Raw genomic sequence first — 922746 nt, forward strand, 5'->3', positions numbered from 1 at the left:
GGCTGCATAAGAATGGCATCACACGTGACGCGCGGCGCACTGGGCGCAGCAATTACTGCATTGACGATGATCGGGTCCGGCGCGGCCCTCGCACAGGCGGCAAGCACCAATCAGGTCGCCGCTAAAACCGCATGGAGCGTGTTTACTGAGAAAACACCTCGCGAGTGCTGGACAGTGTCGGCACCGACCGAAACGATCAATAGCAAGGGTGGCAAAGTCGTGGCTGTGCGCCGGGGCGAGATCCTGTTTATGACCTTCTTTCGACCTGATGCTGGCGTTCGCGGGCAGGTGGCGTTTACCGGTGGCTATCCGTTTGCGGATGGATCGACTGTCGGGCTGCAAATTGGCACCGATACGTTCGAGCTGTATACCGAAAAAGAGTGGGCATGGCCGGCCAGCGCCGACGACGATGCCAAGATTATCGCAGCGCTCAAGCGCGGCTCTGACGCGGTGCTGACAGCGCGGTCGTCACGCGGAACGCAGACCAAGGATTCGTTTTCGCTGATCGGCTACACTGCCGCGATGGAAGAGGCGGCAAAGCGCTGCCAGTAGCTTTCAGTTGTTTGGCATGAAGTAAGAGCGGTCCCCAGCGGATCGCTCTTTTTCGTTGTTGAGAGGCGCATTTGCATAGCTTGCACGATGTTGCCCCCTTTGGCATTGCGCAACATATCCTATATAGGGCCGTATCCGACCCTTGAGAGGCCCGCCCAGATGACCCGCACCGCCCCGATCACCCAAGACGTCATGACCATTCCGCGCAAGGCAGAAGGCGGCAAGCCGAATCTGATCGGCCTGACGCGTGACGCGCTACGCCAGACGCTGATCGAGAATGGCACGCCTGAGAAACAGGCGAAGATGCGGGCCGGGCAAATCTGGCAGTGGATTTATCAGTGGGGCATCCGCGATTTTGCGGACATGACGAACCTCTCCAAGGCGTACCGGATTGAGCTGGAAGAGATATTTACGCTACACACACCCGAGGTCGTCAGCCGCCAGGTCAGCAGTGATGGCACCCGCAAGTATCTGGTGCGCATCGCTGGCGGCCATGAGGTCGAGGTCGTCTACATCCCCGAAGAGGGGCGCGGCACGCTGTGCATATCCTCTCAGGTCGGCTGCACGCTGACATGCTCGTTCTGCCATACGGGCACCCAGAAGCTGGTGCGCAACCTGACAGCGGGCGAGATCGTCGGCCAGATCATGGTCGCACGCGATGATCTGAAAGAATGGCCCGAGCAGGGCGCGCCAAAGGATGAGACGCGCCTTCTGAGCAATATCGTGCTGATGGGCATGGGAGAGCCGCTTTATAATTTTGAGAACGTGCGCGACGCGATGAAGATCGCGATGGACCCCGAAGGCATCCAGCTTAGCCGACGCCGTATCACCCTGTCGACGTCAGGCGTCGTGCCCGAAATCCACCGCACAGCGGCGGAGATAGGATGCATGCTGGCAGTCAGCTTTCACGCGACGACGGACGAGGTGCGCGATGGCCTCGTCCCGATCAACAAGAAATGGAACATTGAGGCGCTGCTGGATGCGTTGCGCGCCTATCCCAAGGTCAGCAATTCTGAGCGGATCACGTTCGAATATGTCATGCTGGACGGCATCAACGACACGGACGAGGACGCGCGCCGTCTGGTGAAACTGATCGAAGGCATCCCGGCCAAGATCAACCTGATCCCGTTCAACGAATGGCCCGGCGCACCCTACAAGCGGTCGTCGAACAACCGCATCCGCGCCTTTGCCGACATCATCCACAACGCCGGTTACGCCAGTCCCATCCGCAAGCCTCGCGGCGAGGATATCATGGCCGCCTGTGGCCAGCTAAAATCTGCGACCGAACGCGCGCGCAAATCACGCCGCGAAGTCGAAGCGGACGCAGGTCTGAGCTGAGCCCAGACAGGAGGCGCCGGTAAGGGTGTAGGACGCGCCGGACGGCTGTTACCTTGGCAAATCATTCTCTGATCGTATGCTCTTGGGCCCCGCAGCCACTGCTGGGCGGCTTGCCTCATTCTTGGTCAAACCGACCGCGCCCGGCCCCAATCCGTTCAGATTGTTGCCGTAATGTGGGGTTATCCAGTGATTATTAATTTATTTTCACAAGGTATAAAACAATGAGCAACGACATTAAGGACATCCTGACCCTCATCACCCGCGAGCGCGGCTTGGCCGTGTCTGACCGCGAGTGGCAGCACCGCCTGCGTGGGTACGGTTATGCGATCCGCGACACCGATGAGGGCCGCGTGATCACGTCGCTGCTGCGCAACGCGCCGCTTTGCGCCATTCCGGCAGAATTGGCAGCGTAATCAGCAAGGCACCTGCGCGGCGTCCCATTCGGCGATGATCCGCACCGCGTCTGCAGCCGTTTCGACAAATTGGAACAGGTCCAGATCCTCGGCACTAATGGTGCCGGCATCTGCCAGCGCCTCCCAGTTTATAATTTTGCGCCAGAATTCTTCGCCGAACAACAAGAAGGGCATGCGCTTCATCCGGTCGGTCTGGATCAGCGTCAGTGCCTCAAACGTCTCGTCCAGCGTGCCAAAGCCGCCGGGAAAGACGCAGACCGCACGCGCGCGCATCAGGAAATGCATTTTGCGGATCGCAAAGTAGTGAAAGTTAAAGCACATGCCGGGCGTGACGTATTCGTTCGGCGCCTGCTCGTGCGGCAGCACGATATTTAGCCCGATAGAGGCGCCGCCCGCATCGGCCGCACCGCGATTGCCCGCCTCCATCACGCCCGGCCCACCGCCCGTGGCGATGACATAATCGCGCCCGTAAGCGGCCATTGATTTGAGGGTCATCAGACGCGCGAATTCGCGTGCCTCATCATAATACTTCGACAGATCCGCCAGCGTTTTCGTCCGGGCGGTATCCTTATTTATCGGCTCGGGAATGCGCGCGCCGCCGAACAAGACCACCGTGCTGCGAATTCCGCGCTCGTTCAGGATCAACTCAGGTTTGAGCAGCTCCAGCTGCAACCGAACTGGACGCAGATCCTCGCGCAGCATGAAATCGAGATCATTAAAGGCCAGCCGGTAGGCCGGTGCGCGTGTCTGGGGCGTATCCGGCACCTGCTCGGCGGTGCTGCGATCCGTGCCCGCATCGCGGAACTGGCTGGCGCGGTCATCGGTCATGTATATCATCCTTGGGGCTGGCATGTGCTTTTTGCCATCAGTATCGCCTCACGCAGGGCTTGACCAGCGGTGCGGGGGCGGCGTGCGCATTGCGCAGACGCGTCTGCCTGCCTATACGATGCTTCGAGAATTATGCATGACCAAGGAGCGCCCTCATGTCCAACGCCCAGCTAGAGACCGCCATCGACGCCGCTTGGGAGGCGCGCGACACCATTAGCCCGGCCACGGGCGGCGAGACGCGCGAGGCGATTGAGGCGACGCTGGACGCACTGGACAGCGGCACCCTGCGCGTGGCCGAGCCGCGCGAGGACGGCGCGTGGCACGTCAACCAGTGGGCCAAAAAGGCCGTGCTGCTAGGTTTTCGCATCAAGGAGATGGAAGCGCAGCCGGGCGGCCCACAGGACGCCGGCTGGTGGGACAAGGTCGACAGCAAGTTCAAGGGCTGGGGCGAGAATACGTGGAAGGCCGCAGGCTTTCGCGCTGTGCCCAGCTGCGTGGTACGCAAGAGCGCATATATCGCGCCCGGTGTCGTCCTGATGCCGTCCTTCGTCAACGTGGGCGCCTATGTCGACAGCGGCACGATGGTCGATGCGTGGGCCACCGTGGGTAGCTGCGCGCAGATCGGCAAAAACGTTCATCTATCGGGCGGCGTTGGCATTGGCGGCGTGCTGGAGCCGATGCAGGCAGGCCCGACCATTATTGAGGACAACTGCTTTATCGGGGCGCGGTCCGAGGTGGTCGAGGGCTGCATCATCCGTGAGGGCAGCGTTCTGGGCATGGGCGTGTTCATTGGTCAATCGACCAAGATCGTCGACCGCGAAACGGGCAATGTGACCTATGGCGAGGTGCCCAGCGGCTCTGTCGTGGTGGCGGGCTCATTGCCATCCAAGAACGGTGTGAACCTTTATTGCGCGGTGATCGTCAAGCGGGTGGATGCGCAGACCCGCTCCAAAACGTCGATCAACGAACTGCTGCGCGACTGATGACCGACAGCGACAAGCCCAAGAAAGCGCCCAAGCGGCAGGAGGTCTATACCCTTCTGGTCGAAATCGGGCGCAAGGCTGGCGACGGCCTGCCCAAAGGCGCGACCGGTGCGGCCCTCGTCATCTATGCCAGCGGCGTGGATGAGGGTGAGGCCGTGCGCGAAACAGTGGCTATTTTGAAACAGGCCGACACCGCGCCGCTGGATGTATCGGGCTACGGTACCCTGGCCGAGCGCGAGGCCGAGGGCCACGAGATCGGCGAAGAGGACCGCGCGCTGATGCAGCGCGCGCTGGACGAAAACTCTGTGATTGTCGCGCAGATGGAGCCGTTCTTTGGCGAAGAAGATCGCGGTACGCGCCTTGATGCGCGTGTGGACCCGAACGCCGAGGACTGAGCCAGCTTCAGGCTGCGCGCTGCATTGCCAGCGTGCGCGCCTCAAACGGCTTGAGCACTGGCCAGATTGGCCGCGCGTGTTCGGGCAGGCGCGCGCCTTCCAAGCCGCCCAGCACCGATGCGGCCAGCGCGGCGGGATCGCGGCGCAAACGCCCGATATATAGGCTCTCGACCGGGCACCCGGCGGCCAGTATGGCCTGATGATCCGGCAGCAGCAGGTGGTGATACGTCACCAGATCTGGGCCGTTCCCATGATACGCCGATGCACCGTTGACCAAATGCCGCGCCGGAACCAGCGCCGCCTCGGTGCCGAACATGTACTCAACTTCGCTGCCGCCGATGACCAGCCGCTGATGCGGCGCAATTACGATGTCGCGCGTTAGTCCAAAGAACGGCGCACGCAGCCGAACGGGCCGCAGCGACCCATGCGCTGGCACCGTTTGGCGCACTGCGCGCAGCACCGGTACCGCCTCGCCGCCCGAGGTCAGCACCAGATCGCCGCGCTTCAGCTGGGAAATCGGGACCTCGCCGTGCGGGGTGGCGATGGGCACGCCGCCGGTCAGGCCGGGCATCGGGCCAATAGGCTCCACTTCGTCCGATACAGCGATAAAGCCGACATCGGCGTCCATTACCCGGTGCGCCGGAAACCGGGTGAGCATCCTCAGATCCTCAAGCGAAATGGGGCGCACGGCAGATACGGGCGCGCGCCGGATAAGCCCGCTGGACAGATGTTTGAGCGACAGAACACCGTTGCCGGCATCCGCGTCCCACGCATACCGCACACGCACCTGATCTGACCGCCCATCCAGATCATGGGTTAGCGCCGCGTGGCGCACATCGCCGCCCATCTCGTCGATCAGGATTATGCCGCCCGAGGGCAATACCTGAACCGACAGCGCGCCGCCGCCAGACCCTATTCGCGCGAACTTTAGGAGTGTCTGGGGGCGCCCTTCGGGCGATAGATATGTATCGATCATCAGCGTGCCGCGCCGGGCGACACCACTGATTGGCTCTGTCTGTAGTGCGCCTTGGTGAAGCAGGCCGGCCGCATCGAACCGCCCCCCGCTGTGATCTGCGTACCCTATCCAGCCCATGTCAGGCTGCCCGCGCGCCGGACATCAATACCTGCGCCTCGTAGCGTTTCAACGTGCGCCGCGCAGAGGGGCTATAGCCGCGCCCCGTCTGGCGGCAGAGCTCCGGAAAGATCGCACAAATTTCGTCGACGATCTCGGCATCGAAGCTGGAGACAGTTTGCGGTCCGGGCAGGAAGCTCTCGGTTTGCAGGCCTTCTGAATAGACCACCTGATGCCGGTCAAACAGGATGTGGACATACTCGACCTCGCCGCCCTCGACGCGCCGCACGCTGCGATCATTGACCAGATCGCGCGCGGCCACCAGCACCTCGCCTTCGCCAAAGAGCAGCTCGGCCAGAGAATCGCGGATCAGCACCCGGTGCAGCGGCGACAGGGCCAGTCGCTGATGAGTGCCGAAAGTGTCGGCCTCAATGACGATGGGGGCAAAGTCGCCCGCCGCTGCAATCCGCCGCCGCCCGATCCAACGCAGCGGTTGCGCGCCCTCGTCGCGGGTCATCACCATGTCGCCGGGCTCCAGCGTCTCGACGGCGCGGTTGCCGTCCGGCGTAAGGATCATTGTGCCCGCTACGAAACAAGGCACGCTGTCGACCAGCACAAAGGCAGTGTCGCTGACGCCGCTAGAATTCTCGGCAGTGTAGGTAAAGTTAAACTGTTCTGTGTCGCCATCACCGGTCAATCCCAGCGTGCCGTCGGCGTTCAGTTGCACCGTTTGGCCGCTGTTCAACGTGACAGTATCGCCCACCGCGACCGCCTGGCCATTGATATGTGTGATCGTCAAGCTACCGGCGCCGTTGTTGATGTCGTTGGCCAGAACATCCAGCGACTTGGACCCTAATGGGTCCAGATTGGTCACATCGTCGATGGCTAGAAATGTCGATTGAACACTACCGCCCGCGATGATCAGCGTGCTGTCGTAATTCGCATCGGTCACGTCCGCGATGCCAATGCGGATCGAGTTGGTCTGGTTTGCGATAACAGGGATCTTGAGCGTCAGATTAACGGTAAAGCCGTCCATCTCGGTGTTGTACTGGTCGTTCGTGTTGTCGATGAAGAGGTTGCCGTTGGCCCCGGCGTTCAGGTTGTTGGGGTCGATATCACCGTCTCCAACGCTCAGCTGCACTTGCTGGCCGTTGATCCAGACGCCGACGAAGTCCTGAAACGCTCCGGCCGCATATTCGGGATATTCGTCCGACGCAAAGACGAACTGCATCGTTAGCATGTCGCCCGTAGGCGTGAAGTCGACGTCGATATAGGACGCATCGAATGTGGATGCGCCTGCCGCCGTGTTGAAATCAGCGACGTTGTTGGGGCCGCTCGAATCGGTCGTTTGCGATGTGCTGGTGTTCGATCCGCCCTGCCACCACTGGCTGCTTCCGGTAAAGCCGCGCAGATCGCCGGTCGAGAACATGACGCCCGTGTCGCCCGGCATAACACCGGGCGAGATTGCGTCGCCGTCACTATAGATGCCCGAGCTGTCGCGATCTCCGGTGTAGGACGCGCTCTCGATGGTCACGCCAGAGCCGAACATCTCTTGCGCCATCTCAATAGCTGACGCATTTCTATCGATAGGTATTTCTACGCCTGCAACCATGTTTTGCCTCAATTCATTAGATCAAGGTCAGAACACACGCAGCCTAGCGGCGGGCGTAATTCGCCCGTCTCCACTGATGAATCGCAAAAATGGCGATCCGCTCGAATTAGGGCCTATTGCGGCCCCGCTGCTGTTGCCCTGCCTCGGGTCTCTTCTTTTTATAACCCCACTTTTACCAATTTTTCGCCGCGCTGTTAACAGTTATCGCGGCGCGCAGGCATTATTTGCAAAGGTGCGGCATCCGCGCTAGCCATCGGAGGTCAAAACTCATCTGCGAGGGACCATGCCGCACTCACCGATAGACCCCGCCGACCTGACCGCTGCGCTGATCCGCTGCCCGTCCGTGACCCCTAACGAGGGCGGCGCGCTGGCGCTGCTGGAGGACCTGCTATCAGACGCCGGCTTTGCCTGCTGGCGCGTTGACCGTGCTGGAATCGCCAATTTATACGCGCGTTGGGGCACCAAGGGCGCAGGGCGCAGCTTTGGCTTTAACGGGCATACTGATGTGGTGCCGCTGGGGGATGAGGCCGCATGGACGGTGCCACCCTTCGGTGCCGAAATCCGCGACGGCATGATGTGGGGCCGAGGCGCGACCGATATGAAATCGGGGGTTGCCGCCTTTGCCGCCGCAGCCGTTGATTTTGTGCAACAGACGCCCCCCAATGGCGCCGTAATCCTTGCCATAACCGGCGATGAGGAGGGAAATGCGCTGGACGGCACCACTGCCATCCTGGACTGGATGAAGGCGAATGGCGAAGCGATGAGTGTCTGTCTCGTGGGCGAGCCGACCTGCCCGGACGAGATGGGCGACATGATCAAGATCGGGCGCCGCGGCTCACTAAGCGGATTTTTCTCCATAACCGGCGTGCAAGGCCACTCCGCCTATCCGCACCGCGCGGTTAATCCGCTGCCAGTTATGGCGCGGCTGGTGGACCGGCTCAGCAGTCATACGCTGGACGAGGGCACTGATCATTTCGATCCATCAACGCTGGCGTTCGTGACTATCGACACTTGCAACCTGGCGACCAACGTGATCCCCGCCACCGTCCGCGCGACCGTCAATATCCGCTATAACGACGCTCATTCCGGCGATAGCCTGACCGCGTGGCTGCAAGAGCAACTAGACGCCATCTGCGACGAAGCAGGCGTAACTGGCACGCTCAAGGTCACTAACACCGGCGAGAGTTTCCTCACACCTCCGGGCGAGTTCTCGGACCTTATCGTGCGCGCGGTCGAGGCCGAGACGGGGCGCACCCCTGTGCTTAGCACGTCCGGCGGCACGTCCGACGCGCGCTTTGTCAAGGATCACTGCCCCGTGGTCGAATGCGGGCTGGTGGGCCGCACCATGCATCAGGTGGATGAGCGGGTGAGTGTCGCGCAGATCCACCAGCTCAAGGCGATCTACACCCGGATCCTAAGCGACTACTTCGCCGGGTAGATGCGTCCGGCGCTGGTCATTATGCTGAAAGAGCCGCGACCGGGCCGGGTCAAAACCCGGCTTGGGCGCGATATCGGCATGGTGGCGGCCGCGTGGTGGTTTCGTCACCAGACGGCGCGGCTGATCCGGCAGGTGCAGGATCCGCGCTGGCACGTCATCCTTGCGATAGCGCCTGATCGGGCCGGGCTGGCCTCGCGCGTCTGGCCCGCGCATCTGCCGCGCATTGCCCAAGGCGGCGGCGATCTGGGCGACCGTATGGCACGCCTTATGCGCGTTTCGCCAGCGGGTCCGGTCTGCATCATCGGCGGGGATATTCCCGGCGTGCGCAAACATCACATCGCGCGGGCATTCAAGGCGCTGGGCGCGCATGATGCCGTCTTTGGCCCTGCGCTTGATGGCGGCTATTGGTTGATAGGATTGAGGCGCATGGCGGCTATCCCCACTGGTTTCCTGCAGGGCGTTCGCTGGTCCACCGCAGATGCCCTCTCGGGCAGCATGGCAACCCTGCCGGGCGCGCGAATCGCACTGGTCGATACCCTGCGAGATGTCGATACTGCGGCAGATCTGCACGCCGCGCGATAACGGTTCCCGCCGTGCAGACTGCATGATACGAGACGCGCATGAACCAGATGCCCACCAAAGCCGAGATCCTCCAATGGATCACCGATAACCCAACCCTCGGCGCCAAGCGCGAGATCGCCAAGGCGTTCGGCATCAAGGGTGCCGCAAGGATCGATCTCAAGCGCATCCTCAAAGAGCTGGAGGCCGAGGGCCATCTGGAAAAGCGGAAAAAGACTTACCGCGATCCTGATCGCTTGCCGCCCGTTAGCGTCCTACAAGTCTTGGGCACCACCCCCGATGGCGACCAACTGGCCAGGCCGCTGGAATGGCATGGGGACGGGCAGGAGCCTGTCGTCCTGCTGATCCCCCGCGCGTCCGATCCAGCACTGGGCGAGGGCGAGCGTATATTGGCCAAGCTGCAACTGGTCACAGGCGAGGCGCATCATTACGAGGCGCGGCTGATCCGGCGCATCGGGACGAACCCGTTGAAAGTGCTGGGCATCTTCCGCAAAGGGTCCGACGGGGGGCGCATCCTTCCCATTGACAAGGGGCAGGGTAAAGAATGGCAGGTGGACGCTGCGCAGGCTGGCGGCGCGCAGGATGGCGAGCTGGTCGAGGCGGAGCAATCGGGTCCGAAGGGCCGCATGGGCCTCCCACGTGCACGCATCACCGCGCGCCTTGGCGATCCGTCGGCGCCGCGCGCCGTGTCGCTGATCGCGATCCACCAGCACGGCATCCCCGATGAATTCCCCGACGCCGTAATCGCCAGCGCCGACGCGATGAAGCCTGCCGGTTTGGCAGGCCGCGAGGATTTGCGCGATCTGCCGCTGGTCACGATCGACCCCGCTGACGCGCGCGACCACGACGATGCCTGCTATGCCCACGCCGATGACGATCCCAAGAACGCGGGCGGTCACGTCCTCTGGGTCGCCATCGCAGATGTAGCGCATTACGTGACACCCGGCTCTGCGCTGGACGATGAGGCGCGGCTGCGCGGCAACTCCAGCTACTTTCCCGACCGCGTCGTGCCAATGCTGCCAGACCGGCTGTCGGGTGATCTGTGCTCACTGCACGAGGGCGTGCCGCGCGCGTGCATTGCTGTGCGAATGAGGATCAATGAGTTTGGCGAGAAAATCGGCCAGACGTTCCACCGGGGCATCATGCGCTCGATCGCGTCACTGACCTATCAGGAGGTGCAGGCGGCGATGGATGGCTCGCCAAGCGCGCGCTGTGCTGAGATGATGGACGACGTGATCCGCCCGCTTTATGCCGCCTACGACGCGCTAAAAATTGCGCGCAAGAACCGCCAGCCACTGGATCTGGACCTGCCCGAGCGCAAGGTCGTGCTTAGCGATGAGGGCAAGGTCCTCAGCGTCAATTTCACTGACCGGCTGGATGCGCACAAGCTGATCGAAGAATTTATGGTGCTAGCCAATGTCGCCGCCGCCGAGACGCTGGCCGCCAAGAAAACCGCGCTCCTTTTCCGCGTGCACGAAGAACCACCGGAGGAAAAGCTGGACACGCTGCGCGACGTGGCCGAGGCGGCGGGGCTGGTTCTGGCCAAGGGGCAAGTGCTGAAAACCGCGCATATCAATGCGCTGCTGCACGGCGCCGCTGGCACCGACCATGCCGAGCAGATTAACATGAGCACCTTGCGTGCCATGACGCAGGCCTATTATTCGCCCAGCAATTTCAGCCACTTCGGCCTTGCGCTGCTATCCTATGCGCATTTCACTTCGCCCATCCGGCGCTATGCCGATCTGGTTGTGCACCGCGCACTGATCACCGCACATGGCTGGGGCGATGATGGACTAGCACCCGGCGAAGAGGACCGGCTGGAGGCGACGGCCAAGCATATCTCGGACACCGAGCGGCGCAGTATGATGGCCGAGCGGGACACCAATGACCGCTACTTGGCCGCGTTCCTTAGCGAGCGCGTTGGCGAGGAATTCACCGGGCGCATCAGCGGCATCGCGAAGTTTGGCGCGTTCGTGAGGCTGGACGAGACGGGCGCGGATGGCCTCATTCCGATGCGTAATCTGGGGCACGAGTATTTTCACTTTGACGCGGATAGCGCCACCCTCATGGGCTCCGATTCGGGGCGGATCATTTCACTGGGCCAGCGCGTGACGGTCAAGCTGTCCGAGGCCGCGCCGGTGACGGGTGGCATCGCACTTGAGCTGATCAGCATCGAGGGCAAGGACATGCCGCAGGGGCGCGGTCGTGCGCGTGGCAAGCCGCCCAAGCGCAAGATGGGTGCGGCAAAGAAGAAGGCGGCCAAGACGAAAAAGAAGGTTGAGCGGACGCGCCGCAGCTAGGGCTTAGGCAGGGCCGGTCACGCGGTTGACATGGCCCATCTTTCGGCCCGGCCTCACCTCGGCCTTGCCATAAAGATGCAGCGCGCAGGTGCCATCGCGGGCCAGATCAGGTACGCGGTCCATGTCATCGCCGATCAGATTCTCCATCACCACGTTCGAGTGCCGTTTTCCGTCGCCGAGTGGCCATCCGGCAACGGCGCGGATGTGCTGTTCAAACTGGTCGATGGTGCAGCCATTTTGCGTCCAATGACCGGAGTTGTGCACCCGGGGGGCGATCTCATTCACAATCAGGCCATCCTCGGTGACGAACAGCTCGACGCCCATGACGCCGACGTAGTCCAGTTTGTTCAGGATCTGCGCGGCCAGCAGCACAGCATCGCTTCGCTGAGCTGGCGAAAGGCGCGCAGGGATGGTTGTGGTGCGCAGAATCCCCGCCTCATGCACGTTCTCGCCGGGATCGTAGGCTGACACGTCGCCAGCGGCATTGCGCGCCGCGATCACCGAAACCTCATGGCTGAAATCTACAAAGCCCTCGTAGATCGACGGTGCGCCGTTCATGTCCGCCAGCGCGCCTTCGGCCTCATTGGGGTCCGAAATGCGCGCTTGCCCCTTGCCGTCATAGCCAAAGCGCCGCGTTTTCAAAATTGCAGGCAAACCGATCTCGTTCATTGCCTGCGTGATGTCGACGCCGTCGTCGATCGCCGCAAATGGCGCAGTTTTTAGCCCCAACTCGTTTAGAAACGCCTTTTCGACCAGTCGGTCCTGACTGACCCGCAGCGCTTTGCGGTTTGGATAGACGCGGCGCAGCTTCTCTAGGACATCCAGCGCGGAGGTCGGGATATTCTCAAACTCGTAGGTTATGACATCGCAGGCCTGCGCGAACGTGCGCAGCGCATCCTCATCTTCGTAGGATGCTGCGATATGGCGATCAGCGACGTGAGACGCAGGGCAATCGGCGCCCGGCTCAAAAATGCAGGTTTTGAATCCCAGCCGCGAGGCCGCAACTGACAGCATCCTGCCCAGTTGGCCGCCGCCGAGAATGCCGATTGTAGCGCCGGTTTTAAGCGGATCAGTCATTGCTCGGCTCCTCGGGGATAGAGGCCGACAGGGCCGCGCGCCATTCGTCCAGCCGCTGCGCCAGCGCCGCATCGCCGTTGGCCAGGATCGCAGCGGCCATAAGGCCGGCATTGGCCGCACCAGCCGCGCCGATGGCCATGGTGGCGACAGGGTAGCCGCGCGGCATCTGGACGATGGAATAAAGGCTGTCAACGCCCGACAATGCCTTGGTCTGGACCGGCACGCCGATGACCGGCACGCGCGTCTTGGACGCCATCATGCCTGGTAAATGCGCGGCGCCGCCCGCGCCTGCGATGATCGCCTTTAGCCCGCGACCGGCCGCCTCGCTGCCGTACGACCACAAGCGATCCGGCGTGCGGTGAGCAGACACAATGCGCGTCTCGTAAGGCACGCCGAGCGCATCCAGAATATCTGCGGCTTCCTTCATCGTGGGCCAGTCCGACTGGCTGCCCATGATGATCCCGACTTCTACTTGCGGCATCGCGCGCCCCTCACTGATTCAGGCGCAAACCATAGGCGGGCGGGCGCGGGGCGTCCACCACTCAGGCGGCGTAATTGCAAAGGCTCAGGCGATGATGTCCGGCAACAGGCGATCCTCGATGTATGCAATGCGATCCTTGAGGCGCAGTTTTTGCTGCTTGAGCCGCTTGACGGTCAGCGGGTCGCGCACGACGCGCTCTTCCAAAGCATGGATCGCGGCATCCAGATCGCCATGCTCGCGGCGAAATTGCTCCAACTCGACGCGCAATACGTCATCGGATTTCATCGAAAGTTCGCTATAGGCGTTCATTCAGACACGATTCCCGCTGATATAAGGCTCGTTGATAATACGCGCAAACCAAGCGTCCGCATAGCCCTTGCACCGCTTGTGGTGAACACCCATATTTGCATCATGGCGCCGCCGCCTATACTGGGACGGCGCCCTGACCAGTCGCTTGACACAAGGACGTGGCACATGACGAAACTGACGTTGGGGGCGCACCCCTATATGCTGGGCTTTGACCAGCTGGAACGACTGCTGGAACGCAGCGCCAAATCTGGCAACGAGGGCTATCCGCCCTTTAACATCGAGCAAACCTCCGACAATTCGTACCGGATTACGCTGGCCGTCGCAGGCTTTGGCGAGGATGATCTGTCCGTCACGGTTGAGGATCGCCAGCTGGTGATCCGGGGCCGACAAAGCGCAGATCATAGCGAGCGGATATTTTTGCACCGCGGTATTGCCGCCCGGCAATTCCAGCGCAGCTTTGTTCTGGCCGACGGGGTCGAGGTCGGCGCCGCGATAATGGAGAACGGACTTTTGCATATCGACTTGACTCGCGCGCCGCCCGAAACAGTTGTTCAGACGATCCAGATCAACAAACGTGGCCAATAACAGAAAGGCACGAACAAATGGATACCGAATTTGAATTTCCGCACGAGGCGGGCCACCGCATCGCATACGTCCGTCCTGTCGCGGTCGAGGATCTGCCCAAGGACGTGCAGAGCCAGGTTGGCGATCTGACGACGCTCTATGCCGTGCACGACGAGCAAGGTGAGCGCCTCGCGCTGGTCAGTGATCGCAAAATGGCATTCGTGCTGGCGCGCCAGCATGATCTGGACCCTGTGACCGTACATTGATACGGGCGCAGCACCGAGTATTTTCGCCAAGTTGAACAAAAGGGCGCGCACGGGTTAGTTGCCGGTGCGCGCCCTTCGGCGTAAAGGGGGCCCGTATTTCGGAGAGTGCTATCAGATGTCCAGACCTGCGCCGAAGGTAGCTATTCTACCCCAAGACCTGCGGCTGGGTATGCGCCCCGGCGCGATCCCGCTGGACCAGCTATTGTGGCCGCTGGGGCAGCCAAGCGGCATCAAAGGCCGCACGCTGAGCGATCTAGAGGCGCATGATCATCTGATCGTTTTTCCGCGCAGGTCGATGCATTGGCGGCCCGGTTTTGGCACGCAGGCACGGGTGTCGATCATGGTGATGGAGCCGGGAGCCATCCACAGCGGACATCTGAAGGCGCTGCGCCGCTCATATAAACGGTTCTACAAAGTGCTGGCGCATAACGATGAATTGCTATCGGCGATACCCAACGGGGCCTTCCTTCCGTTTGGCAGCACTTGGGTTACTGATTGGCGTACTCTTGATACGCAAAAGACACGGATGATATCGCTGATCGCATCGAACAAGCGCTCGCAGGTCGGGCATCGGCTACGCCACCGGATTGTGGAGTGGGCCGCAGGCGCTGGTGTGGACATGGACGTCATGGGGCGCGGCTATACGCCATTCACGACGAAGTCCGACGGGCTGGCGCCCTACCGCTATTCGGTGGTCATCGAAAACGTGCGCGAGCCGAATTACTTTTCCGAGAAATTGTTGGACGCGGTGCTTTGCCGAACCGTGCCGATCTACTGGGGCTGCCCCAACATCGACGATTTCCTCGACACGTCAGGCATGATCGTATGCCAGAGCGAGAAAGACATACGGGCCGCTATTCTAACCACCAGCGCCGAGGATTACGAGACGCGCGTTCCCGCACTTGACGCGATTCAGGAAAAGGCGGCGGAGTATGGCGATTTCTATGGCCGTGCGGCGCGGGCGGTGTTGCAGACCTGATGCGCCTGCGTTGACCAGATCCGCTGGCAAGGCGTGCGTTGTTGCATTGCGTGTCTGCCTGAACGTCAGCGATGAGGTCCTGCTGGTCAATTTTTGCGTAACGCGGAATTGGCCTCCGCCCGATCAAACCTACTTTTAATCAAGGTACGCGTCAGACCGCTGCGCCGCTCGTTCATGGTGAATCGGCAAGGTGCGCCCATAGAGCTGCATCGTTCTCTCTGGCGATCCAACCATGTTTGGCTCTCCGACATAGGAAAATATCGCGACATAGCGTGGCCGTTGTCCGATCAGCGGCGCTACCCGGTGTAGTGAGTATCGGCCGCGAAATATCTGAAGGTCACCGGGTTCAAGGTTTAGCACCTTTACCTTGTCCGAAGTCCCATTCAAAACTCGAGAGACCTCAGCGAAATTCTCGTCGCCCTCACGGATGCGCGGCGCGTATTCAAATGCACCGCCCTGATCGGCGTTCTGTATGGCAAGCGTAACGGTGAAATTATTCGTGTCAAAATGCCAGGGGAAGCCGTTACCTTCCTTGGCTTTGTTAATGATGACATCCGCCAATGGGTCTGCGTATCGGTAGAATTCTTCTTCCTGAAGGCAATCTTGGATGAACCGGTCGAAGCCCTTACTGTCTTGAATAGTCCGAAGTGGCCCGGTCTTGGAGAAGTTATCTGCCGGGACGAATGAATTTGAACGGTCAAAAAACTGCCGTCGCGGATCATCGGAAGGAAGACTAGGATCGTCCTTGGTAAAATAAACATTGGTGCGATTGAAACTGCTGTGCCCGTTGCCAGAGACGCTGTCTGCCTCAGAAGTGAGCGCTCCGATGCCGCTCGAAGTCAGAAATTTCTTAATGACCGCGCAGCCGTTGCGCTTCAGATCATTCCGAACCCTCTCTAGCAGGGAATCGCGCTCGGCCCCTTCTTGGCAAATCGGATAGCTTTTGTAGTCAATAAGATCAGCGGCAATATAGGACACAGGTAATCTCCCATGATGTTCCCTACAGTTATCACCTTAAAATCTCGCTATCAGGTTCATTTTCGACATCGAGATGTCGCGTTTTATTGGTCGAATACGCGGTGGTCGCCTAAAGAGCCGCGGCATTGCCCCGCGGCTCTTGCTTTTATCACCCTTTGATCAGGCCCATCTGCTCCAGCTTGAGGATCACCTGGTGGGCGCAGTTGTCGACGTCTACTTTTTCGGTTTCGACGCGCAGTTCCGGTGTCTCGGGGATGTCGTAGGGGTCCGAGATGCCGGTGAACTCCTTGATCTTGCCTGCGCGCGCCAGCTTGTAGAGGCCCTTGCGGTCGCGGCGCTCGCATTCCTCCAGCGAGGTCGCGACGTGGACCTCAACGAAGGCGCCGAACTCTTCGACGTCCTCGCGCACCGCGCGGCGGGTGGTCGCGTAGGGCGCGATCGGCGCGCAGATGGCGATGCCGCCATTCTTGGTGATCTCGCTCGCGACGTATCCGATGCGGCGGATGTTCAGATCGCGGTGCTCTTTGCTGAAGCCCAGCTCTGAGCTGAGGTTTTTGCGCACGATATCGCCGTCCAGCAGGGTCACGGGGCGCCCGCCCATTTCCATCAGCTTGACCATCAGCGCGTTGGCGATGGTGGATTTGCCGCTGCCCGAATAGCCGGTGAAAAACACGGTAAAGCCCTGTTTGGCCCGCGCGGGACGCGTGCGGCGCAACTCGGTCACGACCTCAGGAAAGGAGAACCATTCGGGGATCTCAAGGCCCTCTTGCAGGCGGCGGCGCAGTTCGGTGCCGGAGATGTTGAGGATCGTGACGTCGTCCTTGTCCTCGATCTCGTCCATCGGCTCGTACTGGGCGCGCTCCTGCACATAGACCATATGCTTGAAATCGACCATCTCGACGCCGATCTCGGACTGGTATTTGCGGAACAGGTCCTGCGCATCATACGGCCCGTAGAAATCCTCCCCGGCCGAGTTCTTGCCGGGGCCCGCGTGATCGCGGCCGACGATGAAATGCGTGCAGCCGTGATTGGCGCGGATCAGGCCGTGCCAGACCGCCTCGCGCGGGCCGCCCATGCGCATGGCAAGGTTCAAGAGCGACATCGCGGTGGTCGATCCGGGGTACTGATCAAGGACCGCCTCGTAGCAGCGCACGCGGGTGAAGTGATCGACGTCGCCGGGCTTGGTCATGCCGACGACGGGGTGGATCAGCAGGTTCGCCTGCACCTCCTTGGCGGCGCGGAACGTCAGCTCCTGATGGGCGCGGTGCAGTGGATTGCGGGTCTGAAAGGCGACGACCTTCCGCCAGCCCAGCTTGCGGAAATAGGCGCGCAACTCGTTCGGGGTGTCGCGGCGGGCGCGAAAATCATAATGCACGGGCTGCTGAATGCCGGTGACCGGGCCGCCAAGATAGACCGCGCCGGCCGTGTTGTGCAGGTAATTGACGGCCGGATGGGCACTGTCATCGGCGCCAAAGACGCCCTTGGCCTCGACGGATTTGTCGGGCGTCCAGCGGTCGGTGACGGTCATGGTCGCAAGGATCACGCCCTCAGGGTCGCGCAGCGCGATGTCCTGGCCCAGCTCAAGTTTGCCTGCAAACTCGTCCGCCACATCCAGCGTGATCGGCATCGGCCACAGCGCGCCCGAGGCCAGACGCATGTCGCTGACCACGCCGTCATAATCGGCCTCGCTCATGAACCCCTTCAGCGGATTGAACCCGCCATTCATCAAAAGCTCCAGATCGCACACCTGCCGCGCCGTCAAATCGTGACTGACCAGATCCGCCGCCTCCAGCTTCAGCTTCTGCGAAGACTCGTGGCTCACGTAAAGTTCCGGGATGGGTCCGTGATTGTTGAAGTTCGTCATGGGATCACTTTCAGAGTTTGCCTGCGATATTTCCTAGTGGTCATTTGCGCCGATTGGCGCGAGCGGCCCGCAGAATTTGCCGCGCTGTAGCCCGCAAATGTGGCAGAAGTCTAGCGGTAGGTGCAGTTTTTCTCCGCAAAGGATCAATTTTCCGCCAAGCGCCCCGAGATCAGCCCATGAAGCCCCAGCCGTCGGGTTTAAATCCATGCGGAAGGACCGCGCGCGTCGCTGTTTCCTCGCCCAACCAGATCGCCATGGCGGTCAGCGGCTGGTCCGGCAGGGACGCGGCCAAGTAGTCGGTGCCATCCTCGTCCGGGGTGCGGGCGCAGTCATAGCCCGCCTCGCTTAACGCGGCCTCGGCGGCATCCCAATCGGCGCCCTCTTCGGGCACGAAGGCATAGTCGATATCGGCCGCATCCGGCAGGTCTGCGCCGCCTGAGACGTCGTCCCATGCGGCATAGGTATCACGCCGTTGGGCGGCGAAATCATGCGTCATTCTGCGGCGTTCTCAGTGGCGGGGGCCGCGCTTACCGCGTCCTCATTTTCGGCCATGCCATGCTCGGCCAGCCAGCGCTCGGCCTCGAGCGCGGCCATGCAGCCCATACCGGCGCTGGTGACGGCTTGGCGGTATTTGTGATCAGTCAAATCGCCGGCGGCAAAGACGCCGGGCAGCGACGTCTCGGTGCTGTCGGGCTTGGTCACGACATAGCCGCCCATATGCGTCTCGAGCACGTCCTTGACCAGCTCGTTCGCGGGCGCATGGCCGATGGCGATGAAAACGCCCTTGGCGGAGATGTCGGTAATCTCACCAGTTTTCGTGTGCTTGACCTTCACGCCTTCGACGCCCAGCGGTGCGTCGGTGCCGTAAACCTCCTCCAACTCGTGGAACCACAGGGTGTGGATCTTAGGATTCTTCTCAAGCCGGTCGATCAGGATGCGCTCGGCGCGCAATTCGTCCCTGCGATGAACCAGCGTGACCTTCGACGCGAAATTAGTCAGAAACAACGCCTCCTCGACCGCCGTGTTGCCGCCGCCGACAACGACAATTTCCTGCCCGCGATAGAAAAAGCCGTCGCAGGTGGCGCAGGCTGATACGCCAAAGCCCTTGAATTTTTCCTCGCTGGGCAGCCCCAGCCATTTGGCGCGGGCGCCCGTGCAAAGGATGATCGCATCAGCGACGTATTCGGTGCCGCTGTCGGACTGGCAGACATATGGACGCTTGGAAAAATCGATCGAGCTGATGATGTCACTGATGACTTCGGCGCCCATAGCCTTGGCATGTGCCTCCATCCGGATCATCAGGTCGGGGCCTTGCACCTCAGTATCGCCGGGCCAGTTTTCGACCTCGGTCGTGGTGGTAAGCTGGCCGCCCGGCTCAATCCCCTGCACGAGGACAGGTTCCAGCATAGCGCGGCTGGCATAGACGGCCGCAGTATAACCTGCCGGGCCGGAGCCGATGATCAGAACCTTCGTCTTTTTCGTACCGGCCATATGGGCCTCCGTTTAGTGGTCTGCGTTTCTTGGCCTGATATAGACGCGGTCGGCGGGCGGCGAAACCCCCCGCAAAGCGGGGTTGCAGTCAAGTCGCCAAAGGCGTTATGGCACGCAATGATCTTGCGCGCATGCGAAAGATTGTTGCGCTGTATGCGGTGCTTGATATAACAATCGCGAAATTTTACGAGAGCTGGAAATCATGGCAACCACCCGTCTGGACCCGATCGACCGCAAGATACTGGCCGAGCTTCAGGCCGATGGCCGTATGACCAACGTGGAACTGGCCCGCCGTGTCGGCATATCCGCCCCGCCCTGCCTGCGCCGCGTGCGTACTTTGGAGGAGGCGGGTTATATTCGCGGGTATCACGCCGACGTGGACGCGCGCGAGTTGGGGTTCGAGGTGCAAGTTTTTGCCAATGTTGGGCTGCAAAGCCAAGCCGAGATGGATCTTACTGCGTTCGAGAGGCGCTGCGCTGAGTGGCCGCTGGTGCGCGAGTGCCATATGCTGAACGGTGAGGTCGATTTCATTTTGAAATGCGTTGCGCCGGACCTGAGTACGTTTCAACGCTTCCTGACCGAGGAATTGACCGCCGCGACCAACGTGGCCAGCGTCAAGACCGCGCTGGTCATTCGCGGCGCAAAGGACGAGCCGGGCGTGCCATTCGAGGTGCTTGAGGCGCGGTTGGCGCGCGGCGCCTGAGACGCTGGCAGGCCACCATTAGATGACAGCCCGGCCGCCTGTTCCAAGAGGGGCGCGCGGATGCACAAGACCGCCGAAATCGGCGGGGTGCGTAACATGCGGGAACAAATCGATGAACTGCTCTAGCTGGCGAAATGTCAACTGGTTCTGAAATCCGGGTCCAGGGTGGTACGTTTCGACCGCGAGGCCAGCAGCAGTGATCGTCGCGTGGCGGCGCAGCGCGAGATGATAAAGCTGCACCGCGCCCGGCGGGCTAAGTTCGATGACATGCGTGCCGTCAATCAGATCGCGCACCGGACGCAACACCAGATCGGAATGGACATTGCCGGACTGCGACGGGTTGCGCTGTGCAATGCGCGCGCCCGGGCCAGTCATCAGGTCAGTCATCGGGCGACCCATACCCAGCGCTCCGGTCATGATACGTGTCAGGCGCGGCGCTTCGGGCGCTGTTTCGCTGCGGCGCAGCGACATGGTTCCGATCCATAGGACAGGCGACGGGCCGCGCTCGTTCGTCAGCACTTTCATTCCGGGGGCCAAGTCCTCGATCGCGACGGGGCCGCGCGGGGTGGCGATCAGCGTGCCGCGCGCAAATGCCGAAAAGGCCGCCTCAAAAACAGGAAGTGCGGGAACATTATGGCGGGCCTCGCGGGCGCTTCCGTCTCTAAGCAGATAAGCGATTTCGCACTCCTGCACGGGGGTCTGAAGGGCATCCCTCAGGTTTGTGACCTCTCGGCGCGCCACGCCCCGCGTCCGGCCGATTTCGGCGCGCGGAGCGCCTGTCAGGCCAAGGGCGGAGGGAGTGTAGACCATAATTTGTTGCGCTTTCTAAGGCTGCATTGCAATGAGAGGCTGGCAATGGAGATCTGGCACGCCAAGGCGCGCACACGAATTCCCCGTGCCTTCGTCATGCACGATCAGGCGTTGCGCAGCATCCGGTCGCGGGGCATCGCAGACGCAATGCGCTGGGAGACGCTGCTGCGCTGGCCACGCTGGAAGGGGAGGGCGGGCATTTTGCCGCCTGCCGTTTTCAAGATGGAGGTCATCCAACGTTTCTGCGGCTTGCTCTGCGTGTTCATGTTTATGCTCCAAGTCTGCCCGATTGTCGGGTCTGCTGTATATCTGGCATCAAACTGACAGTGATTTGCGGCCAAGTTTTGGCAGCGGCGGGGCATTTGCCGCAGGTCATGGCAAAAACGCTCGACATGTTGCGTGGTATGGCAAGCGGCTGTTTTTAGATGAGTTATTGTAATTTCCATCAGCTGCGCAGCCTGCTGACTGGCGGCGCGCATCTCAATTTAGGCGATGTTGTGGCGGGGCTGCCCTTGGTCTTAACCATCCATGACTTGATCAGAGGCGGATAGATGCGATCAGGCGGCCATAGTCTGCCTCGCCCCGGTGCGTGGTGCGGCGGTAGGAGTAGAATCGATCTTCGTCCCCGTAGGTGCAATGGCCGGTCCATTCCGCATGGCCCACCCCGGCGCAGCGTAATCGCGCGAGGCCGAAGGCCGTGAGGTCGAACTGCATTCGACTCTCTGCGCCGGGGGCAAAGAATTGGGCATGGCCTGCATCTGCGGTTAGAAACGCGTCGGCGAACTCCGCGCTCACCTCATAAGCCGCTTGGCTGATTGAGGGGCCGATGACAGCGTGGATGTTGCCCCGCGCAGCGCCGAGAGCCACCATTGCGTCGACGGTGGCCTCCAGCACGCCGTCCAATGCTCCGCGCCAGCCGGCATGGGCCGCGCCAATTACACCTGCATCCACATCGGCAAACAATACGGGCTGGCAATCTGCGGTCAGGATCGCCAGCGCAATTCCGGGGGTGGCCGTGACCATCGCATCTGCGCGAGGCCGCTCTTTCAATGGCGCGTTCACCACAGCGACATCGGCTGAATGGATCTGACGCACGCTTTGCAAATGATCCGGCGCGACGTTCATAGCATCTGCCACACGGGCGCGATTAATGTTGACGATTTCGCGCAGATCGCTGGACCCTTCGCCGCAGTTCAGCCCCGTGAAGATGCCCGATGAGGCCCCGCCTCGGCGGGTAAAGAATCCATGGCGCAGGGGCGCAAGACTGTCGGCAGTCAGGATTTCCAGCGTCATGAGACAAGTCCCGGTGGCGGCGCGGCACCCTCGGGGTAAAGGCCCATCACCTTAAAGAGCGTCCCCATTTCCGCCGGATGGGTCAAGCGCCGATGTGCCGCGACATGCGCGCTGCGCGCCTCGCCGCTTAGCGCATCTGCCAGCTTTTGCGCCCGCTGCGCGATGCCCAGACGCTCTAAAAACACCCCTTGGGTGCTAAGACGCGTGTGCCGCGCGGGCGCGGCGGCCAGCGCCAGCGCCTCGAAATCGACATGCGCGGTCAGATCGGCGGTACCCGGCGCCGCAAAGGGATCAGCGGTTGCGTGAGCACGGAGCGCCTGAAACGTATCGCCGAGCGTGCGCCAGTCGCCGTAATCCACGATCAGTGCCGCGCCGCCAAGTCGCGCGATCTGCGCGCCGAGATGCGCGGCGATGCGGGTGCCTGCCGGGCAAAATTCGACGATATCGCCCTCTGCCGTATCCTCCAGCCGGTGGGCGAGCATCGGTAGCAACGTGGGGGCGCTGAGGGCAGGCGACAGGCTGGCGCCATCCCGGCTGACCATCAATTCGCGCCATGCGTCGCCGCTGCGCTGTGCCTGCCGGATCGGCAGCGCGTCGAAAAACTCGTTAGCGATTAGAAATAGGGGCAGGTCAGGCAGCGCCTCGACATTTGCGTGCCATAGGGGGGCGTAGCTGTCCAGCGTCTTGGCCTGCACCGCGCGCAAGGTCTGAGATGTCTCGACCAGATGCACCTGCGCGGCGGCGTGAAAGCCGGGCACACCCCGCGTGGCGCGCAGGATATCGGCCATTAGCGTGCCGCGCCCCGGCCCCAACTCGGCCAGTCCAATGACGCTTGGCGCACCCTGATCCAGCCATGTCTGGGCAAGGGAGAGGCCCAAAAGCTCGCCGAACATCTGGCTAATCTCGGGCGCGGTGGTGAAATCGCCTGCCGCACCAAAGGGGTCGCGCGTGGCGTAGTAGCCATGTTTGGGATGCATCAGGCACAGCGCCATGTAATCGGCCAGCGACATAGGCCCGTCCGCGTCGATCTGCGCCAGGATCAGATCGCCAAGCGGGGTCATGTGCTGTGCGGGCGCGTCGCTAGTAATATGAGGCCAAATGCGATCATCGGCAGTGACAGCAACTGCCCCATCGTCAGGCCATAACCCGCACCCAGTTGCACTGCATGGCCCAGCGGATTGCCTAACGTCATAAACTGCGCATCGGCCTGACGCGCAAATTCAACTACAAAGCGCGAGGCCCCGTAACCGATGAAGAAGCATCCTGTGATCCAGCCGGGTCGCTTGAGCGCGCCGCGACGGTAGGCAAGCCACAGCAGCACAGCGCCCAGAATGACGCCCTCCAGCAATGCCTCATATAGCTGCGAGGGGTGGCGCGCGCAAAGTCCCAGCACCTCAGGGCAGTCCTGCGCGGCGGCGCCGGGAAATACCACGCCCCACGGCAGAGTGGTTGGCCGGCCCCACAGCTCGGCGTTGATGAAATTGGCGATGCGGCCCAGTGCCAGCCCAATGGGCGCGGCCATACACAGCAGATCGCCGACGGACAGGATGCGCAGCTTGTTGCGGAGCGAGAACGCAATGCACGCCACCAGCACGCCCAGCATACCGCCATGAAACGACATGCCGCCCTGCCAGACCTTTAATATTTGCACTGGATGCGACAGGTAATAGCCGGGCTGGTAGAACAGCACAAAGCCTAGCCGCCCGCCCAGAATGACGCCCAAGATGGCCCAAAACAGCAGATCCTCGACCTGTTTTGCGGTCATCGCAGCGTTTCCACCCTGCCACAGATGCGGCCTGCGTACAGCGCCCAGAACGATCCGCCATCCGGCGAGGATGCCCGCGATGTAGGCCAGCGCATACCAACGCAGCGCGAATTCCATGCCAAAGACCGAGATCGAGAACAACTCGGGCGAGATATCGGGGAAGGGGATAACAGCTTGCATACCGCGTTCATGGCCGCGCGGCAGGGGGGAAGTCAACGGGCCTCACGCATCTTGTGATCAGGGGCGCGCGCACCATATAACATGCCAGACGCGGCCCTGCCGCAGGATGTTTGAAATGCGGCCCCGCCGCAGGCGATAGGAGCAAGACATGCAGACCCGCAACAAGGTGATGGACGATATCTCGCAATTGATGACCAACGCGATGGGCGTGGCCCAAGGCGCAAGGAAAGAGGCCGAGACGGCGATGTCGTCGATGATCGACCGCTGGCTGGCCGACCGCGATTTCGTCACGCGTGAGGAATTCGACGCCGTGCGCGCCATGGCCCAAAAGGCCCGCGAAGAGAACGAAGCGTTGAAAGCGCGCCTCGACACGCTTGAGGCAGGCACGCCCGAGCGCCGCTGACACGCGGCGGCGGCGAAATAACGCCGCTGCCCTTTCTTGCTATTATCACACGACGAGATTGCCGCGCGCGCCGCCCCCTGGCCCAAAGGAGGCGGGTATGCCGCGTTTTTGGCAGTCCGCCGATCTGCGCCCGGACTGCTGGTCTGCGCCGCAAAACAACACCTCTCTCATTTTTCGGCCTGACAAAACTCATTGACTAGACCGCTTTAGTCTCACAGTTTAGAGATAATAGTTCTGTGATTTCCGTGAGTTACAATCAAAAAGTGTATTATGTCAGGGGGATTCTCCCATGAGGTGTGTAGAGAAAAATGACGCGACGTTATCGCGTAGGGTCACGACATGAGTGTGGATCCGTCCTGCGATTGCGGGTGGCCGGTCATGTCGCCGGATGCGGCAAACCGCGTGCGGGCAGTCCAGAACCGTCTGGGGCGGCTACGCGAACTGCGCCAGATAACGCGCGACGCGCCTGATCGTCTGCGCCGCGACGCTGCGATTATCGACTACACCCGCGCACTCGACAGCCTGATCGAAGATCTAGGCGCGCTGGATGAAATGGGAGTGTTGGCGGCCTGTATACGGCGCCTTGAACCCTGCAAAGGGCAGTCGCCGCAGGACTGATACGGGCGAAAACGACTCCAAAGCGCCCGATTTGGGGCTTAATACCAGTCTATCCACAACTTATTGCGGTTATCCCCAACAAATTGCTTTACACACGCACGGCCGTACCGCACCATATATGGTAAGGGAATGGGCGCGCACCCCATCCCGTTGAGCAGTTATCCAGCGCTTGGGGGCGTCAGATCCCCGTCGCAGGATTAGATCCAAAGGTGAAACCATGGCCCTGTCCGAGCAGTTTCTGTCCGATGACGTGCACCCCATAGATATTGTCGAAAATTTGGCGACACATAATGATTGGCAATTCGACCGCGTTGGCGATGACCAGATCGCAATGGCCGTCGAGGGCCAGTGGCGCACCTATTCGATTACCCTCGCATGGTCCGCCTATGACGAGACGCTGCGCATGGTTTGCACCTTTGAAATGGACCCACCCAGCGAAAAATTGCCGGCCCTTTTCGAGGCCCTGAACGAGATAAACGACCAGTGCTGGTCCGGTGCCTTTACCTATTGGCGCGAACAAAAGTTGATGGTCTATCGCTATGGATTACTGATGTCCGGCGGGCAGGGTGCCAGCCCTGAGCAGATCGACACGATCATCACTGCCGCCGTCCTGAACGCCGAGCGTTATTATCCCGCATTTCAGTTGGTCGTCTGGGGCGACCGCACTCCGCGCGACGCGATGCAGGTTGCCATTGCAGAGGCTTATGGCCGCGCGTAACCTTACCGCCTGAACCTGAATTCAGGCGAAAGGGACGCTTATGGATATGGATTTCGTGGCCGAAAAGGGCCTTGTGCTGCTTGGCTGTGGCAAGATGGGCGGCGCTATGCTGCAAGGCTGGCTGAAGGGTGGATTGCCCCCCTCATCGGTCTGGGTGATTGACCCCAAGCCATCGGATTGGCTGAAATCCACAGGCGTTACCATTAACGGCGATCTGCCCACCGCGCCGGGCATAGTTCTGATCGCGGTCAAGCCGCAGATGATGGGCGATGCGCTGCCGAGCTTGCGCGAAATGGGCAATGGCACCACCCTCTTTATCTCGGTCGCCGCAGGCACGCCGATCTCAGCGTTCGAGGCTGCATTAGGCAGCGCCAGCCCGATCATTCGCGCCATGCCCAACACGCCCGCCGCGGTGGGCCGCGGCATCACCTCGATCATTGGCAACGTCCACGCCAGCAGTGACCAGATGGACCTGGCCGAGACATTGTTGACCGCCGTTGGTCAGGTCGTGCGGCTGCAGAATGAGGATCAAATGGACGCCGTCACCGGCGTCTCAGGCTCTGGCCCGGCCTACGTCTTCCACATGATTGAATGCATGGCAAAGGCGGGCGAGGCCGAGGGGCTACCGGCCGCGCTGGCCATGCAACTGGCGCTGGCGACGGTCGCTGGCGCAGGCGCGCTGGCAGAGGGATCGGACGAGACGCCATCGCAACTGCGCGTCAATGTCACCAGCCCAAATGGCACCACACAGGCGGGTCTAGACGTGTTGATGGACGCCGAGAACGGCCTGCCAGACCTGATCCGCCGTACAGTGGGCGCCGCCGCCAACCGATCGAGGGAACTGAAGAATGGCTGACATCTCATTTGATGACTTCATGGCTGTCGATATCCGTGTAGGCCGCGTCACCCGGGCCGAGCCGTTTCCCGAGGCGCGCAAGCCCGCGATCAAAATGTGGATCGATTTCGGACCTGCGATTGGCGAGCGCAAGACATCGGCCCAAGTCACCGCGCATTACACGCCCGAGACGCTATCAGGCCGGATGGTAATGGGCGTCGTCAACTTTCCACCACGACAGATTGGTCCCTTTATGTCCGAAGTGCTGGTGCTAGGCGTCGCGGATGCGAACGGCGAAATAGTGTTGCTGTCGCCGGACCAGGATGTGCCCATTGGCGGACGAATGCATTGAGCCGCGTTTTCCTGACCCGGCCCCTACCGGCGCGCGTTATTGCCGCCGCAGAGGCTGCGTTTGACGTAGAGGTGCGCAAAAGCACGCTGCCAATGAAGCCCGGCGAAATGCGCGCAGCGCTCGCGCTATATGACGGCGTAATACCGACATTGGGCGATATCTTTGACGCCGAGGTGTTCGAGGATGGCGCGCATCGCTGCAAGATACTGGCGAATTTCGGCGTCGGTTATAATCATATCGACGTGGTCGCCGCCCGCGCCTGCAATGTAACCGTCACGAACACCCCCGGCGCTGTCACTGATGCGACCGCCGATATTGCCATGACCCTCATGCTGATGAGCGCACGCCGCGCGGGCGAGGGGGAGCGGCTGGTGCGATCAGGCATGTGGGAGGGCTGGCATCCGACCCAGATGCTGGGCCTTCACTTGGGCGGCAAGACTGTGGGCATCATTGGCATGGGCCGCATCGGGCAGGCTATCGCGCGGCGCTGCCATCATGGCTTTGGCATGGACGTGATCTACTACAACCGCTCTGAGAAACAGATGGATTTCCCGGCTCTGCGGATGGACGAGATCGCGGCGCTCGCCGGGCGCGCCGACGTGATTGTTGTTTGCGTGCCCGGCGGGCCCGGTACGCACCATCTGATCGACGCAGGTGTCTTTGCCGCGATGCAGCCGCACGCACACCTTATCAACATCTCGCGCGGGGATGTGGTGGAGGAGGCGGCGCTGATTTCCGCGCTGCAAACGGGCCAGATCGCGGGCGCGGGTTTGGACGTTTATGAGCACGAGCCAAAGGTGCCAGATGCGCTTGTCGCGTTGGAAAGCGCCGTGTTGCTGCCGCATCTGGGCACGGCTGCGCTAGAGGTACGAGAGGCGATGGGGATGCTGGCTGTCGAAAACCTCAAGGCGTTCTTTGCCGGCGACGCACCGCCCAACGCGGTCAACTAAAATGGGGCTGGCCGCCGTCACGGGTACCGGGGTTTTTACACCGTCGTACGTTATCACCAATGACGAACTGGTGACGGCTTTCAACGCCTACGCAGACGCGTTCAACGCGGAGAATGCAGACGCCATAAACGCAGGCGACATGGCGGCCAAGCCTCATTCCAGCAGCGACTTCATTGTCAGCGCGTCAGGTATCCACCAGCGATATGTGGTGGAGAAGTCTGGCATCCTTGATCCGCAAATCATGCACCCAACCCTGCCGCCGCGCGGCGATGATCAGCCCAGCCTGATGGCCGAAATGGCGCTGGATGCATGCACAAAAGCGCTGGCAGAGGCGGGCCGCGGCGGCGCTGATGTCGATCTTATCATCTGCGCTGCGTCCAATCACGAGCGGGCGTATCCCGCGATTGCTGTGGAAATTCAAAATCTTCTTGGCGCGCGTGGGTTTGCTTTTGATATGAACGTCGCCTGCTCATCGGCCACATTTGGAATGCAGGCGGCGGCGGACATGATCCGTGCTGGGTCAGCCCGCTGCGCGATCGTCGTCAGCCCCGAGGTATGTAGCACGCATCTGGAGTGGCGCGACCGCGATTGCCACTTCATTTTTGGCGATGTTTGCACGGCGGCGGTGCTGGAGCCGGAGGAGGTGGCCAAAGGCGCACATTTTCGTATCCTCAGCACCCAATGTGCCACACAGTTTTCAAACAATATTCGCAACAATGACGGCTTTTTGCGCCGCGCCCATGGCCAGATGCAGGACCGCCGCGACATGCAGTTCATGCAGGAAGGGCGCCGCGTTTTTAAGGAGGTTCTGCCGCTGGTCGCGAGCCATATCGCAGACCATCTGGCGGACGCAGGCACACCGCCAGAAGGGCTAAAACGCCTCTGGCTGCATCAGGCCAACAAGGCGATGAACGACTATATTGGTCGCAAGGTGATGGGACGAACACCAACGCCAACAGAGCAGCCGAACGTTCTGCAGGACTACGCCAACACCTCGTCGGCAGGCTCAATCATCGCATTTTCGCAGCATAGCGCCGATCTGGTTCCGGGCGATTTGGGCCTGATATGCTCGTTCGGTGCGGGCTATTCGGTGGGGTCTGTTCTGGTCGAACGCGGCTGATCTTTGTGGCCGTTTTGCCAATGGCGCACACTGCGCGCGACCAGCGTAGCACTGGGATAGGCGATAGAAAACGCCAGGATGATGCAGACCACGATAACCCAAAATGACGTATAGCCGAGGCTTGCGCAGACTGCGATTAACGCGCCTGCCACCGCTGCCGCGCTGAGCAATGTCAGGTATAGGGCGAGGCGATCCATCGGGTGACCTTTCTACTTTGCGGGTACCTTAAAGTAACTCATGCCGCGCTCGCATCGTTCCGCCTAGCGCCCCTGCCGCATACTGGCGCGCAGTTGCGAGGGGGCCGCGCCGTAACGCAAACGCACAGCGCGCGCCATCGCAGCGGGCGAGTCGTAGCCGCACCGCACGGCGATCTCGCCCACCGCCAAAACGGTGCTGTCCAGCAGTTTGCGTGCTTCGGACAGGCGAATATGACGATAGACCGTGCCGGGCGGCGCGCCCAATGCCCGGCGAAAATGGCGGTCGAGCGTCCGAGGCTGGCAATTCAGCCTCCGCGCGATAGCGGCCAAAGGCAGGGGCCGCTCTACATGCGCGCGCATCTGCGCCAGCGCACCCTGCACCAGTGCATCGGTCTGTGGCGGGGTAGCCGACGTGTCGCTGCCATGCATGAACTGATCTTCGACATCCAGCCGCGCGGCCATGCCGGCGTGATACGCAATCAACTCCATCATCAGGTCCAACGCGCTCATTGCGCCGGCGCAGGTAATCGTCGGCCCATCGTAGATAACGCGCGCACGCTCGACCTCAACCTCCAGAAACCGCTCGGCAAAGGCGTCCTGCAGATCCCAGTGCAGCGTGGCGCGGCGCCCGTTCAGCAGTCCAGCCGAGGCCATCAGCCATGGCCCGGTGTCCATCCCGGCCACGAATCTCGCGCGTGACGCCGCAGCGCGCAGCGCCTTGCGAACCAGCGCTGTGTCGTGGCGTACATGGTCGTAACTGGCGAGTACGAATAAGTAATCGCAATCGCCCAGTTGCCCCAGCGCATCATGAGGCAAGACCTGCATCCCGCTGGAGCTGTGGACCGGATTGCCTGCCATCGTCACAATCCGCCAGTGAAATAGGTCCGCCCGGCTGACGGAATTTGCGGCGCGCAGCGGCTCTAGACAATTGGCGAGGCAGAGGTTCGAGAACCTGTCAAAGAGCAGAAATGCAATGGTGATCGGTGCGCCGGGCGGTTTTGTCCATTTTTGCATCATTCCTGTCCGATACCGCACTATCGGGCCCGTTGCCAGCGTTACCATATGCGGCAAGCGACGACTCGAAATCCCCCCCCGAAAGGATGGCCCATGCCCCTGACTATGAACCGCGACGTCTTTATCACTTGTGCCGTGACTGGCGGCGGCGGCACCCAGGATCGCAGCCCGCATGTGCCGCGCAGCCCCCAGCAGATCGCAGACAGCGCCATTGCGGCGGCAAAGGCTGGCGCCGCCATCGTGCATTGCCACGTGCGCGATCCCGAAACAGGCAAGCCAAGCCGCGACCTGAAGCTATACCGCGAGCTAACCGATCGCATCCGCGCGTCAGATACTGACGTGGTGCTGAACCTGACCGCTGGTATGGGCGGCGACATGATCTTTGGCGATCCCGAAACCCCGCTGCCGCTGAACGAGGGTGCATCCGATATGGTCGGGGCAAGTGAACGCACCGCGCACGTGCTGGAATGCCTCCCCGAGATTTGCACGCTGGATTGCGGCACGATGAACTTTGCCGAGGCCGATTATGTCATGACCAATACGCCCGGCATGTTGCAGGCGATGGGCGGCATGATGACCGGCGCAGGCGTCAAGCCAGAGATTGAGGCGTTTGACACCGGCCACCTTTGGTATGCCAAGCAACTGGTCAAGGATGGCGTGCTGGAGGCCGATGCACTGGTTCAGCTGTGCATGGGCGTAAAATGGGGCGCGCCGAACGACATGAACACCTTTATGGCAATGGTCAACAACGTGCCAGACGACTGGAACTGGTCGGCATTCTCATTGGGCCGTGACCAGATGCCTTACGTCGCCGCAGCAGTGCTGGCAGGCGGCAACGTGCGCGTCGGGCTAGAGGATAACCTGATGCTGGACAAAGGCGTTCTGGCCGAAAACCATCATCTGGTCACACGCGCCCGCGAGATCATTGAGCGTATGGGCGCACGCGTCATGTCACCCGCAGACGTACGCGACAAACTGCGCCTGACCAAGCGCGCGCCGAAGTGAGCCAGCGCGTCCTCATAACCGGGGGTGCGTCTGGCATCGGCCTTGGCCTTGCGCGGAGGTTTGCGGCGCAAGGCGATCGTGTCGCACTATGCGATGCCGACGGGGATGCGGTTGCGCGTGTCGCTGCCGCCATGCCAGACGCCATCTGCAGGCAGGCGGATGTCACGGACGCGGCCCAGATGGACGCATTTCTAGGCGAGGTTGAGGGCGCGTTGGGCGGTATTGACGTGGTCTGCGCCAATGCGGGCACCGGCGGCCCCGCTGGCCGGATCGAGGATCTGGACTATGACGCGTGGCAGGCGTGCCTTGCCGTCAACCTGAACGGCGCGTTTCTGACCTGCCGCTGGGCCGCGCGGATCATGCGCGCCCAAGGGTCGGGCTGCATCGTCATCACCTCGTCGACGTCGGGCCAATGGGGTCACCCCTACCGCTCGCCCTATGCGTCGGCGAAATGGGGCCTTATCGGCCTGACCAAAACGCTGGCGATGGAGCTGGGCCCCGTGGGCGTCCGCGTCAACGCCATTTGCCCCGGCGCGGTGACGGGCGACCGGATGGACCGCGTCGTTGCGATGGAGGCCAAGGCGGCCGGGCGCCCTGAGCAGGACGTGCGCGACCAGTATGTGCGCGGCGTGTCGATGCGCACTTGGGTCACTGTTGATGATCTGGCCGACACGGTGCTCTTCCTCGCCTCGCCGGCCGCCTCGAAAATCTCTGGCCAGATCCTGGCGATCGACGGCCACACCGAAACAAACGCGCCCTAAGCCGCGAGAGAATGGACACTAAAATGACCAAACAAATGACAGCGGCCATTATCGGCGGCGGTGTGATCGGCGGCGGATGGGCCGCGCGGTTTCTTCTGAACGGGTGGGATGTACGTATCTTTGACCCCGACCCGGAGGCCAAGCGCAAGATCGGCGAGGTGCTGGACAACGCGCGCCACGCGCTGCCGATGCTCTATGATTATGCCATGCCAGCTGAGGGCGCGCTGAGCTTTCACGACACCGTCACCGAAGCTGTCAAAGGCGCGCACTGGATCCAAGAGAGCGTGCCTGAGCGGCTGGAGATGAAGCACAAGGTCTATGCCGAAATTCAAAGCGCCTGCGCCGAGGATGCCGTTATTGGCTCGTCCACTAGCGGCTACAAACCAACCGAATTGCAGGAGGGTGCCGCGCGCCCCGGTCAGATCATGGTCTGCCACCCGTTCAATCCGGTCTATTTGCTGCCGCTGATTGAGGTTGTCGCGACGCCTGCGTCTGACCCGGCCATCGTCGATCGCGCCGCCGAAATCCTGACCTCAGTTGGCCTATACCCCCTGCGCGTGCGCAAGGAGATCGACGCGCATATCGCCGACCGGTTCCTTGAGGCTGTCTGGCGCGAGGCGCTGTGGCTGGTCAAGGACGGCATCGCCACGACCGAGGAGATCGACAACGCAATCCGCTACGGCTTTGGCATTCGATGGGCGCAGATGGGCCTGTTCGAGACGTATCGCGTCGCAGGCGGCGAGGCCGGGATGAAGCATTTCATCGACCAATTTGGCCCTTGCCTGAAATGGCCGTGGACCAAGCTGATGGACGTGCCTGAGCTGACCGACGAGCTGGCCCAGATGATCGCTGACCAGTCCGACGACCAATCGGGCCACCTCACCATCCGCCAGCTTGAGCGCAAGCGCGACGGTAACCTGATCGCTATGATGCGCGCGCTCAAACAGCAAGGGAATGCCTCTGGCCGCCTGCTGAACTCGCATGAAAAAACGCTGCGGCCTGTACTGCAGGGTGGCAGTCCAATGGTCAGCCTACGCCGCACTATACCGGTCGACTGGACCGACGTGAACGGCCATATGAATGAGGGGCGGTACGGGCAAGTCTTCTCAGACGCCGCCGAAGAGGTGATGGCGTATGTCGGCGCGGATGACGCGTATATCGCGAACGGCCTCAGCTATTTCACCGTTGAGACGACGACCAAGTATCTGGCGGAAACACGCGCTGGCGAGGCCGTCGAGGTGCACACCCGCGTCACCGAAGGGCAGGGCAAGAAGCTGCGCTGCGTCCATGAGCTAAAGCGCGCATCAGACGCCGAAGTGTTGGCCACGTGTGACCAGTTTATGCTGCACGTTAGCCTTGAGACGCGGCGCACCTGCGATCCGTCGCCAGACGTCGCCGAACGCGTCGCCGCGCTCGCCGCCGCCCATGAAGGAGCGAAATCATGAATTTTGGACTAACCGACGAACAGGAAATGATCGTCTCGACGGTGCGCAGCTTTGTCGAGAAGGAGATTTACCCTCACGAGGCCGAGGTCGAGCGCACAGGCGAAGTGCCAGCCGACGTGGCCGAAAAGATTAAGCAAAAGACCCTCGATCTGGGCTTCTATGCCTGCAACTTCCCCGAAGACGTCGGGGGCGCGGGTCTGTCACATCTGGAATTCGCGCTGGTCGAGCGCGAGCTTGGTCGTGGCTCCATGGCGCTGACGCATTTCTTTGGCCGGCCGCAGAACATCCTGATGGCCTGCGAGGGCGAGCAGCGCGAGCGGTATCTGCTGCCCGCCGTGCGCGGCGAGAGAATGGACGCGCTGGCCATGACCGAGCCGGGCGCCGGATCGGACGTGCGCGGAATGAAGTGCAGCGCAAAACGCGACGGCGGTGACTGGGTCGTCAACGGCACCAAGCACTTCATCTCGGGCGCCGACCACGCCGATTTCATCATCGTCTTCATTGCGACAGGCGAAGACGACACGCCCAAGGGGCCGAAAAAGCGCATCACGACATTCCTTGTCGATCGCGGCACGCCGGGGTTCACCATCCGCGACGGATATAAATCGGTTAGCCATCGCGGCTACAAGAACATGATCCTTGAATTTGATAATTGCCGCCTGCCGGACGCGCAGGTTCTGGGCGAGGTCGATGGCGGCTTTGCGGTGATGAACGAATGGCTCTACGCCACGCGCATCACGGTCGCCACGATGGCTGTCGGCCGCGCGCGTCGCTGCTTTGACATGGCGCTGAATTACGCGGCAGAGCGCGAGCAATTCGGTCAGCCTATCGGGAAGTATCAAGGTATCAGTTTCCAGATCGCGGACATGATTACAGAAATCGACGCCGCCGACTGGCTGACCCTCGCCTCCGCATGGCGGCTGGATCAAGGCCTGCCCGCCAATCGAGAGATAGCGTCGGCCAAGCTCTACGCCAGCGAAATGCTGGCGCGCGTCACCGATGCGACGCTCCAGATCTATGGTGGAATGGGCCTGATGGATGATTTCCCGATCGAGCGTTTCTGGCGCGATGCGCGGGTTGAGCGTATCTGGGACGGCACGTCTGAGATACAGCGCCACATCATCAGCCGGGATCTGCTGAGACCGCTGGGGGCCTGAAGCTACCGCTGCGTCAAAAGAACTTTGATGCCTCCGGCGGGGATACTTAAAGCAAAAAGAAAAGGGGGCGCCGAATTTGACGCCCCCGAAAAGGTAAAACCCTTTCTCCTTGCACGGTCATCGGCGTCCCCGCCTGTACCGTGAGTTCATACTGACCAAGAGTGGTTAATCATGCGTTACCAGCCTTTTCGTCTTACTTTAAGTATTCTCGCCGAAGGCATGGAATCTCTTTCGGGGGAACATTTGCAATGACACGCGACCTAACACGCTTAATTCGCCCGAAATCTATCGCCGTCATTGGCGGTGGCGTCTGGTGTGCGTCGGTGATTGAGCAGTGCCGCCGCATGGGTTTCGACGGGCCGATCTGGCCGGTGCACCCAAAGCGCGCTGAGATGGCCGGGCAGGCGACATATCCGTCAATCGCCGCCCTGCCGGGGGCACCTGATGCGACGTTCATCGGCGTCAACCGATCTGCCACAGTCAACGCGGTGCGCGATTTGGCCGCCATAGGTGCGGGCGGCGCGGTCTGCTTTGCCAGCGGTTTTCGCGAGGTGCAAGCAGAGATGGGTGATGGGGATGCCCTGCAAGATCAATTGCTTGAGGCGGCGGGGGATATGCCAATCATCGGGCCCAACTGCTACGGCTTCATAAACTATCTGGATGGTGCGCTGCTGTGGCCCGATCAGCACGGCGGTGAGCGCTGTGACAGTGGCGTCGCGCTTATCACCCAAAGCTCGAACATCGCGATCAATCTGACGATGCAGGCACGCGGCCTGCCGCTGGCTTATGTGGCGACTGCTGGCAACCAGGCGCAAACGGGGTTGGCCCAGATTGGGCTAGCACTGCTAGATGACCCCCGCGTGACCGCGCTGGGCCTGCACATTGAGGGCATTGGCGATCTGGATGCATTTCAGACACTGGCCCAGCAGGCGCAACGCTTCGGCAAGCCTATCGTCGCGCTGAAGGCCGGAAAGTCGGCGCAAGCGCGTGCGGCGGCAGTGTCCCATACCGCCTCGCTGGCCGGCAGCGATGCAGGCGCGCGGGCGCTACTACGGCGGCTGGGCATTGCGCAGGTGGATAGCCTGCCTGAGTTGCTGGAAACGCTCAAGCTGTTGCATCTGGCCGGACCGCTGGCGTCGAACCACATCGTCTCGATGTCCTGCTCTGGCGGCGAGGCAAGTCTAATGGCTGATGCCGCCGTCGGGCGTGGCGTGTCGTTTCCCGAGTTGAGCGTGGCACAACGCACGGCCCTGCGCGCAGCGCTTGGTCCCATGGTGGCGCTTGCCAACCCGCTGGATTACCACACATTTATCTGGGACGATGTGCCGCGCATGACCGAGGCATTTACCGCGGCGCTTACCGGGGATGTTGCTCTAGGCTGCCTCGTCGTCGATTTTCCGCGCACCGACAGGTGCAGCGATGCCGCGTGGGATTGCACCATTACCGCGGGTGCTGCGGCGCAGCAGGCGACCGGCACGCCGTTGGCCTTCGTTGCGACCCTGCCGGAAAACTTGAGCGAGGGTGTCGCGCGCCGTATCACGGATGCGGGCCTGATCCCGCTCTTGGGTATTCAGGAGGCGATGACAGCGATCGAGGCTGCTGCTGCGCTGGGTCGCCACCGCCCCGCTGGGCGCGTTCTGCCACCGGGCGGCGAGTGCCCCGCTACCGTGCTGAGTGAGGCAGAAAGTAAGGCTGCGCTGGCGGCCCATGGCGCTGACGTGCCGCGAGCGCAGCGCGTTCAAGCCGCAGCACTGGAAGTGGCGGCGCGCGAGATGCCCATGCCACTGGTGCTGAAGGGCGAAGGGTTCGCGCACAAGACCGAGGCGGGCGCGGTGGCGCTGAACCTCACCTCACCGGACGCGGTAGTGCAGGCTGCTGCCCGCATGAACGCCCCCGCATATTTGCTGGAGGAAATGATCACGGGCGGTGTGGCTGAGCTGCTGATAGGGGTCGTGCGCGACCCGGCGCACGGCTTTGTCCTGACGCTGGCAGCGGGCGGCGTGATGACCGAGATATTGCGCGACAGCGTGTCGTTGATCCTGCCTGTCACCGCTTGCGATGTCGATGAAGCGCTGGATAGCTTGCGCATCGCGCCCCTGCTCGCGGGGTATCGCGGCCAGCCGGGCGCGGACCGCGGCGCTATTGCACGCGCTGTGATGGCTGTGCAGGACTACGTCATAGAAAACGCCCAAACCCTACAAGAGGTCGAGATCAATCCGCTGATCTGCACCCCCACACGCGCCGTCGCGGCGGACGCACTTATCACGACAGGAGAACAGCCATGACAGACAGCCCAATCAAGACCGAAACACGAGGCCGCGTTCTTGAGGTTACGCTGGACCGGCCCAAGGCTAACGCAATCGACTTAAAAACCAGCCGCCTCATGGGCGAAGTCTTCGCGAGCTTTCGCGACGACGATAACCTACGCGTCGCAATCATCACTGGTGGCGGCGACAAATTCTTTTGCCCCGGCTGGGATCTGAAGGCGGCGGCAGACGGCGATGCAGTCGATGGCGATTACGGCGTTGGCGGCTTTGGCGGTATTCAGGAACTGCGCGGCCTGAACAAGCCTATCGTTGCCGCCGTTAACGGCATCTGCTGTGGTGGCGGGCTGGAACTGGCCTTGGGCGCTGATATCATCATCGCTGCCGATCACGCGCAGTTTGCGCTACCCGAGATCAACTCGGGCACCGTGGCCGATGCGGCAAGTGTGAAGCTGCCCAAACGCATACCCTACCACATCGCCATGGAAATGCTGCTGACTGGCCGCTGGATCGACGCAAGCGAGGCCGCGCGCTGGGGCATGATCAACCGCGTCGTGCCAGCCGCCGAGCTGATGACAGAGGCGCGCGCGTTGGCCGATAAGTTGGCAGATGGCCCTCCTCTCGTTTACGCGGCGCTGAAAGAGATCGTGCGCGACGCCGAAGGAAACGACTTTCAAACTGTGATGAACAAGATAGCGCGGCGGCAGTATCCCACCGTCGATGCGCTCTACTCCTCCGAGGACCAGCTTGAGGGCGCGCGCGCGTTTTCGGAGAAACGTGACCCGGTCTGGAAGGGGCGCTAAGATCAGGCGCGGGGTGCTATACGGAGGCAGTTCGCGCGCGATCAGATTATCGAGATGACACCCCATTGTGGAACCGATACATACAGGGTTTATAGATGAGGTTCTGTTGACGAAATGACGCACCAAGATAGCGGCAGCCGCACATGGCTAGTAACGCCTGACCTCCTTGGCTTTGTCGATAGGGACGGACAATTTTTCGATACCAATCCTGCTTGGATGTCTTTGCTCGGCTACACAGCCGAGGAAATTCGCAGCCAACGATTTTCTCATTTTGTGCATCCTGATGACATAGACGAAGCAAACAAAGCGTTCGAGGGTTTGATGCGCGGCAAACCCGCCTTGAATATTGTTAGCCGATATCGCTCCAAGGGTGGCAACTACCAATGGATTTCATGGAACGCGGTGCCGGAGGGCGATAATTTCTTTTGCAGTGGACGGTGCGTCACCGTTGAAAAGGAAAATGAGGCAGCGTTGCGCACCCGCGAGGAAGAGGCAAAGCTGCGGGAGCAATTCATCGCCGTTCTGGGCCATGACGTGCGCAATCCGCTGGCCGCGATTAACGCCGCATCACGGATGATCGGGCGCACCACCAAGGATGCGCAGATCACCGAGATGGTGGAGTCGATTCAAGGCTCGACAGGGCGGATCGCGCGGCTGATTGACGACGTGATGGATTTTGCCCGCGCACGTCTGGGCGGTGGCCTGAACATTGATCGCTACGACGATCACGACGTCAAACCGATCCTTGAGCATACGGTAGGCGAAATATCGTTGGCCCATCCCGAAACCGAAATTCTTACGGAATACGATTTCTGCGATCCGATCAATTGTGATGCCGGGCGGATTGGTCAGATGATCTCGAACCTTCTTGCCAATGCCGTGCAGCACGGCGCCAAGGGCGAGATTGTCACGCTTGCTGCCTATGACGACGCCGGTATTTTCTATCTCTCGGTCATGAACCGTGGCACGCCTATACCGGACGATATCGCGCCCAAGCTATTCGAGCCGTTCTCGCGCGGAGGCCTAGACGAGTCGCAGCAGGGTCTTGGCCTCGGTCTGTTCATCTCGCGCGAGATCGCGCGCGCGCATGGCGGCGACCTGACCATGGAATCCAGCGAGAGCGGGACGGTCTTTACCTTCCGCATGCCGCGCCGCCGGTGACGGCGACAGTCGCCGCGCCTAGCCCGTGACGATATCGCGCTGGTCCTCCAGCCCCATCGACACCAGCAGCGGCGATTCCTCCTGCCGCTCCTGAAACGTGGCCTTGCCGTCCAGCCCTTGCCAGCCGAATGAAATCAGCGACTGCGCCACCGCCCCGCCCAGCGTCGTGCCGGGGCCGGTAATGATGAACATATCCGGCGCGAATTCTTGGGCCGCGATGCGGATTGCGCGGGCGAAATCATAGGTTTCAGTCACCTGCGCGCCCAGCGTGTACTCATGCAGCAATGCGGTGTCCGTGCCATGCGGCCACCAGATCGCACCGCGCCCGTCGATCATCGGCAGCGATGGCTGCGCAAATAGCGCGGCAGGCAGCGCGGCACGACCTGCCTCGGCCACTGGCGCCTGCAGGGCCGTGTGAAATGCCGCGTGATGGGGCAGGCGCATGGGAAAACGGTCCTCGATGCGCGGCACCGACGCCTCGAATTCGGCCAGTCCTGCGGCATCGCCGGCCAGCACCAGCATCCCGCCAAGGTCGATTGAGAGGCGCAGCACGGCGCCCTCGTCATCGATCTGGCGCACTGTTTCCAGCAGCGCCGCGCGGCGCCCGGGATCGGGGCGCCAGTCAGGCCCGGCGCAGGGATACACCAGCTGGCCGCCGATGGACGCCTCCTGCATCAGCCGCCCCATTGTGTTGACCACCTGAAAGCCGCCTTCAGCGTCCAGCGCGCCTGCGGCTGCCAGCGCTGTATACCAGCCCATCGAATTTCCGGTAACGGCGACAATCTCGATGTCATCGGCCAGCGCCATCCGGTCGAGGTAGGAGCAGGCGTAAATCAGCGGTGACGCGGCATCGCCGGGGGTGTGTGTGGCGGTGGCAAACCGCTCGGCGCTGTCCAACTCGGTGACGGGCGTCTGGCCTTCTGCGCGGCGAAGGGCGTCGAACGTATCCAGTAGCGGGGCGCCAGCGTGGTGGCGGCCCAGATAGCCCAGCTCGGCCTTGTTGTAGGTGCCCCGGCCGGGGCAGATCAGCACGGCGCGGCACGTCATTCGCAGGCCTCCCTTGCGGCGGCAACGATGCTATCACGCGAGGGCATAGTGGCGGCATAGGCCGGGCCGGTCGCGATAAAACTGTCCTCGGCGGTCAGGCGGCTAACCGGCATTTCTGCCCGCTCAACAAAGAGGGCCATTAGCGCCTCGGCTTGTCCGCCTGAGCGGCGGCACTCATCCACGATCAGCACCGATTTGCACCCCCGCGTCGCGGCGATCAGCGCCTCGGCTGGCAGGGGCGCGATCCAGCGCATGTCGATCACACGCGCGTCTATCCCTTCAGCCTCCAGCGCTTCCTGGGCCTGCCGCGACAGGTAATACCCGTTGCCGTAGGTCACGATCGCCAGATCGCGTCCCTGCCCATGCACGCCGACGCTGCCTAGGGGAATTCGCTCGTCCGGGCCGGGATACGTTCCCATCCAGCCACCATCCCCGACCTCATGTAGATCGCGCATCGGGTAGAGCGCGATTGGCTCGACAAAGACCACCACCCGCTGCTCCTCCCGCGCGAGCCGAACACATTCGCGTAGCATCAGCGCGGCGTCGGGGCCGGACGATGGGCAGGCGACAATCAGGCCGGGAATATCGCGCAGCACGGCCAGCGAATTGTCATTGTGAAAATGCCCGCCAAAGCCCTTTTGGTATCCGAGGCCAGCAATGCGCAGCACCATCGGGTTGGTGAACTGCCCTTGGGAAAAGAACGGCAGCGTCGCCGCCTCGCCGCGCAACTGATCCTCGGCGTTGTGCAGATAGGCGAGGAACTGGATCTCAGGCATCGGGATAAACCCGTTATGCGCCATACCAATGGCAAGGCCGAGGATGCTCTGCTCGTCCAATATTGTATCGATCACTCGGTCCGTCCCGAACCGCTGGTGCAGGCGCTGCGTTACGCCGTAAACGCCACCTTTTCGGCCCACATCCTCGCCCATCAAGACGATCTCGCCGTGGGCCAGCATCAGATCGGTTAGCGCCCAGTTGATCAGGCGGCTCATTGGCTGGGGCTGGTCCATCTGCTTCATATCGCTGCCGAAGATCGCTGCGCGCGCCTCCGCGCTTGGCCCGTTTGTCGGTGTGCAGTCGCGCTTGGGCGGGACAATGCTGGCCATCACGTCGCTTGCTGTCTTCAGCTGGGGCCGCTGCACGGCCTCTGCCGCGACACGCTCTACCCGGGCGTTCGTCGTGTCGTATATGGCGAGGGCATCCGCACGGTCCAGCGCGCCTGCGGTATGCAGCAACCGGACACTGTGCAGCAGCGGATCGTTCGCCTCCTCTGCCTCTACCTGCGCTGTGGGCAGGTAGGTGGTGGGTAGGTCCGCACCGGCATGGCCGTAAAGGCGCACCATGTTCAGATGCAGGAACGCTGGCTTGCGCTGCGTGCGAACGTAGCGCGCCGCCTCTGCCGCCGCGCGGGCAGTGTCGTAGATATCTAGGCCGTCGGCGGCGAAATACTTGATGCCGGGGCGGTGCTGCATACTGGCCGCGATCCAGCCCTTGGGTGTCTGGGTCGAGATGCCGATGCCGTTATCCTCGCATACCAGCAAGAGGGGCAACGGCACCGACTGGACGCTGGTCCAGCCTGCCGTATTGATGGCGCCCTGCGCGGTCGAATGGTTGGCAGATGCGTCGCCAAAGGATGCCATGGCGATGCCATCATGTGGCAGCATGCGATGCTCTGGCGGGCGGCGGCGAGCAAGGCCCAGCCCATACGCCGCGCCGACCGCCTTGGGCAGGTGCGAGGCGATTGTCGAGGTCTGCGGCGGGATCATCAGCGCCTTTGACCCCAGCACCTTGTGACGCCCGCCGGAAATCGGATCTTCGGACGAACAGGCAAAGCTGAGCAGCATGTCCCATAGCACCGACTGCCCCGGCACTTGGCCTGCGCGCGCGATCTGGAACGCGGCGTCGCGGTAGTGCAGAAATGCGATATCATCGGGTCTCAGCGCATGGGCAACTGCCGCCATCCCTTCATGCCCGGACGATCCGATGGTGTAGAACCCTTGGCCCGCCTTTTGCATCGCGCGGCTGGTGCGATCTAGCGCGCGGCTGAGGCATTGCGCGCGAAAGAGCGACACCGCATCGGTATCGCTTAGCGCGCCGGTCGGCATGGTGCCTTGCGGTAGATCGCCCGATGCGGCGCGGGCGCGGAAATTCTCATGCACGATCTGCGCGCGATCCATCGGGGCACTCCTGTCGGTGGCGGCTTGGCGCGCACTTTGCCCGCGCCCCGCGTGCACCTCAAGCCTTGTTTTCCGCCGTCCCGCCCGGCTAAGTCAGGCGGGCGAGGACGGGGGCGCATGTAATTTGACAGATCTGCTGGACATCAGGGACGTGTCGCTGACCATCGAGGGGCAGAGCATCCTACACGGTGTCACCTTATGCGGTGACCAACGGCGCATCGGCATCGTCGGGCGTAACGGATCAGGCAAGAGCACGCTCGCGCGCGTCATCGCAGGGCTACAATTGCCCGATAGTGGCACCGTGCGCGTGCGCGGCGTCGATGTAGCAAAGGACAGGCGCGCAGCGATCCGCACAGTCGGCATCCTGTTTCAAAACCCGGATCATCAGATTATTTTCCCTACCGTGGATGAGGAGATCGCCTTTGGCCTACGCCAACTGGGCCAGAGCGCGGCCGAGGCAGAGGAGAGCACGCGCGCGATCCTCGCCCGATTTGGCAAGGGGCACTGGGCCGGCGCGGCGGTTCATCCGCTAAGCCAAGGGCAAAAGCAGCTGCTTTGCCTCATGGCGATCCTTGCCATGCGCCCCAAGCTGATCGTGCTGGACGAGCCTTTGTCGGGCCTCGACATCCCCACGCGGATGCAGCTTATGCGCTATCTGGACGGGGCGGAGGCGCACTTGATCCATATCTCGCATGACCCCGCCGTGCTGGCGCACTATGACCGCTTGCTTTGGATCGCGGATGGGCGCATCGCCGGGGACGGCGCGGCCGGAGACGTGCTTGGGGCATTTTCCGCTGATATGCAGCGGCTGGGAGGGATGGATGATATCTCTGACCTCGCCGGTTGAAACCTGGGCGCACCGCTGGCGCGCGGGTGCCAAGCTGGGGGCGCTGTGCCTTGCAACGATGGCTCTTTTTGCGATGGGTAGCGTGGTGGGGCATGCGGTGGCGTTTGCGCTGATGCTGGCGCTCTATGCGGCGCCGGGGCTGGTGTTTTTCCGCGCGGGGATGGCGCGGCTGCGCATGTTGTGGCCGTTTTTGGCGATCATCGTGATTTGGCATATCGTAACAGCGACGCCGGGGCAGGGCGCGGTGATCGCGCTGCGGCTGGTGACGGCAGTAGGGCTGGCAAACCTTGTAACGATGACGACGCGTCTGTCGGACATGATCGGCGTGGTCCGCTGGCTGGCAGCACCCCTGCGCCGGTTTGGTGTGAGCACACGCGCGCTGGAGCTGGGGATCGCGTTGGTTATCCGGTTTACGCCTATGCTGGCGGGCAAGGGAACCCAACTGGCCCGCGCTTGGCGGGCACGGTCTGCACGAAGGCCCGGCTGGCGGATCGTGCTGCCGTTTACCTTATGTGCGATAGACGACGCCGAGCATGTGGCCGACGCAATCAAAGCAAGAGGCGGGGTCTAAGACCAACGCAAGGGCTGCATGGCGGCGCGCTGTCATCGGCTCTTTGTTAATTACCTGTTGCCACACGGACCCATTCCATTGCACCTAAGCCCCTACGCCCCCGAAAGGAGCCTGCCCAATGGAACGCAACATCGCCCTCGTCGCATTATTCGCCGCGCTGATCGCCGCCTTGGGCATTATTCCTCAGGTTACGCTGCCCTTCGGCGTGCCGATCACGGCGCAAAGCCTTGGGGTGATGCTGTGCGGCACCGTTCTGGGCGCGAAACGCGGCACGATGGCGGTGCTGCTCTTTATGCTTCTGGTCTGCCTTGGCCTTCCGCTTTTGTCCGGCGGGCGCGGCGGTCTTGGCGTGATTGTATCGCCCACAGGTGGATTTTTCATCGCCTTTCCAGTCGCCGCATTTATCGCGGGCCTCATCACGGAAAGTTGGCGCAGCGTGCCGCTTGCCGTCTCGGCAGGGGTCGCGGCGGCGGTGGGCGGGATTGTCCTCTATATCTTTGGCATCATCGGATTGGCCCAGGTGCTGGACAAAACACTGGGCGAGGCCGCGCTATTGGTCACCGCGTTTATTCCGGGCGACGCGGTGAAGGCAGTGCTGGCTGGCCTCATAACCTCAGCGCTCTACCGCGCGCGTCCTCGTGCGGTGCTGTCGCGTGCCTAAGGTGGTTCGGTTCAGGCGATGTGGCAGAGCCGGAACGCATCGTAGATCGCGGCGTGCACGTTGCGACTGGCCTGCGCGTCCCCGACGCGGTGTAGCTGGTAGCCGCCCCTGCCCATAGGTTGCGGGCGCCGCGCGATCAGCGCGTCCACATCCGTGACGCCGTCATTGCCCGACGCGCCGCGCAAGGCTGCGAACATCTCATTATCCGGCACGGTCCCCATGTCGACGATCACCTGATCGACGTTCATCTGCACCTCGGCATGTGTCAGCTCATTCAGCAGGGTCGCTGTCAGCCGATTGTCCGCCCGCGCAACTGATACCAGCCGCAAGTCGGGTATCGCCGCGAGCCCGGCCCGCGAAAACTCGGTGCGCCAGCGGGTCGTCTCAGCATAGGTCAGATCCTGCGCCAACCCTGCGTCGATCGTGGTAAATGCAACCTCGGCGCCAGCATCATGCGCCAGTTTGGCGGCCATGGGCGCGGGGTGGCGGCCTGTGCCGTCCCAGACCAGCACCCTACCTTCGGGCTTGGCCTGACCGCCAATGACATCCCACGCGGATATCACCAGATCGGCGCCTGCACCAAACTCTGTCTGCGGTAGGCCCCCGGTGGCGAGGATCACCAGATCGGGGTTTAGCGCCTCGATGTCGGCGGCCTCCATGTAGGCGTTGTAGTGGACGTTAACGCCTGCGCGCTCCAGCTCGGCCAGTCGCCAGTCTATGATGCCCGACAGATCGCGGCGCCAGCCGGTGGCGGCCAGCACCAACTGCCCGCCCGGCTGCGCTGCGGCCTCGTGCACGCTGACATCATGCCCGCGCAGGGCCAGTACGCGCGCCGCCTCAAGGCCGCCGGGGCCAGCGCCGACGACAACGGCACGGCGCCTACGGCCCGCCAATTTCACGTCATGCGGCAGCAGTGTCTCGCGGCCCGTGACGGCGTTATGCAGGCATTTGGGACGGTATTGCGACTGGCAATGCTGCGCGCCGACGCATGGCCTGATGCGGTCCTCTTGCCCCGCCGCCAACTTAGCCACCAGGTGCGGATCAGCGATTTGTGCGCGCGTCATTCCGGCCATGTCCAAATGGCCCGCCGCCACCGCATGCCGGGCCGACGCAAGGTCGGATATACGCGCCGCATGGAACACCGGCAGGCCGACCTCGCGCTTGAACCGTCCGACATTTTCGACCCACGGCGCGATAGGCGTGCCAATTCCCGGCATATTCTCCATCACCAAGGCGCGCATGGTGTCCATTGAGCCGTAGATGGCGTTAAAGAAATCGATGCCGCCCGCCGCCTGTAGCATTTGCGCGGCGCGTACGCTTTCCTCGGGCCGAAGCATCCCGTCTGGACCTTCGTCCACGACCCAGCGGATGCCGATGATAAACGCGTCGCTTGTGGCCTCGCGCATTGCCTCATGCACCATCAGGGTAAAGCGCATTCGGTTCTCCAGCGAGCCGCCGAATGCGTCAGTGCGCAGGTTCGTGCGGGGCGACAGGAACTGGCCCAGAATATGCCCGCCGGTCAGCGTCTCGATCCCGTCAAGGCCGCCCTCCTCGCAGCGCTTGGCGGCGGCGGCATAGGCCGCGATCACGCGGTCTATGTCGTGGCGGTCCATCTCGCGCGGGATGGCGCGGTGCAGCGTTTCGCGCAGCGCCGAGGGGGCGATGGCGGGCATCCATTCGTCTTGGTATGGGTCAGCGCGGCGACCCAAGTGAGTGATCTGGCACATCAGCGCCGCGCCGTTTTCGTGCATCCGGTCTGAGAATTTTTGCAGATGCGGGATGATCCCGTCATCGCCCACATTCAACTGGCTAAAGATATTGGGGCTGTCCGCCGCGACATTGGACGAGCCGCCGAACATCGACAGGCCGATACCGCCGCGCGCCTTTTCGGCGTGATAGGACTGGTAGGCCTCCTGCGGATAGCCGCCCACCTGTAGTCCGCAGGCGTGGCTGGTCGACATGATCCGGTTGCGGATCGTCAGCCCCCGGATTTGCAGTGGTTGCAGCAGTGGATCGCGGGTGGCGGCGCTGGGTGTATCCTTCATGGGGTGTCCTTTCAGACTTAATCTGGCCGGGTAAAGGGTTGCGCGGTGCGGGTTAGCCCGCCATCGACGCGGATATTTTGCCCGGTGATGTAGGTGGCGTTCTCGCCCGCGAGAAAGGCGACTACGGCGGCGATCTCATCGGGCCTGCCGGGGCGGCCGAGGGGGACGTGGGCGGCGACCTCGCGCAGCCGATCGGGCGTGTATTTGGCGCGCAGGGCGTCCGTCATAATATAGCCGGGCGCGACGGCGTTGACGGTAACGCCGTGATGCGCGACCTCGGCGGCCAACGCTGCGGTCATGCCGTCCAGTCCGAATTTCGACGCGCAATAGGCCGTGTTGCCGGGATTGCCAAGCACGCTCCAGATTGAGGTGATACTGACGATGCGGCCCCAGCCCTGCGACGTCATATGCGGCAGACACGCGCGGGTCAGCGCGTAGGGGCTAGTAAGGTTCGCGGTCATCATCTGCGCCAGCGTTCCGGCATCCGTGTCGACCATAGTACCCTTGATATTGATCCCGGCGTTGTTGATCAGGATATCGGGTCTGAGGGTATCCGCGGCCTCCGTACAGGCGCGCTGCAGCGAGGCCGGATCGTGGTAATCCAACTGCATATAGCCAATGCTGGCGTCCAGGCCTTCGGGCCGCGCATCCGCACGCCCGGTGATGGTGCAGGCATTGCCCGCTGCCGCCAGAACCGCCGCGATGGCCGCGCCGATGCCGGTGCCTGCGCCGGTGATCAGGGCTGTGCGGCTCATGGCGCATCCTCGTAGAGATAGCAGGCCGTGCGATGGGCAGGGCCGGTGCGGCGGGCATCGGGATGCACCTTTGCGCAAACCTCCATGGCGTGAGGACAGCGGCCCAGATAGCGGCAGGCGCGGGTATCGTCGCGCAGCGGGTTGTAAATGTCGCGCGTGCTCGCTCCGGCATGTCGCCCCTTGTCTAGCGTGCCCAGCAACTCTTGCGTGTAAGGGTGCCGGGGGTCCGCATAGACGGCCTTCGTCGGCCCAACCTCCAACAGCTTGCCAAAGTACATGATCGCAATACGGTCGCACAGAAAGCGGGCGACATGCAGGTCGTGGGTGACAAAAACGATGGTCAGATCATGCGTGTCGCGCAGGCGTTTCAGCAAGTTCAGGATCTGCGCGCGCACCGATACGTCCAGCTTGCTGACAGCCTCATCGGCGAACAATACCTTAGGCCGCGTCGCCAGCGCCCGCGCAATGGCGGCGCGTTGCAACTGCCCGCCTGACAGCTCATGGGGAAAGCGACCTCTGAACTGCGCGCCGAGCCCAACATCGACCAAGAGCGCATCAATTGCGCTATCCATATCCTTCTTTCCGGCCAAGCCATGCAGGCGCAGCGGAATTGCCAGCGCCTGCGCGACAGTGTGGCGCGGGTTCAGCGAGCTAAGCGGGTCTTGAAATACCATCTGCATCGCGCCGCTGCTAAGATCCAATGGCGCGCCATCTAGCGTTACGGCGCCGCTGGAAACGGGATGCAGGCCAAGGGCGGCCTTGCAGATCGTCGTCTTGCCACTGCCGCTCTCCCCTACAACGCCCAAAATTTCGCCGCGGCTGACAGCCAGATCGACATGATCGACAGCGTTAAAGACGGTGCTGCGGCCCTGTAATTGCGAGAGCAGCCCTGTCCCGGCGCCAAAGCTGACGACGACATCGTCAAATCGCAGGAACGGATCGGTGGCGGCAGTTAGTGTTGCGGCGTTCATGACTGCACCCCGGCCCGGTCGGCCTTGATGCAGCGCACTTCGCCGTGGCTCGGCACATGGTGCAGCGGGATAGCGTGATCGCACGCCGCCTCGTGCAGGGGGCAGCGCGGGGCAAATCGGCAGCGATTATCAGGCCATTGCCCGGTGCCGACCTCGCCTGCGATTTCGGTCAAGGTGTCCACATCGCCCTCCAGCTCGCGCGCGGTCTGGACGAGCCCTCGGGTGTAGGGGTGGCGGGGTCTTTGCATCAGCGCCTCGGTCGCGCCCTGCTCTACGATCTGGCCTGCGTACATCACGATGATGCTGTCGCTGATCTGCTCTGCAATTGTCATGTCGTGCGTGATAAAGATAAAAGACGCGTCCACCTCGCGGCGCAGCTTGTCAAAGAGGTCAATGATCTGCCGCTCCACCAGATTGTCGAGGTTCGTGGTCGGCTCATCCGCGACGATCAGCGATGGTCGTGCGAACATTACCAGTGCGATCAGGCAGCGTTGCAACATCCCGCCGCTTAGTTGGTGGGGATACTTGCGCAGCGCAGTTTTCGGGTCAGCGATATCGACCTGCCTCAGCGCCTCGGCGGCGCCCTGCATGATGTCGCTATGCCCGGCTGGATGGCGGCGCCCGGCGGCGGCGAAGTGCCAGCCGATGGTTTTTACCGGATTAAAACTGCCGACCGGGTCCTGAAAGATCATAGCCAGCTCGCCGCCGCGCAGCGCGTCGAACTCGGCGGCTGGAAGCGTGGCAATATCGCGCCCCTTATAAAGGATGTGATCGGCCTTCAGCGATCCGGTGGCGGGCAGCAGGCGCAGCAGTGCCTTTGACGTCACAGTCTTGCCCGATCCGCTCTCGCCGATGAGGCCCAGCACTTTGCCATGCTCAAGCGTGAAGCTGACATTCGACGAGACTGGCAAATCGCCCGAACCGAGGCGAAAGCTGACGTTCAGGTTTTTTACATCAAGTAGCGGCGCGCTCATGCGTCCCTCGCTTTCAGTCGCGGGTCTGCCAAATCACGCAGGCCGTCGCCCAAGAGGTTCAGCGCTAATAGCGCGATGGTCACGGTGAGGCCCGTCATGGTCAGCACCCATGGCGCGCGGCGGAAATATTCCTGCCCGTCGGCCATGATGACGCCCAAGGACGGGGTAGGCGGCTGCACACCGAGGCCAATGAATGACAGCCCGCTCTCAATGACGATGCCAAAGGCGACAGCGATGCTGGCCTGCACCAAGATGGGCGCCGAAATGTTTGGCAATATCTCGCGGAACAAGATGCGCGTCGTGCTTTGCCCCATGACTTTCGCGGCCTGAACATAGGCATCGCCGCGCACGATTTCGGTCGTGTTACGCGTGATGCGGGCAAATATGGGCAGGTAGACCAGCATAATCGCCAGCGCCACGTTGGTCACGCCAAAGCCGAGTGCAACCATGAGGAAGAGCGCGAGCACGAACGCCGGAAAGGCGAACAGCAGATCAACGACGCGCATCACGATCGCGTCGAACCAGCCGCCGAGGTAGCCGGCAAACAGCCCCGCCGTGATCCCTATGCACATCGCCGCCAACACGCCCGAGACGGAGATCAGCAGCGATATGCGCGCCCCCTCCATCACGCGGGCCAGCACGTCCCGGCCAAGGCTATCAGTGCCGAACGGGTGCGACCACGAGGGCGGTTTTAGCACGGCGGTGAAATCGAATGCCCCGCTGCCCCAAGGCGAGATGATCGGCCCGATGGCTATGGTGAGCAAAAATAACGCGGTAATCGTCGACCCGGCCAGTGCCGCGCGGTTTTGCATGAGGATTTTAAGTTTCATGGTGCTACCTCGCGCGCCGCGGGTCGAGCGCCGCACAGATCAGATCGACGACGTAGTTGACGCCCAGAACGATGGCCAAAAACATCACCGCGCAGGCCTGCACCACGAAATAATCGCGCGCAAATGCCGCCTCGACCATCAGCGAGCCGACACCATTGACGCCAAAAATCCGCTCGATAATGACGACGCCGCCCAGAAGGTAGCGGATCTGGAGGCCGATCACGACGATGAACGGGATCACCGAATTGCGAAAAACGTGATGAACGAACCGAAAGCGCCCTGAATGGCCTAGCGATTTGGCGACGGTCACATGCTCGCGGTCCAGATTTTCGATCAGCGAGGTGCGCAGCGTGCGCGTGAACACGGCCGCCATCGGCGCGGCGATAGCCAGTGCCGGCAAGAAGCCGGAGTGAAGCGCGCCTACGATCGACTCCGACGCCGGGATGAAACCGTAGGAAGGAAAGAGCCCGAGGCCGATGGATAGGCCAAGGATCAGCATGTAGCCGAACCAAAAGTCTGGCATTGATACGCCAAGGACGGCCAGAGATGTCGCGCCCGTGTCGATGAAATTGCCGCGATTTACAGCGGCCAGCGTGCCAAGGATCAGGGCCAGAACGACCGCGATGCTCATGGCGTATAGTCCGATAAAGATTGTATTTGGCAGGCGAAACGCAAGCAGTTCGCCAATGTCTGCACCCGACGATACCGACAGAGACTGGCCGAAATCGAACCGCAGGATGCCGCCCAGCCAATCGAAATATTGCACCAACAGCGGCGCGTCGAGGCCCCTCTCGGCATTAAATCTGGCGATCGTTTCGGGCGTTGCAAAGTCGCCCAGCACCACCAGCGCCGGATCGCCCGGCGCGGCCTTCATCACAAAGAACACAACGACGGTGCCAACCAGCATCGTGATCAGCGCGCCGCCGAGGCGTGTCAGGAAATACTTGAGGCCGGAGGGCATTCAGGCGTCTCTCACTTGGGTAGGGATGCCCCGCACACATGGGCGCGAGGCGTCTTTGTTATCGCAAAGTCAGCAATCCTTGACCTCGGCCAGTTGCGCGCCAAAGCCTGAATAGGGCCGCTGCACGAAGCCCTGCACCTTTGGGGCGAGCAGATTATGCACGTTGCTCTCAAAGCACGGCAGGACCGGGCAGTCCTTGATCGCCAGCGCCTCGGCCTGGCGATAAAGCTCGCCGCGCGGGCCCAGATCCAGTATGCGACGGGCCTCCTCCAGCAGGGCGTCAACCTGCGGGTTCGAGTATTTCTCGTAGTTGCGCGACCCGTTGGTGTGATAAATCTCGTACGCGTATTCGTCGGGGTCAATGAGGCCTAGCCAACCCCAGATTGACGCTTGGAAATCGCCTGCCTGCTTGCGCTGGTAAACCGTGCCGCTATCGGACACCTCGACCGTGAAGTTCACGCCCAGCACCTGATTGACCTGCAGCACGAACACCTCGGCAAAACGCTTCCACCAGCCTGAGCCCCATGTCAGCACGGTCGCCTCGGTGCCGGCCCCGTACTTGGACAGCGCCAGCTCTTTTAGCGCCTCCTCGGGATTCATCATTGTCTCGGCGGGCGCATCCTGGGTCGCGGCCCATGAGATTGAGTTCGGCACGACGCCGTTCGCGGTGCGGCCCTCGCCAAAGAGGACAACATCCACCATCGCCTGGCGGTCAAACGCCATCGAAACGGCACGGCGGAAATGAACGTCGTCAAAGGGCGCGACGGCATTGTTAACGCTGATAAATCGGGTGTTGGTGCCGGGTGCCTTCAGCACCTGAACACGGTCGTCGTTTTCCAGATCGGGAATGTCTGCGAAGGGTGCGGTGCTGGTCAGATCAATGCTGCCACCCAGAAGGGCGGTGACGCCTGCCGACTCCTCGGCGATCAGGGGGATTTCGACGATATCGACCATAGGCAAGCCGTCCTCGAAATACTCGGTGTGCTTGGCCAGCGTAAGCGACGCGCCGGGCTGATACTCGGTTAGCTTAAAGGGGCCGGTGCCGACAGGATTGGTCGCGAAATCATCGGGCGTGCCGTCTTTGAGCAGGTGCATCGGGACGATTTGGCTGCCGGTGCGCGTGTTCGTCAGATAGCTGAGCATTGGTGCGAACGGCTCGGCGGTCTCAATCTCGACGGTGTAGGCGTCAGGCGTGCGAATTTCGGAAATAGGCGCAAACTTAGATTGGTGCGGCGAAGCGGTCGCGTCATCACGCAGCCGGTCCAGCGTAAACTTGACATCCGCCGAGGTCATTTCGACGCCGTCATGGAATTTCACGCCCTCACGTAGCTTAAACCGCAGGATCGTTGGGCTGACACTCTCATAGCTTTCTGCCAGATCTGGGACGATATTCATGCTCTCATCGAACTTCAGCAGGCAGTTGAAAACGCCCCAAACGACGTAGGATTCCGGGATCAGCGTGGTCTGCGCCGGGTCTAGTGTATTGATAACATTATATCCCGTGATGCCCGCGCGTAGCGTGCCGCACGCGGCCTCGGCGCGCCCGGCCCAGAGCGGCAGCATCGCGAGGGTGGTCGCGGCAGCGCCCGATTTCAGAATCGCCCTGCGGCTAACCTTGTGGCTGATGTTGCTTGGTTTTGTCATTGTCAGTCCTCCCTTTTTTTATTGTTCAGGTTGATTTGATTTTGCGGTGTAGCCCGAACAAACGTTCGGTCTGTTCGGCAAACCGCGCAAGTTCTTCGTCGCGCCGGGTATCGGTCCAGCCCAGCTCTTGGGCCATCACGGCCGCGACGGATGCGGCCTCGTTAGGGGTGAAATCATGGCGCAACCCTGTGCCGCTGCGCCGGTAGAGGACGCCCATGAGGGTGCGGGCATGTTCATTCTGCACGGCGGCGCGCACGTCGGCGATAGTGTAGTTGATGCCGGGCGCAATGCGGGGGGAATTTGTATTCTCCAGCGGCATCCGTGGCGCGTAGTGCAGCACACGGCTTTGCCCGCCGGGCGTCAGTGACGCTTGGAGTTTGCGCGTGACCTCGCGGCCCGCGTCGCGGTGGCTCATCACTGGGGCGGCGGTCATGGCATAAACGCCTTCGAGGCCGTCGTCGCCCAGATCGTGCAGAACGCGGCTGCGGTTGCCCTTGGGATGCGCTGGATCGTAGGTCAGCGGGCGCACCCCGGCCCAAGTGCGCAGAACGCTCGCGCGTGTGACGTTCAGGCCGGGAAAGAGCGCTGCCGCCTCGGATAACAGAAATTCCATATCGGCGGCGTCGACATGGATATCGTCGGGATCGCCGTCATACGCTGTCTCGGTCGGGCCGATATAGTGGTGGTCGTGCCACGGGATGCAATAGAACGGCTCGCCCGCGCTATTGATCGTAGTGATCCCTTGGCCGCGATACTGATCTGGCAGTTTGATGACAATATGCGCGCCTTTTGTGCCAAAGATGCGGCGCTGCGAGTGCTGGCCGCCGCTGCCCAGCACCCGGTCGATCCAGATGCCGGCCATCGTCATCACCCGCCGTGCGCCAACCTGCGCGCGTGCGCCGCCACGGCCTTCTAACATGACTTTGCGCACGCCGCCTTGGGCACCGCCCAGTGTCGCGCGGGTGTAGTTCAGCGCAGTTGCACCTGCATCCTCGGCGTCGAGGATCGCGTCGATGCAGATCCGTTCGGGCCAATTGAATTGATACTCGGTAAAGCGCGCAGCCGCCTTTAGCTGGTGATGCCTGGCAAGTGCGGCGACGATGGGCTGCTCCAGCGCGGCGCCGCGATTTAATCGCTGATAATCCAGCGGCACGTCGTTCGGCGCGAGCTGCTTGAGCAGGCCAAAGGCAAGGTCGGTCTGCCATGCGCTATAGGGCCCGTCCTCGTAAATGGGAAAGAAGAAGTCGATAGGGCGCACCCGCTGCGGCGCGGTCAGCACCATCTCGCGGCGTTCGCGCATTGCGGCGCGCGCCATGCGCAGCGACGTCAGAAATCTGCTGGGATGCCGCGTGAAATAGCGCACTGGTTGCGGCGCCTCGAAGTAGCGCAAACCGCAATGCAGGAGGCGGCTAGAGCGGCTGGTGGAGCCAGAAGCGAAGTCATTTTTTTCCGCCAAAAGGACAGAATATCCTGCCGCTGCCGCCTCGCGTGCTGAGCTGGCGCCTATGATGCCGCCCCCGATGATAACGACGTCAAATACGCGGCCATCCAGGGCTGCCAGATCGCCAGTGCTGATCGCATGTGCATCCATATGCCGCAGCATGAGGCGTGCGCGTCACTCGGTCAAATGCCCAGCGGTTCGGACACTATGACTAAATGTTATACCGCCAGCAATGCGTCGATCCCCGCTACCAGCCGACTGCGATGCGCGCGCAGCACTGTCAGAAATTCGCCGGTCACGCGCGATCGCGGTTGGTGGCGCGGATAAAGGATGCCGACGCGAAACATCAGCTCGGGAGCGAAGCGGCGAAAGACGATGCCGCCGCCTGTGTTGCCCGCCGCTGTGAACAGATCAATCAGTCCGATACCCTGACCGCGACGAACCATCGCGCAGACGCCAGCTGCATATGTCGTCTCGCACAGGATATGGGGCACAGCGCCCGCATCGGCCAGCGCGGCGTCCATCAGCCGCCGCGCGACAGTCTCGGGGCTGAGGCTGACCATCCGCTCGCCATGCAGATCGGCGGGGGTGATAACATCGCGCGCGGTCAGCCTGTGATCCTCGGGCAGAGCCATGACATACGGAAGGTCGCAGAAATTCTCCCGCTCGATACCCGGACGCTCGAACGGGAATTCCGCGATGCCCAGATCGACCTGCTGCGATGATACCCACTCTTCGACGCGCATCGAGAGTTGCAGGTCATAACGGATCTTGATCTCGGGCTGCACCGTTTTGAACGCAGTGATTGCGTCGGGCAGAAACGTCAGGCCGAGGGCTGGCATCGACGCTATGTGCAGGCTTCCGCGCCGCCCCTGCTTGATATCCTCGGCGGCCGAGGTCAGGCGGTTGTAGCTGGCAAATGCGCGCTGCAATTCCTCGTAAAAGAGACGCCCCTCTGCCGTGGGCACCATGCGCCCGCTGCGCCGGTCAAATAATGCCAGACCCAGCGACGCCTCTAACGCGTCAATCAGCCGACTGACGGCTGGCTGGGAAATGCCCATGATGTCGGCTGCCCCGCTGGCGGTGCCCGTTACCATCGTTTCACGAAAGGCCGTAAGTTGCCGCCAGCGCATTGCTATCCTGCCTATCGTCAAGCGTGTGAGTGGACCTAAGATAAGGTCATGGTGACCTGTATTTGTCCATATCTGGGCGCGCTTTGGCGTATGTTGCAATGGACATCTGGCGCGCCTGCTGTTTAATTCGCGCCACGATCGCGGGGGATGGGCGCAGAGGGCGCCAGCAGGCCGCCGCGTGATCCGATTTAACTGGGAGGTTTTTACATGGATCGTCGTTCCTTTATCCGAGCGGGTGCTATTGGCACAGCTGCGACTGCGCTGGCCGCGCCGGCCATCGCGCAGGGCAACATTACGTGGCGCATGGTCACAACCTGGCCCAAGAATTTCCCCGGCCTCGGTGTTGGCGCACAGCGCCTCGCCGACCGTATCACTGCCGCATCGGGCGGCCGCCTGACCGTGCAGGTCTATTCCGCCGGCGAGCTGGTTCCACCACTGCAGAGCCTTGACGCGGTCATCGACGGCACCGCCGAAATGAGCCATGGCGCGGCCTACTACTGGCAGAACAAGTCGCCCGCGCTGTCGTTTTTCACCGGCGTGCCCTACGGCATGACGACTGCCGAGCTGACGGCTTGGGTCCGCTTTCTTGGCGGTCAGGAAATCTGGGACGAAATCTATGATCAGTTCGGCGTCCAAGGCTTCCTGTCGGGCAACACCGGCAATCAGACCGGCGGCTGGTTCCGCGAAGAGCTGACGGGTCTGGATTCGATCAAGGGCCTTCGCTTCCGAACGCCCGGCCTTGGCGGGCGCGTGTGGGAGAAGATGGGCGCGACCGTCACCAACATGGCGGGCGGCGAAATTTTCCAAGCGCTACAGTCCGGCACGCTGGACGCGGCCGAATTCGTTGGCCCCTACAATGACCTCGCCCTCGGCTTTCACCAGGTCGCAAAGCACTATTACCTCTCCAGCTTTGTGGAGCCGGGCCTCGCCACTGAGATCGTCGTTGACAAGGCCAAGTATCAGGCCCTGCCAGAGGACCTTCAGGCCATCGTGCGCGACGTCAGCCAGGCGGAGTACGACATGGTTTCGGCCGATTTCGTTGCCAACGACCCGCGTGCACTAAAGACGCTGATTGAGGATCACGGCGTGCAAGTGCACCAGTTCCCCGACGACATCATGCAGGCCGGCGCTGTCGCTTCCAAAGAAGTGATCGAAGAGCTGAAGGCCAGCGACGATGCGCTGGTCCGCAAGACCACTGAAAGCTATCTGGACGCGCTTGCACTTGTCCGCTCGCGGACCGAGCAGATCGATATGCCGTACCAAGCGGCCCGTGCGAAGTACCTCGACTTCTGAGGGATTTCCCATGCGGAAATGAGAAAGGCCCGGCATCGCTGCCGGGCCTTTTTTTGTTGCGCTGCGAGCGCGTTAACCGGCGATTAGCCTTGGTAGCCACGTGACAATACCGGGAAAGATGAACAGGATCGCAATCGCCGTAATTTGCAGCATAACGAAGGGCAGTATGCCCTTGTAGATGGCCGAGGTCGGCAAATCCGGTGGCGCAACGCCGCGCAGGTAGAAAAGCGCAAATCCAAAGGGCGGCGTCAGGAATGAAGTTTGCAGATTCACGCCGACCAGCACGCCTAGCCAGACCGGATCAACGTCCATCGCCAGCAGGATAGGCGCGGTGATAGGTATCACGATAAAGATGATCTCGAACGTGTCTAGAATGAAGCCTAGAAAGAACATGATCGCCATCACCACGGCGACCGCAGCCAGCGTGCCGCCCGGCAAATTGCCAAGGAACTCGTGCACCAAATTGTCGCCGCCCATCAGACGGAACACGACCGAAAAGACCGACGCACCCAGAAGCACGACGAACACCATTGAGGTGATTGTGGCGGTTGCGATCACCGTCTCGCGCAGGATGGTGAAGGACAGCCGCCAGCGCAGCGCGGCCAGCACCATTGCACCGACGGCGCCCACCGATGCCGCCTCGGTTGGGGTGGCGACACCGCCCAAGATTGAGCCGAGAACCGCAAGGATCAGCAGCATGGGAGGGATCAGCGCCGAGAACACCTCGCGCAGAAGATTTCCGCGCTCGTCCTCGGGCACGGGCGTCGCTGGGCAGGATGCGGGATCTGTGATCGCTTTGAATATAGTGTAGGCAAGGTACAGCCCGACCAATAGGAAGCCCGGCAGCAGCGCACCTGCAAATAGATCGCCCACCGATACGGGCGTCGGCGCAAAATTCCCCTTGGCCATCTGGACCTGAGAATTGATGCCCGACAGCATGTCGCCCATAAAAATCAGGACTGTGGACGGCGGCACGATCTGGCCCAGCGTACCGGACGCGCAAATGACGCCTGTCGACAGCTTGGGATCGTATCCTGCCCGCAGCATCGCAGGCAGCGAGATCAGGCCCATCGTCACCACAGTTGCACCGACAACTCCGGTTGAGGCGGCGAGCATCGCACCGACGAGGATCACCGAAATGCCAAGGCCGCCGCGCAGGTTGCCAAATAGTTTGCCCATGGTCAGCAGAAGCTGCTCGGCAATTCGCGACCGCTCCAGCATGACGCCCATAAAAATAAAGAGCGGCACAGCAACCAGCACCTCATTGGTCATAAAGCCGATATAACGGTTCGGCAGCGCGCCAAAGTTGCTGGGATCGAACACGCCTAGCCAATAGCCGACCCCGCCAAACATCAGCGATACACCCGCCAGCGTAAAGGCGACCGGAAAGCCCATCAGCAAAAAACCAATGATGCCAAAGAACATAAGCCCGGCGAGGATCTCGCCGATCAGGATGGGGTCCATCAGTGCGATCCCTCGATTGCGGCAGCGGCGGCGTCATGCGCATTCGCCGGATATTGGATCATCGGCGGCACCAGATCGCGGCGACCGCCCAGTATCAGGACCGAGCGGCAAATCATCGCCAGCCCTTGCAGTGCCAGCAATGCGGCGAACGCGATGATGAACGACTTGAGGATATAGAGCCCCGGCATCCCGCCGACATTCGCCGAGGCCTCGCTATAGGACCACGCACGCGCCACGAAGGGCATTGAGTAGGCATAAACAATAACGGTGAACGGCAGCAAGAAGATCAGCGCGCCGGCCAGATCGACAAGCGCCCGCCAATGCACGCTGGCAGGGCGATAAAATATATCGACGCGCACATGATCATCGCGCATCAGCGCAAAACCGGCGACGGCTGTGAACATCGCGCCGCTAAGCCAGATATACAGGTCCTGCATCCATACAAAGCTGACGGCAAAGACGTAACGCTGCACAACGACGGTGAAACAGACCAGCACGATCGCTAGCGCCAGCCAAGAAAATACCTGACCTATAAGCCAGTTGATCCAGCAGATGAGGGCTGCGATCCCTGCGACAAGTCGCATCATTGGCTTGGCTCCTCCGAGGTCCGGTGCGCGGCCTTGCAGGCGCGTTCGCGTCTTAAAACGTGAAGGGCAGGTTCAGTCAACAAAAAGAGGCAAAAGGCCGCGTCAGCCCCGGCCGATATAAGGCATTTTTGTCGCCATAACGGTCATAAATTGCACGTTGGTATCTGGTGGCAATTGCGCCATGTGCAGGACCGACCGCGCGGCATGGGCAACGTCCATCACCGGCATGTCGGGCTGGGCCTCTTTTAGCGCAGCAACCATTTCGCTGGTGGCGTTGCCGATGTCGATCTGGCCGCAGGCGATATCAAAGGGCCGCCCGTCCAACGATAAAGTGCGTGTCATCCCGGTGATCGCATGTTTCGTCGTTGTATAGCAGATTGACCCTTCGCGCGGGACATGCGCGGATAGCGAGCCGTTGTTGATGATGCGGCCACCCTGCGGCGTCTGCGCGCGCATCTGGCCAAAGGCGAGGCGCGCGGCGATGAACATACCGCGCAGGTTGACAGCGACGACCTCGTCAAACGTCTCGACCGGCACCTCGTCGATGGGGGCTGAGACACCAAAGATGCCGGCATTATTGAACAGCGCATCGAGGCGGCCCGCCTTAGCGACGAACTGCTTAAACGCGCGCTCCATCGCGCCCGCATCCGTGACATCGCAGGGCAGGGCCACTGCGTGCTCATGTGCGTCCGCGATCTGCTTTAGCGCGTCCTCGCGCCGGGCCAAGAGGCCGACGCGCCAACCAGCATTCAGGAACTCCAGCGCCGTGGCGCGCCCGATCCCCGAGCTTGCACCAGTGATGAGGATGGATTTCATTCTTCCAATGTCTCCAGCGTTAGGGGCACAGGCTTGGTGCGTAGATCGTCAATGCGCAGCGCGTGCTCGGGCTTGGATAAGCGGTTTCGCACGACCCAGTGCAGTCGCTCTTCCGCGCGGGTAATCGCAACATAGGCGAGGCGTTTCCAGAGAGGCTGGCCCGCTTCGGTGCGGCCCATGCGGGCGGCGACAAAAAGGTCGGGTGCAAAGACTTGCACGTCTTTCCACTGGCTGCCTTGGGCCTTGTGGATGGTGACGGCGGCGCCGTGCAGAAACGTCGCGCCCATGTTGGCGGCGAAGGGGATGAACGGCTCTTCCTCGCCCGGCTTTTCTATTTTTACGATGCTAGCTGCGCTGATCTGCGGATCTTCGGCGCCCATGACATGCAGTCGGGAAAAGCCGGGTTTGCGGCCCGGCCCTAGATAAACCACCTGCGCGCCCTTGATCAGCCCGCGCGCCTCCAGATCCAGCCGTTTCTTGCGGTGCTTCAGCGGCAGTTCGATGCCGTCGCAAATCAGCGGCTCGCCCTCCAGCAAGGCGTCGTCGGGCGCATTATGGACAGAGCGAAAGGCGTTGATCAGCTTGATGCGCGTCGCGTTGCGCCAGACAAGGACCGGACTACGCGCCATCAGATCCACCTCGACCCGGCCCGCCCATCGCACGCGGTCGTCGCGCTTTGAAGCCTCTTCGATCATCTGTTCGAAGTCCTGAAATTCCAGTGCTGGATCGGCCAGCGCATGGGCCAGATCGAGGATCGGGTTATCTGCGTCCTGGCGGTGAATGCGGTGCAGCACCAGCTTGGATTTCTCTGGCAGCGCCTCAAACACCATCCCGCCCGTACTGTTGACCGGGGCCAGCTGCGCCGGGTCGCCGAAAACCAGCAGGGTCGAGAAAATCTCCTTCAGGTCGTCCATCTGGCGGGTGTCCAGCATGCTGGCCTCATCGACAAAGCCGATGTCTAATGGCTCATCGCGCCGCTTCCAGCCGGTGATGAAATCACTGCCCTTCAGACCTGCCGCGGCCAGCGCGCCGGGGATTGACTTGTTAGTCTGGTAAAACGCGAACGCCCGGTCGAGCGCCGTTTCTGACAGATCGGGCACCTCAGGCCTCTCGCCATTTCCGGCCAGCCATTCGGCGATCTTTTCATACTCCGGGTCGTAGACGGGGGTGTATAAAATGCGGTGGATGGTGGTCGCGGGCACGCCGTGCATCCGCAGGACAGATGCCGCCTTGTTCGTGGGGGCGAGGATGGCAAGGGTGCGGCCATCTTTGCGTTTCTTGCCCTCGTAATCGCCCGAGACGATATCGACGCCCGCCTCCTCTAATGCGCGGTACAGTGCAGCCAAAAGCAGCGTTTTGCCTGACCCGGCCTTTCCGATGACGGCCATAACGCTGGTCTTGCCCTCCTGCGGAGGCATCGTGGTCCCGCTAACCAGATCGACACCAGCGGCGCGCAACGCTTCTGTGATGCGGTCATGCGCCTCGGCCTGATCGGGGGAGTAGGTAACGGCGGTTTCAGTCATTTCTGTCATGACGCGACCCTATATGTGGCGAATGGGAGGGGCCAGCGAAAGACGGCATGAATTCAACGGAAAGGCGTGCGCGCGCCTGCCCGTTCAGGCGAGGTGGCTCGCGCCATTAGGGCAGAATTCGTTTAAATCGTCTGGTCGTACTCGCCCACCAGTGGTTCCGTCCGGATCACGGCATCAATGTCGGCAAAGATCGCACGCATTTCTGCATCGCTCTCGCTGCTTTCGCAGACAACGACCAGATTGGGCGTGTTCGAAGATGCCCGCACCAGACCCCAACTGCCGTTATCTAAGATCACGCGCGCGCCGTTCACTGTGACGACCTGTGCGATTTTGCGGCCCGCCAGCGGCATCCCAGCCTCGTGATGCGCAACCAGCTTGGCGACCAAACGCTCAAGCACGTCGTATTTCTCCAGATCGGCACAATATGGCGACATGGTGGGAGTGGCATAGGTGACGGGCAGCGCTCGGCGCAGGTCTGCCATTGATTTGTCGGGATTACGCTCCATCAGCTTGCAGATCTCGACGGCGACGCGCAGACCGCAATCGTAGCCACGCCCGATAGGCTCGGCCAGGAAATAGTGCCCCGATTTCTCAAACCCGGCAAGCGCGCCGATTTCCTTAACGCGTCGCTTCATGTGGCTATGGCCGGTTTTCCAGTAATCAGCCTTGGCGCCATGCGCCTGCAACTCGGGGTCGGAGGCAAACAGCCCGGTAGATTTCACGTCCGCAACAAACGTGCTGCCGGGATAGAGCCGCGCAAAATCGCGGGCCATAATGACGCCCATCTTGTCCGCGAAAATCTCTTCGCCCTCATTGTCGACTACGCCGCAGCGGTCGCCGTCGCCGTCAAATCCCAGCGCGAAATCAGCGCCGGAGGCGCGCACGCTGGCGGCCATGTCGTGCAGCATCTCCATCGCCTCAGGGTTCGGATTGTAGTGCGGAAAGGTATAATCCAACTCGTTATGCGACGGCACCACTTCGACGCCCATGCGCGCAAACAACTCGGGGGCAAAGGCAGACGCGGTGCCGTTGCCCGTGGCGCAGACCACCTTTAGGGGTCGCGTCATGCGGAAATCACCGACGAGGTCGTCCAAATACGCCTCGCGCACACCATCCACATACTCATAGCTGCCACCGGGGCGCCGCTGGCCGCGACCCTCCAGCACAATGGCTTTGAGCTCGCTCATCTCATCGGGGCCGTGGGTCAGGGGCCGTTCGAACCCCATTTTGACGCCGGTCCAGCCGTTGGGATTGTGCGAGGCCGTGACCATCGCGACAGCAGGCGCGTCCAGATGGAACTGCGCAAAATAGGCCATCGGGCTGACGGCGGGGCCAATATCCAGCACCTTGATCCCGGCCTGCATCAGGCCCAGCATCAGCGCGTTCTTGATCGACAGCGAGTAGTCGCGATAGTCGTTGCCGACCGCGATCACCGGATCTATGCCGCGCGCGATCATCTGCGTTCCAAGGCCAAGGCCGAGGGCGGTAACGCCCGGCAGATTGATCTCTTCTGGGTATTTCCAGCGCGCATCGTATTCGCGAAACCCAGTGGGCATGATCATGGCGTCGCGCAGGAATTCCCACGTGTTGGGCGTGACTGTCTGGGCGGGTGTGTTCATGGACGAATGCTCGCTCTTTCTTGGTGGTGTGCCGGCGCGTGCGGTGGTTGTGCGCCGCGCGGGTGAATTGCAGTTATGTGGCTTGATTTCAACTCAGGAAGATACCTGTTCGCGCAGGATGGATGCGGTGAGCGAGATCATCAGATATATCCCGGCAAAGACGAGAAACGCCAGAATAGTATTCTCGAACGAGCGGGGATACGCCGCGTCCTGTGATGCGACGGGCCGCACGCTGACTGTCAGATAGCGCACCTGCTTGCTTGCTTCGCTCGAACTCATACGCTGCGATTCCAGCGCGGCCTGGAGCACCATGTCCGCTGTTAGCAAATCGGCCTGCGCCATCTGGATATCGGCGGTTTGCGAAGCGAGCGAACTGTTACCCTCGCCCGCGTCGGTCAGCCGCGCGCGCTGCTTGATCTGCTCGCGCTTCAGCACTTCGATCTCGCTGGTCAGGGCCTCGACCCTGGCGCTATTGGGCCGGGCGTTGTTCAACTGCGTATTCAGGGCCAGCTGCTTTTCCTGTAGCTGCAATTCGACATTGCCGATCAGCGAGCGGATATTAGTGATCTCGCCCTGCGGGTCCAGCACGGTGCCTTCTTGCATGACGACTAGTTGGCGCTGCGCCTCGCGGCGGTCCGTCTTGGCCTGGGCAAGGCTTTCGGTTGAGGACTCCAATGCGTCTTCGCGTTTGCGCTTGGACAGATCATCCACCCGCTCCTCTGCGTAGTCGATCAGCTTGCGCGAGAATTCGGCACTGACCTCAGGATTTGCGGTGGATACCTCCATCCGCAGAACACCTTCGGTCGGATCGTACCCGATCTTCATATATTTCTTATATAGCTTGTAGGCTTTTTCGTTGCTGGCATCCGGGTCCAGCCGCTGGAGCGGATCAATCCACGGCTGGCTGAAATGATCGCGAAAGCCTACATCGCGGTCGAGGCGCAGCATCGCATCCTTGGACAATAGGTAGGACTGCGTCGCGATTGCGTCCTGCCCGGTGGCAAACTGGCTGGGCAGAAGGCCGCTAAGGCCGCCGGCACCGCCGCCGCCATCGGCAGACAGGATCAGGAATTCGGATTTGGTCGAGTACATCGGGGTGGCCACGGCGTAGTAATAATACCCCGCCAGCAGCGTCGGCAAAAATACGAACGCGGCAAGCCGTGTCAGCAGCAGCAGCAGCTTGCGGCGGCGACGTTTGCCGATGTCCCGCTGGATGCGCATGATCTCTTCGGTGCGGCGGTCGGCTGGGCTAAGTTGGGCCGACGGCAGCGTTGTTTGCATCGGAACCGTCTGCGGAAGTTGCACTCGCGGATTGTCCAGATTGCGGCCCTTGGCAGGGACCAGCTCACCGGCATCGTCCTGATTTTGGTCGTTCGTCACCAGCTCCAGAATGCTGGCGCGTTGGAAGGGGTCTATGCCGCGCGCACGTAACAGGCGAACCGCATCGAAGTCAGATGTCGGGGCCAGCCCATTCTTTTGCGCGACGCGGCGCGCCATGCGCAGCTGGCGGCCTGTCAGGCCTTCGTTGCGGATCTCGTCAATTGAGGCGCCCGTACTCATCTCGCGCGCGCTGGTAATTTCGCCGGTGCGCGGTGGTTCACTGTCCGGCAAATCGGTCTGCGCTTCCTCGGGTGGAGGCGCAGCAGGACCTTTCGGCGCGACGGATGTGTGCCGCTCGCCAGGCAGTTGCCCAACCAGCGCCTCGTCCTCCGCGCTAGGCGTGCGGCGAATGCGGAATTTTCTAGCCTTGGGTTTCGTAGTCATAAAGCTGTTTGGCCTCTTCCAAGGTGTCGAACATATGAAGCTGGCCGCCCATCAGGACGGCGGCCGTGGTCGCAAATTTCTCCAGCACGGCGGGCTGGTGCGATACGATGATCACGGTTGTCGTCGCGAGCCGTTCGCGCAGGATCTCGCCTGCTTTTTGGTTGAACTCGACATCGGTCGAGCTGGGCATGCCTTCGTCGATCAGATACATATCAAAATCCAGCGCCAACATCAGCGCAAAGGTAAAACGCGACTTCATCCCTGTGCTGTAGGTGCCCAAGGGCTGGTCGAAATATTCGCCCAGATTGCACATCCAGCGGCAGAATGCCTCAACATAATCGGGATCCAGACCATAGAGCCGGGCAATATAGCGGCTATTCTCCATCGCCGAAATCTTGCTGATGACCCCGCCCATAAAGCCAAGCGGGAAGCTGATGCGGCAGCTGCGCCTAATGTCGCCCTCGTCAGGTTTCTCCAGACCGGCCATCATATTGATCACCGTCGTCTTGCCGGTGCCGTTTGGTGCCAGAATCCCCATGGATTTACCCAGCTCGACGCGAAAGCTGACCTTTTCCAAGATCACCTTGCGCTGCGTGCCGGTCCAGAAGGACTTGCTGACATTGTCGAACTCGAGCATGGAACGTTCCGAAAACTGCTTGTGCGCCCTCTTGTGTCGGGGCTTTGGCGGGCCAATATAGGCCCCGGTTGATACCTCACCATGAGGGCTGGCTGGAATTATGAACAGATATCAAGGCAGAATTATGCCCTTAGGGTAAAAATATCCTCTGGATTTTAGCTCTTTTGCCTCGGATTGGAAACAATCCTGCAGCGCTTTGCCCTTGATAGTGTGCAATATGCGGACAGGCGCTATCCGGGACGTACTGGATAATCATGGGCTCGCGTCATATTTATCGCGTATGGATGACCTCGCCGCCCGTATTTCACGCTGTCGCCTCTGTGCGGATCGCTTTGCCGCGACTGCCACCCATCACGCGCCGCGCCCTGTGCCGTGGTTCGGCCCCGGCGCGCGGCTGCTGATCGCAGGGCAGGCGCCGGGCGCGCGCGTGCATGCGTCGGGCATCCCCTTTGACGATCCGTCTGGCGACCGCCTGCGCGACTGGCTGGGGCTGGACCGCGAGGCATTCTACGACCGCGCCCGCGTGGCTATCGTGCCGATGGCGTTCTGCTTTCCCGGATACGATGCGCGCGGATCGGACCTGCCGCCGCCTGCTATCTGCCGCGAGACGTGGCATGATGCGGTGATGGCAGAGTTGGCGCCTGTTCCCTTGCGCGTGCTGGTCGGCGCACATGCCCAGCGCTATCATCTGGGTGTGCGCGGCAGTGTTGCGCAGACGGTGACGGATTGGCGCGTCCATGCGCCCGGCACATTTGCGCTGCCGCATCCGTCGTGGCGTAACACAGGCTGGCTAAAGAAAAATCCGTGGTTCGAGGCTGAGGTGATCCCCGCCCTGCGCGACCGAGTGAAAGAGGTAATGCAAGATGACTGAGACCGCGCTGGACCGCGCCCATGCCGCGATGGAGGCCGCAGATGAGGATGGCGCGGCGCGCCTCGCCTTCTACCACTGCCTCGCCGATACGCAGCTATTCCTGCTGCTGACGGAGGAGCCGTCGGGCGATCATGTTACCCCCCGCACGTTTGAGGTGGAGGATGCAGTATATGCGCTGGCCTTCGACGACGAGGCGCGGCTGGCCGGATTTACCGGCGGTCCTGCGCCTTATGCCGTGTTGCCGGGCCGCACGCTGGCCGGAATGTTGGCGGCAGGCGGGGCAGGGCTGGGCCTTAATCTGGATGCGGCGCCATCGTCGATCTTGCTGCCGACAGAGGCGCTAAGCTGGCTGGCTGAAACGCTGGGGCAGGGCGGCGGCAATGAGGCGGGGGCGCAAATCGAAACTGTGACCGCACCCGAAGGCGTGCCGCAGGCGTTGCTGACCGCGCTGGACGCCAAGCTGGCCCGCGCCGAGGGGCTGGCCAGCCATGCCTGTCTCGCCGGGGCGCGATATACAGGCGGTGCACCCGGGCATGTGCTGATGTTCATCGGTGCCGCGCCGGGGGCCGAGCCTGCGCTGACGCGTGCCGTGTCCGAGGCGCTGACGTTCTCAGGTATTGAGGCGGGCGCGCTGGACGTCGGTTTCGCGGAGGTCGGCGGCCCGCTGGCGCAGCGGATTGAGCGTGTTGGGCTGAGATTTGATCTGCCCCAAGCCACAGCGGCGCCCCAGCGGGCCGCGCCGGGATCTGATCCGTCACGGCCCCCTCGACTAAGGTAGCGAGGTCAAATCGTTTGAAGCGAGCCTGCCGTTAGTACCCCAGCTTGGGATCCACCTTATGCAGCAGCGGCTCGCCTGCCTCGCTGCGGCGGACATTCTCGGCGATTACCTGACTGGCGGTGTCGTCGCGCGTCTCGGACGCGATATGGGGCGTCACCGTCACTGATGGATGCGCCCAATAAGGATGCTCTGACGGCAACGGTTCAACGCGAAACACATCAAGCGTCGCGTGGCCGATATGGCCCGACTCCAGCGCGCTTAGCAGCGCGTCGTCGTCGATCAGCGGACCGCGGCCGGGATTTATCACCACCGCACCTTTGGGCAATTGCGCCAAGCGCTGTGCATCCAGCAGATTTTCGGTCTCCGACGTCTTTGGCAGCAGCAGCACCAATATCTGCGCGGTGCCTAGCGCCGCCGCCAAACCATCCTCGCCATGCAGGCAACGCACGCCGTCCAAGTCCTTGGGTGATCTGCTCCACCCAGTCACGTCAAACCCGAGATAGGCAAGGGTCTCCGCGCAAGCGGCGCCCAGCTCGCCCATGCCGAGGATGGTGACGGCGCGCTCTTGTGCCAGTGGTGGGATCTCCTTGCGCCAGACGCCGTCCTGTCCTTGGATATGCGCGTCTATCCCCAGATGGTGGCGCAGGACGTGGGCGGTGACCCACTCGACCATGCCGCGCGTCAGGCCATGGTCCACCATTCGTGCCAGCGGTTGCGTCAGGGTCGGGTTGTCGATGATCCCCTCGACGCCGGCCCACAGATTCAGCACTGCCTTGCAGCGCGTAAAAGGCGTAAAATCCTGCACCGGGCCATTGGGCGCCATCACGATGTAGTCCACTTCATCGGGCGCGATTTCGCAGGCAAGGTTAAAGTCAGTGATCCCGGCTTGTGTCAGCGCGTGGGTCAACGGGCCCTCGTACTGCGACCAGCGGGGCGGCTTGGCAGAGAACAGAATCTGGATCGTCATGGGCTACCTCGGTTTGTGGACATGTGCGCTCTGGACCATGCCGAAACCCAGCATGAGGATCAACATCGCAGAGCCCCCATAACTGACCAGCGGTAGAGGAACACCCACAACGGGCGCGAGGCCCATGACCATCGACATATTCACCGCAAAGAACAGGAAAAACGTCGCAGCGACCCCCAGCGTCAGCAGGGACGAAAACCTGTCGCGATTGGTCATCGCGGTACTAATGCAGAACACGATAATCAGCGCATAAAGGCCGAGCAGCGAGATCGCCCCGATAAATCCGAATTCTTCGGCCAGCGTGGTAAAGATAAAATCCGTATGCTTTTCGGGCAAAAAGTTTAGCCGCGACTGCGTGCCTTGCATAAAGCCGCGCCCTGTCCAGCCGCCCGATCCTAGGGCAATCTTGGACTGGGTGATGTGATACCCGGCGCCCAAAGGGTCGGTCGATGGGTCCAGAAATGTGTCGATCCGGCGGAACTGGTAGTCTGCCAGCAGCTGCCAATCGGTGCCCCGGCTCTTGAACACGGTGGTGACGAGGCCGATGCCGGCTGCGGTCACTGCGGCGAAGTAAGCCCAGTGAACCCCTGCGAGGAACATCATTCCGCCCCCCGCCGCGATCAACAGGATCGACGTGCCCAAATCGGGCTGCTTCAGCACCAGATAGGTCGGAATGAGGATCACGATTAAGGGCAAGATCACCCAAATCGGGCGCGACGTTTTGTTCAATGGCAGCCAGTCGTAATAGGCTGCGAGAACCATCACCAACGTAATTTTCATCAACTCAGATGGCTGTAGCCGCATGAATCCAAGATCAATCCAGCGCTGTGCACCCATGCCAACGCTGCCAAACAGCTCGACCGCGACCAGAAGTGCCAGTGATATGCAATAGGCCAGCCCGGCCATGTTGCGCCAGAACCAGATCGGCACCATCGCGACAAAGAGCATGGCCGCAAAGCCGACGCCAAAGCGCTTCATCTGTGGGTCCATCCACGGCATCGCCGAGCCGCCGGCGACCGAATAGAGCATCAGAAACCCGACGCAGGCCACCGCCGCCAGCAAAAGCGCAAGGGGCCAGTTGACGTATAGGATCTTGCGCAGGCCCGTCGGCACGCTTTTGACCGAGTATGCAAGATAGCTCATGCGCGGTCGCTCGGCTTTGGGCCGTGATGGGGGCGCGCGTCGCGCAGACGTTCCTGCTGCGTGCGAATGCGCCCCTGGTCGGCGGTGGGGTAGGCCTCCAGCGGCGGATCGCCCTGATAAAGCGCTTGCAGCGTAATGTCGCGTGCGATTGGCGCAGCGGCGGTTGAGCCGCCGCCGCCGTGTTCGATCACCACCGCAACTGCGATGCGCGGATTGTCAAAGGGCGCGTAATCGACAAACAGCGCATGATCGCGCCGCTCCCACGGCAGATCCTCATTGCGGCGCACGCCCTGCGCTCGCTCGGCGGCGGTGATGTTGCGCACTTGGCTGGTGCCGGTTTTGCCCGCCATGCGCATCCCGTCGGCAACGATCCGGCTGCGATAGGCAGTGCCGCGTTTATTGTTCGACACGTCGTACATGGCGCGGCGGACGCTGCGCAGGTTATTCTCGTTGAGACCCAAATCCTCGCCATGGCCGGTCGGCTCCTCGACACCGTCGACGGATTTTATCAGGCGCGGCGTAACGGCGCGGCCGGTGGCAATGCGGGCAGTCATAATCGCGAGTTGCAGCGGCGAGGTCAGTACAAATCCCTGACCGATTGACGAGTTCACGCTGTCACCGATCACCCAGTCGGCCCCGCGCGATGCGCGCTTCCACGCTTTGTCGGGGATCAAACCCTCTGCAACGCTTGTCATCGGAAGGTCGTGCGCAACGCCAAGGCCAAGGCGGCGCGACATATCAGCGATATTCTCAATGCCGGTGCGTAGGGCCATCTCGTAGAAATAGACGTCACAGCTTTCGCGCAAAGCGCGGCCTAGATCGACATTGCCATGGCCCGCCCGCTTCCAGCAGTGAAACCTGCGGCCCGCGACCTCGAGATAACCGGGGCAATAAACGGTATCTTCGGTCGTGGCTGAGCCGTTTTCGAGCGCGGCAAGCGCTGTAACCATCTTGAACGTCGAGCCGGGGGGGTAGATGCCCTGCACAGCCTTGTTCGGCAGGGGGCGATACTTGTTTTCTAGGAGTGCGTTGTAATCGGCGACAGAAATCCCGCGCACAAACAGATTGCTGTCGAAGCCGGGCGTCGAAACGGTTGCCAGGATGTCACCGCTCTCGCAATCAATCACGACGGCGGCGGCGCTTTCGCCTGCTAGGCGCGCGTGAATGTATGATTGCAGATTGCTGTCGGTGGTGATTTGCACGTCTTTGCCGGCCACGCCCTCACGCCTGTCCAGCTCTCGCATGACGCGGCCGGCTGCGTTCTGCTCGATCCGTTTGGTGCCGGCGGTGCCGCGCAGCATATCCTCGCGCATTGCCTCAAGGCCGATTTTGCCAATCTGAAAGCGCGGGATCAATAACAGCTGGTCGGGGGCCTCGATTTTGTCCAGATCATAGTCGCTGACGGGGCCGACATAGCCCAGCACATGGGCGTACTCACTCTCCATCGGATAGCGGCGCGACAGGCCCACTTCGGGGCGCACGCCGGGTAGGGCAGGGGCATTGACAGCGACGCGGCTCAACTCTTCCCACGATATGCGGTCGGCAATGGTGACGGGATGCACGCGCGAGCGCCGCATTTCCTCGCGGGCGCGCTCCAGCTCCTCGGGGTCCAGATGAATCAGGCGGCCCAGCTGCGCGATCGTTTCCTCGACATCGCCGGCCTCTTCGCGCTCCAGCATGATGCGATAGCTGGGCACGTTTTCTGCCACGACCAAGCCGTTGCGGTCGTAAATCTGGCCGCGTGCAGGGGGGATCAGCCGTATCTTGATGCGGTTTTCCTCGGCCAGCAGGCGAAACTGATCGGCCTGATCAACCTGAAGATGCCGCATCCGCCATGCCAACAGACCTACGAAACCAGCCTGACCCGCGCCCAGAATCAGGCCGCGCCGTGTAATACGGCGCTGGCTGACGGCGGTATCGCGTGTCTGGCGTTTCAAATTCGTAACCTCCTGCCGCCGCCCTCGCTGGGGCGGGCCTTGCGCACGCCCAGCAACGTTGCTGATGCAAATACGATCAGTGGATAGCATAGCACCGTCATAGTCATTTGCATCAGGCTAAGCCCAAGCGGTGCTTGCGGTACCAGCAAGATGGCCAATGTCAGCCGATACATCAGCGTGATGGCCAGCGTCACAGTCGCCACGGCCAGCCATTCGGGCGCGAAGCCCAGATCGCGCAGCCCAGGCGCGCGGGTCTTTAGTGCTTCGCTGCCCAGCAGCACCAACGCTGCCCAGAGGCCGGGGGGCCGCTGAAACATCAGATCGGCTAGCAGAACCGCAATCCCGATAAGGAGCGGCGGCGCGTATTCGGGCCGCCGCAGACCCCAAGCAAATGCCAACGCGACGATGATGTCCGGTCCAGCCCAGCCGGGCGGCAGTGTGTCCAGCGGCAGGAGGCGCCATAGGATCACAGCGGCGCATAGCGCAGCAAAGAGCGCGCGCATGGCCCATAGGCGCGTCGGTGCCCGATCAGCCATCGATCGCTACCGCCGGATTAGGAGCGCGGTCCTCGGGCGAGGTCGGCGCAACATCGGGCGCGATCAGATCGCCGCTGTCGTCGATACGCACGCCGGCGTGGTCGCGCAGCACGCGCAGGAACTCCAACCGCTCGTAATCGGCGGCAAGGCGCAGGCGCAGTCGTCCGCCCGGGTCCTGCGCGACGCGCCCCACCAACAGACCAGCGGGGAAAACACCGCCGTCGCCAGAGGTGATCACCCGATCACCTGCGCGCACCTTGCCCGCATCCTCAAGAAAATCGATGGGCGGCGCGGCGGTATTGTCGCCCAGAATCAGCGCGCGTTGGCCCGAAGGCTGCACCGTCACAGGAATGCGGCTGGACGTATCGGTGAGTAGAATCACGCGCGCCGAATTGTCGCCAACGCCCGAAATGCGGCCAACCAGCCCCAGACCGTCCATCGCGGCCCAGCCATCGACGATACCGTCGCGCGCGCCCACATTCAGCAAAACAGACTGACGAAAGGGCGACCCCGAGTCGGCGGCGACGACGCCGGTGACATAGGTCAGACGCGGATCGAGCCGGACGTTATTCAAGTCCAGAAGGCGCGCGTTCTCCTGCTCCAGTTGCAGTGCCGCTTCCTTCCATGCCTGCATCTGCTGCAACTCGCGGCGTAGCTCCTGATTTTGGCGATAGATGCGTTGGTAGCTTTGAAAATCGCGAAACAAATTCACGGTGCCCGTTACCGGCGCCATGGCCCAATCCAGATTGGGCACCACCCGGTCGATCACAGCGGCGCGAAACCGCTCGACCCGCGGACTGTCGATGCGCCACAGGACGAATAAGCCCAGCAGGCACACGATCAACACCCCCATGAGGAGTCGCCTCAGCGGGCCGGCATAGTCATCCGATTGTCTGCGGTCCTTGGCCAAACAGAGGATCCCTAACGTAAGCGGGGCCGCGCCCCAGCCCCAAGGCTATAGCGGCGCGGTCCGTGCGGCAATCGTACAGGCGCGTGCCTTAGCTGTCGTAGTCGATGGCGTGGCGCAGCTGTTTTTCAAACTCCAGCGCCTTGCCAGTGCCAAGCGCCACGCAATTCAGGCACTCGTCCGCGATGCTGACGGCCAGCCCGGTCTGCTCGCGCAGAGCCAGATCAAGCTGCCCCAATAGCGCACCGCCCCCGGTCAACATGACGCCCCGGTCGACAATATCAGCGGCCAAGTCTGGCGGTGTGGCCTCCAGCGCGGTCATTACGGCCTCGCAGATCTGCTGGACCGGCTCGGCCAGCGCCTCGGCGATCTGTGCCTGGCTAATCTCGGTTTCCTTGGGCACGCCGTTTAGCAAATCGCGGCCGCGAATTTTCATCGTCTCGCCGCGCCCGTCATCGGGCATCCGGGCGGTTCCGATAGATGTCTTGATCCGCTCGGCCGTCGCGTCACCGATCAGCAGGTTCTGCTGGCGGCGCAGGTAGTTGATGATCGCCTCGTCCATGCGGTCGCCGCCAACGCGGACCGACCGGGCATAAACGATGTCGCCCAGTGACAGCACGGCTACTTCGGTCGTGCCGCCGCCGATATCTACCACCATGTTACCGGTGGGGTCGGTGATCGGCATGCCCGCGCCAATGGCGGCTGCGATAGGTTCTGCGATCAGACCCGCGCGGCGGGCGCCGGCGCTTAGCACAGACTGGCGGATCGCGCGCTTTTCAACGGGCGTCGCGCCATGCGGAACGCAGACAATAATCTTGGGCTTGGAGAATGTTGTGCGTTTGTGCACCTTGCGAATGAAATGCTTGATCATTGCCTCAGCGGTGTCGAAATCGGCGATCACGCCTTCGCGCATGGGGCGGATTGCCTCAATGCTACCGGGCGTGCGACCCAGCATCAGCTTGGCGTCCTCGCCTACGGCGAGCACTTTTCGTACGCCGTCTTTGACGTGATATGCGACGACCGATGGCTCGGACAGGATAATGCCGCGCCCCTTGACGTAAACCAGCGTATTCGCGGTGCCGAGGTCGATGGCCATGTCCGAGGTAAACATCCCCGGAATTCTGCTCAATATGGACATTTTGGGCGGTGTCCTGTCTTTTGATTAAAAACGCAAGTGGGGCGACTCTTGGCCGCCACCATTCGCCCTTATAGAGACGCGCAGGGCGCGGTTAAAGGGCCTGTTTTGCGACTGTAAGCGCCAAGTTGCCGGTATTTTGCTGTGCCGGGCCGGGCTTGAGCGGGCGGGGCTGGCACGCTAGGGGACGCACCTGACCCTAATCGCGAGGTTTCGCATGATCATTCTTGCCGGGCTGCTGATTGCCTTTGTTTTGTTGCTGATCTTCTCCAATGGCAAGACGCGCCGCTGCCGGTGGCGCGAGGATCGCACACGCGACGAGGGCGGCGCGCGGTATATGCGCTGTCTGGCGTGCGGTGCCGAGACCTTTACAAAGAACGGCAAACCGCCAAAGATTTGTCTGTCAGGCGCGCCAAAGGCGTGAGGCGATGGAAATATTCCTAAGGGGTAGAAAGTGACCGAACCAGACGATGCCGCCGCCCGCCGGGCCGTCGCCCCGGTAATCTGCTATCCGGTCGAGACGTTGCCGCAACCTGACATGGCGCTGTTTTCAGCGGCGCGGGAGGGCGCTGTCAAGGTTTCTGAGATTATGGTGCCACCGCGCGAGGCTGTTTGTTTTCATGCAGAGGCAGGCCAGTTTTTTCGCATATCATCGGTGGATGGCCCGCAGGTTGGCGATCTGAACCTGTGGAACGCCGCCGATCTGAGTGAGCGATTCTATTCCGGCAAGACGCGCGCCCTGCACGGCACGCACATAACGCGCGGCCAGCGGATGTGGTCGTGTCTGCCGCATTTGCGGCCCATGGCGACGATTACCAGCGACACATTGGAATGGTATGGCGTCGACGGGTTTGGCGGGTCCGTCCATGACGTGATCGGCACGCGCTGCGATCCATATACCGGTAATCTGCTGGCGGGCGGGCAGTATCATCATTGCTGCCACTCCAATCTGATCCGCGCATTGGCGGATGAGACGGGTCTGCCGCTGGATGAGGCTGAGCGGCATGTCCATGATGTGCTGAACGTGTTTATGTGCACCGGGTTCACCCGCGATACTGGACAGTATTTTATGAAGGCCAGCCCAGTACGCCCCGGCGATCATCTTGAGTTTTTTGCCGAAATCGACCTGCTTGGTGCTCTGTCGGCGTGCCCCGGTGGCGATTGCTCGGTCCAGCATTCCAGCGATACTGCGACCTGCCATCCGCTGCTGGTCGAGGTATTTGCGCCCGCGCCCGGCGCGCTGAACGGCTGGAGCGTGCCGCCTCTGAATGGCTACGACCGCACGCATGGGCGCGGGACTGCCCCGGGGCGTGCAGGGTGATCGGCTACACGCCCGGATGCGATGTCGGGCCGCCGGAGGAGTGGCCGAAGACCTGACTAAGGTGTTTTTTGGACAGAAGTCTGGTGGGTATTGATGGGGATAGCCCACGTGAGTGGGAAGGCCAGATTGCTAAAGAAGCGTTAGTTGTAACGCTCTGCGCCCCAAGTCAATTGTCTGCTGTGCGGGACTTTGTCGGCATTCAGCCCAAATGCTTGTTGAAACGATGCGTGTCCACAACGCCCATGTTCGCCACTTTTTCTGGTAGCCACAGAGCATCCTGAAAGGTTTCGCTCAGAACCCAGCCGTTGCGTCGATAAAATCTTTCTGCTCGAGTGTTTCCTGCTGTGCTGTAGAGAAGGGCGTCGGTTACACCGCTATCTGCGATGTTTCGTTCGCCAAAAGCTAGAAGAGCGGCAGCAATCCCGGTGCCGCGGGCGCCCGAAGCAACGTATAGCTTTACAAGTTCGGCTTCGTTGGTCGCCACAAATCCGACAATAGATTTACCAGACGTCGCGACAAAAAACTGGTCAGCCGAACCTTCTAGCCAGAGCCAGAAGTGTTCGATTTCGCGGAATTTCAAGAGTGGTTCAGGTACAAGGTGCGCGTGTGCATCATGCCAACCAGCATGCCATATTTTGATGATCGCTGAGTGATCTTCTGCACGCGCAGGTCTGATATTATCCATAAAGCGACATTTAGCTATTTGTCGGCTGCGAACTCAACAACCAAAAAAGATCTAAATCAGCGATTCAGCCACGAAAAAAGGCCCCGGATATGCTCCGGGGCCTTCCATTATTCAGTTTTGCAGTGCGCTTAGTGCGCGTGGCTCTTGTCCCAGTCTTCGCGCTTGGGAAGCTGCTCGAACGTGTGCTCGGGCGGCGGGCTGGGCAAGGTCCATTCCAGCGTGTCGGCGTATTCGTTCCAAGGGTTCGCCTGCGGAGTTTTTGCGCCCCGGAAAAGCGACCAGATGATCACGCCAAAGAAGAACACGAAGCTGGCGAAGCTCAGGAAGGCGCCCATCGACGACCACCAGTTCCACGGCGCGAACGCCTCTGGATAGTCGATGTAACGGCGTGGCATACCTTGGCGGCCCAGAAAGTGCTGCGGGAAGAACGTGAGGTTTGCACCGATGAACATCGCGTAAAAGTGCAGCTTGCCTGCCCATTCGGGATACATGCGGCCCGTCATCTTGGGGAAGTAGAAGTAGATCCCCGCAAAGATGGCAAACACGGCACCAAGGCTCATCACATAGTGGAAGTGTGCAACGACATAGTAAGTGTCGTGATACGCGCGGTCGATGCCCGCTTGCGCCAGCACAACGCCCGTCACGCCCCCAACGGTAAAGAGGAACAGGAACCCGAACGCCCATAGCATCGGCGTCTTGAACTCGATCGAGCCGCCCCACATTGTCGCGATCCAGCTAAACACCTTCACCCCGGTCGGGACGGCGATCACCATCGTGGCCAGCATGAAATAGCTTTGCTGCGTCAGTGACATGCCCACCGTGTACATGTGGTGCGCCCATACGACAAAGCCCAGCGCGCCAATTGCAATCAACGCCCACACCATCGGCAGGTAGCCAAAAATCGGCTTGCGCGAGAACGTGGCAATGACGTGACTGATGATGCCAAAGCCGGGGAGGATGATAATGTACACCTCCGGATGGCCAAAGAACCACAGGATGTGCTGGTAGAGGATCGGATCACCGCCACCTGCCGGGTCAAAGAAGGTCGTCCCGAAGTTACGATCTGTCAGCAGCATTGTGATCGCGCCCGCCAGAACAGGCAGCGCCAGCAGAATCATCCATGCGGTGACAAAGATCGACCATGCGAACAGTGGCACCTTGAACAGTGTCATGCCAGGCGCGCGCATGTTCAGGAATGTCGTGATCATGTTGATCGCGCCCAAGATTGAGCTGGCGCCCGACACGTGAACCGCAAAAATCGCAAGGTCCATCGAGATACCCGGAGCGCTGGTCGATAGCGGCGGATACAGAACCCAGCCAACACCAGCACCCAGTGCACCGTTGTTGCCGCCCGGCGACAACAGCGACGCGATACCCAGCGACGTACCAGCCACATATAGCCAGAACGAAAGGTTGTTCATCCGCGGAAACGCCATGTCTGGCGCGCCGATCTGCAGCGGCATCAAGTAGTTGCCAAAACCGCCAAAGAGGGCGGGAATCACAACAAAGAACATCATCAGGACGCCGTGATAGGTAATCATCACGTTCCAAAGATGCCCGTCAGGTGTGCAGGGCGATGCGGCGTCCGCCAGAAAACGCGCCCCTTCAAGGCACATGTACTGAACACCCGGCTCCATAAGCTCAAGGCGCATGTAAACGGTGAATAGGACCGAGATCAGACCGACAAACGCCGACGTGATCAGATAAAGGATACCAATATCCTTATGGTTCGTGGACATGAACCACCGGGTAAAAAACCCTCGTTCGTCGTGGTGGTCGTGGCCATGAATGGCTGCATCTGCCATTGGGCGCCTCCTGCTGGTATGTGTCCGGGCGCCAATTGCGGTAAATGCTGCGCACGCGGGTATCTGCCTACGAGGTTTTAGTGTGCCGGGCAGGTTCGGGCAACGCCCGAGTGGCGCATGCGGCAAATAAAATTGTCGCACCCCCCCCTCTACTTGGGCTCCCTATCCGGCGCTACCGGGCCGATAGGCCATCGCCAGCGCCTCTGACGGGACTGCACTCCTCCGTTCGCTGATCGCTATGTCGCAAAAATTGTAAAAAAGATGACTGGCGGCGGAACTAAATTGTCAGGATCCGTGTTGTGACCCCAAGCGACGCGATAACCTGCGCTTTTGCAGGAACGTGTTGTTCGACAACTTTTTGGGAGGATACTATGACAAATTTCCGTAAACTGAGCACCGCAGCCGCAGCCCTGACACTGGGCACACTTCTGTCGACCGGCGCATACGCCGACATGACATGCGGTGACTTCAACGCAATGGACGCCGACGGCCAAAAGTCAGCTATGATGGAAATGCAAGGCCCCGATGGCGGGCGCGAGCAGGCGCGTGACGAAGCAACCGGCGAAGACGGAACCGAAGAGGGTGCCAATGTCGCGATGTCCGATTCAGAAAACACCGAAATGAACAGCGATTCCGGCCAAGAAGGTCAGCAGGACATGGCTCGCGGTGACGACGAAGAGTACATGAACGCGATGATTGAGCACTGCAAAGGTGGCGACGACCTGATGATGAAAGACGTTCGTCACCCTTCGGAAGAGAACAAAGTCGAATAATAGAGATACCTTAGGCGCCAGTTTTCTACCCTACATGTGTTAAAGAGTTTTAGGCGTCACCAAGGTTAATGTGCCCGCGTCCCTTATTGGGGCGCGGGCGTTTTTATGTCTGTTCGTCCGAAGTTGGACCGTGCCTTTTTCTTAGGTCATTCTGAGAAGATATTATCAAAACGGCGCCGCAGCGCGACATCGACATCGTTCATCGTCACGGGTAGGCCCAGATCGACCAGGCTGGTTACGCCGTGCTGCGTTATGCCGCAGGGCACGATGCCGCTGAAATGCTCCAGATCCGGCTCGACGTTGATCGAAATTCCGTGAAAGCTGACCCATTTGCGCAGTCGCACGCCGATGGCGGCGATCTTCTCTTCTGGTGGATCACCGGTTGGCGTAAGTGGTTTGTCGTCGCGCGTCACCCACACACCGACCCGCCCATTCCGCAACTTACCCTTAACGTTGAATTCGTCCAGAACGGCGATCACCCAGTCCTCTAGCTGGCGCACAAAGGCACGTACGTCGCGTCCCCGCGCGCCCACATCCAGCATGACATAAACAACGCGTTGGCCCGGGCCGTGATAGGTATATTGTCCGCCGCGCCGCGCCTCATGCACAGGAAAGCGGTGCGGATCGATAAGATCCTCGACCTTGGCCGAGGTGCCAGAAGTATAGAGCGGCGGATGCTCCAGCAGCCAAATCAGTTCAGGCGCGGTGCCTGCAACGATATCTGCCACACGCGCCTCCATCGCGGCGAGGGCCGTGTCGTAATCCGTCAGGCCGGGCGATATGATCCATTCTACCATGGGCTGCGTGATACACTGGTGCTGCGTCCTAGAAAAGAAGGCATCACCCGACTTTTCGCCGCGCCAGAATTTGGACTTCACAAACCTATCTCAAGGCGCTAAACGCGGCGTCATACCATGACAGTGCGGTCGTGGCGGAATGGTAGACGCGCAGCGTTGAGGTCGCTGTGGGGTTAAACCCGTGGAGGTTCGAGTCCTCTCGACCGCACCAATTTTTCGTCAGCAGGCATATGAGTTTGAGACAGAACCGGATCAGGGCGCTGTCGGGTCGTTCTCGACGCCAACTTGCATCATCTGACGAATGAGCGCCGCGCGACTGGTGACCCCGACCTTTGCAAAGATGTGCATCATGTGTGTGCGAACAGTCGCCAACGTGACGCCGACGCGAGAGGCGACTTCTGCGCGTGTGTCTCCGCGCATCAACTCAATCGTGACCGTCGCCTCCGCCGAGGTGAGTCCGAACTCATGCTGCAGAATTGCTCGGATTTCCCGATGCCGTTGCGCAGGATCGGCAAGCAAGAGCATTGCGACCGGAGCCGGATACTTTGCAAATTCCGGCCCAGCGCCCAAGCCGTCCTCCCGAAATGGTATGATCTCAATCAAGAGGCTGCTGCCGCCTTCCTTGCTGACATGCTGTATTCGCCCGCCTCTGACCTTGCTTGCGCCAGTCTCGCGGCAGGTCGAGATCAGATATTTAAGGCGCGCCGTTTCATGCTCGGTACTTAACGCTATGCAGCCGCGGTCGATCCGAATGCTGCTACTTCTTGTGATTACGTCACGGGCCCGGTCGTCTACCAGAACGACTCCGGCCTCCACGTCCACCAGAAGCGCGCCGGAGGACGCTTTCGACCGTGCAAGCTCGCGCTGCAACTCGACCCTCCTGATAGCGCAGCGGATTTGAACGGATCGTACGAGATGCGGCAGGATTAGGCCGAAACTCTTTGCCACGTCGGAATCTATGCAATCGTTGTTCCGAGATGGCTGCAGGCCGAAACTGACCAGCGCGCCCCGTTCGACAATCAGATTCGCGGCAAGGCGTTCGGTAGCCTGTCCTGAACTCCGCCAGAAATCATTGTAGAACTCAGAGGCCGCGAAATGCGCCCGGCCGGTGTTCTTGAGGCTTGTGATCGCCCCGACAGGAGACCGGAGTGACATGTCTAGCGTCACGTCCTTCTTCCACCAGTGTTTCTGGTAGCTCAAGATGACATCGGGGTCAGCGCGCGGAGCCACAACAGAGTTCATCCCGAGCGAGGGCGCGGCAAAGACCAGCCATGCGTTGTCCGCGTGGACGACGTCGGCAATGTCGTTAAGGAGGGCCTCCCAGCCTGCCCCTGTCGCAGCCGCATCGTAGATGTGGTCCACCACCCGCCAGGCGGAACTATTGTCCATGGGAATCGCCTCCCTCCGGAGGCTCAGGATACCACGTTCGGAGCGATTCAGGCATCGGTTATCAGACGAACGTCTGACGCCGCGTGATGAGTGTGAGAGTACAATCAGTCAGTTGCACCGCCCTCGTGTTCCGACGGCAATCACACTACGATCGAGGATAAGGGAAATGAAACGCTACTTCCAAACCGCCCTGCTTATTGTCCTAGCAGCTTCCGCTTCTCAGGCGCAGAACAGGGCCCGTCAAACAAACGAACAGTATCCTGACCGCGGAACCATTCGGCCAAATGAGTACGGGCTGGAGCGCCCTGCACGTTTTGACGGCGTGCCCATGACTGACGACCGGGCCGCCTCGATTGCCAGCGCTGCGGGAGTCGAGTTGATGGAGTGGCGCGGGTGCGCCGGAATTGACGATTGCTTGCTGATGTCCGTCATGGACGACGAGGAAGAGGAGTTCGTCTACGTGATCAGTTCCGAAAATTGTGTGGAGATAGAGATCGACTTGGATGATCCCCGCGCCGGACCGATCACGCGCGACCCCTCTCGGCCGTTCAAGCATAGCGCGCGGAGAGGCAGTAAGGCGGCATCGGCGCGCACAGGATCCGTGGAGGGCAAGCCCGAAAACAGGACCAATCCGGTCGGACACACCAACAACGACTGTTTCGGTGGGGAGACGGCGGTGCTACGCGCGCGCATTTCCCGCAGTCTTTCGATCGACAACCTGAATCTGGCGTTTCATGGCGAAAATATCTGGGAGGTGCCAGATACGACCGGCATTTATGAACTGCTTTTTCCAGACGGGGACGGATGGAAGCCGCTGGCAACCGAGCGGTTCCTAGCTTTCCAGCAATGGACGCCGCCTGTCCCCGATGAGCACCGCGCCGGTGTCGATCAACAGGGCCACGCCTACGAGATCGTCGATCCGCAAGGTGTAGTTTTGGGTTCGGACGAGGAGTCATACATCGTCTACGAGGCGTCTGGCGACACGCAGACGAAAAAGGAAATGTGCCAAGGGGAGCAGGACCGTTTCGACAAAAGAACTGCGCCTCTCAGCGGATCGGCGGTCGATCTTGTCTGCGGCGCCACGCCAATGTTCGACAGAATCACTTTCAGTGCGGGCTTTGTCAGCGGGACCAAGGAAGTGCCATATTGCGATTTTTTTCACGATTTAGCGTCGGAATTGACCGGCTACTATAGCCAATCCGTCTATGACGATTGCATGGAAAATCCCGGCCGCTACGACCCTGATTATCCGCCGGAGCCGGGTCCCTATTCGCTGGCCGGCTATCTCGGCACCGCTCCCGTTGTCGCCCTGCAAATAATTCTTCCTCTGGCGTCTTGTCCAATTTCCCACACAAAGGTCATTGGATACCGAGTGGGTGGATTAGATTGCACGCAGACAACCAAGTATATCTGCGCCGAGCAGAACGATGTCTGCACCTGCGACACGCCTGCAACGGATGAGGTCTGCACGGGTGGGGCAAGACCCGGTGAAAGCGACCCTCTGCCCTGAATAGGGATTAAGCAACGCGCCCGAGAGCTGACGCATCTATTTTGAAACCCGAGATGTAGGGCGCGCAGTCGGAATGACGGCTCTGTTAAGGATCAGGTAGCGGAGGTTCGAGGTGGGCTGGTTCCCTGCCTCTCACTGCTTGAGGTACGCACCTTGATGTCTCGTGAAACCGCGCTTTTCGCAAGCCTCTCCCATGTGCGCGCTCAGTCGAAGTAGCGCACCAGCTGGGTCGCGGGGCGAAAAATCTCGATCAGTAGATCAATCACCTCGTCATCTAGCAATAACGCGTCAGGCACGTCCCTACAGCAACCAAGGCCGACCATTTTCAGGTAGGGCGCCGCAGAATTGCTACTGTCAAAGCCATCTGGCATAGCGCGCAACGTCTTTCGCGTGATCAATCCGTCGGGGAAAGTCTCGTTGAAGTCCGGGTCTGTGAGCAGGTCTTTCAGGCCCTCCGCATCATCGACAAGGCGCTGCCTCAACCGTGCCAGCGCCTCCTTGGACGGATGGAAAAGCGCCGCGCCTGCGTAGCAATTTCCCGGCTCAATATGAAGGTAGTATCCGAAATCCTCGGACGGATGACCGGCATTGGCAAAAACATCCACGTCAGCACGATAAAGATCACGGCCAACGCGATCACGCGGCTCTTGGAAAAACTTTGTGTAGCTTTGCTTTGGTTTGATCCCGGCCTCGGCCACGAATGGATCAAAGCGATCAGCATAGTCGTGCAGCGTCATTGCAATGCCGGTGAAATTACGCATGGCATCGTCGCGCGCGTCACGGTGCTCGTCCATCCACGCCTTGCGATTGTTCTTTGCGAGATCTGCAAGGAACGTGAATGTTTCCGGCTCTACCATGGGCGCAACTCCTGCTTTGCACTTGCCGCAGGGCTGTCTGCGTATCCGTAGCACCCTCTTAGGGTTAATTCAGACCATCATCCATGCAAAAGCTGTATCGACGCGACGGGCCGAAAGGTGAAATCGCCATGCCGCCGATCCGTTTGGGCGGATTTACTCAAGCGATAGCGACCAGATCCTCGTGATGGGAAACGCTGCGGACGTCGCGGCGGCGCAAAATCGGGCGCGCCGTAGGTCCGATTGCCGCCGAGGCCGCGCTTTCATCGCCGCAAGACAGGCCGGGCAAGATACGCTCCAGTTCCGCTGAGGCCAGCGGACTCAGTGCAGTCATCGCCAGTGGGCCGGGATAGAAACTTTCGGTGTGCATCCCCTCAGCGATCAGTACCTCGTGGCGCGCACACAGAACGTGAAAATACTCGACGCGCGACACGCCGTTCGCCACACGCGCGCCCGCACCGGGGATTTCAGCGAGGTGCCGCGCCCTGATGAAATTGTCACCCACAGCGACGCAATGCTGCGGTGACACCATGATGTCGCGGGTCAGGCCGTGATGCCCCCGGCGCAATCGGATGGGCCGCATGTTATGCGCGTCGAGCGCATCGCCTGTAGCCATCTGCGTGCTGCCGATCCATTCGACGGGGCTCGAACCATTGTCGACGGTGGTCAGCAAGTCGCCGGGACAAAGCTGTTCGATGGCCACGTAGCCGCGCGGCGTCAAAAGGCGCGTACCGCGCGTAAAGCAGACAGCAAAATTGCCCGCCTGCCGATCGCCCGTCAGGCCAATAGACTGGAAGGGATTTTGGGTCAGATTGCCCAGACTAATTGACTGAATGGGCTTTGCCTCAAGCGCGGTCTGATCGGCGTTGGCTGAAAACTCTGGCGCGAGGTATACGTTTCCGTTGGTATCCTGAAAAATGACAGCCGAAATCGAGGCTGTTGTGCCGTCTGTGTAGGTTATGGTCGAATTATAGACCACAGACGCATCAAACGTCTGGTCCGCCCCACCATCAATGCGAAAAGTCTCGCCTCCGCCGACGGCATTGTTGTTGGTGTCGTACGCGGTCGAGTTTCCGTTCCCAAATCCGGTAGATCCGGGCGAAAATTGAACGATACGATTGAAAAGCGGACTGCTGGCGCTGCCGGCTGACGCACCTTGGAGCGAGGCCGCGTTTTCAACCGTGTTGTTTCCTTCTGTGGGGTCCAACCGAAAGCTGCCGGTGTTTCCCAAATAGAACACATTGAACGTGGTTGGCATCGCTAGTCCCCGATTCTAATCAATCACAGGTTGTATAATAGCAACGCATTGGTGAAATGGCAAAATGTAGTTAACCTACGAGAAACAATGATATAATTGCGATTCTTTTCCGCAGACAAAACTACTTGCACGGGTTTTCAGTGGGTTGGGGCACCGGCAGAATCAGCCAGAGCCTGTGCATGGAAGTTGGCAGGCCATTAAGCCGTTCTCAGGCTGATTTTGGCCTGCGATTGACGGACGCTGTTGATACGGCAAAAATGTTGCTTCAGATGTGGCGCGTGGGCCGCGCGGCGCCCTTGGATAGATGCACAGAGGCGCTGAAACCAATTGCGATCTGCTGCATTGTCCGCTCAGCAAACCCGCGCGACCAACAAACAGTATTCGCCCCCTCCCGTTCGCTTCTCCAATCCGGTAAACCTCGCCTAGACCACATCAGCGAGTGCAGTCGCATTTGTCGTCATTGCGTCCGGCCTTAGCCTGATGGGGATCGGCGCGGCGTTCTGGGGGTCTGGTCGCAGGCCTCGCGCTGGTTGGCATTGAGGCTGCGCGAAATACCTTGCGACGCGCCTGATACGCGCCGCAGACTCTACTTGCACCCCGCCTGCCACAGCCATAGAAAGCCCATGATTTTGACCGCTGCGGACGCCTCCGCGGCCCGATTGCAATGGATGAGGACGAACAATGCAGGTCACCGAGACCCAGAACGAAGGCCTAAAGCGCGCCTACACAATGCTTCTGACCGCTCAGGAGCTAGACGCCAAGGTCATGGACAAGCTGAAAGAAGCGCAGCCCGACGTTGAGATGAAGGGCTTTCGCAAGGGCAAAGTGCCGCTTGCGCTGATGAAGAAAAACTTTGGCCAGAAGGTCACAGGCGAGGCCATGCAAGAGGCCGTCGACGAGGCAATGAAGGCCCATTTTGTGGAAAAGGGCGTTCGCCCCGCCGCCGAGCCCGCGATGAAGATGACAAACGAGGATTGGAAAGAGGGCGACGACGTCGAGGTCGAAATGTCCTACGAGGCGCTGCCCGAGATCCCCGATCTGGACCTGAGCAAACTGAAGCTTGAGCGTCTGAAGGTTGTCCCCGACGATGCCGCAGTTGATGAGGCACTGAAAAACCTAGCCTCCTCCGCGCAGGACTTTGACGACCGCAAAAAAGGCTCCAAGGCCAAAGATGGCGATCAGATCACGATGAATTTCGTCGGTAAGGTCGACGGCGAGGCGTTCGAGGGTGGCTCGGCTGAGGATTATCCTCTGGTTCTGGGCTCCAACAGCTTTATCCCCGGTTTCGAAGAGCAGCTGGTTGGCGTCAAAGCCGATGAGGAAAAGGACGTTACCGTCAATTTCCCAGATGACTATCAGGCCGAGCATTTGGCTGGTAAAGAGGCCGTGTTCGCCTGCAAAATCACAGCCGTAAAAGCCCCCAAGGACGCCGAGATCAACGACGAGTTGGCCACCAAGTTCGGCGCCGAGGATCTGGACGCACTCAAGGGCCAAATCCGCGAGCGGCTGGAGGCCGAGTACGCCGGCGCCGCCCGCGCGGTGATGAAGCGCGCGATGCTGGACGAGCTGGACAAGATGGTCAGCTTTGAGCTGCCACCCTCGATGGTCGAGCAGGAAGCAAAGCAGATCGCGCATCAGCTGTGGCACGACGACAATCCTGACGTACAAGGCCACGATCATCCCGAGATCGAGACGACGGACGAGCACAACAAGTTGGCCGAGCGCCGCGTGCGTCTGGGCCTTTTGCTGGCCGAGCTGGGCCAGCGCGCCGAAATTCAGGTGACTGACCAGGAAATGACGCAAGCGATCATGGAGCAGGCCCGCCAGTATCCCGGCCAAGAGCGCCAGTTCTTTGAGTTCATCCAGAAAAACCAGCAGATGCAGCAGCAAATGCGCGCGCCTATCTTTGAGGACAAGGTCATCGACTACGTCGCAGAGCAGGCCAAGGTTTCTGAAAAAGAGATCACCAAGGACGAGCTGCAAGAGGCGATCGAAAAGCTGGACGACGAGGCCTGATTTTCAGGCGACCGGCTATTTTAGATTGGAAGGAGCGGGCCGAAAGGCTCGCTCCTTTTTTCTTTGACGTGCAGCGCTGAAATTGTCCGGCTTAGCGCGTACTACTCGCGCACGCCTGAAAACCGCGCCTGCCAGTCTTCGCGCTGCTCATCGGTGATCTTGGCGAATGCCACTTCTGGCACGGTAAACGCATGGCCGGGTTTCAGTACATTCAGGGCGGCGGGCACATCGTCCGGCCAACTGTCGTCGTCGGTCTGCATTGCCGCCAACATATCGGCCGCCGCATCCGGGACAAAAGGCGCGCTCAGCACTGCATAAAGCCGTATTAGATTTAGCGCCAAACGGATCTGCGCCGCTGCCTTATCGGGGTCGGTCTTGAACGTTGTCCAAGGCGCGACCGATTGCAGATACTCATTGCCAGCCACCCAAATTCCGCGCAATTCGGCGGCAGATTTGCGCACTTCCATCGCCTCCATGTGCTGCTCGTACGCTCGCACGCGGGTCGTGATACTCTCGATAAGTGCCTGCTCATCGGGTCCAAACTCGCCCGCCTCAGGCACGGCCTCGCCGAATTTTGAGCGGCAGAACTTGGTCACTCGGCTGACGAAATTGCCCAGCACGTCTGCCAGATCCTTGTTCACAGATGTCTGGAAATTCTCCCACGTGAACTCCGAATCGCTGGATTCGGGCGCGTGCGATAGCAGCCACCAGCGCCAGTAATCGGGCGGCAGGATGTCCAACGCCTGATCCATAAATACGCCGCGTCCCTGCGACGTGCTAAACTGGCCGCCATCGTAATTGAGGTAATTGAACGACTTGATGTAATCGACCAGCTTCCATGGCTCGCCCGATCCAAGGATCGTCGCCGGAAAGCTAAGTGTATGAAAGGGAACGTTATCCTTGCCCATGAACTGAGTGTAACGGACATCATCCGCGCCCTTGTCGGTGCGCCACCACCGCTCCCACGCGGCATCGTCCAAGCCATGTGCCTCGGCCCATTCCCCGGCGCAGGCGATGTATTCGATTGGCGCGTCGAACCAAACGTAGAAAACCTTGCCTTCCATCCCCGGCCATGGCGCATCGCCGCGACGCACAGGAATGCCCCAGTCCAGATCCCGTGTGATGCCGCGATCCTTCAGGCCGTCGCCATCGTTTAACCATTTGCGCGCGATGGAGGTGGTCAGGATGGGCCAATCCGCCTTCTCGTCGATCCAGTCGTTCAGCTGCCCGCGCATTCCCGACTGCATCAGATAGAGGTGCTTGGTCTCGCGCACCTCCAGATCGGTGGAGCCTGAGATGGCGCTGCGCGGCTCAATCAGGTCCGTGGGGTCCAGCTGTTTGGTGCAATTCTCGCATTGATCGCCGCGGGCCTTGTCATAGCCGCAGTTGGGGCAGGTGCCCTCGATATAGCGGTCGGGCAGGAACCTGCCGTCGGCGTTCGAGTAAACTTGGCTCTCGCTAACTTCGCGGATCAGGCCCTGATCGGCCAAACGGCCCGCGAAATGCTGCGTCAGTGCATGGTTTTGCGGGCTGGAGGATCGCCCGAAATGGTCAAAGCTGAGGCGAAAGCCGCGCGCGATTTCGGCCTGCACGCCGTGCATCTCGGCGCAAAACTCAGCTACCGGCTTGCCCGCCTTTTTGGCCGCCAATTCGGCCGGCGTGCCATGCTCATCCGTGGCGCATAGAAACAGCACCTCATGCCCGCGCCCGCGCAGATAGCGCGCATACAGGTCGGCAGGCAGCTGGCTGCCCACCAGATTGCCCAGATGCTTGATCCCGTTGATATAGGGGATCGCAGATGTGATCAGATGCCGTGCCATGCCGCGCCTCGCTTGATTACTTGCGCCCGCTTTAGCGCAAGCGGTGCGGCGGGGCCAGAGGATCGGGGACATAGGATCGGGGCGCTAGCCCTTGTCGCGAAAGCCCCGCGTCAGGCGCCCGACGATAAACGAGGTGCGCGGGCTCCAAACATAGCGGGTCCGATCGGCGCGGGTCGGGCGGACTCGCATCCGGCTGAGGCCAAAGATGACCAACGCGATATGCGCGGCCGCGATCATGATGAACATCGCAGACGGCCCGTATGCCTCGATCAGTTTTGATGCGGCCAAAGGCGCCGCAATCGCCCCCAACGCATAGAAAAACATCAGCGCTGCCGACAGCTCCACCCGTTGGTCATCGCGTGCGAAATCGTTGGCGTGGGCGGCCGAGACCGAGTAAATCGGAAACGACGTCAGACCAAAGAAGAACGCGGTTAGCATCACACCCTGCGCCGACAGCGCGCCCAGCCATGCGGTTACGACGCAGCTGCATACAGCGGCGATAGACAGCCCGATCAGCACATGACGCCGGTCGTATTTATCCGCCAGCCAGCCCACAGGAAACTGCGCCAGCGCACCGCCCAGCACAAAAGCGGCCAAAAACCATGCGATCTGCTCTATGGCTAGCCCCACCTGCTGGCCGTAGAGCGGCCCGACCATGCGGAATGTCGCGCTGCTAAGCGCTGCAACTACTACGCCAGCCGCCGCCAGGGGCGAACATGCGATGGCAAGGCCGGGCCGTAGGCGCGGCGCGTTTGGCGTCTCGGGCTGCTCGGCTGTCGTCAGGGTGATGGGCAGCAATGCGGCGCAGCAAATCAGCGCCAGCAGGTTGTAGGACACATAGGACGCAGGCTCCAAAACCGAGATCAGCATCTGTGCCACCAGCGATGCGCCCATGTCTGCCAGCCGGTAGACGCCCATTGCCCGCCCGCGGGTGGCATTCGTGACCTTGGCCTGCAGCCACGCCTCCAGCACAGTATAGCAGCCGGCCACGCACAACCCCATCGCGATCCGCATCGCGGCCCATGCGTATGCGTCGATAACCACCATATGCGCGATCAACGACATCGCGCCTGCGGCTGTGAAGGCGGCAAAGGCACGGCTATGCCCCACTGTGCCCATGAGGCGCGGTGCCCACCAACATCCGATGAAAAAGCCTAGGAAATGCGCCGATCCCAAAAGGCCAATCTGCGAGGTAGTAAAGCTGAGTGCCAAGCCGCTGAGCGCGTCCAAAGGACCAAGGCCCCCTGACGCCAGTTGCATTAAAATGACCGACAGAAACAGCGCCGCAAAGGAAATCATCATACGCATTTGTGCATTTCCTTGCCCAGCGCCCCAGCCTGCGGCGAGATTGCACAGCAATCAGGTGAAAGCCAAGCCTGCGCAAGCCTTGCGCCACTTAATATCTTCGCGCGGTGCGCCCTTTCACTTTGCGCGTGACGTCGCGCGCCAACGGGTTAGTTTGCGCCGCAAAGGCAAAAGGAAAATTATAGATGAAAATGAACGCGCTTGGCCGTACCGGCCTGATGGTGTCCGAGCTGTGCCTCGGCTCAATGACGTGGGGCACACAAAACACCGAGGCCGAAGGTCACGCGCAGATTGATCGAGCGCTGGAGTGCGGCATCAATTTCATCGACACGGCGGAAATGTATCCGGTAAACCCCAAGACCGCCGAGACGCAAGGTAGATCCGAAGAGATCATCGGCACATGGCTGGCCGCCAGCGGTCGACGCCGCGATGTCATCCTCGCCAGCAAAATCTCGGGCGAGGGGATGAAGTATGTGCGCGGCGGCGCGCCGATCACAGCGGCAAGCATTCCGGAGGCTGTGGCCGGCTCGCTAAAGCGACTGCAGACCGATCACATAGACCTCTACCAGTTTCACTGGCCCAATCGCGGCAGCTATATGTTTCGTCAGAATTGGACGTTCGATCCGTCTGGCCAAAACCCTGCCGAGGTGCTGGATAACATTCACGAGACGCTTGAGGCCCTTGGCCGCGAGGTGGCACGCGGCACTATTGGCCATTTCGGTTTGTCGAATGAAAGCGCGTGGGGCACTGCCCAATTTCTGCGAATAGCCGAGGCAAATGGCTGGCCTCGCGTTGCCAGCGCCCAGAACGAATATTCGCTGCTATGCCGCCTCTATGACACGGATCTGGCCGAGCTTAGCGTGAATGAGGATGTCGGCCTGCTTGCCTTCTCGCCCCTCGCTGCAGGCCTTTTGACGGGCAAATATCAGGGCGGCGCAGTACCCAAAGGCTCGCGCATGTCAATCGTGAGCGATTTGGGCGGGCGCACCACCGACCGCGCCTTTGTCGCCGCGCAGGCCTATCTCGATATCGCGGCCCGTCACGGCCTCGACCCCGCTCAGATGGCGCTGGCCTGGACGCTGACACGGCCCTTTATGGCTTCGTCGATCTTTGGCGCCACCACTATGGCGCAACTGGACGTGGCGCTGGGCGCCGCCGACATCTCTCTTTCCGATGAGATAATGCGCGAGATCGACACAGCCCACCGCGCAAACCCGATGCCTTACTGAGGCATCTCGGCAGCCAGACCGCGCAGATATTCAGGCATCTCGCGGTCGGCCACAGCCGCCTCGCGTAGCAAGTGATCGAAATGCTCGGTGAGTGCCTGAACCCGCTCGGTATCGCGAAAGGCCATGTAGTTTCGCCCGATATAAACGACCGCCAGCAGCGGGCCAAATATCGTGACTGGCGCCGAATAAACGCGACGCGCGTCGAACAGCGATAGGCGCAGGCGCGGATAGAGCTGCTCGGTCACATCAATCAACTGCGCAATTTGCGCGCGCCGCACGTCCAGCGGCAGGCCGCGATAATACCCCTCGCCGCGCGCGAAGCTTTGCATTTCGCACAGCGGTAGGGCGATCTCATAATCCGATTGCGCGCTGCGCATCCAAATCAGCCGATCCTCGGACGCGCCGATCACCTGGTCGGTACTGCGCCCCAGATGCGGCTCATATTCCCACTCTAGCATCTCACGCGTTTTCAGCATGTCGGGTAGGGCGGCGGGAACGTGGCGGATTTTGTAGCCCGCAGCCTCCTTGTGCCACTCAAATATCTGCGCATCGACCAACGCGCGCGGCGCCTCGGTCAGCGATAGCGAATTGGCCAGAATATCCGCCGCCGTTTCGGGCCTGTCAGTCAGCCCCAGCAGCCAATCGGCGGAAATGCCAAGAACCCGCGCACATTCGCCCACGACCTGCGCATTGGGCAGGCGTGCGCCCGCGCCCGATAGCAGTTGCGACACGGTCGAGCGGTCTACGCCAATAGCACGCGCCAGCGCGCTCTGACTTAGGCGCCGCATCCCGATCGCTTCGGTCAATCGAGAGCGAAATAGCGTCGATCGGGCTCGCTTGTCAGTTTTAGCCATCATTGGTGATAACTATCACAGATGTAGCAGAATGTTAACTACATACGGAATGTTCCACATACGCGCGCCACTATACGACTGAGGCATCACATCACCTATGGAGCATCTATGGAACGGCCCCGCCGCACATTGGTCAAGGCGATCATCTGGAACATCAGCGGCCTCGCGATAATGAGCATCGTTGGCTATCTGGTAACAGGCTCTGCCGGAGCAGGCGGTGCCATGGCAGTGATCAACACCGCAATCGGGCTAAGCCTTTATTTTCTTTACGAACGGATTTGGTCGCGAATTACGTGGGGGCGCGTCGATGCGCAAACCTGAATGGCCCACTCTGGCGGTGCTGGCTCTGACCTATGCGATCTGGGCGCTGGCGACGACGTGGGCCGCCGAATTCTGGCTGCCGCTGGGCATGGTTCTGGCAGCGCTCGCCATTGCGCAACATTCATCGCTGAGCCATGAGGCGCTGCACGGCCATCCCTTTGCCAGCGAGCGCGCAAACGTCGCGGCGGTCTGGCCGTCGCTGGGCCTCCTGGTGCCGTATCAGCGCTTTCGCGCCACACATTTGGCGCACCATAATGATGCGCTGCTGACTGATCCCTATGACGACCCCGAAACGAACTATCTGGACCCTGTGGTCTGGGCGCGCCTGCCGCGCGCCATTCAACTGGCGCTGATGTTCAATAACACGCTGCTGGGCCGGTTGATTATTGGGCCCATCGTCGGAATGACCGTTTTTTTGCGTGGCGATTGGCGCGCGATCCGCGCGGGTGACGCAGGTATCAGGCGCGCTTGGCTGGCACATCTTGCGGCCTTAACGCCTGTTCTGATCTGGGTCTGGGCCGCGCCCATGCCAATCTGGGCCTATCTGGTTGCAGCCTATGGGTCGATGTCCCTGCTGAAAATCCGCACCTTTCTGGAACATCGCGCCCACGAGCGCGCCAGCGGTCGCACCGTAGTGGTCGAGGATCGCGGGCCGCTGGCCCTGTTGTTTCTGAACAACAATTACCACGTCGTGCATCATATGCACCCGCAGACTGCATGGTATCGCCTGCCGCACCTTTATGCGCAAAATCGGGCGCACTATCTGGCGCGAAATGATAGCTACGTTTATCGCAGCTACGCCCAGATTTTTCGCCACCATTTCCTACGCACCAAGGACGACGTGCCGCATCCGCTATGGCCTCGGCCCTGAATAGAGGGCATGAGGGCGCCATGCCTGCATGGATCCTTCTCTCGGTTGCTGCCGCCGCGTTTCAGACGCTGCGTTTTTTGCTGCAAAAACGGCTGAGCATGGGGCCGCTGTCTACGGGCGGCGCGACATTCGCGCGCTTTGGCTATTCGATGCCGTTCATTCTGGTACTGGCTGCCGGGTACGTCTGGTATCAGGGTGCCGGATTTCCGGAGTTCACGCCACTCTTCTGGGTCTACGCGCTGTCCGGCGGCGCGGCGCAGATTGTGGCGACCTGGTGCATGGTCGCGCTATTCGCCGCGCGCAATTTTGCTGTGGGGATCGCGTTCAAAAAAACCGAGGTGGTCCAGACCGCGCTGGTCGGGCTGGTGATACTGGGCGATCGGATCGGTGCCGCCGGGCTCGCTGCTATGTTGGTGGGGCTGGTCGGCGTGCTGATCTTGTCGGGCGGGGCGGGGGCCGCGCGCTGGCGAGTAATCAACCGGGCAGCAGGTCTTGGCTTGTTGGCTGGCGCACTATTTGCGGTGTCGGCGGTTACATATCGCGGCGCGACCCTACAGATTGCATCGGACGACGCGCTGATGCGCGCGGTTGTCACGCTGGCCGCCGTGGTTGCAGCGCAAGCAATTGCAATGGTGCTTTGGCTGCGTTGGCGCGAGCCGGGCCAGATCGGCCGGGTGTTTGCAGCCCGCCGCGTTGCAGTGTGGATCGGGCTGGCGGGACTGGGGGGCAGTCTGTGCCTTTTTACCGCGTTCACGCTGCAGAATGCGGCATATGTTTTTGCTGTGGGGCAGGTCGAACTGATATTTTCGATGATCGCATCGCGCGCCGTGTTTGGCGAGCGGATGACACCGCGTGAAGGGGTAGGCATTGCGCTAGTCACCGCGTCGATTATTGCAGTGGGCTTGCTCCGCTGAGGCGCAGGAACAGGCTTTCCTCATCATTGTTGCGAAAGAAAGGGACCGACGCGGGGGGCGCTGGATCACCTGCGCGCGCCGCGATTTCCGCCAGAACCACCTCGGTAATAAAAGGCAGGTCGAACCGGCGCGCCTCGGGCAGAGGGATCCATTGCAAGTGAGACAGCTCTTCGCAGGCGGCGCCGAAATCGTCCAGATCGCCGACAATATGGGTGGCGTCGACCTGAAAAAACCGCGCGTCAAAGCGGCGCGGGCGGCCCGGCGGCGTGATTGCGCGGAACACAAATTGCAGCGCGCCCGCATCAGGCAGGTAGCCGCGCGCGGCAAAGCTGGCCCAATCTGAGGGTACTTCCACGTCCCAGGCGCCTGGGCGGCCGATGATCAGCCCGGCCTCTTCCCAAAGCTCGCGAATCGCAGCGGCGGCGAGCGCATGATGCAGGCCAGGCGCGGCGTCCTCGGCCAGCCGGTCGGAGCATAGGGCAGGCAATGACATCACCAACGGAACATGCGCGTCGCCCGGATCAACTGCGCCACCGGGAAAGACGAACTTGCTTGGCATAAAGGCAGCCGTTGCCCCCCGCTGCCCCATAAGTACGTGCGGGACAGGTCCATCCTTACGCAGTACGATGACTGTGGCAGCATCCCGGATCGGAGGCGAGCTCGCGCTCACGCGCCAGAGCCGAAGCCGTGCATCTGGCGCGCCCATTGGAACCCTACGATGGCGCCCTTGAGCCGAGGCAGAAGATAGAGGGAGAGCCCAACAGAACCGACCGCGAAGATGGTGAACAGCGTCATCGGCTCGGGGCGAAAATTGACGAACACTATATGCAGACCGGGGGCCATGATGTGCCCGACGATCAGAATTGTCAGATAGGCAGGACCATCATCCGCGCGGTGCTGGGATAGATCCTCGCGGCAGACAGAGCAGGTGTCTCGCACTTTGAGGTAAGTTTTAAGCAGTTGGCCCGATCCGCAGTTGGGACATTTGCGGCGAAAGCCACGACGCAGCGCGGGCCAAAGCGCGCGTTCTTCGGTTTGGATTGCTTGATCTATCATCGCAGCCTCGAAACTGTGTCACGCGCAACTTGGGCCACGCGCGCCACAATTGAAAGAGGCAAGGGACCCTGAGGCGCTCGTCGCGCGCATTTGTCGCGCGTCGAAAGCTGAAAAGCGGCTAGATCAATACCCCCGACTGACTGTTAGGCCGCTGGCCGGGCACTGATCGTGACGGTATTACGCCCGCGCGCCTTTGCCCTGTAGAGCGCGCGATCGGCCTGATCAAAGAGGGTATCGACATACCCGCCCAGATCCTCACCGCGCGCGCCGGGCTCGCCCATAGCCACGCCAATGCTGACAGTCACGTGTGCGGGATTGATATGACCGCGCAGCATGATCCCGGCCTCGCCGATGCGACGGCACAGCAAGTCGGCTGTGCGCCGCGCCTCCGCACCGTCCGTGGCGGGCATGACGATCAGGAATTCCTCGCCACCGATGCGGGCAACCATGTCGCCCTCTCGCACCGAGTTGCCCAGAATGTCAGCGACGTGGCACAGCACGCGGTCGCCTGCCGCATGGCCCAGCCGGTCATTGATCTGCTTGAAGTGGTCCAAGTCGGCCACCATCACAGCAAATCCCCGAGCTTGCGGACCGGTCCGCGCCGCGAGATCCTTTAGGAAAGGCATGGCAAAGCGGCGGTTATAAAGGCCCGTCAGCGGATCAATCATCGCCGCGCGCAGCCCGTCATGTAGCCGGGTTCGCAAATGGTCAATCGACTGCTTGAGCTGGATCTGACGGGTCAGGCGTAGCGCCAACTCATCCAGACCGGTGTCGCCGATAATCACGTCGCTCGCGCCCAGATCCAGCAGGCTTGCAGCTAGCGCACGTGCGCCTTCGGGCACAAGGCAGACGATCCGGCTGTGGCGCACTTCTGGCGATGCGCGCAATTCGGCCATCAGGTCAAGGCCAGCACTCTCATATCCCGCAGGCAGCAGTAGGACAAAGACATCTGCCGCCCGGTCGCCAGACGTGCCGGAAATCGAGCCACCTGACTGGGTTGCAGAGATCTGATGACGGCAGACACTGCGCAGCCGTGTCCGCAGGGCCATCGCATCGGCCATTTCGACCCCCAGAACGGTGATCCGCCCGGCACGCAACAGCCCGCCTTGGGCCTCGCCAAAGCCGGCGGCGCAGTCCGGCCCCGCGTTCAGGCGCATGTCCTGCAACGCGTGGTGCTGGCGGAGCAAACCGCGCAAGCGCGCCAGCATGATCCGCTCATCTATCGGCTGTGAGATGACGTCATCGGCCCCGGCAGCCAGCGCTGCCACGCGCGCCTCGCCCGTATCCTCGGGCAATAGCGCGACGATGGGAACGATGGCCAAATCAGGCCTCGCGCGAACTGCGTTGATCAGTTCGGCATAGGTCATATCCGTTAGGGCCGCGCCCAAAATGATAAGATCCGGCTGCAATCCGCGCGCCATAGACATCGCACCGGCACCCGAAGATGCCTGATGCACGTCAAAATGCGCCGCCGAAAGCTTGACCTTCAACACGATCCTGTTGGTCGCCACAGCGTCCACGATCAAAATTTTCCCTGACATGGGCTAACGCCTTTCTGACTTGCCCTATTCTCACGCTCGACTATCCGTGCCAGAAGTTAAGAAAACCTTTCTGGGAATGTGACAGTCATGAAATATACGCGGGAATCCGCCGAGACGATCGCCATACGCTGCCTTGGATGGTTGCTCGCAAATGACGAGTTAACCCCTGTATTCCTTGGTGCAACGGGCGCAGGTGAGGATGATTTGCGCAGCGGCGCGGGCGATCCGGCCTTTTTAGCCGGCGTTTTGGATTTCGTGATGATGAACGATGAATGGGTCATCGACTTCTGCACATCCACACAGTTGCCGACCGATGCCCCAATGCAGGCGCGCGCGATGCTGCCAGGCGGGCAGCAGGAGCATTGGACATGATAAGCACCCCACGCAAAATAGACGGTGTTATCTTTGACAAGGACGGCACGCTGTTCGATTTCCATACTACATGGGCGGATTGGACCCGCGATCTGCTGAACCATCTGGCAACAAGCTATGATGTCGATCCTGGCGCATTGGCCCGTGCGATCCAATTTGATCTGGCTGAATGTCGCTTCTTGCCGACCAGTCCACTGATTGGCGCGACGAGCCGTGAAGGTGCCGAAACGCTGGCCGCCGCCATGCCGGGGTCGGATGCGGACGAGATTGAGGACTATATGAACCTATCGTCTGCTGGCGCGCCTCTGCAGCCTGCAGTGCCACTGATCCCGTTTCTGGAAGGGCTGGCGGCGCGTGGCCTCAAACTCGGGCTGGTCACGAACGACAGCGATCATGGCGCGCGCGCGCATCTGGGTAATGCTGGCGTACTTGAGCATTTCGACTTTGTAGCCGGGTATGACAGCGGCCATGGCTCCAAGCCGGGCGCCGGGCCGCTTCTGGCCTTTGCGCGGCAGACGGGTCTGGATCCGGCACGCTGCATCATGGTGGGCGACAGCACGCACGATCTGATGGCTGGGCGTGCGGCGGGGATGTATACGCTGGGGGTGCTGACCGGCATCGCCGAGACGCCCGAGCTTGCGCCGCTGGCAGACGCCGTCCTGCCCCATATCGGACATATCCCGGATTGGCTGGACCGGTGACGCGGCACCCGGCCTTCGGCCTTATGCTGGCGGCGTTCGGGGCGCTGGTATTGACGCCCGATGCGATGCTCCTGCGGCTGTCTGGAATGAATGGGCCGCAAATGTTGGGCTGGCGCGGAATATTCATGGGTACGTCTCTGATCGTGATCTGGGCGCTGACCAGCCGGGCGCGGCGCGCTGATCTGGCCCTCCTGACCAGCGGTGCAGGGGTCGCCATCGCCTGCTGCCAGTTCTTCAATTCGTCGCTCTTTGCGCTGGGTATCGCCGCGGCCCCCGTTGCCATCGTCTTGTTTGGCATTGCGACGACGCCAATCTGGGCCGCGCTTTTTGCTTGGGCGTTATTGGGCGAGCGGACGGCGAACGCGACCTGGATCACAATCGCCGTCGTCGCGCTGGGCATCGGCATCGCCGTGCTGGGCGGCGGCGAGGCGTCGGCCACGCCGGGCGCGGTTGTATTCGGCGCGGTGGCAGGGCTTGGCGTGGCAATGATGCTGGCGATGAACTTTGTGGTGCTGCGGTCGCGGCCCGCCCTGCCCATACCGCTGCTGATCGGCGTGGGCGCGCTATGTGCCGGGGCGGCGGGCGTGATGGTAACAGGACCCGCGCAGATGACGGACGGCAATGTCTGGGCGATCGCAATCACGGGCTGCATCATCCTGCCGGTGTCGTTTTTGTCGCTATCCTTTGCCTCGCGCTATACGGCGGCGTCGAACGTTAGCCTGCTGCTGTTGCTTGAGACGGTGCTGGGCCCTGCATGGGTGTGGTTGGTACTGGACGAGGCTCTAACGCCGCCCATGGTGCTGGGCGGCGGGATCGTCGTGGGGGCGATCGCACTCTACTTGCTGCACGCGCGGCGAAAAGGGCGCCGCCGATATGCGAAAACGACAAACCTTGCCGCAAAGTGAACAACTCTGAGACCGGCGCCGTGCTTCGTTGGGGCCATCCAATGCGGAGGCTTACCCGATGGCGGACGAACAAAAGCGCAGACAGCGCACTGGCGGCCGGGCCGGCGCCGCAAACCGGCGCGGCAGCGCCGTCATTGAGCAGATGCCGTGGAACCCTCCCATCAATATCGACCGCCCGACCGAGCCGCTGGATGATGCAGGTGTCGCCGCCATTCATAACGGGGCAATGCGTATCCTCGAAGAGATCGGGATCGAGATCCTGAACGCTGAGGCGTTGGAGATATTCCGCGCCTCCACCGGCTGCACAATTTCCGGTACAAACCTGCGCATGGGCCGCGATTTTGTGATGGAGCAGATCGCAACCGCGCCCGAGCAATGGACGATCACGCCGCGCAATCCAGAGCGGCAGATTACCGTCGGCGGGCGGCACCTGAACTTTGGCAATGTGTCGTCGCCGCCCAGTTACTGGGACATGAAGCTGGGCCGCAAAGTGACGGGCACCCGCGAGATGTGCGCGAACCTGCTGAAGCTAAGCCAGTATTTCAACTGCATCCATTTTGTCGGCGGCTACCCGGTCGAGCCGCAAGATATCCACCCCTCGGTCCGCCACCTTGACGTGCTCTATGACAAGCTGACGCTGACTGACAAGGTGGCGCACGCCTATTCGCTGGGCAAAGAACGCGTTGAGGACGTGATGGAAATGGTGCGCATCGCCGGCGGATTGAGCCATGCAGAGTTCGATGCGTCACCGCGAATGTATACCAACATCAATTCGACCTCGCCGCTCAAGCATGACGAGCCGATGCTGGATGGCTGGATGCGACTTGCCCGCCGAGGGCAGGGGCTGATTGTGACACCCTTCACGCTGGCAGGTGCCATGGCACCTGTGACAATGGCAGGCGCGGTGGCGCAATCTGTAGCCGAGGCGCTTGTGGCGGTTGTGCTGGCACAGTTGGTCCGCCCCGGCGCGCCCTGCGCTATCGGCACGTTCACCTCGAATGTCGATATGAAATCAGGCGCGCCCGCCTTTGGCACGCCCGAATACATGCGCGCCACGCAAATGACCGGACAACTGGCGCGGCTCTACAAGTTGCCGATGCGCGCCAGCGGCGTCTGCGCTGCTAACGTGCCCGACGCGCAGGCAACATGGGAGACGTCGAACAGCCTTTGGTCTGCTGTGCAATCTGGCGCGCACATGGTCTATCATGCGGCCGGCTGGCTGGAGGGCGGGCTGATCGCGTCGCCCGAAAAGTTCGTGATGGATTGCGAGATCCTACAGCACATCCAGCGCTACATGGACCCGATGCTGACGGCCACCACGCCCGATGATATCGCTGTCGACGCTATCGCGGAGGTCGGCGACCAGGGCCACTTCTTTGGCATCCAACACACACAGGATCGCTATACGACTGCGTTCTACCAGCCCTTCCTCAGCGATTGGCGCAACTTTGAGGCCTGGGAGGCGGCAGGCGGCATCTGGACGGCAGAGCGCGCCCACCAGATATTCCAAGATATCATCGCCAGCTTTGAGGCGCCGCCTATTGACGACGCGGTCCGCCAGGAGCTGGCTGATTTCGTCGCCCGCCGAAAATCCGAAGGCGGCGCGCCAACAGATTTCTGATGTGGCCAAGGCAGGCATCCTCAGGCATTTTTATCCAAAGTCGCCCGGCAGGCGCGGTCGACAGCAGCGTGCAGCAGAACGGTGCAAACCGCTAGCACGATCAGCGCCGCAAACATCAGGTCTGTCTTGGCCCGGCCATTTGCCAGTAGCATAAGATAGCCCAGCCCTTTGGACGCGCCGACCCATTCGCCGATGATGGCGCCGATAGGTGCGTATACTGCGGCTAGGCGCAGGCCCGAGGCGAATCCGGGCAGGGCGGCTGGTATGCGGATATGGCGCATGATCCGCGCGGGGCTGGCCCCCATGAGGCGGGCCATGTCTATCCACGCCTGAGGCGTCCGCATCAGCGCGTCAAAAAAGGCTGACGTTACCGGAAAGTAGATCACAAGCAGCGTCATCACGACCTTGGAGCCTATGCCATAGCCGAACCACAGCGTCAGGATCGGCGCGAGGGCAAAGACCGGCACGGCTTGGCTAAAGATCAGCATTGGGCGCACTAAGTTTCGCGCAATGGGCGACGCGGCGAGGCCGATAGCCGTTAGGCCGCCAAGGACTGCACCAAGAGCAAGGCCTGCCAGCACCTCAATCCCGGTGATCATGGTGTGATGTGCGATCAATGCGCGGCTGGTCCAGAGGGTTTCGGCCACAAGGGCCGGGCCGGGCAAGATAAAGCGCGGCACGCCGGTCGCGATGATCAGCCCCTGCCACACCGCGAGCGCGACGAGGGTGGCAGCAGCGGCATTGGCGGCGCGCCTCATGGGGCAGCTCTCAGGGCGGCCAGTAGCGCACCTTGAGCTTCTAGCGTCTTGGCGTCGTCAACTGCGCGCGGCGGCACGCCCGGCGGGACCGGCCATGGCGCGAGGCCGCGTTCGTTGAGGATAAGGATGGCCTCGCCCAGACGCGCGGCCTCGGACGGATCGTGCGTGACCATGAGGACGGTGTGATGGTTCAGCAACTGCGCCGTCAGATCCTGCACCTGGGCGCGGGTGCGCGCATCCAGCGCCGAGAATGGCTCGTCCAGCAGGACGATGGGCCGGTCCTCCATCAATGTGCGGGCGAGGGCGGCGCGCTGGCGTTGCCCGCCCGACAGCTGAGCGGGCGGCTTGGCAGCGTGCTCTATCAGGCCCACCTGCTCCAGCAATGCGGCGGCGCGTTCGGACTGGGGATCAGTGCCGCGCAAACGCGCGCCCAACATTACATTATCTAGAACGCTCAGCCACGGTAGCAGAAGATCGCTTTGTGCCATCAGGGCCACGCGCCCTGTCAGCGGGGCGCCGTCGCTGGCAGTAAGCGTGCCGGTCAGCGCCGCCTCGTCGGCGATACCTGCGATCAGGCGCAGCAGCGTGGATTTGCCTACACCCGATGGCCCCAGCAGACAGGTCCAACTGCCCGGCGCAACATTAAGCGTGATCTGCGGAACAAGGGGCGCATCGCCGATGGCAACATGCCCTTGCAGGAAAATGCCCGGCGCGCTCACCCCGCGAGACCCATGTCCCAGAAAGAGACCTCTAGCCGAGTGGCTGTGGCGAAGCGGTGCGATAAAGCCGCCCAGCGGGGGCTGTCTTGTGGCACGTCGCCAAGGCGGCGCAGAATGGCCGCGTCCAGTAGTGCGCCTGCCTCGTAGCAGACCTGCTGGTAATCTGCGCCTGCGTAAGTGCTGATCCAGTCCGCATAGGGCGTGTCACATTTTGCCGCCGCCAGCCGCAGACCGATCTCTCCATATCCCATTACGCAGGGCATCAGCGCCGCCAGCAGATCCAGAAAATCACCCGAATGACCTGCATCCAGCACATAGCGCGTATAAGCGATGTTCTCCATCGCCTCGGGCGCGGCGAAAAGCGTCGCTTCGTCTATGCCCTCGGCTGCGCAGGTGGCGACGTGCAGTGCGATCTCCTCGTTCAGCAAGGCATCAACTATCCGAGCGCCAAAGCGCATTTCCTCGACCGTCTCGGCCTTGGTCACCGCTAGTGCCCATGCACGCGAGAAGTGGATGAGAAACACGTAGTCCTGCACCAGATAATTCAAGTAAGCGGCGCGTGGCAGCGTGCCGTCCTTCAGCCCCTCGACAAACGCGTGGTGCGTATAGGCCTGCCAAGGCTCTGCCGCCTCGGCGCGCCACGCAGAGAAGGTCGCGCCATACACCTGCGTGCCCTTATCAACGCGCACCGGGATCTACGGCCAGTTGCGATAGCGGGCGGATACCGTCGATAAGGCCTGCCTCGCTCATGAACTTCTCAAACCCAGTGTAGCGCGCGACGTCGACCGCCGCCGGACGCAGGGCAAAGCGGGGGATGGTGTCGACCCAAGCGCGCGAATTCAGCTCATCATCCAATTCAGTGGAGGTTGACTTGAAAATCTCCCAGCTGTCCTCGGGGTGGTTGACGATGTACTGCGTTGCCAGTTCGGTCGCCCGTAAAAACCGCGAAATGACTTCAGTATCCATCGTTTCGGGGTTGGCGACATAGATCAGCTCGTCATAGGGCGGCACACCTTCCTCCTCGATAAAGAAGCAATGCCCGGGCACGCCCTCTATATCCATCTGGTTCAGCTCAAAATTGCGGTAGGCGCCGATGACGGCATCGACCTGCCCCGACATGACCGACGGGCCAAGCGACCAGTTGACGTTGATCAATTCGACATCTGCTAGGGCAACATCGTGGGCCGACAGGATGGCGGTCAGCAGCGCCTCTTCGACGCCGGCAACGGAATAGCCTATCTTGGCCCCTTTGAGGTCTGCGATCTCCTTAATCGGGCTACCCTTTAGCGTCAGCAGGCAGTTCAGCGGGCTGGCAACCAGCGTGCCGACGCGGATCAGCGGCAGCCCCTCGGCCACCTGCATATGCAATTGCGGCTGGTAGGATACGGCTAGATCGGCCTGCCCTGCGGCCACCATCTTTGGCGGGGCCGACGCGTCGGCAGGTGCGACCACCTCGACCTTGAGACCGGCATCGGCGAAATATCCGCGCTCCTCCGCGATGATGATCGGGCCGTGATTGGGGTTGACGAACCAGTCAAGCACAACGGTCAGCTCGTCCTCTGCGAGGGCGGGCGTTGCGGCAAAAAGGGCGGCGGCGAGGGCGATGGCTTTCATCGGTGACTTTCCCGTATCTGGCTGCCATGGCCCGTGCGACCTGGGCGCCGCGATAGAGTGCGGTCCCGTCGCACTGCATAGCCGCGGTGCAATGGTTGGTCAGATGGCGGAGCGGGGAGATACAAAGATGCGCGCGGCGCGGGCGCGCCGTGCAATGTCTCCGTTCCCTACGCCGGTACTGACCGGATCAGGTTCGATGGGTCGGCATCTGCGCCTCTCAGCCCCGGCAATGCGGAGCCCCCCAACGGATGTTGCCAAACCTAGCTGCGCGGCGGGGCGAGGGCAAGCGGGTATGCGCCCTATTGCGCGGGTCCACCGATGGCCGCCTTATTCGGCCGTTCATGTTCTGGATTGAACGCGGTAGGATGCGAAGAAACCTCAGGCGCCGCTGAAACGAGCCGCCGCGACTGTAACCGGAGAGCCGCCTATGATCCGTCCATCCCAGTCTGCCACGACGCGGCTGTCATATGCCTTCGTTGGGGCTGTCGCCGGTTTATCGGCGTGGTTTTTGATCGAGATGGTGGCGGATCTGGTCGGCAATGCGCGCCTTGTGCTGCTTTTGGTGTCTGCGGGGCTGGGCTTCTTTTCGATACTTCTCGCGCTTTTGGGGCCGGTCCGCCTGGTACCGGCGGCTGCGGCGGCCACGATAATGGCAGTCCTCTCCGCGGCCCTGCTGCTATGGGCCAGTTTCCGGCACGTAGATGTCCGCGCATTTTTGGACCATGGTTATGGTCTGGCTGCCTACTTTTACCTTTTGGCCATCGGGACACCTTTTGTAATCGCTGCGCTGCAACGGCATGGCGGTTGGCGGCATTATGGGATGCTCTTTGACGCGGCGTGGGAGCTGGTGGTGCGCGGGGCCGCCGCGTGGCTGTTCGTCGGCGTCGTCTGGGGCGTTCTGCTGCTATCAAACGAACTGTTGGGGCTTGTCGGGCTAAACATCATAGAGGACCTGATCGAGATCGACGCTATGCCCTATCTCATTAGCGGGGCCGCGCTGGGTCTGGGAATCGCGATCGTGCACGAATTGCGCGAATACGTCTCGCCATTCTTGGTGATCCAGTTGCTCCGCGTGCTGCTGCCTGCGCTGCTGGTGGTTTTGGCAATCTTCGTTCTGGCGCTGCCGGTACGGGGCCTTGGCAATCTATTTGGCCAGTATTCGGCAGCGGCAACGTTGCTGGGCGTCACGGCTGCAGGCGTCACGCTAATCACGACGGCAATCCACCGCGACAATGACCTGTCGGTGCAGGGGCCAGTGATGCGCGGCGCCGCTTGGGGATTAAGCCTTATGCTACCGGTGCCGGCCCTGCTCGCGCTTTGGGCGGTGTGGCTGCGGGTGAATCAGTATGGGCTGACGCCTGACCGTGTTGCCGCGTTGATTGCTGCCGGAGTGGCGACGATCTATGCGCTGGCCTATGCGGGGGCTGTCATTCGCCGGCGTGGCTGGCGGGCGAGGCAGCGGCACGTGAACCGCTGGATGGCCCTCGTGTCGCTGGCCATCGCCGCCGCATGGCTGACGCCACTGCTGAACGCCGAGCGTCTGTCGACCGCCAGCCAATTGGCCCGCTATGAACGCGGTATCGATAACGATAAATTGGCGCTGTGGGAAATGGCGCATCTCTGGGGCAAGGTCGGCCAGCAAGGACTAGCCCGGCTCAAGGCAGATGCAGAGGCCGGCGGCGATGAGGCGCTGGTGGCGCTGATTTCCAAGGCTAATAGGATCGAGAGTAAGTGGAACTTTGAGGCTGAGCAGGGCGATGCGGATATCTCGAACATGGACGGTATCGTGCCAGTGCGCCCCGAAGGACGCATGTTGCCGCCCGGCGCGCTGAACAGTCTGCCCGGCGACGACAGGCGGATGATCGTCGATGCCTGCAAACGCCGCGTTGCGGGCGGGCATCCCGGCTGCGTCATGGTCATCGCGCAGTACGAGCCTGAGGGCAGCGGAGCGGAGCAGGTCATCGGCTTTTTCACAACGACCGGAGGAAACGCGCGCATTATGTCCTTTTCGCTAAAGGACGGTGCGCTGATCAATGACGGGTATCCTCGCGATCTGGCGCAGGGCAGGTATCCTGCCGTGGAGCCTGATGTTATAGACGATATCTTCGCGGGCCGCTTTGATATCTTGCCCGCGCCGCGCTGGGTGCTGGAGGTCGGCGGGATGCGGCTCTTTCCGCAAAACTGACGTCGTTCGTAAATTATTAAGACTGGGGCGGCATATCTGGAGTGAATGCAGCGGAGAGTGTCATGCACGGACTTATCAACCGGGCCATAGAGCGGTTCGTTCGGGATACCTACGGACGGGATGTCTGGGGCGCCGTGATGCGGGATGCAGGTCTGGAATTCACAGAATTCGAACCAATGCTGAGCTATGAGAGTGATTATACGCGGCTTGTGCTGGACGCACTTGCCGCCAAATTGAACCGGCCTCTGACTGAAACCCTTGAGGATATCGGCACCTATCTGGTGTCCCATCCCAAGGTTGAGGCGTTGCGGCGCCTTTTGCGATTCGGCGGCCCGACCTTTACCGAATTCCTTCATTCGCTTGATGACCTTCCAGCGCGCGCGCAACTGGCCGTACCGGACTTGCACCTGCCGGAGCTGGAGTTGCGCGAGCATGGCGCTGATGTCTACAGCGTTCGCTGCCGGGGAGATTTGCCGGGGTTTGGCCATGTGATCGTTGGCTTGCTAAGGGCGCTCGCTGATGACTATGGCGCGCTGGCGCTGCTAGAACACAAGGGGATGCGTGACGGCTGCGAGATCATAGACGTGCGGCTGCTAGCGGCCGAGCATACCTGCGGGCGAACCTTTGACCTGGCTGCGAGAGCCGTATGAGCAACAGTCGCGCGACACAGACCCGGAACTCAGCACCTAGCGATGGCCTTGCTGCCATGATGGATGTGCTCTGCCCGATGCACGTTGTGCTGGGCGAAACCGGGCACGTAACCCACGCAGGCCCTACTTTGCTAAAGCTCTTCGCAGATGCTCCGGTGATCGGCGCGCGATTTGCTGAGCTGTTCGAGGTCAAGCGCCCTCGCGGCGACGGCTCTATGGCCGCACTGATGGGCGGGGCTGGGGGTAAGATGCACCTGCGTATCCGCAGCAGCGCGCGCACAGACCTAAAGGGGGTGCTGGTTCCTTTGCCGCCGGGCTGGGGTCCAGAAGGCGGCGCGCTGATTAACCTCTCGTTCGGCATCTCGGTCGTCACAGCGGTGCGCGACTTTGGACTGACCGGCACCGACTTTGCGGCGACTGATCTTGCGGTTGAAATGCTCTATCTGGTCGAGGCCAAGACTGCCGCGATGGAGGCGTCACGCAAGTTAAACCTGCGACTGCAAGGCGCCATGATCGCCGCCGAGGAGCAGGCCTATACCGATACGCTGACAGGCCTGCGCAACCGCCGCGCGCTGGACTATGTTCTGGCCAGACTGGCCGAGGCGGAACAGGACTTTGCGCTGATCCATATTGATCTAGATTTCTTCAAGGCGGTCAACGACACCGGTGGCCATGCCGCGGGCGATCATGTCCTGCGCGAAGTGGCGCGGATAATGGTTGAGGAGACGCGCAGCGACGATACTGTGGCGCGTGTCGGCGGCGATGAGTTCGTGCTGGTTCTAGAGCGGGTGACAGATCCCGAACGCGTGCATGACATCGCTGCCCGCATGATCACGCGGCTGTCGCAGCCACTGCAATTTGCAGGGCAGGTTTATCAAATATCCGCCAGCGCAGGATCTGTGCTGTCATGCGATTACGCCCAGCCGGACTTAGGACAGATGATGCAGGAGGCAGATACGGCGCTCTATACAGCGAAGCACCGCGGCCGAGCGCGTCATGTCCCGTTTAGCCGCGATCTCAAGATGCCGGATGCAGTGCGCAACGAAATCAGCGACAAGGCAAGTGGGCGCTAAGCTGTGCACGTCCGGGCAATCATGCTTCGGCCTGCTCCTCCAATTCGCGGTCGGCTGCCGGGACGTCTAGAGTGGACCACGTATCGTCTTTGGGCGGCGGCGGCGGCAAATCGCAATCGCGGCGATGGATATTCACCTTTGCCATGAAATTCGCCGAAATAGGCGCGGTCACAAACAGGAAGGCCATAATCAACAACTCGTGCAGCGCACCTTGCCCAATGGTGTACGAGTGGATCATCGATGCTAATAGTAACGCGCCAATCCCTACTGTGCCTACCTTGGTGGGGGCATGCAGGCGCGTCATCGCATCGTTGAACTTGAGCAACCCGATTGAGCCGACCAATGAAAATACCGCGCCGATGATCAGGCAAACAGCAACGGCGTATGTGGCAACGATTTCCCAGATCATTCGATGATATCCCCCCGCAGAACAAAGCGCGCGTAGGCCACCGTGCTGACAAACCCCAGCATAGCGATGATCAGCGTCACCTCGAAATAGATCGTTGTGCCCTGCGCGATCCCCAGAAGGACGATCAATCCGATCGCGTTGACCACCATCGTATCCAGCGCAAGGATTCGGTCGCCCGTGCCCGGCCCGATCATCAGACGGATCATCGCCATGATCTGGGCGGTGGCGACAGCACCGAACGCGATCCACAGCGCAATGTTCATCATATGGGTGGCGGCCATCATACGAAAATCTCCTTCAAACGGCGCTCGTAGCGGTGCTTGATCTCGTCGCGGATAGCGTCAGGATCTTCCGTGTGCAGGGCATGCACCAACAGGCTGTGCCCCTCATCCGACAGATCCGCCGACACAGTCCCCGGCGTCAGCGTGATCGTGCCCGCAAGGATCGTGATTGCCTCAGGCTGGCGCAGGTCCAGCGGTACGATAACCCATGCTGGGCGCAGTTTTGCGTTGGATTTGGTTAGCACGATCCACGCGACAAGCACATTTGCCACCATGATATCCCACAGCACGATCACGATATAGACAATCATCCTGCCCAGCCGAAAACCGCGCGGTGTGCCGGGCCACCAAACCGCCGTGGCCCATGGGATGATGATCCCAAGGATCAAGCCAAAGACCAGCATACCGGGCGACAACGTGCCTTCCAGCAACGCCCATACGGCTGCCAGAAGCAACGTTAGAAACGGATGTGGAAAGAGCCAATAGAACGCGCGCATCATGTCAGTGGTCCTCGCTTTCCTGTTTATCCGCCTCTGCATGGCCCGCATCATCACCCGCCCCATCGCCGCTTAGCTTGCCGGGGGTATCCAGCACCACCCCGATATAGGGCGCAGGATCAAAGAGCTGCGCCGCGATGGCAGTGCTATGGCGGTAGACCGGTCCGGCAAAAACTGTCAGCGCGACCATGAGCGCGAGCAGGCCCCCGACAGCAACATAGGCCAATGCGCTGGGCGCAGGCGGCATGACGGCCACTTCTGGGTTCTGTACCGCGTCCGCCTTCCAAAACAGGACGCTGCCAGCACGGGAGAACCCGACGAGGCAGATCAGGCTTGTGCCCAGTACTACCGCCCAGATCCAAACTACCAATGGAGATGCCACGGCCGCATCCAGTATCAGTAGCTTGCCGACAAAGCCTGATAGCGGCGGCAGGCCGACCATCGCTATGGCCGCGGCAAAGAACATGCCAGCCGTTAGCGCCGCACCTGACATTGGCGCCGTTGCACGCAGGGCCATACTGCCACGTCCTGTGCGCACTAGATCAGCAATCAAAAACAGCGTCGCGGCGGACAGCGTCGAGTGCAATATGTAATACAGCGCCGCGGCGATCCCTTCTGGGGTAAAGAGTGATATTGCGACCATCACCATCCCCATCGAGCCGATGGTGGCGTAGGCGACCAACCGATCCAGCCGCCGCGCGGCCAGAACGCCGATCATGCCAATAGCGACTGAGATCAGCGCCGCAGGCAATAGCCATAGTCCGTATAATCCTGCCGTGGCCGCCAGATCGGGCGGAAATATCAGGGTATAGACGCGAATGATGGCATACGCCCCCACCTTGGTCATAATGGCGAAGAGTGCGGCGACAGGGCCCGGCGCCTCGGCATAGCTGGACGGCAGCCAGAAATGCAGTGGAACGACTGCCGCCTTAACCGCAAAGACAAGGAGCAGCAGAACCGCCGCGACGCGGATACCCACCGTGCCGCCCATGTCGATCTGGGCGATGCGCACTGCCAGATCGGCCATGTTGAGCGTTCCCGTCTCGGCGTAGAGCGCGCCAAGCGCAAAAAGAAACAAGGTTGATCCAAGTAGATTATAAAGGACGTATTGCACGCCGGCGCGCAGTCGCACCGCACCGCCAGAGTGGATCATAAGGCCGTAGGATGCGATCAGCAGCACCTCGAAAAAGACAAAGAGGTTGAACAGATCCCCAGTCAGGAATGCGCCCATCAGGCCCATCAACTGGAATTGAAACAGCGCATGGAAATGGCGGCCGCGTTCGTCCCATCCTGATCCGATAGCGTAGAGCAATACGAAAAGGCCCAAGGTTGCCGTCAACAGCACCATCAGTGTGGACAGCCGGTCCGCGACCAGCACGATACCGAATGGCGCGGCCCAATCGCCTAGCTGGTAGATCGTGATTGTCCCGTCCGCCGCCTGCCATGCAAGCGCCGCAGCGATTCCGATCAGCGCCGCAACACCGGCGACCGCAAGCGTTCGCTGGATGCCAATATGATGGCGCGCGGCCAACACAATAAAGGGTGCCAGGATCGCAGGCAGGATGACGGGGAGAATAATCCAGTGGCTCATGTCACGTCCTCCGGGTCATTGGCCGGATCGTTGACGCGGTCGTCATCGGCGCCCAGATATGACCCTAGCGCCATCATGACCGCAACTGCAGTCATGCCAAACGAGATGACGATCGCGGTAAGTACCAGCGCCTGTGGCAGCGGATCGGTATAGATGTCCGCGTCGCCAAGGATTGGGGGGGCGCCCACGGTCAGGCGGCCAGATGCAAAAAGGAACACGTTGACCGCATAGGTCAGCAGCGAGATGCCCATAATAACCGGGAAAGTGCGCAGGCGCAGCATCAGATAAAGGCCGGCCGAGGTAAGGATGCCAATGGCGGAGGCGACGAGCAGTTCCATATCAGACCTCCTGTTCTGTGAGGCGAGGACCACTGGTGTCGCCGGACGGATCGCTTTCGCGGGATGGGTCGATATCCATAGCGTGCTCGCTGTCTTCGACATGAGCGCGGCGCGCGAGACGCGAGAAACTCTCCAGCGACAGCATCACCGCGCCGACAACCGCAAGGAACACGCCGAGGTCAAACAGGGCGGCGGTGGCCAATTCGAACTTTTCAAACGGCGGAATGCGGACATAGACGAAATCAGAGGTTAGGAACGGCTTGCCAAAGAACCACGATCCCATCCCGGTCAGGCCGGCGATCAGCACGCCCGCGCCGATGACGCCGTGATACGGATAGCGCAGGCGCGCCGACGCCCAGCTAAACCCGCTGGCCATGTATTGCATAACCACGGCAATTGACACGACCAGACCGGCAATGAATCCGCCGCCCGGCTCATTATGGCCGCGCAAGAAGATGTAGAAGCCGACCATCAGCACGACAGGCATGATGACGCGGGTCAGGACAACCATCATCAGCGGGTGAATGTCGCCCGCGCGCGGTTGATCTGGTTTGCGATTCAGTAGCTTGGCGCGGGCGGGGCCGGATAGCAGCGCCTCGGTCAACGCATAGATCAGCAAGGCCGCTATACCCAGCACGATGATCTCGCCGAACGTGTCAAAGCCGCGGAAATCGACGAGGATCACGTTGACCACGTTCGTGCCGCCGCCACCTTTGTAGGAGTTCGCCAAATGGAATTCTGATATGGATGCAGCCACTGGATCGCGCAGCAGATAATGCCACGACAGACCCATCGTGGCCAAACCGCCGGCGATGGCTATTGCTGCGTCGCGGGTGCGGCGCAGGACAGACGATTCGATGGGCGTGTGGTTGGGCAGGAAATTCAGAGCCAGCAGCATCAGGATGATCGTCACCACCTCTACGGTAAATTGCGTCAGGGCCAGATCAGGCGCGCTGAAATGGACGAACGCAATGGACACCATCAGGCCGACGATACCGATCAGAATTAGCGACAACAGGCGATTGCGATGAAGGAAGACCAGCCCAACAGTTGCCGCGACCAACATCAGCCATCCAGCGATCGCGATCGTGCTAAAAGGCGTCATTTCGTAGGCTGCGGGACCAACTGTGCCGGTGGTCCACGCATGCAGCCCGGCGGCCAGAACAGTGGTCGCCATGATCGCGCCGTAGCGCGAGAACGCTCCGTTATGAAGAGGCTGGATAATGCCGCGCGCCGCAGCGACGGCCAAGCCGATCACGCGGTCAAAGATGACTTTGGCCTCGGGGCGCGGGGCCGCGTCCCATAGGCGCAGCGCGGGGGTGAAGAGCGCCAGCATGATAAGGCCACCGACCACCGCAACCATCGACATGTATAGGGCCGGGGTCAGCCCGTGCCATATCTTGAAATGCACGTCGGGCAGGGCGGCGGCATCGCCGAGGACGGCGCTTGTCACCAGTTTGACGAACGGCTCGGCGATGAAAGGCGCGAGGCCAATCACCACCACTGGTATGATCAGCAGGGCAGGGGGCAACCACATGCCAGCGCCCGGATCGTGCGGCGAGGCAGGATAATCGTCACGCTTGGGGCCAAGAAATACATGCCCGATCAGGCGAAAGCAGTAGGCCGCCGAGAAAATTGAGCCAAATACCGCCAAAGTAGGGACCAGCCACGGCGCGGCGAAGAGCGTGGTGTGATAGGCCTCCTCCAGCATCATTTCCTTGCTGAGAAAGCCGTTAAGCAGCGGAATTCCTGCCATCGATAGCGCAGCCAATGTGGAAATTACAAAGGTGATCGGCATCAGATGTCGCAGCCCGCCAAGGCGGCGAATGTCGCGGGTATGCGTCCCGTGGTCGATGATGCCGGCGGACATAAACAGCGCCGCCTTGAACGACGCATGATTGAGAATGTGAAACACAGCCGCCATCGCGCCAAAGGCTGTGCCGGTGCCCAGCAGCATCGTGATCAGGCCCAGATGACTGACGGTCGAGAAGGCGAGCAGCGCCTTGAGGTCATGCTTGAATAGCGCGATGACCGCGCCCAGAACCATGGTAATCAGGCCCGTGCCGGTGACGATGACGAACCATTCCGGCGTGCCAGATAGCACCGGCCACATGCGCGCCATCAAGAAGATGCCCGCCTTTACCATTGTCGCCGAATGCAGATAGGCCGACACAGGCGTCGGTGCGGCCATCGCGTGCGGCAGCCAGAAGTGGAAGGGGAACTGCGCGGATTTTGTGAAGCAGCCCAACAGGATAAGTATCAGCGCAGGGACGTAGAGCGGCGACTCCTGAACAAGCTCCCGGTTCTGCAGAATGACGCTAAGATCATAGCTGCCGACAATCTGGCCAAGGATCAGCATCCCCGCAATCATTGCCAGCCCGCCCATTCCTGTGACCGTCAGCGCCATGCGCGCGCCCTGACGCCCTTCGGGCAGATGCTTCCAATAGCCGATCAGCAGGAAGGACGATAGCGACGTCAACTCCCAAAAGATCAGCAAGAGCAGGATGTTATCCGACAGGACAATGCCTACCATCGCGCCTTGGAATAGCAGCAGATAGGTGAAAAATTCGCCCATGTTGTCGCCGCGCGCGAGGTAGTAGCGTGCGTAGGCGATGATGAGCAGACCGATACCCAGAATGAGGCACGCGAAGAAGAAGCCGAGCGGGTCCAGCATCAAATTCACGTTCAGCCCGATGGCGGGCAGCCAGTCGATACCGGCTGTCACCACCTCGCCGGCCAATACGGCGGGCGCGTTGGTCAAAAGGCCAATCAGAGTGGCCGCCGTGACGGTAAAAGTCACCCCGGCACAGGCACTGCGGCCTGCGGAGTTCATGAGACCGGGTAGCAATGACCCCAGAAAGGGAAGCAGGGCGATAAGGAAGAGGGACACGCGAACTCCTGATCTTTGGCCTTGGCCGACCGGTCATAAATGAGTGACTTTTGCCCCGGCCTCAAGCAAAACCGACAGAAAATCGGACAAATGACAGCAAGGACGATTGCAGCCGACCGCCAGCAACGTCGTGGTCGGTTAGCGGGACACTGCAGCACCGTTCAGGCATTTGCTTATAGCGGCCAGCAGGTCATCGCGCGAAATCGGTTTCATCAGCCGCGGATCGCCGTCCTGCAGCGCCTCGTCCTGCGCTGTTGAATCGGGGGCATAGCCAGACAGAAAGATGAAGGGCATACTTGGCCTCAGGCGGCGGCAGGCTTGGGCGAACGCAGGGCCCTGTAGGCGGCCCGGCATGACGATATCGGTCACCACCAGATCGAAATCCCGAGCGGTCTTAAATAATTCAAAACCGGCATCGCCGTTCATTGCGGTCAGTACGTCGTAGCCTGCACTCAATAATATGCGCTCCAACACCAGCATGACTTCGGGGCGGTCCTCGACCAGCAGGACCCGTGCTTTGGTCGCCTGAATTTCGGGCGTGGCGGCGGCCTCGACGGGGGTTGCGCTTGTCGCCTCCTGCGCCTCGGCGCGAAAGTAGAGGCAAAAACATGTGCCTTGGCCTTGGACCGAGCGGACGCGGATGGTGCCGCCTGATTGGCGCACGAACCCCTCGACCATGGACAAACCTAGACCGCTGCCCTTGCCGACTGGCTTGGTCGTAAAGAACGGATCATAAATCTGCTCAATCACCTCGGGCGCGATGCCTGCGCCATCGTCGCTGACCGATACCATGACGTAGCATCCGGGCGATACCGTCTCGGCCGGATGATCAAAGTAGCCGTCGTCGATCCTCACATTCTGCGTCTCGATTTTGAGCGTGCCACCGCTAGGCATCGCGTCGCGGGCGTTCAGCACCAGATTAAGCAGCGCATTTTGCAATGCGCTACCATCGAGGCGCACCGGGTCGATCCCCGTTGGCAGGTTTGCCTCGATCACCACATTTGACTCGATTGCCCGCCGCATCCAGCGCTCGGTTTGACGCACTGTCTCGTTAATATCGACGATCTTGGGCGCTAGTTGCGCCTTGCGCGCATAGGACAGCATGCTGCCGGTCAGGTCCGCCCCCTGCCTAACTGCGTCCAGCGCGGTTGCAATCAGGCCGCGCGCCTCAGTGGGGTCCGCCGGGGCACCGCCCGGCTGGCTGACCTCCATATCCAGCAGCTCGAGGTTGCCCATGATGACAGCTAGCAAATTATTGAAATCATGCGCAACTCCACCTGTAAGCTGGCCGACCGCCTCCATTTTTTGCGCCTGCCTCAGTTGCCTTTGACGCGCGCGTTTCTCGGTGATGTCCTCAACAACGGCGATCACGCCGTCGCCGCTGGTAGGGATCGCCGCCTGCGCAAAGGTGCGACCATCGCCAAGGGTTTCCACCCAGTTCTGAGGGCTTTTTCTGGCCTGCGCCAACCGACTGGCAATGTTGCCGCCTGCATCGCCGGGATCGCTGCTGTCGCGGGACGCTTTCAGAATATCGGCAAACTTTGTGCCGGGCACCAAAATGGCAGCGCATCGCGGCTGCATGGTCGCATAGAGGCTGTTCCACATCACCAGCTTGAGTTCCGAATCGAAATAGGCGACCCCGACAGGCAACGCCTCGCTACCCTCGAAAAGGATCTCTTTGAGCCTGCGCAGCGACCGCTCGGTTTTCTTGCGCTCTGTTATGTCCAGGTTTGTGCCCACCATCCGCGTGACTGTGCCGTCGCGCACAACAACGAATGCGCGGGTCAGGACATCTACCCAGTGGCCATCCTTATGACGCAGTCGAAATTCCGTCTCGGCGGCGGGCCCTTCCTGTGCGCCTGCAGTCAGGCGCGCAGGATCGACCAAATGGCGATCCCCGGGGTGGACTAAGTTGAGTATCGCTGTGGCGGATACCTCTACTTCGCCGGGGGCGTATCCCATCATCGTGTACCAGCGAGGCGCCAGATAGACGTCGCCGGACGCGATATCCAAATCCCACAGCCCATCATTAGCTCCCTGCATCGCGAGCGAGAAACGCTCTTCGCTGATTTGCAATTGGCGGCTTCGTTCTGCCACGTGACGCTCCAGATTGGTGTTCAGTGCGTGCAATCGTTCGCGCATTTCGACGACATCGGTGATGTCGTCTTCGTTCAACACCGCAACGGCATCGCCGGTTGCCGGATCGCGTCCCTGATGGGCCCTGACGCGGTGGATGCGGTGGCCAGCCGCGGTCTGCACCGCCAATTCCGCGTCGAAGTCTTTGAATTGCGCAATGTCTGCCAGTAGTGACGCGGCAGCGCCCGGCGCGCTTAATCGCTGTGATAGGTGGCCTATCTGCGAGCCTGTGGCGCTGGGGTCTGGCCCGCCATAACAGGCAAACGCATGAGCGTTCTGCGTGAGCAACGCGCCGTCCATCGCATACATACTGAGCATGGCCGCTGCGTAGCGCACGCTTTCCTGCAGGCGGGCGGATTGAATGTCGGTTTGGGGCCCGGTGATATGGGAGGCTTCGACAAAAAGCGCCGCGCGCCCGTCTTCAATTTCAATCGACCGGCAGGACAGCGTCAAACGTACGGGGGCCCCGGCTGGATAGAGCGTCCAAGTTTCATAAATTTTGCCTGACTTGCCCAATTCCTGCAAAGTCTGGCGCAAGCGCAGATGAACTGTATCGCTATCGGTGGAGAAGTCGCGCGCGCGCAGCGCGTCCATGCTTCCCGCCTTCCAAAATTCCAATGCCGCGTCGTTGCCCCACCAGATGCGGTACCGGTCCAGATCAAATACCCAAATCGGAACGCTTAGATGGGCAAACATTTCCAGTTCCGAAGGGGTGCGCGCGCTCAAATGTGTCATGATCTCGCTCTTCGGTGGAATTGCCGTGCGATCGCCCCGCCGCAAGGGTGTCGGACCATCTCGACATCTTTTGCCGGGATTACAACCTTTAGGCGATTGCCAAAGTCTAATGACACTTGCCTCTGCGTCAACAGTCCAAAACCCGTTATCGCGCGGATTGCACCAATCTGAGGGATAAATAGGCTTGCCCCCGCAAGAAACGGCATTTCTTCAGCGGCGGGTTGAGTAGGCAACGGAAGGCTTGACCGCCCTCTTTGCTCAAACATGAGGCTCCAAGTCAGCGTATCGGCAGCGGATCTCCCATGTCAGACATCACCTGCCTCAGTCCGGCCGCGATCTCTTGCGTACCGGCGCTGGCGGCGGTTTCCAACACTTTTGAGATGCTGGGCGATGCCTCGGCCCCCGTAACGCGCGCAATTGGCTGGTCCAGCCAGTCGAACACGCGGCGCTGCAATGCGTCTGCCAGCCACCCTCCGTATGAGGTGCCTTGTGCGCCCTGCTCAACGATCAACACATTGTTGGTCTTGCGAATTGATGCCTCTATTGTGTCCCAATCCAGCCCCGCGCGGTCCAGGCTACGCAGGTCGATGACCTCAGCATCAACGCCCAGCTCTTCAACCACTAGGCGCGTTTTCTCGACCATCGCCAGATAGGTTAGCACGGTCAGCTTTGAACCGGGGCGCACTACCTTGGCCTTGCCCAGCGGAATGATGTAGTCAAAATCATCAACCGGTGCAGCGCCCTTCGCGCCGTAGAGTTCCACATGCTCCAGCACCAAAACTGGATCGCGGCAGAGAAGCGCGGCGTTCATTAGCCCCACGTAGTCGAACGGTGTGGATGGCGCGACGATGCGCCAGCCGGGCGCGGTGGCAAAGATCCCGGCCGGGTCCATCGAGTGCTGCGAGCCATAGCCGGTGCCAATCGCCACCTTGGTGCGCAGGACCAGCGGCATGTCGGCATCACCGCCGAACATATGGCGGAACTTGCCAATTTGGTTAAACACCTGATCGGCGGCGACCCACATGAAATCGGGATACATGAACTCGATGACGGGACGCACGCGCCCATCGGCGGCCATGCCCGCCGCGATCCCGGTAAAGGCATTTTCGCTGATCGGTGTGCCAAGAATGCGGTCTGGGAACGCATCGGTCAGCCCGCGGGTCGCGCCGTTGGTGCCGCCCTTTAGGCGGTGCACGTCCTCGCCCAGAACAACGATGCGCGCGTCTTGCTCCATCCGGCGGTGCATGACGTCGGCGACCGTATCGACAAATCGCGCCTCGTGCAGAGCGCCGTCAAAGTTGGCCTCTTCGGCGGTGCGTACGCCGTCGAACTCGGACAGATCACCGCGCAGACCAGCATCGCGAAAGTTTTCCTCGGGCCAGAGGGCGGGAATAATCCGGGGCTTGCCATCCACCTCTTCGATCAACTCGCTTGCTACATCAGCCATCAACGCCACCGAGCGGCCGCGCAGCGCGGTAATGTCGTCCTCGCCCAGCACTTGCCGCTCCATCAGATTGCGCGCCATCGCGTCTAGCGGATCGCGGGCGCGCCATTCGGCTTCTTCGGCCTTGTCGCGATAGCCGAATGCGCTGCCGGGCAGGGGGCCGTTTTGGTGGAAATAGCGGTAGAGGTCGGCCTCGATCACCGTGGGGCCGTCCCCGGCGCGCATGATCTCGTTCGCAGCCATGGACGCATGATAAACGGCGATGGGGTCCATCCCGTCAACTTTGAATGCCGGGATGCCAAAGGCCAGCCCGCGCGACGAAAGGCGCGGCTCGGCGGTGGATTCCTCGACCGTTGTGGACACCGCATAGCGATTATTTTCGATAAAAAAGCAAATCGGTAACTTCCACGCGGCGGCAATGTTCATCGTCTCCAGCACAGATCCGATGTTAGTCGCGCCGTCGCCAAAGTAGCTATAGACGACGCGGTCCGTGCCCGCGTTTCGATGCGCCCATGCCGCGCCCGCTGCCATTGGGACGCCGCCGCCTACGATTGCGTTGGTGCCGAGGTTGCCCGCCTCCTCCCACCGCAAATGCATTGAGCCGCCGCGCCCCCGGCAGAAGCCTTGGGCGAGGCCCATGATTTCGGCCATTGTGCGTTTCGACAGATCGCGAATATCGCCAGAGAAGTCGTCCGTCGCGGAAATGCGGCTAGCCAAATGCCTCAGCGATTTTGCCAAAAACTGGTGATGCGCCCGATGTGATCCATTGACCTGATCGCCGTCCTTCAGCGCCATAGCTGAGCCGACAGCGCCGCCCTCCTGCCCGATGGCCGAGTGCGCGGGGCCATGCACCAGTTGCTGCCCGGCAAGGTCCAACACCTTTTCCTCGAACGCTCGGATGAGGTGCAACTGGGCAAGGATCGTGCAGCCCGTCCCGGGATCGATAGCATTGCGATCAGCGTCTGTGACGATGACCTCGCGCCAAAATGCGAGTGGTTTCAGGTCGTGAAATTCGGGCATATCTGGTCCTTTCGTGACCTAGGCCACCATGTAGAGGCCGCCATTGACCTGGATCGTCTCACCGGTGACAAAACTGGCCGCGTCGCTGCATAGGAACGCGGCGACGCTGGCCACCTCTTTCGCTTGGCCGAGGCGGGCGAGGGGCGTCGATTTCAGTGTCTCATCGCCGCGTGTTTTCATCAGATCGCCAATCATGGCAGTGTCGATAATGCCGGGCGCAATAGCGTTGCAACGGATATGCGGCGCCAATTCGCGCGTGAGGCTGCGCATCAGCGCACCGACCGCGCCCTTGGCTGCGGCGTAATGCGCATTGGTCTGTGCGCCGCGATGCGGGGCAAGGGAGGTGAGGAAAGTGATCGCGCCACCCGGTTTCAGATGCGGCACCGCGCGGCGACAGATATAGAACACACCGTCGAGGTTGATCGACATGGTGCGCCGCCACTGATCATCGGTCATGTCCGCAAACGGCTGGGCCGGATAGATGCCCGCGCCGGGGATGAGAAAGTCGATGCCGCCAAAGCGCGAGGCGGCGAGATCGACCAGTGCCAGCGCGTCCTCAGGGTTGGCAGCGTCGCCCGCCAGCGTTGCGATACGCGCGCCGCCCAGCTCGCCTGACAATGCTTGCAGCGCATCTGCGTTCCAATCGCCCAGCACCAGATTGGCCCCCGAGGCATGAAAGAGCTTCGCGATAGTGCGCCCGATGCCGCCCGCCGCGCCGGTCAGGACCAGCGTGCGATCTGTGAAATCGAAGCTCGCATTCATGGTGTTACCTTCCCCCTCAAAACGTTCGCGCCAGAAAGCCGCCATCTGACAAATGCGCGTGACCCGTGATAAAAACGGCGGCGTCAGAGGCTAGATAAACAGCCATCTCGGCCACTTCTTCGGGCGTGCCCATGCGGCCCATAGGCGTGCGCGCCTCGATGGCGGGCAGATCCAGCTTTCCGTTGCCGATCAGCTCATCGGTCAGGGCGGTGCGAATGTAGCCGGGGCAAATCGCGTTGACGCGGATGCCGTGCGGCGCCCATTCACCTGCCAGCGTTTCGGTCAAGGAAATGACGCCTGCCTTGGCCGCGCAGTAGGCCGCGCGGCGCGGCGACGCGGCGAGGCCCCACATCGACGCAGTGTTCAGTATAACGCCGCCGCCTTGTGCGATCATGCGTTTGGCGACTGCCTGCGCGCAGATGAACGTGCCCGTAAGGTTGACGTCGATGGCGCGCCGCCATTCGTCCAGCGTGAGTGCTGTGCTGGGCCGGTTCATTGAAATACCCGCGTTGGTCAGCAATATGTCGATGCTGCCAAAGGCCCCCTCGCAAGCGGCGCAAGCGGCCTCAACATCGGCCTCATCGGTGACGGAACCGGAATGGGTCTCAACCCGCACTTCGGGGAATTGGGCGCGCAATTTCGCGGCGGCCTCGACCAGCGCAGCCCCGTCCATGTCCATTAGCAGTAAGTGCGCGCCGTGCCGGGCAAATGACTGCGCCATGGCATAGCCAATCCCTTTGGCGCCGCCCGTGTTCAGCACGGCGCGCCCCTTGAGGCCGGGATAGGTGGCAGGTGCAAATTCTCGTTTCATATCAGTGCCTCTCTACCGGGCGTCGGACAAAATCAGGTCAGCGCCTTTTTCGGCGATCATAAAGACTGCGGCCTGCGTGTTGCCCGAAACGATGGTCGGCATGATCGACGCATCGACCACACGCAGGCCAGTGACACCTCGGACTTTCAGCGACGGATCTACGACGGACGCGTCATCCGCGCCCATGCGGCATGTGCCGCTGGCGTGATAGATTGTCTGGCCATTATCGCGCGCAAATTGCAGCCAATCGGCGTCCGTCTGGCACGCCTCGCCGGGGCTGAGCTCGGCGCCTCGAAAGGGGTCCATCGGGGATTGCGATACGACTTCGCGCGTCAACTTCATCCCGTCCACCATGGCGCGGCGGTCCTCCGGTGTGCTTAGGAAATTAGGGCAGATAACAGGCGCCAAATCTATCCCCGGCGCCGCGATGTGCACTGTGCCGCGCGATTCCGGGCGCAGTTGCGTGACGCCGATCGTCATGCCCGGTGCCTTGTCGAGCGTACGCTCGGCGGCGTTGGCATAGCTGGCGTGCAAGAAGAACAACTGCACGTCCGGCCCCTCGATATCGGGCCGCGTCCGCATGAAGCCATGCACAAGGCCCGTGCCGTAGGTCAGGATGCCCTTGCGCGTCAGCGCATATTGAAGGACTGACTTTACCAGCGACAGCCCGCGCGTCATCTCGTTCAGCGTGACGGGCTGGGTCACGCGCCAGTTCATCCGCGTGCAGTAGTGGTCGATGTAATTGGCGCCGACGCCGGGGGCGGCGTGTGTGACCTCCACCCCCGCGGTGCGCAGCACCTCCGGATCACCGATGCCCGATAGCTCCAATAGTTGAGGCGAGTGAAAGGCACCGGCGGCAAGGATCACCTCGGCCTTGCTGTGGATCTGCCGGATTGTGCCACCTTGACGCAGCTCAACCCCCACGGCGCGAGCACCGTCCAGCAGGATGCGGCTGGCCTGCGCGCCGGTCAAAACTGCCAGATTGGGCCGCTTGCGGATGGGGTCCAGATAGGCGGCTGCGGCGCTGACACGGCGGCCATTCTTTTGATTAACTTGATAATAGCCAAAGCCGTCCTGTGACGCCCCGTTGTAGTCGTCATTCTCAGGGTGGCCCGCCGCCTTGGCCGCGTTGATAAAGGCACGTCCGATCTCGGGCCGCTCCTGCACTTTGGTCAAAGGAAGGGGGCCGCCGCGCGCGCGAAGGTCGCCGCTGGCCTCGTCGTAATCCTCAACTTTCTTAAAGTACGGAAGGACGTCGTCGAACCCCCACCCGGTGCAGCCGCGCTGCGCCCAGCCGTCAAAGTCCTGCGGCTGGCCGCGCACATAGATCATCCCATTGATCAGGGTCGAGCCGCCCAGCCCCTTACCCTTAGGAATTGCGATCTGGCGATTCATCGTCGCCTCTTCGGGCTCGCTGATCAGTCGCCAGTTGTGGCGCGGGTTGGTCAAAAGTTTGGAAAATCCGGCGGGGACATTGACCCAATGGCTTTGACCGTCGCCTCCGGCCTCGATCAGCGCGACCCTATGCTTGCCCGACGCAGTCAGTCGGTTGGCCAGAACGCAGCCCGCAGTGCCACCGCCGACGATGATGTAGTCATAGATTTCAGTCATGTTGCGGTACTACCTTGCCGGGGTTCAAGATGCCGCGCGGGTCCAGTGCGTCCTTAATCCGGTGGGTCAGATCATGCTCAGTCGGGCTGGCTAGGCGCGCCCATTCGGCCACGCGGTATTGCCCCAGTCCGTGCTCGGCCGAGATGGAGCCGCCGTGCCGCGCCACCACGTCATGCACGGCGGCATTTACGCGGTGCGCATCAGCCTTGGGGACATTCATCACGTTGTAATGCAGGTTGCCGTCGCCCAAATGTCCGAACACGTTTAGCCTCGCGTCGGGCGCAGTACGGCTCAGCATCTCTCCCGCCTCGCGCAGGACGGTGTCAATCTCGGTAATTGGCACAGAAATGTCATGCTTGATCGCGCCGCCAGCCTTGCCCTCGGCCTCGGTCAGGGACTCGCGCAGGGACCAAAGGGCGTCAGCCTGCGCGCCCGATTCGGCCAGTACGCCGTCGGTTGCCCATCCTTCGGTGAAGGCTGTCTCTAGCAGGGTCTCAGCAGCCTCGCGCAGGCCGGGTAGGGACGATCCGGCCTCAATCAGCAGATACCAGTCTGCGCCTTTGATTGGCGCGTTTTGGCCCGTATGCGCGGTTACGAGGTCCAGACCCGCGCCCGAGATCAGCTCAAACGCAGACAGCGCTTCTCCAATCTCGCTTTGCGCGTGAGTATAAAGCTGGATTGCAGCGCCGATATCCGGCACGGCGATCAGCGCGGTCGCGCGGTGACGTGGCAAAGGCACAAGACGCAGGACGGCGGCGGTAACGATGCCAAGGGTGCCTTCGGTCCCGATGAAAAGCTGCTTCAGATCATACCCGGCGTTATCCTTGCGCAGATGGCGCAGTCGGCTGAGGATCTGGCCGTCTGGCAGAACAACCTCCAGCCCCAGCACCAGCGCGCGCGTCATGCCGTAGCGCAGCACATCAACGCCGCCCGCATTGGTCGCAATCAACCCGCCAATGCGGGCCGATCCTTCGGCAGCTAGGCTGATGGGCAGTAGGCGGTTTTCTTCCTCAGCGGCGTCCTTGACCGTTTTCAGGATCGCGCCTGCCTCGACGAGGGCGGTCATGCCAACGGGGTCGATCCGCCGAATGGCGGTCATGCGGTCCAGCGCGATGATGACCTGCGTTCCGCTAAGATCCGGCGTGGCGCCGCCCGCGAGGCCTGTATTGCCACCCTGCGGAACGATCCCCGCGCCAGCGAGGGCACAGGCGGCAACTGATTTTGAAACCTCATCGGTGGTGGCAGGTCGCACGACGCAAAGCGGCGTGCCGTGAAAGAGATCGCGCCAATCGGTGGCGTAGGCGGCCATGTCCGCACCGATCAGCACGGCGCAGTCGCCGACTATATCGCGCAGATCATCCAGCAAGCCGCTCCCGTCCCGCATCAGAGCGCGCCCATAAATTCGGCCATCAATCGTGCCTGAGATTGCAACATTGGCAGGCCCGGATGGGTGCGCGCGCCTACCTTTTCAGCGGCGGCGAGGAGGGGGGTGACGGCGGGTTCCATGATCGCCTCGGCGATGATCTGGCCTTTGCGGAGTTGCTTTGCGTCCAGTGGCAGCGGATCGCCCTCGCGCATCCCCAGCGACGTCGCGTTGACGACCAGATCCGCCGCAGCCACAGCGGTGGCATCGGTGGATAGCGTGACATCTGGATAGGCGGCGGCGACGCGCGCGGCCAGGTCTTTGGCACGTGCCTCGGTCCGGTTGGCAATGGTTAGCGCGGTAATGCCCGCATCCGCCAAGGCAAAGGCGATGGCGCTGGCCGCGCCGCCTGCACCGGCCAGAATGACGGACAGGCCTTTGGGGTCAAACCCGCCATCTCTCAGCCCCTCGACAAAGCCAACACCATCAAGGATCGCGCCCGTCAGTTTCCCATCTGCGTCCCTGCGAATGCAATTCACTGCGCCGACCATGCGCGCCTGATCGGTCAGATCATCGCAGAGGTCCGGGATCACAGTCTTGTGCGGGACGGTCACGATGAGGCCCGCAAGGCTTTGGATGTTGCGCAGCCCGCGCACTGCATCCTCTAGCCCATCCGCACCCACATGCAGCGGCACCAGCACGCCGTCATGGCCGATCTCGGCAAAAAGGCGGTTCATCACCTGCGGCGTTTTCACATGGTGAATAGGATCGGCGAGGATGCCGTAGACGCGGGTATTGCCGGTGATTTCGCTCATTTTTCTGCCTTTTCGGTATCCGAGACGCGCCCGCGCGTCACGTCATGTAGAGGCCGCCAGCCACGTCGATTGTTTGCCCGGTAACGAAGCTAGCCTCACTAGAGGTGAGCCATAACGCGGTATCGGCTACCTCGACCGGTTGGCCCAGCCGTGCCATAGGCGTCAGGCGGATCTGCTCGTCATTGGCGGCCTTGCCCGCGCCCGCAACCATGGGCGTCTCAATCCGGCCGGGTGCCAGCGCGTTGACGCGGATGCCGTGCGGCCCAAGCTCGGCGGCCAGATGGATGGTAAAGCCGATGATGGCCGATTTCGTCGCGGCATAATGACTGGCCACAATCGGCGAATGCGTTTTTCCTGCGACCGACGACATATTGACGATCCATCCGCGCCCGGCCTCGCGCATTGCGGGGGTAAGTGCGCGGATGGTATTGAAGCTACCGGTGAGGTTCACGTCGACGACGCGGCGCCACTCGGCGGGGTCCATTTCCCACACGCCATGCGGCTTGCCCGCGTGCTTGGGCGAGATGCCGGCATTGTTGATTACTGTGTCAAAGGGTGCGCCCATCGTGTCGGCGGCGCGTCCAAGCGTGCCCTCGACCGCGTCCCAATCGGATACATCCAGCATCATCGGCACGGCGCGGCCAAGGCCGCCCTTGGCAATCAGCGCCTCGGTTTCCGCAATGCCGTCCTCGTTCATATCGGCCACGCCGACGATTGCGCCCCGCCGGGCAAAGCCAAGCGCGATGCCGCGCCCAATGCCACTGCCGGCGCCGGTGACCAGCACATGCCTATCTGCGTGACTGGGGCGGGTGTCGATAGCCTCGGGGGTGATTTCACGTCGCTCCATGGCCTATATTCCCAAGTATGCTTTGCGCACATGCGGGTTTTCCAGCAGCGCGTCGGCGTCGTCGGTCAGCACGATCTCGCCATTTTCCAGCACGTAACCCCGGTCAGCCGCCTTGAGCGTGTGAAACACGTTCTGCTCCACGATGAGGACGGTCGCGCCCGTCTTGACGATGCTGTCGATCACTTCAAACACTTGGCTCACGATGATCGGGGCAAGGCCCAGAGACGGCTCGTCGAACATCAAAAGACGCGGCTTGGCCATAAGACCGCGCGCGATGGCAACCATTTGCTGTTCGCCCCCCGACAGGGAGTTGGCCTTCTGCTCCAATCGCTCTTTGACGCGCGGAAAGAGCTCTAGCACCTCCTCCATCAGTTCTGACTGGCTGGCGCGGGCGCCCTTGCGGTAGGCGCCCATCTTGAGGTTTTCGCGCACCGTCATGTCGGGAAAGAGCTGCCGGCCCTCAGGTATCATGGTGATGCCCAGATCAACCACCTCGTGCGAGCTGAGTTGGGTGATGTCCTGCCCGTCAAAATGGATGCTGCCTGCCGTCGGCTTGATCAGGCCGGATATGGTACGCAGCGTCGTCGTCTTGCCCGCGCCATTGGCGCCGACGATGGTGACGACCTCGCCCTCAGTGACCTTGAGCGATACATCGTGGAGGATCGTGGTCGCGCCATAACCGGAATGGATGCCCTTAAGCTCAAGCATGGGTAAACTCCTTGCCCAGATATGCCTCGATCACCTGCGGGTCCTCGACGACGGCCTTTGGTTTGCCCTCGGCGATCACCTCGCCAGAGCTGAGGACGATGACATGATCGGACAGAGACATGACGGCCTGCATCACATGCTCGATCGCGATGATCGACACGCCAGTGTCGCGGATAGACAGCATCAGATCGATCGCACGGCGCACGTCGGCCTGATTGATGCCGGCCATCACCTCGTCCAGCAGCAGGATGCGCGGCTCCATCGCCATGACACGGGCGACCTCCAGTCGTTTCAAGCCACCGATTGTCAGCGAAGATGCCTCTGCCTCCAAGAAGGGCGCGAGGCCCATCTTCTCGGCTGTCTGGCGTGCGGCATCGCGGGCGTCTTGCACGTGCGGATGGCGGTGGAATGCGCCGACCATGATGTTTTCCTCGACGGTCATCGCCGCAAAGGGCTGAACAATCTGAAAGGTGCGCCCGACGCCAAGAGTGGCAAAATCGGCGGGGTTCGAGGGGTTATGCCAGTTGCCGTCCGGTCCTTTTACCTCGACCGTGCCACTATCGGCATCCAGAAAGCCCGAGATCATGTTGAAGAGTGTCGTTTTGCCGGCGCCGTTCGGCCCAATGAGCCCCAGAATCTCGCCCTCACGCAGCGTGAAGGACACATCGTTGGTCACGTGCAGACCGCCAAAATGCTTGTTCAGGTTCTTGACGCGCATGATCTCCTCGCCCGGCTCAGGCGGGGTGAATTTACGCGGCTCGGCGGGGGCGGCCACCTCCGCGGCCTGCGTGCCTGCCCTGTCGGTGCGCGGTACGAAAAAGCGCCCGACGAGGCCCATGATCCCGTTCGGCATAAAGATCACGACCAAAACCAGTACCGCGCCATAGACGAAGCCGTGCAGGCCAATCGCCTCGGCCCCCAAGGCGCCGCGCGCGAATTCGGTGATCGGCACCAGCAGCATCGCACCGAGGAGCGGGCCAAAGACGCTGCCCAATCCGCCGATCAGCGCAAACATCGCGATCTGGATCGAAAAGGCGAGCGAGAAGGCTGATTCCGGCTCGATGAATGTCAGGTACATACCGTGGAATGTGCCCATCATCGCCGTCAGCGCCGCCGATATGGCGACCGCGATCAGGCGTACCTTGACTGTGCCGACGCCAGCGGCGCGCGCTGCCGACTCGCGCTCACGCGTGGCAACCAGTTGGAAGCCAAGGCGGTGCGAGCGGATCCACCACGCGACGGCAAGGATAAAGCACATCATGCCGAAGGCAATAATCAGCGCGGGCAAACGCTCGCGGAATACCATCCACTCCCAGCCGATGTTCAGCGGGATCATCATGCCCGTCGCGCCGCCTGTTAAGTCACGAAAGTGCAGGGCAAGAACGCGGAAAACCTCAAGCAGTGCAATCGTTGACAGGGCAAAGAACGGGCCATGCAGGCGAAAGCAGGGGTAGCTGATTATGACGGCGACAGCAGCCGCGAGGCCCGCGCCAGCAAACATACCCAGCCATGGCGAGATGCCCATATTGGTCAGGATGATGCCAACATAGGCGCCGATCCCGTAGAATATCGCGTGGCCCAGTGACAGTTGCCCGGCGAACCCGCCGACGATGTTCCAGGCGGTCGACAGGCCCGCAAAAATACAGATTGTGATGAATATGTGATAGACAAACTGGTCGTCGATCACGACTGGCGTAACGAAAAGGCCGATCAGCAGAAGGGCCAGCGCGATGGCGGCAAACTTGGTGCGTTTCGCGATTTGGGGCGCGCCTGCGGTCGCTTCGGCGGGGGTGATTGTCTGGTCTGTCATGATACATGCGACAAAGTCTGCCGCCCTCCGAACAGGCCCTGCGGGCGCAGGATCAAGATGAGAAGAAAGACACCGAACACCGCGACTTCGCGCATGTCAGAGCCGATGTAGAAGCCCGCGAGACTGTCGATAAGCCCGATGATCATCGCGCCCAAGAACGCCCCTCCGATGGAGCCGAGGCCGCCAAGGACGACGACCACGAAGGCGGTCAGCACAAAGTAAGTGCCGATGCCCGGCGACGTCGGATAGAGCGGCGCAACGAGGCATGCGGCAAGGCCGACACATGCAGCGCCAAGGCCGAAGGTGACCATGTAGACGCGGCTGACATTGATGCCCATCAGCTGGGCTGCGGCACGGTTTTGAGCGACCGCGCGAATGCCTCGGCCCGCTTGCGTGTGTTGCAGAAACAGATGCAGGCCCAGCACCAGCGCAGCGGCGACACCGAACATCACGATCTGTCCGACGAGCATCCGAACCGGCCCAATCTCAATCGCGGTGCGCAGCCCGTAGGATGGCGTGGTGGCGATATCGGCCCCGAACAGCAACAACGCGAGGTTAATCAGCGCGGTTGAAAGGCCTACGGTGGCGAAGATCTGAATGTCATGATTGCGCGCTGACATCAGCGGCTCGATTAGGAATTTCTGGGTCATCATACCCAGCACAAATAGGAGCGGCGTGACCGCGACGACGGCAGTATAGGGATGCACCCCCAGCCGCGTAGTGATCAGAAACGCGGCATACATACCAATCATCAGGAACTCGCCATGGGCGAAATTCACCACTTTGACGATGCCAAAGATCAGCGTCAGCCCGACGCTGGTGATGGCAAAAAGGCCGCCCAGCAGTAGACCGTTCACTACGACTTGAAGAAATACGTCCATCGACCAATTCCGCCATGTTTGGAAAGGGGGAGTTCGAGAAGGGTGAAACGGCCCGGTCGTGGGCCGTCCCGATCATTTCAAGACCAGACTTAATTTCTGGTGCGCATCTCGGCGGCGGCGGCATCGTCGGGATAGACCGTCACCAGCTTGCCGTCTTGCCATTGCAGGCCCATCATGCGGGCGCGCTCATTCTGGTTGTTCTCGTCGAACTTGACGCCATAGCCTGCGGCAGTCGTGCCTTCGGGGATGTCGATGGCCGATACCGTTTCGACGATGGTGTCTGCTTCAAAACCGCTTGCTTCGTTTAGGGCCGACAGGATCGCCATCGCGCCGACATAGTTGGTCAGCGAGTGGCCCGAGCGCGGCTCGCTGCCGTATTTTTCCTGATAGGCGGCAAGGAAATCGTCGATGCCCGGCGTGAAGTCCTTGTTCACGATGTATTGCGTAAAGTCGGTGTCTAGCACGCCGTCGATGATGTCATGTCCCACCGCGTCTGCCGTCGGCTGTGTGGAATAGCCGCCGCCCCCGCCGATGATCGCCGTTGGTTTATAGCCAGCCTCGTTTGCCTGCTGCAGGAACAGGACCGAGTCGTTCTGGTAGGACGTCTGTAGCACGATATCGACTTCGCGCTGCTTGAGGTCCAGCACGATGGACGACATGTCGACAGTCGAGGCCGGATAGGCTTGCGAGGTGACCACGTTCAGGCCCGCTTCCTCTGCAAAGCGCTCTTCGTGGCCGGACACGGACGTGCCATAGCTGCTGTCCTCGTAGATGATACCGATCTTGAGATCTTTGGCATCGACGCCTGCGGCTGGCGCAACCTTGTCAACGATCATGTTGATGATTGTGTCGGCCATATCCTCGGCTGTCGGATTGACGCGAAAGAGGTATTTCAGGCCGCGCCCAGTAACCTCATCAGCGACGGCACCCAGCTCAAAGTAGGGGATGCCCGACAGCTCGGCCACTTGGCTCGCGGCGATAGAGCGGCTGGACGAGTACGTGCCGAAGATCGCCTTGACGCCTTCGCGCGAAATCAGGCGGCGGGCCTCACCGATGGCTTGGTTGTTGTCGACCGCATCGCCGCGCTCCAGCACGATCTGCTCGCCTTGCACACCGCCCGCGGCATTGATCTCGTCCACGGCAAGCTCAAGTCCGCGCGCGCTTTCTTCGCCCAAGAGGGCCAGTTGCCCGCTGAACGGATAGAGCGCGCCGAAAGACACATCGGCATATGCTGCCTGCGCGCCAAACAGCGCCCCCGCAGCCACGGTTGTCTTTAGAATGTTCGTCAGTTTCATGTTCTTTTCTCCTCCTCAGGTTTCTCAAAAATTTGCGCTGTCAGGCGCCGTCATCCATCATGGTCAGGACAATCTTGCCAACATGCTGCCCGCTATCCATTCGCGCATGTGCCTCCCGCACGTTTGCCAATGGATAGGTGGAATCAATCACAGGGTGCGCGGCGCCCTTGGCCAGCAGCGGCAGGACATTCTCCTCCAGTGCGCGGGCCAGCGCCGCCTTCATTTCGACAGGCCGGGCGCGCAGGGTCGATCCGGTCCATGTCAGCCGCTTGGTCAATAGCTGCAACATGTTCAGCTCTGCCTTTGGTGGCTTTTGAAATGCGATCTGCGCGATACGCCCGTCGATGGCCACCGCCTCGATATTGCGCTGCATGTAGTCGCCGCCAACCATGTCGAGGATCACTTCGGGACCATTGCCATCGGTGGCTTTCTTCGCCTCCGCGACGAAATCTGCGGTCTTGTAGTTGATCGCGACGTCAGCGCCATTCTTGAGCGCAGCGGCACACTTGTCGTCGCTGCCACAGGTTACCAAGACCCGGCACCCCAGCGCCTTGGCCAGCAAGATTGTCGTGGTGCCGATGCCAGAGGTGCCGCCGTGGATCAAGATCGTCTCACCCGCCGTGAGGCCCGCGCGCTGGAACACGTTGGACCAGACCGTGAAATAAGTCTCGGGGATCGCGCCGGCCTCTATCATGCTGACGCCATCGGGCACAGGCAGCGCATTCGTCTCATGCACCACGGCCCATTCGGCGTATGCGCCGCTGGGCACCAGCGCCATGACGCGGTCGCCTTTGGCAAAACGGGATGCGCCAGCGCCAAGCGCCTCGACAGTGCCCGCCAGTTCAAGGCCGAAGATATCGGATGCGCCGGGCGGCGGCGGATAGTTACCCTCGCGCTGCATCACGTCGGGGCGATTGACGCCTGCCGCATGGACGCGGATCAGGATCTGGCCATTACCGGGTGTGGGCCGCTCGGTCTGGATTACGTCCAGCACGTCGGGGCCGCCCGCGCCGCTGGCTATGACGGCTTGCATCATGTCGCTCATGTTGTTCCTCCGCTTCGGTATCCGCGCTGGGCATGTGCGTGCTCGCTCCCTCCCCGGAGCGGACAAGCGCCCTTTGAGCCGACCAGATCTTTGTGCGGTGACCCTCGCAAAGAGGGGCGTTGGCGCATAAGATCTAACATTGGGCACGGGTACGTTATTTGTTATAACAGTGTAAGCCGAGGAGATGGGTATTTGTCAACGCGCAGTTTGAAAAATGATATAAGCGGCGGAGATACCCATGCGTGGGCCATCCCGATTGCCAAGGAAAATCTAGGGGATAGAGCTTATCTTGCCCTGCGTGCCGCGCTGATGGGCGGGCAGCTGAAACCGGGTGAGAAATTACGATTGCGCCCCATGTCCAAGCGATTCGGCATCAGCGCGACCCCCATGCGCGAAGCATTTCTGCGGCTGGTTTCGCTGGATGCGCTGGCGCTGGACGCGCGCGGCACCGCTATGGTGCCCGAACTGACGCTGGCCGAGCTGATGGAGATCCGCAACATCCGCATTGATCTAGAAGGGCGCGCTGCCGCTGCCGCCGCAACCCATGCGACGGCGGCGCAGATCGACATGCTTGACGATATGCACGCCCGCCTGTCACGCGCCTTTGATGCAGGCGATCACGCGCTGGCGATCGATCTGAACACACAGTTTCACCTGCTGCTCTGCCGTGCGGGCGGGATGCCTATCCTGTTAGAGATCGTCGAAAACTTGTGGGTCCGCTGCGGCCCGCTGCTGTCGCATCTTTATGATGGCGGAAATCCGTTTCACGAGGTTCATCCGCATCTGACGGTCATCGAGGGTCTGCGCGCGCGCGACCCGGAGGCAACACGCGCCGCGATCTGCCACGATATAGAGCATGGCGGTCAGGGCCTGCTACACCATGTCAAAAGTGCGGATACCCGCAGGGAGTTGGAAGACTAACACCTGAGAGCGTCATTGATAGCCAGCCCTGTGGGTAGCGCGTGCCTAAATGATGTCCTGTTGGGGCTAAATTGTTGCACAACCACACTTAATTCGGGAACTCTTGCGTTTTGGCTACTGGCCAAGCGGGATTGCTGCTAAGGCGGTCCGGACATGCATGAGAGCACCTGAATGCAATAAAGGTCGGGAGTGTGAGACGTGCCTACGTTCACAATTGTAGACAAGGACAAGGATCCGCTTGGTCCTAATGAAATCAACGCCGGTGGCACGATCCACGTCAACGACGGCGATGTCTTTGTTTTTGACTCGACGGCGGATTCAAAGACGACGTTCCAATCCGCGAGCGGAAGCGTCACCGATTTCTCTGTCCAGATCAACGACAGCAATCCGAACAAGTTCGACATCGACTTTAAGGATAATCTGAGCCCTACGATTACAATCGCCGACAACGCTGACCTGTCGGATATCAAGATTGATGCCGACAAGGCCGAGTCCGTTCAATTGACGGCTGGGGATAACGTCACGCTGGGCGAATACAAAGGGTCCAAGGATGGCGCGGATACGCTCGTCATTGGTGACGACTTCACCACGTTATCCAAGCTAAAGACCGAAGGCGGCGACGATAGTATTTCTATCGGCGATCGCGCGAATATCGAAGAATTAGACACCGGCAAAGGCAACGACTCGATCACCATCGGCGACGATTTCAATGGCAAGAAGATTAAGACCGACGATGGCGACGACATCATCCGGCTTGGCGCGAATGCCACTCTGGACGAAGTCGATGGTGGCAAGGGTAACGATGTCCTGATCACACAGTCACCGGGTGTCACAGGCAAGAACACCGAGTCAATCAACGTTGTCTGCTTTGCGCGTGGGACATTAATCAGAACCGCGACGGGTGAGCGCCCTGTTGAGGACCTCGTTATCGGTGATTTGGTCCTCACCGCAGACAATGGTTTGCGACCAATCGGTTGGATCGGCGCGCGAGCGCTGTCCCAAACGGACCTGGAACAAAAGGCAGAGCTTCGCCCCATCCGTTTTCGCCAAGGTGCCCTTGGTGAGGGATTGCCTGCCATGGATCTGGTGGTTTCGCCCCAGCACCGAATTCTGTTTCGGTCACGGATTGCAGAGCGCATGTTTGGCAACCGAGAGGTTCTGGTGGCGGCCCGGATGATGTTGGGCCTGCCCGGCGTGGAAATCGTGGAAACCAGCGATGGCGTTACCTATTTCCACTTTATGTTCGATGCCCATGAGGTGGTTTTTGCCAACAGTTCCCCGACCGAGAGCATGTTCGCCGGACCGCAGGCGATCCTTGCCCTTGATGCCAAAGCGAGGGCGGAAATTGCAATGCTCTTTCCTGAGCTTCTGAGTGCTGACACGAAACCTGTCCCCGCGCGCCCGTTTCCCGGCAACGGACGCCTCGCCCGAAAGCTTGTCGACCGACATGTGGCCAACAACCGTTCGGTCGTCGCGTAGACCTTTCCCTATTTTTGCCAAACGGAAGTCCAGACCACTGTGATACGAGGCATCGGGCAACAGTCGCCTTGGGCCGCGCGTAGCCGCCTTTTCAGCAATTGCCATGCAATGCGTGCAGCGCTTGTGGGGTTATTAGCCACACGAAATTGGTATCTGCTTGTTGTCAGAGCTTCACACGTCTCAGCCGCAAGGCATTGGTAATTACTGAAACTGAGGACAGGCTCATCGCCGCGGCAGCGATCATCGGCGACAGAAGAAGCCCGAACACCGGGTAAAGAACGCCTGCGGCAATCGGCACGCCCAATGCGTTGTAGGCGAAGGCGAAAAACAGGTTCTGCTTGATGTTGCGGATGGTTGCACGGGCGAGGATGCGCGCTTTGACGATGCCATTCAAATCACCGCCGAGCAGCGTGATCCCAGCACTCTCTACCGCCACGTCAGCCCCGGTCCCCATCGCAAGGCCCACATCGGCAGCGGCCAGTGCGGGGGCGTCATTGACGCCGTCCCCGGCCATCGCGACCTTGTGTCCCTTAGCATGCAGTTCGTCGACCAGTTTCTTCTTGTCCTCGGGCAGCACGCCCGCGCGAACGTCGTCAATACCAAGCTGCGCGGCCACGGCTTTTGCAGTCCGCTCATTGTCGCCCGTCGCCATAATGACCCGCATCCCAGCCTCGTGCAGCGCGCGGATAGCTTCTGCGGTGCTGTCTTTGATCGGATCGGCAACGGCGACGATGCCGACAATCGCGCCATCCACTGCCACAAACATTGCCGTCTTGCCGTCAATGCGCAGCGCATCGGCCTTTGCTTCGGCCTCGTCTGTGCCAAGCGACAACTCCTGCATCATTGCGCTATTGCCAAGAGCCACGTCGCGTCCATTGACGCGTCCCCGCACGCCCTTGCCAGTGACGGCCTCGAACCCTTCGGTATCGCCCGCCGTGACGCCGCGTTCCTTCGCGCCGTCGACGACAGCCTCTGCAAGCGGATGTTCAGAGCCCTTCTCGAGCGCGGCGGCAAGCGTGAGGATTGCGCTTTCGTCCTCATTTGCCAGCACCACGACATCAGTCAACTTGGGCTTGCCCATTGTGAGCGTGCCGGTCTTGTCGACAATCAGCGTATCAACCCCTGCCATCCGTTCCAGCGCTTCGGCATCCTTGATCAGCACGCCCGCTTGCGCCCCGCGTCCGGCCGCAGTCGTGATCGAGATCGGCGTAGCCAGCCCAAGGGCGCAAGGACAGGCGATGATGAGCACCGAGACAGCCGACGCGATGGCAAAGACCAGCGCGGGTTGCGGTCCCCAGATCAGCCATGCCCCAAACGCCAGAACGGCGATCGCCACGACCGTGGGCACAAAGTAGCCGGCCACACGGTCGGCCATCCCTTGGATCGGCGCCCGCGATCTGCGCGCATTCGATACCATCTCGACGATCTGGCTCAACATGGTATCGGCGCCTACCCGGGCCGCCTCGATCACGAGCGATCCGTTCTTGTTGATGGTGCCGCCAGTTACGCGATCGCCCGGCCCCTTTTCCACCGGCAGCGGCTCGCCTGTGATCAGGCTTTCATCGACGGATGATGTGCCATCGACCACCTCAGCATCCACCGGCACCGCATCGCCCGGCCGCACTCGCAGCCGGTCGCCAACGACGATATTCTCTAGTGGTGCGTCGTATTCCGACCCATCTGGCAATATCCGCCGGGCCGTCTTGGGTGATAGGTCGAGTAGCGCGCGAATTGCATCGCCCGTCCGCTCGCGGGCCCGCAGTTCAAGCACTTGCCCAACGAAAACCAGAGCGATGATCACAACAGCAGCCTCAAAATAGGTGCCGACAGCATCACCCATCCGATAAATCTCGGGAAAGACGCCCGGAAGGAAAGTCGCTACCAGCGAATAAGCATAGGCCGCGCCAACCCCGAGCGAAATCAGCGTCCACATATTCGGCGAACGGTTCAGGATCGATGACCACCCCCGTTTGAAAAAGGGGAGGGCGGCCCAGAGCACAATGGGCGTGGCGAGCACAAATTCGATCCAGACAGCGGTGCGATGCCCGACCCAGTCGCGCACCGGAAAACCGACCATTTCGCCCATCGTCAGGATGATCAGCGGCACGGCTGCCGCCGCGCTGATCCACATACGGCGGGTGAAATCGATCAATTCGCCGCTGGGCTCATCCGAGGGCACCATCGGCTCCAGCGCCATGCCACAAATCGGGCAGTCACCGGGCGCATCGCGCACTATTTCGGGATGCATCGGGCAGGTATATTGTGTCCCGGCAGGGGCGCTGTCCCCCCGATCCGCAGCATTTCCCGAGACATAGTAGAACGGATCAGCATTGAATTTGGTCTCGCATTTCTCAGAGCAGAACCAATAGGTTTCGCCGCCCCCCTCGACATGTCTGCTTTCGGGTTTCATCGCGACGGCCATGCCGCAGACTGGGTCCTTTGCGCTCTCGACCCCATCTGGATTGGTGGATTTCGCGTCGTGGTGGTCGTGTTCCATGGCCTGCCAACTTCCTTCTGATTCGCTTTAGGCTGGGGCATCCAGCGACTGGAAGCTCAAGCCTTTTTTCAGCGATGGTCGCGATTGCCACCCCTTATCGCAGCTCGTGAGAAAAGAACGCGCTCGAACAGAAGCGTCGCCGCTGTTCTCGCCTGTCTCTCACCGCAAGGATGACAAGGGGCGCCAGCGTCAGCGCACTTAGCCCGATGGCCACCCAAGCAGACTGCGCGGGCTCTTCACTGGCGGCTTCACTTCCGCAATGGGCGAGGACGAACCTGGGATAATTTCCGCGGGGGTCGCTAACGCAAAACGCCAGAACTACAGAAGGCTGAGTCCAGTGGCGTAACTTACAAAGTCAAAAGAGAGGAGCGACATCAATCGACTGGCGAAAACTGTCAGGGTTAGGCACGGGGCTGTTTGCGACTGAATAGCCTGTGCTGCGGCCGCAATGATCTCTGCCAGAAGCGTGTTCAGTCTGCGCGATGTGTAAATTCGTTGCGTTGAATACCAGCGTCGTTTCTGCGGGCTTTGCCGAACTCCGAAATCACTGATCCCCAAACGTCAGGAAAATTGGAGACAAGTAACCAGGTACAGGAATGTTGGCGCGTGATTTCAGATTGGTTTTAGCGCGTCTATCAGCGTGCTTGCGATCCGGCCTTCCGCAAGGCTTTGAATGTAGTTTTTACGGCGTTCCACGAAGTCAGCACCAAGAACCACTTCGTTCGCTTGCCTTTGAGCGGCTGTAGATACCTTTCCAGACAGCTTATTCTGCCGAGCCAGTTCCAAATGAGCGCCAGTCTCGTCCTCAACGGAAAGAACTTCGAACCCTCCAGTCCTGAAAACATCGATAAGAGTTTCGCGCGTGTGAAGGTGGCTGCCCTCAACGCTCCGCGCCCAAGGTAAGGGGTAATGCGGATCGCCCGCCAACTGGGTTACCTCGGTCCAAAGCAACCTGCCTCCCGGCTTCAAAACGCGGAAGCATTCGCCTACCACTGCCACCTTGTCCGGTAGGTTCATCCCAACATAGAAGCTGTAGGCGTGGTCAAAAGTATCGGCGGCGAACGGAAGATTTGCGGCGTCGGCCTCAACGAATGTGAGCAGATCGCCGAGGTTACACAAAGTGGAAATTTCTTTCGCCGCCAAAATGAAATCCGGCGTCAGATCGATGCCAGTAATGCGACAGCCAAAAGTGGTTGCAAAGTAGCGAGCCGGTCCGCCGATGCCTGCCCCGATATCCAAAAGGTGGGCATCTTTCGCCGGATGAAGTCTTGCAGCGTGCTCTTGCGTCGCCAGCAATTCTCGGCCGTGCAGTTGGTCAAATGAAAAGACTTGATTTGCCGTCAGCGCTGCGCCCTCGTCATGGGACCGGGGGACTGCGGCAAGGATACGCGCCACGATATCGGTCGCGCCATAGTGCTCTCGAACCGAGAGCGTCATGAAGCGAGACCCTGCCGGGCAGTCGGCTTTTCTTCCTTGGCTCCGGCGAACATCCAGAACATCAGTAGCGTACTCAAAACGACGATTATGGATCCTGGAGGAGCCAGTACCCCTCCACCGCCATTGTCGATGTCATACTTTCCAGCCACCAAGACAACTGCGCCGATTTGGTAGAGTGCGAACTGCGGCATGGCCAATCTGTTTTCCAACAGTGATGGCCAGTTGCGATAAATGAGACCGAATAACACGGAAACTACGAACCCGAGTAAGTTGGCGTGTGCGTGTGAGTTGGAAAACTGCAACTGATCAGTGATGCCAAGATAGACCCCGAACACCATCCCAAGGATCAGCCAAACGAAACCTGCACTTATATAGAGACGATCAATCTTCACGACCTTACACTCCCATTTTAGAAGCTGGCCGCTGGTCACGTATTAAGGAACGTGGTCAGACAGTTTCACAATTGATGCGCTTGATTCAGAATTATGGCAATTCAAATCTTAGGCCAGACTTTATTACAAGATCGACAGCCACACCAATCGGAACCCGCGAAACGTCCACACATGATCACAACAAAGTTGGTCGCCGCAACATGCGCCAATGGCAGCTTTCGGCCGGTGGCCAGCCCGACTTGGATGCCAAAAATAGATCTACCCTGCGGCACATAAGAACGTGATCAGGCCCAGGGCCCGGCTCGTCTCCCGTTCCGCGGGTTGGTCGTACGGCTGCCGGACGTGGGCCGGCTGGCAACGCCGGAGGATTGTCCGCGTTGCGCTGCCATTGCTCGAAGAGCGGCCACGCGGTTCTCGGTCGCAGGATGAGTTGCGAAGAGATTGTCGTGCTTATGCGCGTGCAGCGGATTGATGATGAACATATGAGCTGTCGCCGGGTTGCGCTCGGCCGCGTGATTGTCGATGCGAGCCGCACCTATGGCGATTTTATCCAGTGCCGAAGCCAGCCAGAGCGGCTGGCCGCATATCTCTGCTCCGGCCTTATCTGCCGCATATTCCCGCGTCCTGCTGATCGCCATCTGCACCAGTGCCGCCGCCATAGGTGCAAGAAACATCATGAGCAATGTACCAATCAGTCCCAGCCGCTCCCGCGATTCGCCAAAGAAAAGCGCGAAGTTGGCCAGCATCGAAATCGCACCGGCGAAGGTTGCTGTGACGGTCATGATCGCGGTGTCGTGGTTGCGGATGTGTGCCAATTCGTGGGCGATCACACCCGCCAGCTCTTCACGTGTCAGGCTACGCAGCAAGCCGGAGGTTACCGCAACGGCCGCGTTCGCTGGGTTGCGGCCGGTGGCGAATGCATTCGGCTGCGGTGTGTCGATCAAATAAACCTTCGGGGTTGGCATGTTTGCTTTCCGCGCAAGCTCGGCGGTTAGGGCATGAAGACCCATCCGATCGCCCGGTGGCGCCGGTTGAGCGTTGTGCATACGCAGGACCATGCGATCAGAGTTCCACCAAGTAAAAGCGTTCATTGCCGCTGCGAAAACAAGCGCGATCACCGCACCGCCCGAGCCGCCGATCAGGTAGCCCACGCCCATAAAAAGCGCGGTCATCGCGGCCATCAGCATGGCTGTCTTTACATAGCCCATTTTGGTCTCCCGTACGCCTCATTGAGGTAACGATGGAAATATGGGGAGGGTTTCGACCTGTGCAAGCATGTGCGGTCAACGCATCGCGAACCGGAGGTTCGAGGAGACGTAGTTTTATGGCCGGTTGGTGCCGGTTATGTCAGAGGGATTCAGGGCCCTAGGCTACATGCTGCGTTGGCGCAGGGCCGCGCCGCCCCCATTCCAGCCATCCGGTAGGCCGCTCTCCATGTCTTGGTAACGGCTGGAATCAGCTCTTGTGTGCCGAAATCAACAGCATCATCGGCCGCTCCAGTTCTTCGGCCAGATCTGGAAATTCGGCAATCTGCTCAGGCGTCGGCGCAAACTCAATCATCCGGCGCAACTCGAACCCTGATCCGATCAGCGTATTGATTGTGATTGCCAAAGTCCGATGGTGCTTCACCACGCCCTTGGCGAACCAGTCCGTGTGGCGTTCGCCCACAATGGAATAGCCGTTAACCGTCCAAGTCTTCTGACCGTCTTCATCCATCGTCCAATGCGGATGGGAGGCTGCCATAAAGATCGGATGTTCGATCGTGAAGACCAGGTCGCCGCCCGGCACCAATGCCGCATGCATCATGCGGACCAGCCGCTCAAAATTACGTACATAATGGAAGGTCAAAGCGCTGTAGACCAGATCGGAAGCCGCCTCAGGCAATTCAAGGGTTTCCAGATCGGCAATCCGGTAGTCGATACAAGCATCCATGGTTTCGTCTCTCGCGCGCTCGATCATGTTGCGTGACAGATCGAACCCCAGAACCGAGGCCGCGCCCTGTTCGCGGAACCAGCGGGACGCCCAACCGAAACCACAGCCGAGGTCGACCACCCTCTTGCCACTCAGGTCTGGCAGCAGGGCACGGATCGCAGGCCATTCCGGCGCGCCTTCTAGTCCTTTCACCTGCCGGGGAAGTCGGCTGTAGCCCGCGAAGAAATCGGGATTGTCGTAGATATTCTGTGCCATCTTTGTCTCCTGAGAAATGGGAGGGCAAGGCACGTTTTCCGCGCCAAACAACCGAGTTTAGAACGGCGAGACCGAGGCGGCAATCAGCGTGGTCAGATCGCGTGATCGGCATTTCCCTCTCACCCATTCGGGATTTTTCAACAAGGGTGCCGGAGAAGTCAAATTCCTTGAGTTGTCGCAACAGCATCAGACTGACGTTGAAGTGGCCAGAATGCTGCACCATGCACCAACGGCTGCAATGGTGGCGATCTATGTCTGGAGTAGGCCTCTCACGTCGATCAGACGGTTGGGATAATCAGAAGGCTTGCCGCGTCGTCGCATGTCCGCACTGAGCCCATTTTGACCGATGCTGCACGTTGCATGAATGTCTGCTCTACGACGGTGATCCACTTGCCATTCCAACAATCATTGCACCGAGTGCAACAAGATGGACCAGCATCAGGGCTTTGTCGTTCCACATGGCACCGACAGCAAACCACCCCAACACACCGATCAGAAACAGGTATAGGTTCCATGGTGTGCATCCGAACCCTGCCGCGGTGTAGCCCATGATCTGGATGATTGACGCGGACCATTTGACCACAAAAACCATGCTGTCAAATCGTGGGCGCGCGACGATAGCATCAGACGGCACGGGTCAATCCCCCGTCAATACGCAGGTTTTGGCCAGTGATGTAGCCGCCATCTTCGGAGGCGAGCAACGAAATCACCGAGGACACTTCTTGCGCTCGCCCATAGCGCCCCATCGGAATGCGCGCGCGGCGATCTTCGGTTTCGGGGAGACTGTCGATGAAGCCCGGTAATACGTTGTTCATGCGGATATTGTCAGCCGCATATTTATCGGAATAAAGCTTGGTGAAAGCGGCAAGACCCGCCCGGAAGACGCCCGAGGTCGGAAACAGTGGGTCAGGCTCAAACGCCGCAAAAGTTGAGATATTGATGATCGTGCCGCCGCCCTGCGCCTGCATGACAGGCGTGACAAGCCGCGTCGGCCGGATGACGTTCATCAGGTAAACTTCCATGCCCAAATGCCAATCATCATCCGAAATTTCGAGCACCGGCCCCTTGGGCCCGTGGCCTGCGGAGTTGACCAGAGCGTCGACACGGCCCCAGCGGTCGACAGCGCCTTGAACCAATGCAGACAGGTCATCGGGGTTGGTGTTGGATCCCGTGACACCAAAGCCGCCTAACTCAACGCCAAGCGCCTCGCCTTTGCCCGACGAAGAGAGGATACCCACCTTGAACCCATCGGCGGCCAACTGGCGGGCGGCATCTGCGCCCATTCCGCTTCCGCCTGCGGTGATTAGTGCCACTTTTTCTACTGACATTGTTCTCTCCATCTCTATTTTGATCTATCGATACTACAATTCCGTAGATCTCTCTCCTGAGAATTGATGCTTCATGCCTGTAGGAAAACTATCGCCAAATGTCACAACTTCCTCCCCTCAACGGGCTACGCGCATTTGAAATGGCTGGCAGGGTTCTGAATTTCCGTGCTGCTGCGGATGAACTGGGCGTCACTCAAGGTGCCGTCGCACAACAGGTGCGCCAGCTTGAGACGCATTTAGGGGTGCCATTGTTTGAAAGGTTATCCAAAGGGCTGGCGTTCACTTCGGCGGGTCGGAGCTATCACGTGAATGTCGCCGCGGCGTTCGAGGCACTTCGCAGTGCGACCGATCAACTCAAGCCCGAACCCGGAAAAGTGCTTGTCAGTGTCACGCCAACATTCGCTGCAAAATGGTTGATTCCCAACTTGCCTGACTTTTCGGCAAAGCACCCTGATATCGACCTTCGCATTCTGGCAACAGAAAAGGTTTCAAGCTTTCACGGCGACGGGATTGACCTTGCAGTCAGGCAAGGAAAGCCACCATTTGGTGCCTCCCTCGACGCTCACCTTCTGTTTCGTCAAGAGGTTATTGCAGTCTCAGCACCAAGCCTTGTTTCCGAGCACACTTTGCCTGTCAGCCCTCAGGCCATGTCGTCTATGCCCAAACTTCATGACGCGCATGATCTCTGGCCAGAATTTCTGGGATTGTTGAATATCGAGGACAGAGGAGGTCGTGGGCTGCGCCTTAGTCAAACGTCCTTGGCCGTGGATGCAGCACTTTTTGGTCAGGGCGTGGCTCTGGTAAGCCGCTTTCTTGTGGCTGCGGAACTTGAAGCCAAGCGATTAGTCCAAATCACACCACAAAACCTGACCGGCGAACGGGATTTCTACCTGCTGGCCACGCGAAAATCCAAGCAGAACAGCGCGATCGATTCCGTGGTGGCGTGGTTATTAGAGCGAGCTGAAAGGTAGCCCTTCCCTGATTGTGGCCATTGGAGCAGCCGCGGCGAAGAACCGTTTTGTCCGCAGAGCAGACCTCCATGGTCGACGCAGCGACCGGCAGGATCGAGCCCAAATTGACACGGTCGAGGCAATGTCAGAAGCTCTCGAAATGAACGCTCAAACCATTCATTCTTATTGGATAACAGCATCTGGCCGCGAAGGTTGCTCTGGGTCGGTCGATGCCCGTTTTCCCTATTGGAGCTTCACAAAAACCGTAATTTCGATTTGTGCGTTGAAGTTGGTTGAAAGCGGAAAGCTCGATCTGGACGCCAAGCAAGATGGAAAACCTTACACACTTCGTCAGCTTCTGAATCACACCTCGGGTCTCCCGGACTATGGGCAATTTTCCGAATATTATTCAGCCGTTGCAGCCAACGAAACGCCTTGGCCACGCGACAAACTACTTGATGTGGCGCTTGCAAATGGAATGTTGTTTGAGCCGACACAAAGTTGGTCGTATTCAAACATAGGCTACATGTTCGTGGGCGAGTTAATCGAAACGACGACAGCAAAACCGCTTCGCAACGTCATCGCCGACATGGTCTGTAAGCCCTTGGGGCTGAATAGCATTGAGCTTGCAGAAACTTGCGAACAGTTTCGGCATCTCCACAGGAAAGCCGCGACGGACTATAATCCAAAGTGGGTCTACCATGGGTGTCTGATCGGGAACGCACCAGATGCCGCGCGGCTGCTGCACGCACTTATGACGGGTCAACTGTTGCTACCAGCGACCATGCGCGAGATGTTAGATGCAAGATTCCTTGGCGGCGCTATTCCCAACCGTCCATGGACAGAATATGGATATGCGCTTGGCCTAATGTCTGGTGCCGTGAAAGGTGCAGGTAAGGCGGTAGGCCATTCTGGTGCTGGACCGTTCAGTGTAAACGCGGTCTATCATTTTCCAGATCTCAGTGACCCAATCACTGTAGCCTCGTTCACAGACGGGACCGCTGAGGGTGTCGCCGAGTTTGCAGCGGAGAGGTTAGCCGAAAGTCAGTGACTGCGTCGCCCGCGCAACCGTCATTCAACTTCGAAAATGCTGCAGAGAGTATGAATGGCAGCTTCTGGGCGGGGACTCGGGCGGTCTCGAAAGATCAGCAATGGGCCGTGAAGGACGGTTTCATGTTAGCCAAATGAAGAATTGCTGTGGGGCGGCTCTCGCCAATGCTCGGGTCTTAGTCCTATCCCGATGGCGCGCGCTGGAAGGCCTCTTAACACCGAGAATTTATCCAACAGTTTGAGGAAAAATGGCGGACGTGGTGGAGATTTCGTGTTCAGCGCTGGTTCCAGAATAAACCTGTGAGCCATCACCTGGGCTTTCTGAGTCACCTTTGCTGGCCAAGCTCGGCGCTTTTGCACTTGAGAAAGGCCTTTTGGTCCGACCGACCGCGTTAAAAGAGACGGCCCCAAAAGGCGTGCAGTCGCCACGGCGTCTTGTATGGCAAGATTGATGCCGACCCCGCCCACAGGAGACATCGCGTGAGCCGCATCGCCGATACACAGGAATCCGTCACGCCACCATTTTGTGAGACGGTTTACTTGCACAGTCAGCAATTTGACTTGATCCCATGAGGTTAAAGCCAGGGTAGCTTCCGCGAGCTCCGGGGCAATCGCAGAAATTCTCTGGCGAAACGCCTGGAGTCCTTCCGCGCGAATGACATCCGCGGCCCCTTTTGGGAATGGCAAGGCGCACTGCCAATAGTCACCGCGATTAATTTGAACGAGAAACCCGCCCGAGCCAATCTGCCCTAGCGATTCCGGTGCCTTTGTTGGTTTTCTGGGCAAACGCATCCAAAATACGTCAATAGGCGCACCGAGGTCCTTAACCTCCAGTCCAGAGGCGTTGCGAAGTGTGGAATCTCGCCCATCCGCCCCAATTGTAAGGTCGGCATGAATGGCAAACGATCCCTCTTTGTCACTTGCTCTCACGCCGACAATTTGCCCCTCACAATAAATCAGGTCTTCGGCTTTGGTAGATTGGAGAAGCTTAAAGCCTGGATATTTGCGCGCTGCGCCGGCCAGATAATCAAGGAAATCCCATTGCGGCATCATTGCAATATATTTGCACTGCGTGGACAGCCGACCAAAATCAGCAATATTAAAGCCTTGTCCCGCAACCGTCACAGATACTTGGCGGATTTTTTGATAAGAGCGAGTGAGCAATCCGGTTAATAAGCCCAACTCATGGAACAGCTCCAACGTCGATGGGTGAACTGTATCTCCGCGAAAATCACGCAGGAAATCAGCGTGCTTTTCCAAGACGATAACGTCGACCCCTTGCCGCGCCAGAAGGTAGCCCGCCATCATTCCTGCGGGGCCACCACCGGAAATAACACACTGAGTCTCTAATGACCGCATGACTTCCCTTCCTCAACCTAATTTCAGTTCACGCATGTCCTACGTCAAGGCGAAGCAGTCAGGTTTGTTGCGCAAAGCCCCCGATGGAACAGAGATAGAGCACCTGTCTGAACCTTAAAAACAACGGCCATTGCCGCGCGCCTTGAGCTTTCTGAGCAGATGCAGGCAGAGTGGGAAAGGTGGTTTGGGGGATGAGCAGATCAAACCCCTTCGAGTTACTTATGACGAGCTGTCTGCTGCCCCCTACGCGACCCTTCTGCGGGCTCTGCAGGCGCTCGAATTGGAACACGAGCCGAGAGACGAAGTCACGACCCCCGTAGCAAAGCTGGCAGACGCCACAAATCAGTCATGGCTGAACGGTATCGATCAGATATTATTGAGATTGGAATTAGATGCATTGATCGACATCGGCATTAATATTTGTCATGAAAGTCTTCAGCGACGAGCGTGTTGCCAATCCGTGCGACCTCTTGCACTAAAATATTCAAGTCGTCTCGGATGGTGCGGTGGTTGTTGATTGCGGCACGCAGGCAATGGCGGCCTTGTACGGTCGTATCGGATACCGCGGCAACTCCGGTCTCTTGCATGCGGACCATAATTTCAGTGTTTAGTCGCTTGAGGGCCTGTTCCGATAGCCCGCCGGGATCATAACGAAAGCAAACGATGTTGATAGTCGTTGGGAAGCACAGCTTTAATTCGGGCGCTGCATTGATTTTTTCCGTTAGATAGCGGGCATGTTCGAGATCCTGCTCGATTAGGCGACCGAACTTGGCGACCCCATGTTCCTTAAGTGCCATCCAGACCTTGAGCGCCCTGAATCCGCGCGACGTCTGGAGCCCAAAATCATGCAGCCACTCGCCTGATGCTATGCCGCGCGGGGCGTTTTCCAGATACTCGGGCGTCACGGTAAACGCGCCTTTATGCAGTTTGGCATCCCGGACTAGGGCGCATCCTACTTCGAATGGCGCATGCAGCCATTTGTGCGGATCAAGCGCAATTGAATCGGCCCGCGCTATCCCCCGAACCAGCGCCTTTCCCTTTGGTGCAATGGCCAAAAGTGCACCAATGCAGCCGTCGACATGAAGCCACAGCCCCTCCTCGGAGCAAAGGTCGGCAATCGCCTCCAGATCGTCGATCGAGCCGGTATTGACTGTTCCGGCAGTCGCTATCACGCATGCCGGGCTTACTCCGTTTGCCCTGTCTTGGGCGATTGCTGCCCGCAAGGCGACGACATCCATTCGGCAGTTGGCATCGGAGCGCACGCGGCAAAGGGCCCGATTGCCCAGCCCCATGGCCTCTAACGCGATCTGGTGGCAGGAATGGAGCTGATCAGAGCCGTAAAACCGCATGGGAGCCTTTAGCGCACCCACACCGAGTTCGCGCAAATTGATGCCTGACATTTTATTGCGAGCTATGGTCAGGCCAATCAGATTTGCCATCGACCCGCCAGAAACCAGCGTGCCGCTCGCTTCCGCTGGATACCCCATCATCTCTTTCAACCAGCTGACGACCTGTTTATCGATCTCGGCCGCGGCGTGGTCGCCACCGCCGAGGTTCGACCCAAGGATGGCCGCCAGAAAATCACCCAACGCCCCGGTGAAGTTGCTTGATCCCATATACCACATCCAGAAGCGCGGATGGATGTTGCCCATGGGATAAGGCAGCATGTCGGTGACAAGTTGGTTGTAGACCTGTTCTAGCGGCTGGCCCGTTTGCGGGGCTGGGGATCGAAAACGCGCGCGCACGTCGGAAGGGATGTCTTGCCAAACGGGCCTGTCGCGCACGTCTTTTGTATAGTCGACCGCGTCGTCAATAATTCTGCGAGCGAGATCGCGGAGTTGCTCCCAGTCCGCAGGGTCGAGAGTTTCGTCGCCGACGTGCTCTGCATCATTCGTGTTAGCATCCATAGCCCGCTTCTCCAAGTTGTGGAGTTCGTCAGTATCGGTGACCATCAGGGCCCGACCGGATCTGGCCTCACCACCACGGTAGCCGCAATCGGGATAAAATCATCGCCAGGCATACCCACACGGCGTGCATGTTCTTTGATCGCCTCGCCGTCGATGGCTTCATAGATGCAGCATGTGCCCAGTCGTCCGTCCGGCTCGTCGATGACGTATGACCGTATCCAGCGCAGCTTGTCGGCCATCTCATCATTGCCGACCTTGCTTGAGAGCGCTGCGGCCTTTTCCAATTCGCCTTGGTTTGCCCAAGCGCTTTGGCGGCGGATCATGTAAAGTTGCATCACGTTTCTCCTTGCGTTGCGGCACCTATTCGGCGGCCATTTGGAAACTGGGCGTTGACTGTGACAGCGCCACCTCTTCGTCAGTCATGTCTTCGGGGATCATTTCGAAAAGCGGCGTTGACATGTAACGCTCGCCGGTGTCGGGCAGCATGCAAAGGATGACGGTGCCCGGTTCCGACCGTTCGGCGATCTTTATGGCGACCGCGAATGTTGCGCCGCCTGAGATGCCCGTCAGAATGCCTTCCTTCTGCGCGAGCTTCTGCGCCCAAGCGATACCTTCGGGGCCGGCAACAGGGATCAACTCGTCGTAAAGGTGGGCGTCCACCGCTTCTTGCAGCACATGGGGTATGAAGTCGGGGGTCCAGCCCTGAATCGGGTGGGGCTCAAAGGCCGGGTGGCTTCCGGCAGGTGCGCCGTCCGCGTCTCGGGATTGAACCTTGCCACTGCCAAGTAGCTGCGCATTCCCCGGCTCCGTCAGGATGATCTTCACTGCGGGGCGCTCGCGGCGCAGCGCGCGGCCTACACCCGTCACCGTGCCGCCAGTGCCGTAGCCGGTGACCCAGTAATCGAGCCGTTGACCCTTGAAGTCTGCAAGTATTTCGCGCGCAGTCGTATTCTCGTGGATGCGGGCGTTGGCATCCGTTTCGAACTGGCGAGCGAGGAACCAGTCATTTGCCTTGGCCAATTCGACCGCCTTGCGATACATGCCAAACCCTTTTTCAGCACGCGGCGTCAGCACGACTTTTGCGCCCATCATCCGCATCAGTTTTCGACGCTCGATCGAAAAGCTGTCGGCCATCGTCACCACCAAAGGATAGCCTTTTGCCGCGCAAACCATCGCCAATCCGATGCCGGTGTTGCCCGAGGTCGCTTCGACAACCGTTTGGCCAGGGCTCAGGCTTCCGTCCCGCTCAGCCTCTTCTATGATGCTGAGGGCCAGCCTGTCCTTGACTGATCCGGCCGGGTTAAAGAACTCAGCCTTCACGTAGATCTCTACGCCAGATGGCGCGAGGGCGTTGATCCGTATCGCTGGGGTGTCCCCGACGGTTTCGAGAATACTATCGAACAGCCTTCCCCGCCCTTGTGTTGTTCGCATTGCACTATTTCCCATTGTCCTTCTCCGTTGTTGAAATGCCGCACCCGGTTTGACAATGCGGGCAAGCCCGCAGCGCGCCCGCCGTTCGGCACCTTGGTTAAGCTCTTCCTCCTGAAGCTACTCTGTCAGCCACGGACGTGCTTGATGAAGCCCTGAAGAATTCATGCAGAGATGTGCGATTTTGTCGTATATTCTGGCATGACTTGGGTATTTGGAGAATTCCGGCTCGACCCCGAGCAATTCCAACTCAGCCGGTCCGGTGAACCCGTGCAGGCCGAGCCGCAGGTACTGTCGCTGCTGATTCATCTCATCCGACATCGCAACCGCATGGTGACGAAAGAGGACCTTGTCGATGCTGTCTGGGGCGGGCGGGCCGTCTCGGACGCCAGCATTTCCAGTCGCATCCGCTCGGCCCGGCAGGCGGTGGACGACGACGGCGTCCGGCAGGCGGTCATCCGCACGGTGCATGGTTGCGGGTTCCGCTTTGTCGCTGACGTGGGCAGTGTCCCGGCGTCAGTTGTGGGCGCGCCCGACGACAGGACGGCTGTGCATCCGGTCGGGCGTCCATCGATTGCCATTCTGCCGTTTCAGCCGCTTGGGCTGTCGCCCGATCTTGCCGTGTTGGGAGAAGCGATTCCGCACGAGATCATCGAAGCGCTGTCGCGGCTACGGTGGCTGGCGGTTATCGCACGCGGCTCTTCTTTTCGGTTCCACCAACCCACCCCCGATCTAGATGCTGTGGCAACGGCGCTTGCGGCGCGTTACGTCCTGTCCGGTATCATCGAAGCCCAGAATCGCACTGTGGCGGTGACGCTGGAACTCACCGACACAAACTCCCGCGAAGTGTTGTGGGCAGACCGGCTCGTCGCTCGCCTCGGTGAAATCGACGACTTGCGGGCGCGCATCGTCGTGCATCTGGTTTCTGCACTGGAGATGCACATACCCTTTCATGAGGCGCAGATTGCGCAGTTGAATGGCCCCGAGGGGCTGGATGCCTGGGCCAATTATCACCTTGGCTTGCGACATCTGTATCGGTTCACGGCGTCTAATACGGCGCTTGCACAAGCCTGTTTCACTCGCGCCATCACGGCAGACCCTCGGTTTGCGCGCGCCCATGCCGGGCTGTCCTTCACAAGTTTTCTGGACGCCTTCCTGCGCCAAGGCCCTGATCCCGCAGGTGCCGCGCGCGCTTCTCGGCGGCACGCCGAACGCAGTCTTGAACTCGACGCTCTCGATCCGTTCGCAAACTTCACCATGGGTCGGTCATACTGGCTGACGAACCAGCCCGAGGTCGCGGCAGATTGGCTGGCGCGCGCGACCACCCTCAACCCGAATTATGCCCAAGGCTTCTACGCCTCGGCCTTTACCGCCATGATAGCGGGGGATGCACCCGCCACGATGGCCGGTCTGGACACGTCGCTGCACCTCAGCCCGCTCGATCCGTTGCTCTATGGCGTTCACGGTGTTCGTGCGCAAATACTGCTCCAGCAAGAAGACTATCAGGCCGCAGCCGATTGGGCCGACCGCGCCGCCACGGCGCCTAGGGCACATTATCTGATCGCCATGATCGCGCTGGCAGCGAACGGACTGGCCGGGCGCGACAATCAGGCAACCCGTTGGCGGCACGAGGCGCTTAGGCTCAAGCCTGATGCAACTGCGAACGATTTTTTCGCCGCCTTTCCGACACGCGATGCCCTGTCCCGCAAAAAGATAGCTGCGGAACTGAGTCGAAATGGGTTTTAACGCTGATGAGGCATCCGGCGCCAAATTGTTTTTGTTGGGAATCCACGCTTTCTGAATCTCTGCCCCCAACGGCTGTTCCGATGTCTTGTGGGTCTCTAGGAAGCCCGGAGAGTGACTGCCTTGCCGCAGTTTCGGCAGGTTGAGGTTCAGCGTCCCCAGCAGGTAAGAGCGTATTAGCAGCGATACAGCGCGCCGCCAGCCGTGCGGGCATGTCGCCACTCGCGCCGCGCCGCCCACCTGAAATCAGTAGTTCTGCACCGTATCTGCCACGCCAAAGACGGAGCCGACGAGGCCCAGTATCGTGCGCACGGACGTGACCGACGATTCGGTGGCCAGCACGGTATCCTCTGGCTGCACCAGAAATTTCCGCGCGGCAAACAGGCCATCTGCGGTCGTCATGTCGAAGGCAAAAATTACCTGCGCTTTGGACGGCCCCGTGCCATCAACGCGCAGCGCGGTCTGGCCATAATCGCGCAGGACCAGCACCCCTTTGGGGTTTGCGCGGTTGTCAGACAGCCCCCCGATCAGCGACATCGCCTCCAATGCAGTAATTTCTTCTTGCTCAAAGCGGATCAATTCTTCGATTCCGGTGGCGCCGAAGGCCGTGAAATAGCGTTTGTCCTCTAGCACGAGGATATTGTCGCCGCCCCGCAAGGTGATGTTGTGCGATGCATCGGCAAACAGCCGTTCGGCGCGGATATCATAGGTGCTACCGCCGCGCTGGAGCCTGACGATGGGATTGCGCAGACCGGGCGCGATACCACCGCCTTGGGCGATAACGCTGAGGATTTTGTAGTTACGGTCGGGCATGGGAAAGCTGCCCGGACTAACCACGCCCGATATCAAATCGACCGCATTGTTTGGCCCTGGTGTCATCTCTAGCTGGACCTGCGCCGACGGGACGATTGCGCTGATGCGGTTCTGGATCTCGCGGCGGGCCTGTGCAGGCGTTTGGCCGTTGATGACCACCTCGTCCAGATATGGCACGAATATCGTGCCCGAAGGCGACACCGTCAGCCCCGGCAACTGCACGGATTTCACGTCGCGCTGGGTTAGCAGGGAGTTTTCCTGATTATCCCAGATTGACAGGTTCACCTTGTCGCCGCTGCGGATTACGCTGCCTTGTGGCCCGCGTGTGCCTGTCGGCCAGCGGTAACTGCTATTGGTTCCGGTGCCGGGCCAATGGGCGACGGCGGCGGCATTTGCGCGGCCGACGCGCACCACCTGAAAGGCCGACGTGTCGGAGCGTTCTTCGTTGACGATCTCGGATGTCAACGCGGCGCCGCGCGGTAGGGTGCATGCGGATAGCACCGTCACGGTCACCGCAACGGCGGCCCATTTTGACGCACCACCGATAGATTTGATCGTTCGGTTCACGCTGATGCCCCCCGCGTCAGTGAATGCCGTGGCCCCCGTTGGAGCAATGTTGAGTTCCTACATCCCGCGCGGGATGCGAGACAACCCAAAAGAGAGTACACTGCGCTTCCTTCGCGTGGTGGTGCCTGTGAAAATCCGCCTGTCGTAGTTAAAATTCGGTCCCAATGGGCGCGAAAGGCGGATCGCCGCGCATGCGCAACTTTGAGATCGCATTGCCATCACCCCATTGGGTTTTATCATGGTCCACCCCGTTGCGGCGCGATAGCATAAGAGCCACTGGTGAGTAGATACGGGCGGGCAGGTGCAATGGGCGAAAACTGGGTTGTTGTGGGCGGCGGCGCGTGGGGAACGGCGCTGGCTTGTGCCTGCGTGCGGGCCGGACAAAGCACCGCGCTTCTGTGCCGTGACGCTAAGGTTGCGGACGCGCTCAGCACCCAAGGGCGCAATCCACGCTATCTGCCGGATATTAACCTGGCCGAACGGATTGCAGCCACGACCGACCCCGCGGTCTTGCAGAATGCAGGGACGATAATCCTGGCGATTCCGGCGCAGTCGCTGCGCGGCGCGCTGCCTGCCCTTGAACCGCACGTTCCCAAAGACGCCGTTTTGATCAACACGGCCAAGGGGATCGAGGTGGCGACCGGCCATTTGCCCAGCCAGATCCTTGCCGAACTGTGCCCCGGACGCCCGCAAGCTATTCTGTCCGGCCCCAGCTTTGCCGTCGACGTAGCGGCGGGCAAACCGACCGCCGTGACGCTGGCCGCTGGCGATGATGCGATTGCGATGGCGCTTTGCCGGGCGCTTAGCTCAGACGCGTTTCGCGTCTATGCCAGCAGCGATGTGGCGGGGGTCGAAACGGGCGGCGCACTGAAAAACGTCTATGCGATTGCCGCCGGCATTGTCGTCGGCATGGGTTACGGCGAAAGCGCGAAGGCCGCGCTGATCACACGCGCGTTTGTCGAATTGCGCCGTCTGGGAACCGCGATGGGCGGGCAGGAACAGACGTATATGGGCCTATCGGGGTTTGGCGACCTGATGCTGAGCTGTGCGTCGCCGCAATCGCGCAATTTCGGCTATGGCATGGCGCTGGGCCGGGGCGAGGATCTGGCCGGACGCCCGCTGGCAGAGGGCGCAGCAACGGTAAAAATCGCCGGACGGATCGCCAAGGAGCACGGCGTTGATGCGCCTATCCTACAGATGACCCGCCGCCTTCTCGCAGGCGAGGTGACGCCGCATGACGCGATGCAGACCCTACTGGCACGTCCCATCAAAGAAGAGTTCTGAGGCAGGGCACACGGATCTCAGCGTAGACGTTTGAACACCGTCTTGAGCATTATTTCCCAATCGTAGCAGAACGACCGATTACGCTGATAAATCAGGTCTATGTGCGCCTTGCGCGGCACGCATCGCGTAGCATAGACGCGGTCCGTCTGCGCAGCGCCATCGCAGCGCGACAGCAGATATTCCTCATGCTCGTGAAAATAAAGAGTAGCGAGGCCAGTAATGCCGGGCCGCGATTTCAGCACTTCGGCATATATCGCGGGAAACCTCTCGACATATTGGCGCAGGGGCGGGCGCGGCCCGACGAGGCTGATATCGCCTTTCAGCACGTTGATGATCTGTGGCAGCTCGTCCAGCCGCGTTCGCCGCAGCATTTCGCCAGTGCGCGTCAGGCGGTCCGCTTTGTGCGCGCCCGACACGCCGCTGTCGTCTGCGCTGGGACGCATGGTGCGAAATTTGATCAGGCCGAACGCCTCGGTTGGCGTCCTCATCCGCTCTGCCACGTAGAATATGGGCCGACCGTCACGTACCGCGATCAGGATGGCGACCCAGATCATCACCGGCAACAGGACTGTGCCCAGCGCGATCACCGATATGAAATCGAAAAAGCGTTTGAAGGGGGTCATGGTGCATCCCCAAGCTTCGCCCATTGGTCCAACATGTGCCGCGCGGTGGAGGCGTCAGGATCAAAGGCATGCAAAGCGTCCAGCGCGCCGCAGTTCAGCGTGATGCGCTGCACGGCCTCTGGAGGGGCGGGGCGCGCGGTGTAGGGTGCGCCATGCGCCTCTAGGAGTGTTTCCATGGCGACGGGCATCGGCGCGCCGATGTTCAATGCACCCGGCAAGGTATCACCGGCATGCAGCAGTGTTTCCAGCACCTGTGCCAGCGTGCCGGGGCCAATATACGTCCGCAATGGGCCGCGCCCGTCGGCAAACCGGTCCAGATGCACGGGGTTTCCCGCGCTGGCCGTTGCGGCGTTCACCATCAATGCATCCGCGCCCAGCACGTTGCCGATCCTGAGGGCGCAGGTGGGTAGGCCGCCCTCTATGCTGCGTTCCGCGTCCAGCTTGGCCTTGCCATAGGTATTGGTGGGGATGGGGGTGTCGGCCTCTGAATAGGGGCGGTTTTGGGCGGTGCCGTAGACCGCCGAGCTGGACGCCAGCAGCATATGCGCCGCGCCTACCTGCGCCGCTGCCGCGTGGCAGGCGCGCGCGATTAACTCGTTTTGCGCCATGTCCGCGCCCGGGCCCGGAGTAACGCCGGCCAGCACCAGCAGGCGGTCGAACGGGCCGTGCGCGGCCAGCGCATCAGGGCCATCTGCCGCGTCCCACGCGATTTCGCCGCGTTGCCGCGTCTGGTACGTGAGTGCAATTCCGCGCGGCGGCGCTGCCTGCCAATAGCGGCGCAGCATCCGCCCCACGCGGCCTGAGGCGCCGATCACCAAGACTCTCAGATGTTGCGTCACGCGCACCTCGCAAGCGAAATTCGAGCGGCCAGTTTAGCGTGTTCCGCGCCGGGTGCCAGAGCCTGCATCGGCATCGGGGATCAACAGCGCGGCGCCCAGAACCTTGCGCGTGCCGTCGAAAACGGTGGGTTTCTCGCCGCGCCAGCGGGCAAAATGGCGATGACGCCGCTCGCCACTGCTGAGGTCCGCCAGCGTCTCGTCAGTCTCTTTTGCGATGCGGCCCAGCCGGGTGCGCAAGTTATCCTGATACTGCCCGCGATGTTTCGCCTCCATCCGCAAATGAAAGAGCGATGAGCGGATGCGCGGTTTGATCTCCATCGTGGCCACCGCGTCCGGTGCGGCGAGCCAGCCGCGCTGGGCCTTGGCGATCAATGCGCTCGCATCTTTGCCGCGCGCCAAACGAACCATCGCGCGCGCGGCGGGGCCAGTGGCGCGGCGCAGATCGTCTTTGGCAAATCGCCCTCGCGCCAGCGCGTCCGCCGCAAGAAACAGCAGCCCCGCGCGCGCCGTCTGTCCGGCGCAAAACGCCTCGCACCCGGCCTCCATCAGCCGCTCCCACATCAGATCTGCGCGGGTCCAGCCGGACGCCCGCGCCAGTCGCCAATCAGGATCGCTGCGCTTAAATGCCCAGATACGCGGCACGGACCGTCTCGTTATCGTGCAGCTCATGGGCAGGGCCCTCCATCGCGCAATTGCCCGTCTCCAGCACGTAGGCATAGTCGGCCAGCTCTAACGCCAATTCGGCGTTCTGTTCTACCAACACGACCGACAGGCCTTGCGCGTTGATCTCCTCAATAATCACCGCGATTTCCTCGACGATGACGGGGGCAAGGCCCATCGACGGCTCGTCCATCAGCAACAGGCGTGGTTTCGACATCAGCGCGCGTCCGATCGCCAGCATTTGCTGCTCGCCGCCGGACATTGTCTGCGCGCGTTGGCGCCGTCGCTCGCGCAGACGCTCAAACCGCTTAAAGACATCTTCGAGGTCGTTCTCGATCCCGTCCTTGTCGCGGCGCAGGAATGCGCCAGTGCGCAGGTTTTCCTCGACCGTCATGTTCGGGAAGATGCGGCGCCCCTCAGGCACATGCGCGATGCCGTGGGCGACCACCTTGGACGCCGGCAGCCCGTCGATACGCTTGCCCTCGAATGTGATCTCGCCCTTGGTGATCGGCACCATGCCCGACATAGCGCGCAAGGTGGTTGTCTTGCCCGCGCCATTGCCGCCAATGATGGTCACGATCTTGCCCTCGGGAACTTGGATCGAAATGTCGCGGATCGCGTTGATCTTGCCGTAGTTTACGGCAACGCCTGTCATTTCAAGCAACATGGCGCGCACCCCCCAGATAGGCTTCGATCACGGCGGGATGGTTGCGGATCTCTTTGGGGTTGCCCTCGGCCAGAAACTTGCCAAAGCTCATGCAGGTAATGGTATCGCACAGGCCCATGATCGCCTGCATGTCATGCTCGACCAATAGGATCGTCGTGCCGGCCTCGCGCAGGCGGCGCATCAGGTCCATCATCTGGCGCGTCTCCTCGGGGTTCATGCCAGTGAACGGCTCGTCCAGCAGCATGATATCGGGGTGGCTGGCATAGGCGACGGCCATGCCAAGGGCGCGCTGGTGCCCATGGCTCAGATCGCCGGCCCTCTCGGCCGTCAGGTGATCGAGGCCAAAGAATTCCAGCGCCTCATTCGCGCGAGCCGCAGCACCCTGCTTGTCCTCGCGATCCCAGCCGACGATCGCGGCAAAGATGTTGGGCCGGAATGGCATATGCGTGCCGATGAGGGCATTTTCCATCACGGTCAGTTCCGCAAAGAGGGTCGAGTGCTGGAACGTGCGCACGACACCGCGCCGCGCGACCTCGTGCATTTTCAGCCCCGATATATCCTCGCCGCGCAGCATTACGTTGCCGCTCGTCGGCTTGTAAAAGCCTGAGATCATGTTGAATGTAGTCGTCTTGCCCGCACCATTGGGGCCGATCAATCCATGGATTGTGCCATGTTCGACGGTGAAGTTCAGCGCGTCGACCGCCACCAAGCCGCCAAAGCGCATGGTCAGGTTCTCCACCTTCAGAAACTCGCTCATTGCTTGGCCCTCCGCTTGGTGAACTTCTGAACGATGCTTTCCAGCCCGTTGGGCATGAAGAGGATCGAGGCGATCAGGATGCAACCGTAGATCAGTGGTCGGGCCTGCTCAAACCCCATCTCGCGCAGGACGACCTCGTTCAGAATGGTCAGCGCGACGCATCCCAGTATGGGGCCATAGAACGTGCCTGTGCCGCCGACGATGGCCCATGTCAGCACGAATACCATGTAATCCAGATCAAAGCTGCCCGGATTGATCGTGCCGATATAATGCGCCAGCAGTGCGCCGCTGATGCCGGCAAAACCGCTGGCAACCGCAAAGGCCAGCGTGCGATACGCGCGCAGGTTGACGCCCGACGCCTCGGCCAGCTTATCCTGCCAGTGGACGGCGTGGAACGTCAGGCCGACGGGGCTACGCTCGATCCGCCAGAGAATCCACATGCAGACAGCGACGACGAGACCAGCGAAATAGAAATAACTAACCGGCTCAAAGAAATCGAAATTGTAGATCCCGATAGAGAAGTCAGGCATCGGGTCAATGCCTTTGATACCTTTGGCGCCGCCGAATGGATCGCGAAAATGCTTCCATAGCAGGCGAATAATCTCGCCCGCGGCAAAGCTGCCGATGAGGAAGTAGAACCCCTTCATGCGAAAGAGCGGAAAGCTGAGGATGACCGCGATCAACGCCGAGACCAGCCCACCCAGCAGCATTGAGACGGGGACGTATATTCCCAGCTCTTTGGTAAACAGCGCGCTGGCATACGCTCCAACGCCCATGATGACGACATGCGCAAGTGACCATTCGCCGGTCAGCGTCAGCAGCCTGTAGGAGGTCACCAGCAAAATGTTGATCGTCAGAAATACCAGAATTTCCTGCTGCGAAAAGCTAAGGCCGTGAGGCAGGGCCAGCAGCGCGACGGCGGCGAGGGGCCAGATCAGGAATTTAAGCACGATCCGCACTCCCGAACAGGCCGGTCGGCTTGACGATAAGCACCACCAACATCAGCGACAGGCCCGTGATGTCGGCAATGACGCCCCCGTAGAATGTGGTCACGAAGGTATGCACAAACGCATAGACGACCGATGCGATGATCGCCCCCTCAAGTGATCCGACGCCGCCGACGATAATGACGATGAATGCGGTCACGATCACAGAATGCCCCATATGCGGATTGACCGACACCAGTGGAGCGGTCAGCGCGCCCGCGATACCCGCCAGCCCAGCGCCGATGAACATGGCAATGCGCGCGGTGTGCGCGATGGAAATGCCCTGTAGTTCGGCCGCCTGCGGATCTTGGGCCGAGGCGCGCAGTGCCCAGCCAAACCGTGTTCGTTTCAGGAAATACCACAGCGCCGACAGCAGCAGTACGGCGGCAACAATCACATAGACCCGCGCAAGCGGGATGCTGATGCTGTCCGTAAACCAGATCACATGTTGCGTCACCGGGGGAATAAACTCCATCCGGACGCCAAATCCCATTGAGGCCAGCGCCTGAAGGATCATCAGGAAACCGATTGAGGCGACAAGGCCACCTAAGGGGTTGTCGCGCAAGGGCCTGAACAGCGCACGCTCCATCAGCAGGCCAAGGCAGCCGACGAAAAGCAGGCCGATCACCACGGCGAAGAAGAAGGGCATATGCATGTCGGCATAGACGGCGACGACTACGTAGGAGCCGGCCATGAACAACTCGCCATGGGCGAAGTTAATGACGCCCATCACGCCAAAGATCAGCACGAGGCCGACCGCGACGAGCGAGATGTAGCTTGCGGCATAGACGGCATTCAGGCCTGTCTGGGCCAGAAGATCCAGCATGGAATTATACTCTCAAATGGGGGCAGGGCGCGGCGCGAGGTTACAAACCCCGCGACGCCGGTGACGGGCGATCAGCCGCGCTGATCGTACATCTGGTTGTATGCCTGCATGTGCTTGATCAACAGGTCGCCGTGCTGGTCATACCAGTCAGGGATCGACTTAAAGCCCTTGATGACGGCTTTGCCATCTTCGATCACGACGACAGGCCAGTCACCGACCAGCGCGTTGTCGATGCCGAACAGCTCGGTCCCCCACCACTTGGCGTCGCCAAAGGCGTGCTTGCCGGTGCCGCCCTCTTTCATGGCGGTGATGACCGCATCGGGATCGGCGCTCCCTGCCTTTTCGGCGGCGGCCTTCCACAGATCCATGATCGACGCATATTCCCAGCTTACCGCGCCCCATTCGCCGGGGTGACGCTCGGCGTATGCGTCGTAGAAGCCTTTGGCATCCTCGAAGTTGATGTTGTCACCCGCCAGTGCCGGATCGTCGAAGTCTGGGAATTGGAAGATGAAGCCTTCCATAAATTCCTTGGACGTTTTGGCGATCATCTGGTCATAGAAATCGGCGGTCGCGCTGATCAGCTTGCCCTCGTAGCCTTGCTGGAACAGCTGCTCGCTAATGGGGTGGACGTAGTCCGAATAGCAGGTGTCGAGGCAGATAATATCTGGATTGCTCGACATCATGCGCGTGACGATCGGCGCGAAATCGGTGGTGGCAGGGTCGAACAGCAGTGGCTCCTCCAGCACTTCGATGCCGCGCGCCTCGAATGCTGCCAGATAGGTGGCGACCGAGGGCAGGCCCAACGCGTCATCCTGAGCGCAGATCACAGCCGTCTTTGCATCGGGATATGTGTCGGCCAGATAGTCGACGCCGGTGACCAGATAAATCGGGTGCACTTCGGTCGGCGCAATCAGTGTGGTGCTGTCCGGGCTCAGATCCGATGGCAGCAGGGTGGAAAACAGCATGCCGGTCTTGTCGGCAACAGGCTGCACGCCCGGCCATGTATCTCCGCCCAGCATCATGATGAACGACACGCCGTCCTCGCGGATCAGCTTGGTCGCGCCGGTGCGCGCCTTGGCGGGGTCATATTCGTTGTCGTAGCTGACGAACTCGACCGGGTGCTTGCCATCAGACAGCTCGATCCCGCCGGCGGCATTCACCCGCTCGGCCCAGATCTGGCAGCCGTCGAGGCCGGGCTTGCCCCATGCGGCCACGGCGCCGGTCAGCGGCGCGAGAAAGCCGATCTTGATCGGCTCACCTGCGGCCAGTGCGGCGCCGGGCAAAGCTGCGCCAACGGCAGTAATGGCGGTGCTTTTCAGAAAGGTGCGGCGCGACAGTCCCGCGGCCATAATCTTGGAAATCATCTGGTTTCTCCCATGTTGGTGCCGCAAATCTGGTGCGGCGTATATCTTGGAGACCGGGCAAAACGCTGCGGCCCCACATACACCCGTTTGCATCACAAATTATGAGCGAAAAGGGGAGGATCGGTCCGGTCTCAGTCAAATCGTAACAGGGCGTCTGTTTCACAAGCAAGAAACTTTGTTGCATCGCGGTCTGGTTTTTTGAACCAATTATGCGCACAGGTTAGCGCGCCGTCAGTCTTACATGGCCTTTCATTACCTTAAATCAGGGCCTTAGAGTGTCAATCCGCCAGCGCAACTTGGTCTGCGAGCATGGACCAATTACTGAACCGAATTGTAAAATGGTGCGCCATTGGTTGGCGCGTTTGCACCGATTGACCGGCCTCGCCACAGAATCCCCCCACCTCAGACCGGGCGCGCAGCCTCGCCGGAATATGCCCAGCCGCCATTGGCCAGCCGCTGTTGCCATAACTGGCCCAGATCGGACATTTCGCGCCGCAATAGCCCGCCGTGCTGCCCCAACCAAGCAGGGATCGAGCCGAATTCGACGATACGCGCCTTTCCCCGTTGAACGGTGACCACTGGCCAATCGCCGACCAGCGCGTTCGAGATGCCAAACATCTCCTCGCCCCACCACTGTGCGGGGCCGAAAGCGTGCGTGACCTGTCCCAACTGCTTCATCGCAGCCAGAACGGACGCGGGCGCGAGGCTGCCCGCCTTTTCGACCGCCGCCTGCCAAATCTCTAATGTGGCGACATATTCCCAGCTGACCGCGCTCCATGAGCCGGGAAAGCGGCGGTTATATTCCTCAAAAAACATGTCGGGCTGGTTAAAGAAGAACGCCTTTTCGCTCAGCAGTGGATCGTCGAAATCCGGAAACTGAAAGACGGTGCCTTCCATGAATTCGGGCGAGGTACGCGCGACCAGAGCCGGATAGTTATCCAGCGTGCATGACATGATTTGGCCCTCAAACCCCTTGGCGTAGGCATATTCCGTCATCGCGTGCACCATTGGCGCATAGCTGGTCGACCAGCAGAGGATATCAGGCCCGCTTTCCATCATCGCATCGACGATAGATGCGGGATCAGTCTGATCGGGCGGGTACTGTATCTCTTTGGTGATCCCGATCCCCGCCGCCTTGAATGCCGCGCGGTAGGTGGCCAGCGATGGCAGGCCCAGTGCGTCGGTCTGGCTGCAAATGGCCACCGTTTTTAGATCAGGCCGTGCGCGGCCCAGCCAATCAACGCTTGTGACGTTATAAATCGGGTGCAGCTCGCTGGGTGCGATCAGCCACGGAGTGTCAGGCGACAGGTCCGATGGCAGCAGTGTTGACGTTAGAACTTTGGACCGCATCAGAAAATCGCGGACAGGGGTGAACGTGTCGCCGCCCAGCATCATCAGGAGGGCCACGTCGTGGCGCTGCACCATCAGCCGCGCGCCCTCCATTGAATGTTCGGGGTCATACCCGCAGTCGAACGCGTGGATGCGCACCGGATGGCGCGCGCCGTCGATCAGCAGGCCGCCCGCGTCGTTTAGCCAATCCTCCCAGATGCGCGCGCCGTTCAGGCCGGGCAATCCCCAGCTCTCTACCGGGCCGCTGAGTGGGCCGAGAAAGCCGATATTGACGACGGCCCTCGTGCCTGCATTCAGGCGGGGCAGGGCGCTGCGCACGGCGAGGCGATGGGCAAAACTGGATTCTGTCATACGCCTGATATACCTGCGCCTCCGGCGCCCTGTCGCGTGAGAACTTTCATCTTGGCGTAAATACTCAAATGAAAACACCCGCGCCATGGCGCGGGTGCTCTCGCTTTTTCAGTGGAACGCTCAGGTTTTAGTGGGCGTAAGCCTTGATTTCGCCGGACTTGAGGCGACCCGCGTACGAGTTCAACTCACGCCGCACCAGCTTCATCAGGAAGTATAGCGCAAAGATGTTGACCACGGCCATGGCAAAGATCGCCGCATCCGAGAAGTCGATGACTGGCCCAAGACTGGCTGCCGCGCCGATAACGATAAAGACGCAAAAGATGATCTTGAACGTCAGCTCGGATGTCTTGCCCTCGCCAAAGAGGTACGTCCACGCCTTGAGGCCGTAGTAGGACCAAGAGATCATGGTCGAGAAGGCGAAGAGGACGACTGCAACCGCCAGAACGTAGGGGAACCAGCTAATGGCCGACCCGAACGCCGCAGATGTCAGCGCGACGCCCGATGTATCGCCTACGGTGGCAATCGCTGTGCCCGCCTCGTTCAAGACAAAGAGGCCGGTTTCTGGGTTCACGATCAACTGCCCTGAGATGGTAATAACCAGCGCGGTCATCGTGCAGATCACGACCGTATCAATCAGCGGCTCCAGCAGCGATACGAAGCCTTCTGTGATCGGCTCTTTCGTGCGGACCGCCGCGTGCGCGATAGCCGCCGAGCCGACACCAGCCTCGTTCGAGAATGCCGCCCGCTTGAAGCCTTGGATCAGCGCGCCCACAAGGCCGCCCGCCACACCAAGACCGGTAAACGCACCGGCAAAGATCGAGCCGAAGGCCGCGCCGATCTGGTCGTAGTTCATCAAGATGATGACCAGTGACGCACCGACATAAAGGATGCCCATGAACGGCACGACCTTTTCGGTGACCTGCGCGATGGATTTGATCCCGCCGACGATCACGGCGAACACGACGGCCGCAAACACCACGCCGGTAATCCAGCCCGGATAGTCGCCAACAATGCCAGCGATCTGTGCATGTGCCTGGTTGGCTTGGAACATGTTACCGCCGCCAAGCGCACCAAGGATGCAAAAGACCGAGAACACGATCGCAAGGAATCCGCCGCCGGGAAGGCCCAGCTCGGCAAAGCCCTTTTTCATGTAGTACATCGGGCCGCCGGATACGGTGCCGTCTGGGTATTCGTTACGATATTTCACCGCCAGCGTACATTCGGTGAACTTAGACGCCATGCCCAGAAGGCCCGCTAGGATCATCCAGAAGGTCGCGCCAGGTCCGCCGATGCCGACGGCTACCGCAACCCCCGCGATATTACCGAGGCCAACAGTGCCCGAGAGTGCGGTGGTCAGCGCCTGAAAGTGGCTGACCTCGCCCGCGTCATTGGGATCGGAATAGTCACCTTTGACCAGCTTGATCGCGTGGCCAAAGAAGCGGAACTGAACGAAACCGAAATAAAGGGTAAAGATACTCGCGCCGACGACTAGCCACATCACGATCCAAGGGAACGATGTGCCGGGGAAGGGGGCGAAGATCAGGTTGACGAAGGGACCGGTGGCTGTGGCGAAGGCGGCGTTGACCTTCTGGTCCAACGATCCGGCCTCTTGCGCCATGGCTGAGGCCGGGGCCGCTATGGCCGCCGCGGCGATGAGGGCCTTTTGTGCGTAATTCATGGGGATATGCCTTTTCAGCTGACAACGGTGACGGGCACGGTCGAGCTCATCACGAGGTTGGAGGTGGAGCTGCCGAAGAACCGCTTGGCAAAGCCGCCTTCGGATGCGCGTGCGACGATGATCTGCTCGGCGCCTTCCTTGGTCGAGACGGCAATCAGCGCGTCCGACACGTCGCCATGGCGCACCACGCCGCGTGCCTTGAGGCCTTCAGCCTTTAGTTTGGCGACGGCTGGGTTCACCACCCGCTCCAGCGCGGTCGTGGTCTCCTCTTCGCGGCGCTTGTGGCGCTGCTCGTTTTCCTCTGCTGTCTGAAAGGAGAAGGGCGACCATTCCACAATATAGGTCACCACTAGCTCGCAATCTCCGATCAATTCGGCGAGGCGGCTTGCATGTGCCAACGCCCTCTCGCCCGAGGCGTGGCCGTCTAGGCCCACTACCAGTTTCGTTGTCATTGTCCCGTTTCCTCCGGTTTTTGTGTCCGCTCGCTATCATTGTTGCCTGACCGTGCGGCGCGTCCATTGGCGCACCATTCTGAGGCGAAAGCGGCGGATACTAAAAAATGTAACAGAAACTTGTACAAATCCACCATAAATTGTGATGCACTCGAAGCACGCTGTATCCAGCGGCCAATTAGTGCGCCGATGGACAGGCGGGGTGAAACCGCCTATCGCCCTACCCGATACTTAGCAAAAGGCGCGTACATGCCGCATAATCTGCCCTTCATCATCGCAGGACACGAAATCGCACCAGGCACACGGCGCACCGTGGATATCCCGGTCAGCACGCTGTCGGATCACACGCCAGTCAACCTGTCGGTGCATGTCGTGCATGGACGTAAGCCGGGCCCGGTGATGTTCGTATCGGCCGCCATTCACGGCGACGAGGTGATCGGCGTCGAGATCGTGCGCCGTCTCTTGCGTGCCGGCCCGCTGAAGTCGATGGCCGGTACGCTGTTGGCGGTGCCGATCGTCAACACCTTCGGTTTTTTGAACAATGCGCGATATTTGCCTGACCGCCGCGATCTGAACCGCTGCTTTCCGGGCGGGCCAACAGGCTCAATGGCATCTCGGCTTGCCGATATTTTCATGCGCGAGGTTGTCCAGCGGGCCGATATCGGAATCGACCTGCATTCCGCCGCCATCCACCGCAGCAACCTACCGCAAATCCGCCTGACGCCGGGAAACGAGCGGTTGGCGACGCTGGGCCGCGCGTTTGGCGCGCCCGTGATGCTAAACTCGAAGCTGCGCGAGGGATCTCTGCGCATGGCCGCCGAGCAGGCAGGCGTTGACGTGCTGCTATATGAAGGCGGCGAAGGGCTGCGCTTTGACGAATTGGCGGCACGGTCGGGCATGGCTGGCATCCTGCGGGTGATGCAATCGCTAAGCATGGTTGCGCAAAAGGGGGTGCCAAGGGAGCGCACTGCCACGGTAATGTGCAACGCGTCGCGCTGGTTTCGCGCGCCTGCAGGCGGGCTGTTTCGCGCGTATCGTGCAACTGGCGACGCGGTTGAGGCGGGCACTGTGCTAGGCGCCGTCGCCGACCCATTCGGCGAGGCCGAGTCCGAGGTGATCTGCGACGAGGCCGGCATCGTCATTGGACGCACGAACATGCCAGTGGTCTATGAGGGCGAGGCGCTGTTTCACGTCGCCAGTACGCTACGCGGAGAGTTCGCCGCTGATGGCGTCACGGCCCAGATGGATGCGGCACCACTCTTTGACGAGGACGAGATCCTCTAGCGCGTTTTGTCCGGGTTCTGCGGCAGGATAAATATCGACACCATCAGCAGGCTAAAGATCAGCTCATAAACCTCCCACTTGCGGTCCACGACCAGCACGGCGATCAGGATGCTTGCCCCCAGCGCGATGGCGGCATGTTTCAGCCACGGCACCGGCACGGCCATGGTATCGGCCAGCGCCGCGATGCGGCCGCCCCGCGGATAAATCAGCGGCAGACCAACCAGATAGAGCAGGATACAGATCGTCAGCACGGGGCCAAACAGCGATTTGGTCAAATGCACGTCTCCGACCATCAGATTGTGCAAGTTCGTCTCATCCTGCTTGTTGTTTTGCTGAAAGAACTCGCTGGATTCCCAGCCAAATATGCGCTGGCCCCACGATATTTCCTCGCCCGCCGCCATAAAGAACATCAACGCATAAAGCGCTGTCAGCGCCGCCGCGCCGGTGCGACCCTGCCGCGCCAGCGAAACTGCATGGGTGGCCAAAACGATACTGGCGACCAGCAGGAAAAACGCGGTGCCGTTCTCGACCAGCCTGTCCTCGGCCGCGAAGACAAGCGAGAAATACTCGGGCGAGGCCAGTGCGATCACGACCGTCGCGATCAATGTGGCCGCGATCGTAGCCATCAGGGCCGCATCGCATTTGCGTAGAAGTGTCATGTGGCGTGTCTCCTGCGGCGACGTGGGCTTTGAAGTGCGTATCAGCCGCTAACCACGCAAATAAGCGAGCGGCGCCGCTGCATCAAGATCTAACGGCGACACTCACGCTGCCGTTACGTTACCCCCTGCCTAGCGCTCTACCACTACTTGCAATCGTGTCACGAAACCGTGAGGGTGGGCGCAAATGGTCGAGGCGTGCCGGGAATGGGCATGTCTGTGCGCCCCCTACCGCGTACACGCACCGCCACTTTAGGTCGGTCAGGTGCGAAGCGAGGGCGGTGCAGCCCTCAGGAGGAGATATCGAATGGATCTAAGATGCTGAGTGTAATTCGCGTTATAGACGCGTTGAACGAGGTAGTGGGGCGCATCGTCTCAGTTGTCGCGGTAATTTTCGCCGCGATTATTATTTACGACGTTGTCATGCGTTATGCGTTCAACGACCCTACACGCTGGGCCTTCGACGTGTCCAAGCAGCTCTTTGGGTTCTATTTCGTGATGCTTGGCGGCTATGCCCTGCGTCACAAGGCGCATGTGCGGGTCGATATCCTGACCGAGCGCTTCAGCCGCGGCTGGCAGCGCATCGTCGATTTGCTGGGCTATGCCATCTTCTTTTTCCCGTTCACCTACGTTTTTATGACCCGGTCGTGGGATTTCGCGCTGAAGTCCTGGAATCAGGGCGAGACGACTTATGGCGCGATCCAAATGCCGGTCTATCCGCTGAAAATGGCGATGTGCGTCGCTGCAGCGCTGCTGCTGATCCAAGGCATCGCGGAGGTGCTCAAAATCATCCTCGACGTTGAAACGACATCCGACGAGGTGCTGCAATGAACCCCGAACTAATTGCTGTCTTAATGTTCAGCCTGCTGCTGCTGGGCCTTTTCATGGGCCACCCTTTGGCGCTGGTGTTGGGCGGAACCGCCGTGCTGACCGCTGTGATCGCGGGCAAAACAATGGTTTTGGGCATCGTTATTAACCGTATTTTCGGCGACGTTCTGGATAACTACACGCTGATCGCGATTCCGCTATTCGTCTTAATGGCGCGGTTCTTATCGGATTCTGGCGTAACCGACCGCATGTTCGAGGCGCTGCGCCTATTGCTCAGCAATGTACGCGGCGGCCTTGCGCTGGCTGTTGTGTTCATCTCGATCCTGCTGGCAGCGACGACAGGCATCATCGGCGCGTCCATCACGGTGATGGGTGTCATGGCCCTGCGACCCATGCTGCAATACGGATATGCCCCTACGCTGACAACCGGCGTGATCGCCGCATCCGGCTGCCTTGGTATCCTGATCCCGCCGTCGATCATGCTGATCCTGATGGCCAGCTATTCGCCTCTGACGGTCGGCGATCTCTTTGCCGGCTCGATGATTCCGGGTATTCTGCTTGGCCTTAGCTATGCAGCCTATGTCTATATCATTTCTGTTGTGCGTCCCGATTTGGCCCCTTCGGTCGAACCGGATGAGAAGATCTCGCGTCCCGCATTGATCCGCATGCTTGTTGTTGAGGCGCTGCCGCCGCTGGTCCTGATCTTTGGCATCCTTGGCTCGCTGCTGGCTGGTATTGCGACGGCGACCGAGGCATCGGCGATCGGCGCGGGCCTTGCATTGATGATCGTCATATCGCGCGGACGCTTTCACTGGCGTACCTTCTACGGCGCGATGTTAGAGACCGGACGTACGTCGGCCATGATCCTCTTTATCGTCGTAGGCGCGACCGCCTTTACCGGCGTTTTCAACATCACCGGGGGCCTGCGCGCCACGCAGGAAATCATTCGCGCGCTGGATATGGAGCCTTGGGCGCTGATCGCCATGATGCTGGCCATCGTCTTTATCCTTGGTGCGTTCCTAGACTGGACGGGGATCGTGCTGCTGTCCTTCCCCATCTTCCTGCCTATCGTGCAGGAAATGCCGGATGTCAGCCTGCTCTGGTTCGTCGTCCTGATGGCGGTGGTCCTGCAAACATCATTCTTGACGCCGCCATTTGGGTACGCGCTATTCTACTTACGCGCCATCGCACCCAAAGAGGTGCGCACCGGCCATATCATTCGCGGGGTCATGCCATTCATTGGCCTGATCGTGCTGATGTGCATCCTCGTCGCTGCCTTTCCGCCACTGGTGGAATGGCTGCCGAGCGTGCTTTACGCGCAATAATGCTACCAAAAAAGGGAGAGTAAGCATGACTAAACTGACAATTCTGGCCGCTGCTGCCAGTGCCGCAATCGCGGGGCAGGCAATGGCACAGGAAAGCTGGACCATGACCACCACATGGCCATCCTCGCTGGAGCTGATCGAGACGGATAAGCATTTCGTCGATTTGGCGAACAAGCTGACGACAGGCGAGCTGAACATTGAGTTCTTCGAAGGCGGATCGCTGGTGCCTGCGGGCGAAGTTTTCGGCGCGGTCGAGAGCGGCACAGTTCAGGCCGGCGCCGATTGGCCGGGCTATTGGGCGGGCCGTGATGCGGCATTCTCGGCGCTGGCAACCACACCGTCGCTGTTCAACGCGGTCGACTACGTCAACTGGATCCAGCAATGGGGCGGTGCGGACCTCTATAACGAGATCTACGGCAACTACGGGATGGTCTATCTGCCCTATGGCGTGACCAACAACGAATCCGGCTTCCGCTCGAACGAGCCGATCCGCAACCTTGCCGACCTTCAGGGCAAGCGTCTGCGTCTGTCGGGCCTTGAGCAGGGCAAACTGCTGGAGCGTCTGGGCGGTAGCCAAGTCTCCATGGCCGGCGGCGAAATCTATCAGTCGCTGGAACGCGGCGTGATCGACGGCGCCGAATTCTCGACCCCCAACGTGGACTGGTCGGGCGGCTTTCAGCAGGTCACCAAATACTGGGCGACACCCGGCTGGCACCAGTCGGCGTCGGTATTCGGCGTGATGATCAATAAGGCATCGTGGGACGCCCTCAGCGATGATACCCGCGAGAAGCTGCAAATCGCGGCGGACGCCACGATGATGTGGTCACTGGCCTTCACCGAGAAGCGCGCAACCGAAGCCTACGCCAAGTTCGACGAGGCGGTCGAGATCAACCGCTACGACGACGAGACGCTGGCAAAAGTGCAGGAGATGGCGAACGAGGTCATCATCGAGGTCGCCTGCGAGAACCCCAACTCGGCCAAAGTCTATGTGTCGATGCTGGACTACCTGAACGACTACGCCCAGTGGCGTGACGCATCAGCACCGTTCAATCTGGGCCGGACACCAAACGGTCCGGACGTGCAGACGATCAAAGACTGCATGTAAGATCTAGCGATTAGCGCAAGAGATGGATGGCCCCTGCGATGAGCGGGGGCCTTTTACATTTGCTTACCGATCAATTGGGTCGGACCGCTTCAAGAGGAAATATAAGAAAAGATTTCTGAGAAGAGGTCAGCAGACAACGCTCAGGACGGTTGCGCCTTGGATGTCATGTTTGGAAGTACCGGACGCGCGCTCTCATCACGATGATACTTCATCATTTTGAGGCAAGTCAGGCATTAGCAATAGTTTTATTAGTTCTTCGCGATGCAGTTTCTTCTCTTACGCCCTGATCGACATTGTCGCCCCGAACATTAACTTGCATGGCGTGTCACCAACTTCTTAGTCGAAGTCGCAAGATTCCAAGAAGCGTCCCCTATAGCAAAACCAGCCCTACAAGCGTAATGTGAACCCATCAGGAGGACGTCATGCAAAACGCCGAAATCATAGCCAAGATGCTGGACGCCGCCGCCGACCATGTGCCCTTTGACGGGTGGAGTCATACGGCCTTTGTCGCCTCGGCTAAGGATGCAGGGATCGACCCAGCCGTCGCCCGCGCCGCCCTGCCGCGCGGGGCGGTCGATCTGGCGCTGGCCTATCACGATGCGGGCGATGCTGCGATGCTGGCCCGGTTGGAGGAGGCTGACCTGAGCGAGATGCGCTTTACCGACCGCATCAAAGCCGCCGTCCGCTACCGGCTGGAGGCTGGCGACCGCGAGATGGTGCGCCGTGGCACGACACTCTTTGCGCTGCCTCAGCATGCCGCCGACGGGGCGCGCGCAATCTGGGGTACGGCAGGTCATATCTGGACCGCGCTTGGCGACACCTCGGATGATGTAAATTGGTACACCAAGCGGGCGACGCTCTCGGGCGTCTATGGCTCTACCGTGCTGTATTGGCTGGGTGACCACAGTCCGGGCAATACCGCAACGTGGGAATTTCTGGACCGGCGAATTGACGACGTCATGCAAATCGAAAAGCTGAAGGCGAAGGCCAAGGATAACAAGCTGGCCAGCGCGCTCTTGGCCGGGCCGATGAAGATACTCAGCCATATCCGTGCCCCTCAGCGCAGCGCCGATATGCCAGGCCGCTGGACCAGCCCAGACCGTGCCAATCCAGCCAAGACGAAAACAGACTAAAGGGACGCCCCATGACCGACACGATGCAAGCCGTCGAAATCACCAAAGCCGGCGGGCCCGACGTGCTAAAGCTAGCCACGCGCCCGCGCCCGCAGCCCCGCGCGGGCGAGGTTGTGATCCGCGTTGCCTACGCAGGGGTCAACCGTCCCGATGCGCTGCAACGCGCGGGCGCCTACGACCCGCCCCCCGGTGCCAGCGACCTTCCGGGGCTGGAGGCGTCGGGCGAAATCTCCGCTATCGGCGAGGGTTCCTGTGAGTGGCAGGTGGGCGACCGCGTCTGTGCCCTGCTGCCCGGTGGTGGATACGCCGAATATGTGGCTACCCCCGCCGCACATTGCCTGCCGATCCCCGAGGGAATGGGCATGGCCGAGGCGGCCTGCCTGCCCGAGAACTACTTTACCGTCTGGACCAATGTCATGGACCGGGGCGGGCTAAAGGCGGGCGAGGTATTTTTAGTCCACGGTGGGTCGTCCGGTATCGGAACGACGGCGATCCAACTGGCGCATGTCATGGGCGCGCGCGTATTCGCGACCGCCGGAACGGATGAGAAATGCGCCAAGTGCGCCGCGCTAGGCGCAGAGCGTGCAATCAACTACCGCGACGAGGATTTTGTCCAGATCCTGCGGTCTGAGGGCGGCGCCGACCTGATCCTTGACATGGTTGGGGGCGACTACATCCCGCGCAACGTCAAGGCACTGTCGGATGATGGCCGTCTGGTACAAATCGCGTTCCTTGGCGGCCCCAAGGCCGAACTGAACTTTTCCCAGGTAATGGTCCGGCGCCTGACGATCACCGGCAGCACACTGCGCCCGCAGAGTGATCTGGCCAAGGCCCGGATTGCCGCCGCGCTACGCCGTGACGTGTGGCCATTGCTAAGTGGGGGCCGCATTGCCCCGGTGATGGACAGCACCTTTGCGCTGTCAGATGCCGCCAAGGCACATGCCCGGATGGAAAGCAGCGCCCATATCGGCAAGATCGTTTTGAAGGTCGGGTAGATGGCCCTGGGTGCGGTGCAGATTGCGGTCCTGGCGCTGGGTATTCTCAGCCTTGGCCTGAGTGCGCTGGCGATCCGGCGTGATGCGCCGCTGACGTGGGAGTGGGCATTGCCGGCCGTGATGGAGCGGGGCGGCGCGCCTGTCTTTGAGACCGTTCTGGACTACACCGCTAAGACAGGCATAGCCCATTCGCCCGCTGTTATCGTGAACAAGGAGGGTGCCAGCATATTGTGGTTCGCCGGCTCGCAGGAGGCGCAGGCGGATGTCGATGTCGTCGGCGTCGATATCGGAGCAGACGGCGCGGTGTCCAAGATTACGCCGCGCCTCACGCGGAGCGCTTTGGGCGATGCGTTCGAGCCTCGCCAATTGGTCGTCACGCTAGGCAATACAGTGCAAAATGATGGGGCTGCAGATACTCTCTATACCACGGCGGTATCGGTGGGGGGCTGGGCCATGGCATCAATTGCTGAGGTGCAGATGGGGCCAAGCGGGCCGCTGCGCGCGCGCAAACTGAACCTGTCGCCGCTGCTCAACCGCTCATTTCTGGTAAAGTCGCCGATGGCCGGTTACGCCGATGGCAGTTTTGCGCTGCCCGCCTATTTCGAGATGGGCGCCACCTACGGCGCGCTAGTGCGACTTGATGGGCACGGGCGGGTGCGCGACATGCGCCGGATGCCGGGCCGGATGAAGGCGATCCAGCCGATGATCGTGCCGCTGGACGGCGCGCGCGCCGTGGCGTTTCTGCGCAATTTCGACAGCGGCGCGCGGCGGCTGCTGGTTACGCGCACAAGCGACGGTGGCCAGACGTGGGACGAGGTGCGCGAGATGGACGTGCCAAATCCCAGTGCGCCGGTCGCCGCACTGGGCATCGGTGGCGACGACATCCTGATGGCGGTCAACGATGATGCGTCGGATGGCGGCATATTGAACCTTGCGCTGAGCGAAGATAGCGGCGCGACGTGGCGACACTTGAAGACACTAGAATCCGGCAGCGGCGATGCGCGCTATCCAATGATGCGCGCGCTACCGGATGGTCGCATCCTGCTGGCCTACAGCACAGCGGCCAAGCGAGGGATACGCGCGCACATATTTAATCTTGCATGGGCGATGGCCGAATGATCGGTGCGTTGACTGCCCTTTGGCTAGCGTCACTGCTGGGTTGGCTGGCCTTTCTGATTTTGGGCATCGGAGTGCAGGCGCAAATGGCGGTGCCGATTGGGCTGGCTCTGGGCCTTGGCTGTGCGGTGCTTCTGCGCGATACCCTTCCGCTGCGGGGCATCGTTGCGCTATTTGGGCCTGTTGGCGCAGTGCTCCCGCTGATTATCTTGCGGCAGATGGCCGCGCAATTGGGTGTGCCAGTACAGCCCTTTGGCAGCGTGGAGTTGCTGGTGTTTTTGGCGCTCTATCTCGCGTTTCTCGCTAGTGCGGCAGGGGCGATTCCGGTGGATATCTACCGGCTGGGATATGCGCCGATCCCGGTGGCGGGGATTGTGCTGGCGCTGTGCGCATATGGATTTGCCCAAGGAAGTGTGTTCGTTCCGCTTTTGGCGGTGACGGGGCAGGCGATGTGGGTCATGGGCTGGGGGAGCAGCAATTACTTTGATCATGTGCTGCACCCTATTCTCGTGCCGGCGGTCGCAGCTGTATTGGTGTTACGGCTGTTTTAAGGGGTGTTTGGGGGCTTTGCCCCCCACGCCTGAATTCCTTTGAAATTCAGGCGCTCCCCCAGGATATTTTTAGCAAAAAGAAATGAGCCTCAGATATTGCGCAGCTCAGCGTCAAGCGCGTCTCCGCTAGCCGCGCGCGCGCTGGACGCTGATGCGATCAGTGCGTAGGCAGCCGGCGTCAGGAATAGGGTGAAGGCGGCGGCAAGGCCCAGTCCGCCAAAGATGACCCAGCCGATAGCTGCGCGCGCCTCGGCCCCCGGCCCGCTGCCGAGGATCAGAGGCAGTCCTGCCATCACCGTACAGATCAGCGTCATGGAGATGGGACGCAGGCGGGCGCGCGCCGCCTCTAGCGCGGCATCGGGCGCAGACGCGCCGCGGTCACGCAGTTGGTCGGCAAACTCGACCAGAAGAATGCCATTCTTGGCCATGACACCCACCAGCATCAGAACACCGATCTGGCTGTAAATGTTAATCGTGGTGCCGGTCAGCAACAGCGCATAAATCGCGGCGCAGATGCCGAACGGGACGGTCGTCATTACGACCAGAGCGCTGGTCAGGCTTTCGAACTGGGCCAAGAGAACCAGAAAGACGACAATCAGTGCAATGATATAAGTAGCTGTGAGGGCGCTTGACGTCTCATCCAGCGACGCGGCCTCGCCAAGGAAGATAAGTCCAATGTCGCCGGGCAATTCTACATCTCCCAGTGCGCGCATATTGTCGATGACACCGCGTAAGGGCGTTTCGGGGGCTATTGACGCGCTCAGCTCAATCGCGCGGCGTTGGGCGTGGCGATCAAGCTCGGCGGCGACACCGTTTTCCTCAAATTTGACCAGCTGGCTGAGGGGGACAAGGCCGCCGCCCGCCCCGCGCACATAGAGGTTCATTAGGTCAGAGGGGTCGCGAACCGCGCCTGCGCTGGATTGCAGAATGATTGGCACAGCCTCGTCCTGAATCGTCAACTCTGCGATTTCGTCCTCGTCTATCAGCGCGCGCAGGGTCGTCGACAAGGCCGACATTTCGACCCCCAGATCCGAGGCGCGGTCGCGGTCAACGAGGACGTTCAATTGTGGCTGTGTCGCCTGATATTGCACGCGGATATCCGATAGGCCCGGCACGCCCTCCATCGCCTCGGCAAAGCTATATGCCGCCTCCGCGATCTGCGGATATGTCGGCCCTGTCAGCGCGATGCTGAGGCCGCCCGCCGAGCCGCGCAGGCCCAGGCTGTTGCCGCCAAAGATGCGGCCCTGAGCGCCAGCGAGACTGCCAAGTTGCGGGGTGATCTGCGCCTCAATCTCGGCTTGGGAGACGCGGCGCTGGTCCCAGGGCGCGAGGCGCAGACCGATGCTGCCGCGATTGAGGTCATAGCGCCCTGTAATGGAGTAGAGGCTGGCCGCCAGTCCCTGATCGACAAAGGGCTGCATCATCGCCTCGACATGCTCGACCTGCCGGTCGGTGTAGTCGAGGCCTGTTCCGTCGGGCCCCTGTATCCACACCGAAATTTCGCCGCGATCCTCATCGGGCAGCAGCTCTTCGCCCAATTGGCCGTAGACGAGGGAGGCTGTCCCGGCCAAAAGGGATGCCGCGACCAGCGTGACCAAGGGTGCGCGTATCATGGGCGTAATCAGTGCGGCATAGCCATTTGCCAGCTTACCGCCAAGGCGGGCCAATGGCCCTGTGCCGCCGCCCATATCGCCGCTGAGCGAGGCCAGCATCGGGCACATCGTCAGCGCCACAAAGGACGATAAGCCGACCGTGATGGCCAGAACGAAGCCAAATTCGGTGAAAAGACGACCCGCTTCGCTGGGCAGAAACGAGATCGGCACGAATACCGCGATCAGCGTGACGGTGGTGGCGATGACGGCAAAGAACACCTCTCGCGCACCGATGGCCGCGGCGGCGCGCGGCCCCAGACCCTGCTGCCGCTTGCGCTGAATATTTTCGGTGACAACGATGGCATCGTCGACGACGAGGCCAGTTGCCAGCACCAACGAAAGAAGAGTGATCAGGTTTATTGAGAATCCCATCAGCCAGATAGCAGCAAGTGATCCGGTCAGCGCGATGGGGATGGTGATCGCCGGGATCAAGACCGTTCGCAGCTTGCCAAAGAACAGCCAGATGACGCCGATCACGATCAACAGAGCAAAGGCCAGCGACTTGGCCACCTCAGCGATCGAGCCCTTGATGAACACCGCGCTGTCCGAGGTGATCTCGAACCCAAGCTCGCCGTAGCGCAGGCGCAAGCGGTCAATGGCGCGGCGGATATCGTCCGAGATTTGGACCGTGTTTGATTGCGCCTGCCGCACGATGCCGAGGTTCAGCACCATTCGCCCGTCCAGCCGCGCGACGCTGCTCGCTGTGGCAAGGCCGAAATAGACATCGGCAACATCGCCCAGCCTGACGTTCTCCCGCACTTTCAGCTCTTGAATACGGGCGGGATCGGTGACGGTGGCGTCGGCGCGTACCAGCACCTCAAGCTGGCCTGAGCCGAAGCTGCCGACTGGCACGTCAAATTGTGCCGCGCGCAGGGTGCTTGCCACCTCGGCGATGGACAGACCGAACGCGGCGAGCCTCTCGGGCGCGACCTCGACCCGAAGCACGCGCTGGCGATCGCCGAACACGGCCACCTCGGCCACGCCCGGCACGGCGGTGAATTCGGGAATAACCGCATCTTCGACCAACCGGGTCAGCTGGTCGATGGAGCGCGCATCACTCCAGATTGCGATGTCCATGATGGGATTGGCGTCCTGCTCGGACTTGACGACATACAGATCCTCGACGCCTTCCGGCAGGCGATTTTCCACCCGCGCGACAGCCTCACGCACATCGCTGGCGGCTGTGTCCAGATCGCGGGAGGCGCTGAATTCGACGCGCATGCGGAAGTTACCCTCCTCGGACGAGGTTCTGACCGACGTCACCCCGGCGACCCGCGCGACTGCGCCCTCGACGAGGGAGGCAACCTCGGCGTCCAGCGTGGTGGGGGAAGCGCCGGGATAGTTGGCGCGCACTGATACGATGGGGCGGTCGATGTCCGGAAGCTCGCGAATTTCCACACCCCAGAGCGCGCCGACCCCGGCGATGACGATCATCAGGTTCATCACGGCGGCCAGCCAAGGGCGCCTTACGCTAAGCGCGCTTATGCCTCCGCTATCGCTCATGTCGCGCCTGCAGCAGGGGTGTTCAGCACGTTGACCGCGCGGCCGGGTCGCATCCTTTGCAGGCCCTCGACGACAATACGGTCGCCTTCGGACAGCGGGCCGTCCACGATGACCGATCCGGCCCTGCGGCGGATCAGGCGCACCTCAACGGGCTGCGCGTTGCCTGTGTCATCAACGCGCCAAACTTGCAGCGAGCCACCCGAAAATTGAAGCGCTAGTTCCGGCAAGATGGGATAGCGCGCGCCGGGCAAGTCCAGCGTGACGGTGAACGACGCGCCGGGGCGCAGCACATCAGGCTCGTTCGGGATCGTGGCGCGCACGCGGGCTGTGCGACTGGCGGCAGCGACGCGGCTGTCGATGGCTGTAATCTCGCCGCGCAGCACACCGGCGTCGGTGCTGGATGAGGTCGCGCGCACCGGCAAGCCCAACTTGGTGCGCGGGAGCAGCGCCTCGGGCAAATCGAACTCGACCAATATCTGGCTGCGATCGTCATAACTGGCGATGGGGTCGCCGAGCGTGAGGCGGTCGCCCGCCTCGACCGCCGCAATCCCTGCGATCCCGGCAAAAGGCGCGCGCAGCACGCGGTTGTCCAAATCGGTGCGGGCCTGGTCCAGCTCAATCTCGGCTATGCGAAAGGCCGTCATGGCATCCTCAAATCGGGTTGCCGTGGTTGTGCCAGTGTCGCGCAGGCCTTGATAGCGGGTTTGTTCCGAGGTCGCGCGCTCCTGCCTTGCCTCGGCCAGCGCGACGGCCAGCCGCTGATCGGTGTCATCCAGCCGCAATAGCGGATCGCCTGCCTCGAAATGGCGGCCGGGGGCAATTGTCACATCGGTCACCTCACCGCCCGCAGGTGCACGAAGCATGACCGAGCGCAGCGCAAACCCGGTGCCGACGGCAGCAAAGGACAACGTATCCTCGGCCAGCGCCACAGTCGTAACGAGGACGGGAACGCCCGCGTCACCGTCGCCGCGCGCGGCCTCTGTCGTCTGGGCCGGCTGCCATAGCGCGATCAGATCAGCGCGGAAGTGCCACGCGCCCGCCGCGCCCGCGATCAACGCGGCGCTGAGGATGAGCTGCTTCCAGATAGATGTTCTTTGCATAGGCCTATCGCGTTTGTGCGGGAAACCGGACCGCCCCCGGGTTTTACAATAGCCTGCCGAGCGGCTACGTCATGCCCTCATTTATGCGATTGCCCAACGAAAAACGCCGCCGGAGCGTATCCGGCGGCGTTATCTATCTACATTGGCAGTGGCTTAAGCGGCCAGCGCACCCTTGGCCTGGTCAACGATCGCGGCGAATGCTGCGGGCTCGTGCACGGCCAGATCGGCCAGAACCTTGCGGTCCACTTCGACGCCGGCCAGTGCCAGACCGTTGATAAAGCGGCTGTATGTCAGCGCTTCGTCATGGCCGCGCACGGCTGCGTTGATCCGCTGGATCCACAGGGCGCGGAAGTTCCGCTTGCGATTCTTACGGTCGCGTGTGGCGTACTGGTTGGCCTTGTCGACCGCCTGCGTGGCGACCTTAAAGGTATTTTTCCGGCGGCCGTAGTAACCTTTGGCTGCTTTGGTGATTTTCTTGTGACGGGCGTGCGTGACGACGCCACCTTTTACTCTCGACATATCAAATCCTCCTTAGCGCGCGTAGGGCATCATCGGCTTGATGATCTGCTCATCAGCCTTTGACAGGGTGGTGGTACCGCGTGCGTTGCGGAGGAATTTGTTGCTGCGCTTGATCATGCCATGCTGTTTACCAGCTTGGGCTGCGATCACACGGCCTGAGGCCGAGATCTTGAACCGCTTTTTGCAGCTCGATTTTGTCTTCATCTTGGGCATTTCCGGCTCCTCTTTGGTGGTCGGTCGGACGCGCGACTCGGCATGCCACTCTGGGCCGGACGCGCGGGTGAAGGTCGCCTTTTAGGGGTGCAGGCCCACCAACGCAAGGGCAAAGCGGCGTTAGCGGGTGATCATTCCCACTACGCGGACAAAGGCGTTCGGCACATCTGTCAGGCTGTAGCCCGACGGCTTCTTTTGAATGGCCCAGACCACGAGGCAGCCCGCCGCAATCAGCACCAGTGCCGCCACGCGGGGCGGCCGCCTATCGGACAGCGCCGAGATGATGGCCGGCACTGCAAAGATGCCCAGTACTACGCCTATGACCAGTGTGAGGTCGCTGTCCATGTTTCGTCGTCCATCCATTTAAGTGCCCCTACGGCACTCTAGCTTGGTTCGGTGGCGTAGATCAAACTTTCCTGACACGGCGCGACACGAAGGATGTTCGTGGTGCCCGGCACGTTGAACGGCACGCCTGCTGTCACCACGATCTGGTCCTCGGTCGTGGCGTAGCCTTGGGCTCGCGCGGCGCGCGCGGCGTTGATGACCGCTTGTTTAAAGCGGTTCAGCTCTGGCGTCATCACGCAGTTGACGCCCCAGCTCAGCGTCAGGCGCCGCGCGGTGCCGCGCTGCGATGTCATGGCGATGATAGGAACGCGCGGACGCTCGCGCGCGGTCAAGAGGGCGGTGGTGCCGGACTGAGTAAAGCAGCAGATCACCTTGATATCGGTCGTCTCTGCGATTTCGCGCGCAGCGGCCACGATACCATCGGCGACCGTCTTGCGGGCGATGCTGCGCGACGCCTCGATGATCTGTGTATAGGTCGGATCGTTTTCGACCTCGCGTGCGACGTTGTCCATCGTGGTCACGGCCTCTATCGGGTAGCTGCCTGCGGCCGATTCCGCCGATAGCATGATGGCATCCGCGCCCTCATAGATAGCGGTGGCGACATCGCTGACCTCTGCACGTGTCGGCACAGGCGCGGTAATCATCGATTCCAGCATCTGGGTGGCGACGATCACCGGCTTGGCGGCCGAGCGGCAGGCCCGCACGAGGCGTTTCTGGATGGGCGGCACGTTCTGCACTGGCAGTTCGACCCCCAGATCGCCGCGCGCGACCATGATGCCGTCCGAGGCGGCGAGGATCGCGTCAAAGCGCGTCACAGCTGACGGCTTCTCAATCTTGCTGAGGATCGCCGCGCGGCCTCCGGCCAATTTGCGGGCCTCGGTCACATCCTCAGGGCGCTGCACAAAGCTGAGCGCGAGCCAGTCGACACCCAGCTGGCAGACGAATTCCAGATCCTTACGGTCCTTTGCCGACAAAGCGGCCAGAGGCAATTCGACATCGGGCACGTTCACACCCTTACGGTTGCTGATCGTGCCACCGACGATGACCTCACAATCGGCGAAATCCTTGCCGCACTCGTTGACCTTCAGGCGAATCTTGCCATCGTTGACCAAGAGGGATGCGCCCTGCTCCAGCGCCTCAAAGATCTCGGGATGGGGCAGGCAGACGCGGGATGCGTCCCCCTCGGCCTTGTCCAGATCAAGGCGGAAGGCGGCGCCGACCACCAGCTCCTCTTCGCCATTGGCAAAGACACCGACGCGTAGTTTTGGCCCCTGAAGGTCGGCGAGGATGCAGATCGGGCTGTCCAGATCCTTCTCTACCTGGCGAATGATGCGGTGCTTTTCGCGGATTTCGTCATGCTGTCCATGGCTCATATTCAGGCGGAAAACATCTGCGCCAGCCTCGTGTAGGGCGCGGATCATGTCATAGGTTTCCGACGCGGGGCCAAGGGTGGCGACGATCTTGACGTTGCGATGGCGTCTCATATGTGAAATTTCCTGTGTTCAAAGGCATGGTAGCGTGGCTTCTTGCTTCTTGCCATTCTTTGGGTCCGGCGCAAAGAGACGAAAAAGGGTAGTTTGCCAAACATGACATACAATCCTTGCATCATCGACGGGGCAGATCGTGCAGGCCGCTGGGTGGTGCTTTGCGATCACGCATCGAATCATGTGCCGGATTTCGTAAATGATGGCGGTTTGGGCGTGGCGGCGTCCGATATGGCGCGCCACATCGCCTTCGATCCGGGTGCGGAAGGTGTTAGCCGCGCGCTGGCTGCCGCACTGGACGGGCCTGCAATCCTGTCACGGTTTTCCCGCCTCGTGATCGACCCAAATCGGGGAGAGGATGATCCTACGCTGATCATGCAGCTTTATGACGGCACGATTATTCCGGGCAATCGCGGCATCTCTGCTCTGGACGCCGATGAACGGCTAAGGCGCTGCCACCGGCCCTACCACGCCGCCGTCACCCAGACGCTGGCGGCCCGCGCGGCGCCCGTGGTGGTGTCGGTCCATAGCTTTACGCCCCAGTTAAAAGGCCGGCCGCCGCGTTCGTGGCAGATTGGTGTGCTCTACTCCACCGACACGCGGCTGGCCGATCCGCTGCTGGCGCGTCTGCGGGCGGGGCCGACCTTGAGCGTGGGCGACAACCAGCCCTACACCGGCCACCTGCCTGGTGACACGATTGCGCGCCACGCAATTGCACAGGGCAGGCCCAACGTGCTGATCGAGTTGCGCAACGATCTGATCGAGACAGAAGCGCAGCAACGCGCATGGGCGCAGCGTTTGGCGCCGATATTGGTAGAAACTTTGGCCTTCGCGGGTCTGTGAAAAGGGGCAGGCGATGCCGCATGTCATCATCGAACACTCTAGGGGCATCGAAGACTTGCCCGCGCTTTGCGCGGCGGTATTTGACGCGCTGGCCGTGCATCCGGCCATTCCAAAGCCCGAGACGCTCAAGCTGCGCACGTTTGAGGCGGGCGCGCATCTGCTGGGCACGCAGGGCCAGAGCTTTGCCCACGCGACCTTGCGCCTCTTGCCGGGGCGCGATGCAGACACCAAATCAGACTTGGCGCAGGTGATTTTGGGCGTGATGGCCGATCTACTGCCGCATGTGCATAGCCTGTCGGTAGATTTGGCCGATCTGGACCCGGCCTATGCCAAGCGCGTTTTACCTGATTGACGAGGAGACAAGACGATGGACGACCAAACACAAATCGAGCTTGAGGCCGCCGCCTTTCGCACCCTGCGCGCGCACTTGATGGAGAAGCGCACCGACGTTCAAAACATCGACATGATGAACCTGACCGGATTCTGCCGCAACTGCCTGAGCCGCTGGTATCAGGAGGCCGCAAATGAGCGCGGAATCGAGATGTCCAAGGACGAAGCGCGCCAGATTTTCTATGGCATGACAATGGATGAGTGGAAGGCGCAGCATCAGTCGGATGCCAGCCCGGATCAGCAGGACGCGTTCAAGACGGCGTTCGCAGAGAACGTCGAAAGCAAGGGCTGAAAATACATGCGGACCGCCGGGTGCCAGCGGTCCGCTATGGATATTTAGGGCAAGAAGAACCCTGAGTGGCGGCGATCAGATCGCGTGTTTCAAACTTTCTTCAATGTAGATTTCGCGCAAGCGCGTGGCGACTGGGCCGGGCGTGCCGCCGCCTAATTGCGCGCCGTCGATCTCGACGACGGCGGTGACGAAGGCGCTGGCGGACGTATAGAACGCCTCGTCTGCGTCCATGGCCTCGGCAACGGTGAAGCTGCGCTCCTCCACCTCCATTTGCGCCTCGCGGGCAAAACGCAAGACCGCGGCGCGGGTGATGCCATGCAGGATATCGTGCGACAACGCGCGGGTGATGATGCGACCATCCTTGACGATATAGGCGTTGTTCGACGTGCCCTCGGTGATGTGATCTTCTTCGATCATCCATGCATCATCGACGCCAGCGGCCTGCGCCATCATCTTGGCCATTGATGGATAGAGCAGCTGAACCGTCTTGATATCGCGGCGGCCCCAGCGCATGTCGGGCACCGAAATAATCCGCGCGCCGCGCTTGGCCACCGGGCTGTCAATCATGCCGGGCTTGTCTTGGGTAAAAAGGACCAACGTCGGCTCTGTCTCTTCGGGCGGATAGTGAAAATCGCGGTCACCGGAATTGCCGCGGGTAACCTGAAGATAGATCAGACCCTCGTTGATGGCGTTGCGCGTCACCAGTTCGCGGTGGATTTCCAGCAGGTCGTCATAGGCTGCGGGCCGCTTCATCCCCAGTTCGGTCAGCGAGCGGTCGAGGCGGACGTTGTGGCCTTCAAAATCGATTAGTTTGCCGTTCAGAACGTTGGTAACTTCGTAGACCCCGTCGGCCATCAGAAATCCCCTATCAAAGATCGAGACGCGTGCCTCATTCTCGGGCAAATACTCGCCATTCACGTAAACTGTGCGCATTGTCATTATCCCCAAAGTTCCGGCGCGGGGGGGTGTACCCCGGCACTGTCGAATGTCAGCGGTGTATCGCGGTCTTCTGCCAGCAGCAAAGGGCCGTCAAGGTCAGTCACCATAACGCCCTGTGCGACCAACGTCGCGGGCGCCATCGCCAGGCTGCTGCCCACCATGCAACCGACCATCACGCGGTACCCCTCGGCCTCAGCCGCGCGGCGCAATTCCAGCGCCTCGGTCAGGCCGCCGGTTTTGTCCAGCTTGATGTTGACCACATCGTATTTGCCCTTAAGCGCGGCAAGGCTAGCGCGGTCATGGCAGCTTTCGTCGGCGCAGACCGGCACTGGGCGCTTCATGCCTATCAGCGCGTCGTCGTCCCCTGCGGGCAATGGCTGCTCGACAAGCGCGACACCAAGGCGCACCAGATGCGGCGCCAGATCGGCGTAGACCTCGGCGCTCCATCCCTCGTTTGCATCTACAATGATCGTCGATTTAGGCGCGCCCGCGCGGACGGCCTCGAGCCGGGCCATATCGTCTGGGGTGCCCAGCTTAATCTTGAGCAGGGGCCGAAAGCTGTGCTTTGCCGCTTGCGCCTGCATTGCCTCTGGTGTGTCTAGCGATAGCGTATAGGCGGTGATTTCGGGGCCGGGCGCAGGCAAACCGGCCAGCTCCCAAACGCGGCGCCCGGCGCGCTTGGCCTCCAGATCCCACAGTGCGCAGTCCAGCGCATTGCGCGCCGCGCCTGCGGGCAGCGCCGCCAGCGACTCGCGGTCTGTCACGGATGCGCCCTCGATTTGCGCGGTCACGCTGTCCAGCGTCTCGCCGTATCGGGCATAAGGAACGCACTCGCCGCGCCCCTGATGCGTGCCGTCGCTGACGGTAACCGTCAGTACCTGCGCCTCGGTCCGCGAGCCGCGACTGATGGTAAACACCTGCGCCAGCTTGAACACATCGCGCGTCACCGTAACCAGCATGCGCACCCACCTTTCGTCTTGGTCAATAAAATACTCAGAACCGAGCACCAGCCAGTTGGCGCCGGGCCCAGTCTTAGATCGCCTCTAGCGCGTCTACCAGCACGCTTGCGCCAAAGCGGTACGGGTCCGTTGCAGGCAGATCCATGCGCTTCGATACCTCGGCCAGATAGGCACGCGCATCAGCTTCAGCCATATGCTGCGTATTGACTGAAATGCCGACAAAGCGGCAGTTCGGATTGCCGACCTGCGCCAGCGGCAGCGCGGTGTCGCGCAGACGCTCCAGCGTGGGCAGCTGATATCCCGGCAGGCCGCGCATATGAGTGCGCGTCGGCTCGTGGCACAGGATCAGCGCGTCGGGCTGGCCGCCATGAACAAGCGCCAGCGTCACGCCGGAGTATGACACGTGGAACAGGCTGCCTTGCCCCTCAATCAGGTCCCAATGGTCGTCGTCGTTGTCGGGCGTCAAAAACTCGATTGATCCGGCCATGAAATCGGCGATCACTGCGTCCAGCGGCACGCCGTCACCGGTGATCAGGATACCGGTCTGGCCCGTTGCGCGGAAGGTCGCTTTCATCCCCCGCTCGGTCATCTCGCGCTCCATCGCCATGGCGGTGTACATCTTGCCGACCGAGCAATCGGTGCCGACGGGCAGGCAGCGCTTGCCGCGCCGCTTTTCGCCATTGGCGATGGGATACTCCACTGATGGGATGCGCACATCATGCAGAGTGCGGCCATATTCATGCGCGGCGGCGACTAGATCGGCCTCATTACGCAGCAGGTTATGCAGACCGCTGGCCAGATCATAGCCCATGGCGAGGGCCGCGATCAGCACCTCTTTCCACTTGGCCGAGATGACGCCGCCGCGGTTGGCAACGCCGATAACCAGCGTTTTGGCGCCTGCCGCCTTGGCACCTGCCAGCGTCAATTCCCTCAGGCCCAGATCGGCGCCGCAGCCCGGCAGGCATAGCTGGCCAACCGCATTTTCAGGACGCCAATCTCGGATGCCAATGGCAACCTTGGCGGCCAGCATATCGGGCGCGTCGCCCAGAAACAGAAGATACGGCGTCTCGATCATGGCAAATTTCCTTGGCAGGGGCCAACGCGCAGGGGCGCAGAGGGCGGATTCGGGCTTTGACGCCAGAGTTAAGCAGATTTACCGTCACTATCACGCAAAATCATACCGGGTCGCAGCGGGGACTGAGGAGGTACGCAATAAAACGCGCCATACGTCGATATTTCGCGAAGGTTCTTCGTTTGCGCCTTATATTTGTGCAGATGATTGCCCAATGCTGCACCTGCAAAATGGCCTTGCAAGGCCAAAGGTAATTTAATAGCGATCAGACATACCCAAGCGCAATATGATTACCCAAGAGGCCCCGACATGAGTTTTCGCCTACAGCCGCCCGCCCCCGCCCGTCCCAATCGATGCCAGCTTTTTGGCCCTGGTTCGAACGCAAAGCTGTTCGAGAAGATGGCGGCGAGCGCTGCCGATGTGATCAACATCGACCTAGAGGATTCTGTCGGACCTAACGACAAGGATCTGGCGCGCAAGCAAACGATCGAGGCGATCAATTCGGTCGATTGGGGTACCAAATACCTAAGCGTGCGGATCAACGGGCTTGATACCGGGTGGTGGTATCGCGATGTGGTCGATCTGCTTGAGCAGGCGGGCGACCGGTTGGATCAGATCATGATCCCCAAGGTGGGTTGCGCGGCCGACGTCTATGCTGTCGATGCGCTGGTCACGGCCATTGAGCGTGCCAAGGGCCGGACCAAGCCCATCAGTTTCGAGGTTATCATCGAGAGCGCGGCAGGCATCGCGCATGTGGAGGAGATCGCAGCCGCCAGCCCGCGTTTGCAGGCGATGAGCCTTGGCGCGGCAGACTTCGCCGCCTCAATGGGCATGGCAACGACCGGTATCGGCGGCACGCAGGAAAACTACTACATGCTGCATGATGGGGCCAAGCATTGGTCCGATCCGTGGCATTGGGCGCAGGCAGCGATTGTGGCGGCCTGCCGTACGCACGGATTGCTTCCCGTCGATGGCCCGTTTGGTGATTTTAGCGATGACGAAGGATTTCGCGCGCAAGCGTTGCGTTCGGCCACACTGGGAATGGTCGGAAAATGGGCGATCCACCCCAAGCAGATCGCGTTGGCCAATGAGGTATTTACCCCCAGCGAAGCAGCCGTCGCCGAAGCGCGCGAAATTCTCGCGGCCATGGAGGCAGCCAAGGCCAATGGCGAGGGCGCGACCGTCTACAAAGGCAGGCTTGTCGACATCGCCAGCATCAAGCAGGCCGAGGTGATCGTGCGCCAGTCCGAGATGATCGCAAAGGGCTGATCCAGCGCTTTGTCTTATCGGCGGTGCATCTCGCTAGGCTGGTGAATGATCAGGCGGGGTGAACAGGCTATGCACATCTGGTGATTTGACCCGTCCGCAAAAGTGGCTAAGGCTGGCACATCATCGCCGGGAGCCTTCATGGACAAGCCAGCCTCACTCTTCACTCCGGTCCTCATCGCCGGGTGTGCGATCATGCTGATCTCCTTTGCCATCCGCGCGTCATTTGGCGTGTTTCAGATCCCCATCGCGGGCGAGTTTGGCTGGCTGCGCAGCGAGTTCAGCCTCGCCATTGCGATCCAGAATTTGGCGTGGGGCATCGGACAGCCGCTGTTCGGTGCGATGGCCGAAAAGGTGGGCGACCGCCGCGCCATTGTGCTGGGTGCGCTGATCTATGCTGCGGGGCTGGTCGCGTCATCCTTTGCGGTGACGCCCGGCGCGCACCAGTTTTTCGAGATCTTCGTCGGCTTTGGTATCGCAGGGACCGGCTTTGGCGTGATCCTTGCCGTTGTTGGACGGGCTAGCAGTGACGCGCACCGCTCAATGAGCCTGGCCATCGCGACGGCGGCGGGATCGGCAGGGCAGGTTTTTGGCGCGCCGGTGGCCGAGGCGCTCTTGGGCGTGATGAGCTGGCAGTGGGTGTTCATCCTCTTTGCCGGCGTTATCCTTGCCAGCCTCGCGGTGTTACCGATGATGCGCGTGCCGGTGATCGCTACGCGGGCCGAGCTGGAAGAAAGCATGGGGCAGATACTAGGCCGTGCGATGCGCGACCCCAGTTATGCACTGATCTTTCTGGGGTTTTTCAGTTGCGGCTATCAACTGGCCTTCGTCACCGCGCATTTCCCGGCCTTCGTGACCGAAATGTGCGGCCCTATTCTGCCGGGCGGGATGCTGTATGGGCTGGGCATCACCAGCACATCGGCGCTGGGCGCGGCGGCGATATCCCTGATCGGGCTGGCGAATATCGCGGGCACGCTAACGGCGGGATATCTGGGAAAGCGGTATTCGCGCAAATATCTGCTGGCGGGGATATATGCCGGGCGCACCGTCATTGCGGCGGCGTTTATCATGACGCCGATCACGCCCGCGACGGTGCTGCTGTTTTCGGTGTCGATGGGCGCGCTGTGGCTGGCGACAGTGCCGCTGACCAGCGGGCTGATCGCGCATTTATACGGTATACGCTATATGGGCACGCTCTATGGGATCGTGTTTTTCAGCCACCAACTGGGCAGCTTTATGGGGGTCTGGCTGGGCGGGCGGATGTATGACATTTACGGCGATTATACCGCTGTCTGGTGGATCGGCGTGGGCGTCGGCGCGTTCAGTGCAATCGTGCATCTACCGGTCAAGGAGACGCGGCTGATTGCGGCATAGGCTCAGCGCGCCAAGTGCGCAGCGAGGATTTCGGTCACTTCGGTATCATGCGTGTAGGGCAGGGAGTGGTCTGCGCCCGCAACCACCTTTTGCTGCGCGGCGGGGTTCCATGCCGCTAGCGTATCGCGCCCCGCGACCGGAATAACCTTGTCCTGCTCGGCCCAGATGGCCAGCGTGGGGATATCCGCCTGCGCCACCGCGCGGTGCGCCTCCTCCATATCCGCATCGAGTGCGCCGCGCAGAGAAGAGAGCACGGCAGGCAGGAAGCCACGATGGCGCAGCTGCGCGATCTGCATATCGACGATGCCCGGTATGCTAGATTTCTGGCTGCGATCCTTTTCCAGCGCGCGGCGCATGGAGCGGCCATAGACCGATAGCATCGCCCACGACCCCAAAAGACCGGTCTGCGCTAACAGCCGGGACGCGGGGCCAAGGTCGTGGCCCAGCCCGGCAGGGGCCAGCAGCACCAGATGGCGGATCATCGCTGGCCGTTCAGCGGCAAAGGTGGGTGCGATGGTGCCGCCCATCGAATAGCCCAGCAGCGTGATACCCTCGGTGACGCCTTGATCGGCCAAAAGATAGGCAAGTTGCCGGGTGAAAAACGCGCAATCCTGTGCGCCGCGCGGCCTGTCCGAATAGCCGCGCCCGTAGAGGTCATAGACCAACACGCGATAGCCCAGGTCGCCCAAACCCTTGGCGATAGGATCCCAGACAAAGGACGGCGTGGTCAAGCCATGCACACAAACGGCCACCGGTCCATCGCCTGCGCCCAGCCAGCGGTAATGCGTTATGCCTTGCGCCAGTTTGGCGAAGCTGCCGGGTGCCTCGGCTCGTGCGCGCTTGCCCATACGCGGGCGGATCGCTTCGCGCAGAAACGGAAAAAGAGTCAGTAGCGACAAGAGCGTGATCGTAACTATCATACGGCCTCCTCCCTGGTCAGCAGGTTTGCGGCGACAAGGCGTTCCGCCAGACCCGCCGCGCCGGTAAAGTGATGCACCTGCCAGCCGCGTGCGGCAGCGGCCATGATGTTATCCTCGCGGTCGTCAGTGAACAGCAGTGCGCCCGGCGACAGGCCGCAATCGGCCTCGACAGCGGCGTAAATGGCTGGGTCCGGCTTGATCAGGCCCATCTCGCCTGAGATATAGGCGCGGTCGAACTGGCGCAGAAACGGGAATTGCGCAGCGCTGAGCGGAAAGTTTTGCGCGCCGAAATTTGACAGGGCAAAGACGGGGATGCGCCGCGCCCTGAGGGCCGCCATAAGGCGCGCGGAATGGGCGATTGCGGGCTGCGCGATCTCGCACCAGTGATCGCGGAAATGAAGGATCTCGGCGGCGTACTCGGGCTGCGCGGCGGCGGTCCTCGCCACCTCAGCGGCAAAATCGGCGCCTGCGTCAATCCGGTCCATCATCGCGTGAATGTCTACTTGGGCAAACATGGCGCGGCTGCGCGCAGGGCCAATCGCGGCATCGAAATACCGCTCAGGTTGCCATTCGATCAGGACGTTGCCGATGTCAAAGATGACCGCTTGCGGTGTCATTTTGAGGCGCCTACCTGCGGTATCGCGGCGCGGGGCGTGCGCCGCTGGCACGGTGTTCGCGCCACAGCATATAAAGGCCCGATCCAAGGATCAGCGCGATCCCGGCCCATGCGTTTGCGGTCGGCCACGTGTCAAAAAACATCGCGCCCCAGAAGATCGCGATCGGCATGGCCACATATTCAAACGGCGCGGCAAAAGCCGCCTCGCTGAGCCGGTAGGCCTGGGTTATCAGCCAACTGCCGCCGACCCCCGCGACACCCAGCATGACGATAATCCAAATGTCGCCCTGCGCGATGGGCCCCCATGCGCGCAAAAGGAACGAGAGCGACGGGTGCGCCCCTCCGGCATAGCGCCCATGTCCGATCAGCGCACCGATCACTGCGCTCGATATAAGAAATGTGATAATGACGTAAATCGTCATTGTCGCCGCGCTTTCGGTATCGCGAACCTTGCGGGTGACCATGTGCATCGCACCATACAGAAGGGCAGCCATGGCAGGCAGCAGCGACGCCAACTGAAACGCGTCCGTTCCCGGCTGCACGATCAGCAGAACACCGATCAGGCCGACGGCGATAGCGATCCAGCGGCGCGGGCCGACCACCTCCCTGAGGAAGATCACAGACATTACCGCGATGGCCAGCGGCGAAATAAAGAAGATCGCGACTGCGTCGGCGATAGGCAGCGCGGCAAGGCCAAGAAAAAGGCAGGCGTTGGCGCAGACGATGAACATCCCGCGCAGCAAATGCGCGCCGGGCCGCGCGGTGCGCAATACGCGCCAGCCACCGCTGATAGGCATGATAACGGCCAGAAACACGACAAGGCTGACCAGTGAGCGCAGCATGACGATTTGATGCAATGCGTATGCGTCGCTAAGCAGTTTGATCCCCAGATCGACAAAGGAAAAGCAAAAGATCGCGGCCAGCGCGCAGAACGCGCCGGGTGTATTGGTACCTTGTATGGCGGGGGCACACATAGTTTGGGGCCTTTCAGGGCGCGAGAATGCGCGCCTGTCTTACGGCCCGCTCCAGCGCGTCCAGAAAGCGTGAGCGATCCGCCTTTGTAAACCCCTTGCCACCGCCCTGACGGAACGGATCGGCAGCGCGCAGGTCCGTCATCAGATCGCGGGTGGCCAGCACATTGCCGATATTGGCAGAGGTCAGCGGCTCGCCGTTATGCTTTAGCACCAGCGCGCCTGCCTCTACGCATTTCGCAGCCAAGGGGATGTCTCCAGTGACGACCACGTCGCCCTTGCCCGCCCGGTCCGCGATCCACATATCCGCGATGTCCGGCCCGTCGGGCACGATGATCGTCTGTACCAGCGGGTGGGGCGAGGGGCGCAGGCCGCCGTTAGACACGATATAAACGGCCTGCTGATGCCGCGTGCCGACGCGGATCGCCTCGTCCTTGACGGGGCATGCGTCGGCATCAACGTAGATCGGCATTGGTGGCTCCTTCGCCGGGCTAGAGAATATATAGCGCGGCGCGGGGGATCACTTCACCTCGTAGGCTGTTGAATCGGCTAGCACGTCATGGATCAACTCTTCAACCGTCTCGGTCGAGAAGTCCGCATCCTCATAGATCTTATAGAGCTTAAAGTCGGAAACGCGGGTCAGCACGAACCATGCCAATATCGCCGCTTCGGGAGATTCGGGGTCGATACCCATATCCTCCGCGACGTTGCGGATCCACTTGTGGGCGGAACTGCCCGCGACATAGTGGGAGAACGACCAGTCACCGTCAGAGTAGGTCGACAGGAACCATTCGGCGCGCCTTTTGTCCATGTCGAGTTGAGGCGCTTCTGTCTGCGCATATTCTGCAGCTTCGATCATCGCGGCGTTGAAACCCTCGTCCTTGCCGTCCTTGTTGGTAGTCGCAACGTCCCAGTGCGGATCAAAATGGGTCGATGCGGCCCCGAACAGAAGCTCTTGCGGGGCACCGCGCTTGAGGAGTTCTGCATAGACCACCGCGCCATGCTCGCCCATCCAGCCCCAGTGGGCGATACCGTCCTTGCCGCCCCAAGCGTCGGGGAACCATTCGGGCTTTGCCACCTTGCCGATGGATTTGTCCCAATTATACCAAACCTTGCTCCAATCGTGCAGGGCAAGCTGCGCGATAACCAGATCGCGGTCCATTGTTCGCACGCCATGGATGCTGTCGAACATTTCGATCCAACCCAGCGCGATTTCCATCACCTCAACGAGATGGACAGCGAGGCCGCCTGGATAGTGATGATGCCCCGGCCCGCCTGTGGCAGGGGCGGTGCGAAGCGCGTCGGCCGACGCGGTCGCATTGAAAACCGTCGATTCCGGCGTTTCATACATATCCAGCACGAGCGTGCGCAGCTCCGGGTTCTCGATCGAGTTGATGTACCCCATCAGGCGGTCATACGCGGCAGTGGTGAATGCGCCGGTGCGCGCCATCTCGGTCGGGTCCATGGCGAGGATCTCGTCAATCCGCGATTGAGGTATGTCGGTGGCCGCAGTTAAAGGGGCCGCGTTACCGGCAACAACAAACGTGGCGGCAAGCAGGGCATTTCTGAGCATGTCTGGCATCCTTGTTGGCTGCGAACGCAAAAATCGCTCGCTACTAGTGCAAAATCTATTCTGTCAAACAAAAGCGACAGCCTCGTGACAGCCGAAATTTACGCGCAGCATGCCACGATCTATGCCTCGGCGGGGGTCCCGCCGGGGTCGGAAGAGATAACGAGTCGATATGGCTTGGATGCTAGGAGGCTGGAGCGCGTCTGGCTATCGAAATTGTCAACAAGATACGCGGCGGCGCCGATCACCCGTGCGATCTATTTGATACTGCAGTGATTTTAGTCAGCACGGGGGGGATTACTTCGCGGCGCCCGCATTGGCCTTCTTGCGATCTACCTTGTATTCCTCAGGGATCGGCATGCGGTTAAATGCGTCTAGCCCTGCGATTTTGTACGCCTCAGCAAGTGTTGGATAGTTGAACGTGTTCTGCACAAAGTAGTCCACCGTACCCTTTAAATTCAGCACAGCCTGAGCAATGTGAATCAGCTCTGTCGCGCCTTCGCCCACAATTTGCACGCCTAAAACGCGGCGGGTTTTCAGCGAAAACAGCATTTTGAGCATGCCGTGCTCCAGCCCCATGATATGGCCGCGCGACGTCTCGCGGAACCGCGCGACGCCGACCTCATAGGGGATGCCGCGCTCGTTCATTTCTTCTTCCGACATGCCGCATGTGCTGATTTCGGGCACTGAATAGATGCCATAGGGAAACCAAGGGCTTTCAGGCAAGGTCGGCGTTTCCAGCGCGTGACACGCCGCGATCCGCCCCTGTTGCAGCGAGGTAGACGCGAGGCTGGGATGGCCGATCACGTCGCCTGCGGCATAGATATGCGGCACAGACGTCTGGTACGTTTTGTGATCAACCGCAAGCCGCCCGCGATGGTCAGCCTTCAGGCCCGCCTTGTCCAGGCCCAGACGGTCGGTCGCGCCCATACGCCCGGCAGCGAACAGCAGCATGTCAGACCGCACATGGCGCCCGTTCTCTAGCGTCACCTCAACATGGCGCCCGGCATCCTCGATGCTCTCAATCGGAGAGCCTAGGCGCAAGTCGACGCCATTCTCACGGATCTGATGGGTGAAATCGTCAATCAGCGCATGGTCAATGAAATCCAAAAACGTCTCACGCGGCTCTATCAAGGTGACGCGCACGTCCAGCGCGGCGAACATGGTGGCGTATTCCACACCAATAACGCCCGCGCCAATCACCGTCAGGCTGCGCGGGATCGTCTCAAGCTTCAGAAACTCATCGCTATCCACAACCGTCGTGCCGTTGAATGGGCAACTATCGGGCCGATATGTCTTGGTTCCAGTGGCAATCAGGAACTTGTCTGCGGTCAGGCGCGTGGCTTGGCCTGCATCCACCTGCACTTCGAGCTCTTTCGGGCCGATAAATCTGGCGAGGCCGTGCAGGGTTTCCACATGGTTGCGGTTAAATTGATGCTCCAGCACATCGACCTCGTAGTCGACGGTCTTGTGCAGGCGGGCCTGGAGATCCTCGGCGCCGATGTCGTCCTTGACGCGGTAGGAGCGCCCGTAAAAGCTGCGCTCGCGCCAACCCGACAGGTTTAGCACCGTCTCGCGCAGCGTCTTGGACGGAATTGTGCCGGTATGCGCCGACACACCGCCCAGACGATCCTTGCGGTCAATGACCAAAACGCGGCGCTTCAGCTTACCTGCCTGAATCGCGGCAGAGCGGCCTGAGGGGCCAGAGCCTATGACGATCAGGTCGAAATGGTCCAATAGTTCATCCTGCATAAAGCGCCTCGGCGTGGAAGGTCACGTGATCCTCCATGAAGGTGGAAATAAAGAAATAGCTGTGGTCATAGCCGGGCTGCATCCGGATGGTGGCCTGCTGGCGGCGCTTGGCGGCGGAATGGGCCAGTGTCTCGGGTCGAAGCAGGTCGAGGAATTGATCATTTGTGCCAGTATCGACCAGAACGGGACCGTCAAATCCCTTTTCTGCCATCAGCAGGCTGGCATCGTGCGCGGCCCACTTGGCTTCATCATCGCCCAGATACCCTGACAACTGCTTGCGGCCCCAGTCGCTGGCGGTGGTGTTACAGATCGGTGAAAACGCCGAGACAGAGCGGAACCGGCCCGGCAATCCCATCGCCAGCGTCAGCGCGCCGTGTCCGCCCATCGAGTGACCAGTGATGGCTTGGCGCTCCATATCGAGGCTGAATTCGGCGCCCAGCAGCGCGGGCAGATCATCGGCGACATAGTCCCACATCTTGAAATCCTTGGCCCACGGCGCTTGAGTGGCATTCACATAGAACCCCGCGCCTTGGCCCATGTCGAACGCGTCATCATCTGCCACGCCGTCACCGCGCGGCGAGGTATCGGGAAATACCAGCGCGATGCCCTGCTCGGCGGCCCAGCATTGTGCGCCAGCCTTGGTCATGGCGTTCTCATGCGTGCAGGTCAGGCCGGACAAAAACCACAAGACCGGCACGGGGCCATCGCGTGCCTCGGCGGGCAGGAAGAGGCCAAAGGTCATGTCCGTTCCTGTCGCCTTGGAGGCGTGCGAATAGACGCCTTGAACGCCCCCGAAACAGGTATTTTCGGATTTGATTTCCATAGCGTCGCTCCTCTTGGCCGGTGTTGTGTCACGGGTATGCTTAACAGGCGGTTGATGGGTATGAAACGGATAAAAGGCGCGCCCTTTCGCGCGGCCCCGCTACTTAAAACAGCCGCTGCACCCAGCCGATAACCAGCGATACCGTCACGGCAGCCATGATTGTCGAGATTAGTATCGACGTGGATACCCGCTGCGGCGCGACGCCGTAATGCTGCGCCAGCATATAGACATTGCCCGCAACCGGCAGGGACGCCGCCGCGATCATGACCGCCGCCGCGTAGGGCGCGACATCGAAGATGAGCAGCGCCGAAATGGCGACAGCAGCAGGATGCAGCACCAGTTTGCAAAAGCTGAGCCAGCCCGCCACATAAGGCCTCTCTGCAGATTTGCCCGCCAGCGATGCGCCAATGGCAAAGAGCGCGCCGGGCGTCGCGGCGCCGCCAAGGATGATTAGAAATTCGTTCACCGGGCCGGGGATCGGCAGCGCCAGACCCGACCATGTCAGACCGACAACGATAGAGACAATCATCGGGTTTTTCAGCAGGCCCAGCCCGACCGTGCCCAGCACCGCAGGCCGCATCCGCCCGTCGCGGGTCCCGGTGATTACGATCACGATCAGCGCGCCAAAGACGATCAGATCGACTGCTAGCACCATCATAACGGGCGCGATCGCCGCCTCGCCCATCAGCATCGCCAGCATCGGGATACCCAGAAAGCCGACATTGCCAATCACGACGCATTGCGCCTCAACCGCGGCCTCTTCGGCCGGGATGCCGCGCAGGTATGCCGCCACAGTGGCCAGCACATAGATCACCGCCGAGCCGCACAGATAAGCCATCACGAAAGGCAGGTCGAACACCTCTCGCAAGCTAAGGTTGGCAGAGAATCGCAGCAGCATTGCCGATAGGGCAAAGTAGAAGACGAACTTGGTCAGCCACGCGGTCGCCGCTTCGGTGAAAAACCCGCTGCGCCCCGCGCCATACCCCAGCGCGATGATCATGAAAAAGGGCAGGGTTTGGATGAATATCGCGGCCATGGCTCTGGATAGCAGGCCCGCCCGTAAGGTCAATTGCTCCTGCGGCGCCTGCGTACCCCAGGCTGGGCGCGATCCTAGCAGCTGATGTCGCGCGCGGCGCGCTACCGACTGGCGATATCGACATGACCGCGAACCAACTGGCCCAACTGCGTAAAATCTGCAACTGCCCCTTTTTCCAAATCAGATGGGCGCGCCCGGTTTCCCGAACGCGCCCGCATTTCTTCTTGCTTCAAATATCCCCGCGCGGCGCGCTCCCGCCCGTGCCGCGCGCGCGTCAGCCCAGTTCAGCCAGCCGTGCCAATGCAGCGCGCAAAGCCTGTGCCTCTTCTTCGCGCAGCGCCAGGTTTTCGCGGGCTTCCTCGACCACCTCATCAGGGGCTGAGGCGACAAACTTGGGGTTGTTCACGCGTCCTTTCAGGCCGCCGATTTCCTTTTCCAGCTTGCCCAGCGTTTTTTCCAGCCGTGCTTTTTCCTCGCCCACGTCGATAATGTCGGCAAGTGGCAGGCCAAAGATGCCGCCCTCAACAGCGACAGTTGCGCAGCCTTTGGGGAAGGCATCGACGTGCTCAAGGCTCTCGATGCGCGCCAGCCGCTTGATCATCACCTCGTTGCGATCCCATGCCGCGCGGCCCGCATCATCCAGCGATGTGGCCAGTAGCGGTATTTTCAATCCGGCGGGCACGTGCATCTGCGCCCGCGCGCTGCGCACCGCCTCGATCAAGGAAATCACCCAGTTCATCTCGCGGTCCGCGGCGGGATCGACGGCCTCGTTGCCATATTCCGGCCAGTCAGTGTGGATCAACATTTTTTGCCGCGTACCCAGATTGGCCCACAATTCTTCGGTGACGAAGGGCATCATGGGGTGCAAGAGGATCAGGCACTGGTCGATGACCCATGCCATCGTCTCGCGGCTCTCAGCCTTCACGGCGTCCGATCCGTCCATCAGCAGCGGCTTGGAAAACTCCACATACCAGTCGCACACCTTGCCCCAGACAAAGATATAGAGCGCGTTCGCCGCATCGTTGAAGCGGTAGTTGCTGAGTGCCGCGTCGACTTCAGCGCGGACCTTGGCCGTCTCGCCCACGATCCAGCGGTTCACCGTCTCATTCGGGGTGGGGACGGTATCTACCGAATACCTTTCGCCCAATGCCGCTGGTGTCGCGCCGTTCATTTCCGCGAAACGCGCGGCATTCCACAGCTTCGTGCCGAAATTGCGATAGCCTGCGACGCGGCTGCTCGACAGCTTCAGATCGCGCCCCATCGCGGCCATCGCCGTCAAGGTGAAGCGCACGGCATCGGTGCCGTATTCGTCGATCAACTCCAATGGATCCAGTACGTTGCCCAGTGATTTCGACATCTTCTTGCCGCTCTCGTCGCGCACCAGCGCGTGGACATAGACATGGCCGAATGGCTTTTGCCCCGTCACTGCGTATTGCATCATCATCATCCGGGCGACCCAGAAAAAGATGATGTCAAAGCCGGTGATCAGCGTTGATGTTGGGAAATACTTCTGCAATTCAGGCGTTTGCTCGGGCCAGCCTAGCGTGCCAATGGGCCACAGGCCTGACGAAAACCAAGTGTCCAGCACGTCGGGATCGCGCCAGACAGGATAGACCAGCGTCGTGGGGTCCTGAGTTGCCACATATTCCGCGAGGCTCTCGCCCAAGAGGTGCATCGCGGCCTCGCGAGTGTCCACCTCGACGAGGCGCGCGTGGTTCAGCGGTGTCGGCAAAGCTGCCAGCACATCGTCGAACTTATCCGCCAGCCCATCAAAGCTGGGCGCTGCATGATAACGGTCGCTGCCGGGCGCCATTGACTGGTCCCACAGCAACCGCTGCATTTCGACCAGATCCAGCGCGCCGTCGCCCTCGTCATCCCGAAACGCGCCGCGCTCCAGGTCGAGGCCATACCATACCGGGATCTGATGCCCCCACCACAGCTGGCGCGAAATGCACCACGGCTCGATATTTTCCAGCCAGTGGAAATACACTTTGCGATCGGATTCGGGCATTATCGTCACTTCGCCCGAGCGTACGGCATCTATCGCTGGCTGCACGATCTGCGCGGTGTCGACAAACCACTGGTCGGTCAGCATCGGTTCGATCACCACTTTGGAGCGGTCGCCAAAGGGCTGCACGATCTGCTTGGCCTCGACCAGCGGAACCAGCGTATCCTCGCGCGCCTCGCCGCCCTCTTCGGGTGCGAGCGGTGCCATGGCAGCCTTGCCCAGACGCGGATCATGCGCCTGCGTCATAACGGCAAGGCCTTCGGCGGTAATCTCGGCAATCACGCGTTCGCGGGCTTCCATCCGGTCCAGTCCGCGCAGATGATCCGGCACGAGGTTGATCGTATCGACCTCCGCCTCGCCTAGCTCGCGCTCTCCCTTGGCTACGTCCATCGCGATGCTTGCGGCCTCGGCATAGGGCGCGCCGTCGCTACGCATTTGTGCACGCGTGTCCATCAGGCGGTAGCAGGGGATGCCGCCACGCTTGGCGACTGCATAATCGTTGAAATCATGCGCACCTGTGATCTTAACCGCACCCGAGCCGAACGCAGGATCAGGGTATTCATCCGTGATAATGGGGATCAGGCGGCGATGCTCTTTTGGCCCCACGGGGATTTCGCACAGTTTGCCAACGATTGCCGAATACCGCGCGTCCGAAGGGTGCACTGCAACTGCGCCGTCGCCCAGCATCGTCTCGGGCCGCGTCGTCGCGATTGCGATGTAATCGCGCGTCTCGCGAAGCGTGACGTTGCCGTCTTCGTCCTTCTCGACGTATTCGTAAGTCGCGCCGCCCGCGAGGGGGTACTTGAAGTGCCACATATGCCCTGCGATATCGACATTCTCGACCTCCAGATCGGAAATCGCTGTCTCGAAATGCGGGTCCCAGTTGACCAGTCGCTTGCCGCGATAAATCATCCCCTTGTCGTACATATCGACAAAGACCTTGATGACGGCATCGTGGAAGTTGCCTTCCTCACCCTCGGGGGCCGACGGGGCGCCGGACATGGTGAACGCCTCGCGCGACCAGTCGCAGGAGGCGCCGAGGCGCTTGAGCTGGCCGATGATCGTCTCGCGAGACTTGATCTTTTGCTGCCAGACGCGGCGCTCGAATGCCTCGCGGCCCATCTCTACACGCGTCGGCTCTCCATTGGCGGCCATGTCCCGTTCCGTCACCATCTGGGTGGCGATGCCCGCATGATCCGTTCCCGGCTGCCATAGCGTGTCAAACCCGCGCATCCTGTGCCAGCGAACTAATATGTCCTGCAGCGTATTGTTGAACGCATGGCCCATATGCAGGCTGCCGGTGACGTTCGGTGGCGGGATCATGATGCTGAACGGCTCGGCGCCATCGCGGGCATTTGCGCCCGCCTTGAAGGCGCCTGATGCCTCCCACGCCTCATATAGCCGCTGCTCGGCCTCGGCCGCATCGAATGTCTTTTCCATCGCCATGGGAACGCTCCTTATCCTTGGCTTGTGGCTTAGCCAATTCGGCGCCCGAGGGAAAGCGCCGCTTGCAAATCAGGGCTGGCCACGCGCGCGCCGCTATCGTCCTATAGCGCCGCGCCTAGTGGGAGAAGACGATGCACGAAATGACTGCGATTTTGCTGGATGGGCAGGGCGGCGCCCGCCCGATATCGCCCGATGCCGCCAAGGACCAGATATTGCCCGAAGGCGCAGTTCTGTGGGTGCATGTGCACCAATCGCCCGGCGAGGACGGCGCGTGGCTGAATGCATTTGGCGGCGACAGCATTGTCGCAAGCGCCCTCATGGCCGAAGAAACGCGGCCGCGCTGCACGCTCTATCAGGGCGGCGTCCTGATGAACCTGCGAGGGGTTAATCTGGAGCCGGGCGAGGACCCCGAGGATATGGTCAGCCTGCGCATCTGGGCCGGACAAGCCCGCATCATCACGCTGTCGCGCCGCCCGGTGCGGGCCGCGCTTGACCTGCTCGCGCATTGCGAGGGCGGCACAGGCCCCGCCAGCGCGTCTGAGCTGATCGCGCAGCTTGCATTGCGTCTCGCCGACCGGGCAGAGCCTGTGGTGGCTGACCTGAACGAGCGGATTGACGATCTGGAGGATGCGGTCGAGACTAGCAGAGGCGTGCCGCCACGGCGCGAGTTGGCCGAAATCCGGCGCGTGTCGATCCAACTGCGGCGCTACATGTTTCCGCAGCGCGACGCGCTCAGCACACTAGAAATTGAGCCGCTGCCGTGGATCGGCCCTGCGCAGCGCAGTGCCCTGCGCGAGGCGACGGAGCGGGTGACGCGGCTGGCCGAGGAGTTGGACGCGATCCGCGACCGGGCGCAGGTGGTCCACGATCACATCATGGACGCACGCGCCGAGGCGATGAACCGTCAGATGTTGCTTTTGTCGGTTGTCACGGCCGTGTTCCTGCCGCTCGGCCTGATCACTGGCCTGCTAGGAATAAATGTCGGTGGAATGCCGGGGGCGGCGTCGCCCTATGCGTTCTGGATTGTCTGCGCCCTGCTGGTTGTTTTGGGCGCTGTGCTACTTGGGGTTTTCGGCCGCCTTGGCTGGCTGATGCGCCGCTAACTGGGGAACAGTCCGCTCAGCGCAGTGGCCACAATGCGCCGCACCTTGGGCCGCTTGCCTGCCGAGAATGGCAGCGGGCGGCAGACCTCCATCGCGGCGACGCCAACGCGGGCGGTCAACGCGCCGTTCACGACCCCCTCGCCAAAGCGGCGCGAGATTTTGGACAGCAGGCTGCCGCCAGCGACCGAGCTGATGACATCGTCGCCCACCGCTACCGCGCCGGTTGCCACCAGATGCGTCATTACGGCGCGTGTCAGGCGCAAGCTGCCCAGCGTGCCTGAGCGGCCGCCATAAACCTCGGCGATGCGTCTGATCATGCGGATGTTCGCGGTCAGCGCGACCACCACGTCGGCCAGGGCTAGTGGCACCAGCGCGGTGACGGCAGCGACTTGGCGCGCGGCGGCCTCCACCTCGCGCAGGGCGGCGCTGTCGAGGGGGACCAGCAACTCGGCCTCAGCGAGGGCTAGCAGGGTAGCGGCATCGAACTGATCGCCGCGCTGCTCGGCCAGCCGCGTGCGCCCCCAGCTGGTATCTTCGCGGGCGGCATAAAGCTGGACCAGATTATCCGTTAGTGCGCGGGCGGCGGGCAGGTCGTTATCCGCCAGAGCCATATCCGCCCTGCGGTGCAGTGCATCAATGCGGCCCAGCCTCGCAAAAGCGGCGATTTCGCGCAAGGCAATGGCGATCAGCACCAAGATCAGCGCGCCAATCATGCCCATCACGGCATAACCCAGCAGTGGCACGCGAGCGATTAGACCGGTGGCAAAATCCCACGCGGCAAGCGATATGGCAAAGGTCAGGAGGGCGCCTACGAGGCCCCAGAAAATGCGCGCCAGTTTTGACGGACGGCGCGTGGCCAGCACCGCCGCGGTCTGCATCGCGCGGCCCTGCGGGACGGATGCCTCCAGCTCGGGCACGGGCGCTGCCTCGGACGGGGCGGCCTTTGGCACGCTGTCGTCCAAGTCAAAGAGGATGGGACCTTTGCGGGGACTACTCATCAGAGGTTCTCCTGTCGGGGTGCCAGAGCATTTGTATGTCCGGTAGCGCCTCGTCATTGCCTGCACCGATGCCGCGCGCTCCCTCGGCGAAGCCCTGCGCGCTGTAAAAGGCGCGCGCGCTCTCGTTTGCCTCGGCCACCCACAGCTCTAACTGGGGCGCATCGCGTTTGGCATCATTGAGTAGAGTGCGGCCCAGCCCGCGCCTCTGTGCGCGTGGATGTACATAAAGTGCATGAACCCGCGCCCCGTCCCGCGCGATAAACGCGGCAGGCCCGCGCGCGTCGTGCAGCACCCGTACCCAGCCGCGCCGCGTGATCTGGGCCATGACGCGCAGATCGGTGCGATAGGGCCGCACGCGGGGCAGCCACGGACTGCGCCGGGCAAAGCCCCAGAGGATAGCGGTCATCTGCGGCACATGCCACAAACGCGCGCGATTAGGATTGGCGGCCCTCACAGGCGGTCCCCGATCAGGAACTGCGCCGCGCGGTCCAGCCTGATATGCGGTGGGCCCATACCGGGCTTTAGCGCCAGCGGGGCAGGGGCGAACTTCATGATCTGGTAGTCCTGATCCAACCACGCCTCATGCCCCTGACGCGCCGCTGCGATCAGCGATGCGGGGCTATCGGGCAGCGCACCGGGATAGAACGCAGCCTGCTTGCCCGCGCTACCGTCAGCGTTCAGCAGCGTGCCGCGTACGCAGCCCAGCGTTTCGCCGTCATGTTCGCGCGTCTCCTCAACGGTGGCGCGAAGGGAGGCCAGCGCGATGGACGACGTTTCGGCCCCTTGGAAATCGGCACGTGCACGCGCCTCGCCGGTCAGCGCCTCCATAAACGCGGTCAGGCGGGCGTGCTGAGTGTGGTGCAGATGGTCTGCCTTGGTCGCGGCAAAGAGAATCTTCTCCACCCGGCGGCCCAGAAAGATACGGCTTAGAAATGCGTTGCGACCGGGGCGAAAGGCGCTGAGGATCTCGGCCATCGTGTCCTGCAAATCGGCCACTGCGGGCGGCCCTGCATGGATCGCCTCAAGCGCGTCGACCAGCACAATCTGGCGGTCGATACGCGAAAAATGATCGCGGAAAAACGGCGCGACGACCTGAGATTTGTACGCTTCAAAGCGACGCTCCATCTCGCGCCAGAGGCTACGGCGCCCTGTGCCTCCGGGCTTTGCCAGTGGCGCAAAGGTAAGTGCGGGGGAGCCTGCCATTTCGCCCGGCAGCAAAAACCGTCCCGGCGCGATGCCACTTAGCCCCTTTTGGCGCGCAGCATTGAGATATGTGGTAAATGTATCGGCCAGCGCCTTGATCTGCGGCTCTTCCCATGCGCCGCTCGCATCAACCTCGCCCGCCTCGGCCAGATAAGATGCGGCAATATCGCGGCGCTGGAGGGCGTCCAGCGTCTCAGCGCTCCACTCTGCGTAGGATTTATCCATCAGCGGCAGGTCCAAGAGCCATTCGCCGGGGTAGTCCACGATGTCGATATGCACCGTGCGCGGGCCTGTCAGCCCTGCCAGTAACCCGGCGGGGCGCACGCGCAAGGAAAGCCTAAGTTCAGATATAGCGCGGGTGCTATCGGGCCAGTGGGGTGTGGGCGCGGTCAGCGCGGCAAGGTGGGATTCGAAGTCAAAGCGGGGCACGGTATCGTCGGGCTGTGGCTGCAGGAACGCCGCCGCGATGCGCCCCTCATGGGCGGCGACGAGGCCGGGCATACGCCCACGCTCCAGCAGATTTGCGACTAGCGAGGTGATAAACACCGTCTTGCCCGCCCGCGCGAGGCCGGTGACGCCGATGCGGATCACCGGCTCGAAAAATGCGCCGGATACGGTGCTGGAAATCTGCTCGGCCCCGCGAGTGAGGGTGTCTGCCAGTGTCGAAATGCCCAATGTGCGGCCCTTTTGCGTCGTTGCCTGGCCCCATAGATAACGGTGTGGCGGGGTGGTTTCCAGTGGTGGCGCAGCCCGCAGACGGCAGGGCGACGCGTATTTGGACCATGATGAAGGCCCCGAGGCGCTTTTATAGCCGCCATAAATGCACTATGCGCCGGGACATGCCGCGATTTGCACTGAAAGTCGAGTATCACGGGGGGCCGTTTTCGGGCTGGCAACGCCAGCGCGACCGGCCATCCGTGCAAGGCGTCATTGAGGCCGCGCTGGCCAAGCTGGAGCCGGGGGAACACAAGATCGCCGCCGCCGGTCGCACCGATGCAGGCGTGCATGCGATGGGGCAGGTGGCGCATTGCAATCTGGTCAAGCCGTGGGACCCATTCGCCCTAATGGGCGCGCTGAATTATCATATGAAGCCTGCGCCGGTCGCAATCGTCGACTGCGCAGAAGTGCCTTGTGAGTGGCACGCCCGATTTTCGGCTCAGGAGCGGCGGTATTTCTTTCGCCTCGCGATGCGCAGGGCACCTGTAACGCACGATGCCGGACTGGTCTGGCAGGTGCCACACCCGCTAGACATCGACGCGATGCGCGCTGGGGCGGCCTACCTGATCGGCACGCATGATTTCACCACTTTCCGTTCGACCACGTGCCAGTCGGCCAGCCCGGTCAAGACGCTGGACGCGATTGAGATCGCAGCCGCTGAGGGGCGGGGTGGGCCAGAACTGCAATTTCAGGTGCGCGCCCGGTCGTTCCTGCACAATCAGGTGCGCAGCATTGTCGGCTCGCTAGAGCGTGTTGGACGCGGTGGCTGGGCGCCCGAGGCCATTCGTACGGCACTGGATGCCAAGGACCGCGCCGCATGCGGGCCGGTCTGCCCACCACAGGGCCTGTATCTGGCGGGTGTCGGTTATGAAGACGATCCATTCGATGCCGATTAGGCTTTGCGCCCATCGCACCGCAGCGCTAGAGAAGGGCCGCGCGGTCCCTTAGCTCAACAGGATAGAGCAGCTGACTTCTAATCAGCAGGTTCGGGGTTCGAGTCCTCGAGGGATCGCCAGATTTGCCGTTGTTGTCGTCCGATGGGTGCATAAGCTTGCACGAATTGGCATTTCGCGAACCTCTTTCAACGAATGAGTTGAGACGCCAGCTAAATTTTCTGCAGGCCCTCTTGAATATTGGGCAACTGGCAACCCATTTCCACTCTTAGGCCATCGAACCGCATAGCCCATGCGCTCGCCGACCTGACATGACGGGACGGTCAGACAAGTGGTCTATCTCCAGCTTATTCTCGGATTTGCCCTGCTTGTCGCCGGAGCGGAGGCGTTGGTGCGCGGTGCGGTGTCCGTCGCTGTGCGGTTCGGAGTATCTCCTCTTCTGATTGGCCTGACGCTCGTTGGTTTTGGAACCTCTACACCGGAACTCGTCACGAGTTTGCAGGCGGCCTTGGGCGGGTTTCCGGGCATTGCGATTGGCAATGTCGTCGGGTCTAACATTGCAAACATACTCTTGATCCTCGGCGTAGCAGCCATAATTATGCCGCTGGCTATTGATCCTGTCTCGTTTCGCCGCGACGGAACGGCCATCGCGATCACGACTGCGCTCGCCGCCGGACTGATTATCTATGGGTCGTTGGATCGGTGGATGGGGAGCGTTCTGATCTTTGCGCTACTCGTCTATCTCGTCGTTGCCTACAGGAGCGACTGTAGCAGCGTCGCCACAGGCGGACCGCAGGATGATCCCGTAGGCGTTGCAGTGCCCGGCCCGGTCTGGGTAGCACTTGGTTTGGCGCTCGGCGGGATCGCAGTGACAATTCTCGGCGCGCGACTGACCGTGGACGCAGCAGTCGTCCTCGCCCTGCTGTGGGGCATGAGCGAGACGGTCGTGGGGCTTACAGTCGTCGCAGTGGGCACGTCGCTACCTGAATTGGTGACGTCCGTCATGGCAGCGCTGCGGTGCCAATCCGGCATCGCCTTTGGTAACGTCATCGGGTCGAACATTTACAATATCCTCGGCATCTTGGGTTTTACCGCGCTGATCCGTCCAATCCCTATCCCGCCACAGATTGCACAGCTTGATGTCTGGGTCATGTTGGCGGCCACGCTAGCGCTGATCATTGCAGTGCTGGCATGGCGACGGATCGGGCGCGGGACCGGCCTTGTCTTTCTGGGTGCGTATGCTGCCTACACAGCTTGGCTTGTCGGAGGTGTATAAACGGCGCTTCACGTTGGCCCTGCTCGTAGGGTCCCATCATCATACTGCTTCAGGAAAGAACGCCACATGAACACTATGAACCGCCCAATACTCGGGCTGATGATCGCGGGTATGCTGACGCTTGCGGCCACATACGCGCTCGACGCTCAGGGCCTAGATCGGTCTGCCGACGTCAAAATGCTCGGCGACTGCGAGGGTTGTGTATTCGACAAACAGGATTTCTCGGAGCGTAAATTGATGGGCGTCAATTTAGCGTCTGCCCAACTGAGTAATATCGTATTTGACCGTGCCGCCATGAATTTCGTGATTTTCGATGGAGCAAGCCTACGCAATGTGAGCTTCGTTGGCGCAGACCTCAGCGGTGCCAGCTTTGTCGGGTCGCGGCTGATAGACGTAACTTTTGATGGGGCAGACCTGAAGGGTGCCGTGTTCGAAGGGGCAATTCTGGAACGAACAAACCTACAATTGGCGCGGCTATGCAACACCCAGATTCCCGGTGACATTTTGGAGAATTCGGACTGCAGATGAACGCCTTACCCTCCAATATACTCGGTTCCGATGCCAAACCTAACGGAGGGCTTTCAGATGTGCCCGCCACGGAGCAGGCATCCCCCCGGCCATGTACACGAGCGCCAGACCCACCATGAAAGTGCTTTGAGCTGCGATGTCTTGCATTGGCCAGAGAGCGAAAGCCGCCAGAAGCATCCCAAGGACCGTCAGCACAATCGCACGATCTGCATCGAACAGCTTTTTCACAATATCTACCCGAATGCTGGAATAACGGCTGCCGGTAAACGCTGTCGCACCGGGTGCGCTGCCACAAAGACCATTGCTTTGCGAGGATCCGTGGCAGCAACTATGGTAAGGGTTTCCCGGACGCGGGTCCGGCAGTCCCATGACTGGAAACAGGCAATCGGACATTTTGGCAGCTATCCGCGCCGCAATATCCTACCGAACTGCCATTCAACATCGGCAGAAGTGGCATTCTTGAAGAATGGCGGCTTTCCATTTATCAGAGCAGAACTTTTCCATTGGTTCTGAAAAGTGTTTGGCGCCTGAATGCCTTGGACTACCATTTCCGGAGAGAAAACCTATGCTCCAGACACTCGGACTTCTCTTGGGCTGCCAGTTGCTGGGAGAAATCACAGTGCAGGGGCTTGGCTTCGCAATGCCAGGCCCGGTTCTGGGTCTGACCCTGCTCGTGCTGATCCTCGGCGCAATGCCTGCCCTCGCTGAACGGCTCAGGCCGACGACCACGGTCATACTGGCGAACCTGTCGTTCCTATTCGTGCCTGCGGGTGTCGGTGTGATTGGCAACTTCGAGGTTTTGATGGATGACGGATTTGCACTGCTTGTAATCCTGACCCTGTCGACGGTGCTCTCCATGCTGGCTGCTGTCGGAACATTCATTGGCGTTCGGCACGCAACAGAACGTTGGACGACATGACAGACGTTGCAACCCTCTGGAGCTATCTGGCAACCACACCGCTGATCTGGCTCACCACAACGATCATCGCCTATCTGGTTGCAGACGGGGTGGCGCGGCATTTGGGTAACCCACCCTGGGCCAATCCGGTGCTTCTGTCGGTTCTGCTGATTGCACCAGTGCTCTGGCTGACACAGACAGACTACACGACCTATTTCGAGGGTGCCCAATTCATCCATTTCCTGCTGGGTCCCGCGACTGTGGCCTTGGCTTTACCGCTTTGGGAAAATCGGGACACAATCCGGACCTCGGTCGCGCCGATCTTGCTGGCTTTGCTAGCAGGCTCGATCGTCGCGGCGGGCTCGGCCATTTTGCTGGCGCGTGCCTTTGGGCTGCCGATGGAGGTCCTGCTGTCGTTGGCGCCAAAGTCTACTACCGCGCCCGTGGCTCTCGGCATCTCCGAAGCAATTGGAGGGGTTCCGGCGCTGACCGCAGTGTTGGTCATTCTGACGGGGATCATCGGGGCTGTGACGGTAACGCCTTTGATGAATTTGCTGCGGATCACTGACTGGCAGGCGCGAGGTTTTGCTGTCGGTGTTGCGGCACATGGCATTGGGACGGCCCGCGCATTTCAGGTAAATCCTGTGGCAGGGGCCTATGCTGGCATCGCCATGGCACTCAACGCTCTGCTGACAAGCCTGATCGTACCGCTGTTGGTGCGCTGGCTGGTTTGAAGGCCTTACAACTCGGTACTCGAAGGGAGTGCGGCTTGGCGCCAAGGTGCTTGGCAAACGGCTGCCATCTGGCGAGCCATGCTTATCAGGAACGCTCCCGGCCCTCAGCGGACCACTATCACATGGTTAAGCGCCGCGGCGCTGCTTCACCAGACCGGACAGTCGCTGCGCTTGCGAAATCTGGGGGCAAACGAACTCACCCTATGCCGGCAGAATGAGCTTTCGGCATTCGTATTCTTTTTTGTGGGCTGCTATACTTAATTTCATTCGGCGCGCGGGGCGTTGTAATCCTCGTCCGTGACATGCTCCATCCAGTCGGCAGTCTTGCCATCGACAGAAGTCTGCACTGCCAGATGGGTCATAGCGCAGTCTGGTGACGCGCCGTGCCAATGCCGCTCCCCCGGCGCGAACCAGACCGTATCGCCCGAATGCAGCACTTGCACCGGCTGCCCGTCGGACCCGGCCAGCCCAGTGCCCGACGATATGTGCAGCGTTTGACCGGCCGGATGGGTGTGCCACGCCGTCCGCGCGCCAGGCTCAAAAGTCACTGACAGGATTTTGACCGGTGAGGGGTCGTCACCCGACACTACCGGATCAAACCGGACCTTGCCGGTGAAATACTCGCTGCTTGGAAAGTGTGAAGGTCGGTCCCCGGCGCGGTGGATCATCATGTCGAGCTCCTCTTAGCGTTGTACTGTGGGCAATAGCAGGATTACGGCTGCAAACCCATGACGATTTCATGTACGCCGTGCAAAACGTTAAAGATCCTAATACGTTTTCACAAAACTGGGCGATAAGATCTGCACGCACTTGCGTAGTGCCGACCCATACCGGTCTTGGGACGATCCATAAAACGCCGCGGTGCAGCTTTCGCATTGTGGCCATTCGCGCATCTTGCAGCATTTTGTACGTTGAAGCGTCGGAATGCAGGACGAAACTGCCCTTTGTGAAACCTTTTCAGCGGCGACACTCAGCCCCGGAAAGTGGGCGCTTGCGCTCACCGCCAGCGCGTAGACCGTTTGGAACGATGGGCAGACGCGGGCATTCGCCGCAGATGCAAACTGATGTGCCTTCAAGTCAGGAAACAGATGCTTACGCGCTCGTCGATCCCGCGCCATCGCTTGTATAAGCAGTAACTAAACAAGCCATAGTGGTGTGGAGGGGTGCGCTTTACTCCGCATGTCCGGCATCCGCTCAAATTTCAGCGAATGGCATGATCTTCCCAACGACCCTGATGAGCGGGGCGCTTAAGAATTGAGCAGCGTCAGTGGCTGCTACCTTGGAAAGGTGGCGAGCCTCATCGGATCTATTTCGAGCCGAGCGTAGACCAGAAATCCCGCCACCAAAGATTGTGCTGACTAGCCTGCTCGCTCAGCCAGTTGACGAAGGCTTGTGTCTCGTCGCTCCATTGTTCGCCCGAGGGGGTTACCAGAAAATAGGAGTCGGGCGACGGCAACCGATTTGCAAACGGGCAGATGAGGCGGCCGTCGCGCAAGTAGCCTGCCGTCGTGACCTCGTCGCCGACGGTCAGACCGTCCCCCCGCGCTGCCGCCTCGAGGCAGAGTGCGGTTTGGTTGTAAATCCGGCCAGCGTCAGGATCGAAATCTCGCGCTCCGGCTGCAGACCCAAGCGTCGACCACCAGAAAGTGGACCGGTCGTGGATGAGAATGTCGTCGCGCACATCCTGCAAGTTGGGCGCACGGCCGAGATCGTCGAAATACCCCGGCGCGCAGACCACGAATACTGCGTTCGTCATGAGTGGTTGGAACCGACAGTTCCGCCATGCTCCGCGCCCCCAGATCACCGCGAAGTCGAACCCTTCCGTCGGCGGCGTTTCCATGCTGATCCGGGTCTCCACGGATATCCTGATGTCAGGAAAGGATCGCTCAAAATCCGGCAGGCGCGGAAATAGCCAGAGTTGGACGAAATCGGCGTCGGCGACCAGTCGTATCTGAAGGGCCCGTTTGGTGCCGATTCTCTCGAGCCTTTCCCGAAGCGTGGCGATACTGATGTCTGCGGCCTTGAACACCTCCCTGCCGAAAGGTGTCAGAGTGATTTTCTTGTGTCGTCTCTCGAAAAGCAATTTGCCGAAATGCCCCTCCAGGCCCGCGACCTGCTTGCTGACAGCCGATTGTGTTACGTTCAGTTCATCGGCGGCCTTGGTAAAGCTCTCGTGACGGGCAGCGGCTTCAAACACCCGTAGTCCGTTCAGATTGGGTAACGGCTTTTGCATTCCTTATTCTCTTTCATAGTGCGAGAAATTCTAATTTGACACCTCATTGCTCATTCAACAACACTGTAGTTTGGCGAATACGCCACAGAGGAAAACAGACATGAAGGTAACGGTCGCGGCCACGCAGATGGCTTGTTCCAAAATTTATGAAGAGAACATGGACAAGGCCATGCAGCTTGTGCGCAGAGCGGCGGGCGCGGGCGCGCAAATTGTCCTGCTCCAGGAAGTCTTTTCCATGCACGAGTTCCAGTTCATGGAAATGGGGCCAGAGCCCTTTAAGCTGGCCGAGCCGCTGGACGGGCCGACTGTGACCACGATGCGCAAGCTGGCGGCGGATTTGTCGGTCGTCCTGCCGATCAACATTTTCGAGAAGGCGAATAACGCCTATTACAATACTAACGTTATTATCGACGCGGATGGCACGGTGAAGGGGCATTACCGCAAGTCGCATATCCCGCTCGGGCTGCCCGGTTGCTATGAAAAGGTCTATTCTAACCCGGGCGATACCGGGTTCCAGGCTTTCAAAACCGCCTATGGCACAATCGGCGCGGGTGTCTGCTGGGACCAGTGGTTTCCCGAGACGGCACGGATCATGGCCCTTAAGGGCGCCGAGATCCTGTGCTTCCCCTCGGCTATCGGGTCCGACTGCCACGACCATTGGGAGACGGTGATGCGCGGCCATGCGGCGGCCAACATCATGCCTCTGGTCTGCTCGAACCGGGTCGGCACCGAAAAGGGCACTCTCGGCGAGGTCACGTATTTCGGACAGGCTTTCATCGCTGGTCCGCGCGGAGAAGTTCTGCAACGCGCTGACGAGACGTCCGAGACCTTTGTCGCGCAGGACTTCGACCTAGACGAGTTGGCCGAAATGCGTGCGCATTGGGGCCTTTTCCGGGACCGCAGGCCCGATCTCTACAAGCCGCTGCTCACGCTCGACGGCACCACACCGATGGGGGAGTGACTGCGATGGCGCAACTTTACCCTTTCACAGACCCTCGGGCAGCCGAGACGCACGCACCGCGCAGCATTGCCAAGGGCGACAACGTCCGCGTGACGGATACCGAAGGAAATACCTTCGTCGATGCGGTTTCGGGACTCTGGTGCGCGTCGCTGGGGTTCAATCATCCCCGGCTGATCCGGGCCGCCGAGGCGCAGATGCAGAAACTGGCCTTTTATCACGGGTTCATGGGGCGCACCTGCGAGGTGACCGACAGGCTGGCGAAGCGCTTGGTTGCGCGTCTGCCCGGCGACCTGTCGCATGTGTTCTTTGCCACGTCTGGGTCCGAGGCCGTCGAGAGTGCTGTGAAGATGGTGCGCTACTATCAAAACGCGCGCGGCAAGCATGGCAAGAAACGGATCATCGCCCGCGAAGGCGGCTATCACGGCTCGGGGCAGATGGCGGCAGCGCTGACCGGGATGAGCTATTGCCACGACGGCTTTGACGTGCCGCTGGATATGGTCGTACGTGTCGGTCGCCCGCATTACCTGCGCGATGCCGAACCCGGCGAAACCGAACTGGATTTCTCCAGACGCATGGCCCGCGAACTCGATCAGACCATCCGCCGCGAGGGGCCGGACACGATCGGCGCCTTTATCGGAGAGCCGGCAATGGGCTCGGGGGGCGTCATCCTTCCGCCAGAGGGCTATTGGGCGGAGGTGCAAGAGGTGCTGGCCAAGCATGACATCCTGCTGATCGCGGACGAAATCATCACCGGCTTCGGCCGGACCGGGAACTGGTTTGGCTGCGAGACATGGGGAATCAAACCGGACCTGATGACGATGGCCAAGCAAATGACCGCCGCCTACTTCCCGATGTCCGCTGTCGCCATGACCGCGCAGGTTAGGGATGTGATCGCCGACGCCGCGCACGGAATGGGCACGTTCGGGCATGGTGTGACCTATGGCGGACATCCCGTGGGCGCTGCGGTGGCGCTGGAAACCCTCGACATCTACGAAGAGATGGACCTGCCGAACCACGTCAATGCGCTCGGTGATCATCTGGCGCAGGCGCTCGAGATTATCGGCGCACAGCCCGGTGTTTTGGAAGCGCGGCGAGCCGGCCTTTTGGCGGCGGTGGAGATGAATACGAACGAAGATGCCGAGGCCGTTGTCGAGGCCGCCGAAAGAAACGGCGTATTCTTTCGCCTGATCGGTCCGGTTATCGCGATTGCGCCACCTTACACCGCGTCTCGGGACGACCTCGATGAGGTTATGCGCACGCTGTCCAAAAGCATTGAGGAGGTCATGCCTGTTATGACCACCGCCTGACAGTTGGCTGCGAAGGTCGGCTGACCGAAGTGCTGATACCAGACAAAAAGGAGCCGAAGAAAACCGTACGGTGAGTCAAAATCGTCTTTGACTGCGAGTTCGGTATTAGGACGGACTGGCGTTAACTTAATGCAGCTGCGTCTCAACAAGATGCTGAAAAGGCACGATCATAACTTGATGACGCGTTTTCCAACAGAGGAGAGACAAATGTCTAAACACTTCAAATCAGAAATCTTGAATGGCAATGGCCGGTCCCTGTCCGGCCCGTCACGGCGCGGGGTGCTTGCGGGCTTGGCCGGCACCGGATTGGCTGTGAGTGCCACGGGCCTGTTGACTGCCGGACAGGCACAGGCGGCGACGCCAAAAAAGGGCGGCCATTACCGCGTCGGGATCCACGAAGGGAACACCAACGACTCCCTTGATCCGCGTACGACGAACGGCGTCTGCATGATCCAGTTGAACCATACGATCTTCAACTTCCTAGTTGAAATAGACACCGACGATTCGATCATTCCCGAACTCGCCGAAAGCTGGGAAGCCTCGGGGGACGCGAAAAGCTGGCTGTTCAAAATTCGGAGCGGTGTGGAGTTTCACAACGGCAAACCGCTGACGGCGAGCGATGTTGTCGCATCGATTATGTATCACCTACGCGACGATTCTGAATCTGCGGCAAAGCCGCTTTTGGAGGGGGTTACGTCGATCACGGCAGAGGACGAGCATAGCGTACGTTTCGAGCTTTCCGAAGGGAATGCCGACCTGCCCTATGTCCTGACCGATTATCACTTTGTCATCTTGCCGGCGGACGGCGAGGGCAATGTCGATATTTCGGGTGTAGGCACCGGCGGATACATGCTCGACTCGTTCGAGCCGGGCGTGCGGATCGAAATGACCCGCAATCCTAATTACTTCAAGGACGGCCGGGCGCATTTCGATGAGGTTACCTTTCTTATCATCAACGACAGCAACGCGCGCACCAACGCCTTGCTGACCGGCGAGGTCGATTCAGATAGTCAGGTCGCCGCCAACACGCTTCAGTTCATTGAGCGCAACGACAGGGTGACGATTGATAACGTGCCGAGCGCCGCACATGTGACAATTCCAATGCACGTGGACACCGCGCCCTTCGACAACGTCGACGTGCGGCTAGCGCTCAAACACGCAATCGACCGTCAAGAAGCTATCGACAAGGTCATGGGCGGCGCGGCGGTCGTCGGCAATGATCACCCCATCGGCCCCACTATGCCATATTACTCGGAGTTGGAGCAAAACACCTTCGATCTTGATAAGTCCAAATTTCACCTAAAGAAAGCTGGGATGGAGGATCTGTCGGTCACGTTGGCGGCAAGTGATGCTGCCTTTCCAGGGGCGGTAGACATGGCCACACTTTTTCAAGCGTCTGCCAAAAAGGCCGGCATCAACATGAAAGTTGATCGCAAACCTGCCGACAATTACTGGTCTGATGTCTGGCTGAAGAACCCGTTTTGTACCGCTTCTTGGGGCGCGCGGCCGACGCCGCAGATCATGTTCTCACTCGGCTACAAGGGCGGCGCCGCCTGGAACGAAAGCCACTGGGACAACGCACAGTTCAACAGCCTGCTCGAAAAGACGAAAGCCGAGCTGGACGACGCGAAACGAACCGAGATGTATGCCGAGATGATGCGGCTGTGCCGGGATGATGGCGGCACGGTTGTGCCGTTCTTCTACAACCGGCTTTCGGCCCGCGGCAAGAATGTCGCGCATTCCGACAAAATATCAGGGAACTGGCAGTTGGATGGCGCGCGCTCGGCCGAGCGTTGGTGGTTCGAATAAAAGTTGGCCCTCCTTGCGGTGCCTGTGACTTTCGGCACCGCAAGGGACGTCTGGTTCCGTCGACAGCGGATGCTTCGCCCCGCTTGCTTGGCGCACTCTCAAGCTACATCGCAGTGAGACCACCATGAACGAGCATTTCCGTGACAGGCGCAAGATCAACCCCAGCAAGGGTCAGTCGCTTCCCGACGGCAGCCCCAACGACAACGACCGGGTCGAAATCGGGCCGACGCAGCTCGCCTTCGCCGAATGGGAGCAAGCGGGCCTTGTCTTGCCGGACCTGCCCGCGATGCGCCGCTACCGCTGGGAACGTCTGACGCGCCACGTCACGGACCGCGGCTATGGTGGCCTGCTGATGTTCGACCCGCTTAACATTCGCTACGCCACTGACAGCACCAACATGCAACTTTGGAACGCCCATAATCCCTTCCGCGCCGTGCTGCTCTGCGCTGACGGCTACATGGTGATCTGGGACTTCAAGAACATGCCCTTTCTCAGCGCGTTCAATCCGCTGGTGCGCGAGGTGCGCTCTGGTGCGAGTCTCTTTTATTTCGAACGGGGCGACAGCATCGATTTGGCTGCCGAGAAATTCGCGGGCGAGGTGCGCGACCTTCTTGCCGAACACGGGGAGGGTAATCGGCTCGCCGTGGACAAGATTATGCGACACGGTCTGCGCGCGCTAGAGGCGCAAGGGATCGTCGTGATGGACGGCGAGGAAGTCACCGAAAAATCTCGTTCGGTCAAGGGACCGGACGAGATATGCGCTATGCGCTGCGCCATCCACGGCTGCGAAACCGCGATGCGGGAAATGGAGAGCTTCGCGCGCGCGCATGCCGGTGACGGCATCACCACGGAAGACGATATATGGGCCGTGCTCCATGCCGAAAACATTCGCCGCGGCGGCGAATGGATTGAGACGCGGCTCCTGACTTCGGGGCCCCGCACCAACCCTTGGTTTCAGGAATGCGGACCCCGCATCGTGCAGCCGAATGAGATCGTCGCCTTCGACACTGACCTCATAGGAGCCTACGGCATCTGCGCCGACCTCTCGCGGACCTGGTGGATCGGCGACGAGGCACCGCGCCCCGACATGGTCGAGGCTATGCAGATTGCCCACGACCACATTATGACCAACATGGCCATGCTGCGCCCTGGCATCAGTATCCCGGAATTGACCGCGAACTGCCATGTGCTGCCAGACAGGTATCAAAAGCAGAAATACGGCTCATTGATGCACGGTGTCGGGCTATGTGATGAATGGCCGCTGGTCCTCTATCCCGACGGGGCCGTGCCGGGTGCGTTCGACTACGCGATCGAGCCGGGCATGGTTCTTTGTTGCGAAGCGCTGGTGTCACCCGAAGGGGGGGATTTTTCCATTAAGCTCGAAGATCAGGTGCTTATCACCGAGGACGGGTTCGAAAACCTGACGCAGTACGGCTTCGATGCCCGGTTGATGGGATCGACCTCTAGCGTGTGAAATCGTCGATTTACGATAACCTTCCAGGCTGGCAGCTTCGTAGGAGCTCTTAGCATCGTCATGCGCTGACAGAAGCTAAGCCACAAAAGTAAAAATAGAATTTACCCCAAAATCCAGTGATAAATGACCGCTTTGTCAAGAAAGTGCGCGATTAGCTATCTTTTCTGTTGGTTTTTGTGGAAAGACGTGCATTATCGTGGAAATGGAAAGACGGGCAGTGGGTCCATGAGTGACGTGCGTTGCGGGCCTCAAGTCCTGAAATCTCACAGATGGAAGTGGTTATGCTGCTATGAAGACGTCCGTGCCGCCACCTGCAGAATCAGAAGAAAATTACTGGCCACTTGATTCATCAAGCACTCCGCGCTTTGCCGGGCCTGTCAGTTTTTTTCGCTTGCCGACGTTACACAATCCTGAAGATGTCGACATCGCATTGGTTGGCTTGCCATGGGACGGAGGCACGACAAACCGCCCCGGTGCGCGTCACGGGCCTCGTGACATCCGAACTATGTCAACACTCATCCGGCCCTTTCACCATGTCACGCGGACGTCGCCATATGAACTCTGCCGGGTCGCTGACTTCGGCGATGCCCCCATTAATCCTGTCAACATTGATGACACATTGGAGCGAGTGGAGGGTTTCTATGATAAACTCCACCGTACTGGCGTTACACCGTTGAGCGCAGGGGGCGATCATCTTGCCACTCTTCCGATTTTGCGCGCTATTGCCAAAGATGGGCCTGTCGGACTGATCCAGTTCGATGCCCATTCGGATACCAATGATAGCTATTTTGGCGGGCACCGCTATACTCATGGCACGCATGTGCGTCGTGAAATCGAAGAAGGTTTGATCGATCCAAAGCGGACGATCCAAATCGGAATTCGGGGAACCAGATATCAGCCCGATGGTGACGATTTTGGCGTTCAGCAGGGTATTCGCACAATCTATATTGAGGAATTTTTTCAACTCGGGACTGAAGGTGTGTTGAAGGAAATTCGCAGAATTCTAGGATCCGGCCCCACTTACCTTTCTTTTGATGTGGACGGTCTCGATCCTTCCTTTGCGCCGGGAACTGGAACTCCGGAAGTGGGAGGATATTCCACTTTCCAAGCTCAAGAGATGATACGCGGCCTCGCTGGTCTCGATATCGTTGGCGGAGATGTCGTCGAAGTGTCGCCGCCATTCGATCCCAGCGGAAACACGGCGTTGATCGGCGCGACAATGATGTTCGAGATCCTTTGCGTCATGGCAGAAGCCAAGGCGCGTAGGATGGCTAAAGCAGATCCTCGAAGCGGACCATGACATCACTACACCATAGGAACGTATTTGGAGACCGGACGTGCGTAGAGGCCGAGCGAAGCCCGTAATCTTAAATCTGCAATGTAGTAGCTGGGAGGAACCAGCTGGAAATCAAACCAACCGATTTCTCAGTTAAGTTTAATCTACCCACTTTGAAAAGCGGACTTTCCCGAGAACCAACCAAAAACAGAGGAGACCATCATGAAACTTGATAATAAAAACAAAATTGAACTTCGGAGCGGACTAAACCGCCGTCAGTTGTTAAACTCGCTCGGCGCTGCGGCATTGGCCACGCCTTTCCTCAACAAAGCTGCGTTTGCGTCTTCGGGGGAAGTCAACGTGTTTGCTTGGGGCGACTACATGCAGCCCAATATCGTTGAGGCATTTACCAACGCGACTGGCATCAAGGTGAATGTGTCGACGTATGGGTCAAACGAAGAGGCCCAGAGCAAACTTCGCGCCGCCGACGGCAAGGGATTTGACCTCATTTTTCCATCGGTTGATACCCGTCCAAACTATGATGATGGCAATCTGCTTTCGGAAATTGACGAGAGCCGACTGGATGTCGATCAGATTCAAACAGCATTGTGGCGCAATTCACTGAGCTTAGGCGCAGCACTGCGGGGCAAGCGTTACCTGGTGCCCTTTACCTGGGGTACGGAAGGCATCACCTATGACAGTTCCGTTCATAAATTCGCACCGGGCGAAGTGTCCTACGGTGACCTCTGGGCCGACGGTCTGGAAGGCAAGGTCGCTGCACGCCAGAAATCGGTGCTGGTCAGCCTAGCGATTTACCTTGATGCGATTGGTGAGTTGCCGTCAAACCGCGCCATGGACCTTTACGAGTCTGAAGCTGACACACGTCGCATCTTTGACGGTTGCGTTGCCTTTGCAGCAAAGCACAAGTCCAATATCGGGGCATATTGGAACAACGCAACCGAAGCGACCGGTGCTTTCACCGACTCTGGCTGCTCCATCGGGCAGACTTGGGATACCACCGGGATCAAGTTGCATACCGAAGTTGATCCCAAATGGCGGTATGCAGCGCCCAAAGAGGGAGCGTTGGGCTGGATGGACACGGTTGCAGTGCCATCAGGCGCCGTGAACGTCGATCAGGCCTATGAGTTGATCAATTTCCTCTTGTCGCCGGAAATCGGTGGCATGTTCGCGAACAACACGGGCTACAATTCAGCCGCCGTGGGCGCCGACAAACATTTGACGGATGCCAGTCGTGAGGCATTTGATTTTGCGTATCCAGAAGGCGCGATCGACAACCTGTGGTGGTGGCCAGTCTTCACCCCTTGGTTCTCGAGCGTTCGGCAGGAATATGTTGAAAAACTCACGAACGCTTAAGCCTAAACCAAAAATAGCGCGGGCGATTTCTGCCCGCGCTAACACCCAACGGTAAAGGCTCTGATATGCTCGGCAAGGACATAACGCTAAGCAATGCTTCCGTGATGTTCGGTGATTTTACTGCCGTTCATCCGCTTGATCTGGTAATCGAACCCGGCGAGTTCTTCTCAATCTTGGGTCCGTCCGGCTGCGGAAAAACTACACTTCTAAGGATGCTATCAGGCTTTCTGCAACCTACGACCGGCAACTTGGAAATTGGCGGTGAGCCAATGAACGGGATCAGCCCAAGCAAGCGGCCTACCTCACTTATTTTCCAAAATCTTGCTCTGTTTCCGCTCATGACAGTTTGGGAAAATGTTGCCTTCGGGCTTGAAATGAGAGGTTGGAGCAAGGCAAAGCGCAAGGACCGCGCGCTTGAGTTGCTGAGTACTGTGGCGCTATCAGAGCAAGCAAATAAAACTCCGGCGCAATTGTCTGGCGGGCAGCGCCAGCGCGTAGCAATTGCCCGGGCTCTGGCAGTCGAACCCGCGGTTCTTTTGCTGGACGAGCCTCTGTCCGCGCTTGATCTGAAACTGCGCCAACACATGCGAGCCGAACTGAAACAGCTTCAAAAGGCGACAGGCATCACATTCGTCTACATTACTCATGATCAGGGCGAAGCGCTGACCATGTCAGACCGGGTGGCCGTCATGAACCAAGGAAGAGTTGAACAGGTTGGGACTTCGGACCACGTGTACCGCCATCCGGAAAATCCCTTCGTCGCAACATTTGTCGGTGAAAATAACATTATGCGCGGAAGAATCGTCGAGACCGCCGATGCTTTTGCCGTCTTTGAGGGAGAGCACGGACGATTCCGCGCGCAGAACGCCCATGGCTTGAAAGCCAATGACAAGGCGATGTTGTTCATCCGCCCTGAGCGAATGGTAATCTCCAAGGCCGGGACGAAGGCGGAAAATGCGGTTGCTGTCAAATTCCTGAGCCGCGATCTGGAAGGTCCATTTTCCAATTTGCATGTGCAATGCGGCAAAGACGAGTTTTCCATCCACCAGACTAATCTTGACGATAAAACCTACGACATTTCGGAAAATTTGACACTCAGCTTTTCTCCCCATGATGCAATGGTGATGGCCGAAGGTGCCTTGTCAGATGAGTAATCTTATACGCTCTTTCGGTGGGTTTATGACCGCCATGATACTGCTTTTGGTGGGGACTTGGATTTTCGTTCTGATTGCCGGACCTCAACTCATCATGATTGACCAATCTTTGTGGCGGATGGAACAAGGTACAAATGGTGCCGAAGTATCCGCACGAATTGATCGCCTATATAATCAGATTGACGTTCTGTCGTTCGATAGCATGGACGAAGAGGCGAAGCCTGCGTCGGATGAAAAGGATGAAAATCTCTCTGAATACGCGGCGAAAATCGAAGCGTTAAATACCGAGATCAATCAGCTTGAAGCAACAGAAATCGTGCCAAAGAAGGTTTACTCTACCGACAACTATCGACTTATGGGATCAGCGCATCTTGCAATTTTTGTCAAAACCGTCCTGGCGTCATTAGCAGTAACTGCTATCGCCTTTGTGGTTTGCTATCCCATCGCTTACACGGTGGCCAAATTGGCCGCCCCCAAGCGCGCCGCGATGATCATGTTGGCCCTGACAATTCCTTATACGATCAATGAACTGCTACGCATTTTTGCTTGGCAAATGATCCTGAATTACAATGGCCCAGCAAACGCCCTGCTTGGTTTCTTTGGCTTCGAACCCGTGCCATTTCTGGAAAGCGGCGCTGGCGTGTTTGTGGCTATGGTCTATGCCTACATTCTGTTCATGGTCTTTCCAATTTATAACACGATTGAAACTTTGGACACAAACCAGATCGAGGCTGCAAAGGATCTTGGTGCTGGGGTTTGGAGCATCCATAGCCGTGTCGTGTTTCCGCACGCCCGCCCCGGTGTCGCGGTAGGCTGCATCATGACATTCATGCTGTCGGCGGGGTCGTACGCCGTGCCCTATATTATGACGCGCGGCACAGCAGGTCCTTGGTTCACACAGCTGATCTATAATAAATTCTTCGAATCTACGAATTGGAATGTTGGCGCAGCGTATGCGCTGACGCTGCTTGCCGTCTGTGTCGTGTTCATCTTCCTTATTATGAAAATTTTGAAGGTTCGCTTGCAGGATATTGCGAAATGAGCGGGCAAGCAAATCTCGAGACCAGCGGGAAAAGCAAACTGGTGCTTCGTGTCTACATGGGGGTGTTTTTCTTCTACATGTTCTTCCCCCTCATCATTATGGTTGTGGCGGGCTTCAACGACTATTCTCAACCTTCTGTAACTGTGTGGCGCGGCTTCACTTTGAAGTGGTTCTTTGAGCTAGCGCAGGATGGACGTATGTGGTCTGGTCTTGCAAATTCGCTGATCATCGCAGTTTGCGTTATCTTGATCGCAATGCCGCAGGGACTTGCCGGGGCTCTTTTGCTCACGCGCCTCCAGTCTCGCTTTACAGGGGTATTGTATGCGATAATGGTTTCACCGCTTTTGACCCCCGGGATTATTCTTGGAATCTCGACAGTTATTTTCTGGCGCAATCTCGGTGTTGGTGGTGGATTATTCACAGCAATTCTCGCGCAATCCACTTTCGTTTCCTCTTACGCGATGCTGATGTTCATGGCCCGCCTACAGCGCCAGGATATTAGTCTGGAGGAAGCAGCACTGGATCTGGGTGCCACTCATACGCAGGCATTCTGGCGGATCACGGTCCCATTCCTAAAGCCTACAATTGTGACCGCGTCGGTGATTGCATTCCTTCAATCGTTTGAAAACTACAATACCACGATCTTTTCAATCGGCGGGCAACACACCCTTGTCACGGAGATCGGGTCGCGAATGCGTTTTGGTCTTAGTCCTACGATCAATGTGATAGGGATCCTATTCATCGCTTTGACCATCGTCTTCGCGTCGATCTATGGGGTGCTGCGTGAACGGGAACGCCGCAAGGAAGAAGCACAATGATCGCTCCTACTGGGTTTTTAGAATCTGACGCGGGCACGTGGCATGCCCAGATATCAAACCTATCAGTGGAGCGGGCGGCGCAACTGGCAGTGCGGGCGCGCCATGCACCATTGTACGCTCACGCCTTTTCATTCCACCTGAATTTTCGCTTCGGAGGCATGAAACCAATTGATCTATTGGACTTTGCGTCCGAGCAAAATTTGACTGGCGTGAAAATTCATGTCGAAGACGGTGAGCATAACAGCCTTCAGGCCGACCGGCAGACATGGGGCAAGTTTGGCGAACGGGCGCGTTCCCTGGGCCTCGATGTTCATATTGAAACAAGTGTAACCACCGGTGACGGACTGGGCGACGCTATTGCCATCGCAAAAGCGACAGGCGCCACGTCCGTGCGTTGCTATCCGCGTTATGAGGCCAGAGTATCGGAAATCATCACCAGAACGATTTCTGATTTGAAACAACTCGCTGAATTCGACCCCAAAGGGGCCTTGCTTTTCACGCTCGAACAGCACGAAGATCTAACCTCCTCCGAACTCGTGCATATTATTGAAAGTGTTGGCAATCCGAACCTTTCCTTGCTGTTTGACTTTGGCAATATGGTCAATGCCTACGAGCGCCCCCTAGAGGCGTTGGCAGCGCAAAGCGCCTATATCACGCAGGTGCATATTAAGGATTGCTGGGTCAGATCCGACCGGGGCGGCTGGGCGCAACTTGGCTGCAAGAGCGGAACCGGACATCTGCCTTTTGCAGAGTTGTTGCTGGGCCTGCTGTTGCTAGGAGAAGACGCGCCACAAGTGAATGCTTTCGCCTTGGAAGAAGAAGCGGACTATTTTGCGCCCGCCATGCGTTTCCCGACTGAGGAAGAAGATCCCCTGATTAAATTCCGCACATCCAGCCTGACGCCGGTCGCTGAAGCGGGATTGGACGAACGATTGAAGCGGGAACGTGATGAGGCCTTGACGCAGGTCGTATATGTACGCGGCCTTCTCGAGAAGTTTGAAAATGCAGCAAACAAGACGGTCGCCAAAGCGAACTCATAGCGAAAGATTGCCACCTATTTATTAAGCACATTTTCCGTTCTATCTTTGATATGGCAAGTGAAGGGCGACGGTGACTGCGGATTGTGCGAAAATTCAGGATGCGCAGTTCAGTCTAATATCGTTCTGCAGGCGGCGCGAGTGGCATGTCAGCGTCCGGCCTTACCTCTCTGTGTCTGACGTCAGCGCCTATTGGCCCAAATAGCTATATTTGATAAGAGAGTGTTCTTGGCTCATCGTAATCACTGAGGAGCCCCAGAAGTCCCGAAGGATCTAATTCATTTTGCAAGCGTGACCTCGATACCCCATCCGTGCAATTTTGAGGTAATTTTACTGTCTGGCAGAGCGTCAGTCACCAACTCGTCCACTGCACGTGGATCGGGGCCACAATGGGGGGCCGTTTGGTTGAATTTTTGGCTATTTAACGCGAACAGCACACGGTCGGCGCAAGCGGCGACGACGTTGGCCAGACTGGCATCGGACGCGCTGAGAAAAAGAAATCCCTGTCTGGACGACAGAGCATTGGCGCCGAGAATGGCCATATCAAACGCGAAACGCCGTGCCTGATTTTCGGTCACAAAACCAAACGTTCCACGCTCTTCACCCATCATCTCGCCACCTAAAAGATGTACCCGATTACCGTTGTGGCCAGCCAGCGCCTGCGCCACTCCGATTGAGTTCGTAACGACGGTCAACTCAAGATGTTTCCGCAATTCTTCAGCAACAAAGGCAGTCGTCGACCCTACATCCAGAAACAAAGTCATCCGATCTGAAACCCGTCCAGCCACCGCTGACGCAATTGCTCGTTTCTCTTCCTGATATTCCGATATCCTCCGAAAGAAGCTCGGCGCGTTCTGTGAGGTCGCGAGGCAAGCCCCTCCACGTACCCGTTCTAATGCTCCTGCTTTTGATAACGCTTTGATCGTTCGACGCACGGTTTCTTCGGACACGTCCAGAGATTTGGCCAACTCAGCGCTGCGAGCCGATCCCCCCAGACGCCGTACCATATCCAAGAGTTCAATCTCTCGGTGAGAGTGGGTGGGCACGTGGTTCATTCGTGGTTTCCTATCGTCAATAACAATCCACAATAAGCCACAGAATTAGGCATTCAATCAAGTGGGCAGGGCCAGCGTCGTAACCTTCGGTCACATCAACATAATATTTGGTGAAAGCTGTATGTCGCGTGAAATTCTAACGTTCCATTTCGGTAGTACAGAACTATTTCTTACGGCATTGCAAAGGTGAACACTGCCTTCCGCCGGGATAGACGATCGTCATGAGGGCTGGACCAACAAAGCTGCGCCTAAAGCACCGACAAGCTGCACAGTCTACCAAGCCGATCTCGCATCAAGCACCAGATGCCGGTCAAGGCGCCAAAAAGGGGTCTCAACAACCGGATCGAAGGCAGTCACAGGCCGACACCCCTACGAGAGAAAACCATGGGGCGCAACAAATCCTCCAGACAAGCACAGCGGTTTCCGCTGCCCACGCTCGGATCAACGTAGTCTTCCGTCCCCGCCGCTATCGCCTCACCGCCACATCTTGCCGCCATGCCAGGTCCGATTCATTCGGTCTGCGGGCCGACTATGCCGCCCAGATGGCTCCGTGATCTCAGCGACTATGCCACTTCGCAATCAGGTAAAAATAACTTGGCACCGCCGACGTTATGGCCAACCGCGCGAGCGTACCCGCAACATAGGCGCCAACAGATAACTGGCGGGCGATGGCAAAATTGCGTGATCCTTGAATCATTTTTTCAAGGAACCAACAGCGCCCAATTTACCTTGAGTACTCACTTAACACGAATGTGAACACCATCTTGGATCGGGGGAAACATGTACGGAATTTTCTATCTCATCGGATTGATAGTGGTGGTCCTCGCCATTCTCAATCTCGCGTTTTAATCCATAGGAGAGTACCATGACCAATTCGACCTCACCTACTTCCAGCGACATCAAGGCCAAGGCCAAATCCGTAACTGAGGACCTGGGAAATGCCGCGCGCGAGACGGCGCAAGACGCCGCAGGCGCCGTCCGCGAAGAGGCTGTGCGCCGGGCTGACAGTGCTAAAACCGGCGTTGCAGACGAAGTATCAGACGTTGCATCGGCGCTGCGCAAGGCGGCGGACAGTATGCGCGACGGCTCCCCGCAGGAGCGGACATTTGGCCAAATCGCTGGCGGTCTGGCAGACGTATCGGAGTCGATCCGTGGCAAAGATCTGGGCGAAATGGCCAGCGAGCTAACCTCGTTCGCCAAGCGTAATCCCATGCTCTTTCTTGGCGGTATCGCGCTGGCTGGCTTCGCTGCGACGCGCTTTGCCACTTCATCAGCACGCCGCGAAAGCGACGAAGGCAGAGCCGAGCCGCAAAGCTCATCGCAGGTCTATGCAGGTCGCTACTCATCCGGCATGCCGACCGACTCTGCCTCCGTGTCTTCTAACAGGGCAGGAGGTGCGTCATGAACGATCCGACAAGGAAATCTACGACCGACATGCTGGGCGACGCCCTGAACCATGTCAGCAGTTTGGTGCGCAAAGAAGTCGATTTGGCACGCGCCGAGGTTTCCGAGAACCTCAACAAAGCGGCCGTCGCCATCGGGCTGATCATTGGTGCAGTTATCGTCGCCCTAACAGCGCTTAACGTGCTGTCCGCCGCCCTCGTCGCTGCCCTGACCAACGCGGGTATTGATGCCGGTTGGAGCGCACTGATCGTCGGTGCGGTCTTTGCCATCATCGCATTTGTGATGGTTGGCAAGGGGATCAACGACCTCAAACTGTCCAGCCTTGCACCCTCTCGCACCGCTAAAAACGTCAAGCGTGATGCCAACGCAGTAAAGGATGCCTACGATGACAAGTGATAACAAATCCCCCGACGAGATCGAGCGCGAGATTGAACGCGAACGCGCAGGCCTCAAGGACTCTATCGAAGATCTGCAGAACCGCTTTTCGTTTGACGGTTTCGTGCAGCAATTCGGTGATCAGTTTCGCGAGCATGGCGGCGACTTCGGCCGCTCGGTTGCGAAATCTGCGCGCGATAATCCCGTCGCACTTGCCCTGACCGGCGTCGGATTGGCCTGGATGATCTTTGGCAGCGACCGCAAGGTGGATCGCTACGACGATCGCTACTCCGCGCCGCGTGGCAATCACGCTGATCGCTTGGGCCACGACGTGCCGGACTATGCGGCACGGCGCGGTGCGGCCTATTCCGGCCCCAAAGCGGCAGCCGCGCGGAATACCGGACGTCAGCCCAGCTGGGCGCGCAATTGGGACGATGACGAATTGGGTGGCTCGTACCGCGACACCAGTTCGGGCACGTCGCTAGGCGACCGGGTTTCGGGCGCAGGCGCATCAATCAAGGATGCAGCTAGCGGCGCAAAGGATGCGATTTCGTCCGGGTCATCTTCCGCCGCGCAGTCGGTTTCCTCTGGTGCAGCGTCGGCGCGGGATACGGCCTACGATACGGCCAGCAGCGTGCGCGATACGGTAGGTCATGCCGCTGAGAGCGTTCGTGACACTGCAGGCAATGTCTGGAGCAGCGCATCGCAGCGCGCGCAATCGCTTCAAACGCGCCTATCTGAGGGGACAGAGCATCTGTCCGAGGAAGCACGCGAGCGTATTGCCGCGGCCCGTGCGCGCGCCATCGATGCACGTGATGAAGCGGCACGTCGCCTCAGCCGAGGCAGCGATCAGGTCGCCGATTTCTACGAAGAGCATCCGCTTGTCGTAGGCGCGGTTGCTTTTGCCGTAGGCGCGGCTGTCGCGGGTGCTTTGCCCCGTACGCGGGTCGAAGATGAGTATATGGGGGGCTACAGCGACGATCTTTATGACGAAGCCGAGCGCATCTATTCCGACGAGGTCGAGAAGGCTCAAAAGGTCGTCAAGGCAGGCGTGGACGAGGCCAAGAACGTTGCGTCGGAGTTCAAGTCCGATATCGACGGCGCGGCGCCCGGAGACAAAAGCGCAGTCGACGCCGCCGTCGACAAGACAAAATCAGCGGCCACACGCGTTGCCGATGCTGCCAAGGACAAAGCGAACGAGCAGCACCTCGGAGATCCGAAGGCAGAAAGCTAAACCCATGCGGGCGGCCCGTTATCCGGGCCGCCCGCTATATTACAGACCTAGATAAGGAGTGCCCTGATGAGCCGTGGCCGCCATGCAGAAAAACCGACGACTATCCCGGCCAAGGGCTGGAAGGACATCGCTCTGCGGGTCAAGGCTGAGATGGCAGATGATCACGTTGGCCTTATCGCTGCCGGCGTCGCGTTCTACGCGCTTTTGGCAATTTTCCCTGCATTGACGGCGTTGTTGGCGATAGGCGGCCTACTGGTCGATCCGTCGCAGATCGTCGATGAGTTGCAGACGCTGACCGCCATCATGCCCGAGGAGGTGTCCACGATCATCCTGTCGCAGGCCAAAGGTGTTGCCGGGTCGCGCCAAGGCGGGTTGGGCCTGGCTGCGGTGCTTGGTATTGTGCTGGCGCTTTACTCAGCATCGAAAGGCGTCGGTAGTTTGATTGAGGGACTGAACGTCGCTTACGACGAAGATGAGGAACGCGGATTTATATGGCTGAAGGTTGTGACATTTGGCCTGACCATAGGCTTAATCATTGGCGCTCTGCTGGCGATGGGATTAATGATGGCAGTGTCGGCTGTGCTGGCGTTTGTTCAACTTGGGTCGGTGATCGAGGTTGTTGTGACGGGCGCGAGCTGGCTGTTCATGCTTGTTCTTATCGCGATTGCGCTTTCTTGCCTCTACCGGTTTGGCCCTGATCGCGATCGTGCCGAATGGAAATGGGCCTCTCCCGGCTCGGTCGTAGCCACCGTAATCTGGCTAATCGCCTCGGTCGGCTTTGCGCTCTACGTTACGAATTTCGGCTCCTATAATGAGAGCTTCGGCTCGCTCGCTGGGGTGATCGTACTGCTCATGTGGCTATGGATTTCGGCGTATATCGTCGTTTTGGGGGCAGAGCTGAATGCCGAGATGGAAGCGCAGACCAGATACGACACGACTGTAGGTGCCGACGAGCCGATGGGCCAGCGCGGGGCTGAGAAGGCCGACAAGTTGGGCAGGCGAAAGAGCTGATCGCGATTGAGGCTTCTATTTTTCACTTTTAATCCAATGAATTGACTTTCCATTTCTACGGAAAAACTTCTTTGGATTCGTGTGTAGAGCCATGTGAATTCTAGACGCAAACCCTGCTGACCCGCTCTGTTTGAATCAATTCCTTAGATGCGCCGTATTCCGCTTATCAGGCTAATATCCCTCACCGAAGCGGAACTGGAGTGGCTGAAAAAAGTTAGATCTGCATCAGAAACGTTTATCTAAGTGAGGCATATAATGGACCACTCAAAGCACACACCCCTCCGACAAGATGAAATGACGACAGCGACTGTCGAAGGTGCAAATGTTTACGGACCAGACGATGGTCATATCGGCGATGTTTCCCACCTTCATGGCACCGGCGCTACGGCAAAAGCCGTTGTGGATGTCGGCGGGTTTCTTGGTCTTGGCGCCAAGCCTGTTGCGCTACCGGCGTCTAGCTTGGACTTCATGCGCGACGAACATGGCAAAGTTCATGCGAAAACCGCGATGACAAAAGATCAGTTGAAAGACTTGCCGGAGCACAAGCACTAATTCAGTGCAAAGTAATCTCTGCAAAATGCTAAAGAGGGGCCGTCTTTAAAATTCGGCCCCTAGCTTCAAAAGAAAATAAGGGATGGGTATCATGGGTTTTATCTGGACAATAATAATTGGCTTTGTCGCCGGGGTGATTGCAAAGTTCGTCACTCCCGGTGACAACGAGCCATCTGGTTTTATACTTACCACTATTTTGGGCATTATCGGCGCGTTTGTTGCGACATGGATCGGGCAGGCCGTCGGATGGTATAGCGCTGGCGATGGTGCAGGATTTGTTGGTGCGATTGTAGGCGCCGTTATTGTTCTGTTGATTTGGGGCGCTGTTGTTGGTCGTCGCAATTCTTAAAATTAGCTACAAATAATCGGGTACGTGTACCCCCCTTGCGAGAAAGGATACTCATTATGGCACGAGGTGGTTTTCCCTCTATGACCGCGCTGCTCGGAGTGTTGGCAGTTGCAGGTTTTCAAAACCGGGACAAAATCTCGGAATTTTTGTCAAATAAAGGCGGCTCCGGCGGAAACGCCGGTGGTGACGTTGAGGAAATGCGTGGAAGCTCATCTGGCCAAAGTCTGGCGAGCGCTCCAGCTCTTCAGGGGGGCCTTGGCAACCTTCTGAAATCACTTGGTATCGACCAGCTTCTTGGCGGTGGATTATCTGAGCTGACTGATCGCTTTCGCCAAAACGGCCAGTCGCAGAGCGTGGATTCCTGGGTCGGCTCAGGAGCAAACCGCGACGTTTCGACCTCTGAGCTTGAACAAGCATTGGGTGACGAAACCCTTGATGACCTGTCCGAGCATACCGGGCTCACGCGCGAAGAACTGCTCACACGCTTGTCGCGAGAGCTTCCGCAGGCGGTAGACAAATACACGCCAGAGGGACATTTACCACCGCAAAGCGCTTAGGGCGCTTTGGGTCCCTGTATGCAGGTGTTCTGGCGAAATGGTCGATGATGCGCAGCGCGCCGAGAAACTGCGCATCATCGGCCGACATCGGGTGGGATTGCCCCTCTTATTCTATGAAAATCACCGATGGAATGTCGGTCTAATCAACATCTCTTGTCGTCCTGAAATGGACGGCACACTGCATCATCGGGCGGAAACCTTTTCCGATGACCGCATCGTGAACCACGGATCTTTCCGAATACCATCTAACGGTTAATCTGATCCTGGGCAGATGCCATCCAGGAGCTGCACGATACAAAAAAATAGACAGCGTTAAGATGTGCTCTACATTCTAATGTTCGCTATTCTGGATGTGCTTCATGCCGACCAAAGATCATTTCGCGCCATTTCTTCCGCTTGGCCAGTACGCGTGGCCTAGCCTTCCGGCGGACGACCGTGTGCGGCTAATCTTTGAGCGCTTAAAAAGCGAGATTTTGTGGTCCGGCAAGTCTGACAAGCCAGTCGTCGCCGATGATATGTTAAAGGATGCGACCGTAAATAGGCTGGATGCCATCGCCGCGCCTCCGGCCTGCGGCCCGCTTCTGGATGAGCTTGGCGCAACGTTGAGCGCTTGGCTTTCGTCATCGGGACTCGCAGATCGCATTCAGTTGATCGTCCTGCCACCTTGCGACGAAAACAAAATCATCGAGGCATGGGCTGGCCGCCATGATCTGGAATGTCTGATACCACCCGCCCGCAAAGATTTACGGCCCCTGAGTGAGCCGCAGCTACCAGATGTCGACGGCAATGGGGTGCTGGTCATTCCCCGACTTGAAGACTGGTTCATCAGGCATCGGAACGGTCTGGGCACTGTTCGCGCGTTGATGGAGGCGCTGTCAGCCAGCGACCGACGTTTCGTTGTTGGGTGCAATAGCTGGGCGTGGGCCTATCTAACGGTCGCGATCAACGCGCAGATGCAGCTACCGAATGGCTGCACATTTCAGGCCTTTGACAGTCAGCGCTTGTTTGATTGGTTCTCAAAACTTTCAGCCGATCCGGCGTCAGGCATATCGAAGTTCAGGAAGCCGGACAGCGGTATGGACGTGTTTGCACTTGATGAGAACGGCGCGCCGAAGTCGGACTTCTTTCAGAAGCTTGCGGCGCATAGCCTCGGGATACCGTGGGTGGCATGGAATTTATGGCGGCGCAGTCTGCGGACCAACCGTGAGGATGTGGACGATAAGGTTGCTGACGACGATGATGAAACTCTATGGATTGCTGCTCTGGATGATTTCTCGCTACCGGCCGAACATCGTCAGGAGGCGTTGTTAGTCCTTCAGTCTTTACTGGTCCACGGAAGGCTTTCAGCAGAAAGCCTGCGCCTCACAGTGCCCTTCGTTGGACGGAGCAACGTCGTGCAGGCTTTGATTCACGGCGGCTTCGTCAAGCTCGAAGCCGAGCTTCTGACCTGTGTGGCAGCCGCATACCCGGCCATTCGGCGCGAGTTGCTGGATGCGGGTTTCTCGATGGATAGGCTCTGAGCATGGAAAACAACAAAGGCACCGAGCAGGCGGTAAAACTGCTCAATGACTTTCAAAATATCAGCTTTGTAGAAATTGTCGTGGTAGTCGCGCTCACATGGCTTGCCATCGTCACCGTGCGCAAGCTCGCGCCATTTTTTGCTGAACGTGGCCCTCAACAATTGCGTCTCTGGCTGCTCGGCTCAGTGCCGATCGCGCGGCTGCTTTTGATGATCTTTGCTATTATGTGGATCATACCGATCATCTTCAACGTGACGTTTCAAAACTTTCTGGTGATTGCAGGTGCCGCCAGCGTCGCGATCGGTTTTGCATTCAAGGATTACGTCAGCAGTCTGGTCGCGGGCGTGGTTGCTATATTTGAGCGCCCGTATAGGCCCGGCGACTGGGTCGAGATTGAGGGTGACTACGGCGAAGTGCAGCATGTCGGCCTGCGCAGCCTGCGTATCGTCACTGCGGATGACAACCTGATCACGGTTCCTCATTCGCACATCTGGTCGTCAAACATATCCAATGCCAACGATGGCACCCGCACATTGATGTGCGTCTGTCATTTCTACCTCAATCCGGAACACGATGCGACGCGAATGCGGTCAGCGTTGCAGGATGTGGCACTAACCAGCGCATATTTGAACTGGGCAAAGCCGGTAGCGGTGATGATAGCCCAGACCCCCTACAGCACGCATTATCAGGTCAAGGCTTATCCCTTTGATTTGCGTGATCAGTTTTTGTTCATCAGCGATGTAACCGAGCGTGGCAAAAACGCTATCGCCGAGGCAGGCGGCAGAGAAGTCGCTGCAGTGGTCGCCCCTGCAATTTAACACCTTCAATCAACGAAAGTAGCACCTCTTATGGAAGAAATAGACGCCGAACCACAGATGATTTTTGACAAGATTGACGCTTGGGTAGACGGACTGTTTAAGTTGCTGCCTAACATCGCAGTAGCCGTCGTTGTTATCGTGCTTTTCTGGCTGCTCGCGCGAGGCCTCAGCGCATTGGTGCGCAGATCCGCCAGAAACCGTGACCGTACCAGCCTGGCCGAAGTGGGCGGGGCGCTGGTCAAATGGGCGATTGTCATTATTGGCATCATGTTGGCTGTGACGATTGTCGCGCCGACTGTGACGCCCGGTGATCTCATTGCGGGCCTGGGTGTTAGCTCTGTCGCAATCGGTTTTGCGTTCAAGGATATTCTGCAAAATATGCTGGCAGGTATTTTAATTCTTTTGCGCCAGCCATTTGCGGTCGGGGATCAGATCGTGTCGGGTGGGCATGAGGGAACCGTGGAAAAGATCGAAACACGCGCGACATTTGTCAAAACCTACGACGGTTGCCGCGTCGTAATCCCCAATTCTGACATCTACACAGATAGCGTCATTGTGCGAACCGCATTTGAAGAGCGGCGCTCGCAGTACGACATCGGCGTGGGTTGCAATGACGACTGGACTGAGGCACGCCGCCTGATCCAAGAAGCGTGCGCGACCGTTGAGGGAGTGTCTGCCGATCCCGCGCCTGAAACAATCCCGATCGAGCTGGGCGATTTTGCGAACGTAATCCGCCTGCGTTGGTGGACGAAATCGGACCGTGCGAGCCAAATCCACGTCTTTGGCGAAGTTTTGCAGGCGGTCTATAAAAAGCTCGATAGCGCTGGCATCGACATGCCGTATCCGACCCAAGTGCATCTTTTCCACGACCAGACCGAAGAACACGATGGCAACCGGTCAATGCAAAGAGAGGGCTGGCCTGCAGGGACGGGAGAGGTGCCAAAGCAGGCGCGGATCGTGGATGGGTTTAAAAAATCTGAGGCGAATTCCAGCAGCTGAAATCCCGTACGCTGATATAAGCTGCAATTGTTTGCTCGTGACGGCGACCGCCCCGAGCCCTTTGGCGCGGCGGGCGATAATAGTCGCACCGCAGGCTCCCTAGTGGACAACGAGGCGTAGGGTCGCGAACCCCAGATCGGCCGCGAGCCCGATTGTCAAAGCGCGGATTGCCCGGCAGGATAGGGTAGCAGCAGGAGATACGAGCATGGATAAAGTGGCAGTGATATCAGGGGCCAGCCGGGGTATAGGCGCGGCAGTCGCTAACCGGCTAGCGGATGCGGGATGGCGACTATCGCTAGGGATGCGGACGCCGCAGGACGCAAACGCGCGCTGGGCAGAGCACCACGTCTCAGAATTCGACGCCGCTGCACAAGGCGAGGCGCGCTGGATCCGCGAGGCGCTGGAGCACTATGGCCGTATCGACGCCGTCATCTGCTGCGCCGGAGTGATGGAGCCGCAGGACGTGATTGAGATAGACGACGATGTGCTGGACGCGATGATGGAGGTGAACGTGAAATCCCCCCGCCGTCTGGTGCGCGCCGCGTGGGACGCACTGGGCGGATCAGGGCAAGGGCGCGTCATCATGCTCGCATCGCTGTCGGGCAAGCGGGTGGCGTCGGCCGCCAGCGGTTCGTACTCGATGTCGAAATTTGCGGCTGTGGCCCTGACCCACGGCATACGGCAAAAGGGTTGGGACCAGGGTATACGCGCCACGGCGATCTGCCCCAGCTACGTCAATACCGATATGGCCGCCGCAATTACCGAATTCCCGGCCCAGCAAATGACGCAGCCCGTCGATATCGCCCGCATGGTCGAACTGGCGCTTGATCTGCCAAACACTGCATCCGTCGCGGAAATAGCCGTGACCTGCCGCCGTGAGGCGCATTACTGAGTCACGACAGCCCTGCGCAAAAAGCCGCGATGCGGTCCACGGCATCCATCAGTTCGGGCTCAGACGCGGCATAGCTGATGCGGAAGTAGGGGCTCTGACCGAAGGCTGCGCCATGGACGGTCGCAACGCCGCCTTCCTCCAAGAGGGCCATGCAGAAATCCTCATCGGTGTCGATTTTCGTTCCTGCGGGCGTCGCCTTGCCCAGAAACGCCGCGCAGGACGGGAACACGTAAAAGGCGCCGGGCGGGGTGGGGCATTCCATGCCGGGAATGGTATTTAGGCGCTGCACCACTAAATCGCGGCGACGCTCGAATGCGGCGCGCCGCACCTCCAACTCGTCCTGCGGGCCAGTCAGCGCGGCATGGGCTGCCCACTGGCTGGGCCGCGCCGCGCCGCTGGTCAACTGGCCCTGCATCAACGCCATCGCGTCGATCAGGGCCTGCGGTCCTGCCGCATATCCAATGCGCCAGCCGGTCATGGCGTAGGCCTTACTGACGCCGTTCATGGTCAAGGTGCGATCGTTCATCGCCGGGGCGGCAGCGGCCATGGTGGCAAAAGGGACACCGCCATAAATCAGGTGTTCGTACATGTCGTCGGACAGCACCCAGACGTGGGGGTGCCGCTCCAGCACCTCCGCCAGCGCGCGCAGATCATCCGCGCCGTAGACTGCGCCCGACGGGTTTGATGGCGAATTAATAAACAGCCAACGCGTCTTAGCGGTAATTGCAGCTTCCAGCGCGGCGGGTGTCAGCAGAAATCCCTCTTCGGCGCTTGTTTCCACCACGACCGAGATCGCGCCTGTCATGTCGACCATCTGGGCGTAGCTCACCCAATAGGGCGCGGGGATGATCACATCGTCGCCCGCATCGAGCGTGGCCAGCAGCGCGTTGGCGATCACCTGCTTGCCCCCTGTGCAGACGATGGTTTGCGAGGGCGCATAGTCCAACCCATTCTCGCGCGCGAACTTATCCGCGACTGCCTGCCGCAGTTGCGGGATGCCGGGGATGGGGGTGTATTTCGTCTCGCCGCGCGCGACGGCCTCGGCGGCGGCTGCCTTTACGTGATCGGGCGTGTCAAAATCCGGCTCGCCGATCGACAGCGAGATAATGTCACGCCCTTGGCTGCGCAGGTCGCGCGCCTTTTGCGTGATGGCGATGGTCGCCGCAGGTTGGATACGCGATAGCGCGGTGGATTTGCGGAACTGGGTCATAAAGGGCCTCTGGCGTTACAGAACCGACCTTAGCCGCGCCCCACCAAAGAGCAAGCGGATCAGGCGCCGAACACGGACCATCCGGTGAAATTGGCAAGGCGGTGGGCCGCCTCGGTCCCGGCTTTGGAGTTGCCGTAGTGGTTCAGACCCGGCGACCAGACGGCGATAGACGCCTTTCCGGGTGCGATCATCAGGATGCCCCCGCCGACGCCGCTTTTGCCCGGCAGGCCGACGCGATAGGCAAAATCGCCCGAACCGTCATAGTGCCCGCAAGTCATCATCAGCGCATTGATCCGGCGCGCGCGCCGCCGTGATATCAGGCGCGGCGCGCCCTCTAGCCCGGCCAGCATCCGTCCCGATTGCGCCAGCTGATCGGTGGTCATCGCGATGGCGCATTGATGCATATAGGTGCCAAGGGTCAGGTCAGGCTCGTTTCGCAAATTGCCAAAGGAATAGAGGTAATGCGCCAGCGCCGCGTTGCGGTGGCCTGTCGCCTCTTCGGAGGCGGCGACGTGTTTGTCGATGTGGATATCGGCGTCGTCTGCGGCAGCGCGGATAAATTGGATCAGTTCTGCCAGCGCCTCGCGCGGCTGGCGCCCGTCCAGCAGCGCATCGGTCGTCACGATAGCGCCCGCGTTGATGAAAGGATTGCGCGGGCGGCCTTTTTCCTGCTCTAGCAGCGCGATGGAGTTAAACGCGGTGCCCGACGGCTCGCGCCCAACGCGCGCCCAAAGGGTATCGCCAATGCGGCCAAGCGCGGCGGCGAGGGTGAACACCTTGCTAACGCTCTGGATTGAAAAGCGTTTGGTATGGGCGCCGGCCGATAGCGTGCGACCGTCCGCCATCGCGACAGAAATGGCGAATTGCGCGGGGTCGACGCTGGCCAGTTCGGGGATGTAGTCGGCAGGCGTGCCCCAGTTGGCAGCGTCGTGCATTTCGCGGTTCAGGTCGTGCAGGAAGTCCTGAAGGCCATCCGGGAAAGTATCACTCATCGGTATGCCTTGAGGTTAACGATGCCTCATAGGCTGGGTCAGGCCCCCCTCTGCTAAGGCGTTGGCTGTGGGTCATCCGGTATCCTTCCGGCGCACGTCTCAGGTGTTGAACAAAAAGTGCAGCACGTCGCCATCCTTGACGATATACGACTTTCCTTCGGCGCGCATCTTGCCCGCTTCCTTGGCCGCCTGTTCGCCGCCCAGCGAGGTGAAGTCGTTATAGGCGATGGTCTCGGCGCGGATGAAACCGCGCTCAAAATCACCGTGGATCACGCCTGCTGCCTTCGGCGCCGACGTGCCTGATCGGATCGTCCAGGCGCGTGCCTCTTTCGGGCCTACGGTAAAATATGTCTCGAGGTGCAGCAGCTCATAGCCCGCCTTGATCAGGCGCGACAGGCCGGCCTCGTCCAGTCCCATTTCGGTGAGGAACATCTCGGCCTCATCGGCGTCCAGCTGGCTGATTTCCTCTTCGATCTGGGCGCTGATTACGACGGCGGAATTACCCTCGGCCGCCGCCATCTCGGCCACCTTCGCCGAAAGGGCATTGCCGCCGGAGGCATCTGCCTCGCCGACGTTGCAGACATAGAGCACCGGCTTGGTGGTCAAAAGTTGCAGCAGCTTCCAGGTCCGTTTGTCGTCGTCGTCAACAGCGACGGTGCGGGCGGGCTGGCCCTGCTCCAGCGCGGCAAGTGCTGCCTTTAGCAGGCGCTCTTGCTGGATTGCCTCCTTGTCGCCGCCGCGGACCTTGCGGGTGATGTTCTGCATCCGCTTCTCTATGCTCTCGATATCAGCCAGCATCAGCTCGGTCTCGATCGTTTCGGCGTCGGCCACCGGATCGACGCGGCCCTCGACATGGGTGACGTCGCCATCCTCAAAGCAGCGCAGCACATGCGCAATCGCGTCCACCTCGCGGATATTGGCCAAAAACTGGTTTCCCAGACCCTCGCCCTTGCTGGCGCCCTTTACGAGGCCGGCGATATCGACGAACGTCATCCGGGTAGGAATAATCTGCTTGCTGCCCGCGATCTGCGCTAACGTGTCCAGGCGCACATCCGGCACTGCCACATCGCCCACGTTCGGCTCAATCGTGCAAAAGGGAAAGTTGGCGGCCTGCGCGGCGGCGGTGCGCGTCAACGCGTTAAACAGCGTGGACTTGCCGACGTTCGGCATCCCGACGATACCCATTTTAAAACCCATGACGGCGCTCCTGATCCAGAATTCACGGCATCTATGGCAGTGGGGGGCGCGAGGTCAAGCAGACCATTGATTTCTGCGTCCCTTTGGGCCAAACCCTGAGCGGTCACAAAAGGGAAATGCCATGAGCCGTATCGACGCCAAATTCGCCGAGTTAAAGACCGCCGGGAAAAAGGCGTTCGTGGCCTACATCATGGCCGGCGATCCCGATTTTGACACGTCGCTTGAAGTGGTCAAGGGCATGCCCGCAGCTGGCGTCGACATTATCGAGCTGGGTCTGCCCTTCACCGATCCGATGGCCGATGGTGAGGCGATCCAGCTGGCCGGGCAACGCGCGCTTAAGGGCGGCATGACGCTCAAGCGGACGCTGCAATTGGCGCGCGAATTTCGCAAGGGCGACGACACGACGCCTATCGTGTTGATGGGCTACTACAACCCGATCTTTAATCACGGCGTGCCGCAGTTCCTGATTGACGCACGCGAGGCAGGTATCGATGGCCTGATCGTCGTTGATCTGCCCCCGGAAGAGGATGAGGAACTGTGCATCCCCGCGCAGGCTGCGGGCCTCAATTTTATCCGGCTGGCAACGCCTACGACCGATGACAAGCGTCTGCCCAAAGTCCTACAGAACACCTCTGGCTTCGTCTATTATGTCTCGATCACCGGCATCACTGGCGCCGCTGCGGCCGAGGCCGGGGATGTGGCGCCAGAGGTGGCCCGCATTAAAAAACAGACCGATCTGCCCGTCATCGTCGGCTTTGGCATCCGCACGCCCGAGACGTCGAAGGCCATTGCTGGCGTGGCCGACGGCGCGGTCGTCGGATCGGCTATCGTTAGCCGGATGGCAGCGGGGGACAGCCCGGCGAAGGTGCTGGAGTTTGTCAAAGGGTTGGCCGACGGCGCCCACTCGGCCTGAGATGGCAAGTGCCTCGCTCACGACACCCCTCGGTGCGCTCTGCGTGACAGAGGAGGGCGGAGCAATCACAGCGCTGGCGTGGCACGATGCGTTTATGCCGGATGACACACCGCTGCTCCGCCGCGCGTTAAAGCAGTTGGCCGCTTATTTCGCAGGCGAGTTGCACCAGTTCGATCTACCCACCCGCGTCAACGGTACCGCGTTTCAGAGACAGGTCTGCGAAGCCATCGCCGCCATCCCCCACGGCGAAACGCGCAGCTACGGTGATCTGGCAAAGGCCCTAAAAGCGCCCGCGCAAGCCATCGGCACAGGCTGCGGCGGCAATCCGATCCCGATTATTATTCCCTGCCACCGGGTACTGGGGACGAACGGCCTTGGCGGTTTTTCCGGTAAGGGCGGTGTCGAGACGAAGGTTTGGCTATTGCGGCATGAAGGGGCGGGCGGGTTGTTGATTTAGATAGGGAGCCCCGCGAAACCAGCTGGCTTGTAGCGGACCATCGCTTCCGGGCCGCGCGGGTCCAAAGCATAGAGGTCGGAGCGGTTTGCCAAATATGCGCGCCAGCTACGCTCGGGATAGGTGCTGATCTGCGTGCCGTGCTTTTTGCGCATTGCCGCAGCCAGATCAACGAGCCGCATACCGGACCCCTTTTCGGTGTGCTGCTGGATCATGGCACGGATTCTACGGTCAAAGTCAGCTGACGTACCAGTAGGAATCAACTTTGTTTCTCCCAACTTTTCTTCGCCCCCCAACTGCACAAACGTCGAACAAGCCATACGAAAACACTCGGGCGCTTTCGCCTCGCCCAAGCCCAGCACATGCAATCCCCGTTCTCGCAGACGTTGCGACAGATGGGTGAAATCTCCGTCCGATGTCGCGACGGCAAAGGTTTGAAGTCCGCCCGTTAGCGCCAGTTCCATTGCGTCAATGCAAAGGAGAACGTCAGCCGCGTTTTTGCCTGCGCCCGCATGCATCACACGATAGCCCGGGGCGTTCAGCCAGTCGCAGGAGTGGTGCGCACCGCCATAGACACGGGCGACGTCGACCCGGCCCAATTTGCGCGCGTATGAAAGTATATCTTTTGCATGGGTGGCGCTAATGTTGTCGCCATCGACCAATAGCGCGATCCGCTCTGCACTCATCACTAGTTTCCATGGATAACCCGTAACCTGATGGAATGATAGGAAGGCAATGGGGCGGAAATTTGACAAATCGGGGCGAGGATGCGGGTTTTTGGCTTGGATATCCCAGCGAGGGTCAGGCTGCCTTACGCTCGGGCACGATCTGCTGCACGATACCCGCGCCGAGCAGATAGACTGACGCGATGACCAGGCCCCAGTGGGCCCAGCTTTCGGGGTGGAAATCGACCCAAGCGGCCCAGCCTGCAAAGAACGTCCAGATAAAGATCATCGGCAGCGATATCTTCCGCCAGCGCTTGGTGCGCACGGGATGCACGAACTTCAGTGGCAGGAACATCGCGATAGCCAGCACCGTCACCAGTCCCAGCGTAAACCAGTGGGGCGGCTCGGTTGCAAAAAGGACCAGCACCAGCATGTTCCAGCAGCCCGGAAAGCCTTGAAATGACTTGTCTTCGGTCTTCATTCCGCGGTCGCAGAAATACATAGAGCTGGCAAAGATAATGGCGATAATTGCCACCCAACCCGGCCAGCCTGGCAGCAGCCCGGACTTGAAAAGGGCAAACGCGGGAATGAACGCGTAGGTGATGAAATCGATGATCATGTCCAGCAAATTGCCGTCGAAGCGGGGGGCGTATTTCGCCACGTCATACTTGCGCGCCAGCGGGCCATCCGCGCCGTCGACGGCGAAGGCAACGACCAACCAGACGAACATCAGGCCCCATTGTTCATCAGCCGCCGCCAACATGGCCAGCATGGCGAACACGATGCCTGTCGCAGTAAAGAGATGGACAGAGAGGGCTTTGATTTCGCGAGTCATGGCGTCCCTATAATCGCTTGGGGCGGGGCGGGCAATCAGGCTTTGGGGTGAGCGCGTGCATAGATTTCCATCAGGCGGGCGGTGTCGACGCCGGTATAGGCCTGCGTGGTCGATAGCGATGCGTGGCCCAGCAGTTCTTGGATCGCGCGCAGATCGCCGCCGGCATTCAGCAAATGAGTGGCAAAGCTGTGGCGCATGGCGTGCGGTGTCGCTGTCGCAGGCAGGCCCAACTGCGCGCGCACGCTTGCCATCACGGATTGGATCGCGCGGGGGGCCAGTTTTCCACCGCGCGCACCCATGAAGAGCGGGCCGTCCGCCTCGATCGGGTGCGGACAAGCGCGGGTGTAGGCATCAACCGCATCCCGCGCTGCGGGCAGTACTGGCACAAGCCGCTCCTTGCCGCCCTTGCCAGTGATGCGCAACGTGGTAGCCAGGGGCGCGTCGGCCCCGGTCAGAGATAGCGCCTCGGATATGCGTAGGCCGCAGCCGTAGAGCAGCGTGATGACCGCCTGATCGCGCGCTGCGATCCATGGCGTCAGCGATTGAAACTCTGCCGTGTCGATCACATTTTTGGCGGCCTCCACGCTGAGCGGTCTGGGCAGTTTGCGCTGAAACTTGGGGCTACGGGTGGCGAGGACGGCGGTCGGCTCAAACCCTTCACGCTCGGCCAGCCAGCGAACGAACGATTTGACCGCCGACAGTTTGCGCGCAAGGCTGCGTGCGCCAACATCATGTCCGCGCGTGTGCGCCATCCATGCGCGCATGTCGGAGGTTGTGATCTGCGCCAGCGCGCCCAAGCCCTGCGGCTCACCCTTGTGCTGCGTGATAAAGGTCAGAAACTCGGTCACGTCGCCAGTATAGGCCGTAATCGTGTTGGCCGCCGCGCCGCGCAGCGCGCGCTGATGATCCAGCCACAGCGCCAGCGCATCGCGTGCGGCCGGCGAGATCATGACAGCCAGCGCCGCATCGCCCTCTCAAACACGCCTGCAAAAAAGGTCAGCAGATCAGTGCCCTGTTGCGGGGTGAACTGGTGCGGGTCCTCGGCGCCCAAGACCAGCATACCGGGCAGGCGCCCCTCGCCGAAATCAAGGCGCAGACACGCCTCGGAGCGGATATGCGCGGCCGCTTCGCCGTGTAGCGCGCCCTCGCCACCGCTAAGCTGGCGCAAAGTGACCTGCCGCTCTCCGTTGCGGCCATTCTCGATGTAGCGCGCCACGAATCCCGGCTCGGCCACCGACAGAACCTCGCCCAGGCGCTTTACGGCGGGGTCGTCGTCGTCCTGCACCGATTCGAGTATCAGTCGCACCGATGAGACGCGCAGGATGTCGGCTACTTCGCCGCCCAGATCGCGCAGGAACGCCTCAAATTCAGTGGGGTCGAGCATGCGCAGAATGGCGCGATGCACTTGATTTGTACCGGCCAGATTGTCGTAGGCGGCGGCAATGACACTGCGATGCGTATCCTCAAGCCGGTCCAACCGCGCCTCCAGCCTGTCCATCGCGATTCCGCGCAGATCGACGATATTGCCGCCCATCGCCCGCTCGTTCGCGGCGATCAGAGCATGCATAAGGTCATGATCTTCTAGGATAACATCGGGCTGACTGATGATCCGCTCGCGCAGATGATCGTCCATCTTTGGTTTACTGCTCATGCTCACGCTCATTTTTTGGTTTTGTGGGTTGTAGCATGGGGTTGAGGGGAAATCTTCATCTGATTTGAGGGTGAGGGGCGAAAAGATGCTGGGCAGAGGGGGGCAGGATGGCAATGACTGCATATCTTGCGAAACTCGGTCGTTTCCGCATCACGGATCGATGAGGGGCTGCCAACGATGCAGTTTCCCAACTCTTCAAATCGAAACTTGGCCTAATTTGTGGATGTGCGATCGCTGGCGCGTTTCAGTGATCTTTGCGAAGCAACACCCGGTGAACTTTGGGCCGTGCAGCGATGGTTGTAACAGTCCCAAATTGCGCCAGTTTTTCGACTTGCTCGCTTTCTGTTGTTGCGCGCAGGTCGAAAATTGCCGCGCCGCCGGGCTTGAGCGCCTTGTCGATGGTGGGCAGATAGCTATCCACGGGATAGTGAAAGCCGCACGATATAAAGCTCACCACCAAGTCGACGGGATTGATCGTTTCCGGCGAAGTTTCGCGTGGGTTTACACATTCTATGTCCGCAGCAGGGACGTTGTTCGCCACCAACAACTGACGAGCGACCTTGAGCGAAGAATAGGCCGCACCTTGATCTTTGAACCCGAAATGGCGGTGCTCATTCTGCTCTAGGTCGATGAGGACGATTTCGGTTTTCAATGACATCGCGGCAAACAGATCGAAAAACCCGTAACCGCATCCGATATCAGCAATGCGTCTTGGCTTTAACTCCTTCAGCAATCCCTCAATGGCGAGGTATTCTGCATGGATCACCCCTGCCGCGCGCTGTGCGATCTTTATACCCAAGTCGTCGATAACCGCACTGATTGGTTCGACGTTGCCCCGGTTCCACGCCTTGATGATTTGACCGGATTTGGGAATGTCGAACATGACCTCTGATCTTTGCAGAAGTAGGTTCAGATAGTCGTCGCGCTCAAAGCAGCTCAGATCGAGAGAGTTTATTGCTTCGGTCTTAGATCCTGCTTCAATACTGGCTTTAGCTGACATTGAACTTCCCTTTTGGTGCGTGCTTTATCTTGGGAATTTTTTTCCCCATGCGAAGTTCTGTAGGACGGCATCTGGCAACGACCGGCTCAAAGCAGCCGATGGGTGCGTTGGGCCGAGATGGTAATACGCCCGGCGGCGCGATCCGCCGGGCGCAAGGTCTATTCACTTTTCAACCGCGTCAAACGATTTTCTGACCTGTCTTGGCCCAATCCTTCATGAACTGGTCCAGCCCGGCGTCGGTCAGCGGGTGATCTGCCATCTTCTTGATCACTGCGGGCGGCGCGGTCATCACGTCCGAACCGACCATCGCGGCCTGATAAGCGTGGTTCACTGTACGGATGGAGGCCGCCAATATCTGCGTCTCGTATCCGTAATTGTCATAGATTTGGCGGATGTCGGAAATCAGTTCCATCCCGTCAAGGTTGATGTCGTCCAGCCGACCGATGAAGGGGCTGATAAATGTCGCGCCGACTTTGGCCGCTAGCAGCGCCTGATTGGCCGAAAAGCACAAGGTCACGTTAACCATGTTGCCCTCATCCGACAGCACCTTGCATGCCTTGAGGCCGGCCCATGTCAGCGGCACTTTGACTGCGATGTTGCCCGCGATCTTTGCCAGCTTGCGGCCCTCTTCGATCATTGCATCGGCCTCCAGCGCGACGACCTCGGCGCTGACGGGGCCGTCGACCATTTCGGCGATCTCTTTGGTGACTTCCAAAATATCCCGGCCTGATTTCAGGATCAGCGACGGGTTAGTGGTGACTCCGTCGACCATGCCCAGATCGTTCAGCTCGGCGATTTGATCGACTTCGGCGGTATCTACGAAAAATTTCATGGTGGCGGCCCTATCTGGTGGATTGGAGTTTGCTCGGGGTTGGTTTATCCCATGGGCGACCCCCGTGAAACCCCGGAAAAGGAGCGCGCGCGCGTGACCGCTGCCCCCAAATTTTTTGACGCAGGCGAACTAGTGGGCGTGCTGACAGCCCAGCCACTGGATCGCGTGCTGGATTACCGCGCGCCGGAGGGGGGCTGTTTTTTAGGTGCGTTCGTTGAGGTGCCTTTGGGTCCGCGCAAGGTACTGGGCGTCGTCTGGGGGGCGGGCGAGGGCGGCTATGATCTGGCCAAGGTGCGCAGCATACTCCGCGTGCTGGACGCGGCGCCGATGGCCGATGAAATGCAGGTGTTTCTGCAAAAGGCTGCTGATTACACCCTGACGCCAATGAACGCGATGCTGCGCCTCGCCACCCGCGCGCCGGGGCTGGGTGATCCTCCGTCGATGCGCAAAGTGTACCGGATCGGCTATTCCGCGCCGTCGAGGGTGACGGATGCGCGCAGCCGCGTGCTGGAGGTGCTGGAGGGGCAGGGCGATCAGTCGTTCACGCTGAAGGAGCTTTCGGATGAGGCGGGTGTCACCGCGTCGGTCATCAAGGGGCTGGTGAAGCAGGGAGCTGTTGATGAAGTAGATACCCCCCGCGACACGCCCTACCGCCGTCTCGATCCGGCGCTTGCATCAAAGGAATTGACAGGCGATCAGGCTAGCTGCGCCGCCACGCTGGATACCGCGATCCAGACTGGCGCATACGGCACTACACTGCTGCGCGGCGTGACCGGTTCGGGCAAGACCGAAGTATATCTGGAGGCCGTCGCCAGCACCCTGCGTACGGGGCGTCAGGCGCTGGTGCTGCTCCCGGAAATCGCGCTTACGGCAGAATTCCTGACCCGTGTTCAGGCCCGTTTCGGCGCCAAGCCCGCCGAGTGGCACTCAGGCGTTACCCTGACCGAGCGGCGCCGCTGCTGGAAGATGGTCGGCGAGGGCGGTGCGCAGTTGGTCGTCGGCGCGCGGTCGGCGCTCTTTCTGCCATTCCGCGATCTGGGCCTGATCGTGGTCGATGAGGAGCATGACACCTCCTACAAGCAGGAAGACGGTGTTTTGTATAATGCGCGTGATATGGCCGTGCTACGCGCGTCGATCTGCGGCGCGCAGGTGGTGCTGGCGTCGGCCACGCCCAGCCTTGAGACTTGGGTCAACGCCGAGGCGGGCAAATATACCCGGCTGGATCTAAAGGCTCGGTTTGGCGTCGCAGTCATGCCCGAAGTGCGTGCGATAGATATGCGGGTTGAGGATCTTCCGGGCAACCGCTGGATATCGCCCACCATGCAATCGGCGATCACGCAGCGAATTGAACGCGGCGAGCAATCGCTGCTGTTCATCAATCGTCGCGGCTATGCACCCGTCACAATCTGCCGGGCCTGCGGGCATCAGGTGGGCTGCGATCACTGCGATGCGCGCATGGTCGAACATCGATTCCAAAAGCGCCTGATGTGCCACCAATGCGGCGAGACAAAGCCGATGCCGGAGAAATGCCCCTCCTGCGAGGTGGAGGGCAAGATGGCCCCTGTCGGCCCCGGCGTTGAACGTCTGGGCGAGGAGGCGGCATCTTTATTCCCCGACGCGCGCGTTGCGACGCTTAGCTCTGATATGTTCGCCAGCTCGCGTGCGCTAAAAGAGCAGATCCGCGCCATCGCCATGGGCGAGGCCGATATCATCATCGGCACGCAGCTGGTGGCGAAGGGGCACAACTTTCCACTGCTCACGCTGGTCGGTGTGATCGACGCAGATCTAGGTCTGCAAGGGTCGGACCTGCGCGCGGCCGAGCGGACATTTCAGCTGATGCGCCAAGTCGCGGGCCGCGCGGGCCGCGCCGACAAGCCGGGCACGGCCATGCTGCAAACCTTCCAGCCCGAACACCCGGTGATCCGTGCGATCCTGTCCGGCGACGAGGAAGGCTTCTGGCGCGCCGAGGCAGAGGAGCGCAGGCACGCGGGCGTGCCGCCCTTCGGACGCATGGCGGGCATCATCCTCAGCTCGCCCGACATGCAGCAAGCGTTCGATGTGGGTGCCGCGCTGGCGCGCTCTGACGGGCCGCTGCGCCAGATCGGCGCGCAGGTTTATGGCCCTGCGCCTGCGCCCATCGCCCGTGTCCGCGGACGCCACCGCGTGCGGTTACTGGTCAAGGCGCCCAAAGGGGCGGCGCTGCAACCGGCGCTGGCGCAGTGGATTGCAAGTGTTCGCGCGCCCAACTCGCTGCGACTGAGCGTGGATATCGACCCTCAGAGTTTTTACTGAGCGCGCGACATTGACGCACTGTGCCAGTTGCGGCATGGAACACGAACAGCGCGGCCCCCAACGCCGCAGCCACCCGGGCGCCAATCCATGCACATCACATGACCCCCGATATTTTGCCAAATGAGCGCGCCAACATGCTGGGTGCGGTCTGGATGGTCGCGGCCATGGCGCTCTTTGCGGTCGAGGACAGTTTTATCAAGGCCGCATCGCAGACCATGCCGGTCTGGCAGGTCCTGATTATCTTTGGCCTGGGCGGCGCGCTTGTCTTTGCCGGCCTGCTGCTACACCGCCGGCTGCCGCTTTTCGTGCCAGAGGTTGTGTCGCGGCCCATGCGCATCCGCGCGTTCTTTGAGGTGTCAGGGCGGCTATTTTACGTGCTCGCCCTCGCGCTGACGCCGCTATCGTCCGCGACTGTGATCTTGCAGGCAACACCGCTGCTGGTGGTGGCCGGCGCCGCGCTGGTGTTCGGCGAGCGGGTGGGCTGGCGGCGCTGGACGGCGATTTTCGTCGGAATGGCCGGGGTTGTGGTGATCATCCAACCGGGCGCAGACAGTTTTTCGCCGCTGTCCATTCTTGCGCTGCTGGGCATGGTCGGCTTTGCCGGGCGCGATCTGGCCAGCCGCGCGGCACCGGCCGCGATTGGCACGTTGCTCTTGGGGCTCTACGGGTTTCTAGCGGTGGCGATAGCTGGCGTGATCTTTGCCGCGTGGCAGCCTGAGATTGCCGTTTGGCCCGACACGCGCGGCGCTTGCTATCTGATCGGGGCGATTCTCGGTGGGGCCGTTGCATATTCATGCCTGATGAGGGCGATGCGCACCGGTGAGGTCTCGGCGGTCACGCCATTCAGATACACACGACTGTTGTTTGGTATCTCGTTGGGGATCGTGCTGTTCGGAGAAAGGCTTACCGCACCAATGATACTGGGGTCTGGCCTGATCGTAGCCTCGGGTATCTTTATCTTGTGGCGTACTAGGAAAGTGTCCGAGGACAGCAACGGGTAGAAAAATGCGCCGCGTCGACGCGCGCAAATCCGCTCGCCAAACGCCATGCTCGGGCGTAAAGCGAACACATGACACGCACCGTCCCCCTCGCTGATGCCCGCCTACAGCCGTTCTGGCGCCGCCCGATGATGCTGCTTTTCCTGATGGCTGCGGCGATGCCCATCGCGTTTGCCACCTGGTCGGCGCTGCTGAACAACTTTGTTATCGAGGTGGCACAGTTCGACGGGCACGATATCGGCTGGCTCCATACGGTGCGCGAAATTCCCGGCTTTTTCGCCATCGGCGTCATTGCCATCATCATTTTCGTGCGCGAGCAGGTGCTGGCCCTCGTGTCGCTGATCCTATTGGGCGTCGCCACTGCGATTACCGCCCAGTTCCCGACGATGGGCGGCATTCTGACCATCACCATGCTCAGCTCGATCGGGTTTCATTACTATGAGACGGTCAACCAATCGCTGCAATTGCAATGGATCGACCGCGCCCGCGCGCCCCAGATGCTGGGCTGGCTCATGGCCGCCGGATCGGGCGCCACGCTGATCTGCTACGGCATCATCGTAATGCTGTGGGAGCCCCTGAACCTGACCTACACCATCGTATACCTGCTGTCGGGCGGCACCACGGCGGCCATCGCGATCTTTGCCCTTGTCGTCTACCCCCAGTTCGAGGCGCCCAATCCCCAGCTAAAGCAGATGATCCTGCGCCGTCGGTACTGGCTCTATTATTGCCTTCAGTTCATGTCGGGCGCGCGGCGGCAGATATTTGTCGTATTCGCAGGCTTTATGATGGTCGAAAAATTCGGCTTTGCTGTGCATGAGGTGACTGCGCTTTTCATGATAAACCTCGTGGCAAACATGATCTTTGCGCCCCTCATGGGCGGCGCGGTGGCCCGCTACGGCGAGCGGCGCACGCTGATCTTTGAATATGTCGGGCTGATGATCGTGTTTTTGGCCTATGGCGGCGTCTACATGTTCGGCTGGGGTGTGCTGCTGGCAGCGACGCTATACGTGATCGACCATATGCTGTTCGCCCTCGCGCTGGCGCTAAAGACCTATTTCCAAAAGATAGCCGATCCGGGCGATATCGCCCCTACTGCGGCGGTTGCGTTTACAATTAATCATATCGCCGCCGTCTTCCTGCCTGCGATGCTGGGCTATCTGTGGCTGGTTTCGCCCGGTGCGGTGTTTGTGCTCGCGGCTGGCATGGCGGGCATATCGCTGCTATTGGCGCTGCTTATCCCGCGCCATCCGGCGCCGGGCAATGAAACCATCCTGTCGCGCCTCGTGCCCGCACCGGCCGAATGACGCGCCAGCCCGCGAGGCTATAGCCATGCCCACATTTACCGCCTTCACGACGCTACATGGCCAATCTGGCGCCGAGGCGCTGGCAGACGCGCTGGACGAGCTTAGCCTAGAGCCAATAGGCGTCGGCACGTTCGAGATTGAGGACGGCAGCGGCACATGGGAGGTCGGCGGCTATTTCGAGGCGGCGCCTGATATCGCCGGGCTGGAGCTGCTGGCGCGCGTCCACAACGCGAAACCCTTTGTCATCTCCGAAGTGCCCGAGACCGACTGGGTTGCGCATGTCAAACGCGAGCTGACGCCGGTCGAGGCTGGACGTTTCTTTGTCTACGGCAGCCACGACGCGGATAAGGTGCCAGCGGATGCCGAACCGCTGCTGATCGAAGCCGCTATGGCCTTTGGCACCGGGCATCACGGCACCACGCAGGGCTGCCTGCGCGCGCTTGACCGGCTGGCGGCTGCGGGCGCGCCGCACCGCTCCGTTGCTGATATCGGCTGCGGGACTGCCGTGCTGGCAATGGGCGCTGCGCGCGTCTGGCCGGGCGTTATGATCGCCAGCGATATTGATCCTGTTGCCATCGACGTTGCGCGGGTAAATGTCGCGGCCAATAATTTAGACGGGCGTGTGCGCTGCATCGTTGCGACTGGGCTGGATCATCCTGAATTGGTGGCCGCCGCGCCCTTTGATCTGGTATTCGCCAATATCCTCAAAGGGCCTCTGATTGATCTCGCACCAGCTATGACCGCCAGCCTTGCAACAGGCGGGCACGCGATTCTATCGGGCATTCTGAACGAGCAGGCCGATGAGGTGCTGGATGTTTACACACGAGCTGGAAACAGTTTGGCGCACCGCGAAGTGATTGGTGATTGGACTACCCTCACTTTGATGAAAACTAACTAAAAAATCGTTCAAAAGCAGCCGAATTGGGGCAGCTGCCCCAATGTTGCCACAATTCGACCCTAAATTTTCCTTGTGATCTGGCGGGGGCCGGAAAACTTGGATGCTTGTGATGTCTACAATGACACAAATTAATTCTCCGGCTGCCTTTGCCGCCCGCATTAAGCGGGTGCGCAACACGCACGCCAAGATGGCGCGCGGCTACGACGCCAAGGTAGGCCGCGACGGCCTGATCGTGTTTCGCCCCAAGCGGCGGCGCAGGTCGATAGCCTGGCGGCCCTTGTTGCTGCTGATCGCCGCATTCTTTGGGTTCAAGGTGTTCGTCCTGATGCAGATTGGCGAAATGGCGTACCAACAACGTGTCGATACGTTGGCTGCAGGGGGCGTGGCCGAACAGGCAGGCGCTTACTTCATGCAGATCGACCCTGTCACGCGCGCGATCGCGGCACAGATCGCGCCACTTATTTAAGCCTTAAGGACCCGCACTTTTCCGAGACGCCGCATCCAAGGCCGCAAACGACCATTTTATCGGTTTCAGTTTTTAGCGAGTGATTTCAGTACCAGTACTGCGAAACGCCCTCGTCCCGCTCTGTCGGTTCGGGGGTGTTTCCTTGTCTGGCGTGGGATGCGTCGCTGCTACGGGACGCAAGTGCGATGCGTTATTCCTAGCAATTCGAGGCAGGGTGCAAAGCAAAACGCGCGCCTCTGGCAGGAGGGCGCGCGCTTCAGTTTTTATAGTATTGGGCTGAGGCCCTAGGCGCACCCATCAACGGGCGCTGAAGTTGGCGATGTCGCCGCGGGTCAAGCCGATGTCTTCCAGTTCGCGATCCGACAGGACCGACAGGGCCTTACGGGTAGCGCGGGCGTCTTTCCAAGCGGTGAAAGCAGCGGCAAAGCGAGCGATGTTCAGGCCAACGGGTGCGTTGGTGAACTGGGCGGAGCGGGTTGTTTCGAGAGCGGCCATTTCGGGCTTCCTTATGTAATCAAGGCATCATGCCCTGAGAGTGAATCATCTGTTGCTGCAGTGCAGATAGAACCGACTGCGCATTCCCACAACACCCGGTTATCGCATAGTCATCATGCGCCGGGTGCATAGGTCGCGAGTGCACACATCAACCTTTTATTAAAGGCTATGTGCCGTGTCATGCATCCAACGCACAAACATTAAATCCATAATGCTGCACTGCAGCGATGCGCGGTTGCTGATCGCCACCTGAAACAGGGCATCGTTCATTCCGCTTGGCCCGCGTTCCCCTTTCGTGCTAAGCCTTCCGCAAAGCCGCACAAAGCGGGCGGACAGCGCCGGATAATTGCGGCAGGGCAGGGGCGACATATCATGCGTGTACTTGGTATCGATCCGGGGTTGCGAAACCTTGGCTGGGGCGTGATTGACGTCGACGGAAGTCGGCTGAGCCATGTGGCGAACGGCACCCTGCATTCGGTCGGTGCTGGCCTGCCAGAGCGGCTGTTGTCGTTGTTCCAGCAGCTGAGCCTGATCTTGATCCAGTACGCGCCGCATACATCAGCGGTTGAACAGACATTCGTGAACAAGGACGGCGCAGGTACGCTGAAACTGGGCCAAGCGCGCGGTATCGCGGTGCTGGCCCCGGCGCAGTATGGCATCGACGTGGGCGAATACGCCCCGAATACCGTGAAAAAAACGGTCGTCGGCGTCGGGCACGCGACCAAACACCAGATCGCGCATATGGTTAAGATGCAGCTCCCCGGCGCGGTTCTCACCGGGCCTGACGCCGCCGACGCGCTTGCGATTGCGATCTGCCACGCGCACCACGCGGCCAGCCGCGCGCGCATTGCAAAGGCGATGGCATGATCGGGCGCATTGCAGGCCGCATTGATTACCGCGCCATTGATCACGTGCTGATCGACGTGCGCGGGGTTGGCTATCTGGTGTTTTGCTCAGACCGTACGATGCAGGCGCTGCCGCGTGCCGGGGAATATACCGCGCTCTACACCGATCTGCTGGTGCGCGAGGATATCCTGCAACTCTTTGGCTTTACCACGCTGGTCGAAAAGGAATGGCACCGCCTACTGATGAGCGTTCAGGGCGTCGGCGCCAAGGCCAGCCTTGCCATTCTGGGTGCGCTGGGCCCGGACGGTATCGGACGCGCTATTGCGCTGGGTGACTGGAATTCGGTCAAGGCGGCCAAGGGCATTGGCCCGAAAACTGCGCAGCGCGTCGTGAACGAGCTGAAGGATAAGGCGCCCGAGATCATGGCGATGGGCGCAGGCCCCGCACCTACCCCGCCAGAGATAGACGGCGAAGTGATCGAGTCCACTGCGCCAGTCGCCCCGCGCCCTGCGCCCGCCGGACCCGGCCCGCAGGCCGAAGCGCTGTCGGCCCTCACCAATTTGGGCTATGCGCCCGGCGAGGCTGCGGGCGCAATTGCGCAGGCCGCTGGAGATATGCCGGATGCTGGAACAGCCGATCTGATCCGCGCCGCGCTAAAACTGCTGGCGCCGAAGGGGTAGCGCGATGATCACAGACCCCGATCCCACACTGCGCCCCGAAAAGCTGGCCGAGGACGAAGGGCGCAGCTTGCGCCCGCAAGCGCTTGCTGAGTTCATCGGCCAAGCCGAGGCGCGCGCAAACCTACACGTTTTTATCCAATCCGCCCGCCAGCGCGGCGAGGCAATGGATCACACGCTGTTTCATGGCCCCCCCGGCCTTGGCAAAACCACGCTGGCGCAGATCATGTCGCGCGAACTGGGCGTCGGGTTTCGAATGACCTCCGGGCCCGTTCTGGCCAAGGCGGGCGATCTGGCGGCGATCCTGACCAATCTTGAGCGCAATGACGTCCTCTTTATCGACGAAATCCACCGCTTGAACCCAGTGGTTGAGGAGGTGCTCTATCCCGCGCTCGAGGATTTCGAGCTAGATCTGGTGATCGGCGAGGGGCCGGCCGCGCGCACCGTGCGGATTGAGCTTCAGCCCTTCACCCTTGTCGGCGCGACCACGCGGATGGGTTTGCTGACCACGCCGCTGCGCGACCGCTTCGGCATCCCCACACGCCTGCAATTCTACACGGTCGATGAGCTGCACGAGATCGTGACGCGCAACGCTGCATTGCTGAACATCCCTTGCGCCATTGATGGCGCCCGCGAGATCGCCCGCCGCGCACGCGGGACGCCGCGCATCGCCGGGCGGCTCTTGCGCCGTGTGGTGGATTTCGCGCTTGTCGACGGTGATGGCACGATAACGCGAGCGTTGGCCGACAGCGCGCTGACACGCCTTGGCGTCGATCACCTTGGCCTCGATGGGGCGGATAGGCGCTATCTCACCCTGATTGCTGAGGCGTATCAAGGCGGCCCGGTCGGGATCGAAACGCTCAGTGCCGCGCTGTCAGAATCGCGCGACTCGCTTGAGGAAGTGATCGAGCCGTATTTGCTGCAGCAAGGGTTGATCCAGCGCACCCCGCGCGGCCGAATGCTGACCCAGGGTGCGTGGAGCCATCTGGGCCTCGCGCCGCCCAAGGCCGCTGGGCAAAGAGATTTGTTTTGACGCGGTGCGCAAGCGGCGGGGTCTGATTTTGAGAATTTTTACCAAGATGAAGCTGCAGGGCGGGATGCGTGCCATTTTCGGCGTTTCGCCGCGCGCGCCTCTGGGTTAGAGAAGCGCCGCGCAACTTGACTAGGAGGCCGCGATGACACCAGAGCAGATCGAGGCGCATTTCACACGCTCGGACGGCAGTTATTTGTGCGCCCGCTGGGGCCGCCCCATTGCGCCGGTGGTTTTTGGCGTTGATGACGCGACTTTGGCGGTGGTGAAGGGCGCGATCGAAGCTGTCAGCCAGCTAGCAGGTTGCGATATGGCCGAGACTGACCCCGAGCTGGGCGCAAACATGATGGTATTCTTCTTTCGCGCGTGGGACGAACTGCTGGAACTGCCCGATCTGGGCCGCATGATACCCGATTTAGAGCCACTGGTCGCGCGGCTGAAAGAAGCGGACGCGAATCAATACCGCATTTTCCGCTTTGATGAAGGCGACGCGATCAAGGCGGCGTTTGTGTTTCTGCGAATGGATGCACATCTGGCCGCCGTTCCTGCCGAGACGCTGGCGCTGAGCCAAGCGGTGCAGACGATACTGCTTTGGTCGGACACCGCGTTTCAAGACCGCTCGCCGCTGGCCATCGTGCCGGGGCAGGAGGCGGTGGTGCTGCGCCCCGAAATCGGGCTGCTGATCCGTGCGGCTTATGATGCGGTCCTGCCGAATGTGGCCCAAGATGCGGCGCACGCGCTGCGCCTGTCGGCGCGTATGTCGCAAGCGACCAGTTGAGCGAAGGGACCCGCCGACTGCACGAGGCCGGGGTAAAGACCACCTCCAGATGTGGTCGTTCGGTCGGCCAAGACGCTGCCAATGCGGATCGGCGGCAAAGTCACCTTTGGCGGCGGCGTTGCTGCGCTGATGCGGTGCGGCTAAGCTGCGCGGCAGACCCCCTCTTAGGTATGGAGACACCTCATGAAACCTATCCGAATCGCGCCCGGCGCCCGGATGAGCCAAGCAGTTGTGCACGGGGATATCGTTTGGCTGTCGGGGCAGATCGGCGATGCCGGCGATGATTTGGAGGGGCAGACGCGCTCCTGTCTGGCCAGTGTCGATGCGCTGCTCCAAGAGGCCGGATCGGCCAAGTCGCATCTTATCAAGATGGAGATATGGCTGGCTGATCTAGCTGATTTTGATGCGATGAACGCAATATACGAGGCGTGGCTTGACCGGGAAAACCCACCTGCACGCGCCACCTGCGAGGCGCGTGTGCGCAGCGATGGCACCCTGATCGAGATGGTCGCAACCGCCGCGTTGGTGTGAAGTGCAGTTACAAACAGGCTTGACGGTTTGTTTTTCCATCGACACTCTAACCCTTGAGAGCGGCAGGCGGCTGAAGGCTGCAAACGGCCCGCTTTCCAACAGGGAGATACAAATGAAAAACATTCGCAAGATCATCCAAAGCATGGGCGTAGCGGGGGCCATTGCCGTCACGCCGCAATTGGCAAGCGCCGAGACGAACTTTATCGCGAACTCGTTCTACGACGCAGAAACGCCCTTTTCCAAGTGGGGCTACACCGATTGGGCTAAAACCGTAAACGAGTTGTCGGGCGGCGAATTGGTGCCCGAAGTCTTTACCGGGACCGTCCTCTTGGCGCCGCGCGCCAACCTTCAGGGCATTCGCGACAACGTGGTGCAGGTCGCGCACCATGCTGCCGTCTATACTCCGTCCGAATTGCCCGTAGCGAACGCGGTGCAAGAGCTGGGCTTTAACTATTCCGATCCGCTTGTCGCGATTTTTGCTGTGGCAGATTTCAGCACGCATAACGCGACGCAGCTGGCCGAGTGGAAGGACAAGGGCATCGTTTACTTAGGTGCCTACGCGACGCCCCCATATCTGCTGTTCTGCCGCGAGCCGATCCGCAATCTCGCCGAACTGAAGGGCAAGCGCATTCGCACTGCAGGCTCGACCGTTTCGCTATGGGTTGAGGCAGCTGGCGGCATTCCCGTCAATGTCCCGTCGTCCGAGATGTATACCGGGCTTGAGCGCGGCACGCTCGATTGTGCGTCGAACGCGGGCAATGACCTGATCGACCGCTCGCTTTGGGAGGTTGCCGATTATACCACTTTGCTGCCGACCGGCATGTACTGGTCCGGTCCTCAGTGGGGCGTGAACCCTGGATTCTGGGCTAGTCTGACGGACGATCAGCGCGAAGTCATGATGAAGGCCTCGGCCATCGGCATGGCGCGTATGAACGTGGCCTATATCAAGCGCGCCGACGATGCGTTGATCGAGGCGCAGGAAAAGGGTCATACAGTCTATGAGCCTGAGGACGACCTGATGCAGTCAATCGTGGACTACCGCGAAAAGGCGCTGGCTGGCGTCTATGACACTGCCGAGCAAAAGTACGGCCTGACCAACGGCAAGGAGGTCATCGACGACTTTCGCGCAACGTGGGACAAGTGGGAAAAGCTGCTGGAAGGTGTTGATCGCACCGATGCAGAAGCGCTGGGCGAGATCGCTATGAAAGAGATCTACGCCGATCTCGATCCTGCGACATACGGCGTTCAGTGATGGATTCGGACGGCGCCGCCTTGGGCGGCGCCGGACATACCCGCGAAGACGGCGGTGGCCAAGCCGCTGATCGCCCGCGCCGCACGCAGGCCCAGCGATCCCATAAAACGCAGCAAAAGATTCTCACTGTCACGACCCAGTTAGTCTTGTCCAAAGGGTTGCGCGATACCTCGACGGTCGATGTGGCCGAAGCGGCTGGCGTTTCGCGCGGCGCGCTTTTACACCACTATCCCAGCCGCCAGGTGCTGATGCAGGAGGCGCTGCGCCACCTGCTGAATGGTGAGATCACCGAGATTAAGGCCCTCGCGGGCGCGATCCGCACGGGCGACATGGATTTAGATGGCTTCCTATCCGAGATGTGGGCCCGTTTCTCCGGCCCGCTGTTTATGATAACGATGGAGTTTCTGACCGCCGCGCGCACCGATTCCGCCATCCGCGAGGCTTTGATCCCGGTTGCGCTGGATTATAATCACCAGTTGGATGAGATCTGGGAAAACCTCTTTCCCGATCTGAGTGGCGCCAGCGGCACGCGGCGTATCGCGCTGAACGCGACGCTTTGCTTGCTGCGCGGAATGGGCACGCAATCGATTTGGCGCGACGATCCGCAGCTGTTTCTGGATATGTTGGAATTTTGGAAAATGTCGCTGGGCAATCTGGCACCGGCCCCGTCCAAGGAGACACTGCAATGAATACAGACACGCCCCCACCAGAGGGGACGGGCCTGATCTATAGCGCGATCCGCTACGTGAATCTGGCGCTGCTGGCGATGGGATGCCTGTTTTTGCTGCTGATGATGGGCCACATTACGGTCGACGTCATCGTGCGATACGTTTTTAACGGCTCAATGATTGGCACGCTTGAGACTGTCTCATTCTACTATGTCGTCCTCGCTGTGTTTTTGCCCCTCGGCTATGTCGAGTTGAAGAACGAGCATATTCGCGTCGACCTCTTTGCGCAGATGATGCCGAACTGGGCGCAACTGGCGCTGTATATCCTCGCCTGCATCGCAGGGCTGGTGTTTTTCGGGATGCTGGCGTGGCAGAGCGGCATTGATGCCATCCGCTCCACCCAGCGGTTAGAGACGATCATGTCGAATTTCCTATTCTACATCTGGCCCAGCCGATGGGCGCTGCCTGTTGGCTTTGCCGGGATGTGCCTCGCTATTCTGTCTAATCTGCTGCGCGCGCTTCAGCGCCGCCAAGCCCTGTAAGGACGCGCGCCCATGAGCAATCTGGATATTGGTGTCATCGGCACGCTGACCGCGCTGGCCATGATCGCGCTGAGGGTACCGATTGGCCTGACGCTGGGCCTTGTGTCCATCTTTGGCATCGCGGCGATGATTTCGATGAATGTTGCGTGGGGCATGATCAGCGCCACGCCCTTCGATTTCGTTGGCCAGTGGGAGCTGACTGCAGCGCCGATGTTTCTGCTGATGGGCTATATCTGCACCACGACCGACATGACCAAGAGCCTCTTTGTCTCGCTCAAGGTGGTGCTTGTGCGCTTGCCCGGCGGGCTGGCCGTGGCATCCGTCGCGGCTTGCGCGTTTTTTGCTGCTGCCTCCGGGTCCAGCGTGGCAACGGCGGCGGCGATGTCGCGCATCGCCGTGCCTGAGATGCTGAAGGCTAAGTATGACAAGGGGTTGGCGACCGGCACGATCGCGGCTTCCGGTACGCTCGGCTCGCTTATTCCGCCCAGCGTCCTGCTAATTTTGTACGGTGTTTATGCGCAGGTATCGGTGGGGCAGCTCTTTCTCGCCGGGTTCATCCCCGGCGTGGTGTCGGCGTTGATTTACATGGTGATGATCGTCACGCGGGTAAAGTTAAAGCCGTCGCTGGCCGGCGTTGTCCAAGAGGACATCAGCCGCGAGGAAAAGATCGCGGCGGTCAAGGACATCTGGCCGCTGCCGCTGCTGATTTTCTCGGTGCTGGGCGGTATTTTCGCCGGCGTGTTTTCCCCGACCGAAGCAGGCGCGATAGGCGCCGCCGTTGCCACGCTGATCGCGATTGTGCGCGGATCGTTCACATGGATTGCGCTGCGCGATGCGCTGGTCCAGACGGCGATCAGCACGACGGGCATTTTTATCATCCTGATCGGATCGGTGTTCTTTACCCGCTTTCTCGCGCTGTCGGGCCTGCCGCAAGCGTTTGCAGACGTGATTCTCAGTGTCAGCGATAATGTCTGGTGGATCCTCTTTGCAGTCGCGCTGCTCTACCTCGTCCTCGGAATGCTGATTGATTCCATTGGCCTTTTGCTGCTGACGCTGCCCTTGGTCCTGCCGCTGGTGCAGGGCGCGGGCCTGGATCTGGTGTGGTTCGGCATCATCGTGATCAAGCTGCTGGAGGTCGGCCTCGTCACGCCCCCCATAGGCCTGAACGTCTATGTGATAAAGGGCGCGCTGGGAAACCTCGTGACCCTACCGGAGGTGTTCAAGGGCGTCGCGTGGTTCATCGTGATGGATATTCTGACGCTTATTTTGATCATCATGATCCCTGCCATGTCACTCTGGCTGCCCTCACTGGCGTTTCGCTGAACGGGAGGCGCTTGTCCGGCTAAGGTTGGGGCAGATATGGACAGGTCACTCAATTGGCCGAGCGACTGCTTTGAGCCCGTAGCTCTCGATGCTGCGCTTTCTCCGAATGGCAGCAAACTTCTGATCCAACCACCGAGATATTATTCGGCATCTCCATGAAGTTCGGCCGCATCCGGGCGGTTCCAGTACCGGTTAGGATTGTCCTTATCGTCCAAGAGCTTTGAGCGACTGCCCCAAACCTCCTCTACCCGGATGGTTGGCTCTTCGTTGACATGAACTGAGAAGATGACGTCGAAAGCCCTGCGGAGCAAATCGGGGTCACACGGCAGGGAGAAGACGATCTGCTGAGCGGCGGTTTTTTGAATCGTGCCTTCTGCACCGGCATGAGATCCTTCGAGCGCGCGAAATCTCTGATAACCATTTTCCCTTACAAACATACAGTTATCATACGGACCTTGTGTTAAAGGCAATTCTTTTCCCAATGCGATCAAGACGGGTTCAACCCCACCCGTTGGCGTATCAATCGTAACTACCCACTCTCGTTCTAGAGTGGCCGGGGCCATATCGAAGCCGTCGAGTACATGCTTGGTTGTCATTGCAATCTCCAATCAGAACAAATTAAGAACATTTGCTTGCGATAAGTCAAGGATGGTCTCGAGTTGCCAAGCGGCCAAACAATTGAGCAGTGCTTGTTGCGTAGCAAGTTCGCATGGCCAAGGTATATTATGAAGCGGCCATTCCTTTGTTCACGACTTACGGCAGCTTCGTCCGGCGATCTCAACTGATCGACGCAACACACTCCGCAAACTTCTCCGCTGGGGTTTGGTATTGCAAGGTCTTGCGGGGGCGTTCGTTCAACTGCCTCGCGATTGCGCTGAGTTTTGCTTGAGAATGGACGGATAAGTCTGTTCCTCTTGGTAAATACTGCCTCAAAAGCCGGTTGGTATTTTCGTTTGATCCGCGTTGCCACGGTGACTGAGGGTCGCAAAAGTAGACGTCGACGTCAGTTGCCATGGTCAGGCGTGGGTGATCCGCCAGCTCTTTGCCGCGATCCCATGTCAGAGATTTGTAGAGTTCGCGGGGTAGTCTCTGAGCTGACTTGATGAGCCCTGAGATGACGCTTTCGGTGTCTTTGTTAGCGACTTTGACCAGCATGACATATCGTGACTGGCGCTCGACAAGCGTCGCAACATAGCTGTTCTTGGAGCCGCCAATCAAGTCACCTTCCCAGTGCCCCGGTACGGCACGATCCTCGACAGCTGCGGGCCTTTCACTGATCGATACAGCGTCTTTAATTTGACCAAGACCATTGCGTTTGAGGCTTGCGTGTCTGGAGCGGCGGACTGTGCGTTTGGCGCGCAAGTGCTCAAGCAACTCCTTCTTCAGCACGCCGCGCGCTTGAATATAAAGGCTTCGATAGATCGTCTCGTGTGACACCTGTTTGTGCGCCTCTCTCGGGAACGCGCGTTTGAGCCAGCCCGCAATCTGCTCGGGAGACCACTTACGCCGTAGCTTTGCTGATACTGCGTGGGCCAATGCTGGGTGGCAAGCCAGCTTACATATCTTTGGGCGCAGAGCACGGTTCCATGCCGCCTGATCTGATGCCGTCGCACGATAACCCGCAACGCCACCATTGCGCCGGACCTCCCGGCTGATCGTCGAGGGTGCGCGACCCAACTGGCGCGCGATCATACGAAGGGACTGCTTCATACTCAGACCGCGCGAGATCTCTTCGCGTTCCGAAAGACAAAGAGCAAACTTTCCGCGTATTCGATCTGGCGGGCGAATGCCTCCTGTCGGGGAAATCACTGAGAACACCGATGATGACTGACGGTCAAAAACCCGTCCAATCGATCTCATCGACTCGCCACGCTGCCAACGATCCCAGATATCCGCACGTTGCTCAGCCGAATAGTAAATCCTGGTACGATACTTCATTGCCAACACTCCATCTCTTCCTAAAGATTAAAGTGTTGCGTCCACCTGTTGAGACCACCCCACTTAGCGGACATTAACCTTAATAGTCCTACGCGCCAAAGGGCAGGCCGAAGCCCGCCCCGGACCCTTACAACCCCGCCGCCTTCTTCTTTGCCACGCCGCCCTGCATAATCAGCGGCATGTGCGCGCCCTGTTCGGTTAGCAGGTTCAGATCATCTAGCGGATTGCCGTCTACCACGATCAGATCGGCATGTGCGCCCGGCGCGATTACGCCCAACTCGCCCTCCATGCGCAGGACCTTTGCGGCATCCACGGTAGCTGAGCGGATGACGGCATCGGCGGGGATGTACTGCCCGCGCAGGGGGAACTCGCCCGACTGGTGCGGCTGCATCCCGCCCAAGAGGTCCGAGCCGTAGCCGACCGTTACGCCGGCCTTGTACATCTTGGCCAGACGCTCCAGCCCGGCTTCGCGCACGTCGGCAATCTTGGCGACGGACTCGGCGGGCAGGCCATATTCGGCGCCAGTTTTCGCCAGCCGGTCGTAGGTGATGTTCGTCGGCACGACGACCTGCCCCTCGCGGGCGATGCGGGCGATGGTGTCGTCGCTCATCAGGTTGCCATGCTCGACGCACTCGATGCCGCAATCCAGTGCGCGGACGATGGCCCGGTCATCATAAAGGTGGCCCGACACATAGGTACCAAAGCCCTTGGCAACCTCGACGGCTGCTTTCAACTCATCCACCGAAAACACCAGATATCCGACCGGATCGGAGGGGGAGGACACGCCCCCGTCGGCCATGATCTTGATGAATTGCGCGCCGCCTTTCAGCTCTTCGCGGCAGGCGGCGCGCATGGCGTCAACGCCGTCCAGCACACGGCCCATCGAGCCTAGCTTGCCCTCGTAGTAGCGCACATCGCGGCTGTGATAGGGACCGCGGTAGTCGGTATGCCCGCCGGTCTGCGACAGCGCCTTGCCGCAGATCACGAGGCGCGGCGCGTCTATTAGCCCGTCTTCTTGGGCCTTTTGCAGGCCCCGGTCGGCGCCGCCCAGATCGCGGACGGTGGTAAAGCCGCGCATCAGCATCGCCTTCATCATCTGGGCCGATTTCAGCGCGATCCACGAATTTGGCAACTCGGCATTAGTGGCGAGATCGGCGGTCGTAGCGATGACGTGGACGTGGCAGTCGATCAGGCCCGGCATCACGATCTGGCCCTTCAGGTCCAGCGTTTCCTCCGCATCGAATTTGGTGCCTGCGCCCACCTCGACGAAGCGGCCGTCTTCGATAGCGATGTCCACCGGATCGCCCGGCTGGGTGGCCGTGCCATCGACGATGCGCGCGTTTTTAAGCAGCAATGAGGTCATGATGAGTGAATCCCTTTGTAGGTTGCGGACCGGCGCCTGCCGACTGGCGGTAGCCGAGGAAAATGCAGTTGCAGACAGCGCTGCTGGTAAGTTGGATAACAGCACAGACGCGGCCAAGGGTAAAGCCTGCGTGGACGGGCCCGCTTGGGTTAAATGGTGCGCATTGGACGGCGCGCGCAAACATGCTTTAACCGGGGGCGCTGAATTCAGGAAAGGCCCGCCGCTATGGCCCAAACCACGACACGTCCTCATGATGCTGCCAGTACAGCGCCGCCGCACCGCTTTGATATCCGGGTTTACTACGAGGATACGGATATGGGCGGCATCGTTTATCACGCCAACTATCTCAAGTTCATTGAGCGGGCGCGCAGTGATTGGGTGCGCGAGATGGGCGTCGACCAGCGCGCCATGAAGGAAGAAGACGGCCTGATTTTTGCCGTGCGCCGGATAGAATGCGACTACCTGCTTGCCGCGCGCTTTGATGAGCGGCTGGAGGTACTGACGCGTATCGGCGGGGTCACCGGTGCGCGGCTGGTCCTACGGCAGGATGTGATGCGCGGGGCTGACACGATATTCTCGGCCACCGTTACCATCGTCTGCGTCACCGATACCGGGCATCCTGCGCGACTTCCGGCGAATATCCGCCTGATTTTGCACTAGGCGCTAAAAATTGCCTGTATCACAGCGATCTCATTGGCTTTCACGCGAATGATCGGCTAGTTTCCCCGCAAACAAGGCAGGCCCGTCAGTGGCCGCGTAAAAAAAGAGCAGGCAATGGAAGCAGAAACCCTCGCACTCGCGCAGGACATCGATTTCTCCATGTGGGGGATGTTCGCGCAGGCCACGTTCGTCGTGAAATTGGTCATGTTTATGCTGATCCTCGCGTCCTTCTGGGCGTGGGCAATTATCGTGCAAAAGCTGATTTTGTATCGCAAGGCCCGCACTGAGGCCGAGACGTTTGATCGCCTGTTCTGGTCGGGCGAGCCTCTGGACGAGCTGTTTGAGCAGATCGGAACCGAGCCGGACGGACAGTCGCAGCGCATATTTGCGTCGGGCATGATGGAATGGCGGCGCAGTCACCGCAACGACGGCGGTATGATCGCAGGCGCGACCGCGCGCATTGACCGCAGCATGGACGTGGCCATTGCCAAAGAATCTGAGTCGATGCAATCGGGCCTGTCAGTATTGGCAACCGTCGGCTCCACTGCGCCTTTCGTTGGTCTGTTCGGCACGGTCTGGGGCATTATGCACGCGTTTATCGGCATTGCCGCATCGCAGAACACCAGCCTCGCCGTCGTCGCGCCCGGCATCGCCGAGGCATTGCTGGCTACTGCACTGGGCCTGCTGGCAGCTATTCCCGCAGTCATTTTCTACAACAAGCTGAGCGCGGACAGCGATCGCATTGTTGCGGGCTACGAGGCGTTTGCAGACGAGTTTGCCACCATCCTTAGCCGCCAGTTGGATAGCTAGGTCATGGGTGCAGGAGTGGTTCAAGGGTCAGGCGGAGGCAAGCGGCGCAGGCGCGGACGCAGCCGTGCGCGCCCGATGTCCGAGATTAACGTCACGCCATTTGTCGACGTGATGCTGGTGCTGCTGATCATTTTCATGGTCGCGGCGCCGCTTATGACAGTCGGCGTGCCGGTTGAGTTGCCGAAAACGGCGGCCAATTCGCTGCCGGGCGAGCAGGAGGAGCCGCTGACAATCACGATTACAGCGGACGGCACCGTGTCCATTCAAACCACCGAGATTGCCCGCGACGAGCTGATCGGCCGCCTGCGCGCCATCGCGGCCGAGCGCGACAGCAATCGGGTGTTTTTGCGTGCCGATGGCGCAGTGCCCTACGCCGACGTTGTGCAGGTCATGGGCGCGCTCAATCGCGGCGGCTTTGACGATATTGGCCTAGTGACGGACATCGGCGGCCCGGCGCTGGACGCGCCGGACGGCTGAGGCGGGCGGCCGCGTGAACACAGGTCAGATCATATCGGGCGCAGGCCATCTCGGCCTGATCGCTTGGATTCTGTTTGGCGGGGCCTTTCCGTCCAAGCCGTTGGATTTTGACGTGACCAAGGTGACTGCCGTCAGTTCTGAGGAGTATGCGGCGATCATCGCGCGTAGCAATTCGCCTGAACAGACCAGCGAAGTATCCCCGCCCGCCGCGCCTGACGTGCCGCAGGACTCACCAGATCTGAGCAGCGAGGCCGATACAGCGCCCGCCGCGCCCCAGCCCGACACCACGGCCGAGGCCATCCCCGATCCCGCGCCACAGCCGCCCGCCCAGGCGCAGCAAGCCGAGGTCGCCGATGAGGCCCCGGTCATTGAGCCGCCATCCGAGGACATTGCCGCACTAGTGCCGGAAACCTCACCGCGCCCGCAGCAACGCCCCGCCGAGCGTGTGGCGCCTCAGCAGGTCGACCCGCCAGCGCCCGACAGCACCGTCGATGATGTGGTCCGCGAAGAGGCCGTGCCGGACGAGACCGCCGAGACGCCCCGCGAGGAGGCCGACGCTACCGCGCCTGAGGCTGCCGCGACCGAGATCGTGACGGAGGCCGAAGAGGTCGAAGAGGCCGCGCCGTTGAATTCAGTCCGTCCCAAAACGCGGCCCGAGCAACTGAGGCCAACGCCCCAGCCTGATCCGCAGCCCGAGGCGCAGACCCAGACTGCTGACGCCGCACAGCCAGAGGCGGCTGATCCCGTTCCGGCGCCTGCCACCGACACAAGCAGCGTTGAGGATGCGTTGGCGGCCGCGCTGGGCGGCGCTGCGGACACACCTGAGCCCTCGATCAATGCAGGTCCGCCCCTGACGGCGGGCGAAAAGGATGGCTTGCGCGTCGCCGTTCAAAATTGCTGGAACACAGGCTCGCTTAGCTCTGACGCGCTGAACACCACCGTCACCGTCGCCTTTGAAATGTCCGAGGACGCGCGCCCAATCGACAGCAGCATTCGTATGCTAGACTCAAGCGGCGGCACCGACGGCTCGGCCAGTCAGGCGTATGAGGCAGCCCGCCGTGCGATCATCCGTTGCGGCGCGCGCGGCTTTGGCCTACCGGCTGAAAAATATGCGTCTTGGCGCAACGTGGAACTGGTATTCAACCCTGAGAACATGAGGATCAAATGATGGCGCGATTCACGGCCCTGCTGGCCCTTCTTCTGACGACGCTCACTGCCCTTTCTGCCACCGCGCAGAGCGGGCCTCTCAGGCTTGAGATCACCGAAGGCGTGATTGAGCCCCTGCCATTCGCTGTCCCGGCCTTTGTCGGGACAGGATCGGGCGGTCAGGCGGCGCAAGACATATCGAGCCTCATCTCTGCCGACCTTAGCGGCACCGGCCTGTTCCGGGAAATCCCGGCCAGCGCACATATCAGCCGCATCACCAGCTTTTCCAGCCCGGTGCAGTTCGCCGATTGGAAGGCGGTCAATGCGCAGGCCCTCGTGACTGGCGCGGTCGATGTGGACGCATCGGGCCGCCTGACCGTCCAATTCCGCGTCTGGGATGTCTTTGCCGGCCAAGAGCTGGGCAGCGGGCAACAATTCGTCGGCACTCAGGACGGCTGGCGCCGCATTGCGCACAAGATTGCCGATCAGGTTTATAGCCGCATTACCGGCGAGGGCGGGTATTTCGACAGCCGCGTCGTCTATGTGGCCGAAACCGGGCCAAAGGATCAGCGTGCCAAGCGGCTCGCGATTATGGATTACGACGGTGCGAACACTACCTACCTGACGGATTCGTCGTCGCTGGTGCTGGCGCCGCGCTTCTCGCCCACGGGCGACCGCATTCTCTATACCAGTTACGAGAGCGGATTTCCCAAGATCTACGTGCTGGACGTGGCCAATGTCAGCCGCCGCCAATTGCCCACCCAAGAGGCCACGATGAGCTTTGCACCCCGTTTTTCGCCTAACGGGCAGACGGTAGTCTATTCGCTGGAGGCGGGTGGCAACACGGACATCTACACCATGAACATCGGATCGGGTGGCAGCCAGCGCATGACCAGCGCGCCGTCCATCGAAACCGCGCCCAGCTTTAGCCCCGATGGCGCGCAGATTGTGTTCGAGAGTGACCGCTCGGGCAGCAATCAGCTGTATGTGATGAGTTCGGGCGGCGGCGAGGCGCGGCGTATCTCAAACGGTGATGGCAATTACGGCACGCCTGTCTGGTCGCCCCGCGGTGATCTGATCGCCTTTACCAAGCAGTCAAAGAGCCGCTTTCACATCGGCGTCATGCGTACCGACGGCAGCGAAGAGCGTCTGCTAACTGCATCGTTTCTGGACGAGGGGCCGACGTGGGCGCCCAATGGCCGCGTCATCATGTTCACCCGCGAGACACAGGGCGAACAGGGGCAGGCAGGGCTTTATTCGGTCGATATTACCGGGCGCAACCTGCGCCGCGTCGACACGGCGGGCGCCGCGAGCGATCCGTCGTGGTCGCCGCTGCAATAGGCGCAGGGCCACATCAGAATTCAGGCGCGCGGCGTTTCCCTTGGGCCGCGCGCTGTGATAGATAAAACAAAACGACACGCGCAGTCTGCGCACCCCAACTTACCGCGAGGCAACAGCATGACTTTACTCAAGACGATGATCCTTATCTGCGCCGGCCTGTCACTGGCGGCATGTACCAATCCTGACCGCTTCGGCGACGACGCTGCCGGGCTAAATGGTGGCATTGGCGCGAATGGCGCTGGTATGGCTGGCTCGGCCAGCGATCCGACCTCGCCTGCGTATTTCCAGCAGACTGTCGGCGACCGGATCCTGTTTGTGATCGACACCTACAACCTGACGCCCGACGCACAGCGCACGCTGGACGGACAGGCGCAATGGCTGCTGACGAACCGCGACTATAATGCGGTGGTTGAGGGCCACGCGGACGAGCAAGGCACACGTGAATACAACCTCGCGTTGGGCGCGCGTCGCGCCAATTCGGTGCAGGAATATCTGCTGACCCAAGGCGTACCCGCCTCGCGGCTGCGCACCGTCAGCTATGGCAAAGAGCGCCCGATCGAGATTTGCAGCAACGAGGCGTGCTATGCCCAGAACCGCCGCGCCGTGACGGTCATTTCCGCCTCGCCCAACAGCTAAGTCCCTGAAACGATCCTAAGTACCGGAGCCTCCCATGCGCCGCATCGCCGCACTGATACTGACAGCCACCATCGCCCTAGCCGCGCCCGCCCATGCGCAAGGCAAGTCCGAGACGCTGGCCGATATCCGGCAGGAGCTCTCGGTGCTCTATGTCGAGGTGCAAAAACTGCGCCGCGAACTCAGCACGACAGGCGCGACAGGCCAGTTGAACGTGTCCGGCTCGGTACTTGACCGGGTCGGCGCGATCGAGGGCGAATTGCAGCGCCTGACCGCCCGCACCGAAGAGATGCAACAACGTATAGACCGGGTGGTCAGCGACGGCACCAACCGTGTTGGCGATTTGGAGTTCCGGCTGGTTGAGCTAGAGGGAGGCGACACGTCAAAACTGGGCGAGACGACGACACTGGGCGGCGGTGACCTGCCATCATCCGGAGGTGTTTCCGCAATTCAGCCAGCGCAGACCGACACCCCCTTGATTGAGCCTATGGCGGTCGGCGAAAAGGCCGATTTCGATGCTGCCGAGGCTGCGATGACGTCAGGTGACAATACGGACGCGGTGCAGAAATACACAAACTTTCTGGATAACTACCCGGGCAGCCCGCTTGCCCCGCGTGCCTTTCTTGCGCGCGGCAAGGCGCTTGAGGCGGGCGGCGATATGAAGCAAGCAGCAAAGTCCTATCTCGACGGATTTTCGGCGGACAAGGCCGGACCGGACGCGCCCGAGGCGCTTTATCGGCTTGGCCGCGCATTGGGCAAGCTGAACCAGCGCGATGCCGCCTGCCAGACACTGCGCGAGGTTGAGACACGTTTTACTGGGACCGTCCCCGCGAATGACGCCCGCGTTGAAATGCAAACCCTCGCCTGCCAGTGAGCGCCAAAGGCGTGCGCAGCGGTGATTTGCACACGCTAATTTCGACCCATTTTCAGAACGATACCCGCCCGCTCGGAATTGCCGTGTCGGGCGGTAGCGATTCGCTTGCGCTACTGCATTTGATGGCCGAATGGCGCGGTGCTCCGCTGCGTTGCGTGACTGTAGATCATGGCCTGCGCGCCGCGTCGGCGGGGGAGGCGGCGCAGGTCGCAGACATCTGCGCGGGGCTAGGCATTCCGCATGATACATTGGAATGGACTGGCTGGGACGGGCAAGGGAACCTGCCCGCGGCCGCCCGCGTTGCGCGCTATGCGCTGATGGCAAATTGGGCGCAGGATCGCGGCCTTGACGGGATTGCGCTGGGCCATACGGCGGATGACGTAGCCGAAACATTGCTGATGCGCCTGGCCCGGCGCGCCGGGGTGGACGGGCTGGCTGCTATGCAGGCACGGCGGCAAGAGGGCGGGGTGACGCTGCACCGCCCACTTTTGCATGCGCACCGCGCCGACTTACGCAGCTATCTGGACGCCAGGGCAATCGCTTGGATCGACGATCCGACAAACACGGACGCGCGCTATCGCCGGACGCAGACCCGCCGCGCGCTAGAAGCTCTGGCGCCGGCCTGTATAACTGCCGACGCGCTATCGGACGTCGCGCACCACCTGCGCGAGGCGAGCGACACGCTGGGCTATTATGCGGCGCGAGAGGTGGCGCAAATCGCCAGCTTTGAACATGGCGACCTGCTGCTTGAGGCTGCCCCCTTTGGCGCACTGCGCCCTGATATCGCGCGGCGCATTCTGCAAGCCGGGCTTGGCTGGATCACCGGGCCGGGCTACGGCGCGCGCGGGCCTGACGTGACGCGGATGCTGGCGCGCCTTGATGCCGGGCAGGGCGGTACGCTGGCGGGCTGCCGGATCACACAAAGCGGTGGCAGTATCCGTCTGGCGCGCGAATTTGCCGCAATTGCCGCAGAGCGCGTTCCGCAGGGCGCGCTGTGGGACAATCGATGGCATCTAGATGGCCCGGCTGTAGAGGGCGCGGCGGTGGGCGCGCTCGGGCCTGATGGGCGCAAAATGTGCGCAGAGTGGCGCGAAAGCGGCCTTCCTGCCCATTCGGTTGATACCACTCCCGCGCTCTGGATCGGCCAGACGCTGGTGGCTGCCCCGCTCGCCGGATATGCAAATGGGATGTCCGCCCGGCTGGATCGTACTGCCGCTGATTTGCAAGCTGTGCTATTATCGCATTGAAGATGGGGACATGATCTCTATTTAAGACATAACGCCCGCGTGCTATGTGCCGGGCTTCCGAAAGTTTAGGAGAGATTCCTTGGGCAACGCACGTAATATCGCTTTCTGGCTGGTTTTGTTCCTGCTGGTCCTGGCGCTGTTCAACCTCTTCAGCGGCTCTGGCGGCGCGCTTCAGAGTCAATCGGTGAAATATTCCGAGTTCGTCACGGCAGTGAACGACGATGCCGTCACCAACGTTACGCTAGATGGCGAGAGTATCCAGTTCCGCAAGACGGACGGCAAAGATTATGTCGCAGTCAAACCTGCTGATGCCGATGTCACCCAGACCCTGATCGACAAGGGCGTCCCGGTGACTGCCAAAGCGCAGGAAGAGTCGGGATTTCAGACGTTCCTGCTGTCGTTGCTGCCCTTCTTGCTGCTGATTGGTGTCTGGATTTATTTCATGAACCGGATGCAGGGCGGCGGCAAAGGCGGTGCCATGGGCTTTGGCAAATCCAAGGCAAAGATGCTGACCGAAAAGAGCGGACGCGTGACCTTTGACGACGTGGCCGGCATTGATGAGGCCAAAGAAGAGCTTGAGGAAATCGTCGAATTCCTGCGTAACCCTCAAAAGTTCAGCCGTCTTGGCGGCCAAATTCCTAAGGGCGCACTGCTTGTTGGCCCTCCGGGTACTGGTAAGACCCTGCTGGCGCGCGCGATTGCGGGCGAGGCGGGCGTGCCTTTCTTCACCATCTCGGGCTCCGACTTTGTCGAGATGTTCGTGGGCGTTGGCGCATCGCGTGTGCGCGACATGTTCGAGCAAGCCAAGAAAAACGCCCCCTGCATCGTGTTCATCGACGAAATTGACGCTGTGGGCCGTCATCGCGGCGCCGGTTACGGTGGCGGTAATGACGAGCGCGAGCAGACGCTGAACCAGCTTCTTGTCGAAATGGACGGCTTTGAGGCTAATGAGGGCGTCATCATCGTTGCGGCGACGAACCGCAAAGATGTGCTGGACCCTGCGCTGCTGCGTCCCGGCCGCTTTGACCGTCAGGTCGAGGTCCCGAATCCCGACATCAAGGGCCGCGAGAAAATCTTGGGTGTCCACGCCCGCAAGACGCCGTTGGCCCCCGACGTCGACCTGCGCATCATCGCGCGCGGCACGCCCGGCTTTTCCGGTGCGGATCTGGCGAACCTCGTCAATGAGGCGGCTTTGATGGCCGCACGTATAGGTCGCCGTTTTGTCGCGATGGAGGATTTCGAGACGGCCAAAGACAAAGTCATGATGGGTGCAGAGCGTCGCAGCATGGTTCTGACGGCCGACCAAAAGGAAAAAACCGCGTTCCACGAGGCGGGCCACGCCATTGTGGGAATGGCCCTGCCGAAATGCGATGCGGTCTATAAAGCGACGATTATTCCGCGCGGTGGTGCGCTGGGTATGGTCGTTAGCTTGCCCGAAATTGACCGTCTGAATTGGCACAAGTCTGAGTGCGAGCAAAAGCTGGCGATGACGATGGCCGGCAAGGCCGCAGAGATTATCAAATACGGTGCGGATGACGTATCGAATGGCCCGGCTGGTGACATCCAGCAGGCCAGCGGGCTGGCACGCGCCATGGTTTTGCGCTGGGGGATGTCCGACAAGGTCGGCAATATCGATTATCAGCAGGCGCATGAGGGCTACATGGGCAATGGCGCCGGCAGCTTCTCAATCTCGGCCAGCACCAAAGAGCTGATCGAGGAAGAGGTCAAGCGCATGATTGATGAGGCATATGCCACCGCGTTCCGCATCCTGACCGAGAAGAAGGATGAGTGGCAGCGGCTGGCCGAGGGCCTGCTAGAGTATGAGACGCTGACCGGCGAGGAAATCCAGCGCGTCGCGCGCGGCGAGCCGCCCCAGCCCATTGATGGCGATGATGGCCCGGACGAGGGTAGCGCGCCATCAGTCACTGCAATCCCCAAGACAAAACCCAAGACACCGCGCAGCGGTAGCGGCGGAATGGAGCCTGAACCCACAGCGTGACCACGACCGAAAATCCCGCAAAAACTGACTGGAATCCGCGCGCTTATGCGCGGTTTCAGGATTTGCGCCTTCGCCCTGCGATGGACCTGCTGAATGCAGTTGACCAGATGGGTGCGGGCGACGTGGTCGATTTGGGCTGCGGCGGCGGCCAGATGGGCACCGCATTGGCCGAGCGCGCCATGGGCCGCGACGTAATCGGCGTCGATGCATCGCCGGCTATGCTCGAAAAGGCGCGCCAGTCGCGCGGCTACAGCAGCCTTGGGCGGGCCGATATCCGCGAATGGCATCCGCGCCGTGCGCCTGGCCTGATTTATTCAAATGCTGTTCTGCACTGGTTGGATGATCACGCCACTCTGATGCCGCGACTCGCTGCGATGTTGGGCAAAGGCGGCACGTTGGCCGTGCAGTTGCCGCACCAGAATAATGCGCCGTCGCATCGGATGTGGCTGTCTCTGGCCGAAGATTTGTTTCCGGGCAGGATTGATATGGGCGCGGGCCCGGGCACCCTGTCGCCTGTCGAGTATGACGTTTTACTGGCGCACAAGGGCCGTTTTCGCCTGTGGGAAACTGAATATTACCAGCGGCTGAGCGCCGACGCCGAGAGCCATCCCGTGCGGCGCTATACCGAAAGTACATACGCGCGCCCCGTTCTGGATGCGCTGGACGAGGACGAGCGTGCGGCCCTGATCGCCCGCTACGAGGGGGTCATGCGCAGTGCCTATCCTGTGCGCCGTGACGGATCGGTCTTGTTTCCGTTTCGGCGGTTGTTCTTTACGCTGACGGTTTGATGCACCTGCCCTAGAACCCTCTGGCTATGCACGATCCCGATGGGCGGCATCACCAATCTGCGTTTGACAGACCCGCGCAGGCGGCGAAGATGTCGCTCTACATGCCACGTTGCCGGAGCCTGCATATATGTCTGCCCAAAAATTGACCGCCTACACCGCCCGCATTGTATGGCTGGGCACGGTGCCTGAGGCGCGCGATAACATCCGCTCGGCACCGCGCGATGCGGTGGAGTTGAGCTATGCCGGGGTGGCAGGCGAAATGCACTCGGGGCTAACGCGCCCATCATGCGTGCGCGTCAAGACGCAGTATCCCCAAGGCACCGAGATTGCCAATACCCGCCAACTGAGTATCGTGTCGACCGAGGAACTGGCAGAGATCGCGCAGCGCATGGATATGGCTGCGATAGACCCCGCATGGCTGGGCGCGTCGATGGTGATCGAGGGTATTCCCGACTTCACGCATGTCGCCCCGTCGGCGCGGCTTCAAGGGCCGGACGGTGCGTCGCTTGTGATCGACATGCACAACCGTCCCTGCCTTTATCCAGCCCGCGAGATCGACAAGGATCATCCGGGCCGCGGCCCCAAGTTCAAGACTGCGGCCAAGGGACGGCGCGGTGTGACAGCCTGGGTTGAACGTGAGGGCCGCATGGCACTGGGGGATCGTCTGCGCCTTTTTGTGCCCGATCAACGGGCGTGGGCGCCCGATCGGTAAGGCTGTTCAGTCCGGCGCATCTATAAAGCCAGATAGCCGATTGCCGCGAAGGTCAGCAGGACGCCGCCCCACTGGCCGGGCGTCATCCGCTCGCGCAATATCGCCCAAGCCAAGATGACCGTGATCATGCCAAACGTCGACGCAGCGACAGACGCGAATTCGGGCCGCGCCATGCCTGCGGCTGCGATCACGATGCCCAGAGCGATGCAATCCAACGCCCCCATAAGGGCAAGCAGCGGCCACGTCCCGCGCGCGGGCAAGCGGATGCCGCCCGTGGCCGCCAGCAGGGTTGTGGCGAATACCACGGCGGCAAGGCGCGTGACCATGATCACCTGCACTTCGCTGCCCGCATGTGCGGCGGCCTGCCCCAGAGCAAAGGTGGCAGCAAAGGCCGCGCCGCCTAATATTGCCCAGAGGATCGCCGCACGCTTGTTTGCGCTGCCGCCGTCCTCGCCAACCAGAAAACCAACAATCGCGACCCCGGCAACAACGGCGCCCACTGCCAGCCACTGATCAAATGGCACAGCCTGTCCGGCCATCGCGGCCCAGCCGACTGAAAGCACTGGATAGGCACCAATGATGGGCGCGACGAGGCGCACTGGCCCAATCGCGAACGCATTGTATAGGCCCACGTATGCGAGCGTGAAGGTCACGCCGCTGGCGCCGGCAAGCGCGGTCGCGCGCACGGTCATGTCGGCCCAGTTGCCAGCAAAGAGGGTGGCTGGTGCCATGATCAGTGTTCCGATGATCAGCACAGTCGTTAGCGCTGGCAATATGCCGCCGCGCTGCGAGACAAAGCGAACGCAGATGTCGTGAATACCCCAGCAGAGCGCGGCGATGAGGCCAAAGACGAGAGACGCCATCAGCGCGGATTGCGAAAGAAAGGGATCATGAAAACGAGGCACGCAACCAGAAAGAAGAGGGAGCCGAACATTGCCCAGAAATGCCCGATGCTGGCGATGCAGAATCCGATCGCCGAGATCACAAATAACACCCAGCCGAGAAAATTGATTTGATGGTCGCTCATGTTCATGCAGGCTCTTGTTGATTGGGGGTATCTTTCGAGATATTCTCAAGGTTAAATAATTATTCCACAGATGCAATTGCTGCATCGATTGGGGAGGTGGAACGATGCTCGACGATAACTACGCAAGGGTCCAGCCCGGGCCGCCGCGCCCTAGCAAAATAATCGAACCAAGCGTATTTTCGATGCCGCCCGGCGTCGAGCGATACGTGATCGAAGGCGGCGGTGCTATGCTGATTCGCATCGAGGCTGGCGATCGTTTCACAATCATCAATGACGAGGGCGGCCAGCCTTGCGAGGTGGTCGCGGCAGATGAAAAAGGCGTGATCGACCCTGCCATCATCGGCGGCGCACCCAATAGCGATGCGTCGGGACTGAAGGCTCTTTTGACCGCCAACGACCAGTCGCTGCGCGGCCTGCGTATGGGGCTGGAGGCGCGGGGACTGGACCTGTCAAAGGCGCGCGCACACCGATTCTGGGATGCCAGCACACCTGCCAAGTCTGAACAAAGCTTCGCGGTAGAGCGTGACGGTATCCTGATCGTCGCGGCGCCCGGCGGCGCGATGGACCTTGAGGCCCAAGATACGGTAACGCCGCTGACCGTGATGGTGACCCGCGCCGTTATCAAGCGGCTGGCAAAGTTTGCGCTGCCTGATCCGCTGGCTGACCCGCTGCAAAGCATCCGGGTGCATAGCGCCACCGCCGTATCGTATTTCGTCAAGGCGGGCGACTACATCCAGATTCAAGATGTGGATGGCCGCCAATGCACAGATTTTGAGTGCTTTTCCGCGTCCAAACTGGACAAGGGGATCGAGCACGCACTCGATGTAACGACCACGCGCACCTTGATGGGCCACGCCTATCCAATGCCCGGCCTGCACGCAAAGTATTACGATCAGGAGATGCTGCCTCTGGTCGAGGTGGTTCAGGACACCTGCGGGCGCCACGATGCCTTCGCGATGGCCTGCTCGGAGAAATATTACAACGATATTGGCTATCCCGGTCACGTGAACTGCTCGACCAATTTCAACAACGCTCTGAAGGACTATAACGTTGCCGCGCGGATCGGCTGGATGGCGATCAACTTCTTCTTCAACACCAGCATCGACGATCACGGCGTGATGTACACGGACGAGCCTTGGTCGCGCCCCGGCGACTATGTGCTGCTACGTGCGTTGACCGATATCGTCTGCGTCAGTTCTGCCTGCCCAGACGATACAACCGTCGCCAATGGGTGGAATCCGACCGACATTCACATTCGCACCTATAGCGGCGAAGAAAAATTCTCGCGGGCAATAGCATTCCGCCCAACACCCAATTCAGAGGCCAAGATGACCAAAGAAACCGGATTTCACGAGAGCTTTTCAAAACTGACGCGTAATTTCGTGGAGTATAACGGTTATTGGCTGCCCAGTTGCTTTGGTGAGACCGGCCCGATTGAGGAATACTGGGCCTGCCGCAAAGCGTGCGCAATCATGGATCTTAGCCCGCTGCGCAAGTTCGAAATTCTGGGCCCTGACGCTGAAAAGCTGTGCCAGTACGTTTTCACGCGCAACATGAAGACGCTGGCCGTCGGCGGAGTGGTTTATACCGCGATGTGCTATGAACATGGCGGCATGATCGACGACGGCACCGTGTTCCGCTTGGGGCAGGACAATTTCCGCTGGATCGGTGGCACGGATTACGGCGGAGAGTGGATCCGCGAGATCGCGGAAAAGCTGGAGCTGAAGGTGCTGATCCGCTCATCCACCGACCAGTTGCACAACGTCGCTATTCAGGGCCCCAACAGCCGCGATCTGCTGCGCAAGTTGGTCTGGACTGCGCCGCACAACCCCGAGTTTGACCAGTTGGGTTGGTTCCGATTTACCCCAGCGCGCCTGCACAATGAGACGGGCACCGCCTTTGTCGTATCACGCACAGGCTATACCGGTGAGCTGGGGTACGAGGTGATGTGCCACCCCAAGGACTGCGCCGAGATCTTCAATGCCATCTGGGAGACCGGCCAAGAGTTCGGGATCAAGCCGATGGGTCTGGAGGCACTGGATATGGTGCGTATCGAGGCTGGTCTGATCTTTGCTGGCTATGATTTTTCCGATCAAACTGACCCGTTTGAGGCGGGTATCGGATTTACCGTGCCGCTGAAATCCAAAGAGGATGATTTCATCGGCCGCGACGCCCTGATCCGCCGCAAGGAGCATCCGGTGCGCAAAATGGTCGGGCTGGAAATCGACAGCCAAGTGCAGGTGTCACACGGCGATTGCATCCATATCGGGCGCGCGCAAATCGGTGAAGTGACGTCGTCGATGATCTCGCCTCTGCTGGGCAAGAACATCGCACTGGCCCGCGTGGACGTAACGCACGCCGAGTTCGGGACTGAGGTCGAAGTTGGCAAACTTGACGGACATCAAAAACGACTGCCCGCAACTATTGTACCCTTTGCGGCATACGATCCCAAAAAGGAACGCCCCAGATCATGACAGAGACAGTGCTCAATAAACTGGGCGGCGAGGCCGCACTCAAGCAGCTTGTCGAGCACTTCTACGATCTTGTCGAATCGCAACCCGAGGGCGCGCAGATTGTGCGCCTTCATATGGACGGCCACGGTATTCCGGCGACGCGAAAAGGGCAGTTCGAATTCCTCTGCGGGTTCTTTGGCGGGCGGCAATATTTCAAAGAGCTTCACGGGCATATGAACGTGAAGCTCATCCACGAACACATCCCCATCATGCAAAAGGACGCCGAGAATTGGCTGAACCTGTGGGACCGAGCATTGGCCGATCTGGGTCATAGCGGCGAGCATGTCGAGCGGGTGCGCGCCACACTGCGCCGGGTGGCACTGGTCCTGGTGAATGACGGCGCTGTGGTGGGCGAGGGGAGCGTGCGGCAGGCGAATATCTGAGCCTTGGTTGGGGGCTGGTCTGGTGTGGCGTGAATGGCCGCTGTGCGGGACAAACCACCATTTCGCTGCGGTTGCGCCATTGTCGGCTTCGATGAAGCTGTTCATCAGACGGCCGGTTTTCAACGGCAACCCAGCCTGCGCCCGATGACGCATCGTCCTGAACAGTGTTTATCATGTTTCGACCTCTTGACCGCTTGTTTGCCCCTGCTGTACTTCCTAAAAAATGATTGAATTAGCGATTCTTGTTACGAAAGTATCTGGTCTCTGCCTCGCATTTTTTCTGTGCTGGTCGGTCTTGATATTTGGTGCTGTTAGAGAAATGGACGCCAAATCCGCTGAAAACCGCACGCCGGGCTTTGTCATCAGAGTTAAAGGTCCAGCTAAAGCCTCTATCGCCCTTATGATTGTTCCTGCGGTGTACGCTATCTGGACCGGCTCACTAGACACCTTCTTTTATACTACTGCATCCGCAGGTTTTTTGATTGGGGCGTTTGCATGTTGGCGTGCAGCGACTTCTCTCGGTTCATATGCTTTGGAAGCCGAAGCGAAGTGGCGTGAAATCAAATTCAAAACTTACCTTCAAGCGTTTGGCCTCATTCTTTTAATCATTGCTTTTGAACAGGGCAGGGCCTACTTCGAAACTCTTGTCTGAAACGTTTCCGAGGCCAAAACTAGACCCGCCGAAAAGCCTCCTTTTTGGAACCACTGAAAGTGGACTGATTTTCCACTGCCAAAAACCCCGTTCAAAACCCCAGCAGTTGTTGAACGTTTTCGCCTCACCTATGATAGCAGCCATTCGAGCATCGTGCAGCATCGGTGACTCAGGGCTCAAAGCGGACAATTCCATCTTTGAGCAGCATCAATTCAACTCCAAACTTCGGCGGGATGAAACGGGGGGCTGCCAAAAAAAGTTAAGGCAGTGCAGGCCGCCGATCATCCGAGCTAAATAAAAAGCGCGGTAGTTCCCCACCGCGCTTTTGGCCTCATTACACTAACCAAAAATCAATTCTGCAAATATACTTCCAGGCTGTCGTCCAGCGCGTCTTTCCACGGGGTGTGGTGCTTGGGCGCCTTGGTGCCTGTTATAACGGACGTATAACTGTTGTTGCGGAAGGTCATGATGTCTTCCTTTTTGTGGCCCTTCCACGCCTTGAACGCCTGACATGCGCCTTCGACGTCAAAGCTGGGATAGTCCGTCTCGTCGATCAGTTCCTTGACGTAGTCGCCCTGATACCAGATGGCGTCATAGTCATCCTCGCCCTTGTTCTCGAGTGCGACGCGGTCTGCGACGTCGGCCTCGCGCTCGGCTTTGCCGGGGATCGCTATCTTGCCCATGATCGCGTCGCGGACCCACCATGCTTGTGCGTCGAACATGTTAAAGGTGAACCACTGGTCCTGCATGCCCAGATAAAACATGTCCGGATCATCGACGAGCGCGACCCCCTTATAAAGATCGCTGGATGCCAGACGGTTGGCCGTGCGCAGGCGCAGCGCATCCTCCATGAAGGGGAAGTGGTGCTGATATCCGGTGCAGAGCAGGATCGCATCCACATCCTTGGTGGTGCCATCCTTGAAGTGCGCGGTCTTGCCGTCAACGTGCGTCAGCAAAGGCACTTCCTGCCAATTATCCGGCCATTTATAGCCCATCGGCGCGGTGCGGTGACTGACGGTGATCGTGTTGGCGCCGTATTTCCAGCACTGGCTGCCGATATCCTCGGCGGAGTATGACGTGCCGATAATCAGCAGATCTTGGCCCTTAAACTCCAGCGCATCGCGGAAGTCGTGGGCGTGCAAGATACGGCCCGGAAATTTGTCAAAGCCTTTGAAATCCGGGACGTTCGGCGTGCTGAAATGGCCTGTTGCGCAGATAACGTGATCGAATTCTTCGGTATATTCGTGATCCTTCGGCAGGTCGCAGACGGTCACATGAAATTTGCCATCTATCTTTTCGACATGGCGCACGACCGTCTCGAACCGGATCTGACCACGCACGTCGGCCTTTTTCACGCGCCCCTCGATGTAGTCGAACAGCACCGCGCGGGGGGGATAGCTGGCGATCTGCTTGCCGAAATGCTCCTCAAACGAGTAATCGGCGAATTCCAGACCTTCCTTGGGGCCGTTTGACCACAGATAGCGATACATGGAGCCGTGCACCGGTTCGCCATATTGGTCCACGCCAGTGCGCCACGTATAATTCCAGAGGCCGCCCCAATCATCCTGCTTCTCAAAGCAGACGATCTCGGGGATTTCCTCGCCGTTGGCCTTGGCTGACTGGAATGCGCGCAGCTGTGCAAGGCCGGAAGGGCCGGCGCCGAGGATTGCGATACGTTTTGTCATTTATGTCTCCCGTTGGTTCAAACCGGTTTTTATGTCTGGTTCATTTGGTATGGACCAATTGAACCGGCGGCATCGCCGGGAGTCAAGAATTTTGGTCCGTTAAACGCCCGTAGGCGCGTCTTTTCAGCCTTCTTGGAGCAGTTGACGCTGCTCTTCGATCAGGTGCAGCTTAATGAATTCTACCGCCGCATCAGTGTCGCGGGCGGCGATGGCGTTGAACAAACTATTATAGCGCTTTTGATAGGCCTCAATTCGGGCGGGTGTCAGATGGCGGCGCAATTGCGCACTGCGAAAACTCTGACGGCAAGCGTCGATCACCAGATCATAGCAGCCCGCGATCAAAGGGTTGCCCGTACCGGTGGCAATCTTGCGGTAGAATGCCTCCTCGTGGCGCACAAAGGCGCCGGCATCTGTATGGACCGCCTCGATATCGCTGAGGATTTTGCCCAACGCCTCGATATCGCGGGGGGGCATGTTGACCACCGCGAGGCGCACCATGTCAGGCTCAAGAATGCCGCGGATCACTTGCAAATCCAGCGGGCTGGACGATGCCGCAATTTCGCTGTTCGACACGGCCGGCGCGCCGTTGGTCTGCGGATTGACGAAACTGCCACTGCCCGCACGGCGGCGGATCAGGCCGTTGCTCTCCAAAACTTCCAGCGCCTCGCGCACTGTATTTCGCGCAACCCCAAGGTCCGACGACAGCGTCCGTTCGGATGGAAGGCGCTCGTCCACGGCGTATTCGCCGCTACGGATGCGCCCGAAAATGGTGTCCACCACGGTCTGGACCGTCGCGCTCATCTGCGATGATACCGTCAGGGCAGCGGTAATCTGGGCCATCGTCATTGGGCATCCTTTCGCGTGTGTCCGCTTCAGTTTACACAAAGGCGAGCGGCCGCACATCGGGAATTTGTGCGCGCGCATGTTGCAAGAGGAGCAAGATATGAAAACTGAACAGACAGACAATGGGACAGTCGAAATATGGACCGCCGCCGAGGTAGCGCAGGCACGCGATAAGATCGTGCTGATCGATGTGCGTACCCCGCAGGAACATGCGCTAGAGCGGATCGGCGGCGCGCTGTTAATGGCGTTGCAGGAGTTTGAGCCGGGCGCGTTGCCGGGTCAGAGCGACAAGCGCATCGTGCTGCACTGCGGGTCGGGCGTGCGTTCGGGCAAGGCGGCGGCGATGTGCCTTGCAGCGGGGCTAGGACCCATCGCGCATATGGAGGGCGGTTTGGCCGCGTGGAAGGATGCCGGCCAAGACTACGTGGGCACGGATCTGGCAACCGGTGCGCCAAAGAAGATGCGCAAGGAAAAGTAGTGTAATTCAGGCAAGTGACTGTCGGCATAGGCGGGCACAAATGGCGCGCGCAGCAAACGAAATAGGGCGGACCGCAATGGCCCGCCCTTTTATTGCCGGATGTCAAAGCCGATCAGATGTCGATCGTGTTCTCACGCTCCCAGCGTGAGAAGTGTGAGACGAACCGGCTCCATTCTTCGCGCTTCATCTTGAGGAACGCAGCCGAGAATTCATCGCCCATCATCGACTTCAGCTCTTTGTCCTTGTCGTAGGCGCGCATCGCATCGAGCATGTTCAGCGGCAGCTTGGGTGCGCCGCGTACCTTATGACCCTCCGCATACATGTCAATGTCGTGCCGCTTGCCGGGGTCGGCCTTGCTGCGCACGCCCGATAGGCCAGCCGCGATGATCACAGCCTGAAGCAGATAAGGGTTCACGGCGCCGTCCGGCAGACGCAGCTCGAAACGGCCGGGGCCGGGGACGCGCACCATATGCGTGCGGTTATTTCCCGTCCACGTCACCGAATTAGGTGCCCATGTCGCGCCCGAATTTGTGCGCGGCGCGTTGATGCGCTTGTAGCTATTGACGGTGGGGTTCGTGATCGCCGCCAGCGCGCTGGCGTGCTTCATAATGCCACCAAGGAAGTATTTGCCCTGCTCGCTCAACCCCAGCTCGCCCGTGGGGCTATCGCTCTTTTCGGCGGCAAACACATTGACCTTGGCATCCTTGCCGGGCGCATCCCAGACCGAGATGTGAGCATGGCAGCCATTGCCGGTCAGGCCTGGGATCGGCTTGGGCATGAAGGTGGCGCGCATGCCGTGCTTTTCAGCGACAGTCTTGGTCATGAACTTAAAGAAGCTGTGCTGGTCGGCCATCGTCAGTGCGTCGTCGAAATCCCAGTTCATTTCCCACTGGCCGTTGGCGTCCTCGTGGTCGTTCTGGTAGGCGCCCCAGCCCATTTCCAACATGTAGTCGCTGATCTCGCGGATGACCTCGTAGCTGCGCATCATTGCCTGCTGGTCGTAGCAAGGCTTGCCCGCCGTATCGAGGTGATCGGATATCTGTGTGCCCTCGGGTGTCAGCAGGAAAAACTCGGCTTCGACGCCGGTTTTGATGTGCATACCTTCGGCTGCGGCTTCGGCGATCAAGCGGCGCAGCACATTGCGCGGGGCTTGGGCGACGTCCTGTCCCTCCATCACGCAATTACCGGCGACCCATGCGATTTCGGGCTTCCACGGCAGTTGGATCACCGATGACGGGTCTGGCACGGCGAGCATATCGGGGTGGGCGGGCGTCAGATCAAGGTAGGTGGCGAAGCCGGCAAAACCCGCCCCGTCCTTTTGCATACCCGCGATGGCGCGGGTCGGCACCAGCTTGGCACGCTGGGCGCCAAAAAGGTCAGTAAAGGAGATCATGAAGTACTTGACGCCATTATCCTTAGCGAATTTGGCCAGATCGGTAGTCATACGGTTTGTGTCCCTGTTGTTTCGTTTTTGGGAAGGCTAAAAGCAAAAAGGGCGCGGCACAATAAGTGCCGCGCCCGAATGCTCTGCGATCAGTAGCTGGTACCGGGCTTGCCGGGGTACCAGTTGGTTCCGGCGAGCGGGATCTTGGCCATCGCCGCGGCCTCCATCGTCAGCGCGACCAGATCCTCGGGCTCTAGGTTGTGCAGATGGTTCTTGCCGCAGGCGCGCGCGATGGTCTGCGCCTCCAGCGTCATCACCTTGAGGAAGTTGTTCAAGCGGCGGCCGCCTTCAACGGGATCGAACCGCTTCATCAACTCGGGATCTTGGGTGGTGATGCCAGCCGGATCGCGGCCTTCGTGCCAGTCGTCATATGCACCCGCGGTGGTGCCGAGCGCGTTATACTCTGCCTCCCAACGGGGGTCGTTGTCGCCCAGCGCAATCAGCGCCGCGGTGCCGATGGCAACAGCGTCGGCGCCCAAGGCCAGCGCCTTTGCCGTGTCCGCGCCGCCGCGAATACCGCCCGAGACGATCAACTGCACCTCGCGGTGCATGTCCATGTCCTGAAGCGCGCGAACCGCCTCGCCGATGCAGGCCAAGATGGGCTGGCCGACGTTTTCGATGAACACGTCCTGCGTCGCTGCTGTGCCGCCTTGCATGCCGTCCAATACGACGACATCCGCGCCGGCCTTGATCGCCAGAGTGGTGTCAAAATAGGGTCGCGCGCCGCCGATCTTAACGTAGATAGGCTTCTCCCACGCAGTGATTTCGCGCAGCTCAAGGATCTTGATCTCCAAATCGTCGGGACCCGTCCAGTCGGGGTGGCGGCAGGCGCTGCGCTGGTCGATGCCCTTGGGCAAGTTGCGCATCTGGGCCACGCGGTCGCTGATCTTTTGGCCCAGCAGCATACCGCCGCCGCCGGGCTTGGCGCCTTGGCCGACGACGATCTCGATGGCGTCGCAGCGGCGAAGGTCATCGGGGTTCATGCCGTAGCGCGAGGGCAGGTATTGATAGACCAGTTTGGATGAATGTCCGCGCTCTTCTTCGGTCATGCCGCCGTCGCCAGTGGTGGTCGAGGTGCCGGCCATGGTTGCGCCGCGCCCCAACGCCTCTTTGGCGGGGCCAGACAGAGCGCCAAAGGACATGCCCGCGATGGTCACGGGAATATCCAGCTCAATCGGCTTTCTGGCAAAGCGGGTGCCAAGGACAACTTTGGTGTCACACTTCTCGCGATACCCTTCGAGGGGATAGCGCGAGATGGACGCGCCCAGAAACAGAAGGTCGTTAAAGTGGGGCAGGGACCGTTTGGACCCGCCCCCGCGAATGTCATAAATGCCGGTGGCCGCTGCGCGGCGAATTTCGGCGTTTGTCGGGTTCGAGAAGGTGGCCGACTGAATGGGTACGGTGCGCGGTGCGCCTTTGGAATCGTCTTTCATGTCGCCTCCCTCAATATGCATTGTCGATATCAAAATTATAGAGCTTGCGCGCCGAGCCGTAGCGCTTGAACTCTTCGGGCTTGGCGTCACTTTCGCCGCGCTCCAGCAGATCTGTCAGGATCTCAATATGCTCGGGGCGCATTTCCTTTTCGATGCAGTCCGCGCCCAACGATTTCACGGTGCCGCGCACGAAAAGACGCGCTTCATAGATGCTGTCGCCCAATGCGTCGCCCGCGTCGCCGCAGACCACCATATTGCCAGACTGACCCATGAACGCGCTCATGTGGCCGACATTGCCGTGCACGATGATGTCGACGCCCTTCATAGAAATACCGCAACGCGAACTGGCATTGCCCTTGATGACCAGCGTGCCGCCATTCGCGGTGGCGCCAGCATACTGACTGGCGTCGCCGTCGATAATGACTGTGCCGCTCATCATGTTTTCGGCAACGCCGGGTCCGGCGGACCCTTTGACCCGGATCGTCGCCTGCTTGTTCATGCCGCCGCAATAGTACCCGGTCGACCCTTTGACCGTGACCTCGATGGGTGCGTCCAGGCCCACGGCAATAGCGTGGCTGCCCTTGGCGTTGACGATTTCCCAAGCGGTTTGGTTGGTATCTTTGGTCTGCGATTGCAGCGCCGCATTCAGATTGCGCAAACCTTGCGCTTCGAGGTCAAATGTTTGCATTTAAGCGGCCTTCTCGGTTGCGGTCGGAGCGGCGTTATGGCTCCAGAAATAGACGGTCGAGGGCTCCGGCTCCCACACGCGGGCGTAGTCAATGCCGGGCAAGTTCACCAACGCGCGGTACTCTGACCCGAAGGCGACATACTGGTCCGTCTCCGCCATGACCGCGGGCTTGCACGCGATGGGATCGCGGACCACGCCAAAGCCGTCCTTGGTACCGACAACGAAAGTGAAGAAGCCGTCGAGATCGTCGAGGCTGCTTTCGAGCGCTTGGCCTAGCGTTGCGCCTTGCTGCATCTTCCATGTCAGGTAGGCCGCGCCGACCTCTGTGTCGTTCTCGGTCTCAATATGAATGCCGGCCTTGCGCAGCTTGCGGCGCAGGCTGGCGTGGTTCGATAGCGACCCGTTATGCACCAGGCACTGATCGCGGCCGGTGTTGAACGGGTGTGCGCCCATTGTTGTCACGGCGGATTCTGTCGCCATGCGGGTGTGGCCGATGCCGTGGCTGCCCGTCATCGACGAAATGTCAAAGCGTGCGGCAACGTTTTTCGGCAGGCCGACTTCTTTGTATATCTCCAGCGTCTCGCCGGTGCTCATGATTCGCACGTTAGGCCGCAGGTCAGCCAGCACGGTCCGCGCAGCGGCGGCCCATGCAGTGTCGACCTCAATCACCGCGTGCGTGTCCTTGACGCGCATAGTTACGTCGCCGCCCAGCGCCTTTTGCAGGTCCTTGTCCAGTCCTGCAAAATCGCGGTCTGGCGTGTCCGATTGTACTGTTAGCTTCACCTTGCCGCGCGTCTCGCTGCCATAGATCGCGATGCCCGCGCTATCGGGGCCGCGGTCAGTCATGGTGATCAGCATATCGGTCAGCATCTGGCCGAGTTTCGGCTCAAGCGACTTGTCCTTGAGAAAAAGTCCTACGATCCCGCACATGGGCTTTGATCCTTCTGTGATGTCGATTCTGAAGCTAGCACCAAAGGCAGCGTCACTCAACTAACAAGAAACAAATTTTCATTTGAGGCAAGAGTAAATGGTTGTTTTCGTAAAATGGCCGCCCCGGTACGAGGCGGCCAAATTGTCTTATAGCTCTGTTGTAGCGGTAAAATTCACAGCTGGAACACCTGGTTTGAGATGATTACCACAACCACACCAGCGGCCAGCGTGATGTAGGGCAGCATGCCCGCCTTACGCTGGCTGAGGTCGGTATTGCCGCCCACTGACAGATCTTCGAGCATCTTGGAGGGGAATTTTCCCTTGTCGGTGATGTAGTGACGATACCAGAACACCGGCAGGATCAGCGCAATCGCGATAATGGCCGAGCGCAGCGTGCCCTCGCCCCAGACGTTCGCGCCAGCGCCCAGCAACATGGCGTTGACGAAGGCCAGCGTGCCGCCGATCCACAGCAGGATATTTGGTGCCTTCCACGGGCGATGCGCGCCCGCGTTGTCGATCCGGTGCAGCCAGCCTGAGTGCAGGTTCAGAAAGTTGAACACCAGATAGCAGCAATTCGATACTGCGAGGACAAAGAGGTAGTCCGACATCAAGAGCAGGATCAGGTTGAAGCCTAGATCCGTCCACATGCCGTTGACCGGCGCGCCATGCTCATTCGTGCCCGACAGATACTTTGGCAGCCAACCATCGACTGACCCCTGATAAAGCGTGCGGGACGAGCCTGCCATCGACGTCATGATTGCCAGCACGAGGGCCAGAAACAGCATGACCACCATGATCTTGGCGATAATACTACCGCCGCCAACCATACCTGCCATCGCGCCTGCGACAGCCGATCCGTCAACGATGCCCGGCTCCAGCATACCCTCGACGCCGAGAACACCCTGAAAGCTAAGGGGAACCAGCGTATAGACCACGACGCAAATCACGCCGGCGGCGATGATTGCGCGCACGGTATCGCGCTGTGGATCTTTGAACTCGCTGGTGTAGCAGATCGCAGTTTCGAACGCGTAGGCCGACCATGCGGCGATGAACAAACCGCCAAGGAACAGCGTCGTGCCCTCGATATTCCACTCGCCCGAAATTGGCACAAGCGGAAGCAGGTTTTCGGATAGCACGTCACCGGTTAGCAGCGGGACGATACCCACGATCAGCAGCGGGATCAGAACGGCGAGGCCGATGATCGATTGCAACTTGGCCGCCTGCGAGATGCCCTTGTGCTGCGCGATGAACACGCACAGCAGGATCGCCGAGCCGACGATAGATACGGCATTGATACGCAGCGTCAGGCCCGCATTCAGAAAGTCGAGGTTTACCAGCGTGATCTCCCACGCGTTGATCGCCGATTCGGCGCCAAAGAGGGATGTCAGCACGTAACCTGCGGCCAATCCGCCGCCGATGGCCAGAACGGGCGTCCATGCCAGCCAGTTACACCAGACCGACAGGGGCGCGATGATCTTGGAATAGCGCACCCAGGCGGCGGCGCCATAGATCGACGCGCCGCCAGATTTGTTGGGGAACAAACCTGCGATTTCGGCATAGACGAACGCCTGAAAGAAGCCGAACGTGACCGATAGCATCCAGATTACCCATGACGGATTGCCGATCGTCGCGGCGATTCCACCGATGGAAAAAAGCACCAGCGCAGGCACGCCGGATGCCATCCAAAAGGCGTCTTTCCAGCCGATCGCCCTTTGTAGGCTGCCTCCGCCGCTAGAATTTCCTGTCGTCATCTCTTATCTCTCCTTGCTGTCCCTCCTGCTCTTTTCGCGGCTTTTTGCCTGGCAGGAATATTTTATTAATTTTCGATAGGGACGTTTTTGCCGCCTCTTGTCAATCGTGGGCGCAGCAGGCAGGCTGACATACTGGCAGATGCGCTTCATTTTCGTGTACGCCGCCACAGGAAAAATTATTGCATGAGAATGTTGCTTTTTGACTGCGGCTCATGCTCAATGCTTTGATGAAATCTGACTCTATGGACAGGGGACCATGACATGGCGATTATCTGGAGACACTCCGCACTTGCACACCGCCACGCGCAAATCGGCGGCGAGCTGGAGGACTGGAACGGCATGGGGACCGCATGGTTCTATGACCGTAGCGAAGCCCGCGGGCAGGCTGACTATGAGACAGTTCGCACCAAGGCTGGCCTGATGGATGTGTCGGGCCTAAAGAAGGTTCACCTGACCGGACCCGACGCCGCACACGTCATCGACCGCACCACCACCCGCAACGTAGAGAAGCTGATGCCGGGCCGCGCGGTCTATGCCGCGATGCTGAATGAAGCGGGCATGTTCATCGACGATTGCGTAATTTACCGCCTGTCGGTCAACTCATGGCTGGTCGTCCACGGTACAGGCGCAGGTATGGAATCGATGACATCCGTAGCGGCGGGCAAAAACGTCGCGATTACCTTTGACGACGATCTGCATGACATCTCGCTGCAAGGTCCCGTCGCTGTTGATTTCCTGAACAAGCATGTGCCGGGCATCCGCGATCTGGCTTATTTCGGTATCATGCAGACCAAGCTTTACGGTTGCCCCGTAATGATCTCGCGCACCGGATATACTGGTGAGCGCGGCTACGAGATATTTTGCCAGAAGAAGCATGTCGTGCAACTGTGGGACAACATCCTGCGGGACGGCAAAGAAATGGGCATCGGCCCTGTGCAGTTCAGCACTTTGGACCGCCTGCGCACCGAATCCTACCTGCTGTTCTTTCCCGGCGACAACTCCGAGACATACCCGCACGAAAACGGCGACCCTGCCGGCGATACGCTGTGGGAGCTGGGACTTGGCTTTGTCGTCTCGCCCGGCAAGATCGGCTTTATCGGCGCCGAGAACCACTATGCGTTGGAGGGCCGCGAGCGATTCAAGATCTACGGCGTCAAGCTGGAGGGCGAGACACCCGCCGACGAGGGCGCAGACCTGCTGCAAGATGGCAAGAAGGTCGGGACAGTCACTTATGGTATGATGTCCTACGTCAACAAGCATAACGTTGGCATCGCGCGTATGCCGGTAGACGCGGCCAAACCCGGCACCAAGCTGACGGTGCGCAATGAGGACGGCACTGAGATCCCTGCCGTCGCAGCCGAGATGCCCTTCTATGACAAAGACAAGAAGGTACGCACGGCCAAGGGCTAAGCCACATGATAACCTGCGGCGGGGGAAGGTCCTGCCGCAGGACATGATACAGGCCGACAAGAAAGAGGTACTGGCGCATATGTCGAAGTTTGAATTCCCCCCCTCGATCAAAAGCCGCCCCGTCTGGGGCCGCCTTGAGGCGCGTGCGGGCAAGCATCATCTGATGATCGCCGACGCGGAGGGTGCAGACGCTATTGTGGACATTGCCACGCCCGAGTTGATGGCCATGAGCCACATCATCTACATCCCTAACGGCGCAGATTATGCGGGCAAGCTGCGCGATCTGAAACCGGCGCAGTTTTATGAGGGACCGAGCTATTCTGCGTCATTGCAGCGTATTCGCCGCGTTCTGCAGGACGCGCATATGGGGCTGCAAGTCTATCTGACCGGCACCGAAGGGCTGATGGGGCAGGCGATGCAGGAAGCTGTCAGCGCAGGCATTCCGCACACTGCTATCCAGACCGAACATCGCGGATCGACGGCTCGCCGCATGCAATGCGTGCATTGCAAGGGCATCACCGAGAATGTCGAGGTTGATCCTTTTGTTTGCTCCCATTGCGGGCTGAACCTGTTTGTCCGCGATCACTATTCGCGCCGGTTGGCCGCCTATCAGGGCGTCTGCGTCGATGCCGAGGATCCGGGCAATGTGCCCGCGCAGAAGAGGATTTACGAATGAGCGGGGCCACCAAGATAAAGGTTCGCGTGACTGAAATCGTCCCGCTGAACGATCTGGTCACGCGGTTCAAGTTTGAGCCGCTGGACGGCAGTCTGCTCCCGACATTTTCGGGGGGCGCGCACACGGTCGTCGAGATGAAGGATGGCGAGCGCACCCGCCTGAACCCCTATTCGCTGATGTCCGATCCAAGCGACCGCGATGCCTACACCATCTCTGTGCGCCGCGACGACGAGGGGCGGGGTGGATCGTTGTTCCTGCACAAGAACGTCAAGGTTGGCGACGAGATGGTCCTGTCGAACCCGGTCAATCTGTTCAGCCTCGACCTGCGCGCAAAAAAGCACCTGATGATCGCGGGCGGTATCGGCATCACGCCGTTCATGGCGCAGATAAAACAGCTGGATCGCAACCATGGCAATTGGGAGCTGCACTATTCCGCGCGCAGCGAAGATCTGGCCAGCTATGCACGAGAGCTCACGTCCGAGCATCCGAATGACGTGCATGTCTACTATAATGACAAAGATCAAGTTATTGATCTGGAGCATCTGTTGGACGGTCAGCCACTGGGCACGCATATCTACATTTGCGGGCCGAAGGGAATGATCGACTGGGTGCGCGGCACCGCCAAGGAGCTTGGCTGGCCCCGCGAGGCCGTGCATTTTGAGGAATTCCTAGCGCCCAAGCCCGGCAAGCCGTTCGAGGTGAAGCTGGCCGTGTCAAACAAGGTGATCGAGGTCAGCGAGCACGAAAGCCTGCTGGAGGCGATCGAGCGGGCAGGTGTCGACGCGCCCTACCTCTGCCGCGGCGGCGCCTGCGGGCAATGCGAGACGAATGTACTGGAATGCGATGGCAAGATTGAGCATCGCGATCACTGGCTAGAGCCCGACGAGCACGCTTCAAACGAGAAAATCATGCCGTGCGTTAGCCGCTTTACCGGCAAGACGCTGGTGCTGGACCGCTGATACTCAGGCCTCGGTTTGAATGGTCGAAGAGCCATTGACGCACGGGGTGTTAGGGAGAGACGAAATGACAATCCAATTCAACGAAGAGACGTTCCGTGACGACTACTCGTTCCATAACTCCGCATGGGCGATCAAACGGTTCCCATTCCCGTTCGACAAAGACGACTACATGTATTCCGTCAACATGGAGCCGCATGCAGGCGGCCGCGAGGGATCAATTTTCGACAACCGCTTTGATGTGGACGAGCACTACGTCAGCGAGATGCGCGACCGCGCGCTGGTTCTGGCGGCCGATCCGCTGCGCTGCCAGTCGCTGCCGCACATGACGCTGGCGGGCTGGGACCTGCTGGAGCTGATCATGGTGTCCAAGTCCGAGGATTACCCGGACATGTTTCAGTTGCATCGCGACGGCGACAAATGGCGCTGGATCAACAAGCCTCTGGGGATCGACGACAGTTTTACCTTCCTTGACGAGACGACGCTGCCCTACGGCCCGATGGAGTACATTACCCGGCAGACCCAAGGCGATTTTGCCCTGCTGGACCAGCGCGACGACAACCTCTGGATGGACGCCGGTATGATCACCACCCAAGCGGACTGGAGCTTGGATTTCGATATGGGCATGAACTTCTTTGAGTGGCACGCGCCCGTGCCATTGGCGCATGAGAAGGGGATATTCGTGCGGGCGTTGAAATTCCTGCTGAATATTCAGCAAGGCAGCCCGGTACGGCGCCTGAACTGGACCATGACGGTCAATCCGCTACTGGATACCAGCCCCGAGAATTATCACAAATGGGGCGTGCAAAAGACGACGCTAACGCCCGAGAATTTGGGGTCCAAGCAGCATCTGCGCGTCGAGTTGCAGACATTTTTCCGCCTGCCGCGATCCAACGCTATGGTGTTCCCGATCCGGTGTTATCTGTGCGCGTTTCAGGATTTGATGAGCGTGCCGAAATGGGGCCGCCGCCTGCACCGCGTCATCCGCGACCTGCCGGACGAGCTGGCCGAGTACAAGGGCTTTGCCGCGAACCGGCCTATGATGCTGGATTACTTGGCGAAATTCGACGACGGATTGCCGACATCGCCGGGGATATGGCCTGACATCGAGACTGAGCCAGCGTTACAGTCGTAGCCGGCGATTTTAGGCGTTCTGCGGATAGCAGATGATCGACAGATACCGGCACGGCAGGGTTACCAGCCGCTCTGGCCCGTGCGGTGCGTCGGCGTCGAAAAATAGCGTATCGCCCGGCAGCAACGAAACAACTTCGTCGCCATGGCGATAATCGACGGCGCCTTCCAACATATAGATCGTCTCGATCCCGCCATGCTGAAAGGTGGGAAACACGTCGGATTCGGTGCTGAGCGTGATCAAATACGGCTCTACGATCACGCCCGACCCGTTTGATCCAATATGGCCCAACAGATTGTACTGGTGCCCCGCGCGCGTGCCCGCACGCTCCAGTTCCATGCCTTTGCCGCTTTTGGTGTGCACGAATTCGCGGTTTTCCTCGAACCGACGGAAAAAGCCGGTGATCGGCACGCGCAGTGCGTTGGCCAGCGTCTGCAGCGTTGTTAGCGAGGGCGAGGTGTTGCCGTTTTCGATCTTGGACAGCATCCCGATGCTGAGGCCGGTCTTGGCCGAAAGCTCGGCTACAGTGATCTCTTGCTTGCGGCGATGGGCGCGCAATTCGCGACCGATGGCGATTTCCAGCACATTCTCGCGATCCTCGCGCGGCGCGCGGTGCGGATCTTGGGTCAGCCTAACAGCCTCGCTCTGGTCTATCTTTTGAATTGTCATGTTAAGTCCTGCCTCAGCGCGGGTGCGCTCATCTCTTTGGACAATGCGCAATTTTCCAGCGCAGGACAAGATTTATGGATGTATTATAAAATTTGATACATCCATGAATATATCTATCAACATGCCTCATCTTCCTAGCGATAAGGGGCAAAGAAGTGATTTGGACGCTAATCGCGGTTCACCTGACGCCTCTGCACCCTGAGAAAAAAACTTGACCCACATGAAAGTCGTGCGAGTATGGCAACACGTTCCGCTGCCCTCCTTTGGTGGCGCGGAAGAGTGAATCAGTAAGACCAGCACTGGCATAGCCGGGCTGAATTAAGCGGCAAATACAGACCGCAAAACTGGGAGTTACCAATGAAAAGAACCCAAACGGCCATTCTGGCCGCCCTCACTGCATGCGCCCCCATGGCCGCGCTGGCCGAGGACAGCGCCGATCCAATCGTCATTCCGATCCACAACTGGTCATCGCAGATCGTTATGTCTAACGTCGTCGGCCAAATCCTGAGCGAGCAGGGCGCGAACGTCGAATACGTCACTACTGACAGCCAAGCTGTCTACGAATCGATCCGCCTTGGCGATGTCACGCTAGAGATGGAAGTGTGGGAAGGCGCGTTTGGCGCATCCTTCCGCGCCGCGCAGGAAAAGGGCGGCATCGTCGATGTGGGTGATCATGACGCCGTCACGCGCGAGGACTGGTGGTATCCGATGTGGACCAAAGAGGCCTGCCCGGGACTGCCCGCTTGGGAGGCGCTGAACGATTGCGCCGAGGTGTTCGCCACGGTCGAGACGGGCGACAAGGGCCGCTACCTGGACGGTCCCGTTGACTGGCTCAAGCACGGCAAAGAGCGCGTCGAGGCGCTGGACATGAACTTTACCGTCATCAACGCCGGTAGCGCGGCCGCCCTCTGGGCCACAATTGGTGCAGCCGAGGCTGACAAGAAGCCCATCGTGGTCTTTAACTGGACGCCCAACTTTGCCGAGGCCGTGTGGCCGGGTGAATTCGTCGAATTTCCCGCGTGGGAGGAAGGCTGCGACAAAGACCCCAGCGTGGGCCCGAACCCAGACGCGCTCTATGATTGCGGCAATCCGGCGGATGGCTACCTAAAGAAGGCGGCATGGGACGGAATGGAAGAGAAATGGCCGGCGGCATACGCGACGCTCGGTAAAATCTCATTCACCAACCCTCAAATCGCTCAAATGGCCAAGCTGGTCGACGTCGAAGAGATGGAGCCCGAAGAGGCCGCAGCCGAGTGGCTGGACGCGAACAAGGACGTTTGGCAAGGCTGGATTAACTGATCCACGCCTCGAACTGACCTTTTTCTCAGGCCCCGCCCGACTTGATCGGACGGGGCCGTCTTGCCCTCAGGATGGACTATGACTCAGCAAACGCCAGTGATCTCTTGCAAAAATGTGTGGAAGCTATTCGGCCACGATCCCAAGACTTACCTTGCCACCATGCCTGCCGGGCGCGGTTACGAGGAAATCCGCGCGGATGGCTATATTGCCGGCGTCAAAGATGTCAGCATTGATGTGCATCGCGGCGAAATGCTGGTGATAATGGGGCTGTCGGGGTCTGGTAAATCGACCTTGGTGCGTTGCTTCTCGCGGTTGCATGACATCACTGGCGGCACGATCACCGTCGAGGGGCAGGACGTCATGTCGCTGTCCGAGAAAGAGCTGATTGAGCTGCGCCGGTCCAAGATGGGCATGGTGTTTCAGTCGTTTGGCCTGCTGCCGCACCGCACCGTGCTGGAAAACGTCGCCTTTCCGCTGGAAATGCGCGGGCAGGACCGCCACCAGCGGCGCGAGCGCGCGATGGAGGTCATCAAGCTGGTTGGGCTGGAGGGCCGCGAGGATTATTTCCCGCGCGAGTTATCTGGCGGCCAACAACAACGCGTCGGCATCGCGCGGAGCCTCGCAATCGAGCCGGATATCTGGTTTCTGGACGAGCCATTTGGTGCGTTGGACCCTCTGATCCGGCGCGAGATGCAGGACGAATTTCTGCGCCTTCAGGAGATGCTGTCTAAAACGATCGTTTTTATCACCCATGACTTTGACGAGGCGCTCCGCCTCGCTGACCGCATAGCGATCATGAAGGATGGCGCCGTGCAGCAGTGCGACACCCCCGATCAGATCGTTCTGCACCCCGCCACCGAATATGTGCGCAAGTTCACCGAAGATATCGACAAATCCCGCGTTGTTCATGCCAGCGTTCTGGCCAAACCGGATATCACCGGAACGGGCGAGCCTGTTGATGCCGACAGGACCGTACACAAGATGGCGCAACTGCTGGTGCAGGACACGCGCGAGGCGATCCCGGTGACGCGCGAAGGCAAGGTGATCGGTGCGTTCCGCCGCACTGACGCGCTGGGAATCCTCGTGGGGTCAAACTGATGGTAGCGGTCACCACCGATGCAGGCACAGAGCGCACGTTCACGCGCCCGCGCACCGCGCTGCTGCTGGTCGGGGCGGCTATCCTTTTGATGATAATGCAATATTCCGGCCTGTTACCTTCGGTGCTGCACCGCTTGCCTGAGGCGTGGATACCGCCATTTGCCACGTGGCTGGATGCGGTATTCAATTTCGTCAAGGACGATCTTGGCCTTTTGGCATTCACCAGGTTCCTGACATCGGGGCTGGAATGGGTGCTGGACATTACAGCCAACCTCTTCTTTGGGCAGCGCCGCTGGCCGTTCCTCGGGCCGATCCCATGGACTGCTATCGCCGCCGTCGCCGCTGTTGTCGGCTACTACCTTGGCGGCTGGCGCATGGCGCTGTTAGGCGGGGGCGTGTTTGTCTGGACCGCCCTGATAGGCCAGTGGACAATCGCAATGCAGACCGCCTCGGTGCTGGTCGTTGCGGCGCCACTGGCGTTCATCATCGGACTGACGCTAGGCATCGCCGCATGGAGATACGCGTGGGTCGACCGGGTGATAAAGCCCGTGCTGTCGGTGCTGCAAACGTTGCCATTTTTCACCTACCTGTTGCCAGCCGTCATCTTCTTCAAGGTCGGGCCGACGGCCGGCGCGGTTGCCACCACGATCTATGCCATACCGCCGATGGTCCTGATGACGACGCTTGGCCTGCAAAAGGTGCCCGAAGAGGTGGTTGAGGCCGGTCACATGAGTGGCTGCAGCCGCTGGCAGTTGCTACGCCATGTCTATCTGCCGTCCGCCCGGACCGAGATACTGGTGGGCGTTAACCAAGTCATCATGCTGAGCCTCGCCATGGTCGTTCTGACCGCATTCATTGGAATGCCCGGCCTTGGCGCAAAACTGCTCGCGATGATGGGCAGTTTCAAGCTGGGACGCTCGTTCGAGATCGGCGTAACCATCGTACTTATCGCCATCATGCTGGACCGCATGTCCAAGGCTTGGGCTATCAAGCAGCCCGAACATTTCGAGCGTGGCACCCCGTGGTGGAAGCGGCACATTCTGCTGTTGGTCGGACTGGCCGCATTCGTTTTCTTCTGCATCCTGGGCCAGTTCGTTGAGGTCGCGACCGATATCGGGCGAAAGCAGAACTTTAGCAAAGGCAGTGAAATTGACGATCTGATGAAGGGTTTTCTGGCGCTGGACTGGGTTAACGCGATCACCAGCAGCATCCGGTATTTCCTGAACGTCAAAGTGCTGATCCCGTTCCGCAACTTCTTGCTAAGTATCCCCACGCCTGCACTGATCCTTTTCGTCTCGGCCTTCGCTTTGTGGCTAGGCGGGCGGCGTCAGGCACTTCTGGCGGCTCTCTTTTTCAGCCTCGTCGCGCTGTCGGGTTGGTGGGATCGTTCGGTCATCACGCTCTATTCGGTGATCTCGGCGGTGGCGGTGGCGATGCTCTTTGGTCTGCCGCTGGGCATCATCGCGGCGCGCAGCGACAAGTGGTCCACACGCGTTTTGCTGGCCTGCGATACGGCGCAAACCTTTCCCAGCTTCATCTATTTGATCCCGGCAATCATGCTGTTTGGTATCACCGACGTCGCGGTGATCTTCTCGATACTGATCTTTGCGATGGTGCCGCTGACGCGCTACACCATCGAGGGGCTCCGCACTGTCCCGCTAGAGATGCTTGAGGCCGCCGATATGTCGGGCGCGACGCGTATGCAAAAGCTGTGGAAGGTGCAGCTGCCGCTGGCGCTTCCGACGATGGCCGTAGGCTTTAATCAGGCGATCATGTTCGCGTTCTTCATGGTCATTATTGCGGCCTTTATTGGCACGCAGGATCTGGGGCAGGAGCTGCAGCGCACGCTCGCAGGCACTGACATGGGCAAGAACTTCGTCCTTGGTATTTGCGTCTCTCTAATGGCGCTGACTTTCGATTTGACGATCCTGAAATGGGCGAACGATCAGAAACGGGCGCTCGGGCTGGGTGAGTAAGCTCATTTCCGTCTGAAAATGCGCCTCAGCCCTCACAAAACGCTGCAGTGAGCGCATCCCAGCGCCGTTGCGAGATATCCTGCGCCCGCGCAGTTACCCAATAGCTGGACGCAGGCGACAGGCTGCGTGTGCCAATCCGGACTAGACGCCCAGCCCTTAACTCCTCGCGGCACAGAGGCAGGGACGCAAGGACGGCGCCAGCGCCCGCCTCGGCAGCCGCCAGTGCCGCGCCCATTGTGTCTACCCGCAGCGTTGCGTCAGGGCTTACTTCCAGGTCCAGCCCGCCCGACCACTCGGACCAGCCCGCCCGCGGGCCGGTGACAGCGATACGGGGCAGGGCGGCAGGATCGAGGCCGGGCGCTGCAACCGGCGCCAGTTCCTCGGGGAACAGGCGCGCGGCACGAAGGCCCGGCCAGTCGCCCGCGCCGTATCGCACCACCGCGTTGCTGCGGTCCGGCTCCTGATCGGCCTCCACCACCAACGTCACAAAGGACAGATGCAGCCGCTCGCGTCCCGCCAGCTGCCCTAGGCGCGGCATCAGCCACTGCCGCGTCACCGTCGCACTGGCGCAGATCGTCAGCCGCTGCGCGCGCGTGCCGAATATGTCATGCGCGCTTTGCTGCAGCAGCGTTAGTGCCTCGCTGGCATGGGGCAGCCACGCCTCGCCCCCCACCGTCAGGGTGACGCCGCGCGCACCGCGCTGAAACAGGCGCGCGCCCAGCCGCGCCTCCAGATTGGCGATGCGCTGGCTTATCACGGCCTGCGTCAGCCCCGTCTCGGCGGCAGCGGCGGTAAAGCTGCCTAGCCGGCCTGCCGCTTCAAAGGCGCGCACCCAGTCCAGCGGAATTCCATCCAGCGATCTTTCCGACATAAGAAAATCCGCCTCTCAGGCATAGATATTGATTGTTGTGATTATGCCTGCCTCTGGCACATTGGCAAGCAAATGACACGCCTAATCAGCCCGGAGTAGTCCCCATGTTCCAAGCCAATCTGTCGCCAGACGGTGATATCGTCACCCTGTCAGGGGGCGAGGCGACCGCCCGCTTTCACGCCATTTGGTTGCGCGACAACGCATGGGACGACGCAACGCGTGCGCCGGGCAACGGCCAGCGCTTGATCGCATTGCGAGATATAGATGCGGGTGTGAAAATTACCGACGTGCGCATGGCAGAGGGCCAGTTGCACCTTACCTTTGCGCCCGAAAATCGCAGCATCGCCTATAATCCTGCTTGGCTGATGGCACATAGCTACGACCGAGTAGAAGTCCGCGCCCCCGGCTGGCTGATAGACGGGACCGAAGCGTGGAATGCGTCCCTGATGGTCAATGTCCCCACCGGCGATTTCGTCGCCGTTCAGCGCGATCCGGGCGCGCGGCGTGATTGGCTGGCACAAATCGTACGCTATGGCTTTGCCAAGCTGGAAAACGGACCGGTGGAGGATGGCGCGCTGTTCAAGGTGGTCGATCTTTTTGGTCATGTGCGGCGCACGAATTATGGCGCCAAGTTCGAGGTGCGTACGGAGGTGAACCCGACCAATCTGGCCTATACCGGGCTGGGTCTTCAGGCACATACCGATAACCCGTACCGCGATCCGGTGCCGACGGTTCAGGTGCTCTATTGTCTTGAATCCACCGCTGCGGGCGGCGAAAACATGGTCGTCGATGGTTTTGCCGCCGCGCGCCGCCTGCGTGATGAGAACTCCGAGTGGTTCGACGTCCTTAGCCAGCACTGCGCGCAGTTCGAATATGCCGGTGAGGCGGGCGTGCGCCTGCAATCGCGCCGCCCGATGATAGAGCTGGACCCCGATGGCGCCTTGCGAGCTGTGCGCTTTAACAACCGCTCGGCCGCCGCGATTACCGATGTGCCGTTCGACATGATGCCCACTTATTACGCCGCCTACCGGCGTCTGGGCGAGATTATCGACGACCCTGCGATGGAGGTCAGTTTCCGCCTAAATCCGGGTGAGAGCTTCCTTGTCGACAACACCCGCGTTCTGCATGCCCGCAAGGGGTATTCCGGCGTCGGCACCCGCTGGTTTCAGGGCTGCTACGCCGATATGGACGGTGTCCGTTCCACCCTTGCGGCGCTGCGATCCCCGCAGCAGGAGGCAGCGGAATGATCAAGGAACTTACCCCACAAACCATCGTGCCGTTCCTCGCCGACATCTTTGAGCGGCGCGGCGGCGAAGAGTATCTGGGCGAGCCTGTGACCATGGCTGAACACATGTTGCAAGGCGCGGCGCTGGCCGAAAAAGCTGATATGCCCGAGCGGATTATCGTCGCCGCACTGCTGCACGATATCGGGCATTTCACCTCTGAATTCGGCACATACCATCCGGACGACACCCATGACCGTCACCACGAGGAGGCAGGCGCCGACGTGCTGGAGGCGTTCTTTCCGGTCATTGTCACCGATTGCGTGCGCTACCATGTAGCGGCCAAGCGGTATCTATGTGCGACCAAGCCCGAATATCTGGGCCGACTGTCAACGGCATCGGTCCATTCGCTAAACCTTCAGGGCGGCCCGATGAACGCAGATGAGATCGCTGAATTCGAACGTAATCCGAATGTGGCCGAGATCGTGCAGGTCCGGTACCTCGACGACGCGGGCAAGCACGCCGATATGGAGACACCCGGTTTTGCGCATTACGCGCCGATGGTGCAGCGTGTCGTGGATGCGCATTGCGGCGCGCCTTAAAGAAGGCGTTATAGCCAAAGCCATTCTTGCCGCCAGCATAGCTGCAAAACCACCGGACAAAGGGTAACTCGCTCCGGCATCGCGTCGCTTTGGCGGCAAGAGCTTTGGGTTGATTTCGGCTGTGGTTCAACAAAAAGCCTGTTGCAGGCCAATTTGCCGAACAGCCGCTACCGATGTGCCGCGTCAAAGATTGCCAAGAAAATATGGTGCTGTGAGAGAGGATTGAACTCTCGACCTCACCCTTACCAAGGGTGTGCTCTGCCACTGAGCTACCACAGCAATCGGGCGCTGATTAGACGCTTATGCCCCTTGGCGCAAGCCTAATCTGGACCCGCCCGGATGCCTCATGTATGGACATCGCATGACCGGCAAGGACACCCCGAAACCGCAGCGCAGTGAGGCCGAGATCCGTGAGGATCGGCTGAAACAGTCGCTTAAGGCCAATCTGGCCCGGCGCAAGGCGCAGGCGCGGGTGCGCAAGTCCGGCGACGCAGGCAACAAGGCCAGCCCCGAAGCGGGCGGCGAGCAGGAAGGCTAGAGGCAAATGGACAGCATTATAGTGACCGGGAATGGCCCGCTTAGCGGCAATATCCCAATCGCAGGGGCCAAAAATGCGTGTCTGACGCTGATGCCTGCAACATTACTGAGTGATGAGCCGCTGACGCTGACCAATGCGCCGCGCCTTTCTGATATTCGCACCATGTCGGCGCTCCTCGGCTCTCTTGGGGCCGAGGTTTCGACGCTTCAGGGCGGTCAGGTGATCGCCATGTCGTCCCATGCGCTGACCAGCCAACGCGCCGACTATGACATCGTGCGCAAGATGCGCGCGTCGATCTTGGTCCTCGGCCCGCTGCTGGCGCGGTTTGGCCATGCTGAGGTATCGTTGCCCGGCGGCTGTGCCATTGGCGCGCGCCCTGTCGACCTGCACCTCAAGGCGCTGGAGGCGATGGGCGCCCAACTGGAGCTTAAGGAAGGCTACGTTCACGCAAATGCCCCTGGCGGGTTGAAGGGCGGCACATATGAGTTTCCCATCGTATCCGTGGGGGCAACTGAAAACGCCCTGATGGCCGCGACGTTGGCCAAGGGCACGACCGTTCTAAAGAACGCCGCGCGCGAGCCCGAGATCGTCGATCTGGCCCAGTGCCTACGCCGCATGGGCGCTCAGATAGATGGCGAAGGCACCGGCACGATCACCATTCAGGGCGTCGATCGCCTGCACGGCGCGACGCACCCTGTCGTCACTGACCGGATTGAGCTGGGTACATACATGCTGGCCCCTGCGATTTGCGGTGGCGAGGTGACTTGCCTTGGCGGGCGCATCGATCTGGTGGCGGCATTCTGCGAAAAATTGGACGCAGCGGGCATTTCGGTCACCGAAACGCCCGCGGGCCTGACCGTAGCCCGCAAGAATGGCGATATCCGCGCCGTCGACGTGGCGACCCGGCCTTTCCCCGGCTTTCCGACTGACTTGCAGGCGCAATTCATGGCGCTGATGTGCACGGCGGATGGGACCTCTACGCTTGAAGAGAACATCTTTGAAAATCGTTTCATGCATGCGCCTGAACTGATCCGCATGGGCGCCGATATCGATGTGCATGGCGGTCATGCGACGGTCAAAGGCGTCAAGCGGTTGAAGGGTGCCCCTGTTATGGCAACTGATCTGCGTGCGTCCGTGTCACTGATCCTCGCGGGTCTTGCTGCCGAGGGCGAGACGATTGTGAACCGGGTCTATCATCTTGATCGCGGGTACGAACATGTCGAGGACAAGCTGAGCGCGGTCGGTGCCAAGATAGAGCGGGTAACAGGCCAATGAGCAAACCAGTAAGCGACGACGCCAAGTTTGAGGATGCGCGCGAGGCTGCGCTGAATTTGGGCGCAGTGGATGTCGATGATTTGCAGGTGCTGTCGGGGCTGGCGCAGGATGCCGTTTTCCCCATCACCGAGATGAAATGGCAAAAGGGCGCGCGCCGCTTTGCGCTGCTTATCAATCGGTTCCGCTGGGAGGATGCAGGCGCTACCCGCCATGCGCCCGAGCGGGTGCAATCGCTTCTGGTCATCGGCGACGTGCTGAGCGTCTCCACCCTGGGGATCGACCGCAGCGATGCGGATCTGATCCTGTCGCTGCTTAGCGTCACGTTTGAGCCGGGCGAGGATGGCGCAGGCCATGTGCTGCTGACGCTGGCGGGCGATGGCGCAATCCGGCTGGAAGTTGAGGCGTTGGACGCGACCTTGAAGGATGTAACGCGGCCCTACATCGCGCCTTCGGGCAAGACGCCGCAGCATCCCGACTAAGTTCGACCAGATCGCCGCGAAAAAGGATCGCCAATGCCCCGTTTCCTCGACCACGCCAGCCCCGATTTCGAGGCCGAGTTTACCGCGCTGCTAAATGCCAAGCGTGAGGATAGCCCCGATGTCGATGACGCCGTTGCGGCCATTATCGCCGATGTGCGCGCGCGCGGCGATGCGGCGGTGATCGAGCTGACAGAGCGGTTCGACCGCGCCGCACTGACGCCGCAGACCATGCGACTAACCGCCGATGAGGTGGCCGGCGCAGCAGACCGCGTGACCCCGGACGTGCGCGCAGCGTTGGAGCTGGCCGCATCCCGCATCCGCGCATATCACCAGCGCCAGATGCCGCAGGATGATAGCTGGACGGATGACAGCGGCGCGACCCTTGGCTGGCGCTGGACGGCTGTGGATGCTGCTGGCCTCTATGTGCCGGGCGGGATCGCGACCTATCCCAGCTCTGTTTTGATGAACGCGGTCCCGGCCAAGGTGGCTGGTGTCGCGCGCCTCGCGATGGTTGTGCCTACGCCGGACGGCACGCTGAACCCAGCGGTCCTGGCCGCGGCGCAGATCGCAGGCGTTGATGAGATTTACCGCATCGGCGGCGCGCAGGCTATCGCCGCGCTGGCCTATGGCACTCAGACAGTTGCCCCGGTGGACAAGATCACCGGCCCCGGCAACGCCTACGTGGCCGCTGCCAAACGCCGCGTTTTCGGCAAGGTCGGCATTGACATGATCGCTGGGCCGTCCGAAATCTTGGTCATTGCCGATGGTGACAATGACCCCGATTGGATTGCCCTCGATATGCTCAGCCAGGCCGAGCACGACGAGAGTGCGCAGTCGATCCTGATCACGACGGATGCTGCCTTTGGTCGTAGAGTCGCAGACGCCATTGATGCCCGCCTGCAAACCTTGGCAAGGCGCGCTATTGCGGGGGCCAGTTGGCGCGACTTTGGTGCGATAATTACCGTGCCGGATCTGGATGTCGCCGCGCAGCTAAGCAACCGCATCGCGCCCGAGCATCTGGAGTTGTGCGTGGCAGACGTGGACGCGCTAAGCGCGCACATTACCCATGCCGGCGCGATCTTCCTCGGCCAGTGGACGCCCGAGGCAATTGGCGACTATGTCGGCGGGCCGAACCATGTGCTGCCCACGGCACGCTCGGCGCGGTTCTCATCCGGCCTCGGCGTGCTGGACTTTCTCAAGCGCACGACGCTGGCCCGCATGACGCCCGACGCGCTGCGCGCGGTTGGCCCTGCTGCAGAAACGCTGGCTAAATCCGAGAGTCTTGAGGCGCACGGCCTGTCCGTGCGCGCCCGTCTGGACAAGCTGAACGGTTAGCAGGCATTGCCCCATCTGCGCCCCGGCGTTACTGCTATTGCAACGTACCCCGCGCGAAAGACTGCTCATGAGCCGCATCAGCCATATCGAACTAGACGACGCAAACCTGCCTGCCCCCACGCCTGAGATCGAGCAAGAGCGCAAAGTCGCAATGTTTGACCTGATGGAGGATAACACATTTGGCCTGCCTGCCCGTGACGGGCGCGAGGTGCCTAGTGGCCCGTACCGCGTTGGCCTGTCGATCCGCGAAAAGCGGCTGGTCTTCACCGTCAACACCGAGGCCGAAGCGCTGGCTGCTGAATTTCACCTGTCACTCAGTCCGTTTCGCCAAGTGGTCAAGGACTACTACGCCATTTGCGAGAGCTATTTCGACGCCGTTAAAAATATGCCCCCCAGCCAGATTGAGACAATCGATATGGCCCGGCGCGGTATTCACAACGAGGGTGCGCGCATCCTGGAAGAGCGGCTGGAGGGAAAGGCCGATATCGACAGCGACACCGCCCGCCGACTCTTCACGCTGATCTGCGTGCTTCATTTCGGCGGATAGGCGGATGGTGGCGGACCTTCCTCAATCAGTCTTGTTTTGCTGCGACTATAACGCCGTCCGCTCGCCCATGGCCGAGGGCATGATGAAGAAGCTCTATGGCGCAGGCACCTATGTTCAATCGGCTGGGGTCAAAAGCGAGCAAGATATCGACGGCTTTTCCATCGCTGTCTGCGCCGAAATCGGGGTAGAATTGGCCCGCCATCGCACCCGCAGTTTTGACGAAATGGCGCAATGGGGCGACGATCTGGGATCGTTTGACTTGGTGATCGCGCTGAGCCCTGCGAGCCAGCGCCGCGCCTTGGATCTGACGCGGGTATTCCATCTCGATGTGGTGTACTGGCCGATTATGGATCCAACCGGCCTAGGGGAGACGCGAGCTGCTAAGCTGGCCGCATATCGCCAATCGCGTGACCAGATCCTGAGCCATATGATAGAACGCTGGGGCGACCCAAGGAGGGACGAGACATGATTATCAAGCATTATTTTGACGCCTTTAATATTGGCGATACCGAGGGCATGCTGGCATGCTTGTCCGATGACATTGCGCATCATGTCAACGAGGGCGGCATGCGCCGGGGCAAGGATATGTTCCGCGACTTTTGCGACCATATGACCGAATGCTACCGCGAAGAGCTGACGAACATGACGCTTTTCATGACCGAAGATGGCAAGCGCGGCGCGGCTGAGTATGTCGTCAACGGCACCTACCTCAAAACCGACGATGGGCTGCCTGAGGCCGACGGGCAGACCTACAAGCTGCCAGCCGGGACGTTTTTTACCATTGATGGCGGGTTAATCACGCGCATCACGACTTATTATAACCTCGCCGATTGGCGCAATCAGGTCAGTGGCTGACGGGCGATGGCGCTTCTTGGCGCCTGTGTCCGCACGCTGCGCGGCGCGGCGCTAGAGGCGGCGCTGGACGATGTGGCACGTCTGCGGATCGAGGTTTTTCGCAGCTATCCTTACCTCTATGATGGCGACGCGGATTATGAGCGGCGCTATTTGCAGCGCTACCGCGACAGCAAGGGCGCGATCCTTGTTGGCGCCTTTGACGGCGCGCGGCTGGTGGGTGCAGCGACTGGCACGCCGATGGAGGATCACGCTGATGATTTCGCTACCGCGTTGGCGGGGCAGGGGCTGGATGCGGAGAGTACATTCTACTGCGCCGAATCCGTTCTGCTGCCAGAGTATCGCGGGCGCGGGATCGGTCACGCATTCTTTGACGCGCGCGAGGATCATGCACGGGAATTAGGCCGGGATACATCAGTCTTTTGCAGTGTTCTGCGCCCCGAGGGCCACCCCTTGCGCCCGGATGGCTACCGCGCGCTGGATGCGTTCTGGCGCGGACGTGGGTATGCACCGCTGCCCGGTGCCATCGCGCGCTTTGCGTGGAAAGATACGGACGAGCCCGGCGAGACTGATCACGAGCTGCAACTCTGGATGCGCCGCCTCGGGCCGTCCGCGTGATGCCAAAATGACGACGCGCTCCAAGATTATGCACTGCGTCGACGAAATTATGCTGCTTGGTCTGGTCTGCGGCACCGTCGGCCTGCAAACGGCACGTTCCGAACGGCCACACTGATATAGGATACCATTATGCGTCTGATCGCCTTCGCTAGCCTTGCGCTTGCCCTTCTTCTGATGGGGGAGGCTGCCGTGGCCGATGAACCGCGGGTCAGGCTGGGCTACGGCCGATTGATCACCAATGACTATATCGGCGACGGGCACGACCGCTGGCGCACGGGATCGGTCGCGTCCAGCCGTATCTGGGGGCCCGAATGGGATGGCTCGCTGCCGACTGGCTTTGGCCGACTTCTGGAACTGCGGTTTAACGCTCAGATAATTGCGCCGCGCGATCTGAACAATCCCGCACCCGGTGACAGGCGTTATGCCGGATCGGTCGCGTTGGGGCTACACACGCACTACGCAGCGCTCGGCAGCGAGGTATCGCTTGGCGGCGATCTGGTCTTTACCGGGCCGCAGACGGGGCTGGACGGGCTGCAGGACTTTATCCACGACAATCTGGGCGGGCAGGGTGTTGGCGGCGCCACGCGCAGGCGCCAGATCGGCAATCACGTATACCCAACGGCGGTGGCCGAGATGGGACGCACCCTAACACTGGGCGGCGCGGCGACGCTGCGCCCCTTTGCCGAAGCACGCGCGGGCGTTGAAACGCTGGTGCGTGTGGGCGCTGATTTTACGTTTGGCGGTGCGCTGGCGGGCGAGCTACTGGTGCGCGATCCGGTTACTGGCCAGCGCTATCGCACGGTGCAGAATGATCTGTCGGGCTATGCCTTCGTGGTGGGCGCCGATACGGCCTATGTTGAGGATAGCGCCTATCTGCCCTCTAGCGGCGGCTATCGCCTGAGCGATGCGCGCAACCGCGTACGCGCCGGTGTGCATTACAGCTCTCGCGCTGGACACCGTGCATTTTATGGCCTGACGTGGCTGGATCGCGAGTTCAAGGGCCAGCCCGAAGGGCAGATTGTGGGATCTGTGCGACTACATATCGAATTTTGACAGCTTTTCCTTGACGCGGCTATCCAGGATGAGCTTCGGCTGCTAACCTGCTTGCAATAATAAAAAGAATATCGAGGCAGGATAACGGATATGGGAACGGGCTTTCGAGGCACGTTCGTCATTTCCTGGTCGCAGACGGAAGTGGACGGCTTTGTGCCGGACGCGATCGAGCAGTTAACAGTCGGCGCAACATGGCGTTGGCACGGATCGCCCGTGCGCGTCGATGGGCCGCCAGAATTGCTGCGACTGGAAAATACGGACGGATATGGGGTTAATCGCAAGAGCGCCGCGCGCATGGTGCGGCGTCTGGTCGGAGCAGCTGTGACAGGGACGCGCGATCTAAGCGCGGTGGAGCTGGACGATACACTGCCCGACAGCAGCTTTGTTGTCACCAACGGCGCACAAAGTTTTACCGTCAGTGTGATTGAACTGGGGGGCGGCGCACCGCCGCTGTTGATGTTCATCGACGCGTTGCCGCCGCAGAATACCGAAATGTGGGTGGTACATCACACGCTTGAGGGTGCACAGATTGCATCGGGTGCGCCCGCGACAGGCGGCGTAATATGCTTTACCCCCGGCACCCGGATCGAGACGCCGGACGGCGCCAAGCTGGTTGAGGAACTGCGCGAGGGCGATCGCGTGCAGACCAAGGACAACGGCGCCGAGGAAATCCAATGGATCGGCAGCCGCCGCATGACTGGCGCGCGCCTCTTTGCCATGCCGAAACTGCGCCCGATCCGCATACGCGCGGGCGCGCTGGGCGGCACTAGACCCGACGAGGAACTGCTGGTCTCGCCAGAGCACCGGATGCTGGTGCAGGGCGACGTGGCCCGCGCACTATTCAACACACCTGAGGTGCTGATCGCGGCCAAGGATTTGGTCAACTCCGGCAGTATTCGAGTGGATCTGACGGTGCGCGAGGTGACGTATATTCACCTGCTGCTGCCGCGCCATCACATATTGTGGGCCAACGGCGTGGAAACCGAGAGTTTTCACCCTGCCAGCGCAGCATTATCGACGCTGGGCGAGGCTGACCGCCTGCGCTTGCTGGCGCAATTCCCGTCGATGGCGTCGGAGCCTGAGAAATATGGCGCATTTGCCCGCCGCAGCCTAAGCGCGCCTGAGGCAGCGATACTTGCCTTCGAGGCGGCATAAAGCACCCTGTGCATTGGGCGGCATGATCGCGCATTGGGCGACTTCGTGCACCTTGTGCTGGACACTGTTGCAGCACCGCCCCCGTGCACCCGGCCTCGGGTTTTCTGGGCTGTTCCGGGCGTATGCTACCTAGCGAACGGGATCCAGCAGCGCATCGGTCATCCGGCAATCGCGCACGGCGTCCTGTCCGCATGGCACAGGGTCTAGCCCGCGTGAGAGGCATATCCGCGCTTCCGCTATGCGGCCCGCACGGCAGGTGATCGTCACCATATCTGGCTTTAGCGAAGGGTTCGCTTTGAGAAATGCCGCCTCGACCACGCGGGCGGGCAATGTCACGGGGCGAGTGAGCTTGGCAAAAACATCCGGCCGGGCGATGCGCCCATACGCCTCGCGGGACAGCGCATAGTAGGCAGGCGCGCTAAGGCCGGTGCAGCGGCCATGTTTCTTCCATTGGTACCATGCCAGACCACCGCTGCCCATGATATCAGTCATTGCGTCCGTCATCGCGCGGGAGGGCGGGCGCTGCGCAGTGGGGCAGAAACTGGGCCAGCCGCGATGATATTGCGGCCAGAGGCCATGCAGCGTCCAGCCCGCATCTGCGGTATCCTCGCATTCGGGCGCCTCGCGCGCGTCGCCGGTGGTCGCGCACCATGTGGGTGTCCAACTGAGAGACAGGACGTAGTAGTCAAAGGCGCCGGCCTTCTCTCCATCTGCCCACGCGGCAGTGCAGGTCATGGCGCAGGCCACCAGTTGGATCAAAAGGGCGCGCATATTTCGGTCTTTCCAAATGGCATGGAGGGCACTATACGAGGGGCCAAGTTTCCCGACAATGGCGACCCGCTTCGGACCAAACCGAAGCCTCCTGGAGACAGGAGACAAGGGAGGCATGTTCGGACCCGTTACGTTGTAGGAGATTAAAATGGCAAAACCACTTATGGCCAAGGCCACCGCCGTCTGGTTGGTGGACAACACAACGCTCAGCTTCAAGCAGATCGCGGATTTCGTTGAAATGCACGAGCTGGAAGTGCAAGGCATCGCCGACGGCGACGTGGCCACAGGCGTAAAAGGCTTTGATCCGGTTGCTAACAATCAGCTGACCCAAGACGAGATCGACGACGCCGAAAAGAATCCAGCGCACAAGCTGAAGCTAAAGCACAACGCCGCCGCCGATGGCGAGGAAAAGCGCCGCGGCCCGCGTTATACCCCCCTGTCCAAGCGCCAGGACCGGCCCGCGTCGATCCTGTGGCTGGTCAAGTTTCATCCCGAGCTGGCCGATGCCCAAATCTCCAAGCTGGTGGGCACGACCAAGCCGACAATTCAGGCGATCCGCGAGCGCACGCACTGGAATATCTCGAACATCCAGCCTATCGACCCCGTCGCGCTGGGCCTTTGCAAGCAGTCCGAGCTGGACGCCGCTGTGCAAAAAGCCGCCGCCAAGAAGGCCAAGGACGGCGCCGCGATGAGCGATGACGACCGCCGCAAGCTGCTGAGCACCGAGCAGAGCCTGGGTAGTGACGATGATCACAAGATGCCGACCGCCATCGAGGGCCTAGAGACGTTCACGCTGGGCGAGGCCGATCCTGAGGTCACCGAAAAGCAATACGACGCAGACAGCCTGTTCAAGGTGCCCGCAAGCAGCGAGGACGCCGAGGATGATGACGCGAAGGACAAGGACGCGAAGGACTGAAAAGCGCGTCTTACAGACAGGACAATATCCCGGCTGCAAAATCGCATGCCGGGATTTTTTTTTGCCTGAGGGGTATTTAGGGCTTGCCAGAATCCTTGATGCGTTTAAATGGCGAGTTCAAGACGCCAACGCACGCGCCTCTGGCCGGTCAGCCTTTCCTGACTGACCTCCGGTTCATGTAGCGACGGTAACGTCTCTGACTGCCGATCCCCCGGATTTGACCGGGGCTATCCTTTTGGAGATGACCCATGACAGCCATGATCCCCGGCACCCTGCGTGTCGAAAATACTTCTCTGTCCAGCGCAGATTTCCTTTCTGATCCGGCCGCTGCGTTTATCGCGTCGCGTACGTTCGACCGGCCCACGCTGGTTGTTAGCCGTGCACGCGTTGCTGCGCAGTATGACGCGTTGGTAGGCGGTCTGGGCGATGCCCGTATCCACTACGCTGTGAAGGCTAATCCGGCGCCCGAGATCATTCGCCTTTTGGTGCAGAAGGGCGCGCGCTTTGACGCCGCCAGCCGGGGCGAGATTGAGCTGTGCTTGGCGCAAGGTGCCTCTGGATCTGACATCTCCTTTGGCAACACCATCAAGAAGCCTGCTGATATCGCCTATGCCCACGCGCATGGCGTCACGCTGTTCGCCGCCGACAGCGAGGCCGAGATCGACAAGCTGCGCGCCCACGCGCCCGGCGCCCAAGTCTATCTGCGCGTCATCGTCGAGAACTCCTCCGCCGACTGGCCGCTTAGCCGCAAGTTTGGCTGCGCCCGCTCCGCGCTGGCGGGTCTGATGGACTATGCCAAGCAGCAGGGCGTCGATGTAGCGGGCCTGTCATTCCACGTCGGCAGCCAGACGCGCCGCCCTGAATTCTGGAACCCCGTGCTGGACCAAGTCGCCGAGTTGTGGGCTGCGGGACGCGCCGCTGGGCATGACCTGCGCGTACTGAATCTGGGCGGCGGTTTCCCCGCTACCTACGAGGAAGACATCATGGACGCGGGCAGCTACGCAGCCGCCGTTATGGAAGCCGTGGCCGAGCGGTTTGGCGATGTGCCCTATGTCATGGCCGAGCCGGGCCGTGGCCTGGTGGCTGAGGCGGGCCATATCGTGGCCGAGGTGCTGCTGGTGTCACGTAAATCGCCCGATGACCTGCACCGCTGGGTGTACTTGGATATCGGCATGTTCTCTGGGCTGGCCGAGACGATGGGCGAGGCGATCCGCTACCGGATCGAGACGCCGCATGACGGCGGCGAAACGGGCGCGTGCATTCTAGCCGGGCCGTCCTGCGACAGTGCCGACATCCTTTATGAGCAGCGCCCTGTTATGCTGCCCGCCGCGCTGGCCTGCGGCGACCGTGTGGTGATCCGCCACTGCGGCGCCTACACCAGCAGTTATTCGTCCGTTGGCTTCAACGGCTTTCCGCCGCTGGATGTCGTAGTGATCTGATACCTGCCGGGTTGCGCGCTGGGTTGCCCTTGGAGGCAGCGTCGGCTTAGGCTGGGCAGGTTCTCATAAGGAGCCTGCCCATGCCGCGCCCTCTTGATATTGCCTGCCTGCAGTTGCGTCCGATGCCTAGTATGGACGCGGCGCTAAGCGAGGTGTTACCGCTGGCGAACGAGGCCGTAACCGGCGGCGCGCAAATGCTATTTCTGCCCGAATATTGCGGCGGCCTCTGCTCGGACGGACCAGCCGTCGCGCCGCCGTCGGCGCCAGAGGGCGACCACCCTTTTCTGGCCGCAATGCAGGCGTTTGCAGCTGAGAAAAACGTTTGGATCAATGTCGGGTCCATCGCAGTGGATGGCCCGGACGGGCGTATCATCAACAGGGGTTTTATGCTGACGCCTCAGGGCGAGATCGCCGGGCGCTACGACAAAATCCACTTGTTCGATATCCAGCTGTCCAAGGATGAGACCTACCGCGAAAGCGACCGGGTCGATCCAGGTAAGTGCGCCGTGATCCACGACACGCCGCTTGCGCGGATAGGCCACACGATTTGCTATGACCTGCGTTTTGCGCACTTATTTCGCAGTCTGGCGCAGGGCGGGGCCGAGATATTGGCCTGTCCAGCGGCCTTTACTGCCAAGACTGGCGCCGCGCATTGGCATGTGCTGACGCGTGCCCGCGCGATCGAAACGACGCGTTTTGTCGTCTCGGCCGCGATGACTGGCCCGATACCGGGCGGGGGCGAGACATATGGCCATTCGCTGATTGTCGACCCGTGGGGCACCGTTCTGGCCGATGGCGGCGAGGGACCGGGCGTGGTGGCGGCACGGATTGATCTGGATATGGTAACCCAAACGGCAGCGCGGATACCCAGCCTGACGAACGACGCAGATTTCGCGCGGGTCTGAGAAAATTCGGAGAATTTTCTGGGCCTCCGGCGGGAGTATTGTCAAGTAAGAAAGTAGTTCTTTATCAGTGCCATAGCAGTAGCATCAGTAATCCGATCTACACTGCAATCTACGTCTCAGGTCTGGGCTAAAAAATGTTTTTTCTGAAACAGCTAATCAGGCTCATAACCTGAAGGTCGCAGGTTCAAATCCTACTCCCGCAACCATCGTTACTTGCCTAACGCCCGTAGCCCTGCTACGGGCGTTGGCATTTGTGCCTATGTCTTTGTCGCAAAACGACAAAATCCCGGCGAGCTCGCCCTGAAGCGAGATCAGATGCCCGTTCGGAGCGTCATCAGCCGGTGTCAGAATGATCTTCTCGATCAGGCTGCGCAACAGTTCCCCTGCTTCCGTTTTGATCCCCGGATCATTCAGACTGGTGACGAGGTCTTCCACTTTCTTGCGGAATAGATCCGCGAGGCCAGGATGGAGGAGGACCGTGTCTTCCTCGGGCAGAGTAGCGAGGGCTCCTTCCAGTTCGGCCTTACGGGCCTCCAGCGCATCCATCTTGGCTTTCATGCTCGCTTGGAACATGCCTTTGGCGATGGCTTCGACGATATTGTCGATCTCGCGGGTGGCGGCACGCAGGTCGTGTTCTGTCTTTACCCGCGCTGCTTTGGCGTCGCATTTTCCTTTACGGGTCTCTTCCTGATAAGTCTCAACAAAGGTTGTGATCATTTCCGGAGTCATCAGCCGTTGGCGCATTCCATTTAAGACCCGCTCTTCGAGATCAATCCGCCTGATGGTTTTACGGTTGTCGCACGTGCCGCGATTGCGGGCTGCTGAGCAGCCCATCCGGTCGGCGCTGATCATAATGTAGCCTGCGCCGCAGTCACTGCATTCCACGGTTCCCGACAGCAGGTAGCGGGGGCGGCGGGCCTTATGAGCCTGCGGGCCGTTGTCTTCGTCGCGCGCGGTGAGGATCTCCTTTCGCGTGGCGCCTTGACGTGCCTTCACCTGGTCCCAGAGATCCTGATGGATGATCTGCAAATCCGGCACGGTCTCGCGGACCCAGGCCTCGGGCGGATTGGGCAGCGCCTGGCGTTTGCCGGTTTGCGGGCATTTCACGAAGCGCTGCCGGTTCCAGATCCGCTCGCCGATATAGAGATCATTGTTCAGGATACCGGTGCCGCGCTTCCAGTTTCCCGAGATCGTCGAGAATGACCATGTTTTGGCGCGCGGGGCAGGGATGCCTTCCTCGTTCAGCGCGGTGACGATGCGGCGAGCACTCTGGCCTGCCGCATAGTCCGAGAAGATCCTCCGGGTGATGTCTGCCTCGACCTCGTTAATCACCAGATCTCCTGTGGTGAAGGTGCCATTGGGCAGCGGGGACCGCAGGATACCATAGCCATAGCTCTTGCCGCCTGCGGATTTGCCGTTCCTGACGCGGCCCTCCAACCCGCGATGGGTTTTCTGCGCCAGGTTCTTGAGGAAAAGCTCGTTCATCATGCCACCAATCCCAATGTGATAATTGGTGATGGTGCCTTCGGCCTTGGTGACAATCTCGACCCCGAGGTACTGCATCCGCTTGTAGAAGCCGGAAATGTGCTCGAGATCACGACTGAGGCGATCGAGAGATTCCGCGACGACCACGTCAATCTTTCCGGACATCGCCGCTTGCATCACCCCCTGAAATCCGGGGCGCATATCGGTGGCACCGCTAATTGCGTCATCGCGGTAGATCTGGACCACGGTGAGATCGAGCGAGCTCGCGAGGGCGGTGCAAACTCGGATCTGGTCGTCGATGGACGCTGCGGTCTGCATGTCCGACGAGAACCGAGCATAGATAACAGTGCGTGTCTTGCGTACGGTTTGCAGCATTTCAATCCCTCCTAATCAGTCTTGCGGAGCGTGTCGCAGTCCTGTGTCAAGTCCGCCTCGCGGGCAGCCTGACGTGCCATAAGTTTTACGAGAGCGATGAGCGCAGGATGGGGGCTGTCGGGCTGGCTGGCAAGTCCGGAAGGCCCGGAAGCATGCGCATCGGGTCGGGCGTCGCCCTGCCGGACGCCCTCCTTTTGCGTATATGTCTTCCGCTTGCGCGCCATGGCGTGCCGTCTCCGTGCGCCGCAAGCTGTTAAAAGCGAGGGCGTTCTTTATGCGTTTCGATGTGAGGTCACTGGGACCGGGCTGGGGATAAGATACCGCAAACCGCATCATCATTTCGCCTCCTAAAACCGTGGTTGGCCGTCAAACCTGTGGAAAACTATGGCAAAAATCCGGAAGACTCGCGATTGGCGAAACTGTCCGCTCGGAAACTTTGAAGGTAGATATTGTCGACCCCGTGAAAACCGCCTCTTGGAGAGGAATTTAGATCAGCTCTCCCACCGGTGAGCAGACAGTACTCCCATCAGTCGGGCCCATACATATTGCTCAGCCCATCCAGCCGCGCCTTTTGATCGGCGTCCCAGTCAGCGCGTAGTCCGGCGACGAAGGCCGCCTCTTTGGCCAATTCCGCCCGTTCGGTCGCCAAGACAGCCTGTACCGCTTCTTTCACCATCTGTGCTAGCCGCCCGATAAAGGGCCCGGCCAACCGTACTCGATCAAGAATGCCTGCGCGCTCATCCTTCCCCTGAGGCGCACCGAAACCCCAGCCGAGTTTTGGTGCGCTCCCCGGATCGCCATTCGACTGAAACACTCCGTCCGCTATCAATTCGATCGCATCTGCAACGGCATCAGCGGTGCGCTCGACATCTGCTGCCGCAGTTTCAGCTGCTTTGACCTCTACCTTCGCAGCCTTCAACTTCGCCTCTTCCTCCTCCCGTTTCCTTTTCGTCGCCTCCAAGATCAGTTCCTCAGCCGCGTTCTGGTCTTTCGCGAACTTGGCGCTGTCCCTGGCTGCCGTCTCCTCTGCCCCTTCGGCCGCAGTCCTATCCTGCAGCTGCTCCAAATCCTTCTGCGCCGCCTGAACTCGCTGCATGACCTCATCTTTTGTCATGACGGCGGCCGAGACCTCTTCCCGCGCTCTGTCTCGAGCCGCTTCTTCTTCGAACTTTTCTACCCTTAGTGCTTGGATCCGCTCGACCTCCATGCCGTGCTCTGTGTTCAAAGCTCGCAGTCGATCCGTTTCCGACTGTAGGCGTTTCATAACCACCGAAACTTTGCCTTCGGCGCGGACGAGCATGGCTTCGGCATCGTTCTTTTCCTGCTCAGCGGCCTCGGCCGCCCCTTTTATCTGCGCCGCCTCTCGGGCCAGCGCATCTCTTTGGCGTGCTGCGACTTCCGTCTCGACCTTCGCCTCGCGCGCGGCTTTTTCCTTGCGCTCGCGCGCCTCCTTGATCGCGCGTTTGCGCGATTTCCGGACCGTGGCTTTGGCCAAGGTCCGCCCTTCCTCGACAATCGTTTCCGCTGTCTGGCTTGCAGCCGCCAATGTCTGCTGTGCTTCCGCCTGTGTCAGCTTTTGCTGTTCTGCTCTCCACTCAGACGGTGGGACATGCCGCCGCTTCGCAGGCACCGGCTCTTCGTTGCGTTTTGCCTCCCGGCGTGCCTCGGCATGGCGCGCACCGCGCGTGATGCCCAGAGCATCAAACCAATCTCCGGCCAGATCCTGGGCATACTCATAGTTGCCCAAGAGGGGGTTCATGGAGGCCTGCAGCAATATCTGCTGCCCGCGATTAACGGTGATCCGCTCGCGCCAGACTGCGATAACGAAATGGATGTGATAGGCCTCCTCATCGGCATGACCGCTGGCATAGCGCAACTGCCCACCCGGGAAGTGCTGCTGCAGAAATGCCAGGGCGGTCCTGCGGAACCTGTCGACCTGTTTTGGGTCCCAATCTGCATGGCCGGTGCCGCCGAACCATTTCTTGTTTACTGTCAGAATACCTTCGCGCAGGGGGCCATGGCTTCTGCACATCCACGGATCGACTAGGCCTTGTTCCTGAATGCCGCGGGCTTCCTTCTTGCGCGACTTGGCCATTTGGGCCGCCACATGCGCGTGAATATTCTGCCGTTTGGCCTGATCAACTTCGGCCAGCAGAGTCTCCTTCCAGCCCTCTTCGCCGAAGAGGTGCTCGTTTAGCGCCGTGCTGCCCGGATCGACATGGGACAGATCCCCTCCTCTGCGGGCGTCATGCATTTGAAAGCGCCCGAGATCATTCGGATAGAGCCCCTGAAACCGCAAGACGATCGGCGTTGATCCGATCGCGGCCGACTGAGGATTGTCAAAATCTGGATGGATGGACATAGTTGCACCGAGGTTATTCTGATGTCCCCAGTCTCGTCGGAACCCGTGAAAATCCATTTATGGAATCGGGTAACGTTTTCGTGATAATTGCTGGACCTCTACTCACTAGTCTTGTTGCAATTCCGGCAAGCCCCGGAACCACAACAAGACCGCTCGCTCAGGGATACCCCGAGACCCTTCTCGGGATCATTCAATGGGCCAAGCCCATCTCACGACCCCTGCGACCAGCAGCTTGCTGGACCCTCCTCCGGCTGTTTGAAATAGTTTTTCTATTACCTTTCCGATTGCCTTTTTTGTTCAGGGTTCATCTGTCTGTTTGCTTTGACTAAGCGCTTGCCATTAAGGCCTCGCCATCACCGTGCGGGCCGTCCTGTTGCAGTTTGAGGTGCATCAGTCTTCCACCATTCCACCGGCCCTGCGGCTTTGAGATGTCCTGAACACACCCGACTGACGAAGCGCTCTAAGCGTCGCGGCTTTCGACCTCCTTCATAGCCCCGACTGTCGACCCGGTGTTGATACCGTCACCTTTCCTCGCGCTTGGTTCCCGCACCCGCGCGAGCCACGCCTCCAGCCGCGCACCCTCAAGGAGCCCGACCTCGAGAAGATCATCCGCCATCCGGGTCAGGAGCAGCTTCCGCGTTTCAAGCATCCGCATCGCGCGAGCCTCGGCGGCCTCGAGGCGGACGCGGATGCGGGCGGCGTTCTGCGGCACGCGCAAGTAAGCGGCCGAGGAGGTATCGAGCCAGACGAGCCCCTCGGCGCCAAGGCCCATGCGGGTGTCGATGCCGGTGGCGGTCTGCGTTGCGTGGGCGAGATCTGACATCGCGTTGCCGCCTGCGCCAGCTGCGGCATTGCCAAGGATCAGGCGCTCCGCCGCACGGCCTGCGAGAGAGTAGGTCAGCTCGGCCTCGAGATCGCCCAGCAGATGCTCGCCGGAGGCATAGGCCATCCAGGCCTGACCTCCCTGAGACGTCAGGACCACGCGCGTGATCTTCCCAAGGCCAAGGCAGGTGCCGACAATCGCATGGCCGCATTCATGCAGCGCGATGCGGCGCTCGCGGGCAGGATTGTGCTCCTCCGCATCGGGACTGAGCGCGGTGAGGACGTCGCGCGCGGCAACCGCGCGGCCGTCATGGCGCGCAACGCTGCGCGCCTGGCGCAGGGCGCCGTCGACATCCGCGGCGCTCTGGCCAGTGGCGGCGCGGGTCAGCCGCGCCATTTCCTCGAGGGCGATATCCGACCCCAGACCATCCCGGAGCATCCGCGCCAGCGCCCGCGCTCCGTCGCACTGCGGGTTACTGCGATCATCGCCATCAGGATGTCGCGCGACAGCGGCTCTAGCTGCAGCGCGCCGGGCAGCGCACGCCGCAGATCCTCTGGCAATTGCGCCAGCGTCTCGGCCAGGATCAGGACGGGATAGGGCGCGTCCAGCGCCCGCGTCACGGCTTGCAGCGCGGCGCCCTTGTTGCGCAGCTTGTCAGGGTCCTCGGCTGTGATCTCGACAACGCAGAGATCTGGGGTGCCATCGACGGTCGGATCCGCATCTTTCAGCAAAGCGGCGGTCCAGACCAGCGCCGCGTCCGGCAGGATCGCGGTCTCGAGCATGCTGCGCACCGCACTGGGCGACAGACCGCCGGTATCTGGGCCGATCTCGATCAACGTCACGGCGCTCGGCGCCAGAAAGGCTTTGAGGCGCTCTTCGCTGCCGATTGTCGCGCAAAGACGCAGCATCAGCGACAGATCAGCGGTTGGCACATGGACGGCCGGGCGATTGCGGCTCTGACCCTCCACCGCCAAGGGATCGCCACCGGCCGCGCGCACGGCGTCTGGCTCGTCACTCGGGATTTGCGTCGCGGGCGGCGCTGCGGCGCGCCAGCCGAGTGGCTCGGGATTGCGATCAGACATCTTGCGCGCGGCAGGCTCCTCTGGCTTCCAGGGACGGCGTCCAGTGCCGGGCCGGTTTGCGGCAAGCTCGGCATAGTCGGCGCGCAGGCGGATCAGAGCTTTGGCGGCCAGAGGCGCCCAGGTGGGGGATGTGGAACTCATGGCAATATCCTTTCGTCGAGGGCAGGGAGGCTGGGCCCGCGCCGAACGGCGCGGGGGTACTGGGCGTTGGAAGACGGTGGAGTGGGTGAGGGGGCGTCAGCGGCGCGGACGGCGAGGTTTGGGCTTGGGCTTGGCTGTGTCCTGCCGCGGCCAGCGCGGGCTCTCGACCTCGTCCAGCAGGCGCCGGATGATCGGCTCGGCCTCGGCCGCGTAGATCTCCGACGTCACGTTGATCCACCCCTCCAGCTCAGCGCGCGGGATCACCTTGCCCGGGTGGTCTGCCTTCAGCTGCCGGTGCAGGCCTTTCTCGATCCGCAGCGCCACCTCTGGCCGCTCGGCATGGGCACCTCGTCGATCAGCTCGGCCTCGACATCGCGCCGCAGTCCCAGCTGATAGCGCAGGCGGCTGCCTGGATTGCGGCTGTAGCCAAGCTTGACGAACCAGCCCAGCCCCGGCACCCCGAAGCGCATGAGGTAGAGCGCGCTCGGCGCCGCCGACCAGCATTCGCCGCAGCCGCCGCAATTGAACCGCCCGGTGTCCAGATTGGCGGTGGCGACGCGCTGGCGATGCCCGCAGGCCTCATGCTCCAGCAGCCGGTAATTGGCGCTGCCGCCCGGATCCGCGCCGATCACGCGCCAGCCCCAGTCCGCGGCGGTCTGCTGCAGCTGTTCCAGATGACAGATATCGCAGTGATAGCCATCGCGGCCCGGCACCGGTCCTTCCGCCGCCAATTTTGCGACCCGCCCCCGCTGCAGCCGCGCCTCGTGGCCGCAAGGCAGTTCGTAGATTGCATAGTGCCGATGTGCCTCATCGCGGACCTTGAGCACGAAGCCAGCCTTGGCGGCATTGCCGCGCTGCTGTGCCATCTGGCAGCCACCGCAGGCGGGCTGGGCGCTGCGCAGCGTATAGACCTTATGCGCGGTGTGTGCGCCGCAGGCGAGGCATTCGAGCGCGACATGAGACCGGTCCCGGATCCGGCGGTCGATCCGGTACCCCTTGCGCTTGGCAAAAGCGTGCCACGCTGCCGGGATAGGGCGCTGCTGATCCGTCCAGTCGGTTGCGGCGACGTCACGAGACTGGCGGGGGAGGTGGAGGGGCTTATTGGTATTGATATTGGTCATGGGGCACATCCTTTGCAGACAGGTTGAGAGAGGCCGCGCCCGAGCGGGGCGGCAAAATGTGGGGAGGGGAGCCGCGCAGACGCGCGGCGATCAAACAAGCGTTTGGTGGGGAGGGGTCAGCAGGCCTCGGCCCAAGCCTCGGTCAAGCCGTAGGGCAGATCCTCAGGATCGCAGACCGGCTGATAGAGATCGAGCTGCGCGACAGCCGACAGATGCGCGTGGCACTGATCCAGCAGCGCGCTGATCCGGTGCGGCAGATGGCCCCGCCCGAGACGCTGGCGGAAAAACGTCGCAGCGCGCAGCCGGTCATGCGCCGCCCCGAATGCGCTGATCGTCTCGGCGCTCATGACCGCATCGGCGATGCCCACCATGCTCAAAAGCGCCTTCTCCTCCGCGTGCGTCAGAGGGGCCGCAAGGAGCGCATGACGCATATCCAGCACTGCGTCCCAAGCCCGCTCGGCCTCGCGCAGCCAGGCATCGACAGCCGGATCCCACACGCTGATATCCACGATATCGCGCTCGGCCTCAATCGCCACGGCGAGCGCGCCGTTGAGCTTGGAGAACAGGACGGAGAGGATGGTGGGGGCGTGAAGGTCTTCTGTCGTCCAGATTGACGTGGTAGTCAGATGGCAGGTCATAGTTGGTCTCCTTAACAGACTAATTATCGCTTAGAGCCGGGATGAGGGTTGCCGCCCTCGTTCCGGCTTGTTATGTATTATGATACTAAGAAACTTAGAAATCAATAGGAAAAGTATCATGATATCAAAAAAAGGCAGACCACCAGTCGATACGGCCGCCGTCATGGTGCGCATGCCCGTCGAAATGATCGCCGCTATCGATAAGCTGAGGCGCGAGGAGGAGGATCTGCCGACCCGGCCCGAGATGATCCGGCGGCTGGTCGAGAAGCAGCTTGAGAAAAGCAATCCTACCTAGAATATTGGTTGATCGGAGGCTTTCCAAATTTTGAAGCCTTGTCACACTCGAGACAAGACTTCGGAACGCACGATGCAAACTGCGCCTGCAAATGCGGACGGTAATCTTCGCGTATTAAACGGGATTAAACCGAAGAGCTTACCCAGTCATTCTAATTTTTTTGGGCAGATGTGTTTCCACCAGATCCCAAAAGCATCATGCTAATAGACCAGAGGCTGACTATCCAATAACATTCAAACTGGACTATCCGATTGGGGCACTCCAGCAAGATGCGCCTACTCTGACGTCGATTCAGAGCTACAGATTACCCTTGCCTACAGAAAGATAGTGTTCGAGATGAAAACCCCCACCAGCCGAACGAGCAACGGACTGGCGCAGGCGGTTAAGGCGGAACAGACCCCCAAGAGGGTCGAACCTGAAATGGTGACGTTCCTGATAGTGCCCCGCTTTAACATGTCTGCTGTTATAACGATGATCGACACGCTTCGAGTGGCCAATTATCTTGCGCCATCCCCTCTTTATACTTGGGAAATCGTATCGCTAGATGGCAGCATGATTTTGGCCAGCAACGGTATGCAACAACCGGCAATCGAGCCGCCCGAACGAAATCGGCGAGGCGAGTTAGTGTTTGTCGTGGCCAGCTGGGGTAGCGAGACATACAACAAGCGCGAGACGCTGTCCTGGATACGGCGGCAGTCAAGAGCGGGCGCGCGCATCTGTGCTGTCGAATTGGGCTGTTACCTAGTGGCCCGCGCAGGTCTGGCCGAAGGGATCGAAATGGCGGTTCATTGGTCTTGGGCGCCAGGGTTCCACGAACAGTTTCACGGCACCGTCTTCCGAGAACAGTTATTTATTCACGATCAAAAGATCATGAGCTGTGCAGGCGCGATGGCGGGTGTGGACCTAATGCTAAAACTAATCTCCAAAGCGCATGGTGAGCGAATGGCGGGCGAGATCGCAGATCAGATGCTGCATCACCCTGTCCGCCCCGGCAATGCGCCGCAGCGGCGCACCATGGGGCGCGGAACGGATACACTGGTACCGATGGTGCGCGAGGCGATCAATCTGATTGAAAGCCAGCTGTCCGAACCGCTTTCGGTACCAGAAGTTGCCAAATCGCTGGGCGTATCTCAGCGCCAATTAGAGCGCCAGTTTCGGCAGGGTATCGGCTGCACGGTGGTCCAATTTAGTTTGCTGCTCCGATTGCAGCATGCGCGGGTCCTTTTAATCTCGACCAGCCTCAGTATTCGCGAAATCGCCACAGCGTCAGGTTTCAACACGCTTTCTCATTTTGCATATTCCTTTGGAAAGCACTTTGGTCGGCGTCCCTCAGATTATAGACAAGCCTGGCCCGAACGGGACAATGCCCCGACGTGGCCGGGAACACTGGCCTCATTTCTTCAAACGCTTGAGCAACGCGGCTTGGAAAAAGCCAAGGCGGCACATCTCAGGAAAACTCCGGAACAGACCACCCTTAGCGATAAGGGGAAGTAACAGCAGCCGTTTCTCAAATCAGCGAAACGGCTGCTATGGAAACATGCAGGCCACACAGGACAGTTTGTCCTGCGTGGCGCGCATATCAGCTTATCGCATCTAGAAAGGCGTTGACGGCGTCCGATCCGTTTTCGCCCCACCATGTGGGGTCGTTGTAGATGATGTTATCGATGTTCTGCGCAGATGTGATGGCGTAGAATTGTTCGTCTTCGGGAACCTGCGCGAATGCTTCGGGGTTGGACGGCGTCATACCCAGACACTCGAACAAGGACAGCTGCGCGGGAACTGACTGTGCGTTTGCAATGAATTTCATTATCGCCTCGCGCCCTGCTGGATTGCCTTTGGGCACGATATAGGCGCCGGGCATGGCGATGGCCTCATTCATGACCAGCTTGTAACGCCCATCTGTGTCCTTCTCGATGTTGCGGGCACGGTTCTGAAACAACATGCCCATCGACACCTCACCGTTCACGACCATCGAATGCGCCTCAGAGGCAGAGCCCCAGTAAATGCTGTCATCCTTGATCGATTTGATTTTAGCCAGAGCCCGATCCATATCCAACGGATAGAGCGAGTCCTTGTCCACACCGTCGGCAATCAATGCGCCCTCAAGTGATCCGTTGGCCCATTTGTAGAGCGATCGCGTGCCGGGAAATTTCGCTGTGTCAAAGAAATCGGCCCAGCCGGTCGGCGGGGTGTCACCGTAAGCCTCGGTGTCATAGACGAAGGCATACCCGTAAAGGATGATCGATACGCCATATTCCAGCGCGTAGTTCGGTAGGGTTTTGTCCTTGCTCACGACGTCGTAGTCGATCGGCTCTAGATAGCCATTTGGCCCCAACGCTACGGCGTCAAAGAGGTCGCCGTCGCAAACATCAGCGGTCACGTTGCCGCTATCCACCATCTCCTTGATCTTGCCTTGAAGCGGTCCGGACGTGTCGAACCTCAGGGCCATGCCGGTCTGCTCTTCGAACGACTCGCCCAGTGCCTTGGCTTGGCAATCAGGAGACTCGCCGCCCCAGTTCCACATGATGATCTCATTCGCGGCGGCCTCGGCATCACCGGCGAAAACAGATTGGAGCGCGACCCCCGACATCCCGCAAAGCACAAGAAAGCTGCGCCGGTCCAGGCGTCCAGCATTAAAGGCGTTGGCACCCTCGGTTAGCGTATCACGCATCATTTGTTTATCGAACATCGTGTCTGTCTCCCCATTGATCGAGCGTTCTGCCCGGTTGAAATTGACGCATTGTTTGATTGCGACTTCAGCTTCACACGCTAGCATTGGGCATGGCGAACTCACGAAGTTCCGTTTATTCGACATCTCGTGTCGAAAAATGCGGCGACCGCCTATTTCCGTCCAGACGGAGAGTACGGAGACGCGCGTTATGCGTAATGTCAGGTGCAACGCTCGCGCCTACTCAACCCTAGTGAGAGCTCGCCGCGTCTTCGAGCCAGTCGCACAGTACTTTCACGGCAGGCCGATCAGCAGCCGAATCCATAACCGAAAAGTAAAAGCAGTCCTCAACCTGCGTCGGCAGGTCCAGAACGGCATGGATCTGGTCACTGCTCAAGGCATCATGGCAAAGCGCGGGACTGACCAGCGCGACACCTAGGCCGGCAATCGCGGTGGTCTGGGCCAGGATCATCGAGTCGACGATAAACGCGGGCGCTTGGCGGCCCGAAACACTGAATTGCCGTGTCCAGCGGCTCCATCCATAGAGGGCGCCCACCGTTTCGATCAGTGGCAGCTTCCATAGATCATCAAAGTCGGCAACCGGCCCACTTAGCGCAGGCGCGCAAACCGGAACGAACCTGATAGGCATCAGTAATTTCGCTTTTGGTTTCATTTGCGCAGTGCGGCCGAAATGAATCTCGATGTCGGTTTTGCCTGTCAGATAATCATCTGGCCAAAGTGTGCTGGTTATCTGGACGGCAATATCAGGATGCGCAGCATGAAATCCCTTTAGTTGAGGAACCAGCCACAGCTGCGCAAAGGATGTCGTACATGATACCGAGACGGTTTTGCGCTCCCGCGCTGGTTGGAACATCTCGGTTCCCTTAATCAATTCATTGATGGCAGACGCGGCGAAAGGCACTAGGCGCCGTCCCGCATCCGTCAGGGTCAAACCTTAAGTCTTGCGGTCGAACAGCGCCTGACCCAGCCTATCCTCCAGCGTCCGCACCTGTTGGCTGACCGCCGATTGGGTCACATTCATCTCTTTGGCGGCAAGGGTAAAGCTCAGGTGACGGGCTGTCGCCTCGAACGCCCGAAAGCAAGAGAGTGGCGGCAAGGAACTGGTCATGCAAACCACGTTCAACATTAGCACTGCTAATGTCAATGAGTGCGGATCCATCGTTTGCTGCGGCGCCCTGCAAGACGCATTATTCTTTGTGTTGCGTCTTCCAATTTTCGATCAGTTCTACCCCAACCAAGGAGACAGACCATGCAGACAGTGAAGTTCCGTAAACTCATTGATGGCGATCGCGAAGACTACGAATTTCTCGAAGAATGCGAGATCACCTATGCATCGCAGGTCGGGACTCGTTTGTTGGAAACACTAGAAAAACTCGAATCCGCAATGTCGGGCTTTCAGGTGACGCGGCTAGAGCATTGCCTGCAAACGGCGAGCCGCGCATGGCGCGATGGCGCCGATACCGACTGGATCGTTAGTGCGTTGCTGCATGATATTGGTGACATTCATTCACCCTATGACCACGACGAGTATGCAGCGCTGATCCTTCGCCCCTTCGTGCGCGAGCAATGCAGTTGGACGGTCAAGCAACACGGCGAATTTCAGAAGTTTTACTACGCAGAGCAGATGGGTAAGGACCCGAACACGCGCGAGCGACATCGCGAAAATCCGTATTTTGACGATTGCGCGGTGTTTTGCGAACGCTAAGATCAGCGGGCGTTCGATCCCGAATACCAAACTCTGCCGCTGGATTTCTTTCGCTCGCACGTTGCGGAGGTTTTCGCCCGCGCTCCCTATGACAAGGCAGTGATCAGGCCAGGCGCGCGCATGCCACTTGTTGACCAGCGGGTAGCGAAATCGCGCCTTCAGGCGGCATGAGCACCTCAAACCCTTTAACTGATGGAGCGCAGGATGTTGGACAGAAAAATGAGCGGGCACACTATCGGCGCGTTTCACACCGTTGACGACCTTCTTGCAAATTGTATCGCCCCCGCCGAAAGGGCCAGTAGCCTACCGCCCACCTGCTACAGCGACGAGGCATTTCGGAAACGTGAGACCGCGGCAATCTTTCAACGTAAATGGATCGGCATTGGGCATGCGGGGCGTTTCAAAAAATCCGGTGATTACGAGGCGATCACCATTGCCGACGTCCCGCTGATTGTTTTGCGCGACAAAGTTGGAAAGCTGCGGGCCTTTGCCAATTCGTGCCGTCACCGCGGCGCGCGCCTGCTGGAGGGCGAAGGAAATTGCCGTGGCATCAAATGCCCGTTCCATTGCTGGAGTTATAAGCTGGATGGAACCCTCGTCGGCGTGCCTCATGCCGAAGAAATTGAGGATTTCGACAAATCTCAATACGGGCTGATTGAGTTCAGGGCCGACGAAGCAAACGGTCTGGCGTTTGTATGCCTCAATGCCGACGCCCCCGAACTTGAGGATCAGCTAGGCGATTTCGCCAAGCTGCACGCGCCCTGGCCGATGGATACGCTGGTCCCAACGCGGCGCCGATCTTTCGAGGTGAATTGCAACTGGAAGGTCTTTCTCGACGTATTCGACGAGTACTACCACCTGCCATTTGTGCATCCTGATACCGTCAATTCGCTTTATAACCGTCCCAAGCCGGGCGATGACGCCAGAGGTGAATACGCCTCGCAATATGGTGCGACCGAGGGTACGGGCGGCTTGCTTGAGGGCCAACAGGATCACGCGTTTCCGCCGATGCCGGGCCTTGATCCCGCTGTGGCGAATGGTGTGCGCTATACGTGGGTCTTTCCGAACATGGCCTTTGCCGTCGGCCGCGATGCGATCTGGATATACGAGGCCACACCGATCAACGCGCGCCAGTGCCACGTGACCATGACCGCGTGTTTTCCGCGCGAGGTAGTGGCGCAGCCCGGTTTTGACGACAAGGTCGCGCATTATTACGAACGTTTGGATGCGGCCATTGCCGAGGATATTCCTGCACTGCAAAACCAGCAGATCGGCCTCAATTCGCCCTACGCCATGCAGGGCCGCGTTCATCCACTGCTAGAATCAAATGTTGCGTCATTTGCACGTTGGTATGCGCAGCAGCTGATTTGAGAGGCTATCCGCCCTGCCACACCCTTACCTCTCATACGGAGTCTGCTAAACCAGTCCGGAAATGAAAAATCGCGGAGATGACAAATGGATGATGACCTTCGAGGCAAGGGCGAAGCGGCACGACGCGAGGTGCTGGGCGATGCATATGTGGACCGGGCAGTCGACGGCGCGACCGCGTTCTCGCAACCTTTTCAGGATGTACTGAACGAGTATTGCTGGGGCATGGTTTGGAGCGATGACGCCCTTGAGCGTAAACAGCGCAGCCTGATGAACTTGGGAATGCTGGCAGCACTTGGCAGAATGCAGGAATTTCGTACGCATTTTCGCGGTGCAGTCCGCAACGGCGCGACGCAGGACGAATTGCGCGCGGCCCTAACACAGATCGCCGTCTATTGCGGTGTCCCCGCAGGCGTCGAAGCCTTCCGCGCCGCCAATGAGGTCAACGCGCAAATAGCCGAAGAAGCCGCCAAAGGCTCCGGTCAGGAGTAAGTGGGAGGAGGTCGGCAGCGGCTGTAGGGATACGCATATCTCTTATTCGAGCCGCGTGCCTCCTATTCGGTGCAGCGCATCAGTACGTCTACGGCAGTAACGCTCTCGGGATAAATAAAGAGCGGGTTGATTTCGATCTCTTCGATAACGATCTCTCTAGCCAACACATTGCTGCAAAAAAGGTGAAGGATCGACGAGATCTGCCCGAGGTCCGCCGCATCCGAGCCCCGAAACCCTGCAAGCAGTCCAGCGACCTTGAGCGATGCCAGCGCCAGTTCAATATCGCGGGTCACGCAAGGCAGCAAAAGGGTGCGCGCATCTCCAACCAGTTCGACCAGAACACCGCCACTTCCAAGGGTGAGCGCATAGCCGAACTGCGGATCGTGCCTAAGCCCGACGAGCAATTCAGCTAAAGGTCTGGGGGACATGGCTTCGACCAGAAACCTGTCCGTCACCGCTTCGGGGTCGCAGGCGGCGACGCGGGTCCGCATCGTCTGCACGGCGCGCGCCACGGCCACGGCGCTGTCCAGCCCGACCACGACCGCGCCCATCTCGGTCTTGTGGGCCAGCTTTGCGCCCATCATCTTGAGAACGACGGGATAGCCAATGGCCTCTGCGGCGTCGGCTGCGTCTGTGGCGCGGACGACGCGTCCCTTCGGCACGGGCAATCCGGCTGCCTTGACCCACGCTTTTCCTGCGTCTTCGGTCAATATCCGGGATGCCGTGCCTGTCATGCGGACCTCTAGCGGAAGGGGCGGATCACGCATGATCCGATCTCTGGCTGCAGTCCAATCTGCGGCGGCAGCGATGGCATTCAGCGTCTCATGAAGCCCCTGCATGGGGGCGACACCTTTGCCGATCAGGAACTCGCGCGTTTCAGGATCAAGGTTTTCCGGCAAGGTGGCACAAATCGCGGCAGGCACGCCCTGCTCCTTGGCGGCCTCGGCAAAGGCGGCGGCGTCGTTCTGATAATGTATCTTGGAGCCGTCCAGCCCCGGTAGCGGGTAATCCTGCACCAGAAGCGCGGAATCGGCACCTACGGCCTGCATCATAGCGGCAAAGACCGGTTTCGTACGCTCAAACTGTCCCCATATTGGTGTCGTGTAATCCAGAGGGTTCGACACCGTGGCAATGCTGGGAAGCAGTGCCTTTAGGCCCGCTGCCACTTGCGGCGCAATGGCAGGGAATTCCAGCCCAATGCCCTCAGCATGATCTGCCAGCATCGTCGCACCGCCACCTGAGCAAGTGAAACCTGCAACGCGCGGCCCTTTCGGCGCGCCGACGACGCAGAGATACTTCAGCGTCTCCAGCATTTGCGCCGGGCTGGTGACGCTTATGACGCCGGTGCGCTCAAACAGCGCCTGATAGAGTTCCTTTGCACCCGAAAGCGAGCCGGTATGGCTAATCGTTAACGCGCCGCCTATGGCCGAGGTGCCGGTTTTCAGCGCCACAATAGGCGTGCCGCGTGCCAGCGCCCTGAGCGCGGCGCGCTCGAATTTGGGAATATCCTGCAACCCCTCGATATGCAGGCCAATGGCGCGGACGGCCTCGTCATCTGCGAAAAAGTCGACGTAATCCTCCAGCCCCAGGACCGCTTGGTTGCCGGCCGAAACCATGTAAGCCATTGGCAGCGACCGCTGGCTCATCGTGATGTCAGACGACAGCATGCCCGACTGCGTGATGATGGCTGCTCCATAGCCCGGCGACGCGCCACCATGCTCAAAAGACCACAATGCCGAGTTGCCGACATAGTTGATCACGCCATAGCAATTCGGCCCAATCAGAGCCATGTCGCCAACCGCACGCTTAAGCGCCTCTTCGGAGGCGGCACCCTCCGGTCCCGACTCCTTAAAACCAGCCGAATAGCACACCACGCCGCCTGCTCCCATCGCGGCCAACCGCGCCACGGTATCAATCGCAGACGCGACAGGAACGGCGATATATGCCGCATCCGGCGCCTCTGGAAGATCGTCGAGACTGGACAGACAGGGCACGCCGGCTAGTTCAGCGCGGGCCGGATTTACCGCCCAGATCTGGGCGGTAAAACCGCGCCTGCGCGCCTCCCTGATCGCTGTGGCTGCATCCGTCCCACCGATAAACGCGATATGGCGGGGGTTCAAAAGCCGCCCAAAATTGGCACGCTGCTGCGGCGTCATGCCCCCAGCGGCCTCAAGATTGAGCGCGTGATGATATGGCGCTGGATTTCGCTGGTGCCGTCCCAAATACGTTCAAGCCGGGAATCGCGCCACAGGCGGTGGATCGGCAATTCCTCCATCAGGCCCATTCCGCCATAAATCTGCACCGTATCGTCGGCAACCTTGTTCAGCATTTCCGAACAGAAAACCTTGACCATAGCGGCATCGGCATCCTCTAGCTGGCCCGCATCGGCGCGCTGCACGGCGTCGGCGACCAGCAGGTCGGCGGCCCTCAGCCCAATGGCCATGTCTGCCAGCCGAAATCCAGTCGCCTGAAAGGTGCCGATGGGCTTGCCAAACTGCTTGCGATTTGCGGCCCAGTCAGTGGCCATTCCCATCAGCCGCTCGGCCTTGCCGCAGCAGGTGGCGCCTACCCAGATACGCCCCATGCCCAGCCATTTGCCAGCCAGCTCTAGCCCGCGCCCCTCCTCGCCCAGGAGCTGTCCCGGCCCCAACCGGACGTTGTCGAAGCTCAACTGAAAATTCTTGTAGCCGCGATAGGAGACGCATTTGTTGCCCTCACGGCACTCAAAGCCGGGGATGCCGATATCGACCAGAAATGCGGTCACACGCTTGCGCGGGCCGCGCTTTGTCTCATCCATTCCGGTCGCTGCGAATACGATAGCAAAATCCGGCATACACGGGCCGGAAATGAAATGCTTGGAGCCATTGAGGATCCAGTCATCGCCATCACGCACCGCGCGCGATTTCATCCCCATCACGTCTGATCCCGCCTCAGGCTCGGTCAGGGCAAACAGCTCACGCTTTTCGCCGGTCACGCACGGGGTCAGGTAACGCTCGATTTGGTCGCCCTCGCAGGCCAGTAGGAGCTCGGTCGGGCGTGCAATCCAGCTGTGTAGCGCATGAGTGGTTTTGCCATACTCCCGCTCGATCACCGCCATTTCGGAATAGTTCAGCCCGCCGCCGCCCACATCCTCGGGCAGGTTCGCGGCGAAAAGGCCGACCTCCTTTGCGCGCGCTTCAATCTGGCGGCCTAGTGCCTCGGGCACCTCTCCGGTGCGGTCAACCATGTCCTCATGCGGATAAATCTCAGCCTCCATAAAATTGCGCACTGTGTTCAGCAGCAATTCAGTCTCATGCGATGTCTGAGTGTTCATCTTTGGCTCCGGTCAAGTGCGTGATTGCCGGGCATTGCGCCGCGATACGAGCGCAAAGACCGCAAAAGCAATCAAGGTGAGGGCGATCAGGACCACAGCGGCGGCGGCCACCGTTGGATCCGTATTTTCGCGGATGCCGTTCCACATGCGGCGCGGCAGGGTGTAGATATTGAATTTAGATACGAACAGCGTGACGACGATCTCATCCCAACTGAGGATGAACGCGAAAAGCGCCCCGGCAAATACACCCGGCTTAATCGACGGCAGGATCACACGGCGCATCGTTACCCAGCTAGACGCGCCCAAATTTCGTGACGCCTGCTCCAGCTTGGGGTCAAAATTAGCAAGCGACGCGCTGACCGTGATCAGCACCAGAGGTGCCGCCAGAATGGTATGCGCCAAAATCATGCCCGGATAGGTGTCGAGCAATCCCAGCGGCACCCAGAGCCGATAAAACGCCATAGCCGAAATGATCTGCGGGATAATCATCGGTAGCAGCAGAAAGGCGCGCACAACTTCGCTGTATTTCGACGATACTCGCCAGAGGCCGATAGCGCAGAGCGTGCCGAGAACCGTGGCCAGCGCGGATGTGCTGAGGCCGATCACCGCGCTTTGGAAGAAGCTGGACAACCATTCGGGGCTGGAAAACAGCGCGGTAAAATGGCGCAGAGAATACTCGCCACCTGGCATCGACAGGAAGCGTTTGGGCGTCAGCGACACCGGAATGGCAACCAGCGCGGGCGTGACGAGAAAGAGCAGCAGGATCCACGCGCCCACCCGATTGAAACGTGCGAACAGTCCAGACCTCATGATGCTGTCCCTCCAAACACGGTGCTCAACTTCATGAACCGCGACATGACGTAGAGAAGGCCCAGCACTCCAAACAGCATCAATGCAGCTAGCATCGCCGCCGTGCCCCACTGAAGCGTCACCAGAAGCTGCACATAGATATACTCTGCGACCATCAGCACCTTGCCGCCGCCCAGCACCGCCGGAGTGACGTAGAACCCAAGGCTGAGGATAAAGACCAGCAGCGTCGAGGCGACCAACCCCGGCGTCGTCAGCGGCAGGTAGATGCGCCAAAACGTCTGCGTGCCGCTGGCGCCCAAATTACGCGACGCGTTCATCACCCGCATGTCTAGCGTCTGCATGTTCACCAGCAGCGGCAGGACCGCATAGGGCACCATGTAATGCACCATGCCTATCAGCACGCCGAGCTCGTTACGCATGAATGCAATAGGCTCGGATATAATGCCGATAGTCTCGAACGCGTTGTTCACCAGACCGTTGCGCCCTAGCAGCATCAGCCATGAAAATGTGCGCACAAGGATCGAAATCCAAAACGACACCAGCACGAAACCTAGCATGATATTTCTTTTGTTTTCATGCGCATGAACCATCGCATAGGCGATGACGTATCCAAGGAGCACGCTGAAAAAGGTTGTGATGACGCAGACGCGCACGGTCGTCCAGATGATCCGCACAAGTGCGTCGGATTCGTATAGCTCACGGTAGTTGCCAATGCCTGGTACTGGGTCGGTAAAGCTCAGCCAAAGGATATTCAAAATCGGGCCCAGATAGAACGCGGCGACGATCAGCAAAAAGGGCGCGACCAGAAACCATCCCGGACTGATGTATCTTTCCAAGCTCTTCATTGCCCTATCCCCGCGCCAGTTTCACGCTTGCCGCATCGCTCCACGTCAGATCCACCTTCTGGCCCTTGCTCAGCGGCGCGTGGATGCGCCAACTGTCGACATCCACCTCGACCTCGGTTCCGTCTGCGATGTCGACCATTACTCGCAGCATTGAGCCAAAATACGTGATCGACCGCACCGTACCCGTCAGCCGTGCCGGACCCGCGCCCATGCCCGCCGCCCGAATGTCGATCTTTTCCGGGCGTAGCGCATAGAGGCCGTCCGGCTGCTCCAGAAAATTGCTCTTGCCCAGAAAACTTGCGACAAACCTGCTTTCGGGCTTCTCGTATAGCTCCAGAGGTGTTCCCACCTGCTCAATCCGGCCATCTCGCATAATCACGATCCGGTCCGACATCGATAGGGCCTCTTCCTGATCGTGAGTGACGTAGATGAAGGTCGTGCCGATTCGGTCGTGAATATCCTTGAGCTGGTCTTGAACCTCGACACGCAATTTCTTGTCAAGCGCGCCTAGCGGCTCGTCCAGTAGCAGCACTGGCGGCGCGAAGCTAAGCGCCCGCGCAAGCGCCACGCGTTGTTGCTGGCCGCCCGATAACTGACCGGGTTTACGATCCGCGAAATCCTGCAATTGGACGAGATCCAGCATTTCGTCCACGCGAGCTTTAATCTCGGACGCGGGGCGCCTGCGTACGCTTAGCGCGTAGCCCACGTTTTCGCGCACGGTCATATGTGGGAAAAGCGCATATCCCTGGAACACCATGCCAAAATTGCGTTTTTCTGCCGGGACGTTGGCAATTGAGGCGCCGTCTAGGTCAATATCTCCTGCGGTAATATCGAGAAACCCGGCGATCATCATCAAAAGCGTGGTCTTGCCAGATCCCGACGGGCCGAGCAGCGTCAGAAACTCGCCCTTCTCAATCTTCAGATTGACTTTGTCGACAGCAAGGAAATCGCCAAACTTCTTGGATAGATCGCGGATGTTCAGATTGCCTTGGACAGGCACTAGGCCAGCCATCTAATTAGCTGCCCCGCGCAGCTTCAGCTTGTTGCGGGCCTCTTGCGGGGTGATTGCGCGCCCACCCATGCGCTCGATAATCTCGACCACGCGCGTGACCAGCTGGCCGTTCGTGGCCAGAACGCCGCGATCCAGAAAAATGTTGTCCTCCAGCCCGACGCGCACGTTGCCGCCCATAGCGACAGCCGCCGCGGCCATCGGCATCTGCATGCGGGAAATACCAAAGCCCGCCCAGCTGGCGCCCTGCGGTAGGTGGTCCTTCATCACTTTCATTGTGTCGACGCTCTGATCCGCGCCCCACGGAATGCCGAGGCATATCTGGAACATCGGCGGCGCAGCGATCAACCCTTCGGCAATCATTTGCGTGGCAAAACGAATGTGGCCCAGTTCGAACACTTCCATCTCGGGCTTGACGCCCCATTCAAGGGTCAGCTCCGCCATGCGCCGCAAAGTGGGGGGCGTCGAGATATAGATATTGTCGCCATCACCAAAATTCAGCGTGCCGCAATCCAGCGAGCAGATTTCCGGCAGGCATTCATGGACATGGATCAGACGATCCTCGGCCCCGATCATGTCGGTGCCAGGGCCGGGCATAGCTGGGTTTGTCGCATCTGGAACCCAGTCGCCGCCCATGCCGGCAGTGAGGTTAATGACAACATCCGTGCCGCTGTCCCGGACGCGGTCGACCGCTTCCTTGAATAGCTTTGGATCGCGCGAACCCTTACCAGTCTCTGGATCGCGCACATGAAGATGCGCGACGGCCGCGCCGGCCTTGGCAGCCTCGATCGCGGCTTCGGCCACTTCTTTCGGCGTCACCGGCACATGGGGGCTGCGCCCCGTGGTGTCACCCGCACCCGTGACGGCGCATGTTACTATCACTTCGAAATTCATCTTGATGCCCCTTTTTGTAACATCATTCTTTGTCGGTACGCGAACGAGAGATTATCGAATAATCGACAAATCGGACGTCTGAATGGCGAATTTACGCGCCCGGAGACGCTGCATGCTCCCCATCTCGTCGCACGTCCCGCAGAGCGTTGAGCACGGCGACGATTTCCCTGTCGCGCTGCCCGGCCATGTCTGAAAAATGCCTATCCCCGGCAATTGCATTGCATCCGTCAACCATGCGATCGCGCAGCTCTTGCGTCAGTTCTGGTGCATCAAGTCGCGTCCAAGGCAACTTCAACGCCGGGCCGAACTGATCTAAATTGGTGGCCATTCCCCCCGCCCCGCAGGCCACGTGAAAGGCCATGCACTGGCCTTGTGCCACCATGCGCGGCGCGGGGCCGTTCATTAGGGCAACGTCGATATCTTCGGGGGTTGCCTCGCCATTGGCGACCATGTGCAGCGCCTCGCGCCAGAGCGCCTCTTGCAGACGCGTGGCGATAAAGCCAGGGACTTCCTTTTTCATCAACAGCGGTGCCTTGCCCGCCACCTCATAAAATCGCCCAGCCCATTCGACGGCGGCGGGATCAGTTTTTTTGCCGCCAACAATTTCGACCAGCGGCAGAAGATAGGGAGGATTGAATGGATGCGCGATGACGGTGCGCCCAGGCGTGGCGCAGTCGGCCTGAATATCGCTCATCATCAGGCCCGAAGTGGATGAGCCAATCACGACGTCGGGCGGCACAATGTCACCCAGCGTCTTATACAGCGCCTGCTTCATCTTAAGGTTCTCAGGCGCGCTTTCCTGAATGAACTGCGCACCTTTCACTGCCTCAGACAAATCATGCGACACCGTCAGGCGGTCCAGCGATGCGCCGGGGGCCAACCCCAAGTCGGTCAGGCTACGCCACGCCGTGTCGAGGATTGTGCGGAACGCCGCCACTTCGGCGGGGTCGTGCAAATAGCACGTGACATCATAGCCCCGCGCAAGGAAATGCGCGGTCCATCCGCCACCGATTGGTCCGCCACCGATGCTGGCGATACGGGTAACCTTCCTAGGATCAGGGTGCATCTCAGCGTCCTTTGAAATTGGGTTCGCGCTTTTCAACAAACGCCGCCACGCCCTCGGCGGCATCCTCGGATTTCAGCATCTTGCGGTAGGTTGGCATGGGGTCGGTGCGCATCTTGTGAAACGCTTGCTCCAGCGGCACACATTCAATAGCGCGCTGCACTTCCTTCACGGTCTGCATCGCTAAGGGCGCGGACCATGCGATTGACGCGGCCCATTCGCGCGCGGCATCCATCAGCCCCGCGGCGGGGACCACCTTGTTGACCAGACCATAATGCGCCGCCTCCGCCGCTGTCATGCGGCGGCCCAGCAGAAACATCTCCATCGCGATGTTGCGCGGGATGAGGCGCGGCAGGCGTTGCAGCGCGCCCGCATCAGGCACGATCCCCAAGGGCATTTCAGGCAGCCCGAATTCGACATGATCGGCAGCGATCAACAGATCACATCCCATGGCCATCTCAAACCCGCCGCCAATGGCATGGCCGTTGATTGCGGCAATCACCGGCTTGTTCAGTGTCCAGTTTTCGGTGAGGCCGGTAAAACCGCCCTCGCCGTAATCATCGGTTTCCCACCAGTTATCGAGCTGCATATCGCCATCGTTTAGCGCCTTGAGGTCCCATCCTGCCGAAAATATCCGGTCTCCGCCGCCCGTCAGGATGGCCACGCGCAGTTCCGGATCATCGCGCAACTCCTTGAACGCATCGGCCAGCGCGCGGGACGTGGGAACGTCGATGGCATTCACCTTGGGCCTGTCTAACGTCACTTCCAGAACGTGGCCGTCGCGGCGCACCTTCACTCCATCGGTCATGGTTTTTCCTATCATTGAAATGCTGGGATGACGTCTTGGCAGAACATCCTGAGCGAGCGTTGCTGCGCCTCGTGATCCAGCCCCATTGAGGCGTAATAGATGAACTCATTCGCCCCCAGCGCCTCGTATCGCTTCAACTTTGCGATGCACGTCTCTGGCGAGCCGAACATCAGGTTTTCCTCAAGCATTGCTGGATCGTACTGCTCGCGGCCTTCCAGCTCGCTCAATGGGATCTGCTTGGGAAAGCCGTTGACCACATCGCCAGTGTTGCAAAAAAGGTTTTCGAATTGGCCCAGTAGCGTGCGGATAGCCTTGAGGCCTGCGTCACGATCTGCCGCATTGTCGTAGACACAGGCATGACGCATCAGGGCAAAGCGCGGGATCCATCCGTTATCCGCCTTGGCGATCGCCTCGTCCAATTGCTTTTTGTATATCTCGGCCTCGGCGAACGGGCGGGTCAGCGGCCAACAATTGACGTGGCAGCGATTGCGCATCGCGTAATCGTAGGTGATGGGCGAGCGTGCCGCTATCCAGACCGGCACTTCGGGCTGCACGGGTTTAGGGACGGACGTCGACGTTGGGAACTGCCAGTACTCGCCATCATGGGCATAATCGCCCTTCCATAGCTCGCGGACAGCAGGCAGCATTTCCTGCATGTAGCGCCATGCATCGGACTGCTTTAGCCCCGGCTTCATCCGGTCGAATTCGCGTTGATACGCACCCGATCCGATGCCGAACTCCAGCCGCGCACCACTAAGCAGATCAACCATCGCCGCCTCGCCCGCCAGATTGATCGGGTGCCAGTAGGCCACTGATGCGACGGCGGTGCCTAGGCGGATTTTGTCGGTCTCGCCTGCCCACCACGTCAGCAGTTGGAAAGGGTTCGGCGCGATTGTCATTTCGAGCGCGTGATGCTCGGCTGACCAGACGATGTCAAAGCCGCCCTCCTCGGCCATCTGCACCATCTTGATCGTGTGGCGCACGACGTCGTTCATATCGAGGCTGTCGTCCATCCGCTCGAGGTTGATCGCAAGATGAAATTTCATGAAGTCCGCTCCGTTGTAAAATATGTCTCAGCGCATCACGAACGGGTTCGCCATCGGCTTGTCCGAAGTGTTTATCCAGATCGTCTTGGGCCGGGTGTAGTCATACATCGCCTGAAAGCCACTTTCGCGGCCGTAGCCCGACCCCTTAACGCCGCCAAATTCGGCGATGGGCGACACCACGCGATACGTATTCACCCAGACAATGCCAGCCCGCACCGCATTCGCCACGCGTAGGGATCGCGCACTGTTTTGTGTAAATATCCCGGCGGCCAGCCCGTGCTCGGATGCGTTCGCGAGCGCGATCACTTCCTCTTCGGTCTTGAACCGCTGAACACACAGGACCGGACCGAACAGTTCGGTATCCACAATGCGCAGATCCGGGCGCGGGCACTCGATGATCGTCGGCTCATAGAACAAGCCATCCTCCATCCCTTCGGGCTGCTTGCCGCCGGTCAGAACGGTGCCGCCTTCGGCCTGCGCATGGGCAACCTCGGCCTTGATATGTTCAAGCTGCCCGGTGGTGCAGAGCGGCCCCATCTGCGTGTTATCCTCCAGCGGATCGCCGATGCGAATGGTCTTGGCCATCGCCGTCATGCGGCCCAGAAACGCATCCGCGATATCCTCGTGCAGATAGAGGCGCGACCCCGCGACGCAGCTTTGCCCCGCTGCGCCGAAGATCCCGGCGATGGACGCGTTGACGGCGCTTTCGATATTGGCGTCGTCGAACACGATGAAGGGCGACTTACCGCCCAGTTCCAGCGACACTTCGGCAAAATTGTTCTTGGAGTTTTCCAGCACATGGCGCGCCGCGTTCGGCCCGCCGGTAAATGAGATGCGCGCGACCAGCGGATGCGCGGTTAGCGTGCGCCCGCATGGATCACCATGACCGCTGACGATGTTTACAACACCGGGCGGGAAGCCGGCCTCCTCTATCAGCCTGCCGAAATCCAGCATCGCGCCCGATGCGTGCTCGGACGCCTTCAGCACCACCGTGTTGCCCGCCGCCAGCGCCGGACCGATCTTGACCGCCACGAGGAAAAGCTGGCTGTTCCATGGCACCACGGCGGCGACCACGCCAAGCGGTTCGCGCTTGGTAAAGACGAACATATCGGGCTTGTCGATGGGAAGCGTTTCACCGCTTATCTTATCGGCGCAGCCCGCATAGAATTGAAAGAATTCGGCAATGTAGGCTGCCTGCCAGCGTGTTTCCTTTAGCATCTTGCCGGTATCGATAGATTCAGTGCGCCCCAGTTCCTCAGACTTCCCAGCGAGTAATTCAGCAAGCTTTCTCAGGCACTTGCCGCGCTCCGTCGGTGTCATCTTGGCCCATGGCCCCTCGGTTCCGGCCCGGTGCGCGGCGCGCACGGCGCGGTCCACATCCTCTGCTGTCGCTTCGGGCACGCGGCTCCAGACCTGTCCGTTGCTTGGATTGACGCTGTCGAACAGACCGCCGTCCGACGCACTGATCCACTCGCCGTCAATCAACATTTTATAGGTCCGAATATCACTCATGCCAGGCACTCCTTTGTCGTCGTGATTTGCATTCTTTACGGATAATCTCGAGCGGCCTGCGTTTTTTCGTCGTCCGATGTCGAAAAATAAGAAGGGGCGCCGACACCATGGCGTTTAACATTACGCCAAGGGAGATTTTCAGATGCCAAGAAACAAGCAGATCATTGGAGGACCGCTAGAGATTGGTGGGCGCGTCCTGTCATTGTCGCGGGCCATTCGCGCAGGCGACTTTATTTTTCTGACGGGCCAGATTCCCATGCAGGACGGCGCCCCGATGACCAAAGGATCGATCGAGGATCAGACCCGCGCCGTTCTAAACGACATTCAGGCGACGCTTGCACTGGCGGATTGCGAGCTGACTGATGTCGTCAAGGCGATGGTTTGGCTGCGTGACCGCGCGGATTTTCCGGGGTTCAACGCGATATACGGTGAGTATTTTCCAGTCCAACCACCCACACGCTCGGCCGTGGTCAGCGATCTTTTGATCGACGCCCGCGTCGAGGTAGAGGTTACCGCCTACCGTCCTTTGAAAGCCCCAACATGACGACCATGAAGACGCCCGACGGAACCAGCTATGAGATAGCTGGCCCTGAAAATGCACCCTGCATCGTTCTGATTCACGGGTTAGGCCTGAACCGGCAGTGCTGGCAATGGACCACGCCCGCCCTCATCGGCGATTACCGCGTGCTGACCTATGACCTCTTCGGCCATGGCTACAGCGCTGCGCCACCCCAAATGCCGTCGCTGCAGCTGTTTTCGCGTCAGTTGACCGACCTTTTGGATTATTGCGGCATTGAATCCGCCGCGATTACAGGTTTCTCGCTGGGCGGCATGATCGCTCGGCGCACAGCTCAGGATGCGCCCGATCGAGTCGCGGCCTTGGCTATCTTGCATTCGCCGCATCAACGTACGGATGCGGCGCAGGCGGCGATTCTGAAACGCGTGCAGCAGGCGCGAAAGGAAGGTCCGGCATCAACGGTGGACGCTGCGGTAGGGCGGTGGTTCACTGACGATTTCCGCCATGCCAATCCGGCGATGATGGACCTCGTTCGTACGTGGGTTATGGCCAACGATATTGCGATCTACCACACAATCTACAAGGTTCTAGCCAGCGGCATCGCCGAAATTACCGCCTCGTCACCGCCCCTCACCTGCCCCACTCTGGTGATGACGGGGGACGAGGATTACGGCAACGGCCCTGAAATGGCAGCCGCTATAGCCGCCGAGATTGAAGGTGCCGAAGTGCATATCCTGCCGGGCCTTCGTCATATGGCCCTCGCTGAAAATCCGGACGCCGTGAACCAACCGTTGCAGGCCTTCTTCGACCGAGTTTTCAAAGGACGGGCGCTATGACGACGGACATCCTAAAGGGCATTCGCATTCTGGACCTTAGCCGCATGCTATCGGGCCCTTACTGCACTATGATGTTGGCCGATCACGGCGCCGAGGTGATCAAGATCGAAGGCGCAGGCGGTGACACCAGCCGCACCAATGGCCCTTTCCGTGACGACGACCCCGATCACCTCTGGGCAGGGTATTTCGTCAGCCTCAATCGTAACAAGAAAAGCGTTCAACTTGATCTTAAATCAGAAGAGGGCAAGGCGGCATTTCGCAGACTTGCCGCAACAGCGGAGGTGGTTGTCGAAAACTTCCGCCCCGGCGTTATGGACCGACTGGGCCTGTCCTACGAGAGCCTCGCCGAGGCGAACCCCAAGCTGGTCTATGCCGCCATTCGAGGTTTTGGCGATCCGCGCACCGGGGATAGCCCCTACTCGGATTGGCCTTCATATGACGTTGTTGCGCAGGCGATGGGCGGTGTCATGGCGATCACCGGGCCCGATGCCGATAGCCCCACCAAAGTCGGGCCGGGCGTCGGGGACATCTTTACCGGGCTGATGATGTCGTTCGGTATCATGGCTGCCTTGCGCGAGGCCGAGGCGACTGGCAAGGGGCAGTTTACCGATGTCGCGATGTATGACGCGATGATATCGCTCTGTGAACGCGCCACTTACCTGCATGATATGGCTAGCGCGACGCCCGGCCCTGAGGGCAACGGGCATCCGTTCTTGGCGCCATTCGGCGTGTTCCCGGCCACCGACGGCGCCGTCGCACTGGGCGTTGTCGACGACGCGTTCTGGCGTGCCTTGGCGCAGATCATGGGTCAGCCCGAGTTGGGGACCGATCTGCGTTATGCAACGCGCGGTGCGCGGGCGCTTCACCGCGCGGATGTTAACAACTTGGTCAGCGAATGGACGGCGCAGCATGGTAAAGCTGACTTGACGGGCCTACTGGGCGGCAAGGTGCCGTACGGTCCGCTCAACACGATTGAAGATATCTTTGCCGACCCGCACGTCGCCGCCCGCGGTATGCTGGCACAAATCAATCATCCCACCGAGGCGGGCAAGCCATGGACAGTTTCGGCCAACCCGCTGCGCTTTGGGGGGCGACCGGACGGGGTCTATGCACCGCCGCCAAAACTGGGCGAGCATAATGAACTTGCGCAATTCGCAGCCTCGCAGCAGCCAAGGCCTGAGGACAAACTGGCCTTGCGCGACGCGTTTGGCACCTTTCCCACTGGGGTAACGGTGGTGACCACGCGGCAGGCAGACGGCAAACCGCGCGGATTTACCGCCAATTCCTTTACTTCCGTATCGCTCGATCCGCCTCTACTGTTGATCTGCATCGCCAAGACCGCGCATAGCTGCGATGCGTTTTCCGAAGCTAGGCATTTTGGCATCAACGTCCTGTCTGAGGATCAAAAGGCTGTATCTGGCCTCTTTGCGTCACGCTCGCCCGATAAGTTTGCCGAGGCCGATTGGCACGAGGGGCACGAGGGCGTTCCACTGCTGGACGGCTCGCTCTGTACGTTCGCATGTGCCCGGCACAAGTTGGTGGATGCCGGCGATCACCTTGTCCTGATCGGCCGGGTTCTGGCGCATGAGAAAGTGGACAAGCAGCCTTTGGGATATTTTCGTGGGGGATATTTCTCGATCGGGCTGGAAGAGGAGCTGGTCAAGACCGCAGGCGAGGCAGACAATGTAGCCGTCGGCGCCCTGATCGTTCGGGACGGTCAGCTCGTTTTGCAGGTGCAGCAGGACGGATCGCTCGCCCTTCCTGCCGCACCCAGCAACAACTGCAATCTGGACGGCCTGATTACGTCGCTCAAGAAATCTGGCCTCAATCCGGTCCTGGAACATCTTTATGCCCTTTATCATGACCGCGCTACGGATCAGCACCGTATCTATTACCACGGCATAGTGACTGGCGATGTACCGGCGACGATGCGCTGTTTCGACCTTGCCGACATTCCCTTTGAAGCAATAAAATCTGCTGCCGAACGCAGCATGCTGGCACGCTACAGAGAAGAGTTCCGGCACGGCAGCTTTGGCATCTATCAAGGCGACCAAACTGCCGGAACGGTCAATCGGATCGCAGACAGAACACATTACCAAATTTGAAACGATAACAAGGACACGTCATGCTTGCTGAATTGAGAAAAGTCATCACCTACGATGAAACCATACATCGCGAGGGGCAGCGCGCCGCCACACCGCCACTGCGCATGATCGGTGTCGCGGCCGTGGTACGCAACCCGTGGGCGGGCCGGGATTTTGTGGAAGACCTCGGCCCCGACATCATGCGCATGGCCCCGCCTCTGGGCAAGATGCTGACCGAACGGCTGATCGCACTTGCCGGATCCGGCGACGCCATTGAAGCATATGGCAAAGCCTGCATCGCGGGCACAAATTGCGAGTTGGAGCATGCGTCGGCCCTGATCCACACGCTGCAATTCGGCAATTTCTACCGCGAGGCCGTCGGCGCCAAAAGCTATCTGGGCTTCACTAACACGCGCGGTCCCGCTAACACGCAAGTGCAAATCCCGCTGATGGACAAGCATGATACTGGCCGCCGCTCGCATTACCTGACGGTTCAATTCTCAATCCCAGACGCGCCAGCGGCGGACGAAATTGTGGTCGCGCTGGGTGCGTCGACTGGCGGGCGCCCACATCATCGCATCGGGGATCGCTATTCCGACCTAGCTGCCATGGGCCGCGACGTAGAAAACCCCGCTGGGGTTTCCTGACGCGCGATGCTGCAAGGCAGGACGTGTTCGATTACATTGAGATGTTCTACAACCCGACACGCAAGCACACGAACAACGGCATGCTATCGCCCATTAACTATAAAAAGAACAGAAGAAAATGAACGAGGCAGGCGTCTAGGAAAATAGGGGCACCTCAATGCGCTATCCGTTGCGTCGGTTAAAAACCTACAAACGTTGCTGACCGCTTCCAAAGACAAGATACTTAAAACTTGTCAATTGCTCTGCCCCGACTGGACCGCGTGCGTGCATTTTACCTGTCGCAATACCAATTTCAGCACCCATGCCAAACTCGCCCCCGTCCGCGAACTGGGTTGACGCGTTGTGCATCACGACGGCAGAATCGATGGCACTCATAAAACATTTTGCAGCTTCCATATCCTCAGAGAGGATCGCGTCCGTGTGACCTGACGAATGTTCCTGCACAAATGCGATGGCCTCGCTCAAGTCACCTACAATCTTTACAGATATGATATTGCTAAGATATTCTGTATCCCAATCTTCATCAGTCGCGGGCATGATACCCGGCAGAATACCTTGTGCTTCAGGGTCACCACGTAGCTCGCAATCCCCGAGTGCCGCGGCTAAGAGCGGCAATACCCGAACCGAGATCTTGCGGTCGATTACAACACATTCAGTCGCTCCGCAGATCCCCGTCCGGCGCATTTTTGCGTTCTGGACAATGCCCACGGCTCTCTCGACATCTGCGCTTTCGTGGATATAACTATGGTTGTTGCCATCCAGATGCAGCAGTGTCGGCACGCGGGCCTCCTTTTGCACCAGAGAGACCAATCCGCGTCCACCACGTGGGATGACAAGATCGACGGTGTCTGTGCTGTGCAATAGCAGCTTGACGGCCTCACGGTCACGGGTGTCGACCAATTGAACGGCATCTTCTGGCAGACCTGCCGCCTTAAGACCCGCTGCCAGACACGCGACGATAATGCGCGAGGAATGCAGACTCTCAGAACCGCCGCGCAGGATCACAGCATTGCCGGATTTTACGCAAAGCGCACCCGCATCCGAGCCGACGTTGGGACGCGACTCATATATCATCGCGATGACGCCAATCGGCACACTCACGCGGTCAATCTTCAGGCCATTGGGCCGGTCGAAACTTGCGAGGGTACGGCCCAACGGGTCGGATTGGTTTGCAATGGCATCGACGGCGTCCGCCATGGCGGCCACGCGGTCCTCGGTCAGGGTGAGGCGATCAATAAACGCAGCATCCTTTCCGCTAATGCTGTCCAAGTCGGTTGCGTTCGCAGCCAAAATCTCGCTCGCGCGGGCGCGCAATTCTTTTGCCGCTTCGTTCAATGCCTGATTGCGTTTTTCAGCCGACGCCAAAGACAATTTTTGCGCGGCCGCTTTTGCGCGTTGACCAAGGTTTGCAACGACGGCTGCTACGTCCATCTCGTTCGTATCGGTGCTCATATTGTATTTCCTGTTTACTGCGCCTGTTGCGCGGACCTTATTTCAATTCGGCGGCGCGTCGATATGCGGCCTGCGCGGTATCATTTAGAAGCGCGTCCAGTTGCCCGTCGCGTCGCAGCTCGTCCAATCCGGCTTGTGTCGTTCCGTTCTTGCTGGTTACCGAGTTTCGCAAGTCCTCCAGCGAGGCATCAGACTGTCGGGCGGTTTCAACCGTGCCGCTGATGGTATCAAACACCAGAGCACGCGATGTTTTTTCGTCAAAGCCCAAGCTCTTGGCCGCTTCGACATAGCTGCGCATAATCTCGAACACATATCCCGGACCGCTTCCGCTCACAGCAGTCAGGCGGTCAATTTCATCCTCGCTGGCAAGGGGAACGCACCGGCCTGTCTGAGCGATCAAGGCGGTTACCTCTGCGATCTGTTGTTTGGTGCAAGCCGGGTTTGCATAGAGCCCTGAAACGCCCATCCCCACCATCGCGGCCAGATTTGGCATGACGCGAATGATAGCACCCTCTCCGACAATATTTGCCAAGGTTACAATACTGCACCCAGCCGCGATCGATACGAAACAGCCGCCCGCTTTCAAGGCGGGAATGTAATCGGGCAGCAAGTCGGCGATCATCTGTGGCTTGATTGCGATGACAATAACATCAAATTCTGCGGATGGCAGAGATGTCGCTTTTGTGACATGGGTAATGCCCTCTGGAAGGTCTGCGGCGGCGGGGTCGGCGACTGTAAACTGGTTGCCATCGTGATTGACCCATTGGCGCAGCATCGCGCCGCCCATCTTGCCGCACCCTATTAGAAGTATCTTCAACTTCGGTCTCCTTGTCTTCGGCGAAACCGCACACATTATGTGACGCGCCCCTTTAATAGGGCGCTGGTTCAAACCGGTGAATTTTTATCGGCGCCAAGCAGCCCAAATGCGTCGGAAATTACGCTGCAGCGCAGCAACCTGTTTGCATTCGCTTACGGGGCGCGTGTTATACGACACCCAAACACCTGAATGAGGTCTTGCTATACGGCTGCGTCCAAGGACGCAAACGGTTAGCATTTTTCCTCTTAATACAAATGGATACCGGAGGTATCATATGTCTACGAAAAAAAAGATCGTTGTCAAAATCGGATCAAGCTTGCTCGCCAATAGCAGCAATCTAACACTGCGCTATGCTTTTATGAACGGTCTTTTAAGCGATCTCGCCCAACTTCAAAGGGAGGGTCATAATATTATATTGACGTCGTCCGGCTCGGTTGCGCTGGGGTTAAATATGATCGGAAAACGGCCCGAGGACGCGGGCGTTTTGGACAAGCAGGCCGCAGCCGCCTGCGGTCAGCCGCTGTTGATGAACGCCTACCGTCAGGTCGCATCAGAGTACGATTTGGACGTGGCACAGATGCTGGTAACCGTCGAAGATATGGAAGAACGCCGCCGTTTTCTGAACATCAAGAACACCATGTTGAGATTGTTTGAAAACGACATTATGCCGATTATCAACGAGAACGATACCATTGCGACGCGTGATCTTCGTGTAGGCGATAATGACCGCTTGTCCGCCAAAGTGGCCCAGATGGTGGAGGCGGATGAATTGATCATTTTGACCAGTGTCGAGGGTCTGTATGATCGCGACCCGTCTGATCCGAACGCGAAGTTCATTCACGAAATCGAAGACGTCAGCGAGCATCTCGAAACCACGACTGGTACCAGCGCACTGGGCAGCGGCGGTATGCTCACGAAAATGCATGCGGCAAACATGGCACAAAATGCTGGCGTTGAGACGATTATCGCGGAGGGCATCATCGAACGTCCCGTGTCGTCAGTGCTGAAGAAAGAGCGACGTTTCACCCGCTGTCTTGTTCGGGGTGAAACTGCCTCTCCGTTGAAAGTATGGCTTAGCAACCGTTTGCAGGTATCCGGAACACTCGTTGTCTCCAATGAAATCGCCGAAAATGTCGCTAAAAAGAAAAGCGGGATAAGCCGAATGGATATCATTTCGCTGCAGGGGGATTTTTCGAAAGGGGACGTGCTTCACGTATATAATGAAGATGGTGAGGAAGTCGCCCGCGGGCTTACAAATTTCTCGTCCGAAGAAATAATGCTGCTGGCACGCCATCTGGATATGCCTGTTGAGAATGTCATCGGCTATAAGACGAAAAGCGATATCGTTGGCGCCGAAAATATTCTCGTACTTGAGGAGAACCATCTTCAACTTGAGGCACCGGGACACGATCAGAAAATTGTTGTTCCCGCTTAAGCCATAGCTCTCAACCGTCCTCGGTTCTTGCCGCGAAAGTACCAAAATCTGGGCCTGCAAAGCGTGGTCCACTGATCGAGAAAATGGTGAGTTCATGTTGAAAGGGCCCCTCAACGGCAAACGTCGGCAACAGCCTGTCATTTGCTGATTGTAGTTGGTCCAAATGGATGTTTAGCCGCACTTTGCAAACGGCGAGTGCTGCGCATAGCTGCCGTTCGAAGTCAGCGCAGCATCTGACACATTGGGCTCATTCCTGCCGTTAGCTACGGTGGACACCAAGGTCCGCTTTGGCCGTTCACGTCAATCAGACCGGCGGGGTGCTCAGGATGCATGCCGCGCCGCCGCAGGTTAGCTTAGAGCTCACTTTCACGGGTGCTGTGTGTTGTTTGAATGGCAGCTTTCAAGACTTATACGTTGCGCTCAACTCACTCCGCAGCAATACGTGGGCTGGGCGGCATGTCTGCTGCAACCAGTGCAACAAAAGCCCTCGCCAATTCACTGCCATCGTCGGCCACGCGGATGTGGGTGAGCGGCAGTTGCGGGAGATCGAAGTGTGATGGAGCCTCGACCAGATCGCGGTTCGAAAGCGATAGCGGCAGCGCCGCGACCGCAAGATCAGCCCGCAGGGCCGCGATCTGTCCCATCGACGTATCGCTCGAATAGGCTATCCGATAGGCCCGGCCCGCTGTTTGTAACGCATTCAAAGCCGCGTCACGCCAGGCACATCCCACTTCTGCCACAGCAAGGGGAAGTGGGTCTTGCTGATAGGCGCTCCCTCCATTCAGAACCAGCCATTTCAGTGGCTCCGAGAAGAGGTCCCGTGCCTGAACGATGGATGGCTCAACCTTTTACACCGGTACACACCATCGTAGCGAAGGGTTCTTTGGTCCCGGCCGGGCGATTGACCCCGCGCGGCACTTCATTGTCTGCCCCAACATGTTCGGCAACGGGCTGTCGTCGTCACCCAGCAACAGCGCGGATTCTCAAAACGGTGCGCGTTTTCCTCTCGTTACCTTGTGGAACAATATCGCCTGCCAGCATCGGTTGATCACGGGTCATCTAGGGATTGAGCGGATCGCCCTTGTGGCGGGTTGGTCTATGGCGGGATGTCAGGCCTATCAATGGGCCGCGCAATACCCGGACATTGTCGAGGCAATCCTGCCTTTTTGTGCGTCGGCCCGCACATCGCCGCATAATTTCGTCTTCCTCGAAGGGGTCCGCGCCGCGCTATGCGCCGACCAGAATTGGAACGGCGGAGACTACAATACGCCGCCGGTCGTCGGACTAAAAGCCTTTGCCCGTGTGTATGCCGGATGGGCATTTTCGCAGACATTCTATCGCGAGGGGCTTTATCGCCAACTCGGTTTTGCGGATCCCGAGGCGCTCTTGCAGGACTGGGACGCCGATCACTTGCGCGACTGGGACGCAAACAATCTGCTAGCAAAGCTGGCAACGTGGCAGACTGGCGATATCTCCGCCGGGCCGCTCTACCAAGGTGATTTCAGCGCTGCATTGGGAGCGATCACCGCTCGTGCAATCCTGATGCCTTGCACGCAGGATCTATATTTCCCGCCGGAAGACAATGCAATTGAGGCCAGCATGATGCCGCGCGCTGAACTGCGCCCCTTCGATTCTCCGTGGAGTCACTGCGCAGCCAGCCCCGGCAACGATCCGGGGTTTACCGCCAGTCTTGACGCGGCGCTCAATGAATTGCTGGAGCAAAGGTAGGGGGGCGTTGCACTTGCGAACTCGCATTGGTGGTGCTGACTTTGATCGAGACTGCTGCGGTATCGGGGCATGGAGCCATCAATCACGCTGCCGTAGTAAAGAGTTTCGTGGGAAAGTCGATCTTGCCTCGGACGCCGGACTGATCGATTTAGATGTGGCCTTTCTAAGTTGTGTTGATCGTTTCGATCGCCATTAGCGTTGAATTCGCCGAGGGCAAGGAAAACCTACGGCCGTTCAATCACTCTTTCGATGAGCGCAGAGCAGCACGGGTGATGGGGCGATTTGGAACGCATCAGCTCGACCGCGGAGATTGCCGCGCGGACGCTGGAGAAGCTTTTCGAAATCGACGTCTCTGACGTCGCCAGGGACTTCGAGGTCGGTGGCGTTGCGATCCACAATTTTGTCGTGGAGAAGATTCTTCGCTGATAGTCGAACCGGAAACTGAAGCCCCGGCAAGTACTGAGAACCTAATGTCCAGCTGCGAAGTTTAGTCATTCCGAAACTGGCAGAACGTCCCGGTTTGCACCCGCAGCGAAAGATAGTGCCCCATCTCTGGATGAACGGCCTCGATCCGCCTGAGCGCGTGGCGAATGCGCCAGGTGACCGCGGTGCGGGCCTTTTCTGCACTGTCGCCGAGTCTTCGGCTGCGCCCGCCGAGGCCGAGCGCGGCCGAGAGGGTGGTGAGGATGCCGTCCATCTCTTCGCGCAGCCTCTCGGCGCGGCCTATGTCGTTCGCGTCTTCGGCTTCGGCAATGTCCTCCTGAAGATCGCGAAGCCGGACCTTCAGCGTGGACCGCGCCTTTTCATCAAGGACGGTTCCGCCTGGGGCCTCTACGATGCGCTCGTCAAGGTCGAGGCAGTGGATCTCGCGTCCACCGTTTTCCATCAGCCGACAGATGTCGTGTAGGCCCTTGAGGTCGGGCAGTATGACCCGGAGCCCCTCGAACTCCGCGGTCCATCCCTCGCCTTCCCGTTCGAGCCGCGGGGTCCGGTCCATGGATTGTCTCGATCGCTCGCGTTTCGCCTTCGCTCCGGATATCACTGCGCCGATCCTGGCGAAGGCCTTGCGCAGCATTGCGCAATCTTCGGGCCTGCGCAGCGGGGCAATGCCGAACAGCCAATCGACCGGCGCCTCGGGGGCAAACGTGCCTCCAAACGCGACCTTGCGGCCGTATTCATGGACGTAGCGTGAAAACTCGGCCTGTGCCTCGTCGATCCGGCCCAGCATCACCTCTGCCGCGGCGATGTAGGCTGGCACCGTTACGAAAGGTATTGCATCCGACCTTGCCCGTAGTGCAACCGCATCCGCATAGTCGCCGGTAAAGACACGCGCAAAGGCGCCGATGATATAGTAATGGTTCGGATGAAGCGGATTGAGTTCCATCGCCCGCTTGACATGTTCCACGGCCAGTTCCGGTCGGCCCACGCAGACTTCCAGGACAGCCGCCTCCACGAGGAGGTCAGCATCATTGGGACAGAGTATCAACGCCCGGTCCAGATACCACGCCGCCTGCTCCCACGCGCCTCCATATAGCGCGACCTTCGCGATCACGAGGTGGATCATCGCATCCCGATCATCGAGGTCTAGAGCGCGCCGGGCATGGATGTAGGCGTTCCGGCTGGCCTCATCGAAACAATCCCAGAACCGGCAGCTCCACTCGTTGAACCAGCTGAGTGCCATGCCGGCGTGAGCGCGGGCATAAAGGGGATCGAGTGCGAGCGCCTGTATGAAGAGTTCACGCGCCGCATCGTCGGCCGTGATCGTTCCTTCGCGGAGCATGACCAGCCCGCGGAGCGTGAGTTCCCACGCTTTCAGATCGGTGGCAGATCGGTACCTCGCCTCAGCCAGAGCGGCGTCCTCCAACTGGGCGTTGAGGGTTGCCGCTATGCGCGCGACGACGGCCGCGCCGGTCTCAAAGGGATCGGCGGGCGGGAGAGTGAGCCGATCGCTCCAGAGCTGCGCCAAGGACTCGACCGCCGAGAGATCAACCTTTAGTTGGCGCTCACCGCCTTCCGTCACGCGCAGCCGACCGCGAACCACGTGACTCGCTGCGAGCCGTACGCCGATCTCTAAATCACCTGCCGCGGCCAAATGCGCCGTGGATGCGGGCGCGATGACCCGCAGGCTGCGAAACCGGGTCAGCTCGCCGCAAATGTCTTCAGTCAGACCAAGCGCAAACAGCGCCGTCTCGTCGTCGGGCCCGTCCGTTAGGAACGGCAGGACGACGACGGTTGGCATCCCCATAACCCTGCCCGCACCCTGGTGAGGCCCAATCGTCTTTTCCATGTGTTGCACTCTACATCCTGCAGCGGTCGAGAGAAAGCGCGCAGATGCCCAGTCTGTGGCTGGCCTCACATCGTGAGGCCGGACCTCACGCCTTGTTGGTTGAGAAGCAAACCAGGAGGCGGGCAGAAAGCCCGAAACCCATATGACGATGCAAGACATTACCGGACACACCTTGACCGGTGCGGGCGAGACGGCCCTGCCGTATTACGAAACCGCCATTGCTGAGTTGCAATGCTACCGCGCCGATCCAGTCGCAAGCATCGATGCCGCTCTGGCGGAGTCGCCGGATTTCGCAATGGCGCACGCGCTCAAAGCTTGGCTGCACTTGCTCGGAACCGAACCGGGTGGCATTTCCATCGCCCGCGCCGAGCACGAGGCGGCGGCGGGCACTGCCGCGACGGACCGTGAACGCGGCCACGTCGCCGCCCTCGGCCATCTTGTCGAGGGGAGATGGCACGCAGCCGGGCGGGTGCTAGAGGACGTCACGATCACGCATCCGCGCGATGCATTGGGGCTGCTCGCCGGTCACCAGATCGACTTCTTCACCGGGCACTCGCGCATGCTCCGGGATCGCATCGCCCGGGCGTTGCCCGCCTGGGACAAGAGTATGCCGGGATACCACTCAATTCTGGGAATGCACGCCTTCGGGCTGGAGGAAACCGGCGACTACGCCCGTGCCGAAGCCGCGGGGCGGCAGGGTGTCGAGCTGCAGCCGCGAGACGGCTGGTCGCAGCATGCGGTTGCCCATGTGATGGAAATGCAGTGTCGCCAGTCGGACGGCATCGCCTGGATGCGCGGCAACGCCGATGGCTGGTCAGGCGACAGTTTCTTCCAAGTCCACAACTGGTGGCATCTGGCGCTCTATCATCTCGAAATGGGAGATACGCCGGCGGTCCTCGCGCTGTTCGACAACGAGATCTATGGCGCGAAGTCGGGCGTGGTGATGGATATGGTCGATGCGACGGCGCTCTTGTGGCGGCTGACATTGCACGGCGTCGATGTCGGCGATCGCTGGGAGTCGCTCGCCGACAGTTGGGCGACGGTCAGATCAGGTTTTTACGCGTTCAACGATGCGCACGCGGTCATGGCCTTTATCGGCGCCGGTCGGCGCGACGCCGCACTTGCCCTGATCGCCACACAGGCCGAGGCGATGGCCCGGCCGAACGACAACGCCGGGTTCACGTCCGATGTCGGTCATGCCGTTGCCAGGGCGATATTGGCCTTCGGAGATGGCGATTTTGAAGCGACGGTTCGGCTGCTGCGCCAAGTACGTTCGATTTCCAACCGCTTTGGCGGCAGTCACGCGCAACGCGACGTTATCGAACTGACGCTGATCGAGGCGTCGCTACGTGCGGGCAACGAAAATCTTGCGCGGGCGCTTACGGCTGAGCGGGCGGACCGCAGGCACGACAGCCCACTGAGCCAGCTTTTCCTGCGCCGGGCAGATGCCCTGGCGACCGCAACATAAAGGAGAGAGTGTTGTACCGGAATGAAACCGGGACGGTCCCGACCGCCCATCCACGCAAACCCGCCCTCGGACTGGCTGCCGTGATCTGCCGTATCCTGGATGGCGTCGCAAAGCACCGCAACCGCCGACGTGCGATGCTGGCTCATCGTTCTCTCGGTGAGCTGCCGGAACGGATGCTGCGCGACATCGGGATCGAGCCGGATGGCCGACAGCGTCTGTCCGCTCTGCTTCGCATACCGCCGTTCTGAAGGCGGTCGACTTCCTCTCAGATACTCCGACGCCCAATGCGACGGGGAACGAGGTCGATTACGCGACATTCCCGGCAGCTCGGGTTGCGAGATCGATTAAAATGCACGGACTGCCAAAGTCAGGAGAACCACAATGCTAAGATCTCTTTCGATGACGACCGCCGCCATCCTTCTTGGAACCGCCGCCCTGGCGGAACCGCTCGTCCGCTTCGACGTCGCCGAAGACCACACGCGCTTTGTCTTTCAATCCGCCCCGGTGGACGACGAGGGCATGCCGACCCACGGCAACCCGTTTGTCACTCAGGGCTACGTCTATCCCGCCGACACGCTTGCACCAGGTATCGACGGCGTCAACGAGGACGGGTCTCCGGCATTCCCGGAACTCGTGCTCGGAACCTGGACCTGCGACGGGTTTCTCGTGGGTGCCGCAATGAAGGCCGAAACCGGTGTTTTCCTGGTTTCGCGTCAGACAGTTGTGCTGAACGAAGGCGACATACTGATTTCGCACGGTCCTGAGATAATCGACGAAAACGTCGTGCAATTGCGCGCCATCTCGGGCGCAACCGGCAGCTTCGTCGACCACGACGGCGACATTGGCCAAGTCTTCCTCGGGTGGGGTCCGTACATGGGCCTGCGCGCTGCCTTCGACATGGAAGGCCACGGCGAGGATTCATAGCCGATGCGGCGGCGCGTGGATCCCCCGCGCGCCGCCGAACTCACCCACGGCTGAATTCTTAGGCTCGCAAAGCCAGCGAACATCCCTGCGCTTCGCAGGCTACATGCCAATTCATGGCGGGAATTGGGCGGGATTTACTACACTCCGAAGCAGATCGCAGGCATCACGGCCAAGATCGAAACTGTGGATCCGCATTTGATCGGAGACGGCACATACTACGTCATCGAAGAGGCGGGGCTCCTCGTGGCTTCGGGCGGATGGACGACAAGCGCGCAATTCACCCTCAGTGACGAAGCCAGTCAGCCCCAACCACAATTGGAATCGGCGACCGCCACGATCCGTGCGGTCTTTACGGCCCCCAGCCATGCGCGGCGCGGCCTAACGAGGAAAATCATGGAACACGCCGAAAACAGATCGAGAAATGAAGGCAAGGCTGAAAGGATCAGGCTCACGGCCACACTCTCTGGATTGCCATTCTATGAGAAACTTGGCTACATGATCGAGCGGCCAACTTCCATTTCCCTTTCAAACGGCGGGGTTTTCCCAGCGGTCCAAATGAGCAAGACACCGAAGCGGAACTGCCTTGTTGCCTACGACGTTTGTGAGCGATCTGTTGCCTGAGCCCGGCGTTTCAAAAGAGCGAGACTTGATCAAATGCGTCGGCTGCGGGTCAAAGCTTGAACGGATCGCTGGCCCCACGCACAGGTACATGCTGTCTTCGCCAGCATGTTTTGCGAAGTATGACGAAGTCCTGGCACACGAATACAGCGACCCCGCGCTGATGCGAACCCACCGATTGACGGTTGACGCCTTTGCCATCCAGCACCCGGGTGACGGGACCACGCGTCAGGCGATCCAGTCGGTCGGCCTTCATCTGGCTCGGCTTGGAATCCAAGTGAATCATCTCAGGCGACTGGAAGAGGCCAATAATATCATGCTTTCGCTCGGCCAGTACAAAGCGGAATTGGTTTTTCTCGCACCACCCGCGGAATTCACGATGACCGTGGCGGATGTCGCCAAATTCGCGGGAACGCCTGAACACGTTGACGCGGTCAAGGCGTGGGCGAGGTCGGCGTGGGCGGATTGGTCACAACACCATGACTACATCATTGGTTGGGCTGAACATCACATTGCTGCGTAGACTTTTTGGTAATAGTCACTGCGGAGTCCGGGAACGACATGGTTTGTTTGCGCCGGTCGCTCTCTTAAGGCGAATGAGGTCCGATAGAATAGGCCTCAACAAAACCGGCCGTGGAGAATCGACCTTGTCGCATTATGTAGGCCGCAACGTATCCGTCAAATCCGTTTCAAAATGCGTGGTGGATTCCGCAGGCGATCGGCCTTGATCCGAGCGGCTACGGCACACACTCGTTGAGACGCACCAAGGCGGTGCCTATCTACCGCGAGACCGGCAATCTGCGGGCAGTTCAGCTTTTGCTGGGTCACACCAAAGTTTACAGAACGGTGCGGTACCTGGGCGTCGAGATCGAAGATGCGCTGAGCATCGCCGAGAAGATCGACATTCAAGGGTTGGGCATTATGAGTGTTGATTATGAATGGCAGCAAGGCGAAAGTTGCATTGCAGCAGCAACGCGATGCATTCGACGCCGTAGATAACGTCGATTGCGCCGCGTTATCGACCAGTTAATGTCCGCCTTAGGTCAATCTTCAGGCCGCGCTGCGACGTCGCTGGAGCCCTTCACAAAATTCAGTGATGCTCGCGCAGGGGACTAGCACGTTTGGCAAGCCAAAGCGCGCTCATCGTCGACGACGGCGCTGCTCCTAGAAGGTGTCAACGGGAGTCATTCCATTCTTCCTGTACTGCACCAAAAGTGCTAAGATTTGTCTCCCAACTCCAACACGCACCGAGCTGCCGCTCGGGACAAATAGGAGTGTTAAGCTTTGCTACGGGCTGAGCGACCTTCGACTCCATCTCAAGAATTGGCCGAGCGCCGCGGCTGGTCTGGGTCGACCTTGGCCAATGGTGTGTTGACCGCCGAATTAGCAGATTTCTGCCAGAGCGGAATTAGTGTTGTCATGGCAAGTCGCAATAGTTCCGGTCGGCCGGTCATCGGGCGTGGCGTGGCCTGTCGGATCGATGCCGAAGGCCGTGTTCGCGTGATCTTTCGCGAACCAGCGAATGTGGCGTTCCAGCGTGCGATCGCGGCGAGTGCGCCGATTGCCGTAACCTTCACCAGGCCTTATTCGCACCGCTCAATTCAGTTCAAGGCATCACGAGCAGAAATCGTCCACCTATCGCCATCCGACGGGCCTGCGGCAATCCGGCAGGCGCGCGCATTTCGTGTCGAACTGGTCAGCGTCGGCTATGACGAGACCTTGGCCTCGGGCTATACCAGATTCGAGCCGCATGAGCTTGCTGCTGCGGAGTTTTTGCCAGAGAGCGCGTTCGTTCAGACTCCCGGCCCGAGCGCTGGGAGCGAGTTAACGCCATGATGGAACCGTCGCTCGACATGATCCGGAACTGTTTCGAAGGCGTGGTGCCTGCGGTCCTCGCAACCTGTGACGCCGCAGGCGTGCCAAACATCTCGATCGTATCACAAGTTCATTTCGTCGACTGCACGCGTGTCGCGCTAAGTTACCAGTTCTTCAACAAGACCCGTCGCAACATACTTGAAACCGGAATGGCGTCGGTCTCGGTCGTCGATCCTGAGACTGTCGCGGATTACCGAATTGACCTCACTTACGAGGAAACCCGCTCCGACGGACCGCTGTTCGAAATCATGAAAGCGAAGCTGGCGGGCATCGCATCCCACAGCGGCATGGAGGGCATATTTCAGTTGCTTGGCGCAGATGTTTTTCGCGTCGAAGCGCTCAGTCTCAGTTCCGGCCCCTTTGCAGTGTCCCCAAGTGCGCCGCGAAACCATTTGGGAGCGGTCAGGCGCATTTGGGAAGAGTTAGGCAAGGCACGCGAACTTGGTCCGCTATTCGACGACGTGCTCAGTTGCCTTACGCGATACTTCAAAATCGACCAAGCAATGGTCCTGATGATCGACGAAACCACCCGCGGGCTCTACACTGTCGCCTCGACGGGCTATACCCGGTCAGGGATCGGTTCCGAAATTGCGCTTGGCCATGGCGTCATCGGCGTCGCCGCGCGAGAAGGGGTGCCCATTCGCATTGGCCACATGACCTCAGATTATAGCTATGGCGCGGTCCTGCGCGATCAGGCGCTCGATCACGGGCTCGACGGCGCCGACGCGACCGAAATTCCCTATCCCGGACTCGCCTCTCCCGAAAGCCAGATCGCCGTCCCCATGCATATGCGTGGCCGCATTGCCGGTATCCTTTTCGCCGAAAGCGTCGAGCCGATGCGGTTTCGCTACGACGACGAGGATGCATTGGTGCTTGTCGCGGCGCGGCTTGGCGAGATCATGGCAAGTGGACTCGATTCGATCAAAGTGGGCGACAAAATCCAACCCATGGCGAAAGCAATCGCCCGTCCCGTTCATGTACGTCATTACGGCGTAGACAACAGCGTCTTCATAGATAATGACTATCTGATCAAAGGCGTCGCGGGCGCAATTTTCTGGAAGCTTGTTGGCGAGCATGCGCTTACCGGTCGATCCGAATTCTCGAACCGCGAATTGCGGCTCGATCCCGCACTACGGCTGCCGGAATTCTCCGAGAATCTTGAGGCCCGGCTCGTTCTTCTGCAGCGACGACTTGTTGAGCGCGCCTGCCCAATCCGACTTGAGAAAGCCGGACGTGGCCGCCTGAGGCTGTGCGTTCCCGGCGCGCTAATTCTCGAAGATGTTCCAGCTGATGGCGGAATGTTGTCGGCTTAGTAATCTTTTAGCGTTCCGTGCCGGGAATCTTAGCGAGCCTCCCCAACCGCATCGAGGTAATTCTGTAGGTGGCGAGACCGGTTGCCGGTTTCGATTTCCTTCTCAAATTGCGTGGTAAATATGACCTTCCTTAATAATTCCATTGTTGCCTCCGCGCCGGTGCAATCAGCTATCGAGATTCGCAAGGCTGCACCGGGCGATACCGGCGCGGTGGCGCGCATCTTATATGAGGCATTCCGACGGTTCCATGAGAGCCGCGGGTTCGCGCCGGATTTTCCCAATCTTGAAACGGCGACCGGGATCGCTGCTGCTCAGATCGAGGATCCTAATAACTACGGGGTTGTCGCGCTTTCGAAAGGCCGAATCGTCGGATCGAATTTCCTGACCGAAGATGATCCGATCCACGGGGTCGGGCCGATCTCGGTCGATCCTGATTTTCAGGATTCCGGCGTCGGTCGGCTCTTGATGCAGGCCGTGATCAAACGCGGCGAGAAGGCTAGCGGTATCCGGCTTTTGCAGGATGCGTTCAACACCAAGTCGATGGCACTCTATGCTTCGCTCGGTTTTCGGGTGCGCGAACCGCTGGTTGTGATGACGGGGCGTCCTCGCGAAGGGATGTCTGCCGGGATGCGAGTGCGACCGATGGCATCCACCGACCTCATCGCGGCGGACAATCTTGCCCGCCGGGTGCATGGCTACGCTCGCGCTGTGGAATTGCGTACGGCCCTCGCGCGCGGCACTCCGGTTGTTCTCGAACGCGGCGGCAGGATCAGGGCTTACATGACGATGCCCAACCTGTGGTTGCTAAATCATGGCGTGGCCGAAACATGGGCTGACCTGACGGCGCTCCTTCTCGGCGTCGGGGCGGTCAGTGATGATCCAATTGGCTTCCTGACGCCAATCCGAAACGCTGAGCTGTTCAGTTGGTGTCTCGGTCAGGGATTCACGGTCGTTAAACCGATGACGTTGATGACGCGCGGTGCATACACCGAGCCCCGCGGCGCGTGGTTTCCCTCGGTTCTTTACTGAAATAACAAAACTTTCCGGAGCACTGAAATGCAATCTCATCAGATCACATGGCCATACAAGACCCGCGAGATGCACAGCCATCATTTTGACTCGACCATTTGGAACGACTTCCGATTTCGGGCTGATGATATCGTGATCGGAACTTATGCCAAGGCGGGCACAACATGGATGCAGCAGATCGTTAGTCAGCTCATTTTCGCAGGGGCTGAGGACATCGATGTGCCCGCAATCTCGCCCTGGCTGGACCTGCGGATTCCGCCAAAGGCGTTGAAGTTGTCGGCCGTCGAGGCCCAGACTCACAGGCGATTTCTAAAGACGCACCTGCCGGTCGACGCGCTCGTGTTCTCCCCCGAGGCCAAGTACATCTACATTGGCCGAGACGGCCGCGACGTGGTGTGGAGCATGTACAACCATCACGCCCGCGCCAATGATGAGTTTTACCGTGCGCTGAACGAAACCCCGGGCCTCGTTGGTGCGCCGATCGAGCCGCCGCCTGCCTCAATTCGCCAGTACTATCACGACTGGCTTGACCGGAACGGGCATCCCTTCTGGCCGTTCTGGGAAAATATCCGAAGCTGGTGGGAGGTGCGCGACCTGCCAAACGTGCTGCTGGTGCATTTCGCCGATCTAAAGGCCGACATGCCCGGCGAAATCGTACGTATCGCCAAGTTTCTTGGGATCGACGTGGCAGCGGACCACTGGCCCGCGATCCTTACGCATTGCAGTTTCGACTACATGAAGCACAACGCGGCAAAGAGCGCGCCGCTCGGTGGCGTGTTTTGGGACGGCGGGGCTGAGACGTTTATCCATAAGGGCACGAATGGCCGGTGGCGTGACGTTCTGACCGCCGAGGAAAGCGCAAAGTACGAGTACTTGGCGACGGAAAATCTTGGTCTCGAGGCCGCCGAATGGCTTGCTCATGGAATGCAGACGCATTGCTTGCAGGTCGCGTGACCAACAAAGTGATGTCCCCGCGCAGCCATAGCTGCGCGGCGGACTAAGAAAGTGCGGTGCCCCGGGCAAAGAAGCGGGGATCGAAAAGACGCTGTTTCTGGTGAGTAGCATTCACAGAGGTGATTTTCATGGCTGCCATCCGCCATCACATCGCTTTCAGGTCGTTCCGGTGGGCCATCATCTGGGTGGCCGTCATCGTTATCAGCATTTCTGCCGGTTTCGGGGGTTTTCTCGCTTCGATTGCGCCGAAAGCGTCGGATGCTGGCGTCCTGCTGAGCCCCATAAATTCCAAGGTACCTCTCACGCTATTTGAGACCGGTCTTTATGCTGATCCCGCTACCCTGACTGTCGATCCTCAACATATCGCCTTCGCTCCGCAATATCCGCTGTGGTCGGACGGCGCCGAAAAACACCGCTGGATTTCACTGCCGCCGGGTGACGCCATTGATACGAGCGACCCGGATGTCTGGGATTTCCCGGTCGGTACGCGGCTCTGGAAGGAGTTTTCCTTCGACCACCAAAAGGTCGAGACCCGTTATATGGAGCGACTTGCCGACGGCCTTTGGCTTTTCGCCGCCTATGCGTGGAGCGACGACGGAAAGGACGCACGCCTGGCCCCCGACATGGGACTCAAGAACGCCCATTCATTGGCTGGTGGTGCATCGCATGCGATCCCCGGCGTGTACGATTGCCGTGCTTGCCACCTGTCCGGACCGGTCCCGGTGCTCGGCTTTAGCGAACGGCAACTCGGAAGCAAAGATATGGCTGGCCTGTTCAAGAATAATCCCGAGGCTCCGGCGCTGGATGTGTTGGGCGCGCGCGGTGTGTTCGACAGTCTCGACGCGCGGCACCTGACGGCAAACCTGACAGACGCGTCGACTTTAGAGCGCGAGGCGCTTGGCTATCTGCACGGAAATTGCGGTCATTGTCACAATCGATATGGCCCTTTGGCCAAGCTCGGATTCGACCTGCGTGGATCTGCAACCGATCCATATTCTGGACCGATTGAAACAACGCTTGGCCAGCCCCTGAAATTCCCGCCGCCGGGCCTTGTGCCCGGGACCATTGCGCGCATCGCGCCCGGCCACCCAGACCGGAGTGCTATCCCGCAGCGCATGGCGTCGCGTTCGCCGATGCTGCAAATGCCGCCGCTTGGCACCGCACTGGTGGATGCCGAAGCAGTCGAGTTAATCAACCGCTGGATCGCCGAAACGGAGGTGGTCTCTGTCCACGCCCAGCACCATGTAGGAGAAGAGGAATGAGAAAACACATCTTGACGATGGCCATGGTCGCCACCGCACCACCGGTGGTGACCCTAGCGCAAGAGATGTCGGCGGAGGACAAGCTCAAACGAGGGGAGTACATCGTAACGACCTCTTCTTGCCATGACTGCCATACTCCGTTCAAGATGGGTGAGAACGGTCCGGAATTGGACATGGAGCGGACGCTGTCCGGCCATCCTGAGAGCGAGGTCATTACCGAGGCGGCGGTGCTCGAAGGCCCCTGGGCAGCGGCAGTCTCGATGACGAATACTGCTTGGTCTGGCCCCTGGGGCGTTAGCTTCACAGCAAACCTGACGCCCGATCCCGAAACCGGTGTTCTGCGAGATTACAGTGAGGAGCAATTTCTTGCGGCGCTGCGGTCCGGGCGTCATTTGGGCCAAGGACGGCCGATCCTGCCACCGATGCCTTGGCCGGTCTATGGTCAGATGACGGATGAGGACCTTAGCGCGATCTACGTCTATCTGCGCCAAATTCCTGCAATCCGCAACAAAGTGCCCGAGCCGCTGCCGCCAACTGCGACGGGCAACTGAGAGAAGCGCCGCCGCGCTTGCTCTGCATCAGAGTGGCGCGGCGGTCTATCTGCGAGAAGCCAAGGGAGGATGAAAATGACTGACGAAGATGAGACATCGGCGGACCATCAAGCGATTTGTATGGCCGCCGTCGTTATGACTGGTGCTTGCTTCTGCAATGTGGTGAATATTCGCGTTTCCGCCGCGCCGGTTGAGATGGGCTATTGTCACTGTAACTCTTGCCGGATCTATTCCGGCGCGCCCTTTGTAACCTATGCGCTCTTCGCTGAAGATCAGGTTACTGTTTCGCACGGCGCCGAATTGCTCGGATTGTTCAACAAGACCGGGATAAGCGCCCGGCGGTTTTGCACGCGCTGGGGTTGCCATGTCATGACCGAACATCCGGGAACCGGCTTCATTGATATCCACGCCCCCGTCCTCCAGGAATTGCATTTCCGGCCTGTCTGGCATCTCAACTACGCAGAGGCAGTCCTCCCGGTCCGCGACGGCCTGCCGAAGCTGAAGGATTTTCCGGCCAATATCGGCGGCTCCGGTCAGACCCTGGCGGAATGACCAAAAGGGGCGCAGGGACAGATGAAGTACAGTACCGCAGGACGAGGAAAAGTGACCGGCGATCTATATCGTTACACTGCTTTCACGGCGCTCCCGTATAAACTGCCGTTCGCTGCATGCGCCCGCCAACAGAACCGCGACATTGGGAGCCGATATTCACGCACACTTACAACTGGGTATTTTTGGCACCGCCGCATGGCCGCTACCAGCCCTTTGCGATCATTTCTTGGTAGTTCTGCACCCGAACAAAAGGGCGGAAGCCGGGAAATCTCAGCGGACCAGTGTAAAGCCAGAAACAGGGAAAGTGGAAAGTTAACGATAAACAGTCTAGCACTATCTTTGATATTTGGCGTAGTCTGATTCCTGAGATTTAGGCATACGCATTTTTCGATCTAAGGATAATAAAATATATAATATGTTTCATTGTGTGATTTAGGGATGTAGATTTGTTGTTGGATTTTGTGAAAAAGAAGTGGTTTATTTTCCGGTGGCGCGACGTGACCCGGCGTTGGCCGTTAGAAATGTTGCTGAACTCCACCGATCTTGAACTTTCGGAACAACAAATGAGTAGATTGACCGATCGAATCCATTCTTGGAGACAACTGGTCGCGCCGTATCTGAAACGGTTTGGTCAAATCGGCGAGCGTCGCCAAGTATACTGCTTCGGAGTCGCACATGGCAGCACTCTTCATGGTTTGGTATCCGGATTTCAGGACCACGATTTGCCGCTCCCGGATTTTCACCTATTCGATAGCTTCGAGGGACTGCCCGAAGAGAAATTAGGTGTGCAGGCTCCGTTAATTTGGGAAAAGGGCGCTTTCGCAGCTCCAAAGGAAAAGCTTCTTGCGATGGTCAAGAGTCTGAATCTCGGGCCAGACAAATATAAAATTCATGAAGGTTGGTTTTCAGATACGTTGAAAGCAGAACTGGTTGCCGATGGCACGTTTCTGCCAGCCGCGTATGTCGACATAGATGGCGATCTATATTCCAGCACCATGGACTGCTTGGATTTTCTTTTGGAGCACAAGTTAATCCAAGCTGGCACAATCATCGGATATGACGATTGGGGGGATACAGACATCTGGACGGCTGGGGAAAGTCGTGCCCATAAAGAAGTACTTGATAAGTACAATGTGACCTGCGCCCAGTTGCTGTCATGGGGTCAGCAACCCCTAATCAAGAAGCTGTTTGTTGTGATCTCCGTTGGTGACGAAAGCCTGATCACAAACCAACCGCGCTGACCTCTGTCTGGATCGGCGGCTGCAAGTAGACGCGCGCCGTTGAACCCTTGATCGCCTTTGGATAATTGAAAGCGAACCTAACCGCAGTCAAGGCTAGGAACCGCGTTGTACGCACTGCTGACCTCTGAGCACATAGAAACCTGCGCGCCGGATGGATGGCGCTTTTTGGGGAACTCCGCGATGCGGCATCGGGCCAATTGGCGAACGGCTGAAAAGGTCCGCTAACGTCGATCAGACGGCCAGAACAATCAGGATGCTTGCCGCGTCGTCGCATGTCTGCACTGAGCCCTCTTTACCCAATGCTGCGTCGCGGACAAAGGGCTGCTATGTTGTGTGCCCTAAAAATATTGCTATGAGATTGTCACAATGATCGATCAATGAAATCCGCGAAAGGAACGTGGTGTGCCCCCATCGGGTGGTCCAGTTTAAATGTTAATGCATGGTCGGTCTCTGGTCTATCGGTACGATGCTTTTTGGTGCCGGTGGACGATAATCCAAGGCGCTGTGTGGCCTGACTGTGTTGTAGTGGCGGCGCCATCTTTCGATCAGGATCTGAGCCTCGCGCAACGTAAAGAAGACCTCCCCGTTCAGCAGCTCGTCGCGGAAGCGGGAGTTGAAGCTCTCGCAGTATCCGTTTTCCCATGGTGAGCCTGGCGCGATGAAAGCGGTTTTCGCGCCAACTGCCCCGATCCAGGCACGCACTTTTTTTGCGATAAATTCCGCGCCATTATCCGATCTGATATATTCTGGCGGCCCTCTCAGGATAAACAGATCGGTCAAGGCGTCGACCACGTCTGTTGAATTGAGCTTACGTTTAACTCTGATCACAAGCGCCTCCTTCGTGAACTCATCGATGATATTCAGTGTGCGGTAGACCCGCCCATCGTGTGTGCGATCTTGGACGAAGTCATACGACCAAACGTGGTTTGGGCGCTCAGGCCGCAGCCTCACGCAAGATCCGTCGTTCAGCCAGAGCCGCCCCTTCTTGGGTTGTTTTTGTGGAACTTTCAGCCCTTCGCGCCGCCAAATTCGCTCTACGCGCTTGTGATTCACATGCCATCCGCTGTTGTTCAACATCCCGGTGATCATGCGGTACCCGTAGCGTCCGAACTCTTCCGTCAGTGCAATGATGTCCTCGGTTAGCCGCGCTTCGTCCGGCAAGCCGCAAGGTTCCTTGCGCTGTGTCGAACGATGCTGCCCGAGTGTGCGGCAGGCCCGGCGCTCAGATACGCCAAGGGTCTGCCGCACATGATCAATGCACCGACGGCGGCGGGAAGGGCTTAGAAGTTTCCCCGTGCGGCCTCAGTCAAGATCATCTTGTCCAGTGTCAGATCCGACACCGCACGCCTGAGCCGAGTATTCTCTGTTTCCAGCTCTTTAAGCCGCTTGAGCTGATTGCGGTTCATGCCGCCATATTCTTTGCGCCATCGATAATAGGTCTGAACCGTCACACCGATCTGACGCACCGCTTCCGCCGTCGACCGCCCTTGCCCTTGCAGCACTTCAACTTGCCGTAGCTTCAGCACAATATCTTCGGGCTTCTCTCGCTTGCCAGCCATCTCGTCGTCCTCCTGAAAACGGGATAATTCTATCCCAAAAGGTGGACCACTTCAGTGGGGGCATTCCTTGGAGGCTGCCGCTGAAGGGCTACCAGCGGAGTGGGGGGATGGGGATTCATTACATCCATCCGGCACTGCTGGGTATCACCGCCGGTAAGCCCAAGGTAGATGGCAATGGGACACATACAGACTGGATGCGCCCTGCTATCTTGCTCTACGAACCTCAGGCAGGTGGAACTCTCGAATTGGTTGGCGTCGAGAATCTGGTGTGGCAGTCAGCATGGACGGACACCCAAAGGCCTGTGCCGGAAATCAATGGCAAGGCTTGGGATGCCATGGCCGACAACCCCGAAACCGAAGTCGACGAAGCCCATAACTTTATGCCGCACTACGATCAGCATATATGGCTTTTCCGCGAGAACCCGATGGGGGTACTTCACCCCTTCAATCCAAACGTATCTTGCAAGCATCATGCAGGGCATTAAATAGCCGAAATCGGTACGGGCATTTATTCCAGGTAAGTGTGCCCGTACCGATGCCATTCGCTTTCGTCTCGGTGGTGATGCTTTGCTTCTCCTTGTTCTACCCGAACCCCTTCACTCATACCCACTCTCACCGAAGCCGTCTTTCATCGTATCCATGTCGAAGCACCAACAACGCAACAGTCCCTTACCAAGTGCAATCAACAGATGGGCGGGAACCGGACTTTCGCTGCATCCGCGGAGAATCTGACCCACAGGTCATGAGCGGACGCTGAGTTAAAGTGGCTTTACTTCCGTTTCTCTGTTTTATTCGACAAGTCAGGTGATGGTTGCCCATGTGGGGAGAGGCGGTGAAGCATTTGATCGTCGCTTGATTGCCCGATTTATTTGCATATCACCTTAAAATAGATATGCTCGATATATTCAGTATCGTTAAGGGATTGCAAAAGTGGATACGCGCGAAAGCGTCCAGCAGCACCTTGCCGCGATCGTAGAGGGTTCTGACGACGCCATCATTACAAAGGGGCTCGATAGCCTTATCCAAAGTTGGAACCCCGGTGCGGAACAGCTTTTCGGCTATTCCGCCAAAGAGGCGATCGGTCAGCCGATAACGATGCTTTTTCCCGCTGACCGCGTTGCAGAGGAGGAAGACTTCATCGCACGTTTGAGCAGGGGCGAAAAAATCGCTCATTTCGAAACCGTTCGTAAGTGCAAAGACGGAACCCTTGTTCCAATTTCACTAACCGTTTCACCTGTCCGAGATGCCAATGGAAACGTCATTGGCGCATCGAAGATTGCTCGCGACATCACACTCCGACATGTTGCCGAAGAGCGGCAGGAGCTTCGGGCACGGGAAGGCGACGCTCTTCTTGCAGTTTCGCAGAAGTTGCTCGAAGACGTTTCCCTCGATGAATTTATTCAATTTTGCCTTGATACTGTCTGTTCCGTAGCCAGCATGGATGCTGGACACCTTCAAGTGGTGCGGGGGCAAGGCGACAATGCCCGCCTGCATCCCACAGGTATCTGGCATTTGGCGAGCTCGCGACTTGAGGCGGCCGTAAAAGCCACAGAATTGTTGAGATTTACTCCCGGAGAAGGATTGCCGGGGTTAGCTTGGGAGAGTGGCGAGCTACAATTTCTCGATGATGTCACAAGATCAGAGCGTTTTTTGAGGAGCAAGGCTTTTGAGCAGATCGGCTTGGTGAGAGCGGTCGCCCTGCCAGTGCGGCAGGGCGGCGAAATTCGCGCCATTCTGGAGTTCTTCGGTTCCTCGAAAGCGAGATTGGATGCAGATATCCTTCGGATGATCCAAACCGTCGGCAGCCAAATTGGCGTTGCAATCCACCGCAAGCAAGAAGCAGAAGGTCGCGAAACCCTGCGTCGCGAAATGACCCACAGAGTAGGCAACAGCCTGAGCGTGCTCACCTCCATTTATCGCAGCTGCTCACGCGCGGCTCAAAGCAAAGATGAACTCGACAAAGCGTTCCTTGGACGACTTGTTGCAGTAGGCAACGCCAATCGGCTCTCGATTGAGAACGCCACTGAAGGGGCAACTCTGTCGTCCCTAGTTCGTGAGGCTATCGAAATTTTCCCCGAACCAGATCGGGTAGAAATCAATGTCATCGATCTGATGATTGATTGCGAGAGCGTCATGCCGTTGGCGCTCATCCTGAATGAGCTGGCCACCAATACCCTTAAACACAATGATCTATGCGCCGACAGCCGACTTACCATTAACGCGAACTTTGACGAAGCTGCGGAGCAGGTGGTTCTGGAATGGGAGGAGCTTCACGCTGCCCCTCTGGTGACACCCCCACCGGAGCCGACCCGCGTGGGTTTTGGCACCCAGCTAATGCAAGTCATGATTGAAAGTAGGCTTAGGGGTAGCTTCGAGCGGAAGTTAGATCAGACTGGGCTCCACGTGGCTATTCGGCTGCCCCGAGAGCGGATAGATGCTCAGGCCCACGGCCTTACCAGTTGCGAACAAACCAGACCTGACTAAATCTCTCGACAGACGGCGGGTTGGCACCGCATTCGATGATCGTCTCGCGCCTCGTGAAATGGCGCCCGATAACCCTTGTTCGCAATGGGAAGGCCGATTTTCAGGCGTTCAAGAAAGCTCATTTCGGGTAGACATCACGGAGTAGTTGCGCCTCAATAGTTTACGGGATCTCTCGGAAGTCGAGGAAGCGTACCTTGAGCGAAATGGACAGGTCAGCGTGATATCGAGGAGCACCTGACGTTGCGCATGGCTTGCTCCGGACAGCGCCTGGACTTGAGCGGGCTGTGCGGGCAGACCGAGGGGGACACGGCAGGGCCGTCCCTGCTCAGCCTGTCTCCCTCGGTAAGGTTGGGTCATTTCCCGTTATGGCTGTTCACGTAGTTCTTCACGAAGTCCTCGAGCTCGGGCGTGTCGCATTCAAAGCCCATCTCTTCGGCCTTCTGGACGACTTCTTCGCCGGTCATCCCCTGCTCGCTGCCGATGTGCATCATCACGAAGGCGCCGGACCGCTTGCCAGAGGCGCAATGCACCAGCACCGGCGCCGGCAGGTCCGTGGCCTTTCGGCGGAAATCGTCGACGAGGTCTTCGGACAACTTCTCGCCATCGACGGGATGATGAAGGAAGGCCAGACCGGCGTCCTCTGCCTTTTGCCGTTCTTGGTCGGGCGCCATCTTCAGTTTCTTTTCCTCGTCATCGGTTTGCATGTTGATGAGAGATCTGAAGCCTTCCTGCGCGGCTTGCCGGATCTGACCGGCTTCGGGCGCGAACTTGGCGATCGTGAAACGGTCATTGATTTTAACTGTATCTTGCATGGATATTCTCCTCAGTCTGGTTTTTGGGTTTCGTAGCCGGCGGCGGTCCAGGCCTTCCAGCTTCCGGGCACGTTGCGAATGTTGGTAAACCCATTTCGGACCAGCAGGCTCGATGCGATGCTGGCGCGAAAACCGCTGGCGCAATAAGTAGCGTAGGGTTTGGGTTTATCCAGGTCGTCCAGCTTGTCGCACAGCTCGCCCAGGAACGCATGGGTTGCGCCCGGGATGTGGCCGCCCTCCCATTCATCAGGCTTGCGCACGTCGAGCGGGGTGACACCCTTGGCGTCCTTCAAGTCATGCACCGAGATCTGCGGGATCTGCGCCAGTTCGCGCCCGGCCTCACGCCAGGCGCCGATGCCACCGGCGAGGTAGCCGCCGAAGTCCGTGAACCCGGTGCGCCAGAGCAGGCGCAGCACGTCGTTCACCTCGGTGTCGTCCTCTGTCACGAGGTAGATCGGGCGCTCAGGGTCCAGCAACCAACCGGCCCAGACCGACAGTTCCGGCCGGGCACCGATGTTGAGGCTGCCGCTGACGAAGCCGCCACCGAACCCCATCATGTCGCGCACGTCGAGCAGCTGCGCGCCTTCTTCGGCCAGCCCGGCAAAATCGTCGACACCCAAGGGGGGGATGCGTGGCAGGTTGCGCAAGACCTCGGGGCCCTTGGCATTCACCTTCTTCATGCGCGGATAGTGCGTCGGGACTGGGGGCGCGTCCCCCAGAATCGCCTCTTTGAATTCTTCCAGGTCCTCGATTTTGGCATAGCTATTGAAGCGCCGTTCGTAGCCGACGGTGGTGGACATCCGGTCGCCGATGTCCGGTCCGCAGGCCGAACCCGCGCCGTGACAGGGATAGATGATGACATCGTCAGGCAGGTCCATGAAGATCTTGCGCACCGTGTGAAAGAGCTTCTCGGCCAGCTCTTCGGACTGATCGTCTCCGAGCAGATCGGGCCGACCGACGCTATCGACGAAGAAGGCGTCGCCGGAGAGGACGCCCCAAGGCGTGTCCTTGTCGCCGTCGTAGAGCATGTAGGATAAGTGCTCCGGCGTGTGACCGGGGGTGAAGCGTGCCTTCATCCGCATGCCGCCGAAGGTGAATTCGTCGCTATCGCGCACGGGTTCATGGTCAAAGCCATATTTGGCGCCACCCTCTGTGCTTACGCAGAGCTTGGCCTGACCGCCCAGACGGTCCACCAGTTCACGGGCACCGCTGAGGAAATCGGCATGAATATGGGTCTCGAAGACATGGGTGATGACCATGCCGAAACGGCGTGCGGTCTCGAGATAGATTCCCACGTCGGGACGCGGATCGACAACGGCGCAGGTGTGAGTGGAATCGTCGCCGAGCAGGTAAGAGCATTCGGCGACACCGTCGGCCAATATCTGTTCAAAGCGTAGAGTCATGTCGGGTCCTCCTGCTGCCAAACCATTTGCTGTCGCAGAATGTTCCCACGTGGAAACATCAGTAGGTGAATTTTCGCTGACGAACCTTGGCGATGAAGGGATAGTCACACCCGGCGTTGACACCGGTCTGCGGCGGAATTGATCTCAACCGCGCGATACAGCGTGGTTCCGGACGCCACTCATTTCAGTTCTCTCGCAGAGTGTAAGCCTAAAGGACCACGGATGCTCGAAAGCGAACGGGAGCTGGAAGCGCTTTGCGACGACGCCGGAGGACATCCCCGCGCCAGCATCCATGCCAAGATCTCAGAATTGATTATTGGTTACATGCACGGTGATGCCTGAATGAAACGATCACTGGCCAAAGCAGCCCAGTGCCCGAAAAGTCCCACGGAGCGGATCATAGGCGTTAATGATGCGGCGGAAACGGATCAATGTCTGTCTTGCGAAAGCTGCAACGCGGGACTTGGGAGTAACGCAAACGGCAGCAATGGGCCGTCCTTGACGGACGGCCCCGAAGTTTAAATTTCAATGGCTTCTGCAATTACCAGAGCGTCTTCAAGCTCGACAACCAGGTATCTGACGGTGCTGTCCATCTTTGTATGCCCCAACAGGAGTTGAACGGCGCGCAAGTTGTCCGTCTTCTTGTAAATTTGGGTGACCTTTGTGCGCCGCATTGAATGGGTGCAATAGGCGCTCACTTCCAACCCAATGGATGAGACCAAGTCGCGCACGATCCGGGCATATTGGCGCGTTGAGATATGAGGACGATCATGGAAACGGCCCGGCCAAAGATATTCAGACCCGACCATCAGCCGGTCCTCCATCTACGTTGCAACCGACGCGCGGGTGCCTTCGGAAATCTCGAACCGCACCGGTTTTTGAGTTTTGCTTTGCCGGACCGATGCTCGTTCTTTGATCTGTCCTGATGCCATCACATCGACGACTTTCATGCGAACAAGATCACAGCCGCGCAATTTGCTGTCGATGGCCATATTGAACAGTGCAAGGTCGCGATGGTTCTCGGCCAACTCAAGCCTGACGCGGATCGCCCAGACATGCTTGGGTTTCAATGGTCGCTTCTGGCCTACGATACGGCCCTTGTTCCAGGCGGGGCGAAGGGCGCGAATGGCCGGTAAGTTCGGGGTATGCATGACAATTCCTCCCGTCCGCCATTCCCACCCACACCGACAACCCGACGTTGACACTGAACCCTATCACGAAATGCTGCGCCGCATCCGAGGTCCGGTGTGAGCCCTTTCTTGACGACTTTCTGTAACGCGGCGAACGTTTGCTTTACTCAGCTCTGTTGACACGCGGTCTTTGTAGATGCCCACTGGAAGGCATGTAAGGGGGTCGAATAGATGTCTGAGCCCAAAGAAACCGACACCTTCGCAGCTTTGGAAAAACGCGAGTGGGCGAATTCGCATGTGGCCCGATCGTATGCGCAGGTTTTCGCAAAGGCAGCGGATATGGTGGTGCCGTGTCTGATCGAAGCTGTAAGAACCAAACCCGGCACAAGAGTGCTCGACCTGTGCTGCGGTCACGGCAATGTAGCTGCCGGTCTGATTAGGGCCGGGGCACAGGTGGTGGGGCTTGATTTCTCTACCGCCATGCTGGACTTGGCCCGCGCTGCTGTCCCGGAGGCTAAGTTCATTGAAGGCGATGCGATGGCCCTGAGTTTTGACGACGGGTCGTTTGATGCCGTCACGATCGGCTTCGGAATGCCGCATGTGCCCGATCCCCCACAGGTAATCGCAGAGGCCCGTCGCGTCCTACGCCCCGGCGGTCGGCTTGCATTCTCGGTCTGGTGTGGGCCTGAAGTAGATACCGCACTTGGTTATGTTTTTGGTGCCATCGGTGAACACGGCTCTAAAGACATCGCACTACCGCCGGGTCCTGGTGCGAATGACTACGCCGATCCCACTTTGGCGTTTAACGTTCTTAAGGCCGCCGGATTTACCGACTGTCGCCAGTCTATGGTCGCTTCGGAGTGGCAGGTCACTGACCCCGGTGCGCCATATGATTTCTTTCGAGAGGGAACGGCGAGAGGTGGTGCGATGTTGCGCCCTCAACCGGCTTCAAACGCCGCTGCCATCCGGGCGGCAGTTGTATCCAAGATACTGGAAAAGCATGGACAGGGTCCAGAATGGCGCGTGCCAATCCCAGCAATAGTGACATCAGCGGTTGCGGTCTAAAGACCTTCCCAATGCCGGCAACGGGCGGTAAAAAGCACCCGGATTAATAAAGCCGCGCTTCTTCATCTGTGCTGTGATCATCCTGGACGTCCTCAAGCGTTTGTTCTCGTTCGACCGTCTCAATCACCCATTCGGCAAGTGTCGGTGCGGATTTACGTTTGGGCCAATAGTCCGGATGCCATAAACGAGACCGGATAAACGATTTAGAACAATGCATGAAGGCCTCTTCGACATCTATCACCAAGGCAAGTAAGGGCTCCTTGCCATTGATGGAATGCCGCTTGCTGATCGCCGCGTCTCTGACGACCCGTGCTTTGCCTGCGATGCGCAGGGTATCGCCATGACCCGGCACGATGAACAAGAGCGCAACATTCCCGTCTTCCAAAAGGTTCTGGAATCCGTCGACCCGGTGGTTACCGAGCCGGTCTGGAATAATCAGCGTCTTGTCGTCGTAGACTTCGACAAATCCGGCGGGGTCCCCCTTGGGTGAAATATCAATCAAGCCCCCGGATGCCTTGGTCGCGACAATGACGAACGGCGCAAGCCCAATAAATGACCGCGCAACGTCGTTCAACCGATCACTCACTTTGAGGAATGTGTTTACAAATCCCTCGGTGGGCAGGAGTTCCCGAAGCCGCTCAGCGGTCTCTATCTCTTCATCCACTTCAAGCATGCCGGTGTCCAATTGTTGAATGGTGAGCAGCATAGCCGGTTGAGCCCATTTCGGCAAAGCTGACTCTCAAATTGCGGAGTTCAACGGCCGGTCTGTCCGCTGACCGACGTTTCACTCAACGAAATGCTGCATGATGCACGAATGGCAGCAATGCGAAAGCTGCACTGCGGCGTCGGAAGGCTAGTTCAAAGGCAGCTTAGGGCCGTTCGTACCTATCCGACACAAAGGCGGGGAGCGGACTTTCGCTGCGTGCTTCATGCCTAAATCCAAAATTGGCGAAGCGGACAGTCACGCTTTAGGTCATGTCAGTAAGCAAGCATCGATGTGAAGATCAGGAACCGATCTTAATTGGTTCACGGATTTCCTGCGGATCGGTGGTCTTATGAACCAGATCTGCTGCATCCTGACGGTTCTGGTCACGCTTTTAATCTAGCCACTTCAACCTGAAGCCGCAGTGAGAATCCTTGTCTGCGCTACATACCGACCTGAAAAAGGTTCGTCGTCAAGCGGCTCAAGGCGGAGAATTGTCTTTCACGTGCGATGACGATCGGTATCTTGGATAGGGTGTGCTTTTGGCGGAATCCGCGATTCAGGGAGATAGCAATGTACAAACATATTCTGGTGGCGGTGTCGTTTGAAGTTGAACATGATTCGACAAATTCGATCCGGGTAGCGAAAACGCTGGCGGACAAGGGCGCACAAGTCACCCTGCTACATGTTACAGAGCATATTCCCAGCTATGCCATCAAGTATGTGCCGCCGGAATATGCCCGTGACCTGAAGTCGGCAATCTATACCGAGCTTATCGATCTGGCAGCCCAGTTCAAGGGCGGCAGCGCCGTGGTCATTGAGGGGCATTCGAGCCGCGCCATCCTGGATTGGGCCGAGGAGAACGCGGTTGATTGCATAGTGCTGGACTCGCACCGCCCGGGCTTGGACGACTATTTTTTGGGCAGCACGGCGTCGCGCGTCGTGCGCCACGCGCATTGTTCGGTTCATGTGGTGCGCTGATCCTACCAAAATTCTGGCATTGAATTGCGTTACATCCGGTTGGGGTCATTTTGCCAAGAGACTGCTGTCACCTGCTGATCATGACATTGGACAGCTTAGACGCGCTGCACAAATATACGAGCCGAGATCGTGACAGACAAGTTCGGGCTGGCTGTGAGCGCATTGGGTCGAGATTAACCCTTCCTGCGCCGCAAGGCGCGCCTCCTTAGCCCCGGCGGCGGCCAACGGATATTGACCTCTTGATGAGTATCAGTTGGTCTTAATAAATCCGACGTTGGTTCATTTGAGCAAGGTCACTGCGAAAGAGGTCGAGGATACAGGAATGCTGGTCGAACTGGTGCCGGAGCAGAGCTAGGTCGCTATCGGCAATAAGATCCACCGCGACGACGCGCCAAATCAAAATGGAAATGACCTTTGTGATAGCGGTCGGCGTCAGGGCCAAGCACCGTACCGAATAAACCACAGGCACCTGCGTGGAGCTCACGCATAACTCCCTCTGTCCCTTTGTTCGCCCAACCGTCGCGCACGGTAATCACCGTACCATCCATTAATATGAAGGACGAAATGTCGATGGCACGGCCATGGGCATGCTCGGAAAGACGCCTGCCGGGCTGATTGTTCTGCGTCTTGCACGCATAGTGGCCGGACAGGCGCAATCCCTTCAGACCACCTCCCTGATCCGCAAAGGCCGGTTTTGCCGTGTTCTCCAGCCAAGTCTTCAGAGTGACGGCCGTCTTGCAATCCATCATCGCCAACTGGCTGAGCAAGACATCAGACACAATGCTGATGCGTACAGGTTCGGCAATGCCGCATCCCCGAAGCTTCCCTGAAAAGGGCTTGCGGTTTTCACCGACGATGGTCCAGTCGCTACACACCGCTCCGCGTTTACGCATCTTTTCTCGTCCGATTTCGATCTGGCGAAACTTGCAAGGGCGCAGCCGTGGTCTTGGAGAGACTTTCAACTCTCGTTTAGGGTTGGCAGTGGCGGCTTCTTCCCCGGAGATTACCGCCAAATCTGTGGGCGGTTCATACGCCATAAGACCGTATGATTGCGCCTGCGCAGGTTCCTCGCAATCCGGCGTGGCGCTCGCCATACTTGTGCATAGAATAAACAGCGGAACCAATACTCGCATAAAATACCTTGTTCCCATTCAGGCCCGGCAGATTGCCTTTTTTGTCTCTGTCGACAAATCGTTGGTACAGGACCCTATCATGACTTGCGAAGCAGCAATAGCGGCCAGTAACCTCTGTCTTTATTATCTTCTATTGTAAACCCTTGGAATAATACGACTTCACAACTTCAATACCCCGGCTTTCGCCATTCAGAGGCCAATTGTAAACATGCGAGAACGCGGAAGCGGCAGCCGCATTGCTGAGGCTCTAGTTCAACAACTGTGAGGCGGGCCTGCGCTCGAACAGGACGGTGAAACCTCTTGGGCCGAAACCTTGCCACCGATACTAAGTGTTGACTTGGCTACATCCGAAACGTCTGAATCCGATGCATCTGCAAGAATAGGTTAGGCACTCGAAGCAAGGTCACGAGCAAAACAACTAGGTCTGTCTCAAAGGCCGTGGCAGGTTACACGGCAAGCGTAGGTGACCCATTTGGACGCTACGCTCTAACTTGGCGATATACCTTGTCGGAGGCGTCCGTTTCGAGGCTCCGCCAATCCTGCAAAGGCGGCGTTTCGCCAACTGGGTAAACTGTGGTTTCCGAACTTGGTCTTGTGATGTATCTACTCGGCTTACCGCGAAACTAACTAGCCACGAGGGGAGCGAGCAGTGACATAGAAAGAATCCGGCCGCTTTAGGGCAACCAGACCGTTGAGCCACCGTGCAATTAATGGTGGGAAGGGCGCGAAAATCTGGCAACTCAGTACAATCTTGAACGCCTCGAACCAGAGACCTTCCCTTCTAAGCTAATCACCTCCTTCTTTTCGCAGGCCGAGGTTTCGAATTGGCCCGACCAAGCCGAAATTTTGATCGGCCTGTGTAGCTAGTCGTAAATAAAATCGGACTATTCGGCGCTAGGCGTGTTGACTTAGTCGCCTACAGCCACATCAGTGCCCCAAGCAGGCGGCAACACAAAGCCTTTCGGCGCTCACCTTGTCGACACTCAATGGCCTAATTTTCAAGAGACATTCAGATGCGGGTCTGAAACACGATTGAGGAAGAATAGATGATTTCTTTTGGCACTATATCTAGCAGACCTTTAAATTCGCGACGCGATGTTGGTCACGCTAACGTGATGCTTGGCGGAACTGGCGATATGCCGAATGCTGCCTCGCAAGCGGTTCTCGAGATAAAAGAGAGATTGATTCTTGGGGTTATTGTCATAATTTCATTGATCTGCCTTACTGGTTTTTCGTCCGCTTTTGCCGGTAGCGGTGGCGGGCCATTTCTTGTTGCCCAAAGCGCGACCTCTGCACCTCCTGGGGCGTCTGGTCTGTGTACGAAATACAGATGGGCCTGCGCTACCTCGGGCCAACCCAATATCAGCCAGAGCGCCCTGATCCGCTTGGCGGCATCTGTCAACACCAAGGTTAACCGACGAACCCGCGAGATCGCAGACCAAACCCAATATGGGCGCGACGAGTATTGGACGTTGCCTACTGCGCGTGGTGGCGATTGCGAAGATTTTGTATTGCTGAAGAAGAAGACACTTATCGAGCATGGCGTTGCTTCGAAAAATCTGTTGATTGCCACGGTCTTGGATCGACACCTGGACAGTCATGCGGTGCTGGTACTCAGAACCCCGAAGGGAGACCTTGTTCTGGACAATCTGAACAAAGACATAAGACCTTGGAAGAAAACTGGGTACACATTTTTGAAGCTGCAAAACCCCTTAGCGCCAGGTAGCTGGCACGCTGTGCTCTCCGGGGGTATTATCAAAGAGCGCCCCACGGCCACGTCTACTGCCACTTGGTGAGGCGTCAGAGTCTGAAAAAGAAGGAGTTAAAGCAATTGGAGGGCGCCGACTGCGACACCCTCTCCATTTGATGCCATAAAACACAGTCAATTCTATTTAAATGTCGCCTTCGCCACCTTCGCCTTCGCCACCTTCGCCTCCTTCGCCGTCGCCTTCGCCACCTTCGCCTTCGCCTTCGCCTTCGCCTTCGCCTTCGCCTTCGCCTTCGCCACCTTCGCCTTCGCCTTCGCCACCTTCGCCTTCGCCACCTTCGCCGTCGCCACCTTCGCCGTCGCCACCGTCGCCACCTTCGCCGTCGCCACCTTCGCCGTCGCTGCCGCCGTCTCTGTCGCCTTCGCCGCCGTCTCTGTCGCTGGCAGAACTCGAACCGATCGATGCCGTTGCGGCTTCAGTCAATGTCAGCGCCACAGTTGGACATGTTTGAAACATTTGGGCCAGAATGTCGTCGAAGTTAGGCTGATTGCTCACCCTTTGGATGACGTCCGCAGGTATCTTATCCAGCTCACACATATTATATTTTTGCTGCGCGTGAGACGCGGAAGGGATGTTGTTGGAAACAAAAGCTAAACTTGCAACTGCTACAGTTGCACGGAGGAATGTCACGGTCCTCATGGCTGACTCCCGTTCATAATGCTAGCGCTTAAAAGCAACTTCTGGGGTATCCACAAGCGGTCAAGCTAGCTAACTAATACTGGACTTTTTGTAATTTTTGTCAATTTTTCATCTCATTTTTGCCTTAAAATTACCACAACCTTACTGGGTATATCCAAATGTTGCGTTAGGCGAAAATCCAGACACATCTTTCTTCGCCTTTAAGTTTATCATTTCTTAATCATTTCAACCTCCAGTTTCTCCGCGGCTTGTGGAAAGTCCGAATCGGACCTTTAATTAACCTGATTGCAACCATGTCTTTTGGAATGCAGGAGCATTACGCAAAATCGTTCATTTTCGGTGCGGCCCCGCTGGAGCCCGACTAGACGCACAGTCGGTTGTCTCTCGACGTGCGCTACTATGAAGACATCAGCGTGCCGAAATGAGTAATGACAGCGCTTATCATCTCGCAGCGACCGGTCGCCAAAATCAACTTTCGCAAAGGTGCGAGGGCTACCAAGAGTATGTTCTTGGCGGCGAGTAAACGAGCGCATAGTCATTGGGTTTTCAATCAACGATGTGGCATCGCCGGTCGAAAAAAGAGAGACAAATTTGGCTCTGCAGCTGACACTTATTCTTCTGCTGACCTTCGTCATCCACCTGATAGGGACTCTTGCTTATGCATTTCGCATTGCAGGCGTGCAAACAGGACATGTAGCGATTGCCTTTTCGCCTTTTAACAGTTTCGTGCTCATCTCGCGGCTGTCGAACGCGTTTCAGGGCCCGCTTCTCGCCAAGCGTATAGAATTGGCAATCGCGGATACGATCACATCAAGTATCCGGCATGATTTTATGCTTATCCTGCTTGCCGCGTCCGCCGCGACAATCATGGGCGGGCTCTTACTCCCCACCTTTCAACCGCTCGCGGCACTCGCCGTGGGTTTTTTCCATCGCAAGCGATCTATTGCAAGACTTATACAGCGGACAGTTTCACCTGCGGGCGTGAAAACTGAAAACTACCCGGAGAAGAATGGCAAGATCAGACGTATCCTTCGCCGCCACAGTTCCTGCACCGTATGGTCTTTGTACCGAGGCATCCACTACACCGAGCCGTTTTGGAGTTTCCATAGATGTCGCGACCCACGGTGACTTCACCCCTGCCGCCGCAGGTCTCACATGCGAGACGACCAGTCGCATAGCAACGGGCACATCTTTGTTTTTCGGGCTTGCCATGTTTAATATTGCGAAACCCAACCATTCGAAACCTTTCCTAAAACTGACCACATATTCTTGAGGTCAATATAAATTAACGCACTAGTCACTGTTACCATGGATGGCACGTAAAAGCGCGGTTCGTTAACCACAAACTTGAGACGCGGCAAACGGTGTAGGCGCTTGGTGGATCCTGAATATACAATGCATTCGAAATTCGGCCATCTCACTGCGTCCGGCGAGCCGATCAGAGGTGACCGCAAGACCGAACCGACCGAAGCCAATGTGGTGGGCCGGGTCATTACTGACTATGCCGCAGGACTTTCTCCAAAGAAGATCGCCGAGGCTTTAAATATAGAGGGGGTTCTGGGGCCTTTGGGCCGAGGATGGGGTGCGTCCCACAATCCATGGAAACCGCGAGCGCGGCACCTTTTCTGTGTAAATGTCTGGATAATCAATGGCTCTGACATGTGCCAATTCAAGCCGAACCGGACCGAACGATCCAGTCGGCGAATTGGTGCAATTTCTACCTAAGACCGAGCTGCTGGACGGGGAGGTCTTCACCACACTGCGCGAGACTCTGATCCTGATCGAAAGATGGCGGCGCCACTACAACACAGTCAGGCCGCACAGCGCCTTGGGGTATCGTCCACCGGCGCCGAAGAGCATCGTTCCAATAGACCAGAGACCGACCATGCACTAACATTCAAACAGGACCACACGATGGGGGCATTCCACCTTGCCTGCGATGTGGTCCATTTGCCTGTGCGTGCGGCGGCGGGCATCGTGGAGGAACCGTTGATCTTTGACATCACTGCAACCCCATCTGTGCCCGGCCCCCGTGATAGCCGACAGGCCCAGCAAAGGAACTGATCCGGATGACAATATACAAGGCTCCTGGTGTTTATGTAGAGGATGTCCTGTCTGGTGCGCGCCCGATAGAAGCGGTCGGCACCTCCGTTGCTGCCATTCTGGGCAACGCGCCCAAAGCGGATCATCGAAAGGGCGAGCCAATAGCGATAAACAGTTATCTGGAATTTCGCCGTGAGTTCTTGCCGCAAGAGGCCGATGGAGCAAAACCAGTCAGCAATATCTTGGCAAATGCGGTGTCGGGTTTCTTTTCCAATGGTGGCAGAAGATGCTACGTCGTAAATCTGGGCAAGGGAGCGGCATCTATCACGGACAAGCATCTGGAGCCGCTGGATGTACATGAAGATATCAGTCTGTTAGTTGCGCCCGGGTTCTCGGATGTCTCCAGCCATGATGTGATGATCGGCGCGTGTGAGAATCGGGGCGATCGCATGGCGATCCTTGATACAGCGCGCAAGATCGACCCACTGGCGCAATTTGCCAAATCTGCGCTGGGCGAAGGGGCGCAAAAAGGGCTGCATCCCCCCGAAGCAGAACGGGGCCATGCCTGCGTCTTTACACCTTGGATCAAGGTCAGAGATGTCCTGACCGGCGATGCAAATGTCGAACAACCACCTTCGGGCCATCTGGCCGGGTTGTTTGGCCTGACCGACGCGCGGCGGGGCGTGCATAAGGCGCCAGCAAATATGGTTCTGCAGGGTGCGACGGGACTTACCCGCTGGATTACTGAGACGGAACAGGGACAGCTCAACCCTCTTGGCATCAACTGTATCCGCATGTTCCACGACGGGATCAAGGTGTGGGGGTCGCGCACTCTGGCCAAGGCGGAAAGTGATATGCGGTATATCCCCGTCCGCCGTCTGGTCATCATGGTGTCGCAGTCGGTCAAGCGGGGCACCAGATGGGTAGTGTTTGAACCCAACGATGAAACGCTGTGGAAGTCGATCCGCAGGGATGTGGGGGCGTTCTTGAACACTTTGTGGCGCAGCGGCGCACTGATGGGGGCCACCGCCAATGAAGCCTATTTCGTGAAATGCGACGCAGAGACGACAACTCAGGCGGACATCGACGCGGGACGGGTCATCGCCCATATCGGATTGGCCACGGTGAAGCCTGCGGAATTTGTGATCTTGCGACTTGGTCAGTCAGTCGAACAACAAAAGGTTGAAGAGGAGGCATAAACCATGCCCGATATTGATCCCCTGCGCGCGTTTAACTTTACCTTGTTGAGGCTTTTGCTGCTCAAATAGGGTTGAGGCCAGACTTCCCCCCTACCTCGGACTGTGTTTCGGCGTGCAAAACTGACCCCATTGACGGGGTAATCGGCGTCCAATTTTGACCCCCCTCATGTTTCATCTAACCATCCGTTGTGCGGCAGCGGATGGAGGGGGAGTTGAAGCGAGTGGATACGATTGCGCGGGTGCGTCGGGCGTTTCATGTGCAGGGCTGGTCGATGAAGCGCATCGCCCGGGAGTTGCATTTGTCGCGCAATACGGTGCGCAAGATCCTGCGAACGGACGAGACCGATTTCACATACGAGCGGGAACACCAGCCGATGCGGCGGATCGGGCCATGGCGGGCTGAGGTCGACCGGTTCCTGGTGGCCAATGAAGGCAAACCATCGCGTGAACGGCTGACGATGATCCGGATCTATGAGGAAGTTCGGGCGCTTGGCTATGAAGGCAGCTACGACGCAGTTCGACGCTATGCCAAGACATGGTCGAAGGCGCGCGGGTCAGCTGCAGCGGAAGCATATGTGCCGCTCTACTACGCGCCGGGCGAGGCTTACCAGTTTGACTGGAGCCATGAGATCGTGCTGATCGGCGGCGTCACGACGACGGTGAAGGTCGCACATGTCCGGCTGTGTCACAGTCGGATGATGTTCGCGCGGGCCTATATGCGTGAGAGCCAGGAGATGGTGTTCGACGCGCATGAGCGCGCCTTCGCCTTTTTCAAAGGGGCCTGCACGCGCGGCATCTACGATAATATGAAGACAGCAGTCGAGGCAGTCTTCATTGGCAAGGAGCGGCTTTATAACCGGCGGTTTCTGCAGATGTGCAGCCATTATCTGGTTCAGCCGGTCGCCTGCACCCCGGCGTCCGGCTGGGAGAAAGGTCAGGTCGAGAACCAGGTCGGCCTTGTTCGCGAGCGATTTTTCACGCCCCGGCTTCGGGTCAAAAGCCTGGACGAGCTGAACGTCTGGCTACTCGACAAGTGCATCGCCTATGCCAAGGCGCACAAGCATCCCGAGCGCAGTGATCAGATGATCTGGCAAATGTTCGAAGCGGAACGCGCGACCCTCGTGCCCTATGTCGGCCCGTTCGACGGGTTTCATTCAGTTCCGGCTTCGGTGTCGAAGACGTGCCTCGTCAGGTTCGACAACAACAAGTATTCGGTCATCTCAACAGCCGTCGGGCGGCCCGTCGAAGTCCACGCCTATGCCGAGAAGATCGTCATCCGACAAAATGGCGTTGTCGTGGCCGAACATCCCCGCTGCTTCGGTCGCAACGAGACGGTCTATGATCCCTGGCACTATGTCCCTGTGCTGGCGCGTAAACCCGGTGCGTTGCGCAATGGCGCACCGTTCCAGAACTGGGTGCTGCCAACTGCGATGGCCGACGTGCGGCGCAAACTCAAGAGCGTCAGCGACGGTGATCGTCAGATGGTCGCCATTCTCGGCTGTGTCGCTGGTGATGGCATTGTCGCCGTCGAGGCGGCCTGTCAGGAGGCGCTGGCACAAGGCGTGTTCTCGGCGCCGGTGATCATCAACATCCTCGCCCGCAGCCGGGATCATACACCACCGCCATTGCTTCTCACCCCCACCGCGTTGCGACTGACCCACGAGCCCGTGGCTGATTGCGCACGCTATGACAGCCTCAGGAGAACAAGTCGCTATGGAACGCACCCAGGTTCTGGAACTGATGGGAACCCTCAAACTCTACGGGATGCGCAGTGCCTATGACGAGGTCATGGCCACGGGCATCAAGCGCCAGTTCGAGCCGCCGCGCATCGTGGGAGATCTGCTGCAGTCGGAGATCGCCGAGAAGCAGGCGCGCTCGATCAAATACCAGCTCACCGTGGCGAAGCTGCCGCTCGCGAAGGATCTGGAAGACTTCCACTTTGCGGACACGCCGGTCAACGAAGGGCTGGTGCGCGATCTCGCCACCGGCACCTTTGTGGCCGACCAGCGCAATGTCGTTCTGATCGGCGGCACTGGCACCGGAAAATCGCATCTGGCGATCGCAATTGCCCGGGCGCTGATCCGCAATGGCACACGCGGCCGCTATTTCAACGTCATCGACACGGTGAACCGGCTCGATGCCGAGACCCGCGCTAAAAAGCAGGGGCGCACCGCCGATTACCTGACACGCCTCGACTTCATCGTGCTTGATGAGTTGGGGTATCTGCCCTTCGCCCAAGCGGGCGGGCAGCTGCTGTTCCATCTGATCAGCAAACTCTACGAGCGCACATCCATCATCGTCACAACGAACCTCGCCTTCGGTGAATGGCCGTCGGTATTCGGGGATGCCAAGATGACGACCGCGCTGCTCGATCGGCTTACGCATCACTGTGAGATAGTCGAAACCGGAAACGAGTCCTGGCGCTTCAAAAACCGCGCCTGATCCCAACCGATCAAGGTCTATCCCGCCTCCGCAACTTGATCAGCTAAGTCGGGACAGACCCTGATCAACACACCACAAGGGGGTCAATATTGGATGCCGATATGGGGTCAGTATTCAGCGCCGATTGACACGATTTCGAGGCGACTTACGAGGAAATGGAACCCAAGAAGGCCCTGACGCTCACGATGACAGACGGACGCAAGGCGCGCACCACGTTCGAGGCGGTGCGAGGGGGCACAAAGGTGACAACCACGTTCGACGTTGAGACCGAAAACGCCATCGACATGCAGCGTGACGGCTGGCAGGCGATCCTCGACAATTTTAAAGCGCATACAGAAAACCAGAATACGAAGGGCTGAGTGAACGAAGATGCCAACCATCACGGCTTTCAAATCGTCTCCTGACAAGGGCGCGGGCCTCGCTCGTGACATGCGTATCCGTTGGGCGCTGGAAGAAGCCGGTCAGCCCTATGGTGTGCGCCTTGTGGCCTTTGAGGATATGAAGCAACCGGCGCACCTCGCACTTCAGCCCTTTGGCCAGATACCCACCTATGAAGACGGTGAAGTGGTGCTGTTCGAATCCGGGGCCATCGTCCTTTATATCGCGGAACGAAACGCGCGCCTGCTGTCCGAAGACAACGTTACTCGGGCCAAGGCCCTCAGCTGGATGTTTGCCGCTCTGAACACTGTCGAGCCGCCCATCGTGGAACGCGATTACGTGAAATACTTCGAGGCTGAAAAAAGTTGGCAGACCGAGCGGTTCGCTATGGTCGATGACCGTATACGAACGCGGCTGGATCAGCTCGCTAATGTCTTTGGTGACGCAACTTGGCTGGCAGGTTCTTTCAGCGCCGCCGATATTCTGATGGTCCATGCGCTCCTGTGTGGATAGCTGCTGCAAAGCAAGACAATTTTGAAACTGATTTTGGCACTGGTCAGAAGCAGACGTGTGTCCGGCCTGTTTACGCGGCGCACGCGGCCGCTGGCCCTGATGGTTTCCGCAAACCAAGTCCCAAACCGCTTCTCGGACAATAGATGTCCCTGACATTCGACGGGGTGTCTTGGCTGACGGGCTGACTGTGCTCCATCATTTCAATGGTCTTGCTGTCTCGTGTGTTCTGTTCTCCTCAGTTTAAGTAGTGCGTGGTCTGTAATGTTCGTTCTTGGTCAGGACTGCCCAAATGATCCGAGCAGTTTTGTTTGCCATTGCCACAGTGGCAAGACGTGTTGGTTTGCGTTCAAGTAAGGCCCGCGCCCACGGGTCCACGCGTTCCGGATGCGTCTTCAATTGCCTCAATCGCGAAGTCATACCAATGACCAGCAGCCGTCTGATATATCGGTCCCCCATCTTTGAGATACGGCCCAGCCTTTCCTTTCCGCCACTTGATCGGTTGAGTGGGGTTAGACCCAACCAGGCTGCAAATTCGCGACCGTTCTTGAACTGGCTGGCATCCCCCGCCGTTGCGACAATTGCTGACGCAGTCACGGGCCCGACACCCGGGATCGACCGAAGTAGCATCACGCGGGGGTCCTGCTTGGCTTGAAGTCGCATGCGCATTTCATACCAACGCACGCGGAGGTGCAGAGCGACAAGCTGATTGCTGAGGTTGCTAAGTACGTCGATGGCAACTTCTGGAATACCCGGCTTGTCGCCATCCAGCACACTCTTTGCGAACTTGATCGCGCTGCCGATCCCTTGCGCGATCACGATACCGAACTCACCCAGTAAGCCCCGCAGCATATTGCTCAGCTGGGTTCGTTGCCGGACGATCAGATCGCGGGCGCGGTGAAGAAAAAGGACACCTTGCTGCTCTTCAGATTTGATTGTAACAAAACGCATCGTTGGACGCGTCACTGCCTCGCAGATGGCAGCGGCATCAACTGCATCGGACTTCCCCCGCTTCACATAGGGCTTCACATACATCGCCGGGATCAAGCGCACATCATGGCCCAACTTATTGAGCTGTCGGGCCCAGTAATGACTGGAACCGCAAGCTTCCATGCCGACCAAACACGGCGGAAGGTTTTCAAAGAATGCGAACAAATGTGCGCGTCGCAACGCTTGATTGAAAGCAACTTCGCCATTCTCAGTCACTCCGTGAACCTGAAAGATATTCTTGGCCAGATCGAGGCCGACTGTTGTAACCTGCATTGGGTAGCTCCTCTCATAAGCAGTAGATAACAACTGCAGTATGGCGCATTGCGACGCCGGTTGGAGCAGGAGCTATCCACACCATCCGCTTCGCTGAAGCTTCAGAGCAATAACCGAGGGGCTCGTGAATGTCGGGTATAGGCCGTTCGCTACGGCCGACACCAAGGGCGGGAAGCATGCGTAATTGGGCTGACCCTGCACTTTGGTCGAGCTCCCGATAGGATCACAGCATAGCTGTGAACAAGGGAGACAGAAGATGGAATATTATGTTGGATTAGATGTGTCGCTCCGGTCGTGTGCGCTTTGTATCGTCGATAACAAAGGCAAAGTTCATCTCGAACGAGAGCTACCATGCGAAGTTGAGGACATCGCCGATTGTCTCGCAGCTTTTGAGCACCCAATAGAACGCGTTGGTTTTGAAGCCGGAGCAATGAGCCAACATCTGTTCTTTGGTTTGCAATCAGCTGGGTTCGACGTCGTTTGTATGGAGGCGCGGCAGGTGAGTGCCGCCTTGTCTGCGATGCGGAACAAGACTGACAAGACGGATGCTAAGGGCATTGCCCAGATTTTACGGACAGGCTGGTTCAGCCCTGTTCACATGAAGAGCCGGGAGGCCCATGGACTACGGGCGCTCTTGAGCACGCGAAAGGCGTTACTCAAGAAGACGATGGATCTGGCCAATGAGGTGCGGGGGCTGTTGAAGATCTTTGGCGTGCGATTGCCCCGAACAGTGAAACACGGATCCTTTGATGGTCTGGTGCGGCCCATAATCGAGATGGATGACGTCCTTGCGCATGCGGTCATTCCATTGCTCAACGCGCGGGCGGTCTTGTTCCAACACTACTTAGAACTTGATCGGCGCGTGAAGCGTGCTGCATCGCAGGACGAAGTTTGCATGCGCATGATGACCGTTCCGGGGGTGGGGCCGATTGCAGCCCTCACATTTAAGGCAGCGGTTGATGATCCTAACCGGTTCAGGCGCTCGCGCACGGTAGCTGCGCATTTTGGGCTCACTCCGAGGCGTTTCCAGTCGGGTGAACATGACAATCCCGGCCGAATATCAAAGGCCGGGGACCGAGATGTTCGCGCAACTCTGTATGCTGCTGCCAATGCTTTGTTGATGCGAACGATGGCAGGGTCACAGATTAAATCATGGGGCATGCGATTGATGCGCACCAAAGGTCGCCGACGCGCAGTTGTTGCCGTCGCCCGCAAGCTTGCCGTTCTGCTTCACCGTATGTGGATCGACGGCAGTGAATTCCGTCAGGAACAGGTTGGAGGCACGGCATGAACAAGTAGCCGACCACCCAACCTGACGGGATCGTCCAATCCGGACGAGGTTCGTGGACGAAGCCGAAAATGTCTGCTGCGCAACTTGAAGCGCGCCGGAAAGCGGGGCTCTCCACTTCCAATCCGACACATGCATGCAGCGGCGCCGTTTCGAACGCCAAACCAGACTGCGAAGAGAAGCGTGACCCGGACAAACGATCCTTGATCATTCAAAAGAAGGAAAACGAGCTTGACCCAGACACCCAATTAGAGAAGCCGCCATTCGCCGCGCTATGCAGGGAGGTCTGCTGAGCGGGACAAAGCTGCCTTTCACCGGGTTCGCGCCAAGGTCAGCTAAGCCTTGAGTTCCAAATTCGTCGCCTCGCTTCATCTCGGCCCTCATATTCTGCAATAACTGCTTCCAGTTCGTTGGACGCGAGCGCAGCATCCTCTTTTGCATTTTGAGTGATCTGCATCGTGTACCACGCGGTCACACCGCCTTCTGGCGGGTTTATGAAACGTGGAAACTGTGGTTCGCTGCGCTGACCAGACAGCCAAAATGACGGAAGTTCCGGATCGACCACCAGCGCACGAGCCAACCCGATGAGATCGGCTTTGCCCTCGACAATAGCACTTTCGGCTTGAGCGAGCGTTTTGAACCCGCCAGTGACCATCAAAGTTATCTTTGTCTTTTGGCGGGCGCGACCTGCAAATTCCAAGAAATAGGGGCCAGAGCCTGCCCGATCGGACGAGGATGCTGCACCGGGGAAGTATGTGCCGCCACTGATGTCGATGAGGTCGATTGCCATTTGGTCAACTGCGGCAATGACCTCAAGTGCCTCGTCTTCAGCGAAACCGCCCTCAAGCTGATCAGTGGCGTTCAGCTTGATACCGACCGGAAACTCAGGACCAACAGCATTTCGCACTGCATTGATCACTTCGAGAAGCAGCCGCATCCGGTTTTGCAGAGAACCACCATAGGCATCTTCTCTTTGGTTGAACAAAGGCGACAAAAACTGACTTAACAGAAATCCATGCGCCGCATGTACCTGTACTCCCCCGAAACCAAGCTCCTTTGCAAGGCTGGCGGTGCGGGCAAATTCGATGGGCAGCCCGCATATCTCATCCAAAGACAACGCGCCACAGGTCAGACCGGGCAAGTCAAGTGCGCTCGGCCCTTTTGGTGTGCTAATCGGGGCGTCCGCCATTGCGCCCGCGTGTCCAAGTTGGAGCCATAGATGCGCATTGTCGGTTGCACCTACTTTTGCGAGGCACTTGAACAAGTTACGATCTGAGTGGCCATTCAAAATGAGGTTGCCGGGCTTCTCTGCGAAATGGGAAGTAGCTTGAACCTCGCCGACGATTGACAACGCCAGACCGCCTTTGGCCCACCGTTCGTAAAGCCTGACCTGATCATGTGTTGGGTTTCCTGCGCCGTCGCCAAGAGAGTCCGACATTGCGGACTTCGCGATCCGGTTCTTTAGCGTAGCGCCGCATGGCAGTGTCAGCGGTTGGGCGAGTGGTGAAGTTTGCGCTTTGGACATGAGGCCTCGTAATTCTTTTGTCGTGATACGTCAAAGCAGCCATTCGTATAAAGCGCAGCATCAGTCATTAAGGGCTCTTGGAGAACCATCGCCGCGTTGGTTGCGAGTGGCCGGATGGGGGCATCATAGCCATTCTCTGCACGGCGCACGAACTGGAAAGATGCGGACCGAGCGGACCTTAGCGCTCGCAACATAATGGAGGCTTTTGGGAAACGGGCAACTGACTGGATGCAAACATTGCCTCCCAAAACGATTGATTTCGCCTGAGACAAGAAGGCCAAGTTCGTTGTTAGCTCACCAATGCTGAACCTCGGCAGGCAGGGCGCGGGCCAATCATCGACACTTGGCAGTATTGAGTCCACACAGGAAAGATGGAATATGACTACATCATCGTTGGCGGTGGCTCAGCTGGCTGCGTTCTGGCAAACCGCCTGACCAGTGATCCCGCAAAACGGGTTCTATTGCTGGAGGCCGGCCCGGAAAACAACGCGCTCACGTTGAAAATTCCGGCGGCAGTGCTGTCGAACCTCAAAAGTACCAAACACAATTGGGCCTTTCAGGGAGAATCCGAGCCCGAATTGAACGGGCGCCAAATTCAGCACGACCGCGGTCGGACCCTTGGCGGATCGTCCTCCATCAATGGGATGGTGTTTATCCGTGGCAATGCACTGGATTATGAAGGCTGGCGTCAGTCTGGCTGCGAAGGTTGGGGCTACGCCGATGTCTTGCCCTACTTTAAGCGCATGGAAACCTATAGCGGCGGCGCAGACGACTTCCGCGGCAGTGAAGGACCGTTGCACGTTGAACGCGCCGAGCCCAAAGACCCATTGTCTTTGGCGTTTATCAAGGCGGGCAAAGAGGCCGGATATGCAACCACGGGTGACATCAGCGGATTTGGCCAAGAAGGTTTCGGCGCGTTTGACAGCACAATCTTTAAGGGCGAACGTTGGAGTGCTGCGCGTGGCTATCTTGATCCGGTACGCGCCCGCCCAAACCTAGCCATTGTCACCAAAGCGCTGGTCCAGCGGCTTACCCTAAAAGGGCGCCGTGCGACTGGTGTCATCTATAAGAATGGTAAAGGGCAAACGGTCATCGCGTCAGCACAAAAAGAGGTGATCCTGAGCGCAGGGGCTGTAGGTTCGCCGCACCTTTTGATGCTGTCCGGTATTGGCCCTGCAGATCATTTGCAATCTTTGGGCATCGAGGTCAAAGCTGACCTACCCGGTGTCGGCCAAAATCTTCACGATCATCCCGATTTTGTTATGAAATACAAGTGCTTGCAACCTGTATCTCTTTGGCCAAAGACGAAACAATTTTCCAAACTTGCGGCCGGAGTTCAGTGGTTGCTGACCCGCGGAGGCATCTGTGGGTCTAACCATTTCGACGCTGTGGCTTGCGTGCGATCTGGCCCCGGCGTGGAATATCCGGACCTGCAAATATGCATTTCACCAATTGCTGTCGACGATGAGACCTGGGCACCATTGCAGGAACATGCGTTTCAAATCCATGTCGGATTGATGCGCGCGCACAGTCGCGGAAAAATTGAATTACGGTCCAACGATCCCGCCGATGCACCGCGCATTTTTGTGAATTACTTGCAGGACAAACGCGATCGCGCCTTGTTGCGCAAAGGAATTCGACTGGTGCGTGAGCTGGTTGAACAACCCGCCTTCACTAATCTTAAAGGCAGTGAGATTTTCCCGGGCGCTGATGCGCAATCAGATGACGATCTGGATGCCAAGCTGAACTCCCACACGACCAGCCAATGGCACCTGTCCTGCACGGCACGCATGGGGCCAAGTACAGATAAACATGCCGTGGTGGATGCTAGCGGGCAGGTTCACGGGTTTTCCGGACTACGGGTGGTTGATGCGTCGATCATGCCATTTGTGACCAACGGCAACACCAACGCGCCGACGATTATGTTGGCAGAAAAACTGAGCGATGCCATTCTCGGCTTGGCCCCCTTGCCACGCATCGAAGCCTCGACGTGGAAAAGTGCTAACTACGAAACGACCCAGCGCTAAAGCCGCACGACTTAGCCAAAAGGAAAACGCAGATGATCGGATATCTGTGCATTTCGCCCAAACACTGTCGGTTAGTGATGGCGGATCGCGCGGTAGTTGATCCAGCTAGGATTTTTAGAACCTTCGTTTGCAGCAACGACTTGTCACCCTTTTCATCTCTGCTCAGCGAACAAGAACACCATCCAGCGCATCGCTGCGGTCTTGCGCGTTTTGTGCTGTTCGCAATATGAATGCAACAACCGCAGAAGGACCCATACAGAAAAATTCAACGTCATTGCCTAGCAGGTAAGCTGACATTCCTGCGCGACGCAGCATTGGTCAAAGAGGGCTGATTCTGTTGAAAAACTCCGCCACAAGAAAATCGCTGTGGAAATCTGGAACACCGTTCTCGTGATTGAATCTTTAGCAAAAAATGTTTGTAGGAAGCAGCTTTCCCGGGAAGATGTTCTTGTGATCCGGTCAGTTTGGGCGGGCAAGTGAGTTTTCAATACAATCAGCTCAAACCGGACCTCCGCCGGGGGCACCCAAATACCCGTAGTGCGGGACAAACCTGCCGTTCATTATACTCATTTGAAAGTCATCTATCTGTTGCCGCCATATCCATTTGGTCTGTTAGATCAAGAAACGTTACCTCAAAGCAGTTGCCGCACGGCTAATGAAGTCACTCAAAGCAGCGACACGCGCGATTTCGCTCCGCCCCTTGCGGGCAATCATCCAAAGATCACGGTATCGTCGTTTCGGAAGTTGAATGATCGCCAACTCCTGCTTTTCAACAAAGGCATCCACGCCGGATTTAGGCAATATTGTGTATCCCAGCCCTTGAGCTACTGGAATGGGGATTTGGCCAATCTGATTGATGAAGGTCCTTACCCTTAAGCGGTCAGCCCCTTTGTAATCCTTCGGGAAGTTCAGCGAAAACAGGTCATCCGCATATGCAGACCCGTCTGGATGCGCGACAAAACCAAGCTCGTTTAGGAGGGGGAGGTCAAAGTCTTGTCCTGCGAGGGATCGCGGAACAACCAAACACAACTCTTCACGGGCCAATTTGTTTGCGTCCAATCGGGGGTGGTTGATTGGTTCAGCGACGACACCCAAATCAAACCCTCCATCAAGCACGGATGTTACAATGCTCATATGTGGAGCAGCCGTAACACTGATCACAAGCTCTGGTGCGTGATGCATCCGATCAAGAATATACGGATAGAGCCACATGGCAAAGCTGCCGGAACACCCAATGCTGATGTCGCCTACGTCTGGATCATCAAAATTGATGGTGTCTTGCAGTTCGCGCTCTTGCTGACGTCGCGCAAGGCCGATGGCCAGAACGGCTTCCCCAGCGGGGGTGAGGGTGAAGGACTTTCCATCCTTTAATATCAACGGCTTTCCGACTTGGGACGCCAGTTTGTGCAGATGCTGCGAAACACCAGGTTGGGTCATCCCCAACAGCTCCGCCGTCCGTGTAAAATGTCCGACGTCGCACAACGTCGTAAAGGTATCCAACCACGTGGCGTTTAGCATGACTGCCCCAAAAGTTTATGAAAATCATACAAAATGATAATTTTGAATACGGGGGCAGTCCATCTAATTCTCTTTCACCATTCTTGAAAGGAGACACTATGCAACCGACACCCCGCTCATTCTCCCATATCGGATTGTCTGTTCCAGACTTGGACAAGGCGATCAAATTCTACGGCGATGTTCTGGGCTTCTATGTGATCATGGAACCTACGGTCATTATCGAAGACGACAGCGACATTGGCCAGATGTGCTCGGACGTTTTTGGCAAAGGTTGGGGGCGCATGCGCATCGCGCATTTAGCAACGGCTGATCGTATCGGGTTTGAACTGTTCGAATTTGAAGGCCACGAGGCACCGGATGATAACCTTAACTTCAGGCAACACGGCACGTTTCACTTTGCTATTCAGGATCCGAACCTTGAGGACCTACTGGCAAAAATCGTCGCGGCTGGCGGCAAGCAACGCATGCCCGTTCGCGAATATTTTCCCGACGAGAAACCGTATCGCATGGTTTACGTCGAAGACCCCTTTGGGATCGTCTTTGAACTCTACAGTCACAGCTATGAACTGACATACTCTAACGGTGCATACTCCTAAGCCAGAAGCCGACATTCACGTTGCAAGTGAGTGTCGGCACTCTGGGCTCTTGCTGTCGTTAGCGGCGCAATGCACCAAGGTCCGCTAAGGGCCGTGAATGACGACGCACTGACCGGGTTCCAGCGAAGATGCTGCGGGGCGGAGCATGTCAGCATTGAGCCCACATTTCCGGTTCTCTTCGGTGCCGCGAATGCCCGGTTTTGAGTGCGCACGTCTCGTGTAGCGCCCGGTATGGACATAACCGCGTCCCCTGCGCAATGATGGTGCATCAGCCCGGAGGCCGCGATGACTGAGCAGTACAAGCACCTTCTCTCTCCAATCGAAGTTGGCCCCTTCACCCTGCGCAACCGGGTGCTGGTTACCGCCCATGTGCCGGGGCTCGAAGCTGACGGCAAAGTCAACGACGCTTATATTGCTTATCAAAGGGCCAAGGCACGCGGCGGGGCGGCCATGCAGGTTAGCGGTTCGACCGCCGTACATCGCACTGGCGCGGTTGGCGCGGGCCGCGGCCTGAATGCCAGTGATGACAGCTGCATCGACGGCTACCAACGGCTGGCCGGCGCGGTTCACCACCATGAGGGGCGCTTTCTAGTACAGATCGGTCATGCCGGGGCCAATGTCGCCGACACCGGTGCGGGGCGTCCATTGCTTGCCCCATCCCCGATTATGTCCCGCCTTTCGCGCGAGATGCCGAAACAGATGACCATTAGCGAAATTGACGAGCTGGTCGAAGCTCACGGCACCGCCTCTGCCCGCGTGCGCAAGGGCGGTCTCGACGGGGTCGAACTGCTATCCGCCTTCGGGTATCTGCCCGCCGCGTTTCTTTCACCCTATTCCAATATCCGCAGTGACGATTACGGAGGGTCGTTGGAAAATCGTATGCGTTTCTTATTGCGCACCATAGATGCCGTGCGATCAGGCATAGGCCCCGACCGCATCCTCGGCGTGCGCCTGCCCGGCGATGAACGGGTCGAGGGCGGGCTCACCCAGTCAGACCTTCAGGAAATTGCGGCACTGATCGCCCAGACCGGGAAGGTCGACTATCTTAATATCATCGTCGGCACGAATTACGATCGGGGCGGGCGTATGGACCACTGGCCGCCGACTCCCGCGCCGCATGGCCTGTTCGTGCCACTGGCCGCTGGTATCAAATCTCGCGTGGCCCTGCCTGTCTTCACCGCCGGGCGGATTACCGATCCGGCGATGGCCAACGCCATCATCGAACGGGGAGATGCCGATATGGTAGGCATGACCCGCGCGCAGATTTCCGACCCCGACCTCGTGCGCAAACTGATCGAGGGGCGCCCACAGGACATCCGCCCCTGTGTCGGGGCCAATCTCTGCATCGCGCAGGCGATGGCCGCAAAACCAATCCGTTGCATCCACAATCCAATGACCGGACGCGATGCCGCATGGGGCGAGGCCCTTCCAACAAATACGCCAAAAAACGTCACAGTCATCGGGGGTGGCCCCGCCGGGCTGGAAGCTGCCCGCGTTGCTGCCGAACGTGGCCACCGGGTAACCCTTTTTGAGGCATCGGATGAACTCGGTGGTCAACTTGCACTCTGGGCGCAGGCCCCAATGACGCGCGAATTTCAAAAGACCCTAAATTGGTATCGCACTCAACTGTCCCAACTTCAGGTCCGGGTTCACACCGGCCAGCGCCTTGCCCCGGAAGATGTCGCCGCACTGAACGCCGACGCCTTGATCCTTGCGACCGGCGCCGTTGCTTCTGCGCCGCTACCCACCGCGACCGGCCCCAATGCGATCCAAGTTATAGATCCATGGCAAGCCATCGCCGACGGCCCCACCGGGCAACACATCCTTATCAATGACGAAGGCGGGGGGCGTACCGCCCTTTCTGCGGCTGACGCGTTGCTCGATCAGAACCGCATCACACTGGTCACCGCCGAATACGCGATTGGAGAGCTTGTCACCCCCACGGTGCGCGCACCGATCTACAAACGGTTTCTCGCGGGCGGTGCCGAGCTGTATCCCTCGCAGGAGATCCATACCATCGATGGCCGCACCGTTACGCTACGGTCCGTACATACCGGCGATGAAACCCGTATCGAAGATGTGGATATCGTCGTCGACTGGCGCGGCGGCGTGGTCGAAACCACCCTGCAAGCGGCCATCGAGGCAAGCGGCCTGACGCACCACATCATCGGTGATTGCGTCGCACCACGTCAGGTTCATATCGCGATTGCGGAAGGGGCGATGGCAGCCCGAGCAATCTAACAGACACGGGTTCGGCGGCGCCTTGTTTAGACTCTTCTCAGAATTGAACGTTCGGCCAACAGCGACGCGCGGTAACAAAATCCGGCACCAGATTAGCTACCAAGTGTGCAGCGTTGGGACAATAGTCATGAAAAAAACTGCTCTCGTCATTTGCAAATAAACAAGGCGCACTACTACAACAGTTTAAGCTTATTCCTGTGACTTTCTAACATTTCCACCTGCGACCAATCGCGCTCAGCGACTCTCCGCGCTGCCAGCGATCTCAGATCTCGGATTTCTGCTTATCGGTATAGAACGTCGGCGTGCGATATTTTATGTCTCTACACTCCATCTTTATCAAAAGAATAAAGTTTTGCGACCACCCGTTGAATCCTCACCCGCACAGTTGCCGCTCGTGTTTCGGAAATGCTGCGCAATGCACCAAAGGCAGCTTTGACGGACCGCATCGCAGAATTTCGTCGGTGCGGCCAAGGTCCGCTCAGGGCCGGATGCCACTACTTCATGCGCCTTTTAGATACGACCCTAGTGATCGACCTTGTCCCAGAATGCGTGTTTGCGTGGGTGCGTGCGGCGTAGGTCGTTGACAAAGGCCTCGTGGCTTTGAAAGACGCCGCAATCCGTGATTGCCATATCGGCCTGAGCGCAGGAGGCGAGGTGACGGACGGCATGGCGGTAGCGTTTGGCGCGGTTGTTTTGAAGGGCAAAGGTGATCATCGACCGCCAAACTAGTGTGGCGGCCACGGGATGTTCGGCCTTGAGCAACTCGGATGTCGGGGTAAGGAGTTCATAGGTATTGCCATCCAGCTCTGCGTGACGGGACAGTATCAAGTCAGCGGCAAGCCCTGCATCGGGCCAACTCACACAGAAGATGAGCCCCTGGAGCAGGTCGGGATGGGTGCGCACATGGGTGCGGGCATTTAGCAGCGCCTCATCATCGTCGAAATCGGGCAGGCGTGAGAGATAGCGGCGCAGGGTCTCCGCGCAAAGCCTCGTTTCAAACCGGGTCCACGTGGCGCTGCGCAGGTTGTCCTCTTCGCCCAAGGCTTCGAGGCAGGCGAAATGGGCGCTGTCGACCTCGGGCGTGTCAAAGGCGCGGTCTTTGCCCCCCTCAGAGGCGATGCAGGTTTCCATGATCCGCAAAGCCTCTTCGGGCCGGCCCGCTTTCAAGAGCCGCCGCGCTGCATCCGGTGCAATCGTGTGATACGTCAGTTGCTGGGCGCTATACTGCGACAGCCACGCATCCACATCGCCCTGAGCATCGGCAATGTCGGATAGGATCATCCTGAGCGTTCTGTCGTGCCTGTCTTTTGCCATTTCAAGGCGGCGTTCGGCGCTCATAAGGATCCCGAAATACTCGGTGTCGTCCAAGGTGACGGGCGCATCCATTGCAGTTTCCGCACGCACCCTAAGCGCGGTCAAACCCTGATCGCCCAATGCCTCGGACAAGGCAGGGATAACGCCGTCAAATTCACCATAACCGTTGTCTTGGAGAGCCTCAAACACCTGATCCGCAAGCGGCTCAGCGTCGCGATCAAGACCTGGGGCGAGGGTTCGGATCGCGTCCATCGCAGCATCCATGACGCCCCCGATCGTGCCATTGCTGTCGTCGGTGCGGGCATGGATGTCGGGGGCCAGCTGCAACAGCGACCAGAGCAGATCAAAGCCGAGACCCACGTCTTCAGATGCGACGCGGTTCAAAATGACGTCAATCAAACCATTTAGTTCTTTGGCCAATGTGCGCTGCGCTCGCGCGGAGATCCAGCTTTTGGCGCGCCGGATTTGAGCCAACCGCTTGCGGATGTCAGCGGCGGCCTCTTTCGGGCTTTGCTCTGGGGACAATGCCATCCGCACCCGCCGCTGCCGGGCCGCATCGCCTTTGACAGCATCCATAAGAAGCTCGGCCAGAACTTCTGCGCCCAAGGCTGCCAAGTTCTTCTTGTTGAGGGATTTTCCTGCCATTACCAGACCTATTCAGATGCGCGGCCAAAAAGATAGGGACGCGTGCCGTCTTCCCAAACAGTGACTTTCGTCATGGCCTTCTGAAAATCGGCACTCTGAAGGAAACCGTCCAGCCAAAGGATCACATTGGGCCAAGGCTGCGCGTCAAACCAGGCACGGTCGATATGGGCGAACTGCCTCACAAACGGAAAGATCGCAATGTCGGCGAGTGTGGGCCTGTCGCCCGTCAAAAAAAGATACTTCGCCAGCCGTGTATTAAGAGACTGAATGAAATCCGACGCTTGCGCCCGTTCGGATTGCGGATCCAGATCAGGAAAGCGGACTGCGTATTTTGTATGATCAAGCGCGGCTTTGAAGGGCCCATCGTTCTGGGCAATCAGGGTTTCGCCGATATCAGGCATTTTCAGCAGCCCATGCGGATCACTTTTCCCAAGCGCCCATAGCATGATGTCGAGACTCTCATCAAAGATCAGATCAGCCGCTTGCAAACTGGGCACCGTGGCCGAGGGTGAGGCCCTAAGAAACGCCAGTGGCTTATCTTTCAATTTGATCTCGCGCAGTTCTACCTCCAGACCCGCGCTCAACACCGCCATCCGCGCCCGTATTGCATAAGGGCAGCGTCGAAAGGTCCACAGGATCGGTCGAGGTATGGTCAACATGTCTTGGATCATTGGGCCACTTTACGGTGAAAAAAGTTTGCCCGCAAAAAGAAGATTTCGTGTGAGCCTTCAAACGTTAAGAGAATGACCTGTGTGGATAGCTGCTGCAAAGCAAGACAATTTTGAAACTGATTTTGGCACTGGTCAGAAGCAGACGTGTGTCCGGCCTGTTTGCGCGGCGCACGCGGCCGCTGGCCCTGATGGTTTCCGCAAACCAAGTCCCAAACCGCTTCTCGGACAATAGATGTCCCTGACATTCGACGGGGTGTCTTGGCTGACGGGCTGACTGTGCTCCATCATTTCAATGGTCTTGCTGTCTCGTGTTTTCTGTTCTCCTCAGTTTAAGTAGTGCGTGGTCTGTAATGTTCGTTCTTGGTCAGGACTGCCCAAATGATCCGAGCAGTTTTGTTTGCCATTGCCACAGTGGCAAGACGTGTTGGTTTGCGTTCAAGTAAGGCCCGCGCCCACGGGTCCACGCGTTCCGGATGTGTCTTCATCTGCCTCAATCGCGAAGTCATACCAATGACCAGCAGCCGTCTGATATATCGGTCCCCCATCTTTGAGATACGGCCCAGCCTTTCCTTTCCGCCACTTGATCGGTTGAGTGGGGTTAGACCCAACCAGGCTGCAAATTCGCGACCGTTCTTGAACTGGCTGGCATCCCCCGCCGTTGCGACAATTGCTGACGCAGTCACGGGCCCGACACCCGGGATCGACCGAAGTAGCATCACGCAGGGGTCCTGCTTGGCTTGAAGTCGCATGCGCATTTCAGGGTGCCTCTCGATCGTCTAACGAGGCGAATCATCCTCTGGAGGCCTGTAAAAGCGTGCCGTCATCAAAATGGATCAGCATTCGGTCACTGTCGATACGCCTGACGTTTAGATTGAAATCTCGGAGGCGCGCAGCGCAGTACCATAGCTAATCTTTAGCGCCTTGCGATACTTGAGCTCTAAACCGGAAACATAGATTAGCAAGATGGTGACCGAGCGATGTGTGGCAAAGTTTTCCTCCTCAGCCAGTCTCCGACTGAAGGAGTTTTTCTATGCTTCCGTATACCTCTGCTAGTCGATCAAGCGCCACCTTCTGGGGATCTGCATACTCCGCGATCCAAAGGTTCGACAAATACGACTCCAGTGCTCGACTCGTTCCCTCCCGTCCGTGATCGATGCGGTGCGCGAGGATGCGATCGATCGTCCCCAGGTCGACGCCGATGAGCTGCATAACCGATGAAGAGGTCCTTCGCAGGTCGTGTCGGTTCCACCCGGAGGTGCCGCTCTCGCGGTAGATAGCCTTGGCAATCCGTCCCCAATTTTGGAGTGGGGTATTTTTGGTGGAAGGGAAAACCAGATCATCCGGCACCCGTCGTTCATAATTTGGCAGGGTCTTGAGTAGTTCAACAGCGGCGGTGGATAGTGGAAGAAGCTGCGATCTTGGTTGCCCGCGCGGCGTCTTGACTGTCGGCTTAAACCACTCGTCCTTTTCGAAATCGATGTGCTTCCATTGCATCGGGACCACCTCGTTCAGGCGGGCAGCGGTGATCAAGATGAACTTGATCGCAATCGGTCGGACATCGACCGCGGGGTGCATCTTCATGTTCAAGACGCGTGGCGCAGGATACTTCAGCAGGGGCAAGATCGCCGCCATTTCATTCTGATCCAAGACGCGATCGCGAATGCCGCGGATCGTGGGGCGTCGCTGGCAGGGTCAATCGTGTCGCGCAGGTCTGCCACATTTAAAGTTGGAAGCCGTTTGTTGCCAGATGCCCGAAACCTTCCGCGGCCCGCGGCCCAGTCCATGATGGGCATCAGATAGAGGCGCGCTTTTTGCGTCTGTCCGTTGGCGCTACTTTTACCAGAGATTGGCTTGTATTTCAGCACAACCTCCGCCAGTTCGTCTGGAGTGATATCGATTACGCGACGATCAAGCAGCTTTGCGAAGACAGCTTGGATGCGCCGCTCAGCTTCCGATCTGCCGCCTCTTTTAGTTTTCTTCCAAATCTTCAGATTGTCAGACTTGAGGTCTTTGTATTCATCCATCAACTCTTGAAGGGTAGGGGCCTCGCTCCGGGCCGCGGTTGCTGCCTGCCGCGCTTGATTCAGATTGCCCATCGCGTCTCTGACCTGAGCGCGCTTCTGAGCTGCACGTCTACGGGCCTCCTTCAGGGTAACCTCTGGATACGCACCAATTGTGATCCGTTGCTCCACTCCATCACGCGAGCGGACGCGGACAGAAAAGGTCTTGCGGCCAGTCGGCGTCATCCGAAGCGTCAGACCAGGCTCACGCGCATCGACGATATCCATCCGCTTCGGCGGAAGATGCTTCTTAATAAATGAATCCGTCAGCTCGAACTTGGCCAAAATACCGTCTCCTCAATTCCCGGCCTAGTAAACTGGGGACGCAGTGGGGACGCAACAAGGGGTCGATACTTATCCACATAATTCCTATGTCCACCAGCATTAAAAGACGAGAAAAGGGCTTTAAAAATAGATAAGTATATATATTTACTTATAAAAAGTTCGTACAGCTTCCTTTGAACGATGAGATATGTGGAATGCTCATTCTTGGAAAAGTTTTGGCTGTAGGGATTGAAAATCCTCGTGTCGGTGGTTCGATTCCGCCCCTGGGCACCATTTAACTCTTTGATATTATTGAGTTTACCACTCATGCTTAATCCTCACTTTGGTCAGGTTTGACGCTTTTCGGCGAAGGTTTGACAATCTTCGCGCGTCTTTCGTTTTCTTTTTCCAGTGTCGCCATGGTTTCGCGGTTCTTTTCGGCGAGGTTTGCCGAACGGGAATAGTGTCGCGCCATGGAAGGTGTTTTCTGTCCGAGAAGGTCCGCAATTCGGCGTTCGTCAAGGCCAGCTTCGCGCAGGGTGGTTGCTACCGTGTGCCTCAAGCCTTTGAGTGTCAGGCCAGTTGCGATCAGCCCTTCTTCCTCCAGTTTGATCTTGAAACGATGCCAAACCGTTGAAAAACCGTTGTAAGTCCATGCTTCGCCGCGTGAACTTGCAAGGACCGTTTCGGCCTCATGTTCTGGGAACAGGTCTAACGCCGCCTGCAAAGTGGGGCTGATCGGGATAGCGACCTCTTCGCCGGTCTTACCGCGCACGCCCCAGATGGTGTCACCGTCAAGTTGGTCTTTGCGAAGATTCAGCGCGTCCGAAGGATCGAGGCCAGTGTTCATCATCAAAGCAAGGGCTACGCGCACATGCGGTTTAGCTCGTGGAAGGACGATATCCCGCTCTTCGATGCTCCAAGGCCGGTTGGCATAGGCGCGATCTCGCGGGCGGCGTTTGGGGATGACGTCCTTGGCGTAGTTGGCGGCGATCAAGCCTTTGGGGATGTTGTAGCGGAAGACTTCGCTCAACAGCGTGCGCACCATGTTGGCGCGTCGCCAACCAATCTTCTTAGCGGCCTTGTCGTGGATGCCCGAGACCAAGGGTGTGTCGATCACATGGACGGGGGTGCCTTTGATTGGCTCAAGAAAATCAGCACATTTTCGATAGTCGCCGCGCGTTGTCTCTGCGAGGTTCTGAAAATGCTCCGTTTCGAAATAAGTCTGAACGAGTCCGCCAAGCGTGCCAGCTTTCGGTGCCTTCGTCTTTTGCGCCTCGGCAATGGCTCGGATCGTTTCGCATTCGGCGAAGAACTCTGCGGATCCGACTGGAGACTTCTCAACGTCGATCTTGTGGCCAGTCGCGCGGTGGTAGCAACGCGTCTTTCCATGCCGGTCCTTGAAGATTTTGAACCCTTTCACGCGCACTTGGGTCATCAGAGGCGGCCCAGGATATCATCCCGCGTTTCAGTCACCGCGCCTGATTTTACACCGTCGATCCATAGATCGATGTCCTTTCGATCCCAAAGCAGAGTGCCCTGTTTGAGTTCAACCGGACGCACCGGACACGCTGCCTTGAAGTACTTCACTGGCAAACCCGTGTAGCTCGCGGCCTCAGATTGCTTCATCATGCGTTTGTCGATCACGCTGATATTGAGATTGGTCATGGCCATTGGCTATTTCCCCGATCAGTTAGCATTTGAGGGCAATTCGTGCCCCGTGTTCTCGGACATCTTGATCCTTGTGGCTTTGCGTTGAAACCGCTCCCAGCCGGTCATAGTCAGCATCTTTGTCTTTGAAGATATCTCTACGAACTCCAGTCTACCGTCGTTCATAAGTGCGCGAATTTGCGCAGCACTCAGCCCTACGATGTTGCCAAGTTGCTTGGGTGAAAGAAGACGTTCCTGTTCCAAATGTACCTCCAGCGCTTGAAGTTGTCAGAATCGCTTGTTTCGAGCCATTTTGCGTGGTCAGATACGAAAGAAGCAATAAAGTGTCATTTCGTGCAAATTTGCTATTTTTGACACTAAAGTCAATTGGAAAGTTTTGATGGGCCGGGAAGTGGCAGATTTTTTCACTGGGATCGGGGCGCGGTTAGCCATTACCCGCAACGAAACCGGTTTGTCTCAGACCGAGATGGCCAAGGAGATCGGGGTCTCGCTCCGTGCTTATCACAGCTATGAAAAGGGTGATCGCGGCCTGCCAATCGAAGCTCTGGTTACGCTGCACGAAAAATTCGATTCAGACGTCAACTGGATCCTTCTCGGGACTAAATCGGCGAGGATCGAACATGACATCGATGCTCTGGAAGAGTTTGAAACCTCACTTGACCGATTTCTGACGGACCAAGGTATTAAGATCAAAAGCGAAAAACGTGGGGCGATTGTTGCGCGTTGGTATCGGTCCCTGACCGACGGAAAAGAAATTCAAATGGAAGCCGTTCACACGTGGATCGAATTGCTGAGGGAGTAGACTATGAAGTTTTCTAACATTCCGCATATGGAGCGGCAAAAGCTGGTCATTCTGGAAAGGGTGCAGCACGACGTTGGCCGTTTCACCAATCCGGTGTTCAACCTCTTTGTCATCGCAGCGGCGATCTATCTGCCTTGCTATGCCAAGCTCATGCTCTTTTCGACATCTGGCACGCTTGATCTATTGAACGTGCTGCTTGCCTTGTCCGCAATTGCCCTTGTTCTGACGACGCCCGCCTTTGCGCTGGCTGCTACTGTCGAGGTTTATTTTGCCCGTCGTATTGCTGCGGCGTCGCGCGCTTCGCGCAATATCGAATTTGCATGATGCAACCTGTGAGTGCTTTCGCTATTGATGATTGAAAACGTACGTCCAATTTCAGACGTCGCCCCAAATGATCGGCGTAAGCGTAGAGAAACAAGAGTTGGGGCATTAGTATGAAGCTAATAAAACAAACCATTTCGGAAAAACTTTCCCCGGCGTTGAAGGCATACCGACCAGCTAGGGCTGAGGTAGAGCAATTTGCGCGAGATCTAGAGGGCTATCTGGATCACATTGACAGCAAAGAAACCGAAGAAAACCTCAAGACCCATTTGATGGGATTGCTCAAGCCCACGTACCAGCCGGCACATACAATTGAGCAATTTGGGGACATCGACTTCGTCATTCGGACTGGCGGGAAAGGAACCTCGTCTGCAGTCTTGTTTGAGGCTAAGCGCGAAATCAACAAAGCCGATATGATCCGTCAAGATGATATCAATCGTAAGGCGTTGCACGAACTAATACTATACTTTTTTCGCGAACGGCACGCAGGCAATACGGACATTCGTCACGTTGTGATTTGCACAGAATTCGAGATGTTTGTCTTCGAAGCATCTGATTTTGAGAGAACATTTTATCAAGACAAGGCATTGCGTAGGGATTTCGAAGCTTGGACCGCAGGTAAGAAATCAGACAGCACCACCGAATTCTTTTATAAAGAGATTGCCGCGAAATATGTTGCTGCAAGTGAGGCCGAGCTCAAGGTCGTCCACATCGACTTGAGGCGTTATAAAGCAAAACTTAAGGATGGCGCGGACGACAAGGAGTTCGTTAAACTTTTCAAGCTGCTCAGTCCCCATGGTCTGTTAGCCAAAGAGCTTTCGAACGACAGTAACAGCCTGAACAAAGCCTTCTACGATGAGTTACTTCACCTAATCGGGCTAGAAGAGCGAAAGGACGGAGCCAAGCGCGTAATTGGCCGCCTTGAAAAAACCAAACGGAACCCTGGCTCATTGCTAGAGAACGCAATCGGCCAAATTCGGGACGAAGACGATTTCAATGATCCGATAATGATCCAGACCTACGGTTCTTCGAACGACGATCGAGAATTCAATATCGCTTTGGAGTTGTGCCTAACATGGATCAACCGACTGCTCTTTTTGAAATTGCTCGAAGCCCAGATTTTCAAGTTTCACGGTCAGGATTCAGGCTACAAGTTTCTATCGACGTCTATGGTCTCCGACTTTGGTGATTTATCTGACCTGTTCTTCAAGGTTCTTGCATATGCACCTTCTGAGCGCCAACCGCTTATACAGGCTAAGTACGAAAAAATTCCGTATCTCAACAGCTCTCTTTTTGAACAAACTAAACTGGAAAAGAGCTTCAGTATCAAAGCACTCACTAACGGTTTGGACATTTCGCTCTTCAGCCGTACCGTATTTCGCAATGCATCGGGTCAACGGTCCTCAGGCAAAAAAGCCACCCTTTCCTACATATTTGATTTTCTTGATGCGTATGACTTCGGAACTATTGGCGGCGGGGATGTGCAGGAGGAAAGTAAGACCATTATCAATGCCGCTGTGCTGGGGCTGATCTTTGAAAAGATTAACGGATACAAGGAAGGCGCAATTTTCACGCCAGGCTACGTTACGATGTACATGGCGCGGAAGGTGATCGAGAAAACTGTTCTTGAAGCCTTTCAAAAGAAAAACCCAAGCTGGACGCTCACAGACATGGAGGACCTTCGCAACAACATCTCAGATGATCGATCAAAGTCAGCAACGCTGCGTCAAAACGCAGTGATAGATAATCTGAAGATTTGCGATCCTGCAGTCGGTTCCGGTCACTTCCTTGTTTCGTGTCTGAATGAATTGATCGCCCTAAAATCCCGATTGGGAATTCTAGCTGACGCCGATGGCAACCGCCTGTCTGATTACGTTGTCGATGTGGACAACGACGAACTGATAGTTGTGAATGCGGACACCGACGAGGTGTTCGCTTACCAAGTTCACGGCGCCAAAGTACCAAAGCGTCTTCAGCAGGTGCAGCAGACCCTTTTCCATGAGAAGCAAAAGCTGATCGAAAACTGCTTGTTTGGTGTGGATATCAACGCGAATTCGGTACGTATTTGCCAGCTTAGGCTTTGGATCGAACTTCTTAAAAGCGCCTATTATAGGGACGGCCAGGATGCTCAGCTCGAAACGCTGCCGAACATCGATATTAACATCAAATGCGGCAACTCACTTCTGTCTCGCTTCAAGTTGGACCAGAGCCTTTCGGATGCATTCAGCAAGGCAAAACTGACTGTGACTGAATACCGGCAACTCGTGAGCGATTACAAAAATACCAAAGACAAGGCGGTAAAGCGCGACCTGCAAGAGAAGATCGATAAGGCGAAAACGCGGTTTCAAGAAGAGTCGATGGGTCGCCTGACAAAGGAACTCGATGCAACGATTGCTCAACTTAAGGCAGACGAGGCGCAGGCCGATTTGTTCGTTTTGGGAGAGGAACAGCGAGCGGATCAAGACGCCAAAATAGACGAAATCCATAAGAAGATCGCTGATCTTGAAGCTAAACGCTCGAAGTTACTGCACAATAGGACATTCCTTGCAGCCTTGGAGTGGCGGTTCGAGTTCCCTGAAGTGCTAGATGAAAAAGGGAAATATGTCGGCTTTGACATCATTATCGCAAATCCGCCTTATATGCGCGTGCAGGAAATTGAAGCGACCCAGCCTGCACAGCGAGAGTTCTATGAGCGCGATTACCGAACCGCGCACGGTGCCTATGACCTCGCAAACCTGTTCTTTGAATTGGCTGTTCGACTGGCCAAACCCAAAGGCAACAACAATATCTTCATCTTCCCGCACAAGCTTTTCAACTCTGCCAACGGCGCGCCTTTGCGTGAATATTTGATGAATACCCGTGCGATGAAGCACATCACGCACTTCGGAGCCAATCAGGTATTCGATAGTGCGCTTACGTACACATGCATCGCGTTGTTCAATGCTGAACCCGCGGAGACTTTCAGGTTCAAAAAATTCAGTCTTTCCGAAGATCATGAGAACGAACTCGCAAACGAAGCACTATATTCTGATCTTTTCTACGATGATGTTGCAATTGCTTCAGGCCTATATGGTGGAAATCAGTGGATTTTCTTTGACGATCCAACTGGCTTTGAGTGTTTTAAGAAAATTTTCTCGTCCTCAGTGCCACTCAACGAAGTTCTATCTGTTTTTGTAGGGATTCAAACCAGTCGTGACACCCTTTATGTAGTCAAAAAGCTAGGGGAGACTGCTGAAACTTATAAAATCCAAGTTAACCCCGATAACAAGGCCGACAAGCCACCAGTTTCCCCCAAAGTTATTGAGGTTGAAAAGGATTTTTTTCGGCCATTCCTGATGGGCAGGGATGTACATCGTTTCGAAACATTAGAGACCGACCGGCTTGTCTTCTTTCCCTACCTAGTGTCGGGTCGTGCAGAACTTGTAGATATTGACACCCTTAAATCGTCTTACCCGCTAACTTATAAATATGTTGCTGATTATTCTGGGGTTTTTGAAGCAAGAGAAGGTGGAAAGGCAAGAAAAGCGAAGGAGATTTATCAGTATCTGCGAGAAAATAATATCTCGAGGTTTGAACAGACAAAGCTGACTGCAATGGAAATTTGCTCAAGTCATGCCAATGTTGCATTGAATTTTTCGAATATCTATCACTCGACCACAGTCTACAGCTTTGTGAAGCACGAAGACGCAGGGGTAAGTTATGAGACGTTTTCTGCGATATTGAATTCAACCGTTTTTTGGTGGTTCTTAAAACATACGGGCGATACCCTGCAGGGGGACGCAAGGAGAATGAAGACCAATTATATCAACCCTTTCCCACTCCCAGCCGCCATTTCTGAGGAAGACGACTTAACAATCTCTGTGCTCGTCGCTGAGATTGTGAAAGAAAAAGCCGGTCCTGCGCGCGGCCATGAAATCCAGCGGCTAGAAGATGCAATAAATGCTTCCGTCTACAAACTTTACGACCTGAACGAGCAAGAGATAAAGGTGATCGAACAGGCAATTTAGGGAACAGGACGGCGCAAAATGTCGACCTAGGCGGTCATAATTTCGATTTCATCCCCGGCAAACCAGTTTTGCTCGAGGATGGATGTGCGCGCCGCTTTAGGATCATCTGAATAGTAAATGACGGCTAGGCTCTCTTCCGCCCGACTACAGGTTACATAAAAAAGACGGCGGGTGCGGTCGATGCTTGTATCCTTGCCAGCAACTTCATTGTCCAGATCGGTTTTTGACTTTTCTTTGGTACCCATGAGTTTGCCGTAGTTGAACAAGAAGCCACGCGCTTCCGCATCACTGATGACGACCATGACCCTCGGAAACTCAAGGCCTTTGACGCCTTGGTGTGTATCGAACTGAGAGACGCCACGCACATAGCGATCATACTTTTCAATCTCGTGAAAGGGTGCGTCCAGTGCCGTTCGCCATGCTCCCAGTTCAGACTTTGTGTCGTCCTCGCCATCTTCGATAGCATCGTCGTTTTTGGGCACGAATGGTTGCAAAACATCTGGAACTTCGAACAAATTCGTTTCAGCGACATAGCGTAGGATCGTCCTCAACGTCGGTGGAATTTTGGCCGCCAGAAGCTCGTGAAGACCGTCACAAGCCAGCTTTGCTGCTTCAAGAGTTTCCTTCTGATTGTTGCCTGCATCAGCCAGCAGTCGGTGATCCAGCAAGGGAGAGGTCCGACGAATTACCGACGCAATCCCAAAACGATCTTTTGACTCTAGTGCTTTCGCAAGAGGCAGAAACTCGCGAGTAAAGAAACCTATGCCACGTCCTGAACCATCGAGGAGACCCGTTCGCATTGGCTCATAGCCATAAAGCGGTTCAAAAAAGTGTTCGAAACCAAACCGTCGTGCCGACATCATGTGCTCAAGCGCCAATGTTTTTACATCAGCTTGTTCACCGATCCAAGCTTGATCGCCAGTCAGCTCAGCCATCCGTGCTGCGGCTTTCGCCTCAATCTCGTTTTTATCGGTCATAGCCTCTGAAATTAGAAACAACCGTACGAAACCTTCTGATGCATCGCTTCTCGCCTTTTGCTCCTGAGCGTCGTCGTCAGCGCGTATCTTGTTGATCAAAGTAACGATACGTTTGGGGCAGCGATGATTCATGACCTTACGGGGACGCTCCCAGGTCGAAGGAATTGCCTCGGCCAGACCTACCTTTCCATCTGCGTAGATCCGCTGCATCGTATCGCCAAGAAGCCCTAGGCAAAACTGTTCGGAAAAGGTCGTCTGAACTATCAGAAAAGCGTCCATCAAGCGCTTTGTCGTATCCTGACTTTCATCAATAAGTAGGATTGGGTAACGAGTCACCAGTTGGCGGCGTAATCCGGACTTTTGGCTCAAGAAATCGGCAGTCATAGCAATTACTTCAGCATGGTTAAGCGCGTCGCGGGTCCTATTGTCACTTGCAGGGCTGTAGATGAAACGCTGGATATCCCCAAGCATAGCTCTTCGCCGCGATTTACTTTCGATGGACTGAGCGCGCTCAATCGAGGCTTTACTCGCCCGCCCATTTTTTTGCTTCTCTTCGAGTTCAGAAATGTCCTCAAGCAATCGCGCATCAAGCCATTTTCGAATATCATTGTCATAGCCACTGATTAGGGACCATGCGAAGCTATGGATTGTAGAGACATCTATACGGGGGTCAAATTCGAGCCGCTGCTTGATTTCGTCGCAAGCCGCGTTGGTGTAAGTAATTATCGCAACCTTTCGTCCTGTAAGCACCAATTGACGACCTTGCTTTTCTAGCAAGTCTCGGATCGCGGTCACCAACGAACGCGTCTTCCCTGAACCCGCCCCAGCATAAAGAAAAAAGCTCTTTGGGCTGTCTAACGCAAGGCAATCTCGAATAGTCTGATCTGCTAAAGCGTCGTAGTTATTGTCTGAGGTTGCCTCGATCATTCTGCCCCCTCAGCTTTCGGGGGCAGAATTTCAACCTGCTTTTTCTGCAAGCGCCCTTCGAGCCAAGTCAACCCATCTGCGATGTAGTTGGGCACAATGAGCGTATCGAATTTTTCCGAATTCAGCACATCCAACGCAAACTCAGCCTTCTTGCCTGTCCTGAGGTCTTGGAAGAATTTCGCTCCAACAACCGAGGCGCTTCCGCCGTCTTCGATAGCCTGACGAAATTTCGCGACTAGTCCATGCCCCTCTAGTACCCTGAAAAAATCGAGGTTTTCAAATGCCAATGCATCTTCGAATGTGTATGGGTATGCCTTATCATCATCGGGTGTCCCATGCATCTTTACTTCTACCGGAAGCTGATACGCCGCGCGCACTGCGAATAATGGGTCTTCATCGCCTTCCAACGTACGCTCAGAGGGTTTCGCGGCCCACAAATCATCGATTTCAGTTCTCTTCGGCACCCAATCGCGTAGAGTCACGTTGTCGGTGGTTTGCCCTTTGGCGGGACATGGTTGCTCCGCGCCAACCGGTTTCGCCGATAGACTATCAAGATCAGTGATAATCAAAGTCAGCAAGCCAAGATGTTCTATCAGAGGTCGAAGCCGATGGGCATGGCTACCGCCAATTTCGAGCAGGGTAACATAGCATTTATTCAACACAGGAAATTTTGCGCGGATGAAATTTGGCACAAGCATTCGCTCAGCCGGACCCTCAACCAAAATGGCGGCATCAGCAAAGAAGAGGTCAGCGTGTTGGGCGCGCAGATAACGCGTAACGAAGTTCGCGGTCGCTTGGTTCGGACCGAAGACCTCAGTCAGATTGATGACTGTCGAAACAGGAATGCGACTAGCCATTCCCGCCGGAAGTCTGCGAAAATACCGCAAGCAATCGAACGATACCTCATGGGCAACATGACTCGAATGCGTGCTAACGACCAACTGGGTGCGGCGAAGTTTGGTAGAACCTAAGTCTGGATGAGCTCGGAGCACTTCGTAGGCCTTATTGATAAAAACCTGTTGAACTTGCGCGTGCAAATGCGCCTCGGGCTCTTCGACTAGCACAAGGTGCAGTGGTTCAAAGTGCATCACCTTATCGTTGCTGGCTGCCTTGCCGACCCGCATCCAGGAATCCCTGAAACTCATTAAGCGGAAAATCATTGAGATTAAGTTCTGGTAGCCTAAGCCGTTGTTGTTTTCGGGTAGGCGCAGCAAAGGAACCGCTGTCTCACCCTTGGTGGGCGATACATCGACAACAAACGTCACCGCTGAAGAATGGTTGAGGCCATCAATCGTTTTCAGACGAGTCGAAACTTTGGGTTTGGGGTCGGTTACGCCCGGATAACCCATTCCTTCAACCTCATTGAATGCAGCGGCGAAGCTTTCTGTTAACTTGTGGTCGAACGCATCTTGGGCGGCCTCTATTGCCTGTAATGCGCCTAGATCGTTTGCATCTGGCCCTTTGGTAGGGTCGAGATGCTTAGAGTAGTAACTCCGAAGCTGGTCTGAAAGTCTGCTACCAGGCGATCCGGCGGGCGCATCTTCGTCTTCTTCGTTGGGGTGCTCCTCTCCAAAGCCTCGTTGGGCTGGAATATCGTGAATGCGCAAGAGGCCCCTAAGAGGATCACCTTCGAGAGGAAGTGAGGTTGATGGTAATGCTTGTAGACTAGCTTGCCCGTTTTTTGGTGACTTCACTTCGTTTGGATCAAGCGTGTACGCGCAAACTTTAAAATGTTGGGACAATCGCTTTCTCAGGTAGTCGGTCAGTGTCGTCGGCCACAGGGTCAATTTCTGGCGCGGTTGATCCGCGCCAGCTTCTTTCACATTCTTATCGTGTTGCTTTGAGGCAGCTGCTTTAAGCTCCTCTGCGTCCTTTGCCGCACGAATGAAATCCTTGAACAACTCCTCAACGTTTACTGGTTCGTAGCGAAGACGCACGCCTAGAAGACCTCCTTCCCAATCTAGTGTCGGAATTAGGTCTCGAACATGGTGCATCTCGCCTGAATCCACATCAAGCCAGAGATCAAGCGTTGGAAGAAATGGTAGCCATTGACCGAGTGACAGGTCGGTTGCTTTCTCGGCTTTAACGGCCTCTATCCATGTTTGACCGATGCGATCAATTTCCGGCCAATGGCATAGGGTCAAATCATGAATTTCGAACGGGCATCTTTTAGGAACAAGGAAACGTCTAAGCGCAAGCATCGCTGAGCTCTTCCCACTGTTGTTCGCCCCTACAAATAGGGTCTGCTTTTCTGAAAGGTCAACTCGGACCGATAGGAGCTTACGGAAATTTGCAATCTCAAAAAACTTGATCAGCATCTATGACTTTCTGTCGAGTTGGGGAATTCTACCGCAATTCTGCGCCACCCACGTTGGGCTTAGTGACCGTTGTGGTACCAATGGGAGGGATTGGGTGTAGGTGTGTTGAATGAAGCTCTATGCGGCAGCCCCGTTGTCTTGAGTCAGCGAAAAAGACACGCCTTCGCGTTGTTTCAAACGGGAAACCATGGCGAGCAGATTGTCGGCGCGCGGGTTCCCCTTCGCGCTGAGCATCCGCATTAAGCTCTTAGGGTCTTTCTGCATATCTTTGGCAAGGTTTTCAAAGCCTACCGTGGCGTTGACGTAGTCGCGCAGCAAGATCTTTCCAGTATCGAGATCGTCGCTGAGCATCGCCTCGATTGCTTCCCGGAACAGACCAGCACGAAACTCAGGATCGCGTTGGGCACGTGCCTTGATGGTGTCTTTAAAGTCTTTCGTTAGTGGCATGTCAGTCTCCTTTCTATTTTCGATTTTTGTAGTCATTCCAAAATTCTTTGGCCTGCTCAATGTCCTTGGACTGGCGCTTCTTGGTGCCGCCGCAAAGCAGAATCACAAGCTTGTCACCATCTTTGCCAAAATAGACGCGGTAGCCTGGGCCAAAAGTGATGCGTCGTTCGGATACACCTTGGCCGACTGGTTTCACATCGCCTAAATTGCCCGTCTCGATCCGCGCAAGTGCTGTTCTTACTTTGAGGGCTACTGTCGTATCGAGATTGCTGAACCAATCTTCGAATGGCACTTTTCCCGCCTCAGTAACGTAGACAACAAGCTTGTTCATTGAGGGTATTGGTGACACATACGTTACCATTTGTCAAGCGATTGAAGCTTTCACTTTGATTTTAGTCAGCCCATTCGGCCTTCACAAAGGCCTCGATTTGATCTCTCCTTCGAACGACATCTGCCTTAGTCCATTTTTGGCTTTCTTTGATTTCTTTACCAACTTGGATCGTGCCGCGCAGCCCAGATTCAGTGTAACGCTCTGCCTTTTCACTCGGTGGTTTTCCACCCAAAGATGAGTTTACTTTGGGCGGAAGCATCGTCAAATTGCCGATGTTGTGAATGTCGGATCGGCCGCTGTTTTGTGGCGCAATATGTTCAATTGAACTTGAGGCGTCATTTTGCCATATTTTTTCCCATTGGAGCACATTAATTTCTTCACCTGCATTTGTTGCTAGATGCTCATCATACCGATAAAGTATGTATCGCAGTTCTTCCGTCCAGCCCTTATAGCATTCATCCCAATATTTGGGGCCTGCTATGACCTCGCTTATCGGATAATCTTCACCAATCTTGTTTATGGCTTCGAGAATTTCGTTTACAGATTTGGTCTTCTCACGAACTGCAAAGCCTAGCTGCACATAGTCGGCTATTTTGTTTCGCGCATCAGCATCACCGAGACCAAATATGCGAAATGTCACTCGTTCCCACGCATTGAGGAGCTCAGTTTCCTTGGCTTTATCAAATTTGCGAAGCAAGATTGCCACTGCCAAAAACCTTGCATGCAGGATTTTTGTTACAGCCTTTAGTCGAGGGTTCTCATGTAACTGCTTAACCACCTTAACGGTCTTTTGCAGATCGCTAGCACAACCAATTAGTGTTTTGATTTCTTTACCAGCAACCCTCTGCATTTCTTGAGAAGCTTTCTCTTCACTTAGTATTTTTCTGGGTTTCTCGCCGCTTTTCGCAAATGTCCCAGCAAATCTCAGGGCTTCATCTCCGAGATCTTGTCGTAAACCGAGTTTTTGATAGATGTCCTTCCAGATGGTGTGCATCTCGTGCAGACCGTCCACTTGGCCCTTTTCATCATTTGAATATTCGAAAATTGACGCCATTAGCTGGCTTTTGGTTTTGTCGATCCATTTGACGTCTAGGCCACGGCTGTTCAGAACCTCAAAAACTCTATAGACGATTGCTTCATCAGCGATCTCGTGAAAAATTACTGAAAGCCGATTGCGAATAGTTCCGTAGAGATCAACAAGACTATCATTCTGCTGCCATGCCTCGACGAACTTCGCGCACTCTTTCGAGGCATCAATCAAATTTTGATCTGCCGCTGTCGATCTCTCGTCTTCGCTTATTGTTCCCGTCTTTATGTAGTCCTTAAAAACTGAGCTGCTGTCATGATTGGTCTGAAGTAGTATCATTTCATGATCATCACTTTTGACGAGAAGCTCTGACAGGTCCGTCTTCATCTTAACGGCTTGTTTATCATCCGCAGACAAAGCCTGTTCAATGGCCTTCAGAAGCACGACGATGGTTGTAACCCTCTGCTGCCCATCGACCAATTCAACAATCTTATACTCATCGGCACCGATAGATTTGGTGTCACGAGACAGTGCAACGATTGTCGCCATAAAGTGCTCTCGGCCCGATTTATGTGCTTCTTGGATATCTTTGAACAGGTCTGCCCGTTGTTTTTTCTGCCATGAGTAAGCGCGTTGGTATTCTGGGATACGGAACAGCCGCCCGTCCAAGAGTTTAGCAACTGTTAAATGCATCGGATTGAGTTGCACTGAAAATTTCCTTGATAAGAATTTTTTGCTGAACTCATAAAAGGTCGCTTTGGCAGGGAATACAATGGATTAATCCGCAAACATTGAGCAGCTAAACGCAGCTCAATGCGTCATCCCCCGGTCCATCTCAACCTCCCGCGCTTCTAACTCTGTCTCAACCTCTCTTCGGCGGCTTCCACTAATTTCAAGCTGGTCTCGAGTTGCGTGCGCAGCCTCCCGTAGTTCGAGCCCTCGCTCAACAAGCCGTGCAACGCAGCCACGGACGCCGTTTGCGATTGAATGAGCACCGACACGCAGGCGGCCAATCCATCCATCTGGCTTTGCATCCTGGTCGTCGAGCGTTCCTCTAACCCGCTCAATTCCTTTGCTGAGACCTCGCAGGCCGTCACCAACCGCTCGACGCAGGCGAGCAAGTCGCGTTCCAAGGCTGTCAGGGGTGTCGTCATCTAATTCTCCTCGATCTTGATGCAGGTCACTGATCTGCCGCCCAGCGTGCAGGTTCTCAGCCGCGTCTTGGTCGGGTCTAGCACCAGCCAGGTCCCGTCCTCCCTGTCGATCCGCGTCAAGCCCAGCTCCGTCATCTCTGAGCTGGCCAGAATCTGCGTCCAAAACAAGCTCGCTGCCATCATCGAGGCGATCCCAACCAACAGTGTCCCTGTGATCAGCCAGGGCGAGATCGTCAGCCAACTCTTGTTCTGTTGCAGAAAGGTGCGGGTATCGATCTCGATTGTACGCTGCGCGTTGGTCGCAATGCTGTTCAAATCGGTCCTGAAGCTCTCCAATTGCGATACCATCGAGGCGGTGTAGTCCTGTCGGATCGTGTCCAGCTCCGCGTTCAATTTCTCGCTCAGCCGGGTCGGCTTGCCAGTCTTCATGGAATATCTCTCCTTTCAAACGCCAGCGTTCGCCGGTGACGGGGTCTTGGGCTGTTAGGTAGGCCTTGCCCGCCCGCGGGATGTCAAAGCCCGCATCTGTAAGGGCGTCGAGCATGTTGCCACGGTCAGTGATTAGGCCAATGCTGACCTGATCCAGAATCCACGCATGCAGCTCATCACGACCCTGCGCGCGGGTTGGGGTCTCGATGGTGTCGCGGACCTCTTGGGTGCGCTCCAACTCCATCGGATCGGCCCAGCCGTGACGCTGGTTCAATACGTCGCGCAAACTGTCAAAGGCGTTTTGATAACCGGGCGGCGCTATGTTTAGGCTGCGGCCCGAGGTCAGTTCCAAGCGCGGTGTGCAGAAGTGAAGCTCAACGCGGTCTTCGTGGGTATGTCGGACCCAAAGCATGTCATATTGCGTCGGGTCCAGCCCCGCGAAGGCCAGACGCTCGAACCCGTCCATCACCTCGGCCTGCTGTTCCTCGGTCGGGGCGTCAGTGGCGGCAAAGCTGATCACGCCCGCGCGGTAAGTCCACTGGTGGCGGCTGGCATCGATGAGGGCTTCGGTGCGATCGGGGTTGCCGCACAGAACCTCCGGCAAGGGTTCGCGGGTGGCGGTCATGGGCTGGCCGTCTGCATCGCGGATCAGGTCGCGGTTGTCGTCGTAGGCCAGCACCTTGTCCGCGACGAGGTAGCCGACCGGACCTGCGCCCACGCCTTTGCCGTTGCGGAAGAACTTGATCAGCATCGGCGGGCGGCCTCGACGATCTGGGCAAGTTGGCGTTCGATGGTCAGCAGGCGGCGGGCAACGGTCAGCGCGTCAAGGTCAACACGACCCGCCAACATCGCGCGGTTCAGCCAGCGGGCGATCTGGTTGAGGTTGCCGCCGATGCGCCCAACGGCCAGCACCAGCGCCGGATCGACGCGGGGAATGGGCTTGCGACGACGGGCTTCGGTCAGGCCAAGCGCCTCACGCAGCAAGGTCGCGGCGGGCAGACCAGCGGCCTCGGCCTTGGCGCGCAATTGGGCCTTCTCTGCCGCTGTGCACCGAAAGACGAATGTCTCGGTCAGCGGCTCTTTGGTGCGGGCTTTACCCGCGCCGGTGGGGTTCGAAGGGGAGGCGTGCCGCCCCTCGCAAGGTCCCGTGTCAGCAGCGCCAGCGTATGACATGGGTCGCCTTGCTGTTTGCTCTTCTGTTGGTTCGGTTGCGGTCATGATCTGAGGCCTGCGGCTTGGATTTGGGCCTCGGTAACCATCTTCGACGCCAGCAAAGCCGTGACTTGGGTGCCCGTGATATGCTTGCACATCGGGTGGCTGTCGCTAATCCAGCAAGCCAGCCGAGCATGGTGGTCAGCACTTGCAACTTGGGCTTCCTCCCGCTTGGCGCGGATATCATCGATGTACCCTTGCCAACGCCTCGACTGAAACCAGTTGTCGGAAAAGCAAACCTTGGAGCGGGTGAAGCCTGCGCTGTCGGTCGCGTAGGCTTGGACGGCCTGCAGCAAGTCCTCCGGTGCGATCCCGTCTTTCACGGCCTCTTCGATCTGGGCAAGGCAGGCCGCTTTGCCACGTAGCCGGTCGGGCGGATAGGCTGCTAAAATCTTCTCAGCCTCTTCATCCACCGCCGCCTCGCGCTTGCGCGTAGGTGGTTTATGGATGGTTGTAGGATGGTTTGGGGGCCGTGGTGGCCCCGGTACCCCGGCCACAGTGGCCCCCGTACCGGGGCCAGACTGGACGGGGGCCACTGTGGACCCCGTCTCAATCTCGGGCTCAAGTGTTGGTTCGAGCGCCTCCACTTTGGCGAGATCGATGCGGTAAACGACAGTGAAACCGTTCTTGCAGGTGCGTGAGCCGGTCTCGACAAGGATGCCTTCTTTCAGGAACGCGCGCACGGCTCGCTTGACTGTGGTCTCCCCCAGCTCGGTATGCCGCTGAATCGTCCCCTTGGAACACCAGATGCCCGAACCGTCATCGCTCGCCTTGTCAGCCAGAAACATAATGATCTGCTTGCGCGTTGCGCTGCCGAACTTTCGTTCCGCGCATGTGTTTGCCACCCGCCAGCTCATTGGATGGATCCGCGAGGCAGGTTTGACAATTGACCCCTAAGTGATTGGTTTCCTGTGGCGGGTTTGACAGCACTTGCGACAATAACTGATTGATAAGTCTGGATAAGCGCCGGATTGAAAATCCTCGTGTCGGTGGTTCGATCCCGCCCCTGGGCACCACTTTAGAATCTGTTCCTTCCAAGAACCGTAAGGCCTTGAAGGGATAGGTGATTTCTCCTGACCTGCCCCCCGCTGCCCCCACGCGTGGGATCGCTGCCGCGCCGAGCATCCCGGCGGCTATGCGGCAACCAGCCTGCAGCATCGCGCGGCCTGCCACCTGCTGGACGCGGAGGGCCGGACATGACGGCGCTGCTCGAGGTCAAGGATCTGGTTATCCGGTATCCGGCAATGGGCAGGGTGCGCGCCGCGTTGACGGCCCAGGCGCACGAGTTTGACGCGGTGGCGGGTGTGAGTTTTGCCATAGACGCAGGCCAGACGCTCGGATTGGTGGGAGAGAGCGGATCGGGCAAGTCGACTGTCGCGCGCACGCTGATGGGACTCAACGGCGCACATTCCGGCAGCATCCACTTTGACGGTCGCGACATCACGCGTGCCAGCGCGCAGGACTATTCCCGGCTGCGGCGCGAGATAGCGATGATGTGGCAAGATCCCGTCGGCTCACTCTCGCCGCGCCTGACGGTGGGCAGCCTCGTGACCGAACCCTTTCGTATTCATGGCAAGCCGGCCGATAAGGGCGCCGAGGCCAAACGCCTTCTGGAGATGGTCGGCCTGCCGGCAGATTTCGCAGGCCGCTTTCCACATCAACTTTCGGGCGGTCAGGCACGGCGCGTGGGCGTCGCGCGCGCGCTGGCGCTCAATCCGCGCCTTATCATCGCGGATGAGCCGACGGCCGGCCTCGATATGTCGGTGCAGGCCGAGGTGCTGAACCTGCTGGCCGAAATGCAGGACCGGCTGGGCATCGCGATCCTCGTCATCACACACAACCTGAATGTCGTGCGCCATATTACCGACCACATGGCTATTATGTATCTGGGCCGCTTCGTCGAGGTCGGCCCGACCGGGCGCATATTCCGCGCGCCTTGCCATCCCTATACAGAGGCGCTCCTCTCGGCCAACCCCGAGCCTGATCCCGACGCCGCTCGCGCACGCATCACGCTGGAGGGAGAGATGCCCAGCCCCCGTAACCGCCCAGAGGGCTGCGAATTCCATGGCCGCTGTCCACGCGCTCAGGCGCTTTGCAGCCGCGAGGCACCTAAGGTTAAACGGCAGGGGACGACGCATTGCTTTACCTGCCATTTTCCGATCTGCGAGAGCTGACGCTGGCTCTCATCGCCACTCCATATGAGCCTAGGACGCTGTCAGAATGGGTGAGGATTGTGCGTCATCTCAGGAAAGCTCCTTACCGTCAGAGATAGCGCCGTCATCGACACCCGGCAGGATCCGGTCCAGACTGAAGCGATGGAAGACACCCCAGAGACTAAGACACCTCCACCCCAAGTTTCGGCAAAACGCTCCGCAGTTAAGGCTGTGTCCTGGCGTATCGTCGGCACGTTCGACACGTTGGTGCTGTCATGGTTGGTCATTACCTATATCGGCCCGCTGTTCGGACGCGAGGACACTCACGGCGACGCGCTTCAGGCTGCGGCCTACATTGCCGTCACCGAGGTCGCCACCAAGATGGTGCTCTACTTTCTTCACGAACGAGGATGGGCGCGCATTCACTGGGGCGTGTCGACCGAGAAAGGCGGGCACGAGGAAACCGCCTGGCGCAGCACCATAAAGACCGCCATCTGGCGGATAATTGCCTCGCTCGACACGACTTTGCTGGCGTGGATTTTCACTGGCAACGTCGGCACCGCGGTTTCCATTGGCGGCCTTGAGGTCATCACCAAGCTGATCCTCTATTTCTTGCACGAGCGGGTCTGGTCGCGGATTCAGTTTGGCACGGGGAAGGAGCCGGAATGACACAATACCTAACGCCAGACGGTGACGCGCGCCGCCGAGCCGCTAACGTTGGGGACATCTGTATCCGGTTTGAAAAGCTGAGGCCGTGTGGTTCCGGAGACGAATAACGGCTATCATGGGAGAGGCAAAAAATTCGAAAACCGCTTTGGTTTTCAACGGGCTTTGTGGTGCTTTAGATCGGGCCTATTTTGACACGCCAATGCCACTCGGGACAGCAGCATGATAGAGGCAGGTTTCAACTGGCAATACTCTGGCAAACCCGGTGCGGTTCAATCTGGGCAGGCTCAGATCGCATGATTTTGCAAGAAATCTCCGGTTTTCTGTACGCATTCTAGCCACGCAGGTTCATGACCCAAGAGGATGTGGTTCTTGCTTTCGAGTTGCACGAATTCGGCGCCCGGAATGCCGATCGCAAGCTCGCGCCCTTGCCCAAGAGAAATCCGGTGATCGTCGCGCGCGTGAAAAACGAGCGTGGGCGCTTTCACCTTGGCCAGACTTTCGCGCACGTCGATATGGCCGAACGCTTCCTGAAACCGCACGGCATTTTCCGGAGATGTCGTCTGGCGTTGGAATTCGTCGAACCATGCTAAATCCTCTGGTTTTGAATCCGGCATGAAGGTTTGCGAAAATATGTGCCTGTAGGCAGGGTTTGATGTTCCCCAGCCATGACGGGTGAGCGTGAGAACGGCCTCTCGGCGCGTCTGTTCATCTTCGCTAGCGCCAATGCGCCAGCCTGTGGCATACCCGGCGATCAGGACTAGACAGGACACCCGCTCGGGATGGCGCACTGCGTACTCAACCGAAACTGCGCACCCTTGGGACATGCCCAGCAGCGGGAACCGGTCCAGTTCAAGCGCATCAACCACGGTTTCCAAATCACGCACGAATGCCTCAAAGCTGATATCATCCACATCCCAATCTGACAGGCCATTGCCGCGTTCGTCGTAGCGGATTAGTGTCCGGTGATTGGCCCAAGCCGAAAATGTCGGTGCCCAGATCGGACTGTTCCAGTCCAGTTCCAGATGGTTCAGCCAATTTGCCGCCTTAACCAACGGCGGCCCTTCTCCGACCGACGCGTAGGCGATGCGCACTCCGTCGGAGGCCCGGCAAAAGCCAATGGTTTGTTTGCGCATCATGCGGCGGGGTGCGCTTTCTGCGGGGCGTATGTCCGCGGTGTCCATTTTTGGCCGTTCTAGTTTATCAGCCAATAGCGGCCCCGTGAGAGACAGCCCGGCCTCTTTCGCGGTTGCGTAGAAATCTGCTTCCCAATGGCGTGCTTCTTCCAGACGACCCGATTGCGCGAGTGCGTTGACCAGCTCGCGCGCGGGTTCTTCTTCGAGCGGAGTTTCTTCTGTCCAGCGCCGCGCCCATTTCAAGACCTCGGCTTTGGGAAGTTCGGGATGAAGTGCCAGACGTCGTAAGACGTTAAGTTGCAGCAAGCGTATGTCCTCACGCTCCGCGACTAGCCACAGCTGGAAACTGTCTGTGCCAGCCTGCTCCAACCCTTCGAGAAGTGGCCGCTGAAGCTGCGCGGCTATATCGCGTAATTCGGAAGGGGGGATAAAGGGTGGATCGTCGATCAGACGTTCGCGTATTGCACGCAGATCGACGAAGGCATCAATTGGTGCAAAGGCCACCCGCTCACGATCTGCGATGATGCGTTGGGTGCCGTCCTGATCGACGGCCCGGCGCAATTTGCTCAGCGCCCAACGCAGCGACCCGCGCGGATCATCGGGTAAATCCCAGAACATCTCGCACAGGCGCTCGCGGCGGACGGGACGTGCCGTTGCGGCGAGGTAGCCCAGCACTGCGCGCGCCTTACGTGACGCTGGCAGAGCAGCAGCCGTGTCGTTGGTCACGACAGACAATTCCCCTAAAAGGGCGATATGGAGTGAATAACCCATGAAAAACTACATTTTCCTGGAAATACCTCGGCAATTCTACCAAATTACCACGGTTCGCACAACGCTGCCGCACACGCGCGGGCGCCACAAATGTCACCAGTCACTCAGATAGGAGACAGAAGATGACACATGCGAAACGTTTAAATCTGCCCCACCAGACCGATCAGATGTTTCTGACGGATGCAGGGTTCGAGACCTCAATGCTTTTCCACAAGGGTTTTGACATGCCCTACTTTGCGTTCTTTCCAATGCTGCGAACGGATCATGGCCGCGCCGCAATGAAGGATTATTTCGCGCCATTCATGGAAACGGCCCGGCAGAATGACGCCGGATTTGTACTGGACACCAACACCTGGAGGGCGAACCCCGACTGGGCCGGATTGCTGGGCCATGACCGGGATGATCTGGCCGCGATCAACCGTGAGGCCGTCGTCTTTGCTGACGAGCTGCGTAGCGAGTTTGGTGCGGGCATGAACGTGCTCATCAATGGTGTGATCGGACCGCGCGGCGACGGCTATGATCCATCCACGATCATGGGCGCGGACGCGGCCAAGGCCTATCACGGCGTTCAGGTCGGTGTGCTTGCAAACAGCGGGGCCGATATGATTTCGGCGCTGACCATGACCAACACGCCAGAAGCCATCGGCGTCGCGCGGGCTGCAGGAAAAGCGGGCGTGCCTTGCGTGATCAGCTTTACGCTGGAAACGGATGGTCGGTTGCCCACAAGCGAAACGCTGGGCGAGGCAATAGCCGAGGTCGACGCGAATTGCCGGGTCAAACCCGCCTATTACATGATCAACTGCGCCCACCCGGATCACTTCCGCGGCACGCTGGAACAAGGCGGCGCGTGGACCAACCGCATTTTTGGCTTGCGAGCCAATGCTTCGCGGATGAGCCATGCGGAACTCGACAATTGCGAAGAGCTGGATGACGGCGATCCGCAGGAACTTGGCCAGCAATATGCAGAGCTAACGAAACTGTTGCCAAAGCTTAACGTCTTTGGCGGCTGTTGCGGCACGGACCATCGGCACGTGTCGCAGATCTGCCAAGCGGTGCGTGCGGCCTGACCGGTCAATGCGCGCGGAAAACTAACAAAATCAACTCAGAAAGGAGAACTCCATGCTGGCCAGAGTAACGCAGAACTGGCGCATCAGACGCGATCTGCGCTGCGCCACGTCTGCGGTGAACAGTTTTCTAGGGCAATGAGAATTTCGTGCCGATCGCTGCGGATGGTTCAGTGCCCTGCTATTGCACCTATCAGGCAGCGACCGACTGTTAACAACTGCTGGCCTTATCTGGCAAATTCAAGACACAGAATTTCACGATCCCTTGTGCGCAGGTACTGAGCTCTGGACTTTCAGAACGGTTATTCTGCTTACTAAGAAAGCAAGAAAGGGGGAATGAGATGTCGACAGCTCGCGCACATGAAGCGGCACTTGTTCAACTGCTTGCTAGCGGTGACAGAACTGCATTCGAGCAGATCTACAAACGGCACAATACATCATTGGTCCGCGTTGCGACCGGCGTCGTTCGAAGCCGCGCGACAGCCGAAGAGGTGGCCCAAGAAACATGGATTGCGGTCCTGAAGAGCATCTCCGGCTTTGAGGGGCGCTCTTCGCTGGCAAGCTGGATCTTTTCGATTCTGATCAACAAGGCCCGAAGCCGTGCAAAGCGCGAAGGGCGCATCGTTTTGTTTGATGGCGCCGGCGAAGACGACAATCTGGCAGCCGCCTTTGATGGCCGGGGGCGCTGGAAAGACATGCCAGAGCTTTGGGAAACGCTGACGCCCGAGCGTATTCTGGCGGGGCGCAGCGTAATGGAGCATGTAAATGCTGCGATTGAAGCCCTGCCACCGGGCCAGCGGTCAGTGATCATTCTGCGCGCGCAACAGGGGCTGGACGCTGATGAGGTTTGCGCAATCCTTGGCATCAGCGAGGGAAACATGCGGGTTCTGTTGCACCGCGCCCGCTTGGGTGTTCGGGCTACCCTCGACGGGCTGATGTGATGTGAGGCCATTTATGTCGCTAAAACTGAATTATTTTTCGGACACGTGTAACGCGGCAGGGTTCCGTTCGTCCTGTTCATGTGAAGCACGAGAAAAGGATACCGCCAGATGTTGAGCTGCAAGGAAGTTGCGTCCCGCGCCAGCGCCCTGATCGACGGGGAGCTGAGCACGTGGCAAGCCCTTCAGATGCGTCTGCATCTTGCGATGTGTAAAGGATGCGAACGGTTCATCGGTCAAATACGGACGACGCGCGATCTGACCCAGAGCCTGCCCGCAGGCGATGCGCATGATGAGGCCGACGACGGCCACATCAGCGCAATCCTTTCCCAGCTTCACAAAGGGAAGCAAGAGGGCGGCTGAGGCCCCCGGAAAAGGATGCATATCATGAACAAGATCACAGTCGGCGTTGTTGCCGGGCTCATTGCGGTCGCCGTTTTGTCGGCCATGACGCTGGCCATGGGCGTGATGGGCGTAACGCCAGACTTGGATGCCACCGTCATGTTCAGCGCCATGATGGGGGCGTCCGCCGCGACGGGGTGGCTGGGTCATCTTATCATCGGACGGTCATTTGTGGTGGCGGATATACCCTGCTTTTCGGCCTGATCCCGGGCGGAACGGCGGGAGCAACGGCATCATTTGCGAACCGCCGCCCTTTTTGCCTGACCACCATAACGATCCGCCCTTTTTATCCGCCCTAAAGGCGGCCCGCCGGGTCATGTCGCCTGCAATGTGATGCATGACAAACGCCACACCGAACACTGTGAGGAATACCACTAGGGCGAACGTAAATTTGACATCGCTCGGCCGTGAAATTCGACCGGAGGGCGATCTGACTAACGATCATCGCGCGTTCCTTTTGGCGATTGGCAACGATGGTAGGGCGCATCGCAAACGGCCCCGGCAGGCGATGATTAAAACCGAACTGGCCTGACTGGCCCCATGAGGAAACGCACATGACACCGACCGACGTACTGGCTCTGACGGCTATGCCGCCCACTAACCCCAGCTACCCGCGCGGACCCTACCGCTTTGTGGGGCGCGAATACCTGATCATCACCTACGAGTCTGATCCCGAAGCTATCCGTGCCATGGTGCCGGAGCCGTTGATCCCGGATGGGTCCAACCTTGTCCATTACGAATGGATCGCAATGCCCGATAGCACCGGTTTCGGATCATATCAGGAATCCGGCGTGGTGATCCCCTGCCAGTTGCATGGCGAGCCGGTGAATTATACCGCGATGATGTTTCTGAATGACGAACCGCCTATTTCGGCAGGGCGCGAGATCTGGGGTTTTCCCAAACGCTGGGGCGAGCCAAAGCTGGAGGTGCGCACCGACACCCTTACTGGCACGCTGCACTATGGCGGCGAGCGAGTGGCTATGGGGACAATGACATACAAGTATGAGGATCGCTTGGCCGCCGATCCGGCAGAACGTGGCAAGCATCTCATGAAAACTTCCATCAACCTGAAGGTTATGCCCTGCGTGACCGGCGGCGTGCGGATTGCCGAACTGGTCGCCTTCAACCTGACCGACGTAAAGATGCATTTTCACTATTCCGGTCCCGCGCGGCTGCATCTGATCCCGCACATAAACGCGCCGATTGCCGACTTGCCGGTGCGCCGAGTGATCGAGGGGCGCCATTTCAAGGCCGATCTGACACTGCCCTATGGCCGCATTGTTCACGACTATCTTGCACAAGGAAAATGACCATGACCGAACCGAAAACCGCCGTCATCACCGGATCCTCCAGCGGGATCGGCCTGGGCATTGCCCGCGGCCTTGCCGGCGCTGGCATGAATGTCGTGCTGAACGGGATTGAGCCGGAGGCGCAGATCGAGCCGATCCGCGCCGCGATCGAGGCCGAGTTTGGGGTCAAGGCTACTTATGACAGGGCCAACCTCATGGACCCGGCAGGCGTGGTCGAATTGATGACCAGGGCCGAAGAGACCTTTGGCCGGGTCGATGTGCTGGTGAACAATGCAGGTATCCAGTTCGTCTCGCCCGTCGAGGATTTCCCGGATGAGAAATGGCAGGCGATCCTCAACCTGAACCTGTCGGCGGCGTTCTATGCCACCAAGGCGGCCGTACCGGGGATGAAGGCGCGCAAATGGGGGCGGATCATCAATATTGCCTCGACCCACGGGCTGGTCGCCTCGCCGTTCAAATCGGCCTATGTCGCGGCAAAGCACGGGCTGATCGGGTTCACCAAAACCATCGCCTTGGAAACTGCCGAGGACGGTATAACCGTCAATGCGATCTGCCCCGGTTATGTTTTGACACCGCTCGTAGAGGCGCAGATCCCCGACACCGCCAAGGCGCGCGGTATCACCGAAGAAGACGTGAAGCGCGACGTTCTGCTGGCCGCCCAACCGACAAAGAAATTCGTCACGGTCGAGGAGCTAGCCGGATTGGCCGTCTTTCTGTCCACCGACGCGGCCGCCTCGATCACCGGCAGCGCCTTGCCGGTTGACGGCGGCTGGACGGCACAATGATGGGAAAACCTGTGAACCATCCCCGCAAACCGGCCGCTTCGAAGCGCAAGCGGATCAACCTGGCCCTACAAGGCGGCGGTGCCCACGGCGCCTTTACCTGGGGCGTGCTGGATTACCTGCTGGAGGACGGACGGTTGGAAATAGCCGCGATTTCTGGCACGTCCGCCGGGGCGATGAATGCCGTGGCCCTGGCTGATGGATACACGAGGGGCGGGCCCGAGGGCGCGCGCGAAAAGTTGCATAGTTTTTGGCAAACGATGAGCGAGACCGCCAAAGGCAGCCCAGTTAAACGCGCGCCTATCGACGTGATGATGGGGTATTGGAGCCTTGATCGATCCGTGGGCTATCAAATGATGGATGCGCTGACGCGGATGTTCTCGCCCTACCAGCTTAACCCGATGGACATGAATCCGCTGAAAGACGTGCTGGAATCCTGCGTGGATTTCGAGTGCGTGCGACGCTGCGACAGCATCCAACTCTACATTTCGGCCACCAATGTAGAAACCGGAAAGGTTCAGGTGTTCGACAGCCACCGACTGACGGCGGATATGGTTATGGCCTCGGCCTGCCTGCCCAACGTCTTTAAGTCGGTGATGATTGATGGCGTGCCTTATTGGGACGGCGGTTACATCGGAAACCCGGCGCTGTTTCCGTTTCATGCCGGATCTGACACTGGCGATATGGTCGTGGTGCAGATCAACCCGATCGAACGCAAGGGTGTGCCTCGATCCGCGCAGGAGATTCAAAACCGCGTTAACGAGATCAGCTTCAACTCCAGCCTTCTCAAGGAGTTGCGAGCAATCGATTTCGTGGCGCGGCTGATCGAAGAGGGCAAGCTGGACGAGTCTCAGTATCGATTGGAGCGTATCCACATCATCGAGAATGAGACAGCGCTGATGAAGCTGGGGGCGTCGTCAAAGATGAACGCGGAGTGGGCGTTCCTGACACATCTGCGCGATTTGGGGCGCGAAACGGCTGCCTCTTGGCTGGACCAGAACCATGCGGATATCGGCACACGTAGCACTGTCGATCTGCGCCGGATGTTTCAGGGGATAGGGCCGCAGCATCAGGGATGACCGCCGGTCAAGGCAACCGCCGCCTTCGTACTCCGTCATGGGAGTATGTCGATATCGAATACCCAGACTGCCAGCGGCACCGGCATCACAGCCAGCGCAATGGTCAGGGCTACGGCGGCAGGTCTAAAGAGGCGGCTAAGGCCGATGAGAAACATGATGCCACCGCCGCCGCCGATCACCGCATTACCCGGCAGGTTGAGGGCTGCTGCCAGAAACAGATAGCGATATCGGGACATGAAGGGACGCAGCCATTTCGGCGCATTGTCGCGCAGCAGCGTGACCCGTTCCTCGCGGCTAAGCGGGTTGATATGCTCTAGCAAGGCGCAGGCGCGGCGCATGTGCAGATCGGCCAGAATCCGGTGCAGGCGCGCATAAGGTAGCCATTCACCTGCCCCGTAGGCGAACAACAGACCGGCTATTGTCGCAAGATAAAGCCAAGGGGCCATCCATGGCCCTTCGACCGCGAGCAGCATCAAACCAATTTCAACCCCCGGCACGAAGGGGACGGCAATCAGCAGGGCATAGACCAATAGCAACGCCACCAACATGCTGACCTGCGCGCCGGGGTGTAGATCCGCAGTACGTGCAGAGAACCAATCGATCAACAGATGGACGCCATAGGCCAGTATCAGCAACAAGATCAGGCGCAGCATGATCCTGAATACACGCGCAGTCGTGGTGCCTTGCGGCCCGTCGGGAAGCTCATCCATGCGGCGCCCAGACTATTTGGCAACAAGTGGGACATTCAGACACGGCCAATGGAAGTTGCGCTGGGTCGGCAGGGAAGGGGCATAGGGCGGCACGCTTCATGTTGATCTCCCTTTTGCGTAACCAGTGTCTGTCAAGTTTATGAAAGTAAAGATAAAGGCCGCGGCATTCCGGAAATGTGCGCGCGGGTCGCAAAGTTTCTTGATGCCGCGTTATCCTCACGAAAGGGTGTAGCGCCGCAGTGAAACAATCGGCGCCCTCGAAGGTCACCTGAACAGTACCCGAAGTGGGCCGATATGCAGTCAACAAAGCTGTAGGAGCCCTTTAACTCGAAAGGAAACGATGTGACCTATTCAACCAAAACCCCCGCATTCCGCGTCATTGCTCTGGCACTTGTTAGCCCTTTAATAGCAGCGGCCATCCCTGCCAGCGCTATGGACCGAGATCCCACCAACCAAGTCCCCAATTGGATCAGCGAGAGTAGCTTTAGCGCCATGAGTGCCTACGACATTCATGAGATCGACCGCGCGCAAAAGCTTGGCAACGGTGTTATCATAGGAAGGTATACCGTCTCCGAGAGCCGCGATCTTGTTGACGAAGCCTTGAACTCGGACAGTGTTGCGCCTCGGCCGAGCTTCGTTGAACAGCGCCCCTTCCGCGCCCAGACCCAACATCAAGGGGCCGGCAATCGGTAAACGAAGCGCTGTGCTGCTACACCGAACAACCCTTCGCCAACGATACGGCGGGGGGTTGACCGTCTCAAACCGGTAGCAGTTCTTCGCTCTCGCTGCAGGCCGGTCCTCACAACATCGTGTAGCGCCGCAGCGAAACACAAGCGGCCCGCAATGGTCACTAGAAGAGGTCAAACGGGAGGATATCAAATGAAACGATCATTAATAGTTGGCGCGCTGGTGCTATCGCTGGGTGGCACGGCGACCATGGCGCAGGACATGCCATTTGGCTCTGCCGCAGACACGGATTATGCCGGACAGATCTGGGCTTACCTACAGGACAGCAAACTGGCCGGGCCGAACATGATCCGAACCGCGCCCTATGAGGGAACTGACCCGCATGGCATGATGCTTGAGACGTTCTATGCAACTGCCACGATCAACGGCCACGAGGGCGACCTGATCGTAAAACGCAACTTCGGTCCCGTAGGCGTGACCGAGGATGAGGTTCTGCGCGACCCGGATACACATCTGGCTGCTTATACAATCATGTTTCGCCGCGAGGCGGGCTATGACCCCGAAGACGGCGACTGGTTCTGGGCCAAATACCTGCCCGATGGAACGCTCGACCAGATGCCAGACGGCATGCCACTGGCCGGACAAGTGGCCAAGGGCATGGATGAAGGTTGTATCGCCTGCCACCAGGGCGCGGGCGACGACATGGTTTTCACCTCTGACCACCTGGCCAACTAAGCCAGAGTGAGCCAGCCCGCGCCGAGGTCCCATGACATCATACTTGCCCTTGTCCCTGCTCATGGGCGTGATCCTCGGGGTCTCGGCGCATCGGGCCGGGCTATGCGCAGTCAAGGGCGTGGCAGAGGTGATGACCTCAGGCAGCGGCTGGATTCTGTGGTCGTTTCTGAAGGCCTCTTTTTGGGTGTTCGGCCTTGCCGCGATTGCAGGTACGCTGACGGACGGCATTGCAATGCGGCATTGGCCGATGAGCTTAACCGGTGTGCTGGGCGGCCTGATCTTCGGTCTTGGGGCCGGAGCGAACGGGGCGTGTAGTTTTTCGACGCTGGTTCGATTGGGCGATGGGCATGTTGTCATGCTGTTCACGCTGGCGGGCTGGCCCCTTGGGATGGCAGGAGTGCATCTGTTATGGCCCGATTTGCACTCAGCACCCACCTTGGCAGAGGGCGCTCCGGTCTGGTTTCTGGTCGCCATCGGGCCGTGGATGCTGTGGCAGGGCCTGCACATTCTGCGCCGCCTGCACGCCGAGGGATGGGGGCAATTGCGAGCGGCCCAGTGGCCATTGTCGCTGTCGGTCACATTGCTGGCGATGGCAAATTTCGGACTTTTGTCGCTTGGGTCGACGTGGTCTTTCACCTCGACAGTGCTCTGCACTGTGGGGGCGGCCCCCTTGTCCGGTTGCGCCAACGGCACGGTTTTGTGGCTGGTCTCGGGGGCGGCGATCTTTGGAATGGTCGGCTCTGCCGCGTTGCGCGGCTCGTTTCGGTTGCGCCGTATCCGCGCTGCGGCCGCATTGCGCCACGCCATGGCCGGGATCGCGATGGGCGCAGGCGCCGCGCTGATCCCCGGTGGTAATGACGGGCTGATCCTGTTCGCCCTGCCGGCGCTGTCGCCCCATGCGCTACCGAGCTGGGCGGCGATCATCATAGGCGTCGCGCTTGCCCTGACATTGATGCGCGCGACGGGTCGCCCGATTCCCGCCATTTGCTGCGAGGGCGATATTTGCCGCGCCAGTCTGTAACATTTCGCCGCAACGGGTGTCTGCTTAACAAGACTAAGACATGTCAAACGGAGGTGCTGGATGGCCGTCACTCTACGAGATTGCTGCGATTCACTGCTGAGCAGGATCGGGCAGCGTCTGGCCGCCTACCTTAACCGCGCGAGTGTCGGCTATACTCCCTTCACGCCATCCGACTTTGAAACCTTGTGTCGCGCGCTGCGGCCCGGCGACGTTCTTCTGGTCGAGGGGCAGGAGCGAGTTTCGAATGCCATCAAGTACTTGACCCAATCTACATGGTCCCATGCCGCGATGTATGTGGGGGATACCCTGCCAGAAACCCCGGGAGGCGCCGAGTCACACCGGCTGATAGAGGTCAATCTGAGCGAAGGCTGCGTGTCGGCGCCACTGTCGAAATATGCGCGCTTCAACACACGGATCTGCCGCCCCGTCGGCCTGAAATCTGAGGAACGCCGAGCCGTGACGGAGTTCATGGCCGTGCGAGTAGGCCTGAAATACGATCTGCGCAACGTCTTCGATCTTTTGCGCTATTTGTTTCCAACGCCCCCTGTTCCGGTGCGCTGGCGCAGGCGCATGCTGGCCATCGGATCAAGCGATCCGACGCGGGCGATCTGTTCGTCGCTGATCGCGCGGGCGTTTCAGTCCGTCCACTATCCAATCCTGCCCGATGTACGGTTGGTAAAGGCGCGGAAGGGATCAAAATTTGCACGGCGGGAAATCCTGCATATTCGGCATCATTCGCTGTTCGCGCCGCGCGATTTCGACCTGTCGCCGTATTTCCAGATCGTGAAACCGGATCTGGTCACAGGCTTCGACCCTCATCTGTTGGAATGGTCCGCTGAACCTGCGCCTAGTCTGGCGCCGTTGGGCGGATCAGCGACGTAGCGCCTGAGCGGCCAGAGCGCGAAGCATCACGCACAGCGCAGAGTGCCGGTGACAGTAGGCCGACTGCGATTATAGCGTTTATGGCGCCATCAACCCTTTCAGCGCAACGACGAGACCGCCGGCGGCTGCTGCGTCATCGGGATCATGCGTGACCATCAGTGTCGGAACAGCGCGCGATTTCACATGCTTGAAGGTGAAGCTGCGCATTTCTCCCCGCAACCCGGCGTCTAGCTTCGAGAACGGCTCGTCCAGAAGCAGCGCTGCAGGTTCAGCCAGCAGGGTGCGCATCAACGCCGCGCGGGCGCGTTGCCCGCCAGACAGCGTAGCAGGGTCACGCTCGTAAAGTCCCGCCAGCCCGGCCTGATCCAGTGCAGCTTCCACTGCTGCACGCCGTTGCTTGCGGCCGCGCAGGCCAGGGGGCAAGCCGAAAGCCAGATTGTCGCCCACCGACAAATGCGGAAACAGCAGCGCGTCCTGAAACATCAGCCCGATCCGCCGCGCCTCGGCGGGCAAGCCCGTCACGTCGCGCCCGTTCAGACGCACGGCACCCGACATACGAAACCCATGCGCCAGATGTCCGCCAATGGCGTCCAGCAACGTCGATTTCCCAACCCCAGATGGACCCATCACCGTGACCAGGCCGCCCGCCGGGACATGCAGCGTCAGCGGCTGAAAAAGCGCTGTGCCATGGGCCGACCGGATGGAGAGTGCGTCAAGATCAAGGCTCATGCGGCGGTGGCTCCTGACAGGGCGCGACGGTTGCGGTGGACTATCGCGGGGATCATGAATGCGGCAAGATAGGCCGCAAAGGGCAGCCCGGCCTGCAGGGTCGCATAGACCCCCGTTACCCGGCGGTCGGACCCGGACGACAGGGTAACCGCCTCGGTGGTAAGCGTCGCGACGCGGCCCGCGCCCATGAACAGGGTCGGCAGGTATTGTGCCACGGACACTGCTACGCCGATGGCGGCGGCGGTCAGGATTGGGCGGATCAGCACCGGCAGCTTGACCGCCCACAACCTGCGCTCCGGCCCGGCCCCGAGTGCGGCGGCGGCACGGATCATGCGCGGATCCAGTGCGCGCCAGGGGTCCGACAGCGCAATCATCACATAAGGAAAGATAAACAACGCCTGCGCCCAGATCACGGCCCAGATCCCACCCGAAAGGCCAAGCTGCAAGAAACCCACATTCAGACCAAAAAGAAATCCGATCTGCGGGATCAGCAATGGCAGATAGATCAGCGCTTCGGCCCAGGGTGCGCGGGTGCGGTGGGCGCGATCCTCACCCTCGAGCCACGCAATCGCCAGTGCAAGTGACAAGCCTACCGTCGCCCCGGCCAACAGCAGCGTATTGGACAATGCCCGAATCCAACCGTCTTGCGCGCTCGTCCAAGGTTTCAGCGACCAACTCTCTGGCAGGATCTGCGGAAAAGACCACCGCCAAGCCAGCGACCAGACGACAAGCGATACCATCGCCAGCGCCCCGAGCGCCATCAGCGCCGTCACCCCTGCGCTGGCTGCCCATAGTCCGGGTTCTGCCCGCAGTCCGCGACCGCCGCGCCTGAGCCACCAGCGACCCAGCCTCTTGCCCAAAGCCTCGGCAACTATCAGCAGAACCACCGCAAGACCCACGATCACCGCTTGCAGAATAGCCCCTGCCGATGCGGGCAGGATCATCGCGGGGTTGGGGTCGGTGAACCAGCGTGTCACCGCCACCGCCAGCGTAGGCGGGTTCGACGGCCCAAGGATGATCGCCATGTCCACAACCGACAGCGCATAGGCAAGCACCACCCAGACCGGCAGCCGGATCAGAGGCCAGACCTGCGGCATGATAATCTTGATCCACACGACCCCGCGGCCATAGCCAAGTGCGCGCCCTGCCGCGACGTGGCGGGCTACGGGGATCTGACTGAGCGCTGACAGGATCACCAGCAAAAGGAATGGCACCTCCTTGACCATCAACCCGACCATCAGGGCAAGGCCCCAGCCGTCATTCACGGTGGCGATGTCCGGCGGGCGCTCCCACCCGGCAAAGGGGGCCATCATCCGTGCGATCCAGCCCGACGGGGCAAGGACAAAGGCAAGCCCCACGGCCATTGCCGCATGGGGAATGGCCAGAAACGGAGTCAGCATCCGCGCGCCCACCGACGGGTTCATTCGGGCATGAACGGCAGCGCAAAATCCTGTCGCCAGCATCAGTGACAGCAGGGTGGACCCAAAACCGGTGACCAGCGTCAGGCGCAGACTTGTTGCAACGCCCGGCAGGTCCGCCAGTTCGTGCCACGGGGCCAGCGATACCATGTCCCTCCCCAGAGCGGGCAAGATGCCAAAGGCAGCGCGCCCGGTTTGCCACAGGCCAACGGCAATTGGGGCGATCAGTCCAAGCCCGACCACCCCCAGAACGACGGCACGCAAAAGGCGGCCGTCATGCCTCATTTTGTGTAGCGCCGCGCCCACTCCGCGGTCAGCCGGGTCATCCAGCTTGCGTGGGGCTCCAGCAGCGTCGGACCAAGTTCGGCGACGGTCGGCAGCGAAGGAGCAGTCGGCAGGGCGGCGAATGCGGCCTTGGCGGCATCATCCAGCAATGACGGGTCCAGCACCGAGAACGACCCCAGCACCTCGATATTTTGCATATGGGCCTGCGCCGCAGGGTCCAGCAGGAAATTCGCCACGACCTCTGCCCCTTCGGCATTGGCCGCGTTGTAGGGAATCGCGACAAAGCTGATGTTGCCGATGCTGCCGTTTTCGGGCACGAACACCCGCGCGCTATCGGGTAGCAGGCCGTCCGCAATCGCGGCGGCGGTCGAGGCCGGATCGAAGGACATCCCAATATCCACTTCGCCATCATTCAGCAGTTGCTGCTGCACCGACTGGTTTTCAGGATAGGTTTCGCCGCCGCGCCACAGGTTCGGGCGCAGCGCGTCGTACCAGTCCCAGAACGGGGCGGTTGCCGCAGCGAAACCCGCGTCCGTGACGGGCTGCTGCAGAACGCTCGCGTCCGGCGCAAGTTCGATCAGCGCCTGCTTTAGAAAGGTTGACCCCATGAAGTTCGACGGATCGGGATGGGTAAATCGCCCCGGATTGACTGCCACCCACGCGCCAAGATCTGCCATGCTGCGCGGCGGTTCGGCCACGCGGGCGGAATCGTAAGTAAAGACAAATTTGGCCAGTCGCCACGGGCTCTCTAAGCCTTCTACCGGCACGGTGAAATCGATGGACGCGGGCGAGGTCGGTCCAAGATTCAGGTATCGCGCATTGGGCAGATCGCCGACAAATGGCCCGTGCAGCAGGCCCTGTTCCTTCATCGCCAAAAAGTTCGGCCCGTTAATCCAGATCAGATCCACGCTGCCGCCTGTGTCCTGACCGGCAGTCCTCTCGGAAATCACGCGCGTCACGGCTTCTGCGGTATCGGTCAGTTTCACTTGCTGGACGCTCACGTCATAGAGCGTCTCGGTCTGTTCGCTCACCCAGGCAATGAAGGCGTTCGTGCGCGCGTCGCCTCCCCAAGCGTTCCAATAGACGGTCTGGCCACGCGCGGCGTCCAGAGTCTGCTGCCAATCGGCCAAGGACGGAGTTGCGAGCAATGACAGGGCAAGGACGAGGGGGAATTTCATGCAGTCTCCGGTGTCTGGCGGATAATCCTAGGATAAGGACAGCCGCGCCGATGTTTTGTTACAGTCTGTTAATCAGGGTTTCTGGGGTGAAAATGCCAGCCAGCCCTGACGCCAGCGCAGGATGGTGGTCAAAGCGCAGGCGGCGGCATACCCGTAGGCCAGCACGGGAAAACTTTTCGGAAACAGACACATTGCTGCAAAAATCGCTATGGTCTCGAAGCCTTCGGTCAGTCCGCCTAGGTAGTAAATGCCCTTGGTCGGATAGGATGCAGCACGCTCCCCACGCTTGGCCGCAATCGAGGCGAACGCCAGAAATGACGATCCGGTTCCGACGAATGTCGCAATCAGCACGGCTGCCGCCAGGGCATTTTTGTCCGGGCTCGCAAAGGCAAAACCCAGCGGAAAAAGCGCGTAGAACACAAAATCGAGTGCGATGTCCAGAAACGCGCCGCGATCAGTGGGACGCGACATCCGCGCCACAGTGCCGTCCAATCCGTCGGCGAGGCGGTTCACCACCAGAAACGCCAGCGCCAGACCATAGGCGCCAATAGCAAGTGCCGGGACCGTCAGCACGCCCACCGCAAAGCCAACAAGCGTAATATGGTCGGCGTGGATGCCCCGCGCAGCCAGCCAGCGGGCGGGCGGCGTCAGCACACGCCGCTGTATGGGCAGAAGGGCCGCGTCAATCATCCCCGTCTCCAGTCATGGAACCGCTGCTTTGTGAAATTTGGCTGGCGATTACGTGCCGCGGACACTGCATTCGAATGTTGCGTTTCACTGGTAGCAGTTCCTTTTCTTGGCGATGTCTGCGGTGTTGACAAATGAAACCCGGAACTATTACAGCTGTTCCTGCATCTGCAGGCGTCATTCCCTAACTGGGTGAAGAAACGCGCGCGCGGCGGCACGACCGACTGCGCGAAGTTCGGTGGCAGACTTGCCAGAACGTGCCCGCAATGTCAGCCCGCGCGCTACCGAGGCCAAAACCACTGCCATAACCTCGGCTGGCGCCTCCAGCCTGTAGGTGGACTGGCGCAGCCGGTCCGACAGGCGCGCTTCGAGGGCCGCAAACCGTCGGTCCAGTTCCGCCTTGAATAGCGGGTTGGTCCCGGCCGCATCTGACAGAACGCTGGAAATAAGGCAGCCGAGCGTTGATGGATCGCTCGTCGCAAGGGTGACGACATGGTCGAAGAATGCTTCTAGGTCATCTTCAAGCACGCCGATTGAGCCAAGGCTCTGCGCCAGCGGTTCGAGGTGTGTCTTTGCGTAATGATCTATTGCCGCCAAAAACAGACGCTCTTTGTCACCAAAGAGTTGGTAGAGGCTAGCGCGGGGCATGTTCATGGCGCGGCACAGCGCGTCGACCGACGCACCTTCATAGCCCTTGGCCCAGAACACGGATGTCGCGGCCTCGAGGGCCTCGGTGGCGTCAAAGCCACGCGGTCTTCCACGCAGACGTTGCTCGGGCATAGCGTCCCTTATTTCTGAACTGATTATTCTGGAAATAGGTAGTGCTTCGCGCGAAGTCAATTTGCAGAATGGTTAGTCTATATATTTGAACGGCGAAACGGCAGGTTTTGACGCCAGCGGAGCAGGAGGTGGTCTTCCTTGTTATCAGCCGCTTCCACGATTGCACCCCTTGCATTCGATGCTGGCCGATTAGGTGTCGGGTGTGCCTGCCGATGATAGCGACCAGCGAATTCTGGGCATCATTCTGGCCAACACCTGCAAGGCCTTCTCTAACTACGTCAACCATCTGGCCGGAACGCCAGTCAACGACCGGTTTGCGCGCCTGCGGCGACGAGCGCGAAGCGCGGCGTCAATCGACAGCCAACCACCGCCAAGCGCTGCTGGAACCGTCAGCAGCATGATCCACAAGAGGCGCAGATCAAGGATCTGGTCATATGGGCTGGCATCAAACAGGCCGCCCACTGCTTCAGGCGGCGCGCCATGGCCGAAAACATCGATGGCCGAGGTGATGATGATCAGACCGATCAGCCCCAAGGCCGCAAACCGGGTGGCAAGCCCGACCACCAGCAGCACCGGCAACAGCGCCTCGGCCATAACCAACCCATGAACGGCTATCCAAACGGCAAATGACAGCATCGCGGGAGCGCCGCCAGCCACCCCAAGCTGAACTGGCGCCAGGCTATAGAACGCGCCCAGCGACAAAAAGGTGCCTGCCACATCCGCTCCGATGGACAGATCGCTTCCGCCGATCTTGCTGGCGGCTGAAATCAGGAAATACGGGCCAAGGACCGCCAGAAACACCAGCCGTGCCTGAAACCCAAGCGCGGACAGGACCCACGGTCGCGCGGTTGGCCTGACGGCAGACATCTCAGGACGTCGCCGCGCGAGATATCCGAAGATATTGTTCATTCACTTATCCAGCATCCACTGCCCATTCGGAAAGAACGCATGGAACGCGAACGCAAAGGGAATGTCGTGCGCGACGTCCCGTCCGTTGGCGTCCTCCACGCGGACGTTGCCTACCTCGCGCCCCGCGCCGATGTCGCGGCTATCTAGCGCAGAGGCTTGGCCCTCCGTCCATGTGATCGTCACCCCCGCCTCGGTCACGCGTCCGGCGCGGCGGAGCCGGTCCAGCGGCCAGGCGCGATTACCGACGCGCAGTACGCGGGCCAGTGGATCAACGCCATGCGGCGGGTTTTCACCGCTGTAGAGGAATGGACTGATTGAACTGTCATAGCTGACATAGGGGTTCTGCCCGTAGTTGCGGCGCCAGTCAGGCTCCTTCATCACCAACCCATCGGGATGGTCGGTACGATACGCGTCCCAGCTCTCCATCCAACTGACCAACTGGGTCAACTCGGCGCCTGCTTGGCTTCCGACGATGCCTTGCCCAACGGCCTGCTGCCACCAGCTTTGGCTTTCGCGGTCATACATCACCATGTCGGAATTGCGCAACAGCCCCGAGACGCCGAAGGTCAGAACCTGCCCGGCAACAAGGCGGTCAAAGATCATGCCGGAGTTGCATAAGGGGCAGAAAGTGACGGCGATAGGGCGGCCCGCGACGGTGTCATTCACAATCTCGTGCCACATCAGATAGCGGATCGGATAGGCGCGGGCTACTTGCCCCTCGGGCGCGTAGGTCAGGACGGGTTCGCGCGGATCGAGCCGGGTTTCCTTCGCCGCAGCGATGAAGCCGGGGCCCGAAAGCGCCGGGATTCCGTCCTTTGGCGGTCCGCCCGATTTGACTTCGTCCAAGTCGATCAGGCTGCGGGTGAAATCCGTCTGCGGCCATTCTGCGGCAAAACGACTGGCATCTGCCGTGGCTTGCTCCGCAAATAGGGTCAAGGCAATCACCCCGATGGCAAGGGCGCGCATCATGTGACCTGCTCCAGATTGAGCGCCCGGCGCGCCCTCGGCCCGTCCAGCCTGAACAATCTGTCCAGTGACAACCGCCCCGGCCCCAGGACAATCACAGCAAGGAAGGCAGCAGCCCAGAGACCATGCGTCACCCAGGCATCTGGATAGACGAATATCTCGATCACCGCCGTCATCCCAAGAAGCCCGAGGGCCGCGAAACGGGTAAAGAGACCTAGGATCAGCAGGATCGGCAGAACATGTTCGGCGGTTGTCCCCAGAACGGCTGCCAGATCTGACGGGATAATCGGCAGCGCGTATTCATGCTCGAACAAAAACCAGGTCGAGTCCTTGATGCTGAACAGGCCTTCCACCTTGGTGCGGCCCGATTGGAAGAACACCATCGCGGGAAAAATGCGCAAGGCCAGCGTCACAATGTCATGCGGGATCTGGTCGAATAGGCTGTTCAGATGGCGAATGAAGGCGGTCATGGTGTCTCCTTTGGCAAGGTGATGGCGCCCGCCTGCATCAGGCGGACCAGAATGGGTTGCGGGTCGTGGCCCGCGTCGGCAAAGGCCGCGAGTTTGGCCGCGATCAGCAGGGTTTGGCCGTCCTGCAAGGCGTTAATCAGTGTCGCATCGCCGGCCCCGATTGCCATGACCGGCACCTGATACCCCGTGTCGCGCAGGATCAGGGCGATCTCTTCCCCCGCCAGCGTCGGGCATTGTCCGTTGGCGCCGGGTTGGTTCGCGGTCCAGATGCTGACGGCAGGATGCGACAGGCGTAGGACCTGAACTGACGGGTGCAGACCAAACTGTGCGTTTTCGGGGTCTGACGCGCCTACAATCAGGAGGTCGCGCGCGATGGGGTCAGCGTCGGCGGCGTGGTAAGCGCGGCCGCGTGCCACCTCGATCCGCGCCACATCGGCCATATAGGGGTAGTCGGCCAATGGCGGGAATTCAGCCAGAAAGCCCGGAAACGTGTCGCCCCATTCCAGCAGAACCGGCGATTTCGGACGATGGGCGTCCTGATAGACCCGGCCCATAGCGCGAAAGAATTCGTCGCCGACAAGCCGCTCAATCACCGGGAACCGTTTTGCCAGCGCGCCGCCCAGACCGGTAGCGACGTTGTTTCGATAGACCGCAAAGCGGCGCGCGGCTTCGTCCGGCATCCGGGCCGTCAAACCGGGCGGCAGGCCGCCATCAATCAAACCGGTCGCGAAGGCCGAAACGAGGTCAGGATACGCGTTCACGGCTCACCTCCTTCATCTGGTCTAACACGGCTTGCGCGCGCGTCGCCTCGGCCATCAGGACCGACCATTCTGGCACGTCATTGTCCCACTCGATCAGCGTGGGCATCGGCCCGGTACGGTCCAGAACGGCACCATAAAGCGCCCAGACGGGACCCGCGACCGGACTGCCATGCGCGTCGATCAGCAGCGGGCCGGACGGCAGCTCTTCCTCGCTATGCCCGCCAAGGTGGATTTCGCCCACCGCCTCCAGCGGAAAGGCTGCCAGATAGGCCAGCGGGTCGGTGCGGTGGTTGGTGGCCGAAACAAAGACGTTGTTCACATCCAGCAGAAGGCCACAGCCGGTGCGCTGCACCACCTCGGCCAGAAACTCGGTCTCGGGGATCGTCGATTGCTCAAACAACACATAGGTTGACGGATTTTCCAGCAGCATCCGCTGCCCCAGTTCCTCTTGCACCTGCGCAATATGGCGGCAGACCTGCGCCAGCGTTTCCTCGGTGTAGGGCAGCGGCAGAAGGTCGTTTAGGTAATCGCCGCCGTGGCTGGACCAAGCCAGATGTTCGGAAAAGCTGTCGGGCTGGTATCGGTCGCACAACACCTTAAGGCGCGCCAGATGATTGGTATTTAGGGCATCCGCGCCGCCGATGGACAGGCCGACCCCATGCAGTGACAGGGCGTAATCGACGCGCAATTGGCCAAGCTGAGCATGCGGCAGGCCGCCTGCACCCATGTAGTTTTCTGCGTGGACCTCGAAAAAGCCCAATGCAGGCGCAGTGGCGCGGATCGCCTCGAAATGCTCGGGCTTGAAACTGAGACCGGCATCAGGTGGTAGGGGCATATCACGATCCTCCGAAAAAGGGATCCGGGCGGAGGAAGGTGATCCCCCGCCCAAATTTTTGTTATGCAGGAACGTCGCGATCCAATGCTTCGAGCGCACCGGCGCGCGCGGTACCATCGGCGGCTGCAGGCAGTTCGATCGTGTTGCAGGTGCCTGCCGGAACCATTTTCCACGCGTTTCCCTGATAGTCGACTTTCGACGTGCCAGCGCAGGTCGTGCCCACCCCGGCCGCGCAATCGTTCTGGCCGGCCATCGCCACGCCAAAGCACTTTTCCATGCCTTCCTGAGCATGCGCGGGCGTCATTGCCATTGTCGAAAGCGCGCAGGCCAGCGTTGCACCAAGTGTGAGGGTCGGTGTCATCAGTGTCATGTCATACTCCATTTCAGATCAAGATCCCGTTTGTCGGGTCCGTAGCTGTTAGAGCGGTCGTGCGGCGCTATTGTTACGCTGTTCACGAAAGGGTGTACTGCTGCCGAAATCGCGCTGGGCGCGCGCGGGGCCATGCGCGGGAATAATTGAGAAACCTTTGGGATGGATCAGGGCGCTGACTCTCCGGCCTCAACCGCGTCAGCGCGCTGATCGCCCGCGCCCGGATATTTGGGCAGCAAAGGCCTTGGCCAGTGGTACCGCTGTCACACCGTGCAGCAATGCGCTGATCCAAACTGTGTTGATCGCAACATGCAGGACGAATTCCCCAAGTTCGGGGGCCAGCTGCTCAGCGACCAGCAAGGCAAAGAGCGCGGTTGCTAACCCACGCGGGCCAAACCAGCCGATGAATAATCGGGAGGAGGGGCTAGCATCCGAGCCGATGAGAGAGATCCAGATGGCCAGTGGCCGGACGACCGAAAGGCTGAGAGCAATTGCTGCCGCCATCGGTATGTCGAGGCTCGCGACCGCCTCGGGCACGAGCAAAGCGCCGATGACAAAGAAGGCAGACCATGAAAGTAGCTGGCCCTCGCTTTCGGTAAAGTCGAAGACGAACTGGCAACGGTCACGAACGATACAAGCAAACCCGACACCCGCCGCAAAGGCGGCTATGAACCCGTTGCCACCAGCGGCAGTCGCCGCAAAATAAGCTGCAGCGGCGAGGGACAATGTGGCGATCCCCTCATAGAGGGGCGATGTCAGGGCGCGGTTCTGCGCCATGAGCAATCCGGCCCCGCCCAGCACGCCCAGTCCGGCGCCGACCAGTGGACCAAGCGTGACCTGGAGAAGCGTATAGAGCACCCAGCCGCCCGCAGGCGCCGCCGCATCCGGGGCGATAAGGGCCGCCAACATCAGGATCACCGGCAGTGCGATACCGTCATTCAGACCGCTTTCGATCGTAATCGCGCGGCGGTGGCGTTCTGGAACGTCCTCGTTTGTCACAACGGGCTGACCCAGTGCGGCATCGGTCGGAACGAGGATTGCGCCGATCAATGCGGCGACGGCCAGCGGCCAAGCGGGAAAGAGCAGCCAGCAGATTATAGTGCCGCCCAGAAAGGCCAGCGGCATTCCAAGAAGGAGGGTGCGCAAAGGCCAGCGATGACGCTTGAGAAGGCTCTGGATGTCGATGCGGGCGGCATCCAGAAAAAGCAGAATGACAAGCGAGATCTCGGCGAGGACATGCAAGTGATCTTGGGTGATCTGTTTCGGAACCAGATCACCCCATGCAAGAACAGCCCCGAACCCCAGCGCGAGCATGGGGGCCGTGACAATCGTCCGGGTGAACCAATGCCCCAAGAGACAGAACGCCATCAGGAACATGGCGATGAGCAGGAGGGAGGAATGCTCCAATCAGTGCGGCAGTGCTGTCGGCGTTCCGCGGTTCAGCAGGCTCATACCCGGTGCTCGGGGTTCTCGTAGTCGAACCGGCAGCCCGCCTTCCATGCGTTGCGGTCGTTGCCGTGATTGGGCAGGCCACCCGCGTCCTTCAGCATCCGCGCCATGTGCATCAGGTTCCATGTCATGATGGTCGCATTGCGCTGTGTGAAGTCATTGTCGAAACCAGCAGGGCCGCCTTCGATCTCATCGCCGTAGGATGGACCCGGACCCGCCTCTCCGATCCATCCACAATCGGCCTGCGGCGGAATCGTATAGCCCAAGTGCCCGAGCGCGTAGAGGATTGTCATCGCGCAATGCTTGATCCCGTCCTCGTTGCCGGTGATGACCGCACCGCCGGTCTTGCCGTAAAAGACGCTTTGGCCCTTGTCGTTCAGCAGCCCCGACATACCGTAGAGCCGCTCGATCACAACGCGACAGATTGAGCTTTCCTCACCCAGCCAGATCGGCGTTCCGATGATCAGAATGTCGGCGGCAGCGACCTTTTCCCAAAGTGCGGGCCAATCGTCCCGGTCCCAACCATGCTCGGTCATATCCGGCTGAACGCCATAGGCGATCTGGTGGGAGGCCGCGTGGATATGCTCCACGCTGACCCCGTTGCGCGACATGATCTCGCCTGCGACAGAAAGCAGCAGTTTGGTGTGCGACTTCCCTTCTTCCCTTTTCAGACTGGTGTTGAAAATGACAGCCTTAAGATCCGAAAAGTCGGTCTGGTTGTCGTCGCACAGCTTTGACTGGGTCTCATTCAAGGTCATGGTAGGGGTACTCCTTTAACGTAATGTCGGTGGGCGTGACTGGCCGCGCTTCGGCGGGCTACGCTGTTGCGGGCATGGCGGCGTAGACTTTCCCAAGGACGGCCCCGAAAATGATATGCAACACCAGCGTCATGACCGGCGCCATCACCCCGAAATTCATGCCAAAGAAGCCCGCGCCCGCCATTGGCATGACCACGATCATCATGCCCAGCCACGCGGCAATGCCGAATACAATACCCTTCATAACGGCGCTGCTGCCGGGGATCATATCATAGAGCACGGCGAAACCACCGCCCCATGCCAGCGTTCCGATCATGAAATGGACGATCCAGCCCACAATAATCGAGGCACCCATCATTGTGGCGATCATCGCTGCCACATCAAGCTCGGGCATCACGCCCATCATGCCCTTGATCACCATCAGCACAGACAGCACAACGGTTGCTGCGAAACCGGCCACAAAGCCATTCTTGAGATTTGTCATTTTTTAAGTCCTATAAATTTGCCGGAGGCATGTCAGCCTCTGGACTGTTTCCTGTTTTCAAACACGTCAAGGATGCTGTCGATCTGGGTATCGACCGTTTTGTCCTCTACTCCCGCGCCGGTACTGCGACCTTCGCAGCGATCAGGCCTTGCGTTATGCGCATCTGTTTCATGAACCGCGCACAGCCATTGCACATCGACATATGCAGGCGAACCCGCAGTTTTCGGGCATGCCTGACACATAATCCAAAAGCGCATCAGATTTTTCAGCACTCTGGTGGCAGGCCGAAATTGGTTTAAAAAATTGTAGCATCGTGAGAGTACAACCATCCGTCTGGTGTTTCGTTGCAAAGGTTTCTGAAATTGTTCTGATAATCGTGAGATAGCAGCAGAGCCCTTTCGTATAGCGGGCGGCAGGATGGACGCGCATCCTCGCGTTCTCATCAAGACGTATGGCAGGTTTGACTTCCGCAGCATTGACGGCGCCACCGACAGTTCACTCAGCAAGATCGTAGCGGATCGGGGCATCGATCAGGTGAACGCCGCCCGTTGAGAAACACGCTTCGATCAGCGGTGCCAGAGCGTCAGCGGATTTGATACGGTGGCCCTTGGCACCATGTGCTTGGGCATAAGCGACAAAGTCCGGGTTGCCGAAATTCAAGCCCCAGTCGGGGTGTCCCGCTTCGGCCTGCTTGACCCGGATCATGCCATAGCTCGCGTCGTCAAGCACCAGCACCACAAGGTTCAGCCGTAGCCGCACCGCGGTTTCCAATTCTTGACCGTTCATCAAAAAGCCGCCATCGCCGCAGATTGCCATGACGCGGCGGTCGGGATGCACCATCGCGGCGGCCATAGCCGACGGCAGGCCAGCGCCCATCGTCGCCAACGCATTGTCGAGCAATACGGTATTCGCTACGTGGGTCCGGTAGTTGGCTGCGAACCAGACTTTGTACATGCCGTTATCCAGCGCAATGATCCCGTCCTGCGGCATCGCACTGCGAACCTCGGCGACGACACGCGCGGGTGCCATTGGAAAGCGGGCCTCGCAGGCCTGGGTGGCGGCCTTTGCACGGATGTCATCGCGTACAGCGTAAAATTCGGCAAAGTCGTGCGACGCTGATCGCTCCAACCTGCCTGCCAGCGCACAGACGCTGGTGCCGATGTCGCCAACCACCTGAAGTTGCGGGAAATAAACTTCGTCTATCTCGGCCGAATTGTAGTTCAGGTGGATGACCTTCGGCCCGTCGGGCAGCATCAGGAATGGTGGCTTCTCGACCACATCATGTCCAATGTTAAGGATCACGTCAGACAGCGCGATTGCGTCATGCAGACGGTCGCCTTCGGACACAGCCGCGGTGCCGATGTACTGGTCCGCGCACCCCTCGACCACGCCCTTTCCCATCTGGGTGTTGAAGAACGGGATTCCGGTTTTGCTCACCAACGCTGACAACTCGGCGATGACGTTTTGGCGGTTGGCGCCTGCACCCACAAGGATCAGCGGATGGCAGGCATCGCGCAGAAGCATGGCCGCTTCGGCAATGGCGGCTTCTGCGCACTCCGGACGGTGCGGGGCCACCGAGGGGATTATATGAGCCCCCGCCACCATCTGCTGGGCGACGTCTTCGGGAAGCTCCAGATGGACCGCACCCGGCCGTTCCTCCAGCGCCACGCGAAAGGCGTCGCGGACAGTCGATGGAATAGCAAATCCGTCAACTATCTGCTCGGTGTGCTTGGTCAAAGGGGTCATCATTGCCACGACGTCGACGATCTGGAAACGACCCTGACGTCGCGCGCGGATCGGCTTTTGCCCGGTGATCATCAGCAGGGGGAACGCACCGAGCTGTGCATAGGCCGCGCCGGTGACGAGGTTTGTCGCCCCAGGGCCAAGCGTTGCGAGACAGACGCCAACCTTGCCGGTGAGCCGACCGTAGGTTGCGGCCATGAACGCCGCCCCTTGTTCGTGGCGGGTCAAAACGAAACGTATGGACGAGGTGCGCAGAGAGTCGAGAAAATCAATGTTCTCTTCTCCCGGCAGGCCAAAAATAAGGTCAACACCCTCGTTCTCCAGCGCGCGGACCAGCAGGTCGGACGCCTTGATTTTGCGGTCATTCGGCAATTTTCGGCTCCTGTTTCGGTGCCCGGCACTGCGGGACGTAAAGCTCGTCGAGAGGGACTGACAGCCCATTGGGCTGAACGATCCGAACGTGAAAACGTTTGAGCGCGCGCGGATGCGGCACACCGCATGAATGCGCAATCACGCCGACGGATGTCGTCAACTGCTCGACGAAATTTCTCACTCTGACGGCCTTGTCAGCCGGATCAAGACCTTTCTGAAGACGTCGGTCATGCGTAGTGATCCCGGTGGGACAAGTGTTGCGATCGCATTTCATCGCCTGAATGCAGCCCAACGCGAACATGAAGCCGCGCGCTGATACGACGAAATCTGCGCCGGCGCAAAACGCCCATGCAACTTCGGCCGGGGTGATCAGTTTGCCTGATGCGATTACCTTGATCCGGTCTTTCAATCCGTGCCGCTCAAGGATGTCGACGACCATCGGCAGAGCCTCGCGGATCGGCAAGCCAACATTGTCCATTAACGCCATTGGGGCGGCCCCGGTGCCGCCGTCGCCAGAGTCGATAGTGATGAAGTCAGGCGCGTGTTCGACACCTCGCCGAAGCACCTCCTCGCAGATCTGGCCGATCCAGCCATAGGCGCCCAACGCTGTCTTGAACCCCACTGGCTTTCCGGTGATCTCGCGCAACATTGCGATGAAATCCAAGAGTTCTGTGACATTGTCGACCTCAATGTGACGGTTGGGCGAGATCGCGTCTTTCCCTTCGGGCAGACCCCGGATGCCTGCGATCTCGGGCGTGACCTTAGCGCCGGGCAAAATGCCGCCCTTGCCGGGTTTGGCTCCCTGGCTCAGCTTGAGCTCAAACATCCGGACCTGAGGGGTCGCCGCAATTTCGCGAAGTTTATCCTTGTCAAGGCCGCCGTCCTCGGTCCGCATTCCGAACTTTGCAGTTCCGATCTGAAACACGATGTCGCAGTCGCCATCAAGGTGGTAAGGCGACAGTCCACCCTCGCCGGTATTCATCCAGCAGCCAGCCATCTTCGCGCCGCGCGACAGGGCCAAAACCGCGGGTTTGGAAATTGCGCCAAAACTCATTCCCGAAATGTTCACGATCGACCGGGCGGTGTAGGGCGCGCGCGCATACGGACCGATCACCATGTCGGGCGCGCCAGTCGCGTCCGTATCCAGCGTCGGAAATGGGCAGTTAACAAAAATCGGCGTGCTCGCTGGCGTCAAGAGCCGGGTCGATCCGAACGGCGCCTTGTCGTCTTCACCATTAGAGGCGCGGCCGACCCAATTACGTTCAGCGCGGTTGAATGGCATCTCCTCGCGATCCATCGCGAAAAAATACTGCCGAAAGAACTCGCCCAGTCGCGAAAGGATATGCCGGAAACGTCCAATGACCGGATAATTGCGCCTGATTGCATCGCGAGTCTGGCAGATGTCGAGGATGAAGAGCGCTAGGATGAACAGCAGCGCAACGCCGACGACGAAGATGAAGATGCTCGACAGATAGTCGATGGAACCCATGAACGCTTCGGAATCGACCCTCATCGTCCTGATTTCTCGATCAATCCGGAAGATGCTGGCAGACCAACGTCCTTGATCCTGCGAACGGTGGTGCGGGATGCTCGAAGTCCGGTAGATTTTTGTCTAACAAAAATAGAATTATCCTTCGTGAATTTACTTGTCTCAATCTGAACGAGCCTAGGCGACCCTGCCGCGAAATGCTGATGAATCTTGAGATTTGGTGACACGTTCGCGTGATCGCCGGGCCCTGAACGAGCCAAACCTCTCGGCACCGCCGCGTGCGAACACGGCGGTCAAACCTATTCCGTCAAGATGTTCAGAAGATTGTCGCGAAACGTTGGGTCGCGTGCAATCTCTGCGTGGGGCACGCAAAGAAAGCGAACGACACCCGGGTCGAATCCTTTGGGCCCCAATACCGATACACGCGTCACCTCGCCGTCACCGGGGGCGATCATCAGTCTGTTGTAATCTACGCCGGGTTTCGGTCTGGCGATTTCGTCCGGCGTAAGACGCACAAATTCACGCTCTCCTACGCGCTCCACCAAACAGACAGCCGGGGTCTCATAACACCCGCTGCCGATTGAGGCGATTTGGGTAGAGGAGGGTATGCCAGCCCCATCGATGGACCGATGGAATTCCTTGCCTTCGACCAGATACCGCGCAACCTGTCGCTCCAATGCAGCGAGCGCCGCCCGGCCTGAGGCGGCATCAGGTGCTGCCGTCATGACCCTGGCTCTGACTTCCGGGTCGAACACCGAAAATTTGAACCGTCGCCAGGTTTCAATATCGTAGAGATCAGATTCGAAACGTTGCCCGTCAATATCGACCATCCAGTCCCTCTGAGGATGCGGAAGTAGCGAGAAGACACCGGGGAAACGGGCAATTACTTCGGGTTGAACCTTTGTCAAACCGAACCGGGCACCCCTCAAAGCAGTTTGCAGCCCGTCGATGGATCCAAGGTTCGGCACCGCCAGCAGGACCAGACGCCGCACTGTGTCGGGCTGCTTTCCGCCGGGGTGATGCAGACCGCCGAGATAAGCCCGCGCCACTATCCCGCCGGCACTATGGGCAATCACGTCCACCTGAAGGTCTGGGTCGTTGCGCAATGTGCGGAGCCGGTCAATTGTCTCAGCAAGCGCTTGCGCAGCTTCCGTAGGGTGGCGTCGCCAGTCCCACGCTAGCAACGCGCAATCTGTCTGGCCATCCAATCTGTCCGACATCGCACATTGATAGCCGCCCGCCTGTTCGAGGGTCGAAACCAAGGATTGGTAGTAGTCTTGACCGAAGGCCTCTAAGAATAATCCGCTGGGGCGCGTGAAGTCGCGATCAGCCGAATGATCGATATCTGCGATCAGCCGTTGGGGCGTGTTGGATAACCCGCTGACCAAGCGCAGCAACGGGCCGGGCCAGATCTCGCGCCCCGTTCTAGTGTCCTCCAAACGAGATCCCATAAAGCCGGGAATGACTATGACAGGGATGCGCTCTGCTTTCCGGTTGTTACCGTAAATTCGATCCAGACTCATACGCTCCGGCCCGGCGCAGGCCGCGATCAGCAAAAGCAAAGAGATCAGAGGCAGGAAAAAGGGACGCTTCATGAAATTGTCAATGTGGCCCATGGGGCTCGTGCCATCACGGCAAGCCAGCTGTCGGTCAAGGAGCAATCCAGTTTCTTGCGTTGCATCGCCCGCTACTTTCCCTTTTTCGTTGAATTCACTCTGCCCTCAAACGGTACCAAGATCAACTGGCGGTCAGGGGAGAGCGTGAGCCCGACCGCAACCACTTCCCGGTCAACGGCGGCGCGAAAACGACCAGTTGGGAGTAATGCGGTGGGCGGGCTCGGCCTCAGACTTGAAGATGTTCATGGCTGAGGACTGCTTTCCAGAGGCGGGCGCTGTTGGTAGCGTGGTCGTCCCTCCCTCCGGTTACTCCGTCACTTCGGTACGATGTTCGATGTTTGCGACGGTTGAAGCGGAGACAAGCGTGTCTGCAAAGGCGACCTTGTCATCCTTGGCGACCGGTTTGCGCCAGCAGATACGGATTGCGGCAAATACGACAAGGGTCAGGTGCATTGTGCTGATGAACAGGAAAAGCACGTCCGCGCCAAAGCGTGACATCGCGGCTGACGCGATCAATGGTCCCGCCACCGCGCCCCCCGCGTAAAGCAGCAGCAACCCACTGGACGCCTCGATAAATCCATCGTCCTCGACGTTGTCATTCAGATGTGCGGCACAAAGCGCGTAGAGCGGCAGCGCGAACAGACCAAACACCGCTGCGCAGGGAAGAATGCCCACCTGCCAGTAGCGCGCAGCAAGGACATGGCCGGCCGCGGCGACCGCCGCGCCCATGCTTGCCAGCAGGATCACCTTGCGCCGGTCCGTGTGATCGGACAGCCAGCCAAGAGGGAGCTGACCAATCGCACCGGCAAGAACTGTCACGCTCATGAAAATCGCAACAAGTGTTACATCACCTGTCTCGCTTTGCGCGAAAACCGGGCCCAGCGTCCAGAAGGCACCGTTTGCAGCCCCAATCGCCACTGCACCAAACACCGCCACCGGCGATAATCGAAAGAGGTATCCAAGCCGCAGCTTGACAGCGCGCGCCGGTGCGGGTGCCTGGCTTTGACTGAGAGATACCGGAATTGTCGAGGCCACGAGAAGCATTGTGGCGACCGCGAATAGTGTGAAACCTTCGATGTCAGCGGTCGAGGTCAAGAGTTGCCCGATCGTTATCACGCCAAGGTTGATGACAGTGTAGATCGAAAATACCATTCCGCGGTTTTCATTGGTCGCGGCGGCATTCAGCCAGCTTTCGATAACGATATAGAGGGCCGCCAAAGCGAGCCCTGTCATGGCCCGGGTTAGCCACCAGAACACCGGAACAGTCAGCAACGATTGCGCCAGAACGGCCAAGCAGACCAGAGCAACCATCGCGGCAAAGGTTCTGATATGTCCAACCCGGCCAATCGCGTGTGGGCCAACGACCGTCCCAAAAGCAAATCCCAGAAAATAAAAGGCGCCAAGCCCGCCGAGCTGGCCCGATGAGAAGCCCTCAGCAACGCCGCGAAGAGGCAGAAGGGTCAAGAGTAGTCCGTGACCCATCAGCAAGAACGCCACACTCGCCAGCAATGCCGAGATCGACAGGATGGTTTTCATACTGGCTTCACCTTTGCGGTTCCTTCGGCGTGGTTTGGCGGGGGCGGGGCGGAAATTCTCATTGACCGCGAAAACGTTCCCCTCCGCAGCTTCAAAATTTTATTGTATGTCAGCTGCGAGGTCCAAGAAATCGGCAGGTTACTGACAAGTCCACGCTAGGGAGTCTTCGTATACGTGGCCAGACAAAGTTTTTTCGCTGTGGTTTGGGCCATGAGAAACCTCAAAGACGGGCAGTCAATTTGAGGGCTGTGCTCTGACGTTTTAGCAAATCTCGTATCAGGCCCCATCGGATCTGGCGCCATCAAGGGCCATTGCAAGCACATGAGCAATGGTGTTTCGTCGCCAGTTAATTATGAAGCCGAACAGACGACAATGAACAACGCAGGTGTCTGACAGACAAGGTGCACCTCAGGCTAGGCCCAACATCCACTTTATATCTATTATGGACGCCTGAACCGAGCACCGCTTGTACGCGGCCAACGTATTCCTGACTTGTGTGATTGATCTTTCAACCCACCTGCCGTTCTCCCATCTTCTTACAAGGCGGTCCTTAACGAGAATAAAAGTTTGTTCTGATCTGGCCAGAAATCGCGATAAAGGCTATCTCGACCAGAGCTCGGATCTGGGCGCGAAACCTACCTTCGGCGGGGCTCGAGCTCTGAGGTGAAATCTGTTACCCAACCTGCTACTGAGTAGCGGCTGGGCAACGAAAACTGCCGGAAACCTTGGGAAACCAAGGGAATCACAGGAAGTAGACCACAGCGGGAATGCCGCAGGAAGCTCTTTAACATTATGAAGGTAAACGTTAAATCAGCATCGCGGCTTTCCGTGGCACCGATGATGGATTGGACGGACCGCCATTGCCGCCATTTGCATCGGCTTCTAAGTCGGAGAACGCTTCTTTATACCGAAATGGTGACCGCGCCTGCGCTGGTGCGAGGCGGCGCGCTGCACCTGTTAGAGCATGGACCGGCCGAGCATCCGGTGGCGCTGCAACTGGGCGGATCGGACCCTGCTGAGCTGGCCGAGGCGGCCCGGCTGGGGGCGGATGCTGGATACGACGAGATCAACCTGAATGTCGGGTGCCCCAGCGACCGGGTGCAATCGGGCACGTTCGGCGCGGTGCTGATGAAATCGCCCGCTCGTGTGGCCGAGTGTTGCGCGGCGATGCGCGCCGCCACGTCCCTGCCGGTGACGGTGAAATGCCGGATTGGCGTTGATGATCAGACCCCGCGTGACGTACTGCCAGATTTCATTTCGCGCGTGTCGGAGGCGGGCGTCACGAGGCTGGCCATCCATGCCCGCATGGCATGGCTGGAAGGGCTGAGCCCCAAGGAAAATCGCGATATCCCGCCGCTGGACTATCATTTGGTGTATGAGATGAAAGCGCGCTTTCCCGCGCTGCACCTGTCTGTGAATGGCGGGGTAGATAGCCTTGAGGCGGCGCAGGCGCATCTGGATGCTGGCATGGATGGCGTGATGGTCGGGCGCGCGGCGTATCACGCGCCCGCGCAGATCCTTTGCGCCGCCGACCGGCTGATATTTGGTGAGGATACCGCCGATACCAAGCCCGAGGGCGCCGCGTACGCGATGATGGACTACGCCGAGGCTCATCTGGCCCTCGGTGGGCGCATGAATCAGATCACGCGGCATATGATGGGCCTTTTCGCTGGCCAACCCGGTGCGCGCGCATGGCGGCGGATGCTGTCGGAGGGCGCGCATTTGCCCGGCGCAGGGCCAGAGCTGATCGAGGCGGCGCTGGCCCAACTTGAAGGCGCAGAGGCGGCCTGAAATACCGTTTGCGCCCACGCGGTAAACCCGGTTTAGTCCGGCCAAATGCCCGCCAAAGGAGCCGCTGCCATGCCCGATCCATCCCTTTTTCTGGCTATGGCGGCTATGTTGCTGGCGATCGGCGCATTTGCGGGCGTGTTGGCCGGCCTCTTGGGCGTCGGCGGCGGGATCATTCTGGTGCCTTCGTTCTTTTATGCTTTCACGACGCTGGGTTATGGTGGTCCGCAGCTGATGCAGGTGTGCCTCGCAACGTCACTGGCGACAATTATTGTGACCTCTGTGCGCTCGGTTCTGTCGCACCACCGCAAGGGCGCGGTAGAGTGGTCTATCTTGCGCACATGGGCGCCGGGCATCGCCGTCGGCGCCGTGCTGGGCGTGGTCGTGGCCGCTGGGCTGCGGTCGGGCACGCTTCAGGGGATATTTGGCATCCTCGCGTTCTGCGTTGGTATCTATATGACGTTTGGGCGGGCGCATTGGCGGCTGGGCGATACCATGCCTAGCGGACTGCGCCGCGCTATAATGTCGCCCATTGTCGGGTTTTTGTCAGTGCTTATGGGCATAGGCGGGGGCAGTTTCGGCGTGCCGTTGATGAGCCTTCATGGCGTGCCGATCCACCGTGCTGTGGCGACTGCCGCTGGCTTTGGTGCTGCGATTGCCGTGCCGTCGGTCATTGGGTTCCTGATGGTGGATATCGCGCCCGAGGGCCGTCCGCCTCTGACGCTGGGCGCTGTAAATGGCCCGGCATTCCTGATCGTGATCGCCATGACGCTGCTCACTGCACCCTTGGGGGTCAAATTGGCTCATGCGCTGGACGCCAAGCCGCTGAAGCGAGCTTTCGGCATCTTTCTGACGCTGATCGCGCTCAATATGCTGCGTAAGGCGCTGGGCTGGTGACGGATCTGGCTACACGGGGCTGGGCGCGGTTCGGATATGACGCAGGGCTGGCGTCGTGGGCGGAGGCGGCCAAGGGCGCAGCACTGGCGCGGATGGCCGAGCCTGCGCACCGCGCTCAGTGGCTGCAATGCGGCGGGACGTGGTTCGTGGGCGTGGACACGTTGCCGAACGATGCGTCCGGCGATGTCGCGGGTAGTGGCCCGTTGTCCGGGCCGGGGTATGACGCCGCGCGCGACCTCTACGGTGATCTGCCACTACATTCGGGGCAGGTGTCGGTGACATGGCCCGGCTATCCTCTGCCCCGCGAGGGCGAAGGGGAGGGCGCTTTTCGCTATCGCCGACGACGGGATGCTGCGCATGTCGACGGCCTGCTCGCTGTGGGTACAGCCCGTGCGAGGATGCTGAAGGAGCGGCACGCCTATATCTTGGGTCTGCCGTTGACCCCTGCTGAAGGCGGCGCCAGCCCGCTTGTGGTGTGGGAGGGTAGTCACGAAATTATGCGCGCCGCATTCATCGACGCATTTCGCGGCATACCCCCTAAAGATTGGGGCGACGTCGACCTCACCCAGCTTTACAAGGCGACCCGGCAGGTGGTGTTTGAGCGTTGCAAGCGGGTCGCCTTGCCCGCCCAGCCGGGCGAGGCGTTGCTGGTGCACAGGCTAGCGCTGCACGGCGTTGCGCCGTGGCAGGAGGGCGCTCTTACTGGGCCAGAAGGGCGCATGATCGCATATTTTCGGCCAGAGCTTAGCGGGCTTGGCGATGAATGGCTGACGGCGCCTTAATTGCAGATTGTAGGGGATTTTATTGGCCTCTTGCCCCTTTAGAATGTTGCGCCTAATGTCCTGCGCGACACGAATTCGGAGTAACGCCATGATATCACTCAACCAAGCGGCTCTGACCGCGCTGAGACCGGCCATGATCGTTTTGGCGGTAGCCATCGGCACTGGCCCTGCTAGCGCCAATGCAATTCTGTCCGTGCCGGTGACACTGGGTCCAAAGGGCACGATTTCGACTGTGCGGCACAGCTGCTCGGACGGGACGGACCTGTCGGTGCAGTATATCAACGGCGCAGCAAACACTTTGGCCCTTATCCCGCTCAAGGGCGAGGATCTGATTTTTGTCAACGTCGTGGCAGGATCGGGCGCGCGCTATGTTTCGGGCGCGCGAACGTGGTGGACCAAAGGCGACAAGGCCACATTAAGTGATGAAACGGGCAAAGCGAAGCCGATCACGTGCGCTGCAAAGGGTGCGACGACGTTTCAGTAGCTTTCATGCGGCAGGGCTACCGGCCTAGCTGCCGCGCTTTAGCCGCGCCGCGCGTCCGCCACGCCGTTTGCGCAGCAGGCTGGCGCGGTCCGGTAGTGCGTCCATGATCGCTGAGCGTTCAATATCAGTCATCTTGGACCAGCGGGTAATCTCGTCGATGCTGCGCAGGCAACCGGTGCAGATACGCTCCTCGGGATGTACGACGCAGACGCGGATGCAGGGCGATTGCACCTCATCGCGCGTCCAGACGGGTATCTCTCCCGCGATCCCTTTTGGCCCTTCGATTCCGTCCATCATTGCGCGTTCCTCATGTGGCCCAGTCGGTCCAGCACCCCTTGCAGAATATACGACGCGGCGATGTTATCGATCACCTGTGCGCGACGTTTGCGAGACGTATCCGCCTCCAAGAGCGCCCTTTCAGCGGCGACGGTCGACAAACGCTCGTCCCAGTAGCCAATAGGCAGGTCCGTCAGGCGCGCCAGATTGCGGGCAAACGCGCGGGTGGATTGGCAGCGCGGCCCCTCGCTTCCGTCCATGTTGCGCGGCAGGCCTAGGATGATGCCGCCGATCTGTCGTTCCGCGATGATTTCCAGCAGGCGCGCGGCATCCAGCCCAAATTTGCGGCGGCGCACCGTCTCGTGCGGGCTGGCGACGGACCATAGCGCGTCCGATATCGCGACGCCGATTGTCTTGTCGCCCAGATCAAGGCCCACAAGGCCGCGCATAGGGGGCAGGGCGGCGGCGTAGTCAGCGATATCCTCGTGGATCATTCCGCATCCTCGCCGGACAGCCCTGCGCGGTCTGCCGCTTCGCGTAGCATCGCCAGCGCGTCGGGCCGGCCTTCAAATGTCGCCTGCGCCTCAACCCATATCGCCTGCGCGCGATCAGTCTGGCCCAGCACGCCCAGCGAGGCGATCAGTCGCGCCCAATCTTCGGGCGGGCCGCCCTCATCCGCGAGGCGGGCCAGCAGGCCGTCCACCATGCCGCGGATCATGTCCTGCCTGCCCTCGTCGGTCATGCCCTTAGCTGCCTCGACCTGCTCGGCGGTAGGGCCGATGCCGCTGGCAGGGGCGCGCGGCGTGTCTGGCAACGTATAATTGATACCTGCGCGCGCCGCCGCGTCTACGATCCGTTCGCGCAGGGGCGCTGTCCAGACGGCGCCGGGCGGGCTATCCTGCAAAAGTGCCTCCCACGTGCGAAAGGCAGCATCGGGCCGGTCAACCTGCGTGTAATAGACGCCAAGGTAGTAGCGCGCTTCGCTCTGGCTGGGGTCCAGCGACAAGGCCGCGCGCAGGCTGGTCTCGGCCTCTGACGACACATAACCGCCTGCCGCCGTAATCATCAAATCCGCGAGAAAGGCATGGTCGGCGGCGACGGCGTCATCGCCTTTGGCCGCGATGAGGCGTTCCTGCGCAGCGCGTGCCGCAGAAGTGTTGCCCAAACTTGCCTCGTTGCGAGCGAGCAGGGTGAGGCCGCGCACATCGTCCGGGCGCGCCTCAATGGCGGCGCGTAGCTGCGTCATGAGCTGGGCAAAATCTTCGGGCGGGGTCGCTTTCTGCTCTGGCGGGCCAAACCTCTCTTCGGCCTCGGACTGGTTTAATCGGTCCGTGCGCGCCTCGTCCGACGCGGCAAGGCGCGCGGCGCGGGGCTGATCCGTGTAGCCCGGCGCGCCCATCTCCAGATAGCCCCAGAACGCGCCACCGGCCACGACCACGACCAAAATAGCCGCAAGCGCAGCCCCGGCGCGCGGCGGTTGCCCGCCATCGACACCATGTGCCTGCACCTGCGCATCGGCGGCCAAGATGCGGCGCGATACCTCTGAACGCAGACGCCCGGCCTCGGCCTCGGTTATGATGCCGCGAGCCAGATCCTTGTCCACGTCCTTTAGCTGGATGCGATAGAACGCCAGATCATAGCTGGCCGCAGGCGCGGCACTGGCCCGCCCGCGCACAAGCGCGGCGGCGATCAGCGCGCCCGCGCCCAGTGCCAGTGCCGTGGCGACGATCCAGAATATCATGGCGGCTCTCCTGCTATTCCCGGCCCACATAACCATGCGCTGCCCTCAGCGAAAGGGCCGATGCGCGCGGCAAAGCGCCCGTAGCCCTTCCGCAGGCTTGCCGCGCATTGTCGCAAACTGCACGTTCCGCGCCGCACGGCGTATGTTGCGCGGCGTGCTTCGGGCGCATACCTTGGGCCATTCGGGCAGTCCCCCGCGAATCCATGACCAGAGTGAGAACCGCGCATGAAACGCTACTCCGCCTTTGCCGTCGCCCGTGAGGCGCTTCGCAACAACACAGGGTGGGACCGCGCCTGGGCCTCGCCCGAGCCCAAAAAGAAGTACGACATCATCATCATCGGTGCTGGCGGTCATGGCCTCGCCACCGCATACCATCTGGGCAAGAATTTCGGCATCACCAATATCGCCATCCTCGAAAAGGGGTGGCTGGGCGGCGGTAATACGGGCCGCAATACCACGATCATCCGCTCAAACTATCTGCAGGACCCGTCGGCGGCGATCTATGAGAAGTCCCGCTCTCTCTATGAGACGATGAGCCAGGATCTGAACTACAACGTCATGTTCAGCCCGCGCGGCTGCATGATGCTAGCCCAGACCCAGCACGAGGTGCGCGGGTACGAGCGGACGGCGCACGCCAATGCGCTGCAAGGCGTCAAAACCGAATTTATCGGCCCGGAGCGGGTCAAACAACTGGTGCCGATCATCAATATCGACGGTCCGCGCTATCCCGTCCTTGGTGCGCTATGGCAGGCGCGCGGGGGCACAGCGCGCCACGATGCGGTGGCTTGGGGTTATGCGCGTGCGTGTTCGGACATGGGCATGCACATCATCCAGAAATGCGAAGTGACAGGCATTGAGCAATCTGGCGGCAAGGTCACCGGCGTCAACACAAACCGGGGCATTATCGGCTGTGACAAGCTGGGCATGGTCGTCGCCGGGCACTCAGGGCATTTGGCCGACATGGCCGGCTTCCGCCTGCCGATCGAGAGCGTGGCCCTGCAAGCGCTGGTCTCCGAGCCGATCAAACCCTGCATGGACGTGGTCGTCATGGCCAACACAGTCCACGGTTACATGAGCCAATCCGACAAGGGCGAGATGGTCATCGGCGGCGGCACCGACGGGTACAACAACTACACCCAGCGCGGCGCATTTCATCATATCGAGGAAACCGTCCGCGCATTGGTCGAGACGTTCCCGATGATCGCCCGCCTGAAAATGCTGCGCCAGTGGGGCGGCATCGTCGACGTGACTGGCGACCGCTCGCCCATCCTGTCGAAAACACCGGTGGATGGCATTTTTGTCAATTGCGGCTGGGGCACTGGCGGGTTCAAGGCGATCCCCGGCTCCGGCTGGGGCTTTGCCGAGCTGATGGCCAAGGGCCATTCGCCGCTGACCGAGGCCTTTGGTCTGGACCGTTTCTACGAAGGCCGCTTTATTGACGAGTCTGTTGCAGCGGGCGTGGCGCACTGATGGGGAACTTCTTGGCACAGCACGGCGTTAGAGGGTCTAAACGCAATTTATTTGGAGCCACATTATGGCCGACCAGCAGTCAAACTCTAATTCTAACAGCTTTCTCGCCTTCGTCGTCGGCGGTCTTCTGGTCGCGGTCGTCGTTCTCGCATGGCTCTTCTATGGCGGCAACGGCGCCGACGACAGCAACGATCTCAATATCTCGATCGAAGGTCCCAGCGATTCCGCCCCGGCGGCCGAGGGTGCTGTCAGCACCGAATAACCCTTCACTGATTTCACCAATGCAATTTGGGCGGCGCATCACTGCGCGCGCCCTCTTTGTGTTGGCCGCCTGCCTGCGCGATCCCCTTACGATGGAGACTGTCCAATGCTGATCCTGACCTGCCCCTACTGCGGCGTGACTGGCGAGGAGACCGAATTCCACGGTGGCGGTGAGGCGCATCTCAAGCGCTTTGGCCCCGGCTCGTCCGAGGGCGATTTTCATGACTATCTCTTCTCCAAAGTGAACCCCAAAGGCGTCCACCTTGAGCGTTGGCGCCACAATAATGGCTGCGGAAAATGGTTTCACGCCGCTCGCGACACCGTCACGCTGGAGGTGTTCGGTACCTATCCCGCACAGACACTGGAGCCGCCGAAATACGTCAAGGACGCTATTACGGCCAAGCGGCCCGGCTGGTCGTGGAGGGAATTCGCATGATGCGTTACCTTGGTAGAAATACTCAAAACCTCATCCTAACCCTAGCTTCGGAGGCAAACGCATGAGCACACGTCTGGCAAGTGGCGGGCGCCTTGTAGACAAGGCGCGTAGAATCGATTTTACCTTCAACGGCAGGCGTTTCAAGGGCTTTGAGGGCGACACGATTGCCTCGGCGCTGCTTGCTAACGATCAAATGCTGATGGGCCGCTCGTTCAAGTATCACCGCCCGCGCGGCGTGGTCGCCTCGGGAGCAGAGGAACCAAATGGCCTCGTTGGTATGGGGACCGGTGCTGATTTCGAGCCGAACCAGCGCGTCACCACGACTGAACTGTTTGAGGGCCTGACTTGCACCTCGCAGAACCACTGGCCGTCGCTGGATTTCGACGTGGGCGCGATCAACACAAAGCTGGCCCGCTTTCTGCCTGCGGGCTTCTATTACAAGATGTTCATGTATCCTCGCGCCTTCTGGAAGCATGTGTACGAGCCAATTATCCGCAAATCTGCCGGCCTGGGTAAGGCGCCTGATCAGCGTGATAACGACACGTATGAGCATTTCTACGCCTTCTGTGATGTGCTGGTCATTGGCGGCGGCATCGCCGGCCTTCAGGCCGCGCGCACTGCGGCGGCCACAGGCGCAAAGGTCATGCTGCTAGAGCAGACAGCCCATTGGGGTGGCCGCGCACCGGTCGATGGCGGCACGGTCGCGGGCCAGCCTGTGGATAAGTTTGTGGATGAACTCGTCTCCGAGTTGTCTGCGATGGACAACGTGACCATGCGCAATCGTACCATGGGCGCTGGCGTTTATGACCACGGTTATGCGCTGGGCTACGAGCGTGTAGGCGATCATCAGCCCGGCGTGGCAGGCCCGCGCCATCGTCTGTGGCGCATTCGTGCCGCTCAGATTGTGACGGCTACAGGCGCAATTGAGCGGCCTCTCAGCTTTGCCGGGAACGATATTCCGGGCGTCATGCTGGCCTCTGCCGTGCGCGACTATGTGGTAGATTTCGGTGTATCCATTGGTGACCGCACCGTAATCGTGATCAATAACGACGATGCTTACCGCACAGCGATCACCCTTAAGGAGAACGGCCTTGACGTCCCTGCGATACTGGACGCGCGCGTACCGGGGCAGGATAGCCCGCTTATGGCACGTGCCAAGGCGCTGGGTATCCGTGTCCTGATGGGCCACGCTATTTCGTCCGTTCAGGGCGGCAAGCGCGTGACCGGCGTCAGCGTCTGCTCGCAGGCCGGCGAGGGCGCCGTGCTGGAAGAGATCGCGTGCGACGTGGTCGCGATGTCTGGTGGCTGGTCGCCTGTCGTGCACCTTTGGTCCCATTGCGGTGGCAAGCTGATCTGGGACGAGGCCTCTGCAGCCTTTCGCCCCGATGTGGACAAAGCGCCGACCGGCGCGTCGGGCGAGGCCTTTGTGACGCCCGCAGGCGCGGCTAATGGCGCGTTTGGTCTGGGCGATATTCTGGCCGATGCGACCTCCGCAGGCACCTCCGCTGCCAAGGCGGCAGGCCATACCGGCCAAGCTGTCAATGCGCCCGAGGCGGGCGCAAATGACGAGGCGCCCATGGCACCCGTCTGGATGATGCCGCATGGTGCGGGCATAGAGAAGCGTCAGAAAGCATGGCTGGATTATCAAAACGACGTCAAAGTATCGGACATTCAGCTGGCCGCGCAGGAGGGGTTCGAGTCCGTCGAACATGCCAAGCGCTATACCACATTGGGCATGGCGACAGATCAAGGAAAGTTGAGCAACATCAACGGCCTTGCGATCCTTTCTGATGCTTTGGGTCAACCTATCCCGCAGACGGGCACGACCACATTCCGCCCGCCTTATACGCCCATCTCGATGGCCTCTATCGCGGGCGAGGCGCGGGACGAGCGGTTTCAACCGATCCGCCGGACGCCCTTGTATGACTGGCACGCCGAAAACGGCGCCTATTGGGAGCCAGTCGGCCAGTGGCGGCGCCCCTATACTTACCAGCAACCGGGCGAGAGCATTGAGCAGGCCGTTAGCCGCGAGGTAAAGAATACTCGTGCCAGCCTTGGTATTCTCGACGCCTCGACGCTGGGCAAGCTGGTGGTCAAGGGCAAGGATGCGGGCAAGTTTCTCGACATGCTCTACACCAACATGATGAGCACGCTGAAGCCGGGCCGCTGCCGGTATGGCCTGATGTGCGGCGAGAACGGGTTTCTCATCGACGATGGCGTAGTTGCGCGCATCGACGACGATACATTCCTGTGCCACACCACCACAGGCGGGGCCGAGACGATCCATGGTCACATGGAGGAATGGCTGCAAACCGAATGGTGGGATTGGGACGTCTATGTCGCTAACCTGACCGAGCAATACGCCCAGATCGCAGTCGTCGGCCCACGCGCACGCGCCACGCTGGAGCGTTTGACCGGCGACGACATCAGCACCGATGCGCTGCCGTTTATGGCGTGGACTGACATCACGCTGGGCGGGATGCAGGCGCGCGTCTACCGCATCTCATTCTCGGGTGAGTTGAGCTACGAGATCGCAATCAAGGCGTCCGAGGGCCGTGCGCTTTGGGATGCGCTAATGGCGGCGGGGGCGGATGCCAACATCACGCCTTACGGCACCGAGGCGCTGCACATCATGCGGGCCGAAAAGGGCTTTATCATGATCGGGGACGAAACCGACGGCACCGTGATCCCGCAAGATCTGGGACTGAACTGGGCGATTTCCAAGAAGAAAGAAGACTACATTGGCAAGCGTGCGCAAGAGCGCAGCCATATGACCGATCCCACTAGGTGGAAGCTGGTGGGACTGGAGACGGTCGACGGCGCGGTTTTGCCTGATGGCGCGTATGCCACGGCCGAGGGCACCAACGCCAACGGCCAGCGGCAGACGCAAGGGCGGGTTACGTCGACTTATCATTCGCCAACACTTGACCGGGGCATCGCCATGGGCCTCGTCCTGAACGGGCCGGACCGGATGGGCGAGGTGCTGGAGTTTCCGCGCGTCGACGGCACGGTGATGCGTGCAAAAATCGTCGATGCGGTATTCTTTGACAAAGATGGGGAGAAGCAAAATGTCTAACACAGTCAGCGCCTTGAATGGCGCCAGTGCGCAAGGTTTTGCAACCGTCACCGACATGGGCCTGCAAGGCATGATCACCCTGCGCGGCGATCTGTCAGCGTCCAAGTTAAAGAAGGCAGTGAAGGCAGCGGCAAACGGCGAGATGCCCAAGCAGGGCCATATCAGCCTTGGCGAGACGGGTGGCACCGCATGGATGTCGCCAGACGAGCTACTGGTCATGGTCCCTTATACGGACGTGGACGCCAAGCTGGCCGCGATCGGCAATGGAATGGGGGATGCACACCATCTGGCCGTCAATGTGTCGGACGCGCGCTGCATGTTCAGCGTCAGCGGCGAGGATGCGCGGGTTCGCGAGGCATTGGCCAAGCTGATGCCGGTGGATATGTCGCCGGAGGCCTTCAAGGTAGGCCAATTCCGCCGCTCGCGCATGGCGCAGGTGCCTGCCGCAATCTGGATGATCGGTGATGGAGAGGCGCGCGTCGTCTGCTTCCGCTCGGTCGCGCAATATGTGTTTGACCTGCTGAAGGGCGCAACCGCGCCGGGCAGCGAAGTGCGCTACTACGCGGATTGAGCCTTCGCGCCCAGCCCGCAACATTATTGCCCTGCCCGGAAACCGGACAGGGCCACGAGCCTCGATGGCCCTAGACTAGGGCAGAAGATGTTCTGCTCTTCCGCCTTCTACTCATGGCGGCCAGCCCGCCCAGGCCGGTCAGCAAAAGCCATCCGGCTGCCGGAAGGGGGACGGGGCTAATGGTGCCCGCCAGCACCGGCAATGCGGCGTTGTAGTTTCTCGCCGCCGGGATCGGGTTGCCAAAGACGTCCTGATCGATTCCCCCGCCCAGACCGGGAAGTTCGTTGATCGGCGCGAAATTCGTGAAAGCGCCGTGAATGACGATCTCGCGATCCTTCAGGTTAAGCAGATCCACTATCCCAAAAGACCCGGCATAGATGGCCGAACTCAGCAGATCGTAAGTGAACGAAAAGTCGATCATTCCCCCAGGAGCGGTAGGAAATCCGCTCAGTCCGGGCTGGTTGATATCGGTCAGGGGCAAGATAATCGGGCCATAGGTCGCCGCCCCTTCGCCGAGTTCGATGAAACCGTCACCATCGGTATCTTGGGCGGCGGTTGGTGTGATCGAATTCCCATTCGTGCCATCTGGATTTTTAAGTCCGTGGATGTGCTGCACGTGCGGTACGTTAGGATCAAGTCCCGCGGCCTGCACGCGCACGAAGAGTGTATTCGTGACATCATTGAGGCGCAGGTCGACCTGACCGCTTGCCCCAAAATTGTTGATATCTTTCAGTACCGCCCGGTAGTTCGTCGTCGTCGCGGCGGCAGATGTCGCAAGACATGCTCCAACTGCCGCGCCAACGGCGCCAAGGCATAGTTTTCGCAAGATAAACATTCAAGTTCCTCCCATTTGGTTGCCCGCCGGATACACCGCCGGTCAAGCAGACACGTATCAGCGGAAAAGATGGTTTCAGGGCCGCGAAGTTTTTTCGATTTGCCAGATAACAATCGACGTTCTTTAAATTGGGCGCTGGTTGGCGCCCCCGGCAATAGGGCAAGTAGGCGCACAATCATGACGGCGCCCCTGTGCACTTCGCTATCTGGAAATCGATTGAAGGCGCGGAAGGCAGCCGGAACTATCCAGCTCCCCTTGACGTTCCACCTCTAAGGCTACCAACTAGGGGCCATAGATATTTTCATTTTAGAGGGGGCAAACCCATGCCATTCGAACTTCCCGATCTTCCCTATGCTCACGACGCTCTGGCCGGAAACGGTATGAGCAAAGAGACGCTGGAGTATCACCACGACATTCACCACAACGCCTATGTTACCAACGGCAATAAGGCGATTGAGGGTACTGAGTGGGCGAATAAATCGCTGGAAGAGATCATCGCCGGTACGTATGACCCCCACGCGGTCGCGCAGTCCGGTATCTTTAACAACATCAGCCAGTTGTGGAACCACAATCAGTTTTGGGAAATGATGAGCCCCGGCAAAACTGCGATGCCTTCCGAAGTCGAAAAAGCGCTGAAGGACAACTTCGGCAGCGTTGACGACTTCAAGAAGGAATTTGCCGCCGCAGGTGCGGGCCAGTTCGGTTCGGGCTGGGCGTGGTTGGTCAGGGCCAAGGATGGCAGTCTCAAGATCACCAAGACCGAAAACGGCGTGAACCCCGTTTGCTTTGGCCAGACTGCTTTGCTGGGCTGTGACGTGTGGGAGCATTCCTATTACATCGACTTCCGCAACAAACGCCCTGCGTATCTGGACAACTTCCTGAATTCATTGGTGAATTGGGAAAACGTCGCCAGCCGTATGTAATCACGCATTGCGCTACAAATTTGGCCCCCGGTAGATTGGTCTGCCGGGGGCTTTTTCTTGTGCGGGCGGAACCGGCCCCGCGCACAAGCCGTTTTACCCTGTGACTTAACTTCAGAAGGAGACCTGCGATGATCGAGCTAAGAACAGGGACATGGGTGCTGATTTGTAACGGTGAAAAGGCGTTGTTTCTGCGCAATGACGGCGACGCAGATGCACCCGATCTGAATGTTGTCCGCATCGACGAGCAGGATAATCCCAAAGACATAGATCAGTCGGCCAACCGTCCGGGCCGGATGCAGGGTAGCCCGAGTGGGCACAAATCTGCGTTCGATGATACCGACTGGCACGAACTGGCCAAGGAACGCTTTGCTTCGGACCTTGCTGATCGCCTCTATAAACAGGCACATAGCGGTGCATTTGACCGCATCGTCATCGTCGCGGCGGCCAAGACACTGGGCGCCTTGCGCTCGGAGTTGCATCAGGAGGTCACGGCCAAGGTTATCGCTGAGATCGACAAGGACCTGACCAATCATCCACTCGATGAGGTGGAAAAACGGGTCAAAGCCGACCTTGCCGATATGTAGGCCGCACATGCACGCGCCTCTGCCTTCCTAATGCCGCCCCCCTCCGATAAGCAGCGACAATAGGTAACGCTTATCGCGGGGGCGCAATCGAATGACTGATGAGGTGAAGGGCGTCCTCGCCATGATCGGTGCCTGTATGATTTGGGGCTTATCGGGGATTTACTACAAGCTGCTGGACGCGGTGCCGCCGTTCGAGATCTTGTGCCACCGCACAATCTGGGGCTTTATCTTTTTCCTCTGCGTGCTGAAATACCAAGGTCGGCTGCGGGTTCTGCCATCTGCTGTGTCCACCCCGCGTGCGTTCATGATTGTCGCATTCTCAGCCTTTATCGTCTCGGTCAATTGGTTCGTTTTCATCGGGTCCATCCACGCTGGCCATGCGACGGAGGCGGCGCTTGGATACTACATCTTTCCGCTGGCTGCTGTCCTCTTGGGCGCAATGTTTTACGGCGAACGACTGGGTACCATGCAGCTTGTGTCGGTTGGTCTGGCGGCGGTGGCTGTCGTCGTTCTGTCGGTCGGCCTTCAGGTAGGGCCTTGGGTGGCACTGGTCTTGGCGCTGACCTTTGCCCTCTACGGCGCACTCAAAAAGAGCATGATCACCGGCCCAGTCCTTTCAGTGACGGCTGAGCTGGCGATGATGGCACCCTTCGCGATTGCATGGCTTGCGATGACGCACCTGCGCGGTGACGGCCACTTTGGCGCGGATTTTGTGACCAGTTTGATGCTGGCCTTTGCCGGGATAATGACGGCGATCCCGCTGATCTTGTTCTCATACGCAACGCGCCGCGTGTCCTTGGCGACTATCGGATTGGTTCAATACCTCAATCCGACGCTTCAGTTTTTGGTCGCAACACTGATTTTTCGCGAGGTTTTCACAATGTGGCACGCCATCGCCTTTGGTCTGATCTGGACGGCGTTAGCGCTTTATACTGCCGCGTCTTTGCGCCGGGGCAGTGCCGCGCGCAAGGCGGCGAGGGCTGCTGGCACATCTGGCACCGTTATATAAGCCTCCGCCAGATCGGCCCCGGCAAACCCCTCGGCCTCGATATGGCGCAGTAGCTCCAACAGAGGCTGCCAATAACCACCCTCGTTTATGATAACGACAGGCTTGGTGTGATGTCCCAACTGGCGCCACGTCAGGACCTCAAACAGCTCGTCCAGCGATCCGGCGCCGCCCGGCAGTAGCGCGATCGCATCCGAATTCATGAACATGACCTTCTTACGTTCGTGCATCGTTTCGGTCACGATGCGCGCGTGGGAAGGGTCGGCGATAGCCTCGCGCCCGACCAGATGCTGCGGGATGACGCCCAGCAGATCGCCGCCTGCCTGCAACGCGGCCTGTGCGCAGCGGCCCATCAGCCCCACGTCGCCTGCGCCATAGACCAGACGCCACCCCTCGCGTGCCAGTCCGGCCCCCAGCGCATCGGCAGCGGCGCCGTAGGCTGAGCGCGTGCCCTCGCGTGCGCCGCAAAAGACACATATCGATAGGGTGGTCATGGCAGTGTCGCCTTTTCGGATAGGTTGTTTTGACGGGTGGTAGCCTTGTTGTTAGGCTCGATCAACCCGCGCAGGCCCGTGCGGGGCCACAGGGTATTGGGGGGCCAGAGGGAATGAGCATCTTTGCAAACGCACGTTCGGGGCGCCTGATCGCTATAGGGGCGGCGATACTTGTTGCCGTGATTATTGGCGGGCTGTTGATGCGCGGGGCCTTGCCGCCGGAAGGCTTGGGCGAACGCGATGAGGGCGTCGCGCAAAAGCCCGAGGTCGCGGTCTTGTCTAAATCTGATGCGACCGCCCCGTCGCAAAACAGCACTTCAAGGACTTCCGCGCCGCGCTTAGACGTGTTCCGCCTAGAGCCGGACGGCGCCGCACTGGTTGCGGGAACCGCCGCACCCGGCTGGCAGATCGAAATTCTGCTGGACGGCGTTCCGTTCAAAACGCTCCAGCCCGGCGATGACGGACAATTCGCCGCATTCATCGACGTTCCGGCCAGTGACGCCCCCCGCGTGCTGACTTTGCGGATGTCTGGCCCGGATGGCAGCGCGCCGGTGATGGGTGAAAATCAGGTGATTATTGCGCCTGCTGCGCTTGCGATAAAAGAGCAGGCAGAGCAAGTCGCCACCCTCGCCGCAGACGCGGTGGAGACTACGCCAAAAACCAAACCCGCCGCCGAATCCGCGCAGGACGCTTACGTCGAGGCCAGCGATCTTGATGCGAAGCCTGCGCAAACTGCGCCAGTCCCTTTGGTGCGCGCCGATACACAAACGACAATCCCTGCCGCAACGGACGGTACCGCCGAACGCGGCCTTTCCGAGCAAGCCAAAAAACCGCAACCCGTGGAAACGGCGGCCATTAATCCAAGCCTCGTGCAGCCGTCCGTTGCAGATACTCTGCAAACCCCTGCCGGCCCGTCCGAGCAGCCTAGCCCCGCCGCATCATTGCAAAACGGCCGCACCGTCCTGATGGCTGACGCCTCTGGGGTCCGCGTCCTGCAATCGCCATCCCCTAGCGCCGCGCCGCAGGTGATGTCCAGCGTCGCTCTTGACGCCATCAGCTATTCCGAGGGCGGCGATGTCCAGCTCTCTGGCCGAGCCGCCGGATTGGGCATTGTGCGCGTCTATCTGAACAACCGGGCCATCACGACGTCGCGCATTGGCGCGGATGGGGCATGGCACACCGCGCTGCCGCAGGTCGATACCGGCATCTACACCTTGCGCATCGACGAGGTGGATGCCGCCGGGACCGTGACCAGCCGTGTCGAGACGCCTTTCAAACGCGAGGATCGCGCTCTTTTGGCCGAGCTACAGGATCCAGCGGCGCCCGCGCCTCCGATTCGTGCTGTCACTGTCCAGCCGGGCAATACACTTTGGGCAATATCGCGCGAGCGGTACGGTGAGGGAATTCTATACGTCCGCGTGTTCGAGGCGAATGCGGACCGTATCCGCAACCCTGATCTGATCTATCCCGGTCAGGTCTTTGCCCTGCCGGATTAAGGCCTCGCCCGCAAATCATTTTGGCGAAATTACTCACGGCTCCCGTGTTCGCGATACCGCACACTCGGCCCGTCTGCGCAGATTGGCTGGATATCCGGGCTCTGGCGACCTAGATGTTGCCTCGCGCAATCGCCAAAGGCAGGTCATGAGCCACGATCCAAACACCGATCCCAATTCCGAGGCACCTGCCTCCGGCTGGGCCACTATCATTCGCGTGTCGCCCTACGTCTGGCCCAAGGAGGGTGGCGCTTGGGTCAAGCGGCGCGTGGTCCTCGCGCTGATCGCCCTTTTCGTGGCAAAGCTGATCGCGGTCGCTACGCCCTTTTTCTACAAGGCGGCAGTCGATACGCTGTCGGGCGAAGGCACCGCCGACGCGGCCTGGACGATGGGCGCAGGCGCAGTCGGCCTGACGGTGGCCTACGGCGTGGCGCGCCTGATGAACGTGGGCCTGCAACAGTTGCGCGATGCGCTCTTTGCCCCGGTCGGACAGCGCGCGTTGCGGCAGGTGGCCTTGCGCACGTTCCGCCACATTCATCAGATGTCTATGCGCTACCACATTTCGCGCAAGACGGGCGGCCTCAGCCGTATTATCGAGCGGGGGGTAAAGGGCGTCGATTTCTTGCTGCGCTTCCTCATCTTCTCGATCTTTCCGTTGATATTAGAGCTATTCCTAGTCGGAATCGTCCTCTGGGCGGCGTTTGATTTTTGGTATCTGGCAGTCGTGGTAGTCGTCATCGCGCTATATGTTGCGTTCACGTTCAAGGTAACAGAATGGCGCGTGAAACTGCGCCGCGAGATGAACGATCAGGACACAGACGCCAATCAAAAGGCGATCGACAGCCTGCTAAATTACGAGACGGTCAAATATTTCGGCGCCGAGGATCGCGAGGCGGCGCGTTATGACGTGGCGATGGCAGGGTACGAGCGTGCAGCGGTCCGCACATCCTATTCGCTCTCGTTCCTCAATTTCGGCCAGTCGCTGCTGATTACCGCAGGGCTGGTGATCGTCATGGTGATGGCCGCCATTGGCGTGCAGAACGGCAGCCTGACGGTGGGCGATTTCGTAATGGTCAACGCCTACATGATCCAGATCACGATGCCGCTGAACTTTCTCGGTACGGTCTACCGCGAGATCCGCCAGAGCCTGGTGGACATGGGCGAGATGTTCGGCCTGCTGGATCAGCCGCCGGACGTCACCGATGCGGATGACGCCCGCCCGCTCAAGGTGACGGGCGGCAAGGTTGAGCTGCGCGATGTGCATTTCGGCTATGATACTAACCGCGAGATCCTCGGCGGTATCACCCTGACCGCTGAGCCAGGCCAGACGGTGGCTATCGTTGGGCCTACCGGATCAGGCAAATCCACCATCGGGCGGCTGCTCTTTCGTTTCTACGACGTGTCGCAGGGCGCGCTGCTGATCGACGGGCAGGATATTCGCGGCGTGACACAGACCAGTCTGCACAATGCCATCGGTGTGGTGCCGCAGGACACCGTGCTGTTTAACGATACCATCGGCTATAACATCGCCTATGGCCGCGATAACGCCACCCATGAGGATGTGGTTGAGGCCGCCCGTGCCGCGTCGATCCACGACTTCATCATCTCGCTGCCGGACGGCTATGATACTACCGTCGGTGAACGCGGGCTCAAGCTGTCGGGCGGCGAAAAGCAACGGGTTGGCATCGCGCGCACTCTGCTCAAGGACCCGCCCATCCTGCTCCTGGATGAGGCGACAAGCGCGCTGGATACCGCGACCGAGCGTGACATTCAGGGCGCGCTGGCCCGTGCGGGGCAGGGGCGTACCGTGCTGATCATCGCGCACCGCCTCAGCACGGTGGCGGATGCCGACCGCATTGTGGTCCTAGACGGCGGCCTCATCGTCGAGCAGGGCACACATACCGAACTGCTCGAGAAGGACGAACGCTATGCCGGCCTCTGGTATCGCCAGCAGTCGGACGAAGCCGCCTGATGCCGCAAAAGGATTATCCCCAGACGCCGGACGGGCGCTACTTTGTCTCGCGCGCGCGGCTTTGGCGCTGCACAAATCCCGAATTGGGCGATACTGAGCGGCGCGCAGCCGTCAAGGCCCTGATGAAGGCGCGCCGGGCGGTGCAACTGGCCGGCGATGACGCCGAGGCGGTGGCCGAGGCACGCGCCGGAGTGGATACGGCAAAGCGCGCCCTTGGAGAGCGCGGCCCGGTCTGGTGGCACGACAACGCGCCGGACGAGGGCGGCTATCACCCCAAGAACTCCAGTTATGCAGATTGGTGGGCCGCGATGGACGAGGATGCACGTGTGCGTGGCAGCTGAGCTGCCGTAATGCGCGCGGCTTGGGTTTAGCCGCGAACGCTCACCCATATTCCGCGCATCGTCATTTGGTCTAAGTCGTTAGCCTCGCCTGCGGCAGTCACTCTGCGGCGCGCAGTGGCTTGGTCGGAAGCTGCGGCGCAGTGGCTTTGTCCGCATCGCTTGGGCCCCTTTGGGCCAAGATACGCTTGAAGTCGTCTAACTCCAGATCAGCGCCTGCGACATCCATGTAACTCTGCGGAGTTTGGGCATCCTCTGGGAGATCCTCCCAGATAATCTCGGGCGCGCGGACGCGGCGGGCGGCGCGAACCAGCGACCAGTCCTGTGCCGCGCGGCTGGCGCGGCCCATCGACATTGCCGCCAGCGCGCGCGCCAGCCAGCCCGCGTAGGTGCCTAGCCACACCCGTAGCGCCAGCATTGAGGGGGTAAAGATCAGCGTCAGGACCGTCGCAATCCCAAGGCCAAAAACGACCGCGGTCGCCAACTGTTTCCACCACAGGGCAGTGGGGCTGTCGAAGCTGTAGCCGCCGTTCACAAAGTCGAGCGATAGCCCGAACATCATCGGCGCAAGGCCTGCCATGGTGGTGATCGTGGTCAGCAGGACGGGCCGGATGCGCGCCTCTGCTGTGCGGGTTATCGCCTCGATCCGGGGCATGTACTGGCTGAATTCCTGATAAGTATCAATGAGAACGATATTGTTGTTCACCACAATGCCCGCCAGCGCGACGATGCCAGTGCCGGTCATAATGATCGAAAACGTCTGGCCCATCACCAGCATTCCGATCAGAACGCCCGTCGTGCTGAGGATCACGGCCAGCAACACCAGCACAGCGTTATAAATGCTGTTGAACTGCGCCAAGAGGATGATGAACATCAGCCCTAGCGCACCGGCAAAGGCCTTCATCAGGAACGCGCCGGACTCCTCCTGTTCCTCCTGATCGCCGGTCCACTCGTAGCTGACTGATGCCGGTAGCGCGCCGCTGTCGAGCCACTTGGTCAGGCCCTCAATCCGCTCATTCGCAGTGATCGGAACGTCGCGCGTCTCGCCATTTGCCTCGGATGCCGTGGTCAATCCCGTTGCAACACCCGCCTTTACGTCGAAATATCGTGTCTGATCAATCCGGTCGATCTGGGCCAGCTTTTGCACCGGGGTGCGGGTGATGAAATTGGCCAGCGGCACCAGCCCGTCATTCGTGCGCACCTTCAAAGTGTCCAGCGTGCTAAGGACGCGGTCGGCCTCGGGCAGGCGCACGCGGATGTCGATCTCTTCATCCGATGAGGGCACGCGCATCTCGCCCAGCATCAGGCCGCGCGTGACCAGTTGCACCATTGAGCCGACGGTCGCGACATCTGCGCCAAAGCGCCCGGCCTTTTCGACGTCGACGTCGATCTGCCAATCAATGCCGGGCAGGGGCAGCGTATCCTCAATAAGGGTCAGGCCGCGCGTTGCCTCAAACTTGGCGCGTGCCAGCCGCGTAGCCGCCTGCAATTCGGCCCAGTTGTCGCCCTTGAGCCGTAGATGCACTGGCTTGGCCGAGGCCGGGCCACCTGTCTGTCCCAGAATTTCGGTTTTTATGCCGGGTATCATCGCCAGCTTGGCTGCCAGCTCCTCGATCACCTTATCACCGTCGATTGCCGGGTCGCTAATCTCGCGGTTCCACAGGCCCCACAGCCACGGCTGCGAAATGGTGCCGCGTTCGTCCCATGGCGTCGTCTCGAACTGGACCTGCCCAATGGTATCCAGCGGCGGCGCGGCGCCGCCGGTGTTGCTATTCAGCCCGCCATCCCCGGCAAAGGCGAAGGCCGACGCGATGCCATGCTGCGCCAGCACGACATCCTCGACTTGGGCGACCAGAGTGTCCTTCTGCTCAATCGACAGGTTCCCGCGCGCCTGCACATACACGATGGCCTGCTCCGGCTCGGACTCGACGAAAAACTCGGTGCCGTTGTTATTGTTGATGTAGTAGATCAGCGTTGTGCCAACGATAACAAAAATGACGCCGAACGCGACCAGTGGCATAACCGGATTGCCCACGATGGCATGGATCACCCAGCCAAACGGGCTGCGTTTGTACCCCGAGCGTACGGTGGCGGTGTGGCGCGGGATCGCGCTGCGCCCCAGCCAGCGGGCGCCATCCGCGATGCGCCGCCACAGCGCCATAAGACCCAGCAGGATCGCCGACACGCCCCCCACCCCGAGCGCCGCCAGTGTGGCGGTGGCAAGGCATAGGACGAACGCGCTCGCCAGCGAAGGAATGACCGAGCCGAGGATCGCGCTCATATCCATCTGCGCAAATGTGCCGCTGACCAGCGCCAGCAGCGCCGGGACGCCCGCGCCTGCCGCAGCAAGACCCAGCGCGGCGACGGGAAAGAGCGCCAGATGCCACACCCACCACCCGCCTGCGATCTGCGTAATGCGCGCATCCGTCCACTTCTCAAGCCGTCCTGTGATACCGCCCAGCACGGGCAGATAGACCAGCGCGACCAGCAAGGATGCCGAGAGGACGAAGATCAGCGTGACGGGCAGCATCCCCATGAACTGCCCCGGCACACCCGGCCAAAACAGCATCGGCAGAAATGCACAAAGCGTCGTCGCGGTGGAGCTGACGACAGGCCAGAACATACGCTTGGCCGCCTCAACATAGGCGGTCATGGGGCCGGAGCCCTCTTCGATCCGCCGATCTGCGTATTCGACCACCACGATTGCGCCGTCTACCAGCATCCCCACGGCCAGAATCAGGCCAAACATCACGATGTTTGATATTGTGATGCCCATGACCGCCATCATGGCAAAACACAGCAAGAATGATGTGGGAATTGCAAATCCGACCAGCAGAGCGGGGCGGATACCCAGCGTCGCCAGCATCACGATCATCACCAACGCGATAGCGGTCAGCACCGAACCCTCTAGCTGGCTGACCATCGAGGCCACAGTGCGCGACTGGTCGTTCGATGCGCCCACCTCTACGGCGGCCTTCAACTCCTCCGGCCAGCTGGCGCGCGCGCTTTCCACCGTTTCGCGCACCAGTTGCGCAGTGTCGATGATGTTGAAGCCCTTGCGCTTGACCACTTGGAGCGCGACCGTGTTTTCCCCGTTAAAGCGCGCTGTTCCGACGCGGTCCTCAAACGTCAGGTTGATACGCGCCACATCGCCCAGCGTCACCACGCGGTCGCCATTGACCTTGACGGGCAGGCGATAGATGTCGCGCGTTTCCTCAAATGACGAGGGGATCTTGATCGAAAACGTGCCGCCAGCGCTGCGCACGTCGCCCGCCGCGATAAGCAGGTTGTTCATCTGCACGGCATTCATCAGATCGCCCGCGGTCACGTCATAGGATTCTAGGCGCAGGGGGTCGATCAGAACCTCGACCAACTCGTCCCGCTTGCCAGCGATACCTGCCTCCAGAATGGGCTCAAGCCCCTCCAGCCTGTCTTGCAGGTCATCCGCGACGCGGGCCATGGTACGCTCTGGCACGTCGCCGGTGAGGTTGACGATGATGATAGGAAATTCGCTGAAGTTAATCTCATTCAGCGTGTACTTCTCGGCGCCTTCGGGAAACTTTGCTTCGGCGGCGTTCATCGCATCCCGGACGTCTGCCATGACGGCGGTTTTGTCCCAGCCAAACTCGAATTCCAGCGCGACGCCGGCGTAGTTTTCCGCCGCGGTGCCGGACATGTCCTTGAGGCCGTCCAGATCGCTCAGCTCGGTCTCCATGACCTTGACCAGTAGCTTTTCGCTATCCTCAGCAGAAATGCCGGGGAAAATGACGGACACAAAGAGAGCGGGGATCTCGATGTCCGGCTCGCCCTCTTTGGGCAGGGTGGTATAGGCGAGGCCGCCAGCCAGCAGACTAAGTACGATGAACGCCAGCACCATGCGGGCGCGCTGCGCGGCCCAGTCGACGATGCCCGTCATTGAATGGCCTCCGCCTTGGTCCCGGGAACAGCGGCGTTGTCAGTGGCGTTGTCATCGCGGTAGCTGGCGATCACCGGCACGCCTGCTATCACGTATTCTTGGCCGATCACGATGACGTCTACGGCGTCCGGCAGGCCGGACACCCAGATGCCTTCGGCGGTATCGCGCATAAGGGTGACGGGCATGAAGTCAGCCACAGGTCCATCCACTACGCGCACGCCCAGCGTGCCGCTATCGTCCAGCGTCAACGCCGATTGCGGCAGCAAATGCGCGGGGGTTCCGCCTGAGGCAACCAAAATCTCAGCGGTTTGCCCATCGCGCACGGCCAAATCCGGATTAGGCACGGACATTTCGATCCGAAAGGTGCGCGTTTGAGGGTCGGCAGAGCGCGACATGAACGTCACTGCGCCTGTTACTTCGGTGCCAGATACAAGCGTTGCGCGCGCCGGGGCGCCCATCTCTACGCGGTTAACATCGGTCTCGGGCACAAAACCGACCAGCTTGATCGGGTCCAGCTGGATGATCGTTGCGCAAAGTGCACCGGGTTGCATCAAGCTGCCCAGTTCGGCCGTGTCCGATTCCAGCAGGCCGGCAAATGGCGCGGTAATGTCGAGGCGTGCCAGCTCCTCGCGGGCGGCGGCGGCGGCGGCCTCGGCGGCCTCGATCCCGGTGCGCGCGGCGTCCAGCCCTGACTTGGCGGCTTGTACAGTTGCCTTTCCCGCACTCAGCGCAGCCCGTGTGCCCGCGACGCGCGTGTCCGAGGCATAGCCGCTCTCGCTGAGTTTAGAGGCGGCGGTATCGTTGATCTGGGCCTCTACCAGACGCGCTTCGGCCTCTGCCAGCCGGGCCTCGCCTTCGGGGATGCGGGTCTCGGCCTCGGCCTTGCGGGCGCGGGCCTCGGCCAGCGCGGCCTGCCGTGTGCCGGCGTCCAACTGGCACATCAGCTGCCCGGTCTCGACAAAGGCGCCCTTGCGCAGCGGTTCGGACACGATCCGCCCCGATGTCTCGGCGCGCACATCGACTTGTCGCAGCGCCTCTGTTTGGCCGCGTAGCACCACGGCGCTGCCGATATCCTGTGCGCGGCTATGGATCGCGACGACGCGCACGGCTGCGCGCGCTGGAGCTTCCTCGGCGTTTGCCTCAGATTTTGTCACGACTTCGGTTGTAGGCGCGGGCGCATCTGCACCGGGTAAAACGCTAATCAGCCAAGCGCGTTCAAACACAAAGGCATAGATGGCCAGTGCAGCGACTATGGCTGCCAGTATCGAAAACAGTCGCATCCAAGCTTCCTCATGCAATCACGGCGCTCATAGCGCAAAAGATGCGCCGCGTCATGACCGTCTTTTAACTATCATAAGTTGAACTAGGCAGTTCAGATTAGTTTTCCACCAGCACCGCGGCGCCCATATCTCAGCACTTGCCGGGTATCTGCGGCCCGGCGGCACTTGGCAGGCCCCGATTGAACCGCTAAGAGGGGAAAAACTACACCAAGGCAAGGCAGGCGCCCTCTCGTGAGCAATAATGACAGTTTCATCGAAGAGGTGACCGAAGAGGTCCGCCGCGACCGCCTCTTTGCCCTCCTGCGGCGCTATGGCTGGATTGCGATCCTTGCCGTTCTGATCCTGGTTGGCGGGGCGGCCTATAATGAATGGCGCAAAGCGCAAGCGCGCAGCGAGGCCGAGGCGCTGGGCGACGCGATCCTCACTGCTCTGCAGGTCGAGGACCGCGGGGCGCGCGCGGATGCGCTGGATGGCGTGACACCCGCAGGTCCGGCAAGTGACGCGATCCTGCAAATGCTGGCTGCCGCCGAGGCGCTGCAGGACGATCCTGCTGGCGCCGCCGCGCGCCTGATGGAGATCGCGCAGATGACCGACATCGCGCCGATCTATCGCCAGATCGCAACGCTGAAGGCTGCGATGATCCCAGATAGCGGCATCGACGCGGTGGTACGTCGTGCGCGGCTGGATGATCTGGCGCTGGGCGGCGGTGTGATCCGCCTATTGGCCGAAGAACAGCTGGCATATTTGGATATAGAGGCTGGCAGCGAGGCTGCTGCCATTGAGCGGCTGAACGCCATCTCGGCAGATGCAGAGGCGACGGCAGGCTTGCGCCGGCGCGCCACACAAGTGATTGTGGCGCTGGGCGGCGAGCCTATGCTGCCGGGTGGTACCGCAGCCAGCGCGCCGGACGAGTCGACGGCAGACGGCGCTGATGCAGAGGCGCCTACAGACGCGACCGCCAGCGAATAGCAGCGCGAGGCGCAACAGACAGGCAGCAAGACCAGCAGCAGGACGGGGAAGTTTGGACATGTACGCGGTGATACGGAACAAAAAGACCTTTGGATGGCTGGCCGCGCTGGCGCTGCTGGCCGCCTGCTCCGAGCCGGATGTGATCCTGCCCGGCAAGCGTGAGGGCCTGCGCGAAGTGCTAAGCTCCGATCAGGCCGAGGCCGCTGTGAGCGAAGTGGTCGGCGCATCCGGCCCTAACGTGGCAGAGGCGCTGCGGCTGCCCGCCGCACGCGTCAACGCCGAATGGACCCAGCGCATCGGATCGCCCGCCACGCGCGCGCAACATCCCAGCCTGTCATCCGCGCCCAGCCTGATCTGGTCAGCATCTATCGGTGCGGGCGACGCCGCGCGTCGCCGTATTACCGCCGATCCGGTGGTCGCGGGCGGGCGCATTTTTGCCATGGACGCCAACGCGCAGGTCAGCGCGCATGCGCCGAACGGCGCGGCGCTCTGGTCCGTTAGCCTTGTGCCATCCACCGATTCGGTCGGCGAAGGCAGTGGCGGCGGGCTGGCTTACGGGGATGGCAAACTCTTTGCCTCGACCGGGTTTGGCCGCATTACCGCGCTTAATCCTGCAACGGGCGGCACGATTTGGGAGCAGGAGCTGCTAGAGACCGGCACCGCCAGCCCAACCGTGATGGGCAATCTGGTCTATCTGGTTGCGGGTGACGAGACGGCATGGGCGCTTGATACCGATACCGGCCGCATCGAATGGCAACTGGCCGCAGCGCCCGACATTAACAATGTACTTGGCGGTCCTGCGCCTGCGATATCAGATAAATACGCCGTCTTTGCGTTTGGCTCGGGCGAGGTGCAGGGCGCGTTCCGCAAGGGCGGTCTTCGCCTTTGGGATGCCTCCATCGCAGGAACCCGCGACGGTATGGCCCAAAGCCGTGTGTCCGATATCACCGGCGATCCGGTCATCCGCGGCGACCGCGTCTATGTGGCCAACCAATCGGGCCGTATGTCGGCCCTGCGACTGGCCAATGGCGAACGCATCTGGACGGCGAACGAGGGTGCGATGAGCCCGGTCTGGGCCACAGATGAGGCTGTATTCCTTGTCTCCGACAAAAATGAGCTGGTGCGCCTACGCAGCACGGACGGTAGCCGCGTCTGGGGCACCAAGCTGCCGTTCTTTGTCAAATCCAAGCCAAAGCGGCAGGCCGAGGTTTATGCCCATTACGGGCCGATCATGGCTGGGGGCAGTCTAATCGTCGCATCTAATGATGGGTTCCTGCGTCTGTTTGATCCGGTGTCAGGCGCTCTTGTCGGCAGGGTCGCGGTGCCCGGCGGCGCGACCACCAATCCGGTCGTCGCGGGCGGTGTTCTCTATGTTGTCGGCGCGTCTGGACAACTGCACGCTTTCCGCTGATCGCGTATTGCTTTAAGGAGACGGCTTGATCCGTCTCGGAGCACCACAATGACTTTCAGCCTCGCTATCGTGGGGCGCCCAAATGTGGGCAAATCCACGCTTTTCAATCGTCTTGTCGGCAAGCGCCTTGCGCTGGTCGATGACCAGCCCGGTGTCACGCGCGATCTGCGCGAAGGCGCGGCGCGTCTGGGCGATCTGCGGTTTACCGTGATCGACACCGCCGGGCTAGAGGAGGTGACGGACGACTCGCTGCAAGGCCGGATGCGCAGGCTGACCGAACGTGCGGTGGATATGGCCGATGTGTGCCTCTTTATGATCGACGCGCGCACCGGGGTCACACCGACCGATGAGGTGTTTGCCGATATTCTGCGCAAGCGGGCCAAGCATGTGATCCTTGCCGCGAACAAGGCAGAGGGCGCTGCCGCCGATGGCGGTGTGATCGAAGCCTACGGTCTGGGATTGGGCGAGCCTATCCGCCTGTCCGCCGAGCATGGCGAGGGCCTGAACGATCTCTATTCTATCCTGATGCCGCTGTCAGACGGGTTTGAGGAGCGCGCAAAGAGCGACGCGCCTGACGTGGACGTGCCCGTCGATGACGACGATCCGGACGCGCCGCGTATTCCAACCGCGAAAAAGCCGCTACAGGTGGCTGTCGTGGGCCGGCCTAACGCTGGGAAGTCGACCCTCATCAATAAAATCCTCGGCGAGGATCGCCTGCTGACCGGCCCTGAGCCGGGGATCACCCGCGATGCCATATCCCTTCAGATCGAGTGGGACGGCCTTCACACGCGCATTTTTGACACGGCGGGCATGCGCAAAAAGGCCCGCATACAGGAAAAGCTGGAAAAGCTAAGCGTCAGTGATGGCCTGCGCGCTGTGAAATTTGCCGAGGTCGTTATCGTCCTCCTGGACGCCGCAATCCCATTCGAGCAGCAGGATCTGCGCATTGCCGACTTGGCCGAGCGTGAGGGGCGCGCGGTCGTCCTGGCGATCAATAAATGGGACGTTGAGCCGGAGAAGCAGCAAAAGCTGCGCGATCTGCGCGAGAGCTTTGAGCGGCTATTGCCGCAGTTGCGCGGCGCGCCGATGGTCACCGTTTCGGCCAAAACGGGCAAGGGCATTGATCGGCTGCGCGAGGCTGTCGAAAAGGCATATGACGTCTGGAACCGCCGCATCACGACCGCACAGCTGAACCGCTGGCTGACCGGGATGCTAGAGCAGCACCCACCCCCCGCACCGGGCGGCAAGCGGATCAAGATGCGCTACATGACGCAGGCCAAGACGCGCCCGCCCGGCTTTGTCATGATGTGTAGCCACCCTGACAAGCTGCCCGAGAGCTATTCGCGCTATCTGGTCAATGGGTTGCGCGTCGATTTTGACATGCCGGGCACGCCCATACGCCTCTACATGCGCAGCCAGAGCGATAAGAACCCCTACAAGGGCAAGAAGAAGGCTGGGCCGTCGAGCCTGCGCAAACACCTGGGCAAGACGTCGAAATAGGGCGCTATTTGCAGGTCAGGCGCGGCGCGCGTTCATTGCGGCCAGTACCGCGAGGCCCGCCGCGCCGACGCCTGCAAGGATCAGCACTGCCAGCGCGCCGCCTTGCCAGTTTTGCACGCAAATGCCGATCAGCGCCCATATGACGGCGCCTAAAAATCCCATTGCGTCAGGCCGTTGCCTCACGATCAGTACGGCTAGACCCAGTGCGATCAGAAGAGCGAGTAGAGCGGCGATAACTTGGTTCATTCCGGCAAATCCCGCGGCCATCAGCCCCAATGAGACGCAGGACGCGGCCGTCAGCCACCCGGCATAAAGCGCGACAGGCACGCGCCCCAGCCACGCATCCGCACCGCCGCCAGCCGGCGCGCGCAGCACGGCCCATACGGCAAAGGCCCACATGATCCAGATGAGGATAGTTGCCCATACGGCGCTGGCCTGCGCGACAGGTAACCACGTGATCCCTACCGCTAGTGATATGAACAGCGGCACGCGCATCGCGGCCCAGTCAACGTCGTCCCGGCGACGCCACAGCCCGTAGGCTGCCCCGACGATCAGCCAGACATAGATCAAGCCCCAGATCGCAAAGGCATATCCGGCCGGTTGCACTGGCGGATTGATCTGCGGAATGGGAAACTGGTTAGCGTCAAACCCGCCAAAGCCGGGGGCCAAAAGCGGCGACAAGGCAAAGCCGACAGCCGCGAGGAGGAGGAGAATAGGCATGGGCATGACCGATCTTTTGTTGGACGCTAGCGAGTTGAAGCGCGCGGCGCGCGCTTCGGTTCCCGCTCATTCCTATCAGACTAGCTGGCCCTGCGCATCCAGCACCGATTTGCCGCCCAGATAAGTGTGCAGCGCCTCGGGCAGGCGCACAGCGCCGTCGGCCTGCTGGCCGTTCTCAAGGACAGCTATCAGGCAGCGTCCGACAGCCAGCCCCGACCCGTTAAGAGTGTGAACAAATTGCGGCTTGCCGCCATCCGCAGGCTTGAACCGCGCGTTCATCCGCCGCGCCTGAAAATCACCGCAAACCGATACAGAGCTGATCTCGCGATAGGTATCCTGACCCGGCAGCCACACTTCGATATCGTGGGTGCGCCGTGCGCCAAATCCCATATCGCCAGTGCAAAGCGCGATCGTGCGGTAAGGCAGGCCCAAACGCTCAAGGATACCCTCGGCGCATGTGGTCATGCGGTCCAACTCGTCCCGGCTGTGATCGGGATGGGTAATGCTGACCATCTCGACCTTTTCGAACTGGTGCTGGCGCAGCATGCCGGATGTGTCGCGCCCAGCCGACCCCGCCTCAGAGCGGAAGCATTGCGTGTGCGCCACATGGCGGTGTGGCAGGGTGGCCCCATCGACCACTTCGCCGTTCACGAGGTTGGTCAGCGAAACCTCGGCGGTTGGGACCAGCCACCACCCATCGGTGGTTTTATAGCTGTCCTCGCCAAATTTGGGCAGCTGGCCGGTGCCGTACATCATCTCTTCGCGTACCAGTACGGGGGTCCAAGTCTCGCTCAGGCCATTGTCGTCAACGTGCGTGTCCAGCATGAATTGCGCCAGCGCGCGGTGAATGCGCGCAACAGCGCCCGATAGCACCACAAAGCGCGCGCCGCTCAGCTTGGCGCCCATCTCAAAATCCATGCCGGGGGTGACACTGGCAAGCTCGTAATGCTCGCGCGGGGCGAAATCATAGGTGGCGGGCGTGCCCCAGCGACGCATTTCGACGTTATCCGCCTCGTCCTTGCCATCCGGCACGTCATCCATCGGCAGGTTGGGCAGGCCCATCAGCATTTCCGTCAGTTGCGCGTCCAGCGCTTTGGCCTCGGTGTGCATCGCTGCGATTTCGGCTTTCTTCTCGCCGACCAGCGCGCGCAGGCGCTCGAATTCTGGCTCGTCGCCTGCGGCCTTGGCGGCGCCCACATCCTTGGAGGCTTTGTTCTGCTCGGCCTGCGCCGTCTCGGCTGCGGCAATGCGGGCGCGGCGCGCCTCGTCCAGCGACAATATCGCAGCGGAGGCGGCATCATTGCCGCGCCGCATAAGGGCGGCGTCAAAGGCTGCGGGGTTTTCGCGGATCGCACGGATGTCATGCATGGCTATTGGTCCTCAGAGAGCAGGCGAACTGGGCGCAGGTGAATCGGGTCTTGGGACGGGTTATGCACCAGAAATCCTGCAGGGTGTAGAGTGTGCCGACCTTCCGCCGGTCTTAGAATTGCGCAGGTGCGCGGTTCGCCCACCATGTCAGCGCCAGCGCGCCAACGCCAACGGTGCCAAAACCGATAACCATGGGCAGCACCGTGCCGTCGAAATGGTGGCCGATGTAGTATGATATCGGCAGGGCAACGAAATTGGATACCGAGCCGATCAGCGCAGCCCCGAGACCCGCCATATGGCCCAATGGCTCCATCGCAATGGCATTCAGATTGCCGAACAGGATGCCAATGCAAAAGAACGAGCCGATCAGATATGCAAGGAACAACGCGACATGAGGCGTGCCGCCCGCAGCGAACGCCGGAATGGCAAAGAGCGCGGCCAGAGCGATCAGTCCTATCAGCGCCATGCGCGTCAGCAGGCGCATCCCTAGCCGCATAACCAGCAGCGAATTGACCACCGCCGCGCCGCCAATCGACAGCGCCGCCGCGCCGAAATAAATCGGGAACAGCGCGCCCGCGTCATAGACCACCTCGTAGATCTGCTGCGCCGTGCTGAGATACGCCAGAAACGCGCCAAAGATCAGGCCCAATGCCAGAGTATTTCCCATGGCCGAGCGGTTGCGCACGATCTCCTTCAGCCCGCGCCAGATGGCAACAGCCGAGAAGGGGCGGCGCTGCGATTTTGGCAAAGTCTCGGGCTGGCGCAGGGCAAACCAAAGCGCCGCCGCGATGGCCAGCACGATCAGCACGGCAAACGTCGCGCGCCAGCCGGACAGATAGATTACGACCTGCCCCAGCGCGGGCGCGATGGTCGGCACCAGAACGAACACCGCCATAACAAAGGACATGATACGCGCCATTTCGCGCCCCTCATACCCATCGCGCACCAGTGCCAGCGTTACGATGCGCGGGCTTGCGGCGCCCAGTCCCTGCAGGACGCGGCCGACGATCATCGCCTCCCAACTGGTTGCGAACAGCGACAAAAGGCAGCCGATCACAAAAACCATATAGCCCAGATAAATAATCGGCTTGCGGCCAAAGCTATCCGAGAGCGGCCCGGCAATCGCTTGGCCCAGTGCAAACCCTAAAAAGAGCGAGCTGACGATCAGCTGCACATCGTTGACGTCGTCCACGCCCAGTTCGCTTCCGATGGTTCCCAGCGCGGGCAGCATCATATCGGTCGCCAGCGCGACGATCGAAATCATCATCGCCAGCATTATGACAAATTCGGACAGGGCTAGGGTGCGGGTCGGCGTGCGCATTTTGCGGCCTTTCGGGGTGTGATTTAACGCGGCCGCGTGCAGGTGGACCGTTCCAAGTGGCAAGCAAGCCTGCCACGCGGGCCGCTTTACGCCCCGTACCGCCCTAGGTCCAGCGTAATTCGGCTGGCCGTATCTCAAACGCGATGTGATGCGCCCCGCCGGCCAGATCGGCGCGCGTATTGTTCGTAAGGGTGCGCCAATAGGGTTGCACCGTCACCGCGTCATTCCTTACCAGCGCCTCCAGCTGGGCCATGATTGCGCGGCGGGCCTCTATGTCCAGCGTCGCTAATGCATCGCTTAGCAGGGCGTCGAACTCGGGGTTTGACCAGCCAAATTCGTTCCACGCCTCGCCAGATCGGTAGGCCAGCGCGTAGGTCTGCACTGCCAGCGGGCGATGGCCCCAGTCGGTCGTGCTAAAGGGGAATTCGCTCCATCCTGCCCAATAGACCGTGCCAGGTAGAATAGTGCGGCGCACCTTGAGACCCGCATCCTGCAACAGCGCCGCAGCGGTATCAGCAGTGTTGCGCCGCCAAGCGTCGTCGATAGAAACAAGATCGTGCTCATAATCCTCCATCCCGGCCTCGGTCATCAGTGCCAGTGCGGCGGCAGGATCGAATTCGGGCGGGGGCATCGGGGCATACGCCGGATGGAGCGGCGAGACGTGATGGTTTTCCGCCACCTCGCCCCGGCCAGCATGGCCCAGCTCCAGCAGGACTTCGTTGCTCATCGCGAGTGCCAGCGCGCGGCGCACGCGCACGTCGGCATAGGGCCGGACGCCGTCGACCTCGGCTAGCTGATTGGGGCGGATCACGATGGTAGCTGCCGTGCGAATATCATGCGTGCGCCAGTTGTTGATGCTGGCGAAGGCGTCCACATAGGCGCCCTCGATCGAGTGGGTCATATCGATCAGCCCTGCCTCTGCAGCGGCGTAGGCGGCCAGCGGATCGGTGCCGGTATCAATGAATTCGATCCGCTCCATCCACGCGCCGTTACCGGCGTTCCACCAGTTGTGCGCCTCATTACGGACCAAGACGCCGCGCTGCCCCGGCACCAGCAGCTCGGGCAGGTAGGGGCCGGTGCCGACGGGGTTTTCCAACATGGTTTCCTCGTCGAAACTCTCCGGCACGATGGCAGCAGGATAGTCGGCCATGCCCGCGATCAGCGAAATGTCGGGGCGCGGCAATTGCAGCTCGACCGTGTACGCATCGGGCTGGGTAATCGCGCCCTCAATCGCGCGGCCCGTGTCCGGGTCGATCAGCACGTCAAAGCGGCCGGCCATCGAGTTGCCCGGCACGCCCCGCTCGCACCAACCGGCGATGTTGCGCGCCACATCGGCGGCGGTAAAGGGGGCGCCGTCGTTCCACGTCACGCCGCGGCGCACGTTCAGGGTATAGTGCGAGGCGTCGTCCGAGATTTGCCAATCCTCCAGCAACTGGGGTCGGAAAGTGCCGTCGTTTTCATAGCTGAGGAGGTTTTCCAGCCAACCGCGCGTGAAGTTTGCCGCCTGAAACCAGTCCAACTTGCGCGGGTCGGCGACTGCACGCACCAGCATCTGGATGCGCACGTCAGTGCGGGGCGCGTCATCGGCAGGCACCTCCTGCGCAGCAGCGGGCGCAGGTAGGCCCAAAAGGGTGTAGGCGGTGGCGGTACTGGCCCCGAATGCACTGGCGAGCGCAAGAAACTCGCGCCGATCAGAGCGATCTGGCCCATCGGCCGATTGGCGAAGCCGCGCCGCCTGCTCGCACAGCCAGCGGGGCAGGGCGCGTCCTGATCTGGCGGTGGGTCTGGTGCGGCTCATCTAGGGCGTCTCCGGCGGGGCAGCACCGGGATTCGGCACGGCCCGCTCCTCCATTAGTCCTGCAATGTGCGGCGAAACGCAATCGGCGCGCCGGTTAAGTCGCACTGCCCTCTGGCGGCTCGGGCGCGGTGGGTGCACTAAAGGGCGCATCGCCCAACCCCTCTGCTGCAATGGCGCGCAAGGTGGCTGGCCGCGCCTCAACACTGCGGCACAGCTCCATCAACGCGGGAAAGCGCGATGGATCAAACCAATCCGTGCCGCCCCCGGGATAAAGCGCGCACCACCGCAGAAGCGGCGGTAGATAGAGATCGATGCACGACAGCGTATCGCCGCCAAAGAACGGGCCACGCACGGCTGCCTCAACCCGGTCCAAATGTTGCACCATCTGCACACTCATATTTGCGCGCAACGCCGCCTCATGGCCGGGGCAGTATTTTTCGGGGTAGAATATCATGCGCACGCTTGTTTGCAGCGTGTTTGAAATGAAAAATAGCCACTTCAGGTAATCGCCGCGCGCTGGATCGTCTGCCACGGGTGCCAGCCTGCCGGGCGCGCGGCCCTCCAGCCATGTCAGAATCGCGCCCGTCTCGAACAGCACCCCATCTGGCGTTTCCAGCGCGGGAATCAGGCCGTGTGGATTGATCGCGCGGTAGGCCGCGCTGTCCTGCGCGCGCACGGATCTATCGACGAGGCGCGTCTCATAGGGCAGTTCCAGCTCTTCGAGCGCGAGGCGCACAATCAGCGAAGCGTTGTCGGGGGCGTAATGTAGGATAAGTGTCATGAGCGCGAGGATAAGCGCGCCCTAGTGCGGGCGCGCGAGCGATTGCGACATGATGGGGCGCGATTGTGCACGTTGCTGGTTTGCGCCTGTGTCGCCACCTGATTGCGTCTCGCGCCCTGCTGCCGTAATCCCTATAAGAAGACGCACGCAAACGCGGAGGAATCGCTGCCATGACCGGACAATTGTCGCCCATCGACAAGGCAAAGTTTGTCGCCGCCAAGAAGGCGGTCGACTACGTCGAGGACGGAATGCGCGTGGGCCTTGGAACTGGGTCTACCGCCGCGTGGATGGTGCGCTGTCTGGGCGAGTTGGTACGCACCGACGGGCTAAAGATACGCGGCGTTCCCACATCGACGCGAACCGCCGATCTGGCGCGCGAGGTCGGGATCGAGGTTATTAGCCTCGACGAGGCAAAATGGCTGGATCTGACCATCGACGGCGCAGACGAATTCGACGCAGAGCTGAACTTGATCAAGGGCGGCGGCGGCGCGCTGCTGCAAGAGAAAATCGTGGCGACCGCCAGCGACCAGATGATCGTTATCGCGGACGCGGCCAAGGAGGTCGGGCATCTGGGCGCGTTCCCCCTGCCGGTTGAGGTGATCCCGTTTGGCTGGCAAACGACGCGCGCCCTGATTGAGGAAATGCTGATTTCCGTCGACGTGATGGGCCGCGATGTAACGCTGCGCATGAATGGCGATCATCCATTTGTTACGGATGAGGGTAATCATATCCTCGATCTACATCTCGGCCGCATCGGCAACGCGCGCCAACTGGCCATGGTGATGAACCAGATGCCGGGAGTAGTTGAAAATGGTCTGTTCATCGACATCTGCGACGTCGTCATCATCGGTCACGGCGATGGCCGGGTCGAACTGCGCGATATCAACGAGGGCACGATCGAGCAGGACCGTCTGGATTTCGTTGAAAGCGATAACCTGTTCAACGACATGCTGGACTAGCCGATGACAGGTCGCATCCAGATTTTTCCGGTGGCAGGCGCTGTGCCTGACGTTGGGTTTCACCATGTGCGCCGTTTCGCTAATACGCGCGCTCAGCGCCCGAGGCGACCACAGATCGCGTTGATTGTGGCCGCGGGCGCGAGGAAAGGCACCTAAATGACGTTTGACTATGATCTTTTTGTAATTGGCGGCGGCTCAGGCGGGGTGCGCGCTGCGCGCGTCGCGGCGGCCACCGGTGCGACTGTGGCCCTCGCCGAAGAGAGCCGCTATGGCGGCACCTGCGTCATCCGTGGCTGCGTGCCCAAAAAGCTCATGGTGTTCGCCAGTGAATTTTCCGTCGAAATGCAGACCGCACAGGCCTACGGCTGGACGGTTCATGCCGGCGGGTTTGACTGGCCCGCCTTTCGCGGCAAATTGCACGCCGAGTTGGACCGCCTGGAGGGGGTGTATCGCAAGCTGTTAAAAGACAGCGGTGTCGAGACGTTCGATGTCCGGGCGCGGCTGTCAGATGCGCATACCGTCACGCTATCAACCGGCGAAAGCTATACGGCCAAGCATATCCTCATCGCGACAGGCGGCACGCCAATCCGCCCCGATATTCCGGGCGCCGAACGTGGCATCGTGAGCGATGATATCTTTAACCTTGATACGCTGCCACGTACCATACTGGTGGTCGGTGGAGGCTATATCGCCTGCGAATTCGCTTGTATTCTCAATGGTCTGGGCGTGGCGGTTACGCAGTATTACCGCGGTGCGCAGATCCTGCGCGGCTTCGACGACGAGGCGCGCGGCCTCGTGTCCGAGGACATGATATCCAACGGTATAGACGTGAAGCTGGGCACAAACGTCCAGAGCATGACACCCGGCGATAGCGGCTATATCGTAACGCCGACGAATGGCGACGAGAAATGCTTTGACCAAGTTTTCTTTGCCACTGGGCGGCGACCGCAAACCGAGGATTTAGGGCTAGAGGATCTGGGCGTCGGCCTGGGCCGGAACGGCCAGATTGAGGTGAATGAGTATTCTCAGACCGCCGTCCCGTCGATCTATGCCATTGGCGACGTGACAGACCGCGTCAACCTGACCCCCGTTGCAATTCGCGAGGGTATGGCCTTTGTCGAGACGGTGTTCAAAGGCAACCCGACGCCCGTCGATCACGACCTGATCCCGACGGCGATCTTTACCCAGCCCGAGATCGGCACTGTCGGCCTCAGCGAAGAGGCTGCGCGCGATATCGAGCCGGTAGAGATCTACTGCACGGCCTTTAAGCCGATGAAATCGGCGTTCGCGGGCGACACGGGCCGCGTCATGATGAAGCTGGTGGTCAGCCAAGCCACGCGCCGCGTGCTGGGGTGTCACATCGTCGCGCCCGGCGCGGGCGAAATGATTCAGATGGCCGGTATTGCGATCAAAATGGGCGCGACAAAAGAGGATTTTGACCGTGTCTGCGCAGTGCATCCGACCATGTCGGAAGAATTGGTGACTATGAAAACGCCGGTGAGGGCGGGCTAGTTCCGCGCTAACTGGCCCCCCTTGGGTTGAATTTCGGGGTGGGCTATACAGTTTAACAAGGACTGACGCGGTATTGCGCGGAGGTCAGAGAATTTCAAGGGGATGGATATTCATGGCGGGACAGTCGGGCGGCCCATGGGGCGGCGGCGGTAATTCGGGCGGCGGCTCGGGCGGGAACAAAGATGGCGGCCAGAACGGCAACGGCCAGAATGGCGGCGAGCGCGGTGGCAAACGCCCCGGCGCCAGCCAGATGCCCGAAATCGACGAACTGATGCGCAAAGGTCAGGACCAGTTGCGCGTCCTGATGGGCGGGCGCGGCGGCGGCGGCACGAATGGCGCAGGCGGCGGCGATGGCGGCCCGCAAATTACGCGCGGTATGGTCATTCTGGGCCTGCTGGTCGCGGTTGGCATTTGGCTGTTCGCCAGCTTCTACACCGTCAAGCCCGAAGAGCGCGCGGTCGAGCTGTTCCTTGGTGAGTATCACCGGACCACAGGCTCAGGTCCGCACCTCGCGCCTTGGCCTTTCATCACCTACGAAAAGGTCGTCGTCACCTCCGAGCGTAGCGAAGACATCGGCGTCGGCGCACGTGGTAGTGAGGCTGGCCTGATGTTGACCGGGGATGAAAACATCGTCGATATCGATTTTCAGGTCGTCTGGAATATCAACGATCCGGCCATGTTGCTGTTCAATCTGCGTGATCCGCGCGCCACGATCCGCGCCGTATCGGAATCGGGCATGCGCGAAATCATTGCTCAGTCGCAGCTGTCCCCGATCCTGAACCGGGATCGCGGAATTATCGCATCGCGGCTTGAGGAGCTGATCCAGTTGACGCTGGACAGCTACGAAAGCGGCGTAAATGTTATCCGTGTAAACTTTGACAAGGCTGATCCGCCGCAATCCGTCATCGACGCCTTCCGCGAAGTGCAGGCCGCCGAGCAACAGCGCGACCGGCTGGAAAAACTGGCAGACGCTTATGCGGCCCGCATCCTAGCCGAGGCGCGCGGTCAGGCTGCACAGACGCTGGAGGAGGCCGAGGGCTACCGTGCCCGCGTCGTCAACGAGGCCGAGGGTGAGGCCAGCCGCTTCAGCGCCGTCTTGGGCGAGTACACCAAGGCCCCCGAAGTAACGCGCAAGCGTCTCTATCTAGAGGCGATGGAGGACGTGCTGGGCGATATGGACAAAATCATCCTCGACCAGAACGGGTCAGGCGGCGCGCAAGGCGTCGTTCCCTACCTGCCGCTCAATGAGCTGCGCAAGAATTCGGAAGGTCAGTAATCATGCGTAAATCTGCTTTCATCCTGCCGGTCATCATCGGCGCTGGTGTCATCGCACTTCTTTCCGTGTTCATTGTCGACGAACGCGAAAGCGCGCTGGTGCTGCAATTCTCCAAGATTATCGACGTCAAGGAAGACCCGGGGCTTGGCTTCAAGATCCCGTTCATTCAGCAAATTGTGCGCTACGACGACCGCATTCTTAGCCGTGATATTGACCCGCTTGAGGTCACACCGCTGGATGACCGCCGCCTCGTGGTAGACGCCTTCGCACGCTACCGCATCGTCGACGTGCGCCGCTTCCGCGAGGCTGTGGGCGACGGTGGCATCCCATTTGCCGAAAGCCGTCTGGACTCTATCCTCCGCTCGCGGACACGTGAGGTTCTGGGTTCTGTCAGCTCGAACGACATCCTCAGCTCGGACCGTGCAGCGCTGATGCTGCGCATCCGAAATGCAGCCATCACAGAGGCCAAGGAACTGGGCATCGAAGTGGTCGATGTGCGTCTCAAGCGGACTGATCTGCCCGCTCAAAACCTTGACGCGACCTTCGCCCGTATGCGCGCTGAGCGTGAGCGCGAGGCGGCCGACGAGATCGCACGCGGTAACGAGGCAGCGCAGCGTGTTCGCGCCCAAGCTGACCGGACGCAGGTAGAGCTGGTATCGGACGCACGGCGCCAAGCCGAAATCACCCGAGGCGAGGCGGATGCCAAAAGCAACGCTATCTTTAACGAAGCGTTTGGCGCAGATGCTGAATTCTTTGAATTCTACCGCTCACTGGATGCCTACCGGGTTGCGCTGCAAGGCAATAACTCGTCCATTGTGATGTCGCCTACGAGTGATTTCTTTAATTACTTCAACAACTCCGGCGCCGGACTAGGTGGGTCTACCGCTGATCAGCAATCGAACGCATCCTCCGCCACAGGCGCCGAGCCTGAGCCAGAGGAAAGCACGGCGTCTGGCGATACGGGCGCGACCGGCGCATCGGCCAGCGGTGTTCTGGACGGCGCTGCGGCGACCACCGGCGGCCAGACGGCGACCGAGTGATGCTGGCCACTGGCGCACTTGCGCTGGGCCTCGTACTGATCGTGGAGGGGCTGGTCTATGCACTGGCCCCCCACGCGATTGAGCGTATGTTGGAAGCGTTTCGGCTAATCCCGCCTGAGGCTCGCCGCGCCTTGGGCCTCGCTGCGATGGCGGCGGGGCTGGTCTTGGTCTGGTTCGCGAAAAGTCTGGGTGTGTGACCTGAGCAGGCGTAACGCTTGCGTGATGCGTACTTTCACCGTTTGCACAGCGCGCGGCGCGCTCTACACTTAGTGTCAAGCGAGCGAGCAAGCATAAGCAACTGAGGAGATCAGATTTTGAAACAGGCAAGTGACGCGATAGTGCGGCAGAACCCCGCGATTTTCAAAACAATGGCCCTGACTTTGCTGGCGTCGGCGCTGATCCTTGCGCAGGCCATCGCGGCCAACGCGCGCCCCGAAAGCTTTGCCGATCTGGCCGAGAAGATCAGCCCTGCGGTTGTCAACATCACGACATCCACCACGGTCGCTCAGAGCACCGGCCCAGAGCCGATAGTGCCAGACGGATCACCATTTGAGGATTTCTTTCGCCAGTTTCGCGACCGGGGCGAGGGTGAAGGCGGCCCGCGCCCGCGGCGCAGCTCGGCCCTTGGATCAGGCTTTGTTATTTCTGAGGACGGCTATATCGTCACGAATAACCACGTGATCGAAAGCGCGGACGAGATCATCATTGAATTCTACGAAGGCGGAGAGCTGGAGGCCAAGGTCATCGGCACCGACCCCAAAACGGACATTGCCCTGCTCAAGGTTGAGGCGGACGCGCCATTGCCATTCGTTAGTTTTGGCGACAGCGACACAGCGCGCGTCGGCGACTGGGTTATGGCAATGGGCAACCCTCTGGGGCAGGGATTTTCGGTCAGCGCCGGTATCGTATCTGCGCGCAATCGCGCCCTTTCTGGCACTTATGACGACTACATCCAGACGGATGCGGCGATCAACCGGGGCAATTCGGGCGGCCCGCTTTTTGACATGGACGGCATGGTGGTAGGCGTGAATACCGCGATCCTCAGCCCCAATGGCGGCTCTATTGGCATCGGTTTTTCGATGGCATCTAACGTTGTCACCCGCGTCATAGATCAGTTGCAGGAATTCGGCGAAACACGCCGCGGCTGGCTGGGCGTGCGCATTCAGGATGTCACGCCCGACGTAGCCGAGGCGATGGGCCTTGAGATCGCCGCAGGCGCGCTGGTGACGGATGTGCCACCCGGCCCCGCAGCAGATGCCGGGATGTTGGCGGGCGACGTCATCACGTCCTTTGACGGTGTAAAGGTGCCCGATACCCGCGAGTTGGTACGCCAAGTTGGTTACACCGAAGTCGGCAAGATGGTGCGCGTCGTCGTTTTCCGTGAGGGCGGGACTAAGACGCTGAAGGTGACGCTGGGCCGCCGCGAGGATGCCGAGGGTGCCGAAGCATCCGGTCTAGACGAAGGCGAAGACGGCCCCGGCGCGGCCCCCGAGCAGCAAACGCTGATGGGGCTTACCCTTAGCCCGCTGGATGATGAATTGCGCGCGCAGTTGGAGCTGCCGGCAGATACCGTTGGCCTCGTCGTGCAGGATATCGACACGATGTCGGAGGCCCATGAAAAGGGTCTGCGCGCGGGCGATGTCATCACCGAGGCGGGCCAGCAGGCGCTCAATACTGTCGCTGATCTGGAGGGCCGCATCGCAGACGCCCGCGAGGCGGGACGCAAGTCGCTGCTGCTGCTAGTGCGCTCGAACGGACAGCCGCGCTTTGTCGCTCTATCGCTGGAAGACGAGTGATCACCGCACATCACATCTGATTAACGAGTTATCTGCATCAGAATTAGGCCCCGCCGGACACACCCGGCGGGGCCTACTTTTTTAGCGCTCGCTGTTCGCGAAGGTGGTGCGAGTATCAGCATATGTGGGCTATGGCCCGTGCAAATCGCATTTTTCACCCAGCTTCGCCCGCTTGGTTGCGAAAGGGGGCGATGTCTTGTTACTGTCGTGGCTTATTCGCTGCGGCCCGATGAGTGCCGACTGTAGTACCGCAGTGGCACTTTGAGTGTCGCTCGCGGTAAAAAGAAAGCGGTATGAACGCCGCAGGGACACTGGACAAAGGGGGCAGGGCCACGTCTGCGCACCGCGCGGACCTGCCCACAGCACCCCCGAGAGAAAGGACGATACATGGTCGACCAAACAGCAGATCAAGGAATTCCGCCGCCCGAGGGCGACGCGGACATCATCGATACCGATTACGAGATCGGTCAGGATAACTATGCCACGACGATCGGGCCCTTTGGCCTCGACTTTCACAATCCGGTCTTTGCCATGGCCTCCCTGTCGATCGTCGCCTTCGTGTTTTTCGCGCTGGCGCTGCCCGATCAGGCGAACGTCATGTTCACCTGGCTGTTTAACTTTGTCACCAAAAGCTTTGACTGGTTCTTCCTCGGTGCCGCAAATATCTTTGTCATTTTCTGCCTTTTCCTGATCGTCAGCCCCTACGGCAAGATCAGGCTGGGTGGTTCGGACGCCACCCCCGACTATACCTATACTGGCTGGTTCGCGATGCTGTTCGCAGCTGGCATGGGCATTGGTCTGATGTTCTTTGGCGTCTCTGAGCCGATGAGCCATTTTGCCAGTTCAATGGGCGGCACGACGCTTGAAGACGGTTTGCGCACCGACTGGGCGCCTCTGGGCGCGGCGGGCGGTGATGCGGCAGAGGCGACGCGCCTCGGGATGGCGGCGACTATTTTCCACTGGGGTTTGCACCCGTGGGCGATCTATGCGGTCGTCGCGCTGGCGCTGGCGCTTTTCAGCTATAACAAGGGCTTGCCTCTTACTCTACGCTCCGCGTTCTATCCGATCTTTGGCGATCGCGTATGGGGCTGGACCGGTCATATCATCGACACGCTGGCGGTCTTTGCCACGCTCTTTGGCCTTGCCACGTCGCTTGGCTTTGGTGCCGAGCAGGCGGCATCTGGCCTGACGTTCCTCTATGGGTCGGGCGATGCGGCCGAGGGCACGCGCAGCTTTATCGGCATTCCCTACGGCAATAGCGAGGAGAGCGGCGTCGTCAATTCCAGTCTGCTGCTGGTGCTGCTGATCACTGGCATCACCGCGATTGCGCTGGTTTCGGTCGTCCGCGGCCTCGATGGCGGGGTCAAGGTGCTGTCCGAGATTAACATGGGTCTTGCCGGCCTTTTGCTGGTCTTTACGCTGCTGGTTGGCGGTCCGATTTTCTTGCTCACATTCTTTGCCGATAGCCTCTGGGCTTACCTGCAGAACATCTTTGCGCTTAGCAATCCGTTCGGGCGTGACGACACAAACTTCCTGCAGGGTTGGACAGCGTTCTATTGGGCATGGTGGATCAGCTGGTCACCATTCGTAGGCATGTTCATCGCCCGCGTCAGCCGGGGACGCACGGTGCGCGAATTTCTGATTTGCGTGTTGCTGATCCCCAGCCTTGTCTGCGTCCTGTGGATGAGCGTTTTTGGCGGCGTCGCCATCAGCCAGGTTGTCAACGACGGCTATACCTTGGCCAAAGATGCGTCGCTTGAGTTGAAGCTGTTCTACATGCTGGACCAACTGCCGTTGGCGACGATCACCTCGACCATCGGGATCATCCTTGTCGTTGTGTTCTTTGTCACGTCGTCGGATTCCGGCAGCCTCGTGATCGATACGATCACTGCGGGCGGCAAGGTGGATGCACCCGTAACGCAACGCGTGTTCTGGTGCGTGTTTGAGGGTGCGGTCGCGATCGTGCTGCTGGTCGGCGGCGGCCTTGCGGCGCTGCAATCGGCGGTTATCTCTACAGGTTTGCCATTTACGATGGTCCTGTTGGTTATGTGCTGGGCCATCTTTAAGGGGCTGCAATCGGAACGAAACAGCTAAGATCGGCAGGTATCAGGCCCTGAGCCCTCCGGCGCTTGCGCGTCGGGGGGCTTTGCTGTTGTCTGGGCAATGTGAGCAAGCCGGGGAACATAGCAATGAGCGCCACACTGGATATCGATTTTGTACGCAGGCAGTTTCCTGCCTTCACTGAGGCGCCACTGCAGGGGCAAGCATTCTTTGAGAACGCCGGCGGCTCTTATACGTCTGCGCCAGTCATTGAGCGGCTGACGCGGTTTTACCGCCAGCGCAAGGTGCAGCCCTACGCGCCCTACGCAGCCTCCACCCTGGCCGGGGAGGAGATGGATGAGGCTCGCAGGCGCCTCGCCGCGATCATGGGTATCCAGACCGACGAGCTGAGCTTTGGCCCCTCGACCACCCAAAATACCTACGTTCTGGCCCGCGCGTTTGCCCAATGGATGCAGCCAGGCGACGCGATCATTGTCACCAATCAGGATCACGAGGCCAATTCCGGGCCGTGGAGGCGGCTGGTGGACGAGGGGTTTGAGGTGCGCGAGTGGCGTATCGACCCCGAAACGGGACATCTGAACCCCGAGGATTTGGAAAACCTGCTGGACGAGCGTGTTCGCCTTGTCTGTTTCCCCCACTGCTCGAATGTAGTGGGCGAGGTTAATCCGGTGCCCGAAATCACGGCGCTCGCCCATGCTGCCGGGGCGTTTGTCTGCGTCGACGGCGTCAGCTATGCACCGCACGGCATCCCAGATGTGGGCTCGCTGGGGCCGGATATATATCTTTTCTCGGCGTACAAGACCTATGGCCCGCATCAGGGCATCATGGCCATCCGGCGCACCTTGGGGATGATGTTGCCCAATCAGGGGCATTATTTCAACGAGGGCAGCCTTTACAAGCGGTTTACGCCGGCGGGGCCGGACCACGCTCAAATAGCTGCCTGCGCTGGCATGGCTGATTATATCGACGCTCTGGCCGACCAACACAGCATCACCGGCGATGCGGCAGGGCGCGGGGCGGGTGTGCATGATCTGATGCGCGGCCATGAGACTGCGTTGCTTCAGCCTTTGCTGGACTATCTGAAGTCCCGCAATTCCGTTCGCCTGCTGGGGCCGCAGACGGCGGCGAACCGCGCGCCGACAGTTGCCGTGCGGCTGGATCGCCCCGGCGAGGAGGTCGCGCGCGATCTGGCGGCGCATGGCATCATGGCGGGCGGCGGCGATTTCTACGCCGTGCGCGCCTTGCAGGCAATGGGCGTCGATCCGGCGCACGGCGTGCTACGCCTCAGCTTTACGCATTACACCAGTGAGGCCGAGATGCAGCAACTTCTCGGCGCGCTGGACGACGTCCTTTGATCCGGCGCGCGGTGCCCTATGTCTTGGCTGAACCGCACTAAAACGCAGGCGTGACATGAGCGACACCAAACCGACCCTCCTATGGCTGCGCCGCGATCTTCGCCTGTCAGATCATCCCGCTTGGACCGCCGCACTTGAGGGCGGCGGCCCGGTCATGCCCGTATTCATCCACGATGCGAGCGTCGAGGCATTGGGGGCCGCACCCAAATGGCGGCTGGGTCTGGGGCTGGAGCGGTTTGCTGAGACACTTGAGGCCAAAGGCAGCCGCCTGATCCTGCGCCGGGGCGCCGCGCTGGACGTGCTGCGGGAACTGATTAAGGAGACGGGGGCAGGGATGGTGCGATGGTCGCGCCTCTATGACCCGGCCGCGATTGAGCGCGATACGGCGATCAAGGCCGCGCTCAAGGAAGATGGCATTGAGACCAGTAGCCATGCTGGGCACCTGATGTTTGAGCCATGGAGCGTCGAGACGAAGGACGGCGGCTATTACAAAGTCTACTCGCCGATGTGGCGCAGCGTTAAGGGTCGCGGCGTTGCGGCCCCGCTGAAGGCGCCCGGCGACCTGCGCCCGCCCGCCGAGTGGCCTGTGAGCGACGCGCTGGCTGATTGGAACATGGGCAAGGCGATGAACTGCGGCGCCGAGGTGTGCCTGCCTTATCAAACCGTCGGCGAACAGGCTGCGCAGGACCGCTTGGCGTGGTTCATTGACGGCCCGATCGACGATTACAAAGCAGCGCGCGACCTACCCGGCATCGACGGCACATCAGGCTTGTCCGAAAACCTGACATTGGGAGAGATTAGCCCGGCGCAATGCTGGCACGCGGGCCAGCGCGCACTGCATGAGGGGGCGGGCGGGGCCGAGCATTGGATCAAGGAGTTGGTCTGGCGCGAGTTCGCGTACCACCTGATTTATCACACCCCACGCATCGCCACGCGCAACTGGCGCGAGGGGTGGGATGCCTTTCCGTGGAACGAAGACGGCGATACCGCTGAGGTCACGGCTTGGAAACAGGGACGCACGGGCGTGCCTTTTGTCGATGCGGCAATGCGGCAGATGTATGTAACCGGCAGGATGCACAACCGCGCGCGCATGATCGTCGCCAGCTACCTGACCAAGCATCTGATGACGCATTGGCGCGTTGGGCAGGCGTGGTTTGACGAGCATTTGACGGACTGGGACATCGCCTCGAACGCGATGGGCTGGCAGTGGGCTGCCGGATCGGGCCCGGATGCCTCGCCCTATTTCCGCATCTTTAATCCTCAGACGCAGCTGGAAAAGTTTGACCCAAAGGGAAGCTATACCAGCGCTTGGATCGCGGAAGGGTCTGCGGCGCCCAGCGAAACGGCGCTGTCCTATTTTGACGCGATCCCGTGCAGGTGGGGCCTCGCGCCCGGTGACGCCTATCCGAGCAAGCCGATCGTAGGGCTGCGCGAGGGGCGCCAGAGGGCGCTGGACGCCTATCAGGACCGTGCGTTCTGAGCTACCATTTGGGCGCGGGGGCAAATGGTTCCGCGCCTGCCATCCAAGACAGAAAGACCAAGGCAATGATCCTGACATCGACCGACGGCCAAACCGATTTGCCACGCTATTTCGCCCGCGTTTTTGAAAAGACACGCCGCATCAATCGTGGGCGGCTGGATTTTGTGCTGCCCGATGGGCGCGTATTTCGCGCCGAGGGGCCGAATCCCGGACCTGTGGGCGAGGTACATTTGCACAATACGGACGTTTTTGCCCGATTGATCCGCGAAGGCGACTTGGGATTTTGCGACGCTTACCTCGATGGATGGTGGAGTTCGCCCGACCTTCAGGCGCTAATGGATTTCATCTGCACGGACAATGAGGACGTGTACGACGGCTTTCCGGGCATGAGCCTTGTCCGCAGGTTTGAGCAGGCGCGACACTGGCTGCGCAGCAACTCAAAATGGCAGGCGCGACGTAATATCAGCCACCACTATGATCTGGGAAACGACTTTTATCAGCTGTGGTTGGACGACACTATGACCTATTCCAGCGCCATTTTCGAGACCGGCCAAGAGAGCATGGAGCGCGCGCAGATCGCCAAATACGCATCAATGGTTGACCGGATGGGCGTGCAGCCGGGCGATCATGTGCTAGAGATTGGATGCGGCTGGGGCGGCTTTGCCGAATATGCCGCCGGTGAGCGCGGGCTAAAGGTGACGGGCCTGACCATCAGCCGCGAGCAGCTTAACTACGCCCGAGAGCGCATTGAGAAGGCTGGCCTTTCGGATATGGTGGAATTCAAGATGCAGGACTATCGCGACGAACGCGGGATGTATGACGGCATCGCCAGCATTGAAATGTTTGAGGCGGTGGGACAGCAATACTGGCCTGTTTATTTCCAGACGGTGCGCGACCGGCTACGCCCCGGCAAGCGCGCGACGCTGCAGATTATCACCATCAGCGATGAGCGGTGGGACGTGTATCGGCGCGGTGTAGATTTCATTCAAAAATATATCTTTCCAGGCGGTATGCTGCCCAGCCCCAGCGCCCTGCGCACCGAAGTTGAGCGGGCGGGGTTGACCGTGGCCGGATCGTTCGAATTCGGCGAGAGTTACAGCCAGACCCTTCGCCGCTGGCATGACCGCTTTAACGCATCTTGGGACGGGGTAGCCGCGCTTGGCTTTGACGAGCGGTTTCGCCGGATGTGGAATTTTTACCTCACCTCTTGCGCCGGATCGTTTCACGCGGGAAACTGCGACGTGACCCAGATCACGATAGCAAAACCGGGATAACATGGCCAAGACACGTACGCTGCCCACCGCTGCACGCCTCGTTGCAGCGCTTTCGCTTGCAGCATTGGGCTGGCTTGCGTCAGATCTGGTCCGACCCCTGATGCCGCCGCACACTGCATTTGGCTGGTTCAACTACGTCAATGCCGTTCTCGGCTTGCTCTGCGGATGGTTTGTAATCGGCAGCCGGGCAGGGCGCGGCTTTACCGAGGCGCTGGCCAATGGGCTCACGGGGGTTGCGGCGCTGGTCATCTGGGCATTCTTTGCCCAAAGCCTGAATCTGATGCTCAAGCAGGCGATGGAGAACAAGTATGATGGCCCGGTGGAGGCAATCATTGGCATTTTCACCAACGCCGTGGATTATGCGCAGTTCTTGGTCGATCCGGCACTGATCGCGGCATTGCTGATCGGGGGCATGATTTGCGGCCTCTTGGCCGAGGCGACCTCGCGGCGCTGGAGCTAAAATGAGCGGCGTCTTTTTCTACGGAACGCTGCGCGATCCGGCGCTGTTGAACATCGTGCTTGGGACGGACGCATCCGTCGCCGCGCGGGATGCTGTGCTACCAGATCATGCCGTGACATGGGCTGACGGGCAGATTTTCCCGACAATCACCGCGCAGGCAGGGGCCAGCGCGCCCGGCCTGCTGCTGGAACATCCCAGCACGGACCTGCTGGCGAGGCTTGATTTTTATGAGGGCGGCTTTGGCTATGATCTGTTGCCGGTGCAGGTGATAGCGGACGCCGTGCAACATAGTGCGCGCGTCTATTTCCCGCGCCCGGGTATGTGGCATGCTGGCGCGCCGTTCATTTTGGCCGATTGGCAGGAGAGATACGGCGCGCTTAGCCGCCTCGCCGCATCCGAGGCGATGGAATATCTTGGCCTCATCACCCCCGAAGTGCTGGCTGCACGGATGCCGATGATCCGCGCACGCGCCGCCTCGCGCCTTGCCGCCAGCACCGCCGCCGACGTACCTACAGCCGTTCGCAGCGATACGCGTGCAGACGCCGTTGAGAATCTGAGAACCGACCTACTTCATTCCGGACATTTTCGCACAGAGGCGCGCCAATTACGCTTTCCTACCTTCGGGGGCGGGATGAGTGACGAGGTCCGCCGCGAGATATTTGTGGCGACTGACGCGGCACTGGTGCTGCCCTACGATCCGGTGCGCGACCGCGTTCTTTTGGTCGAACAGTTCCGCATGGGCCCCTATGGGCGAGGCGATCCGCGCCCTTGGATGCTGGAGCCTGTGGCCGGCCGCGTTGATCCCGGCGAGACGCCGGAGGAGGCCGCGCATCGCGAATGCAAAGAGGAGGCCGGGTTGGCCAATATCCGGCTGGAACGGGTCGGAAGCTATTACTGCACCCCCGGCTATTCGACCGAGTATTTTCACACATATGTCGGCATAGCGGGTCTGCCTGATGATTTGCCCCGCTATGGCGGGCTGGACAGCGAGGCCGAGGATATTCGCCTGCACCTGCTTGATTTCACGGCTGCTATGCAATTGATCGAGACGGGCGAGGCCGATAATGGCCCGCTCATTTTGTCGCTGATGTGGCTGGCGCGCGAGCGTGGCAGACTGCGCGCCGCCGCGTAAGTCGGGGCGGCGTAGGCCCACCTGCGGCTTGAGTCCGGCGGCCATCGCGCCTAAGTGTCAGGGCAATGTTTCAACGCTGAAAGGACGCGCCATGCGCATTGCCAACGATCTGGCCGACGCGGTCGGCAACACCCCCATGATCAAGCTGCGCCGCGCCAGCGAAGAAACGGGTTGCACCATTTTGGGTAAGGCCGAGTTTCTTAATCCGGGCCAGTCGGTCAAGGACCGTGCCGCGCTCTATATTATCCGCGACGCGATCGCGCGCGGCACGCTCAAGCCCGGGGGCACGATCGTTGAGGGCACCGCCGGGAATACTGGGATCGGCTTGGCGCTGGTCGGTGCGTCGATGGGGTTCAAGACCGTCATCGTCATCCCCGAGACGCAGAGCGAAGAGAAAAAAGACATGCTGCGCCTCGCTGGTGCGGAACTGGTGCAGGTACCCGCCGCGCCCTACAGCAATCCCAACAATTTCGTGCGCTATTCCGAGCGTTTGGCGGCAGAGCTGTCCAAGACCGAGCCGAACGGCGCGATTTGGGCGAACCAGTTCGACAACACCGCCAACCGGCAGGCCCACATCGAGACGACAGGCCCTGAAATCTGGGAACAGACGGGTGGCAAAATCGACGGCTTTTGCTGTGCGGTTGGATCGGGCGGTACGCTCGCGGGCGTCGGCATGGCGCTTCAGCCCAAGGGGGTCAAAGTTGCGATTGCCGATCCGATGGGCGCCAAGCTTTATTCCTACTACACCACCGGAGAGCTGGCATCAGAGGGCGAGTCCATCGCCGAGGGGATTGGACAAGCCCGCATCACCGCCAATCTAGAGAGTTTTACACCCGATTTTGCCTACCAGATCCCCGACGCCGAGGCGTTGCCGATTGTGTTTGATCTGCTGCACGATGAGGGGCTGTGCATGGGCGCGTCGACGGGCGTGAATGTGGCCGGCGCCATGCGCCTTGCGCGTGATCTGGGCCCTGGCCATACCATCGCGACGATCCTGTGCGACTATGGCTCGCGCTATCAGTCAAAACTATTCAACCCCGAGTTCCTGCGTGAAAAGGGCCTGCCGGTGCCCGATTGGATGAAGGCTGCGCCCCGCTCGATCCCCGGAGTCTTCGCAGAATGATGGCGGTGCTGCGGCACCTTCTACTGGCGCTGACATTGGTGATTATACCTGCCGCACCTGCGCTGATCGGCGCAGCGTTGGTCATATCGCCGGGCGTGGCAAATGCGCAGCAACCACCCAGTGCGCCGGATTACACACGCTGGGACGGGGTCGCGACACGCGCGACCAACGCGATCGAGAATCAACGTGCCTCCACCAGCGCGCTGGAAAGCCTGCGAAACGAGCTCGCTGAATGGCGCAGCGCGTTTTCAGGCGCGCAAGGTGTTAACTCCAACGCCATCGCCACGCTTGAGGCGCAGTTGCGTGCGCTGGGGGCGGCCCCCGCCGACGGCGACCCGGCCGAGGCGCCCGGAGTGGCGGCGCAGCGCACATCGCTGAACCAGCAGTTGTCGAATCTGCGCGCCCCGGTGACCAAGGCCGAGCTGGCGTACAGCGAAGCCGACGAAATGATAAAGTCGATCGACCGTCTCATCCGTGAGCGCCAGACCGAAGAGCTGCTGCAGCGCGGGCCATCACCGCTGAACCCGGTCAATTGGACCGCAGGCCTGAATGCGCTGGCCACCACTTTCACAGCGATCCGAACAGAAATCGGCGTAAGTTTTAGCGCGCCGGACAATCAATCGGACGCGATGACCAGGCTGCTGCTGACAGTTCTGCTGACTTTGGTGGGCCTTGTGCTAATGGTGCGCGGGCGGTTCTGGACGCAGTTTCTGATGCGTATCGTGCGCCCGCAAGCGGCAGTCTCGGCGCGCTGGATGCTGTCCTTCGTGATGTCGCTGGGCGACGTCGTGATACCCTTTCTGGGCCTCCTGATTGTCATCAAGGCCTTCCAGATTAGCGGTACTTTGGCCACGCAGAGCAATACGTTTCTGGAAATTCTTAAGATCTCGGTCCTTATATTTCTGGTGTCGCGCTGGGCCGCGCTGCGCTGTTTCCCGCGCGGCGACGAGGACCGCTTGCCGCTGGACTTGGCGCCTGAGCAGCGCCGCGCCGGACGTCTTTATGGTGGTGCGCTGGGCCTTGTTATCGGGGTCGCGCATCTGTTTCACCAGCTAGGGGAGAGCAACAGCTGGAGTACCGAGGCACGCGTTGTTGTCCTGTTTCCCATACTGGTGATTGCGGGTCTGCTGCTCAGCCGCTTGGCGCGGCTCTTGTCGCTCCACACCCGCGCCTCGGGTGACGGCGCCAAGGTGGAGGCAGGCGAGGACAGCTATCGCAATCGCCTAGCCCGGTTCCTGTCAAAGGTGCTGATCGGTGTTGCAGTCATATCGCCGGTGCTGGCAGCCTTTGGGTATTACAAGGCCGCCATTAATCTGATGATGCCATCGTTGCTGTCGCTATTGCTGCTGGCAGCGTTGTTGATCCTGCAAGGCGTGATTACTGAGATTTACCGCCTCGTTGCCCGTGACCGGGAGGGCGCGTCCGATGAATTGACGCCGATGCTGGCTGGGTTTGTCATGGTGCTCGCGTCGCTGCCCGTCTTTGCGCTGATCTGGGGCGCGCGCGTTGCGGACCTGAGCGAGATGTGGGTCACCTTCAAGCGCGGGATCACGTTGGGCGATCTGACCATATCGCCCACCATTTTCCTAACGCTGGCCATTGTTTTTGCCGTAGGTTTCGCCATCACGCGCCTGCTTCAGGGCACGCTCAAGAATTCGCTACTGCCCAAGACGCGTATGGAGACGGGCGCACGTGATGCGATCGTTTCAGGTGTCGGATATATCGGTATCTTCCTCGCGGCTCTGATCGCGGTGACAAGCGCGGGCATCGACCTTAGCAGTCTGGCGATCGTCGCGGGCGCGCTGTCTGTCGGTATTGGTTTCGGCCTACAGAATATCGTGTCCAACTTCGTCTCTGGCATCATCCTGCTGATCGAGCGCCCCATCAGTCAGGGCGACTGGATCGAAGTGAATGGTCAGCATGGCACGGTGCGCGAAATATCGGTGCGCTCTACCCGGATCGAGACGTTTGATCGATCCGACCTGATCATCCCAAACTCCGATTTAGTCAGCGGCACGGTCACGAACTACACCAAAGGCAGCACGGTAGGCCGCATGATCGTCAAGGTCGGCGTCGCCTACGGCACTGACACCAGATGGGTCGAAGGCATCCTGAGCGAGATTGCCCGCGCGCATCCAATGGTTTTGATGAATCCCGAGCCCACAATCCTGTTTAAGACAATCGGCTCTGACGCATTCGAGTTCGAAGTTCGGGCGATCCTGCGCGACGTGAACTGGATCATGAACGTAACGTCCGACGTGAACCACGAAATCGCAAAACGCTTTGCCGACGAGGGCATTGAGATGCCGTATCAGCAGCGCGATATCTGGCTGCGCAATCCTGAAACGTTGACCAGCGGGCGCGGCGGCGCATCGCCGCCCGCCTCGTCCGCCCCGCGCGCGCAAACGGGCGACGGGGGCCACCCTGAGGGCGTTCCCCAACGCGCCGAGGATGGCGGGGACGCCGGAGGAGACGGTCGATGACCGAGCCGCTTTTTCGCAGCGATGCCTACATTGCCGAAGCCTCCGCCACCGTTGCGGCCCATACAGCCGAGGGCGGCATCGTGCTGGACCGATCCATTTTTTACCCCACCGGCGGCGGCCAGCCGGGTGATAGCGGCTATATCGTATGGCCGGGAGGCAGTATGCAGATTGCAACTACCGTCAAGGGTAGCAGCGCGGCTATTGTTTTGGTGCCCGCCGCGCCGCAGTCGCTGCCGCCTGTCGGTCTCGTGGTCGAGCAGCGCTTGGACTGGCCCCGCCGCCACCGTCTAATGCGGATGCATACCGCACTGCACCTTTTGTCAGTGGTGATCCCGCTGACGGTATCGGGCGGCGCTGTGGGCGAGACGCGCAGCCGCCTCGATTTCGATATGCCGCTCGCGCCTGAGAATCCGGATATGCTGGAGGCGCGGCTGAACCACATGATTGACGACGATCTGTTGGTATCCGAGACTTGGATCACCGATGCGGAGCTTGCCGCTAACCCTTGTTTGGTCAAAACGATGTCTGCCCCGCCCCCCCGCGGCGCAGATCGCGTGCGTCTGGTCCAGATAGGTACGGGTGCAAACATGGTCGACCTGCAGCCCTGCGGCGGCACCCATGTCGCCCGCACCGGCGAGATCGGGCGGTTGCGTCTGGGCAAGATCGAGAAGAAGGGCCGCCAGAACCGGCGCGTCTATCTGCATCTGGATGAGTGATCCGTGCAGAATAGCGCGATTATCCGCTTGATCCCCCCGCGCACCGCCAGTTAAAGAGGCGCGACGGAGCGGTGGCCGAGTGGTCGAAGGCGCACGCCTGGAAAGTGTGTAGGCGGGTGACCGTCTCCAGGGTTCGAATCCCTGTCGCTCCGCCACCCACACAACTAATTTATATTATTGAATTTTGCGGTGATTTTATCGCCGTATTTCCGGTGGTTTGCGCCACTCTCACCGACACAGAGACGATACTGAGAGACGCATTTGGCGAATTGCGCTGACTACGTCTCTGTTGCTTGCAATCGGGGGTTCGGTTTTGGGGCAGGATTTCCCTGCTGGCAGGGAATTTGCAGGGAATTTTACTTGGATCCGACAGATTACATGCCGCCGAGGTGTCAATACACGAGTGTTGTCAAGTGGTTGGACGGGAATTGCCTAGGGGCGGGAGCAGGGAATATGCAGGGAATTCAGAGCGCATGAGCAAGCAGGTTGCAAGCACTGAACAGCGAGCTTGGTTTACAGCCCGAACATGCGCTCTTGTGTGATCCAATCCAGAGGGATGGGTTGGCGCATCATCCGTTTCAAGGTGATCTCTGGCGGCAAGGTGCCATCGCGGATGGCGAGTTGTATCTTTGGTGACAGAAAGGCGAGTTGCGCGCGGGTCCGGATGAACGCGTCGTGATGCGTGTTATCTCCGGCGATCGTTGTGAGCGGTGTGCCAGCACGCAGAGCATGCACCCAGTGATGGGCCTCCCGAAGGGTCCGCATCAGGACAGGGTCAGGCACGGGATGATGATCTCCGATCAGGAGTTTTGCTTCGATTCCGCGACGACGCAGACGGACTGGCGCATGAATGGTTGTGAGGCCCGGTGCAAGGTATCCTGCAGGGATGTTAAAACCGGTTGCGAGTGCTGTCTTGTCCAGAGTCAGCGCGATCCCCTGCGGGCTTATCGACCCGGAGATTAGAATTGCGCGCAGCGTGTCATGATCTTGTCGGCGTAGGCTCTCAAGGAGGTCTTTGGTTGCCTCTACTTGCACATCTCCGCTGCGCAAATCTGGCGCTTCCATCAACCTGTGTTCTTTGCGCGCTTCAGCGAGATGATCGACGATGACGGTCGCCATGGACGCTTCAAATCTTGCCGCCGGAAGTCGCCAGCCGGTGGGGTCGGGTCCGCCAGTGATCAGTCTGTTTGACACATAGTAGCAATGGCGCTTGCCAGACTTTGTGCTGTGGGTCGGCGTGAGCAGATCGCCGGTTTCATCACGGAATTTGCCAGTAAGAACAGCTTGTGTGGCGCCACTCTTGGTGCGGCCACGACTTCGCCGTGCCCCGTTTTGCAGCTTCTTTTGTACCCGCGCCCAAAGGTCTTCATCCAGAATACCCGCGTGCTGCCCAGGCCAGATCTTGTCCTTGTGGCGGATCTTGCCGAGATAGACGGGGTTGAGCAGGAGTTTGTGAATCTGCCCCCGTGACAGATGGCGTCCTCCTTGTATGCGGCCCGAGCGGAACAAATGGCGCTTTGATCGCAGCCCTAGACGGTCGGCTTCGCGTTCGACGCAGGCGAGCGATCCGTATTGGTCATAGAGTTCGAAAAGTGCCTGAACCGTCTGGGCCTCCTTTACATTGACAACCAGCATTCGAACGTTTGGGTCGGGATGAGGGTCGTAGCCCAGAGGCGGTACGCCACCCATCCAGAGGCCCTTCTTTTTTGAAGCTGCGATCTTGTCCCGGATGCGTTCCGCTGTGACCTCGCGTTCAAATTGGGCAAACGAGAGGAGCACATTCAGTGTCAATCGACCCATGGACGACGCTGTGTTGAAGGCTTGGGTAACCGAGACGAAGGAACACCCGGCAGCGTCAAAGCGTTCGACGAGCCGGGCGAAATCGGTAAGTGAGCGCGTCAGGCGATCAATTTTATAGACCACAACCATGCTGATCCGGCCAGCATCAATCTCCGTCAAAAGTTGCTTCAAAGCGGGACGTTCAAGCGTTCCGCCGGAGAGACCGCCGTCATCGAAGCGGTCTCGCGCAAGCACCCAGCCTTCCTGCTTCTGGCTGACGATATAGGCGGAACAGGCTTCGAACTGCGCATCCAGTGAGTTGAAGCTTTGCTCCAATCCGTTCTCGGAGGACTTCCGCGTGTAGATGGCGCAGCGAATTTTGGATGCGACGCTCATCAGGAACTGCCCCCTTTCCTAAAGAACCTTGGTCCCGACCAATGTGCTCCGGTGATGGCGCGGGCGACCGATGACAAAGACCGATGGCATTGCCCATTCCAGAGATATCCCGCTTCGGTCACTTCGACGACATGGGTCACCCCATTCCATTCCCGGAGCAAACGCCCACCGGGTTTGAGATTTGGTCTGGATTTACCGACAGGCGCTGAAGCCGACCGCTCGAGATCAGCCATGAAGCCTTTTGGCAGCCCGCCAAACTGGCGCGTCTGGGCTTCGAAGGCCAGGAAACGGCGCAGGAATGACTGGCTCAACCCTTTCGGGACGGAGCATCGAAACAGGTCAGTCCAAGCGGAAATCAACGCCGGGCGGTTCATGGTCTCAATATCAGAGACGGAGACCTTCATGCGCTCTCCGGAGTGCCGGTAATCCGGTAGGCGACCGGGCCACCACCGGACTTTGGCGGTGTCTTATCGATCGTGTACCCGGCTTTGCGCAGGGTGCTGAGGGCTGCGCGCACCGAATGCGCCTGCCAGCCGGTGACGTCCTGTAGGGCCGCGATATCTGCGCCTGATTTGCGCGACAGAAGCTTGCGGACGATGGCGGATTTGGTCTCGCGCGGAGGGATGGTTGTGGTGTTGGACATTGTCGTCTCCTCGGGTTTGGCGGACGCGGCTGCATGCCGACCCTACCGAGGAGAGCCCGGACTGGGAACCGGGCGTGAGACCAATGACGCTCTGTTCGGTCGTGAAGTCCAGTCGATTGTTTAGGTTAAAAAGCCACGCCCCCAAGAGCCGTTTGTCAACTGTTTCAATAGGTTGATGGAAATACTTGTTGCGTGACCGGCTATCTCCATGTACGAAATGAGTATCACGCCGCGGCAGGAGGCTTCGGCAATCGATCAACCACACGTCCCTTTATGATGTGCTCTGGGTTGTCTGATTGCTTCCTGTTTTGCAAACGTTGTCAGCCTTCAGACGCACCTTCAGGGACAAACCCCAAGGAGGTTCAAAAATGGGCAAATTCACAGATAAGAACTCAAAGCAAGCAGGCGTCGGGACAAATGTGTCGCTACCCAACGATGTACCAACCAAGACCGCTGAAGGCACTCACGACGGTGAAGTATTATCCGGACTGCATGGTCAGAACGATCTGTTCCGGGAAGTGGCTCTGGTCTGGATCCTGGTTGGTCTGATAGACGACTCGCCTCGACGTGTCCGGCTCGCTCTGAAGAGTCAGACCGGAGCCGTTCTACAAGCCGTCAAGCGGTTCGGGTTCCGTGTTCCTATCCTTGTCCGCAACAAGCCCGGAGGCCAACGCTACGAGGTGATCGATGGGCACGTCCGTCTCGCAGTTGCGCGGACGCTGGGTGTGGAGAATATTCCTTGCATTGTAGTTGATGATTTGCCGGAATTGGAAGTCCGCCGCCTGGTACTGTCTCTGAACAAGTTGCAAGAGACGGGTGCATGGGACAACAACATCCTCCGGCTTGAGATCAACGAAATTATCGAAATCAGTGGGGATCTGGAATTCCCCGGCTTTGAGTCTCCTGCAATAGAGGCGATCCGCTTTGGCGAGGCAGGGGCTGACGACGTGGACCCTGCCGATGATCTCTCCGGAATGGACCATCCCGAGGCGCTGCCCGTCACCAAGCCCGGCGATCTGTGGCTATTGCGCGATCATCGGTTGCTATGTGGCTCATCTCGGGACGGGACCGGTTTGGCAAATGTCTTGGGCAACCAAGTGGCCGACGTGGTCTTCACCGATCCGCCGTACAACGTGAAGATCAATGGTCATGTCAGGGATGCATCAGGCGGCTTTGCGGAGTTTGTCGAGGCCTCTGGCGAAATGTCCAGTAAGGCGTTTGTCGCGTTTTTGATTGAGACGATCGGGTCAGCATCTGCGTGTCTTAAGCCCGGTGGCGCTCTTTTTGCCTTCATGGATTGGCGTCACGTCGGGGAGATGTCAGAGGCCCTCGCTATGCTTAAACTCGATCTGCTCAACATCTGCGTCTGGGTCAAGACCAGCCCGGGCATGGGTAGCCTTTACCGCAGCCAGCACGAGTTTGTGTTTGTCGCGAAAAAGCCCGGGGCATCACACATGAACAATGTCCAGCTTGGCAAGAACGGCCGCAACCGCACAAATGTCTGGCAGTTCGCTGGCGCGACGGGCGGGACTTGGGATGCAGATGATGCATTTGATGTGCATCCAACCGTCAAGCCCATCCGTCTGGTCATGGAGGCGATGCTCGATGTGACGGTGCGCGGCGACCTGGTGCTGGACCCTTTCCTGGGGTCGGGAACGACATTGCTGGCCGCTGAGCGCACAAACCGACTCTGCACAGGTGTGGAAATTGAGCCACGTTACATTGATCTCGCGATCCGCCGCTGGCAGGAAATGACGGGTGATCAGGCAGTCCATTCAGAGACCGGGCAAAGCTTCAACTCCCTTGCGCCTGGTGATGCACGGGACCGCGTTCAGACCATTTCTGAAAACGGGGAGGACTTCTGATGGCCACCGAAACTGAAAATCATGATCCCTACCATGTGGGCTATGGCAAGCCGCCAAAGCACACGCAGTTCAAGAAGGGTCAATCGGGAAACCCCAGCGGTAAGAGCACCAAGGAAGAATCCGTCAAGGCCAAGATCAAGAAGATCGCAGGCGACGAAATTATTGTTCATGTAAACGGTTCGCCGGTTGTGATGACGAACCTGGAGGCAATGCTGCACAAGGCCTTTATGGAGGCAAAAAGTGGCAATCCCCAGTTCTTCAAATTCCTCGTTCAGGAACTGGCAGTCGACCCGGTTGATATATTTCAGCCGTCCAATCTTGTGCTGACCGAGGCGGACCTTGCTGTTCTGAAAACCCAGGCTGATTGGATGGGACTTATCGAGAGTACCAAAGCCGCCATAGAAAACACGGATGGATCAGAGCCATTAGAAAATGGAGATGACTATGACGAACCAGACCCCGACGGCTGATGTCCTCCGAGCGCTGTATCGGTTTAAACTCATCGCGTATGTCGAGCGCGCCTTTGCTGAGCTCAGACCGGGTGTGCCGTTCCATTATGGTCATCACATCCGTGCCATTTGCCACGTATTGGAACAAATCGAACGCGGTGAGATCACACGACTGATCATCCTGATGCCCCCGCGCCACATGAAGTCACATTGTGCCAGCGTGGTCTTTCCCGCCTGGGCACTCGGCAGGAACCCGTCTCTGCGGATGATATGCATGAGCTATGGCCTCGACTTGGCAGAGACCTTCAGTCGAGATACGCGGCGGATTATTCAATCTGACCTGAGCCAAGCGGTGTTTCGAGAGCTGTTGCTCGATCCCACAAAAGCTTCGGCAACCGAACTGCGGACGACACTTAACGGCTATCGGTTGGCGACATCTGCAGGCGGTCCTCTGACCGGCAAAGGCGCAGACATCCTGATTGCTGATGACATCAGCAAGGCAGAGGACGCGGCGTCACAGTCTCGGCGGGATAATGTCTGGGAGTGGTTTACCGGGACTGCAATGACGCGGCTCGACAATCCAAAAACCGGTGCCGTGATCCTCGTTGCGCAGAGGCTGCATGTAGATGACCTTCCGGGCCGACTGATAGCAGCTGGCGGTTGGGACGTCCTGGAGCTGCCTGCTATTGAAACCCAGGATCGGCTTATTCCGCTCGCGAAGGGTGCAAATTGGGCGCGCAAAACTGGAACTGCTCTCCTGCCGGCCCACATGGACCTGCCCGAATTTGAGGCAAAACGGCGCGAGATCGGGAGTCCCACCTTTGACACCCAATATCAGCAGTCACCGACCCTGGCTGGCGGTATCATCGTCCGACCCGAGTGGTTTCGCGAGATTCCAATTACAATGCGGCGGAGCGACTACGAGGCGGTCATTCAAAGCTGGGATCCGGCGGCTGTTCCAGGCGAGTCAAATGACTATTCTGTCTGCACTACTTGGGGCCTCATTGGAAACCACATCGACTTGCTTGACGTGTATCGCAAACAAGTGGTCCAGCCTGATCTCCTGCGGGACGCGCAATTGCTGGGTAAGAAATGGAGCCCCAAACTGCTGATCGTGGAGGCCGTTGGGGCCGGGCGCGGCGTTTACGATCACCTCAGACGAAATTGCTCCTATGGAGTTCGTCCGCTAATACCCAGGCAGGGAAAAGTGGAACGTCTGTCGATCCAGTCGCCAAAGATTGAAGCCGGTCTGGTCCGTCTGCCGCAAAGCGCACCGTGGAAAGAGGCCTTCCTCAACGAAGTGGTCGCCTTTCCAAACGGAAAATACGACGACCAGGTCGATAGCATGTCCCAAGCTCTCTTCGCACTGGATCGTCAGCTAGGGGAACTCAGGCACTGCTCTCGGTACAAAGGATAAGGCATGGCATTCTCATGGCGTACCGTTGGTCCGAATCCCAATCTCTCCGCCACACACCCTAATTCAGGTGGTGCCAGAGGAAACTCGGTTGTGAAGGGCAGGGCGTCGATCTAGCGTTGGAGCATGACAAAACGCTCTCCCTTCCGCTATTTCAAAAATAGTCCTGAGATCATCCGCCTCGCTGTGATGATGTATGTCCGGTTCCTGCTATCGCTGAGGAATGTGGAAGATCTTCTGCACGAACGTGACATCGAGATCAGCCACGAAACCGTCCGTTTCTGGTGGAACAGATTTGGTCCAATGTTGCATCTGAAATTCGCAGAAAACGGATCGACCGGATGCGATCTTACTCGAACTGGCGATGGCACTTGGACGAGGTCTTCGTAAAGATTAACGGTGAGATCCACTACCTTTGGCGGGCTGTGGATCATGAAGGTGAGGTGCTGGAAACTTACGTCACGAAGCGCCGGGATCGCAAAGCGGCATTGAAATTCGTTATAAAATCAATGAAGCGGTACGGCCAGCCGCAGATCGTTGTGACTGATAAACTTCGGTCATAAGGCGCCGCGATGAAGGTTATCGGCAATTCCGGTAGGCAGGAAACAGGTCGCTGGCTGAACAATCGCGCTGAGAATTCGCACCAACCATTTCGAAGGCGAGAACGGGCCATGCTTCGCTTCCGAAGGATGCGAAGCTTACAGAAATTCGTCGCCGTGCATTCTTCCATTCACAACCTGTTCAACCTGGAGCGCCATCTCTGCTCACGCGACGACTTCAAGCTGAACCGCGCCGCCGCTCTCGCAGAGTGGCGCAATCTCGGCGCCGCATAAGGGGCAGCCACTCCGTCCTTGCAGAGACGAGTTTGCATTCGTCTGATAGCACCGACGAGACGCCTGATGCCGGAACAGAACGACGACGAAAATTGTACGGCGCCTGAACTGGACTGCGCCAAGTCAGCTTACCCGCAAGTCATTTGTCAGCCGTGATAGCCGTTTGAAGCCATCCTCTGTTACCACGCCGGTCTCCCCGAGCGACATGGTGCGGCCGCTATCGAGATCGACCAAGATCATATGCATAAAAAACACCATGTTCGGCTGGATAACCGTCGGTGCACCGGCGCAGAACATCGGTTGCTCCATCCACGAAGGGGGATAGTTGGCACTTAGGGAATAGCCACAGGCATTCAGCCGGTGTTTGCGGTAGCCAGCCGCGTCGAGGATGCGAGCGTGGGTTTCGAAGACGTCGCCAACGAGGTTGCCCGGCTTGCACACCTCCTGACAGGCAATCAGCGCTTCGCAGCAAGCGTCATGCATCCTCTTATGGCCTGAGGAGACTTTGCCAGTGAGTGCCGTTCGCATGATACAGGCATGGTAATGTCGATAGGACGCGCCGAATTCCAGCTGGATCTGATCTTGGATTCCGATTGTCTCTCGACCAGTGAAATTCCGAACAAGCAGCGCCCCTTCGCCGGACCCGATAATAAACCTTCCCGCGGGATAATCTCCGCCGCCTTCGAAAATCGCATTATGGGCCACGGCAAACAGATGCCCCTCGTTAACGCCTGCTTTCAATTCCGCATAAACGTCTTCGATTGCATCATCTGCCAGTTCAGCCGCTCTTGTGATGTATTCCAACTCGGCGGGGCTTTTGACTATGCGAAAGTTCTGCACCAATCCAGAGGCATCACGGAGCATGCAGAAACCAGCCAGTGAGTTGCGGACCATATCCCAACGCGCGCCCGTCAGGCAGGCACCGTCAAGCTCGACGCCAATCCGTTTGCCGCCGCAATTGTACGTGGTGAGCAGTTCTTTCAGATCTTCCCCCGGTGTTGACCCTTCACGATCTACCCAGATTCGAATATCTTCGATCAGAGAGGTATGCATTGCCTGTCTGTGGTCAGCCGAACGGGTGAGCAAGGCTAAGGCGCCATCCGCCCCGAAGTATAATGCCTGAAACTGCGAATACCCGGTGGTATCGTAGCCGGTCAGATAATACATCGTCTCCTGCTTGAAGATCAGCAGGCCATCAAGCTCCTGTTCGGATAGCGCGGACTTGACCCGGTCATGACGAGATGCAAACTCTTCTTGCGTAAAGTGCAGCGGCATTGAGTGTTGTCCCAGGTTCGAATGCAGTTCCGAGATGATCGGGCGCCACCATGGCCGCGCCCGATCTTTGGTGAGGTTAAGCGAACCACCAACGCTCCAGGCATTTGATGCCGTCCATATCCCACGCTGCCGACATGCGATTGTGGGCCACCTTGTCGTTGGTGGCGAAAACATAATTCGAGAAGACGGGTGCGATTACGCCACCGTCATCGCTGCACAGTTTTTGCATCTCAAAGTACATTTCGCCCCGTTTGCCGGTATCCTGCTCTGATCGTGCCTGTTTGAGCAGATCATTGAAACGCGGATTTGCCCAATGCGTTTCGTTCAGGGACACACCCTCGGCATAGATCGATGAGAAAACCCAATCCTCGGTCACGCGACCACTCCAGTAAGAAGCGACGAAGGGTTTCTTGTCCCAGACATTTTCCCAGTAGCCATCATTCGGCTCGCGAATTACATCGATGTTGATGCCAGCCTTGGACGCGTGTTCCTTGTACAAGAGCGCGCCGTCAACGGCCCCGGAAAATGCGGCATCCGCCGCACTGAGGGGGACGGTCAACTCGGTCAGGCCGGCCTTTTTCAGGTGATATTTTGCCTTGTCCGGGTCATAGGGCCGCTGTGGCAACTCGGTCGCAAAATACTTGTTGGACCTCCCGATCGGGTGATCGTTGCCAACGTAGCCATGGCCGAACAGGAGTTTGTCCAATAGGTCCTGGCGGTCAATCCCGTATTTCAGCGCCAAACGCACATCGGGGTTGTCGAACGGCGGCGTGTCGCAGAACATCGAGTACACATAGTGCAGAGTACCTTGGGTTTCTTTCAGGTTGATGCCGGGCCGCTTGCCCAGAAGATGGGCGGTTTTCAGGTCAACCCGATCCATGGCGTCGATCTCACCGGACACCAGCGCGCTGGTACGGGCGTTGGTGTCGATGATGGATAGGATCTCGGCTTCATCGAAATGGCCGTGTCCTTCTTTCCAGTAGTTGGGATTTCGCACCATGGATGTGCTGATGCCGGGCTCGAAGTTCTTCAGCTTGTATGCCCCGGTACCATCGCCGGATCGCCAATCTACGACGCCGTCGCGGGCAGGCAGGATGGCAATGTGATAATCACTCAGCAGGTAGGGGAAATCGGCATTTCCATTGGAAAGCTTGATAGCAATCGTGCTCTTGCCGTCGGCCCGAATTTCTTCGATGGGGGCCAGAATGCTATACACCAGCGAGGTGGAGTTTTCGCCGAGGTGGTGTTGCAGGGACGCGATGACATCTTCTGCATCCATCGTCTTACCGCTGTGAAATTCGATGCCTTTTTTCAGCTCGAACGTCCATTCAGTCGCGTCAGCGGAACCTTCCCAGCTTTCGGCGAGCTCTGATACCAGCTGGTCCTCATTGTTGATCTCGGTTAGGCAGTTGCGCAGACCGAAGCCGACAATCTGCATGTAGGTGTCTTCGAATGTCGCCGGATCCAAAGTATTCGTTGTTGATCCAAGACCCAGACCAATGCGCATGCGCCCTCCTGTCTTTGGGGGCGCGGCCATCGCAGGGCTGTCAGCCAGCGAAATAGCGGCTGGCAGCGTTAGACCCATGGCAAGAGCCCTAGAAATGAATTCGCGACGTGAGAGCTCGCTTCGACCGGGTGAGCGTGTCAGTTTGTCAATGTTTTTCATTCGCATTCTCCTTTAATTCCAGACACACCTATTCGGCATGCTTGGGTGGATTTTGCACTCTGGAACCATATGAGAACGCAAAATGCTGGCAGCTGTCCTGCTACAAATGGGGCAATCGGCACTATTCAGAGTTTTTCCAACCAAGTTGGAGGCCGTTTTGCATGCCTTCCGCCAATACCCGTAATTGAGCGAAAATACCGTTTCCGGCGTTCTTCTATCAGGCCTCAATCGATCCATCCCGCGCTCTGAAGGATAAGCTCTAACTCGCTTGAAAGTTCCGCTTAAAGAAACTATCGTACCGCTCAGTGAAACTACCTAAAATTATACGGAGGCTTTCATTTGAGTCAACGAATTTCTTATTGGATAATTTGGGCATGGGGTGATGCTCGATCGCTTTGGACCTGTTTACGCCGGAACGCATCCGCTCGACTTTCGGGAATCTGCAATTGGAACAGTGTCATTACATTGGCCGCCCCACCAACAGTGAAACAATATTTCTGGTATCCTGTAGCGTTATTGATTCGAATGGAGACTGGGTATTTACGATGACTGGAACGCCACAAAGAGATGTGCTGAATAAATCGGTCGCCCTCATCGATGCTTTAAGCCGCGCCAGTGGTTCCATGCGATTTGTCGATCTGGTGAAAGCCGCAGGATTGCCCAAGAGCACCAGTCATCGGCTTCTGGGCTCGCTTGCGCGCGAAGGGCTTGTCGAATTTGACGCGAAAAATCAGCGCTATCGCCTAGGCCTCAAGATACTGACCTGGGCTTCCAATACCTGGAACAACGTCGAGGTTGCTTCCGTGGCCGTCGACGAGATAGATGCGCTCCACGCCAAAGTGAGTGAACAGGTTTCGCTCGCTGTTCGGGATGGGATGGATGTGGTCTATGTCCGAGCAACCGAGTGCAATCAGCAACTGAAAATCATTGCCAGCCAGATCGGGGACCGGGAACCGGCGCATTGTACGGCGGTGGGGAAAGTCATGCTGGCCCACCTTCCGACCGCCACGCTTGACGAGCTTTTAGGCACGAGGACGCTGACGCGCTTTACGGAAAATACCATCACCGACCGGGCAAAATTCGAGCAAGAGCTAAGCCAAATCAGGCAGCGGGGATTTGCGTATAGTGACAGGGAAAAGCACGAAATGGTGCGCGGCATAGCGGCGCCGGTATTTGATTTTGAAGGTCGCATTATTGCTGCCCTTAACATCTGGGCGCCCGTATTCCGCATTGAGCCGGAGGTTCTTCTTGCCTGGACAGATGTTTTGAACGCCGCAGCGCTGAGGATTTCTCAGAAAATGGGCCATACGGCCTAAAGCGTTCGCGACACGCTCTGGTGGCTTCAAACGCGCTGTTGATGGGGGATCCCCTCTCTTTTTTCCGCCCCACGAAGCACTGCCGCGCACCGGGCCGCAGAAGATCTACAATAGCATTTCCTTTAGCGCAGACACCCGCATAAGCCGTTCGGCCATAAGCTTTTAAATTGCGCGGCCGCGCCCTCTTCCCCGGAGGTTTCAGCTGACAGGAGCAATTTATTGCGCCAACGTTTCGAGCATTCTCGTTTGACAAGGCGGCAAGAAAAATAATACCTATATTATGTGGTCCGCCTAACGGGACACTGGTTCCGCTGAGTGAAACAAGGGGCAACACCACGAACCGCATGTCTTGATCGGGCAGGCAAACATTTTTGATGGCACCATGAGTTCATTCTTCGGCGTGGTTGCTGCGCAGCAATCCCGCACCATCGAAGTGACATGGTCCCGAAGGAGAAGCTGCTATGCATCTGACTGAATACGCCCGTTATGATGCGGTGGGTCTGGCTGAGCTTGTGACCAAAAAGGAAGTGACCTCCAAAGAGCTGGCATCACTGGCTCTGCAAGCCATCGACCATGTCAACGCCGATCTCAATGCCACCATTCAGACCTTCACTGAACGCGTAGATTCCTGTGCCGCTTCCGGGCCTTTCTCGGGCGTTCCGATGCTTAACAAGGATATTGGTTGTGAAGAAAAGGGCGTCTTGTGCGAGATGGGCAGCAAGCTTGCGCTTGGCAATATTTGTACGCAAGACAGCCTTGTTTTCTCGCGGTTTCGCCAAGCGGGCTTTATCAATCTGGGTAGAACAACAACCCCTGAATTCGGCCTCGCCGGTGTCACGGAAAACTCTGTTACCGGGATTTCCCGTAACCCATGGAATCGCGATCACACTCCCGGCGGCTCCAGTGGCGGGTCTTGCGCAATGGTCGCGGCCGGTGCGGTGCCGATTGCCACTGCGAGCGATGCCGGCGGCTCCATTCGCAGCCCCGCATCACATAGTGGTTTGGTCGGTCTAAAGCCGACCCGCGGGCGCATTCCCGCGGGGCCATCTCACGCAGAATCTCTTAACGGCCTTGGGACAACTTTTGCCGTGACACGCACAATGCGTGATTGCGCCGCGACGCTGGATGCTGTGCAGGGGGCGGCAATCGGCGACCCCTACAAGATTGCCCCTCCTGCGAGACCCTATATGGACGAGCTTGGTCAACGCTCCAAGCCCATGCGCATCGCCTATTCGACTACGCCTTGGGTGCGCGCGTGCGATCCCGAAGTTGACGCGGGTGTCAAACAAGCACTGAGCGTTCTGGAAGATGCCGGACACCACGTAGAAGAGGCCAGACCCGAAATAGATTATGTGGCTCTCATGGCCGCAGCTTTGACGCTTTCCTGTGCAAGTGTGGCCAATAGCTCGGATGCCCTTGGCGCGTTGCTCGATCGAAAACCCGGGCCCGATAACCTGCAATCCGCGACATGGGCATTTTATGAAGTCGGAAAAAAGCTGTCTGCGAGTGATGTGCTGAACGCCTTGGACGTTTTAAATGTGGTAAACCGGCAGGCCGGGCAATTTTTTGAGTCCTACGATGTGTTGGTTCTGCCAAGTTGCCTTGGGCCCGCGCCGCTTATTGGTGCGCTCGATTGTGATCCGGTAGGCCCGGTTGATCCCCATACTTGGAATGAACAGGTCTCCAAATTGGGTGTTTTCATGCCGCTCTTCAACGTCACCGGCCAACCAGCGATCTCACTGCCACTTCACCAAAGCTCTACCGGTTTGCCAATCGGGGTACAATTTGCAGCGAAATTTGGCGACGAGGCGCGACTTTTTGCCTTGGGCGGGTTGCTCGAAGAGGCGCTGCCGTGGGCAGACAGAATACCGCCACTTCACGTTTCAAATAAGCTCAGTCAATAATCCTGCGGCGGTGCCAAAATACAAGATAGTCTAGAAGATCAATTAAGGACCTGTGCTCAATAAACCAGAAGAAGGCGTAAACGGAATGGACCGACTACCCGTATTGGTGATCAAACGCCTTGCCTTTGGAGTGGTGACGCTTTTCATTATTTCGGTAATCGTATTTCTGGGGTTAGAGGCGCTGCCGGGCGATCTCGCTCAGACGATTCTGGGTCAGGCTGCAACCGAAGAAAACACCGCCGCCCTGCGGCAGAAATTGGGGTTGGATCTGCCTGCTCATGTCCGGTATCTTTCCTGGCTGGGCGACATACTCGTGGGTGATTTAGGGGAATCCTTGGCCAGCGGCCGGCCGATTTCCGAGCTTCTGGGCGCGCGCTTGGGAAACACGTTTTTCCTTGCGGCCGTTTCTGCGGCACTGGCTGTACCGATCGCCCTTTTTCTTGGGATCGTGTCCGTTCTGTATCGGGAGCGTTGGGTCGACAAACTAATTTCGATCTCAACGCTTTCGGCCATTTCCTTCCCGGAGTTTTTCATCGCCTATATACTGATCCTCGGGCTTTCCGTTGAATTTCAGATATTCCCGAGCTTTTCCCGCATCACTCCAGATATGGGGTTCTGGAACAAGCTTTACGCCGTTGCGCTCCCCGCCCTTACCCTGACCTTGATTTCGGTCGCTCATATGATGCGCATGACACGCGCGGCAATATTAAACGTTATTTCGAGCCCCTATATCGAAATGGCCATTCTGAAAGGAATGACGCGCTGGCGCATCATTGTGCACCATGCTTTGCCAAACGCGCTTTCACCGGTAATTAACGTCATCGTTCTGAATCTCGCCTTCATGATCGTCGGTGCCGTCGTGATTGAAGTTGTTTTTGTTTACCCCGGGTTGGGTCAGCTGCTCGTAGATTCCGTTTCCAATCGCGACCTACCTGTCGTCCAGGCCAGCGTCCTCATTTTTGCCTCTACCTATGTGATGCTGAATTTGCTGGCGGACATTCTGTCAATTGTCACCAATCCAAAATTGAGGAATCCAAAGTGAGGAGCGATTGATGGGAGCGACCTGGAAATTCTTGCGCTGCGCGCCGACCGCGGCAAAAATTGGCATGGTCATTGTTCTTCTGAACTGTTTCGCCGCCGTCTTTGCCCCGGCAATCGCACCCTACGGTGAAACCGAAATCGTTGGCGCCCCGTGGGAAAACGGCTTCTGGGACGCGCAAGCGCCAGAGCACACTCCGCCAGTCGTCCTTGGGACCGACCACATCGGGCGCGATTTGTTAACACGTGTTTTGTTTGGCGCGCGTAACACGATCGGGATCGCGCTGATGACGACGACCCTCGCTTTTGCGGTTGGTGTTTCGCTTGGGTTTCTCGCCGCCAGCCTGAGAGGTTGGGTTGACCAATTGATCAGCCGGTCATTCGACGTGATAATGGCGATCCCGACACTCATATTTGCTCTGATGATACTGTCTGTTCTGGGCACCGAGATACATATTCTGATCATAGTGATCGCGCTGCTGGATTCGACGCGTGTTTTTCGGATTTCACGCGCGGTCGCGATGGATGTGGAAATCATGGAGTATGTCGAGGTCGCCAAACTGCGCGGCGAAGGCCTGTGGTGGGTGATGCGGCGTGAAATCCTTCCCAACACGATGGCCCCGCTGATAGCCGAGTTCGGACTTCGCTTCTGTTTTGTATTTCTGTTCATCGCCGCTCTCAGTTTCCTGGGACTTGGGATTCAGCCGCCCTCTGCCGACTGGGGCAGCATGGTGCGAGAGAACGCCCAGGGGATCACCTTTGGTATCATCATCCCTCTCATTCCCGCCGCCGCCATCGCCCTGCTGACAGTTGGTGTGAATTTGGTGGTCGATTGGTTTCTGCAGCAAGCATCCGGGATACGCGATACGCGGTAGCCCTCAAGCCACGAGGAAATTCAATGTCTGACCCATTGCTGGCGATCAAGGATCTGGTTGTCGAAGGATATCAGGACGAGCAGTGGAATCGCATTGTACGCGGTGTTTCGCTGACCCTGAAAAAAGGCGAAGTTCTGGGCTTGATTGGCGAGTCCGGAGCCGGAAAATCCACCCTTGGCATCGCCGCCATGGGACATGTGCGGCCCGGTTGCCGCATTGCCAGCGGTTCGATCATGTTCGATGGAATCGACATGACCACCGCGCCTGAAGAGAAGCTTCGCAAGATGCGGGGCGTCAGGATTGCCTATGTGGCGCAGAGTGCTGCCGCCGCTTTTAATCCGGCGCACACATTGATGCAGCAGTTCACGGAAACGCCGGTGTTCCACGGCGTAATGGATTATAAACGCGCCAAAAAATCCGCCCAAGACCTGTTCAAGGTTCTGGACCTGCCCGACCCGGAGAAAATCGGGAACCGTTATCCTCATCAAGTATCGGGCGGGCAATTGCAACGCGCAATGGTGGCGATGGCCATGGCCTGCAATCCGGACCTGATTATTTTTGATGAGCCCACCACCGCGCTCGACGTCACAACCCAGATCGAGGTGCTGGCTGCGATCAAGGATGCCATTCGCAATTATGATACGGCTGCTCTTTATATCAGTCATGATTTGGCCGTCGTGTCGCAGATTGCAGATCGCATCATGGTTCTGCGTAATGGCGGCGAAGTGGAAACCGGCAAAACCCGTCAGATTATCGAAAATCCCAGAGAGGAGTACACACGCGCATTGGTGTCAGTAAACCACATCCACAAAGATAAATTGCAACCGAAAGACAGAAATCGCGAAGTTCTTGTCCTGCGAAATATCTCGGCCAGCTATGGCAGGGGGGTGAAGATTCTGGATGATGTCAGTATCACTCTAACACAAGGTAAGACCGTAGCCTTGGTGGGAGAATCTGGCTCGGGCAAATCAACGGCCGCGCGCGTCATCACCGGATTGCTGCCACCAGATGAGGGCGAGATCAGCTTTCAAGGCGAACCTCTTGCCCCCTCGTTCAGGGACCGCCCCAAGGATGTACTTCGCCGCATACAGATGATCTATCAAATGCCAGACGTTGCCCTTAACCCGCGGATGAAGGTCAAAGATGTTATCGGGCGACCGCTGGCTTTCTATTTCGGCTTGACCGAAGATACCAAAGATCAACGCGTCGCTGAACTACTTGAGAAAATCGAACTGGGCGACACCTATCTTGATCGGTATCCGTCTGAATTATCCGGGGGCGAGAAGCAGCGGGTGTGCATCGCCCGCGCGCTGGCCGCTGAGCCCGAGCTTATCGTGTGTGATGAAATCACATCGGCGCTGGATCCGTTGGTGGCCGAAGGCATTCTTAAATTGCTACAGGATCTTCAGAACGATCTGGCGGTTTCATATTTGTTTATCACCCACGATCTGGCAACGGTAAAAGCCATTTCCGACGAAATTGTTGTCATGCATCAGGGGCGGGTCGTGGAGCAGGGCACCCGCGACGAAATTCTGACCCCGCCACATCATGAATACACGGAACTATTGCTGTCCTCGGTCCCCGAAATGGACCCTCACTGGCTGACAAACGTGCTGCAACATCGAAAAGAACTGCAAGCAAATCTCCTCAATCAGAAAAATCAGTAACTTGCCCCTGCCAATAGGTTACCCGACCGCGTCTTCTGCCCGGGAAACGGCCCGATACTGTCCAGAATTGGCGCGATGAGAAAGGACCCGGCCAACGCGAAGCGTACGCTGGAGAATTCCCCTGTATGGCACTGTCAGAGCAAAATGGCTTGAGGCGTGTTGGGCAGTCGCCTTACTTCGCCGGATAACACAACACATTCCGTTTCGGTACTTTAAAACCAGCCCCGAAATCATTCGCCTGGCGGTGATGATGTATGTCCGATTTCCGCTGTCTATTCGAAATGTGGAGGATGTATTGCGCAAACGCCGTATCGATATCGACAAGGCGACAGTGTATTTAAATTCAATGACTTACGGACTAGAGAAGGTTCGACCCCAGTCCGGCTCTGTCAGAGCAAAACCGGTTGAGGCGGGGAGGGCGAGCACTTAGCGTCGCGTGATGACAAAACGCAACGCCTTTCGTTACTTCAAGACGAGCCCAGAGATCATCCGTCTGGCCGTCATGATGTACTTTCGATTTCCGCTTTCGCTTCGGAACGTGGAAGACCTTCTGCACGAACGCGGCATCGACATTAGCCACGAAACTGTTCGATTTTGGTGGAACAGATTTGGTCCGATGTTTGCCGCTGAAATCCGCAGAAAACGAGTGCAGCAGATGCGTGCATACTCGAATTGGCAGTGGCACTTGGATGAGGTGTTCGTGAAGATCAACGGCGAGACGCACTATCTTTGGCGGGCTGTGGATCATGAAGGGGAAGTCCTGGAAAGCTTTGTCACAAAGCGCCGTGATCGCAAGGCAGCATTGAAATTTCTTAGGAAAACCATGAAACGCCATGGTCGCGCACATATTTTCGTCACCGACATGCTGCGTTCCTACGGCGCGGCAATGAAGGTCATCGGCAACGTAGACAGACAGGAAACCGGCCGATGGCTCAACAACCGGGCTGAGAATTCACACCAGCCATTTCGAAGGCGAGAACGGGCCATGCTTCGGTTCAGACGCATGCGAAGTTTGCAAAAATTCGCCGCCGTTCACGCTTCCGTCTATAACCACTTTAATCATGAACGCAGCCTCTCAAGTCGACCCTATTTCAAGCTGAATCGCGCCGCTGCTCTTGCCGAGTGGCGCCAACTCGGCGCGGCATAACAGGCAGGCACGCCACCCTTGCAGAGACGAGTTCGAATTGGTCTGACAGCACCCTCAGAATGCTTGATGTCCATTTCGCCAACTTCAAGCTGCCTGCCGTTGGAGCGGAGCCATGCTGCAAGAAGCTCGACCGTTGCTGCCAATTGGTCAGTCTTGCGCAGTGAACACTCCCACACCGTTGCGACCCGCCATCCTGCCTCTAACAACTGGCCCTGTACAGCGCCGTCCCGGGTCACATTCGCGTCGAACTTCGCCTGCCAGAATTCTGGACGCGTCGATGGAGTGGTTGTGTAACGACAGCCCTCATGGCGGTGCCAAAAGCAGCCATGCACGAAGACGATTGTGTGATGCTTCGGAAACACGAGATCAGGTCGCCCGGGGACATTCTTCGAATGCAGCCGGTAACGGAAGCCGCGTGCATGAAGCGCCCGCCGAAGCACCAGTTCGGGCTTCGTGTCCTTCCCCTTGATCCCGGCCATCATCCGGGAACGGGTCTGTTTGTCTACGATATCGGTCACGTGCACCCTGGTCTTCGATCTGGAACCTAGTATACACCGACTGAATGAATTTCGTCAGGAGCCTGATTTGTCAGCCACTTTCGGCATTGTCGATCTGTTCGCCGGTCCAGGCGGACTTGGCGAGGGATTTGCCTCCCTGGTCGAGGACGGACATGTGCCGTTCCGGATCGGCATCTCGGTCGAGAAAGAGGCATCGGCCCATCGCACCCTGACGCTGCGCGCATTCCTGCGTGAATACCGGGCGCTTTACGGCACCTTGCCCGATCAGTTTATCGATTTCCACGCGGGGCTTGTCCCCGAGCCGGATTGGTCAGCAGTCGACGCCGAAGCGTGGCAGCTTGCCATTGATGAGGCTCGTGCACTCGAGCTCGGCACTGAGGCAGCTGCGACGGCAATTGACGGCGCCATCGCGAAGCTGCGCAAAAACCATGACGATACGATTCTGATCGGCGGACCGCCCTGTCAGGCTTATTCCCTGGTCGGGCGCGCCCGGGCCAAGGGCAAGATCGGCTATGTGCCTGAAGAGGATGAGCGGCATTACCTGTTCCGAGAGTACATCCGCGTGCTCGACAGGCTTCGTCCCGCCGCTTTCGTGATGGAAAACGTCAAGGGCATGCTGTCCTCGACTGTCGAAAGCCGACTTGTCTTCGAGATGCTGATGGAGGATCTGTCCTCGCTCGGCACGGGCCACGGTCATCACTACGAGCTGCTGGCTGTTCGGGTGGAAGATGGAAAAGCCAGCCTGCAAGAAGCAGGGCGACCGTCTGATTTCATCGTGCGGGCCGAGCAGTTCGGGGTCCCGCAACGGCGCCACAGGGTGATCATTGTCGGAATTCGGTCCGACCTTTCGGGCAAGGCTGCGCGCGCCGAGATTGCTGTCTCGGGTCTGACGCGGACGGTCAGCGACATAATCGGGACGATGCCCGAGCTGCGCAGCGGAATTAGTCGTGGTCGGGACGATTCATCGGCGTGGCGAAAAGAGGTCATTGAAGCGGCGAAACTTCTGACCAAAACCCATAAGGGGAAGGAGAACGCCCCACTTCGGGAGGCATTCTCATCCGTTGCCAAGGGAATGAAGTCGGGAGCGCCGAGCCGTCGGACGGCGTCTTCCCTGCCAGATGGCTATGGCACCTCGAACGATGAACTGCTGCGCTGGCTTGAGCGGCCAGAACTGCGCGCCATTGCCCAGCACGAAACGCGCGGGCACATGCCCTCGGATCTTGGACGGTATCTGTTCGCCGCTGTGTTCGGGGCAGTGCGCGGTTATAGCCCAAAGGCGGCTGATTTTCCGATCACGCTCAGCCCGGCCCATCGGAACTGGCACAGCGGCGTCTTCAATGACCGATTTCGAGTCCAACTGGCCGAAGCAGCCGCGACTACGGTAACCAGCCATATCTCCAAGGATGGACATTACTTCATCCATCCCGATCCGATGCAGTGCCGCAGCCTGACAGTTCGCGAGGCCGCCCGGCTGCAGACCTTCCCCGACGACTACCTTTTCCTGGGGAACCGGACCCAGCAGTACGTCCAGGTTGGAAACGCGGTGCCGCCGTTTCTTGCTCGGCATATTGCGAAACTGCTTCAGATCGCGTTGGGCTAATTCCCTCTATCCGCGCCGCTCGCTCTTGCCTCCAATTCGCTTTCTCAAATTTCTAACGTCGATCATCAATTCTGAAATTTCATCAAAACGACCCAAAAGGTAATTTAAGGCATTCGTTTCAGAACGTCCTAAGACGGCTTTTTTGTTGCTGAGTTTAGCGAGCGCGCGGCTTGACTTGGGCGACAACCAGTTTCGTTCTGCAGCGACCTGACGCACCCGAAGAACAGAAGAGCTAATTTCCTTCTGCGTGGGCATTCCATTTTCCGTATTGTCCTTGCTGTCAGGGGTGATACGGGCAGTAACTTTCGAAGCGGGAGCTTTCTCGGGCCGCGCGCTCGGATACTCCAGTTCCACCTCGTCTTCCGGGTTCTCAGCATTGAACAAAGCTTTTCTAAGTAGGTCCGTGTCGGACCGGTGTCGGGCGAATGTGCCTGCGACTTTTAGTACATGCTCAGTCGCGGCTCGTTCTCGCTTCGAGAGCGGTGCTGATTGTCGCGATGCTTTATCAAGCGCCGCCGCCGCGGACAGCCAGCGCCGACGCAACGCAAACTCTTTTAGGCGCACAAATGCTTCTAGGTGTTGAAAAGACCTACCTTGAGATTCAGAAGTTTCTTGGTGCTGCTGGTCTTCTGTGGGTGACCTCGCAAAACCAGTGTCTATCGAGTTAGCGGTTGACGCAAACTCGATATCTTCGAGGCTCCAGTCTTCTTCGTCGTGGTCCCAGCGGACTACGTCAACCTTTTGAAATGTGCCTCGCGCCTGCAACCCCTTTTGGGCAATAAAATGATCTTCTGCGCTCAGCTCGACTTCAAAATCCAGTGGTTGAATATCTTCCGGAATTGGGCTTTGCGAGTGAGCGAGATTAATTGCATTCGCAGTTTTTTGAACAGGTGCTTCATCGCCAACATGAGCGAGACTGGCGGTCTGACTTGAGGTTCTTCCATTGGCTCCCTGAACAGGGAGTTCATGATCCGTCTTGTGCTTCGAAACAGATATCGATCGCCGTCTAATCCGTCGAAACAATGACTTTGCATTTCTCCACAAAATCACTCGAGCTTCTCCACATCAGGTTTCACAATTCGCTTTGTTAACGATTCATATGAACCCAAAGCCCAAGCATTTTATTCAACGAAGTTCCTGGATTGAACCATGCGGCGCTGGAAATTCAGCAGCCCTGACATTCACCCACGTATCCGCCCGTTTCGCCACTTCCGAGAACTGCTGTCCCGGGGCGATCCGGTTGAACTCCGCGTTCACGATCACCGCCCAGTCCCAGAGCAGGTCGCGCAAACCGCCGGAAATCCCCTGCCGCATCCAGACCTGCTGAAGATCGAGCCTATCGCCGAGCTTTTCCGAAACAACGGCAACGACATAGGTGGCAATGTTCACATAGCCTTGACGAAAAATCTCTTTTGCATCTTTTGTTTTGATCATGCTTTCGATCGCCTTGAAAATCATGACTTTCGCAATCATCGCGCGAAACCAATTTGCATCAAGTGGACTGGGAACGAGATTTGGATTATCATCGAGAGCGTCCATCAGTGCTTTGAAATTCTTTTCGCCGGCAAGAGCGACCTGATTGGGCTTACCTCGCCAAGCTTCATGGTACTTGGCAATGTCGGTCTTGGTCAGTTTGCGCCTTGGTGGGATCATCTCCTTCAGCTTGCGACGTTTGGCAGGTGTGGTGCCCTCTCTCAGCAGCATGACGTTGTAGGCGCCAGCCGCCCGCTCGTAGAACCAACGGGTAGCGCCATCCGGGCACCAAGTGTCGTTTGCTAGTTTTTCAAGCTCTCGATGGAATGGACGATTTGCCGAGAGGTCCGACATTTTCACCGCGTTCTGGCTGTTTGCATAACGCGAGACGTTGCTGATCAACCGCTCACGTGCTTCGTCTTGAGAGCCCTTGAGAATGATGATCTTGGCCGGAACCATGACATGGCTCAGATCGATGGTACGGTCGTCGCGCGACGCGAAATAGATACTCGAGGTTGTCTGGCCACCGTTCACGATCTGCAGCCCCTTCAGGAATGACAGACCCAAATTGCCGTCATCGGAACGCTCGAACGCAGCTTCGTCGCAAACTAGGACAAGGCCGTTATTGAACGCGAGAAAGTGCTCCGGTTCCTTTCGTAGCGTTTCGACTATGCCCTTGTTCACCGCACGTTTGTTTCCCAGGAAAGTGCGGATGTTGGCTTCGAGCAGCGTCGTACCGTAACGAAGATAAAGATCACGAATAAGTTGCCCGGGAATAGCTGTCAGGGCGTATTCGTAATCTGCGTCAGGGTCAGGGACGTGGACACAGGGCAGCGGTCGACCTAGCGACTGAACGAAACTGACTGCAAGTTCATCCCTTGGTTTTCCTTCGGTGTGTCGAAACAGCCGCTCGATGTCCATCGCCTCGACGGCCACCATCTTCTGATGAACCTCCTTGTTCGAGAACCGCTTGGTCTTGGTTCGCCCGTCTGTGATCACGAACACCCGAAGTCGATCGATTTCGTTCCATCGGGAACGGATGGTTGCAACGAGGTCCCTGACAGGGTGGGTAGGATCAATCTTCGTGTCGAGCTGGCCGCTTGCAGCGCGAAAGAGAAAACGCACGCCTTCACTGGCGGTTCCAGTGGCATCTGAGTCGCGGAGATCGTTCAATTCGTTAGTCCCGAAATAGTGGGTCACGAACAGGTCGAGCGCCGTTTCATCTGAGCTGAGGGCATAACCGGTGATGCGCAGTCTGGCGTTGCCGACCTTGCCGTTCCAATGGCAAACGGTCGGCGCGTCGCAGATCCCGGTTTCCGCCACATGCTCCATCACCATTTCGGCAAAGACGAGTTCCTCCGAAGGAAAGGGGCCCTCACCATCCGCCACGCGTTCGGCGATGATCGTCTGCAGGTCAGATCGGAAATTGTGGTGAAATTCTTCAAGGCTCATGTCATTCTAGTCCAAATTCGTTGATAAGATCGGTAATGCCGACGGAGGCGACTTCCAGAGCATCGAGATCGAGCACATATGCAGCTGAACGGATGGCGACTGGCAGGGCAGCACGCGTGAGGCGCGGCATGTCACCTTCCGAGCGAAATCCCCTCGTATCCTTCAATGTCAGCGTTCGGCCATAGAGCGGCGCATGCTCGTCGAGGTACCCCATCACCATCAGCAAGGCTTCGAAGCCGCGTTGCACTCCAGCATGCTTAAATCTCTCGCGGAGTTCGGAGACAAAATCGACGAGCGAAAAACCGTCCGTGTTTTCTTCAAATCGAAACCCACAAAGAAAAATGGGCGCCCGATTACCATCCAGCTGCTCTATGCTATTGATCCGGGCAAGGAAGCTGCCGGTCCGAACCGTGCTCTTCACTTCGATCGCACCGCCGCGTACGTGAAAATCCTGCGCCGCCCTCAATGGTCCCTGCCAGCAGTCGAGAGCACCGGCTCCCAAGGAGGTGTCCGCGAGCAATCTGAGCATCCATAATTCGCCGAGAAGGCCGATCTGTGCATCGGGTGAGAGAGGCCGGTGCGTTCGCGCCATGAACGCCTGCCACTCCCGGACCCGTTCAAGGAAGGCCTCTATCATATCACGATTGGGCGTGCCGGCTGCGGCTTCCAGTGTTCGCAAGACATCGATGACCATGATTGCGAAGATGTCCGGCGACCCTTCCGGCCGTCTCATCAAGGCGATGGCCGTCTTTCCAGCAACGACAGTCTGACCCTCGATAATGGCGACATCGAATCCCTTGCCTTCAGGCAGCCGTGCCGGGTTCACTGACCACGAGCTGGGAAAGGAGACAATCAACGCTTCTCGTCCAAGGGGAAAGTGGCAGCCTGCCTCAACCGAGACAGCGCCCATCCCGGTGAGGTGAACAAAGCGCCAGTCTTCACTGGCTTCCTGGCGGGCGAGCGCTCTCCATGCCCGTGCAAGCCCCTCTTCACTCCACCCAGTCATTGAGGCCTCCCCAGAGAACGCTGTTGGCGATGTACCTCGAGTTAGAGACCCTTCTCTCGGAAGTGCTCGATGGGAAACTGATTGCCCAGGCTACTACGGGGTGGGCATCTGCGAGTTCTGGCACCTCAGCACCGGCAGGATCGAGCAGGTAGAGCATCAGCAGGCCGCGTTCTCGTCGAGCCGGAATACTCGCTTCAACCACGCCGTTTCCGAGAACGTGACGGATCTGCGGACCTCTGGGTTCGGACGGTGGTTCCTTACCTTCGTTCCTATCCGTATCATTGCGCCAGGTTTTTCGGCTGAGTTCGAGGGCGGCCTTCCACTCTGCCTCTGTCAGATCTATGGCTTGATCGCGGGGGGAAATGAGAGTTTTGATAGAGTATCGATCCGCATGCTCAGCTGCTCTGCGGCGATCCAACATTTTGACCGACGCGCTACCAACCGACTTTTCTGTTCCGGGCTGATCTTTTCCGATCAGGGCCACGGTCCAGTTCGTAAGTTCCTGATCTTTGTTCATTTCCTCGATGAAGTCTGCGATCAGTGGGCTCATGATCCGGAAGCTGGCCGCGTGGGTCCTGTACTCACGGAGGAACGAGATCACGCTTAGAGCCGACACATCTCGCCACAGGTGACCGTTCCACTTCTGACCGTCGGGCACGAAGTGTTGGCGGTTTAGGTCCGTCGATGGGCCAAGTGCGCTGATGAAGCGATCCGCGGCATTGAAGTTTGCCGCGATGTCGTCCTTCCGATTCGGAAACACGATGGTCTGCAGCAGATCGCCGGAATAGGTTAGCTGCATCGCGCGCGCGTTCCGCATCTTTGCCCGCGATGTTACAGTTAGCACGGAGTGGGATTTCACGCGCAGGCCGAACTGCTTGGGCGTAGCACTGGCCGCAACCATATTGTCAAACTCTTGGCGTAGCTCTTCGGCTGCATCGGCTATATGACCGAACCACTCCACCATTTCTTGGGATGTATATAGGCGGCAGACATCGAGGTAGCCGTCACGGTAACCGAACCACCGACCCATTTGCATAAGTGTGTCGTACATGCGTGCGGTTCGCAGGAAGTAGCTTGTACAGAGACCCTCTAGCGTCAGACCACGCGCCAGCTTGTCGCCACCGATGGCGATAACCTTCAGGCCGGTGGCGTCATTCTCGGCATAATCAAGAGCGTCCTTCGCCGTGCCGTTGATCTCGCGCACGCGAATGTCCGACAGAACGTCCGGCAGAACGTCACGAATATCTGTCCATGAGAAGTCTTCCAGCGTCTCTCCTTCGACAAGGGCATCTCGGATCCCTCGCATGCCGGGAAGGAAGGCCGCTTCATATTCCTCGCGCATCGATTCTTCGAGGGAAGCGAGTTCGATACCGCGGGTGTATCGGCCTTTCATGTCCCTCACGTAGGAGGCTACCTGATTGAAGACTTCATTCTGCACCGAGGTGAAGCGGGTCACGTGGATGAGCATGGAAGAGTGCTTGGCACCGTCTCCGCGCAGTTTCCGTATGGCACAGGCATAAACGAATGACCGGATCGCTTCCGCGAGCGAGTCCGGCACGCGATCTTCGCCCTTCCAGAGTGGCCGATGCCCATTCTTGTGCGGCTTCATTTCGGGCGACGTTGTCGACTTGCTAGGCATCCAAGGCTGGAATTCATCGTCTGATAATGTGCGCACCAGTGGCAGGTCTTCTGGCATGCTTGAAGCGGATCCGAACACGCGCCCCGGTCCGACGTAGTTCGATGGTGCCGAAAGGTTGGTGATGAATGCCGAGGGGAACAGGTCGGGGCCGTGCTCCTGCGTTTCACCTCGCTCGTGAATGAAGATGTTTGCAAAGGGTGTCGCCGTATAGCCGACGTACGCCTTGCGTGCGAAGTGGTGCAGAATCGCCCGGATGAGCCTGTTGATGGTTTTCGGTTGATGCTCGAGATCTGGATTGCCAAAATCATCCACGACGTCTTCGCCCGTATCCACTGAACCATGATCGGACTCGTCGTCGATCACAAGAATTGGCAAATTGGTGACCAGCTTGCGACCTGTTACGGGATCGATGTGATTGGCGACGCGATTGCGGATCCAGTGTAGCAAGCGCTCCAGGACTGTCTTGTTCTTCTTGACCACGAACAGCCACGGTCGCTGTTCGGGACTGATATTCATTTTGGCGGCGACAGCCGTATTGAAGTCGCCTTTGTCACTTCGATTAGTTGCGGCATTGGGACGGACGGATGTGTCGTTGTCGATCAGCCCGACCCCGACCGCGGGAAGCTCATCGGCATCCGCGATCGTGGCAAAGCCGAGGAATCCCTCGTCGAGGCGGATCTGGGTCTGAGCTCTCAGGTTATTGTGCAGACCGGCAAGCACGATGATGATCTTGTAACCGGCGTCGGCAGCCTTGCAGATCAGACCAGTGTAGTTCCCGGTCTTTCCAGACTGCACGTGGCCGACCACCAGACCGCGACGATCCCAAGCGCCTTCACGGATCGGATCCTCGAGGTTTGACAGGACTTCATCGGTGGCAACGTCGAGGGCGTCGAGGGCCGTCCACGGGATACGCGTCTCCATGTATTCGGAGTAGCGTTGCCAGTATGTCCAGCCCCTTTTTCTTTCAGCGTCGAGCCAGGGAATATGGTTCTCTCCGCTTGAGAGGGTGGCATTCTGGCCAACGGTGCGGCTTGATCGACGGATCAGTTCGTCAACGAGAGCGTCCCGATCGACGAGGGCAAAATCGTCTTCCATCATAATCGCGAGCTTGGTCAGCTCCTTTTCGATCATTTCTGGCGTGACTGGGCTCTGAGCCCGCTCTGCGGCGAGGCGAAGCATATTCTGCGCCATCGAGAGTATTGAATCAAAAGCCTTCTGATTGGAAATCGTCATTGTTTATCTTTCACTTCAAGGGATGAAACCAGATCGAGGTGCCTGTCGAATGGGGGCGTGCGACCGAGCCGTTCGCGTGCCTCACCAGGACTGAGACCACGAAATTCCACGAGTGCTTCAAACATCGAGGACAGCGTCTCCATCACTTCGTTGTCGGGTGCCCCGGCGAAGCCTGTCCTCGGCGTCTCCTTGTCTTCTGCGGTATCCAGCCAGATGCGCTGAACTGGAACTGTCTCCTCGATGAGCCTGAGAACAGCGAGGATGTCCGGCTTGAGCGATCCGGCGCGCTTCAGGATCGAGGCGACGAGGACATGGTCACGGGCAATCCGGTAGGATGTACCTTGTGCGGAGCGGCGCACTTGCCAAGTTTCAGCACCAGCGTTCGAGCGCGTGCCCGAAACAGGCGTGATGTGACCCCGGTGGGCGAAGACCCGTCTCGCGGTATCTCGCGTTTCTGATGCCAGACGGTGAAGCTGAGACCGCAGACGTACCGGAGGACTGGCTGTCGACTTCAGGACATTGATCTTCCATTCGGCGTCCGCGCTGTTCGGTATGTCGAGACGGATTCGGGCAAGCCTGTGGGCTTCATCTCGCGGCCATGGCTTGCCTCCATCGCCCAGGCCCAGCCAGCCCCCAGCGAGAAGTAGACGCTTGTTGCGGTAGACGTAGAAACCCTCCTGCTGCGTCCAACCTTCGGGCCCAGCGGCGATTTCCTGTTCGGCGGGCTTAAGCATGTCGCGATGCGGCAGGACGTGGCATTGAACCGTCACACCCGTGGTGTGGAGGATTCGATACTCGGGGCTTTCAAGTGCCTTGCCAGGATGTCCCATCAGGTATGGGTCCCAAGGCTTCATACCTCTACCGTTGAGAAGGAGGCGAAGCTTGGGCTGCTGGCCATCCAAGAGACGATGAAATGTCATCGCAAGGTGCGCCTCGACATGATCGGCGAGCTCGATCATGTCAGTGGCGGCGAAGCCATCGGTCACGATACGGTCCAGCTTCTCCCAGAGGACGATGGTGCCGTGGTCCATCTGCTCAAGCGGCGCAAGCAGATGCTCAGATCCTTGCGCAGGCCCTTCAAAGAGTGGCCATTCGGCGCCCGGCTCTTGACCAATGAGGTCAAGATCCCAGCGCAGGCACACGACAGGTCCGCCATTCTGCCGACTGGCTACAGTCAGTCGTCGAGCCTGCGAGAAACTTGCTGTCTTCAGGCCCAGCCCGAAGCGCCCGAGGTCGCTGGCGGCGCGTTCTGCCCGCGGATCGCGTGCGCCGAGCCGCATCCCTGCCTCCAGAGCCGCGTCGTCCATGCCGTCGCCGTCATCAACGATCCTTACCCAGCTCTCCGGACCAGCCCATTCGAGATGAATGGCCACCTCGCCTGAGTTCGCAGCGATGGAATTGTCGACCAGATCGGCAAGTGCAGTAGGAGGCGCGTAGCCGAGCCCCCGAAGGGATTCGAGCATCGAGCCAGGATGAGGAGGAGCATTTCTTACACCCATGCCATTACATCCCTAGCAATTCCTGGAGGCGACGCTTGCGACCGGGATGGGAAAGACGGTCGAGGCCCTTTGCCTCGATCTGTCGAATGCGCTCGCGTGTCACTCCATAGATTTGACCGATCTCCTCAAGGGTCATGTCGGCGTCGCGTCCTATCCCGAAGCGCATCCGGATCACATCAGCTTCACGCTCCGGCAGTTCAGCCAGGGCGTCCGTAATGATACTTTCGGTTTCTGCTTGATCGAAGGCATTCGCGTCCTGCTGTTCGGGCAATATCTCATCCCAGTCGTCGATGCTTTCGGGATACTCGGCCTCGCGGGGGATCGCGCGAAACTGACTCACCTCGTCAGTGGTCCATTCCAGATCCACGGCGAGATCGTTGTCGGAAACAGTGCCGTCAGCCCGGACGTCGAGCTTTTCCATAGCGAGATCCAGCCTCGCGATTTTCTCTTTCCGATGAACGGGGATACGGATCGCTGCGCCTTCGTCCGCGCGCCATCGCATGATGGCCTGCCGCATCCAGTAGGAAGCGTAAACAACAAAACGATAACCGCGTTCTGGATCAAAGCGCCGTGTGGAACGCTGGAGACCCATGAAAGCCACTTGGAAGACGTCCTCAGAGTCTTCGCCTTCCTCCACGTTCCGTGCAGCAAAGCGCCGCACGTAAGACAGGTGCTCGTGGATGAGGCGCTCGTTGGCGGCCTCAAAAGCCGAGATCTGTGCATCCAGCCAGTTGGCATGCTCTGGGTTAGCATTGCTTTGTTCGAGCGAGCTGACGAGCTCCTTGTGGAAAGCCAGAGAGAGATCGAACGACTCGAGCGCGGCGAGCGCCTGCCTTCGCCGTTTACCGTCCAACACGCGACCATTTGCCTGCCAGAACTTAAGGGCTTCCGCAGCTGCCATGACCTCGGCCGTCTCGGCGTGGCCGGGGCGTGAGGGGATAATGGTCTTCAGTGAGACGGAACCTGGGTCTCGGACCCCACCCCCGATGCTGTCGACGACATCGAGGATCGTTTGGACGGCAGCTTCGGAGGCGAGAATTCCCAGCTGAAGCTCTTGCTTTGCCCGGATCATGGGATCCAGCAGTTGCAGTTCGTCGGACTTGTCCATGACGAAGCGTTGCGTTCCAGGCAGCCGCATCGATCGCGTTAAGGCTGCCTCGATTGCTTCAGCCAGCTCGTCGGAGGATATGTCCGATCTGGCCTCCCAGAGCCCGAAAATATGCCTGGAACTCTGATCGACCGGGCCAAAACCTGCAGCCTCCAGGTTGCGCAAGAGATTGGTGCGTAATTCCTCGAGATCGCCATTGCCTTCGCAAAGTGCGACGAGGCTCCCGATTTCGCTGAATGAGCACCACCCCTTTGCCAAAGTTTCCTCGGCCCAAGTGATGCAAATCTCCGGATCGATCGACAGTCGCGTGCCGGTCTGGACGACGGCGCGTTTGACCGATTGGCGCCCGCGGTTGCGGACCTTCAGGAAGTCATGCTCTGAGCCATGATCCGTGGTTGCGGCGGCGGCGGCACCGATGCCTTCTCCGGCAATAGATGCAGGTGAAAGGTCAAGATCCCAATCTCCGTCTTCATCGTCCGAAACCACAGGTGCCGGACTGACGAGCGCGACAAATGTCCCCGAAACCGTTTCGCTCGCGGACTCGCCGAAGAACTCCTCTGGCTCTTTCTCGGCCTCGAAACTAAGCAAATCGTCAAGGTCATCCAGCTGGTTAGGTGCCGCCGCAGTTTGCGCAATTTCCGGGCTAGGCCGTTGCTCTGGCCCCGCAGAGGGCTGCGCGGCAACATCTGGGGGTACTTCGCTAATTATTTCGGAGCTGCTAGTTTCCGCACCCTCCTTTTCGCACAAGCCGAGACGAAGCGCCTTGCTCAGCACTGCATTGCGGCTTACCCCGCCCAATTCCCTCGATATCTGGTTCGCGCTCCGGCCCTCGAACCACATCCGTGTCAGAAGCTCGACCCGGTCGTCAGTCCAAGAAGTGTCCGCGCTCATCTCCTGGCGACGCCGACCAACGTCATCCGGCTGTGTCTCATTGACTACTGAGAGATGAGTTAGGGGAATGGCCTCGATCATGTCCGCAGTAGTCTCGAGGATTGGGCTCTCCTCGCGCGCTTCGAGGCTTTCGAACTCCAGCGAGTTCGTAACAAGCGAAGACAGAAGCTGCGATGCTAGCCTATGGCCCTCTGCATACGCCACGTCAGCGGGTGTCTGCCGTTCATGGTTCAGTGCATCGGGATCGGCGCCAGAGCGAATGAAGAGATCACAAAGCGCAAGATTTCCCGTCCGCGCTGCCAAGTGAAGTGGCGTATCTCCCTTCGGGTCGGCCGAATGGAGGCGAGCAGATGCAGCAAAAACGGCAAGCCTCTCGAGCTTTCCTTCGGCTATCAGCCGGATCTCGAAAGGGTCAAGAACGTGGCTTTCGGGTTCGTTCGTCAGCTGGGCACGACTGCCGAGAATACGGGACAATTTATCCAGTATCTTCATGAATGGCCTCCCTATTGAGAAGCACGATTTGCTGATCCTGCGGCTTCCTTGCGCCGGGATCAGTATCAAGCCCGAGACGCCTGAGCGCATAGTAGAGAAGAGCGCGCCGGACCTTGATCTTCGTCTTCCCCCCACGCATCCCGTAATCGAGTGCGATGACCTTGGCCTGGGTTTCCGAAAGCGCGGGGTGGGGCCCGATCTCCAAAGTGACCCGTGTGTTCCAGTCGCGATCATCTTCCGCAGGCACGCCGCTCCCTCGCGACCCACGTATTTCAAGCATCCGTGAGAGCAGGAAGTCCTTGAACGCTCCGTCGGCTAGGCAGAGCGCTCGGGTGTGCCATCTAAATCCATCGAACCCGATGGCGTGGGGCGCGATCCACCGCCAGGTCGGCTCGGGCCGCGAGAGGGACTGATACTTCACCTCAATGGCCTCGGATCGACGGATAGCACCGACAACTGATCTTAGAGTGACGGGGTTCACCCCACGGGCGGGCGTTGGTGCAGCATCGTAGGATGGCAGTTCTGCGATCCAGGTATCGTCGCTGTCCATGATGCCGTCAGCCAAAGACCGCAGCTGTGCGAGGTAGCGGCTGGCGTCAGGTTTCAGGAAGTGTGGGGCGTAGTCCGGTCCCCGGACATATGTCCGCGCACTCTTATCGTAGACCATGTTGTTCGGTACAAAACCGACATAGCGGTTCAGATCGGCGGACGCCTGGTTCACCGACAGCCCGAACTGCCCCATCAAGTCGCTGCGGTTTACATGCCCCTCCCAAAACAATCGGAACTCGATAAATTCGAGGCGCTGCGCAACTCCCCAACGAAGCTCCGACTTGTCACTATCCACTTCGCACTCCCGACTCAGCGCGTTTAATTAATATGCGCGCCCATTTTATGTGCTGATCATACGCTAGCGGGGAGTCATTTCGTATTCAATCGAAATGCTTAGAATGATTGTCCTTTATGCCGTTCCACCGTCCTGGAAGGGGCGAGGTGGGTTGCTTACCGCTGCTCTTGCCGAGTGGCGCGACCTTTGTGCGGCATAACAGATTGCCGATACCGAAAACTGAGACGAGTTCGCATTCGTCTGACACCACGACAGCGACATTCACCTTGCATAGGTGGGTTCGCATTCGTCTAACGATACCTACGTTTAAGCCTTCGCTTCGGATGAAGACGCAAACGCCGCTGTAGCGATACACGTTGAAACGGGGCGCAAAGGAAAGTGGCTACGGTTGTAGCCTGCGGTTATGGGGTCGATGTCCGATTCCGCCAGCGCCGCCGCTATGCCCGCTCCACAGTTGCGACCCTGGCACAAGCCCATGCCGGCGCGAGTCCACATCTTAACCGCAAAATTCTCGTGTGCGCCGTCGGCGATGGCGGTCTTAATCTCGGCCAGCGTTACATCCTCGCACCTGCAGACAACCTCATCGCCAACCAGAGGCAATGGAAATCGTTCGGGCATAGGATAAAGCTGCGCTAGCGTCGCGGCGAAGGCGCGGAACGCGAGCAATTTCGTGGCGAGCTGGGTCGCGGTACCATTTCTTTCAGGGTTTTTCCCCTGACAGAACGCTGCTGCGTGCAACCCCGCAAGTTGACCAGACAGCCGCGCCGGGTTCGCGCCACCGAGGCCCGTCACTTCGCCCGCCGCATAAAGACGCGGAAGCGAAGTTGCACAGCTCAATGCGTCGGTCGTGCAATGCCATCCGCCAAGGGCAAGGTCATAGGAATGTGACGCTCCCAGCGCCGTGGTCAGATCGATCACGGGCTGAAACCCATATCCTATACAGAGCGCGCCAACGCCTTCGACCAAGACAGCGCGGCGCAGGTCAGGCGCTCCGTCCGGCCCGAGCGGTGCAATCTCGACCGTCTCGATTTTGCTGGTCCCAATGGCGCGAGTGATGATCGCGCCCATGTGTCGCTGAGCGCCAGTGCGGGACAGATCGCGCAACAGCGCGACCGCGTCCGGCAGGCGCAAAGGGTGCCTCAGCATCGCGCGCGCTTTTTTCAACGGCGCTGCGGGTTGCATCTCAACGAAATGATCTATTTTCTGCCCGGCTTTGGCGAATGTGGAAGCTACTGCCAGAAGGAATGGTCCCGTCCCAGCCAGCACCGTCTTGCCTTTGAACGGCAGAGCACATGCCGCACCCGAGGTTTTCAGCAGCCGCTGCGCCGCGCCTGCGCCGATCACGCCAGGTAAGGTCCACCCAGGAAATGGCATTGGCCGTTCCATCGCGCCACTGGCTGCAACAAGGGTTTTTGCTTCGACAATAATAGCTCGACCATCGCGCTGGATGTACAAGTTGAAGTGCTCACCCGACGATTTGGGCGGCTCGGCCCAAAAGACCTCCGCGCCCGTTAGAAATCGTACGTCTGCGGCTTCGCAAGCGCGGATGGCTTGCAGCCCCTGTTGCACCTGCTCAGTCTTAGCAAACGGAGTGTCGGGCGCATTGGGTTGCATGTGGTATTGGCCGCCCGCACGGGGGAACTGATCGACGCAAATCACTTCGGTTCCGGCCGCTGCAGCGGCCAGTGACGCGGCCAGTCCAGCCGGGCCAGCGCCCACGACCGCCACGTCGCATATGAGACGCTCAACAGGCATGCGCGCCCCCCTCGGTTGTGACCGTCATTCCTTCGGCGGTGTCGACTAGGCATGATCGGCGCGGAATTCCATCCACCTGCACAGTGCATTCAAAACATATCCCCATACCGCAATACATGCCTCGCGGCTGACCTAGGCGGGGGCTGTGACGCCATGCGGTAAAATGCTGGCTCAGCACTTGACTGAGCGGGATGCCCGGCGCGCAGGAGACCGAGGCTTCGTTAACAAAAATCTCAATGGTCTTACTCATACATTTTGCCCATCCATGAACCGCAATGGGTCATAAAGCTGTGCTGCCCTTTGTTGCAGAGCGACAGGCAGAGTTTGCCTGCCCGTAACGCCATCAGCGATGAACTGTGCCAGTAGCGGCGCGCGGCAAAAGCCTGATCCATTGTCGCCAGCGCAGACGTGCAGCCCCGGCACTGGCACGGGCCCGGCCAGAAAGCGTGCGTCTGGCGTTACAGCCTCGAACCGCACCCAAGAGCGCAGGATTGGCAGATCTTTTAATGCAGGAAACAGCATCAACAGGGTATTCACTGAGTCGACTACGAAACCCGGCTGCACCTCGCCCACCCGGTCCTCTGCTCCTTTGGGCGTGGGGGCTAGTGCGGTCACAGTGTTGAAGAGAATCTGACCGCTGGGGGATTGTTGGATCTGGGTATATCCGCTGTCCACACCACCCTTGGCCTCACACGAACTGATCACTTGGCGCAGCGTGCCGGACGGTTGCCGGATCGAGGCCAGACATTGCGCCTGGCGCGGCTCAATGGGCAGGTTCAGGTCCAGATCTGCGGCTAGTTTCGTGGTCCACGGGCCGCAGGCCAGCACAGCGTGGGGCGTCGAAACGCGTTCACCCGTCGACGTCTCGACCCCGACGACGCGACCAGCCTCAACCAGCAATCGTGCGACTGGCGTATTCTCAAACAATTGCGCTCCGGCCTGTCGCGCTGCCAGCATCAAGGCGCGCACCGCGTGAAAAGGGTTCACTGTGGCGGTATCAGGATCGTAGGTCATCGCCAGAATTGGGCCACCTAGCAGTCGCTCATACTGTTGCGCTTGCTCAGGCATAAGCAATTCGGCGCGCGCACCTTGGGATTTCTCCTGTGCGACAAGCGTTTTACCTGCCGCAAGCGCTGCATCGGTCAGAATAAAGCCCATTTTGCCGCAGGCAGTGTATTCAATTCCATCCTGTGACGCATCCGAGAGTTCCCGCCAGCGGTCGCGGGCGTAATCTAAAATGCCAAACTCTTCGCGCCCGTGCATATGTGTGCCAATCGCGGCGAGGCTGCCGCCGGTGACAGCCCCGCCAAACGCGCGAGCCTCCAATAGAACGGGTTTTGCACCCGCTTCGGCCAGTGCAAGCGATATGGATGCGCCGATTACGCCACCACCGACAACGACCACTTCCGCCGATTTTGGCAGGGGCGTCATTTGCGCGGCTCCGAGGGCCATTGCGTGCGGCGGAAGCGCTTGGGCGCGGTGTTCCAAAACCGTGCATCGCGCAGTGGGCCGGTATCGGGCGCGTGACCTTCGACACAACGCATCGCCTCTGCTGCTTGGTTCATATGTGCCAGATCGGGGTAGCCAAGGCCATGAGTGCGGGTGGCGCCAATCAGCGATAGGTCGAGTATTTGTTGCAACTGCTGGGCCTGCGAACTGCGACCCATGTCAGGACGAGCCTCGCAGCAAGCATCAAGAGCCTGTTCGGGATCTTCTATAGCAATAGTCCAGCCTTCGAGAACTGCGTCGACAACTGCCTGCACCACCTCGGGCGCCTCACGGCAAAGCGCGGCATCGGCCACCAAGCCGTCTTTGAGGATACTGCAATAGAGTGTTGTTGCGTCAAAAACAACAAGATCATCCGCCATGATGCGATCCTCAACCGCGTGGAGTTCATGATACACCGTCATTTGCCCCGACGCAGTTTCACCATTGAGAAAAGGCGTGACCGTATCGCGCATCTCTACCCGCTCGACATCGGCATCGGCGATCCCGGAGCGATGCAACATGTAGCGAAATTCCAAATCTTCGCCGCCGGGCCAGACGCCAACCTTGCGGCCCCGCAGATCGACCAGCTTAGAAATGCCGTCCGAGCGGCGCGCAGGGTAGACCAGTGGACTTTTCTGCTGGATCGTCATCAGCCAGCGTAACCGATCAGGACTAGCTGACTCCAACAGATGTGCGGGGCTGGCCACGGCCATTTCGGCCTGCCCGGTCAGGATGGACGCGACATGCTTGCAGGAAAAATCCAGTCCCTCACAGACGATTTCAACCCCCGCCTTACGCGCCAGTTGCAGCTTTTCTGCCAGCAGATAGCCAGCGAACTGCGCCTGTTTGTGCCACAAAAGCCTAATACGAACTGTTCTCATCTCTGGTCGCCCCGTGCTACCTTGGAGGTGGGCAGGCCGCACATGACGCGGCCTGACCGGTAGTGTCGCATCTCCTCACTCGCAGGGAATATCGCGATATTCGGCCGGAGCTTCATCGACGAACTGATTGGTAAAGCCCTTAGACAGATCGGTCTCGGTATCGATCAACCCGGCATCCAGCAAGATACCCTGCACGGTTACCCAATCCGACATTTCGGATGCGCCAAATTTGCCTTCCAGCGACGGGCCAGCGCAGGCAATGTCGTTCATCGCCTTGATCTGAGCAACTTGGAAATCATGCTCTAGTTCGGTGTTGTATTTCATCACGATGTCGGCAGCGGCCTCGGGATCTTCGAATGCCTCTTTCCAACCACGCAAACTAGCCGAAACGACAGCCTGCACCATCTCAGGGTTTTCAGAAATTTGTTTTTCCGTGGTGAACAGCCCGCCGCTGACGAAGGTCACGCCCGCATCTTCGGCGTTTAAATAGTTCAGCTTTTCCGGCGGATAACCGTTTGCGTAAACCAAAAGCAATTCGTTGTAGCGCGCCACTTGCATCACGTCGTAATCGCCGTTCAGCCAACTGACAATGTCATACCCCTGACTAATGATCTTGACGTCGGACTGCTCGATGCCCGCGCTTTTGAGCATTGCCTGAAACTCCAGTTCGTCGCCGCCGAACCACAGGCCGACAGAATGGCCGGGCATGTCAGCCATCGTCTCGATGCCCGCTTCCTTGCGCGACACATAGGTCGTGGCGGATTTCTGGCCCCATTGGCTAACCGTGACCAGCGGCACGTCGTTCGAGCGCGCGGCAATCACCTGATGCGGGTGGCCGATGCCGAAGGAGTCGACCCCCGTGGCAACCATGGTGGTCGGCTTGAGGTCGGGACCTGCGGGTTGCAGGGTCATGTCGATGCCTGCTTCTTTGAAGTAGCCCTTGTCGAGCGCGACGATGGGGCCGGCAAATTGGCCCTGAATAACCCATTCCAAGCGGATGGATTCGGCCTGAGACACACCGGCAACCGATATTGCCGTGGCGGCCAGTGCGGCCAGACAGTAAGATTTGGTCTGCATGATCTTGATACTCCCTGATTGTTGTAGTGCCGTTTCTTGCCTCGCGTAGGGTCTTGCCTGTTTGGGTATCTTGTCGTTGCCTCACGATTAGTAGCGTCTGTCAGTCAGTCTCATCCATAGATGCGTGCCACGGCACGAAAATTCGTTCCAGCAGCGCAATGATCAGGAAAAATACAATACCCAACAGTGCAGACAACAGCATCGCCGCCCAGAGGCGCGGCATCCCCATCGACCGGTAGGCAGTCATTATGACGAAGCCCAACCCTCTGTCCGCTTGCACGAATTCTGCCACGATTGCGCCGATGACCGAGAAGGTCACATTCAGTTTCAGCCCGACAAAGACGTAAGGTAGCGCATTGGGCAGTCGCATTTTCAAGAACCGTTGCGAAGGACTGGCGGCCGCGATGTAGAACACGTCCATCACCACTCGGTCATAGCTTTGCAGGCCTTTCATCATGTTCAGCGCCAGCGGAAAGAAAGATAGAAACGCGGTGACTGCGATTTTCGATGTGACGCCATGGCCGAACCAGATGATGATGATTGGTGCGATGGCCACGACAGGGATCGTGTTGGCCGCGATTATAAATGGTAGCAGCCCTCTTGCGAGGAACCGCGAATATGCAAAGACCGTCCCAAGGATCGCCCCCAGAGCTGAACCGATGATAAAGCCCGAAACCGCCTCAATCGATGTGATACCAGTATGGTAGAGCAATGGCCCGCTATGCTTGGTGAAGGCTAGAAATACATCCGAGGGTGCGGGCAGGATATAGACGGCGATGTCCAGCCATCGGCATGCCACCTCCCACACGATCAGCATCACCGTCAGCAAGACCAATGGCGGTCCGACACTGGCTGCCACGCGCGTTGCTGTGCTTTTCGAATTGCGGGGTGTCATGGTGTCAGTCATCAGCACTGCCCTTTTCAAGCTCGCGGTTGCCCTCGCGCACCAGCGACTCGAACGTGTCGCTGTTGCGGCTTTCCAACGTTCTGGGGCGTGGGGTATCGTTGGTGATGATGCGTGATATGCGCCCTGGACGCGGCGACATGACCATAATGCTGTCCGACAGCAGCACCGCCTCGCGGATCGAATGCGTAACCAAAACGACGGTGATGCCGGTCATCTCATGGATCTGCGATAGCTCCATGTTCAGTCGGTCGCGGGTGATCTGATCGAGCGCGCCAAAAGGTTCGTCCATCAGCAGAATGTCGGGCTCGGTCGACAATGCCCGCGCGATCGCCGCCCGTTGACGCATACCGCCTGACAACTGGCGAGGATAGGCATCCTCAAAGCCGGTCAGGCCTACCATGTCCATGAGTTCATTCGCGCTAGCCAAACGCTCGGCCTTCAATGTGCCGCGCAGTTCCAGCGGCAGCATGACGTTGTCCAGAATGTTGCGCCATTCCAGCAGCGCAGGCTCCTGAAAGACAAAGCCGATCCTGCGCTCCAACCGCTCTTCGCGTGGAGTTCGCATGTTGATCAAAACGCGCCCATTGGTTGGGTTCAGGAGGTCTCCTAGCACCCGCAAAAGTGTGCTTTTCCCGCAGCCCGACGGGCCAATTAGCGAAATAAAGCTACCTTTGGGAACAATCAGAGAAACGTCGCGCAGCGCTTCGATGCGTTGATTGTTGCTCTCGTAGATCAGCGTCAGATTCTCGACCAGAACGGCGGGATCATTCACCACAATCGTGCTATCCATAGCGCTGCCCTCCACCGAACCAGTCCGAAAATGCCTGTGCCGTGCGCACTGTGACCGAGCGTTTGATCAAGTAGTGCAACAGCCCATCCCAGCCGTTTTCATGGCCATAGCCGCTGGCCCCTGATCCGCCCCAGATCGCGCGCGGATCGTTCTTGTGATGGTCGTTGATCCAGATAACGCCTGCATTCAGCTGCCCGGTCACCCGGTGTGCCAATAGGATGTCGCGGGTCCAAACTGACGCGCCCAGAGCGAAAGGCCCGGCATTGGCCAGATGGATCGCGTCCGCCTCATCGTCAAACGGGGTGACGCTGACCACTGGGCCGAACACTTCGTCGCAAAACAGCGCCATGTCGGGAGTTACATCAGCAAAGACAGTGGGTGGGACGAAAAATCCCTTTTCGAACCCCTCTGGCAACTCACCCATCTGCCCGCCCGCGACCAAGCGTGCGCCAGAGGCCTGTGCGCCTCGGATAAATTCCATGCAGCGATCCCGCGAGCGGGCCGAGATAACCGGGCCGATATCAGTTTCGGGGTCCGCGGGATCACCCTGCCGGAGCATTCCCACCCGTGCCGACAGTTTTTCGACGAAGGTGTCGTAAACGCTGCGTTGCACCAAAAAGCGGCTGCCCGAAACGCATGTCTGCCCTGCCGCCACAAAGCCAGAGAAGAGCGCTCCTGCGACGGCTTCGTCTAGATCCGAGCTATCAAACACGATCACGGGCGTCTTGCCGCCCAGTTCCAGAGCGCAAGGGACAAGACGTGCTGCTGCGGCGGCGGCCACGCGCTTGCCGGTTTCGGTGCCTCCGGTCAGATCAATATGCGCGACATGGTCGTTAGCCACCAGCGTCGCCCCAGTTTCGGCACCGCCCGTCACCACATTAAAAACGCCGACTGGAAATCCCGCCTCAATAGCCCACTGAGCGAGGATAAGCGGTGTCACCGGCGCCAGTTCAGATGGTTTCACCACCACCGTATTGCCGGCTGCAAGGGCGGCGGCCAATTTCTTGGAGAGGATTAGGATCGGATGGTTCCATGGGGTAAGCAATGCACAAACGCCGTGTGGACGGTACTGGGTATAGTTCAAAAACTCGCCTTGAAGCGCGTTTGAACTACCCTCAACCCCCAGTACGATACCTGCGAAATACTCAAACCATTCGGGAATGCGGCCCATCTGAGCACGCATTTCGCGGATGGGACGTCCTGTAACTGCCGCTTCCAGTGTGGCCAACTCGCCCATTCGTTCGCGGATGATTTGCGCCAGAGCTCGCAAGGCTTTTGCCCGCGTGTCAGTAGTTGACGCCGCCCATGCGGGGAAAGCAGCCTGTGCTGCGTCGCAGGCGCGGGCCACATCGGCCTTTCCAGCTTCAGCCACAGCCCAATGAGCGGCACCGGTAGCCGGGTTCAGCACCTCGCGCTTCGCACCGTCCGCCGCCGCGCACCACTGCCCACCTATATGTAACGGAAAGCTCTGCTCGGAGAGAGGGTCCAGCGAGGGACGGAATGCGGCAAGATTACCCATCAGATGATCGACGCGCGTGAGGCGATACCGCCATCCACAGTTAGGATCGCGCCCGAAGTGTAGCCCGACCGTTCCGAAGCTAGAAACGCCATCAGATCAGTAATTTCGCGCACTTTGGCGGGGCGTTTGAGCGGATAGGTGGCCAGCAACTCCTCCCAACGAGCCTCATCTCCGTACCAATCAACAGCGCGCCGCTTGAGAAGCTTGTAGATGCGGGTGGTGTCGACAGGGCCGGGGTTGATACCAACTACGCGGATACTATCCTCAAGGCTGCGACCACCAAGGGCGCGCGTGAACGCCATAAGGCTGGCGTTTCCGGTGGTTCCGGCAATGTAGTCGGGATCAAACTGCTCGCCGGCGTTGCCGATATCGTTGATGATTACACCACCACCTGCAGCCTTCATGCGCGCGTAATAGACCCGGCACATATTGATGTATCCGAACACCTTTAGATCCCAGTTATCGCGCCAGGTCGCGTCATCCGTGGAAAAAAGATTGCCACCAGGAATAACGCCAGCATTATTGATTAAGATATCCACGTCACCCACGGCATCAGCAAGATCCAGCGGTGCCTGACCGCCGCCCAAGTCCATCGGATAAGTTGAAACTTCGGTGCCATATGTGTCGTGCAGATGTTCGGCAATCCGCTTGAGATTGACCTCATTGCGCGCAGTCAAATGTAGAACTGCACCCTCTTCGGCGAATACTTCAGCGGCGCTTTCGCCAATCCCTTGCGATGCCCCAGTGATTAAAACGCGCTTGCCAGTCAGCCCCAGGTCCATGATCGCCCCCCCCATCCCAACTATTGAAATCTGGCTGTCGGACGTCTGTTCGATACCCGGGATAGCCAGAACTCGAGAATCAGGCTAGCATCCTGTATGTGACTTGCATACAAAAACTTTAAGGGCGTCTTGTAGGTGCCTAAATAATTGGCACATCGCGCTAATGGATGGAAAATAAATAAAATGATGTGGCATACATGTTGAGCGAAGTTGAAAAAGGCACTAGGCCCGACAAGGCAACCCAAACCGAACGCCTGACGCAAGAGCTTGAGGCTGAGATTCTAAATGGCGATCTTTCCCCTGGTCAGCGGCTTGACGAGATGACACTCGCCGAGCGTTTCGCCGTTTCCCGCACTCCCGTCAGGGAAGCGCTGCGCATATTGGCCACAAGCGGACTGGTCGAACTACAGCCAAGGATCGGTGCAGTGGTAGCGCGGCCCACGGTTAGCGAAGTTATGGAGATTTTCGAACTGGTCGGCGAGTTAGAAGCCGTTGCCTCACGACTGGCTTGCGAGCGAATGACTGACGCTCACAGCTTAAGGATCGCAGAGGCTTATAAAGAGTGTTGCGAAGCGGTGTGCAGCAAGGATGTCTCACTCTACATGGATTGCAACGATATATTTCACCGAGCAATTCACGATGCGGCCGACAATCGCGCGCTAAGCGGTCAACTCTCGCAATTAAGTAAGCGCCTGACGCCCTACCGTCGATTCATCACGTTCCGCCCCGAACGCCGAGAAAAGGCAGAGAAGGAGCATGAGATGCTGGCTTGTGCTCTGCGTGAGCGCAACGGTGAGGCGGCGGCCCTTGCCATGAAGGACCACGTTCGGATGTTGGCCGACGATGCGCTGATTTTGGCACGGAGTTTGAAATTGTGACTGGTGGCGACTATCAAGCTAGGCGCGTTGGCATGCTGGTCCCGTCTTCAAACACGGTGCTGGAGCCATACACCTCGGCAATGTTCGCACCCTTTGGTGAGGCTGCATCAGTACATTTTAATCGCTTCCGTGTGGTCGAAATCTCGGATTCGAATGCCTCGCGCGGTCAGTTCGAGTTGGAGACCATCCTTGAAGCCGCCGAGCGTCTGGCTGAAGCCCGCCCACATTGCATCGCTTGGTGTGGCACGGCAGCCTCTTGGCTCGGGCTAGAGAAGGACCGAACGCTGTGCCGCGCCATCACTGATCGCACCGGTGTCCCAGCCACCTCGGCCATGCTCGCCTATGAAGCATATTTCAGCCACTTTGAAATCCGAAGATTGGCATTTGTCACGCCATACCTGGAGGAAGTCCAAGCCATCATCATTGCGAACTTCGAAGCTCAAGGATACCAGATCACCGCCGAACGTCATTTGAAGGATAGGGGCAACTTCTCCTATGGTTGCTATTCGCCCGAGCGAGTCGCCAGCCTGATCCGCGAAGTGGCGCCGTCGCGCCCTGAGGCGATCGCCGTCATCTGCACAAATTTTCGCGGCGCCGCTGTGGCCGCGGCGCTTGAGAAAGATTTGGGCATTCCGGTGCTTGATTCGGTGGCGCTCACTGCAGCACATGCAATGCGCGTAGCAGGTCTTAATCCAGCTCTGGTACTGAATTGGGGTCGGGTCTTTAAAGATGTCGCCGCGATGAATCTCGATTGAGGGAACTGTTGGGTGTTGTCAGAGGGATGGGTCTTGAGCCGGGCGGGGCGGCAGTCTAGCTTTTGTGGATGACCAATCGCAACCCCTTTCGGTATTTCCGCACCAGCGCCGAGATCATTCGCCTGGCGGTTATGATGTACGTCCGGTTTCCGCTTTCGCTGCGGAACGTCGAGGATCTCTTGCACGAGCGAGGGATCGATATCTGTTACGAGACGGTCCGGTTCTGGTGGAACCGCTTCGGGCCGATGTTCGCGGCGGAGATCCGCAAACGCCGCGTCGAGGGGATGCGGCCGAGCCGGTGGCGGTGGCACCTGGATGAGGTTTTCGTGAAGATAAACGGGGAGACCCGCTACCTTTGGCGGGCCGTAGATCACGAAGGAGAGGTGCTTGAATCCTATGTAACAAAGCGACGATATCGCAAAGCCGAATTGAAATTCCTCAGAAAAACCATGAAACGCCATGGCAAGGTTGAGGTGCTCGTCACCGACAAACTGCGTTCCTACGGCGCGGCGATGAAGGTCGTTGGCAACGTAGACAAACAGGAAACTGGCCGCTGGCTCAACAACAGGGCGGAGAATTCTCACCTGCCGTTCCGACGACGAGAACGGGCCATGCTACGCTTTAGGCGCGTGCGAAGTCTGCAGAAATTTGTCGCCGCTCACGCCTCTCCCTTCAACCATTTCAACCAAGAGCGCAGCTTCTACAGCCGGCCAAATTTCAAGCTGAACCGTGCCGCCGCTCTTGCCGAGTGGCGCGACCTTTGTGCGGCATAACAGATTGCCGATACCGGTAAACTGAGACGAGTTCGTATTCGTCTGACACCACCCATATCTGCCAATGCCTGCCAAGTCGCAGGTGGCTGCACCAACCAGCATGAAAGGATCACTCAGGCATGCTTCCCCAAGGACTGAACGTCACGCCGCTGACTGCAAATGCTTTCGCACCCTACGGCGATCTTATCGAGCTTGAAGGCAAGCCCGACAAAATTATTAATCAAGGTATGTGCGGCCGATATCACGATCTGGCTAAGCTGGATTTCACGGATGGCCGCGCAGGTATCAGTTTCTTCGACGCCAAGGAGCGACGTTTGCCGATCGTCGTCGATATGGTGGAGCGCCATGCAATGGGGAGTCAGGCGTTTATTCCGCTCAGTGGGGTCCGGTTTCTAGCCATCGTGGCAGATGACGACGATGGCAGGCCAGTGAATTTGAGTGCCTTCGTTGTCGGGGGCGAGCAATCCATTAATTTGCACTGTGGCATCTGGCACGGCGTTCTAACGCCCATCGGCGCATCCGGGCGCTTTGTAGTGGTCGATCGCATCGGTGACGGCACCAACCTGGAAGAGCACTGGTTCGAGACGCCCTACGTCATCGAGCGGCTGTGACTAAAAAAAATCGGCGTCCTACATCGTCAGTAGGCGGCGCGGCGTGTCTTGCAATATCCGGTTGATCACTGCGTCGGTAAATCCCTTGCGGCGCATCACAGGCACCACCCCCTTCAGAATGTGGCCATAGCCATGCCCGCCCCGCCGGCGCAGTCGGGTTTTTGTGCAAATGTCATGGGCCATCAATACCTTGTCCCCATACCCCGCAGCCACCAATGCCGCGATCTTTGCTAGGCGGCCGGCGTCGTTGGGCATGTCCAGATCTGAAAAAGGATAGTAACTGCTTTCGATTCCGAAAAAGTCCCATTCCAGAACGCATCCGGTGTCGGCAAGGGCCAGCGCCTGATCCACGCTGGTGAAGGTGCGGTCGAGATGGCCGATGATGACGCGTTCGGGATCCGCCCCTGCAGCAATCAGATGCTCGACAATGGCGCGTGGCGAGGCCGGGTCACGCCCCGGATGAACGCTGATAGCGGCCCCCGTTTCCTGTTGCGCCAGTGCGGCGGCGGTCATGGCGCGTCGCTCGTCCGAATGCCAAGGATCGCTGACGCCAATCTCGCCGATGATGCCAGCGCGAAGGCCCGTCTCGTCGAACCCGGTGTGAAGATCGCGGATCATCGCTGCCGCCATATCGTTTGTCGATGTGGCCGACAGGGCCTGCGCGCAAAATTCGGTGATATAATAGCCGGTCCCGGCGACGATGTGCGCGCCAGACCGCCGCGATATATCGGCCAGTCCGGCAGGGTCGGGGGCGATGCCGCGGATCGTGAGGTCGACAATCGTGCCGCCACCCGCTGCGCAGTAGTCGCTTAGCTCGCCTACCATCATATCTGGATCGTCGAGAATGTGATTGCCGTAATGTCTGGTCCAGAAAAACCGCACGTCATGCACGTTTTCCAGCGTGATCTCCACGGGCGGTTGACCCGACGCAGCGACGGAAGGCGGGGTGACATCGCACAGCACGTGTTCGTGCATCGACACCACCCCAAGCGCGGCTGGATCGACAGGACCCAAGACGGTCTGAACACGTCCAGCTCTCTGGTTTTCACCCGCCGACACGGAACAACTTGCTTGTGTTTTGTCCTACCATACGTCGCAGATCCTCGCGCGGTACGCCGCAGCTTTCCAAAAGCAGCAAGAGTTCGCGCAACCCCTCGACTGGCGGGGGCAACAGGAACACTCCGCAATCTCCGGAAATGACAACCTTGTCCACGGGAGCGGCGGCGATCAACGCGGCCATCTGTGGCGCCAAGACCGGTGGAACGGTATTGCGTGCGCTATCGACATGCGTCAGGCCTGTCTGGGTCGCATGGCTGACAAAGAAGAACGAAAACTCCACGTGCGCGCCCATCGCCGCCAGCTCCGTGACTGTCGCTGCGTCGTAGTGACTGGCCGGAACCAGAATGCGCGTGACGCCCTGTTGGCGGGCGGACTCTACCGCGCGCAGGGCTTCCGGACCGCTGAGATGGCCAGTGTTCAGCACGACATCCGCCTCGGCCACCAGATCGAATATCTCAGACAGGGGGGCTGGCAACGCGCCGCTGTCCGGTATCGCCAGACAGGCCGCGGCGTAATCGTCCGGGCGGTTCTCCATCTGCGCGATATGCCGGGTGTGGTGCGTGGGAAGCGAGATAAACCGCGCGCCGTCTCCCGGCGCGCCATACCCCAGCTTCAACGCGATGCGCACGGCGTCGGCGCTGATCCCGCCGGCGGCAGGCTCCATGATCAGCCCGCCGAACACCTCGACGCCCAGATGCCCCAGATGCCGGTTGGCCAGTGCCGCGATGCCGGACGAGTTGGCGAAATTATCCATCAGGCCGATGCCGCGCATCTCGGCATCTGCGGCCTGTTGAACAGCCTGAAACACGTCGATGGAGCGGCCGTTGATATGCGGGCAGGTGTGAACGTGATTGTCCACCGCACCCACCAGAAGATCGGCGCCGGGCATTGGAATAGGCAAGGGTGCTGGGGTCTCAGTGTCGCAGGATTTTGCTGACAAAGTCATTGGTGCGCTCCATCTGGGGATTGTCAAAAATTTCCGCCGGCGATCCCATCTCGACCACCTTGCCGTCGGCCATGAAGGCGACGCGTGCGCTGATTTCACGGATGAATCCCATCTCGTGGCTGACGATCAGCATGGTCATGCCCTCCTGCGCCAGCCCGCGGATCGTATCCAGCACCTCTGATACCAGTTCGGGGTCCAGCGCGGCGGTCACCTCGTCCAGCAGCAGGATATCGGGCTTCAGGCACAGGCTACGGGCGATGGCGACCCGTTGCTGCTGGCCGCCTGACAGCTGATCGGGATAGCTTTGCAGCTTGTCCGCCAGTCCGACTTTTTCCAGCAGAAGCATCGCCTCGGGGCGGACATCGGCGGGCTTGCGGCCACGCACCTTGGTGGGCGCGATCATCACGTTCTCCAAAACGGTGAGGTTCTGGAACAGGTTGTATTGTTGGAATACGATCGCGGCACGGTCACGCAATGCGCGGACCTCTGCGGCATTGCCCAGATTGATGGGCTCGTTCGCGATGCGCACCACGCCTGCCTCAGGTTTCAGCAGGCCCGTCAGGACGCGCAGAACCGTGCTCTTGCCCGAGCCGGACGGGCCGATCAACCCGAGGGTTTCGCCCCGTTCCACGGACAGGGAAATCCCGTCCAGCACGCGGAGCGCGCCGTATGAGGCGCTGATGTTATCGAGTTCGAGATGGGGCAAGTTTCTTCTCCAGTTTCGCGCCAAGGCGGGACAGCGGATAGGACAGCATGAAGTAGATGACTAGGATCACACCAAAGGATGCGGCAGCCGAAAAGCCCTTGTTGCTGAACGTCTTGCCGACATAAGTCAACTCAACCACGCCGATCTGCGAAGCCAGCGCGCTGTCTTTGATAAACAGGATGAAAAACCCAAAGGCCGGCGGCAGAATGACGGTCCATGCCTGCGGCAGGATGACATAGCGGATTGTTTGCAGCAGCGAGAAATTCATCGTCGTCGCGGCATGCCACTGGTTTGGATGCACCGACTGCAGACCCGCGCGCACGATCTCTGCCAGAAATGCCGTGCCGATCAGCACGACAGTGACGCAACCCACCGTCAGAGTGGACACGTCGAGGCCGGCGAACTGAAACGCGAAGAAGCACAGAAACAGAGTGACGAGGAAAGGCACCCGGCGAAAGAACTCGGTAAAGATCAGCGCCAGCATCCGCAGGGGCCAGGTGATGGCGCCGTCCGTCAGCCGCGCAACCGCCAGAAGGGTGCCGAACAGCCCTCCCAAGATACAGCCGAACGCCGACAGCGCGATGGTCGTGACCGCCCCCTGCGCCAGAAACAGCAGGTTGTAATAGGTCGCCATCTGCCAGATTTCGCGGAACAGATCGCCCATCAGACGATCCTCATCTTGGCGCGGAATGCGAACCTGCCAATCAGGGCCAGCACGACCGATGCAAACAGCGTGACGACGACGTAGACCACCGCGATGATCGAAAAGACCTCGAGCGAGCGGAAAGTCTCTGCATTAACGTTCAGCGCGCGGCCGGTCAGTTCTTCGACGCCAAAGATAGCGGCCATGGAGGTGCCCAGCGTCATCAAGATATAATGATTTGAAAGCGGCGGAAACAGCACCTTGGCGACGTGGGGCAGGATCACATAACGGATCTGCTGAAGCCGAGTGAAGCCCAGAACCTCGGCGGCTTCCATCTCGCTCTGGCGTCGCGATTCAAATCCGGCGCGCTGGATTTCGGTCAGGTAGGCACCTGCGTTCAGCGTCATGCCCAGCAGGACGGCCATGTAGGATGTGAGAAAGATGCCATAATCGGGCAGCGCGAAATAGAGAAAGTATATCTGCACGAGCTGCGGCGTATTGATGAAGAACACCACGTAGACGTTGACGATGCGCCGCGCTATGCCGCCCCCGAACGTCTTGACCGCCGCACAAAACGTGCCGATCAGAATGCCGCCGCAGAATGCCAGAAACGCAATCTGAAGGCTGAGCCACGCACCCCCAAGCAGGTAGGGAAGCCGGGGCCATATCTGGCCAAACTGAAATGTATAGTCCATGATTTGCCCCCGAATACGCCCCCGGAATGGGCGGCGCAGTCACTGCCACGCCCATTCCTAAAACTGCTGGCTTAACTCAGAACCAGGGGGACTCATCGACGGGCTGAAGCATCTCGATGCCGAACCACTTGAGCCACAGCTCATCGGTCACGCCCTTGCGCTGCAATTCGAAAACCGCGACGTTCAGCCAATCCTTCAGGTTGTCGCTATTCTTGGCGACGCCGATTGCGCAGTAGTAGACATCGACAGGCGTCTCGACGACGGACCATTCCACATCATGCTTGTTCATGTATTCGCCGACGAAATCCAGAACGTCGAGCATTGCATCGGCGCGCCCCTGCGCCAGTGCGCGCACCACATCAGGATAGTTGTCGAGCAGCAGAACTTCGGCCTGCGGTAGATTCTCCTCGATGAATTTGACGGGTGTGCTTCCGCGCACCTGCACGAAGGTCACGTCCGGCTTGTCCAGTTCCTTCCAGTCGCTGACGGCGTTTTCCTTGAGGGTCAGCACGCCGAACACTTCGGTATGCACCGGCAGGGTGAAATCGATGATCTTGGCGCGTTCGGGATTGCGGGTCATCGCGCCCATCACGATGTCGATCTTGCCGCTAGCGACAAACGGGATGCGGTCGGGCGAGCCGACTTGAACGACCTCCAGCGTAACGCCCAGCATATCCGCCAGCTTCTGCGAGTAGTCCACATCAAAGCCGGCGATCTCGTTTTTGTCGTCATACGTGCCGAGTGGCGCGAGGGTCGGATTCACGCCGACCTTCAAAGTGCCGGACGCCAGAATTTCATCCAGAGTGCGCGCGTCTGCCGCGCCGGGCGCCACAAGCGCAGTCGCCATTGTCGCCAAGGCGCCGGCCACCGCCAGTCGTTTCAGGAATTGGAACATTTTATTTTCCCCACTGTTTTATTGCTTTTTCATGATCGTGAATTAAGTTGCACGATAAGTGTGCAGTTTGTATACGAAACAAACACAAGTAAAGAAGTTTGTCTGTATGGCTGATCCGACCCCGCAGCATAGTGCGCAGATGGCCGCCCCCATCCACATCATGGTCGATGGCCGCGAGGTGGCGTGCAAGCTGGGTCAGACCGTTGCCAGCGCCCTGCTGATGCAGAGAGTTTACCTCTTTAGATCCAGCCCGAATGCACGCACTCCGCGCGGTCCTTTTTGTATGATGGGCGCTTGTCAGGAATGTGCAATTCGAATTGATGGATCAATCCGGCGCGCCTGTCAGGCCGAGGTTCAGGACGGGATGCGGGTGGAGTTGCTGGGGGCGGGCGCGCAATGAGCGTGTGCGGCGCTGGTGTCCGGCGATGCCCGGCTATTCCATGAACGACACCTATGATCTCATCGTGATCGGCGCGGGTCCGGCGGGCGCCGAGGCCGCGCTGGCAGCGGCGTCGACGGGTATGACTGTCGTGCTAATTGATGAGGGGCCTGCGCCCGGCGGGCAGGTGTGGCGCGCCCCGCGGACCGCATTGGCCAAGGACAAGCCCACCGAAACGGATCGCGCACGCGGGGATGATCTGCGTGCGCGTCTGGCCGCATCCTCGGTCGATATGCTGCCGCGCGCTCAGGTCTGGGATGTGCGGGCGGGATTTTCGGTGTCCTGCATTTCGCCGCAGGGTGCCCGCGTGCTAAGCGCTGCGAGGCTCGTCTTGGCAACCGGCGCGACCGAGCGGATATTCCCCTTTGAGGGCTGGACCATGCCGGGGGTATTTGGCCTTGCTGCGGCCACTGTGCTGATCAAATCCGAAGGCGCTCTGCCGGGGCGCGATATCGTTGTGGCGGGGCAGGGCCCGCTGCTGATCGCAGTTGCGGCCAAGGCACTGGCGCTGGGGTTGAGGCCGCGCGCGATCATAGATCGGGCAGGTTATGGTGATTGGGCGCGCGCGCTGATCGGCTTTGCCAATGTGCCGTCGATGGCGCTGCAGGGTGCCCGCTGGATGGCGCAGATCCGGCTGGCGGGTATTCCCATGCATCGCCATTGCGAGGTGATCAAGTCGTCGGGCGGTGACGGTCTGAGCGGCGTCACCATCCGTAGCCTGACCACCGGCGCGACGACCGAGATTGCCGCTGACACGCTCTATATTGGCAATGGCCTTGCGCCGGGAGATGACATTCATCGCCTGCTGGGCCTTGCGCAGCAACCGGACCGTCTGCGCGGCGGGTACAAGACGCTGTGCGACGCGGATCGCCGCAGCTCACTCGGAGGTCTCTATGTGGCGGGGGATGGAGCCGGAATTCACGGCGCACTGCCGTCGGCTGTGCAGGGGCGCTTGGCGGGGCTTGCCGCCGCGCTGGACCACGGCGCGCTGGGCGCGGCGCGCCATGATGCCGAGGCGCGCCCGCTTAGGCGCAAGCTGGCGCGCTACATTCGCTTTGCGGATGCCTCGTGCCGATTGATGCAATTCCCGGTCACTGCGCTGGACGGTGTGACAGAGGCCACGATCATCTGCCGCTGCGAGGATGTCACCGCCGGCGATATTCAGCACGCGATGGAGGACAAGGCGCGCGACATGAACCAACTCAAGCACTTTACCCGGCTGGGAATGGGCCCGTGTCAGGGCAAGATGTGCAGCATGAACGCGGCATGTCTGCTGCGCCGGCAAGCGGATCTGCCACCGGGTGATCTGCGCCTGACACCGCGCGCGCCAATCCGTCCCATCGAGATGGAGCAACTGATCGGTACCTTTGATTATGCCGATATTCCCGTGCCGAAACCGGCTCCTCTATGAGCGGGCAGCAGTATGATCTGGCCGTTATCGGCGGCGGCATTCAAGGGGCTGGCATTGCCCTGTTCGCGCAGCGCGCCGGACTGAAGGTGGTCCTGCTGGAGCGTGATGCGCTGGCGCGAGGTGCGTCGGGGGTCAATGCCGGCACGTTGACCATGCAAATGACCCGTGCGGCGCTGATCCCTTATGCGCTAAAGGCGCATGAGATGTGGCTGAAGGCGCCTCAATGGTTGGGTCATGACGTGGGCGTGGTTGCGTGCGATGGGTTATCGCTGGCCTTTACCGAAGCCGAAGAGCAGCTACTGGAGGAGCGCGGCACGGCCCGCAGGGCCGCAGGCGCCCCGATCAACCTGATCTCCGCCAGTGAGGCGTTGAAGATTGAACCCGGCATAAACCCCGATATCCGCATGGCCAGTCATTGCAGCATTGATGGCTATGCGAATGCCTATCTGACGGGCTTGGCCTATCACCGCGCCTTAACCGGGTCGGGCGTGGATCTGCGCGAATATACGCCTGTGTCCGGCGTCGAGCCGGCGGGCAGTGGATACGATTTGCGCGTCCCCGACGGGATCATTCACGCGCGGCAAGTGGCGCTGACGGGCGGCGTCTGGATCGAGCCGATGCTGGCATGGTTAGGCCTGCATGTGCCGATCAAAACGCTGGTCAACCAACTGGCCGTGACCGAACGAGCCGCGCCCCTGATGCGCACTGTGGTGGGTATTGCAAGCGGGCTTTTGTCGCTCAAGCAGTATCCTCATGGCACGGTCGTGATCGGTGGCGGCTGGCAGGGCGAGGGCTCGCGCGAGCAGAATTGCCACCGCTCCACCCATGCCAGCACAGTGGGCAACGCGCGCCTCGCGACACACGCCATCCCGGCGCTGCGCCACAGCCGGATCGTGCGCATTTGGACCGGCTTTGAGGCCGAGACGGCGGATGCCCTACCGGCGATTGGCCCGGTGCCTGGGTTTCCGGGGCTCTGGGTCTGCGGATCGGCGCATTCGGGCTACACCAGCGCGCCCTATATGGCGCGCTGTCTCACGCAGGCGATCCTCGGCGAAGAGCCGGAAATGCCGCTGTTTCCAATCGACCGATTGCTGGCGCGGCCTGATGCCGCCCCTCGATACAAAGAACAGGATTGCCAATGATACATTCTGAAACCAACGCCCTGCTGGATGTTCCTGGGCTCACCGGCATTCACGCTGCCACTATCTGCCCGCTGGCGCAGGACGGCGCCATCGATGCGGCCGAGCTTGCAGCGCATATCGGCGATATCGCGCATAAGCAGGGGATACGGGGCCTGCTGTTGAACGGTCATGCTGGCGAAGGGCATCTGCTGACTGCCGATGAGCGCCGCCTCGTGCTGGAGGTTGCGCGTAATTCTGCGCCCAGAGGCAGCTTTATCACCGCGGGCATCACTGCCGAAGGCACTGGCGCCGCCGCAGCAGATGCCGTGGCTGCGGCGCGGGCCGGGGCGGACGCGGTGCTGGTTTTTCCGCCAAATCACTGGGCGGGTGGCCGGGATGACGCCATCGTGGTCGAGCATCATCGCATAATCGCTCAGGCTTGCGGGCTGCCCGTGGTGCTCTACAAGGCGCCGCTGGCGGCAGGCCGGATGTCATATGGCGTCGATCTGATGTCGCGCCTGTGCCAGATCGACCAGGTCAGCGGCATCAAGGAGGGAGCCTGGGAGGTGTCGGCCTATGACGAACTGCGCCGCCGCATCAAGGCAGAGAGGCCCGGCGTGTCTGTCATGGCCTCGGGAGATGAGCATTTGATGGCCTGTTACCAACTGGGCACGGATGGCAGTCAGGTCTCGCTTGCCGCTATCGTGCCGGAGCGTGTGACCGAGCTTTATGATGCGGCCAAGGCCAAGGATTGGGATCGCACACTGGCCGCACATGAGGCGATCTATCCCCTTGCGGTCGATATTTACCGCCGCGCGCCGGATCATCTGGCCACGGCCCGGCTGAAGGCGCTCCTGAAGCTGATGGGCAAAATCACCAACGACCGCGTCAAGCGTCCCATGCGCCAACTTGAGCCCACCGAAATCGACGCCCTGCGCCGTGTCATCACTGCCTGAAAGGATTCAATATGCGACAATCGCTTGGCGAAAGCCGTTCCGCCTTCCACCCGCGTCATGCGCTGATCAGCCCTGACAGCCACGAACGTGTCCGCCTGCCGCTGTGGCCTGCATGTGAGTTGATCCACCTAATTACCCCGAACTTGGGCGCTGATTTTTCGATGTTTTTAGTGCATTCGGAAGAGGGTGCCCAGATCGGCGCGCCTCGCACCGGAGTGGAGCGCTTCGTGCTGCTTCGAAATGGTGCAGCGAAGGTGGCGATAGGTGGCAACGGCGCCGACGCGCTAGCTGAAGAGGGCTATGCGTACCTGCCTGCGGAATGCGATCATGAGATTGAAATTGCACCAAAATCAACGCTGATCGTATTAGAACGGCGTTACCTTGCAATGACCGGCGCCACCCTGCCACCTCCTTTGATCAGCAGGATCGGGGCCCACACGGCTGTACCAATGAAGGGTGACGAGCGGCTGATGCTGCAAAAGCTCATCCCGGAAGGGGCTGGCTTTGACATGGAAATCAACGTGATGGATTTCGCACCAGGGGCCAGCCTGCCCTATGTCGAGACGCATTTCATGGAACACGGCCTGATCTTGCTGAATGGCGGCGGCGTGTATCGACTGGATAATTCGTGGTATCCCGTCGACGCAGATGATGCGATCTGGATGGGGCCGTTTTGCCCCCAATGGTTCGGTGCGATCGGGCGTGGCAACGCGCGTTACCTCATCTACAAGAACTGGAATCGCGATCCTCTGGGGGCATAGCGTCGCCCGATCAAGCCCGGTGGCCAGCAGTTTGCCTGTCGCCGGGCCGCGACTGGCCTGCGCAATGCGTCAGCCGATCTGGTTCAGCGAGTAGGTAATCAGGCTTTGCAGATGGGCGGCGACCGCGTCGCGCGCGCGGGCGGGATCCTCGGCCTCCAGCGCATCCAAAATCTCGATGTGCTCAATGAAATCGTCTTGCACGCGCTGGCTGATATCGGTGATCTCATAAAGGCGGGTCGTTACACGCAGACGTTCTATGATATCGAACATCACCGCATTACTGCAGTTCCTGCCGTAAAGGCGATGCAATTGATCGTCGGAATCCCAATGCGCCTGTGTGTGTTCCGTCTTTTCACGGTGCAGGGTTTCGATCTCGGCGCGCACGGCGGACAGATCGGCCTGCCGTATTCTGCCGACGGCCAAACTCGCGGCAACCGGCTCGATCAGGTGGCGTATCTTCAGGCTTTGAATATATTCTTGCAGATCGACACTGCGTATCATGTAAGAACGGCCTGAATTCTTTTTAATTAGACCCTCACCTTCCAATCGCTGAAGTGCCTCGCGCAGAGGAGTGCGGGACACCCCCAGCTTTTCAGCCAAACGCTGTTCGATGATGACCTGACCGCTGGCCAGCGACCGCTGACGGATTAATTCCGTAATGCGCTTATGCGCGCTTTCGGACAGCACATCCTGCCCGATTTCCACCTTCCAATGCGGTTTGCTGTCTTGCATGCGGGTTCCTAAATGGTCTTGGAGGGGGGGGCAGAGGCTCGTGTCAGATAATGGCCGTCGCCGAGGGCCCCTTCAAGCTGGCCATCACGCATCATCACCTTGCCACGCAACATAACCATCACAGGCCATCCGCGCAGAGTCAGCCCTTCATAAGGCGAATAATCAGCGCCGTCATGCAGATCTTCGTGGCGAACGGTTTTCACCAGATCAGGATCCCAGATGGCGATATCCGCATCGGATCCAATGGCGATAGTGCCCTTTCGCGGGTAAAGTCCATAAGTCTTAGCATGATTTGTCGATGTAACGGCGACGAATTTGTGGATGTCGATGCGCCCCTTCATCACTCCTTCGGAGAACAGGATCGGCAGCCGCGTCTCCACTCCGGGAATCCCGTTCGGGATATATCGAAAATTCTTGGCGCCTTTCGGGTTTAGCTTACCGTCCTCGGACGCATAGCGAAACGGGCAGTGGTCCGATGAGAACAGATCGAATGTGCCATCCTTCAGCCCCTGCCAGCACGCCGCCTGCTCGGCCTCGTCGCGGGGCGGGGGGGAGCAAACGAATTTCGCGCCCTCCCAATCCATGCCCTCTAGATCCTTGGCCGTCAGCATCAGATATTGCGGGCAGGTTTCGGCGGTGACCTTCATGCCGCGCTGGCGGGCACGGCGGATCTCCTCGGCAGCGGCGCCGTTCGAGACGTGGACGATAACAATCGGCAGGTCGACGATTTCAGCCAGAGACAAAGCACGGTGCGTCGCCTCACGCTCGACCGGAATTGGCCTCGTGCTGGCGTGGGCGCGCGGCCGGACCTCGCCGTCTTTCTCATGCCGGTCGATCAGATAGCGGATCGCGTCCTCATTCTCGCAATGCACCATCATCGTGCCGCCGTGCCGGCGCGCGACATCGAATGTAGCCAGAAGCTCGGCATCGTTCAGGCGCAGATTCTCATAGGTCATGAAAACCTTGATTGATGTATATCCGTCCTCAATGGCGGCGGGCAATTGCTGGCCCAGCACTTGCGGACTGGGGTTTGCGACGATCAGATGAAAGGCGACGTCTGTATAAAGCTGCCCTTCGGTAAGCCCGCGATACCAATCGATAGCCGACCGCAGATCGCCGTCACGTTCCTGCAAACAGAACGGCATGATCGTGGTGTTGCCGCCGAACAGCGCCGAGCGTGTCCCGCTTTCAAAGTCATCGGCCATGACAATGCCGTCACCGGACGGCTGCGCAATATGGACGTGGCTGTCGATACCGCCAGGCAGCACCAATTTCCCTGTCGCGTCGATCGTCGTCGCTGCGGGGTCCGTCAGATCTATGGCGATGGCAGTTATTTGGCCGTTTTGGATTCCTATATCGGCACGCATTTGATCGGATGCCGTGACCACCGACCCGCCTTTGATGATGGTGTCGAAATTCACCTCTGCCGCCCTCCGCATTACTTGTCATATACTTATCAGGCACATTCTGTATACACAACGACGGCTGTGTGGCGGAGCTATCTGTACGACCACTTTTCGGTCACTATGGCGTTGGCAGTAGTTCAATTTTCTAAGGACAGCGGTAGGAGCGACCGAGGGGCACTGTCAGACGAAATCGACTTGAGGCGGTCAGGGGACAGTGTCAGATTGAACCAGCTTGAGACGGGCAGGGCGGTCCCGTAGCGTTTGAGGATGACAAAACACAGCCCTTTTCGCTATTTCAAGACGTCGCCTGAAATCATCCGGCTTGCCGTGATGCTGTATGTGCGGTTCCCGCTTTCGCTTCGCAATGTGGAAGATCTGTTGCACGAACGTGGCATCGAGATCAGCCACGAGACCGTCCGTTTCTGGTGGAACAGATTTGGTCCAATGTTTGCATCTGAAATTCGCAGAAAACGGATCGACCGGATGCGATCTTACTCGAACTGGCAATGGCACTTGGACGAGGTCTTCGTAAAGATTAACGGTGAGATCCACTACCTTTGGCGGGCTGTGGATCATGAAGGTGAGGTGCTGGAAACTTACGTCACGAAGCGCCGGGATCGCAAAGCGGCATTGAAATTCCTTATAAAATCAATGAAGCGGTACGGCCAGCCGCAGATCATTGTGACTGATAAACTTCGGTCATACGGCGCCGCGATGAAGGTTATCGGCAATTCCGGTAAGCAGGAAACAGGTCGCTGGCTGAACAATCGCGCTGAGAATTCGCACCAGCCATTTCGAAGGCGAGAACGGGCCATGGCTCTGTCAGAGCAAAATTGATTGAGGCGGGGAGGGCGAGCACTTAGCGTCGCGGGATGACAAAACGCAGCCCCTTTCGTTACTTCAAGACCAGCCCAGAGATCATCCGTCTGGCCGTCATGATGTACGTTCGATTCCCGCTTTCGCTTCGGAACGTGGAAGACCTTCTGCACGAACGCGGCATCGACATTAGCCACGAAACGGTTCGATTTTGGTGGAACAGATTTGGCCCGATGTTTGCCGCCGAAATTCGCCGCAGACGGGTTGATCGAATGCGGTCGGGGACACACTGGCAGTGGCACTTGGATGAGGTGTTCGTGAAGATCAACGGCGAGACGCACTATCTTTGGCGGGCTGTGGATCACGAAGGGGAAGTCCTGGAAAGCTTTGTCACAAAGCGCCGTGATCGCAAGGCAGTATTGAAATTCCTCAGGAAAACCATGAAACGCCATGGTCGCGCACATATTTTCGTCACCGACATGCTGCGTTCCTACGGCGCGGCACTGAAGGTCATCGGCAACGTAGACAGACAGGAAACCGGCCGATGGCTCAACAACCGGGCTGAGAATTCACACCAGCCAGTTCGAAGGCGAGAACGGGCCATGCTTCGGTTCAGGCGTATGCGAAGTTTGCAAAAATTCGCCGCCGTTCACGCTTCCGTCTACAACCACTTTAATCATGAACGCAGCCTCTCAAGTCGACCCTATTTCAAGCTGAATCGCGCCGCTGCTCTTGCCGAGTGGCGCCAGCTCGGCGTGGCATAGCAGGCAGGCTCGCCACCCTTGCAGAGACGAGTTCGAATTGGTCTGACAGCAACACTGGCCATGCTGCCGGAGGGCTCGGAGATCGCGGAGATGCTGGCGGACTACGCTGTGATGCGAGATCAGGTTCGAGCGTGCCGCCAAGAGTGAGACGGTTCAGTTCAAATCCGCCGGAACTTGCTTTATGGCACCCACATGAACTGCAAGCTGGAAAAGAACGACGCCGCCCGCGCTCCGACGCGCACCGACTTGGGGGCAGGTTTCCCGGTCGCGAGCACGACGAACGTCCTGACCCTCACGCTCCTCGCCGCGCCGAAGCACCGAGATCGGCGTCCGGGTTGTCGAGGAGGTGAGCGGTGTGGTGGTCGAGCCCGTGCTCGACACCGACATCCCCGCCGCGACCCAACTCCTGAGCCTGCGCAATTACATGAACAGCGGAGCAACGGCGGCCGCGGTCGACTACGATTGCTCGGGGGTTTATATCGAGACGGATTAGTAAAGGCATAGCACTATTACTTTTTCAGCCTCTAGAACTGTTTCGGAACGACCACACCTTCCTCCTAGTGGATATTTGGACTGACACCATCTCTCCTTGACCGTTCAATTTGCGATTTAATTTTGTCAAACTCACTGTTGCAGTAAGTCCAGCAATTATTAGTTGGCAGGCTGTAACTATGGGGAACTAAGTTTTGTGATCTAAAATAGTTGGCAATCGCTAAGTCCTCGTACGGCGATGTCACAAATCTTTCCACCGGTAACTCAATCCATCTGGCATCAGTGTCGGAAATAGTCCAGCCGGATGGATCTTCATTTGAAAAACTTACAAGGCCAGAGGAAGAAGAAGATAGGAAGCTAAGTTTCCCAGCAATCCCACTGGGAACCAGTGATACCCCTCCAATCACCTTCCCGGTTCCGTCTCTTACTACCAACCTGTGATGACCCAACCCAACCGCCGGTGAAGATGTCAATTCGTGAACAAGGTCGTTGAACGAGTAAGAGAAGATGCCAAGTGCAGCGCCATTAGCAAACTTTCCTCCGTTCAACTCAGCAACCGTTCCTCCCACGACCGCTGCTCGCGCAGAGTTGGCCGCGGTGCCGTTGAAATCCGCATAAATACTCGATGCTTTCGTCGCTGCAGTCGCAATAAAGCCCCTCCAAAAGTCACCGCCCTCTATTGATGCTTTGGCACCCCCCACTACGCCATGAGCTGCCATGGAACCGACCTCGGATGCGGTGGTCATTTGATTTGCGGGTCCAAAATACGTTCCTACCTGAGCGAAGGCCGCACCAGAAATTCCACCGATCACAGCACCCTTGATCGCGGCTCCTATGATGTCATCGGTACTACCGCCATAGAGAGCAGCACCTAGCGCACCTCCGGCGGCGCCAGCGGCCATGCCGCCCAATATTCCCGCCGCAAGCGGACTCAAGGCAGGTGTTGCCGCGCCAACTGTAACGACGGAGACCACAATTACTACGGCAACGACAACGACTGTTCGCCAGTTCTCATGGAACCACTTCTCGACCTCTCCGGCGAAGTGGGTGATGCCGTTCCAGATAGCTCCAGCGGCGCCTGAAATTGCGTCGCCGATCCCGCCAACGAAATCGCTGATCCAACCTAGCCCTGTTGGATCAATGTAGCGAAGTGGGTTATTCCTTGCATACGCATAGCCGTTGCCAGACTGTGTGTCATTGGCCATTTGATTGATTGGGTCAACCGAAAGGAACTTCGCAAGAATGGGATTGTAGACGCGCCCATTCATGTGAATCAAATTGAACGAATCCAGTTGCTCGTGGCCGGTAAAGCCTCTTGAGACGTCATCGTGATCCGAGCCTGAACTTAAGCCCCAGGCATCGAACCAGAACCGTTCCTGCACCTTGCCCTTCGCATCGGTCACGCGAAGTATGGAGCCCAACTGATCGTTCGAGAAGTAGCGCCCCACTCGCTCGGTTCGCTTCCCGTAGAAGAAGCGAGCAGGATCTGAGTCAGGGTTGTAAAGAAGGTTGTTTGCGTAGTGCTCGTTGGTCTCGACTACGCCGATAATCTCCGACCCGTTGGAGATATAGTTTCGTCCAACTATTGACCGCTCGAAGCCGGTGAAATTGTCCGGGCGCAGGAAGTCGAAATTCCTGAAAGGTGAAAAGTCGATCACCCTCTCATAGAGGCCGACGTAGATCGTCTCTCGGTATTGCCCGCTTTCCCTGCTCGACTGGCGAAAACGATCGCCGTTGGGGCCGTAGTCAAAGCGCATCCACTTGAAGGAGTCATGGTAGGCAAGCTTCAGGCGGTTGTCCGATGTGTACTCATATGTCACGCCCGGCGCCGCGCGCATATTCCCGTTCTCGTCGTACTGATAGCTCCGCGTGCCCGAACCTTTTTCGGTCCGAAGAACCGCATGATAGGGCTGAAAGACGTCGCCTTGGCCACCGTCTTGGGGCTTGGCATAAGTGATTTCGCCGAGGCCGGATTTGTAGTTCATCCTGCCCGCGGCATCGTATCTGAATTCGCTGACACGACCATTCGCCTCGGAAGTCTGGTTCAGTCGGTTCAACACATCGTAGGTGAAGGTCTCCTTGCGGCGGTCCACGGTTTCGTTGCGAGAGGTAAGGTTTCCTATGAGGTCGTAATCCAGGGTGAGGTCCAGGACTCTTTTGCCCGCGCCATTTACTGCACTGATCTGATCCAGCCTCTGATCATCCTGCCCGTATGTCTTCGTTGTGACGACCCCATTGCCGAACTCCTCTTTCGTGATGCGTCCGAAGGCGTCCATCTCTTTGGCCGCCCAGAAGGCGTGATCATCTCTTGGATCAATGACGGATGTGAGAAATCCCTTTTCATCGAAAACGTTCTGTACAGCGAACAGGTTGGGGTAGGTGATCTTCTCGACCCGGCCGTATTTGTCGTAGTCCAGCGACGTGGAGAAATGCTCATTACCGACGATCACCGAGTCGACACTCAGTCGGCTGAGCTCGTCGTAGAGGAAGCGCTCGCTGTATCCATTTGAACTCGAAGCAGAGGCTATCAAGCCGATACCGTGGGCAGCCTCATCATAGGTCCATGTCGATACGACGTCACCGGAGACTCGGGTTTTCGGCCGACCCAACAAGTCGTACTCGAGCGCAGTACGCTGACCTTTGGCGTCAGTCTGCGCAGTCGGTCGCCCAAAGGCATCGTACTCATATGTCCAGACCCCTAAATCCGGGTCGGATACCTGCACGCGGTTCCCGAATTCGTCATAGCTGTAGATCGTCTCGGCTCCGGTCGGACCGAGCATCGCGGTCTTGCGCCCACCGGCGTCATACGTGAACGAGACCTTGCCGAGAGCGTCGGAAGATTCGACAATCTGCTTTCTCATGTTCAGCGTTGACGTGGTTATCTGGTTCAGTCCGCCCGGTCTGTAGAGCCCCTCCTGGAATTGGTGACCGCAAGAGAAAAGCTGCTGTCCGTTGGAGTGTTGCCCCGAAAGTTGAGACGTCGGATCGACGACAACCGTCACTTTTGCCCCGCCTTCGGGCGCGCTCGTATATACCGTTTCGGTGCGGAGGCCGTTGATCGCGGTCGAGGCGCATGCCCGCCCCAAGTCATCGTATTCCGTAAACGTCCAGGACGGCGGCGCCGAGGCATCGTGCGGAAGTGACGCGGCTACAATTCTTCCGAGCGAGTCATACCGCGCTTCCGTGAACACATACCGGGCTGCCGTCGGATCGACCGTGAAGGCGTCGGAAACGCGACGCAGTTCTCGGCCCTTTGCGTCGAAGAGCGCCCACGTCGCGGGAAGGCCTTCGATCTCTGTGCGGACTGCATATCGAACAGGGGCTGACAAACCTAAAGCAATGCTATGGACGCCATCGTAGACGGGCAAAGCTCCGGCAGTCCTCGCGTCGACCAGGTCGGTGCGAGTGATAATCCCGGACGGCGCGGTCTGCTTGGTCAACCGCCCAAATGCATCGTATTGATATGCGATCTTCAGCCCATTGGGGTCGACAGCGACAAGCGGCTCACCAGAGACCGGATCGGTCTCCAGCCTGGATCTGTGCCCAAGAGGGTCAACGGAGGCCGTGATGAATCTAGAGAAGCGATCACCGTACTCGTAGACGAATGCCTGATCGGGAAACCTGTCAGTAGCAATCGTCTTGCCAACAATGTTGCCAAATCTGTCATGCTTGTAGGTGGTTCGAATTTCTCGACTTGTGTCGCAGTTCGCTACTTCCCGATTTAACAGGCCGGTCTCAGAATTATAATCAAAGCACGCTGTTTTTGTCTCGGAGACTCGGTCAGGCCCAGAACCGACCAGATCACCCTTCTTGGTTACCGTACTTGAGACAAGTCGCCCGAGAAGCCACTTTGCTGGATCATCAGAGTATTCGCTGGTTGTCTGCGTACTGGAGCCGTCCGCAAGTGTGGTTAGGACACTGACCACATTTCCGTGCCGCTCGAGTATTTTTCCGGCATCATACTCAAATTCGCTGGTCTCATTGGAGACTAGATATCCATCAACTTCGTAGGTTCGCGTTACTTGCGACGCGATTGCGACCTGCCGGATTATCCGCCCGCTTAAAGGGCCATTATTCTTGCCTTGGCCGCATTCTGCTCCTGGTAACTTGAGCTCATTAACGTTGCCATTGAGGTCCCCCTCGAAAACTGACCAACAGGTGGAAGTGTCAGAAATCTTGTAGCCCCAGTCGAATTGCACGGTGGCGCCCTGTGGGCAGAGATCGGTCGGGAACGGTGTGACTGGGACGCTTACACCGCTTGCCTCGCCCCTTATCGCCTCCAAGGCCGATAGATCTACAGTGCATGAAGTTTCGTTCGTAACCCCCGGATGCGCTCGAGCATCCTGCAACATCTCTTGACGGGTTAATACCCGACTAAACTCATTCAGGCTCTCCCTCCATGCGAAGCCAAGCGGCCTGCTGGCGTCCGCATCAACTTGGTACTTGCCGTACCGATAGTCGACTGTAGCTGGGGCAAGCCCGTCCGCTGCATCTACAACCACCTGCCGCACCACATATGTCGTTGGCACCGGCGCAACTCGTGGGTAGTCATCTGGGATTTCCCGTTCAAACGCACGCCAACCAAGTGGGTTTGCGACGACGCCAGACGCTTGATCAGAACCGTCCCGCTCGAGAAGAGTCTGATAGCGGACCTCAGTCCTGATCCCGTAGCCGTCCGTGACGCTAGCTAGTATGTCGGCGCGGCGGGCACGGTTGGTGTAGACTTCCTGCAGTCCACCTTCGAAGGACGCGACGATATCGGTTAGGCCCTTCCCGGTGACGCTGAGCAAGCGGACACCCTGATCCACACCATCCTTATCCGTGAAAACCAGCCCGGGAGGGACAAGGTTGTCCGCCCGCTTGCTCCACCCGTTCCCGTCATTTAGTACGAGCCCGCGATCTTCACTGCCGTCGGCCTTGGCGGGGCGCATCCATAGAAGGTCTTGATATCCATCCCCGTTGACATCGACCAATCGGAATCCTGGATCTCCGTCCAAGGTCGAGATCGCGGCCGCTGGAACTTGCCAAGCAGGGGACAATGTCCATCCTCTTCCTGTGCCTAACCAAGTCTTGGACGCACTCGGCGAGGCGCCATCCGTCGTGATGATGTCCGGCAGGCCGTCGCCGTTGACGTCGCTCCATTGGACGAGGGTTCTCGGCTGTCGGTAAACCACGTCGAGCGCCTGTGGAACCGTCATCGATGATGCCCGCCAACCCGTTCCTGTATTCATCCATACGCCGCTGACGACTTTGGGGGGCCCGGGGTGCGGAAGGTCCGGCTCGGTGAAATTCGCCACGAGATCCGGTAATCCGCTTCCATCGACATCGGTCATCTGAACATACAGATCGATGGCGGGGTCGGTCGAAGAAGTTAGCTGCGTTACAAAGGGAAGTGGAGGTGCATACTGTGGAGCCTCACGCCACATGGTTCCGTCGAAGCTGAATGCACTGAGAACTGCCGGACCATCCGCAACACACTTCGTGGTGAGATTTGGAAAGTTGCCGACGACTCCAACTTGGCACGGTCCGCGACGCCCAATTAAGACTCCAATTCGGTCGGAGCTTAGTTTCGCAAATCTCACGCCTTGATCGCCGATCCCCTTCCTTGAAAATGGAAGCACGGATTGTGGCGGAATGTACTTCGAGTACTTAGTGGGGTCAGACGCTGCGTCTACCCAAGTTCTACCTGCGGCCGCGCCCGTTGAGTCGAAGTACTCCTTGTTGAAGTAGATCTTGGTTACGACTGATGAATCCTGATAGCTGTAAAGCAAGTCAGTGTATCCATCGCCGTCCAAATCGAGAAACTGAACAGGATTTCCCGTGATCTGGGATCCTGAAAACGGTACCGGGGGGCACAGGCCTACTCTCATGGCTGGATTTGGATCCGAGAGGTCAAACGGAACTGATGAGTTCGTGCAGACACCCGGGGCCGGGACCCACCCCCTAGACGTGTTCTGGTATGCCCCCGTTTCGAGATATGTCTTACCCGACCGCGTTACTAGTCGACTGAAGATTGCGTCTGGTAAGCCGGTGCCGTGGAGATCGATGAATCGGACACCTAGATCTTGTTTGTCCCGTGCTGCGAACGGTATTGGCGGGGCAAACGCAGCTTGTTCTTCGAACGAACTGCCGTCGTTTGTGAAGAATTTTCCGAACTGGCGGTTTGTTCCCGCAACGTCCGCGGCTGCAACCCGCTGATCGTTCAAGATCGCGATGTCACTTCCGCCTTGGCCGACGATTGGCCCCACAAAGGATGTTACAGGCTGGGTTGGGTCGTTGCTTGCGACGAACGACGCAAGCTTGAATTGCTGACTTTCGTCGTGCCAGATCTGATCATCTTGGCTATAGACAAAAGAAATGGAGCCACTCGGTGTTTTTGTGCTGGCCAGGATTCCATCGAAGCCGTCGCCCTTCAGGTCCAGCACCACGGCCTTGGATGGGGTGCCATCCGCACTCACCAAATCGAAAGGCGGGACTTTCGATGAAACTTCAAGCCAGCCGTCTTGGGATGGCAGGAAAGCTCCTCGGAAGCCTGCTCCCTCGGCCGTAGCTACGATGAGTGCGGAGCACTGTGACGCTGGGCCATTTAGGCGAACTTCTCTCACTGCCGCGGGGTTGGTGCTGGCAGGGAACGGAGGAAGAAATTTTGCATCCGTCTCTTCTTCCCAGCCACCCGATCCAAACCGGTAGGCCTTCCAAGAGGAGGAGCCGTCCGGAAGGACGACAACGCCTACTAACGCCGGCGGCCCCCCCGAGCAATCCAGATCAATGAGATAGGTGCGGTCGTCGATGGAAATAGGTGGGAGATAGTCAGCCCGCTGGCGCCACCCGGAACCGGGGCCCAGGTTTTGCAGGAACCCGCGGCTTCCTTCCGACTCGTAGATCAGGTCAGGCCCTGCACCTCCCGTCCAGCTACCCGTGAGATATTTCGCAGTGACATGCCCATCTCGGGTCAGAATGAACGGTAGATTGTACTCGGGGTGTTGTTCGAATGTTGTCGCACCCGGAAGATAAGAGGACTTGCTCTCTTGAGACCCAATCATATTGCTCTGGAGGACAGCTGCGCGTCCACTGCCGTCGACATCGAACAAAGCGACCCCAAGATCGGTCCCGTCTTCAGAAACAAAGGGTACTGGAGGCTCGAAGTCGAACTGCGACGTTACTCCTGGACTGGTGGCGCTCTTGCTGGCTGGGCTCCAAGGCTGTCCGCCCGCCGTCCAAGAGGCTGGGCCGTTGTTCTGGAATGCATAGGCGACTTTCTTCCCATCTACTTCGACCGAAAACAGCAAGTCCCGACCGCCCGTTGAACCCGGCGCAAAATTCGCAAACCGGTAACCGCTTGCAACCTTGTCGGAAGCCGCCAGAATCAGTCCCGACGGTATAGAAATGGCATTCTTGTCCCAGCCCAAGGCTGGGGTTGTGTAGCTGAAATTGGTGGGTTCGATTTCCGTTACACCGTCCGACCCGAACATTCGGACTATTTTCAGAACAAAGCGGCTGGCCGTGTCAACTGAGTCGTACTCAAGCTTATAGTGTGCAACTTGAGTTACTGCGCTCCCGCCAAGTGCTATATTTTCAGGGCATGAAAACGTACTGTCAATGTATTCATCTGAGACGCACGAGTAGACATCCGTAAGTTTCTGGTCTTTCTTCAGGCTTTGACCACCAACGTATACCTCTAGTGGGCGAGGCGCGGCGGTGTACCGAAAGGTTATTGCCGCAAAGAATCCCCTGTCCACGTGCAAAAGCGACTTTTCATCAAATCTTCCGTGGCCAGTGTAGTAAATGTTCCTTATATTGTAATCGCCTAGTCCATTCTTCTGGTAGCGGAACTGTATGAAATTTCCGACGGTGTCAGCAGCTATGCTTTCCGCGAAGGCCAACACTGCGCCGTTACTCAAGTGAATGGTTGCATCGAGATCGGGACTTGCCGGATCGCCTATTGTGAGAATCTCGGGATTTCCAAAAATTAGCGTTACGCCGCCCTTCGTTCGGACTCGAAAATATGAATGGTTTAGATCGGGTCCGTACTGAACAATCTCAGAAAAGTCGTCGTCTACTTTCCGGTACTCAAGGGTCCTAGAACTGCCGGTCCCTACCGCCGGACCGATCGGCAAAATCCTTTGACCGTCCAGATAAAGGGCATCGTCGTCATCAAGGTTTATCGCGCCAGCGGCACCGTCTACAAATTGGTCTTTCGGTCCCCGCGTGATCGCCGAAATCCCCGATATGGACCATCCGGCGCCAAGCGGCCCTCCAAAACTTTGACTGCTATAGGCGAGTTGAATTTTCGGTTGTGTCCCAGCGGTTCCTGGGGCGATTTTTATCGGGATCGAGTAGCTGGAACTACCGTTCAAGGTTACGTCCAAGGCGCCCGGAATAGCGCCCACTAACCGCTCTTCCGCCGCTGCACCTTGTGCAAGCACAAAGAAAATTACTGTAATCTGTAAAGCAAGCAGGGCAAGCAAGCGCATTTCACTTCTCCCCAAGTATCTGATCATAATCGCACGCCGCATAAACGAGTCAAGATCCTACTCGCGGTCGGCGGATGCCAAGACAGCGGTTTTCTTGATCTGGTAGCCTCTGGCAGTGTTGCCGCTTTGGTGCCGGTCGACGTTTTGGAACGGCGCTCGTCGGGCTTGCCTTCAAAACTTATATAGATAATTCAGTGATTTGCGGCCTGGAGAAGGTTGTCTTTCAGGCCCATCCCCTCCGCCACAAACCATTCGCGAACCCGAGATGAGGCCCCTATGAAGGCCTTTTTTTCTTTTTGTTACAAAGGGGTTTAGCGGAGCCATCCGACTTTCGGAGACTGGCCGTTGGCCCGAAATTGGTCTCCGAACGCCCCGCGTCTCCTTTCACCCGCCCTTCACCCAAATCGAGACGCATTCAAAACTGTTTGTCTTTTCAGATGCTTGCCGAAAATGGATTGCGCCGATGTTGGGGTGGGCTCGACCGCTATCGAAAAGAGCAGAGACACCCGAGGGCGGCGTGGTTGTGCGCGAGAGAGCGCAGAGGTTCGTGCTTTGGCGTGCAGCGGGGCTCACCAAGCTGTTTCTGAACGTTCCACTGGTCGCGTAAAGGCGACGGTTTACTGCAAAACCAAATTTCAGTGATATTTTGTGTGGTGGCGGAACTCCTCGCCCGATTGACCCGACTAGTTCAAGCGCCCCAAACTTGGGCACTTTCACTGTCAAAGAAGGTGTATGCAGTGTCCGAACCAGCGGTTTTTTGGTGCTTGGCGAGGAGGCCGTCCAAAGCTTTTAGATTTTCGTCGTCTGGTTTGTAGACACCGAAATATATGTGCTTTGCTTTGGACGTAAAAATGGCACGATAGATATGAGCGTCGTTTTCATCCGCGCTGTGACCATAAACAAAAATCGTTGCAGAACTATGCCGAAGGGTCTCGTAACAGTGACGTAGATAAGCGATGGAATTGATTTTCCGCATCTTCTGCACGCTGGTCCCTTCTGCAACATAGATTGGGAAACGATGCTTTTTAGCGATCGTGCTTGTGATTGTTGAGATGACGCCCGACCCGGTATCTACCGCTTTCAGGATTTCCCCGGCCCCGTTGTCGAAGAGATGAAGGCCACCATGAAGGTTATATAGGTGGCAGTATGCGCCTTCTGAAAAAGGACCTATGAAGCTACCCGTCGGTGTGCCGAGTCCGAATCCGTCCTTCAGAATGCGCTTTTCCAAATTGACCCAATAGAGGAGCAAGTCATAGTTGAGCGTGAAAACAGTTGAGAATTTCTCTAGGAAGGCGGCGCTGCTCGTGTATTGGGGGTCAAGATCCTCCCGGTGTTTTGGGTGGGTCGTATTGATGGCCTGAACTAGAGCCTCGCGGATTTTCTGTGCGTGGTCTTCGAGCTCTTTGGCATGTGCGTCATTTCCATAGGCGGTCTCGACCACGACTGCCCCCTCCAACGCTCGCACAACGGCCTCGAAATCGGTAGTGGTCAGTGCGGCGAACAGGTTGCGCAGCGGCGTGCCCTCATCGAGGCCAGACTTTTCTAACAACGACTGGTAATTGAAATATCGCGCGGAAAAACCGTTGCCGATCAAAAGAGCGCGATCATCACCATCGGTCGCTTCGATTGCTCTTTGGAATTCAATGACTTCCGGCATAATTGTTTCCATCCTGATTAACTGTTTTCGTCGCATTTCGTAGATAAGTTTAAATATGTTCCACAGGTGCAGTGAGTAGCAATCTCGAACGGCTGGTTTCAGGCGATATTGCGAGGTCTAGTGGCGATATTGGGCCAATCTGCGATGGGAAGCTCGGGGTAAACTGATCGCTGTTCATCCTAATACTTCTGCTTTTCAGGAATGACCCCACGCACGCCACCGCGGGGCTCTGCCACGTCCCCCTTCCGACGCGGGATTAGGTGGACATGGACATGGAAGATGGTCTGACCGGCCTCGGCCCCGGCGTTGATCCCGACATTGAAGCCGGTGACGGCGGGGTCCGCGGCAAGAATTTGCTCGCGCTGTTCCTTGAGCAACGCCTGGATCGCGTTCAACTCGGGCTGATAGAGCTCGAAGTAATCGGCCACATGCCGCTTGGGGATGACCAGCGTGTGCATTGGGGTAACGGGAAATCCGTCACGGATCGCGTAGCAGAGCTGGTTCTCGGCGATGATCCTGTCTTCGCCGATCCTGCAAAAAAGACAGGCCTCCTCTCTGACGCCATAGGAGGCCAGCACGTCCCGGAAATCGGTATCGTCCCTGTCTCGTTTGTTCGTGTTGCATGTGACGCAGAGCGCCTGAAAGTTGCTCAAGTCGTCGCTGCCGCCTTTGGAACGTGGCATGATATGATCGACATGCAGGGCAGACTGTTCTTCATGGGCCCCGCAAAGCTCACAACGGTGCTTGGCGCGCTTGAGCACCTCATACCGGACCGAGCCAGGAACATAGCCATCCGCAATGCCGCGGTGCCCCCAAATGCAATCGCCTCGCAGGCCGATATAGACGGACAGACATTGCTGGCAGAGTTCAATGAGTGCAGCAATTTCCTGCTCAGACAGATCGCTGGCCGCCAGCCTGTATCCGACAATTCGTCGTCCATCTTTGACCGGCTCTCCGGACATCGGCTGCATTTGGTGCCAAAGTCGGCTTTGGGCCGAGCCTGTATAGCCATCTCGTCTATGAATTTGCGGCGATGCCCAACGCCATTTCACGATGCGTGACCCGATGGCAATTCGCACAGAGACACTGCAAATCTTCCAGCTTTGTCTCGTGCCCAGGAACCATGTCTTTCACTTGGATCAGCGCATGATGAACCTCTATGCAAGAGTCGCCTACATATGGCCCATAGGTCGATACGGGTCGGAAGCCGCATCGTTCGCAAAATAGCTCTCCGTGCTCACGGACGAACGCAGCCTTTTTCTGTCGCGACAGCCCACTCGCGCGTTCGCGCTGTATGTGGACAACGATCTTTGGGTTGCCTTCGATCGCTGATCTGTCGCCGTCATCTAGTGGAATGTCCCGCAGTGCCTGCTGCATCGCTTCTGAAGAAAGCGATTCGCTAGGTTTCCCAACAATGTGAAATCCAGCAGCTTGGATGATCTCAAAGCATGGCTGGCTGAACCCTGAGCTGAAATGCTGCGGGAATGCTTCAATGCCGAGAGCCTCCTCCAGGGCAAGGCCAAAAACTTTCTTTGGAGCAAGCCGCGTGCCGTCAGGGAGCAGAACATCGTAGTCCGTCGACTCCGAAAAATTGGGCACATCCTCACCGGCCAGAATTCGCTCAATCGATCGCCGAATGTGATCGCGAGCAACCTTTCTGAGTTGATCACTTGGCAGCCGTTCAATTATTGTCGGCGAGGCTTCCTCGACTGACCACTTCATCAGTTTGAGAGTGGTACGAATGCTTGAAAGAGAGCGCCCGGATATCTCGAAACGCAGCGCTTTTGTGGAGTTCCCGCCTTTTGAATTCAGTTTCTGTCCCCAACGCTTTGCTCTCTGCCGAATCAACTTCGCAACATCCTCATCAGGCAGCCCGGTAAGTTCATCTGAAGTTGCGAGCGTGCGGGCGACTTTCGAGCTGTGTCGGGCCACGGTGCTATCCAGAAGTACGCGTCCAATAGTCGAATTGGTGCCCGTATCTTGCGCGCGAAGTCGCCGGATGATTGTTAGTAAAGCTTCTTCGTATTCTGTGTTTCTGGCGGGCCTGCCACCAGTTGCCCCACCACGGCTATGCAACAGAACATCCGTTCCATCGAGCTCGATCCGTGCGTCGTATCGATCACGCCACTCTGAGTCTGAGATGCAATAAATCAAAGGCTACCCACTCTTTGTTTGTAAAAGGATGGCGCTGCCTTCGCAGCAAGCGCAAGTGAAAGGTAGCATGCAAGTCGAATACCAACTTCGGCAATGACTTTTGGGTCAGCGACCGCGTGAACCACAAATAGGGCCGTGTCAGAGGAACTTTCTTGCCGGCTGAGTTTGCGCCGACTAGCGTCACCGGATGACAAAACCCAGCCCCTTTCGCTATTCCAAAACATCACCCGAGATCATCCGCCTAGCGGTGATGCTGTATGTCCGGTTTCCACTTTCGCTTCGCAACGTCGAAGACCTCCTGCATGAGCGCGGCATCGACGTCAGCCATGAAACGGTGCGGTTCTGGTGGAACAGATTTGGACCGATGTTTGCAGCCGAAATCCGTCGTAATCGGGCGAGCCGGATGCGGGCGCACTCGAACTGGCAATGGCACCTAGACGAGGTTTTCGTGAAGATTAATGGTGAGACGCATTATCTGTGGCGCGCCGTCGACCACGAAGGCGAAGTGCTGGAAAGCTATGTTACCAAACGCCGGGATCGCAAAGCAGCATTGAAATTCCTAAAGAAATCAATGAAGCGATACGGCAATCCAGAAATCATCGTGACCGATAGATTGCGCTCCTATGGCGCCGCAATGAAGGTCATCGGCATTGCACCGAAACAGGAAACAGGCCGCTGGTTGAACAACAGGGCCGAGAATTCGCATCTGCCGTTTCGACGACGAGAACGGGCGATGCTCCGCTTTCGGCAGATGCAAAGTTTGCAAAAATTTGTCGCCGTCCATTCTTCAATTCGCAACCATTTCAACCAGGAGCGCCACCTTTACTCACGGAGCAATTTCAAGCTGAACCGAACCGCTGCTCTCTCCGAGTGGCGCCAGTTGGGCGTGGCATAAGGGGCAGCCTCTCTGTCCTTGCAGAGACTGGTTCGCATTGGTCTGACACCACCGCCATTATACCTTTTTTCTGATTTAGTTGGGTTGTCTTGGACGGGCATTTTGCTTTCTTTTGTTGAGTATAATGACCTTTTAGCTTTATGTTGGATTTCTTTCGATTACATGTGCATTCTTACCTTGCGTAGTATGGAATGTGGTATTTGTGATGGCCCTGTCAGGAACGCTGAACAGGAGACGCGTCGTGAAGGATGATTCAATGCCTCTTTCCAAATTTGGTATCAACAACGACTACGCAAAGCTGACTGATGTTTTGCTGGGCAAACCCGAGTATTTTCGATGGGTCGAAGCAGGCCCGTTGATTGGGCGCACATTGGCCAATGCCGGTAGAACCGGACATAAGTTCGATCTGCAACTGGCTATGAAGCAACACTCGGAAATGGTGTCGATCTACGAAGAAAACGGCGTGACATGTCATTACCTGAATGCGGACGAGGTGCTGCACCGCAACTTCTTTGCGCGCGACAGTTCAGCGATGACGCCGTGGGGGCCGCTGGTATGCCATATGCAGTTGAAGTGCCGCCGGGCAGATTACGCAACGGTCATCAAATTTTATCTGGATCACAACATCCCGATCTGGAAATTTGCCACCGCCGGGCATTTCGAAGGAGGGGATTTCAATATAATTGAACCGGGCCGCGTTCTGATCGGGTATTGTGGTGAGCGGTCGGAAAAAGAAGGCAGCGAACAAGTGGCTGACTTTGTGCGCGCGGAAGGCTGGGAGGCGGTGACCGCCCCCATCAGCCGTGAATTCGTACACATGGACGGGCTGATTGTTCCGTTGGCGGAAAAGCTGGTGGTTGCCTGTATCGACGCGATGGAACCATGGTTGGTGGATATCGTGCGGGGTTGGGGTATTGATATCGTCGATGTCGAGTATCGCGAGGCGAAAGACCTTGGCGTCAACCTAGTCGCACTGGGCAATAACAAAGTGTTGTCGATGGCAGGATCCACGGATCTGAACGCTAAGATGCGCGCCTTGGGGTTCGACGTCTATGACCCGGATATGTCGATGTTCACGTTGGGAGGTGGCGGTGTGCATTGTCTGTGTCAGGCACTTTGCCGCGAAGACGCATAATCGACCTCTTGCGCATAGATCGCCGACGTCTATGCCCCCTGCAAATATGGCTAAGTCACAACGAAGCCAAAAGCGCCGGGTATGAGCATCTCGAATCTACCACAGCAGGTGGACGCTTGCGGTGAACATTCCATATCGTGGTTCAACGGGCCCGTTGCACCTGCTCATTTGCTCTCGGGCATTGCTGCGCAATGCCTTGCCGGGCAGCGGACAGCACCGGCATCAAGGTCGAGGGAGAGGGATGCTTACGCGCGTTCCAAGCGGCGCGTCTGGCGTAAGATCCACATCGGTATTGATGAACAGACGCTGAAAGTCAGAGCAGTCGAGATCGCCGCAGCAACACCGGGGATGCACCGATTTTGCCTCATCTACTCGACCAAATCCCCCGCAATCAGGAGATTGGCAGTGTGACCGCGGATGGAGCAAACGACAGGCGCAGACGCCACAATGCTATCGCTGACCGCGGAACTGCCGCAGTCATTGCGCCGCGCAGAAATGCCCAGCCATGAAAGCCAAGCGTTGCCGGTACCATCGCCAGGAACGACGCACTCCGCGCATCATGGTTGCCTGCGCCATGTCACACGCCGGGCCGTGGTTACCCCTGCATCATTGGGGCTGATATGGGTTTTCCATATGATCGTGCGGCAAAATTGGGGGCATTTTTCACCTAAAACTGGTACCCAAAACCTTGTATTGGGCTTAGGCATATCTTCAAGAAAAGTCGACAAATCTGCATTGCGGTCCTGCAACAGGTCTTAGTGAAAACTGCTCTCGCGACAGCATTGTGAAATCAAGCACGTCAGACTTCCTAGCGTAACGAGTTTCCAAGGGAGAGTGATCGTGAAAAGAGTTTTTGCCGGCGCCGCCATTTTGCTCATGGCGGCGTGCCCGGCCATGGCCGACAAGGCCAATCGGCGTCATGCAATTCTTTCACGGCTCTTTGCCCGCTAAGGCGGCGTCTACTGGTGCGGTCGTCGACGTGATCCACGCTCGTTCGGGCTTTCAGCCCGTTGTGTCAGGATGGGCCATGTACTCCCGGCCCTTTAGCATGGCCTTCCAATAGATCGGCGGCAGCATCTTTTCCTTCAAAAACCAAGCGGCGCGACTGGGTTTGGTGCCGTCGATGACCCATTTGGGAAACGACGGCAACAACTTGCCGCCATAGCCGAACTCAGCCAGCACGATCTTGCCGCGTTCGACCGTCAGCGGGCAGGAGCCGTAGCCATCGTAATGCGCCACGGCAGAGCCGCCATCTATATCCGCCACAATATTATGGGCCACAACCGGAGCCTGCTTGCGCGCGGCGGCAGCCGTCTTGGCATTCGGTGCCCCGCAGGCATCGCCGAGCGCCCAGATGTTATCGAACTTTAGATGGCGGAGAGTTGCCTGATCGACATCGACCCAGCCTGCCTCATTTGCAATTGGTGAAACGCGAATGAAATCTGGCGCAGTCTGTGGCGGCACCGCATGCAACATGTCAAACTCCACAGTCTCGTCCCGTACGTTTCCGTCCGCGTCCTTGACCGCGAAAACTGCAGTCTTTGCTGCGCCATCCACCGATTTTAGGGTTTCATTAAACTTGAGGTCTATTCCGTAACGCTCGACGTATTTCATCAGGGCCGGTACGTATTCCTTCACGCCGAAGAGAACCGCGCCAGCGTTGCGAAACTCGATGTCGATCTTGTCTAGAACGCCGGTCCGCTGCCAGTGATCGGCAGAGAGATACATCGCCTTTTGCGGCGCACCGGCACATTTGATCGGCATCGGCGGTTGGCTAAATACGGCGCGCCCGGAATTCAAACCCTGCACCAGTTTCCAGGTATAGGGGGCCAGATCGTACCGGTAGTTGCTTGTCACCCCGTTGCGTCCCAGCGTTTCCGTCAGCCCCTCGACGCCGTGCCAGTCCAGCTTCAGTCCCGGTGCCACAATGAGCCGCTTGTAGCCGATGACGCGGCACCCTTCGACGATCACGCAGTTCTTTTCCGGCTCAAATGCCACAACGGCAGCCTTGATCCACTCGACCCCCTTCGGGATCAGATGAGCCGTGGCTCTTGCGGTCTGTTCGGGTGTGAAGACACCTGCGCCGACCAGTGTCCAGCCAGGTTGGTAATAATGGGCCTCGGACGGGTCGATGATCGCGATGTCCAGATCAGCTCGCCGCGCCTTTAGACTCGCCGCCGTGGCGATTCCGGCCGCACCGGCACCGATGATGAGGATATCATGCGTAACGTCGGGGGTGTCCGAGGCAGAACCGTTACCTGCCGCGATCCGCCGGGCCGCGCCGCTGAGGTCATAGCCTGCCTGCTTTCCGATTTGGAGAATGGTCGGAACCGCCGTCCCGTCGCGACCTTCATTAATCGCCCAGAGCGTCGCCGAGCGTGTCCCGGTCCGGCAAAAGGCCAGCACACGCCCGTCCGCTTCGGTCACAGCGGATTGCATTGCGGCCACGTCATCGTCCGTCAAGGCGCCTGCGGTGACCGGGACATGTACTGCCTTGAGCCCGGCCTTTTTTGCAGCGTCCTGAATTTCCGCGAATGTCGGTTGGTCCGATCCTTCGCCATCGGGACGGTTCGAAATGATGGTGCCAAAGCCCAGCGATTTGATTTGTTTCATGTCCGTCAAGGCGATCTGCGGCGACACGGACAGGCGATCTGTCAGTTTCTTCGGTACCATTGGTTTTTCTCTCCCAGCGTATGTTTTTCGATTTACAGTCGCCCAATCGGCACCTTGAGCATCGGATTGCCGTCCTTGTCGGAAGGCACCTCACCAGCGCGCATATTGACTTGCAGTGACGGAATGATCAGCCGCGGCATCGCGAGCGTGGCGTCGCGTTCGGTGCGGAACTTGACGAATTCCTTTTTGCTCTTGCCGCCGCCAACGTGGATGTTGTGGGCCTTTTCTTCGGCCACGGTAGTTTCCCATTGAACGTCGCGGCCGCCGGGGCCGTAATCATGGCACATGAACAGCCGCATTTCGTCCGGTAGGGACAGGACCTTTTGTATGCTGTCGTAAAGCGTGCCCGCATCGCCGCCGGGAAAATCCGCTCGCGCCGAACCACCATCGGGCATGAACAACGTGTCGCCAACGAAAGCGGCGTCGCCCATCACATGGGTCATGCAGGCCGGCGTGTGACCGGGGGTGAACATCGCGAAGGCGGCCAGTTCCCCGATCTGGTAGGTATCGCCATCCTGAAACAGCCTGTCGAACTGACTTCCGTCGCGTTGGAACTCGGTATCTTCGTTAAAAACCTTTCCGAACGTCTCCTGCACGGCCATGATCTCGTGGCCTATACCAATCTTCCCGCCCAGTTCCTGCTGAATATAAGGTGCGGCGGACAAGTGGTCGGCGTGGACATGGGTTTCGATGATCCATTCAAGCCGCCAGCCATTCTGTCTGACAAAGTCGATCATCCCGTCTGCGTGGTCAGAGGTGATACGCCCGGCGGCATAGTCGATGTCCATGACGGAATCGATAATCGCGCAACTGTCCGAGGCCGGGTCTTTGACGATATAGGAGATCGTGTTGGTCGCCTCGTCAAAGAAGCTGTGGACGGCGGGTTTCGTGTCCATTTCAATTGGATAATGTGGCATTTCGATATCTCCTCGAGTGAAGTCAGGTTCTCGCGGCGGCAGATGCTGCGCCAAGAGATTGAATGAATTTCGCCAACAAGATCCCGGCCATCATGGCAATGGGCGAACAACAGAACCTTCCAGCGGCCAGTGAAATCTCATTGGTTACACTCCGATAACATGGCGCAGGATTTAGACGGCAATGGCGGTGGCAGTCATGAAGGTCAGCAGCGCGCCAATCGAGAGCGGCGACAGCCGCGCCTTGCCGCAAACCCCACCACCAACTGCAACCAACGTTCTTTGCCATGGTCAGTTCTTTTAAAGAATCAGCGTCGGGATCATCTTGGCCAATAAGGGACGGTTTTCTCGGTGATTTCATCACCGTTCGCCGGTAGAGCGCGCCAATCGATCAAGCGCCGCGCATACGACCAGCCGGGTTTGCTGCAGTGCTGCTCGATCCAGCTTTGGCGCTGAAACTCGGAGAGCGTGCGCGAGATGACTTCCCGCGCAGCTCGGTGCAAAGCACCTGCTGCGTCGCTTGGACAACGTTATTGTCGGCCACCTCCAGCAACCGCGGCGCAGGCTGCACATACATCAAAGCCCGGTCCCGAGGTTCAAAGTTCCTCGGGCTGGTCCGTCACCATGAATTTCGCGCTGTAGGTCTTCTCTCCGAGCCGCTCGATCAGGTCGAGTTGCAGTTCCAGCCAAGCCTTATGACCCTCTTCGTCCAGAACGATCTTTTCAAACAACGTCCGCGACCCAATATCGCCCAATTCAGCAGCATGCTGCGAGGCTTTGGTATAGACAGCAATAGCCTCTTCCTCGTCCGCGAGATCAGAACGGAACATATCCGGCAGCGACTCCGCTTTACGTGGTGCTTTGTAGAAGGCAAGCTCGGGGGTTGCCTTGAGGAACATGAGCCGTGCTATGAACAGATCTGAATGGCCCAGTTCTTCGGTCATCTCCTCGCGCATCTGCGCGGCGAGCTTTGTCAGGCCCCAGTCTTCCAGAACATGCGAATGAAGTTGATACTGATGGGCGGCGGTCATTTCCATTTTGACGGCCTGGTTCAGAAACTCGATCAGTTTAGAATTTGACATTTTAACACTCCTTTTATGCTGTATTTCGTTAATTGCGTAGGTTTGGAATATCTCACCCATTGCGAGTCCCCGGCGGGTGTTTCTGTCTTGGTGCAAGCGTTTGTTATGTGGTGAGATGTGCCAACAGATCGGATAGATGATCCATCGGGCACCGTTTGCGTTCATGGGCGAGGCATGAATGGGGCCCGTGGCGCCCTTCCCGCGGGGCGTTGCACGACAGGCTCAATAAGCAAGCCGTTCAGAAGCTGAGAACTCTGGTATCCGCCGCCATCAGCCGCTGGGCCATCTCTGCCGGATCGGCAACGCCAACACCATCGAGCAGCGCGGTCGAGTCCAGTGATTTGCCGGGCAAGTAGATCGCGCAAACCTCAGTCGTCGCGCCGGTTTTTTCACGGATCATCTGCATCAGGCCCTGCGGACTCATGTCCTTGGGCGGCTGCCCGGCGGTCGCGCTTGCGGGGGCATCCTTCAGCGCCAGATCACCGGCAGGACCACACAGCATGATATGCGCCTTCGCGCCCTGTTGCGCGGCCTGCATAGTCAGCACCATCGCCATCAGCTGTGTCTGCGGCTCGGCCGAAGTGACGACAGTCACCAGATTTTGGACCGGCTCTGCCATCGCAGCGTCCGAGGCCAGAAGTGTCGAGGTGGCTACACCGGCTGCAAGAAGTGTCTTTTTCATCTGTTTGATCCTTTTCCCATCTTCAGATTTTCATTCATGGAGGCGCCGCGATAGGGCGGGCGATCACCAAGTGAGCGTCACAACATCGTCCTGAAATAGCTGCGCGCCAGTGCGGTCGGGGTTGCCCACTTCGAGGCCCGGCAGCAGATCACCTTGGACGACATTGTATTGCTTCATGCACATTGGGCACACGAGGATGGTCGCGCCGCCGTCGAGCAGTTTTTGCAGCGTTGCTTGCTGATCGCCGAATTGTTCCGCATTTGCCTGGGCCGCTGCCATAACACCACGGTCATTCAGAAACACAGTCAGCGGATGGCCGCGCTCCAACTGGTTGCCGCCAAATGCCAGCGCCATATTCACACGGTGGCCGTCATCCGAGGTGAGGTTGATGAACAGCGGATCGTCATCACCAGCAAAAACGGCACCGGTGCAAAGAAGGGCTATTGCGGCAGCTGCCGCGACAGTTTTCAATTTGAACATTGGTTATCTCCGTTTAGTTGAGGTTGCAGATAAAAAGGATGTTAGGTTGTGACGCCTTTCGGGGAGTCATCCACGCCAGGATCGTCCTTTTCCCACAGCGCGCGGTCGCCTTGCATTTCAAGCCACATCGCGTTGACCACGGCAAAAACGGCGGCAAGCGGCAGGCCGAGCATCCAAGCAAAATACCACATGTTAGGTTCCTTTCTTTAGTAGGCGGAGCTGGAGTCAGTCACATCCGCTTCGGTGACCTTGCCCCAGAGCACTTTGTAGACCCATGCCGTATAGGCGAGGATGATCGGCATGAAGATTGCTGTGGCGACCAGCATTACAAACAGGGTCTGGTGCGAGGACGAGGCGTCCCAAACTGTCAGCGACGAGCGCGGATCGAGCGATGAGGGCAGGATGAACGGAAACATCGTCAACCCAACCGAGGAGATAGAGCCGAAAATTCCCACCTTTGACCAGAGCAGTGTCGTACCTTCACGTCCGGCGCGCAGGCCGACCACGGCCATCACCATACCGAGGAGTCCCAGTGCAGGTGCCAGCGTGATCCACGGACGTGCCGCATAGGCGGAAAGCCAGCTTTCGGTGCGCACCACCTCTGAATAAAGCGGGTTTGACGGCCCGTTTGCCACGGCTTCTGTTGTCAGGGCATAGCCTTCAATCCCGACGGCGAGCCAGAGGCCGGCCAACACATATCCGGCGATAGTCAAAAGACCGGACCACGTACCGATAGCGCGTGCTCGTGACGCTACCGGGCCTTCGGCCTTGAGTGATAGCCAGGCGGCACCGTGCGTGGTGAGCATGGACAGAGACACCAAGCCCGCCAATAGAGCAAAGGGGTTCAAAAGGCCTGCGAACTTGGCATAGAACGCACCCTCATAGCGGGCGAAAAGGTCAGGTGTCAGCTCAAAGGGTACCCCCTGTAACACGTTGCCCACCGCGACACCAAAGATCAGCGCAGGCACCGCTCCTCCGGCGAAAAGCGCCCAATCCCATGTGCTGCGCCAGCGCTCGTCCTCGCGTTTGGAGCGGTATTTAAACGCCACGGGGCGAATGATAAGAGCGGCAAGGATGACAAACATCGCAAGGTAAAAGCCGGAAAAACTAACCGCGTAGAGCGGTGGCCAGGCGGCAAAGATCGCGCCGCCGCCGAGGATGAACCAGACTTGATTACCTTCCCAGACCGGACCAATCGTGTTGATCACGATGCGGCGTTCAACATCTGTTTTTGCTACGAAGGGCAGCAGAACGCCAACGCCCATATCGAACCCGTCAGTGAGCGCGAAGCCAATCAGCAGCACACCCAGCAACAGCCACCAGGTCACACGCAGCACATCGTAGGAGATCAGTTCATAGAGGATCATGGCAATTGCTCCGCTGGTGTTTTGGGAAAAGGGCCTTTGCCGTCATTCGTGCGCAGTCGGTATTCGTGGCGCGCGGTCCATATCTCGCTCTCTTCGACATCTTCGACCGGCCCGCGGCGGATGTATTTCAGCATCAAACCCATCTCGACAATGAACAGGATCGTGTAGAAGATCATAAAGCCTGCGAGTGTCAGCAACAGATCGGCGACCGACAGATGGCTAACCGACAATGCCGTTGGCAGCACCCCGTCCACCGTCCACGGCTGGCGACCATATTCCGCCACGATCCAGCCCAGCTCGGCCGCGATCCATGGTGTCGGAATGATCACCACAGCGCCCCAGAGCGCCCAACGCGGATAGACTTGGCCACGAAAACTGGAGCGCCAGAAGAAGTAGGCCATTACTGCAATGAAACTGAAGCCAAGAGCGACCATGATCCGGAAAGACCAGAAAAGCGGCCATACGTTCGGTATCGTATCGTTAGCAGCTTGATCAATCTGCCCTTCTGTAGCCTGACGAGGGTCGTCCAGATAGCGTTTGAGGAGGTAGGCATAGCCAAGATTGCCACCATGCTCCTCGAAGGTTTGGCGTACGGAAGCCGACGTCTGGTCTCGTTCATCACGGATTTGCATCAGCGCGTCATACGCAATGATACCGGACCGGATGCGATCTTTGGATTCTGCAACCAACTCGTCGATGCCAGGAATGACCTCGGTCAACGACCGCGTCCCTATCAGGCCCATTACCCAGGGAATCTTGATCGCATAATGCGTCTCGCGCGCTTCCTGATCGGGAAAACCGATAAGATTAAAGGGCGCGGGGGCGGGTTCTGTCTCCCACATGCCCTCTATGGCGGCCATCTTCATTTTTTGGTTATGTGAAACGTCATAGCCGGATTGGTCACCCAAAAGGACAACGGACAGAGCGGACGCAAGACCGAAGGACGCCGCTACTGTAATCGAACGGCGGGCCAATTCAATGTGACGCCCCTTCAGCATGTACCACGCGGAAACGCCCAACACGAAAACTGCTGCCGTGACATAGCCCGCCGAAACGGTATGCACGAATTTAGCCTGCGCGACCGAGTTGAACATCACCTCGAAAAAGCTGGTCATCTCCATTCGCATCGTCTCTGGGTTGAACTCGGCACCCACCGGATTCTGCATCCAGCCGTTGGCGATCAGGATCCAGAGCGCAGAAAAGTTCGACCCGATCGCCACCAGCCACGCCACGGTCAGATGTCCGACCTTGCTTAGCTTGTCCCAGCCGAAAAAGAACAGCCCCACGAATGTTGCCTCAAGGAAGAAGGCCATCAGACCTTCCAGCGCCAGAGGTGCGCCGAAAATATCCCCGACGTAGTGACTGAAGTAGGACCAGTTCATGCCGAACTGAAATTCCATGGTGATGCCGGTGGCTACGCCAAGCGCGAAATTGATGCCAAACAGCATGCCCCAGAACTTGGTCATCTGCCGCCAGATCGGGCGACCCGTCATGACATAGACCGTCTCCATGATCGCGACGATCACCGACAAACCCAAGGTCAGCGGCACGAAGAGGAAATGATACATTACTGTCGCCGCAAATTGCAGGCGCGACAGCTCGACAATGTCGAGATCCATTTTTGGTTCTCCTTATTCGCGAGGCAAAGTGGCGCTATGGAAATTCCGACCCCAGTGCCGACACTCAATTATCTTAAGGATATATGGGTATGCCAATTCCGGTCGGTGACATTGTCATAGATCAATTGAGAATCGTCTATCGAACACCGAATGATCCGCGCCGCGATGAAGGACCGCCAGAATCGCCGCTTCTGGCAGAGCCGCTTGAATGCCCGACAGAACACGGGACGCCGTTTCCGGATCCAGCCCTTCGGTCGGCTCATCCAGTAGTAAAAGCTGGGGTGATTTCAGGATTGCCCGCGCCAGTGTCAGTCGCCGCGCTTGTCCCCCCGAGAGGCCCGCACCTGCCTCTGCCAACATAGCGTCCAATCCGCCGCGCTCCCGGATTACATCGTCCAGCGCTACCGCAGTCAAAGCGCGCCACATCTCGTCATCGCGCGCATCTGTCGCAAGGTACAAGTTCTCACGGACGGTGCCGGCGATCAACGCACTGCGTTGCGGCACCATTGCAACGACGTCGCGCAGTGCCGCCTCGGGCCAATCCCTGGGATGCCGCCCAAGGATGGCTATTCCGTTACTCTCGGCAAGCCCGGCAATCTGCATGAGCAAACTTGTCTTGCCGCAGCCACTTGGCCCGGTCAGGGCAATGGCATCTCGGGCATCAAGGTCAAGGCTCAGATTCGACTTGCGAATTGAAAGGATCGGCACGTTCTTCAAATCCATCGCAGTCCTTTCGGATATATCGGGCTGGGTCTTTGCCTCCCCACCGATCCGTCGGGCGGCACCGACCATCCTGCCGTAATCTGAAAAACCACGTCTCAACTGCAGCAGCGTTTCTGCCAGCGCCAAGGCAACAAAGACGCTGATGGCACCGACTGCCGGACCTACAAGTCCGCGTGCAACCATCCACTCGCCGGTCAAAAGCGCAAGTCCGGTAACCGCAGCGAACAGCGCCGACAGCGCAGCCCCGGCATTACGGTCTGCCAGATCCAGCGCCCGCGCGGCCGTGCGGGTGTCCGAGTTCAGATCCATCAGCGCCGCTTCGCGCTTGCCAAGTCTTGCATCGAGGATAAGCGATTGGCGGTTCCGGATCATATCGATCACCCCGCGCCGCAGCTTCTGATCCTGCGCCTCGACCGCATCCGAGGGTTGGATGCTACGCCGCGCGAGACGCCAGAAAATTAGCGCTGCCAAGGGAATATAACCGCCCAAAACGGCCCACGCGACTGGCCAGCCAGCCAGCCACCCCAGCGCAAGAAACACCAGTGCGTGGGTGGCGAGCGCCGCCAGCCCCGGCAGCAACAGCCGCAGAACAACACCGTCAAGCGCATCTACGTCGGATACGATCCGCGTCAGCACCGCCTCGCTGCGCAGGCTGGCCAGATCACGGTCGCCCAGCCGCGCCTGCCGCCTCAGCAGCGTCACCCGAAGCGCCGCCAGCGCCCGCAGAGTCGCGTCATGAGTCAAGATTCGTTCCCCGTACCGCGCGGCTGTGCGGCCAAGTGCCAGAAACCGCACCCCGGCAGACGGGCGAAACACATCGAAGGCGATCCCAATCCCAGCGATCCCAGCGATCCCCGTAGCGGTTATGAACCAGCCGGAAAGACCTAGCAGCGCCGTCCCCATCAGCAGAACAATGATTGACAACGCCGCCCCCCGCACCATCGCCCAAGGAGATGCTGACACAAGCAGGCGAACGATAGGTAAAAGCGCCTTCATGGCAGAATCTCTATAGATCGGTCCATCGCATCCGCTAGTACCGGATCGTGGGTCGCGACGATCAGACTGTGCCCACCCTCCTTCAGCCGGATTAGGGCGCGGATAACTTGTGCCGCCGTTTCGGGGTCAAGATCCGCTGTCGGCTCATCGGCAATGATCAACTCACGTCCGCTCAGGATCGCGCGAGCGACCATCAAACGCCGCGCTTCGCCGCCCGATACGCCGCCGCCAGTCTCCCCCAGTCGGGTATCAAGCCCGTTTGACAGTCGCCGCGCGACCTCGTCCGCTTCGGCCAATTTTAGGGCTGGCCAAGGGTCTGCGCCCTTCCCATCGGGGGCAAGCCAGTCGCGCAACGTCTGATCAGGGAAATGCGGCGTTTGCGGAATCAGCGCGATACGGGCGCGCCATGCATCGGCGGTGCCTGCGTCCAACGTCTGATCGCAGACTGATATGGCCCCCCTTGCAAGCGGAACCAGCCCTGCAATTGCGGCAAGGGCGGTGCTTTTACCAGTACCGCTGGGGCCGGTCAGCGCCAGCGCCTCTCCGGCACTCAGGTGCAAATCTGGCAGTGGCACATTGCGCCCCGGTAGCGCAGCGACGGCCCCCAACAGCGACAGCGTCAGGGGACCGGGCAGTGGGGGGGCTTCATCGGCAACGCCGACAAAACCCATCCGCTCTGCCGCGTCCAGCGCGTCCAGATCAGCAACTACCGACAGCCCCGCAGCCCGGTCATGCCAGGCGGCGGCCAAGTCGCGAAAGGGTTGAAAGAACTCCGGCGTAATGAGCAACAAGAACAATCCCTCACCAAGCCCGAGCGGCGTGCCCCAACTCCCGAACTGGATCACTCCCAGCAGGGTGAAGCCGACAAAGACCGCGACCATCGCAACGCCGATGGCGCTGAACAATTCAAGCACGGTGGAGGACAGGAAAGCCACACGCAATACAGCCATGGTGCGAACGCGCAGCGCTTCGGCGCGGTCTGAGAAATCTGCAGCGGCACGTTCCGTTGCCCCTAGAAGCCGGATGTCGAGCATGGCTGAGAGGCGATCCATCAGCATCGTGTTCATTGATCCAACTTCGTCCATCTGGCGGCGCGATGCCTCTTCCGCCGCCATCCCTACAAGTGCCATGAAGACCGGAATCAGTGGCCCAACGACCAGCAGAATTAACCCCACCACCCACGAGAACCAGAACGCCAAAGCCAACAGGACTAAAGGCAGTATCGAGACCCGGACCATCGCAACGTAATAGCGGGTGACCCAAGGCTGAAGCAGCGGCAATTTCTGCACGATCAAGGCGGCGATCTCGGCCGAACTGGTATTGGCCCGCGCACGCGCCTCGCGCCCGATCAAAGCCGCGCGTTCACGGGTGATCGTTTGGTCCGCGGCATCAAACAGCCATTTTCCGGCGCGACGGTCGAGCCCCGCACGAACGATCCCGCCTAACACAAAGATCAGGGCGGCAGGGCCAGTACGGCTAATGTCACCCGACACCCACCCCAAAATGGCCCATGCCAATGCTGCCGCCTGAACAGGCCAGATCAACCCCGCCATAACCGCAAGCGTTCCTGCGATGCGCAGAGGCCTAGACACCGGTGCAATAATGCGTGTGCTCGCCCGCTGGCGGTCGGTCGATGTTCTTTGCCGTTTTGGTCCGGTCATTTTGGTCCGGTCATTTCTATACTCATTTACGCATCGTTGGACCTGAACGAACCACTGGGTCGGCCCCATTGCAACCCGCCATAGTGCGGCCGCAGCCGTAAAGCGGTGACCGGGGTGTTCAGCACTTCGCATTTATGGCTTCAATTTGTTGTCAAATCTGGACACATGGCTTCCATGGTCGTGCATTTATTGCTGGTCGCCAGTTTGACCTCGCCATTGCTGCTTTAAGGAAGCTTCAATTGAAAAAATACTCCCTGCCAGCCCTGTCACAGCTTCATACCTTCGAAGCAGTCGCCCGGCGCATGAGTTTTACCACGGCAGCGGACGAGCTTTGCTTGACCCAAAGCGCGGTGAGTCGGCAGATCAAGTCTCTGGAGACCAATCTGGGCCAGCCGCTGTTCCGGCGTCGGCACCGGGCCATTGAGTTGACCCGCGAGGGCCGCCTGCTTCTTGACGCGGTAACGCGGGGGCTGGATGAGATTTCCCAATGTATCAGCAGTTTGCGATCCGCATCCGAGGCACCGCAGATCACCGTGGCCGCCTCGGTCGCCTTTTCCTACTACTGGTTAATGCCCCGGTTAGAGCGGTTTGCCGAACGCTGCCCCGAGGTCGATCTGCGCGTCCTGGCGACGGATCAGAAGGTCGACCTGGGCCAAGGGGATGCAGATGTCGCGGTGCTATATGGCGATGGCGGCTGGGACGGGATCGAGACCCGGCGGCTGTTTGGCGAGCGAGTCTACCCTGTGTGCAGCCCCGGATATCTGCGCGCTCACCCGGAAATGCAGAGCCCGGGCGATGTTCTGGATCAGACACTGCTGCATCTGGATGGCGGCGGCACCATCTGGGGCGCGGTGGATTGGCGCGTATGGCTGGCCCGGCAGGGCGTTACGGGGCAGCCCCTGCGCCGGGGCATTCGCCTCAACAGCTATCCGATGGTTCTGCAGGGGGCCGAGGCCGGGCGGGGCGTCGCGCTGGGCTGGAGCTATATCACCGACGCCATGCTAGCGACCGGACGGCTGATCTGCCCTGTCGACAGGCCGATCGAGACCACCAACAGCTATTACATCGGCGCATCCCTAAAGAGGCTTTCGGACCCGGCTGTCGCGGGATTTCTGGAGTGGATCATGGACGAATGCGCCGATTGACGCGCTTTCGCATGACCTGCGGGAATGTTTTACATTCATAAAGATCGCTTGAGTAAACCGATTTTTCCAAGGCTAGTGAACCTCAGTTAACGCGCGAGGTTTCCCATGCCTGTCACCGCATCCCGAGCACCCAATCGCCGCAGTCGCGGCAAACCGGATGCAGTCCCCTTTGTCCCGCCCATCAGCCCCGGAATGATCGGTGGGCGGTATCGCCCGCTAACTGGCCCCGAAATGGAGCGCGTACATCAACTGGTGCTGTCGCTGCTTGCCGATCTGGGGCTGTCGCAGGTCACCCCCAGCCTTCAGGCGCGCGCCGTTGCTGCGGGCTGCGATGTGGATGATGCTGGCCGCCTGCTCTTTCCCCGCGGCTTGGTCGAGGATGTGATCGCGCGCACGCGGCGCAAGTTCACGCTCCACGGGATCGACCCGAAACACGATATCGAAATCGGCGGCGGGCGGGTGCATGCGGGCACCGGCGGCGCGGCGCCGACGATCATGGATTTTCACAGCGGCAAATACCGCGAGAGCACCGTGGCTGACCTCTTTGACATTGCCCGGCTGGTGGACCAACTGGACAACATCCACTGGTATCACCGTTCGGTCGTCGCGCGGGATGCGAAAACCATCCTCGATCTGGATATCAATACCACCTATGCGTGCCTTTCGGGCACGTCCAAATCCATCGCCGTCAGCTATACGGACAGCGCCAGCGTCAGGGCCGTCATGCCCATGCTGGATGCGGTGGCCGGGGGCGAGGGCAAGTTCCGCGAGCGCCCGTTTTGCACTGCGGTTTGCTGCCACGTGGTGCCGCCGATGCGCTTTGCCACCGAAAGCTGCGAGGCGCTCGAGGCGGCGATTCTGGCCGGGATGCCGATCCTGCTGGTTGCAGCTGGTCAGGCCGGGGCCACGGCGCCCGCCGCGCTGGCCGGGGCCGTCGCGCAATCCTGCGCCGAGGTGCTGGCCGGGCTGATCCTGTGCAACATCATCGATCCCGAGTGTCGGGGCATCTTTGCCACATGGCCCTTCGTAAGCGACCTGCGCACCGGTGCAATGTCGGGCGGCTCAGGCGAGCAGGCCTTGCTGTCGGCTGCATGCGCCCAGATGGCCGGATTTTACGACCTGCCCAATTCGGTGCCCGCCGGAATGACCGACAGCAAACTGCCCGACATGCAGGCGGGGGGTGAAAAGGGCTATACTATTTCGCTTGCGGCGCATGCGGGGGCGTCGATGATCCATGAATGTGCAGGCATGCATGGATCGCTCATGGGTACCAATTTTGAAAGCTACGTTCTGGACAACGATCTGATCGGGGCGATCCTGCGCACCGTGCGCGGTGTCGAGGTCACCGAGGACACGCTGAGCTTTGACGTGATCCGTGATGTCGTGCTGGGAGAGGGGCATTACCTTGGGCATCCGCAAACCTTCAGCCGGATGAAGACGGATTACCTCTACCCAAAGATCGCCGACCGGCGCAGCATCAGCGCGTGGGAGGATGCGGGCGCCCGCGATGCCCGCGACGTCGCCCGCGATACGGTGCAGCAGATTCTGGCCGAGCATTATCCTGCCCATATCCCCGAAGCGGTGGACCGGCAGCTTCGCGAGAATTTCAACATCATCCTGCCCCGAGATAGGATGCGCGCTGGAAACGGAAGTTGGTAGACCAAGACGGAAAGGATAGCGAGATGCAGTCTCACGCAAAGGTGGTGATCATCGGCGGTGGCATGATGGGCGTGGGCCTGGCCTATCACTTGGCCGAGGAAGGCTGGAGAGACATCGTGCTAATCGAGAAGGGTGAGTTGACCAGCGGCTCTACCTGGCACGCGGCAGGGCAATGCCCCAGCTTTATCAGCAACTACAACATGGCCAAGATCCACCACTATTCCAACACGCTCTACCCGCGGCTGGAAGAGATCACCGGCCAGCCGGCGGGATGGCATGGCTGCGGCGGCATCCGCCTAGCCACCACGCAGGAAGAGGTGGACTGGTTCCGCCATGTCGCCGGGTTTTCGGCTAATGTGGGCTTTCACATGGAAATCATCGGCCCGGACCGGATCAAAGAACTAAACCCCTGGCTAGAGACCGATGGCATTCTTGCCGGGGCCTACACGAACATGGACGGCCATGTGGACCCCTCCAGCGCCTGCAATGCCATGGCCGCCGGCGCGCGCCAGTTCGGCGCGACGATTCTGCGCCGCACGCGCGTGACAGACATCAAGCTGCTGCCCTCGGGCGAATTCGAGGTGACGACCGACAAGGGAAACATCACTTGCGAACATGTCGTCAATGCCGCCGGCTGCTATGCGCGCGAAGTCGGTAAGTGGGTGGGCGTCGAGACGCCGATCACCAATATGGAGCACCAGTATCTGGTGACCGAGCCGCTTGCGGAATTCGCAGGCTCGGATTTCGAGCTGCCCGTGATGCGCGATCCGGCGACAGCAGGCTACTACAGGCAGGAGCAAAAGGCCGGGCTGGTCGGCATCTACGAACATTTCGGTAGCCGCGAGGCCTGGGCGGGCCGTGGCGGATTTCCCGAATGGAACAGCGAGAACGAACTTTTCGAGGGCGATATCGACCGCATCGCGCCTTGGCTGGAAAAGGCGCTGGAGCGGATGCCGATCTTTGCCAATGCGGGCATCAAGCGCATCATCAACGGTGCAATTCCCCATACGCCCGATGGAAACCCGCTGGTCGGCCCCGCCCCCGGACTGCGCAATTACTGGCAGTGCTGCGGGGCGGCCATCGGCATCGCGCAGGGGGCGGGCACCGGCAAATACCTGGCGCAGTGGATGATACATGGCGATGCCGAGATCAACATGCACTGCGTCGATCCGCGCCGCTTCGGGGCCTATGCGGACCCGGATTATACCCGTGCCAAGAGCTTCGACGATTACGAAAACATGTTCGAAACCCCGCTGCCGGGGCGCGAGATCCATGCAGGCCGCCCCAGCCGGGTGTCGCCGCTTTACGAGCCGCTCAAGGCCAAGGGCGCAGTTTACACCGAGGTCTATGGCTGGGAGCGGCCCAAATATTTCGCCCCCAAAGGGTTCGAGGAAACGCTGCAGTATCGCCGCAACAACGTCTTTGACATCGTGGCGCAGGAGGCCCAGGCCGTGCGCGAGCGTGTGGGTCTCATGGACCTTTCCAGCTTTGCCAAGTTCGATGTTACCGGCCCGGGCGCCGAGGCGCTTTTGGACGGGCTGACCGCCAACAAGTTGCCGAAAAAGATCGGCGGCATCACCCTGACCCATGTTCTGTCGGATAATGGCCGGATCGACGGCGAATGGACCGTCACGCGGCTCGCCGATGATCGCTTCTATGTGTTGACGGGTGCTGGCACCGAGCGGATGGCGCTCGATCAGCTGACTTTTGCTGCAGACGACGTTGTGACCATCGCCAATGTGACCGATGAGTTTGGCATGCTGGTGGTTGCCGGTCCGAAGGCGCGCGATGTGCTGGCGCCTCTCACCGATGCCGACCTGAGCAATGCGGGCTTCCGCTGGCTCTTTGCGCGGGAGATCAAGATCGCGGGTATTCCCGTGCGCGCGCTGCGCGTGAATTACGTGGGCGAGCTGGGCTGGGAGTTGCACGCGCCCATGGCCGAGCTGGCAAGGCTCTACGACGCCATCTGGGCCGAAGGAACGGCGCATGGCATCGCCGATTTCGGCGTGCAGGCAGTGAATTCCCTACGGATGGAAAAGGGCTATCGCGGATACGGATCGGAGCTGACCAACGAGATCACCTTGATCGAGGCCGATTGCACTCGCTTCTATGCCCCCGAAAAGGGCTATTTCAAGGGCCGCACCGCAACAGAGACTGTGCGCCTGAAGGGGATTGCCACCAAGCTGGTCTATGGCGAGGTGGCCGCCACCGATTGCGACATCTATGGCGGCGAGGCGGTGATGCATGGAGATAGCGTCGTGGGCGTCTGCACCTCGGGCGGCTACGGCCACGCCACCGGCAAGAGTCTCGTCTTTGCCTATGTGGAGCCGGACGCCACCGATGGCCTAGAGGTTGTCATTCTGGGCGAACGCCGGGCGCTGACACTTCATGACACTCCGGTCTGGGACCCCGCGAATGCCCGACAGAAGGCTTAACTAAGTGTCAGGTTGTGAGGGATGAACCGCCGTTCGTATCGCCTGCGGCAGTCAGCGAAATGTGTTCGAAGCCAAAGCCGGACCTTCCGCCCTTTCAAACGGCGATGGCCTTCAAAACCGTGCCAACTCCATCCGGACTTCCCTCTTCACCCGTCCGTGTTGGAACGATTGGGAGACGATAAGGTGTTAACGTCGATGAGATGAAACCGTACAGACCGAAGCAACGGCGGGCTCATCCCGGCGCGAAGGATTTCAACGAATTATATCTCGTTTTTCATATCCTAATTTCTGTTTCTTTCTGTTGCACCATCGCTGGTTTGAAAATTAACCGTGGACATGTACTTGGTATTACCCACCTCGAATTTGGCCAGCGCGGCGTCGGCAGCCTAGGTCAGGGCAATTGTGAGTGGGAGGTTTTCATGACGTGGTATTCTCTGCTTAGCCACGTTCCCAGTTCAAACTTAGCCGCCGACCGGCATTGCTTGCACATCCGAATTTCGCGGTGCAAGCGCGTAAACACCTGTCGCGGAACGACCGCCACCAATGCAACTGCAAAGCCTAGCGGCAGAAATGGCCTGCGGCGGCGGGATCAGACCAGAGACTGTTACAGCGCGCCCACCCCATCGCGTAGATTGAAGCTGTAACCCGATTTTGACGATGCGTGCGGGTGGGCCGACGGCAGCCGCCCCACCCCGCCATGACAAGGCCGGGTCCATTTGGGCGGCCTTTAGCTTGCTTAGGTGAATGTGTCGGCAACGATGCTGGCATACCAGCCGTGTGCATCCTTTGCCTCCTTGCCGCGATACTTCTGATTGGCTCCCAGCGGGCTTGTGCCGCTTGCATTTTCTATGGGCGCGACCTTGCCTTCCTTGACCTCGTACATTGCCGCGACAGAAATTGCGTATTCCGGTGCAAGTAGACTGTAGCAGGCGTTGATGTAGACGGGGTCGCCAACCGGATCACCTTGCATCAACGCGCCGATGGCAGCGGCGCAAACCTTGGCTTCGCTGTTCGCGATCGTGGCGGATTTAGGCAAACCGGTTGATGCGGCGTCGCCAATCACGTGAATGTTCTGCTGGCCACTCACCACCAGCGACGTGGGATCCGCTGGACACCAGCCGGACTGGTCGATCAGTCCCGCCGCTTCGGCGATAGCGCCGGCTTTCTCCGGCGGGATCAAGTTAAGCACATCGCCCACATGCCGACTGCCATCTGCACAGATGAGCGTTTTTTGCCCGACATCGACGCCCGTCACGCGGCCAAATTCTGCCCCTTGGACGCGTTCGATCATACCGGGATAGAGGCTTGACCAGCCTTCCTCGAACAACGCCTGTTTGGCGAAGCCGTCGTTAGCGTCAAGGATCAGCACCTTTGATCTCGGCTTGGACTGCTTGAGGTAATGCGCGATCAGGCTGACACGCTCGTAGGGGCCGGGCGGGCACCGGAAGGGCGAGGTCGGAATTGCGACGATCACAGTGCCGCCATCCTCCATTGCTTGAATCTGATCGCGCAGAAGCTGGGTCTGCGGGCCGGCCTTCCAAGCGTGGGGCATGACCCCCATCGCCGCCTCGTCATAGCCGTCGATCGCATCGAAACGGGTGGCGATACCAGGTGCCAGCACCAGACGGTCATAGCTGAGGGCCTGACCTTCGGCGAGGCTGACAGAACCGGCATCAGTGTCGATCCCTGTCGCGCGGTCGGCAACAACGTTGATATTATAGCCGTCCCGCAAGCGGGCATAGTCCACTGTCATGGCCGATAGCGGAGTCATGCCCGCGATCACCGTGTTACTAAACGGGCATGTAACATATTGGGGGTTTTGCTCGACCAGGGTAATATTAAGATCTGGATTGGCGCGGCGAAGATACTTGGCGCATGTCGCACCACCAAAGCCGCCTCCGACGATGACCACACGGCCACCTGCGCCAGCCTGTTGGGCGAACATCTGGGCTGGAGCGGCAAGACTGCCAAATGCCCCCGCCGCCAACGCTGAGCTAAAGGATCTGCGGGAAAGTTTCATGATCGGTCTCCTCAGCGGTTAAGGGTTTGGAAATAGTCAGCGAGCGCCTGAATCTGCGCGTCTGTAATACCGCGGGCAATCGGTCCCATGATGCGACCCTTGCCCTGCTCGTATTTGAACTCGTTCATCTCCTCGACAAACTCCTCGCGTTTGATGTCATCAAGCTCGTCGATGGATCCGGGACTGTTGCCATCGGTACCGTGGCAGGCAGCGCAACTGTCGGCGAGCAACCGGATGGTTGGCTCGGCCGACCCCGTGGTAGGCAGCAATGCGGCTGCCAGCGTAATCGGTGTAATAAAATTCAAAATTAGGCGCATATTGGTTCCTCCGAGCTTCTCGGCGCAAAACGACCTCGTGGTGAACCGCACGTCCTCGCAGCGATAGTCGGCTGGGCACGGCCCGTATCTGCGCGACTCATGAAAGCGAGAAAAGATGACACTCCTAACTTGGCGCACACTTTTCCTGCGACAAAAGTTCTGAAATGCAGTTGGCGATTCCCTATCAGTGGTACCGCGCGCCACGACGAGGAAATTGATTTGCGTCAATGTCCGCAAAATTTTCCAACGGCGCCTTACGGGATCAACCAGAACTGCGCTCTTGGACGTCACAACCAATCCGAAGGTTGCGGTGCCGGTGCAATAGTCTGCGGGGGTACAAGGCAGCCAACTTAGATTGCCGCACTCGAGAATAACCATCTCAGGCGGACAACCACCCCTCAAGTTTGGACTTGTCAGGCAAGCCGCCCGCGTGAACCAGCGTGCCATCCACCGCGATGCCCGGCGTGGACATGACTCCCGCCATTGCAATTTCTCGTGGATCGGTAATCTTTTCAATTGTGACATCGATTGCTAGGTCTGATGCGGCGCCTTTAACCATCTGCTCGGTGGCGTCGCAGCGTTTGCAGCCAGGACCGTAGATCTTGACGATTTTCATGGTTCATCTCCTTCAGAGCAACGCGTTGAACAGAAATCCAGTGGCCAAGATGCCCGAGGCCACCACTGCGATAAAGATCGCGATCAGGCGCAGAGTCAGCACTTGCTTTAGGATGATCATTTCCGGCAGGCTGAGCGCAATCACCGACATCATGAAGGCCAGTGTCGTGCCCAGAGCCGCGCCCTTGCCCAAAAGCGCTTCGACGATGGGGATGACGCCCGCTGCGTTGGTATACATCGGAACGCCGACCACCACAGCCGCAGGTACAGACCACCATGCCTCCCCACCCATGATCCTCAGCATGACGGCCTCGGGTACATAGCCGTGGATGAGCGCACCGATGGAAATGCCGATCACGACCCAGATCCAGACCTTTCCCAGGATTTCTTTGACCTGATCCAGCCCGACCTTGATGCGGTCGACCATAGTCAGCCGTTCCTCTTGCAAACCATTTGCCGCGCCTGCGTTCAGCTCGCGCACCCAGTCTTGCAGGTATCTCTCAAGCCCCATCCGCCCCATAATCCAGCCAGACACCGTCGCAATCGTGAACCCGAATACCAGATAGATTGCCGTGATTTTCCACCCCACCAGTCCGAACAGGAGCCCCAGACCAACCGGCCCCACCATTGGTCCGGCAATCAGGAACGAAAAGGTGACGCCGAGCGGAATGCCTGCGGAGACAAAGCCGATAAACAGCGGCACCGAAGAGCAAGAGCAGAACGGAGTCAGCACCCCCAGCCCCGAAGCGAGCGGATAGCCAAGTATCTCGCGCTTGCCGGACAGGATCGCTCGCGTCTTTTCCGGGCTAAACCAGCTTCGTAGCACGCCTGTGACAAAGACTATGAGCGTAAGCAGGAAAAGCACTTTGGGGACGTCATAGAGGAAAAAGGCAATCGCCTCGCCTGTATGACTGTGCCGCGGGATCGGAAGAAGCGCCGTTGCCCATTCCGAAAATGGAATTAGCTGCCGATAAAGCAGCACCCAGACAACGCCGCCTACGGCGATACCGAAATACCAGAACCAATCAGGACGCTCGCGAAGAGGCTCGGTGCCATGTGTCTCTGCGGTCATGCGACAGCCCTTTCAAATTCGATTTCGACGCGAAGCACAGCCTCAAGAACGTCCGCAACACCGGCGCTTAGATCTGGATTGATACGATATCGCACCCATTGGGCGTCACGACGGTCGATCACCAGACACGCTTGCTTGAGAACTTGCATGTGCCGCGACATTCGGCTTTGGGTCGCACCCAGGGTCTGCATCAATTCGCAGACACAGTGTTCGTCACCATCGCGAAGGAGCCGGATCGCCGCGAGCCTCGTGGGCTCGGCCAGAGCGGAAAGAACGTTTAGAATCATGACGGCATCCCCCTTATGCGCTTGTACGCATGACGGGGCCTCGACGCCTTGACCTGAATCAAAACCCACAGGTTTAACCGCGACCTGTTAGTTTTGAGAATTATCCTCTCGACGCATTGGCAACAGATGACCGAAGGCCATCTGCGACGGGACAGGCGTTGAAATCGCCGGACATCAGCTCTTCCATGAAAAGGCTGGTAAACTGTGCGCGGCCGTGGGTGCCGGACTTTGAATAAATGCTGGTGGTCTGGGCCCGAACAGTGCCGGACGCCGTGGTTCTGACTTGGGCTATGGCCTCGTTGTCCAAACCCTTGAGGATCATTAGGGCGACATCGCGCTCTGCTGCCGTCAGGTTCCAGTCGTCGAAGAAGTCGTCCATCACCTCGGCCATCTGTCCGCGCGCGACTTTCAGCCCGGCGTCCATATCATCCATCCGCGCCAGTAATCGACGCAGCTCTACCATCATGAACGCGACCCCGCCGACGAGCGCGACAGAGGCCATAGCTTCGAGTGCGAAGTGCATATCATAAGGACCCATGCCTGCGCGCAAATCCGAAATCACATCGCCGATGAAAAACAATGCGCAGAGCGACTGCAAGATAATGAGGCAGGCGAGCACTGTCGCCCGCCGTCCCCCTGCATGTCCAGACTGCTTTGGTCGCTTCATTCTACCTTTGTTCCGTCTGGGATACGCTTACGTCCGTTTACCATGGAGCGGACCAGATTGACACCGGATCGCCATGTATCGAACGCCACACCGGCGACATGCAGCGCAACCGACAGAAGCAACCAGTTGAAAGCCAACTCGTGCGCCTGTTCGACCCAGTCGATGCCAAAGAACCGCAGCGTTGTCATCATGTAGCCGGTGACGCCGAGGACGATTACTGTCAGCCACAGATTGTATGCCATAAGGGCGCCGAGCGGGTTATGTGACAAATGAACAATCTTGTCGCCGCGGATAACGGCGCGAACATAGCGGATCGCCCGTGCCGGATTTAGCGGAAATGCTGAAAACCGCGCGTGTGGCGGGCCCAGGATCCCCCAGACAAGACGGATCCCCACCAATCCCAGCGCAACATACCCGATCCATTCGTGCAGCTTGCTTTCGCCATCAATGAATGCGCCGTTGACGAGGATTGTCAGGGCAAGAGACCAGTGGATCAGCCGAACAAGCGGATCCCAGACAGCCACGTCGCGGGCGCTTTCACGCTCGCTTAAGTGATCTGAAGCAATCGCCATGATCAACTCTTGATGTCGAGTTTGGTGATCTGGCCGTTTTCAGGGTTCACATAGACTTCGCCCATCTTACCGTCCTTGACGAAATAGACCTCGATCTTGCCGTCTTCCATTTCGGCCTTGCGGACTTCATAGCCCATCTCGGTCAGCTTGGTTTGAACGCCCTCCATTGTCGTCCCGAGCATCGTGTCCGTGCTGAGGTCTTCTGCAAGTGCGGGTGTCGCAAGCGCGAGAAATGTGATCATGGCAAGTTTACGCATTTGTTTCCTTAATTCAGTTGTGAGCACTGCGGCAACGCCTGTTGTCGCTGGATGTCTAGCTGGACTGTCCAGCCCAGTGCCGCCATTGCCAGACAGCTTAAAACACGCAAATAAGCCGTTGCTTAGAGCGGGGAACCGCCAATCCTGACGTGCCGAAATCTGATTGGTCGGTTCTCGGTCAGAACTGCGTCCCACGGTGATGGTAGCGTGCAATGCCGGTGGGGAGCATGCTCCAAGAGGGGATCGCCAAGTTCTGCCGATATGGCCAAGATATTGCGATGAATAACGCCATCGAAGGATCGCACAGTCCGACCCGCAAGCGAGAGAGTATATTCGGCCGGTTCTCGTCTCACCGACAGGCGCAGGGGTCTCTGACTACACCCGATCAAATCAACCTGATCTTCCGCCCGCGCCGCTACAGACTTACCACAAACTTATACCGCTATGCTCGGGCTGAGACGCGGATTCGTCAATCACGACAGCCGGTAGGATCAGCTACGACTTCGATGGCCCCGCTCCCGAGCAATCTCCGCAGAGAACTGCATGTGGTACGACATCGAGACGTGCGGTTGCAATCTGCGCGCCGCAGCTTTCGCAAATTCCATAAGTCCCTTTTGCAATGCGATCGAGTGCCCCCTCCAGAAGCCGGACTTCGCGCAGGGCGGCGCGCCCGATGCCTTCCAGAACCTCGTCATCCTCGAGTTCGATTGCCTGATCCGACAAGTCCTGATTGGCTGGTTCATCCAGACTGTCCTCCACCCGTTTCAGGCGTGCGCCGAGTTCTTGCAACTGCGCCTCTATTTGTCTTTTGTGTCGATCCGTATTGGTCATAACTCGCTCCTTGAATTCTAGTCGGGGTATGGGGCAAAAGCGCTAATCCTGCTGCGCATTCCCGCGGCTGGCCCATTCCTGCCGTGACCGCTGATATAGGCTTGGCTATCAACCTATGTGCGCGACAGGGCCGGTGTAAGTGAGGCAAAGAAAAGTAGTCGTGGTTGGTGTTTGGCGCTTTTCAGCCAAACGCTGCCTCGCAACGTCAAGTTTTTTTCGCGCTGCTTCCAATTGGACCATCGCTCGTTTGCGTTGCTCATAAAGCCGACGTATCGGTGAACCCGGATCGCCCATTCTTGAACGAGTGGGCTGTTGTTCTGTCGGAAACCAAGCGCTCATCTCACGCAACGCCAAGTTCCAGCGTCGGTCAGCTTCCGAGTAACGTTGGTACATCACGATTAAAACGCGGCGCCGGGTTTCAAGATCAGCGTGCATTTCTCAACTCCCTCCAAATGGTATCTTCATCGATGGATTGCATCGATATTTGCTTTGTAAACGGTTGTGCAGGTTTGCCATGCCATAGAGCAGGGGGGGGGCGGAGCGGGTGCAAATCATCAGGCATCACCTTTCGCTTGGGATATTCCGGATGCCCATTCTATGATCTTCGACGCGGGTATCGCGCCCGACTGGCGCTTGACCTCGCGTCCGCCAGCGAAGGCAATTAGTAGGGGAATTCCACGTATGCCATATCGTTCCCCCGCTTGGGGATGGGCCTCGGTGTCCAGCTTTATAAAGCGTGCTGTCCCTTTTAGCGCCTTGGCCGCCGATGCAAATTCTGGTGCCATCATACGGCAGGGTCCGCACCAGGCAGCCCAAAAATCCACGATCAGCGGGATGCCATCCATCCGCGCAGCTTTACTAAGAATTTCGAACGAGACTTCGGTCGGTGTTCCCTTGATTAAGCCCGCCCCACAACGCGCGCATTTAGGTTCGGCATCCAGTTTTGCCTCGGGTATTCGGTTTGCTTGGCCACATTCAAGGCACACAACAGTAATAGCCACTTTTCGCCTCCGTTCTTTCGGGTCAGCAATGCGCCTTGCGCTAGTGCTGTATCGACCGCAGCCAAGCAACAAGATCGGCGATAGGCTGGCTGGTCATGATCGCTTGGCCTGAATTGGTTTTCAGGCTGATGCCACGCCCTTCGAAAAAATCACCGTACACAGGCATTGGCGATCCGTGGCTGACCAGCGGATCGCGCCCGTCGATTCGCCATACCACCCTTTTCAGCGGAAACTCATCGCCATTTGCGCGCTGCAACTGCGTCAAATCGATCGGTTGCAGAAGCAATACCGGTGCCATTAGCCCCGCGCCATCCGCTTCCAGACCATGGCAGACTGCGCATCTGTAGTGAAACAATCGTTCGCCTTCTGCAATGTCCTGAGCCATTGCGGGCGTGCCGATGAACAGCGCCAATAGCATCACTTTTCGCAGGCCAAGCATCTGAGTCTCCTTATTGCACCACCCATCGTACCCGGCCGTACCGATCGCCGGGTTGATCCGGATCAATTAGAGGTCGATTGGTGGCTGGCGGGCAGTGTTGATCGCTCGAATATGATATGTGTTTAGGCGCATCCCAATATGCCAGAGCGACGACCAAAACGCTCCGCAATCGCCATGACTTGCGCTTTGCAAAGGCGCGCGCTCGCTTTGGAGCGAACTCAGCACTTCCGATCACGATATGTCGATCTTTGGCGCGCCAGCGCCATGCTCACCGCATCGGTGCGGATATCCGGTGAATAGCTTTTCGCCATCTTGCTCTTTTCCATGACCCTCATCCTTCTCAGGTATCAAGTCTCCGGCAGAGCCGCCGCGCTCCAGGACAGGCCAGCGCTGACGAGCTTTGTACTAGACTTCTTGAATGGAGAGACGCTTTCGTCAGGCGGCGTCAACAGCCGCGCGCATCATGTCACGGACCTCGCCCGCGACCTTGTGCAACGCATCATTGTCGATGGCCTGCATGGATGCCACCGGGTCAACGGCGCTGATTTCGGTGCCGCCATCCACTTCGCGCAGGATGACATTGCAAGGCAGCATCGCGCCCACACGTGGCTCAATACCGATGGCCTTATGGGCCATTTTCGGGCTACAGGCCCCAAGGATGCGGTAGGGCTCCATATCGACATCGATCTTCTTTTTCATCGTCGCCTTGACGTCGATTTCAGTTAGAACACCAAACCCGCTTTCCGCCAACGCTTCGCGCATGCGCGATTCCGCATCATCTATCCTGACGTCTTTCAGAATGCGGTCATAAGTATATGACATTATTTCCCTTTCTCTAAACTTAAGGACTATTTGTCCAGTGCAGGGACGCTCAGAAGATCCGATGTTACAGCCAGCAGCATCCTTGATCTGCACAGTACCAAACCATCATGTCGCTCTCCCGTTCCATTCAAAGAGAAAGTCGCGCCGACCATGGGGCGGCGCCACAATCCTTAGTCATCGTTGCTGTCGTCGGCGTTATTCATCCCAGAACCCATGCCTTGGCCAGGCTTGCCTTGCATCTTGCCCATGCCAGAGTGCATTTTCTGCATGCGTTCCATTTTCTTGGCTGGCGCTGTCATTTCGTCGCTGGTGATGACGCCGTCGCCGTCCGCGTCGAGATGTTGGAATTTGTCCACCATCTTCTCACGGATCATCGCGCTGTGCAGCGTCTCGAATTCAGAGATCGATAATGTGCCGTCCCCATCGCTGTCATATTCGGTCAACTTGGCCTGCATCTGCTCGCGCATCTCTTGAGGTGTCACGTTGCCATCGCCATCGGCGTCGAGCATCTGCATCATGGCACCGTCCATCATGCCTTTGCCCATATTACCCATGCCGCCCGTCTTGCTGCCGTGCATGCGGTGCATCTTCTGCATCATGCTGGGCTTATCGCCCATCATACCGGAGCCACCGGCCTGCATCGGGCCGCACTCAGCGGATTGAGATTTCGCCCCGTGGCCATGATTATTCTCAGCGTAGGCAGCGCCGCCAAGTGCGGTTGCCGCAGTTAATGAGAGGGCAAGTATAAAACGTTGTGACATAATGATCTCCTTTTTCAGTTGTCATGAGAAACACATAAGTATCTCAGACCAAGCGCGCACGGCATCGGGGTGAATTTTTTGTAACGCTTTGTAACGCCGGAACTAATCGTGCAGTTTTCTGACTTGGCAGAATCCTCAGGAAGATGGACGGCGCGGTCGCGCCTTGCCCAAGGTGCCAAGATTGATCGGCTCGGTCTGTGCGGGGTCAGCGCCCAGACGTCGCGGCGTGCCCGTGCCTTGCATCCCATCGCTTACCGCACAGACAGGATACTCTCTGGTCGCGCGGGGGCGGGGCCAAGGTCCTGCCTGCTGCCGAGCTGGTTCGGGGTTACGCTTTCCCGGATAAAGCCCGTCGGGACGCAACGATCGGCAGGCTCGCGGGATGCTGGCGGTGGCAATACTGTCTGCAGTATGGGCCGCGTCCGGGCAACTTGAATTCTACATCCGCGCGGCCCTGAATGTGGGTGTGACGCGACAAAAGATCGTCAAGACCATCTTGCAAGCGCCCGTTTTTGCAGTCGCTGCAATCTTATCAGCAACACGGCGACCACCCACTGGCACCAAAAAGTATCGCCCCGATAGATCAGAGACCGACCATGCACTAGCAGCTACAGTGGACTACCCAACGGATGTTCCTCACCCCCGAAAACATCATCCGGAAAGCCGCCTCATAACGTGAACAGCGGTCCCACCCCGACACGTCGCAGCTGTTCGGCGTCGCGTTCGATGAGCAGAGCGTTCAGGTTAAGCCTAGCGCCAGTATTGGCCCCCTCACTAACGCCCTTTACCATAAGTGCGGCCGCCCAAGCTGGCCCTTATCGGCGTCATCCTGGGCCATCTGATCATGGGGTATACCATTTCGATGCCCTCGCTGATTGGGGCGGCGTCACTGGCCGACATAGTCGTCTGTTTCCATGGTGTTAGATAGCCAGAATGAAATCATCTGTGCGAGCTGCCGCGATCTGTGGTCCTCGTCATCCACCGCATAGAAACGGCCGAGCTGTCTGTCGGCACGGACCCGCGCGACGAAAAAATGGGTCATACGCAACAGATACGCGTCATCAATGCCAATGATTGACGCCGCCTCGCGCCGCTGAGCGCGCGTGCATGCGGAGCAGTCCTTTTCGGAGTAGAGTAGGTCACATATAGCGTCTCCCTCGCGATCATGTGGGGGGCGCCGCGCGGGGTCGTGGCCTATGACTGATCACAACGCGTTACTTGGGGTGCAGGTCCCGCCCTTGTCACCACAAACGCGGCGTCTTTATTCAGACAATTTCGGAAACCGGTCAGTCGCATACTGCGTATGACAAGCTGAACAGGCCTGTATCATTTCGCCGAATTTCTGATGTTGCGCAGGCCTGTCACCTTTCCGGGCCGCCTCTACCAGATCAGCCGAGAGTGCGTGAAACGCCCGGTCCTGCGTTACGAAATCCTCTGGCACGGCAGCCATTAGATCCTGCTTGTCCTCAGGCGTCATGGATTGCTGCAAAATAAAGCTGTCATGTATTTTCTGCGCGAGCTTTTCGACGTTGTCATCATCTCCGGCAATCAAATAGGACATGATCTGGTGGCTGGCATCCTCCACCGACAACATCTCTTTGCGGAGCAGATCACGCAGCTTTGGTGTCAACTCCGGTGAAACTGGCTGTGCCTGCTCGGCAGTCACCGGCAGCGCGGCGGACAACACGATCCCCACTGCCAGCGAGGATACGGCAAGCCGTATTGGATTTGTCTTTTTCGCAGCGCTAGTCATTTTGTTTTTCCTTCTTCTTCGCTTTGAAACAGTGAACGGGGATGCTCCGCCGTCAAGGCCGGGCCAAAGTCGTCCGGCACGCGGATCGCCGCGCCGACGATAGCGCCCCAAATCACGGTGCGTAGGCTCATCGCCGCAACTGTGCGCATCTCATAGGCACCGCCGATCAACAGATGAACTCCGAAGGCGATCATCACCAAGATCGTAGCAACAAGGATCCCAATCGACAGCCTAACTGCCCAAGATCGCCGGAAAAAGAGGCCAGCACCGGCCCCTACATATGCGAATCCCGCGAGAAAATTGAACCACAGAACGAAAGGCACGGCATTGCCCACCGCTGCGCGTGCGTCGGCACCACCGAACAGCGCCCGACCGCCTGCAAGGATAGTCAGCAACCCGAACAAGACCGGTCGGCATGAGCCTGCGGTTTTGGAGTTGCCAGCCATGTTCGAATCAAGATAGTAATTGATTACTATATTTAATCAAGTCATGATGCACTGCGTTATGAGTAGCAGCATTGAACATCCAAGAGGGGTAGCCATCATGTTCATCAATAGGACCACAATGGGCGCGAGCGCGCTCTTTGTAGGGATCGCCGGGACGCTGATCCAATTGGTCGCAGTGCGCGGCGGATTCCTCGCGGCGCTCCCGCTTTTTGCGACCATCAGCGGTCTGTCGATGATCTTGGCCATGGGTCCGTATAACGCTGCGGCATCGCAAACCGAGGCTCCGCAATGAACGCACCCCAAAAAAAGAACCTTCCCGCCAAAGAGCGGCGCAATGTCACCGTCGAAGCGGTTGTCGATCTGGCAGGAAGCACCAATCCAGACTCTATCACAACCGCAGCCATCGCTAAACACATGAACCTGACGCAGGGCGCACTCTTTCGACATTTTCCGAACAAAGAGGCGATCTGGCAGGCAGTCATGAAATGGGTGGCTGAACGCCTCATGGCGCGCATCGATAAGGCGTCAGAGGGGATCGAGTCTCCACTGGAGACAATTCAGGCGATGTTTCTGGCGCATGTGGCCTTCGTTTCCGAGCATCCTGGCGCGCCCCGGATGATGTTTGGCGAATTGCAAGGCTCCAAGACGACACCCGCCAAGCGCATGGCGCGCACGATGTTAAAGAAATACGCGGCCCGGCTGAATGACCTTATCGAAGCGGGAAAAGCGCGCGGCGAATTGCGCGCCGATCTGGACAGCGAGGCGGCAGCAACGCTGTTCATCGGCACGATCCAGGGCCTAGCAATGCAATCGCTGATCGCGGGCGACATGAGCCATATGGCCGAGGATGCCCCGCGCGTTTTTGCGATCTATCGGCGCGGCATAATAGCTGAATTTGAGGGCGAAAAGGGAGAGTAGTCATGTCGCGACGGGTCTCAATCTTGCTGGTGCTGGCAGTGCTTGCCGGGTTGCTTGGATTTGCTATCTGGAAGGTTTTTCTCGCGCCTAGCGGCTTGCCACCTGAGGGGTTTGCGCGCGGCAATGGGCGGATTGAGGCGGATCTTGTTGATGTGTCGACCCGCCTAGCGGGCCGTGTTGCCAAAGTTGCGGTGCAAGAGGGCGACCTTGTTGCAGAGGGCGACGTTCTTGCTGTGATGGATACTGCTGAGTTAGAGGCGCAACAGGCGCGCGCGCAGGCCGCCGTTGCCAGTGCCCAAGCGGCGGTCGCCGTGGCCAAAGCTGGCGTGACAAAGGCAGAAGCTAGCCTTGCGCTGGCACAAAGCGAACAAGCACGCGCCGAAACCCTGAGCGAACGCGACGTAATCTCGCGTGACAGCCTAGATATCCGCCGGACCGAAGCGCAGCTGGCCGAGGCGGGCCTTATCGCATCAAAAGCTGAGGCGCGCGCCAAAGAGCGCGCTGTCGATGCCGAAATCGCCAACCAGCATGAGATTGAGGCACGGATCGCCGACAGCACGCTATATGCTCCTGTGCCGGGCCGTGTCCTTTACCGGCTGGCCCAGCCGGGCGAGGTGCTCGGCAGCGGTGGCAAGGTGTTGACGCTGGTTAGTCTGGGCAATGTTTATATGGAATTCTTCCTGCCTGCCGGGCCAGCGACAAGAGTGCAGATGGGAGATGAGGCGCGCATCGTGGTCGATGTTATGCCTGATGTCGCCATTCCTGCGAAGGTCAGCTTTGTGGCTCCGCAGGCGCAATTTACGCCTAAACAGGTCGAAACCATCGCAGAGCGCGAGAGCCTGATGTTTCGCGTGCGCGTGCGTATTCCGCAGCAGATGGTTGAGGCGCGTCTCGCACAGGTCAAGACCGGCGTTCGCGGCGTGGCTTGGGTTCGGCTGGCCTCGCCGGACGGTACCATGCCCGACTGGCCCGAAAGCCTGACACCCAAGGTGGTTGATGTCCTGCCTGCGCCGGCGGCAGAGGCGGCGGAGACCGGTACCGGGACAGGCCAATGACAACGGGGGAGGCGACAACCGACCCTGTGGCAAAGCTGGTAGCGGTCAGTCATCGCTACGGTAAGGTCACGGCGCTTAACGATGTCACAGTCGACGTTCCTGCCGGGCGCATGGTCGGGCTAATCGGGCCGGACGGTGTGGGAAAATCCACGCTGATGGGCCTGGTGTCCGGTGCAAAGAAGCTACAAGAGGGCCAAAGCGCTACGCTGGGCGGCGATATGTCCAGCGCCCGGCACCGGGCCGATATTGGAAGGCGGATCGCCTTCATGCCGCAAGGGCTGGGCAAAAACCTCTATCACGACCTCAGCATACGCGAGAATTTGGAGTTCTTCGGCAAGCTGTTCGGACAGGGCCGAGCCGAGCGTGCCGCCCGGATTGAGCGCCTGACGGGTGCAACCGGCCTCGCGCCGTTTCTTGACCGCCCCGCCGGCAAGCTTTCGGGCGGGATGAAGCAAAAGCTGGGGCTGTGCGCCGCGCTGATCCATGACCCCGATTTTCTGCTATTGGACGAGCCGACGACCGGCGTTGACCCGTTGTCGCGGCGCCAATTCTGGGATCTGATCGACACGATCCGCGAGGGCCGCCCGGAAATGTCGGTGCTGGTATCGACGGCGTATATGGAAGAGGCCGAGAGGTTCGAACATCTGATCGCCATGAACGAAGGGCGCATTTTGGCCGAGGCCAGCCCCGACGATCTCATGGCGCAGACCGGAACCGATACTGTCGGGGCAGCCTATGTCGCACTGTTGGGTGGCGGATCAGATCCCCCAAACGCAGCCCCCGCACCAGCATTGATTGGCACCGCCCCGGATGGCCCACCCGCGATCAAGGCAACCGGCCTGACCAAACGTTTTGGCGATTTTACAGCAGTCGATGCGGTCAGTTTTGAGATCAAACGTGGCGAGATTTTTGGCTTTCTCGGCTCAAATGGCTGCGGCAAGACCACAACCATGAAAATGCTGACGGGCCTCACTGCCGCGACAACTGGCGAGGCGTGGATTTTTGGCCAACCGGTCGATGCGCAAAATCTCGATGCGCGCCGCAGGGTCGGTTTTATGTCGCAGTCATTCTCACTTTATGGCGAACTGACCGTGCGCGAAAATTTGTTGCTCCATGCGCGTTTGTTCCATCTGGGCCGCGATCTGACTGATGAGCGGATGGCGGACTTAGTGCCGCGTTTCGGGCTGGAGCCTTACCTAAATCAAGGTGCGGCATCGCTGCCGTTGGGTGTGCGCCAACGTCTGTCGCTGGCCGTTGCGGTGATCCATGCACCCGACATCTTGATCCTTGACGAGCCGACTTCGGGGGTGGACCCGCAGGCGCGCGATGCGTTCTGGGACATGCTGACTGATCTGGCGCGCCGGGAAGGTGTGACGATCTTTATTTCGACCCACTTCATGGACGAAGGGATGCGGTGTGATCGCATTTCCCTGATGCACGCAGGCAAGGTTCTGGTGACTGGCGCACCGCAGGAAATCATCGCGGCGCGAGGCATGGAAACGCTGGAGGATGCGTTCATTGCCCACATGCTGGACGCGATGCCGCAGGAAAAGACGGATTCTGACGTAGACTTGGCCCTTAATGAGACGCCCGCAAGCCCAAGTGGCACTCAGCGCTTCAGCCTGAGGCGTTTACTGGCTTATACGGCGCGCGAGGCAATGCAGGTGCGCCGTGATCCGGTGCGGCTCGCCTTTTCCTTCATCGGCAGCGCGGTCCTTCTGCTGATTATGTCGTTCGGCATTTCCCAAGAGGTGCGGGGCATCCCCTTTGCCGTCTTTGACCTCGACCGTAGCCCCGAAAGCCGCGCCTATCTGTCGGGGTTCGAGGAGTCCGATTGGTTCAGGCAGATGGCGCCGATCCACGACCCCGGCGAGCTTGATCGACGCATGGTCAGCGGGGAGTTGGCGCTGGCGCTGCAAATCCCGCCAGATTTCGGCGATTCCGTGCGGCGCGGCGAAACTGCGGAAATTGCCGCGCTTATCGACGGGACCGATACCAGCCGCGCTGGCACGGTGGAGAGTTATGTCAAAGGCGCGCATAGTCATACTACGACAGCGAGCGCACAATCCGCTTTGGCGCTATCCGCCTTAGCCGCTGCGCAGGGACAGGATCAGGCTGCACCCGCGAGCCTTGAGCCACGATTTCTATACAATCCGTCGATGGAAAGTCTACCTGCTATCGGACCCTCGATCCCGCCGCTGCTGCTCCTGCTATTTCCCGCCGTCCTGATGGCGGTCAGCGTGGCGCGCGAAAAAGAGATCGGCACGATCACGAATTTCTACGTAACCCCGACGGGCCGTGCAGAATTCCTGATTGGCAAGCAGTTGGTGTATATCGGCATCACACTGCTGAATTTCATAATCCTGACGGTGCTGGTGGTCACGGTTCTGGATGTGCCGCTCAAGGGCAGCCCGGCCGCGCTGGTTCTGGGCGCGCTCCTCTATGCGGTGGCGGCCACCGGCTATGGCCTGTTGGTGTCGATGATGGCCAAAACGCAGGTCACTGCGGTTTTTGCCGCTGCGATCCTATCGGTCATGCCGACACTGCAATTTTCGGGCATGATCACGCCGGTCTCGTCGCTGGAGGGCCCCGCGCGGATCGTTGGCACGCTCTGGCCGACAACTTGGTACATGGGGCTAAGTGTGGGTACTTTTACCAAGGGGTTGGGGCTGCCCGAGCTGTCGGGCCACCTGCTGCGCCTTGCCGCGTTCGGCCCGGTTCTGACTGCACTCGCCATTTTTGCCTTGCGCAAGCAGGAGCGGTAGAGATGCGCCAGTTGATTAATATTTTCTGGCTTGCCGGCAAGGAGTTGAAAAGCGTTCTTGGCGATCCGGTGATGGTCATCCTGATCCTCTGGTCCTTTATCATCGCAGTCATGCTAGAGGCTAGCGGGGCAGGCGACACCGTTTACAACGCCGCGATCGCCATTCTGGACGAAGACAACTCCATGCTCTCCCGGCAGATCACCGCCGCGCTTGGCCCGCCGTGGTTTCAGCCACCGCTGTTGATTGCGGCCGATCAGGTCGCCGCCGATATGGACGCGGGCCAGATAATGTTTGTTCTGACTTTTCCACCCGGATTTGAGGCGGATGTGATTGCCGGGGCAAAGCCCGCCGCTCAGCTTGAAGTAGATGCCACCGCCGTATCACAGGCCCAGCTTGGCACCGACTACATTAGTAACATTCTGGCCTCGGAAACGCGTGCCTTTTTGACGGGAAATCCCGATACACCCGATGCTGCGCTACGACTCGAATTGCGGCGCGCCTTCAACTCCAACGGTGATCCGGTTTGGTTCAAGTCGGTCTCCTCCTTGCTCAACCAACTCTCGCTTTTGACTATTGCACTGACCGGCGCGGCGATGCTGCGCGAGCGCGAACAGGGCACAGTCGAGCACCTGATGGTTATGCCGCTCACCCCGCTAGAAATTGCGCTATCCAAGGTGCTGGCGAACGTGGTCGTGGTTCTCGCAGCCTTTACCTTATCGCTGATCGTTGTGGTGCAGGGTTTTCTAAAAGTGCCGGTGGCCGGGTCCGTACCGCTGCTTTTGGCTGGAACGGCGATCTACCTTGCTGCCGCTGCCGCCATTGGCATGTTTCTGGGCACCATGGCACGCAGCATGGCGCAATTCGCATTACTGGTTATTATGGTCATCATCCCGATGATAATGCTTTCCGGCGGCATGGGGGCCATTGAGAGCCAACCCGACATCGTTCAGCGTCTGACAATGGCGCTGCCGTCACGCCACTTTCTCGCCTTCGCCAAGGCGGTGGTTTTTCGCGGCGCGGGAGTGGAGACAGTGTGGGTTCAACTTACCCTTATGGGTGGACTTGGGTTGGCCTTTTTCGCGGCCAGCTTGGCATTGTTTCGCCGCTCCATGAACCTTTCAGGATGATTTCAAAGGCTGTGCGCAATGTGTAAGAAACGTAGCTCGTGACAGATTGGCCGGAGAAACGGCAATGCAAGAAAGACAGCCGATGATGCGCCGCCTTGAGCGCAGCTACCCCAAAACAGCGGTCACGTCGCTTTTAAGTCTGCTTCTCGTTGCCTTAGTTGGCTGTGCGCCGCGCCCTGGACCGGAGGCTTTGTCGGTGGTTTCACCGGATAGATCGGCAGCCCAGAAGGTGACCATCACAGTTGCCACGAACCGCGCGCGTAATGGCGTGACTGGAGCGTATTCCGACGCTCGCTCGGCTACCCTCAATTATGAGGCTTTCACGATCTCCGTCCCTCCTGCGCACGAGGTTGCGCAAATCGAATGGCCCAAGGCCAAGCCGGATCTGCAGACGAGCTTTGCGGTGACCAATCGCAGGGTGTTACCGGCTCTTTTGTTGGACACCAGCTCGCCCCGATCAAGTGCGAATGCGCGCTCCACCGACAAGCGCGACATCCTGATCTTTGTTCACGGCTACAACTATAACTTTGCGGAATCTCTGTTCAGGCTGGCGCAAATCGCCGCCGATGCGGACCTCACGGAACAGCCTATCCTTTTCGCGTGGCCATCCGCCGCATCCGTGACCGGCTATGTCGCCGACAGGGATGCCGTCATCTATTCGCGTGACGATTTGGTCAGCCTGCTAACCTTTGTTGCGGCAGATCCCGGCGTTGGAAACATTACTTTGTTTGGGCACAGTATGGGCGGCTGGCTTGTCGTGGAGTCATTGCGGCAACTCCGGATTGCCGGTCAGGACAGGGTAATCGAAAGACTGGGTGATGTAGTGTTGGCCGCGCCGGATATCGATATCGACGTCTTTCACCGACAGGTGCAGACCATCGGCGCACTACAGCCGCCAATGACTTTGCTCGTCTCCCCGGATGATCGCGCATTGAGGCTCTCCAAGCGTCTCGCGGGTTCACGTAACCGGGTTGGACTGACGGATGCCAATGATCCCCGGGTTCAGGCGCTTGCAGCTGCCAACGGGATACAGGTGGTTGATGTTTCCAGTGTTGAGGCTCTGGATGGATCTAGACACAACAGGTTCGCGGCGCTCGCCAAGGTGATCCCCCGGATGACAAACGCACGGTTCTCATCGCTTGCTCAGGCGGGTGCATTTATCCTCGAACCAATAAGCGCCACGCTAATTTCTGCGAGCCAATAATACTAGTTTCGATGGTCCGGTGTTGTAACGTGCGGTTACTTGCGAGACATTCTTTTTGTTGAGTACAGCTTGTCTTTCAGCGCTTCGTAAGGCGTCTTGCGATAGTGCGAGCCATAGGTATTCGGTAAGTCTGACTGCATTAAAGCACACGATATTCAACGCCGCAGTGTCCTCTACGCGTTCTGCTAGCGTAACTCAGACTAGAAGAAACAAAGGAGCTGTATGGGAAGATCTAAGGGTGCCGACTGGTTTTTGGAAAGGCTGGGCGTGCAACTATCCAAGGCGAGCTGTCGACGGTGTAGCCAACGTCTGGAAGCGGTATTATTCAACATCAGAAAATTCGCCGCACCAGCGGGGCACGATGCTGTGCCGCGCGATCATCTCTTTTCTAGCAGTCTGTTCAGGCTGTCGCGAATGCCAAGGTAACGATCTCGCCACCTCCGGGACGAGTTTGAAAACTGACGGTGCCTCCAAGGCGTTGCATTGCAGTTGCAACAATTGACAGTCCAAGTCCGCTACCGCCTTCCTTCGCATCTTTTCCACGATAGAAGCGGTCCGTGATCCGAACGCGATCATCTTCGGGTATTCCTGATCCACGATCAAGCACAGCGACCAGCAGGCGGTTTTCCTCTGCGGTGAAAATGATCTTTACCTCAGCCCCATTAGGAGAAACGATGACGGCATTTTCCAAGACATTCCGCAGAGCAGCCGTCAGCAGGATCGAATTCACTTGGGTCCGTACGTCGCTTCTCCAATCAATCTGGATTGAGACGTTCTTGTCGTCCGCTAGCCGCTTCAGATCGGACGCAACAGCCTCGACCACCGATCTGGCGTCTGCAGCGCGCTCAGTTCCGGCACTGTGCCTGTCCAGCGAAGCGAGGGCCAGCAACTGTCTGACCATTCTGTCAGCGCGTTCGACGCCGAACTGGATGCGCTGCAGGGCCTGCGTGCGCATTTCGGGATCGGTTGCCATCTCAGCGACCTGGGCTTGGGTCTTAATGCCGGCCAGCGGGGTCTTTAGTTCATGGGCAGCGAAGGACGTAAAGGTTTTCTCACGGTCGCGCATGGCATCCACTCGCGAAAAAAGGCCATTGAGAGCATCCCCCATCGGCTTGATTTCGCGCGGGAGGGGTGCAACGACCACAGGACTGAGGTCGTCAGCGGGCCGTTGCGATAGCGCAGCGGCCATCCGTTCAAGTGGTGCAAGCCCGCGTTGCACGCTGAGAAGTATTAGGCTGGCCATGATCGGAAACATCAACAGCGCAGGGAGGGCAAGCCCTTTGGTCACGTCCGTCACCAGTCGGTCCCGGACGGTATAGCTGTCACCTACCATGATGCGCATCCCGAGTGCCTCGTTGACGACTGAGTAAACACGCCACCTTTCGCCATCGACGACACTGCTGCTAAAGCCCGTGTTTTGATTGGTCAAACGCTCGGTAGGCGCGCTTTGCGAGCTTCCTACCAATGCGCCATCAAGGGACCAGATCTGACAGGATAGCTTGTGTGAATAGCCTGATGACCGAAGCGCATCACCAGTCGCTGCGTCTGCGAACGCCGACGCGGTTCGGGCGACGTCGATCCGCTGATCCGAGATCAATGACGACACCATCTGACCGGCTTCGGCCAAGCGTGCATCAAGCACCCGCTCCACTTTGGTGCGGGTCGACTGCTGAACCCAGGCGAAAGCTGACAGCCATACAATACCCGTGGCTACAACGAGGACTATGAACAATCTGATACGTATGGAATTCACGTAGCTTCCCCTGCCAGACGGTAGCCGGCACCGCGTACGGTTTGGATGAATTCGGTGCCAAGTTTCGAGCGTAGTTTATGGATATGAACTTCAACCGCGTTGCTTTCGACGCCGTCCTGCCATCCGTACAGGCGGTCTTCGAGAACAGATTTTGAGAGTATTGCGCCAGGGCGCTCCAAAAGTGCCCTCAGTATCGTGAACTCTCTGGGTGAAAACTCGATGTGGCGATCATCTCTCCGGCCGCTCATTCGGGCAGGATCGATTTTGAGACCATTCCAAGCAATGCTGGAATCGGCGCGACCCTCTGCACGGCGAACGATTGCTCTGAGGCGGGCAGAGACTTCACTAAGATCGAACGGCTTGCCCAGATAATCATCCGCCCCGACATCCAGACCGGCAACCCGGTCTTGTACCTGATCCAGCGCCGTGAGCAGCAGGACTGGCGTGTCGTCCCCTTGGGACCGGAGCTGCGTCAAAAATTCAAGCCCGGTACCGTCGGGCAGCATAATATCTAGCACCACAGCCGAAAATCCGCCGTGGGCCATTGCTTCGCGAGCATCTGCGATTGTTGTTACCGTCTCTGGCGTGAGGCCAGTGAGCCGCAAGCCAACCGATAAACCGTCGGCTAGGGACTCGTCGTCCTCTACGATCAAAACGCGCATTAGCAGTGCTCCTTTTCTCTGCTGCCGCGATGAGCCGAAGACCTTAAGCCTCGCTTAAGGCAACTGGAAGACTTGGGCACCATGAAAAATATCTTGCTCCAGATCGCGCTGCTCCCATTTCGGATGGCATGCTTGGCAATTCTTCTTGCCCTATCGTTGGTACTTCCGGCGGAGGCGCAATTGGTATTGGACGGAAGGCCAGCACCCATTCCGGCAACCGAAGCGTTCCAAATTAATGTTGTGGAGCGCAATGACGGCACACGCGCGCTAAAGTGGACGATCGCTCAAGGGTATTACCTCTATCGCGACTACCTATCGGCGGAGACGATTGATGGCAAAAGCGTATCGTTGACGACAGAGCCCGGCCTGCGCAAGGATGATCCCACGTTCGGATCTGTCGAGGTGTATTATGACGTCGCACGGGCGGAAATGGCCTCGGCCAGCGGTCCGGTGACAGTCACTTTTCAGGGCTGCCAAGAGGACGGCATCTGCTATCCACCTGTCACGCAGACACTATCGCCACTGGACAGCGCACCGGAAGCAGCGTCGCAAAGCCCGGCCAATGATGGTTTTGCTGCTGCCACCGACAACACTCGAACCACGGGCGGTAGTCCTGGCCTGACACTCGCACAGAACGAAGGGGTCATTGAGGGACTTCAGGCACGGGGCGGCACGTTTCTCGTGCTCGCTGGTTTTTTTGCCTTCGGACTGCTGCTTGCGTTCACGCCTTGCATGTTCCCGATGTTCCCGATCCTGACTGGTCTACTTTCGGGTCAAGGCAAACGTCTGACCGCGCGTCGCGGATTTGTGGTATCTGGCATCTACGTTTTGGCTATGGCTGGCGCCTTTGGACTGCTGGGAATAGCTGCCGCGTGGTCGGGCCAGAACCTGCAAATGGTGTTGCAATCACCGATCGCAATATATTTAGCGGCCGCTGCTTTTGCCACGTTGGCCTTGTCGATGTTCGGTCTTTTCGAGATGCAGCTTCCTGCAGCCTGGAACAAGCGACTGTCTTCTGTCGGAGGGTCTTCGGGCGGCACTTATGGCGGGGCGGCGGCGCTTGGCTTCAGCTCTGCTCTGATTATGGGCCCCTGTGTTACGGCGCCTCTCGCCGGAGCATTGCTGTATATCGCAGGGACGGGTGATGTGACCCTAGGTGCCGCAGCACTGTTCACGCTCGGCCTGGGGCAGGGCATTCCGCTTTTGATTGTTGGAACGCTGGGCGCACGTGTGCTTCCGAAAGCCGGGGCATGGATGAACGGTGTTAAGAGACTCTTTGGCTTCATCTTTCTTGGTATGGCGATCTGGTTGATCGGTCGGCTGATCGCCGGACCCGGCATATTGGCTCTGTGGTCGCTACTGCTGATTGGCGGCGGCATCTTTTTCGGCGCGATGGATTTGTTATACGCAGACGCTGGACCAGTGCGGCGCGCAGTCAAGACCGCAAGCGTATTTTCGATGATTGCCGGCGCGATCATGCTCGTCGGCGCGGCAATAGGAGGGAATGATCCCCTGCGTCCGCTGGATCGGCTGCGAGCCTCGGCGGAAACCGCAAAACATCCGATAGAATTCGTAGCGGCCACAACAATGCAATCGCTTCAGACGGTTTTGGCCGCCAGCCCGAAAACGCCGACGCTCGTCTACGTTACTGCGGATTGGTGCGTGACCTGCCGGGTCATCGAGCGGGAGGTATGGACCAATGCGACCGTTCAGACTGCGCTTTCGGAAATGAGCGTGATTGCCGCCGATGTCTCAGATTTCGGAGCGGAAGGCCAAGCCATGCTTGACCAGTTGGGTGCTGTCGGTCCGCCGACAATGATCTTCTTGACCCGCGAAAGTGTCGAAGTGCCAAACACGCGCATTGTCGGTGATACGAATGCAGAAGACGTCGTGGCATCAGCCGAGGCACTCCGATGAACGCGATTGCAATTGGTCCACTCATCTTCTCGAATGATCGCTTTATCGCGATCCTCTCAATTGCCGCGTTTCTACTCGTCTCAGAGTTTTTTGCTTGGCGTCGTCCGGATACTGCCAAGGCTATCCGAAGGTGGTCAATGATCACCGTCGTGACATGGATCGTCGCGGCACGTCTGGGATTCGTGATCAGCAACTTCGACGTGTTTGCAGAGGAACCGTTGAGTGTTTTTGCGCTGTGGCAAGGCGGCTTCGACACACGCGCAGGTACATTCGGTCTTGGCGTTACGATCTTTTTAGGGATGCTGCTGACGCCGAGTGTCGTGAAGCCGATCGCTGTTTCGCTGCTATTGGGAGGGATGACTTTCCAGACTGCCGGATTTTTGCTTCCGTATGAACCAAGGGGCCGGATACCGTCTGTCTCCTTCGCCGATTTGGAAGGCAATGAGATTGGTTTGGCCCGAGATGACGGCAAGCCTCTGGTGTTGAACCTTTGGGCAACCTGGTGTCCGCCGTGCCGACGCGAAATGCCGATGATGGTGCGAGTTGCAGCGGCGCAGGAGAACGTCGCGTTCATATTTGCCAACCAAGGCGAGCATGAAGAAACCGTACAATCTTACTTGAGATACAACGGTTTACCTATTGAGGGGATGGTTCAAGACCCAGATTCAACGCTTTTGGCCAAGTTTGGAATGCTGGGTTTGCCCAGTACGCTGTTTTTTTCGGCAGATGGGCAGTTAAAGGCCGTCCATACCGGAGAGATTTCTCGTGCTGCGTTATTGGCACAGATCAAGGAACTGGAAGGCGAGAGTGATGAGGATTGAGACGCTCAGTTCGAACCCGATTGTGGCGCTTTTCCCTCTACCAGTCCTTGCCGCCTGCGCAAAACCCACCGTAATTGCTCCGACGACTGTGCCGCGGGAAAAGACCCAAGCTGCTTTGGAATTTTCGACGATGTACCGTTCGCTCGAAGATCGGGGCGAGACGATTTTAGATCTCTCCGGTTCAGATTCTTTCCGAACGGAACAAGCGGCGGCAGGTGAAATTCTGGACCAAGGGAAAGCCCGGAATGGTCGTGGTCGATCCCTTTGCGCGCTTTGCGTATCTCGTGACGTCATGACTATGCGATGCGGTACGCCGTTTCCGTCGGGGATCAGAGCGTGGATTTCCCAGAACCGGCGACATCCCCTTTAAGCCGTGAATGGCCACGTTGGACGCCCACGCAGAACTGGATGAACAAACCACTCAAAATCAGGGTGAAACTTTCACGAAGATCGGAGAACAAGCATGACACGTATTAACCGCCGAAACGCGCTGATCGGAACAGCGGTCACAAGCCTCTTTGCAACGGCCGGCATCTCTTTGTGGCCAAGTGGATCAGGTGCCCAAGCGCAGGAACTAACTGTCGACGAGGTGCTTTTCGATCCCGCGAATCCCGTTTTGGGAAACAAGGAAGGCAACATTACGATCGTCGAGTTTTTCGATTATCAATGCCCATATTGCAAGGCGAACCACCCCATCCTCACTGATTTGGTTGAAACAGACGGGAACATCCGGCTGGTCATGAAGGATTGGCCGATCTTCGGAGCGCCGTCTATTACCGCGAGCCAACTTGCACTCGGAGCGGCGTCGCTGGGGCAATACGAAATTGCCAACGAAGCACTTATGGAGACGGAGGGGCGCCTGTCAAACGAGCTGATCCGTGACGCACTGGTTAAGGCAGGCCTAAATGTAGCTGCGTTGCAGAACGGCTACCGGAATGCCCGCGACAAGTGGGACGGGCTGATGACACGCAACAGCAGGCAAGCAGCGCAGCTAGGTCTGCAGGGCACGCCAGCCTTCATCATCGGCACAACGATCTATCCTGGATCGTTGGACGCGGGTGCGCTGCGCGATGCCGTAGAGCGCGGCCGGGCCTGATCTCGGGCCTTAAGGTTCGATTAAGGCACAATCGGTTTAACCGGGGAAACGGCAAAGATTTCTGCAATGAGGAGAGCACAATGAAAACCCTGATAACACGACGCCGCGCCCTGATGTCTGGTATTGCCATGGCCGGCACAATCGCGGCACCCGGTATCTTGCAAGCCCAGTCAGTCCCAGCCACACACAGGCGCAATACTTCAAGTTTCGTAACCCAGAACTGGCAGGATCATTTCGACACCCTCGGTGTCGCCACGATCGTCGCTGATACGGAGTCCCGAGCGCTGCACTACTGGAGTGGCGATGGACAGGACTATCGCGTGTATCCGACGTCCGTCCCAATTTCTGAGGAACTCACCAAACGAGGATACACAAAGATTGTGCGTAAGAAGGTCGGCCCAGATTGGACCCCGACGGCCTCTATGATGGAGCGCTTTCCGGAGTATCGCTATATGCCTCCCGGACCCGAGAACCCGCTGGGCACCCACGCCATGTATCTGAGCTGGCCCGCCTACATCATTCACGGCACCCATGACACCCGAAAAATCGGTCGTGCTTCTTCGGACGGCTGTATTGGACTGTATAATGAGATGATTGCGCAGCTGTTCCTGATCTCGCCAGTCGGCACTCAAGTAAGGATCATCTAGGCCCGTTCTCGCAGCCCAGACCCGCCAATGGCCGACTCATCTACTGCGGCAACGGCGGGTCAACCCCAGCAGAACACTTAGGACGCGCCTTTTCCGACGAGGCGCCTGTCTCGCAAGATCAATGGCCTACATACAGCATGGGCGAAACAAATTGGTGGTCCGCTCAAAGTGCATTCTCTCTACTCTGCAATCCAGTGGGGGGAGCACTTCGAGCAAATACCAAAGGTTTTGCTGTCTGTGTTCGCTATTACGTGACTTCGTCACCGCAAACATAGTGTTGCTGTTATCCTCGCAAACTTTCCATCTGGATGAGGGATCTTTGCGGGGCGGGTCAAAAGGAATACGTTGCACGGCGCACAGCTCAAGGTCATCCAAAGCCAAAAGCCATCCGACGCCTGAAACCATGTATTGGTCGTGAAAACTTCAACATCGCGCGCCGCCACAAACAGATCAATCGGACCTAGGTCACGCCAGATCCTGTCCAAGTCATGGGGAGTATCTCAAGCCGCAATCAACAGATCAGGGCGCAACAACATGACGTGATGTGCATCACGAAGGGCGATGACCCCCGCTTTGCGCAATTGCGTGAAACTGCGGCTGACCGTTTCAGTTGTCAGGCCCAGATAGTCAGCGATGTCGCAGCGCGGCATTGGGACATGTACTTCGCTATTACCGTCCATATCGTTTGCCTCGCGCGCGGCAAGTTCAATCAAAAAAGCCGCAACTTTGTCCACCGCACTTTTGCGACCCAGCATCATGAAGTGCTTTTGCAAGGTTGTGATATGATGCAATGCTGCGGCGACAAGCCGGTTGTGCAGTTCGGGGTTCATCCCGATGACGCCGAGCGCGTCATGCCGATAGGCGACGACATTCCCGTCAGTGATCGCTTCACAGTTGATATGTTGGACACCATCTTCACTGAACCCAATCATGTCACCGGGATAGGCAAATCCGATGATCTGACGACTGCCAGTTTCTCCTATGTGCACCAGACGCATGACCCCGCGCGCGACGTCAAAGACAAAATCGGCATCATCCCCTTGATGGAAAAGATGTTGGCCGGCGCGCAGCTTGCGTTGAGCCGGACCATGACGCCCTGGACGGGTTGCGCACAGGCGCGATTTTTGAGCCGTGATATTTGAATGCAGCATGATTGTCCCCCGGTTCAAGTGAAAGCCCAAGGTGCCGCCGATTTGTAACGGGCCATTCATTTGCTGTGTAACATTTTGTAATCCTCTGTATTCTCCACCGAAATCAGCGTGAAATTGCCGGTTGGGGGGGCTTAACGATTCAGGAGATGTGATGACCGTCAATCAAATCCTTGTCGTTGACGACGACCCAAAAATGTGCACGCTGCTCCGCCGCACCCTTGAAAGCGAAGGTTTTGTGGTCTTCGAGGCCGATTGTGAGGCTGAAGCGTTGCAAACAATGGATGAAAACGCCATCAGCCTGATCTCGCTTGATCTGAACCTTGGGCATGAAAACGGCTTTGCGATCGCACGCGCCATTCGCCGGATATCTAGCGTGCCAATCATCATGGTCACCGCCAAGGATGATGTGATCGACCGTGTGGCCGGACTCGAGGCTGGTGCAGATGACTATATCACCAAGCCGTTTCACCCACGCGAGGTAATTGCAAGGGTGCGGGCAGTCTTGCGGCGATCACCGTCGCAACCTCTTGATGCTGATCCCGGAGGAACCGCCACCGCCCCGGTCGAGAGGTCCGGCGAAGCCGGAGCTGTTGTGCTGTCTTTTGACGAACTAACCGCGTATCCAGAGAGCTTTGAGTTGATCTGTAGAGATGGGTCTTTGGCAGACCTGACCAATGGCGAATTCAGACTACTGCAAGTCTTTTTCGAGAACCCCAAAAGGATCCTGTCACGCGAGCGGATCATGGATCTTTTGAACGGAACAGAGTGGACGCCGCTAGATCGGGCCATCGACAATCAGGTAGCGCGTCTGCGCCGCAAAATTGAACGTGACCCCGCCAAGCCTGTCTTGATCAAAACAGTGCGTGGGATCGGGTACATGTTCAGCGCAACCGTTGTTTCGCAATAAAGATGAATCGTCACGCGGTGTTCGAATTTAACAGTTTACCAAGCATCTGTGCCAGCTGGTTTTGATGATAGGGCTTCTTCAGGATCGGGAATTGGTTTTTGTCAGTCGGATCATCGGACAGCAGACTTTCGGAAAAGCCGGTCGTCAGCAGTACCCCGATGTCTGGTCGGGTCGCTTGTACATGCCGGGCAAGCGCGCGCCCGTCCATCTCTCCGGGCATGGCAATATCGGTGAAAAGCACGTCGATCCGCACGCCACTTTCGATGATATTTATAGCTGTCTTGGCATCGGAGGCTTCGATCACTAGATGCCCAAGCTCCTGCACACGAGTTATAGTCAGATTGCGTAGCCTGTCGTCATCCTCGACCACCAGAATAGTCTGACCCGACGAGCGTTCGGGCGCATGCGAAGTGTCGGCCCGGCTGGGGGCGGCAGTGGATAAAGGCAGATACAGGTGAATGGTCGTCCCACTGCCAAGGGCTGTCTCGACATCCGTCTGGCCGCCCGACTGATGAATAAACCCGTGCACCATCGCAAGGCCAAGGCCGGTACCATGGCCCACCGCCTTGGTAGTAAAGAATGGATCGAACACCTGTCTGGCCGTTTCCGTATCCATCCCAGCGCCGGTATCATGCACCGATATCTGCACGTACTTGCCGGGGTCCGCCCGCATGGACCGCAACAACCGGTTGGTTGAGGTCGATGTCAGGGCTGTCTCAAAGGTTAGCACGCCGCCCCGCGGCATCGCATCCTGCGCATTCAAAGCAAGGTTCAGCATCGCCGTTTGCAATCGGGCTGGATCAGCGAGAACATGAACAGGATCGTGTGCCAGTTGCGATTTGATCTGAATGCCCGGATTGAGCGTGTGGCGCAGCAGCCTGATTGCGCGTTCAATTTCCGCGTTGATGTCAATCGTCACAGGCTCAAGAATACTGCGCCGCGCAAAGGCGAGCAAATGCCCGGTCAGTTCCGCGCCAAGCTCAACAGATTCCAGAGCGTCTTGCAGCATGCCCAACTGGCCTTCGTCCGTCAATTTGGGCCGCAGCAATTCCAAATTCCCGATGGCAATGGTCAGTAGATTGTTGAAGTCGTGCGCAAATCCACCCGTCAGCTGCCCAATCGCCTCCATCCGGCTTGCTTGGTTCAGCGCATTCTCGGCCTGCTTGCGTTCGGTGATGTCATGCATCATCGCGATAAAGAGCATCTCGCCGTCAAGGTCGATATGACCCAGTGTGACGTGCAGGGGAAATACGCTGCCGTCATCGCGCATCCCCTCAATTTCGCGGCCGTGGGCCTTGATGTGCGGCTTGCCGGTTTCAAGGTAACGCTCGACGATGTTGTCATGTTCGGAGCGCACGGCCGGCGGCATTAGTCTGTTGATGCTTTCCCCGACCAACGCACCGTCTTCGTGTCCGAAAATATGGGACGCGGCCGCATTGATCCGCAGAATGATGCCGTTTGCATCAGATACAATAATGGCGTCGATCATTGACGAGGCCATCAAGGCATTCAGCAGGGCCGCATCGCGGTGCAATTTGTCAGAAATCTTGCTCGGATAATTTGGCAAGCTGACCTGTTCGTCAATGGATAAGGTCATGCTATCGGCCGCCATTCGCATGACCCTGAGGCAGCCCGTTCTGTAATCCAAAGTCCTGCAACACACTTAGATATGACATCAGGTCGGTCAGGCTGATGACCCCGATGAGGCGTTGGTCACGAGCAACAAGGTATTTGCGCCGACCGGTGTCTGTCATGCGCTGCAACAGATCGGTTGTAGCCAGATCGGGATGCACCGTATTTTCGGGAGTTGCGGGTTCATAAATATCTCCGACCTGCACATTGCCCCAATTGTCGCGCGCGATGGATCGTAGCATCGCGGAATCCAGATATCCCAATAGCTGATCGCCATCGACCACGGGCACGAAGGTAAATGTTTTGGGTAACATCAATTCCGCAACAAGCGCCTCAATTGTTGTGTCAACGTCGACGGTTTGCGGGTTTGAGGTCATCATGTCGCTCACGGTTTTGCCCTGGAGGGCAATGCGCAGCTGCATTTGCCGAAGCGTGGTGCGGGCCGCCATTTGCAGGTAAAGCCCAATCAGGACCAACCATAAACCCCCGGTGGCTATGCCGTTGAACAAAGACAGCAACCCCATCGCAATCATGCCGATGGCAAAAAAACTGGCCACCTTGGATGCCACCTGTGTTGCGCGAACAACATCGCCAAACCAATACCAAAGCGCTGCACGAAACACACGCCCGCCATCAAGCGGAAAGGCCGGAACAAGGTTGAATAGGGCCAACAGCAGATTTATCATGGCAAGATAGCCAAGAAGCGCGCTTAGAGCGGGTGACAGGCTGGCCGCATCGACTAGCCGCAAAATTAACCACGCAAGGCCTGCCAAGGCAAAGCTCATAGTCGGCCCCGCCACAGCAATCCAGAATTCTGATTGTGCGGTAGCCGGTTCTTCGTCCAGTTCGGCAACCCCGCCGAACAAAAAGAGGGTTATCCCTCCAACATGTAGATCAAACCGGCGCGCCACCAGCGAATGTGCCAGCTCGTGCAGGATCAGGCAGGCGAATAGCCCGAGCATGGCGGCGACTGCCAACGCGATATAATCCAGATTGCCCAGCCCTGCGACCTGCGCCGGAAAGTAGCTGCCAGACAGGCTCCAAATGATCAGAACGGCCAGTATCAGCCAGCTTGGATCCAGTTTGATTTCAAAGCCGAAGATCTCGAATATTCGGTGGGAGCGAGAAAACATCTGAGCCTCATCCAGTTCCTGTTCGGGGTTTTGCAGATCCAGACAGCGCGCCAATCGCTTCTGCGAAAGTGTTGGTCGGGTCGCCGGATGCGTCTATAAACCGCCAATTTGAAGGGGGATTCAAACACTGGGCCTGACGGTGAACGACCGTTGCATCGGCATCTGAAGCGTCGTGGTTGCGCGCGCCGACTCGTGCCTGAAGAACGGGAGTGTCCGCCGAAAGCCAAAGACCCGAGAAACCTGCGCCTGTCTGTCCGGCAAGTTCACTCAAAGTTTTTCGCTCATCTTCAGATAGCCATGTGGCGTCCATCACCACACTATGCCCGGCCATCAATGCCGCGTATGCCTTGATGCGCATGACGTCATATACGCGCCTGCTGATTTCGCTGCCGTAGGCCCGCGGGGGCAACCGGGTCAGGGGCGGCACACCGAAAAGCGCCTTGCGCTCAAGATCACTGCGGAGATGCACGGCACCGGGGGCGGCCCCAATCTGTGGACATAAGGATTTCGCGAGGACGGTCTTACCAGTGCCCGAAGCCCCGCCAACAGCGATCAATTGCGCCGGCGCAGGGGCGAGATAGTCAAGTGCTTCAGACATGTACTTACGCGCCCCCGGCAAAAGCGCCGGATCGTCCGGATTTACGCGCGTCGTTTGGACGACGACCATCGCACGAATTGCAGCACGGATACTTTGGAACAATGGCAGCAGCGACAGACCCGCATAGTTGCCCCCTTGGTGGTCACCGCCCGGCGCATAAAACAGATAGCTGTTTAGCGTGATATTCGCTGCCCGCGGCAACTCCGCGTGCCTGAGGTCCATCAGCAGAAATGCCAGATCGTAAAGCACATCGCTGGTGCCGAGGGTTTCGTCGAATTCCAGCGCATCAAAGGGCGTCGGCACACCGTCGATGAGCACGATGTTGCGCAGATGCAGATCGCCATGGCAGCGCCGGACATGACCCGCGTCAGCGCGGGCGTTCAAGCTGGCCACCGCGCGGCGATATGCGCCGTCGCTGATGGTGTGAAACCGATCATTTTGCGCGCCATCAAGATGATCTGTCATGGTGGCAAAAGAACTGTTTAGCTCATCAAGAATTGCGCCGATCAGATCGGCTCCGGAAACATCAGCGCAGACCTTGTTTTGCGCATGATACTGGGCAACGACTTCGCCCAGTCTTTCGGCTACTTGGTCGTCAAGCGCACCGCGCGCGGCCACCTTGTCTAATTCGTCGTCGGTATCGAAGCGCTGCATCCGCAACACCCATTCCACCACTTCGCCTTCACCGCCCAAATGCAACTGGCCATCGGCGTCACGGGTCAAGGCAATGACATCGCGGTAAATCGAAGGGGCCGTGGGCGCGTTCAGCTCTAACTCTCGCAGCAGCATCTCGTGACGTTTTTGCAGGGTAGAGAAATCGAGGTAGTTGTACCGTACATCGCGCTTGATCTTGTAGGCATAGCTGCCGCAGAGAAAAACCAATGCGCCGTGAGTGCGAACGGTCTCGACGGCTTCGTGCCCCGGCAGGTTTCTGCTGTCCGAGAGAAATGCGATTACTTCGTCTTGTGAAGGTTTGCGCATTTGAAACACCTTTTGTCTTTGTGTGTTTTGCACGCCTATCTGTAAATCGCATGGAAGGCGTCGTCACAAACACTCTGGAGCTTTCTTCCGGCGTGCGGTTGATGATTATCAATATAGTTTGGCTTTTTGTCTCGCGGAATGGTGCTGTTGTCAGGCCCCAGTGATCGGAGTGCCGGAGCATCGGGATACAGCAAAAAGAAGACCAGACATGGCGGCGACAGCACTTGAATCTAAATCCAAAGACCATCCGAACTCGTCAGAGTAAGAAGACGAAATTCGCGCTGAAATGGCAGAAATCCAGCGCGATGCCGCGCTATTTTTCAAATCGTTTGGTGACTGTGGCAAGGCTTGCTGCGGAACCGATCCGGCGACTTGATCGTGGGCACTGGCGCCGCCATTGATGTGATGAGTTTCGCAGCACATCAGCAAGCAGGCGAGGGATAACCGCACCGTTTCGCCACGCTTTTACTTAGCGAGTAGAACTGGCAGCGTTGCCTTCTCCATCAACTCGTGGGTCACAGCGCCAATGACAAAATCATAGGTCCGGGAATGACCGAAGGCTCCGGTGACGACTGTGTCGCAACCCCGCTCAAAGGCATGGCGCAAAAGCGTCGCGGCGATCCCTTCTGCATCTGCCGAACTGGTTATGAGTTCTGTCTTGATCCTGTGGCGGTCGATTGCCGCAGCCAAATCGCGCCGCGCCGATGGGCCTGCAGCGCTATCCTGGCTGTCGTGCCCAACATAAAGGATGTCCACTTGCGCGTCTGGTTTTGCAAGGGTCATTGCATCGTGCACAGCACGGGCAGCTTCGTCCGTATCGCTCCACCCGAACAAAAAGTGCTGACCGATTGATTCGATAACGTGACCTCGTGGAACCATTAAGACTGGCCGCCCTGACTGGCGGATGACGTTCTCATAAAGAGCAGTTTCGTTGCGCCGGTTCTCGCCAGTGTCCGGTTGACCGATCATCACCAGATCAGCGTTGCGCGCGATGCCGGTTAGAAAACTGGCCGCATCCGTCGTCCGTACGTCCTGTGTGCGCCATTCGGCAACGAAGTCTTCTACCCGCGTCAGCCGATCAAACGTGGCTTTGATGGCGGCGGTCTCCTCGATCTGCCAGTCGTAGAACATTGGGCCTGACAGATCAGACACCATGCCGTCTACTGAAACATATGGCAAATTAGCCTCGACCGGATGCACGCCGATAAGATGAGATCCGTATGTATTCGCAACGGCGCAGGCCGCAGGGACAAGCCACTCCGCATCTTCCGCTGTCATCAGTCCGACCACAATTGTCTTAATCGCCATGATGGCTTCCTTTCTTTTGGCGCAAGGCCCGCAGGCGCGACCCAGTATCGACCTGCTGTACCTCTACTATGGCCCGCGCTGAACATAGCCGGTTGATGATTGTCAATTAGCGTGGACTGGAAAGGTCTAGGAGTAAGTTGCGGAGCGCAGCGACATTTGCCGAACCGCAGTTGCGATCTGCAAGACGTGCATGATTTCCTGCACGCATCATCCAGAAATGAATGAAAGGAAAAGCAATGACCAAAGTTTCCAAGAAACCAGATCCTGAAACCGTTGCCCCCCTCACAGCCGGGCTGGAAAGCATGGCGGCCCTTAATCCGATGCGTGAGACGGCAATGAAAGTGTGGTTCGATATGGGGGCCGAGGCGATGCAATTCATGTCGTCCCGCATGGAGGCAGATGTGGAAATCCAGGAAGAGATGCTGAGCTGCAAGCGTCTGGAAGACGTCCAAAAAGTGCAAGCTAAGTTCTTCAGCAATGCGCTTGAGGATTATAACGCTGAGGCGGCACGTATGATGAAGATCATGTCCACAGCAATGACCCAAGAGCCAGAGGGCGCAATGCCTTCGACAAAGCAGGGTCATGACTATGTGTCGCTTTAGGTCAAAAACTCACGGACAATGAGAGAGGATATGGCATGAAGGTAAAACCAGTTAGCTTAGATCCGACCGAATCTGGCGTAGGGACAAACGGAGATGCCTGCCAGCATGTCGCGGACAGCTGGGTCGACATCGCAACGGATGCGATGTGCTTACTTGCCGAGCGGATGGTAGGGGACGAAAGCTATCAGCAGGCGATTCTGGCCTGTGATGATATCTCTGAACTGGAGACTGTTCAGGTGGCGTTCCTCAAGGCAACGATCAATGAGTACGACATTGAGGCCCGCGCCGCTGCGCTGGCGATGCGGTCGCTCTTGTCGCGCTGGCCTGTTGTCCCTGTACAGTGAGGCTGTTGCGACTTGAACCTCGTCAAAGACAGGTTTGATATATCCGCTACAATTCTGTCTGATTAACGGCACGTGCCGATGAAGACCACCAAGACAGACATCGGCACCATCGCCCAGCAATCGCAGTGTCGGCGTTAGGCGCAGGCCCGGACGACACTGGACGAGACCCGAACAAAGTTTGACCGCGCGCACGATCTTTATCGTCGGGGCATCACCACGCGCGAAGCACTCGATACCGCCCGTGCTGCTTTTTACAGGGCCGCCCCGGCGTTAAGTATCGCTGCGGCCGATGTCCGCGTCGCTGCGGCTGATCTTTTGGTCAGTCAGGCCAATCTCGCCAAAGCCTGCATCGTTTCTTCCATCAATGGTATTGTGCTGGATCAGGACGTGGATGTGGGCCAGCCCCCCGGCCAGCGCTCCTTCTGGCTGCTTGAGAACGATACACCGCGCAAGGTCCAGATCGTGATTGGACCTAGCGATGGAGCGGTGACCCAAATAGTGGCCCACGACGCGGACGAAGGGGCCAATGCGATCACCGACCTGCAGGCGCAACAATGAATGATCCTGCGTCACTTCGCCTGATCCGGTTGGCGGGCGTGACCAAGGTTTAGGGATCCGGCGATGTCGAGGTGTTCGCATTGGGCGGCGTCGGCTGCCAGCCTAACATTGAAAGACGCGGCCGCGATTAAAACTGTAATCCCCGGTGTCGTCGCGGCGGCCCCCAATACCGCGCGCCCGATGCGCGAACACCGCAGGATCGGGCCGAATGAAGAAGATGACTTTAACGTTTTCGACATGGCGCAGATCTCGTCGATGCTACCGGGCTTTTCTGTCCGGAGCGGATAGGATCAGCCTGTTGATTGGCGGGATCGGCATTATTAACATCATGCTGGTGTCGGTCACGGAACGCACCCGCGAAATTGGCATCCGGTTGGCCGTGGGTGGCGACTAGGCGGCAGATCCTGACGCATTTCCGATAGAGGCCTTGCTGCAACAATAGCATCGTTGGCCGTGGCCGTCCGCGCTCAGCTTGATCAAGATCAATGAGTCAGGCCCGCCCTAGACGCATTGTGTGTTTAATGGCGGAAAAGCGCAAAGTGAGTACCCGTGGAACAAAAGCACAAATTTAACATCGGATACGCAGTCTTTGTGTTTCTAAGCATTCTGGCGATCCAACTCTGGATGGCGGGGCGGACCATCGTCACTCTGGAATACAGTGAGTTCCTGACCTATCTGCACGACGACAAGATTGCTGAAGTCACAGTGACACAAACACGGATCGAAGGCACGTTTACAAGTCCCGTCGACGGCAAAGATCACTTCGTCACGCAAAGGGTCGAGCCTGGCTTTGCCGCCGAGCTTGAGGCGGCGGGTGTTAAATTCGCCGGCGGCAGCGACCAGACCTGGCTGACCACGCTTTTGTCGTGGATTCTGCCTGCTGTTTTCTTTGTTGGCATCTGGGCGCTGGTCATCCGCAAAATGGGCAATCAACATGGTATGGGTGGGCTCATCAACATCGGCAAGTCCAAGGCAAAGGTGTATCTGGAGCGTGACACTGGCGTGACCTTTGCGGACGTGGCTGGCGTGGACGAGGCCAAGGCTGAGCTGCAAGAGATCGTGGCGTTCCTCAAGGACAGGGATACTTACGGCCGACTTGGAGCGCGTATGCCCAAGGGTATCTTGCTGGTTGGCCCCCCCGGCACGGGCAAGACACTACTGGCACGCGCAGTGGCAGGTGAGGCCGAAGTGCCGTTTTTTTCGATCTCGGGATCTGAATTCGTGGAAATGTTCGTGGGCGTCGGGGCCGCGCGGGTTCGCGATCTGTTTGAACAGGCCCGCAAGGCCGCGCCCTGCATCATTTTCATCGACGAGTTGGACGCACTTGGCCGTGCGCGCACGGCAATGTCCGGATTCGGTGGCGGCGACGAAAAGGAGCAGACGTTGAACCAGCTTTTGTCTGAACTGGATGGATTCGACCCAAGCGTCGGCATCGTACTGCTAGCCGCGACCAACCGGCCCGAGATTCTGGATGCGGCGTTGCTCAGGGCAGGGCGGTTTGACCGGCAGGTTGTCGTGGACCGCCCCGAACGCAAGGGGAGGGCCGACATCCTCAAGGTGCATACCCGCAAGGTCGCGCTCGACCCGGAAGTCAATCTTGACGATATCGCGGGGCTCACCACCGGTTTTACCGGCGCTGATCTGGCCAATCTGGTGAACGAGGCCGCTATTGTCGCTACAAGACGCGGAGGCAAGGCCGTGACCGAGGCGGACATGACCGCCGCTGTGGAACGGATCGTTGCAGGCTCCGAGCGCAAGACACGATTGCTAAACCCAGTCGAGCGCGAGCGTGTCGCCTATCATGAGCTAGGCCACGCCCTTGCTGCGGCGTCTCTGCCAAGCGCGGATCCCGTACATAAGGTGTCGATTGTTCCACGCTCTATCGGGGCGCTCGGCTATACCTTGCAGCGCCCCACTGAGGATAGATTTCTGATCACGTTCGATGATCTTAAGGACCGTATGGTCGTGCTATTGGCCGGGCGTGCCTCCGAAGATATCGTGTTTGGCGTGAAATCGACCGGTGCGTCGGATGATCTGGCCAAGGTAACCGACATCGCCCGCGAATGTGTCACCCGTTTCGGGATGAGCGACGCTATCGGGCAGGCGGTTCTGGAACAAAAGGCCATGCAATGGCTGGGCAACCAGCAGTATGATACGGGCAAAAAAGACTATTCCGAAGCCACCGCGCGCGAGATTGATTTGGCGGTGCGAGCGCTGATTGATGATGCTTACGCGCGCGCCAAGACGATCCTGACTGAGTGTCGCGCCGATCTGGATGCCGGGGCGGCGCTGCTCTTGGCTCAAGAAACGATTACACCGGATGATTTTCCACCTTTGAAGCGGTCGAATGGGGGTGCTGCCCGACTGTCCGCCGCCAAGGTCACCGGTTGACCCATGCCATGCCGGAACCTGGCGACACTGCTCGAAACAGACATGCGGCCTTTTGGTCGGAACGTACACTGACGCGCCTTCTTCTGGGAATTGCGCTGACAGGTCTGGTGCTGGGCCTTGTCGCTTGGGCGGCGGGTCAGTCCGATCTGGCATATTGGGCATGGGCGGCAGGGACGGCACCTGTCGTGCTGGGCCTTGCCGTCTCAATCATCCGTGCCCTGATGCAGGGCCGCATGGGTGTCGATGCGGTTGCACTTTTGTCGATGTCCGGTGCGCTGGCGTTGGGTGAGATGCTGGCCGGTGTCGTCGTTGCGGTGATGTATGCGGGTGGCAACGTGCTGGAGGAATTCGCCGTAACTCGCGCCGAGCGTGACCTTCGCGCGCTGGTGGATCGCGCCCCTCGCAGTGCGCACCAGATCCATGACGGCAAGGTAGAGGATATATCGATTGACGCCGTGTCCATTGGCAACATGATCCTTGTAAACGCAGGCGAAGTGATCCCCGTGGATGGCGCCGTTGCGAGTGCCTCGGCGATGATCGACGAATCTGCCCTAACGGGTGAGCCGATCCCGGTCACCCGTGCTATTGGTGCCGTGGTGCTCAGCGGAACCGTCAATGTAGGCGAGGCTTTTACGCTGCGCGCCACGGCAGCGGCGGGCGACAGTGCTTATGCGGGAGTTATCCGGATGGTCACTGCGGCGCAGACGGCCAAGGCACCGTTCATTCGCATGGCGGACCGATTTGCGCTGGTCCTGTTGCCGGTGACGGTGGTGGTCGCGGGTGCGGCCTGGGTGTTGTCGGGCGATCCGGTGCGCGGCCTTGCGGTTCTGGTCGCCGCCACGCCTTGCCCGTTGATCCTTGCGGCTCCGGTTGCGTTTATCGGCGGGGTCAGTCGCGCCGCACGATTGGGAATTTTGATCAAGGGCGGTGGCCCGTTAGAAGCCTTGGCCCGTGTGCGCACAGTGATCTTTGACAAGACGGGCACGTTGACCGTAGGCGGTGCGCGGCTAGTGTCCGTCGAAACCGTCCCGGGCGAAGACGCAGATACTGTTTTGCGCCTTGCGGCCTCACTGGATCAGGCGTCGCATCACGTTGTTGCTGATGCGATTGTGGCGGCGGCGCGCACCAAAGAGCTGACGCTGGCGATGCCGATGGACGTGCAGGAAACCCAAGGTTCGGGCCTGCGCGGCACCCTGTCGGGGCAGGTGGTCAGCGTCGGATCATATCAATATGTGCGCGGCACGCACAAACCGCAGCCTTGGGAATTGCGGGTTCTCAGGCGGGCATCGTGGCGTTCTGCGTTAAGCGTTTTCGTGGCCGTGGACGGCAGAATTATCGGCGCGCTCCTACTGGGTGACGAGATTAGGCGCGCTGCGCCGCGCACGGTGCAGGCTTTGCGCAGTCTGGGGCTGTCGCGGATCATGATGTTAACGGGCGACCGGGCGGACGCCGCCGAAAACATTGCCGCGGCGCTTGATCTGGATGCTGTTCTGGCGGACCGGAGTGCAGGCGAAAAGGTCGAAGCGGTCGCAACCGAACAGGCGCTGCACCCCACGGTCATGATTGGCGATGGCATCAATGACGCGCCTGCGCTGGCGGCGGCTGACGTTGGCATCGCCATGGGCGCGCGCGGCGCAAGTGCCTCGTCCGAGGCTGCTGATGTGGTCATTCTGGTCGACCGCATCGACCGTGTTGCAGACGCCGTGCAGATCGCGCGACGTACGCGGGCCATCGCTCTGCAAAGTATTGTGGTCGGGCTGGGCTTGTCGGGCATTGCCATGGGGTTCGCCGCGATTGGCTGGCTGTCGCCGGTTCAGGGCGCCCTGACACAGGAGGCGATCGACGTCGCCGTTATTCTGAACGCGCTGCGCACGTTGGTCCCTGGCCGCAGCAGGAAGTCGAGGGGAATGTCGTCGGCCACCTTTCAGACGCTGCTGGACGATCACGCGATCCTCGACGCAGCTCTCGACCGGTTGCTTGGCATTGCGGACGCGCTGGACTCCGCAGGACCGCAGGACGCTGCCATGCTGTTTCAGGACGCCCGGAAGATCGTTCAGAATGAGATCACGCCTCATGAACTAGATGACGAGGTGCGACTGTACCCCCGTGTGCGCAGCTTCCTGCCCGATGATCACGGTCTTGCGGCGATGAGCCGCGCACATCGGGAAATTCACCATCTGGCACGATTGCTAGACCAGATTGCCAGCACCCAAGTCACGGACGATCCTGATCCCTATCTGATCCGCGACGCGCAGCATGTTATTCAATCGCTGGAGTCGCTGGTGCGCATCCACAATGCGCAGGAAGAAGACATCTATCAACATGCAGTTGCAGGGCAATGAAAATGAAAGCGCCCGCATGACACTCCAGACACCAGCCAGAACAGGACAACGTACTAACCTACTGGGCGACACCGACCGGGGACCTTAGTCTGTCGGCAAAGGCTTTCGCGTGTTGGGGGGGGGCGCCACGCACAACGTTGACGGCAGATCCGATTATGACCGCGAAGACGAAACCGCGATGGTCTATGAGGGGTTTCTTCTGTTTTTTGATCCGCTGAAAGATGGGATCGAGGCGGCATTGCGGTATTGTTACCCTATCTTGGTTGGGTGTCAGAGTGGTTTTCGCTTGTGCCCTTGCCACCACATTTGCTGGTCGCGGGGCTGAGCATTGTGGTTTTGGACATTGTGGTGACCGAGCTAGCGGAGCGCTGGCTCTATCGTCAGGAGCGAGCGCTGGGCGCGGGTCCGGGCTCTTGAAATCAGGAAGGTAAAACGATGATGCGAGACTACGAATTCGGATATGTCTGGGGTTATGGGGTGGGGCCTTTGGGGTTGTTTATAGGCGCGGCTCTGATCCTGATCCCGTTCTGGAAAATCTCGGTCAAGGCCGGATACTCAGGCTGGCTTAGCTTGCTGATCCTCGTTCCGGTGCTGAACTTTGTCTTTCTTTACTATCTGGCGTTTTCGGATTGGCCCGCCACGCGCCAACGCGGATGATCCAAGACCTCAAGCGGCGGACACTTGCGATGACCACTAGCTCTGGAGATGCCGTCACTCATGAGACATCTTCTTTAATTTCCCAGTTTTGGGAAGAAGCAGATGCTCATCACAAAGGATCATCGCGAGCTTTGGCATCTTCGATACGCTGAACAAGGAGAGGCTCGCCTAGTCAACGCACCGCCCATTCTTAAGTGGCACGCCGATATCGCCTGATACCAATCGCCTTGTGACAGCTCCCAGCAGACCCCGGCACTGCCGCCGATGATCTCGTGCCCTTCTTGGGCCAACCTCCTGAAAAACTGGAAGGCTGTTACTCACTCCAGCCATGAACATGAACATCGCGGCCCGAATGACCTTTCAGTATTTTGACGGCGAGGTCTTCCTTTTCCTGATCCCGCACCCGGACCCACATCAAGATACCGCCGTGCCGGATTTGATTCTCATAGTAGTCCTTGTGGTGCTTTCCGGCCCGTCTGGCGAGAATTGTGCCAATGACGGCGGCAGGGCTGCCGCCGATGGCAACAGCGGCAATTGATGCGGCCACAGTGCTTGCAGGCGTCAGCATGGCCAACATAGCAATTGCGGAGCCCACAAAGAAGAACCCGCCCGCGATTGCGCCTTCGAGTTCCCCGATTGCCTCCTCGGACACAAAGTTCGCTCTGGGCGCTTTAGGATCGTCCTCAAGTTCGGACGCGCGCCAATATGCTTTACCCAGCCTCTCTTCCAACGCTTCCTGAGTTCCCAAAAGGCTTATGTCCGAGTGGTGAAACCCCACAGAGCGCAAATCATAAAATGCGGCCTGCTGGGCCTCGAACGTATCAAAAATCCCGACAGCTTCGGGAACGTTGATATAGGTTGTGTGTTCTTCTTTTGCGTCGTTGGTCATTGGCCACCTCAGTTCAACTTCTGAGGTTTTAGCCTGTGACCGGTCGCCTTCAATTGACGCACGTCAATTGATCGGTGCCTTGCAGATGGAGCGTACGACGGAGAACCAACATCCGATTTGCTTGCCGCTTGGTTCGGATCGACGATCTAGGTCACCATCCCACCTCCTAGAGACGCGATCCTGAGGCCCAATGCGGCCCAATATCTGAGAGCACGAGACGGGAGTATCACCGACATCACGGCCCGCGGGCGGGTGGCTGGCAGAAAGCTACCAGCTACAACCGGCGCAGCCGGAGCGAAACGCTCAAGAGATGCTGGAAAGCCGCCAGCGGGGCTAAGTTGAAGGCGCGCAACTAGGAAAATCAGAAAACAGAAGCCAAGGTTGGTGTCCGGGTCTCAGCCGGATGACCGGACTTGGCCGCCCGGGTTTTGAACGCACCGCCTGGATTCCGTCTCGGGGAGGGCGTGTTCCGAGTTGCAATTTATCTGTGCAACAAGGCGATGCATAGCATTCACGCTGGACCACCCGATGGGGGCATTCCACGGAGTGAACTGGCGATCGCTCCGCGGGCGATAATGCCGAACGCTTCGGTCAGTGTCGGGTGAGGATGAATGCTCGACGCCAACTGCTCAAGCGTCAGCCCGTTGCGCACCGCCAGCGCCGCTTCGCCCACCAGATCCGCCGCGCCTTCGATCAGGGCGTGAACCCCGACGATGCGGTGATCGGAGCGACGATAGATGATCCGCAATCGCCCTAGATTTTCGCCTGAGATCTGTGCGCGTGCGTCGATCTTGTAGTCATACTCGGCCACGGCGACCTCCAAACCGGCTGCGTTTGCCACTTCCTCGGTAAGCCCGACCATGCCAATTTCAGGAGACGAGAAGATCACGGCGCTGTTGTATTCGGGCTTTGGGAAGGTGGTGGGTAGCCCAATAATGTAGCGCGCCACCGCGAGTGCCTGAGCAGTGGCCCAATGGGCAAACATCGGGTTGCCTGCTACATCACCAATCGCGAATAGACCTGGCTCGTCGGTCTCGAGCTGCTCATTCACTTTAATCCCGTGGAGCCCGTGTTTGACTGCCGTCGTTTCGAGTCCGAGCCCGTCAACATTCGGATGCCGACCAGCAACTATTGCAACAACCTGCGCTGCGATGCTTCGTGTCTCACCCTTGTGGCTGAAGCTTACGTGGTGTTCGCTATCGTCCACTTTGATCTGTTCAATCTGGACGTCGGTCTGGACTGTAACGCCGGTCGCCTTCAGGTGCTCGGTCAGTAATGCCGCAAGCGGGGCATCGACCTGGCCGAGAATGCGGTGTCCGGCTTCGAGCAGGGTGACGTCGGACCCGAGCATGGCAAAGATTTGTGCCATTTCGACGCCAATTGGACCGCCGCCGATCAGTACCAATGTTGATGGCACTGCTTCGATGTCGATCAGCCCTTCTGAATCGAGCACGCTTGGCAGGTCCCCGCCAAGGATCGGCAAGCGATTGGGCACGGAGCCGGTGGCGATAATCGCGCGTTCGAAGGTAACGGCGCGCTGCGGTTGGCCGGAACATTGGATGATCGCAGAGCGGGCACCGGTGATCTGCGCATGGCCAAAAGCTACCTCAAGCCCTCGGAGTTTTCCCGCATTCGTCAGCGCTCCTGCGGAACGGCCGCTAAGGATCTTGTGACGCCGCGTCTGCACCGCAGTCCAATCCACCGCGCCGGTCCAGCCCAGCGGCACTTCAAGCCCGAAGTCGCCCCCGCGCGCGATTTGAGAGCGGCGGTAAGCGGTCTCGCGGAAAATTTTGGAGGGAATGCAGCCGGAGAATAGGCAGGTGCCCCCAAGCCCTACGCCGGCCTCGACCAGCAACACGCGACGGCCAGCCTGCGCCAACGCCATCGCTGCTGGCGTGCCGCCCGGTCCGCCCCCAATGACGAGGATATCAACGGTGTCTTTGCTTTGAGAAGTTCCTACCTGTGTCATACCAAAGCACTCCTTTTTCTAGACGAAGTTCCAAATCATCTTATTGGCCAACAGCAGCAAAATTACCGCTATCAACTTCTTGAGCTGTGCGGCCTTTAGTTGGTTGTTCATGATGCGCTCACCCAGATATCCGCCGAGGATCGCCGCAAGGGCCACGACGGCGAGTAGGGGCCAATTCATCGTGGTGAACGACAGATAGGTCAGGAATGCCCCAGCCGAAGAGAACGGAATAACAAAGCTGATGGCGCGGGCGGCCTTTTTAGCGTCATAGCCAAGCAGGATCAGCGCTGGCATCATCAGCGCTCCGCCGCCGACGCCAATCATGCCCGAGATCACGCCAACGCCACCTCCAATAAGGTAAAGCGGCCATGTTTGCGTAAAAGTCACAAACGTGGTGCGCCGGGAAAACAGCAATAGCAGCGCGGCAATGATCAAGAAGACGATCAGCAACAATTCAATCGCCTCGCGCGCCACGAATTGGCTGGACCACGCGCCGACCGGCGTTGCGACCAAGACCGACAGGACGAGGGGGCACCGACCAGGCGGCGTGTTCTTCACGGAACCGGATGTCGATGAGCTGGATCTCGCGCTTGGTATAGAGGTCCAGCAGTTCATCAAGCCCGATCTTTATCGCGATCCGTTCGTCATAGTCGAAACTGCGTAGGTAATTGTCAAAATTGCGCCCCATGGGTGGCCCCTTTGGTCTGTGGCTGCTGGCATAAGGGCGAACGCAAGGTCGTTCAGCCCGTTATGCATGACCATCAGCGCCGCATTGCGAAAACATGATACATTGATGGTCCGACGGCGCAGGCTTGGCGGCTAAAGCTCCACGAGTCGCAGGTAGGGGCGAATTTCATCCCAGCCCTGCGGAAACAGAGCCGCAGCTTTGCGATCGTTGGTCGAGGGTGGAATTATGACCTTGTCGCCCGACCTCCAATCGGCAGGAGTTGCGATGCCTTTCGCATCGACAAGCTGTAGCGCATCAATAACGCGCAGAATCTCATCAAAGTTACGGCCTACATCCATTGGATAAGTTAGCGTCAGGCGGATCTTGTGTTCAGGATCAATGATGAAAACCGAGCGAACCGCCGCCGTAGTGCTTTCATGGGCATGGATCATATCGTAAAGCTTCGCGACTTTAAGGTCCGCGTCCCCAACAATTGGAAACTGCACATCGGTATGTTGGGTGTCATTGACGTCACTGATCCACTTCAGATGCTCAGAAACGGTATCAGTCGACAGGCCCAATGGCTTTGTGTTCCGTTTTGCAAATTCCTTAGCCAGTTGCGCGGTCCGGCCCATTTCGGTCGTGCATATCGGGGTGAAATCAGCCGGGTGACTAAAGAAGAATACCCAAGAATCGCCCGCCCACTTGTGGAAATCAATTTCGCCTTTGGTGGTATCGATTGTGAAATTTGGCGCGATATCGCCGATATGCAAAGACATCGTAGTGCTCCTGTGGTGTATTAAATATGGACGGCAGGCAGCGTTTCTGACGTGTCTGCAGACCCTTCCTCAACACTATCGGCGGTGCAAACGGTTGGATTGACGTTTGTCAATTTCCTGAACCGCGTGTGCGGGGTTCTGCTGCGTTAGTGACGCTCAGCGCCACTCTGGGGTCGCAAATTGATTGAGGTTTTCGTGGCGCGGCCTGACATATTCTAACGTAATCGTTTCCAGAATGAGGTCATGTTGCTGGCGGTACGCTGGTACTGCCGATAGCGCTGACTTACCGGGATGTGTGCGATCTTGTCCGAACGATGCGATGCCACTTTGGCGTGCAGTTTTTTAAATGTAAGATTGGCATAAATGGCGTCCCCGGTCGACATCTACAACTCCGGCGGTGAAACCAGCCCGCTGCCGTGATCACAGGCCGAAAACCCTGGAGACTGCCGGCCCAAAGTTGGATAGCAGTGCAGTCAGCCTACACAAAACCAATCAGCTCATCCGTTCAGGCTCTCGTGGTAGCGGATAAAACCCATGAACCGGGCAGCCTTGGACCCATCCACACTCCTTGGGCTCGAACCTTGATGTTTGGGGTGTGCCGTCACTTCAAATTCGCCGATTGACACGTGTCAATTCGCAGGTGGACGGAAGGTATAGCCAAACCCGTAACGCTTATGCTGAGATGTTGATCTCAAATGCACGGACAGCTGCCCAACGCTTGCCGAAGGGAGGAAAGAACCACATGAACCAATTGACACATCGAAATTTGGAACAAATTTTGGGTTCGTTGGAGGAAAATGCCATGCAGGCGCTGCAAGCCACCGGTGCAAACCTCAACGATATCGCGCAGCCCAGTGCGCTGGCATAGCAAAGATTAAATAAAATGGGTTCGGGAGAGCAGGACATCCCTGAACCCGCCGGACAAGTTCTTTTCATTTCTCAAGGTGATCGCCAATGACACAAGACGAAAGAATTTCCCGTGCTCTTCTTGATCCGGCAGCGGAATTTGAGACGCCAAACGATGTTCTGATATCTTCGTCTCTCTCCGAGGCTCAGAAGATCGAAATCCTCCGCCGATGGGAATACGACGCCAGTGAAATCAGCGTTGCGGAAGAGGAAGGCATGCCGCATGCGAAAAGTGTTGGGATCGATCAGGTCTTGCAGGCGTTGCAGAAATTGGTACCCCATATTGACGCTGGACACAGCCCTCCTACAAAGCAGGGTGGGCTAGATCGAAGGGCGCTCAGGGAAAAGCCAACAGAGGACTGAGCCAGAAGAATGCCGACATCGCACTTGCGATCTAGGTACGCCTCCGGCTCAATGCCAACATTCCGCATATTGCGATCGCGCCGCATAGGCACCAGCTGAAGACCAAGAGTTCCCGGCGAACCATCCTAATCAAGGGTGCCTCGCTTGATGCCAGTCCAAGTCGACGGAGGTCTGCCGCCGCTGCCCGGCCCGGCAAAAATACTGTGCTGGGTAGCAAATCCAATCTCGCGCAAGATCCATCTCATACATAAGATAAGAGGGCGTCCTGATATCGCGGAGGCGGAAGCAGCATATCTACCGGGGCACTTTACAAATTTTAACGAACGTTCAATGGTAGCTGTCTGACCACAACCAAAGAAAGAAGGCCGCGCTCAACCGCGAGGGCCGCCGCCGTCCTTCCACTTGCGCCAAGCTAGTAGGGCCAGACCGCCGACTAGGGCGCCTGCGGTGATCATAGCCAGATGTCGGGGGCGCAGCCCCTGTCCTGCGGATGTTTCCTCGCCCGGGCGATAGCGCGGGTCGAGCAATCGAGTGTTGGCCAGGAACCCGCCAATGATGCCGTCCGGCCGCGGGTCTATGCGGCGCAGCCCGCGCCCTTTGCGCGCGTTCAGGCTCTCTATTGCTTTGATTAACGATTTTTCTTTTTGCAGCGCCTCTTGGAACACCTCTGGCGTGACTCCGAGATGCTCGGAAAGAAGCCGCGTGCGAAATCCAGTAATCAGCGCCTCTGGCCCCTCGACTGCCACGTCGCACTCGGTATCAAACCCCATAGAGCGGTCATTAAGGTTGCTGGACCCAAGCCGTAATGTGCTGGCATCTGTGATCATGATCTTTGCATGGACGTAGATCGGGTCGCCTTTGGAAGTGACCGGATAGAAAATCCTAAAACGGTCCTGATGATCGGCAGCGCGGAGGCTCTCGATGATCCGCCCGCGCAGGACATGCATTGCGTCGTCTTCGAGCTGCGACAGGGCGGACTCAGGATTGATCACGACGATTTCGGGGCCGTCTTGCTGCCTCAAGCGCTTTTCTAGCGCTGCGCAGACCGTTTCGGACGCGAAATACTGAGATTCAATATAGATCGCGTCCTTCGCCGCCTTGATGCTGTCAATACAGAGCTGCTCGATCTCGTTTACCAGTGGCCTGCCGTCGTAGGGCGGCTCTGTTCGGGCGATGGCGACATCGACATCGGTGGCGTCAACGTCAAGAGTATCGGGCCATAAATCTGTGGCTGTCGTAGCGGGGCGCTTCAACGTGTCGCCTGTGGCGCGGTGCCAGCGCTTGCGCGATAACTCCGCCAGTGCGGACGCCACCGAACCGGTGAGCGCCGAGGTGGCATCGTGCCATGGCTCAGAGGGGGAGCCGTCTTTGCACACGCGGCGGGGATCGCCGGGTAGATGCTCAGACGTGTCCCAGCGGTCCGCAGTCGCGTCGATCCCGCCGCAGAAGGCCAGTTTGTCATCGGCGACGACAATCTTCTGGTGATGACAGGCCCCGAACGGATGATGCCCGTCGAGGGCAAGATGGATGCGGTCGCTCCCTAACACACTCAGCGCGACTGTCGGCGCCCAGCGGCCTGGCGCCGCAAGAACCGCACCATTCCATTTGAGCAGATAGACATTCAGATTGGGTGCTTGCTCCACAGCAGCCTCAAGGAAGGCACCAAGCTGGTTAGGAAATCCATCGGGCGCTAGCCCGTCGTCGTCGCTCTCGCCGGGCAGCATTTCGATCTCAAAATCAAAGTCCCAGCCAATGAGCAGTAACTCATGCTCGACGCTAAGGATGATCTGGCGCAGGACGCGGAAATAATCCGCCGCATCGACGATCAGAGCGACCTTGTCCGCACGGTCTACACGCCAGCAGTTTTCATCGCTCCGAAAGATCGACGCAGGTGTGTTTGAACTTTGCATGACTATTTGTACCTGCTGCGTTTCAGCACCAAAAGGGGATTAAGCTGTCATTCCGTACGTATTGCAATGCGGTAGCATATCAACGGATCCCGATCAGCATGTGCAAATAGTATCATAGATCACATCAAATTCTGTCCAGCAAATGGCGCGTGGCTCACTGGGCAAGGGGCGCGATCTCTGGGCGGCGTTAGGGAAGGCGCTAGTGTCTGTTCGGAGACTGGTTCGCATCCGAACTCACAGCACCGAACTGTCAGGCTGAGAGCCGCGAGATTCGCCGATTTATCTGCCCTGTCCTAGTGGCGGCAGGGCGAGTTCCGTGCATACTAGATATGTCCCACGCAGGAGCCGCACCTATGATCCGCAAAATACCGATTTTTATGCTGTTAATAGCTGCCGCCTGTGCATCAGACCAATCGTTCGACAGCAGCAGCGGTACAAATGTATTTGGCGAACGGGATCCTGTCGAATGGCAGCAGGGCCACGCGCCGCACGGATACGATGTTCACGGCATCGACGTCGCGCGGTTTCAGGACAGCGTCAACTGGCATGCAGCGCGCGATGCAGGTGTACAGTTCGCCTTTATCAAAGCGACCGAGGGCGGCGACATGCTTGATCCGCGATTTGGCGATCATTGGCGTGGGGCGCGCAGTGCGTCCATTCCTCGGGGCGCATATCACTTCTTTTATTTTTGTACTTCTGCCGCAGATCAAGCGCGCTGGTTTGTGCGCCATGTTCCGCGCGAAGCGGGAGCTTTGCCTCCGATTTTAGACATGGAGTGGAACGCATTCTCGCCCACCTGTCGCAAACGGCCGCCTGGTGCAGTCGTTCGACGCGAGGCGAAGGTTTTTCTCGACATGCTGGATCGGCATTACGGGCAGCGCCCGATTATCTATACAACGCCCGAATTCTACCGTGTGAACGAAATGCAACAGATGGATGGCGAAGAGTTCTGGCTCCGCTCGACCGCAAAGCACCCGCGCGAGGTTTATCCAAGCCAGCACTGGAGCTTTTGGCAATATTCCGGCACCGGCACCGTGCCGGGCATCAACGGTGACGTAGATCTGAACACATTTTCCGGTGGGCTGCCCGAATGGAAACGCTGGCTGGCGAATAGGCGGCAGTAGCCTGATTTAAGGGGGCGACCACCCCAGATGGTGCGCCAAGCTATCGGCGGCCGAATTTGATGCATCGGCAACGGCTGAACTATGTCGACATTTCAGCGGTGTATTCGAGCCTGAGGGTGGATGCGTATTTTCGGGCGTGACGATATGAGGTTAGTAGCGGTTGGGCGCGGCGACCAGTGTCCGGGGCCGGTGTTTTAGCCGGCTTAACGTAGCTGCGCAGCTTGTCCGTGATGACACCCCTTGGCTCGCCGAACTGGGCAATCAACCTTCGGAAACACCGCCGTGCAGCTTTAGCGCGTTGGCGCGTTTGTAAATGTTATCAAGAACGCAATCACGGCGGACATCGGCCAATTCGTCCTCAAGGGCATGGTCCGTCTCGCAGCATCTGTTGGCGCGGGTCGATCGGTGGACCTGGTGCCGTGAATTGACCTCGCCTGCCTAGACCCTCGTTTTCGTTTCGACAAACGGTAGATGCCGTCTGAAACTTTCGGCGCAAAAATGCGTTAGTAAATATTAATAGACACACGAATGAACAGTTTGCGCTTCTAACTCTTGAAGGGGAGAGCCATGCAGATAAAAACTCTATGTGCTGTAGTCGTCACTGCTGGACTCCTTGGCATGCCGGCGACCTCTCAACAAGTCAGTGATCCACCACAAAGTGTCGAGCCTGAGGAAGGGATTACGATCCTTTTCACAACAGGTAGTTCCGCGCTCAAGCAAGACCAACAAAGTCAGCTTGATCAAGCGTCGAGGCTTTTTCGAGATGGGAATCCCGTCGTGATGATCATCACGGGCACGGCAGATACGGTTGGCAGTCCTCAGGCCAATCTGGACCTGTCGATCAGGCGCGCACGAGCAGTGGCCACCGGTCTGGTTGATCGCGGGATACCCATTGAGCGATTGCAGGTCCTTGGCCAAGGCAACAGCGAACTCCCTGAAACGACACAAGACGAGGTCTCCAATGCCAATAATCGGTCGGCGCGCATCACCTGGCGATAAGGGCTTAAGGTTTCTGATCTTCGCAGTAGTTTTGGTTTTGCCGTGGCCAAGTTGGGCGCAAGGCTATGCTAATGGTCAGGCAGCCTACGCACAGCGTGATTGGGTAACTGCGGAAAGTCTGTGGGAAAAGGAAGCCCAAGAAGGCTCGGTTGTGGCGCTGTTAGGGCTGGGAAACCTCTATGATTTTGGACTTGTGGGGGCCAGCGATCCTGAGCGCGCGTTCAGCTTATATCTGGAGGCTGCAAAGGCCGGCCTTGCGGAGGCGGCCTTCAATGTCGCGGTGATGCACGATTCAGGCATCGGCACACCGCAGGATCTGGATGCCGCTGCTAGTTGGTATTCCTTTGCTGCACTGGGTGGTAACGCACGCGCGGCCTATAATCTGGGTAAGTTTTTCGCAGACGGTGTCGGTGTGGAGCGAAATGAGACGCTCGCAGCATACTGGTACGAAACAGTCGCAGAATCGCTCACTTCTGCGAGCGACGCATTTGCTGCGCTTCCTCCGGCTCCTTCGAATGAGAGCGCAGAAATCTCGGCGCCAAAGCCCTTGGCGATGGAGGTTTTTGCGCTGCCAGCTGGTGCCGAGGCGCGAATGGCCTGGCAAAATCGCTCGACCGTGTCGGACGCAACGTACCGAGTTGATCTGATCCGCATTGGCACGGACGGGATAGCCCCGTTGGCTACGGCCCGGACACCGGGTTCTGCGGTTGCGATAGACCTGAAGTCCGCAGAAACCCCCTTTGCATGGCGCGTCGCACAAGTTGCCAAAGAGGGTTATGCGACGTCAGCTTGGCTAACCGACAAAGGAGAGCCGATGCTCATGCCTCCCACCGGGATCGTGCAGTTTGAATTTGCCCCAGATGACCGGCGGGCCGAAGGTTTGGCATACCGCCTTGGTGGCGCGATGGAGCGATTTGGATCTATCATCGTCTATGCTGAGGCAGAACAAGACATCGAAACCAGCGCAGTGAGTTACCGATACCCGCAGGATGCAGCCTTCGCGGCGGACGTTGCGGCATTCCTGCCCGGCGTAGGAGTGGAGGGCGCATTATTGCAACCCGATCAAGACATGGCACCCGAGGAGGTTCATGTGATGATCGCCTTTGATCGCGGCGAAGATTAAAGCGCTTTTGGCTCAAGCTAAGACCATCCTTAACCACGGAGGGCGCGAGACCAAAATTGAGACTGAGCTTCTTGCGATAAACTTGTGATTCAAAGTTATCGCAAAAGGCTTTAGCTGCCCGCTAAAAAAACTTCCAAGGTGCCTGTAGGCGGCGACGGAAGCATCCCCTGTAGATCCATGGCTTCGCCCTCAATCCTGGTTGAGAAACGAACAGCGGCCGCGGTGTCGGCAGCATGAAAATAGGCAACGACTGGCCGGGGCGTCTCGAATGTAGTTGTGCGCACTTTTACAGCCGGTCCGTCTGCATAGTTCAGTTGAGCAATCGAGTTTGCCCGGTTGGCGTTAGTGACGATGGTGATCTGGTAGTCGTTGGAAAACTCCTTCAATGCGGACGCCAAAATATCGAAGCTGACTGGTTGGTAAGTTTGTTTAGCCCCTGCCAAATCCCCTGAAGACGACTGGTGAGTAACAGTCCCGAATAGGTCATCGCGCTGACCCGGCGAGGCAGAATTCGTCGAACGTGCTTGACCTGCTGTATCTTCGTTAACCGTGATTTCGCCGCCCACATGGCTCGGCTGGAGCAAGAGGAGACTTCCTACCGTCAATATACCAAATAGGCCGAAGCCAGCCAACGCTCCCAAAAGCGGGCGCATTAACGGATGTGGCGATCTACGGGAGATCTTGATTTTTGGCGCGCCCTTCAGCACGAAATTGGGTTTGAGCGCGTTTTCCTCCGGCGAACCGGTCTGCGGTTGAGATTTGAATGTAATGTTGTCCAGTTTCGGCGCGCGGGTTTTAATTTCCTCTGGCTTATCTCTTCGTTGCAAGGCTTCGGTATTCGCGCGCGCTGCAAGGACCACTTGCCGTTTGATCCGCGCATCCTTTAGCCGCGATTCCCATTCGGGAGACTCTATGTAAGCCATAACCGTCCGATGATCCGCCACTGGCTCATCGGATGGCTTCCCCAACCTTTGCACTCCCATCAGTTACCTCCGCTTTCAGACGAACTTCACGCCAGCTATGTTTGCAGTGGTTGGCTGGTCCTTGACGTTCATTGGACTTGACGCAGACCCTTGCCGAAATCCTGCATCAAAGCCGGGTAGGCGTCCATCGAAGGAAATTCCGTGTATGAATGTTTCGCTGGAATGGTGACCCAAGGTAGCTTTTCACTCATGTAGCTCTCGATAAACGGCACGAACCATAAGGCGTTCTCGAGCCTCGTCGGTCGCAAGTTTACGAACGCGTCCGCGACTGACCTTACGCGCGTGAACATCCAAGACATGCAGTGCGGACAATGGAAATGCTGCGCCTCGTCGCCGTGCAGTCCGCCGATTACCGGCTCGCCTTTCGTCACCTCGAAGCAGTCGCCGGGGAACGCGGCAGACAGCGAAAAGGCGCTGGAGCTCATTCGCTGGCAGCCGGTGCAATGGTAGGCACCGGTCAGAAGTGGCGGCGCGCTGATGCGCACCTCCACTTGAGTGCAACGGCAATGACCGGTCATCGGAAGGCTCGGCATGGTCATTGACCCGCTCCTGCTAACACGTGGTCGTCCCCATATTCGTCATGCAGCCTAATCCACTCATGCGCCGGCTTTTGAGGCGTGCCATCCGGCGCATCCTCCCATGTTTCCTGCCTGCCGAGCGGCGTGAGGTCGAGCAGCGTCCAGGCTGTGCCCAGCGTCTCTACCCCGCGACCCTTTGTGAAGTAGGTGCGGAAGATGTCGCCGCCGTCGCGGATAAAGACGTTGAGGCCAAAGTACTTTGGCACGTCGAAATTGGCGCCGAAATCGTCCGTCGTCTCGACCCATGGCATTTGCCATCCCATCCGTGCCCGGAACGCCTGGATCTCGTCCAGCGGCGCCCGCGAGACGAAGACCAGCGAGGTATCGCGCGCATTCAAGTGTGCCAGATGGGGGATTTGGTCGCCGACCATACCGCAGCCCGAACACGGAGCTGGATCGGCGGGCTTCAGCATATGGTGATAGACGATGAGCTGGCGGCGGCCGTCGAACAGGTCGGCCAGCCCTGCGTTGCCGGAGGGCGTGACAAAGACATAGTCCTTTTCGACTTTTTCCCAAGGCTGCAGGCGACGCTCCGCCGCCAGCCGGTCATGGGCTTGGGTCAATTCCTTCTCCTTTGCGAGCAGCGCCTCGTGCGCGGCCATCCACTTGCCGCGAGAGACGACAGGTTGATGAGGGATTTGATCGGTCATGACTGGTCTCCTTCTTGGATGTTACGGTCCGCTCAGGATTGAGGATGAACGACGAGCCCCCCCCGATTGTTCCGCAGCATCGTCCCCTTGCGACAGAATATCGTACTGCATATCGTACTGCCGATTGAAGAAACTCCATCCCCGGCCTGAGGCTGGCGATCTCGTTGGGCCTTGGTCAAGCCTTGCCGGATCGCGGTATTGTTGCGTCGATGCCGCGGCATCGTAGCCAAGTTGCAGACCGATAGCGCAGAAATTGATCAGCCCAGCATCGACTGGTCCCGGCGAAATTGGCGGCATGTGCGGCTGATTAGTTTCGACTGACCGGTCAGCTACCAGATTACCAATCGGTATAGTGCCGAAAACCTCCACGGCACGTTCGTTTCACTAAGGTCGCGAGAACCAAACGGTGGAAGCGTTGTTTTACATGGCACAACACGAAGAACGCGAGCCAGCAGACGCCAACAGTGCCAATACACCGTTCACTGTTCAAGATTTTGCAAGCGGCAGGAATCGACCAATAATTGCACCGAACTTGTGGCCAGCGCGCCTTTCAGGCTTGGACTTTTTGTGGCTAGCAAAAGTTGATGCCATCTGGCCGCTAGCCGCGTCTACCACATCGTTTTGCCAAGGGGATCATGATTGCTTTGCCGCGCAGCCCAGATTGCTCATGCTGCTAGGTGTCGGCGCCTGGGTTTTTACGATGATCGATGTGCTCGTCTTTCCGAACCGCTGGTTTTTGAAACAGCTCTTGATTGCCAACATCCTGATTGCGGCTGGAGCCTCGTATTTTCACGAAACAATGACGTCGGTCCAATTTGACCCAAGAAACCCACGAAGGGTGTGAACATGTATGGAATTCTACATCAAAATCTGATGGTCTATATCGGATTCATTGGTCAGCTAGTGTTTACCTCGCGGTTTATTGTGCAATGGATCGCGTCTGAGAGGGCGCGTAGCTCCGTGATGCCGGTGATCTTTTGGTGGCTGTCCCTGGCCGGGGGCGTCGCTCTTTTGAGCTATGCGATCTGGCGTATGGATCCGGTCTTCATCATGGGTCAAAGCATGGGTCTGCTCGTATACTCCCGCAACCTCTTTCTGATCCGGCGCACCATAGGATGAGCAAGCACAATGAGGCGCACATTGCCTCTGGCGCATCGCAGCGAAACGTCGTCATTTTAGTTGTCGGGACGTTGTTCGTGCTTGACGTGCTGATGCGCCCGATGATGCCGAGGAACGAGACCCGATATCTGGCGGTTGCGTGGGAAATGCTGACTGGCAATCACTGGTTGGTGCCGTTCAAAAACGGGGTGCCCTATAGTGACAAACCGCCGCTGCTATTCTGGCTGATAAATCTGGTTTGGTCCCCCGGAGTCAGCGAATATGCCGCGCGGCTTGTGGCACCAGCCCTGTCTTTGATTGCGCTTTGGCTGACAGGCCGGCTGGCTGACAGAATGCGTCCGGGCGGGGATTTTGGGAATGCAACGATCACCGTGCTCGGCACAATGGTGCCGTTCTATTTCATCGCAGGTCAAACCAACTTTGACGGCATTCTGATGTTGGCGATGGTCACGTGCGCGTCAGCCCTGTGGCGGATCGGCATGGCGCCACAGCCGCGCCTTTTGCATTGGTTAGGTTTTGGGGTGACCGTTGGGTTTGGCATTTACGCCAAGGGGCCGGTCATCTTTGTGCATGCGATGCCGCTTTTGCTTGGCATGCGCTGGTGGGCTGGTCCGGGCAGGTTTAGCTTCGTTGGCATGCTGGCATCCTTACTGGTTGCAATTGCACTTATCGCGCTTTGGTTGGTGCCCGCTTATGTCACCGGCGACGCGGCGTACCGCGAAGCGATCCTGTGGACCCAGAGCGCCGGGCGTGTGGTCAACAGCTTTGCTCATGCAAGGCCGATCTGGTATTTCTTGGCGATCCTGCCAGTTCTGCTGTTCCCTTGGATCGCGCTAGTTGGGTTTTGGCGCACCCGCCCCCTGGACAAGGCCGAACGGTTTGCTTGGGTCTGGCTTGTGGGGCCATTGATCCTGTTCAGCCTGATCAGCGGCAAACAACCCGCTTACCTTTTGCCTGTCATGCCCGCGGCAGCGCTTTTACTGGCAAATCGCTGGCCCGAGCAGATGGGTAAGCCGTGGATCGTGGCAGGGGTGCTTAGCGGTTTGATAATTATACTTTTGGCGGTGCCGGGCGGTGCCTTGGGAAAATCCATTGCTGATCTTCTTGATCTGCGCGCTGCCCTGCTCATGGTGGTGCCTTTTGCCCTTGGAATTGGGGCGATGATGCTGCGGCCACGGCTGGTTTGGCTGGCGGTGCCAACAATTGGGCTCGCACTCAATATTGCGTATTTCGCGGGGCCTGCGGGCAAGATCATGTCGCCGGTCGAGATCGCAACGATCCTTGCAAGCAAGGATGGCAAGATCGGCCATGCCGGGCCCCATTACCATGGCGACTTTCAATTTGCAGGCCGCCTGAGGGCGCCGTTGACCGTGCTTTCGGATGCGGAAGCAATTGCGAAGTTTGCGGAAAATAATCCTGACGGCCTTATTGTCGGGCGCCTCGATGATGGCCTGCGCCCGGATTGGGACCCACAGAACACCGTACGCTATGGCGAAAAAGGGAACTGGGCAGTTTGGAATATCGAGGACTTGTCACAATGAAATACGCCCTGAGCATCGTTTTGCCAGCTCAGAACGAGGCCGGAAACCTGCCCGATCTGATACGCAGTCTGGCCGAAATTGCGGGTCCGCTAAAGGCTGAAATCATTGTGGTCGATGACGGGTCAAAAGACGACACTGCCGCCTGCTTGAAAGAATTGTGCACGACCTATCCGATGCTACGCGGCCTGCAACATTCGGTCAGCCTTGGGCAATCGGCGGCGCTGCGCACCGGCATCACAGCGGCCAGCGCGCCCTTAATTGCCACGCTTGACGCCGACGGGCAGAACCCGCCAGACAACATCCCTGCGCTAGTGGCGGCGTACCACGCCGCCCCCGATGGCGTCGGCCTTGTGCAGGGTGAACGCCAGAACCGTCAGGATAGCCTGTCAAAACGCTTTGCCTCTCGTTTTGCCAATGCACTTCGTCGGGCACTGCTGCGGGATGGCAGCCGCGATTCAGGCTGTGCCCTTCGGGTCTTTCGCCGCGACGTCTATCTGAACCTGCCGTGGTTTCGGCATATCCATCGCTTTTTGCCCGCTTTGATAAGGCGGGACGGCTGGGACGTTATCGCCGTGCCAGTCAACCATGCCGCGCGCATAGCGGGCAAGTCGCATTACAATAACTTTCAGCGCGGGCTGGCCGGCATTCCCGATCTTATGGGGGTAGCATGGCTGATCTGGCGTGGGGTCGATACGCCGCTCGCAATGCGCGACGTTACCGAGCTTTTAGATGTTTAGTTGAACGCTGACCAATCAGGCACAGCAGACTCTCAACAAATCGGTCGTCTGGCGCATTGCCATGCCGAACAGATACCGCGATGGATGCATGAGATGAATCCTTGGCAAATTGTGCAGCAGCGCGCCCTACGGCGTTGGGGCAGGGACATTGTCCGCTGATTGGCAAACAAGCGCCACCTTGATCCTGATCAAAGCACAGATCACCAGTTTAGTGAAAAGTTGTTGGTGTAACAGGGAGGTAGTGATGCGAGGTTTATTCTTGAGGATGGTTCTGGCGACGGTGATCGGGCTGCCAGTAGACGCTCAAGACCTGTCAGAGGGCGAGAGAGTGTTTCAGCACAGATGCGCGATGTGCCACGGGCCGGACGCAAAAGGCGCGGGCCCGATGGCACCGGTATTGCTCCTGCAACCTGCCGATCTAACAAAGCTACAGAGTGAAGCGGACGGACAATTTCCGCTCATGAGAGTGGTGTGGCGGATTGATGGGCGCGACCCATTGGTTAGCCACGGATCACCGATGCCGGTTTACGGTGACTTCTTTGAAGGGCCTGAGGTCATTCTGAAGACCAACTCCGGAGAGCTGATCAAGACCAGTCAACCGATAGTCAATCTCGTTGCATGGCTACAATCGATACAGCAATAGCGGAATAGACCGCGTGTAGCCGGAACCATCAATTTCGGGCATTTCGGAATGAAGGATGACACCGCGAGACGCACGCAAATCACTTAGAAACTAAATTAGGGAATGCCATCGTGAAATCTGCAAAAAAATCCGCTAAACATGCGAACGAGTCCACGAATTTTATTGTCAGCCCGATCGGCGCCATAGGCCCGATTGGCGAGACGATGCAGAAAGTCTGGGCCGATCTAAGCAGCGAGACTCTGCGGTTTGTAGCATCGCGCATGCAACAGGATCTGGAAGCGCAGAAGGCCATAGCCGCCTGCAAAGATCTAGCCGACATGCAGAGAGTACAGGCTGACTTTTTCACTCAAGCATTGGAACAGTACCGATCACAGGTATCGCGGATGATGGAGATCATATCGACAGGCGCACCCGAGGGATTGGCTGGCGTGCCGCTGATAACCAAGCGAGAGTACGACGACGTGCCTTTGTAAGGGGGCTGGGACCGGGTCGGTGGGAGCTTTAGTCAGCCAGATCTTAGGCCGATCTGTCATGGACAGCAGTCTCAGATTATCCGCGGATGGGCGACTGCGCGAGTATAAGTGAGGTACAGCGAAGGGTAAGATATTTGGCATGGGGCGACCGGGCACTCTGGATGTTCCTGCACCAGCGCGTGCAGTTCCATTACGCCGAAGAGGTCCGTTTCACGGATGAACGCCGTCGTGGCCGCATCTGGGATGGTTCTATCTGTGATGTCGAATGCACAGTGCGGCGGGATCCGATTTCGGTCAATGCGTTCAGGGCAGTACTGCAAGCGCGCTTGGCGTCGAACAACGTACATGTCGACATCTTCAAACGCGCTCAGCCGACCTTTGATGGGGAAGATTTCGAACTGGTTCAGATCACGGTTTACCGTAATGGTCTACCAGACGATCACTTTGCCTTCGATGATGGTGGAGAGCTGGTCCGCCGTGCATATCGGCCGGTTTTCAAAGCGGCGATGACCTATGAGCCATCGACGGTGTCATCAAGGTGGGGCCAATGATCGCGAAATCCGTGTGGAACTGGCCCAGTTTCTGGCCCGACATCAGCACGGGGTAGAGTTCAGCAACGAAAAAGCCCCGATGCGGCAATACGATTTGTCGGTGCTGTTCAACCGCTTCGCTTTTCCGACTAATCTCGAGGACGGGATCGAGGCAGGTGATGTGCGCCAGCTGCGCTTGAAGCCGATTGATCACGAGGGCCGGAGGGTCACGTTCGAAAATGCGGCCAAAGCGGATGGAACCATCTGGGATATGGCCGACGAGGAATTCGGTGCCAACAGCCCGCTGCGGCGCGGTTGGGTGATCACGCAGGCCAAGTTGGCGATCAAGTTTCACCCGAAGGGTGATTCGCGCCGGTGCCGTTCGCTGACCTTGGCCGTGACAATGCCGCATGGCTGCAATCTCAAGGAACAGACAGAGCAGGAACCACTGATCGGCGAGAAGTATTTGCACCGTTGCAGAATCCTGATCGATGACCAGCCGCTCTTTGACGATTGATCATCGGGCACTGGATCTGATCAGCACTATTGCAGATAAGCCTGACGCGCAGATCTTTGCGCAAGTTCTGAAGACATACCACGCTGCGGCGGGGAGGCAGCTCCTCACCGCAGGACTTTCGGTGCGTGCCGGTGACAATGCGGTGACGACTGCGATGGGTGATCACGATGATGAACCAGTGCCGCTGATCCGGTCACAGGAAGATGGTTCCCATGGCTATTCAGCCCGAACGCGGGCTGGGTGGAAGTCAGGCCCGAACAGACGGCGCTCTATCGGCTTGATATTCCAGCACTGCTGTCCTGGCAGACGCCGCAGTTCGATCTGGCCAGCCGCCATGGCCCGATCAACTTGATCCCGAATCTTTTGTGGGAGATCGGTGATGTTAGGCTTGGCCGCCGAGCCGAGCGTGTGCGGGTTTGGTTGGCGCGCAGATTGTCAAACGAAGTGGTCGCCAACCAGATCGCAGATGCCGAATGGCGCGTTCTGCGCTGCGAATGCGCATCCTGTTGACCACGACACCCTCCAGCCATTTAAATTGCCCGCCGCATCAGGGCAAATGGTGGTCGTTGTCCGAAATGTGGTCAATTTTGCAGATGGACTTGCGGTTCATCCAGACATTTTGCCATCCTGGCAGTCCGGCTCGACGGGACACACCGGATTTATCCATCAGAACCTCTGAACTTGTCGCCAAATGGCATGCAGCTGATCGTTCTTGGCGGCGAACCGATCAGCTTCAAATCCGATATTCAGATCAAGATTCTTCGAACGCTCGCCGAGGGCTTCAAAGATGAAGAGCGCAGCATTTTCAACCGTTGGACGGCAGCAACGCGGGACAAACCCGCCATTAGCTTTATCGTAGCTAACGGCAGGTTTAGGAAATGCCGACACGAATTAACCTCGAAGATTGCTCTTCCTTTCTGCGCTGACAAAACCATACGGACGCCAATTCAGACGGCTGTCCTTCGCAGTGACCTACAACAGTGCTTCGCTTTCAAAGGCCAGACGAGGGTTCGAAGCCAAGCAATTCAAAAGTCATTTTGCCGTCAACGTTGAATTTCTGCACTGTTTCGCCGACACGCACCGCCGTAAGGCAGCGATAACGCCCCTTGTCTGCCGCCATAGATACGCAAACCTGATTGTTGTCAGTAATTGCATAGGTCCCGGTGCCCTTCCAGCCGCCGTTTGTTAGCTCGCCATCTAAGACATTGCTTGGGTCGTAGAAGAAACGAAACTCTTTCTCCCCCGATTTGGCGGTTACGACTTTTCCAACAATCAACTCGGCGATCTGGTCCGCGTTGAGCATTTCGCCACCGTTGTTGATCGCGGTTTCCAATTCTGTTCCGGCGAAGGCGACGCCGCCCGCCAAGACGAAAACGGTCGCCGTCGCGTATGCTTTCAAATGTGTCACGTCAGTTCTCCAATGTTTCTAATGCGTTATCTGGGCGATTGCCCATGTAACTGTGTTAGGCTGTGCAGGTTGAGTCAGCTTGATCGAAAGCTGATATTTTCTGACATCGAGATGACAATCCCCAAAGATCATTGAGAAAAAGATCGGCGGAGGGGTAGAGTGACTGATGTATTCTTTTGATGACCTTCAGTTTGACCCGGCTACCGGTGGATTATCGCAGAGTGGAAAGCCCATCGCTCTGGAACCCCAAGCCATACGGCTATTGGAGGTTTTGATCCGACACCGGGATCGGATCGTCAGCAAAGAAGACCTTATCGAGGAAATCTGGGATGGGCGCGCCATCACTGACGCCGCGCTCAATACGCGTGTTCGGTCGGTCCGTAGAGCCTTGGGCGATACTGCGACCACCTCCAAATTTGTCAAAACCTTTCCCAAACGGGGGTTCCAGTTTGTCGCTGAGGTAACAACTGGCGAGGCTGCGACGAGCACGCCACCTAAACACTCAAGACGTTTTATGATTGCAACTGCATTGGCTTTTGCGATGGCTATCGTCTTTTTTGCTGTGAACCTGTTCATCACGGCACCCAAAACGCTTGCGACAGAAAAACCTTCGTTGGCCGTCGTGCAGTTTGAAAACCTTGATGGAAAAAATGGAGCACAGTATTTTGTCGATGGATTGACGGACGACTTGATTGCGCACCTTTCGCGCCATCGAGAGCTATTTGTTGTGTCACGTGCGACTATGTTTTCCTATGCAGAAAGCTCAACCACACCTGTGGAAATCGCACGCGATTTAGGCGTTGGATATGTGGTGCGCGGAAGCGTGCGTCGAGACGGTGATCAAGTGCGGGTCAGTGCCGAGTTAATAGATATCGATGCCAACAAGACTATTTGGGCAGAAGCCTTTGATCGCAGGCTCACTGATATCTTCGCCGTTCAGGACGAAATCAGCCAAGCGATTGCTGGCCAGTTGCTCCCTGAGATATATGCGTCTGACGCTGTTCGGGTAAGAGACAAACCGACCGAGGATATGGGCGCGTGGGACCTATTTTTACGCGGGCGGAGCAGTCAGGAAATTTACTCAAAAGACGCGCAGGAAGATGCGGTGCGTTATGCGCAGCAGGCGATTGATCGTGATCCGGAATTTGCGACTGCATACAGCCTGTTGGCGCGCGCACTCGGCACTATGTTTTTCTTTCAATGGACTGAGAACCCGCATGATACGCTGGTGTCTGCAACTGAGGCTGCCAAACGTGCCATCGAATTGGACGATCAAGATGCCCAGGCGCACGCAGCTTTGGGATATCTTTACCGATTTACCGGCGATGCAGATCCAGCCATAGCAAATCTGGAGCGTGCTGTTGCGCTTAATCCAAATGACGCGCGCATACGTTTGGAATTGGCGCACACACTGGATTGGTTTCGCTTTCAAGACCGGGCACTGCCCCAGATCGATATGGCCCTCAAGCTCAGTCCCCGAGATCCGCTGTTGCAGAACATGTATTTCTACAAAGGCCATATCTTGTTCCATCTTGGCCGCCACGAAGAAGCGCTTGAGGCAGCGCGCCAGCTTGGAACAGTCGCGACAAGCAATACTTGGCGCGTATTCCATCATCTACTGCGCGCAGCCAACCTTATAGAACTGGACCAACCTGAGGATGCGATGGTTGCGATAGGGGCAGCGTTGGCCATAAATCCAAAACTGTCCGTATTAGCGATGCAACGGCAGTTCGCGGGGTCTCGAAATCACCCAGAAAATCGTAGGATTTGGCTGGAGAGTCTGCAGAAAGCGGGACTACCAGAGCAATGAGCGAGGGTGGGTAGAGCAGACATTCATGCATCTCGCAGCATCGGTCATAAAGGGCTCAAACCGGACCTCAGATGCGGCGCAGCATTTAGTGATAGGATTCAGTATCAACGTCGGGTTGTCGGTGGAAATGGGGACCGGGAGGAACTGTCCTGCACACCCCGAACTTACCGGCCATTAGCGCCCTTCGTCCCGCCCGGAACAAGGGCCGTATCGTAGGTCAGGAACAACCATCGAACCCAAGCATGTCTGGGCGATCCGCGTGAGGCTTGAGCTGACTGAGAACCATCGCGACCTTGCCCTGTTCAACATGGCTATCGATAGCAAACTTCGCGGCTGTGATCTTGTTCGCATGAAAGTCGTGGATGTGATGGCATCAGGACAGATCAAGGAACGAGCATCGGTCCGGCAAAGCAAAACTCAGAAACCGGTGCGGTTTGGGGCTTTGAACTTGAAGATGCCTTGGCAACTGCAGAAGCCTTTGAAATCTAAGCGTCTGGGCCGTTCGTCGAGGACGGCCCTTCGCCGCCGTTCGACGGCCCTTCAGGTGCTGCGGTGCGGCCCGTCAATACTGCCATTCGTGCATCGTGCGGCATTATTATTGCCCCCACGTCGGTATGCGGACAACGCGGACGTTGCGGATTGCACTGTATCAAGCGATTATTTCGTCATGAGCACTGCTTACCGCATCCCCGACGAGTTCAAGACCCGGCGCTATTGCCTCCGAAGGGTCGCTACTGGCGACGCTTCAGCGATATTCAAAAGCTACGCGGCTGACACCGCCGTGACGCGGCATCTCGGGTGGCGACCTCATAGGGATTCCAGCGTAACAGAAGACTTTGTAAAAACCGTGGCGGAGGAATGGAGGACCGGCAAAGGTTTTCCCTTGGTCGTCTTCCCACGTGCAGATCCCGACAATCTGATCGGCATGTTTCACCCTCATGTTGGGAGGTTCAAAGTCAACTACGGCTACGTACTCGCTGAACGTGCATGGGGGTATGGGTGTGCAACAGAGGTCCTATCGTGGTTAGTCGAGCACGCAATTGCTCACCCAACTATTCACCGAACCGAAGCATTTTGCGATGTCGACAATCGGGCATCTTCCCGCGTGATGGAAAAGGTTGGGATGACAAGGGAAGGATTACTTCGCCGATACTTCTTACATCCCAACGTTTCTAAAACACCGAGAGACTGCTTCATGTACGCTAAGGTTTGATAGAGTTCAGGCGACATGCGGCGATGCAGCGATCGCCCACCGCTGGCCCCGGAAACCTCGTTGCTCAGGGCCCATAGCTGACGTGAAACCATGATCCATCTTAACAAGGCTGCAATGTGATCAGAAACTAAGACCACCTCTGTTCCTGCATCGCACAGCATTTTGATCGGCTGGCCGAGAGATGCTAATGCGTGATGCTGCGGGATTTAAGAATATGCATCCCGAATGCCATTGCTGGCCCGATATCCAGTGCAAAGAAAACTGTGCCCAAACCACGAGTGCCACCCAATACCCAACCGATCGCGACGACCGTCAACTCGAGAAAGGTGCGCACCAGTGCGATGGGTTGATGTGTCACGGCCTGAAGTTCTTCTGCGGTCGTGATTCAATGCCTGGGATCAGAGGATTGAATCTTCCATTTCCAGACCCCGCCCGCCACTTCGCGACGATTACAATGCTGAGACTGAGACCTGCCGCAAACTGGCAGCAGGGGCCAGGGGTGCGCGCCAGGCACGCAGGCTTTTGTCGCTGGCGGCAGCTTATGATGGCATGAGCCGGGCTGAGGCAGCCTGACTTAGACCACGTGCTGGCAAGGTCGGTGATAGCATACTGCCCCCCGCGCCTCATGCACCGGAAAACGGTACGGATCGGTCAGATCCTCGGGCCGCGCCGACGTGCCGGAGGTGTAGAGCGCCGGACGCTCCAGCAGCCAGACCGCCCCAGGCGACCGGCCTGCAATGATTCGTTACACCCGGTCTTCTATCGCGGAAATGGCGGCAGGATAGGGCGGCTGGCCGCCTGAATGGTGCCATTCAACGCCGCTTTCATCAATTGCAATGGGATTTGTGAGGGTCAAGGATCGACTCGGCAGAGATAAGAGGGAAAAACTATGCTATGATTGATGAAAATTGTGCTGCGCCTGACTGGGGGGAGCCGCACGTGATTAGGGGAGACAAGGAATGTTTACAAAGCGATTTTTCATGAGCGCCGTGGCGGCCAGCATGGTTGCCATGCCGGGCACGCAAGCGGCCGCGGATTTCGCCGATGGTCTGGTCGGCGGCATTGTCGGCGGCGCGGTCAGCGGGATCATCGTCAACGAAGGCGCCAAGGCGCGCCAGCGCAACCAGCCGGTCGTCCGGCGGGCCGCCCCGCGCAAGACTTACCGCGCGCCGATCAATTCGGTCGAACGCCAGCAGGTGCGCGAAGAGCAGTCCTCGCTCAATTATTTCGGCTTTCCGGCCGGTACGCCGGACGGTGTGAGGGGGCGCAACACGCGCAACGCGGTGTCGCAGTTCCAGGCGCATATGGGCTATCCGGCCACCGGTTATCTAGCCGATTACGAACGCCAGTTCCTGATCAGCTCCTACTACCGCGCCCAAAGCAGCGGCGCGGCCACCGCGCAACTGATTGCAGAACGCGGGCAAGGCACGCGCGGATTGTTGCTGGCTTACCGCGACGAGGCGGTGGGCGTGCCCCGGACTGCGACCGCTGCGCCTGCTACGGCCGGCGATGCGGCGGTAATGGCCGCGGTCCCGCAAGAGGCGGAGGCACCCCAGCCCAAGGTCGGTCTGGCAGCATTGCCCAATCTGATGTCCTCGGGCGGCGATGGCCCGTCGCTGGCCTCGCATTGCAACCAGATCAGCCTGCTGACCAATTCCAACGGCGGCTTCGTGACCGAGGCGTCGCTGACCGATGCACGCTTTGCGCTGAACGAACAATTCTGCCTTGCGCGCACCTACGCCATTGCTGCGGGCGAGGCGATGGCCGCCAATCTCAAGAATGTGACCTCAGAGCAGCTAGAGGACCAGTGCCGCGCCTTCGGCCCGGCGATGCGCGATTACGTCGCGGCGCTGTCGCTCAGCCCCAAGGAAAAGGTCGTGGGCGAGGTGCGTGATTTCGTGCTGGAATCCGGCCAATCGCCCGCGCAGTTGGCAGGCACGGCCAAGATCTGCCTGTCGGTCGGCTACCGGATCGACAACATGGATGTGGCGCTTGGCTCCGCTTTGCTGCTGACGGCGCTGGGCGAGGAGGTCTATGCCGAGATGATGGGCCACCACCTGAACGAGGGTTTCGGCACAACTCGGCGCCCGGATCTTGCGCTGGCCTGGTATCAGGACGCGATCGACGCGGTCGAGAAGGGCGCAGAGCCAGTCTTTGCCCCCGGAAACGCCGGGCGCACCAGCCTAATCCGCAAGGCCGCGTTCCCTTCGCAGGGTGCCGATACCACCGGCGGCGCGGCAACGGTGCAACCGGCCTCGGTCCTGCCGACATTCAAGATCGAGTAGGAGGGGCAGGCACTGCGCGCGAAACAGGAGGGGCAATGTGTTTTGCCCCTTCGTTAACAAGGTTTGCCATTCCCGGCGCCGGACCATCATTCTGTCCGACCCGTCATTAATTTGCCATTTTGCCGGTTTTGCTGTCCATTGGACAAGCAATTATTGTCCACTTCATTTAAGTGGATCAATAATACATAGCGATAACAACTGGCTGGTGTAAGATTTTGTGATTTCGTCCGAATTTCAGAATTCGGTTCAGATGACCTCAATGAACCACACATTTGCTGCAGGACCATGATAGCCGATTTAATACAACGAACTCGGACGTTCTTACGTTGAAAACTGCCGTTTAAAGCCGATCCGGTGGAACGTCGCCACGAAAGAAGGCGTCGAGGTTGTCGAGAGCCTTGAAGCCCATCGCATCGCGGGTTCGGAGGGTGGCGCTTCCGACATGAGGCATCATTACGATATTTTCATGCATTGCGAAGGCTGGGTTGCCGCCTGGTTCTGTCCCGAAACAATCAAGACCCGCAGCGCCCAGGTGCTGAGTCTCGATTGCCGCCAGCAATGCCCTCTCGTCAATTAGATTGCCGCGCGCAGTGTTCACTATCACGGAGCCCTCGGGCAGGCGGGCAAGGCGGTCTGCGTTCATCAGGCCCATCGTCTCTGGAGAGGCCGGGCAATGCAGGGACAGAAAGTCCGATATTGCCAAAAGATCGTCGAGAGTCTCGTGATAGACCGCGCCGGCCTCATCCTCGAAGGAAAGCCGGTGGCGGTTGTGATAGTGAATTTCCATATCGAAACCGCGGGCCTTGCGGGCCAAGGCGCGCCCCACGCCGCCCATGCCGACGATCCCCAGCCGCGCCCCAGTCACCTGTTTCCCAACAAGAAATGCAGGAGACCAGAAATCCCATTCCCCTGAACGTACTATGCGGTCACCGGCCACGACATGACGCGCCGCCCCCAGCATCAGCATCATCGCGAGTTCGGCGGTGGCGTCCGACAAAACGCCGGGGGTATTAGTGACGACGATGCCTTTTGCTTTGAGTGCGGGCAAATCGCAGTGATCCACGCCCACCGAATGATTGGCCACTATCTTCAAGCGAGGGTCGAGCTGCGCGACCACTTCTGCTGTGAAATGTTCGGAATGACAGGGGATGATACCATCCACCTGCGCGCTCATTGTAACAATGTCCTCGGCACTGGCGGGCCTATCGGCGGCGTCCCAGATCACGTCGTAATCACGCCTCGCCCTCTCAAGCGTCGCGCCAGACAAGGTGCGGGTGATCCAGATGACTGGCTTCGCCACCCGGTCAGTCCTGCTTGTTTCGACTTGATGTGGCAAAGTCATAGGCCACGAATGCCAGCGTAATCAGGATGACGATCACCAGATCGGGGCTGGGTACTTTGAACGCAAGTACCAGCAAGAACGCCGCCAGAGCGATAAAAGCAAAGAGCGCAAGTATTCGGTTCATGTTCCGCTATCCTTCATTGTGATGCACCATCCGCCCAGTCGAACAGCCATTGTGCGGTGCGCAACAGCCGTGCGTCATTGCCGCGTGCCCCGATCAACTGCACGCCCATTGGCAGTCCCTCTTGCGAGGTCAGCAATGGCAAACTGATGCAGGGGGTACCGCAGAGTGTCCAAAGGTTATTGAAGATCGGATCGCCTGTCGTTTCGAGCCCCTGTGGTGCCGGGCCGGTCGCAGCAGGGCACAGGATCGCGTCGCAGCGTGCGAGCATCTGGTCAAGTGCGGCATTCAGCAGCTTGGGCATGTCACGCGCCGACAGATAGTCGCGAGCAAGCGTAGCGTTCCCATGTTCGATCGCGTGACGGGTCGCCTTGCCCAATTGGTCTGCGGCATCCCGCCAATAGGGATAATAGTGATATGACATCTCGGCAAAATTGATCAGCTTGTGCTGCTCTGCCGCGGTATCAAATAGGGCTGGTAACGGCATCTCAAACGCCTGATCGCCAAGTGCTTCGACCAACTCGTTAAACGCCTCTCGAAGCTGCGGGTCCGCGCCATCCCATCCCGGAGGACGCACATAGCCAAGGACCGGCGTAAGAGGCGGCTTGGATGTAGCAGCGGCAAACAGGGCCGGTGTGGGTTCCGGATGGGTCGCAGCATCGTCTGCGTCGTGGCCAAAGAGCACCTCGGCCAACAAAGCGGCACCGGCGGGATCGCTTGCAAAGACGCCGACAGTGTCCAGCGAGGGTGATTGCGTCAGGATCCCCCGGCGCGGGATGGCGCCGAATGTCGGCTTGTAGCCCGTGACCCCGCAATACGAGGCAGGCCTGATAATTGAGCCGCCCGTCTGGGTACCGATGGCCAGCGGCACCATGCCGTCAGCCACTGCTGCAGCGGACCCTTGGGATGACCCGCCCGGCGTGTGGGCCAGATCGTGCGGGTTGGCGGTCTTGCCGGGATGCATGAAGGCAAGCTCGGTCGCGACCGTCTTGCCCATGATGATCGCACCCTCTTTCTTGAGCCGTTCAACGACGAAGGCGTCACGAAGTGGCACGCGCCCCGCGTCCCGCGCACAGCCGTTGGTTGTCGGGATGCGGGCGGTGTCTATGATATCTTTGAGGCCCACAGGCAACCCGTGCAAACGGCCCAATGGACGGCCCGCGCGGCGGTGCGCATCCATCGTACGGGCCTGCGCGCGGACGAATTCGGGATCAAACCATGCCCATGCGCCAACATCCGGCTCGCGCGCTTCAATCCGCGAAATGTAGCCTTCCACCAAGGTGATTGCGTCCAGCGCCCCGGATGCCAGCCTTTCGCGTAGCAGCGCAACACTGGGCGGCTTGCTGGGTGCAGGTGCACTATCGGCTGACTGTCTTGCCTTAGCGTCCATAGAACAGCTCCGGCAGATAGAACACGATGGACGGGAAGATATACATCAGAACCATTGACACGATCACGCAGAACAGAAACGGCATCACGCCCTTGAAGATCTGCGTCAGTCGCAGTTCGGGCGGTGCAATCCCTTTGAGGTAGTAGGCCGACATGGCCATAGGCGGCGTTAAAAAACTGGTCTGCAGGTTAAGCGCCACAAGGATGCCGAAAAACAGCGGATCAATGTCGAAGATAGCCAACAGCGGTAGAAAGATCGGCACAAAGATGATGATAATCTCGGACCATTCAAGCGGCCAACCCAGCAAGAAAATGATGAGCTGCGCAAGGATCAGGAACATGATTGGCGACAGATCCAGTGACTGCACGAATTCCGAAATCACCTGCTCGCCGCCGAGATACGAAAACACTGCGGAAAACGTGTAGGAGCCGACAAAGAGCCAACAGACCATCGCCGTAGTGCGCACCGTCAGATAGACGCTTTCGCGCATCCGCTGCCAAGTCATGGCGCGATAGACGAAGGCCAGGAAAATCCCGCCCAATGCCCCGATCGAAGCCGCCTCGGTTGGGGTGGCAAGGCCAAAAAGGATAGACCCCAGCACTGCAAAGATCAGGAAGGCGAGCGGCACAAAGGAAGTAACGATCATAAACAATAGCTTGGCCATCGGTATGTCCGGCACCTCGTCATCTGTGGGACGCGGGGCCGCGGACGGCTGAAGGATCGACCGACCGACGATATAGACCAGATAAAGACCGACAAGTGTCAGCCCCGGCAGCAAGGCCGCCGCGTACAGCTTCACGATGGAGACATTGGTTGCCGCCGCATAGACGATCAGCATGATTGACGGCGGTATCAGGATGCCGAGCGTGCCGCCCGCGCAGATGATGCCCGCAGCAAAAGAAGGATCATAGCGCGCCTTGAGCATTGCCGGCAGCGCCAGCAACCCCATCAGCGTCACGACGGCCCCCACGATTCCCGTCGCCGTGGCAAAGAGCGCACAGGTGATCAAGGCGGCCACGCCCATTGATCCGGGCATGTTTTTGGACGCGACGTTAAGCGTCGAGAACAACCGGTCCACGATGTTCGAGCGTTCGACGATATAGCCCATGAACAGGAACAGGGGCACGGCTGTCAGCACTTCGTTGGCCATCACCGTATACGTCTGGTTCACGAAGAGATCGAATATTCGGTTGTTGAATAACCCCTCGAACCAGGTGGACCACTGCTCCCATTGCCCCGCGGTTTCATCAAGGCGGTCAAAGCTGCGCCACATGCGGCGGGCGTCAAAATATGCATAGTAGCCAAAGCCTATGCCCATTGCCATCAGCGTAAAGGCGATCGGAAAGCCAAGGAAAACGAAGGCAATGAAGAGCCCCAGCATCAACAAGGCGATTTGTGGATCGGTCATGTGATATGATCTTTCTCGGCCTTGTTGGCCGCTCGCATCATGAGGTCTTCGGTCTCAAACACGTCCTCATCCGCTTCAAGCCAGTAATTGTCGCGCATCGCGAGAATGCAGCGACACACTTGGGCCATTCCTTGAATGAAGAGCAGGATGCCCGCAGCTACGATCACCGCTTTGAACTGGTAGATCGGCACGCCTGCCGGGCTGTTGACCGACACCTCGCCGTATTGCCATGATCGGGCGGCATATTTCCAACCGGACAGGATCAACGCCGTCACGCCGGGAAAAAAGAAGACCAGATAGAGCACCAAATCAATCTTGGCTTGGGTCTTGGGTTGCAAGAGCCGGTAGAGAAAATCCCCCCGCACATGCCCGCCGCGCGACAGGGTATAGGCACCGCCCATCATGAACAGCGTCCCGTACATAATAAACGAGACGTCCAATGCCCAAGCCGTAGGGTTGTTCATCACGTAGCGGACGAAAACTTCGTAACCGGTCCCCAGCGACATCAGGAGGATCAGCCATGCAAAAGCCTTTCCGAACCATGCGGAAAGGTTATCGGCAAACCCAATGAATGCTACCATAGTGCCCCCGTAGTTCGCATATGCTTCCCGGCACGCCATGTGCCGGGAAGTGTTTCATGCATTATCGATCTCAGTCAGAGTTTGAGCTTGCCGGGGAAGTAATGCTCATAGGCTAGCGCATAGTCGGGCGCGTTCATCAACTCGTAGAAGCCAACTTTTTCGACCCACTCACGCTGACTATCGAGAGTTTTCTTCATAAACGGATCGGCTTCCAACTCAGGCAGCAGATCGTCCCAGCCCTTAAGCTCGGCATCAAGGATCTCTTTGGACGTGCGGTGAACCGTGACGTCGGCCTCGTTCTGGAGCCACTGAAGGTCTTCTGAATAGCGGCGCATCGCTTTGTTGCTGTTTGCAGTTGACGCAGCTTCGACGCCGTATTTCAGAATCGCCTGAAGGTCTGGGTCCAGGTCCTCAAGGAAGGTCTTTGAGAACAGGAACTCGAAGGCTTCGGACGCTTGGTGGTAGGAAGATAGATAGTAATTCTTAGCCACGTCCTGCGCACCAAAGTCCTTATCAGACGATGGGTTGTTAAACTCGAATGCGTCGATTACGCCGCGCTCCATCGCGGGGACGATTTCGCCGCCCGGCAACTGCGCGACTGACATACCCATGCTGGCCATCAGATCAGCGGCTAGACCCACGGTACGGTATTTGAATCCGTTCAGGTCAGCGACAGTGTTTACTTCGCCCTTGAACCAGCCAAAAGGCTGTGCCGGCATTGGAAATCCGAGATAGCCGACCACGTCGAGGCCCATGATTTCTTGGGTCAGTTCACGGTAAAGCTCTTGGCCGCCCCCTTCATAGAACCAGCCGAGCATCGCAGTGGACGAGCCACCAAAGACCGGGCCTGTGCCGAACAGCGATGCGGCTTTGTTTTTGCCATACCAGTAGGCGGAAACCGACTGTGCTGCATCGATCAGGCCATCATTCACCGCGTCCAAAACTTGGAATGCAGCCACCACAGCACCCGCAGGCAGCACATCCACCTTCAGGCGGCCACCAGACATTTCTTCTACCCGCGTGGCATAATCACGGGCAAATTCCTGCCAGATATTGGCGTCGTTCCATGATGTTTGCATTTTGAGGACAATCGGCGCCTGCGCAAGAACGGCTGGCGCAGCAAGCATGCTGCCAGTGGCAACACCGCCGGCAAGGGCCGATTTCGTCAGAAACGAGCGGCGGTTAACATTACGACTATTTGACATATTTTCTCCTCCCAGAGCGATCGTACGTTCGTTATAATGCAGAGCAGTCAGGGGACGACGATCTAAGGCTTTACCCTAACGTCTCGATTTTAGTTGGCAAGGAAACAGCCGCGAGACGAAGAAAAAAGCTCTGCGCGCTTAGCTGTTCTCCGTCTCGACGGTTGGTGTCGCAAAGCTATCTTTCGTTTCCATCACACTGAGATAGAAACCTAATTTTGCAACTATACGTTTGAGAAAGGCAGCGGTGGCTTAGAGGTGAGATGTCTGTGGCGGACTGGGGTCATTCACTTAGGGGACCCCGCATATCTCCCGGAATCGGAGGTATGCAATACCAACGATAGGGCTGCGCGGGAGGCGATTCCTTGTGCCATGCAGATAGATGGAGATGCTGGACGGGCGCCTACCGTCCCCGCCTGAAGGTGCGTTGAGACACGCGCACTCGGGCAGGATAGGGCAGGTGGCAATGATTGCTCAGCCGCAATACTGCGACTGCACATCGTAGCGCGGCATCGTGAGATAGCGGTAAAGATCGTTCGGGATCCGTAAATTGTCAAAAACGCCTCCGCCCAATTCCGCAGGCTGTCCGGTCGGCGACCCGTCCCGCCCTTGGTTTAGAACGCCACGAGCCTGCTCCAATTCCAAAGCGGAATAGATTGATGGTGGAAATTCAAGCCTGACGGACTGGCAAATAAGCTGATCCTTCAATGTGACTTGCGCAATCTGACCGGGTTCACGCTCTAACAATTGGACGACGTGGCCGGCCTTGATGCCAATTCCGCGAGTTTCAAAGGTCAACGGTTCGCGCAACTCGAAAAGACGCGTGTTCGGACCCGGTCCAAACAAATCGTCTTCGCCTTGCCAGGTATCTCCGGACGCGAACTTCAACCTGAAAACCCCTGGCGGAACAAGCACCTTGAAAAAAGCGCCACCTTTTATGTAGGCGGCCAAGGCGGCAGCATCAGTGTTCTCGTCGATCAATGTCAGAAAGTAGTTCTGACCCGGCGGCGTTTTGACCTGCAGGGGAAACACTGCTGGTAGACCGCTCCGGTTCCACATCAGTCCGGCTTGCTGAGCGGGGCGTACCGCCGCGCTATCTCCGGCGCTTGCAAACGGCGCAGCCGCGCAGAGCAAAAGCACAAGCATCAACCCTGCGATTCTTCCTCTGCGGATCAGTTCCAACAAAGCAGTCTCACTTCCAAGTATTGCCATATTCGTCCGGACAGATTGTCCCCTAACCTTTACCCTATTTGCCATCGTCATGCATTTAATCATCAAGCGTGCTGGCACAACCTCCATCTGAGCCGTGAAGGTGTCGCAACCCCGGCGGTCGTCAAGGCCACTAACGCCGCGCACCGAAGCACTACGAGGCAGGCCGCGCCGCCGTAGGCTCCGCGACTGACTCCGATGAGCCCATTCCGGCAGGGGATGTTCTGAGGTTGGGTCATTTATCGTGATGCGACCAGTGGCAAGCTAATCGGAAAAAAATGACTTGTGGGGCAGGGCGCGTGATTGGGCAGAAAGCACATTGCGCGAGCATCGACCTGCCTACCTGGCAGATGAACAGGACAAGGACATACGCGCGCAATTCAATATTATTTACGCCGCGCCACTTCCCTCAATTTGGGCAAGGTCATGCAATCAGCTTAAAGCTGTCCACGAGCCAGGGGGTGCTTTGGTGAAACGGCGTGATTGCATAGTCGCTGATCAGGCTGCGCATTTTGCTGTCGACCAGCTCAATTACAGATCTGGAACAATCCGGAGTCGAGACTATCGCCAATGTGCGGGAGAAGCTCTTGCCGGGGAACCGGTGCATGCGCAGCTTGGGCTGAAACCGTTTTGCACGGGAAAACAACAATGGGGTGGTGATCGTCCACCCCGCCCCCGCAGCCACCATAGCCATCAAGGTCTGGTTGTTACTGCACTCGAATCTATGTGGCGAAGACACGCCAATACGGCGCAGTTGCGATTCAATCTGGCGCGCAATCATCAGGTTGCCGGAAAAGCGTAGGAACGGCAGTTTCGCGCGGCCCTCCACGATATCCGAAAGAGATTGCTCGCTGACGCGTGGCAGCACCACAACAAATGGGTCGCGCAGCAAGGGCCGATCCTGCAGATCAATAAGCCTTTCGGTCGGCTCAGTCGTGATCCCCAAATCCAATTGACGGTTGCGTAACATCTCAATCACGTCGTGGCTGGACCCGGTTTGGTACATGAAATCGCAGGTTGGCATGCTGTCGGACAGAAAGACGGCCAATTCGGGGATGATATCGCTGTCGAAATCTTCGATTGTGCCTAGCCTGAGATAGCTGGCCTCTGTCACGCTTCCAGCCGACGCTTCGGCCTTCGCCTTGCGGATGGAGAACAGCGCATCGTCGATGTTGCGCAGAAATGCCTTTCCTTTGGGGGTCAGTACCATTGGCCTGCGGGCGTGGTTAAACAGCTCGACCCCCAGATTATCCTCCAGATTACGCAGATGGTGCGAGACCGTGCTGATCGAGAGGCCGCTTTCCAAGGACGCAGCCTGAAGCGATCCGTTCTTGGCGCAGATCTGAAACAGCTCTAGCGACTTTAGGCTGAGATCCTTGGAAGCGAAGGGGCGCGGCATAAGGTACCCTCTGAGCTAATTTCATGAATATGCTTGTTACTACATATACGAAATATAACTATCAATAAATTTCAACTAACAATTTATATTCGGTCACCTAGTCGATGCATGGAAGCCTCGGGCACGATAGGCGGCTGCCGGCCGGATAGTGCCCGGTAAACGAGCAGTGCATCGAACGTATGAGCTTTCTATTCAGCTATCAAAACGGGCTTTGGGGAGTTCGACTGCGACAGAAACTGTTCAATACGTCAGCGAGGCGCCAGATAACACCCTGCCGATGCAAAACCGAAGAGAGGCCTGTCGATACGCCACTGCGGCACGAGAAAATCTAAAGATTTTCAAGCCAACAGCACTGCAATGATCAAATTCAAAAATAAGATCAAACAAGGAGGACTCCAAGAATGAAAAACGGAATCAAACTGACATCTATCCTCGCGAGCGTCGTCGCCACTTTTGCGGCGCAGGGCGCTGCCGCGCAAGACCAGATCACGGTCGGCTATTTTCAGGAATGGCCGATGCCGTTCCAATACGCCAAGGTCGAAGGCATGTATGACGAGGCGATGGGGATGGAAGTCCAGTGGCGTGCCTTCGACACTGGCACTGCGATGAGCGCGGCAATGGCATCGGGCGATGTGCAGCTTGTCGTCAGCCAAGGTGTGCCGCCCTTCGTGGTCGCGACAAGCGCGGGTCAGGATCTGCAGATTCTCGACGTGGCCGTAAGCTATGCCGAGAACGATAACTGTGTGGTGCGCGAAGCGCTCGAGATCGACAAGGACAGCGCGGCGGAGCTCGCCGGCAAGAAGGTCGCTGTGCCGCTGGGCACTGCCGCACATTACAGCTTCATCAAGCAGATGAACCACTTCGGCGTCGACATCGGATCGATGCAGGTCGTCAACATGGCCCCGCCGGAAGGCGCCGCGGCCATTGCGCAGGGTTCGGTGGACATGGCATGCGGCTGGGGCGGTAGCCTGCGTCGGATGCTGGAGCATGGAAACAGCCTGCTGACTGGCGCGGAAAAGGAAGAGCTTGGTATCCTTATCTTTGACGTAACCTCCGGCCCGACCGACTTCGTTGCTGAAAACCCCGATGTCGTGGCGGCGTTCCTCAGCGTGACGGCCGAGGCGAACGAGATGTGGAACAGCGGCGAGAACACCGACAAAATGCTTCCCGTCATCGCCAAGGATGCTGGCATGGACGAAGACGAGGCTGCCGAAACAATCGCCACGTTTACCTTTCCCACCGTCGAAGAGCAGCTTAGCCAAAAATGGCTTGGCGGCGGCGCGCAGGATTTCATGAAGGGCGTTGCCGATGTCTTCGTCGAGGCCGGGAGCATCGACTCCGCCAAGGACGATTACTCGCAAAACGTCAACGCCGCCCCGCTGGAGCAGGCTGCCAGCATGTAATCCAGTGATTTACGCGGGCGCGCGAAACTCCGGGCCCGCGTATTTTCGACCAAAGATCAATTCAAGGGTGCGTGGTGCCGTATGTCGACACTTTCGATCAATAACTTGTCTATGCGGTTCGATCTTCCCAACGGAAGCTATGTGCAGGCGCTCAAGGACGTCTCACTGGAAATCAAAAGTGGCGAGCTTTTGAGCGTGTTGGGGCCCTCGGGCTGCGGCAAGACCACGTTGCTCAATATCCTTGCAGGTTTTCTGGCTCCAACTGAGGGAAGCGTGACGCTGGATGGCAATGCCGTGACCGGCCCCGGAGCCGAGCGCGGAATGGTTTTTCAGCAAGGCGCGCTATTCGAGTGGATGAGTGTGCGGGACAACGTGAGCTTCGGGCCTCGGATGGCGGGCCGAAAGAAGAAAGACTACATTGAAAATGTGAACCACCTGCTCGACGTGGTGGGCCTCAAAGATTTCAAGGACAAGTCTGTGTACGAACTCTCGGGCGGCATGCAGCAGCGCGTTGCTTTGGCGCGGTGCCTTGCAAACGAGCCGGCCGTAATCTTGATGGACGAGCCACTGGGTGCACTGGACGCGCTCACCCGCGAGAAAATGCAGGGGTTGGTCCTGCGCCTTTGGAAAGAGACTGGCAAGACGATCATCCTAATCACCCATTCGGTCGAGGAAGCCCTGCTATTGGGTGAGCGGCTTGTTGTGATGGCCCCGAGGCCGGGACGTATTCACAAAGAATACCGCCTTCCTTTTGCAGCGGCGGGAGTGGGCAAGGACTTGCGGGCCGTAAAGCGCGATCCAGAATTCGGCGAAAAACGTGAGGAAATCCTGTCTATGATCTGGGACATGGAAGAAGAGATAATGGGCCGCACCGAGGAGGTCCCGGCATGATCGTCCTAGGCCTCTATATCACCATCTTCTGTGCGGCATTCATCCTTGTACGTCTTGGCGCGCGCAAGATGATGGTGCGCCACGATTTCACCTCGCTCAAAACCGTAACCTTTGGCGACGAGAGCGCGGTGCGGTCCGACAGATGGGCCAGTATCCTGTCGGTGCTCACGCTATTCTTGCTCTGGGGAGCGTTTACCGGCTCAAATTGGGTCCCGTTTCACGCACCGGGACCATTTATAGGCGACACGGAATTCACCTACACCATGGAAGCGCCCGATGGCGCGCGCGACGAAGCCATCGTGCATGCCCGCGTTTTTCCTGCCGGAGAGACAGGTGATCGGCAACAAGTAGAGCCGGGCACAGGTTTCGCGAAAAACGACTCTATCGCGCTCGCCGCCTGGCGTTCGGGCCTCGTGCTGATCGACAAGAATGACGAGATTACCCGCAGCGACGGCGCCCGGGTTGTCGAGATCGACGGACAGTCTGTATCGCCAGGAAGCCGGGTGGAGGTTGCCCACGGCACCGTTGCGGTCACGTCCAAGGGATCGCTGAACTTCGTGCCCGACGCTGGCATGCAGATGGAACCGATCTGGCTTCCCGCTCCAGAGGCGGTGGTGGCCCGGTTTAAGGAAATCTCAACCCGAGGATACCAGAACTTCACGCTGTGGGAGCATCTATTCTGGTCGCTTTTCCGCGTGATCGTAGGGTTTCTTTGCGGCGCGCTCGTCGGCATTCCGCTAGGTTATGCCATGGGTCTGAGCAACTGGTTCCGCGGGTGGTTCGATCCGATCGTGGAATTCATGCGCCCGGTGCCTCCGCTGGCGCTGATACCGCTCGTCATCATCTGGGCGGGAATCGGAGAGAGCGGCAAGATTATCCTGCTGTTTCTCGCAGCGCTGTGGATCATGGCGATTTCGGCGCGCGCGGGCGTCTCAGGCGTGTCTATTTCTAAAGTACACGCAGCCTATTCCCTCGGCGCAAGCCGCTGGCAGGTATTGCGGCACGTGATCGTGCCAAACTCTCTGCCGGAAATTTTTACAGGCGCGCGGGTCGCCATGGGGGTCTGCTGGGGAACAGTGGTCGCGGCCGAGTTGGTCGCGGCCGAGAAGGGGGCGGGCATGATGATAATGGTAGCCAGTCGCTTCCAACTGACCGATATCGTTCTCATGGGGATCATTCTGATCGGCGTGATCGGCTTCAGCATCGACATCCTGATGCGCAAGGCTGAGGACTGGCTGGTGCCATGGAAGGGCCGCACGTAAATACTTCTATGCCTCAGGAATCCAATGATCGAAACCGAGGCTAGGGGACCCCCTATTCCTGAAGAGATGAAGGTGCGCGCCAACCGCCTGGTAGGAATTTCTTTGCGGAACGCTCAATCGATATTTTCCGATCTAGCTCACCATTCTTAACTTGCCAAGTTGCGCCTAACGTCTGCTAAATGGGGTTAGCATGATACCAGATTTTTGGGAGGTGGAGACAATGACGCCTACAGAACGAAGTAATCGGATTAGCCATCTGAAGGATAAGATGAAGGAACTTGAGGCGCTGTTTGAGGAAACAGAAACAGTTTTCGGAGACCTAACTGACGAAGAAAAACGTTCATTGAAAGGTCTGGCTAGCGCCATTGAATACCACGCCAGCAAAGTGAAGGGATGATGCGGAACAGTTGGGTGCAAACATTGCAGGGTAAACACCATCTCGACCGGTGAATATGCTGACCGTTCAATGGCTGCCCGTCGGCAAAGTTTCGTGAATAAAGCGGGTCTGCGCAATTTTACCCTGTGCATTTGCAGAGATTGCTCGACCGATCTCCACGGTCGGCGCGTCCTCCCAGACATTAAGCCCCCAGGATTGTTCTGGCGACAGATAAGCTGCATTTTATCGCGTGCGGTCAAGATCAACGAAAACACGCCACCCGTGAAACGCAATCCGGTTGAGATTTCGCTAAGAAGCGACGGCCAAAACTAAAGGCCGCCGCCGGTCTGTCTTTAGGTCCTAATCAGCCCCAGTAATGCGGAACGCCGTAATAATCGTGGGTTCGCCGCTCCCAGTCACGGTCCGCATGCCAATCGTCATTGCGTGCCGGGGCGCCTTTGACGTCTTGCTCGGTGATATCTGTCACAAAGCCATTCATATTGGTGTCGTAGGTCAGCTTGCTCCATGGCACGGGCTGATGCTCTTCGCCCATCCCTAAAAAGCCGCCGAACCCCATCACAGCGTATGCGACCTTACCTGATTGCTTGTCGATCATTACATGATCGATTGAGCCTATGCTTGCGCCATCTCGGGTATATACATTTGTCCCGTCCACATCAGCCGATGAAACAAGACTTCCATTGGTAGAATTGTCCATTTTCTTTGCTCCTTGTTTACTCGAAGCAATAACTAACGCTCGAATAAATCGGTTCCTAACAACGAATGAACCGGCAAAAACCTGCCCACCGGAAGGAGCGAGTGACGTCTCATCTTTAAGACTGACTGTTTAGTATGGGGAAAAACTAGGCTCAGGCGGCGCAATAGGATTTAGGTCATGTTGCTGAGAAATTGGCGAGGCGTGGCCACTTGATATGACTGATGGCCAAAGGTGTTTTTGTTAGCAGTTACTCTCGCGGCACCAGTGATTTTCTGCTGCTAAGTCCTGAGCTTAATATCAGACGCACCTCTCACAAAGAAACATGCCCTCCGATGAAGGGCATGTCTCAAATTCTTAATCTGGCGATTATTCGGCTTTAGCAAGTTGTCCGCGAATTTCGCCATTAGGATATTCTTCCGTATGGACATTTACGTAGTACTTGCCGGCTTCCAACTCACCAATCTGCTCATCGGTGATATCTCCGCTACCTTCCATGATTGCCTCGGACATGTCGACAACTGGGCCGGCATTCTCACCCTCGGCGGCAGGACCGTGGATGTGTGCCGCAGTGGCATCCCCAGTCAAACCGTCGTACGTTACAGTCCAAGATACCGTTTTGGCTTCGGTATCGACTGTGACGTCTGCTGTACCGGTTGCCGAGCTTTCGGCTGGTGGCACCTCGGCCTCGGCTGTCAGGTCGGTGGTGTAGGTTAGCATCTCAGCATGAGCAGGGATCGCAAGCGCTGTGCAGGCAGCGACAGCAACCGCAGTGTATCTGATATTTAGCATAAGCATATTCATCACCCCTTTTTGATCTACGTCATCGGGGTCAACGATTGGAGTGCCGTTAAGTTCCAGTAGATAGCTACGGCCTTTCCTGTCTGAAAAAACGCGCGAGATGCATAAGGGCGTTTAGGCGGCATCAGTAGTTACTTTGCGCCTGCCTTTTCTCGGATGCGTCGGTGTCCAAATCTGCAAAGATTGGGACATGGGGTCCGCGTTCAGACCTTAATGATCTTGGTTTACAAGGGTCGCGATGCGCACAACCGCCAGCGCCCGGCACGGGAGAGCTGAGTGTGTTCTGCCTCGGGCGATGACTAGACCTGTCTTTCTGTTATTCCTCGCGAAAGGCGCGCTCGAACTGGTCGATCAGGGGGCGTGCAAAATAGGCCGCCGCTGTCTGTTCTTGGGTTGATAGGTAGATCTCAGCGGGCATGCCCGGCATCAACGCAAGGCCTTTCAGGCGCGCAAGCTCTGCGGGTGCCAGGTAGACATGACCAATATAGAAGGGCTCGCCCGTCGCCTGAGATATCGTAGTTGCAGGCGAAATGTGCGAGATGGTGCCAACGACTTCGGGTGTCGTACGATGATTGAACGACGAAAACCGGACGCGAGCGGCTTGGCCCAGATAGACTTGATCGATCGCAGTGGTTGGCAACTGCACTTCGATCCTCAGCTCTGCCGATGACGGCACTATCGTGGCAAGCACTTCGGCAGGTGTGATCACGCCGCCCTCGGTAAACACCGAAAGCTCGTTAATGCGGCCAGAGATCGGCGCGCGAATTTCTGTGCGTGTCAGGCGGTCCTGCACGGCTGCGATCCGGTCAGACAGTTCCAGAACGCGCGCCTCCACGATAGCAAGCTCGCGCTGCGCCTCGGTGCGAGCAACCTCGTCCACGGCAAGGATCCGCATTCCAATCTCACTGATCCGCGAACGGGATCTGGCAATGTTTGCGTCTAGCTCGCCCAGCTTGCCGCGGAATTGCACCAGCTCGCGCTCGGCATCCTCAACCCGGAGCGCCTCCACCAGTCCTTTCTCAAAAAGGCTGGCGATGCGGAGGCGGCTTTTCTCCACGAGGACAGTCTCGTCGGTCAGCGCCGCCCGCTGCGCCGAGAGCGCGGCGATCTCTTCGTTGACCTGCGCGATCCCAAGATCAAGCTGATCTCGCTGGTTCGCGCGGTTTGCAATATTGCCTGCATGAAGCCGCTCTTCGCCCGATGTGAGCTCTGCGTGCTTAGGGTCCGACGTTAACATCAGTCGGTCTGGAAACCGAATCTCGATTGCGCCCTCTCGGTCTGCAACCAGCCGGGCACGCCGCGCCTCAGCCTCATCAAGTTGGGCAGACAGGATCGACAACTCGGCCCGAGACTGCGCATCGTCGAGGCGAAACAATATCTGACCCGCCGCAACCTCATCGCCCTCGCGCACCGTTATCGTCTCAACAATGCCGCCGTCGCGGTGCTGGACCTGCTTGAGGTTCTGGTCGACTTTTACAGTGCCCATCGCGATGACTGCACCGGTCAGATTTGCCGTCAGAGCCCACGCGCCGACACCCCCCAAAAGTCCAATCACCAAAATGGCGCCAAGGAATATCCGCCCGCCAAGTCGATCATAGGCGGGTTTCTGTTTGGTTTTGTCTGATTTGGATGCCGATGTCGCCATGGTTTAAACCCTTATACTTGTTCTGTCAGGCGTGGTCGGTGACGAACAAATGTTCGCCCTCAAGGACCAGCTCAAGATCGATGACCTTGTCGCGGTCGAAATCGACTTCGATTACTGTCCTGCGGTAGGTGTCAGTCCAATCGTGACGGAAGCTCAGCCGAGGCTCATCGGCGCCGATGTCATCGGCGTAATCGTCCAGCCCGTCTTCGACTCTGTCCTCGATTGATCTCTGCGCGTTCCTGATGTGGCGCTGGCTGGACCCCATGCTGATCCATATTTCATCGTCCGAGTCGTAATCGGTAATCTGGTATATCGACCGATAAATGTCGACGGTGTCGCCTTGCGCAAAGTTGTATAGGTTAGAGCCGCCATTGCCAGTCAGTTTGCCCTCACCTGCGCCTGCGCGAAAAATGTCGTCCCAGGCACTGCCTACGAAGTGCTCGACATTCGTGAACGTGTCTATCCCAGTGCTTTCGCCTGATGCCGTGCCGTCTGCCAAATCGAAGCTCACGGCTTTGGTTGCAGCGGAATAGTCAAGCTGGTCATAGCCTTCGCCGCCATCATATATGTCGGACGCGGCGTCATCGTCGGCAATCAACAGATCGTCGCCCGCGCCGCCGGAAACGGTGTCGAGGCCCTCGCCGCCAGTGAGGACATCGTTGCCTTCGTCGCCCGCTAACCGATCATTTCCTGACTCGCCCGACAGAATGTCATCGCCCTCTTCGCCGTCCAGCATATCATTGCCCACGCCGCCAAAAATAAGGTCGTCGCCCTCACCCCCAAACACGGTGTCATCGCCCATCCCTGCGAGAATGACATCGTTACCGCGTTCGCCAAACAGCCGGTCCCGGCCCGCGTCACCCGAAATCACATCATCGTCCGTACCGCCCCAGACGTCATCGTCGCCGGCGCCGCCGAACAGGGTATCAGCGCCTGTTCCGCCATAGATCTGATCGTTGCCTGCATCGCCGTAAATCTCATCGTCGCCGTCGTTGCCATAGATCTGATCCTGACCGGCCCCGCCAGAGATCCAGTCATTTCCTGCACCGCCGACGATCAGATCGTCTCCTTCGCCGCCGAATATACTGTCGTCGCCGTCGCCGCCGGAAATGTTGTCGTTCCCAGATCCGCCAAAGAGTCTGTCGGGGCCTCCCAATCCTGCCAGATTGTCGTCACCGTCTTGGCCCTCAATCAGATCACGTCCCCGGCCGCCGACAATCAGGTCGGCACCTTCTGAGCCCACAATGTTGTTTTCGACAATGTTCAAGAATGCGCTTTGCGGCAGGGAAAAGCCGCCGTCGGTGATGGTGTAATCTATCCTCACCTCGCCCAGAAAATCGGTGTCAGCGAGATAGCGCCAGCCGTCACCCTTTTGGTCCAGCGTCCCTGAGGTGCTGGCCCCCATCGACACGCTAAGCAGGTTGCCGTCGGGGTCATTGGTTTGCGACAGGAAGTACGACAAGGCAAAAGCGACGGCAGCACCACTGCCGACGTCCCCAAGGATGACCGGCCCTTTGTTGCGGGGGGCACGGTTCGGAACTTGGTCCTGAGCGTCATTCGTTTCATCCTGCGGACCGGCTTCGTCAGTCGGATCTGCCGGTAGAATCGCCAGTTGGCCGCCGTTCGCAGAGCCGGCCGCCGGAGAGTAGACGCCAAGTGGCGATGTGTTCAGGCGGCTCGGGTCCAGCTCGCCCATCCAATTATATGGGGGCAGGGGGGCATTGGCAGAACCACGTGGCGCGTCTGCGCCGATGGAGGAAACGGACAGAGGCGCGAATAGCAGAGTGTCGAACGGACCTGAGACCACTGGAAATGGGAATGGCACCGCCGTTTGATCTTCGCCTTCTTCGGTAACACGCTGTTCGGCGGTCGGCGCTTGCTTACTGGCAACCAGCGACGCTTTGCCGCGTGGGGGCGAGGAGCCGTCTGCGTCGTTGTCCCCACCACTCGAAAACTCCTCCTCCGATGGGACGCCTGCCTGCGGTTCCGACCACAAAAACGAACGGATGTAAAAGCCGAGACCAATGAGACTACCGAACCAACCGGAAATGAATTTGGCATTACCGCCGGCTGGCTTTTGCAACTCCAGTGGGTCACTTGGGTCGGTGTCGGACTGACCTGAGCGGATGCCTTTGACCTCGATCATTGTCGGCCTCCTTTCGTTGCGTTGCGCCCGGCGGAACGGAGTACCTGCGCATCGTTCGTGTCATACGATGCAGAAACCTCTACTGAAACAGGCTTGGACGCTGCGACATCTGGCTTTTCTTTTGCAGGGACGGGACGCGGATTTAGAATATCCTCCCGTGGTCCGAAGGCCGTCAGTTTGCCGCCTTGTACCACGCCGATCAAATCGCAAGATTGAAGAGCCGAGGGGCGGTGCGCGATCAAGATCACGATGCCGCCGCGTTTCTTAACCCCGTCGATGGCGGCCGTCAGAGCGGCCTCGCCCTCGGGATCGAGATGCGCGTTAGGCTCATCCAGAACGACCAGAAATGGGTTCCCATATAGAGCGCGCGCCAGACCCAACCGCTGCCTTTGTCCTCCCGAAACCGCCGTACCCATTGGGCCGAGATAGGTTCTATATCCGTCAGGCAACCGCACGATCATCTCATGCACCATGGCGGCGCGGGCGGCGTCGACAATCCCCTTGGAATCCGGTGCCTCAGACAGGCGCGCGATATTCTCCTCGACGGTCGCGTCGAGCAGGGCGACATCCTGAGGCATGTAGCCAATATGCGCACCGCGGCTGTCATCGCTCCATTGCGTAAGCTCCGCACCGTCGAGGCGGATTGCCCCCCGCAGCGTTGGCCAGATGCCTGTCAATGTGCGGGCCAGCGTCGTCTTGCCGCCGCCGCTTGGCCCGATAATTCCAATCGCTTGGCCTGCGGTTGCTTGGAACGTGACATCGCTTAGCAGGACCCGCCCAGTCGCGGGGGCCGCGACCGTAATACCCTCGACCTTCAGTGATTGGGTAGGGTCGGGCAGGGACATCGGCTCCGGTTGATTTTCGAGAACCTCGACTGTGTTGCGCAGCCGCCGCCACGCGGCGCGCGCAGCCTCCATATTCTTGGCGTTGCCGATGGCAAGATCGATTGGCGCCATAGCACGTGCAGAGGCGATGGTGGCAGCGATGATCGCACCAGCCGAAAGTTGGCCCATGATCGTGAGGTAGGCAGCAAGCCCGAGGATCGACGATTGCAACAGCATCCGCAGAACCCGCGATATCGCGCTGTAGGTGCCAGAAATGTCGCTGGTGCGCGTCTGCAGTTCCAAATGCTTGTCATTTGCGGTCGCAAACCGCGCAACTGCCCGTGAGGCAAAGCCCATGGCTTTGAGCACCTCGGCATTGCGGGCGTTCGAGTCGGCAATCGCATTGCGCTCAATCGTCGAGGCCATTGTGGCGGTGCTCCAGTTCCGCGTGCGCAGTTCCGTAATGATCGCCAGCGAGGCCAGGACGAAAGCGCCCGCTATGGTCAGCGCACCCAGCGTTGGGTGCAGGAAATAGACGAATGCCAAAAAGATCGGCATCCATGGCAGATCAAAGATCGCGATTGGCCCCTGAGAACTGCAGAACGCCCTCAGCGTGTCGACGTCGCGGCCTCGTTCCAGCGCCTCAGACGTAGAGTAACCGAGGCGGGGCATATCAACGACCAACTGGTGCGCGACGGGCGCGAGACGGCGGTCCAGACGCGCACCAATACGGACCAGAACCTGCGTCCTGATAATGTCGAATACGCCCTGAAACATATAGAGGCCGATGGCCAAAACCGAGATTGCGACAAGTGTCGGGATGCTGCCGCTGACCAGTGCCCGGTCGTAAATTTGCAGCATGTAAAAGGAGCCGGTCAGGGCCAATATGTTGATCACGCCTGAAAGGAGCAGCAGAAAAACCGCCAGCCCCTTTATGCCGCCTAACACCTTGATCGCGGCGCCCTTTGACTTCTTTTCACGGTTTGCCATTGCTTGCTCCAGCGTCACTTATGTGGTCGTTCATCAGGCCGATCGGTCCGGGCTGGTCTGTAGTCAGCCCGAACCATTCGTTTTCAAGCAGTGTCAGTACTGGAAGTCGTCCTGCGTCAGTTCATGGCGTCCCCGGATCGAGATGCTGAAGTCCGGGCTGGCGTCGCCGTCAACACTGCCTTGGATGATGGTCATTTCGCCGTCTTCTCCGGTCTCGTGGGTCACAAGTAGCTGGCCGCTCCCCGTGAAGGCGTCGGACACTAGCGAGAAGTTGCCATTACCGGCGCCCGATCCATTGGCGTCGATCTGCGAAAGGTCGATCTTGTCACCGGGTTGGAAGGAGCCGATGGTATCGCCGTCAGCGTCTTGGGCCGACAAGAAGCGATAGACATCGTTACCCGCGCCGCCATCCAGCATGTTCCGCGCCTGTCCCGCAGTGATTACATCATCACCGGCACCGCCGATAAAGTTCTCAATGCTCCAGAGAACGTCGGTTCCGGTTTCGGCGCTGGAAGCCTGTCCACGGCCGTCCGGTCCACTACCCAGATCGACGGTGATGTCCTCAATCACGCGTGACATGTCCAAGGTATCTGTTCCGGTGCCGCCCGAGACATCGTCGCCGTAGTAGACGTCGTCGCCGTCCCCAGAGGTTGCGACGAACGTATCGTCGCCGTCACCGCCGACGACAAAGTCGTTGCCAATACCGCCGTCGATGAAGTCGTCGCCGCCCTGACCAAATAACCGGTCGTTGCCGCCATCGCCGAACAACATGTCACCTCCGGAACCGGCCAGAACATTGTCGTCGCCGTCACCGGCAAAGATCATATCGCGGCCGCCCAAGGCCAATATGTTGTCAGCGCTGTCGGTCCCGAACAGTGCCTCGCCTGCAGCCGTTCCAAGCACTTGTCCGCTGGATGCCGCCGGCGGCGTGGTCCCCACATCGCCGTCAGTCCCGGCATCGTCGGCACCACTGGTCTCGCCCTCGGCCTCAGCATCGTCCTGACTGCCTTCGTCCGCACCATTTTGATCCTCTAGGTCGCCTTCATCCAGGCCCGGCATTCCAGCGGACCCGTCGAAGGTCACGCTCGCGCCGCCCCGGCTGACGGTGACCATGCCATTTTCGCCGGTTGTCGTCGTTGGATCACCAGTGCCGGGTAGGTCGATCAGGTCCTGTGGCCTCAGGGTGCCAACGATGGTGTCGTTGCCGCCTTCGCCGCGGAAAACGATCCGGTGTGCGGAGGATAGCGACGATATGTCGACTACGTCGTCGCCCGTAGTGCCATTGATCGTGATGGTGTTAAGGTTAAGGCTGGTGGTTGAGAAGTCGCCGAACACCTGGATGGTATCGCCGCCCAGAGTGCCGTCAGCGGGCGGGGTCGCATCGGCGCCGTTGACGATGATTTCCTCGACGTTGTCAAGCTCGGCGATAATCGCGCCGTTACGGGTGATAACAATCTCGGTCATCGCGGCCAGTCCAGTGAGGCCAGCCAATAGCGCCGCGTCGCGGGTATAGATGCGGAAGGTTTCTGCGGCTTCAGTGCCGGTGATTTGCACCGTATCTACGCCGTCCCCGCCGTCGATGATGTCGCGTCCACCTGCGCTGTTCGTAAAGTTGACCAAGACGAGATCGTCGCCAGTGCCGCCGTTGACCGTGTCGTTGCCGCCGCGCCCTTCAAGCACATCGTTGCCGCCATTGCCGTTAAGAACGTTGTCGCCGCTGGCAAGCTCGAACGGGCCGAATGCGATCCGGTTGTTGCCGATTGCGACGTCGTCGCCTTCGGTCCCATTGAAGGTCTGATTGCCGATGCCGCCGCTCCAGACATCCCCAACTGGGGCTGTCGGTGCCGATATCACTGTCTCAATCACGCCCGCTCCGTCAGTGAAGCTGGCAACAACCCGCAGTTCGCGGCCCACCTGCGGACCGTTCAGATCGAAAAACGGATCATTCGGCGTAAAACTGGCGCCCGTCGCGCCCGGAATGTTGACCCAGTTCGTGCCATCAAACGACTGCCACTGAACTGAAATCGGACCCGCGATGCCGTTCGCGTCTGCGATACCAGAAAGATCGACGGTCAGAGGTTGCCCCTCAGTCGGCGTCAGATCGCTAATCACTGGTGCGCCGGTTGCAGGCTGTTGGCCAAGCGCAACATCGCCGTCCCGGAACCGCAGAACCTCAATATTGTGGAGGGTATCAATTCCGTCATCAATTACGACTTCGGCATTGGTACCAAAGCCGGTATGCGCAACCTGATAGACCCCGTTGCCAAGATCGGTGATTGTGTACTGGTCCTGATCGTCATTGAAAACAGCGACGTCGATGTCGTTTGACTGGCCCCCGTCGAGGATTTCACGCACGATGTTCATTTGGCCCGGTACGATCGTCCGCGAGACAAGAAGTTCAAACAGGCTCTTGCCGACCCAGTTTGGGTCTACGCCATCGGCTGTGGTGAAAATATGCCTCAGCGTGTCGACGGATGCGATCTCATTCGCGGCGCTGTTTTCTGCGTAGGGTTGGTCCGTGATACGGATACGCACGTTAAGCCACCGGTCGCCGTCAATGATGTCGTCGCCGCCGTTACCGGTAATCACGTCAGACCCACCACCACCGATGATGATGTTGCCGCTTTCCCAGAACTCCTCGCCGTTTACGATCGACACGAGATCAGACAGGCCGTCGATCCGGTCGATACCCTCCTGGTCTAGTCCGTCATTCGTCAACGCGTTCTCGTCGGCCTCGCCGGTACCGGGGGCCACGCGATCGTCGCCGATCAGCGTGTCGTTGTGGTCCCACCCGGACAGCGCCTCGACCTTGTCAAACCGGTTGCGCAGGATGTCCTGTTCATCGGTCGTGAAGATCTTGATCCGCATATCAGCGTAGGCGTCGAGTGCCATACCCTTGAAAGCGGCCCAGTCAAAGCCGAACATACCCTCGTTGCGCATTACGCTCGCACCTTGGATCATGATGTCATCGCCAGATTCGGCGTCAAAGTCATGTTCATCAGTGCCCGCAAACATGACGTCATGGCCCTTGATCTCGCTGTTAAAGAACAACTGCGAGTTGTCGCCTGCGCTTGTGTCAAAGCCGGGGCCGGATTCTATCCAGTCGTTGCCCTCGTTGCCCATGAGGAAGTCTGCTCCGTCGCCGCCGAGGATGAAGTCGTCACCCTCACCGCCAAAGACTTCTGAGGCGTCCGCGCCAAGGAAAATAACGTCCTTGCCATCGCCGCCCATCAGGATGTCGGCACCGCTTGCCGTGGCCATAACATCGTCGCCGTCCTCACCCTTGAGGAAGTCACCCTCGTCGCCGGCGTCGAGGATAATGTCATTGCCGCCGCCGCCATTGACGAGATCGACACCAAATCCAGACTCGATATAGTCGTCGCCGTCGTCGCCCCAGATGCCGTCATCGCCATCGCTTGTGATGATTGTGTCGTTGCCACTGGTGCCGCCGACCACGACATGTTCGCCGCCGGTAAAGCGCAGATAGTTGGTTTCAACTTGGGATGTCGTCGGGTCATCGCGCACGACCTTGCCCATTCCCAGCCCCTCAAGCACTGGATCGTTGCCGACCGGATCGTTGCCGAATTGGTTGGCCTGATTGATTTCGAGCACGTAATCATACTGGGCAAACGAGTCGACGCCGATGTGATGGCGCACGATATCGTCGGACGTGCCGCGAATGCCGTCCGGTCCAGGATCAGACAGGCTGGTGTTCGCCAAAAGCATTTTCGAAAACGAGTTCTGCTCAAGCTCGTTCAGGAAGTTCTGCCCTTGGGTCCGTGTCAGATAGTAGAAGCGGTCACCGTCTTGCAGCGCCTCCATCTGGGCCTCAAAGACCGCCGTGAAGGTCGAACCAAGCATGCCACCAAAGGGCATAATGCGTTCGGACAGGCCACCGACCCAAAGGTCGATGGAGTTCAAGCCATTGCTATCAGACGTCCAGCCGTTCCTTCCCAGCAGGTAGTCAAAGCGATCCGCGTCCGAGACCGCGCCGCCACCGAAGACAAGATCGAACGCTGCATCACGCTTTTCCTCAAGCGTGGTCGCCGCGAGGATCGTCGCATGCGTGCCATAGGCGGCGATCAGGTTCACGACAGTCATCGGGGTTTTTAGATTCGACGCCAGCTCCACCCAGTTTTCATATGGCTTGAGCCAGACAGAATTGGTCTGCTGATAAAGCTCTGCCCTCGCATCGTTAAAGCTTGGCATGCCCGTATCGCGGCCCCGCGCAATGTTGATCGCGGCCAGATCGAGAGGCAGGCCCAACAGATTACTGCGCAAGGCAGGAACAATAAATTCGTCGATTTGGCTACCGCGTTCTGAGGTCATTCCAAGGATCACAGCTGCGGCAGCCGCGTCCGCACTCATCGCGCCGTCATTGTCGAAAACGATCGGGTTCAGGAAGGCCGAAACGAGGCCCATATTGTCGGTAGAGACATTGCCTGTAACCTCGTCGACCATGACGCGCGGCATGTTCTCGGTCAGCATCGAATGGCCGAAGCGGTACACAACACTTGCGAATTCCGCAAATATCGACGGGTTGATGTCCGTCACAGCGTTGAACACGAACGGATCAATGTTGGGATGAAGCTTGCGCCCGAACTCTTCAAAGACGAGGTGCTGGTACTGCATCTCTGTCGCAAAACGGGCCGCTTGGAAGATGCGTTCTCCGTCCCATATCAGCGTGGCCGGATCGGTTGGGATCGGGTCGCCTGCTGCGATGTCATTCAGCAGCCACTCATTGATAAAGTCGATATCGCCCGATTCTAGGATCACGGCTTTTTGGGCTTCGACCTGGCGGTTGTGTTCTGAGTGAAAGACGTGGTGAACGGATGTCAGGCCGATGTTTTCATTCCCCCGGCCATCGCCCGTGATGAAGTGGCGATCCAACATTTCGTTGTCATAGGTGCCGGTGGTACTGACGCTGTCGGACAGGCCAAGTGCGGTGTCGTCGTCGGCAATCTTCATTGTGCCGGTCTGGCCGTCGAACGGACCCGCGGCATGCGCGATGTCGTCAAGGAACGCATGACCAATACGCACGGCGCCCGCCGAGAAGGTATTTACCGGGGCCGCAAGGTCACCTTCGACGACATTGTCGTCGGCGGTGTTCGGGATGCCGTCGGCGCCAAGGCCGATCACGATTTGCGGCAGGCCGTTGGGGCCAGGCAAGAACTCTCCATACTGGTCAGTGCGCAAGAGGGGGATGTTCAAGACATCGCCATCCGTCAACTCTATGCCCAGCATGTCGCGCGCCTGCGCTTTGACCTCGGCCCATGTTGGCAAGCCACCATTGGCGCCATCCATCAATTTGCCGGTCGAGACGGGATTACCGTTCGCGTCAAACACATATTCGCGCACGAACACTTGATGCGATGAATGCGACGTATAGGTCTGGTTCTGATCGACGTAGGGCGTCGTGGTGTTCTGGCCCTCGTGCTGGGTGTCGTCGGCCGTGCCGAGTATGCCGTCCGCGCCGGGCCCATCAACCGCTGTCGATCGTGTGACTGCCATGAAACGCAGCTGCTGCGGTAGGTCGTCTGCTGTGCCAGCAAGGCCGTCAGCCCCCAGAACCAGCGGATCGTCCGGCTGAAGTGGAATGTATACCGTCCCGTTATCGCCCTTGGTAATCAGATCCAGACCATGGTCAAAGAATTGGCCAAAGAAGGTCATCCAAGCGTTGAACGGTGCCGAGATGCCATCATCCGGCGCAATGTTAGGAATCGTAGCCAAGTCGACGTTGTCGATCTCGATTTTGTTTGCTTCACCGCTCGTCAGCGAAACGTTGTCTACCAGAACCTGCGAGGCGCCGGTTTGTTGCACTTCGATGCGCAGGGTCTGGCCTGCAAGGCCCGCCGCGATGGGCCCGGAATCCAGCATCAGATCGGCCCATTGGCCATCTGTCGGGTCTGGCAACGCCATCGTGGAAATCACAGTTTCCACGCCGCCCGCACCAACCGCGATCATACGCACCGCGCCTCCCGACCAGACCTGATCGGTCCGGTCCCCAACGCTCAGGCTCAGTTTATAGCTTGTACCCGCAGTCAATGGTCCGCTGTTCTGAGAGAGCGTCGCGCCCCCGGTCAGCCACGCCACGTTGGGGCCGGGATGGCCCGCTGCATCTGTGACGGTAGCGGCTGGCGCAAAAAGGCCACCAACGCCGCCAGAAATCGTCCAGCCAGTGGGTGCCGTTAACGAATAGTTACCCAGCGGACTGCTGGTGACACCGGGCTGGCCATCGGCAAGTGATTGATTTTCGAAGCTGGCATTCGCGACCGCCAGAGCGACCGATCCCTCACCAGGACGCACCGGAATGGCATCTACGCCATAGCGCTCGTGGAATGCGCTGAGGGCCGCGTCATTTGCAAACCACGCCGCAACGGCTGCCGGATTGTTAACACTCTGATCCACGACCAGGTTCGAGATGATCCGCGGGTCCGCATCGGCCACGTTTCCTGTGTGCCCACCATTCGTGGCGGACGGGGCGCCGATCACGCCGTAATCGGTGTTGGTCACAAGCGGGCCACCCGGAGGCCCAAGTGGCATCACGTCGCCATCGGCATCATTCAGAAAGTTCGGATCCAAAAGTCGCGGCATTGGCGTGTCCGCGGCACCCCAAGTCTCTCTGCCGGGAATCAGGTTGTTATAAGTGCCGTCTACGGTGCGCAAACCGCTGGGTAGAAGGGGGCTTGAGATTGCCTGAATGGCACCCGCGGTACCTTGGGCGACCACATTGCCATCGGCGTCTACGTAAATATCCGTCAGCGCCGTCCCATTGGAGTGCGCTTCGCTAATTTTGACCTGACGCAGAATGAACTCAAGGTCGGCGACATTCAGTTTAACGGTCATGACATATCTCCCCAGATGGCCCGACACGATAAATGTGGGCGAAAGTTGAATGAATTTAGAGGTTTGGCCTCGGCCTCGAACATCAGCGGCAGCGCGGATGTCGACAGAAGGCAAAGGTGTCCCAGGTATTGAGATAACTGTCCCACGGCCTGCGAATTGCCGCTACGGTCGGAGGTCCTCTGCAGATCCAACACCAAAGTATCGAGAGATTTCCGACCAAGGACCCAAGGAATTTTCAGACTAAAGTCTGACAGCAGAGCGCGCTTTACGGCTTATACTGGTTAATTATTTGTTAATGTGGCGAAACTGTGTAGCTTCAAATTCTGTAAAGATTTCTTTCGGACAAAGTGGACCACTCAACTTCCGGTTATTAGCGGAAACGGGCATCAAATATTTTCCGGGCGTAAGTCCGCCACCAAAAGGAGAAACCGATTCGCTAAAATCTAAAGCCAGATGGTTGATCCTGCGTCCAAGTCCATTGTCAGCCGCATTCACCTGCTTGGTTATCGTCGTCATGTTCGGGCTCGGTGCTTTTATCATCGTTGATTATCGCACGCTCCAACTGCAGTCCCACGGCAAAGTCGGAAGCGCGTACATCGACAATCTGCTGGCGCCCTATGCGCTCTCCTACCTAGGTGGCGAGGGCGAGGTGAACCCGCAGATGGAGCCTTTCTTTAAGAATTTGACCGAAAATAACTCTCAGCTTCTTCTACGAATCTGGCGGCTCGATGGGACGCTTTTCTACTCCACCTTTCCCACTGATACGGCTTCTCTGCACGACAGCGAAGATTTGGACATCGCCTTGGCTGGACGATTTGTAGCAAAGCTGGAAACCTCCGGTGTCGCCGACGCGGATTTCCCAATGGCCTACCCCTTTCTCGAGGTGTACGCGCCGATTCATGATCCAAAGACGGGAAACATGATCGCGATAGGTGAGATCTATCAGGACGCATCTGAAATTTTGCGGGATAGGGCGTTTGTCGAGCGCACGGTGTGGGCGGCGATCAGTTTCGCGACGTTGGGTGTGCTTGCGATGCTTGCGCTCAGCTTTAGCCAGAGCGCGCTACTACACGATCGGCTAGAGGTCGCACGCAGGATGACCGAGCAGAATGGCCAACTGCGCCGCGATGCGGATCAGGCGCGGCTGGACGCCGCCCAAGCCAATGAACAGGTCCTGAACCTGGTTGGCGCCGAACTTCATGACGGTCCAGTGCAACTGCTTGGACTGATGTCACTTATGGGAAGCGATAACGCGCAATCCGAACTGCCTGACGGGACGACACTTCATGCCCTGACCGATCAGGTGATGATGGAACTGCGCACCATGTCCGCCGGCCTGATCCTGCCAGAACTCGAGGATCTAAACGCTGCGGACGTCGTCACGCTGGCTGTCGAGCGCCACCGGGCCCTCACTGGCGGTGCGGTCGATCTAGAGATGGAAATGGCAGCGGTCGAGCTGGACTTGCCTCGCAAGATTTGCCTCTACCGGGTCGTTCAGGAGGGGCTTACGAATGCCGTCCGGCACGGCGACGCAAAGATACCGCATGTCAGCATCACACCATCCAGTGAAAAATTGGATATTCTGATTAGCAGTGGCCGTTCAAAATTGGCTGAACTGTCGCCAGAGATGCCAACGTGGCGCCTGGGATTGAACGGGATGCGCCGACGCCTTGAGGCTTTCGGTGGCACATTGGTTTTGGACAACGCAATCGACGAAACACGATTGATCGTCACGCTACCGATAAACATGCCCAATCAGGGTTCTGTGCAGCGAGTCAGTTGAGCGAAGGCGTTAGTGACAGGCCACCTGCGCTGGCCAGTTCTTGCGCGGCAAGGACGACCTCAACCCGGTTGCGCACATCAAGTTTCTGGATCAGCACCGTCATGTAATGCTTCACAGTTTTCTCGCTGAGCGACAGTGAGTGAGCAATCTCTTTGTTTGTGCAACCTTGAAGTAAAAAACGTAAGACATCTTCTTCTCGACTGCTAAATCGAACTGTCGGCGCGGTTCGCGCGCGGGCATTTACTTGCAATCCTGCAACGACATTTGCCGCGACGCGCGGCGACATGTAGGTCTCGCCATTGTGGACCTGCCTGATCGCCTCGGTTAGCTCGCTCAATGTGCTGCCTTTGAGCACATATCCAAGAACCCCCGCCTCGAGCGTCGAGATAGCGGTATCTATGTTGCCGGACGCCGTAAAAGCGATCAACTTGGTTTTGCTGTAGTCATTAGCAACTTTCGCGATCGCCTCGATTACACGCCCTGGCATGTTCAAATCAATTACGATGACGTCCGGCGTGACCGAGCCAGCAATCTCAATGACGTCATTGGCCGTCGACCCAACACCCACGATGCGGAATTCATCACTCGATGAAAAAAGCTGGCAAATGCCAGACAGCAAAACTGGATGATCGTCGACGAAGGCTACCGTAATCGGCTGCATAAACTGGCCTTTGTATACTTGTTAAAACTATCACAAAAAAGCTACTGGACCTTCTTTATGAAGGCATATTTCCTTAACATTTTTACACCGGCGGATCAATGCCGATTAGTTTTTTTCTATTGACACCGGAGAAATACGATACAATTGGCCGCCGAACACGACTTTGTTTCATAAAAGCACCTACAAGATTACGAGGCGGGTGAAGCCGACATTTTTTTTGCTCTAGCCTAATCAACGTACTCTTCACGGAAGGGCAGGAGCCTCCCCTATCCTAGGCCCGATAAACGAAAGGCGTAGTTGCACTTCTCCTACGCCACACAATGTAACAGCCCCATCCGGCGCGCCGCCGAACGAACAAGAATCGCTGTCAAGGTAGAGGGCGCGGCGAACGTTCCCAGCGCGACAAAGGGGCTGTGGTATCTTGGCGATCCCACAAGAGCGCAGGTCGGCGACATCAGCATCAATACCGGCTTGGCTGATGACACTTTTCTCAGGCAGCGCCCGGTCGCGCATCAAGGTTGTTCCAGCGAGATCTGCTGCCGCCTGAAAGGAGGCAAGCTACGCCTCGGCAGGCTCAGAGTTCAGTTGGAGGATTTCGTTACCCTCTTCAACGCTGGTATCAATTCAAGGATATAATCGCCTAGAAAAGGGGGCGACATCCGCAATCAAAAATCACCAAATGATGACAGCTGCCAAGCGCCTTATGTCAAAACCCTTCAAGTAACAGGGATCGGGACCTGCACCATGTTCACCGCCCCGTTTGTGACCTTTATGCGCCCCGAGCAGTGGAACTGACTAAGCTATAGTGGTCAAAACATCCCGTATATCCACTGCCCGTTATGCTCACATGCCGACATAAATTTCGCGCTTTTTGGCCGTCCGGAACCTTCCACTGACCTTTGGAGTTTTCCTTTGTGTTGAAACGAAAGCGTTTTCGGAAGGATGGCATAGTTATGGGGATGACTTCGACATACCTACTTGATCTGCAACTCAGAAAGTTGATCCAGCGCGGATCATTGACAGTGTATTTGCCCGATGAAACGGTCAAAACTTACGGTAAGGGAAATCCACATTTCACCGTTTACATCACCGAACCTGCGCTTGTTCGGAACCTGGTCGTAAACCCCGAGTTCGCGCTTGGTCAGGGCTACATGGACGGTGAACTTCTAATTGAGGGTGACGATCTATACGGCCTGATGGAGTGTGTACTGGGAAATCTTCCCGAAAATCGCGCAACCAAGTGGTTTGATCCTGCCAGACTGGTTCATCACGCACTGCGCCGCATTCAGCAATTCAACCCGGTGTCGCGCTCGCGTCGCAATGTCCACCATCACTATGATCTGTCAGGAGAGCTTTACAGCAAGTTCCTCGACGCCGACCGGCAATATTCTTGCGCTTATTTTCGTCATCCCTCGAATACTCTTGAGCAGGCCCAGACCCAAAAGAAGGCACATATTGCCGCCAAACTTCTTCTTGAGCCTAGGATGCGTGTGCTTGATATCGGCTGTGGTTGGGGCGGGCTGGCGTTGACGCTGGCGCGGGATTACGGCGTTTCGGTGCTGGGTATTACCCTGTCCGAAGAACAGCACGCCTATGCCACTGAAAGGGCAAAACGCGAGGGGTTGAGTAACCTTGTCACGTTTCGGCTGGCTGATTACCGCGAGATCAGAGGCCAGTTTGACCGTATCGTTTCGGTTGGCATGTTCGAGCACGTCGGCGTGCCGCAATACCGGGCTTATTTCCGCACCATCCGCAATCTTCTGACCGAAGACGGTGTCGCGTTGGTACATAGCATCGGACGGGCGGCGCCGCCGGGCAATACGAACCCATGGATACAGAAGTACATCTTTCCCGGCGGTTATGCTCCATCGCTGTCAGAGGCGATGACAGCGGTAGAGCGGGAGGATCTCTGGCCCACCGACATCGAAACTTGGCGGCTACACTATGCTGAAACTCTGCGTCATTGGCGGCTGCGCTTTTTGAATCGGATCGACGAAGTCGAAGCGCTTTATGACGCTCGGTTCTGTCGAATGTGGCGCTACTACTTAGTGGCGACGGAGCTTTCCTTCCGCATCGGGAGGCAGTTGGTGTTTCAAATCCAGCTTGCCCGGCGGCGGGATGCGGTGCCATTAACGCGGGACTATCTCTACGTCGAGGCCACGCAGAACAGCGACCGAATGGCCGCTGAATAAACTCCCCGATCCGTCAAGATCTGGATGGCGCCCAACTTCGCGCGGGTGACCGCCAAACTGCGCGCCAAATGATCTACGCGGTTTTGAAGCTGTGGCAAATGCCACCCTTGAATGGGTGGACTGGTCCAACAACCGCCGTCTATTTAAGTGCACCGAACATACCCCGTCTGCAGAAACCGGAGCAACCTTCGATGCGCAACTGGAAAGATCTGGAATGGCCGCGTAACCCGAACAAGTTTCCCATTAGCATGGAGCGGTCCGCGCGGGCATTCACGTCAAGACATGAGACGTGCCTCCTAAGCCAGAGGTTCGTTAGTTCTGTTTCATAACTCGTCGAGCGACGCGATGAAGCTCGAGAATAGCTCCCCCTGCGAGTTAACCCCCAGTTTCCCGTAGATGTTGCGGCGATGGATACGCACCGTTCCTGTGGCGATCCCCAAAGCATTGCCCGTGGATTCGGCCGAATAGCCTTTGAGTGTGTATTCAACGATCTCCCCTTCGCGCGGGGTTAGCAGGTTGCACCCGAAGCGCTGAAAAGATTCCTCAATCAGTCTTGATAGGCGCGGCCCGTCCGATAGCGGCCGATCCGAGAAATTCGACAGCAGCCCATTCCAGTGACGGCGCGCACAGACCTCAACGAACGGAACGATCGCTTGAAGGTCGCGAAACTCGCGGGCTGAAAATACCTTGCGCTCGCGCATGCCTGATATCACCACGCTAACGCCGCCGCCGACATTGACGATAAAGCCTATTTCTTCGGCGAGACCGGTCTGCACATAGTAGTTCCGAAAATATTCTGCTTGATAAAACCGATCGGGTGCAAGGTCGCGCAACCGCACTAGACGCGATGTCGCCGGGTCGTGCGAATTCAGGTAGAACGGGTCCAAAAGGTAGGGGCCTTCCTGGTAGTCGGCGACCATGACCTTACGCTTTGAATCTGGGAAATTATCGTAGATATCAAGGGGACGACTATCGCCATAGTATGCAAAGATGACCGTAAACTCGAAAGGAACCACAACGCGCATTGCGTCAGTCAACGCCTTGGGGAACAGCGGAGTTTCCAGCGCCGACACGACCTTTGCGCTTGCCGCGACCCAATCTGAAACCTTCAGTTTCGCGTTCATCTATGCCCTTTGTGATATATACAGCCATCCGGGGTTTTTGTATCGTTTTAAGAATTGACGGCATATCCCTCGCTGCGCAAGCCAAAGTTGATTTGCGGTGACGAGCAGGCGGGCTAGAACGGGAAACGCAATGATTCAGGATCTGAAAGTGACCGAAGCGTCCTGTGCGCATGTTTCCACCAACGATACGGTCGCGGAATTTGCAGGTGCTACCAAACGCTTTGGCGCGATACTTGCCGCTGACCGCATTGACCTGAGCATTCGCCGCGGCGAGTTCCTATCGTTTCTCGGCCCATCGGGCTGTGGCAAGACCACGGCGTTGCGGATGCTCGCCGGATTTGATAGCCCGACCGAAGGCGCGGTCCTGATAGACGGGCAGGATGTCAGCGCGGTGCCCGCGCATTTGCGCCCCGTCAACATGGTTTTTCAGCACTACGCGCTGTTCCCGCACATGACTGTCGCGCAAAATGTCGGCTACGGCCTGCGCCAGCGCCGCCCGCGTCTGTCCAAGTCTGAAATCGCTCAGAAGACTGACAAGGCACTGGCTACCGTGCGGCTGGCGGAGTTCGGCACGCGGCGCATTTGGGAGCTGTCGGGCGGACAGCAGCAGCGTGTAGCGCTGGCGCGCGCGATCATAAACGAGCCGCAAATCCTGCTTCTGGATGAGCCGATGGCGGCGCTGGATGCCAAGCTGCGCGGTGAAATGCAGCGCGAGTTGCTGGAGCTTCAGCGCAGCCTGAACATCACTTTTGTGCTGGTCACTCATGATCAAGAAGAAGCGCTGTCGATGTCCGACCGCATCTGCATCATGGCCAAGGGCCGCATCATGCAGGTCGGCAGCCCGCAAGATCTCTATGACCGTCCGCGATGCCGATACGTGGCCGACTTTGTAGGCAAGGCAAATATCGTGACAGGCCAGATCGACGGGCGGCACGGCGGCACGGCGCAGGCCATTCTGGGCAATGGTGCAACCGTAATCCTGCGCGACCTGCCCGGAGACAGCCGGCACACTGTGGAGATTGCCGTCCGGCCCGAAGCATTGAGCGTCGCGGCGCAGAATTTGCCGCTAACCGAAGGCACAGCCGCGCTCCCCGCCCGCGTTACGCACCGCACTTTTCTAGGCGATCGCATAGAATACCTGCTGACGGTCGAAGGCATCGGCCAGCTGCAGGTCAACGCCCCAAGGCAGGCCGGGGGGGCCTTGGGCGAACATATGGTGGGCAGTCTTGTCCACGTCCTTTGGCCGGAGGGAACGGGGCTCGTTCTTGCCGATGACAGCTGACTGATCCTGAATTCGTCACAATAGGGAGAAGACGAGATGAAAAATGATAACACGCCGATTTCACGCAAGAAGTTCATGGAAGAGCTGCGTCGCTACCAGAAGGGCTCGGTCACGCGCCGCCATTTTCTGGGCGTCACCGGCCTTGGCACGGCGATGGCAGTAATGGGCGGGACGCTGCCGGGCCTAATGCCCAGTCGCGCCCGCGCGCAGGATATCGGCGACCGGGTGGTTTTGGCGACTTGGCCGAACTATCATGACACCGCGAACTTCGATATGTTCACCGAGGAAACCGGCGCTTACACGCAGATCAACGTCTTTGGATCGAATGAGGAAATGCTTGCCAAGATCCAGGCAGGTGGATCGGGCTGGGATGTATTCGTGCCAACCAACTATGCGGTCCCAACCTATGTTCAGGCCGACCTGATCGAGCCGCTGGACCTGTCTCGACTCCCGAATTTTGACGCAGCAGCCTTTGATCCGAGGTTCGCCGATGCGGGCACGATTGACGGCATCGTCTATGCCGTGCCCAAGAATTGGGGGACCACCGGCATCGCCTTCAACAGCGACAAAACCGGCGGTGTGGTAGATAGCTGGAAGACGTTTTTTGACGGTGCCCGCGATCAATTCGACAATCGGGTGATGGTGCATGACTACCAGCTGACCACGATCGGCAACGCGCTGGTATATCATGGGTTCAGCTTTAACTCTGTTGATCCCGAAGAATTGGCACAGGCGGAAAAGCTACTGATCGACGTGAAGCCGCATCTTTATGCGATTTCTTCGGACTATCAGCCCGCGATGCGCAATGGCGATGCATGGCTGACCATGTGCTGACGGGCGATGGCAAGCAGATGAACGTAGACATGCCAGAGATCGGCTTTGCCCTTGGCAAGGAAGGCGGCGAGATCTGGTCCGACTACTACGCGATCCCCAAAGGGGCCCCCCATATGGACGCGGCTTATGCGCTGATTAACTACCTGCTGGAGCCCGAAGTGAATGCCCGCGAGGTGCTCGCTCACGGATACCCGGTGGCCGATAGCCGCACCAACGCGCTGCTGCCTGAGGAACTGCTTAATGATCCGATCCTCTATCCTGCGGCCGAGGCGCTAGACGTGCTGGAGTTTGGCGCAGCGGTGACGCTAACAGACCCGAACCGCGCCGAACTGATGGCACGCTTCAAGTCCGTCTGACGGCCAAAGAAAGGGAGACGGACGATGGCCATGACCCAGAGCCGGGCTCGGGCGTTGCTGCTGACACCCGCAGCGCTGTGGTACGCAGCACTTCTGCTGCTGCCATTGGCCGTCGTCCTGATCTTTTCATTCGGTGAGCGCAGCGCTATCGGCGGCTATGCCCCCGGCTTCACGCTTGAGCAGTATGCCAACCTTCCGGCGCGTTTTGCCGCCTTTCGCAATACCCTGACCCTTGCACCCGTGGGTACGCTGGCGGCGCTGCTTATTGCCTACCCTCTGGCCTATTTCCTTGCGATCAAAGTCACGCCCAAATGGAAGACGATGCTGCTGGTGCTGGTTATTGTTCCGTTTTGGACCTCGATCCTCATTCGGTCCTACGCGTGGATTTTCCTCCTGGGCGGGCATGGCCTGCCAGCGCTGCTCGCCGCTGTCGGGCTTGAGGATATACGGCTGCTTGACACGCCCTTCGCGGTGCTGGTGGGCATCGTCTATGGCTATCTGCCGCTGATGGTGTTCCCAATCTACGTGGCGTTGGAAAAGTTGGACCTGCGGCTGCTTGAGGCTGCGGCCGACCTTGGCACGCCGCCTTGGCGCAGCTTCCTTCAGATCACGCTGCCGCTATCGATGCCGGGTGTACTGACCGGCTCGATGCTTGTCTTTATCCTACTGATGGGTGAATTCCTGATCCCTGCGATCCTTGGCGGTGGCAAGGTGTTCTTTGTCGGCAATGCGCTTGTGGATCTCTTTCTGCAATCGCGAAACTGGGCATTCGGATCGGCGGTCGCCGTGGCGCTGGTAGTGATCATGCTCATCACAGTTGCGGTCTATACCCGTGCGGTAAAACGTTTCGGCGCGGGCCGCGACGATGTCGGCATACTGTGAGAACCCCATGAGACTTTACGCTGCCGCCGTCTATGCCTTCCTTTACATGCCCATTGGCATCATTGCGTTATTCTCGTTCTCTGCGGGGCGGTCGGCATCCTCGATGGAGGGGTTCTCGTTGCAGTGGTATGGCCGCGCGCTGAACAATCCCTTCGTGATGGAGGCGCTCTGGACCTCGGTTCGGGTGGCTTTCGTATCGGCGATTTTGGCCACGCTCGTAGGCACTGCGGCGGCACTTGCGCTTACCGGCATGCGTGGACGGCTGCGCGCGACCTTCGATCTGCTGGTGCAGATCGCCGTTATGATTCCCGGCATTGTGATTGGCATCGCCACGTTGATCGCCATGGTCAGCGTCTTTGATCTGATCAATCCCTGGCTGGAGCCTGTCGCGGGCTGGACGCTTTCGCTGGGCGCGGGGTCACTGATTGGTGCGCATGGCCTGTTCACCATGTCGCTGGTCGTGCTGCTGGTGCGCGGCCGGATGGAGACGCTTGACGGTGCGTTGATTGAGGCGTCGCGCGATCTGGGTGCGACACCCTTCGGCACGTTCCGGCAAGTGACACTGCCCCAGATCCTGCCGGCGATCCTTGCGGGTTTCCTGCTCGCCTTCACCTTTAGCTTTGACGATTTTGTCATCGCCTTCTTTGTTGCCGAGTCCGAGACGACGCTGCCGATCTACATTTTTTCTTCCATCCGCCGCGGTGTGACGCCCGAGATCAACGCGATTGGTACGATGATTATGATCGCCTCGCTCACCCTCCTAATCCTGGCACAGCTTCTGTTGCGGCGGTCTCAGACGCGCAAGCGCCCTTAAGTCACATGCAGGAGAGTGCAATGTTGCAAGGCCGTGTCACATTGGTAACCGCAGGAGGCTCGGGTATCGGGCGGGCTGGTGCGATTGCCATGGCGGGCGCAGGCGCTTTTGTCGTGGTGAGCGATCTGCAAAAAGATTTGGCTGATGAAACGCTAATCCTGATCAAAGACGCGGGAGGGTGCGGAGAGGCCTGCGCGCTGGACATGCGCAACGATACGGCCGTCGAGGCCGAAATCGCGCGCGTCGCGCGCATGCACGGGCGTCTCGACGTGTTGCACAGCCACGCGGGCATCCAGATCGCAGGCAAGGCAGAAGACGTAACGCCAGCTCAGATGGACGCCGCATGGGCTCTGAACGTGCGGGCGCACTTTGTCGCCTCAAGGGCGGTAATACCGCACATGCGGGCGCAGGGCGGCGGATCGGTGATTATTACGGCGTCCAATTCGGGCTGCCAGTTCGACCGTGGGATGGTGTCCTACGCCACGACCAAGCATGCAGCCGTTGCGATGGTCAAGCAGATGGCAGCAGACTACGCGCGCGAAAAGATCCGGTTCAACGCGCTTTGCCCGGGGTTCGTGGATACCCCCTTCAATCTTGGCTTTGAGACCCAGATGGGCGGGCGTGCCGGGCTTGAGAGCTACGTTTCCAATACTATTCCCATGGGCCGCTGGGCCAGCTCTGAGGAAATCGCCGAAGGAATCCTATACCTCGCTTCGGACAGATCGGCTTTTGTCACCGGGTTGGCGTTGGTCATCGACGGCGGTGAATCGCTCTGACCCAGCTGACTACGACCGCAACTTACATAGCCAACTCGACCGGGTTGTGCCGCAACGCTGCGCAAGCGGCGAAACGTGAGAACTCCAAATCTATCTTATGTTCGGAACTTTCATATCATGAGACCGGAGGGTCATTCTTTCCGCGATCTGCCACATCATTTAACTCGCGATCATGTGCATGCCCTATTGCAGCAAGCAGATCGTCGGACAGTTTGTCGATCGCAAGCACGACCTTGCCGTCGTGAATAGCTGAAATTTGGTCTTGAGTGAGCTTAACTTGACCATAATTCTCAATATGCACTTCGATCGCATTGGTCATTACGCGGCGCACCGCGCCAATCGCGACCTGGCCATCCTTGGCGAAAACCTGCGCGTCGTTCCGAATGTCTGAGAGTTTCATGTCTTCTCCTCTTACCGGTTGCCCACTCTCGCAAGGAAATCCATCACGTGATTGCACCTGTCATCATTACCAAAATATGCGTGGGCTCGACATAGCGCAATCTTTCTCTCGCTCAGGGGGGGTTTGGGGTGCTGGCGCTACTCTAGGGGTCCGTCAACTATTACCCAGTCCAGCCAAGCCCTGCTGATATGCAGTTCATCGACTGCAAAAGGGGGCCGGTAGTCTGCGTTCCTTGTTGGGTGCGAAGGCCGTGCAGTTGTTTGATTTGAATGTCATGGATGATGTCTAGGTGCGCGCGATTGCGCTCAAACCGATCCGTCAGCAATGGGAACCGTCTGGCAAGTATTGCGTCCCCTGTGATTGCCTTGATCGCGGCGCACGAACGAAGATATTCCGCCTCAACCTTGCTGAATACATCGCGTCTAATTTCGCCATCAGTGACCAACTGAGCATACCTGACCGCGATGCCCATATCGGCCTGAAAGAGCGTCTTCTCAACCTCGTCCACAATCAGTTGGAACAGCGCGGAGTTCGCGAACATTTCGAATAGCACTTGTCTGCCATTTTCGCCTCGCACCTTTATAAATGACTGGTATGCGGTTCCAAATCCGTACCATCCCGTCAATAGATGCCGGTTTTGCGACCAGGCAAACACCCAAGGGATCGCACGCAGATCAGCGAGGCTGCTGGCCCCAAACCTGCGTGCCGGGCGCGATCCGATTTTGAGCATGGCAAGCTCTTCAACCGGGCTGGCCTCTTGAAAATATTGCACAAATCCCGGCGTGTTTAGCAAATCGCAATAGGCTACCTGTGACATGCCCGACAACGCCTCCAAGGCGTTGTCATGTTCAGGATTGTTTGGCGGCGCGTTTTTCGACAAAGCTGTCTGTTTCAGCACCGAAGATGCTAGCTGCTCTAACTCAAAAAGCGCGGTCCCCCGGTTGGCATACTTGGAGGAGACAACTTCGCCCTGTTCGGTTGTGCGCATGGCGCCGTTTATCGTACGCGCCGGCTGCGCGGCAATTGCGCGGCCCGTGGGGGCGCCACCGCGACTGACAGACCCGCCACGACCATGGAAAAATGCAGGGATAAATCCGTGCGATTTCAGACGCTGGGTAATCTTGCGTTGCGCCTGATCCAGCTCCCATGTGGAGCAGATGAACCCGCCGTCCTTGTTGCTGTCGGAATAGCCTAGCATGATTTCGATACTCGGACCCTGACGTTTGAGGCTGCGGCGCGCAAGCGGCACCGCGACGAGATCATGCAATATCTGCGGCGCATTTCTCAGGTCATCAATGGTCTCAAACAGCGGCACAATTGCTAGGTCGATTTCATCGCCGCTGACACCTGCATATCTGGCAAGCAGATAGATACCCAGCAAGTCATCAGTGGACCGCGTCATCGACAGGATGAATGTCCCGATGGCTTCTGGGTCGTCACTTTGAATTGCGTCGTTCATAACGCCTAGTAGTGAGAGGAGTTCTGTCGCCTGAGGGCTCAGCGTAGCGAGCTCGGGGAGCGGCACTTGCGGCTGTGCCAGCTCAGCACGCAGGCGTTTAGACCATGCCGGGCTGCCGTATTCTTCGCCGCTACCCCAAAGTTCACCCAGCACTTCGGTTGTGACTGTAGAGTTTTGCCGAATATCGAGTGATGTCGTCCGAAAGCCGAACACTTCTGCGCGCCAGCGAATGGGGCGCACGTATCTGTTGCCCAAACCGGACGCGCCCATGGATGTCAGAGCCGTCTCGATATGCGCCAAATCAGCCACAAACTCTCTGACATGACCGTAACTTGGGCGGCCCTCCAGGCGCTGGATAATCGCAAATAGGGCCTGCCTGAACACTTCGTTTGGGTTACGCAATTTTAGCGTTGCGTGCTGGGTGCAGCGCAGAATGATCGCTCCGAGTTGTTCGAGGGGGGCAGGCGGAATGTCAGCGATAGAGCTGCTGATGCTTATCTTACGGGCGGCGTCCCGCAGCGAGGAAATGTGCTTCTCCATTGCTGCCTCGCGGCCACGTGCCATCGCGTCTTTGGTGGCCTGAACAGTGACATTGGGATTGCCGTCACGATCACCTCCGATCCACGAATGGAATTTCAGGCAGGGCCGCAGCGGCGTTTTTTGCGGGCCGAAATTGGCGTCCGTGGCAGTTAGAAATTGTTCAAACAGCTGCGGGGCAGCGTCAAATAGGCTATCGCGAAAAAACTGAAGCCCCCATTCGATTTCATCCGAAAGGCTTGGACGCTCAAGGCGCAATTCGCCAGATAGCCACAATAGATCAATTTCGCCGGACAAATCAGAAATGCGGGCAGCGCGTTCGCGCGGTGTCCAGCGCTGCGTTTCGAGTGAGACCAGCAAGCGATAAATGCGACGATGGATTTCAAGGATAGTGACGCGCTTTGCCTCCGTCGGGTGCGCGGTAAGCGTTGGTCCCACCGACAGGGACGCGACCGCGCCCTCAAAGTTCCCGGGCGCTAGCTCCTTGATCTGCGCCATAGCCTCGGCAAAGCTGCCTTCGACAAGCTCGGGCCCGTCCATCGCTTCGGTTTTTCGCCGTTTGCGTATTGCCGCGTTCTCTTCGGCAATTTTGCTCAGCTGGAACCAGATATTCACAGCCTGTAGGAAATTGCCTACATCGCGACCAGCCAAAGATCGGGCGGTATTTTGCTGCTTTAGAATTTCGGCCACGGCCGGTGCGCGATGTTGAACTGTCTTTAGCAGCAAATCCCACAGGAGCGTGCGCAGCGAGCCAACATAGCTCTCTTCAGTTTGACAAGAGATTGAGGCCAAAGCCAGCGCCATCAGTTTACCCGGTCTGGAGGCGGCTGCCCGTTGAAAAACGCCTCAAGATTGTTGATGACCCGAAATCCCATGGCTTCGCGTGCTTCGGTCGTGGCGCTGCCCAGGTGCGGCAGCATCACCAATCGGTCGCTGTCTAGCAGTGTGCGCGCGATGTTCGGCTCTGCGTCAAATACGTCGAGTGCGGCACCGCCGATTGTCTCGAAGGTCAAGGCCTGAACCAGATCGTGTTCGTTGATCACCTCACCGCGTGCGGTGTTGATCAAAAACGCGTTTGGCCGCATCAGGTCAAGCCTGCGAGAGTTTATCAGATGGCGGTTTTCGGCGCCGCCAGGACAATGCAGCGAGACGAAATCACAGCGGGGCAACAGGTCATCCAGATCATCGGCTTGAACCGCGCCGTATTTGGCCAGCACGTCAGCCGCCACCGGGCTGCGATTATGCACAATGATCTTCATACCAAACCCGTGATGTGCGCGGCGCGCCATCTGTTGACCAATTCTGCCAAAGCCGACGATCCCCAGCGTCTTGCCCGAAACTTTAGTGCCGACCATATGTGTTGGTCGCCAGCCCGTCCAATTGCCGCCGCGCAATTCCCTCTCGCCTTCGCCTGCACGTCGCGCAGCCATCAGCATCAACGTCATCGCGAGATCGGCGGTACATTCGGACAAAACGTCCGGTGTGTTGGTCACCACGATGCCGTGGGCCTCGGCGCTGGGCAGGTGGATATGTGTGAACCCGACACCGTAGTTCGCCAAAAGCTTGGTGCGTGGGTCCGCAAGCTCCATCGCGTCAGGACCGATTTGGTCAGTCACCGTAGGCAGAACAGCGTCGTAATCTAAAAGCGCCTGCCGAAACTGGTAGGACATCAAAGGCACATCATCCCTGTTCAGGACAACGTCGAACTTTTCAGACAACTTGGCCTCGACCGCAGCAGGCCAACGGCGCGTCACAAGAACTTTGGGTTTGTGCATTAACTTGCCCTCACATTACGCTTTCGATGGTTTCACCGATGACAGCGGGGTTCTCGGCTACGGTGACGCCGGCCGCAGTCAGGATTTCGACCTTTTCCGAGGCGCTTTCGCCGAAGGCAGAGATGATCGCGCCAGCGTGGCCCATAGTGCGCCCTTTTGGTGCGGTCAGGCCCGCAACATATGCGACGACGGGCTTGCTGACGTGGTCCCGGATATATGCAGCCGCCTCAGCCTCTTGCGGGCCACCGATTTCGCCGACCATGGCGATGACATGGGTGTCGTCGTCATTCTCAAACTGTTCCAAAATGTCGCGGAAGGACGAGCCATTGATCGGGTCGCCCCCGATGCCAACACTGGTTGAAACCCCGATGCCGCGTTCCTTGAGCTGTGCCGCCGCCTCATATCCCAATGTGCCCGAGCGGCCAACGATACCGACGTGACCGGGCAGGAATATGTTACCGGGCATAATGCCAAGCATCGCCTTGCCGGGTGATATTGTTCCGGCGCAGTTCGGCCCCGTCAAAACCATGCGGCGCTCTTTGGGATAGCGCATCATGTAGCGTTTCACTTTGATCATGTCCTGCGCGGGGATGCCGTCGGTGATGCACACGCAGTACCGGATACCTGCATCTGCCGCTTCCATGATGCTGTCCGCGGCAAAAGGGGGCGGCACAAAGACGAGGCTGGCGTCGGCCTGCGTCGCGGCAACCGCCTCTTTCATTGTGTTAAACACCGGCACGCCGTGCACTGTTTCGCCGCCCTTTCCGGGCACAACGCCGCCGACAATATTAGTGCCATACTCCAGCATATCCTTGGTGTGGAACTGCGCCATCCGGCCGGTGATCCCTTGGACGATGACACGCGTATCGCGATTTAGATAAATGCTCATCTCAAACAGCCTTTAGTTTGGAGTTGGGGCCTTGGTCGCTTTTCCAGGCGGACACAGTGCGTTCCGCTGCCTCCATCAAGGTGGACGCCCGGATGATCGGAAGGCCGCTTTTGGCCAGAATTTTCTGTCCTTCCTCGACGTTGGTGCCAGCAAGGCGGACAATAACGGGCACGTCGACCTTCACTTCTTTCAGCGCCTGCACGACACCTTCGGCCACCCAGTCGCAGCGGTTGATGCCTGCAAAGATGTTGACCAGTACGGCCTGCACATTCTTGTCCGACATCACTAGCCGGAACGCTTTTGCGACGCGTTCGGGTGTGGCGCCGCCGCCGATATCTAGGAAATTCGCAGGCTCGCCGCCCGCCAGTTTGATGGTGTCCATCGTTGCCATCGCAAGGCCCGCGCCATTCACGATACAGCCGATGTTGCCGTCCAGACCAACATAAGACAGGCCGCGATCCGCCGCACGGCTTTCGCGCGGGTCCTCTTGGCTCTTGTCGCGCAACTCGCTGATTTGCGGGTGGCGGAACAAGGCGTTGTCGTCGAAGGTCATCTTGGCATCAAGCGCGAGCACGCGGTTATCACCTGTGATTACCAGTGGATTGATCTCGACCATGGTCGCATCCAGATCGCGAAACGCGCAGTAGCATCCTTGCAATGTGCGGACCATGGGCTGGATCAGGGCGGGCTCAATACCCAACTTAAATGCGATCTCACGCGCCTGAAAGTCTTGCAAACCTACAGCAGGCTCAACGGTTGAGCGCACAATGCTATCCGGCTTATTCGCCGAGATGTCCTCAATCTCCATACCGCCTTCTGCCGAGGCCACGATCATGATCCGCTGGCTCGTCCGGTCCAGCACGAACCCAAGATATATCTCACGGTCAATCGGCACGGCGGCCTCGACATAGACGCGGTAGACGCCTTTGCCCTCGGGACCTGTTTGGTGTGTCACCAGTTTTTTGCCGAACATACCTTCGCAGGCGGCTTGGATCTCGTGCTCATTCTCGCACAGCTTTACGCCGCCCGCCTTACCACGCCCACCTGCGTGGATCTGCGCCTTAACGATCCACTTATCGCCGCCCATCTCTCGCGCGCGATAAGCGGCCTGTTCTGGACTGTAGGCCAGGGCGCCAGTGGGAATTTCAACTCCGAAGTTGCTCAGAACTTCTTTGGCTTGGTATTCATGAATGTCCATGGTTTTGCCCTATGCCGCCAATGACGATTGATAGTGGGTTTCAAGTCCGTCGGTGATTGCGCCCAGATCAACATCAGCGCCCATATCGTTCATTGCGAGTGCGAACCGCGTGACGATCTCGGTGATGGCGGACCGGGTTAGAAGGTTCAGAATGCCAATGCGGACTTGGACCGGGGCCGACAGCGTCGGCCAAATGCCGAAGCCGTTTGCGCGGCAGTTTTGGACCAATTCCATTTCGCGCCCGGCCAGCGATGGAGGCAGGTTCAGGACCACAAGACTGGTCATGTTCGACGTGACTTCGCAGCCCATCGCGGTGACTGCCTCGCGCAGGGCTTTTTCATGAAAGACGTAATCCTGAGCGCGCTGCGCCAGTCCCTCGGCCAGATTGATCCGCAACGCTTCGTGGAATGCCGATACGGCATAGCCGGAATGGGTGCGGTGATAGGTGCCTTTTTCGACGTCCTGCCCATCGACGATGCCCCAATGGCGCGCCTCCATGATTGGGTGGTTAGCGTATGTGTAGCAGCCAGAGGCGCGCAGCGTTTGGATGTAGCGATCCGCAAAGCTAACGGGGGCGTAGGTTAGCGGCAGGCAAAGCAATCCCTTTTGCGGGCAGGAGGCCCAGCCGACAACGCCGTCCATATCGTCGATCGCGAAATCCTCGACACCCAGCGACGAAACAGCGTCGACAAGGCCCATCGCACCATGCTTTTTGCAGGCCTCCGAAAATCCTTTGATGTCATTTATCCGGCCTGACCCGGTTTCCCAATGCGCCATGAAGGCCCATTTTGGTTTATGCTTTGCCAATGCAGCATCAATGACCTTTGCGGTCACGGATTGCCCATGCGGGATTTCGATGACGGTGACACTTGCGGGTTGCGGGTTCAGGCTATTGGCGGCGAGTTCTTCGCGGGTTGAGGCCTTCATGCGCAGTGTCAGCGCGTCGATGCCCGAAAATGTGCCGTTGGAAAACGCGACAACTGTGTCGCCCGGCATTACGGCGGACATCATGCAATCAAGGCCGCTCCAGCCTGTGCCCGCAACGCCGAACGTATAGACGTTTTGGGTGCCCATTAGCGTGCGCAGCATATGTTTACATTCGATCATCCCGCGCAGCACATCGGGCTGCATATGGTCAGCAACGCCAGCGCTGCTGAATGCTTGCAAGACGCGTGCGTCAGTATTGCCGGGCCCGGGGCCAGCAGCCAAAGTATTCGGGATCACAAGTTGAGGAAATGGCGAAGCAACGTTCATTGGATGGTCCTATCGCGTCAGGAAACAAATATTCTGACCATGACACATCCATTTGCCAAAAACGGCAACGTAAGATACTCCTGCTTTTGGGTATCTATATGGGTAGCTTTCTGCCTACCCATATAGGTGGAAATACCACGGTATACCCAAATATGCGCTACCCCTTCGGGTAGGTTTTGATAGAAAGGTCAACGATTGCAAGATCGTAGGGATCGACCCAGCATCATCACGGCTGCGCTAGCGGACAGCAACATGCTGGTCTTATCGGCCATGTCGGAATTTTTCGACCGTGATCCGCGATTCTCGCTTGTCGCGACTGCATCCACTGCTGAGGGGTTTTTGGGGACGGTGATGCGCGTGCCAGTGCAAATTGGCGTGCTTGACTGGAACCTGCCGGAGCTGGGTGGCCAAAAACTCATTGAGGTGCTGCGCGATTTGCCGAATTCACCACGTATTGTCGTTTACGGCAGAACGGGTGGGGATCTGCCGCAGCAGGCATTGGCAGCGGGTGCGGCTGGCTTTACCTCGCGCAACGGCCCGGTAGAGGGGTTGCTGGACGCCTGTGCCGCCGTTGCAGCGGGACAGATGGTTTTTCCATTCCTAGACGTGCGCCAACTTCAGGCCGACCCGATCCATCAGCTGACGAGGCGCGAAAGAGCGCTGCTTGAGGCGCTCTCCAGAGGGCTCAGCAATCGGCAATTGGCCAGCGAGTTTGACATCTCTGCGAACACGGTGAAATTCCACCTTTCGAACCTCTATGAAAAGCTGTCTGTGACGAGCCGCACCCAAGCCGTCGCCTTCTTCTATTCGTCCCGCCTTTCGTCGGCGAGAGGCTCTGACGACTGATCCTTTGGGGACGGTCGCAGCCGAAAATCTGCTGAATAAAATTTCTTGACAGTGATAATTTTTACTCTCCTGTATTGCTGTCACTTCCACGCAGCAATTTCAGGGACGTCAGAAAAATGAGCTTTCACCCGATCGACCAGGCAACAGCACGCTTGAACCGCAGCGAATTGGCCGTACCCGGCAGCCAGCCACAAATGTTTGAAAAGGCAGCAAAATCGGATGCCGACGTGATCTTTCTGGATATGGAAGACGCGGTCGCCCCGGATGAAAAAGAGCAGGCCCGCAAGAACATCATCAAGGGCCTAAATGAGATCGATTGGGGCACTAAATCCATGTCGATTCGCATCAACGGGTTGGACACGCACTACATGTATCGCGATGTTGTCGATGTGGTCGAACAGGCCGGCGAACGTCTTGATCTGATCATGATCCCCAAGGTGGGCACCGCCGCTGACGTCTATGCAGTCGATATGATGGTGACCCAGATTGAAGATGCAAAAGGGTTCAAAAAACGCATCGGTTTTGAGCACATTATTGAGACCGCGTTGGGTATGCAAAACGTCAATCAAATCGCCGCTGCGTCCAAGCGCAACGAGAGCCTGCATTTTGGCGTTGCAGACTATGCCGCGAGCATGCGCGCACGCACGACCGTCATCGGCGGCGTGAACGAGCATTATTCGGTTCTGACCGATCCCCTAGAGGATGGTTCGCGTCAGGTGCATTGGGGCGATATGTGGCACTCGGCAATTGCCAACATGGTGGTTGCGGCGCGTGCCAATGGCCTGCGTCCGGTCGACGGCCCCTTCGGCGACTTCTCTGATCCCGAAGGCTACCGCGCTGCCGCATTTCGCGCGGCAGTCCTTGGCTGCGAGGGCAAGTGGGCCATCCATCCGAGCCAAATCGCCCTCGCCAACGAAGTGATGAGCCCGTCCGAGGCAGAGATCACCAAAGCAAATCGCATTATTGAAGCAATGGCCGAGGCCGAAGCCGCAGGCAAAGGTGCGGTGTCACTTGATGGCCGCCTGATCGACTATGCCTCTATCCGACAGGCAGAAGTTCTGGTCGAAAAAGCGAAGCAGATCGCGGCCGGGTGAACGGCTCTGGCGAAAGATGACAGACCCGGACATTCTGCTTTCAGAGTGTCCGGGCGGCAAATTTTTCGTCGTCAGTAATGAGATAGCGTGTGGGCGCGCCCGAAGCTTGATTGCCTCAGTTGTCATCTATGATGGTGTTGGGGTTACACCGCGCGCGCCGTCAGCAATCTGCTCGAAGGGTAGGGCTGGTCAGGCTCCGGACTACCCAGAGTGAGTGCCTCGCACTGGATAGTCCTTTTTACGTATAAAGGTTAGTCCGTCGAGCAGACCCTTCAAAGCAGGGCGTGAGAACGGCGCATTCGATACGTCCACGATCTGAACTTTACCATCATCGCGCACAACAAACGTAGCAGGCTCCGCAAAGGGCCGGTCAGTTTCTTCGGGGCTGCGTGGATCAGAAATATACACCCCCAGCTGCCCCATCTGAGCAAGGCTGAGATCATAGCCAATAGTCCCACTGTAGCCTATGTCGCTGGCTGAGTCCGTCGCCTTGTCTTCCGGGTCGGCCGAGACTGCGATAACATCGACGTCGATCTCAGCAAAGTCGTCCAGCAGACCGTTAAGCTCAGTTAGGTAGGTTTTGCAGATCGGGCAGTGCTTTCCACGATAAACCACGACGAGTTGCCAATCGCCACGTTCCGCGTTCGGTTGGCCGAGGTCGGCCTTAGCGCCGTCCAGTGTGGATACGGTGATCTTTGGAAAGGACGTATCAGGTGTCATTGCGTTGTGCATATTTCATCCGCCTTTATTTATTGTTTCACTGAAAGAACAATGCCGCAGGCTGGATAGTTCCGACTGCTGACGCGGAAGTTCACAGCGCCCACCTAAGGTCCAGCGCCGACATAGGCCCGGTGGCCCGCGACCTGACCGATACTTCGACACAATAGCTTCCATGCAGGCAGGCGGGCGGGTCCGGCCCGATTATCTCGCGCCCAGCCTTTCCCAATCCTTCGGCTCGGGCAATTTCTCGAACGTATGTTCCGGAACTGGCGACGGAAGTGTCCATTCCAGCGTGTCAGCATAGTCGTTCCAGTAGTTAGCCCGCGTCTCACGTTTACCAAAGAACAGCGTGTAAGAGATAATCCCGATGAACAGCAGGAATGAGGCGAACGACAAAAGAGCGCCCCAACTGGATACCGCATTCCAGAGGCCGAACGCTTCGGGGTAGTCGATGTAGCGGCGCGGCATCCCCTGACGGCCCAGGAAATGTTGCGGAAAGAAGGTGAGATTGGCACCGATAAAGAACATCCAGAAATGCAGCTTGCCGGCCCATTCCGGATATTGGCGCCCCGACATTTTCGCGAGCCAGTAATATACCCCGGCAATCAATGCGAACACAGCGCCCAGGCTCATCACATAGTGGAAATGGGCCACCACGTAGTAGGTGTCTTGATAGGCGCGATCTATGGCAGCTTGCGCTACAACCACGCCAGTCACTCCGCCGACCGTGAACAAAAAGATGAAACCGATTGCGAACAGCATCGGTGTCTTGAATTGGATCGAACCACGCCACATCGTCGCCAACCACGAAAATATCTTGATCCCAGTCGGCACCGCGATCGTGACCGAGGCGACCTGAAAGAAACTTTGCTGCGTGATCGACATGCCTACTGTAAACATATGATGCGCCCAGACCAGAAATCCCATGCCTCCGATCGCCATCAGCGCCCAGACCATCGGCAGGTAGCCAAAGATCGGTTTGCGTGAGAATGTCGCGATAACATGGCTGATAATGCCAAAGCCGGGAAGGACGACGATATAGACTTCGGGATGGCCGAAGAACCAGAACAGATGCTGATACAGCATCGGATCGCCCCCGCCAGAGGGATCAAAGAATGTCGTGGCAAAGTTGCGGTCGACCAGCAGCATCGTGACGGCCCCCGCGAGGACCGGCACAGCCAATAACAGCATCCATGCTGTGACAAAAATCGACCACGCGAAAAGCGGCACTTTAAATAGCGACATCCCCGGCGCGCGCATGTTCAGAAAGGTGGTAATCATGTTGATCGCGCCGAGGATAGAACTGGCCCCCGAGGCATGAACGGCGAAAATCGCCAGGTCCATTGAGATGCCGCCATCACGTACCGACAGCGGCGCATAAAGCGTCCAGCCCACCCCGGCACCGTGCGATCCGTCCCCGCCAGGTGCAAAAAACGACGCCACGGCAAGGCTGGTGCCTGCGACGAACAGCCAGTAGCTTAGATTGTTCAACCGCGGAAACGCCATGTCCGGTGCGCCAATCATCAACGGCATAAAGTAGTTGCCAAAGCCACCGAACAGCGCCGGGATCACCACAAAGAACATCATTAGAATGCCGTGATAGGTGACAATGATGTTCCACAAATGCCCGTCTGGTGTGCAGTCCGCCGCAGAGGGCCAGAACCTTAGTCCCTCTAGGCACATGTATTGCACGCCAGGCTCCATCAGCTCGACCCGCATAAAAACCGAAAGCAGCGCCGCAATCACGCCGACCGCAGCGGATGTGAACAAGTAAAGGACGCCGATGTCCTTATGGTTGGTGGACATCAACCAGCGTGTAAAGAAGCCGCGCTCGTCATGGCCTGCCTGTAATGTTGCCTCGGTCATCAGTGCCTCCCTTGGTCCAAAAACATTTCGATGTCAGTGGCGGAGCGCAGGCAAAACCGCTGCAGGCCAGGGCTGCCTAAAACGCCTCTTCGATGATCTCAGTGACGCCCAGATCGTGCAGCGCGGTGCGGACCGCATCCATCATCGGCGGCGGCCCGCATAAATAGCAGCGGCTGCCGGGTGCAACGAACTGTCGCAGGTATTCCTTGTCGAGCCTTTGTTGCAGCACGCCCTCGTTTGGCTCATCCACGACGAACACGGTCTTTAACCCCTCCATCGAGTCAAACCAGTCGTGCCAGATAATGTCGGATTTCGTCTTGTTGGCGAAAATCAGCGTCGATCCTGCAAGCGTTGCGTGATCATGTAGGCGCTTGCGCAATATGGCGATCATTGGGGTGATGCCCGCGCCGCCAGCAATAAAGACACCCGGCCCCTTGTCCTCGATCGCGCCGAACGGCCCTGTCATCTCGACTTCGTCGCCCGGCTCCATCTTGGCGACCTGCTCGGTCACCCCATGATGGTCAGGGTATGATTTGATGACGAACTCCAACGTTGATTCATCAGGAAGTGTAATCGGAGTGAAGGGCCGCCCCTTGTCCTTCCAGCCGTCCTTGAGCAGATGCAGCTCGACGCCCTGTCCGGGGGAAAAGTCAAAACCTTCGGGCCGATCAAAGACCAGATGATACGTGTCACGTGTGACGGGTGTGATGTGTTCCAATTTTATGCGGAATGTCATCAGTCATATCTTTCCCGTTGTTAAACAGGCCACATGCGTCGCGTTAGTCCGGTGCGCTTAATTTCGCTTCCTTGAGGGGCGCGTATAACGGGCATTTGCAATACTAATTGTTACTCTTTATAATAAGTATTGTCAATACCACTTTAAGGAACGCAAATGCGGCTCGCCTCTTTTATAGACTATGTCCTGCGGGCCTTGATGGGTCTGGCTGGAGCGCCCAATGGGCCGCTATCGTCTGGGCAAATTGTAGATGAGCAGCGGGTATCACAGCATCACTGGACCAAGCCTCGCCGACTGCGCAGGTCCCTGCGATGCGGCGGCCGCTTGATGGTAAGGAGGTCAATATGACTCAGATTGAAATAGGCCCAGACCAAATCCAGATCGACGCGGATATCGTCGCCAAGGCCTTGAAAATAGAACCGCAGGACCTGCTGGGCAGGATGCGAGAAGGCACCGTCACCAGCCAATTTGAGCGCGGCGAAGGCATGGATGCAGGACGCGTTCGGCTCACCTTCTTTTCCGCCACGCGGCGCGCCCGGATTACGGCTGACGCGGCTAGCGCGATTTTGTCTTGCACTGCGGCGGACTATAGTCGGTCACGGGCGCCGATGTCGGCCACCGCGGCGGGATCAAATCACGACCGTCTTGACGCAATGCTGGACGCGGCATTGCAAGAGACGTTTCCAGCGAGCGACCCGATCGCCATCAGTTTCGACGGCCCGGAGTAAGCGGGCAGGGGGCGCGCTGCGCCGGTAAGTCTGGGACATCGTTGAGCCATTCATGGGGGCGATCACGCCAGACTATCGACGCTCGACAAACACCCGCGCTTTGCCGCCGGGCTGGGCGCTGAACGGAATAGTTAGGGTCGCGGCACATGGCTAAGGGAGGAGGCGAAATGAGTCACGCTTTTCGGATCACACATGGTTACTCTAAACGAAAGCGCGAGCAGATCAGAGCGGCTGCTGGGATCATCGGCATCGATGATCCATACCTGTCGCGCATGGTCGACGAATTCTACGCACGCGTTCGCGCAGATGGGCGTCTTGGCCCAATCTTTGAGGCCGAGATTGGTGAGGATTGGGGCCCGCATCTGGAACGGATGAAAAGATTCTGGTCCTCTGTCGCGTTGAATACTGGCAACTACTCGGGCGAACCGGTGGTCGTTCACCAAGGGCTTAGCGGTGTTGAGCGCGGCGATTTTGACCTGTGGCTGAAGTTGTTTCGCGCCACGTTGCAAGATACGGCGTCCACACCAGAAGCCGTCGAATATATGATGATCCGCGCCGAGCGAATTGCGCAAAGCCTGATGATGGCGATGTTCGAGCGCACTAAAACGGGCGTGCCAGTTCTTCGATAAAATTGCCCGTGGTGCGCGAGCTGCTCACTTAGTCGCCGGATAAACGACCTTACCTTCTCCCGTTGCTACTGCCCCCAGCGTCGGCTTTGCCGCATCCTCTCGGCCGTTTCCCATCAAATGAATGACGCTGTGCCCGTTCAGTAACAGGTAATCTGCAATGATCCTGCGATGGCAGCGCCACCAGACAGCTTCGGCGCACATGATGGCAACAACGCGGTCTTGGCCGAGAGGGACAAGCGCGTCGTAGGCGTGTGCGAATTCACCCGACAGCGCGTAATCTGCGTAATTGTGAAAACTTTGGTTGCGCCAGAGCGCATTAACGCTCGCAGGTACATCGCGTTGGATTTGCCTTCGTCCGCCAAGATCGGAAAAATGACGATATCCGATCTGGCGCGACTCAAGTTCGCCCGGCAAGCTGTCGATGTTAAAGCAGGGGTTCGTGCGCGACCGCGGAAAACTACGCACATCCGCCACCAGATGCACACCCGCCTGTCGCAGGATATCAACGAATTCATCCAAGCTACGGCGTGAGTGGCCGGCCGTGCAAAACCCGCGCTCCATCAGTCGATCTTTGTCAGCGCGTTTTCCTTGTGGGCGGCGACGTGATCGGTCTTGTCGCTTTGGATTTCATATTGCGGACTCTCTTGTGATGCGCGTCTGTGATGTCCTTTGTAGTTGAAATCTCTGGTATGGATTTTGCTGATTTTACCGGTCACATATCCCGCTTCGGAATTCCATTTAACGTGGTCGCCGATCTTGAATTTGGTCATTTCGCATCCTCCTCTGCTCAGACAACCAAAGTTGTGGGGCGCAGGTTCCGCCACGGGGATAGGGACCTAACCGACGCGGTTTGCCGCTCTACTAGCGAGGACAAGAATTGACATGCCGATAGTGGCAGACGCCGTTGATCCAAGCAAAATTGCAAGTTTGATAGTGGCGAGCTGCGGTCCATCGAACGCGGCTGTCGCGATAAAGATCGACATCGTGAACCCGACACCGGCCAGAAAACCTGCGCCAACAAATTGCGGCCAGCTGATCTCGGACGACAGTTGCGCCCATCCCAGCCGTATCGCGCACCAACAGGCCAAGACAATGCCAAGCGGTTTTCCGATCATCAGGCCGAGCATCACACCCAAAGCCTCTGGTGCGAGCGGTAAGAAATTCGAACCGACCAGCAAGACACCAGTATTGACGAACGCGAACAGCGGCAGGATTAGAAAGTTGGTCCACCTCTCTAATGCGTGTTGCAGATGACGGCCTGGCTCGCGCAGCCGCGCGATGGCGTTTTCCATAGCGTTGACCGCAAAGTCGCCGATACCATCCCCAGCGGGCGTATCGTCCGGCTCGGCCGCATCGGCGATCACTGCGGCCTGCGCCGCAACCTCCGCGACATTGGCGGGTTGGCGCGCAGGGATCAGCATCGCTGTCAGTACGCCCGCCAGTGTCGCATGCAAGCCCGAGGTATGAATGAACCCCCATAAAATGAGGCCAAGGATCAGATAAGGTGTCAGCGCATATACCCGCGCGCGTCCCATCAGCGCCATGGCAGCAATACAGCCAAGCGCACCGAGCATCGGCATGACATGCAATCCATCCCCGTAAAACAAGGCTATCACGACGATCGCTCCCAGATCGTCGGCAATGGCCAAAGCGGCGACGAAGATCTTGAGCGAGTTTGGCACGCGGCGTCCCAGTACCGCCATCAGGCCCAATGTAAAGGCGATGTCGGTTGCCATTGGCACGCCCCAGCCATGCGCAGCCGGACCGTTCAAGGTAAACGCGGTGTAGATCAGCGCGGGCGCTATCATTCCGCCGATTGCCCCAATAATGGGCAGCATTGCGCTGGAAAGGTCGGACAAATCGCCGGATACCACCTCGCGCTTGATCTCGATCCCCACGATCAGGAAAAAGACCGTCATCAAACAATCGTTGATCCACTGCTCAACCGGCAATCCGAAACGCGCGTCGCCGAATTCCAGTGCAAAAACCGTCAGGCGCAGTTTTTCGTAAATTTCATGAAGGCCAGTATTTGCCACGATCAGTGCCGAGAGAGTGGCGAGGATCAAAAGCAAACCACCGGACGCTGCCCAGCCAAAAAAACGCTCGCTTGCACGCTCAGCGCGATAGCCAAGTGGCTGTTCAATCGCGTCCATGATCGACAATTCATCCCAAGCGCCGAAATAGGGCTCACCTTCGATAAACAAGGTAGGCGTGCGTGCAACATTTGCAGCTTTCGCCAATTCGCAATCTTTGGCGAGATGCGTTTTTACTGAATCCGATGTTAAATCCCGTTCGAACTGCGCCATATCCAGCTCGATCTCTTGCGCTAGATCTTCGATGTCGTTCTCAGCAAAGGTCTGGCCCCTGCGGAACAGCACCTGATGCATCTCCCAGAACTTGCCTTGCTGACCGGCAGCAATGGCAGCAAGCGACGCCCGGTCTGCATCGACATTTCCGGTTTGGGGATACTGGCGGTAGATATAGATAAGCTTGCCTTCGCGGCGATCCGCGATACGGCGCAGGATATCGCGCAAGCGGCGGCAGATATCAGAGGTATAGTCGCCGTAGAGCACGACTGACCGATCGCAATTTGGCACGCCAAGGTAAAAATCGCGATCAGCGTCAAAATGGCTGCTCTTGGTGTGACCCATATCGTTGTTCTTTCCCTGCAGCGCGTTGGCTCTGACGTCCAGCATTCTCCTGAAACTATTCAGATGCAATGATGTGGGGAATGTTTTCAGCCTCAAGGCATTCTCACGAGGCAGGTTAGCAAAAATACGGGAACCTTTCTGCTGCGCGTACATCCAACATGTCAGACACGCCAGCATTGGCCTGTCTGATGGAGTGTAGAAAGGAATATAAAATGACCCGTTTTTTTGCCTTCGCTGCTTTGGCATTGGCCTCGCTGGCTGCCACACCGGTTCTTGCACATGATCCGGCAGATGCTGTTGCGACCAATCCGCCGGATGCGCCCTACCAAAAGGTCAATACTCTGGTTCCGCTTCCGGAATTTCTGCCCGGCATTGGTGAGTTGTTCGTCGATCCGGCAACGCTGCCTGCCGGGCCTTTCGTGGCCTATAATCATGATGGTAAACTGGTCAGTACCATCTACATGATCCCACTATCACGGATGAACGCCGATACCAGTTTTGACGATCTCGCTGCACCGGGCGGCAATGTCGATCATGTGGATATCTATTTCAACGCAGGCCATCCCGGCGTCGAAGAGCCGCATGAACATATCGTGCTCTGGCATGTGCCCGTCGCGGGCGAAGCCAGCGTGGCTGAGTAAAATGGAACGTCGGAATTTTCTCTGGTGGGGCGGCGGCATGGCTGCCGTTTTCTCCCTCTCGCCCCGGCTCGCGATAGGCGGTTCGGTGGTAGAGATCGCGATGCAGGGGCGTCCCGATGGCTCCAAAGTGTGGTTCGATCCCTACGGCGTGCTAATCCAGCCCGGCCAGACCGTCCGTTGGACAAACAAAGACAAAGGAAACGCGCATACCGCCACGGCCTATGCTTTGGAAAACTATGACCACCCGCGCCGCATGCCTGAAGGGGCCAAGCCATTCGATAGTGACTACCTGTTGCCTGACGAGAGCTTTGAGGTGACGTTGGATGTGCCTGGACTGTACGATTACTTCTGCCTTCCGCATGAGTTGTCAGGCATGGTTGGCCGCATCGTCGTTGCAGCCCCTGAGCAGACCGGGTTTGCGGATTACCCGGACGGCGACCTGAATGCGGAGATCATCGCAGGGTTTCCGGCTGTCACGGACATTCTGGCACGTGGCAGCCTTCAAAAGGACGAATGACATGCGATCTGACCACGTTCCAGTCGGTGATAAGTGCAATGGGCTGGGCGAGACCGAACTAGTCGAGCAGGCGCGCGGCGGCAACGACTTGGCTGTCCGCGCGCTGGTGCAGCGGAACAACCAGCGATTGTTTCGGGTCGCGCGCGGTATTCTACGCGACGACGCGGAGGCCGAGGATACAGTTCAGGCTGCCTATGCGACGGCTTTTACCAAGCTGGACGGCTATCGCGGCGATGCCGCTTTTTCGACTTGGCTGACGCGGATTGTGATGAACGAAGCTTATGGTCGGCTGCGCCGTCGGCAGCCGGTTGTCGATCTTGCCGAGTACCGCGAAGGCGCGCGCGATATTCTTGATGGAGACGTGCCCAGCCCGATGACACAGCATCCAACAAACCCCGAAGCTGAACTTGGACGCGCCGAAGTGCGGAAATTTCTTGAGACAGCAATCGACGCGCTGCCGGAGCCATTTCGGTTGACCTACGTCATGCGCGATTTGCAAGGCATGACAACGCGCGAGGCGGCAGCTCTTCTTGGCGTCAACGTCGTCACGGTCAAAACCCGGCTATTTCGCGCCCGCCGCCTGTTGCGCGCGGACCTGCGTCGGAGCGTGGCCAGCGAATTTCTAGGTATCTTTCCGTTTGACGGTGCGCGATGCGCCGGAATGGCCGACAGGGTCATCCGGTCGTTGACCGAGCATCGTGGCAACTGAACAGTCGTTCTGCGCATCCGGCACCGGACTTGCCCATAAATCAACAGTCTCGTTGCAAAACGCTGCTCAAGCTCAATGTTACACGAGCGGGTGTGGTGCAGCCGTTGAGCGTCCCACATTTCAGCATTTGGTTGCTCCATCACAGGCGCCAGCATGCGCAAGATGGGCATTACATCCGGCGCTTGCGGCTGGTATCAACTAGGCGCAGTATTTGCGCTATGCCAGTCGCGTCATTTAAAGTTGGCATTGATCCTACAGCCCGATCTGCAAGAATTTTGAGCATATTAAAGATAAATGAGGGCATCTGATGAGTGCCGAGACATCAAATAGCGATGTATCACTTCCCCTGACCGAAAACGGCTTGGGAGCACCCGATATTGCGGCGTCACGAGCGGCTGCCGGTAGGTCAAAGCTCTATCTGATACCGCTTTTTATGATAACGCTATTCACCGGTGCTGTGATCGGAATGTACTTCCAGCCGCCCGGACTTCGCATCTTTTTCAATGCGACGGGGCTCGAGCCAGGCGCAGGTACGCAGACGCCAATCGCCGTGGCGATTCAGAAGGTGACATCCCAAGAGGAAATCGCCGTTGTGAGTGAGGGTGACGTCGTGGCCTTGGGCCGGATCATCCCGCGGGGGGATGTTATTCAGGTCGCGACGCCTTCGGGTGCGGGGGACGCCCGGATCGCGCTTATCGAAGTAGCCGAGGGCGACCAAGTCGGTGCTGGCGACGTGCTGGCAGTTCTTGATAACCTCGCGCAGTTCCAAAGCAGCATCGCATCGGCTCGTGCGAATATCGCCGTTCGGGAGGCAATCCTGTCACAAACGCGCGCCTCAATAACGGCCAGCCGGAATGAGGCGCGCGCCACGTTAGAGCGTGCAGAGGCAACAGCGGCCGCAGCCCAGTCAGATCTGGAACGGACAACATCGCTTTTTGAGCGCGGCGTCGTGACGCGTGCCGACTTCGATCAAATTGTAACCCGCGCCACTGAGGCAGGCCGCGATGTTGAGCGCGGATTAGCGACACTGTCCCGGTACGAAACAGGATCGGAAAGCGTCCAGGCAGACATTGCTGTGGCAAAGGCCAACTTGGAGGCCGCCCAGACTGATTTGGCGCGCGCAGAGCAGGATTTGGAACGTGCTTATGTGCGCGCCCCGGAGGCAGGCGTGATTTTGAACATCAATGCCCGCGTCGGAGAGAGGCCAAGCAGTTCGGGCATAATTGACCTCGGGGACACCACGCAAATGACGGTCGAAGCTGAGGTCTATCAAACCTTGATAGGCCGCGTTTCTATCGGCGATCCGGTTACTGTATCCGCTGAGGCGCTGGGCCGGGATTTGTCCGGTGTGGTGTCGGCTATCGGCCTTCAGATCGGGCGCCAGTCCATTACGTCGAGTGATCCGGCGGCCAATACAGACGCGCGTGTGGTTGACGTGATCGTCGCGCTTGACGCCGCCTCATCGGCGCTCGCGCAAAGATTTACAAACCTCGAAGTGGTGGTCCGGATCGACGCCGGCCGCGTAGAATGAGCCGAGTGTTGGCCTATCTGTTCGGGCGATTGCCGATAGGCTGGCTTCAGCTTTCACACAATAGAGGGCGGCTGCTTGCCGCTGTGGCAGGGGTGGCATTTGCGAACCTTCTGGTGTTCATGCAACTGGGGATTTTGGGTGCATTGAACGGCTCCACGATCGCCCCCTATTCAATGTTGAATGCCGACATCATTCTCTCATCCACAGACGGCAACACCCTCACCGATAGCGGCAACATCGCACGGACACGAATGTTTCAGGCTTTGGGAATTCCCGGCGTTACGTCGGCGGCCCCGCTTTATGTCGGCACGCTGCCGTTTAGCATGGCGGATGGCACGTTTGTTTCGTTGTTGGCATTTGGGATGGACACATCCCATCCCACGTTTGCATCGCCAGTTATTGCAGCCTCACTTGGCCGCTTGGACATCGAGAATACGGCGCTTCTTGATACGCAAACGCGCGGGGTGCCCGCATCCGCATTCGAGGGTCTGGCCGCGGGTCAGCCATTTTCATTTGAAGTGAACGGCCAGACCATAACAGCCATTGGGGCGATTGAGGTTGGCGGCGGCTTTCTAGCCGATGGCACAATCGTCATGTCGGACCAGACGTTTCTCAGATTTTTCGAGCAGCGGACAAGTGGCACACCAAGTCATATTTTGATCAAGGTCGACGACAATATATCTGTTGATCGGGTCGTCGGACGGATCGAAATGGCCCTTCCATCGCAAAGTGTGAAGGTGAAAACCATTGAAGCTGCCGCCCGCGCCGATCTGGCGTTCATGTCGACGCAGCGCCCGACAGGTATCATCTTTGGCTTTGGCGTTTTGATTGGAATCATTGTTGGGATCGTCATCGTTTATCAAGTGCTGTCGACAGACGTGGCAGACCACCTTCGCGAATACGCGACTTTCAAGGCTATGGGGTACGGCCAGTCCTTTTTCCTGGGTATTGTCTTTGAGGAGGCCATTGTGCTGGCGGTGTTCGGATTTATTCCGGGGTTTGCCGTGTCCCTCGGATTGTACGCGGGCCTCAGTTCGGTGACGAATTTACCTGTAGCAATGGACGCCAGTCGCGCAATCCTCGTCTTCTTGGGGACATTGACCGCCTGCACGCTTTCGGGCGCAATCGCGACGCGCAGGCTGGCCGGCGCAGATCCAGCGGATTTGTTTTAGTGCCCGATAGCGATCCGATCAATGTGGCGGGCCTGAACCATTTCTTTGGCGCGGGCGAGGCCAGAAAGCAGGCCATCTGGGAGGTTAATCTAAACATTGTCCGCGGGAGCCTGACAATCTTGATGGGGCCATCGGGGTCTGGGAAAACAACCCTTTTGACGTTGATGGGATGCTTGCGCGACGTGCAGGAAGGCAGCGTAAGATTGCTCGGACAAGAATTAAATGGATCTGACGACGCTCAGTTGATGCTGCTCAGGCGGCGCTTAGGGTTCATCTTTCAGGCCCACAACCTGCATGAAAGTCTGACTGCATCACAGAATGTTCAAATGGGATTGCAAGTCCATGGCGCAGGCAGTCCTGCGGCTCAGCTGGCGGCCACCCGCCACATGCTGGATATTCTCGGTCTGGGCGACCGGATGGATTATTTGCCCTGCAATTTGTCTGGCGGTCAGAAACAGCGCGTCGCAGTCGCCCGCGCATTGGTGTCAAACCCCGAGATTGTCTTTGCTGATGAGCCGACTGCAGCGCTCGATAAAGAGTCTGGAATGAACGTCGTGGCAATGCTGAAGGGTCTTGGCGAGCAGCGCAAAACCACGACGGTGATGGTGACACACGACAACCGTATTCTAGAGCTAGCAGACCGGATCATCACGATGGAAGAAGGCCGCATTATTGGGGATACCCAGCCGTAGAAAGCGCGCCCATCGTAGGTTGTGATCCTCAATGGCGGTTCTCCGCTTTTTCCCAAATCCGTGTCCAAGCGACACGTTCCGCCGGTCTGGCCAGGCCGTCACGTTCAAGTCGGCGCAACAGGTGCAAGATCCCGCTATTGCTCATGCCGAGGGCATCCCTCAGTTCCGATTGCGTGCGCGGCCGCTCCAGCGCCTTGAGGACATAGCGCCTGCGCACATCTGCACTCCGGCTCGCTGGTCGAGATCTTCTTCTGCTGAGTGCATCGGGCATCACTCAGTCTCCGGTTTTTGCAGGGGGGCATCGTTAATTGCGGCCAGTGCATCATCGGATGTCGCCGCATAGTTTACAAAAGGCTTCTTTAGACCATGTGTGACGAAAACGCGCTGAATATCCCGGCTCGCTCCGGTCAGCCAAAGCGCGACGCCCTGCTTGCGAGCCTTGTGCGCCAGCCCTTCGATCATGTTTGCACCAGTAGAATCGAGAAACGGGACCGACGAGAAGTCAACGATCAGAGCCTTGTGGTTGTCCTGTATGCGATCCAGCACCGACCCGATGGAGGCCGTAGCCCCAAAGAATAGCGCGCCGGTGATGCGATATATCACTATATCAGGGTTCGCGACGCTCTCTTCGTCGTAAGGCGCCGTAGTCCTTGACGCATCCGCCTGATCAACGCTGACGAACGGCGAGTGGGTTGAGACCGCCGTCGTGCGGCTCATGCGCTGAATGAACAGAACCGAGCCGAGCGCGAAGCCGACGGTAATGCCTTCGGTAAGATCGCGGAAAATCGTAAGAAAGAAGGTGGCGCCCAATACGATCGCCTCGCCCCAACCCGACCGAACCAGAATTGCAATGGCTGGTCCCTCAATCATATTCCAGGCGACAATCGCTAGCACGCCAGCCAGTGCCGCAAGCGGAATGTAGGCCGCAAGCGGTGCCGCGATCACCATGAAAAGCAGAATGAACACCGCATGAAGAATACCGGCCACGGGTCCATGCGCGCCTGAGCGCACATTTGTAGCGGTCCGCGCTATTGTGCCAGTGACGCAGAAGCCACCGAAAAGCGACGCTCCGACGTTGGCAACGCCCTGCGCAACAAGTTCGCAATTTGACCGATGTCGGCGCCCTGTCATGCCATCTGCCACGACAGCCGAAAGCAGCGACTCGATCGAGCCAAGGAGGGTGAATGAGATGGCTGCTGGCAGAACCGCAGTGATTTTGTCCATAGAAAAGGCAGGAAGGCTAGGCATCGGCAAAGCTGACGGAATGCCGCCAAATTTCGTTCCGATTGTCTGGATTGGCAGACCCAATAGCGCCGTCGCTGTCGCAGCGAGAACGACTGCGATCAGCATCCCCGGCCAACGCGGTCGAAACTTGCGCAACATGAGAATGATTGCGACGGTTGAAACAGACACCCCGATAGCGGACGGCGTAAGACTGTCACGAGCAGCCCACAGCACCGGCAGCTTCTCGATCAACTCACCTGGCTCATGATCAATCGACAGCCCGAAAAGCTCTTTGATTTGGCTTGCAAAAATAATGACAGCAATGCCGGCCGTAAACCCGACGGTAACGGGAAACGGGATGAATTTGATAAAGGTACCCAAGCGCAGAAAACCGGCCGCTGTTAGCATCAGACCAGACAGGAATGTGGCAAGTATCAATCCATCCATGCCGTGCAGAGCCACAGTTGCCGCCACAAGAACAATGAAAGCACCAGCAGGACCGCCGATTTGAAATCGCGACCCTCCAAGCAACGAGACGAAGAAGCCGCCGATGATTGCAGTATAAAGCCCCTGCGCTGGCGTCGCACCGGAGGCAATGGCAATCGCCATCGATAGCGGAAGCGCGACGATGGCGACCGTAAGTCCGGCGATAGCATCGGCCCGAAGATGGGTCAGACGATACCCCTCGCGCAGAACAGTCACGAGCTTTGGTGTGTAGAGCTCGGCGAAGGTTGGTTTATCGCCGGTTTGGCTTGTGGCTGTTTTCATTTTTGGGCCGCACCTTGGTCAAGGGGGCGGCGGGATCGTCGGCTAATCGTCGGCGGTCGCCGTCGCAGATGTCTTTGCTTAGGGCTTCGGGGTTTTGGATTTCAAACGCACGCCGCGCCCGCCTTCTGGGCTATTTGCGCCGTCGCTGATCAAATCCACCCCCGCAAAATCAAGCGCTTCGACCACCTTTGTAAGGCTGTCCACCACTCCGCGAACATTGCCGGAGCTGGACTCCATGCGCTGGATTGTAGGGACAGACAGACCGGCAAGACCGGCCAAAGTCTTCTGGTCGATGTTAAGAAGTGCACGCGCGGCACGCATTTGGGCGGATGTAATCATACTATGCTTATCTTGAGTTGTAGAATCATTGTTTAGAACGTGATGTTTGATATGTCAAATATGATTAATGATAAGCAGGGCCTTATCTTTTGCGATGCGGGTGTCAAATTGCCGATACAACTGGCTATATAGTTGCACTCGCTGGTGTCGGAGCGACGTGAGCTAGTTGGCTTGCCGCGAAGTTGAGACAGTCCTTTATATCGCGCTTGGGCACAAAGCACCGTGCAGTTTGTCCGTAGATGGAACTGATTGCGTCTCGGGTCAGGTCTGTGGAAAGTTCGGGGAACAGGGCGAATATCTCATCGCGCACATCTAAATCCATCATCTTGAGCCCCATCGGACCTGGGTAAAAGCTCTCGGAGGGCGCGTTCTCTGCAAAGATGATCTGGTGAACGTCGAACATCACATGGATGTAGGTCACCCTTTTTTTACCGTTCGCAATACGAATACCCTTCGTTGTTTCGGCCAAGTGCTTGGCCCGAGCCAATTGAGTTTCACGGCCAATCAGCATTCCGTGCTGGGGGGAGACCAACAGATCCCGCTCAACGCCCAAGACGCCGCGCTGGATCAGGATCGGACGCAGGCGCGGGTGCTTGGCAAGTTCGGCGCTGTTCAAACTGCGTTTGCCGATCCAGCGGATTGGTTGAGGGCCGTTATCCATGGTGCAGACCAGATCGCCAACGGCGAGTTCATCAATCAACGTGTCACCGGTTGGCGTGCGAATAGCGGTGCCCGAAGTGAAGCATACAACACCCGTGTTTTCCTGAGTAAAGCTGGAGTTGTCGGCAGACGCGCCCTGCATCCGCATAGAACGGCTGCCGAACTGATCGTTGTCGGAATAATCAGTGCTTCGCCCTCTGGTATCCGTAGTGTTCGATTGGTTTAGGATCTGGTCGTCGGCCTGATCGGCGTGAAGTTCAGATATGTGGTCGTAATATCCACTCAGATCGATGAAGTCATTATTTGTGCTGTCACCGTCATTCAGCGTGCCAGAATTGCCTACGTTGAAATCCGTGATTGTGTCGTTGCCATCCGACATCTCAAAGACGTCGTTGCCGTCACCACCTGTCAGGCTGTCATTACCGGACCCACCATCAAGCGTGTCGTCGCCTTCGCCGCCCTCCAGCGTGTCGTTGCCCAGGCCGCCATCAATGTCGTCCTCGCCCTGACCGCCAAATATTAAATCTGCGCCGCGATCCCCGATAAGAGCATCATCGCCCTCACCGCCGTGGATTGTATCGTCCCCCTCACCGCCATACAGGGCGTCGGCCTCAAGCCCGCCTTCGATTGAATCTGCGCCGTCGTCACCGAGGATAGTGTCGTTGCCTTCGCCGCCCCTTAGCGTGTCGTCGCCCGCGCGCCCCCGCAGGTAGTCGTCGCCGTATTCACCATCAATCTTATCCTGACCTGCGCCGCCGTCGATTGTATCGCCGCCGCGCCCGCCGATAACTGTATCGTTGCCGCCGCCAGCGTCGACTTTAATCCCAGGCGCGTCTCCGTGTAAGCCTGAGTAGGTATCTGAGCCGTCGACACTGTCATTCTGATCCGTGAGGATCAAATGCTCAATCTCTGAGAAGGTTATCGTGTTGGCGCCGTCAGTGATTGTGCCTGAATCGGATTCGCTGCTGTGGTAGGTGACGGTTACGGGGCCGGAGAGGCCGGACAAATCGATGGTGTCATTGTCAGTGCCGCCCTCGCCGCCGATGATCGTATCGTTGCCAGACCCTTCGGTGATAAGAAAGGTATCGGCGTCGTCACCGCCATCAAGTAGCTCGTCGCCCTCCCACGATTCCAGCGTGTCGTTCCCGGCGCCGCCAAGAAGCGTATCGCGTCCGGTCCAGCCTTGTAGCGAGTCATCGCCGTCGCCGCCCATGACCAGATCGTCCTCACTGCCGCCCAAAACAGTGTCGTTGCCGGCCCCGCCGTCAATCGTGTCGTAGCCACCCCAACTGTCGATGAAATCGTCACCATCCCCGCCGGAAATGCTGTCGTCGCCGAACGTTCCGTAGGCCGTGTCGTTGCCATCGCCAAGAAGAATAGTAGCGTCGGCCGAGCTTTCCCGCCCATCGACATAATCCGCCCCGTCGGTGGTGATGATCGTCTCGATTTCGGAAAACCCGATTGTGTCGGTGCCGTCGGTGACCGTACCGGCCTCGTCCCCGCTAAAGGTAACAGTCACAGGGTCCGAAAGCAGGCTCAGATCCAGACTATCGTCGTCCTCACCGCCGCTTATCGTATCGTTGCCAAAGTTGTCGTGGAGCTGGATAGTATCGCTGCCTGCGCCGCCGTCGACGCTATCGGCGCCACCCCACAGGCTTATATAGTCGTCGCCGTCGCCACCGAGGATGGTATCGTTGCCTTGGTCGCCCTCTATCGTGTCGTTTCCGGCGCCGCCGTCAATATAGTCATTCCCGCTCCAACCCCGCAGGCTGTCATCATCATCCGTACCCAAAATATCATTATCGGGATCAGGATCGTAGCTTTGGCTTTCCAGATTTGCGTATTCGGGCTGGCTCGACGGCGTAACATCAGACGTTGAATAGGTGTAGGTATTGCCAGGTTGCAGCGGCCCGTCAGCGACATAGCCAACGACCGTCCCGCCGATCATCACCTGATAGATCGTGACCGTTGATCCATATTCGTCGGTAAGCGTATAGCCTTCTTCCAGATAGCTCTGCCCACTGGCGACCACGTTGCCATCGCCGTCACGAACTGTTGTCACCTGCTGTGTGGGATCATCTGTTTCTTGATTGCTATGCGCAGCCCCGGACCAATGGGGGTCTTCGTCAAAAATCTCGAAACTCAGGGCCGCACCCGCGTCGTAGAGCGAGTCGATGCGCAGCCGCGAGCCTTGCAAAAAGGAGATGTCGGATGGCGAAAAGCCAGCAAAATTGTGTGTGGGCATTCGGTCATCCTGCGTTAGTGAATACTGACCAATCTGCCAGTCAACTAGGCACAGAAGTTACGCCTCAAAAGTAAATCATCAGCCCTGCCAAACCCACTCCGGGCGGTTTGTTTTTTGCCAATTTGTATAAATTTCTGGCGGGTCAGCAGGGGGTCGATAGACCGTTGGTAGTCGCGCCCGCCCAGTCGACGTTAGCCTGTGTCCGTTTGCCCGGCGCTGCCCGATCGGCGCTTACGCGACTGGCAGCGCCGGGCCTAGTGTAATGCTGGTCGTGTCCAGATGTGCGGCATAGGCCAGCACCTCGACCCCGGCGGCGCGGGCAGACACGAGTGCGGCCGCATAGGCCGGGTCGATATCGGCGGCAACGCCTGTGCGCCCGCAATCGCTGCGTTGAACCAAGTATAACAGGACGGCGCGGCTGCCTGTGCGCGCGACATCGGCCAGATCCGCCAGATGACGCGCGCCGCGCGCGGTCGGAGTGTCCGGAAATTCGGCAAGGCCGGTTTGACGGTTAAGTGTGACCGACTTCACCTCGACATAGGCATCTGGCAGCCCCGGCTCTTGCAATAGAAAGTCGATGCGGCTGCGCTCGCCGTACCGCTGCTCTGGGCGGATCGTGTTATAGGCCGCGAGGTCTGGAATGGCGCCCGCGCTCAGCGCCTCGCCGATCACCCGGTTGGCCGCGCCGGTATCGACACAGGCGAGATACCCGCCCGGCAATTCGACCAACCGCCAGCCATAGCGCAGCTTCTTGCGCGGATCGTCGTTAGGCTCCACCCAAATGGGCGTGCCCGGCTCGGCCAGCCCGGTCATTTTGCCGGGGTTGGCGCAATGCGCGGTCCGCTCGCTGCCGTCCTCCAGCCGGATGTCGGCCAGAAAGCGCTTGTACCGCCGGATCAGCACGGCGCGCAAAAGGGGGGTTTGAAACCGCATGGGCCGGGCCCTATACCCAAGGAGACGCCCGATCAAGCGGGCCAGCTCAGACAGACCGCGCCGCAGATCGCGCCAAGGAGGCCAGATGCCAAACCCAACCGCCGCGATGCTGGTCATCGGAGACGAAATCCTGTCGGGCCGCACCCATGACAGTAACACGCATCATCTGGCAGGTGCCCTGACCGCCGCCGGAATCGACCTGCGCGAGGGGCGCGTGGTCAGTGATGATGCGGACGCGATCATCGCGGCTGTGCAGGCACTTAGCGGCACATGGGATCATGTGTTTACCTCAGGCGGGATCGGGCCGACGCATGACGACATCACCGCAGATGCCGTCGCCCGCGCGATGGGACGCAGCATCGACGTGCGGCAGGACGCGCGCGCCATTCTTGTAGAGCATTACAAGAAGTCTGGGACCGAGTTGAACGACGCGCGCCTGCGCATGGCCCGCATCCCCGAGGGGGCGACCCTGATCGAAAATCCTATCAGCGCCGCGCCCGGATTTATCATAGGGAATGTGCATGTGATGGCGGGCGTGCCCAGCATATTCAAGGCAATGGTCGCCTCGGTCATTCCTACGCTTACGGGCGGCGCGCCGCTACTGTCGCGCAACATGGACGTTCAGCGGGGCGAGGGCGACATCGCCGCGCCCTTGGCCGAATTGGCGGCGCGGTTTCAGCAACTCACCTTCGGGTCCTACCCGTTTCAGCGCAATGGGGTTTATGGCACGAACATCGTCGCGCGCGGTCAGGATGGCGCCATGCTGGATGCCGCAGAGGCTGAGATGGCGGACCTGTTTGGATGATCGCTACCCCGCTGCCAGACGCGCGCGCACTCTATGATGTCGTCGGCGTTACGTGGCCTGCGTTTGCCTGCACGCGCGCCGGTCCTTGGACCTTGCGCGACGGGCGCGGCGGGGGCAAACGGACGTCGGCTGCGACCGCAGAGGCGTCAGCCCAGCCCAGCGATTTGCCCACAGCAGAGGCTGCGATGCGCGCGCTGGGCGAGGTGCCCCGGTTTATGATCCGCGGCGGTGACGAGGCGCTTGATGCCCTGCTCGAGGCTGCAGGCTATACTATCGTCGATCCCGTCAACATGTACGTCGCTGCGCTGGAGGGGCTGGACATGGCACCGCCCGCACCCACCGCCAGCTTTCATTTGTGGGAGCCGTTGGCGATCCAGCGCGAGATCTGGGCAGATGGCGGCATCGGGCCAGAACGGATTGCAGTTATGATGCGCGCGGCCGGCCCCAAGACCGCGCTGCTTGGCCGCGACGCAGGGCACGCAGCGGCCACGGCATTTGCTGCTATACATGCGGGCATCGCCATGGTGCACGCGCTGGAGGTGCTGCCAGATCACCGGCGGCGCGGCATTGCGCGAACCCTGATGGCCGAGGCGGCTATTTGGGCGCGCGGGCAGGGCGCACGGTATCTGGCTGTGATTTGTACGGCGGGCAACACGGGCGCCAACGCGCTTTATACTGGGATGGGGATGACCATGATCGGTCGCTATCATTATCGCCAACATCCGCAAGGGGATGCATGATGCGCGCGCGCCTGTTTCTACCGTTGGTGGCGCTTGGTCTTTGGCCCAGTTTGGCAGCGGCGGTCGATCTGTCCTTGCCGCCGGGCGCCGTAATGGCGCGCGAGCAGCGCGATGACGCGGGCAGTTATGCGCTACCCATTGGGCCATGGGCGAATGGCGCAGTGCCGGTGCACGAGGTTCTAGGCGGTGTCACGCGGCAAGCGTGGCGGCTGGGCGGTGCGTCCGCCACCACGCTACAGATGATGGATACGCTTGAGGCGCAGTTGGTGGCTGCGGGATATGGCACGATGTTTCGCTGTGATGATGCGCAATGCGGAGGCTTCGACTTTCGGTTTGCGATTCCGGTGCTGCCGCCGCCCGAAATGTTTGTGGATCTGTTCGACTACCGCTTTTTGGCGGCCGGACTGGGTGAGGGCGCGGATGCAAGCCACATCACCTTGCTGGTCAGCCGGTCTGGGGCGGCGATCTATCTACAGATAACGCAGATCGTTCCGGGCCCTGCAGGGGCGGTACCGCCGGCGGTGGGCAAACCTGCGGTCTTGGCGCAGCCGAATGTCGGCGGTGCGGATGTCTCAATCGCATCGCTGAAGGCGGGCGGGCGCGCGGTTTTGGCGGATCTGGATTTCGGCACGGGCGCGGCGGCGCTCGGCGCGGGCCCGTTCGCCTCCCTTGCTGCGCTTGCGGAATATCTGAAGGCGGATCCAACTCGGCGCATCGCGCTGGTTGGCCATACTGATACCGTCGGCGACTATGACGGCAACCTCGCCCTGTCACGCCGCCGCGCCCGCGCAGTAATGGAGCGTTTGGCCAAGGAATACGGCGTCCCCGCCGCCCAGATGGAGGCCGAAGGCATCGCCTATCTGGCCCCCCGCGCGTCCAACACAGGGCGCGCCGGCCGCGAGACCAACCGCCGCGTCGAGGCTGTGCTGCTAAGCGGAGATTGAACACCGCGCTGCCTCTGGCCCTTTGGCCTCTGGCACATTAAGTAAGGCCGAAATTCGCAAACTATGAGGCCTCGATATGCAACACCACCATAGCGGACGCACCACACGCGACGGCATCCGCATCCACGAGGCGGCTGATTTTGCGGGTATGCACAAGGCCGGCGCACTGGCGGCGCGGATTTTGGACGATATCGCGCCGCACGTCGCGGTGGGCCAGACAACCGGCGCGCTGGATGCGATGATCGAGGGCATGGTGGCTGACGCTGGCGCGACCTCGGCCACAATCGGCTACAAAGGCTACCAACACGCCAGTTGCATTAGCGTAAATCACGTTGTTTGCCACGGAATTCCCGGCAGTCCGATCCCCAAGCTGAACACCGTCAGCCGTGATCTGGAAAAGCGGCGCAAGGATGACACGCTGAAGGATGGCGATATCCTGAACATCGACGTCACCGTGATCGTCGACGGCTGGTTCGGCGACACCAGCCGCATGTATGTCGCAGGCAAGGCCAAACCGTTCGCCGAGCGGCTGATCCAAGTAACACATGACGCCCTGATGAAGGGGATCGAGGCTGTGCGCCCCGGCAATACCTTTGGCGATATCGGCCACGCCATTCAGGCCTATGCCGAGGCGCATCAGACCTCCGTAGTGCGCGATTTTTGCGGCCATGGGCTGGGGCAGGTGTTTCATTCGCCGCCCAATGTGCTGCATTTTGGGCGGCCCGGATCCGGGTCAAAGCTGGAAGAAGGCATGTTCTTTACCATCGAGCCGATGATTAATCTGGGCCGCGCCAACACCGAGGTGCTGGCTGACGACTGGACCGCTGTGACGGTCGACAAATCGCTATCGGCGCAGTTCGAGCACTCAATCGGCGTGACGGCGGACGGGGCCGAGATCTTCACCCTGTCGCCCGGCGGGCTGTTTCATCCGACATCGGGCTGATAAGGCCGGGGCGCGCTAACGGCCAGCGTTGCGCGCTGTGATGGCCCGCCCTGCGGCCACGCCAGAGGCCCATGCCCACTGGAAATTATAGCCGCCTAACCAGCCGGTTACGTCCATCGCTTCACCTATGACATAAAGGCCGGGCTGCGTGCGCGCCTCCATTGTTTTGGATGCGATGCCCCCTGTGTCGATGCCGCCCATGGTAACCTCAGCGGTACGGTACCCTTCGGTGCCGCCGGGGGTCAGGTGCCAGTGGCGCAACTTTTCGCAAAGGTTGCTCAACGCTGCGTCGCTTTGATCGGCGAGGTTGCCCGCCGTGGCGGCGCCCAACTGCTGCGGCAGCGCTGCGATCAGGCGGGCGGGCAGGTGGCGCGACAACTCGGTTGTCAAGTTGTGGCGCCCCTTCTGGCTGCGCTGGGTGCGCAGCGTCTCCAGAAGGGTACCGGATGGGTCGAGGTCGATGGTAACCGGCGTGCCCTCCTGCCAATAGGACGACACTTGCAGCATCGCGGGGCCCGACAGGCCGCGATGGGTGAACAACATTGCCTCATCGAACGATGTGCCGCCTGTCGATGCCCGAACGGGCAGGGCGGTGCCTGCCAGATCGGCAAATCGCCCATCCGGAAAGGTAAACGGCACAAGGCCCGCGCGCGTTTCGGTGACATCCAGTCCAAACTGACGCGCAATATCGTAGGCAAGGCCGGTCGCACCCATTTTAGGGATCGACTTGCCGCCGGTTGCCAGCACGATATTGCGGGCGGTGACGGTGTGGCGCTTTCCCTCGCGCTCAATCTCGGCGCGAAAGGCGGCACCGTCGTGGCTGAGCTCTGCTAGCGAGGTTTGCAACCATAACTCCGCGCCGGCGCGCGTCATCTCGGCGCGCAGCATGGCGACGATATCCTTGGCCGAATTGTCGCAAAAAAGCTGGCCGAGCGTTTTCTCATGCCACGCGATACCGTGGGTGCCAACGAGTTCGATGAAGTCCCATTGAGTATAGCGACCCAGTGCCGATTTGCAAAAATGCGGGTTGGCCGACAGAAAATTCTCGGGCGCGGTGTGCAAATTAGTGAAATTACAGCGCCCCCCGCCAGAAATGCGGATTTTTTCGCCCGGCGCGCGCGCGTGATCAATGACCAATGTCCGCCCCGCGCAGTGCGCCGCGCACATCATGCCGGCGGCACCGGCGCCCAATATCAGCGTGTCAATCTGCATGCTGCCGGACTGCCCGAAGGCAGCCGCGCGGTCAAGCGGTGCGTCTGCGCGCTTCCCTCCGGTCGCTTTGGCTGCTACAGTTATGTGATAGACCCCGAAAAGGGGCGATGTTCGAGGCAGAAGCGGCGGTTCAAATGACAGAAATGGTCTATGGATCGGCACCCGTGCGGGATGTCGAACCGGTCCTTCCTAAATGGTGGCGGACAATCGACAAGTGGTCGATTTCTTGTGTGCTGATGCTCTTTGGCGTCGGCCTGTTGCTTGGCTTTGCGGCGTCGCCGCCCTTGGCCGAAAAGAACGGGTTTGCGCCGTTCTATTATGTACAAAGGCAAATGTTCTTTGGCGGGATGGCGATGATTGCCATGCTGGTCACGTCAATGATGGGGCCAATGCTGGTACGGCGTCTGGCTATCCTTGGGTTTTTGGTCGCGCTGATCGCGCTGATGATGCTGCCATTTCTGGGCACTGATTTTGGCAAAGGGGCGGTGCGCTGGTATTCGCTCGGCTTTGCCTCAATCCAGCCCTCTGAGTTTCTGAAGCCGGGCTTTGTTGTCGCCGCCGCATGGCTGATGGCCGCCAGCCGCGAGATCGGCGGGCCCCCCGGCCTGAGTTGGTCGTTCTTTTTGACGCTGATCATCGTTGCATTCCTTGCGATGCAGCCTGATTTCGGTCAGGCGGCGCTGGTGCTGTTCGCGTGGGGCGTGATGTATTTCGTCGCAGGTGCGCCTATATTGCTGCTGGGGCTGATGGCGGGGATGGTCGTATTAGTCGGCTCGTTCGCCTATTCTAATTCCGAGCATTTCGCCCGCCGCATCGACGGCTTTTGGTCGCCTGACGTGGACCCGACCACGCAGCTCGGCTTTGCCACTAACGCCATTCAGGAGGGCGGATTTTTCGGTGTCGGCGTGGGCGAGGGGACTGTGAAATGGTCGTTGCCCGACGCGCATACAGATTTTATTATCGCAGTGGCTGCCGAGGAGTATGGACTGGTTCTGGTCATGTGCATCATTGCTCTTTATGCGACTGTTGTCGTCCGCTCTCTGATGCGGCTGATGCGCGAGCGTGATCCATTTATTCGCCTCGCGGGCACCGGCCTTGCCTGCATTTTTGGTGTGCAGGCTATGATTAACATGGGCGTCGCGGTGCGCCTGCTGCCCGCCAAGGGCATGACGCTGCCTTTTGTTAGCTACGGCGGCTCATCATTGATTGCGGGCGGTATTGCGGTGGGTATGCTCTTTGCGTTCACCCGCTCGCGTCCGCAGGGCGAGATCGGAGATCTGCTGAGGGGGCGCGCGAGATGAGCGACGGTCGCAAACAGCCGCTGATCGTGATGGCCGCTGGCGGTACCGGCGGCCATATGTTTCCCGCGCAGTCACTGGCCGAGCATATGCTGCGCGCCGGATGGCGGGTGAAGCTGTGCACAGATGCCCGCGGCGCGCGCTACACTGGCGGCTTTCCCCACACAACCGAGGTCGAGCAAATTGCCAGCGCCAGTTTTTCGCGCGGTGGTGTGGCGGCTAAGATGCTGGCGCCCTTTCGTATCTTTAGCGGCACGCTGGCCGCGACATGGCGGATGTGGCGCGACCGGCCCGATGTCGTAATCGGCTTTGGCGGCTATCCCACCATTCCGTCACTGACAGCGGCATGGATCCTGCGCCTGCCGCGCGCGGTGCACGAGCAGAACGGCGTGCTGGGTCGGGTGAACAGGTTCTTTGCCAAACGCGTCAATGCCGTCGCATGTGGCACATGGCCCACCGACCTGCCTGAGGGCATTGAAGGGTATCACGTAGGCAATCCCGTGCGCGCCGCAGTGGCCGAGCGGGCAGGCGCCGGATACATCCCGCCCGGCGATTATCCCATGTCGATCCTCGTCATCGGCGGCAGTCAGGGTGCGCGCATCCTGAGCGACGTGGTCCCGCCCGCCATTGCCAGCCTGCCGATGGACGTGCTGCGCAACATTCGCGTCGCCCATCAGGCGCGCGGCGAGGATCTGAACCGCGTCGCCGCATATTACGCGGAGGAGGGCATCGATGCCGATGTGCAGGAATTCTTCGGCGATGTGCCGACAAGGATGAGCGAGGCACAGCTGATCATCAGCCGCGCCGGTGCCTCCTCCATCGCCGATATATCTGTGATCGGGCGGCCCTCGATCCTGATCCCCTATGCGGCGGCGACAGGTGATCATCAGACTGCGAACGCGCAGGCGCTGAAGGGCGCGGGCGCCTCGATCCTCGTGCCTGAAAGCAGGCTGAACCACACCGCCCTGTCCGAACAGATCGAGACGATCATGACCAATCCACAAGGCGCCAGCCAGATGTCGCGCGCGGCGCTAAGCTGCGCCATGCCCGATGCCACACAGGATCTGGCAAACCTTGTCCAATTCATCGCGCAGAAAGGCACCGCCTAGATGAACGCAGCCACCAAACTTCCCGGCGATGTCGGCCCTATTCATTTCGTCGGTATCGGCGGTATCGGCATGTCCGGCATCGCCGAGGTGCTGCTAAATCACGGTTATACGGTGCAGGGCTCTGACCTCAAGACCAGCCCGTTGACCGATAGGCTGGCCGACAACGGCGCGCTCATTTTTGAGGGGCAGCGCGCTGAAAATCTGGCGAATGCGGAGGTGGTTGTCATTTCTTCGGCGATCAAGCCCGGCAATCCTGAACTGGACGAGGCCCGCAAACGCGGCCTGCCCGTCGTGCGCCGCGCCGAGATGCTGGCCGAGCTGATGCGCCTGAAATCCAATATCGCAGTCGCCGGAACGCATGGCAAAACGACGACCACAACCATGGTCGCGGCCCTGCTGGTTCATGGCCAGTTCGATCCCACGGTCGTAAACGGCGGCATCATCCACGCCTACGGCAGCAACGCCCGCGTTGGCGGGGGTGAATGGATGGTCGTCGAGGCAGACGAGAGCGACGGCACCTTCAATCGCCTGCCCGCGACGATCGCCATCGTCACCAACATCGACCCCGAGCATATGGAGCATTGGGGGACCGAGGCCGCACTGCACAAAGGCTTTGAGGATTTTGTCAGCAACATTCCGTTCTACGGGCTGGCCGTTTGCTGCACCGATGATGCGGATGTTCAGACGTTGGTGGGCAAGATTACCGACCGGCGCGTCATCACCTACGGGTTCAACGCGCAGGCCGATGTGCGCGCTCTGAACCTGCGATATGCCAAGGGGATCGCGCATTTCGATATTGCGCTGCAATCTGAGGGCAAGGTGATTGAGGGCTGCACCCTGCCGATGCCCGGCGATCACAACGTATCGAACGCGCTCAGCGCCGTGGCCGTTGCGCGGCACCTGGGCATGAAGACATCCGAAATCCGCGAAGCGCTTGCTGCCTTTGGCGGCGTCAATCGCCGCTTTACCCGCGTGGGTGAGGTGGACGGTGTGACCATCATTGACGATTACGGCCACCATCCGACCGAAATTCTCGCTGTCTTAAAGGCCGCGCGCCACGCCACCGAAGGGCGCGTCATCGCCGTGCATCAGCCGCATCGCTACACCCGCCTCAGCCATCATTTCGAAGAATTCTGCGCGTGTTTTAACGAGGCCGATGTCGTGGCAATTGCCCCCGTCTACGCTGCGGGCGAGGAGCCGATCGCAGGCGCCAGTCGCGACGATCTGGTGGCGGGCCTAAGAGATCACGGACATCGTGACGCGCACGCCATCGACGGCGAGGCGGGGCTGGCGGATCTGGTGCGCACCCATGCGCGCCCCGGCGACATGGTGGTCTGCCTCGGTGCCGGTACGATCAGTGGCTGGGCTAATCGCCTGCCAGATACATTAAAAACCCCGCAATTGCAGGAAGGATAGCCATGCCCTTATCGCTGATATTGGCCTGTCTTTGGGCACTGGGAGCGAATGTTTTGGCGATGACGCCTAGCCGGGATAAACATTGGCGCGCGGCCTATGTCCTTATTGGCGTGGGCATCCCAATCCTTGGATACGTGACCTACCAGACAGGGCCGCTGATGGGCTTTTTGTGCCTGTTGGCCGCGATTTCTATCCTGCGCTGGCCTGTCGTGTATCTGTGGCGCTGGATGCGCCGAAGCGCGGCAAGCGGGCCGGGGCTGGCCGAGGATTGATCTAATGGATGGATCGCGATGACCGGGCTTCCGCCTCTTCTGACGCTTTTTATGATTGCGGCGTTCTGCATCGGGGCTGGCGTCTTTTATCGCTTGGCGGCGCGGCGCAGCGTCCATGCCGCGTTGATCGGCTGGGGTATTTGCGGCGCCGCCGTGATGGCGCTGGGCTGGGGCGCTTATGTCGTGCAGGCGGCGCCGCGTTTGGCAGTCTTTACCGGCCTGATCCTGCCTGTCTGGCTGATGGGCGGCCTGTCGGGGCTGATCGTCGGACTAGCACTGCGAGCCATGCGCAGATGACCGCCCTCGTACCCACCCCGCGCGGACGGTTGACGCCGCAGCGCGCGCTAGCGGATCTGACTTGGCTGCGCGTGGGCGGGCCTGCTGATTGGCTGTTTCAGCCTGCGGACGAGGCCGATCTGGCAGAGTTTCTGGCCGCGCTTGACCCAGGGATCGCGGTCTTTCCCATGGGTGTCGGCAGCAACCTGATCGTGCGGGACGGCGGATTGCGTGCCGTGGTCATCCGCCTCGGGCGGGGGTTTAATGCAATTGCGACGACAGGCACCCGCGTTACCGCCGGCGCGGCCGCGCTGGATGCCCATGTTGCAAAGCGGGCGGCAGAGGCAGGCGTCGACCTGACATTCCTGCGCACTATTCCGGGCGCCATTGGCGGCGCGGTTCGGATGAATGCGGGTTGCTACGGTAGCTACACGGCGGATGTGTTCGTCTCTGCACGCGCCGTGACGCGGACGGGCCAGACTGTGATGCTGACCGCAGATGATCTGAACTTTCGCTATCGCCAGACCGACCTGCCTGAGGGCTGGGTATTGGTTGAGGCCACGTTTGAGGGGGTGCGGGGCGATCTAGATGCGTTGACTGCGCGAATGGATGCGCAGCTGAAAAAACGCGACGAGACGCAGCCAACCAAGGACCGTACCGCTGGCAGCACATTCCGCAATCCCGCCGGTTTCAGCAGCACCGGCGCGGCGGACGACACCCACGAGCTAAAGGCGTGGAAGGTCATTGAGGATGCAGGTATGCGCGGCGCACAGCGCGGCGGCGCGCAAATGAGCCCTAAACACCCAAATTTTTTGGTCAATACAGGCGGCGCGACAGCGGCTGATTTGGAGGGCTTGGGCGAAGATGTCAGAAAAAAGGTTTTTCAAACCAGCGCAATAGAGTTAGAGTGGGAAATTATGAGGGTCGGTGATCCGGCCCCGTGATTTGGATGCTACATCCAACACCAATAAGAACAGGGCCGACAACGGCTCGATACCAATAAAAACAGGGCCGATAACGGCCCGGGACTTGAGGCAGATCGGTGGTTCGTTCGAGCAGAACAAACCCCAAAGTTGCGGTAATCATGGGCGGCCCGTCGGCAGAGCGCGACGTGTCCCTATCAAGCGGGCGTGAATGCGCCGCCGCGCTGAGGGATGAAGGCTACGAGGTAGTCGAGGTGGACGCAGGTGCGGACCTCGCTCAAAAGCTGTCCGAAATTGCACCCGATGTCGTCTTTAATGCGCTTCACGGCCGCTGGGGCGAGGATGGTTGCGTTCAGGGCATGCTGGAGTGGCTGCGCATTCCCTACACCCATTCGGGCGTCTTGGCGTCAGCACTGACCATGGACAAAGAGGCGACCAAAACCGCCTATCGCGCCGCTGGCCTGCCTGTCATGCCCAGTATTATCGCCAATAAATCGGATGTCTGCGCCGCCCACCCTATGCAACCGCCCTATGTGGTAAAGCCCTACAACGAGGGCTCCTCCGTCGGGATCTACATCGTGCACGAGGATGCAAACGGCCCTGCGCAGCTAGCAGATGACATGCCAGATCGTGTCATGGTCGAGGCCTATGCGCCGGGCCGCGAACTGACGGCGACTGTGGTTGGGGACCGCGCGCTGACGGTAACCGACATTGTGACCGATGGGTGGTACGACTACGCGGCCAAATACGAGGTCGGCGGATCGCGTCACATCGTACCCGCTGACATACCGCAGGATATCTTTGATGCCTGCATGGATTATGCCCTGCGCGCGCACCGCGCTCTTGGGTGCCGGGGCGTCAGCCGCACTGATTTTCGCTGGGACGAGGCGCAGGGGCTTGCGGGTCTGATCCTGCTTGAGACGAACACGCAGCCCGGAATGACACCCACATCGCTGAGCCCTGAACAGGCGCAGGCCGTTGGCATGAGCTTTGGCGCGCTATGCCGCTGGATGGTCGAGGACGCATCATGGGACAGATAGGCACACGCAATCGACAGCCAGCAACCCGGAACGATCCCGCGCCGTCGCGTTGGTCCTACCGGATGCAGCGTGTTTTGCTAACGCCAATGTACCGCCGGATGCTGCGCTTTGGCATTCCGTTCTGCCTCAGCTTTGGTGTCGGGGTATGGTATTTGTCCGATCCTGCGGTGCAGCAGCGCATAACGCTGGCTGTTGCCGATATTCGCCACCAGATCCAGACGCGCCCCGAATTCATGGTCAAGCTGATGTCCGTCGAGGGCGCAAGCGACCGCGTGGCCGAAGAAGTGCGCGATAGCTTTGCATACACGCTTCCTGCCAGCTCGTTTGATATGGATCTGGATGCCGTGCGCGCCGCGGTTGAGGAATTGCCAGCCGTTGCCGGGGCCGCCGTGCGCGTGCGCCAAGGCGGAGTTCTGGAAATCCGCATCGCCGAGCGGACGCCCGCCGCGCTGATCCGTGTTCCGGGCGGCCTGATCGTGGTGGATGAGGCCGGTGTCGCACTAGACGCTGCCGCACATCGCGGCGAATACCCAAGCCTGCCTGTACTGACTGGACAGGGCGCCGAGGGCGCCGTGACCGAGGCGCTGGCAATCCGCGCCGCCGCTGCACCGCTGTCGGGGCGCCTGCGCGGTTTCGTGCGGATGGGCGCGCGGCGCTGGGACGTGGTGCTGGATCGCGGCCAGCGCATCATGCTGCCAGTGGCCGATCCGGTGCGCGCACTAGAGCGAGTGATCGTGCTGGGCGAGGCGCAGGACATGCTGGAGCGCGACATCGCCGTGGTCGATATGCGGCTGGCCGATAGGCCGACGATAAGAATGAAAGAGCGCGCCAACGACGAATGGTGGCGGGCAAAGAATTTGGTGGCAGGGACAGGCGCACAATGATCGAACTATATGAATCCCAGCGCGCAATGCGCAACATGCGCCGCGCCGCGATGCAGCGGGGCGTCGTTGCCGTGCTGGATGTGGGCACGTCCAAGATTGCCTGCCTTGTGCTGCGGTTCGACGGCACGGGCGCACGCAAAGATGATAGCTTTGGTGCGATGGCGGGGCAGGCGGGTTTTCGCGTGATCGGCGCGGCCACTACCCGCTCGCGCGGGGTGCGCTTTGGCGAGATCGACGCCATGGCCGAGACGGAGCGCGCAATCCGGACTTCTGTTCAGGCGGCGCAAAAGATGGCAAACATGCGCGTTGATCACGTCATTGCCTGTTTCTCGGGCGCGTCCCCGCGCAGCTATGGCTTGGCCGGGCAGGTCGAGCTGGAGGATCACATGGTCAGCGAGCAGGACGTCAGCCGCGTGCTGTCATCGTGCGAGGTGCCCGATTTTGGCGATGGCCGCGAAGTGCTGCACGCGCAGCCGGTAAACTTTGCGCTCGACCACCGCTCGGGGCTGATTGATCCGCGCGGGCAGATGGGCAATTCGCTGAGCACTGATATGCATATGCTGACGGTCGATGCCGCCGCGATCCAGAACCTTGCCCATTGCGTCAAGCGTTGCGATCTGGAATTGGCCGGTGTCGCCAGCTCATCCTATGTCAGCGGTATCTCTGCGCTGGTCGAGGACGAACAGGAACTGGGCGCTGCCTGCATCGATCTGGGTGGCGGCAGCGCCGGTATCTCGATCTTTATCAAAAAGCACATGATCTATTGCGATAGCGTCCGAATGGGCGGCGAGCATGTGACAAGTGACATCTCAATGGGCTTGTCGATCCCTACGGCCACGGCCGAGCGGATCAAGACTTTCTACGGCGGCGTTGTTGCCACCGGCATGGACGACCGCGAGATGATTGAGATCCGCGGCGATACAGGCGACTGGGATCACGATCGCCGCAGCGTCAGCCGGGCGGAGCTGATTGGCATCATGCGCCCCCGCGTTGAGGAAATTCTCGAAGAAGTGCGCGCACGCCTTGACGCCGCCGGCTTTGACAGCCTGCCCAGCCAGCAGATTGTCCTGACCGGCGGAGGCAGCCAAATCCCCGGCCTCGACGGGCTGGCCAGCCGCATTCTTGGACAGCAAGTCCGCCTTGGGCGACCCTTGCGCGTGCACGGTTTGCCGCAGGCCGCGACGGGCGCCGGGTTTGCGTCAGCTGTGGGCATGTGCCTCTTTGCGGCGAGCCCGCAGGACGAATGGTGGGACTTTGAATTGCCAGTTGATCGCTATCCACAGCGGTCGCTGAAACGTGCGGTTAAATGGTTTAAGGACAACTGGTGACCGCAATATACGGTGCTATAGGCGAAATACCGCGAAAAGACGTAAGAAAGTGACTATATTTGGTGCTTGAATTGCGTTTTTTAGGTGACGATCCGGGATATGCCCGATATTAATGTGAGTTAAGGCAGGAAAAATGGCCCGCGAATGTGGGCGCAAGCACAGGCGGACAGAGCAATGACATTGAATCTCACCATGCCCGGACGCGACGATCTGAAACCTCGGATCACCGTTTTCGGAGTCGGCGGCGCAGGCGGCAATGCGGTCAATAACATGATCGAAAAGCAGCTGGATGGTGTCGATTTCGTCGTCGCTAATACGGACGCCCAGGCGCTACAGCAGTCGAACGCGGACAACCGCATCCAACTGGGTGTCAAAGTGACCGAAGGTTTGGGCGCTGGTGCCCGCGCATCGGTCGGCGCAGCCGCTGCCGAAGAAAGCATCGAACAGATTGTCGATCATCTGGCAGGCGCGCATATGTGCTTTATCACTGCCGGAATGGGCGGCGGCACAGGAACGGGCGCCGCGCCGATCATCGCACAGGCCGCACGCGAGTTGGGTGTTCTGACTGTCGGCGTCGTGACCAAGCCTTTCCAGTTTGAGGGCGGCAAGCGGATGAAGCAGGCCGAGGACGGCGTTGAGGCGCTGCAAAAGGTCGTCGATACGCTAATCATCATTCCGAACCAGAACCTGTTTCGCCTGGCCAATGAGAAAACCACGTTCACCGAGGCGTTCTCGATGGCGGACGACGTACTTTATCAGGGCGTCAAGGGCGTCACCGATCTGATGGTGCGTCCCGGCCTGATCAACCTCGATTTTGCCGATGTTCGCGCCGTAATGGACGAGATGGGCAAGGCGATGATGGGGACCGGCGAGGCCGAGGGCGAGGATCGCGCAATCCAGGCCGCCGAAAAGGCCATCGCCAACCCGCTGTTGGACGAAATCAGCCTCAAGGGCGCCAAAGGTGTCTTGATCAATATTACGGGTGGCACCGATCTGACCCTGTTCGAGTTGGACGAGGCGGCAAACCGCATCCGCGAAGAAGTAGACTCCGAGGCGAACATTATCGTCGGCTCCACCATGGATCCGGCCATGCAAGGCATGATGCGCGTCAGCGTTGTGGCGACCGGCATTGATGCCGCGCCAGCAAATGGCGAGTTGCCCGTGCCCCGCCGCTCGCTGGCACAGCCGCTGCGCCAGCAGACAACTGCGGAGCGTCATGAAGAGGCTGCTGCGCGTTCTGCAGCCGCGCCCGCGCCCGAGCAACAGCCCGAGCCGGTTGCCGCTCAGAAAATCGAAGAGCCGTCGCTGTTCACCCCGACTGAGGCCGAACGCGTCGCCGCTGAGGAGCAGATGGAGGACATCTTTGAGCCGCGCGAAGAGCGGTATCAGCCTGCAGCAAAAGTAGATGATGATCTGCCTCCCCCCGCCTACGCGCCCCGCGCGGCAGACGAGGATGAGGATCTGAACGCATATGTTGCACCGCGCGCGCCCACGCCCGGCACGCCTTCGGCCGAGGCAATGGCACGTCTGCACAACGCTGTCGGAAATGCCGCATCGCGCCGTCCCGAAGGTGCGCAAACGCCGCAGGCCCGCGCATCCCATCAACAAGCGCATGAAGCCCAGCAGCAAGCGCCCGAGCGTCAGCGGTTTGGCATCAACTCATTGCTGAACCGGATGACAGGCCACGCAGCCGAGGCTGAGGCCCCGCGCCAGCCGCGTCAGCAACCCAGCGTGCAAGCCCAGCAGCCCGCTCGTATCGAGCCTGAAGACGATCGCGACGAGCAAATTGAGATCCCGGCTTTCCTGCGCCGTCAGGCCAACTGATCCCAAGGGTCGCCTAAGGCGATACAATACCCAGAAAAGACCGCCTACGGGCGGTCTTTTTTTGTGATAATTCACGTATAAACCAGCCTGTAAGCTACTGACACGTTTGGGTTTAAGGCACTTTGGCGAAATATCGCCCAAGTTCCTACCCGTCATGTTTCAGACCGTTGCAAAGATTGAGTTGAGCCTTGGCCGCACTCGCCTTAAATCCTCGTTAATGAAAGCGGCAAGAGTTGCGGCATCACCAAACCTGAAGAGATTGAATTGCAAAATACGGTATCAACCCCAATCACGTTCGACGGTGTCGGCCTTCACTCGGGCCGCCCTGCGCGTCTGGTGATCCGTCCTGCCGGTGTGGGTGCGGGTATCGTGTTTCGTCGTCTCGATTGCGTCGCAGGGGATGGGGGCAAGTCTGCTGATATCCCTGCGCTATGGAATCTCGTACACCAATCGCCGCTCTGCACCCGCTTGGAAAATGCGGATGGTGTGCAGATTTCGACGATTGAGCATGTGATGGCCGCGCTGATGGGCTGCGGTATTCATAATGCACTGGTCACGGTCGACGGTCCCGAAGTACCCATCCTTGATGGCAGCTCACTCGCGTTCGTGCGCGGCATCTTGGCGGCTGGCGTCAAGCGGCTGTCCAGCCCGGTGCGGGCCCTGCGGGTATTGCGCCCTGTAGAGGTGCGTCGCGGTGATGCATGGGCCCGGCTGACGCCAAATGACACGCTGACGATCGAATTTGACATTGCCTTTGATGACGCCGCGATCGGTGTGCAGAAAAAAGTGTTGAATATGGCCAACGGCAGTTTTGTCCGCGAGCTAAGCAGCAGCCGGACATTTTGCCGCAAGTCGGATGTGGATGCTATGCGCGCCAGCGGTCTGGCGTTGGGTGGCTCGCTGGAAAATGCAGTTGTCGTCGATGGCGCGCACATCCTTAGCCCCGGGGGTCTTCGCCACGGGGACGAGGCCGTGCGCCACAAGATGCTGGATGCACTTGGCGATCTGGCGCTGGCTGGTGCACCCCTTTTGGCGCATTATCACGGCTACAAGGCCGGTCATGCCCTGACGAACGATCTGCTGCATGCGCTGTTCGCACAGCCGGGCGCAGTTGAATGGGTCACTTGCGACGCCACGTTGGCGGCCAAGCTGCCCGGCGCGGGCGTGCATTGGGGCGAAGTGCCACAAGTCGCCTAAGACCTATCCCTATATTCGTTTCAAACCATCCAAGTCCCGGATTTTGGGCCAGATTCCGTGCTGGCACAGGCCCCGCTATTGGGCTACAAACCGATCAGAGGCGTAGAAGGGCATATCAGGCATGACGTTTGGCAGACAGGGCGCAGCACAGCGCGTAAAACTGGCGGCAAAACAGGCGGCTGCACTGGCGGCCAAGGGCGCGGGCGTCGTCCTTTTGACTGCTGCGCTGGCATCATGCGGCGGGATCACCGGCAAGGTTGAGCGCGGCGATGTCGATTATGAGAATTTCACCGCTCAGCAGATATTTGAGCGGGGCGAGTACGATCTGGCCGCTAACAAGCCTGCGGTGGCCGCCAAGAGCTTCGCCGAGATTGAGCGCCTTTATCCCTATTCCGACCTCACGAAGCGTGCGATCATCATGCAGGCCTACTCGTACCACCGCGACCGCGATTATGAGGCGAGCCGCAGTGCCGCGCAGCGATACATCGACTTCTATCCCACGGATGAGGATGCGGCCTATGCGCAGTATCTTCTGGCGCTCAGCTATTATGACCAGATCGACGAAGTGGGCCGCGATCAGGGCCTGACCTTTCAGGCGTTGCAATCGTTGCGGACGGTGATTGAGGTTTATCCGGACAGCGAGTATGCCCGCTCGGCCATGCTGAAGTTCGACCTTGCGTTCGACCATTTGGCCGCCAAGGAAATGGAAGTAGGCCGCTATTACCTGCGCCGTGATCATTTCACGTCTGCGATCAACCGCTTTCGCGTCGTGGTCGAGGATTTCCAGACCACATCGCACACCGCCGAGGCGCTTCACCGACTGGTGGAGGCCTATGTCTCGCTGGGTCTGACCGATGAGGCGCAAACCGCCGGCGCGATCCTTGGCTATAACTTCCGGTCGACCCCTTGGTATGAGGACAGCTACAAGCTGCTGACCAGCCGCGGACTTGCGCTTGAGGCGCGGGGCGATAACTGGTTGGCTCAGGTGTACCGCCAGATGATCAAGGGCCAATGGCTGTAATGCAGGCGGTGGGCTGATGCCCACCCAGCGGGTTTAGGCAATGCTGCGCAGTCTTGATATTCGCGACATGTTAATCATCGACCGGCTGGACCTTGCGTTTCAGCCGGGCCTGAATGCGTTGACTGGCGAGACTGGGGCAGGCAAGTCGATCCTACTCGATAGCCTCGGTTTTGTTCTGGGCTGGCGCGGCCGAGCCGAGCTGGTGCGCAGCGGTGCCGAGCAGGGCGAGGTAACAGCCGTGTTCGATCTGCCGGAGGGGCACGCAGCGCATGCCGTGCTGGATGAGGCAGGCTTGCCCGGCGGCGAGGAGCTGATCCTGCGCCGGATCAATACCGCCGAGGGCCGCAAAACTGCATGGGTCAACGACCGCCGCTGTTCAGGCGAGGTGCTGCGCAGCCTCAGCGATACGCTGGTTGAACTGCATGGCCAGCATGACGACCGCGGCCTGCTGAATGCGCGGGGGCACCGGGCGCTGCTGGACGATTATGGCCAGACGGGCGATTTGCGCCGCGATACGCGTGATGCGTGGAACGCGCGGCAGTCCGCGCAGAAGGCGCTGGCCAAGGCCGAGGCCGCCCTCAATGCCGTGCGCAGCGAAGAGGAGTACTTGCGCCACGCAGTCGCAGAGATGCGCAGCATGGCACCCGAGCCGGGCGAGGATGCCGCGCTGGATGCGAGCCGCCGGATGATGCAAGCCGCCGAACGGGTACGCGCCGACATTACCAAGGCTGCGACGGCCCTTGGCGGAAATGGTGCCGAGGGCGCGGCGGGCGACGCCCTGCGCTGGCTTGAAGATGCAGGCGCGCAACTGGAAGGCCAACTGGAGGCGCCAATCGCCGCCCTCAACCGCGCCATGGTCGAGCTGGACGAGGCGGCGCGCGGCGTCGATGACTGCCTTGAGGCGCTGGCATTTAACCCCGCCGACCTAGAGGATACCGAGGAACGCCTCTTTGCGATCCGCGCGCTTGCGCGCAAGCATGACGTGGCCGCCGATGATCTGGGCACCTTTGCCGAGGAGTTGGAGGCGCGGCTGGCCGCCCTGGATGCAGGCGATGCTGAGCTGGAGCAACTACGCGCTGATCTGAAAAGCGCAGGCAAGATCTATGACGATGCTGCCTCTGCCCTCAGCGCCGCGCGGTTCGAGGCGGCAGGACGTCTGGACACGGCCGTTATGGCTGAGCTGGCCCCGCTCAAGATGGAGCGTGCGGTGTTTGAAACGACCATGAATGAGGTGCCGCCGGGCCCCGATGGCATAGACGAGGTCGCCTTTCGCGTCGCCACCAACCCCGGCGCCCCGTCGGGTCCGCTCGGCAAAATTGCGTCGGGCGGTGAGCTGAGCAGGTTTCTACTGGCCCTCAAGGTCTGCCTGACAGGTAGCCAACCGGGGCTGACGATGATCTTTGACGAAATTGATCGCGGTGTTGGCGGCGCGACCGCCGACGCGGTGGGCCGCCGTTTGGCGGATCTGGCGCAAGGCGGCCAAGTGTTGGTCGTCACGCACAGCCCGCAGGTCGCGTCGCTGGCCGCTCATCACTGGCGTGTGGAAAAGCGGGTGGAGCAGGGCATGACCCTCTCGACGGTCACACCGCTGGACGAAGGGCAGCGCGTAGACGAGATTGCCCGCATGCTATCGGGCGACCAGGTCACCCCCGCAGCGCGTGCCGCCGCAGAGGCGTTGATGGCGGGCTAGCCGAGCGCGGCGAGTATCGCATCCAGCCCGTCCGTCAGCGCAGCGGGGCCGGGTTGCAGGATCAGCGGTGCCTTAATCTCGTGAATACGCGCATTTCGCACAGCCGGAATAGCGTCCCAGCCGGGGCGCGCAGCGATCTTCTCGGGTCGCAGTTTCTTGCCGCACCAAGATCCGATGATGATGTCCGGTTTCGCCGCAATCACCTGCGCAGAGGTGACAAAGCGGTCCTTGGCCGCAGGCTGCGGCGCTAGTTTGGGAAACGCCTCGCGCCCGCCCGCGATCTCGATCAGTTCACTGACCCACCGGATGCCAGATATCATCGGATCGTCCCATTCCTCGAAATAAACGATGGGCCGCGCCCGCCCATGGCTGCGCGCCGCGACCTCGGCCAGCCGCGCCTCATAACCGGCGGCCAGCGCCTCGGCTCGCGGGCCCGCGCCGGTTAGTGCGCCAAGTGAACGGATCATGGCAAGGATACCCGCGACGCTGCGTTGGTTGTAGCCCACCACCATGACGCCCTCGCGCAGCAGCGCGGCGGCGATATCGGCCTGCAAGTCCGAGAACGTCAGCACCAGATCTGGCTTTAGCGCCATGATCTTGGGAATGTCGGCAGAGGTAAACGCACCAACGCGCGGCTTTTCGCGGCGCACGCGGGCAGGGCGGACGGCATAGCCTGTGACACCGACGATGCGCGCATCCTCGCCCAGCAGATAGAGCGTCTCGACCGTCTCTTCGGTCAGGCAGACGATACGTTCCGGCGGAAAGCTTTGCATGGGGCGTGTCCTTTGCGGGCGGCGCGCGAATGGAAGCCTCCGGCGGCAATAACGGATGCCGGACCCTGTGACACGCTCGGTCTACTCGGGGGCGATCATGAGCAAACTCTTTCAGCTCTTCAAGCGTGGACGCCCGTTTATCTGCGCGTGTTTCCTCCGTACTTGCCCAATGTCAGCAGAGGCGCCTTGCCCCGTTGCGGGCCAGCCCTTAAGAAGCTGGGGCGCGCAAGCTGGATGCGCCGGAGCCCGGAGTGGACCAGATGAAACGTGCCCTGATTACCGGTATTACCGGCCAAGACGGATCTTATCTTGCCGAACTTTTGCTTGAAAAAGGTTATGAAGTGCACGGTATCAAGCGCCGCGCGTCATTGTTCAACACCCAGCGGATCGACCATCTGATCCAAGACCCGCATGAAGCGGACCAGCGGCTCACGCTGCATTACGGCGATCTGACGGACACGTCGAACCTGAACCGCCTGCTGGCAGAGATCCGGCCCGACGAGGTTTACAATCTCGGCGCTCAGAGCCACGTGGCCGTCAGCTTTGAGGCGCCCGAATATACTGCTGATGTCGACGGCATGGGCACGCTGCGCCTGCTTGAGGCGATCCGTTTTCTGGGGATGGACAAGACGTGCCGGTTCTATCAGGCCTCCACGTCCGAGCTGTACGGCTTGGTGCAGGAAACCCCTCAGCGCGAGACGACGCCGTTCCATCCGCGCAGCCCCTATGGGGTGGCCAAGCTCTATTCTTACTGGGTCACGGTGAATTACCGCGAGGCCTATGGCATGTATGCGTGCAATGGAATCCTCTTTAACCACGAAAGCCCGCGCCGGGGTGAGACGTTCGTCACGCGCAAGATAACGCGCGGGCTGGCCCATATCGCACACGGATTTGAGCACTGCCTCTATATGGGCAATATCGACGCGCTGCGCGACTGGGGCCATGCGCGCGACTACGTGCGGATGCAGTGGATGATGCTGCAGCAGGAGGCGCCCGATGATTTTGTAATCGCCACAGGCAAGCAGTATTCAGTGCGTGATTTTATCCGCTGGTCCGCCTCCGAGATGGGGTTAGAGCTGGAATTTACTGGCGAGGGGCTGGACGAGATTGCCACCGTCACCGCCGTGCGCACCGATCTGACGCCCGACATCAAGGTGGGCGACGTCATCCTGCGCATCGATCCGCGCTATTATAGGCCCGCCGAGGTCGAGACGCTGCTGGGCGATCCGACCAAAGCCCGCGAAATGCTGGGCTGGGAGCCGCAGATAACCGCGCAGCAGATGTGCGCCGAGATGGTGGCAAACGATCTGGCAATCGCACGACGCGAGCGCATGTTGGCGTGATGTGCCTGCGGGCAATTCAGCGCGCGGTGGCCAAGTGCCGAGGCTTAGATCTGGGCCGCGGCGCTGAAGCCGGTGAATGAGAGCAATGCACCGCCCCGTTTAGAATGTCAGCAGTTGATTCGCGCACGGCGTTCGTTCATTCTTTAATTATTAAGCGCCGCTTACGTTGTCAGCCGTTCTGCGATCTCACATTTAATGACAGAGCTTCGAGCCCGCTCAATACTTTTTCGCGTTTGATGCCAACCTAGAAAGAGACCCAATTCAGAAACCGGACTCAGCAATGACTTCTAACGCAGTGTATTCCAGCACCTCCAGTCAGGCGTTCGACAATGCCAGAAATAACAAGCTGCGGCGATACCCATCCCCGGATACAGACGGCGAGCGGATTTATCCTTTGGTGTCCCCCAGCGTCTCTCCAGCATTTAGCATTGGCAAGAGCGACTCTATTTTCGCGATAGGATCATGCTTTGCCAGAAACCTCGAAGGGGCGCTGCACAAAGCTGGAATGAATGTCCTCAGCCGCCAGATCGACCTTGGAAAAATAGGTGAGGAGGTCGGCGCGGCATCGAATTTCCTTAACAAATACACCGCGGCGTCGATCCTGAATGACCTGAGATGGGCGCTGGAAAGAGACAGTTTTCCGGGTGAGGACATCATCTATGCTGTGCGCGATGGTGTCTATTGCGACCCGCAACTGGGCCTGATCCGCTTGCCCTATCCGCTTGCCGACATCATGGACATGCGCACGCGCTATTTGGACGCGATGGCGCAGGTGAATGACGCGGATGTGGTCATCATAACCCTGGGATATGTAGAGACTTGGTTCGACAAAGAGCTTGGTCTTTATCTGAATATTGCGCCGCCACCGGCACTTTGCGCAAAGTTTCCAGATCGGTTCGAATTTCGTGTTTTGGGATTTGAGGATGTGCGTCTGGCACTCGAAGATATTTACGCGCTGTTGAAAAAACATCGCGCGAAACCACTCAAGATGCTGCTGACTGTGTCGCCGGTGCCGCTTGTCTCGACGTTTCGGGATGTGGATGTGCTGGTCGCGAATGCCTACTCAAAATCGGTCCAGCGCGCAGCAGCTGAGACATTTGTCGCGGACAAGCCGGATGTCGATTATTTTCCGTCCTACGAATCCGTGATCCTGTCGAACCCCACGGTTTGCTGGGCGAGGGGCGATTACAGACATGTCTCGCCGGATATTGTGGCGCGGATCATGTCCAATGTGCTGGTTAGCTACGCGCCTGATTTCGATGCGCCCGGAGTCTATCAAGGCTCACCCATGACGCGTGAGGCGGTTTTTGCGACAGCGCGGCTGCTGGTCAAGCTGGGGGAGGGGGGCGCATTGGCAACGCTATTTTCGCAAAATCGCGCGCTTTTTGCGGCGGAAGACAAGCTATTGGCACAAATTTCGGACGCATTGCAAATCGCGGGCCATCTTATCCTAGCCGCCGATGCGCTTGAGGATAGGGTGACGCTCGCGCCAGAGAGGCCAAGGGTCTTGCAACGTCTGATCTCACTGGTGAGCCAACATCCGGAGGATCAGGACAGGACACGTAAGCTGCTGAAAACCCATTCGCAGCTCTTTCCGGCGCGGTCGGATTTCAGGGCGCGGATCGAGAAAACGCTGGGCTAAAGCGATCAGTCCTGCTGCGCGGAAAAGACGGATCGGCGCACAAACAGAGCATCCCCCCAACCGAGGCGTTTCATCTCGCAATGCCCCAACTCAAAGCCCAGGGCCTCTAGGAACACGACGAAACGCGATATTGGCATGTCCCCTTGGTAGATGTCGCCAATGCTCACTTCCATCCAGATGAAATCAATAGATTTGAGCGTGTTGAGCGCCCCCAGAATGACATGCTTTTCTGCGCCTTGAGTGTCGATAAACATCATGTCGTAATCTTCGGCGGCGATGCCCTTTTCTGGCAATATCTTGTCTATGGTGCGTAGCTTCATCGCACGGGTTTCCGAAAAATGGATGTCGGGTTTGATTTTTTTGTGATTCTTCGGCTTGAGGAAGCTGGACGACTCGCCGGTGTTGCTTGACACATTAAAGTCCACGCTCTTGCCGTCTTCATCGCCGATCAGGGCATGAATGGCGCGGTAGCCGTCCACTTCCAAAACGCGTTCTTCAAGTTGGCCAAAGGTTTCGTCAAGCGGATCGATGAACACCGCTTTTGTCACGCCGGAGCGCGACATCTTGGCGACCTCCCGCCCGTTATGCGCCCCGATTTGAATGACGCCGCGCGGCAATCTTTTGAATCTGGATTTGACTATTTCAATGGCACGCAGGCCGGATTTTACCGGCGCGAGATCACTCTTGGAATTCATTGTTCTGCCAACCCTGTTTCGTGTCTGCTTACACCGCAGACATCTTGTTTTCATAAAGCCATTTGCGAAACGGCTCCCAATCTTCTCGGGCTTGCAAATCTGCGATCTTCGCGCGGTGCCACTCACAGGCGTCGCGGTGCAGTTTCTGCAATACCGGATCGTCCAGCAGTCGCCTTAAGTTTGGTTTTGCGCGGTCCGCCAACGGCAGAATGCTGTTGTCTTCGACCTTGTTAATATTCATGTCCCGCCAATAGGTTTCGGCCTGATCGACGTTGATGTGGTTTGTCCGGCCTCTGTCCCTTTTCGCCATGAAACTCTCAACCGACCGCACAGAATAGTGGTGGATACGCCCGAAGTCGTGCGTAAATCCGGGCCAGGCCCGCCAGCCGACATCCTTGGCCGGGTATAACTGCCCGCCGCCATCGCGCCACTTGATCCCTGCCAGCTTGTCATCTGGCGTATCCTTGGGGCGATGCGGTCCAAATCGGCCAAAGCTACCATTGTTACGAAACAGTGTTTTCAGCCCAAAGGCTCTGCCAGAGGCGTAGTCGACAGGGTGATCGGCCATCAGAAACTGCTCGGTGATCGGCGTGTCGCTATAGGCCTCCACGCCGCCACATCCAAACAGCCGCCACGCCATGGAGATCGCATCGGCGGGGCCGCTGTGCTCTATCAGGGACTGGATGGTGCGCGCCCCGGCGGTGATGTTGATAAACTCGTCCGCATCAAGGCACATCAGCCATTCCGCGTTCATCACCATGGGATGTTTGCGCGCGCGTCTCAGCGCTTGATGCTGTGGATTGCCGCCGGGTTTTACCGGGTTGTCGACGTGACTGGCAAGGCCCAGCTCTTCAAGCCTGCGCGCAATAAGGTCCGTGCCATCGGCACAGTCGTTTGTGTAGATAACGATGCCGTTAAAGCCTAGCGACATATTATGCGCGACCCATTCGAGCATGAAAGGGCCTTCGTTCTTCATTGTCGTGAAGATTACAAATTGCGATGGTGGCATGGCTGCTTTCATGTCCGTATCAATAGCAGATACCGGGCGTTTTGGCCTAGACCCCGGGCTCTTTTCTTACGAATAAATGTGCTGTGAGCGCCGGATTTACCTCATGTTTCTTGCACAGGTCATCGGCGTAGGAGCCATCCAGCGGCATCCCGTCACTAAGCGCGAAAATATTTCGAAACCGCCTGCCGTAGAAATGAACCGAGATTGTCTGATCGGTGATTGCGGCCAGAACCTCTTTCTTCAGATGTGGGCGATGAAAAGAACGGGTTGCCGAGAACGGCACCGGGTACAGCACCGGCCCCTCAAACGCATGCTTCACTTCGCCGGACTGGTGGGCGAAATAATGCAGCGCCTCGGGTCCGCAAACACCCCAAGGCATCAGGGACATGTGAAAGCCGTTTCCGGCCTCTTTCAGTTGGCGCAGTTCCTCCTGCCTTTTGGCAGGGGCCCATGGTGGAATGGGATATTCGTCTTGTGTCAGATCCAGCATGGATTTCAGGATTTCCGATGTCTTTGGAAGCCCTAGAACACCGGTGCAGATTATTCGCCTCTTGTCGGTGCCCCATCCGTAGAAAAATCCGTGATCCGGTATCTCAAACGGCTCTAGGCAATAGGCATCGGTGTCGATCCACAGATAGTCAGTCAGGTTTAACATTCGCAGGCGAAAGACGTCTGAATGAAACGCGGGGCTGCCTGTGTTGGCGTGATAAATGATCTCATCCGTCGGCATGATTTCACGCGCATCGCGAACCTCAACGCCATCTGGGACTGATTTGACCTCATCATAGACATACAGAATGGTGCGATGGCCGTTTTCAATAAAGGACATCAGGCAAATCTGCTCCATCCAGGTCAGTTCTGGGCCGATCCAAAGGCTGGCGACATCGTAGAGCTTCATCGGCGCATTCCCTTTGCGGCTGTCACGGGCATTCACAATTTTCGAAACAGCACCACGCCGCCATGTGACACGCGCTGATCATAGTAAAACCCTTGCGCCGATAGAGCGTCGAAACAGGCCTTGATACCTCTGGCCCGGATATAGCGGGTGTGCAGCTCGACATAAATTTTCCGGACGCTGCCCAGATCTGCGTCGCGAAAAATGTCCCGCTCGCCGCCCTCTATGTCGACAATCATGGCGGTGGCGCCTGCGTCCTTGATCAGGTCCGACAGGACTTCTTGCGATATCCGCTCGACCGAGACAGGATCGCGCCCCGGATCAAGCGAGGACGACCAAAACGGCTCTCTGATGTAGAAATTCATCTCTTTTTCGGGCGAGAGGTCTGCGTTTCCGGACACAGCGACACAGTTTTTGACGGTGGTATTGCTGAGGCCCTGCATGTCATGCGCCCGGCGAATGTATTCGGCCAACTTAGGGTTCGCCTCGACGCAAGTGACGTGGGCGACGCCGATAACCTTAGCAATATACGATGAGATATAGCCAATGCCTGCGCCCAACTCCAGCACCCGGTCCTCAGGATCCAGAAACATAGGCGTCGCCAGAACCTCGGGGCGCTCGTAATTGCCACGTGTCAATGCGGCGGCGACCTGAGGGGTTATGATTGCGTCATCATGCGGCAGGCGGACGCCGTTCAATTCATAGATGTGTCCATCTGGCACCGGCTCTACCTCGTCTTTACTGCCTCAGGTGCGTTGTCGCGGTTTTTGGCCTTTCGAAAGGCGGGGCCGACACGCAACGCAAGCTCTTTATGCCCCTTTTGCACAAGCGTCTCTTCGAGAGATCTTTTGTACCAAGGGAGTTTTCTTCGACCGCGATATAGCCGGTAAAAAACATCTTCCGTCAATGTTCCTTCGATCATTTTTGTCATGACTGGCTTGAGAAGGTCGGCGCGGTTGAGAAAAACCGGGGAGAAGTGGCCGGAGTACCACGCCTTGAGCTTTATCACGTTCGGAGTGGTCAGCCGGTCAACATGCCGCTGGTCCAGATCGAAATTTGGATCGGAAATCACGACAACCTGCTCTGCGGGCTCAATCTCAAACGCCGCATCGGAAAAGGGCAGCCGCCAATTTCTGAGCCGGCCCATGCTAAACCGCGTCTCCCATGGCACGATGTCTTCGTCCAACGTGGATTGCGGGCTAAAGGCCAGCACGCGCGCGCCGGGCGACAGTGATGAAAAAGCCAGCGCCGCGAAACCGCCCATGGAGGTGCCGGTGAAAATGACGTTTTTGTAGCCGCGGAACAGGCCCTGATCGCGCATGGCCTCCATCTCGGCTATCAGGTTCGGTTCCCGAAACCAGTCCTTGCGATGCGCCAGCACCCCCAGATGGGCGCATCCCTGCTGGCGCAAAACCTTGTACGCCCATGGCGCGCGCTGCGGCGAAAGATTGTTAACAGCAGAGAGGTTGTCGAATGTCACGACAAGCGTATCCGAGGGGCGCTGGATCAGGACCAGACTGCTGTGCTCAAGCCGCTTGAAAGAGCCGGGAATAGGGCCAGCGGGACGGATTTCGGTGTACCAGTCGGGGACGTCTTGCTGGCTGGCCTCGGTGTCTGCTCCGTCGGGATTTTCGGCGAGGTTAAGCGCAGTGGGATCAAGGCCGGCAGGGTCTTTCCTTGGATTCTCAGACAGCCCTAAGGTCTTAATTTGGTCCACTGACCACGGGCGCTGCGGCAATTGGTTATTAATATAGTCAGTGAGCCCTGAGACCCTCGACCCGCAACCAAGCATTGTAGGGTCAACCTCTGCCGAGAGCTTGATAACAGCACCCAGCGTATCGCGCGGCGACGGTTGTGCGGCCCCCCAAAGGACGGAATTCGGGTCAATCCTCAGGCCTGAGCCGCCGAGCCATATACAGTCGGTCTCGTCCGATGGGATAATCGGCCTTTGGCCGTTGTGGCTGTGAAATGCGCCCATGCGGAACAGGGTCCGGAAATCCGCATGTGCTTGGTTATCTGGGTTTTTTTGTTCAACAATCGGCATGGCCCATGCTGCAAAATCGGTATCAAGCGCTGACACTTCCTGCGCGATGGGTCCGAACCCAGGTCCGATGGTGAGGTATTCTCCGACGTTCAGCGCCATAGCCCGCGTGTTATCGGGCCATGCCTCCTCGCTCATTTCCGTGTGGGCTGCAGATTTAAGGGGGGTGCCGACATCAATGGTCAACGGCTTGATCTGGACGCGCCCCGCATTTTCGAAATCAGCGATTTCGGATGGCTGGTTGAATAGGCGCGGCGGCTGGTAAATTACGATTTGGTCAAAGCCCAGAGACAGGTGGTAAACCAACCATTTTTCAAGGTCTGGCGTCACTTCTGAAATATATGAAATTAAAACAAAAGTGTTCGTCGCCGACGGCATGAATGAAGTTCTTTCTTAACGGTTTGGGTTGAGTTATACAACGCGTACATGGAATGCTACAAGGCGCGTCTGTTTCAAGCATGAGCACTGTGGAAACCAAGAAACGCGGCCATTTCATTTGTCTGCGCAGGGATCAACTGGGCGCGCGTTTGCTGATGATCCTGAACTGTATCCGGCTTTCCGAAGATTTTGGTTTTGATTACCTAATCAACTGGTTTCCGCGAAACGCTGCCGCGCCCAAGCTGGCCAACCCAGACGAGCTTTTCTCGCAAGATTATATGGACCGTCATTTCATTTCGAATGACGAATATGAGGCAATGCGCGATGGCGCCCAGCCGTTGCATGCATTTTTTCAGGACAAGACACCGGATCGCCTGCTGAAACACCTGAATGGCGGGAACCATATTTTGCTGGAGGAAGGCTTTGAGGTTGCCGTGTTCCAATGGGAGAACGAGGAGCAGATCGCGGATCGGTATCGCGGATTCATCAAAAAAATCGAACTGAATTCGCTTGTCGCGAGCAAGATGGCCGAAATTGATCAGGCGGTTGGCCCAAGCTCGGCCGGGTCGGTCTCATACCACGTGCGGCGCGGAGATATCCTGAATGAGGACCCTTGGAAGCACGGCATGTGGCCTGCCAAGATTGAGCCGGATGAGCTATATCTGAAGCATTTGGAAATTGGCCAGCCTCAGATGGCACTGGTCTTTTCCGATCTGGATGAAAGTATCGAGCGGCTGCAAAAAGAGCATCCCAATGTCCGCGGGATCAAAGGGCTGATCACTGTATCTGACTGCACACCCTGCCAGCAGGATTTTCTTGAGCTCTATGCGATGTCGCGTACTGAGAAGATCGTGGCCCCAGTTATCAGCGCGTTCAGTAGCGCGGCCGCGCGGCTGAGTGGTCGCGACAGGCGCAGATTTGTCGATGTCTTGGAGCCCGCGCAGATTAATGACGCCTATGACCGGGTGGCTGACCGGTTTCGGGGGGGCTTGCACAATTTCGTAAACCTCAGCGAAGCCGCGCATGTTTTTTCTCGCCTTTCTCGCCATCTGGCGATGAATGACAGGGAGCAGGAAGGCTATGACATTGGCAAATCCTTGCTGGAGGCCGGCACCGACAACGCGTTTCTGCCGTTGCTGCATGCGGTAAACTGCATCTATCTGTCCCAGTGGCAGGAGGCTAAAATCAACCTCGACAAAGCCATGTCTGCGCCCGGCCTTTGGAAAGAGGATTATGCCTCAGCGATGGCTCTGCTGTCTCATGTGAATGCGGCGTTGGGCGATCCGATCGGCGCAAGGCGGCTTTGGCTGCGCGCGTTTTGGGCAAAGCCGCATCTGCCGGACGTTATTGTCGCCGGCTCAGCCTTGATGGAGAGGCACAGATTGAAATCTGGGCCCGATCTTACCTTTGATATCAAACTGCTGCGCTCTCAGCGTCTGCCCTACATCCAGAGGGATATCCTGACTGTTCAGCGCAAAATGATAAAACGAAAGCCGGTGGATTTCTCTCTTTTGACGATTGAATGGCGCAGCCTCGTTCTGGACCGAAAGGCAAAGCGCTTGTTGATGGATCAAAAGATTCTCAAGCGTATACGGACACTGGTTGCCCAAACCTCGCCCGATCCGGGCTTTGATAGCTTCCGCGGCCTTTTGCAACACTATGTCGGCAGGTCCAAAGCCGCCCGTGCCCTGACAGCCGAAGCGATCGAAGCCGCACCGGAGGATTTTCTGGTGAACAAGCGCCGCGCCGAGGTGCTGTGGGCCGCAAATCAGCCGGTCCGGGCGATCCGGCACATGCGAAAGCTGACAGAGCTGGAGCCGTCCAATCCCTTCGGTCATTTCATGCTCGCCAGATGCCTTGAGCAAAATGAGAAACCCGCTGAGGCATTGCACCATTACCGCGAGGCGGCGTCCTTAGATTGCTCCACCCCGGCGATTCACGCGGCCTTAGCCAATTGCCTTAGCGATCAGGGCCAGTTTGATCCCGCGATAGAGGCGTTCGCAACCGCCAGCGCGCTTGCACCCACTTTTCAAAAGTTCTCAAACCAAGGCGAGAGGCTGGCACGCAAGCTTGCAAATAGTGGCTAAAGGGCTGGCCCCGGCCTGCGATTTCAAAGTGGAAACAAGACCTCTCTCTATGCTAATCGCCGATAAGAGAAGTCTGGCCGCGGGCGGGAGAAGATACAGATGATCATTTCACACAGCCGCAAATTTGTGTTTGTGAAAACAAAGAAGACGGCGGGCACATCAATAGAATGTGCACTTGCCCCGCATCTTGAGCCCGGTGATCTGGCCTCCCCACTGGTCGAGCATGAGCCGCAGTACCGGCGGTTTTCCAAGGAATTTGTCCGTATCTTGCGTGAAAAGGACAGTGGCATCAGAGCACGCAATCCGCACCTTCCTGCCAGCGTGGTTTCGCGGCACTTCAGCAAAGAGACAGAAGGCTACTATTCGTTCTGCGTCGAGCGGAACCCATGGGACAAGGCAATTTCCGCGTTCTTTTTCTGGATCTCAAAACATCCGGTCGATCCGTCCCGGCCAGATGAGGAGAACTTTTTGGAGTTCGCACAAAGTGAGCGGCTCAGCTTTTTTTCGGATTTCGATGCCTACATGCTAAGCGGCAAGCCGCAGGTGGATCGTATACTGTCCTTTGAGAGCCTCGCAGAGGAATTCTCGGAGGTAGCGGCGTCGATTGGGCTGCCCGACATCACCATTGGCCGGATCAGAGCCAAGGGGGAAATTCGGCCAAAGAACGCGCACTCTCTTGAGCAGTTCTACGGCGCTGACCTCGACAATCTGGCGGCAAAGCGCGTCCGGTCGGTGTTTGCGCGCGAAATAGAGTATTTTGGCTACGCGCTGTAAGGCGTCCTGCGAAGTCTGAGCATCTAAACCCCGCCACCTAGATAACGTGCGTCTTCCTAGACGAGGCGAGACGTCTCCACGGCGGCCCGCACAAAGTCGCTAAAGAGGGGGTGGGGGGCAAAGGGTTTGGACTTCAATTCCGGATGAAATTGAACGCCGATGAACCACGGATGATCCGCCCACTCGACTATTTCTGGCAGGCGCCCATCGGGGGACATGCCTGAAAAGCGCAGGCCATGCTCCTCCAGCTTTTCGCGGTACTTGGTGTCCACCTCATAACGGTGGCGGTGACGCTCTTCGATGCTAGTGGTGCCATAAATCTCGGCGACGCGGCTGCCTTCTATGAGGGTCGCATCGTAGGCGCCGAGGCGCATGGTGCCGCCCTTGTCGTCGCTGACCTTGCGCTTGACCTTGGCGTTGCCCTGCACCCATTCCTTGAGGTGATAGACGACCGGCTCAAAGCGTTTTCCGCCGGCCTCATGGTCGAATTCCTCGGACCCAGCGGTGGCCATTCCGGCGACGTTGCGCGCGGCCTCAATCACTGCCAGCTGCATGCCCAAACAAATGCCCATATAGGGAATCTTGCGCTCGCGGGCGAATTGGGCCGCCTTGATCTTGCCCTCTGTGCCGCGCTCGCCAAAGCCGCCGGGCACGAGGATGGCGTGGAAGCCATCGAGGTGCTGCGCCGGTTCTTGGGTGTCGAATACTTCGGCGTCGACCCACTCGACGTTTACCTTGACCCGGTTGGCCATGCCGCCGTGCGTCAGCGCCTCTTTAATGGACTTGTAGGCGTCCTCCAGCTGGACGTATTTGCCGACGATGGCGATGTTGACCTCGCCATCGGTGTTATAGATGCGGTCGGCCACGTCCTGCCAGATAGTCAAATCGGGGCGGGGCGCGGGCGATATCTGGAACGCGTCCAGCACGGCCTGATCGAGGCCCTCGCGGTGGTAGGCCAGCGGCGCCTCGTAGATGGATTTCAGGTCATAGGCGGCGACGACGTCCTCTTTGCGGACGTTGCAAAAAAGGGCAATCTTCTCGCGCTCTTTTTCCGGGATTGGATGCTCGGACCGGCAAACAAGGATGTCTGGCGCGATGCCGATGGATTGCAATTCCTTGACGCTGTGCTGGGTCGGCTTGGTCTTTAGCTCGCCGCTGGCGGCCAGATAGGGCAGGAGGGTCAGGTGCATAAAGATGCACTGGCCGCGCGGCTGGTCATGGCTGAATTGGCGGATTGCCTCGAAAAAGGGCAGGCCCTCGATGTCGCCGACTGTGCCGCCGATCTCGCACAGCATGAAATCGACCTCATCCTCGCCAATATGCAGGAAATCCTTGATCTCGTTCGTGACGTGCGGAACGACCTGGATCGTCTTGCCAAGGTAATCGCCGCGGCGTTCTTTCTCCAGCACGTTGGAGTAGATACGGCCGGAGCTGACCGAGTCGGTCATGCGGGCTGGCACGCCAGTAAAACGCTCGTAATGGCCTAGATCAAGGTCCGTCTCGGCCCCGTCATCTGTGACGAATACCTCGCCATGCTCGAAGGGCGACATCGTGCCGGGATCAACGTTCAGGTAGGGGTCCAGCTTGCGCAGGCGCACCGAAAATCCGCGCGCTTGCAGCAGGGCACCCAGTGCGGCAGAGGCTAGGCCCTTGCCGAGGGAGGAGACGACACCGCCGGTGATGAAGATGTAACGTGCCATTGGCTGGCTGTCCCCCGTGATGATGGGCCTCAAATACGGGCCGAAAATTGTGCCGATCCGGTCTCACAAAACCGTAGCACCACGGGATTTGAGCCATAGAGGATTCGAGGCGTGCGCGCAACCGCGCCGCAAGATGATGTTTGGCCGCGGATGCGCGGCTCTAAATTTGCGATGTATCAGTCGGCAGTGGGCAGGACCGGCGCGTCGTCACCTGCCGCAGGCGGCAGCGTAGCGTCAATGCCACCATCATTTGTCTGCTCTTCGCGCACGGGCGCATCCGTCAAGCGGTCAAGGACTGAACTCCCTGCCGAGTTGCTGGCCGCGATCACCGTAAGCACCATCGAGGTGCAAATAAAGGCGCCGGCGAGAATCCACGTCAGCTTGCCCATCGCCGTCCCGGAAGAGCGGCCCGCGACACGCCCGCCGCCACCGCCGCCACCCATGCCAAGACCGCCCCCTTCGGAGCGTTGCAAAAGCACCGCGCCTATCAAGGATAGTGCCAGAAGCAGATGGACGATGAGAACGACGTTTTCCATGAAGCGGCCTGCCGGATAGGGAAATCTAAAAATCTGCTCTGGTATCTAGGGAATTTCCATCGCCCCCGCAACCCGGCATCGCGATGCCATGTGCGGCGGGACGGGTGGATGACTAGTCGCTCACGTCGTCCATGTCGGACTGGCCCGACAGGCGGCGGCGCACATGGCTCCAACTCAGGCCGATGCCAAGGACCAGCGACAGCGCGGCCAGCGCGAGCCACACCATTTGAGAGGTGTCCCGCAAGGTCAGCAATCCGTAGTCGTGCAGGACCCATAGCCCGGCAGCAGTGATCGCCAGCACCATCGTCATACCAAAACCGCCAATAGAGCGGAGCGTGGCGCGCAGATACACGACATAGAATACCAGCAAAATGAGGCCGGCCAGAACGACAAGTGGAAGTTGGTCGGTATATGTATCCCGCGCCCAATTGACGTAGTTCCACCGCGTCGGATTAAACGTGGCAGCCAGCAGGGCGAAGGCGATCAGCCAGCGCAGCGCGAATCCCATTTGCGTCTCCTCTTATATGGCGCGTGCTATACCTGCGGCATAGCTGCGGCCCCTGTCCAGTGCGCGCATCCCGATTTAGAGGTTTCGCCCCCGGGCGGGCGCCGCTATACCCGGCGCGGGTTTTACCAGATAGATATGAGGTCCGGCATGGCAAACGTGGTCGTTGTGGGCGCCCAGTGGGGCGACGAAGGCAAAGGCAAGATCGTCGATTGGCTGAGCGAGCGGGCCGACGTGATCGCCCGGTTTCAGGGCGGGCATAACGCTGGCCACACGCTGGTTGTCGATGGCAAGGTCTATAAGCTGAACGCGCTGCCGTCGGGCGTGGTGCGCGGTGGCAAGCTGAGCGTGATCGGCAATGGCGTGGTACTGGACCCGTGGCATCTGGTGCAGGAAATCGCCAAGATTCGCGAGCAGGGCGTCGAGATCACCCCCGAGACGCTGATGATTGCCGAGAATACGCCACTGATTCTGCCGATCCACGGTGAGTTGGACCGCGCCCGCGAAGAGGCCGCGTGTAAAGGCACCAAGATCGGTACCACCGGGCGCGGCATTGGCCCCGCCTACGAGGACAAGGTCGGGCGCCGGTCGGTCCGTGTGGCCGACCTGGGCGATCATGCCACGTTGGAGGCACGGGTGGACCGCGCGCTGCAGCACCACGATCCGCTGCGTAAGGGTCTGGGGATTGAAGCGGTCGACCGCGACGCGCTGATCCAGCAACTCAAAGACATCGCGCCGGAGATCCTTCAGTATGCTGCGCCTGTCTGGAAGGTGCTGAACGACAAGCGCAAAGCCGGCAAGCGTATCTTGTTCGAGGGTGCGCAAGGCGCGTTGCTTGATATAGACTTTGGCACATACCCGTTTGTGACATCCTCCAACGTGATTGCAGGGCAGGCGGCCACTGGTGTGGGCGTGGGACCGAACGCGATCAATTATGTGCTGGGAATTGTCAAAGCCTACACGACCCGCGTCGGCGAGGGCCCATTCCCGACCGAGCTGGACGATGCAGATGGCCAGCGACTGGGCGAGCGGGGCCGAGAATTTGGCACTGTGACAGGCCGCAAGCGGCGTTGCGGGTGGTTCGATGCTGCCCTCGTGCGCCAGACCTGCGCGACCTCTGGCGTCAAGGGAATCGCCCTAACCAAGCTGGACGTGCTGGACGGGTTTGAAACCCTGCGCATCTGCACCGGCTATGAGTTGGATGGCGAGGTGCTGGACTATCTGCCCACGGCCGCCGACAGGCAGGCGCGCTGCACGCCCATCTATGAGGAAATGCCCGGCTGGTCCGAGTCGACCGAGGGCGCGCGCAGTTGGGCCGAGCTGCCCGCCGGCGCGATCAAGTATGTGCGCCGCGTCGAGGAGTTGATCGAATGTCCGGTCGCACTACTCTCCACCTCGCCCGAGCGGGAAGATACGGTGCTGGTCACCGATCCCTTCGCGGACTGAGGCCGCGCAAGGAGGAGAACGGCATGGCACTAAATTATAAGGCGCGTCGGCGATGGTCGCTGGTCATCCTACTGATTGGACTGCCAGCCTACATCATAGCTGCGGTCAGCCTGATCGCATGGTTGCCCGATCTACCGAGATGGGTAACCTTAATCGTCTATGTGATTGTCGGGTTCGCGTGGATCGTGCCGTTAAAATTTATCTTTCTTGGGATTGGCCAGGCTGATCCCGATGCGCCCCATCCCGACGATCTCGCGCGCTGAGCCCGCTGGATTTGGATATTTATAGCAAGAAGAAGCACAAGTAGCGGAATTTTGCGGGCGGGCGCGCATTGCGCAGGCTGGATATAGCTATTCCGCCTGCGTTTTTTCTTGCCTTGTGAGATATCTCACCTCGAAACATCCCTCTTAATGAGTTCTGCGCGCCACCCTCGCGCCATGGGAAACCGTGGGACGGCTGGGCAAATGTAGCAGGATTTCTCGTCTCCCAGCGTACTGCGGCGTTCTAAATTGCCGAATCTTGCGGTCTTTTCCGGATGATTCCCCCAGATCGTAGTCCTTTGGTGGGTGAATTGGCGCACCAGTTTCCCTATCAAGGCTTGGGCCGACGCAAAAAATGGGAATATAGGGGAAAAAATTATGTCACTATTGCTGACGCTAAATGTGGTGCAATTCCAGAATTTAGCCGCTAGGTTATGCGTCCCTTCACATTTCCGTGTCACATGATCTTGTTTTGTTTCCCTGTGGATAACTATATCCAGTATGTGGGCTGTGCATTTTTTCGTTGCGTCCCATGATTTCCCATGGCATCCCTATAAGCGTGATGAGGACGGAACGAAGACAAGGGACGCTAAACGATCCCGCTTAATAATAACCAAAGTCAGGTTTCATACAGGCACCCGCCTTCATCCAACAAGAGAGATCCGGCGCGCAGCGAGCAGACATCCCCCCAGGTGGCGCGCGTAGCTGGACACCCCGCAAATGCGGGACGAGGGCGACGGATTGAGCAGTGGCAGCCGCTCAATCCGTCGTTTTCGTTTTAAGAGCGATTTTACGGGCGCGACGACGAAACAAGGCAGTTCGAGGGGCCGCAAACGTGGCACGCAGGTTCAGAGGCGAAAGCCATCACAAGGTGGATGCGAAGGGCAGGGTTTCGATCCCCGCCCTTTTTCGCCGTGTGATCGAGGCGTCTGACCCGAACTGGACAGAAGGCCTGCCGCCCGAGCTGGTTATCGTATATGGCGATCACCGCCGCAATTATCTGGAATGCTATACCGTCGAGGCGATAGACGAGGTCGATGCCAAGATTGACGCGCTGGGCCGCGGCTCAATGGAGCGCAAGATGCTTCAGCGTCTGTTCCATGGCCAATCCTTTCCGACCACCGTGGATGAGACCGGGCGCCTTGTGCTGCCTGCGAAGCTGCGCGCCAAGATCGGGCTGGAGGGCGAGGCGTTCTTTATTGCCGCCGGCGACACGTTCCAGATCTGGAAGCCCGAGACATATGAGGCCGAAGAGGCCGCCAAGACCGAAGAATGGCTAGATGAGTTGCCCAAGGATTTCGATCCGCTCGTCTTCCTGGATGGCGCAAAGGGGGAATAGGCGATGCCTGAGACCTCCCCTCAAACCGCCGCCCCACATATCCCTGTATTGATAGCGCCGTTGATCGCCGCCGCTGCACCCATATCCGGCACATGGCTGGATGGTACGCTAGGTGCTGGCGGTTATGCACGAGCGCTGCTAGAGGCGGGCGCTGACAAGGTGATCGGTGTCGACCGCGATCCTGCCGCGCTGGCGATGGCGGCGCAGTGGGCCGCGCCTTATGGCGACCGTGTAGAGCTGGTAGAAGGCGTGTTCTCAAAACTGGACGAGTATGCGAGCGATCTGGACGGTATCGTACTGGATCTCGGTGTTAGCTCGATGCAACTGGATCAGGCGCAACGTGGCTTTTCATTTATGCGTGACGGCCCGCTGGACATGCGGATGAGCCAGGAGGGGCCGTCAGCGGCCGATCTGGTCAACAACGCCGAAGAGGGCGAGCTCGCCGATATCTTGTACCTCTATGGTGAGGAGCGGGCGAGCCGCCGGATTGCGAAGTCTATCGTTCGCAGGCGCGGCGAGGCCCCCATCACATCGACATTGCAACTGGCCGAGATTGTCGAGAAATGCCTGCCAAGGTCCAAGCCGGGGCAGGCGCATCCTGCCACCCGCAGCTTTCAGGCGATCCGGATTGCAGTGAATGACGAATACGGCGAGCTGATCGGCGGGCTTGAGGCGGCCGAGCGCGCGCTGCGCCCCGGCGGCGCGCTGGCTGTCGTGACGTTTCATTCAATCGAGGACCGCATGGTCAAACGATTCTTGCAAGATCGCAGCGACGGCGGCGGCGGCGGCAGTCGCCACGCGCCCGAGCAGGCGACGCAAGCGCGCCAGTTTACGCAAATCAGCCGCAAGGCGATCACGGCTGATGACGCTGAGTTGGCGGCCAACCCGCGGTCCCGCAGCGCGAAATTGCGCGTGGCAATCCGGACGGACGCCGCGCCGGGCATAACGGACCGCAAATCGATGGGTATGCCGATGCTAAAAGGAGGCAAATAATGCGCAGTTTATTTTACGTTCTCAGTGCATTGGCAGTGATCGGACTGGCCTATTGGGCCTATCACGAGAATTACCGCACACAGGCCGCCATTAGCCACGCCGAGCGTCTTGAGGGGCAAATCGCGACATCGCGCCAGCGGCTGCGCGTGCTAAACGCCGAATGGGCCTATCTGAACCGCCCGTCGCGCCTGCGCGAGTTGGCGGACATCAATTTTGAGCGGCTTCAATTGATGCCACTGGAGGCGCAGCAGTTTGGCCGCGTCGATCAGGTGGATTATCCGCCCGAAGTAGACTTGCGCCTCGATTTTACGGGCTCTGTCTCGGTTTCGAACCAGCCTGAGTTGGAGGCAAACGAATGATCCGCACACCACTGCGCCCGCTGGCGCGCATCCTGCCTGCCCGCGACAAGGGCGAGAATCCCGACGCGATCGAGCGCGAGAATATCCGCCTGCGCCACGAGGCGATGCGCGACAAGGCCCGCCGCCGCGCCGAGGGGCGACTGTTGGTACTGGGCGCGACTTTCTTCTGCGCATTTAGCGTAATCGGCCTGCGCATGGGCGTGCTGGCCCAGACCGAGCCGTCAGAGCCACGTACAAGTGCGGCGGGCGCTGATATCCTCGCGCAGCGCGCTGATATTGTGGACCGCTCTGGCCGGATACTGGCAACGAATTTTGACACGCACAGCCTTTATGCGCAGCCTCAGCAGATGATCGAGCCGGAAAAGACCGCCAAGGAGTTGGTCAGGATTTTTCCCGAGTTGAAAGAAGAACGCCTGCTGCGCGATTTTACCGGCAAGCGTAAGTTTCTGTGGATAAAGAAGAAAATTAGCCCTGAGCAAATGCAGGCCGTGCATGAAATTGGCGAGCCGGGCCTTCTGTTTGGCCCGCGCGAGATGCGGCTATACCCCAACGGCACGCTGGCCGCGCATGTCTTGGGCGGTGCAGGGTTTGGCCGCGAGGGGGTGCATGCCGCCGAGGTCATAGGCGTTGCGGGCATCGAGAAATACCTTGACGAACGACTGCGCGATCCGGCGCAAAACAGCAAGCCGCTGACCCTGTCGCTGGACCTGCCTGTGCAGGCGGCGGTAGAGCGTGTGCTGCGCGGCGGCATGAGCATCATGAACGCCAAAGGCGCCGCTGCTGTCTTAATGGACGTCCATACCGGCGAAGTGATTTCTATCGCATCGCTGCCAGATTTCGACCCCAATGATCGCCCCCGCCCGCTGGTGCAGGGCAACGCCGCCGACAGCCCGCTGTTTAACCGCGCGGTTCAAGGCGTCTACGAGCTTGGCTCAACCTTCAAGATTTTTGCAGCGGCCCAAAGCATGGAGCTGGGGCTGGTAAGCCCGAACACCATCATAGATACGTCCGGCCCTATGCGCGTCAGCGGCTTTTCCATAGGCGAATTTAATCGCAAGAATTACGGCAAGATCAGCGTATCGGACGTGATCGTCCACAGCTCGAACAGGGGCACGGGACGCCTTGCGCTCGAGATTGGCGCGGAGCGGCAACAGGAGTTTCTCAAAACGCTCGGTTTTTTCAAGCCTGTCGATTTTGAGATGATCGAGGCATCGGGCGGCCAGCCGTTACTTCCCAAGCGGTGGACAGAGCTGTCGACTGTCACCATTTCCTACGGGCATGGCCTGTCATCGACGCCGCTCCATCTAGCTGCTGGCTATGCGGCAATCGCTAATGGCGGGCGCTACGTTCGCCCCACACTGCTAAAGCAGGACGTCCCGCAAGAGGGCGCTCGCGTCATGTCCGCTGCCGTGGCCCGCGAGGCGCGCCTGATGCTGCGCAAGGTTGTGACCGACGGCACCGCTAGCATGGGCGAGGTGCCGGGTTATGCCGTGGGCGGCAAGACGGGGACAGCCGACAAGCCGAAGGAGAACGGCGGCGGCTACTACGAAGACAAAGTGATCGCCACCTTTGCGTCGATGTTTCCGGCGGATGATCCAAAATACGTGCTGATCGTCACGTTGGATGAGCCGGTCGAGACGTCTGGCGAGAAGCCGCGCCGCACGGCCGGTTGGACAGCCGTGCCCATCGCATCCGAGATCGTCGCGCGGGTCGCGCCACTTTTGGGTCTGCGGCCGGCGATTGAACACGCGCCGTTGGCTGGTATAACGCAGGTATCGATGCAAGACGGCGACTAAGGCGGTGCGATCATGACAGCAGGGCAGGCAAGGACGTTAGCGGAGTTGGGCCTTGCGGCCAAGGGCGGTGCACAGGCGCGCATTACCGGGCTGGCGATTGACAGCAGGCAGGTGCGCGATGGCACGCTATTTGCGGCCCTTCCAGGCAGCCGCGTGCATGGCGGCGAATTCATACAATACGCGCTGCGCATGGGCGCATCTGCGATCCTGACGGACGCGGAGGGCGCGCGTATCGCAGCCGACGTGCTGGCCGCCTCCAGTGCTGCTCTGGTCGTGACCGAGGACGTGCGCGCTGCTCTGGCCTGCTCCGCCGCCCTGTGGTTCGGCGCGCAGCCCGAAGTGATGGTGGCCGTGACTGGCACCAACGGCAAAACGTCCGTTGCCAGCTTTGCGCGCCAGATTTGGGAGTCGCTGGGGCTGGAGGCGATCAACGTCGGCACCACTGGCGTCGAGGGCAGCTATACCGCGCCGCTGGCACACACCACGCCTGATGCCATCACGCTGCACCGCGTTCTGGCCGAGGCGGCGCGCGCAGGCGTGACCCATGCCGCGATGGAGGCGTCCAGCCACGGGCTGGAGCAACGCCGCCTTGACGGAGTGCAACTGGTCGCGGCGGCGTTTACCAACTTTACGCAGGACCATCTGGATTATCACCAGACGTTCGAGGCGTATTTCGCTGCCAAAGCAGGCCTTTTCGGCCGCGTATTGCCAGAGGGCGGCGTGGCTGTGATCAACATGGACGACCCGCGCGGCGCCGAGGTGGCGGATCTGGCCGAGGCGCGCGGACAGGACGTGCTGCGCGTGGGCCGCCACGCGGATGCACACCTTTGCCTGCTGAACCAGCGGTTCAATCCCACAGGCCAAAGCGTGCGGTTTTCGTGGTTAGACGAGGTCCATCAGGTCGATCTGCCGCTGATCGGGGGCTTTCAGGGTGAAAATCTACTGCTGGCTGCCGGGCTGGTGATTGGCGCGGGCGCCGACGCGAGCCGCGTGTTTCAGGTACTGCCCGAAATGCGCACCGTCCGGGGCCGTATGCAGCTGGCCGCAACCCGCCAGAGCGGTGCGGCCGTGTTCGTTGATTTCGCCCACACACCCGATGCGGTCGGCGTGGCGATTGAGGCACTGCGCCCGCACGTTATGGGCCGGCTCATCGCCGTCATCGGCGCGGGCGGCGACCGCGATCCGGGCAAACGGCCCCTTATGGGGCAGGCTGCGGCCAAGCACGCAGACCTGGTCATCGTCACCGACGACAATCCGCGCAGCGAGGACCCAGGCACCATCCGCGACGCCGTGATGGCAGGCTGCCCTGACGCATCAAACGTGGGCGACCGCGCCGAGGCTATCCTGCGCGGCGTCGATGCACTGGGGCCGGGTGATGCGCTGCTCATTTTGGGCAAGGGACATGAAACCGGCCAGACGGTGGGCAGCGACGTGCTGCCCTTTGACGACGCCGAACAGGCCAGCGTGGCCGTAATGGCGCTGGACGCCGCGCAGGCGGGGGAGGGCGCGTGAGCCTCTGGACTGCCGCGGATGCTGCTGCCGCCACTGGGGGGCGCATGCAGGGCGATTGGCAGGCGAACGGTGTCTCGATAGATACGCGGAATTTGCAACCGGGCGATCTGTTTGTCGCGCTGAAGGCCGAGCGGGACGGGCATGATTTTGTTGCGCAGGCGCTAGAGGCGGGGGCCGCTGCAGCGCTCGTTGACCATATCCCCGGCGGCATTGCGCCGGATGCTCCGCTGCTGATCGTGCCGGATGTTTTGCAGGCGCTAGAGGCGCTGGGCCGCGCAGGACGTGCACGCACCGTCGCGCGCGTGATCGCCGTCACCGGATCGGTCGGCAAAACCTCGACCAAGGAAATGCTGAAGGGTGTGCTGTCGGGTCAGGGCCGCACCCATGCCGCTGAGGCGAGTTATAACAACCATTGGGGCGTTCCGCTGACGCTTGCCAGAATGCCCGTCGATACCGAATTTGCCGTGATAGAGATCGGCATGAACCACCCCGGCGAGATCGCGCCACTGGCCCGCATGGCGCGTCCGCATGTGGCGATGATCACCACCATCGCGGCGGCGCATCTGGAGGCGTTCGAGGATCTAGACGGCATCGCGCGCGAAAAGGCCGCCATCTTTCTGGGGCTAGAGCCCGGCGGCATGGCGATCATCAACGCCGACCTGCCTACGACACCGATCCTGATCGCAGCCGCGAAGACCGCGAGCGCCGAAATCCTCACCTTCGGCGAGGCCAGCGATGCCTATCGCCTCACTGGCGCCACCCTTAGCGACGACCGCACCATCGTCAGTGCAGATTTGCCCGAGGGACCGGTTATTTTCAAGATCAACTCGGCAGGCCGCCATTTTGCGATGAATGGCCTTGGGGTTTTGGCTGCGGTCCATGCGCTGGGCGGCGATACCGGCCTTGCTGCGCCCGATTTGGCGCGCTGGCAGCCGCCCGCCGGGCGGGGCACCCGCGAAGTGCTGGAGCTGGATAGCGGCGACGCCGAATGGACGCTGGACCTGATCGACGATGCGTTCAATGCCAATCCCGCATCAATGGCCGCCGCGCTCGAAGTACTGGCCGCCGCCACTCCGCGCGACAATATCGGGCGCATCACCAAGGGGCGGCGCATCGCTATCTTGGGCGACATGCTGGAGCTGGGCGCTGGCGAGACGGACATGCACCGCGCGCTGGCAGACCTGCCGCATATGAGCGCGCTGACCACCGTCCACTGCGTCGGCCCCCGGATGCGCGCCCTTTGGGATGTGCTGCCACGCGCGCAGCGCGGTCTCTGGTGCGAGGATGCAGGGGAACTGGCGCTCAAGGTTCATAGCGTGATAGATGCCGGCGACGTGCTGCTGATCAAGGGATCAAAGGGCAGCAAAGTGAGCGTGATTGCGAACGCTCTGCGAAAATCGGGGCGCGGTGGCCGCCCCAGCACAAGGGATGATTGAATGTTATATTGGCTCACCGCTTTGTCTGATGGCGGCGATTTTTTCAATCTATTCCGATACATAACATTTCGCACCGGCGGCTCGTTTATGACGGCGCTCATCTTTGGCTTCATCTTTGGACGCCCGCTGATCAACGTGCTGCGCAAGCGGCAGGGCAAGGGCCAGCCGATCCGCACGGACGGCCCCGAAGGACATTTTATCAAGGCGGGTACGCCTACGATGGGCGGACTGCTGATCGTCGGCGCGCTGCTGACCTCCACCCTGCTTTGGGCGCGGCTGGACAATGCGTTTATCTGGATCGTGCTGTTTGTTACGATGGGGTTCGGCATCATCGGATTTGCTGATGATTATGCCAAGGTGTCCAAGCAAAACCATAAGGGCGTGCCGGGCCGGGTGCGCCTTGGCCTCGGATTTTTGATAGCGGCCATCGCAGCTTATTGGGCGGCGCAGTATCATCCCGATGCACTGCAATATCAGCTGGCGCTGCCGGTGTTCAAGAACACGTTGATAAACCTAGGCTTTTTCTTCGTCCCATTCGCCATGATCGTGATCGTCGGCGCGGCCAATGCCGTGAACCTGACCGATGGCCTCGATGGCCTTGCGATCATGCCGGTGATGATCGCGTCCAGCGCGCTGGGCATCATCGCCTATGTCGTCGGGCGCACCGACTTTACCGAATATCTGGACGTGCATTACGTCGAAGGCACCGGTGAGATACTGGTGTTCGTCGCGGGCCTCGTTGGCGGTGGCCTTGGGTTTTTGTGGTACAATGCGCCGCCCGCCGCCGTGTTTATGGGCGACACAGGCTCGCTTGCCCTTGGCGGTGCGCTGGGCGCGATTGCGGTGGCGACCAAGCACGAGATCGTGCTGGCCATCGTCGGCGGCCTGTTTGTGGTCGAGGCGCTGAGTGTTATCATCCAGGTGCTTTATTTCAAACGCACGGGCAAGCGGGTGTTCCTTATGGCCCCGATCCACCACCACTATGAGAAAAAGGGTTGGTCCGAGCCGCAGATCGTCATCCGCTTTTGGATTGTCGCACTTATTCTGGCGATGATCGGGCTGGCGACGCTTAAGGTGCGATGATGGGCAGAAAAGAGCACTTTGAAAAAGCTACTTCTGGAATTTTGAGCTCAATAGCGCTCTTCGTAATTGCATTTACCAGTTCTAGTTACCTCTTCAACACAAGCATTCTTCAGACTGAGTTTTTGAAAGTAATCGGTGCAATCGGCTGCGTAGGTCTGGCGGTGATCGCATTTATTAACCTACTACTTGCGGACCTGCATTTGGCTAAAGCCGTAAGGATTTCTAGCCTGCCAAGATCTGCGAACTTACTCGCGCAACTCGTGATCCTTACAGTTTTGCCGTGTATTGTGATTACCGTTGTCCTTGCTGTCATCGTTGCGGTAGCGAGTAGCGCTGGGCATATTTTTTCATGATCCCGGTGCGCGGATACGACGGCGCGCGCGTCGCGGTCCTTGGCCTTGGCCGTTCGGGCCTGTCGGCAGCGCGCAGCCTTGAGGCGGGCGGCGCGATTCCGATATGCTGGGACGATAATGAGGCCGCGCGCGCCAAGGCTGAGGAATATGGCTTTGAGGTGCTGGACCTGTCCAAGGACGGCGCATTTCACGGCATCGCCACCCTCATCGTCAGCCCTGGCATCCCGCACCTCTATCCCGCGCCGAACCGCATCGTCGCGGCGGCGCAGGCGGCGGGCGTGCCGGTAGATAACGATATCGGCCTCTTCTTTCGCTCGTTCGCGTCCGGCGACTGGAACGATTTTGAACAGCCACCACGCGTAATTTGCGTCACCGGATCGAATGGCAAATCGACGACCTGCGCGCTGATCCATCACATCCTGACCGAGGCCGGGCGCGCTTCGCAATTAGCAGGCAACATCGGGCGCGGCGTGCTGGATATCGACCCGCCCGAGGATGGCGGCGCCGTTGTGCTGGAGCTGAGCAGCTATCAGACCGAGCTGGCCCGCGCCCTGACGCCCGATGTCGCGGTTTTCACCAACCTCAGCCCCGACCACCTAGACCGTCACGCGGGCCTCGGCGGCTATTTCGCGGCCAAGCGGCGCCTCTTTGCAGAAGGCGGCCCCGACCGGGCCATTATCGGCGTGGACGAAGCCGAGGGCCGATTTTTGGCCGGCCAACTCAGTGAGGGCGCGGCGGACGACCGCGTTATCCGTATCTCGGTCGAAAGCAAGCTGACCGGCCCCGGCTGGCAGGTGTTCGCGCGCAAGGGGTACTTGTCCGAATACCGCAAAGGAAGGCAAACCGGCAGCATAGATCTGCGCCCGATCAAGGGGTTGCCCGGCGCGCATAACCATCAAAATGCCTGCGCCGCATACGCCGTCTGCCGCACCATGGGCCTGGCCCCGCGTGTGATCGAGGACGCGATGCGCAGCTATCCGGGTCTGCCACATCGCAGCCAACTGATCGCCGAGGCGAGCGGCGTCACTTATGTCAACGACAGCAAGGCCACGAACGTCGATAGCGCGCTCAAGGCATTGCAGGCGTTTCAGAATATCCGCTGGATCTGCGGTGGCCTGGAAAAGGAAGGCGGGCTATCCGCACTGGCCCCGGCGCTGAAAAACGTGGCGCGCGCCTATGTAATTGGCCGCGAGGCGGCGCAGTTCGCGATGCAGCTTGAGGGGTGCGAGACCGAGGTTTGCACGACCATGGAGGCCGCCGTGCGCCGCGCCCACGCTGATGCGCTGCCGGGCGATACAGTGCTGCTGGCGCCGGGCGCTGCCAGTTTCGACCAGTATGACAGCTTCGAGCAGCGCGGCGACGACTTTGCTGCCTGCGTGGAGCGCGCACTCGGGTCTGGTCAATAGCGCCACTGCGCGTTATCTGAGGCCGCAAATGACGCCGCTTAAACCGCGAGGGACTTCTATGCCCGAAAGCAAAGCCTACAGCACGCCCGGCCCAGTCGAATCCGGTCTGGGCGCTGCTATGTCGCCCACGAGCGAAATCATCGCTGAGGCGCGTGCTGGCCGGATGTTCATCCTCGTTGATCATGAGGATCGCGAGAATGAGGGCGATCTGGTAATCGCCGCCGAATTTGCCACACCAGAGGCGATCAATTTCATGGCGACCCATGGCCGCGGTCTGATCTGCCTGCCAATGACCAGCGAGCGGATCGACCGGCTGGGATTGCCGATGATGGCGGTTAACAATTCGTCGCGGCACGAGACGCCATTTACTGTGTCTATCGAGGCGCGCGAGGGCGTCAGCACTGGCATTTCGGCGCCCGACCGGGCACATACAGTCGCCACCGCGATCAATGAGCAAAACACGATGGCCGCATTGGCGACGCCGGGTCACATTTTCCCCCTGCGCGCCCGCGCTGGCGGCGTTTTGGTCCGCGCAGGCCACACAGAGGCGGCAGTCGATATTGCACGCCTCGCCGGGCTGAACCCCTCGGGCGTAATCTGCGAGATTATGAAGGCCGATGGCACCATGGCGCGCCTGCCTGATTTGATCGAATTCGCGCAGGAATACGGGCTGAAAATCGGCACTATCAGCGATCTGATCGCCTACCGTCACAAGCACGATAACCTCGTGCGCGAAGTGCGGCGCGAGACTGTCGAGGCGCATATCGGCGGCACGTGGGAGATGCGCATTTTCGCCGACGAGATATCAGGGACTGAACATATTGTACTGATCAAGGGTGATCTGGACGACGGCGCGCCCGTACTGGCCCGCACGCACGCGCTGAATGCGCTGGAGGATGTGCTTGGCATCGGCGGTGCGCCCGCAGGCAAGCTGCGCAGCGCGATGCAGATCATCGCCGATGAGGGGCGCGGCGCGATATTTCTGTTTCGCCAGCCCCGCCCCGAACTGGCCGAGGAGCTGGACGAGGACGGACCGCGCACTGTCAAACACACCGGTCTCGGCTCGCAGATCATGTCGACGATGGGGATACACGAGCTAATCCTCGTGACCGATAATCCCGAGACGCGGTATCTGGGCCTTGACGCCTATGGCATAAGCATCACGGGCACGCGCCCGCTAAGCAAAGGATAAATCCATGGCTGGCAGCGAATACACCATGCCCCGCGCAGAGCTGGAAAAACCCGCAAAGCTGCTGATCGTGGTCGCGCCGTTCTACCGCGATATCGCCGATAATCTGATCGCCGGCGCCACCGCAGAAATCGAGGCAACCGGCGCCACCTATGATCTGGTTGAGGTGCCTGGCGCGCTGGAATTGCCCACTGCCATCGGTATCGCCGAGCGGCTGAGCAATTTCGATGGCTACGTCGCATTGGGCTGCGTCATTCGCGGTGAGACAACGCATTACGAGACGGTTTGCAACGATTCCAGCCGGGGCCTCACGCTGCTGGGGTTGCAGGGCCTTTGCGTGGGCAATGGCATCCTGACAGTGGAAAACCGCGATCAGGCAGAGGTGCGTGCCGATCCCGCCCGGATGAACAAAGGGGCAGGGGCCGCCGCCGCCGCCTTGCATCTGATCGCGCTGACCCGTAAATGGGGCGCTCCGCGTAAGGGCGTAGGATTCATTCCCGGCGCCGACGAGATGCGGATCGCAGGTCACTCCAAGGATAAATCGACAGCATGACGACTGAGGCCGCACCCATATCCGGCAACCAAAAGCGCAAGATGCGCTCGGCCGCGCGGCTATACGCCGTGCAGGCGCTGTTCCAGATGGAGCATTCGGATCAGAACGTGAATTCTGTCTATCTGGAGTTCCTCGATCATCGCTTTGGTGCGGAGGTCGACGATGAGACGGACATGATCGAGGGCGACGAGGATCTGTTTAGGATGGTGCTGGACCGCGCCGTAGATGACCAGCGCCGGATCGACCAGATGACTGACCGCGCCTTGGTGGCCAAGTGGCCTATCTCACGGATCGATCCGACTTTGCGCGCGCTTTTCCGTGCAGCTGGGGCCGAACTAACCGGGGACGAGACGCCGCCGCGCGTTATCATCACGGAATACGTCGATGTCGCCACCAGTTTTTTCCCCGAAGGGAAAGAGCCGAAATTCGTCAACGCCGTGCTGGACCACATGGCGCGCGAAGCGCGACCTGAGGCGTTTTAGGCAGCAAATTTTTTCACTGATCCGAATGTTTTGCGCGCGGGGCCCCCGCGTCTCGTGCTTGGCTGCATTCCGCCCCAACCGCGCGCTGCCCGCCAGCGCCAAAACGGCGCGCCGCAGCGCCCCACCTGCGTTCTTTTACAGATCTGTCACCTGGCCCATGGCGAGTACAGCGCCCGTAGGCCCGCCGGTGGTGGATCCGCCCAATGGCTCGTCCGAAATGGCAAGCGTCAGGCCCGCGATCTGCGCATGCAAGGCGGCGGGGATCGCGATGCCTGTCTTTGTCCTGTCCGGCAAGACGCCCAGACTGACGGGCGCGCTGCCCTCCGCGATGGCCCACAGCTCCAGCGCGCGGCCCTCGGCTGCGGCGCCGGCGGTGCGCGTGATCATTAGCTGCCGCGCGTCCGCGTCATAGACCGCCAGAATGCGCAGCGACTGATCGGTGGCCGCAACCTCCGAGACGTAGAGCGGCCCGCGCTGGATGCTGGGCAGGCTTGGCTGGGGTGTTTGGATCACTTGGAACGCCAACAGGCCCACCATAGCGATCGACGCGGCGCTGAGGCCTTTCCATAGCCAGATACGGCTGGCCAGTGACGTACTTTTCTCAGCGCCAAAGAGGCGCGCTTGGAGCGCAGCCTTGACCCGGCGGCGGGGCGCGGCGTCGGCAACTTCGGCGTCCATGCCCGAAAACCGTGTGGTCCATTCGGCAACCTCGGCCAGTAAGGGGCGCTCGGTCAGCAGGCGCCGCTCGAATGCGCGCTCCTCACTCGGAAGCAATAGACGCAGGACATATTCGGCGGCCAGCAGGCTGCGGTCATCGGGGTGATCGGCTGTCTTGGTGCTCATGTTGTCATGCACTCCTTTAGGCTGATGAGGCTGCGGCGCAACCATGTGCGCACCGTATTCAGTGGCACATCCAGTGTTTCGGCCAGTTCTGCATAACTGCGCCCTTCCAGGTAGGCGCCGCGCACGGCCTTGTCCCGCGGATCGTCCAGCTGGCCGAGGCAGACAGCGATGCGCTTGGCCTCGCCGCCCGCGATAACTGCTTGATCCGGCGTGAGACCGGGCCCAGCCAGCGTGCCTTCCATATCGGCAATATCATCGGTGTCGCGGGTCGCGCGCAGCTTGTCTATCGACGTATTGCGCGCGATCGTGATTAGCCATGTCATCGGGCTGATCCCGCCGCTTTGATAGTTTCCCGCATAACGCCATACCTTCATGTAGGTCTCCTGCAGGGCGTCCTCAGCAGTGGCCCTGTTCTTAAGGACACGAAGGCAAACACCAAATAGTTTCGATGAGGTGCAATCATATAGCCGCTAGAACGCTTGGCGGTCGGCCAGGGAGATACGCGCAATCATCTCGTCGACGTCATCTGCCGTAACAGGCTCGGCGCTCACCTTCGGTTTTGCCTTACGCGGGAACCTGCGGGTTGCGGCGCCCCAGCTTTCGCTGACATCAAATTTAGAAGTTGCACTCATCTCAGCATCTCCACGCTAGCTTTTTGCGTAAATCACAATTTGAAAATCATCAAATATTATGGATTTAGACACATTGTGAGCAAAAAGGTTCTTTTTTGTGAAACTTCGCCGTCAATCGGCTCGTCTGTCCTAATAGGGGCTAGAAAAGATGAGGATAGACGATGCTAAAACTGTTCAGGGCTACAATGTGTGTGAATTCTGTAACTTGCGCCGATCCGGCACCGCAGCCGGGCCGCCGCGCCAATCCCAATTTGACACGGAGCGAAATCACGGCTCTTTTTGCGGATGATCTGGCCGCCACCGCCCGCCCGGCAACCAGCGCATAATTTTGCTACCCGACGAAATTCGAAACTCAGCACGACGAGGATAAGGTATCCATGGCACTTCTCATTCAGGCCCGGCGCAATCGGTTGCGCGCGCTTTATGCGGTAGCAGCAGCCAGGCGTAACATTTTTGCTGACCCGCTTGGCGCCAAGGCCGTGCGCAGGCGACCGATATTCAAGTCAAGCAGGGCTGCCTGAGGCGGCCTTTTTGTGGGTAGATCGGCCAATTATTGCCGCACCCGCTTGCAGTGCGTACGAACGAGCCTATCTTTGTGTTACCATCGGCGCTGGGGAGCGAAAAATTATGCCGCAGACAGTTCGCAAGTACATGAAGCACACCGCTACCGGGTTTGGTATTGCGGCGGCTCTTGTTGCGATGCTGTTCTGGTTTGACACCGGTCAATTAGGGCAGATCGTGGCGCTTGCTGGCGGTGCATGGGCGGCGGCAGCGCTGTTATGGCTCTGCGTTGGGGCGCTCTTTGCGGCGCTTCAGATCATGCTGGCGGCGCGCGGCGGGCATGACGACGACGATAACGGCCCCCGCGGCGGCGGCCGTAGGCATCCTGATCACGGCGATATGATCCCCGTCAGGGTCGAGGCGCGGATTCGCGAGCGCCGCTGACACCTTTTGCGATCCTGTTTTTCATTTCTTAGATGTAAGTGGCGGGCCCGCACGCAGCCGTTTGGTTATCTCATTCCCGAGGACCTGTATGTACAGGTGGGTGCCGGTTAACCGAACCAGGGTCCGAACAGAGCCAGCTCCCTCGGAATTGCTTAAGGCCACTGGAATGCAACCGAGCACGAGAAGGGCAGAACCCGCCACCACACAAAATAGGCGCGGTCATAGCGTTCGGCAAGGGGTTGCGCACGTTCTTTGTTCGTTCCAAAGTGGCCGGATGCAAGACCAGACGCCGCCCAGACCCTCTCCCTTTCTACTGCAGCCCGGCCAAGTCTTGGCACGCGGGGTTTGCCGGCATCTAGCCGAGCTAAACTTTGCCGCGCTTGAGGAATACGTACCCGAAAGGGGCCGCCGCGTTGACGTGATGGCGATGGGTCCCAAAGGTGAGTTGTGGGTGATCGAGTGTAAATCCAGCCGCGCTGATTTTATGGCCGATAGCAAATGGCAGGGATATCTGGACTGGGCTGACCGATTTTTCTGGGCGGTGGATGCCGATTTTCCTGTTGATATACTGCCGGACGGCACCGGGCTGATTCTGGCAGATAGCTATGGCGCCGAAATTATCCGGATGGGACCAGAGGCAAAGCTGGCAGGCGCACGGCGCAGTGCCGTCACGCGCAAATTTGCCCGCGATGCGGCGCGGCGGCTGCGGGCGTGGCGCGATCCGCAGGTTTGAAGCGGACTCAGGAGGCGGCAGCACCCTTGGCGGCGGCCAGTATTTCGGCTGCGATTTCCTCGGCCTCTTCGGGCGAGAAGTCCATCGGGATCTCGACGCCCTGCGATTCGATAAAGATGCGGACCATGCCCTGATCGGTTGGACCAATCTGCATGTTCGCCTCGACGTCGCGTTCGCTGTTGATGCCCATGATCTGGCTCCTTTGGTGATGGGCGATGGGATAGCCCGGCATGACCCTATTGGCAAGACGCTAGCGCGTCCGCGCGTTACCGTGGCGCGTAGGATTGCGCGCTAAAGGTCGCCTTTTTTGGGTTGCAATCAGGCCGCGCCGGGGCTAAATCGGCCATTAGTGCCGCCTTAGCTCAGTTGGTTAGAGCGCCTGATTGTGGATCAGGAGGTCCCTGGTTCGAGACCAGGAGGTGGTACCATCTCTCACTTTGTGATGTCGATGCGTACCGTTTGGCGCAACTGGCCGGTCAGTCTGTCGTAGATCAAGATATTGTCTGCCTCGGTCACCACCGCATACCAATCGCGCCCTTGCGTGAATGCCTCAGCCTTGGCCCCATCGGGCAGAGCGATCGCATCCGGCAACGCCACGTCCGGTGCGCCAGCGAAGCGGGTGACAAAGAGCGCGACGATGATTATGAAGCCGATGATCATGGTCGCAGACAGCGCCGTGACCAGCACGCGCAAATACCGCACCATTGCCGGATCGACCGGCTGCATCTGGGGATCATCATCCATGGGCTCGACCTCTTTGAAAGTGCTGATTGGTATGGACCCGCCGCCGCGCCTTGACAAGGCGCTGGCCCGCGACGTGCCCGATGACGCATCCCTTTCGCGCACAAGGCTGGCGCGGCTGGTTGCGGATGGGCAGGTCACGGTCAATGGCGCCGTAGTCACTGACGCAAAGGCACGTCTGGAGGCAGGCGACGAGGTTGTCATCACCGTCCCGGTGGCTGAGGATAGCCATATCGCGCCCGAGGATATCGCGCTGGATATCGTCTATGAGGATGCTAGCCTAATTGTGGTTAACAAGCCTGCGGGCATGGTTGTGCACCCCGCCCCCGGCACGCCGGGCGGCACGTTGGTCAATGCGCTGCTGCATCACTTCGGCGGCGATCTGTCTGGCGTCGGCGGCATGAAGCGACCCGGCATCGTGCACCGCATCGACAAGGATACAAGCGGCCTTCTGGTCGTGGCCAAGTCCGACGCAGCGCATCATGGACTGGCCGAGCAATTTGCCAAGCATACCGCCCAGCGGCGCTATCTGGCGCTGTGCCACAACGTGCCTGAGGCGTCCGATCCACGTCTGCGCGGCCTGCGCGGTATCACGTTCGAGCCGGGCAATATCCTGCGCATCGCGTCGCACCTGAATCGCCACCGCACTGACCGCCAAAAACAGGCCGTTTGCTGGGCCGGGGGCCGCCACGCTGTCACCCGCTCTCGCACGATCGAGCGGTTCGGCACACCCGCCGCCTGCGCGCTGCTGGAATGCTGGCTTGAGACGGGGCGCACGCACCAGATTCGCGTGCATATGGCTTATGCGGGTCACGGACTAATAGGTGATCCGGTCTATGGCGCGGGCCGCAAACTGGCGCAAAAGGCGCTGCCGCCTGTAGGCGCCGCAATGGCGCAGAGCTTTGGCAGGCAGGCGCTGCATGCCGCCTCGCTGGGGTTTGATCACCCAGTAAGTGGCGAGCAGATGGTATTCGAGGCGCCCCTGCCGGAGGATATGACCACTTTGATCGCCGCGCTCACGCCAGATGCAGGTTCTAGCACGGTTGCGTGAGGCCGCTGTCACATGGCTGGCGCCGGGAACGTCATCGGTTCACTGTAAGTTAAGTTAGTAATGCGACACGCATTGAAAAGGGGCGGATGCGCGCCCAAATAGATGTTAAGGCCGTAAACATTACGGCGATGCGAGGGTCAATAATATGGCAAATTATGCAAATCTGCCGGCACCGACGCCGGAAGGCGGACTGAACCGCTACATGCAGGAAATCCGCAAATTCCCACTGCTGGAACCTGAAGAAGAGTACATGCTGGCCAAAGCGTGGGTCGAGCAGGAGGATACCGAGGCGGCGCACCGGATGGTCACGTCGCACCTGAGGCTCGCAGCCAAAATCGCGATGGGATATCGCGGCTATGGTCTGCCTCAGGCCGAGGTTATCTCAGAGGCAAATGTCGGCCTGATGCAGGCCGTGAAGCGCTTTGATCCCGAAAGAGGCTTCCGCCTTGCTACTTACGCAATGTGGTGGATCCGTGCGAGCATTCAGGAATACATCCTGCGCTCATGGAGCCTTGTGAAGCTGGGTACGACCTCAGCGCAGAAGAAGCTGTTTTTCAACCTGCGTAAGGCCAAAAATAAGATTGGCGCGCTGGAAGAGGGCGACCTGCGCCCGGAAAACGTCAAGAAGATCGCGACTCAGCTAGGCGTGACCGAGACTGAAGTCATCTCGATGAATCGCCGTATGTCGGGCGGGGATGCGTCGTTGAATGCCACTGTCGGCTCCGAAGGCGAGGGGACGATGCAGTGGCAGGACTGGCTGGAGGACGAGGACGCCGATCAAGCCACTGACTACGAGGAGCGCGACGAGCTGCTGGCGCGCCGCGAAATGCTGGCCGATGCGATGGACGTTCTGAACGATCGCGAGAAAGATATCCTGACCCAGCGGCGCCTGAGCGATCAGACCGTCACACTGGAGGAGTTGAGCGGGCAATACGACGTCAGCCGCGAGCGTATTCGCCAGATCGAAGTGCGGGCGTTCGAGAAACTTCAGACCCGGATGCGCAGCCTTGCGCATGAAAAAGGGATGATGGAGGACGCCTGATCTAGGCCTGCGACATCTGATTTGAACTGAGTGAAAACATGCCGCGTTCTCTAACGCGGCGTGTTTTGTTTGGCACAGAGGAACAGCTTAAGCGTGGCAGCGACTGTTAGCGAGCCAACCGCGGGCTCACTCCTCCATTGCCTCCAGCTCATCGATCATGCCGGAAATCATGTTCAGCCCCTTGTCCCAGAACTTAGGGTCGCTGGCATCAAGGCCGAATGGCTTTAGCAATTCTGAGTGGTGCATGGACCCGCCAGCCTTCAGCATGTCGAAATACTTGTCCTGAAACCCTTCGGGGTTTTCCTCATAAACCGCATAGAGCGCATTCACGAGGCCGTCGCCAAAGGCGTAGGCATAAACGTAAAAAGGCGAGTGGACGAAATGGGGTATATAAGCCCAGAACGTCTCGTACCCGTCCATAAAGTCGAACACCGGGCCAAGAGATTCGCCCTGCACGGACATCCAGAGCGCGTTGATATCATCCGGCGTCAGTTCGCCCTTCCGGCGAGCCGCGTGAAGTTTGCACTCGAAATCATAGAACGCGATCTGGCGCACGACGGTGTTGATCATATCCTCGACCTTGCCGGCCAGCATCACCTTCCGCTCTGCTTGCGTCTGCGCGCCGTCCAGCATCCGGCGGAACGTCAGCATCTCGCCGAACACGCTTGCGGTTTCGGCCAATGTCAGCGGCGTTGACGACAGCAATTCGCCCTGACCTGCGGCCAAAACCTGATGCACGCCGTGCCCCAACTCATGCGCCAGCGTCATGACGTCGCGCGGTTTGCCCAAGTAATTCAGCATCACATAAGGGTGCACGTTCGTCACTGTGGGATGCGCAAACGCGCCGGGCGCCTTGCCCGGCTTAACACCGGCGTCGATCCATCCTTTGTCAAAGAACGGTTGCGCCAGATCGCCCATGCGCGGGTCAAACGCGGTATAGGCGTTCATTACCGTCTCGCGGGCCTCGTTCCAGCCAACGATCTTGGTCTCCTCCATCGGCAGGGGCGCGTTGCGATCCCAGACCTGCATCCGCTCAAGGCCAAGCCACTTTGCCTTTAGCGCGTAATAGCGGTGGCTCAGTTTGGGATAGGCGGCGACGACAGCATCGCGCAATGCCTCGACCACTTCAGGCTCAACGTCATTGCTCAGATGGCGGCCGGTCTGGGCAGTGGGCATGCCGCGCCAGCGGTCGAGGACCTCTTTCTGCTTGGCCGATGTGTTGTGAACGCGCGAAAACGTGCGGATATTCGCGCCAAAGACCCGCGCCAATTCGCGGCTGGCTGCCTCACGTTTGCTGCGGTCCTGCTCGGTCAGCAGGTTCAGCGTGCCCTCGATGCCCAACTCTTCGCCGTTCACGGTAAAGGTGAGGCCTGCGATCGTCTCATCAAACAGCCGCTCCCACGCGTCGCCGACGACGCCCATATCATGCAGGAATTTCTCCATCTCGTCAGATAGCTGGTGCGGCTTCATCGCGCGGATACGGTCCAACACGGGCTTGTAACGCGCTAGATCAGCATTCTGTGCCAAGAGACCGGCTAGATGGTCTTCGTCCAGCTTGTTCAGCTCTAGGGTGAAAAACACCAGCGGCGTGGTGAAATTCGTTATCTTTTCCTGGCAATCAGACAGGAATTTCGTGCGCGACGCGTCTGTCGTAAGCTGGTGATATCGCAGGCCCGCGTAGGACATGATGCGCCCGGCAATATTGCTGATCGCCTCGTCGCGGTGGATACATTTTAACAGCCCGGCGGCATCAAGGCCCTCCAGCTTGCCCTCGTAATCAGCGGCAAAGGCTGCGCATTCGCTCTCAAGCCACGTCATATCGCGGGCGAGTTCCGGCGCGTCCGTGGCTGTGTACAGATCGCTCAGATCCCACTCTGGCAGCTCACCCAGACCCTTTCCCTTGGCATTGGCGTTGGCGTCATGGGCGGGCTGGGGAAGGTGGATCATACGTCTGGCTCCTGTGATATGTTGCCCCTGACATAGGCGGCGAGCGCGCCGCGCTCAAGGGTGCCCGCCGCATCAGCCGTATTGGCGCAGCATTTCGTGCAGGTCGTCCAGAGTGTTGGCCTCATTCAACGGCTTGTCGTGGCGCCAGCGTTTCATCCGGGGAAATCGGAGGGCGACACCGGATTTATGCCGTGGCGAAGGCGCGATGCCCTCAAACGCGATTTCGAATACATGCTCGGCCTTGACCTGCCGGACCGGGCCATAGCGCTCCAACGTGTTTTTACGGACCCAAGCTGTGATCTTGCGAAATTCCGCATCTGTCAGACCCGAATATGCCTTGGTGAATGGGACAAGCTCATTGCCGCTGCGGACAGCAAAGGTAAAGTCGGTAAAGAGGTTCGCGCGCCGCCCTGACCCTTGCTGCGCATAGATCATAACGGCGTCGATGGTTAGCGGGTCAAGCTTCCATTTCCACCAATCGCCTTTTTTTCGGCCCGCATGATAGGGGCTGCTGGCCGATTTCAGCATTAGCCCCTCGGCGCGGTTATCACGCGCGTGACTGCGGACCTCGGCAAGCGCGTCCCAACTATCAAAATCGATCATTCGCGACGGCCGCACCGGCGCATCAGTGGGCAGCGCGCCCACCAGCGCATCCAGCCTCGCGCGCCGCTGGCTGAACGGCAGCGCGCGCAGGTCCTCGCCATTCTCCTCCAGCAGATCGTACGCCAGCAGGATCACCGGCGCGCTTTTCAATAGCGCTTTGGGCACGGTCTTGCGGCCGATCCGTTTTTGCAAATCGTTAAAGGGCAGGGGCGCTGTGCCGTCCCACGCCACGATCTCGCCGTCCAGAACGGTGCCGGGCGGCAGAAAATCTGCCGCTTTGGCGAATTCGGGAAACCGGTCAGTAATCAATTCCTCGCCGCGCGACCAGACAAAATGCGCCGCGCCGCGAGTGATCAACTGGCCGCGGATGCCGTCCCATTTCCACTCGGCGCGCCAGTTATCTGGCGCACCAAGGCTGTCTGGTGTCTCATCGTCCAGCCCATAGGCAAGGCAGAATGGATAGGGCCGCGATAGCGCCGCCTCGGGGTCGGGCGCCTCGATCAGCCGGGTGTATGTCGTGCTGTCGGGGGTCCAATCGCCCATCAAGCGGTGCGCGAGTTCCGCCTCGTCATGACCTGTCGCTTGGGCGAGGGCCCGGGTCATGAGTTTGCGACTGATGCCGACGCGAAATCCGCCTGTCAGCAGCTTATTGAACACCAGCCGTTCGGCAGCATCCATCTGGTCCCATGCGTCCAGAACGGCGGCTTTGCGGGTGTCCTCCTCCTCGGCGCCCAGCCCGCGCAGATAGGCGATCCAGTCAGTTAGGCTCCTGTCTTGGCTCCGCGTTGGGGGTGGCAGAACCAGTGCAATCGTCTCGGCCAGATCCCCGACGATTGGATAGCTTTCCTCAAACAGCCACAGGGGGATGTCTGCGCGCTCTGCCGCCCAGACGCGCAGGCGGGTTGTGGTGATCGCCCGGCGCGGACGGCGACCGGAAAAGAGCGCGATGGTCCAAAGGCGGTCCTCTTCTGGCGCGCCGCCAAAGTATTCAGCCAGCGCCGCGACTTTGGCACTGGTCTTGGTTGTCTGATCGATGGTGGCGTAAAGAGCGGTGAACCGTTTCATTCCGTCTCCTCCGAATCTATCAATTCGCCTGTGAATTCGGTCGTGAGCGCCTCTGCGTTGTAGCCTTCACTCTTCAACCATCGCGCGAAGATATCCGTGTAACCATGTGTTGCATATATATTTTCTGCGCCTGTCGCCTTTATCGCATCATTGAGGCCCGCCCAGTCGGCGTGGTCTGACACGACAAAACCCCGATCAACGGAGCGCCGCCGACGCACCCCACGCATCCGCATCCAGCCGCTGGCAAATGAGGTCGCGGCGGGGCGAAAACGGCGTGCCCAATCGCTGCCCATAGCACCCGGCGGGGCAATAATGATCGCCCCGGGATGCGCCTTGGGGTCGAGGTCGGGTGTGACGCGGATCGTGGCAGGCAGGTCGAACCCCTGATCGCGTAGGATTGCGTTTGTGTTTTCGACCGCACCGTGGGTCAGGATCGGTGCGATTTCGGGGTTCAATAGCGACATCACGCGCTGCGCTTTGCCCAGTGAATAAGCAGCAAGCATGCTGAATCGCCCCTCCGCCGCATTTGTAGACCACCAGTCGTTGATCTGGCCCGCGACCTCGGCCTCGGACGGCCATTTGAAGACGGGCAAACCAAACGTGCATTCGGTGATGAAACTATGGCATCTTACCGGCTCGAACGGGGTCGATAGGGCGTCTGGCGTCGTCTTGTAATCGCCGGACACCACCCAGACCTCGCCGCCAACTTCGATCCTGACTTGGGCTGAGCCGGGGATGTGGCCTGCGGGGTGAAACGACACGTTCGCGCCGCCGATCCGGCGTTCTTCACCATATTTTATCGCATCCAGGTCAATCTCGCCCAATCGGTGGCGCATAACCGGACCCGCGATATCAGTTGCAAGGTAGCGTCGATGACCCGGGCGCGCGTGATCGGCGTGGCCATGGGTGATCAACGCACGGTCGACGGGCTGCCATGGATCGACATAGAAATCGCCGGCGGGGCAATAGATGCCTTGGGGTTTGAATTGAATGACCATGAAGGGAAGAGTAGGCCGCGCGCGGCGCTTGGCCAGCCTCTTGTGCGCGCTGCAAGTATAGCTAGGCTGCACCCGGCAATTGCGAGGGAACAGGCGATGAGATTTGTGCGATATGGCGAGGCAGGGGTCGAGCGGCCCGGCGTTCTGGACAGTGTCGGCGGGCTGCGGGATCTGACGGGTGTCGTGAGCGACATCGCGGGCGAGGCCCTTGGCGCGTTGCTGGATATTGACCCGGAGGATCTGCCAAAGGTGCCGGGCGCGCCGCGTCTTGGACCGCCCGTGGCCCAAGTGGGAAAGCTGATCGGAATTGGCCTCAACTACTATGACCACGCCGCCGAGGTGGGCCTGCCGCCCCCTGACGAGCCAATCGTTTTTATGAAGGCGACATCATCAATTACCGGTCCGAACGATCCTGTCTATCTGCCGCGCGGTTCGCAAAAATCCGATTGGGAGGTCGAACTGGGAATCGTTATCGGGCGCCGCGCCAAATATGTGAGCGACGCGGACGCGCTGAGTTATGTGGCCGGCTACACCATCGTTAATGACGTGTCCGAGCGCGAATTTCAGGCCGAGCGCGGCGGACAGTGGACAAAGGGCAAGAGCTGCGACAGCTTTGGCCCTATCGGCCCTTGGCTGGTGACGCCCGATGAGATGGGCGATGTGCAGGCGCTGGATATGGTGTTGGACCTGAACGGGCAGCCAGCGCAGCGCGGCAGCACGGCGTCGATGATATTTGGCGTGGCGCACGTGATCGCGTATCTAAGCCAGATGATGACGCTGCATCCCGGCGATATCATCGCCACAGGCACGCCTCCCGGTGTGGGCATGGGGATGAAGCCGCCGCGCTACCTGCGCGAGGGCGATGTGATGACGCTGGCGATTGCGGGTCTTGGCACGCAGCGGCAAGAGGTACGGTTAGACAGCTAGGCGCTATGCGCCGCCCAGAAATCCGCCAGCATGTCCCAGACCTTTGCCCGCGTCGGGGGCGTGTCCATCATCGCCTCGTGCCGGGCGCCGGGGATACGCTCCATCCGGGCGCCGGGCCAGCGGGCCATGCGGGCGTCGATACGCGAGGTATCGACAATCGTTTCTTCGGTGCCGACGAAGGTCAGGCACGGCAGCGCGGGCGACGGCAGGGCGTGCAGGCGGCGGCATTCGCGCAGCGCCTCAAACAGCCACTGCAGGCTGGGGCCACCAAGGGCAAGCTCGGGATGCGCGGTCAGTTGCGCGACCATATGCGCGTGCATCTGTGCGTCGCGGGTCAAGTCATTCGTCTCGAACGGCTCGCTTAGCACATAGCTGGCGGCGCTCGTGCTGGGTGCGTAGCGATGGCTCTGGCCCACATGGCCGCTGCTCCAACCTAACGTCCACGCGAGCGGGCGCAGTGCCGACTTCATTCTTATACCCCACATCGGCGCGGAAAAGGCGCAACTCGTTATTGGCATGCCGCCCATCGCCGCGCGCAGGCCAATGGCGCCGCCCATGGAGTGTGCGAGCATGTGCCACGGACGGGGCGCGCGCACAGCCTCGGCGACCTTCAGCAGCGCGGCCACATCGGCCTGATAGTCTGTGAAACGGCCCACGTGGCCCGACATCGCATCGACAGCAATCCGGTCCGATAGCCCCTGACCTCGCCAGTCGATTGTCATTATGCCGTAACCGCGGGCGGCCATATCGACGGCTGCACGGCCATATTTTTCGATAAATTCGGTCCGCCCCGGCAAGAGCAGCACAGTGCCCTTTGCCGCGGCAGTGGGCCAGTGGGCCACTCGTACGCGCACACCGTCGTTCGTGCGCGCCCACACCGCGCGCCCACCCGCCGGCCCGTCTGCAACAGCCTCAAACAGTGGCGCGTCCGTCACCCGCCTAGAACCCGGCCCAGTTGCATCGCGACGCTCATGTCACCCTCGACCGCCAGCTTGCCGGTCATAAAGGCTGACGCCGGGTCCATATCGCCCTCAACAATGGCGCGAAAAGTGGCGGCGTCCGCACTCAGCGTCACGTCAGCCGCGCCGCTCGCCGCCCGCGCGCCCGCGGCATCGATGATCAGCGAGCCTTCGCCTGCGATCACAAACTTCGCCGTGCCGTCCAGTTTGTCCCCTGTCATGCGCGCGTTCAAAGCATCCACTGCCTCACTTACTGTGTCGCTCATTCGCCGATCCCTTTATTTTGATCCGCCGGGGGTTTGCTTTCCCGCGTGCAGCGCTAAACTTCGCTGTGTTATGGGCGTTCTTCGATTCAATCTCAATCCTGTCCTTGCGCTGGTTCTGGCGCTGTCGGCGCCTGCATTGGCGCTGGCGCAGGATACGGCACGCCTCGATGGCATGTATGAGGCACTGGAAAATGCCCCCCCGCCCGAGGCCGATAGGCTGGGTCGCGAAATCATGCTGGAGCTGTCGAAGTCCGGCTCGCCTGCGATGAATTTGCTTCTTAAACGCGGGCGCGCAGCGATGGCGGCTGGTGACACAGGCCTCGCGATCGAGCTGTTGAGTGCGCTGACCGATCACGCACCCGGCTTTGCCGAGGGGTGGCACGCCCGCTCCGTCGCTTTTGCACGCGCCGGCATGATGGGCCCTGCGATGGCTGATCTTGAACGCGCGCTGACGCTCGATCCGCGCAATTTCGCCGCGATCTACAGCCTTGGCGCGCTGCTGGAGGAGATTGGCCAACCGGCCCTCGCCTATGAGGCGTATGGCCGCGTTGCCGCGATCCACCCGCATTTCGACGATGTCGCAGCCGCGCTCGCGCGGCTTGAGGGCGAAACCCAAGGCAGCGACCTCTGAAATAGTCCTGACCCACCGGAGACGAGGCCATGGCCGATTACGCACGGATCCTTGCGGTTCTGGGCCCTACCAATACCGGCAAAACGCATTTCGCGATTGAGCGGATGCTGGGCTACCGGACCGGTGTCATTGGTCTGCCGCTGCGCCTGCTGGCGCGCGAAGTTTATGACAAGATTGTGAGCGTGCGCGGCCCGTCAGTGGTCGCGCTCGTCACCGGTGAGGAGCGGATCGTACCGCCGCGAACAAAATATTGGGTCTGTACTGTCGAGGCGATGCCGGAGGGCATCGGCGCCGATTTCGTCGCGATCGATGAGATCCAGCTTTGCGCGGATCCTGAGCGCGGGCACGTGTTCACCGACCGGCTTTTGCGGATGCGCGGCCTGCGCGAGACGCAATTTCTGGGCGCCTCAACCATGCGAAACGCCATATCCGAACTGGTCCCCGAGGCGGAATTCGTGCCGCGCACGCGATTGTCGGATTTAGTCTATTCTGGTTCGAAAAAGATAAGCAAGATGCCAGCTCGTAGTGCTATAGTCGGATTTTCGGTTGATAATGTATATGCTATTGCCGAGGTGCTACGGCGTCAAAAGGGTGGCGCGGCCGTCGTGATGGGCGCGCTTAGCCCGCGAACGCGTAACGCGCAGGTTGATCTGTATCAGAATGGCGATGTCGACTACCTTGTCGCGACGGATGCCATCGGAATGGGCCTCAACCTTGATATCGATCACGTCGCTTTTTCCTCTCTGACCAAATTTGACGGGCGGCGCATGCGGCAACTGATGCCGAATGAGCTGGCCCAGATCGCGGGCCGTGCAGGCCGCGGGATGAGCCATGGCAGCTTTGGCGTCACCGGCGAGGCACCCGACCTGACCCCAGAGGTGGCAGAAGCGATCATGGAGCACCGCTTTGCCCCAATCCGCAAGCTGGAGTGGCGCAATCCAGAGCTGCAGATGGGATCAACCGCTGCGCTGATCGCGTCGCTGGAGTGTAAGCCCGAACATGACCTGCTGGCACGCGTTGGCGACGCCGATGACCTGACAGCGCTTCGCACCTTGTCCGCTGCACCTGACGTGCGCAACCGCGCCACCAATGGTAACGCTGTAAAATTGCTGTGGGATGTCTGCCGCATCCCCGATTTTCGCGGCATCAGCCAAGCCGAGCATGCCGGCCTGCTAGAAACGATTTTTTGCGACCTGCACGAACTGGGCCGCATCCCCGATGATTGGCTTGGCCGACAAATAAAGCGTATTGATCGAACCGATGGCGATATTGATACGTTGTCTAAGCGGCTAGCCTATATTCGGACCTGGACTTACGTGGCCCAGCGAAAAGGTTGGGTCGATGACGAAGGCCATTGGCGCGGGGCGACGCGCGCTGTAGAAGACCGTTTGTCGGACGCGCTGCATGGGGCGCTGACGCAGAGATTTGTGGATCGGCGCACATCCGTGCTCTTGCGCCGGCTCAAGCAGAAGGAAGCCATCGTGGCAGAGGTTAACGATACTGGTGACGTGACGGTCGAGGGCGAATTCGTCGGACGTCTGGACGGATTTCGATTTGTTCAGGACAAGTCGGCAAGCGGGCAGGAGGCCAAGACGTTGTCTCAGGCCAGCCTTCAAGCGTTGGCGCCGCATTTCAATCTGCGCGCTGACCGCTTTTACAACGCACCCGACACCGAGATCGACTTTACCGAGCAAGGCGGCCTGATGTGGGGCAAGGATGCCGTGGGCAAACTGATCCCCGGTGCCGATCCTATGAAGCCTGGGGTTAAAGTGTTCGTCGACGAGGAGGCCGGACCCGATGTTATCCAAAAGGTCGAGCGCCGCCTGCAGCACTTTATCGACCGCAAGATTTCGACCCTCTTTGAGCCGCTGTTGAACGTTAGCCGCGATGAGACGCTAACCGGCCTTGCACGTGGTTTCGGTTTTCGCATGGTCGAAACGATGGGCATTATCCCGCGCGGCGACGTCGCCGATGAGGTCAAATCTCTGGAACAGGACGCGCGCGGGGCGCTGCGGAAACATGGCGTACGTTTCGGCCAGTTTACGATCTTCATGCCGCTATTGCTAAAGCCTGCGCCGACACGCCTGCGTCTTGTATTGTGGGGCCTTGCCAACAATATGGACGACCTGCCCGAGGCGCCGCCCCCTGGTCTAGTGACTGTCCCCGCGGCCAATATGCCTCAAGGTTACTATACTATGGCAGGCTACCGCGCCGCCGGAAACCGCGCGATCCGCATCGATATGCTAGAGCGGTTGGCAGATATGCTGCGCGGCGAGGATAGCCGAAGCGGATTTGAGGCCAAGGCCGATATGCTGTCGATCACTGGCATGACGCTTGAACAGTTTGCAAATTTGATGGAAGGCCTCGGCTACAAGGCCGAGCGCGGCGAGCGCATCAAGGTCAAACCGGTAGACCAGATCATGGACGAGGCACCGGGACTAGAACCCGCGCCAGAGACCGTTGGGGACGCCGTCGAGCAGATCGAGGCCGAAGGCATTGCACCTATCGCAGAAACGATTGAGCCTGATCCTGAAATCCCAGCCGAAATTCCTGAGATGAGCGAGACTGAGGTTGAGCCGGGCACGCCCGCAGATCCTATTGCGCCTTCTGTGGAGCCTGAGGTCTATTATACCTTCACATGGGCTGCGCGTGCGCGGCGGAGTAATCCGCCTGCGGGTGCGCGCCCCGAGGGCGGCGCACGCGGCAAGCCGCAAGAGGCGCGCAGCAAACCGCGCGGCAAGGGTAAGCCAAAAGGCGGCGACCGCCCGGCGAAAAGCAGCGAGGCAAAAAGCTTTAGCGCAAAGGCTGCACCCAAGAAGGACCGGATCGACCCGGATAATCCGTTCGCTGCGGCCCTGATGGGCCTCAAGAAGGGTAAGTGAAGAAGTCGCCGCAAGACACTGCAGAGGCGGAGAAAATCCGCCTCGACAAGTGGTTGTGGCAAGCGCGTTTCTTTAAAACACGCGGATTGGCGGCGGGCACGGTCAAAGGCGGCCATGTGCGCGTTAATGGCAATCGGGCGGCCAAAGCTGCGCAGACGGTTGGCGCTGGCGATGTTTTGACATTTGCCCAAGGGCGCGTGATCCGCGTCGTCCGCATCATTGCCCCAGGTATTCGGCGCGGCCCGGCACCAGAGGCGCAGGCGCTATACGATGATCTGACCCCCGCGCCAGAGCCTACAGATGAAACGTTTGTTTCAGCAAATCCCAAATATGAGGGAAAAGGGCGGCCGACCAAGCGGGACAGGCGCATGATGGACCTCATTCAACCCGGAGCGCTTGAATGATTTGAGGCGCTGGATTAGGTATCCCGCGACTGATCTCGAAGAGGCCGACATGACCTATATCGTCAACGATGCCTGCATCGCCTGCAAATATACTGACTGCGTCGAAGTGTGTCCGGTCGACTGCTTTTACGAGGGCGAAAACATGCTGGTCATCCACCCGGATGAGTGCATCGATTGCGGTGTGTGTGAGCCTGAATGCCCCGCCGACGCGATCCGCCCGGATACAGAGCCGGACATGGAGAAGTGGGTCGAGTTCAATCGCAAGTATTCCGAGATGTGGCCGGTTATCATCACCAAAAAAGATGAGCTGCCGGACGCCAAGGAGCGGGACGGCGAAGAGGGCAAACTGGAGAAGTACTTCTCCGAGGCGCCGGGCGAAGGCGGCTGAGTGTATACGACTGATTCGGACCTGTTTACCGGCAAATTCTCATCCGCCGCGTCAAGATCGCGCCATAAATCATAGGCAATACCCTGCCTTTAACGGGTGATGATGCGCAGACTTTCGCAGATGCCATTTTTGTGGTATGGTCTGTCAAACGTAACGCCATGCCCGATAGTCCGATCCACCGCCGCTGCGGGGATTTGGACTTTTTTGTGCCCTAACATCTGCAATGCCCGCATCAGCGAAACATGCTGATGCATCACTTTGATGTTGATGACACGTCAGGCCCGGCCGGGAAAAGGAAGACCAATATGAGCAAAGCCAGAAAACCCGACTTTAGCCCCAATGACTTCGTTGTATATCCCGCGCATGGCGTGGGCAAGGTCGTCTCGATTGAGAGCCAGGAAGTCGCTGGGATCGAGCTGGAGCTGTTTGTCATCTCCTTCGAGAAGGACAAGATGACATTGCGCGTTCCGACGCACAAGGCGACCGAGATCGGCATGCGCTCGCTGAGCAGCCCCGAAACCGTCGCCAAGGCAATGACGACGCTCAAGGGCAAGGCCAAGGCGAAAAAGGCCATGTGGTCGCGCCGTGCGCAAGAGTACGAGCAAAAGATCAACTCTGGCGATTTAATCGCCATCGCCGAAGTGGTGCGCGACCTGCACCGCACCGACGACCAGCGCGAGCAGAGCTATTCTGAGCGCCAGCTGTATGAGGCCGCATTGGAGCGTTTGACCCGCGAAGTTGCCGCCGTGAGCGGCGAGGGCGAAGCTCTGGCCGGCAAGCAGGTGGAAGACGTTCTGGTATCGCGCGCGCCTCCCGCTGCTGCGTAGCGGGCTATAAAATTAGTTAAGCAGGGCGGTTCCCCACAGGGGGCGCCGCCCTTTTTCGTGGCTATATGTTAGACGATGATCGACAGGAGCACGGCGATTTCGGCCATCTGCTGCGCCGCGCCCAGGATATCGCCGGTTTGTCCACCAACCTTGCGCTTGGCGATCCAAGCGATGGCGACCGTGGTAAGGGCCGCCCAGAATACGATGCCAAAGGCCGACCAACCGATAAAAGCCAGCGCGACCACCATGGCGAGGCCCGCCGCAACCGCGCAGGTGCGTGCGTCGGGACGCCCGGTGGCGTGCGACAAGCCCGCGCCGCGCGCATGGGGAAGCGCGCACATTACGGCAGGCATCACCGCGCGCGATACCGCAGCCGCAGTGATAATCGCCGCCCATGCCCAGCCGCCACCTATCTGAAACAGAAGCCAAAACGCCGCCCACCGTGCCATCAACGACAGGATCAGGGCAATTACCCCAAAAGCGCCGATGTGGCTGTCCTTCATAATCTCTAGCCGCCGCGCGCAGGTCCAACCGCCCCAGAGGCCATCGGCGGTGTCAGCAATCGCGTCCTCGTGCATCGCGCCTGTTATGATCACCTGGGCCGTCAGCGCGGCCAGCGCGGCCAGCGCTGAGGGCAGCCCCCACCAGAGCGCAACCAAACCGATCAGCCCTGCGAGTGCGCCAATGATCGCACCCGCCAGCGGATAGGCCCACGCCGCCTCCGCGCCGCGATGCGGCCCCTGCGGCAGAGGCAAGCGGCTGAGTAGCAATAGCGCGGCGCGCAGGTCATCGAAATAACGGGGCAGAGCGTCGTTTTTACGCATGAGACTGGGCCTTTTGAGGTGCAGGGATAGCTCGCTCTTGCGATACACCGGGGCGGAACGCAGTTGCAACGGGGGTGCGTCATGGACGCGGGTTTTAGCACGATGGAGCAGTTGGCGGCACTGGTGCGTAGTGGCCCCGCGCCTGATACCGCGACCGAGGACGCCGCGCGCGCGCGCGACGCGGCCCTGACCAAACCGCCGGGCGCGCTGGGCCGACTTGAGGATATCGCTGTATGGTATTGCGGCTGGCGCGGGGACGCCCGCGCAGAGGTGACGGCGCCTCAGATCATCGTCTTTGCGGGCAACCACGGCGTAACTGTGCAGGGCGTGTCGGCATTTCCGCCCGAAGTTACGGCGCAGATGGTGGCAAACTTCAAGGCAGGCGGCGCGGCGATTAATCAGCTGGCGCGGCAGTTCGGCGCGCGCTTGGACGTGCATGCGCTGGAGCTGGACCGCCCGACGCGCGATTTTACAGTTGACCCCGCAATGGACGAGGCCGAATTCCTCGCCGCAATGCAGGCAGGTTGGCAGGCTGTCGATGCCAGCACTGATCTGTTGGTGGTGGGCGAGATGGGAATTGGGAACACCACCTCCGCCTCGGCGGTTACAACGGCCCTTTTCGGCGGGCAGGCGGTGGATTGGACAGGGAGCGGCACAGGTGTCAGCGGCGATGCGCTGGCCGTCAAGGCGCGTGTGGTGGCCGATGGCGTGCGCTGCCACGAGGGTATCCGCCGTATCCCGCTTGAGGTGCTGCGATGCCTCGGCGGGCGCGAGTTGGCAGCAATGGCCGGCGCGATCCTGCGGGCGCGGCATTTGCGTATCCCTGTCATCCTCGATGGGTTTATCTGCTGTGCAGCCGCCGCGTGCCTGATGGCAGAGGCGCCGGATGCACTGGACCACTGCGTCGCGGGCCATGTCAGCGCCGAGGCTGCACACCCCAAATTGCTGCAACTTTTGGGCAAAACCCCGATCTTGTCGCTGGGCATGCGGCTTGGCGAAGGGTCCGGTGCGGCGCTGGCGATCGCTATCGTGCAGGGGGCGCTGGCCTGTCATTCCGGCATGGCGACGTTTCAGGAGGCGGGCGTCGCGGGAGCCGGGGCAGAGGGCTAAGCGCTCTTTTTGGACGTGTCCGCAGATTCTTCTAGCTGGGACAGCAGCATCGTCTCCAGCTCGTCCTCCAGCTCGCGGGCGCGGGCGATGTACTTCTCATTCTCGATGGTTGGCACGTCCGGGTCCCACAGAGAGGCCAGTTCGCGCACGGAATGGCGATCGTGGTGATAGAACATGTTCTCCAACTCTGCCGCCTCGAATTCGGAAACGCCCATGTTTTCCAGAACGTAGCGCCCGGCGCGAAGGGACGCGTCAAACATTTCGCGCACGATATCGTCAGCGCCCGCCTGATAGAGTCGGAACACGTGATTGCGGTCGCGGGCGCGTGCGATGATGTGTAGATCTGGCCGTTCGCGCCGCGCAAACGCGACGAGGCGCACCGCGGCATCGGGATCGTCCAGAGCCGCAACCAGCACGCGCGCGTCCTTTAGGCCGGCGGCATGTAGCATCTCGGGCCGGGTCGGATCGCCAAAGAAGCCTTTGACGCCAAAGCGGCGCATCCGCTGGATCGCGCCGAGATCGTGATCCAGCACGACCGTCTCGTACCCCGAGGAGCGTACCAGCCGGTTGACGATCTGGCCAAACCGCCCGATGCCAACGATGATGATGCGGGCCTGTTCGTCCACATCGTCATCTTCCATATCCTCGCCAGCCTCCTCCATCCGGTTAGACAGCCAGTCGTAGAAAATAAACAGCAGGGGCGTGATCAGCATCGACATGGCCACGATCAGCAGCAACATTTCTGTCATGTCGGATGGCACGACATTTTGCTGCCCAGAAAAGGAAATCAGCACAAAGCCAAATTCGCCTGCCTGCGCCAGCGACAGCGTAAAGAGCCACAAATCGCGCCCGCGCAATTCGAACACGCGGCCAAGGATGTAAAGCACTGCGCCCTTCAGTACGATTACCATCAGCGCAAGGCCCAGCACGAGGAACGGCGCGCCAAAAAGCAGGGCGAAGTTAATGCCCGCGCCCACGGTGATGAAAAACAGGCCCAGCAGCAGGCCCTTGAACGGTTGAATATCGCTCTCCAACTCGTGCCGAAACTCGCTGTTGGCCAGAACCACTCCGGCGAGGAACGCGCCAAGGGCAGGCGACAGGCCGATCAGATACATGATGAAGCTGATGCCGCAAACGATCAGCAGTGCCAACGCAGTAAACATCTCGCGCAGGTTGGCCGCATGGATGTAGCGAAACACGGGCCGGGTCAGGTAGACGCCGGTCAGGATCACGCCGCCCACGACGGCCAGCGTGACCAATGTCACCCCCCAGCCCGGAAGGCCCGCCACCAGCGACAGCCCAACATCGGGATGACCGCTCATCGCCCCTTCAATCGCGGTGCCCATCCGGCGATGCAGCACCTCGTCCAGCACGGTATCGGGCGTCTGCCGCATCGCCAGAAGTGGCAATAGTGCCAGCATCGGAATGACCGAGATGTCCTGCGTCAACAGCACGGAAAAGGCCGAGCGGCCGCCTTTGGTCTGCATCAGACCCTTTTCCGACAGGGTTTGCAGCACGATGGCAGTCGATGACAGCGCGAATATCAGGCCCACGGCCAGCGCGACGCTCCAGTCGTATCCCAGCGCCATAACACCGACCATTATGATGAGCGTGGTCAGCAATACCTGCATTCCACCAAGCCCCAGAAGGCGGTGGCGCATATCCCAAAGCGCGCGCGGCTCCAATTCTAGCCCGATCAGGAATAGCATCATAACAACGCCAAATTCGGCGAAATGCTGTAGCTCCGCAGTCTCTTGGCCGACAAGGCCCAGAAGCGGCCCGATCAGGATGCCCGCCGCCAAATAACCCAGCACCGACCCAAGTCCGAGGCGCGCGGCGATGGGTACCGCGATCACTGCTGCAGCGAGGTATATCGAGGCCTGATAGAGGAAGCCTTCCATCCGGGGGGTATCCTTTGGGGGGATCGGTGCGACCGGTCCGAAATGGTCCGGTGGCAGATCCCAAAATGAATTATGAAGGGCGCACATGGACGCCGTGGCGCGTGCGGCCCCTGGAAGGCGACGTTCGACCAAGCATAGAGTTAGATCGAAATGTCGCAACGCCCAAGGGGGTCTGATTAGGGGTTTGTGGGGGAATTTTGCAGAGGATAGGCTCGAAACGTTGAATTTTACGTCATAATGCCACGGGCGGAGGAGGCGAATTCTCAGCCTTGCGGCATCTTAAGCACCACGTTACGCCCCCGCTTGACGTAGTGTAATTCGCTGTTGCCGATGGCGGCGACTTGGCCCCCGTCTAGCGTATCGCCGACGCGCACTTTTTTGTAGCGCCCATTGCCAAGGCGCACCAAGGCGCGCCGACTAGCAGTTGAGCCATAGACGCCAATCAGATTTACCTCGCGAAGGTTCAGCACGTTCTTTTCGGTTGCCTGATTGGCGACAGATGCGCGCGTCGGCAGCGCGGGCTGGATCTGTTGTGTGGCCGGAACCGGGGTCGCGGCCGCTTGGGCGCGGGTCCGTTTGACGATCGTCTCAAAATCGCCAGGACGGCGAAGGGGCGTGAGAGATGCGGTCACCGCCTGCGGGGTCGCGCTGTCGAACGCCGAGTCGTCCAGCGTTTCTGGCTCCTCGGCGTCGTCTGCGATCTGCGCGCCGGCTTGGGCTGCGCTGACTAACGCGCCGTTCAGCGTTGCACCTGCCGCGAGGGTGGCTGCGTCGCTGACAGCCGCCGTTTGAATCGTAGCGGCACCTACCGCCGACGCCGGGCGCGGCCGAGGACGCAACGCGGCAAGCGATGGATTGCCGACGAACGCTGCGGTGCTCGCGGCATTCGCCGCGCGCGTCTCACTTTCGGTCGGGGTCAGTTGCGTCTCGTCGTCCTGCTGCGGGGCGCTCTGATCCTCCTGCTCGGTAACTGCCTCGTTACCGGATAGGGCGGTTTGGGGGCGCACGCGGGGCCGAACCGCCGCCAAAGCCGGGTCGCCGACGGGCGCTACGATTGGGACCTGTTCGCCGTCTGCGGTGCTGCCAGTGGTCGCCGTAACGGTCACGGTCACGGTCTGCGCCATGTCGGCCGGCGGCGTCAGAGGGGGCAGGCCCGCAACAACGCGGACGCCCTCTGGCGTCATCGCACCCTCGGGCGTTGCACGGACAAAGCCGAGCGCGTCAAAGTCAAAGCGCACCCCGGCGAGAGGCGGATCGGCCGGTTTTTCGGGTCGGGTGTCGCGGCCGTCAGGCTGGCGGCGCGGCAGGCTGGCCAGCGCGCCAAAGCTTACGCTGGGATCAATGGAGACTTGATAAATGTCGTCGACGGGCGCGCCCGCACCGGGAATCTCCGGCGCGGCGGGGGCCATCTGCCATATGCCTGTCGCAGCATAGCGGGCCATCGCCTCGCTGGGGGCGAGCGGCGAGGGGCGGTTAGGCAGGGCCTCGACCTCGGGCCGGGGGGCGGTATCACGCGGCAATGAGGCGATGCGCGGTGCGTCGCCTTCGGGCAATGGCGCAATACCGCTGCTTGCCGGATCTTGCGCGGCGACATCGTCGGCCTCATCGGCGGCGGGTACATCCGCGAGCTGAATATCGTCGCCGCCGCGAAAGAACCGCGCCAGCCCATCCTCCAGAAAGACCGAGGCCCAAGCGGCGACGCCCACCAAGAAGAGTAACAAGATCGCCGTCAGTATCAGACCCAGAAAGCGCGGCTTGCCACGCACTGCGCTCTGGCGGGCACCAAAGACGGTCATACGCTGCTTTTCATCCTCGTGGCGCAAAGCAGGGCCTTTGGCGGCGGCGGCTTGCACAGCCCTATCCTTGTTCGCTGTGCTCCGCACGAAAAGGCCGGGCATTTCGCTGCGCGGGGCGTCGTTGGCATTGCCCTGATCGGCGGCGGATTGGTCCAGCCGGGCCTTGGGGTCGGGCTGGAGGCTGGCGGCCAGTTCCGCAATTCGCGCGGGATCGGTTACATCGTCGCTGGCCGGACTGGGCAGCGGCGGCGCGGCGCCGGTCGCGGGGGACGTAGCTGCCCCGCCAATCTGGCTAAGCCGAGACGGCGCTGCAACAGGCGGCGCTCCGGCGCCGGCGCCAGTGCGGCTGGCACGGATGGAGGTGAAGGAAGCAGGCGCTGGGCTAGGCGCATTTTCTGGTAAAGGGGGTTTAGGATTATCTGTTTTTATAACAGCAGGTTGAGGCGATGACTTAACGTCTTTTGCGGCAGGCGGCTGCACCGGGGCAGTTGTCTTTGGGGCGGTCTCCGGCGCCGGAGCGCTCTTTTTCGCGGGCTCAATCTTTGGTGCGGGGCCAGCCTCGGCCACGGCGCGGGTGGCGGCTGCGGCGACGGGGGCCGCAGGGCCGCCTGCGACATCATCGCGAGGCTGAGGTGGCTGCGCATCGGCAGTGATGCGGGTAGGGGTATCGTCCCGCTCAATAGCTGCGCCTTTGGGCAGCGCGGTGCCAGCCCATTTGGTCACGCCAAAGAACGGCTCGCCGACGAACTCTGTGCCGCTGGGGATCGCGGCGAAGCTGACCGGCTCGAACCCGTGCTGCACGGCAAAACTCTCGGCCTCGGCCAGCGTTTCCAGCGCCACGGCCGCGATACGGATCTCGCCGCCTTCGGCCGTCCAGTCATATTCTAGCTCATCCACCGCGTAGGGCGTCGCGCCATCCAGCGCGGCGCGAACGGTATCATCGGGATCACCGCCAGCTTTGACAGTCAGGTATTTGATCTGATCTTCGGGCAAAACCAGTTTGCAGCTGCGATCGCCGGGCAGGTGGCTGGCACGGCCCTTTAACTGCGCCAGTGATGCATCCAGATCGGGCGTATCAAAGGCCACATCGCCGACGCGCGCCCAACCCGAAAAGGTCCGGTGCAGCAGGCAGACGCTATCGGCTGACAATATCAGGGCAAAATTCGGTTTCATCACACGTCTCTAGCACTCAAAGGGCGGGGGCGGGAGTCTGGCCCGACTTCGCGCCAATTCTATAGCAGCTTCCTGCCGAGTGGAAGGAAAAGCCCGCCTTCCGGCCATCGTGGCAGAGGGCGGGTCGTTGCGGTCAGCCCGCCTTTGCCAATGCCTGATCCAGATCAGCGATCAGATCGGCCGCCGTCTCGATTCCGATTGAGATGCGCACCACTTCGGGGCCGGCACCCGACGCGGTAAGCTGCTCAGCGCTTAGTTGGCGGTGCGTGGTTGAGGCGGGGTGGATCACGAGGCTGCGGGTATCGCCCAGATTTGCGACGTGGCTGAACAGCTCCAGCGCGTCGACAAACTTGACGCAGCCGTCATATCCGGCCTTCAGCGCAATGGTGAACAGCCCGCTTGCGCCCTTGGGGCAAACCTGCGCCATGCGCGCCTTGTAGGGCGAGCTTTCGAGGCCAGCATATGTGACGGCAGTGACGGCATCATGGCCTTCCAGCCATTCAGCGATCTTTTGCGCATTTTCGCAGTGACGCTCCATCCGCAAGCTCAGGGTTTCGATGCCCATCAGCGTGTAATGTGCCGCCTGCGGGTTCAGCGTCATACCCAGATCGCGCAGGCCGATGGCAATACTGTGAAACGTAAAGGCCAGCGCGCCAAACGTCTCGTGAAATTTCATCCCGTGATACGCGGGCTCAGGCGCCGACAGCGACGGAAACTTGTCCGAGGCGGACCAGTCAAAAGTGCCGGAATCCACAACGCAACCGCCGGTGACGGTGCCATTGCCGGTCAGGTACTTGGTCAGCGAGTGAACGACCAACGACGCGCCATGCTCGAACGGGCGGCACAGATAGGGGGTGGCGGTCGTGTTATCCACGATCAGCGGCACGCCGGCCTTATCGGCGACATCCGCGACGGCGCGCAGATCAGCAATATGCCCGCCGGGATTGGCGATGGACTCACAGAATATCGCGCGGGTGTCATCGTCGATGGCGTTTGTGATCGCATCCATATCGTCGATATCGACAAACTTGGCCGACCAGCCGAACCGCTTGATAGTCTGGCTGAACTGCGTGATCGACCCGCCATAAAGGCGCGTGGAAACGACCACATTTTTGCCCGGTCCCATCAGGGGGAAAAGCGCCATGATCTGCGCCGCGTGCCCGGACGAGCAGCAGACGGCGCCAGCGCCGCCCTCTAGCGTCGCGACGCGTTCCTGCAGCGCGGCAACCGTGGGATTGGTCAGACGCGAATAAATATAGCCGACCTCTTGGAGGTTAAAGAGCTTGGCCGCATGTTCGGCGTCGCGGAATTGATAGGCCGTGGTCTGGTAGATCGGCACCTGCCGCGCGCCGGTGGCTGGATCGGGGCGGTTGCCCGCGTGAACTTGCTGTGTCTCAAAGCCGAGTGTCATGAGGCGTGCCCTTTGCTAAAAATACGCATTGGCGGATTTGTAGGCGATGCGCGGGGCTTGGGCAACGCTGATGCGATAGGTGGGCTAGGCGCTGCTTGCTACCGCATCCAAAACCCGTTGCGCTTGATCGTGTTGCGGATCGCCTGTTCGCGCCTCGGCAGGTCGCTTTGATCAAAGAGGTCGCGCACCTTCATGCCGCGCCCCTGATAGACCATGCGCTTGATTGGATCGTATTCCTTTAGCACCTTTTTCACCCGATTATGTGCGGTAATGTGGTGCAATGCGTCGACCACATGATCGCCTTCGCGCGCATATAACAACGGAAGCAGGCGATAGTGGCAACTGACGGCGCCGTCCAGATAGCCCTCTGCCAGCGTATCGCGCCCGCCGCCGAGCGAGCTTATGACCAAGGGCAGCGCGACCTGATCCAGCCACGGATCCAGCTCTTGGCAGATCAACTCGTCGGGGGCGTCGTCGCGGATCGCCAGCGCATAATCCAAGAACCTGCGGCCAAAGACTCGGGGGCAGTCGTAGTAGAAAAACCCGGCGTTGAAATAGAGATAGCGCTTCCAGTATTCATCCGGCTGCGACAAATCGAGAGAGCTGTCGTAGTCCAGCCCGAATTTGTCATAAAGCGATTTCCAGATCGCACCGTAGCCGGGGCCGTACAGCTCAGGCTTGGGCCAAGTCCCCTCGCGGCGCAGCGAAGCGCTGGGACGCGAAAAGTCGAACGGCACGGCGGCCAGATCGCCGGTGATCAGTGTGTCGGTGTCAAAGAAAACGAAAGGCTCGCCCTCGGGCATCGCGGCCAGAGCCTCGATCTTGTTGCCGTAGGGGTAGTTTTGGCCAAAATGGCGGTTTTCGAACGGGATTATCTCGGCGCCCAGCTCTTGCAGCATCGCGCGCACGTCGGCGGCGCGGATGCGCGGATCGTCATTCCACATCGGACCCGGCTGCGGTTCGGCCACCAGCAGACGGCCGGCGAAATCGGGACAATAACTGCGCAGGCTAAGGCAAAATAGCAGCGCCTCGTACTGCAGGCGCCCGCCTTGGGCCACGATCATCACGTTGAAATTCTGGGGTGTCTCGGGCTGCCCGGCCATATTCATCCTGCTCTTGCGGCTTTTTTCAGTCACTATAGGGCGCGCCGATTGTTTCCAGAAGGGAAACATGCGCCAAATTGCGCCAGCTTTGCTTAAAAGAGTCTACAGGTGCTGGAAAATGGTGGGCGACCCAGGAATCGAACCTGGCGTGCGTCTCCGCGAGGGAGTTACAGTCCCCTGCCACACCTTGCGGCCTGTCGCCCACTTGGCCAGTCGCAAGTGCGTCTGACGTGGTCGGCTGAGTACTAGCGCGCCCGTGAGGCGTCAACCGGAAAATGGCCGCTGGAAACGCCCGCGCACGTAGCTGGGGAAATCGCCTTGCGCGCAGACAGGGCAGGCCTCATTCTGCGGCGTTCAGGCAAAGGGGGCGGTGCGCCATGAAGAAACCGAAATGGGTGGTCGAAAAGGAACAGGCCAAGCGTGCGTCAGACGCGCAGACCGTGTGGCTGTTTGGCCTGCATGCGGTACGCGACGCGTTGCTGAACCCGGCCCGCGAGAAGCTGAACCTGATTGTGACCCTGAACGCCCGGAACAAGCTGGAGGACGCGATCGCAGCGTCTGGCATGACGCCTGAGGAGGTGGAGCCGCGCAAATTCTCGGCCCCGCTCGACCCCGGATCGGTCCATCAGGGCGCGGCGCTAGAGGTAAAACCGCTGGACTGGGGCGACCTGGAGTCGCTGGCGCTGGGCGGCGGCGACCGCCCGCCGCGCATCATCTTGCTGGACCGCGTAACCGATCCGCATAACGTTGGGGCGATCCTGCGCTCGGCCGAGGTGTTTGGTGCCTGCGCCGTTATTGCGCCGCGCCACCATTCGGCGCCTGAGACGGGCGCATTGGCCAAAACCGCCAGTGGCGCGCTGGAGCGGCAGCCCTACAAGCAGGTGCGCAATCTGGCCGACGCCATCCAGCAGTTGCAAAAAATGGGCTATCTGGCGCTGGGCCTCGACGGCGAGGCCGAGCAGACCATTGAGCAGGCACTGGAGGGCCGCATGGACCGGCCAGTTGCGCTGGTGCTGGGCGCCGAAGGGCCGGGATTGCGCCAAAAAACGCGCGAAACCTGCGACATTCTAGTTAAGATTCCGTATTTTGGCGCCTTTGGTTCGCTCAACGTCTCGAATGCGGCAGCGGTGGCCTTATATGCCAGCCAAGCGCGGGGCTGACCCCGGCGTAGTCCGAGGCCGGAGGTAAAATGCGTAAAATCGCGACCTGTTGTTACTGCGGTAAACGCACGACTTTGGTCCTGCGCGGGACAGGCCGTCATGAGTTGTCCTGCGCGGCCTGCGGCGCGCCATTGCACGAGATGAAAGCGATGCCGTGCGCCGCTCAGGCCCGCGCCGCCGAGCGAGCCGGTCCAAAGCCAAAATCGCGCCCGAAGCCCGCGCCGCATCCCTACGATACAGGCCGCGACGCGCCGGGTAGCAATCGCCAGGGCGGACGCCGCAGACGACGCAAACCCTTTCTACGCGAGGCGCTGGAGGAGATTTGGGACGTTGTTGAGGATATATTCGACTAGCTGCTCCTATATCCCGCGCGCCCTGATATGCTACAAAAAGTCACAGGCTCATCACAGGATGATGATCGCCCCTTTCATACTGGCGAACGCCGCCTAGATTATACCGTAGAGGCGCCGAACCGGAACTTCGGTGCTTTCTTACACTGTCCCTCGTTCCGTGACTGCGCCCGAGGTCCACACTTCGGGCGCTTTTTTATGCAAAGGCTGCAACGGAGATTGCCATGACTGACCAGTTGATGACCCTGATTTTGCAGCGCACGCGCCGTATCGCGCTGGTCGGCGCATCGGCCAATCCCGCCCGGCCCAGCCACGGTGTCATGCGGTTCCTGCTAAATGCGGGGTATGACGTGGTCCCTGTCAATCCGGGCCTCGCAGGGCAGACGCTGCTAGGGCAGAAGGTGGCCGCATCGCTTGCCGATATCGACGGCGACATCGACATGATCGACATATTCCGCAGGCCGGAACATGTCCCCGCCATCGTGGACGAGGCGCTGGCCACGTTCCCGGACCTGCAAACCATCTGGATGCAGATTGGCGTGGTGCATGACGAGGCGGCCGAGGTCGCCCGCGCGCGCGGCGTCGACGTAGTGATGGACCGCTGCCCCGCGATAGAGCGTCCGCGCCTGATAGGGTGAGAGCCGCTATCAGTCCGGTATGCGATACTTGTGCCCGTATAGGCCGAACCACGTTGCCTTTCCGGCGATTGTCATCTGATTTTCCTGTGCCAGATCATCCAGCGCCTCGGCGGGAACGTTGCACAGCTCGAACGGGCCTGTTTCGGTCATCAGACGTATTCTGGCAGAGCAAAACTTTTGGTGATATCGCGGCTCCACACTCAGGATCTGGTAACTGCGCGTCACGTCTTCACCCACCATTCTGGCTGCGATTGCCGGTGTTACGTCAAGCAGGATCGCACGGTATCCGGCAATCCCCATCAGTAGAGCAAACCCGGCCAGCACCGATAGTCCAGGCCATGTTCTGGCCCGCGCGCCCTTGGGAGTGACTTGAAAGAACGGCAACATGATCGTCGTAGTTGTGACGAAGGCGAGCAGCATCGCGATCGTTCCACCAAGTGATCGCCATGCTGCTGAGGGTAGCGACTGAGGTGCAATGACGTAGGCCACGAGTGATGCGAAGAGAAGCACGCCCGCCGTAGTGAACAGCCAGAAGAAAAGCCGGTTTTCCCTAATTTTTCGCCCCATCAGCATACCCGCTTCGTGACTGGTTATGTTTGGATTAGGGGCGTCCACAACGTCGCGATAAAAACGCGCCGGAAAGACGAACGCCGCCAGAAAGCAGCCCGTGACGCTCAGGCCAAGCCAATAAGGCACCAGCCCAGAAAGTAAGTTGACGATCATCGGGATCGGCATGACTAGCGCGCAGGCAGTGATCAGGGGACCGGTTCCGGTGCGGATAGCAGTCCGGCGCAGCATTGCGATGGTGGCGCGGCCGGGCAAGAGTAACGCGCCAGCAACCGCTGACACCGCAATCATGCCGAAAAGGGCGCTAACGGCAGCGATGTTGCCCGTGCGCTCCAGCGCCACGGGGACTGCGGCAATAGCGGCGACGAGCGCAAAGAGCCCAAAGGTAATTGCGGCAAAGCGGGTGAAAGCGAAGCGTTTCATCGTCTAGGAATTCTCAGGAAAATCCGGCGATGTTATGGCGATATACCGCTAGGTTAATGTTTATCCCGCCTCAAAATCAGCAGCAATTCGCATCTCGCGCATGGGGCGCACGCGGGCAGTGCAGGCCGCATAAGTCGGATGCGCCTTGAATGCGGCCAACGCCGCCTCATCCTCGAACTCGGCATAGACGATCAGATCGGGCACCTCGGCGCTGATCGTATCGGCTTGCAGATTGCGGCCCACCTCGAAATGGTCCGCGTGCGGGATATCTGCCAGCATCATCAGGCCATTGCGAACGTCCTCGACGGATTGGCCGTCGGCGGCCGAGAAGAATACAGTGTGACGGATCATGTCAGCCCTCTTTCGGTGTCTGGCTAGGGGTGCGCGCCGCTTTTTCAGCGATGCCCGACTGCGATTTACGGCGCTCCAACTCGGCCATAACGTCAGCTAGGGCGACGCCGCGCGATTGCAGCATGACCAGCAGGTGAAACAGCACATCTGCCGCCTCACTGGTCAGCGCGGCAGTGTCGCCTTTGACGGCCTCGATGATGGCCTCGATAGCCTCCTCACCGAACTTCTCGGCGCATTTCTCCGGGCCTTTGGCCAGTAGCTTGGCGGTCCAGCTATCCTGGGCACTGGCGCCTGCGCGGGCGGCGATGGTGGCGGCCAGATCGTCCAGCGTCATAGTCCCATCCTCATCGGTATGCCTGCAGCCTGCATATGGGCCTTGGCCTCGCCTATGGTGAACTCGCCGAAGTGAAATATAGACGCGGCCAGCACGGCGCTAGCGCCGCCCTCGCGCACACCGGCGACCAGATGATCCAGCGTGCCGACCCCGCCCGAGGCGATGACCGGAACGTCTACCGCGTCCGAGATCGCGCGCGTCAGGGCCAGGTTAAAGCCCGCGCGCGTGCCGTCGCGGTCCATCGAGGTCAGCAGAATCTCGCCCGCGCCGTTGCTGGCGACAAGCTGGGCAAATTCCACCGCGTCGATGCCCGTCTCGCGGCGTCCACCATGGGTGAAAATCTCCCACTTGCCGGGCGATACCGTCTTGGCGTCGATAGCCACCACGATGCACTGGCTGCCAAACTGATCGGATGCCTCGCGCACCACGTCCGGATTTGCGACTGCTGCGGAGTTGAAGCTGACCTTGTCGGCGCCCGCCAGCAGCAGGGCGCGCACGTCAGCAGGGGTGCGCACGCCGCCGCCCACGGTCAGCGGGATATAGCACTGCTCGGCGGTACGGCGGACCACGTCGAACATGGTGCCGCGGTTCTCGTGCGTGGCGGTGATGTCTAGGAAACAAAGCTCGTCAGCGCCGGCGGCGTCATAGGCGCGGGCAGCATCCACAGGGTCGCCCGCGTCGACCAGATCGACAAAGTTCACGCCCTTAACCACGCGGCCATCGGCCACGTCTAGACAGGGGATGATGCGGGTTTTCAACATGTCTTGGCCGGGCCTTTCGTCGTCACGCGATTGTTTATGGGCAAACGGCGCGATATGCCAGAGGATAGGTCGGGAATTAATATACGGAGCGAAACGGATGAAAAGACTTATCATAGCGGCGGCAATGGCGCTGATCGGAACGGGCGCAATGGCCGGAAGCGGCGGCGTCACTCAGCTAAAAGCGGCAGGCGATGTCGCCACCACTATGGACGCGCTGGAGGCGGCAGTTACGGGCGCGGGGGCAACTGTTTTCGCCCGCGTCGATCACGCAGGCGGCGCCGAAGAGGTGGGGATGGAGCTGGCTCCAGCGCAGCTGCTGATCTTTGGCAATCCCAAATTGGGCACGCCCGCCATGCAGGACGATCCGCTGGCCGGGCTGTATTTGCCATTAAGGGTGCTGGTTTACCGCGATGGCGGCGGTCAGGTCTGGCTGGCTTATGAGGAACCTGCGCATTCGATGGCCGACCTCGGCGGTGTTGCGCCTGATGCGGAATACCTCACCAAAATGACTGGCGCGCTCAAGAAGCTGACCGGCAAAGCATCGGGCATGTAGCGTCAGGCGAGCGCCTTCAGAGCCTCTCGCAGGTCGAGCGCGCCATCATAAAGCGCTCGGCCAGAGATTGCGCCATTCAGCTTTGCGCCGCAGTCACGCAGCGCAATAAGGTCGGCAAGCGAGCTGACCCCGCCAGAGGCGATGACGGGGATGCTGACCGCATTTGCCAGCGCGGCAGTCGCCTCAATATTCGGGCCCTGCATCGCGCCGTCGCGCTCAATATCGGTGTAAATGATCGCGGCGACGCCCGCATCTTCAAAGCTGCGGGCCAGATCGGTCACCATCACCTCCGTCTCTTCGGCCCAGCCTTTGGTCGCGACGCGGCCATTGCGCGCATCAATTCCCACAGCGACTTGTCCGGGAAAGGCGCGTGCAGCCTCGCGCACCAGCGCGGGGTTTTCGACAGCAACGGTCCCAAGGATGACGCGCTGCAGACCCTTGGATAGCCAGCCCTCGATCGTCGCCATGTCGCGGATGCCGCCGCCGAGCTGCGCGGGAACCTTGCAGCGTTTCAGGATCTCTTCGACCGGGGCCGCGTTGACGGGGGTTCCGGCAAATGCGCCGTTTAGATCCACCAGATGCAGCCACTCGCAGCCCGCCGCAACGAATGCCTCGGCCTGCGCCGCCGGATCGTCGTTAAAGACGGTGGCGGCATCCATTTCGCCGCGCAGCAGGCGCACGGCTTGGCCGTCCTTTAGGTCGATGGCGGGGTAGAGGATCATGTTCTAACCTATTGACTTGTAATGTGTATCAGGGCGTCCATCGCAGGAAGTTCGCGATCATGCGCAGCCCGGTTTCCTGACTTTTCTCAGGATGAAACTGCGTGCCGATCAGATTGTCTCGGCCCACGACAGCGGTGACCGCGCCGCCATAATCCGCATGGGCCAGCAGATGAGCGGGGTCATCGACATTAAACTGGTAGGAGTGGACGAAATAGGCGTGCTGGCCCGTCTCAATCCCCTCAAATACGGGATGCGGGCGGTCCAGTACTAGATCGTTCCAGCCCATATGCGGAACTTTCAGCGTCTTATCAGTGGGCGCGATAGGCCCCACCGTGCCGCCGATCCAGTCAAAGCCGTCTGTCTCGCCATGCTCAAGCCCGCGGGTGGCCAGCATCTGCATCCCAATGCAAATCCCCATGAAGGGGCGCGCGTTGTCGATCACCGCCTCGCGCATCGCCTCAAAGAGGCCGCGATGGTCATAAAGTTCGGCCCGGCAGGCGGCAAACGCGCCATCGCCGGGCAGTACGATCCGGTCGGCGCGGCGCACGGTGTCGGGGTCCGAGGTAACGATCACCTCGCCCGCATTGCCCTCGCGGGCCATACGTTGAAATGCCTTCTCGGCTGAGTGCAGATTGCCGCTCTCGTAATCGACGATCACTGTTTGCATGGACTTTGGCCGCATACTGCTAGAGCGTTCCCTTGGTCGACGGGATCGCGTCTGCCTTGCGGGGGTCAGTCTCGACCGCTTCGCGCAGGGCGCGTGCGACGGCCTTGAACGCGGCCTCGGCCATGTGGTGGCTGTTAATGCCGTGCAAGGCATCAACATGAAGTGTCATACCTGAATGCGTTGAAAACGCTTGAAAAAACTCGCGCACTAATTCTGTATCGAATGTGCCGACCCTAGCTGTCGGCAAGTCCATGTTCCACACCAGATAAGGCCGCCCGCTAAGGTCAAGCGCGGCGCGGACCAGCGCGTCGTCCATCGGCAAAAGGCACGCTCCATATCGCCGGATGCCGCGCTTGTCACCCAGCGCCTGCCCAAGCGCTTGGCCTAGCGCGATGCCGACATCTTCGACGGTGTGGTGATCGTCGATGTGCAGATCGCCAGTGCAAGTCACGGTCATGTCGATCAATGCGTGGCGCGCCAGCTGGTCCAACATGTGGTCGAAGAACCCCACGCCGGTGCGGTTGTCATAGGTGCCCGTGCCGTCCAGCGCGATGGTCGCGCTGATATCGGTCTCGGCTGTCTTGCGGGTGACGGTGGCGCTGCGCATCTCGCTATGCTCCCTTAGGGTTTGCGGGGCTTATACGCAGAACGCAGCCTCCCGCCAAGGGCTGCGGGGGCATCGTGGCACAAAATGCGCGTTCGGCGCTTAGCTGTGGGGCGGTGGGTTTAGCGTAATCCCGTGCTCCGCCGCCAAATCGACCTGCGTCTGCGATGCGGGCCGACACGAGATGAACGCGCTGCCGGAACATTTTGGCAGGCTAAGCGCGGCAATCAACGGCGCATCGTACTGACCCGATAGCAGCAATATCCCCTCGCGCGCCAGATGATCGCGGGTGCCTCTGCCGTTGTCAGACCGGATGCGGCGCATGAAGTCCTGCTGCTGCGCGACCGCCTCCACTACGTCGCGGGTAATCGGCCTGCGCTGCACTTCGCGAAATAGGGCCGCCATGCGCAAGTTGCCGGACGCGCCGGAAAATATCCGGTCGATGGCATCGGGTGGCACGGTTCGCCAGAAGTTATGCGGGTAGGGATGGTGTAGCAGCAGCCACAGGATATTGGCAAACCCCTGCGCAGAAATACTTTTCTTTGCATCTTTGTTCTGGCTTAGTGTCAGGTACTCGGGCCGTGCCACGATCAGGCCCAGATAGCATTTCGCGCGCACCTCGTCGGCCGCCACCAGAATGCAGGGGTGATTCACGGCCTCGGTTGGGATCATCCAATTGCTGCCCATCGTGTTTTTAATATCGACGTCATGGCCCAGGATCACGGTATCTAGCCGGCCCTTGGGCAGTCGCAGCATCGCGCGCAGCTCAATCTCGACCCGCGTTCCGATATAAGTTTTTTCAGTTTTCTCCAGATCGTCGTAGGATCGCCGCCCCGTCTTCGGCGTCATGATCACATCGTCGATGCACTGCCGCAGCATGGCCGAAAACTTCGCGGCGAGAGCGTCTGAACCGCTCGCGCGGCGTGTGATCTCATCCGCGATGGGGGTGAGCGTAGCGTAATCTGGATGCCCAAGACTGACGGTGCTGTCGGGGATGTTTCTTTTCATTTGCACCGCCCCGCGAGTGTGTCGGCCCTTAAAAGTCTGCGATTGAGGGAGGCCTAGGCACTAACCGCGCGCAACATCCGCTTGCGCAGCGCCTTGGCGATCTGCGTCGATACTGCCTGCGCGACAGGGGGCGGAAACGCGTTGCCGACCTGCCGGTAAGCGTTCGTCTTGGCGCCTGTGAAATGCCAATCGTCTGGAAACCCTTGAATGCGTGCCACCATCGGGACGGTTAGGCGGGGCATGCCATTATGAAAGGCGTCGGGTGCCTCAGGCGCGATCGTGCGCCCTTCGACGCCCAGTGTCGCCCATGCCGCGCGCGCTCGGGTTGGGCCCAGATCCGGGCCGCCGTGCTTTTTCGAGCCGCCGACGATGGTCGGTGCAATCTCGTCGGCCTTGGCGGCCCAATCTTCGGCGCCGCGCCAGCCTCGCTCGGCCATCAGGTCGTGCAGGGTGGCGCCTACTGTGGGCGGGTTGTGCGGGTTTGGCTCGGGCCAGTCAAAGAAATCGGCGCGCGCCTTTTGCACTGCGACGATCACGACGCGCGGGCGCAGTTGCGGAACGCCGTAGTCGGATGCGTTCAGCAGGCGCCAATCGGTACTGTATCCCAGCTTGTCCAGTTGCGTCTTGAGCCGTTCGCGGTAGTCGTGGAACACCGCATCCAGAAAGCCGCGGACGTTTTCGATCATGACGGCGCGGGGGCGCGCAGCGTCAATGATGTCGATGGCGTCGTTAAAGAGATTGCGCTCGTCCTGCTCGCCCAGTTGCTTGCCTGCGACCGAAAAGGGCGGGCAGGGCAGGCCGCCGGCCAACAAATCCATTCCGGCGTAGTCTGCCGCACGCTCCTTAAAGAGGCGGATATCCTCCTCCAGCACGTTCCATTCGGGCCTGTTATGGCGCAGTGTATTGCAGCAATGCTTGTCGATCTCGACCAGTGCGGAGTGGGCAAAGCCTGCCTTTTCCAGCCCGAGAGCCTGACCGCCGGCGCCGGCGCATAGTTCTACGGATGTCAGCATTTGGCCCGCCCTCTTTTCACACATAGAACGCGTTGTAGGCGGCCCGATCAACAGGCGACTCGTCATTGCGCAAATGTTCTTGTGACGTTCTTAGCGGCGCGAGGCAAATCGGACAAGCCCAAGAGGCAACGTATCGCTCGGCGCGCTGGACGCGCATACCCCGAAAACACAAAGGCCGCCCGAAGGCGGCCTTGTCTGGTAAACCGTGGGGTTTCGGTTTTTTCTGGAGCGGGCGAAGAGATTCGAACTCTCGACCCTAACCTTGGCAAGGTTATGCTCTACCCCTGAGCTACGCCCGCACCTGATGAAGCGGTAGTTACAAATTCCCCGCCGGGGCCGCAAGAGCAAATTTTGCACGCTTCAAATTAATTTCGCACATGCCGCCGGTTTTAACTTGGTGAGAATACGCTGGGACTTTGGGGGTACAAATCCCCCAAGAGGAATGTGTCGTCACACATAACTCAGCTCGCGCCGCCCCGGCACGCCGAAGTCCTCGGAGTGTACCACGACGCCCTCATCGCTCAGATAGAGGATGCCGTATGCGCCCGGCTCGTCTATCGACACATGCTCGTCCATACCGGGGCGCATGATGGGCGATTGGTGGCAGGGACTTTTGAAGACGCAGGCCGCGATGCCGCCCGCGTTACCCGAAACGGTCCTATGCACATGCCCCGATACGATTTGGCAGGTGCTGGCGCGGCGGCGCAGTAGCGCGAGGAATTCGGTTCGGTTTGCCAGTCCGATCGCGTCCATCGCGGCAAAGCCAACGGACATCGGCGGATGGTGAGTAAAGACGACGGTGCGCCGCCCCTCCGCGCTGGCCAGTGCGGCATCCAGCCACGCAAGGCGCGCGTCGCATAAGATACCGCCATGATGGCCCTCGTCGACTGTATCCAGCAGGATCAGACGGGTATCGCCGATGTCGATCACTTGTTGTACATGGCCCTCTGGCGTGACCGGAGCGTCCGGAAACGTATCCCGGAAGGGGCCGCGCGCGTCGTGATTGCCCAGCATCAGATGCACCGGAACCGGGCATCCATCCAGCGCGCCGCGCAGTCGGACGTATTCGGCATGGCTACCGCGATGGGCCAGATCGCCGGCGATTACAATGCGCTCGGCATCCGGGAATTGCGCCAATGCATGCGCCAGTCCGGCGCGGAAGCGTGCATCCGGATCTAAGTGACCGATCAGCTTGCCGTCCTCGACATAATGCAGATCGGTAAAGACCAATATCTTGCGCATGATGGCGCTACTCCAGTTCGATCAGCAGATCCTTGGCGTCGATTTGGCTGCCGGGGGCGGCGTGAACTGCCTTGACCGTTCCGGCGCGCTCGGCGTGCAGGCCCGTCTCCATCTTCATCGCCTCGATGGTCAGCAGTAGATCGCCAGTATTGATCTTGACGCCCACTGTCGCAGAGATACTGGCGACGACGCCGGGCATCGGGGCGCCGATGTGGCAGGGATTGCCCAGTTCAGCCTTGGGCCGGGCGGCCGTTGTCGCCTTTGCCGCGCGGTTGGGTACGCGCACCACGCGGGGCTGGCCGTTCAACTCAAAGAACACTTTGACCTCGCCGTCATCCCCGGTTTCGCCGACCGCTTGCAGGCGGATCTCCAGGGTCTTGCCGGGGTCGATTTCGGCTGTGATTTCGTCGCCCGGCTCCATCCCGTAAAAGAACGTGCGCGTGGGCAGCGTGCGGACCGGCCCATAGATGCGGTGGCGGCCCATATAATCGAGGAAGACCTTGGGATACATCAGGTATCCATTCAGATCCTCGTCGTCGACGCGGCGGCCCTCCAGCAGCGCGCTCAGCTCTGCGCGGGCGGCGTCCAGATCAACAGGGGGCATATTCGCGCCGGGCCGGTCGGTATTGGGTGTCTCGCCCTTAAGCGCCTTGGCGGTCAGCGCTGGCGGGAAGCCGCCGGGAGGCTGGCCCAGATTGCCGCGCAGCATGTCTATCACCGAGTCGGGAAAAGACAGGTCATGCGCGGGGTCTTCGACCTCGGCCCGTGTCAGGCCCTGGGATACCATCATCAGCGCCATATCACCCACCACCTTGGACGAGGGCGTGACCTTGACGATATCGCCGAACATGGCATTCACATCGGCGTAGGTTTGCGCCACCTCGGGCCAGCGATCCTCAAGGCCCATGGAGCGTGCTTGTGCCTTGAGATTGGTAAACTGACCGCCGGGCATCTCGTGCAGATACACCTCGGACGAGGGCGCCTGCATCGACGATTCGAACGCGGCATACTGCGCGCGTACGGTATCCCAGTAATCCGAGATTTCGCGCACTGCGCCAATGTCGATGCCTGTGTCCCGCTCGGTATGGGCCAGCGCCTCAACGACCGAGCCGAGGGTGGCCTGGCTGGTGTTGCCCGACAGTGCGTCCATCGCGCAATCGACGGCATCAACGCCGGCATCCGATGCGGCCAAGATAGTGGCGCAGGCGATGCCAGCAGTGTCGTGTGTGTGGAAGTGGATCGGCAGGCCAACCTCGTCCTTTAGTGCGCGGATCAGCACGCGCGCGGCAGCGGGCTTCAAGAGGCCGGCCATGTCCTTGAGGCCCAGCACATGCGCGCCTGCTGCCTCCAGATCGCGGGCCATGCCGACATAGTACTTCAGGTCGTATTTCGCGCGGTCTGGGTTCAGAATGTCGCCAGTGTAGCAAATGCTGCCTTCGCAGACCTTGCCCGACGCGATCACCGCATCCATTGCGACGCGCATGTTTTCCACCCAGTTCAGCGAGTCGAACACGCGAAAGACGTCCACGCCCGTTTTTGCCGCCTGACGCACAAATTCCTGCACCACGTTATCGGGATAGTTGGTATAGCCAACGCCGTTCGACGCACGCAGCAGCATTTGCGTCATCACGTTGGGCAACCGCGCGCGAAGATCGCGGAGGCGCTGCCAAGGGCATTCCTGCAAATATCGGTAGGCGACGTCAAAGGTCGCGCCGCCCCAACACTCGACCGAGAAGAGCTGTGGCAGATGCGCGGCATAGGCGGGCGCGACGCGGATCATGTCGCGGCTGCGCATACGCGTCGCCAGCAACGACTGGTGTCCGTCGCGCATGGCCGTGTCGGTGATCAGCAGCTGTTTCTGCGCCTTCATCCAGTCAGCCACGGCCTGCGGACCTTTATCCTCCAACAGGTTGCGCGTGCCTGGCTGGGGCGTTCCGCGCGGCACGGGAGGGCGCGGGTCCTTGAGCCCAGTGCGGGGGCGCGGGCGGTCCTTGGTCTCAGGATGCCCGTTTACGGTGATATCGGCGATGTAGGTCAGCACCTTTGTCCCGCGATCCCGGCGCGAGCGGAAATTAAACAGCTCGGGCGTGTTGTCGATAAAGGTGGTGGTGTAGGTGTTGTCGAGGAATGTGGGGTGCTTCAGCAGGTTTTCGACGAAGGCAATATTGGTGCTGACACCCCTAATGCGAAACTCGCGCAGCGCGCGGTCCATGCGGGCGATTGCGGCCTCGGGCGTTTGGGCGTGGGCGGTCACCTTAACCAACAGACTATCATAAAAGCGGGTAATGACACCGCCCGCATAGGCCGTGCCGCCGTCAAGGCGGATACCCATGCCAGTGGCGCTGCGATACGCGGTGATGCGGCCGTAATCGGGGATAAAGCTGTTCTGCGGGTCTTCGGTCGTGATGCGCGTTTGCAGGGCATGGCCATGCAGGTGGATCTCGTCTTGGCTGTTCTTGCGCGTTGCCTCGGCCAGCGTCTTGCCCTCTGCGATTTTGATCTGGGCCTGAACGATGTCGATGCCAGTAACCTCTTCGGTCACCGTATGCTCGACCTGAACGCGCGGATTGACCTCGATGAAAAAGAATTGCTCCGTGTCTATGTCCATCAGGAATTCGACCGTGCCGGCGCACTCATAGCCAACATGCTTGCAGATTTTGTACCCCAGATCGCAGACCTCAGCGCGCTGGGCGTCGGTCAGATACGGGGCGGGGGCGCGCTCCACAACCTTTTGGTTGCGGCGCTGGACGCTGCAATCGCGCTCAAAAAGGTGGTACATGCCGCCATGTTTGTCGCCGAGGATCTGCACCTCTACGTGCCGCGCGCGCAGGATCATCTTCTCCAGATACCCCTCGCCATTGCCGAATGCTGCCTCGGCCTCGCGGCGGCCCTCCAGCACCTTTTCCTGCAATTCGTCAGGTCCGTGAATGGGACGCATCCCGCGACCGCCGCCGCCCCATGACGCCTTAAGCATCAGGGGATAGCCGACCTCGGCGGCCTCGGCGCGGACCTTGTCCATGTCGTCGCCCAGCACCTCAGTCGCGGGGATCACGGGCACGCCCGCCTCGATGGCAACGCGGCGCGCGCTGGCCTTGTCACCCAACTGGCGCATGGTTTTTGCCTGCGGGCCGATAAAGGTGATGTTTGCCGCAACGCAGGCATCGACGAAATCGGGGTTTTCGCTTAACAAACCATAGCCTGGGTGGATCGCGTCTGCGCCGCTTTCTTTGGCGACGCGGATGATCTCGTCAATGCTGAGATACGCGGCGACAGGGCCCAGACCGGCGCCGATCCGGTACGCCTCATCTGCTTTGAAACGGTGAAGGCCCAGCTTATCTTCTTCGGCAAAAACCGCGACCGTACGTTTGCCCATTTCATTGGCGGCGCGCATGATGCGAATAGCAATCTCACCGCGATTTGCGATCAGGATTTTCTTGAACTCGGTCATGGCGTCCCCTTTTTAGAATTTTTGGGCCGGCTGTCGCTGGCGTTGCCGCACAGTGCGAATTGCCGCAGCGCAGCGCAACTTTTTTCTGACTGTGCAGCCAGCGCGTAGCATTCGCGCAAGGAATGCGCCATCTTATGCCACCCTTTGCGACATTCGCTACATCGCAGGCCCGCCGATCAACCGTCCCGGCAGATCGGCAAGGCGGCGCGCGCCCAGTTGGCCCATATTTGACGTCATATCGGCGGCAAGGATACGCGCCAGATGCGCAGGTCCGTCGGGGCCGAGAGCGGCCAGCGCATAGTGCCATGGCCGGGCCATCATCACGAAATCCGCCCCCAGCGCCAGCGCGCGCAGGATATCGAGCCCGCCCGTCACGCCGCCGTCAAAGATCAGCGGCAGGTCCGTCGCGCGGCGAATGAGCGGCAACTGGCGCACCGTTGCTGGCGCGCCGTCGAATTGGCGACCTCCGTGGTTGCTGATCCAGATTGCGTCGACACCTGCGGCCTCCAGCATGGGCACATCTGCGGGGTCCAGCACACCCTTGACCACCAGCGGGCCGTCCCAATGGGCGCGCAGCCAGTCCAGATAGGCGCGGTCTGGCGATGTCCGCAGCAGGTACCCAGCATGGGCGGTCGAGGGCAAGCCACTGGTATCGCCTGCATAACTATCGATCAGGCGCATCCGGGGCAGGCCCATCCGCGCCATGCCCATCGCCCATGCGGGCCGCCCCGCGATCTGCGTTATAAGGCGCGGGGTCAGGCGCGGCGGCTGCGTCAGGCCCGACCGGGTCTGACGTTCGCGGCGCGAGGCCACCGGCACATCGACGGTCAGGACCAGCACCTTGAACCCCGCCGCGCGGGCGCGGGCCAGCATGTCGAGGCGGATCGCCTCATCACGCGGCGGATATAGCTGAAACCATGCATGATTCCCGGCCAGTGGCCCGATATCCTCGGGCGCCTGAGCGGCGACGGTGGACAGGGTATAGGGGATGCCTGCAACAGCGGCGGCGCGGGCCAGATGCCGCTCCGCATCGGGCCAGATCAGACCGGACATCCCAACCGGGCCTATGCCGAAGGGCAGGGGGTGCGACTGGCCCAAGAGGGTCGTGCCCAAATCGGGCGTAATTTCGCCGTGAAGGATCGAGGGCATGAGTTCTATCTGTTGCAGGGCGTCCGGCCCGGCGCGGCGCGCCTGTTCGGACCCCGTTCCACTGTCGAGATATTCCCAGACAAAACGGGGCAGGCGCCGCTGGGCGCGGGCCTTTAGGTCGCTGAGGGCGGGGTATTTTGCATCAAGGCTCATGGCGTGCATTTGGCGCAGGGGGTGCGCGCTTGTCCAGCGCCATAAGGCAAGCACGCGCCTATCGCACCATTGCGCACGGTGCCCGTTTGTGGTGGTAGAATGTGTGTTGTGCTGGGTCAGAACCGTGGTCCGCGTCATGAAGGGAAGCCATATGGCTTGCATCCAGATCAGCAGATATGCGCCATGATCGCCGCATCGCGCAGTGTTCAGGTTGGTGCCGTCGTGGCGGCAATACTGCTACATGGCGCGCTGGCTATGGCGCTGATGCGGGACGCCGAGGTCGAGATTGAAGGCGGAACCGGCGCGCCCGAGGCGCGGATGGGTACTAGCTTTGCCGATATGGCCGCGGGTACGTTAAAGGCGAACGCGGCGACCGATGTCGCGCAACCCGTTCCGGTGGACGCAGCAAGGCAGGTCGCCGCGCCGCTGACGCCAGAGATCGCCGAGCAGGTGCAACCTATCCAGCGTCTCGCTGCTGAGAGGTCGCCAAGGGCAGATATCGCGGCGCGTGCGCCTGTTCCCAGACCCGCACTGCGGATTGAGACGCTCAGCCCGGATGTGCCGACAGCGCAGCCGATCCTACCCGAAGAGGTTCTGTTGCCGGACGAGGCCGACCCGGCAGTGAGCCATTCGCTGCGGCCAAAGCGGCGCAGCGCGGCATTTGAGCTAGCGCATGAACGCGTCAAGCCTGCCCCCCCGCCAAAGCCAGAGCCCAAACGGCCAGCCAATGCGAAGCCCGCACCCAAGGTGCAGCCCGCCACGCGCGGCAACGCGAGCCAGAATGCCGCCGCAGGTGCCGCGACAGGGCGCGCCGAGACCAAAGCGACGGCCAGTGGATCGGCTGGGCAAACGCCGCAGGCAACTGGCAATGCGGCGGCCAGCAATTATCCCGGCACGGTAATGCGCAAAATATCGCGTGTGCCGCGCCCGCGCTCTACCTCGCGCGGCACGGCTGTGGTGGCATTCACCGTTGCCGCCAGCGGTGCGCTGGGCGGGGTGCGCATCGCGAGTAGCTCAGGCTCGGCCCAGCTTGACCGCGCGGCCCTCAGTATGATCCAGAGCGCCGCACCGTTCCCACAACCGCCGCCCGGGGCGCAACGAAGTTTCACCATTAACATCAAGGGCCGTTGAGGCACAGCAGCTATGCCCAACACAAGTGCCAGATCGCCCTAGACATTCCGGGCGCAATCGCCTCTCTAGTCAGGCATGGACAGCGAAGAAAACGCAGGGCCCGGCTGGGGCATATTCTGGATGGTTGTCACGGGCATCCTTTTTGTCGGGGTAACAGCGCTGGTCAAGACGATTGGCGCGCGCCTGCCTGCGGCGGAAACTGCGTTCTTGCGCTATGCGCTGGGCCTCGTGCTGTTGATTCCTGTCATCCCGGCGATCCGGCGCGCGGCGATCAGCCCGCGCCTTTGGGCTGTGTTCTTCGGGCGCGGCGCGGTCCATACCATTGGCGTTGCGATGTGGTTCTACGCTATGGCACATATCCCCCTCGCGGACGTGACTGCCATGAACTATCTGTCGCCCATCTACGTCACTATCGGCGCTGCGCTGTTTCTGGGCGAGCGTCTGGCGCTGCGGCGCTTGATTGCGATCCTTGTTGCGCTCCTGGGTGCGGTGATCATCCTGCGGCCCGGCCTGCGCGAGGTGGGACCGGGGCATTTGGCGATGCTTCTGACGGCTTTCAGCTTTGGCATATCTTACCTGTTGGCCAAGGTGGCGACGGGCAAGGTGTCGCCCATGGTCGTCGTAGCCATGCTGTCGCTAACCGTGACCGTTGGCCTCGCGCCCTTTGCCGCGCTGAACTGGGTCCAGCCGACATGGCTGGAACTGGCGACGCTAACGGCTGTGGCCGTGCTGGCGACGGCTGGGCACTACACGATGATGCTCGCCTTCCGCGCGGCGCCAATGTCGGTGACGCAGCCGATGACGTTTCTGCAACTGGTCTGGGCGGTCCTGCTGGGCACGCTGGTCTTTGGCGAGGCGATAGACCCCTACGTCGTGCTGGGCGGGCTGGTCATTGTCGGCTCGGTCAGCTTTATCACATGGCGCGAGGCGCTGCTAAAGCGGCGCGGAAGCAAGCCGCTAAGCACGCCAGTCAGCACTGCGACAAAGGTTTGAGCGCCGTCTACGGAGCTATCGGCCTGCGCGTCGGACTTAGCTTCATCCCCGGTGCGGCAAGGCGCGCGGCGGGGCCGACCCATGCATACGCCAGCAGGCAGGGATCGCGGTCACCGGTGGTGATACGATGTTCCGCGCCAGAGCGATTAAAAATCAGCGATCCGGGCGAATAGACAGCCGCGTTGTTTTCCGACCACGCACCCGCGATTGAAATGTAGCTTTCCTCGATATCCTCGTGGCTATGCTGCGGATAGGTCGTGCTGGGTGCGAATAGCACGAACCCCAGGTTTAGCCGATCCGACTGGACCGGCCCCTTTGGGCCGAGGATTTCGCAGAACGCATATTTGCGCGCCAGTGCCTTTGGCATCTGGTCGTAGCCGTATTCCCAAGTCAGCGCGCCGCGCACCTCTCGCAGGGCGCGGGCCATCCCCTGCATTGCCGCACGCTCGCCCAGATCAAGGGCGCGGGCCAGGTGGGCCGTAACGGGGCGTGCGCAGGGCGCGCGTGGCTCAATCGGCGGATTCGCCGTGATTGTCGCGGACAGCGCATCGCGCACCCGCTTGCGATGGCTGCGGATCGCCGCGCTGCCCCCATCCGATCCCTGCCGATAGAGCGCGTCGAACTCGCGCAGCAGATACAGCCAGTCGGGGCAATCCATCAGGCAGGGCGCGGGTGAAGTGGGGGCTGCCGCGTCGGTCATAAGCATCGTCTCGCAAATTTAGGCTTACGAAATTTCAAGCACGAAGACCGCACCTGTCGCAAGTGTTTTGGACGCGCCGGGAGCCCCGCAAATGAAAAATGCCGCCGAACTTGCGTGTCCGGCGGCATCCAGTTTCATCGCTTGGCACCTATACACGCGCCTTGCGTGGCTGGCTTAGACAAACCACCAACGCTCGGCCCAGCGTTCGCCGTCCATGTCCCAGTTGGACGCGACGGCCTCCGGCTTGCCAATTTTCTTGGTCGCGGCAAAGACGTAGTTGGCGAACATCGGGATAATGATTGCGCCTTGGGTGCTGACAATCTCCTGCAACTCGAAATATTGCTGCTTGCGCTTGGCCTCGTCCAGTTCGGCGCGTGCCTCGGTCAGCAGGGTGTCAAACTTCTCGTTGCACCAGAAGCCGTCGTTCCAGTCCGCGCCGCATGTATAGGCGGTGGAGAACATCTGATCCTGCACCGGGCGACCGCCCCAATAGACCGCAGAAAATGGCTTTTTCATCCATACGTCGGACCAGTAGCCATCGTTCGGCTCGCGCACGACCTTGATGTTGATGCCCGCGTCCTTGGCCGAGTTCTGATACAGCGTGGCAGCATCGACAGCGCCCGCAAAGGCGGCATCCGAGGCCGAAAGGCTGACCTCAAGCGAGTCGAGGCCGGCCTCTTTGAGGTGGAACTTTGCCTTGTCCGGGTCGTAGGTCTTTTGCTCCAACTCGGTGTTGTAGTACTGCTGCCCAGAGCCGATTGGCATGTCATTTCCGACCGAGCCGTAGCCAAACAGGATCTTTTCGACCAACTCCTCGCGGTTGATCGCGTACTTCATCGCAAGGCGCACGTTGTTGTCGTCATAGGGCGCTTGATTGGCTGACATGGCAAAGGTGTAGTGCTGCGTGCCCGCGATCGAGCTGATATCCAGATCGGGGTTGCGCGCCAAGAGGCCGATGGTCTTGAGGTCCAGTTTGTCGACGGCGTCGACGTCGCCAGATACCAGCGCAGTGGTGCGCGCGTTCTGGTCTGTCAGTGACAGCATCTCGATTGTATCGAACCATGCGACGTCGTCGCGCCAGTGGTTCTCGTTGCGCTCTAGGATGGTCGTGATGCCCGGCTTGAACGATTTGAGCTTGTAGCTGCCGCAGCCATCGCCGGATTTCCAGTCGATGCTGCCTTCCGCAGCGGGCAGGATGGGCAGATGATAATCGCTAAGGATGAATGGGAAGTCGGCATTGCCGCCATCCAGCGTAAAGACGACGGTGTCGCCCTCAACCGTGATGTCCTGGATGGGCGCAACGATGGGGGTAGCTGCCGAGGCAGACTCTTCGCCGCGGTGGAAATTGATTGATGCGACGACATCGTCAGGGGTCACGTCCTTGCCCGAGTGGAAGGTGACGCCGCTGCGGATCTTAAAGCGCCAGACCTTGGCATCTGGCGACGCTTCCCAGCTTTCGGCAAGTTCCGGCCCGACCGAGCCATCGGCCAGAACCTCGGTGAGGTGGCCGTCCTTGGCGAAGGTCAGCGCGATCACATAGCCGTTGTCCCAGACGCCGGGGTTTAGCGTGTCGGTTGTCTGGCCGTGGCCCTTGCCGACGCGAATGTTGCCGCCCTTTTTGGGCGTTGCGGCCATCGCGCCGCCGAAGGGCAGCGCTGCGGCGACGGCGCCAAGCGCGGTCGTTTTCAGAAATCCGCGACGGTCGAAGCGGCCGTTTGTAGTTAGCGACATAGAAGTCTCCCTTTTATCGTTTCTCTCAAGGTCTTTTTTACTTTGTCCTGCCGCATATGCGCGGTGATTGTGCCTTGGTCCCGGCTTTGTTCGGCGTATGCGGCTACCGGGGTTCGGCGCCTGCGCTGACCTGACTGGGCCGGCGGGCTGATATACGCCAACAGACGTTATGATGCCGCCATGCCCTGTTGCAACCTATATCGCGGAGCTGAGCGGGGATGACGCTTATTTGCGAAGCATTGGGGTTATTGATTGACGAGTCAATAAAAAACCAGTAGCGCCGAAATGACGCTTGCATGACTTGGAAGAGGGGGGCGTTGTGCCCAAGCTGGGAATGGAGCCGATCCGCCGCGCCGCGCTGGTCAGCGCCACGATCCATGAGATCGGCGCGCAAGGGTCGATGGACGTGACCGTAGCCCAGATCGCACGGCGGGCTGGCATGTCGCCCGGACTGGCACATCATTATTTTGGCTCGAAAGAGCAGATATTCGCGGCCTCAATGCGCCATATCCTCACGCTATATGCGGCGCAGGTGCGCGGCGCGCTGATCATGGCGCCAACGCCCCGCGCGCGAATCGAGGCGATCATACGGGCCAGCTTTACCGCGATGAGCACACGGCCCGAGCATATTTCGGCTTGGCTGAACTTCTACGTGCAGGCCCGCAAGTCGCCCGAAACAGCGCGCCTGCTGGACATCTATCACCGCCGCCTTCAGTCGAACCTGCATTATGCCTTTGCACTGTTGGTTCCGGCGCGCGCCGACATTCTGGCACGCGGCGTCGCGGCGATGATCGACGGGCTATATTGCCGCCACGCATCGGGCGCCGCTGGCGATATCTCGGCGCAGTCCATCGAAACGCTGCTGCATTATGTTGCGTTGGCGCTGGACGATAAACCCCACATACCCATTCAAGGAGCCACCGCATGAGCCGCCCCAACATTCTGATTTTCATGGTTGATCAGCTGAACGGCACCCTTTTCCCCGATGGCCCGGCCGATTGGCTGCATGTGCCCAATCTCAAGCGTCTCGCGGCCCGTTCTACCCGGTTCGCCAATGCCTATACCGCCAGCCCTCTATGTGCGCCGGGGCGCGCTAGTTTCATGTCCGGGCTGCTGCCCTCGCGCAGCCGGGTTTACGACAATGCCGCCGAATTTGCCGCCGATATCCCAACATACGCGCATCACCTGCGGCGCGCGGGATACCAGACCTGCCTTTCGGGCAAGATGCATTTTGTCGGCCCCGACCAGATGCACGGGTTTGAGGAGCGCCTGACGACCGATATCTATCCTGCCGATTTCGGCTGGACACCCGACTATCGCAAGCCGGGCGAGCGGATTGAGTGGTGGTATCACAACATGGGCAGTGTCACCGGTGCAGGGGTGGCCGAAATCACCTATGAGATGGATTATGACGACGAGGTCGCTTATCATGCTACGCGCAAGGTATATGATCTGGCGCGCAGCCAGGACGATCGGCCTTGGTGCCTGACCGTCAGCTTTACCCATCCGCATGATCCCTATGTAGCGCGCCGCAAATACTGGGATTTCTATGAGGATTGCGAGCATCTGCTGCCGCCGGTTCCGGCGATGGACTACGCCGATCACGATCCGCACTCCCAGCGCATATTCGATGCAAATGACTGGCGCAGCTTTGACATCACGGACGAGCATATATCCCGCGCCCGCCGCGCCTATTTTGCCAATATCAGCTATGTCGACGCCAAAATTGGCGAAGTGATGGAGGCGCTGGATGGCACGCGCCAGACCGAGGACACCATTATTCTGTTTGTGTCGGACCACGGCGATATGCTGGGTGAGCGGGGGCTGTGGTTCAAAATGAGCTTCTTTGAGGGCTCATCGCGCGTACCGCTGATGATTGCCGCGCCGGGTATGGCGCCGGGGCGCGTCGATGCGCCGGTCAGCAATATCGACGTCTGTCCAACGCTGTGCGATCTGGCCGGCGTGTCGATGGAGGAGATCGCCCCGTGGGTCGCGGGCGAAACGCTTGTTCCGCTGGGGCAGGGGCAGGTCCGCGAGGCTCCGGTGGCGATGGAATACGCCGCCGAGGCGTCATATGCGCCGCTGGTTTCGCTGAGGCAGGATCAATGGAAGTTCAATCGCTGCACGCTTGACCCTGATCAGCTGTTCGATCTGGACGCCGATCCGCATGAACTGCGCAATCTAGCGGATGATCCGGCAAACGCAGCCACACTGAAGCGTTTCAGCGACATGGCGGATGCGCGCTGGGATCTGGAGGCGTTTGATGCCGCCATTCGCGAAAGCCAGGCACGGCGCTGGGTGGTTTATGAGGCGCTGCGCGAGGGCGGGTATTACCCATGGGATTACCAGCCACTGAAAAAGGCGTCAGAGCAATATATGCGCAACCATATGGACCTGAACGTGGTCGAGGAAAACGCAAGGTTTCCGCGCGGGGAGTAGTAAAAGTTGATCGGGATCAATGCGCGCGCGGTGGAGTCCGGGCAAAATCGGCGTAACCTGCAATATAAGGATAGACGCAGATGACCCATGTGCCCCACCAACTAAGCGCGGAATTCCCCGACAAGGCCGAGAAGATCGCGCAGATGGAGCAGTCAAATGCCCATTTCGCCAAGCTGTCAAACGAGTATGACGAGGTGAACCGCACCGTCCACAGAGCCGAGACGAACGTCGCGCCCATGGACGAGCTGGCCGAGAGCGAAGTGCGCCGCAAGCGGGCCGCGCTCAAGGACGAGATCTATGGCATGTTGACCAAGGAAGCCTAGCCCACCTCATAGGGCAGCACGCCGCGCGCATCAGGCCGAATGGTCAACCGCCTCTCCAGCGGCGGGATGGAGCGTTGGTGGCAGTTTGTGCGCTCGCAGATACGGCATGATATCCCGATAGGCTCAAATGCGGCCGGGCTGCTTAGATCCAGTGTGTCGGCATAGACCAGCGCGGGCGCGTGCCGGACCTCGCAGCCTAGCGCGATAGCAAAGCGGCGCACAGGCGCGCCGAAATGGCCGCCCGGTTTCGACACGTCGCGCGCCAGGTTGATGTAGCGCACGCCGTCTGGCGTCTCGGCCAACTGGCGCAGGAAACGGCCCGGAGTTTCAAAGGCCCGGTGCACATTCCACAGCGGGCAGGCGCCGCCATAGCGGGCGAATTGCATCCGCGTGGCCGAGTGACGCTTGGTAATCGTGCCTGCCTGATCGACGCGAACAAAGAAAAACGGAATGCCCTTGGCGCCGGGGCGTTGCAAGGTCGACAGGCGGTGGCACACCTGTTCGATCGACGCGCCAAAACGGTGGGCGAGGATCTCCAGATCATGTCGGCAGTCGCGCGCCGCTTGCAAAAAGGCGGCGTAGGGCATCAGCGCGGCACCGGCATAGTAGTTGGCCAGCCCGATTTTGGCGATGGCGCGGGCCTCGCCCGAGTGGAACCGGGCCAAATCCAGCGTCGCCTCCAGCAGTTTGTCTTGCGTCAGCAGCGCCAGTTGCAGCAACATCTGAAATGTGCGGGTTTCAGGCGGTGCGCGGGACGACAGGTGTAGTGTGCCGGTCGCCCGGTCTAGGCGTCGCAGCGGGCCATCCTCGCTGTCGACTACTGTGACACCGATCTGCCCCAAGGCTTCTACCGCGCACTCTTGCGTATTGCTGCTGGTGTTACCCAAACCTTCGGCGGCGCGGTCAACGGCGTCGATGTAGTTATCGCAATAGTGAAAGAAATCGCGCACTTCGGTCCACGGGCTTTGCGGTGTTTGCGCGTCGCCGGTGCCGAGTGCCTCGTCCAGCGAGGCGAGGCGTTCGTTTGTCCGGCGATAGGCGCTGTGCAATTCCAGAAATGCCCGGGCCAGCGCGGGCGCATTGGCGGCGACCAGCCGCAGATCGGCAAGGCCGGGCATGCCTGAGAACACCGGATCGGCCAACGCCTCACGCATATCGCTGGTCATGCGCTCGGCCTCGCCCGAGGCGAGCTGCGTTACGTCAAAACCAAACTCCTGCGCCAGAGCCAGCACAACGGTCGTGCTTACGGGGCGGTTGTTATTCTCCATCTGGTTTAAATAGGGCAGGGAGACGCCAAGCTGCGCAGCGAAATCCTTTTGTGTGAGGCCGACGCGCTGGCGCGTCTCGCGCAGCTTGGCACCGGCATATAGTTTTTTGGTCGCCATAATGCGCGCTCATTGTTTGCAAGTTAGCTTGACCGTCAGGCTATATTTGCAAATCCGTACGCGCAAGCCGTGCCTCACGCCGCATCACCAGCAAAATGGTCACTACCGCGCCAAGCGATACGAGCAGCATGATCCACAGCAGCGGAAAGGCCCCCGATGTGGGTGTCAGCCACGTCCCTGCCAGCGCCGACAGCGCAGCGCCGCCGCCAATCATCAACGCCCCTGCCAGCCCGCTGGCCGTGCCGGCCAGATCGGGACGGACCGAAAGCGCGCCCGCAGTAGCATTGGGGATGGTCATACCGTTGCCAAGGCCCATCAACATCATCAGCCCGAAAAAGGTAATGGCACTGCCAAAGCCGGCGTAGAACAGGCCAAGGTTCATTGCGATGCCAATCGCGTTTGCCAAAGTGCCCCAGTATACCATGCGGTTGACGCCGACCTGCTCGGAATAGCGGCCCGACAGGTAATTGCCCGCAAAATAGCCCGCAGCTGGCGCGCCAAAGTAAAATCCGATTTCGTGCGGCGCGAGGCCAAAGACGTGATCGCCCACGTATGGCGCGCCGCCGAGATAGGCGAAAAACGCCCCCGACGAGAGTGCCGCCGCGCCCGCATATCCCCAAAAGCGTGGCGAGGCGCATAGCACCGGATACTCGCGAAATTGCTGGGCCAAGCTCAGCCCGCTGCCCTTTGCCGTCTCGCCCAGATCGGCCCATGTCAGCCAGAATATTATAGTGCCCAACCCCGCGAGTAGCCAGAAATTCGCCTGCCATCCCAGGGCCTGCTCCAGCATGCCGCCAAAGCTGGGACCGACCATCGGCACCACGGCCATGCCCATCGTGACATACCCAATCATGCTGGCGGCTTGATTTTGCGGCACCATGTCACGCACGACCGCGCGGCTAAGGACCATGGCGACAACGATGCTGGCCTGCACCATGCGAAACGCCAGAAAGACGACCGCGGTCTGTGCCAACGCGCAGCCAATGCTGGCGAGGATGAAGATCGCAATTCCGGTCAGGATCACTGGCCGGCGGCCCAGCTTGTCCGAAATTGGCCCGACGAGGATTTGCAGCACCGCATTAACCGCAAGGTACAGCGCGACCGACAATTGCATGGTGCGGTACGGCGCATCGAAATAGGTGGCCATGTTCGGCAGTGACGGCAAAAAGATGTTCAACGCCAGCGCCGACATCCCCGTCATCAGGATCAACGTGGCGATGTGCGGCGGCGTGCGGCGATTGAGAAAAATGGCTCGGGTGGGATTAGGCATGTGCAGTGGCTAGGCGTGCATTGCAGCAAAGTCCATGCAGAGGGGCGAGGTATATTCAAATTTGCAAAACACGGTTGGTGTCACCGCTGGGATTTGCAAATTTGCCAAAATTCGCTGTTGCACGGCCCCGTATGCGGTATAGCCTGCGTAAAACCCATTAGCGGAGGGCGCCATGAAGGACATCTTGCAGGAACTCGAGGATCGCCGCGCTGAGGCGCGCATGGGCGGCGGCGCGCGCCGCGTCGAAGCGCAGCACTCCAAGGGCAAGCTGACCGCGCGCGAGCGGGTGGAGCTTTTGCTGGACGAGGGCAGCTTTGAGGAGTTCGACATGTTCGTCGCACATCGCTGTACTGATTTCGGCATGGAAAAGGACCGGCCCTACGGCGACGGCGTTGTCACTGGCTGGGGCACGATCAACGGGCGGCTCGTCTATCTCTTTTCGCAGGACTTTACCGTGCTGGGCGGATCGGTGTCCGAAACGCACGCAAAAAAGATTTGCAAGATCATGGATATGGCGGTGCAAAACGGCGCGCCTGTGATCGGCATAAACGATTCTGGCGGCGCGCGTATTCAAGAGGGTGTCGATAGCTTGGCAGGCTATGGCGAGGTCTTTCAGCGCAACATCACAGCATCGGGCGTCGTGCCGCAGATCAGCCTTATCATGGGGCCATGCGCGGGCGGGGCGGTCTATAGCCCGGCGATGACCGACTTTATCTTTATGGTGAAGGACAGCAGCTATATGTTCGTAACCGGCCCCGATGTGGTCAAGACTGTGACGAACGAACAAGTGACCGCCGAGGAACTGGGCGGCGCAACAACGCATACGCGCAAATCTTCGGTCGCCGACGGCGCGTTCGAAAATGACGTGGAAGCGCTGGCCGAGGTGCGCCGACTTGTCGACTTCCTGCCGTCATCGAACCGCGAGAAGGCCCCCGTCCGCCCATTCTTTGACGCGCCGGATCGGATCGAAAAGTCGCTGGATACGCTTATTCCCGACAATCCTAACATGCCTTATGACATGAAGGAATTGATCGAAAAGTTGGCCGATGAGGGCGACTTTTACGAAATTCAGGCCGAGTTTGCAAAGAACATGATCACCGGTTTTATCCGGATAGAAGGCCAGACCGTTGGTGTTGTCGCAAACCAGCCGATGGTGCTGGCCGGATGTCTGGATATCGACAGCTCGCGCAAGGCAGCGCGCTTTGTGCGGTTCTGCGATTGCTTTGAAATTCCGCTGCTTACGCTGGTCGATGTGCCCGGCTTTCTGCCCGGCGTCACGCAGGAATATAACGGTGTGATCAAGCACGGTGCCAAGCTGCTCTTTGCTTATGGCGAGGCGACGGTGCCCAAGGTGACGGTTATCACGCGCAAGGCCTATGGCGGCGCCTACGTGGTCATGTCGTCCAAGCATCTGAACGGCGATTTCAACTATGCGTGGCCGACGTCAGAGATCGCGGTGATGGGCGCCAAGGGCGCGACCGAGATTATCCACCGCGCCGATCGCGGCAACGCCGACAAGCTGGCCGGCCACGCCAAAGATTATGAGGACCGTTTTGCTAGCCCGTTCGTTGCCGCCGAAAGGGGCTTTGTGGACGAGGTCATCATGCCCAGCACGACCCGCAAACGCGTTGCGCGCGCCTTTGCCTCGCTGCGCGGAAAAGAGGCGACAATGCCGTGGAAAAAGCACGACAACATACCGCTGTGATGCAAGTGCCAGAGCCATCAATGCAAATCGCAGGGGAAACCGGACGGATCGGCCTTGGCCTCGCAACCGTTGCGGGAACCGCGTGCGGCCTGCCTGCGTTCGGGCAGTGTAGGGAGGCAGGTCATGGCCAAATCGAAAAACCCCAGCATCAAGGACGCGGACACCTACGAGGCGCTGCGGGATCAGGGCGCGTCCAAGGAGAAGGCCGCACGTATTGCGAATGCGCAGGCGAATCCGGATCAGCATCCGTCCCGCAAGGGTGGCAAGGCGCCGCCCTACGAGGAGTGGTCCAAGGAAGATCTGTATTCGCGCGCGCAAGAGATCGGAATCGACGGACGCTCGGACATGAGCAAAGATCAGCTTATCGAGGCGCTGCGCAATCATTAGCCTTGCGCGCAACTTGCGCCGTTGGGTGTCTCTGGCTGGTTACGCCTCAGGCTGCATCGGCACAGAACGATATGCAGAACGATATTCACCTGCCATCGGGCGGGCAGGCCTACTTGTACGAGGTGATTGGGCAGGGCAGCGATGAGGTTCGCCTGAGATACGTCTCGGCCAAGTTTGACCCGAGCGCGCTGGAGCCAGAAGCGCTGTTGGCCGACATGACGTTTCTTTGCCAAAACAATGCGTTGGTGCTGGCCGGGGGAAGTGATGCCCCGCAGCATGTCACGGTATCATTGGCTGACCGTGAAACCGAGTTTGGCATTTTAAATTCTGATGTCAGCCAAAGCTTTGAGGCATTTACCATCGATAGAACGACCTGCATCTGGGAGGCATTTTGATGCGTCCACAATATCTTGCGCGGCATTTCTCACCCTCACGGCTTTGTGAGGCTTTGGTGCCACATAGGCGCGTCATTCGCTCAATTACGTATCGCTTGGAAAAAAACTCATCTATTCTTACAGGGGATTGCACCCAAGCAATCCATACCTCGAAGATCCGGTGGGGGCTGGGCGTGTGCCCAATCCCGCCTTCAAAAAGTGACAGGAGAATTCAATGTCGAATGCTATCAAAGGTTTTATGGCTCTCGGTCTGCTCGTTGCCGTCTCGGCTTGCCAGCAGGCACCCGAGGACGATTACGTGGTTGTCGAGCCGGTCACGGTCGAGCCCGTTCAGACTGGTAAGTACTAATCCGAACTTTCGGAATGTAATACCGAGGCAGGCCGCGCGGCCTGTCTCGATCCAATGCTTTATCCCGCTCCAGCGCCCTGTTTCGGAGGGCCTGACATGATCAAACATCGCGGGTTTCCCGGCAGATTGCCGAGTACCGATTTTCAATTCACTATCCGCCGCGCCAATCCAAAGGGCGCTACGCCGCTGACCCGGCGCGAGCGGTATGCTGACCGGCGCACGCCTGACCGGCGTGCCGATACCGGCTTTGTCCGCGCAATTTATCAATGCTTTGGGGATGAGCCGTTTGAGCGGGGCAATCTGGACGCTGGACGCCTGTCATGGCTGCTGGGTCGCGAGGTGCTAACGGTGTCCGACCCGTTCGATCCCACGGATTACGAGGCACTTCTGGTGTTGGATGTAGAGGCAGCGCGCCGCGCTTTCCCCGCCGCTTTCGACGAGGAGGAGGAAGCATGAGCGCGCCTGTGCACTCGCCGCGCACCGCGCTTGGCATGAAATTGCCCATGGCGTGCACGCTTGCGCGGAATACAGCCGATAATTGTATGCGCGCCCAAATCCCCTTGGCCGAGAGTGGTGATGCTGTCAGCTTCAAGAGTGTAGTGGCGGGCCTTCCCCAAGGGTCCGGGGCACCATGTCCAAACCGTTACCCTTCCCCTGACAGGCGGCGTCGCGCACCTTTGCGCACGCCGCCTTTTTTTCGCGTTGATGCAAGTGCTTGTGCCTATAGGCAAAAGCTTGCGCAAATGCGCGTTGGCCGCACGTTCGGCTTTGACGCAGACGCGATTCTGCCCTCTGATATGCTTGCGCAAAGCGCAGATAAAAAAAGAGGCAGCATAAAATGCTCAGAGCAATCAAAAGACAACCTAAAGCTGTATTGGCGATCATCATCCTGTCGGCCATCGCGGCCTGCGGCGACACGATCGGCAAGCAGGGCCTCATCGGTGCGGGTGCAGGCGTGGCCGGGTCGGCCGTGCTGGGTACCAATTTGGCGGCTGGCGCCGTGGTCGGCGCTGCCGGCAACGTCGCCTTCTGTCAGGCCTTTCCAGAACGCTGCACCTAACACTCGCCGCAAGGCAACGGCTCCATCTGATTGGACCATCCGTGCCATTATGCACGGATGGTCCTTTTCGTTTATCGCACGCAATTAAGGGGACATGCCCATGTTCAAGAAGATCCTGATCGCCAACCGCGGCGAAATCGCCTGCCGCGTCATCAAGACCGCGAAGCAGATGGGCATCCAGACCGTCGCTATTTATTCGGACGCTGACCGCAATGCGCTGCATGTGCGCATGGCAGACGAGGCGGTGCATATCGGCCCCGCGCCTGCCAATGAATCGTACATCGTCATAGACAAGGTGATGGACGCCGTTCGCCAGACCGGTGCAGAGGCCGTGCATCCGGGCTATGGCTTCTTGTCTGAAAACGCCAAGTTTGCCGAGGCGTTGGAGGCCGAAGGCGTCGCCTTTATCGGGCCGCCCAAAAAGGCCATTGAGGCGATGGGCGACAAGATCACGTCGAAAAAACTGGCGCAGGAGGCGGGCGTTAACACGGTGCCCGGCTATATGGGGCTGATTGAGGATGCCGAGGACGCAGTCAAAATATCGAACCAGGTCGGCTATCCGGTGATGATCAAGGCCAGCGCCGGCGGCGGTGGCAAGGGCATGCGTATCGCTTGGAACGACGACGAGGCGCGTGAGGGGTTTGAAAGCTCCAAGAGCGAGGCGGCCAGCAGCTTTGGCGATGACAGGATTTTCATCGAGAAGTTCGTGACGCAGCCCCGCCACATCGAAATTCAGGTGCTGTGCGACAGCCACGGCAATGGAATCTATCTGGGCGAGCGTGAGTGCAGCATTCAACGCCGCAACCAGAAAGTCATCGAAGAGGCGCCCAGCCCATTTTTAGATGAAGAAACGCGCAAGGCGATGGGTGAGCAAGCCGTCGCGCTGGCGCAGGCCGTCGACTACACCAGCGCTGGCACGGTCGAATTCATCGTCGACGGCGACCGGAAATTCTACTTTCTTGAGATGAACACGCGCTTGCAGGTCGAGCATCCTGTGACAGAGCTGATCACCGGCGTTGATCTGGTCGAGCAGATGATCCGCGTCGCAAACGGAGAGGCGCTTAGCCTGTCGCAAAAGGACGTGAAGCTGAATGGCTGGGCGATGGAGTGCCGCCTTTATGCCGAAGACCCTTATCGCAACTTCCTGCCGTCAATCGGTCGGCTGACCCGCTACCGCCCCCCAGAGGAGGTGCGCGTGGAAGGTGCCATAGTGCGCAACGATACCGGCGTTTATGAGGGCGGCGAGATCAGCATGTTCTACGACCCGATGATTGCCAAGTTGTGCACTTGGGGGCCGGACCGCATGGCCGCGATCGAGGGGATGCGCGCCGCGCTCGACAGTTTTGAAGTTGAGGGCATCGGACATAACCTGCCGTTCCTGTCTGCTGTGATGGACCATCCCAAATTCGTGTCTGGCAATATCACCACGGCCTTTATCGCTGAGGAATATGAGGGCGGCTTTGAGGGGGCGACGCTGGACGATGCAACGTTGCGCCGCGTCGCTGCGTCCTGCGCCGCGATGCACCGTGTCGCCGAAATCCGGCGCACGCGCATTTCGGGGACAATGGACAATCATGAGCGCAAGGTGGGCGACGACTGGAATGTCGCGCTGCAGGGGACCAGCCTCGACGTGAGCATAAAAGCCCGGCGCGGTGGGGCCACCGTGACGTTCGCAGATGGCGGCGCCGTCGAGGTGGCCAGCGACTGGACGCCGGGCAATTCGCTGGCACGCCTGGAGGTGGACGGCACGCCGCTGGTGCTGAAGGTCGGCAAAGTCTCAGGCGGCTTTCGCATCCGGTGCCGAGGCGCGGACCTAAGGGTGCATGTCCGCACGCCGCGTCAGGCCGAGCTAGCCGCGCGGATGCCAGAAAAACAGCCGCCCGACACGTCCAAGATGCTGCTTTGCCCGATGCCCGGCCTTTTGGTCAAAATGAACGTGGCTGCCGGTGATGAAGTGCAGGACGGGCAGGCGCTATGCACTGTTGAGGCTATGAAAATGGAAAATATCCTGCGGGCCGAGCGCAGTGGTATCGTCAGTGTCGTCAATGCAGAACCGGGCGATAGCCTGGCGGTCGATGAAGTCATTATGGAGTTCGAATAGATCATCATGCGCTTTGCCGCGTCCATCCCCTTCGGCCGCGCTTCATTGGTCTGCGCGTTGCTGCTTGCCATTGCTGGTTGCAAGCGGGCGAGTGAGGCGGAAATGCGCACGATGTTGGCCGAATGGGTGCCTTTGGGCGATACAGTGGCCTTCGAGGCTACGCGCGGCTGTGCGGCGGGCCTCTTTGATGTGGTCGACGGGCGCATTGCCTCGCGGATGCGGGTGGCGACCAGCGTGCAGGAGGCCGCGATGGTCCTGCGCGGTAATGCAGCAGTAGCGATAGACGACACAAGTCTTACCCCGGATGCTGCCATGCTGGAACTGATGCAGGCAGACCGCAGCGCTGGGATGACGATGCGGATGGCCGGGCTGGAGGGGCGCGTTTGTATGGACAGCGACGTTCAAGGCGCGTTTGCCGCCGCGCTGGTCAATCCGCGCGCCGTGCTGCTGGTGGGCCATGATCGCCGGATTTTGGCGCTGATGGATGTGGATGCGGGTCTGCTGATAGCCGCCATGGGGGCGAAATGATGCCGCGGGCGAGCGCCATACCTCAGCTGCCGCCTGCGCGGCGGTCGTTGATCTCCTGCTGGCGCATGGGCAGCTTATCTATAGTTCGGGTAATCTCCCGCACATCCCACGGCAGCGGTTTGCGCAGGTATATCGTGCCGTCCTTGACGATCAGCACAAGCATGAAACCACGCGGATGTAGCCGATCACGTAGCGCACTACCTGAACCGGGATCGGTGTCGGTCAAGATAACGACGTCTCGCTCGGCCAGCGCGCTCAGCCGGGCGTTAAGCAACTCCATCTGGCGGATGAACTGCGGATCATTTGGGCTGTCGGCAAAGACGACGAGGGGCCTTTTTATCCATAGAAATTGCTTCAAATCAACGTTTGTACCCTCAATAAACACCTCGGATGCAACCACATCAGAGGACCCTTCCGAGGCCTGCTGGGCAGCGACCGGAAGGGTGAAAAGGCAAGCGAAAACAAAGGGAAGTATTAGTTTCATTGGTTCTCCTATACGCCATAATATAAGCGGCGCCCGGGGGATTGCGATACGAAAGATTACGTCTTTCGCACAAAGACCTGCGTTAATTCCATTGTCAGGATTGCACATTAGCCATGCTTACACATCCCGGCGCCACCCTGCGTGGCCCGGTGTCATAGCGAAAGGCGGGCCAAGACATGGAAATTACGCTGCATCTGGGAGCGCATCGATGCGCCTCGACGAGCTTTCAATGGTATATGCGCAAGAACGCAGTGCGCCTCGCTGCGTCTGGCATCGGCTTTTGGGGACCGCAGCAGACGCGCATGGGGTTGCTGGAGGGCATATTTCCCAGTCCCGGTCCGATGACCGCAGCAAAGCAAGCGGCACGTGCAAAAGGACGGATCGCGCTGGCTATTGCCAAGGCCGAAGAGACGGGAATTCAGCATCTGATCATCTCGGACGAGAATATGATCGGTGCGCCGCGCCGCAATCTGCGAGACATGCGTTTATATCCCGGTATCGGCGAGCGGATGGCACGCTATTGCGACGCCCTAAGCGGCCGGGCGGTGCGCGCTGTGATATCGGTGCGGGCGCAGGATGCATGGTGGGCTTCGAACATAGCCTTCGCGGTTGCGCGTGGTGCGCAGCTACCGTCGCGAGTGCAGCTTGCACATATAGCGGCCAGCACGCGCAACTGGCGCGATGTCATCATCGATCTGGCCTGTGCATTGCCAGAGGCACACCTGATGGTGATGCCGCACGAGATGTTTGCATCCGTCCCAGAACGGCGGCTAGCCTTGATGCTGAACTGCGCCGACATGCCGCGCGCCCATGCACGAGAGTGGCTGAACCGCTCGCCGGATTTGCCTGCGTTGCGCGCAGCACTGATGGAGCGTGGCAGCGATCCGGCGTTGCTGCCCCAGGGCCACGGTCTGTGGCAGCCCTTTGGCCGCGAGGAATGCGCGGCCCTACGCGAGGCTTATGCCGACGATCTTTATTGGCTACGCGCTGGTGCGGATGGTCTGGCAACATTGATAGAGGAACACGGACAGGATCAGGCGGGGCGAACACCGCCGATCATCGTCCAGACAAGAGGACAAGAACATGACCAAGAAGGTGCAAGACGATTGGCGCAAGCTGGCCGAGGCGGAGCTTAAAGGGCGGCCTCTGGATGACCTGACGTGGCACACGATAGAAGGCATTGATGTAAAGCCATTATATACGGCCGACGATACTGACGGGCTGGCGCATATGGGCAGCATCCCCGGCGCCGCGCCATTCACCCGCGGGGTCAAGGCGACAATGTATGCGGGACGCCGCTGGACGATCCGGCAATATGCCGGATTTTCGACAGCCGAGGAATCTAACGCGTTTTACCGCAGTAATCTGGCGGCGGGGCAGCAGGGCGTATCGGTAGCCTTCGATCTGGCCACCCACCGGGGTTATGACAGCGATCATCCCCGCGTCGAGGGTGATGTTGGCAAGGCCGGCGTCGCCATCGATTCGGTTGAGGACATGAAGATCCTTTTTGACCAGATCCCGTTGGACCAGGTCAGCGTCAGCATGACGATGAACGGTGCGGTCATCCCGATTCTCGCCAGTTTTATCGTCGCGGGCGAAGAGCAGGGGCATGACAAATCCCTTCTCTCGGGAACGATTCAGAACGACATCCTCAAGGAATTCATGGTGCGCAACACCTATGTCTATCCGCCGCAGCCCAGCATGAGAATTATCAGCGACATCATCGAATATACCTCGGATGGGATGCCAAAGTTCAACTCTATTTCCATCTCAGGCTATCACATGCAGGAGGCTGGCGCGAACCTGGTGCAAGAGCTTGCCTATACCCTCGCTGATGGGCGCGAATACGTGCGCGCAGCGATCGAGGCGGGAATGGACGTCGACAAATTCGCCGGGCGTCTCAGCTTCTTTTTCGCCATTGGGATGAACTTCTTTATGGAGGCGGCCAAGCTGCGCGCCGCACGCCTGCTGTGGCACCGCATCATGACAGAGTTCGGTGCGCAGAACGAACGCTCCAAAATGCTGCGAACGCACTGCCAGACCTCGGGCGTCAGCTTGCAAGAGCAGGACCCCTACAACAACGTCGTGCGCACCGCTTATGAGGCGATGAGTGCTGTCTTGGGCGGCACACAATCGCTGCACACCAATGCGCTGGACGAGGCGATGGCCTTGCCGACTGAATTCAGCGCGCGCATTGCCCGCAATACCCAACTGATCTTGCAAGAGGAAACGGGCATCACCGCCGTCGTCGACCCACTGGCTGGCAGCTATTATGTCGAGAGCCTGACAGCCGAACTGGCTGAAAAGGCGTGGGCTCTGATGGACGAAGTCGAGGAGATGGGGGGTATGACCAAGGCCGTCGCCAGCGGTATGCCCAAGCTGCGCATTGAGGAATCGGCAGCTACGCGGCAGGCGATGATCGACCGCGGCACCGAAGTGATCGTAGGCGTCAACAAATATCGCCGTGACAGCGAGGATCCCATTGATCTGCTCAGCATCGACAACACCAAGGTGCGCGATAGCCAGATCGCCCGGCTGAAGAGCATCCGTGCATCGCGGGACGAAAATGCCTGTACGAAGGCGCTAGACGAGTTAGAGCGCCGCGCACGGGAGGGTGGTAATTTGCTGGAGGCGGCTGTCGAGGCAGCGCGCGCCCGCGCAACAGTAGGCGAGATATCAATGAGCATGGAGAAGGTATTCGGCCGCCACCGCGCCGAAGTCAAAACTCTGGCAGGCGTCTATGGCGCTGCTTACGCTGGCGACGAAGGCTTTGAAGCTATCCAAAAATCGGTCGAGGATTTCGCCGAAGAGGAAGGGCGCCGCCCCCGGATGCTGGTGGTAAAGATGGGCCAAGACGGCCATGATCGGGGGGCCAAAGTGATCGCGACGGCGTTCGCCGACATTGGATTTGACGTCGATGTTGGCCCGCTATTTCAAACGCCCGAGGAGGCAGCACAAGATGCGATGGACAACGACGTGCACGTCATCGGCATCAGTAGTCAGGCAGCAGGCCACAAGACATTGGCCCCCAAGCTGATTGAGGCGCTGCGCGCGCAAGGCGCGGGCGAAATTTTGGTTGTTTGCGGGGGTGTGATCCCTCAAGGGGATTACGAATTCCTGAAAAACGCTGGTGTGAAGGCGATTTTTGGACCGGGGACAAATATTCCTAGTGCCGCACTGGAAATATTGCAGATGATCCGCGACGCGCGGGGGTAGCGGTGACCGGACGGGCGCGCGCGGGTGGCGCGCCCGCCGGAAGTGCTAATCAACGGGGCTTGGGCCGGTGATAATGGCCCGCTCTAGGCATCTATCCGCAATGCGTGCCGTATTTGTGAACGCTCTGTGACCAGTTCGGAGGCACTTTGCTTTACAAAGTGACTTTGGTGGCGTGAGGTGGATTTGAACCACCGACCTAACGATTATGAGTCGTTTGCTCTAACCCCTGAGCTACCACGCCGTCGCCGCGTGGCTAAGCCAGCGGCGAGCCACCGTCAAGCCGGAAATCGGCATTGTGCACGGTGAAGCGTATTGGCGTGCCCTTTGCGCTACCTTCGCCGCAGATCGCAGGACGGGTTGAACTTCTTGGGTGGGCGCAGGTATGACTTGTGCGTCGCAGACGCCATCGGGAAGGGCCATGCATATGCTGGAATTGGATCATCTCGCCATTGCGGCGACGACGCTGGAGGAGGGCTGTGACTGGGTTGCGCAGCGCCTTGGTACAGCGCCAATTCGGGGGGGGCGGCATGCGTTCTTTGGGACGCATAATTGCCTCCTTGGGCTAGAGAATGGCCTCTACCTCGAAGTGATCGCGATTGACCCGGACGCGCCGCCACCGGGGCGGCCACGGTGGTTTGATCTGGATCGGATGGCCGGACCGCCGCGCCTGAGCAACTGGATATGCCGTACCGAGGATCTGGAGGCAACGCAGGCAGCACTGCCGGGAATCGGGCCGCAAGTCGCGCTGGAGCGCGGCGATCTGCGCTGGCGAATGGCGGTGCCTGAAAACGGCCAGCTCCCCTTTGACGGATGCCACGCAGCGGTCATTCAATGGGATGGCGATCTGCATCCTGCGGCGGCCCTTCCGGCCACGGGTATCACGCTGCGGCGCCTGATCGTCACGCACCCGGACGCGCAGGCGCTAGAGGCGCGAATGGCGCCGCGGCTGATAGATCGGCGGGTCGTGTTTGAGACCGGTGCCATAGGACTAAGAGCCGAATTCGACACGCCCGGCGGCTGCAAGTTCTTAGGATAACACTTAGGCTGGTTGCCGCTGAGTTTAGAGAAAATTTGCACGCGGACGCGCTCTGATCCGGCCGCAAAAAACACCTGCGGCGGCGCGCTGACATCTCCGCTCAAACACTTTAGGGTTACCCCCATGTCGCTTTGGACCCGTATGACTGAGGCCGTATCGGCCCTTGCCAATGGTGAGGGTCTGAGCCGTGTATTTGAGCGTTTGCGCACCCCGCCAGAGCGCCGCGTCGCCTTTGCTATCGCCGTTATTGCGCTGGGCGCAAAAATGGCCAAGGCGGACGGGCAGGTCACGCGCAACGAGGTGTCGGCCTTTCGTGAGGTTTTCCAAATTGCCCAGGCAGATGAGGCGGGCGCCGCGCGGGTGTTCAATCTGGCCCGCCAGGACGTGGCCGGGTTTGAGGAATACGCTGCCAAGATCAAGGCGATGTTCGGCAAGGAGACTGGCGCCCTGCGCGATCTGATGGAGGGGCTGTTTCACATCGCGATGGCTGACGGCCAGTACCATCCGGACGAAAACATCTTTCTAGAGCGGGTAGCAGAGATTTTTGATATGTCGCCTGCTGAATTTCAGCAGATGCGCTGCCGCTTTGTGCCAGATGCCGCGCCGAACCCTTATCAAGTGTTGGGCGCCGCCCCCGGCGATGATCTGGATGCGGTGCGCAAGCGCTATCGCGCAATGGTCCGCGAATCGCACCCCGACCGCATGATGGCGCGCGGTGTGCCAACCGAGGCGATGCGGTTGGCCGAAAAGCGGATGGTCGACATCAATCGCGCGTGGGCTGAAATTCAATCTGAGCGAGCTGCATGAGGCTGGCGACGTGGAATATCGAATGGTTCGACAGCCTTTTCAATGACGCGGGGCATCTGCTGGAAGATGGAGAATGGTCCTCGCGTCATGGCGTCACGCGACGGGATCAGGCGGCGGCGATCACGACAATCATGCGCGCAGTCGATGCCGATGCAGTGATGATTATCGAGGCGCCGAATGATAGCAAGCAGCGCGACACCGTGCGCGCGCTAGAGGGATTCGCGCGGGCCAAGGGGCTGCGGACACGCCGCGCGCTGATCGGCTTTGCCAATGAGACGCAACAGGAAATTGCGCTGCTGTATGATCCAGATGCTGTGACGGCGGTGCATGACCCGCAAAGTGCGGAGGGCGCGCCCCGCTTTGACGGTACATTCCATATCGATCTGGATATTGATGCAGTGCGGGACCGCGTCCGGTTCTCCAAGCCACCGCTGGAGGTGCGGGTAACGACGCGGGCGGGGCAAACGCTGCGCCTGATCGGGGCACATCTGAAATCGAAGGCACCTTATGGCGCGGCGACGCCTGCGGATGTAATGCGCATCGCAATCGCCAACCGCCGCAAGCAACTGGCGCAGGCAGTCTGGCTGCGTGGCCGTATCGCGGCGCATCTGAAAGCAGGTGAGACCTTAATCGTGATGGGCGACCTGAATGATGGCCCCGGCCTTGATGAGTACGAGGGGCTTTTTGGGCGCTCATCGGTTGAGGTGGTGCTGGGTGAGGGGCAGGCACTGCAGCTGTATGATCCACATGCGCGCAGCGCGCTGGGGCAAAAGATCGGGGCGCTTCATAGTACGTCGCGGTTTTATCTGAACCATGAGGGGCGATATTTGCAGGCGCTGCTGGACTATATCATGGTGTCACCCGACCTGCTGGCTCTGGGGCCAAAGTGGCGGATCTGGCATCCGTTCGATGATCCTGCCTGTTACGCAGATGAGGCCTTGCGGGAGGCGCTACTGGCCGCGTCTGACCATTTTCCGGTGACGCTGGATATTGATCTAGACCCTTAAAAGTGGGTTTGGATGTGCTATATTGCACTCTATGAAACAGATTTTGCTCTCTGTCGTTATTGCCGCCAGTCTGGCTGCCCCGGTTCACGCCCAAGATACCGATGCGCCTGAGGGCGGCTCGTCGCTCATTGAGGACGGCGCTCGCATGTTCTTGAAGGGATTGATGCAGGAGGCGCGCCCTGCCATGCGGGACATGCGCGAACTGGCCGAGCGGCTAGGTCCGCAACTGCGCGATTTTGCGCAGGACATGGGTCCAGCATTGGCCGACATCCTCAAGGATGTCGAAGATTTGAGCGTCTACGCCGCGCCCGAACAGCTGCCGAACGGCGACATTATAATTCGGCGCAAGGTGCCTTTGGACTTGGAGCCGACGCCTAAATCACCTGAGCTGCCTGCTCCAGATGCGGGCGATGAAATCGAAATCTAGACGGCAGGCTTTGATACCCTTGGTTCCGAATCTAGCGACGATGCCAGCGAGGCAAAACGCGCCTGAGCGACTTCACCGTAGAGTGCTGCGGCTGCAGGGGCGAGGCTGAGTTCCAGGATTCTCTTTTTGGGATAGAAGTGTAGCACCCCCGGCTCGGCGTCGCGTTGCAGCCAAAGCATCGCGCCAAAGCGCATTGCCTTGCCGAGGATTTCGGCGTCGCGGCGCAAAGGCTCGTCTATCAGCTTGGCAACTTGGTCAAAGCGGGTCTGGCGCGCCGAATTGGAATACCGGTGCAGCAGCGCGAGGCCCAGAAACACCCGTTCGGAGTGTTTTAGGCCGCCCAAGTTAGCCCGCGTTGCGGTGTCAAAGCATATGTCGGCGCGGTAGTCAGGATGCGCACGCCAGTTGACGTCGTGTAGAAGGCACGCGGCCTTGATCAGGCGCACCCTTTCGGGACGGGCCGTGCGAAAGATCGGCATAATGAACTGGTACAGAACTTTGCCAAAGCCCGGCACCCGCGCATCCTTGGCTTCGGTAAAACGGCAGGCCTCAATCAGGGGGTCACGGTCGCGCAGTTGCTGGGGCATCTGCTCGTACAGCATCCCCTCACGAATGCCGTAGCTAGAGATCGCGATATCGTGCGGCTTGAACGTGCGGACAACCTCGCGCAGAACTTCGGCAGCTTGCGGGACGAGCGCCATGCGCGCCGATGACACGCCGGCGCGCAGGCGCAGTGATTCCAGATCCTCGTAGGTTTGAATGTGGGCCAGCGTGTCGCGGATGGAAGATGCGCGCATCCGATATTCATGAAGGACATGAAGCGGGTAGCCGCGCCGCTCCATATCGATGCGGGCGATCGCGCGCCAAGAGCCGCCGACCAGAAAGAGCCGGTTACGCTGCTCGCCCAGCTCGGCGGTCATGGCAGCGAGCGTATCGGCGATATAGGCGCGGCGGACTTTCTTGCCGCCAGTCATGTCGCGCAGTTTCAGCGGGCCCAGTTGCGAGCTGACACGTCGGCCAACGACACCTCCGTTGATTTCGGCCAGCTCCATTGACGAGCCGCCGATGTCGCAGACGAGACCGTAGGCCCCCGGCCAACCCAGAAGGACGCCTTGAGCGGACAGGCGGGCCTCTTCACGCCCGTCAATGACCCATAGCTTCAGCCCTGTCTCGGCCTCAACCTCGCGGCGGAAGTCCTCGCCGTCTGTGGCCTCGCGCACGGCGGCGGTGGCGACGCAGGTTAGCGGGCCGGTTTCCATAGCGATGGCAAGTTGAGCAAATCGGCGCAGCGCATTCAGGGCGCGCACGCGGCCCTCAGGATTGAGCTGCCCGGTTTCGGACATACCCGCCCCAAGACCGCACATGATCTTTTCGTTAAAGAAATAGGCCGGGCTGCGCGCGGCGCCGTCAAAGACCACCATCCGAACGGAGTTCGACCCTACGTCGACCACGCCGACACGGCGCAGCGCGCGCGCCGATGGTTTGTCAAAAAGGGCTCTGCCGAAGGGGCTGAACGTCGCTGTGCGCCGCGCGCTGCCGTCTGCCGTTTCGGGTGCGCTCATATTTTTACCAGCCGTCATTTTGTCTGCGGGTGCTTTATGGGCCACGCGGCGGTCCGGCGTCAACGCGCGCTGTGTGCGTTTTATCAATCCTCTGCATGGGTCAGTTGTGGCACGTCTGCGGCCCCGGCAGAGCCGCGGCCCGAAAGCGACGGGTTTTCCATGAAGAAGCGGTGGCAACTAAACGCAAATTCGCCCTCGGGCATGGGCGCGCGCGCGAAACTGCCATCGGGCGCCATGACCCAGCTTTGCGCAACATCGGCCATATTTGCGGCCATGATCTGAGACGTGATCTGAGCCTTTACGGTTGGGTTTTCGATCTCCACCAAGGTCTCGACACGGCGGTTCAGGTTGCGGCCCATCCAATCGGCCGAGGACATGAAAACGCGCGCCTTTTTATGCGGCAGCCCGTGGCCGTTGCCGAAGCACACGATGCGGCTATGCTCCAGAAATCGTCCGACAATGGATTTGACGCGAATATTGTCCGACAGGCCCGCAAGACCGGGACGCAGCCCGCAAATGCCGCGCACTATCAGGCTGATGCGCACCCCTGCGCTGCTGGCGGCATAAAGCGCGTCGATGATATCGGGATCAATCAGAGCGTTCATTTTGGCCCAGATTTCGGCGGGCCGTCCATTTTGGGCATGTTCGGATTCGGCTGCGATCATTTCGAGCAGACGAGGCTTTAGCGAAATGGGCGAGATGGCGAGGTTTTCCAGCATTTCGGGCTGGGCATATCCAGACAGGTAGTTAAACACCTTGGTCGCGTCGCGGCCTAGCACGCTATTGCAGGTAAAAAACGACAAGTCGGTGTAGATGCGTGCGGTGATAGGATGGTAGTTACCTGTGCCGAAATGCGTGTAGGTGACCAAATTTTCGCCCTCGCGGCGCACCACGATACTGATTTTGGCGTGCGTTTTTAAGTCGAGAAACCCGTAAACGACATGTGCGCCCGCCCGCTCCAACCGGCGGGACTGGCGAATGTTCGCAGCCTCGTCAAAGCGCGCTTTCAACTCGACCAGTGCCGTGACGGATTTGCCGTTTTCGGCGGCCTCGCACAGTGCCTCGACGATCGGCGACTGATTGGACGTGCGGTAGAGAGTCTGCTTGATCGCCACCACGTCAGGATCGACTGCCGCCTGATTGAGAAAGCGCACGACCATATCGAATGTCTCGTACGGGTGATGTAGCAGCATGTCCTTTTGCCGGATTGCGGCGAACATATCGCCTTCGAAATCTTGTACGCGCTCGGGCACGCGGGGCGAGAAATTGGGCCACAAGAGGTCGGGACGTGCGTCTAGAACAAGCTCCTTGAGGTCGGCGAGACCGATCATACCGTCAACCTCAACCACCTCATCGGCAGTGACGTGCAGCTCTTGCATCACCAGCGCGCGCAGCGCCTCAGGCGCGTTCCTGGTGATATTCATGCGCACCACCTCGCCCCGGCGACGGCGTTTGAGAGCGACCTCAAACTCGCGGACCAGATCCTCGGCCTCTTCCTCGACCTCCAGATCGCTGTCGCGCAGGACGCGGAAGGCGCAATGGCCCTTGTATTTATAGCCGGGAAACAGGCTGTGCAGATGCAAAAGTAAAAGCTCTTCCAGCGGTAAAAAGCGGTGCGCGCCATTCTCGCCGGGCAAGGCGACAAAGCGGTCGATTTGTTGGGGAATCGGCAATAGCGCCTGAAGAGGCCGTTTATCGCGGATGCGCGTAAGGTTTAGCGCCAGCGAATAGCCAAGGTTCGGGATGAACGGGAACGGGTGCGCAGGGTCGATCGCGAGGGGCGACAACACCGGGAAGACTTTGTTCAGGAACACGTCGGCTAGATAGTCGCGATCGGCCTCGTCCAGATCGGCCCCCGACATGATCGTGATATTTTGAGTCTCAAGCTCATCGCGCAGCTGTTGATACGTCTGTTGCTGTGCGCCCAGTAAGTTGCGGGCGTTTTCGTTGATCAGGACCAATTGCTCGGCCGGCGTGAGGCCGTCGGCGGCGGGCGTCGTGTTGCCGGCGCGGGCCAGCTCGCGCAGACCGGCGACGCGGACGTTGTAGAACTCGTCAAGGTTGGTGGCAGAGATCGACAAGAAGCGCAGCCGCTCCAACAGCGGCACGCGGGGGTTTTGTGCCTCCTCCAGCACGCGCCAATTGAAGCCCAGCCAGCTTAGTTCGCGATTGTAGAACCGGCCCGGCCCGACAAGGTCGAGATCCGGCAGCTCTTGGGCGGGCGGAAACGGGGAGGTCAGGAAATCAGCTTGGCTCATAGGACTAGGGTAACGGCCTGATATGACGGGGATGTGACGCATTGCTCAGCGCTGAGTGTGGCGTCACAGGCCCATCTTGTCCAGCACCTCAGAGGCGAGCGCGCGGGTGACCGGGCGTCGCCGCTCCAGCGCTAGGCGGTCAATCGCCGCGACCACTCGGCTGGCCTCGCCAAAGGCGCGAGGCATGCGGCGAACGAGGTAGGGAATAGTGCCGGGCGTCGGCAGAATCTGGCGATCGCCCATCTGCTTCATCAGGACGGCGGCCAGCAACTCGTCATCAGGCTCTTTTAAGGTGCAGGTGGGCGTTGCCTGCATCCGGCTGGCTAGATCTGGCAGGACCATAGGCCAATGATTGGGTGCGGCGCGTGCGGTCAGCAGGATCGAATGACCCTCGGCTAATGCGAGGTTATGCAGATGAAAGAGCGCCTCCTCGGCGGGTCGTTGACCGGCGATGGTATCCGCGCCCTCTATTGCGATGTGATTTGCGGCCAGCGCTGGAATATCGGCCTCTTCCAGATCGCTGGCGTGTACGATGATGCCTCCGCTGAGATCGCTCCAGACGTGAGCCAGATGCGTCTTGCCCGCGCCCGGCGGGCCGTTCAGGACCAGCTTACGCGCGGGCCAATCCTGCCACCCTTCAATCAGGGCGACAGCGACGGCGTTGGCCGATGATACATAGAAATCATCGCGCCCCTGCGCAGGCATCGTGACCAGATCAAGGCTTAGCTGCCGGGGCAAATGGGGGCGGCGTGCCATCAGGTGCCGTCGTGGCCCGACGTTCCACGATAGAGCTGACTATCCTTGTAGTGTCCCACCGCAAAGCGGATCAGCACACCGATAGCCGCCGCGACGGGGACCGCCACCAGCATCCCGACAAAGCCAAAGAGCGCGCCAAAGACTGACAGCGCGAAGATCAGCCAGACAGGGTGCAGCCCGACAGAATTGCCCACCAGCTTGGGCGTCAGGAAGTTACCCTCGACGATTTGACCGATGACGAACACGCCTGCGACCATCCCGATAGACACCCAATCGCCCCAGAACTGGAACAATGCGAGGCCAATGGCCAGCACGCCGCCAACCAGCGCGCCGACGTAGGGGATAAACGTGACCAGCCCAGCAATAGCGCCCACCACCAGCCCGAATTGCAGCCCGACCACCATCAACGCTACGGCGTAATAAGTGCCAAGGATCAGGCAAACGGTACCCATACCGCGGATAAATCCTGACATCGTTTTGTCGATCTCGCGTGCGAGATAGCGGATGACTGGGGCATGTTCGCGCGGCAGCAGATCGTCGATGCGCGCGATCATGCGGTCCCAATCCAGCAGCAGATAGAATGCCACGACCGGCACGATGACAAAGAGCACAGCAACGTTGATAAGAGACGACACCGATCCCAGTATCGTCTGAAGCATCTCGCCGCCGCGTTCCTTGATCGTGTCGCCGATGCCAATTAATGACTTGCGTAGCGCGCTCTCGGCGTCTGCGATGTCAGGGAACTGCTGGTTGACGAAATTCTGCAGCTTGCGCGACAGCTCGGGTGCGCTTTCGATTAGGGCGGTGGCCTGACTGGTAAGGGTCGGCACGACCAGAAGCGCCATTGCGATAAAAATCAACAGGCCGAGGATCGTGATTAGGACGACCGACAGCACCCGGCTAAGCCCTAGCGCCTCTAGTCGGTCAGCGAAGGGATCGAGGAAATACGCAATCGCCGCCCCGACGAGAAACGGCATGATCACGTCGCCCAACACCCAGAGCACGGCTAGAAATACCGCCGCGGCGATCCCCCAGTATTTAATCTGCGTTGCGACTGGCAGGGCCATGGCGTCCTTTCGGGTGCGTTAGGGTGCATATTTCACCCATGCAGCCGGCGCTTTCAAGTGCACTATTGCGCCGAAACCGTGCGGGCCGTGCCAAGCCCCGCTTGCCCGGCGGCGCCGGAGGCCATAAACGGAAGCGGAAATGCCCCTGACCTGATGAGGAACGCCATGCGCCTGTCCCGCTATTTCCTGCCCGTCCTTAAGGAAACCCCGTCGGAGGCGCAGATCGTGTCGCACCGCCTGATGCTGCGCGCTGGCATGATCAAGCAGGCGGGGGCTGGCATCTACTCGTGGCTGCCCATGGGTTTTAAGGTACTACGCAAGCTGGAGAATATCGTCCACGAGGAGCAGATGCGCGCGGGCCACATTCCGATGCTGATGCCGACGCTGCAATCTGCGGATTTGTGGAATGAAAGCGGGCGTTATGACGCCTACGGGCCTGAAATGCTGCGCATAAAGGACCGCCAGGGGCGCGATCTGCTCTATGGCCCGACGAACGAAGAGATGATTACCGACATCTTTCGCGCCCATGTCAACAGCTACAAAGATCTGCCGCTGACGCTGTATCATATTCAATGGAAGTTCCGCGACGAGATCCGCCCGCGCTTTGGCGTGATGCGGGGGCGGGAATTTTTTATGAAGGACGGCTACAACTTTGACCTGACCAAGGAGGACGCGCTGCACGCCTACAACCGCCACCTCGTCAGCTATCTGCGCACATACGAGCGGATGGGCCTGCAGGCGATCCCCATGCGCGCCGATTCCGGCCCCATTGGCGGCGACGACACGCATGAATTTCTGGTGCTGGCCGACACAGGCGAGAGCGAAGTGTTCTATGATTCCGAGATTACCGATCTAAAATTCGGCGATCGCGAGGTCGACTACGATTCGCACGAGGCCTGCCGCGCAGTTTTGGACGAATTCACCAGCCGCTATGCCCGCACGGACGAAACACACGATGAGGCGCTATTTGCCGAAGTGCCCGAAGAGCGCCGCCGCAGCGCGCGCGGTATCGAAGTTGGCCAGATCTTTTACTTTGGCACCAAGTATTCGGATGCAATGGGCGCGACGGTTCAAGGGCCAGATGGCAAGCCTGCCGCGGTCCATATGGGCAGCCACGGTATCGGCGTCAGCCGGTTGGTGGGCGCGATCATTGAGGCCAGCCATGACGACAAGGGGATTATCTGGCCCGAGGGCGTCACGCCCTTCCACGCCGGTATCGTCAACCTTAAACAGGGCGACGCCGAGGCGGATGCGGCGTGCGAGGCGCTATATGCGGGCCTGATCGCGCTGGGCCTTGACCCACTATACGATGACCGGGACGAGCGGGCAGGCGGCAAGTTCGCGACGATGGATTTGATCGGGCTGCCTTGGCGCATCACCGTCGGCCCGCGCGGCCTGAAAAACGGCGTGGTGGAGTTGACCAGCCGCCGCACCGGTGAGAGCGAAGAAATGCCGCCCGAGGACGCAATCAAACGCCTCGCGGAAATCTATGCGCCCCATCGCGGCGCTTTGGTCGGCTAATGCTAGGCCGCGCACTGACGCTGGTGGGCGGCCTTGCCGGCGCGGCGGGGCTGTCTCAGTTCCCCGAGTTTTCGCAGCAATATGTGCAGCGACTGGGCGGCGCAGTGGATGAACTGGGGCGGTTTGTTGCCGAGTTCGACGCGGATGCGGGCGAGGCCGGTCTGACCCGCAGTGCCGCGCTCGCTGATCTGGGGCAGGGTGGTACGATGGGCGCGCAGCGGGCCGAGACTATGGCGGGCGTTATACTGCGCTATGAGCGTCTGTCGGCAGATCTTGTCGCGCTGCGCAGCGCCGGGCCGTTTACCCGCGCCTACCAAATGCGCAGCTTTGCCGACGCCGAAATTGCGCAAGCCGCGTGGGAGGATTTCCAGCCAGCCGTGCCGCTGAATTTGGCGGGCAGCATCTTTGCCGGGGCGGGATTTCTCGCCGGATTGACACTAATGGGCACGATCATGGCCCTGCTGCGCGCGCTGTTTCGCCGGAGGCGCGCCCGCGTTGCTTGACGCCGCGCGGCCCCCGGCGCAAGTTGCGCCGAAATCAACCAAGAGGTTACTCTAGTGGCAGGAAAATCCGCCCCATTTGCCCCATTCGAATGGATGATCGCCTGGCGCTATCTGCGCGCTAAACGCGCCGAGGGCGGCGTAAGCGTGATGACATGGATTTCGCTGATTGGCATCACGCTGGCGGTGCTGGCACTGATCGCGACGCTTGCAGTCAGATCGGGATTCCGCGCGGAATTTGTCGATACGATCCTTGGCTCTAATGCGCATGTGACGGTCTATAACGCGGGCGAGATTGATGCAGGGTCGGGCCGGATTGACCGGATGATCGACGATTACGAGGCGATGGCAGAGCGCGTGCGCGGCGTCGAGGGCGTGACCCGTGTGGCCCCCCTGATCAAGGGTCAAGTCATGGCAAATTCGCGCGATCGCAACGCAGGCGTCGAGGTGTTCGGTATCACACTCGACGACCTGAAGGGTATCCCGCGCATCGCGGACCCTGCTACTGGGCAGGGCGATATCGAAAAGTTCGATGAGGGGGTCGCCATCGGGTCAGGCGTGGCGCGTGAGTTGGGCGTGGGCGTCGGCGACCGGGTCAAGATCATCTCGCCCGGCGGTGTCAAGACGGCATTCGGCACTACGCCGCGCGTGAACGCCTATGACGTCACGTTCATCTTTAGCGCGGGGCGCTATGACATCGACCGCACTCGCGTCTATATGCCGTTCGGCGAGGCGCAGTCGTTCTTTAACCGTGAGGGGCAGGCGGACGAGCTGGAGGTGATGGTGACCGACCCGGAGAATGTCTCGGACCTGTCGTTAGCGCTGATGCAGGCCGCCGGAGACGGCGCGCTGCTGTGGACATGGCAGGACCAGAGCGGTGGGTTTTTACGCGCGCTGGAGGTAGAGGACAACGTGATGTTTATCATCCTATCGATCCTCGTCCTGATTGCCGCGATGAACATCACGTCGGGGCTGATTATGCTGGTGAAAAACAAGGGCCGCGATATCGGCATCCTGCGCACCATGGGCCTGACCGAGGGATCGGTGTTGAGGGTGTTTTTCATCTGCGGCGCTTTTACCGGGATTATCGGGACAATCATGGGCGTGATCTTGGGCTGTCTCTTTGCAATCTATATCGACCCGCTTTTTGCCTTTGTGAATTGGGCGATGGGGGGTGAAATCTGGGACCCTTCTGTGCGGGGCATCTATTATCTACCGGCCAAGCTGCAATTTGGTGACGTCATGTCAGCTGTAGCGCTGTCGCTGACGCTTTCGTTTATCGTGACCATATTTCCCGCGCGGCGCGCTGCGCGGATGAACCCGGTAGAGGCGCTGCGTTATGAATGATCCAGTGTTGCGCCTGACCGGCATCGAAAAGATCTATAATCGCGGCAAGGAGGCGGAGATTGCTGTCTTGCGCGGCGCGGATCTGGAGATCGCGCGCGGCGAGATCGTGGCGCTGGTCGCGCCGTCCGGGGCTGGTAAATCGACGCTGCTTCATATCGCGGGTCTGCTGGATACCGCAGATGCGGGTGAGGTGGCGATTGGCGGTACTTTGATGACGGGCCTTGGGGATCGGCGGCGCACCATGGCGCGGCGGCGCGACGTGGGGTTCGTGTACCAGTTCCACCACCTGCTGCCCGAATTTACCGCGCTTGAGAATGTCGCGCTGCCGCAGCTGGCAGAAGGGGTGCGCCGTAAGGACGCCGAGGCGCGCGCGCAGGAGCTGTTGGATCACGTTGGTATCGGGCCGCGTGCGGCGCACCGCCCATCCGCCATGTCAGGGGGCGAACAGCAGCGCGTCGCATTTTGCCGTGCGCTGGCCAATCAGCCACGCCTTTTGCTGGCCGATGAGCCAACGGGTAATCTGGACCCCGCCACGTCCGATCAGGTTTTTGCAACGCTGATGGGCCTCGTCCGGGATACAGGACTGTCGGCGCTGATCGCCACACATAACTTGGAACTGGCCGCGCGGATGGACCGCATCGTGCGGCTGGAGCAGGGGCAGCTGGTACCGGGGTGATTGACGCAGACGCGCGCGGCGCGCAAAAAGGCGGAAACGCCTGAAGGAGCCGCGCCCATGCCCATGATCGACACCGCCCAGATCGAAGTCCTGTCCAAAGCTGCGTTGATGCGCCACGGCGCTGAGGAATGGATCGCCGCCAGCGTCGCGGATGCCATCCGGGAGGCGGAGGCGACAGGCAACCGGATTTGCGGGCTGTACTATCTGGAGAGCTACTGCCAGCAACTGCAGAGTGGCCGTGTCAAGGGTGGGGCCGTGCCGGAGGTGACGCGACCGCGCCCCGGCTCGGTTCGGGTGGATGCCAAGTTCGGCTTTGCTCAGGCGGCGTTTCAGCGCGCGTTGCCCGAGGCGATTGCGGCCACCAAGGAAAACGGAACCGCATCGCTGGCTGTTTGCCACGCGCATACCTGCACGTCGCTTGGGTATTTTACCGGGCAGATCGCGCGCGCGGGTCTGATCGGGCTGGGCCTGACCAATGCGACGCCCATAGTCGCGCCGCCCGGTGGCAGCAAACGTGTGATCGGCACGAACCCTATCGCGTTTTCCGTGCCCGATGGGCAGGGCGGTGTCGCGATGCAGTTCGACCAGTCGACCACCACTACCGCCATGGGTAAAATTACCATGGCTAAAGCAGCGGGCGAGAGCATACCCGAAGGCTGGGCCGTTGATGCAGATGGGCGCGCGACAACCGATCCTTCGGCGGGAATGGCCGGATCCATGGTCAGCCTCGGAGGCGCTGCGGCCGGATACAAGGGCTGGGGCTTCGGCCTGATGGCCGAGATATTGGCGGCCGGCCTCACCGGCAGTCTGGCCAGTCAGGACTTATCGCCGCTAAAGGCGCCAGAGGGCGCGCCGCACGATCTGGGTCAGTTCTATCTGCTGATTGATCCCGGTATGTCCGATCATTTCGCCGCGCGTCTTGCGCGCGTTGCCGAAGGCGTGGCCGCGGACGAGGGCGCGCGGATGCCGGGACAGGGGCGCGTTGAGGCGGCATCTGTGGATGTGCCCGATCCGCTGTGGGCCCAGTTGCAGGAGCTGGCTGGCGCGGCCTGACAGCAAATGTTTGCTTTGCGGAGCGTGCGACATATCTTTCCCTAAGAGAAGGATACGCCCGTGAAAAAGATAATCTTTGCGATTTGCACAGCTGCCATATTTGGCCTCGCGCCTGCCGTTCGCGCGCAGGAGGGTCCGATCCGCGCGGTCATTGAGGCGCAGATCGAGGCGTTCGAGGCCGACGATTTCGAGACTGCATTCACCTTTGCCAGCCCTACCATTCAGGGCATGTTTGGCACTGCTCAGAACTTTGGTGCGATGGTGAAGGGCGGCTATCCTATGGTTTGGCGCCCCGAAAACCTGCGGTTTTTGGCTCTGGAGGAGCGGGACGGCCTGCTGTTTCAGGACGTGATGGTGCGTGACGAGGCTGGTGCGCTGCATATTCTGGAATATCAGATGCAGCAGAGCGATACGGGCTGGCTGATCAACGGCGTCACCATTCGCCGCGCTACAGCGGGAACTGCCTGAGCGCCAAAGCTCCAGTCCGACTGCCGCCGACCCACCGTCACGGTGCTACCAGCGGCGGTTAACTTTCCGTCTTTATTTCCCTCGACCATCCGGGTGCGCCCCGGGCTGGCGTAATTTGAGACGTCCGCAGTCCCTGTCGGGACGGCGCGGATGCGAAAGGGAAAGCAAGATGAACAAGGCAGTAACCGACGGGATCGTCTTTATGCCCCCCGCCTTTTCGGGTGGCCTCAGCGTATATTCCAGCGGCGACGGAACGCCCGGATCGGACACCTATCACAACGCGGTTAACGCGTCCTTCGTGCCTGCCGATCAGGACTTTGGCGGCGCGCTTGAGGTGCAAAAGGCGCAGAGCGTGCAAAAGTTGCGTTACATGGGCCAAACACCCATTTTGCCGGGCTGCTACTTGCGCATTACGGCGCGGATCAAAGCAATATCCGGCAACCTGCCAAACGTGAGCATTGCGGGCTGGGCTGGCTCGCCCAGTGGCCATGTAAGCGGCGTACTGGAAGTGGGGCCCTCAGTCGCCCTGCCAAGCTACGGACAAGTGGTGGAGGTCAGCGCCATCGTCGGCAGCGGTGTGCGGGGCGGCGTAGACATGGCTTGGGGGCCCGTGCCGACCTATGGGCATTTTGGCCTCGACTTGACTGGCCCGAGTGGCGGCATCGTGCGTATTGACGATCTGGTAATTGAGGATGTCACGGACGTGTTCCTCCGCGATCTGATCGATACAGTCGATGTGCGTGACTTTGGCGCACTGGGCGACGGGGTGCATGACGATCAAACCGCCTTCGAGGCGGCCGATGCGGCGGCTGGTGGGCGCGACGTGCTGGTGCCCCAGGGGACATATTTTCTGGGCGACAGCGTGACGATGCAATCGTCGATACGCTTTTCCGGCACTGTCACGATGGCCACGCAGCATAGCCTGAGCCTAGCGCGGAATTATGACCTGCCTTCTTACATCGATGCATTCGGCGATGAAGAACTCGCCTTTCGCAAAGCGTTTCAAGCGCTTTTGAACAATTCGGGCCATGAGTCGCTGGATATGAAGGGGCGCATCATTTCGCTGACCGAGCCGATCGACATGGCCGCCGCTGTGCCGGACAAAACCAGCTATTCGCAGCGCAGATTGATCAAGAACGGCCAGATCTATGCGCGAGACCGCCCGGCGTGGGATACAGAGGTCGTCACGTCGCGCGCCACATATTCGCCTAGCAACAGCCTTGTCCTGACGGATGTGCTAGATGTGGCAAACATCACACCCGGCTCCGTCGTCGAGGGCAATGGCGTGGGCCGCGAGGTCTATGTGTCCTCTGTCGATATCCCAGCGCAAGAGGTGCGGCTGAGCCAACAGTTGTATGATGCGGCGGGCACGCAAAACTTCACCTTTCGGCGGTTCAAATATTTGTTGGATTTCAGCGGCTTCGATAAACTCAGCAAATTCTCACTCTCGAACATTGAGTTTCAATGCGACGGAACGTGCAGTGCCGTGATGCTGCCACAAGCGGGCACGGGGTTTCACTTTCGCGACTGTTTCTTCACCCGGCCCAAGGATCGCGGCATCTCCAGCCTTGCGGTAGGCGATCAGGGGATGATCGTGGATCGCTGCCAGTTCCTGTCAGACGAGAGTGATGTCAACGTGGCAGAGCGCACATCAATCGCGCTGAATGCCAACGCCAACGACGTCAAGCTGCGCGACAACCGCATCGTGCGGTTCCGCCATTTTGCGCTGCTGGCTGGGTCCAGCAATATTGTATCGGGTAACCACTGGTTTCAGGGCGACGATTCCAATGATGGCACCCGCAGCGCCGGTCTGATCCTGACGCGGACCAACTGCCGCACGACGATCAATTCAAACTACGTCGATAACTGCTTTATCGAGTGGAGCAATGAGCATGACAGCGCGCCCGAATACTCTAGCGAGTTTTCATTCAGCGCGCTCAACATGGTCGATAACGTGTTTCTGGCAGGCAACGTTGCGCCTTGGTTTACGTTTATGGTGGTCAAGCCGCATGGCGCCGGGCACTTCTTGAACGGTGTAAACGTCAGCGGCAATTCGTTCCGGATCATCGACGATCCTATCGACCGGATTGAGCGGGTGGATACCAGCTTTGCCGATCTGGATTACAACCGGATCAAGAATATCGGGTTTTCGGACAACACTTTTGGTAATATTTACCAAACAGTCTCTAGCCCCCTGTTGGTAAAGTATGACCAAATTACCCCCAGTGCGACATGGACCATCGATTCAGGCCCAAGCCTGCCATTCGGGGCCTACGCGCAGACCGTTACGTCAGTGCTACCCGCCGGGCCCCTGCGGGCGGCGGACGGCGGCATCGTCCATGTCGCGCCCTACTATGAGGCCAAGCAGGGGGCGGATCACAACCAGATAAACCTGCAATTTGGCACCCCTGTAAGCGGGACTGTGACTGCCGTCGTACGGATCGACGATCCGTTCTAAACGCAACGCGGTTCGCGAAAATCAAGAAAGGCGGGCCTTCGGGACCGCCTTTTTTGGGTGCAACGGTTCGGCGATCTCGCACCGCTCAAAACGTCGGTGGAGTGCAGGCGCTGATAATCTCGCAAGTCTCTGGGCCGACCTGCCGAAATCGGTGAGGATTGCGGCTGTCGAAGTAGTAAGCATCGCCCGGTCCCAGCACCTTGCGCTGATCGCCCACTGTCACCTCTATACGGCCCTTCACCACAATGCCGCCCTCTTCGGCCTCGTGGCCGATCATGGTGCGGCCAGTGTCGGCGCCGATCTCGTACTTCTCGGTAAGGATCATCATCGCGCGGCCAAAGAGGGTGGTGCCGATCTGGCGCAGCGATACGCCGTTTTTGCCGATCTCCGTCAGGTCTTCGGCGGCGTAGAAAACCTTGCGCTCGGCCTCTGGCTGGTAGGCAAAGAACTCGGATAGGGCAATCGGTACCCCCTCTAGGATACGTTTCAGCGCTGATACGGAAGGGTTCATTTTGCCAGACTCAATCAAAGAAATCGTCGAGTTTGGGACCCCGGTTCTTTTCGCCAGCGCACGTTGAGATAGGCCCGCGTGTGCGCGAACTGCTTTCAGACGGGGGCCAAGCTCTAGATCGTCGGATGTAACAGGCATGTTCAAGATCCCAAACACTTTGAATTCAGAGTAAGCTAAATCAATGGCTTGCCTCGTGCAAGAAACAGACTTTTGAGGGCTGATAAAACGGCGTACAGCGGACGGAATGCCCCGGCAGGCGATTCTGTCTTGGGTTCAGTTACCATTTCTCGAAAGGATGCGTCATGTTGAACGCCGAGATCGCAGAACGCCGCATAGGCGCCATTTCGCAGGGTGTGGGCATGATGACTCAGATCTATGCAGATCACGCCAAGAACGCCGAATTGTGGGACGTCGAAGGCAACCGGTATATCGACTTTGCCGCCGGCATTGCAGTCGTCAACACTGGCCATTGCCATCCGAAGGTAATGCAGGCTGTGACCGAGCAGCTGTCCCGCTTCACGCATACCTGCCATCAGGTCGTGCCGTACGAGAATTATATCCGCCTTGCTGAGCGCCTGAACGAAAAGGTGCCGGGGGATTTCGCCAAAAAGACCGTGTTTGTGACCACCGGCGCCGAAGCCGTTGAGAACGCGATCAAGGTCGCTCGCATCCACACTGGCCGCTCTGCTGTGATCGCATTTGGTGGCTCGTTTCATGGCCGCACGTTTATGACGATGTCGCTGACAGGCAAGGTCGCGCCCTACAAAAAAGGCTTCGGCGCGATGATGCCCGATGTCTACCACGTGCCTTTCCCAATCGATCTGCATGGCATTAGCACCGAACAGTCGATGGACGCGTTGACCAAGCTGTTCAAGGCCGATCTGGACCCGGACCGCGTGGCCGCAATCATCATCGAACCTGTTCAGGGTGAGGGCGGATTTTATCCTGCCCCTGCCGAGCTTATGCGCGGCATACGGCAGCTTTGCGACGATCACGGTATCGTAATGATCGCCGACGAGGTTCAGACAGGCTTTGCCCGCACGGGCACATTGTTCGCCATGGACGGCTATGACGTCGCTGCGGACATCACCACGATGGCCAAGGGTTTGGCTGGCGGTCTGCCGCTGGCTGCTCTGACGGGCCGGGCCGAAATGATGGATGCCGCGCATCCCGGCGGTTTGGGCGGCACCTATGCCGGCAATCCGCTGGGCATCGCCGCATCGAACGCCGTTCTCGACGTGATCGAGGAGGAGGATCTTTGCAACCGCGCAACCGAGCTTGGCTCGCGGCTCAAGCAGCGGCTGGAGCAGATCCGCTCTAACACGCCCGAAATGGTCGATGTACGCGGCCCCGGTTTCATGATCGCGGCTGAGTTCAATACGCCCGATGGCAGCGCGCCGAACCCCGACATGACCAACCGCATCCGCATGGAAGCGCTCAAGCGCGGCCTGATCCTGCTGACCTGCGGCGTTTACGGCAATGTCATCCGCTTCCTCGCGCCGATCACCATTGAGGATGCAGTTTTCGCCGAAGCGATGGAAATTCTGGAGGCGTCAATCGCAGCAGCGCGGACTGCGTAAGTCTAGCCGCCCATGACACCTGAAAGGGAGCGCGTTGAGAGGCGCGCTCTTTTTTTTCGGCGGGTTTGCATGTCGCCCACTTGTCAACGCACTCCAGCGGAACATATGATGAACATATGACCCGCCAAACCCTAGATCAAAAGCTCGCGATTCTGAGCGATGCCGCCAAATACGACGCTTCTTGCGCGTCGTCGGGCGGAACGAAACGCAATGCGCGCTCGGGCGGCATCGGCTCCAACACCGGGGCCGGCATTTGCCACAGCTACGCACCCGACGGTCGCTGCATCAGCCTGCTGAAAATTTTGATGACGAATTTTTGCATCTACGATTGTAGCTATTGCATCAACCGGGTGTCATCCAACGTGCCGCGCGCGCGGTTTTCCGTCGATGAGGTGGTGAAACTCACCATCGAATTCTATCGCCGCAATTATATCGAAGGGCTGTTCCTGTCGTCCGGTGTTATCCGTTCGCCCGACGCGACCATGTCGGACATGGTCCAGATCGCGCGCAAGCTGCGGCATGAAGAGGGGTTTCGTGGCTACATACACCTGAAAACCATTCCCGACGCCTCGCCCGAACTGATTGACGAGGCCGGGCTGCTGTCGGATCGCCTGTCGATTAATGTGGAACTGCCGACCGACGCCGCGCTCAGCACCTACGCGCCCGAAAAGAACCCCGGCCAGATCCGCCGCGCGATGGCTGATGTGCGCCAACGCCGCGAGCAGTCAAAGGACCGCAGCCACACGGGCAAGCGGCCGCCGAAATTTGCCCCCGCTGGGCAATCAACCCAAGTGATAATCGGCGCAGACGCGTCAACCGACGCCACTGTGCTGGGCCAATCCACGCGGCTTTATTCCAGTTATGGTTTGCGCCGCGTTTATTATTCGGCTTTCTCGCCGATCCCCGACAGCTCGGCCAAGTTGCCACTGATTAGCCCGCCTCTCCAGCGCGAACATCGGCTCTATCAGGCCGACTGGCTACTGCGGTTTTATGGCTTCAACGTAGAGGAGATTACGTCGGTTACGCCGGATGGCAACCTCGATCTCGATATTGATCCCAAACTGGCTTGGGCGCTCGCCCATCGCGGCCTGTTCCCGCTGGACGTCAATCGCGCCACCCGCGAGTTGCTGCTGCGGGTGCCGGGGTTCGGCGTGAAAACGGTCAACCGCATTCTGACCACGCGCCGCCATCGCCATCTTCGGTACGACGACATTGCGCGCATGGGCGCGTCGATGAAGAAGGCGGGCGCGTTTGTCACGGCAGGTGGCTGGACGCCGGGCCAGCTGATCGACAGCGTCAATCTGCGCGCCCGGTTCGCGCCCCCGCCCGAGCAGCTGAACCTTTTTTGATGCGCTGCGTGACTGTGCCGCTGATCGGTGCTTCGACTGTATGGCGCGATGCAGCGCGCGGTCTGCTGGCCGCTGGCGTTGCGCCAAGCGATACGCTCTGGAATGCCGAGGGGCAGGGGGATGCACCTGACCTTTTTGGCGCAGAGGGCGCAGTACCGACCAGCGCGGCGGCGCTGACTGTGCCGCGTAGCTTTGTCGCGATGGCAAATTCGGTCTGCTATCATAGCGATCCGCAGCGTTTTGCGCGGCTCTATTCCCTGCTGTGGCGACTACGTAGTCAGCCGCATCTGATGTCGGATCGCGCTGATCCGGACCTCGTGAAACTGCGCCAGATGGAAAAGGCCGTGCATCGCTGCCGCCACAAGATGCGCGCATTTGTCCGCTTTCGCGAGATTAGCGCGCCGGGTGCGAACCGCCGCAGCTTTGCCGCGTGGTTTGAGCCGTCGCATTACACGCTGGAAATGAACGCGTCATTTTTCCGCGACAGGTTCGCCGATATGGATTGGCGCATCGTCACGCCCGACGTCACCGCAATTTATCAGGGCGGCGAGGTCGCATTAGAGGCAGGGCAGGCTGCGCCCAAACTGCCAGAGGACGCGAGCGAGGAACTGTGGCTGACCTATTTCCGCAACATCTTTAACCCCGCGCGGCTGAAGGTAAATGCGATGACATCCGAAATGCCCCGCAAATATTGGAAAAACCTGCCAGAGGCGGCGGCGATCCCTGATCTGATCGCAAACGCACCCGCCCGCGCCCTTGCCATGGCCGCCGCCGCGCCCACGCTGCCGCCACTAAGGGCGGCCAGCGCACAGGCGCAACAGGCGCGCCTGACGTCGGTATGGGCAGATACTGGTGAGGGGCTTGAAGCGGCGATCCGCACCTGCACCCGCTGCCCGCTGCATTGCAACGCGACGCAGGCTGTCTGCGGCGAGGGGCCGCAGAATGCACCGCTGATGATCGTCGGCGAGCAGCCGGGCGATCAAGAGGATTTGGCCGGGCGGCCGTTTGTCGGACCTGCCGGGCAATTATTCGACAAGGTCGCGCAGGAGGCTGGGCTGGATCGCGGCGGGGCCTACGTGACCAACGCGGTCAAGCATTTCAAACACACCCCGCGCGGGCGTCGCCGCATCCACCAGCGCCCCAATAGCGATGAGATTGATCACTGCAAATGGTGGCTAAACGCCGAGATTACGCGCGCCGCACCGCGCCTGATCGTCGCGATGGGGGCGACTGCGGCTCAGGCGTTGACCGGGACGGGCGCGCGCGTCACTGCCCGGCGCGGCGCAATTGAGCAAGGAAGCCTTGGCCACGACGTGTTGATCACGGTCCACCCATCCTACCTGCTGCGACTGCCAAATGCGGAGGCGCAGGCAGAGGCGACAGCAGCGTTCCGCGCCGATCTGGCGCTGGCCGCGCGGCATGTTCAAACCGCTGGCACCTGATCGCGCCTCTAACGCTTGGGCCGGCGCATTTCCCATGCCTCGGTGACGGTCGAATAATCGTGGTATCCCATGCGCGCGATAGGCCGTGCGGCCTCCGTATCAAAGCGCCCATCCTTTATATATTCGTCTCGGATATGCGTCTGGACGACCTCGCCTATCACCAAATAGCGGTCCAGCAGGGTGCCGTGCCGGTCGCTCAGTTGGCGCACCTCTAGTGTGACGCATTCCAGCGCGGCAGGACTGGCGGCGACAAAGGGCGTTTGAATGACGACGGGCGTGCCACATTCCAGCCCCGCGATCTCGAACTCGTTGACGCCAGATGGCTCGTCGCCGGACGAAATATTCATCTGCTTAGCCAGATCCTCGGTAGAGAGCGAAAAAGTGAATTCCCCCCGCTCGCGCGCGTAGGTCGATGAGTGTTTGGCCCCTTCGCTGCTGAACATCACCATGTCAGGGTTCGACCCGATAGCGTTGAAAAACGAATAGGGCGCCAGATTGGCCTTTCCGCCGGGATCAAGCGTGCCGATCCAGCCGATGGGGCGGGGCGCGATGATCGCCTTGAACGGGCTGTGTGGCAGGGCGTTCGGTCGGTCGTCGCCGTAATTCATAAGTGTCTCCTGATGTGGCGTGTCCGCTGGTGCATTCTAGCCCGCAGCCCGCCAGTGTCGAGCGACGTTCAGGCTGCACCAGCACGGGTCGGCTTGCGAAAGGTCTTGACCCCTTCGCTGATCTGCTCAATCAGCTTGAGCGCCGCATCAGACATGTTGACGTGCTTATAAAACAGGCCGATATGAATGTTCGCGAGCGGAAAGAACCCCTCGGACTGCCCTAGTATCCGCATTTCGGGCAGCAGCGTCTTGACCGTTAGGGCCGTCACGCCCATGCCATCCATCACTGCGTTTTGCACCGCCGAGATGCCGGGGCTCTCAAACGAGACGTGCCAGCTGCGCGCTTCGGCGTTTAGTGCGTCCAGCATCCGCCTGCGATAAAAGCATCCCTCAGGGTGGGCGATCAGCATAACGGGGCGGCCCGGATCAATCTGGTAGTCTGGCCCGCAGACCCAGACGGGCCGCTCTGCCCAATAAAGCGACACATGCGGCGCGGGCATGCTATCGGTAACGGCCAGCGCCATGTGCAGCGTGTCTTGATGCAGCGCGTCGACCAGAGCGGCGCTGCGGTCACAGCGAATATCCAGCAAAACGTCGGGATTATTACGCGCGAATCGGGCGATAATCCCTTGGAAATAGTCGACCGCGTAGTCGACCGGCAGCCCGATGCGCAGGGTTCCCAGAATGCGCGCATCATGCAGGTTGGCAACGGCTCGATCATTCAGCCGCAAAATATCACGTGCATAGCCCAGCAGAGTCTGGCCATGAGCTGTCAACTCGATCCGTTTGCCGTTGAAGTTCAACAGCTTGCCGCCCGACACCGCCTCCAGCCGCTTGATCTGAAGCGATATGGCAGGCTGGGTCCGCCCCAAGACGTTGCCCGTCTCGGTGAAATTATCCAGATCCACGACCGTCACGAAGGTGCGCAGCAGGTCTGTTTGAAGGTTGGTGAACCGGCGCGTCATTAACAATCCTTATGCAATCATTGGTACTATAAATTTCACTATGCGCGCAAGTCGTCCTAGCCTCTGAATGCTCTAAATCAAGAGGACGTCATGCCAAAGGATACCGTTTTCGCCGCCGAACTGCCGTGGCCCGCCTATCAGGCCCGCGTTGAGGGGGGCGATGTGCCGATCCTGATCCCGCTGGGGTCGATGGAGCAGCATGGCCACCACATGCCCATGCATGTCGACGTATTGCTGCCCACCGAGTTTGCCCGGCGCGCCGCTGCCGAGGCGGGTGGGTTGGTCGCGCCGCCCTTTACCTATGGCTACAAGTCCCACCAGAAATCGGGTGGCGGTAACTTCTTTCCCGGCACGACCAGTCTGGACGGCGCCACATTGGTCAACGCGCTCAAGGATGTGGTCAAGGAGTTCGTCCGCCACGGCACGCGCAAGCTGTGCATCGTCAACGGCCATTTTGAGAATTCATGGTTCATCACCGAGGCCATTGATCTGGCCCTGCGCGAATTGCGCTGGGACGGGATTACGGATGTTAAGGTGATGGTCCTCAGTTACTGGGATTTCGTCGATAAGGCCTCGATAAAGCGGCTCTACCCGGACGGTTTCCTTGGCTGGGATATCGAACATGGTGGCGTGCTTGAGACGTCGCTGATGCTGCGCCTGCACCCCGATCTTGTATCGCTTCAGGACGCCGTTGATCATCCGCCCGCCACCTTTCCGCCCTATGACGTATACCCTGCGCGCCCCGAATGGACGCCAGCCAGCGGCACGCTGTCCTCGGCCAAGGATGCGACGCCGGAGAAGGGCGATATTCTGCTCGACGTCTGCACGCGCGGCATCGTGGCCGCGCTGCGCACTGAATTTGAGCTACCGACATAAAAATAAAAAACACCAACAAGGAGTATACCAACATGACATCCCATCTGGCCCGGCCAACGCGCCGCAAGTTGCTGACCATGACCGCCGGCGCCGCGCTGGCGACACCTTTCCTATCGATCCGCGCTGCGGCGCAGACGACAAACCTGTCGATGCTGGCATGGTATGGCCACGCCGAGCCCGACATCGTCGGTGAGTTTGAGGAGGCGAACAACGTCAAGTTCACGCCGAAGTACTACACTGGCGGCGACAACATGCTGGGCCTCATCGCTCAGTCGCCCCCCGGAACCTATGACGTGATCCTGTCGGATGGCGAATATGTCCAGCAGTTGAACGCAGCGGGCTATATCCAAGAGCTGACTGCGGCCGATTATGCCTTCGACGACTTCTTTCCCGAATTTCAGAAATTTCCGGGTCACTGGGACGGGGACAAGCTGTACTCCGTTATCACGCGATTCGGCTTTCTGGGTGTGTCGTACAACACCGACGAGTTCAGCGAAAAAGAGGCATCGACGTACGATATTTTCGCGGACGAACGGGCCACTGGTAAGCTCGGCCATTTCGACTGGCACCTGCCGAACCTTGGCCAGATGAGCCTGTGGAACGGCAACGCTTCGCCCTACGATATCGACGAGGCAGCATGGGCTGCGGTCCAGGAAACCACGATGGGATTGCGCCCGCAGGTTGGCGGTTTCTTTGACTACGGCGGAACGTTCTCTTCGCTCAAAAGCGGCCAGATGACCCTCTTCGCTGGGATCGGCGATTGGATCACGGGCGTGCTCGAAAAAAACGGCGCGAATGTGCGCAGCGTCATCCCCGAGGAGGGCGGCCTGCAATGGACCGAGTCGTTCTCGATCGGCAAAGGCAGCAAGAACTACGAGATGGCCAACAAGTGGATTCAGTACATCACCTCGCCCGAGGGTCAGGCGAAATCGGCTGACATGGCCGCATACCCGGCGCTGATCCCGTCCGAAGCTGGCTGGAAGGTGCTGAATGAAACCAACCCCGCCGAGGCCAAGCGGCAGAAGATGGTGATGGGTGAGGCCAATGTCATGGACATGATCCGCGACGGTCGCATCCAGTTCCGCCAGCTGCCCGTGCAGCAGGATCTGGGCACGTGGAATGACTTTTGGTCGGACTACAAAGCCTCCTAAGCGACATGCCGGGTGCCGCACTGCAGCGGCCCCCGGCACACCCCCCTGATCCCGGACGTGCATGATGAAACGCCCCAGCCTGTTCTCGCTCGTTTTGGCAATGCCGCTGCTCTTGTGGCAGCTGGCCTTTTTCCTCTTTCCGCTCCTATTTCTGATCGCGATCAGTTTTTGGACGGTCAAAATGTTCCAGATGCAGCCCGATATGAGCTTCGCGAACTGGCAGCGCATCCTGACGCGGGGCGTCTTTTGGGATGCCTACTTGCGCACGATGATTCTGGCGACGTCGGCTGCGGTCCTGACCAGCGCCATCGCCTTTCCGGCCAGCTACGCGATCTCGTTCAAACTCAGCGAACGAGCCAAACGGTGGATGATCTTTGTGCTGATCATCCCGTTTTTCACCAGTTATCTGGTGCGGGTCTATTCATGGCAGGTGTTCCTGACCGATGCGGGTATCATCAACGCGGCCCTTAGCTATGTCGGCCTTGGCCCCTATCCGATGCTGAACAACACGTTTGGCACGCTGGTCGGGATGGTCACGCTGTGCCTGCCGCTTGTGATCTTGTTGCAAACCTTCAGCCTCAATTTCGTCAATCGCGACCTGATTGAGGCCGCCCATAACCTGCGCTGCGGGCGGCTGCGCACGGTGGCGTCGGTGATAGTGCCGTCGGCCAAGGTTGGCCTCGTTATCGCGGCGCTTTTCGCCTTCATCCTCAGCTTTGGCGATTTTGTCAGCCCGCTATATTTGGGCGGTGGCAACCCACCGACGCTGTCGATTATGATCACTGACATCACCAAATCGGGCCAGCAATGGCCACGCGCCGCCGTGGTGGCCATCATGATGATCGCGACGCTGATGACCGTGGCCTTTGCCGCCATCACCTACGCCTATAAGGAGCGGGGCAAGTAATGGGCAACGAGAGCAAACTCATCAACGGCTGGCTGATGCTGCATATCGCGCTGTGCCTGATCTTTATCTTTGCGCCCATCGCCGGCAGCTTTGTCTTTTCCTTGAATTCGGACCGCTTTCCTTCGCTGCCCTTGGGGGAATTCTCGCTCGATTGGTATCGCGCGATCTGGAACGATCCGCTGGTCTGGTCAGGCTTTGCCAACACGGTGATCGTCGGTTTGATCGTCGCCGTGATTGCCACGATCCTCGGCTTTGGCGGCGCCTATACCGACTATCGCTACAACTTTTTCGGCAAGTCTTTTTATCTGGCGCTGGCGCTGTTGCCACCCACAATCCCGGTGGTGATTATGGGCCTCGCCATGCTGGCGTTCCTGTCGCGCATCCAGTTGTCGGGCAGCACGATATCGGTGGTCATCGCGCATGGCGTCATGTGCAGCCCATTTGCCATGGCCATCATCCGCCTTCGTCTGTCGCAGATGGACCCGGACCTGGAGGCGGCCGCGTGGAACCTTGGCGGCAATGAATGGGCCACGCTCCGCCACGTCATCATTCCCTTCACACGCCCTGCGATTTTCGCGGCGCTTTTCATCACGATGGCGGTGTCATTCGACGAGTTTGCCGTCGCGTGGTTCGTCTCGGGCCTGAATGAAACGCTGCCGGTCAAAATCCTCGGCTTCCTTCAGGGGCAGGTCAGCCCGCGCATCAATGCCATCGGCTCGCTCGCCTTTCTCAGCTCCATGACGCTGATCGTGCTGGCGCAGCTGCTGCTCCGAAATCCTAATGAGGGCTCGAAATAATGGACGGATCCATGACACCCCCCGCGATCGTCAAGTTCGACAATGTCGTCAAGAAGTTCGGTGATTTTGTTGCCGTGGAGAAGGCCGATTTTGAGATTGGCCAAGGCGAGTTCATGGCGATCATGGGCTCGTCCGGCTGCGGCAAGACAACGACGCTGCGGATGCTGGCGGGCCTCGAAGATCCCACATCGGGCGATATCTATCTGGACGGCGAACGGGTGAACGGCCGCGCCACGTGGGATCGCGACACGCCGATGGTCTGGCAGAGCCTTGCGCTATTTCCATTCCTGACGGTGCAGGAAAACGTTGAGTTTTCGCTGAAAATGCGCGGCGTGGGCAAGGCTGAACGCGCCGAGCGTGCGCGCAAGTGGCTGGACAAGATGCAGATCACCGAATTCGCGGATCGCGGCATTAACCAGTTGTCGGGCGGTCAGCGCCAGCGCGTGGCCCTCGCGCGCGCCTTGGTGACAGAGCCAAAGATTTTGCTGCTGGATGAGCCGCTGTCGGCGCTTGACGCGCACCTAAAGGTGCGGATGCAGGCGGTGCTGTCGAACCTGCAAAAGGATCTGGGCATCACCTTTGTCTATGTCACCCACTCGATGTCCGAGGCGTTTGCAATGGCCGACCGCGTGGTCATCATGTCGCGCGGCCGGATCGAGCAGATCGGCACGCCAGAGGAAATCTACCGCGCGCCGCACAACCGCTTTGTCGCGGAATTCCTTGGCTCGGCCAATATCTTTGACGGGGTTGTGGGCGCGGTGACGCCCGGCGGTCACATGGTCGCCTATGACGGCGGCGAGGTGGATCTGCCGACGTCAGAGTTGCTGAACGCCAAGACCGGCGACAAGGTGACCTTTATGGTTGGCGCCGAGAATCTCGATCTGGCGCCTGTGGACGCAGGGCAGGACGGGCTATCCGCCACTGTCGTCGGCGAGGAGTTTCTAGGCGCAACAGCGACGGTGTTCCTAGAGACGGACGCCGGGCAGGAACTAAAGGTGCAAAAATCGCATGCTGAGTTGAAGGCCGTGAAGTGCCACGCAGGCGCGCGGCTGATCGCGCATTGGGCACCGTCGGCTTGCCATGTATTGCCGGGCGAGAACGCCTGATCTGGGCGGGCGGCGACCCGCCGGATGCTGCCCGACTTTAGGTAACCACGGCGGCGCCCCGAGCTTACGCCTTGCGTGGATCAGCCAGATCGCGCAAGGCGTCGCCCAGTGACGTGGCGCCGAGCGCGGCCAGCGTGATCAGTGCGCCGGGCCACAGCGCGCGGCCCGGATACGCGCCCAGATTTGGCGTGCCTTCAAAGAGCAGCCGGCCCCAGCTGGGCATGTCGGGCGCGAACCCAAAGCCAAGAAAGCTGAGCGCGCTTTCCATAAGGATTGCGGATGCCATCCCCAGTGCCGCAGATACGCCCAGAGGCGCGGCAATGGCAGGCAATATATGACGCCAGATCATTTGCGGCGCACGCGTGCCGATGCTGCGTGCGGCGCGAATGTAGTCGCGTTGCATCAGGGCGCGCACCTCGCCGCGCAGGATGCGTGCGGTGCCCATCCAGGACGTCGCGCCAATAGCGATAGTGATCAGCGCAAAGAGGCCCGCCTCGGGGCCAAAGCGGGCGGCAAGCGGCGCGCGAAATAGTGCGGCGGCGATAAGCAGCAGCGGCAGCAGCGGCAGCGCAAGAAAGAGATCCGTCAGCCGCATCAGCGGGCCGTCCAGCCGCCGCGACATGCCGGACGCCACGCCAATTGCAGTGCCGACGCCGGTAGCCAAAAGCATCGCAACAAACCCCACTGCCAGCGATACGCGCCCGCCAACCATCAGCCGCGCCATCAGGTCGCGGCCCAGCTGATCTGTGCCGAGCGGGTGCGCCCAAGTGGCACCCTGATTGCGCGCAAGAAGGTCCATTTGCGCTGGCGCTACTTGCCATATCAGCGGGCCAATCAGGACAAACGCCGAAAGGCCCAACAGCAGGGCAATGCCAAAGAGGGGCGCGCGCCGACTACGCATCGCGCAGACGCGGGTCAAGCCATGGCAGCGCCAGATCAGACGCAAGATTTGCCAGCACAATCGCCGCCGCAATCAGCACCGTGACAGTTTGCACCACCGGCAGATCGCCGGCCCTGAGCGCCGTAATCAGCAGTTGGCCGATGCCGTTCACGCCAAAAATACTCTCGGTTATGATCGCACCTGCAAAGATCTGAGGCGCCCCAAGCGCGATAACAGGGACCACCGGGATAAGTGAGTTGCGCAGGGCGTGGACCATCAGAATTGTACGCTCGCGCAGTCCCTTGGCGCGGGCGGCGAGGATATATTCCTGCCCCAGCGTATCCAGCATCGCCGCGCGCATATAACGCGTGATCTGCGCCGTGGTTTGCAAGCTGAGCACGGTAATCGGCAGCGCCATCTGCCGCAGCTGCGCGGCAAAGCTATCCCACCCGGTGACGCGAAGCGTCGTGTCGTAGATCGTCGGCGCCCAGTCCAGCTGAATTGCGAAGACATAAATCAGCACCGCGGCGGTAAAGAACGGCGGCAGCGCATATCCCATTGCGGCCAGCCCGGTGCCAGCGCGGTCGATTGCCCCGCCCCGCCCCCCCGCCGACAGAATTCCAAGACCGATAGCGGCAATCACGCCGATGACATAGGCCGAGCCCATGACGATCACGGTTTGTGGCAGGCGCTGCGCGATTAGGGTCATAACCGGTCCGCGCGTTTGCCAACTAAGGATGCGGGGCGCCTCGCCATCGGTGAGGGCGCCCAGTGCGATCGCCGGCTCGACGACCACCATCTGCCACAGCCACATGCCATACCGCACCGGCGCGGACTGCCCAAGGCCAAGCGCCTCGCGCATTTCCGCCCGCACATCTGCCGGAATGGTCGAGGGCAGCTGCGCCATCGGATCGCCCGGCGCGAACTCAAGCAGGGCAAAGATCACCGCTGAGATTACCAGCAGTGTCGGTATCGTCATGGCGAGGCGGCGAAGGGCGTGGGATCGCATGAAAAGGGATGCCTTGGCTGATGAAGGGAGGCGCCGGGCGCCCGCTTGGGCCAGCATAGGCCGGCGGCTGGCTGACGCGCAATGTACGCCGCACCTGGGGTTAGCTCTGCTATCCCGGCAGGCGATACCAGTCAGCGATATTCCACAGCTCGCTATCCCAGGCGTTCAGCTGGACGCCGCCCAGCGAATTGGCGTGTGCGGATACGCGTCCGCGATCGACAAGCGGCACCGCGACGTATTGCTGCACAAGCATATCGTTCAGCGCGCGCGACAGTTTGGCGCGCTCTGCCATGCCCGCAGTGCTGGACAGCTCGCTCAGCAGTGCGTCGTATTCGGGATCGCACCAGTGGCCGACATTGCGCCCCTGCCAGCCGTTTTGCTCATTGGGCGCCGCGTCGCAGGCCCATCCGGCTAGGTATGCCTCGGGATCGGGGCCATCCGTTGCGCTTGCGTACATCTCGATATCGGCGCCGAACTTCTCCAACGTGTCGGGGCTGCCGGGATCGCCGCTAAAGAAAACCGAGGCGTCTATAGTTCGCAATTCCGCATAAGCGCCGATCTGGCGCCACCATTCCTTGGCCAGCGTCTGAAAGTCCTGCCGCACCGCGTTGGCCGAGGTCTGAAAAACGAACCGTAGCTCTGTGCCGCCGCGCTCGCGTACACCGTCGCCGTCGGCGTCGATCCAGCCAGCCTGCGCCAACACGTCGCGCGCGCCGTCCAGATCCTGCGCCGCGCAACCATCGTTGGCCGCCGAGGCATAGGCAGGCGGTGCAGGCACCATGTTGCAGGTGACGCGCCCCGCCGCGCCGTAGCCAATATCGATCATCGTCTGGCGGTCCAGCGCCATCGCCAGCGCCCGGCGCACTGCTATATCCGACAGCGCCGTGTTTGGCTGCAGCGGCGCGTCCTCTGGCGATGGTCCATCTGGGCCTTGTAGGTTAAATGCCATCCTTTCGACCAGCGTCGAGAAGGCCGAGACGACCTGACCCTTGCCGCGCGCGGCCATTGCGGCCAGTACCTCCGGCCCCAGTTGCAGGTTCCATGCGTAGTCAAATTCGCCCGTCTCCAGCACCGCGCGTCCAGCAGACATCGCATCACCGCCGCCTTTCAGCAGCACATGGCCGAACGCAGGATGCCCCGGCACGCGGTAGGCCGGATTTGCCTCAAATAGGGCGGTGTCGCCGGGCCTGAATTCGGCCACTTTAAATGGTCCCGTACCAATTGGTGCGAAGTTGGCCTCTGTGCACCCGGGCGCGCGCGGCCCCAGACAATATGCGAATTGCGCTGCCTGCAAAAGAGGTGTCTGCGGGCCGACGAATGGCCCATAGGGAAACGGCCTCGGCTCTTCGAAATGCAATACAGCGGTCAGATCATCGGGCGTCTCGACGCGCGCCACGTCGCGAAATTTGTCCGCCTGTGCGCAGCCTGCGCCGGGCGCTACGCAGTAGCGATGGGTAAATGCAATATCAGCCGAGGTGACGGGGCTGCCATCGGACCATTTTAGACCCGGAATCAGCTGCCAGCGGATACTGCGCAGATCAGCCGCGACGCCGCCATTGGCCAGTGTCGGTATCTCGCGCACCAGCCACGGGATCATCTCGCCGTCCGGCGAAAGACGCGCCAGCGGCTCCAGCACCAAAGAGGCCGCCTCGATATCCTTGACGCCTCCCGACAGGTACGGGTTCAGCGTCGAGGGCGCCTGCCAGTAGAGGATACGCAGAACGCCATCAGTTCCGCGCTCGTCCGAGACGTGCGCGGCATTTGCAATGCCCAAAATGAGGCAGGTCATCAACGGGGCGAGGGCCAAAGACGCGGCACCGGATTGTTTCGTGATGAAATTATCCCCCAGAAAATGCACCAGACCATATGCGCAAATTGGCGCCCCTGCGCAAGCGTAGGGCCCCAGACGCTATAAAACTAGCGATTTCAGCGTGCAAGTGCTGGTGGAACTTGCGGCGCCTGTCGGATTGATGCGACAATTTGCAGGTGTATGCGGGGCTGGGCGGGGCCGCGCCCTAAATCTGCGCGATTGTAACCTGTCATCGCCTCCAAGGAATGCCGCGATTACGAATCTTCTGGATATCCAAGACATGTCGCTGCGCCATTCGGGTGCGGTGCATTTTGCGGCGTCTGGCGTGTCGCTGCGTGTTGCGCCGGGCGAGGTGCTGAGCCTTATCGGACCGTCGGGAGCGGGCAAATCATCGCTTGCCGCTGCGCTGCTGGGGCTGCTGCCGGGCGCCGAAGTCACGGGCCGTGCGATGTGGTCAGGGCAGGGCGGTGCAACATGCGATCTTGCGGCGCTGCGGCCCGCCGCGCTGCGCCATCTGCGCGGGCGCGAGATTGCGATGATCTTTCAAGACCCGGCATCGACGCTGAACCCGGTGTTAACCGTCGAGCGGCAGGTCGGCGAGGCGATGCGCTCACATCTGGGGCTGGGTGCGGCCGCCGCGCGGGCGCGCAGTATTCAGCTACTGTCTCGCGCCGGTATGCCTGACCCCGAGGGGTGCCTTGCCGCCTATCCCCACCAACTGTCGGGCGGGATGCGCCAGCGCGTTGCGATCGCGGCGGCGCTCTCTTGCGGCCCTCGCCTGCTGATCGCGGACGAGCCGACGACGGCGCTGGACGCGCACCTGCGTGCAGGCATTCTGGATCTGCTGGATAGCTACCGGAGCGAGACAGGGATGGCCCTGCTGCTGATCACGCATGATATGCGTTCGGTGCAGCGCATGGGCGGGCGCGTCGCCGTGATGGAGGCCGGCCGCATCGTCGAGGAGGGGGCAGCGCGCGAGGTACTTGCCGCGCCGCGACACGCCTGCACGCGCGCGTTGGTCGACGCGGCGCGGCTGCCAGCACCGCCAACAATGGCAGCCCCCGCTAAGCCGCTGCTGCGGCTGGAGGGGGCAACTGTGCGCTACGGGAGCACCGCGCCGGCGGTGAATTTGGCCGATCTGGCGCTTGCACCCGGCGAAACACTGGCGCTGGTCGGCGCGTCGGGCAGTGGCAAGTCGTCGCTGGCCCGTGCCGCGCTGGGGCTGGAGCGTTTGGCAAGCGGCGCGGTCTGCTGGCGCACCCGCGATATCGCGCAGATGTCGCGCCGCGAGGTGCATGGCGCCCGCACGAGTATCCAGATGGTATTTCAAGACCCCGCGACCGCGTTAGAGCCGCGCCGCCAGCTAGGGCGGCAGGTAGCCGATCCCTTGCGCAATTACGGACGGGCGGTGAACACAGCACAGATCGAGGCGCTGTTCGCGCAGGTGGGCCTCGCGCCAGAGCTGATGCAGCGATTCCCGCACGAGGTGTCGGGCGGTCAGCGACAGCGCGCCGCGATCGCCCGCGCGCTGGTGCTGAACCCCGATATTGTGGTTGTGGACGAAGGGCTGTCGTCGCTCGATACCGTGCAGGCGGCCTCCCTTTTGCGTCTTTTGCGGGCAGAGCAGGCCCGCCGCGGCCTTGCTATGCTGTTCGTGACACATGATCTGCGCGCGGCGCGCAGCATCGCGCACCGAATCGCGGTGATGGATGAGGGGCGTATCATTGAGGTTGGCGCGGCGGCGCAGATCCTGTCGGCTCCGGTCCATCCACGCACACGCGCCCTGATCGCGGCCAGCGAACTGGACCGCGACCCGAGGCCGCCGCAATAGCACCCTTTACGCCGGGCGCGGCGAGGTTCATCCTCGCTCCGAGCGCCAAAGGAGATGATCATGCCCATCAAGAACCGTTTTGCCGACACACACGCCGACATCACTGCATGGCGCCGCGATATCCACGCCCATCCTGAGTTGATGTTCGACACCCACCGCACCAGTGCTCTGGTGGCAGATAAGCTGCGCGAATTTGGCTGCGACGAGGTTGTGACAGGCATCGGGCGCACTGGCGTTGTCGGCGTTATAAAGGGCCGCGCATCCGCCTCGGGCAAGGTCGTGGGCCTGCGCGCCGACATGGACGCACTGCCGATCCTTGAGGCGACGGGCGCGGACTATGCCAGCACCGTGCCGGGCGCAATGCACGCCTGCGGGCACGACGGACATACAGCCATGCTACTGGGCGCGGCGCAATATCTGGCCGAAACGCGCAATTTCGACGGCACCGCCATCGTCATATTCCAGCCCGCCGAAGAGGGCGGCGGGGGCGCTGCCGTCATGTGCGAAGAGGGCCTGATGGACCGTTTCGGCATTCAGGAAGTGTATGGGATGCATAATTGGCCGGGCGTGCCAGCGGGCAGCTTTGCCATTCGGCCGGGCGCATTTTTCGCCTCGACTGACGAGTTTGAAATGATCGTAACCGGCCGGGGCGGCCACGCGGCCAAACCGCATGAGGGCGTCGATCCCATCGTGACGTCCGCGCAATTGATTACCATGTTGCAGACCATATCCAGCCGCAATGCTGATCCGACCGAGCAGTTGGTCGTCTCGGTCACATCCATCGAATCGTCGACCACCGCGTTCAACGTGATCCCAGGATCTGTGCATCTGAAAGGCACGGTGCGAACGCTGAACAATGCCATGCGCGATCTGGCCGAGGCGCGGCTGCGCGGCATTTGCGAGCATCTGGGCGCGGCCATGGGCGGCAACGTGGAACTGCGTTACCAGCGCAACTATCCGGTGATGGTTAACCACCCCGAACAGACCGATTTTGCCGCCGAGGTCGCGCGCGGGGTCTCGGGCGATTGCGCCCATGCGCCGCTGGTCATGGGCGGCGAGGATTTCGCCTATATGCTGGAGGAGCGGCCGGGCGCCTACATCCTGGTCGGCAATGGCGATACGGCCGCGGTTCACAATGCCGAGTACGACTTCGACGACGCGATCATCCCCGCTGGGTGCAGTTGGTGGGCTGAGATCGTAGAGCGGCGGATGCCTGTTTAGGCCCCGCGCCAGAGGGCCTCATAGACCGCGCCGATGCCGTCTGCTTCTGCCTCGACGCTGAACTTGGACTGCGCGATCTGCCGCGCGGCATCCGACATCGCGGCGTGGCGCGCGGGATCACCTAGTAATGTTGTCAGCGCCTCTGCCGCGTCATCTGCATTCGCGACGATCTGGCCCGCCGCTCCGTTACCTGTGAAATCGCGGTAGTATCCGGCGTCCGTCGCAACGAAGGGCACACCGCTGGCCATCCCCTCGAGCGGGGCCATGCCATAACCCTCATAGCGCGGTAGTTGCACTACGGCAGACAGGCCGCGCAGGAGGGCAGGCAGCGCGTCGGGCGCGATTTCGCCGGGAAACAGAATGCGCTCTTGCAGGTGCACGGCTGCGATACGGTCCTTTAGTCCTTGCAGAAATGCAAGATCACTACGCCCCGCGCGCCCCAAGACCAATGCCGTTGTACCGGGCTGGCCCGGCAGTAGTTTCAGCATCGCATCAACGAAGCGATCAGTTCCTTTTTCGGGCCGAATGCGCCCTATTGTGGCAATGCCGCGCTGGCCGGGGTAGCCCGCCTGCGCCCACGCGGCAGCGCGGTCCTCTGCCGGGTGAAAGGTCGCGCAATCAACGCCGTGGGGGACCACGGCGCGCACATGCGGCACAAAATCTGCGGCGCGCGCCGTCGTCGCAATCACGGCGTCCATCCGCGAGATCAGCCAACGGGGCAGCGCTGAATGACGCCTTTGCGCAGCGGAGGTAAAGACAATGCGGATCGGTAGGCGCAGAACATCACGCGCCCAGAGCGCGCTGCGCATCTCGCTATTGCGCCTAACATGCCAGATGACGAAGGGCCGACCAGGCGGCACGTCGCGCGAGAGCCGACGCGCCTCGGCTACCGTAACAGGCGCGGGGCAACCGGGCAGGGCGCGGCCTGCAAGTGCCAGATCATATCGCGCCGTTTGGGCGCGCAGCACGCCTGCCGCCGTGGCGGACACGCCAGTAAAGTTTGCGTTGAAATTGGTGACGATCAGCTCGGTCAAGTCGCATGCTCCCCGCATCGCTCTGGCCCGTCCTAACCCAGCCTGAGCGCGGCGCAAAGGGTGGATGCGAGATCCTCAAGCTGGTCGTCCTGCGCTGCGGCGAACTGGCTGGCGCGGCTCTGCATGATCGCCAGCATATCGGGCGCAGCGTTCAATTCCAGCAGCGCGTCGGCCAGCGCCGCAGCATCCTCGACCTGCCGGGCGGCCCCGGACGCATCTATCTGGGCGTAGGCTGCGGCGAAATTGGCGTAGAGCGGGCCGTGCAGAACCGCCGCGCCGCCATGGGCCACCTCGTAGGGGTTGTGCCCGCCCACGGGCACGAACGAGCCGCCGACGCAGACGATAGGAGCGAGGGCGTACCACAGCCCCATCTCGCCCAACGTATCGGCCAGATAAACCTGCGTAGATGGGTCAACCTCGCCTCCGGTCGAGCGACGCGCGTGGCGCAAATTGGCCTTGTCCAGCATCGCGGCGATGCCTTCTGCCCGCTCTGGGTGGCGCGGAATGAGTATTAGTAGCGCCTCAGGCTGCGCCTCCAGCAGCGAAACGTGGGCCGTTATCGCCACATCTTCTTCGCCCGGATGGGTCGAGGCCATTGCCCAGACCGGCCGCCCGCCAATCTGGGCGTTTAACTGTGCCACCGCCGCGGCATCATAGGGCACCGGCCCAGCCATCGCCTTGAGGTTCGCCCCCTCAGCCGCACAATCGCACCCCAAGCGGCGTAGGTGATCCGCTGTGCGTGCGTCCTGACAATGTACCATGGCGAAGTGGCCTAGCAGATGGCGCGCGGTGCCGCCGATCCGCGCCCAACCGCGCGCCGAGCGGTCGGAGATGCGCGCATTGAGCAGCGCCAGAGGGATGCCCCGCCGGGCGGCAACGCGCAGTATATTCGGCCACAACTCGCTTTCGACAAAGACGCCTGCGCTTGGCTGCCAATGATCTAGAAACCGGGTCACGGCGGCAGGCGCGTCAAGTGGGGCAAACTGGTGCAGGCAGCGCGGCGGCATCCGCTGCGCAAGGATGCTGGCCGAGGTCGCGGTGCCGCTGGTGATCAGGAAATTCAGCGCCGGATGTGTCTCTCCCAGATGCGCGATCAGGCGCAGGATCGACAGGCTCTCACCTACACTGGCGGCGTGAAACCATAGTAGATCGCCAGCAGGGCGAGGCATCGACGCATGGCCCATACGCTCGGCTATGCGCGCCTTGCTGGTGCCGTGCGCGGTCAGCTTGCGCTGCACGCGCCGCATCGCCAGCGGTGCAATTGCGCGGGATGCGAGCGCATAGACGCGCAGCAATAGCGTCGGCGGGCCGAGGCTGGCGGGCATCCCTTAGCCGCCCGTGTGGCTCATATGGCGGGGCATCTTGCCGTCGACGCCCTGCCGGGAATAGTCGAAATCGTGGCCCTTAGGCTTGCGGGCAATCGCGGCGCGGATGGCGTCCTGCAAGGGTGCGATATCGCCGGGATTATTCCGCAAGGGGGGGCGCAGATCGGCCATATCCTCTTGGCCGAGGCACATGTACAGCTCGCCAGTGCAGGTCAGGCGCACCCGATTGCAGCTTTCGCAGAAATTATGCGTCAGCGGAGTGATGAAGCCGATCTTTTGTCCAGTCTCCTCCAGCCGGACATAGCGTGCGGGGCCGCCGGTACGCTCGGGCAGGTCGGTGACGGTATAGCGCTCGGACAGCCGGGCGCGCAGATCCTTGAGCGGCCAATACTGGCTTAGCCGATCCTCGTTGCCGATGTCGCCCATTGGCATCACCTCGATCCACGTCAGATCCATGTCGCGGCTGGCGCACCATTCCGTAAGGCTGAACAGCTCGCTCTCGTTAAAGCCCTTTAGCGCAACTGCGTTAATCTTGACCCGCAGCCCGGCACTCTGCGCCGCGTCAATGCCCCGCAGCACTTGGGGCAGACGGCCCCAGCGGGTGATGTCGGCAAACTTCTGTTCGTCGGCAGTATCCAGCGACACGTTCACGCGGCGCACACCTGCAGCATAAAGGCCCTCCGCAAACCGCTCCAGCTGTGATCCGTTGGTGGTCAGGGTCAGTTCGGCCAGTGCGCCGCTCTCCAGATGCCGGCTCATGCTGTTAAAAAACGTCATGATTTCGCGCCGCACTAACGGCTCGCCGCCAGTGATACGCAGCTTGCGAACGCCCATTCCGACGAAGGCGCTGCACATACGGTCCAACTCCTCCAGCGTCAGAAGTTCCTTTTTCGGCAGGAATGTCATGTTCTCGGACATGCAGTAAACACAGCGAAAATCGCAGCGATCTGTCACCGACACACGCAGGTAGTCGATGGCGCGCTGAAAGGGATCTATCAAGGGCGTATTCATACCCCAAAAGGTAAGCGTCGCGGCGGGGCGGGGCAATAGGCGATGTGCCGAAGGCGGGGCATTGCCAGTACGTTGCACGCAGGGGCCGATGGGGATTGAACGGGCTGGCGGCGCACAATAGGCTGGCGATATGAAAAATTTGATCCTCATCTCAGCGGCGACTGTAGTTGCGGGCTGCGCAGCGGCGCCGGACTGGCTGTCCCCCGGCCGCACGCCGACGCCCGAAGCAGAACCGGCTACAATAACTGCACCCTCAACCGCGCCAAAGGTGCCGCCGAATGCGCGCACAGTTGAGCAGTTTGATACCACGAGTGCGGCGGACAAGGCGGCGGCCGCGCAGCCCGCCGCTGGCGGCACGGCACTGGGCACGACCATTGCCAGCCTTGGCGCGCCGGGTGAGCCGGGTTTCTGGCTCAAGACGCCATTGGTGAAGAAACCGGGGCCGGGCCGCGTCGTTTATCCCGCCAACGGTAAGTCGGTAAAGGTCGATTTGATCCCGTTAGGGGGCGATGCGGGTGCAGGCAGCCGGATGTCTCTGGCTGCCTTGCGCGTGATAGAGGCGCCGCTGACGGGCCTGCCCGAAGTGCAGGTGTTCTCGCTGAAATAGTGGCTATTCAACCGTTACTGATTTGGCCAGATTACGCGGCTGATCCACATCCGTCCCCTTAGCGACGGCTGCATGATAGGCAAGGAACTGCACCGGGATCGCATAGAGGATTGGCGCCAGATCGTCGTCGATATCTGGCATGATGATCGTCTGCCAGACGCCATCGGATGCCGTCTTGGCGCCCGCTGCGTCCGTGATCAGGATCACCTTGCCACCGCGCGCCATAACCTCCTGCATGTTCGATACCGTCTTGTCGAAGAGAGCGTCACGCGGGGCTATAACGACGACTGGCATCTGCTCATCGACCAGCGCGATGGGGCCGTGTTTTAACTCTCCAGAGGCATAAGCTTCGGCGTGTATATAGCTGATTTCCTTTAGTTTTAAGGCACCCTCTAGTGCCAACGGAAACATCCGTCCGCGCCCTAGAAACAGCACATCGCGAGATTGAGAGATGCGCAAGGCAACGCCGCGCACCGTCTCTTCGATGCTCATCGCCTGATTGAATGTGGCCGGTAGGCTGCGCAGCGATGCCAGTTTGGCCTTGAAGCCCTCATCGGTCAGGCGCCCGCGCGCATGCGCAGCCTTGAGCGCAAGCAAAAGCAAGACGGTGAGTTGGCAGGTAAACGCCTTGGTCGAGGCGACGCCGATCTCGACGCCTGCATGGATAGGCATGTTCAAGTCGCTCTCGCGCGCAATTGAGCTTTCGGGCACGTTCGTCACTGCGAGGATGGTCTGCGCCAGCGGCGCGCAGTAGCGCAGGGCGGCTAGCGTGTCTGCCGTCTCGCCCGACTGGCTGACAAAGAGAGCGGCTGTGCCTTCGGTCACCGGAGGGGTGCGATAGCGGAATTCGGACGCAAAATCGACCTCCACGGGCAGTCCGGCTAGTTGCTCAAACCAATATTTGGCCGTGAGGCAGGCGTAGTAGGCGGTGCCGCAGGACGCCATTGTGATCCGGTTTATGGATGCAAAATCAATGCCGTCACCGGGCAGAATGATGTCGCTGGCATCCGGCGCGATATAGCTGGCAAGCGTTTCGCTGATGACGGTCGGCTGCTCGGCGATTTCTTTGGACATAAAGTGTTTGTGCCCGGCCTTGTCGATGCGCGCGGCGTCGATGCGAATTGTGCGGGCCTCACGTTGGACAGTTTGGCCATCTGCGTCGATGATCGTGACCTCGCTCCGGCTTAGGATTGCGCAGTCACCCTCTTCCAAATAGGTGATCCGGTCGGTCATAGGGGCCAGCGCAATGGCGTCCGAGCCGACATAAACCTCGCCCTCGCCATGGCCAATGGCCAGCGGGCTACCCTTGCGGGCGGCGATCATCAAATCCGGTTCCCCGTCAAAGAGAAAGGCGAGGGCATATGCTCCCTCCAGCTTTGCAAGTGTTGCGCGCGCGGCCTCGATAGGCGACATCCCACTCTCGAGATGATGCTGTGCCAGCAAGGCGACCGTTTCGGTATCCGTTTCGGTCTGGTAGGCGATGCCGACCTCGGCCAATTCGGCGCGCAGATCGCGGTAGTTTTCGATGATACCGTTATGCACCACGGCAACGGCACCCGCGCGATGTGGGTGCGTGTTTACCAGCGTCGGGGCGCCATGCGTGGCCCACCGGGTGTGGCCAATGCCTGATTTGCCAGCCAACGGCTCGTGAACCAACAGATCGCTGAGGTTCACCAGCTTGCCTATGGCGCGGCGCCGACCTAGCACGCCCTCGTTTACGGTTGCGATACCGGCGCTGTCATAGCCTCGATATTCCAGCCGTTTCAGGGCCTCGACCAACATTGGGGCCACTTCATGCTGGCCAAGGATACCTACAATACCGCACATTATGACGCCCCTTTTGTGTTCTTATTCTTGGCATGCTTTAACTTATCGAACAATTTGCGTGCGAGCCCCGGTTTGTTGACCTGCCGCGCACGTGCCACCGCAAGCGCACCGTCCGGCACATCCTGAGTGACGACCGATCCCGACGCCGTCATGGCGTGATCGCCGATTTGTACGGGCGCGATCAGCATCGTGCTGGACCCGATGAAGGCATGCGCGCCGATCGCTGTATGATGCTTGGACACGCCATCGTAATTGCAGGTCACTGTGCCCGCGCCGACATTCGCGCCCGCCCCGATATGCGCGTCGCCAATATAGCTGAGGTGGTTCACCTTGGCGCCTTCGTCCAGCACGGCATTTTTGATCTCGACGAAATTGCCGACGCGCACATCCTCGGCCAATTCGGCGCCGGGGCGCAGGCGGGCGTAGGGGCCGACGATGGCGCCGCGGGCCACATGACATCCCTCAAGGTGGCTGAACGCACGGATATGTGCGCCGCTTTCTACTGTGACGCCGGGGCCAAAGACCACGTTCTGTTCGATTAGCGTATCGCGGCCTATGACTGTGTCGTAGGCGAAATAAACGCTGCCGGGGGCATAAAAATTAACGCCATCCTCGAAGGCGGCGGCGCGCGCGCGTGATTGAAACAGATCCTCGGCGGCGGCCAGCTCCTCGCGCGAATTGACGCCGAGTGTCTCGGCCTCGTCGCAGGCGATTGCGGTGGCGGTCAGGCCTTGTGCGCGAGCGATGCCGATGATGTCGGTCAGGTAATATTCGCCGGACGCGTTGTCATTGCCGACCGCGTCGATCAGTTGGAACAGCGTATCGCTATCTGCGGCAATAACGCCGGAATTACAGAATGTTAGAGCACGCTCTGCCTCTGACGCATCCTTGAACTCGACAATACGCTCCAGCGCGCCGCCGTTCATCACAAGGCGGCCATAACGCCCCGGATCGGCGGCCTCAAAGCCGAGAACCACGATATCGTGATCGCGCCGCGCCTCTATCATCCGCTCCAGCGTGCCCGGCTGGATAAAAGGTGTGTCGCCATAAAGAACCAGCGCGTCGCCGTCATGGCCCGCGAGTGCCGCGCGGGCGCAGCCGACCGCGTGGGCGGTGCCTAGCTGCTGCTCTTGCCGGGCGGCGATAACCTCGGGATCATGCTCCAATGCGGCCGCCTCAACGGCGTCCGCGCCATGTCCGGTGACGACGGCGATGCGCGCGGGCTCTAATGTGGCCCCGGCGCGCAGGGCGTGGACGAGCATCGGCGCGCCCGCAATGGGGTGCAAAACCTTGGGCATGTCAGATTTCATCCGCGTGCCTTTACCAGCGGCAAGGACGATCAGGGCAGTGCTCATTAACAAGAAATCCTTTGTATCACGCGTCCGTCCGTTCTATCTGGCTCAGCCGTAGGTGCAAGACAGCGGGCGATCAAACTAGATTGCCAAATGTGACAGGCCGGGCGGAAAAGCGCCGGCAACGTTCTATATCAGCCGCAACAGAATGGGAGTGCCGCGATGCGCAGCATCATCTTTGATCTCGACGGAACGCTGGCCGACACCAGTGGCGATCTTCTTAAAGCGGCCAATGCGTGTTTTCGCGATATGGGCGTTGGCGATATGCTGGGCGCGGCCGACGCGGGCACCGCACTGTGCGGCGGGCGCGCGATGTTGTCGCTGGGCCTGGAACGGATGGGCCAGGTGCCTGATCCAGACCTGCTTGACCGATATTACCCCTATCTGCTTGAGGCATATGAGGCCGAGATCGACACCCACTCTGTATTTTATCCCGGCGCGCTAGATGCGGTGGCGGCGCTGTGTGCTGCTGATTTTAAGGTCGCTGTGTGCACGAACAAGCCTGAGTATCTGGCGCGCAAGTTGCTGACAAACATGGGCGCGCTTGACCTTTTCGGCGCCCTCATCGGCGCTGATACCCTGACCGTGCGCAAGCCCGATCCAGAGCCACTGCGCGAGGCGGCGCGCCGTGCAGGCGGCGATCCGGCGCATTGTCTGATGGTGGGCGATACGATCACAGATCACAGCACGGCCCGCGCGGCCGGCGTGCCATCCGTTCTGGTCACCTTTGGGCCGAATGGCGCGGAGATGGCCGCACTTGCGCCGGATGCGCTGTTGCATGATTTCGGCGAACTACCGGCCATTGCGGCCCGATTATTGGCGTGAGCGACATGACCGAGCGTTTTGGCGGCAGTTTCACCCAGCAGGAGGCGATCCCTGAGGACGCTATTGAGGCGGCAGTCGCTGTCCTGCGCTCAGGCCGGCTGCACCGATATAACTCTGACGATGGTGAGGTTGCCGCGTTAGAGCGCGAGTTTGCCGCCTATACCGGTGCGAAATACGCGCTGGCAGTGGCGTCTGGAGGCTATGCCATGGGCGCGGCGCTGCGCGCGGTCGGGGTCAAGCCCGGCGACAAGGTGCTGACCAATGCGTTTACGCTGGCGCCGGTGCCGGGCGCTATTGCAGGGGTCGGGGGCGTGCCAGTCTTTGTTGGCGTGACCGAGGCATTGACCATTGATCTGGACGATCTGCAGGCAAAGGCCAGCAGCGCGAGCGTCCTGATGCTAAGCCATATGCGCGGCCATTTGGCCGACATGGACCGCCTGATGCAGATCTGCGATGCGGCCGGTGTGACCGTCATCGAGGATTGCGCGCATACGATGGGCGCAACCTGGCGCGGGCGTATGTCGGGGCGCGACGGCCTTATCGGCTGTTATTCTGTGCAGACCTACAAGCATATGAATGCCGGTGAGGGCGGGTTTCTGATCACCGACGATGATGACATCGCGGCGCGTGCGATCCTGCTGTCGGGGTCATATATGCTATATGCGCGGCACGGAACTGTGCCGCCCGAGGCCGCTTTTGAGCGCGCAAAGTACGTGACGCCGAATCTGTCGGGCCGTATGGACAATCTGCGCGCCGCTATCCTGAGGCCGCAGTTGTGGCGGCTGGAATTGCAGTGCGAGGCGTGGAACGCGCGCTACCGAATTGTCGAGGAGGGCCTGCAAAATACGCCGGGCCTGACTGTGGTCGAGCGTCCCGACGAGGAGACGTTCGTTGGCTCATCAATTCAATTCCTCTTGCTGGATTGGCCCGATGGGTATGTAAGCGAAGTCCTGTCGCGCTGCGCCGCGCGAGGGGTACAGCTCAAATGGTTCGGCGGTGCCGAGCCTGAGGGGTTTACCAGCCGCTACGACAGCTGGCGCTATGCGCCGAGCGAGCGGATGCCAGCCAGTGACCGCGTGCTGCGCGGCACCATCGACATGCGCCTTCCGCTGACGTTCAGCTTAGACGACTGCGCCCTGATCGCGCGCATAATCCGCGCCGAGGTGGGCGCGGTATGGCAGAGCATCAACGGCTGAGCGCTATTGCGGGCCCGGTCCGATAGGCACGGTCGAGATCGACACCTTGGCCGAGCCTTGGGTAACCTCGCGCGCGTGGCTGACATAAATCAGCGTGCGGTTAGCCTCATCATAGATCCGCTTGACCCGCAGCGACTTGAAAATGATCGAGCGACTGGCCCGAAATACGTCCTCACCGTCTTTGGAGCGGTCGATATCGCCTAGTGCAATCGGGCCGGTTTGCTGGCATTCAATAGCACTGTTGGAGGGGTCCTCGAACCAATTGCCATTAGCCAGCCGGTCAATCAGGCCGCGGCGAAAATACGCCAAATGACAGGTGACACCAGTGACTTCGGGATCGGCAATCGCCTCGATCACGATGTCATTGCCGGCCCAGTCCACGCCAATCTCGCCGACTTCCTCGGCGGCAGCAGGATGCGCGAAAGGGGCCGCCAGAATGGCGACCCCAATGATGTGTGAAATGCGGCCCATTAAAAGCTAATCTTGCCGTGGTGGCCCGGATTGGCAGTTTCGTCCGTCACTGCGGATTTTGCCATTTCGTAGAATGCCTTGGCGGTGCTGTCATGTGCCCAGATTTCCGCTGATTTCGGGGTAAATCGCACGAGGCGCACATCAGGGTCATCCTTGCCGTCCTCAAACCATGCGGCGTCCATCGGGGACCAAATCTCGTCCAGTTTGGCGCGGTCTGTTTCCACGGCGAGGGTGCCGTCCACCACAGCATAAATTTTTGCGTCGCCGCTGACGATCTGGTAGCGCGCGTCTTTGCCAGCCGCCGCATCCTCGCCGATGTCAGTATCGTTGGCAGTCAAGAACCATAGCGCACTATCGTCCTTGCGGGCATGATGGGCCATAGGGCGTGGATTGGTGTCTGGGCCTGACAGCATCCCCACGTTAACGTCCTCAATGCGGTCCCAGAAAGTGGCCTTCAGATCTTGGTCGCTCATGTCGATCCCCTTTTCAGATGGTCTATGTTGCCTATCTAACGACGCGCCGCGCCGCGCGGTTCCCCAGCGGGGCACAGCGCGGTGGCAGAAACGCGAAGGAGGGCCTGCGATGCCACGCTGGATATTCTTTGCCCCGGTGATAGGATTGATCGCGGCGACTGCGGTGATCGGACTGTCACTAGGCCGCAAGGCCGCATTGACTACCGAAACCGCGACGATCGAACGTATGGCTGCGCGCTATGTGGCGGAGGCGGGCGGCGCGGCTCGCATCACCGACTGCACGGCGCGCCCTGCAGTGTCGTCGCAGCTGTGGTTAGTGGTTACATGCACGCCGCCCGGTGGGCTGGGCGCGTTCGAGTATTTCGTCGACCGCTTTGGCACGCTGAAGCATAGCAGCGCGCCGTGAGACTGAGCGATTTGCCTTTCGTTGCGAGTAACTTTCGTTGCGAGTAAAAAGCAAGGCGCGCGGAGTTTTTTCAATCTGCGCGGTGTAATTTCCGGCATGGGCGGTCTAAGTCATAGCCCAATACGCCGCCAAATCAGGGGAATGCAGATGATTACGCTCTATCATGTGCCACAGAGTCGCTCGATGCAGGTCTTATGGCTGCTGAACGAGCTGGACGTCCCATTTCAGCTGGTCGAAATGCCGTTCGACGGATCGCTGCGCAGTGAGGAGTTTCTGACACGCTCTCCCGCCGGGCGCGTGCCTGCGCTTGAAATCGAGGGCGAGCGCATGTTCGAGAGCGGCGCGATCGTCGAGTATCTGTGCGAGCGATTTCCAGAGCGGGGCATGGGACAGCTGCCGGGTGCGATGGACCGCATGGCATGGCTTGTCTGGGTGCATTTCGCCGAGACGGTCAGCGCCCACGCCGCCGCGTTGACAGTGCAGCATGTGGTGCTGGGCGCGCAGGGCAGCGACGCGACAAAACGGATCGAGGTGGCGCGGCTGCGCCAGTGCTACGCCGCCATTGAGGCGCGGCTTAGCACGCCGGTCGAGAATCGCGATTATCTGCTAACGGGGGGCTATTCGGCGGCCGACATCTGTGTGGGGCAGGCGGTCTACATGGCGCGGCACTTTGCCCCGCTGGACGAGTTCCCCGAAGTCGCTGCATGGTTTGAGCGGATCACCGAACGCCAAAGCTATCTGGACGCGCTGCCGGGGAATAGCCGCAGCCGGATGTTTACTCAGGACTTCTATCCGCCGCCCTCTACCTGACGCGCAGCGCAGCAGGGCAGGGTGCAGCGAACCCGCGCCGGGACGTTCGGCCGCACCGTCATACGGTGGATCGCCGTGCCGGGCGCCCTAATTTCGGGATTGAGCCGTTGACCCTCATCGGGGGCGGGAGTAAACCGGGCGGCAGCCTAATACGCCACTTGATCGCCCATGTTGATAAGCTGTGCAATGCACGGGCGCAGAAAAGGAGCCACTCTTGGAAGAGATGTTGAGGGAATACCTTCCCATTCTGGTCTTTCTGGCAATCGCTATCGGCCTCGGGGTCGTACTGATCCTTGCCTCCTTAATCCTGGCCGGACGTAATCCGGACCCGGAAAAAGTGAGCGCGTATGAGTGCGGATTTAACGCCTTTGACGATGCGCGGATGAAATTCGACGTTCGGTTCTACCTCGTAGCGATCCTATTCATCATTTTCGATCTGGAAATTGCGATGCTGTTCCCGTGGGCCGTGGCATTCCAAGACATCAGCATGGCCGCCTTCTGGTCGATGATGGTCTTTTTGGCCGTGTTGACCATCGGGTTTGCGTATGAGTGGAAAAAGGGAGCCCTCGAATGGGAGTAGCCGTTGGAGAGAACCATGCAGGCGCTGACCGCGAGGTCGCCACGCAGAATCTGAATGCTGAATTGCAGGACAAAGGTTTCCTGCTGACCGCGTCCGAGGATATCATTAACTGGGCGCGCACAGGTTCGCTTCATTGGATGACCTTTGGCCTCGCGTGCTGCGCGGTCGAGATGATGCACACTTCCATGCCGCGCTACGATGCGGAGCGGTTTGGTATCGCGCCGCGCGCGTCCCCGCGCCAGTCGGACGTTATGATCGTCGCCGGCACGCTAACCAACAAGATGGCGCCCGCCCTGCGCAAGGTCTACGACCAGATGCCCGAGCCGCGCTATGTGATCTCCATGGGTAGCTGCGCCAATGGCGGCGGCTATTATCACTACAGCTATTCCGTCGTGCGCGGCTGTGACCGGATCGTGCCGGTCGACGTCTACGTACCGGGCTGCCCGCCGACAGCCGAGGCGCTGCTATATGGTATCCTGCAGCTGCAACGTAAAATCCGCCGCACGGGAACGATCGTCCGCTAATCGCGGGCTATTGATGCAGGCAAGGGGAATGACATGACCGAAGCGCTCAAGGAACTGGGCTCGCATATCGAGATGAAGCGCACCGATTGTGTGCTGGGCTGGTCCGTAGAGCGGGGCGAGTTGACGATTGACGTGGCTCTCGCCAGCATCAAGGGCTTGGTTGAGTTTCTGAAAACTGACAGCACGTGCCGCTTCTCATCGCTGGTTGATATTACCGCCGTGGACTACCCCGCGCGGGCCAAGCGGTTCGACATGGTCTACCATTTCCTCAGCATGTACCAGAACCAGCGTATTCGCCTCCGCGTGGCCACCCGCGAAGAGGATATGGTGCCCTCAATCACCGATATCCACCCCTCGGCGGGCTGGTTCGAGCGCGAAGTGTTCGATATGTTCGGCATCCTCTTTTCTGGCCACCCTGACCTGCGCCGCATCCTTACCGACTACGGCTTTCGCGGGCATCCGCTGCGCAAGGATTTCCCGACCACGGGCTATACCGAGGTGCGCTATGACGAGACGCAAAAGCGCGTGGTCTATGAGCCGGTCTCGCTGGTGCAGGAATATCGCCAGTTCGATTTCATGTCGCCATGGGAGGGGGCTGAATACGTCCTGCCGGGTGATGAGAAGACGGATGAGAAGAAAGAGGGCGCGAAGTGATGGACATTTTTATAATCCAGCTGATCACCTATGTCATTGCTTTCACTGCAATGCTGGCGACTCCCTGCTACTATCTTTTGGTTCGGACGTCCCTGCCGAAGTATTATCTTGGCCTGGCTGTAATCCCGCTTCTGGGTATTGTTCTACTGCTATGGGTAATCGCTATTTTGCCTTGGGCTAATTCCGGCACTACGGAGGCACGGACATGATGGACGGCGACATCCGCAACAATACCTATGATGACGGATCGCGCGACTACGAGTCGGGCGAGCAGAAGATCCGTAATTTTAACATCAACTTCGGTCCGCAACACCCTGCGGCGCATGGTGTTTTGCGCCTCGTGCTGGAGCTGGACGGCGAGATTGTCGAGCGGTGCGACCCGCATATCGGCCTGCTACATCGCGGCACCGAAAAGCTAATGGAATCGCGGACTTACTTGCAAAACCTGCCGTATCTGGACCGTCTCGACTATGTGGCGCCGATGAATCAGGAGCACGCTTGGTGCCTCGCGATTGAGCGTCTGTGCGAGATCGAAGTGCCCCGCCGCGCCAGCCTGATCCGCGTGCTTTATTGCGAGATTGGCCGCATTCTGAGCCACCTTCTAAACGTGACCACGCAGGCGATGGACGTGGGTGCGCTGACGCCGCCGCTCTGGGGTTTTGAAGAGCGCGAAAAGCTGATGATTTTCTACGAGCGGGCCTGCGGCGCGCGGCTTCACGCGGCCTATTTCAGGCCGGGCGGCGTGCATCAGGATCTGCCCAGCGATCTGCTGGACGATATCGAGGCTTGGGCCAATCATTTCCCTCAGGTGATGTCCGATATCGACGGTCTGCTGACGGAAAACCGCATCTTTAAACAGCGAAACGCCGATATCGGTGTCGTGTCCGAGCAGGACGCGCTGGACTGGGGGTTTTCGGGCGTGATGGTGCGCGGCAGCGGCATGGCGTGGGATTTGCGCCGCGCGCAACCCTATGAATGCTATGATGAATTCGAATTTCAGATCCCCGTGGGCAAAAACGGCGATTGCTTTGATCGCTACCTCGTCCGGATGGAGGAGATGCGCCAATCGATTCACATCATCCATCAAGCCATCGAAAAATTGCGCGCCCCCGAGGGCAAGGGCGAGATTCTGGCACGTGGCAAGATTGCGCCTCCAACGCGCACCGATATGAAGACGTCGATGGAAGCATTGATCCATCACTTCAAACTCTACACCGAGGGCTTTCATGTACCCGAAGGCGAGATTTACGCCGCCGTCGAGGCGCCCAAGGGCGAATTTGGCGTTTATCTGGTCAGCGACGGCTCTAACAAGCCCTACCGCGCCAAACTACGCGCGCCCGGCTACCTGCACCTGCAGGCGATGGACTACCTCGCAAGCGGTCATCAGTTGGCAGACGTTGCCGCTATCATCGGGACGTTGGATGTCGTGTTCGGGGAGATTGACAGATAATGCTGATACCGATCCCAGCCCGCGCAGATGCGCCCGCCAGTACCAAGATACGCACGAAAGTGAGCGCCTGATGCTACGTCGCCTCCACCTTGAACAGCCCGAAAGTTTTGCCTTTACCCCGGCCAATCTGGCATGGGCCGAAGCGCAGATCACCAAGTATCCCGAGGGCCGTCAGGCATCGGCGGTTATCGCGCTTCTGTGGCGCGCCCAAGAGCAAGAGGGCTGGCTAACCCGCCCCGCGATTGAGGGCGTGGCCGACATGCTGGGCCTGGCCTATATGCGGGCCGTCGAGGTGGCGTCGTTCTACTTTATGTTCCAGCTGCATCCTGTTGGGAAAATTGCGAATATTCAGGTTTGCGGCACAACGTCCTGCATGATCTGTGGGGCCGAGGATCTGGTCGCTGTCTGCCGCGAAAAGATTGCACAAAAGCCGCATCAGCTAAGCGATGATGGCAAGTTTAGCTGGGAAGAGGTCGAGTGCCTTGGAGCCTGCGCAAACGCGCCGATGGCGCAGATCGGCAAAGATTATTACGAGGATCTGACAGCCGAGCGGCTGGGCGAGATTATTGACGAACTGGCAGCAGGCAACGTGCCGGTGCCGGGGCCCCAGCAGGGGCGCTTTGCCTCCGAGCCTGCGTCAGGGCTGACCAGCCTCAAGGAATTTGACAGCGGGCAGACAAAGTATAACGCGTCCGTTCAGCTTGCCACCGATCTGGGCGAGACGATCAAGCGGATCGACGGCACCGAGGTGCCGATGCTGGCGCCATGGCAAAAAGGTGCGATGCACCAACCCGCCAAGCCAAACGTCAAGGTGCTGGACGCGCCATTGGACATCGTCAAGGAAACCGGACGCATCGACGAGGATAAGGCCGCCGAAGGCGACGCCGCCGAGTCCAAGGCGAAGCCTGTGGAAAATTCAGTAGCCAAGGACCCCAGAGGCGAGCCTGGCCCCCGCAACGCGCCTGTTGCCAAGACATCGAAGGCGACCGCCAAGGCGCCGCAGACTGTAGGCGACACCGCCGGATCGCCAAGCACGGGCAAAGCTGCCGCAGATGACACCGGCGCGCCCAAGGCCGCGAGCAAGCCTAAGCCGCTCAAAGCGGCGAGGGGCGGCAAAGCTGACGACCTCAAGCTGATTAAGGGCGTCGGACCCAAGCTGGAGAAGCTGTTGAACAGCCTTGGTTTTTACCATTTCGATCAGATCGCATCATGGACGAGCAGCGAAGCCGCGTGGGTTGACGATAATCTGGCGGGCTTCAAAGGCCGCGCGACGCGCGACGAATGGGTCCGGCAAGCCGATACGTTAGCATCTGGCGGTGACGCGGGCTCTGCCAAGCGTGTCAAAAAGGGCGACGTTTAGGGCTAATCCTAGCCTTGCGTGCCTGAACCTGAGGGGGACATAACGATGAATACCGTTGATTCTGCAAAGAAATGCGCGAGCACCTGCTGGTATGTTTCGGTGGGCATCGGCCTGCTCCTTGCGATTGTGCTGATCGCGGCGGCCGGCTGGGCGCTTTTGTGGTCGCTGCTTCTGAGCGTGATAGTGTTCGTCGCTTTGGGTTTCGTCCTGCCACAGGTAATTTGCACCGCAGGCACGATCGAGCGTCCGATGGCTGCCGTGAGCGGATCATCCAGCCTTGTTGCAGGTGACGCTCCGCCGCGGCCGGCGGACGATTCCTATGGCGCCGCCGCTGCTGCGGCCGCCGCGACGCCGCCCCCGATGGTGACCCCGGACGAGCCTGCGCCACAAGCGCACCCCATCGCGTCCGAGGCGCGCAAGCCAAAGCCTGACACCAAGGCAACGGACGCGCAGGGGCTAATCGCTGCAGCGACAGAAAAGGCAAAGGTAAAGACCGCAAAGACAGGGTCAACAGGCACTATTGACGCCGGAACAAAGCCGAAGACACTAAGCGCACCTCGCGATGGTGCGCCGGATGATCTGAAGATGATCAAAGGCGTCGGTCCCAAGCTGGAGACGATGCTGCACGGAATGGGTTTCTATCACTATGACCAGATCGCCAACTGGTCGGATGCTGAGGTGGCATGGGTCGACGAGAACCTGCAAGGCTTCAAGGGCAGGGCGACGCGCGACGATTGGGCGGGACAGGCCTCGCTGCTCGCTCGCGGTGAGACAACTGAATTTTCAAGCCGTGCCTCCAAGGGCGGAATTTACTAGGGTCAAGTGATGAGCGACGTAGACCGCAAACAGGCACAAGCAGGCCGCCGGGCCGCGCTGGTTATCGCAGGCACGGCGGTCTTGTGGGTGGCGGTCACGTTCATCGGCTCAAAATTAGGGCTCGACCAGCGCACGCTTGCGCTGTTCGATCTGATGGCGCTGGGGGGATTTCTCTGGGCTGTTTGGATGATCTACAATATCTGGCGTGCGCGCCGGGACAATCAGGGGTAGTGGCGCAATGCTAAAAGACCAAGACCGTATTTTTACCAACCTTTACGGGATGCACGACCGCACGCTGAAGGGCGCGCAGGCGCGTGGCCACTGGGATGGAACTGCCAAGATCCTGCAAAACGGACGCGACTGGATTATCGACCAGATGAAGGCGAGCGGCCTGCGCGGGCGCGGCGGTGCAGGTTTTCCCACCGGCCTGAAATGGTCCTTCATGCCCAAAGAGAGCGACGGCCGACCCAGCTATCTGGTCGTCAACGCCGACGAGTCCGAGCCCGGCACATGCAAGGACCGCGAGATCATGCGCCATGATCCGCACACCCTGATTGAGGGCTGCCTGATCGCCAGCTTCTCGATGCAGGCGCATGCGTGCTACATCTATATCCGGGGCGAGTATATCCGCGAGAAAGAGGCGCTTCAGGCCGCGATTGACGAGGCTTATGAGGCAGGTCTGGTGGGCCGGAACGCTTGCAAATCCGGCTGGGATTTTGACATTTACCTGACCCACGGTGCTGGCGCCTACATTTGCGGCGAGGAAACCGCGCTGCTGGAATCGCTGGAGGGCAAGAAGGGGATGCCGCGCATGAAGCCGCCATTCCCGGCGGGCGCGGGCCTTTATGGCTGCCCAACCACCGTGAACAACGTCGAGAGCATCGCGGTCGTCCCCACCATCCTGCGGCGCGGGCCGGAATGGTTCGCGGGTTTTGGCCGCCCGAATAATTCGGGCACCAAGCTGTTTGCGATTTCGGGCCACGTCAACAACCCGTGCGTTGTCGAAGAGGCGATGAGCGTCAATTTCGAAGAGCTGATCGAGAAGCATTGCGGCGGTATTCGCGGCGGATGGGATAACCTCAAGGCCGTGATACCCGGCGGCAGTTCTGTGCCGCTGATCCGGGGCGAAAATATGCGCGAGGCAATCATGGATTTCGACTATCTGCGCGATCAACGCAGCGGTCTGGGCACCGCCGCCGTCATCGTGATGGACCAGTCAACCGACGTCATCAAAGCGATCTGGCGTTTGTCGAAATTCTACAAACACGAGAGTTGCGGCCAATGCACGCCCTGCCGCGAAGGCACCGGCTGGATGATGCGCGTGATGGACCGCCTTGTGACCGGCGACGCGGAGCCTGAGGAAATCGACATGCTGCTGGATGTGACCAAGCAGGTTGAAGGGCACACGATTTGCGCGCTTGGCGATGCAGCGGCGTGGCCTATCCAAGGCCTCATCCGCAACTTCCGCGACGAGATTGAGGACCGTATCAAGCACAAGCGCGGCACAACCGCGCGCCCGGTCGCGGCGGAGTAGATGAATGGTTTTGCCGCATATGACCATGCAATCGTCGCGATGGCACTGACGGCTATTTTTGCGGTTTTCGAAGGATGAGTAGAATGATGCGACCGATGATCGTGGCGCTTGCTGCCACCCTCGCCCTAACAGCCTGCGGCAAGCCGGGCAGTAGGGTGCGGTTCGACGACAACTACTATCCGGCCAAGCTAAGCAAGGTTGGTGATCGGCGCGAGGATTTCGTCGTCACCGTACAGGACCCCGGTCAGGGCATCGCGGGGGCGCGCGAGGCGGGCCGCTATGAGGCGACGCGCTATTGCGTCGAGACGTTTGGCGACAGCGACATCAGTTGGCAGGCTGGTTATGACCCTGATAACCGCGCTTCTGTGATCGACAATGGTAGGCTGATTTTGCGCGGGCAATGCGTGATATGGTAGACTTGGCCCTGATATCGGCGGCGTTTTGCGCATGCTATTGCATAACGGCGGTCGCGCTCTCCATTTATGCGGAAGGCGCGCGTGCGATGGCGCATGCGCTCAAACGCACAAAGGGAACAAAACCATGCGCATGATATTTACCACGGTCCTTGCCCTCAGCCTTGCCGGGACGGCGGGTATTGCCCGCGCCGATCTGGCCGCCGAAAAGGACATCAACGCAGGCTTGCTGACCGTCGCCATTGCGGACAAAATCCGCCGTGAATGCAATGATGTTTCGGCCAAGTTCTGGGCCGCGCGCAGCTATGCCAATCAGCTCAAAGGGATGGCCATCAAGCGCGGCTATACCGAAGCGCAGATCGATGCCTATATTAATAATGACGCCGAGCAGGACAAGATGCGCGCGCGGCGCAACGCCTATATAAAGTCGAAGGGCGCCAGCAATACGGACGCCGCCAGCCTGTGCCGCCTTGGCCGGGACGAAATCAAGAACCGCAGCCGCGTAGGCTCTTTCCTGAAAGCAAAGTGAATATCATGACCGACCTCCGCAAAGTGAACATCGACGGAACCGAGATCGAAGTGGACGGGGCGATGACCCTGATTCAGGCGTGCGAGCAGGCGGGCATAGAAATCCCGCGCTTTTGCTATCACGAGCGTCTGTCGATCGCCGGTAACTGCCGTATGTGCCTTGTCGAGGTTGTCGGCGGTCCGCCCAAACCTGCGGCAAGCTGCGCCATGCAGGTCCGTGATTTGCGCCCTGGCAAGGATGGCGAGCCTCCCATGGTCAAGACGAATTCGCCCATGGTCAAGAAGGCCCGCGAGGGCGTCATGGAATTCCTGCTGATCAACCACCCGCTGGATTGCCCAATCTGCGATCAGGGCGGCGAGTGCGACTTGCAAGATCAGGCAATGGCGTATGGCGTTGATTTCAGCCGCTTTCGCGAGGCAAAGCGCGCCAGCACCGATCTGGACCTTGGCCCGCTGGTCGAGACGCATATGACCCGCTGCATTTCCTGCACGCGTTGCGTGCGGTTCACCACTGAGGTTGCGGGCATCGACCAGATGGGCCAGACGGGCCGCGGCGAGGATTCCGAGATTACCAGCTATCTGGGCGAAACGCTGGACAGCAACTTGCAGGGCAACATCATTGATCTGTGCCCGGTCGGCGCGCTGGTGTCCAAACCCTATGCCTTCACCGCCCGCCCATGGGAGCTGACCAAGACCGAAACCATTGACGTTATGGACGCGCTCGGGAGCAATATCCGGGTTGATACAAAGGGCCGCGAAGTGATGCGGATGCTGCCGCGCAACCATGACGGCGTGAACGAGGAGTGGATTTCGGACAAGACCCGGTTTGTATGGGACGGTCTGCGCCGCCAGCGGCTGGATACGCCCTATATTCGCGAGAATGGGGCGCTCCGCGCCGCCACTTGGCCCGAAGCATTGGGTGCAGCAGCGGCCGCAATGAAAGGCAAGAAAATTGCCGGCCTCGTCGGTGATCTGGTGCCGGTTGAGGCGGCGTTTGCGCTGAAACAGCTGATCGAGGGGCAGGGCGGCCATGTCGAGTGCCGCACAGATGGGGCGAAATTGCCTGCTGGCAATCGCTCGGGCTATGTCGGAACCGCGCGGGTCGAGGATCTGGACAACGCCGAGATGATCCAGATCATCGGCGCGAATCCGGCGATTGAGGCGCCCGTGCTGAATGCGCGTATCCGCAAGGCGTGGCTGCGCGGCGCAAAGGTGGGCCTGATCGGCGAGGCGTGCAACCTGACCTATGAATACGCCCATGTCGGTACGGATCGCGCGGCGCTGGAGAAGCTGTCGTCGCAGGATATCACCGACGAGACGAAGGCCAAAAAGTCTATCGTGATCGTTGGGCAGGGCGCTTTGATGGAGGCCGACGGCGAAGCTGTACTGGCCCATGCGATGAAGTTGGCCGAGAATTCAAAATCGCTTTTGATGGTGCTGCACACGGCTGCGGGCCGAGTGGGTGCGATGGACGTCGGCGCGGTTACCGAAGGCGGCATTGAGGCCGCGATGGACGGCGTCGAAGTGGTCTATAACCTTGGTGCCGACGAGGGCGAGATCAAGGATGCCCCCTTTGTGATCTATCAGGGCAGCCACGGCGACCGGGGCGCGCATCGCGCCGATGTGATCCTTCCTGGCGCTGCCTTTACCGAAGAGCAGGGCCTCTTCGTCAATACCGAAGGGCGCCCACAGCTTGCCTTGCGCGCCAGTTTCGCCCCCGGCGAGGCCAAGGAAAACTGGGCCATTCTGCGCGCGCTTTCGGGCGAACTGGGCAGCGTTCTGCCCTATGACAGCCTGCCGCAACTGCGCCAAGCGCTGGTCGCCGCCGTGCCGCATCTGGCCGGTATCGACCAGGTTCCCGACAATGAGTGGCAACCCATTGAGGCCAGCGCGATGGGCGATGCGACCTTCCGCAGCGCGATCAAGGATCACTACCTGACCAATCCGATCGCCCGCGCAAGCGAGGTGATGGCCCAGCTCAGCGCAAACGCCAAGGCGCGGCGCGCGCCCAAGCTGGCAGCGGAGTGACCATGCGCGCGCTGCGACATATCCCGGCCCTCGGCCTAGCGGCGCTGATTCTGGCAGGCTGCGCTACGACCAGCGAGATGGAGGGCTATGTCGGCCGCTCCATCGCGGAGCCGATCCTGGATCACGGCAGTCCGGCTGAGGTGTTTCAGTTGTCGGACGGGCGCCGCGCATATCAGTGGGAGATCACGACCGAGGGCTTTCGGCCTGCCCCCCGGCCCACCATAGGTGTAGGCATCGGGATCGGCAGAGGCGGCTGGGGCGGTGGATGGGGCGGGGGGATCACCACGCTCAATCAATCCTATGTGCCCTATTCCAAGACTTGCCGTTATACCCTTTTGGCCGACCAGCGTGGCAAGGACTGGATTGTCAGCAGCTTTCGCAAGCCTGCGCAGGGATGTGCATGATCCGCGTTGGCGCAATGCTCCTGCCTCTGGCCGTGGCTGTGGCCGCCTGTGAGGATGCGAGCGATACAAATGCCTTTGCGCCCGAGTACCAAGGGGTCAAGACTGACCTGCTGGACGGCGATCTGGTGAATTTCCACGTCGCTATGACTGGCGCACGCGGCAGCGCCGATGTTGCGCGCTATGCAGAATGCGCTGCGGCGCAATATGCCCTTATCCGGGGATACGGGTTCGCGCGCCATGTACGCACGAATATCGCGGATGAGGGTAGCATCTGGCGCGCCGATGCGGTTTATACGATCTCGTCCGCATTGCCGCGCGGGCTAAAGACAATCGACGCCGAAGTCGTCGCCGCCGACTGTGCGGAAAACGGAATACCGATGGTATGAGGACCTGATGGCTGAATTCTTTACCACCCCCTTCGGGGCGATCCTGCTGATTTTCGCGCAATGTCTGGCCATGCTGGGCTTTGTCATGATCAGCCTTTTGTTCCTTGTCTATGGCGACCGGAAAATCTGGGCAGCTGTTCAGATGCGGCGCGGCCCCAACGTGGTGGGCGTGTTTGGCCTGCTGCAATCGGTGGCAGATGCGCTGAAATACGTGGTCAAGGAAGTGGTCATTCCGGCCGGCGCGGATAAGTCCGTGTTCATCATGGCGCCCATCGTCAGTTTTGTTCTGGCCGTCATCGCGTGGGCGGTGATCCCCATGGCAGACGGCTGGGTTCTGTCTGACATCAACGTGGCAGTTCTTTATGTCTTTGCCGTCTCGTCGCTTGAGGTCTACGGCGTCATCATGGGCGGCTGGGCGTCGAACTCCAAATATCCATTCCTCGGATCACTGCGCTCTGCCGCACAGATGATTTCCTATGAGGTGTCTCTGGGCCTGATTATCATCGGCATCATCATCTCGACAGGTAGTCTGAATTTCGGTGATATCGTCGGCGCGCAGGATACCAAATACGGCTTTTTCGGCTGGTATTGGCTGCCGCATCTGCCGATGGTGTTCCTCTTCTTCATCTCGGCGCTGGCTGAGACGAACCGCCCGCCGTTTGATCTGCCCGAGGCCGAGTCTGAACTGGTTGCAGGCTATCAGGTGGAATACTCGGCCACGCCCTTCTTGCTGTTTATGGCCGGTGAATACATCGCAATTTTCCTGATGTGTGCGCTGACATCGCTGCTGTTCTTTGGCGGCTGGTTGTCGCCCATTCCCGGTCTGCCAGACGGCGTGCTGTGGATGATCGGCAAGATGGCGTTTTTCTTCTTCCTCTTCGCGATGGTCAAGGCGATCACACCGCGCTACCGCTATGATCAGTTGATGCGCATTGGTTGGAAGGTGTTCCTGCCGCTCAGCATCGCTTGGGTCGTCATCATCGCCTTCCTCGCTAAATTCGAAGTGCTGGGCGCATTCTGGGCGCGTTATGCGATGGGGGGCTAAGCAAATGCAGGCGAACAGCCGCTGGAATGGCACCGCCAATGCAGGTATGACCCGACGGGACGGCGAGACTCACGTCACCACGGACGCAAGGAGCTGACGCAATGGCGAATATAGATTACGGACGCGCGGTTGGTTATTTCCTGCTGAGCGATGTGTGGAAGGGATTGGGGCTGGGCCTCAAGTACTTCTTTGCACCCAAGGCGACGCTGAACTACCCGCATGAAAAGGGCTATCTGTCGCCACGTTTTCGCGGCGAACATGCGCTGCGCCGCTACCCGAACGGCGAAGAACGCTGCATTGCGTGCAAGCTGTGCGAAGCGATTTGCCCCGCCCAAGCGATCACCATCGATGCCGAGCCGCGCGACGACGGCAGCCGCCGCACCACGCGGTATGACATCGACATGACGAAATGCATCTATTGCGGCTTCTGCCAGGAGGCGTGCCCGGTCGATGCTATCGTCGAGGGGCCGAATTTCGAGTTTTCTACTGAGACGCGCGAAGAGCTGTTCTATGATAAAGACAAGCTGCTGGACAACGGCGACCGCTGGGAAGCCGAGATCGCGCGCAACCTAGAGCTGGATGCACCCTACAGATGACCAAATCTTCGAACCCCTTTGAGCAGATGATGAAGCAGATGCAGGACATGGCGAAATCCATGTCCCCCGGCATGGATGTGTTTTCGCCCAAGGCGTTCGAGGCGATGTGGCAGACAATGCCCAAGGATCTGATGGAGATGACGTTCGGCAAGGGCTTGAACCCGGATGGGCTTGATGCCAAGACGCGGCTCTTGCTGACGCTGGCGGGTTTGACGATGCAGGGCGCGCAGGCCGATACGGCAGTGCGCATGACCGTGCGCCACGCCCTTGAGGCGGGCGCGACCGAAGCCGAAGTGGCCGAGACGATTGCCTGCATGGCGATGTTCGCCGGCGTTCCGGCCACCACCCGCGCGATGGAGCTTGCGCGCGAGGTGATGGGCGGGGAAACCGAAGAAGGAAAAGACACATGACCGCGATGGCGTTTGCGTTCTATATGTTTGCATTATCAGCGCTGATTGGCGGCCTTTTCACCGTGATCAGCCGCAATCCGGTACATTCGGTGCTGTGGCTGATCCTGTCGTTCATCAGCGCGGCTGGCCTGTTTGTCCTGCTGGGCGCCGAATTCGTCGCCATGCTGCTGGTCATCGTATACGTCGGTGCCGTTGCGGTTCTCTTCCTTTTTGTCGTGATGATGCTGGACGTCGATTTCGCCGAGCTTAAGGCCGAGATGGCAAGGTATATGCCCCTCGCGCTGCTCATTGCCGTGATCCTTCTGATGCAGTTCGGTATCGCCTTTGGTGCGTGGGAGGTCAGCCCCGGTGCAGAAGCCGCCGCCGTCGCGCCCGCGCCAATAGATGTGCAAAACACGGCTGCGCTGGGTCTGCTGCTCTATGACAAGTACTTCCTGCTGTTCCAATTGGCCGGCCTGATCCTGCTGGTGGCAATGATCGGCGCCATCGTCCTGACGCTGCGCCACCGCACCGATATCAAGCGCCAGAACGTGCTGCACCAGATGTGGCGCGATCCGGCCAAGGCGATGGAGCTGAAGGACGTGAAGCCGGGGCAGGGCCTGTAAGGCCCGTCTACCGTTACGAATACGCAGCGCAAAACGTGCCGCGATAAGCCAAGGAATGAAGTTAATGTCCAGAAATACCATCGTGGTGCTGATCGTCGTTTTGGTCGTCGTTTTGGGCGGCTACACACTGATCGGCTAAGACGCCGGAAAAAGGCGCGAGACAGAAAAGACTGAGGGACAGAAATGATCGGAATTGAACATTACCTGACGGTGGCGGCGACGCTGTTTGTCATCGGCATCTTCGGGCTTTTCCTGAACCGCAAGAATGTGATCATTCTGCTCATGTCGATCGAGTTGATGTTGCTTGCGGTGAATATCAACCTTGTCGCCTTCTCCAGCTTTTCAAACGATCTGGCCGGGCAGGTGTTTACCCTGCTGGTCCTGACGGTCGCCGCAGCCGAGGCTGCGATCGGCCTTGCGATCCTCGTCTGCTTCTTCCGCAACCGCGGGACCATCGCGGTCGAAGACGTCAACGTGATGAAGGGCTGACATCATGGAAAAGATCATCCTTTTTGCGCCGCTCATCGGCGCCATCATTTCGGGCTTTGGCTGGCGCATCATTGGCGACAAGGGCGCGCAGTGGGTTTCCACGTCGCTGTTGTTCCTTGCATGCGCGCTTAGCTGGATCGTGTTCATCGGTCATGATGGCACGATGCAGCAGATCCATGTTATGGACTGGGTTCAGTCAGGCCTGTTGGATGCGTCGTGGTCCATCCGGCTTGACCGTTTGACCGCGATAATGCTCATCGTGGTCACCACAGTCTCGGCGCTGGTTCACCTTTATTCCGTGGGCTACATGGCCCACGATCACAACTTCAAAGAAGGCGAGAGCTATCGCCCGCGTTTCTTTGCGTATCTGTCGCTATTCACCTTCGCTATGTTGATGTTGGTGACTGCCGACAACTTGCTGCAGATGTTTTTCGGCTGGGAGGGGGTCGGCCTCGCGTCCTACCTGCTGATCGGGTTTTACTACCGCAAACCGTCGGCCAATGCGGCAGCGATTAAGGCGTTTGTGGTCAATCGGATTGGTGATTTCGGCTTTATGCTGGGCATCCTGGCAATCTTTTTGCTGACGGATTCTATCAATTTTCAGGACGTGTTTGCAGCCGGACCTCAGTTGGCCGAAACTTCTGTCAGGTTCCTCTGGACCGATTGGAACGCCGCAAATCTGATCGCCTTCCTGCTGTTCATTGGCGCGATGGGTAAATCAGCGCAGCTGGGCCTACACACATGGCTGCCCGACGCGATGGAGGGTCCGACCCCGGTGTCGGCACTGATCCACGCGGCAACCATGGTCACCGCCGGCGTCTTTCTTGTCTGCCGGATGTCACCGTTGATGGAATACGCGCCCGAGGCGCTGATCTTTGTCACGTTTATCGGCGCGACGACCGCGTTCGTCGCGGCCACGATCGGCCTCGTGCAGAACGACATCAAGCGCGTCATCGCCTATTCGACCATGTCGCAGCTGGGTTATATGTTCGTTGCGGCTGGTGTCGGTGCCTATTCGGTGGCGATGTTCCACTTGCTGACGCACGCTTTTTTCAAGGCGATGCTGTTCCTTGGGGCGGGTTCGGTCATCCACGGGATGCATCACGAACAAGACATGCGTAACTACGGCGGCCTGCGTCACAAGCTGCCCTACACATTCTGGGCGATGATGATCGGCACGCTTGCCATCACTGGCGTTGGCATCCCGCTGACGCATATCGGCTTTGCCGGTTTCCTGTCGAAGGATGCCGTGATTGAGAGCGCTTGGGCCGGAACCGCTGGTGGATATGCTTTCTGGATGCTGGTGATCGCAGCGGCGCTGACCAGTTTCTACAGCTGGCGCCTGATGTTCATGACGTTCTTTGGCACCGCGCGCGGTGATAAAAAGACGCACCAGAACGCGCACGAGTCGCCCAAGGTGATGTTGATCCCGCTGGGCGTGCTCAGCATTGGCTCAATCCTGGCCGGGATGGTCTGGTATGGCAGCTTCTTTGGCGATCACGATCAGCTTAACCGCTTCTTTGGTATCCCGGCGCATCATGCCGAGGCCAGCGAGGCGGCGCAGGGTGATGATGGCCACGGCGAGGGCGTGATCGCGTCTGGCGAGGCGCTGGCCGAGGGCGATGTGGCTGCTGCGGCAGATGCCGTGACCACCGATTTGCCTGCTGAAGAAGGCACTGCCGATGCGGGCGAGGCCCATGCGAACGCTGATCCGGGCATGGCGCCCGTAGGCGCGATTTATATGGGCGCGGAAAATACCGTAATTGACGACGCCCACCATGCGCCTATCTGGGTCAAGGTCAGCCCGTTCGTCGCAATGGCACTGGGCCTGCTAACCGCGCTTTGGTTCTACGTCTGGAGTCCGGCAACGCCGCGCAAATTTATGGAAGCGCAGCGACCGCTTTATAACTTCCTGCTGAACAAATGGTATTTCGACGAGATCTATGACGTGCTGTTCGTCCGGCCCGCCAAACGCCTGGGTGCGTTCCTGTGGACGCGCGGCGATGGCAGCATCATCGACGGTGTGATCAACGGCGTGGCGATGGGAATCGTGCCTTTCTTTACACGCCTCGCAGGACGTGCCCAGTCCGGCTACATCTTTACCTATGCCTTCGCCATGGTGATCGGGATTGCGGTCCTTGTTACATGGATGACGTTCACCGGAGGGGCAAACTGATGGAAAACGTTCTATCGATCACGACTTTCATCCCCCTCATAGCGGCGGCGATCCTCGCCGTTTTCCTGCGGGGCGAGGATGAGGCGGCGCAGCGTAACGCCAAATGGGTAGCGCTTGCTGCGACGGTCGTGACGTTTCTCGTCTCGCTCTTCATCTTGTTTGATTTTGATCCCAGCAACACCGGCTTCCAGTTCGTGGAGGAGCGGGAATGGCTGCTAGGCCTGCAATACAAGATGGGCGTCGACGGGATCAGTGTTCTGTTCGTGATGCTGACGACGTTCATGATGCCGCTGACCATCGCAGCATCGTGGGGTGTTAAGACCCGCGTCAAGGAATACATGATTGCGTTCCTGATCCTTGAGACATTGATGCTTGGCGTCTTTATGGCGCTGGATCTGGTGCTGTTTTACGTGTTCTTTGAGGCCGGCCTGATCCCGATGTTCCTGATCATCGGCATCTGGGGCGGCAAGGCGCGCATTTACGCATCGTTCAAGTTCTTCCTCTATACCTTCCTCGGGTCGGTCCTGATGCTGGTCGCGATGGTCGCAATGTTCTCGGACGCGGGCACGACGGATATTCCGTCCCTGATGCGCCACGTCTTTGACAGCGATACCTTTAGCGTACTGGGGATTTCGGTCGTAGGCGGCATGCAAACGCTCCTCTTCCTCGCGTTCTTTGCCAGCTTCGCGGTGAAAATGCCGATGTGGCCAGTTCATACTTGGCTGCCGGACGCGCACGTTCAGGCACCGACTGCTGGATCGGTCGTGCTGGCCGCGATCTTGCTGAAAATGGGTGGCTACGGTTTCCTGCGGTTCAGCTTGCCGATGTTCCCGGTCGGCTCTGAGGTTATGACGCCGCTGGTGCTGTGGTTGTCGGCCATTGCCATTGTCTATACCTCACTGGTCGCGCTCGCTCAGTCCGATATGAAGAAGCTGATTGCCTATTCGTCCGTCGCGCACATGGGTTACGTCACGATGGGCATCTTTGCCGCGAACCAGCAGGGCATCGACGGCGCGATATTTCAGATGATCAGCCACGGCTTTGTCTCGGGCGCGCTCTTTCTCTGTGTCGGTGTCATCTATGACCGGATGCACACGCGCGATATTGATGCCTATGGCGGTCTGGTAAACCGGATGCCAACCTATGCGTTGATCTTCCTCTTTTTCACCATGGCCAATGTCGGCCTGCCGGGGACGTCCGGCTTTGTCGGCGAATTCCTGACGCTGGTTGGCGTATTCAAGGTTAACACTTGGGTCGCTGCCGTAGCCGCGACTGGCGTGATCCTGTCGGCCGCTTATGCGCTGTGGCTTTACCGCCGTGTGGTGCTGGGCGATCTGATCAAGGAAAGCCTGAAATCCATCAGTGACATGACCGGCCGGGAGCGTGCAATTTTTGCCCCGCTGGTCGCGATGACGTTGCTGCTGGGGGTCTACCCGTCGCTGGTGACGGACATCATCGGCCCCTCGACCGAGGCGCTGATTTCGCAATATGACACCGCGCGCGCGGATGGTGGCGTTGCCGCCGTCCAGACCGCTGAAACCGCGCATTGAGGAGGCCCCGATGATCCAGGCTGATCTGAATATTATCCTGCCCGAGATCGTCATCGCAGTTTTCGCGATGCTGGCCCTTTTGGGTGCGGTCTACACGGTCAAGGACAAAGCCGCCGGGATGCTGATCTGGCTGACCGCAGCGCTTTTTGTAGCTATGGCGTTCTGGATAGGGGCCACCGGATCCGGCACGCAGGTCGCGTTTTCGGGAATGTTTATCGACGACGGATTTTCCCGCTTTGCCAAGATCATGATCCTTCTCAGCGCCGCCGCGGTGTTGGTTATGGGGCAGGACTACATGGCGCGCCGCGGGCTGATGCGGTTCGAGTATCCCATCCTTATCGCGCTGGGTGTCGTTGGCATGATGATGATGGTCAGCGCCGGCGATCTGATGTCGCTTTATATGGGGCTAGAGCTGCAATCGCTCGCGCTTTATGTCGTCGCGTCCTTGCGCCGCGATAGCGCAAAATCGACCGAAGCGGGCCTGAAGTACTTTGTCTTGGGCGCGCTTAGCTCGGGCCTTTTGCTATATGGCGCATCGCTGGTTTACGGCTATGCGGGCACGACTGGTTTTGCCGGGATCATCGATGCAGCCGAAGGGCGTGCGCCAGTTGGGCTGCTCTTTGGCCTCGTCTTTGTCATGTCGGGCCTTGCGTTCAAGGTATCGGCTGTGCCGTTCCACATGTGGACGCCCGACGTTTATGAGGGCGCGCCTACACCTGTTACCGCGTTTTTTGCCACCGCGCCGAAGGTCGCGGCGATGGCCCTTTTCGCACGGGTCGTCTTTGACGCGTTTGGCGGTATCGTAGCCGATTGGCAGCAGATCATCGCCATCATGAGCGTTCTGTCCATTTTCTGGGGTAGTTTTGCTGCGATTGGACAAACAGATATCAAGCGGCTGATGGCTTACTCGTCGATTGCGCATATGGGGTTTGCTCTGATGGGCCTCGCGGCTGGTACTGCCTTTGGCGTGCAGGCGATGCTGATCTATATGGCTATCTATGTGACGATGAATGTCGGCACCTTCGCCTTCATTCTGTCGATGCAAAAGAACGGATTGCCGATCACAGATATCCGCAGTCTGAACCTTTATTCGCGCGCGCATCCGGGCCGGGCACTGGCAATGCTGGTGCTGCTGTTCTCGCTGGCGGGCGTTCCGCCGCTTGTCGGCTTTTTCGGCAAGTTCTACGTGCTCCGCGCGGCGTACGAGGGCGGCCTTGTATGGTTAGCTGTACTGGGTGTGGTCGGATCGGTAATAGGCGCGTTCTATTACTTGCGCATCGTGTTCTATATATATTTCGGCGAGGAGGGCGAGACGCTGGACCCGCCCGGATCGGCCGTGCTGTGGGGTGTCTTGATGGTGTCGGCTGCGATCATGGGTCTGGCATGGCTGCCGGGAATAAACCTCTTTGGTATCGAAGGGGCGGCGCAGGCAGCGGCAGCGACGCTGGTCAACTGATCGGGATCGGCGGCCATATGGAACGAAACGGTGACGCGCTAGGGCGCGTCGCTTTCGTTTTTGGCCGCCCGTTTGTCTGCGCGTGCGGCGCGCTGGAGTAGTTGTAGCAAGATGAATGAGCTGGACTGGCCAGAGGGATACGGGCGGCGCGTTATGGCTGAGGTCGATAGCACCAATGCCGAAGGTTTACGGCTGGCCTCGGGTCTGGCAGGACCGACGTGGATATTTGCCAAGCGGCAGCTGGCGGGCCGCGGGCGGCGTGGGCGGGCCTGGAGCGATCCGACAGGAAATTTTGCGGCGTCTTTGGTGCTGAAGCCTGCGGAAGCTCCTGCGCAGGCGGCACTGCGATCGTTTGTGGCGGCGCTGGCGCTATATGATGCGCTGAGCGCGCTGGCGCCGGGTGCGGATCTGGCGCTGAAATGGCCGAACGATGTGCTGCTGGGCGTCGGTAAACTGGCGGGGATACTGCTGGAAGGCGCAGGCGCGGGCGCGCGGATGGATTACCTTGTGATCGGCTTTGGCGTCAACCTGAGCCATGCGCCAGAACCGGGCGCGTCAGTGATTGCGCCCATATCACTGCGCGCCGGGACAGGGTTGCAGGTTGAGCCTGAGGCGTTACTGAACCATTTGGCCCACGCGTATGCCCTGCGCGAGGCGGTGTTCGCGGATGCGGGATTTGGCCCGATCCGGGCCGCGTGGCTAAAGAGGGCGGCGCGCATGGGCCAGGACGTGACTGCGCGCACGATGCGAGACGAGATCCGCGGCCGGTTCGACGACGTGGACGAAAACGGCAATCTGGTCTTAACTACGCCTGATGGGCGGCGGACCATCTCTGCGGCTGACGTATTTTTCGAAAATGAGGCGGGCTGATGCTGCTGGCGATTGATTGCGGGAACACCAACACAGTCTTTTCCATCTGGGACGGATCGGAATTCCTCTGCACGCTGCGAACATCAACGCATCATGCGCGCACGGCGGACGCGTATTTCACATGGTATCACACGCTGGTCACGCATTATGGGATCAATGTCGACATTACCGATGTCATCATTTCGTCCACGGTTCCGCGCGTGGTGTTCAACCTACGCGTCTTCGCCGACCGCTTCTTTGGCTGCCGCCCGATGGTGGTGGGCAAGCCTGAATGCGCGCTTCCGGTGCCACCGCGCGTCGATGCGGGCACGCTGGTGGGGCCGGACCGGCTGGTTAATACCGCAGGGGCCTATTCGCGCCATGGCGGCGATCTGATCGTGGTTGATTTCGGCACGGCCACTACATTTGACGTGGTGGCCAGTGACGGCGCCTACGTCGGAGGCGTGATCGCGCCGGGGGTGAACCTTAGCCTTGAGGCGCTGCATCTGGCCGCTGCGGCGTTGCCGCACGTGGATGTGACCATGCCGCCGCGCGTCATCGGGACAAATACGGTCGACTGTATGCAGTCAGGCGTCTATTGGGGCTATATCGGGCTAGTAAGAGGCCTATGTGAAAAAATCCGGGCCGAATATGCGCGCCCGATGAAAGTGATTGGCACCGGCGGACTGGCACCGCTCTTCGCCCAAGGGGCCGACCTTTTCGATGAAATTGAAGATGATCTGACAATGCACGGCCTGACCGTGATCCATGAATACAACAAGAAAGGCTAACGCCGAATGAGCAACGAACGAGTGATCTACCTGCCCCTGGGAGGGGCGGGCGAAATTGGCATGAACGCATATGTCTATGGCTATGGCAAACCCGGCAAGGAAAAGCTGATCCTGGTCGATCTGGGCGTCACCTTCCCCGATATGGACACGAGTCCCGGTGTTGACCTGATCCTGCCGGACATGACTTGGCTGATTAAACGCAAGAACGATCTGGAGGCGATTTTCGTCACGCACGCGCATGAGGATCATGTCGGCGCCGTCGCCCACTATTATTCGCAACTGGACGCGCCGATCTATGCCCGCGCCTTTACCGCCAATATCGCGCGGCGCAAGCTGGCCGAGCATGGTCACCCCGAAAAGGCGGTCAAGGTCGTCTCGCCCTGGCCCAAGATGACAGATGCCGGTCCGTTCAAGGTGAGTTTCGTGCCGATTTCGCACTCGATCCCCGAAAGCTCGGGCCTTGTGATCGACACGCCCAAAGGCCGCATCGTGCATTCTGGCGACTTCAAGATCGACACCGATCCGGGCGTTGGCGAGGCGTTTAACCATGCGATGTTCGAGGAAATCGCCAAGGACGGCGTTTTGGCGCTAATGTGCGATTCAACCAACGTCTTTAGCACAAATGAGGGACGGTCCGAGGCAACAGTTGGCCCCGAGATCGAGAAGCTGGTGGCATCCGCCAAGGGGATGATCGCCGCGACGACATTTGCCAGCAACGTGGCCCGCGTGAAAACGTTGGCCGAGGCGGGACAGCGTGCTGGCCGTAGCGTGTGCCTGATGGGCCGCGCCATGCGCCGTATGGTCGATGCATCAATCGAGACTGGCGTTTTAAAGAAATTCCCAGCCACGATCACCCCCGAGGAGGCCAAGACCCTGCCGCGCGAGAGCGTTATGCTGATTGTCACCGGATCGCAGGGCGAGCGTCGCGCCGCGTCCGCGCAACTGGCCAACGGCAAGTATCAGGGGATCAAGATGAAGCAGGGGGATACGTTTCTCTTTTCATCCAAGACGATCCCCGGCAATGAGCGCGGCGTCATTCGCATCATGAACCAGTTTTCGGAAAAAGGCGTCGATATCGTTGACGACGATGCCGGGCGCTATCACGTGTCGGGTCACGCAAATCGCCCCGATATCGAAAAGATGCACGAGCTGATCAAGCCTCAGATGGTTGTGCCGATGCACGGCGAGCATCGCCACCTGCGCGAGCATGTGAAAATCTGCGAGGCCAAGCGTCTGCGCGGTGTGATGGCTGTGAATGGCATGATGATTGACCTAACGGCACAGACACCTGTCGTGGTCGAGCATATCGAAACGGGGCGGACTTATCTGGACGGCTCTGTCCGTGTTGGCGCACTGGACGGCGTCGTGCGCGACCGTATTCGCATGGCTTTGAACGGGCACATCACGGTCAATATCATCCTTGATGATGACAACGAGAGCCTTGGCGATCCCTGGTGCGAAATCAAGGGCTTGGCCGAGACAGGGACATCCGGCGCGCCGCTTCTGGATGTGTTGGAAGAGGATCTGAGCCAGTTCCTAGGCCGCGCTCCCGCGCGTCTGCGGGCCGATGACGACAAGCTAGAGGAAGAGCTGCGCCGCGTTGCGCGCCAATCCGCCAGCGGCGAGATCGGCAAGAAGCCTGAGGTGACGGTGATCATCAGCCGTCTCACCTGAGACGGCGCTAACCCGGCGCTAGACAAGAAAACGCCCCGGCCATTTTAGGTGGTCGGGGCGTTTTGCGTTTTGGACGTCTGCTTGGGCCGGAGGCGGCCACCCAGAATTAATCTGGGCGGCGATCCTCAAAGCTGAGCGCGATAAAGCTAGGCATGTGATCGCCCATTCCGACGACCTTGTTGTGGTCATTGCCACCGCCGCCACCACCACCCGAGCGACCGCGCCCACCGCGGCTGCGCGAACGGGATGGCTTCGCGTCTTGCTGTGCATCGGGTGCGGGCGCGTTGTCGTTGGCGCGCTGCGCCTGCTCAGGTTGCTGCTGCGGTTGCTGCGGCTCGGCCTGCTGAGGGGCAGACTGCTGCGGCTCAGACTGCGGCGCCTCCTCGGTCACGGCAGGGGTGTCCACGACGGCCTGTGCTTCGACAGGCTGCGCCTCTTCGGGCTTCTTGCGGCTGCGCGACCGGCGCGGCTTGGACGGCTTGTCGCCGCCGTCTGCCTCTACCGGCGCAGGAGCCACCTCGGCAGGCTGGCCCAATGGGTTTGCCAAGCGCGGGATGGTCTTTTGGATCAAAGCTTCGATAGCCGCCATATTTTTCTCGTCCTTCGGCGCGCAGATCATCATCGCCTTGCCGTCGCGTCCCGCGCGGCCTGTGCGGCCGATACGATGGACGTAATCTTCGGGGTGCGATGGCACGTCAAAGTTGAACACATGGCTGACCGCCGGGACGTCCAGACCGCGCGCGGCCACATCAGAGGCAACGAGGATGCGAAGATCGCCCGCACGAAAGCCGTCAAGCGTGCGTGTGCGCTGGCTCTGCTCCAGATCGCCGTGAATAGGTGCGGCGTCATAGCCGTGCTTTTTCAGCGACTTGGCGACTGCGTCGACGTCAATCTTGCGATTGCAGAACACGATGGCGTTGGTGCACTTGTCGCCCTCGCCGTCGATCATCTTGCGCAGGACATTCCGCTTTTCGGTGGCCTCGCCGCCGCGCCGGGCGGCCCGGAACATGACGACGCCTTGTTCAATGGTTTCGCTTGCAGTGGCTTGGCGCGCGACCTCGACCCGCTCGGGATTGCTGAGGAAGGTGTTGGTGATGCGCTCAATCTCAGGCGCCATCGTCGCGCTGAAAAACAGCGTCTGGCGCGTGAAGGGCGTCAGGCTGAAGATCCGCTCAATATCTGGGATGAAACCCATGTCCAGCATGCGGTCAGCCTCGTCGACGACCATGATCTGCACGCCGGTCAGCAGCAGCTTGCCGCGCTCAAAATGGTCCAGAAGGCGGCCGGGCGTGGCGATCAGGACGTCGACGCCCTTGTCGATCAGCTTGTCCTGCTCCTTGAACGACACACCGCCAATCAGCAGCGCCTTGGTCAGCTTCACATGCTTGGAATAGGTGTCGAAATTCTCGGCCACCTGCGCCGCTAATTCGCGCGTGGGGCATAGCACCAACGAACGGGGCATGCGCGCCCGCGCCCTGCCGCGCGCCAGTAGCGTGATCATAGGGAGCACGAAACCAGCCGTCTTGCCCGTGCCGGTCTGAGCGATGCCCAAAACGTCACGTCCCTCAAGCGCGGGGGGAATCGCGCCGGCCTGAATGGGTGTGGGGGTGGTGTACCCGGCCTCGTCGATGGCCTTGAGTACTTTGGGGCTCAGATTGAGATCAGAAAATTTTGTCATGTATATCCGTGGCTTACGGACACGACTTGGCCCGTACGTCTGATTGGGTCCAGGCCCGTACGGCCCTGTGGTTCTCCACATATGGGGACCCTTGGGGCGCATTTATCCCATGTTTGGGCAAATGGTCAATCGGCTGCGCTATAAGGTGGTCAATCAGCCGCATTTCGCCCTGATTGTCACGATTTGAGCACTAATTGGGTTTTCCTGCAATTTCGTGCCCCCCTCATACGTCCATCCAGATCGTCACGGGCCCGTCATTTGTCAGCGCGACCTGCATTGAGGCACCGAAGCGACCGGTTTCGCATGGCACGCCGTGTGCGCGCAGGCTTTGGGTGAAATGCTCGTAGAGCGCGCGCCCCTCGTCCGGCGGGGCGGCGGCAGAGAAGCCGGGACGATTGCCGCTGCGTGTGTCGGCGGCCAGGGTAAACTGGCTGACGACCAGCGCGCTGCCGCCTATGTCCTGAACTGAGAGGTTCATCTTGTCCGCGCTGTCGGTGAAAATCCGCAGCTTGGCGATCTTGGCGGCCAGTGCGTCCGCGCGGGCGGCATCGTCGCCCTGCATCGCGCAGACAAGGACCAGCAAGCCGGGTCCGGTGCTGCCTATGATTTGGCCGTTCACTGTGACAGATGCGCTGGTGACGCGTTGGATCAAGGCGCGCATGGGCGGCTCCTTTTGAGGGGTGTGCTGGGCGCCCGCAGCACAGCGCTCATCGCCGCCACCGCAGCGCGCGCCCGTCGGTCACGATAATCCCAAGGGCGATAACGCCAAAGCCGATCAGCGCCGACGCGCTTAGCACTTCGCCCAGAAAGGCAGCGCCGAGGCTGACGGCGAACGGCGGGATCAGAAGCGTGACCAGCATCAGGTTTCCCGAGCCTACCCGCGCCAGAATCGCAAAATAGAGCAGATAGGCGAGGGAGGTCGACAGAACGGCAAGCCCCAAAAGCGCGGCCCACGTGCCCGGCGACAGATCGACACGCGGCACGCCGTCGACCATTAGCACGACAGGCACCATGATTAAGGTGCCGCCAGCAACCATCCCTAAGGCGTTCATCTGAAGTGTTTGGCCCGACAGGTAAATACGCGCCCAGCACCCCGCCAACGCATAGCAAAGCGCCGCGCCAATGATCGCGAGCTGCGCCATATCGCGCGGGTCCCACGCGTGCAGGACGCTTGGCCCCATCACAACGGCCACACCAGCGAGGCCGAGCGCTGCGCCCGCGATCTTGGGCGCGGTCAGCGGCTCGTCTCTCAGCAGGATGCCCGCCGCAACCGCGCCAAAGACAGCAGTGGTCCCAATCAGGATTGAGGCAAGACCGGCCTCAATGCGGGTCTGGCCCCACACGATTAGCGAAAAGGGCAGCGCATTGTTCAGCCCGCCCATTACAAGATACGCACCCCAAATGCGCGGACTGCGCGGCAGCGGGATGCGGCGCAAGCGCACCACCAGTGCAAGGATAGGCAACGCCCATAGCAGGCGGTGCAGCGCGATCGTCAGCGGCGGCACCTCGCGCAGTGCAATTTCCGCAAATACAAATGAGCCGCCCCAAATCGCAGCGAGCAGAATCAACATGATAGCAGAGGCCGGGGTGATGTTATGGGATGTCATAACGGCCAGATGCCCTGCCGCAGCCGCGCGGCGCGACCCGTTTCCTGCGCAATAGGCACCTTGGACGGAATATGCGTCAAAGCGCGCCCTGTTGCACGGCCATGGCAAAGCCGACAGCACCGGCGATCAAAAGACCGACCAGAACGGCAAAGGCGATCTTCCATGCCGACCAAGGACGCTCGCCCTGCACGCGGCCAGTGCGGCCATTAACGACAAAGCGATAGCTGCGTCCGCGATATTTGTAAGCGGCCATCCAGACGGGCAGCAGGATATGTTTGAACGAGGCGTCGTCGACTTGCGTCTCGACCGCGTGGATACGCTGGCGATCGCCGCCAATGTCGAATTTCACGTCGCGCGCGATGACGTTGTCCATATGCACGCGCGCCTCGACATAGCCGTCCTTGAGCGGAACAGTATACGCCTCGGCGGCAAAACCGGCGAGGTATTCGGGGTTATATGGCTCCAGCGCGCCCAGATCCCAAGGCGGCAGGCCGTCGGTATAGCGCTTGGGCAGAGCGTGCGAGGCTAGAACCAGAATATCATCAAAGGCGCGCGCCACGCGGCCAGACACGCTGCGCCAACGCACCTTGGCCACGCGGATGGTCTGCCGTTTGCCGTCGCGCATCACTGTGCGCGTCTCGTAATAGACCGTGCCGCGCTCACCGCGATATTGCGAGCGTGTGGCCGCGTCGAAGGTCCAATACGGCACATAGATGCCGTCCAGTTTGCGGCCCTTGCGCGCGTAATCCTTGAGGCCTGAGGGCGCGAACCACAGCTTGCCCAGCCAGTCGGCCATGGCGTTATGCGCCGTCTTTTCGTCTAGGCCGAAGGGCAGAACGCCGCGCGGCTTGATCCGCCGCTGGGTGCCTGTCCCGGCGACCATGGGCGTCGCGCAAAACGGACATTCGCCCGCGTGGCTATCACCCGCCAAGGCGACCTCGGCGCCGCAATTGGGGCACGATAGCAGGGCGCGCGTCTCAGTTTCGGCGCTAGCCTCGGGCGCGGCGAGGGCAGCGGCCAGATCTTGTTCGTTCAGGGTGTTTTCCCACGGGCCGGGGCCTGCGATCTCTTCGCGGTTGCCGCAGAAGTCGCATATCAGCGCGCCGCCGCCTTGGCCGCCATCCACACCGCTGCCCGGTGCATAGCGCATGTCAGCACCGCAGGTGTCGCAAGGGAAGCGGTGCTGTGCAGCGGCGTCTTTGCCGGGGGCGGGCGAGGGCATGAGGTGGCCGATTTGGTCTGGGGGTGGATAAAACGGTGAAAGCCGAAGATTTTAGGCAGGCGGCGGGGGCGGCGGCATCACGGTAAAGAGTTGCGCCAACTCGGCCACGTCCTCGGCAGGTAGCCAGCCGTCTTGGCCGGCTGTCCAGACCATTGCGCTGCGCGCCAGTTCGCCGTTTCCTGCCATGCGGCCCATCGCGGCGCGCGAGTATGGCCCGCGCGTCTCGCCGTTCTCGGCGATGTGCCAGACCCGCTCGGGGGTGGGCGCCGGCGGTGGCGACTGAGAAGCCGACTGCGGCGATTGCGCCGGGCGCGGACCCCATGGGCCCGATTGCCCTGCCAACTGCTGCGCCATTGCCATGCCCATTCCCATACCAAGGCCAGCACCCATGCCGCCGCCGGACGGATTGCTCGCTGCTTCGGTCATGGCCTCTGCTGCTGAATACTGCGTGTAGGCACCCAAATCACCAGCAAGGCCAACGGACGTCCGCTTGTCCAATGCCTTCTCGACTGCGGGCGGCAGTGAGATATTCTCGATATAGAGCTCGGGGATGGTCAGGCCGTACGCGTCGATTGTCTGGCTGATGGCGGCTGCCACCAGCTTGCCCAGATCGGCGGTATTGGCGGCCATGTCCAGCACCGGGATGCCGGATGAGGCGATTGCGCGGCTGAACTCCTGCACGATGATATTGCGAATCTGGTAGCTGATCTCGTCCATTGTGAATTCGCCGTCAGTGCCGACGATTTCCTGCAAGAAGCGGGCCGGATCGGTCACGCGCACCGTGTAAGTGCCGAACGCCCGGATACGCGTCGGGCCAAATTCGGGATCACGCAGCATGATGGGGTTCTTCGTGCCCCATTTCAGATTGTTAAAGCGCGTCGTGTTGACGAAATAGACCTCAGACTTGAACGGGCTTTTGAACCCATGATCCCAGTGCTGGAGCGTCGTCATCACCGGCATGTTATTCGTCTCAAGCATATATAGGCCCGGCGTGAACACATCGGCCAATTGCCCCTCGTGCACGAATACGGCGGCCTGCCCCTCGCGGACGGTCAGCTTGGCGCCATACTTGATCTCATGGCCCTCGCGCTGAAAACGCCAGACCATGGTATCGCGGGTGTCGTCCGTCCAGTGAATGACGTCGATGAATTCGCCGGTCAGAAAATCGAAAATGCCCATGGCGTGTAGTCCTTCATCGGGTTGAGTTGCGGCAGAGTGAAGCATATCTGCCCCTCGCTGCCAAGCGAGAGGCGGCTGGTTTAGCTGTTCCCGCCGCGCCTTTCAGCGATCAGCTGGGTCAGGATCGGGCGCGCAACGTCAAAGCTCATCCCCGGTTTCAGGCGCGGGGAATAAAGCAGGCGCAGCAACTCCTCGTCATGGGTGGTCAGCAGCGCGAATTCGTCATCATCGTTAAAGATCGAGGGCCGCGCGCGCGGGCTGTCATTGGCAAGGCCGAGGCCCTGCGCCAGTTCCTCATGAATGCAGGACTTGCGCAGTAAATCAGGATGCTCGGACCGCACAAAGGCGATGGCGCGGCGATAGGTGTAGTCGTCATTATTGCCGGAAAACGCGACCACGAGGCAATGGATCGAGCGCGGTAGCGTGCGAAAAAGATCCAGCGAGGCAGGGCTGATGTTGGGCACCAGCGCGCGGATGCGGTTTATCGCCTGTTCGCGGTCATCCTCGCCCATAAAAAGGACGTTAAAATTGGCCGCAGCCCCGGCGTCAGCGGTGATCGAATGGCCTGTCACGCGCGCAAGGCGGGCCGCATAGTCCGTGACCATCGCCGTGTCGATCTTGCGCTGCGCAAGAGGGACGGACGCGCCAAATTCGGTCGTCATGCGCACCGGGACAGTCCATTTGCGCAGGCCGCCCGAGCGGCCATCGGCGGGGGTCAGCCCCCGGTCGCGCGCGTATTCATCGTGAAAGGCAATCGCCTCAAAATTGCGCATCAGGTCGGTGTCTGTATAGGGCGTGTCGATACCGCCGCCGCCTGTGCGCAGCAGCCCTTGCGCCAGCAGACTGGCCTGAACCCGGCTGTAATGCGCGGCAAGGATCTGGCTGCGCTCCGACGGGGGTTTCTGAGTGGCGGCCACCGGCTTTAGCGCTGATGGCCGCGCCTCCGGCTTGGTCGCGGGCGGCGGCGTCATGTCGGCGCAGGCGGCGAACATCGCAAGGCTCGCCGCGCCGCAAAGCGCCCTAAGTATACCCGCCCGCATGACCGCTTAGCCCTTCGCCGAGGCGGCGACGGTATCGCCCAGCCCGGTCTTGCGCGCCTTGGCCGAGGCCAGCGTATCGCGCAGCTCTGCCTCCATCTTTTTCAGATCCTCTTCGGCGGCGGCGCGGCGGGCTTTGCCCTCGTCCGCGATTTGCAGGCTTTCCTGAATGGTGCCGATCAGGTCTGCGTTGGCCTTTTTCACAGCCTCGATGTCAAAGACGCCGCGCTCCATCTCTTGCCGGATGACCTTGTTGCTTTGGCGCAGATTGGCAGCATTCGACGTCAGCAATTCGTTCGTCAGATCATTGGCACCGCGCACGGCCTCTGCGGCCTCGGCGCTGCGCTGGATGGTGACGGCCTGCGCCAGCTGCGTTTCCCACAACGGCACTGTGTTGACGAGGGTCGAGTTAATCTTGGTCACGAGGCTCTTGTCGTTTTCCTGCACCAGCCGGATCGAGGGTAGCGATTGCATCGTCACTTGGCGCGTCAGTTTGAGGTCGTGCACCCGGCGCTCCAGATCGTCGCGGGCGGCACGCAGGTCGCGCAGCTCCTGGGCCTTCATCACCTGATCGTCCTCGGGGGCCTTCTTGACCTCAGCCTCCTTGGCGGGAATGTCGCCCGTATCCAGCAGGCGGATTTTCTCTTCGCCGGCGGCGATATAGAGGGCCAGCTCGTCGTAGAATGTCAGCGTGCGGTCATACAGCATGTCCAGCGACTTGATATCTTTTAGCAGCACATGTTCGTGGCGCAGCAGATCGTCGGTGACCTTGTCAATCTGCGCCTGAACCGTCTCGAACTTGGCGGTGAACTTGGCAAAGGGGGCGGCGCGGCCCAGCAGCTTTTCCCACCAAGACTGCTCGCGGCGCACGTCCAGCTCGGACACAGAAAAACCGCGGATCGTGGTGACGATTCCGCGCAAACTGTCGCCGGCGGGGCCGACATCCTTATTGCGCACGCCCTCCAGCATGGATTGCGAGATTTCCTGCAACTCGGCCTGCGCTGCGGACCCGAACGAGACGATGGACTGGGTGTCGTCCATGTCGATCTCGGCCATGCGGCGCTTGATCTCTGCTCCGCCTTTTTTGCCCGCGTCCTTTAGCGGCACGATGGCGTTGGCGTCCTGCGGTTCAGGCAGGATGTGCTGGCTGACTGCGGTGACTTCGGCAAGGCTGGCTTCGGCCTGTTGGCGCACGGATTCGGGCATTATGTGTCCTCTTGTGATTTGGATGTTCTGGGCAGGTGGACGCCTTCGCGTTCCAGCCGGTCGCGCAGCACGCTGATTTCGACCTCCAGCGCGCCCTGATCGTTTTGTAATAACTTTTGCGTCTTTGCCGCGAAATTTTCCTCTAGATCGTCAAGCAGCGCCAGATAATCTGCACGTGCGGCCTCGTCTTGGCTGCGCGAATAGAGGTCGGCAAAGCGGATCGTCGCATCGCGCGCGCCCATCAGATAGACGCCCGTATAGCGGCGCGCGGCGCTCAGGTCGCGCGGGTCGTCCTCTAGCGTGCGCAGCATGTCGCGCACAGTCGTCTGAAAGCTGGCAACGCGGCCCTCAAGCTTGCGGTCGCGGGCGCGCAGGATCGCGTCAGACATCTGCACTAGCAGTGCCTCGGCCTCGCGGACGGTGCGCGCGACGCGGTCCTGCTGGAACGTGTCTATGCCCTCCATCCCCTTACTGCGCAGGGGATCGACGCCGAAGGAGGCGACATGCAGCCCAGTGGTGACGGCGCCATACAATATAGCCGCCATCACGCTGCCATCGCCCGACAGGGCGGCCAGTGCGATCCCGATACCAGCAAGTGCTGATGAGAATATTTTGCGCGGGATGCCGGGGCGGCGGGCGATCTTGCGTTCGTTATAGGCGGCCTCGGCGCGTAGGCCGTCGCGCAATAGCCATGCAGACAGCGCCAGCACCGCCGCCGATGCCGCGCCCAGTGCCAGCCCCGCCGCGCCGCTGGCCAGCGAGGCAAAGAGGACGACAGCGGCAGGCACGAACATCAGATTTGCGCGCGCGCCCACCGGATCGACGCGGGGGCGCTGCGGGCCGCGCGGCGCGGTTTTGCCATCGCCATCGGGGCTGAATTTACCGCCAAACCGCTGCGCCATAGTCTCAAAGCCCCCCGAGCAAGCCACTGGTCACGCCCAGCATCAACAAGATGAGGGCTGCGTAGCTAATTCGTTCCACGTTGTTTCCTCCGCTCCGGATGCTTAGGTCGCTGGCCGCTTGTCGCCCCTCGTTGGCTGCGCGCGTCCATGCTGCCGCTGCCGCGCCCAAGAGCGCTATAATGGCGGCAACCAGACATATCAGTAGCAAAATCCTTGCCATGGGTGGACCGCTCCGTAAGTGCGCAGTGGAAAGGTAGGGGATGCGCCGCGCCGTTACCAGAGGGAACCGCGCGGCAAATGCTTGCTTAGCGGCGTGCGCCAGTGCGGCGCTGCGCGTTTAGCTTGCGGGTATAGCCCGACTGGATCACCTCAACGGCGACAAGCACGACAACGCTAAAGTAGAACGTCGTTTTCGACATTGGGATCAGCTCGTAGCCAAAGAAGCGCAGGGCCATCGCGTCGTCATGCATAGCATGTGCCGCCGCCTGTCCCGCCTCGCCCAAGAGGACCACGCCAACGATCAGCAGGATGAAGAGGCCCAGCACCTCATACATGCGGTTTTTCTTGAGAAATTCGGTGACCGTGTCGGCAAGTACCAGCATCGCCACGCCCGAAAGGATGATCGCAAAGGCAAGGACCGCAAAGACATCGGTGATCGCCAGCGCCGACAGTACCGAATCGAAGGAAAAGATGAGGTTCATCAATACGATAAGCATAACAACTCGCGTTGCGGATTTGCCCGATTTGGCGCTGATCTCATCGCCCAGATGCTCGATCGTCAGCATGTGTCCGATCTCTTTGACTGCGGTGTACATGATGAAAATACCGCCAATGATGAAGACGCATGTAGCGAAATTCACCGCCCCCTCGATCACGCCCTCCCATGCGAAAATAAAGAACGGCTCGGCTAGCAGGTCGATCAGATGGACCATTATGAACAGCAATGCGACACGCAGCGCGACGGCGATGATGATACCCCAGAATCGCACTGCCCGTTGCTGTGCAACAGGCGCGCGCTGCGATTCGATCGAGATATAGAGCAGATTGTCAAAGCCAAGGACCGCTTGCAGGAAACATAACATGATTAAGTTGCCGAGGTTTTCGGCGGTCAGAAGTTCGGTCATTCGGCGCTCCGATAGATTTGATTAAGGGGCTGGTTATGAAATAGGCGGATCGCCGCTTATCTATTGCGCGGCATAGGACAAAGCTATCAGGCGGCAGATGGTTCCAATGTCAGTCGCGGTCGCGGCGCCGCACAGTTGGCTTGCGGGCAGGTTTTGTGGATGGCTTGCGGCCCGGCGCGGCTGGTGCGCCTGCTCTGTTCGGTGTGTCCGCTAGGCCTTGGGCCGCGCGGCTGGGTTTGCCGCCTTTGAAGGCGGGCTTCGCACCCGTTTTTGCGCCGGGTTTTCCACCCGGCTTATCGCTAGGTTTGCCAGATCGCGGCGCGCCCGGTCTGCCGCCCTTGGGGGCATCTTGAAATGCCGGGCCGGGCTTGCCCGCCAGCGATGACGGGGCCTTGCGGCGGGGGCGCGGCTTGGGCTTGGGCGTCTCGTCCTCGTCCGGGGTCTCCATGCCTAGCTGGTCGCGCAGCACGCGGGGTCGGATTTCCTCAACAGCACCGGGCGCCAGTTGGCCCAGCTGAAAGGGACCATAGCTGACGCGGATCAGGCGGTTGACGGTCAGGCCGACAGCCTCCATCGCGCGGCGCACCTCGCGGTTGCGGCCCTCGCGGATGGCACAGGTGATCCACGCGTTCGCGCCCTGCTGGCGGTCCAGTGACACGGCCATCGGCTGAAATCGCTCGCCGTCCAGCACCAGACCTTCGCGCAGGGGCGCAAAGGTCGCGTCTGTCGGGCGGCCATTTACGCGCACGCGGTATTTGCGCAGCCAGCCGGTGCTAGGCAACTCCAGCTTGCGCTTGATCCCGCCATCGTTGGTCAAAAGAAGCAGCCCCTCGGAGGTGATGTCGAGCCGCCCAACTGTCATAACGCGCGGCAGATCATCGGGCAGCTCGTCAAAGATGGTGACGCGGCCTTGCTCGTCGCTATTGGTCGTCACGAGGCCAGAGGGCTTGTGATAGAGCCACAGGCGCGCAGGTTCGGGCGCGCCCAACGTCTTGCCCTTGACGGTCACGCGGTCCTGGGGCGTCACGTTCAGCGCGGCGCGGTTGATGACGGCGCCGTTCACCGTGACATGGCCGGTTTCGATCAGGCGCTCGGCCTCGCGGCGGCTGGCGATGCCGGCGCGGGCGATGACCTTGGCAATACGCTCGCCTGCGGGTGTGCCTTCTGGGGGGGGCGCGCCTGCTGAGGTCGGCGTGTCGGCGGATGGGGGCTTTTTGTTCATTGCGCGGGAATAGCCCAAACGCGCCCCTTGCGAAAGCGTCTATCGCGGGGCAACAAAGGGTGCATGAAATTCACCAGCCACATGGACGCCGCATTGGCCGAGGCGCGCGCCGCCGCGCTGCGCGGGGAGGTGCCCGTGGGCGCCGTGTTGCTGGATGCATCTGGAAAGGTGGCCGCGCAGGCGGGCAATCGCACGCGCGAGTTGAACGATCCCACCGCCCATGCCGAGATCCTTGCCATCCGTGCCGCCTGTGCAGGCGCCGGCAGCGAAAGGCTGGCAGGCCACACCCTATATGTCACGCTGGAGCCATGTGCGATGTGTGCCGCCGCCATTGCCGCCGCGCGGCTAAAGGCGGTCTATTTCGGTGCTAGCGATCCCAAATCGGGGGGCGTACTGCACGGTGCGCGGGTGTTCACCCATAGTCAGGCGCATCACGTGCCTGAGGTGTATGATGGGATTGCTGCCGATCAATGTGCGGCAGTTCTAACGGCATTTTTCGCATCAAAGCGCGGTTAGGCACAGATTTCGCTGCTCTCGCGCAGTTATTCCAGCGCCGGACTGTCAGCGCGCCCGCACCGATACTTGCACTGGTGCAGGGCGGGCGCTAAACGCAGATCAAACGCCCCAATCCGAAGGATCGCCCGATGTCCATCGACACCAACACCGCCGCGCGCGTGGCCAAATTGGCCCGTATCCGCGTCGAAGAGGACGCGCTGCCCGCCCTTGCCGAGGAGTTCAACACCATCCTTGGATTTATCGAGCAACTGAGCGAAGTGGACGTGGACGGCGTCGAGCCGATGGTATCGGTCACGCCCATGCGCCTGCCGCGCCGCGCCGACGCTGTGACGGACGGCAATCAGCAGGCCAAGGTTCTGTCGAACGCGCCGGATGCGCGCGAGGGGTTCTTTGCGGTGCCGAAGGTGGTGGAATAATGACCGAGCTAAACAAGCTGACTATCGCGGACGCGCGCGACGCACTGCGCAAGGGCGATGTCACCAGCGCCGAGCTGACCGGCGCCTGCCTGACCGCGATAGAGGGCGCGGGTGCGCTGAACGCGTTTGTGCATGACACCTCCGACAAGGCGCGCGAAATGGCAGCAGCGGCCGATGCGCGGCTCAAGGACGGCGATGCCCCCGCGATGTGTGGCATCCCCCTTGGTATCAAAGACCTGTTTTGCACGCGCGGCGTGCCGGGGCAGGCGGCCAGCGGCATCCTTGAGGGGTTTGTTCCGGAATACGAATCGACCGTGACGCAGAACCTGTGGGATGCCGGCGCCGTCATGCTGGGCAAGCTGAACATGGACGAGTTCGCCATGGGCTCGTCCAATGAGACAAGCGTTTATGGCAACGTGATCAACCCTTGGCGCCGCGCAGGCAGCGATACGCCGTTGACGCCTGGCGGCTCGTCCGGTGGGTCCGCCGCCGCCGTTGCCGCCGATCTGTGCCTTGGCGCGACCGGCACCGACACCGGCGGGTCGATCCGCCAGCCCGCCGCGTTTACTGGCATCACCGGTATCAAACCGACATACGGGCGCTGCTCGCGCTGGGGCGTCGTCGCGTTTGCCTCGTCGCTGGACCAGGCCGGGCCGATGACGAAAACCGTGCGCGACGCCGCGATCATGCTGGGTGCAATGTGCAGCCATGACGCCAAGGACAGCACCAGCGCCGATATCCCGGTACCCGATTTTGAGGCCGCCCTGTCGGGTGATGTGCGTGGCAAGGTGATCGGTATTCCCAAAGAATACCGCATGGACGGAATGCCGCCCGAGATCGAGAAGCTGTGGGCGGATGGCACCGCGATGCTCAAGGATGCGGGTGCGGAGGTGCGCGACATTTCCCTGCCGCATACCAAATATGCGCTGCCCGCCTATTATGTCATCGCGCCAGCCGAGGCGTCCAGCAACCTCGCGCGATATGACGGTGTGCGGTACGGCCACCGGGCCAAACTGGCGCCGGGGGACGGCATCACCGAGATGTATGAGAAAACCCGCGCCGAAGGCTTTGGCGCCGAGGTTCAGCGGCGCGTGATGGTCGGTACCTATGTGCTGTCAGCAGGCTTTTACGACGCCTATTACAACCGCGCGCGCAAAGTGCGGACCCTGATCAAGCGCGACTTTGAGCAGGTGTTTGAGGCCGGCGTTGATGCGATCCTGACGCCTGCGACCCCCAGCGCCGCGTTCGGCTTGGGAGAGATGACCAGCGCCGATCCGGTGCAGATGTATCTGAACGACGTCTTTACCGTCACGGTGAACCTTGCCGGCCTGCCGGGCATTTCTGTTCCAGCGGGGCAGGATGCAGCCGGGCTGCCTTTGGGCCTGCAACTGATCGGGCGTCCGTGGGAAGAAGGCGATCTGCTAAATTGCGCCTATGCGCTAGAGCGTGCCGCCGGATTTGTAGCCAAGCCGGAAAAATGGTGGTAGTCCGCTCCATCAGCCAAGCGAAGCGAGTGTAAAATGCGATTCCCGATGAAGAGTGCGGCCCTTTTGGCATTGGCCTTAGGCGGAGTGGCCGCGTGCGGCACCTCCATCCCTGACAGCGCGCCGGATAGCGGCGCGGGCGTCGGATTTGGCAACTATGACGAATATCAGGCCCGGCGTGATGCCCAGCTGGCGGGCGGTGCATTGCCTGCACCCGATGCGGTGACTTCCGCGCCTCTGGGCGGTAACGACAGTGACGACATCGCGGCGCAGACCCGCGCGGCGCTAGGTACCGGCACGAGTGATCTGGCCAGCAATTCGAACAGGTCCACCGTTCAGACCGCGCCCGCCAATTCCGCGTCGCAGATCACAAGCAGCACTGGTATTTCATCCGAGAACAGCTTTGACGCTGTCAGCGAAAGCCGCTCAATCGAGGACGACGCCGCACGTGTCGCGGCGCAGAGCCAGCAATATGAGGTCGCGTCGGTTCAGGCGCTGCCCAGCCGTAGTGGCGGCGAGGGCCCGAATATCGTCGCCTATGCCATCAGCACCAAGCACGCGCCGGGCACCCAGATCTATCGGCGCGGTGGGCTGAACAAACAGTCAAAATTTGAGCGCAACTGCGCAGCTTATTCCGGGCCTGACATGGCGCAGATCGAGTTTCTATCCAAAGGCGGGCCCGAGCGGGACCGTCTGGGGCTGGACCCCGATGGCGACGGCTTTGCCTGCTCGTGGGATCCGCGCCCGTTCCGCAAGGCGGGTGGCTAGTCGCGGGCCGCGTATCCCGTGCCCAGCCAAGGTGTGACCCATAGCGACCTGCCCGAAGTAGTCTGGCACCCATCGCCCAACTGTGGCGGCCGCCGCGACAGCGTGCGCCCTGACATCCTGCTGATTCATTTCACGAATATGTCTAGCGCCGAGGCTGCTGTGGCGCGTCTGTGCGATCCGGTGGCTCAGGTGTCGTGCCACTACGTGATCGCGGAGGACGGCCGCCTGTGGCAACTGGTGGACGAGGCGCAGCGCGCGTGGCACGCGGGGCAGGGGATCTGGGGTGATGTGCGCGACATCAACTCCCGCTCAATCGGGATTGAGCTGGCAAATAACGGCAATCATCCGTTCCCCGAGCCGCAGATGCATATGCTGGAGCGGTTGATGCATGGCATCATAGCGCGCTGGCATATCCCGCCCGAGCGCATCATCGGCCATTCAGACGTTGCGCCTGACCGCAAGGACGACCCCGGCCCGCATTTCGATTGGCGCCGCTTGGCGCTTCGCGGCTTCGGAATCTGGCCTGAGGCAGGCCGGACTGCCGAACTGCCTGCGTTTCGCGATCTGGCCCGGCAGGTGGGCTATGGCGCCGAATTTACCGACGCGGATGTGCTGGCCGCCATGCGTCTGCGCTGGCGGCCATGGGCGCGCGGGCCGCTAGGGGCCGCCGATATGGCTGTGCTGGCGGATATCGCCGCGCTCTTTGGCGTTGACCGGGGAACTCGGGGCGCTTAACTGGGCCTCGCGCGGAGGGCCGGATGGCCGCTTGTGGTAGGTGCAAACCTGCTGCGGGAGGAAAGTCCGGACTCCACAAGACAACGGTGCCGGGTAACGCCCGGCTGGGGTAACCCAAGGGAAAGCGCCACAGAAAACAAACCTCTCTGAGGAGCGCTTCGGCAATCCAGACGAGTAAGGGTGAAACGGTGGGGTAAGAGCCCACCGCGGGGCTGGCAACAGCACCGGCACGGCAAGCCCCACCGGGAGCAATGCCAAATAGGGACCGCGCGCGGGGCAGGTCGGCCAAGGTCGATACCGCCCGCAGGCACGTCTTGGCCCGGCGGTCCGGGTTGGCAGCCAAAGGGGCGGTGGTAACACCGTCTTTAGATGAATGGCCATCCAGGGGCAGGTTTCGGCCTGCTCTGGACAGAATCCGGCTTACAGGCCCTCCGCGCATTTACGGGGCCGGGTTCGGCAAATGCTGCAGATTCTGCCCAAGCACGCTGGTGCGGGCATGGCGCGAGGGGATAGTGCGGCGATCAAACTATTTGGACCCGGAAAAAACCGGGGCCGGCGCCCCTGCGAATGTCGCAATGCGGTTGACTCGGGGGGCGGCGGCGTTAAAAGGCAAGGAAATGTATACACCGGCAGCCCGGCTGCCCGGCGCAGGAGATGACAAATGGCGAAGCCGACCACAATCAAGATCCGCCTGAATTCGACCGCGGGCACGGGCCACTTCTACGTGACCAAGAAAAACGCTCGCACGATGACCGAAAAGATGGCGATCAAAAAGTATGATCCCGTTGTGCGCAAGCATGTCGAATACAAGGAAGGCAAGATCAAGTAAGATCTGCCTACGCTTGAGAGATCAAAGGGCCGTACCGCAGGGTGCGGCCTTTTTTCGTCTGGCGCTACGAAGAGTAGAGAATGACGCGCGGCACGAAAGGGTGAAGCGGGATGGATAAGGCAAAGGCATGGGCACCGGACTGGACCGAAACGCTTGAGGAGGGCGAGGCGCTGCTCTGGACGGGACGGCCAGAATACGGTCGGGCGTTGCTGCAAATAGTCGGGCATGAGCCAGTTTGGTATGCAAGCATGATCACTGGGGTCGTTGCGATGTGGATCAGTTTAGCCTTCATGCCAACTGAGGGACGTTTTGATAAGACGGACGCGATCACGATCTATGCGGCAGTTACGGCGATATTCGCACTGTGGGCAGCCTTTATGGCCTCTCAACGTCAATTTGTGCTGAGCAAACTTCACTACGCCATCACTGACAGGCGTGCGATTGTCTGTCGGCGCGGGCGCGACGTCCGGCTGCGCGATGGTCTCTATTTTGTGTCCTGCCCTTTGGATCCGGGAGGGGTCTATCCAATTTTGCCCGGACGCCCGCTCAGCTCTATCCGTGTCGGCTCTTCCTTGTCTGCAGAAACGGTTCAGCCGTTTGGCGCCGGATTGGCGCATCCCGGATGGCCAGTGCTATGGGGCCGGATCATCATGCCGATCCTTTTTGAGAACGTCGCTGATGCACCTGCCCTCCGCGTTAGACTGCTGGCGGCCGCCGCTGCGCGAACCCTCTAGGCCAATCGAAACATCGAGCGCGCCGCATCTGCGCCGCCCCCCGCAAACGAAAAAGGCCGACCCGAAGGTCGGCCTTGGCCATGTCGCGGTGAGGTCCCGAATTAGTTGCGGTTGCCCATCAACTGCAGCAGGAACATGAACATGTTGATGAAGTCGAGGTAGAGGCGCAGGGCGCCCATGATCGCCGACTTGCCCAGCCACTCGCTATCGCCGTGATGCGCGTGCGCCAGATACTCATTCTTGATCGACTGCGTGTCGTAGGCGGTGAGGCCCGCAAAAATCAGCACACCGATGATCGAGATCGCAAACATGATCGCCGGTGAGCCGAGGAAGATGTTGATGATCGATGCCACGATCAAGCCGATGACGCCCATGATCAGGAAGCTGCCCCAGCCCGAAATGTCCTTTTTAGTGGTGTAGCCCCAGAGGGACAGACCAGCAAAGGCGACGGCTGTGGTCAGGAAAACTTGAGCGATCGAGAAATCGGTGAAGACGATGAAAATATAGCTGATCGACACGCCCATGACGGCCGCGAAGGCATAGAAAAACAGCTGCGCAGCGGCTGCCGACAGCTTGTTTATGACCGCACCGAACGCAAAGACCATGATCAACGGCGCGAACATGACGACCCACCGGGTGATGCCGGTGAACAGTGTCTCCATCATGTAGGCGTTATTGCCCACGGCCCACGCTGTCAGGAAGGTCAGCAACATGCCGACCGACATGGTGCCATACACCTTGTTCATATGGGCGCGTAGCCCCTGATCGATCTCGACTGTGCGGGTTCCGCCCGCTGTCCGGATCGTATTTAAGTCAGCCATCTGTGCCTCCGTGTTAATAAAGCTGGGCTCCATAGCAGAGCTTTGCGCTTAATATCGGGGGCCGGGCCCGCCTTTTCAAGTGTTATCGTAACCGGTTGTACAATGTTGGCAGGGCGGATCGCGTTGGCGGTCCGCCGCTAGGTTTGGTGCCGCCATTTTTCAGCAACCGCCCCCACGCCATGCGCGGGGCAGATCCCAGAAGGGACGGCGAGCCTCAATGCGGGCTTCGCTCGGCGTCAGGCCAACGTCGCGCAGTGCCGCATTGTCCAGACCTGCCAATGCCCGGCGCGAGCGGGCGAGGGTGATGACCGTGCTGAGGCGCAAGGTGCGCTTGGCGGTCATGGGGCAGTTATGTGCAAGCGTGGACATGTCAGGCATCCTTTTTGGTGATATGTTTTGTGGTTAATATTTCATCTATTGATATTTGTGCCTGAATAGGGTGAGTATTGGAAATGAATGTTTATGTGCTAATACATCAAGGATAGTGATCAATGAGAAATCTTGACATGACGACCTTGCGCTCGTTCGTCGCGGTTGCCGATCAAGGCGGCGTCACACGGGCTGCCGCCATGCTGAACCTGACGCAATCTGCCGTCTCGATGCAGCTCAAACGGCTGGAGGACCTGCTGGGCCTCGGCCTGCTGGATCGTAGCGGGCGGCGCATCGCGCTGACACCATCGGGCGAGCAGATGTTGGGCTATGCGCGCCGCCTTGTGGCGCTGAACGACGAGGTGGTCGGCCGCCTGACCGATCAGGTTTGGGAGGGCGAGGTGACGTTCGGCGTGCCGCATGACATCATCCATCCGGTGATCCCCCGCGTGCTAAAACAGTTTAACGCGGCCTTTCCGCGGGTGCGGGTGCATTTGAAATCGCTCTATTCCACCCTGCTCATGGAGCTGCATGGCAAGGGCGAGGTCGACCTGATTCTGACGACTGAGACCGCAACTGGCCCCGGCGGTGAGACGCTGACCGAGGCGCCACTGCGCTTTTACGGTGCGCCGGGCGGTATCGCGGCCCGCCAGCGTCCCCTCAGAATCGCGACCTGCCGCAATTGCCTGTTTCGTCCGGATGCGATCCGCCTTTTGGACGCCGCCGGGATCGCGTGGGAGAGCGCCATTGATTCGGACTCGGACGGCGCGATTGAAGCGACGGTCAGCGCCGATCTCGCCGTGACCAGTATGCTGGAGGGGACCGCGCCGCACCATCTGGAGGCGATACCACACGCGGCCGGCCTGCCGGATCTGGGTATGCAAAAGATCAATATGTACGGGGCCGCCATGCCGCGAAACGAACTAGTGACGCAGCTGGCAAACGTCGTGCGGCAGGGATTTGGCGGTGCGGCACTGGCGATCGCGTCCTGATCCGGCCAACGTGCAGTTATTGCATCGTCACCACGATCTTGCCGGTAGAACGCCGGGTGCGCAGCATCTCCAGGCCTTCCATCGCGCGGTCCAGTGGATAGCTATGGTGGGCGCGGGGTGCGATGCGGCCCGCCGCCGTCCACTCTAGCAACGTGGCGAGGGATGCGGTCAGAATATCGGGTGCAAAGGACATGTAGCCCCCCCAATAAAGGCCCATAACGGTCAGGTTTTTGACCAAGAGGTGGTTGGCCGGGATTTGCGGCACGTCCCCGCTGGCAAATCCAATGGACAGGATGCGCGCCTCGGGCCGGCAAGCGCGAAATGCAGCCTTGAACTGGTCGCCGCCGACGGGGTCGTATACCACATCAACCCCGCCAAAGGCTTTGCAGGCTGCACGGATATCGTCCGTCTCGGCGTCGATCAGGTGGTCTGCCCCAGCGGCGCGGGCCGCCTCCAGCTTGGCCGCGCCGCTGGCGCAGGCGATGACGCGCGCGCCCATAGCATGCCCGATTTCGACCGCAGCCGCACCTACGCCGCCTGCCGCGCCCAACACTAGCAGCGTCTCGCCGGGCTGTAGCCGGGCACGGTGTGCCAGCGCCAGATGCGATGTGCCGTATGCGATCTGAAAAGCGGCGGCGGCCTCGTGCGTCATTGCGTCCGGCAGAACCACAGCGCGCGCTGCATCGAAACAAGCATAGTCAGCCAGCCCGCCTTGCCCGCCATAGACCGAAACCCGCGTACCGGGCGCGGGGCCACTGACGCCATCCCCCAGCGCATCAACAACGCCCGATACTTCCATCCCGAGGGTAAAGGGCAGGGCGGGAGTATCTTGGTAGCGGCCCGAGATCATCAGCAGATCAGCGAAGTTTAGGCCACAGGCATGTACGCGCACCCGCATCTGGCCGGGGCCAGGTTGCGGTAACGGTAATGTCTCAATCGTGGGGGCCACATCATGCGATATGACCCGAAAGGCGCGAATCGTCACCGGCGAAGTCCCCCGTTTACCAGCGCGAGATGGTCGCACCCACCGCTGATTTACCGCACCGAAGGATGTTGCGCAAACTCCCGCACCACACGGTATAATTGATAAAAATATGATCAAACAGCCTATCGCGTATAAAATACTTGTATAATTTGGCGTCGCTGTTAATCATTTGACGGTATTAAATATTGTGTTTTCGGCGGGAACGCGCGCATATATTTTATGCCATAAGGTCAGGATCGCCGGTTAAACGCCTGATAGAAAAACAAGGATTTGAATATGCCCCATCCCGTTGACGTACATGTTGGTAAGCGAATTCGGCACCGGCGCTGGCTGGCCGGCATGACGCAGCAGCAGCTGGCAGAGAGTGTCGGCATCAAATTCCAGCAAATCCAAAAGTATGAGACGGGGGCCAATCGGGTCAGCGCGTCGCGGCTTTGGGATATTGCAGGCGCGATGGAGGTCGGTGTCGGCTTCTTCTTTGAGGGGATTGAAACGTCCGAGATGCCCGCCTCTGCGCCCGTACATGCCGCACGCGGCGGTCCTGCGGACCTGCTCGGCGATAAGGAAGCGCTGGACTTGGTGCGCTCCTACTACGCAATTCCCGAAAACCAGCGCCGTCGCTTGTTCGATCTGGCGCGCGTTCTCAGCGACGTCGCCTAGACGTCGCCTTACGGGTCGCGGCTCCGATCATCATCGGGGTTGCGACCTGCGCCTGCCGGGCCTATCCACGACGCAATTACGCGGTAGTAGGATCCTGCAATGCGCGACCCCTCCCAAACAGAGCAGATTATAGGCGCCGCCCATGCGGCTGCGGATGCGGCGCGCCTTGCCATTCTGCCCTATTTTCGGCTGGATACTCTGACAGCCGAGAATAAATACGCGCCCGGCTCGGCCACCGAAAGCGATTTTGATCCGGTAACAGCCGCAGACCGCGCCGCAGAGATAGCGATGCGCGACGTTTTGCGCCGTATGTGCCCCAATGATGCGATCGTCGGCGAAGAGTTCGACGCGCAAGCGGGCACGAGTGGCCTGACATGGGTACTGGACCCGATCGACGGCACGCGCGGCTTCTTGGCAGGTACGCCGACATGGGGTGTCCTGATCGCGGCGGTCGACGCATCCGGCCCGATTTACGGCATAATCGACCAGCCCTACATGGCCGAACGGTTCGAAGGCGGGCTGGGCCGGTCGGACATGACAGGGCCGCTGGGCGCGCGGGCCCTGCGCGTTCGTGGATCGCGGCCATTGGCCGAGGCGACGGTAATGACCACTTTTCCAACAGTCGGCACGCCCGGCGAGGGCGCAGCATTTGCCAGCGTTGCAGGCAGTGCGCGCATGGTGCGGTATGGCTATGATTGCTATGCCTATGCTCTGCTGGCGATGGGGCAGATCGATCTGGTCATTGAGGCGGGCCTGAATGCCTACGACATTTGCGCGCCCATCGCGGTAATTGAGGCGGCAGGCGGCATTGTTACTGATTGGCAGGGCGCCCCTGCGCATAGCGGCGGGCGCGTCGTTGCAGCCGCAGGTGCGGTGCAGCACGCAGCGGCGCTGGCAATCTTGGGCGATGTGGCCTGACCAAGCGCTGATTCCGCGCTGGTCTGGATGGGCCGGATTGGTTAACGTCTTCCCCAACACGGTATTCTGCGGAGGTCACATCATGCGCTTCATTCTGGCCATCTGCCTCGCCCTCGCCTGCGCCGCGCCGCTCGCTGCACAGGCGGTCGAGGATATGGCCGCCGCCGCAGGCCCGCAGTTGAACGAGATCCGCGCGCGCAACGGCCTCGGGCCGCTTTCGCCGAGTGCGGGACTGACGCAGGCGGCGGCGGCCCATGCCAGCGATATGCAGGCGAACGGGTTTTTCAGTCATACCGGATCGAATGGCCTTGGCATTGGCGATCGTGCCCGCGCCGCCGGGTACGGATTTTGCTTTATCGCTGAAAACATCGCCAAAGGGCAGGGCGGTTTGGGCCAAGTGCTGGATGGCTGGATGGGCTCGACCGGGCACCGTCGCAATATCCTGAGCGATGGCGCGCAGGAGTTCGCGCTGGTTCGTGCCCCCGGCGACATATGGGTGATGGTGCTGGGTCGGCCCGGGTGCTGAGTGCTTAGGCTGCCTATCAGCCAAAGAATTTGGGCTTGAGCCGCAGCAGCGTCTCGCAGATTTGCGACGTCAGACTGCGCGCCAGACTAAGCGCCTCGTCATGCGCACCGCGCACGGTGGCGACCGCCGACTCTATCGTTGCAGATTGCACCAACGCCGCAACTAGCTCAGGGTGATTGGCGGCATAGCTATCGCCGAATTGCGCATCGATGGCACTGACCGCGTCGCTCAGATGGCGGGCCATATGATGAGACGAAGGAACGGGGATGGGTGTGTTTTGCATGGTCAGGTCTCCTGGCTATTGTCACGAGTTAGCGCGCCACTACCTGTTGACGAGTGGACGGCGGTGCGGGCCGTAAATTTTTAGGAATCTTGCCCGTTTGCGACTAAGCCAGGCGTCAAAACGCATTGTTTTTCGCGCGATGTGCGCTTACTGCTGCGCGCTAGGGCCGCAATATTGGACACGAAATGGGGGACTGATGAGCCAAGAAGATACCACCCCCGACGCACCCGTTGAGGACGAGCGCGACGACACCTACGATCTGGATCGGCACGCTGTTGCGCGTATCATCCATGCGGTCGACAATGGAGACCGCGACGCCCTGATCGCCGAGATGGAGCCATTGCACCCGGCCGACATCGCCGACCTTCTTGAGCAAATCAGCGCCTTCGATCGCCGCCGCGTAATCGAGCTTTATGGCGACGAATTCGACGGCGATATCCTGTCAGAGCTACACGAGTCGATCCGCGAAGAGGTGCTGAACTATCTCAGCCCCGAGGTTCTGGCCGTCGCCGTGCGCGAGCTGGACAGCGACGACGTGGTCGATCTGGTCGAAGACCTGGAGGACGACCAGCAGAACGCCATTCTTGAGGTGCTGGAGGACAGCGACCGCATCGCGGTGCGCCAGTCCCTGAACTATCCCGAATACTCTGCCGGACGCCTGATGCAGCGCGAATTCGTGATGGCGCCGGAGCATTGGAACGTCGGCGAAGCCATTGATTTCATGCGCAATGAGACCGAACTGCCTGAGCAATTCTATCACATCATGCTCGTCGATCCCAAACTGCACCCGATCGGGAACGTAACGCTGGGAAAACTGATGTCTTCGCGGCGCGAAGTGATGCTGACCAGCCTCGTGGAGGATACGTTTCACGTCATCCCCGTCGCGCAGGACGAGGGCGATGTCGCCTATGCGTTCAACCAGTATCACCTGATTTCGGCCCCGGTCGTAGACGAGAACGACCGCCTTGTCGGCGTAATCACCATCGACGATGCGATGGCAGTACTGGACGAAGAGCACGAAGAGGACATTCTGCGCCTCGCTGGCGTCGGCGAGGGTGGACTGAACGACAATTTCTTTGAGACGACCAAGCAACGCTTCCCTTGGCTGGCGGTTAACCTCGTCACGGCCATCCTTGCTTCGCTGGTAATCGCCCAGTTCGAGGCGACCATTGCCGGGTTCGTAGCGCTTGCCGTTTTGATGCCGATCGTCGCGTCAATGGGCGGCAATGCGGGCACGCAAAGCCTGACAGTCTCGGTTCGGGCAATCGCCACGCGCGACTTGACCGGGTCAAACGTTTGGCGGGTTATCCGGCGCGAGGTGACGGTAGGGCTGATCAATGGTCTGATCTTTGCGGTTGTGATGGGCATCATTGGCGTTATCTGGTTTGGCAGCCCGGCGCTGGGCTATGTTATCGGGACGGCAATGGTAATTAACCTTGTCGTTGCGGGCCTCGCCGGCACCGGCATCCCTGTGCTGCTGGAAAAGGCAGGTATTGATCCTGCGCTTGCCTCGGGCGCGTTTGTGACGACGGTTACGGATATCGTCGGTTTCCTCGCGTTTCTCGGGCTTGCCGCGCTGTTTCTGCTGTGAGCGATCTGGCCGCGATCAAGCTAGCGGCGCGCAAGGCGGCGTTTATACGCCGCGCTGCTGCCCATGCCGCACGCACCGGTGCATCAGCCGCGCATTTGTCGGAAGTGCTGGCCGGATATCGCGGCGCACCTTTGGCAGGTTACATGCCCATGCGCACAGAAATAGATCCACTACCCGCGATGGAGGAGGCGGCCTCGCGCGGGCCTGTTTGCGTGCCAGTGATTGTGGGCGCAGGCCAGCCATTGGCCTTTTCACGCTGGACACCCGGCGGCGCGATGAAGGACGGGCCGTTCGGCGCGCGCGTCCCTGAAGTCGAAGATTTCATCACACCTCAAGTCCTGATTGTGCCGCTGGTTGCGTTTGACCGTGCTGGCGGGCGACTGGGATACGGCGGCGGCTTTTACGACCGTACACTGGAGAGGCTGCGCGCGCGCGGCGCCGTACTGGCCATTGGCTATGCCTATTCCGCGCAAGAGGCAGAGGACCTGCCGCTGGAGCCGACAGATCAGCCGCTGGACATGATCGTAACGGAGCGCGAGATAATCGAATTCCAGCCGGGCTGAGCGATGACGCGCCACCTTGATATGGTTCCGCTTCGTTGCCATTGAGGATGCCTCCGGCGGGGATATTTTACGGCAAGAAGATGCGGGCAACGGCCCGTCCTTCAGATCGGTTCCGATACCCAGATCACACCGCTGGCCAAGCAGCGTGCGCTGTGCGGTGCACCCTTGCGCGTGGCAACCTCGCGCCCTAAACCTCACGCTATGAAGCTACTTTTCTTGGGCGATGTAATGGGGCGCGGTGGGCGCCGGGCGATTGCGGAAACGCTGCCGCGGCTGCGTGCCGATTGGGGCCTCGATTTCGTCGTGGTTAACGGCGAGAATGCGACCGGCGGCATGGGCCTGAGCGGGGAACACGCACGCGGCATTCTCGACGCGGGCGCCGATTGCGTCACTCTGGGCGATCACGCGTTCGATCAAAAGGACATGCTGCGCGCGATTGAGGGCGAGCCGCGCATCATCCGCCCGCTAAACTTTGCCAAGGGCGCGCCGGGCCGGGGCCACCGTGTTTTCACCGATGCGCGCGGGCGCAAGGTGCTGGTGACGCAAGTGCTGGGGCAGGTGTTCATGAAGCGGCCGTTTGATGATCCGTTCTCGGCGCTTGATACCGTTTTGCGCGCTCATGTTCTGGGCGGGGCCGTGCAGGCCGCCATCGTTGACATTCACTGCGAGGCGACAAGCGAGAAGATGGGCGTCGGCCATTTTTGCGACGGGCGCGCGTCTCTAGTTGTTGGCACGCACACACATATCCCGACTGCCGATGCCCAGGTATTGCCGCGCGGCACCGCCTACCTCAGTGACGCGGGAATGTGCGGCGATTACAATAGCGTTATCGGCATGGAAAAGGACGAGCCTTTGCGCCGCTTCGTCACGGGAATGCCCAAAGGCCGCTTCGCACCCGCGATGGCCGAAGTCACGCTATCGGGCGTCTATATTGAGACCGACGATCGCACTGGCCGCGCCACCCGCATCGAGATGGTCCGCCAAGGAGGGCGCCTGGCGCAGGCAGGGCCATGAGCGCGCGCGATCTGGGCCCCTACGCGGTCCTGTTGGTGATGGGAATGGGCTGGGGCCTGAGCGTGCCACTGGCCAAGATCGCGGTCAGCACCGGCCACCAGCCATTGGGCCTAATTTTCTGGCAAGAGGTCGTGATCGTTGCCCTTTTGGGCGCAATCTGCGCCGTGCGCCGTAGGCGGCTGGAGCTGGGCACACAGTACTGGCGGCTCTATGCGGTTATCGCGCTGTGCGGTGCGGTGTTGCCCGACATATTCTTTTATCTTGCGGCAGCCAGACTGCCGGGCGGAATAATGGCGATCATCATCTCCAGTGTGCCGCTCTTTTCGTTGCCCATTGCGCTGGCGCTGGGGAACGAGACGTTTGCATGGCGCCGCGTGCTGGGCCTCAGCTTTGGGATTGCGGGCATATTGCTGTTAATTGGTCCCGATGCCAGCCTGCCTGAGCGGGCCATGGCCGCGTTTATACCCGTCGCCCTGATGGCGCCGCTGCTATACGCAACCGAGGGTAATCTAGTGGCGAAATGGGGCACCCAAGGGCTAGATCCGATGCAGGCCATTCTGGGCGCGGCGCTGCTGGGCATGGCCATTACGTTGCCACTGGCGGTAGTTACGGGCCAGTGGATTAATCCTATGGACAGCTTTGGCGCGGCTGAGGGGGCACTGGTCGCGTCGGCAGCGATCCACGGGCTGGTCTATGCCGTCTATGTCTGGCTGGTCGGCCGGGCAGGGTCGGTGTTCGCCGCGCAGACCAGTTATCTGGTCACCGGCTGCGGCGTCCTATGGTCGATGCTACTGCTACACGAGCGATACGCCGTCTGGGTCTGGGTCGCACTGGGAATCATGATGATCGGCATCGCCATGGTTCAACCCCGACGGTCGGCGTCTCAGCTTGCGCCGGTGCAACCCATCGGCGACGATAGCCTGAACTCATAGAAAGCAGGTCCATACGTGATCGCATATCTCGATCTATCACAGTCTGCGCAGGCGGCGATGACGCTGGGCGTTGTCGGGGTGATGTTCTTTTTCTTCATCCGCGAGGTGTATCCGACCGAGGTGGTGGCCCTGGCGGGGGCCGCCGCGATGCTGGCGCTGGGCCTTTTGCCCTATGATGCCGCGCTAAACGTGCTGTCGAACCCGGCGCCGTGGACCATTGCGGTGATGTTCATCATCATGGGCGCGCTGGTGCGCACCGGCGCGTTAGAGGCGTTTACGTCGCTCGCCGATCGCCACGCGCGCACCAATCCGAAGCTGGCTGTAGGTATGATGCTGGGGCTTGTCATCTTTGGCTCTGCCGTGATGAACAACACGCCGGTGGTGGTCGTTATGATCCCCGTTTTTGTTCAACTTGCGCGCACGATGAAGATCTCGGCCTCGCGCCTGCTGATCCCGCTCAGCTATGCTGCGATCCTCGGGGGTACGTTGACGCTGATCGGAACCTCGACGAACCTGCTGGTCGACGGTGTGGCCCGCGCGCAAGGATTAGAGCCGTTCGGCATATTCGAGATCACACCGCTGGCTGCTGTGCTGGTGGTTTGGGGCATGTTCTACCTGCGCTTCATCGGGCCAATGCTCTTGCCGCACCGCGACAGCATGGCTGACATGCTGTCCGACCGCAGCCGGATGAAATTCTTTACGGAGGCCGTAATTCCCCCCGAAAGCAACCTGATCGGGCGCGAGGTTTCGGGCGTGCAACTGTTCAAGCGTGAGGGTGTGCGCCTGATCGACGTGGTGCGGGGCGATCAATCGCTGCGCCGCGATTTGTCGGGTGTCACGCTAGAGGTGGGTGATCTGATCGTTTTGCGCACGCAGATGACAGAACTGTTGAGCCTGCAAAATGACAAAAGTTTGCGCCGCGTCGATCAGCTTTCGGCTGTTGAGACCTCGACCGTTGAGGTGCTGATCACGCCGGGTTGCAAAATGGTGGGACGCTCGCTGGGCTCGCTACGCCTGCGGCGGCGTTACGGTGTCTATCCGCTGGCAGTGCACCGTCGAAATCAGAATATCGGCAGGCAGCTCGACAGCCTGATCGTCAAGATTGGCGACACATTGCTACTGGAAGGCGCACCCGAGGATATTAAGCGCTTAGCCTCGGAAATGGATATGGTCGATGTCTCGCAGCCGTCGGCGCGCGCGTATCGGCGGGGCCATGCGCCCCTCGCCATCGCCGCGCTGATCGCCATCGTCGCGCTGGCCGGGTTGGGCGTGGCGCCCATTCTTGCGCTGGCGGTTGTGGCGGTCGCCGCAGTCCTGCTCGCGCGCTGCATCGACGCGGATGAGGCGTTCTCCTTTGTTGACGGACGGCTGCTGGCGCTGATTTTCTCCATGCTGGCCATCGGTGCGGCGTTGGAGGAAAGCGGCGCGGTCGCGTTGATTGTGGGCGCCGTCGCGCCGTCGCTGTTACTGCTACCGGGTGTTCTTGTGATATATTCGGTCTATCTGCTTACCTCCGTGCTGACCGAGATGATCAGCAATAATGCGGTTGCCGTCGTCGTTACGCCAATTGCCATCGGGCTGGGGACTGCCATGGGGATCGATCCGCGCCCTCTGGTCGTGGCGGTCATGGTCGCTGCCAGCGCTAGCTTTGCCACGCCCATCGGGTACCAGACCAACACGCTGGTCTACGGCCCTGGCGGCTATCGATTTACCGATTTTTTACGCATCGGCGTGCCCCTGAACCTGAGCGTTGGGCTGCTGGCATCCGCGATTATTCCGCTTATCTGGCCGCTGTAGAGGGCGGCGAGGCGCCTCTAAGCCCGGCTTGCGCGTATCACCGCGCCTGCATTATAGAGACGCCAAACAAACGTGATAGATTTAAGGAGCCTTTATGGCCGGCCACTCCAAATGGGCAAATATTCAGCATCGCAAGGGGCGGCAAGACGCTGTGCGCGCCAAGCTATTCTCGAAGCTGAGTAAGGAAATCACCGTCGCTGCAAAGATGGGCGACCCCGATCCCGAAAAAAACCCACGTTTGCGCATGGCCGTCAAAGAGGCCAAGACGCAATCGGTGCCCAAGGATGTGATCGACCGCGCGATCAAAAAATCCCAGATCGGCGATAGCGAGGATTACGAGGAAATTCGCTATGAGGGCTATGGCCCCAACGGCGTCGCCGTCATTGTTGAGGCGATGACCGATAATCGCAATCGCACCGCCAGCACGGTGCGCAGCACCTTCGCCAAGAATGGCGGAAATCTGGGCGAGACGGGCAGCGTCGGCTTCATGTTCGAGCGTAAGGGCGAGGTGGTTTATCCTGCCGATGTTGGCGATGCCGATACCGTCATGATGGCCGCGATTGAGGCAGGCGCCGAGGATGTTGAATCGGGCGAGGACGGGCATACCGTCTGGTGCGCCGATACCGACCTCAATGAGGTATCGACCGCACTGGAGGCAGAGTTGGGAGAGAGCGAGGCGACACGTCTCGCATTTCGGCCAGTGACGACGACCGAAATGGATCTGGAGGCGATGCAGAAGCTGATGAAGCTGATTGATGCCCTGGAGGATGACGATGACGTGCAGCGCGTCACGACCAACTTCGAGGCGTCCGACGAGGTGATGGAACAGCTCTAGGCCCATCTCGGCGGGCGCGAAGTGAGGCAATATGCGCTTCAATGACAGGCTTGCCTGATGGCGCGCGCGATATATAGTCACCCCTGCGACGTATCTGTGCAGGCGGGGCCGGCCAACGATCATGCAAGGCGATTTCAGGACAAACTTTGTGCACGCGCCGGGTGGGCTGCGGCATCACCCGGCGCTGGTATTGAACGCGGATTACCGCCCGCTTAGCTACTATCCCCTATCGCTTTGGTCGTGGCAGGATGCGATCAAGGCAGTATGGCTCGACCGGGTGGATATCGTGGCCGAGTACGACCAGATGGTTCATTCGCCCAGCACGCAAATACGGATCCCGTCGGTTATCGTCCTCAAAGATTTCGTAAAACCGCAGAAGCGCGTGGCATTCACGCGCTTCAATCTTTTTCTCAGAGACGAGTTTCGGTGTCAGTATTGCGGGGCGCGGGGGGATCTGACCTTTGACCACGTCGTCCCGCGCGCCAGCGGTGGACGTAGCAGTTGGCTGAACGTGGTCGCCGCCTGCGCGCGGTGCAACCTGTCCAAGGCCGCCAAAAGCCTGTCGCGGTCCGGTATGACCCTGCGCAGGCCGCCCCGCGTGCCCGGCGCGGAGGAATTGCGCAATTTAGGCCGCAAATTTCCACCCGGCCACCTGCATGATAGCTGGCTCGACTTCCTTTATTGGGACGCCGAGCTGGAGGCGTAAGCGCTGCGCCACGGCCTCGCCGCTTAGCTACAGATGCGCGCCGCCTGATTGCCGTAGTCGGAATAGGCCTTCCAAAACCGCTCGTCTCCGGCACTGCTGGATTGGCGCGTATCCTGCGCAGCCTGCGGGTCATTATAGAATTTGGCAGCGCGCCGCTGGTCGCCGTTCGATAGGGACTGATTTGCGACAGCCTGAATGCATCCGCAGAGCTGGGACGAGCGCGCTTTGCGATCGGACGCAAGGCAGGCGTTCTTAAGCGGGCCGCTGGCGTTTGGGACGTAGACCGGCGCGGGGCCTCGCCCCGACTTTTCAAAGCGGTTGGAGCCGCCGCAGCCCGCAAGGACCAGCACCATACCAACGATCAGAGTATTCTTCATTCGATTTGCCTCATAGCTTGCCGTATTTCTGCACGATGGCCCGGTTTCAAATGCCCGGTTTCTTTTACATTCCCGCATCTTTGCCCGATCTACACGCGTTTTTCAATTCGGAAGATAGGGCAATTTATGCTGGCGGCGAGGCGTGGGTGCGCACGTGCGCACACTTGGCGCAGAGGGCACCGATCCAACTTGACCAAGACCGCAAAGCCATACATATCCCATTGCATGACAGACCTTGCACATATCCGGAATTTTTCGATCGTGGCGCATATCGACCACGGCAAATCCACGCTCGCGGATCGCCTGATTCAGCAGACGAACACGGTTGCCGAGCGCGATATGAAGGAGCAAATGCTGGACAGCATGGATATCGAGCGCGAGCGCGGTATCACAATCAAGGCGCAGACCGTCCGCATCAATTATACCGCCAAAAATGGTGAGGAATATGTTCTTAATTTGATCGACACGCCCGGCCACGTCGACTTTGCCTATGAGGTCAGCCGCTCCATGCGCGCGGTCGAGGGATCACTGTTGGTGGTGGACAGCACCCAAGGGGTCGAGGCGCAGACGCTGGCAAACGTCTATCACGCAATTGATGCGGGCCACGAGATTGTGCCGGTCCTGAACAAGATCGACCTGCCTGCAACCGATTGCGACCGCGTGGCCGAGCAGATCGAGGATGTGATCGGCATCGACGCGTCAGGCGCGATCCGCGTCAGCGCCAAGACCGGGCAGGGCATTATCGAGACGCTTGAGGCGATCATCACCCATCTGCCCGCGCCAAAGGGCGATGCCAATGCGCCGCTGAAGGCGATGCTGGTCGACAGCTGGTACGACGCCTATCTGGGCGTGATCGTTCTGGTGCGCATCATGGATGGCGTGATGAAAAAGGGCGACCGCGTGCGCATGATGCAGAACGGTTCCGTCCACCAGATCGAGCGGATCGGCGTATTCCGCCCCGCGATGACCGTGGTGGACAAGCTGGAGCCGGGCGAGATCGGATTTATCACCGCGTCGATCAAACAGGTCCGCGATACCAAAGTCGGCGACACGATTACGCTGGACAAGGCGCCTTGCGCAACCGCGCTGCCGGGCTTTAAGCCGTCGGTGCCAGTGGTGTTCTGTGGCCTCTTCCCAGTCGATTCGTCTGAATTCGAAGACCTGCGCGACGCTATTGAGAAACTGGCCCTGAACGATGCGTCGTTTACCTACGAGATGGAGACATCAGCGGCGCTGGGCTTTGGCTTTCGCTGCGGGTTCCTTGGGCTGCTCCACCTTGAGGTGATCCGCGACCGGATCGAGCGTGAGTATAACATCGAGCTGATCACGACTGCGCCTTCGGTCATCTACAACGTATTTATGCGGGATGGCTCAGAGATCCCGCTGCACAATCCGGCGGACATGCCGGATATGTCGACGGTCGATCATATCGAGGAGCCGCGCATCAAGGCGACGATTCTGGTGCCAGACGAGTATCTGGGCGACGTGCTAAAGCTGTGCCAAGACCGCCGCGGTATTCAGATGGATCTGACCTATGCGGGCTCACGGGCGCTGGTGGTCTATGACTTGCCGTTGAACGAAGTGGTGTTTGATTTCTATGATCGTCTGAAATCGGTGACCAAAGGATATGCCAGTTTTGAC

General features: G+C 59.5%; 867 protein-coding genes, 8 tRNA genes, 1 other RNA gene, 16 pseudogenes and 1 riboswitch (1 of these 893 cut by a window edge). Of the genes and pseudogenes, 470 read left to right on the forward strand and 422 right to left on the reverse strand.

Annotated elements, in window-relative coordinates; genetic code table 11:
- Positions 1–66: 66 nt before the first annotated feature.
- The 3 genes from MK6180000_RS00520 (at position 67) to MK6180000_RS00530 (ending at position 2303) form a co-directional block, all read left to right on the forward strand.
- Positions 67–552 (forward strand): invasion associated locus B family protein, encoded by a 486-nt coding sequence (locus MK6180000_RS00520; RefSeq protein WP_171054702.1) that lies wholly within the window; start codon positions 67–69, stop codon positions 550–552.
- 159 nt (positions 553–711) lie between these two features.
- Complete coding sequence (rlmN, locus tag MK6180000_RS00525; protein ID WP_138932943.1) at positions 712–1890, forward strand: dual-specificity RNA methyltransferase RlmN; 1179 nt, start codon at positions 712–714, stop codon at positions 1888–1890.
- 221 nt (positions 1891–2111) lie between these two features.
- On the forward strand, positions 2112–2303 hold the full coding sequence (locus MK6180000_RS00530) for a hypothetical protein (protein WP_138932944.1): 192 nt from the start codon (positions 2112–2114) through the stop codon (positions 2301–2303).
- Here the strand turns inward: MK6180000_RS00530 and MK6180000_RS00535 are convergent, their stop codons facing one another.
- Positions 2304–3131: an LOG family protein gene (locus tag MK6180000_RS00535; RefSeq protein ID WP_138932945.1), complete on the reverse strand. Its 828-nt coding sequence runs from the start codon at positions 3129–3131 to the stop codon at positions 2304–2306. It lies immediately after the preceding gene.
- A 155-nt stretch (positions 3132–3286) separates the two neighbouring features.
- On the opposite strand from MK6180000_RS00535, the gene dapD reads away from it, so the two are divergent.
- A complete protein-coding gene (gene dapD, locus MK6180000_RS00540; RefSeq protein WP_138932946.1) occupies positions 3287–4114 on the forward strand; it encodes a 2,3,4,5-tetrahydropyridine-2,6-dicarboxylate N-succinyltransferase in 828 nt (275 codons plus the stop codon).
- A complete protein-coding gene (locus tag MK6180000_RS00545; RefSeq protein WP_138932947.1) occupies positions 4114–4509 on the forward strand; it encodes a hypothetical protein in 396 nt (131 codons plus the stop codon). Before dapD ends, MK6180000_RS00545 begins: the two co-directional genes overlap by 1 nt.
- 7 nt (positions 4510–4516) lie before the next feature.
- On the opposite strand, the gene MK6180000_RS00550 is transcribed toward MK6180000_RS00545, so the two are convergent.
- Positions 4517–5602: a Hint domain-containing protein gene (locus MK6180000_RS00550; protein ID WP_138932948.1), complete on the reverse strand. Its 1086-nt coding sequence runs from the start codon at positions 5600–5602 to the stop codon at positions 4517–4519.
- Between the two features lies 1 nt (position 5603).
- Positions 5604–7193, reverse strand: a complete 1590-nt coding sequence (locus MK6180000_RS00555) for a Hint domain-containing protein (RefSeq protein WP_138932949.1) — start codon at positions 7191–7193, stop codon at positions 5604–5606.
- 283 nt (positions 7194–7476) lie between these two features.
- On the opposite strand from MK6180000_RS00555, the gene dapE reads away from it, so the two are divergent.
- From dapE to rnr, 3 genes are read left to right on the forward strand one after another with little or no spacing between them, the layout of a single operon-like run.
- Positions 7477–8631 (forward strand): succinyl-diaminopimelate desuccinylase, encoded by a 1155-nt coding sequence (gene dapE / locus MK6180000_RS00560; protein WP_138932950.1) that lies wholly within the window; start codon positions 7477–7479, stop codon positions 8629–8631.
- Positions 8632–9213 (forward strand): TIGR04282 family arsenosugar biosynthesis glycosyltransferase, encoded by a 582-nt coding sequence (locus MK6180000_RS00565; protein WP_138932951.1) that lies wholly within the window; start codon positions 8632–8634, stop codon positions 9211–9213.
- Positions 9214–9251: 38 nt separating this feature from the next.
- Positions 9252–11510, forward strand: a complete 2259-nt coding sequence (rnr, locus tag MK6180000_RS00570; RefSeq protein WP_138932952.1) for a ribonuclease R — start codon at positions 9252–9254, stop codon at positions 11508–11510.
- A 3-nt stretch (positions 11511–11513) separates the two neighbouring features.
- Here the strand turns inward: rnr and MK6180000_RS00575 are convergent, their stop codons facing one another.
- The 3 genes from MK6180000_RS00575 to MK6180000_RS00585 form a co-directional block, all read right to left on the reverse strand.
- Positions 11514–12587, reverse strand: coding sequence for a 5-(carboxyamino)imidazole ribonucleotide synthase (locus MK6180000_RS00575; protein WP_138932953.1), 1074 nt, complete (start codon positions 12585–12587; stop codon positions 11514–11516).
- Entirely contained in the window at positions 12580–13068 is a 489-nt protein-coding gene (gene purE, locus MK6180000_RS00580) for a 5-(carboxyamino)imidazole ribonucleotide mutase (protein WP_138932954.1), read from the reverse strand. Before purE ends, MK6180000_RS00575 begins: the two co-directional genes overlap by 8 nt.
- An 84-nt stretch (positions 13069–13152) precedes the next feature.
- Positions 13153–13377, reverse strand: a complete 225-nt coding sequence (locus MK6180000_RS00585; protein ID WP_138932955.1) for a YdcH family protein — start codon at positions 13375–13377, stop codon at positions 13153–13155.
- Between the two features lie 165 nt (positions 13378–13542).
- On the opposite strand from MK6180000_RS00585, the gene MK6180000_RS00590 reads away from it, so the two are divergent.
- The 3 genes from MK6180000_RS00590 to MK6180000_RS00600 all read left to right on the forward strand — a co-directional run bounded on the left by MK6180000_RS00590 (position 13543) and on the right by MK6180000_RS00600 (position 15186).
- Positions 13543–13962, forward strand: a complete 420-nt coding sequence (locus MK6180000_RS00590; protein WP_138932956.1) for an Hsp20 family protein — start codon at positions 13543–13545, stop codon at positions 13960–13962.
- Between the two features lie 17 nt (positions 13963–13979).
- Positions 13980–14207: a DUF1150 family protein gene (locus MK6180000_RS00595; RefSeq protein WP_138932957.1), complete on the forward strand. Its 228-nt coding sequence runs from the start codon at positions 13980–13982 to the stop codon at positions 14205–14207.
- 115 nt (positions 14208–14322) lie between these two features.
- Positions 14323–15186, forward strand: coding sequence for a hypothetical protein (locus MK6180000_RS00600; protein WP_138932958.1), 864 nt, complete (start codon positions 14323–14325; stop codon positions 15184–15186).
- Between the two features lie 135 nt (positions 15187–15321).
- Here MK6180000_RS00600 and MK6180000_RS00605 read toward each other — a convergent pair whose 3' ends face one another.
- The 4 genes from MK6180000_RS00605 to trxB all read right to left on the reverse strand — a co-directional run bounded on the left by MK6180000_RS00605 (position 15322) and on the right by trxB (position 19519).
- Positions 15322–16164 (reverse strand): HalD/BesD family halogenase, encoded by an 843-nt coding sequence (locus MK6180000_RS00605; RefSeq protein ID WP_342777689.1) that lies wholly within the window; start codon positions 16162–16164, stop codon positions 15322–15324.
- Between the two features lie 148 nt (positions 16165–16312).
- A complete protein-coding gene (locus MK6180000_RS00610; RefSeq protein WP_138932959.1) occupies positions 16313–18028 on the reverse strand; it encodes a bifunctional sulfate adenylyltransferase/adenylylsulfate kinase in 1716 nt (571 codons plus the stop codon).
- A 169-nt stretch (positions 18029–18197) separates the two neighbouring features.
- Positions 18198–18524 (reverse strand): ribonuclease E inhibitor RraB, encoded by a 327-nt coding sequence (locus MK6180000_RS00615; protein ID WP_138932960.1) that lies wholly within the window; start codon positions 18522–18524, stop codon positions 18198–18200.
- Positions 18521–19519 carry a thioredoxin-disulfide reductase gene (gene trxB, locus MK6180000_RS00620; protein WP_138932961.1) on the reverse strand — a complete coding sequence of 333 codons (999 nt, stop codon included), beginning with the start codon at positions 19517–19519 and terminating at the stop codon, positions 18521–18523. Before trxB ends, MK6180000_RS00615 begins: the two co-directional genes overlap by 4 nt.
- A 202-nt stretch (positions 19520–19721) precedes the next feature.
- On the opposite strand from trxB, the gene MK6180000_RS00625 reads away from it, so the two are divergent.
- Entirely contained in the window at positions 19722–20222 is a 501-nt protein-coding gene (locus MK6180000_RS00625; protein WP_138932962.1) for an Lrp/AsnC family transcriptional regulator, read from the forward strand.
- Positions 20223–20240: 18 nt separating this feature from the next.
- Here MK6180000_RS00625 and MK6180000_RS00630 read toward each other — a convergent pair whose 3' ends face one another.
- Positions 20241–21032, reverse strand: coding sequence for a Hint domain-containing protein (locus tag MK6180000_RS00630; protein ID WP_138932963.1), 792 nt, complete (start codon positions 21030–21032; stop codon positions 20241–20243).
- A 45-nt stretch (positions 21033–21077) separates the two neighbouring features.
- On the opposite strand from MK6180000_RS00630, the gene MK6180000_RS00635 reads away from it, so the two are divergent.
- Complete coding sequence (locus MK6180000_RS00635; protein ID WP_138932964.1) at positions 21078–21356, forward strand: hypothetical protein; 279 nt, start codon at positions 21078–21080, stop codon at positions 21354–21356.
- Positions 21357–21569: 213 nt separating this feature from the next.
- On the opposite strand, the gene pgeF is transcribed toward MK6180000_RS00635, so the two are convergent.
- Genes pgeF through lgt form a run of 3 tightly spaced genes read right to left on the reverse strand, consistent with a single transcriptional unit; the run spans position 21570 to position 24270 of the window.
- Entirely contained in the window at positions 21570–22325 is a 756-nt protein-coding gene (pgeF, locus tag MK6180000_RS00640) for a peptidoglycan editing factor PgeF (RefSeq protein WP_138932965.1), read from the reverse strand.
- Positions 22322–23386, reverse strand: a complete 1065-nt coding sequence (locus tag MK6180000_RS00645; protein WP_138932966.1) for a class I SAM-dependent methyltransferase — start codon at positions 23384–23386, stop codon at positions 22322–22324. The genes pgeF and MK6180000_RS00645 overlap by 4 nt, the downstream gene beginning before the upstream one ends.
- On the reverse strand, positions 23383–24270 hold the full coding sequence (lgt, locus tag MK6180000_RS00650; RefSeq protein ID WP_138932967.1) for a prolipoprotein diacylglyceryl transferase: 888 nt from the start codon (positions 24268–24270) through the stop codon (positions 23383–23385). Before lgt ends, MK6180000_RS00645 begins: the two co-directional genes overlap by 4 nt.
- A 148-nt stretch (positions 24271–24418) precedes the next feature.
- On the opposite strand from lgt, the gene MK6180000_RS00655 reads away from it, so the two are divergent.
- From MK6180000_RS00655 to MK6180000_RS00685, 7 genes are all read left to right on the forward strand, one after another.
- On the forward strand, positions 24419–24673 hold the full coding sequence (locus tag MK6180000_RS00655; protein WP_138932968.1) for an accessory factor UbiK family protein: 255 nt from the start codon (positions 24419–24421) through the stop codon (positions 24671–24673).
- Between the two features lie 339 nt (positions 24674–25012).
- Positions 25013–25291, forward strand: coding sequence for a hypothetical protein (locus tag MK6180000_RS00660; protein ID WP_138932969.1), 279 nt, complete (start codon positions 25013–25015; stop codon positions 25289–25291).
- Positions 25292–25508: 217 nt separating this feature from the next.
- Entirely contained in the window at positions 25509–26009 is a 501-nt protein-coding gene (locus MK6180000_RS00665; RefSeq protein WP_138932970.1) for a type III secretion system chaperone family protein, read from the forward strand.
- A 40-nt stretch (positions 26010–26049) separates the two neighbouring features.
- Positions 26050–26865 (forward strand): pyrroline-5-carboxylate reductase, encoded by an 816-nt coding sequence (proC, locus tag MK6180000_RS00670; RefSeq protein WP_138932971.1) that lies wholly within the window; start codon positions 26050–26052, stop codon positions 26863–26865.
- Entirely contained in the window at positions 26858–27196 is a 339-nt protein-coding gene (locus tag MK6180000_RS00675) for a tRNA-binding protein (RefSeq protein WP_138932972.1), read from the forward strand. Before proC ends, MK6180000_RS00675 begins: the two co-directional genes overlap by 8 nt.
- A complete protein-coding gene (locus MK6180000_RS00680) occupies positions 27193–28146 on the forward strand; it encodes a 2-hydroxyacid dehydrogenase (protein WP_138932973.1) in 954 nt (317 codons plus the stop codon). The genes MK6180000_RS00675 and MK6180000_RS00680 overlap by 4 nt, the downstream gene beginning before the upstream one ends.
- A gap of 1 nt (position 28147) precedes the next feature.
- The gene (locus MK6180000_RS00685; RefSeq protein ID WP_138932974.1) at positions 28148–29266 is read left to right on the forward strand and encodes a beta-ketoacyl-ACP synthase III; all 1119 of its coding nucleotides are present in this window, start codon (positions 28148–28150) and stop codon (positions 29264–29266) included.
- Here MK6180000_RS00685 and MK6180000_RS00690 read toward each other — a convergent pair.
- The gene (locus MK6180000_RS00690) at positions 29230–29463 is read right to left on the reverse strand and encodes a hypothetical protein (RefSeq protein WP_138932975.1); all 234 of its coding nucleotides are present in this window, start codon (positions 29461–29463) and stop codon (positions 29230–29232) included. The two genes, MK6180000_RS00685 and MK6180000_RS00690, sit on opposite strands and share 37 nt — an antisense overlap.
- 63 nt (positions 29464–29526) lie before the next feature.
- Positions 29527–30477, reverse strand: coding sequence for a GlxA family transcriptional regulator (locus tag MK6180000_RS00695; RefSeq protein WP_138932976.1), 951 nt, complete (start codon positions 30475–30477; stop codon positions 29527–29529).
- Between the two features lie 93 nt (positions 30478–30570).
- On the opposite strand from MK6180000_RS00695, the gene MK6180000_RS00700 reads away from it, so the two are divergent.
- From MK6180000_RS00700 to MK6180000_RS00730, 7 genes are all read left to right on the forward strand, one after another.
- Positions 30571–31482 (forward strand): beta-keto acid cleavage family enzyme, encoded by a 912-nt coding sequence (locus MK6180000_RS00700; RefSeq protein ID WP_138932977.1) that lies wholly within the window; start codon positions 30571–30573, stop codon positions 31480–31482.
- Positions 31479–32243 carry an SDR family oxidoreductase gene (locus MK6180000_RS00705; RefSeq protein WP_138932978.1) on the forward strand — a complete coding sequence of 255 codons (765 nt, stop codon included), beginning with the start codon at positions 31479–31481 and terminating at the stop codon, positions 32241–32243. Before MK6180000_RS00700 ends, MK6180000_RS00705 begins: the two co-directional genes overlap by 4 nt.
- Before the next feature lie 23 nt (positions 32244–32266).
- A complete protein-coding gene (locus MK6180000_RS00710; RefSeq protein WP_138932979.1) occupies positions 32267–33688 on the forward strand; it encodes a carnitine 3-dehydrogenase in 1422 nt (473 codons plus the stop codon).
- Positions 33685–34845, forward strand: coding sequence for an acyl-CoA dehydrogenase family protein (locus MK6180000_RS00715; protein ID WP_138932980.1), 1161 nt, complete (start codon positions 33685–33687; stop codon positions 34843–34845). The genes MK6180000_RS00710 and MK6180000_RS00715 overlap by 4 nt, the downstream gene beginning before the upstream one ends.
- A 248-nt stretch (positions 34846–35093) precedes the next feature.
- Positions 35094–37130, forward strand: coding sequence for an acetate--CoA ligase family protein (locus MK6180000_RS00720; RefSeq protein ID WP_138932981.1), 2037 nt, complete (start codon positions 35094–35096; stop codon positions 37128–37130).
- Positions 37127–37912: a carnitinyl-CoA dehydratase gene (locus tag MK6180000_RS00725; protein WP_138932982.1), complete on the forward strand. Its 786-nt coding sequence runs from the start codon at positions 37127–37129 to the stop codon at positions 37910–37912. The genes MK6180000_RS00720 and MK6180000_RS00725 overlap by 4 nt, the downstream gene beginning before the upstream one ends.
- 114 nt (positions 37913–38026) lie before the next feature.
- Positions 38027–39073, forward strand: coding sequence for a PAS domain-containing sensor histidine kinase (locus MK6180000_RS00730; RefSeq protein WP_138932983.1), 1047 nt, complete (start codon positions 38027–38029; stop codon positions 39071–39073).
- 18 nt (positions 39074–39091) lie between these two features.
- Here the strand turns inward: MK6180000_RS00730 and MK6180000_RS00735 are convergent, their stop codons facing one another.
- Together MK6180000_RS00735 and MK6180000_RS00740 are read right to left on the reverse strand one after the other, a co-directional pair.
- Positions 39092–40120 carry an ACP S-malonyltransferase gene (locus tag MK6180000_RS00735; protein WP_138932984.1) on the reverse strand — a complete coding sequence of 343 codons (1029 nt, stop codon included), beginning with the start codon at positions 40118–40120 and terminating at the stop codon, positions 39092–39094.
- Positions 40117–42297 carry a thiamine pyrophosphate-dependent enzyme gene (locus MK6180000_RS00740; protein ID WP_138932985.1) on the reverse strand — a complete coding sequence of 727 codons (2181 nt, stop codon included), beginning with the start codon at positions 42295–42297 and terminating at the stop codon, positions 40117–40119. The genes MK6180000_RS00735 and MK6180000_RS00740 overlap by 4 nt, the downstream gene beginning before the upstream one ends.
- A 124-nt stretch (positions 42298–42421) precedes the next feature.
- Between MK6180000_RS00740 and MK6180000_RS00745 the strand changes: the two genes are divergently transcribed.
- From MK6180000_RS00745 to MK6180000_RS00755, 3 genes are all read left to right on the forward strand, one after another.
- The gene (locus MK6180000_RS00745; RefSeq protein ID WP_246040386.1) at positions 42422–43144 is read left to right on the forward strand and encodes an energy-coupling factor ABC transporter ATP-binding protein; all 723 of its coding nucleotides are present in this window, start codon (positions 42422–42424) and stop codon (positions 43142–43144) included.
- Positions 43119–43715, forward strand: coding sequence for a CbiQ family ECF transporter T component (locus MK6180000_RS00750; RefSeq protein ID WP_138932987.1), 597 nt, complete (start codon positions 43119–43121; stop codon positions 43713–43715). The genes MK6180000_RS00745 and MK6180000_RS00750 overlap by 26 nt, the downstream gene beginning before the upstream one ends.
- 118 nt (positions 43716–43833) lie before the next feature.
- Positions 43834–44376 carry a biotin transporter BioY gene (locus MK6180000_RS00755; RefSeq protein ID WP_138932988.1) on the forward strand — a complete coding sequence of 181 codons (543 nt, stop codon included), beginning with the start codon at positions 43834–43836 and terminating at the stop codon, positions 44374–44376.
- An 11-nt stretch (positions 44377–44387) separates the two neighbouring features.
- Here MK6180000_RS00755 and MK6180000_RS00760 read toward each other — a convergent pair whose 3' ends face one another.
- From MK6180000_RS00760 to MK6180000_RS00800, 9 genes are all read right to left on the reverse strand, one after another.
- A complete protein-coding gene (locus MK6180000_RS00760; protein ID WP_138932989.1) occupies positions 44388–46421 on the reverse strand; it encodes an NADH:flavin oxidoreductase in 2034 nt (677 codons plus the stop codon).
- Positions 46422–46438: 17 nt separating this feature from the next.
- Positions 46439–47176, reverse strand: coding sequence for an SDR family NAD(P)-dependent oxidoreductase (locus MK6180000_RS00765; RefSeq protein WP_138932990.1), 738 nt, complete (start codon positions 47174–47176; stop codon positions 46439–46441).
- Positions 47173–48147: an oligopeptide/dipeptide ABC transporter ATP-binding protein gene (locus MK6180000_RS00770; RefSeq protein WP_138932991.1), complete on the reverse strand. Its 975-nt coding sequence runs from the start codon at positions 48145–48147 to the stop codon at positions 47173–47175. The genes MK6180000_RS00765 and MK6180000_RS00770 overlap by 4 nt, the downstream gene beginning before the upstream one ends.
- The gene (locus MK6180000_RS00775; RefSeq protein WP_138932992.1) at positions 48144–49121 is read right to left on the reverse strand and encodes an ABC transporter ATP-binding protein; all 978 of its coding nucleotides are present in this window, start codon (positions 49119–49121) and stop codon (positions 48144–48146) included. Before MK6180000_RS00775 ends, MK6180000_RS00770 begins: the two co-directional genes overlap by 4 nt.
- Positions 49118–49951 (reverse strand): ABC transporter permease, encoded by an 834-nt coding sequence (locus MK6180000_RS00780; protein WP_138932993.1) that lies wholly within the window; start codon positions 49949–49951, stop codon positions 49118–49120. Before MK6180000_RS00780 ends, MK6180000_RS00775 begins: the two co-directional genes overlap by 4 nt.
- Before the next feature lie 4 nt (positions 49952–49955).
- Positions 49956–50912, reverse strand: coding sequence for an ABC transporter permease (locus MK6180000_RS00785; RefSeq protein ID WP_138932994.1), 957 nt, complete (start codon positions 50910–50912; stop codon positions 49956–49958).
- A 69-nt stretch (positions 50913–50981) separates the two neighbouring features.
- Positions 50982–52556: an ABC transporter substrate-binding protein gene (locus MK6180000_RS00790; RefSeq protein WP_138932995.1), complete on the reverse strand. Its 1575-nt coding sequence runs from the start codon at positions 52554–52556 to the stop codon at positions 50982–50984.
- Between the two features lie 25 nt (positions 52557–52581).
- Entirely contained in the window at positions 52582–54159 is a 1578-nt protein-coding gene (locus tag MK6180000_RS00795; RefSeq protein WP_138932996.1) for an FAD-dependent oxidoreductase, read from the reverse strand.
- A gap of 56 nt (positions 54160–54215) precedes the next feature.
- Entirely contained in the window at positions 54216–55130 is a 915-nt protein-coding gene (locus MK6180000_RS00800; protein WP_138932997.1) for a LysR substrate-binding domain-containing protein, read from the reverse strand.
- Positions 55131–55337: 207 nt separating this feature from the next.
- Between MK6180000_RS00800 and MK6180000_RS00805 the strand changes: the two genes are divergently transcribed.
- On the forward strand, positions 55338–56423 hold the full coding sequence (locus tag MK6180000_RS00805) for a TRAP transporter substrate-binding protein (RefSeq protein ID WP_138932998.1): 1086 nt from the start codon (positions 55338–55340) through the stop codon (positions 56421–56423).
- Between the two features lie 72 nt (positions 56424–56495).
- Here MK6180000_RS00805 and MK6180000_RS00810 read toward each other — a convergent pair whose 3' ends face one another.
- The 7 genes from MK6180000_RS00810 to MK6180000_RS00840 all read right to left on the reverse strand — a co-directional run bounded on the left by MK6180000_RS00810 (position 56496) and on the right by MK6180000_RS00840 (position 64842).
- Entirely contained in the window at positions 56496–57887 is a 1392-nt protein-coding gene (locus MK6180000_RS00810) for a TRAP transporter large permease (RefSeq protein WP_138932999.1), read from the reverse strand.
- The gene (locus MK6180000_RS00815) at positions 57887–58471 is read right to left on the reverse strand and encodes a TRAP transporter small permease subunit (protein WP_138936279.1); all 585 of its coding nucleotides are present in this window, start codon (positions 58469–58471) and stop codon (positions 57887–57889) included. The genes MK6180000_RS00810 and MK6180000_RS00815 overlap by 1 nt, the downstream gene beginning before the upstream one ends.
- A 105-nt stretch (positions 58472–58576) precedes the next feature.
- Positions 58577–59290, reverse strand: coding sequence for an SDR family oxidoreductase (locus tag MK6180000_RS00820; protein WP_138933000.1), 714 nt, complete (start codon positions 59288–59290; stop codon positions 58577–58579).
- A complete protein-coding gene (locus tag MK6180000_RS00825) occupies positions 59287–60813 on the reverse strand; it encodes an AAA family ATPase (protein ID WP_138936280.1) in 1527 nt (508 codons plus the stop codon). Before MK6180000_RS00825 ends, MK6180000_RS00820 begins: the two co-directional genes overlap by 4 nt.
- Positions 60814–60944: 131 nt before the next feature.
- Positions 60945–62441: a phosphomannomutase/phosphoglucomutase gene (locus MK6180000_RS00830; protein WP_138933001.1), complete on the reverse strand. Its 1497-nt coding sequence runs from the start codon at positions 62439–62441 to the stop codon at positions 60945–60947.
- A gap of 93 nt (positions 62442–62534) precedes the next feature.
- The gene (locus tag MK6180000_RS00835; RefSeq protein ID WP_138933002.1) at positions 62535–64205 is read right to left on the reverse strand and encodes a KpsE/RkpR family capsule polysaccharide export protein; all 1671 of its coding nucleotides are present in this window, start codon (positions 64203–64205) and stop codon (positions 62535–62537) included.
- Positions 64183–64842 carry an ABC transporter ATP-binding protein gene (locus MK6180000_RS00840; protein WP_138933003.1) on the reverse strand — a complete coding sequence of 220 codons (660 nt, stop codon included), beginning with the start codon at positions 64840–64842 and terminating at the stop codon, positions 64183–64185. The genes MK6180000_RS00835 and MK6180000_RS00840 overlap by 23 nt, the downstream gene beginning before the upstream one ends.
- Before the next feature lie 280 nt (positions 64843–65122).
- On the opposite strand from MK6180000_RS00840, the gene MK6180000_RS00845 reads away from it, so the two are divergent.
- Both MK6180000_RS00845 and MK6180000_RS00850 read left to right on the forward strand, forming a co-directional pair.
- A complete protein-coding gene (locus MK6180000_RS00845; protein ID WP_138933004.1) occupies positions 65123–65713 on the forward strand; it encodes a uracil-DNA glycosylase family protein in 591 nt (196 codons plus the stop codon).
- Positions 65706–66491 (forward strand): SseB family protein, encoded by a 786-nt coding sequence (locus MK6180000_RS00850; protein WP_138933005.1) that lies wholly within the window; start codon positions 65706–65708, stop codon positions 66489–66491. Before MK6180000_RS00845 ends, MK6180000_RS00850 begins: the two co-directional genes overlap by 8 nt.
- A gap of 31 nt (positions 66492–66522) precedes the next feature.
- Here MK6180000_RS00850 and MK6180000_RS00855 read toward each other — a convergent pair whose 3' ends face one another.
- The 6 genes from MK6180000_RS00855 to MK6180000_RS00880 all read right to left on the reverse strand — a co-directional run bounded on the left by MK6180000_RS00855 (position 66523) and on the right by MK6180000_RS00880 (position 73119).
- Complete coding sequence (locus MK6180000_RS00855) at positions 66523–67458, reverse strand: 2-hydroxyacid dehydrogenase (RefSeq protein WP_138933006.1); 936 nt, start codon at positions 67456–67458, stop codon at positions 66523–66525.
- Positions 67459–67461: 3 nt separating this feature from the next.
- Entirely contained in the window at positions 67462–68601 is a 1140-nt protein-coding gene (rodA, locus tag MK6180000_RS00860) for a rod shape-determining protein RodA (RefSeq protein WP_138933007.1), read from the reverse strand.
- Complete coding sequence (mrdA, locus tag MK6180000_RS00865; protein WP_171054487.1) at positions 68598–70538, reverse strand: penicillin-binding protein 2; 1941 nt, start codon at positions 70536–70538, stop codon at positions 68598–68600. Before mrdA ends, rodA begins: the two co-directional genes overlap by 4 nt.
- Complete coding sequence (locus MK6180000_RS00870) at positions 70535–71074, reverse strand: rod shape-determining protein MreD (protein ID WP_138933009.1); 540 nt, start codon at positions 71072–71074, stop codon at positions 70535–70537. The genes mrdA and MK6180000_RS00870 overlap by 4 nt, the downstream gene beginning before the upstream one ends.
- Positions 71067–71984, reverse strand: coding sequence for a rod shape-determining protein MreC (mreC, locus tag MK6180000_RS00875; protein ID WP_138933010.1), 918 nt, complete (start codon positions 71982–71984; stop codon positions 71067–71069). Before mreC ends, MK6180000_RS00870 begins: the two co-directional genes overlap by 8 nt.
- Before the next feature lie 88 nt (positions 71985–72072).
- The gene (locus tag MK6180000_RS00880) at positions 72073–73119 is read right to left on the reverse strand and encodes a rod shape-determining protein (RefSeq protein WP_138933011.1); all 1047 of its coding nucleotides are present in this window, start codon (positions 73117–73119) and stop codon (positions 72073–72075) included.
- Positions 73120–73333: 214 nt separating this feature from the next.
- Between MK6180000_RS00880 and MK6180000_RS00885 the strand changes: the two genes are divergently transcribed.
- Positions 73334–73540, forward strand: a complete 207-nt coding sequence (locus tag MK6180000_RS00885) for a hypothetical protein (protein WP_138933012.1) — start codon at positions 73334–73336, stop codon at positions 73538–73540.
- A gap of 30 nt (positions 73541–73570) precedes the next feature.
- On the forward strand, positions 73571–74437 hold the full coding sequence (locus tag MK6180000_RS00890; protein ID WP_138933013.1) for an urea carboxylase-associated family protein: 867 nt from the start codon (positions 73571–73573) through the stop codon (positions 74435–74437).
- Positions 74438–74636: 199 nt separating this feature from the next.
- Here MK6180000_RS00890 and MK6180000_RS00895 read toward each other — a convergent pair whose 3' ends face one another.
- Positions 74637–75122, reverse strand: a complete 486-nt coding sequence (locus MK6180000_RS00895; RefSeq protein WP_138933014.1) for a GNAT family N-acetyltransferase — start codon at positions 75120–75122, stop codon at positions 74637–74639.
- 128 nt (positions 75123–75250) lie between these two features.
- Entirely contained in the window at positions 75251–76927 is a 1677-nt protein-coding gene (ctaD, locus tag MK6180000_RS00900; RefSeq protein ID WP_138933015.1) for a cytochrome c oxidase subunit I, read from the reverse strand.
- A 371-nt stretch (positions 76928–77298) separates the two neighbouring features.
- Between ctaD (MK6180000_RS00900) and MK6180000_RS00905 the strand changes: the two genes are divergently transcribed.
- A complete protein-coding gene (locus MK6180000_RS00905; protein ID WP_138933016.1) occupies positions 77299–77700 on the forward strand; it encodes a hypothetical protein in 402 nt (133 codons plus the stop codon).
- 146 nt (positions 77701–77846) lie between these two features.
- On the opposite strand, the gene lipB is transcribed toward MK6180000_RS00905, so the two are convergent.
- The gene (gene lipB, locus MK6180000_RS00910) at positions 77847–78509 is read right to left on the reverse strand and encodes a lipoyl(octanoyl) transferase LipB (protein WP_425466857.1); all 663 of its coding nucleotides are present in this window, start codon (positions 78507–78509) and stop codon (positions 77847–77849) included.
- A gap of 113 nt (positions 78510–78622) precedes the next feature.
- Between lipB and MK6180000_RS00915 the strand changes: the two genes are divergently transcribed.
- A tRNA-Leu gene (locus MK6180000_RS00915) sits at positions 78623–78708 on the forward strand.
- Positions 78709–78749: 41 nt separating this feature from the next.
- Here the strand turns inward: MK6180000_RS00915 and MK6180000_RS00920 are convergent.
- Positions 78750–79886, reverse strand: a complete 1137-nt coding sequence (locus tag MK6180000_RS00920) for a helix-turn-helix transcriptional regulator (RefSeq protein WP_138933017.1) — start codon at positions 79884–79886, stop codon at positions 78750–78752.
- A 328-nt stretch (positions 79887–80214) separates the two neighbouring features.
- Between MK6180000_RS00920 and MK6180000_RS00925 the strand changes: the two genes are divergently transcribed.
- Positions 80215–81396 carry a hypothetical protein gene (locus MK6180000_RS00925; RefSeq protein WP_138933018.1) on the forward strand — a complete coding sequence of 394 codons (1182 nt, stop codon included), beginning with the start codon at positions 80215–80217 and terminating at the stop codon, positions 81394–81396.
- 203 nt (positions 81397–81599) lie between these two features.
- Here the strand turns inward: MK6180000_RS00925 and MK6180000_RS00930 are convergent, their stop codons facing one another.
- Both MK6180000_RS00930 and MK6180000_RS00935 read right to left on the reverse strand, forming a co-directional pair.
- The gene (locus tag MK6180000_RS00930) at positions 81600–82253 is read right to left on the reverse strand and encodes a DUF2461 domain-containing protein (RefSeq protein ID WP_138933019.1); all 654 of its coding nucleotides are present in this window, start codon (positions 82251–82253) and stop codon (positions 81600–81602) included.
- Between the two features lie 157 nt (positions 82254–82410).
- Positions 82411–83508 carry a Hint domain-containing protein gene (locus tag MK6180000_RS00935; protein ID WP_138933020.1) on the reverse strand — a complete coding sequence of 366 codons (1098 nt, stop codon included), beginning with the start codon at positions 83506–83508 and terminating at the stop codon, positions 82411–82413.
- A 681-nt stretch (positions 83509–84189) separates the two neighbouring features.
- On the opposite strand from MK6180000_RS00935, the gene tig reads away from it, so the two are divergent.
- The gene (gene tig, locus MK6180000_RS00945; RefSeq protein WP_138933021.1) at positions 84190–85524 is read left to right on the forward strand and encodes a trigger factor; all 1335 of its coding nucleotides are present in this window, start codon (positions 84190–84192) and stop codon (positions 85522–85524) included.
- A 101-nt stretch (positions 85525–85625) separates the two neighbouring features.
- Here tig and metG read toward each other — a convergent pair whose 3' ends face one another.
- Positions 85626–87344, reverse strand: a complete 1719-nt coding sequence (gene metG, locus MK6180000_RS00950; protein WP_138933022.1) for a methionine--tRNA ligase — start codon at positions 87342–87344, stop codon at positions 85626–85628.
- A gap of 84 nt (positions 87345–87428) precedes the next feature.
- The gene (locus tag MK6180000_RS00955; RefSeq protein WP_138933023.1) at positions 87429–88652 is read right to left on the reverse strand and encodes an MFS transporter; all 1224 of its coding nucleotides are present in this window, start codon (positions 88650–88652) and stop codon (positions 87429–87431) included.
- A gap of 182 nt (positions 88653–88834) precedes the next feature.
- Here MK6180000_RS00955 and MK6180000_RS00960 point away from each other — a divergent pair, with 182 nt between their 5' ends.
- The gene (locus tag MK6180000_RS00960; protein WP_138933024.1) at positions 88835–89878 is read left to right on the forward strand and encodes an aldo/keto reductase; all 1044 of its coding nucleotides are present in this window, start codon (positions 88835–88837) and stop codon (positions 89876–89878) included.
- Here MK6180000_RS00960 and MK6180000_RS00965 read toward each other — a convergent pair.
- On the reverse strand, positions 89872–90735 hold the full coding sequence (locus MK6180000_RS00965; RefSeq protein WP_138933025.1) for a helix-turn-helix domain-containing protein: 864 nt from the start codon (positions 90733–90735) through the stop codon (positions 89872–89874). The two genes, MK6180000_RS00960 and MK6180000_RS00965, sit on opposite strands and share 7 nt — an antisense overlap.
- Before the next feature lie 105 nt (positions 90736–90840).
- Here MK6180000_RS00965 and MK6180000_RS00970 point away from each other — a divergent pair, with 105 nt between their 5' ends.
- The 3 genes from MK6180000_RS00970 to MK6180000_RS00980 are packed head-to-tail and all read left to right on the forward strand — an operon-like array spanning position 90841 to position 92838.
- Positions 90841–91053 (forward strand): DUF2061 domain-containing protein, encoded by a 213-nt coding sequence (locus MK6180000_RS00970; protein WP_138933026.1) that lies wholly within the window; start codon positions 90841–90843, stop codon positions 91051–91053.
- The gene (locus MK6180000_RS00975; protein WP_138933027.1) at positions 91040–91924 is read left to right on the forward strand and encodes a fatty acid desaturase; all 885 of its coding nucleotides are present in this window, start codon (positions 91040–91042) and stop codon (positions 91922–91924) included. Before MK6180000_RS00970 ends, MK6180000_RS00975 begins: the two co-directional genes overlap by 14 nt.
- Before the next feature lie 20 nt (positions 91925–91944).
- Entirely contained in the window at positions 91945–92838 is an 894-nt protein-coding gene (locus MK6180000_RS00980; protein WP_138933028.1) for an EamA family transporter, read from the forward strand.
- On the opposite strand, the gene MK6180000_RS00985 is transcribed toward MK6180000_RS00980, so the two are convergent.
- The 3 genes from MK6180000_RS00985 to MK6180000_RS00995 all read right to left on the reverse strand — a co-directional run bounded on the left by MK6180000_RS00985 (position 92813) and on the right by MK6180000_RS00995 (position 95435).
- Positions 92813–93544 carry an NUDIX hydrolase gene (locus MK6180000_RS00985; RefSeq protein ID WP_138933029.1) on the reverse strand — a complete coding sequence of 244 codons (732 nt, stop codon included), beginning with the start codon at positions 93542–93544 and terminating at the stop codon, positions 92813–92815. The two genes, MK6180000_RS00980 and MK6180000_RS00985, sit on opposite strands and share 26 nt — an antisense overlap.
- On the reverse strand, positions 93505–93894 hold the full coding sequence (locus MK6180000_RS00990) for a DUF983 domain-containing protein (RefSeq protein WP_138933030.1): 390 nt from the start codon (positions 93892–93894) through the stop codon (positions 93505–93507). Before MK6180000_RS00990 ends, MK6180000_RS00985 begins: the two co-directional genes overlap by 40 nt.
- A 143-nt stretch (positions 93895–94037) precedes the next feature.
- Positions 94038–95435, reverse strand: a complete 1398-nt coding sequence (locus tag MK6180000_RS00995; protein ID WP_138933031.1) for a diguanylate cyclase — start codon at positions 95433–95435, stop codon at positions 94038–94040.
- A gap of 87 nt (positions 95436–95522) precedes the next feature.
- On the opposite strand from MK6180000_RS00995, the gene MK6180000_RS01000 reads away from it, so the two are divergent.
- The 4 genes from MK6180000_RS01000 to MK6180000_RS01015 are packed head-to-tail and all read left to right on the forward strand — an operon-like array spanning position 95523 to position 99034.
- Positions 95523–95807: a DUF3572 domain-containing protein gene (locus MK6180000_RS01000; protein WP_138933032.1), complete on the forward strand. Its 285-nt coding sequence runs from the start codon at positions 95523–95525 to the stop codon at positions 95805–95807.
- A complete protein-coding gene (locus tag MK6180000_RS01005) occupies positions 95804–96508 on the forward strand; it encodes an HAD family hydrolase (RefSeq protein WP_138933033.1) in 705 nt (234 codons plus the stop codon). Before MK6180000_RS01000 ends, MK6180000_RS01005 begins: the two co-directional genes overlap by 4 nt.
- Complete coding sequence (locus MK6180000_RS01010; RefSeq protein WP_342777690.1) at positions 96493–97413, forward strand: DMT family transporter; 921 nt, start codon at positions 96493–96495, stop codon at positions 97411–97413. The genes MK6180000_RS01005 and MK6180000_RS01010 overlap by 16 nt, the downstream gene beginning before the upstream one ends.
- A gap of 58 nt (positions 97414–97471) precedes the next feature.
- Entirely contained in the window at positions 97472–99034 is a 1563-nt protein-coding gene (locus MK6180000_RS01015) for a trimethylamine methyltransferase family protein (RefSeq protein ID WP_138933034.1), read from the forward strand.
- A gap of 20 nt (positions 99035–99054) precedes the next feature.
- Here MK6180000_RS01015 and MK6180000_RS01020 read toward each other — a convergent pair whose 3' ends face one another.
- From MK6180000_RS01020 to MK6180000_RS01035, 4 genes are read right to left on the reverse strand one after another with little or no spacing between them, the layout of a single operon-like run.
- The gene (locus MK6180000_RS01020) at positions 99055–99792 is read right to left on the reverse strand and encodes an ABC transporter permease (RefSeq protein ID WP_138933035.1); all 738 of its coding nucleotides are present in this window, start codon (positions 99790–99792) and stop codon (positions 99055–99057) included.
- Positions 99789–100511 carry an ABC transporter ATP-binding protein gene (locus tag MK6180000_RS01025; RefSeq protein WP_138933036.1) on the reverse strand — a complete coding sequence of 241 codons (723 nt, stop codon included), beginning with the start codon at positions 100509–100511 and terminating at the stop codon, positions 99789–99791. Before MK6180000_RS01025 ends, MK6180000_RS01020 begins: the two co-directional genes overlap by 4 nt.
- Entirely contained in the window at positions 100508–101200 is a 693-nt protein-coding gene (locus MK6180000_RS01030; RefSeq protein ID WP_246040387.1) for a TenA family protein, read from the reverse strand. The genes MK6180000_RS01025 and MK6180000_RS01030 overlap by 4 nt, the downstream gene beginning before the upstream one ends.
- Positions 101190–102125 (reverse strand): ABC transporter substrate-binding protein, encoded by a 936-nt coding sequence (locus tag MK6180000_RS01035; protein WP_138933037.1) that lies wholly within the window; start codon positions 102123–102125, stop codon positions 101190–101192. The genes MK6180000_RS01030 and MK6180000_RS01035 overlap by 11 nt, the downstream gene beginning before the upstream one ends.
- A gap of 147 nt (positions 102126–102272) precedes the next feature.
- A riboswitch (TPP riboswitch) is annotated at positions 102273–102379 on the reverse strand.
- A 173-nt stretch (positions 102380–102552) separates the two neighbouring features.
- Between MK6180000_RS01035 and MK6180000_RS01040 the strand changes: the two genes are divergently transcribed.
- The 3 genes from MK6180000_RS01040 (at position 102553) to MK6180000_RS01050 (ending at position 106033) form a co-directional block, all read left to right on the forward strand.
- Positions 102553–104310 carry a DUF4153 domain-containing protein gene (locus MK6180000_RS01040; RefSeq protein WP_138933038.1) on the forward strand — a complete coding sequence of 586 codons (1758 nt, stop codon included), beginning with the start codon at positions 102553–102555 and terminating at the stop codon, positions 104308–104310.
- A 62-nt stretch (positions 104311–104372) separates the two neighbouring features.
- Positions 104373–104960, forward strand: coding sequence for a heme NO-binding domain-containing protein (locus MK6180000_RS01045; RefSeq protein WP_138933039.1), 588 nt, complete (start codon positions 104373–104375; stop codon positions 104958–104960).
- Entirely contained in the window at positions 104957–106033 is a 1077-nt protein-coding gene (locus tag MK6180000_RS01050) for a GGDEF domain-containing protein (RefSeq protein WP_171054488.1), read from the forward strand. Before MK6180000_RS01045 ends, MK6180000_RS01050 begins: the two co-directional genes overlap by 4 nt.
- Positions 106034–106052: 19 nt before the next feature.
- Here MK6180000_RS01050 and MK6180000_RS01055 read toward each other — a convergent pair whose 3' ends face one another.
- From MK6180000_RS01055 to MK6180000_RS01145, 19 genes are all read right to left on the reverse strand, one after another.
- Positions 106053–106442, reverse strand: coding sequence for a Na+/H+ antiporter subunit G (locus MK6180000_RS01055; protein ID WP_138933040.1), 390 nt, complete (start codon positions 106440–106442; stop codon positions 106053–106055).
- Positions 106439–106708 carry a K+/H+ antiporter subunit F gene (locus tag MK6180000_RS01060; RefSeq protein ID WP_138936285.1) on the reverse strand — a complete coding sequence of 90 codons (270 nt, stop codon included), beginning with the start codon at positions 106706–106708 and terminating at the stop codon, positions 106439–106441. The genes MK6180000_RS01055 and MK6180000_RS01060 overlap by 4 nt, the downstream gene beginning before the upstream one ends.
- 14 nt (positions 106709–106722) lie before the next feature.
- Complete coding sequence (locus MK6180000_RS01065) at positions 106723–107223, reverse strand: Na+/H+ antiporter subunit E (RefSeq protein WP_138933041.1); 501 nt, start codon at positions 107221–107223, stop codon at positions 106723–106725.
- Between the two features lies 1 nt (position 107224).
- Positions 107225–108811, reverse strand: a complete 1587-nt coding sequence (locus tag MK6180000_RS01070) for a monovalent cation/H+ antiporter subunit D (RefSeq protein ID WP_138933042.1) — start codon at positions 108809–108811, stop codon at positions 107225–107227.
- Positions 108808–109149: a Na+/H+ antiporter subunit C gene (locus MK6180000_RS01075; protein ID WP_138933043.1), complete on the reverse strand. Its 342-nt coding sequence runs from the start codon at positions 109147–109149 to the stop codon at positions 108808–108810. The genes MK6180000_RS01070 and MK6180000_RS01075 overlap by 4 nt, the downstream gene beginning before the upstream one ends.
- A gap of 1 nt (position 109150) precedes the next feature.
- Positions 109151–112039 carry a monovalent cation/H+ antiporter subunit A gene (locus tag MK6180000_RS01080; protein WP_138933044.1) on the reverse strand — a complete coding sequence of 963 codons (2889 nt, stop codon included), beginning with the start codon at positions 112037–112039 and terminating at the stop codon, positions 109151–109153.
- 138 nt (positions 112040–112177) lie between these two features.
- Positions 112178–114910, reverse strand: coding sequence for an ATP-binding protein (locus MK6180000_RS01085; protein ID WP_138933045.1), 2733 nt, complete (start codon positions 114908–114910; stop codon positions 112178–112180).
- Between the two features lie 277 nt (positions 114911–115187).
- Positions 115188–117374: an alpha-ketoacid dehydrogenase subunit alpha/beta gene (locus MK6180000_RS01090; RefSeq protein WP_138933046.1), complete on the reverse strand. Its 2187-nt coding sequence runs from the start codon at positions 117372–117374 to the stop codon at positions 115188–115190.
- Positions 117375–117392: 18 nt separating this feature from the next.
- On the reverse strand, positions 117393–118136 hold the full coding sequence (locus MK6180000_RS01095; protein WP_138933047.1) for an SDR family NAD(P)-dependent oxidoreductase: 744 nt from the start codon (positions 118134–118136) through the stop codon (positions 117393–117395).
- Positions 118137–118152: 16 nt separating this feature from the next.
- On the reverse strand, positions 118153–118947 hold the full coding sequence (locus MK6180000_RS01100; RefSeq protein ID WP_138933048.1) for an SDR family NAD(P)-dependent oxidoreductase: 795 nt from the start codon (positions 118945–118947) through the stop codon (positions 118153–118155).
- Positions 118948–118959: 12 nt separating this feature from the next.
- Positions 118960–120558: a GMC family oxidoreductase gene (locus tag MK6180000_RS01105; RefSeq protein ID WP_138933049.1), complete on the reverse strand. Its 1599-nt coding sequence runs from the start codon at positions 120556–120558 to the stop codon at positions 118960–118962.
- Entirely contained in the window at positions 120551–121942 is a 1392-nt protein-coding gene (locus MK6180000_RS01110; RefSeq protein WP_138933050.1) for an FAD-binding oxidoreductase, read from the reverse strand. The genes MK6180000_RS01105 and MK6180000_RS01110 overlap by 8 nt, the downstream gene beginning before the upstream one ends.
- A complete protein-coding gene (locus tag MK6180000_RS01115; RefSeq protein WP_138933051.1) occupies positions 121942–122736 on the reverse strand; it encodes a shikimate dehydrogenase family protein in 795 nt (264 codons plus the stop codon). The genes MK6180000_RS01110 and MK6180000_RS01115 overlap by 1 nt, the downstream gene beginning before the upstream one ends.
- Before the next feature lie 37 nt (positions 122737–122773).
- Positions 122774–123583, reverse strand: coding sequence for a 3-oxoacyl-ACP reductase FabG (gene fabG / locus MK6180000_RS01120; RefSeq protein WP_138933052.1), 810 nt, complete (start codon positions 123581–123583; stop codon positions 122774–122776).
- A 3-nt stretch (positions 123584–123586) separates the two neighbouring features.
- Positions 123587–124291: an ABC transporter ATP-binding protein gene (locus tag MK6180000_RS01125; protein WP_138933053.1), complete on the reverse strand. Its 705-nt coding sequence runs from the start codon at positions 124289–124291 to the stop codon at positions 123587–123589.
- Entirely contained in the window at positions 124284–126101 is a 1818-nt protein-coding gene (locus tag MK6180000_RS01130; protein WP_138933054.1) for a branched-chain amino acid ABC transporter ATP-binding protein/permease, read from the reverse strand. Before MK6180000_RS01130 ends, MK6180000_RS01125 begins: the two co-directional genes overlap by 8 nt.
- Positions 126098–126982, reverse strand: a complete 885-nt coding sequence (locus MK6180000_RS01135) for a branched-chain amino acid ABC transporter permease (protein ID WP_138933055.1) — start codon at positions 126980–126982, stop codon at positions 126098–126100. Before MK6180000_RS01135 ends, MK6180000_RS01130 begins: the two co-directional genes overlap by 4 nt.
- A gap of 89 nt (positions 126983–127071) precedes the next feature.
- On the reverse strand, positions 127072–128277 hold the full coding sequence (locus MK6180000_RS01140) for an ABC transporter substrate-binding protein (protein ID WP_138933056.1): 1206 nt from the start codon (positions 128275–128277) through the stop codon (positions 127072–127074).
- A 40-nt stretch (positions 128278–128317) separates the two neighbouring features.
- The gene (locus MK6180000_RS01145; protein WP_138933057.1) at positions 128318–129322 is read right to left on the reverse strand and encodes an NAD(P)H-quinone oxidoreductase; all 1005 of its coding nucleotides are present in this window, start codon (positions 129320–129322) and stop codon (positions 128318–128320) included.
- Positions 129323–129514: 192 nt separating this feature from the next.
- Here MK6180000_RS01145 and MK6180000_RS01150 point away from each other — a divergent pair, with 192 nt between their 5' ends.
- Positions 129515–130243 carry a GntR family transcriptional regulator gene (locus MK6180000_RS01150; RefSeq protein ID WP_246040388.1) on the forward strand — a complete coding sequence of 243 codons (729 nt, stop codon included), beginning with the start codon at positions 129515–129517 and terminating at the stop codon, positions 130241–130243.
- Positions 130244–130441: 198 nt separating this feature from the next.
- Complete coding sequence (locus MK6180000_RS20540) at positions 130442–131722, forward strand: Hint domain-containing protein (protein WP_246040389.1); 1281 nt, start codon at positions 130442–130444, stop codon at positions 131720–131722.
- A gap of 163 nt (positions 131723–131885) precedes the next feature.
- Here MK6180000_RS20540 and MK6180000_RS01160 read toward each other — a convergent pair whose 3' ends face one another.
- The 7 genes from MK6180000_RS01160 to MK6180000_RS01190 all read right to left on the reverse strand — a co-directional run bounded on the left by MK6180000_RS01160 (position 131886) and on the right by MK6180000_RS01190 (position 139563).
- Complete coding sequence (locus MK6180000_RS01160; protein ID WP_138933059.1) at positions 131886–134219, reverse strand: heavy metal translocating P-type ATPase; 2334 nt, start codon at positions 134217–134219, stop codon at positions 131886–131888.
- A gap of 612 nt (positions 134220–134831) precedes the next feature.
- On the reverse strand, positions 134832–135614 hold the full coding sequence (locus tag MK6180000_RS01165; RefSeq protein WP_212751857.1) for a class I SAM-dependent methyltransferase: 783 nt from the start codon (positions 135612–135614) through the stop codon (positions 134832–134834).
- A 38-nt stretch (positions 135615–135652) separates the two neighbouring features.
- Positions 135653–136048, reverse strand: coding sequence for a hypothetical protein (locus tag MK6180000_RS01170; protein ID WP_138933061.1), 396 nt, complete (start codon positions 136046–136048; stop codon positions 135653–135655).
- Positions 136049–136332: 284 nt separating this feature from the next.
- Positions 136333–137256, reverse strand: a complete 924-nt coding sequence (gene htpX, locus MK6180000_RS01175; protein WP_138933062.1) for a zinc metalloprotease HtpX — start codon at positions 137254–137256, stop codon at positions 136333–136335.
- Between the two features lie 247 nt (positions 137257–137503).
- Positions 137504–138235, reverse strand: coding sequence for a class I SAM-dependent methyltransferase (locus MK6180000_RS01180; protein ID WP_138933063.1), 732 nt, complete (start codon positions 138233–138235; stop codon positions 137504–137506).
- Positions 138236–138608: 373 nt separating this feature from the next.
- On the reverse strand, positions 138609–138869 hold the full coding sequence (locus MK6180000_RS01185) for a DUF6552 family protein (protein WP_342777692.1): 261 nt from the start codon (positions 138867–138869) through the stop codon (positions 138609–138611).
- The gene (locus MK6180000_RS01190; protein ID WP_138933064.1) at positions 138859–139563 is read right to left on the reverse strand and encodes an SDR family oxidoreductase; all 705 of its coding nucleotides are present in this window, start codon (positions 139561–139563) and stop codon (positions 138859–138861) included. The genes MK6180000_RS01185 and MK6180000_RS01190 overlap by 11 nt, the downstream gene beginning before the upstream one ends.
- Before the next feature lie 98 nt (positions 139564–139661).
- Between MK6180000_RS01190 and MK6180000_RS01195 the strand changes: the two genes are divergently transcribed.
- Together MK6180000_RS01195 and MK6180000_RS01200 are read left to right on the forward strand one after the other, a co-directional pair.
- Positions 139662–140534 carry a LysR substrate-binding domain-containing protein gene (locus MK6180000_RS01195; protein ID WP_138933065.1) on the forward strand — a complete coding sequence of 291 codons (873 nt, stop codon included), beginning with the start codon at positions 139662–139664 and terminating at the stop codon, positions 140532–140534.
- 121 nt (positions 140535–140655) lie between these two features.
- Positions 140656–141564 (forward strand): serine hydrolase domain-containing protein, encoded by a 909-nt coding sequence (locus MK6180000_RS01200; RefSeq protein ID WP_246040390.1) that lies wholly within the window; start codon positions 140656–140658, stop codon positions 141562–141564.
- A gap of 125 nt (positions 141565–141689) precedes the next feature.
- On the opposite strand, the gene MK6180000_RS01205 is transcribed toward MK6180000_RS01200, so the two are convergent.
- Complete coding sequence (locus MK6180000_RS01205; protein WP_138933066.1) at positions 141690–142922, reverse strand: FAD-dependent oxidoreductase; 1233 nt, start codon at positions 142920–142922, stop codon at positions 141690–141692.
- 184 nt (positions 142923–143106) lie between these two features.
- Here MK6180000_RS01205 and MK6180000_RS20975 point away from each other — a divergent pair, with 184 nt between their 5' ends.
- Positions 143107–143439, forward strand: coding sequence for a Stf0 family sulfotransferase (locus tag MK6180000_RS20975; RefSeq protein ID WP_212751858.1), 333 nt, complete (start codon positions 143107–143109; stop codon positions 143437–143439).
- On the opposite strand, the gene MK6180000_RS01215 is transcribed toward MK6180000_RS20975, so the two are convergent.
- Genes MK6180000_RS01215 through MK6180000_RS01225 form a run of 3 tightly spaced genes read right to left on the reverse strand, consistent with a single transcriptional unit; the run spans position 143336 to position 146275 of the window.
- On the reverse strand, positions 143336–144829 hold the full coding sequence (locus MK6180000_RS01215; RefSeq protein WP_138933068.1) for a pyridoxal phosphate-dependent decarboxylase family protein: 1494 nt from the start codon (positions 144827–144829) through the stop codon (positions 143336–143338). The two genes, MK6180000_RS20975 and MK6180000_RS01215, sit on opposite strands and share 104 nt — an antisense overlap.
- Positions 144830–144873: 44 nt before the next feature.
- Positions 144874–145164 carry a nickel-binding protein gene (locus MK6180000_RS01220; protein WP_138933069.1) on the reverse strand — a complete coding sequence of 97 codons (291 nt, stop codon included), beginning with the start codon at positions 145162–145164 and terminating at the stop codon, positions 144874–144876.
- 25 nt (positions 145165–145189) lie between these two features.
- Entirely contained in the window at positions 145190–146275 is a 1086-nt protein-coding gene (locus tag MK6180000_RS01225) for a PLP-dependent cysteine synthase family protein (protein ID WP_138933070.1), read from the reverse strand.
- 183 nt (positions 146276–146458) lie between these two features.
- On the opposite strand from MK6180000_RS01225, the gene MK6180000_RS01230 reads away from it, so the two are divergent.
- The gene (locus MK6180000_RS01230; protein WP_171054490.1) at positions 146459–148003 is read left to right on the forward strand and encodes a winged helix-turn-helix domain-containing tetratricopeptide repeat protein; all 1545 of its coding nucleotides are present in this window, start codon (positions 146459–146461) and stop codon (positions 148001–148003) included.
- A gap of 243 nt (positions 148004–148246) precedes the next feature.
- Here the strand turns inward: MK6180000_RS01230 and MK6180000_RS01240 are convergent, their stop codons facing one another.
- Entirely contained in the window at positions 148247–149380 is a 1134-nt protein-coding gene (locus tag MK6180000_RS01240) for a polysaccharide biosynthesis/export family protein (protein ID WP_246040391.1), read from the reverse strand.
- Between the two features lie 279 nt (positions 149381–149659).
- Here MK6180000_RS01240 and MK6180000_RS01245 point away from each other — a divergent pair, with 279 nt between their 5' ends.
- Positions 149660–150664 carry an NAD(P)H-dependent glycerol-3-phosphate dehydrogenase gene (locus MK6180000_RS01245; protein WP_246040392.1) on the forward strand — a complete coding sequence of 335 codons (1005 nt, stop codon included), beginning with the start codon at positions 149660–149662 and terminating at the stop codon, positions 150662–150664.
- A 17-nt stretch (positions 150665–150681) separates the two neighbouring features.
- Here the strand turns inward: MK6180000_RS01245 and MK6180000_RS01250 are convergent, their stop codons facing one another.
- The 11 genes from MK6180000_RS01250 to MK6180000_RS01300 form a co-directional block, all read right to left on the reverse strand.
- Positions 150682–151287 (reverse strand): sugar transferase, encoded by a 606-nt coding sequence (locus tag MK6180000_RS01250; RefSeq protein WP_138933072.1) that lies wholly within the window; start codon positions 151285–151287, stop codon positions 150682–150684.
- Positions 151284–152126 carry an NAD-dependent epimerase/dehydratase family protein gene (locus MK6180000_RS01255; RefSeq protein ID WP_171054491.1) on the reverse strand — a complete coding sequence of 281 codons (843 nt, stop codon included), beginning with the start codon at positions 152124–152126 and terminating at the stop codon, positions 151284–151286. The genes MK6180000_RS01250 and MK6180000_RS01255 overlap by 4 nt, the downstream gene beginning before the upstream one ends.
- A gap of 33 nt (positions 152127–152159) precedes the next feature.
- On the reverse strand, positions 152160–152768 hold the full coding sequence (locus MK6180000_RS01260) for a tetratricopeptide repeat-containing protein (RefSeq protein ID WP_246040393.1): 609 nt from the start codon (positions 152766–152768) through the stop codon (positions 152160–152162).
- Positions 152746–153453, reverse strand: a complete 708-nt coding sequence (locus tag MK6180000_RS01265; protein WP_138933075.1) for an ABC transporter ATP-binding protein — start codon at positions 153451–153453, stop codon at positions 152746–152748. Before MK6180000_RS01265 ends, MK6180000_RS01260 begins: the two co-directional genes overlap by 23 nt.
- Positions 153443–154210 carry an ABC transporter ATP-binding protein gene (locus tag MK6180000_RS01270; RefSeq protein WP_138933076.1) on the reverse strand — a complete coding sequence of 256 codons (768 nt, stop codon included), beginning with the start codon at positions 154208–154210 and terminating at the stop codon, positions 153443–153445. Before MK6180000_RS01270 ends, MK6180000_RS01265 begins: the two co-directional genes overlap by 11 nt.
- On the reverse strand, positions 154207–155160 hold the full coding sequence (locus MK6180000_RS01275) for a branched-chain amino acid ABC transporter permease (RefSeq protein WP_246040394.1): 954 nt from the start codon (positions 155158–155160) through the stop codon (positions 154207–154209). The genes MK6180000_RS01270 and MK6180000_RS01275 overlap by 4 nt, the downstream gene beginning before the upstream one ends.
- A complete protein-coding gene (locus MK6180000_RS01280; protein WP_138933078.1) occupies positions 155153–156022 on the reverse strand; it encodes a branched-chain amino acid ABC transporter permease in 870 nt (289 codons plus the stop codon). Before MK6180000_RS01280 ends, MK6180000_RS01275 begins: the two co-directional genes overlap by 8 nt.
- Positions 156023–156093: 71 nt before the next feature.
- Entirely contained in the window at positions 156094–157386 is a 1293-nt protein-coding gene (locus MK6180000_RS01285; protein ID WP_138933079.1) for an ABC transporter substrate-binding protein, read from the reverse strand.
- A gap of 402 nt (positions 157387–157788) precedes the next feature.
- Positions 157789–159087, reverse strand: a complete 1299-nt coding sequence (locus tag MK6180000_RS01290) for an ABC transporter substrate-binding protein (protein WP_138933080.1) — start codon at positions 159085–159087, stop codon at positions 157789–157791.
- 127 nt (positions 159088–159214) lie between these two features.
- Positions 159215–160765 carry an alanine/glycine:cation symporter family protein gene (locus tag MK6180000_RS01295; protein ID WP_138933081.1) on the reverse strand — a complete coding sequence of 517 codons (1551 nt, stop codon included), beginning with the start codon at positions 160763–160765 and terminating at the stop codon, positions 159215–159217.
- A gap of 14 nt (positions 160766–160779) precedes the next feature.
- Entirely contained in the window at positions 160780–161217 is a 438-nt protein-coding gene (locus MK6180000_RS01300; protein WP_138933082.1) for a universal stress protein, read from the reverse strand.
- A gap of 249 nt (positions 161218–161466) precedes the next feature.
- Here MK6180000_RS01300 and MK6180000_RS01305 point away from each other — a divergent pair, with 249 nt between their 5' ends.
- Entirely contained in the window at positions 161467–162501 is a 1035-nt protein-coding gene (locus tag MK6180000_RS01305; protein ID WP_138933083.1) for a succinylglutamate desuccinylase/aspartoacylase family protein, read from the forward strand.
- Here the strand turns inward: MK6180000_RS01305 and MK6180000_RS01310 are convergent.
- On the reverse strand, positions 162498–163160 hold the full coding sequence (locus tag MK6180000_RS01310) for a hypothetical protein (protein ID WP_138933084.1): 663 nt from the start codon (positions 163158–163160) through the stop codon (positions 162498–162500). The genes MK6180000_RS01305 and MK6180000_RS01310 overlap by 4 nt on opposite strands.
- A 315-nt stretch (positions 163161–163475) precedes the next feature.
- Here MK6180000_RS01310 and MK6180000_RS01315 point away from each other — a divergent pair, with 315 nt between their 5' ends.
- From MK6180000_RS01315 to MK6180000_RS01345, 7 genes are all read left to right on the forward strand, one after another.
- Positions 163476–163988 carry a TRAP transporter small permease subunit gene (locus MK6180000_RS01315; RefSeq protein WP_138933085.1) on the forward strand — a complete coding sequence of 171 codons (513 nt, stop codon included), beginning with the start codon at positions 163476–163478 and terminating at the stop codon, positions 163986–163988.
- On the forward strand, positions 163985–165310 hold the full coding sequence (locus MK6180000_RS01320; RefSeq protein ID WP_171054492.1) for a TRAP transporter large permease: 1326 nt from the start codon (positions 163985–163987) through the stop codon (positions 165308–165310). Before MK6180000_RS01315 ends, MK6180000_RS01320 begins: the two co-directional genes overlap by 4 nt.
- A 25-nt stretch (positions 165311–165335) precedes the next feature.
- Positions 165336–166415, forward strand: a complete 1080-nt coding sequence (gene dctP, locus MK6180000_RS01325) for a TRAP transporter substrate-binding protein DctP (RefSeq protein WP_138933086.1) — start codon at positions 165336–165338, stop codon at positions 166413–166415.
- Between the two features lie 422 nt (positions 166416–166837).
- Complete coding sequence (locus MK6180000_RS01330) at positions 166838–167548, forward strand: COQ9 family protein (protein ID WP_138933087.1); 711 nt, start codon at positions 166838–166840, stop codon at positions 167546–167548.
- Between the two features lie 11 nt (positions 167549–167559).
- On the forward strand, positions 167560–168543 hold the full coding sequence (locus MK6180000_RS01335) for an NAD(P)H-quinone oxidoreductase (protein WP_138933088.1): 984 nt from the start codon (positions 167560–167562) through the stop codon (positions 168541–168543).
- On the forward strand, positions 168544–169662 hold the full coding sequence (locus MK6180000_RS01340; protein ID WP_138933089.1) for an exo-alpha-sialidase: 1119 nt from the start codon (positions 168544–168546) through the stop codon (positions 169660–169662).
- Entirely contained in the window at positions 169659–170210 is a 552-nt protein-coding gene (locus MK6180000_RS01345; protein ID WP_138933090.1) for a hypothetical protein, read from the forward strand. The genes MK6180000_RS01340 and MK6180000_RS01345 overlap by 4 nt, the downstream gene beginning before the upstream one ends.
- Before the next feature lie 89 nt (positions 170211–170299).
- On the opposite strand, the gene MK6180000_RS01350 is transcribed toward MK6180000_RS01345, so the two are convergent.
- The 6 genes from MK6180000_RS01350 to pyk form a co-directional block, all read right to left on the reverse strand.
- A complete protein-coding gene (locus tag MK6180000_RS01350) occupies positions 170300–173365 on the reverse strand; it encodes an efflux RND transporter permease subunit (protein ID WP_138933091.1) in 3066 nt (1021 codons plus the stop codon).
- Entirely contained in the window at positions 173362–174465 is a 1104-nt protein-coding gene (locus MK6180000_RS01355) for an efflux RND transporter periplasmic adaptor subunit (protein ID WP_138933092.1), read from the reverse strand. Before MK6180000_RS01355 ends, MK6180000_RS01350 begins: the two co-directional genes overlap by 4 nt.
- Before the next feature lie 153 nt (positions 174466–174618).
- Positions 174619–174984: a 50S ribosomal protein L20 gene (rplT, locus tag MK6180000_RS01360; RefSeq protein ID WP_138933093.1), complete on the reverse strand. Its 366-nt coding sequence runs from the start codon at positions 174982–174984 to the stop codon at positions 174619–174621.
- Between the two features lie 12 nt (positions 174985–174996).
- Positions 174997–175197: a 50S ribosomal protein L35 gene (gene rpmI, locus MK6180000_RS01365; protein WP_138933094.1), complete on the reverse strand. Its 201-nt coding sequence runs from the start codon at positions 175195–175197 to the stop codon at positions 174997–174999.
- A 120-nt stretch (positions 175198–175317) separates the two neighbouring features.
- Positions 175318–175542, reverse strand: a complete 225-nt coding sequence (locus MK6180000_RS01370; RefSeq protein ID WP_138933095.1) for a hypothetical protein — start codon at positions 175540–175542, stop codon at positions 175318–175320.
- A gap of 38 nt (positions 175543–175580) precedes the next feature.
- On the reverse strand, positions 175581–177026 hold the full coding sequence (pyk, locus tag MK6180000_RS01375; RefSeq protein ID WP_138933096.1) for a pyruvate kinase: 1446 nt from the start codon (positions 177024–177026) through the stop codon (positions 175581–175583).
- A 102-nt stretch (positions 177027–177128) separates the two neighbouring features.
- Here pyk and MK6180000_RS01380 point away from each other — a divergent pair, with 102 nt between their 5' ends.
- Genes MK6180000_RS01380 through MK6180000_RS01390 form a run of 3 tightly spaced genes read left to right on the forward strand, consistent with a single transcriptional unit; the run spans position 177129 to position 178551 of the window.
- Complete coding sequence (locus tag MK6180000_RS01380) at positions 177129–177869, forward strand: N-formylglutamate amidohydrolase (protein WP_138933097.1); 741 nt, start codon at positions 177129–177131, stop codon at positions 177867–177869.
- Positions 177870–177882: 13 nt separating this feature from the next.
- Positions 177883–178221 (forward strand): 5-carboxymethyl-2-hydroxymuconate Delta-isomerase, encoded by a 339-nt coding sequence (locus MK6180000_RS01385; protein ID WP_138933098.1) that lies wholly within the window; start codon positions 177883–177885, stop codon positions 178219–178221.
- A gap of 15 nt (positions 178222–178236) precedes the next feature.
- A complete protein-coding gene (locus tag MK6180000_RS01390; protein ID WP_138933099.1) occupies positions 178237–178551 on the forward strand; it encodes a DUF1244 domain-containing protein in 315 nt (104 codons plus the stop codon).
- 75 nt (positions 178552–178626) lie between these two features.
- Here the strand turns inward: MK6180000_RS01390 and MK6180000_RS01395 are convergent, their stop codons facing one another.
- From MK6180000_RS01395 to dgcN, 3 genes are all read right to left on the reverse strand, one after another.
- Entirely contained in the window at positions 178627–179490 is an 864-nt protein-coding gene (locus MK6180000_RS01395; protein ID WP_138933100.1) for a D-amino-acid transaminase, read from the reverse strand.
- Positions 179490–180449, reverse strand: a complete 960-nt coding sequence (gene dgcA, locus MK6180000_RS01400; protein WP_138933101.1) for an N-acetyl-D-Glu racemase DgcA — start codon at positions 180447–180449, stop codon at positions 179490–179492. The genes MK6180000_RS01395 and dgcA overlap by 1 nt, the downstream gene beginning before the upstream one ends.
- A gap of 73 nt (positions 180450–180522) precedes the next feature.
- A complete protein-coding gene (gene dgcN, locus MK6180000_RS01405; RefSeq protein WP_138933102.1) occupies positions 180523–181524 on the reverse strand; it encodes an N-acetyltransferase DgcN in 1002 nt (333 codons plus the stop codon).
- Positions 181525–181830: 306 nt separating this feature from the next.
- Here dgcN and MK6180000_RS01410 point away from each other — a divergent pair, with 306 nt between their 5' ends.
- Positions 181831–182790 carry an L-malyl-CoA/beta-methylmalyl-CoA lyase gene (locus tag MK6180000_RS01410; RefSeq protein WP_138933103.1) on the forward strand — a complete coding sequence of 320 codons (960 nt, stop codon included), beginning with the start codon at positions 181831–181833 and terminating at the stop codon, positions 182788–182790.
- A gap of 138 nt (positions 182791–182928) precedes the next feature.
- Positions 182929–184161 (forward strand): MFS transporter, encoded by a 1233-nt coding sequence (locus MK6180000_RS01415; RefSeq protein ID WP_138933104.1) that lies wholly within the window; start codon positions 182929–182931, stop codon positions 184159–184161.
- A 2-nt stretch (positions 184162–184163) separates the two neighbouring features.
- On the opposite strand, the gene MK6180000_RS01420 is transcribed toward MK6180000_RS01415, so the two are convergent.
- The 9 genes from MK6180000_RS01420 to MK6180000_RS01460 form a co-directional block, all read right to left on the reverse strand.
- Complete coding sequence (locus MK6180000_RS01420; RefSeq protein WP_138933105.1) at positions 184164–185081, reverse strand: alpha/beta fold hydrolase; 918 nt, start codon at positions 185079–185081, stop codon at positions 184164–184166.
- Positions 185078–185698: an HAD family hydrolase gene (locus MK6180000_RS01425; RefSeq protein ID WP_138933106.1), complete on the reverse strand. Its 621-nt coding sequence runs from the start codon at positions 185696–185698 to the stop codon at positions 185078–185080. Before MK6180000_RS01425 ends, MK6180000_RS01420 begins: the two co-directional genes overlap by 4 nt.
- A 10-nt stretch (positions 185699–185708) precedes the next feature.
- Complete coding sequence (locus MK6180000_RS01430) at positions 185709–186671, reverse strand: DMT family transporter (RefSeq protein WP_138933107.1); 963 nt, start codon at positions 186669–186671, stop codon at positions 185709–185711.
- Between the two features lie 13 nt (positions 186672–186684).
- A complete protein-coding gene (locus MK6180000_RS01435) occupies positions 186685–187140 on the reverse strand; it encodes a YaiI/YqxD family protein (protein WP_138933108.1) in 456 nt (151 codons plus the stop codon).
- Positions 187141–187188: 48 nt separating this feature from the next.
- Positions 187189–188241, reverse strand: a complete 1053-nt coding sequence (locus MK6180000_RS01440; RefSeq protein WP_138933109.1) for a hypothetical protein — start codon at positions 188239–188241, stop codon at positions 187189–187191.
- Positions 188242–188535: 294 nt separating this feature from the next.
- The gene (gene sthA, locus MK6180000_RS01445; RefSeq protein ID WP_138933110.1) at positions 188536–189990 is read right to left on the reverse strand and encodes a Si-specific NAD(P)(+) transhydrogenase; all 1455 of its coding nucleotides are present in this window, start codon (positions 189988–189990) and stop codon (positions 188536–188538) included.
- Positions 189980–190813: an S-formylglutathione hydrolase gene (gene fghA / locus MK6180000_RS01450; RefSeq protein ID WP_138933111.1), complete on the reverse strand. Its 834-nt coding sequence runs from the start codon at positions 190811–190813 to the stop codon at positions 189980–189982. Before fghA ends, sthA begins: the two co-directional genes overlap by 11 nt.
- Before the next feature lie 103 nt (positions 190814–190916).
- A complete protein-coding gene (locus MK6180000_RS01455; RefSeq protein ID WP_138933112.1) occupies positions 190917–191849 on the reverse strand; it encodes an AEC family transporter in 933 nt (310 codons plus the stop codon).
- A 274-nt stretch (positions 191850–192123) separates the two neighbouring features.
- A complete protein-coding gene (locus MK6180000_RS01460) occupies positions 192124–195303 on the reverse strand; it encodes a valine--tRNA ligase (RefSeq protein ID WP_138933113.1) in 3180 nt (1059 codons plus the stop codon).
- 131 nt (positions 195304–195434) lie between these two features.
- On the opposite strand from MK6180000_RS01460, the gene MK6180000_RS01465 reads away from it, so the two are divergent.
- Positions 195435–196406, forward strand: coding sequence for a zinc transporter ZntB (locus MK6180000_RS01465; RefSeq protein ID WP_138933114.1), 972 nt, complete (start codon positions 195435–195437; stop codon positions 196404–196406).
- On the opposite strand, the gene MK6180000_RS01470 is transcribed toward MK6180000_RS01465, so the two are convergent.
- Genes MK6180000_RS01470 through MK6180000_RS01480 form a run of 3 tightly spaced genes read right to left on the reverse strand, consistent with a single transcriptional unit; the run spans position 196403 to position 199282 of the window.
- Positions 196403–197404, reverse strand: a complete 1002-nt coding sequence (locus tag MK6180000_RS01470; protein ID WP_138933115.1) for a YcjF family protein — start codon at positions 197402–197404, stop codon at positions 196403–196405. The genes MK6180000_RS01465 and MK6180000_RS01470 overlap by 4 nt on opposite strands.
- Complete coding sequence (locus MK6180000_RS01475) at positions 197397–197810, reverse strand: GNAT family N-acetyltransferase (protein ID WP_138933116.1); 414 nt, start codon at positions 197808–197810, stop codon at positions 197397–197399. Before MK6180000_RS01475 ends, MK6180000_RS01470 begins: the two co-directional genes overlap by 8 nt.
- Before the next feature lie 44 nt (positions 197811–197854).
- Positions 197855–199282, reverse strand: a complete 1428-nt coding sequence (locus MK6180000_RS01480) for a YcjX family GTP-binding protein (RefSeq protein WP_138933117.1) — start codon at positions 199280–199282, stop codon at positions 197855–197857.
- A 164-nt stretch (positions 199283–199446) separates the two neighbouring features.
- Here MK6180000_RS01480 and truA point away from each other — a divergent pair, with 164 nt between their 5' ends.
- The 6 genes from truA (at position 199447) to MK6180000_RS01515 (ending at position 203653) form a co-directional block, all read left to right on the forward strand.
- A complete protein-coding gene (truA, locus tag MK6180000_RS01485; RefSeq protein WP_138933118.1) occupies positions 199447–200220 on the forward strand; it encodes a tRNA pseudouridine(38-40) synthase TruA in 774 nt (257 codons plus the stop codon).
- 42 nt (positions 200221–200262) lie between these two features.
- Positions 200263–200339: transfer RNA gene (locus MK6180000_RS01490), tRNA-Arg, on the forward strand.
- A gap of 209 nt (positions 200340–200548) precedes the next feature.
- Positions 200549–201493, forward strand: a complete 945-nt coding sequence (locus MK6180000_RS01495) for a calcium/sodium antiporter (RefSeq protein WP_138933119.1) — start codon at positions 200549–200551, stop codon at positions 201491–201493.
- A gap of 66 nt (positions 201494–201559) precedes the next feature.
- A complete protein-coding gene (locus MK6180000_RS01500) occupies positions 201560–202021 on the forward strand; it encodes a pentapeptide repeat-containing protein (protein ID WP_138933120.1) in 462 nt (153 codons plus the stop codon).
- Positions 202022–202586: 565 nt separating this feature from the next.
- Positions 202587–202940, forward strand: a complete 354-nt coding sequence (locus MK6180000_RS01510) for a CidA/LrgA family protein (RefSeq protein WP_138933122.1) — start codon at positions 202587–202589, stop codon at positions 202938–202940.
- Positions 202937–203653, forward strand: coding sequence for an LrgB family protein (locus MK6180000_RS01515; RefSeq protein ID WP_138933123.1), 717 nt, complete (start codon positions 202937–202939; stop codon positions 203651–203653). The genes MK6180000_RS01510 and MK6180000_RS01515 overlap by 4 nt, the downstream gene beginning before the upstream one ends.
- 263 nt (positions 203654–203916) lie before the next feature.
- Here MK6180000_RS01515 and MK6180000_RS01520 read toward each other — a convergent pair whose 3' ends face one another.
- Both MK6180000_RS01520 and MK6180000_RS01525 read right to left on the reverse strand, forming a co-directional pair.
- On the reverse strand, positions 203917–204324 hold the full coding sequence (locus MK6180000_RS01520; protein WP_138933124.1) for a (R)-mandelonitrile lyase: 408 nt from the start codon (positions 204322–204324) through the stop codon (positions 203917–203919).
- Positions 204325–204959: 635 nt separating this feature from the next.
- Entirely contained in the window at positions 204960–205886 is a 927-nt protein-coding gene (locus tag MK6180000_RS01525; protein ID WP_138933125.1) for a LysR substrate-binding domain-containing protein, read from the reverse strand.
- Positions 205887–205986: 100 nt separating this feature from the next.
- Here MK6180000_RS01525 and MK6180000_RS01530 point away from each other — a divergent pair, with 100 nt between their 5' ends.
- The 10 genes from MK6180000_RS01530 (at position 205987) to MK6180000_RS01575 (ending at position 218141) form a co-directional block, all read left to right on the forward strand.
- Positions 205987–206847, forward strand: coding sequence for a carbon-nitrogen hydrolase (locus tag MK6180000_RS01530; protein WP_138933126.1), 861 nt, complete (start codon positions 205987–205989; stop codon positions 206845–206847).
- 5 nt (positions 206848–206852) lie between these two features.
- Positions 206853–208154, forward strand: a complete 1302-nt coding sequence (locus MK6180000_RS01535) for an aminotransferase (RefSeq protein WP_138933127.1) — start codon at positions 206853–206855, stop codon at positions 208152–208154.
- A 207-nt stretch (positions 208155–208361) separates the two neighbouring features.
- On the forward strand, positions 208362–209963 hold the full coding sequence (locus MK6180000_RS01540) for an ABC transporter substrate-binding protein (protein WP_138933128.1): 1602 nt from the start codon (positions 208362–208364) through the stop codon (positions 209961–209963).
- 124 nt (positions 209964–210087) lie between these two features.
- Positions 210088–211437, forward strand: coding sequence for a dimethylsulfonioproprionate lyase DddP (gene dddP, locus MK6180000_RS01545; RefSeq protein ID WP_138933129.1), 1350 nt, complete (start codon positions 210088–210090; stop codon positions 211435–211437).
- 289 nt (positions 211438–211726) lie between these two features.
- Positions 211727–212737 (forward strand): agmatinase, encoded by a 1011-nt coding sequence (locus MK6180000_RS01550; RefSeq protein WP_138933130.1) that lies wholly within the window; start codon positions 211727–211729, stop codon positions 212735–212737.
- Between the two features lie 198 nt (positions 212738–212935).
- Entirely contained in the window at positions 212936–214087 is a 1152-nt protein-coding gene (locus MK6180000_RS01555) for an extracellular solute-binding protein (RefSeq protein ID WP_138933131.1), read from the forward strand.
- Positions 214088–214152: 65 nt separating this feature from the next.
- A complete protein-coding gene (locus tag MK6180000_RS01560; protein ID WP_138933132.1) occupies positions 214153–215241 on the forward strand; it encodes an ABC transporter ATP-binding protein in 1089 nt (362 codons plus the stop codon).
- The gene (locus tag MK6180000_RS01565) at positions 215234–216283 is read left to right on the forward strand and encodes an ABC transporter permease (protein WP_138933133.1); all 1050 of its coding nucleotides are present in this window, start codon (positions 215234–215236) and stop codon (positions 216281–216283) included. The genes MK6180000_RS01560 and MK6180000_RS01565 overlap by 8 nt, the downstream gene beginning before the upstream one ends.
- Positions 216280–217101 carry an ABC transporter permease gene (locus MK6180000_RS01570; protein WP_138933134.1) on the forward strand — a complete coding sequence of 274 codons (822 nt, stop codon included), beginning with the start codon at positions 216280–216282 and terminating at the stop codon, positions 217099–217101. The genes MK6180000_RS01565 and MK6180000_RS01570 overlap by 4 nt, the downstream gene beginning before the upstream one ends.
- Positions 217098–218141, forward strand: a complete 1044-nt coding sequence (locus tag MK6180000_RS01575; protein ID WP_138933135.1) for a sugar phosphate isomerase/epimerase family protein — start codon at positions 217098–217100, stop codon at positions 218139–218141. The genes MK6180000_RS01570 and MK6180000_RS01575 overlap by 4 nt, the downstream gene beginning before the upstream one ends.
- Positions 218142–218416: 275 nt before the next feature.
- On the opposite strand, the gene MK6180000_RS01580 is transcribed toward MK6180000_RS01575, so the two are convergent.
- Positions 218417–219193, reverse strand: coding sequence for a DeoR/GlpR family DNA-binding transcription regulator (locus MK6180000_RS01580; RefSeq protein ID WP_138933136.1), 777 nt, complete (start codon positions 219191–219193; stop codon positions 218417–218419).
- Positions 219194–219471: 278 nt separating this feature from the next.
- On the opposite strand from MK6180000_RS01580, the pseudogene MK6180000_RS20545 reads away from it, so the two are divergent.
- The 12 genes and pseudogenes from MK6180000_RS20545 to MK6180000_RS01640 form a co-directional block, all read left to right on the forward strand.
- A pseudogene (locus MK6180000_RS20545) lies at positions 219472–219747 on the forward strand (IS6 family transposase); the annotation flags it as partial.
- Positions 219748–220058: 311 nt separating this feature from the next.
- On the forward strand, positions 220059–220598 hold the full coding sequence (locus MK6180000_RS01590; protein WP_138933137.1) for a hypothetical protein: 540 nt from the start codon (positions 220059–220061) through the stop codon (positions 220596–220598).
- Positions 220595–220993, forward strand: a complete 399-nt coding sequence (locus MK6180000_RS01595; protein ID WP_138933138.1) for a phage holin family protein — start codon at positions 220595–220597, stop codon at positions 220991–220993. Before MK6180000_RS01590 ends, MK6180000_RS01595 begins: the two co-directional genes overlap by 4 nt.
- Positions 220983–222206: a DUF3618 domain-containing protein gene (locus tag MK6180000_RS01600; RefSeq protein WP_138933139.1), complete on the forward strand. Its 1224-nt coding sequence runs from the start codon at positions 220983–220985 to the stop codon at positions 222204–222206. The genes MK6180000_RS01595 and MK6180000_RS01600 overlap by 11 nt, the downstream gene beginning before the upstream one ends.
- A gap of 66 nt (positions 222207–222272) precedes the next feature.
- Positions 222273–223217, forward strand: a complete 945-nt coding sequence (locus tag MK6180000_RS01605) for a YihY/virulence factor BrkB family protein (RefSeq protein WP_138933140.1) — start codon at positions 222273–222275, stop codon at positions 223215–223217.
- 255 nt (positions 223218–223472) lie between these two features.
- Positions 223473–223769, forward strand: coding sequence for a PRC-barrel domain-containing protein (locus MK6180000_RS01610; RefSeq protein WP_138933141.1), 297 nt, complete (start codon positions 223473–223475; stop codon positions 223767–223769).
- A 91-nt stretch (positions 223770–223860) separates the two neighbouring features.
- Positions 223861–224118 carry a GlsB/YeaQ/YmgE family stress response membrane protein gene (locus MK6180000_RS01615; RefSeq protein WP_138933142.1) on the forward strand — a complete coding sequence of 86 codons (258 nt, stop codon included), beginning with the start codon at positions 223861–223863 and terminating at the stop codon, positions 224116–224118.
- 56 nt (positions 224119–224174) lie between these two features.
- Positions 224175–224675: a YidB family protein gene (locus tag MK6180000_RS01620; RefSeq protein WP_138933143.1), complete on the forward strand. Its 501-nt coding sequence runs from the start codon at positions 224175–224177 to the stop codon at positions 224673–224675.
- Between the two features lie 359 nt (positions 224676–225034).
- Positions 225035–226195, forward strand: coding sequence for a hypothetical protein (locus tag MK6180000_RS01625; RefSeq protein ID WP_138933144.1), 1161 nt, complete (start codon positions 225035–225037; stop codon positions 226193–226195).
- Positions 226196–226197: 2 nt separating this feature from the next.
- Complete coding sequence (locus MK6180000_RS01630; RefSeq protein ID WP_138933145.1) at positions 226198–227013, forward strand: mechanosensitive ion channel family protein; 816 nt, start codon at positions 226198–226200, stop codon at positions 227011–227013.
- A gap of 30 nt (positions 227014–227043) precedes the next feature.
- Complete coding sequence (locus tag MK6180000_RS01635; protein ID WP_138933146.1) at positions 227044–228012, forward strand: mechanosensitive ion channel family protein; 969 nt, start codon at positions 227044–227046, stop codon at positions 228010–228012.
- Positions 228013–228217: 205 nt separating this feature from the next.
- A complete protein-coding gene (locus tag MK6180000_RS01640) occupies positions 228218–228904 on the forward strand; it encodes an SDR family NAD(P)-dependent oxidoreductase (protein ID WP_138933147.1) in 687 nt (228 codons plus the stop codon).
- A gap of 1 nt (position 228905) precedes the next feature.
- Here MK6180000_RS01640 and MK6180000_RS01645 read toward each other — a convergent pair whose 3' ends face one another.
- The 3 genes from MK6180000_RS01645 to ychF all read right to left on the reverse strand — a co-directional run bounded on the left by MK6180000_RS01645 (position 228906) and on the right by ychF (position 232303).
- On the reverse strand, positions 228906–230114 hold the full coding sequence (locus MK6180000_RS01645) for a pyridoxal phosphate-dependent aminotransferase (protein WP_138933148.1): 1209 nt from the start codon (positions 230112–230114) through the stop codon (positions 228906–228908).
- Between the two features lie 59 nt (positions 230115–230173).
- Complete coding sequence (locus MK6180000_RS01650; RefSeq protein ID WP_138933149.1) at positions 230174–231106, reverse strand: glutaminase; 933 nt, start codon at positions 231104–231106, stop codon at positions 230174–230176.
- A gap of 99 nt (positions 231107–231205) precedes the next feature.
- Positions 231206–232303, reverse strand: a complete 1098-nt coding sequence (gene ychF, locus MK6180000_RS01655) for a redox-regulated ATPase YchF (RefSeq protein WP_138933150.1) — start codon at positions 232301–232303, stop codon at positions 231206–231208.
- Between the two features lie 121 nt (positions 232304–232424).
- On the opposite strand from ychF, the gene trpA reads away from it, so the two are divergent.
- Together trpA and MK6180000_RS01665 are read left to right on the forward strand one after the other, a co-directional pair.
- Positions 232425–233216, forward strand: a complete 792-nt coding sequence (trpA, locus tag MK6180000_RS01660) for a tryptophan synthase subunit alpha (RefSeq protein ID WP_138933151.1) — start codon at positions 232425–232427, stop codon at positions 233214–233216.
- A 1-nt stretch (position 233217) separates the two neighbouring features.
- Positions 233218–233673, forward strand: a complete 456-nt coding sequence (locus MK6180000_RS01665) for a methylated-DNA--[protein]-cysteine S-methyltransferase (RefSeq protein ID WP_138933152.1) — start codon at positions 233218–233220, stop codon at positions 233671–233673.
- Here the strand turns inward: MK6180000_RS01665 and MK6180000_RS01670 are convergent.
- The 6 genes from MK6180000_RS01670 to fsa form a co-directional block, all read right to left on the reverse strand.
- A complete protein-coding gene (locus MK6180000_RS01670; protein ID WP_138933153.1) occupies positions 233670–234356 on the reverse strand; it encodes an NYN domain-containing protein in 687 nt (228 codons plus the stop codon). The genes MK6180000_RS01665 and MK6180000_RS01670 overlap by 4 nt on opposite strands.
- Positions 234357–234471: 115 nt before the next feature.
- Entirely contained in the window at positions 234472–235170 is a 699-nt protein-coding gene (locus MK6180000_RS01675) for a CDP-alcohol phosphatidyltransferase family protein (protein WP_138933154.1), read from the reverse strand.
- A gap of 35 nt (positions 235171–235205) precedes the next feature.
- Complete coding sequence (locus tag MK6180000_RS01680; RefSeq protein ID WP_138933155.1) at positions 235206–236120, reverse strand: tyrosine recombinase XerC; 915 nt, start codon at positions 236118–236120, stop codon at positions 235206–235208.
- Positions 236117–236821 (reverse strand): DUF484 family protein, encoded by a 705-nt coding sequence (locus MK6180000_RS01685; protein ID WP_138933156.1) that lies wholly within the window; start codon positions 236819–236821, stop codon positions 236117–236119. The genes MK6180000_RS01680 and MK6180000_RS01685 overlap by 4 nt, the downstream gene beginning before the upstream one ends.
- Before the next feature lie 244 nt (positions 236822–237065).
- Positions 237066–237821, reverse strand: a complete 756-nt coding sequence (locus tag MK6180000_RS01690; protein WP_138933157.1) for an SAM-dependent methyltransferase — start codon at positions 237819–237821, stop codon at positions 237066–237068.
- A gap of 178 nt (positions 237822–237999) precedes the next feature.
- Positions 238000–238653 carry a fructose-6-phosphate aldolase gene (fsa, locus tag MK6180000_RS01695; RefSeq protein ID WP_138933158.1) on the reverse strand — a complete coding sequence of 218 codons (654 nt, stop codon included), beginning with the start codon at positions 238651–238653 and terminating at the stop codon, positions 238000–238002.
- A 93-nt stretch (positions 238654–238746) separates the two neighbouring features.
- On the opposite strand from fsa, the gene MK6180000_RS01700 reads away from it, so the two are divergent.
- From MK6180000_RS01700 to MK6180000_RS01720, 5 genes are all read left to right on the forward strand, one after another.
- On the forward strand, positions 238747–240945 hold the full coding sequence (locus MK6180000_RS01700) for a primosomal protein N' (RefSeq protein WP_425466818.1): 2199 nt from the start codon (positions 238747–238749) through the stop codon (positions 240943–240945).
- A 98-nt stretch (positions 240946–241043) separates the two neighbouring features.
- Positions 241044–241946 (forward strand): DMT family transporter, encoded by a 903-nt coding sequence (locus MK6180000_RS01705; protein WP_138933160.1) that lies wholly within the window; start codon positions 241044–241046, stop codon positions 241944–241946.
- Positions 241947–242014: 68 nt separating this feature from the next.
- Positions 242015–243247, forward strand: a complete 1233-nt coding sequence (locus tag MK6180000_RS01710; RefSeq protein ID WP_138933161.1) for an MFS transporter — start codon at positions 242015–242017, stop codon at positions 243245–243247.
- A gap of 25 nt (positions 243248–243272) precedes the next feature.
- Entirely contained in the window at positions 243273–244145 is an 873-nt protein-coding gene (locus MK6180000_RS01715) for a 50S ribosomal protein L11 methyltransferase (RefSeq protein ID WP_138933162.1), read from the forward strand.
- Between the two features lie 118 nt (positions 244146–244263).
- Complete coding sequence (locus MK6180000_RS01720) at positions 244264–244611, forward strand: hypothetical protein (RefSeq protein WP_138933163.1); 348 nt, start codon at positions 244264–244266, stop codon at positions 244609–244611.
- Between the two features lie 297 nt (positions 244612–244908).
- Here the strand turns inward: MK6180000_RS01720 and MK6180000_RS01725 are convergent, their stop codons facing one another.
- Entirely contained in the window at positions 244909–245106 is a 198-nt protein-coding gene (locus MK6180000_RS01725) for a DUF1127 domain-containing protein (RefSeq protein ID WP_138933164.1), read from the reverse strand.
- A gap of 372 nt (positions 245107–245478) precedes the next feature.
- Here MK6180000_RS01725 and ruvC point away from each other — a divergent pair, with 372 nt between their 5' ends.
- The 9 genes from ruvC (at position 245479) to MK6180000_RS01770 (ending at position 252753) form a co-directional block, all read left to right on the forward strand.
- Positions 245479–245973, forward strand: coding sequence for a crossover junction endodeoxyribonuclease RuvC (gene ruvC, locus MK6180000_RS01730; protein WP_171054495.1), 495 nt, complete (start codon positions 245479–245481; stop codon positions 245971–245973).
- Complete coding sequence (gene ruvA / locus MK6180000_RS01735; protein WP_138933166.1) at positions 245970–246632, forward strand: Holliday junction branch migration protein RuvA; 663 nt, start codon at positions 245970–245972, stop codon at positions 246630–246632. Before ruvC ends, ruvA begins: the two co-directional genes overlap by 4 nt.
- Positions 246633–246639: 7 nt before the next feature.
- Entirely contained in the window at positions 246640–247662 is a 1023-nt protein-coding gene (ruvB, locus tag MK6180000_RS01740) for a Holliday junction branch migration DNA helicase RuvB (RefSeq protein WP_138936292.1), read from the forward strand.
- Positions 247663–247804: 142 nt separating this feature from the next.
- Positions 247805–248437: a hypothetical protein gene (locus MK6180000_RS01745; RefSeq protein WP_138933167.1), complete on the forward strand. Its 633-nt coding sequence runs from the start codon at positions 247805–247807 to the stop codon at positions 248435–248437.
- A 183-nt stretch (positions 248438–248620) separates the two neighbouring features.
- Positions 248621–248968, forward strand: coding sequence for a RidA family protein (locus MK6180000_RS01750; RefSeq protein ID WP_138933168.1), 348 nt, complete (start codon positions 248621–248623; stop codon positions 248966–248968).
- A 112-nt stretch (positions 248969–249080) separates the two neighbouring features.
- A complete protein-coding gene (locus tag MK6180000_RS01755) occupies positions 249081–250220 on the forward strand; it encodes a C4-dicarboxylate TRAP transporter substrate-binding protein (RefSeq protein ID WP_138933169.1) in 1140 nt (379 codons plus the stop codon).
- A complete protein-coding gene (locus tag MK6180000_RS01760; protein ID WP_138933170.1) occupies positions 250220–250909 on the forward strand; it encodes a TetR/AcrR family transcriptional regulator in 690 nt (229 codons plus the stop codon). The genes MK6180000_RS01755 and MK6180000_RS01760 overlap by 1 nt, the downstream gene beginning before the upstream one ends.
- Positions 250906–251430 carry a TRAP transporter small permease gene (locus MK6180000_RS01765; protein ID WP_138933171.1) on the forward strand — a complete coding sequence of 175 codons (525 nt, stop codon included), beginning with the start codon at positions 250906–250908 and terminating at the stop codon, positions 251428–251430. The genes MK6180000_RS01760 and MK6180000_RS01765 overlap by 4 nt, the downstream gene beginning before the upstream one ends.
- Positions 251431–251442: 12 nt before the next feature.
- A complete protein-coding gene (locus MK6180000_RS01770; protein WP_138933172.1) occupies positions 251443–252753 on the forward strand; it encodes a TRAP transporter large permease in 1311 nt (436 codons plus the stop codon).
- A gap of 140 nt (positions 252754–252893) precedes the next feature.
- On the opposite strand, the gene MK6180000_RS01775 is transcribed toward MK6180000_RS01770, so the two are convergent.
- The 3 genes from MK6180000_RS01775 to MK6180000_RS01785 all read right to left on the reverse strand — a co-directional run bounded on the left by MK6180000_RS01775 (position 252894) and on the right by MK6180000_RS01785 (position 256054).
- The gene (locus tag MK6180000_RS01775) at positions 252894–253349 is read right to left on the reverse strand and encodes a YqfO family protein (protein WP_138933173.1); all 456 of its coding nucleotides are present in this window, start codon (positions 253347–253349) and stop codon (positions 252894–252896) included.
- A 181-nt stretch (positions 253350–253530) separates the two neighbouring features.
- Entirely contained in the window at positions 253531–254691 is a 1161-nt protein-coding gene (locus MK6180000_RS01780; protein ID WP_138933174.1) for an IS30 family transposase, read from the reverse strand.
- 127 nt (positions 254692–254818) lie between these two features.
- On the reverse strand, positions 254819–256054 hold the full coding sequence (locus tag MK6180000_RS01785; RefSeq protein ID WP_138933175.1) for a metal-dependent hydrolase family protein: 1236 nt from the start codon (positions 256052–256054) through the stop codon (positions 254819–254821).
- Between the two features lie 225 nt (positions 256055–256279).
- Here MK6180000_RS01785 and ybgC point away from each other — a divergent pair, with 225 nt between their 5' ends.
- The 11 genes from ybgC to MK6180000_RS01840 all read left to right on the forward strand — a co-directional run bounded on the left by ybgC (position 256280) and on the right by MK6180000_RS01840 (position 266741).
- Positions 256280–256714: a tol-pal system-associated acyl-CoA thioesterase gene (ybgC, locus tag MK6180000_RS01790; protein WP_138933176.1), complete on the forward strand. Its 435-nt coding sequence runs from the start codon at positions 256280–256282 to the stop codon at positions 256712–256714.
- A gap of 114 nt (positions 256715–256828) precedes the next feature.
- A complete protein-coding gene (tolQ, locus tag MK6180000_RS01795) occupies positions 256829–257524 on the forward strand; it encodes a protein TolQ (protein ID WP_138933177.1) in 696 nt (231 codons plus the stop codon).
- Between the two features lie 3 nt (positions 257525–257527).
- Complete coding sequence (gene tolR, locus MK6180000_RS01800; RefSeq protein WP_138933178.1) at positions 257528–258001, forward strand: protein TolR; 474 nt, start codon at positions 257528–257530, stop codon at positions 257999–258001.
- 13 nt (positions 258002–258014) lie between these two features.
- Entirely contained in the window at positions 258015–259169 is a 1155-nt protein-coding gene (locus tag MK6180000_RS01805) for an energy transducer TonB (RefSeq protein WP_138933179.1), read from the forward strand.
- The gene (gene tolB, locus MK6180000_RS01810; protein WP_425466819.1) at positions 259169–260488 is read left to right on the forward strand and encodes a Tol-Pal system beta propeller repeat protein TolB; all 1320 of its coding nucleotides are present in this window, start codon (positions 259169–259171) and stop codon (positions 260486–260488) included. Before MK6180000_RS01805 ends, tolB begins: the two co-directional genes overlap by 1 nt.
- 117 nt (positions 260489–260605) lie before the next feature.
- A complete protein-coding gene (gene pal / locus MK6180000_RS01815) occupies positions 260606–261124 on the forward strand; it encodes a peptidoglycan-associated lipoprotein Pal (RefSeq protein WP_138933181.1) in 519 nt (172 codons plus the stop codon).
- Between the two features lie 34 nt (positions 261125–261158).
- A complete protein-coding gene (locus MK6180000_RS01820; protein ID WP_138933182.1) occupies positions 261159–261995 on the forward strand; it encodes a tetratricopeptide repeat protein in 837 nt (278 codons plus the stop codon).
- Positions 261992–263242, forward strand: a complete 1251-nt coding sequence (gene tilS / locus MK6180000_RS01825; RefSeq protein ID WP_246040395.1) for a tRNA lysidine(34) synthetase TilS — start codon at positions 261992–261994, stop codon at positions 263240–263242. Before MK6180000_RS01820 ends, tilS begins: the two co-directional genes overlap by 4 nt.
- A 79-nt stretch (positions 263243–263321) precedes the next feature.
- A complete protein-coding gene (ftsH, locus tag MK6180000_RS01830) occupies positions 263322–265241 on the forward strand; it encodes an ATP-dependent zinc metalloprotease FtsH (RefSeq protein ID WP_138933183.1) in 1920 nt (639 codons plus the stop codon).
- Between the two features lie 80 nt (positions 265242–265321).
- Positions 265322–266029, forward strand: coding sequence for a methyltransferase domain-containing protein (locus tag MK6180000_RS01835; RefSeq protein ID WP_138936294.1), 708 nt, complete (start codon positions 265322–265324; stop codon positions 266027–266029).
- Between the two features lie 127 nt (positions 266030–266156).
- Positions 266157–266741, forward strand: a complete 585-nt coding sequence (locus MK6180000_RS01840) for an MOSC domain-containing protein (RefSeq protein WP_138933184.1) — start codon at positions 266157–266159, stop codon at positions 266739–266741.
- A 20-nt stretch (positions 266742–266761) separates the two neighbouring features.
- On the opposite strand, the gene MK6180000_RS01845 is transcribed toward MK6180000_RS01840, so the two are convergent.
- Positions 266762–267604 (reverse strand): DMT family transporter, encoded by an 843-nt coding sequence (locus tag MK6180000_RS01845; protein ID WP_138933185.1) that lies wholly within the window; start codon positions 267602–267604, stop codon positions 266762–266764.
- Positions 267604–267768 (reverse strand): cytochrome oxidase subunit III, encoded by a 165-nt coding sequence (locus tag MK6180000_RS01850; protein ID WP_138933186.1) that lies wholly within the window; start codon positions 267766–267768, stop codon positions 267604–267606. Before MK6180000_RS01850 ends, MK6180000_RS01845 begins: the two co-directional genes overlap by 1 nt.
- A gap of 104 nt (positions 267769–267872) precedes the next feature.
- On the opposite strand from MK6180000_RS01850, the gene MK6180000_RS01855 reads away from it, so the two are divergent.
- From MK6180000_RS01855 to MK6180000_RS01865, 3 genes are all read left to right on the forward strand, one after another.
- Complete coding sequence (locus MK6180000_RS01855; protein ID WP_138933187.1) at positions 267873–270242, forward strand: trimethylamine N-oxide demethylase; 2370 nt, start codon at positions 267873–267875, stop codon at positions 270240–270242.
- Positions 270239–270664 carry a globin domain-containing protein gene (locus MK6180000_RS01860; RefSeq protein ID WP_138933188.1) on the forward strand — a complete coding sequence of 142 codons (426 nt, stop codon included), beginning with the start codon at positions 270239–270241 and terminating at the stop codon, positions 270662–270664. The genes MK6180000_RS01855 and MK6180000_RS01860 overlap by 4 nt, the downstream gene beginning before the upstream one ends.
- Before the next feature lie 223 nt (positions 270665–270887).
- Positions 270888–271316 (forward strand): hypothetical protein, encoded by a 429-nt coding sequence (locus MK6180000_RS01865; RefSeq protein WP_138933189.1) that lies wholly within the window; start codon positions 270888–270890, stop codon positions 271314–271316.
- Positions 271317–271666: 350 nt separating this feature from the next.
- On the opposite strand, the gene MK6180000_RS01870 is transcribed toward MK6180000_RS01865, so the two are convergent.
- Positions 271667–273001 carry an NAD(P)-binding domain-containing protein gene (locus tag MK6180000_RS01870; RefSeq protein ID WP_138933190.1) on the reverse strand — a complete coding sequence of 445 codons (1335 nt, stop codon included), beginning with the start codon at positions 272999–273001 and terminating at the stop codon, positions 271667–271669.
- 123 nt (positions 273002–273124) lie between these two features.
- Positions 273125–273847, reverse strand: a complete 723-nt coding sequence (locus tag MK6180000_RS01875) for a FadR/GntR family transcriptional regulator (protein ID WP_138933191.1) — start codon at positions 273845–273847, stop codon at positions 273125–273127.
- A gap of 97 nt (positions 273848–273944) precedes the next feature.
- Here MK6180000_RS01875 and MK6180000_RS01880 point away from each other — a divergent pair, with 97 nt between their 5' ends.
- On the forward strand, positions 273945–274322 hold the full coding sequence (locus MK6180000_RS01880; protein WP_138933192.1) for a rhodanese-like domain-containing protein: 378 nt from the start codon (positions 273945–273947) through the stop codon (positions 274320–274322).
- 112 nt (positions 274323–274434) lie between these two features.
- Here the strand turns inward: MK6180000_RS01880 and glnT are convergent, their stop codons facing one another.
- The 5 genes from glnT to MK6180000_RS01905 form a co-directional block, all read right to left on the reverse strand.
- On the reverse strand, positions 274435–275766 hold the full coding sequence (gene glnT / locus MK6180000_RS01885) for a type III glutamate--ammonia ligase (RefSeq protein WP_138933193.1): 1332 nt from the start codon (positions 275764–275766) through the stop codon (positions 274435–274437).
- An 89-nt stretch (positions 275767–275855) separates the two neighbouring features.
- Entirely contained in the window at positions 275856–277199 is a 1344-nt protein-coding gene (locus MK6180000_RS01890) for an FMN-binding glutamate synthase family protein (protein WP_138933194.1), read from the reverse strand.
- 10 nt (positions 277200–277209) lie between these two features.
- Positions 277210–277887 carry a GltB/FmdC/FwdC-like GXGXG domain-containing protein gene (locus tag MK6180000_RS01895; RefSeq protein WP_138933195.1) on the reverse strand — a complete coding sequence of 226 codons (678 nt, stop codon included), beginning with the start codon at positions 277885–277887 and terminating at the stop codon, positions 277210–277212.
- Positions 277888–278817: a class II glutamine amidotransferase gene (locus MK6180000_RS01900; RefSeq protein ID WP_138933196.1), complete on the reverse strand. Its 930-nt coding sequence runs from the start codon at positions 278815–278817 to the stop codon at positions 277888–277890.
- A gap of 173 nt (positions 278818–278990) precedes the next feature.
- The gene (locus MK6180000_RS01905) at positions 278991–280568 is read right to left on the reverse strand and encodes a trimethylamine N-oxide permease (protein ID WP_138933197.1); all 1578 of its coding nucleotides are present in this window, start codon (positions 280566–280568) and stop codon (positions 278991–278993) included.
- A gap of 261 nt (positions 280569–280829) precedes the next feature.
- Here MK6180000_RS01905 and MK6180000_RS01910 point away from each other — a divergent pair, with 261 nt between their 5' ends.
- The 4 genes from MK6180000_RS01910 (at position 280830) to MK6180000_RS01925 (ending at position 284745) form a co-directional block, all read left to right on the forward strand.
- The gene (locus MK6180000_RS01910) at positions 280830–281978 is read left to right on the forward strand and encodes an aminomethyl transferase family protein (RefSeq protein WP_138933198.1); all 1149 of its coding nucleotides are present in this window, start codon (positions 280830–280832) and stop codon (positions 281976–281978) included.
- A 79-nt stretch (positions 281979–282057) separates the two neighbouring features.
- Entirely contained in the window at positions 282058–282654 is a 597-nt protein-coding gene (locus tag MK6180000_RS01915) for a dimethylamine monooxygenase subunit DmmA family protein (protein ID WP_138936295.1), read from the forward strand.
- Entirely contained in the window at positions 282651–283613 is a 963-nt protein-coding gene (locus tag MK6180000_RS01920; protein ID WP_138933199.1) for a PDR/VanB family oxidoreductase, read from the forward strand. Before MK6180000_RS01915 ends, MK6180000_RS01920 begins: the two co-directional genes overlap by 4 nt.
- Before the next feature lie 64 nt (positions 283614–283677).
- On the forward strand, positions 283678–284745 hold the full coding sequence (locus MK6180000_RS01925; RefSeq protein ID WP_138933200.1) for a heme-dependent oxidative N-demethylase family protein: 1068 nt from the start codon (positions 283678–283680) through the stop codon (positions 284743–284745).
- 9 nt (positions 284746–284754) lie between these two features.
- Here the strand turns inward: MK6180000_RS01925 and MK6180000_RS01930 are convergent, their stop codons facing one another.
- Positions 284755–285411 (reverse strand): helix-turn-helix domain-containing protein, encoded by a 657-nt coding sequence (locus MK6180000_RS01930; protein ID WP_138933201.1) that lies wholly within the window; start codon positions 285409–285411, stop codon positions 284755–284757.
- A gap of 357 nt (positions 285412–285768) precedes the next feature.
- Between MK6180000_RS01930 and MK6180000_RS01935 the strand changes: the two genes are divergently transcribed.
- From MK6180000_RS01935 to MK6180000_RS01945, 3 genes are all read left to right on the forward strand, one after another.
- Positions 285769–286710, forward strand: coding sequence for an ABC transporter substrate-binding protein (locus MK6180000_RS01935; protein ID WP_138933202.1), 942 nt, complete (start codon positions 285769–285771; stop codon positions 286708–286710).
- 78 nt (positions 286711–286788) lie between these two features.
- Entirely contained in the window at positions 286789–287808 is a 1020-nt protein-coding gene (locus MK6180000_RS01940) for a quaternary amine ABC transporter ATP-binding protein (protein WP_138933203.1), read from the forward strand.
- The gene (locus MK6180000_RS01945; protein WP_138933204.1) at positions 287808–289784 is read left to right on the forward strand and encodes an ABC transporter permease; all 1977 of its coding nucleotides are present in this window, start codon (positions 287808–287810) and stop codon (positions 289782–289784) included. The genes MK6180000_RS01940 and MK6180000_RS01945 overlap by 1 nt, the downstream gene beginning before the upstream one ends.
- A gap of 25 nt (positions 289785–289809) precedes the next feature.
- Here the strand turns inward: MK6180000_RS01945 and MK6180000_RS01950 are convergent, their stop codons facing one another.
- Positions 289810–290655, reverse strand: a complete 846-nt coding sequence (locus MK6180000_RS01950; protein WP_138933205.1) for a LysR family transcriptional regulator — start codon at positions 290653–290655, stop codon at positions 289810–289812.
- 104 nt (positions 290656–290759) lie between these two features.
- Between MK6180000_RS01950 and tmpA the strand changes: the two genes are divergently transcribed.
- Positions 290760–291902, forward strand: coding sequence for a 2-trimethylaminoethylphosphonate dioxygenase (tmpA, locus tag MK6180000_RS01955; protein WP_138933206.1), 1143 nt, complete (start codon positions 290760–290762; stop codon positions 291900–291902).
- Complete coding sequence (gene tmpB, locus MK6180000_RS01960) at positions 291899–292480, forward strand: (R)-1-hydroxy-2-trimethylaminoethylphosphonate oxygenase (RefSeq protein WP_138933207.1); 582 nt, start codon at positions 291899–291901, stop codon at positions 292478–292480. The genes tmpA and tmpB overlap by 4 nt, the downstream gene beginning before the upstream one ends.
- Positions 292481–292684: 204 nt before the next feature.
- On the opposite strand, the gene MK6180000_RS01965 is transcribed toward tmpB, so the two are convergent.
- A tRNA-Thr gene (locus MK6180000_RS01965) sits at positions 292685–292759 on the reverse strand.
- A gap of 67 nt (positions 292760–292826) precedes the next feature.
- Here MK6180000_RS01965 and MK6180000_RS01970 point away from each other — a divergent pair.
- The 10 genes from MK6180000_RS01970 to MK6180000_RS02015 all read left to right on the forward strand — a co-directional run bounded on the left by MK6180000_RS01970 (position 292827) and on the right by MK6180000_RS02015 (position 300332).
- The gene (locus MK6180000_RS01970) at positions 292827–293018 is read left to right on the forward strand and encodes a hypothetical protein (protein ID WP_138933208.1); all 192 of its coding nucleotides are present in this window, start codon (positions 292827–292829) and stop codon (positions 293016–293018) included.
- 6 nt (positions 293019–293024) lie between these two features.
- A complete protein-coding gene (gene murA / locus MK6180000_RS01975) occupies positions 293025–294293 on the forward strand; it encodes a UDP-N-acetylglucosamine 1-carboxyvinyltransferase (RefSeq protein ID WP_138933209.1) in 1269 nt (422 codons plus the stop codon).
- Positions 294290–294772, forward strand: a complete 483-nt coding sequence (locus MK6180000_RS01980; protein ID WP_138933210.1) for a DUF2948 family protein — start codon at positions 294290–294292, stop codon at positions 294770–294772. The genes murA and MK6180000_RS01980 overlap by 4 nt, the downstream gene beginning before the upstream one ends.
- Positions 294773–294805: 33 nt before the next feature.
- On the forward strand, positions 294806–296107 hold the full coding sequence (hisD, locus tag MK6180000_RS01985; RefSeq protein ID WP_138933211.1) for a histidinol dehydrogenase: 1302 nt from the start codon (positions 294806–294808) through the stop codon (positions 296105–296107).
- 67 nt (positions 296108–296174) lie between these two features.
- A complete protein-coding gene (locus MK6180000_RS01990) occupies positions 296175–296654 on the forward strand; it encodes a UPF0262 family protein (protein WP_138933212.1) in 480 nt (159 codons plus the stop codon).
- Between the two features lie 4 nt (positions 296655–296658).
- The gene (locus tag MK6180000_RS01995) at positions 296659–297123 is read left to right on the forward strand and encodes an arsenate-mycothiol transferase ArsC (RefSeq protein ID WP_171054496.1); all 465 of its coding nucleotides are present in this window, start codon (positions 296659–296661) and stop codon (positions 297121–297123) included.
- Positions 297120–297509 (forward strand): ketosteroid isomerase-related protein, encoded by a 390-nt coding sequence (locus MK6180000_RS02000; RefSeq protein WP_138933213.1) that lies wholly within the window; start codon positions 297120–297122, stop codon positions 297507–297509. Before MK6180000_RS01995 ends, MK6180000_RS02000 begins: the two co-directional genes overlap by 4 nt.
- Before the next feature lie 6 nt (positions 297510–297515).
- Complete coding sequence (locus tag MK6180000_RS02005; protein ID WP_138933214.1) at positions 297516–298124, forward strand: GNAT family N-acetyltransferase; 609 nt, start codon at positions 297516–297518, stop codon at positions 298122–298124.
- Between the two features lie 129 nt (positions 298125–298253).
- Complete coding sequence (locus tag MK6180000_RS02010; RefSeq protein ID WP_138933215.1) at positions 298254–299177, forward strand: lipid A-modifier LpxR family protein; 924 nt, start codon at positions 298254–298256, stop codon at positions 299175–299177.
- A 90-nt stretch (positions 299178–299267) separates the two neighbouring features.
- Positions 299268–300332 carry a Hint domain-containing protein gene (locus MK6180000_RS02015; RefSeq protein ID WP_138933216.1) on the forward strand — a complete coding sequence of 355 codons (1065 nt, stop codon included), beginning with the start codon at positions 299268–299270 and terminating at the stop codon, positions 300330–300332.
- A gap of 129 nt (positions 300333–300461) precedes the next feature.
- Here MK6180000_RS02015 and MK6180000_RS02020 read toward each other — a convergent pair whose 3' ends face one another.
- On the reverse strand, positions 300462–301103 hold the full coding sequence (locus tag MK6180000_RS02020) for a ribonuclease T2 family protein (protein WP_138933217.1): 642 nt from the start codon (positions 301101–301103) through the stop codon (positions 300462–300464).
- Positions 301104–301251: 148 nt separating this feature from the next.
- Between MK6180000_RS02020 and MK6180000_RS02025 the strand changes: the two genes are divergently transcribed.
- From MK6180000_RS02025 to MK6180000_RS02035, 3 genes are all read left to right on the forward strand, one after another.
- Positions 301252–302019, forward strand: a complete 768-nt coding sequence (locus tag MK6180000_RS02025) for a DUF1013 domain-containing protein (RefSeq protein ID WP_138933218.1) — start codon at positions 301252–301254, stop codon at positions 302017–302019.
- Positions 302020–302276: 257 nt separating this feature from the next.
- Positions 302277–303458 carry a type III PLP-dependent enzyme gene (locus MK6180000_RS02030; protein WP_246040586.1) on the forward strand — a complete coding sequence of 394 codons (1182 nt, stop codon included), beginning with the start codon at positions 302277–302279 and terminating at the stop codon, positions 303456–303458.
- Between the two features lie 80 nt (positions 303459–303538).
- A complete protein-coding gene (locus tag MK6180000_RS02035; RefSeq protein ID WP_138933220.1) occupies positions 303539–304363 on the forward strand; it encodes a carbon-nitrogen hydrolase family protein in 825 nt (274 codons plus the stop codon).
- Positions 304364–304525: 162 nt separating this feature from the next.
- Here the strand turns inward: MK6180000_RS02035 and MK6180000_RS02040 are convergent, their stop codons facing one another.
- From MK6180000_RS02040 to MK6180000_RS02070, 7 genes are all read right to left on the reverse strand, one after another.
- Positions 304526–306223, reverse strand: coding sequence for a recombinase family protein (locus MK6180000_RS02040; protein ID WP_138933221.1), 1698 nt, complete (start codon positions 306221–306223; stop codon positions 304526–304528).
- Positions 306224–306749: 526 nt separating this feature from the next.
- Positions 306750–308585, reverse strand: coding sequence for a plasmid recombination protein (locus MK6180000_RS02045; RefSeq protein WP_171054497.1), 1836 nt, complete (start codon positions 308583–308585; stop codon positions 306750–306752).
- Positions 308586–309045: 460 nt separating this feature from the next.
- The gene (locus MK6180000_RS02050) at positions 309046–309846 is read right to left on the reverse strand and encodes an ATP-dependent metallopeptidase FtsH/Yme1/Tma family protein (protein WP_138933223.1); all 801 of its coding nucleotides are present in this window, start codon (positions 309844–309846) and stop codon (positions 309046–309048) included.
- Positions 309792–310631 carry a hypothetical protein gene (locus tag MK6180000_RS02055; RefSeq protein WP_138933224.1) on the reverse strand — a complete coding sequence of 280 codons (840 nt, stop codon included), beginning with the start codon at positions 310629–310631 and terminating at the stop codon, positions 309792–309794. The genes MK6180000_RS02050 and MK6180000_RS02055 overlap by 55 nt, the downstream gene beginning before the upstream one ends.
- Positions 310632–310727: 96 nt before the next feature.
- Positions 310728–310955: a hypothetical protein gene (locus tag MK6180000_RS02060; RefSeq protein ID WP_138933225.1), complete on the reverse strand. Its 228-nt coding sequence runs from the start codon at positions 310953–310955 to the stop codon at positions 310728–310730.
- Positions 310916–311752 (reverse strand): GIY-YIG nuclease family protein, encoded by an 837-nt coding sequence (locus MK6180000_RS02065; protein WP_138933226.1) that lies wholly within the window; start codon positions 311750–311752, stop codon positions 310916–310918. Before MK6180000_RS02065 ends, MK6180000_RS02060 begins: the two co-directional genes overlap by 40 nt.
- Positions 311753–311868: 116 nt before the next feature.
- Positions 311869–312390 (reverse strand): hypothetical protein, encoded by a 522-nt coding sequence (locus MK6180000_RS02070; protein WP_138933227.1) that lies wholly within the window; start codon positions 312388–312390, stop codon positions 311869–311871.
- Between the two features lie 118 nt (positions 312391–312508).
- Here MK6180000_RS02070 and MK6180000_RS02075 point away from each other — a divergent pair, with 118 nt between their 5' ends.
- Both MK6180000_RS02075 and MK6180000_RS02080 read left to right on the forward strand, forming a co-directional pair.
- Entirely contained in the window at positions 312509–312685 is a 177-nt protein-coding gene (locus tag MK6180000_RS02075) for a ribbon-helix-helix protein, CopG family (RefSeq protein ID WP_246040396.1), read from the forward strand.
- 336 nt (positions 312686–313021) lie between these two features.
- Positions 313022–314179 carry a GlxA family transcriptional regulator gene (locus MK6180000_RS02080; RefSeq protein WP_246040397.1) on the forward strand — a complete coding sequence of 386 codons (1158 nt, stop codon included), beginning with the start codon at positions 313022–313024 and terminating at the stop codon, positions 314177–314179.
- A gap of 85 nt (positions 314180–314264) precedes the next feature.
- On the opposite strand, the gene MK6180000_RS02085 is transcribed toward MK6180000_RS02080, so the two are convergent.
- The 3 genes from MK6180000_RS02085 to MK6180000_RS02095 form a co-directional block, all read right to left on the reverse strand.
- Positions 314265–315374, reverse strand: a complete 1110-nt coding sequence (locus MK6180000_RS02085; RefSeq protein WP_138933228.1) for an extracellular solute-binding protein — start codon at positions 315372–315374, stop codon at positions 314265–314267.
- A gap of 229 nt (positions 315375–315603) precedes the next feature.
- Positions 315604–316227, reverse strand: coding sequence for a LysR substrate-binding domain-containing protein (locus MK6180000_RS02090; RefSeq protein WP_138933229.1), 624 nt, complete (start codon positions 316225–316227; stop codon positions 315604–315606).
- Between the two features lie 81 nt (positions 316228–316308).
- On the reverse strand, positions 316309–316482 hold the full coding sequence (locus MK6180000_RS02095) for a LysR family transcriptional regulator (protein ID WP_246040398.1): 174 nt from the start codon (positions 316480–316482) through the stop codon (positions 316309–316311).
- A gap of 141 nt (positions 316483–316623) precedes the next feature.
- Between MK6180000_RS02095 and MK6180000_RS02100 the strand changes: the two genes are divergently transcribed.
- From MK6180000_RS02100 to MK6180000_RS02110, 3 genes are all read left to right on the forward strand, one after another.
- Entirely contained in the window at positions 316624–317079 is a 456-nt protein-coding gene (locus MK6180000_RS02100; RefSeq protein WP_342777693.1) for an HD domain-containing protein, read from the forward strand.
- Between the two features lie 204 nt (positions 317080–317283).
- Complete coding sequence (locus MK6180000_RS02105; protein WP_212751859.1) at positions 317284–318450, forward strand: aromatic ring-hydroxylating oxygenase subunit alpha; 1167 nt, start codon at positions 317284–317286, stop codon at positions 318448–318450.
- Positions 318451–318534: 84 nt separating this feature from the next.
- Positions 318535–318939, forward strand: coding sequence for a carboxymuconolactone decarboxylase family protein (locus tag MK6180000_RS02110; RefSeq protein ID WP_138933230.1), 405 nt, complete (start codon positions 318535–318537; stop codon positions 318937–318939).
- Between the two features lie 62 nt (positions 318940–319001).
- On the opposite strand, the gene MK6180000_RS02115 is transcribed toward MK6180000_RS02110, so the two are convergent.
- The 10 genes from MK6180000_RS02115 to MK6180000_RS02160 form a co-directional block, all read right to left on the reverse strand.
- Positions 319002–321095: an acetate--CoA ligase family protein gene (locus tag MK6180000_RS02115; RefSeq protein ID WP_138933231.1), complete on the reverse strand. Its 2094-nt coding sequence runs from the start codon at positions 321093–321095 to the stop codon at positions 319002–319004.
- Positions 321092–322252 carry an acyl-CoA dehydrogenase family protein gene (locus MK6180000_RS02120; RefSeq protein WP_138933232.1) on the reverse strand — a complete coding sequence of 387 codons (1161 nt, stop codon included), beginning with the start codon at positions 322250–322252 and terminating at the stop codon, positions 321092–321094. Before MK6180000_RS02120 ends, MK6180000_RS02115 begins: the two co-directional genes overlap by 4 nt.
- A 12-nt stretch (positions 322253–322264) precedes the next feature.
- On the reverse strand, positions 322265–323062 hold the full coding sequence (locus MK6180000_RS02125) for an ABC transporter permease (RefSeq protein WP_138933233.1): 798 nt from the start codon (positions 323060–323062) through the stop codon (positions 322265–322267).
- Complete coding sequence (locus tag MK6180000_RS02130; protein WP_138933234.1) at positions 323059–323907, reverse strand: ABC transporter permease; 849 nt, start codon at positions 323905–323907, stop codon at positions 323059–323061. Before MK6180000_RS02130 ends, MK6180000_RS02125 begins: the two co-directional genes overlap by 4 nt.
- A gap of 4 nt (positions 323908–323911) precedes the next feature.
- Positions 323912–324919, reverse strand: coding sequence for an ABC transporter ATP-binding protein (locus MK6180000_RS02135; protein WP_138933235.1), 1008 nt, complete (start codon positions 324917–324919; stop codon positions 323912–323914).
- Positions 324920–325810 carry a beta-keto acid cleavage family enzyme gene (locus MK6180000_RS02140; protein ID WP_138933236.1) on the reverse strand — a complete coding sequence of 297 codons (891 nt, stop codon included), beginning with the start codon at positions 325808–325810 and terminating at the stop codon, positions 324920–324922.
- Positions 325811–325901: 91 nt separating this feature from the next.
- Positions 325902–326876, reverse strand: a complete 975-nt coding sequence (locus MK6180000_RS02145; RefSeq protein WP_138933237.1) for a 3-hydroxyacyl-CoA dehydrogenase NAD-binding domain-containing protein — start codon at positions 326874–326876, stop codon at positions 325902–325904.
- A gap of 1 nt (position 326877) precedes the next feature.
- Complete coding sequence (locus MK6180000_RS02150) at positions 326878–327681, reverse strand: carnitinyl-CoA dehydratase (RefSeq protein WP_138933238.1); 804 nt, start codon at positions 327679–327681, stop codon at positions 326878–326880.
- Between the two features lie 11 nt (positions 327682–327692).
- Complete coding sequence (locus MK6180000_RS02155) at positions 327693–328727, reverse strand: LLM class flavin-dependent oxidoreductase (protein ID WP_138933239.1); 1035 nt, start codon at positions 328725–328727, stop codon at positions 327693–327695.
- 27 nt (positions 328728–328754) lie between these two features.
- Positions 328755–330239 (reverse strand): aldehyde dehydrogenase, encoded by a 1485-nt coding sequence (locus MK6180000_RS02160; protein ID WP_138933240.1) that lies wholly within the window; start codon positions 330237–330239, stop codon positions 328755–328757.
- 142 nt (positions 330240–330381) lie between these two features.
- On the opposite strand from MK6180000_RS02160, the gene MK6180000_RS02165 reads away from it, so the two are divergent.
- From MK6180000_RS02165 to MK6180000_RS02185, 5 genes and pseudogenes are all read left to right on the forward strand, one after another.
- A complete protein-coding gene (locus tag MK6180000_RS02165) occupies positions 330382–330783 on the forward strand; it encodes a RidA family protein (protein WP_138933241.1) in 402 nt (133 codons plus the stop codon).
- Positions 330780–331592, forward strand: coding sequence for an alpha/beta fold hydrolase (locus MK6180000_RS02170; protein ID WP_246040399.1), 813 nt, complete (start codon positions 330780–330782; stop codon positions 331590–331592). Before MK6180000_RS02165 ends, MK6180000_RS02170 begins: the two co-directional genes overlap by 4 nt.
- Positions 331589–333697 (forward strand): CoA transferase, encoded by a 2109-nt coding sequence (locus MK6180000_RS02175; RefSeq protein WP_138933242.1) that lies wholly within the window; start codon positions 331589–331591, stop codon positions 333695–333697. The genes MK6180000_RS02170 and MK6180000_RS02175 overlap by 4 nt, the downstream gene beginning before the upstream one ends.
- Before the next feature lie 20 nt (positions 333698–333717).
- Positions 333718–334323, forward strand: coding sequence for an amino acid synthesis family protein (locus MK6180000_RS02180; RefSeq protein WP_138933243.1), 606 nt, complete (start codon positions 333718–333720; stop codon positions 334321–334323).
- Positions 334293–334445 (forward strand): annotated as a pseudogene (locus tag MK6180000_RS02185) (IS3 family transposase); the annotation flags it as partial. The gene MK6180000_RS02180 and the pseudogene MK6180000_RS02185, both read left to right, overlap by 31 nt.
- A gap of 64 nt (positions 334446–334509) precedes the next feature.
- Here the strand turns inward: MK6180000_RS02185 and MK6180000_RS02190 are convergent.
- Together MK6180000_RS02190 and MK6180000_RS02195 are read right to left on the reverse strand one after the other, a co-directional pair.
- On the reverse strand, positions 334510–335775 hold the full coding sequence (locus MK6180000_RS02190) for a glutamate-5-semialdehyde dehydrogenase (protein WP_171054498.1): 1266 nt from the start codon (positions 335773–335775) through the stop codon (positions 334510–334512).
- Positions 335776–335812: 37 nt separating this feature from the next.
- Positions 335813–336592 (reverse strand): pyrroline-5-carboxylate reductase family protein, encoded by a 780-nt coding sequence (locus tag MK6180000_RS02195; protein WP_138933244.1) that lies wholly within the window; start codon positions 336590–336592, stop codon positions 335813–335815.
- A gap of 274 nt (positions 336593–336866) precedes the next feature.
- Here MK6180000_RS02195 and proB point away from each other — a divergent pair, with 274 nt between their 5' ends.
- Positions 336867–338027 (forward strand): glutamate 5-kinase, encoded by a 1161-nt coding sequence (gene proB / locus MK6180000_RS02200; protein ID WP_138933245.1) that lies wholly within the window; start codon positions 336867–336869, stop codon positions 338025–338027.
- 425 nt (positions 338028–338452) lie between these two features.
- On the opposite strand, the gene MK6180000_RS02205 is transcribed toward proB, so the two are convergent.
- Positions 338453–338860, reverse strand: a complete 408-nt coding sequence (locus tag MK6180000_RS02205; protein WP_342777734.1) for a LysR substrate-binding domain-containing protein — start codon at positions 338858–338860, stop codon at positions 338453–338455.
- On the opposite strand from MK6180000_RS02205, the gene MK6180000_RS02210 reads away from it, so the two are divergent.
- Both MK6180000_RS02210 and MK6180000_RS20195 read left to right on the forward strand, forming a co-directional pair.
- The gene (locus tag MK6180000_RS02210) at positions 338859–339755 is read left to right on the forward strand and encodes an alpha/beta fold hydrolase (RefSeq protein ID WP_138933246.1); all 897 of its coding nucleotides are present in this window, start codon (positions 338859–338861) and stop codon (positions 339753–339755) included. The two genes, MK6180000_RS02205 and MK6180000_RS02210, sit on opposite strands and share 2 nt — an antisense overlap.
- Positions 339756–340037: 282 nt before the next feature.
- Entirely contained in the window at positions 340038–340181 is a 144-nt protein-coding gene (locus MK6180000_RS20195; RefSeq protein ID WP_171054499.1) for a hypothetical protein, read from the forward strand.
- Positions 340182–340242: 61 nt separating this feature from the next.
- Here MK6180000_RS20195 and MK6180000_RS02215 read toward each other — a convergent pair whose 3' ends face one another.
- A complete protein-coding gene (locus MK6180000_RS02215; RefSeq protein ID WP_138933247.1) occupies positions 340243–342042 on the reverse strand; it encodes a hypothetical protein in 1800 nt (599 codons plus the stop codon).
- 142 nt (positions 342043–342184) lie between these two features.
- On the opposite strand from MK6180000_RS02215, the gene MK6180000_RS02220 reads away from it, so the two are divergent.
- The 14 genes and pseudogenes from MK6180000_RS02220 (at position 342185) to MK6180000_RS02285 (ending at position 353829) form a co-directional block, all read left to right on the forward strand.
- Positions 342185–343510 (forward strand): tetratricopeptide repeat protein, encoded by a 1326-nt coding sequence (locus MK6180000_RS02220; RefSeq protein WP_138933248.1) that lies wholly within the window; start codon positions 342185–342187, stop codon positions 343508–343510.
- 8 nt (positions 343511–343518) lie between these two features.
- A complete protein-coding gene (locus MK6180000_RS02225; protein ID WP_138933249.1) occupies positions 343519–343758 on the forward strand; it encodes a YjiS-like domain-containing protein in 240 nt (79 codons plus the stop codon).
- A gap of 133 nt (positions 343759–343891) precedes the next feature.
- Positions 343892–344434 carry a hypothetical protein gene (locus tag MK6180000_RS02230; protein ID WP_138933250.1) on the forward strand — a complete coding sequence of 181 codons (543 nt, stop codon included), beginning with the start codon at positions 343892–343894 and terminating at the stop codon, positions 344432–344434.
- A 123-nt stretch (positions 344435–344557) separates the two neighbouring features.
- A complete protein-coding gene (locus MK6180000_RS02235; RefSeq protein ID WP_171054500.1) occupies positions 344558–345055 on the forward strand; it encodes a GNAT family N-acetyltransferase in 498 nt (165 codons plus the stop codon).
- 25 nt (positions 345056–345080) lie between these two features.
- The gene (locus tag MK6180000_RS02240) at positions 345081–345575 is read left to right on the forward strand and encodes a DUF5946 family protein (protein WP_138933252.1); all 495 of its coding nucleotides are present in this window, start codon (positions 345081–345083) and stop codon (positions 345573–345575) included.
- Positions 345576–345763: 188 nt separating this feature from the next.
- Positions 345764–345958, forward strand: a pseudogene (locus MK6180000_RS20485) (integrase); the annotation flags it as partial.
- Between the two features lie 450 nt (positions 345959–346408).
- The gene (locus MK6180000_RS02250) at positions 346409–346888 is read left to right on the forward strand and encodes a hypothetical protein (RefSeq protein ID WP_138933253.1); all 480 of its coding nucleotides are present in this window, start codon (positions 346409–346411) and stop codon (positions 346886–346888) included.
- The gene (locus tag MK6180000_RS02255) at positions 346885–348240 is read left to right on the forward strand and encodes a GAF domain-containing protein (protein WP_212751860.1); all 1356 of its coding nucleotides are present in this window, start codon (positions 346885–346887) and stop codon (positions 348238–348240) included. The genes MK6180000_RS02250 and MK6180000_RS02255 overlap by 4 nt, the downstream gene beginning before the upstream one ends.
- Positions 348241–348360: 120 nt before the next feature.
- Complete coding sequence (locus tag MK6180000_RS02260; protein WP_138933254.1) at positions 348361–349269, forward strand: GNAT family N-acetyltransferase; 909 nt, start codon at positions 348361–348363, stop codon at positions 349267–349269.
- 27 nt (positions 349270–349296) lie between these two features.
- Entirely contained in the window at positions 349297–350223 is a 927-nt protein-coding gene (locus MK6180000_RS02265; protein ID WP_138933255.1) for a sulfotransferase domain-containing protein, read from the forward strand.
- A 128-nt stretch (positions 350224–350351) separates the two neighbouring features.
- A complete protein-coding gene (locus tag MK6180000_RS02270) occupies positions 350352–351485 on the forward strand; it encodes a hypothetical protein (protein WP_138933256.1) in 1134 nt (377 codons plus the stop codon).
- Positions 351482–352036: a diheme cytochrome c-553 gene (locus tag MK6180000_RS02275; RefSeq protein ID WP_138933257.1), complete on the forward strand. Its 555-nt coding sequence runs from the start codon at positions 351482–351484 to the stop codon at positions 352034–352036. The genes MK6180000_RS02270 and MK6180000_RS02275 overlap by 4 nt, the downstream gene beginning before the upstream one ends.
- A gap of 75 nt (positions 352037–352111) precedes the next feature.
- Positions 352112–352588 (forward strand): GFA family protein, encoded by a 477-nt coding sequence (locus MK6180000_RS02280; protein WP_212751861.1) that lies wholly within the window; start codon positions 352112–352114, stop codon positions 352586–352588.
- Between the two features lie 449 nt (positions 352589–353037).
- Positions 353038–353829 carry a TylF/MycF/NovP-related O-methyltransferase gene (locus MK6180000_RS02285; RefSeq protein ID WP_138933258.1) on the forward strand — a complete coding sequence of 264 codons (792 nt, stop codon included), beginning with the start codon at positions 353038–353040 and terminating at the stop codon, positions 353827–353829.
- A 432-nt stretch (positions 353830–354261) separates the two neighbouring features.
- Here the strand turns inward: MK6180000_RS02285 and MK6180000_RS02290 are convergent.
- Positions 354262–355388 (reverse strand): IS3 family transposase gene (locus MK6180000_RS02290; protein WP_138933259.1). Its coding sequence is split into 2 segments (ribosomal slippage): positions 354262–355124 and positions 355124–355388, totalling 1128 coding nucleotides; the frame shifts between segments, so codons are not numbered across the junction.
- A gap of 107 nt (positions 355389–355495) precedes the next feature.
- Here MK6180000_RS02290 and MK6180000_RS02295 point away from each other — a divergent pair.
- The 3 genes from MK6180000_RS02295 (at position 355496) to MK6180000_RS20940 (ending at position 358110) form a co-directional block, all read left to right on the forward strand.
- Positions 355496–355873: a hypothetical protein gene (locus tag MK6180000_RS02295; RefSeq protein ID WP_138933260.1), complete on the forward strand. Its 378-nt coding sequence runs from the start codon at positions 355496–355498 to the stop codon at positions 355871–355873.
- Between the two features lie 445 nt (positions 355874–356318).
- A complete protein-coding gene (locus MK6180000_RS02300) occupies positions 356319–357872 on the forward strand; it encodes a PAS domain S-box protein (protein ID WP_138933261.1) in 1554 nt (517 codons plus the stop codon).
- A gap of 145 nt (positions 357873–358017) precedes the next feature.
- Positions 358018–358110, forward strand: a complete 93-nt coding sequence (locus MK6180000_RS20940) for a YetF domain-containing protein (protein WP_342777694.1) — start codon at positions 358018–358020, stop codon at positions 358108–358110.
- Positions 358111–358225: 115 nt separating this feature from the next.
- On the opposite strand, the gene MK6180000_RS02310 is transcribed toward MK6180000_RS20940, so the two are convergent.
- The 3 genes and pseudogenes from MK6180000_RS02310 to MK6180000_RS02320 form a co-directional block, all read right to left on the reverse strand.
- Positions 358226–358684: a protein tyrosine phosphatase family protein gene (locus MK6180000_RS02310; RefSeq protein ID WP_138933262.1), complete on the reverse strand. Its 459-nt coding sequence runs from the start codon at positions 358682–358684 to the stop codon at positions 358226–358228.
- Between the two features lie 11 nt (positions 358685–358695).
- Entirely contained in the window at positions 358696–360087 is a 1392-nt protein-coding gene (locus MK6180000_RS02315; RefSeq protein WP_138933263.1) for an MBL fold metallo-hydrolase, read from the reverse strand.
- A gap of 518 nt (positions 360088–360605) precedes the next feature.
- Positions 360606–361238 (reverse strand): annotated as a pseudogene (locus MK6180000_RS02320) (tyrosine-type recombinase/integrase).
- A gap of 210 nt (positions 361239–361448) precedes the next feature.
- Between MK6180000_RS02320 and MK6180000_RS02325 the strand changes: the two are divergent.
- Complete coding sequence (locus MK6180000_RS02325) at positions 361449–362282, forward strand: class I SAM-dependent methyltransferase (RefSeq protein ID WP_138933264.1); 834 nt, start codon at positions 361449–361451, stop codon at positions 362280–362282.
- Positions 362283–362325: 43 nt separating this feature from the next.
- Here MK6180000_RS02325 and MK6180000_RS02330 read toward each other — a convergent pair whose 3' ends face one another.
- Complete coding sequence (locus tag MK6180000_RS02330; RefSeq protein WP_138933265.1) at positions 362326–362988, reverse strand: MSMEG_1061 family FMN-dependent PPOX-type flavoprotein; 663 nt, start codon at positions 362986–362988, stop codon at positions 362326–362328.
- A 570-nt stretch (positions 362989–363558) separates the two neighbouring features.
- On the opposite strand from MK6180000_RS02330, the gene MK6180000_RS02335 reads away from it, so the two are divergent.
- The gene (locus MK6180000_RS02335) at positions 363559–363966 is read left to right on the forward strand and encodes a universal stress protein (protein WP_138933266.1); all 408 of its coding nucleotides are present in this window, start codon (positions 363559–363561) and stop codon (positions 363964–363966) included.
- Positions 363967–364325: 359 nt separating this feature from the next.
- On the opposite strand, the gene MK6180000_RS02340 is transcribed toward MK6180000_RS02335, so the two are convergent.
- Positions 364326–365060 (reverse strand): extensin-like domain-containing protein, encoded by a 735-nt coding sequence (locus tag MK6180000_RS02340; RefSeq protein WP_212751862.1) that lies wholly within the window; start codon positions 365058–365060, stop codon positions 364326–364328.
- A gap of 1085 nt (positions 365061–366145) precedes the next feature.
- Here MK6180000_RS02340 and MK6180000_RS02345 point away from each other — a divergent pair.
- Positions 366146–366895, forward strand: a complete 750-nt coding sequence (locus MK6180000_RS02345) for a transglutaminase-like cysteine peptidase (protein ID WP_246040400.1) — start codon at positions 366146–366148, stop codon at positions 366893–366895.
- Between the two features lie 96 nt (positions 366896–366991).
- On the opposite strand, the gene MK6180000_RS20490 is transcribed toward MK6180000_RS02345, so the two are convergent.
- Positions 366992–367507, reverse strand: coding sequence for a hypothetical protein (locus tag MK6180000_RS20490; RefSeq protein ID WP_212751863.1), 516 nt, complete (start codon positions 367505–367507; stop codon positions 366992–366994).
- Between the two features lie 591 nt (positions 367508–368098).
- Here MK6180000_RS20490 and MK6180000_RS02355 point away from each other — a divergent pair.
- The 8 genes and pseudogenes from MK6180000_RS02355 (at position 368099) to MK6180000_RS02390 (ending at position 374082) form a co-directional block, all read left to right on the forward strand.
- A complete protein-coding gene (locus tag MK6180000_RS02355; RefSeq protein ID WP_171054503.1) occupies positions 368099–368635 on the forward strand; it encodes a lipid II flippase family protein in 537 nt (178 codons plus the stop codon).
- Between the two features lie 267 nt (positions 368636–368902).
- A complete protein-coding gene (locus MK6180000_RS02360; RefSeq protein WP_246040588.1) occupies positions 368903–369232 on the forward strand; it encodes a recombinase family protein in 330 nt (109 codons plus the stop codon).
- Positions 369231–369401, forward strand: a pseudogene (locus MK6180000_RS02365) (integrase core domain-containing protein); the annotation flags it as partial. The gene MK6180000_RS02360 and the pseudogene MK6180000_RS02365, both read left to right, overlap by 2 nt.
- Before the next feature lie 175 nt (positions 369402–369576).
- Positions 369577–370749, forward strand: coding sequence for a phage tail sheath family protein (locus MK6180000_RS02370; RefSeq protein ID WP_138933269.1), 1173 nt, complete (start codon positions 369577–369579; stop codon positions 370747–370749).
- Positions 370750–370961: 212 nt separating this feature from the next.
- Entirely contained in the window at positions 370962–372530 is a 1569-nt protein-coding gene (gene istA, locus MK6180000_RS02375; protein ID WP_138933270.1) for an IS21 family transposase, read from the forward strand.
- Positions 372463–373191 (forward strand): IS21-like element helper ATPase IstB, encoded by a 729-nt coding sequence (istB, locus tag MK6180000_RS02380; protein ID WP_138933271.1) that lies wholly within the window; start codon positions 372463–372465, stop codon positions 373189–373191. The genes istA and istB overlap by 68 nt, the downstream gene beginning before the upstream one ends.
- Positions 373192–373334: 143 nt before the next feature.
- Positions 373335–373550: pseudogene (locus tag MK6180000_RS02385) on the forward strand (SRPBCC domain-containing protein); the annotation flags it as partial.
- Positions 373551–373560: 10 nt separating this feature from the next.
- Positions 373561–374082 (forward strand): glutathione S-transferase family protein, encoded by a 522-nt coding sequence (locus MK6180000_RS02390; RefSeq protein WP_138933273.1) that lies wholly within the window; start codon positions 373561–373563, stop codon positions 374080–374082.
- Between the two features lie 240 nt (positions 374083–374322).
- Here the strand turns inward: MK6180000_RS02390 and MK6180000_RS02395 are convergent, their stop codons facing one another.
- Positions 374323–375342 (reverse strand): IS110 family RNA-guided transposase, encoded by a 1020-nt coding sequence (locus MK6180000_RS02395; protein WP_138933274.1) that lies wholly within the window; start codon positions 375340–375342, stop codon positions 374323–374325.
- Between the two features lie 256 nt (positions 375343–375598).
- Between MK6180000_RS02395 and MK6180000_RS02400 the strand changes: the two genes are divergently transcribed.
- On the forward strand, positions 375599–376633 hold the full coding sequence (locus MK6180000_RS02400) for an IS110 family RNA-guided transposase (RefSeq protein WP_138933275.1): 1035 nt from the start codon (positions 375599–375601) through the stop codon (positions 376631–376633).
- Between the two features lie 328 nt (positions 376634–376961).
- Here MK6180000_RS02400 and MK6180000_RS02405 read toward each other — a convergent pair whose 3' ends face one another.
- Positions 376962–378155 (reverse strand): NADH:flavin oxidoreductase/NADH oxidase family protein, encoded by a 1194-nt coding sequence (locus MK6180000_RS02405; protein WP_138933276.1) that lies wholly within the window; start codon positions 378153–378155, stop codon positions 376962–376964.
- Positions 378156–378526: 371 nt separating this feature from the next.
- On the opposite strand from MK6180000_RS02405, the gene MK6180000_RS02410 reads away from it, so the two are divergent.
- Positions 378527–380182: a choline dehydrogenase gene (locus MK6180000_RS02410; protein ID WP_138933277.1), complete on the forward strand. Its 1656-nt coding sequence runs from the start codon at positions 378527–378529 to the stop codon at positions 380180–380182.
- 627 nt (positions 380183–380809) lie between these two features.
- Here the strand turns inward: MK6180000_RS02410 and MK6180000_RS02415 are convergent.
- Positions 380810–381700: a LysR family transcriptional regulator gene (locus MK6180000_RS02415; RefSeq protein ID WP_138933278.1), complete on the reverse strand. Its 891-nt coding sequence runs from the start codon at positions 381698–381700 to the stop codon at positions 380810–380812.
- Between the two features lie 98 nt (positions 381701–381798).
- On the opposite strand from MK6180000_RS02415, the gene MK6180000_RS02420 reads away from it, so the two are divergent.
- Positions 381799–382296 carry a lactoylglutathione lyase family protein gene (locus tag MK6180000_RS02420; protein WP_138933279.1) on the forward strand — a complete coding sequence of 166 codons (498 nt, stop codon included), beginning with the start codon at positions 381799–381801 and terminating at the stop codon, positions 382294–382296.
- A 285-nt stretch (positions 382297–382581) separates the two neighbouring features.
- The gene (locus tag MK6180000_RS02425) at positions 382582–384537 is read left to right on the forward strand and encodes an oxidoreductase (RefSeq protein ID WP_138933280.1); all 1956 of its coding nucleotides are present in this window, start codon (positions 382582–382584) and stop codon (positions 384535–384537) included.
- 522 nt (positions 384538–385059) lie between these two features.
- Here MK6180000_RS02425 and MK6180000_RS02430 read toward each other — a convergent pair.
- The 7 genes and pseudogenes from MK6180000_RS02430 to MK6180000_RS02460 form a co-directional block, all read right to left on the reverse strand.
- Positions 385060–386496 (reverse strand): DUF6880 family protein, encoded by a 1437-nt coding sequence (locus tag MK6180000_RS02430; RefSeq protein WP_138933281.1) that lies wholly within the window; start codon positions 386494–386496, stop codon positions 385060–385062.
- Positions 386497–386504: 8 nt separating this feature from the next.
- Entirely contained in the window at positions 386505–387155 is a 651-nt protein-coding gene (locus MK6180000_RS02435; RefSeq protein WP_246040401.1) for a glutathione S-transferase, read from the reverse strand.
- A gap of 341 nt (positions 387156–387496) precedes the next feature.
- A pseudogene (locus MK6180000_RS02440) lies at positions 387497–387871 on the reverse strand (IS110 family RNA-guided transposase); the annotation flags it as partial.
- A 295-nt stretch (positions 387872–388166) separates the two neighbouring features.
- Entirely contained in the window at positions 388167–388787 is a 621-nt protein-coding gene (locus MK6180000_RS02445; protein ID WP_212751864.1) for a tyrosine-type recombinase/integrase, read from the reverse strand.
- The gene (locus MK6180000_RS02450; protein ID WP_138933284.1) at positions 388775–389512 is read right to left on the reverse strand and encodes an Arm DNA-binding domain-containing protein; all 738 of its coding nucleotides are present in this window, start codon (positions 389510–389512) and stop codon (positions 388775–388777) included. The genes MK6180000_RS02445 and MK6180000_RS02450 overlap by 13 nt, the downstream gene beginning before the upstream one ends.
- Before the next feature lie 310 nt (positions 389513–389822).
- The gene (locus MK6180000_RS02455) at positions 389823–390611 is read right to left on the reverse strand and encodes a tyrosine-type recombinase/integrase (RefSeq protein ID WP_171054505.1); all 789 of its coding nucleotides are present in this window, start codon (positions 390609–390611) and stop codon (positions 389823–389825) included.
- 317 nt (positions 390612–390928) lie between these two features.
- Positions 390929–391165: a hypothetical protein gene (locus MK6180000_RS02460; RefSeq protein WP_138933286.1), complete on the reverse strand. Its 237-nt coding sequence runs from the start codon at positions 391163–391165 to the stop codon at positions 390929–390931.
- Positions 391166–391541: 376 nt separating this feature from the next.
- Here MK6180000_RS02460 and MK6180000_RS02465 point away from each other — a divergent pair, with 376 nt between their 5' ends.
- The 3 genes from MK6180000_RS02465 to MK6180000_RS02475 all read left to right on the forward strand — a co-directional run bounded on the left by MK6180000_RS02465 (position 391542) and on the right by MK6180000_RS02475 (position 396292).
- Positions 391542–391964 (forward strand): helix-turn-helix domain-containing protein, encoded by a 423-nt coding sequence (locus MK6180000_RS02465; RefSeq protein WP_138933287.1) that lies wholly within the window; start codon positions 391542–391544, stop codon positions 391962–391964.
- Positions 391965–391967: 3 nt separating this feature from the next.
- Entirely contained in the window at positions 391968–392288 is a 321-nt protein-coding gene (locus tag MK6180000_RS02470) for a hypothetical protein (protein WP_138933288.1), read from the forward strand.
- Between the two features lie 110 nt (positions 392289–392398).
- Positions 392399–396292: a type IIG restriction enzyme/methyltransferase gene (locus MK6180000_RS02475; RefSeq protein ID WP_138933289.1), complete on the forward strand. Its 3894-nt coding sequence runs from the start codon at positions 392399–392401 to the stop codon at positions 396290–396292.
- 26 nt (positions 396293–396318) lie between these two features.
- Here MK6180000_RS02475 and MK6180000_RS02480 read toward each other — a convergent pair whose 3' ends face one another.
- The 8 genes from MK6180000_RS02480 to MK6180000_RS02515 all read right to left on the reverse strand — a co-directional run bounded on the left by MK6180000_RS02480 (position 396319) and on the right by MK6180000_RS02515 (position 405971).
- Positions 396319–398196, reverse strand: a complete 1878-nt coding sequence (locus MK6180000_RS02480; protein WP_138933290.1) for a UvrD-helicase domain-containing protein — start codon at positions 398194–398196, stop codon at positions 396319–396321.
- Complete coding sequence (locus MK6180000_RS02485) at positions 398193–400514, reverse strand: AAA family ATPase (RefSeq protein ID WP_138933291.1); 2322 nt, start codon at positions 400512–400514, stop codon at positions 398193–398195. The genes MK6180000_RS02480 and MK6180000_RS02485 overlap by 4 nt, the downstream gene beginning before the upstream one ends.
- Before the next feature lie 117 nt (positions 400515–400631).
- On the reverse strand, positions 400632–400961 hold the full coding sequence (locus MK6180000_RS02490; protein WP_138933292.1) for a helix-turn-helix domain-containing transcriptional regulator: 330 nt from the start codon (positions 400959–400961) through the stop codon (positions 400632–400634).
- 13 nt (positions 400962–400974) lie between these two features.
- Positions 400975–401292: a type II toxin-antitoxin system RelE/ParE family toxin gene (locus MK6180000_RS02495; RefSeq protein ID WP_138933293.1), complete on the reverse strand. Its 318-nt coding sequence runs from the start codon at positions 401290–401292 to the stop codon at positions 400975–400977.
- Between the two features lie 61 nt (positions 401293–401353).
- On the reverse strand, positions 401354–403027 hold the full coding sequence (locus tag MK6180000_RS02500; protein WP_138933294.1) for a DUF262 domain-containing protein: 1674 nt from the start codon (positions 403025–403027) through the stop codon (positions 401354–401356).
- A gap of 102 nt (positions 403028–403129) precedes the next feature.
- On the reverse strand, positions 403130–404653 hold the full coding sequence (locus tag MK6180000_RS02505) for a relaxase family protein (RefSeq protein WP_138933295.1): 1524 nt from the start codon (positions 404651–404653) through the stop codon (positions 403130–403132).
- The gene (locus MK6180000_RS02510; RefSeq protein WP_246040402.1) at positions 404647–405075 is read right to left on the reverse strand and encodes a plasmid mobilization protein; all 429 of its coding nucleotides are present in this window, start codon (positions 405073–405075) and stop codon (positions 404647–404649) included. The genes MK6180000_RS02505 and MK6180000_RS02510 overlap by 7 nt, the downstream gene beginning before the upstream one ends.
- Before the next feature lie 41 nt (positions 405076–405116).
- Entirely contained in the window at positions 405117–405971 is an 855-nt protein-coding gene (locus MK6180000_RS02515) for a hypothetical protein (protein ID WP_138933296.1), read from the reverse strand.
- Between the two features lie 339 nt (positions 405972–406310).
- On the opposite strand from MK6180000_RS02515, the gene MK6180000_RS02520 reads away from it, so the two are divergent.
- Positions 406311–407288, forward strand: coding sequence for an ABC transporter ATP-binding protein (locus MK6180000_RS02520; protein WP_138933297.1), 978 nt, complete (start codon positions 406311–406313; stop codon positions 407286–407288).
- Positions 407289–407498: 210 nt separating this feature from the next.
- Complete coding sequence (locus MK6180000_RS02525) at positions 407499–407936, forward strand: DUF2061 domain-containing protein (RefSeq protein ID WP_212751865.1); 438 nt, start codon at positions 407499–407501, stop codon at positions 407934–407936.
- Positions 407937–408220: 284 nt separating this feature from the next.
- Here MK6180000_RS02525 and MK6180000_RS02530 read toward each other — a convergent pair whose 3' ends face one another.
- On the reverse strand, positions 408221–409840 hold the full coding sequence (locus MK6180000_RS02530; protein WP_138933299.1) for a bifunctional AfsR/SARP family transcriptional regulator/alpha/beta hydrolase: 1620 nt from the start codon (positions 409838–409840) through the stop codon (positions 408221–408223).
- Positions 409841–409962: 122 nt separating this feature from the next.
- Between MK6180000_RS02530 and MK6180000_RS02535 the strand changes: the two genes are divergently transcribed.
- From MK6180000_RS02535 to MK6180000_RS02565, 7 genes are all read left to right on the forward strand, one after another.
- Positions 409963–410907 (forward strand): homocysteine S-methyltransferase family protein, encoded by a 945-nt coding sequence (locus MK6180000_RS02535; protein ID WP_138933300.1) that lies wholly within the window; start codon positions 409963–409965, stop codon positions 410905–410907.
- A 338-nt stretch (positions 410908–411245) separates the two neighbouring features.
- The gene (locus MK6180000_RS02540) at positions 411246–411845 is read left to right on the forward strand and encodes an RNA polymerase sigma factor (RefSeq protein ID WP_138933301.1); all 600 of its coding nucleotides are present in this window, start codon (positions 411246–411248) and stop codon (positions 411843–411845) included.
- A 108-nt stretch (positions 411846–411953) separates the two neighbouring features.
- Positions 411954–412205 (forward strand): zf-HC2 domain-containing protein, encoded by a 252-nt coding sequence (locus tag MK6180000_RS02545; protein ID WP_138933302.1) that lies wholly within the window; start codon positions 411954–411956, stop codon positions 412203–412205.
- A 24-nt stretch (positions 412206–412229) separates the two neighbouring features.
- Entirely contained in the window at positions 412230–412448 is a 219-nt protein-coding gene (locus MK6180000_RS02550) for a hypothetical protein (RefSeq protein ID WP_138933303.1), read from the forward strand.
- A gap of 350 nt (positions 412449–412798) precedes the next feature.
- Positions 412799–413554, forward strand: a complete 756-nt coding sequence (locus tag MK6180000_RS02555; RefSeq protein ID WP_138933304.1) for an acetoacetate decarboxylase — start codon at positions 412799–412801, stop codon at positions 413552–413554.
- A gap of 2 nt (positions 413555–413556) precedes the next feature.
- Positions 413557–414339: a 3-hydroxybutyrate dehydrogenase gene (locus MK6180000_RS02560; RefSeq protein ID WP_138933305.1), complete on the forward strand. Its 783-nt coding sequence runs from the start codon at positions 413557–413559 to the stop codon at positions 414337–414339.
- The gene (locus tag MK6180000_RS02565; RefSeq protein WP_246040403.1) at positions 414336–415415 is read left to right on the forward strand and encodes a patatin-like phospholipase family protein; all 1080 of its coding nucleotides are present in this window, start codon (positions 414336–414338) and stop codon (positions 415413–415415) included. Before MK6180000_RS02560 ends, MK6180000_RS02565 begins: the two co-directional genes overlap by 4 nt.
- Positions 415416–415450: 35 nt before the next feature.
- Here MK6180000_RS02565 and MK6180000_RS02570 read toward each other — a convergent pair whose 3' ends face one another.
- Complete coding sequence (locus MK6180000_RS02570; RefSeq protein ID WP_138933306.1) at positions 415451–416125, reverse strand: hypothetical protein; 675 nt, start codon at positions 416123–416125, stop codon at positions 415451–415453.
- Between the two features lie 342 nt (positions 416126–416467).
- Here MK6180000_RS02570 and MK6180000_RS02575 point away from each other — a divergent pair, with 342 nt between their 5' ends.
- The 4 genes from MK6180000_RS02575 (at position 416468) to MK6180000_RS02590 (ending at position 419450) form a co-directional block, all read left to right on the forward strand.
- Entirely contained in the window at positions 416468–416818 is a 351-nt protein-coding gene (locus MK6180000_RS02575) for a hypothetical protein (protein ID WP_138933307.1), read from the forward strand.
- Between the two features lie 186 nt (positions 416819–417004).
- On the forward strand, positions 417005–417547 hold the full coding sequence (locus tag MK6180000_RS02580; protein WP_138933308.1) for a hypothetical protein: 543 nt from the start codon (positions 417005–417007) through the stop codon (positions 417545–417547).
- A 31-nt stretch (positions 417548–417578) separates the two neighbouring features.
- Positions 417579–418568, forward strand: coding sequence for a YeeE/YedE thiosulfate transporter family protein (locus tag MK6180000_RS02585; protein WP_138933309.1), 990 nt, complete (start codon positions 417579–417581; stop codon positions 418566–418568).
- A gap of 60 nt (positions 418569–418628) precedes the next feature.
- Positions 418629–419450 (forward strand): C40 family peptidase, encoded by an 822-nt coding sequence (locus tag MK6180000_RS02590; RefSeq protein WP_138933310.1) that lies wholly within the window; start codon positions 418629–418631, stop codon positions 419448–419450.
- 78 nt (positions 419451–419528) lie between these two features.
- Here the strand turns inward: MK6180000_RS02590 and MK6180000_RS02595 are convergent, their stop codons facing one another.
- The 18 genes from MK6180000_RS02595 to MK6180000_RS02680 all read right to left on the reverse strand — a co-directional run bounded on the left by MK6180000_RS02595 (position 419529) and on the right by MK6180000_RS02680 (position 438285).
- Entirely contained in the window at positions 419529–420179 is a 651-nt protein-coding gene (locus MK6180000_RS02595; RefSeq protein ID WP_138933311.1) for an ATP-binding cassette domain-containing protein, read from the reverse strand.
- Positions 420176–421882 carry an ABC transporter permease gene (locus MK6180000_RS02600; protein ID WP_138933312.1) on the reverse strand — a complete coding sequence of 569 codons (1707 nt, stop codon included), beginning with the start codon at positions 421880–421882 and terminating at the stop codon, positions 420176–420178. Before MK6180000_RS02600 ends, MK6180000_RS02595 begins: the two co-directional genes overlap by 4 nt.
- On the reverse strand, positions 421879–423060 hold the full coding sequence (locus tag MK6180000_RS02605; protein ID WP_138933313.1) for an ABC transporter substrate-binding protein: 1182 nt from the start codon (positions 423058–423060) through the stop codon (positions 421879–421881). Before MK6180000_RS02605 ends, MK6180000_RS02600 begins: the two co-directional genes overlap by 4 nt.
- A gap of 72 nt (positions 423061–423132) precedes the next feature.
- On the reverse strand, positions 423133–423750 hold the full coding sequence (locus MK6180000_RS02610) for a CDP-alcohol phosphatidyltransferase family protein (protein WP_138933314.1): 618 nt from the start codon (positions 423748–423750) through the stop codon (positions 423133–423135).
- A gap of 174 nt (positions 423751–423924) precedes the next feature.
- Positions 423925–424527 (reverse strand): TetR/AcrR family transcriptional regulator, encoded by a 603-nt coding sequence (locus MK6180000_RS02615; RefSeq protein WP_138933315.1) that lies wholly within the window; start codon positions 424525–424527, stop codon positions 423925–423927.
- A gap of 273 nt (positions 424528–424800) precedes the next feature.
- Positions 424801–425436 carry a hypothetical protein gene (locus MK6180000_RS02620; RefSeq protein WP_138933316.1) on the reverse strand — a complete coding sequence of 212 codons (636 nt, stop codon included), beginning with the start codon at positions 425434–425436 and terminating at the stop codon, positions 424801–424803.
- Positions 425437–426402, reverse strand: a complete 966-nt coding sequence (locus tag MK6180000_RS02625) for a DUF3179 domain-containing protein (protein WP_138936307.1) — start codon at positions 426400–426402, stop codon at positions 425437–425439.
- A complete protein-coding gene (locus MK6180000_RS02630; protein WP_138933317.1) occupies positions 426402–426872 on the reverse strand; it encodes a DoxX family protein in 471 nt (156 codons plus the stop codon). Before MK6180000_RS02630 ends, MK6180000_RS02625 begins: the two co-directional genes overlap by 1 nt.
- The gene (locus MK6180000_RS02635) at positions 426869–427633 is read right to left on the reverse strand and encodes an HvfC/BufC N-terminal domain-containing protein (protein ID WP_138933318.1); all 765 of its coding nucleotides are present in this window, start codon (positions 427631–427633) and stop codon (positions 426869–426871) included. The genes MK6180000_RS02630 and MK6180000_RS02635 overlap by 4 nt, the downstream gene beginning before the upstream one ends.
- Positions 427617–428468 carry an MNIO family bufferin maturase gene (bufB, locus tag MK6180000_RS02640; RefSeq protein WP_138933319.1) on the reverse strand — a complete coding sequence of 284 codons (852 nt, stop codon included), beginning with the start codon at positions 428466–428468 and terminating at the stop codon, positions 427617–427619. The genes MK6180000_RS02635 and bufB overlap by 17 nt, the downstream gene beginning before the upstream one ends.
- A 61-nt stretch (positions 428469–428529) precedes the next feature.
- Positions 428530–428838: a BufA1 family periplasmic bufferin-type metallophore gene (locus tag MK6180000_RS02645; protein ID WP_138933320.1), complete on the reverse strand. Its 309-nt coding sequence runs from the start codon at positions 428836–428838 to the stop codon at positions 428530–428532.
- A gap of 198 nt (positions 428839–429036) precedes the next feature.
- Positions 429037–430245, reverse strand: a complete 1209-nt coding sequence (locus MK6180000_RS02650) for a cation:proton antiporter domain-containing protein (RefSeq protein WP_212751867.1) — start codon at positions 430243–430245, stop codon at positions 429037–429039.
- Positions 430246–430286: 41 nt separating this feature from the next.
- On the reverse strand, positions 430287–431045 hold the full coding sequence (locus MK6180000_RS02655) for a flavodoxin family protein (protein WP_138933321.1): 759 nt from the start codon (positions 431043–431045) through the stop codon (positions 430287–430289).
- A 58-nt stretch (positions 431046–431103) separates the two neighbouring features.
- A complete protein-coding gene (locus MK6180000_RS02660; protein WP_138933322.1) occupies positions 431104–431529 on the reverse strand; it encodes a DUF6789 family protein in 426 nt (141 codons plus the stop codon).
- Positions 431530–432024: 495 nt separating this feature from the next.
- The gene (locus tag MK6180000_RS02665) at positions 432025–433644 is read right to left on the reverse strand and encodes an acetolactate synthase large subunit (RefSeq protein WP_246040405.1); all 1620 of its coding nucleotides are present in this window, start codon (positions 433642–433644) and stop codon (positions 432025–432027) included.
- Complete coding sequence (locus tag MK6180000_RS02670; RefSeq protein ID WP_212751868.1) at positions 433634–435157, reverse strand: FMN-binding glutamate synthase family protein; 1524 nt, start codon at positions 435155–435157, stop codon at positions 433634–433636. The genes MK6180000_RS02665 and MK6180000_RS02670 overlap by 11 nt, the downstream gene beginning before the upstream one ends.
- A 275-nt stretch (positions 435158–435432) precedes the next feature.
- The gene (locus MK6180000_RS02675) at positions 435433–436749 is read right to left on the reverse strand and encodes an esterase/lipase family protein (protein ID WP_138933324.1); all 1317 of its coding nucleotides are present in this window, start codon (positions 436747–436749) and stop codon (positions 435433–435435) included.
- A gap of 306 nt (positions 436750–437055) precedes the next feature.
- Positions 437056–438285, reverse strand: a complete 1230-nt coding sequence (locus MK6180000_RS02680) for an MFS transporter (RefSeq protein ID WP_138933325.1) — start codon at positions 438283–438285, stop codon at positions 437056–437058.
- A gap of 792 nt (positions 438286–439077) precedes the next feature.
- Between MK6180000_RS02680 and dusA the strand changes: the two genes are divergently transcribed.
- From dusA to MK6180000_RS02700, 4 genes are all read left to right on the forward strand, one after another.
- On the forward strand, positions 439078–440076 hold the full coding sequence (gene dusA, locus MK6180000_RS02685; protein WP_138933326.1) for a tRNA dihydrouridine(20/20a) synthase DusA: 999 nt from the start codon (positions 439078–439080) through the stop codon (positions 440074–440076).
- 69 nt (positions 440077–440145) lie between these two features.
- Positions 440146–440970 (forward strand): sulfite exporter TauE/SafE family protein, encoded by an 825-nt coding sequence (locus MK6180000_RS02690; protein ID WP_138933327.1) that lies wholly within the window; start codon positions 440146–440148, stop codon positions 440968–440970.
- Positions 440964–441752: a hypothetical protein gene (locus MK6180000_RS02695; protein WP_138933328.1), complete on the forward strand. Its 789-nt coding sequence runs from the start codon at positions 440964–440966 to the stop codon at positions 441750–441752. Before MK6180000_RS02690 ends, MK6180000_RS02695 begins: the two co-directional genes overlap by 7 nt.
- Positions 441753–441840: 88 nt before the next feature.
- Entirely contained in the window at positions 441841–442236 is a 396-nt protein-coding gene (locus MK6180000_RS02700; RefSeq protein WP_171054509.1) for an MliC family protein, read from the forward strand.
- Between the two features lie 24 nt (positions 442237–442260).
- On the opposite strand, the gene MK6180000_RS02705 is transcribed toward MK6180000_RS02700, so the two are convergent.
- Genes MK6180000_RS02705 through ccmI form a run of 3 tightly spaced genes read right to left on the reverse strand, consistent with a single transcriptional unit; the run spans position 442261 to position 444253 of the window.
- Entirely contained in the window at positions 442261–442533 is a 273-nt protein-coding gene (locus tag MK6180000_RS02705; protein ID WP_246040406.1) for a DUF1289 domain-containing protein, read from the reverse strand.
- On the reverse strand, positions 442530–443006 hold the full coding sequence (gene ruvX / locus MK6180000_RS02710; protein WP_138933330.1) for a Holliday junction resolvase RuvX: 477 nt from the start codon (positions 443004–443006) through the stop codon (positions 442530–442532). Before ruvX ends, MK6180000_RS02705 begins: the two co-directional genes overlap by 4 nt.
- Complete coding sequence (gene ccmI / locus MK6180000_RS02715; RefSeq protein WP_138933331.1) at positions 443003–444253, reverse strand: c-type cytochrome biogenesis protein CcmI; 1251 nt, start codon at positions 444251–444253, stop codon at positions 443003–443005. The genes ruvX and ccmI overlap by 4 nt, the downstream gene beginning before the upstream one ends.
- Before the next feature lie 225 nt (positions 444254–444478).
- On the opposite strand from ccmI, the gene MK6180000_RS02720 reads away from it, so the two are divergent.
- The 5 genes from MK6180000_RS02720 (at position 444479) to MK6180000_RS02740 (ending at position 450067) form a co-directional block, all read left to right on the forward strand.
- Positions 444479–445723, forward strand: a complete 1245-nt coding sequence (locus MK6180000_RS02720; RefSeq protein ID WP_138933332.1) for a sarcosine oxidase subunit beta family protein — start codon at positions 444479–444481, stop codon at positions 445721–445723.
- Between the two features lie 64 nt (positions 445724–445787).
- Complete coding sequence (locus tag MK6180000_RS02725; RefSeq protein ID WP_138933333.1) at positions 445788–445985, forward strand: hypothetical protein; 198 nt, start codon at positions 445788–445790, stop codon at positions 445983–445985.
- A 105-nt stretch (positions 445986–446090) separates the two neighbouring features.
- Positions 446091–446420: a sarcosine oxidase subunit delta gene (locus MK6180000_RS02730; protein WP_138933334.1), complete on the forward strand. Its 330-nt coding sequence runs from the start codon at positions 446091–446093 to the stop codon at positions 446418–446420.
- A 61-nt stretch (positions 446421–446481) separates the two neighbouring features.
- Positions 446482–449496, forward strand: a complete 3015-nt coding sequence (locus MK6180000_RS02735) for a sarcosine oxidase subunit alpha family protein (protein ID WP_138933335.1) — start codon at positions 446482–446484, stop codon at positions 449494–449496.
- On the forward strand, positions 449489–450067 hold the full coding sequence (locus MK6180000_RS02740) for a sarcosine oxidase subunit gamma (protein WP_138933336.1): 579 nt from the start codon (positions 449489–449491) through the stop codon (positions 450065–450067). Before MK6180000_RS02735 ends, MK6180000_RS02740 begins: the two co-directional genes overlap by 8 nt.
- 70 nt (positions 450068–450137) lie before the next feature.
- Here the strand turns inward: MK6180000_RS02740 and MK6180000_RS20550 are convergent, their stop codons facing one another.
- Positions 450138–450902, reverse strand: a complete 765-nt coding sequence (locus tag MK6180000_RS20550; protein WP_246040407.1) for a CHRD domain-containing protein — start codon at positions 450900–450902, stop codon at positions 450138–450140.
- Between the two features lie 323 nt (positions 450903–451225).
- On the opposite strand from MK6180000_RS20550, the gene MK6180000_RS02750 reads away from it, so the two are divergent.
- The 3 genes from MK6180000_RS02750 (at position 451226) to rarD (ending at position 453418) form a co-directional block, all read left to right on the forward strand.
- On the forward strand, positions 451226–451825 hold the full coding sequence (locus MK6180000_RS02750; protein ID WP_138933337.1) for a superoxide dismutase: 600 nt from the start codon (positions 451226–451228) through the stop codon (positions 451823–451825).
- 128 nt (positions 451826–451953) lie between these two features.
- Entirely contained in the window at positions 451954–452409 is a 456-nt protein-coding gene (locus tag MK6180000_RS02755) for a baeRF12 domain-containing protein (RefSeq protein WP_138933338.1), read from the forward strand.
- Positions 452410–452500: 91 nt separating this feature from the next.
- On the forward strand, positions 452501–453418 hold the full coding sequence (rarD, locus tag MK6180000_RS02760) for an EamA family transporter RarD (protein WP_138933339.1): 918 nt from the start codon (positions 452501–452503) through the stop codon (positions 453416–453418).
- Here the strand turns inward: rarD and MK6180000_RS02765 are convergent.
- Complete coding sequence (locus MK6180000_RS02765) at positions 453337–453909, reverse strand: LOG family protein (protein WP_138933340.1); 573 nt, start codon at positions 453907–453909, stop codon at positions 453337–453339. The two genes, rarD and MK6180000_RS02765, sit on opposite strands and share 82 nt — an antisense overlap.
- A 113-nt stretch (positions 453910–454022) precedes the next feature.
- Between MK6180000_RS02765 and MK6180000_RS02770 the strand changes: the two genes are divergently transcribed.
- The 3 genes from MK6180000_RS02770 (at position 454023) to MK6180000_RS02780 (ending at position 457715) form a co-directional block, all read left to right on the forward strand.
- On the forward strand, positions 454023–455405 hold the full coding sequence (locus tag MK6180000_RS02770) for a LysM peptidoglycan-binding domain-containing protein (protein WP_246040408.1): 1383 nt from the start codon (positions 454023–454025) through the stop codon (positions 455403–455405).
- Between the two features lie 145 nt (positions 455406–455550).
- Positions 455551–457374, forward strand: coding sequence for an ABCB family ABC transporter ATP-binding protein/permease (locus tag MK6180000_RS02775; RefSeq protein WP_138933341.1), 1824 nt, complete (start codon positions 455551–455553; stop codon positions 457372–457374).
- Positions 457374–457715 (forward strand): hypothetical protein, encoded by a 342-nt coding sequence (locus tag MK6180000_RS02780; RefSeq protein WP_138933342.1) that lies wholly within the window; start codon positions 457374–457376, stop codon positions 457713–457715. The genes MK6180000_RS02775 and MK6180000_RS02780 overlap by 1 nt, the downstream gene beginning before the upstream one ends.
- A 97-nt stretch (positions 457716–457812) precedes the next feature.
- On the opposite strand, the gene MK6180000_RS02785 is transcribed toward MK6180000_RS02780, so the two are convergent.
- Positions 457813–461628 (reverse strand): efflux RND transporter permease subunit, encoded by a 3816-nt coding sequence (locus MK6180000_RS02785; RefSeq protein ID WP_138933343.1) that lies wholly within the window; start codon positions 461626–461628, stop codon positions 457813–457815.
- Positions 461625–462908, reverse strand: a complete 1284-nt coding sequence (locus tag MK6180000_RS02790; protein ID WP_138933344.1) for an efflux RND transporter periplasmic adaptor subunit — start codon at positions 462906–462908, stop codon at positions 461625–461627. Before MK6180000_RS02790 ends, MK6180000_RS02785 begins: the two co-directional genes overlap by 4 nt.
- Before the next feature lie 231 nt (positions 462909–463139).
- Between MK6180000_RS02790 and MK6180000_RS02795 the strand changes: the two genes are divergently transcribed.
- Genes MK6180000_RS02795 through der form a run of 3 tightly spaced genes read left to right on the forward strand, consistent with a single transcriptional unit; the run spans position 463140 to position 466788 of the window.
- Positions 463140–463877, forward strand: coding sequence for a hypothetical protein (locus MK6180000_RS02795; RefSeq protein ID WP_246040409.1), 738 nt, complete (start codon positions 463140–463142; stop codon positions 463875–463877).
- A gap of 58 nt (positions 463878–463935) precedes the next feature.
- Positions 463936–465288: a PQQ-like beta-propeller repeat protein gene (locus MK6180000_RS02800; RefSeq protein WP_138933345.1), complete on the forward strand. Its 1353-nt coding sequence runs from the start codon at positions 463936–463938 to the stop codon at positions 465286–465288.
- A gap of 48 nt (positions 465289–465336) precedes the next feature.
- A complete protein-coding gene (gene der, locus MK6180000_RS02805) occupies positions 465337–466788 on the forward strand; it encodes a ribosome biogenesis GTPase Der (protein WP_138933346.1) in 1452 nt (483 codons plus the stop codon).
- A 15-nt stretch (positions 466789–466803) separates the two neighbouring features.
- Here the strand turns inward: der and MK6180000_RS02810 are convergent, their stop codons facing one another.
- The 5 genes from MK6180000_RS02810 to MK6180000_RS02830 form a co-directional block, all read right to left on the reverse strand.
- Entirely contained in the window at positions 466804–467508 is a 705-nt protein-coding gene (locus tag MK6180000_RS02810; RefSeq protein WP_246040410.1) for a hypothetical protein, read from the reverse strand.
- Positions 467509–467583: 75 nt separating this feature from the next.
- On the reverse strand, positions 467584–468876 hold the full coding sequence (gene serS, locus MK6180000_RS02815) for a serine--tRNA ligase (RefSeq protein ID WP_138933348.1): 1293 nt from the start codon (positions 468874–468876) through the stop codon (positions 467584–467586).
- A 112-nt stretch (positions 468877–468988) separates the two neighbouring features.
- Positions 468989–470197, reverse strand: coding sequence for a multidrug effflux MFS transporter (locus MK6180000_RS02820; RefSeq protein WP_138933349.1), 1209 nt, complete (start codon positions 470195–470197; stop codon positions 468989–468991).
- A 103-nt stretch (positions 470198–470300) separates the two neighbouring features.
- Positions 470301–471995 (reverse strand): ABC transporter substrate-binding protein, encoded by a 1695-nt coding sequence (locus tag MK6180000_RS02825; RefSeq protein WP_138933350.1) that lies wholly within the window; start codon positions 471993–471995, stop codon positions 470301–470303.
- A 94-nt stretch (positions 471996–472089) separates the two neighbouring features.
- Positions 472090–472776 (reverse strand): glutathione S-transferase family protein, encoded by a 687-nt coding sequence (locus MK6180000_RS02830; protein WP_138933351.1) that lies wholly within the window; start codon positions 472774–472776, stop codon positions 472090–472092.
- Positions 472777–472946: 170 nt separating this feature from the next.
- Here MK6180000_RS02830 and rpiA point away from each other — a divergent pair, with 170 nt between their 5' ends.
- The 16 genes from rpiA to MK6180000_RS02910 all read left to right on the forward strand — a co-directional run bounded on the left by rpiA (position 472947) and on the right by MK6180000_RS02910 (position 491598).
- Positions 472947–473735 (forward strand): ribose-5-phosphate isomerase RpiA, encoded by a 789-nt coding sequence (rpiA, locus tag MK6180000_RS02835; protein ID WP_138933352.1) that lies wholly within the window; start codon positions 472947–472949, stop codon positions 473733–473735.
- A 156-nt stretch (positions 473736–473891) separates the two neighbouring features.
- Complete coding sequence (gene gor / locus MK6180000_RS02840) at positions 473892–475247, forward strand: glutathione-disulfide reductase (protein WP_138933353.1); 1356 nt, start codon at positions 473892–473894, stop codon at positions 475245–475247.
- 112 nt (positions 475248–475359) lie between these two features.
- Positions 475360–476523: an FtsH protease activity modulator HflK gene (gene hflK / locus MK6180000_RS02845; protein WP_138933354.1), complete on the forward strand. Its 1164-nt coding sequence runs from the start codon at positions 475360–475362 to the stop codon at positions 476521–476523.
- Between the two features lie 2 nt (positions 476524–476525).
- The gene (hflC, locus tag MK6180000_RS02850; RefSeq protein ID WP_138933355.1) at positions 476526–477563 is read left to right on the forward strand and encodes a protease modulator HflC; all 1038 of its coding nucleotides are present in this window, start codon (positions 476526–476528) and stop codon (positions 477561–477563) included.
- Complete coding sequence (locus MK6180000_RS02855; protein WP_138933357.1) at positions 477563–477760, forward strand: DUF2065 family protein; 198 nt, start codon at positions 477563–477565, stop codon at positions 477758–477760. Before hflC ends, MK6180000_RS02855 begins: the two co-directional genes overlap by 1 nt.
- A gap of 171 nt (positions 477761–477931) precedes the next feature.
- A complete protein-coding gene (locus tag MK6180000_RS02860) occupies positions 477932–479359 on the forward strand; it encodes a DegQ family serine endoprotease (RefSeq protein WP_138936313.1) in 1428 nt (475 codons plus the stop codon).
- 387 nt (positions 479360–479746) lie between these two features.
- The gene (locus MK6180000_RS02865; protein ID WP_138933358.1) at positions 479747–481453 is read left to right on the forward strand and encodes a BCCT family transporter; all 1707 of its coding nucleotides are present in this window, start codon (positions 479747–479749) and stop codon (positions 481451–481453) included.
- A 95-nt stretch (positions 481454–481548) separates the two neighbouring features.
- Positions 481549–482775 (forward strand): aminotransferase class V-fold PLP-dependent enzyme, encoded by a 1227-nt coding sequence (locus MK6180000_RS02870; RefSeq protein ID WP_138933359.1) that lies wholly within the window; start codon positions 481549–481551, stop codon positions 482773–482775.
- 55 nt (positions 482776–482830) lie between these two features.
- Positions 482831–484255, forward strand: coding sequence for a cryptochrome/photolyase family protein (locus MK6180000_RS02875; protein ID WP_138933361.1), 1425 nt, complete (start codon positions 482831–482833; stop codon positions 484253–484255).
- A 65-nt stretch (positions 484256–484320) separates the two neighbouring features.
- Complete coding sequence (locus MK6180000_RS02880; RefSeq protein WP_138933362.1) at positions 484321–485529, forward strand: SAM-dependent methyltransferase; 1209 nt, start codon at positions 484321–484323, stop codon at positions 485527–485529.
- Position 485530: 1 nt separating this feature from the next.
- On the forward strand, positions 485531–485989 hold the full coding sequence (locus tag MK6180000_RS02885) for a TrgA family protein (RefSeq protein ID WP_138933363.1): 459 nt from the start codon (positions 485531–485533) through the stop codon (positions 485987–485989).
- Between the two features lies 1 nt (position 485990).
- The gene (locus MK6180000_RS02890; protein WP_138933364.1) at positions 485991–487121 is read left to right on the forward strand and encodes an NUDIX domain-containing protein; all 1131 of its coding nucleotides are present in this window, start codon (positions 485991–485993) and stop codon (positions 487119–487121) included.
- Positions 487122–487212: 91 nt separating this feature from the next.
- Positions 487213–488244 (forward strand): cysteine synthase A, encoded by a 1032-nt coding sequence (locus tag MK6180000_RS02895; RefSeq protein ID WP_138933365.1) that lies wholly within the window; start codon positions 487213–487215, stop codon positions 488242–488244.
- Complete coding sequence (locus tag MK6180000_RS02900; RefSeq protein WP_138936314.1) at positions 488244–490727, forward strand: DUF3772 domain-containing protein; 2484 nt, start codon at positions 488244–488246, stop codon at positions 490725–490727. The genes MK6180000_RS02895 and MK6180000_RS02900 overlap by 1 nt, the downstream gene beginning before the upstream one ends.
- On the forward strand, positions 490724–491443 hold the full coding sequence (locus MK6180000_RS02905) for an alanyl-tRNA editing protein (RefSeq protein WP_138933366.1): 720 nt from the start codon (positions 490724–490726) through the stop codon (positions 491441–491443). Before MK6180000_RS02900 ends, MK6180000_RS02905 begins: the two co-directional genes overlap by 4 nt.
- Positions 491444–491508: 65 nt before the next feature.
- Positions 491509–491598: transfer RNA gene (locus MK6180000_RS02910), tRNA-Ser, on the forward strand.
- A 358-nt stretch (positions 491599–491956) separates the two neighbouring features.
- Here MK6180000_RS02910 and MK6180000_RS02915 read toward each other — a convergent pair.
- Genes MK6180000_RS02915 through MK6180000_RS02925 form a run of 3 tightly spaced genes read right to left on the reverse strand, consistent with a single transcriptional unit; the run spans position 491957 to position 494261 of the window.
- Complete coding sequence (locus MK6180000_RS02915) at positions 491957–493618, reverse strand: recombinase family protein (RefSeq protein ID WP_138933368.1); 1662 nt, start codon at positions 493616–493618, stop codon at positions 491957–491959.
- Entirely contained in the window at positions 493618–494022 is a 405-nt protein-coding gene (locus MK6180000_RS02920; RefSeq protein ID WP_138933369.1) for a DUF2924 domain-containing protein, read from the reverse strand. The genes MK6180000_RS02915 and MK6180000_RS02920 overlap by 1 nt, the downstream gene beginning before the upstream one ends.
- A complete protein-coding gene (locus MK6180000_RS02925; protein ID WP_138933370.1) occupies positions 494019–494261 on the reverse strand; it encodes a DUF3489 domain-containing protein in 243 nt (80 codons plus the stop codon). Before MK6180000_RS02925 ends, MK6180000_RS02920 begins: the two co-directional genes overlap by 4 nt.
- 368 nt (positions 494262–494629) lie before the next feature.
- Here MK6180000_RS02925 and MK6180000_RS02930 point away from each other — a divergent pair, with 368 nt between their 5' ends.
- The 4 genes and pseudogenes from MK6180000_RS02930 to MK6180000_RS02945 all read left to right on the forward strand — a co-directional run bounded on the left by MK6180000_RS02930 (position 494630) and on the right by MK6180000_RS02945 (position 498822).
- Entirely contained in the window at positions 494630–496126 is a 1497-nt protein-coding gene (locus tag MK6180000_RS02930) for a DNA modification methylase (RefSeq protein WP_138933372.1), read from the forward strand.
- Positions 496126–496596 (forward strand): DUF5681 domain-containing protein, encoded by a 471-nt coding sequence (locus tag MK6180000_RS02935; RefSeq protein WP_138933374.1) that lies wholly within the window; start codon positions 496126–496128, stop codon positions 496594–496596. The genes MK6180000_RS02930 and MK6180000_RS02935 overlap by 1 nt, the downstream gene beginning before the upstream one ends.
- Positions 496571–497992 (forward strand): phage terminase large subunit, encoded by a 1422-nt coding sequence (gene terL, locus MK6180000_RS02940; RefSeq protein WP_171054510.1) that lies wholly within the window; start codon positions 496571–496573, stop codon positions 497990–497992. The genes MK6180000_RS02935 and terL overlap by 26 nt, the downstream gene beginning before the upstream one ends.
- Positions 497993–498115: 123 nt before the next feature.
- Positions 498116–498822: pseudogene (locus MK6180000_RS02945) on the forward strand (IS6 family transposase).
- Between the two features lie 123 nt (positions 498823–498945).
- Here the strand turns inward: MK6180000_RS02945 and MK6180000_RS02950 are convergent.
- Entirely contained in the window at positions 498946–500097 is a 1152-nt protein-coding gene (locus tag MK6180000_RS02950; RefSeq protein WP_138933377.1) for a M24 family metallopeptidase, read from the reverse strand.
- 76 nt (positions 500098–500173) lie between these two features.
- Positions 500174–501763: an ABC transporter substrate-binding protein gene (locus MK6180000_RS02955; RefSeq protein ID WP_138933379.1), complete on the reverse strand. Its 1590-nt coding sequence runs from the start codon at positions 501761–501763 to the stop codon at positions 500174–500176.
- A 395-nt stretch (positions 501764–502158) separates the two neighbouring features.
- Here MK6180000_RS02955 and MK6180000_RS02960 point away from each other — a divergent pair, with 395 nt between their 5' ends.
- The 7 genes and pseudogenes from MK6180000_RS02960 (at position 502159) to MK6180000_RS02990 (ending at position 509710) form a co-directional block, all read left to right on the forward strand.
- Positions 502159–503079, forward strand: a complete 921-nt coding sequence (locus MK6180000_RS02960) for an IclR family transcriptional regulator (protein ID WP_171054511.1) — start codon at positions 502159–502161, stop codon at positions 503077–503079.
- A gap of 461 nt (positions 503080–503540) precedes the next feature.
- A complete protein-coding gene (locus MK6180000_RS02965) occupies positions 503541–504983 on the forward strand; it encodes an amidase (protein ID WP_138933381.1) in 1443 nt (480 codons plus the stop codon).
- Between the two features lie 85 nt (positions 504984–505068).
- Entirely contained in the window at positions 505069–506025 is a 957-nt protein-coding gene (locus MK6180000_RS02970) for an ABC transporter permease (RefSeq protein WP_138933382.1), read from the forward strand.
- 10 nt (positions 506026–506035) lie between these two features.
- Positions 506036–506896, forward strand: a complete 861-nt coding sequence (locus MK6180000_RS02975; protein ID WP_138933383.1) for an ABC transporter permease — start codon at positions 506036–506038, stop codon at positions 506894–506896.
- A 23-nt stretch (positions 506897–506919) separates the two neighbouring features.
- Positions 506920–508563, forward strand: coding sequence for an ABC transporter ATP-binding protein (locus MK6180000_RS02980; protein ID WP_138933384.1), 1644 nt, complete (start codon positions 506920–506922; stop codon positions 508561–508563).
- Positions 508564–508747: 184 nt separating this feature from the next.
- A pseudogene (locus MK6180000_RS20555) lies at positions 508748–508880 on the forward strand (IS6 family transposase); the annotation flags it as partial.
- Between the two features lie 122 nt (positions 508881–509002).
- On the forward strand, positions 509003–509710 hold the full coding sequence (locus MK6180000_RS02990; RefSeq protein ID WP_138933385.1) for an IS6 family transposase: 708 nt from the start codon (positions 509003–509005) through the stop codon (positions 509708–509710).
- Here the strand turns inward: MK6180000_RS02990 and MK6180000_RS02995 are convergent.
- Positions 509650–510228, reverse strand: a complete 579-nt coding sequence (locus tag MK6180000_RS02995) for a DNA mismatch endonuclease Vsr (RefSeq protein WP_138933386.1) — start codon at positions 510226–510228, stop codon at positions 509650–509652. The genes MK6180000_RS02990 and MK6180000_RS02995 overlap by 61 nt on opposite strands.
- A 67-nt stretch (positions 510229–510295) precedes the next feature.
- Between MK6180000_RS02995 and MK6180000_RS03000 the strand changes: the two genes are divergently transcribed.
- Positions 510296–511828, forward strand: coding sequence for a DNA cytosine methyltransferase (locus MK6180000_RS03000; protein ID WP_171054512.1), 1533 nt, complete (start codon positions 510296–510298; stop codon positions 511826–511828).
- Between the two features lie 6 nt (positions 511829–511834).
- Here MK6180000_RS03000 and MK6180000_RS03005 read toward each other — a convergent pair whose 3' ends face one another.
- The 16 genes from MK6180000_RS03005 to MK6180000_RS03085 form a co-directional block, all read right to left on the reverse strand.
- Complete coding sequence (locus MK6180000_RS03005; protein WP_138933388.1) at positions 511835–512878, reverse strand: hypothetical protein; 1044 nt, start codon at positions 512876–512878, stop codon at positions 511835–511837.
- A 75-nt stretch (positions 512879–512953) separates the two neighbouring features.
- Positions 512954–514753: an AIPR family protein gene (locus tag MK6180000_RS03010; protein ID WP_138933389.1), complete on the reverse strand. Its 1800-nt coding sequence runs from the start codon at positions 514751–514753 to the stop codon at positions 512954–512956.
- A 1-nt stretch (position 514754) separates the two neighbouring features.
- Positions 514755–515759 (reverse strand): PD-(D/E)XK motif protein, encoded by a 1005-nt coding sequence (locus MK6180000_RS03015; RefSeq protein ID WP_138933390.1) that lies wholly within the window; start codon positions 515757–515759, stop codon positions 514755–514757.
- Complete coding sequence (locus MK6180000_RS03020; protein ID WP_138933391.1) at positions 515743–518631, reverse strand: Z1 domain-containing protein; 2889 nt, start codon at positions 518629–518631, stop codon at positions 515743–515745. The genes MK6180000_RS03015 and MK6180000_RS03020 overlap by 17 nt, the downstream gene beginning before the upstream one ends.
- Positions 518628–520130, reverse strand: a complete 1503-nt coding sequence (locus MK6180000_RS03025) for an ATP-binding protein (protein ID WP_138933392.1) — start codon at positions 520128–520130, stop codon at positions 518628–518630. The genes MK6180000_RS03020 and MK6180000_RS03025 overlap by 4 nt, the downstream gene beginning before the upstream one ends.
- A 4-nt stretch (positions 520131–520134) precedes the next feature.
- On the reverse strand, positions 520135–522621 hold the full coding sequence (locus MK6180000_RS03030) for a sigma-70 family RNA polymerase sigma factor (RefSeq protein WP_246040412.1): 2487 nt from the start codon (positions 522619–522621) through the stop codon (positions 520135–520137).
- Entirely contained in the window at positions 522605–523465 is an 861-nt protein-coding gene (locus tag MK6180000_RS03040; protein ID WP_138933393.1) for a BrxR family helix-turn-helix transcriptional regulator, read from the reverse strand. The genes MK6180000_RS03030 and MK6180000_RS03040 overlap by 17 nt, the downstream gene beginning before the upstream one ends.
- A gap of 306 nt (positions 523466–523771) precedes the next feature.
- Positions 523772–525220, reverse strand: coding sequence for an NAD(P)/FAD-dependent oxidoreductase (locus MK6180000_RS03045; RefSeq protein WP_138933394.1), 1449 nt, complete (start codon positions 525218–525220; stop codon positions 523772–523774).
- Entirely contained in the window at positions 525210–525470 is a 261-nt protein-coding gene (locus MK6180000_RS20980; protein WP_138933395.1) for a 2Fe-2S iron-sulfur cluster-binding protein, read from the reverse strand. The genes MK6180000_RS03045 and MK6180000_RS20980 overlap by 11 nt, the downstream gene beginning before the upstream one ends.
- Positions 525467–526651 (reverse strand): NAD(P)/FAD-dependent oxidoreductase, encoded by a 1185-nt coding sequence (locus MK6180000_RS03055; RefSeq protein WP_171054514.1) that lies wholly within the window; start codon positions 526649–526651, stop codon positions 525467–525469. Before MK6180000_RS03055 ends, MK6180000_RS20980 begins: the two co-directional genes overlap by 4 nt.
- On the reverse strand, positions 526648–527589 hold the full coding sequence (locus MK6180000_RS03060; RefSeq protein WP_138933397.1) for an ABC transporter substrate-binding protein: 942 nt from the start codon (positions 527587–527589) through the stop codon (positions 526648–526650). Before MK6180000_RS03060 ends, MK6180000_RS03055 begins: the two co-directional genes overlap by 4 nt.
- A 75-nt stretch (positions 527590–527664) precedes the next feature.
- Positions 527665–528666 carry an ABC transporter substrate-binding protein gene (locus MK6180000_RS03065; RefSeq protein ID WP_138933398.1) on the reverse strand — a complete coding sequence of 334 codons (1002 nt, stop codon included), beginning with the start codon at positions 528664–528666 and terminating at the stop codon, positions 527665–527667.
- 100 nt (positions 528667–528766) lie between these two features.
- The gene (locus MK6180000_RS03070; RefSeq protein WP_138933399.1) at positions 528767–529573 is read right to left on the reverse strand and encodes an ABC transporter permease; all 807 of its coding nucleotides are present in this window, start codon (positions 529571–529573) and stop codon (positions 528767–528769) included.
- Complete coding sequence (locus MK6180000_RS03075; RefSeq protein WP_138933400.1) at positions 529566–530363, reverse strand: ABC transporter ATP-binding protein; 798 nt, start codon at positions 530361–530363, stop codon at positions 529566–529568. Before MK6180000_RS03075 ends, MK6180000_RS03070 begins: the two co-directional genes overlap by 8 nt.
- Positions 530356–531882, reverse strand: a complete 1527-nt coding sequence (locus MK6180000_RS03080) for an aldehyde dehydrogenase family protein (protein WP_138933401.1) — start codon at positions 531880–531882, stop codon at positions 530356–530358. The genes MK6180000_RS03075 and MK6180000_RS03080 overlap by 8 nt, the downstream gene beginning before the upstream one ends.
- Positions 531882–532664 carry an SDR family oxidoreductase gene (locus MK6180000_RS03085; protein ID WP_138933402.1) on the reverse strand — a complete coding sequence of 261 codons (783 nt, stop codon included), beginning with the start codon at positions 532662–532664 and terminating at the stop codon, positions 531882–531884. The genes MK6180000_RS03080 and MK6180000_RS03085 overlap by 1 nt, the downstream gene beginning before the upstream one ends.
- Positions 532665–532861: 197 nt before the next feature.
- Here MK6180000_RS03085 and MK6180000_RS03090 point away from each other — a divergent pair, with 197 nt between their 5' ends.
- The 4 genes from MK6180000_RS03090 (at position 532862) to MK6180000_RS03105 (ending at position 535681) form a co-directional block, all read left to right on the forward strand.
- The gene (locus MK6180000_RS03090; protein WP_138933403.1) at positions 532862–533542 is read left to right on the forward strand and encodes a GntR family transcriptional regulator; all 681 of its coding nucleotides are present in this window, start codon (positions 532862–532864) and stop codon (positions 533540–533542) included.
- A 32-nt stretch (positions 533543–533574) separates the two neighbouring features.
- The gene (locus tag MK6180000_RS03095; protein WP_138933404.1) at positions 533575–534297 is read left to right on the forward strand and encodes a maleate cis-trans isomerase family protein; all 723 of its coding nucleotides are present in this window, start codon (positions 533575–533577) and stop codon (positions 534295–534297) included.
- Positions 534298–534365: 68 nt separating this feature from the next.
- Positions 534366–535070 carry an IS6 family transposase gene (locus MK6180000_RS03100; RefSeq protein WP_138933405.1) on the forward strand — a complete coding sequence of 235 codons (705 nt, stop codon included), beginning with the start codon at positions 534366–534368 and terminating at the stop codon, positions 535068–535070.
- A gap of 119 nt (positions 535071–535189) precedes the next feature.
- Positions 535190–535681 carry an ureidoglycolate lyase gene (locus MK6180000_RS03105; protein ID WP_138933406.1) on the forward strand — a complete coding sequence of 164 codons (492 nt, stop codon included), beginning with the start codon at positions 535190–535192 and terminating at the stop codon, positions 535679–535681.
- Between the two features lie 18 nt (positions 535682–535699).
- Here the strand turns inward: MK6180000_RS03105 and MK6180000_RS03110 are convergent, their stop codons facing one another.
- From MK6180000_RS03110 to MK6180000_RS03135, 6 genes are all read right to left on the reverse strand, one after another.
- Positions 535700–536740: a phosphotriesterase family protein gene (locus MK6180000_RS03110; RefSeq protein WP_212751869.1), complete on the reverse strand. Its 1041-nt coding sequence runs from the start codon at positions 536738–536740 to the stop codon at positions 535700–535702.
- On the reverse strand, positions 536727–537686 hold the full coding sequence (locus MK6180000_RS03115; protein ID WP_138933408.1) for a DUF6282 family protein: 960 nt from the start codon (positions 537684–537686) through the stop codon (positions 536727–536729). Before MK6180000_RS03115 ends, MK6180000_RS03110 begins: the two co-directional genes overlap by 14 nt.
- The gene (locus MK6180000_RS03120; protein WP_138933409.1) at positions 537655–538392 is read right to left on the reverse strand and encodes an amino acid ABC transporter ATP-binding protein; all 738 of its coding nucleotides are present in this window, start codon (positions 538390–538392) and stop codon (positions 537655–537657) included. The genes MK6180000_RS03115 and MK6180000_RS03120 overlap by 32 nt, the downstream gene beginning before the upstream one ends.
- A complete protein-coding gene (locus MK6180000_RS03125) occupies positions 538370–539056 on the reverse strand; it encodes an amino acid ABC transporter permease (RefSeq protein ID WP_171054515.1) in 687 nt (228 codons plus the stop codon). Before MK6180000_RS03125 ends, MK6180000_RS03120 begins: the two co-directional genes overlap by 23 nt.
- Entirely contained in the window at positions 539056–539730 is a 675-nt protein-coding gene (locus MK6180000_RS03130; protein WP_138933411.1) for an amino acid ABC transporter permease, read from the reverse strand. The genes MK6180000_RS03125 and MK6180000_RS03130 overlap by 1 nt, the downstream gene beginning before the upstream one ends.
- 76 nt (positions 539731–539806) lie before the next feature.
- Positions 539807–540625 carry a transporter substrate-binding domain-containing protein gene (locus tag MK6180000_RS03135; protein WP_138933412.1) on the reverse strand — a complete coding sequence of 273 codons (819 nt, stop codon included), beginning with the start codon at positions 540623–540625 and terminating at the stop codon, positions 539807–539809.
- A gap of 106 nt (positions 540626–540731) precedes the next feature.
- Here MK6180000_RS03135 and MK6180000_RS03140 point away from each other — a divergent pair, with 106 nt between their 5' ends.
- From MK6180000_RS03140 to allE, 5 genes are read left to right on the forward strand one after another with little or no spacing between them, the layout of a single operon-like run.
- Entirely contained in the window at positions 540732–541025 is a 294-nt protein-coding gene (locus MK6180000_RS03140) for a (2Fe-2S)-binding protein (protein ID WP_138933413.1), read from the forward strand.
- A gap of 40 nt (positions 541026–541065) precedes the next feature.
- On the forward strand, positions 541066–542475 hold the full coding sequence (locus MK6180000_RS03145; protein ID WP_171054516.1) for an FAD/NAD(P)-dependent oxidoreductase: 1410 nt from the start codon (positions 541066–541068) through the stop codon (positions 542473–542475).
- Entirely contained in the window at positions 542472–543617 is a 1146-nt protein-coding gene (locus tag MK6180000_RS03150; RefSeq protein ID WP_138933415.1) for an NAD(P)/FAD-dependent oxidoreductase, read from the forward strand. The genes MK6180000_RS03145 and MK6180000_RS03150 overlap by 4 nt, the downstream gene beginning before the upstream one ends.
- Entirely contained in the window at positions 543614–544552 is a 939-nt protein-coding gene (locus MK6180000_RS03155; protein ID WP_138933416.1) for a dihydrodipicolinate synthase family protein, read from the forward strand. The genes MK6180000_RS03150 and MK6180000_RS03155 overlap by 4 nt, the downstream gene beginning before the upstream one ends.
- Before the next feature lie 11 nt (positions 544553–544563).
- A complete protein-coding gene (allE, locus tag MK6180000_RS03160) occupies positions 544564–545313 on the forward strand; it encodes a (S)-ureidoglycine aminohydrolase (protein WP_138933417.1) in 750 nt (249 codons plus the stop codon).
- 69 nt (positions 545314–545382) lie between these two features.
- On the opposite strand, the gene MK6180000_RS03165 is transcribed toward allE, so the two are convergent.
- Both MK6180000_RS03165 and hydA read right to left on the reverse strand, forming a co-directional pair.
- Entirely contained in the window at positions 545383–546045 is a 663-nt protein-coding gene (locus MK6180000_RS03165; protein WP_138933418.1) for a GntR family transcriptional regulator, read from the reverse strand.
- 8 nt (positions 546046–546053) lie between these two features.
- Positions 546054–547466, reverse strand: a complete 1413-nt coding sequence (gene hydA, locus MK6180000_RS03170) for a dihydropyrimidinase (protein WP_246040413.1) — start codon at positions 547464–547466, stop codon at positions 546054–546056.
- A gap of 252 nt (positions 547467–547718) precedes the next feature.
- Between hydA and MK6180000_RS03175 the strand changes: the two are divergent.
- The 3 genes and pseudogenes from MK6180000_RS03175 to MK6180000_RS20560 form a co-directional block, all read left to right on the forward strand.
- Positions 547719–548267 (forward strand): annotated as a pseudogene (locus MK6180000_RS03175) (IS6 family transposase); the annotation flags it as partial.
- Between the two features lie 56 nt (positions 548268–548323).
- Positions 548324–549031 (forward strand): IS6 family transposase, encoded by a 708-nt coding sequence (locus tag MK6180000_RS03180; RefSeq protein WP_138933421.1) that lies wholly within the window; start codon positions 548324–548326, stop codon positions 549029–549031.
- A 355-nt stretch (positions 549032–549386) separates the two neighbouring features.
- Positions 549387–549524 carry a hypothetical protein gene (locus tag MK6180000_RS20560; protein WP_246040414.1) on the forward strand — a complete coding sequence of 46 codons (138 nt, stop codon included), beginning with the start codon at positions 549387–549389 and terminating at the stop codon, positions 549522–549524.
- Positions 549525–549588: 64 nt separating this feature from the next.
- Here the strand turns inward: MK6180000_RS20560 and MK6180000_RS03190 are convergent, their stop codons facing one another.
- The 4 genes from MK6180000_RS03190 to MK6180000_RS03205 form a co-directional block, all read right to left on the reverse strand.
- On the reverse strand, positions 549589–557997 hold the full coding sequence (locus MK6180000_RS03190) for an RHS repeat-associated core domain-containing protein (RefSeq protein WP_171054517.1): 8409 nt from the start codon (positions 557995–557997) through the stop codon (positions 549589–549591).
- A gap of 688 nt (positions 557998–558685) precedes the next feature.
- Positions 558686–559654, reverse strand: coding sequence for a DUF4917 family protein (locus MK6180000_RS03195; protein WP_212751870.1), 969 nt, complete (start codon positions 559652–559654; stop codon positions 558686–558688).
- Positions 559655–559833: 179 nt separating this feature from the next.
- Positions 559834–560616, reverse strand: a complete 783-nt coding sequence (locus MK6180000_RS03200) for an HIT family protein (RefSeq protein ID WP_246040415.1) — start codon at positions 560614–560616, stop codon at positions 559834–559836.
- Between the two features lie 55 nt (positions 560617–560671).
- Positions 560672–561730 carry an HNH endonuclease gene (locus tag MK6180000_RS03205; protein WP_138933425.1) on the reverse strand — a complete coding sequence of 353 codons (1059 nt, stop codon included), beginning with the start codon at positions 561728–561730 and terminating at the stop codon, positions 560672–560674.
- A 265-nt stretch (positions 561731–561995) separates the two neighbouring features.
- On the opposite strand from MK6180000_RS03205, the gene MK6180000_RS03210 reads away from it, so the two are divergent.
- The 3 genes and pseudogenes from MK6180000_RS03210 to MK6180000_RS03220 form a co-directional block, all read left to right on the forward strand.
- Complete coding sequence (locus MK6180000_RS03210; protein ID WP_138933426.1) at positions 561996–562703, forward strand: IS6 family transposase; 708 nt, start codon at positions 561996–561998, stop codon at positions 562701–562703.
- 256 nt (positions 562704–562959) lie between these two features.
- On the forward strand, positions 562960–563838 hold the full coding sequence (locus MK6180000_RS03215) for a dimethylarginine dimethylaminohydrolase family protein (protein WP_138933427.1): 879 nt from the start codon (positions 562960–562962) through the stop codon (positions 563836–563838).
- Positions 563839–563950: 112 nt separating this feature from the next.
- Positions 563951–564344, forward strand: a pseudogene (locus MK6180000_RS03220) (transposase); the annotation flags it as partial.
- 496 nt (positions 564345–564840) lie between these two features.
- Here the strand turns inward: MK6180000_RS03220 and MK6180000_RS03225 are convergent.
- From MK6180000_RS03225 to MK6180000_RS03275, 10 genes are all read right to left on the reverse strand, one after another.
- The gene (locus MK6180000_RS03225) at positions 564841–566511 is read right to left on the reverse strand and encodes a bifunctional protein tyrosine phosphatase family protein/NAD(P)/FAD-dependent oxidoreductase (RefSeq protein ID WP_138933428.1); all 1671 of its coding nucleotides are present in this window, start codon (positions 566509–566511) and stop codon (positions 564841–564843) included.
- Between the two features lie 32 nt (positions 566512–566543).
- Positions 566544–567428 (reverse strand): MBL fold metallo-hydrolase, encoded by an 885-nt coding sequence (locus tag MK6180000_RS03230; RefSeq protein ID WP_138933429.1) that lies wholly within the window; start codon positions 567426–567428, stop codon positions 566544–566546.
- 593 nt (positions 567429–568021) lie between these two features.
- Positions 568022–568507, reverse strand: a complete 486-nt coding sequence (locus MK6180000_RS03240) for a bacterioferritin (RefSeq protein ID WP_138933430.1) — start codon at positions 568505–568507, stop codon at positions 568022–568024.
- 238 nt (positions 568508–568745) lie between these two features.
- The gene (locus MK6180000_RS03245; RefSeq protein WP_138933431.1) at positions 568746–569189 is read right to left on the reverse strand and encodes a DsrE family protein; all 444 of its coding nucleotides are present in this window, start codon (positions 569187–569189) and stop codon (positions 568746–568748) included.
- A gap of 63 nt (positions 569190–569252) precedes the next feature.
- A complete protein-coding gene (locus MK6180000_RS03250) occupies positions 569253–569669 on the reverse strand; it encodes a DsrE family protein (RefSeq protein WP_138933432.1) in 417 nt (138 codons plus the stop codon).
- A 41-nt stretch (positions 569670–569710) separates the two neighbouring features.
- Entirely contained in the window at positions 569711–569860 is a 150-nt protein-coding gene (gene cydX, locus MK6180000_RS03255) for a cytochrome bd-I oxidase subunit CydX (RefSeq protein ID WP_138933433.1), read from the reverse strand.
- A 15-nt stretch (positions 569861–569875) separates the two neighbouring features.
- Positions 569876–571036: a cytochrome d ubiquinol oxidase subunit II gene (gene cydB / locus MK6180000_RS03260; protein WP_138933434.1), complete on the reverse strand. Its 1161-nt coding sequence runs from the start codon at positions 571034–571036 to the stop codon at positions 569876–569878.
- Positions 571033–572655: a cytochrome ubiquinol oxidase subunit I gene (locus MK6180000_RS03265; RefSeq protein WP_138933435.1), complete on the reverse strand. Its 1623-nt coding sequence runs from the start codon at positions 572653–572655 to the stop codon at positions 571033–571035. The genes cydB and MK6180000_RS03265 overlap by 4 nt, the downstream gene beginning before the upstream one ends.
- 114 nt (positions 572656–572769) lie before the next feature.
- Positions 572770–574374 carry an amino acid ABC transporter ATP-binding/permease protein gene (locus MK6180000_RS03270; protein WP_138933436.1) on the reverse strand — a complete coding sequence of 535 codons (1605 nt, stop codon included), beginning with the start codon at positions 574372–574374 and terminating at the stop codon, positions 572770–572772.
- Positions 574371–576035: an ABC transporter ATP-binding protein/permease gene (locus tag MK6180000_RS03275; RefSeq protein ID WP_138933437.1), complete on the reverse strand. Its 1665-nt coding sequence runs from the start codon at positions 576033–576035 to the stop codon at positions 574371–574373. Before MK6180000_RS03275 ends, MK6180000_RS03270 begins: the two co-directional genes overlap by 4 nt.
- A 239-nt stretch (positions 576036–576274) precedes the next feature.
- Between MK6180000_RS03275 and MK6180000_RS03280 the strand changes: the two genes are divergently transcribed.
- The 3 genes from MK6180000_RS03280 to MK6180000_RS03290 all read left to right on the forward strand — a co-directional run bounded on the left by MK6180000_RS03280 (position 576275) and on the right by MK6180000_RS03290 (position 581274).
- Positions 576275–577180: a LysR substrate-binding domain-containing protein gene (locus MK6180000_RS03280; protein ID WP_171054520.1), complete on the forward strand. Its 906-nt coding sequence runs from the start codon at positions 576275–576277 to the stop codon at positions 577178–577180.
- Between the two features lie 105 nt (positions 577181–577285).
- Positions 577286–578839: a trimethylamine methyltransferase family protein gene (locus MK6180000_RS03285; protein ID WP_138933439.1), complete on the forward strand. Its 1554-nt coding sequence runs from the start codon at positions 577286–577288 to the stop codon at positions 578837–578839.
- 23 nt (positions 578840–578862) lie between these two features.
- A complete protein-coding gene (locus MK6180000_RS03290) occupies positions 578863–581274 on the forward strand; it encodes an FAD-dependent oxidoreductase (protein ID WP_138933440.1) in 2412 nt (803 codons plus the stop codon).
- Positions 581275–582010: 736 nt separating this feature from the next.
- On the opposite strand, the gene MK6180000_RS03295 is transcribed toward MK6180000_RS03290, so the two are convergent.
- The 8 genes from MK6180000_RS03295 to MK6180000_RS03330 all read right to left on the reverse strand — a co-directional run bounded on the left by MK6180000_RS03295 (position 582011) and on the right by MK6180000_RS03330 (position 587081).
- Positions 582011–583294, reverse strand: coding sequence for an FCSD flavin-binding domain-containing protein (locus MK6180000_RS03295; protein WP_138933441.1), 1284 nt, complete (start codon positions 583292–583294; stop codon positions 582011–582013).
- An 11-nt stretch (positions 583295–583305) separates the two neighbouring features.
- Positions 583306–583611, reverse strand: coding sequence for a c-type cytochrome (locus MK6180000_RS03300; protein ID WP_138933442.1), 306 nt, complete (start codon positions 583609–583611; stop codon positions 583306–583308).
- A 379-nt stretch (positions 583612–583990) separates the two neighbouring features.
- Positions 583991–584227, reverse strand: coding sequence for a thioredoxin family protein (locus MK6180000_RS03305; RefSeq protein ID WP_138933443.1), 237 nt, complete (start codon positions 584225–584227; stop codon positions 583991–583993).
- A 12-nt stretch (positions 584228–584239) separates the two neighbouring features.
- Positions 584240–585298 (reverse strand): permease, encoded by a 1059-nt coding sequence (locus tag MK6180000_RS03310; RefSeq protein WP_138933444.1) that lies wholly within the window; start codon positions 585296–585298, stop codon positions 584240–584242.
- On the reverse strand, positions 585295–585585 hold the full coding sequence (locus MK6180000_RS03315; RefSeq protein WP_171054522.1) for an ArsR/SmtB family transcription factor: 291 nt from the start codon (positions 585583–585585) through the stop codon (positions 585295–585297). The genes MK6180000_RS03310 and MK6180000_RS03315 overlap by 4 nt, the downstream gene beginning before the upstream one ends.
- Positions 585586–585685: 100 nt before the next feature.
- Positions 585686–586252: a helix-turn-helix transcriptional regulator gene (locus tag MK6180000_RS03320; protein ID WP_138933445.1), complete on the reverse strand. Its 567-nt coding sequence runs from the start codon at positions 586250–586252 to the stop codon at positions 585686–585688.
- On the reverse strand, positions 586249–586824 hold the full coding sequence (locus MK6180000_RS03325; RefSeq protein ID WP_138933446.1) for a cytochrome b/b6 domain-containing protein: 576 nt from the start codon (positions 586822–586824) through the stop codon (positions 586249–586251). Before MK6180000_RS03325 ends, MK6180000_RS03320 begins: the two co-directional genes overlap by 4 nt.
- A 2-nt stretch (positions 586825–586826) precedes the next feature.
- Entirely contained in the window at positions 586827–587081 is a 255-nt protein-coding gene (locus tag MK6180000_RS03330) for a PepSY domain-containing protein (protein ID WP_138933447.1), read from the reverse strand.
- Between the two features lie 278 nt (positions 587082–587359).
- Between MK6180000_RS03330 and MK6180000_RS20565 the strand changes: the two are divergent.
- A pseudogene (locus tag MK6180000_RS20565) lies at positions 587360–587539 on the forward strand (IS6 family transposase); the annotation flags it as partial.
- Positions 587540–587576: 37 nt separating this feature from the next.
- On the opposite strand, the gene MK6180000_RS03340 reads toward MK6180000_RS20565, so the two are convergent.
- The 8 genes from MK6180000_RS03340 to MK6180000_RS03375 all read right to left on the reverse strand — a co-directional run bounded on the left by MK6180000_RS03340 (position 587577) and on the right by MK6180000_RS03375 (position 593134).
- Complete coding sequence (locus tag MK6180000_RS03340) at positions 587577–587912, reverse strand: TraR/DksA family transcriptional regulator (protein WP_138933448.1); 336 nt, start codon at positions 587910–587912, stop codon at positions 587577–587579.
- Positions 587913–588020: 108 nt separating this feature from the next.
- Entirely contained in the window at positions 588021–588347 is a 327-nt protein-coding gene (locus MK6180000_RS03345; protein ID WP_138933449.1) for a hypothetical protein, read from the reverse strand.
- 119 nt (positions 588348–588466) lie between these two features.
- Positions 588467–588913, reverse strand: a complete 447-nt coding sequence (gene trxC / locus MK6180000_RS03350) for a thioredoxin TrxC (RefSeq protein WP_342777696.1) — start codon at positions 588911–588913, stop codon at positions 588467–588469.
- A gap of 40 nt (positions 588914–588953) precedes the next feature.
- Entirely contained in the window at positions 588954–589352 is a 399-nt protein-coding gene (locus tag MK6180000_RS03355) for a c-type cytochrome (protein ID WP_138933450.1), read from the reverse strand.
- Between the two features lie 435 nt (positions 589353–589787).
- Entirely contained in the window at positions 589788–590174 is a 387-nt protein-coding gene (locus tag MK6180000_RS03360; protein WP_138933451.1) for a DUF302 domain-containing protein, read from the reverse strand.
- A 170-nt stretch (positions 590175–590344) separates the two neighbouring features.
- A complete protein-coding gene (locus MK6180000_RS03365; RefSeq protein ID WP_138933452.1) occupies positions 590345–590935 on the reverse strand; it encodes an EF-hand domain-containing protein in 591 nt (196 codons plus the stop codon).
- Positions 590936–592196: 1261 nt separating this feature from the next.
- A complete protein-coding gene (locus MK6180000_RS03370) occupies positions 592197–592688 on the reverse strand; it encodes a cytochrome c (RefSeq protein WP_138933453.1) in 492 nt (163 codons plus the stop codon).
- On the reverse strand, positions 592685–593134 hold the full coding sequence (locus MK6180000_RS03375) for a hypothetical protein (protein ID WP_246040416.1): 450 nt from the start codon (positions 593132–593134) through the stop codon (positions 592685–592687). Before MK6180000_RS03375 ends, MK6180000_RS03370 begins: the two co-directional genes overlap by 4 nt.
- A 97-nt stretch (positions 593135–593231) precedes the next feature.
- Here MK6180000_RS03375 and MK6180000_RS03380 point away from each other — a divergent pair, with 97 nt between their 5' ends.
- The 6 genes from MK6180000_RS03380 (at position 593232) to MK6180000_RS03405 (ending at position 600203) form a co-directional block, all read left to right on the forward strand.
- The gene (locus tag MK6180000_RS03380) at positions 593232–593426 is read left to right on the forward strand and encodes a hypothetical protein (RefSeq protein ID WP_138933454.1); all 195 of its coding nucleotides are present in this window, start codon (positions 593232–593234) and stop codon (positions 593424–593426) included.
- Positions 593423–594052, forward strand: coding sequence for a TetR/AcrR family transcriptional regulator (locus tag MK6180000_RS03385; protein WP_138933455.1), 630 nt, complete (start codon positions 593423–593425; stop codon positions 594050–594052). The genes MK6180000_RS03380 and MK6180000_RS03385 overlap by 4 nt, the downstream gene beginning before the upstream one ends.
- A 2-nt stretch (positions 594053–594054) precedes the next feature.
- Positions 594055–595107, forward strand: coding sequence for an HlyD family secretion protein (locus tag MK6180000_RS03390; RefSeq protein WP_138933456.1), 1053 nt, complete (start codon positions 594055–594057; stop codon positions 595105–595107).
- Complete coding sequence (gene rbbA / locus MK6180000_RS03395) at positions 595104–597872, forward strand: ribosome-associated ATPase/putative transporter RbbA (protein ID WP_138933457.1); 2769 nt, start codon at positions 595104–595106, stop codon at positions 597870–597872. Before MK6180000_RS03390 ends, rbbA begins: the two co-directional genes overlap by 4 nt.
- 2 nt (positions 597873–597874) lie before the next feature.
- Entirely contained in the window at positions 597875–598999 is a 1125-nt protein-coding gene (locus tag MK6180000_RS03400) for an ABC transporter permease (protein WP_138933458.1), read from the forward strand.
- A gap of 82 nt (positions 599000–599081) precedes the next feature.
- Positions 599082–600203, forward strand: a complete 1122-nt coding sequence (locus MK6180000_RS03405) for an alpha/beta hydrolase (protein WP_138933459.1) — start codon at positions 599082–599084, stop codon at positions 600201–600203.
- A gap of 400 nt (positions 600204–600603) precedes the next feature.
- On the opposite strand, the gene MK6180000_RS03410 is transcribed toward MK6180000_RS03405, so the two are convergent.
- The gene (locus MK6180000_RS03410) at positions 600604–601956 is read right to left on the reverse strand and encodes an ATP-binding protein (protein ID WP_138933460.1); all 1353 of its coding nucleotides are present in this window, start codon (positions 601954–601956) and stop codon (positions 600604–600606) included.
- Positions 601953–602618: a response regulator gene (locus MK6180000_RS03415; RefSeq protein ID WP_138933461.1), complete on the reverse strand. Its 666-nt coding sequence runs from the start codon at positions 602616–602618 to the stop codon at positions 601953–601955. The genes MK6180000_RS03410 and MK6180000_RS03415 overlap by 4 nt, the downstream gene beginning before the upstream one ends.
- 81 nt (positions 602619–602699) lie before the next feature.
- On the opposite strand from MK6180000_RS03415, the gene dsbD reads away from it, so the two are divergent.
- The 4 genes from dsbD to MK6180000_RS03435 all read left to right on the forward strand — a co-directional run bounded on the left by dsbD (position 602700) and on the right by MK6180000_RS03435 (position 607099).
- The gene (dsbD, locus tag MK6180000_RS03420) at positions 602700–604535 is read left to right on the forward strand and encodes a protein-disulfide reductase DsbD (protein WP_138933462.1); all 1836 of its coding nucleotides are present in this window, start codon (positions 602700–602702) and stop codon (positions 604533–604535) included.
- The gene (locus tag MK6180000_RS03425; protein WP_138933463.1) at positions 604532–605356 is read left to right on the forward strand and encodes a TlpA disulfide reductase family protein; all 825 of its coding nucleotides are present in this window, start codon (positions 604532–604534) and stop codon (positions 605354–605356) included. The genes dsbD and MK6180000_RS03425 overlap by 4 nt, the downstream gene beginning before the upstream one ends.
- Positions 605357–605819: 463 nt before the next feature.
- Positions 605820–606452, forward strand: coding sequence for a DsbA family protein (locus MK6180000_RS03430; protein WP_138933464.1), 633 nt, complete (start codon positions 605820–605822; stop codon positions 606450–606452).
- 80 nt (positions 606453–606532) lie between these two features.
- Positions 606533–607099 (forward strand): L,D-transpeptidase, encoded by a 567-nt coding sequence (locus MK6180000_RS03435; RefSeq protein WP_138933465.1) that lies wholly within the window; start codon positions 606533–606535, stop codon positions 607097–607099.
- Between the two features lie 500 nt (positions 607100–607599).
- Here the strand turns inward: MK6180000_RS03435 and MK6180000_RS03445 are convergent, their stop codons facing one another.
- A complete protein-coding gene (locus MK6180000_RS03445; RefSeq protein WP_138933466.1) occupies positions 607600–608412 on the reverse strand; it encodes a helix-turn-helix domain-containing protein in 813 nt (270 codons plus the stop codon).
- Here MK6180000_RS03445 and MK6180000_RS03450 point away from each other — a divergent pair.
- Positions 608402–609157, forward strand: a complete 756-nt coding sequence (locus MK6180000_RS03450) for a response regulator (protein ID WP_138933467.1) — start codon at positions 608402–608404, stop codon at positions 609155–609157. The two genes, MK6180000_RS03445 and MK6180000_RS03450, sit on opposite strands and share 11 nt — an antisense overlap.
- A 10-nt stretch (positions 609158–609167) precedes the next feature.
- On the opposite strand, the gene MK6180000_RS03455 is transcribed toward MK6180000_RS03450, so the two are convergent.
- The 4 genes from MK6180000_RS03455 to MK6180000_RS03470 all read right to left on the reverse strand — a co-directional run bounded on the left by MK6180000_RS03455 (position 609168) and on the right by MK6180000_RS03470 (position 614809).
- Positions 609168–610754, reverse strand: a complete 1587-nt coding sequence (locus MK6180000_RS03455) for a PAS domain-containing hybrid sensor histidine kinase/response regulator (protein ID WP_171054525.1) — start codon at positions 610752–610754, stop codon at positions 609168–609170.
- A gap of 1 nt (position 610755) precedes the next feature.
- Positions 610756–611922: a site-2 protease family protein gene (locus tag MK6180000_RS03460; protein ID WP_138933469.1), complete on the reverse strand. Its 1167-nt coding sequence runs from the start codon at positions 611920–611922 to the stop codon at positions 610756–610758.
- Between the two features lie 7 nt (positions 611923–611929).
- Complete coding sequence (locus MK6180000_RS03465) at positions 611930–613501, reverse strand: bifunctional aminoglycoside phosphotransferase/ATP-binding protein (protein ID WP_138933470.1); 1572 nt, start codon at positions 613499–613501, stop codon at positions 611930–611932.
- A 465-nt stretch (positions 613502–613966) separates the two neighbouring features.
- Positions 613967–614809 carry a universal stress protein gene (locus MK6180000_RS03470; protein ID WP_138933471.1) on the reverse strand — a complete coding sequence of 281 codons (843 nt, stop codon included), beginning with the start codon at positions 614807–614809 and terminating at the stop codon, positions 613967–613969.
- 236 nt (positions 614810–615045) lie between these two features.
- On the opposite strand from MK6180000_RS03470, the gene MK6180000_RS03475 reads away from it, so the two are divergent.
- Both MK6180000_RS03475 and MK6180000_RS03480 read left to right on the forward strand, forming a co-directional pair.
- Positions 615046–615411: a phasin family protein gene (locus tag MK6180000_RS03475; RefSeq protein WP_171054526.1), complete on the forward strand. Its 366-nt coding sequence runs from the start codon at positions 615046–615048 to the stop codon at positions 615409–615411.
- Between the two features lie 35 nt (positions 615412–615446).
- A complete protein-coding gene (locus MK6180000_RS03480) occupies positions 615447–615755 on the forward strand; it encodes a hypothetical protein (RefSeq protein ID WP_138933473.1) in 309 nt (102 codons plus the stop codon).
- 270 nt (positions 615756–616025) lie between these two features.
- Here MK6180000_RS03480 and MK6180000_RS03485 read toward each other — a convergent pair whose 3' ends face one another.
- The gene (locus tag MK6180000_RS03485; RefSeq protein WP_138933474.1) at positions 616026–616310 is read right to left on the reverse strand and encodes a hypothetical protein; all 285 of its coding nucleotides are present in this window, start codon (positions 616308–616310) and stop codon (positions 616026–616028) included.
- A 66-nt stretch (positions 616311–616376) separates the two neighbouring features.
- On the opposite strand from MK6180000_RS03485, the gene MK6180000_RS20225 reads away from it, so the two are divergent.
- The 4 genes from MK6180000_RS20225 (at position 616377) to MK6180000_RS03505 (ending at position 621703) form a co-directional block, all read left to right on the forward strand.
- Positions 616377–616601, forward strand: coding sequence for a hypothetical protein (locus tag MK6180000_RS20225; RefSeq protein WP_171054476.1), 225 nt, complete (start codon positions 616377–616379; stop codon positions 616599–616601).
- Between the two features lie 261 nt (positions 616602–616862).
- A complete protein-coding gene (gene ftsH, locus MK6180000_RS03495) occupies positions 616863–618704 on the forward strand; it encodes an ATP-dependent zinc metalloprotease FtsH (RefSeq protein ID WP_138933475.1) in 1842 nt (613 codons plus the stop codon).
- A gap of 8 nt (positions 618705–618712) precedes the next feature.
- Complete coding sequence (locus MK6180000_RS03500) at positions 618713–621046, forward strand: heavy metal translocating P-type ATPase (RefSeq protein WP_138933476.1); 2334 nt, start codon at positions 618713–618715, stop codon at positions 621044–621046.
- A 435-nt stretch (positions 621047–621481) separates the two neighbouring features.
- Positions 621482–621703 (forward strand): DUF805 domain-containing protein, encoded by a 222-nt coding sequence (locus tag MK6180000_RS03505; RefSeq protein ID WP_138933477.1) that lies wholly within the window; start codon positions 621482–621484, stop codon positions 621701–621703.
- Between the two features lie 313 nt (positions 621704–622016).
- On the opposite strand, the gene MK6180000_RS03510 is transcribed toward MK6180000_RS03505, so the two are convergent.
- The 5 genes from MK6180000_RS03510 to MK6180000_RS03530 form a co-directional block, all read right to left on the reverse strand.
- Positions 622017–622592 (reverse strand): hypothetical protein, encoded by a 576-nt coding sequence (locus MK6180000_RS03510; protein ID WP_138933478.1) that lies wholly within the window; start codon positions 622590–622592, stop codon positions 622017–622019.
- Between the two features lie 511 nt (positions 622593–623103).
- Complete coding sequence (locus tag MK6180000_RS03520; protein ID WP_138933479.1) at positions 623104–624561, reverse strand: dihydrolipoyl dehydrogenase family protein; 1458 nt, start codon at positions 624559–624561, stop codon at positions 623104–623106.
- Between the two features lie 18 nt (positions 624562–624579).
- Positions 624580–625119 (reverse strand): sulfite exporter TauE/SafE family protein, encoded by a 540-nt coding sequence (locus MK6180000_RS03525; RefSeq protein WP_246040417.1) that lies wholly within the window; start codon positions 625117–625119, stop codon positions 624580–624582.
- Positions 625016–625249 (reverse strand): hypothetical protein, encoded by a 234-nt coding sequence (locus MK6180000_RS20500; RefSeq protein ID WP_212751872.1) that lies wholly within the window; start codon positions 625247–625249, stop codon positions 625016–625018. The genes MK6180000_RS03525 and MK6180000_RS20500 overlap by 104 nt, the downstream gene beginning before the upstream one ends.
- 131 nt (positions 625250–625380) lie before the next feature.
- Complete coding sequence (locus tag MK6180000_RS03530; RefSeq protein WP_138933481.1) at positions 625381–626007, reverse strand: peroxiredoxin; 627 nt, start codon at positions 626005–626007, stop codon at positions 625381–625383.
- 742 nt (positions 626008–626749) lie between these two features.
- Between MK6180000_RS03530 and MK6180000_RS20825 the strand changes: the two genes are divergently transcribed.
- Positions 626750–626875, forward strand: coding sequence for a hypothetical protein (locus MK6180000_RS20825; RefSeq protein ID WP_281283774.1), 126 nt, complete (start codon positions 626750–626752; stop codon positions 626873–626875).
- An 86-nt stretch (positions 626876–626961) separates the two neighbouring features.
- Positions 626962–627276: a hypothetical protein gene (locus MK6180000_RS03535; RefSeq protein WP_138933482.1), complete on the forward strand. Its 315-nt coding sequence runs from the start codon at positions 626962–626964 to the stop codon at positions 627274–627276.
- A 371-nt stretch (positions 627277–627647) separates the two neighbouring features.
- Here the strand turns inward: MK6180000_RS03535 and MK6180000_RS03540 are convergent, their stop codons facing one another.
- The gene (locus MK6180000_RS03540; RefSeq protein ID WP_138933483.1) at positions 627648–629186 is read right to left on the reverse strand and encodes a phospholipase D-like domain-containing protein; all 1539 of its coding nucleotides are present in this window, start codon (positions 629184–629186) and stop codon (positions 627648–627650) included.
- A gap of 353 nt (positions 629187–629539) precedes the next feature.
- On the opposite strand from MK6180000_RS03540, the gene MK6180000_RS03545 reads away from it, so the two are divergent.
- Positions 629540–630310 (forward strand): glycoside hydrolase family 25 protein, encoded by a 771-nt coding sequence (locus MK6180000_RS03545; protein WP_138933484.1) that lies wholly within the window; start codon positions 629540–629542, stop codon positions 630308–630310.
- A gap of 79 nt (positions 630311–630389) precedes the next feature.
- Here the strand turns inward: MK6180000_RS03545 and MK6180000_RS20985 are convergent.
- Positions 630390–630623 (reverse strand): annotated as a pseudogene (locus tag MK6180000_RS20985) (hypothetical protein); the annotation flags it as partial.
- 254 nt (positions 630624–630877) lie between these two features.
- On the opposite strand from MK6180000_RS20985, the gene MK6180000_RS03550 reads away from it, so the two are divergent.
- Together MK6180000_RS03550 and MK6180000_RS03555 are read left to right on the forward strand one after the other, a co-directional pair.
- Positions 630878–631309 (forward strand): OmpA family protein, encoded by a 432-nt coding sequence (locus MK6180000_RS03550; RefSeq protein WP_246040418.1) that lies wholly within the window; start codon positions 630878–630880, stop codon positions 631307–631309.
- Between the two features lie 37 nt (positions 631310–631346).
- Positions 631347–632432: a tetratricopeptide repeat protein gene (locus MK6180000_RS03555; RefSeq protein WP_171054527.1), complete on the forward strand. Its 1086-nt coding sequence runs from the start codon at positions 631347–631349 to the stop codon at positions 632430–632432.
- 110 nt (positions 632433–632542) lie between these two features.
- Here MK6180000_RS03555 and MK6180000_RS03560 read toward each other — a convergent pair whose 3' ends face one another.
- The 3 genes from MK6180000_RS03560 to MK6180000_RS03570 all read right to left on the reverse strand — a co-directional run bounded on the left by MK6180000_RS03560 (position 632543) and on the right by MK6180000_RS03570 (position 634643).
- Positions 632543–633355, reverse strand: coding sequence for a hypothetical protein (locus MK6180000_RS03560; protein WP_171054528.1), 813 nt, complete (start codon positions 633353–633355; stop codon positions 632543–632545).
- Between the two features lie 128 nt (positions 633356–633483).
- A complete protein-coding gene (locus tag MK6180000_RS03565) occupies positions 633484–633954 on the reverse strand; it encodes a GFA family protein (RefSeq protein ID WP_138933487.1) in 471 nt (156 codons plus the stop codon).
- Positions 633951–634643, reverse strand: a complete 693-nt coding sequence (locus MK6180000_RS03570; protein WP_212751873.1) for a DUF899 domain-containing protein — start codon at positions 634641–634643, stop codon at positions 633951–633953. The genes MK6180000_RS03565 and MK6180000_RS03570 overlap by 4 nt, the downstream gene beginning before the upstream one ends.
- Positions 634644–635067: 424 nt before the next feature.
- On the opposite strand from MK6180000_RS03570, the gene MK6180000_RS03575 reads away from it, so the two are divergent.
- The 9 genes from MK6180000_RS03575 (at position 635068) to MK6180000_RS03615 (ending at position 640713) form a co-directional block, all read left to right on the forward strand.
- Positions 635068–635487 carry a hypothetical protein gene (locus MK6180000_RS03575; protein WP_138933488.1) on the forward strand — a complete coding sequence of 140 codons (420 nt, stop codon included), beginning with the start codon at positions 635068–635070 and terminating at the stop codon, positions 635485–635487.
- A 2-nt stretch (positions 635488–635489) separates the two neighbouring features.
- Positions 635490–635762: a lipid-A-disaccharide synthase N-terminal domain-containing protein gene (locus MK6180000_RS03580; RefSeq protein WP_138933489.1), complete on the forward strand. Its 273-nt coding sequence runs from the start codon at positions 635490–635492 to the stop codon at positions 635760–635762.
- Positions 635759–637303: an ArnT family glycosyltransferase gene (locus MK6180000_RS03585; protein WP_138933490.1), complete on the forward strand. Its 1545-nt coding sequence runs from the start codon at positions 635759–635761 to the stop codon at positions 637301–637303. Before MK6180000_RS03580 ends, MK6180000_RS03585 begins: the two co-directional genes overlap by 4 nt.
- Positions 637300–638040 carry a glycosyltransferase family 2 protein gene (locus MK6180000_RS03590; RefSeq protein WP_138933491.1) on the forward strand — a complete coding sequence of 247 codons (741 nt, stop codon included), beginning with the start codon at positions 637300–637302 and terminating at the stop codon, positions 638038–638040. The genes MK6180000_RS03585 and MK6180000_RS03590 overlap by 4 nt, the downstream gene beginning before the upstream one ends.
- A gap of 178 nt (positions 638041–638218) precedes the next feature.
- Complete coding sequence (locus MK6180000_RS03595; RefSeq protein WP_342777697.1) at positions 638219–638683, forward strand: c-type cytochrome; 465 nt, start codon at positions 638219–638221, stop codon at positions 638681–638683.
- A gap of 110 nt (positions 638684–638793) precedes the next feature.
- Positions 638794–639156, forward strand: coding sequence for a phasin family protein (locus MK6180000_RS03600; protein ID WP_138933492.1), 363 nt, complete (start codon positions 638794–638796; stop codon positions 639154–639156).
- Between the two features lie 161 nt (positions 639157–639317).
- Entirely contained in the window at positions 639318–639707 is a 390-nt protein-coding gene (locus tag MK6180000_RS03605) for a hypothetical protein (RefSeq protein ID WP_138933493.1), read from the forward strand.
- 13 nt (positions 639708–639720) lie between these two features.
- Positions 639721–640203, forward strand: coding sequence for a hypothetical protein (locus MK6180000_RS03610; RefSeq protein WP_138933494.1), 483 nt, complete (start codon positions 639721–639723; stop codon positions 640201–640203).
- A gap of 240 nt (positions 640204–640443) precedes the next feature.
- Positions 640444–640713, forward strand: coding sequence for a hypothetical protein (locus tag MK6180000_RS03615; RefSeq protein ID WP_138933495.1), 270 nt, complete (start codon positions 640444–640446; stop codon positions 640711–640713).
- A 156-nt stretch (positions 640714–640869) separates the two neighbouring features.
- Here MK6180000_RS03615 and MK6180000_RS03620 read toward each other — a convergent pair whose 3' ends face one another.
- Together MK6180000_RS03620 and MK6180000_RS03625 are read right to left on the reverse strand one after the other, a co-directional pair.
- Positions 640870–641091 carry a hypothetical protein gene (locus MK6180000_RS03620; RefSeq protein ID WP_138933496.1) on the reverse strand — a complete coding sequence of 74 codons (222 nt, stop codon included), beginning with the start codon at positions 641089–641091 and terminating at the stop codon, positions 640870–640872.
- 103 nt (positions 641092–641194) lie between these two features.
- Positions 641195–641611 carry a hypothetical protein gene (locus MK6180000_RS03625; RefSeq protein ID WP_138933497.1) on the reverse strand — a complete coding sequence of 139 codons (417 nt, stop codon included), beginning with the start codon at positions 641609–641611 and terminating at the stop codon, positions 641195–641197.
- Positions 641612–641777: 166 nt separating this feature from the next.
- Here MK6180000_RS03625 and MK6180000_RS03630 point away from each other — a divergent pair, with 166 nt between their 5' ends.
- The 3 genes and pseudogenes from MK6180000_RS03630 to MK6180000_RS03640 all read left to right on the forward strand — a co-directional run bounded on the left by MK6180000_RS03630 (position 641778) and on the right by MK6180000_RS03640 (position 644634).
- Positions 641778–643421, forward strand: a complete 1644-nt coding sequence (locus tag MK6180000_RS03630; RefSeq protein ID WP_138933498.1) for a winged helix-turn-helix domain-containing protein — start codon at positions 641778–641780, stop codon at positions 643419–643421.
- 149 nt (positions 643422–643570) lie between these two features.
- Positions 643571–643857: pseudogene (locus tag MK6180000_RS03635) on the forward strand (site-specific integrase); the annotation flags it as partial.
- Between the two features lie 231 nt (positions 643858–644088).
- Positions 644089–644634: a GNAT family N-acetyltransferase gene (locus MK6180000_RS03640; RefSeq protein WP_138936321.1), complete on the forward strand. Its 546-nt coding sequence runs from the start codon at positions 644089–644091 to the stop codon at positions 644632–644634.
- A gap of 184 nt (positions 644635–644818) precedes the next feature.
- On the opposite strand, the gene MK6180000_RS03645 is transcribed toward MK6180000_RS03640, so the two are convergent.
- Positions 644819–644992 carry a hypothetical protein gene (locus tag MK6180000_RS03645; protein ID WP_246040419.1) on the reverse strand — a complete coding sequence of 58 codons (174 nt, stop codon included), beginning with the start codon at positions 644990–644992 and terminating at the stop codon, positions 644819–644821.
- Between the two features lie 601 nt (positions 644993–645593).
- Here MK6180000_RS03645 and MK6180000_RS03650 point away from each other — a divergent pair.
- Positions 645594–646919: a peptidoglycan-binding domain-containing protein gene (locus MK6180000_RS03650; protein ID WP_138933499.1), complete on the forward strand. Its 1326-nt coding sequence runs from the start codon at positions 645594–645596 to the stop codon at positions 646917–646919.
- A 340-nt stretch (positions 646920–647259) separates the two neighbouring features.
- On the opposite strand, the gene MK6180000_RS03655 is transcribed toward MK6180000_RS03650, so the two are convergent.
- The 8 genes from MK6180000_RS03655 to MK6180000_RS03685 form a co-directional block, all read right to left on the reverse strand.
- On the reverse strand, positions 647260–648219 hold the full coding sequence (locus tag MK6180000_RS03655) for a 2-hydroxyacid dehydrogenase (RefSeq protein ID WP_138933500.1): 960 nt from the start codon (positions 648217–648219) through the stop codon (positions 647260–647262).
- Between the two features lie 4 nt (positions 648220–648223).
- Positions 648224–648385 (reverse strand): hypothetical protein, encoded by a 162-nt coding sequence (locus MK6180000_RS20230; protein ID WP_171054529.1) that lies wholly within the window; start codon positions 648383–648385, stop codon positions 648224–648226.
- Between the two features lie 13 nt (positions 648386–648398).
- Positions 648399–649772 (reverse strand): amidase, encoded by a 1374-nt coding sequence (locus MK6180000_RS03660; RefSeq protein ID WP_138933501.1) that lies wholly within the window; start codon positions 649770–649772, stop codon positions 648399–648401.
- Entirely contained in the window at positions 649762–651180 is a 1419-nt protein-coding gene (locus MK6180000_RS03665) for a TRAP transporter large permease (RefSeq protein ID WP_138933502.1), read from the reverse strand. The genes MK6180000_RS03660 and MK6180000_RS03665 overlap by 11 nt, the downstream gene beginning before the upstream one ends.
- Positions 651177–651761 (reverse strand): TRAP transporter small permease subunit, encoded by a 585-nt coding sequence (locus MK6180000_RS03670; RefSeq protein ID WP_138933503.1) that lies wholly within the window; start codon positions 651759–651761, stop codon positions 651177–651179. The genes MK6180000_RS03665 and MK6180000_RS03670 overlap by 4 nt, the downstream gene beginning before the upstream one ends.
- Before the next feature lie 74 nt (positions 651762–651835).
- On the reverse strand, positions 651836–652966 hold the full coding sequence (locus tag MK6180000_RS03675; RefSeq protein ID WP_138933504.1) for a TRAP transporter substrate-binding protein: 1131 nt from the start codon (positions 652964–652966) through the stop codon (positions 651836–651838).
- A gap of 471 nt (positions 652967–653437) precedes the next feature.
- Positions 653438–654148, reverse strand: a complete 711-nt coding sequence (locus tag MK6180000_RS03680; protein WP_138933505.1) for a hypothetical protein — start codon at positions 654146–654148, stop codon at positions 653438–653440.
- A gap of 448 nt (positions 654149–654596) precedes the next feature.
- Positions 654597–655571 carry a LysR family transcriptional regulator gene (locus MK6180000_RS03685; protein WP_138933506.1) on the reverse strand — a complete coding sequence of 325 codons (975 nt, stop codon included), beginning with the start codon at positions 655569–655571 and terminating at the stop codon, positions 654597–654599.
- 401 nt (positions 655572–655972) lie between these two features.
- Here MK6180000_RS03685 and MK6180000_RS03690 point away from each other — a divergent pair, with 401 nt between their 5' ends.
- From MK6180000_RS03690 to MK6180000_RS20235, 4 genes are all read left to right on the forward strand, one after another.
- Positions 655973–656974 carry a taurine ABC transporter substrate-binding protein gene (locus tag MK6180000_RS03690; protein ID WP_138933507.1) on the forward strand — a complete coding sequence of 334 codons (1002 nt, stop codon included), beginning with the start codon at positions 655973–655975 and terminating at the stop codon, positions 656972–656974.
- A gap of 81 nt (positions 656975–657055) precedes the next feature.
- The gene (locus tag MK6180000_RS03695; RefSeq protein ID WP_138933508.1) at positions 657056–657865 is read left to right on the forward strand and encodes a taurine ABC transporter ATP-binding protein; all 810 of its coding nucleotides are present in this window, start codon (positions 657056–657058) and stop codon (positions 657863–657865) included.
- Entirely contained in the window at positions 657862–659127 is a 1266-nt protein-coding gene (locus MK6180000_RS03700; protein WP_138933509.1) for an ABC transporter permease, read from the forward strand. The genes MK6180000_RS03695 and MK6180000_RS03700 overlap by 4 nt, the downstream gene beginning before the upstream one ends.
- A gap of 220 nt (positions 659128–659347) precedes the next feature.
- Entirely contained in the window at positions 659348–659524 is a 177-nt protein-coding gene (locus tag MK6180000_RS20235; RefSeq protein ID WP_171054530.1) for a hypothetical protein, read from the forward strand.
- A 343-nt stretch (positions 659525–659867) separates the two neighbouring features.
- Here the strand turns inward: MK6180000_RS20235 and MK6180000_RS03705 are convergent, their stop codons facing one another.
- The 6 genes from MK6180000_RS03705 to MK6180000_RS03730 form a co-directional block, all read right to left on the reverse strand.
- Positions 659868–660221 (reverse strand): PRC-barrel domain-containing protein, encoded by a 354-nt coding sequence (locus MK6180000_RS03705; protein WP_171054531.1) that lies wholly within the window; start codon positions 660219–660221, stop codon positions 659868–659870.
- A gap of 366 nt (positions 660222–660587) precedes the next feature.
- On the reverse strand, positions 660588–661016 hold the full coding sequence (locus MK6180000_RS03710; RefSeq protein ID WP_246040420.1) for a CHRD domain-containing protein: 429 nt from the start codon (positions 661014–661016) through the stop codon (positions 660588–660590).
- A gap of 319 nt (positions 661017–661335) precedes the next feature.
- The gene (locus tag MK6180000_RS03715; protein ID WP_138933510.1) at positions 661336–662664 is read right to left on the reverse strand and encodes an HlyD family type I secretion periplasmic adaptor subunit; all 1329 of its coding nucleotides are present in this window, start codon (positions 662662–662664) and stop codon (positions 661336–661338) included.
- A 25-nt stretch (positions 662665–662689) separates the two neighbouring features.
- Entirely contained in the window at positions 662690–664810 is a 2121-nt protein-coding gene (locus MK6180000_RS20830) for a calcium-binding protein (RefSeq protein WP_138933511.1), read from the reverse strand.
- A complete protein-coding gene (locus MK6180000_RS03725) occupies positions 664807–666624 on the reverse strand; it encodes a type I secretion system permease/ATPase (RefSeq protein ID WP_138933512.1) in 1818 nt (605 codons plus the stop codon). The genes MK6180000_RS20830 and MK6180000_RS03725 overlap by 4 nt, the downstream gene beginning before the upstream one ends.
- A 93-nt stretch (positions 666625–666717) precedes the next feature.
- Positions 666718–673470, reverse strand: coding sequence for a peroxidase family protein (locus MK6180000_RS03730; RefSeq protein WP_138933513.1), 6753 nt, complete (start codon positions 673468–673470; stop codon positions 666718–666720).
- A gap of 295 nt (positions 673471–673765) precedes the next feature.
- Here MK6180000_RS03730 and MK6180000_RS03735 point away from each other — a divergent pair, with 295 nt between their 5' ends.
- The gene (locus MK6180000_RS03735; RefSeq protein ID WP_138933514.1) at positions 673766–675253 is read left to right on the forward strand and encodes a sensor histidine kinase; all 1488 of its coding nucleotides are present in this window, start codon (positions 673766–673768) and stop codon (positions 675251–675253) included.
- Here MK6180000_RS03735 and MK6180000_RS03740 read toward each other — a convergent pair.
- The gene (locus tag MK6180000_RS03740; protein ID WP_138933515.1) at positions 675246–675914 is read right to left on the reverse strand and encodes a LuxR C-terminal-related transcriptional regulator; all 669 of its coding nucleotides are present in this window, start codon (positions 675912–675914) and stop codon (positions 675246–675248) included. The two genes, MK6180000_RS03735 and MK6180000_RS03740, sit on opposite strands and share 8 nt — an antisense overlap.
- 953 nt (positions 675915–676867) lie before the next feature.
- Between MK6180000_RS03740 and MK6180000_RS03745 the strand changes: the two genes are divergently transcribed.
- Positions 676868–678106 carry an SAM-dependent methyltransferase gene (locus MK6180000_RS03745; RefSeq protein ID WP_246040421.1) on the forward strand — a complete coding sequence of 413 codons (1239 nt, stop codon included), beginning with the start codon at positions 676868–676870 and terminating at the stop codon, positions 678104–678106.
- A gap of 323 nt (positions 678107–678429) precedes the next feature.
- On the opposite strand, the gene MK6180000_RS03750 is transcribed toward MK6180000_RS03745, so the two are convergent.
- Positions 678430–679179 carry a helix-turn-helix transcriptional regulator gene (locus MK6180000_RS03750; RefSeq protein ID WP_342777698.1) on the reverse strand — a complete coding sequence of 250 codons (750 nt, stop codon included), beginning with the start codon at positions 679177–679179 and terminating at the stop codon, positions 678430–678432.
- Between the two features lie 181 nt (positions 679180–679360).
- Between MK6180000_RS03750 and MK6180000_RS03755 the strand changes: the two genes are divergently transcribed.
- The 5 genes and pseudogenes from MK6180000_RS03755 (at position 679361) to MK6180000_RS03775 (ending at position 684174) form a co-directional block, all read left to right on the forward strand.
- Positions 679361–680512: an ABC transporter ATP-binding protein gene (locus tag MK6180000_RS03755; RefSeq protein ID WP_138933517.1), complete on the forward strand. Its 1152-nt coding sequence runs from the start codon at positions 679361–679363 to the stop codon at positions 680510–680512.
- A 36-nt stretch (positions 680513–680548) separates the two neighbouring features.
- Positions 680549–681702, forward strand: a pseudogene (locus MK6180000_RS03760) (ABC transporter substrate-binding protein).
- Positions 681703–681732: 30 nt separating this feature from the next.
- Positions 681733–682584 (forward strand): ABC transporter permease, encoded by an 852-nt coding sequence (locus tag MK6180000_RS03765; RefSeq protein WP_246040589.1) that lies wholly within the window; start codon positions 681733–681735, stop codon positions 682582–682584.
- A gap of 7 nt (positions 682585–682591) precedes the next feature.
- Positions 682592–683398: an ABC transporter permease gene (locus tag MK6180000_RS03770; protein WP_138933519.1), complete on the forward strand. Its 807-nt coding sequence runs from the start codon at positions 682592–682594 to the stop codon at positions 683396–683398.
- Between the two features lie 5 nt (positions 683399–683403).
- The gene (locus tag MK6180000_RS03775; protein ID WP_138933520.1) at positions 683404–684174 is read left to right on the forward strand and encodes an SDR family NAD(P)-dependent oxidoreductase; all 771 of its coding nucleotides are present in this window, start codon (positions 683404–683406) and stop codon (positions 684172–684174) included.
- A gap of 115 nt (positions 684175–684289) precedes the next feature.
- Here the strand turns inward: MK6180000_RS03775 and MK6180000_RS03780 are convergent, their stop codons facing one another.
- The 6 genes from MK6180000_RS03780 to MK6180000_RS03805 form a co-directional block, all read right to left on the reverse strand.
- Positions 684290–684574 carry a hypothetical protein gene (locus tag MK6180000_RS03780; RefSeq protein ID WP_138933521.1) on the reverse strand — a complete coding sequence of 95 codons (285 nt, stop codon included), beginning with the start codon at positions 684572–684574 and terminating at the stop codon, positions 684290–684292.
- 160 nt (positions 684575–684734) lie between these two features.
- Positions 684735–687374, reverse strand: a complete 2640-nt coding sequence (locus tag MK6180000_RS03785; RefSeq protein ID WP_138933522.1) for a phosphoenolpyruvate carboxylase — start codon at positions 687372–687374, stop codon at positions 684735–684737.
- Entirely contained in the window at positions 687374–688345 is a 972-nt protein-coding gene (locus tag MK6180000_RS03790) for a 2-hydroxyacid dehydrogenase (protein WP_138933523.1), read from the reverse strand. Before MK6180000_RS03790 ends, MK6180000_RS03785 begins: the two co-directional genes overlap by 1 nt.
- Before the next feature lie 10 nt (positions 688346–688355).
- Entirely contained in the window at positions 688356–689234 is an 879-nt protein-coding gene (gene sucD, locus MK6180000_RS03795; RefSeq protein WP_138933524.1) for a succinate--CoA ligase subunit alpha, read from the reverse strand.
- Between the two features lies 1 nt (position 689235).
- On the reverse strand, positions 689236–690432 hold the full coding sequence (locus MK6180000_RS03800) for a malate--CoA ligase subunit beta (protein ID WP_138933525.1): 1197 nt from the start codon (positions 690430–690432) through the stop codon (positions 689236–689238).
- A gap of 9 nt (positions 690433–690441) precedes the next feature.
- Positions 690442–691686, reverse strand: coding sequence for an aminotransferase class V-fold PLP-dependent enzyme (locus tag MK6180000_RS03805; protein ID WP_138933526.1), 1245 nt, complete (start codon positions 691684–691686; stop codon positions 690442–690444).
- A gap of 195 nt (positions 691687–691881) precedes the next feature.
- On the opposite strand from MK6180000_RS03805, the gene MK6180000_RS03810 reads away from it, so the two are divergent.
- On the forward strand, positions 691882–692532 hold the full coding sequence (locus MK6180000_RS03810; protein WP_281283775.1) for a response regulator transcription factor: 651 nt from the start codon (positions 691882–691884) through the stop codon (positions 692530–692532).
- Positions 692533–692648: 116 nt separating this feature from the next.
- Positions 692649–693626, forward strand: coding sequence for an HpcH/HpaI aldolase/citrate lyase family protein (locus MK6180000_RS03815; RefSeq protein WP_138933528.1), 978 nt, complete (start codon positions 692649–692651; stop codon positions 693624–693626).
- 201 nt (positions 693627–693827) lie between these two features.
- Here the strand turns inward: MK6180000_RS03815 and MK6180000_RS03820 are convergent, their stop codons facing one another.
- The 3 genes from MK6180000_RS03820 to MK6180000_RS03830 all read right to left on the reverse strand — a co-directional run bounded on the left by MK6180000_RS03820 (position 693828) and on the right by MK6180000_RS03830 (position 696948).
- Entirely contained in the window at positions 693828–694358 is a 531-nt protein-coding gene (locus MK6180000_RS03820; protein ID WP_246040424.1) for a redoxin domain-containing protein, read from the reverse strand.
- 189 nt (positions 694359–694547) lie between these two features.
- On the reverse strand, positions 694548–696212 hold the full coding sequence (gene ctaD, locus MK6180000_RS03825) for a cytochrome c oxidase subunit I (protein WP_138933529.1): 1665 nt from the start codon (positions 696210–696212) through the stop codon (positions 694548–694550).
- Positions 696213–696288: 76 nt separating this feature from the next.
- Positions 696289–696948: an FAD-binding oxidoreductase gene (locus MK6180000_RS03830; protein ID WP_138933530.1), complete on the reverse strand. Its 660-nt coding sequence runs from the start codon at positions 696946–696948 to the stop codon at positions 696289–696291.
- Positions 696949–697292: 344 nt separating this feature from the next.
- Between MK6180000_RS03830 and MK6180000_RS03835 the strand changes: the two genes are divergently transcribed.
- Entirely contained in the window at positions 697293–697676 is a 384-nt protein-coding gene (locus MK6180000_RS03835; RefSeq protein ID WP_138933531.1) for a DUF6522 family protein, read from the forward strand.
- A gap of 167 nt (positions 697677–697843) precedes the next feature.
- Positions 697844–698305, forward strand: coding sequence for a group III truncated hemoglobin (locus MK6180000_RS03840; RefSeq protein WP_138933532.1), 462 nt, complete (start codon positions 697844–697846; stop codon positions 698303–698305).
- 24 nt (positions 698306–698329) lie between these two features.
- Here MK6180000_RS03840 and MK6180000_RS03845 read toward each other — a convergent pair whose 3' ends face one another.
- From MK6180000_RS03845 to nhaA, 3 genes are all read right to left on the reverse strand, one after another.
- A complete protein-coding gene (locus MK6180000_RS03845) occupies positions 698330–698866 on the reverse strand; it encodes a DUF488 domain-containing protein (RefSeq protein ID WP_138933533.1) in 537 nt (178 codons plus the stop codon).
- On the reverse strand, positions 698866–699075 hold the full coding sequence (locus MK6180000_RS03850) for a hypervirulence associated TUDOR domain-containing protein (RefSeq protein ID WP_138933534.1): 210 nt from the start codon (positions 699073–699075) through the stop codon (positions 698866–698868). Before MK6180000_RS03850 ends, MK6180000_RS03845 begins: the two co-directional genes overlap by 1 nt.
- A gap of 66 nt (positions 699076–699141) precedes the next feature.
- Entirely contained in the window at positions 699142–701001 is a 1860-nt protein-coding gene (gene nhaA / locus MK6180000_RS03855) for a Na+/H+ antiporter NhaA (RefSeq protein ID WP_171054534.1), read from the reverse strand.
- Positions 701002–701168: 167 nt separating this feature from the next.
- Between nhaA and MK6180000_RS03860 the strand changes: the two genes are divergently transcribed.
- The 6 genes from MK6180000_RS03860 to MK6180000_RS03885 all read left to right on the forward strand — a co-directional run bounded on the left by MK6180000_RS03860 (position 701169) and on the right by MK6180000_RS03885 (position 706218).
- Positions 701169–701597 carry a DUF5602 domain-containing protein gene (locus MK6180000_RS03860; protein ID WP_171054535.1) on the forward strand — a complete coding sequence of 143 codons (429 nt, stop codon included), beginning with the start codon at positions 701169–701171 and terminating at the stop codon, positions 701595–701597.
- A 1-nt stretch (position 701598) separates the two neighbouring features.
- Positions 701599–702114, forward strand: coding sequence for a plastocyanin/azurin family copper-binding protein (locus MK6180000_RS03865; RefSeq protein ID WP_212751874.1), 516 nt, complete (start codon positions 701599–701601; stop codon positions 702112–702114).
- 1 nt (position 702115) lies between these two features.
- Positions 702116–702823: an RNA polymerase sigma factor gene (locus MK6180000_RS03870; protein WP_138933536.1), complete on the forward strand. Its 708-nt coding sequence runs from the start codon at positions 702116–702118 to the stop codon at positions 702821–702823.
- Between the two features lie 307 nt (positions 702824–703130).
- Positions 703131–704354 carry an HlyD family efflux transporter periplasmic adaptor subunit gene (locus MK6180000_RS03875; RefSeq protein WP_138933537.1) on the forward strand — a complete coding sequence of 408 codons (1224 nt, stop codon included), beginning with the start codon at positions 703131–703133 and terminating at the stop codon, positions 704352–704354.
- Positions 704351–705526 (forward strand): FtsX-like permease family protein, encoded by a 1176-nt coding sequence (locus MK6180000_RS03880; protein ID WP_138933538.1) that lies wholly within the window; start codon positions 704351–704353, stop codon positions 705524–705526. Before MK6180000_RS03875 ends, MK6180000_RS03880 begins: the two co-directional genes overlap by 4 nt.
- Positions 705526–706218 (forward strand): ATP-binding cassette domain-containing protein, encoded by a 693-nt coding sequence (locus MK6180000_RS03885; RefSeq protein ID WP_138933539.1) that lies wholly within the window; start codon positions 705526–705528, stop codon positions 706216–706218. Before MK6180000_RS03880 ends, MK6180000_RS03885 begins: the two co-directional genes overlap by 1 nt.
- Before the next feature lie 28 nt (positions 706219–706246).
- On the opposite strand, the gene MK6180000_RS20990 is transcribed toward MK6180000_RS03885, so the two are convergent.
- The 5 genes from MK6180000_RS20990 to sfsA all read right to left on the reverse strand — a co-directional run bounded on the left by MK6180000_RS20990 (position 706247) and on the right by sfsA (position 712387).
- Positions 706247–706489, reverse strand: a complete 243-nt coding sequence (locus MK6180000_RS20990) for an ArsR family transcriptional regulator (RefSeq protein WP_138933540.1) — start codon at positions 706487–706489, stop codon at positions 706247–706249.
- The gene (locus MK6180000_RS03895) at positions 706489–708210 is read right to left on the reverse strand and encodes a SulP family inorganic anion transporter (protein WP_138933541.1); all 1722 of its coding nucleotides are present in this window, start codon (positions 708208–708210) and stop codon (positions 706489–706491) included. Before MK6180000_RS03895 ends, MK6180000_RS20990 begins: the two co-directional genes overlap by 1 nt.
- A gap of 78 nt (positions 708211–708288) precedes the next feature.
- On the reverse strand, positions 708289–708549 hold the full coding sequence (locus MK6180000_RS03900) for a helix-turn-helix domain-containing protein (RefSeq protein WP_138933542.1): 261 nt from the start codon (positions 708547–708549) through the stop codon (positions 708289–708291).
- A gap of 124 nt (positions 708550–708673) precedes the next feature.
- Positions 708674–711454, reverse strand: a complete 2781-nt coding sequence (locus tag MK6180000_RS03905) for a Hint domain-containing protein (protein ID WP_138933543.1) — start codon at positions 711452–711454, stop codon at positions 708674–708676.
- 231 nt (positions 711455–711685) lie between these two features.
- Positions 711686–712387, reverse strand: a complete 702-nt coding sequence (gene sfsA / locus MK6180000_RS03910) for a DNA/RNA nuclease SfsA (protein WP_138933544.1) — start codon at positions 712385–712387, stop codon at positions 711686–711688.
- 85 nt (positions 712388–712472) lie between these two features.
- On the opposite strand from sfsA, the gene MK6180000_RS03915 reads away from it, so the two are divergent.
- The 4 genes from MK6180000_RS03915 (at position 712473) to map (ending at position 715819) form a co-directional block, all read left to right on the forward strand.
- Positions 712473–713192, forward strand: coding sequence for a competence/damage-inducible protein A (locus tag MK6180000_RS03915; RefSeq protein ID WP_138933545.1), 720 nt, complete (start codon positions 712473–712475; stop codon positions 713190–713192).
- Positions 713189–713932, forward strand: coding sequence for a GNAT family N-acetyltransferase (locus MK6180000_RS03920; RefSeq protein ID WP_138933546.1), 744 nt, complete (start codon positions 713189–713191; stop codon positions 713930–713932). The genes MK6180000_RS03915 and MK6180000_RS03920 overlap by 4 nt, the downstream gene beginning before the upstream one ends.
- The gene (locus MK6180000_RS03925) at positions 713932–714876 is read left to right on the forward strand and encodes an OmpA family protein (protein ID WP_138933547.1); all 945 of its coding nucleotides are present in this window, start codon (positions 713932–713934) and stop codon (positions 714874–714876) included. Before MK6180000_RS03920 ends, MK6180000_RS03925 begins: the two co-directional genes overlap by 1 nt.
- A gap of 76 nt (positions 714877–714952) precedes the next feature.
- Positions 714953–715819, forward strand: a complete 867-nt coding sequence (map, locus tag MK6180000_RS03930) for a type I methionyl aminopeptidase (RefSeq protein ID WP_138933548.1) — start codon at positions 714953–714955, stop codon at positions 715817–715819.
- 15 nt (positions 715820–715834) lie between these two features.
- Here the strand turns inward: map and MK6180000_RS03935 are convergent, their stop codons facing one another.
- Positions 715835–717031, reverse strand: coding sequence for a BaiN/RdsA family NAD(P)/FAD-dependent oxidoreductase (locus MK6180000_RS03935; protein ID WP_138933549.1), 1197 nt, complete (start codon positions 717029–717031; stop codon positions 715835–715837).
- A 134-nt stretch (positions 717032–717165) separates the two neighbouring features.
- Between MK6180000_RS03935 and MK6180000_RS03940 the strand changes: the two genes are divergently transcribed.
- The 13 genes from MK6180000_RS03940 to recN all read left to right on the forward strand — a co-directional run bounded on the left by MK6180000_RS03940 (position 717166) and on the right by recN (position 731309).
- Positions 717166–718332, forward strand: a complete 1167-nt coding sequence (locus MK6180000_RS03940) for a peptidoglycan glycosyltransferase FtsW (RefSeq protein ID WP_138936328.1) — start codon at positions 717166–717168, stop codon at positions 718330–718332.
- Positions 718329–719438, forward strand: coding sequence for a UDP-N-acetylglucosamine--N-acetylmuramyl-(pentapeptide) pyrophosphoryl-undecaprenol N-acetylglucosamine transferase (locus MK6180000_RS03945; RefSeq protein ID WP_138933550.1), 1110 nt, complete (start codon positions 718329–718331; stop codon positions 719436–719438). Before MK6180000_RS03940 ends, MK6180000_RS03945 begins: the two co-directional genes overlap by 4 nt.
- Complete coding sequence (gene murC / locus MK6180000_RS03950) at positions 719439–720854, forward strand: UDP-N-acetylmuramate--L-alanine ligase (RefSeq protein WP_138933551.1); 1416 nt, start codon at positions 719439–719441, stop codon at positions 720852–720854.
- Positions 720855–720856: 2 nt separating this feature from the next.
- On the forward strand, positions 720857–721126 hold the full coding sequence (locus MK6180000_RS03955; protein ID WP_138933552.1) for a DUF2484 family protein: 270 nt from the start codon (positions 720857–720859) through the stop codon (positions 721124–721126).
- 18 nt (positions 721127–721144) lie between these two features.
- Entirely contained in the window at positions 721145–721423 is a 279-nt protein-coding gene (locus MK6180000_RS03960; protein ID WP_138933553.1) for a hypothetical protein, read from the forward strand.
- Entirely contained in the window at positions 721420–722346 is a 927-nt protein-coding gene (gene murB / locus MK6180000_RS03965; RefSeq protein WP_138933554.1) for a UDP-N-acetylmuramate dehydrogenase, read from the forward strand. Before MK6180000_RS03960 ends, murB begins: the two co-directional genes overlap by 4 nt.
- Before the next feature lie 98 nt (positions 722347–722444).
- Positions 722445–723365 carry a D-alanine--D-alanine ligase gene (locus tag MK6180000_RS03970; RefSeq protein WP_138933555.1) on the forward strand — a complete coding sequence of 307 codons (921 nt, stop codon included), beginning with the start codon at positions 722445–722447 and terminating at the stop codon, positions 723363–723365.
- Entirely contained in the window at positions 723353–724249 is an 897-nt protein-coding gene (locus MK6180000_RS03975; protein WP_138933556.1) for a cell division protein FtsQ/DivIB, read from the forward strand. Before MK6180000_RS03970 ends, MK6180000_RS03975 begins: the two co-directional genes overlap by 13 nt.
- The gene (gene ftsA / locus MK6180000_RS03980; protein WP_138933557.1) at positions 724246–725577 is read left to right on the forward strand and encodes a cell division protein FtsA; all 1332 of its coding nucleotides are present in this window, start codon (positions 724246–724248) and stop codon (positions 725575–725577) included. Before MK6180000_RS03975 ends, ftsA begins: the two co-directional genes overlap by 4 nt.
- A 174-nt stretch (positions 725578–725751) precedes the next feature.
- The gene (gene ftsZ / locus MK6180000_RS03985) at positions 725752–727401 is read left to right on the forward strand and encodes a cell division protein FtsZ (protein ID WP_138933558.1); all 1650 of its coding nucleotides are present in this window, start codon (positions 725752–725754) and stop codon (positions 727399–727401) included.
- Positions 727402–727665: 264 nt separating this feature from the next.
- On the forward strand, positions 727666–728598 hold the full coding sequence (gene lpxC, locus MK6180000_RS03990; protein WP_171054536.1) for a UDP-3-O-acyl-N-acetylglucosamine deacetylase: 933 nt from the start codon (positions 727666–727668) through the stop codon (positions 728596–728598).
- Between the two features lie 121 nt (positions 728599–728719).
- Positions 728720–729619 (forward strand): outer membrane protein assembly factor BamD, encoded by a 900-nt coding sequence (locus MK6180000_RS03995; RefSeq protein WP_138933560.1) that lies wholly within the window; start codon positions 728720–728722, stop codon positions 729617–729619.
- Positions 729620–729659: 40 nt separating this feature from the next.
- The gene (gene recN / locus MK6180000_RS04000) at positions 729660–731309 is read left to right on the forward strand and encodes a DNA repair protein RecN (protein WP_138933561.1); all 1650 of its coding nucleotides are present in this window, start codon (positions 729660–729662) and stop codon (positions 731307–731309) included.
- Here the strand turns inward: recN and MK6180000_RS04005 are convergent.
- Positions 731306–732082, reverse strand: a complete 777-nt coding sequence (locus MK6180000_RS04005; RefSeq protein WP_138933562.1) for a cobalamin-binding protein — start codon at positions 732080–732082, stop codon at positions 731306–731308. The two genes, recN and MK6180000_RS04005, sit on opposite strands and share 4 nt — an antisense overlap.
- 260 nt (positions 732083–732342) lie before the next feature.
- Between MK6180000_RS04005 and gmd the strand changes: the two genes are divergently transcribed.
- Together gmd and MK6180000_RS04015 are read left to right on the forward strand one after the other, a co-directional pair.
- Entirely contained in the window at positions 732343–733425 is a 1083-nt protein-coding gene (gmd, locus tag MK6180000_RS04010; RefSeq protein ID WP_138933563.1) for a GDP-mannose 4,6-dehydratase, read from the forward strand.
- A gap of 280 nt (positions 733426–733705) precedes the next feature.
- On the forward strand, positions 733706–735067 hold the full coding sequence (locus MK6180000_RS04015) for a GSCFA domain-containing protein (RefSeq protein WP_138933564.1): 1362 nt from the start codon (positions 733706–733708) through the stop codon (positions 735065–735067).
- A gap of 5 nt (positions 735068–735072) precedes the next feature.
- On the opposite strand, the gene MK6180000_RS04020 is transcribed toward MK6180000_RS04015, so the two are convergent.
- Genes MK6180000_RS04020 through MK6180000_RS04040 form a run of 5 tightly spaced genes read right to left on the reverse strand, consistent with a single transcriptional unit; the run spans position 735073 to position 740085 of the window.
- A complete protein-coding gene (locus tag MK6180000_RS04020) occupies positions 735073–735762 on the reverse strand; it encodes an FkbM family methyltransferase (RefSeq protein ID WP_171054537.1) in 690 nt (229 codons plus the stop codon).
- A 28-nt stretch (positions 735763–735790) separates the two neighbouring features.
- The gene (locus tag MK6180000_RS04025) at positions 735791–736783 is read right to left on the reverse strand and encodes a glycosyltransferase family 2 protein (RefSeq protein WP_342777699.1); all 993 of its coding nucleotides are present in this window, start codon (positions 736781–736783) and stop codon (positions 735791–735793) included.
- 34 nt (positions 736784–736817) lie between these two features.
- Entirely contained in the window at positions 736818–737669 is an 852-nt protein-coding gene (locus tag MK6180000_RS04030; RefSeq protein WP_138933566.1) for a hypothetical protein, read from the reverse strand.
- Positions 737670–737701: 32 nt separating this feature from the next.
- A complete protein-coding gene (locus MK6180000_RS04035; protein ID WP_138933567.1) occupies positions 737702–738388 on the reverse strand; it encodes an FkbM family methyltransferase in 687 nt (228 codons plus the stop codon).
- Between the two features lie 5 nt (positions 738389–738393).
- Positions 738394–740085, reverse strand: a complete 1692-nt coding sequence (locus MK6180000_RS04040) for a hypothetical protein (protein ID WP_138933568.1) — start codon at positions 740083–740085, stop codon at positions 738394–738396.
- 80 nt (positions 740086–740165) lie between these two features.
- On the opposite strand from MK6180000_RS04040, the gene MK6180000_RS04045 reads away from it, so the two are divergent.
- Together MK6180000_RS04045 and MK6180000_RS04050 are read left to right on the forward strand one after the other, a co-directional pair.
- The gene (locus MK6180000_RS04045) at positions 740166–742172 is read left to right on the forward strand and encodes a tetratricopeptide repeat protein (RefSeq protein WP_171054539.1); all 2007 of its coding nucleotides are present in this window, start codon (positions 740166–740168) and stop codon (positions 742170–742172) included.
- Positions 742173–742271: 99 nt separating this feature from the next.
- Positions 742272–742946, forward strand: a complete 675-nt coding sequence (locus MK6180000_RS04050; protein WP_138933570.1) for a sulfotransferase family 2 domain-containing protein — start codon at positions 742272–742274, stop codon at positions 742944–742946.
- Between the two features lie 56 nt (positions 742947–743002).
- Here MK6180000_RS04050 and MK6180000_RS04055 read toward each other — a convergent pair whose 3' ends face one another.
- The 3 genes from MK6180000_RS04055 to MK6180000_RS04065 all read right to left on the reverse strand — a co-directional run bounded on the left by MK6180000_RS04055 (position 743003) and on the right by MK6180000_RS04065 (position 745690).
- Positions 743003–744646, reverse strand: coding sequence for a CTP synthase (locus MK6180000_RS04055; RefSeq protein ID WP_138933571.1), 1644 nt, complete (start codon positions 744644–744646; stop codon positions 743003–743005).
- 176 nt (positions 744647–744822) lie between these two features.
- Positions 744823–745182: a preprotein translocase subunit SecG gene (secG, locus tag MK6180000_RS04060; protein ID WP_138933572.1), complete on the reverse strand. Its 360-nt coding sequence runs from the start codon at positions 745180–745182 to the stop codon at positions 744823–744825.
- Positions 745183–745294: 112 nt separating this feature from the next.
- Positions 745295–745690: a DUF6524 family protein gene (locus MK6180000_RS04065; protein ID WP_138933573.1), complete on the reverse strand. Its 396-nt coding sequence runs from the start codon at positions 745688–745690 to the stop codon at positions 745295–745297.
- A gap of 147 nt (positions 745691–745837) precedes the next feature.
- Here MK6180000_RS04065 and MK6180000_RS04070 point away from each other — a divergent pair, with 147 nt between their 5' ends.
- The 14 genes from MK6180000_RS04070 (at position 745838) to nusB (ending at position 759894) form a co-directional block, all read left to right on the forward strand.
- The gene (locus MK6180000_RS04070) at positions 745838–747133 is read left to right on the forward strand and encodes an adenylosuccinate synthase (RefSeq protein WP_138933574.1); all 1296 of its coding nucleotides are present in this window, start codon (positions 745838–745840) and stop codon (positions 747131–747133) included.
- 23 nt (positions 747134–747156) lie between these two features.
- A complete protein-coding gene (locus tag MK6180000_RS04075; protein WP_138933575.1) occupies positions 747157–747396 on the forward strand; it encodes a DUF2842 domain-containing protein in 240 nt (79 codons plus the stop codon).
- A gap of 832 nt (positions 747397–748228) precedes the next feature.
- Entirely contained in the window at positions 748229–748732 is a 504-nt protein-coding gene (gene mraZ, locus MK6180000_RS04080; RefSeq protein WP_138933576.1) for a division/cell wall cluster transcriptional repressor MraZ, read from the forward strand.
- 3 nt (positions 748733–748735) lie between these two features.
- The gene (gene rsmH / locus MK6180000_RS04085) at positions 748736–749725 is read left to right on the forward strand and encodes a 16S rRNA (cytosine(1402)-N(4))-methyltransferase RsmH (protein WP_138933577.1); all 990 of its coding nucleotides are present in this window, start codon (positions 748736–748738) and stop codon (positions 749723–749725) included.
- Positions 749725–750084 (forward strand): cell division protein FtsL, encoded by a 360-nt coding sequence (ftsL, locus tag MK6180000_RS04090; protein ID WP_138933578.1) that lies wholly within the window; start codon positions 749725–749727, stop codon positions 750082–750084. The genes rsmH and ftsL overlap by 1 nt, the downstream gene beginning before the upstream one ends.
- Positions 750081–751880, forward strand: a complete 1800-nt coding sequence (locus tag MK6180000_RS04095) for a peptidoglycan D,D-transpeptidase FtsI family protein (RefSeq protein WP_138933579.1) — start codon at positions 750081–750083, stop codon at positions 751878–751880. Before ftsL ends, MK6180000_RS04095 begins: the two co-directional genes overlap by 4 nt.
- Before the next feature lie 12 nt (positions 751881–751892).
- Positions 751893–753392 (forward strand): UDP-N-acetylmuramoyl-L-alanyl-D-glutamate--2,6-diaminopimelate ligase, encoded by a 1500-nt coding sequence (locus MK6180000_RS04100; RefSeq protein ID WP_138933580.1) that lies wholly within the window; start codon positions 751893–751895, stop codon positions 753390–753392.
- Positions 753389–754828: a UDP-N-acetylmuramoyl-tripeptide--D-alanyl-D-alanine ligase gene (locus tag MK6180000_RS04105; RefSeq protein ID WP_138933581.1), complete on the forward strand. Its 1440-nt coding sequence runs from the start codon at positions 753389–753391 to the stop codon at positions 754826–754828. Before MK6180000_RS04100 ends, MK6180000_RS04105 begins: the two co-directional genes overlap by 4 nt.
- On the forward strand, positions 754829–755911 hold the full coding sequence (gene mraY, locus MK6180000_RS04110; RefSeq protein WP_138933582.1) for a phospho-N-acetylmuramoyl-pentapeptide-transferase: 1083 nt from the start codon (positions 754829–754831) through the stop codon (positions 755909–755911). It begins immediately after the preceding gene.
- Positions 755911–756264 carry a hypothetical protein gene (locus MK6180000_RS04115; RefSeq protein ID WP_138933583.1) on the forward strand — a complete coding sequence of 118 codons (354 nt, stop codon included), beginning with the start codon at positions 755911–755913 and terminating at the stop codon, positions 756262–756264. The genes mraY and MK6180000_RS04115 overlap by 1 nt, the downstream gene beginning before the upstream one ends.
- Positions 756261–757670 (forward strand): UDP-N-acetylmuramoyl-L-alanine--D-glutamate ligase, encoded by a 1410-nt coding sequence (gene murD, locus MK6180000_RS04120; RefSeq protein ID WP_138933584.1) that lies wholly within the window; start codon positions 756261–756263, stop codon positions 757668–757670. Before MK6180000_RS04115 ends, murD begins: the two co-directional genes overlap by 4 nt.
- A 58-nt stretch (positions 757671–757728) precedes the next feature.
- Complete coding sequence (gene ribB, locus MK6180000_RS04125) at positions 757729–758862, forward strand: 3,4-dihydroxy-2-butanone-4-phosphate synthase (protein WP_138933585.1); 1134 nt, start codon at positions 757729–757731, stop codon at positions 758860–758862.
- Positions 758863–758866: 4 nt separating this feature from the next.
- Positions 758867–759412: a 6,7-dimethyl-8-ribityllumazine synthase gene (locus MK6180000_RS04130; RefSeq protein WP_138933586.1), complete on the forward strand. Its 546-nt coding sequence runs from the start codon at positions 758867–758869 to the stop codon at positions 759410–759412.
- Positions 759409–759894: a transcription antitermination factor NusB gene (nusB, locus tag MK6180000_RS04135; RefSeq protein ID WP_138933587.1), complete on the forward strand. Its 486-nt coding sequence runs from the start codon at positions 759409–759411 to the stop codon at positions 759892–759894. Before MK6180000_RS04130 ends, nusB begins: the two co-directional genes overlap by 4 nt.
- A gap of 135 nt (positions 759895–760029) precedes the next feature.
- On the opposite strand, the gene MK6180000_RS04140 is transcribed toward nusB, so the two are convergent.
- The 3 genes and pseudogenes from MK6180000_RS04140 to MK6180000_RS20950 form a co-directional block, all read right to left on the reverse strand.
- On the reverse strand, positions 760030–760737 hold the full coding sequence (locus MK6180000_RS04140) for an anti-sigma factor (RefSeq protein ID WP_171054542.1): 708 nt from the start codon (positions 760735–760737) through the stop codon (positions 760030–760032).
- Positions 760734–761144 (reverse strand): annotated as a pseudogene (locus MK6180000_RS04145) (sigma-70 family RNA polymerase sigma factor); the annotation flags it as partial. The pseudogene MK6180000_RS04145 and the gene MK6180000_RS04140, both read right to left, overlap by 4 nt.
- Positions 761145–761207: 63 nt before the next feature.
- Positions 761208–761369, reverse strand: a complete 162-nt coding sequence (locus MK6180000_RS20950; RefSeq protein ID WP_342777700.1) for a hypothetical protein — start codon at positions 761367–761369, stop codon at positions 761208–761210.
- Between the two features lie 627 nt (positions 761370–761996).
- On the opposite strand from MK6180000_RS20950, the gene MK6180000_RS04150 reads away from it, so the two are divergent.
- Positions 761997–762314, forward strand: a complete 318-nt coding sequence (locus MK6180000_RS04150) for a hypothetical protein (RefSeq protein ID WP_138933589.1) — start codon at positions 761997–761999, stop codon at positions 762312–762314.
- A 274-nt stretch (positions 762315–762588) separates the two neighbouring features.
- A complete protein-coding gene (locus MK6180000_RS04155) occupies positions 762589–763047 on the forward strand; it encodes an MmcB family DNA repair protein (RefSeq protein WP_138933590.1) in 459 nt (152 codons plus the stop codon).
- A 7-nt stretch (positions 763048–763054) separates the two neighbouring features.
- Here MK6180000_RS04155 and MK6180000_RS04160 read toward each other — a convergent pair whose 3' ends face one another.
- On the reverse strand, positions 763055–763237 hold the full coding sequence (locus tag MK6180000_RS04160; protein ID WP_138933591.1) for a DUF6324 family protein: 183 nt from the start codon (positions 763235–763237) through the stop codon (positions 763055–763057).
- Between the two features lie 161 nt (positions 763238–763398).
- Here MK6180000_RS04160 and MK6180000_RS04165 point away from each other — a divergent pair.
- Positions 763399–763475: transfer RNA gene (locus MK6180000_RS04165), tRNA-His, on the forward strand.
- Between the two features lie 4 nt (positions 763476–763479).
- Here MK6180000_RS04165 and MK6180000_RS04170 read toward each other — a convergent pair.
- Positions 763480–763791, reverse strand: a complete 312-nt coding sequence (locus MK6180000_RS04170; protein WP_138933592.1) for a DUF6476 family protein — start codon at positions 763789–763791, stop codon at positions 763480–763482.
- Here MK6180000_RS04170 and MK6180000_RS04175 point away from each other — a divergent pair.
- Positions 763790–764839 carry a pseudouridine synthase gene (locus MK6180000_RS04175; protein WP_138933593.1) on the forward strand — a complete coding sequence of 350 codons (1050 nt, stop codon included), beginning with the start codon at positions 763790–763792 and terminating at the stop codon, positions 764837–764839. The two genes, MK6180000_RS04170 and MK6180000_RS04175, sit on opposite strands and share 2 nt — an antisense overlap.
- Positions 764840–764984: 145 nt before the next feature.
- Positions 764985–765881: an RNA polymerase sigma factor RpoH gene (gene rpoH / locus MK6180000_RS04180; protein WP_138933594.1), complete on the forward strand. Its 897-nt coding sequence runs from the start codon at positions 764985–764987 to the stop codon at positions 765879–765881.
- Positions 765882–766007: 126 nt separating this feature from the next.
- Here the strand turns inward: rpoH and MK6180000_RS04185 are convergent, their stop codons facing one another.
- The 3 genes from MK6180000_RS04185 to MK6180000_RS04195 form a co-directional block, all read right to left on the reverse strand.
- Entirely contained in the window at positions 766008–767828 is a 1821-nt protein-coding gene (locus tag MK6180000_RS04185) for a M3 family oligoendopeptidase (protein WP_138933595.1), read from the reverse strand.
- Positions 767829–767900: 72 nt separating this feature from the next.
- Entirely contained in the window at positions 767901–769496 is a 1596-nt protein-coding gene (locus MK6180000_RS04190; protein WP_138933596.1) for an ATP-dependent DNA ligase, read from the reverse strand.
- Positions 769493–770494, reverse strand: coding sequence for a ligase-associated DNA damage response exonuclease (locus MK6180000_RS04195; RefSeq protein WP_138933597.1), 1002 nt, complete (start codon positions 770492–770494; stop codon positions 769493–769495). The genes MK6180000_RS04190 and MK6180000_RS04195 overlap by 4 nt, the downstream gene beginning before the upstream one ends.
- 96 nt (positions 770495–770590) lie before the next feature.
- Here MK6180000_RS04195 and MK6180000_RS04200 point away from each other — a divergent pair, with 96 nt between their 5' ends.
- Positions 770591–771421 (forward strand): fumarylacetoacetate hydrolase family protein, encoded by an 831-nt coding sequence (locus MK6180000_RS04200; RefSeq protein WP_138933598.1) that lies wholly within the window; start codon positions 770591–770593, stop codon positions 771419–771421.
- On the opposite strand, the gene MK6180000_RS04205 is transcribed toward MK6180000_RS04200, so the two are convergent.
- Positions 771418–772356, reverse strand: a complete 939-nt coding sequence (locus MK6180000_RS04205) for an alpha/beta fold hydrolase (RefSeq protein ID WP_138933599.1) — start codon at positions 772354–772356, stop codon at positions 771418–771420. The two genes, MK6180000_RS04200 and MK6180000_RS04205, sit on opposite strands and share 4 nt — an antisense overlap.
- On the reverse strand, positions 772353–772646 hold the full coding sequence (locus MK6180000_RS04210) for an SCP2 sterol-binding domain-containing protein (protein ID WP_138933600.1): 294 nt from the start codon (positions 772644–772646) through the stop codon (positions 772353–772355). The genes MK6180000_RS04205 and MK6180000_RS04210 overlap by 4 nt, the downstream gene beginning before the upstream one ends.
- Positions 772647–772716: 70 nt before the next feature.
- Here MK6180000_RS04210 and MK6180000_RS04215 point away from each other — a divergent pair, with 70 nt between their 5' ends.
- The 5 genes from MK6180000_RS04215 (at position 772717) to MK6180000_RS04235 (ending at position 777778) form a co-directional block, all read left to right on the forward strand.
- Positions 772717–773277, forward strand: coding sequence for a tetratricopeptide repeat protein (locus MK6180000_RS04215; RefSeq protein WP_138933601.1), 561 nt, complete (start codon positions 772717–772719; stop codon positions 773275–773277).
- 29 nt (positions 773278–773306) lie between these two features.
- On the forward strand, positions 773307–776159 hold the full coding sequence (locus tag MK6180000_RS04220) for a helicase-related protein (RefSeq protein ID WP_138933602.1): 2853 nt from the start codon (positions 773307–773309) through the stop codon (positions 776157–776159).
- Positions 776156–776563: an RNA-binding S4 domain-containing protein gene (locus MK6180000_RS04225; protein WP_246040427.1), complete on the forward strand. Its 408-nt coding sequence runs from the start codon at positions 776156–776158 to the stop codon at positions 776561–776563. The genes MK6180000_RS04220 and MK6180000_RS04225 overlap by 4 nt, the downstream gene beginning before the upstream one ends.
- Before the next feature lie 49 nt (positions 776564–776612).
- Positions 776613–776951 (forward strand): ferredoxin FdxA, encoded by a 339-nt coding sequence (gene fdxA / locus MK6180000_RS04230; protein WP_138933603.1) that lies wholly within the window; start codon positions 776613–776615, stop codon positions 776949–776951.
- A gap of 305 nt (positions 776952–777256) precedes the next feature.
- Positions 777257–777778: a CarD family transcriptional regulator gene (locus tag MK6180000_RS04235; protein WP_138933604.1), complete on the forward strand. Its 522-nt coding sequence runs from the start codon at positions 777257–777259 to the stop codon at positions 777776–777778.
- Between the two features lie 68 nt (positions 777779–777846).
- On the opposite strand, the gene cobS is transcribed toward MK6180000_RS04235, so the two are convergent.
- Positions 777847–778602, reverse strand: coding sequence for an adenosylcobinamide-GDP ribazoletransferase (cobS, locus tag MK6180000_RS04240; protein ID WP_138933605.1), 756 nt, complete (start codon positions 778600–778602; stop codon positions 777847–777849).
- An 81-nt stretch (positions 778603–778683) separates the two neighbouring features.
- On the opposite strand from cobS, the gene cobT reads away from it, so the two are divergent.
- Positions 778684–779712, forward strand: coding sequence for a nicotinate-nucleotide--dimethylbenzimidazole phosphoribosyltransferase (cobT, locus tag MK6180000_RS04245; protein ID WP_138933606.1), 1029 nt, complete (start codon positions 778684–778686; stop codon positions 779710–779712).
- Here cobT and MK6180000_RS04250 read toward each other — a convergent pair.
- The 5 genes from MK6180000_RS04250 to MK6180000_RS20250 all read right to left on the reverse strand — a co-directional run bounded on the left by MK6180000_RS04250 (position 779709) and on the right by MK6180000_RS20250 (position 787299).
- On the reverse strand, positions 779709–781613 hold the full coding sequence (locus MK6180000_RS04250; RefSeq protein ID WP_138933607.1) for a cation:proton antiporter domain-containing protein: 1905 nt from the start codon (positions 781611–781613) through the stop codon (positions 779709–779711). The genes cobT and MK6180000_RS04250 overlap by 4 nt on opposite strands.
- A gap of 263 nt (positions 781614–781876) precedes the next feature.
- Positions 781877–784582: a hypothetical protein gene (locus tag MK6180000_RS04255; protein WP_138933608.1), complete on the reverse strand. Its 2706-nt coding sequence runs from the start codon at positions 784580–784582 to the stop codon at positions 781877–781879.
- Between the two features lie 133 nt (positions 784583–784715).
- A complete protein-coding gene (locus MK6180000_RS04260) occupies positions 784716–785993 on the reverse strand; it encodes an O-acetylhomoserine aminocarboxypropyltransferase/cysteine synthase family protein (RefSeq protein WP_138933609.1) in 1278 nt (425 codons plus the stop codon).
- A 98-nt stretch (positions 785994–786091) separates the two neighbouring features.
- Entirely contained in the window at positions 786092–787102 is a 1011-nt protein-coding gene (locus tag MK6180000_RS04265; protein WP_138936331.1) for a hypothetical protein, read from the reverse strand.
- A gap of 113 nt (positions 787103–787215) precedes the next feature.
- A tRNA-Tyr gene (locus tag MK6180000_RS20250) sits at positions 787216–787299 on the reverse strand.
- A gap of 174 nt (positions 787300–787473) precedes the next feature.
- Here MK6180000_RS20250 and rlmB point away from each other — a divergent pair.
- The 3 genes from rlmB to MK6180000_RS04280 all read left to right on the forward strand — a co-directional run bounded on the left by rlmB (position 787474) and on the right by MK6180000_RS04280 (position 789244).
- Complete coding sequence (gene rlmB / locus MK6180000_RS04270) at positions 787474–788256, forward strand: 23S rRNA (guanosine(2251)-2'-O)-methyltransferase RlmB (RefSeq protein WP_138933610.1); 783 nt, start codon at positions 787474–787476, stop codon at positions 788254–788256.
- 29 nt (positions 788257–788285) lie between these two features.
- On the forward strand, positions 788286–788609 hold the full coding sequence (locus tag MK6180000_RS04275; protein ID WP_138933611.1) for a hypothetical protein: 324 nt from the start codon (positions 788286–788288) through the stop codon (positions 788607–788609).
- Positions 788610–788830: 221 nt separating this feature from the next.
- Positions 788831–789244 carry a CoA-binding protein gene (locus tag MK6180000_RS04280; RefSeq protein ID WP_138933612.1) on the forward strand — a complete coding sequence of 138 codons (414 nt, stop codon included), beginning with the start codon at positions 788831–788833 and terminating at the stop codon, positions 789242–789244.
- A gap of 9 nt (positions 789245–789253) precedes the next feature.
- On the opposite strand, the gene MK6180000_RS04285 is transcribed toward MK6180000_RS04280, so the two are convergent.
- The 4 genes from MK6180000_RS04285 to hisF are packed head-to-tail and all read right to left on the reverse strand — an operon-like array spanning position 789254 to position 791680.
- Positions 789254–790234, reverse strand: a complete 981-nt coding sequence (locus MK6180000_RS04285) for a hypothetical protein (protein WP_138933613.1) — start codon at positions 790232–790234, stop codon at positions 789254–789256.
- A gap of 60 nt (positions 790235–790294) precedes the next feature.
- Positions 790295–790585, reverse strand: a complete 291-nt coding sequence (locus MK6180000_RS04290) for a Dabb family protein (protein ID WP_138933614.1) — start codon at positions 790583–790585, stop codon at positions 790295–790297.
- A gap of 1 nt (position 790586) precedes the next feature.
- Positions 790587–790919 (reverse strand): phosphoribosyl-ATP diphosphatase, encoded by a 333-nt coding sequence (locus MK6180000_RS04295; RefSeq protein WP_138933615.1) that lies wholly within the window; start codon positions 790917–790919, stop codon positions 790587–790589.
- A complete protein-coding gene (gene hisF / locus MK6180000_RS04300) occupies positions 790916–791680 on the reverse strand; it encodes an imidazole glycerol phosphate synthase subunit HisF (protein ID WP_138933616.1) in 765 nt (254 codons plus the stop codon). The genes MK6180000_RS04295 and hisF overlap by 4 nt, the downstream gene beginning before the upstream one ends.
- 97 nt (positions 791681–791777) lie before the next feature.
- Here hisF and MK6180000_RS04305 point away from each other — a divergent pair, with 97 nt between their 5' ends.
- Complete coding sequence (locus MK6180000_RS04305; RefSeq protein ID WP_138933617.1) at positions 791778–792233, forward strand: DUF302 domain-containing protein; 456 nt, start codon at positions 791778–791780, stop codon at positions 792231–792233.
- 2 nt (positions 792234–792235) lie between these two features.
- Here MK6180000_RS04305 and hisA read toward each other — a convergent pair whose 3' ends face one another.
- From hisA to MK6180000_RS04350, 9 genes are all read right to left on the reverse strand, one after another.
- Entirely contained in the window at positions 792236–792955 is a 720-nt protein-coding gene (gene hisA, locus MK6180000_RS04310; RefSeq protein ID WP_138933618.1) for a 1-(5-phosphoribosyl)-5-[(5-phosphoribosylamino)methylideneamino]imidazole-4-carboxamide isomerase, read from the reverse strand.
- A gap of 28 nt (positions 792956–792983) precedes the next feature.
- Positions 792984–793622, reverse strand: coding sequence for an imidazole glycerol phosphate synthase subunit HisH (gene hisH / locus MK6180000_RS04315; protein ID WP_138933619.1), 639 nt, complete (start codon positions 793620–793622; stop codon positions 792984–792986).
- A 19-nt stretch (positions 793623–793641) separates the two neighbouring features.
- Positions 793642–794229, reverse strand: coding sequence for an imidazoleglycerol-phosphate dehydratase HisB (gene hisB, locus MK6180000_RS04320; RefSeq protein ID WP_138933620.1), 588 nt, complete (start codon positions 794227–794229; stop codon positions 793642–793644).
- Between the two features lie 99 nt (positions 794230–794328).
- On the reverse strand, positions 794329–795234 hold the full coding sequence (locus MK6180000_RS04325; RefSeq protein WP_138933621.1) for a NaeI family type II restriction endonuclease: 906 nt from the start codon (positions 795232–795234) through the stop codon (positions 794329–794331).
- A gap of 53 nt (positions 795235–795287) precedes the next feature.
- Positions 795288–796247, reverse strand: a complete 960-nt coding sequence (locus tag MK6180000_RS04330; protein ID WP_138933622.1) for a DNA cytosine methyltransferase — start codon at positions 796245–796247, stop codon at positions 795288–795290.
- A 224-nt stretch (positions 796248–796471) separates the two neighbouring features.
- Positions 796472–796546: transfer RNA gene (locus MK6180000_RS04335), tRNA-Gly, on the reverse strand.
- A 151-nt stretch (positions 796547–796697) separates the two neighbouring features.
- Positions 796698–797489: a phosphodiesterase gene (locus tag MK6180000_RS04340; RefSeq protein ID WP_138933623.1), complete on the reverse strand. Its 792-nt coding sequence runs from the start codon at positions 797487–797489 to the stop codon at positions 796698–796700.
- A gap of 7 nt (positions 797490–797496) precedes the next feature.
- On the reverse strand, positions 797497–800937 hold the full coding sequence (locus MK6180000_RS04345; protein WP_138933624.1) for a pyruvate carboxylase: 3441 nt from the start codon (positions 800935–800937) through the stop codon (positions 797497–797499).
- A 156-nt stretch (positions 800938–801093) separates the two neighbouring features.
- A complete protein-coding gene (locus tag MK6180000_RS04350; protein WP_138936332.1) occupies positions 801094–802248 on the reverse strand; it encodes an alpha-hydroxy acid oxidase in 1155 nt (384 codons plus the stop codon).
- Positions 802249–802422: 174 nt separating this feature from the next.
- Between MK6180000_RS04350 and MK6180000_RS04355 the strand changes: the two genes are divergently transcribed.
- The gene (locus tag MK6180000_RS04355) at positions 802423–803370 is read left to right on the forward strand and encodes an energy transducer TonB family protein (RefSeq protein WP_138933625.1); all 948 of its coding nucleotides are present in this window, start codon (positions 802423–802425) and stop codon (positions 803368–803370) included.
- A gap of 75 nt (positions 803371–803445) precedes the next feature.
- Positions 803446–804363, forward strand: coding sequence for a DMT family transporter (locus tag MK6180000_RS04360; RefSeq protein WP_246040428.1), 918 nt, complete (start codon positions 803446–803448; stop codon positions 804361–804363).
- Positions 804364–804370: 7 nt separating this feature from the next.
- On the opposite strand, the gene MK6180000_RS04365 is transcribed toward MK6180000_RS04360, so the two are convergent.
- Both MK6180000_RS04365 and MK6180000_RS04370 read right to left on the reverse strand, forming a co-directional pair.
- Positions 804371–805063, reverse strand: a complete 693-nt coding sequence (locus MK6180000_RS04365) for a dimethylsulfonioproprionate lyase family protein (RefSeq protein WP_138933626.1) — start codon at positions 805061–805063, stop codon at positions 804371–804373.
- 174 nt (positions 805064–805237) lie between these two features.
- Complete coding sequence (locus tag MK6180000_RS04370) at positions 805238–806794, reverse strand: ABC transporter substrate-binding protein (RefSeq protein WP_138933627.1); 1557 nt, start codon at positions 806792–806794, stop codon at positions 805238–805240.
- A gap of 334 nt (positions 806795–807128) precedes the next feature.
- Here MK6180000_RS04370 and betI point away from each other — a divergent pair, with 334 nt between their 5' ends.
- The 3 genes from betI (at position 807129) to MK6180000_RS04385 (ending at position 809556) form a co-directional block, all read left to right on the forward strand.
- Positions 807129–807722 carry a choline-binding transcriptional repressor BetI gene (betI, locus tag MK6180000_RS04375; RefSeq protein WP_138936334.1) on the forward strand — a complete coding sequence of 198 codons (594 nt, stop codon included), beginning with the start codon at positions 807129–807131 and terminating at the stop codon, positions 807720–807722.
- Complete coding sequence (betC, locus tag MK6180000_RS04380; RefSeq protein WP_138933628.1) at positions 807719–809233, forward strand: choline-sulfatase; 1515 nt, start codon at positions 807719–807721, stop codon at positions 809231–809233. Before betI ends, betC begins: the two co-directional genes overlap by 4 nt.
- An 80-nt stretch (positions 809234–809313) precedes the next feature.
- Positions 809314–809556 carry an HP1242/YdcH family protein gene (locus MK6180000_RS04385; protein ID WP_138933629.1) on the forward strand — a complete coding sequence of 81 codons (243 nt, stop codon included), beginning with the start codon at positions 809314–809316 and terminating at the stop codon, positions 809554–809556.
- On the opposite strand, the gene MK6180000_RS04390 is transcribed toward MK6180000_RS04385, so the two are convergent.
- Positions 809553–810941 carry a helix-turn-helix domain-containing protein gene (locus MK6180000_RS04390; protein ID WP_138933630.1) on the reverse strand — a complete coding sequence of 463 codons (1389 nt, stop codon included), beginning with the start codon at positions 810939–810941 and terminating at the stop codon, positions 809553–809555. The genes MK6180000_RS04385 and MK6180000_RS04390 overlap by 4 nt on opposite strands.
- Positions 810942–810981: 40 nt before the next feature.
- The gene (locus MK6180000_RS04395; RefSeq protein ID WP_138933631.1) at positions 810982–812211 is read right to left on the reverse strand and encodes a multidrug effflux MFS transporter; all 1230 of its coding nucleotides are present in this window, start codon (positions 812209–812211) and stop codon (positions 810982–810984) included.
- A gap of 172 nt (positions 812212–812383) precedes the next feature.
- On the opposite strand from MK6180000_RS04395, the gene MK6180000_RS04400 reads away from it, so the two are divergent.
- The 8 genes from MK6180000_RS04400 to MK6180000_RS04430 all read left to right on the forward strand — a co-directional run bounded on the left by MK6180000_RS04400 (position 812384) and on the right by MK6180000_RS04430 (position 818736).
- Positions 812384–813916: an acyl-CoA carboxylase subunit beta gene (locus MK6180000_RS04400; protein WP_138933632.1), complete on the forward strand. Its 1533-nt coding sequence runs from the start codon at positions 812384–812386 to the stop codon at positions 813914–813916.
- A gap of 123 nt (positions 813917–814039) precedes the next feature.
- Positions 814040–814303, forward strand: a complete 264-nt coding sequence (locus MK6180000_RS04405; protein ID WP_138933633.1) for a DUF7218 family protein — start codon at positions 814040–814042, stop codon at positions 814301–814303.
- A 71-nt stretch (positions 814304–814374) separates the two neighbouring features.
- Positions 814375–814698, forward strand: a complete 324-nt coding sequence (locus MK6180000_RS04410) for a DUF6497 family protein (RefSeq protein ID WP_138933634.1) — start codon at positions 814375–814377, stop codon at positions 814696–814698.
- Between the two features lie 214 nt (positions 814699–814912).
- Complete coding sequence (locus tag MK6180000_RS20835; RefSeq protein ID WP_281283840.1) at positions 814913–815047, forward strand: hypothetical protein; 135 nt, start codon at positions 814913–814915, stop codon at positions 815045–815047.
- Between the two features lie 96 nt (positions 815048–815143).
- Positions 815144–815503 carry a hypothetical protein gene (locus tag MK6180000_RS04415; protein WP_138933635.1) on the forward strand — a complete coding sequence of 120 codons (360 nt, stop codon included), beginning with the start codon at positions 815144–815146 and terminating at the stop codon, positions 815501–815503.
- 382 nt (positions 815504–815885) lie between these two features.
- A complete protein-coding gene (locus MK6180000_RS04420; protein ID WP_138933636.1) occupies positions 815886–816107 on the forward strand; it encodes a hypothetical protein in 222 nt (73 codons plus the stop codon).
- A 100-nt stretch (positions 816108–816207) separates the two neighbouring features.
- On the forward strand, positions 816208–818208 hold the full coding sequence (locus tag MK6180000_RS04425; protein ID WP_138933637.1) for an acetyl-CoA carboxylase biotin carboxylase subunit: 2001 nt from the start codon (positions 816208–816210) through the stop codon (positions 818206–818208).
- Between the two features lie 6 nt (positions 818209–818214).
- Positions 818215–818736, forward strand: coding sequence for a hypothetical protein (locus tag MK6180000_RS04430; protein ID WP_138933638.1), 522 nt, complete (start codon positions 818215–818217; stop codon positions 818734–818736).
- A 22-nt stretch (positions 818737–818758) separates the two neighbouring features.
- Here MK6180000_RS04430 and MK6180000_RS04435 read toward each other — a convergent pair whose 3' ends face one another.
- Complete coding sequence (locus tag MK6180000_RS04435; protein WP_138933639.1) at positions 818759–819220, reverse strand: DUF4174 domain-containing protein; 462 nt, start codon at positions 819218–819220, stop codon at positions 818759–818761.
- A 176-nt stretch (positions 819221–819396) separates the two neighbouring features.
- On the opposite strand from MK6180000_RS04435, the gene MK6180000_RS04440 reads away from it, so the two are divergent.
- Together MK6180000_RS04440 and scpA are read left to right on the forward strand one after the other, a co-directional pair.
- Complete coding sequence (locus MK6180000_RS04440; RefSeq protein WP_138933640.1) at positions 819397–820356, forward strand: hypothetical protein; 960 nt, start codon at positions 819397–819399, stop codon at positions 820354–820356.
- Positions 820304–822436, forward strand: coding sequence for a methylmalonyl-CoA mutase (gene scpA, locus MK6180000_RS04445; RefSeq protein ID WP_138933641.1), 2133 nt, complete (start codon positions 820304–820306; stop codon positions 822434–822436). The genes MK6180000_RS04440 and scpA overlap by 53 nt, the downstream gene beginning before the upstream one ends.
- Before the next feature lie 165 nt (positions 822437–822601).
- Here the strand turns inward: scpA and MK6180000_RS04450 are convergent.
- A tRNA-Met gene (locus MK6180000_RS04450) sits at positions 822602–822677 on the reverse strand.
- A gap of 183 nt (positions 822678–822860) precedes the next feature.
- Here MK6180000_RS04450 and MK6180000_RS04455 point away from each other — a divergent pair.
- The 4 genes from MK6180000_RS04455 to MK6180000_RS04470 all read left to right on the forward strand — a co-directional run bounded on the left by MK6180000_RS04455 (position 822861) and on the right by MK6180000_RS04470 (position 825713).
- The gene (locus MK6180000_RS04455; protein WP_138933642.1) at positions 822861–823472 is read left to right on the forward strand and encodes a VOC family protein; all 612 of its coding nucleotides are present in this window, start codon (positions 822861–822863) and stop codon (positions 823470–823472) included.
- A 123-nt stretch (positions 823473–823595) separates the two neighbouring features.
- Entirely contained in the window at positions 823596–824279 is a 684-nt protein-coding gene (locus MK6180000_RS04460; RefSeq protein WP_138933643.1) for a molecular chaperone DjiA, read from the forward strand.
- Positions 824276–825286 carry an endonuclease/exonuclease/phosphatase family protein gene (locus tag MK6180000_RS04465; RefSeq protein ID WP_138933644.1) on the forward strand — a complete coding sequence of 337 codons (1011 nt, stop codon included), beginning with the start codon at positions 824276–824278 and terminating at the stop codon, positions 825284–825286. Before MK6180000_RS04460 ends, MK6180000_RS04465 begins: the two co-directional genes overlap by 4 nt.
- A 31-nt stretch (positions 825287–825317) precedes the next feature.
- A complete protein-coding gene (locus MK6180000_RS04470; RefSeq protein WP_138933645.1) occupies positions 825318–825713 on the forward strand; it encodes a hypothetical protein in 396 nt (131 codons plus the stop codon).
- On the opposite strand, the gene MK6180000_RS04475 is transcribed toward MK6180000_RS04470, so the two are convergent.
- From MK6180000_RS04475 to MK6180000_RS04490, 4 genes are all read right to left on the reverse strand, one after another.
- The gene (locus MK6180000_RS04475; RefSeq protein WP_138933646.1) at positions 825710–827275 is read right to left on the reverse strand and encodes a Ppx/GppA family phosphatase; all 1566 of its coding nucleotides are present in this window, start codon (positions 827273–827275) and stop codon (positions 825710–825712) included. The genes MK6180000_RS04470 and MK6180000_RS04475 overlap by 4 nt on opposite strands.
- A gap of 83 nt (positions 827276–827358) precedes the next feature.
- The gene (locus MK6180000_RS04480) at positions 827359–829533 is read right to left on the reverse strand and encodes an RNA degradosome polyphosphate kinase (RefSeq protein ID WP_138933647.1); all 2175 of its coding nucleotides are present in this window, start codon (positions 829531–829533) and stop codon (positions 827359–827361) included.
- Between the two features lie 63 nt (positions 829534–829596).
- Entirely contained in the window at positions 829597–830289 is a 693-nt protein-coding gene (locus MK6180000_RS04485; RefSeq protein WP_171054544.1) for a P-loop NTPase family protein, read from the reverse strand.
- Positions 830289–831356: an AI-2E family transporter gene (locus tag MK6180000_RS04490; RefSeq protein WP_138933648.1), complete on the reverse strand. Its 1068-nt coding sequence runs from the start codon at positions 831354–831356 to the stop codon at positions 830289–830291. The genes MK6180000_RS04485 and MK6180000_RS04490 overlap by 1 nt, the downstream gene beginning before the upstream one ends.
- Before the next feature lie 165 nt (positions 831357–831521).
- Here MK6180000_RS04490 and proS point away from each other — a divergent pair, with 165 nt between their 5' ends.
- The 7 genes from proS to MK6180000_RS04525 all read left to right on the forward strand — a co-directional run bounded on the left by proS (position 831522) and on the right by MK6180000_RS04525 (position 839379).
- Complete coding sequence (gene proS / locus MK6180000_RS04495; protein ID WP_138933649.1) at positions 831522–832877, forward strand: proline--tRNA ligase; 1356 nt, start codon at positions 831522–831524, stop codon at positions 832875–832877.
- A complete protein-coding gene (locus MK6180000_RS04500; RefSeq protein WP_138933650.1) occupies positions 832877–833380 on the forward strand; it encodes a DUF2937 family protein in 504 nt (167 codons plus the stop codon). Before proS ends, MK6180000_RS04500 begins: the two co-directional genes overlap by 1 nt.
- A 93-nt stretch (positions 833381–833473) precedes the next feature.
- On the forward strand, positions 833474–834724 hold the full coding sequence (locus MK6180000_RS04505; protein ID WP_138936336.1) for a lipoprotein-releasing ABC transporter permease subunit: 1251 nt from the start codon (positions 833474–833476) through the stop codon (positions 834722–834724).
- Positions 834717–835400 (forward strand): ABC transporter ATP-binding protein, encoded by a 684-nt coding sequence (locus MK6180000_RS04510; RefSeq protein ID WP_138933651.1) that lies wholly within the window; start codon positions 834717–834719, stop codon positions 835398–835400. The genes MK6180000_RS04505 and MK6180000_RS04510 overlap by 8 nt, the downstream gene beginning before the upstream one ends.
- Before the next feature lie 57 nt (positions 835401–835457).
- Positions 835458–836453 carry an Ldh family oxidoreductase gene (locus MK6180000_RS04515; RefSeq protein ID WP_138933652.1) on the forward strand — a complete coding sequence of 332 codons (996 nt, stop codon included), beginning with the start codon at positions 835458–835460 and terminating at the stop codon, positions 836451–836453.
- Positions 836454–836513: 60 nt separating this feature from the next.
- Complete coding sequence (locus MK6180000_RS04520) at positions 836514–836921, forward strand: DUF4864 domain-containing protein (RefSeq protein WP_138933653.1); 408 nt, start codon at positions 836514–836516, stop codon at positions 836919–836921.
- Positions 836922–837090: 169 nt separating this feature from the next.
- Positions 837091–839379: a glycosyl hydrolase family 28-related protein gene (locus tag MK6180000_RS04525; RefSeq protein WP_138933654.1), complete on the forward strand. Its 2289-nt coding sequence runs from the start codon at positions 837091–837093 to the stop codon at positions 839377–839379.
- Between the two features lie 85 nt (positions 839380–839464).
- Here MK6180000_RS04525 and MK6180000_RS04530 read toward each other — a convergent pair whose 3' ends face one another.
- Positions 839465–840028 (reverse strand): cupin domain-containing protein, encoded by a 564-nt coding sequence (locus MK6180000_RS04530; RefSeq protein WP_138933655.1) that lies wholly within the window; start codon positions 840026–840028, stop codon positions 839465–839467.
- Between the two features lie 164 nt (positions 840029–840192).
- Here MK6180000_RS04530 and MK6180000_RS04535 point away from each other — a divergent pair, with 164 nt between their 5' ends.
- The 3 genes from MK6180000_RS04535 to MK6180000_RS04545 all read left to right on the forward strand — a co-directional run bounded on the left by MK6180000_RS04535 (position 840193) and on the right by MK6180000_RS04545 (position 844261).
- Complete coding sequence (locus tag MK6180000_RS04535; protein ID WP_138933656.1) at positions 840193–841470, forward strand: 4-aminobutyrate--2-oxoglutarate transaminase; 1278 nt, start codon at positions 840193–840195, stop codon at positions 841468–841470.
- 116 nt (positions 841471–841586) lie between these two features.
- A complete protein-coding gene (locus tag MK6180000_RS04540) occupies positions 841587–842819 on the forward strand; it encodes a putative DNA modification/repair radical SAM protein (RefSeq protein WP_138933657.1) in 1233 nt (410 codons plus the stop codon).
- Complete coding sequence (locus MK6180000_RS04545; RefSeq protein WP_138933658.1) at positions 842819–844261, forward strand: UdgX family uracil-DNA binding protein; 1443 nt, start codon at positions 842819–842821, stop codon at positions 844259–844261. The genes MK6180000_RS04540 and MK6180000_RS04545 overlap by 1 nt, the downstream gene beginning before the upstream one ends.
- 8 nt (positions 844262–844269) lie before the next feature.
- Here MK6180000_RS04545 and MK6180000_RS04550 read toward each other — a convergent pair whose 3' ends face one another.
- Positions 844270–844869 (reverse strand): flavin reductase family protein, encoded by a 600-nt coding sequence (locus tag MK6180000_RS04550; RefSeq protein ID WP_138933659.1) that lies wholly within the window; start codon positions 844867–844869, stop codon positions 844270–844272.
- A gap of 68 nt (positions 844870–844937) precedes the next feature.
- Entirely contained in the window at positions 844938–845834 is an 897-nt protein-coding gene (locus MK6180000_RS04555; RefSeq protein ID WP_138933660.1) for a LysR substrate-binding domain-containing protein, read from the reverse strand.
- 90 nt (positions 845835–845924) lie between these two features.
- Between MK6180000_RS04555 and MK6180000_RS04560 the strand changes: the two genes are divergently transcribed.
- The 5 genes from MK6180000_RS04560 to MK6180000_RS04580 all read left to right on the forward strand — a co-directional run bounded on the left by MK6180000_RS04560 (position 845925) and on the right by MK6180000_RS04580 (position 850671).
- The gene (locus MK6180000_RS04560; RefSeq protein WP_138933661.1) at positions 845925–846710 is read left to right on the forward strand and encodes a creatininase; all 786 of its coding nucleotides are present in this window, start codon (positions 845925–845927) and stop codon (positions 846708–846710) included.
- 32 nt (positions 846711–846742) lie between these two features.
- Entirely contained in the window at positions 846743–847861 is a 1119-nt protein-coding gene (locus tag MK6180000_RS04565) for an ABC transporter substrate-binding protein (RefSeq protein ID WP_138933662.1), read from the forward strand.
- Between the two features lie 64 nt (positions 847862–847925).
- Positions 847926–848768 (forward strand): ABC transporter permease, encoded by an 843-nt coding sequence (locus MK6180000_RS04570; RefSeq protein WP_138933663.1) that lies wholly within the window; start codon positions 847926–847928, stop codon positions 848766–848768.
- On the forward strand, positions 848768–849565 hold the full coding sequence (locus MK6180000_RS04575) for an ABC transporter permease (protein ID WP_138933664.1): 798 nt from the start codon (positions 848768–848770) through the stop codon (positions 849563–849565). The genes MK6180000_RS04570 and MK6180000_RS04575 overlap by 1 nt, the downstream gene beginning before the upstream one ends.
- Before the next feature lie 11 nt (positions 849566–849576).
- Complete coding sequence (locus tag MK6180000_RS04580) at positions 849577–850671, forward strand: ABC transporter ATP-binding protein (RefSeq protein WP_138933665.1); 1095 nt, start codon at positions 849577–849579, stop codon at positions 850669–850671.
- Positions 850672–850735: 64 nt separating this feature from the next.
- Here the strand turns inward: MK6180000_RS04580 and MK6180000_RS04585 are convergent, their stop codons facing one another.
- From MK6180000_RS04585 to MK6180000_RS04595, 3 genes are all read right to left on the reverse strand, one after another.
- Entirely contained in the window at positions 850736–851590 is an 855-nt protein-coding gene (locus MK6180000_RS04585) for an ABC transporter permease (protein WP_246040429.1), read from the reverse strand.
- Complete coding sequence (locus MK6180000_RS04590; protein ID WP_138933666.1) at positions 851565–852560, reverse strand: ABC transporter permease; 996 nt, start codon at positions 852558–852560, stop codon at positions 851565–851567. The genes MK6180000_RS04585 and MK6180000_RS04590 overlap by 26 nt, the downstream gene beginning before the upstream one ends.
- Before the next feature lie 109 nt (positions 852561–852669).
- The gene (locus tag MK6180000_RS04595; RefSeq protein ID WP_138933667.1) at positions 852670–854349 is read right to left on the reverse strand and encodes a peptide ABC transporter substrate-binding protein; all 1680 of its coding nucleotides are present in this window, start codon (positions 854347–854349) and stop codon (positions 852670–852672) included.
- Between the two features lie 301 nt (positions 854350–854650).
- Between MK6180000_RS04595 and nikE the strand changes: the two genes are divergently transcribed.
- Together nikE and MK6180000_RS04605 are read left to right on the forward strand one after the other, a co-directional pair.
- The gene (gene nikE, locus MK6180000_RS04600; protein ID WP_171054545.1) at positions 854651–856201 is read left to right on the forward strand and encodes a nickel ABC transporter ATP-binding protein NikE; all 1551 of its coding nucleotides are present in this window, start codon (positions 854651–854653) and stop codon (positions 856199–856201) included.
- Positions 856202–856261: 60 nt separating this feature from the next.
- Positions 856262–857422: a M20 aminoacylase family protein gene (locus MK6180000_RS04605; RefSeq protein WP_138933669.1), complete on the forward strand. Its 1161-nt coding sequence runs from the start codon at positions 856262–856264 to the stop codon at positions 857420–857422.
- Here the strand turns inward: MK6180000_RS04605 and MK6180000_RS04610 are convergent.
- From MK6180000_RS04610 to moaA, 3 genes are read right to left on the reverse strand one after another with little or no spacing between them, the layout of a single operon-like run.
- Complete coding sequence (locus MK6180000_RS04610; protein ID WP_138933670.1) at positions 857419–858456, reverse strand: glycosyltransferase family 4 protein; 1038 nt, start codon at positions 858454–858456, stop codon at positions 857419–857421. The two genes, MK6180000_RS04605 and MK6180000_RS04610, sit on opposite strands and share 4 nt — an antisense overlap.
- 32 nt (positions 858457–858488) lie before the next feature.
- Positions 858489–859781 (reverse strand): 3-deoxy-D-manno-octulosonic acid transferase, encoded by a 1293-nt coding sequence (locus tag MK6180000_RS04615; RefSeq protein ID WP_138933671.1) that lies wholly within the window; start codon positions 859779–859781, stop codon positions 858489–858491.
- Between the two features lie 3 nt (positions 859782–859784).
- Positions 859785–860792, reverse strand: coding sequence for a GTP 3',8-cyclase MoaA (gene moaA, locus MK6180000_RS04620; protein WP_138936338.1), 1008 nt, complete (start codon positions 860790–860792; stop codon positions 859785–859787).
- Positions 860793–860922: 130 nt separating this feature from the next.
- Here moaA and MK6180000_RS04625 point away from each other — a divergent pair, with 130 nt between their 5' ends.
- Positions 860923–861399: a D-galactarate dehydratase gene (locus MK6180000_RS04625; RefSeq protein ID WP_171054546.1), complete on the forward strand. Its 477-nt coding sequence runs from the start codon at positions 860923–860925 to the stop codon at positions 861397–861399.
- A 3-nt stretch (positions 861400–861402) separates the two neighbouring features.
- On the opposite strand, the gene glmS is transcribed toward MK6180000_RS04625, so the two are convergent.
- A complete protein-coding gene (glmS, locus tag MK6180000_RS04630) occupies positions 861403–863226 on the reverse strand; it encodes a glutamine--fructose-6-phosphate transaminase (isomerizing) (protein ID WP_138933672.1) in 1824 nt (607 codons plus the stop codon).
- Positions 863226–864581 carry a bifunctional UDP-N-acetylglucosamine diphosphorylase/glucosamine-1-phosphate N-acetyltransferase GlmU gene (gene glmU / locus MK6180000_RS04635; RefSeq protein WP_138933673.1) on the reverse strand — a complete coding sequence of 452 codons (1356 nt, stop codon included), beginning with the start codon at positions 864579–864581 and terminating at the stop codon, positions 863226–863228. Before glmU ends, glmS begins: the two co-directional genes overlap by 1 nt.
- Positions 864582–864740: 159 nt before the next feature.
- Here glmU and MK6180000_RS04640 point away from each other — a divergent pair, with 159 nt between their 5' ends.
- Positions 864741–865403: an HAD-IA family hydrolase gene (locus tag MK6180000_RS04640; protein ID WP_138933674.1), complete on the forward strand. Its 663-nt coding sequence runs from the start codon at positions 864741–864743 to the stop codon at positions 865401–865403.
- A 5-nt stretch (positions 865404–865408) separates the two neighbouring features.
- Entirely contained in the window at positions 865409–866599 is a 1191-nt protein-coding gene (locus MK6180000_RS04645; protein ID WP_138933675.1) for a DegT/DnrJ/EryC1/StrS family aminotransferase, read from the forward strand.
- Positions 866600–866602: 3 nt separating this feature from the next.
- On the opposite strand, the gene MK6180000_RS04650 is transcribed toward MK6180000_RS04645, so the two are convergent.
- Both MK6180000_RS04650 and MK6180000_RS04655 read right to left on the reverse strand, forming a co-directional pair.
- Positions 866603–867070 carry a CreA family protein gene (locus tag MK6180000_RS04650; protein ID WP_138933676.1) on the reverse strand — a complete coding sequence of 156 codons (468 nt, stop codon included), beginning with the start codon at positions 867068–867070 and terminating at the stop codon, positions 866603–866605.
- The gene (locus MK6180000_RS04655) at positions 867070–867543 is read right to left on the reverse strand and encodes a pyridoxamine 5'-phosphate oxidase family protein (protein ID WP_138933677.1); all 474 of its coding nucleotides are present in this window, start codon (positions 867541–867543) and stop codon (positions 867070–867072) included. Before MK6180000_RS04655 ends, MK6180000_RS04650 begins: the two co-directional genes overlap by 1 nt.
- 109 nt (positions 867544–867652) lie before the next feature.
- On the opposite strand from MK6180000_RS04655, the gene MK6180000_RS04660 reads away from it, so the two are divergent.
- The 26 genes from MK6180000_RS04660 (at position 867653) to MK6180000_RS04785 (ending at position 891077) form a co-directional block, all read left to right on the forward strand.
- Positions 867653–867949, forward strand: coding sequence for a hypothetical protein (locus tag MK6180000_RS04660; protein ID WP_138933678.1), 297 nt, complete (start codon positions 867653–867655; stop codon positions 867947–867949).
- Positions 867950–868096: 147 nt separating this feature from the next.
- A complete protein-coding gene (locus tag MK6180000_RS04665) occupies positions 868097–868759 on the forward strand; it encodes a glutathione S-transferase family protein (RefSeq protein ID WP_138933679.1) in 663 nt (220 codons plus the stop codon).
- A gap of 214 nt (positions 868760–868973) precedes the next feature.
- On the forward strand, positions 868974–869339 hold the full coding sequence (locus tag MK6180000_RS04670; protein ID WP_171054547.1) for an NADH-quinone oxidoreductase subunit A: 366 nt from the start codon (positions 868974–868976) through the stop codon (positions 869337–869339).
- Entirely contained in the window at positions 869330–869863 is a 534-nt protein-coding gene (locus MK6180000_RS04675) for a NuoB/complex I 20 kDa subunit family protein (protein ID WP_138933680.1), read from the forward strand. The genes MK6180000_RS04670 and MK6180000_RS04675 overlap by 10 nt, the downstream gene beginning before the upstream one ends.
- Before the next feature lie 33 nt (positions 869864–869896).
- Entirely contained in the window at positions 869897–870517 is a 621-nt protein-coding gene (locus MK6180000_RS04680) for an NADH-quinone oxidoreductase subunit C (RefSeq protein ID WP_138933681.1), read from the forward strand.
- Positions 870518–870722: 205 nt separating this feature from the next.
- Positions 870723–871967 (forward strand): NADH-quinone oxidoreductase subunit D, encoded by a 1245-nt coding sequence (locus MK6180000_RS04685; protein ID WP_138933682.1) that lies wholly within the window; start codon positions 870723–870725, stop codon positions 871965–871967.
- Positions 871968–872037: 70 nt separating this feature from the next.
- On the forward strand, positions 872038–873327 hold the full coding sequence (locus MK6180000_RS04690) for an NADH-quinone oxidoreductase subunit E (RefSeq protein ID WP_138933683.1): 1290 nt from the start codon (positions 872038–872040) through the stop codon (positions 873325–873327).
- Positions 873328–873372: 45 nt separating this feature from the next.
- Entirely contained in the window at positions 873373–874143 is a 771-nt protein-coding gene (locus MK6180000_RS04695) for an NADH-quinone oxidoreductase subunit E (RefSeq protein WP_138933684.1), read from the forward strand.
- 9 nt (positions 874144–874152) lie between these two features.
- Positions 874153–874374: a DUF5337 domain-containing protein gene (locus tag MK6180000_RS04700; protein WP_138933685.1), complete on the forward strand. Its 222-nt coding sequence runs from the start codon at positions 874153–874155 to the stop codon at positions 874372–874374.
- 7 nt (positions 874375–874381) lie between these two features.
- Positions 874382–875677, forward strand: a complete 1296-nt coding sequence (nuoF, locus tag MK6180000_RS04705; RefSeq protein ID WP_138933686.1) for an NADH-quinone oxidoreductase subunit NuoF — start codon at positions 874382–874384, stop codon at positions 875675–875677.
- Between the two features lie 83 nt (positions 875678–875760).
- Entirely contained in the window at positions 875761–876093 is a 333-nt protein-coding gene (locus tag MK6180000_RS04710) for a hypothetical protein (RefSeq protein WP_246040430.1), read from the forward strand.
- Between the two features lie 124 nt (positions 876094–876217).
- Positions 876218–876619, forward strand: a complete 402-nt coding sequence (locus MK6180000_RS04715; protein WP_138933688.1) for a DUF5333 domain-containing protein — start codon at positions 876218–876220, stop codon at positions 876617–876619.
- A 5-nt stretch (positions 876620–876624) separates the two neighbouring features.
- Positions 876625–878646 carry an NADH-quinone oxidoreductase subunit NuoG gene (gene nuoG, locus MK6180000_RS04720; protein WP_138933689.1) on the forward strand — a complete coding sequence of 674 codons (2022 nt, stop codon included), beginning with the start codon at positions 876625–876627 and terminating at the stop codon, positions 878644–878646.
- Between the two features lie 2 nt (positions 878647–878648).
- Positions 878649–879050: a hypothetical protein gene (locus MK6180000_RS04725; protein ID WP_246040431.1), complete on the forward strand. Its 402-nt coding sequence runs from the start codon at positions 878649–878651 to the stop codon at positions 879048–879050.
- The gene (locus MK6180000_RS04730) at positions 879047–879436 is read left to right on the forward strand and encodes a hypothetical protein (RefSeq protein WP_138933690.1); all 390 of its coding nucleotides are present in this window, start codon (positions 879047–879049) and stop codon (positions 879434–879436) included. The genes MK6180000_RS04725 and MK6180000_RS04730 overlap by 4 nt, the downstream gene beginning before the upstream one ends.
- A 7-nt stretch (positions 879437–879443) precedes the next feature.
- A complete protein-coding gene (gene nuoH, locus MK6180000_RS04735) occupies positions 879444–880481 on the forward strand; it encodes an NADH-quinone oxidoreductase subunit NuoH (protein ID WP_138933691.1) in 1038 nt (345 codons plus the stop codon).
- A gap of 101 nt (positions 880482–880582) precedes the next feature.
- A complete protein-coding gene (gene nuoI / locus MK6180000_RS04740) occupies positions 880583–881077 on the forward strand; it encodes an NADH-quinone oxidoreductase subunit NuoI (protein ID WP_138933692.1) in 495 nt (164 codons plus the stop codon).
- Complete coding sequence (locus tag MK6180000_RS04745) at positions 881074–881487, forward strand: carboxymuconolactone decarboxylase family protein (protein ID WP_138933693.1); 414 nt, start codon at positions 881074–881076, stop codon at positions 881485–881487. The genes nuoI and MK6180000_RS04745 overlap by 4 nt, the downstream gene beginning before the upstream one ends.
- Entirely contained in the window at positions 881484–882092 is a 609-nt protein-coding gene (locus MK6180000_RS04750) for an NADH-quinone oxidoreductase subunit J (protein ID WP_138933694.1), read from the forward strand. The genes MK6180000_RS04745 and MK6180000_RS04750 overlap by 4 nt, the downstream gene beginning before the upstream one ends.
- Positions 882093–882275: 183 nt before the next feature.
- Complete coding sequence (gene nuoK / locus MK6180000_RS04755) at positions 882276–882581, forward strand: NADH-quinone oxidoreductase subunit NuoK (protein ID WP_138933695.1); 306 nt, start codon at positions 882276–882278, stop codon at positions 882579–882581.
- A 4-nt stretch (positions 882582–882585) separates the two neighbouring features.
- Entirely contained in the window at positions 882586–884757 is a 2172-nt protein-coding gene (nuoL, locus tag MK6180000_RS04760; protein WP_138933696.1) for an NADH-quinone oxidoreductase subunit L, read from the forward strand.
- Entirely contained in the window at positions 884757–886307 is a 1551-nt protein-coding gene (locus MK6180000_RS04765; protein WP_138933697.1) for an NADH-quinone oxidoreductase subunit M, read from the forward strand. Before nuoL ends, MK6180000_RS04765 begins: the two co-directional genes overlap by 1 nt.
- 10 nt (positions 886308–886317) lie before the next feature.
- Positions 886318–887763: an NADH-quinone oxidoreductase subunit NuoN gene (gene nuoN / locus MK6180000_RS04770; protein ID WP_171054548.1), complete on the forward strand. Its 1446-nt coding sequence runs from the start codon at positions 886318–886320 to the stop codon at positions 887761–887763.
- A 111-nt stretch (positions 887764–887874) separates the two neighbouring features.
- The gene (locus MK6180000_RS04775) at positions 887875–888633 is read left to right on the forward strand and encodes a biotin--[acetyl-CoA-carboxylase] ligase (RefSeq protein WP_138933698.1); all 759 of its coding nucleotides are present in this window, start codon (positions 887875–887877) and stop codon (positions 888631–888633) included.
- On the forward strand, positions 888633–889403 hold the full coding sequence (locus tag MK6180000_RS04780; protein ID WP_138933699.1) for a type III pantothenate kinase: 771 nt from the start codon (positions 888633–888635) through the stop codon (positions 889401–889403). The genes MK6180000_RS04775 and MK6180000_RS04780 overlap by 1 nt, the downstream gene beginning before the upstream one ends.
- A 6-nt stretch (positions 889404–889409) precedes the next feature.
- A complete protein-coding gene (locus tag MK6180000_RS04785) occupies positions 889410–891077 on the forward strand; it encodes a ribonuclease J (RefSeq protein WP_138933700.1) in 1668 nt (555 codons plus the stop codon).
- A gap of 106 nt (positions 891078–891183) precedes the next feature.
- Here the strand turns inward: MK6180000_RS04785 and MK6180000_RS04790 are convergent, their stop codons facing one another.
- The 11 genes from MK6180000_RS04790 to MK6180000_RS04840 all read right to left on the reverse strand — a co-directional run bounded on the left by MK6180000_RS04790 (position 891184) and on the right by MK6180000_RS04840 (position 902254).
- Positions 891184–892755, reverse strand: coding sequence for a DEAD/DEAH box helicase (locus tag MK6180000_RS04790; protein WP_138933701.1), 1572 nt, complete (start codon positions 892753–892755; stop codon positions 891184–891186).
- A gap of 223 nt (positions 892756–892978) precedes the next feature.
- Positions 892979–893416 (reverse strand): D-aminoacyl-tRNA deacylase, encoded by a 438-nt coding sequence (gene dtd / locus MK6180000_RS04795; protein WP_138933702.1) that lies wholly within the window; start codon positions 893414–893416, stop codon positions 892979–892981.
- 46 nt (positions 893417–893462) lie between these two features.
- Entirely contained in the window at positions 893463–894362 is a 900-nt protein-coding gene (locus MK6180000_RS04800) for a DMT family transporter (RefSeq protein WP_246040432.1), read from the reverse strand.
- A 76-nt stretch (positions 894363–894438) separates the two neighbouring features.
- Complete coding sequence (locus tag MK6180000_RS04805) at positions 894439–895584, reverse strand: TFIIB-type zinc ribbon-containing protein (RefSeq protein WP_138933703.1); 1146 nt, start codon at positions 895582–895584, stop codon at positions 894439–894441.
- Positions 895585–895635: 51 nt separating this feature from the next.
- Positions 895636–896763 (reverse strand): SPFH domain-containing protein, encoded by a 1128-nt coding sequence (locus MK6180000_RS04810; protein WP_138933704.1) that lies wholly within the window; start codon positions 896761–896763, stop codon positions 895636–895638.
- An 80-nt stretch (positions 896764–896843) separates the two neighbouring features.
- Positions 896844–897803: a DUF2927 domain-containing protein gene (locus tag MK6180000_RS04815; protein WP_138933705.1), complete on the reverse strand. Its 960-nt coding sequence runs from the start codon at positions 897801–897803 to the stop codon at positions 896844–896846.
- Positions 897804–897809: 6 nt separating this feature from the next.
- Complete coding sequence (locus MK6180000_RS04820; RefSeq protein ID WP_138933706.1) at positions 897810–899006, reverse strand: toxic anion resistance protein; 1197 nt, start codon at positions 899004–899006, stop codon at positions 897810–897812.
- Positions 899006–899908 carry a 5-bromo-4-chloroindolyl phosphate hydrolysis family protein gene (locus MK6180000_RS04825; protein WP_138933707.1) on the reverse strand — a complete coding sequence of 301 codons (903 nt, stop codon included), beginning with the start codon at positions 899906–899908 and terminating at the stop codon, positions 899006–899008. The genes MK6180000_RS04820 and MK6180000_RS04825 overlap by 1 nt, the downstream gene beginning before the upstream one ends.
- 4 nt (positions 899909–899912) lie before the next feature.
- Positions 899913–900128 carry a hypothetical protein gene (locus tag MK6180000_RS04830; RefSeq protein WP_138933708.1) on the reverse strand — a complete coding sequence of 72 codons (216 nt, stop codon included), beginning with the start codon at positions 900126–900128 and terminating at the stop codon, positions 899913–899915.
- An 85-nt stretch (positions 900129–900213) separates the two neighbouring features.
- A complete protein-coding gene (locus tag MK6180000_RS04835; protein ID WP_138933709.1) occupies positions 900214–901032 on the reverse strand; it encodes a TerC family protein in 819 nt (272 codons plus the stop codon).
- A 109-nt stretch (positions 901033–901141) separates the two neighbouring features.
- The gene (locus tag MK6180000_RS04840) at positions 901142–902254 is read right to left on the reverse strand and encodes a pseudouridine synthase (RefSeq protein WP_138933710.1); all 1113 of its coding nucleotides are present in this window, start codon (positions 902252–902254) and stop codon (positions 901142–901144) included.
- A 63-nt stretch (positions 902255–902317) separates the two neighbouring features.
- Between MK6180000_RS04840 and MK6180000_RS04845 the strand changes: the two genes are divergently transcribed.
- From MK6180000_RS04845 to MK6180000_RS04880, 8 genes are all read left to right on the forward strand, one after another.
- Positions 902318–902770 carry a nucleoside deaminase gene (locus MK6180000_RS04845; RefSeq protein ID WP_138933711.1) on the forward strand — a complete coding sequence of 151 codons (453 nt, stop codon included), beginning with the start codon at positions 902318–902320 and terminating at the stop codon, positions 902768–902770.
- 128 nt (positions 902771–902898) lie between these two features.
- The gene (gene gatC, locus MK6180000_RS04850; protein ID WP_138933712.1) at positions 902899–903186 is read left to right on the forward strand and encodes an Asp-tRNA(Asn)/Glu-tRNA(Gln) amidotransferase subunit GatC; all 288 of its coding nucleotides are present in this window, start codon (positions 902899–902901) and stop codon (positions 903184–903186) included.
- A complete protein-coding gene (gene gatA / locus MK6180000_RS04855) occupies positions 903186–904673 on the forward strand; it encodes an Asp-tRNA(Asn)/Glu-tRNA(Gln) amidotransferase subunit GatA (RefSeq protein WP_138933713.1) in 1488 nt (495 codons plus the stop codon). The genes gatC and gatA overlap by 1 nt, the downstream gene beginning before the upstream one ends.
- A gap of 45 nt (positions 904674–904718) precedes the next feature.
- Positions 904719–905438, forward strand: a complete 720-nt coding sequence (locus tag MK6180000_RS04860; RefSeq protein WP_246040433.1) for a hypothetical protein — start codon at positions 904719–904721, stop codon at positions 905436–905438.
- A gap of 18 nt (positions 905439–905456) precedes the next feature.
- The gene (locus MK6180000_RS04865) at positions 905457–906173 is read left to right on the forward strand and encodes an N-acetylmuramoyl-L-alanine amidase (protein WP_246040434.1); all 717 of its coding nucleotides are present in this window, start codon (positions 905457–905459) and stop codon (positions 906171–906173) included.
- An 11-nt stretch (positions 906174–906184) separates the two neighbouring features.
- Positions 906185–906612: RNase P RNA component class A (gene rnpB, locus MK6180000_RS04870), an RNA gene on the forward strand.
- A 222-nt stretch (positions 906613–906834) separates the two neighbouring features.
- Positions 906835–907002: a 50S ribosomal protein L33 gene (gene rpmG, locus MK6180000_RS04875; protein WP_007204264.1), complete on the forward strand. Its 168-nt coding sequence runs from the start codon at positions 906835–906837 to the stop codon at positions 907000–907002.
- A 110-nt stretch (positions 907003–907112) separates the two neighbouring features.
- Entirely contained in the window at positions 907113–907736 is a 624-nt protein-coding gene (locus MK6180000_RS04880; protein WP_138933715.1) for a hypothetical protein, read from the forward strand.
- A gap of 101 nt (positions 907737–907837) precedes the next feature.
- Here the strand turns inward: MK6180000_RS04880 and MK6180000_RS04885 are convergent, their stop codons facing one another.
- A complete protein-coding gene (locus MK6180000_RS04885; RefSeq protein ID WP_138933716.1) occupies positions 907838–908557 on the reverse strand; it encodes a Bax inhibitor-1/YccA family protein in 720 nt (239 codons plus the stop codon).
- Between the two features lie 159 nt (positions 908558–908716).
- On the reverse strand, positions 908717–908926 hold the full coding sequence (locus MK6180000_RS04890) for a DUF1127 domain-containing protein (protein ID WP_246040435.1): 210 nt from the start codon (positions 908924–908926) through the stop codon (positions 908717–908719).
- A gap of 122 nt (positions 908927–909048) precedes the next feature.
- On the opposite strand from MK6180000_RS04890, the gene MK6180000_RS04895 reads away from it, so the two are divergent.
- Positions 909049–909918, forward strand: coding sequence for a LysR family transcriptional regulator (locus MK6180000_RS04895; protein WP_138933718.1), 870 nt, complete (start codon positions 909049–909051; stop codon positions 909916–909918).
- A gap of 16 nt (positions 909919–909934) precedes the next feature.
- On the opposite strand, the gene MK6180000_RS04900 is transcribed toward MK6180000_RS04895, so the two are convergent.
- The gene (locus MK6180000_RS04900) at positions 909935–910897 is read right to left on the reverse strand and encodes an NADPH:quinone oxidoreductase family protein (RefSeq protein ID WP_138936345.1); all 963 of its coding nucleotides are present in this window, start codon (positions 910895–910897) and stop codon (positions 909935–909937) included.
- Positions 910898–911179: 282 nt separating this feature from the next.
- On the opposite strand from MK6180000_RS04900, the gene MK6180000_RS04905 reads away from it, so the two are divergent.
- From MK6180000_RS04905 to MK6180000_RS04915, 3 genes are all read left to right on the forward strand, one after another.
- A complete protein-coding gene (locus tag MK6180000_RS04905) occupies positions 911180–911563 on the forward strand; it encodes a helix-turn-helix domain-containing protein (protein WP_138933719.1) in 384 nt (127 codons plus the stop codon).
- A gap of 99 nt (positions 911564–911662) precedes the next feature.
- Positions 911663–912481 carry an inositol monophosphatase family protein gene (locus MK6180000_RS04910; RefSeq protein WP_138933720.1) on the forward strand — a complete coding sequence of 273 codons (819 nt, stop codon included), beginning with the start codon at positions 911663–911665 and terminating at the stop codon, positions 912479–912481.
- A gap of 82 nt (positions 912482–912563) precedes the next feature.
- Positions 912564–913007: a CAP domain-containing protein gene (locus tag MK6180000_RS04915; protein WP_138933721.1), complete on the forward strand. Its 444-nt coding sequence runs from the start codon at positions 912564–912566 to the stop codon at positions 913005–913007.
- A 16-nt stretch (positions 913008–913023) separates the two neighbouring features.
- On the opposite strand, the gene MK6180000_RS04920 is transcribed toward MK6180000_RS04915, so the two are convergent.
- A complete protein-coding gene (locus MK6180000_RS04920; protein ID WP_138933722.1) occupies positions 913024–913290 on the reverse strand; it encodes a hypothetical protein in 267 nt (88 codons plus the stop codon).
- A gap of 196 nt (positions 913291–913486) precedes the next feature.
- Between MK6180000_RS04920 and mgtE the strand changes: the two genes are divergently transcribed.
- From mgtE to MK6180000_RS04955, 7 genes are all read left to right on the forward strand, one after another.
- Entirely contained in the window at positions 913487–914881 is a 1395-nt protein-coding gene (gene mgtE / locus MK6180000_RS04925; protein WP_138933723.1) for a magnesium transporter, read from the forward strand.
- Entirely contained in the window at positions 914878–915444 is a 567-nt protein-coding gene (locus tag MK6180000_RS04930; protein WP_138933724.1) for a 5-formyltetrahydrofolate cyclo-ligase, read from the forward strand. The genes mgtE and MK6180000_RS04930 overlap by 4 nt, the downstream gene beginning before the upstream one ends.
- A 201-nt stretch (positions 915445–915645) precedes the next feature.
- Positions 915646–916458 (forward strand): TIGR00282 family metallophosphoesterase, encoded by an 813-nt coding sequence (locus MK6180000_RS04935; protein ID WP_138933725.1) that lies wholly within the window; start codon positions 915646–915648, stop codon positions 916456–916458.
- A complete protein-coding gene (locus tag MK6180000_RS04940) occupies positions 916455–917390 on the forward strand; it encodes a DMT family transporter (protein WP_138933726.1) in 936 nt (311 codons plus the stop codon). The genes MK6180000_RS04935 and MK6180000_RS04940 overlap by 4 nt, the downstream gene beginning before the upstream one ends.
- A 57-nt stretch (positions 917391–917447) precedes the next feature.
- A complete protein-coding gene (locus MK6180000_RS04945; protein ID WP_171054708.1) occupies positions 917448–919187 on the forward strand; it encodes an SLC13 family permease in 1740 nt (579 codons plus the stop codon).
- Between the two features lie 94 nt (positions 919188–919281).
- A complete protein-coding gene (locus MK6180000_RS04950) occupies positions 919282–920022 on the forward strand; it encodes a YebC/PmpR family DNA-binding transcriptional regulator (protein ID WP_138933727.1) in 741 nt (246 codons plus the stop codon).
- 121 nt (positions 920023–920143) lie between these two features.
- Positions 920144–920728, forward strand: coding sequence for an HNH endonuclease (locus MK6180000_RS04955; protein WP_138933728.1), 585 nt, complete (start codon positions 920144–920146; stop codon positions 920726–920728).
- A gap of 23 nt (positions 920729–920751) precedes the next feature.
- On the opposite strand, the gene MK6180000_RS04960 is transcribed toward MK6180000_RS04955, so the two are convergent.
- Entirely contained in the window at positions 920752–921105 is a 354-nt protein-coding gene (locus MK6180000_RS04960) for a hypothetical protein (RefSeq protein WP_138933729.1), read from the reverse strand.
- 225 nt (positions 921106–921330) lie between these two features.
- On the opposite strand from MK6180000_RS04960, the gene lepA reads away from it, so the two are divergent.
- Positions 921331–922746, forward strand: partial view of a translation elongation factor 4 gene (gene lepA, locus MK6180000_RS04965; RefSeq protein WP_138933730.1) — the 5' portion only. 384 nt of this gene lie beyond the right edge of the window; only the first 1416 of its 1800 coding nucleotides appear in the window; its start codon is at positions 921331–921333; its stop codon lies off the right edge, out of view.

The organism is Roseovarius arcticus (assembly GCF_006125015.1).
In the GTDB taxonomy this organism is placed as follows: domain Bacteria; phylum Pseudomonadota; class Alphaproteobacteria; order Rhodobacterales; family Rhodobacteraceae; genus Roseovarius; species Roseovarius arcticus.

Coding starts and splice junctions, on each gene's coding strand:
- MK6180000_RS00520 (WP_171054702.1), top strand. CDS start 67: ATGATCGGGTCCGGCGCGGCCCTCGCACAGGCGGCAAGCACCAATCAG.
- rlmN (WP_138932943.1), top strand. CDS start 712: ATGACCCGCACCGCCCCGATCACCCAAGACGTCATGACCATTCCGCGC.
- MK6180000_RS00530 (WP_138932944.1), top strand. CDS start 2,112: ATGAGCAACGACATTAAGGACATCCTGACCCTCATCACCCGCGAGCGC.
- MK6180000_RS00535 (WP_138932945.1), bottom strand. CDS start 3,131: ATGACCGATGACCGCGCCAGCCAGTTCCGCGATGCGGGCACGGATCGC.
- dapD (WP_138932946.1), top strand. CDS start 3,287: ATGTCCAACGCCCAGCTAGAGACCGCCATCGACGCCGCTTGGGAGGCG.
- MK6180000_RS00545 (WP_138932947.1), top strand. CDS start 4,114: ATGACCGACAGCGACAAGCCCAAGAAAGCGCCCAAGCGGCAGGAGGTC.
- MK6180000_RS00550 (WP_138932948.1), bottom strand. CDS start 5,602: ATGGGCTGGATAGGGTACGCAGATCACAGCGGGGGGCGGTTCGATGCG.
- MK6180000_RS00555 (WP_138932949.1), bottom strand. CDS start 7,193: ATGGTTGCAGGCGTAGAAATACCTATCGATAGAAATGCGTCAGCTATT.
- dapE (WP_138932950.1), top strand. CDS start 7,477: ATGCCGCACTCACCGATAGACCCCGCCGACCTGACCGCTGCGCTGATC.
- MK6180000_RS00565 (WP_138932951.1), top strand. CDS start 8,632: ATGCGTCCGGCGCTGGTCATTATGCTGAAAGAGCCGCGACCGGGCCGG.
- rnr (WP_138932952.1), top strand. CDS start 9,252: ATGAACCAGATGCCCACCAAAGCCGAGATCCTCCAATGGATCACCGAT.
- MK6180000_RS00575 (WP_138932953.1), bottom strand. CDS start 12,587: ATGACTGATCCGCTTAAAACCGGCGCTACAATCGGCATTCTCGGCGGC.
- purE (WP_138932954.1), bottom strand. CDS start 13,068: ATGCCGCAAGTAGAAGTCGGGATCATCATGGGCAGCCAGTCGGACTGG.
- MK6180000_RS00585 (WP_138932955.1), bottom strand. CDS start 13,377: ATGAACGCCTATAGCGAACTTTCGATGAAATCCGATGACGTATTGCGC.
- MK6180000_RS00590 (WP_138932956.1), top strand. CDS start 13,543: ATGACGAAACTGACGTTGGGGGCGCACCCCTATATGCTGGGCTTTGAC.
- MK6180000_RS00595 (WP_138932957.1), top strand. CDS start 13,980: ATGGATACCGAATTTGAATTTCCGCACGAGGCGGGCCACCGCATCGCA.
- MK6180000_RS00600 (WP_138932958.1), top strand. CDS start 14,323: ATGTCCAGACCTGCGCCGAAGGTAGCTATTCTACCCCAAGACCTGCGG.
- MK6180000_RS00610 (WP_138932959.1), bottom strand. CDS start 18,028: ATGACGAACTTCAACAATCACGGACCCATCCCGGAACTTTACGTGAGC.
- MK6180000_RS00615 (WP_138932960.1), bottom strand. CDS start 18,524: ATGACGCATGATTTCGCCGCCCAACGGCGTGATACCTATGCCGCATGG.
- trxB (WP_138932961.1), bottom strand. CDS start 19,519: ATGGCCGGTACGAAAAAGACGAAGGTTCTGATCATCGGCTCCGGCCCG.
- MK6180000_RS00625 (WP_138932962.1), top strand. CDS start 19,722: ATGGCAACCACCCGTCTGGACCCGATCGACCGCAAGATACTGGCCGAG.
- MK6180000_RS00630 (WP_138932963.1), bottom strand. CDS start 21,032: ATGGTCTACACTCCCTCCGCCCTTGGCCTGACAGGCGCTCCGCGCGCC.
- MK6180000_RS00635 (WP_138932964.1), top strand. CDS start 21,078: ATGGAGATCTGGCACGCCAAGGCGCGCACACGAATTCCCCGTGCCTTC.
- pgeF (WP_138932965.1), bottom strand. CDS start 22,325: ATGACGCTGGAAATCCTGACTGCCGACAGTCTTGCGCCCCTGCGCCAT.
- MK6180000_RS00645 (WP_138932966.1), bottom strand. CDS start 23,386: ATGACCCCGCTTGGCGATCTGATCCTGGCGCAGATCGACGCGGACGGG.
- lgt (WP_138932967.1), bottom strand. CDS start 24,270: ATGCAAGCTGTTATCCCCTTCCCCGATATCTCGCCCGAGTTGTTCTCG.
- MK6180000_RS00655 (WP_138932968.1), top strand. CDS start 24,419: ATGCAGACCCGCAACAAGGTGATGGACGATATCTCGCAATTGATGACC.
- MK6180000_RS00660 (WP_138932969.1), top strand. CDS start 25,013: ATGAGTGTGGATCCGTCCTGCGATTGCGGGTGGCCGGTCATGTCGCCG.
- MK6180000_RS00665 (WP_138932970.1), top strand. CDS start 25,509: ATGGCCCTGTCCGAGCAGTTTCTGTCCGATGACGTGCACCCCATAGAT.
- proC (WP_138932971.1), top strand. CDS start 26,050: ATGGATATGGATTTCGTGGCCGAAAAGGGCCTTGTGCTGCTTGGCTGT.
- MK6180000_RS00675 (WP_138932972.1), top strand. CDS start 26,858: ATGGCTGACATCTCATTTGATGACTTCATGGCTGTCGATATCCGTGTA.
- MK6180000_RS00685 (WP_138932974.1), top strand. CDS start 28,148: ATGGGGCTGGCCGCCGTCACGGGTACCGGGGTTTTTACACCGTCGTAC.
- MK6180000_RS00690 (WP_138932975.1), bottom strand. CDS start 29,463: ATGGATCGCCTCGCCCTATACCTGACATTGCTCAGCGCGGCAGCGGTG.
- MK6180000_RS00695 (WP_138932976.1), bottom strand. CDS start 30,477: ATGCAAAAATGGACAAAACCGCCCGGCGCACCGATCACCATTGCATTT.
- MK6180000_RS00700 (WP_138932977.1), top strand. CDS start 30,571: ATGCCCCTGACTATGAACCGCGACGTCTTTATCACTTGTGCCGTGACT.
- MK6180000_RS00710 (WP_138932979.1), top strand. CDS start 32,267: ATGACCAAACAAATGACAGCGGCCATTATCGGCGGCGGTGTGATCGGC.
- MK6180000_RS00715 (WP_138932980.1), top strand. CDS start 33,685: ATGAATTTTGGACTAACCGACGAACAGGAAATGATCGTCTCGACGGTG.
- MK6180000_RS00720 (WP_138932981.1), top strand. CDS start 35,094: ATGACACGCGACCTAACACGCTTAATTCGCCCGAAATCTATCGCCGTC.
- MK6180000_RS00725 (WP_138932982.1), top strand. CDS start 37,127: ATGACAGACAGCCCAATCAAGACCGAAACACGAGGCCGCGTTCTTGAG.
- MK6180000_RS00730 (WP_138932983.1), top strand. CDS start 38,027: ATGACGCACCAAGATAGCGGCAGCCGCACATGGCTAGTAACGCCTGAC.
- MK6180000_RS00735 (WP_138932984.1), bottom strand. CDS start 40,120: ATGACGTGCCGCGCCGTGCTGATCTGCCCCGGCCGGGGCACCTACAAC.
- MK6180000_RS00740 (WP_138932985.1), bottom strand. CDS start 42,297: ATGGATCGCGCGCAGATCGTGCATGAGAATTTCCGCGCCCGCGCCGCA.
- MK6180000_RS00750 (WP_138932987.1), top strand. CDS start 43,119: ATGATATCTCTGACCTCGCCGGTTGAAACCTGGGCGCACCGCTGGCGC.
- MK6180000_RS00755 (WP_138932988.1), top strand. CDS start 43,834: ATGGAACGCAACATCGCCCTCGTCGCATTATTCGCCGCGCTGATCGCC.
- MK6180000_RS00760 (WP_138932989.1), bottom strand. CDS start 46,421: ATGAAGGATACACCCAGCGCCGCCACCCGCGATCCACTGCTGCAACCA.
- MK6180000_RS00765 (WP_138932990.1), bottom strand. CDS start 47,176: ATGAGCCGCACAGCCCTGATCACCGGCGCAGGCACCGGCATCGGCGCG.
- MK6180000_RS00770 (WP_138932991.1), bottom strand. CDS start 48,147: ATGAACGCCGCAACACTAACTGCCGCCACCGATCCGTTCCTGCGATTT.
- MK6180000_RS00775 (WP_138932992.1), bottom strand. CDS start 49,121: ATGAGCGCGCCGCTACTTGATGTAAAAAACCTGAACGTCAGCTTTCGC.
- MK6180000_RS00780 (WP_138932993.1), bottom strand. CDS start 49,951: ATGAAACTTAAAATCCTCATGCAAAACCGCGCGGCACTGGCCGGGTCG.
- MK6180000_RS00785 (WP_138932994.1), bottom strand. CDS start 50,912: ATGCCCTCCGGCCTCAAGTATTTCCTGACACGCCTCGGCGGCGCGCTG.
- MK6180000_RS00790 (WP_138932995.1), bottom strand. CDS start 52,556: ATGACAAAACCAAGCAACATCAGCCACAAGGTTAGCCGCAGGGCGATT.
- MK6180000_RS00795 (WP_138932996.1), bottom strand. CDS start 54,159: ATGCTGCGGCATATGGATGCACATGCGATCAGCACTGGCGATCTGGCA.
- MK6180000_RS00800 (WP_138932997.1), bottom strand. CDS start 55,130: ATGCGCTGGCGGCAACTTACGGCCTTTCGTGAAACGATGGTAACGGGC.
- MK6180000_RS00805 (WP_138932998.1), top strand. CDS start 55,338: ATGGATCGTCGTTCCTTTATCCGAGCGGGTGCTATTGGCACAGCTGCG.
- MK6180000_RS00810 (WP_138932999.1), bottom strand. CDS start 57,887: ATGGACCCCATCCTGATCGGCGAGATCCTCGCCGGGCTTATGTTCTTT.
- MK6180000_RS00815 (WP_138936279.1), bottom strand. CDS start 58,471: ATGCGACTTGTCGCAGGGATCGCAGCCCTCATCTGCTGGATCAACTGG.
- MK6180000_RS00820 (WP_138933000.1), bottom strand. CDS start 59,290: ATGAAATCCATCCTCATCACTGGTGCAAGCTCGGGGATCGGGCGCGCC.
- MK6180000_RS00825 (WP_138936280.1), bottom strand. CDS start 60,813: ATGACTGAAACCGCCGTTACCTACTCCCCCGATCAGGCCGAGGCGCAT.
- MK6180000_RS00830 (WP_138933001.1), bottom strand. CDS start 62,441: ATGAACACACCCGCCCAGACAGTCACGCCCAACACGTGGGAATTCCTG.
- MK6180000_RS00835 (WP_138933002.1), bottom strand. CDS start 64,205: ATGACTACGAAACCCAAGGCTAGAAAATTCCGCATTCGCCGCACGCCT.
- MK6180000_RS00840 (WP_138933003.1), bottom strand. CDS start 64,842: ATGCTCGAGTTCGACAATGTCAGCAAGTCCTTCTGGACCGGCACGCAG.
- MK6180000_RS00845 (WP_138933004.1), top strand. CDS start 65,123: ATGGATGACCTCGCCGCCCGTATTTCACGCTGTCGCCTCTGTGCGGAT.
- MK6180000_RS00850 (WP_138933005.1), top strand. CDS start 65,706: ATGACTGAGACCGCGCTGGACCGCGCCCATGCCGCGATGGAGGCCGCA.
- MK6180000_RS00855 (WP_138933006.1), bottom strand. CDS start 67,458: ATGACGATCCAGATTCTGTTCTCTGCCAAGCCGCCCCGCTGGTCGCAG.
- rodA (WP_138933007.1), bottom strand. CDS start 68,601: ATGAGCTATCTTGCATACTCGGTCAAAAGCGTGCCGACGGGCCTGCGC.
- MK6180000_RS00870 (WP_138933009.1), bottom strand. CDS start 71,074: ATGGCTGATCGGGCACCGACGCGCCTATGGGCCATGCGCGCGCTCTTT.
- MK6180000_RS00880 (WP_138933011.1), bottom strand. CDS start 73,119: ATGTCCATATTGAGCAGAATTCCGGGGATGTTTACCTCGGACATGGCC.
- MK6180000_RS00885 (WP_138933012.1), top strand. CDS start 73,334: ATGATCATTCTTGCCGGGCTGCTGATTGCCTTTGTTTTGTTGCTGATC.
- MK6180000_RS00895 (WP_138933014.1), bottom strand. CDS start 75,122: ATGGATAATATCAGACCTGCGCGTGCAGAAGATCACTCAGCGATCATC.
- ctaD (WP_138933015.1), bottom strand. CDS start 76,927: ATGGCAGATGCAGCCATTCATGGCCACGACCACCACGACGAACGAGGG.
- MK6180000_RS00905 (WP_138933016.1), top strand. CDS start 77,299: ATGACAAATTTCCGTAAACTGAGCACCGCAGCCGCAGCCCTGACACTG.
- MK6180000_RS00920 (WP_138933017.1), bottom strand. CDS start 79,886: ATGGACAATAGTTCCGCCTGGCGGGTGGTGGACCACATCTACGATGCG.
- MK6180000_RS00925 (WP_138933018.1), top strand. CDS start 80,215: ATGACTGACGACCGGGCCGCCTCGATTGCCAGCGCTGCGGGAGTCGAG.
- MK6180000_RS00930 (WP_138933019.1), bottom strand. CDS start 82,253: ATGGTAGAGCCGGAAACATTCACGTTCCTTGCAGATCTCGCAAAGAAC.
- MK6180000_RS00935 (WP_138933020.1), bottom strand. CDS start 83,508: ATGCCAACCACGTTCAATGTGTTCTATTTGGGAAACACCGGCAGCTTT.
- tig (WP_138933021.1), top strand. CDS start 84,190: ATGCAGGTCACCGAGACCCAGAACGAAGGCCTAAAGCGCGCCTACACA.
- metG (WP_138933022.1), bottom strand. CDS start 87,344: ATGGCACGGCATCTGATCACATCTGCGATCCCCTATATCAACGGGATC.
- MK6180000_RS00955 (WP_138933023.1), bottom strand. CDS start 88,652: ATGCGTATGATGATTTCCTTTGCGGCGCTGTTTCTGTCGGTCATTTTA.
- MK6180000_RS00960 (WP_138933024.1), top strand. CDS start 88,835: ATGAAAATGAACGCGCTTGGCCGTACCGGCCTGATGGTGTCCGAGCTG.
- MK6180000_RS00965 (WP_138933025.1), bottom strand. CDS start 90,735: ATGATGGCTAAAACTGACAAGCGAGCCCGATCGACGCTATTTCGCTCT.
- MK6180000_RS00970 (WP_138933026.1), top strand. CDS start 90,841: ATGGAACGGCCCCGCCGCACATTGGTCAAGGCGATCATCTGGAACATC.
- MK6180000_RS00975 (WP_138933027.1), top strand. CDS start 91,040: ATGCGCAAACCTGAATGGCCCACTCTGGCGGTGCTGGCTCTGACCTAT.
- MK6180000_RS00980 (WP_138933028.1), top strand. CDS start 91,945: ATGCCTGCATGGATCCTTCTCTCGGTTGCTGCCGCCGCGTTTCAGACG.
- MK6180000_RS00985 (WP_138933029.1), bottom strand. CDS start 93,544: ATGGGCGCGCCAGATGCACGGCTTCGGCTCTGGCGCGTGAGCGCGAGC.
- MK6180000_RS00990 (WP_138933030.1), bottom strand. CDS start 93,894: ATGATAGATCAAGCAATCCAAACCGAAGAACGCGCGCTTTGGCCCGCG.
- MK6180000_RS00995 (WP_138933031.1), bottom strand. CDS start 95,435: ATGTCAGGGAAAATTTTGATCGTGGACGCTGTGGCGACCAACAGGATC.
- MK6180000_RS01000 (WP_138933032.1), top strand. CDS start 95,523: ATGAAATATACGCGGGAATCCGCCGAGACGATCGCCATACGCTGCCTT.
- MK6180000_RS01005 (WP_138933033.1), top strand. CDS start 95,804: ATGATAAGCACCCCACGCAAAATAGACGGTGTTATCTTTGACAAGGAC.
- MK6180000_RS01015 (WP_138933034.1), top strand. CDS start 97,472: ATGGCGGACGAACAAAAGCGCAGACAGCGCACTGGCGGCCGGGCCGGC.
- MK6180000_RS01020 (WP_138933035.1), bottom strand. CDS start 99,792: ATGAGGCGCGCCGCCAATGCCGCTGCTGCCACCCTCGTCGCGCTCGCG.
- MK6180000_RS01035 (WP_138933037.1), bottom strand. CDS start 102,125: ATGAAAGCCATCGCCCTCGCCGCCGCCCTTTTTGCCGCAACGCCCGCC.
- MK6180000_RS01040 (WP_138933038.1), top strand. CDS start 102,553: ATGATCCGTCCATCCCAGTCTGCCACGACGCGGCTGTCATATGCCTTC.
- MK6180000_RS01045 (WP_138933039.1), top strand. CDS start 104,373: ATGCACGGACTTATCAACCGGGCCATAGAGCGGTTCGTTCGGGATACC.
- MK6180000_RS01050 (WP_171054488.1), top strand. CDS start 104,957: ATGAGCAACAGTCGCGCGACACAGACCCGGAACTCAGCACCTAGCGAT.
- MK6180000_RS01055 (WP_138933040.1), bottom strand. CDS start 106,442: ATGATCTGGGAAATCGTTGCCACATACGCCGTTGCTGTTTGCCTGATC.
- MK6180000_RS01060 (WP_138936285.1), bottom strand. CDS start 106,708: ATGATGAACATTGCGCTGTGGATCGCGTTCGGTGCTGTCGCCACCGCC.
- MK6180000_RS01065 (WP_138933041.1), bottom strand. CDS start 107,223: ATGATGCGCGCGTTCTATTGGCTCTTTCCACATCCGTTTCTAACGTTG.
- MK6180000_RS01070 (WP_138933042.1), bottom strand. CDS start 108,811: ATGAGCCACTGGATTATTCTCCCCGTCATCCTGCCTGCGATCCTGGCA.
- MK6180000_RS01075 (WP_138933043.1), bottom strand. CDS start 109,149: ATGGAACTGCTCGTCGCCTCCGCCATTGGCATCCTTACCTCGGCCGGC.
- MK6180000_RS01085 (WP_138933045.1), bottom strand. CDS start 114,910: ATGACACATTTGAGCGCGCGCACCCCTTCGGAACTGGAAATGTTTGCC.
- MK6180000_RS01090 (WP_138933046.1), bottom strand. CDS start 117,374: ATGCCCGAATTTCACGACCTGAAACCACTCGCATTTTGGCGCGAGGTC.
- MK6180000_RS01095 (WP_138933047.1), bottom strand. CDS start 118,136: ATGAATGCGAGCTTCGATTTCACAGATCGCACGCTGGTCCTGACCGGC.
- MK6180000_RS01100 (WP_138933048.1), bottom strand. CDS start 118,947: ATGAAACGAGAATTTGCACCTGCCACCTATCCCGGCCTCAAGGGGCGC.
- MK6180000_RS01105 (WP_138933049.1), bottom strand. CDS start 120,558: ATGACTGAAATCTATGACTACATCATCGTCGGCGGTGGCACTGCGGGC.
- MK6180000_RS01110 (WP_138933050.1), bottom strand. CDS start 121,942: ATGCGGGACGGGAGCGGCTTGCTGGATGATCTGCGCGATATAGTCGGC.
- MK6180000_RS01115 (WP_138933051.1), bottom strand. CDS start 122,736: ATGAGCGAAATCACCGGCAATACCCGCGTCTACGGCATCCTCGCCGAT.
- fabG (WP_138933052.1), bottom strand. CDS start 123,583: ATGGAGCGACGTGAAATCACCCCCGAGGCTATCGACACCCGCCCCAGT.
- MK6180000_RS01125 (WP_138933053.1), bottom strand. CDS start 124,291: ATGCTTGAGCTTAAGGGCATCCATTCCGGTTATGGCGCGACCACGATC.
- MK6180000_RS01130 (WP_138933054.1), bottom strand. CDS start 126,101: ATGACAGACCAGACAATCACCCCCGCCGAAGCGACCGCAGGCGCGCCC.
- MK6180000_RS01135 (WP_138933055.1), bottom strand. CDS start 126,982: ATGGACGTATTTCTTCAAGTCGTAGTGAACGGTCTACTGCTGGGCGGC.
- MK6180000_RS01140 (WP_138933056.1), bottom strand. CDS start 128,277: ATGAAACTGACGAACATTCTAAAGACAACCGTGGCTGCGGGGGCGCTG.
- MK6180000_RS01145 (WP_138933057.1), bottom strand. CDS start 129,322: ATGAGCGACATGATGCAAGCCGTCATAGCCAGCGGCGCGGGCGGCCCC.
- MK6180000_RS01160 (WP_138933059.1), bottom strand. CDS start 134,219: ATGGAACACGACCACCACGACGCGAAATCCACCAATCCAGATGGGGTC.
- htpX (WP_138933062.1), bottom strand. CDS start 137,256: ATGGGCTATGTAAAGACAGCCATGCTGATGGCCGCGATGACCGCGCTT.
- MK6180000_RS01180 (WP_138933063.1), bottom strand. CDS start 138,235: ATGGCACAGAATATCTACGACAATCCCGATTTCTTCGCGGGCTACAGC.
- MK6180000_RS01190 (WP_138933064.1), bottom strand. CDS start 139,563: ATGTCAGTAGAAAAAGTGGCACTAATCACCGCAGGCGGAAGCGGAATG.
- MK6180000_RS01195 (WP_138933065.1), top strand. CDS start 139,662: ATGTCACAACTTCCTCCCCTCAACGGGCTACGCGCATTTGAAATGGCT.
- MK6180000_RS01200 (WP_246040390.1), top strand. CDS start 140,656: ATGTCAGAAGCTCTCGAAATGAACGCTCAAACCATTCATTCTTATTGG.
- MK6180000_RS01205 (WP_138933066.1), bottom strand. CDS start 142,922: ATGCGGTCATTAGAGACTCAGTGTGTTATTTCCGGTGGTGGCCCCGCA.
- MK6180000_RS01215 (WP_138933068.1), bottom strand. CDS start 144,829: ATGGATGCTAACACGAATGATGCAGAGCACGTCGGCGACGAAACTCTC.
- MK6180000_RS01220 (WP_138933069.1), bottom strand. CDS start 145,164: ATGCAACTTTACATGATCCGCCGCCAAAGCGCTTGGGCAAACCAAGGC.
- MK6180000_RS01225 (WP_138933070.1), bottom strand. CDS start 146,275: ATGGGAAATAGTGCAATGCGAACAACACAAGGGCGGGGAAGGCTGTTC.
- MK6180000_RS01230 (WP_171054490.1), top strand. CDS start 146,459: ATGACTTGGGTATTTGGAGAATTCCGGCTCGACCCCGAGCAATTCCAA.
- MK6180000_RS01250 (WP_138933072.1), bottom strand. CDS start 151,287: ATGACCCCCTTCAAACGCTTTTTCGATTTCATATCGGTGATCGCGCTG.
- MK6180000_RS01265 (WP_138933075.1), bottom strand. CDS start 153,453: ATGTTGCTTGAAATGACAGGCGTTGCCGTAAACTACGGCAAGATCAAC.
- MK6180000_RS01270 (WP_138933076.1), bottom strand. CDS start 154,210: ATGAGCGAGTTTCTGAAGGTGGAGAACCTGACCATGCGCTTTGGCGGC.
- MK6180000_RS01280 (WP_138933078.1), bottom strand. CDS start 156,022: ATGCTGGATCTTCTGGCCCAGACAGGCCTGAATGCCGTCTATGCCGCA.
- MK6180000_RS01285 (WP_138933079.1), bottom strand. CDS start 157,386: ATGATTTCCAAGATTATGGCCGCGGGACTGTCGCGCCGCACCTTTCTG.
- MK6180000_RS01290 (WP_138933080.1), bottom strand. CDS start 159,087: ATGACAGAATCCAGTTTTGCCCATCGCCTCGCCGTGCGCAGCGCCCTG.
- MK6180000_RS01295 (WP_138933081.1), bottom strand. CDS start 160,765: ATGAATTACGCACAAAAGGCCCTCATCGCCGCGGCGGCCATAGCGGCC.
- MK6180000_RS01300 (WP_138933082.1), bottom strand. CDS start 161,217: ATGACAACGAAACTGGTAGTGGGCCTAGACGGCCACGCCTCGGGCGAG.
- MK6180000_RS01305 (WP_138933083.1), top strand. CDS start 161,467: ATGCCGCATAATCTGCCCTTCATCATCGCAGGACACGAAATCGCACCA.
- MK6180000_RS01310 (WP_138933084.1), bottom strand. CDS start 163,160: ATGACACTTCTACGCAAATGCGATGCGGCCCTGATGGCTACGATCGCG.
- MK6180000_RS01315 (WP_138933085.1), top strand. CDS start 163,476: ATGCTGAGTGTAATTCGCGTTATAGACGCGTTGAACGAGGTAGTGGGG.
- MK6180000_RS01320 (WP_171054492.1), top strand. CDS start 163,985: ATGAACCCCGAACTAATTGCTGTCTTAATGTTCAGCCTGCTGCTGCTG.
- dctP (WP_138933086.1), top strand. CDS start 165,336: ATGACTAAACTGACAATTCTGGCCGCTGCTGCCAGTGCCGCAATCGCG.
- MK6180000_RS01330 (WP_138933087.1), top strand. CDS start 166,838: ATGCAAAACGCCGAAATCATAGCCAAGATGCTGGACGCCGCCGCCGAC.
- MK6180000_RS01335 (WP_138933088.1), top strand. CDS start 167,560: ATGACCGACACGATGCAAGCCGTCGAAATCACCAAAGCCGGCGGGCCC.
- MK6180000_RS01340 (WP_138933089.1), top strand. CDS start 168,544: ATGGCCCTGGGTGCGGTGCAGATTGCGGTCCTGGCGCTGGGTATTCTC.
- MK6180000_RS01345 (WP_138933090.1), top strand. CDS start 169,659: ATGATCGGTGCGTTGACTGCCCTTTGGCTAGCGTCACTGCTGGGTTGG.
- MK6180000_RS01350 (WP_138933091.1), bottom strand. CDS start 173,365: ATGAGCGATAGCGGAGGCATAAGCGCGCTTAGCGTAAGGCGCCCTTGG.
- MK6180000_RS01355 (WP_138933092.1), bottom strand. CDS start 174,465: ATGCAAAGAACATCTATCTGGAAGCAGCTCATCCTCAGCGCCGCGTTG.
- rplT (WP_138933093.1), bottom strand. CDS start 174,984: ATGTCGAGAGTAAAAGGTGGCGTCGTCACGCACGCCCGTCACAAGAAA.
- rpmI (WP_138933094.1), bottom strand. CDS start 175,197: ATGCCCAAGATGAAGACAAAATCGAGCTGCAAAAAGCGGTTCAAGATC.
- MK6180000_RS01370 (WP_138933095.1), bottom strand. CDS start 175,542: ATGGACAGCGACCTCACACTGGTCATAGGCGTAGTACTGGGCATCTTT.
- pyk (WP_138933096.1), bottom strand. CDS start 177,026: ATGAGACGCCATCGCAACGTCAAGATCGTCGCCACCCTTGGCCCCGCG.
- MK6180000_RS01380 (WP_138933097.1), top strand. CDS start 177,129: ATGACATACAATCCTTGCATCATCGACGGGGCAGATCGTGCAGGCCGC.
- MK6180000_RS01385 (WP_138933098.1), top strand. CDS start 177,883: ATGCCGCATGTCATCATCGAACACTCTAGGGGCATCGAAGACTTGCCC.
- MK6180000_RS01390 (WP_138933099.1), top strand. CDS start 178,237: ATGGACGACCAAACACAAATCGAGCTTGAGGCCGCCGCCTTTCGCACC.
- MK6180000_RS01395 (WP_138933100.1), bottom strand. CDS start 179,490: ATGACAATGCGCACAGTTTACGTGAATGGCGAGTATTTGCCCGAGAAT.
- dgcA (WP_138933101.1), bottom strand. CDS start 180,449: ATGCTGGTTACGGTGACGCGCGATGTGTTCAAGCTGGCGCAGGTGTTT.
- dgcN (WP_138933102.1), bottom strand. CDS start 181,524: ATGATCGAGACGCCGTATCTTCTGTTTCTGGGCGACGCGCCCGATATG.
- MK6180000_RS01410 (WP_138933103.1), top strand. CDS start 181,831: ATGAGTTTTCGCCTACAGCCGCCCGCCCCCGCCCGTCCCAATCGATGC.
- MK6180000_RS01415 (WP_138933104.1), top strand. CDS start 182,929: ATGGACAAGCCAGCCTCACTCTTCACTCCGGTCCTCATCGCCGGGTGT.
- MK6180000_RS01420 (WP_138933105.1), bottom strand. CDS start 185,081: ATGATAGTTACGATCACGCTCTTGTCGCTACTGACTCTTTTTCCGTTT.
- MK6180000_RS01425 (WP_138933106.1), bottom strand. CDS start 185,698: ATGACACCGCAAGCGGTCATCTTTGACATCGGCAACGTCCTGATCGAA.
- MK6180000_RS01430 (WP_138933107.1), bottom strand. CDS start 186,671: ATGTGTGCCCCCGCCATACAAGGTACCAATACACCCGGCGCGTTCTGC.
- MK6180000_RS01435 (WP_138933108.1), bottom strand. CDS start 187,140: ATGCCGATCTACGTTGATGCCGACGCATGCCCCGTCAAGGACGAGGCG.
- MK6180000_RS01440 (WP_138933109.1), bottom strand. CDS start 188,241: ATGCTCAGAAATGCCCTGCTTGCCGCCACGTTTGTTGTTGCCGGTAAC.
- sthA (WP_138933110.1), bottom strand. CDS start 189,990: ATGCAGGATGAACTATTGGACCATTTCGACCTGATCGTCATAGGCTCT.
- fghA (WP_138933111.1), bottom strand. CDS start 190,813: ATGGAAATCAAATCCGAAAATACCTGTTTCGGGGGCGTTCAAGGCGTC.
- MK6180000_RS01455 (WP_138933112.1), bottom strand. CDS start 191,849: ATGGCCGCGATATTCATCCAAACCCTGCCCTTTTTCATGATCATCGCG.
- MK6180000_RS01460 (WP_138933113.1), bottom strand. CDS start 195,303: ATGGCGATGGAAAAGACATTCGATGCGGCCGAGGCCGAGCAGCGGCTA.
- MK6180000_RS01465 (WP_138933114.1), top strand. CDS start 195,435: ATGCACGAAATGACTGCGATTTTGCTGGATGGGCAGGGCGGCGCCCGC.
- MK6180000_RS01470 (WP_138933115.1), bottom strand. CDS start 197,404: ATGAGTAGTCCCCGCAAAGGTCCCATCCTCTTTGACTTGGACGACAGC.
- MK6180000_RS01475 (WP_138933116.1), bottom strand. CDS start 197,810: ATGACCGCTATCCTCTGGGGCTTTGCCCGGCGCAGTCCGTGGCTGCCC.
- truA (WP_138933118.1), top strand. CDS start 199,447: ATGCCGCGATTTGCACTGAAAGTCGAGTATCACGGGGGGCCGTTTTCG.
- MK6180000_RS01500 (WP_138933120.1), top strand. CDS start 201,560: ATGAACACTATGAACCGCCCAATACTCGGGCTGATGATCGCGGGTATG.
- MK6180000_RS01510 (WP_138933122.1), top strand. CDS start 202,587: ATGCTCCAGACACTCGGACTTCTCTTGGGCTGCCAGTTGCTGGGAGAA.
- MK6180000_RS01515 (WP_138933123.1), top strand. CDS start 202,937: ATGACAGACGTTGCAACCCTCTGGAGCTATCTGGCAACCACACCGCTG.
- MK6180000_RS01520 (WP_138933124.1), bottom strand. CDS start 204,324: ATGATGATCCACCGCGCCGGGGACCGACCTTCACACTTTCCAAGCAGC.
- MK6180000_RS01525 (WP_138933125.1), bottom strand. CDS start 205,886: ATGCAAAAGCCGTTACCCAATCTGAACGGACTACGGGTGTTTGAAGCC.
- MK6180000_RS01530 (WP_138933126.1), top strand. CDS start 205,987: ATGAAGGTAACGGTCGCGGCCACGCAGATGGCTTGTTCCAAAATTTAT.
- MK6180000_RS01535 (WP_138933127.1), top strand. CDS start 206,853: ATGGCGCAACTTTACCCTTTCACAGACCCTCGGGCAGCCGAGACGCAC.
- MK6180000_RS01540 (WP_138933128.1), top strand. CDS start 208,362: ATGTCTAAACACTTCAAATCAGAAATCTTGAATGGCAATGGCCGGTCC.
- dddP (WP_138933129.1), top strand. CDS start 210,088: ATGAACGAGCATTTCCGTGACAGGCGCAAGATCAACCCCAGCAAGGGT.
- MK6180000_RS01550 (WP_138933130.1), top strand. CDS start 211,727: ATGAAGACGTCCGTGCCGCCACCTGCAGAATCAGAAGAAAATTACTGG.
- MK6180000_RS01555 (WP_138933131.1), top strand. CDS start 212,936: ATGAAACTTGATAATAAAAACAAAATTGAACTTCGGAGCGGACTAAAC.
- MK6180000_RS01560 (WP_138933132.1), top strand. CDS start 214,153: ATGCTCGGCAAGGACATAACGCTAAGCAATGCTTCCGTGATGTTCGGT.
- MK6180000_RS01565 (WP_138933133.1), top strand. CDS start 215,234: ATGAGTAATCTTATACGCTCTTTCGGTGGGTTTATGACCGCCATGATA.
- MK6180000_RS01570 (WP_138933134.1), top strand. CDS start 216,280: ATGAGCGGGCAAGCAAATCTCGAGACCAGCGGGAAAAGCAAACTGGTG.
- MK6180000_RS01575 (WP_138933135.1), top strand. CDS start 217,098: ATGATCGCTCCTACTGGGTTTTTAGAATCTGACGCGGGCACGTGGCAT.
- MK6180000_RS01580 (WP_138933136.1), bottom strand. CDS start 219,193: ATGAACCACGTGCCCACCCACTCTCACCGAGAGATTGAACTCTTGGAT.
- MK6180000_RS01590 (WP_138933137.1), top strand. CDS start 220,059: ATGACCAATTCGACCTCACCTACTTCCAGCGACATCAAGGCCAAGGCC.
- MK6180000_RS01595 (WP_138933138.1), top strand. CDS start 220,595: ATGAACGATCCGACAAGGAAATCTACGACCGACATGCTGGGCGACGCC.
- MK6180000_RS01600 (WP_138933139.1), top strand. CDS start 220,983: ATGACAAGTGATAACAAATCCCCCGACGAGATCGAGCGCGAGATTGAA.
- MK6180000_RS01605 (WP_138933140.1), top strand. CDS start 222,273: ATGAGCCGTGGCCGCCATGCAGAAAAACCGACGACTATCCCGGCCAAG.
- MK6180000_RS01610 (WP_138933141.1), top strand. CDS start 223,473: ATGGACCACTCAAAGCACACACCCCTCCGACAAGATGAAATGACGACA.
- MK6180000_RS01615 (WP_138933142.1), top strand. CDS start 223,861: ATGGGTTTTATCTGGACAATAATAATTGGCTTTGTCGCCGGGGTGATT.
- MK6180000_RS01620 (WP_138933143.1), top strand. CDS start 224,175: ATGGCACGAGGTGGTTTTCCCTCTATGACCGCGCTGCTCGGAGTGTTG.
- MK6180000_RS01625 (WP_138933144.1), top strand. CDS start 225,035: ATGCCGACCAAAGATCATTTCGCGCCATTTCTTCCGCTTGGCCAGTAC.
- MK6180000_RS01630 (WP_138933145.1), top strand. CDS start 226,198: ATGGAAAACAACAAAGGCACCGAGCAGGCGGTAAAACTGCTCAATGAC.
- MK6180000_RS01635 (WP_138933146.1), top strand. CDS start 227,044: ATGGAAGAAATAGACGCCGAACCACAGATGATTTTTGACAAGATTGAC.
- MK6180000_RS01640 (WP_138933147.1), top strand. CDS start 228,218: ATGGATAAAGTGGCAGTGATATCAGGGGCCAGCCGGGGTATAGGCGCG.
- MK6180000_RS01645 (WP_138933148.1), bottom strand. CDS start 230,114: ATGACCCAGTTCCGCAAATCCACCGCGCTATCGCGTATCCAACCTGCG.
- MK6180000_RS01650 (WP_138933149.1), bottom strand. CDS start 231,106: ATGAGTGATACTTTCCCGGATGGCCTTCAGGACTTCCTGCACGACCTG.
- ychF (WP_138933150.1), bottom strand. CDS start 232,303: ATGGGTTTTAAAATGGGTATCGTCGGGATGCCGAACGTCGGCAAGTCC.
- trpA (WP_138933151.1), top strand. CDS start 232,425: ATGAGCCGTATCGACGCCAAATTCGCCGAGTTAAAGACCGCCGGGAAA.
- MK6180000_RS01665 (WP_138933152.1), top strand. CDS start 233,218: ATGGCAAGTGCCTCGCTCACGACACCCCTCGGTGCGCTCTGCGTGACA.
- MK6180000_RS01670 (WP_138933153.1), bottom strand. CDS start 234,356: ATGAGTGCAGAGCGGATCGCGCTATTGGTCGATGGCGACAACATTAGC.
- MK6180000_RS01675 (WP_138933154.1), bottom strand. CDS start 235,170: ATGACTCGCGAAATCAAAGCCCTCTCTGTCCATCTCTTTACTGCGACA.
- MK6180000_RS01680 (WP_138933155.1), bottom strand. CDS start 236,120: ATGATCTCGCCGGCCGCACGCGATGCGCTGGCGCTGTGGCTGGATCAT.
- MK6180000_RS01685 (WP_138933156.1), bottom strand. CDS start 236,821: ATGAGCAGTAAACCAAAGATGGACGATCATCTGCGCGAGCGGATCATC.
- MK6180000_RS01690 (WP_138933157.1), bottom strand. CDS start 237,821: ATGTCAGCTAAAGCCAGTATTGAAGCAGGATCTAAGACCGAAGCAATA.
- fsa (WP_138933158.1), bottom strand. CDS start 238,653: ATGAAATTTTTCGTAGATACCGCCGAAGTCGATCAAATCGCCGAGCTG.
- MK6180000_RS01705 (WP_138933160.1), top strand. CDS start 241,044: ATGACCCCCGATATTTTGCCAAATGAGCGCGCCAACATGCTGGGTGCG.
- MK6180000_RS01710 (WP_138933161.1), top strand. CDS start 242,015: ATGACACGCACCGTCCCCCTCGCTGATGCCCGCCTACAGCCGTTCTGG.
- MK6180000_RS01715 (WP_138933162.1), top strand. CDS start 243,273: ATGCCCACATTTACCGCCTTCACGACGCTACATGGCCAATCTGGCGCC.
- MK6180000_RS01720 (WP_138933163.1), top strand. CDS start 244,264: ATGACACAAATTAATTCTCCGGCTGCCTTTGCCGCCCGCATTAAGCGG.
- MK6180000_RS01725 (WP_138933164.1), bottom strand. CDS start 245,106: ATGGCCGCTCTCGAAACAACCCGCTCCGCCCAGTTCACCAACGCACCC.
- ruvC (WP_171054495.1), top strand. CDS start 245,479: ATGCGTGTACTTGGTATCGATCCGGGGTTGCGAAACCTTGGCTGGGGC.
- ruvA (WP_138933166.1), top strand. CDS start 245,970: ATGATCGGGCGCATTGCAGGCCGCATTGATTACCGCGCCATTGATCAC.
- MK6180000_RS01745 (WP_138933167.1), top strand. CDS start 247,805: ATGACACCAGAGCAGATCGAGGCGCATTTCACACGCTCGGACGGCAGT.
- MK6180000_RS01750 (WP_138933168.1), top strand. CDS start 248,621: ATGAAACCTATCCGAATCGCGCCCGGCGCCCGGATGAGCCAAGCAGTT.
- MK6180000_RS01755 (WP_138933169.1), top strand. CDS start 249,081: ATGAAAAACATTCGCAAGATCATCCAAAGCATGGGCGTAGCGGGGGCC.
- MK6180000_RS01760 (WP_138933170.1), top strand. CDS start 250,220: ATGGATTCGGACGGCGCCGCCTTGGGCGGCGCCGGACATACCCGCGAA.
- MK6180000_RS01765 (WP_138933171.1), top strand. CDS start 250,906: ATGAATACAGACACGCCCCCACCAGAGGGGACGGGCCTGATCTATAGC.
- MK6180000_RS01770 (WP_138933172.1), top strand. CDS start 251,443: ATGAGCAATCTGGATATTGGTGTCATCGGCACGCTGACCGCGCTGGCC.
- MK6180000_RS01775 (WP_138933173.1), bottom strand. CDS start 253,349: ATGACAACCAAGCATGTACTCGACGGCTTCGATATGGCCCCGGCCACT.
- MK6180000_RS01780 (WP_138933174.1), bottom strand. CDS start 254,691: ATGAAGTATCGTACCAGGATTTACTATTCGGCTGAGCAACGTGCGGAT.
- MK6180000_RS01785 (WP_138933175.1), bottom strand. CDS start 256,054: ATGACCTCATTGCTGCTTAAAAACGCGCGCATCGTCGATGGCACGGCC.
- ybgC (WP_138933176.1), top strand. CDS start 256,280: ATGGCCCAAACCACGACACGTCCTCATGATGCTGCCAGTACAGCGCCG.
- tolQ (WP_138933177.1), top strand. CDS start 256,829: ATGGAAGCAGAAACCCTCGCACTCGCGCAGGACATCGATTTCTCCATG.
- tolR (WP_138933178.1), top strand. CDS start 257,528: ATGGGTGCAGGAGTGGTTCAAGGGTCAGGCGGAGGCAAGCGGCGCAGG.
- tolB (WP_425466819.1), top strand. CDS start 259,169: ATGGCGCGATTCACGGCCCTGCTGGCCCTTCTTCTGACGACGCTCACT.
- pal (WP_138933181.1), top strand. CDS start 260,606: ATGACTTTACTCAAGACGATGATCCTTATCTGCGCCGGCCTGTCACTG.
- MK6180000_RS01820 (WP_138933182.1), top strand. CDS start 261,159: ATGCGCCGCATCGCCGCACTGATACTGACAGCCACCATCGCCCTAGCC.
- MK6180000_RS01835 (WP_138936294.1), top strand. CDS start 265,322: ATGGACCTGCTGAATGCAGTTGACCAGATGGGTGCGGGCGACGTGGTC.
- MK6180000_RS01840 (WP_138933184.1), top strand. CDS start 266,157: ATGTCTGCCCAAAAATTGACCGCCTACACCGCCCGCATTGTATGGCTG.
- MK6180000_RS01845 (WP_138933185.1), bottom strand. CDS start 267,604: ATGGCGTCTCTCGTCTTTGGCCTCATCGCCGCGCTCTGCTGGGGTATT.
- MK6180000_RS01850 (WP_138933186.1), bottom strand. CDS start 267,768: ATGAGCGACCATCAAATCAATTTTCTCGGCTGGGTGTTATTTGTGATC.
- MK6180000_RS01855 (WP_138933187.1), top strand. CDS start 267,873: ATGCTCGACGATAACTACGCAAGGGTCCAGCCCGGGCCGCCGCGCCCT.
- MK6180000_RS01860 (WP_138933188.1), top strand. CDS start 270,239: ATGACAGAGACAGTGCTCAATAAACTGGGCGGCGAGGCCGCACTCAAG.
- MK6180000_RS01865 (WP_138933189.1), top strand. CDS start 270,888: ATGATTGAATTAGCGATTCTTGTTACGAAAGTATCTGGTCTCTGCCTC.
- MK6180000_RS01870 (WP_138933190.1), bottom strand. CDS start 273,001: ATGACAAAACGTATCGCAATCCTCGGCGCCGGCCCTTCCGGCCTTGCA.
- MK6180000_RS01875 (WP_138933191.1), bottom strand. CDS start 273,847: ATGACGATGGCCCAGATTACCGCTGCCCTGACGGTATCATCGCAGATG.
- MK6180000_RS01880 (WP_138933192.1), top strand. CDS start 273,945: ATGAAAACTGAACAGACAGACAATGGGACAGTCGAAATATGGACCGCC.
- glnT (WP_138933193.1), bottom strand. CDS start 275,766: ATGACTACCGATCTGGCCAAATTCGCTAAGGATAATGGCGTCAAGTAC.
- MK6180000_RS01890 (WP_138933194.1), bottom strand. CDS start 277,199: ATGAAAGACGATTCCAAAGGCGCACCGCGCACCGTACCCATTCAGTCG.
- MK6180000_RS01895 (WP_138933195.1), bottom strand. CDS start 277,887: ATGCAAACATTTGACCTCGAAGCGCAAGGTTTGCGCAATCTGAATGCG.
- MK6180000_RS01900 (WP_138933196.1), bottom strand. CDS start 278,817: ATGTGCGGGATCGTAGGACTTTTTCTCAAGGACAAGTCGCTTGAGCCG.
- MK6180000_RS01905 (WP_138933197.1), bottom strand. CDS start 280,568: ATGACGACAGGAAATTCTAGCGGCGGAGGCAGCCTACAAAGGGCGATC.
- MK6180000_RS01910 (WP_138933198.1), top strand. CDS start 280,830: ATGGCGATTATCTGGAGACACTCCGCACTTGCACACCGCCACGCGCAA.
- MK6180000_RS01915 (WP_138936295.1), top strand. CDS start 282,058: ATGTCGAAGTTTGAATTCCCCCCCTCGATCAAAAGCCGCCCCGTCTGG.
- MK6180000_RS01920 (WP_138933199.1), top strand. CDS start 282,651: ATGAGCGGGGCCACCAAGATAAAGGTTCGCGTGACTGAAATCGTCCCG.
- MK6180000_RS01925 (WP_138933200.1), top strand. CDS start 283,678: ATGACAATCCAATTCAACGAAGAGACGTTCCGTGACGACTACTCGTTC.
- MK6180000_RS01930 (WP_138933201.1), bottom strand. CDS start 285,411: ATGACAATTCAAAAGATAGACCAGAGCGAGGCTGTTAGGCTGACCCAA.
- MK6180000_RS01935 (WP_138933202.1), top strand. CDS start 285,769: ATGAAAAGAACCCAAACGGCCATTCTGGCCGCCCTCACTGCATGCGCC.
- MK6180000_RS01940 (WP_138933203.1), top strand. CDS start 286,789: ATGACTCAGCAAACGCCAGTGATCTCTTGCAAAAATGTGTGGAAGCTA.
- MK6180000_RS01945 (WP_138933204.1), top strand. CDS start 287,808: ATGGTAGCGGTCACCACCGATGCAGGCACAGAGCGCACGTTCACGCGC.
- MK6180000_RS01950 (WP_138933205.1), bottom strand. CDS start 290,655: ATGTCGGAAAGATCGCTGGATGGAATTCCGCTGGACTGGGTGCGCGCC.
- tmpA (WP_138933206.1), top strand. CDS start 290,760: ATGTTCCAAGCCAATCTGTCGCCAGACGGTGATATCGTCACCCTGTCA.
- tmpB (WP_138933207.1), top strand. CDS start 291,899: ATGATCAAGGAACTTACCCCACAAACCATCGTGCCGTTCCTCGCCGAC.
- MK6180000_RS01970 (WP_138933208.1), top strand. CDS start 292,827: ATGTATGGACATCGCATGACCGGCAAGGACACCCCGAAACCGCAGCGC.
- murA (WP_138933209.1), top strand. CDS start 293,025: ATGGACAGCATTATAGTGACCGGGAATGGCCCGCTTAGCGGCAATATC.
- MK6180000_RS01980 (WP_138933210.1), top strand. CDS start 294,290: ATGAGCAAACCAGTAAGCGACGACGCCAAGTTTGAGGATGCGCGCGAG.
- hisD (WP_138933211.1), top strand. CDS start 294,806: ATGCCCCGTTTCCTCGACCACGCCAGCCCCGATTTCGAGGCCGAGTTT.
- MK6180000_RS01990 (WP_138933212.1), top strand. CDS start 296,175: ATGAGCCGCATCAGCCATATCGAACTAGACGACGCAAACCTGCCTGCC.
- MK6180000_RS01995 (WP_171054496.1), top strand. CDS start 296,659: ATGGTGGCGGACCTTCCTCAATCAGTCTTGTTTTGCTGCGACTATAAC.
- MK6180000_RS02000 (WP_138933213.1), top strand. CDS start 297,120: ATGATTATCAAGCATTATTTTGACGCCTTTAATATTGGCGATACCGAG.
- MK6180000_RS02005 (WP_138933214.1), top strand. CDS start 297,516: ATGGCGCTTCTTGGCGCCTGTGTCCGCACGCTGCGCGGCGCGGCGCTA.
- MK6180000_RS02010 (WP_138933215.1), top strand. CDS start 298,254: ATGCGTCTGATCGCCTTCGCTAGCCTTGCGCTTGCCCTTCTTCTGATG.
- MK6180000_RS02015 (WP_138933216.1), top strand. CDS start 299,268: ATGGGAACGGGCTTTCGAGGCACGTTCGTCATTTCCTGGTCGCAGACG.
- MK6180000_RS02020 (WP_138933217.1), bottom strand. CDS start 301,103: ATGCGCGCCCTTTTGATCCAACTGGTGGCCTGCGCCATGACCTGCACT.
- MK6180000_RS02025 (WP_138933218.1), top strand. CDS start 301,252: ATGGCAAAACCACTTATGGCCAAGGCCACCGCCGTCTGGTTGGTGGAC.
- MK6180000_RS02030 (WP_246040586.1), top strand. CDS start 302,277: ATGATCCCCGGCACCCTGCGTGTCGAAAATACTTCTCTGTCCAGCGCA.
- MK6180000_RS02035 (WP_138933220.1), top strand. CDS start 303,539: ATGCCGCGCCCTCTTGATATTGCCTGCCTGCAGTTGCGTCCGATGCCT.
- MK6180000_RS02040 (WP_138933221.1), bottom strand. CDS start 306,223: ATGCTGCAAACCGTACGCAAGACACGCACTGTTATCTATGCTCGGTTC.
- MK6180000_RS02045 (WP_171054497.1), bottom strand. CDS start 308,585: ATGTCCATCCATCCAGATTTTGACAATCCTCAGTCGGCCGCGATCGGA.
- MK6180000_RS02050 (WP_138933223.1), bottom strand. CDS start 309,846: ATGCTCCGGGATGGTCTGGGGTCGGATATCGCCCTCGAGGAAATGGCG.
- MK6180000_RS02055 (WP_138933224.1), bottom strand. CDS start 310,631: ATGAGTTCCACATCCCCCACCTGGGCGCCTCTGGCCGCCAAAGCTCTG.
- MK6180000_RS02065 (WP_138933226.1), bottom strand. CDS start 311,752: ATGACCAATATCAATACCAATAAGCCCCTCCACCTCCCCCGCCAGTCT.
- MK6180000_RS02070 (WP_138933227.1), bottom strand. CDS start 312,390: ATGACCTGCCATCTGACTACCACGTCAATCTGGACGACAGAAGACCTT.
- MK6180000_RS02075 (WP_246040396.1), top strand. CDS start 312,509: ATGATATCAAAAAAAGGCAGACCACCAGTCGATACGGCCGCCGTCATG.
- MK6180000_RS02080 (WP_246040397.1), top strand. CDS start 313,022: ATGAAAACCCCCACCAGCCGAACGAGCAACGGACTGGCGCAGGCGGTT.
- MK6180000_RS02085 (WP_138933228.1), bottom strand. CDS start 315,374: ATGTTCGATAAACAAATGATGCGTGATACGCTAACCGAGGGTGCCAAC.
- MK6180000_RS02090 (WP_138933229.1), bottom strand. CDS start 316,227: ATGTTCCAACCAGCGCGGGAGCGCAAAACCGTCTCGGTATCATGTACG.
- MK6180000_RS02095 (WP_246040398.1), bottom strand. CDS start 316,482: ATGACCAGTTCCTTGCCGCCACTCTCTTGCTTTCGGGCGTTCGAGGCG.
- MK6180000_RS02100 (WP_342777693.1), top strand. CDS start 316,624: ATGCAGACAGTGAAGTTCCGTAAACTCATTGATGGCGATCGCGAAGAC.
- MK6180000_RS02105 (WP_212751859.1), top strand. CDS start 317,284: ATGTTGGACAGAAAAATGAGCGGGCACACTATCGGCGCGTTTCACACC.
- MK6180000_RS02110 (WP_138933230.1), top strand. CDS start 318,535: ATGGATGATGACCTTCGAGGCAAGGGCGAAGCGGCACGACGCGAGGTG.
- MK6180000_RS02115 (WP_138933231.1), bottom strand. CDS start 321,095: ATGACGCCGCAGCAGCGTGCCAATTTTGGGCGGCTTTTGAACCCCCGC.
- MK6180000_RS02120 (WP_138933232.1), bottom strand. CDS start 322,252: ATGAACACTCAGACATCGCATGAGACTGAATTGCTGCTGAACACAGTG.
- MK6180000_RS02125 (WP_138933233.1), bottom strand. CDS start 323,062: ATGAGGTCTGGACTGTTCGCACGTTTCAATCGGGTGGGCGCGTGGATC.
- MK6180000_RS02130 (WP_138933234.1), bottom strand. CDS start 323,907: ATGAAGAGCTTGGAAAGATACATCAGTCCGGGATGGTTTCTGGTCGCG.
- MK6180000_RS02135 (WP_138933235.1), bottom strand. CDS start 324,919: ATGGCTGGCCTAGTGCCTGTCCAAGGCAATCTGAACATCCGCGATCTA.
- MK6180000_RS02140 (WP_138933236.1), bottom strand. CDS start 325,810: ATGAATTTCGAAGTGATAGTAACATGCGCCGTCACGGGTGCGGGTGAC.
- MK6180000_RS02145 (WP_138933237.1), bottom strand. CDS start 326,876: ATGCACCCTGATCCTAGGAAGGTTACCCGTATCGCCAGCATCGGTGGC.
- MK6180000_RS02150 (WP_138933238.1), bottom strand. CDS start 327,681: ATGACCGATGGAGTGAAGGTGCGCCGCGACGGCCACGTTCTGGAAGTG.
- MK6180000_RS02155 (WP_138933239.1), bottom strand. CDS start 328,727: ATGAAATTTCATCTTGCGATCAACCTCGAGCGGATGGACGACAGCCTC.
- MK6180000_RS02160 (WP_138933240.1), bottom strand. CDS start 330,239: ATGAGTGATATTCGGACCTATAAAATGTTGATTGACGGCGAGTGGATC.
- MK6180000_RS02165 (WP_138933241.1), top strand. CDS start 330,382: ATGCCAAGAAACAAGCAGATCATTGGAGGACCGCTAGAGATTGGTGGG.
- MK6180000_RS02170 (WP_246040399.1), top strand. CDS start 330,780: ATGACGACCATGAAGACGCCCGACGGAACCAGCTATGAGATAGCTGGC.
- MK6180000_RS02175 (WP_138933242.1), top strand. CDS start 331,589: ATGACGACGGACATCCTAAAGGGCATTCGCATTCTGGACCTTAGCCGC.
- MK6180000_RS02180 (WP_138933243.1), top strand. CDS start 333,718: ATGCTTGCTGAATTGAGAAAAGTCATCACCTACGATGAAACCATACAT.
- MK6180000_RS02190 (WP_171054498.1), bottom strand. CDS start 335,775: ATGAGCACCGATACGAACGAGATGGACGTAGCAGCCGTCGTTGCAAAC.
- proB (WP_138933245.1), top strand. CDS start 336,867: ATGTCTACGAAAAAAAAGATCGTTGTCAAAATCGGATCAAGCTTGCTC.
- MK6180000_RS02210 (WP_138933246.1), top strand. CDS start 338,859: ATGGATGGCTCAACCTTTTACACCGGTACACACCATCGTAGCGAAGGG.
- MK6180000_RS02215 (WP_138933247.1), bottom strand. CDS start 342,042: ATGGAAAAGACGATTGGGCCTCACCAGGGTGCGGGCAGGGTTATGGGG.
- MK6180000_RS02220 (WP_138933248.1), top strand. CDS start 342,185: ATGACGATGCAAGACATTACCGGACACACCTTGACCGGTGCGGGCGAG.
- MK6180000_RS02230 (WP_138933250.1), top strand. CDS start 343,892: ATGCTAAGATCTCTTTCGATGACGACCGCCGCCATCCTTCTTGGAACC.
- MK6180000_RS02255 (WP_212751860.1), top strand. CDS start 346,885: ATGATGGAACCGTCGCTCGACATGATCCGGAACTGTTTCGAAGGCGTG.
- MK6180000_RS02260 (WP_138933254.1), top strand. CDS start 348,361: ATGACCTTCCTTAATAATTCCATTGTTGCCTCCGCGCCGGTGCAATCA.
- MK6180000_RS02265 (WP_138933255.1), top strand. CDS start 349,297: ATGCAATCTCATCAGATCACATGGCCATACAAGACCCGCGAGATGCAC.
- MK6180000_RS02270 (WP_138933256.1), top strand. CDS start 350,352: ATGGCTGCCATCCGCCATCACATCGCTTTCAGGTCGTTCCGGTGGGCC.
- MK6180000_RS02275 (WP_138933257.1), top strand. CDS start 351,482: ATGAGAAAACACATCTTGACGATGGCCATGGTCGCCACCGCACCACCG.
- MK6180000_RS02280 (WP_212751861.1), top strand. CDS start 352,112: ATGACTGACGAAGATGAGACATCGGCGGACCATCAAGCGATTTGTATG.
- MK6180000_RS02295 (WP_138933260.1), top strand. CDS start 355,496: ATGGGGATTCATTACATCCATCCGGCACTGCTGGGTATCACCGCCGGT.
- MK6180000_RS02310 (WP_138933262.1), bottom strand. CDS start 358,684: ATGCAAGATACAGTTAAAATCAATGACCGTTTCACGATCGCCAAGTTC.
- MK6180000_RS02315 (WP_138933263.1), bottom strand. CDS start 360,087: ATGACTCTACGCTTTGAACAGATATTGGCCGACGGTGTCGCCGAATGC.
- MK6180000_RS02325 (WP_138933264.1), top strand. CDS start 361,449: ATGTCTGAGCCCAAAGAAACCGACACCTTCGCAGCTTTGGAAAAACGC.
- MK6180000_RS02330 (WP_138933265.1), bottom strand. CDS start 362,988: ATGCTGCTCACCATTCAACAATTGGACACCGGCATGCTTGAAGTGGAT.
- MK6180000_RS02335 (WP_138933266.1), top strand. CDS start 363,559: ATGTACAAACATATTCTGGTGGCGGTGTCGTTTGAAGTTGAACATGAT.
- MK6180000_RS02340 (WP_212751862.1), bottom strand. CDS start 365,060: ATGGCGAGCGCCACGCCGGATTGCGAGGAACCTGCGCAGGCGCAATCA.
- MK6180000_RS02345 (WP_246040400.1), top strand. CDS start 366,146: ATGATTTCTTTTGGCACTATATCTAGCAGACCTTTAAATTCGCGACGC.
- MK6180000_RS20490 (WP_212751863.1), bottom strand. CDS start 367,507: ATGAGGACCGTGACATTCCTCCGTGCAACTGTAGCAGTTGCAAGTTTA.
- MK6180000_RS02360 (WP_246040588.1), top strand. CDS start 368,903: ATGCATTCGAAATTCGGCCATCTCACTGCGTCCGGCGAGCCGATCAGA.
- MK6180000_RS02370 (WP_138933269.1), top strand. CDS start 369,577: ATGACAATATACAAGGCTCCTGGTGTTTATGTAGAGGATGTCCTGTCT.
- istB (WP_138933271.1), top strand. CDS start 372,463: ATGGAACGCACCCAGGTTCTGGAACTGATGGGAACCCTCAAACTCTAC.
- MK6180000_RS02390 (WP_138933273.1), top strand. CDS start 373,561: ATGCCAACCATCACGGCTTTCAAATCGTCTCCTGACAAGGGCGCGGGC.
- MK6180000_RS02395 (WP_138933274.1), bottom strand. CDS start 375,342: ATGCAGGTTACAACAGTCGGCCTCGATCTGGCCAAGAATATCTTTCAG.
- MK6180000_RS02400 (WP_138933275.1), top strand. CDS start 375,599: ATGGAATATTATGTTGGATTAGATGTGTCGCTCCGGTCGTGTGCGCTT.
- MK6180000_RS02405 (WP_138933276.1), bottom strand. CDS start 378,155: ATGTCCAAAGCGCAAACTTCACCACTCGCCCAACCGCTGACACTGCCA.
- MK6180000_RS02410 (WP_138933277.1), top strand. CDS start 378,527: ATGGAATATGACTACATCATCGTTGGCGGTGGCTCAGCTGGCTGCGTT.
- MK6180000_RS02415 (WP_138933278.1), bottom strand. CDS start 381,700: ATGCTAAACGCCACGTGGTTGGATACCTTTACGACGTTGTGCGACGTC.
- MK6180000_RS02420 (WP_138933279.1), top strand. CDS start 381,799: ATGCAACCGACACCCCGCTCATTCTCCCATATCGGATTGTCTGTTCCA.
- MK6180000_RS02425 (WP_138933280.1), top strand. CDS start 382,582: ATGACTGAGCAGTACAAGCACCTTCTCTCTCCAATCGAAGTTGGCCCC.
- MK6180000_RS02430 (WP_138933281.1), bottom strand. CDS start 386,496: ATGGCAGGAAAATCCCTCAACAAGAAGAACTTGGCAGCCTTGGGCGCA.
- MK6180000_RS02435 (WP_246040401.1), bottom strand. CDS start 387,155: ATGTTGACCATACCTCGACCGATCCTGTGGACCTTTCGACGCTGCCCT.
- MK6180000_RS02460 (WP_138933286.1), bottom strand. CDS start 391,165: ATGGCCATGACCAATCTCAATATCAGCGTGATCGACAAACGCATGATG.
- MK6180000_RS02465 (WP_138933287.1), top strand. CDS start 391,542: ATGGGCCGGGAAGTGGCAGATTTTTTCACTGGGATCGGGGCGCGGTTA.
- MK6180000_RS02470 (WP_138933288.1), top strand. CDS start 391,968: ATGAAGTTTTCTAACATTCCGCATATGGAGCGGCAAAAGCTGGTCATT.
- MK6180000_RS02475 (WP_138933289.1), top strand. CDS start 392,399: ATGAAGCTAATAAAACAAACCATTTCGGAAAAACTTTCCCCGGCGTTG.
- MK6180000_RS02480 (WP_138933290.1), bottom strand. CDS start 398,196: ATGATCGAGGCAACCTCAGACAATAACTACGACGCTTTAGCAGATCAG.
- MK6180000_RS02485 (WP_138933291.1), bottom strand. CDS start 400,514: ATGCTGATCAAGTTTTTTGAGATTGCAAATTTCCGTAAGCTCCTATCG.
- MK6180000_RS02490 (WP_138933292.1), bottom strand. CDS start 400,961: ATGCCACTAACGAAAGACTTTAAAGACACCATCAAGGCACGTGCCCAA.
- MK6180000_RS02495 (WP_138933293.1), bottom strand. CDS start 401,292: ATGAACAAGCTTGTTGTCTACGTTACTGAGGCGGGAAAAGTGCCATTC.
- MK6180000_RS02505 (WP_138933295.1), bottom strand. CDS start 404,653: ATGCTGATCAAGTTCTTCCGCAACGGCAAAGGCGTGGGCGCAGGTCCG.
- MK6180000_RS02510 (WP_246040402.1), bottom strand. CDS start 405,075: ATGTCATACGCTGGCGCTGCTGACACGGGACCTTGCGAGGGGCGGCAC.
- MK6180000_RS02515 (WP_138933296.1), bottom strand. CDS start 405,971: ATGAGCTGGCGGGTGGCAAACACATGCGCGGAACGAAAGTTCGGCAGC.
- MK6180000_RS02520 (WP_138933297.1), top strand. CDS start 406,311: ATGACGGCGCTGCTCGAGGTCAAGGATCTGGTTATCCGGTATCCGGCA.
- MK6180000_RS02530 (WP_138933299.1), bottom strand. CDS start 409,840: ATGGGTTATTCACTCCATATCGCCCTTTTAGGGGAATTGTCTGTCGTG.
- MK6180000_RS02535 (WP_138933300.1), top strand. CDS start 409,963: ATGACACATGCGAAACGTTTAAATCTGCCCCACCAGACCGATCAGATG.
- MK6180000_RS02540 (WP_138933301.1), top strand. CDS start 411,246: ATGTCGACAGCTCGCGCACATGAAGCGGCACTTGTTCAACTGCTTGCT.
- MK6180000_RS02545 (WP_138933302.1), top strand. CDS start 411,954: ATGTTGAGCTGCAAGGAAGTTGCGTCCCGCGCCAGCGCCCTGATCGAC.
- MK6180000_RS02550 (WP_138933303.1), top strand. CDS start 412,230: ATGAACAAGATCACAGTCGGCGTTGTTGCCGGGCTCATTGCGGTCGCC.
- MK6180000_RS02555 (WP_138933304.1), top strand. CDS start 412,799: ATGACACCGACCGACGTACTGGCTCTGACGGCTATGCCGCCCACTAAC.
- MK6180000_RS02560 (WP_138933305.1), top strand. CDS start 413,557: ATGACCGAACCGAAAACCGCCGTCATCACCGGATCCTCCAGCGGGATC.
- MK6180000_RS02565 (WP_246040403.1), top strand. CDS start 414,336: ATGATGGGAAAACCTGTGAACCATCCCCGCAAACCGGCCGCTTCGAAG.
- MK6180000_RS02570 (WP_138933306.1), bottom strand. CDS start 416,125: ATGGATGAGCTTCCCGACGGGCCGCAAGGCACCACGACTGCGCGTGTA.
- MK6180000_RS02580 (WP_138933308.1), top strand. CDS start 417,005: ATGAAACGATCATTAATAGTTGGCGCGCTGGTGCTATCGCTGGGTGGC.
- MK6180000_RS02585 (WP_138933309.1), top strand. CDS start 417,579: ATGACATCATACTTGCCCTTGTCCCTGCTCATGGGCGTGATCCTCGGG.
- MK6180000_RS02590 (WP_138933310.1), top strand. CDS start 418,629: ATGGCCGTCACTCTACGAGATTGCTGCGATTCACTGCTGAGCAGGATC.
- MK6180000_RS02595 (WP_138933311.1), bottom strand. CDS start 420,179: ATGAGCCTTGATCTTGACGCACTCTCCATCCGGTCGGCCCATGGCACA.
- MK6180000_RS02600 (WP_138933312.1), bottom strand. CDS start 421,882: ATGAGGCATGACGGCCGCCTTTTGCGTGCCGTCGTTCTGGGGGTGGTC.
- MK6180000_RS02605 (WP_138933313.1), bottom strand. CDS start 423,060: ATGAAATTCCCCCTCGTCCTTGCCCTGTCATTGCTCGCAACTCCGTCC.
- MK6180000_RS02610 (WP_138933314.1), bottom strand. CDS start 423,750: ATGATTGACGCGGCCCTTCTGCCCATACAGCGGCGTGTGCTGACGCCG.
- MK6180000_RS02615 (WP_138933315.1), bottom strand. CDS start 424,527: ATGCCCGAGCAACGTCTGCGTGGAAGACCGCGTGGCTTTGACGCCACC.
- MK6180000_RS02620 (WP_138933316.1), bottom strand. CDS start 425,436: ATGAACAATATCTTCGGATATCTCGCGCGGCGACGTCCTGAGATGTCT.
- MK6180000_RS02625 (WP_138936307.1), bottom strand. CDS start 426,402: ATGCGCGCCCTTGCCATCGGGGTGATTGCCTTGACCCTATTTGCGGAG.
- MK6180000_RS02630 (WP_138933317.1), bottom strand. CDS start 426,872: ATGACCGCCTTCATTCGCCATCTGAACAGCCTATTCGACCAGATCCCG.
- bufB (WP_138933319.1), bottom strand. CDS start 428,468: ATGCCCCTACCACCTGATGCCGGTCTCAGTTTCAAGCCCGAGCATTTC.
- MK6180000_RS02645 (WP_138933320.1), bottom strand. CDS start 428,838: ATGACACTGATGACACCGACCCTCACACTTGGTGCAACGCTGGCCTGC.
- MK6180000_RS02655 (WP_138933321.1), bottom strand. CDS start 431,045: ATGACCTTGAATGAGACCCAGTCAAAGCTGTGCGACGACAACCAGACC.
- MK6180000_RS02660 (WP_138933322.1), bottom strand. CDS start 431,529: ATGACAAATCTCAAGAATGGCTTTGTGGCCGGTTTCGCAGCAACCGTT.
- MK6180000_RS02670 (WP_212751868.1), bottom strand. CDS start 435,157: ATGAGGGTCGATTCCGAAGCGTTCATGGGTTCCATCGACTATCTGTCG.
- MK6180000_RS02675 (WP_138933324.1), bottom strand. CDS start 436,749: ATGGGCCACATTGACAATTTCATGAAGCGTCCCTTTTTCCTGCCTCTG.
- MK6180000_RS02680 (WP_138933325.1), bottom strand. CDS start 438,285: ATGAAAACCATCCTGTCGATCTCGGCATTGCTGGCGAGTGTGGCGTTC.
- dusA (WP_138933326.1), top strand. CDS start 439,078: ATGAAGGTAAACGTTAAATCAGCATCGCGGCTTTCCGTGGCACCGATG.
- MK6180000_RS02690 (WP_138933327.1), top strand. CDS start 440,146: ATGCCCGATCCATCCCTTTTTCTGGCTATGGCGGCTATGTTGCTGGCG.
- MK6180000_RS02700 (WP_171054509.1), top strand. CDS start 441,841: ATGATATCACTCAACCAAGCGGCTCTGACCGCGCTGAGACCGGCCATG.
- MK6180000_RS02705 (WP_246040406.1), bottom strand. CDS start 442,533: ATGATGGACGGAATCGAAGGGCCAAAAGGGATCGCGGGAGAGATACCC.
- ruvX (WP_138933330.1), bottom strand. CDS start 443,006: ATGATCCACGAGGATATCGCTGACTACGCCGCCGCCCTGCCCCCTATG.
- ccmI (WP_138933331.1), bottom strand. CDS start 444,253: ATGATATTCTGGATCGTCGCCACGGCACTGGCACTGGGCGCGGGCGCG.
- MK6180000_RS02720 (WP_138933332.1), top strand. CDS start 444,479: ATGAAACGCTACTCCGCCTTTGCCGTCGCCCGTGAGGCGCTTCGCAAC.
- MK6180000_RS02725 (WP_138933333.1), top strand. CDS start 445,788: ATGGCCGACCAGCAGTCAAACTCTAATTCTAACAGCTTTCTCGCCTTC.
- MK6180000_RS02730 (WP_138933334.1), top strand. CDS start 446,091: ATGCTGATCCTGACCTGCCCCTACTGCGGCGTGACTGGCGAGGAGACC.
- MK6180000_RS02735 (WP_138933335.1), top strand. CDS start 446,482: ATGAGCACACGTCTGGCAAGTGGCGGGCGCCTTGTAGACAAGGCGCGT.
- MK6180000_RS02740 (WP_138933336.1), top strand. CDS start 449,489: ATGTCTAACACAGTCAGCGCCTTGAATGGCGCCAGTGCGCAAGGTTTT.
- MK6180000_RS20550 (WP_246040407.1), bottom strand. CDS start 450,902: ATGTTTATCTTGCGAAAACTATGCCTTGGCGCCGTTGGCGCGGCAGTT.
- MK6180000_RS02750 (WP_138933337.1), top strand. CDS start 451,226: ATGCCATTCGAACTTCCCGATCTTCCCTATGCTCACGACGCTCTGGCC.
- MK6180000_RS02755 (WP_138933338.1), top strand. CDS start 451,954: ATGATCGAGCTAAGAACAGGGACATGGGTGCTGATTTGTAACGGTGAA.
- rarD (WP_138933339.1), top strand. CDS start 452,501: ATGACTGATGAGGTGAAGGGCGTCCTCGCCATGATCGGTGCCTGTATG.
- MK6180000_RS02765 (WP_138933340.1), bottom strand. CDS start 453,909: ATGACCACCCTATCGATATGTGTCTTTTGCGGCGCACGCGAGGGCACG.
- MK6180000_RS02770 (WP_246040408.1), top strand. CDS start 454,023: ATGAGCATCTTTGCAAACGCACGTTCGGGGCGCCTGATCGCTATAGGG.
- MK6180000_RS02775 (WP_138933341.1), top strand. CDS start 455,551: ATGAGCCACGATCCAAACACCGATCCCAATTCCGAGGCACCTGCCTCC.
- MK6180000_RS02780 (WP_138933342.1), top strand. CDS start 457,374: ATGCCGCAAAAGGATTATCCCCAGACGCCGGACGGGCGCTACTTTGTC.
- MK6180000_RS02785 (WP_138933343.1), bottom strand. CDS start 461,628: ATGACGGGCATCGTCGACTGGGCCGCGCAGCGCGCCCGCATGGTGCTG.
- MK6180000_RS02790 (WP_138933344.1), bottom strand. CDS start 462,908: ATGCGACTGTTTTCGATACTGGCAGCCATAGTCGCTGCACTGGCCATC.
- MK6180000_RS02800 (WP_138933345.1), top strand. CDS start 463,936: ATGTACGCGGTGATACGGAACAAAAAGACCTTTGGATGGCTGGCCGCG.
- der (WP_138933346.1), top strand. CDS start 465,337: ATGACTTTCAGCCTCGCTATCGTGGGGCGCCCAAATGTGGGCAAATCC.
- MK6180000_RS02810 (WP_246040410.1), bottom strand. CDS start 467,508: ATGCCTATTCTCCTCCTCCTCGCGGCTGTCGGCTTTGCCTTGTCGCCG.
- serS (WP_138933348.1), bottom strand. CDS start 468,876: ATGCATGACATCCGTGCGATCCGCGAAAACCCCGCAGCCTTTGACGCC.
- MK6180000_RS02820 (WP_138933349.1), bottom strand. CDS start 470,197: ATGCGCACGCCGACCCGCACCCTAGCCCTGTCCGAATTTGTCATAATG.
- MK6180000_RS02825 (WP_138933350.1), bottom strand. CDS start 471,995: ATGAGCCGCACCAGACCCACCGCCAGATCAGGACGCGCCCTGCCCCGC.
- MK6180000_RS02830 (WP_138933351.1), bottom strand. CDS start 472,776: ATGACACTTATCCTACATTACGCCCCCGACAACGCTTCGCTGATTGTG.
- rpiA (WP_138933352.1), top strand. CDS start 472,947: ATGACCGGACAATTGTCGCCCATCGACAAGGCAAAGTTTGTCGCCGCC.
- gor (WP_138933353.1), top strand. CDS start 473,892: ATGACGTTTGACTATGATCTTTTTGTAATTGGCGGCGGCTCAGGCGGG.
- hflK (WP_138933354.1), top strand. CDS start 475,360: ATGGCGGGACAGTCGGGCGGCCCATGGGGCGGCGGCGGTAATTCGGGC.
- hflC (WP_138933355.1), top strand. CDS start 476,526: ATGCGTAAATCTGCTTTCATCCTGCCGGTCATCATCGGCGCTGGTGTC.
- MK6180000_RS02855 (WP_138933357.1), top strand. CDS start 477,563: ATGCTGGCCACTGGCGCACTTGCGCTGGGCCTCGTACTGATCGTGGAG.
- MK6180000_RS02860 (WP_138936313.1), top strand. CDS start 477,932: ATGGCCCTGACTTTGCTGGCGTCGGCGCTGATCCTTGCGCAGGCCATC.
- MK6180000_RS02865 (WP_138933358.1), top strand. CDS start 479,747: ATGGTCGACCAAACAGCAGATCAAGGAATTCCGCCGCCCGAGGGCGAC.
- MK6180000_RS02870 (WP_138933359.1), top strand. CDS start 481,549: ATGAGCGCCACACTGGATATCGATTTTGTACGCAGGCAGTTTCCTGCC.
- MK6180000_RS02875 (WP_138933361.1), top strand. CDS start 482,831: ATGAGCGACACCAAACCGACCCTCCTATGGCTGCGCCGCGATCTTCGC.
- MK6180000_RS02880 (WP_138933362.1), top strand. CDS start 484,321: ATGATCCTGACATCGACCGACGGCCAAACCGATTTGCCACGCTATTTC.
- MK6180000_RS02885 (WP_138933363.1), top strand. CDS start 485,531: ATGGCCAAGACACGTACGCTGCCCACCGCTGCACGCCTCGTTGCAGCG.
- MK6180000_RS02890 (WP_138933364.1), top strand. CDS start 485,991: ATGAGCGGCGTCTTTTTCTACGGAACGCTGCGCGATCCGGCGCTGTTG.
- MK6180000_RS02895 (WP_138933365.1), top strand. CDS start 487,213: ATGCGCATTGCCAACGATCTGGCCGACGCGGTCGGCAACACCCCCATG.
- MK6180000_RS02900 (WP_138936314.1), top strand. CDS start 488,244: ATGGCGGTGCTGCGGCACCTTCTACTGGCGCTGACATTGGTGATTATA.
- MK6180000_RS02905 (WP_138933366.1), top strand. CDS start 490,724: ATGACCGAGCCGCTTTTTCGCAGCGATGCCTACATTGCCGAAGCCTCC.
- MK6180000_RS02915 (WP_138933368.1), bottom strand. CDS start 493,618: ATGAGCGTCGCATCCAAAATTCGCTGCGCCATCTACACGCGGAAGTCC.
- MK6180000_RS02920 (WP_138933369.1), bottom strand. CDS start 494,022: ATGAAGGTCTCCGTCTCTGATATTGAGACCATGAACCGCCCGGCGTTG.
- MK6180000_RS02925 (WP_138933370.1), bottom strand. CDS start 494,261: ATGTCCAACACCACAACCATCCCTCCGCGCGAGACCAAATCCGCCATC.
- MK6180000_RS02930 (WP_138933372.1), top strand. CDS start 494,630: ATGGGCAAATTCACAGATAAGAACTCAAAGCAAGCAGGCGTCGGGACA.
- MK6180000_RS02935 (WP_138933374.1), top strand. CDS start 496,126: ATGGCCACCGAAACTGAAAATCATGATCCCTACCATGTGGGCTATGGC.
- terL (WP_171054510.1), top strand. CDS start 496,571: ATGACGAACCAGACCCCGACGGCTGATGTCCTCCGAGCGCTGTATCGG.
- MK6180000_RS02950 (WP_138933377.1), bottom strand. CDS start 500,097: ATGCCGCTGCACTTTACGCAAGAAGAGTTTGCATCTCGTCATGACCGG.
- MK6180000_RS02955 (WP_138933379.1), bottom strand. CDS start 501,763: ATGAAAAACATTGACAAACTGACACGCTCACCCGGTCGAAGCGAGCTC.
- MK6180000_RS02965 (WP_138933381.1), top strand. CDS start 503,541: ATGCATCTGACTGAATACGCCCGTTATGATGCGGTGGGTCTGGCTGAG.
- MK6180000_RS02970 (WP_138933382.1), top strand. CDS start 505,069: ATGGACCGACTACCCGTATTGGTGATCAAACGCCTTGCCTTTGGAGTG.
- MK6180000_RS02975 (WP_138933383.1), top strand. CDS start 506,036: ATGGGAGCGACCTGGAAATTCTTGCGCTGCGCGCCGACCGCGGCAAAA.
- MK6180000_RS02980 (WP_138933384.1), top strand. CDS start 506,920: ATGTCTGACCCATTGCTGGCGATCAAGGATCTGGTTGTCGAAGGATAT.
- MK6180000_RS02990 (WP_138933385.1), top strand. CDS start 509,003: ATGACAAAACGCAACGCCTTTCGTTACTTCAAGACGAGCCCAGAGATC.
- MK6180000_RS03010 (WP_138933389.1), bottom strand. CDS start 514,753: ATGAGCCTTGAAGAATTTCACCACAATTTCCGATCTGACCTGCAGACG.
- MK6180000_RS03015 (WP_138933390.1), bottom strand. CDS start 515,759: ATGACTGGGTGGAGTGAAGAGGGGCTTGCACGGGCATGGAGAGCGCTC.
- MK6180000_RS03020 (WP_138933391.1), bottom strand. CDS start 518,631: ATGACGATTTCCAATCAGAAGGCTTTTGATTCAATACTCTCGATGGCG.
- MK6180000_RS03025 (WP_138933392.1), bottom strand. CDS start 520,130: ATGGGTGTAAGAAATGCTCCTCCTCATCCTGGCTCGATGCTCGAATCC.
- MK6180000_RS03030 (WP_246040412.1), bottom strand. CDS start 522,621: ATGAAGATACTGGATAAATTGTCCCGTATTCTCGGCAGTCGTGCCCAG.
- MK6180000_RS03045 (WP_138933394.1), bottom strand. CDS start 525,220: ATGCCTGTTGAGCGTCTCATATGCGACGTGGCGGTCGTGGGCGCTGGC.
- MK6180000_RS20980 (WP_138933395.1), bottom strand. CDS start 525,470: ATGAGTAAGACCATTGAGATTTTTGTTAACGAAGCCTCGGTCTCCTGC.
- MK6180000_RS03055 (WP_171054514.1), bottom strand. CDS start 526,651: ATGACGCCCCTGCCAAAATCGGCGGAAGTGGTCGTTGTCGGTGGTGGC.
- MK6180000_RS03060 (WP_138933397.1), bottom strand. CDS start 527,589: ATGAGAACAGTTCGTATTAGGCTTTTGTGGCACAAACAGGCGCAGTTC.
- MK6180000_RS03065 (WP_138933398.1), bottom strand. CDS start 528,666: ATGCAGACCAAATCTTACTGTCTGGCCGCACTGGCCGCCACGGCAATA.
- MK6180000_RS03070 (WP_138933399.1), bottom strand. CDS start 529,573: ATGACTGACACCATGACACCCCGCAATTCGAAAAGCACAGCAACGCGC.
- MK6180000_RS03075 (WP_138933400.1), bottom strand. CDS start 530,363: ATGGATAGCACGATTGTGGTGAATGATCCCGCCGTTCTGGTCGAGAAT.
- MK6180000_RS03080 (WP_138933401.1), bottom strand. CDS start 531,882: ATGGGTAATCTTGCCGCATTCCGTCCCTCGCTGGACCCTCTCTCCGAG.
- MK6180000_RS03085 (WP_138933402.1), bottom strand. CDS start 532,664: ATGGACCTGGGGCTGACTGGCAAGCGCGTTTTAATCACTGGGGCATCG.
- MK6180000_RS03090 (WP_138933403.1), top strand. CDS start 532,862: ATGTTGAGCGAAGTTGAAAAAGGCACTAGGCCCGACAAGGCAACCCAA.
- MK6180000_RS03095 (WP_138933404.1), top strand. CDS start 533,575: ATGCTGGTCCCGTCTTCAAACACGGTGCTGGAGCCATACACCTCGGCA.
- MK6180000_RS03100 (WP_138933405.1), top strand. CDS start 534,366: ATGACCAATCGCAACCCCTTTCGGTATTTCCGCACCAGCGCCGAGATC.
- MK6180000_RS03105 (WP_138933406.1), top strand. CDS start 535,190: ATGCTTCCCCAAGGACTGAACGTCACGCCGCTGACTGCAAATGCTTTC.
- MK6180000_RS03115 (WP_138933408.1), bottom strand. CDS start 537,686: ATGACTTTGTCAGCAAAATCCTGCGACACTGAGACCCCAGCACCCTTG.
- MK6180000_RS03125 (WP_171054515.1), bottom strand. CDS start 539,056: ATGGGCGATCTGTTCCGCGAAATCTGGCAGATGGCGACCTATTACAAC.
- MK6180000_RS03130 (WP_138933411.1), bottom strand. CDS start 539,730: ATGGACTATACATTTCAGTTTGGCCAGATATGGCCCCGGCTTCCCTAC.
- MK6180000_RS03135 (WP_138933412.1), bottom strand. CDS start 540,625: ATGTTCCAATTCCTGAAACGACTGGCGGTGGCCGGCGCCTTGGCGACA.
- MK6180000_RS03140 (WP_138933413.1), top strand. CDS start 540,732: ATGGCTGATCCGACCCCGCAGCATAGTGCGCAGATGGCCGCCCCCATC.
- MK6180000_RS03145 (WP_171054516.1), top strand. CDS start 541,066: ATGAACGACACCTATGATCTCATCGTGATCGGCGCGGGTCCGGCGGGC.
- MK6180000_RS03150 (WP_138933415.1), top strand. CDS start 542,472: ATGAGCGGGCAGCAGTATGATCTGGCCGTTATCGGCGGCGGCATTCAA.
- MK6180000_RS03155 (WP_138933416.1), top strand. CDS start 543,614: ATGATACATTCTGAAACCAACGCCCTGCTGGATGTTCCTGGGCTCACC.
- allE (WP_138933417.1), top strand. CDS start 544,564: ATGCGACAATCGCTTGGCGAAAGCCGTTCCGCCTTCCACCCGCGTCAT.
- MK6180000_RS03165 (WP_138933418.1), bottom strand. CDS start 546,045: ATGCAAGACAGCAAACCGCATTGGAAGGTGGAAATCGGGCAGGATGTG.
- MK6180000_RS03180 (WP_138933421.1), top strand. CDS start 548,324: ATGACAAAACGCAGCCCCTTTCGTTACTTCAAGACCAGCCCAGAGATC.
- MK6180000_RS03190 (WP_171054517.1), bottom strand. CDS start 557,997: ATGCGCTTGCTTGCCCTGCTTGCTTTACAGATTACAGTAATTTTCTTT.
- MK6180000_RS03195 (WP_212751870.1), bottom strand. CDS start 559,654: ATGCCGGAAGTCATTGAATTCCAAAGAGCAATCGAAGCGACCGATGGT.
- MK6180000_RS03200 (WP_246040415.1), bottom strand. CDS start 560,616: ATGTCCGGAGAGCCGGTCAAAGATGGACGACGAATTGTCGGATACAGG.
- MK6180000_RS03210 (WP_138933426.1), top strand. CDS start 561,996: ATGACAAAACCCAGCCCCTTTCGCTATTCCAAAACATCACCCGAGATC.
- MK6180000_RS03215 (WP_138933427.1), top strand. CDS start 562,960: ATGCCTCTTTCCAAATTTGGTATCAACAACGACTACGCAAAGCTGACT.
- MK6180000_RS03225 (WP_138933428.1), bottom strand. CDS start 566,511: ATGGTACCGAAGAAACTGACAGATCGCCTGTCCGTGTCGCCGCAGATC.
- MK6180000_RS03230 (WP_138933429.1), bottom strand. CDS start 567,428: ATGCCACATTATCCAATTGAAATGGACACGAAACCCGCCGTCCACAGC.
- MK6180000_RS03240 (WP_138933430.1), bottom strand. CDS start 568,507: ATGTCAAATTCTAAACTGATCGAGTTTCTGAACCAGGCCGTCAAAATG.
- MK6180000_RS03245 (WP_138933431.1), bottom strand. CDS start 569,189: ATGAAAAAGACACTTCTTGCAGCCGGTGTAGCCACCTCGACACTTCTG.
- MK6180000_RS03250 (WP_138933432.1), bottom strand. CDS start 569,669: ATGTTCAAATTGAAAACTGTCGCGGCAGCTGCCGCAATAGCCCTTCTT.
- cydX (WP_138933433.1), bottom strand. CDS start 569,860: ATGTGGTATTTTGCTTGGATGCTCGGCCTGCCGCTTGCCGCCGTTTTT.
- cydB (WP_138933434.1), bottom strand. CDS start 571,036: ATGATCCTCTATGAACTGATCTCCTACGATGTGCTGCGTGTGACCTGG.
- MK6180000_RS03265 (WP_138933435.1), bottom strand. CDS start 572,655: ATGGATCTCGACATTGTCGAGCTGTCGCGCCTGCAATTTGCGGCGACA.
- MK6180000_RS03270 (WP_138933436.1), bottom strand. CDS start 574,374: ATGAAGGCGCTTTTACCTATCGTTCGCCTGCTTGTGTCAGCATCTCCT.
- MK6180000_RS03275 (WP_138933437.1), bottom strand. CDS start 576,035: ATGACCGGACCAAAACGGCAAAGAACATCGACCGACCGCCAGCGGGCG.
- MK6180000_RS03285 (WP_138933439.1), top strand. CDS start 577,286: ATGCCTGTCACCGCATCCCGAGCACCCAATCGCCGCAGTCGCGGCAAA.
- MK6180000_RS03290 (WP_138933440.1), top strand. CDS start 578,863: ATGCAGTCTCACGCAAAGGTGGTGATCATCGGCGGTGGCATGATGGGC.
- MK6180000_RS03295 (WP_138933441.1), bottom strand. CDS start 583,294: ATGAAACTTTCCCGCAGATCCTTTAGCTCAGCGTTGGCGGCGGGGGCA.
- MK6180000_RS03300 (WP_138933442.1), bottom strand. CDS start 583,611: ATGCGCCTAATTTTGAATTTTATTACACCGATTACGCTGGCAGCCGCA.
- MK6180000_RS03305 (WP_138933443.1), bottom strand. CDS start 584,227: ATGAAAATCGTCAAGATCTACGGTCCTGGCTGCAAACGCTGCGACGCC.
- MK6180000_RS03310 (WP_138933444.1), bottom strand. CDS start 585,298: ATGACCGCAGAGACACATGGCACCGAGCCTCTTCGCGAGCGTCCTGAT.
- MK6180000_RS03315 (WP_171054522.1), bottom strand. CDS start 585,585: ATGATTCTAAACGTTCTTTCCGCTCTGGCCGAGCCCACGAGGCTCGCG.
- MK6180000_RS03320 (WP_138933445.1), bottom strand. CDS start 586,252: ATGAAGCGACCAAAGCAGTCTGGACATGCAGGGGGACGGCGGGCGACA.
- MK6180000_RS03325 (WP_138933446.1), bottom strand. CDS start 586,824: ATGGCGATTGCTTCAGATCACTTAAGCGAGCGTGAAAGCGCCCGCGAC.
- MK6180000_RS03330 (WP_138933447.1), bottom strand. CDS start 587,081: ATGCGTAAACTTGCCATGATCACATTTCTCGCGCTTGCGACACCCGCA.
- MK6180000_RS03340 (WP_138933448.1), bottom strand. CDS start 587,912: ATGACCAATACGGATCGACACAAAAGACAAATAGAGGCGCAGTTGCAA.
- MK6180000_RS03345 (WP_138933449.1), bottom strand. CDS start 588,347: ATGCACGCTGATCTTGAAACCCGGCGCCGCGTTTTAATCGTGATGTAC.
- MK6180000_RS03355 (WP_138933450.1), bottom strand. CDS start 589,352: ATGCTTGGCCTGCGAAAAGTGATGCTATTGGCGCTGTTCATCGGCACG.
- MK6180000_RS03360 (WP_138933451.1), bottom strand. CDS start 590,174: ATGTCATATACTTATGACCGCATTCTGAAAGACGTCAGGATAGATGAT.
- MK6180000_RS03365 (WP_138933452.1), bottom strand. CDS start 590,935: ATGTCACAACGTTTTATACTTGCCCTCTCATTAACTGCGGCAACCGCA.
- MK6180000_RS03370 (WP_138933453.1), bottom strand. CDS start 592,688: ATGACTAGCGCTGCGAAAAAGACAAATCCAATACGGCTTGCCGTATCC.
- MK6180000_RS03375 (WP_246040416.1), bottom strand. CDS start 593,134: ATGGCTGGCAACTCCAAAACCGCAGGCTCATGCCGACCGGTCTTGTTC.
- MK6180000_RS03380 (WP_138933454.1), top strand. CDS start 593,232: ATGTTCATCAATAGGACCACAATGGGCGCGAGCGCGCTCTTTGTAGGG.
- MK6180000_RS03385 (WP_138933455.1), top strand. CDS start 593,423: ATGAACGCACCCCAAAAAAAGAACCTTCCCGCCAAAGAGCGGCGCAAT.
- MK6180000_RS03390 (WP_138933456.1), top strand. CDS start 594,055: ATGTCGCGACGGGTCTCAATCTTGCTGGTGCTGGCAGTGCTTGCCGGG.
- rbbA (WP_138933457.1), top strand. CDS start 595,104: ATGACAACGGGGGAGGCGACAACCGACCCTGTGGCAAAGCTGGTAGCG.
- MK6180000_RS03400 (WP_138933458.1), top strand. CDS start 597,875: ATGCGCCAGTTGATTAATATTTTCTGGCTTGCCGGCAAGGAGTTGAAA.
- MK6180000_RS03405 (WP_138933459.1), top strand. CDS start 599,082: ATGATGCGCCGCCTTGAGCGCAGCTACCCCAAAACAGCGGTCACGTCG.
- MK6180000_RS03415 (WP_138933461.1), bottom strand. CDS start 602,618: ATGCGCGTTTTGATCGTAGAGGACGACGAGTCCCTAGCCGACGGTTTA.
- dsbD (WP_138933462.1), top strand. CDS start 602,700: ATGAAAAATATCTTGCTCCAGATCGCGCTGCTCCCATTTCGGATGGCA.
- MK6180000_RS03425 (WP_138933463.1), top strand. CDS start 604,532: ATGAACGCGATTGCAATTGGTCCACTCATCTTCTCGAATGATCGCTTT.
- MK6180000_RS03430 (WP_138933464.1), top strand. CDS start 605,820: ATGACACGTATTAACCGCCGAAACGCGCTGATCGGAACAGCGGTCACA.
- MK6180000_RS03435 (WP_138933465.1), top strand. CDS start 606,533: ATGAAAACCCTGATAACACGACGCCGCGCCCTGATGTCTGGTATTGCC.
- MK6180000_RS03450 (WP_138933467.1), top strand. CDS start 608,402: ATGACCGTCAATCAAATCCTTGTCGTTGACGACGACCCAAAAATGTGC.
- MK6180000_RS03455 (WP_171054525.1), bottom strand. CDS start 610,754: ATGACCTTATCCATTGACGAACAGGTCAGCTTGCCAAATTATCCGAGC.
- MK6180000_RS03460 (WP_138933469.1), bottom strand. CDS start 611,922: ATGTTTTCTCGCTCCCACCGAATATTCGAGATCTTCGGCTTTGAAATC.
- MK6180000_RS03465 (WP_138933470.1), bottom strand. CDS start 613,501: ATGCGCAAACCTTCACAAGACGAAGTAATCGCATTTCTCTCGGACAGC.
- MK6180000_RS03470 (WP_138933471.1), bottom strand. CDS start 614,809: ATGGCGATTAAGACAATTGTGGTCGGACTGATGACAGCGGAAGATGCG.
- MK6180000_RS03475 (WP_171054526.1), top strand. CDS start 615,046: ATGACCAAAGTTTCCAAGAAACCAGATCCTGAAACCGTTGCCCCCCTC.
- MK6180000_RS03480 (WP_138933473.1), top strand. CDS start 615,447: ATGAAGGTAAAACCAGTTAGCTTAGATCCGACCGAATCTGGCGTAGGG.
- MK6180000_RS20225 (WP_171054476.1), top strand. CDS start 616,377: ATGTCGAGGTGTTCGCATTGGGCGGCGTCGGCTGCCAGCCTAACATTG.
- MK6180000_RS03500 (WP_138933476.1), top strand. CDS start 618,713: ATGCCGGAACCTGGCGACACTGCTCGAAACAGACATGCGGCCTTTTGG.
- MK6180000_RS03505 (WP_138933477.1), top strand. CDS start 621,482: ATGATGCGAGACTACGAATTCGGATATGTCTGGGGTTATGGGGTGGGG.
- MK6180000_RS03510 (WP_138933478.1), bottom strand. CDS start 622,592: ATGACCAACGACGCAAAAGAAGAACACACAACCTATATCAACGTTCCC.
- MK6180000_RS03520 (WP_138933479.1), bottom strand. CDS start 624,561: ATGACACAGGTAGGAACTTCTCAAAGCAAAGACACCGTTGATATCCTC.
- MK6180000_RS20500 (WP_212751872.1), bottom strand. CDS start 625,249: ATGGGGCGCAATTTTGACAATTACCTACGCAGTTTCGACTATGACGAA.
- MK6180000_RS03530 (WP_138933481.1), bottom strand. CDS start 626,007: ATGTCTTTGCATATCGGCGATATCGCGCCAAATTTCACAATCGATACC.
- MK6180000_RS20825 (WP_281283774.1), top strand. CDS start 626,750: ATGAACCAATTGACACATCGAAATTTGGAACAAATTTTGGGTTCGTTG.
- MK6180000_RS03535 (WP_138933482.1), top strand. CDS start 626,962: ATGACACAAGACGAAAGAATTTCCCGTGCTCTTCTTGATCCGGCAGCG.
- MK6180000_RS03540 (WP_138933483.1), bottom strand. CDS start 629,186: ATGCAAAGTTCAAACACACCTGCGTCGATCTTTCGGAGCGATGAAAAC.
- MK6180000_RS03545 (WP_138933484.1), top strand. CDS start 629,540: ATGATCCGCAAAATACCGATTTTTATGCTGTTAATAGCTGCCGCCTGT.
- MK6180000_RS03550 (WP_246040418.1), top strand. CDS start 630,878: ATGCAGATAAAAACTCTATGTGCTGTAGTCGTCACTGCTGGACTCCTT.
- MK6180000_RS03560 (WP_171054528.1), bottom strand. CDS start 633,355: ATGGCTTACATAGAGTCTCCCGAATGGGAATCGCGGCTAAAGGATGCG.
- MK6180000_RS03565 (WP_138933487.1), bottom strand. CDS start 633,954: ATGACCATGCCGAGCCTTCCGATGACCGGTCATTGCCGTTGCACTCAA.
- MK6180000_RS03570 (WP_212751873.1), bottom strand. CDS start 634,643: ATGACCGATCAAATCCCTCATCAACCTGTCGTCTCTCGCGGCAAGTGG.
- MK6180000_RS03575 (WP_138933488.1), top strand. CDS start 635,068: ATGGCACAACACGAAGAACGCGAGCCAGCAGACGCCAACAGTGCCAAT.
- MK6180000_RS03580 (WP_138933489.1), top strand. CDS start 635,490: ATGTATGGAATTCTACATCAAAATCTGATGGTCTATATCGGATTCATT.
- MK6180000_RS03585 (WP_138933490.1), top strand. CDS start 635,759: ATGAGCAAGCACAATGAGGCGCACATTGCCTCTGGCGCATCGCAGCGA.
- MK6180000_RS03590 (WP_138933491.1), top strand. CDS start 637,300: ATGAAATACGCCCTGAGCATCGTTTTGCCAGCTCAGAACGAGGCCGGA.
- MK6180000_RS03605 (WP_138933493.1), top strand. CDS start 639,318: ATGTTCCTGCACCAGCGCGTGCAGTTCCATTACGCCGAAGAGGTCCGT.
- MK6180000_RS03630 (WP_138933498.1), top strand. CDS start 641,778: ATGTATTCTTTTGATGACCTTCAGTTTGACCCGGCTACCGGTGGATTA.
- MK6180000_RS03640 (WP_138936321.1), top strand. CDS start 644,089: ATGAGCACTGCTTACCGCATCCCCGACGAGTTCAAGACCCGGCGCTAT.
- MK6180000_RS03650 (WP_138933499.1), top strand. CDS start 645,594: ATGTTTACAAAGCGATTTTTCATGAGCGCCGTGGCGGCCAGCATGGTT.
- MK6180000_RS20230 (WP_171054529.1), bottom strand. CDS start 648,385: ATGAACCGAATACTTGCGCTCTTTGCTTTTATCGCTCTGGCGGCGTTC.
- MK6180000_RS03660 (WP_138933501.1), bottom strand. CDS start 649,772: ATGGACGCTAAGGCAAGACAGTCAGCCGATAGTGCACCTGCACCCAGC.
- MK6180000_RS03665 (WP_138933502.1), bottom strand. CDS start 651,180: ATGACCGATCCACAAATCGCCTTGTTGATGCTGGGGCTCTTCATTGCC.
- MK6180000_RS03670 (WP_138933503.1), bottom strand. CDS start 651,761: ATGGTAGCATTCATTGGGTTTGCCGATAACCTTTCCGCATGGTTCGGA.
- MK6180000_RS03675 (WP_138933504.1), bottom strand. CDS start 652,966: ATGTCAAATAGTCGTAATGTTAACCGCCGCTCGTTTCTGACGAAATCG.
- MK6180000_RS03685 (WP_138933506.1), bottom strand. CDS start 655,571: ATGCCGCGCCCCTTCGCTTCCAAGGATCTCAGCCTAAAGTCGCTAGAG.
- MK6180000_RS03690 (WP_138933507.1), top strand. CDS start 655,973: ATGAAAAACGGAATCAAACTGACATCTATCCTCGCGAGCGTCGTCGCC.
- MK6180000_RS03695 (WP_138933508.1), top strand. CDS start 657,056: ATGTCGACACTTTCGATCAATAACTTGTCTATGCGGTTCGATCTTCCC.
- MK6180000_RS03700 (WP_138933509.1), top strand. CDS start 657,862: ATGATCGTCCTAGGCCTCTATATCACCATCTTCTGTGCGGCATTCATC.
- MK6180000_RS20235 (WP_171054530.1), top strand. CDS start 659,348: ATGACGCCTACAGAACGAAGTAATCGGATTAGCCATCTGAAGGATAAG.
- MK6180000_RS03705 (WP_171054531.1), bottom strand. CDS start 660,221: ATGGACAATTCTACCAATGGAAGTCTTGTTTCATCGGCTGATGTGGAC.
- MK6180000_RS03710 (WP_246040420.1), bottom strand. CDS start 661,016: ATGCTTATGCTAAATATCAGATACACTGCGGTTGCTGTCGCTGCCTGC.
- MK6180000_RS03715 (WP_138933510.1), bottom strand. CDS start 662,664: ATGGCGACATCGGCATCCAAATCAGACAAAACCAAACAGAAACCCGCC.
- MK6180000_RS20830 (WP_138933511.1), bottom strand. CDS start 664,810: ATGATCGAGGTCAAAGGCATCCGCTCAGGTCAGTCCGACACCGACCCA.
- MK6180000_RS03725 (WP_138933512.1), bottom strand. CDS start 666,624: ATGGCAAACCGTGAAAAGAAGTCAAAGGGCGCCGCGATCAAGGTGTTA.
- MK6180000_RS03730 (WP_138933513.1), bottom strand. CDS start 673,470: ATGACCGTTAAACTGAATGTCGCCGACCTTGAGTTCATTCTGCGTCAG.
- MK6180000_RS03735 (WP_138933514.1), top strand. CDS start 673,766: ATGTGGCGAAACTGTGTAGCTTCAAATTCTGTAAAGATTTCTTTCGGA.
- MK6180000_RS03740 (WP_138933515.1), bottom strand. CDS start 675,914: ATGCAGCCGATTACGGTAGCCTTCGTCGACGATCATCCAGTTTTGCTG.
- MK6180000_RS03745 (WP_246040421.1), top strand. CDS start 676,868: ATGGGGATGACTTCGACATACCTACTTGATCTGCAACTCAGAAAGTTG.
- MK6180000_RS03755 (WP_138933517.1), top strand. CDS start 679,361: ATGATTCAGGATCTGAAAGTGACCGAAGCGTCCTGTGCGCATGTTTCC.
- MK6180000_RS03765 (WP_246040589.1), top strand. CDS start 681,733: ATGACCCAGAGCCGGGCTCGGGCGTTGCTGCTGACACCCGCAGCGCTG.
- MK6180000_RS03770 (WP_138933519.1), top strand. CDS start 682,592: ATGAGACTTTACGCTGCCGCCGTCTATGCCTTCCTTTACATGCCCATT.
- MK6180000_RS03775 (WP_138933520.1), top strand. CDS start 683,404: ATGCAGGAGAGTGCAATGTTGCAAGGCCGTGTCACATTGGTAACCGCA.
- MK6180000_RS03780 (WP_138933521.1), bottom strand. CDS start 684,574: ATGAAACTCTCAGACATTCGGAACGACGCGCAGGTTTTCGCCAAGGAT.
- MK6180000_RS03785 (WP_138933522.1), bottom strand. CDS start 687,374: ATGGCGCTGGCTTTGGCCTCAATCTCTTGTCAAACTGAAGAGAGCTAT.
- MK6180000_RS03790 (WP_138933523.1), bottom strand. CDS start 688,345: ATGCACAAACCCAAAGTTCTTGTGACGCGCCGTTGGCCTGCTGCGGTC.
- sucD (WP_138933524.1), bottom strand. CDS start 689,234: ATGAGCATTTATCTAAATCGCGATACGCGTGTCATCGTCCAAGGGATC.
- MK6180000_RS03800 (WP_138933525.1), bottom strand. CDS start 690,432: ATGGACATTCATGAATACCAAGCCAAAGAAGTTCTGAGCAACTTCGGA.
- MK6180000_RS03805 (WP_138933526.1), bottom strand. CDS start 691,686: ATGAACGTTGCTTCGCCATTTCCTCAACTTGTGATCCCGAATACTTTG.
- MK6180000_RS03815 (WP_138933528.1), top strand. CDS start 692,649: ATGAGCTTTCACCCGATCGACCAGGCAACAGCACGCTTGAACCGCAGC.
- MK6180000_RS03820 (WP_246040424.1), bottom strand. CDS start 694,358: ATGCACAACGCAATGACACCTGATACGTCCTTTCCAAAGATCACCGTA.
- ctaD (WP_138933529.1), bottom strand. CDS start 696,212: ATGACCGAGGCAACATTACAGGCAGGCCATGACGAGCGCGGCTTCTTT.
- MK6180000_RS03830 (WP_138933530.1), bottom strand. CDS start 696,948: ATGACATTCCGCATAAAATTGGAACACATCACACCCGTCACACGTGAC.
- MK6180000_RS03835 (WP_138933531.1), top strand. CDS start 697,293: ATGACTCAGATTGAAATAGGCCCAGACCAAATCCAGATCGACGCGGAT.
- MK6180000_RS03840 (WP_138933532.1), top strand. CDS start 697,844: ATGAGTCACGCTTTTCGGATCACACATGGTTACTCTAAACGAAAGCGC.
- MK6180000_RS03845 (WP_138933533.1), bottom strand. CDS start 698,866: ATGGAGCGCGGGTTTTGCACGGCCGGCCACTCACGCCGTAGCTTGGAT.
- MK6180000_RS03850 (WP_138933534.1), bottom strand. CDS start 699,075: ATGACCAAATTCAAGATCGGCGACCACGTTAAATGGAATTCCGAAGCG.
- nhaA (WP_171054534.1), bottom strand. CDS start 701,001: ATGCTGGACGTCAGAGCCAACGCGCTGCAGGGAAAGAACAACGATATG.
- MK6180000_RS03860 (WP_171054535.1), top strand. CDS start 701,169: ATGACCCGTTTTTTTGCCTTCGCTGCTTTGGCATTGGCCTCGCTGGCT.
- MK6180000_RS03865 (WP_212751874.1), top strand. CDS start 701,599: ATGGAACGTCGGAATTTTCTCTGGTGGGGCGGCGGCATGGCTGCCGTT.
- MK6180000_RS03870 (WP_138933536.1), top strand. CDS start 702,116: ATGCGATCTGACCACGTTCCAGTCGGTGATAAGTGCAATGGGCTGGGC.
- MK6180000_RS03875 (WP_138933537.1), top strand. CDS start 703,131: ATGAGTGCCGAGACATCAAATAGCGATGTATCACTTCCCCTGACCGAA.
- MK6180000_RS03880 (WP_138933538.1), top strand. CDS start 704,351: ATGAGCCGAGTGTTGGCCTATCTGTTCGGGCGATTGCCGATAGGCTGG.
- MK6180000_RS20990 (WP_138933540.1), bottom strand. CDS start 706,489: ATGCCCGATGCACTCAGCAGAAGAAGATCTCGACCAGCGAGCCGGAGT.
- MK6180000_RS03895 (WP_138933541.1), bottom strand. CDS start 708,210: ATGAAAACAGCCACAAGCCAAACCGGCGATAAACCAACCTTCGCCGAG.
- MK6180000_RS03900 (WP_138933542.1), bottom strand. CDS start 708,549: ATGATTACATCCGCCCAAATGCGTGCCGCGCGTGCACTTCTTAACATC.
- MK6180000_RS03905 (WP_138933543.1), bottom strand. CDS start 711,454: ATGCCCACACACAATTTTGCTGGCTTTTCGCCATCCGACATCTCCTTT.
- sfsA (WP_138933544.1), bottom strand. CDS start 712,387: ATGCGGTTTCAAACCCCCCTTTTGCGCGCCGTGCTGATCCGGCGGTAC.
- MK6180000_RS03915 (WP_138933545.1), top strand. CDS start 712,473: ATGCCAAACCCAACCGCCGCGATGCTGGTCATCGGAGACGAAATCCTG.
- MK6180000_RS03920 (WP_138933546.1), top strand. CDS start 713,189: ATGATCGCTACCCCGCTGCCAGACGCGCGCGCACTCTATGATGTCGTC.
- MK6180000_RS03925 (WP_138933547.1), top strand. CDS start 713,932: ATGCGCGCGCGCCTGTTTCTACCGTTGGTGGCGCTTGGTCTTTGGCCC.
- map (WP_138933548.1), top strand. CDS start 714,953: ATGCAACACCACCATAGCGGACGCACCACACGCGACGGCATCCGCATC.
- MK6180000_RS03935 (WP_138933549.1), bottom strand. CDS start 717,031: ATGCAGATTGACACGCTGATATTGGGCGCCGGTGCCGCCGGCATGATG.
- MK6180000_RS03940 (WP_138936328.1), top strand. CDS start 717,166: ATGACAGAAATGGTCTATGGATCGGCACCCGTGCGGGATGTCGAACCG.
- MK6180000_RS03945 (WP_138933550.1), top strand. CDS start 718,329: ATGAGCGACGGTCGCAAACAGCCGCTGATCGTGATGGCCGCTGGCGGT.
- murC (WP_138933551.1), top strand. CDS start 719,439: ATGAACGCAGCCACCAAACTTCCCGGCGATGTCGGCCCTATTCATTTC.
- MK6180000_RS03955 (WP_138933552.1), top strand. CDS start 720,857: ATGCCCTTATCGCTGATATTGGCCTGTCTTTGGGCACTGGGAGCGAAT.
- MK6180000_RS03960 (WP_138933553.1), top strand. CDS start 721,145: ATGACCGGGCTTCCGCCTCTTCTGACGCTTTTTATGATTGCGGCGTTC.
- murB (WP_138933554.1), top strand. CDS start 721,420: ATGACCGCCCTCGTACCCACCCCGCGCGGACGGTTGACGCCGCAGCGC.
- MK6180000_RS03975 (WP_138933556.1), top strand. CDS start 723,353: ATGGGACAGATAGGCACACGCAATCGACAGCCAGCAACCCGGAACGAT.
- ftsA (WP_138933557.1), top strand. CDS start 724,246: ATGATCGAACTATATGAATCCCAGCGCGCAATGCGCAACATGCGCCGC.
- ftsZ (WP_138933558.1), top strand. CDS start 725,752: ATGACATTGAATCTCACCATGCCCGGACGCGACGATCTGAAACCTCGG.
- MK6180000_RS03995 (WP_138933560.1), top strand. CDS start 728,720: ATGACGTTTGGCAGACAGGGCGCAGCACAGCGCGTAAAACTGGCGGCA.
- recN (WP_138933561.1), top strand. CDS start 729,660: ATGCTGCGCAGTCTTGATATTCGCGACATGTTAATCATCGACCGGCTG.
- MK6180000_RS04005 (WP_138933562.1), bottom strand. CDS start 732,082: ATGCAAAGCTTTCCGCCGGAACGTATCGTCTGCCTGACCGAAGAGACG.
- gmd (WP_138933563.1), top strand. CDS start 732,343: ATGAAACGTGCCCTGATTACCGGTATTACCGGCCAAGACGGATCTTAT.
- MK6180000_RS04015 (WP_138933564.1), top strand. CDS start 733,706: ATGACTTCTAACGCAGTGTATTCCAGCACCTCCAGTCAGGCGTTCGAC.
- MK6180000_RS04020 (WP_171054537.1), bottom strand. CDS start 735,762: ATGAATTCCAAGAGTGATCTCGCGCCGGTAAAATCCGGCCTGCGTGCC.
- MK6180000_RS04025 (WP_342777699.1), bottom strand. CDS start 736,783: ATGAAAGCAGCCATGCCACCATCGCAATTTGTAATCTTCACGACAATG.
- MK6180000_RS04030 (WP_138933566.1), bottom strand. CDS start 737,669: ATGAAGCTCTACGATGTCGCCAGCCTTTGGATCGGCCCAGAACTGACC.
- MK6180000_RS04040 (WP_138933568.1), bottom strand. CDS start 740,085: ATGCCGTCGGCGACGAACACTTTTGTTTTAATTTCATATATTTCAGAA.
- MK6180000_RS04045 (WP_171054539.1), top strand. CDS start 740,166: ATGAGCACTGTGGAAACCAAGAAACGCGGCCATTTCATTTGTCTGCGC.
- MK6180000_RS04050 (WP_138933570.1), top strand. CDS start 742,272: ATGATCATTTCACACAGCCGCAAATTTGTGTTTGTGAAAACAAAGAAG.
- MK6180000_RS04055 (WP_138933571.1), bottom strand. CDS start 744,646: ATGGCACGTTACATCTTCATCACCGGCGGTGTCGTCTCCTCCCTCGGC.
- secG (WP_138933572.1), bottom strand. CDS start 745,182: ATGGAAAACGTCGTTCTCATCGTCCATCTGCTTCTGGCACTATCCTTG.
- MK6180000_RS04065 (WP_138933573.1), bottom strand. CDS start 745,690: ATGGGATTCGCGCTGCGCTGGCTGATCGCCTTCGCCCTGCTGGCTGCC.
- MK6180000_RS04070 (WP_138933574.1), top strand. CDS start 745,838: ATGGCAAACGTGGTCGTTGTGGGCGCCCAGTGGGGCGACGAAGGCAAA.
- MK6180000_RS04075 (WP_138933575.1), top strand. CDS start 747,157: ATGGCACTAAATTATAAGGCGCGTCGGCGATGGTCGCTGGTCATCCTA.
- rsmH (WP_138933577.1), top strand. CDS start 748,736: ATGCCTGAGACCTCCCCTCAAACCGCCGCCCCACATATCCCTGTATTG.
- ftsL (WP_138933578.1), top strand. CDS start 749,725: ATGCGCAGTTTATTTTACGTTCTCAGTGCATTGGCAGTGATCGGACTG.
- MK6180000_RS04095 (WP_138933579.1), top strand. CDS start 750,081: ATGATCCGCACACCACTGCGCCCGCTGGCGCGCATCCTGCCTGCCCGC.
- MK6180000_RS04100 (WP_138933580.1), top strand. CDS start 751,893: ATGACAGCAGGGCAGGCAAGGACGTTAGCGGAGTTGGGCCTTGCGGCC.
- mraY (WP_138933582.1), top strand. CDS start 754,829: ATGTTATATTGGCTCACCGCTTTGTCTGATGGCGGCGATTTTTTCAAT.
- MK6180000_RS04115 (WP_138933583.1), top strand. CDS start 755,911: ATGGGCAGAAAAGAGCACTTTGAAAAAGCTACTTCTGGAATTTTGAGC.
- murD (WP_138933584.1), top strand. CDS start 756,261: ATGATCCCGGTGCGCGGATACGACGGCGCGCGCGTCGCGGTCCTTGGC.
- ribB (WP_138933585.1), top strand. CDS start 757,729: ATGCCCGAAAGCAAAGCCTACAGCACGCCCGGCCCAGTCGAATCCGGT.
- MK6180000_RS04130 (WP_138933586.1), top strand. CDS start 758,867: ATGGCTGGCAGCGAATACACCATGCCCCGCGCAGAGCTGGAAAAACCC.
- nusB (WP_138933587.1), top strand. CDS start 759,409: ATGACGACTGAGGCCGCACCCATATCCGGCAACCAAAAGCGCAAGATG.
- MK6180000_RS04140 (WP_171054542.1), bottom strand. CDS start 760,737: ATGAGCACCAAGACAGCCGATCACCCCGATGACCGCAGCCTGCTGGCC.
- MK6180000_RS20950 (WP_342777700.1), bottom strand. CDS start 761,369: ATGAGTGCAACTTCTAAATTTGATGTCAGCGAAAGCTGGGGCGCCGCA.
- MK6180000_RS04150 (WP_138933589.1), top strand. CDS start 761,997: ATGCCGCAGACAGTTCGCAAGTACATGAAGCACACCGCTACCGGGTTT.
- MK6180000_RS04155 (WP_138933590.1), top strand. CDS start 762,589: ATGCAAGACCAGACGCCGCCCAGACCCTCTCCCTTTCTACTGCAGCCC.
- MK6180000_RS04160 (WP_138933591.1), bottom strand. CDS start 763,237: ATGGGCATCAACAGCGAACGCGACGTCGAGGCGAACATGCAGATTGGT.
- MK6180000_RS04175 (WP_138933593.1), top strand. CDS start 763,790: ATGGGCTCGACCTCTTTGAAAGTGCTGATTGGTATGGACCCGCCGCCG.
- MK6180000_RS04170 (WP_138933592.1), bottom strand. CDS start 763,791: ATGGATGATGATCCCCAGATGCAGCCGGTCGATCCGGCAATGGTGCGG.
- rpoH (WP_138933594.1), top strand. CDS start 764,985: ATGGCAAATTATGCAAATCTGCCGGCACCGACGCCGGAAGGCGGACTG.
- MK6180000_RS04185 (WP_138933595.1), bottom strand. CDS start 767,828: ATGATCCACCTTCCCCAGCCCGCCCATGACGCCAACGCCAATGCCAAG.
- MK6180000_RS04190 (WP_138933596.1), bottom strand. CDS start 769,496: ATGAAACGGTTCACCGCTCTTTACGCCACCATCGATCAGACAACCAAG.
- MK6180000_RS04195 (WP_138933597.1), bottom strand. CDS start 770,494: ATGGTCATTCAATTCAAACCCCAAGGCATCTATTGCCCCGCCGGCGAT.
- MK6180000_RS04200 (WP_138933598.1), top strand. CDS start 770,591: ATGAGATTTGTGCGATATGGCGAGGCAGGGGTCGAGCGGCCCGGCGTT.
- MK6180000_RS04210 (WP_138933600.1), bottom strand. CDS start 772,646: ATGAGCGACACAGTAAGTGAGGCAGTGGATGCTTTGAACGCGCGCATG.
- MK6180000_RS04215 (WP_138933601.1), top strand. CDS start 772,717: ATGGGCGTTCTTCGATTCAATCTCAATCCTGTCCTTGCGCTGGTTCTG.
- MK6180000_RS04220 (WP_138933602.1), top strand. CDS start 773,307: ATGGCCGATTACGCACGGATCCTTGCGGTTCTGGGCCCTACCAATACC.
- fdxA (WP_138933603.1), top strand. CDS start 776,613: ATGACCTATATCGTCAACGATGCCTGCATCGCCTGCAAATATACTGAC.
- MK6180000_RS04235 (WP_138933604.1), top strand. CDS start 777,257: ATGAGCAAAGCCAGAAAACCCGACTTTAGCCCCAATGACTTCGTTGTA.
- cobS (WP_138933605.1), bottom strand. CDS start 778,602: ATGCGTAAAAACGACGCTCTGCCCCGTTATTTCGATGACCTGCGCGCC.
- cobT (WP_138933606.1), top strand. CDS start 778,684: ATGGACGCGGGTTTTAGCACGATGGAGCAGTTGGCGGCACTGGTGCGT.
- MK6180000_RS04250 (WP_138933607.1), bottom strand. CDS start 781,613: ATGGAAGGCTTCCTCTATCAGGCCTCGATATACCTCGCTGCAGCAGTG.
- MK6180000_RS04255 (WP_138933608.1), bottom strand. CDS start 784,582: ATGAAACCGAATTTTGCCCTGATATTGTCAGCCGATAGCGTCTGCCTG.
- MK6180000_RS04260 (WP_138933609.1), bottom strand. CDS start 785,993: ATGACACTCGGCTTTGAGACACAGCAAGTTCACGCGGGCAACCGCCCC.
- MK6180000_RS04265 (WP_138936331.1), bottom strand. CDS start 787,102: ATGAATATGGCCGGGCAGCCCGAGACACCCCAGAATTTCAACGTGATG.
- rlmB (WP_138933610.1), top strand. CDS start 787,474: ATGAAGAAACCGAAATGGGTGGTCGAAAAGGAACAGGCCAAGCGTGCG.
- MK6180000_RS04275 (WP_138933611.1), top strand. CDS start 788,286: ATGCGTAAAATCGCGACCTGTTGTTACTGCGGTAAACGCACGACTTTG.
- MK6180000_RS04280 (WP_138933612.1), top strand. CDS start 788,831: ATGACTGACCAGTTGATGACCCTGATTTTGCAGCGCACGCGCCGTATC.
- MK6180000_RS04285 (WP_138933613.1), bottom strand. CDS start 790,234: ATGAAACGCTTCGCTTTCACCCGCTTTGCCGCAATTACCTTTGGGCTC.
- MK6180000_RS04290 (WP_138933614.1), bottom strand. CDS start 790,585: ATGATCCGTCACACTGTATTCTTCTCGGCCGCCGACGGCCAATCCGTC.
- MK6180000_RS04295 (WP_138933615.1), bottom strand. CDS start 790,919: ATGACGCTGGACGATCTGGCCGCCACCATCGCCGCCCGCGCAGGCGCC.
- hisF (WP_138933616.1), bottom strand. CDS start 791,680: ATGTTGAAAACCCGCATCATCCCCTGTCTAGACGTGGCCGATGGCCGC.
- MK6180000_RS04305 (WP_138933617.1), top strand. CDS start 791,778: ATGAAAAGACTTATCATAGCGGCGGCAATGGCGCTGATCGGAACGGGC.
- hisA (WP_138933618.1), bottom strand. CDS start 792,955: ATGATCCTCTACCCCGCCATCGACCTAAAGGACGGCCAAGCCGTGCGC.
- hisH (WP_138933619.1), bottom strand. CDS start 793,622: ATGCAAACAGTGATCGTCGATTACGAGAGCGGCAATCTGCACTCAGCC.
- hisB (WP_138933620.1), bottom strand. CDS start 794,229: ATGCGCAGCGCCACCGTCACCCGCAAGACAGCCGAGACCGATATCAGC.
- MK6180000_RS04325 (WP_138933621.1), bottom strand. CDS start 795,234: ATGAAAAGAAACATCCCCGACAGCACCGTCAGTCTTGGGCATCCAGAT.
- MK6180000_RS04330 (WP_138933622.1), bottom strand. CDS start 796,247: ATGCTGACATCCGTAGAACTATGCGCCGGCGCCGGCGGTCAGGCTCTC.
- MK6180000_RS04340 (WP_138933623.1), bottom strand. CDS start 797,489: ATGCGCAAGATATTGGTCTTTACCGATCTGCATTATGTCGAGGACGGC.
- MK6180000_RS04345 (WP_138933624.1), bottom strand. CDS start 800,937: ATGACCGAGTTCAAGAAAATCCTGATCGCAAATCGCGGTGAGATTGCT.
- MK6180000_RS04350 (WP_138936332.1), bottom strand. CDS start 802,248: ATGCACGCCATGAGCCTTGATGCAAAATACCCCGCCCTCAGCGACCTA.
- MK6180000_RS04355 (WP_138933625.1), top strand. CDS start 802,423: ATGATCGCCGCATCGCGCAGTGTTCAGGTTGGTGCCGTCGTGGCGGCA.
- MK6180000_RS04360 (WP_246040428.1), top strand. CDS start 803,446: ATGGACAGCGAAGAAAACGCAGGGCCCGGCTGGGGCATATTCTGGATG.
- MK6180000_RS04365 (WP_138933626.1), bottom strand. CDS start 805,063: ATGACCGACGCGGCAGCCCCCACTTCACCCGCGCCCTGCCTGATGGAT.
- MK6180000_RS04370 (WP_138933627.1), bottom strand. CDS start 806,794: ATGTCGCTAACTACAAACGGCCGCTTCGACCGTCGCGGATTTCTGAAA.
- betI (WP_138936334.1), top strand. CDS start 807,129: ATGGAGCCGATCCGCCGCGCCGCGCTGGTCAGCGCCACGATCCATGAG.
- betC (WP_138933628.1), top strand. CDS start 807,719: ATGAGCCGCCCCAACATTCTGATTTTCATGGTTGATCAGCTGAACGGC.
- MK6180000_RS04385 (WP_138933629.1), top strand. CDS start 809,314: ATGACCCATGTGCCCCACCAACTAAGCGCGGAATTCCCCGACAAGGCC.
- MK6180000_RS04390 (WP_138933630.1), bottom strand. CDS start 810,941: ATGGCGACCAAAAAACTATATGCCGGTGCCAAGCTGCGCGAGACGCGC.
- MK6180000_RS04395 (WP_138933631.1), bottom strand. CDS start 812,211: ATGCCTAATCCCACCCGAGCCATTTTTCTCAATCGCCGCACGCCGCCG.
- MK6180000_RS04400 (WP_138933632.1), top strand. CDS start 812,384: ATGAAGGACATCTTGCAGGAACTCGAGGATCGCCGCGCTGAGGCGCGC.
- MK6180000_RS04405 (WP_138933633.1), top strand. CDS start 814,040: ATGGCCAAATCGAAAAACCCCAGCATCAAGGACGCGGACACCTACGAG.
- MK6180000_RS04410 (WP_138933634.1), top strand. CDS start 814,375: ATGCAGAACGATATTCACCTGCCATCGGGCGGGCAGGCCTACTTGTAC.
- MK6180000_RS20835 (WP_281283840.1), top strand. CDS start 814,913: ATGTCGAATGCTATCAAAGGTTTTATGGCTCTCGGTCTGCTCGTTGCC.
- MK6180000_RS04415 (WP_138933635.1), top strand. CDS start 815,144: ATGATCAAACATCGCGGGTTTCCCGGCAGATTGCCGAGTACCGATTTT.
- MK6180000_RS04420 (WP_138933636.1), top strand. CDS start 815,886: ATGCTCAGAGCAATCAAAAGACAACCTAAAGCTGTATTGGCGATCATC.
- MK6180000_RS04425 (WP_138933637.1), top strand. CDS start 816,208: ATGTTCAAGAAGATCCTGATCGCCAACCGCGGCGAAATCGCCTGCCGC.
- MK6180000_RS04430 (WP_138933638.1), top strand. CDS start 818,215: ATGCGCTTTGCCGCGTCCATCCCCTTCGGCCGCGCTTCATTGGTCTGC.
- MK6180000_RS04435 (WP_138933639.1), bottom strand. CDS start 819,220: ATGAAACTAATACTTCCCTTTGTTTTCGCTTGCCTTTTCACCCTTCCG.
- MK6180000_RS04440 (WP_138933640.1), top strand. CDS start 819,397: ATGGAAATTACGCTGCATCTGGGAGCGCATCGATGCGCCTCGACGAGC.
- scpA (WP_138933641.1), top strand. CDS start 820,304: ATGACCAAGAAGGTGCAAGACGATTGGCGCAAGCTGGCCGAGGCGGAG.
- MK6180000_RS04455 (WP_138933642.1), top strand. CDS start 822,861: ATGCTGGAATTGGATCATCTCGCCATTGCGGCGACGACGCTGGAGGAG.
- MK6180000_RS04460 (WP_138933643.1), top strand. CDS start 823,596: ATGTCGCTTTGGACCCGTATGACTGAGGCCGTATCGGCCCTTGCCAAT.
- MK6180000_RS04465 (WP_138933644.1), top strand. CDS start 824,276: ATGAGGCTGGCGACGTGGAATATCGAATGGTTCGACAGCCTTTTCAAT.
- MK6180000_RS04470 (WP_138933645.1), top strand. CDS start 825,318: ATGAAACAGATTTTGCTCTCTGTCGTTATTGCCGCCAGTCTGGCTGCC.
- MK6180000_RS04475 (WP_138933646.1), bottom strand. CDS start 827,275: ATGAGCGCACCCGAAACGGCAGACGGCAGCGCGCGGCGCACAGCGACG.
- MK6180000_RS04480 (WP_138933647.1), bottom strand. CDS start 829,533: ATGAGCCAAGCTGATTTCCTGACCTCCCCGTTTCCGCCCGCCCAAGAG.
- MK6180000_RS04485 (WP_171054544.1), bottom strand. CDS start 830,289: ATGGCACGCCGCCCCCATTTGCCCCGGCAGCTAAGCCTTGATCTGGTC.
- MK6180000_RS04490 (WP_138933648.1), bottom strand. CDS start 831,356: ATGGCCCTGCCAGTCGCAACGCAGATTAAATACTGGGGGATCGCCGCG.
- proS (WP_138933649.1), top strand. CDS start 831,522: ATGCGCCTGTCCCGCTATTTCCTGCCCGTCCTTAAGGAAACCCCGTCG.
- MK6180000_RS04500 (WP_138933650.1), top strand. CDS start 832,877: ATGCTAGGCCGCGCACTGACGCTGGTGGGCGGCCTTGCCGGCGCGGCG.
- MK6180000_RS04505 (WP_138936336.1), top strand. CDS start 833,474: ATGATCGCCTGGCGCTATCTGCGCGCTAAACGCGCCGAGGGCGGCGTA.
- MK6180000_RS04510 (WP_138933651.1), top strand. CDS start 834,717: ATGAATGATCCAGTGTTGCGCCTGACCGGCATCGAAAAGATCTATAAT.
- MK6180000_RS04515 (WP_138933652.1), top strand. CDS start 835,458: ATGCCCATGATCGACACCGCCCAGATCGAAGTCCTGTCCAAAGCTGCG.
- MK6180000_RS04525 (WP_138933654.1), top strand. CDS start 837,091: ATGAACAAGGCAGTAACCGACGGGATCGTCTTTATGCCCCCCGCCTTT.
- MK6180000_RS04530 (WP_138933655.1), bottom strand. CDS start 840,028: ATGCCTGTTACATCCGACGATCTAGAGCTTGGCCCCCGTCTGAAAGCA.
- MK6180000_RS04535 (WP_138933656.1), top strand. CDS start 840,193: ATGTTGAACGCCGAGATCGCAGAACGCCGCATAGGCGCCATTTCGCAG.
- MK6180000_RS04540 (WP_138933657.1), top strand. CDS start 841,587: ATGACCCGCCAAACCCTAGATCAAAAGCTCGCGATTCTGAGCGATGCC.
- MK6180000_RS04545 (WP_138933658.1), top strand. CDS start 842,819: ATGCGCTGCGTGACTGTGCCGCTGATCGGTGCTTCGACTGTATGGCGC.
- MK6180000_RS04550 (WP_138933659.1), bottom strand. CDS start 844,869: ATGAATTACGGCGACGACCGACCGAACGCCCTGCCACACAGCCCGTTC.
- MK6180000_RS04555 (WP_138933660.1), bottom strand. CDS start 845,834: ATGACGCGCCGGTTCACCAACCTTCAAACAGACCTGCTGCGCACCTTC.
- MK6180000_RS04560 (WP_138933661.1), top strand. CDS start 845,925: ATGCCAAAGGATACCGTTTTCGCCGCCGAACTGCCGTGGCCCGCCTAT.
- MK6180000_RS04565 (WP_138933662.1), top strand. CDS start 846,743: ATGACATCCCATCTGGCCCGGCCAACGCGCCGCAAGTTGCTGACCATG.
- MK6180000_RS04570 (WP_138933663.1), top strand. CDS start 847,926: ATGAAACGCCCCAGCCTGTTCTCGCTCGTTTTGGCAATGCCGCTGCTC.
- MK6180000_RS04575 (WP_138933664.1), top strand. CDS start 848,768: ATGGGCAACGAGAGCAAACTCATCAACGGCTGGCTGATGCTGCATATC.
- MK6180000_RS04580 (WP_138933665.1), top strand. CDS start 849,577: ATGACACCCCCCGCGATCGTCAAGTTCGACAATGTCGTCAAGAAGTTC.
- MK6180000_RS04590 (WP_138933666.1), bottom strand. CDS start 852,560: ATGCGATCCCACGCCCTTCGCCGCCTCGCCATGACGATACCGACACTG.
- MK6180000_RS04595 (WP_138933667.1), bottom strand. CDS start 854,349: ATGACCTGCCTCATTTTGGGCATTGCAAATGCCGCGCACGTCTCGGAC.
- nikE (WP_171054545.1), top strand. CDS start 854,651: ATGTCGCTGCGCCATTCGGGTGCGGTGCATTTTGCGGCGTCTGGCGTG.
- MK6180000_RS04605 (WP_138933669.1), top strand. CDS start 856,262: ATGCCCATCAAGAACCGTTTTGCCGACACACACGCCGACATCACTGCA.
- MK6180000_RS04615 (WP_138933671.1), bottom strand. CDS start 859,781: ATGCCCGCCAGCCTCGGCCCGCCGACGCTATTGCTGCGCGTCTATGCG.
- moaA (WP_138936338.1), bottom strand. CDS start 860,792: ATGAATACGCCCTTGATAGATCCCTTTCAGCGCGCCATCGACTACCTG.
- MK6180000_RS04625 (WP_171054546.1), top strand. CDS start 860,923: ATGAAAAATTTGATCCTCATCTCAGCGGCGACTGTAGTTGCGGGCTGC.
- glmS (WP_138933672.1), bottom strand. CDS start 863,226: ATGTGCGGTATTGTAGGTATCCTTGGCCAGCATGAAGTGGCCCCAATG.
- glmU (WP_138933673.1), bottom strand. CDS start 864,581: ATGAGCACTGCCCTGATCGTCCTTGCCGCTGGTAAAGGCACGCGGATG.
- MK6180000_RS04640 (WP_138933674.1), top strand. CDS start 864,741: ATGCGCAGCATCATCTTTGATCTCGACGGAACGCTGGCCGACACCAGT.
- MK6180000_RS04645 (WP_138933675.1), top strand. CDS start 865,409: ATGACCGAGCGTTTTGGCGGCAGTTTCACCCAGCAGGAGGCGATCCCT.
- MK6180000_RS04650 (WP_138933676.1), bottom strand. CDS start 867,070: ATGGGCCGCATTTCACACATCATTGGGGTCGCCATTCTGGCGGCCCCT.
- MK6180000_RS04655 (WP_138933677.1), bottom strand. CDS start 867,543: ATGAGCGACCAAGATCTGAAGGCCACTTTCTGGGACCGCATTGAGGAC.
- MK6180000_RS04660 (WP_138933678.1), top strand. CDS start 867,653: ATGCCACGCTGGATATTCTTTGCCCCGGTGATAGGATTGATCGCGGCG.
- MK6180000_RS04665 (WP_138933679.1), top strand. CDS start 868,097: ATGATTACGCTCTATCATGTGCCACAGAGTCGCTCGATGCAGGTCTTA.
- MK6180000_RS04675 (WP_138933680.1), top strand. CDS start 869,330: ATGGGAGTAGCCGTTGGAGAGAACCATGCAGGCGCTGACCGCGAGGTC.
- MK6180000_RS04680 (WP_138933681.1), top strand. CDS start 869,897: ATGACCGAAGCGCTCAAGGAACTGGGCTCGCATATCGAGATGAAGCGC.
- MK6180000_RS04685 (WP_138933682.1), top strand. CDS start 870,723: ATGATGGACGGCGACATCCGCAACAATACCTATGATGACGGATCGCGC.
- MK6180000_RS04690 (WP_138933683.1), top strand. CDS start 872,038: ATGCTACGTCGCCTCCACCTTGAACAGCCCGAAAGTTTTGCCTTTACC.
- MK6180000_RS04695 (WP_138933684.1), top strand. CDS start 873,373: ATGAATACCGTTGATTCTGCAAAGAAATGCGCGAGCACCTGCTGGTAT.
- MK6180000_RS04700 (WP_138933685.1), top strand. CDS start 874,153: ATGAGCGACGTAGACCGCAAACAGGCACAAGCAGGCCGCCGGGCCGCG.
- nuoF (WP_138933686.1), top strand. CDS start 874,382: ATGCTAAAAGACCAAGACCGTATTTTTACCAACCTTTACGGGATGCAC.
- MK6180000_RS04710 (WP_246040430.1), top strand. CDS start 875,761: ATGATGCGACCGATGATCGTGGCGCTTGCTGCCACCCTCGCCCTAACA.
- MK6180000_RS04715 (WP_138933688.1), top strand. CDS start 876,218: ATGCGCATGATATTTACCACGGTCCTTGCCCTCAGCCTTGCCGGGACG.
- nuoG (WP_138933689.1), top strand. CDS start 876,625: ATGACCGACCTCCGCAAAGTGAACATCGACGGAACCGAGATCGAAGTG.
- MK6180000_RS04725 (WP_246040431.1), top strand. CDS start 878,649: ATGCGCGCGCTGCGACATATCCCGGCCCTCGGCCTAGCGGCGCTGATT.
- MK6180000_RS04730 (WP_138933690.1), top strand. CDS start 879,047: ATGATCCGCGTTGGCGCAATGCTCCTGCCTCTGGCCGTGGCTGTGGCC.
- nuoH (WP_138933691.1), top strand. CDS start 879,444: ATGGCTGAATTCTTTACCACCCCCTTCGGGGCGATCCTGCTGATTTTC.
- nuoI (WP_138933692.1), top strand. CDS start 880,583: ATGGCGAATATAGATTACGGACGCGCGGTTGGTTATTTCCTGCTGAGC.
- MK6180000_RS04745 (WP_138933693.1), top strand. CDS start 881,074: ATGACCAAATCTTCGAACCCCTTTGAGCAGATGATGAAGCAGATGCAG.
- MK6180000_RS04750 (WP_138933694.1), top strand. CDS start 881,484: ATGACCGCGATGGCGTTTGCGTTCTATATGTTTGCATTATCAGCGCTG.
- nuoK (WP_138933695.1), top strand. CDS start 882,276: ATGATCGGAATTGAACATTACCTGACGGTGGCGGCGACGCTGTTTGTC.
- nuoL (WP_138933696.1), top strand. CDS start 882,586: ATGGAAAAGATCATCCTTTTTGCGCCGCTCATCGGCGCCATCATTTCG.
- MK6180000_RS04765 (WP_138933697.1), top strand. CDS start 884,757: ATGGAAAACGTTCTATCGATCACGACTTTCATCCCCCTCATAGCGGCG.
- nuoN (WP_171054548.1), top strand. CDS start 886,318: ATGATCCAGGCTGATCTGAATATTATCCTGCCCGAGATCGTCATCGCA.
- MK6180000_RS04775 (WP_138933698.1), top strand. CDS start 887,875: ATGAATGAGCTGGACTGGCCAGAGGGATACGGGCGGCGCGTTATGGCT.
- MK6180000_RS04780 (WP_138933699.1), top strand. CDS start 888,633: ATGCTGCTGGCGATTGATTGCGGGAACACCAACACAGTCTTTTCCATC.
- MK6180000_RS04785 (WP_138933700.1), top strand. CDS start 889,410: ATGAGCAACGAACGAGTGATCTACCTGCCCCTGGGAGGGGCGGGCGAA.
- MK6180000_RS04790 (WP_138933701.1), bottom strand. CDS start 892,755: ATGACAAAATTTTCTGATCTCAATCTGAGCCCCAAAGTACTCAAGGCC.
- dtd (WP_138933702.1), bottom strand. CDS start 893,416: ATGCGCGCCTTGATCCAACGCGTCACCAGCGCATCTGTCACAGTGAAC.
- MK6180000_RS04800 (WP_246040432.1), bottom strand. CDS start 894,362: ATGACATCCCATAACATCACCCCGGCCTCTGCTATCATGTTGATTCTG.
- MK6180000_RS04805 (WP_138933703.1), bottom strand. CDS start 895,584: ATGCCCTCGCCCGCCCCCGGCAAAGACGCCGCTGCACAGCACCGCTTC.
- MK6180000_RS04810 (WP_138933704.1), bottom strand. CDS start 896,763: ATGGGCATTTTCGATTTTCTGACCGGCGAATTCATCGACGTCATTCAC.
- MK6180000_RS04815 (WP_138933705.1), bottom strand. CDS start 897,803: ATGCGGGCGGGTATACTTAGGGCGCTTTGCGGCGCGGCGAGCCTTGCG.
- MK6180000_RS04820 (WP_138933706.1), bottom strand. CDS start 899,006: ATGCCCGAATCCGTGCGCCAACAGGCCGAAGCCAGCCTTGCCGAAGTC.
- MK6180000_RS04825 (WP_138933707.1), bottom strand. CDS start 899,908: ATGGCGCAGCGGTTTGGCGGTAAATTCAGCCCCGATGGCGATGGCAAA.
- MK6180000_RS04830 (WP_138933708.1), bottom strand. CDS start 900,128: ATGGCAAGGATTTTGCTACTGATATGTCTGGTTGCCGCCATTATAGCG.
- MK6180000_RS04835 (WP_138933709.1), bottom strand. CDS start 901,032: ATGACCGAACTTCTGACCGCCGAAAACCTCGGCAACTTAATCATGTTA.
- MK6180000_RS04840 (WP_138933710.1), bottom strand. CDS start 902,254: ATGAACAAAAAGCCCCCATCCGCCGACACGCCGACCTCAGCAGGCGCG.
- MK6180000_RS04845 (WP_138933711.1), top strand. CDS start 902,318: ATGAAATTCACCAGCCACATGGACGCCGCATTGGCCGAGGCGCGCGCC.
- gatC (WP_138933712.1), top strand. CDS start 902,899: ATGTCCATCGACACCAACACCGCCGCGCGCGTGGCCAAATTGGCCCGT.
- gatA (WP_138933713.1), top strand. CDS start 903,186: ATGACCGAGCTAAACAAGCTGACTATCGCGGACGCGCGCGACGCACTG.
- MK6180000_RS04860 (WP_246040433.1), top strand. CDS start 904,719: ATGAAGAGTGCGGCCCTTTTGGCATTGGCCTTAGGCGGAGTGGCCGCG.
- rpmG (WP_007204264.1), top strand. CDS start 906,835: ATGGCGAAGCCGACCACAATCAAGATCCGCCTGAATTCGACCGCGGGC.
- MK6180000_RS04880 (WP_138933715.1), top strand. CDS start 907,113: ATGGATAAGGCAAAGGCATGGGCACCGGACTGGACCGAAACGCTTGAG.
- MK6180000_RS04885 (WP_138933716.1), bottom strand. CDS start 908,557: ATGGCTGACTTAAATACGATCCGGACAGCGGGCGGAACCCGCACAGTC.
- MK6180000_RS04890 (WP_246040435.1), bottom strand. CDS start 908,926: ATGTCCACGCTTGCACATAACTGCCCCATGACCGCCAAGCGCACCTTG.
- MK6180000_RS04895 (WP_138933718.1), top strand. CDS start 909,049: ATGAGAAATCTTGACATGACGACCTTGCGCTCGTTCGTCGCGGTTGCC.
- MK6180000_RS04905 (WP_138933719.1), top strand. CDS start 911,180: ATGCCCCATCCCGTTGACGTACATGTTGGTAAGCGAATTCGGCACCGG.
- MK6180000_RS04910 (WP_138933720.1), top strand. CDS start 911,663: ATGCGCGACCCCTCCCAAACAGAGCAGATTATAGGCGCCGCCCATGCG.
- MK6180000_RS04915 (WP_138933721.1), top strand. CDS start 912,564: ATGCGCTTCATTCTGGCCATCTGCCTCGCCCTCGCCTGCGCCGCGCCG.
- MK6180000_RS04920 (WP_138933722.1), bottom strand. CDS start 913,290: ATGCAAAACACACCCATCCCCGTTCCTTCGTCTCATCATATGGCCCGC.
- mgtE (WP_138933723.1), top strand. CDS start 913,487: ATGAGCCAAGAAGATACCACCCCCGACGCACCCGTTGAGGACGAGCGC.
- MK6180000_RS04935 (WP_138933725.1), top strand. CDS start 915,646: ATGAAGCTACTTTTCTTGGGCGATGTAATGGGGCGCGGTGGGCGCCGG.
- MK6180000_RS04940 (WP_138933726.1), top strand. CDS start 916,455: ATGAGCGCGCGCGATCTGGGCCCCTACGCGGTCCTGTTGGTGATGGGA.
- MK6180000_RS04945 (WP_171054708.1), top strand. CDS start 917,448: ATGACGCTGGGCGTTGTCGGGGTGATGTTCTTTTTCTTCATCCGCGAG.
- MK6180000_RS04950 (WP_138933727.1), top strand. CDS start 919,282: ATGGCCGGCCACTCCAAATGGGCAAATATTCAGCATCGCAAGGGGCGG.
- MK6180000_RS04955 (WP_138933728.1), top strand. CDS start 920,144: ATGCAAGGCGATTTCAGGACAAACTTTGTGCACGCGCCGGGTGGGCTG.
- MK6180000_RS04960 (WP_138933729.1), bottom strand. CDS start 921,105: ATGAAGAATACTCTGATCGTTGGTATGGTGCTGGTCCTTGCGGGCTGC.